Genomic DNA, 691,263 nt, shown 5'->3' on the forward strand with positions numbered 1-691,263 from the left:
TCTGCTTTACTTGCAGTAGTAGTAACCTCTAAAACTGATGTTACCGTTAAAGGTGCATCAACAGGGGCTATTGATATCACTATTAGCGGTGGAACTGGGCCTTATACTTTTGCATGGAGCAATGGTGCTACTACAGAAAATCTTACCGGTCTTGCTGCAGGTACGTATACACTAACCGTTACTGATAAAAATGGTATAACCACTACAGCTTCGGCTACTATCACTGAGCCTTCCGCTCTATTAGCCGCTGTAGTAACTTCTAAAACGGATGTCACTGTTAAAGGTGCTTCAACCGGGGCTATTGATATCTCTGTATCTGGTGGTACTTCTCCTTATTCTTATGCATGGAGTAATGGTGCTACTACAGAAGATCTTACCGGTCTTGCAGCTGGTACTTACTCAGTTACTGTTACTGATAAAAACGGAATAACTACAACTGCTTCAGCAACTATCACTGAGCCTTCTGCTTTACTTGCAGCAGTAGTCACTTCTAAAACTGATATAACCGTTAAAGGTGCATCAACTGGAGCAATTAATATCACTGTAAGTGGTGGAACTGCCCCTTACACTTATTCTTGGAGCAACGGTGCCACTACAGAAGATCTTACTGGTCTTGCTGTTGGTACTTATACCCTGACGGTTACTGATAAAAACGGAATAACAGAAACTGCTACCGTTACTATTAATGAGCCTTCTGCTCTACTTGCTGCAGTAGTAACTTCTAAAACCGATGTTACGGTTACAGGTGCTTCAACTGGAGCTATTGACATTACTGTGACTGGTGGAACTGGGCCTTATACTTATGCATGGAATAATGGTGCTACTACACAGGACCTTAATGGTCTTGCTGCTGGAACATACACACTTACTATTACTGATAAAAATGGCGTAACCACCACTGCCTCTGTCACTATCGCTCAGCCGTCTGCGATTCTTGCAGTAAACGTGGTTAACAAAACAGATATAATCACTTTCGGTGCTTCTACTGGTGCGGTAACTGTATCTGGTGCGGGTGGTACTGGTCCTTACGAGTACAAACTGAGTAATGGAGCTTACCAGTCAAACGGAAGCTTCTCTGGTCTTGCAGCCGGTACTTATACTGTTACAATCAAAGATGCTAACGGTATTACGGCCACTACTTCTGTCACTATCGCTCAGCCTTCTGCAGCCCTTTCAGTTAACCTAGTAACGAAAACTGATGTAACTACATTCGGTGCTTCTACAGGTGCAGTAACCGTTGCCGGGTCTGGTGGTACTGGTCCTTATCAGTACAAATTGGGTAATGGAGCTTACCAAACAAACGGAAGCTTCTCTGGTCTTGCTGCCGGAACGTATCCTGTAACTATCAAAGATAACAACGGTATTACGGCTACCACTACTATAACTATTGCACAGCCTTCTGCAGCCCTTTCAGTTAACCTAGTTAACAAAACTGATGTAACTACATTCGGTGCTTCTACAGGTGCAGTAACCGTTTCCGGGTCTGGTGGTACTGGTCCTTACGAATACAAACTCGGTAATGGAGCTTATCAGGCAAGCGGAAGCTTCTCTGGTCTTACAGCCGGTGCATATACTGTAACTATCAAAGATGCCAATGGCGTTATCAGCACTACTACGGTAACTATTAATCAGCCTTCTACAGGTTTAAGCTTAGCTGTTTCAACAAAAGCTAACGTAAATATTTACAATACAGCAACGGGATCGGTAACACTGGTTGCAGCCGGAGGAACCGCACCGTATGAGTATAAGCTCGATGCAGGATCCTTCCAGCAATCTGCAGTGTTCAATAACCTAAGGGCGAAAACCTACACAGGTACAGTGAAAGATGCTAATGGCATCAGCGCTACCGTAACCTTTACTATTGAGCAACCAGCAGCACTAACATTAATACTGGTTTCTAAGCGAGATGTGATGCTAGGTGAAACAAATGCCGGTACCATTAAAGTAAAGGCTGAAGGCGGAGTTGGTCCCTACACCTTTAAGCTTGCTAACGGCAACTATCAGGCCTCTGAATCTTTTGAAAATCTCCTTGCCGGCACTTATCATGTAAGCGTAAAAGACGCAAATGGGGCAACTCAGGAAATTGAGGTAACCATCAATGGAGTTAGCGTATCAAATGTGTTTACTCCTAATGGAGATGGGATGAATGACACTTTTGAAATTGTTGGACTTGAGAACTATGATAGTGCCGACCTCACCATTTTTAATAGATGGGGTAATGAGGTTTATCGGGATAGTAAATATAAAAATACCTGGGACGGGACGGGTTTGAATGCAGGCACGTATTTCTTCATCCTTAAGCTTAACAAAACGGGCAAACAGGAAACGAGAAAAGGATGGGTATTAATACAACGGTAACATCTGAAATGAAAACTTTTTATACCACTAGAATGGCAAAATTTAACAGCGGCAAATTATTAATGGGACTACTCCTGCTTATTTCAGGAATAGCCCCTGCCCTGGCTCAACAAAACGTACAGTTCACGCAGTACATCTTTAACTCTTTAAGTGTAAACCCTGCTTATGCGGGCTACAAAGAAGAATGGTTTGCTCAAATGGCACTGCGTAAGCAATGGTCAGGGATAAAAGATGCTCCGCAAACTGGTCAGGTTTCAATTGATGGGATCCTGGATCCCGAGAAGAAGAGAATGGGATTAGGTTTACAGCTGGCAGCAGATAAACTAGGTCCTCAGTTGTCCAATTCGGCATACCTTAATTATGCATATCGCCTTCAGCTTAATAGTGATGATACCAAAAGATTATCCTTTGGACTTGGTGCCGGAGTTACGCAAAACTCAGTTGATCCCTCTAAATTAAGTGCAATAAACGGTTCTGACCAATATCTACCGAAAGGAGGAACTACTGATATTGTTCCTGATATCCGTTTCGGTGCCTACTACTATTCTCCAAAATTCTATATGGGCTTATCCTTAATGGATGCTCTTAGCAGCGCTTCTAATGTTTCTGCAACAAGTGATCCAAATACGATCCAACCCGTGAAGCATATGCGTCACTTATATTTGATATCCGGCCTATTATTTAATCTGGAAAATCAAATCAAGTTGCGTCCAAGCATCTTGTATAAGGAAGATTTTAAAGGCCCCTCTAGTGTCGATTTGAATGCTATGCTTATTTTCAACGATCGTTTCTGGATTGGCGCTGGTTATAGAACAGGAGCAAAGCTTTGGAAAAAAGACTACCAGGAGGGCCAGGGTATCACCAGTGTAAACTCTATTTCGGGAATAGCCCAGTTCTACATCAATAACAACTTACGTCTTGGCTATTCCTACGATTACTCCACTAGCAGCCTTCGGGAGATAGAAAGCGGGTCTCATGAAATTACACTGGGACTAACTATTCCGCCTAAAGCCTACCGTATTCTAAGTCCAAGGTTTTTTTAATCAGAACCAAAATTTAAAACACAAGAAGCAATTAAATGAAGAGCAGCTTTTGTATGAAAAAGAAAATGATAGGTCTTCTTTTCTCCGTATTTTTTGGAACAAACCTTTATGCTCAGGAGCAACAAGGAATACGAGAGAAAGCTGATTTACTTTATAATAAATACGAATACGCCAAAGCCGTTGTCCTCTATGAGAAGATAGCAAAGAAGGATGCTGACCTGACGGTGATGCAAAATCTTGCTAATTCCTATCTTAAGATGAAGAGGTATGACGAGGCTGGTAAGTGGTATGGGCAGGTGATCGACGATAGAAAGAGGACCATTGCTGATCTTTTAGCTTATGCTCGCGTTTTAAAATTAAACGGAAAATACAAAGAAGCGAAAGGGGCTTTTAATGCTTACGAAGTAGCATCAGGAAAATCTGCAAAAATCGAACGGGCTGGATGTGATTCTGCGTTAAAATGGCTAGCTTCTCCAACCACTCATATCCTGCAAAATGAGAAAATACTGAATTCTTCTCTTTCCAATTATAGTGTTACCATTATTAAAGACTCTGTTTACTTTGTGGCTGAGCCCGAGGAAAAGTATACAGATAAGTATGGCTGGACAGGAAACAGTTATAGCAGGATCTTTGCAGCGGCTAAAAAAGATGGAATGATCTCCGCTCCTGGCATTGCTGCAGCAAGTTTTAATAAGGGGACTTTACATATTGGACCTTTTTGTGCTGATAAAAACGGAAACACATTGTTTGTCACCAAAACTAATTCAGGGTCGGAAGCATTACTGCAAAGGCAGAGTTCTGAAAAATTCCACTCGAAGGTGCTGGAGATCTATATTTATTCAAAGGATGCTTACGGAAGCTGGAAAGGAACGCCATTCAAGTACAACAATGTAAAAGCTTGGTCAGTAGGACATCCTGCCTTAAGTCCGGATGAAAACATTCTCTACTTTGTCTCTGATATGCCAGGAGGTTTAGGAGGTACAGATGTTTGGTACACTGTTAAGGGCAGGGATGGTTCCTGGTCTGATCCACAGAATTGTGGGCCTAATATTAATACAGAAGGAAATGAGTTATTCCCTGTCATGAAGGAAAATGGCACCTTATTTTTTTCCAGTGATACAAGGGCAGGGATGGGTGGCCTTGATATTTTCAGCAGCACAGGGTCAGCAAACAAATGGTCTGAAGCACAAAATCTTAAATACCCAATAAACTCATCAGCCGACGACTTTAGCTTCGTGGAGATCAGTAATAAAACTGGCAGTACGGGATACCTTTCCTCAAACCGTGCAGGAGGAATAGGTGCTGATGACATTTACTCTTTTTCCTATACAACTCCTGTTAAAATTATCCTTGCTGTAAAAGGAACAGTGATGAACAAGAAGTATAAAAGCTCGGTTTCCGATGCTTCAATCACACTGTACTCTGAAAATAAAAAGATAGCAGACAAAAAAAGCAGTAATGTTAAAGGAGGGTTCTATTTTGAATTAAACAAAGATTCAAAGTATGCACTAAAAGCAAGAAAGCCCGGATTCCTTCCGGATTCTTTGTCCTTTACTACAAACGAAATCAAGGTTTCAGATACCTTAGAGTTTACCATGAACCTGGATCCTTTAGAGAAAGGGAAAACCATTCAACTTGACAATATTTTTTATGACTTGGGAAAAGACAACATTAGATCTGATGCTGCTTTAATCCTGAACGGACTTGAACTGCTAATGCGTGAGAATCCGAAGTTAAAAATAGAACTCTCCTCTCACACCGATAGCAGGGGTAAAGATGCTTACAATCTTAGCCTTTCGCAACGTAGGGCTCAATCCGCCGTGAATTATCTAATAAGCAGGGGAATTGCTAAGGAGCGTATGATTGCCAAAGGCTATGGGGAAACAAAGCTGATTAACAAATGTGGGAACACTGCAACCTGTACAGAAGAAGAGCATCAAAAGAACAGGAGGACAGAGTTTACCATCCTTTCTAATTAATGAAAAGATCGGTTCTAGGGATATAAAAGACCTGCCACAAAGATTATGGGGCAGGTCTTCTAATGTTAAACTTGTTCTAAATAATTCTTTGCGCAGAAACCCTCTACTCCTGCATCGGTCTTTACATAATACCAATCATTATACATTCGTTTGATTAGTTGTACAGAGGAATTGTGAGCGGCCTTTCCAATAATTTCATACTCGGTACCTGGTCCTTTCCTGATGTTAAGGTTTGACTCTTTTGTTACAACTTTCATTTTAATGTTCTTCGCAGTAAGATCCTCCATCTCTAATAGATTGGTGATTTGTGTAACTCCTTGCTGGGTCTTCAAGGTGGCCACAACCTTTTCAGCTGTAGCCATATCAGGTACAGTTCCTGCAACTGTTAAATTCCCGTTTACGTTTGCCACCTTCAGATCGTGAACAGTCAGTCCCGCTTTCTGTAAAATGGCATTATAGTCGTTTACCTGCTGCTGATTTGCAACGGCTTTGTTCACATTATCAAATAGTCCCATAGTTATTATTTTTGAGCGGTAAGGCTTACTGTATTACCATTATTCTTTAATACCAGTTCCTCATCAGACAATTTCTCAATCGTATAAACCGAGTTACTTTTACCAGCCTGAGAAATTGTGGAAAGATTTTTACCCTCTTTATCCAGACTGAAGGTTCCCTGATCTGCGCCGATACCCCCTGAGGAAGTATAATGTCCGTCTTTGGTAAATACCATTTGTGATCCGGACAGCATTTGAGACTTTATAGAGTCAGGTAGCTCTGTTGCTGTTTCAATATCGGTTACCTGCCATGTTTTCGCCAGCTTTTTAACTGGATCTTTTCCGCATGACGCAAGCATAAAGCCCATCACTGCAAAAAATAAAGTGGTTTTTCTCAATGTTTTCATAGTTAAATTTATTCTTGCTTAACACCTTTTCAAAGGTGTTGTTTCTTTGAGTATCCGATCTGTTAAGGCATTATAATTGGAACCATTTTTGAAGAACATACCAAAACAGATCATTTACCTAAGAATAGAAAAACAATGTTTGATCAGATTTTAGATCTTGTAAAAGATCAGATAGGCGGAAATCCGCAGGTGGCAAATGCTATCCCTGCAGAAAGAAAAGATGAAGTAAATCATGAGGTGGCAACACAGCTGGATCATAATCTAAAACAACAGGCAGCAAGTCAGGGTGGCATAGGAGGACTTCTCTCACAACTGTCTAACAGTATGACCTCCGGTAGCCCTGTTACAAATGCTATTCAAGGTGGAGTTGTTGGTGCACTAGCAAGCAAATTAGGATTACCTCCGGCTGCTACTGGAGCAATTGCAGCTGCCTTGCCTGGTATTCTACAGAAGTTTGCTCATAAAGCAAATGACCCAAATGATTCAAGTATCACCCCTGAGGGATTGTCCAGATCTTTAGGGGTTGATTTAGGTGGATTAGGAGGCTTATTTAAGTAAGGTCGAATATTCAGGAACCCTTTAATCAGGCCTCTTAACAGCTACAGGAAGAAGAGACTTTGAGATTAGATCTATATCTCTCAAATTCCCTTCTTCCTGTTATAATTATTAAAACCTAAACCAGGCCTCTTCGGTTTAAAGAAATAACTTTCTGTTAAACTCTACTTAATATTACTGGCGAAATTTAGCAGGATGTTTAAAATTATCTTCCCTGCTCTCCTTGCAGGCCTTATTGTAGTTGGATTCAAGTCTGTAGAAACATTGGACGTAAAAGTAGAATGGCCAGGGTTTAGTAGAGAGGCGCATCGCGGAGGACGGGGACTTGCTCCTGAAAATACTATTCCTGCGATGATTGATGCTCTTGACAGAAACATCACTACTCTGGAGATGGACTGCCAGATAACTGCCGATGGTGAAGTGATTGTTAGTCACGATTCTAAGATAAATACTCAGTTCAGCCTATCAGGATCAGGGAAAGAGATTGGAAAGGAGGAGGCAGAAAAACTGATATTGTTTCAGATGAGCTATGAGGAGATCAGGAAGTTTGATGTAGGCTCGAAAGCTTATCTTAAGTTCCCGAGACAAAAAAAGATCAATACATACATTCCCAAACTTGGTGATTTGATTGACTCTGTACAAGAAAACATAAGAATCAATAAGCGGAAACAGGTATTTTATAATATAGAGACAAAAATAAGTCCGGAGGGGGACAACAAATTACATCCTGAACCTGAGAAATTCGTAGAACTTCTGATGAATGTTATTAATCAAAAACGCATTTCGCCTTGGGTGATCATTCAATCGTTTGATCCTCGCACTTTAGAAATCATTCATCGCAACTATCCTGAAGTTAAAACCTCATTCTTAGTAGCGGCAGGCGACTTTAATACGAATTTAAAAAAACTCAGCTTTAAACCTGATGTATACAGTCCAATGTTCTCGTTGGTAAATAAGGAACTTATAGCCGAAGTTCATGAGAAAAACATTAAAATAATTCCGTGGACAGTTAACGAGGGAGAAAAAATAGATGAGCTAAAAAAAATGGGAACGGATGGAATTATCAGCGATTACCCCGACCTTTTCTAAATAACACAAGACTAAAAGATCTATCAGGGATACATAAACTTTAAGACTTCATTACAAAACAAGCAGAGATACTGAACAGTTGTACAAGGGTAACAATTAGAAAGCACTTGTATTTACAAAAAAATTCACCCTACATACGATTAATTGCAAAGGCAGGGCTCTTTGCCAAAGGTGTTGTATATTGTCTCATTGGGTCTTTTGCTATTATGGCAGCCTTCCATATTAATGGACATTCTTCAAAGAATAGTGATAGAACTGGAGTAATACAGAATCTATTAAGTCAACCTTTTGGAAGAGTAGCGTTGCTTCTGATTTCAGTTGGATTACTCTGTTATAGCGTTTGGCGTATCCTTCAAAGTTTTTTAGATCTTTCTAATAAAGGTAATAAGGCAAAAGGGATAGGTCAACGGTTTACTTATTTTTTCAGTGGTTTAACATACCTGTCAATTGCATTTTTTGCTGCAAAAGCATTTTTTGAACAGAGGGCAGAGTCGGATGGGGATTCCTACTCCGATCTCTCACAGAAATTGCTGGGTGCCCCAGGCGGAGCATGGTTACTGATCATTGCCTCTTTGATACTAGCAGGAATTGGGATTTACCAAATCTGGTACGGTATTAAAGAAAAGCACCGAAAGCACATAGACCTTCAGTCGCTCGATTCCAGGGCGGCGGCTACCCTGTTAAGAGCAGGGAAAGTAGGATATATTTCCAGAGGAATAGTTTGGCTAATTATTGCTTTTCTATTTGTCAAGGCAGCTTCCCACCGGAATCCTTCAGAAGCAGGAGATACCGGAGAAGCACTCAGTTTCATCCAACATGGTCCTTTCGGATCTTATATTCTGGTTATGATTGCCCTCGGGCTAATTTGCTACGGTGTTACTAATTTTTTAAGAGCCTTCTTTGAAAGGATTGCTTAAAACGGTCCTACAAGTATTTAGCCTTTCAGTGCTTTAATTAACCTGCAAACCCCAATCCTGATTTTCAGATTACATTTATTCCAGTTTTATCTACTAATTTGCTCCCCATTACTAAAAGGTGGAACATTTGTTGCCGCCTTTTCAGTAGTGGAAAAGGGATTGCCCTGACGCTCTCATAGCTCGGGGCTTTTTTATGTCTTAAAGATCAGACTTCTTCCCTGTTTAGGTAATTATAGAAAGCTCCCATCATTAGTGTTCCTCCAAGTATATTTCCAAGGGTTACCGGGATAAGATTATGAATTACACCATCTACAGAAATAGTCCCGGGATGATCTAGAACAAGGGCAATTGCAAAAGTACACATGTTAGCTACACTATGCTCATAGCCGGAAATAAAGAAACAAAACACAAAAAGTACCATTGTAAACAGCTTCGGCCCATCTCCCTTCAACGCCATAGGAATAAAAAATGCCATACAAACCAGCCAATTGCATAATATCCCTCTAAAGAACAGCTCTCCTGTCGGTATGTGCATTTTGTGACTAACCAGGTTGAGTAAAAAGCTATTCACCGTACTTTCTTTATAAAGCCCCGTTCCCAGGATCAGTAAGGCAAAAACGCAAGCTCGCAAAATGTTGCCCAGGTAACTTAAAGCCCACATCTTTAGAACTGTCTTCCATGAAAGTTCCTTTTGTAGGGCCGCGTAAGTAAAATAAAAGGTATTCCCTGTAAATAGGTCTCCTCCCCCATAGGCAATCAAAATAATGGCCGAACCAAAAGTAAAGGCAGCCATCGGATAAGCGAATGGTGAATGTGTCAGGTAAAAATAATTACCGGTTTTAAAGGCTACTATTACACCGAAGCCGATGAACATACTAGCCATCATAGAGCGTAGTATAAATTTCATACGGCTCTGCTTAAATACTTTGTACTTTTTCAAAGCCAGGTGTACCACGTTCTTTAATGGTTCTTCTTCCATTGCCATAATTATCCTATTACAGTATGATTCTTTTTATGTTTTAAATCCATCCAGGCTAATTTTTAGAATCCCAATGATCGCAAATTTCATTTCCCTACCTTTGCACCAATGATCAATGCTATTTTGAATAATCAAATATCACCGCCTTGAGCAATGATCCATCCCTTCGGATTGATTCATCTACTGCAAAAGCTAATTTAATCATCAAAATTTCCAATTTAACACTTGAGGATGAAACCTTACGTACGTCTTTTTGACTTTTCCAAACAAGTTAATTATAAAAACGAAGTTCTCGCCGGTCTCACCGTTGCAATGACAATGATGCCGGAATCCCTTTCATTTGCCATTCTTGCAGGCTTCCCCCCATTAGTAGGGCTATATGCCGCTTTCATTATGGGTCTTATCACCTCCATTTTCGGGGGACGACCAGGATTAATATCAGGAGGGGCGGGAGCCACAGTAGTGGTCTTGATAGCTCTGATGAAATCGCATGGACTCGAATATGTTTTCGCCACTGTTGCCCTGGCTGGCCTGATTCAAATATTAGTTGGATTATTTAAGCTGGGCAAATTTGTTCGACTGGTACCACAACCGGTAATGTATGGTTTTGTTAACGGACTTGCAGTGATCATATTTACAGCTCAATTCGAACAGTTTAAAATTGTTGTAGATGGACAGGTCAGCTGGATGAGTGGACAGCCTCTGATAATTATGGGGAGCCTGGTAGCAGCCACTATTGCTCTGGTGATCTTTATACCCAGGATCACTAAGGCTATTCCACCTTCCCTTGGAGCTATTATCGTTATTTTTCTTGTTGTACTTGGCTTCAATATTGACACCCGGACCGTAAAAGATATTGCATCAGTAAGCGGCGGTTTCCCTCCTTTTCACATCCCAAATATTCCTCTTTCTTTAGAAACCTTAAAACTCATTTTCCCCTATGCTGTGGTTATGGCAGGTGTAGGATTAACCGAAGGGCTTTTAACCCTTAACCTTGTTGACGAAATTACCTCCAGTAGAGGAAACACAAACAGAGAGTGCATTGCGCAAGGTGGAGCAAATATTTTGAACGGATTCTTCTTTGGGATGGGCGGATGTCCCATGATTGCACAAACCCTGGTTAATCTTTCTGCAGGTTCACGTGCGCGACTTGCCGGTATCATCGCCTCTCTCACTATCTTGTTGATCATTCTATTTGGCGCGCCTGTCATCGAAAGGGTTCCAATGGCAGCTCTAACAGGGGTCATGATCATGGTGGCTATTGGCACCTTTGAGTGGCTTAGCTTCAGGATCATTAATAAAATGCCAAAACAGGATGTAATTGTGATGATAGCAGTTACAGCAATCACCATTTGGCTTCATAACCTTGCTCTTGCTGTTCTTATCGGTGTTATTATTTCCGCCCTTGTTTTTGCATGGGATAGTGCTACCCGGATAAGGGCAAGAAAATACGTAGACACTACAGGGGTTAAGCACTATGAAATTTACGGACCTCTATTTTTCGGTTCTGTAGCTAATTTCATTGAAAAGTTTGATGTAGAAAATGACCCCGTGGAAGTTATCATCGATTTTAAGGATAGCCGGGTGGCAGACATGTCGGGCATTGAGGCCTTGAATAAATTGACCGGACGGTATCAAAAGGAGGGCAAGAAATTACATTTGAAGCATTTAAGCGAAGATTGCCGCCTTTTGCTAAAGAATGCTTCATCGGTTATCGATGTGAATATATTGGAGGACCCACACTATCATGTGGCAGCCGATAAGTAGGATATGAAAGGGCCAGATCTGGTAATGGAAGCCTGACGGAATGTGAAAGCATTAGCACAAACTGTTACGCAAGTATACAATTTGGTTTTTCTAATAGCGGGTTGAATCCTTCTTCCTATCTTCAACTAAAATCATTCCTATGAATCCATTAGTTGAAAAGGTAGCAGATCTGATCCCGGATAAGGTAAGAGCATCGATTAAAAAACGGACACAGGACTCTCTTTTTTCAGCCTTATCGAAGGTTTCAGGAGGCAGGCACAAAGCCTTATTGTGGACCTACAGTAACTTTGAGATGAATGCTTACAGCATTTTACTCAGGGGTTACTTCCAGGGTCTCATACCCCTTCCGAATATGTCCAATGGGCAATTTGTTGAATGGCATGATCCGGAATACCGCGGTATTGTTCCTATTGAAGATTTCAGGGCAAGAGGAGATTTGATGCGAGTGCTGAAGAAGAATCAGAGCTTGACCGATGAAAAGAGATTTATAGTAAAGATAAATACAGACTTTAAGAAAACGATTGAAAGTTGTGCCAAGCCCAGAAAGAGAACAAAACGGACTTGGTTGACACCCGCATTTATTGAGGCCGCAATGCAGTTACATGATATGGGTATTGCTCACAGTATTGAGACATATCAGAACGGAGAGTTAGTTGGCGGCGTTATTGGCTTTGCTATTAATGGCTATTTCGGAGATATAACCCTTTTCCATTTTGTTGACAACGCAAGCAAGGTGGCCTACTATCACTTGTTGTTAAAATTGAAAGAAAGCGGTTTTACCTTGCATGATTCAGGCTGGGGTAACACCTGGTTCAGCCAATTCAATTTGATCAATATGCACCGGGAAGAATTTAAACGGAATCTTACCCAGGCCATGATCACCCACGTGAAAATGAATGATGTTGTTCCAAAGCTTTACTTCTAGCCACCTAACACCCTCTGAGAAGTACGCAGCCATTCCCTGAACTTACAGCTTCCCTATCATCCTTAACCGCAACTAAAGCAGTAAAATAATAAAAGATAAATTTGTCTTTTATTAAACGAATACCCTACCTTTGTTATGTTCGATAACCATAGGTTTATCAGCCAATAACACAATACAAACAATATGAAAAGTACACGAAAACTCTGGCTGCTTTTTTCACTTGTAGTGGGACTATCTTTTGCCACCCTTGGCTATTACGGAATCAAAATCTACCAGAAAGCTCCCCCAATACCTGAGAAAATTATATCAGGCAATACCACTCTTTTCACAGGAGAAGATATTCAGGACGGACAAAATGTATGGCAGAGTATCGGAGGTCAGGAAGTTGGCTCTATATGGGGACATGGTGCATATGTAGCACCGGACTGGACTGCCGACTGGATTCATCGCGAGGCGGTGTTCATTCTTAATGTCTGGTCACAGAAGGATTTCGGAAAAGCGTACGAACAACTGGATGACGAGAAAAAAGCACAGCTGCGGTCTCGCCTTCAAAAAGAGATCAGGAAAAATTCCTTTAATGAAGAGAGCAGTACGCTGGAACTTTCCCCGGTAAGGGCACAGGCTTTCGTCTACCTCCAGAAGTATTACTCCTCCTTATTTTCCGATGATCCAAAGTTTAATAAACTAAGAGAGGCATATGCAATTCCTCAGAACTCTATTAAAGATCCGGAACGTCTTAGAAAGATCAATACATTTTTCTTCTGGGCGAGTTGGGCATGTGTAACGAATCGACCTAAAGAAGATGTGTCTTACACCCATAACTGGCCTTCTGAACCTTTAGTAGGAAATACAGCCACGGGAGATTTAATGCTTTGGACAGGCTTCAGTGTTATTATGCTTCTGCTGGGTATTGGGCTGTTAGTTTTTTATAATGCTAAAAACCACGAAGAAGAGGTTTCTGATGAAATCCCGGGAGAAGACCCGTTATTGAACATCAATGCAACCCCTTCCATGAAGGCCACACTGAAATATTTCTGGATCGTTACGGCCTTAATCCTTGTCCAGGTGATAATGGGAGTTGTCACTGCTCACTTTGGTGTTGAAGGTAGCGCCTTCTATGGAATTCCATTGGATAAAGTTCTCCCCTATTCACTCAGCAGAACATGGCATATACAAATAGCTATCTTTTGGATCGCTACTTCCTGGCTTGCAACAGGATTATATATTGCTCCTGCGGTTTCAGGTTACGAGCCCAAATTTCAGAAAGCAGGTGTTAATTTTCTATTCATCGCTTTGCTGATAATTGTGGCCGGTTCTATGATCGGGCAGTGGTACGCAATAATGCAAAGGCTTGGCTTTATAGAAAACTTTTGGTTTGGGCACCAGGGATACGAGTATGTCGATCTTGGCAGGTTCTGGCAGATCTTCCTACTGATAGGATTATTCCTTTGGCTGGGTTTAATGGTTCGGGCTCTATGGCCGGCACTCACCCAAAAATCCTCCAGCAGGCATCTTCTTATTATGTTTATTATTTCCTCTGTAGCTATTGCCATGTTCTATGGAGCGGGCTTAATGTGGGGAAGAAGAACTAATCTGGCAATAGCGGAATACTGGCGCTGGTGGGTGGTTCATCTGTGGGTTGAAGGCTTCTTTGAAGTTTTTGCAACAGTAGTAGCAGCCTTCCTGTTTACCCGTATGAAACTTCTGAATGAAAAGTCGGCTACCTTGAATGTGCTCTTCTCTACGATCATATTTCTTTCAGGAGGTATAATTGGAACATTCCATCATTTATACTTTTCAGGAACACCTACGGCAGTTCTCGCTTTAGGATCCACATTCAGTGCCCTGGAAGTAGTTCCATTGGTTATCATAGGTACAGAAGCCTGGCATAATTACCAGATCAGTAAGTTAAAACCCTGGGTGCAGGCCTATAAATGGCCGATCTATTGTCTTGTGGCTGTTGCATTCTGGAACTTCCTGGGTGCAGGTATCTTCGGCTTTATCATCAATCCTCCAATTGCACTTTACTACATGCAAGGATTGAACACAACCCCTGTGCATGGCCATACCGCTTTGTTCGGTGTATACGGAATCCTTGGAATTGGCTTGATGCTTTTTGTATTGAAAGGATTATACAGACAAAACGTATGGAAGGATAAACTGATCGGGTTCTCTTTCTGGTCTATCAATATCGGACTTCTGTTAATGGTATTAATAAGTGTCTTACCTATTGGTATGTTGCAAACAGTGGCAAGCGTTAACCATGGAATGTGGTATGCCCGATCTGCCGAATTTATGCAGCAACCATTAATGAACACGCTTAGATGGTTAAGAGTGATCGGAGACACTATCTTTGCTTTCGGTACAGTAGGACTAGCATTGTTTGTGATCGGGCTAAAAGTTGGCTGGAGTTACGAAAAAGACAAGTACGACCTCTAGTTTTAGTTTTCATATCTGACATTAGCCGGCCTCGTCCGGCTATTGCCGCTTTCAGGAGTTTCTATTTTTTTAAAGAGAGACAAGATTCAGTTCAGAACGCTACTTTTGTATTTAAAGTGGAAAGGTTTATGATCTACAGTAAATTCTTAAACTTTATCGGAACCTACTAAAAACGTTGCTATGGTCGATACTTCCTTTGAAGATCTGAATCTCAGTCCCTGTATAATTAAAGCCTTGAAGGAAGAAGGCTATAAAAGTCCAACAGCTATTCAACAGGCTGCAATACCTCTCATTCTCAGGAAAAGAGATTTGATAGGGTGTGCACAAACGGGAACGGGAAAAACGGCAGCCTTTGCCTTGCCAGTCTTACACTTGCTGGTAAATAAGAAAGTAACAGAAATAGACGACAATAAGCCAGGAGCTCTGGTGTTATGTCCAACGCGTGAGCTGGCTCTCCAGATAGGTGAAAGCTTTTCAAATTATGGCCAATTCAGCAGTTTAAGCCATGCGGTGGTATATGGAGGAGTTCCTATTGAAGATCAGATAGAAATTCTCCGCTCTGGAATTAATATCCTCATTGCAACTCCTGGACGACTTCTGGATCTTCATAAACAGGGCTACTTAACCTTAACTGACATTGAGATCCTGGTGTTGGATGAAGCGGATCGAATGTTGGATATGGGTTTTCGGGAAGACTTGACAAGTATCTTAAAGGTAATACCACAATCCAGACAAACCTTACTTTTTTCTGCTACTATCTCTTCCGCAGTTAAGGATCTCGCATCAGTAGTTCTAAATGAACCGGAAACAGTAGAAGTAAATGCAGGATCATATGTGATTGAAAATATTAATCAGTCGGTCTACTTTGTCGAAAAGAAAGATAAACCTGCATTACTAAATCATGTTCTGAAGAACAAAGGCATTAAAAACGTGCTGGTATTTACCCGCACAAAAACAAGTGCAGATGAACTTGCTAAGGCATTAGAGAAAGCGAAAATAAAGGTAGCCACTATTCACGGCAGCAAAAGCCAGGAGTCGCGGCAGCGGGCCCTGGAGAACTTCAAAGACGGGTCAGTCAGGGTGTTGGTTGCCACAGATGTAGCAGCTAGAGGTATTGATATCGAAGAACTAAAACATGTAATAAACTATGAACTCCCCATTCAACCTGAGACGTATGTTCACCGGATAGGCAGAACAGGAAGAGCCGGAACTGAGGGTGCGGCATTATCCTTCTGTGAACCTGAGGAATTGCAATTCCTAAAGGACATCAAAGAAACAATAGGTGTTGATATTCCCTTCGCTGATCATCCCTATCAGCTTTCGGTAAAAAGCTATACTAAGTCTGAATTTATCTCAGTAGCGGCACTTCCTAAAAAAGCTGTGTTAACGAAGAAGTCTCAGGGAAAAAATAAGAGTAAAAAAAGAGGCTTTTCAAAGACTTAAGCCTTATTCTTACTACCGAAGTTGAAATGCCAGAATGTAAATATCCCTGGCCGGATATCTACATTCTAAGAGAGCCAAAAGAAGCACTTCTACCTTTTTGCAAACCGTGCTACACCTTTTGGTTGTATAACTTTAATGTTTTGATCCTTATCAAAGTTCAGGCTGTCAATACACAACTGGCGTAATACATATTTCTCTTTTTGAGGATAGATCCTGTGATAAAGAATATAATCCTGCCCTTTTTCGTTAAATACCGTGTGATGGCCGGGACCGTAAGTCGTGCTATCTTTTGAAGTGAACAAAACGGGACTATTTACCCCCTTAACAAAGGGTCCCATTGGAGTTTCTCCAACTGCATAACCTACCCTGTATGTTGCGTCAATCGCTTTACCTTCTGAAAACATCAGGTAATATTTACCAAACCTCTTAATCATATTCGGTCCCTCAAAATAACCGGGAGGAGTAACCTCGTGCGGAGTTCCATCAAAAGAGACCATGTCTTTTTTCAACTTAACAGCCATACATCTTCCATTAATCCATTTGAATCCGGAACCCCAGTACAAGTAAGCCTGGCCGTCATCGTCGATAAAACAATCAGCATCAATATTATGGGTCGGCTTAAAATCTGTGTACTTAACTAATGGAGAGTTGTCTGACTTAGCATTTTTCCATGGTCCCAGAGGTGTATTTGCTACCCCAGCCCATATTTCTCCTCCAACAGCAACGTACATATAGTATTTACCATCTTGGGCTTTGCGGACGGAAGGAGCCCAAACCATGGCATCACCAGAAGTAGGACTTGTGCAAGCTTTTTTAGTAGGCCAGTTTAGATGACGGCGCTCAAACTTCTTAAAGTCTTTTGTTTCAAGTACCGCAAGCTCCTCTCCACCCCAGGGATCGATGGTTGCATAAATGAAATAGGTATCTCCCTCTTTAACAATACAAGGATCGGCAAAATAACCATCAATAATAGGATTACTTATAAAGCTGCGCGAAGTTCCTCGTAGATTGCCAGAGGTCTTACAGGCACCAGAGATGAAGATTGAAAGACAGCAAACAGCGCCAAACCTTGCTATGGCGGATAGTTTTTTCTTGAAAAGATTTAACATTGGTTGAAATGGATAAATAGCTCCAATTATACAAAATTATAATGGACTTAACATAATGCTCATGAGGAGCCATAATCAGCAATAGAATCAGGAAGTAATAAAGTTAAACAGGAAAAGCATAATGACAGAAAGCCCGCTAAAGAAAGGCACATTGCTTTCCTTGTTATAGGGTTGCATTACTGTATTTAACTTTTTCATAGCCCTGTAAAGCTGGGTATGAACTGTTTTGGGAGAAACATTTAGAATTTCAGCTACCTCTTTATATTTTAAACCATCTTCTTTAACCAGCCTGAATATTATTTTGCATTGTTGTGGAAGTGATTCAATAGCCTGATCCATCAGAAAGATCAACTCGCGTCTTTCAACTTCCTTCTGAGGGCACCAGGGATCAACAAACTCCAGTTCCGAATCATCAAGACTCACCAAATGAATATTCGAGTACTTTTTGATGTAGTTTAGTGACTGGTTCTTTACTGCTATGTAGAGATATGATTCAACATTCTGTACATGCGCAAGTTTTTTTCTATTGATCCAAAGATTTGTAAACACATCTGATACAATTTCTTCAGCTGCCTCCTGATTATGCAGATAAAAGACAGAGAACTTTATCAAACGGGAACTTAATTGAAAAAAGAATAACTCAAACGCTTTAGAATCGTCATTCTCTCTTATCTTAAGCCAAATAGATCCAATTTCTTTTCTTTCAATTGCCAAGTTCGTACGATTTTAGAAATGGTAACAAATATTTTATATAAAAGTAACCTATTAGTACCTGAAAAACAAAAATACTATACAAAAACAGCCATTTTTTTTAATTTTTTTCAGAAAAAGCTAAAAAAAGATGCAAATATCAGAAAAACACTTAGGATAAATACACAATCTTAAGCATAGTTATTCCAATGCATTTTGGCCTTTAACAAATTCTATTAAATATTTCTCTAAGGATTCTAGGTTATAATCGGTAAAAAAGAAAAAGCACGAAGGTGCCCTTTCATAGCGTTAAGTTACACTATTGCTTCGTAATTACAAAATCTTTTTGACAGAAATTTCAGAGGGATAATTTCCGTCAAAAAGATTTATTAAAATACCTGTTAAGGCGTGATAAAATGTGTACCCTTGACTTGTATGCGGGTACTTAATGGTAAGTTGTCAGAGCTACCCCCGGTCATTAAGGTAAATGAGCCTGGCTCAACAACCTGTTTCAGGGTACGATTATATAGGGCAAGGTCTGCGGCATCAAGTAAAAATTCAACTAACTTCTCTTCACCCGGCATAAAATGCACCCTATTAAATTTCGCAAGTTGCTTATCTGCGCTTACTACAGAGCTAATATCGTCCCTAAAATACAGCTGAACCACTTCATCTCCTTCCCTTTCGCTATTGTTCTTTACTCTTACTCTTACTTTTACGATCAGTTTATTTTCTGTTTCCTCAACGTTGGCGGACAGCTCTGAATATTTGAAAGATGAAAAGCTTAATCCATAGCCAAAACTATAAAGGGGCTTAGAAGATCCCTCAACATAATTATGCTTTCCAGGGCTCTTATAATTATAATATACAGGTAACTGACCCACAGAAACAGGTACAGAAATGGGAAGCCGGCCTGCGGGATTATAGTCGCCAAATAATACATCGGCAATTGCATTTCCACCTTCCTGTCCCGGGTACCACGCAGTTAATATAGCATCTGCCTGCTCTTCAGCAAGGTTCAGATTTAAGGGTCTCCCCTCTATCATCACCACAGCAACAGGTTTGCCCGTCGCTAAAACGGCTTTTAACAGCTCAGTTTGTTTACCCAAAAGATCCAGGCTCATACGGTCAAATCCTTCACCGCTTTCCATATCTGGAATTGCACCCTGCTTTTCTTCTGAAACTTTAGCTGCTCCTGTACTGATGTACTCCGTTTTAAAGTCACGGGCGCTGGATCCGCCTAATACAAGGATGGTGATATCTGAATTCCTGCTCAGTCGAACAGCCTCTGCTATATTAGATGAGCTTGTATCTCTGACGGCACAGCCTTTAACGTAATCAACACTTATCCCTTTACCAGCTCTTGCGCGAATACCTTCCAGTACAGTCACCACTGATTCATCTCTCTGTGGAGCCGTATAATCGCCCAATTGATTATAGAGATTATCTGCATTAGGTCCGATGACGGCAATCTTTTTAAAATCACTCTTTAAGGGAAGGACGTTATTTTTGTTCTTCAAAAGCACTATAGACTCTCTAGCTACCTGCCTTGCCAGTTTAATGTGCTCCGGTGTACCGACAGTAGTTTTTGCGAGGCTAGCGTCTACATAAGGTTTTTCAAATAATCCCATCTTGAATTTCAGCCGCAACAGATTCGCTACTGCAGAATCCAAACGCGCCTCGCTTACCCTGCCTTGTTTTACCGATTCAATTAACCCTTTATTGAATCCATTTCCTCCGAGATCTGCATCAAGTCCGGAATTCATAGCTAAAGCAGCGGCCTCTGCAGGATTTGCAGCCACGCGGTGGGTCATGAAAACTCCTTCTATACTTCCAAGGTCAGATACCGTGAAGCCATTAAATCCCCACTGATTCCTTAAAACATCTTTTAACAGGAAAGGATTGGCAGAACAAGGAACACCGTCGACAGAATTATAAGCAGTCATAACAGACTGGGCACCTGCTTTAACGGCAGATCTGAAAGGCGATAAATACGACTGGTAAAGCTCTCTTGGACCCGAATTGACACTTCCCCCATTATGTCCCCCTTCCGGAACTCCGTAAGCAGTGAAATGCTTTAAGGTAGAAATGATATTAGCTCCACTTTTCAGATCAGAGCCTTGGAAACCCTGTACCATTGCTATCCCCATTTCTCCGTTAAGGATTGGATCTTCGCCGTAGGTCTCTTCCACTCTCGACCAACGCGGTTCGCGTGCAAGGTCAAGAACCGGACCGTAGCCTATATGGGCACCCTGAACACGGGCTTCCCGGGCAATTGCAGAAGCCATTTTCTTTATTAGATCAGGGTTCCAGGTACTTCCCTGACCGATAGAGGTAGGAAAAACAGTAGTTCCAATAGCCATATGACCATGAGGACACTCTTCGGCAATAAATAAAGGGATCCCTAAACGGGTATTTTCCAGGGTGTATTTTTGAAGAGCATTAGTTGCGAGTGCAGATTCATAAGGAGACAAGCCGTTACTTAATGTTTTTTTTGTCCATGGATCTGCTCTCAAAGTAGCCCATAACATTCCGATATGCCTTTCTTTAATGGCCTGTCTGAATTTTGCTGACACCCCGATCTTAGCTCCGCCCTTTTCATACATTTCCCAACCAAGGAGGGCAGAAATTTGTCCTACCTTCTCCTCAAGGGTCATGCGCCCCAGCAGATCTTTCACTCGCTGCTCCAAATCTGCTTTGGGATTTTTATATACTGGAGTTTCCTTAAAAAGAATCTTTTGAGATACTCCCGGTTCAGTCTTTTCTTTTACCTGAAAGCCTTTTTTGCCCCCTGTCGAAAAGACTGGAAAAGCAAAATGCAATAAGACAGCAGTAATAAGTAAGTGTATTTTTTTATGAAGCATATCTCTAAAATTAAAAAGCATTTGTACCGGCAGTAATTAAGCGGCGTACCTTAGCGGCGTCTGTCACTTCGAGTTCCGATTGAAAGATGTGAGTAGAAGAAATTTGAGGGTTTACAAAATGGCTTCTGTCTTCAAGCACCCGGGCAGATGCATGGTACTCCTGCGCTCCTGTAATCCTGATCAACTCACTAATATTATTTTCATTGATCCCGCTACCAGGCATTATGACTATCCGGTTGTCTGATAGTTCTACCAGTTCTCTTAATCTACTTGCCCCTACTAAGGCTGTGGGAGCAGCACCCGAGCTGAGGATCCGGTCAAATCCCAGGTCAATAATTTCCGTTAACGCTTGCTTTTGATCCTTGCACACATCAAAAGCCCGATGAAAAGTTGCAGTGATCCCCCGTTTGCGGGCATAAGAAAGAAGTTTATAATTACGATCAAGATCAATCGTGCCATCCTTATTTAAAATTCCAAACACCACTCCTTTACATCCGGCATTCGCACTAGCTTCGAGGTCCATTTCCATCTCCTCCAATTCCAGGCTGGAATAACAGAAATCGCCCCCACGGGGTCTGATAAGAACATAAACAGGAATTTGGAGATATTTAACACAAAGACTTATCTGGGCGTAAGACGGTGTAGTCCCTCCTTCCGTTAAATTGCTGCAAAGCTCTATCCGGGACGCTCCTCCGGATTGAGCTGCCAGTGCCGAACGAACTGAATTAGCGCATACTTCCAGCTTAAACATTAGTAATGACTTTTACTTGCAAATAATCCTTCCTGATTTTCGCTGGTACATACTGCATAAGAAAATCCTTTCTGGATGGCATAAGCTCCATATTCCCCGTTCTTATTCAACGCAAGAAATCCAACCTGAAGACTTTTAGCCCTTTCTGGTTTCTTTTTAATGATCCGGTTCACTGCTTCCCTGCAAGCTTCATAAGGAGTATAGCCGTTACGCATCAGTTCGACAACAAGAAAACTTCCTACATTTCTGATCACCTCTTCACCAACTCCTGTAGATGTAGCACCCCCGATTTCATTATCAACATATAAACCGGCTCCAATAATCGGACTGTCTCCGACACGCCCATGTAACTTGAAGGCCATGCCGCTGGTGGTACAGGCACCTGAAAGATTGCCCTTCTCATCCAAAGCTAACATACCAATGGTATCATGATTAAACTGGTTCCCTGGAAGCTTATCCGGCCTGTAAAGTTGGTTTTCCACATTGATCACGGGGTTGTACTTAGCTGTCTTCAACCATTCTTTCCAGGCTTTCTCTGATTCTGGCGTAAGCAGTTTCTGTTCTTTAAACCCCATCTCCAAGGCGAATTGCTTCGCACCATCTCCCACCAGCATAACGTGAGGTGTTTTTTCCATTACCAGGCGCGCAACCGAAATAGGGTGATCGATATCTTCCAATGCCGCTACCGAGCCGCAGTTACCGAACTCGTCCATGATACAGGCATCCAGCGTCACTATCCCATCCCTGTCGGGGTAGCCTGCCCTTCCCACACTATGATTATTCAGATCTGCTTCGGGTATCCTAACGCCAGCCTCAACTGCATCCAGAGCCCTGCCTCCTTTTGAAAGGATACGCCATGCTTCCTTATTGGCAGGGATCCCGAAATCCCAGGTAGAGATCACTACAGGATATCTTTTTTCGTTAGTAAGGATGTCCGCCGCTTTAACCGGAATAGCCAAAGTGGAAGCTGCGAGAGTTGAAACCTTAATAAATTTTCTTCTGCTATACATAAGCGCTAGTTCTTGCCACTTCTGCGGGAAGCTGCCAGTCCGTAATAGAAAATAAAAATATAACAGGGCACCATGATCCAATAGGCAACCTGAAGATCGTATAGATCCGCCAGACGTCCATAGATCAAAGGAATAACTGCCCCCCCGGCTATCGCCATGATAAGCAAGGAGGACCCAAATTTCGTGAACCTCCCCAAACCTCTTAGCGCCAGTGGCCATATAGCCGGAAATACAAGAGAGTTAGCAAAACCAAGTAATGCGATAAACAAAACAGAAATGTAACCCGAAGTAAATATGGCAGCGACCGTAAAAACAACACCAATAAGAGCAAATCCTTTCAGCGCATTTTCCTGACTTAGATATTTAGGAATAAATATTACGCCCACGATATATCCCAGGATCATACCTACCAGGGTACATGTAGTGAAGAATTTCGCCGTAGAAAGAGGGATGCCATGATAAGCCCCATAGCCAATTACTGTATCTCCTGCCATCACTTCTACACCCACATAAAGGAACATTGCTATAACGCCCATTATCAGAAAGGGAAACTGCAGGATACTTGTCTTTCCATTATTTGCCAATGCGGTGTCCTCGTCCTCCTTGTCTGTATCGATCTCCGGCAGTGCGGAAAAATAAATCAGGACTGCTAGTACCAGGAGTACTGCCAGAATTATCAGATAGGGAACAATTACGCGCGCTGCTAGAGCATCTAATTCGGCCGTCTTTTGAGCCAGGCTCATGGAGGCTAGCCGTGCTGTTAATCCGTCAGCATTTTTTAAAGTAACTGCTCCCAGTGCGATAGGGGCAATAGAACCGGCCAGCTTGTTACAAATACCCATGATGCTAATCCTCTTTGCTGCACTTTCTGCAGGGCCAAGAATAGTGATATAAGGATTTGCAGCGGCTTGCAAAATCGTTAACCCTGCCCCTTGTATGAATAAACCTATTAGAAAGAGCAGGTAGGTTCGACTCAATGCAGCTGGAATAAAAAGTAGAGCTCCTACTCCCATTACTACTAAGCCAGCTGACATACCCTTTTTAAAGCCTGTGAGTTTTAATACCCCGGCTGCGGGTATGGCCATAACCAGGTACGAAATATAGAAAGCAAAGGCCACCATGTACGACTGACTGTTACTTAGCTCGCAGGCAATTTTAAGGTAAGGAATAAGGACTGAATTCAGCCAGGTGACGAATCCGAAAATAAAAAATAGAGCTCCTATTATAACGATCGGCTTTACTGCCGGCGCTTTAGCTTTCATTGCGTTTTCAACCACTTCTTCTGTGTATGCTGTTGACATAAGCTCTTATCTTAAAAGGAATATCTTACAAATGCTTCGATTGCTTCATATTCAGCCAATCCAAGCTGATTGTAAGCTCTGGCTGTTTCCCGGGTGCGGTCTTCTGCTCTTACCCAGAATTCCCTTGAATCGTCTCCTGGGAATACGGCTCTGTCTTTTTGCGATTGATGCTTGAAGATTGCCATGCGCTTGCGCTCTACTTCCTGTGGCGAAAGTGGAACTGCCATTTCTATTTCATGGATTTCAAACTCATGCCATGCTCCACGGTACAACCACAACCAGCAGTCTGCAATCCAATCCTCTGTTGCCTTCAGCCTTTGTAAAGCTTCATGGATAATATTAAAGCAGATCTTATGGGTACCGTGCGGGTCGGCAAAATCACCGGCGGCATACACCTGATGGGGCTTTACCTCTTTTAACAGCTCCATCGTTTGAAGGATATCATCTTCGTAACTTACCTTTTTCTGCTTCTTGGCCCTGTCGTAAAATGGAAGGTCCATGAAATGAATATGATCATCAGGAAGACCTGCATAACGGGCTCCGGCAATTGCTTCTCCCTTACGGATCAAACCTTTCACCCGCTGGATCTCTTTCAGATCCTCCTGATTGGGAGTCTTCTCGTCAAAGAAACCTTTCATTTCAACATATAACGCTTTAAGGTCCGTTGTATCCTGTCCTTGTGCTGCTCCAAAATCTATAGCAAACTCTACAAAGCGCAGTACATCATCATCCCATACGGCTGTATTTCCTGAAGTTTGATAAGCAACATGAACATCGTGACCATGATCAGCCAGGCGGATGAAGGTACCTCCCATAGAGATCACATCATCATCCGGATGAGGAGAGAACAACAGCACCCTTTTCTTTGCCGGATCCCTTCTCTCTGGCCGTTGTGAATCATCTGCATTGGGCTTTCCTCCCGGCCATCCGGTAATGGTATGCTGTACGGCGTTAAAGATCCTGATATTGATATCGTAAACGGGCCCCTGTTCAGTTGCCAGCTGAGCCATACCATTATTATTATAATCCTCTTCTGTAAGTTTCAAGATGGGTTTATTTACCGCCTTAGCCAGCCAGATCACCGCTTTCCTGATGTTCTTCTCATCCCAAACCATGTCTTTCACTAACCATGGCGTATTGAAGCGGGTCAAATCAGCAGCTGCATCCTGATCCAAAACGAATTCTACATTGTCGGATAGCTGAAGATAAGTTGCCGGGACATCAGAAGATATTTCCCCTTCTACTGCTTTTCTGATGATCGGAGCTTTCTTTCCGCTCCAGGCCATCAGGATAATTTCTCTTGCTTTGAAAATCGTTCCCACTCCCATGGTGATCGCCTTTACCGGAACGTTTTCCTTTCCTCCAAAATCATGAGCCGCATCACGACGGGTAAGATCGTGAAGGGTTACTACACGGGTACCCGAATTAGGTGCAGAACCAGGTTCGTTAAAACCGATGTGACCGGTACGACCGATTCCCAGGATTTGCACATCCAGTCCACCCAAGTCGGAAATCTTTTTTTCGTACTGAAGGCAGAACTCGTTCCTTTCCTCAGGACTCAAGGTTCCATTCGGAATATTCACATTGGCAGGATCGATATCAATATGGTCAAACAAGTTCTCGTGCATGAACCTTACATAGCTCTGTTCAGCACCAGGTTGCATGGGATAATATTCATCGAGATTGAAAGTAATAACGTTTTTAAAGCTAAGACCTTCCTCCTTATGCAAACGGATCAGCTCGGCATACACCTGCAAAGGTGTTACCCCTGTTGCCAGTCCAAGAATTGCATGTTCAGACTTTTCCTGCTTTACTCTGATAATACCCGCTATCCGCGCGGCTACAGCTTTAGATGCAGTTTCTTTATCAGCAAAAATAGATACAGGTAGTTTTTCAAATCTGGTTTCTTCTAAGAGATTTAATCTTGCCATATTATGGATTCGGAATTATAAATTGTTCGGACGTATTCCATCCGTTTATTGAAATAATAGGAGCTACATTATCATTAGGCTCCGGATACTCAACGACTAAGGACCTGCTTTCCCCAGGAATCACTGAGATGTAGTTATCGGAATAAAAAGCAGGTAGAATTCTTTGGCGCGTTTGAGGATGAACGACAGATACCCGGTTAAAGAAGGAAACAGCACCACCGTTTGCAGGGCAGGAAACTGTGACCTGAATTTTGCCTGCATCTAACTTTTTAGCTGTCACTACTGGTTTAACCTTTTTCAGGCTATTCAATCCAGAGTAACGTCCGTTCTTATCCGCCAGCCAGTAGAAATTGTCACTTATTGTCTCTTTGTTTTCGTCAAGAAGTTTCACAGATAGGAACATGCCTTTATCTGCAGCCATTTTATCTACGAAGTCTTTTACAGGCAAAAACTTCTTGGTTCCGCCCGCTTCCAATCCCATAAAAACCTGGGTTATAAGCGAATCTTTTCCCTCCATAGAATATGCTTTAATTTGAAGCATCAGGTTCTTATAGGTTTTAAGGGAGTTATTTATTCCCGTAACCATTCCGTCCACAGGATTATAAGCAACATGAACAGCTTCGCTACCCTTCCTTAAGCCGTACAAACAGGCATTCGGATCCAGATAATAATCGTACATCTGGCCTCGCATTGCGGTCCACGGGTTCTGTGTTTTCCAAATAATAACTCCCGTATACCAATCGTTCATGTGCGAGCTGAAGCCTTCCATCAAGGCCCTATACTGGTCGTAGTTGACAAGCTGCGCTTTCTTGGCAAAATCCCTTGCGTCTAAAGCTGTTCCATAGGGCTCTATAAAACCTTCATAACCCACTCCTTTATATTTATGGTAGTCCCACACGGAATCTACAATCTCTTCAGCTTTGGGATTTTTTGTCGTTGCAGGTATGTATTTAGGGGCAATCATATTCTTTTCAGGAATAAAACGCTCCAGGGATTCATAATCGCCAACCCCTACGGAACCCACTTCAGAGTTGAAAGGATAAGTGCGGTAGTCCCAGAATTTACTTATGGGTTGTATCGTGTAAGGTCCGTCACCGTTACCCCAAATCGTATTTCTCGACATGGAATCCGAGTTCGAATAATCGACAAACCATCTGGTGCCATCCAGTGAAGGAAGCAAAGAATCTCTGAGTGGAACAAGAATATCATCCGGGGGAGTCATCTCATTACCACCGCACCACATTGCCAGGGATGGATGATTACGAACCATTTTAATCATATCTGCAGCCGATTCAAGGAAAAGGTTATGATCATCAGGATACTTTCTCCTGGTCCACTGATCTTCCTTTTTAAGTGGATCCAGCCAACGGCCATTGCAATCGCCCGACATCCAGAAATCCTGAAAAACAAGCAAACCGTACTTATCGCAAGCCTGGTAAAATTCAGGTCTCTCAATCAAAGCACCGCCCCAGATACGGATGAGGTTAAGGTTCATATCCCGGTGGTGTCGTATTTCTGCGTCATATCGTTCATTACTGAACCGCAGCATCGCGTCTGAAATGATCCAGTTCCCCCCTTTGATAAAGATCTTTTGTCCGTTGACAAAAACCTGGCGACTTTCAGTTTTCGTGTTAAAGCTAGTCTGGATCTCACGAACACCGAAGCTGATGTTTTCGAAATCAGACTCTTGCTTATCTCTTGTTACGAAACGGAGTTTAAAATTGTAAAGTTCCTGGCGACCGTACATATGCGGCCACCATAGCCTGGGATTTTCTATTGTAAAATCAGGAAGAGAGACCTCATGATTTCCTGGTTTAAGCTCTACCTGTTTTGAAACCAGCTTCCCATTAAGCTCATACTCCAAAGCGCCTTTCACTGGAACGGAACCTGAATTTTCGAGGGTAGCACTAAGTTTTAGGGTAGCAGGTTTCTGCGGTCCCTCGGGCTGACGTACACCAGGAACCAGTGTGACAAGATGCGGATCCTTGATATTAACCGAACCTGTCTTCTCAATATAAACCTTATCCCATATCCCGGTATTCCTATCACGGATGGGCTGGATCCAGTCCCAACCCGCCACATACTGATGCGAGACATTCCTTGCAATAACTCCATCACCTCCCTGGCCGCCATTTGGATTACCCACCGGATCGGGCGGATATACGATCACTGCCAACCGGTTTTTTCCATCAGCTGCCAGCAAGGAGCTTATATTGTAAGTTTTGCGCAGAAACATCCCTTTATGCTCAGAGCTATTCAACTTCTTACCATTAAGGAAGACATCGCAACTATAATTGATCCCTCTGAAACTAAGCCAGAATTGTTGTCCCCTCTCCTGCTTTTGTTCAAAATCCTTTACAAACCAATAGGTATAATAATCTCTGCCCGTCTTATAAATATCCGGGATCCTTTCATTATTCATCCCATAGAAAGGATCAGGGATCAGCTTATTATGTAAAAGGCTGGTAAGTACAGTACCGGGAACGACCGCAGGCATCCAACCGGAGAGTGTTGTTGCTGTTTGAGATAAACTGCTACCATTGTCTTTAACCTTTCCCGCCTGCTGACAAAGCCAGCCGGTGTTTAACTCCACTTTATTCTGGGCTATAGAGGAAGTCAGAGTCAGAAAGCCCAGAAAAAGTGTTACTAAATATTTCTTCATGTGTGCGTATTAAATGTCCTACTAGTTATACTCAGACCGTGGGCGGTCTGACTTTTTCTGTCCAAACGTGCGGGAAGGCTCTGCTCCCATTTCTATCTGAAGCGTTCCTCCTTGCATAAGATCACTATGCATGATATAAGCCTTTGTGTAGGGCTTAGAATTGAAGAGAATTTTTTGGATATACTTGTTCTGCTTTGAGTTATTCAGCACCTGGATTTTCAAGGTCTTATCGTTTGCTACCTTCAATTCTGCAGAATTCACAAGGGGACTTCCAAACACATAGGCCCCTGAAGTTGGGTTTACAGGATAAAATCCAAGCGACGAAAAGATATACCAGGCCGACATCTGTCCCACATCTTCATTACCACACAAACCATCGTTCTTATCGGTATAGAGATTGTCCATAATATATCTCACTTTCTCCGCAGTTTTCCACTGCTGTCCCGCATAGGCGTATAAGTAAGGGATATGATGTCCCGGCTCATTGCCTTGAGCATAAGATCCGATCAGTCCTGTAATATCGTTCGAGGCTTTTGCTCCCATGTCGCCTTTGATGAAGAATAAGGAGTCCAGCTTATTCAGAAACGGCTTCTCGCCCCCAAGCATAGAGATCATCCCCTCAACATCATGCGGAATTAACCAGGTATACTGCCACGCATTTCCCTCTGTAAAATCCCCCTTCTCGTGGATCGACTCAAAAGGACTAAATGGAGATCTCCAGGTCTTTTCTGACAAGCGTCCGCGCATGAATCCCGCTTTTGGATCGTAATAGTTCAAATAATACCCTGCTCTCTTTTTGAAGTACTGAAAGTCGTCCTTTTTATTCAGCTTCTTTGCTACCTGCGCGGCACTCCAATCAGCAACAGCATATTCAAGACCGATGGAAACAGACTCAGCCATACTATCTGCAGGAATAAATCCGTACTTCTTCACATAATAAAGTCCCCTTTCATCCAGCATGGAAGAATTTTTAATTGCTTCAAAAGCCAGGTTCTGATCGAATCCTTTATAGCCTTTCAGTATAGCCTCAGAAAGAACAGGAATAGCTGGATTACCCACCATACAATTGGTTTCATTTCCGTGAAGATGCCACACGGGAAGTTTCCCTTGTTGTTTGTAAATCGCAAGCATCGTGTTAGCCATGTCACTTACCTTTTCAGGATGAAGGATAGTATAAAGAGGCTGTGCCGCTCTGTAAGTATCCCATAGCGAGAAAGTGGTGAGGTTATTGAAAGAAGCTTTGTTATAGATCTTTTTATCTGTCCCTCTGTAATCCTTATTATGATCATTAAATAAAGAAGGGGCAATCATGGTATGATAAAGGGCTGTGTAAAACACTCTCATTTGCGCGGGATCGGCAGTAGTGATCTTCACTTTCCCGAGTTCATCCGACCACTTCTCGTCAGCCTTCCTCATGACGGATTCAAAATTCCATCCTGGCGCTTCTGCCTTTATATTTGCAAGTGCATTATCTGTACTAACAGGCGATATTCCCACTTTAACTAAGATCTCTGTATTTGATGGGTCGAAAGTCAGGATGGCTTTGAGCCTTCTTCCTTTTTGTTCAGCTCCGTTCTTTACTGAAATACTGTCGTACACTGAAAATCCTTTGATTTTATCTGAGAACACTGCAGTAAAAAATATTCGCTGATCTACTGCCCAACCAGAAGAAAACCGGTAACCAACGATAGTTGAATCATTAACCTTCCTGACATAGTTCTCAGCCGAACCATCCCATCCAATACCTTGTTCAAGGTCAATGACCATTTTAGGCGTAGTTCCTTTTGGGTAGGAATAACGATGCATCCCAACCCTTTCTGTGGCAGTCAGTTCTGCCTTGATATTATACTTTTTGAGCTTAACCGAGTAGTAACCAACTTTGGCAATTTCATCATTATGAGAAAAAGGAGAATAATAACCAGATGCCGGATTTCCAGGCCTGCCTTTCGAAGGTTTCACCTCTCCTGTTACCGGCATAAAAAGAATATCTCCCAGATCACCTATGCCCGTACCACTTAAATGCGTATGTGCAAAACCGATAATAAGCGAATCAGAATAGTGATACCCTGAACACCAGTCCCAGCCTTCCGACATATTGGTAGGGCCTAATTGAACTGCACCAAAGGGAACATTTACCCCCATAAAAACGTGCCCATGAAAGCCCGTACCGATATATGGGTCAACATAAGAGCTAAGGGGCCCCAAAGGCTTGGTTCCTCCTGCCGCTATTGTTTGGGCAGAAAGTTGAGATGCCAGTCCCATGCAGCACATAGTAAACAGGAAATGGATTTTGGTAATTAAAGATCTTTTAGTATTCATATAATTTGGTCTAAGTGTGTTTTTTAAACTTTTCAAGGCTTTTCAGCACGTCTTCCGTTACATCGCCAAAAAGCGAGATCCCTCCGGCACCCTTATCCAGGGCAACCTTTATTCCGGCTTCAAGTTCCTCTTTATTTTTAAAATCAGGCAGAAAAACACCTGCATAAAGAGGAAAGCGTCCGTTGAGTGCTTTTACCCCTTCATTAACAGCGTCACCTATCCAGCTCACCGGTTCCTTATAAAAGCCATGATAGATCATTGGACATATCCCCGTAAGGTTCCAATTCACCCAATCCTGACGCACATTTCTTTTGGCAACTTCTGGCGTGGGAAACACTGCAGCGGTTATTGATTTCTTCTTTGAAGCTGCAACTGCCGCGAGCTGATTAACGATACCAGTAATAGCATTATAACGGAACAATCTCCAGGAAAGACTGGCTTCGGGATATTCCAGCTGATCGACATCCTGTCCGTATTGTTCCTTAAACTTCCTTTTACAATCGCTGCAATAGCAATAATCGTATTCCGGAAGTTCGCTGGTCTGAACGATCTTATAATTCTTCCAGAGGTTTACAGGAAGGATTATATCACAAAAACGAACATAGTCAAGGTGAATACCATCCACATAATCCTTATTGAGATTATGCTCCACATCCTTTTTCAGATAAGCCAGGGTTTCGGGCTTGCTGGGGCATAACCAGCGGTAGTAGTCTACATAAGGAGGCTTGTCAACACAGGACTCCCCTTTACGATTTATGGCAAATATTTCAGGATTGGCTTCCCGAAGGCTTTTCTCGCCCCTGTTCATCGTCCAGATCCAGCGATGAGCTTCGAGGTTGCAAGCTTTAGCTGTCCGGAAATGAACTTCGCTGTCTCCTTCGAAGAAGATGCCACGAATCCCAGCACTGTAATAACGAGAGTACCTCTGCTTCAATTCCTTTTCACTCTCACCATGCTTCGGGTTTATCCATACCCAGTGTTTAATAACCGGAGTATTTGCAATGGTACTCTTAAGTTCAGTTGCTGTAAGGGTTGAGAGTCCGCTAAAATTAGCGGCAGCTATTCCCGTTCCTGCTACAATGCTTTTTTTTAGAAAATTCCGTCTATTACTCATACCTACAAAGCTTGTATCAAACCTTCATCGTTTATACTCCAGGAACTTTTACCAGCACTGATAACTACGTTAAACTGCCGGGTCCCGGCTTCCATGTTCAAGCTGTTAAGCTTACCGGAAATGGAGAAAGAAGCTGCTGGAAAACCAAGGGTAGCTATATTGGAAGCATAGCGGCCATGCTTCGAATGATATTCCTTTTGCCGGTAGTAAAGCAGCCATAGATATTGTTTCTGTTGCTCAGAATAAGGAAGCACAAAAGAACCGGGCTCTTCTTTACTACTGAATTGCAGATACCCCCAACGCTCCGGCAGATGCATGTTAATCACGCCTTGGGGGGACCAAACCCAATTATTTTCCGGTAATACTTTCCCATTCTTGTCCTTCAGTTTTTCATACTTGCTTCCCGTCCCTTTAGTATCCCACTCAACTCTTGAAAAATTTATGCGCCAGAGACTTCCATCCTTAGGGATCACCGGATCATTGCCGATGGAAATGCAAGAGAAAGGGATAGCCATTTCAACAGTCCAGCCCTTGTCCTGATCACTGGCGTCATTAATGCTTCCTAAAACTTTTACTGCCGACTTCATCCCCTTTGCGTCCCAGGAGATCAAAGCTCCGGAGTTGTTACGGTAAGGTTTTGAAAGGAAAAGATCAAAAACGGTATTCAGAGCATTTAGCTCTATTTCAAAATACTGGTGTGTATTATTATCGGGATCTATAAAAACTTCAAAGTCGTTATCATAGAAGATCACTTCATCGTGTTTGGTAATATTAGCCCAGACACCAGGTTCTTCCATTTCTGCAGCGATATATAAACAGTTTTTATCCCAAAGCATTTTTGCCCTGGTGTTATGCCGGGGTTTTGGTTTCAGATCCCCTTCAATATCTGAAAAGCTTTCTGTCCACAACGCCCTTTCCCATACTTTATCTCCGTAAACATCTCCGTCTATTTCCGGGGCGACCTTCGCATATCCGGCAACATAAGCTAAAGGAGGAGTAAAAAGGTGTTTAAAATCTGCTGCTTTTGCCGGTGCAGGAGCTTGAGCAAGAGCCGCACTGCCTCCACCAAACAAGAACAAAGACAAAACACAGCAGAAAGAATATTTTATTAATTTATGAGTCATTTAGAACTTAGGGTGTTGAGATTAACTGTTCAAGAATAAGCTTTTCTATTCCCGTGATGCTCTCTTTTATGGTATCATTCAGCTGCTCGAAAACAGCAATTTCATTTTTACCTTTATTTAACCAGCAACTGGGAACATAAAGCGTTTGCTGGGGACCAACATTCCAATACCTCCCCAGATTGTGACCATTAACAAAAACAATCCCTTTTCCCCAGCCCTGCATATCAAGGAAAGTATCTCCTGTTTTTTGAAGGTCGAAACTTGCGTAATACATCGCAGGCTGACCTTGTTTATTACGGTTATTGAAATTCTCCATATTTGGAACAGTTTCGAACGGCATTTTGTACATTTCCCAACCTCCCGAGATCTCGAAATCATTGATCTTAACGGGACTTATTATCCCCTTTCTATTATTCACGATCTCTTCGCCGTAATTGATCCTGCCCATATTCTCAACAAGCAGCTCCAGGGTACTATTGAAAGGAATGTTAACCTCCAGTTCATACTGGTTAAGCATACGGTTTAACACCCCCACTCTCATTCCATTTACGTAAACGGTTGCATAATCACGCAATCCTTCAACTTTCAGCTTCCCTTGTACAGGTTGGTTAAAACGTTTACTGTACAGCACGTACCCATGACCCTGGTTTAAATCCTCAAAACTCAAAGGCTGAACATTAGAAACAGGCCTTATCGGCTTCTTTAGGTCTGAAAGCACTACGGTTTTGGAAAAGCGCAGGGGACCGAGTGAAATAACAGGCAAGGCAGGAGGCACTTCAGGAAGTTTCCCCTTGGTATACTTTGCCAGAAGTTCCCTTATTGCGGTATATTTTGGCGTAACCCAGCCTGGTTCTGAAACGAGAGCATCATAATCGTAACTGGTAATATCCGGTTGAATATCATGTTCATTATTATAATTAGCGCCGGAAGTAAAACCGAAGTTTGTTCCCCCATGAACCATATAATAGTTGAAGCTGATTCCCGCTTTCAGATAAGTTTCTGTTTGCTTAGCTACTTCCTCCGCGGAAATCCTGACGAAGGGTTCGCCCCAATGATCCAGCCAGCCAGGATAAAATTCAGCTACCATGTATGGCCCCTTATTTCCATTATACTTGTCGACGGCCTTTTTTAGATTATCAATATTGTTTTCTCCGTTCGCAGTGGGTAAAACCCCGGCAAGAGCGCCGCCCTCAAAAAGCCATGATCCATCACTTGTAAAAAATGGTCCTTCGAAACCAGATTTTAAAAGCATCCCTTTAATTGCCTCGTTGTACTTTTTATGTTCGGCAAGTGGAATATCCTTTCTTTGATTTACGTAGGATCCAAATTCGTTCTCAACCTGAACCATAATAACAGGTCCGCCTTTGCTTACCTGAAAACCTTTCACCTCTGCCGCTAAACGCTGGATATATTGGTTACAGGAATCGAGGAAGGGTTTGTTATAAGAGCGGATCACCAGATCCTTCTCCTTTTGTAACCACCAGGGATAACCACCGAACTCCCATTCTGCACATGCGTACGGGCCTGGTCGAAGGATTACAAACAATCCTTCCTCCTGCGCAATCTTCAGATATTCTCTGATGTCTTTGTTGCCCGAGCGAAAATCCCATACTCCCGGAGCGGTATTATGATAGTTCCAGAAAACATAGGTGGCAACAGTATTAAGGCCCAATGCCCTTAACATTTTCATCCTGTGCCGCCAGTATTCTTTAGGGATGCGCGCGTAGTGCATCTCTCCTGAGCGTACCTGTACTGGCTTGGAATCGTATAGGAACTGGCCCTCCTTAATCTCGAACGAGTGCTTCTTTTGAGCGAAAAGGCTGCTATCCATTCCGAGCAGCAAGAGCAACAAGAGAGCTATCCTGTTTATAGCCTTAAAATTCAACATTGGCCTGTCTTTGAATTGATCTATTTTTCTTTCTTAACCGTCGACAGAGGATCGAAAAATGCCCTGCTATAGTTTACCTTCCACAAGTCGTACCTTGAGAACTGAACTTTCAAGCGTTTCTCAAAATCGCTCCAGTCGCGACTCTCTTTCAGACTCCACAACACTTCGCTTAATGCACTCATCCTTGGGAAGATCTGATATTCCACTTTTGCAGGATTGGTAATATATTCAGTCCAGACATTAGCCTGGGCTCCAAGGATATACTTATGCGATGCCACAGGTAGTGCTGCTGGCAGTGGCTCGTAGCTATAGACTTTCTGAACTGTTGTAAAGCCCCCGAATGTAAGTGAATCCTCTCTCGCACTTTGAGAATGGTCGAAGTACATATAGCCACCCGGCGTCATCATTACATAGTGATTCTGCTTTGCAGCCTCAATTCCTCCTTCTTCCCCACGCCAGCTCATTACAACGGCATTAGGTGCAAGGCCTCCTTCAAGGATTTCGTCCCAACCGACAATCGTTTTTCCCTTAGCGTTTACATATTTCTCCATGCGCTGGATAAAATAGCTCTGCAACTCATGCTCATCCTTAAGCTTATGATCCTTTATGCGCTGCTGGCATTTCGGGCACTTCTTCCAACTGGTCTTAGGACATTCGTCGCCGCCGATATGGATATACTTAGAAGGGAAAAGAGGGGCAACTTCATCAATAACATCCTGTAAAAAAGTAAACACTTTATCATTACCAGCACAGAAAACATCATCAAAAACACCCCATGTTTCCTGAACTTTATAAGGCCCGCCTGTACAACCAAGGTAAGGGTAAGCTGTAAGAGCAGCAGAGGCATGACCAGGCATCTCTATTTCAGGAACCACTGTTATATACCTGTCGGCGGCATATTTAACCACCTCCTTAATCTGCTCCTGGGTATAAAATCCTCCATGCGGCGTGTTGTCGTTCCCCGTGCCCGGGTAATGTCCTATTATCGTTCCCTTACGAACAGACCCAACTTCCGTTAGCTTAGGGTATTTCTTTATTTCAATCCTCCAACCCTGGTCGTCTGTAAGGTGCCAGTGGAAGTAATTCATCTTATGTAGGGCAAGATAATCTATGTATTTTTTTACAAAAGAAACGGGAAAGAAATGCCGGCTTACATCAAGATGCATTCCGCGGTAATCGAAACGAGGTTTATCTTTAATAGTTAAAAACGGGATATCGAGACTTTTCTTTGCCGGATCCAGGGTTTGTATCAGCGACTGAACACCATAGAAGATACCCGTCTCTGTTCCTGCATTGATAAAAACGCCCTCCTTCTTAACGGTTAAAGAATATGAATTATCAGCTGTTCCAGACTTTTTGTCAAGGTTCAGATAAACACCCTTTGATGTTTGCTTGGGGTTCTCCTGAAGGTTCAGGTTATAGAAATCCTGCAAATAGGTTTTCAAAAAACCGGCTGATTTTTTCAAGCCCTGTTGCTTGTAAACAATCGGGGTACCTGTGCTAAGCGTAAAACTGCCTTTCGATTGGGAAAGGCTCATTTCTGCCGGACGGGGAATAATACTTACCTGCGCCCGAAGTTCCCTTCCAAGCGATAAAGCCACTAATAAGCCAACCAGGATCTTTTTCATTTTTGGTGTGTGTTTGATTGTATTAATAAGATTGCTTGTATAAACCGATCTCACTTAAAACCGGGTTCCTTCTTGATGAATGGATATTTATTCTAAACTCTTTCCCTTTAACTGCAGGAAATTTACACAGTCGTTTATAGCCTACTGTGGTCCCCTGCGCCAGGAGCTTCCACTCTCCATTGCTCTTATACTCCAGACTGAAAGCCTCAACTCTCTGCCCCTTCATAATATTCTCCTGAACGGAAAGGATATCTATTTCCTGTGGTTCTTTTAAAGTAATATTGATAGTGGCTGTTGAATCTTTTCCTTTGGTGGTCCAATCAGTGGAATAAACATTATCGGTTAGCGTTTTTATTTGTTGCTTATTGCTACTGGTCTTTCCTTCAGATGCATAGTTCCTAGAAAAGGTTTTATTAAGTATTGATCGAAAACCTTTAAGGCTGGTCACGTCACTGTTGCTAATCAAACCCCTTGTATCAGGAGGAATATTTAGGAGGAGAACACCATTTTTTCCTACCGAGTGGAAATAGATGTCTGTTAACTTCTCTGGACTTTTTACCTGGGTATCCTCCTCCGGATGATAAAACCATCCCGGTCGTATAGATACGTCTATTTCTGAAGGATACCACACCAAAGCCTTCGCCTTCAAAATCTTCTCCCGGCTACCCAGATCATCTTCCATCCTGTTTTTTGGAGCGAAGGAAACTTCTTTCTGGGAACCATCTGCAACACTTTCCTGATTCTGCAGGTCGACTGGCACTACACTCCATTCCGTTTCCCTTCCATATCCGGTTTCAGTACCTACCCATCTTACATCCGGCCCCATCACAGCAATTACAGCCTGCGGTTGCAACTTACGGATCAACCTATACCACTTGTCAAAGTCATAGTCCTGTTTCTTGCCTCCCGGTCCCTCTCCATTAGCTCCATCAAACCAAACTTCGTCAACCTGTCCGTAATTCGAAAGCAGTTCTGTTAACTGGTTCATGAAGTAATCGTTATAAGCCTGATTATTACCGAACAATTTGGAATTCCTGTCCCATGGAGAGAGATAAATACCGAAGCCTATTCCATATTTCCGGCAAGCCTCTACAGTCTCTTTTACAACATCGCCCATTCCAGCCTTCCAGGGACTGCTTTTAACGGAGTAATCTGTATAAGCGCTGGGCCAGAGACAAAAGCCATCATGATGTTTCGCCGTTAGGATAACCTGTTTAATCCCAGCTTCTTTACAAATCCTCACCCATTGTTCTGCGTCTAAAGCTGTGGGATTGAACTTTGACGGACTATCAGTTCCATCTCCCCATTCTTTACCCGTGAAGGTGTTCATTCCAAAGTGTATAAAACCTGTCATTTCCAATTGCTGCCAGCGCAATTGACGTGGAGCGGGAACTACAAAACTGGCCTTCTGTATAATCTGACTATACGTATCCGTACTCTCAATAATTACCGAATTTTTCTCTTCGGTCTGCTGAGCAAAGGAATTAGTAATCCCTGAAAAAAACAGAAAAGCACTAAGACAGTAAATATGGAATTTGGGATTCATAGCTTATTTTGATCTTATCAGCATCCGCTTTGTGTAGAGTGCGGCTAAGCCGCACTTTAACACTTCGAACACTAACAATCAATATGTTTAATAAGGACAATTTTCAGATGAAAACTGCTTACAGGAGAAACTTAATCCTGACTAATTTTTTGCCCTTTTTCCAGGCTCCAATCGTTACCATAATAACCAGCCTGCTTAATTGCAGAACTTCCCTTCTCGAGAAGGTCGGATTTAAAGATCATATAGTCAGCAAATCCGCTGCCTCCGGCGAAATACTGGTTTGCATCAGCAGCTCTCATACCCAGTAATCCACTACCTCCAACTACTGCAACCGACGCTTTTTTACTATCACTTCTAGGCCAAACGAAATAAGCTGCAAGATCATCACCTCTGTACTTTTGATTTCCCGCGGTTACTACCCCCTTGTCTATTTTGATCGGGCAATTTTTCAATAATTTATTATAAGCCGAATTGGTACTTGCATTACCGTAAATTATTACACCACGCTCGGCATACTTTGAGGGACTAAATTCCTTGTCAGCAACAACATCCACACTTCCATTGCCTCTGTAATACCATGATTCAGCGTCGTATCTTGCTTTGCTATAGGCCCAGGCTTTTTCTGCTGCAGATCCTGAAGTACCATAAACAAAGACCATTCTGTTATTGAATGCTTCTTTAATCGTACCATTCCTTACGGTACCTTTTTCTGTTTCGGATAGAGCATTTCCAATCGTCCATTGGCTATTATTCCTTCTCAAGAACACCTTGTCTGAACCAGACTTTGTACTGTACTTTATCTCACTACCATCCAAGGCAATCTTAACAGGAGTACCCGCCGAAAGGCCACTTAGATCGAATGAGACAACAGAGGCATTTTCCGTTGTACCGCTAATTGTTTTTAAATCATTCGAACGGGATAAACGGATGCGGCTATATTTCAGTGACTCCTGCTGTTGAAGAATAGAAGCCCAGTGGAAGGAAGAGGAAATAGCGGGATTAGCCGTTGTAAAATCAACATCTTTCACCGCTGTATCAGCAGGTATCGTGTGCCATTTGAAATATTCGAAAAGAGGAGCCCAATCAACGCTTTCATCTCCGAACCAGTGAGTCCCCCCAGGATATTCGTAATAACTCATATCCTTTTGAAATCCAGCAAGTACCTGGTGCATCTGGCGTGCAAAATTAACAGTAACCACTTCGTCACTGTCTCCATGGTGCACATACACACCTCCCGCCTTATAATTTTTAGCAAGCTGAAAAACATCACTTTGATTGCTTGCCTGCAAGATCAGTTTCTCCACAGCTGGCTTTCCCGAAATATCCGGAATTTTTCCGTCAGCAGAGCCATAACCTGCCAATGTTGGATACCCCGCACAGGGAGCGATGGCAGCCCACATACCAGGATACGTGGCTCCAAGGTACCAGGTACCATGACCTCCCATGGAGTGTCCTGTTAGATATATGCGTTTAGGATCTGGTTTAAATTCCTTTTTCGCTATCCCTAATACCTCCAATGCATCAATCCTTCCCCAGTCTTCCCAGTTAAATCCCCTTGGACGGCGGTTCGTTGCTGCTACCAGTACTCCTTCTTCCTTGCTTTTGTAAGCCCGGGCTTGATTGATGGCCTCTACTCCAGCTCCGTGAACTGAAAGGAATAGATCAGGGGTAGATTTTCCTCCTTGCTTCTGAGGACTTACACTGAAGTATTGAGTACTTCCATCGACATTGCTGACAAAAGTCCTGCTATAATCCTCGGTTTCCGTTACTGCCTCAATCCGGATATTTTGTACGTCGAGAGTTGAGGATCCCTTCAGGAGACTAAGAGAACAATCGTACATGCCTTTAGCAGAAATAGCCGAAGGATCAATGTTAAATGGAACCTTCCGTACCGACATTGCAGGGATGGAAGGAACGTTTAAAGTCGCTGTTTTTCCTTCAAGCTTACTGTTGATCTTAAGTCCGCTTAATATCTTGTCTGTATTATTTACTATTACCACTGCACCAGAAAGTACGTTCTTATCCTTCCCAGCGATGATAATAGGTAAAGTCGGATCTTTTATATTCAGGAATGTTAATTTCTGATCAAATAGAAGTTCTGCAGCTATCCCCTCTTCTGAGGAAAAACTGCTTCCTCTAACATAAAACTCGTTCAGGCCTTTTTTTAGCTGGACCGGTAAATAAAGATAGCCGTATGCATACAAGTCTCCCGCTCTAGGTTCTCCGTTTACATAAACCATGTTATTACCGCTTACATGTAAGATGGCCTTTTGCTCCTTATCTGACTGGTAAGTAAGATACAGGTAGCCGTTGCTTAGCGACCTATCTTTAAATTTTTTATCTGTGTTTACAGCCAATGATCTCCAGGAAATATTCTCACCCTTATCATTGGTTAAAAGGTCGGCATTTTCAAATGGTGTTTTTATTGCACCCTTGTAATAATTAAGGGCGAAAAAATCTTTATATAATGCCTCGCGACCGTAACGATGTACAGATGGTGCCACAAGGCCTTTTGTGAAATTATAGTTTTGTTGAGCAGTAGCAGCAGAAAAAAGTAAAAGGCTAAGGGGAATTGATAACCCGAAAACAGTCTTCAACTTCTGCGCTCCTGATTTAAGTGTGTATTTAGCAGTGTGGATCATAAAAATTTAGACATAAGAAAGCCTTAACACACATAATGTGCGTTAAAAGGGGAATAAATGTCAGGCTGCGGTATGCAACCTGACAAGAATGAAGGGAGTTAGTTAACGTCCCAGAAAATTTTAGTTGTTCTGGTATCTTCTGCCCTTACTGCGTCGTAGTTAGGGTTAAAGGTTTTCTCCTCTGAAGGATAAACAAGCCGTGTAGGCGGATTTTGATAATTTACCAGAGTTTGTACAGGGAAAGTTAATGAAGGAGTATTAGTCCTGCGATATTCAGACCATGCTTGTATTGATTGAAGGAATCCAAAATGTAGCCACTTTTGTGTATATATCTTTGACAATTTCTGAGCATCCGTTCCAGTATAGCTGGCTGAAGAGTTATTTACAAATGCATCGATTACACTGGTGGCTGGAGTAGCCTCGGTTTTAAGCGTAGTATTAAGATGATTTAAAAAATAATAGAAGGTTACTGACTGTCTCAAAGCAAGATCATATGCAGCTTTTGCGTCGCCTCCACCCCATCTTTGATAAGCCTCAGCTTTTATAAAATTAACTTCAGGAGCGGTTATCACAATTCCGGGCATGTTCCGGTTCTGCAGGAAAGTCGCCGAATCTAATATAGCGTAATCAGCCAAAGTACTAGCTTGTTGTTCAGAAGTAAATGAAACAGGCTGAGCCCTCCAGGTAGGATTTGGAACAAAAACATTATTTGTTGTTCTGCCATACTTATCAAACATTACCGGAATTCTCGGATCGTTCGCAGGAAGCATAACAGTGTTAAGCATATAATCAGGTGCCGAATAAGACCCGATTTCCGTTAAAGCGGAATTAAGATTGTCTGTATTAGTTGTTAATGGACGTAGTAATATATCTGAGCTAGCAGGGTTGTATGCAGCAACATTTCCGCCATCTACCAATGGGTACTGAGTCGGACTAGCCAGCATTTTAAGGATTTCCGTTTTAGCAGTATTTTCCTCTGCATTGGACATTCTCATTAACAAGCGAAGGCGTATCGAATTTGCATATCTTCTCCATTTGTCGACATTTCCCGATAACAAAATATCATATCTGGAGAAAGTGGCATTTGTTGTAGCTGTACTAAAATAAGTCGAGGCTGCATCCAGGCCAGAAATGATTGTACTGTAAAGTTCTTTCTGATCATCAAACTTACCGTAAGTAATAGTACTGTTGGAATGTAAACTTCCTGCTTCCGAGAAAGGAATATCACCCCACAAATCCACCATTTTTGAAGCCTCATCGTACAAAACTACCATTGCCGCTTTCATAATAACTTCATTCGTTTTCTGCTGGTCTGCAGGCATGGCAGAATAAGCATTTTCCATTTCCCTATAAAGGCTCAATGGACCTCCGCCATTACTTGTGGGCGCATAAAAGTCATTCCAATAGCCCTGAGCATAATTCTCATTTTGCTGGTAGGCCGTATTTCCATTGGTAAATGAAGCCGTTTGACTATATACAGCTGCATGAGGAAGTAAAAATGTTCTCACATTCCAATAGGAAGGGCGTACTCGGTCATTGTTGAGCATTGCAGAAAATAATCCAGGAACATCTGCTGTTGTTGATTTATCAGGGTTGAAATATTTTTCCTCAAGTTGATCTTTACAACCTGATAACATTGTAGCAGAACCTGCTAACAAACATATAGCGATTAATATCTTTTTCATTGGATCTTTATTTACCAGACGTGATGACGATCAAATAATCAATGATCTGATGATCGACGCTTCTGTTTCTGACTAAAATTGAGCGTTAAGGGTGAAACCAAAACTTCTTGTAGCGGCGGTTGAACCAACATCGTACCCTTGAGAATACCACCTATTACCAATAACAGCTTCCGGATCAAGGTTATCCAGCGTTTTCCATAAGTAAAATAGGTTACGACCAATTAGCGCAATCCTTAAGTTCCTTACATGCATTTTATTAGACACGGAAGCAGGAAGAGTATAACCTAAAACTGCCTCTCTCATTTTGATAAAGCTGTTGTCAAAAACGGACCCCTCTTCATTTAATGCATCTCCTCCCCAACCGAATGTAGTTAGATAGTAATCTGCAGCGCTTAAGATTGCCGTATTTGCAGCACCTGTTTTCTGATTCACACCTTTCAAAAGGACTCCGTCATTGTAGGTAACTCCGTTAACAGTATACTGTAATCCTCCATGCTCTGCATCACGGTACTGAAGGGTATTTTCAAACATACCCGCACCCATCATATACTTAGTATTATTGGAAATCATTTGTCCTCCCAGTCGATAGTCAACAGTGAAATCTAAATTAAACCTCTTAAAATTAAAGGAGTTAGTTAACCCACCTGTAGCCTTGGGCATAATATTTCCAACTTTAATATACCTGGATTTATCCATTACATAGTATCCTTCATCACTGATAAGGTAATTGCCATTTCCATCAGTTGCTCGAGGATACACAAGAATATCTCCTAATATCCCCCCCCTCTTAGCCACCATAAGTAATGAAGATTGCTCAGTATTTTTAAAAGTCAATTGATCAGATTGCCCATCAATATCGTGTAAGCGAGTTCTAACTGATGAAAAGTTTAAACGAGTATTCCATTTCAAAGCACCGGATACTGGAGTTCCAAACAATGATAGTTCAACACCTTTGCTACCGATCTTTCCTATATTAACAATTTGCCCGGTAGCTCCTACACTTGTAGATGTTTGTAGTTGAAGAATTTGATTCTTGATAGTATTATCGTAATAACTGATATCAAATCCAACCCGATTCTTTAGGAATCTTGTCTCCATACCAAACTCTGTCTCATACTTCTTTTCCGGCTCCAAAGTTCTGTTACCATAAACGCCAGACATAGTAAGAACTGGTACAGATCCATTCTCTGTCTGTATAGACTTTTGAGTATAAGCCACGTTTCCTTCATACATTGGAGGTCCGTTACCTACTACCCCATAAGAAGCTCTCAACTTACCAAAACTGATAAAGGAAGGCATTTTAAATGCATCAGAGAATACGAATCCAGAGTTGATCGAAGAGTAAAAATAGTCATTGTACCCCGGTGCCAAAGACGAAACGTACTCTTTCCGGGCGGTTCCCTCCAGGTATAGATAATCCTTGAAGCTTACGTTTGCAATACCAATACCTGCATATTGTAGCAATTCTTTGTTAGTAGCAGTAGTAGTTGCTTGTGCGTAAGAGTTCGATATTGAGAACCAATTTTCTGTTACAAGTCCGCTAGCCGTATTAGTCCCCTGATCTTTATAGTTCTCAGTTCTTGATTGAAATCCCCCTGTAACAGAGAAATCTATGTCTTTTCCAGCTTTATTTGCATAGGTTAAGAGGGCGTCTCCATAAAGAATAGAATAATACCCTTTAGAGATATTGTAGCCACCAGTACTTGATGTTGGTTGGTTATAAGCTGTAGGAACTTCATTATATTGCCTGTTCTCAATATTTAAAGCAGTATAATCATTTCCTATTCTTCCTCTAAGTTTCAAATGTTTTGCCACATCCCAGTTAGCCGTTATGCTAGACAGCAATCTATTTTCTGTCTCATCATAACTGTTGCGATACTGATTCCAGTAAAAATCTAATAGATTAGTAGCACGAATATTATAAATGAAGGCTTCAGGTGACTGTGATGCATTTGCTAACTGAACGTATTTGTAACCCTGACTAGTTTGGAACTTTTCTTTCATTAAGCTCATGTCTTCCGTGCGGCTAAAAAAGCCTCCAAATGAACCAAGCACCTGTCCTAACTGATAGGGCCTGTTATGAGTTAAGGTATTTATATAGCCTACAACTACGTCTGTACTTAACTTATTACTTAACTTTAAAGTACTGTTTAAATTAAACGTATTCTTCTCCTGTTTGCTGCCTGGATTTGTTCCCTTGTAATCTAAACGGGTTGCAGAAAGACGGTAGTTTAACTTATCACTTTGATTGGACAACGAAAGGTTAAAGTTTGAGCTATAGCCATTGTCAAATACATCTTTGTAATTATCAGGTTGAGCTGAATACGAACGAATAGAGCCATCCCACCATTTGACCTGTTGTCCTTCCATCTTGGGACCAAATTGTCCATAAGCTCGGAAGTAGGGGCGATACCCGCTGGGAGATGTTGCATCAGGGATCCAGCCTTCTGCTGTTCCTCCCGCCGAAACGTTTGTAGCTCTATCGTAACCAGGTCCATAGATATTTTGAAACTTGGGTAAAAAGGCTGCATTCTCAAGACTTCCTGCATAGTTAAAATCAACCCCTAAGCCACGGTCTTTCGATCCCTTTTTTGTTGTAATAACAATTACACCACTAGCTGCGTCTGAACCATAAAGAGCAGTGGCACTTGCTCCCTTAAGGATCGTCATGCTTTCTACATCAGCAGGATTGATATCCAGAATTCCATTTCCTCTAATCCTTTGATCATCCCAATAGTTATCATTGTTTGCACCTGCTGCGCCGTTTTGATTATCGTTACGGATCATGATTCCGTCAACCACATAGAGCGGCTGCTTATTGTAATTTAATGAATTAATACCACGGATCTGTACATTAACAGCGCTACTAGCACCTCCAGGAGCTGTTGTAACAGTAACACCTGGAGCTTTACCATACAGAGCTGAAGCAACGTTTGTATTTGCTGCCTCTGTTAAGTCCTTTGAATTAAAGGTGCTAACAGAATATCCCAGCGCCTTCTGCTCCCGTTTGATACCTAATGACGTTACCACAATTTCTTTCAGATTATTTGCAGCAGGATCAAGGCGAACCGTTATAGATGATTGTCCGTTTACAGGAACTTCTTTAGTGATATATCCAATATAGGAGATCACTAATACTGCATTATCAGCAGCATTTACGCTGAAGTTACCGTTAACATCAGTAGAAGTGCCTACACCTCCACCTTTCACCTTTACTGCCGCTCCAATTAATGGCTGACCTGTTTCATCAATTACGCGGCCTTTAATAACAGCCTGAGCAAGGTTTTCTTTTGGAACAATCACGATAAGATTGCTCTCAAGAATGTTATAAGTAAAACTTGAGTTTTGTAATACCTGATTAAGAACTTTTGATACCTCTGCATCCTTAACACGTACATCCACTTTCTGCTCAGCTGGAATATTCCTGTTGCTGAATACAAAACGGTAAACCGTTTTAGCTTCAATCTCTGACAACAGGTCCTGAAAACCAACAGATTTAAGGTTTAATGTAACCTTGGTCTGCGAGAAGGCACCCGCCAAAGCGTGAAAATTAAATACCAGCAATAATCCTAGGGTTAATTTCATCAAAAAAAGACACTTTAAAAGTCCATAGGGGACCCTGACGCCTTGACGACGTGTAAAAAATTCCATATTTTTACTTGATTTTAGTTTATTATTCGCTTCTGGCAGGAAGCAATGATTACACTTTTCAGCCGGAAATTACTCCAATAGTTTCCGGTTTCTTTTTGGTAGCATTTTTACTTCATATTCAATAATTAGAGGTTAATAAATTGTTACTGTCGACTTTTCTATCTTATATTTGAAACTAAAGCCTTCTGTCATTTGAAGTGTTTTTAAAGCCTCGTCTAAAGTTTCCTGTTCGTACGCTCCCGTAAATTTCAGGCCCTTAACATTTTCCTTCTGAAACTTCACGTCAACATTATACCAGCGCTCCATCTTTCGGGCAACAGACTCAAAGTCTTCCTGCTTGAATATCAGCTTATTTTCCACCCAGGAAGTCTCTATGGCAGTAGTATCACTATCCTTAAAATAGGTGATGGTTGTAAGCTTTGATATTTTATTAGTTTCTCCTTTTTGCGATAGTTTATTTTCAGCACTCGATATATCCCTGCTGTTCATGATCACTAGTTTCTGTGATGGTTTTAATACAACCCGCTCATCGGGATGATCATTCATTGAAACTGCGATAGAACCTCTTATAAGCGTGGCTTCAGAGGTTTTATCTCCCTTGTATGATTTAACATTAAATGCAGTCCCGAGAACCTTAATATTCATCTCGTCAGCATGGATGATAAAAGGATGCTTCTTGTCCTCCCTCACATCGAAAAAACCTTCTCCGGTAAAATAGACCTCCCGGGTTTTGCCATCAAATTCCTTTGGATATTCCAGTTTACTTCCGGCGTTTAAGATTATGCGGGTACCATCAGGCAAAATAAACGAAGACTTAACTCCACGCGGCGTAACTTTTACCAGCCAATTCTCACCTCTCTTACTTGTATTTTCGTCATTTACATAATTATAGGTAAGCATTGAAAGGACTGCAATTGAAACTGTAGCCGCTATTTTTAACCCAGCAGTGAACCAACGATTCAAAAATGGGCCTTTTACCTTGCTTTCTTCAAAAACTTCAGGCTCTTCAAAGAACGAAACTGAAGGCTCTTCTAAACTCTCCCGCTCCTTTATCTTTCCCAGAACTTTACTAAAAACGGCTTGGCTATCTATCTTTTTCTCATAACTTCTCCCCCAGTACATCCGGTATAGCTCAGCTTCCTTGCGGTATGATTCATCCTCTCCCATCAGATAAGACAACTCCTGCCTTTCCTGATCGGAGATTTCTCCTGCGAGGTCCTTTGTAAGAAGTTCTATAAATCTTTCTTTAATCATTTGTAAACGTGAAACACCTCCGTTTAATAGAAGGACAATAATTTCTTAATATATGCTTACAACAATATTATTTTTTTTTGAATTTCTAAACGAACTGCCCAATTAGCATTGAGTTGGGTTGACAAAGCTATTTTGCCGTATTAAAAGAAATAGCAATGGCGGCCCTGAAAAGAGCATCTTTATCTTTAAGCGAAGTTGGCAAGTAAACTTTCGTCGACCCGTTCTCCTTAGTCCAACGTAAAGTTTCACCTGTACTTAAGAGCTTCATTTTAGATCCTGCACGAGGCGCATTACCGTTCCATGAAATATATTCAGGCATAGATTGACTTGCAGGAGCATAAAGGGCATAAAGAGTTTTTGAATCCTTGCTCCTGGTAAACCAAACATCACCCTGCTTATAGTTATCAACTGCTCTGGTATTGTAGATCGCTGAACCGTTCCACTTCATCCATTTCCCGATATCTTCCAGTCGCTCAACGACAGCTTCTGGCAAAGTGCCATCAGCGCGAGGCCCGACTCCCAGTAATAAACTTCCGCCCTTTGCTACTATCTCTATCAAAGACCGGACAACTGTTGCTGCGTCTTTATACTGATCATTTGGAACATATCCCCAGGCACCGCCTAGTGTCATACAACTCTCCCATGGGTTATCGATTTTATGATCAGGAATCCTTTGCTCAGGTGTTTGATAGTTCTCATATGGACCATGCACGGTTCTGTCAACTACAAGTAAACCTGGTTGCGCTTGCCTTGCCATTGCAGCAATACGGGGAATATCAATTTCCTGATTTCCTTCCGGAATTTTGGCACCCCAACTTCTTACCTCGTCATTAACGGTTGAAAGGGGCCTTACCCAGCCCCCGTCAAGCCAAAGGATATCAACCGAACCATAGTTATGCATTAGTTCAGAGATCTGGTTGTAACTGAACTGCTTGAACTTATTCCAGCGCCAGGAATACTTACGGATATCATAGTTTGCATTTCGATCCGCCGTCGCATATTTGGGCCACCAGAAATATTCAGAATGCCAATCGGGTTTCGAGAAATACGCCCCGATCATAAAGTCTTGCTTCCTGAAGGCATCAAAAACATGACGGGCAACATCGGCACGGGGATTTGAAGCGAAAGGGCCGGCAGATATTTTAAAGTCGCTTTCTTTTGTATCGAACATAGAAAATCCATCATGATGCTTAGTAGTAAATACCAGGTACTTCATACCCGCATCCTTTCCCGCTTTTGCCCATTGCTCCGGATTAAATTTTACCGGATTGAATAGTTTACTCTGTCCCCAGTACCAGTTTTTATAATCCTCATAAGCAATAGTGCTATCACGCTCAATCCAGTCTTCAGAACAAATGGACCATGATTCTATAATCCCAGGAACAGCATAAAGTCCCCAGTGGATGATCATTCCAAACTTTTGATCCTGCCATTTGTCCAATTTCTTCTTTACCAGCGGATCTGTAGGCCATTCGTATAATTTCGATTGCTGGTGTACACCCTGCTCTTGTGCAGTTACGGCACAATAGGACAGTGTGGTCAATAAAAAAGCTAATATTTTTTTCTTAGGAAAATTTCGATTCATCATTATCTATGCAAAAGGTACCCGATGATAAAGACAGCGCATTTATAGAAAATGCTTACATCGTAAAAAATTAATCTTAAACCTGCGTTTCCTAAGTTGATGTAGTTCTGTAGAAAAAGAACCTCATTCAAGTAAAATCAAGAGCAAAGAATTCCACAGATAAATTTTTCCAATACTGAACAAAAAAGCCAATAAGTCAATTATTAAAATTTTCTTTTTAGACTTTTATAGTTAACTAATGTGAATTAAAATTACCTTAAAGCACCTCTCGCTTTTAATAATCTTGCTTTTACTTATTAAAAACCTCGCAGCTGAAATGAAACCAAAATAATTGGAAAAAAAATTGCACCAAATGAATTGAGTTTAGGAAAGTATTTCACACTTAACCTTTAACAAATTAACGCTCTCGACTTATTCACATAAGTGAATTAGATTTTATTAACGCTAAAGTGCATTCTGCCAATGGCAGGATGCACTCTAAAATCTAAGTTGATGGGTTTCTCTCTCAAAAAATTAATGTTGTGCGCAGCGGCAAGTATTATCTTATTGCCCTTAAAAAGCGCTTTTGCTCAAACCTCTGGTGATTACAGGACCAGAACAACAGGAAACTGGAATACGGTGAGTACCTGGGAACGGTACGACGGTAGCAATTGGATTGCCTCCCCTTCACAAGGCACTCCTACAAACGCAATGGGAGCGATTACAATTCAAGCTTCTCATACCGTAACGATTACTGCTAATGTAAGTGTTGACCAGGTAACTGTTGCTACAGGCGCACAAATGATCCTGAACAGCGGTGTTACTCTTACTATACCAAATGGCGCAGGCACTGACCTTACAGTCGCAGGAACATTTCGAAGTGCAGGAACAATCAACAGAACAGGTACCATTGTGATCAATAATGGAGGGAAATACCAACATAACTTCACAACCACAGCGGGATCGATTCCTACAGCCACCTGGAGCACAGGATCCACCTGTGAAATAATCGGATACACCACTTTAGCCACTTTAGGGAATGCTGGCTTCGGCCAGAGTTTCTATAACTTCACATGGAACTGTCCCGGACAAACTAATACATTAAGCATGGCAGGGGGACTTACAACAGTAACCGGAAATTTTTCAATTGCCTCTACCGGAACCGGTGTTCTTCAACTTGCAAACACATTAGCGGCTAACAGAACGTTAAATGTTGGCTCGTACTCGCAAAGTGGCGGAACATTAACTTTGTTAGGCACTAACGGTTCCTATTATTCTTACTTAAATGTAAAAGGCAATTTTTCAATTTCTGGCGGTATCCTCCAAAAAGGAAACGGAAACGGACGTATCTATTTTACCGGAACGTCAGAGCAGACGTATACTAAAACAGGAGGAGCCTTTTCTGGTGCAATCCCCATTACTATTAATAATGGGGCGATAGTTAATTTTGGCAACTCAGTTATGGATGGCTCTTCGGGTCCATTCTCTCTGGGAAGTGGTGCAACAATCATCACATCTCATCCAAACGGACTGGGAGCAAGCGGTACAATTCAAACGACAGGCACGAAGAGCTTTAGCAGTGGTGCAAACTACCAATTTCGTGGTGCTTCTACGGGTGCATTTACAACTACAACCGCTAACACCATAAATAATCTAACAATTAATAGTGTTGGAACCACTCTTGGCCAGAACCTCACAGTAAATGGTTCACTTACGCTTACTGCGGGATCATTAATATTAGGCAATAACAACCTAACAATTGCGTCAGCCGGATCAATAAGTGGATATAAGTCGACTTCTTATATTAAAACTGATGGTACAGGTCAGTTAAAAAGAACTGTTTCCAATACAGCTGTACTCTTCCCGGTCGGTAACTCAAGCTACAACCCTATAACCTTTACTAATTCCGGAACTTCAGACATTTTTGGCGTAAGAGTAATAGACGGAATTATTCCTGCAACAATTGCAAGTGCCAGTCAAACTGTTAACCGTCGATGGGCGGTCACTGAAACTACAGCTAATGGGAGTAATTTATCAGTTGTAGCCCAATACAATTCAGGTGAAGAGGGAGGCAGTTTCGTAAGCGCTACTTATAACTTCATCGGTTTTTATAATGGTACTTATTGGACTCAGAATACCGCTAACAAAGCCGGAAACAATCCTTATACTTTCTCATCATCCACTAGCTTCAATACCCTGGGTGATTTAAGTACCGGGACCAAGTATTTTGCAATAGGTCGCGATAACGGGTTTATCGCACCAACAAAGCTGGTCATAACTTCCATTTCTCCCTCAACGCCTGTTTCTGGCACCCCATTCAGTGTTACAGTTCAGGCACAAGACGCAAATAATCAACCCGCAATGGTTGCAACGAACACAGCCTTCAACCTTACCAGCAGTGGGACTGCCGGAGCTTTGTCCGGAACAATTTCCGGAACGATTTCCTCCGGTACAAACTCCGCTACGATTAGTGGTACAAAATACAATTCGTTCGGAACAGGAACACTTACTGCAACACGGACGTCTGGTCTAAGTCTCATTGCCGGTTCAAGTTCCCAATTTAATGTTCTTGCCTCTGAACCAGAAACACAAGCTTCAGCTATTACATTTTCTGATGTAGATGGCGGAGCGATGACCATTAATTGGACGCCTGCTCCTGGTACTAACAGTATCGTATTTATAAAATCAACGGGAGTAGTCAACTTTATTCCTGTTGATGGGATTTCGTATCCTACAAATACAACTTATGGTTCCGGAAGTGCATCAGGCAGTGGCAATTATGCCATTTATAGTGGTTCAGGAAATAATGTAAGAGTTAGCGGACTTGCCGCGGGTACTACCTACTATGTTGCCATATATTCCTATAACGGTTCCTCCTCCTTTACAAATTATTTATCAACTGATCCTGCCACAGAAAACCAGCGCTCCCTTGCTATTGGGGATTACAGGAGCAAAGGTAACGGCGACTGGGGCACTATCAGCACATGGGAGCGTTGGGGTGGGAGTACCTGGGCGACACCAACTACAGCACCTACCAATTCAAACGGAGTAATTACTGTCCGGGGCGGACACACGGTAAATGTAGCGACAAGCCTAACAGTTGATCAACTTGTAATTGAAACAGGCGGAACAGTGATAGTAAACAGCAACCGGACACTAACATTAAACAACATAGCTGGGACTAATGTAGACGCAGAAGTTAATGGAAGTTTAAATATTCTTGGAACGTTAGAGAATGCCAATGGGACGGCCACGTTATGGATCAATGGAGGATCTCTTAAAAACGCGGGCTCAGCCAACCTTCCAACAATAAACTATCTTTTCGACAATGCCGCCCTTTATGAGCATGCCAGAAACGGTGGTACGATTCCCAATGCCATTTGGGGCGAAGAAACGACTTGCCTTGTTACTGGTATTACCAGTGCAACTACCCTCACAGGCCTGACAGGCGAAACCTTCTATAATTTCACATGGAATTGCCCCTCTCAAACTTCAGCTTTGGTAATGGGAGTAGCTACCATGGGTGTTAGTGGTAATTTCAAGATTGCCTCCACAGGTACAGGCTCAATGATGTTAAATAACACCACGGCAGCGTTAACAATTTCCGGAGATTATATTCACACTGCAGGGATTTTCAATGTGGTTTCAGCAGGCACCGGTACAGTTAATATTGGAGGGAACTTCTCTCATACGGGCGGCACGCTCAGCGCTGCAACAGGTGGAACAGCAAAAATAATTTTCAACAAAGCGGGTAACCAGACTTTCACTGCTTCTAATAACACTATAGGCTCAGTTGTTGACTTCGCTGTAAACAGTGGCTCTACCCTTTCACTGGGAACAAGCGTTGTGACTGGCCGAAGTTTCACCCTTTCTTCAGGTGCTACTTTAGAGACCGCTCATCCTGCTGGAATTTCTTCCTCCGGAAATACGGGTGCAATTCAAACAAGTTCCCGCATTTTTAATACTGGTGCCGATTATATCTTCAATGGCACTGTTGCTCAGATCACCGGCAACGGGTTACCTGCAACCATCAGTGATTTAACCATAAATAATCCTGCAGGTGTTGTGCTCTCCTCTAATTGCACAGTTAGCGGAGCACTTAGTCTCAAAACAGGCTTGTTTAATGTTAACACCTCTACCCTGACCTTAAACTCTGATATAAACAAAACGGAGGGCAGTTTGGGTAGTGCATCCGCGGGAACTGTAATTTACAATAAGCAGAGCGATGGACAAACAGTAATTAGTGGCACTTATGGGAACCTTAGTTTCTCAAATTATAATAAAGTTTTTGAGAGTGCCCCATATAAAACTGACGGCACTCTTGATGTGGCAAATATTTTTATTGCAGGAGTACTAAGCCCTGGTACAGCTATTGGGCACAACACAGCTGAAAGTATTATTTCTTTCAATGGAAATAGCAATCAGGAAGTTCCGGCAAGTATGGAATATTTCAGTCTTTATCTGGCAGGAACAGGAACAAAAACTATAAAAGCAAGCAGTGAAGGACAGCTACGTATCAACTGGAACCTGGACGTAAACGCTGCTGTAGCTTTTACTAATATTTCTTCGATATACGTTGTAAAGAATGTCTGGGGTAGCCAGGCCCTCTTTACAGGCGCTATTCCTGTCACGATAGGCGGCGACTGGAAAAATTCAAGTACAGGAACTACCGTCACTGGTTTGTACACCTATAATGGGGAATCTTCAACAGTTCAGGAGGTGGGTGCTCTAAACTATAAAGATCTGACAATTACTGCCAGTAGAGGTGAATCTTTTCCTGTTACGGCCAATCTCGCAAGAGGACCTGTTACCGTAGCCCGCACCCTTACCGTAGGTCCAGGTTGTGAACTAGCCTCGAATGGAAACCTTACGCTTCTTGCTGCAGAAAACTCAAATGCAAATGTTGCACCGCTAATTGGCGACGCTACCATAACCGGCGATGTAAACGTTCAATCCTTTATAAAGGGTGGAGCATCTACTTTAAGAGGAACCCGGGCCATGAGTGCACCAATCAGCAGTACTAATATTTATGAGCAGCTACAAGCATTTATGCTAGTAACGGGCCCCACAGGTGTAGCCGGAGGATTCGATGCCGGTGGAAAAGGTCAGCCTTATGCTGTTACGATCACCAACTACAATGAAGCTGCCGGAGCTTCTCAATCAGCATTCATTCCAATTGAAACCCTTGATGATGCAGCTAATCCTCCTGGAATGGGCTTCATGCTATTCTTTCGCGGAAATCGTACAAATCCATCTACGAAATTAAACTCTCCATTCGCTCTTCCTGAAAGTGTCACAGTGATATACAAAGGACCGTTGAACCAGGGAGATATTGAGATTCCGGTACCGAATAGCAGCAATCCGGGGGATCCGTATAACGGATATTTGTTAGCAGGGAATCCCTATGCATCAACGATAGACATTCAGGAAGTGAGAGATGCATCCACTGGGATAAATCCTGTTATCACCATTGTTAAAGCCGGCCAGGCAGCTGCAACTTACCATACAGTTCTTAATGTATCTGTTAATTCAGGATCAAGATATATTCAGCCTGGACAGGCATTTTACGTTAGCGCAATTGAAGGAGGTGGCATATTGCGATTTAATGAAAGTGTTAAGAAAAACGGTGACGACATTATTCCGGGTAGACTTTTAAACCGGCCTGAAGAAGCAATTTCAAATAAGTCACTTAAGCTTAACTCTGCTTCTCTAACCACTTCAATCAATTCGAACGCCGCTAAGATCCTTAGGATGAGTTTGGCAGACGAGAAAAACACAGAAGAAGCTTTGATTGCATTCAGGGATGACTTCTCCAAAGCCGCAGACGAAAATGATGCAACTTATTTTTCAGGTACATCTGTGAACTTGTCATCGCTCTCCTCTGATAATATCTCTCTGGCCATAAACACGCTACCCTGGGAGGACCTGAAGGAGATCCCTCTTAACGTGAATGCTTCGTCCTCAGGTCAATTAACGTTGCACTTTACAGAAGTCCCTCAGAGCTCTCTTTACGAACTAGCTTTAAAAGACAAGCTTCTGGGTACAATAACACCAGTGGTTAGCAACAGTGATTATAATTTTCAAATTGACGCAAGTAATTCGAGTACTTACGGTGCAGATCGACTTTCATTATTGATCAACCCGGCAAAAACTCTGGCGGTAAATTTTAAAGACTTTAGGGTATCAAGGACCTCTACAGGGGCGGCTTTAAACTGGACTACCGCTCAGGAAATCAATAGCAAAAGTTTCGAAATAGAAAGATCAACAGATGGTAGAACGTTCAGTACCATTGCCTCCATTACTGCAGCAGGTAATTCTTCAACAGCTCAAACATACTCCTTTGTCGACAACGATCCCGTGATTGGGATAAACTATTACAGAATAAGGGAGGTCAGCCTTAGTGATAATACCTACTCTGAAATTACGAGTATAACCTGGCAATTAAGTAAAGACTTAGAAGTTTCAGTTTACCCTAATCCTGTCGAAAAGGTACTTTTCGTAAAGGCTAGTGCTTACGAGGGGGAATTAGAACTCGCCGTATTTGATTTACAAGGCAGGAGACTACAGTCCGTCGAAGGGGACCAGGTGAACGTGGGGAACTTACTGAGTGGGACTTACCTCCTTAAGATTAAGGACCGCAGGCATGGGAATGTAATAGGAACTAAAAAATTTGTTAAGAAATAATCTCCTAACGTGAACTCTCTCAAAATATTTTTATTAGCAGCTTTATTATTAGCTACATACACAAAAACGTTAGCCGATGAATGCGATAATAAGCTTGACCCTTTCGCAGAATGTCCCGATACGGATGAAGCTAGCCCTCTTGATAGTGGTGTTTGGTTCTTACTGATTGCAGCCGGTCTTTACGGAGCCAAAACAATACAAAGACAAGTAAACAGTGCAGAATAGTAATCGTATACTCCAGCGGGATATCCGGGATACTTCCTCACCATTATTGGAATATGGAAGATATTGGGAGTAATCGCTGTACTCATTCCCCGGCTCCCACTATTAAAAGAATGGGCATATGCAGGCTTTTTTTTATCATGACAGGGGCAATTTTTTCTCATGCAGCGATGGGAGATCCTTTAATAGAATTCTTCGGTCCCGCACTATTAACCGTGCTGACAATAGTGTCCTGGTATCTGAGACCCAGTGATAGGAAATTAATAGGTGGTAGTTGAAACAACAGAAGATCCTTCCGTAAGCATTTACCATATTACCTGGTAAATCAAAAAGAGCCTGAATTCAGGGAACTCAGGCTCTTTTCAGATAATTTTCTTGTTGCTCTACAAAGCTTCAATTTCAAGAATATTTCCAGGAGTTTTTGTTCCCTCATTGGAAACAAACAAACTTGCATCTGGCCTGAAGATAATGCCTTCAGGCTGATTAAAGTCAGACTTATTTAACTTTCTGAGATCTTTAATATTACCATTCTTATCCATTATAAGAAGTTTCGGCTTAGTGCCTTCGGTGATGTAAATGTCACCCGTTTGAGGATGGATAGCAATGGCTGAAGGAGCAATAACGGATTCCTGCTTCTTCGCTTTCACTTTTTCAAAAACAGGATGGTCAAAATTGATTTTATAGGTTGGTTCCTTAGCCATCTTAAAGCTTTTTAGATCGAAACTATAAATACCCTTATAGCCAACATCACTTCCTTCAGACCCTTTTACCGCTACTAATAGGCGATTATTCTTACTATCATAACACATTGCTTCGGTATCGTGCTTTACTGTAAGATGGGTTTTGTGAAGTACAGTCTCCGGCTTTCCCGACAAATAATTTTTGACTTCGAATATCTGTCCGTCCGCTCTCAACACATAGGCTGTTTGATTAACGATCGCCAAACCTTCATAATCACCTGTCCCTGCAAAAGGAATTTCTTTTTCTACTTTCTTTGTTGAAGTATTGTAAATGAAGATCTTGCCTATTTCATCCTGAACGCATCCAAACCTATCTCTATCAATATAGGTAAGCGCTGATATTTCCTTTAAAACATCTGGCATATCCCATTTTTGCCTTATAACAATACCTTCAGAGGGCTCATCGTCTTTGCTCTTGTCTTTCTTTTTCTTTTTGTCCTTTTTGCTTTCTTTCCCCTCTTCGGTCTGAGCTGACACCGAACTTCCAGAAAAGGCTCCCATACTTCGTACAACGAATGCGCCGATTACTACTGTTATAATAAATGCTGATATAATAAATGCTTGTTTCATAATTTTAAATCCTGCTTATCCCTAAAGAATAAGATCCTATAAAATAACTCAGTTTCAGGTCTCAGGTTTTCTCTTTTTTGGGATAACTCACACCTCTTCAATTTATATCTTTACAAATTATGCATCTTCAAGTCCATAAAATCTTTCCCGAACTTCAGCAATATATTAAACTAATATGTTCAATGGAGTGCGAAGGAGATGCAGACAATCAAGGCATCCTTGTACTTCCGGACGCATGTGTGGAACTTTTTATCAATTACACCAGTACCCCTATTGCAATAATAGATCGGAAGGTTTTTAATTCCAGTATTGTTAACTCACGCATGAGTAAGCCTAATAATGTAAAGATGCGCAAAGGCTCGGGCTGTATTGCTGTTTGCTTTTATCCAGGAATGGCCTATAAGTTTTTCCATCTGCCTATGCATACGATAACTGATCAAACAGTAGAATTATCAGAGCTTTGGAAACATCACATGAATGAGCTGGAAGATCAACTTCTGAATCAGATTAACAATGAAGACCGAGCTACAGTAATTCAAGAATTCCTATTAAAGGAACTGGAGAAATGTGAAGGAGATAATCATATTGATCTATCCTTAATATTAAATGTAGCCTCCACTCAACTGCTGTCTGTAAAGCAAGTAAGCGAAGCGATGGGTATTACACAACGTCATTTATCGAGAAAATTTCAGGAAATTATAGGCTTATCTCCAAAAGAATACTTCCGCGTCAACAGGTTTCTCTACTCTTTGCACTATTATAAACAGTATCCTTCAAATCAACTTACAAGAGTAGCGCACGAAAGCGGTTATTACGATCAATCGCACTTCATACGAGATTGCAAAGAGTTTAGCGGAGTATCACCAAAGGAACTATTTTCCTCTTCCCATATATTATATTAATGTCCGTTTTATACAATTCAAATTTGTTGGAGCTATGCAAATTGCATGAAAATTAATACAAATGAGAAAAGTAATTTTAGGATTAGCAGTTAGCCTTGACGGCTATATAGAAGGGCCTAATGGTGAATATGACTGGTGCTTTACAGACCAGGATTATGGACTTGACGAATTTTTTGCAGGAATCGATGCCCTCTTCATGGGTAGGAAAAGTTATGAAATGGCTCTGCAATATGCGGAAGCAAACGGAGGAGAGTTAGTTCCAGGGATGCCTCCTGTAAAGGAGTATATTTTTTCAAACACCTTACAAAGTGTGAAAAAGGGAGCAGTGCTTATATCAGGAGATAGTATAAAAGAAATTCAAAAAATAAAAGAACAGCCGGGTAAAGACATTTGGCTTTTCGGCGGAGCATCGCTTACGGATTGGCTAATGCAGGGAGGTCTGATAGATGAACTTTGGCTTTCTATTCATCCTATCCTTCTCGGTAGTGGCAAATTATTGTTCCGGGAGCTGGATCAGCGTATTCACCTCACTCTACTGGAAAGTAAAACATATGAGACCGGGCTCGTATCATTAAAATATAGTATCAGCAAATAAATGATAAATGAATGGTCCATCTTGATTATTCAAGCAGCCTGTCTTACTAGCGAACGGGAAACTTTTCAGACTTCCAGAGGTTTTTATATCTTAAAAAAACACGTCATGATACTACAATCTTTGATTGCTGAATTTGAACATGAAGTAAACAGCACAAGAAAGTTGCTGCAGGCTATTCCAGAAAAAAATGTTGATTTTAAACCCTCGGAGATTTCGTGGACCATGGGTGAATTAGCACAGCATATCGCCACCATTTACTACTGGTATGTTGGTACCCTCACCCAGGATGTCTATGATATTGCTGCTGATGATCTGGAACGAGCAGATCCAGGAAACATTCAAGCTACGCTCGACCTTTTTGAAAGCAACGTAGCGAAAGCCCGGACTGCCCTGCAAGCCACAACAGAAGAAAGCCTGCAATCAATGTGGACAATGAAAGTCGGTGACCGAACTGTTCTGGGACCAATGCCGAGGGGCGCGGTAGCACGTGGCTTCCTGTTCAATCACCTTTATCATCACCGGGGAGAAATGATCGTTTACCTTCGGGCAAGTGGAAATAAAGCTCCCGGTCTTTATGGTCCTACCTACGAGGAATCAGTTGGCAAATTTTAAAATTTGCCAACTGCGCTTACTCAGTTACGTCAAGATCATTCACCAACCATTTGAGACTTTGGATCACCTTTATACGTTTACTGTATAGGTCATACAGTTTCTCCTGAGTTTCCAGCACTTTTTGCTCGCGACTGTTTATCATGAAGATGGAACTGTCGCCATACCTGAATTTCATTTCTTCACCTTGTAAAAGCTGCTGATTACTTTTCTGTATCGTCGTATTAGATGCAAGCAGGTTATTAAGCGTCGAGTATTCGTTTACGTAGTTATTCCATTTAACAGCAACTGTGTTCTGCTTATCAGAAAGAGAGTACTCAGCTTCCCGAATCTTTAATCTGCTTAAACTATAAGCAGCTCTCTGCTTCGTGAAAGTTAAAGGCAAAGCTACAGTGAAGCCAATTTTCTGATTATTGGCAAAGTAGTCGGGATCCAGATTACTAACAGGATTAAAACCCTTATTCAACACACCTAGATTTACATTTAATTCCGGCTTCACCTCTTCCAGTTTCAACCTCCGTTCTATATCCAGCTGTTCGATCTTCAATCTTGACAATTGTACGTCCAGGCTCCTTTGAAGCACCTGATTCACCTCCCTGCGAAGGAGATCCTCAGGTGCCTTCTCATAAATAAGTGCGGTATCAGGATAGACTGCCAGCTTTTGCGGATCTACAGGAGCAAGGTTTTCTACCCATAAATAGGAAGCTAATTCATTATGCTTATTGGCCAGTGCCAAAGTGTACTCTGCGAGCTTTTGCTCCCTTGATTGCAGCAGAACAGAGGCCTCAATAGTATCGATGGCAGGTTTATCACCATTCTTAAACAACGTTTTTGTTCCTTCCAGTCTTACTTGTGCAAGCTTAACTGCCTCCTCATACACCCTCCTGTTCAGCCAGGCATTCATCCATTCAGTATAGACCTGAGATGCAGAAATAAATAAATTATTCAGAATCTGCTGCTGCTCAGCCTTCGCTTGTTTACCAAATACAGCTGCCTGCTTTAAAGCTGCGCGGCGTTCGTCAAGGAACAGACCCTTACCAAGGGGAACAGATAACCCAAAATAACTTAATCCTTCCTCGGGCACCTTATTTTCCGGGTTCACATAATTCCCTTTATATTGAGTATGGTTTGCTTTTAAATCAATACCATACCAAAGAGGCAGCTTCACCTCAGGGATTACATAATTATAATATTCCTTACCATCGTATGTTTTCTGGCCACCGTTGACCTCTATTTTCGGATCGAAACCTCCCAGGGCCTGACGCCTTTGCAAAAAAGCGCGTTGGGTATTTAATCCAGCCTGCAGTGCCACGGGGTGATATTCTTTTATCAGGCTAAGATACTCGGTCATCGAAAGTTTTCGTTCCTGCCCCTGTAAAAGCTTCCCGAAAGAACAAATCAAAATAATTAAAGCGATCTTTTTCATCTCTACTTTTTTGAATCCTTCTTAGGCTTTTCAACTTTATAGAAATCTGCAGGGAATCCATTCAACTGCCGCCATAGCTCGTACCAAACAGGAACATTATTTAAAAGGGCTATGGCCTGACAGCCAGTTCCAAACTGTAGATTCTTTGGCCAGGGCTTTTCGCCTTCCATCTGACTTATCCAAACCCGGAACTTTCCATTTTCTCCTATACTATTATCAACCGCAGCAATTTCACCGGAGAAAACTCCATAAGAGGCCTGTGGCCATCCTGAAAACACTATTGCCGGAAACCCGTCAAACTGGATCCTGACTAGCTGTCCTTTTGATAAAAGCGGAAGATCATTAGGACTTACATACATCTCTACTGCACGATCAAAGTTTTGAGGAACAATACTTAAAAGTTTTTCTCCGTCTTTCACAATCTCGCCGATCCCTGCCTTAACGTTCTGTACTACCTGGCCACTCTGAGGAGCTAATATGTAGTGAAATCCCCGACGGGTCCTGTAATTGTGCAGCTGATTCTGAAGCTTTGATACTTCTGCTTGTCCGGTAGCAGCCTGAGATAAAGCTGAAAACTTTTCACCGGAAACCTTCGACATCTTCTCGGCGTAATCCTGTTTCACGGAAGAAAGCTCAAGCTGGATATTCAAAAGTTCGTTCCGACTGTTGTAATACTTATTTTCAGCACTCATTTTCTTTGCCAGGGCATCCTGGTAATACTGCTGGCGTTGCTCGTATTCAGTAAGCGATTTCAACCCTGCAGTATAAAGCTCTTTCTGCCTCTTAAGCTGCTCATCAGAAATCTTTAACTGGCTATTTGCAGCAATCATTGCCATACTATCTGTCTTAACTTGCAAGGTATATTGCTTCAACTTATTTCTCAACTGCTCCGTCTTCAGCGAGAGGGCTTGTTGTAAAGCCGTCATTTGCGATTCTGTAGTTCCAGCCTTTCCACTATAGTACTTCATAGCTTCTGTCTTGGCTTGCAGCTGTTCGGCAGTACGATCAGCTAACTGAGGATCCAGGTAATCGTCTTTTACTTCTGCTAATTGCAGCAGTGTATCACCTTCTTTTACCATAGCTCCATCTCTTACATACCATTTCAGGATCCGGCCCGGAATAATGGTATTAACTTCCTGTGTACGCTGTTGCGGATCAATCGAAGATACCTCTCCCCTGGATTTAATGTTCTGCGTCCACGGCAGGAACAGGGCCAGAATAAGAATAATGACAATAATAATTGGCCATTTTTTATTAGAATGATGTTTACCCAGCATTGCCTTCCGGAACGACTCGTACTGCATCAGTTTCTTGTTGTCTATATTTTTCTCTAAGAACATCGCTTTCCTTTATCTAATTAAGAGATATCACCTTATCACACTTCGAACAAAGCTCCTCATTTTCTGTCACCACCAGCAGGCTAAAGCTCTTGTCGTCAATTAACTTATTAATGATTTTAGTCCTGTATTCCGGTTCAATACTTTGCCAGCCATTTTCAAGGATAAGCAAAGAAGGCCTGTTTAAAAAACAACGAGCCATCAGGATCTTGGACACGATGCTGTTTGAAAGCCTTTGCCCCATGGGGTCTAACTGCACCTGATAACCGTCTTTATGACTTTCTACAAATTCCCTCAATCCTACCAGTTCACAAACTTCTACAATTTGAGGCAAAGAGATGTCTGCATTACCAATGGTTAAGTTATCAATCAGGGTTCCACCAAACAGTTCTTCCTGGGCAAAGAAAACAGCCACTCTCTTCCTCCAATGCTCTACCGGAATATTTTTAAGAGGAATACCATTCACAATGATGGATCCGGTAAACTCAGGATATAAGCCTGCCAGGATCCTTAAAAGAGTAGTTTTACCTACCCCCTGCTTTCCTGCAACCCGCACTTTTTCACCTGGGGCAATATCAAAAGACAGATTATCGAAAATTGGATTGGAGCCTGGATATGCGAAACGGAGATTACGCACAGCAACGTTTAAAGGTTTACCAAGAATACTGTCTAGTCCCTGTTCCAATTCACGCTCCTGTTCATGTGGCTTTTGCAAAACCTTATCCAGCTTTTCGATAGAGGTTAAAATATCATATACCGTTTCAAGGCTAACTATTAGTTTCTCAACGGAGTTCAGTATCACAATGATAATGATCTCGGCTGCTACAAACTGCCCCAGGTTTATTTGCTGTTGGGTTAAAAGGAATGCCCCCATAATAAGCATTGAGGCTGTTATAAGAACCTTAAAGGCTATTAAAACCTTGTATTGCATTAAAAGTATTTTGAAATGAGCCGTTCTGGCATCAAGGTAACCTGCTGTTAACTTATCCGTTCTCCGAAGGTGTAATTCGCTATGGGAGAACTTAAAAGTTTTAATAGTTCTGGATATCTCCTCCAGCCAATGAGCTACCTCATATTTATAATCGCTCTCCTGCAAGCTTGTTTTAAAGCCTCTGCCACTACTAAAATAAAATAACAGATAGACGATCAGGATTAAAATAAGACCAAAGGCAATAAAGATGGGATGATAAAAACTTAGTAATGTTAAGCCAAAAACGATCTGAATAGTGGCGGCAGGAAAATCTAGTAAAAGCTTAGACAAGCCTTTCTGTAAGCTTGCCGTATCAAAGAAACGGTTAACTAGTTCGGGAAGGTAATAGCTGTCTACACTAAGCAAATCAATTTTCGGTATCCGGTTCGCATAGGCAAAAGTTAAACGGGCAAAGATGCGTTGCTGGATACTCTCAGTTACCCTCATCTGAAAAATCTGAAACACTCCTGCGAGTAAAACACCCCCTACAACAAATGATATCAACACTACTAAAGAAGCTGTGATAATACCCCCAAAAAGCAAACCGATGATTGCCTGGATGCCGAGGGGCAAAGACAATTGAATAAGTCCCCCTAATGTTGCAAATAAATAGATCCTGCTAACTTCTTTTCTTTCAAGGCTGATAAGCTGAAGTAACTTCGCGCCTGCAGCTCTTATAGATATATTCTGTTCTGCCATTAATAAACTACACTTTTAATAGGGTAAATTTACCAGTGCTATCTCATTTGTTTTTATTTATATTCGCTATGCTATCCATAAAAAGTATTTATGAAGTACACATTACATCAGCTCCAGGTATTTTCCAAAATAGTTCAGACCCAAAGCGTTACTAAGGCTGCTGAAGAACTTTTTTTAACTCAGCCAGGCGTATCCATTCAGCTGAAGAACTTTCAGGACCAGTTTGATATTCCCTTAACAGAGGTAATCGGCCGGCAACTGCACATAACCGACTTTGGAAAAGAGATAGCAGAACTAGCCGAGCAGATCCTTACACAGGTGGAAGAGATCGACTATCGTACGAGTGCTTATAAGGGTCGATTATACGGGCGACTACGAATAGCAATAGCCTCAACAGGGAAATATGTAATGCCCTACTTCCTTTCCACTTTCATACAAGATAAGCCGGCCATAGAACTAAAAATGGACGTAACGAACCGGGCTTCAGTGATCCGGTCGCTGGAGAATAACGAGGCAGATTTTGGCCTTGTATCAGTACTGCCCGACAAACTTAAAGTACAGGACGAACCTCTCATCGAAAATAAACTCTTCCTGGTAGGGAACAGGGAAAGCGAGATAGATGTAAATCAGAAAAACATTAGCTTGCTGGAAGAATTACCCATGATCTACAGGGAGGAAGGTTCAGCGACGAGGCTTGTCATGGAAAATTTTTTGGAGAAGAAAAAAATACGCATGAAAAAACGGCTTGAACTAACATCGAATGAGGCGGTAAAGCAAGCAGTATTGGCGGGACTGGGATATTCAGTTATGCCGCTTATTGGGATCAGGAATGAAATATTGGATGGGGATTTGAAAATCATTCCAGTTCCAGAGCTGCCTATCAGATCCACTTGGCGTCTCATATGGCTCAGGAACAAAAAATTACCACCAGTGGCATCAGCCTATCTTGAACATGTTCGAAACCATAAAACAGAAATTATACAGAAACATTTCTCCTGGATTGAAACGCTTTAGAAATAACTCCTCATAAGCAGGTACAAAAAAATTAATCGGACTCTTGACAAACAAATTTTCGGCTATTATTTTTGTCTCAAATTGTGATAAGGTTTAGGTTACTCTTCAGGGTTCCCATAACCCTGAGGAGTTTTTTTAGTGTTTTTCGTTTATTATTTCTATTGGTTGTGTCAATAGCTTTTCTACGGGACAGGCTTCAGCAATTTTATACATCCGGGATCTTTGTTCATCCGTAAGATTTCCAGTTATCTCCAACTTACAGAAAAAAGAATTTACAACAAACGAAGGATCTTCCGTTTTTCTAAGTTTCACTTCTACTCTGATAGATTCAACATTCCAACCCTTTCGCCTTGCATACATTCTAAGCGTAATAGCTTTACAAGAAGCAAGAGAAGCACATAGATAGTCTATGGGTGAAGGAGCTTCATCCTGCCCGCCAACCTCTTCCGGTTCGTCAGCAATAAAGAAATGATTACCTGCAACAATATCAGTTTCATAGATTTCACCTTTATTATCTGCAATTGCTGTAGCTATTATTTTTTCATTCATTGCTTTAAAATTAAACCATAAATTCGAGCATACCTTCAATTAATTCAATTCTCACCTCGGCCTGTTGATGGATCTCTACCGTTTCATCATCTACGTGAGCAAGCAGATCATGACATTTAATCTTTATATTCTTCGCCTTGCAAATGTCAAATAAATTTGGAGCTTCTATTCCCTGGAGTTTATTTCCCACATAATTAAGCAATTTTTCCTTCTGACTTTCAGGGATCAGTACTACTTCAAATTCACCGTCTCCCGGATTTGCATGCGGAGAAAGAACAAGATTTGGGCCTATCGACTGGGTGTTCATGATCTCTACCAGTAGAAATTTCCCCGAGTGATCAATTCCGTCCACCTCCAGCTCACAATAAGCTGGTTCATAACTTTCGATGATCTGATGTAAAATTTCGACAGCAAGCTTCAGTTTCTTCTCGGGCGTATCCTTCAAACCTTCCTCCTGTTTACCCATTTCCGTCATTAGAACAGGAAATACCCCGTAGCCGAAACTTTCAAGGAAAAATGAAGAGCCTTTTAAATTATGGATCCGTCCTACATCGTACTTTTTGATCTTCGGATTTTGCCAGTGGCTGATCACCAGGTCTTCGTCATCAGAAAGACTAAGAGTTCTTGCAATATTATTTGCCGTGCCTGAGGGGAGCAAGGCAATAGGATAAGTTTGATGAAGATCCAGCTCCAGAAGTGTTTCTGTAACTTTCCTTACGGTTCCGTCGCCCCCGGCAACTATTAAAAAATCAGTCTGCTCATCTATTTTTGTCCAGTCATCTCTAACAGATCTATAAACGCAATCTATATTTTGAGCCTCTATTTTTGAAACGAGTTCGTTTGGTGTAAAAGCCTCTTCTCCGGCTTTGGGATTATGCAATAATGTTGCTTTTGGCATATTCAGAATCAGTTAAACATTCAAACAGCCCTAGTGTTAATAAGTTGACTTTTTAACGAAATATTTGATTTATGAGGATTCTGATAGCAAATGATGACGGAATATACAGTCCGGGAATTGCTGCACTAGCGAAAGTAGCGAAGAAATTTGGAGAGGTTCGAGTAGTAGCTCCGGATGTTGAGCAATCTTCTATGGGACACGCAGTTACGCACTCCCGTCCTCTTACCTATAAAAAATCCCCAATAGAATTTCCCGGTATTGAAGCTTACCGGGTAAACGGAACTCCAGCAGATTGTGTGGCCCTTGGAACCCACCTGTGGAGTAACACAGATGTTGTATTATCCGGAATAAACATGGGACCAAATCTTGGTAACGGGATGTGGCATTCAGGAACCCTTGCAGCAGCTAAGCAAGCAGTCCTTCTTGGGATCAAAGGGATCGCTTTAAGTACTCCGGTGGGGAAAACCGAACCTGATTTCGAAGCTCTTGCACCCTATGTGGAACAGACACTGGCGTTACTGCTTGAGAAAAAGGAGCTAGGGCTTTACAATGTTAACTTTCCGCCAGAACCAACAGGTATCAAATGGACCAGGCAATCAGTAAGGCTATATGATGGAACTATTATTCCGGGTACCGACCCGATGGGAAGAAAACATTATTGGTTTACTGTAACACCACTCGAACCTGCAGAAGAAGGCACTGATCGCTGGGCTGTAGAGAATGGATTTGTCTCTGTTACTCCGTTAAGGCTCGACCTTACTAATGAGATGGAATTGCAAAAACTATCAAAAGAGCATCCTTTATAGGCAGCGATAAAGGCAGAACGCTCTCGAATGAACATTTACATTATTGGTATCAGCATCGTAGGGCTGGCTTCCCTTGCTATGGCATGGATGCCTGCCCTTACCGAAAAAACAGGAATATCCTATTCGGTGTGGTATATCCTGGCAGGAATTCTTCTTTACACCTTTTTCGATTTCTTCCCTAATCCCGACCCAATCCGAAAAGAATCGTATACCATTCACCTTTCCGAGTTGGTGGTCATCATTTCATTAATGGGAACGGGACTCAAATTAGACGAACCATTCTCTCTGAAAAGTTGGCGACTCCCCTTTCGACTGGTGACTATCACCATGCTCCTTTCTATAGGCTTGGTAACCCTCCTGTCCTATTATTCTCTGGGATTTGGTTTGGCGGCCGCTTTACTTTTAGGAGCTGTTCTTGCGCCAACCGATCCGGTGTTAGCTTCCGACGTTCAGGTTGGTCCACCGCTGGAAAAAGATCAGAACAAGGTGCGATTTGCATTAACGGCGGAAGCGGGAATGAATGATGGAATGGCCTTCCCTTTTACCTGGCTTGCCATAAGTGCGGCTTTAGGAGGAGTACTAACCAAGGAGAATTTTCTGGAATGGCTTTGGGTGGACATTATTTACCGAATTCTAGCTGGACTCGTAATAGGTTATGTGATAGGCCGGATTCTTGCCTGGTTACTATTTTATCTTCCCAAAAAAGGAATAACAGTGGAAATCAGGGACGGCTTCGTCGCCATTTCAACCACATTGACTGTGTATGGTTTAACTGAATTAGCTCATGGTTACGGCTTCATTGCTGTTTTTGTTGCAGCTGTAACCATGAGGAATTACGAGCTTGATCATCACTATCATACCAAAATGCATTCCTTCACCGATCAGATCGAACGTATCTTGCTTGCTATTGTCCTGATCTTGTTTGGGGGAAGTCTGGCTACTGGGATTCTGGAAAAGCTAAACTGGCAGATGGTCGCCTTTGCACTTGTTTTCCTGTTCATTATCCGGCCGGTAACAGCCTACATCTCTTTGTTCTCCTCCGGCCTTACAGTAAAAGAAAAGTTAGGGATCAGTTTTTTTGGAATAAGAGGGATCGGCTCCTTCTTTTACCTCTCCTTTGCGCTGAGTAAGGCAGAGTTTAGCCATGTTGACGAACTCTGGGCTACACTTGCATTAGTAGTGTTACTCTCGATTGTATTTCACGGTTGCACAGCAGCACTAAGTATGAAGTATATTGAAAAAGACCAACAACAAGGGGAAGAGACTTGATTACCAGAAACTAAGGATCGCTAGTCAGATTGTTTATTCTGCCTTTTCAAGGAACTTGGTAATACACCATATTTCTTTTTGAAGGCAGCTGTAAAGTGGTGAGGATTTTTATATCCTACTTCGTAAGAAACTTCATTAACAGGAGCGCCATTTTCTAAAAGGATCCGTGCCTTTTCCATACGAAAGTCGTACAGGTACCCGAATACGGTAGTCCCAATTACCTCCTTGAATCCCTTTTTCAGTTTAAAGTCATTCAACCCAACTTTATGAGCAAGTTCAATTAAAGAACAGGGACTTTGTATATTCCGTTCAATAAAGTCCTTTGCCTGATAAATTTTGTTCAAGTCATAAGTCTTAATAGAAATAAAGCTGTTCTGTTTACGTCGCTTGGTCTCGTTACTGATCAGAAGAAGAAGTTCAAGCATTTTAGCCTCATAGAATATCCTTCTGGAATACCCAGTGTGCCCGCAGCGAATAATACTATCAAGGACTGAACCCAGGGAAGGAGTAATTGGAAGCGACTTTAGCAAGCCATCATCCAGGTCTTCCATCAGCTCCGCCACTATCCTCTCATCAAAACTCAAGGCAACTAGTTTAAGGGGACCGTCTGCCTCCATTAGAAGCGACAAAGGAGTTCGTGGCAACACCATATACTGATTTTCCAATGAGCCTATTCGAATGTTGGCAGTATAGATCTCAGCCTTTCCCCTAAGGATGAATAAAATTCCACTGCATTGAGCATGCTTCTCTAAAATTAAAGAGGCAGTACTTCCCGGTTCAAAGCCAGCAATAAGAATATGTTTATCATCAAAATCAACCTCTTCAGTTTTCAACACTTTGCTGTACAGGGAAGCATGAGCATTTTCATAAACAGAAACAGCGTTAATGGTCTGCTTATAATGCTCCGGTAACTGATGGCTATAGTCTGCTATCTTAATTTCAATTCTCAAGTCTTTCGCTGATAATGTCCGGTGAGCAAAAATGCAAATAGTTTAAGAATAGAATTAATCTAAATAAACTTTATCCCTCTCGCGTTGATTATAATCCTTCTGCAATTGACGCCTGGTTTTGTAACACCTTTACTTTGTGGCTTTTAAAATCAGCTATGAATTTGTTCTGTTCGTCCTTATTTCTTTTACTTGGATTACAAATAGGCTTTGCACAGAAAACAGGAACCGTTACCGGGAGATTAATTACGCCAGAGGGGCAACCACTACCTTATATTGCCTTAAAGCTGGAAGGTTCAAAATCGGAGGCTAACACCAAAGAGAACGGAACTTTTTCGTTCACCGCCCCAGCAGGGCAGTATCACTTACAAATCCTTTTACCAGGCGTAAAATCTCCCGGATATCCTGTAGAGGTAATTGCAGGGCAAACGTTAAACATTCCCGACATTTCTGTCGCCACTTCTTCACTACAACTTCAGGATGTTGTTGTAACCGGACAGTATGAACCGCAGTCGCTGAAGAACGCCGTACAGAAAGTGCGGGTGATCTCTGCAGAACGGATCAGGCTTCGCGCAGCTACAGACATTCCTTCTTTGCTGAATACTGAGTTGGGTATTCGTTTTAACAATGACCTGATCCTTGGAGAATCAGACGTACAGATCATGGGCATGTCGGGACAAAATGTAAAAGTGCTGTTAGACGGAATCCCTCTGGTAGACAGGGGTGCATCCAGACAAAGTCTTAGTCAGATCGATATTAATACCATTTCCCGCATTGAAATTATTGAAGGGCCCATGTCTGTTAGCTATGGTACTGATGCACTTGCAGGTGTTATCAATATCATCACCAGGAAAAGTCAGGGAGAAAAGCTATCTGTTACAGCCAGATTGCAGGAAGAAACCGTAGGCAAGGAATACAAAGGTTTTACCAATAAGGGACTGCACAACCAACACATCAGCGCTAATTGGGCTAACAAACAGTGGGAGGTTCAAGGTGGCTTCAGCCGGAATGACAATGGCGGGTGGCAGGGGGACTTCCAAGGTAGAGCCAAGCAATGGCGACCTAAAAACCAGGGACTTGCTAACGGGAGGTTGGGATTCAGGATGAAGACCCTGTCCCTATCCTATCGTCTCGACTATCTAAATGAAGCTATTGACTCTCCTGGAGATATTAATACAGCCACCAACAAAACGACTGATGTTGAATATCTTACTGATCGTTATACTCACCAGGCCCAGGCAGAGTTGAAGGTCAACGAGCGCTTAACCGCAACAGGAGTAGCATCCTACCAGGATTACAAACGCAGGACTTTAACAACAGATATCGACTTTAGCACAGGGAAAAGAACCTTAAACACTAATGCGGGAACTCAGGATATATCGGCTTTCAACAGTAGATTATTTCGTGGAAACGTGCAGTACAAATTGACCTCCGGGATAGCTCTGCAAACTGGTGCTGAGGTAAAATTGGACGAAGCTTCAGGAGACCGGATCAAAGGCTCTCCTGCCATTAATGATTATTCAATTTTTGCTACTTCAGAGATTCATGTCAAACCTAAGGGAATCATCGGCAGGATCACCCTTAAGCCAGGATTAAGATTTAACATTAATTCAGTTTATGATGCTCCTCCTGCTATCCCCTCCTTGAGCCTTAAATTGGATCTGCCAGCATCCTTTGATCTTCGTCTCTCCTATGCAAGAGGCTTCAGAGCACCTGCTTTACGCGAACTGTATTTCAACTTCTTCGATGCCAATCACTCTATCCGGGGTAACGAAAACCTCAAGGCAGAGGAGTCTGATAGCTTTACGGGCTCTTTGTCCTGGGAAACAAACAATGTCTCCGTACCCCAATTTAAGTCCATTATCTCTGGTTTCTACAATCACTATAAAAACCAGATCGACTACGGCACAGACCCTGAAGATCCTTCAGTTTTTGTCCTTATCAATATTGGAAAATATAAAACCCAAGGCTACACGCTGGAAAACAGCCTGCAGTTCAAGAAATTGCAAGCCAGCGCGGGATTCGCTTATATCGGCAGATACAATCTTTATAATGAAACGAATGCGGAACTCCCGGCTTTTCTGTGGACACCTGAGCTAAATGGTAATCTTACCTGGAAGGCGAGTTCAAAAACCTCAGCCAACCTGGCTTACAAATATTCCGGCCGCCGCCCTAATTATATTGTAAACGGTGATGATCTTGTTCAGAGCAGCACTACAAGTTATCACATGGCTGATTTTAATCTCAGCAGGAAGATCACCGGGAATATTAATCTTAATGGGGGAGTTAAGAACATCTTCAATGTAACTAGCCTGACCAGCTCATCGCAATCTTCGGGTACCCATAGCAGCTCATCAGGAACACCCATAAGCTATGGCCGCTCTTACTTCCTGGGACTAAGTTTCCAATGGACAAAAATTTAATTCTATCAATATATATTCAAAAACACCATCATGATTCGTTTTTTCAAACTTCTATCGATCCCTGTCTTCTTTTTTCTGGCAACGGCCTGCCAGCAAGATGATCCTCCCCTTCCGGATAACACTTCAAACTTTGAAGCCTCGCTCCAGGGTTTTGACGGTAACGAAACAACTGTAAAAGTTAAACTAGACCGGGTAGCAGAGGTGAGTACCCCAATTACAGTTTCATTTCAAGCTACAAGACTTAATTATAGTTCAGAATTCTCCATCAGCCAAGCAACTGGAGCTGAATCTGTAACCGTTCAGCCGGATAATATAAACGGAACGGTTGCTCTCACTATCCCTGTCGGAAGCGATAATGCGTCCTTTAAGGTTAGCAAGCTTCCTGCTGCATTTTTCAATGGTGATGAAAGCATCAGCTTCAAAATTACAGCTGTTGGACAACCGGCCCTTATTGGAAAAACTGCCGAGCTTAAATTAAGCTTCGCCTCAATAACCTCTCAAGGGAGTCAACTTACGCTTGAAGGGAAAACGAGCGAATCTGCCTATACTAATTCCGTTTTTGCAGACTTAAGCGCTAATAAACAAGTTCCCGTCAACCGTAAAAGCTGGAACCTCGGTTTTAGCAGTGGTTCCTTGTTCCGGGTAGTGTTAAATCATGCATATCAGACAACAGCCGTAGCTACAACAAAAACAGATATCAGTACAGTTACTCTTGCTGATGCCGACCTGGTCCTTAATCTGGATCATGATATTTCCAATACGGCAACCAGTGTTCTTACCGATGCCTGGACCGGAGAATTGAATAAAACTGTGTTTGCTGAAGTATCTGCCAATGCTAATGAGAATAAAGTATACCTGGTCAGTTTTGAGGGAAGCAAGACTAAAGACAAATGGTATAAGGTGAAGGTAAACCGGAATGGAGATAATTACCGGGTTCAGTACGCCAGGATTGGTGAAACTACCATTAAAACAGTTGATATAGATAAAAAAGCCGACTATAACTTCAGCTTCTTATCACTTGAAAATAATGTAGTTGTTGAAGTAGAGCCTCGTAAGAACAACTGGGACGTTGAGTGGAGCTACAGTACTTACAACTCGGGACTAAACACGCCCTATTGGTTCCAGGACTTTATCCTGATCAATCATCTAGCAGGAGTACAGGCCGCAGAGGTACTAGAGGCTACAGTAAAATATGATGATTTTGCAGAGAGCAACCTTAGCGCTGCCACCTGGTTAAGCACGCGTGATGCTATCGGAAGCAAATGGCGATCCACCGCACCAGGAGGTACCACAGGCATCAAGAGAGATCGCTATTACCTCATCAAAGATCCACAATCAAACATCTACAAAATGAAGTTTGTAAGTATGGGCCTGGGAGCTGATGGCGGAGAACGTGGAAGACCTGTTATTGAATATAAATTAGTTAAAAAAGGAAATTAATCAGACCAACACCATGACAAGAACATATCTATTACTACTTATAGTAGCTTTTCTTTCCGGCACGAGCATGGCCCAGACAAAACTTGATCAGGACCGGAAATCAATAAAAGAAATGGCGGGCTTTTATAAAGTCACTTTCAATTATGCTGAAACCTTTGCTCCCGACAGCGCCTACAAATTCCACCCCAGGTATCAATCATGGGGTCACGAATGGGTCACGGTTGTTGAAGACAGTCCGAAGAAGATCTCCCTGCAACATCTATTGGTTGTTGGAGATAGTATGGTGATCAAACACTGGCGTCAGGACTGGTCCTATGAAGATCCTACCCTGCTCGTATTTGACAAAGAGAACACCTGGAAAAAGCTTCACCTAAATGCGGCAGATGTAAAAGGAAAATGGACACAAAGGGTATTCCAGGTAGATGATAGTCCCCGCTACGAAAGCACCGGTACCTGGGTACATGTAGACGGGCGGCATCAGTGGCAGAGTGAAACAGACTCTCCTCTTCCACGCCGGGAATTTACGAAACGTAACGATTACAATGTGCTTCGCAGGGGTAACAGGGTGTATTTTACTGAAACAGGCTGGATGTTTGAACAGGATAACAAAAAGATCGTCCGCGGTGAAAAAGGAGATAAATTACTCGCAATGGAAAAAGGATATGAGGAATTTATAAAAGCAGATCCTTCAAAATTTACCTATGCACAAAAATGGTGGAACGAGCAAGGGACTTATTGGAAAGACATCCGCTCTGTGTGGGATGAAGTCTTCGCAAAAAATGACAAGATCCATTTGCAAAACAAAAAAGATGGGAAGACCTTATTTGAGCGACTTTTCGAACTAGGCGACCAGTCAAGCAAAGAAAAATGGGCTTCCACAAAGAATAAAAGCGAAAGCAGAGCTGTTATTGCCTCTTATTTACAATAGGAAAAGAACGTCCATGCTGAAATAACCTCTTTACTTTTAATATACTTCATTTCCCTGGGGAGTTTTCTGAAAAGAAGCTCCCTTTGTTGCTTTCGGTTTTTGCTCCCCAGGCCGTAAAAAAGTCAGAAAAGAAAGCGTTTCCTATTCGTATGCTACCCTTGCCCCTTTCATAAGCAGGCTTTTCTTTAGCAACAAAATAGATAGACTTCGGGAGTAGCAAAAGGAAACTACAATAAGAATAGCTGGATAGACACGAAGACTGGCAACAAGGTTCCCGCAGCAAGCATCAGATCTGATAATGCTGAAAAACTTGTCAGGTTCAGGGCTCCCAACGTGGATACAGACTGGGTACTGATCTTAAGAGGCGACTAGTTCTCCGCCTCTTAAGACAATTAGTATTGTAATTTATTTCGAATAAATAGCCTATGCTCCACCAATCCGCTTAATTAAGGAACCGGTAAGTCCAGAAGATTGACAATAAATACTGACCGTATTTTCGACTTCGAGCACTCCAGTATTACTGGTTTCAAGGAAATTAATAGAACCTGCATACTGACTAATGGAAGTCTTTTCATTTAACACCGACTTAAAAGCTATTTGAACATGTACTAAGCCTCTCCTAAAAGGCTCAGGGAGTCCCACTTCAACTTCGCCATCTCTTCTCGAACCTTTTATATCCGTAATAAATGTATGATCAAGTGCAGGGGCGACAATAATATAGATTAAGGCATCTGAATCGTGCGCCTTTTCCTTCATCTCAGTACTCCACTTGATCACAATGGTCTCTTCATTTTTCTTTGCCACAGTTACTTCCTGCACCCCCGGAAGATCTCCATAACAAAAACGAGCCGCCCGATAATCAATATCAAAGCCATCGGTCGTTCTTATTAATGCATTTTTGTAATTATAAGATTGCGCGGAGAGCCTTCCATCCCAACTTAGATTGTAGTCCTTAAAATGAACCAGGAGAAATTTGTGCATACTGCTCAGCCAACTGCTTACAAAGCCAAAACCTTGCTGACCGATCTTTTGCTTCTCCGATGCTTCCTTGGTCGATCGTTTTGATTTGGCTTTTATGTAATAGATGTCCCGCCAGTTACTGGCTACAAGGTTGCCCATTTTACCTCTCAGTGGGCCTAGAGGTCCTGGAATATATTTTGCCATATCCGTGATAATTATTTAAGGTTTAAAAAGAAGTTAAATTTCTACTGAGTTAAATATAAATACTTTCCATGACAATACCAAAACAAAAACAAGTTCGAATAAAGACCGCTTCCAGCTGGTTCAACCCGGTGTAATACCGGCGCTTATCCGGCGCTGAACCGGTTCTGGTGAAAAATTCACCTACATTTAGACACTTTCGTATAGGTTAACGTGCACTCCAGAACCTAATGGCAATAGATATTCAATAAGCCGGGCAAAAAATCAAAGAGATGGTACCGGATATTTATAAATAAAATCCTAAGTTTGATGGTAATCTTCATCTTATCCAGTTGAAAAAAGTATACTGCCTAAGTCTCATTCTGATTTGCTCGGTACTTCAGCTATATGCCCAGAAAAACACGAGAGTATTTGGTTTTGTCGCAGATTCAGCGAAAGCCGGAATAGCAGGAGTGGATGTATTTCTTATAATCGATAAGGACACTTTGAGAACCGTTACTACCGAGGAAGGGAACTTCAGCATTTCAAAAGTGTATTCTGAGAAATTCACTCTGCAGTTCAATGCTCTTGGTTACTATCGCTCCAGTATTGCATATTCCTTTTCACAAAAAGAAAGACAAAGACGACTGGATACTATTTTCCTCAAAAAATCAAGCAGGATGTTAAATGATGTAGTTATTAAGGCCAAACTTACACCTGTTCGATATATGCAGGATACTGTTGAATTTAACGCTGCAGCTTTCGAAGTAAGGGAGGGTGATAATGTTTCTGATCTGCTAAAGAAATTGCCGGGAATGGAGGTTGATAACCAATACAATGTTAAAACTTCCGGGAAGGAAATGATCAAGCTGAGGGTGAATGGTGTTGACTTTTTCACAAATAATATCAAAGACTTTATTGGCAAATTACCTGCAGGCATCGTTTCAAAAATTCAGGTGATAGACCATTTTGGTGATGATGCAAATTTTACGGGTATAAAAACTGGGCAGCCTGTTAAGATGATGAATATTGTAACCAAGCCGGGGATGGACAAGGGTAAGTTTGGAGGCTTTAATGTGAGCGCTGGTACAAATAATATGCTAGGTAGTAATGCTTCGGCCAATTTGTGGAATGGCAACAAGCAAAGTTCGGCAAACCTAAACATGAACACTTCCAATAATGGTGCAGGGAAAAGTCACTCCACAGGTCTGGGGTTTTCAAATCGTGATAAATTCGGGAAACATGGTTATCGCAGCATTAATTATCATTTTAATGATAATGGGAATGCCTATTCGAGCGAGCAGTTTAGCGAGACCCTTAATCCCGAGGGAAACTTTATAAACAATTCTAAGAATGACGGAGAAAGCAGGAACAATAGTCATTTTTTAAATTATTCGATGGATTTTAATAATAAGAAATGCTTTATCATGGCTTCGATTGTTGGAAGTTTTAATGGTTCTAATAATGAGGGTACAGGTTTAAGCAATCAGTATGGTGTGATCCGGCAGGATTTACAAAATAACAACAAATCGAACAGCACTTCTCCTCACCTGATGACTGATTTTTCCTTTTCGAAAAGACTAAAGAATAAGAAAAATTCGTTCAGCATTAATAGTTCCATACAACTATCGGGATCAAATAATGAGCAAACCATCGGAACCAATACCATCTATTACGACAAAGGAACGGGTGAACTTCTCAAAGATTCTTTGCTGAACAGGGACCTTAACAGCAGTACGCGCAATGAAAATTTCAATTTGGGCTTTAATTACAGCATCGGCTTAAAAAGACCAAAAGACACCCTTGCGTTGCGAAGTCTCAACATTAGCTACCAGGGCTCTTCTTCGCAATCCTCCAATACCATTTCAACTATCGTATTGGATAACATCAGTAAAGCGCCAACCTTTGTCGATTCCCTCAGCAGTTCCTTCAGGTCGATTACGGTGCAGCATTCCCTGGGTTTAAATTACAATTACAATTCACGCAAATTGCGCTACAATATTAGTCTCAATGCGAAACCCAATATGTTGCGTAACCGGGATATTCGAAACAAGGAGACGATAGCAAATAATACATTTAACTATTCCCCCGGGCTGAACTTCAGTAAAACTTTTTCTGAGGGAAAATCTTTTTCCGCCAACTATCAGGGTGCTAATAATAACCCTTCCATTGAACAATTGCAGCCCGTAAGAAGAGCCCAGAGTTTACAAAATATCATGATTGGAAATCCTGATCTAAAACCTTCTTTCACGCATTCCTTAGGTTCAAACTACAATTATAACCATAAAAAATCCCGAGTTTCCGTTCAGGTGGGAGCAAATGCCTCAACAACTCAGAGAGAGATTGTCAGCGCGGTTAGTCTTCTGCCAGATACTTTAAATAGTTTGAAGCAAGTAACCCGTTATGAAAATGTAAACGGCAATTACCAGGCTAATGGTAATTACTACGTTTATATTCCGTTTAAGCAACAAAAACTCTCACTTAGATATTCAGGAACTATAGGATTCTCTAACCGCACCGTTCTCTTCAACAGTCAAAAGATATCGGGTAATGGCACTAATTTGAATCAGCAAGTCGAGGGTACGCTGTCCTTAAAAAAGTTTTCCCTTAATACTAGTATAAGTTATTACCAGACCAACAATAATGATGTTAGTTCAATGTATAGCTACTACGGAATCCAGTCACTTGGAATAGGTCAGATACCCACGCCTAACTTTTTCAAGACAACAGGTATTCGAACAAGACTAAATGGGGAACTCTTCCTTAAGAACCTAAAAGCTAACGGAAACCTGAGCTACAGCAGCAGTCGTAACGATGCAAGCAGTACCCAAACCAGGCAGAATGATTTGAGCGATCTAAATATGAACTTTTCAGGTCGTTTAACAGTAAAGAAATCCTACTTTATGAATTTCAGTGTATCAAAAGGATTTCGCTATGGCTACGCTTTTAATAATGCTAACCCTATGATCATAAACGGAGGGATTGAAAAGAGTTTTTTCAAAGACCGGACAATGAGCATTAAGCTTGAGGGAAGCGATTTATTAGGACAGGGGAACAATCTGTCACGAATGATAACGGGTAATACCATAACCGATAGTCGCTATAAACAGCAAACCCGTGTTTTTTCTGTGAACCTGCAATACAATCTGTCGAAGTTTGGGGGTAAGAATTTCCGGGTGGATCAGGATTAATCTAATAAACTGTATCTTACTTGTAACAAAAGCAGCAGCAAGACTATCCAAACTTAAAAATCTTATGAAAAAAAACATCCTAACCTCTATCCTACTGTCTTTCACATCGTTCCTGGGCTTTTCTCAATCTTTGGATAAGGAAAAGTTGAACTCCTACTTTGATGCTCTTGAAAAGAGCAACCGTTTTATGGGAAGTGTAGCTGTCTCGAGAAATGGTGAGGTTATCTTTACGCGATCTGTCGGTTTCGCAGACGTTGAAACAAAAACAAAAGCTAACGAGAAGTCGCGATACCGAATAGGCTCGATAACAAAAACCTTCACGGCCACGCTGGTTATGATAGGGGTGGAAAATAAAAAGATCCTGCTGGATCAGACCCTGGACAACTATTTTCCCGACATAAAAAATGCAGCTAAAATATCGATCAGGAATTTACTCAACCATCGGAGCGGTATTCATAATATAACCGACGATGCCTCTTATTTAGGTTATCACACACAGCCCAAAACACAGACAGAACTTTTGGATCTGATCACCAAGGCAGGAAGTGACTTTGAACCGGACAGTAAAATGGCCTATAGTAATTCGAACTACATTCTATTGACCTTTATACTGGAGAAAAGTTTCGGGAAGCCCTATCATGAACTGCTGAAAGAGTACATTACCAAACCTATAGGTCTCGCGGATACCTATGTGGGAAGTAAGATCAATCTTCAAAACAAGGAAACAAGCTCTTACACAAGCGGTGAAAACTGGATGAAGTCAACGGAAACAGACCCTGCTATTCCACTAGGCGCTGGCTTTATCGTTTCCACCGCTACCGATCTTGTAAAGTTTCTGGACGCATTATTTGCTGGAAAAGTACTAAAGGCAGAAAGTCTGGAACAAATGAAAACGCTGAAGGATAACTTTGGGTTCGGACTTTTTCAAATGCCTTTTTACAACAAAAAAGGCTTTGGCCATAACGGTGGAATAGACGGTTTTAGTTCTGTTGCTATGCATTTCCCCGGTGATGGTGTTTCTTATGCTTTAACCTCTAATGGCACGAAAGTTAACAACAATGATATTAGTATTGCAGTATTAAGTGCGGTTTTTAACAAACCCTACAGCATTCCAGAATTTAAAAAAGCGTTGGAACTTAATTCTGAAGACCTGGATAAATATTTGGGCGTCTATTCTTCCGCAGCGATTCCACTTAAGGTGACCATTACAAAAAAAGACCGGACTTTGATGGGACAGGCAACTGGTCAAGGGGCAATTCCTCTTGAAGCCACAGAAAAAGACAAGTTTAGTTTCAGTCAGGCTGGTGTAGTTCTGGAGTTTAATCCTTCAGAAAAAACGATGCTTTTGAAGCAGGGCGGCGGCGAATATAAATTCAGCAAAGATTAATTTTTAGCTCAGCTGTCCATTAAGTAACGATTTAGAACCATATCGGGATCGTGGTATAGTTTTTATTGGAACAAGGCAGTAAAACGCTACAAATCATCTTACTATGGAAAACAATCAAAAATATGCACTGATCACTGGTGGAACTGCTGGTATAGGGCATGAACTGGCGAAATTATTTGCGAAAGATGGATACAACCTAGTTTTGGTATCCAGGAACGAGTATGAACTGGCACGTACCCAGGCGGAGCTCCAGGATCAGTATAAGATCCAGGTTCAGACAATTGCCAAGGACCTGATGAAAATGGAAGCCCCGTTTGAAGTTTACAAGGAAGTAAGCGACATGGGAATAAAGGTAGATGTTCTGGTGAACGACGCCGGACAAGGTGTGTATGGAGAATTTGTGGATACGGATATTAATCGGGAAATTGATATTATCCATTTAAATATTATGGCCTATGTTGTATTGGCCAAGAACTTTGCACAGGATATGGTGATCAGAGGCGGCGGAAAGATCCTTAACGTTGGTTCTATTGCAGGTGAAATGCCTGGTCCGCTGCAATCCGTTTACCATGGTACTAAGGCTTTCGTAAATTCATGGTCTGAAGCCATTCGTAATGAACTTAAAGATTCTAATGTTTCAGTAACTGTTCTGCTTCCTGGTGCAACAGATACAGATTTCTTCGATAAGGCAGATATGACGGAATCAAAGATAGTACAGGAAGGAAGCCTTTCAAACCCGGCAACAGTAGCCAAAGATGGTTATGATGCTTTAATGTCAGGAGACGATAAGATCGTTTCCGGACTGAAGAACAAAGCCATGGTGGCCATGGGGAATGTGATGCCAGATAGCATAGTTGCAGAAAACATGCGAAAGCAGCAAGAGCCTGTAAATAAGAAATAAATCAGTAGGCAAAGAGGAAGAAATCTATTCTTCCTCTTTGCCTTTTCCTATTAAAGCTAACCTGCCCTCCCTTGTCCCCTCTTTTCCTAATGACTTCGGGAACCTCCATAGATTTTAGCTATCTTGTATAGAACAAAGTGATTGTGAAAGCAAGTATTCTTGTCATAGCTTTACCTCATCAATAATTGCAAAAGAGCAGTACAGTTCAAATACTAAGTTCAACGAAAATGGATAATAACTCAAACGACATCAGCAAATGTCCGTTCCATAACGGCAGCATGAAAAATAATGTTGCCGGGGGCGGAACCCGAAATCAGGATTGGTGGCCAAAACAGCTTAAGCTTAACATCTTGCGCCAGAATTCTTCGCTTTCAAACCCAATGGATAAGGACTTCAACTACGCCGAAGCATTTAAATCATTGGATCTGGAGGCAGTTAAACAAGACCTCGAGGTATTGATGACGGATTCGCAGGACTGGTGGCCGGCCGACTTTGGGCATTACGGCGGTTTATTTATACGTATGGCCTGGCACAGTGCAGGAACATACCGGGTAACAGACGGACGCGGCGGTGGGGGCGCAGGGTTGCAACGCTTTGCTCCGCTTAACAGCTGGCCTGATAATGTTAACCTGGATAAGGCCAGAAGATTATTGTGGCCAATTAAGCAGAAATATGGTAATAAAATTTCATGGGCCGATCTGATAATACTGACCGGAAACGTAGCACTTGAATCGATGGGATTCAAAACCTTTGGTTTTGCCGGTGGTCGTGAAGATGCATGGGAAGCTGACGAGTCTGTATACTGGGGTTCTGAAAGAACCTGGCTTGGAGGAGATATACGTTATTCACACGGTTCAGAGGGAGTTGTAGAGAATGGAGGGGTTTTGGTGTCTGATGATAACGCTGACGGCAGTATCCACACCCGTGATTTAGAAAAACCACTCGCTGCAGTCCAAATGGGGTTGATTTATGTAAATCCGGAAGGGCCAGACGGAAATCCTGATCCGGTAATGGCGGCTAAAGATATACGCGATACCTTTGGACGAATGGCAATGAACGATGAAGAGACGGTTGCTTTGATTGCAGGGGGACATAGCTTTGGTAAAACCCATGGTGCCTCTTCCTCTGATCACGTTGGGGATGAACCGGAAGCTGCAGGAATGGAGGCGCAAGGATTTGGTTGGAGTAATAGCTTTGGATCAGGAAAAGGACCGGATACCATTACCAGTGGACTGGAGGTAACCTGGACGAAAACTCCAACGCAATGGAGTAATAACTTTTTTGAGAACTTGTTCGGTTTTGAATGGGAGCTTACTAAAAGTCCGGGTGGTGCACATCAGTGGGTAGCTAAAGATGCTGAAGAAATTATTCCGGATGCGTACGACAGCACGAAGAAGCACCGTCCAACCATGCTGACCACAGATTTGGCCTTGCGATTTGATCCTTCTTATGAGAAGATCTCAAGACACTTCTTAGAAGATCATGAAGCGTTTTCAGATGCTTTTGCCCGTGCCTGGTTCAAGTTAACCCACCGGGATATGGGGCCCAAATCCCGGTATTTAGGTCCAGAGGTGCCACAGGAAGATCTGTTATGGCAGGATGTAATTCCCGCGGTAGATCATGCTTTAGTAGATGAAAGTGATATAGCGAGTTTGAAACAGAGGGTTCTTGCGTCAGGATTAAGCATTTCTGAACTCGTTTCTACCGCCTGGGCTTCAGCCTCTACCTTCCGTGGTTCTGATAAACGCGGAGGTGCAAATGGTGCTCGAATCCGTTTGGCCCCACAAAGGTATTGGAGGGTGAACAACCCTGTACAACTGCAAAAAGTGCTAGCTGTATTGGAAGGCATTCAAAAAGATTTTAATAGTACTCAAACTACGGGTAAAAAAGTCTCATTAGCCGACCTGATCGTATTGGCAGGTAATGCAGCTGTAGAAAAAGCCGCAGAAGATGCCGGCCATCCGCTAAGCGTTCCTTTCAAGGCTGGTCGTATGGATGCTTCCCAGGAACAGACGGATGTAGAATCATTCGGTTATCTGGAGCCGCTTGCTGATGGCTTCCGTAATTATCGTAAACCAGGTCTTCGTGTATCCACAGAAGAACTATTAGTAGATAAAGCCCATTTGCTTACCCTTACTGCACCAGAACTAACGGTATTGATGGGAGGTTTAAAAGTAATAAACATCAACTTCGATGGTTCAGCTCATGGGGTCCTTACAACCCGTCCTGCTCAGCTAACAACAGATTTCTTTGTTAACTTACTCGACATGCGCACAGCATGGAAGGCTAAATCGGCGGACAAAGAAGTTTTTGAGGGAATTGATCGCTCTAGCGGAGAATCAAAGTGGACAGCTACAAGAGCCGACCTGGTAATCACTTCACATGCAGAATTAAGAGCGGTAGCGGAAGTTTACGCCAGCGCAGATGGGCAGGAAAAGTTCATGAAAGACTTTGTAGCCGCCTGGAACAAAGTAATGAACCTTGACCGGTTCTAGTGTAAATAAATAGAGAAAAAAGGGGCTTTTCCAATTGGGTAAGCCCTTTTTCATATAACCTACTAACTCTGAAACAAGTCTTGAATTAATAACATCCGGGGTCGTCCTATCTCTGGAATAAATTAGCATAGCGATTATAATCCGGAGCAGGTATTATTCTAAATTACACTATCTTTGCACCTCATTTTAATATCCTGATTTCGTGATTAATGTAAATAATATTTCCGTTTCATTTGGCGGAACCACCTTGTTTAGTGATGTAACTTTTCCTATTAACGAGAATGATAAAATAGCCCTGATGGGGAAGAATGGTGCGGGCAAATCAACCATTTTAAAAATAATTGCAGGTGCTGCCAAGCCAACCACCGGTACTGTTACAGGACCAAAAGAAGCAGTGATTGCCTATTTGCCTCAGCATTTGCTCACCCAGGATAATGTTACCGTTTTTGAAGAAGCATCAAAAGCTTTTCAAGAAGTGCACCAGATGCAAAAGGAGTTGGAAGAGCTGAATGAGCAACTTACGATCAGAACAGATTACGAAAGCGACGATTACATGAAGTTAATTGAGCGCGTATCAGAGCTGAGCGAGAAATTCTACTCTGTTGAAGAGACGAATTATGATGCTGAAGTAGAAAAAGTATTAAAAGGATTAGGTTTTCAACGTTCAGACTTTACCCGTCAAACATCGGAGTTCTCTGGGGGATGGCGTATGAGGATTGAATTAGCTAAGATCCTATTAAAGAAACCGGATCTGATCCTTCTGGATGAGCCTACCAACCACATGGATATTGAAAGTATTCAATGGTTAGAAGAATTCCTGGTTAATTCTGCCAAGGCTGTAATGGTCATTTCCCACGACAGGACCTTTGTTGATAACATTACTAATCGTACTATCGAGGTTACTATGGGCCGGATCTACGATTACAAGGCTAAATATAGTCACTACCTTCAATTGCGTGCAGAACGCCGGGTACACCAAATTAAAGCTTATGAAGAACAACAACGCTTCATTGCCGACAACCAGGAGTTTATAGACCGGTTCAGAGGTACTTATTCAAAAACCCTTCAGGTACAATCAAGGGTGAAGATGCTGGAGAAGCTAGAAATCCTGGAGATTGATGAAGTGGATACTTCGGCATTGCGATTGAAATTCCCACCTTCACCGCGTTCCGGTCAGTATCCGGTTATCGTGGAAGAGCTAAGCAAATCCTATGGAGATCACGTAGTATTCGAAAAGGCTTCCATGGTAATTGAGCGGGGAGAGAAAGTGGCCTTTGTGGGTAAAAACGGAGAAGGTAAATCAACCATGATTAAAGCCATCATGGGCGAGATCGATTTCGAGGGAAGCTTAAAAGTTGGTCACAATGCCAAGATCGGTTACTTTGCGCAGAATCAGGCTGCCTTGCTGGATGAAAATTTAACCGTTTTTGAGACGATCGATCAAATTCCTTTAAGTGATGGATCTATCAAAATTAAAGACCTTTTAGGTGCCTTCATGTTTAGTGGCGACGATACCACCAAAAAGGTTAAAGTGCTGTCCGGAGGCGAAAGAACGCGATTAGCAATGATTAAACTCTTACTGGAACCGGTAAACGTATTGATCCTGGATGAGCCAACCAACCATTTGGACATGAAGACCAAAGACATTATTAAAGAGGCTTTACAGGATTTTGATGGCACGCTGATCCTGGTATCGCACGATCGTGACTTCTTAGACGGACTGGCTCAAAAAGTATTCGAATTTGGTAATAAACGCGTGCGCGAGCACTTTGAAGATATAAAGGGCTTCCTTGCTTATAAGAAAATGGCTAGCCTGAAAGAGATCGAACAGGGTTAGTAAAAATAGACTTTGTAAGGGCCAGCTTGCAAAAGGTGAAACGCTGGATAATAAAAAAGCAGCAAGAAATGTGATTTCTTGCTGCTTTTTTATTATGGAAGTTCGAAGTTCAGGATCTGCTCATATTCTTATTTTTGATAAATACTACAGAAATGGCGGCCAGCACAAGCATAATTCCAGCCTGTTTAATTGCCCTTCCTGGATCGCCATGGAGCAAGGAATTATAATACAAGGGCATGGAAATATTCTGAAGCAACATAGGGATTACAATGAACATATTAAATACACCCATATATACTCCTGTACGCTCTTTCGGTATACCGCCAGCCAGTATTACGTAGGGATTCCCCATCATACTTGCCCAGGAGAGTCCCATTCCTATCATTGGAATAAACACCATTGCCGGGTCTTTAATGCCTGGCAGAATAAACAACCCGATTCCTGCAAGAGTTAAACACGCAGCATGCACATATTTCGCATGGTACCTTTTAGCCAGGGCAGCCAGGCCGAATGCGGAGACAAAGGCAATAAAGTTGTAAAAAGCACCGATCTGTCCCGATAACAAATCAGCATTTCTGAAGGCGTCCGCCCTGCTGGCGAAGACTGTTGTGGATAAGCATTTGGCAATATAGATCCAATAAATAAACATAGCATACCAGCTGAAGAACATCATCGGTATCATTTGCTTCATAACAGGTGGCATATTTTTCAAGGCCTGCCAGATATCGGTAAATACTGCTGAAGTACCTCTGGGACTTGCCCTAATCTCGTTAAGTTCTTCCTCGCTTAAGGGTATTTCTTTGGTAGTCTTTAAGGTCCAAAGAATAGACGAAAGCGAAAAGACTGCACCTATCACGAAAGCAATAAGTGTTGTAATTGGGATATGGTTTTCATTTTCAGCGAGCTTACTTACTCCGCAAAAGATCAGAATTGAGGGCGTTAGGTAAGATAGGGTTTGTCCTAAACCGGTAAAAGCACTTTGTGTTAGAAAACCGATAGCATGTTGCGACTCATCCAGCTTATCGCTTACAAAAGCTCTGTAAGGCTCTTGAGTGATATTGTTAGCTGCATCTAAAATCCATAAGGTACTGGCGGCCATCCAGACGGAGCTGGAATAAGGCATAATGAACAAACAAATACTGCAAAAAATTGCCCCGATCAGGAAAAACGGAGTCCGCCTCCCCCATCTGCTAACCGTCTTATCGCTCATTGCCCCCACAATAGGCTGCAGTATCAATCCAGTGATGGGCCCGGCAAGCCATAAGTAGGGTAATTTACTTTCTTCAGCTCCGAGGTATGAGTAGATCGGGCTCATGTTAGCCTGCTGCAAACCGAAACTGTACTGCAGACCAAAGAACCCGAAGTTCATGTTTATTATTTGCCAAAAGCTCAGCTTCTGCTTAAATATCTTCATCTTTTGTTAGCTATAAACGTTTAAAAAAGTTTAGCTCAGCATCTTGAAGCTACTGTCAAGAATAACGCTGGCAGAAGTTTTTTGGCCTTGAATAATTGCGCTTTCTTTTGCCAGTACTCGCTCAATAAAATCGGTTACTTCTTCCCTGTTACGGTTTATACGGTTGCTCCTTGTGTCAAGGTAGCTTGTATCAATAAAAATCTTGCGGTCAAGATTTTCAAGTAAGGTGGTGTAAGTCCCTTCAACAATAACTACCTGAATGCCCGCAATGTTAATATCAACCTCCTCTTCTGTATCTGTTTCCCAGTTCATCACCGGAATAGCAATAGAAGTTGCGGTCCTCTTTTTGATGGTGAGAATATGTTGCTCAATAAGATCCAATCGTACTTCCTGAGGACCTATGTGGTCAAAGCTGTTCTCCCGTGCCAGATGGTTCTGCCTCGGCGGAAGTTTAAAATACTCATCCTGATGAAGGATCAAACTTTTTATTCCCTTGCTTGCCAGTATCTCCTGTAAAAGTTTGCTTAAAGTTGTTTTTCCGCATCCCGATTCTCCGGCTATGGAAACGGCTATAGGACAGGGCGACGTCTTTCTGAATAAGTCGATCACTTGTTTTGCAAGCGGAAGGACTGAAATACGCAAACCTTCAAGCAAAGCATCGGGGAGGATCAGATCGTTTATAAAAGAAGGTTTGCTGATGGAGTTGTGTGCTATCAAATAACCGGATGCACTGAAGCAAAGGTTATTAACACCTCCAGGTTTGCCATTATAATAATTGTAATACTCAGCAAAAGGATTTCCGGAATGATGGATCTTTGACTGTGCAGCCAGTGCCTGACTTAACAACTCTGCTGTATCTTGTAATCCGGCACGGATAAGTCCTGCCACAATGAAACCATTTACCACTGGCCATATCCCTCCGTTATGAAAATGGCCAGGAGCATTCTTGAAACGGTAACTGTTATTTATCTTCAAAGCTTCAAACCAGTGTCCCTCTTCTATCACTGGCCAGAATGCAGGAATCCCCCTGTTACCAGTCTCTGAAAACGCATTTTTTAAAGCCACTTCAAGTTTTTCCGTGCTTTGAGCCGAAGGAATACCCAACATGAGCAATAAACCAATGGACCAGCCATCAAATTGCTCCAACCGGTCTCCAGGAGAAAAGGAGGCGATAAAACGCTCAGAAATGTCGAGGCCTGCCAGCTGCTGCAACTGAACCTCGGTAAATAAAGATGGGTTAGCCTCTTCCTCCATCAAAAAATGTTTCTTGATGGCCTTCTTAACCAGTTCGGCTTTGTGCCTCCATTCTTCGTTCCTGAAATACCTTCCCGCCACATAGAGAGCCCAATACCGAAGCACTTGATCGTAAAGCACATAGCCATGAGTTACATACTCGTCGGCCCAGTTGCTGCTCATAGGAAGGTACATCAAATTTTTCCCGTTAAACTCCCATGCCTCGGCCAACTTAAAAATAGCTTCGCACTGCTCCTGTATAAGTCGCTCAAACTGGATGTTACCAAATTTATTTACCAGATGGACACTACCTATGATCCACCAGAAACTCGCATCCGTTCTTCCCGCTACCCCTCCAAAACTTACCGATATAATTTCCCCCTGCTCGTTAAGTTTAACGTTTGAAGGTATCTGACCATTTGATGCCGCTGCCTTTAATAACAGGAGATAAGATCTCTCAATGGTAGGATAAAGGTTTTCCAGAGAAGAGGCAATAATAGCTAAACCACTTACCGCGCTATCCCTAGCCCAAATGTGACCGTAATTTTCGCCAGCGCCACCCGAGGCTGAGATCCCGTAAGGAGAAGAGGCTTTTTCCAAAACTTCTTCAGCTTCCTTCAACAACCCGGTGCTTTTATTTAACTCCATTTGATTCCAAAATTGATAAACCCTGGCCCCTGTGCTTCTGGGAGGAAGCAAGAGGCCGAAGGGAAAGATTAAAGATTAAAAATTATAAGAAAGACCAGCAGCAATAGTACGTCCTGTTACAGGCCTTGCTCTGATAATGCTTGTGCCTGTTCCTGATATCTCGCCCTCTTCAGATTCAGTGATACCAAGAGTATTGAAAACATTGTTTGCGTTTAAGGTACCTGTGAAGCGTTTGGCAAACCTATATGATACGAAAGGATTAACGAGTGTATAACCAGGTAGAACAAGTTTATTGTTATCCTGCGCATAACTCTTTGTTGTTCCAGAGATACTTAATCCAGCAGTGAGGTTATTGTATTTATAAGTTGGAGTTAGATTGAAAATAACATCTGCTTGTCTTCTTGGCCTGTTTCCTTTATTCAGGCCAGAATTGATACGGGCATGAGTATAAGTGGTGCTTCCGCGAATTTCAAATTGCTTAGAAAATTGGTGGACACCCTCAAACTCCAGACCATAGGATACATAATCGTTTTCAATTACCCGTTGAGTAGTAGCTTCCAATCCGCCATTTTCGTTCACGTTCGCATAAAAACCTGTCAGGAATAAACCTCCTTTGTTGTATTTGTATTTATACCCTAGTTCCGCTTGCTTGATATCGTCTACCACTCCCACAGCTGAGCCGTCGGCAAGAACGTTTGGGGTAAATAAGATCCGGTCAGCTTTTGCTGTTGCACCTTTACTGTAGCGACCAAAGATAGCTTGAGCCTGAGATATCATGAAATTAGCCCCAGCCGAGTAAGAAAGATACTTATACCCGTAATCTACAGGAGAAGCGGCAGCCTGGTTAATTGTAGAAACACTTTGTTCCGCTGCTGAAATTTTTCCGTCACCATTTATATCATAAGAAGTCTGTTTGTTTCCAGCATAGCTTCCAGAAACATTTCCCATGTCATAACGGGCACTCATATCAAGGCTAAGCGCTTTAGTTACAGGAATGGACAAGCCAGCATATGGTGCAGATGTGTTATAAGTGGTGTTATAATTCCTGTGCAGGTTACCCCAAAGAGGAACCCCATAAGCAAATTGTCCATTTTCGCTGATATTAGTGCCAGAGGCTGAAACAATGTCAAGAGCCCTTGCATTTTCCCCGGATACTTCCTGAACGTAAGAGTTCCATAACCAAGAAGTCTTTATATTTTGACGGGACTGATAAAATCCTAATGCCAGGTCTGCATTGCCCACTCGTTTCTTCAACTTAAAGTCATTTACAAGATTGTCCAGATTATTAAGTTCAGTATCGAACATGTGGACCACCATGGCCTTGCTGCCGCTGAAGGTTGTACCATTATCTGCATAGACTAAGCGTCCGCCAGTTAGTACACGATTGGTAGCCCCGCCTACAGCACCCAGAATTTCAGATGTACTTCCAATCATTGCCGGAAAAGGCGAAATAAATCCTCCGGAATTGGCTGCGTAACGCCCCCTGTTTTCAACTGTCCATCCCAGGCCCAGCTTAAAATTGAGTTCCATTCCTACCGATTTCGATACCGGATTCATTCCATTAGAAACAGCCTGGCTGCGTAGACCGTTTAATCCCAGGCCCGCACTTCTCTTGATAGCATCGGTCTGCATTGCCCCATTTTTAATATCAAAGCCAGGTAGTGAAGAAAATTCAGGATTATCATTAGATCCTGTAACCTGGATCGGAAGTGGCATGTAGGCTACTGCCTTATCATCAAGATATTTGAAATATACACGCGCAAAACCTCCATTGAACGTCTTGGTTAAGTTAAGCTTGATCTGGCCCCCTTTATTTCCCGCAGAACCTGCAGTACGAGGACCCTCCCCTTGTCTGTAGAAACCTGCAGCATGAAAACTAAATCCTTTGCCCAAGGGTGCTCCATAGCTCAGATCTGTCCGAATATTCCCATAGTCTAACCCAAAGGAAGTTGCTATAGTCCCGCCAGCGGTGGAGCCGGTTTTGGAAATGAAGTTTATGATTCCCGAAGGTGAGTTGCTTGCCAGTGTAGAAGCAGAGCCTCCGCGGATTGCTTCAATCCTTGCCACAGACTGATCAGCTCTGAGAAACATATCAGAGGTACCAAAAGCAATATCGCCAAATTGAAGAAGCGGCAGGCCGTCCTCCTGCAGTTGGAGATATTTTGAGCCACCCGAGGAGATAGGCACACCGCGAACGGTAATATTGGTATTCCCATCACCCGCAGAAGCTTCAGTTTTAATCCCCGGTATTGCCCTGAAGATCTCTGCGGTGGTACGGGGAGCTGATTGCATCACCTCTACACCTTTAAGCGTGCTAACTGATAAACTGCTGTTCAATTTGGTGCGCGGGTTGGCGGTTCCGGTAACCACTACTTCCGTTAAAGCCAAATGATCTGATTTGAGGGTAATAACCAGGTCTGTTTTGCTGCCGGCAGAAAGGTCAACTTCTTCCTGATGAGCGGCAAACCCCGTGTAAGTAACTACTAAATTAAGTTTTTTAGCCGGTAGATTTTTAAGGAGGAATTCTCCATTAGAATTAGTGTTCGTTCCAGTGCCATTCACCTTAACACTTGCGCCAGGAAGTGATTCTCCGGCAGCGCTGACAACTTTTCCACCTAGTGTGGTGCTCTGAGCAAAGATCAGGGTGCTGCTTAGCAGAAGCAGCATGGTTAGTAAAATCCTTTTCATTTAATTTATATTTCTTGGTTTGTTATTTTTGGTGAAGTGAAGTTAGCAAGAGCAATTGACCGATTTAGTGTATTTAGGCCTTCTGCTTCCGCAAACATTTTCGCAAACATTTCCGCAAACGATTGTTGTGGAAAAAAGGATTAAACAAAAGGTATTGAAGGCATCAGTAACATTAAAAAAACTAGCCGATATGCTTAATCTAAGTGTATCAACTGTTTCCAGGGCTCTTAAAGACCATCCCGATATTTCTGAATCAACAAAACAAAAGATCAGAGACCTGGCGGCTGTTCTTGAATACGAACCAAATACCTATGCGATCAATCTCCGTACAAACGGTAGCCGGGAGTTTGGGGTAATAGTCCCCTCAGTATCCAATTACTTTTATCAATCGTTCATTAGTTCGCTGGAAGAGGAAGCCCGTTTATATGGCTATAGCCTCTTGATCCTTCAATCGGGAGATGATCCTCTGATCGAACAAGAGAATTTAAAACGATGCCGCCAAACCAGGGTGGCGGGCGTTTTTGTCGCTATTACTTCTTCAACGGTAGACCTTACTTCATTTTTGAAGCTCACTGAAATTGATATTCCAGTAATCTTTTTTGATAAAGTACCATCTTATGAGGCTTGCAATAAGGTATGTGTTGGAGATACATCGGCGGCAGTTCTCGGAGCAGAGGCATTGGTTCAAAAGGGGAAACTAAATATCCTTGCGGTTTTTGGCGACCCACGGATGTCTATAACCCGGAAAAGAGAGGAAGCATTTACCCATGTTATTGAAAAGGCTGAATTAGAAACAACATTAACGAAAGCTTATGCGGGAAGTTTTCTGGAAGCCCTTACCGTTACCGAGGAGTTGTTAACGAAGGCAGAAAGACCAGATGCGATCTTTTGTATGAGCGACGAAATACTTACAGGAGTGATGAAGTGCCTTCAAAAATTGAACTTAAAAACCCCACAAGATATTGGAGTTATCGCTATCAGTGATGGTTTTATTCCAACACTGTATTACCCTGAAATCACTTATGCTGAAACAAGCGGGACTAAATTAGCAAAACTATCATTCACCCGCATGCTCAGCTGCTTGTCTGGTAGCCCTTTTGTTCAGGAACTCCGGCTGGACTCTATTCTGGTAGAGGGCGGTTCTTTATAAAAGTGCCTACAAAACCTGTTTCACCTGGTCCTGGTATGATGCTAATGAATTTATCCGGCTTTCTGAGAAACTATGTCTAAAGCCAGGTAAGGTTAATCCCCGGTAAACTCAGCCGAGCCTCCGGGGATTAGTTCTTAGTGGCTGTCGTTGCTCTCAAAACCGAGCAAGGTTAGCCTTACTGGTTTGGAAGAAACTTTGTGTTTAGTTACCCTGCTCAAGTCTTCAAGACTGATCTGATGCACCTCACCAAATGCCGGAACGGCAACATAGGCAAATTTAGATGTTGCCTCAAGTACTGGCTTATAAGTATCTGTAGCGTTAACTGGAGAAATCACCGTGCCTTCCTTTTTCAAAGTTCCGCTAGAAAGATCATAAACGCGAAGTTTACCGTCCAGTGTAAGCACCAAAAGGTTTTTTCCAGCGTAGTCTACCTTACATTGAAAGGCATCATTACCAGCATATATCGGTGTGATCCTCTTGCCATTCACATCAATTAGGTAAGCACCTTTAGTTGCCACAAAGCCAATGAATTTTTTAGCCGAAGGAGCATAATAAACACTGCCCAGGCGGAAGGCACCAAAACCTTCAGGATTTGGGATCATGGATTGCTCGCCCGATTGGTTCACTACTAATACTCCCCCCGCTGTTGCAGCAGCAGAAGTAAAACCACCGAAGACCGCTACCGTACCGTCACTAGCATTCCCATGTATAGATCCGATCTCCATAGTAGAGGGATGCACCACTGCCCCACTCCTGTTAATAATCTGAATACGATTGGGAGATGTGCCGGCAGCGCTGGCAGTAGTCACCGCATAGGTGCCATTACTGAATTGCGCCATTGCGCCATGATGAGGCTGCAGGCCAGCATTTATCACCTCGAATTTAGCACCCGCTTTATTAAAGTTCTCTTCTTTGGCAACGCTCAGCGTTCCATCACCATCATTAAAGATCAGCGCTTCGGTTCCTTTGCTTTTGAAATGGGCCGGCTTAATTCCATCAGCAGTAATAGAAGCCCATTTTGGGTTGCCCACTACATCAATATGGTCTACATGCGAGGCAAGACCGCTGTCAAATACTTCTACTAAGTTCTGGCTTTGATAGAACACAGCAGCGTACCTGCCTGATGCTGTACCATAAAGATTAGCCAGTGGATACTTGGCATTATAGGGTGTTACCGTAGCTGCTGAAGGATCAAGCAGGTTAAGTTGATTACTGAGTTCGTCGCTAACTAATACGCGCACGTACTGATACTCTTTAGAGGATTCCTGAGAGGGTTCAGGCTCGGGTTCATTGTTGTCTTTCTTACATGCGGAAAAGGCTGCCGCAATGATTAGCATTACACTTAGTTTTCTTAAGTTGTTTTTAATGTTCATGGATGTGTATTTATATAGATGAAAAATTATTGTTGATCGTATTTGCCTCAATAGAATAGCACGCCAGACCTTAAGGCATGGCAAAACATCGCTTACCAGATTTGCATTGTGCAATCAGATAACATGATAAAAGGATGAATTAATCCAGCATTTAGTGAAGGATCAGATGTAGTAAAGATTACTATTAATTAGGAAAGACTTGGGGGACCTTTATTGGAAAAGCCTTGTAGAGTAAATTTATAGATACCAGCAACTACCGGACCTGAAAGTTCTATGGCTTTGGGCAGAGGTGCAGACAGCACGATTGAATTGGAAACGCAGAAAGGCTCCTTCCGGGTACGAGTAAGAAAATCACAAATCTTGCACTTCTGAATAGAAACCTCAAAATGCTGCTTGGTTTTGTCTCCATTACCAGCGAGGGCATATTGATGATGAGCGTGAAATACCTCCAGTAAATGAACGCAGAGGAACAATAGCAACAGCATAGCCGAAACCAGCCTTTGCACATGCGTAATATGTATTTTCTTCTGCATCTTATTTATGCAACAAAGTTGCATTTAATTATTATACAATCCAAGTTGATTGTAATTTTTAATCAAAGCGAATTGCTTTGCTTCTAATAACGCTGCCTATTTATCAGAAGATTCTAAAGCCAGCTATTCGTTCATCTAGTTTTACCTGCAGAAATACTTAGATTTGTGTAAGCGTATGAACGATGAATTGAATGACCTCCTGGAGAAACACGGCCTAAAAAAAACAGGGCCACGCGTTAAAGTACTTTCTGTGCTAAAATTAAGAGATACTGCCGCTTCTCAGCCGGAACTGGAGGAAATCATTGGCAAAGAAATCGACCGGGTTACACTATACAGAGTTTTAACCGCATTTGAGGAAAAGGGAATCATTCATAAAGTGTTGGACATGAATGGTACAGCGAAATATGCTGTATGCGACTCATCCTGTACCGACAAGCAACACAAGGACGAACATGTTCACTTCAATTGTACATTATGTTTGAATGTCTATTGCATGGATACCTTGCATATCCCTCAGCTGGTGATACCTGCAGGCTTCACTTCCCAGGTAGTAAACATGATGGTTTACGGAATATGTGATAAATGTAATTTGAAGCTCAAGGGATAGCTTTAATTCAGCCCCAGCGGCAATCTTAAAAAACTCCTTTCGACATTTATCTTATCCGTGAAAAAATAAGGACTTTTCTATTGTCTAAACTATCCACAAAAAAGTTTCCAATCCTGATTTCCTGGTTTTTCGAATCTACATTGAAGTAGTAATTATTCCCATCCCATCTACTGGACGCCATCCATTTTAAGTAAACGCTATCTTTCGCGATCTCGTAAGAATAAGGTCCGGATAAGTATTTGGGTAAAACCAATCCGTTTCTCATTTCGCTTCCTCTGTTCAACATAAATGAAGAACCGTCGCTGTTAAAAACCAGGGTGTCTGCTTTTCGAGTTGTTTCCACCCATGTTCCGGAAATTGGAGCTTCCTCAGCAGGGTTCTTTTCGCAACTTACCAGGAAAAGGAATAATAGTCCAGATAACAGAAAATTTTTCATGTAGCAATACTTTAATTTAGATAATAAGTTTAGTTTGTGGTTTATAATCAAGCTAATATAAGCAGAAGAAATAAAATTTCCAGGAAAATAATTATTGTGAGCGAGTAGGTCGGAGTTAGCAAATGGAATTTTAAATAAATACCAAGTAAGCTAGAAACCACAGCAAGAAACACGAAAAATATAATTTTATCTCTTTAAGATTCAGGGCCTAAACATACGTTTGAGTTCCCATGCGATATTCCCCTGCAACTTCGTCTTCAGCATTTCGTATTGGACGCCATTATGAAACTTTTCTCAACAACAGCATTATTATCGTTTCTTTTCTCAGTATCATTCTTTCATGTATTTGGCCAGCAGGTTGATAGGAAAGATCCAGCCTTACGGTTTTTAGTTCGCGGAGGTTTGGATTTTGGAGGTGATAAGGTTGCAGACATTGACTTTGAAGATGGAAGTAAGCAATCTGTACCAGCGGGTCAGGGTGGTTGGATTGCAGGCGGTGCAGAATATCAAGTTCCAGCTATAAAGAGATTACTATTTCATGCGACCGTTGGATATAAGTATGTGACAACCAAAGCAGACAATGCACATATCCGCTTAACAAGAGTGCCACTTCAATTCGCTGCTAATTTTATGGCCACTAAGAAATTACGCGTCGGTGCGGGAGTCATGTCTCATCAGGCTGTTCGATTTAAAGCCCAAGGTTTTGCTGATGATTTGACTCTCCGTTCTACAACAGGCCCCACGTTTGAATTAGCCTATGGTGCTCTGGGTGTAACTTATACAAGCTTGAACTATAGGGATCAAACGGATGAAAAGTACTCAGCTAGCTCGCTTGGCGTTTCGCTAACTCTTGCATTTCCTAAGCGATAACGTTGTTCTTTCTCATGGAATGTCTCTGGCAAAGTTACAATAGACTAAAGCTTCCTGTACTATAGGCTCTCCTACCATCCGTTCATTCCTTAAAGATTCACCCTTAATTTATCAAAGAGCGAATCGGGAGTGAACGGTTTCGTCAGAAAATCTGTCATTCCGGCCTCGAACACTTTTTCCTGCACTTCTGCCAAAGCAGATGCTGAAAGTGCAATGATTGGCAGTTCCCGGAATTTAACATCTGTTAAACGACGGATCTCTACAGTTGCGGTATAACCATCCATCACCGGCATCTGCAAATCCATTAATACGAGGTCATAATCTGTTGCCTGTACTTCATTTAAAGCCTCCAGACCATTCTTTGCGACGCCGAAGCGTATGTTCCACTTCTTTAGAAACTGCTTGGCAAGCAACACGTTCATCGGATTATCGTCTACAATAAGGACGTTCTTACCAGCCAGGAGCTTTTCGTCGGGCTTTGCGGTGATGATTATTTGCCTTTGTTGATCAGCCGCGTTTTTCAATTCCAATTGAAAGGAAAATACGGAGCCTTCGCCCGGCGTACTGCTTACACTTACATCGCTTTTCATTAAACGCAGTAGCTGTTTGGTGATCGTTAGTCCCAGTCCCGAGCCACCGAATTTACGAGTGGTATCAGCGCTGGCCTGTGTGAAGCTTTCAAAGATCTGATCAATTTTATCTGGGGCGATGCCGATTCCTGTGTCGGATATCTGGAACAGGATCTTTGTATAGTCTTGTTCCCGAATCAACGTTTCTGCTATAATTTCAACCCGGCCTTTTTCTGTGAATTTAATAGCATTGCCTACGAGGTTTACAAAGATCTGGCTAAGACGCACCGGATCTGCAAGAACGGGTGGCAGACTTTCCTCTGGTAGGGTTAGCACCAGATCAATGCCCTTTTCTGTGGCCGCATTTTTAAGAGTAGCATAGATGTTCTGGAGAAGGTTGTTAAGATCTACTGGTGTTTCTTCAATCTGAAGCTTGCCTGATTGTATTTTGGAGAAATCAAGAATATCATTGATCAGTACCAGCAAGTTTTCAGCAGAAAAACGTTGTATTCCCAGGAATTCCTTCTGATCCTCCCGGGGGTTATTCTGAAGCAGAAGGTGGGTGAAGCCGAGGATGCTATTCATAGGTGTTCTGATCTCGTGACTCATTGTGGAGAGGAACTGATCTTTGGCAACTGTTGCCTGCTCCGCAGCTTCCTTAGCCTTCAGGAGGGCAATCTCCGTCTCCTTCCGTTCAGTAACGTCATTAAACAATAGAATCTTGCCTCTGATACGATCTTTCTTATCATACAAGTCACTGATGCTTAAAGCATAAGTTTTACTCGTGGCGCCTTTATCTATAGTAATCTCGGTTTCTTTAGAAATGCGATCGATGGATTCGAGATGGGGAAGCAATTGATGTACGTCACGACCAGACAACGTACTTGCATCAAGAGCGAGGATACTCGACATCTTGGGATTAAAATCAATTACCCGTTCTTCCTGATCAATCACCAGCACACCTTGCTGAAGCGCTTCAACGATCTGTTCCCTGGCAATTGGCAGGATGTTAAACAGCTGGTACTTCAACAGTGCAAAGGTGAAACAAAAGGAACTGATCATAAAGGCAAAGGGAGTCAGGTCGATCCCATTATCAGGTCGAACACCCAGTAAATACAGCATGTTAAAAAACCAGGGAACCAAGGCTCCTGCTACCAAAAACCGCTTTTGCTTTTTCAGTAAGATATCATTCGTAACCTTACTTTTCAACAGCAGTACTATGCTAAGTAAGAGTACAAGGTAGTAATAGATAGTGAATACGATATACCAGGGACCTGTTTGGAATTTGAACAAGTTGAAATGGTCTTGTTTCTCGAGGTATACCTTTGTGTAATGTAAATGGTGCCATTCGTTCGTCCATACCAGAATGACCGTAAGTAATGGTATCAGAAAAAGAAGCGAGATGTATGGGACTTTTAAGTAGTTTTCCTTACTCAGAAACTTTAACACGAAAAGCATCCAGAACGCCGGCAGGAAGGCGATGCCCAGGTATTCTATCTGAACAATCGTGGTCATGCGGGCGAGATCGGTCTGCAGTAATTCCAGGGCGTAAGCGAAAGCCCAAAGCGCTGCAGCAAGCATTAAATAGCCCAGATACTTCCCAAGCGACCTCACTTTTGCAAACAGGTAAACCGGTAACAAAGTAGTTAAAATACCGCAGAGAAAAAGGATTATGGAATAGCTGTTTGTTTCTACAGGTAGCATCATCAAAGTTTACGAAAAACTTTTGTTTATGTTTTATTTGCCGGAAATTTCGACGTTCTTATGATTTGCCGGCAAGGGCTCGCAGTGAATTTCCTTCAGAGTTGATCTAGGCTACATTTTGTACCTCAGATCCATTATCAAGCAACGCAGGAATACTCCATCAGGACGACCTAAAGGACGGACTCACCTTTGTACAATCTCAATAACCTTTCAAGGATTGCCCTTTCTGCCGGAAAATTAGTTTTGCTAGCTAGTACATGAACCCTATTCGCTAGCTTTTCCTCGGTTTGGCTACGTAATGCCCCGATTTCACTAAACCGGGGGGACGATGGTTGATGACCTTTGCCTATATCAAAATTTAATCTATAACAAATGAAAACGCAAACACCCATCATCAGCTTCAGTCCGGTTGTATTACCTGTACAAGGACGCCACGTAGACCTTGAAATGAAAGTTTCTGCTCCTGCAAGCGGTAATAATCTGCCAATCATCCTTCTTTCGCATGGCCATGGCCCCTCTAACTTTCTTTCTTCATATAAAGGATACGCTCCCATGGTAGATTTTTTTGCGAAAGAAGGCTTTGTTGTAATTCAACCTACTCATCAAAATTCCAGGGCGCTTGCGCTTTCCTCAGACCTTCCTGAAGCACCTTTGTTCTGGAGTTCACGAGCAACGGACATGAAATTTATCCTTGATCATTTAGACGAAATTATCTCCACCGTACCTGGTCTGGCCGAAAGGGTCGATAAAGCAAAAGTTGCTGCCGTGGGCCATTCTATGGGCGGTCAGACAGTCGCCATGCTTGCCGGCATGGAGGTAAGCGATCCGGCAACAGGTAAAATAGTGAATGCCGCCGAACCAAGATTAAAGGCATTGGTGCTTATTGGCGCCTCTGGTGGACCTGAAGGATTTAACGGAGTCAATAGACAGCACTATCCTGTGTTGGCAGCTGGCGATTTTAGCACCATGACTCTGCCCGCACTTATTGTAAACGGGGATAAGGACATCAACCTCATGTTCTCGGATGTAGACAACTGGAGAGCAGACGCTTACTATCATAGTCCGGGCCCGAAAGACCTGCTGACCGTATTTGGAGCAGAACATATTTTCGGTGGCATATCCGGGTATGATGCCCGCGAGACAAGTGATGAAGATCCGGAACGTGTTGCCTTTGTATGTAAAAGCATTCTTGCGTATATTCGGAGTACATTCGATCCAAATGATCAAAGCTGGGAAGAAGCCAGGAAAACCCTTAACGGTGTAGAGGGTGCATTAGGCAGCATTGAAAGTAAATGAAAAACAGGCAATATGAAGAATGAAATGTCTAACCATAGATTCAGTTCTTTATCAAGGTTGCATAAGGCGCTGGACATCCCGGCACCTATGCACCCATTGGTAAGTTTGATAAATAATGCTGCAGGAAATATTCCGCTGGCAAAACTTCCAAGTCCCCATATTTTAAATTTTTACAAGATCTCGTACAAGATGAACTTTCAGGGAAAGTTCAAATACGGGCAACATTACTACGATTTCGAAGAGGGGGGAATGTTTTTTGTTTCGCCTAATCAGATCACAGGGGGGCACGCACCACTTAGTGATCAATCTGGTTATACTTTGCTTTTCCACCCAGATTTTTTACTGGGTCACGAACTCAGCAGAAAGATCAAAGAGTATGGATTTTTCTCCTATTCTATTAACGAAGCGCTGCACTTATCAGAAAAAGAAAAAACCACCATTATTTCTGTTTTTGAAAATATCGAAGAAGAATTAAAAGGCAGAATTGATAATTTCAGCCAGGATGTTGTGATTTCTCAGATCGAATTGCTGCTGAACTATTCCAATCGATTCTATAACCGGCAATTCCTTACACGAAAGGCAGTAAGCAGCGATCTCCTTCAAAAAGTAGAAGAGATTTTACACGATTACTTTCAATCATCACCCAACAAAAACCAGGGGCTCCCAACTGTTCAATTTCTTTCAGAGCAGTTACATGTTAGTGCTAGTTATTTAAGCGATATGCTACGATCACTAACGGGGCAAAATACTCAGCAGCACATTCATAACCACCTGATTGAAAAGGCAAAGGAACAGTTATCGACGAGCGATGCTTCGATAAGTGAAATAGCGTATGAACTAGGTTTTGAACATCCACAGTCCTTTAGTAAACTTTTCAAGCTCAAAACCAATGTGTCGCCTTTGGATTTCAGACGGTCTTTTAATTAAAGTATATTGGGATAATAATAAAGGGTAACAGGTAGTAAATGTCTGTTTCTCCATGTTTTACCATTAAATTATTCCCCTTAAAGGGAAGCCGGAATCGAACCGGCATCCTGGTCGTGGAATCGAAGTAACATTTATTGACGACACCTTTAGTTTAAAAGGCTACAGCTAATAACAGACTGGGTTACACCCTCGTGGACAGCGAAGTATCTGTTAATCACGGCACTTTTAATTTTAAATTTCTTAAAAAAGAAGGGCAACAGTTTATTAGTGACATTACATGCTCTACCAACTGAGCTACCCTTTCGGGGCCGGACTCGAACCGGCGACCTTGTCGTCCCAAGCGAAGTAACACTAATATACGGCACCTTCTTTTTAAGGAGCAATAACTGAACGGGATGGTGTTTCATTTTGAGCGAAGTATCCCAATTCCACGGCATCCTTAATCTTTAATTCCGATTCAAAAAGCTACAGGTGAGCCGGGCCGGGGACCGCAAAGAGGACTCGAACCTCCATCATGATGATCCATCACAATGCCCACCCCTATTGGAGCGAAGTAACCCGGCTCTACGGCATTTTTGATTTCCTAGATTTCCATTTTTTCAATTTCATGCACCGCAGAATCTCCCTTTTCGAGAGCTGCAAGCACCTCGAACACCTTATCACTCCAACCCGCAATCATAAAGACAGAGTCTTTCTCTAGCCTTACGGGTGTATTACCATAGCCCTTGAGATCGAACAGGTACAGCTTTGCTTCAGGAGCAACTTCACTTTTATATCGCTTCCATAAAGATTCGATGTGAGTATTACCATAGCTATTCCATAGTTGACAGTCGGTAAAAAGCATTACTTTATCCATTTTCACTCTCCTGTTTAAGATGTCTTGTACGACCAGATAACCATTGGTGGAATAGCCCACTTCACCTTCTCTTCTATAGAATTCCTGAACGCTACCAAGTATGTTGCTCTTTGAAACCGCAATTGTCTTCCAGGTATCACCGAACATACCGGTTACTACATTCTTACAGCGATTTTGCAAAAGCATAGCCAGCATCAGGCCTACGTCATACAGCAGAACCTTCGACTTAGCCGAAACAGGCATTTGCATCGAACCGGAAACATCACAGGCTAGCAGCACCTTCGTTTCGGGATCAAAGCCCTTAATGTTGATAGCACTTGCCTGTACTGCTTTTTCCAGCGCTTCCAAAACTTCTCCCCCAAAGCCGTTACTAACGGTTAATAGCTCCCGATAGGCAGATAAATACCTGAACGGAAATTGTTTGGCATTAGCAACCTGCTTTTCGGAGGAAAGCACCTCGCATGCTTTTCTAATGCTTTCGTAGGAGACACCTGCTTCCAGGATATTTCTCAAATTTCGCAGCAGTGCCATATAGCCAAGTTTACCGCTGTTGATAAGCTCTTCCCACTTTGCTTTAAAAGCCTTCAACTTCACCTTATCGTTTGCGAATTGCTGCTGACCAAGAGAAGAAAATTCAGTTTCCCATGTATATGGAGTTTCTAAGTCATCCTTTACGATCTTATCGAATATCAATTGCTGCGCCTCATCCTTAGCTTTAGGATGAACAAGAAACAGGGCATCCCGAAGTTTAATCGCAGTATTCCGGTTATATTTCGCAAACTGGTATTCGTCAAAATTGTTGAACGCCACTGATAAACCTTTCTGTAACTGTTTCGATAACCGATTCAATTTCTTTACTCCGGTCCGGTCATTCATCATCTGATAGCATGCCAGAAGTTCTGTTATTTCATCGGCCCTGGAAACTACCTTTGGGACTACTTGTGAAATTAGATTGTCTCCCGAATGAATCTTTGCTAACTCAGTTATTAAAAGTAGTGGTACAGAGCGCATGTACATTTTATGCCTTGCATATAACGCTAACTTTGCAACAAAAAGGGGATTGTTCTTTGCAATAAGATCTCTCAGACGCAACAATCTTTCCTCATTCTTTTCGTAAAAAGAATCGTTTAAAGACCATGTTACAACCAGCGAATACAATTCCATCCGGGCATTGACAGCGAAAGCTTTTTCACCTTCATGGTTTTTCACAATTACCGGCTTCTTTTTTCTGTTGAGTATATTAAAGATCATAAATCCTCCTTTTTATTATGCATCAAAGTTGAATGCTTGCTGCGCAGTGTTTTTGCGCAGTAAAATTTATTTTATTTTTTTATTAATTGTGCAGATACGTGTGAGAATCAAAGCGAGAGCTGGCAATTTCAGTATCTTGAAGAACTATGTGGAATGTGTCAGTCCTCAGGTCTTTCCTTAGGGTCGGCCATTTTAACTATTCTTGGTTGAAATGATGCCAATACTTCTACGAGATCTGTTTGAGCTGCCATTACGGTATGAATATCTTTATACACCATTGGCGCTTCATCCAGATCCGAACCTAAAAGAGTAATTTTCTTACTTTCAAGTTCCGCTTCCACAACTTCTTTTCGGATCGTTTTAAAAGCTGCGCTTCGGCTCATTAATCGTCCAGCCCCATGTGACGCAGAATTTATGGACATGTCATTCCCTTTTCCACGAACCACAAAGCCGGGTGTACTCATTGACCCAGGGATGATACCCAACACTCCTTCACCTGCTGGAGTAGCTCCCTTACGATGTACCATCACTTCCGTACCATTAGCCAGCTTTTCTTTCCACGCAAAGTTGTGGTGGTTTTCAATCCGAATTACTGGTGAAACTTTCAAAGACTTTGCTATTTTATCATGGATTTCGTGATGATTTGCCGACGCATATTCGCCCGCGAGATTCATAGCAATCCAATATTCTTGTCCTTCTTCTGAGTTCATATCCAACCATGCCAAATGCTTTGCTTCGTGGGGCAGCTTCGTCTTCTTCATTGCTATTTCTGAATAGTAATTTGCAATACTTCCTCCAAAGCCCCGTGATCCTGAATGCGATAATAAAGCAAGGTATTTGCCTGCAGGAATTCCTTCCAGGGCTCCCTCTGTCAAAGTTAATTCACCCCATTCCACAAAATGATTTCCTGTTCCGGAAGTCCCTAATTGAGTATATGCCTTGTTCTTTAGAGACCTGATAACTTTTGTCGCATTCCACTCCGGCTTGTCGAATAAAGAAGCATCATGGTAATGACTAACTACTCCCCCCATTCCAAATACCGTATGGTTTTCCAAAAGCTTTTTCAAGTTATCCTTTTCGCTATCCACCAGCTCTGATGGAAGATCAAAAATGCTCAGGCACATTCTGCAGGCAATGTCTACCCCTACAGCAAAGGGTATAATAGTGTCAATTGAGGTGGCTAGAACTCCGCCTATAGGCAAACCATAACCATGATGAGCATCAGGCATTAAAGCCCCTGCTACTGCAATTGGCAATTTCATTGCCGTGTTCATCTGTGCCAGGGCTCCGGCTTCTATATGTTCTTTTCCAAAAACCCGAAAATCTAGTAAGCTTTCTCTTAATGCATGGTTACTTCGTTGCTGTTTTACAAACATTCCTTCTTTACGAAGGTCCATTACCTTTTCAGCCAGGTTTTTAAACTTGCCTCCCTTTTGCATAGCATAAGGCATCGGATCTTCAATTAGAGATTCCATGTTCGACAAGATTATTTCCTTAGTCATTACATTGTTTTTTAGCAAACCATTTGCAACGCGACTAAAGCTTACCAGTAACTCTAATTCTGTTACACCTAAAGCGCTGATTTCGCCGTTGCTGATTTTTTCTTTTTCCATGACTTTTTTTGTTTGACGATTCAAAGTAAGACCGCCGCTGCGCAGTGTTTTTGCGCAGTAAAATATTTTTTGATAATTTTCAGAAAATTTCTCCGATGCCTGTTAATCGCAATGCCCTTATCCGTTACCGAACTATAGATAACTGCCTCCGCCACAAATACAAAAAATGGACTTTAGAGGATCTTATAGAAGCTTGTTCTGATGCTCTTTATGAATTTCAGGGAATTGATAAGGGGGTAAGTCGTCGAACAGTTCAGGCAGATATTGAGATGATGCGTAGTAATAAATTAGGCTACGAAGCACCAATAATTGTTATTGACAAGAAGTTCTATACCTATTCGGACAAGAATTACAGCATTACCAATATCCCTCTTACCAATCAGGATATGCAGGTACTTACCGAGGTGGCAGACTTGCTTAAGCAATTTAAAGGTTTCAGTCACTTTGCTGAAGTGAACGAAATGGTAAGTAAGCTAGAAGATAAGATTTACGTACAGAAAACATCAGCAACTTCAGTAATTGACTTTGAGAAAAACGATCATTTGAAAGGATTGGAATTTTTGGAGATGATTAGGAAAGCGATCATTTCGAAGACCGCACTCTGTTTCACCTATCGTTCTTTCCGTGCAAGGGATGAAAGTACCTTTTGCATTAGTCCTTACTTATTGAAAGAATACCGCAATCGCTGGTTTGTGCTGTGCCTTGCACACAAAAAAAGCTCTCCTATTCTAACTCTCGCCCTTGACAGAATTGTGAGTGTAGAGAAAGCAGAAACGGAACCTTTCCGCGAAAATATTAGCCTTGATTTAGGCACTTATTATTCGGATGTTATTGGAGTAACAAAGCATCCGGGTCAAAAAGACTGTGAGGTGGTGTTTAGAATAGATCATGAAAATGCACCTTATATTATCACTAAACCACTGCATCCAACGCAGAAGCTATTGACAGAAACCGCTGAGGGTAAGATTTTCAGCATCCGCGTTATTCTTAATTATGAGCTTGAACGGGAATTGTTGGGTTTCGGATGTAAGTTGCGGGTTTTAGGACCACGAACTTTGGTGAACCGTATCAAAGAGAATCTTGCCAAAGCGCTGGAGTGCTACGAGAAGGCTGAAGAAGACATATAGAAGAGCTCCACCTAAATTCTTCAGGACTTCTAACATTGAGAATAATGAAGGAATCCAGGTAGAGCCAAGGTACACGATCAATCGCAAACTGAGATACATTGCACCTTCATACCAAACACCTTTCGATACCTTTGATACCATTCGATCGCATAAGCAAAATCAGTCCAACTTTTAAATACAGAACCGATATTTTCAAAAAAGTAAGTACCATTATTTGCAATAACATAAAGACCTGATGCAGGCAGCTGTGTATTCACCTTATCCTGCATTTTAGAAATCCTAAGTCTTACCTCACCCTCAAAATCACATAGGAATTCGGTGTTAGGCAGATGTTTATAGGTTAGCACCAGAAATTTGTTTTCCATAGGGATAAATTATTATTTACGATTCCGGCCTGTATGCCGTTCTTATAATGGTTTCCTTTTCACAGGAACCTGTCTTACAATAGCCTTTTATCAAATCCAGCAGACACCAAAGGTCAAAAGGCTTCTCCACAAAACTATCGGCGCCGTAATTACCAAGAGATTTCAGGACTTTGGGGTAAGCAGAAAGCATAATTACCGGAATTTCACTTGTCGAAGTATTAGCTTTTACTTCATGACAAAGTTCCCCCCCGTTTCTTCTGGGTAAGATATAATCCAACAGTATAATATCAGGATTGAAATCTTTCACATCTGCAACGATATTGTCCGAGTCAGAAAGGATCTTTACTTCAAACTTCTCATCGCTGAGCATCTCGGATAGCATGTCGGAGATAAACCGATCGTCATCTATAATAAGTACTCTTTTCATATCTTTCATGGGTAGACCAAAGTTCGGGTGTGTGACGTCATCATCCGATAGGAAAAAAACGGAGTTTTATTTCGGAAAATACTCGATTTTACATTCGATGTTCCTTTTACTCCTGAAAAGGGTTTATACTAAACCTAATTAACCCATAAGGTTTAAAAATAAATTACCCGATTATGGATGCTATAAAAGTTCTCTTGGCCGAAGATCACACTATCGTTCGAAATGGAATTAGAGCCATGCTTGAGTCAGACGAGGGCTTTCAAGTTGTGGGAGAGGCTACAGACGGATTGGAAACCTTAACATTAATAGAAAAGGGACTATATGCCGATGTGGTTTTAACGGATATTAGTATGCCTGAAATGGACGGATTAGAACTATCAAGGGAGCTCCAAAAGAACTATCCGGAGTTAAAAGTTGTAATCTTGTCTATGTTGAACACAGATCAATATATCTTTGAAGCGTTTGATGCTGGGGTTAGGGGATACGTACTTAAGAATGCCGGTCCGGTGGAGATGAAGCTGGCTATCAGCGAAGTGGCAAAAGGTAAGGAATTCGTTTGCAGCGAGATCGGCATGGACCAGATTCGCAGAGCCAGGAGGGCATTTGCGGGTAACACCTGTGTAAATGACAACCTGCTACTTACCAATCGCGATAAGGAAATTTTAGCATTAGTTGCAGAAGGTCTCACCAACAATGAAATTGCCGACAAAATCTTTACAAGCCGGAGAACGGTTGAAGGACATAGGCAAAGTTTAAAAGAAAAGGCCGGAGCAAAAAACACAGCTCAGCTGATTGCTTTTGCTATCCGGCAAGGCATTATCTGATCCACTAATCTTTCAGAGGGATAATAATATTAAAAGTTGTCCCGTTTTCGGCGCTCGAACTAAGATCTAATGTGCCGTTCATTAAATGAACCCTGTTAGATAAGTAATCCAATCCAAAGCTTTTCTTTTTTGATTTACTTTTAGCTTCTGATATTCCAATCCCGTTGTCAGAAATATTAATTTTAATGTAATCCTCAATTCTCACAATTTCTGCAGTTACTCTTGAGGCCTTGGAATGCTTTACTACATTATTTAATATTTCCTGAACGATGCGAAAAACGGCAATCTCCATGCTTTGGCTAACACGTATCCTAAAACCCTTTACTTCAAGTTTATAGCGAATATTAGTGCTAATGAACTTATTTTCAAATAAATCTTTTAATGCGCTCTCTAATCCAAAGTCCTGAAGAATTGGGGGCATTAGTTCATGCGAAATATTTCGTACCAGTTGAATGGCACTGCCAAGCGTTTCTTCGGCTGCAGGCGCCTTACCTTGCAATTGTAGTTTAGCACCGACCAGCAACTGGCCAAATTCATTATGTAAAGCTTCAGCGATTCGTCTTCGTTCCTCCTCCTGGGTTTCCATCACTGCATTGAGGATTGCCTTCTGTTTTTCCTCTTCAGCTCTACGGAGTTTTGCTTCTGCAATTCTACGTTCGGTAATATCAATGTCTACACCTAAAACCTTTTGCACTTTTCCCTCCTCATCCTTGAATATAACGGTCTTGAGTGCGAGAACTTTTTCCCGTCCGGCAACAACAACCGTAATCTCATCTTCTACTGGTGTAAAGTCCTCTTTTATTGCTTTTATAATCGCTTCTATTCTACCCCGGGAGTCTGGTAGGATGTACTCCAGATAAGTTTCAGGGAACACTTCTGTACCTGGCTCTATCTCAAATAGATCATACATGCCATCTGACCAATACAGATGCTTTTTGCTCAAATCATACTCCCAGCTGCCCAGTCCGGCCACCTCTTCGGCTTGCTTTAACTTAGCCAGGTTCTCTACCACCGTTTGTTCGGCTTGTTTGCGTTCGGTGATATCTAAATTTGTTGCAACAAGGCCATCATCAAACTTAACGAACATTGCTGAGTACCATTTATTGAAGTGTTCAAAGGGGTAATAGTATTCGATTCTTCCCGGCTCCCCGGTTTCCGTTACATGCAGCATCAAATCGAAAAGGCCTGTTTGTTTGATTCCGGGATACTCCTGTGCATATAATTTGCCTACTAAATCAGTCCGGCCCGTTTCTCTTTCCAACTCTTTATTTACCAAATCAATCTTAAAATCGATAATCTCAGCCCTGTCATTTCGGACGGCCTTTAGAATTGACATACTCAGAAAGGTAGTATCGAGAACCGAGCGAAGCGTTTCGTTACTTACGTTTAGTTCAGATGTTCGCTTTTGAACTTCTTGTTCGAGCCGGCTGTTGAAAGTAATCAGCTGCTTTTCGGCTTCAACCCGTTCAGTGATGTCTACAGCCATACCCACTATAAAGCGGCGGCCATCGTTAAGTGTACCAGGCGAGGATGCACTGAAGCTCCAGTAGCGAACTTCCCCGTTTCCGATGCTAACCGGAAAATCAACATTAACAGTACGCTTTGTTCCATGGAACAGATCGTGCATATGGCTCCTTACTTCATCAGCTCCTTCGCCATATGCACGGGTAAGCCATAGATCAAAAGTGCGAATATCGGCCAGAGTAAAGCCGGTAAGTTCTGTCCAGGTACGGCTTATTTGCAAAACCTCCCCATCTTCGGCATGCATAATGACAGGGATAGGTGCATCTTCTATCGCTCTGCGAAACTGCTCTTCAGATTTCTTAAGGGCTTCTTCCGCCTTCACGCTTTCCGTTGCGGCCCAGATGCGTTCTGCTGTTTCAGCGAGAAGCTGTACCTCATGCGCTTTCCATTTTCGTGCAACGGCTTCGGTGACTGTGAGCGTGCCAACAAGCAGATTGTTTTTTACCAGCGGGATGAGCGCATAAGAAAGTATCTGAACAGCTTCCATTGCAGGCAGATCTTCTGCAGGAATTAAGTCTGACTCATAGATATTTTCTATCACTACCGGCTCACCTTTATGGTAAAGCGGCATTGCCCACGAATAAAGAGACAGCGGATGTATCCCAGCCATAGAAGGAGAATCGCCGTTGAGGTAATCGTCCGATATTTTCAGATACCCTTCTGGCTCATGTATGTCTGCGTAAAATGCGCGGTCGCATTTAAGCGCTTCTCCAAGCAACCTTGAGGCCATTCCTTCAATTTCTTTAGGGCTTGACAGGGGACGAAATGCATCACTCAGTTTCAACAGGTATTCCCGCCGCTGTTCCTGCCGCTTACGCTCTGTTGTATCTTTGAATACAGCAACGATAAAATTGTTCCCGGGCCCGCCAATACAGGAATAGTGTACATCGTACCAACGATCCAGGTCGGCAACATAATCTTCGCTTCTAAATGGCTCGCAGGTATCCGCAACCGACTGCATCAGATCGAGGAGTGATTGTTCGAGCCCGGGCATCAGTTCAGTTCCTTTTTTTCCGACAGCATCCTGCCAGCCCGTGAAGCGTTTGAATGCATTATTCACTTCCCTGTATGTCAGGTCTCTTACTTTTCCAGCTTTGTCGCGATGCAATTCCATTAAAGCGAAACCTTCATCGATGGTTTCGAAAACAGTCCTGAATTTCTCTTCCGATCTGCGCAGCGCTTGTTCGGCTTCTTTTCTTTCTGTGATATCAAGTACGAGGGATACCCCTGTCTTCCCATCGCCAATGGTAGCGCCGGTGAAAATACCCCAGCGCAATTTGCCGCTTGAATGGTAGAATTGTTTCTCGTAAGGGGAAATATAGCCGGTCTGTTGAAATTCTTCGATGGCCTGCAGCGTCCGGGGAATCCATTCTTTTGCCGTATAAACATCCCAGCGGACCTTTTCTGAATTAAGCTCATCCTTAGTTACACCCAGCATCTGCAGAAAGGCGTGGTTTGCCTCCACTATCGGCCCTCCGATATCAAAAAATGCCACCGCCACAATTCCGCTGTCGCTTAGCCTTCTGAATTTTGCTTCCGACTTGCGTAATGCTTCTTCGGCTATCGCCCTTTCTACCGCCCTCCAGGTTCGTTCTGTTGCCTCTTCCAGCAACTGAATCTCTATAGCTGTCCAACGTCTTGGTGTTGCCGAAACTGCGCAAATTGACCAGAATGGGTTCTTTTCACCCTTTCGTATGGTGGCAACCACCAAAGCACCAAATCCAAGCGCTTTAAAATTGCGTTTATCTGTTTCTGTTAATCCTTCTTCCTCCTGAAAATCAGCAATAAACAGGGTTTCATTATTTGTAATCCGCATGGCTTCAGGAAAATCAGATAAGCGTACTCCTTCTTTGGGCATAGGTTGTACTTTGTCATTCCCATACTGGTAAGGGAATACACCACGGTCTTCGTCGAGCAAGAATTCGCCCACATAACAACGGTCGAGCTGAAGGTGCCCGGCAAGCATTTGAAGGGCACTATTTACTATAGCATCTGCATCTGGCTCTGCCCGCAGTACATCTGAAAACTTCAATAGAAATTCCTGGTGTTGCTCCTTTTGCTTACGTTCAGTAATGTCTTCAAACACGGCTGCAAAGAAATTGCTTCCTGGCCCGCCAAGCCGCATACGATAAAGCCGCAACCACCTCTTTACATCATTTATATACACTTCATCCAATGAAGTTTCTCCTGTTTCGAGAAGGCGCTGGTAGAATTGGAAGCGGCCAGGATCCTGGTTTGGGATTGTTTCGGTTGACCTTTTACCTACTACATTGGCAAGGCCTGTATGTCGCTCGAAAGCCTTGTTTACTTCCCTGTAAATAATGTCTATAACATCGCCCTGCTCATTACGAACAACTTCCATGATGCAAAAACCTTCTTCGATCGTTTCAAATAAGGTGCGGTATTTTTCTTCGCTCTTTCGTAACGCTACTTCTGCTTTCGCGCGTTCCAACGCTATCCAGGTACGTTCGGCAACACCCTCCACCAGGGCAGCTTCGTCTCGCTTCCAGGCGCGTGGCTGAACAGAGGCAACAGTGAGAGCCCTCCAGCTTGTATCTGCCCCGCCTCTTCGCAACGGAGTGACCAGGAGCGCGCCAATTTGCGAGGCTGCAAGCATCGCCTTTTCTTCGTCAGAAAAACCGGGGTCGTTCACAAAATCGTCGACCTGCATCGGCTGCATAACCAACCGTCGCATGGACTCCGGAAATTCAGTGAGTTTGTATCTGCCCGTATGAGGTTGTAGGTCGGAGCGTCGGTATTCCGGTCCAACGATTGAAACATTTTCTTCGTAAAGGACGCAGTTCAGGTAGCAGCGATCCACATTAAGAAATTCACCCAACAACCTGGTGGTGATCTCACCAATGGCTTCTTCGTCGGTCTGGGCGCGCAATGCATCTCCAAGTCTAACTAAAAACGCCAGCCGTTCTTCGCTTGCACCTAACGCTTCTTCTGCTTTTGCTCTTTCTACTGCTGCCCATGTACGTTCGGCCACCGCAGCTAATAAGGCTTCATCATTAACTGACCAATTCCGAATTTTTGTATCGGCAATGATCAATGACGAGATCAATTTGCCTTGCCTAACCTGAGATGCTACAAGCATAGAACGAAACCCTGCGGCTATATATCGTCCGCGGATCTCTGGAGTTAATAACTCGTAATTTTCGTAGTCGCCAATATTTAAAATGTGCCCGGATTTCAAAAGATCGAAATACTCGGGAACCCCCGATACATCATGTGTACCTGCAAGTGACAAAAGATCCTCCCTTCGAGAATCATACTGCACAACACCGGTATTTTTTTCTTCATCCCATTCCACATAATAGCACCAGCCCGCTTCGTATTGCTTGAGCAGTAAATCTGTTACTGTAGTCTGCGCAACTTTAAGATTATCGGCCACGCCTAACCTATCGCTGAGATTAAGTAAAAACTGTTGCTGCTGTTCCCGCTGTTTGCGTTCGGTAACATCATGGAAAACAACTGCAATTTCCCGACTATTGCTAACACCTATACGAGATGCATAAGTTCGATACCAGCGTCCTGATGGTTCGTGCCAATTTTCATAACAGGATGGCCTGCCTGTTTTTAGTACCTTATCATAGTTGTCCAGCCAATAATTCTCAGTGTCAGGAGTTACTTCACTTCCCAACTTGCCGGCAGGATTCGCTATTCCGGAATGTTTTTGATAGTTAGGATTCGCCTCCAACCAACGATAATCCACTGCCTTTCCGGTCTCATCATATAGCAGTTCAATAATGCAGAAGCCTTCGTCTATCGAATTAAATAGCGATTTATATTTATCGGTTGCTTTTTTGGTTACTTCATCTTTGAGATTAAGGATTTCCTGTTCTGCATGTTTGCGTTCGGTAATGTCAACAGCTGTTGCCACCAGACCATCATCAAGCTTCACCGCCATCAAATGAAACCAGTGTTCGGTACCTTTTAAATTAAGCTGCACTTCGGTGTTAAGCGGCTGGCCGCCTTCTACCACGTCGCAATACAACTTAAACACATGGGTATCTTTAATGCCGGGATAGGCTTCGGAGTACCGTTGCCCGATCCTGTCTTCGAGCGCATATTTCCTCGCTTCACGATTCTCCAGAATGAATGCAAAATCCGTTATATCTCCTTTTTCATCACGCACTGCCTGATGGTAGGCAATTGGGTTAAGCGAGACCTCGAATACGGTTCGCAATAAGTTTTCCCGGTCAATGAGTTGCTGCTCTGTTTTTTTTCGTTCTGTGATATCAAAATAGGTTACCAGGATTCCCTCTCCAAACTTCTCCGCAAACACCTGTGCCCAAACAGAGTATCCGTAGGGCGAAATATCCACTTCATCTCTAAAGCTTTTACCTGTTTCAGCCACCTGTTTATAGTGCTTTAAAAGCACTGAATCCTTTAATTCAGGGAATTCCTGCGTCATTCTTTTACCGGAAAGTACCTCTCGATTCACGGATCTCAAAGTTCGATCATTGGCGTAGGCATACTCAAAATCTGTTATATGGCCATGCTGGTTTCTGAAGGGTTTCAGAAGCATGATACTGCTTTCCGTATTATTCAGCACCGATTCGAGCACTGCCTGCTTTTCGCGAATCTCCTGTTCGGCGTTCTTCCGGTCAGTGATGTTTGCCGTAGTGGTAGCCACCCCGTCGTTTAATTTAACTGTCGATTGGTAAAACCATCCGTCGAATTGTTCATGGGAATAGCGTCGTTCGCTCTGATCCGGAATGCCGGTTTCGACAACTCGCTTAAAGGTGTCGAAAATACCTTCCCCAACCACTCCCGGATTGGATTCGAGGAGACTTTTGCCGATAACATCGCCGTAAAACTGTTCCGAGGTTTTGTTATTTAGTACCCACGTAAAATCAACAATCTGGCCATTCTTGTCGCGAACGGCTTTAAATACCTGGATCATATCCAAGGAGCTGTCGATGGTGGCGCGTAGAAATTCCTTATTTTCAACGAGTTCATTTTCCGCACTTCTGCGGCGCGTAATATCCTGCACTACTCCAAAAAACTGTTGAGCATTGCCTTCGGCATCAGTGATCACCTTGCCATGCGATTCAACCATTCTCCATTCGCCGTCCTTACGTCGAATGCGGCGGATGTAATAATATGGCTGCTTATCCTGCGCCGCCCTTTCGAGTATCTGACGAACATTCTCGGCATCGTTGGGATGCGAACGTGAATCGATGAAATCGAGACTTGGCTCAAACGAAAAAGGTTCTTCTCCGAAGAGCTGATACATCCCTTCAGAGAAGTAAAACTTATTGGCATTGAGGTTCACTTCGTAGGTGCCGATCCCGGCTATCTCTTCTATAGACCGAACTAAGTCTTCCTCGGTTTGCAGGCGGGCGGTATTCTGTGATTGGCTGTTGTTTTTCATGAAGCACTTAACGATCCTCAACATAACAGATTTCAAGGAAATTGGTGCACTTAATCAGCTTTTTTTGTCCATATTTAATCAGGAGCCCTTTATGCCTGCGATGAGATAAAAAATATGAGGTTAAAAAACAGCCGAGTTCCAGATCTAACCATCCTTCGTGGAATACTATTTCGGGATACCCAAGACGGTATTGCGGCCGACATTGATTCGCCATTGGTTTCACATTTGTTCGGAGCCTTGGCAAGGTCCTGGCCCCGCTTCCGCCCTCTCTCCCGAATCTGTCTGCCCTTTGGTATAAATCAGTCACGAATCATGTACCAATGATCCCAGAAGAGACATCGCTATAAGGTCGCTATAACATCGCTGTAAGGTCGCTATAAGGTCGCTGTAAGTTGATTGGATTTTTTTGAAAGAGGAATTACTTTAACAGTAATCCTTAAAAGTACAACTAAACCTTCTTTTATCACAAAAAATTAAGAAAAAAAGGGGAAAAGAGGGTGCGGTAATTATTGCGTTGAATTTCAGTTACGAGAGGCGGGATAATCTGGATTACCCGGAGTCGGAAAGGATACTCAATGTCCTAAATGGTCACTAAAAGCTGGAGTATCTATAGTTTTGGAATAAAAGTGACTTTAAATTAATCTTAGCTGCGTGGAATAGGTTGTACATTAGCAGGGTTTATATCAAATTTCTAGAATACTATGGAAATAGGCATTGATAGCTTTGCTTCGGCAATGTATGGTAGCAATGAGTTGAGTAGTTTGGATGCGATGGAACAGCTTTTGGATAGGATTGTTGCTGCTGATGTTGCTGGCTTGGATGTTTTCGGGATTGGGGAACATCATAAGAAGGAATACCTTGATTCTGCTCCTGCGGTGATCCTTGCGGCAGCGGCGGCGCGCACAAAGAATATTCGTTTGACGAGTGCTGTTACGGTGTTGAGTACTTCGGATCCTGTTCGAGTTTTTCAGAGTTTTGCTACGCTGGATGTAATTTCTAAGGGCCGCGCTGAATTGGTTGTTGGCCGGGGTTCTGCTGTTGAGTCTTATCCTTTATTTGGCTTTGATTTGAATGACTATGATGCGCTATTCAAAGAGAAGTTGCAGCTATTACTGCAGATCCGGGATAAGGAATTTGTAAGCTGGTCAGGTCGGTTCAGGCCCGCTTTGGATAATCAGCCGGTTTATCCGCGTCCCTTGCAGGAAAAGCTTCCGGTTTGGTTAGGCGTTGGTGGTACTCCGGAATCCTTTGCCCGTGCGGGAAGGTTAGGATTGCCATTAATGGTTGCTATTATCGGAGGGGAAACGGAGCGGTTTCGACCCCTCATTGATCTTTATAGAAAGGCTGGCCGGGAGGCTGGCTTTAGCCAGGAACAACTTAAGGTTGGGTTGCACTCCCCGGGCTACGTTGGGGAGAGTGATCAGTCGGCTGTAGCGGATTATTATCCTGGCTTTATAGAGACCTGGAATAAAGCGGGACGAGAACGAGGATGGCCACCTGTAACTAAGAGTCAGTTTGACCATTTAATAGGTCCCAAAGGTGTACTGGTAGTAGGTGGGCCGCAGACTGTTGTGCAGAAGCTTTTAAGACATAGTGAAGCTCTGGGAGGAGTTGACCGTTTCACCTTTCAAATGGATATTGCCGGTCTAAATCATCAGCAATTAATGCGCTCTATTGAGCTGATCGGTTCTGAAGTAATTCCAAAAATCAGGTTAAGTACCTAGTAAGGAGTAGGCTTCTATTCAACTTCCGATTCCTCTAGTAGTTCCTTTTCGGCTTCCATATAGTGCATACCCTGGAAGAATTGAACCACATAGAGGCAATAAAAGATGTTTAGGCTTAAAGTGTAGTAGAAATTGGTTTGGGGTTGTTTATTATAACTGACAAATCTATTTCCTATCTTTGCCACCATCAACAACCCTCATATCATTTGAGCCATGTAATGTCATACATACATTCTGTTTAAAGAATGACTTCCTCTCTCAGAGGAAGAGATGACTCTTATTGTTTTATTTAATCTTAAACATCATGGCTATTTCAAAAAAATATGGCAGGACATATCATTATCCTTTTTCGCCAGGCACTACCAGCGACGACAGGATACAACATAATTATTGGGAACTTGTAAAAGAAATTCCAGAGCTTTTACATACCGAGAAACTTGACGGAGAAAACAACTGTTTGTCAAAACTTGGCGTATTTGCCCGTTCCCATGCTGCTCCAACGGTTTCTCCATGGACAGAGAGCTTGCGTAGGTTCTGGCAATTAATCAAAAACGACCTGGGCGATCTGGAAATATTTCTGGAGAACCTGTATGCAGTTCACTCTATCGAATACAGGAATCTGGATCATCATTTTTATGTATTCGGGGTGCGGGAGAATGATCGCTGGCTAAGCTGGGAGGAAACAAAGTTCTATGCTAACATGCTTGATCTTCCTACTGTACCGGAATTACAATTTTCAACCAGCTTGTCAGACACAAAAGCTTTCGAACAGGAAGTTTTGAACCTTGCTTCGGGCAGAGGATCTTTCGAACCCTTTGATATTCATTCGGCAAACCGACCACGATTGAAGGTATTGTGAGCCGGAACACTAAGGCCTATTCGGTGGATAGCTTTTCAGAGAACGTTTTCAAATATGTTAGAAAAGGGCATGTAAAAACGGACGAGCACTGGACTAGAAACTGGAAGCGAGCGAGACTAAATCAGGAAGGAGGTAGCTATGTGGACTATCAGTAAAAATAAGGATTGGGATTATCTCAAAGAAAATTTTGATTGGGTTAGTCGCATGGAAAATGTTCATCAAGATCCTCGTCATCATGCAGAGGGGAATGTCGCCATTCATACGCAGATGGTATTGAATGCATTAGATAGTCTTCCTGGCTTTCAAAATCTTTTACCTCAGGAACAGGAGATCCTTTGGGCGTCAGCTTTGCTGCACGACGTTGAAAAGTATAATACTACGGTGCTGGAAGCAGACGGAAGTATTACAGCTCATGGCCATGCTCGTAAGGGAGCAATGAAAACTCGTCAAATATTGTATCGGGAAATTGCAACACCTTTCCCTATACGTGAACAGATCGTAGGGTTAGTACGCCATCACGGCTTGCCTTTATGGTTACTGGAAAAGCCTGATCCTCTTAAGGTTCTGGTAAAAGCAAGTTATGAGGTAAATACAGAATGGCTGGCTTTATTAGCAAGAGCAGATGCTTTGGGACGCTACTGCCAGGATCAGGAAGATTTGCTTTATCGGATTGACTGCTTTGAAGAGTATTGCAGGGAACGTAGTTGCTGGGGCGCTGCAAAAACCTTTCATTCTTCCCATGCCCGAATGTATTACCTTGCTAAAGAAAACAGTCCCGTCGATTATGTGCCTTTTCAGGAACCAGAGGCAGAAGTTGTCTTATTATCAGGATTACCTGGTGCAGGGAAGGATAATTATCTGCAAAAGCATCTGTCAGAAATGCCTCAGATTTCTCTGGATAATATCCGTCGGGAAAAGCGAATTTCTCCGACAGATAAAAAGGCCAATGGAAGAGTAATTCAGGAAGCAAAAGAGATGGCAAAAGGTCTTCTGAGAAAGAAGAAAGGATTTGTGTGGAATGCAACTAATATTACTTCACAAATGCGCTCGCAGCTAATTGAGCTTTTTACTTCTTATGGTGCTAAGGTGCGTATTGTTTACATTGAGGTTCCTTATCAAACTCTCCAGGGGCAAAATACAAAACGGGAGGAAATGGTTCCCGGGAATGTAATTGAGCATCTCATTGATAAGTTGGAAGTGCCGGCAGCTTGGGAAGCGCATGAGGTGAAATATATTATTAGGTAATTTACTAAATAAAGGAGCTGTGTGTTAGCTCCTTTATAATATTTTCAATGCTACAGGCTTACCTATCGCAATAAACTATTCGGATCTTTTAAATACAACCGGATAAATTCATCGAAAGAACTGGCTACAGGTTGAAAGGCTCCCAATGTCTGGTACTCGGTATATATTTTATTATCTGTTTTGCTGAAACCGAATGAGCAAAGATTAATTGAATGATCGCAAAACCAGATTGCATCTGAAGAATGATATCCATCGCTATTTTCTTCTCTCATTCTATCAAGAGACCAAAAGGAGAACAGATTTTCATCCCATTCAAAATCTTCAAACCCATTAATCCTTAGTAAGTAATCTATGAAGAAGTCATCTTCAAACGAAAACTCAAATTCATTCTCGAACTGCCTGATAGTATGATAAGCAATGCCAGAATTTAAGCGGATATTTTTTCTGTCCCAATGGCTAATAAGTTCTTCCAACTTGTTTATGGGCGCTCGCTCTGAAGCTAAATGACTTTTTTTCCTGAATAAATTTCTCAAAAACCTCATATGCAACCCTTAATATTGTGGCAATTCCGCTTTTAAATTATACTTTTCAGCCGGAGATGGACTTGGCATATTTACTTATTTAAATGAATTATTAGCTATTCAATCTCCGGTAGTTGCCGTTCATCTTCACCGGGATAGTAATTTTTTTCAAGAAAGAATGCATATTTCATTAGATCATGTTTTGCGCCGACCGTTAAGTATTCTATATACTTTAAATTCTGAAGACTATTGTTCGTTTCATTGAATGCAGTTGAAGAAAGCAGGCTAATTAAAACATCCTTCTGTCTCCACCATTCTCTTATCAAATTCAAATTCCAGTGATCATTCCCATCAAAACCGTAGCTGCTAAACGGGTCAACATATGCAGCTGAAATAACTCCAAGCATTTCGTCTAGATTTCGTGGCTGCACAAAGATATGCTCTCTGCCATCGTGGTCATAAACAATATTATCAGGCGCCTCCTGTTGTCCTGTGCCGCAATTATCAGTAAATGAGGTATAGAAGGGGCCAGGAAAATTTAATGGGTCACGTTCCTTAAAGACAATGGATTGTTCCAGCAGTTCCTGTCTAAAATAGACCTTTTCTATGGCATGAAGAACACTCTTGTCAAACCTCCCGGAGTAAAGAATCTTTTCGATTTGACTTCCAAATTGATCTTTTACGCTGTTCTTTCTGGCATTCCAGTCTATCCGTTTATACATACGATGTTTTTATTATCAAAACAAATGTCACGGAACACAGTCAGTATTTCAACTTACTAAAATTTATACCGGATTACCTTAGGTTATAATGTAGTGTTTGTTCTTTATTTTAGCCGCAGAAAATGCAGCCTTCTTATATTCTTGACACATTTCTTTCAAAGCTTAAGCGTCTAAATTGGGCTACCACGCCTTACGGAAAAGCCTCGCAAAAGTCCATTCTTTTGATTTCAATTATTGACTTGGTCGATTCAGGAACGATATAAATAAATGATTGAATATGTGACCAACTTAATTGTCTCGACAGTGTCGAGACAATCTGCTCTTTAGGAAAAACTTCAAAAAAGCGGATACAATGTCTTAGTTGTTTTTCACTCCATCTATTCCCGAATTCAACAGTTAATTGTCGCGCCAACGTGGCGACAATCTGTTTCCCATATTCAGCACGTTGATTTTGTATGGTGTCTTCATTAATACGCTTCCCTATTTCCCAATAAAGAAGCGTAAGGGTAGAATTTACCGAAACTGCTATTTGTTTTTTGCTCTGTTCTATTAAAAGCTTTACTTCCTATAGCAGAAAATTCGAATTCAATTCATTACTCATAAAACATCTTTCTTAGCGGAATATTAGAGCGTCCCTTAAAGGGCATGAAAGTAATTAAATCTGACCTTTGTCCAAAGACGTAATCAAATTTCGTCTATTATCTTCAAGCTAATTTAAGCTTTCTAACCTCAATTTTACTCTGCGTATCTAGTTCCCTTAGCAACTCAACAACCTTTTCCTGCACCTCATCCACAATTTTCCAATCTTTAGCAATATAGATATCCGTAGTACGATGCCCTTCATCAACATGATTAAGAGCCAGAGCAACATCATCCTTACTCAAACGACAAGAATTACGAGCCAGGCTTGCAAAAGGATGCCTGAAATTTAACAAAATATGCTGTTGAAACTGACGGATTGCGATCGCAGTTTGCCAGTGCTGCGGAGCTTAAAAAACTGCGTTTAGAAACAAATAAGGCCGCTTTCCTTACGGAGAACAGCCTTATTTGTTCGTGCTCGCAACCGGGCATTTCTCGAACCATTTTATAGATGATTTAAGGAAATTAGCAAGCGTTGAAACAACTTCCCATCATTAAAATAGCGTAGCTTCCAATTGATCTCTCCACATAATGAACCTTTTTTGATAGTTAGAATAATCGTGAACAATACGACTAAAACCGGGGGGATTAGTTCCGGCAAGTGAAAGCAAAGGTGAAGGAACAAAAAAATAATTCCCACCTAATACCAGATGTGTGCGTTTTTGTGTTTAGATTAAAGTTGGCGCGAAGACATGACGCCCCTTTACAATCTATTAATATGGACAACACCCCGGAAAGAATCTCGACGCTTGAAAAAGAAAACTCTATCCTCCAGGCGACAATAAATTCTTTGCAAGAATATCAAAACGAGAGAGATGCTCTGCAAAAAGCTTACAATGAAAGCCAGGTTCGTTTCAGAACTATTTTTGAAGAGTCCTCACTGGGAAATAAGATTATCAATGAAGAATTGAACATAATTCAGATAAACAAAAGCTTGATTGATATATTGGGTTACAACGAAGAGGAACTGGTAGGAAGAAAGATAATAGAGTATACCCATCCAGATTATGTGCAGGGATGGGAGAAGTTAAGAAAAGAGTTATGGTCGAAGGAAAACGCTCGTACCTCCTTTAGTATTGACACATGTTTAATCAGGAAAGATAAATCGACCATCTGGTGCCATGTAAGTTCAATTATTTTTCATGATAATGGGGACCGACTTGGCTACACGATAATAGAAGATATTACTGACAGAAAGGAAGCTCAACGAATTAAAGATGAACTTTTAAAGCGCGACCATCTACTGGAGCTCAAAATCCAGGAACAAAAAAAGCAACAGGAATTGTTTCACGCTACGATTCGTGCCCAAGAAGAAGAAAGAGAGCGAATAGCAGAGCAGTTACATAATAGTTTAGGGCAATTGCTCTATGCTGCAAAACTCAACCTGGATCAAATAAAACCAGGCGAAGACCGAGAAATAAATGAGATAAACAGAAAGCAACTCAGTAAAACGGAAGGGCTTATAGCAGATTGTATTACTGAATGCAGAAGAACCTCCCATGGGTTATTGCCAATGATCTTAAAAGATTATGGTCTGCGGGCAGCAATCGCAGATCTATGTGAACAGTTGAACCCGGGTTTAAACATAAAATGGCAATTTAACAGCTCGCATGCCATTAAAGATAAGTATGTAGAAGTGGTAATCTTTAGAACAGTGCAGGAACTTTTATTAAATGTAGTGAAACATGCTGCTGCAACTAAAGCCTTCTGTAAAGTGGATATTTCTAAGAGCAGGATTTCCCTGTCAGTGGAAGATAATGGTAAGGGTTTTGACCCCGGCAAAATCGAGGGGAGAGGTATCGGGTTAACGGCGCTAAAAGGTAGAATCGAATTGATGGGCGGTACTTTGAATATCTCAAGTAATGTTAACGGGGGAACCGTAATCAGCATACAACTGCCCCGGGGAGTGTCTAAAGAATGACCGGTGAGTCAGTCAAAATAAATGCACCTCTAACATAAGGTGGTAGAGATTTAACGCAATCTGTTTCTGTTAAATGCAATCAGAAACTCCGGTGCAGTTGTCATGTGTTCCTGATGTCCGGACTGTTCAATATGTGGGTTCGCTTTGTGCAGCTTTGTTTTAACCAGTTGGTGAAGCTGAAGGAGCATTTCCGGAAGACCATTCTTTGATAGAGTTGGATGGAATTTTCTTTCAAGTTCAAGCTTTTGCGCGCTGGTCGCCAAGCAAAGGTCCCAGCCTTCGTCTGCTTTAAACCAATATTCCTGGGCACAATTACTTAAATCAAATAGATACATCCTGGCTTCAAATTCTACTGTCGTGCTTATCATCTTATTTCTTTTTACTTCCTGTTAATGGTTCAGCTTTTGAAACTGTTTTTTTACCTGACTGGTAGTCCGACATTGATTTCTTAGTTTCTTTACTGGCCGCCTTTTTGACGTTTTTTCCGCCTCTGTCTTTGCTCATAATTATTTAGTTACACTTGTTTTCATTAGTAGCCTGATTGCTGAATCTTTCAAATTCGTGTTTAAATCCTCGTAGTGATCAAAACGATATTGATAAAGCTTTTCTATACTCCCTGGTCCTTCAGCTATCAACGCGGCTATGTGTTTCAAAGCACCAGCCTTCGCCATTTCCATTGCATGTATCCGTTGTTCATAGCCGTAATACATATCTTTTTCCGAAGGCAGGGAATAAATACTATTTGGAAAAGAGCATTGCTCATCTACTAAATTTCCTGTTTGTGATCCCATTAAGCCGGGCCGAGGCACCCGAATAAAATCATTAAAGGATACTTCTGTTACCTTTGTGTCGTTTTTAAACACACGATAGAACTTGCTGAAACGATGTTTCTCCATAATTTTTCTGATTAAAGCAATGTTAAGATTAAAGAGTACCGAATCAGTTGGGTATTCCCTAAGTACGGGCAAAAGAGAGAGTTTGGTAGCTTTTTTCGTGAAGTTTAATTGATTCTAAAAGGCCAGGAAGAACCTTCGAAAACTTTCATCCTCCGTTTGGGAGTTTCTCTCATGAAGTTTTTTCTAAAGGTAACATTACTTTTGAGATTCCCCTGTATATTCCTGATTATTATTTATTAATTGCCTGTAGCTATTCCCGGGCAACAAAAGAAACTTAAACATCGGCAACTTTATCCTACTGCATTTTTAGTACCTTGCTGGTATTACATACCGTTCAAAGATCTACTATTGAAGTTCCATATCATTCACTCCACATCTTATTCTTACAGCAGAGAAGTATTTTTGTCTCCGCAAATTCTACGGTTAAAACCGTCCACCCATATCCACGCTATTATCAGAGATTATAAGCTGGTTTGTGAACCGCCACAAAAAAGCATCCATTGGCTGCAGGACGCTTTTGGAAACAGCCTTGCCCGTATAATATTTCCCGGTAGCCTTAATTCTTTATCTATTAATGTATCCTTTAATATTGAGCCTATAGATTTCGATCCTTTCGATTTTTATCTCGAAGATCAGGCCATGATTTTCCCTTTCGAATACGAGCCGGAAACCAAAAGGGCATTATGCGCCTACTTTGAAATTGCTGAATCAGGACCATTTCTAAAAGTTTTTCTTGAGGGGCTGAAGGTAGAAAATGTATCCACTGTTGATCTTTTGTTGCAGGTTAACAGGCGTATTTTTGAAACTATTGCTTACACAGAAAGAGAGGAAGCCGGCATTCAGACTTGTGAGGATTCTTTATCGGGTAAAACCGGAAGCTGTCGAGACGTCGCCTGGCTACTGGTTCAGGTATTACGTAATTTAAACATTGCTGCTCGTTTTGTTTCAGGCTACCTTCTTGAATCAGGAGAAGGGATAACAGACCGTATCTCTCTTCACGCCTGGACAGAAGTTTTTTTGCCGGGAGCGGGCTGGCGGGGCCTTGATCCAACAACCGGTTTATTCACAGGATCGGGACATATCCCTCTTGCCGTTAGTTCAAGCGCATCAGATGCCGCGCCCGTTTCGGGTAGTGTGAGTGAATGTGAGTCAAAACTTAGTTTTTCAAGTACGATCAAGCGGCTTTACAACTAGTAGTCCGCTTCTCTTAATATGCATGAGATAAACACATAAGAACAGGTCTTATCTGAACTTTTAGAACGTTAAGTATAAAAACTCTACTGATTAATTTTAATCCTATAAATAACGGCAAGTACAAATTGTATTTACTACAATAATATACTTAAGTGAGAATTGAGTGCTGCAAGTGCTTCTCTTAAGTAATAAGACTGTATAATCAGATCAAGGAAGTGGAAGACGAACGGCGGCAATAGCCCCTTTTCCTGGTGTAGACTTCAATTCGAAATTACCTTTTAACAAACTTATATTCCTTCTGATCCTGTCCAATCCAGTGCCTGCACCCTGAACTTCTTCAAGAATAAATCCTTTGCCATTGTCTTCAATTACAATTACCATTTCATATCCAATTTCTTTAATAGACAAACTACCAGTGGTCGCTTGCGAATGCTTCATGATATTGACCAGCAGCTCCTGCACAAGCCTGAAAACGATCATATCAAAATACTTATGAACCTTATAATTTGAAAAATGAATAGTACAACTGAAATCAATTGCCCAACGCGTCTCATCGCAGAGAGACTCAATGGCTGCTTTCAATCCAAAATCCTGTAGAATTGAGGGCATTAGTTGTTGAGAGATCAACCTACACTCACTAATAGAGGTGTGAAGAAGTTTACCTGCCTGATCAATTGCCAGATAATCGGTCTCTTTCCTGTTTCTAGAATTCACTTTGCTCAACTCCATTTGGGTAGCAAACAGTAATTGCGCTAAACTATTGGTAATTCCATCTGCAACTTGTTCCTTTTCTCTCTCCTGTGCGATGATAGTTTCCAGAAACTCTTTTTCCCTCAGTCTCTTATCGGTCTCTTCACGTTGCTTCCTTTCAGAAATGTCCTCGATAATGGTATATCCTAGTTTTTTTCCGTGGTCCTGAAAAACAATAGAAGTAATATGGCACCAAATTAAAGTCTTATCTTTTTTAATAATACAGGTATCAATGCTGAAACTCCGGCTTTCGTTTCTCCACAGCGCATTTCTTAACACTTCCCAGCGAACTTTAAAATCCGGATGTGATAATTCGCTGATATCGATTCCGACCAGCTCCTTCTCGGTGTATTGCAGAATATCAATTAGTGCTTTATTTGCTTTAATTATTCGGAGATCAGAATCAATGATTTTCTTGCCCAACACCGATTGGTCAAATACTGCCCGAAATTTCATGTTTCCCTTATAGATGTCTTCAACACGGCTTTTGTTTAATTCAACAGTTTCTAGGGCCTGCCTATGAGATGCTTCAAGGTACTTTATTTCGTTCTTTAATGCCTGAATTTCTTCGAGGTATTTTCTTTCGGTGTTTGTATTCAAAGTTCTTTTAATTAGAGTATTGATTTTTTCGCAAGCAAAAACTGCTGCAGGTATCCATAAAAACAACTCTCCAATTTGCCGGATCAAAGAACTTCTTTACTTAAGATAAACGCAAGTTATACTAGTAACGCTTTTTATTAGGATTCTGTTGTTTACCAGGGCTGTAGAAAATTTGATTTGCAGGTAGTCTCTAAATTCTAGTGTTTGTCAGGTTGGTGTTGAGTTCCAAAGATTAATTTTGGTAAATAGGCGAAGTCCTTATATTATTATCTACCTTGTGCCCCTTACCTCACATAAAAAATAGAAAACATGCCCTTTGATATTTCGATGATTCTTCAAAAGAAGAAAATGCAGATTCTTGAAATCTGGATTAAAAAACAATTGGAAAGTGCAGATCTGCGGGAAGACCTGTTCAGTAATGAAGATTTACGCGCATCCTGCGAGGAATTACTGGAAGTCTTGCTGTCTTCACTTAACGAAGACAATTTGACAAATCCGGCTTCAGCAGACTTTGACGAGGTTAACGAAATATTAGCCGGCATTTCTATTTCTCAAGCGAGGCAAGGGTTTAACCCCCGGGAAACTGCGCTTTTTGTATTTGGATTAAAAGAAAGCCTGATTGAAATCCTTCAGGAGGAAATTAAAGACCCCCAGGACCTGTTTACTAATTGCTTTAAACTTAACCGTTTACTTGACACGTTCAGTATAACCACTTTTGAGACCTTTATTAAGGGTCGAGAGGAAGTAATCTTAAGACAAACCGACGAAATTGCCGAGATTTCTACCCCTGTTATCCGAGTTTGGGACGGCATTTTAGCCCTGCCCATTATTGGAACTCTTGATAGCGCCCGCACCCAGGTTGTTATGGAAAACTTACTGGAGGAAATTGTGGCATCGGGAAGCAGCATAGCAATCCTTGATATTTCCGGAGTTCCGGCAGTAGATTCCCTGGTTGCGCAGCACCTTATTAAAACAGTTAGTGCTACCCGGTTAATGGGAGCCGAATGTATTATTAGTGGAATACGTCCGGAAATAGCACAAACGGTAGTGCACCTCGGTATTGACCTTTCGAATATTGTAACTAAAGCCACTCTGGCGAGCGCTCTGAAATTTGCTTTTCAGTCAATGAAATTAGAAGTTAAAAGAGTACAGAAGGATAACAGAAATATAGTTAGTTAAGATGGAGAGAATTCCTATTTTAAGGATGGGACATTACTTGCTGGTAACCATTCAGGTGGAGTTGTATGACAGGCTAGCGTTAAGTCTGGAAACAGATCTTGTTCAAATGGTTAATAAAACGTCAGCAAAAGGTGTATTAATTGATATTTCAGCAGTTGCCATAGTAGATTCTTTTATGGGTCGGATTATAGGGAATATAGCAAGTATGTCTAAGATATTGGATGCTCAAACGGTAGTAGTAGGAATGCAGCCGGCAGTGGCCATTACTCTGGTAGAATTAGGACTTTCCTTGCCTAATGTATTTACAGCTCTTGACGTGCAAAAGGGAATGGATCTTTTAGCCTCGATGATTGATGTGGAGCAGGAAGATTTCGATGATTACGAGGATAATAATTCTTAAATGATTGTAACACTGTCGAAGGATGTCATGAAGGTGGTAAAGGATCAGGATGTGGTACCCTTTCGCAATCGGGTAAAAGAGTATGCTGTAAAAATCAAAATGGGCTTAGTCAATCAAACCAAATTGATCACTGCAGCAAGCGAATTGGTTCGGAACATGCTCAAATATGCCTCGGGAGGCGAAATCCTTATTGAAATAATAACAAAGGGACGAGATAATGGCATCCGCCTTACCTTTAAAGATAAGGGTCCGGGAATTCCAGATATCGATCTGGCTATGAAAGACGGTTTTTCTACCGGAAAAAGTTTAGGGCTTGGATTGCCCGGAACTAAACGGCTGGTAAGCGAATTCGACATCAAAACTATTGTAGGTGAAGGCACTACAGTAAGAATAATAAAATGGGCTAATGGTTAATGCTACTCATCAAAGTTTCAGGGCAGATGACCGGAGCTACTTTTCTATCCTGAAAAAGGAAATTCATAAACAGGCACATGATGAAGGATACTCGGATAAGAGGATCGCTGAACTGGATATTATTATTTCAGAGCTCACTTCTAACCTACATAAGCATGCAGTTGACGGTGAAGTACTTTTTGCTAATATAAAAAGTGAGGCAGGAGACTATCTTGAAATTATCACTATTGACAATGGTCCGGGTATAAATGATGTTTCACGGATGATGGCTGATGGAATGTCAACTACAAACACGCTAGGACAGGGGCTCGGGAGCATAAAGAGACTTTCTGATACATTCGATATTTATAGCCAGAAGGATTGGGGCACCATTACTTTAAACCGCCTGTTGAAAGAGGCGAAAAAACAACGCAACCCCTTAATGTATGAGATACATGCACTCGTAGTTGCCAAGCCAGGCGAAACCCTAAGCGGAGATGGAACTTACTACAAAGTAACGCAGGAGTACTTTAAAATACTGATTGCTGACGGACTTGGGCATGGGCCTGAGGCTAATAAAGCGGTAAATGAGGCTGTTAATGCATTTAAAATTTGTCCATTTCACAGTCCTGTAGAAGTATTGCGATATATAGATTCTTCTATCAAAAGAACCCGGGGAATGGTAGGAACTGTTATTATTTATAACAGGAAGACAAATATCTGGAGTGTGGCGGGCGTGGGAAATATCTCCTGCAAGTTCGCGAATGGACTATCCTACAAGAACATCATGTCCTACAACGGCATTATTGGTCATAACATTCCAAGAACCATGCATGATCAGGAAATAGCACTTGCTGATTTTCCTCATTTTATTGCTTGTTCAGATGGGCTTAAGTCCAAATGGGAAAGCGCAAAGTATCCTCTGATAGGCAGATGCGATCCTTCTATACTGGCAGCAGCAATCTACAAGGATTTTGCAAGAAAAACAGATGACATGTCGGTGGTAATCGGCAAAGTAAAAAAATGATATGATTGAGATTGTTCGTGAAACTCTGGAAAATGAAATGGATCTGGTTCTTGCTCATAAAAAAGCTATGCGGCTGGCCGAACTCCTGGAGTTAACATTGACAACTCAAACAGTATTTGCTACGGCGATTTCAGAAATTTCAAGAGAAATTATTGAGAAAACCAACACAGGAATTCTAACTCTGGGCCTGATTTCGGAAGAGGGGAAATTCTCATTACAAGCCTCCATACTTTGTGGCGGAGAGGATTGTTACGATTCGGAAAATGAAGGGTTCAGGTACGCTAAGAAGCTTGTTGCCCATTATGAGGAGTATGTAAATGGCAATAATAAGCTCATTAATCTGCAGATTAAGCTACCTGCACTAGTCAAGATAACTCCTCCAAGGATAGAGAAGTTTATTTATTATTTTGAGCATCTGATGCCCTTCTCGCCGTACGAGACTATTAAGAGGCAAATCAGCTCAATAACTCAAAAATCTGAGGCCCAGGAGGAAGAACTGAGGAACTCGAAATCTCTGGACGATAAGAAGAACGAGTTTATATCCTTAGCAAGTCATGAACTTAAAACACCCGTTACCATAATTAAGGCTTTTGCTCAGCTGGCAAAAAAGTCGGGGCCAGATCATTGCAGCGCTACCGTACAAACCTTTATTTCCAAAATAGAAGATCAGGCAAGTAAGCTTACTTCCCTTATTCAGCAATTGTTAGACGTTTCTAAAATGGAAAGGGATACGCTGGACTACCAAATGGATGAAGCAAGTCTCAATGGGTATATAACAGAAACTCTGTCCATTTTACAGCACACAATTCCCCGTCAGGACCTGAAAATTAAACTTGGCGCTGATGTGCTTGTAAGATTGGATAAGTTCAGAATGGAGCAGGTCTTTTCTAATTTATTAGGGAATGCGTCCAAATATTCTGCAGAGTCTACGATCATTACAATTACTACAACCTCAACGATCAAGGAAGTTGTAATTGCAATAAAGGATGAAGGTATGGGAATGTCTGAAGAAGATCTGGTAAGGGTTTTTGATAAATTTCACCGGAACAAAGAAGTAATCAACAAATATTCAGGGCTCGGCATGGGATTGTACATTTCTTCAAGAATTATTGCCGGACATGGAGGACGAATCTGGGTAAAAAGTGAATTAAATAAAGGTTCCACCTTCTATTTTTCTATACCTCTCTCTTCCTGAACCGGTCCATACTTATCACTTCATACACGGACGCATGCTTATATTGGCTCTGTATGATACTTATTTACGACTACTTCCATGTCGTTATATGTCACTACCAACTGATGGACGCCTTTATAGTCAACAAAAACCATATAGGGTTGTTCTTTTTTAAATCCCGGAAACCCTTTTCCGGAATATCTTAGGTTCTGTCCGGGAACTAACTTTTTTTCTCTTTTTATCATAAAGTCTCTGTAACTGGTTCAAACAAGAACCAAAATATCACCCATAGCCTTACTTATTGTTTAAATTATTATCTCTGCTTGTTCCTGCAGTAGGTGTCAATTTCATCACCTAAGCGCTCTGAATCCTGCAACGTAAAGTCGCCTTGAATACATTCCCAGGTATCTTCAAATGTTTTATGTACAATGCCCAGTACTTCTGTATCTGTCAAAATTTTAAAAACGTTTTTTCCGTTATGTGTGATAGGTTCTACTAAAAAGTTACTTCTGTCGCGGTCTTCAAGATTGGCCCAGATAGTGAAAGTGTCGTCATTTGAGTTCATACTTAAAACAACTATCGCTTTTTCTTATTGTTTAATAAACTGGTGAATTAAATCCGGTTCAAAAAACATTCGCTTTAAAGATGGATTGTGGTATTTAAATCCTATCTTGTAATTCTTCGCTAAAGCAATTTTGCACTATTAAAAGGGGAATACCGCAGCCCTTCTATAATCATCTACTAAATATTCATCGCCTGTTAAGGGTTTAATCCAATTTTATGAGCAAAGACAAAAAGAAAGCTCCGAGCCTTTCTGAAAAATCAAAAACGTCCGATTATCAAAAGGATAAGAGTACACCTGCAAAAGCAGAACTAGTTTCAAACAAGAAAAACAAGAAGTAGGATGTTAGATCAACTTTCAGATAAGTCAGTGCGCACCTTCGTATACGAACTGAAGAACTGCGCCATTGAATATGGCTTTAAAGCAGAATCATGGATAATAAAAATGGCTACGGCTCTGGATAAAAAGAATATGGAAAAATTATTTTATCCCATGTTATTTATCCCTGTGCTTCCGGAAACTTCAATAGAAATGCTGCAGTTAGTGTCTGTTCGGCTCAAGTCAGAATCAGTTAACGAACATCACGATACGGCTTTCGAGACTTCCAGCCTCAACTGCCGATTTCTCGTGGCGTATCATCCTGATAGAAAAGTTTAGTTCCTTTATTTTTGAAAAAACACCCTTGTCTATAGGGTGTTTTTTAATAAAATCTTTAGACCCCACATCTTGTAAGGTAGCTATAAGGGACCTATTCAATTTCAGGTGCTAAGCTTCTTCAAATGAATAACGTGTGATACGAAAGCACGGAGCATGCTCTTATGTTCAAGGTAAGTAATGCCAAATTCTTTACATGTTTCTTTAACCAACCGGTTTATCTGCCGATAATGAATATGACTGATGCCAGGAAATAAATGATGTTCTACCTGGAAGTTTAAGCCTCCCAAAAACCATGATACCAAACGACTTTTTGTAGAAAAGTTAGCAGTAGTATTTATCTGGTGCACAGCCCATTCCTTCTGTATCTTATTCGATTCCTTATCGGGTTCCGGAAACTGTGTGCCTTCCACTACATGGGCGAGCTGGAATACCATACTGATAGAAAACCCACACGCAATTCCAACAATCAGGTATCCGGCAATCGCTTTTAGAAAACCAACAGTGATAATGGGGATAATTAAATAGACCGTGATATATAAAATTTTGGTAATCCAGAATATCCACTGTTGTTTTGAATCAAACTTCCGCTGATCATCCACCTTTTTTAGCCTGAAGTACTTTTCGAAATCCTGGAACAATACCCAAACCACGTAAGAGATTCCATAGAGGGCGACCCAATAAATGTGCTGAAATCTATGATACTTTTTACTGGCTTGTTCTTTATGCATTCTCATAAAGCGTATATCAATATCGTGGTCCAGGCCTTCAATATTGGTATAGGTATGGTGCTCCACATTGTGGCGCTGCTTCCAGAAATAAATAGTCCCGCCTAAAGCATTTAGTGCGTACGCTGAAGCTTCGTTAAGCCATTTGAATCTGGAAAAGCTGCCGTGACCTCCTTCATGCATAATGTTGAAGCCGATAAAGGCGAGGTTACACCCAAGCAACGCGCATAAGAGCACTGAAAGCAAGGCATTTGGCGTAAAGAACACGAGAGTTATATAAATGGTAATAGCAGAGATACAAAGTAAACAAGCTTTCAGCAGAAGTTGCCAGCCTCCTGACACAGGAAGTCTATTGTTCCTGAAATAGGCATTTACTTTTTCTTTCAATGCTTTGTGAAAAACAGGGTTGTTATTTTTAAAGGTGATTTTATTCATCAAGGGCAGAAATTTTGTTCGGGGGATATTTATGTGTAAATATAACGTAGATAATGGGGAAAATATGTTGCAGGAACAGTTATAATAATTTTAAATTATTTTCCGTTTTTCTGGTTAAAAAAGGGCAAACCAGTAAGCCTTTAACTGACAAAACAATGTTGGCAGATCATTACAGAAGATGTATCAAAAGCAGTAGGCCTGTTTTCTTGAGCAATTAATTGCCAAACCCAATTCCATAAAAAAAGCATCCTCCGGTTATGGAGAATGCTTCACGATTATGATATAGTGTTTTTAAGCTACTGTTACATTTACCGCATTAGGACCTTTACGGCCTTGTTCTACCTCATACTCAACACTGTCGTTTTCACGGATGTTGTCTCTAAGGCCAGAAGAATGAACGAAGATTTCGCTGCCACCATTAGTTGGTGTAATAAATCCGAAACCTTTAGTTTCATTGAAAAATTTTACTGTTCCTTTTTGCATTATATTTTATGTTATTCTTCAAAGGTATTATAATTATTTGATTATCAAAGTTTTTTATTAGATTTTGGCATTGTGGGCTGTAGTCATGAAGACATTAATCAAGATAACTTACTGCAGGGCAAGCTAAAGTAAAAAAAAGTTCCTTTGCCAACTTCTTTTTCAAACCAATTTCTCCTCCCGCCCTTTTTCCGTCCCCAATTTACCCTTTTATACCGCTTTAAAAAATATCCCGCCACTGCAAATATTTACATTCTACCGGATCTATAAAACAGCTATTACCTTGCTCTAAGCTTAGTTGATTAAGTGGCAGCGCTATCAGATTACCTAATCCTTTACCAGAAAGAGTATTCTGATTGGGAAACAGACGATCGAAACTTGAGTTTTGTCAAAGATAGAGACGCTTCCTGATTGCTCTAGTAGTGAAAGTATTATCCTCCTGCTTTTGAAGCTGTATATGGCTCTTCAAAAAATATCCATATATGTCCGCCATTGCCCGAGCGCGAGCGTTCGAGATAGGCTGGAATGCTATACTCGTTACAGATTCTTAAAAAATTCCGGCATTCATTTAGCCAGTCCGCTTCATCAAAATCCGCGGCTATTAACCATGAAGTATTGTCTGTGAGTAAGGGATACACTCCTGCAACTTGCTTTCCTGCAAGATGGTTTATTAACTCCTGATCTGTTAATGGCTTATATGTTTTATCCTGAAATGTTTGGAATGTTCCTCCTTTTGCCTGATGGATTCTGTAGCGGTGCGAGTCGTAACTAAAGACCGGGATATAATTGCCTTTGCCGTTCTTTTCCCATCTTACAGCAAACACATCTTCCCTTGCCTTAAATAGAGATTTGAAAAGACTGAGTTGCTCTGGAATTATAGAAGACATCTACTAAGATCGTTCGTTAATAGCCTCTTCTATATCCTCTTTAATTAAATCCCAATCCTTACCGAGTAAACAGTGAGGGTCTGGATCTAAATCTGCTTCCTCAAAATCAGTTAAGTTACTTATAATCTTTGCTGCCTCATGTGTCCACTCGGAACGACTTTTATGTATTTCCAACATATCGTTTATATCATAAGTTCGGAGCAATTCATGCAGATCCCAGAAATCCTTCTTTCGCCCACCATTCTGAATAACATCCAGTTTCATCCCTACAATATCATGCAAAGAAGCTAGTCTGATATCATCTTTAACAATATAAGGATCAATAAATGGGTCCATAGAATAATAAATATCAAGCTTAATTATTTCAGTAGGACTATTTCCTATTAGATAGGATTTTCCAAAGGCAGGGTTATCTCCAAAGTTTCCGGATACAAAATTAAAAGAGTTCTTCAGGAAGTTTTCAATGATCTCGAAGTCTACACTTCCATAAGAAGCATCTGTAAAGAGATCAATGTCAACAGACATTCTATGTCCAAGATGTAAGCTTAATGCAGTTCCTCCAACAAGCCTAAAATCCCGAAGTTCTTCTGCGTTCATTAATGTTAACAGGCTTGACTTTAATAAGTCATTTACAGTATTCCAATAAAGCATTACCGAACTTTTAAATGTCCCATTACATGGATTTCACCCGTAGGGAATTTTTGACTTAGTACAGCATTTACTTTTTCCAACCCATAAAATCTCGTAATCTCTTCTTTCTCTGCTTCATTACCACGCTCGAACACTCTTTGAATAACAAATTTAGAATGCTTCTCCCAGTCGATCCGGTTTATATCTGTATCCCAAAAAAGGATACTTCGGAGCATTGAAAGATTAGGATGGAACTTTCTTCTCTCGGCTTCAAGCTTGATTTTGGCCTCGTAATACTGCTGCAGTTCCATAAAGGTGCCTGTATCAATTCCTAAGGCTTTCTCTGCTTTAGTGGCGATGGAAGGATCTAGAGAAATTTCGCCATGTGCAATAGCCTCAATAGTACGCTGGTCCTCCTGAATTGAAAAGGCAAAGGAAGTTATACTAAGCTTTCTTTTTCTTAGCTCATGATCCAGAATAGCTCCTGGACGAATTCCTTTGTATTTTTCAAGGTGCGAAAGCATATTCAAATTTAAGGTTTATTGTTCAATTATTGTTCCATGTAAATTTCCTAAGTATTTAAACTAATGGAAAAAGCCGATGTTTTATAACAAAGACATACAAAATGGAACATCTTTTAAACTTACTGGAATTAGTCTCATTCCCTCACTTATTGGTAAATGAAGATAAAATTATTATGGGGAATAATAATTTTTTACCTGCTATGCTTCAGATCCTTATTTCCGTATGCTGCTAAAAATGCATTAGAAAACTCAAATATTTTTAACAGAAGCATTCTTGAGCGAAATTATAAGCTAGCATTGACCTATAAACAATGGGCATATCCTTGTGTGGTACTTTTTATTACTGTTTTCCATGTTGTTATTTCAACAGGCCATGCTTTTGCTAAATTAATAGCGATGATTTAGAGTTCCTAGATTCATAGAAGACTTGCTAGTGATAAGTTTGGATATTAAAACAGTCTTATCTGTCACTACTTGGTAAGTACTATTATTAATTCCGCTGTTTGGATTGCTTGAAGATATTTCTATCAACCCTCCCTATGATACCTTATAAAATAAGAAAAGCTCCCATTTCTGGAAGCTTCTATTGAGTGCGCCCACCTGGGCTCGAACCAGGGACCAAAAGATTATGAGTCTTCTACTCTAACCGACTGAGCTATAGGCGCTGCTATTTTGTTAGCGTGTGCAAATGTAGTTATTCATTTGAATTATTCAAAAATGAATTAAATGATTTCTGTAAGGCGCTGAATTTGATGGAGAAAAATTTCTATTTGCATTATTTATCGTATCTCAAACAACCCTCCATTGGTGTGTGAACTAACTTCAGGAGCATAGATACTTTGAATTGTGGCTACTCCAGAATTGAATATCCCTGATTGTACAGCTCGAAGATTGTATTCAAACCTATAGCTCCCTTTTGGAAGCTGGCTGATAAAGAAGTTAGTGGAAGCATCCTTAGTTACCTGGTAATAGTACAACCTATCTTCATATTTAAAGCCTGATAAAACATTTTCTGGTTCAGTTCCTGATGGCCTCAGGTCTTTTAAATGCACATACTCCAAATTTCTTTCATTATCAAGGTACAGTATTACTTTGATAGTACTTCCGGGCGAAGGCTTGATAATTCCCTTTAACTCTTCATATACTACCCCATTCTCGGTTTTCTTTTCTATAAAGTATTTGCGCTGAAGGAACAATCCTGAATGAGCAGGTCTAATCTCAGAGGCTTTCTGCTGGTATTGCCAGTGCAGGGCCGCAAAGTTCAGACTGGTTCCGGTATTTTTAATTCTGACTTTCGCGAGCTCAGGCTTGATATCCGTATTCCAATTGGTCTTTAGGTAACCTGTTGCAGTTTCTGCTTTTAATGAAGGTTTAAGTTTCATCAGATCTTCATCGCCAAGACTGATCTGAGAAGTACCTGAGTGGGCTGAAATTGTCGTTTCATATAATAAAGCTTGAATCGCAGCAGCGGTAGCTTTGGTACTTTCCCAGGCCGCAACGCGTTTATTACATAATAGCCATACCTTCATCTCTTCTACAGCAGCTTTATTATTAGTACATTCTGAGAATACTTTAATCAGGAGGGCTTGTGTCTCTATTGGTGACTGAATAACCGACATTCCCGCCTTATTTCCTTGCCAGAACATTCCCAGCTCAGCACTTCTTGTTGCACTTTCTTCGAGGGATTTCACAATTCTATCACTCAGTTCTGTATCTCCATACCTCCGGGCAATAAGGGCAATCTTTGCCTTTCCTGAAAGGCCCTCTTCTACCCAACGTGTCTGAACGGAGTTCAAGAAGTAATCCTTCGCTTTACTTAAATCGTTACCCAAAAGCTTTTCAGGAAAATAGCTACGGGCAAACCACCCTTCAATATCTGCCTGATACCCTTCCTTCCCACGGTTCCGGTAATCGTTCAGGAGCTCCGATTCCACGTACTTCAGCAAGCCTTCTTTAACGCCTTTCAATTCTTCGTCACCCTGCTTCACCAAGAATTTTAACTCACCGAATCCTGTTAATAGATACTTGCTGATGTAGGGATCACCGTAACGACTGCCAGAAAACCATGAAAACGCTCCATTAGACATTTGAGCTCTTTTCAGCTTCTCTGCATTTTCAGCAAGGCCTGCGCTTACTTTATTCAAGTCAAATAAAAGAGCTATTCGCCTTTTCTGCTCCTCTTCATCCTGAACGTCTTTAAGCCAGGGAGTTTCCTCAATCAAAACAGATTTAAGCTCTTTATTCTTTTCGAGGTCAGAAAGTAAAGCAGAACTGCTTGCCGCTTTCCATTGATTAAATACCTGTTGAATAATTTTATATTTACTGACTATATCAGAGGCAAAACGATTAGCAAAATAACGGTTGAAGATCTGTTCGGAGCATTCGTAAGGATACTCTATTAGGTAAGGCAGAGCCTGGATTGCAGACCACGAAGTATTTTGGGTGAATTCGAACGCGAGGTTAATACTCTCCCTGCTACTGCTTTTGCTGTTGAAAAGTCTCTCTAAAACAAAGGTCTTATCCTCTCCTGACCGTACGATCATTGGCATGGACTCTGTAATTTGTAACTTGTCTGGCAATACCGGAATTATATTTTCTTCTGCATCAGTATGGGTTCCGGTTACCGCACTTATTTTATAAGTAAGCGTGTTTATTTTTTCCGGGACCTTAAATTTATAGGAAAGTGCTGTCGCTCCATTTCCAAAGATCGAGAAGCTCTTATTGACTTCTGAACTCTCCAATAAATTGATATGCTCTTTCTTTGCGGGATCGTAGATCTCGAGTTCAGCCCTGCCTTTAATTTTTTCGGAACCCAGGTTTACAACCCTTGCTTGTACTGTAATAAAGTCTCCCTCCCTGAAAAATCTTGGCATGTTTGCAGAAACCATCAGTTTCTTCTGAGTGAGTACTTCAATCTCACCGTACCCGCTTTCCATCTCCTTATTATGGGCAAAAGCTCGGAACTTCCAGGAAGTCAAAGATTCAGGCATTGTAAAGTCGAAGGATACTTCCCCTTTTGCATCGGCTAACAAGTGCGGATAGAAGAAGGCAGTTTCGTTAAAGTTCTTCCGTACCTGAATTTCCAATTTATCAGGAGGAGGCAATAGCGGTAAAGGCGGTGCTTTGAGTTCGATATTTGCAACCTCATAAACTGCATTATCTTCTACAACTAAAGCTTGTAGGGAAGGTGGTGTCGCTCCTACTGGCTGGTCAATCCTTACTTCTGCATTTGGATCTCCTTCTAAGGTTTTCACCCCTGGATCTTTAATGGACATCCCGTTGCCAAATTGGATCAGTAGAGGAAATCCTTTCAATGGCCTGATTCGTTTATCTTTAAAGTATTTACAGCTAACAATAAGGTCGCGTCCTACAGGCACCCGCAGTTTGAAGTAGCCGTTTTTATCTACCGAAGTAACAAAAGAGGACCCGTCGATCCTTATATTTATCCAAGGATATGCTAGTGCTGTGTGAATTACTTTCCCAACTACGTCAAAGCCGTTTTTGAATAGCAGTAAATTCCTTCTATAAGCGGCATCAACAACAGTTCTGTTATTTTTAGTCTTGTTAGCCTTATGCTCCAAATCTTCGAATGGTTCATCATAGGTATAGTAAAAATTTCTATAACTTGAAGGGTGATCGTTTATTTTCTCATATATCGACTTATCCATCTCTGCGAAGTACTCATCTTCATCCAGCGCGTTTGAAGAGAACAGAGACTGGAAGTCTGAAGTGTTCCATTGGTAATAAAAACTATTATAGACTGGCTGCAAAAACGGCTGGGTCCAGCCACCGGTCTTTTTTAACCCATCTAAAGAGGAATCATACATACTTACCAATACTTCTGAATCGCTGATTCCTCCTCTTTGTTTAGAAACCGATAACCTCCAATTTTCTTTAGCACCAGGTTCAACTTTGTTCCGGTAAGTAAGTAATTTGACGTTTAAGTTTTGCCTTTGAGCTTGCATATGAAACTCTTTTTGCCAGGTTAGGACAGTGTTATCAACCACGGCAAGGAATTGAACATTAAAGTCACTTGTCCCATTTATAGGAAGACTGACCTCGCCGTTGCGGGCATCCGGGTTGAGCCATTGTGAATAAATGATTTCGGCGCCTTTATAAACCTCTGCCAGAAGCATGTAGCTTCCCTTAACGCGGACAGCAAAACTTATTCTATTATCCTTTGAGGGTTTCTCTCCCAGAGAAACTATCCATTTACCGGAACGGTTTGGATTTCCAAATTCTACCCGACTAGCATTAGGGTAATAAACGGCCGAGGAGGTGTCCCCTTTCTCATTTTCAGCAAAAAGCTTCAGACAATAGCCACTCATCTTAAACCTCGATAAGTTTCTTAGGTTGATAATACCCTGAAGCCCTGACCTTATGATTATAACCGTATCTGATACCATTTTACCAAGGGTCCCATTCGAAAGTTTAGGCTCGATATAGCTATAAGAAGGGAAATTGCTTAAAAAATCAATCTTAGGAATTATCATGGTATCAGGATGAGCCCATAGACGTCTCCGGTATGCTGTATCAGGTGATACCAGTTCGTATAAAAATGCTTTGATCTTTCCGGACTGAGGCGTTCCGTTTAAATTACTTAAGCTAACCGGAATAGAAACGGTATCCTGCAAGACATCTTCTTCAGGCATTATTGCGCTTATACTCAAGAGTTTTTCACCTACTGTGACTGATGATTTTGCAGTATGGGTTTCACCAGTTGAAGAAATTGACGAAATCGCAATATTGTAATTATAAACCATGTCTGGCGATTGCTCTTGCCTATTAATCAAAGCTTTAAAGGGAATAACAAAATCACCTGAGGTGTTAGTAATAACGGTATCAGAAGCAATCTTTATCTCATTATTTTCCGCAACCATGTCATTTTCTATTTCAGAAAAAAAAGGATAACCTCCCAATGCGCGTGTTCTTACAATCGAATAAGCAACTTTCGTATTTGCAAGACCATATCCGGCTAAAGCCTTCACTGTTCCTCTAACCTTAACCGAGTCATTAAACCGGTAGCTTTCTTTAATGGGTTGGACAGCTATAGAAAAAGTCGGACGTTTATATTCTTCAACCTGTACAGACAGTACTCCCCATGTAGTGCGTAACCAGTACTCTCCATTTATTGCATCTTCAGGAATCTCGAAAGAACCACTAAATGTGCCGAAATCATTAGTTTTAAAATCCTTTACCCCCACTCTACTTCTGTTACCCCAGCTCCAAAATTCAACCTCGACATTTGTACCTTTTGAAATAAACGAGCGTTTGTTCACAGTACTGGTCATCAAGCCTTTAAAATACAATTTTTGTCCTGGACGGTAAATACTTCGATCTGAAAAGAAAGTCACATTAGGAACAGGCGTAGGATCAGCATCTTTACGATTTAAGGTGTTACCAGAAATACCAACATCACTAACTTCAATACTATCTACACCCTTCTTAATTTTAACGGTTAAATTACCATAATCACCAAAGCTTACTTTACCCAAATCATTAGTCTTCCAGATTCCAATAAGTTCAGGTTTATTTTTTCTCCAATCACGGCGGGTGACCTTTACCATAGCTCCAGAAACTGGTTTACCTGAATATCTGTCCAGAACAAGAACCTCCTTTGTTTTATCAGGCTTTTGTCTTGCAACAAAAGAAAGCCTGGTAACAGTAAAATGCACTAGATGCGTCAGAGAAAGTTCGTCAGAATTGGCATCTATGACTAAGGCTGCATGGTCACCAATCTGCCGAGGTAACATTTGAAATTCCGTTCGATGATCTTTAAAGTCCTTAAAATCCGGTAGATCTACCGCAAATTGCTCCCCCGTGGTTTTCTTATTGAAGAAGTCTAACAATAGCTGGTAATCTTTTGCGTTTGGTTTATACTTCCCTCTGATGTTTTGTTCAATCGTATTCAGTTGTTTTTTTTCTAGTGGAGAAAGCTTTATCACTTTGACAAATACCTTTTTCACATTTCTGTAAGAGATTGAGGCCAGTATCCTTTGATTTGGAATATTATACTTTTCAATTTCTACAATCATTTGCCTGTTCTCAATTTCTCGGATCATTCCTTTCGCATTAGAGATAGCAAATAACTTCCCGTCCAGATCCGTTGCTTTTTGCGCGTAAAAGCGAGACCTAATTAGATCCCTGCTATTCTTGTAATATTCGGCCAGCAAGCACAACGCTTCTGCTTTTAAATTACCTTTCTGCACATCCACGATCTTCTGCAACGCCCGGACATATAAAGTGTCTTTCTCCGGTAAAACACTTTCCTGGAACAGAAAAGCAAGTCGTTTTAAATCAACATCAATAAGTGCTTCCGGGTCTTTATCCTTCAAATGAAATTGAGTAAGCTGCTGCAAAACTTTAAAACCCTCGTAATAGGTAGAGGCTGTATCTGCCGTTATTATCTGGTAAGAGGCCAAAGCTCCATTATCACTAAATAATTCAGGATCATTTAAAGTAAACGGCAACTTTGGTCGGGTTACAGCCGGTTCCTCATTCAGAAAAAACTCCAGACTTCTGTGAGCAAGAAGATCATATAAAGTAGGGCGCAAACGGCGTGTAAGGGTATCTCCTTCGAGGATCTCATTGTATTTCCCGATAGGAATTTCCTGTAATCTATCTCTATTGCTTATTGATTGCTTATAAAACTTGCTGGTCTCATTAATCAGGGCCTGGATTCCCCACTTACTAATATCCGGCCCAGGTTCATCAAGAGTACTTCTACTATTGATATCGTAACGATTACGCTGGTAATACTTCCAGTAGGTTTCGGCAAGTAAGGATTGCAGGATCCGATTTTCAGGGAAGTCAGCCTTTTCAATATCTTTCTTTAACTGGTTAACGATAGGATTAATCTCCTCATCTTCAATTTCTTCAATTAGTTTAATCCGGTAAACTGCTGCTTCGACAAGCCAAAACCCTTTTTTGTCTTTCAGCTGATCTATAGCATTGATCTTCTTTAAAGCCAACTGAGGCCTGCCAACAATGATTAAAGAATCTGCCTGAAAAATTAAAGTGCGGTAAGCTGCCTCTTGTGCAACAGAATTTGTGAATAACAGGGCAAGGAAGGATAACAATAGAGCTTTATGGAATGAGAATTTGAGCATGTTTAGGAACGGCTTTATCTATGGATTAAACACAACGCCGGATTCCATAAAAGTAGTGATAAGAATTAATTAAAAAAGCTAGAAGTTCTTGGCAAAAGAGGTACATCCAGTGATAAACGGCCACGACCATAATCAAAAAAGCGAGCAGTAATACCGCTCGCTTTTTATCAACCTAACCCCACTAATCTAAAACTATGAAAATCTTCTATCCTTATTGAATATGCTGTTTTCTACGGCAGGAAAATTAAAGAGTTACTCGCTTTCTTTTTCCTTAAACTTTTATGACAAAGTTTGGAATACTTACCTTTTCCAAATTGAAAAACCTTCTTTCATTTCGGAAAAACAAGGGACTGATTTTTGCCAACAAAACAGCCCTCACATTCCTTTAAAAGCCCTTTTATCTTTCTGGCACATCTATAGTATCTATCCTTCCAACAATCTAAACATTCAATAATAAGATGGATAATTTAATGCAAATTCTGGCTTACGGGTGGCTGTTAATACTCGTACTAGGTATTGTTTTTTACAAACCTATTCTTAGGGTTTTCTTTGGGATGGTGATCGTACCGGAAGACCGCATTGGTCTGGTGACAAAGAAGTTCGTGCTCTATGGGCCGAATAAGGAATTGCCAGACGGCCGCATTATTGCGACAAAAGGAGAAGCGGGTTTTCAGGCCCGGACCCTTGCTCCGGGTCTTTACTGGCGGATGTGGCCATGGCAGTATGGGGTTGAGCTTCAGCCCTTCACTGTTATACCGCATGGAAAAGTAGGCTTGATACTGTCTAAAGACGGAGCGGAAATCCCGACAGGAAATATCCTGGGACGAAAAGTAGAATGCGATAATTTCCAGGATGCAGGTGCTTTCCTTGCTAATGGAGGACAAAAAGGTAGACAAACCTCTATTATTACAGCAGGTACCTACCGTATAAATACTTTCGCTTTTGATATTTCAATTATCGATATGACCATCATTCGTGAGAATATGGTAGGGATCGTTACTACCTTGGATGGCTTGCCTATTTCTGCAGGCCAGATAGCTGGTAAGACGGTTGATGGACACAATAACTTTCAGGATTTCGACACGTTCCTGGAGTTGAAAGGAAATAGAGGTTTACAACCACAAATTGTTCTTGCAGGTTCTTACAATATCAATAAATGGGCTGTTCAGATAGAGGAAATACCGATGACAACAGTTCCGATCGGTCACGTTGGAGTAGTGATCTCTTTTATTGGCGAAGATGGTACGGATGTTACCGGTGAAACTTTTAAGCATGGTAATATCGTGGCCAAAGGTTTCAGGGGTGTTTGGATGGAAGCTTTAGGTCCGGGTAAGTACCCGATCAATACGTATACTATGAATGTTGAGTCTGTTCCGACCACTAACCTTGTCCTTAACTGGGCAAATGCCAGAAGTGAATCGCACGCGCTGGATAAGAACCTATCAACTATTACGGTGAGATCTCGCGATGGTTTCCCTTTCAACCTTGACGTTGCACAGATCATTCACGTTCCGGCAAATGAGGCCCCTAAGGTTATTGCCCGCTTTGGCAGCATGACTAATCTGGTGTCGCAGGTCCTCGAGCCCACTATCGGTAACTACTTCCGTAACTCGGCACAGGATAGTGATGTAATATCCTTCCTGACCACTCGTAAAGAGCGTCAGGAATCAGCGAGAGAGCATATCCGCCAGGTGCTGGAAGAGTACAACGTGATTGCCGTAGACACCCTTATAGGGGATATTGTTCCTCCGGAAGCTTTGATGCGGACGCTTACCAATCGTAAAATTGCTGAGGAGGAAGAGAAGACTTACGAAACACAAAAGCTGGCTCAGGAAAAGCGTCAGGGGATGGAGAAAGAGACTGCCATTGCCGACATGCAGAAAGAGATCGTAAAAGCACAGCAGAGTGTTGAAATTGCACAACGCACTGCAGATGCAGCGGTTAAGAAATCTGAAGGTGAAGCTGCCAGCCTGAAACTTCAGGTAAACGCAGAATCTGAAGCTACTAAAATGAGGGCCAGCGCCGAATCTGAGGCTACACGTTTAAGGGCAGGTGCTCAGGCTGATGCTACAAAATTGAACGCTTCTGCTGAAGCGGAAAAGATCTCGAAAACAGGTTTGGCGGAAGCCGAAAAGATCATGGCCATCGGTAAATCTACTGCTGAGGCTTATGAACTTCAAGTCAGAGCCATGGGTGGGGATAACTTTACCAAGTTTAAAATTACTGAAGAACTTGGAAAAGGTAAGGTTAAGATCATCCCTGATGTGCTGATTGGAGGGAATAATGGTGGAAGTGATGGCCCAATAAGCGGTCTCTTAGGATTGAAATTGATGGATATGCTCGATCCAGACAAGAAACTTAGTGAAGAAAGCTGTGTTCCTGCGACATCAACTGTTGAGGATCATAAAAATAAGAACTAATAAAAGTGGGAGCTGATTGGCTCCCTTTTTTTATTACAACTTAAACTTCAAATCTATTGGTTATGGAACGGTGCCCGGAAGTAATTTTACTGAGTCACATTATCCTAATTACTTTAGGTAAGTCCCTTTACTTTTACCCTAGGCTTTAGGAAGATCCATTGATCTGTTCATTATTTCTCCTAATGCCATATATTTCTTCGAGTCGAATCCTTTTCTCTCTTTATATTTGAATTTCGCAAACTTAGAAAGTATGAGTAGCAGCCTAAAAAGTACTAGTCTTGAACAATTCTATGAAGAGGCATCCATCTTCAGCGGAAAGGATATTAACAGTCTCCTGCCTCCTGACATTAACCGGGAAATAGGGCATTTTAACATTTTTGATATTGCTGAAACCATCAGGGAGCAAAGGAAGAAACAGGAGATGCCCTATAGTAGAAGGTCTTATTACAAGATAAGTCTGATAAAGGGTAGGAGTACCGCCGAATACGCTGATAAAGTAATTGAGATCAATAAGAATGCCTTGCTGTTTGCTACTCCAAAGGTTCCCTATCATTGGATCCCCAGGGAAGAAAGCCTGAATGGAAGCTTTTGTATTTTCAGTAGTGAATTCCTTATAAAGGCCAAGAGTGGGGTTGACATAGACGAACTTCCTATTTTCAAAGCTGGAGGCTATCCTGTCTTCCAGCTAAACGATGATGAAATTGAAGAGATAGAGTTCATTTTCAGAAAGATGAAAAAAGAAATATCTTCCGACTATGTGTATAAATATGATCTTCTGAGGAATTATGTTGTAGAGCTGATACACTATGGACAAAAGCTTCAGCCTCTCGGTATAAATACAAATACAGAAAAAAACGCTTCGGCAAGGGTAACTTCCCTGTTTATCGAGTTACTGGAGCGGCAATTCCCCATTGAATCACCAAATCAGAAGCTGAATTTGCGCTCTGCAAAGGATTTCGCTGATACGCTGGCTATTCATGTTAATCATTTAAACAAAGCTTTAAAAGAAAGTACGGGCAAAACAACCACTAGTATTATCAGCAGCAGGGTTCTGCAGGAAGCAAAGATCCTTCTAAAGCAAACCGACTGGAATGTCTCAGAGATTGCCTACAGCCTCGGATTTGAAGAAGTTGCGCACTTTTCTAATTTCTTCAAAAAGCAAACTTCGTACACTCCTCTTTCTTTCCGCTCCTAATCTTATTATTTGAAATTTGCAAAAAACAATTTGAAGCATGCAAACATAGGGAGCGAACTATGGAGCATTTTTGTGTTATAATTTTTTGGCTAAACAGATAAAAAATGAATACACAGAACAAAATTGCATTAGTTACCGGCGGAAGCCGTGGTCTTGGCAGGGATATGGCACTCAGCCTGGCAAAAAAAGGGATAAACGTTGCGTTAACCTATCACCAGAATAAGGTTGAAGCTGATAAAGTGGTTGAAGAAATCCGGGAACTGGGACAAGAGGCAGAAGCCTTTCAGTTGAACACCGCCGACACAAAATCTTTTGGTGATTTCTTTGGACGTTTAAGTAATTGGCTTAAAACTAAGAACGAGGCTGGTACATTTGATTTCCTGATCAACAATGCCGGGACAGCGTTATACGCTCCATTTGCTGAGACTACCGAAGAGCAGTTTGACGAAGTACTTAATATACATCTTAAAGGAGTCTTCTTTTTCACTCAAAAAGCCTTGAATCATATTAACGACCATGGCAGGATCATCAATATTTCTTCAGGATTGGCTCGTTTCTCATTCCCTGGATCATCTGCCTATGGTGCCATGAAAGGAGCTGTTGAAGTACTGACCCGTTACATGGCGAAAGAACTTGGGCCACGTAGAATCTCTGCAAACATTGTTGCTCCGGGAGCTATCGCGACTGACTTTGGAGGCGGCCGTGTGCGAGATAATAAAGAGATGAATGATCATATCTCCTCATTAACGGCTTTGGGTCGTGTAGGACTTGCTGACGACATTGGCGGAGTAGTAGCTTTCCTTTGTACAGAAGAAGCAAAATGGATCAACGGACAGCGTATCGAAGTTTCAGGAGGTATGCTGCTATAAGACTTTTTTTCCGGGAGTAATTTAACTCCCGGACCTTTTATCACATGATGTTGCGGTAGAAAAACATCACCCACTCCTAATATACCCGCCCTATATCTAAAAAATCCAGATCCGCGCTGCCGATTTTTCAACTTCACCTAAATAGCATAAAACGCAGCACAGGACCAAAGAAAAGGGGCGCTTTCCGATTTGATGAGCGATGTTTTATTTTCAGGAGAGATTGAAGCAGGAAAAGTAAGTTTGCAAAGACCACCAGGCAGGAGGGTAAGATAATTAGAGCTTAAATGCTTTTAGGGCACAAAAGGAAGGATAACTGCCTTATTCACGAGGCCTTGTAGTGGTAATGTAGGGTTAAGACAGCAATTTTTCTTATAAAGGCAAAGGCTGTATGAGGAAAAGATTTCTTACTTTAACCGCTCTTTTCGAGCTATAGAATATGAAAGTATTCGGTGACAAAATTAACCTTTAAAACTATTGTTAATCTTTATTTTTCAGAACGCGATTTAATGGTACGCATTGCACTTGTGTTTTCTTTATTGACCGCATCGCTAACCCTTTTTGGTCAAAGCCAGATAGCCTCTCCTAAAATTATAAACTATAGTGCCGACCAGTATAAAAGTGGAATTCAAAACTACGCGGTAACACAGGATAAGCAGGGCATCCTTTACTTTGGAAATAAGGAGGGGCTTTTAACTTTCAATGGAAGATATTGGAATAAATTCTCTTTGCCCAACCTTACAGGAATTAAGTCTGTAAAAGTGGATTCTAAAAACAGGATCTACGTTGGAGGTGAAGACGAACTGGGATATTTCTTTCCCGGCAAGAATGGTGTACTAAAATATCATTCACTACTGAACCTTATTCCTGAAAAACAAAGAACGATGGCTCATATATGGAACATCGTTATAGTTCGCGACGAGGTATTCTTTCGGTCTCTATCCTGTATTATCCGCTACAAAGAGGGAGTTGTAAATGTATACAAACCTGAGCTGGAATGGAGCTTTTTAGGTAATGTAGGGGATAAGGTTTATGCTCAATCCAAAGAAAGGGGCTTGTTCACTTTTGAGAATGGAGTCTGGAAACCGATGCCGGGAACATCAAACTTGAATGGCACAACCATAACATCAGCCCTTTCTTATGATAAAGGAACAGTGGTATTCAGTACGATGAAAGACGGCCTATTTATGTTGGCCGGAGAACAGCTAACACGAAAACCAACGAGCCTAGACAGAAGTCTTCTGGCAGACCGGGTCTATAGCGGAACTAATATCGGTACAGAATGGATCGCTTTGGGGACGGCCTCCTCCGGACTGCTGATTCTGGATAAAGCAGGGAATCTTATCCAACGATACTCTTATCCTGAGGGTTTGCAAAACGATAACATCAGGGCAACTTTTGTAGACCGTAATGGCTCTTTATGGTTGGGATTGGATGATGGGATTGACATGATCGCTATAAATAGTGCGGTAAAATATATTCGTCCCGACAAAACTAACCAGGTAACTTTTACGACAAAAGTTTTTGGTGGGAAGTTATACATTGGATCCTCGAATGGTCTTTATTATACACAACTGGAGGGAGGAAAAGACGACCTGAGTCTGAGTAAAGGGGTGTTTAAGAAGGTACCTGATCTTCACGGACAGATCTGGACCATAGACGAGGTAAACAATCAACTACTGGTAGCTCATGAAGGGGGACTTTTTAATTTAGGTGAAAAGGGTATTAACACACTTTATTCCAAATCGGGTGCCTGGATCCTTCAACCGGTTTCTAAAGTTTATCCCACGCCAAACGTACTTGCAGGAGCCTATAACAGCTTGCAATTATTAAACTTCAAAAATGATCAGTTTTCTCCATCTGTTACAGTAAGCGGACTTAATGAATCCTTAAGATTTCTCGTTTACGATGATGCTACTAATATTGCCTGGGCCTCCCACCCTTATCATGGCATCTATAAAATTGAGCTATCTCCTGACCTTAAGAAGGTAGTCAGGTATACCGTTTACACTCAAAAGGACGGCCTCCCTTCTACGCTGTATAATTACGTTTACCGTGTACATAACAGGGTTGTCATTGCTACGGAAAAAGGTATTTATGAGTATGACACACCTTCAAACAAGTTCGTGTTCTCGTCCTTCTTTAAGCCCTATTTCAACAATATTCCCGTGATCTATCTGAAAGAAGACAACGATGGGAATGTGTGGTTTGTTACCAGGGCAAAAGAAGTGGGTGTAGTTGAATTAACAGAGGAGAAAAAAGGCCAGGTAACCTACTTCCCTGAGATTAAAGAAAAAATAGTAGGAGGCTTTGAATCGATCTACCCTTACAATAGCAGTAATATTTTTATTGGCGCTACTAAAGGCGTTCTTCATATAAATTACGATAAGTTTAAACAAACGAAGAAAGAGCTGCGAGTTTTGTTGGGTTTGGTAAAGATCATTGGCGACAAAGACAGCACTATTCACGGAGGATATTTTACTGATCAGGGAGGCATCCTTGACACCCAGTCCAGAAAAAACATCTTATCCTTAAGTCATGATCAAAACTTCCTCCATTTCGAGTTTTCATCGACATTCTATAACGAGCAGGGGAATATAGAATATAGCTGTTTCCTGGAAGGAATAGATAAAAGCTGGTCGCCCTGGAGTAGTAAGAGTGAAAAAGATTATACGAGTTTACCTGCGGGTAAATATACGTTCAAAGTAAAGGCCAGAGATAATTCAGGACTTGAATCAGAGGCAGTTAGCTATAGCTTTGTTATTTCACCTGTATGGTACAGAAGTGTTTGGAGTTACATTCTTTATGTCTTTGCGCTCATCTTTCTGATCTTCCGTTTGCTGAAATGGCAACAGAAGAAACATATCAAAGCACAGGAGCGCCTTCATTACCTTAATCAGCTGGAACGCGACAAGACAGAAAAAGAGATCATCCGTCTGAAAAATGAAAAGCTGGAAGCAGATATTGACTTCAAAAACCGCGAATTAACCAATATGGTAATGCACCTTGTACAGCGTGGCAAGGTGATCGAAAAAATAAAAGAAGAATTGACTGTAGTTTCAAAGGGAAGCGAAAACAATGGAAATTCTGCTAATTTTAAAAGGCTTCATCGCTTAATTGCAGATGTGGAGAAAGGTGAAAAGGACTGGGAACAATTTAACTCCCACTTCAACAACGTTCACTCTGACTTCTTTAAAAACCTGCAGAAGGTCTGTCCGGAATTAACAGCTAACGAACTTAAACTCTGCGCTTTTATTAAGATGAATCTGTCAACCAAGGAGATCGCCCAACTGATGAACATTACAACAAAAGCAGTGGAAGTTGCAAGGTATAGGCTTCGCAAAAAGCTGAACCTCAATCCCGAGATTAATTTGTACGGTTATTTGGTTCAGGTACTGGAGAAATAGGCAGATTTATACTCAGGCAAAGCAGCTTTAATATGCCTGCCTGAGGGATTATTTTTTAAGCTTCGCTATTCTGTCCATCTCTTTCAAAAGTAAAGGAAATGCTGGCTCGGCCATTCCGCCATGGTCATATCCCTGAAGTTCGAGCAAGCGAACGTCTTTGTGCCCCACAAGCTTGAACATTCGATACAGGTAGGCATTCTCTTCATAACGGCCCAGCATCTCCAACTCCCGGTCGCCAGTAACCAATAAGGTAGGAGGAGCATCTGCCCGGACCAGATTTAAAGGGGCAAAATTATCTACAACCACTTTCGTATCAGCTAACCCTCTTTCCTTGCGGATAGTGAAATGAGTGATTGCTTGTGCACTTAAAGAGATAAGGCCTGCAATTTTATTAGCGTCGATACCATGCGGACCAAGCCAGGTTTTATCAAGAGTAACCATATCGACCAGATAAGCACCAGCAGAATGACCTGAAAGAAAGATCAATGAAGGGTCTCCCCCATATTTCTGAATGTTTTTAAACGTCCATGCAACAGCGGCAGCGGCATCTTTAATATACTCGGGCGACTTTACATTCGGTGCAAGCCTATACCCTACCCCAACTACACAAATGCCCTTCTCTCTGAGTGATGCAGGTATTTCTTTTCTTCCGCCAGTTAACCCACCTCCATGAAACCAAACTACTGTTTTAAAGTTCTTTTGGTTCTTTGGATAGTAAATATCAAGGGCACAGCGCTCGTTAATGTACTTGTCAGATTGATTAAGCGAGTCAGAATAATAATGGATATTATTAATTTGAGTATACTCTGTTTTTTGACTGAACGCTACAAAACAAAGCATCAAAAACAATAAGGTAAGAAAGCTATTTCTCATAAGATAGAATCAGGTAAACTAGTTGGTAGCTGATAATTTTCACAAGGTGCTAATTTATAATAAACTTCCCCTTTTAACCATATAAAATTAAAAGGGGGAATTTATTGATCAGACGTGAAGCTTGCCTTCGTTAAACCAGGTAGAGGCGGCCCCGATCACACTGGCCTTCTCTCCTAAAATGGCACGCATTATCGGAACTTTTACTCCATTTAACAACACGGTTTCTTTTACTTTATCAAAGAAATATTTATTAGAGCTTTCCATGTGGCCTCCTATCAGCACAACCTCAGGTTTCTCTGTTTTAATTATCTCCAGCAGGAATGATGCAAGGTTATGAGCAAATTCATCAAATACCTGTTGAACGCGGGGATCAGGTGCATAACGTTTCATCTCTACCAAATCAAGTACTTCAATACCTGATAAAGCTTTGAAGCGGTTTACAAGCCATTTTACTGAAAGGTAGTCCTCGGCAACACCGTCTGCAAAAGGCATCCTCCAAAGATTAGCATCTTCAAGAACACCATTATCATATCGCGCTGAGCCAAGCCCAACTCCTAGGGTTAAACCGAATGATTTTTTATATCCACGCACAGCACCACCAAATACCTCTCCATGAAAAAAGGAGGCCGCATCATTGATCAGTTTAATATTTTCCCTTGAAATACCGGTTTGTTCAGAAAGCAACTGCTTTATATTATGATTCTCCAGGTTTCCATACCTGTCTTTATCCAGGGTATGGTAAATACCTTCCTCATAGTCAACGGGGCCCGGGATGCCAATGCCGACTTTGCCTGATGAAAAACCAGGAACGCTCATCACGTCTTTTAATACTCCAGACCAGGCTGCAATAATATCATCTTTACTTCCTGAGGGATTTATTCTTTTTCGCCTCAAACTATCCTGAACAAGTTCTCTGGATTCGAGGTTGACCAGCCCCGCAGAAATGAATGAATCTTCAATACAGGCCCCAACGACTACAGGTTTCTCCATCATGTACTCCTTTTTATGTTATAATATTAAATGGTTGTTAAAATCCTTCTTAATTCATCATTTTATCCAAAGTCTGTGGAAGCCTTTCGATACTCATCATAAAAATATATCCTAATGAATTAAAGATGACGTAAGATAAATCCTTTTTTTTAAACTAAAGGTTGAAATTTACTGTTTGCAGAAATTTTTCTTGAAAAATGCAGTTTTTTTGAAAAGAGTGCGGTATGAGAATGCACTCTTTTCTTTATAAGGATTATAAAATAACTGAATATACTGCTTAGAGTAAAAAAACTAAGGTGTTTTAGTTAACTCAATCGATGAGAAGTTGAAGCCTCCTTTTTCGGCAGCAATTCGAAGGCGGTTTGTCCCTTTACCTAATTTGACCTTCTTCATTTCTATGAAGTCCCATTTTTCGGCGGCACCGGTTTTTGGAATAACCAGGTCTTTAGCCAGATAATTAGAGCCATTTAAAACAGATATTTTAGCATTTTCATTGTCTGATGCAACCCTTAACTTAATCGAATAAGTTCCTTCATCGGCCACATCTACTGAATACTGTAGCCATTCAGCATCTTCTATGTCACTAACGTAATAGCTTTCGTAGGCTGCAGCTGACTTACGGATATCGACTCCATCATTTCGATACACATTACCCTTGTTTCCGGCCGATCTGGCCCCAGTAGAGATATGGTAGTTGGCAGTGTCCTTATCAGCATAAGCCAGGCCACTTCTGCCTAGATCATAATCTACAGCATTGATCTTCAAACTGCCATTCAATTTATTGGCCATGTAAGGACGTGTATCAGCACTAAAAGGCTGACGGATCATCGCATCGATCACATCTTTATGCACTCTGTTTGTGCTAATATTTGTATAGCGGGCAAGTTCGATAAGACCACTATAAGCATTGCTTTCGCCCGGCTTATTTCCATTTCCACTCCAGTAACGCAACACCTGCTCATAATTAGGATTGGTCCGGATCTGCAGGGGGTTGTTGAATCCGAGTTTCTTTAAGGGCCACCATGACCAACCTATATTATTCTTTTCAAGAAGGTTAATTGCCTCCGTGAACCATACGTTCGAATTTTCTCCGGTCTCACCCAGCCAGGCAGGAATATTGTATTTATCCCTGAAATTTATAATATGCTGTATAGACTTCTGATCGTTAAGGTTCCAGTATTTATGGAAGCTAAGCACCATGTTCTTATCCCAGGGAGGGAGAATACCATTGTAATTATTTCCCCAGCCATTTCCCTCAATAATAATAATATGCCTCTTATCAACTTCGCGAATAGCCTTCGTTACATCTACCATCAATTTCCTTAGCGGCTCATTTTTCTGCTCTCCTGTACCATTCTTGTCCTTTTCGGGGTTCTCAAAACCCCAGTTCGGCTCGTTTATAATATCATAGGCACCGATCCATGGTTCGTTGGCATATCGCTCAGCCAGTTTCTTCCAGAGTGCTATCGTCTTTTTTTGATTGGCCTCACTTTGCCATAAAGAAGGTTTAGCTGGATTCCTGTCAGAGATATTAAGGTCATTCCCCTGACCGCCCGGAGCGGCGTGAAGATCGAGGATCAAATACATTTGATTTGCTTTACACCATGCAAGCAGCGAATCCGTGAGGGCAAATCCTTTAGGTAACCATGTATTTTTACCAGCAACAGGCTCCTCCTCCACAGAAAGTGTATATAGATTATAATGCATCGGTAGGCGTATTGAATTGAAGCCCCAGGCCTTTAAAGAATCTATATCGGCTCGGGTAGTATGATTAGCTAACCAAATCTCGTAAAACTCCTCGGTCTGTTTTTTTCCGATCAGGGCTTCTATCCGCTCTCTTATCTTGTACTGTTGTCCGTCTGCATTCAAACCCAGCATATAGCCTTCCTGCAGCATCCATCCTCCTAGTCCCATTCCACGCAGAAGGATATTCTCACCTTTCTCATTTACGATCTGCTTTCCCTCAGCTCGCAGAAATCCCTGAGCTTTGGTAGAAACAGGCATTATAGTGTTTATTAAAAGCACAGCTCCGGTGAGAACTGAACTAAGCAACAAATTTTTCCTTTTCATTTATTAAGGTTTGATTTTTACCAGATATAAGTTCCTACGGCACCTGGATTTAAGCTCGTGATGGCACCTTTCCCGGAAGAAGCGATATTGAATTTCTTTGCCGTATTACTTGTATTCAAAACGATCAGAACAATCTTACCCTGAGGAGTTTTGAACGCTACATTAGGAAGATCATCTATTATATCAGAGGAAATGCGAACTGCCCCAGGCCTCACAAACTTGGAAGCATGAGCAATGATATAGTAACCAGGGTTCCTGCTAACCGAATCTTTATCAATAGTAATTCCGCCTAAGCATCTGTCGCAGCCACCCCTATCGGTATGAGGATTATTTTGAGGATCAGCAGCAAGGTTCCATTCAATCACATTGCGGCTCCAATTCCTGGTAGCGCCTATGATGAGTTTTTCCACGTGCTCGTTAAGGTCCCTTTTAAAGTTTGCAGGCGAACCGATCCATTGTTCTGTAAAGTATAAGTTCTTGTCAGGATGAGCAGCATGAACGTCACTAAGGGCATCGATCTTACCGCCATAAAGATGAAAAGCAGAGCCGTCAATGTACTGCCTTGCCTCAATATCATTCAGAATGCTGATAGGATAATCGGGACGGTCAGCGTTATGATCATAAACAACGATCTTTGTATCGATTCCTGCAGATCGAAAGGCAGGACCAAGATGTTTCTTTACAAACAAAGCCTGGTCTGGAGCTACCATCAGTAAACTTGGATTATTGCCCGGATGAAGAGGTTCATTTTGCACGGTGATCGCATCGATGCGAATACCTTCCTTCTTCATAGCCTGTATATACTTGACGAAATAACGGGCATAGGCCTCGTAGAACTCTGGTTTCAGCTGCCCTCCCCTGCTGTCACCGTTCGTTTTCATCCAGGAAGGAGGGCTCCATGGAGAGCCCATGATCTTTATAGCAGGATTAATGGCAAGGATCTCTTTTAATACAGGCACTATGTCCTTCTTATCTGGCCCCAGATCGAACCTCTCCAACATTGGATCGGTTTGCCCATTGGGAAGATCATTATAAGTAAACACCTTCTCATTAAGATCCGAAGCACCAATACTTACTCTCAGATAGCTGATACCTATGTTGTCAGCATCCTCGGCAAATAGTTCTTTCAGCAAGGCGGACCTTGCATTGCTACCCATTCTTATTATGTGCTGTGCACTTCCTCCTGTTAACGCAAAACCAAAGCCATCAAGTTCCTGGTAACTTTGCGTATCATCTACTTTTATAAGAGGAAGCTTGTTATCAGCTTTTTTGAAGGATAATCCTTTGGACTGCTTTTGAAACAGGATGGAGTGATCTGAATCTGTGAGCCATACCTGAGCAGAAGGTTTCTTCTGAGCATATAGAACAGATAAAGAGAGCGTTAAACAAAAAATGCAGGCGGAAAATTTTCTCATATTCTGGAGTTTCAGGGACGCGTTTAAGAAGCCGGCTGTAAGAGACAGCCGGCGCCAACCAATCGACGAACCAATTTATATTAGAAGCTTTTACTTAATAATAATCGTAGAGATTGAGTGAGGCATACTTGTAGTTTGCGCTGCTTTTCCATCTATCCATAAATTGTATGGGAGACTTTGATCAGTAGTGTTTAAAACGACCACGGCTAAACTACCATCAGTATTGCGAAAGGCCGTTGTTGAAAGGAAATCCCTGCTGGCAGAACTTGCAATACGCTTAGCTCCGGGCTTGATGAATTTGGAAAAGTGCCCCAGATAATAATAGCTGTTAGTATAGATTAGCTTTCCCGCCTTAGTGTCAGCATGGATTGGGGCAAAACAAAAGTTCCCCACATGATTAGGACCGCCCTTTTCGTCAAGAAGGATATTCCAATCTGTCCAGGCAACCGTACCACTGTTAAAATCATTTACCAAAGAGTTTCCGTACTTTTCGCCCAGCCACCATTCGTTCACCTTATTGATGTCGAATTTTTCAATGCAGCCTTCTGTAAAAATCAGGTTTTTTGATGGGAAGGCCTGGTTCACCAGCTTTACATTTGCAAAGTTCATCCCGGCGCCTGTCCATGTTTCGTACCAATGATAGCCTATACCCCAAACATATTTAGCTGCTTCGGGATCATTGAGGATAGTGCTGGCACGTTGATAAACCTGATCGCGATTATGATCCCAACCAATCAACTTTTTGTTTCCAAGTCCGTTTTTATGCAGTGTGGGGCCGAGGTGAGTTTTTATAAAATCCCTTTCCTCTTCTGCAGTAAAGATGCAGGACTCCCATTTTTGGGTTGCCATTGGCTCATTTTGTACAGATAATCCCCAAACCGGGATTCCCAATGCTTCGTAGCCCTTGATAAACTTCACATAGTAGTTTGACCAGGCCTGACGGAATTCCGGTTTTAGTTTGCCTCCTCTAAGCATATTGTTATTATCCTTCATCCAGGCTGGAGGGCTCCAGGGACTAACAAACATTGGAAGAGTGCCTCCTGCTGCCTGCATCGCTGCTTTTATAAAGGGTATTTTATATTTTTTATCGTGAGACAGATCAAATGATTTTAATGCAGCGTCATTGTCAGCAACATAAGTATAGGTATCACTCGAAAAATCACAGCTGTTGATATTAGTGCGGGCGAAAGAGTACCCTATTCCTTTTTCTTTATCGTAGTAAGCCGTCAGGAATTCCTTTTGAATAGTTGCAGGGAGCTTCGCATAAGTTTCTGCTGATGCGTCTGTCAAGGCTCCCCCAATTCCGGTAATGGTTTGGAAAGAATGTGTTGGATCTACAAAAATAACCAGCTGCGTTTCCAGTGGCTGTTTCATCTCTGAGAATGTCAATGTTCCAGCATCTGAAATTCTAAGATCAGACTTGTTTGCAGTGGTATAAACCCTTGCTTGTGAAAAACTTGTTTTAGCTTTTTGGCCTTGCCCAAAAAGGCCGGAGACTGAAACTGAAAGCAACAGTGATAAAAGTCCTTTATTCATTTAAGTATGTGTTTAGCGATGGAATTCATAAAATTATTACCAGACAAATGTTCCAACCGCGCCACTAGCCAAAGTAGCCGTGGTTGTTTTGTTGTTAAATTTGATATTAAAGTTTTCAGTTGCCGAGGAGGTGTTCAGTACGATGAGTACTTTTTTACCACCAGGGTTTTTGAAGGCCACATTAGGTAAATTAGCAGCCATATTAGAAGCAATCCTGACTGAGCCGGGTCTCACAAATTTTGAAGCGTGCGCGATGATATAATAGGATACATTACGACTTACAGAGGAGCCACTAACGGTTAAAGCACCGAGACAAGTACTGCAACCTCCGTTTGTGTAAGGACGATAACTTGGATCTGCAGCAAGGTTCCATTCCAGAACATTTCGGCTCCAGTTGCGGGAGGCTCCAATGATCAGGTTCTCTACATGCCATTTTAAATCGCCGGAAAAACTACCTGGACCACCAACCCATTGCTCCGTGAAGTAAATATTTTTATCCGGATGAGCGTTATGAACAGTACTTAGAGCATTTATGCTTCCTCCGTAAAGATGAAAAGCGGATCCATCCACAAAACTTTTTGCCTGAGCATCATTTAAGATTGCAATAGGATAATCAGGCCTATCGGCATTATGATCGTAAACAATGATCTTTGTACCAAGACTAGCATTTCTGAAAGCCGGCCCGAGATGATCACGAATAAATGCTGCCTGTTCTGTTGCCTGCATTACCATGCTTGGATTATTTCCCCCGTGCAAAGGCTCATTTTGAGGTGTTATAGCATCTATCGTAATACCTTCAGCCTTCATAGCCTGAATATATTTTACAAAGTAATTTGCGTAGACACTATAGTACTCCGGCTTCAGACTACCACCAACAAAGTTGTTATTTGTCTTCATCCAAAGAGGAGCCGTCCAGGGCGAACCCAGGATCTTAATATTCGGTGCGATCGACAGGATCTTTTTCAGTACCGGGATCATGTCTGCCCTCTCCCTGTCAATGCTGAATTGCGAGAGGTTGGGATCTACCTGTCCATTTGCTATATCATCATATGTAAAAGGAGAATCACTCAGATCGGAAGCGCCAATACTGATGCGCAAATAACTCACACCGATATGAGTACTGTCTGGCTTAAATAATTCTTCGAGCAATACATCTCTTGTTGCCACAGGCAAACTATTGATCAACATCGCACTTCCGCCCGTCAAGGTGTACCCAAAGCCATCAATCGTTTGAAAAGTTTGGGTTGTATCTACTTCTATAGTTGTATACTGGCTGTTAGGCGCAGAAAACAGGAGGCTTACGTTTTGCTTTTTAAAAAGCGATGTTCTGTCGGGATTGGTAAGCCAAAAGCTTACGTCAGTTGTAACCGGCTTTTCTTCTGTTACCGGCGGCTTTACCTCCTGCCCGGCGGCGTCCTTCTTTTTGCAGCTTGCAATAGTAAGTAGAAGCAGGAACGGCAAAAGCTTGAGTCCTGACGTTTTCAATACAGTATTCTTCATTTATATCCCTGTTATTATTGATCAATTCCTCAGTTTCATGTTTTTATTATCTTATCAACTGAGCGTTAAGGCTATGATCAACAGGAAAGTCAACATACTTTCCTGTTGATCTATTAGCCTGTTATTTATTTAGTACCTCTTAACTCAACATTGTCAAGAGAGATTCCATTTGGCCCCATAGAACTGCCGGAACCGGTTCTGATCACCAGGTAATAAGTTCCGGAGGAAGTGACTGTCACCACTCCATTCCTTCTATCACCAGTACATCCTATTTTGGCTAACTGACCGTTGAAAGTGGAATTTCCACAACCATCCCAGGTACTTAATCCCATTATTTTACCACCTTCACTGTAATCTGCACCGTTAGCCGGCACTCCCTTACCAAGGTAGACCTCAAACCAGGTGTCTACAGCCCCGCCACCAGATACAGTCATATCTATCTGGTATTTCTTACCAGCCACTAGTTGTACAGGTTGAGATATAGCTACACCATCATAAGCAGAGCCGGTAAACACCGCTTTACCATTTGTAAACTGCACATTAGCATTTGTACCTCTTTTAGTTACGGTCCATTTGGTGGGATCATCCATTTTGGGATCAAGGATCAGGTTACCAGCTTCTGGGTCAGAGGTAGGAACATTCAATTGCTTTGATGTTGATTTTTGGGTCCCTCCCTTACCTACAGCAACCTCTGTAATAGTATAATTTCCTGCATCAGGGTAAAAAACTGTATCAACAGTTTTGCCTGCAGAAGCATCTGTAGCACCTTTACCCAAATTCCATTTTACACTGATGACACCATCTGTATGTGCTTTTAGCACGTAATAATTTGCTTTATTAGCTACTGGTGTTACGGTAAAATCTGCTACCAGATCAGGTGAATCCAAGCCGTTTCCATCTCCAGCTTCGTCTGGGGTACAGGCAGAATAAATCGCTATAGTTGAAGCCACTGCAAGTGCAGTCAATGCTTTCGTTAAATTAAATCTTAGTTTCATACTTAAAGGAGATTAAGGTTATTACTTAGTTCCGCCCCACTCTTTACTTTGTTCTATTTTTGTATTATCCATTTCGCGCAAGGGGATTGGCAGTATTTCGCTTTTTCCAGCTACAAAACCTTCAGAAGCGAGCACTGTAGCTGCATCTCCCCAGCGAACCAAATCGAACCAACGCTGTCCTTCACCAGCCAGTTCAAGTCGGCGTTCTCTTTTTATATTTTCCATTGTTGCCGCTACGGGACCCAACCCAACTCGAGCTCTAACAGCATTCAGCAAATTAGCCGCTCTCGATAAATCGGCGTTCGCCATTACCAAAGCTTCTGCTTCCATCAGGTAAGTATCAGCTAAGCGGATGTCATACATGTTCTGTCCCCAGTTTAGGTCGCGGTCTCCGGCCCCTGTAGGAAGATTAGAATTACGGGCAATCCATTTTTCGATGAAGTAGCCTGTATTCTGTGCACCCGCAGCAGCGTTGTAATCGGCAATACCGTTCTTTTTGAGGCTATCCAGATTTGCAATGGTGTATTTGTACCGCGGATCAAAATGTATAGCGTCGAACAGGCTTTGAGTAACCGGGAAGTAACTCCAGCCACTATAATAATCAGGGGCTCCTGCTGTTTTAGCTGAGTAACCTCTGGGACCACTCATGATGTTTAAAATATTTCCTTCCGTTGAAGCAGCCCCTCCGCCACCCCAGGTTCCTCCGGAAAGCGTTGTGTGCGGAATTTCGAGAATTGACTCCGAATTGAATTTGTAAGTATTTCCACCTTTAAATAGGTTTCCGAAATCCCCCAGCAATTGATAACCGTAGGTAGCATTCATTTGCCCTGGCGTACCATTCACCTCTTTGAATTCCGCAGCTGCCTCAGCCCACTTCTTTTCCCACAAATAAACTTTTCCAAGAAGAGCATGAGCCGTACCTTTTGTAAAGCGGCCTCCCTCCGTAGCAGCAACTACCTTATTGGGTAGATTTGGTTCTGCGATTGCCTCTTTCAGATCCGTTTCCATCTGAGCATATACCTCTGCAGGGCTTGCCTGTGTCACATTATACATCTCATCCGAAGTGATATTCTTGGTATACAAAGGGATGTTCTTGAATAAGCGAACAAGGTCGAAATAAAAGAAGGCACGTAATGTCTTTGCTTCTGCTATATACCGTTTCTTCAAACCTTCGTCCATATTTGTGCTTGGAATCTTTTCGAGCAGAATATTAGCCCTGAATATTCCCGAGAAACCCTTCCTCCAAAGGTCTTCCTGTGGGCCTTGTGCCGGGGTGATCAGAAACTTGTCCATATTCACAAAATTTAAATCGCCCGCGCCTTCTCCGCCTCCATAATGATCGTCGGAAGCAGCCATAGCAATCCCCTCTTTGGTTACCAGGTTACCTCCCTGCCAGCCTACAACATCGTAAACTGCTACTAATGCTTTGTAAGCCTGATCCTGATTTTGGTAATAATTAGATTCAAGATCTGTACCCTTAGGATCTACCTCCAGGAAATTACTACAAGAACTTAAAAGCTGAGCACTTATCGCTAACGCACCTATATATTTGAAATATTTGTTCATTTTTTTAAAGATTATAATCCAACATTTACACCTAACATGAATGAGCGGGCCTGAGGATATACCCCCCTGTCTATACCAAATGCTGTTCCTCCGATCTCCGGATCGTAACCAGAGTAATTAGTGAAGGTGTACAGGTTTTCACTCATTATATAGACTCTTAATCTGGATAGACTTGCCTTTTGGATTACTGCTTTAGGCAAAGAATATCCAATCTGCAAAGTTTTAATCCTAAAGAAGTTGCCATTCTTTAAATAGAAATCAGAAGGGTTTACGAAATTCTTATTAGGGTCGGCTTCTGATAACCGAGGATATGAATTTGAAGTACCTGGGCCAGTCCAGCGTCCCAGTGCTTCTGTCTGCCAGTTAGAAGTTGTGATTCCAAAACGTCTCAAGCCACTAAATACCTTGTTCCCTCCTGATCCTTGTCCAAATGCAATCACATCAAAGTTTTTCCAACTAACATTTGCAGTTAATCCAAAAGAATATTTAGGAATAGAGACTCCCATAAACTCTCTGTCATTTTCATCGATATCACCATCACCGTCTACATCTTTCCATCTGAAGTCGCCTGGTTTTGCGTTAGGCTGGACCTTACCCTTTGGACCTACGTAAGCGTCGATCTCTTCTTGAGTTTGGAAAATCCCTTGAGTTCTAAATCCGTAGAACGAGTTAAATGACTGGCCAACTTCTGTCCGTGTTACGCCATAAGCCATATTTTGGAAGGACACTGTTCCACCGATGAAGGTCAAGCCACGGCCCAGGTAAGTCACTTCGTTCTTTAGCGTTGAGAAATTTCCTGCGAGACTAAGATTAACTTGTCTAACTTTTTTATTCCAGCCGAGTTCAAACTCCAAACCGGTATTTTTCATATCCGCAACGTTAGATGCAGGGTTTGAAATAGCTCCTACATAGAATGGAATCCTGGGATTTTGAAGGATACCAACAGTTTTCTTGGTGTACCAATCAAATGTAAAACGGAAATCTCTTAAAATAGTGGCCTCTAACCCAATGTTTGAGGAACGCGTCTCCTCCCAATGAAGATCAGGGTTAGCTGGTGCGTTAGGGCTGTATCCTGTTTGATAAGAATCTGTACCTATAGCTGCATTTCTGCCACTACCGATGGTAGAAACAAATTGAAAATCGCCGATATTATCACTTCCTACTACCCCATAACCACCTCTCAGCTTCAGAAAGCTTACGAATTTGTTTTCTGGCCAAAATGCCTCTCTTGTTGGTACCCATCCCAAACTAAAAGAAGGGAAAACACCATACTGGTAGTTAGCGCCGAACCTTGAAGAACCATCGCGACGAAGAATACCTTCCAACAAGTACTTTTCATCATAATTATAATTCAAACGTCCAAATAAGGAAACTACTCTATGATATTGCCCATCACTTGCCGAAGCAGTTCTTTGCGTTGTTGGCACTGAATAGTTAAACGAAGCCTCGTCAAAAGTAGTAGCAGGAATACCGTCATACCTAACACCATCGTAATGAGAACTTCCGTCCTGGTAAGCTTCCTGTCCAAACAACCCAGTGAGGTTATGTTTTCCAAATGCTCTGGTGTATGACAATGTATTTGAAAGGTTCCAATCAATACGATTGTTGCTTTCTCTAAAGAATTGAGTTGTTGTATTGATATTTGAGGTATTTAAATAAAACTCCGGAGTAAAGCTTTCTTGTCCCCAGAAAGCCATTTTACCACCAAAAGATGACCGGAATTTTAAGCCTTTAATAACTTCGATCTCACCGTAAACATTTCCCACAATATTATGGCCCCAATTATAATTGCCTAATCTGGTGGAGATATAAGCAAGGGGATTAGTCATTTCCTGACCTACGATTGAAGAAATGCCATAAGGAAAGCCTGATGCATCGCGACGAGCTCGCACATTGTAGGCTGCTGCTTTAGCCGGATCAGTTTCAACAAGTGGAGTTAAGGGGTCAAGGTGAATAGCTGAAGCCAGTGGCCCGCCAAACTCGCTGTTCGTATTACCTAAGCCAACAGTTTTATTATAAGCATAACCGAGATTTTGACCGATAGTTACGCTTTTAAATATTTTGTGGGTTGAGTTAACACGAAAATTGATACGCTTATATTTCGAAATATCCGAGGCCACGATACCTTCCTGATCCAGGTAACCAAACGAGGTATAAAAGGTCGAGCGGTCACTTCCACCACTTAAACTTAGCTCATGATTCTGACGTTGAGCATTATCATTAAGAATGGCTGATTGCCAATCCGTTCCCTGGCCAAAGGAAGAAGGGTTAGCGTAAGGTAAACTTTTACCGTCTGCTGCAGCAGCTTCGTTTCGTAAAGTGGTGTACTGTGTAGCATTTAACATGCTTAACTGGCGGGTAGGTTCAGATGTCCCATAAAAGCCATTATAGCTAAGTGTGTTTTTTCCAGCTTTACCTTTCTTAGTGGTTACCAGGATAACTCCTGCAGAGGCTCTCGTACCATAAATGGCCGCAGATGCTGCATCTTTTAAAACGTCGATAGATTCGATGTCAGAAGCGTTCAGGTAGCTAATACCTCCGTTATCAACAACAATACCGTCTACTACGTATAATGGATTAGAATTATTAAAACTGGTAATACCACGAACCCGAACTGTAGCAGCTTCACCTGGCTGACCATTGTTAACCGCTATACTAACACCTGAAGTACGCCCCTGCAGGGCCTGTTCAACACGTGTAATTGGCTGCGTTTCAATATCCGAAGCCTTAACACTTGAGATAGCCCCTGTTACTACCTTCTTCTTTTGAGTGGCATAACCCACAACAACCACTTCGTTTAATGCCGCTGTGTTTTCCACCAGGGTGATCGATAGAGATCTGCTATCGCGAACAGTTATTGATTGGGAATCGAAACCCAATGAACTAATAACAAGAGTAGCTCCTGAGGGGGCTGCTATCCTAAAATTTCCTGCAGCATCAGTGCTTGTTCCCCGGTTTGCACCTTTAACTGCGATGGATACGCCGGGCAGCGGTAATCCATCACTCTTTGATACTACTTTTCCTGTTACCTGTATCTCTTGTGCGCCTGCCATCAATGGCACAAGAAATAGTAAGGAAATGAGAAAAAAGAATGTAAATCTTCCTTTCATAAGACTAATAAATAAAATGATTAAACTGGTTTATATTTTCGCGGATCACCTTCCGCTTGGTTAGTCCAAATGTATAAGGGATTTGATATCTTCTAAAATATCCATGCCCTACTTTAGCTATACAAACATCAAAAAGGACAGAATACACACCCCTACTAATACACTACAGCACCTTTATAAGAATCTGATTTTCAGAATAAAAACCAAAAGACATTTGCAAAAGTGGCCCTTTACAAAAAATTAAACCCCACTCAAAGAGTGGATTAAATTAAGACCGTTAAGCGTTCTGCTGACACTTAAACAGACATCCTGAAATTCCAAATGGGAGATGAAGAAATTGCCGTTGATTCAGAATCAAATGAGCGAAAAAGCTTATTCGCGGCCTTAACATTCTTTAACATTTGAATTTTTAAACCTTCGGTATTGATTTATATCTATTCCTTAAAACACAATAGATATGAAAAAAATAATTTTAACAGCCCTACTATTTGCAGGTCTGGCAACAGCAGGATTTTCACAAGAAAGACAAGCAAAACATCCAAGAGAGCATCGAACTCCTGAAGAGAGAGCTCAACTTATGACTGATGCTTTAGACAAAAAGCTTTCGCTTAGCGACAAACAAAGAAATGAGATATACAAGATAAACCTCGACCGGGCAAAGGAGATGGAAAAATTGCATGCCTCAAAACAAAAACATGATAAAAAAGACTTTGAGCAGGGTAGAAAAATGTTCGAAGAAAGCGACAAGAAAATAAGCCGCATTCTGAACAACAATCAGCGGAAACAATACGATGAATTGAAAGCTCAACGAAAGGAGCATGCAAAGGATCGTAACGGTGAATTCAGGAAAAGATCAAGAGACGGAAGAAGAGGGGAAGCCGAGAACGGAAGATAAGTGTTAATGTTAATAGCTGTTTAAAAAACGTGCCGTACCGGATAGGTCGGTACGTTTTTTTTTGCTTTTCCGCTACTCCCTGCTATTTTTGACGTTCAAATTCCTACGTGAAGCCGATAGAAAACTATATTACTCAAAGATTAGAGGAGCGAAAAAAACATAATTCTTACCGGAAACTTCGCACAGATCATTCCCAGGTAGACTTCTGCTCCAACGACTATCTTGGATTTGCAAAAGCGGAACAATTACAAAACAATATCCGTCAAGCCCTCGATTTTGAAAAATCAGTTTCAGGATCGACAGGCTCAAGAATGATCAGTGGCAATCATGAATTTGCAGAACAGCTTGAAAGCAGGATTGCAGGATTCCACGATGCAGCCTCAGGACTTTTGTTTAATTCTGGTTACGATGCAAATGTGGGTATTTTCTCTTCGCTCCCGCAACGTGGCGATACGATAATTACAGACGAGCTGATCCATGCCTCTATTATTGACGGGGCGCGCTTAAGCTTTGCCAACCGTTATTCTTTTCGACATAACGACTTGAATAGCCTTGAAGAAAAACTTAGAGCCGCTCGAGGCAGGATCTATATCGCCATTGAGAGTATTTATTCAATGGATGGTGATATGGCTCCCATCGAAGCAATAGTGGATCTGGCTGAGCGGTATGAGGCTGCTGTTATTGTGGATGAAGCTCATGCGACGGGAATCTTCGGAGAAAAAGGTCAGGGACTTGTGTACGAACAAAAATTACAAAACCGGGTATTTGCCAGGATAGTAACCTTTGGTAAAGCACTGGGTTGCCATGGAGCAATCGTTTTAGGTTCTGATCCACTTCGTTCTTATCTGATTAACTTTGCCCGCTCTTTCATTTATACCACTGCTGCTCCTCCTTTAAATCACATCAGTATTTCTGAGGCTTATGCATATCTGCAACAAGTACTAACTCCCTCCTTTATTCAATCAAAGATTAACTTTTTCAGGACTGAAGCTGGGGACTTATATAATTTTTTCATCGATAGCCTATCCCCTATTCAGTGTCTTATTATTGGAGGAAATGAAAACGCAAAGAGGCTTGAAGGGCTTGTGAACCAGGCAGGATATGATGTAAGGGCGATTCTACATCCAACAGTTCCCGAAGGAAGGGAACGCATTCGAATCTGTTTGCATTCCTTCAACTCTGACAATGAGATAAAGGGACTATTAAATACTTTAAGAGCGCATTTATGAAACCAATTTTTGTAACAGGAATAGGAACCGACGTAGGTAAAACAGTAATATCTGCTGTTTTAGTAGAAAAGTTGAAAGCGGATTACTGGAAACCTGTGCAATCTGGAGACCTGGATAATTCCGACACCACTAAGGTTAAAAATCTTATTTCCAATCATCAGTCAGTTTTCCATACGGAAGTATATCGCCTTACTCAGCCTTTTTCTCCTCATAAATCGGCAGCTCTGGATGGGGTTGAGATAGACCTGGAAGCTATAACTTTACCATCTACCACAAATTGTCTATTGATAGAAGGAGCAGGAGGTTTAATGGTGCCACTAAACTCTAAGAACCTCATCATCGACTTGATAGCTAAATTTGCACCGGAAGTAATTCTGGTAGTGAAAAACTACCTGGGTAGTATTAATCATACTTTGCTAAGTATTGAACTTCTCAAGCAAAGGAATCTGAAGATAAAGGGAATTATCATTAGTGGTGATACAGATGAAACTTCTGAAAAGTATATATGCGAATACTCTCAGGTAAGTATCTTAGGGAGGGTTCCAACTCTACCAGTAGTAGATAAAGCTTCAATAAAACAAGCGGCTGATGCTTTAGAATTTGAGTAAAAAAAAAGCGCAGTTCCCTGCGCTTTTTAATTCTATTTGACCAAGCTTTTCGCTTTGCTGAGTGCGGCATCTATACCTGATGCGTCTTTACCACCCGCTGTTGCGAAGAAAGGTTGTCCCCCTCCACCGCCTTTAATTTCTTTCGCTAATTCTCTCACAATATTTCCGGCATGAAGATCTTTCGCCTCTACCAGATTTTCAGAGATCATCACCGTAATTCCCGGCTTACCCTCATTTTCAGTAGCGAGAACAAGGAAAAGGTTGTCAACAATATCTTTAAGATTATAAGCAAGGTTTTTCACTGCGTCAGCATTTGGCAGATCTACTCTTTCAGCAATAACATTCACTCCATTTATATTTTGTGCTTTTGCTGCTAAGTCATGCTTAAGGTTTCCAGCCTTTTCTATGATACTTTTTTCGATCTCCTTCTTAAGCTTTGCATTCTCTTCAAGAAGGCTCTCGATAGATTTTGCAATGTCCTTAGGGTTCTTCAGAAGGGATTTAATCTCCTGCATCAACTTATTTTGTTCGTTGATATAATTTTCTGCAGCCTTACCAGTGATTGCTTCGATACGACGCACACCTGCAGCTACGGCACCTTCGGATGTAATTTTGAAGAAACCGATCTGACCGGTAGAACTAACGTGAGTACCACCACAAAGCTCCATAGAATACTCAGGGTTAAAGGTGATCACACGAACGTACTCGCCATACTTCTCCCCGAATAATGCTGTTACCCCTCTGCCGATAGCATCCTGGTAAGGTACTTGTCTTTCTTCCTGTTTAAGGATATTTTCCCGGATCCTGCTGTTAACAATCGCTTCGATCTGAGCAATCTCCTCATCAGTCACTTTAGCGAAATGAGAAAAATCGAATCGAAGGTAATCTGCATTCACCAAAGATCCTTTTTGCTGCACGTGAGTGCCCAGAACCTGACGTAGGGCGGCTTGTAGCAAATGCGTTGCCGAGTGGTTATTCTCTGTCGACAAGCGTTTAGATTCATCCACCCTTGCCGTAAATGTAGCTGAAGGGTCTTCTGGCAATTCATCTGTAAAGTGAACGATCAACCCATTTTCCTTCTTTGTGTCGGTGACCTGGATAGTTGAACTATTAACCGAATTAGATATTAATGTTCCTGTATCCCCAACCTGACCTCCACTTTCTGCATAAAAAGGAGTTCTATTTAGAACGATCTGGTATTGCTCCTTTCCTTTTGCAGTGATCTTCCGGTATTTCAGGATCTTGCTTTCTGATTCCAGAGAATCGTATCCCAGGAACTCATTCTCTTCTCCCTCATTTATGATCACCCAATCTGTCGTATCAATAGCAGTTGCAGCACGAGAACGGGTTTTCTGCTCTTCTAAAGCTTTATTGAAGCCTTCCATATCAACTGAAATACCCTTTTCGCGAGCCATCAGGTCGGTAAGATCGATAGGGAAACCGAAGGTGTCGTACAGCTCGAAGGCAAAGCCACCTTCAATATTAGTATTCTCTGCAGCGTACTTCTCGAATCGCTGAATACCTGTTGCTAGCGTACGAAGGAAAGATACCTCTTCTTCCAGGATCACTTTCTGAACAAAATCCTGCTGAGCTTTTAATTCAGGAAAAACACCATCGAACTGATCTGCAAGGATTGGCACCAATTTATTAAAGAAAGGTTCTTTAAAGCCAAGGAATGTATAAGAATAACGAACTGCCCTTCTAAGGATACGACGGATAACATATCCTGCCTTAACATTAGATGGAAGCTGTCCATCAGCGATCGCGAATGCGATAGCCCGGATATGGTCTGCCATTACACGCATGGCCACATCCGTCTTCCCATCACTTTCGCCCATGTTATAGGTAATTCCACTCTGCTGGGAAATAAACTGGATCAATGGTTGGAAAGTATCTGTATCGTAATTTGAGGACTTTCCTTGTAAGACCCTTACTAAGCGTTCCAACCCCATCCCTGTATCCACATGTTGTGCGGGTAATGGCTGCAAAGAACCGTTCTTTAAACGGTTGAACTGCATGAACACATTATTCCAGATTTCAATAACCTGAGGATCATCATTATTTACCAGGGTTCTACCGTCTGTCTTAGCACGTTCTTCTTCCGTACGGCAGTCGACGTGAATCTCTGAACAAGGTCCGCATGGCCCGGTATCGCCCATTTCCCAGAAATTATCCTTTTTATTACCTAAGAGGATACGATCTTCAGCAATCCATTTTTTCCAGAAATCATAGGCTTCCTGATCTTTAGGAAGACCTTCTTTTTCATCACCTTCGAAAACCGTAACGTATAAACGATCTTTAGGGATACTTAAAACAGAAGTTAACAACTCCCAGCTCCATTCGATCGCTTCTTCTTTGAAGTAATCACCGAAACTCCAGTTTCCAAGCATTTCAAACATCGTATGGTGGTAAGTATCTATACCCACCTCCTCCAGGTCGTTATGCTTACCTGAAACACGAAGACAACGTTGAGTATCGGCAACTCTGGAATATTTTATAGGTGCCTCACCAAGGAAAATTTCTTTAAAAGGGTTCATTCCCGCATTGGTGAACATTAATGTTGGATCGTTCTTTACTACAATGGGGGCCGATGGGACGATCTGATGTCCTTTACTTGCAAAAAAATCTAAAAAAGCTTTCCTTATCTCTTTCGTTGTCATTCTCAAATATTTGAGGTGCAAAGTTAATATTTGATGTGAGAATGGGGAATAGAATTGTTTTCAGGATTAAACATCTTATCCAACATCTCATATAGAGCTGGATGCTTTTCTTTGAACTTCGCGGGCTTCTCGAAAAAATACTCCGATACTACAGCAAAAAATTCCGCTTCGTTGGTAAGGGCATAGGGATTAATGTCTGACTTTCCCTTCTCTATTCTGCTGATCTCTTTTTCCATTGCCTTGATCCAGGGAAGGGAAGAAATATTATTTAGTAATAGTTCGGGAATGCCGTCAACACTGCCATCTGCAGCATCAAGGAGATGAACGAATTCGTGGATCGCAGTATTCTCATTTCCTCCCGGTTCTCTGAATCCATGATGTAATGCTGATTTCGAAAGGATCATTTGACCATTCATAAAACCATTGCCCACCATTCCCATAATATTCCTTTCTCCCTCTGAATACTGGAAATCATGGTTGAAGGTATCAGGATACAGAATAACATTAGTAATATTCTTATACCTCCAGTTGCCGAAGCGAAAAATGGGAATTATAGCACTAGCCGCTACTAACACTCTGTCTTTATCATTTATTTCCGTTCCTATACCTTCAATTCTGGTCTTCTCTAGAAATGACGCAACTTTCTGCGCGAAATCATTCTTTTCTTCCTCCATGAGCTGCCGGTAGAACAATACTTCTTTTTGAAGGATAGCTTTATAGTCGGGCTTATGCTCCGGGATTCCTTCGGCTTGACGCCGCGGTTTTCGTGATAACAAGACTACAATTGCAAGCAGGAAAAGTGCGGATAGGATAACAGCGGTAAGCATACGTTCGGATATTAAAATGCGATCTGGTATTGAAGCCACACCGAGCTGGCATTGTTTTTCACTTCCCCAGCTGTATTTACAACAGGGCGTAACTGGTAGTTTAGTGAAACCTTCGACTGATGTTTATTGATCAGCCAGTTCAAACCTGCATCGTAAACACTTAATCCATCCTTTAATGCGTCGTACTTTGCATACCTGTAAGAAACGTAAGGCATCAGTGTTCCGTTCTCTCCAAGTAGATCCTTCGGCAAACGCAGCCCTGCCTGTGCGTAAACTGATTCACCTGTTCCAAACATAGGATAAGAATTACCAAAAGCTCCTCCATAAACCGGAGATCCCGGAGTTGCTTCATTTGCAGGGTTCATAATTCCATTATTACGAACATAGTTTTTTCCATATCCTGTATCAAAGTAACCAGCATAAGCCGAAAGTGCATATTTATTATCACGGATAGGCATGTCGGCAAATGCAGCTACAGACCACATTGCCAGATCATTATAATTCGTTGTTCCGGCATCAGTAAGATACCAGGTTGCTTTCTTCTGGTAAATAAATCCTCCCTCAAGGTTAAGAACCTTTTTATCACCAAGATAAGTACCTGTCATATAAGGAGTAACATTTGGTTCCTTATCAAGAAAATTATAAGCAAAGAAGCCCTGGTATTGTTTATGATGACCAATGGTTGCAAAGCTTGCACTATTAGCTCTGATAACAGGTGCTGCTTGTCCATTGGTCTGAATTGGAAAAGGGTCTGAAAGGACAAGCCGGTAATCAAGTTTTCCCAATTGCCCTCTTGCATAAACACTTAGCTTCCTTGCAAACTCGTCTGTTTGATCAACGGTGGTCTGCAGGAATACAGGAACATCCGTGGTCATGATCGTACTTACACTGGGCTGACTGAAGCGACTCAACCCGTTGGCTATGGTTAATCCACCTCCCAATTTAAGCTTGTCACTGGACTTAAAGACCTTGTACTCACCCAGCGCATCGTGAAAAAAAGCCTGAAGCTTCCGGTTTCCGGCATTTTGGGACAGGAAATTAAAATTGTTCATTCCAAATTGAGTGTAAAAGAAAACCCTGTCGGTCACTTGCCCGAATAATTGCATCCGTGTCCGTCTTAAACCAATATCTAAGGTATGATCTTTATGTTCGCCCAATACCGCTGTGTTTGGATTACTTTCATTCCAGCGCAGCCATACCTGATTAAGGAATGTTGCCTTGATATATTTCGACCCATCTGCAGAAAGGTTAAGCTTCAGTTCTGTTTTAGGTTTGCTATCAGCCCGTGACTGAGGAATAGAATCAAGCTGCTGAGCATTGCTGGTATTGGCAATGGCTATAGTGCAGGCCATTAATGCTAGTGTGTGTTTAAAAAAAGGTTTCATTACGGATGTTAAGTGTTGTTGCGCAAAACTACTTTTTATAAGCAGGATAGAAAGACGTTACTTTTATTTCATAGAAATTTTACATATGGAATGATCCCTGTAACAAATGGACACTTATTAGCGTAAACATAGCAACGCCCTTATTTAAATTTTGATGCTTGCAGAAAGCGCGTTAGGCAATGAACAAGAAAATTTCCACATTTAGCATAATCGACGACGATCAGCTTTTTCAATTCACTATAAAGAAAGTTTTGCAATCTACTGAGCTTGTAGATCGGGTTTTGCAGTTTGGAGATGGAGAAAGTGCGTTAAGCTTTTTTAGAAACAATTGGGGTTATCAGGAAAAGCTTCCTGATGTTATATTCCTGGATCTAAATATGCCGATTTTAAATGGCTGGCAGTTCCTGGAAGAGTTTATAAAGTTTGAACAACTTGATAAATCAATCACTGTGTATATCTGTACCGCTTCTGCAAATCCTAAGGACCTTGAAATGTTTAAGCGCTTTAATGGTGTTACCGGGTATCTTTTAAAACCTATCAGTAAAAAGGAGATCTACTCGATTTTAGACAAAGAGATCCACGGAAAATCTCCTTTCAGGCTAAACTAGCACAACGAGCTTCTGCTGTTCTTCAGAAGGAACAGGGCAAGCCATTAAATCTCTAAAAGCTAATCTTTTAGGTTGCACAAATTCACTTACAAAAAGTATCTTTGCGCGATCGATGAATTACAAGCTCTTATTCTTCTACCAAGGGTCAATCAGCGAATTGTTCCTGCTTCTTTTTGCTGAGAATTTAATACTAGCTATTCTGGCTGTATTAATGGGCGCAATGCTGTTGAAAACCCTCGGTAAAAAATTTGAGATGCCTGATAAACGTGAGCAGAAATATTTTGGGTTGACGGTTATCATAAACACGTTTGTTACCTACCTTGGATTCCTGCTTTGGAATTACGGGCTCATTCATATCCATCTTACTTTAGATTTTAGCGTCCTTACCGATTTTATTTTCACAGTTCTGTTGATGGATCTGTTAGTGTGGCTATTGCATTTCATCCTTCATAAAAAGCCTTTTTTTGAGAAGATCCACTATGTTAGTCATATCAGTAAAAAAATAAATCCAGCCAGCCTCTTCGTGATCCATCCCATAGAATGTCTGATGTTGGGTTTTCTATGGCTATCTGTGCTTTTAGTATTCACATTAAATATCTTTTCGATAATTCTATTCCTTGTCTTTCATGTTATTTTAGGAATCATTGCAAATCTTGGCACCAGCATTCCTAGTTCCGGCAACCACTTTCTAAGTGTTTTTATCTCCCCTGCATTTCGTATGGAACATTGTAAAAGAGGTTCGGGAAACTTTGGTTTTTATACAAAAGTGTGGGATAACCTATTCAAAACACTTTCAGCGCGTCGCACAAACTTTGCAAAGGATACATTGTAATTAATGTAATCTGCGTTTGCAAATTTCAAGGGAAAAAATACCTTTGCGATAACTGTATTGATTTTTATTTTTTTACCGGCCTTTATTATTCACCTGAATTGATTTTAGGCTACAGACAAAACACAACATGAAGGATAATTCAAAAATATTACTGGCGTTACTGGCAGGAGCAGCAGCAGGGGCAGTTGCAGCTATCCTATTAGCTCCCGATGAAGGGAAACAATCAAGAAAAAAGATCGGGAGATGGGCTGATGATGTGTATAATAATTCTAAGGAGAAATTAAGTGATCTAAAATCCGGCAATAAAGTAAAAGATCCTTACGAAGGTGCTGATCTAGGGATATAATATTTTTTTAAAAAAAGTACTGCTTTTGGAACAGTACTTGCTTTTAATATGCCAACAAAAACAACCTACTAATATGGAAACGACTCATGATATGACCACTACGATCTTAAATGATCTTGTGGAAATTAATAATGACCGAATTGTCGGATATCAAAAAGCAATTGAAGAACTTAAAGACAGTGATTCTGATCTGAAGGTATTATTTACCGGAATGATCGCAGAAAGTCAAACTTATAAAATGGCTTTAGCAAGCGAGATTTCTGCTTTAGGAGACAAAGTAGATACAGGTACTACTAACAGCGGAAAAATATACCGTGCCTGGATGGACGTAAAAGCATTGTTTACAGGAAGAGACCGTAAAACAGTTCTTGAGAATTGTGAATTTGGCGAGGATGCAGCACAAAAAGCTTATAAAATGGCCTTGGAAAGTGAAAGCCTTCCTTCTGATATCAGAGAGATGATTTCGACTCAAAAGGCTGCTCTTAGACAATCTCATGATAAGATTAAATCATTAAGGGACATGCAGCATCATTAGTATAGCAAGTCTTTTTAAACGAAAAAGGTGCACATTAGCAATAATGAGCACCTTTTTCGTTTAATGTCTATCCTCCAATCACTTTACCTTATTCAAAAGGTTTCGTTCGATCAGCTGACTGATAATTCCATCTACCATACCTACCCTCGGAACATATATCTGCTTAACTCCTGCATACTTCATTACAGTAAGATAGATTTCACAAGCTGGAATGATCACATCCGCACGGTCCTGATTAAGGTTTAACACATTAATACGTTCTTTAAGGGAGAAGGAACAGAGGTATTCATACATACTCTTCAGTTTAGAAATACTGAGAGGCGTACCGTCCTTTTCTTCGCAAAGCCTGAAAAGTTTATTAATGTTTCCTCCGGTACCGATACCGATAAGGTTTTTATAATTCCTGGTATTTACCTTGATCCATTCTTTCATTTCTTCCCAGGTTTCCTCCTTGTCTGCATTGTCCAGAATACGCACAGTACCTAAAGGAAAGGATCTTGAAGCCTGAGCCTGTCCCTCTGCAAATACAGAAAGTTCTGTACTGCCACCGCCAACATCTATATAAAGATAGTTCTTTTGCTTATCAAGAGTTTCCTCAATATGATTAGAATAAATAATATTAGCTTCCTTTTGCCCCTCAACAATTTCGAGATCAATTTCAGCTTCCTTTTTTATCCGGTCAACCAATTCTCTGCCATTTTGAGCCTCCCGCATAGCGGAAGTGGCACAAGCCATATAATCTTCAACCTTGTAAACATCGATCAATTGTTTAAAGGCGAACATCGTTTTTACTAATTCATCAGCCTTGCGCTCTGAAATCTCTTTTTCCAGAAATGCATCGTCTCCAAGGCGGAGAGGAACACGTATTAAAGTATTCTTTTTGAAAGTTATTTCAGACTCCTTTTCAATTATATCTGCTATCAGCAAACGTACCGCGTTAGATCCAATATCAATAGCTGCGTATCTCAATGTCAGTAATTTTTATATTTCAAATAAGTGTATATATCTGTCTGCGCCCGATAGGTAACTTTCGCTTTATCCTTTACATACTGATTGTTGTTAAAGCGATTAATTACCCTTGCTTTCGTGTTATCCTTCAACTGAATATCGATGATGTCCCTGATCTCCTTTCTTATGCCCGGATCCAGAATCGGAAAACCGACTTCCACACGATGGTCGAGATTTCTTGTCATAAAATCAGCAGAAGAAAGGTATACCTTTTCCTCCCCCCCGTTAGCAAAGATCCAAACACGGGCGTGCTCCAGGTATTTATCAACTATACTCAGCACTTCGATATTTTCGCTTACGCCTTCAATTCCCGGGATCAAACAACACATACCACGTATGATAAGCTTTATTTTAACCCCTGCCGAGCTTGCTTCATACAACTTCTCGATCATTTCCTCATCCGCCAGACTGTTCATTTTCAGGATCATGTAAGCAGTCTTTCCCGCCTTGGAATTTTTAACTTCCTGATCAATCAGTCCGTAGATCTTTTCCCGGGTTTGCAAAGGAGAGACAATAAGACATTCATAGTCTTTATAAAAAACCTTCTTTTCCAGTCCCCTGAATAATTTCCTCAATTCCGAGGTGATCTCCTGATGAACAGTGAACAAACTATGATCGCAGTAAATCTCAGAAGTTTTTTCGTTAAAGTTTCCGGTTGAAAGATTTGCATAATGAACGAGGTTTCCTTTTTCCTTCCGGGTAACAAGACAGACTTTGGAATGGACCTTATAATCCAGAAGACCATAATTTACCAATACCCCACCCTCTTCGAGTCTGTTTGTCCACTTGATATTATTTTCTTCGTCGAAGCGTGCTTTCAATTCCACCAGGCAATTCACCTTTTTGCCATTTTTAGCGGCATTAATTAAGGCATTGATAATGCGGGAATTTCTTGCAAGCCTGTATAAGGCGATGTTGATTTCGGTTACCTTTGGATCTATTGCAGCTTCCCTCAGGAAGTGAATAATGTAGTCGAAAGACTGATAAGGTAAGCTGATCAGATAGTCTCTTTTTGCGATCTGGTTGAAAATACTTCTACCCGGATCAAGTCCCCTAACCGGCAGTACAGGGTCTTTGGGATACTCCAGTTCCTTTCTTCCTACATTGGGAAAACTGATAAAGTCTTTAAAATTATGATAGCGGTTACCAGGGATAAGCCCATCGGCGCTCAGGTGTAATTTCTCGACCAGATAGGTAAGCATATCAAGAGGCATGTTGTTATCATACAACAAGCGCATTGGTTTGCCTTTTTTCCGTTTCTGCAAACTTTTACTGAGCGCTTCGATAAACTTCTCACTTACGCTTTTATCAAGCTCAAGCTCCGCATCTCTGGTAACTTGTATAGAGTAGGCCTCAATAGAGGTGTACTCAAAAATGAAAAAGATCTGATCCAGGCAATACCTGATAATATCATCCAAAAGGATAATAAACTTCAGGTTATTCGTTTCGGGCAAGACTATAAAGCGTTCAAGGCTGTCGGTAGGTATTTCTATAAGACTGTATTTGACCTTCTCATTTTCCTTTGCCAGCTTAACCAGAAAGTAAATAGCCCGATCCTTCAATTCCGGAAACGGCTTATCGTCTTCGAGCATTAGAGGCACGAGTGTTGACAAAAGTTTTACCCTGAAATAGTTTCTTAAAAACTCTCCCCTGGTTACGTTAAGTTGCTTCTCGTTAATGATAAATATCTTTTCCTCCGCCAGCTCTTTGATGATCTCATCCTCAAACAAATGATTGAACCGGCGCTCTTGCCTTACAACGATCTCCTTGATCTGTTTAAGTATCTTTTTGGGATTGTATCCAAAAAGCTCCTTAGCCTTAGTATTTACATTAGCAAGCCTGTTAAGCGTGGGAACTCTGACACGGTAAAATTCGTCGAGGTTGGATGAGAAAATAGCAAGGAAACGAATGCGTTCAATTAAAGGCACACTTTTATCCGCAGCCTCTTGTAATACCCTCTCATTGAAGTACAACCAGCTAATTTCACGATTCGTAAAGAGTATCTTTTGCTTGGGCATTGAAAATTAAAACAGTCCCGCACAAAGAAGCCGGGACTGCAAATCTGTATAATTAATTGTTAAGTTAATATTAATTCACGCAAACCTATTAACAAAGCTTTTATTCCTGGTCGGTTGTATCGCTTTCTTTCGAAAGATTTTCTTCAGGTGCCGGTTCAGCTTCAGTCTTCTTTGATGCTGCAGGTTTACGTATACGTTTAACGGGAGATTTTGCGGCCTGGCCAGCAGTGGCTGAAGCCGCTTTCGGCCTTCCCTTCGCAGCAGCAGGCTTTTCCTCAGGTTTAGTTCCCGCCTGACTTACTGCTTTCGTCCTGGTTCTGACGCGCTTATTAGTTTCAGCCTGTAATTCATCAACCGGAGTAACCTCTTGTTTAGGCGCGTCTGCAGGTTTAGTCTTTCTACCCGCAACTTTAGCTACTACTTTTTCAGCTCGTATCTTTTCCTCCTCCTTCTTCGGAGATCTCTCCTCCACCTTAGCTACTACAGATTTTTTAGTTTTTTTCCTGGCAGCCTTTCGCTCTTCTTCCTTTGCTTTTTTGATCCTTTCAGATAGCTTATCAGCTACCTGCTTACTCATTTTTTTTATATCCTTAGCAATCCGTTCCGCATCGTGCCCTAAAGTATTTACAGCATCCAGAAATTTCTGAGCTAAACCACTTTCAAGCTCTTTCCTTTCTGCCTTCTTTACACTTTTTTTAGCAGACTTGCCTGATTCAGTTTTCTTCTTCATGCTTTTTATTTTCATAAATACTTTTGTTAACAAATTTGTTTTATTATTAAATCTAAGGACATATTTTTAACGCCTTAAATCATTGTATATGCCTTCATTTGATATAGTAAGTAAGATTGATGCACAGACACTGGATAACGCTATCAATAACGCTAAAAAAGAAATTTTGAACCGTTTTGATTTTAGTGATTCCAAAAGCACGGTCGAACTTGATAAAAAAACGAATCAGATAACTATCGTTACTGAAAACGACATGCGCCTGAAAGCTATTCAGGATTCCATTATTTCACGTATGGTTAAGCAAAGCCTGGATCCAAAAGCCCTTGATATGGGAAAGGAGCAGTATGCCTCAGGAAATATGCTGAGAAAGGAGATCAAGATCAAAGAAGGTATTGACAAAGACGCCGCTAAAAAAATTGTGAAAGCCATTAAGGATAGCGGACTTAAAGTACAAGCTTCTATTATGGATGATCAGGTTCGTGTACAGGCAAAGAAAATTGACGATTTGCAGGCAGTTATAGCACTATGCCGGAAAGATGATTTCGGTCAGCCATTGCAGTATATTAATATGAGGGCTTAAGGGAACTTAAAATGCCACAACTACTGATCTCTACAGATAAAACAAAACTAGACATTCCGCTGATTCACTCGTATTTGAGCAAGGAATCTTATTGGGCTAAGGATATTCCACTCGAGATTGTAGAACGAGCCATAGAAAATTCCCTGTGCTTCGGTGTTTATCTGGATGAAAAGCAGATCGGCTTTGCCAGGATAATGTCTGACTATGCTACGTTCGCATACCTTGCTGACGTCTTTGTGCTTCCTCAATACCGTAAGAAAGGTGTTTCTAAAAAGCTGATGGAGTTTATAAAAGAGCACCCTTCTTTACAAGGATTGAGAAGATGGATGCTTGCAACTGCCGATGCACACGGTCTATACAAACAGTTTGGCTTTAAAGCGTTAGAAAGCCCAGACCGGATAATGGAAATAACGAAGCCGGGTATATATTCGGCAGCCTCTTCCTAATTTAAACCGGACTAAACTTTTTATCCTCATATGTTGTTCTGAAACCACGATAAGAAAACATATGAAGATAAAAACAGTATTTGAACACAGTCAGGAAATCCCCACACCTTACACATGTATGGGTCAAAACATCAACCCTCCCATGCAGTTGGAAGATGTACCAACCGGTGCAGAAAGCTTCGTATTAATAATTGAAGATGTTGACGCTACTCCAAAGCCATGGACGCATTGGATGGTATTTAACATTCCGGCAGTCACTCAAAATGTGGAAGAAGGTAAAGTACCTGTTGGCGGAGTAGAGGGCTTATGCAACAATCATACATTTGGATATGAAGGCCCGTGCCCACGTTATTTTCAGGGAACACACCACTACTGGTTCAGAGTATATGCCTTAGATACCATGTTAGATCTTCCTGCAGCTTCTGAGCGCGAAGACGTTGAAAAAGCAATGGAGGGACATATCTTAGACAAAGCAGAATTACTGGGCCTTTGCACCCGCCCAGACAATCTCGAATAAAAGTACTACTACCTATGACAAACATTTCCAATCCTAAAAAAATAGCTGTTTTAAGAGCTAATGCTCTGGGCGACTATATATTTGTATTGCCGGCACTACAGGCTTTACGAGAAAAATTTCCGGAAGCCGAAATGGTGCTGCTGGGAAAACCCTGGCACAAAGAATATCTGGAGGGTAGGCCTGGACCAGTAAACCGGGTTATTGTAGTGCCCCCCTACCCTGGTATAAGCGAGCGTGAGGGCTTTGAGGCCGACCAAAACGAAATGAATGCCTTTTATGAGGAGATGAAAAAGGAACAGTTCGACATCGCCTTTCAGCTTCACGGTGGCGGTGGCAACTCTAACCCCTTCATACTTAAACTCGGGGCAAAACTTACTGTTGGACTAAAAACTCCGTTTGCTGCAGCATTAGATATATCAGTGCCTTATGTTTATTACTTCAGTGAAGTTTTACGATATCTTGAAGTGGTTGCAAAGGTAGGGGCTAAAACAACAGAAATAGAACCTGTAACAAGCGCGATGGAGGAAGATTTGGAGGAAGCAAGGAATGTTATTGGATTCCCCGACAAACCGATTGCAGTAATCCATCCGGGAGCTTCAGATCTTCGTCGCCGCTGGCCAGCGGAAAATTTCGCCCTGATCGCAGATGATCTTGTATCCAGAGGGTACAAGGTATATATAACGGGTGTTCCCTCTGAGCAGGAAGTTGTTGATAAAGTTATGCAACATGTAGGAGTGAAAGAGGAGGTTGTCAATCTATGTAATAAATTGAAACTGTCGGGAATGACCGGATTGCTGTCTCTGGCAGATCTACTAATTTCAAATGATACGGGACCTTTACATCTTGCACGTGCTTTACAAACTCCTACCGTCGGCATTTATTGGTTCGGTAACTTAATTACCGGCCTTCCAATGAGCACAAGTTACAACAGATCCCTTTTATCAGGAATTCTGAATTGCCCTTTATGCGGACTTGCCTCTGCCCGCTTTGGAAAAGACGATCCGGGTACCTGTAAGCACGAAGCTTCTTTTGTAGCAGAAGTGAGTGTTGATGCTGTTAAGGAAGCCATAGAGGAGTTAATTGAATTAAGAATCCCGGAGGAAAAAATAGTAACACAATCAGAAGCAGCATAATCATGAAAGTATCTGTATTAATCCCTACATACAACCGACCTAATGCCCTGGTTGCAACCTTAACGGCACTTTCGGCCCAAACGTTTAAAGATTTTGAAGTGGTGGTATCAGACCAAAGCGATGTTTTTGCCGGTGATGATCAGACTATTCAAACTATTAGCCGCTTAATTGAATTTCACGGAAATCCTATAAAGATCCTTCAAAACTTTCCCAAAAAGGGAATTGCGCATCAGAGGCAGTTCCTTCTGGAGAACTCTTCTGGAGAGTATTCTTTATTTCTGGATGATGATGTAGTATTGGAACCGGATGTTATTGCACGTATGGTCCAGGCTTTGGAAGAAGAAAAAACAGGTTTTGCTGGTATGGCTTTGATAGGCCTAAGCTATCTTGATGATGTAAGACCCCATCAACAGCTTATCGAGTTTTGGGAAGGTGAGGTACAACCTGAAGTTGTACGCCCGGGAACAGAGAAATGGCAACGTTATCCTCTTCATAATGCGGCAAACATTCACCACGTTGCGGAACGACTAAATATCAGCGCTGATGATCAGAAAAAGTATAAGGTTGCCTGGGTAGGTGGCTGTATCCTTTATGACACTGCTAAACTGAAAGAGACGGGAGGTTTTGATTTTTGGGAAGAATTACCTGAAGAACATTGTGGAGAGGATGTTCTTGCACAGGTTCGATTAATGGAAAAGTACGGTGGCTTTGGAATTATTCCGTCCGGAGCTTATCATCTGGAGTTGCCTACCACTATTGAAAACAGGGAAGTTAATGCTCCTGAATTCTTCCTAAGCAAGAGTGCCTAAGCATTTACGGTTGTAGGATAACTATGGTCTTAACGAGGTAAATCAACTACGTTAAGACCATAGTTAATATTGGGGTTACTTGCGATCAGGCACTTGCTTTACTTGTTATTTCCCTGGCCTTCCGTGCAGCGATTACTTCCCTGAAGAAAGCTATGAGGTCTGAAGTATGTTGGTCAAACGAGAAACTAAACCTTTTTTCCCAAACATTCTTTCTGATCTGGTCAAGCGTTTCTTTATCCTTGAGTTGTTCCGCCAAGTCGTTCATCGTATTAAAAAACACACCTAGTCCCTCTTGTTTAACCAGGGTCTGAGTAGCCACGATATGACCAGTATTATCCCTTTGGAGCATTGGTAAACCTGCAACAGCTAAGGTAGCCATCCGTGCAGGGTAATTAAGATCGTCCCAGTTTGCACGCATAAGCTCTCCGTTATTCTCGCTCTGGAAAAAGTGCAGCCATCCCGCATCGTACTGAGAAAACTCCTTTACCCAGTTTTCCTGGGTAACATTAGAATGAGTGTGAAGATAACCCGGTGCCATCAGATGTGTCTTCTCTATCCACTGCTTCCATTGGCCGTGAGTAAAATCTCCGTAGAAATGCAGGTGAATCTTATGTTCCGCCAATTCGGCTACGGTATGAGGATGTAACCCTATAGGTCGCCCCGGCACTACCGTATGGATCTCTCCATCGATCTCTGATAATCTTGGAGAAAGCTCTGTTTTAAACCATTCTTTTTTAGGTAGATCTCCGTCGAGTATAAAATCATTATCCGCTTCCGGCGGAAGGAACTGCGCAAACCAGTCTCTCATCTCAGGACTGGAATAGATCTGGCCATCCGACTTGGAATACAGATCTATTAGTTCATTCCAGGTGCCTTTTTCAAGACAAATAAAGGGACCCTCTTTAAAATGCCATACAAACGGAATTCCAGGATTATTTATTAAAACTTCATGTGCAACCGGTACCGCCTGCCAGTTGAGCAAGGCGTAAATAATATCTGGCTGGATCTCTTCTATTCTCTTCTGCCAATTCTCATAAGGAATATCTTCTACATGGCCGAAAGGTAAGGGGCCTACTGAATTATACCAATAAGGGTCCTTCATCCATAAGCCGTAAAGCTTATGCCCTTGTTCCTCCAAGGCTAATATCCGTTCGGAGTTATAGGCAAGTTCACCTACTATCAAAATTTTAAGACCATCTTCAGAATGTGGAGTATCTCTTCTGTTACGAAAACGTTCGAAATAAGAAACCTCATCTATAAAATTACCTACCGTTGTGTGATAGCGAAGAGGCTGTTTCACTTTATAGTGCAGCTTGTAGGGGTTTATGCCTCCGATCGGCTCCTGCAGGATCTTATGCCGCTGCTGTGGATGATCTACCCACTCGCAGCTTACTTCATTCGTTGGAACAGCAAGGCCTCGTTGCAATAAAGTATTCCAGAACATCCTGTCAAGATTATCCGTTACCAGCTCATCCCTTTCTATCCATTTGTCGGCAGTCTTACGGTGAAGGACCTGAACTAACTGAAACCAGAAGTTTTCCAGTTTCTGAGGACAAGAGCGATTATAATGATGCCTCATTCCGGAAAAAACCATAGTGGCATCCGGGTTTTCTACAAGCTTGTCATATAAAGATTGCAGGTGGTTTTTATAGTAAAGGTCGTCTGCAGGCAAATAAGCAATGAATTCTTGCCTTGCATTTTCCAATCCCTTATTTAAGCAAAAACCAAGTCCTTTGTTCACTGGATTAACAAAATAGCGGATTCTTTGATCTGCAAGATAAGGACTGATAAGATCTTCCAGATGATCAGAAGAACCATCGTTTATTAATAACAATTCCCAATTGCTGAACTCCTGACTTCTAAGGCTTTCTATTGCCCTTAAAATAAAAGAAGCCTGGTTATATACAGGCATTATTACAGATATTCCATTATTTTCCTTCATTATTTTAAAAAAATTAACTCAGAACACTAACCTTGCTATTTGCGCCAATGTTTGAGTTAACTCTTTTTTGTTCCTTTAAAAAGTATTTATACCGACAAAAAATCACTTTTTTAAATCCCTTTTGAAAGCCGTCGGAGTTTGTCCGGTATGTTTTTTAAAGATCCGGTTAAAATGGCTTTGATCTGAAAATCCTGTCAGATAGGCAATTTCGGTAAGAGCATACTCAGACTCCTTCAAATAAGCTATCGCTTTTTCTATCCTCAATTTCCTGATATAATCCCCAAAGGTGAGATTATCAAAGTGTTTACTAAATTCCCTCGAAAGATATGCCGGATGAATATTTAACTCTTTTGAAATATCTGAAAGGCTCAATGACAAATTGGTATCGATCTGATCCTGAATGGCATCCTTTATTTCCTTCACCCATTTAGGGGCTTTCCTACCCTTTCCATAGCCCTCCTCGAGCAACTTGTTGTAGACCTGTAACAACAGCTGTTCGTTCTTACCCTCGGTATGCTTAACATTCTGTAAATGCTTAGCCCAGGAATATAAGGCGTCATAAATGAGCATTCCAGCCTGGAGCAATTCCTGATCATCCTTAATATTATAAGCCATACCAGCAGAAATGGCCCAAAGCCCAGCTGCCTGAACTGCAAAATCATGCCGGTCAGTATCAGCCCCTCTAACGATAAGAGCCATGGTGTGAATTGCGGGGTCCTTTATTTCATGTTTCTTTACTAAATAGTCGAATGTACATTCATCCTGGTAATGGGTATATTCAACGTCGGGTATGTCAAAAGGGGTGGCTTCCAGCTCTGTAGCTAATCTCTTAACATCGGCAAAAGGCACATATAGGAATTCGGCTTCAGGATCAATAAAATTCCTGATCAGCCATGGACATGCAATCCTATCAATTTTAGGTCTTTCTCTGGTAATCCACTTCATCTCTTCTCTAGTATAAGCTTTTACATTTCAATTATTGCAAGGGAAGGGCAAAAATAAATCATGTTAGAACATGTTTTTCTCACCCTTACTAAATTTTTCATAATTATTACACAATCCTTAAGCTAATAAAACTTTTTAACTACCTATTTATTAATCATTTATCGCTCAATGAAAGACATAGTAGGAAGCAGGTTTAGGTATAGGTGGATCTTAGCGACAGTTATTCTACTGTCGTCTATGGCCCTTATTGCTTTCAATTACTATTCTATCAAATTACTCGCCTCGGTACGTGCCTTAAGAAATGCTCAATTTGTGTATGTAAAAGCCCAAAAGAGCGCAATCAGAGGACTAAGTGTGTTTGTGTATAACCAGAGATCCGAATATTACGAGATTTTCAAGTCAAATATTTCAATTCCTATCGCCGACAGTTTGGCGCGGACAGGATGGGAAAAGGGAAAATCTCATGACTTCGTTAAGAAAGCCTATTTAAAGGGTCAAAATTACCCTCATGATTTAGGCGATATTCTCTGGCTCTTTCAGAATTTCTCACAGTTAAACTATTTCAAAACAGGATTCCATTACTGGCGATCATCCGACTACTACGTGGGGCAACTATGGATACTGGGAGAGAAAATTCACAGGGAAAGTACTACCCATCAGTTCTCGATTCAAAAAAAAGAAATATTTACGAAAGCTATCAACCAGGTTTGCAGAAATTTAGATGGGACAGAAGAAAAGTTTAGTGAAATGCTGGTTAATATTTCCAATAGCGTTTCCCGATGGTTACTGATTCTAAATATCATTTTTATTCTACTGGTATTTCTGAATGTGGGACTGTTTTTCAACAAGCTGATGAAGCAATTGAAGGATGCTCTTCAACAGATTGAAGCGCAGAATAAGGCCAAAGAGGAGTTTTTAAGCGTAGCTTCCCATGAGCTGAAAAGCCCTATCACCTTTATGAAGGCTTCTATTCAGATTCTTGAACGATTTGCTAAAAACACTCCTGAAACAAAGAAGATACACCCCTTTATTGTAAATTCAGGAAAGCAGGTAGATCGCCTCAATAACCTGGTGAAAGAACTTCTTGATGTTACGAAGATCCAAAGTGGCAGGTTGACATTAAACAAAGAAGAATTCGATATCGATGCGCTGATCCAGGAAGCAGTTGAAGAGAAAAAACAACTGCATACCCACTTTCTGCTGATCAAAAGCCTTGCTTCGGCAAAAGTATATGCAGATCCGAATCGTATTTACCAGGTACTTGAAAATCTGCTGTCGAATGCCATGAAATACTCACAATCTGAGACCGAGATCGTGGTATGGTCAGAAATCCAGGGCGATAAAATTAAAGTGTGTATAAAAGATGAAGGCAAAGGAATACCTGAGGAAAATCAGGCCATGCTCTTCGACCGCTATTACCGGGTTGAAAGCACACAGCACACAGTCCAGGGACTCGGACTAGGTTTATACATCTGCAGCGAGATCATTAAAAGCCACGACGGAAAAATTGGAGTGGAAAGTAAGTCTGCTGAAGGAAGCACATTTTGGTTTTGCCTGCCCCTGCTAAAAGCTGAATCTAAAATAGAAATTCCAATCGGAAAATAATTCCCTTTTGACTAAAGGCACCCTCAGGATGTTCTCGAAAACATATTGAAAACATTATGCTTTGGCAGTAGTTAAAACTTAACATTTACTATTAAGTCTTGGCGACCAAAATTTAATGTATGAAAGACAATAGCAGCATTAAAGGAAAAACAATCGTAATTACAGGTGCATCCAGTGGAGCGGGTAAAGCAATTGCATTAGAGTTAGCGCAATACGGAACCAATCTTATACTTGCCTCCAGGAATGAAGAGGCTTTACAGGATGTGATCGGGGAATGTGTCGCTCTGGGTTCGGTTGCAATGGCTGTAACGGTTGATGTAACAGATCCAAAAGACTTAATAAAGCTGGCCGATCAAGCCAAACAGTTCGGGAACAAAATAGATGTTTGGATAAACAACGCTGGCGTATTAGCGGTGGGTGATTTTGGACAGACGCCTACCGAAGTTCACGAACAGGTGATTAAAATTAACCTTTTAGGTTATATGTATGGAGCTCATGCCGTACTCCCTTACTTCAAAGAGCAAGGCAAAGGCATCTTGATTAATAATATTTCGGTTGGCGGTTTCCTACCGGTTCCCTTCGGGGCTAGTTATTCAGCCAGCAAATTCGGTTTGAAAGGTTTTTCTTCTGCGCTCAAAGCAGAGTTAAGTTCTTTCGCTAATATTCATGTTTGCGATCTTTACCCGGCTTTTCTGGATACGCCAGGAATTCAGCATGCTGCGAATTATACAGGGAAAGCTTTACGTCCCGCACCTCCCGTATATGATCCTAACCGGTTGGCACTTGCTGTCGCATCTTTAATCGAACGTCCAAAACCTGAATTACATATAGGTAGTGCCAGCACGATGCTTTGGCTTGCCTGTAAACTATTCCCCTCCCTAACGAGAGGTGCTACAAAAAAATTTATAGACGTCTATCTAAAAAATGCGGAACCCACGCCCAGCACTAATGGTAATCTGTTCAATACTGTAAATTACGGCACAGCTATTCATGGAGGATGGGGGATGCCAGGTAAACCAAAAGCTCACCGCAAATTTATTGCAGCCGGTCTGCTTTTGGCAACAGCAGGAATCCTGCTGAAGTCTATTAGCAAGGGATAGACTAAAGATGCTAAAGTCTCCAGAAAAAGAACCGAAAGGCGGTTTTATATTCAGTATTTAATCTACTCTTTAAGGTTTTTCACGAAGCTCCGTTGTTTCTTTAAAAGCCATAAAGAACCGCAGGGTTGATTTATCTCTCCGTTCTTACTTTTGCTCCTGAAGGTTTTATATCTTAGCCAGACGCATAGTAATCAATTTAAAATCGTGAAAAAGGCCCTTCTAGCTCTCCTTACTATTCTTTCAAGCTTGTGTGCTGTTGCACAGAATTACCCTTATCAAAGTGATGTTTTATGGGTAACTACTCCAAACCATACAAATTGGCTCTACAAGTTGAATGAAGAAGCTAAAATCGAGGTTTCCCTATATGAATATGGTATTCTTAAGGATGGAATTGACATAACCTACAGCATAGGACCAGAGCTAATGCCTGTAGAGAAAAACGGAAAAGTGAGGCTCAAAGACGGGAAGACGCTGATCTCCTTAGGATCTCTTAGTCAACCGGGATTTAAGGATTGTCAGCTAGTAGTGAACATCAAGGGAGAGGAATACAGACATCATATAAAGGTGGGCTTCGAGCCAGAAAAGCTAAGTTCCTTCACAAAATTACCTTCTGATTTTTCGGAATTCTGGACCAACTCAAAGGAAGAGGCAGCGAAATGTCCGGTTGAAATATCCAGGAGTTTTGTTCCTCAGTATTCTACCGACAAGGTAAACTGTTACCTGGTAAAATTACAGGCTTTCAAAAAAGGGAACTATGTTTACGGTTACCTTACGATGCCGAAAAAAGAAGGCAAGTATCCTGTTGTATTTTCTCCCCCGGGTGCAGGGATCAAGCCAATGAACCCCTTGAAAGACTTTTTCTACGCCGAAAATGGCTGCATCCGCTTTGATATGGAAATACATGGGATCCGGCCCGACCTTAGTGATTCTACTTACCAGGAAATAAGCAGATCCTTTGGGAACGGAAATAACAGTTACCTGGTTAATGGAATAGCAAACAGGGATACTTACTACATGAAGAAAGTGTACCTGTCATGCCTTCGGGTAATTGATTACCTAACGTCTCTTCCTCAATGGGACGGAAAAAACGTTATTGCACAAGGTGGAAGTCAGGGAGGAGCATTGGCCATTGTTGCCACAGGCCTTGATCACAGGATCACCGCTTGTTCTGCAAATCATCCCGCACTCAGCGACATGGCCGGATACAAGGCAGGAAGAGCAGGTGGCTATCCTCACTTATTTAAAAATTTTCAAGGTACAGATACGCCGGAAGTTTTAAAGACCCTGGAATATTACGATGTAGTTAATTTTGCTAAGCAGATCAGAGTACCTACGTTTATGACCTGGGGTTATAATGATAATGTTTGTCCTCCTACTACCAGTTATATTGTCTATAATAGTTTAAACACAAAAAAAGAATCCCTGATCACTCCGGTTAATGAACATTGGATTTCAACGCACACGCGTCATCTTATTCTGGATTGGATAAAGCGGAACCTGCGTTAAAACTCCCGCCTCCACAACCCGCTGAACTACGCGGAAAATTAGCTATAAGGGACCTGAAGCTGGATGTAAACCTGAGGGCGATCCAGGCTGTGCTGAACCCTGTTTATGTAATGGCACAATGGTTCCTTCTGGCAGTTTCAGGCCTAACGCTTCCTTATTTTATGAAGGTTCCTTTCCTTTCCTTTCCTTTCCTTTCCTTTCGGACCCCGCCTGGCTTGCAATCCGCCTAGTAGTATCATTCTTGCTTAGCGGATGGGCGGAGCATTTCTGATGGCAACGAAACGCTTTGCCGAATATAGGTTTAGCGATAATCCGGAACAAGGAAGTCTTTATCCTAATTCTTCCAATTACTGTTATGGTTCTTTGCTGAACAAATAGTACTGAACATCAAACTCTGCAAAAGTTATAACCGCATCGGGTTATTTATACTTATCTCATTAAGGATTTTTACCCTATTTTAAATTAAGCTAAACCTTAAGATGATTCGCTCTTTTAGTCTTATAAATCAAGCAGATGCAAACACGTAAACAGAGGTTTAGTAAAGCAGGGTGTGTTGCAGCTTTGGTGCTCTCACTCCTTATTATATCGGTGATCTTGTACCTTACAAGGAAACCAGGAACAGAACCGTTGTCAAAGATCGGGAAGAAGGTTAGGGAGCGGGTATTACCTGATATAAAACAAGCTCTTGAAGATAAAGTTAAGGATATGATAGTAGAAGCCAGTGACAGCCTTTACCATGTCCAGTATTCTAAATTCAAAATCAGCATCGACTCCGGCTACCTACAGGTTAAAGATTTGGAAATCCTGCCAGACCAAAAGGTGCTCAACAAACTGATAGCCGAGAAGCGGGCCCCGAATAATGTCTTTAGAATTCGTGTTCCGGTTGTTTCAATGCGAGGAATTGGATTCAAGAAAACCGGATCAGGACAACGTTTCAGTGTTACCGAAATTTATGCACATAGCCCTTCCGTGTCAATTATTAACAGGCTTCGATCCTACAACAATGATCCGTCTGATCCATCAAATTTGTATAAAGCTTTCCGGGCTCTCTTTAACAGGATGTATGTAGCCAGGACCAGAATTAACAATCTCGATTTTAAATACATCAACAACAACCGGGATGTGGTGGATCATTTAAAAAATGTAGATCTCCTGATAACAGGCTTCCGAAGCAGTCCTGCTACAAACGCAAGCGGCAAGGGACGGACCAATCTGCATCTGGATTACTTTCGAATGCGTACTCCTGATAGATACTACCATATTGTGGTCAGGAACCTGGATCTAATACCAGCTAATAAATCCCTGATTATGGGCCATGCGTCTGTAATTCCTCTTTACAGCAAAGCACGCTTTCATCAGGTGGCGGGCTTTGCGAAAGATCGCTATCATTGGGAGTTTAACCAAATCGTATGGACAGGGATAGACGTAGACCAGTTCATTAAAACTCAGCAGTTGTTTGTAGGTAAACAAACTATCCGAAGCTCATGGATGGAAATCTATACCAACTATAACTACGCGCTAAAAGAAAAGCCAAGACGTAATGCTTATCCCCAGGAAAAGTTCCAGACGATCGCCTTCGACCTCACATTTAAAAGAACCAATATTTTACGCGGAAGTATTCTTTACAGGATACTTGCGAAGGAAACAGACAGTGTTTCAACGCTCGAATTAACAGAGTCAAGTACTACAATAAATAATCTCACTAATAACACTTCCATAAAAAAAAGACATCCCAATACTACTGTTCACTCCACAATGAAAGTGATGAATGCTGGAGTAATGGAATCCTGGTACACTTTCAGCTTAAAAGATAAAGCGGGTGGCTTTACTTCCTATTCAGTACTCGGACCTATGAATGCTAAGGATTTCAATATCCTTTCACGCCCTCTGGCTAAAATTGAGGTCCGCAAAGGGAGGATCAACAAGCTGGAAACCTATTTAAAAATGAATGAATACACCGGGCGAGGCTATGTGAATTTCTATTACTCGGATATGAAAGTTGCCTTTCTTGAACAAGATAAAGGTAAGGATACGCTCGACCGGAAGAGCTTTTTATCTTTTGTATCCAACTTAGTGCTACCGAATGATAATCCACGTAAAAACGGCGAGTTTAAAAAAGGACTGGTCAACGTGAAACGGGAAAACTGGCAATCATTCTTCAAAATACAGCTGGATGCCACTCTCGATGGTATGTCATCAGCTATGATGGGGGTGTATCAAAGAGAAAAAGGCGCCGATAAAAATATTATCCTGAATACCGCGAAGGCTATTGCCGGATCGAACCGGGAAGATAAAGAAACGAGAAACCAAGAACGACGTGAAGAACGTGAAAAGCGGAGAGAGGATCGGAAAAAGAAGAAAAAGAATGAGAATTAAAGAAGTTTTATTATCAAGCATAGCAGCAACGTCAATTATGACGGCTTTTAGCTATCTGGCTAGCGAAAGAAAAAAAGAGAATTATCGCGAACCTTTATTACTCGCCGGCTTAATAAACAGTCTTACAACATATCGCGGATCCCGCAAGCGACTGGAACCTTGTGGATGGCTGCTGCATTACAGTATGGGGGCAGCATGGTCACCCATTGAATATCTTTTCCTTCGACAGAAGCGGGGCAAGTCGGATGTAAAAGATTCTGCAGCATTCGGAATTTTTGGAGGTGTATGCGGACTATTGATCTGGGATCTGATGTTCAAAGTTACAAAGTACTCTCCTGACACCAACAAACGTCGTTTTTACGTTCATTTAGTGCTGGCCCATGTCATCTACGGCATTGCTTTACAACAGGTGATGAAAGCTCAAATCAGGTTTCAAGAGGACCGGAAACCCAGGTTTTTGCTTCCTTAAATCTTCCTAGCGGATATGTTTTAATAACACCAGGCACCAACAAACTGAGCGTTTCATATGCCATACGCAGCCATCGCTCGTCGCTCACAATGGCCATTCTTTTCCATTTGCTGAAATGCTGAAAACTGATTTTCACATAATTGAAGAAAGCTCCAATGCTGTAGTTATCCATATCCGTTTCAAGGCGTACAATAAAGTTAATCATCCCAAACTCCTCAGCAACCTCGTTAACCCTTTGCATTATGATTTCGGTATATTCTTCTTTACTTATAGCTCCTGATGCTTTATACGCAACTACATGTTCCGGAAAATCTTCTAATAATTCAACCATATTGGATAGCACGAAAATTCTGTGCCAGAAAGAATTAAAATGCAAAATTCTATGCCCGAAGAATTCCGATTGATCCGTTTTAGACGATATGGACTAAAATAATAACGAAAAAAGCCCTTAATCATATAATTAAGGGCTCTTTGACGAGATTTGAATCTCTTTAAGTCGGGGTGGCAGGATTCGAACCTACGACCTCCACATCCCAAATGTGGCGCGATACCGGGCTACGCTACACCCCGAAATGGTTATTTTAATTAGAATTAAAATTGGGAATCTAACTAAAAACGCTTTCAAAATGACCTTGTGAATGATTAACATTCTTTTTAGCCCTTCTGCTAAGCGTGGTGCAAATATAGGAAAAATCCTCTTCTAACAAACAACAAAGCTAAAATTCCTGAAATTTGTAGAAAGAATCGTCTAAACAACTAATAAACAGTTAATTTATTTTGCAAGTTAAGAAACCGCCGCCTTCTTTCCTCGATCTGATTCTTCCCAAAACAGGAATGAAAGGTAAGCGGCAATAAAAGAGGGCGCAACAAATTGCTGCGCCTGTACAAATGCCCTTAATTAAACCTTTACTACTGGTTGGCAAACTTGATCATATTAAGCAATAGCTGTTGTGCCACAATGTTCGCCTTGTTCTTAGACGAATTATTAAATGTTGTCATGGCGGCATTCTCGCCATCGCCCTCTGCCCTTTTGCCTACATTCACATCTTTAATGGTAGACATTATATCGAGCGATGAAAGAATTATTTTCCCTCTGCCATGTGGCAGGATGCTTAATGCGGAATATACCTCAGCCTTATGATCGGCAACACAGGCAACCACAGTCACCCCATTCTCGATCTTTAATCCTAAACGCGCTTTATTATAGGTAGCAAGACTTTGATACTCCCAATTGAACACACAATTTTGAGGCAGACCTTTAAACAGTTCATGTTCTTTAACAAAATAGTTTCCTCCGTACCAGGTACTTCTCAATTCCCTGCTTCCGCGGTAATCTACAATTTCCTTTCTGTTAAGGAAGGCAGCCCACTTCTCAATATTTGCGATTACAATCAGGGTATTCCCTTCATTCACCCACTCTAATATCTCGGTTACCAGCGGATTTCCGGTTTGCTGTGGCTCAAAAGCGCCAACTACCAAATACTTACCTGATGGTCTCCCTGATTTAAACTCTTTAAATGATCTAACGTTTACAGAATTCAGGAAACTGGCCACTACTCCGCTCGTATCAGCCACCATGCCGGTCGCAGGAATTCCTTCGCGATTAAGAGCCACGGCAAACAACTTGTCATCCCCTTCTGCCAATACCTGATCTTTATTCTTTAGCACTGCTTTTACAGTGGTGTATCCTGCACTTTGTGGGACAACCATAAATCCTGGTGACAATAGCTCTCCATAGGTAACTCCTCCGGTGATCTTTACAGGAATAGTTCTTCGGTTGAACACCTTACCATCCGGAGCAACTAAAGAAATTTCAAGATCATAATTACCACTTATACCCGCTTCATTCACTATATGAAAATCGACCACGGAAGTATCCTTAACTTCCAATACTTTTCGATTCATTTTAACGGCAACATACAAGGGCTTCATATATCTGGAGATAAGCTCCGGATCGCCTTTTGCATTCCTGTAGTTATCCACAATCCCTGAATGATTTTCCAGTTTCATACTTTCCCAACCATTTATGGCATAACCGTCCGTCTGATTTGAAATCCTTACATTCTCAATTACTCTGCCCTGGTAGTAATAAGCTACATTCCCCATGCTTCTGGTGAGTGAATCTACATTAGAAAAAGCCTTACGGAAACCCGGGTTAGTTTTCAAGAAATTGTCATATGCGTCATACCACTTTAAGTAATCGCTGGTTTCCCATCCAATCTTTGCTCCTGTCTTTAGAATTTCCTCTCTGATCAGTTGCAATCTTGGAGGAGTTCCGATAGCTCCTTCTTCTCCCCAATATTGGATCTCATCTTTATGATCAAAGTATCTCAGGAAGTCTTTAGGACCTTTATAGAGATTATCATGATAGGTTCCAGGCCCTCCTGCATGGTGCTGATCAAACCAACCATAATCTTTAAAGGTAAAGTCATAGGGCATCAAGTGCAATTTAAAACGGGGGTCAGGTCCTATCTTTATATCTCCATTAGATGAATTATAAGTAATGATCCTTGTCTCGTCCAGCTTGTGCGCTGCCAGCATCTGTAGACTATCCTGCTTCTGAGGTTGAGCCCCTCGCTCATTATGCATATTGTAAATAACCAGTGAAGGATGATTCCTATCTCTCCTGATCATGCGGAACAACTTCTCATTCCTTGCTGCAAAGTAAAAGTCTGCCTGTTTCTTCCCCAGAGGATCTTTCGCATTAAACCGGTCTGCAGGATACTGGTTCCCTCCGGGTTCTTCGAAATAAAGAAGACCCAGTTCATCTGCGTAATCCAGGACGTTCTGCTGACCTATCGTCCTGTGAAAATTCAGCATATTCAATCCAATCCTCTTCGCTGTTTCTATTTGCTTTCTTGCGAGCTCATCTGATGGTGCAATACCGTTTACCGGCCAGAATCCCCAGCTGATGGAGGTAAGCGCGAAAAAGCGCTTCCCATTGAGATAGAATTGCTTATCTCCATTAATATCCCTTACTTGGAACCACCTGAACCCAAACCGCTGTTGGTACTCGTCCTCACTTTTATCAGCACCGCTCACCTTAGCAACAATGGTATAAAGGTCAGGGTTATTTGGGCTCCACAACTTCGCATCACTAACGGTGATCGTATAGGTGTTAGAAGACCGCCCTTTGGCAAGGTTTGGGTAAGAATAAGTTTTTTCGAATACCACCTTTTGATCTCCTTTCGCCTCTTTAACCTGTATTAGAAGACTGCCGGTTTTCGCTCGCGACTGGTTAATCGTCGTTACCTGTACATCTACTTCATTAGCTTTAGGCTTGTTTTTAACAAAGATATCCTCAACATAAAACTTGTCAGTGGCCACTAACTTTACCCTTCCTGTAATCCCACCAAATCCATGAGTAGGATTTGTCCTGTAACTACCCCACATAAAGTTTTGTGAGTCCCGCCAGTCGAAATTTCCGTTTGGATCAGTTATTCTTACAGCGATCTCATTTGATTTACCCAATATTACGGCATCTGTTATGTCAACATCGAAAGGGGTTCCATTCACCAGATCATATCCCACCAGCTTTTTATTGACAAATACCTCAGCTCTGAATCTGATGCTTTCGAAATGCAGCAAAATTCGTTTATTCCTAAATGCAACAGGTACTTCTTCGGTTGTGGTAAACCATGAAACTCCAAGGTAATTTCCTGCTACACCATACGAGTTCCCGTTCTCTCCCCAGTAATATTGTTCTACGGTTGCAGGTACTTTAGTTATAACTCCTTGCTTCTTCTCCAAGGCAGACCAGCCGCCAGTAGGCAGATTTATTTTAAGGTTTTTGAGCTTTACCGGAGGAGCAAACAGCTCGTCATTTATCCAGGTAGCCTCCTTATCCAGCACCAGCTTCCAGTTGTTATTGGAAATGTCTTTAACCGTGCGACCTGGTTGAGCAAAAGATACGTGGAACAATAGCAATAAAGCAAGTTGCAAAAAGGGCCAGAGGCAATTTCTTAAAACTGACATGTAATAATTGATTAAGTAATAATTCTATTGGTTAAATCATCAGAAGCGAGAATGCCAACGTTGACATTTTATGTCAAAAAAATAAAGCTTCTAAATGATCCTGGTTATAAAAATATTTCTCCGCGTGTTAAAACGAGTACATTTTAGATCTACCCGGGCAAATATAAAAGTATGACTTACTTCCACTGTAAATTCCTCGACAAAATTCTCGTTACATATTCCAATTTCAGAAAAGATCTTTTAGGTTTTCCTTTTTATCTACCTAAGATCCTTTTAGAATTTCGGTAATTGATTACGAAAAAGGAACCACGATATGTTCGGAAGATCCTATAAGGGTTTTCCTTTAGGCTGGTTTGAATTCGGCTTCATCTCATCCGGACTATCTTTTGTATAAGTGCTGAATCTTTCTCTGGATGGATTTACAAAGACATCTTTTACCACCTCAAAGCTTACCTCATCCTTTGGAGCGAAGCTATCAGTATTCATATATTCCTGCAAACTATAGTATAATTGCTTAGCAGCGGGTTGATCTGTGTCTGCCCTTAGATCTGCACTACTAACCACTATCTTCCCTTTTCCTACTTTTGCCTCGTATACCAGTGCAAGCCGGCGGTTGATGAACCAGGTATCAATAGGTTGTACCAATGGCTTAAAACCCTGCGGAAAGTCTTCCAGGATCATCACCTGCGAACGATTAGCAATATCCCACCACTGCAGGTCACTATGAAAGCTGGTAGGAAAATTAGCGAAGGCTCCACTTCTATCTTTGATCAGCATGCCAGTAACGTGAGGGGGACGCATTTTAAACCAGGAAGTATTCCAAAAAACAGGTAAAAAGTGCATCGCTACTTCCTTACCTTTGATCACCTTTCCTGATGCATTAAGAAATACTTTTCCACCTTTTTTTAAAACAGCTTTCGCCTTATCGTCCAATTCTGTGGTGTAATATACCTCTGATTTAACAGTAGGGTTCTTTGTTGGATAAACCCAAAAGTCCCAGTCGTTTGCGAAATCTGTCCCTTCAACACGAAGCTCAAGATTTAATTTAGAGGCCTGAGATATAGTATTCAATGGAAAACTAACTTTCCCTAAAGGAATACCATTACCGTTTTCGATAGTAGTGGGAGTGAAAATGCCAGTCTTCAAAACCTTTCCACTTGCGTCTTTGATTTTCCACGTGATCACTGGTGATCGGAGAGCGTTCTCGCCTGAATGAAATATTTCCGCTGCAGCCTCAAATGTTTCATCATTAGTGAAAACGAATTTAGGGACGCGGGCAAGCGGAACAGTCTCATTACAAAAACGCGAAAACTCTTTAGAGGAAATGTATCCTTTCTCGTCCCAAAAAGCATCCAGAACTCCAACGAGGGCAGTGCCCTGACCCGGAAAGTCCTGCAGCCCGAGTAATTGAAATCCCCCATACCCAGGCGTTCTTAAAGTTTTTTCAATTTCGTTCTTATAACAAATGGCCTGCAGCTTTCCTGATGCTTTTAGAAAATCATTTGCCTGATCCTCCATTCCCCTGTCTTGCAGATCCTGCCGGAAAAGCTCAAAATTCTTTGCCCGGTAAACACCTGTGTACTTTTTAATCTCCTGAAAATTAGGATAGGCACACCACTGCCCCATCTCATGGGCAATAAAAGGTACAGCGAACTTAGCTATCCCGGCCTTAAAATCAGATTCTGATTCAGGGCGCTTATCCCAGGTTAACCCACGCACTCCCCCTCTTACCTGGTATTCAGCATTTTCGATAACAGGCCAGCTTCCGCCGACAGACATCCCCGTATATACTCGCCTTGAATCCTTTTTCTTCCAGTACTCAACAAACTCATTCAGATACTTTACCTGATTCCCGGCAGGCTCATTACCAGCAGAAAGCATCGCGAATGAAGCAAAATTCCCGTATACCTTCGCCATACGATTCGTCTCTTCATATAAGAACTGGTCTACTGGCTGCCCTAGCCCAATCTTCGGACCATGATTCGGCCAGCTTGGGCCTTCCGGCTGCAAGTAAAACCCTAACTTATCTGCAGCAGTAAAAGCAGCTTCAGGAGGGCACCAGGAATGAAAGCGCATATGGTTTAATCCGTGAGCCTTTGCTATTTTAAAGATCCGCTCCCATTCATCCACGGATGTTGGTGGATAGCCAGTGAGAGGAAACTCACAATTGTTTACCGTTCCCCGTAGAAATACCGGTCTGCCATTAATCATGAACTTATTTCCTAAGATCTTGAACTCACGCATTCCAAACTGAAGCTCTTTAGAACTTTGGTCATCTTTGGTTTTTATGGTAGCACTAAGTTTATATAAAGAAGGATGAAATTCGTCCCAGGTAAGAAGTCCCTCTCCAAAAGGTAGGTCTATCTCAAGGTTAGCAGCCCCTGAACTCGACAGGGAAAAACTTGCCCTAACCGGCCTTGTTTCATCAATTTTTGAACTATTAAAACTTCTGGCAGATAGAATGACAGATCCTGAAACCTTCGAAGATCCAATATTCCTTATAGACATTCTAACTTTGGCTTTTTTGTTGCCAAGGTCAGGGAAAACCTGTATGTCATCAAAAAAAACCTTAGAGCCTGCATAAAGAGCTAAATTACCAATAATACCATTCCAGTTCCCCTGAGTATGGTCAGTTATACTGTGTGAATCCGGTCCAACATTAATTTCTCTGATCCTGTTATCAATACGTATAGAGATCCGGTGCGTTCCGGGACTAAGACTATTACTAAGATCGTATTCATGGGCAGCTACAAGAGAGTTTTGCTGCCCCAGCTCCTGATCATCAACCCACACCCGGGTTTGAATATGGCAACGTTCAAGCTGAAGAATAATTCGCTTTCCCTTCCAGTTGGCAGGAATTTGGACATCCTTCTGATACCAGGCAGCACCAACATAGTGTTTTGCAGGAGTAAGCCAAAACGGGATATGTATATTTCCAGGTTGACGGTATTTTTCCAACCTTGGATTATAATAAAAGGAACTATCATAAATACTTCCTGTCCATTTTGTTTGTAAAGTTATATCGTCACCCTTCAGGTTCTCAGCCATGGAACCAGGCAGGCTTATAGTACCGGTTAGAGACCTTAAGAACCATTTTTCAGCAATCCCCTGATCGTTAGGGTCAGTTTGAAAATACCATTTTCCTTTTAAAGCAATCGTATCAGTATCAAAGCCCCAAAGAAGAATCACAAATGGAAGCAGTAGCAATAACAGGGATCGTAAGCGCATGATCTTAAGTTGAGTTTACAAGTATAATTGAAAAACAGTTGGCCGTTTGTAAAAATCTCCAGGACAAGCGCGATATTTAACAGGAAATAAGTGGATAAAATATTAGAAGATAAATTTGTCCTTATTTAAATAAAAGATAAATTTGTCTTTCTAAAAATGAGTAACAAATCTGTCAACCGAATTATTATAGCAGCAAAATAAAAGACAATTTTATCCTTAACAAAATCAACGTAAATAATGAAACGAAAATTAATCTCCAGCTTCTTTATCTCATTTCTTATCGCCGCTATGTCTGCCTGCGGTAGCAGTGACACATCCTCCTCTGCCGAAAGTGAGAGTTCTTCAACTGCAGCAACACCTGCAACTACAGAAAGCACTGCGGTTAGCAATCCTGAGGACAAAAGTGACAGCAAAGGTGTAGGAAGGTTCAGCTCAGTGGAAATCGGCGCCTTAGATGCTGCAATGGCAACTAAAGGAGAAGCTGTATTTACAGCTAAGTGTGCTGCCTGTCACAAAACAACTGGTGAAAAACTAGTCGGACCAGGCTTAAAGGGTGTTACACAACGTCGTACTCCTGAATGGATTATGAATATGATCACTAATCCTGAGGAAATGACTAAAAATGATCCGGTAGCAAAGGCTTTGTTTGAAAAGCATTTGGTGCAGATGACCTTCCAAAATGTAAACGATGAGGAAACCCGTCAAATTCTCGAATTCTTCCGGAAAAACGACCAGTAAAGGAAATATTTAAACGATAATAAAATGAAACTCAATTATCAACCCGCCTTGTTGTTTACGGCGCTAACCGCCCTTACTTTTACTGCCTGTAAACCTGGTAAGGTTAGCCAGGCAACTGATGAAGACGCAGCGAAAAAAGTATACGTAGCGCCAGGAAAATATGATGAACTTTATATGTTCGCGTCAGGCGGCTTTAGCGGACAGGTGGCGTCTTATGGTATTCCATCAGGAAGAATGCTGAAAGTTATTCCTGTGTTCTCGCAAAATGCTGAAAATGGCTACGGATACTCTGAAGAGACCAAGCCGATGTTAAATACCTCTCATGGGTTCGTTCCCTGGGACGATACTCACCACCCGGAACTGTCAAAAACAAATGGTGAAGATGACGGAAGATGGTTATTCATTAATGCGAATAACACTCCACGCATTGCGAGATTAAACCTCGCTACCTTCAAAACAGATGAAATCCTCGAACTTCCTAATGTGGGAGGAAATCACGCTTCTCCTTTCTGTACAGAGAACACAGAATACGTGGTAGGAAACACCCGTTTCAGTATCCCTTTGGATGCGGCAAAAAACGTTTCAATAGCTGACTATAAGAAGCAATTTAAAGGAGCTGCTACTTTCATTAAGGTAGATAAGAACAGCGGGAAGATGAATATTGCCTTCCAACTGGTTATTCCTGGTTTCAATTACGACCTGGCTCACGCTGGTAAAGGCCCCTCACACGACTGGATATTCTTCACCTGTTATAATACGGAGCAGGCGAATACTTTACTGGAAGTAAATGCAAGTCAACGTGATAAAGACTTCATCATGGCGGTGAACTGGAAAAAAGCCGAAGAGCTTATTGGACAGGGCAAAGGATCTAAAGTTCCTGCTAAGTATGCTCATAATGTCTGGGATGAAAAAACGCATTCAGCAAGCTCAACTATGATGAATGAGGTTACGATGCTGGATGTGCAAAAGTATCCTGGCTTGATCTATTATATTCCATGTCCTAAATCTCCCCATGGTGTTGATGTTGAACCTAATGGTGAACTATTTGTAGCCAGTGGAAAACTTGCGGCTGTAATTCCGGTATTTTCTTTCAAAAAAATGCTTAAAGCGATTGAGGGCAAACAGTATGATGGAGACTTCGACGGAATTCCTGTATTGAAATACAACGCGGTATTAGAAGGTGAAGTAGAAAAACCCGGTTTAGGTCCCTTACACACCGAGTTCGATGGGCAGGGCTATGCCTATACTTCTATGTTCGTTTCCTCTGAAATCGTAAAATGGAAAATTGCCACACGGGAGATCATTGACCGTATTCCTACGTATTATTCTATTGGGCACCTATCCGTTCCCGGAGGCGACTCACGCAAACCATATGGTAAATATGTGATCGCTTTAAATAAAATAACTAAAGACCGTTATCTTCCAACTGGTCCGGAACTTACACAATCAGCGCAGTTAATTGACATCACAGGAAACAAGATGAAGTTGTTGCTTGATTTTCCAACCATTGGTGAGCCTCACTATGCTCAAACCATTCCGGCAGAGAAGATCCAGAAGAACTCTGTGAAATTCTTCAAGCTGGAGGAGAATAATCATACTTATGCTACTAAAGCAGAGAAGGATGCAAGAGTGATCAGAAAGGGAAACCGGGTAGATATTTATATGACGGCTATTCGTTCTCACCTTGCACCAGACAATATTGAAGGTATCAAAATGGGAGATGAAGTGTATTTCCATGTAACCAACCTGGAGCAAGACTGGGACGTGCCCCATGGATTTGCGGTAAAGGGCTCTAACAACGCCGAACTGCTAATTATGCCGGGCGAAACAGCAACGCTGAAGTGGAACCCCGATCGTTCCGGAATCTTCCCATTCTATTGTACCGATTTCTGCTCAGCATTGCACCAGGAAATGTCAGGATATGTAAGGGTATCAGATCAGGGATCTACAATTCCTATCTCTTATAAGATCGGAGACAATCCTCTGGCAAAAAAATAAGATAAGGCTAAACTGAAAATAATCCCGCGAAGACGGTAAGGAGTAAAAATAGTACTATGGGCTAACCTGAACCTCCTTCTTTACTACAACCGTTTTTGCGGGAATTAATTCGAAATCATGCAGGAAAAATCACGAATACTCATAGGATTAAGTGCAATATTGATGCTTAGCGCCTATATCCTCCCTCTCTGGCAGATCTTTCTCGAAGCACCCCAATATCCTGAGGGACTCGAGATGAAAATCTGGTTGCATGGGATCACAGGTAATGTGGAGCAAATCAACGGACTTAATCACTACATAGGCATGAAGCACATTATTGTGTCAGAGTTCCTTGAGTTCAAAGTGCTTCCTTATATTTTTGGTTTCCTGATCGTTATCGGATTAGTAGCATCATTAATAAGCAGCAGAAGGCTTCTTAACATTTGGTTCTGTCTGCTCCTAATTTTTGCCGTAGCTGGTTTTATTGATTTCTATTTGTGGGAATATAATTATGGCCATAACCTTGATCCTCGAGCAGCTATTAAGGTCGACGGTATGAGCTACCAACCTCCCCTAATAGGCTATAAACAACTTCTAAACTTCCTTGCCGGCTCATTTCCGGCAATTGGTGGCTTAATTGTAGGACTCGCAGGTTTGATCGTCGCTGGGGTAGTATTATATGAACATCGTTTAAAAAAATCATTACAATGAAAATTTCCAATTTACTGATAATCTGCCTTTTCCTTTTCAGCTGCAGCCGCAAACCGGAAGAGATCCATTTTGGAACTGATGCCTGTGATCATTGTAAAATGACTATCATGGATCAGAAATACGGTGCAGAAATAGTAACAGCAAAAGGGAAAGTCCTGAAATTTGATTCTGCAGAATGCATGGTTGATTTTCTGCATATCGGGAACGAGGAATTGAATAACCCTAAAACTATTTATTTAACCATTAACACGGCAGCTCCGGGTCAGCTAATTGAAACTTCAACTGTTAGCTTTCTAAAAGACAAAAATTTCAAATCTCCAATGGGAGGCAATCTGGCATCCTTCCCCTCAAGGCAATTGGCTGAAAACAACAAGCAAAGTGCTGATGCTCAAATTATGACCTGGGATGAACTCCTGAAAAGCCGGTGAAATGAAAGCTTCAATCCTGTATCTTTTCTTTATTATTCTTTCCTCCCTGACTTCAGCAAACACAATTACTGTAGCTCAAAAAGGCAGGATCAATAATTTAGGGAAAGCCATAGCTCTGGCTAAGAATGGGGATACAATTATTGTGCAAAAAGGCCATTATCCTTCTTATAACACCATTATCAATAAATCACTGACTATTCTTGGAAAGGATTTTCCAGTTCTTGATGCTGGATTTCGCGAAGAAGTAATAACCATATTAGCCAGACAAGTTAAACTTGATGGCTTTGTAATAAAGAACTCAAAGGTGGGGTCTTTAAGAGACTATGCCGGCATCAGGATCCATCGAACAGAGCAGGTGCATATCAGCAATAATAAGCTGATGAATAATTTTTTTGGGATCTATATTTCCGACAGCAAACATGTAAGTATTTACAACAACAGTACGCAGGGAACAAATAGCGCACAGAACTCGGGCAATGGTATTCACATGTGGCAGTGCCAGGATATTAAAATTAATAATAACTACTCTAGCGGTCACCGTGACGGGATCTACTTCGAATTTGTCAAAAAAAGCACTATAAGCAATAATAGAAGTGTAAAAAACCTTCGCTATGGATTACATTTCATGTTCTCTGATGATAACCTATATCGGGGTAATACATTTAAGAATAACGGTTCGGGAGTAGCAGTAATGTACTCTAAACGGATCAGGATGTATAATAACCTTTTCCTCGAAAACTGGGGAAGCTCTATCTATGGCTTGCTATTAAAAGATATTTCAAACTGTGATATCAAACATAACCGCTTTATACGAAACACGACGGGCATTTATATGGAAGGATGCCAGGGGATAAATGCCTGCAACAATCAATTCCTGAATAATGGCTGGGCTATGCGTGTACTGGCTAATTGCGTGAATGGAGAATTTACAAGAAACAATTTTACAGCAAATTCTTTCGACGTAACGACTAACGGCAGCTTAAACCTTAACAATTTCAATAACAATTATTGGGACAAATACGAGGGCTACGATCTTAACAAAAACGGAATAGGTGATATCCCCTACCATCCTATAAGCCTTTATGCTCAATTAATAGAACAGATTCCGCAAAGTGTAATGCTGATGAGAAGCTTTATGGTAAATCTGCTTGACAAAGTAGAACGTGCAATTCCTTCACTTACGCCAGAATCTGTTAAAGACAACCATCCAAAAATGAAACCATGGGAGATTTGATCGAATTAAGGGATTTAAAAAAGTCATTTGGAAAACTGGAAGTATTAAAGGGAATTAACTGCGGTTTTGAAAAGGGCAAAGTGGTATCAGTACTGGGCCCTAATGCTGCAGGCAAAACCACATTGATTAAATCTGTTCTGGGAATGGTCATTCCCGATCAAGGTAATATACTTTACAAAGGAGAACTTGTGACCGGAACATTCGAATATAAAAAACATATTGGATACATGCCTCAGATAGGCCGCTACCCCGATAATATGAAGATCGGACAGCTATTCGAGATGATGCAGGACCTACGAAAATTAAAATCAGATCTGGACACCGATCTTGTGGAAAGCTACCATTTGAAATCTATGTATAACAAGACTATGAGTACCCTTTCAGGAGGAACCAGGCAAAAAGTCAGCGCAGCGCTTGCCTTTATGTTTCAACCAGAGGTCTTGATTTTAGATGAGCCAACTGCAGGTCTTGATCCTATCGCTGCCGAAATCCTCAAAGACAAAATAATGGAACAGAAGAACAAGGGCAAACTAATCCTGATCACATCTCATATACTGACTGAAGCAGATGAACTGGCAGACATTGTAATGTACCTGCTGGATGGAAATATCAGGTTCTACAAACCTATTGATGTACTAAAATCAGAAACGGGCGAAACCAGGTTGGGCAAGGCTTTAACCAAAATACTAGCAGCTTAGCATATGTTTAAAATTGCAAAATACATCATGCTCGACATTATTCGAAGCAAAGTACTGATTGCCTACACTGCGCTTTTAGCCCTGATAAGTCTTAGCATATTTATGTCAGATGCTGATGTTACCAAAGGCCTCATTAGCATAACTACCATTGTAATGATCATCGTCCCCCTGGTGAGTATTGTTTATGCAACGACTTATTACTTCAATGCAAGTGAATTTACCGAGCTCCTTGTCTCCCAACCGATAAGTCGCAGTGACATCCTCTGGGGAAAATTCATCGGTATTGCTTCCTCTATACTTGGCTCTTATTTGATAGGGATATGTATTCCCGTTGCTCTTTTTGCTTTTTCCAGTACAGGTTTAATGCTGATGCTTTCCGGATGCCTGCTTAGTTTAAGTTTTGTATCACTGGCTTTTCTGGCCTCGACGAAGACGCGTGACAAAGCAAAGGGTATAGGGATGTCCCTGATCATTTGGTTTTATTGTTCTATAATCTTTGATGCAATAGTCCTGCTATTTCTATTTTCATTCTCAGATTATCCGCTCGAAAAAGTCATGATTGCTCTTACTGCATTTAACCCGATAGATCTTGCCCGCATTCTTATTCTTCTTCAATTGGATATATCTGCATTAATGGGATACACTGGAGCCTTATACAGGGACTTTTTTGGAAGTGGAAGCGGTATTGCCTTCAGTTTGATCTTCCAAATCGCCTGGAGTGTTTTACCTATTCTACTGGCAACCAGAACCTTTAAGAAGAAAGACTTATGAGATAGATCCCCTAAATAGTTACTAATTGTAACATTCGATCCGATCCTACGTAAAATTCATCATTAGGTGAACGATATGAGAGCGAGAAAGATCTACCAACTAACAACATTAATCTTATTTCTGCTTACAGCAAAAACAAAGGCACAAAACGTAGGGATCAATGCAACGGGAACCGCACCTGACGCCTCGGCGGGGCTTGACATTGATTTTGAAAATAAAGGGATTCTAATTCCAAGGATAAATTTAATCAGTGATACTGATATCCTTACTATTCCGTCTCCAGCAGAATCCTTAATTGTATATAACAAATCTAATTCCGGGACACTTACACCCGGCTATTACTACTGGAATGGGAGTATGTGGATTAGAATAGCAGTAACTTCAGATATTCAGGCGACACCAAGTACAAACGCATGGTCCTTGTCGGGAAACTCATTGAATACAAGCACCAACTGGCTCGGAACAATAAGTACGACAGACCTGCCCATCAGAACAAATTCGATTGAAAGAATGCGGATTAAGAGTAATGGACAAGTCGGTATTGGAAGCAACAGTTTTAGCACAGCAAATCCTGAAAAACTGCTGGTAGATGCAGGAGCCACCTATAACAATGCTATTAATGCAATTGGCAATATTGATGGGTATTTACAAGTAGGAGTACAAAATTTATCTTCTGGCAGTAACGCAAGCTCTGATGTTGTTTCATCCTCTAGTAATCCTGATCATTATGTAGATATGGGGATCAACAGCTCAGGATATATAACCAATAAATCGAATATCTTAAATCAGCCATACACTGCCTATTTATATTCCTCTACCCCAGAATGGTTTTTTATAGGAAATGGAGCCCCAAGCAAAGGCTTGATATTCTTCACCAATGGCGGCAATAGTTATAATGCAAATAACAGTGCTGACGGTACTGAAAGAATGGTAATCACATCAAAAGGTATTGTTGGTATTGGTTATAACACCACCGCGAATGGAACTGTTAATACGCCAACAGATGTAAATTACTTACTGTCTGTCAATTCAAAGGTTCTGGCCAACGCCTTTAATACGCCCTCAGATCTTCGCCTTAAAACTAATATTGCAGAACTTAATTATGGATTGAAAGACATTCTAGCGTTAAAACCTGTTTCTTATAACTGGATTGATCAGAGTCGCGGTAAAGAAAAACAACTGGGTTTGATTGCTCAGGACACAAGGAATGTTATCCCTGAAATAGTAAATGGAGACGAGGCAAAGGAAAAGCTTTCGGTTAACTACACAGAGCTAATCCCTGTTCTTATTAATGCAATCAAGGAACAACAGTCAGCGTTTGAACAGCAACAAAAAAAGATCGACCAGTTGGAAGAAAGGCTAAAAGCTCTTGAACAGAAATAATAATAAAGAGGTTTGACAAAACAGAAAGGTTTGAATTCTTATTCAGACCTTTTTAATGCTCTTATTTCAAAAAATACTTATTATCCTCATATTCCTGCACTAGTTCATAGACTGACTTCTTGCTGAACTCGATAAGAAGCTGGGTACGTATCGGCTTGATCTGCTCATGCATGGGGCAAGGCTTCACATCAGAACAGGCTTTTAATCCCATAACACAAGCGCTGAACAGATCATTCCCGTCAATGGCACGAATAATATCAACAAGGTAAACCGCAGTAGGGTCCGTTATAAAGAAACCTCCATTCGGGCCTTTGATAGAAGAAATTACTTTCTGCCTCGACATCTCCTGAAGGATCTTGCCGGTAAAATGCATGGGCGAGCCTATTGCCTCTGATATTTCAGCAATGCCAGCCTTCTCTCCTTTATAAGTTTTATACGCCACATATACAGCGGCGCGAATTGCATATTCACAAGATTTAGAAAGTATCATTCAGTACAACTATAGGTCCCAAATTAAAGTGTTGAGAAAATCTTCCTGTTAATTTTCCCTGATCTAAAACAAAGCACAAACCAGGCAATTCCTAAAACCAGGAAGCAAACAGCGATCACCAGCAACACCAGCTGAAAGTTGGGGATCAAAATTCCGAACAAAGCTAATAAAGGTTGCATAAATAATAGAACAAGATATACCACAACTGTCAATACAAATAAAACATTGGTTCTAGTATTGGAAACAGTGTCTGGTAAAAAACCAGAATGGACGAATCCATTAAGGATTATCGGCATCAGAGTTCCTAAAGACAATAGGTGGATATAGCCTATAATTAGGTTTCTGTTCGAAAAGACCCAATTTCCCAGAACAGGAAAGCCGGTTAAGACCTGGAAAAAGATCTTGAGGGTCAAGGCTAAAAGAGCAATAGTAACCAGGTAGGGCAGTTTACCTGGCAGCTTATTCAGATACTGTAAGATCTTCAGCCAACTAACAAAGTTCAGTATAGCTCCCGTCATTGCAAGGATCCTCAGTATCATAGGTGGATTACTCCAAAGCGTAAATAAGAAATATAAAGGAACTACCGACCATATAAAGATCTTTAACCAAAACAACAATTGCCCGCTTATCTCTTCCTTTTTTGGATACCGGTTAAAAAAAATGGCCAGTGCACTTAATATCATCCATCCATTCATTTGAAAATGCAGGTAGAAGTAGATAGCATCATTATAGAATGATGTTCCTTTTTGTCCGGTTGCCATTAAGGGTCCGAGAGTAAAGGGGCCAAGAGACGAAAGACAAAGAAAAATAAGAGAGGCTTTTAACATAAGCCTTGCAGCGGGATTGGTTGAAGCTTCCAGTTTTTTATCGTACCACACTTTATAAGCAAACCAGTAGCCATCGATAATAAAAAGCGTAGAGAAAAGTATAGAGATTGCTTTATAACCCTGAAAGGAAAAGCTTATAAGCATCCCAAAGGCTGCGACTATCCCTAAGGCAAGTATCTTTTGGTAATGAGAGTTTATTTCCCCGGCCGAGATTGTTTTAATGATCAATAACGCCAGCGATAAAAATATCCAGCCGGCAAAGGCAAAGTGCGAATGTGCATGAAGGATATAGGTATAATTAATACCGGCAATAGGGAAAACAAACATTAATCGAAGCAGAACTCCAAACAAGGAAAGAACTATAAAACCTCCCAAAGCCCACAACGCATAATTTTTGCCCTGTATATTCATTATCGCCGTCCCAGCTGTCTTAGACCTTCTTCAGTCAGGCTCTCATAGCTCCATCTTGGCTCCCAGGTAAGCTCTACCTTTGGTATGTAAGCCGGATAAAAATGCTCCAGGCAATTCTCCACCGACTGCAGAATAGCATCGCCCATTGGGCAATATTGGGAAGACAGTGTCATCGTTACTGTTATCGTTTTTGTTTCTTCATTCACGTCTATACCATAAACCAAACCCAGGTCAATAATGTTCACATCCAATTCAGGATCAAGAACGGTCCTTAAGGATTCCTGAACCTGCGCCTTAAAAAAAGAAGTTTTGTCTCTTATATCTATTTCCATATCCCCTCCTATCATTATACTATTTATTCGATGTTTAATTTACGATTGCCTTATGCAATAAAACTTTTACCAGATTAACAAAGTAAACTATAGCCGTTAGGATTAAACAACCAAGTCCCGCAGAGGTTATTGGCTCTGATTTCAAAATAAAACCCAGGTAAAACGCGAGACAAAAAGCAAGGAATAAGATTGTTTGTACCCGCAGCAGTAATTTGCTGTAAAGGTCAGCCGGCAGTGGCGTTTTGGACTTCCCGGCTAAGTGCTCATATTTTCGGGCCCACACAATGAATGGTAGTGTTTTAAATGCTTGCCCAAGGATAAGAGCACTTAACCAACCCATGAAAAGTAAGGATCCATAAAGGGTAGTATAATGTACTGTTTGAGGGTCCTGCTTCAGCTGATAATAAATGATCAGGGGCAGAACAAATACTCCGGCAAGCATCAGCACAAAAGATATAATGGTGTTGGTGATGGGAAGTTCTATCTGTTTCTTGATCCTTGATCTAAAGCAGTCCGAAACATACCTAAGATAAATAAGGATACCAGAAACAAGCACCATTGAAATAAAATAAGTCTTCGTGTTTATTCCATTAATATAAGTGTCTATCAGAAATGCAATAAGGGCGCCGTTGATGAGGTAATAGCACCAATTTAAGAGTTTATCGTTAGTCTTCCTCGATACTAAAAACATAGGGATAAGTTTTGAGCTCACCCCTATTATTAACAACAAAAACCAACCAGCAATCCCCATATGAGCATGTAGTTTCAGGAAATGCAAATGATCTTTTGGAAGAAAGGCAAACCGGAAATTAAACACCAGCAATACTCCTAACAACGCTGTGCCTGCCAACCAAAGGGTTGAAGTCACCATAAATTCCTGCTGTATACTTGCTTCCTTTTTGTTTGTTCTGGCTGTCAGGAAAACAATCAGGGCAAACAAAACTATGGAAATAAGTAAAAGCAGGCCTCCAAGCTGCATACAGAGTCCCGAATCAAATTGCCAGAAAGAGCATACAAGAAGAGTTAAGCCAGCAATGAAAGTTATGAAGCTAACCCAAGGAAGCCTATAACTGTACAGGTCCTTTTCAAAAATAACCGGAATTAGCTGGTAAGATGCTCCAAAAACGATAGTAGTACCCCAGCCAAGGGCGGCCATATGGGTAATAGCCAGGATCCTGGGATTAAAATAGTGCCCGGAGAGTTCAGCGACCGAATGGAAAAGCATCATTGTCAGGATCACGAAGCAAAGCGCAGAAAACAAATAATGCCCTACCACGATCTTGTACAAAGCCTCCGATTGCTTATTGATCACCTTCATGGCTTGTAGATCAGAAGTGAAATCTTTGCATTATCCTCTTCCTGGATAAGGTATTCATAACCTTTGTCATGCAAATGAGGTATTAAATATACCGGCACTTTTTTATGATGAACGAAAAGTGCCTCGTCAGGATTAAGGCTCTCCAGGTTCTCCAAAATAGTAACCATGGGTCCCGGCATCTCTAAGTGGGTTACATCAATCTCTTTTAGTTTACCGCGGTACCGTGCAAGCAGATTATCAAATGAAATAAATGAACCCAACAAGCAACTTTCCTCTGTTCTTTTTCCTTCTTTTGCTTTATCTTCAGATTTCCAGAAATAAGTTAGAATTACATTTTCTGAAACACGTTCAACGTGGCTTTTATATCCCTTTTTACCAAGGAGTGTGATCAAAGGGATGGGTTCAAAGCTGTTGACGAGCTTAAGACACTCATCTTCTTTAAGCTTGTTAACATGGTCAAGGATAAGCTTAAGAGGGTCTTGATTTGCTGATATTACCGGTCTTACATCCAACTCCACTACCCTATCGTTAGCAGGTAACTCAAATATATCCCCTGCCTTCGTCAATATACCTAGCCCATCTTCATTCAATCTGAATCCAATCTCGTTCATTGCCTTTAAAAAGTCTTCTTCCCTACAATTTGCAATCCTGCACGCATCTGATATCGATACTCTTTTAGCCAGTAATTTCCTTAAAGCAGGATTTCGAAGCCGTCGGAAATTTCTGTTCAATTTTTCGAGTGCCTGAATCACCTCCTCCTGTTTCACATCCAGCAAGGCCTTAATTGTTGTTTGGCTATTAATCGTCATACTTCCAGAATTGATAAGGGTAATTATCTGTAAATATGGAATGGTCCTCATTTATCGCTTCTCCGATCTCAGCCAGCTCAGATTCGTTCAGCAACTGCTCGATATAAGGAAAAAGGGTCCTTTCCTCAAATCGTATATGGCACTCCAGAAGCCTTCCAATTTCGAGCAAGCTGGCCCGAGTATTATCCGATTCATTCAAACCTTTTACTAGCTGCTCAATCTCCTGGTGCTCCTGAAGGGTTTGTATTTTTAACCTATCAGTATCGCTTAAATAGCCAAGGATCAATACTTCCTCTTCCCTGAAATGGGGCAACAGAGCTTTCTCAAAAAAATACGTTACATACTCTTTAATTACTCCTTCCGCCCTATTCCTCTTAATGCCTTCCCTAATCTTCCAGCTTAGGAGCAGACCATGGTGATGATCGCGTGACAGCTCCTGTAAGTTAACATTCCTCTTCATAACCTTTTATTAAGCCGGGACAGACATGGGAGGATCTGCCCGGCATTCACACTAATTTTTCAAACTCTTTTCTAATTCAAGAGACTTAGGAAACAAAATATTATTCTCCAAATGAACGTGTTGAAACAGATCATTCTCAAATTCTTCAAGCTTTTGGAAAAGTATCCTGTAAGAAGTACAAGCATCTGCAGGAAGCTCATAATCATTGGTAAGCTGACGAATTTCAGACAAGTCTTCTCCTGCGCCTTCATGCTCCATTTCCATTACATTTATCGGATTGGCTACCTGTCCAAAATGAGATTCAGGTAAAGGCTGCCCTGTTTTCTTAGCTAAAACCATCTCCTTTATGTATGGGAACAGTATATTTTCTTCCTTCATTAAGTGCATGCTGAGGTCATGTGCTATACCTGCAAACACCTCGGCAACTTTAATCAATTCAGGATGACGATCGCCATGAACCCGGGCCACTTTCTGAGAGATCTCAGTTAAAAATGGGATGCTTTCACGAACGTAATTATGGTGAGTATTAATAACGTAATCACTCAGGAAATCAAGTTCCCAGCTTTGAAAATTCTGACCTGAGGCTTGTCCCTGCTTGTCAATTGCAGCGAGCTCTGCTTCTACTTTATGAATATCAATTCCTTTCTTGTCACAAACTTCAGACAAGGTTTTTTTTCCACCACAGCAGAAATCAATTCCGAGCTTTTTAAATACCTGGGCTTTGCGGAAATCTTTCGCAACCAGTTCTCCAACTGTAATTTCATCCTCTCCATCCTGTCTTTTTGTTATGCGCACCTGCCATACTTCAGGACCATTAGCCAGGTATTCCCAATTAAATATTTGTCCCCTTTCTGCCAGTAGCTGGTAGTATAAAGGTTTTGGATCATGATCGTTATGAATAATGAAGCCTTGACCGGGATTCATAGAATCGAACTTATCAAAAATTGTAGGATGTTTTAATCTTGGCTCTATTACCGTTACATTAAGGATATCTGCTGTTTCCATTTTGTTGTTATTAATTAAAGACAAAGTTATCTTTTATTATTTTATTTAGAAAGCTTCTAAGAAAGAATAATCAAGAATGACATTAAGATTATAAAAAAGACTAATAAGTATTTTTTTACTTCAATTACTCATTCTGCTCGCCAGGCTCCAGGCCAAAATCTTATACATTAACCATAAAATAGTGTAAAGAGTGGATCGGCAATTGGAAGTACTTTTGTATTATAAAATTTAAGAGTATGGCAAGTGAAACTTTAACACATAAAGGAACGCGCAAAAATTTTCCGGTAACCGGGATGACGTGTGCGGGCTGTGCTGTGAGCGTAGAATCTATGCTTAAATCTTCTAAAGGTGTGTCTGACGCCGGTGTGAACTTTGCTACCCAAACTGCCTGGGCTGAGTATAATGAGGAAGAAACCAATCTGGCCGAGCTTCAAAAGTCGCTTCAGTCGGTGGGCTATGATTTAATCATCGACGAGGAAGATCCCTCCGCAAAGCAAGAAGAGATCCAACTAAGGAACTATCAGGAATCCCAGAGGCGTACTATTTGGGCAGCTGCTCTTTCCGTTCCGGTAGTGATCCTGGGAATGTTCTTTATGAATTTCCCCTATACACCATGGATATCCCTTCTTCTGACCATACCGGTTCTTTTCTGGTTTGGGAGGAACTTTTTCATAAACGCATGGAAACAGGCCAGTCATGGAAAAGCCAACATGGATACCCTTGTGGCTCTGAGCACAGGTATTGCTTTTATCTTCAGCGCATTTAATACCCTACACCCGGAGTTTTGGCATAGCAAAGGGCATCATGCTCATGTTTACTTTGAAGCAGCCTCAGTGATCATTGTCTTTATCAGTCTCGGTAAACTTTTAGAAGACAGGGCAAAATCCAACACATCATCGGCGATAAAGAAACTAATGGGGCTTCAACCTAAAACCGTAAAGGTCTTAGTAAATGGTCTGGAAGAAGAAATTCCAACCGGGTCTGTAGTGGCAGGAAATATCATAATCCTTCGTCCCGGAGAAAAGGTTCCAGTAGATGGAATAGTAGTATCCGGTACTACTTACATTGACGAAAGTATGATTACCGGGGAACCTGTACCGGTTTTAAAGCTGAAAGCAGATAAGGTATTTGCAGGCACCGTAAATCAAAAAGGGAGTTTGCAGTTCAAGGCCGAAAAAGTAGGAAGCGAAACTTTGCTTGCCCATATTATAAAAATGGTTCAGGAAGCCCAGGGAAGTAAAGCACCGGTACAAAAGCTGGTAGATAAAGTCGCGGGCATTTTTGTACCAACTGTTATTGTTATCTCCATCCTTACATTTATCACCTGGATGTTTTTAGGTGGCGAAAACGCTTTTACACACGCTTTACTTACCTCCGTTACAGTACTGGTAATTGCTTGTCCCTGTGCACTCGGTCTGGCCACTCCTACCGCTATTATGGTAGGTATTGGCAAAGGCGCTGAGAATAATATTCTGATAAAAGACGCAGAGAGTCTGGAACTGGCGCACAAGGTAAATACCGTTATTCTTGACAAAACAGGAACGATAACAGAAGGAAAACCTGAGGTCAATGCTATAACCTGGGCCGAAGGTATCTCAGATCTTGCTTCGCTTAAAAGCATTCTTTACAGTTTGGAAGTATATTCAGAACATCCTCTTGCAGAAGCTGTAGTTAAAAACCTGAAAGAGGAAGGTGTTAACAGCACCGAGTTAAAGTTTTTTGAAAGTATTACGGCCAGGGGGGTTAAGGGTATAACGGGAACAGGTGAGTACTTTGCCGGAAACAGAAAGTTGATTGAAGAAAACAACCTGATGATTGACCCTATACTAAACAAATATGCTGAAGACCTGCAAGAACAAGCCAACACGGTGATATTCTTTGCCAGCAGTAAAGGAGTCCTTGCAGTAATAGCTATTGCGGATAAAATAAAAACCAGCTCTAAAGCAGCAATTCAGGCACTGCAAAAAATGAATATTGAGGTGCTGATGTTGACTGGAGACAACGCACAGACGGCAGCCGCAATTGCGAAACAAGCAGGACTTAACGAATTCCACGCAGAAGTACTTCCCTCTCAAAAGGCTGATTATGTTAAAAAACTTCAGGAAAAGGGCAAGGTAGTTGCCATGGTTGGTGATGGCATAAATGATTCTCAAGCGTTAGCGCAGGCCGATGTAAGTATAGCGATGGGTAAAGGCTCTGATATTGCTATGGACGTAGCAAAAATGACTCTGATAACTTCCGACCTTCAATCTATTCCTAAAGCTCTGAAATTATCCAGGAAAACTGTCGCTACTATCAGGCAGAACCTTTTTTGGGCATTTATATATAACGTGATAGGGATACCTGTAGCAGCAGGAGCACTTTACGCTTTCAATGGGTTCCTTCTCGATCCGATGCTAGCAGGGGCGGCGATGGCACTTAGTTCCGTATCTGTTGTAAGCAACAGCTTAAGACTTAAGGCAGCACAGCTTTAGTATAAGCTCAAACTCAAAAATTAGAATCTATTCAAAATATAGCCGGACGGCAAAACTTAAAAGAGAACAAAAATGGAAACACTAAAATTCAAGACAAATATCAAATGCATGGGTTGTATCAGCACAGTAACACCGGTTTTGAATGAAAAAGCTGGGACTGACAAATGGAAAGTTGATCTTCAGGATCCTGATAAAACGCTTGTTGTCGAAAGCGATACGAAAGCAGAAGAGATTGTAGAGGCACTGAAAGGAGTTGGTTACAACGCAGAACGTATTTAATTGATAAAACCAGGAAGGTCACTTTGAGGAGTGGCCTTTCTAGTTTATCCGGTGCTTAGGTTAGCCCTGGTTATCTTCTTTTTTTCCGTCCTCACTCTCATCCGGAACTGGATGCAAATTGTCATCTTCCGGTGTAACAGTCTCTATGTCATTTCCAGGATGCTTTTCATCATTCTCGGAATTTACGGGTTTATTCTCTTCAGGTAAATGCATAAGATCAATTATTAGTGTAAAAATAACAAGGCGGTTGTAATGAATTTGTTTTGCTAAATTTTAAATCGATCCGTCTCAAGCTATACGCCTTGCCATGTATTTAAACTTCGCTCTAATATCAGAAGGATTTATATCTTAGAAGTTTCAATACCTCTAACCATGGGCCGTTTAAAACATATCAGTATCCTTATCCCTGAAGGTGATTGCAGCATTACGCATATAGAAGCTACGCATCAGATCTTTTCTTCCCTTAACGATCTTTTGAATCGCCTGGAACGGCCCGAGCTATTTCAGGTACAGCTTGTTGGACTACACAGGGAAGCCCAGGTAAAGAAAGGCCTTTTTCGTGTTTATCCTGACATTGTAATTGATGACTTGAAGCATACCGACCTGGTGATCATTCCAGCTATTCAGGAAAGTGTTGAAAGGGGTATCGAAATGAATAAGGTGCTTGGCGAATGGATACTTAAACAATATAAAAATGGAGCTGAAATTGCTAGTTTTTGTATTGGCTCATTTCTACTTGCGTCTACAGGCCTTTTAAATGGCAGGAAGTGCACAACTCATTGGAGCGCCGCCTCCCAGTTCAAGGCTCTTTTCCCTGAGATAGAGCTTCTTCCCGATAAGATAATTACGGACGAGGGTGGAATTTATACTAGCGGGGGGGCGCTATCCTTTCAGAATCTGATCATTTACCTGGTGGAAAAGTATGCTGGAAGAGACACTGCTATCCTTGCAGCAAAAACTTTTATGATCGATATTGACCGTAATAGCCAGTCACCGTTCATGATTTTCAACGCACAAAAAGAACACGATGACGGGCCAATTGGCAAAGTGCAGGAATTCATTGAAACGAACTTGCAGGAAAAGCTTTCCGTTGATCAGTTGGCAGGGATGGTAGCAATTAGTCGCCGAAACTTTGAACGAAGGTTCAAAAAAGCAACATCAAACTCTATTCTTGAATATATTCAGCGTGTTCGTATTGAAGCTGCTAAAAAAAGTCTTGAAACTTCAGGACTACATGTGAATGAAGTAATGTTTAATGTGGGTTATACGGATATCAAAGCGTTCCGTAACACCTTTAAAAAGATTACCGGCCTTTCCCCTATTGATTACCGGAATAAATACAACCGTCGTGCTGTCCGGATGAATTGACTTAAAAAACCTTTTTATAAACATTATTCCGGGTCCTGATCCAGGGGTATTACGAACCAGAAAGTAGAACCTTTTCCCTGTTCACTCTCTACCCCCATGCGGCCCTGATGCCGTTTTATTATCTCACCGGAAATATAAAGTCCAAGGCCTAGTCCTGAGGTCTTATAGGAATTTTCCTCTCCCCTGTAATAGCGCTCAAATATCAGTTGCAACTTTTCTTCGGGTATTCCAGGGCCAAAATCCCTGACCTCCAGTTTGAAATATCCCCTGTCCTCAGAAAGTCCTATCAATACCTCAGTAGCATCAGGAGAATATTTAATTGCATTATCAATGAGGTTAATAATCACCTGCTCTATCCTGTTCCTGTCTCCCCTGATCACAGAGTTCTGATCTCCAAATACCCGAATGTTATGCTTGTATTCGGCATTTTTAATATTAGCGATACAGTCAGCGAGCACCTCAGAAATTTTAAAATCAGAGAAATTATATTGTAATTTACCCGCCTCTAACTTCGATAAATTAAGAAGGTCATTCACAAGATGAATTACTTTATTCACCTGTTTATTAGCTTTCTGTATCAGTGGGAGATATCCTCCATTCCCTTCTTTAGAAACCTGCTTCTCAAGGATCTGGAGATATCCCTTCATGCTGGTGACCGGCGTTTTGAGTTCATGACTGGCAATACTCAAAAATTCATCCTTCCTGAAGTTCTGTTCCGTCGCCTTCTCAAGCAGCCTCTCCTTTTCCTCGTTAGCTGAAACGAGTTTCTCAAACAACATGGCATTATCTAATGCAACGGTTGCCTGACTAACAACACCAAGGACCATTTCTTCGGCTTCTTTTGTAAATATACCCTCTTGTCCATGCCCCAACATCAAACAACCGATGGTTTCCCCTGATTTTGAAGTGATTGGCACAGACATAAAGCTTTGCACAATCCAGCCCTCTGAGCGTGCTGCATTACCGTCGCCAAATATCTTTGAATTATACTTAGTTAGTTCTTGACGAGTAGTTAACCTTATCACCTGGTCTGTTATCAGGGTTTGAAATCCCGTTATGTCTTCCAGGTGATCCTGAACATCAGAAGAATTTGTAGACAATGCAAAGAGATGCTCGCGTTGGATAGATCTTGCTGGAAGATCATAAAATAAGATCCCGAAATCCGCTCCACTCAGTTGCAGAGAAGCGTCCGTTACTTTCTGAATAATAGATTGAAGATCAAGATCCTGGGAGATAGAGCTCCAATTGAAACAAGTATCTCGAAGTTCCGGGCTTGCCTCACCACCGAGCTAACATCATGGATATGAGCTAAGCGGCACTTCTTTTGTTTAAACTCAACGATGTAAGAAACGATCTGTACGTTTATTACCTTCCCGGAACGTAATAAATGTTGGCCTTCTGCAAAAACGTTATCACTTGCTTTAAACCGGCTTTTAAGGTTATCAAAAAGGACACGTTCTTCAGATACCCGTAGATCTCTTGTGCTTAGCGACAGAAATTCTTCGCGACTATAGCCATAATGTGCTATAGCGGCGGCATTGACTTCCAATATCAGATAAGTGTCAATGTCAAAAATCAGCATAGGCTGAGGGCTTTGATAAAAGAGATTATCAAAGTTCACATCTGCTATGTAGCTCGTACTTTCCAAGGAATATTGATCAACTTAGTTAAACTCAGCTGTTCACAAAATGTTCGGAATTGTGATTAGACCTTACGAACATAAGGTTTTTTAACTGAAAAAAACCGGAGTACGAGAAATTTCTTCAATCTTACAAAAACCTGTAAATTACATTAACCTAAAGAGACCCTTTGGATCCTGACAGCATTAAGGATAGCTAACAAAGCCACACCAACATCGGCAATTACAGCCTCCCATAAATTTGCCATACCTCCTGCACCCCAGATCAGCACCAGAATTTTTACCCCCATAGCGAGCGCAATATTTTGCCAGACAACAGATCGTGTAATTTTACCAGCACGAATAGAGGTTAGAATTTTTGAAGGCTGATCGTTTTGAATAACAACATCGGCTGTTTCTATAGCCGCATCGGTCCCTAGCCCTCCCATTGCTATTCCGGCATCTGCAATGGCTAATACTGGTGCGTCATTTATCCCATCTCCCACAAATGCGACAACTCCATATTTCTCCTTTAATTGCTGCAAATTCTTTACCTTATCTTCAGGCATCAGGTCTCCATAGGCTTCCTCGATACCCAATTTCAGGGCAACAGAAGATACGACTTTCTGCTTATCGCCCGATAACATCACTACTTTTAATCCCGATTTCATCAGATCGTTAACAGCTCTTTTTGCGTCAGCCTTTAACTCATCACCTATCCTGAAATTACCTGCGTATCTATTATTAACAGAAACCAGGATAACTGTTTCCGCAATCTGATTCAGATGATCTGGATAAGAGATCCCGTACTTTTCAAAAAGGCGGTAATTTCCAATCAATACCAGCTGATCATCAATTCGCCCTCTCATTCCCATTCCTGGTAGTTCTTCTGCATTGAGAACTTTTCCTTTTTCAGGTTTCCCGTAATAATCTGTTATTGCTCGCGCTATCGGATGACCTGATTGACTTTCCAGTGTTCCTGCAAAATATAATAGAGTATCACGACTTAAACCATCCGCTTCCATGCTAAGCACCTTAAAGACGCCTTGAGTAAGCGTGCCAGTCTTATCCATTACTACTACATCTGTTTTCGCAATAACATCCAGAAAATTCCCACCTTTAAACAAAATACCATTTCTTGAAGCAAGGCCAATGCCTCCAAAATAACCTAAAGGTATGGAGACCACCAATGCACAAGGACAACTGATCACCAGGAAAACAAGGGATCTATAGAACCAGGTGTTGAAATTATAATCGGCAACAAAAAAATAAGGAAGTGTACAGAGTGCAAAAGCTAAAAAGAATACCACAGGTGTATATACCTTGGCAAAGCGGGAGATAAATAACTGGGTGCGGGACTTTCTGGAGGTGGCATCCTGCACCATCTCGAGAATTCTGCTTAAGCGACTATCTTTAAAAAGAGCATTTACTTTCAGATCGACAGGTGTGTTTAAATTAATCATGCCAGCAAGCACCTGCTGACCCTTGAGTTTTGTGTCCGGCTGGCTTTCTCCAGTCAACGCTGCCGAATTAAACGAAGCTGATTCGGTAAGAAGCTCTCCATCCAATCCTACCTTTTCTCCAGGTTTAACTTGTATTATCTCGTTTAATTTTACCGTGGATGAAGGCACTGTTTCTGAACTCCCATCCCTAAAGACGGTAACATGATCAGGGCGAACATCCATCAGACTTTTGATATTCCGCTTTGCCCGACTGACTGCAGCATCCTGAAACCATTCCCCTATGGAATAAAAAACCATCACCGCAACTCCTTCGCTATATTCTCCAAGTAGAAACGCACCAGTAGTAGCAACAACCATTAGAACAAATTCATTGAACACGTCTCCATGCTTTACTTTCCTGAATGCCATTTTAGCTACCTGCCAACCGGCCAAAAGCCAGGCAAGGCTATAAACTGTCAGGTTGATAGGATTAGGAAATTGTATATTAAAACCATAAAGCAGTACTAACATGATAAGCAGTATAGCAAAAGCTGAAATCAGGTTAAGGTGGGCGCGCCAGCTACTTTCATCTGCTTTAAAAACTACTGCCTGTGGAGGGACAGTTTCGTGACCACAACAGTCGGAATGATGAGAATGTGCCATATCACAAAGTAAGGAGAATGGCCAGTGCAATGGTATTGCATTAATGCCTATTGCATTTATCGCATAAGCCTTTGATCACAAGATTTACTTCTTCAGATGCGTACTCTCCTGGTAAGCTTACCATAGGAATCTTTGTCTTAGGCAGACAATGCGTCACCTTGCAGGTAGTACAATAAAAATGAACATGGAGATCGTGATGTCCTGTTTCATCACATTGGTCTGAGCATAAAGCATATTTAGGAGTGCCTGTTCCATCATCAATGGAATGGATTAATCCGTGCTCCACAAACGTCTTAAGGGTGCGGTAAATGGTGGTACGATCTGAGGGATAAAGGCCCTTTTCGATATCTGTCAGGCTAAGAGCTGTTTTTCCTCCAAGCAAATAATCCACAACGAGCAGCCTCATTGCTGTCGGATTAATATTCTTGCTTAATAGCTTTTGTTCTGCAAACTCTGTCATAATCACTACTTCACTCTACTTGAACGCATTGCCTTCAAATGTTTGACCGAATCATCTTCCAGAAATTTTTTATATTCATCTGAATTGAATCCATATAGTCCGATCTTCCCTTCGCTATTAAAATGTATTCCCCAGCCATACCTTTTTGGTAAAGCGGAAGCTCGAAGGCAGGCCTGCGATTTCGAAAAAAACTTCTCCCTTTCCACCTGCTTCTCCTGCTCCGTCATATTGTTCTTACTGGCATAGACGGCGAAAAGAATATCATCAGAAGTATACTCATACGGCTTATTCATCAGAAGCTCGTATTGAATGGATGCGACTGTTTTATTTTCAGCCTTTACAGCCGGCACTTCGCCTTTTGTTGCAGGGCAATCCTCCGCAACCTCTATAAATGTGTTATAATAATTCGTCGTTTTCATATCGCTAAAATAAGAGGTTTATTTTTTTACGCTACCGATCATTGTAAAACCTTACTTAGAACATCGTTTATTTCTGCTGCGTTCATAAAAACACAGAGGTGCCCTCCGTTTATCACATAATCTGCCTTTATAAGCCGTAAGGGGAATGCTCTGTCTCTCTTTCCATGTAAATGAATATAAGGAACTGAGATCTCGGTATTCCTCCACATACTTATACGTCCGAGCGCCCAATTGATGTGTTTTGGTTGAGTTTGTTCAAAAAAAGCATCAATCAGCTTCCTACCTGGTTTGTCAAGGGGACCGAAAAACCAATAAAGAAAAGGCTTGATAAGGGAAGATTTCCTCTCAGGCAGGATCTTATATAATTTCAGATCACCGGCCAGCCTGTATGCGAAAGGTAAATTTTTATAGATAGCTACAGTAGAAATAAGAATGAGTTTCTGAGGAGGAAGGAACTTTGAAATCTCGATGGCGACAATTCCGCCAAAAGAAAGACCTGCGAGCATAAAGGGCTGTTCGGCATCGATCTCTGCAGCCATTCGTCTCGCATACGATTCCAGCGACTCTTCCTCGAAATGATCGATCCAATCCAAATGTACCATCTCATAACCTTTTGGTAGCCGGACATTTTGAAATGCCCTTCTGTCGGCTCCCAGGCCTGAAAGGAAATAGACTTTCATAGATTGTATAAGTTCTAAAAGTATAAGTTTCTCATAAATCAGACCAAAATAAAAGAGGATGTCCCGTTGTAGGACATCCTCTTTTATTTTTTAAATATGATTGGCTCTTTGAAGTTGACAGAGCGTTTTCTTAATTAAATCTGTATCTCAAACCCATTTGAAGATAATAGGTTGAGGAGATTGTTTGATTTGTACTATAAGTATTTCTAACAATATCACCCTGGGCATTAGCCAACCTGAAAGTAGGCTTAACTGAGCCGGTTGGTGAAAGTGAGGAAACATTCTGAGGCACTAAAATAGCTTGATTGTTAACGAAATCAACATTACCCCATTTACTGTTTAGGAGATTTCCGAAGTTGAAAATATCGATTGTAAATTGAAGTGAATTTTTTGATTTACCAACATTTGCAAATAGATCTTGAGCAAAACGTACGTCAACCTGATTTCTCCATGGAAGTTTAGCTCCATTTCTCTCAGCGTATTTACCTTTTCTAGTCTTCAAGTAATCGTCTTGTTCGATATAAGCAAAAAAGATATCGCTTTGCTCCTGAGGGGTGTAAGCCTTACTATAACCATTGGTATTTGCAGGAATATTTGCAAATGTTATTTCAGAAGGGTCGTTCGGCACGTAAATCAAGTCATTAGTTTGGTTATCTCTATTGAAATCAGAAGAGTAATAATAAGAATAACGGCCCTGTATTGAACCCTCATAAAATAAGGAGAAGCTTGTAGCCAAATGCCTTAAAAACTCCTTACGGTATGTAACAGACGCAATTACCCGGTCAGGAATAACGTTACTTGTATAACTTAGGGTAGGATTGTTCGAATTTCCAATGATGTATGGGTAGGACCATAAATTCGCAATTTGATCGCCTCCTAAATCACCATAATTTTTTGCCTCGCTATGAGTATAGGCAGCGGTAGCAGACAAGCCTTTTGAAAACTGCTTATTCAACTGTCCTGTAACAGACCAATAGTGTCCGCCCTTTTTATTATCCATAACAATCGCGTCGGCACTTCCGGTTCCGCTGGCAGTTAGCCTTCCCTGAGCATCTAGCCTATTAATATATCTAGCCGCTCCACTTGGGTAAATCTCTCTGTTATCAGGATAACCTGTTATAGCCATAGCGGTTGGATCAACTAGGTTAGCATTCCTTGCATAAACTGCATTCAAATCCTTTTGGTAAATACCTTCAACAGTTCCTACCACCCCGAAAGGGAGCTTAAAATCTAATGCAAGACTAGATTTCCAACTTTGCGGGAATTTCAAATCCTTTGCCATTGCACTGATACTACTCGGAATAGTTGTGCCGGCAGCAGCCTTGTTTACCGGAATGTACTTCGTCACATCAGGACTAAATTTGATGCCTGCTGCAGCAATATCTTGAGGTGTTGAATATGTCTGAAGGTACTGCAACATGCCCGAGTCCCCCGATTGAGATACAATCCAAACATAAGGTATACGACCTGTGAATATACCTGAACCACCTCTTAACTGTAGGCTTCTGTCTCCTTTGATATCCCAATTGAAACCAATTCTTGGAGAGAACATTAAAGAAGTCTTAGGCATTGATCCCGTGTTTATTTTCTCGTCATTTGCATAGGTCAAGCCAGCAACAAGAGGATGTGTCTTCATTTCTTCCACATCCGGATAAGTTGGTAACTCTAGGCGAATACCTCCTGTTAATTTCAACCTTTCATTAACCGAGTACTGGTCTTGAACATAAAATGAATATTGGGCAAACTTGAAGGTTGGGAATGCTTGAGAACCATCAGGGGTTAAGGAATAAGTTAATGCATAGTTAGTAGGATCTGCGCCATTCTTGAAGTCCTCCCATGACGCGAAGGTGTAAAAGCCCGTTGCATAACGTTGAAAACCGTTCTTTGTCTTACTAAACTCGGCCTGGAATCCTCCTAACAAGCTATGCTTCCCAAGAACCATACTTAAATCGTCATTAACAGAGTAGGTTTGCACATCCCTTAGATTTCCGTAAGTAAACGGTTCGTATCCAAATGTTGTAATAGGATTTCCTGCACTTAAAATATCAACTAAAGGAAAAACACCTCCACCAGAACTTCTAGGATCATTTTGATGGGTCCAGGTTCCCCGAAGAGTGTTAGTCACACGTCCAGCAAATAAAGATGAGTTTAACTCGCCAGAAACAGAGTATAAATTTTCTTCCTGAAAATAGGCAGAATTCGCAAAATGTAACGCTTGATTACTTAATCGATTTACAGCTGACCCGTAAGTAACACCGGAATTTGTTGTTGAACTACTTAGCGGTCTCGGAGTTTTACTTTCAACCTGATTGTATCTAATGTTAAATCTGTGATTAGGAGCGATATTCCAATCCAGCCTTGCTAAGAACTTATCATTATTACTTTCGTTCTGATACCCTTGGTAAGCTCCCGGATCGTATTGATAGTTATTTATTAGATAAGACCGAACTTCATCAAGAAAAACAGCTGTAGGTCTTGCAACATTGGTATTAGTCGGGCCAAACGGAACCTCTGGAGTTGCAGCAATCTTATTAGGACCAGGCTGAGTTATATCGTTAAACTCGGCATTAACAAAAAAGAAAAGTTTATTTTTCAAAATAGGCCCCCCTATACTGAACCCATATTGAGTTTGTTCATAATTTTGTTTGGCAATACGGCTGCCGTTTACTTTACCTCCTTGTTGCTCATCTCCCCTTCCAAGGTAAAAAGCTGTACCTGAGAAGTTATTTGTACCTGAACGTGTTACAGCGTTAATAGCTGCACCTGTAAAACCTGTTTGGCGGATATCGTAAGGTGTAACATTAATTGAAATTTCGTCCAAGGCATCTAATGAGATTGGAGAACCACTCGCTGGAACATTTTGACCTATACCAAACTGGTTATTGAAATTTGCTCCGTCAACGGTAAAATTGTTCGAGCGATAACTGCCTCCAGCAACCGATCCATTGGGTCCTCCAGCCTGTGGAGTAAGTCTGGTTATATCATTTACACTACGAGTTATAGTCGGCAACGCCTGAATTTGCTGTCTGGAAATGTTTGTAGTTGATCCTGAACGATCCGCGTTTAAAATAGAATTTCCATTAGCTGAAATGACAACTTCACTTAACTGAGTTCCTGTCTCGTTTAAGGTAACATTTAGGACTAATGGCTCACTTAGTTTTAAATAAATATTTTGAAACTTCTTTGGGGCAAATCCGATAAAGGCAACCTCGATAGTATAAGGGCCACCTGCTCGTAGATTAGCGATTAAAAATCTTCCATCTGCTCTTGCTGCTGTACCAACAGCAGTTCCTGTCGGGAGGTGGGTAGCTTTTACTGACGCACCAACTAAAGGATCGCCCTTTTCGTCTTTGACTAAGCCTGTTAAGGTACTAGTTGTAATCTGCGAAAAAACAGAATTTACACCAAGTAACAAAAAGAGAGAAAAAAGTAAATACTTTCTCATAAATGCTCTGATATTTGATTAATGTGAATATGGCCGCAAAGATCAAACCTTTATTTCTGTTTTACAAAGATTTACGTTAATTTAATATAGAATTACAAATAAATTAACCATATCCTTAACAAGTTTTTAAAAATGACGAAAATTTACTTTACAAGATTCGCGCATTGCTTTCGCTTTCACGAAATTGAATTAATCAAGCTCCTTTTTTTGAAACTTTACAATAAGGAAAGTATTTCTTTTTCGTAAAACCCTCACAATTTGTAGATTTGCCGCCGTTAATTTCGATTAAATAGGAACCTGCTGAACTTCCGCATGGGCGTTGAGTCGGCGTGGTTCTTCAGACATTAAAAATAATTTATAGAATGAATTACGACTTAATAGTTATCGGTAGCGGCCCCGGAGGTTATGTGGCTGCAATTCGCGGAGCACAGTTGGGTTTAAAAACAGCTGTAATAGAGCGCGAATCACTTGGCGGTATCTGCCTTAACTGGGGATGTATTCCAACCAAAGCCCTTTTAAAAAGTGCACAGGTATTTGAATACCTTCAACATGCAGAGGAATACGGAATCAAAGTTCAGGGCGGTGAGGCCGACTTCGGTGCTGTAATTAAACGTAGTCGTGGTGTTGCTGAAGGAATGAGCAAAGGTATTCAGTTCCTGATGAAGAAAAACAAGATCGACGTGATCATGGGTACCGCAAAAATCAAAAAAGGCGGAAAAATTGACGTTAAAGCTGCTGATGGTACTTCAAAAGAGTACACGGCTAAACATACTATCCTTGCTACTGGTGCTCGCTCAAGAGAGTTGCCTAATTTGAAACAAGACGGTAAAAAGATCATTGGCTACCGTCAGGCAATGAACCTTCCCGAGCAACCTAAAAGCTTAGTAGTTGTAGGTTCTGGTGCTATCGGTATTGAGTTCGCTTACTTCTACAACGCAATGGGTACGAAAGTTACCGTAGTTGAGTTTATGGACCGCATCGTTCCTGTAGAAGACGAGGAAGTTTCAAAACACCTTGAAAGAAGCTTGAAAAAAGCTGGTATCAACATCATGACTAAAGCTACTGTTGAGTCTGTCGACACTTCAGGTGCTGGTTGCAAAGCGCAGGTTAAAACTGAAAAAGGAGTTGAGATCCTTGAAGCTGATATTGTTCTTTCTGCTGTTGGTATCACTCCAAACATCGAAAATTTAGGTCTTGAAGAAGTTGGTGTTAAATTTGACAAGGGTCGTGTAATTGTTGACGACTTCTACAAAACTAACGTTGCTGGTGTTTACGCTATCGGAGACATCGTTAAAGGTCAGGCTCTAGCACACGTTGCTTCTGCTGAAGGTATCATCTGTGTTGAGAAGATCGCTGGTCACCATCCAGAGCCTTTAAACTACAACAACATCCCCGGCTGTACCTACTGTATCCCTGAAATTGCTTCAGTTGGTTACACTGAAAAGGCTGCAAAGGAAGCCGGATATGAAGTTAAAGTTGGTAAGTTCCCATTCTCTGCGTCAGGTAAAGCAAGTGCAGCTGGAACTAAAGACGGTTTCGTAAAAGTTATCTTCGATGCAAAATACGGTGAATTCCTTGGAGCACACATGATCGGTGCAGGAGTTACAGAGATGATCGCTGAGGTTGTTGTTGCTCGTAAATTAGAGTCGACAGGAATGGAGATCATTAAATCTGTTCACCCTCACCCAACCATGAGTGAAGCTGTAATGGAAGCAGCGGCAGATGCGTATGGGGAAGTGATTCACTTATAAGAAAGTAAAAGCTAAAAGGCTTTTAGCTTAGGTAATAAATAGGAAGGCCTGCTGAGAAGCAGGTCTTTTTATTTGGGCGTCTATATAAATTAAAGAGTTCAACAACCAATACAAATTCCGCCTGTTAATTTGTAAATCTAAAATCATAAATCGAAATCAAATGGCATGGTTCTATTTAATACTTGGTGGATTATTTGAGGTGGGCTTTACTACCTGCCTGAAATTCTCCAACAACTTTACTAACTGGAAATGGGGAGCCGGCTTTTTCATTTGCATCACCCTGAGCTTCCTTCTTCTTAATAAGGCAGTTCAAACCCTTCCTATTGGTACAGCTTATGCCGTGTGGACAGGCATTGGTGCTGCGGGTTCAACATTGGTTGGCATTGCCCTTTTTAAAGAACCTTCCGATTTCTGGAGAATGTTTTTCTTGTTCCTTTTAATCACCTCTATTCTTGGGTTAAAACTAACAGCCAAAGCTTAACTTGGTAGAAGATCATTTTTTAAAAGAACGAATACTTTAACTTAGCATTTTGAACTTGCCACGCAAATCGTAAATCGTAATACTTAAATCTGCATGCAGCTCTTTACAATAGAAACAGGAAATTTCAAGCTGGACGGCGGGGCTATGTTCGGTGTCGTACCTAAAAGCATCTGGCAAAAAACTAACCCTGCGGACGAAAATAATCTTTGTTCTCTTGCTATGCGGTCACTGCTCATCGAAGACGGCGACCGACTAATTTTAGTGGATACAGGCATTGGCAATAAACAAAGTGACAAGTTCTTCAGCTATTATCACCTGCATGGTGGCTATAGTCTGGATAGTTCGCTTAATTCTCATGGTCTTTCTAAAGACGACATAACGGATGTTTTCCTTACTCACCTTCATCTGGATCATGTTGGAGGAGCAGTGGAAAGAAATGAAGACAATCTGACACCTACCTTCAGGAATGCTACTTACTGGAGTAATGAAAAACATTGGGATTGGGCACTTCATGCAAATGACAGGGAAAAAGCTTCATTTTTGAAAGAGAATATCCTTCCTCTTCAGGAGAGCGGGCAGCTTAAGTTCATCAAAGAGGAATTTTCTCCTTTTGGTGATGATCTTCAAATTCGATTTACTTATGGCCATACGGAAGCTATGATGCTTCCTTTAATTAAATACAAGAACCAGACAATAGTCTTTGCAGCCGACCTTTTCCCAACCCTCGGTCATCTGCCTGTCCCCTACGTTGCTAGTTATGATATATTCCCACTAACTGCTATGGAGGAGAAAAAGAAGTTCCTTCAGGAAGCCTTTGACAACAACTATATCCTGCTGTTGGAGCATGATGCGTTGAATGAATGTATAAGTCTCGTCGAAACTGAGAAAGGTTTCAGGGCTGGCGACATTTTTAGACTTTCAGATCTTTAGGTTAATTCCCCAAGTAGCATTAAGCGAATGTTCAACAAAGGCGCTCCACTTGCCTTCAGAAGTAACTATCACTGTAAAGAGAACTTCTAAATCCGACAAACCTGCTTTTTTATCCCTCGACAGAAAAGGGAGTTATAGAATTGTAAAAAACCTTAACATTTTGAATTTTAATGTGCTATGGAATGATTATTGTTAAATAAGGTTTGTATTATTGAAATTTTTTTATTACAACTTTTTTCAATCTATCACGTTAAAGCAGTAAATTTTTTTAACTTTGCACACGCTTAAGAAAGGGGTATCCTACTTTAATGAGACAACTCAAAATAACACAATCAATTACCAATCGCGAGTCTCAATCACTCGATAAATATCTGCATGAGATTGGTAAGGTAGATTTGATCACTGCCGAGGAAGAAGTTATCCTGGCGCAAAAAATTCGTGAAGGCGATCAAGCTGCACTTGAACGCTTAACAAAAACCAACTTACGTTTCGTTGTTTCTGTTGCAAAACAATACCAGAATCAGGGTTTAACACTTGGTGACCTGATCAATGAAGGAAATCTTGGCTTGATTAAAGCCGCAAAACGTTTCGATGAAACAAAAGGGTTTAAATTTATTTCTTACGCTGTTTGGTGGATCCGTCAGTCAATCCTGCAAGCGATCGCTGAACAGTCGCGTATTGTACGCTTACCTTTAAACCAGGTAGGTTCGTTAAGTAAGATCAGCAAGGCTTTTTCAAAGCTGGAGCAAGAATACGAGCGCGAACCCTCTCCTGAAGAATTGGCAGACATCCTTGAAACAACGGTTGACAAGATTTCTGACACTCTAAGTAATTCTGGTCGCCATGTATCCATGGATGCACCTTTTGTTCAGGGAGAAGAGAATACTCTTCTTGATGTATTGGAAAACGATGATCCAAATACAGATAGTAACCTGATCAATGAATCATTATCTGAAGAGATTAAACGTTCTCTTCAAACACTTACTGAACGTGAGCGTGAGATCATCGTGCTGTTCTTCGGTCTTGGAACTAACCACCCTCTTTCCTTAGAAGAGATCGGTGAGAAATTCAATTTGACCAGAGAGCGTGTTCGTCAGATCAAAGACAAGGCACTACAACGCCTTCGCCACACTTCAAGAAGTAAAATCTTAAAATCCTATCTTGGTTAATAGAATTTACAAGTATAAAAAGAGCTTCCTACCCGGAGGCTTTTTTTATGTTCTTAACTAAAGGAAATTTCACCCTTGGGCAACTCGAACTCATCCTCAGGGACCTTCTTCTTAACCTTTAAAGAACCTGCTTTTGCCTGATCTGGCTTATATTTCTTTTTATACAGTTCCTTCAACTTCTTCAATGGATCAGTAATAACAAAAGGAATATCTACATCAACAATAAAACCATTGCCATTTAAATCCTTTCTGTCCAAATGCTCCTGCTTTTCTGAAGCGGACATATGCCATGCTCCAATGATTTCAGAGGGGCTCCATTCCTTTGAATTAATAGACCTTGATCCATCAAAAACATCATTAACATAAGCATGAACAGACATGGTTAAAAGCGCAACGCTGCCCTGAGGAATAAGACCTTCCAATTCAATGTTCCCGCCATCAAAACCATTATCGTCAATTTTAATTTCTTTACAATCCAGATACCTGTATACCTTCTTCTTAAAATCAAAGGCAACCAGTAACAACCTGATGATGCAATAGTTGGCTACTTTTTCTTTTATATCCTCCCTGGAAAAGGCAGGCAGAAAAACCCTTACAACACCGGTTTCCATAATAGCATCAGGCCTGGCTTTCAACACCTTATCTAAGGGAGAATTATTATTGAATTGGAAGCCTCTTATGTAGGACAAGTCAGCATCATGCAGGTTCCGATGACATCTGGGCTTAGTGCTACAAGCTCGTACGGCACTTTGAACTACAGAATTAAAGCGGTTTATCATAGGACCGTCGTATCCCCCCTTGTAAGTACGGTGAAAAGCTTCACGTATCACCCGGGCAGTACTGGCACACATACCGAACTCCAGTCCTGATTCCCTGGTAGCAATGGTCTGTTTTACCTTCCTGGCCTTCATTTGCACAATCTGCTGGCCGCGGTAACTCCGATAAGAAACGTCATCTACGCCTCCATGAATAATACCTTTCTTGTCAATTTTGCCCATAATACAAGATTTGAATAATTTCTTTAAATAAAAATGATCTTAATCAAAAAGATATAAATATTTCAAAAAAGAAGGCACTGAAAGATTCTAACCACAGTTTCAGGCTAACCTTGGTTAAAGGGTATTCAAATGTTTACCAAAACGAAAATGATTAACCACTATTTAATGGTTGTTCCTTCATTGAGTCCTCCTTTTACAAATTAAAGGAGGACTCAATGAGGAGTTATCGAGGAAATATTGAGCTAATATTCAGGCTTTGGTTTCCCTTTGAATTACTGTTGGCTCCCAAAATGCAGCCCTTTAAGTATGCGGAAATTAAGAGAAGGGAATGACACCGGATTAAATTACGGGCAGATCAGGGCCTATCTAACGAAGTCCATCAATTGCCCTTCAACTATTTCCACAAGTTTAGTGATGTCGAAAGGTTTTGACAGAACATCCTCGGCACAATCCCCCTTCATCACATCGGCTCTCACATGGGTTGAGAGAACTATTACCGGAATTTGGCTAATCCCTTCTTCAGATTTCAATGCGCGGCACAGCTCTGTTCCCTGGGGAGTAGTACTTATTACGTCGAGCAAAATGGCATGTGGCTGCCTGTTCCTGATCTTTTCGAAGATACCAAATTCTGAATTAGCAGTAAAGACTTCATATCCTTCCTCCCTGAAAAGGTGTTCAATTACCTGTAGGATGTCATCGTCCTTTTCGATAATAAAAATTCGTTTTTTCATGGCAAACGCAATAGATGGATCTTATCCTCTAAACTATAATAATGCCAAATAAGCCGAATTGTTATATGCATTCCGGCTTTAGTTTAACAGGTCGAGCAATTAGAATAAAACAATATAGGGCTGAAACATTAATATCACTCACTATCGTATACAGCAAAATAGAAAAGGGAAATGATGAGTAATAAAAATGATCTATTCGAGAAATTAAAAGGAGACCTGGTGATAATTCAATTTCGAACCCTTCTGGATACAGTAAGGGCAAACAAAGGCTTACTTCCTGCAGATTCAATTAAGAACCTCGACAGGATCATTCGGCAAGAAATGGCAGCCTATATATTTAAGGCTTATCCTGAATTAAATATTCCAGATGAGGAACACTATGCAGGAGAGAACCGTTGCTATTTTCCTGATAAAGAGATCTTCCTTAACTGATGTCATCTATTTGATCACAATGATCCGGCGATTCAATTTCAAAAACTAATTTTGATGTCTTTCATTGATAGCTTAGTATGAAATTTGAAATTGAACGCAAATACCTGCTGAATAAAGATAAGTGGGCTAATTACGAGAAACCCTCCGGCGACTTTTACAGACAGGGTTACATTCTTAAGGACCCTGCAAAAACGGTGAGAGTAAGGCTGACAAATAGCAATGCTTACATCACCATAAAGGGCTCTGTAAAAGGAATTTCCCGAGTTGAATACGAGTACGAGATACCTCAGGCAGATGCGAAGGAACTTTTAGATCATTTTTGCAGCTCTGAACTGTCCAAAATCCGGTATAAGATCCTTTTTGAAGGAAAAGTTTGGGAAGTAGATGAATTTCAGGGAGATAATGAGGGACTAATCATAGCGGAGATAGAACTGGAAAGCGAAGATGAAAAATACAACCTTCCCGATTGGGTTATAGAAGATGTAACGGGCGACGTACGGTATTATAACTCACAACTAACAGAATACCCATATAAAAATTGGGAAAAGAGTAAAGGCCTTTAAAGGCCTTTACTCTTTATCTTCTTTAAAATTCCTCTATTAATATTCTTTACGATGGATGGCCCTTCATATATAAAACCTGTATAGACCTGAACTAGTGCCGCCCCGGCTTCCAATTTTTCAATAGCGTCTTCAGCAGTCTGAATTCCCCCAACTCCTATGATCGGAAAGGCCTTGCCAGATTTCTCAGATATATAACGGATCACTTCTGTTGACCTTTGGGTTAAAGGTTTTCCGCTAAGTCCGCCTGTCTCTGATTTTAAGCTATTTTCAGAACGCAAACCCTCTCGGGAAAGGGTGGTATTTGTAGCGATGATACCAGCGATACCTGTTTCAGAAACTATCTCGACAATATCATCCAACTGAGCATTAGTTAAATCAGGAGCAATCTTTAATAAAATAGGTCTTGAAATGCCATTTTTAGAATTTCTCTGCTGGAGGGTATTCAGGATCCTTTTCAAAGGCTCCTTCTCTTGAAGCTCTCTTAGTCCCGGCGTATTTGGAGAACTAACATTTACCACGAAGTAATCTACCACATCAAACAGAGCATCGAAACACTTAATATAATCATTAACTGCTTCTTCGTTAGGTGTTACTTTATTTTTACCAATATTTCCACCGATGATCAACCCGTCCCTCTTGAGTTGCTTCAAACGCTGCACAACTACCTCAACGCCCTGGTTATTAAAGCCCATTCGATTTATTAACCCCTGGTCTTTAGGTAATCTGAACATCCTGGGTTTGTCATTACCAGGTTGTGGCAACGGAGTAACTGTGCCTATTTCTATAAATCCAAATCCGAAGTTGGCCAGTTCAGAAATCATCGAAGCATTTTTATCAAAACCTGCTCCCAAACCAACCGGATTTTTGAACTTCAAACCGAAAACTTCCTTTTCAAGCGCAGGATCGTTAAGGTGAAAAAGGCCTTGCTGGATTGATTTAACACCCCATATCTTATTGGCAGTTTTTAGGGCCGCCGTAACAAAATGATGGATGTTTTCTGGATCGAAACGAAAAAGAATGGGCTTTATTAACTGGTACATAGGCGCGAAATTACACAGAACTTTAATTAAAAAACATGATTTTAATTATTATTGGACCTTCAAAGAAATATTTTAATAAATGGAAAGCCCCGAATTAAGAATAGTTGAAACAGCAGACGGATCCAAAACTATATGGAATGAAGCAGTGGGAGAACATTACCATTCTAAACATGGAGCCTTCCAGGAAAGCGAACATGTATTCCTGAAATCCGGACTTCAGTTTTGGCAGGAAAGAACAGGAGCAACAGCAGTAAATATATTAGAAGTAGGCTTCGGTACGGGTCTTAATTTCCTTCTGACTGCAGAATATTGTACAAGTGCTAACCTTAATCTAAACTATTGTGGGATTGAAGCTTACCCTTTAAATCACGACTTGATCTGTCAAACCGGGTATGATAAGTACGTTAACGAAGAATTATGGAAAAACTTCTTGAATAAATATCCTTTGGTCCTGAACGAAGAACAAGACTGCAACACGCATTGCAAACTAAAGATCGCCCACACCCGGCTTGATAATTTTTCTGCAGACATCCTTTTCGATGTGCTTTATTTTGACGCATTTGCTGCTGTTCACCAGCCAGAGATGTGGTCGGATCAGGCATTAGAAAGTTGCTGCCGATTTTTAAAGCCTGGTGGTGTATTTGTTACCTATGCCATAACAGGAAATCTCAAAAGATCTATGAAAGCATTGGGCTTTGTAATTGAGAAAGCAAAAGGAGCCCCCGGTAAACGGGAAATGCTCAGGGCTATCAAACTTTAATTGTTTTTTAATTGTCAATTTACCTATTTTTAGCGTACACAAACCAACTATGCTTAAAGTTAGAACTCTCGCTGTTATTGCCTCTATTACTACGATAATCTTCGTTACCTCAGCCACCATGCCTGAAGACAACGAGCCCCAATACAAAAACCTGAAGGTGCTTCCTAAAAAAATAAGCCACGATGAAATGGACAAAGTGATGCATCATTACAATAAGGCATTAGGTGTTAAATGTAATTTCTGCCACGCTAAAGCCTCCGATGGTTCTAATAAGCTTGACTTTGCGAGTGACGAAAAGCCCGAGAAGCAGTCGGCTCGCGAAATGATGAAAATGACCAATAAGATCAATCTTAAATATTTTGGAGGGAAAAAGGAGGTATTTAATCATGCGGCAATGGAAGTTAGTTGCAACACGTGTCACAACGGAAAGTCTCATCCTGAAGAGCATTAAATACTTTTGCGCAAGATTAAACGTAAAACATTTTCAAGAATTTCCTATTAGGTAATAAGCATTTGGTACACTTTTGCTTAATTAAATCATACTTGCGCCTTATCCTCCTCACAGATTATTTAGGTTTAAATAGATGTTTACTTGTTCGATAATTGATAACAATATTAGTATAGCAACACTGAAGGGCTATATTGAACTTGTAGATCATATGACTTTAGTGGGGGCTTATAATAGCCCTAAGAACCTGGTTGATATTTTCGTTATAACTAAGCCGGATATTATCTTTATGGATTTCAGTCTGGCTAAAGACCATTTTACGGAAACTATCCAGTTTAGTAATATTTCCACGCTTATTATCACTGGGGATTCCCCTGCAAATGCATTTGAAGCCCTTGAAATGAACGCCATCGACTACCTTCTAAAACCTGTCGAATATTCAAGTTTTTTAAGAACCGTTATCAAGTCTAAAAAGATCCGGTTCAGAGAATTGGATAAGAGCCTTAGAAACTTAACAGAGGTTAGTGATCACTTTTTTATAAAGAAGGATTCAAGTGGGAAAAAAATAGTGAAAGTAAAATATGACGATATCATTTATATCGAGGGGTCTCAAAATTATATTTCGCTGATCATGGAGAATTGCAGTCACCTGACCTACCTTACAATGAAGGAGATCGAAGAAAGTCTTCCGGCTGACAAATTTATTCGCGTTCACAAATCTTACATTGTTAACATCAATAAGATCACTGCAGTAGACGGAAATCAGATTTTTTTAAATGAGCATGAAAAAATCATAGTAGGTTCTTCCTATAAAGGAAACTTCACGCAAAAGCTCAATGAAAAATTACTTAAGACCAAGCGGAATATAACCAAATTGCCGAATTCCGATTAGTGATCTAACGTCTTCTATTTCAGGTTTTTCAAACAGGTAGATGTTTAAAAATGATAAGGTTTAGGTTGCCTAATGAATTAGTAATAATGCTTAAGTTTAAGAATATCTTTTGTTTTCAACTCATCTTGTTGAATGTCAGTCAAAACCTTTATTGTTTTCTTGACACTTCAAATATATGTAAAGCCTCATTACTGTGAAAAATTATTACATGAACAGGGCCTAAAACTTGACCAACACCGATAAATGCTACACCAAGCAAAATGAGGATTGGTTTTTTTTGAGTCCTAAAGTGGTTCCTCCAAGTTTGTTTTCAATGGTACTATGCAGGGTATATTGCACTGTAAGTGGTATTAACGCTTTTATAGAAAGAATATTATTGCCAGAAAGAACAACCACACTGCCTCTCGGATAAAATCAGTCCTTAAATAATGCTTTGAAATACTATAAAGTTTTAAATGATAAAGGGATTTGTATTTTTGCGGAGCTAAAAAATCAATCGCATGAGCCGTACTAAAATTAAAGATCTGTTAAATTCAACCAGTTATGGTGAAATTGTTACTGTTAAAGGATGGGTGAAAACATTCAGAAATAATCAGTTCCTGGCAATTAATGACGGCTCTACCATTAATAATATTCAGGCTGTTGTTGATTTTACCACTACTGATGAAGCTCTTCTTAAAAGGCTTACTACCGGCGCTGCTGTTTCTGTAACAGGAAAACTAATTGAGTCATTAGGAAAAGGACAGCGAGTGGAAGTACAGGTAGAAAGTCTTGAAATATTAGGAGACAGTGATCCTGAAAAGTTCCCACTTCAGCCTAAAAAGCACAGCCTTGAATTCTTGAGAGAGATTGCGCATCTACGTTTTCGTACTAACACTTTCAATGCCGTTTTCAAAGTCCGTCACGCTTTAGCTTATGCCGTGCACAAATTCTTTAACGACAGAGGATTTGTATATATGCATACTCCCATTATCACGGGCTCTGATGCTGAAGGGGCAGGAGAAATGTTCCGCGTTTCTACTATTGATTTTGATAATGTACCTCGGAATGAAGATGGATCAGTAAATTATAAAGAAGATTTCTTCGGTAAGCCTACAAATTTAACTGTTTCTGGTCAATTGGAAGGCGAGTTGGCGGCAATGGCCTTTGGCGAGATCTACACCTTTGGACCTACTTTCAGAGCTGAAAATTCGAATACAACACGTCACCTTGCCGAATTTTGGATGATAGAGCCGGAAATGGCCTTCTACGAACTTGCGGAAAATATGGATTTGGCAGAAAGCTTACTGAAATATGTGATCAGGTATGCTTTGGACAACTGCAGTGAGGAGCTGGAATTCCTAAAAGGACGCTTGCAGGAAGAAGAGAAACAGAAACCCCAGAACGAGCGTTCTGAATTAGACCTTTTAGCCAAACTAAACTTCTGTCTGGAAAACGACTTCGAACGCATCACTTATACAGAAGCTATTAATATTCTGAGAAACTCTAAGCCGAACCAGAAAAAACAGTTCAAGTACCTGATCGAAGAATGGGGAGCTGATCTACAGTCGGAACACGAGCGCTACCTTGTGGAGAAGCATTTTAAAAAGCCTGTTATCCTCACTGATTACCCTGCTGAAATCAAAGCCTTCTATATGCGCCAGAACGAGGTCGACAGCGAAGGCCGTAAAACTGTAAGAGCAATGGACATCCTGTTCCCTGGTATAGGAGAGATCGTAGGGGGGTCACAACGTGAAGAACGGATAGAACTTCTTGAGAAGCGTATGGAGGAAATGCATATACCTGCAGAAGAACTGAGCTGGTATCTTGATACCCGCCGTTTTGGTTCTGCTCCTCACGCGGGATTTGGACTTGGTTTTGAACGATTAGTATTATTTGTAACAGGTATGACCAATATCAGGGACGTGATACCTTTCCCAAGAACACCGAAAAACGCCGAGTTTTAAGCTCAAATATATCTAAATAAAAAAACAGAAGCCCGAAAGGGCTTTCTTTTTTATGTGGGTAGCAAACGGAACAAAGATTGCTGCGATCAGGGGTCATGGCTAAAGCAGAGACCGGTGAACGGCTATTAAATACAGATCAGAAAATAATCACTTCCGCTTCTCAAACCACCCTGTATGTGGATTATTCAGTGAAGGAGGAGATCCTTGAAGTAGCTTACCGTCCTGATAAAATCTATCACTATTTTAACGTTAAAAGAAAAGTCTGGCAAGATTATAAGAACACGGTCGAAGCGGGGGAATCTTCGGGGCAATTTGTAAACTTCCGGATCAAACCCTTTTATAAGTTCGACCGGATTGTTTAAGGTCATGAACTTTGTCCCAAAATTTCCGTTCTTTTAGAAATGGAAAAGAGCAAGCTTTTGGAGTTCTGTATCGTTGGTGTTATTGAAGAAAATCATCTGGCAAAAACCTACCAGCTGGAATTAAGGAATGCTGATCAATTAAGCTTCAAACCCGGTCAGTTCCTTACTTTCCTTATAGAAACTGAGAAACACGAAATACGGCGTTCTTACTCCATTCTCAGCTTACCCACTGAGCCACTGAAAATAACGGTAAAAAAGGTTGAAAACGGAGCTATCTCCCGGTTCATTTTACAAAACTGGAAGGTTGGTGAATTAGTGTACTCTCTCCCCCCCTTTGGACGCTTCTATGTAGAACCACAATCGGGTAAACCCCGGGATATTTTTTGTTTTGCTGCTGGAAGTGGCATTGTGCCTATCCTTCCACAGATCCGAAAACTTTTGGAAGATGAGCCGCAAAGCCGGATCCATTTGATATACAGCAACAGAAATGAGAAGGAAACGCTTTTTCTAAGAGAGATCGAAACTTTGGCACAAAATTTTGATCAACTGCATTTAATAAAACAATTTTCAGAACCAGAAGAACAATTAGAACACAGGGGAAGATTAAGTAACATTAGCACAGAGATCCTGATCCAAAAATCCCTCGTCCATAATAGAACAGATGCTGTTTTCCTGCTATGCGGTCCCTTTGCATATATGCGGATGCTTCTGTTCACTATCGGCCTGATGGGTTTCAGAAAAGATCATATTAAAAAGGAGAGTTACATACCTTCCATTATGAATCCGGTAACAGCAACTTCTAAAACCTTTTCTGAACGGACTGTAACGATTATCCTTGATTCGACTTCTACCGTGATTAAAGTTGCCCCAGGCAATAGTATATTAGATGCTGCCATCAAAGCCGGGATTCACTTGCCCTATAGCTGCAGGGGAGGAGTTTGTGGCTCTTGCGCAGCGAAATGTAAATCTGGAAGTATCTATATGAGCATTAACGAAGTATTGACCGATAATGATTTGAAGCAAGATTGGGTGCTAACCTGTACCGGCTTTCCGGAAGAGGACAGCGTGTTGGATTTTAATGCTTAATAATTTAAACTTTTTTAAATCTTTTCTTTTATAATTAGCGGTGATCGTTGCGAACTAAATTCGCCTATACTTGTACAAGTTAATTTCTAAAGCCATGCTCTTAAAAGTTTACGAAAGCAATCCTAGTCCCAAAGCTATCCAGCAAATTGTGGATGTATTGAAAAAGGGAGGTTTAATTATTTACCCCACCGATACCGTTTATGGTTTAGGTTGTGATATAACGAATCAGAAGGCAATAGAAAAAATATGTCAGATAAGAGGACTAAAGCCAGAGAAAGCAAATTTATCTTTCATCTGCTACGATTTGAGTCACATCTCAGACTATGTGAAGCCAATAGATACTTCTACCTTCCGTTTATTAAAAAAAGCGCTTCCTGGACCCTTTACATTCATTTTTGAAGCAACTACCAGTGTCCCTAAACTTCTCAGTTCAAACAAGAAGACTGTGGGAATAAGGGTACCTGATAATGAAATTGCCAGAGAAATTGTGAAGCAGTTAGGTAATCCTATTGTATCAACTTCCATTCACGATGATGATGATATTATAGAATATTCGACAGACCCTGAGCTTATCCACGAGAAGTATGAAAAGCTGGTGAATATTGTTATTGATGGAGGTCCCGGTGGGAACATCCCCTCTACTGTAGTTAACTGCACCTCAGGGGAGTTTGAAATTTTAAGACAAGGAAAAGGGATACTTGAAGAGTATGCCTAGTGAATATGGGGTTATCAACCAGGCCTTTCTAAAGCAGATTTGCTTAATTTAGCCGGATGGCCAGGTTGATAAATATTAATGCATTCCGGGAATTTGTCAGATCAGGACAAACAGGAGGGCTGTTGCTCCTGCTATCAGTGATCGTATCTTTGATAATTGCAAATTCAGTCTTTGCTCCGGAATTCCATCACCTACTTCAATTTTCGTTTGGGATAAAGTCGCTACATCTTCAATTCTCTCTGGAAACATGGATCAACGATGCCCTGATGTCGGTATTCTTTCTACTGGTAGGGCTGGAGATCAAGAGAGAACTCCTTGAAGGGGAATTATCAAGTTTCAAAAAGGCTGCACTCCCTATATTTGCTGCTTTGGGCGGAATGATCATGCCTGCAGTTATTTTCTCTGCAATCAATAGGGGTCATACCAGTGGTGCGGGCTGGGGAATTCCAATGGCTACAGATATAGCCTTTGCACTTGCACTTATATCTATGCTTGGGAAGAAAGTCCCAACTTCCTTAAAGGTATTCCTTGCCGCTTTAGCTATTGTGGATGACCTTGGGGCTATTATCGTTATCGCTTTGTTTTATACGGCTTCTGTAAATTTAACTTACTTATTATACGCAGGAGGTATTATAACCTTTCTTTTTGCATTAAACTTACTGGGGGTAAAAAACCTGGTCTTCTATTTGATCCCCGGGGCTTTACTATGGTATTTTATTCATGGTAGCGGTATTCACGCCACTATTGCAGGGGTATTATTGGCCTTTACTATTCCAACTAACCCAGTGAAAGAGACTTCATCACTGGAGAGGCTGGAGCATGTACTTCAAAACCCAGTTAACTTCTTCATAATGCCCCTTTTCGCTCTGGCAAATACAAGTATCCGTTTTGAATCAAGTATGCTTAATGGCTTAACATCGCCGTTGGGAATAGGAATTATACTGGGACTTGTTTTGGGTAAATCTCTTGGCATCTCTACCTTCTCTTTTCTTGCTGTTAAGTCGGGCCTAAGTGAACTCCCAGCCCGGTTGTCCTGGAAGCATATTTTTGGAGTTTCTTTGCTTGGAGGCATTGGGTTTACAATGTCTGTTTTCATAGCTCTTCTTTCCTTTAAGGAGCCTAAAATGCAAACAGAAGCAAAGTTTGCTATTCTCTGCGCTTCTATACTTGCAGGTTTTCTGGGATTTCAATACCTGAATATGTTATACAGGACGAGAAAGGAAATCCATTATACGGAGTAGCTTTTGATGGCCTCACCTATTTTCTCCACCATTTCGTCATCCAGCATGCCATCTTCCTGCTGCCAGCAGTCAGGTTCCTCGCAAACGTGTGCCAGTGTACATAGGTGTTCATCATTATGTACCACCACGTAGTTATCATTGCTGGGGACCACCAAGAGTCTACTATAATCTCCAGTTTCGTACAGATCAACTTCAATGTGGAATGGGCCCTCCTGTATACTATTATCTTCGAATTCTAATTCGTCGTCCATGTTAGTCTTTATTAATAAAAATAGCAAAAGGTGTTCCAGTGACTGAGCAATTAAACTTGTTGTTTATCTAAAAAAAATATAAACGGAGTGCTTTGATTTTCAAATTATTATTACATATCTTAAGGGTAAGATATTAACCACAAGCTTAAGCTGTCCAGCTGTAAACCTATAATCCCCGCCCTTAAGGCGGGGAATTTTTTTTTAACAACAGCTACTGTTCTTTATTATCAAATCATCAATGAAACTAAAATAATATTGCGAAATCGACGATTAAACTATAAGTACGATAGAGTAGTCAAATTGAGACTTGTTCACCCATTAAGAAAAAGTTAAGGAGGGTAAAAGCTAAAATCAGGAAGATTATTTTATAAAGATAGGTCCTAATGAAAAAAATAAGGTACTTATGAATAATAAAAACATCCATTAAACTAAAAGAATTAAAAGACCGTTATGAAAGAAAATACTGTTATGGGAACTAAAAAATATTTCCTTGCTTACCTGTTATTTTTATTGGCAATTACCATAAATACGGCTTCAGCTCAAACGAAGAAGGAGATTAAAGAAAAGACAAAAGCTGCTGAAATCCAGAAGCTTTTAGACTCGAAACGTTTTACGTTCAAGGCACAAACAGCTCAGCCTTTAAGAGGGGGGACAATTAATCTTACCTCTGACTATGAATTAGTGATCAAGAAAGATTCATTGCAAAGCTATCTTCCATTTTTTGGAAGAGCATTTACGGCGCCAATGAATCCCAGTGAATCTCCTTTAATCTTTAACAGTACTAACTTCAACTATACCGCAGCTGCGGGAAAGAAAGGATCAAAAAATATTACTGTTGAACTAAAAGATCAGAATTCAAATGTGAGGCGGTTCTATTTATCAATCTCCGGACAGGGATATGCAACCTTACAGGTTCTTAACAGCAATAGAGATCCCATCAGCTTTAACGGGTATATTGCGGCATTAAAGTGAGAATATTAAAGGACAGACAAGGTTTTTCCTGTTAGTGCAAGACCTGTTACTTCCGTCCTTTCCCTTTGAGATAGATCTTGATCTCGCTAGCATGAGGGATGCCTAATGTTTTACCGGGAATTATTGTAAGGTATTTATGAAGGTACACATCAATAATTCCTTTGAGAACCCGGGTACGGGATTCGACAAATTCTTCTGATACGGCGAAGCGACCTAAATGCATTTTTCCCTTCTCATCTACAACTACAGTGAAACTGTGGGTAAAATCTTTGTATGCTCCATCAATGGAAATGGAGTATTCCGGGTTCAAATATTCCTCTGCCCTGCTTGGATCCATAATATCCCTTACTCCATGTGATTGCTTTATAGAAATAGCCGGACTTTTACTAATTAATTTTACGGGCTCCCTGGCAGCTAACACACTATCAGGTTTATCGGCATACATATTAGCCTTTTCTACCAGCGCTAGTACATAAGCCGTATCTCGCGATTTTGGCTTCTGAAGTTCTTTAGCATCGAGATGTTTTTTATCAAGGTAGGCTTTTGAATAGAATTTCATTGATACATTCGAGCGGTCTTTTTTAACCACTTTCTGCTCAACCTGCAGTAGTTGAAAGATCAAACTATCCTTACTTACATGCTTTAATCTTACCCATTCGCGTGCGATATTGAAGATGGAGTCGTGATCAAAGAATACAGGATAGTGTAAGAACTTCTTTTCAAAGGGACTGTAGATCTTTACAGAATCCTCAGAAACGAATTCGAGCACCCATTCAGGTTCTTGCTGAAAGCCGTAGCTATTAAAACTATAACCATTATCAAACTGCCTTCTAATCTCAATAAAACGAGTACCAATAACTTTCTCAAAAGATGGGCGTCCCGAAGCCTCAGTTGCATTTTTGTTATTGTTGCATGCTAATACCAGTAACAATACCGGGAGCATTAAAAGCCATATGTTATTCAATCTACAGATGCTGATAAGTAATTAAAAAAGCGTCCGTTTGGACGCTTTTGATTATGATTAATTTCTTAAGCTGTTATCTCTTCCTGCTGGGAAGCAACCTGAGGCCGTCCATTTTTGAATGCTTCTCTTGGTTTCAGGCCCAGTATTTCGAACATTTGCATATCCTCGTTCACTGAGGGATTTGGAGTGGTTAAAAGCTTATCGCCTGCAAATATAGAATTTGCACCCGCCATAAAGCATAATGCCTGGTCGGTCAAACTCATTTGTGTACGACCAGCCGACAAACGCACTACAGTCTTAGGCATAATGATACGAGCAGTTGCAATCATCCTTACCATATCCCAGATAGGAACTAAGGGCTGGTTCTCCAGAGGTGTCCCTTTTACTGGCACTAATGCGTTGATAGGCACAGATTCAGGATGTTTAGGCATATTTGCAAGGGTCTTCAACATTGATACCCTGTCCTCAACGGTCTCACCCAAACCGATGATCCCCCCACTGCAAACCGTAAGCTTTGCCTTACGTGCATTTTCAATAGTTTTTAGACGGTCATCATACGTACGGGTAGTAATGATACGCTTATAATCTTCTTCTGAAGTATCAAGGTTGTGATTGTAGGCATATAACCCTGCATCAGCAAGACGTTGAGCCTGTGACTCGCTAAGCATTCCTAATGTACAGCACACTTCCATGTCCATGGCATTTACAGCCTGTACCATTTCAATAACTTTATCAAAATCCCGGTTGTCGCGCACTTCTCTCCATGCTGCTCCCATACATAGTCGAGACGCACCTCCTTCTTTCGCTCTCCTGGCAGCATCTGTTACTTGAGGCAAAGACATCAAGGCATGTACGTTAACGTCTGTTTGATAACGTGCCGCCTGAGGACAATAAGCACAATCTTCAGAACATCCGCCAGTTTTTATAGACAAAAGGCTACTGATCTGAACCTCGGAATAATCTTTATTCTCTCGGTGAACTGTTGCTGCTTGGAATATTAAATCTAATAAAGGGCTATGGTAAATTTCTGATATCTCCTCCTTAGTCCAATCGTGCCTGATTTCAGTCATAACATTTGAATTGTAAAGTTGCAAAGTTAGTAGAAAAGGTGAAAGCCGGAAAGGTTGGTGGTAAAAGGTTAAAGGCCGAAGGTAAAAGGCGAATGGTTGCTGGGTTAGAGGCGAAAGCCTAAAGGTTGTAGGGAAAGCGTTGGGGCAGAAAAGGGAAAGCAGAAAGGCATTGCTCAAAGCTGAAAAAGACTTGCCAGCCTTCAGAGCAAAAGTTTACTTGCCAGGCCAAGCAGGAGCAGGAAGCCAAATACGTCTGTAAATGTTGTGATGATAATTGACGAGGCGATTGCAGGATCAATTCCCACTCGTTTTAACAACAGGGGAATGGAGGCTCCTGTTATTCCTGCGATAACCAAATTTCCGGTCATTGCAAGAAAGATCACTAAGCCCAGCATAGGCTTTGCATCATAAATTAAAGCGAACATGAATACAATAAAGCCATTTACAGCTCCATTTATAAATCCTACCGTTAATTCCTTTATAACTGTTTGGTAGGCTTGTTTATCTGTAAGGTCATTCAATGAAATACGTCTGACGGTAACCGCCAGAGCTTGAGTAGCAGCATTTCCTCCCATACCTGCGATCATTGTCATGTAGCCAGACAGGATAACTATCTTAGAGATGGTTGGTTCAAAATGCCGGATAACCGAGGAGGCAAGAAAGGCAGTTCCTAGATTTAATACTAACCAGGGTAAACGGCTTTTTACAGCTTCCTTCCAATTACCACTCAGTTCTTCATCTTCAGATACCCCGGAAATTTTCAGAATGTCCTCGGTATTTTCTTCCTGCAGTACATCAATAACATCATCGAAAGTAATTCTTCCCAAGAGATGCATTTCATCGTCTACAACGGGAATACTCGTAAGATTGTATTGGGAAAGAAGCTTCGCTACTTCTTCCTGGTCTGTGTCTGCTCTCACAAAGACAAAGTCGTCATTCACCAATTCCCTGATATGAACCGTATAACGTGACTTAATGATATCTTTAAGAGAAACTATACCAACAAGTTTATTGCTATTGTCAACCACGTTAATGGTATAGAATTCCTCCATCTCCTCGGATAAGCGAATAATCTCATCAAGGGCTTCCTTTTTAGTAAGACTGCTGTTTACCTTAAGTACCTCGGTGTTCATCAAACCACCGGCCGAGTCTTCTGGATAATTTAGTAGTGTACGGATATGAGAAGCGTCTTCTGCATCAAGACCGTCAAGAATCTTATCCTGCTGTTCTTGAGGAAGCTGACTGATGATATCGGTAGCATCATCATAATCCAGCTCTTCCATGATCTCTGAACGCTTCTCTGGGGCAAGGTTCTCCAGGATCTTTTCCGGGTGGCTCTCATAATCCATCTCGGATATTACTTCGGAAGCAATTTCAGAAGGCAGCACATTGATGATATGCTCTCTTTCTTCCTGGCTGAGGCTTTCGAAAAGAATAGCAATTTCCGAAGCATGATATTCCGTCAACAAGCTCTTAAGGGTTTCTTCATCACCCTCCAGCGCCTGTTTTATTTTAAGAATATCTGATTTATCAAGTTCGAAAGACTGCATCGCCTGCTAAAATAATAAAATGAAGCCTTTAACAGGCCTCCTGCCCCAAGAAAACAATAATTTCACATTAGTTTAACGGTCTATTTCAACCACCCTTTACGCCAGAAGTAAAAAAGCTGGAGCAACGCAATAACCACCATTACAAGGATAGTGTAAAGATAACCGTGTTCTGAGTACAGCTCTGGCATATTTTGTTCAAGCACTTTCCCAGTTTCAGGGTTCTCCCGGGCAAAATTCATACCGTAAACACCGGCAATAAAAGTTAAAGGAATAAAAACGGAAGAAATTACTGTTAATAATCTCATTACCTCGTTTGTACGGTTACTAACGAACGAAAGGTACATATCGATCAAACTGGTACTTAACTCCTTATAACTTTCCACCAGATCTATTACCTGGATAGAATGGTCATACAGATCCTTCAGAAAAAACCGGGTATTCTTTGTGATTAAAGGCGACTGGCTCCGGATCATATCGTTCACCTTGTCTCTTTCCGGCCATGCCGCTCTTCTTATAGTAATAAGGGCCCGTTTAATTTGCTGGGCCTCTACAGTGATAGACTTATCCTGCTTTGCATAAAGACGGTCCTCCAGATTATCCAGCTCATCCCCCATCTTGTTGAGAATGTAAAAATAATTGTCAATGATAAGATCCATTAGTGCATACATCAGGTATGAAGCTCCAGCTGCCCTGCTATTACCCTTGCCTTCCCTTAGTCTCTTCCTAACGGGATCGAGGCAATCTTCGTAATTTTCCTGAAAGGTGAGCAGAATATTTTTCGTCAGGATAAAGGAAACCTGTTCATTTTCTATCCCGCCTTCCTTTGCAAGGCAAATCATTCTGCTAATGGCAAACACATAATCCTCATACTCCTCCAACTTCGGACGCTGACGGGTATGAACGATATCTTCCATCACAAGGGCACTGATAGAAAAATGATTTTTAAGGGAAGTAAGTAAATTATTATCTCCCAATCCCTGAATGTCAATCCAGTGTGTCTCTTTTGAATGATCGTGTAGAAACTCTTTCAGCTCATCGAAAGCAGCTACAGAGGTTTCGCCATAAGTGGTCTGTGAAAATGAATAGACAGTAATACGGGGCTTTAATGCATCTTCCGTAACATGAAAAATGCCTGGACTAGCTCCAGGTGGTGGCAGAACCTTTTTCTTTCTTCCTATTATTCTTCTGAATTTGCCAGACATCCTTATTATAAAAACTGTAAACTTTGAGGGCCTTTGCTACATAACAGATCAAGAATACTTAGGTTGGGAATAAAGCCGTTCTTATCCTCAAATACCTGATAATAAGCATTACTTTCGTAATCGGAACTCAGCTTTGGATGAATGGAATAGCGATAATCTATAAATTCAGGATAAGTACTTTGGTAATCTTTAGTGTAATCAAAGACTACGTTCAGCTTCAAGGCCTTCAAAATCACCTTCAACAAACTTTCATTATAGTCGAACAAAAACTCTGTTCTTTGATGGTAAAAGGGGGCAAAATCATCTTCATAAAATTCAAAAAAGGCCGAATTGCGGTATGACGCCTGAATACTCAACCAGTGAAGTCTCTGCCAATTGAAATCATAGCTAATTCTTACGTCTTTAGCTTTTGTCTGATTTTTTGAACCTTTTATAACGGGTACAACCAGATCCAATTTACCATTAGCAGAATAGATCGAAGCTCTGTTCCTATAGGTCTGCTTCGGAAAATGCTCCTCTTTCTCCATAAGAAGGAGACCTTCCTGCGACTTGAGCTTCGCGAAAAATTCGACTGGCGGTAAGTAAAATAATGGAAAGATTGCGCCTTTATTCATTCTATGTACTATGTTTGTAGTCCGATTCGCCGAAATTAATCATAAAACTTACAGATGAAGAAGGTTCTTTGGGGTCTTACTAAATTTTCTTTGTACCTGCTCGCTCTGCTCCCCTTCCCAGTCCTTTATCTGCTTTCAGACTTTTGCTATTACGTACTCTACTACGTCATAAAGTATCGCCGGCATGTTGTGATGCCAAATCTGCGCAACTCCTTCCCTGAAAAATCAGAGGAAGAACTTAGAGTTATTGAAAAAAAGTATTTTAAATTCCTGTGTGACAATATCCTCGAATCATTTAAGATGCTGACAATTAGCAGAGAGGGAATTTCCAAAAGGTTTAAATTCGTTAACCCGGAAGTAGTGAACCAGTTTCTGAATCAGGGAAAATCCGTTTTATTGACGGGTGGACACTACGGGAATTGGGAATGGGGTAACCTCTCCGTCCGAGTATGTTTTTCAAAAGAAGTCCTGGTAATTTATAAACCTCTTGCTGATCTAAGGTTTGGTGAGTTTATGAATTATATGCGTAGTCGTTTCGGAACCATCATGGTTCCCATGAAATTAACACTACGACGCATTATTGAACATAAGAACAAAATTTTCCTGGCTATTTTTGTCAGTGACCAAACACCTACAAGGGATGAATCCCAGTTCTTCACCAAATTCCTTAACCAGGATACAGCCGTTTTTCTTGGAGTAGAAAAGATAGCGAGGGCCACAGGCAACCCAGTTATTTTCTGTCAGATCGACCGTGTTAAAAGAGGGTATTATGAAGCTACTTTCACCACTCTTTTTGAAGATCCTAAAGCAACTTCAGATCACGAAATAACGATCACTCATACACAAAAGCTGGAAAGCTATATCAAAGCGAAGCCAGAGCTATGGTTATGGTCGCACAAGCGTTGGAAATTTAAGCCCGAAGATGTAAGATGAGTCTATTACCCAGAGTTGCCGTCGTTATCCTTAATTGGAACGGCCGAAGATATTTGGAGCAGTTCCTGCCCTCCGTTTTAAAAACGAGCTATGCCAACTCGGAGATCATTGTAGCAGATAATGCTTCCTCTGACGATTCCATAACATTTCTTCAATCCAACTTCCCTTCTGTAAAGGTGGTACAAAACCAGGAGAATTATGGTTTCGCAGGCGGATATAATGAAGCCTTAAAATTGGTGGAAGCGGACTATTTTGTTCTGCTAAATTCAGATGTTGAAGTAGAACCCAACTGGATTGACCCGGTTATAGCGCTGCTTGAAGCCGACAAAACAGCAGTAGCTGCACAACCAAAAATACGAGGTTTTAAAAATAAAGATGAATTTGAATATGCGGGAGCTGCAGGTGGGTTCCTTGATAAATATGGTTATCCTTTCTGCCGAGGACGTATTTTTGACACTTTAGAATACGACACAGGGCAGTACGAAAAGTCGACGGAAATTTTCTGGGCAAGTGGAGCAGCGTTTTTTATTCGTGCATCGGCATGGAGGGAGGTTAATGGGTTGGATGAGGACTTCTTTGCGCATATGGAAGAGATTGATCTTTGCTGGCGATTAAAGATTAAAGGTTATAAAATTCTCTACTGTCCTCAATCGATTGTATACCATGTAGGTGGAGGAACTTTGCAGGCTGAAAATCCATACAAAACGTATCTGAATTTCCGGAACAACCTTTTTATGTTGATAAAGAACCTTCCACCCGGGAAACGGTTCTTCACCCTGTTTATTCGCTTCTGGCTAGACTTCGTAACCTTACTCAAATTTCTGGCGGAGGGTAAGTTTAAGCAGGCAAGGGCGATCAATAAAGCACATTTGGCTTTCTTCTCTAATCTGAAAAAGAACCTCCGTAAATCAAAGGGGACAGACTACCAGAAATTTAACGCATCTGGATTGTATAAAGGGAGTATTGTATGGAACTACTTTGCCGGAAAGCGAACGAAATTTGATAATCTGGATATTAACAAGCTAAACTAAAGGTTGCTCGTCTTCTGCCACATTTACCTTTTTAGCAATATCTTTCACCAAATTGTCCAACTCCAACGAGCATTCTTCCAATAGATGCATGCACTCCAATTTTTCAGGACCATCCTCTGTGTCTTTCAAAATATTAATCAGACTGAGAATTGAGGATATTGGCTTTCTGAGCTCATGCGAACTTACCCAGGCTAATTGCCTCAAAGCTTTATTCTGCTGGTGGATCTTTTCTTCACGCAGCTTGCGTTCAGTAATTAAAGTTTGCACTGCAATGAAACAGTCGAGCCTTCCTTCTTCATCATAAATAGGTGAAATATCCGTATGAACCCAGTATTCTTCACCTTTTTTGGTTCTACTGCTAATTTCGCCAGAGAAAAAATGCTGGTTATTTAACGCTGCTGAAATATTAGATAAGGCTTCATTCTGAACATCAGGATTTAGGAGAACATTAACAGCTAACATACCTGGTATCTCCAACATTGAATAGCCCGAAAACTGGAGAAATGCTTTATTTGCCCAGCGCATAGATCCATCAGATTCAATAATGAGTACAAAGTTATTGATCTTTTCAAGGACCTCTCCCATCCTGCGTTTCTCTTCGTTAGATTGCCTGATCAAATCGATATGAGTGGCGAGAGCTTCGTTAAGTTCTATTTCTTTACGATATGATTCCTCCAATTGCCTTTGCTGACTGATCCTCTCGGTAATATCTATTGCTAGAACCATAGCACAATCCTGCCCATTGAATGTTACCGGAAATGACTTGATAGAGGCAGAAAGTTCTTCTCCTGACTTTTTCCGGTGGGTCCAGTGTCCTGAATTATCCTGACGTTTTTTAATTTTTTCAATAAATTCAATTACTGCAACCCTATCAGCTTCAGGACGAATATCTAAAACTGTCATCCTTAGAAACTCCTCCCGGCTATAACCGTACTTCTCAATCGCTGCCTGATTTACCTCCACAAAACGGTAGTTACTCAAGTTATAGATCCACATGGGACTAGGATTGCCAGTGAAGAGCTCCCGGTATTGCCTTTCCGAACTAGTCAGATCATTATGATTTTTTCTGATAATAGAGTAAAGAAGGATGGCAGTAAACAGTACAAATCCTACACCTTTCACGCTTTGCCAAAACGACAGATCTGCAGCCGGCATACCGGAAGCAAAATATTTCAAGAGCAGATCCGAAAGGACTATCCATGCAACTGCCGACACCAGGTATATTACAACAATTTTTAAGGACTTGTAATCCATGCTCATCTTATCGTTCTTTATTGGAGGCAATGTTAATAGATATGCCTGTACTAAATCACCAGTGGTTAGTTTCCCCAAGGTAGTTTGAGAGCCTTACAAGAAAGCACAAGATATTTTTTTTATCGAACAATTTAAAATATTACTTCTAAAAATCCGTTTGAAAAATCTAATGTGATCGCAAAGGAACTTTTGGCAAGCCAGCTACCTCACCGATTATTATTATAGCCGGATGTGTTAGACTGTTCTCCTCAGCCATTTTCTCCAGATCCTTTACCTTCCCTCTGCAGGATTTCTGTTTACTTAACGTAGCATGTTGAATAATTGCAGCAGGAGTTTCTCCCATTCCTTCGCTAACATAGGTAGCAGCAATCTCCGCGATCTTTTTCATCCCCATATAAATGACAACCGTTGAATTACTTTGCATTGCAAGTCGGAGGTCATTAGACAAAGATCCATCTTTTTTAGTACCTGTCACCACCCAGATGCCCTCACTGGCTGTGCGGTGAGTAAGCGGAATATCTTCGAAACCTGAAGCCTGCATACTTGTAATACCCGGGATAAAAAAGGCTTCAATCCCATGTTCCCGCGCATACTGCATTTCTTCAAAGCCTCTTCCAAAAATAAATGGGTCGCCGCCTTTCAATCTAACCACCAAGCCTTTCTCTAAAGCTTTTTCCTTGATCAACTCATGAATTCTCTCCTGAGGTGTATACTCACCATAAGGATGTTTTCCAACATAAAGCAATTCACAATCGGCCGGAGCCAGATCTAACAATTCTTTATTTGCAAGGTTATCATACAGAATGACCTTTGTTCTCTGTAAAACTTTATACGCTTTTATTGTAATCAGCTCAGGGTCACCTGGCCCGGCGCCAATTACATACAATTCTGGCTTAACTGCTTTCTCCGGCATCAATACTTTCTTAAATCGCAGTTAAAATACGATCATTTTAAATTTTATTTAAAGTCTTGGAATAAAAATTTAGAAAATTATAAAAACTCAAAAAAATAGGGTTTAAACTAAACTTAAAACTTGAATTTAGTCGAGATTTATCGCCAACTCACGAAATTACATGAAAATATTAATTGCCCCTGACAAGTTTAAAGGCTCCTTGAGCTCTTATGAAGCCGGTAAAGCAATTAAATCGGCATTAGCCTCGACCATACCGGCCGCAGAACTTAGACAAATACCTATGGCGGACGGCGGCGACGGATTGTTAGAGGTCTTACAAGCGACTGGTTCTTATATCAGGAGAGACCTTACTGTTTGCGACCCACTCTTCAGACCTATTGAGGCAAGTTATCTTATCACTAAAAATAATGCTGCCATTATAGAGATGGCGAAAGCCTCTGGCCTTTTACTTCTGAAGACTGAAGAGCGAAATCCCCTGGTCACAAGCTCTTATGGTACCGGTCAACTTATCGAAGATGCTATACAAAAAGGTGCAGTTGATATTACTCTGGGTATTGGAGGAAGCGCAACAAATGATGCTGGAACAGGAATGGCTGCAGCTTTAGGTTTCAGATTCTATGATCAATGGGGCAAAGAGATAGTGCCAATTGGTGAAAATCTTATCAGGATTACAAAGATTGATCATTGTAATGCGATCAATTTAAGCACGATTAACATCAAGGTAGCTTGTGATGTTACCAATGTTTTTCATGGAAAAGATGGAGCAGCATGGGTATTCGGGCCACAAAAGGGCGCAGATGAAAATAGTGTGAGGATATTAGATGAAGGCCTGGACCATCTTGCATCTCTACTAAGAAAAGACTTAGGGGTTGACGTCCAAAGTATTCCAGGGGCCGGAGCAGCGGGCGGACTAGGGGGTGGAGCGATTGCATTTCTTGGAGCCAAATTATTGTCAGGAATTGAATTAATTCTGGAGTATACCCAAGCGGAAGAACTTATTATCGATTCAGACCTGGTTATTACAGGAGAAGGAAAATTGGATCATCAAAGTTTAAATGGCAAAGTGATCTCCGGTATCTCTTCACTTAGTAAGCGCCATAACAAACCATTAATTGTACTTTGCGGAGAAAATGAACTTCTTGAGGAAGAATATAAAGCAGCAGGAATTACACAGGTAAACTCGATAATGGAACATGCAACTGATGCCCTTTCTGCTTTCGATAATTCCCTTTACTGGTTGGAATTTACTACTAAAAAAGCAATAAAAGAGTTTCTATAAAATTCGAGAAACGAGCCCAAGGTCACTATAGTATAAAACTTTCCGGTCTCCCTTCTTTAAATTTGTTCTCATGGAAGTTTTCGAGCTTCTGCAGCAAGTAAACTAGTTGCAATTTCTCATTACTATTTAAATTGCCGGCGACTATCTTACTAGCCCTGCGAATTTTTTCCATGTTAGAATCGAGGGAGTCTTTACCCATATCAGTAATAGTCAGAGATCTACTTCTTTTATCAGTTTCCGAGACATCTTCCCTCACAAATCCCCTTGATATTAGTCGGTTTATTATTTGAATACCGGTCGACTTTTCATGGATATTCAAATCGATGAGCTGTTGCTTACTCATACTTCCTTTATGGAGCAGATTCAACAGAAAAACCACTTCGTCTATACTCGCGAAAGGAGAATCAGCGATAGCAAGTTTGCTATACACTTTTGCATATCGAAACAGATGAACCAGAGACGTATTAATAACACTCTCTGCGCTTCTCCCCTCCGACTTCCCTTCCCAGTTTATTTCAAGGTCCTTATCCTGAAGCCTCCCAGGTAGCTTCTTGTGCAACCAATGAGAAAAGTTATTTACATTCTTTTCTCCTTTGAAATCCTGATCAAAGGTTTCGACGTAATTAATTATATCTTTTAGGAGCTGGTAAGTCATTAGAATAAATAAAACTTTTATAAACTAAATATAGAACTAAAATAAACTAAATTTGTTTAATTTTAAAACTATAATACTTAACCGTGGTTTTATACTTAGTTTAAATGATCAGGATGAACAATGCCGCTCTCTATGACCATGTCTCTTACAACTGCAGCAAAGCTGTAACCGGAGAATACAGTACTTCCTTTTTTTCAGCTATTAAATTATTAAGAGTTGATTTAAGGAAGCCAATTTATGCAGTTTACGGAATGGTGAGGCTCGCAGATGAAATTGTTGATACTTTTCATGATTTCGACAAAGAGAACCTCCTTGCTGAATTTAAGAAGGACACCTTCCTCGCCATTACGAATAAGATAAGTCTTAATCCCATTCTTCAAAGTTTTCAGCAGACGGTGCATCGCTATAACATAGATCTTAGTCTGGTGGAAGCATTTTTCAAGAGTATGGAGACTGACTTAAAAAAACAGTACTACCTTAATCGTGATGAATATGAGGAATACATATATGGTTCGGCGGAGGTTGTCGGATTAATGTGCCTCTACATTTTTTGTGATGGAGACAAGAAGCTTTTCGGGGAATTGAAGGAGTATGCACGGGCTTTAGGAGCAGCTTTTCAAAAAATAAACTTCCTCAGAGATCTTCAGGCTGATGTAGAAGACCTTAACCGTGCCTACTTTCCAGGCTTTCAGAAAGGATCATTTAATGAACTACAAAAACAAGCGATTGAAGAAGAAATTGCTTCTGATTTCGAAATGGCTTATAAAGGAATAAAAGGACTGCCGATCAGTGCACGCTTCGGGGTGTACGTAGCTTACAGATACTACCTGGCGTTGTTTAAAAAGGTGAAGAAAGCAAATGCAAATAAAATCATGGAAGAGAGAATACGTATACCAAACCACATGAAACTGGTTATCGTGTTCAAAGCGGGTGTAAGAAATCAGTTAAACTGGATTTAAGAGAGTGGGGCGAACCTTGTCTATATTTTATACTTTTGGAGTTCTATTTTAAGCTGGCATGAACATAAGTGACGTTATATTAGTGGATGAGCACGACAATGAAATTGGGCAGATGGAGAAAATGGAGGCTCATCTAAAAGGTTTACTTCACAGAGCGTTCTCCGTCTTTGTTTTCGACAATCAAGGCAGAATGCTGTTACAGAGAAGGGCTTTGGAGAAATATCATTCTCCCGGTCTTTGGACAAATACCTGCTGCAGCCATCCTGCTCCCGGTGAAAGCAACCTTGCTGCCGCTACCCGCAGACTAAAGGAAGAAATGGGGTTCACCTGTGAACTAAAAGAAATAGGAGCATTCACCTACAGAACAACTTTTGATAATGGCTTGCAGGAATATGAGTTTGATCATTTGTTTACTGGTGAATTTAATAGCTCCTTTGAAACAAATCCGGAGGAGGTAGACAGTTATAAATGGTTAAGTATTGAAGAAATTGACAAGCTATTAAAAGCTTCTCCTGATGATTATACAGTTTGGTTTAAAATTGCCTTCCCCATCGTTAAGTCTTACCTGTATCAATAACAAAAAAATTCAAATCTTCATTTTGCCTTCATCTTGATCAACGAACTTTGAAAAAGATCCTGAAAACATAGGATAGTTTTTGATTTTTTAGAGATTAAGGAACCATAAATAGTGTTTATTTTATGGTGGGGTAAAGGGGAGGTGAAATCTTCCCCTTTTTTAATTCTTCTTATGATTCTTCAACACCCGTAGGTCCAATTTCTTATGGTCTTATAAAGAACCTCTTTTTATTAGGTGGAAAGGGTTCCGGATTTGCTGCTTTTGCTTCTTAAGGATAAGATTTGCAGCGGCACCTCCCATTTTTTCAAAATCAGTTGTTACTACAGAGATATTTAGCAGTCCTTTTAATATCGTATCATTAAAGGAAATAATACCCACATCCTCTCCAATTACCATAGAGGTTTGCTTGACTTTATTGATCAGATCTGCAAGATCAGACTCAGCCAGCGTTATATATAATTCGTTCCGGCCCGGGTTTACCTTTGAAAGGTTCTCCACCTCGAGAAAGCCTTTATCGTGATCTTTACAAAACTCTTTTATGCCCAGACTAATGTCTTTTTGATAGTTCTTGTCAGGAGGAAAGATCACGATGATATCGTCGTACTTCTGCAAGCTTTCAAGGTCGCTTTCCAATGCTTCATAAATATCCCTTTTAAAGTCCTGAAAAATTACACTATGTGCGTCTCCTAACTCTGGAATGTTCTTATCCAGGAGGATGAGCTCATCCTCTGGAATCATGCGAACAAGATCAAGGCCATCTACCTCTTTACCTTTTTTAAGGAAGTAGGGCATGACTACGTAATAGTGATACTTACCCAGACTTGCCTCAATAATCTCACGAAAAAGATCAGTATCATAATGATAGATCTGAAGATCTACTTTTGCTTTCTTCCCTAAAGCTTCCACCAGGGAATAATAAACGTTCTTTTTGTAAGAGCTGAGTTTATTAAATAGTAATAGTACCTTAAGTTTGTTATCCTTTTTATCTGCAATATAGTTACCCCGTCCAGGAACAGTTTCTATAAAAGCTTCGTCCTTTAATAACTTGTAAGCTTTCTCCACGGTATCCCGGGAAATTTTATATTGCTTGCTAAACTCAGAGATAGAAGGAAGCCTCTCTCCTTTTGTCAAAGCTCCTTTTTCAATATTATGAACAATTGCCTGAGCAACCTGCTCTACTTTTGATACTTTACTATTCGGATCTATTTCAATTGTAACAAGGCTCATCTGGACGAAATACTTTAAAGCTTAATTTCCTTAAATAATACTATAACACACTCAATTTGATTGAACCTCTATCTCAGTTCCTCTATTATTTTGCGTCTGCAAAAATAATTTCTTTTTTTATAACCTCGCCAGACAATTTACAGTATAAGCCATTAAATTTCAACTAATTGAAATTCAGAGTTTAGAAAATTAAAAATTACCTCTTAACAAGAAGCTTTTCTTTTTGATAAGATCATTTCAACCCGTGATGAAACAGTTTATTTGCATGGCGATGTTATTTATTGCCCCTCTATTATCGAACGCCCAGATGTCTTACGAAATGGCAGACTCGGTTGCACTTGAAGAAACTTTAGATCTTCTGCCTGCAAATAGTAATAACACCCCTTTTTCCCCATTATCAAAAAAACCTGGTTTTATTAGCCGCTCTGCTCAATATCTTGTACCCGCAGCAATGTTTGGATTTGGAATGGTTGCAAAGAGCAGTCCTGCTCTACAGTCATTCGATCTAAAGATCAGGAGCGAGGTATTGGCAGAAGAAAACCGCCCAATTAGTCGCAAGCTTGAAGATAAGCTTCAATACGTTCCGGCATATTCAGTGTTTGCATTAAATGCACTTGGCCTGAAAAGCGAAAATAAATTCATTGACCGGCTTGCTTTATATGCAATTTCAAATACCATTATGAGTAAAACTGTTCACAAGTTAAAGACAGCAAGTGGCAGACTACGCCCTGATGGATCAAATAATCGCTCTTTTCCTAGTGGACATACAGCAACTGCTTTTTCGACAGCCGAGTTCATGAGGCTGGAATATAAGGATGCTTCGCCTATTTACGGTATTGCCGCTTATACAATTGCTGCAACTACCGGAGCACTGCGTCTTTACCACAATGTACACTGGTTTAGTGATGTTGTTGCGGGTGCTGGAATTGGAATTCTTTCTACAGATCTCACCTATTTTGTTTACCCGAAGGTTAAAAAGTTTGTAAGCAGTAGCATAGGTTTTAAACCGAAGAACCTTCACATTAGTCCGACTTATCAGTCAGGCACAGCTGGTTTGGCAATAGTCTACAACCCAAAATAGCAACAAAATGCTTTGGTTTCTGCCTGAGCTAGTACTTTTGCTGCATGCAAAAGATCAGGAATATCATCTTCGACTATGGGAATGTTATATTTGACATTGATTTCGAAAGGACACAACACTCGTTTACAGAAATTGGAATAAGGAATGTTGAGCTATTTTTCGCTCATACCGGGCATGACCCGATCTTCAATGAGTTTGAAAAAGGCAATATCTCATCAGCTGAGTTCAGAGACGGAATAAGAAGGATTACTGGCAAACCTGATTTGACAGATCTTCAGATTGACAGTGCATGGAACTCTCTGCTGATTGGCATCCCTCCTGTTAATCATGAAATCCTGCTTAAAGCCAAAGACAAGTACCGTACGTTTTTATTAAGCAATATTAATGAGATCCATTTAGATTATATTAACAAGTATCTGAAGATGGAATACCATATAGATACGAATGACGTCTTTTTCGAAAAGGTTTACTATTCCTATCTTGTACGCCTGAGAAAACCAGACCGTGAGATCTTTGAACTTGTGACGCGTGACAGTGATATTCTTCCAGAAGAAACACTATATATTGATGATAGTCCCCAACACTTGAAAACCGCAAGCGAAATGGGGTTTAAAACGTATCTGATGACTAAGGAGGATACCTTGGAGAAATATATGTACCGTGAAGGACTTTTATAAAACTCTGAATGCGACAGTTAAACAAAAGCTAAAAAGTGGTTGTTAATCAGGTATGGAGAATTATCAAACAGTAAGCGAAGCACTGGCTGGACTAAAAACCCGCGGCTTCAATTTGGATTTTAACCTGGCTAACGGAGTGCTGCATAGCAGTTCTGAAAATATAAACTTGCAACCCGAAGATTTCACCATCACAGAACTGTATAGGTTCGAAGGAATGTCAGATCCTGGGGATAATTCCGTTGTTTACGGTATTGAATCAGAAAAATATCATGTTAAAGGAGTATTTGTAAACGGATACGGTGTTTATTCTGATGACATATCCGAGGAATTACTTAAAAAATTGAATACTCCTGGCTAGTAAGATTGTAGTTGGAGGGTTATGATTTTCTATTCTAAGAGATAACCTTCCAACTGCTTTATGAAGATCAATTTTATTTCAGTTAAAGAAAACATCGCTTGTATTAAATCCCTCTACGTTTTTTCTCTTTTGAGAGCAGGGTAAGCTCCCTTCCCATCTGGCCTGTTATTGCTTTGTTTTCCTCTGCCCTTCTGAATAAATAAGGAAGAACTGATTTCACCGGGCCGTAAGGAACATACTTTACTACATTATATCCATGAAAGGCTAAATTAAAACTTAGGTTATCACTCATTCCAAGCAATTGCGCAAAATAGATATTGGGATGGTCTTCAGGTAAGTTATGCTTTTTCATTAGCTCAGTAAGGATCATGCAGCTAGCCTCATTATGGGTTCCGGCAATAAAGGCAAGGTCTTTCAAATTTTCTACACAGAAAACCAGTGCTTCATTAAATGCTTTATCAGTATCCTCTTTAGTATTATAAATTGGAGAAGGAAGTTTTTCCCTTTCAGCCCGGGCGCGCTCTTTTTCCAAATAGGCTCCACGAACCAATTTTGCCCCCAAAATAAATCCTTCACGCTCGGCAAGGAATAGGTCAGACTGCAAACTGGCCAACTTGTTGTTCCGGTATAACTGATACGTATTGTAAACAATTGCCTGGTCGCGGTTGTACAATCGCATCATATCTAAAGCTATTGCATCCGCGCCTTTCTGAATCCATGACTCTTCTGCATCAAACATTACAGGTACTTCTAAATCATAAGCTGTTTTGCAGATATTGTTTATGCGGCCTTTAGCCTTGAAATATTCTACCTGCTCAGCATTAGAAAGAGGTTTTCCGGAACTTACTTTTTCCAGAAGTTTAAAACGAACAACCCCACTAGGCTTAAAAACTGCAAAAGGAATGCGACGGTCATTTTTAGCGTGACGAATAGTTTTAATGATCTCATCAGCAGTAAAGCTATAGCTGTTTTCGCCAATGGCACCCTCTACAGAATAATCAAGGATAGCTCCTACATAGCCTTTATCCAATTGCCTAATGCTCTCCTCACACTCCTCTATAGTTTCGCCACCACAGAACTGCTTATAAAGTGTTTTTTTCACCAATGAGGTAATGGGTAGACCCAGCCTTAAAGCCGGCTCGATCAGACGGGGAGCTAAGTTTGCCAGGATTCCATTGTTCATCAACTTGAACAAGCGGTAAGCCTGCTTCAGTTCACCATCACCCTTTTGCCTGAAAGCAATTTCAGTATTTTCAAAATTTAACAAAGCCTATTAATTGAGAAATCAAATGTAAAAATTAACATTGCATTCAAATAATCCCGAAGCGATCTATCGTGTAAGGGGATCGTAAATAAAACATCAAACTGCTAAATTCTTCTTAAGTTTGCACTATGATAGAGTTTAAACTTGAAGGCGAATTTATCCCTTTAATTCAAATGCTAAAAGCAACCAATTTAGTACAAACCGGGGGTGAAGCGCAGATTGTAGTGAGCGAAGGGCTGGTGAAATATAACGGCGAAGTTGATACAAGAAAACGTCTGAAAGTTAAACGCGGAGATGTGGTTGAGTTTGAAAACAATAAAATCATTGTAAAATAATATGCTTCCAATACCAAGTAACGGTTATTCCGTTTTCTTCGACACTGACCTTAAAGAGCTTAAAAACCTGCTTCAGAGTTCCAATTATACTAAGATATTTTTTCTTACTGATACTAATACATCCGAACACTGCCTTCCGGTGATTCAAAAATATATTCCTGAGTTGGATACTTACGATATTATTGAGGTAGATCCTGGAGAGGAAAATAAGAATATTGACTATTGTATCGGTGTATGGCAGAACCTTCTTGATTTTGGAGCAGACAGGAATAGTCTAATGATCAATCTAGGAGGAGGTGTTATCACCGATATGGGAGGTTTCGCGGCATCTACGTTTAAACGGGGTATAGATTTCATTCAAATTCCGACTACCTTACTTTCGCAGGTTGATGCCTCTGTAGGAGGAAAGACGGGAATAGATCTGGGAAGTGTTAAAAATATTGTAGGTACATTTGCCCAGCCCAAGGCTGTTTTTATTTCTGCAGAATTCCTTAAGACCCTTGACAAACGTCAACTTGTCTCAGGCTTTGCTGAAGTGGTTAAACATGGTTTTATTGCAGATAAAGATTACCTGGCCCAATTAAAGGAAATTAGCCCTGAAAGTATTACTCCAGAGTTAGTTTATCATTCCATTGAGATTAAGAACCATGTTGTAACCACTGATCCCTTTGAAAAAGGCCTGCGCAAAACTTTAAACTTCGGACACACCATTGGTCATGCCATAGAAAGCTATTCCTTACAGCACGACAAAAACTCATTGCTTCACGGCGAGGCAATTGCCGCTGGTATGATCTGCGAAGCCTTTTTATCACACAAATACAACACTTTAAGTGAAAATGGCCTGAATGAGTTGATCACCATTATCAGGCCTATCTTCCCTGACTATTCTTTCAGCAAGGACACCTATCCGGAGATCCTTGAGTTTATGAAGAACGATAAAAAGAATACCTCAGGAAACATTGGTTTTGCACTACTTAAAGAGCTTGGTAATTGTGACTATAATAATTACCTGACTGAAGATAAGATCATCGAAAGCCTCGATTTTTATAATGAGCTTATTGCTTAAGTATTAAAACCCTGTGGATTTCTTCTTACAGGGTTTCTTTTTTCTACCTTCCTCAGCCTTATTCAAGCGTCCCCAGTTATTATTGTGGTATAGTTCCAAACTTAAAATTTTGCTACTTGTCTCTTACTTATGGAGAATGATAATCAGAAACTTCCCCCTATGGCAAGTGTGGTAGAGCGAAATATAAAAGCTTTACTAGAAAGGGAAAAAAATGAGGAAGCAAAAGAAAGTTACCAGGATAAGATCGCGGATAAGATCACCAAATTTACAGGGAGCATGCTTTTTGTGTACATTCACTTTCTTCTGATTGGGCTTTGGATACTTTGGAACGTAAATCTACTTGGGCTGAAGCCATTTGATCCATCGTTCGTAATTCTAGCGATGGCGGCTTCGGTAGAAGCAATCTTCCTTTCAACCTTTGTTCTTATATCTCAGAACAGGGCAGCCCGCCTTGCAGACAAAAGAGCTGAACTTGAATTGCAGGTGAATCTTCTTGCTGAACATGAAATTACAAAACTAATTGCAATGGTTTCTACGATAGCCCGGAAATTAGACATTCAGGACTTTGACCAAAAAGAGATAGAAGACCTGGCGAAGGACGTACATCCGGAGAAGGTACTGGATTTTATAGAAGGGTCTAAAAAAAACCAGGAAAAATAGTCTATACGTATTTCTTTCGCCTCCCGTACATTTACGTGTATTCCCTACACTAACAAACAAATAAAATCCCGGACCCGTTCTTCTGATGGAGGACAATATGAAGATCAAGCCGATAAATGAATGCCCGGTGCCGAAGGGCTTATTATTAGTAATAGGGGGAAAGGAGAATCGCGGAGAAGAGCCGGAAAAAGAAGTACAAAAAGACAACCCGGAAAGACTAGAGATTTTAAAAACCTTTATCAAGCTGACAGGCAAAAATGCTCCCGTTATTGAAGTGATCAGTACGGCAAGCAGCCTGCCTGATGAGCTATTTAAGGAGTATAACAAAGCATTCACAGAACTTGGTGCCAAAGAAGTTAATCAGATACATCACGAAAACAGGGATAATGCTTTAAAAGAGTCGGAAAGCTGTATTGAACGAATTAAAAAAGCAGATGGCATTTTTTTCACTGGAGGCGACCAGCTAAAGCTTACCACAATCTATGGCGGCACCCCTCTCCTCTTTGAGCTTAAGATCCGCTACATACGAGATGGAGCACTTATTGCAGGAACGAGTGCTGGCGCAATGGCCCTTTCCACTCCTATGATCTACGCGGGAAACGAAGATGTACAGCAAATAAGCGGGGAAATTAAAATAACTACAGGCCTGGAGTTCCTGAAAGATGTTTGTATTGACACTCATTTCGTAGACCGTGGTCGCTTTGTCAGAATGGCCCAGGTTATAGCTACTAACCCCGCCTGTGTAGGTCTGGGGATTGAAGAAGATACGGCATTGATAGTAAGAAATGGCTTGGAAGCGGAAGTAATCGGAAGCGGAGTTGTGGTTGTAATTGACGGGCAGCAAATAAAGAGTTCTAATATCCTTAACCACGGGGAATATGCCTCTGTTTCTATTAAAGGTCTTCAAGTGGATTTACTTTCGCGCGGTGACAAATATGTCATTCCTCAAACAAATCCTCCTCACATTTAATTTTTTTGGCATTATACATGCCAGCAAAGGTTTACTATGGAAAAAAAAGACATTCAGGCTCTTGATTGGAATCGTATACTTCTTGGAGAAGCCCCGGCAGAGTTCCTGTTAGAAGTTCTCATCAGGTCAGCCATTATCTATCTGGCGCTGCTTATTATTGTCCGGCTGCTGGGTAAAAGGATGAGCGGACAACTTACCCTATCAGAAACTGCTGTTATGGTAACCTTGGGAGCTATTATTTCTTCCCCCATGCAAGATCCACAGAAAGGCATACTCGAGGGCATACTAGTACTCATTATTGCCTTACTCTTTTATAGAGGTTTCAATCTCTGGGGCTATAATAGTTCAACTTTTGAAAAAATAAGTCAGGGGCATTCCAGCTTGCTGGTAAAGGATGGGAAGATTCATCTCGAGGGCTTGAATGAGACAAGACTAACACGGCAGGAACTGTTTGCACAATTGCGCCGACGCGACATCTATAACCTTGGAACAGTCAAAAGGGCTTATCTTGAAGGATGTGGTGTTATGAGTATTTTTAAGGAAGATAATGTAAAACCGGGTTTACCGCTACTTCCCGAAAAAGATCAGGAGCTGGGAGATTATTTACAAAAAGACCATTTGGTAGCATGCTTTAATTGTGGAAATACATCTATCCACGCTGATAATAATTGTGAAAATTGCGGCCAAAAGCAATGGACCGTAGCAGTGACCAAGTAAGCACATTTAAAAAAAGTATTTTCTTATGGAACCATATCAAATCCATCTTGATGATTGGAGACGAATATTAATCGGGGAAGTCCCTGGAGGCTTTTTTATTGAGCTAATCATCCGAACACTATTTATATATATCCTTCTAATGATTTCCATGCGATTAATGGGAAAAAGAATGGCCTCTCAACTGAGTAGAAATGAGCTTATAGCGATGGTGTCTTTGGCCGCTGCAATAGGGGTACCACTAATGACTCCAGAAAGAGGCCTTTTACCGTCTGTTGTGATTGCAGTTATTGTGGTGTCGGTACAATGGATTGTCACCTTACTAAACGGCAAATCACAAAAGATTGAAGCCATCACTCAGGACAAACTATCGATCCTGGTTTCGGATGGGAAGATGGATCTGGCTAAAATGAAGAATAACAGGATCACCCGGGAGCGTTTGTTTGCTCAGCTCAGATCAAATTCGATAACAAGTCTTGGACAAGTTAAACGATTGTACCTGGAGGCAAGCGGCTCCTTTACTCTCGTAAAAGAGAAAGAGCCACAACCAGGTCTCTCTATCCTACCGCAGTATGATAGGGAATTTCAACAAATGCAAAAAACTGATGCATCAACAGCCGTGTGTAACGAATGCGGAAATCAAAGGACGATGCCAGGCAATACCGAAAGCCCATGTGAACGATGTGGTGAAATTCAATGGAAAGAGGCTTACTTTTAGGTTTTTGACTCGAATAGAGAAATCTAAACCTTTGTATAACAAATAATAACAGCGCATTAAAACAATTTAATTTTTCTAGAGTTATAGTATTAAAACTAATGATTAACAACCAAAGCGATAAACCGGAGAAGTTTGAGCCGAAAGATTCCGTACGCAAAGAGATTAAGCATCCCCAGGATGATGAAGAAGCCGTATTGAAACCTGAGGATTTGGATTATAACAAAGAAGAAGCTAACTTTCAACCGCCTCCAGCAGAATCAAAAGAAACAAGTGAACAACCCGTGCAACCTGTTAAGGATGCACCAAAAGATATTTAAGATTTATCCTGCTCAACAGGATAGTTTTTCATAGGTAGATGTAGCGGTCGGGAGGTTCCCGACCGTTCGTTTTTTAAAGATCAATTTGTTCAATCCGCAATCGTTTTCTGCTATTTTTTACAAATGTGTAAATAGAACTGTTTAAAAACGAAAATTATCCAAAGAGAAATCTTCTCATTCATGAGAATTTCTTAACTTTACAAACATCTACTTTCAAGTCTACCACTATGAAAAAAACATTTACCCTTGTTATGGTAATGCTATTGCCATTCCTTACATTTTCCCAACGTAATTATTACAAGTTCAGCTTTGGTCTGGGTGCAGGCCTTACAAAGAATCAGGGAGATTTACCCAGCTCAAGCTCAAAAGATCTTGTTTCTGCCAATGCGGATTACTTTTTTAGCCCATATGTGCAAAGCGGTTTAGAAATGCAGTCGGGTAAATTTTACGGGGCAGGAAATGATTCCCGCTTTTACCAAAATCATTTTAAATCACTCTTCTTCGTTACCCGTGTTCATGCCGGACAATTTATGCGTCAACGGGGATATCCTACCGGAAGCAAAGCTATCGTCCAAAATATTGTAAAAGGAGTATTCGCAGGTACAGGGGTTGGCATAGTTGCAAGCAATCAGAAAAATATCTTCAGGGATATAAATAATGAGAGTACTTATGGTGCAGATAAGAGCATTGATCCGGCCATTCCTGTTACTATTGGGATTGATAATTCAGGCTTTGATTCCCGCCTCATTACCGGAATTTCTTATCAGGCTCATTTTACAATGGGCGATCAGCTTGACGGGTACTCTCCGGCAGGTAGCAAGCGTGATTTCTATAGTGCGGTAACATTGAGTGTAAAATTCAGGTTTGGAGCAGTAGGAATTTACTAAGTCGTTAAATAAATTGCAATGATGATAAAGGGCCTCTGATTTATCAGGGGTTTCTTTTTTAATAACTTTGATACTAATCAGAGGTGAGGAGACTTGCAATGGAATTTTATGCTTCCTTCATTTGCAGAGATACCAGTCGAAGTCTCCCATTCCTGTTGTTTATTTAGCACTACCGGGCATCATCACATGTACTCCAACCTGGACATTTTCCAGATCTCGGGCATTTATACACTTCCAATAGGCCCCCCTGTGCATTTTGGTTCTTTTGGCACATTTTTATACCTATTAGTGAACATCTACTTATAAAACACACACATCCTATGAGAAAAAACTCTACCCTATTACTTCTATTCATATTTCCCCCGGTCTTATTTGCGCAAAAAGACTATCGTAAAATTAGTATAGGAGCCGGAGCGGGAATCACCCAAATGCGCGGAGACCTTCAATCATCCCAGGCGAAAAGGACTTATCTTGCCAACGCAGAATACTATTTCAGCCCTTATTTAGCAGGAGTGTTGGAAGGCCAAGCTGGCACCATGTCAGGCCAGGATATAGGGAACAAACGCCAATTCAGCAATAGCTACAGGACAGGCTCCCTAAGCGTGAAACTATACATGGGTGAGTTTACGGATAACTATAGTAGCCACCATTCCGGCCAATCGAGTTTTAGCAAAGCGATAGCCGGTCTGTTTGCCTCCGCTGGTCTGGGAATCATTCGAAATAATCAAACTCAGATCTACCGTCAGGCAAATAATCCTGTTTTTGGAGGATCTAACACGAACAAGGATGTTTTCGTACCTTTAAGTACAGGAATAGACAATTCAGGGTTTGGACAAAGAGTAATAGCTTCAATTCGTTACCAATACAATTTTGTTTTAGGCGATCAGGTTGACGGATACTCTACTCCCGGAAGCAGGAATGACATGTACAATACGCTGACGATTAGTTTGAAATATAAGTTCGGTCCTACTAGGTTCTTCTAAGCGGAAAGCTGTGATGGGTTGGAAAGGTAAATAATAATTGAAACCCCATACTCTAACTTTCGTTAAACCCATTATTTGCTTTTTTACAATGAACGCTCTTCTTCAAAAGGTATGGCAGGACCAGGTTTACAGATTTTTAATCCTGTTGGCAGGCTCCTTTGCCTTTCTTTACTATTTAAATTTACTACTGATTGGCCTAAGTGCCAAAGGTGGAGCTTTATATGCTCCGTTCCTGCAGAAGCATTTTGATTATATTTCCGGCTTAAGGCATATCCTTATACAAACCAGCGAATGGATATTGCAGAAATTTGGATACACTACTTTTAGTACTGACTTCTGGTTGCGGGTATCGGGACACGGAGGGGTGATAATTGTTTATTCGTGCCTGGGATACGGGATCATGAGCTTTTTTACCGCCTTTGTAGTTGCTTGGCCAAAGCCCTTGCAGTCTAAACTATGGTTCCTTCCCGCAGGGCTTCTACTGATCCAAATGATGAATATTATACGCTTCATTATGCTTGCTCTTTACTGGAGAGGATCCATATTCAGAGGTGTAATTGATCATCATGACCTATTCAATATCATTCTATACCTGATATTACTTGGCTTTATCTATTTTTGGGCACGAAAAACCCGTGAGGATAATTTGAATTCGATGGAGGGTTCATCGTAGTATTAAAAAGCAAGGAAATAGAATGCGCAAAACAGACTTATCGCGATACAATAATTCATGGTACTCACCAAAAGCAGGGCCAATTAAGCGATTGTTATGGATATGGATCAATGCACTTTTCATCAAATCACATATTTTTTTTTCGAGCGGCATCAAAGTGTTCTTCCTTAAACTTTTCGGGGCGAAGATCGGAAAGGGTGTAAATATAAAACCTGGAGTAAGTGTAAAATACCCCTGGCTGCTTGAGGTGGGTAATTATGTTTGGATCGGCGAAGATGTTTGGATCGATAATCTTACCGAGACCAGGATTGGAGACAATGCATGCATATCACAGGGTGCATTATTACTTACCGGAAACCATAATTTCAAGAAAGAAGAATTTGATTTGATCGTAGGTGGAATCGTATTAGAAGAAGGGGTTTGGATTGGGGCTAAAGCAACAGTCTGTCCAGGTGTGGTTTGTGCTTCTCACAGTATCCTTACTGTTGGTTCTGTGGCCACTAAAAATCTCGAGGCTTATTCTGTTTATCAAGGTAATCCTGCTATAAAAATAAGAGAACGGGTAATGGCTTATTAGCCGCTCTCTTATTTTCACGTAGATTTATCCTTCAATCGCTTTCCATAACATATCCTTCAGCTCCATTAAGCCTTTTTGTGCTACCGATGAGATAAATACACAGGGAAGTTCAGGAAATTCCTGTTTCATCTCTTGCATCAATTCTTCATCCAATAAATCAGATTTACTTACTGCAAGCACTCTTGGCTTATGCATTAGCTCGGGATTATATTCCTCCAGCTCATGCAATAATATCTCATATTCTTCCTTAATACTCCGGCTGGTATCAGCGGGGACCAGGAAAAGAAGGACAGAGTTTCGTTCTATATGACGCAAGAAGCGTAGTCCCAATCCCTTACCTTTTGATGCCCCTTCAATTATCCCGGGAATATCAGCCATTACGAAGGATCTATTACTACGGTATGAAACTATACCCAGGTTTGGAACAATTGTAGTGAAGGGATAATCTCCTATTTCTGGTTTAGCTGCTGAAACTACAGACAGCAAGGTTGACTTACCAGCATTTGGAAAACCAACTAACCCAACATCTGCCAGCACCTTTAATTCCAAAACTATCCACTCTTCCTTACCAGGTTCTCCTGGCTGAGCGAAGCGCGGTGTTTGTAAAGTAGGCGTTTTAAAATGCCAGTTTCCTTGTCCGCCCCTGCCACCGGCAGTTAAAACTTTCGTTTCTCCATCCTGAGTTATTTCAAAAAGGACCTCCCCTGTTTCTGCATTCTTTGCGATGGTACCAAGAGGAACTTCGAGAATTTCATCCTTACCATTCTTACCTGTTCTAAGGGCACTTCCCCCTGATTCTCCGTTTTCCGCGATAACATGCTTTCTGTACTTTAAATGAAGTAAAGTCCATATGTGGGTACTCCCCTTTAAAACGATATGACCTCCACGCCCTCCGTCTCCGCCATCCGGGCCACCCTTAGCTGTGTGCTTGTCCCGGTGTAAATGAGAAGAACCAGAACCTCCGTGTCCTGAACGACAACAGATCTTTACGTAATCAACGAAATTTGAACCTTGCGACATCTTTTAGCCTTTGAGGAGATTTTGTATTGGTGATAAGCTACTCAGCCCTGATACATTTTAAGCAACACCTGTGTTTTAGATACAAAAAAGCGGATAGAAGGTTCTCTTCATATCCGCTAAATATCTGATTGGTAAATATTAGAAAGAATCGATAACTTTTGTTAGCTCATCGAAAATACCTTCAATGCTACCAATTCCATTAATACTTACATATTTACCCTGTGATTTGTAGAAGTTAGCTACAGGAGCAGTTTTAGTGTTGTACTCTTCTATACGTTTGCGGATGATCTCAGGATTTGCATCGTCTGGGCGGCCTGAATCTTTACCGCGTAATAATAAGCGAGTCTCTAGTTCCTGGTCGTTCACTTCAAGGGCAACCATGCCTGAGATAGCTGTTTCTTTCGAATTCAGAAGAACATCCAGGGCTTCTGCTTGTGCAACTGTTCTAGGAAACCCGTCAAAAATAAAACCCTTCGCATCTTTATTTGCATCAAGCTTATTACTGATCATTCCAATAACCACTTCATCAGGAACCAGGACACCTTGATCCATCAACTTTTTAGCTTCAAGTCCAAGTTCAGTTCCATTTGCGATTTCGTTTCTTAGAATATCTCCTGTTGACAGGTGAACAAGCTGGTATTTTTCAATAAGCTTTTGGGATTGAGTTCCCTTACCGGCACCCGGAGGGCCAAATAACACTAGATTAAGCATTCAGATTGTTATTCGAAATTGATTTAAAATTAAAAAGCCTTTCCGATACTGGACGAAAAGGCTTTTATTTATTTGTGGACTTGAAGGGAGTCGAACCCCTAACCTTCTGATCCGTAGTCAGATGCTCTATCCAATTAAGCTACAAGTCCGTTTCTTTATTGTGCTGCAAAGATAGCGCTTGTTTCGTAAGAATGAAATTCTTTTTAAGTTTTTTTTAACTCTTAGCCCCATATAGGGGCTAAGTAACTGAAAAACAAAGAAAAAAAAAATTCAATTAATTTCCCTGTTTACCCTTTCCCTGATGGGGTTTAGCGATAGAATCGCGCATCTCGGTATCAGACTTCAGGTTTTCCATTTTGTAATAATCCATTATCCCCAGATTTCCTGAGCGAAAGGCTTCTGCCATTGCTAAAGGTAGCTGGGCCTCTGCCTCTATTACTTTTGCCCTTGCTTCCTGTGCTTTTGCACGCATCTCCTGTTCTAAGGCCACTGCCATCGCTCTACGCTCTTCAGCTCTGGCATTTGCCACCTTCAGGTCAGCTTCAGCCTGGTCAGCCTGCAATTTAGCTCCGATATTATCACCAATGTCAATATCGGCAATATCAATAGAAAGAATTTCGAAGGCTGTACCACTGTCAAGACCCTTGTCTAATACAACCTTTGAAATCCTGTCAGGGTTCTCAAGAACTTGCTTATGGTTGGTCGAGGAACCAATTGTGGTAACAATACCTTCTCCTACTCTGGCTAATATAGTCTCCTCTCCGGCTCCACCTACCAGCTGATTAATATTTGCCCTTACTGTTACTCTTGCCTTTGCAACTAGTTGGATACCATCTTTAGCTACAGCAGCCACCGGAGGAGTATTTATAACCCGGGGATTTACAGATAACTGAACTGCATCAAACACATCACGACCTGCCAGATCGATTGCTGTTGCCAGTTTAAAATCAAGGGGAATATTCGCTTTATCAGCAGAAATTAACGCTTTAATTACGTTATTTACATTACCACCTGCCAAAAAATGCGTTTCTATATCATTCGAAGTAATGTTTAGCCCAGCCTTAGTAGAAGTTATCATGGCATTTACAACCAGTGAAGGTGATACTTTTCTTAATCGCATCAGGAACAAATTCAGAAGGCTAACCCTTACTCCAGAAAGCTGAGCAGTAAACCAAAGGTTCACCGGCAGGACGTATAAGAATATAAAAAGAGCAATTACAGCTCCAACTACTGTTAATAATAAAGATGTGTTATCCATTATGAAAGATTTATGTTGTTAAATTTTCTTGTAAAGCTTATTGTATAAAACTACAGTTTATCGTCATAAACTTAAAATAAATCCCTTACCAAACGCTATTTAGATATTAATCCTTTCATCTGTTTATCCAACAGCTTAAAGCCTTCCTCCAGGCTTTTGGGAGAATAGCCCAAAGTACGGGTAGCTTTATCAAGGATAAAACCGGTTTTCAGAGGTCTTACGGCTTCCTGATTAAGGGATTTAGAAGAGACGGGGGAAATTAAAGATTTATCGAGTCGCCAGAAATCAGCAACTCTCTCAGCCATTTCAAGTATGGTTACGGTATCCTTACCCGAGATGTGATAAATTCCTTGTGCTTCCTTTTCCGCGGCAAGTAGACAACCCAAAGCAAGGTCTTCCGCTAAAGTGGGAGTTCTCCATTGATCATTAACTACTTTTATTGGGGTTCCTTTTTCAAGTGATGATTTCACCCAAAGCACAATGTTTGAACGACTCATATTTTCGGTCAGGCCATAAACTAATACTGTACGGATAATAGCCCACTTACTGCTGGATTTCCTGACAAGATCTTCTGCATCGAGTTTACTTTCTCCATAATAACTAACTGGATTGGGAGTGGCATCTTCAGTATAGGGCCCGTTCTTTCCATCAAAAACAAAATCAGTCGACAAATGAATGAGATGAATTTTATATCGTTCGCAAACCTCTACGAGATTCTTAACAGCCTCTACATTGACTTTTCTACAGAGATCCCTTTCCACATGGCAGGTATCTACATTGGTAATAGCTGCCGTATTAATAATAACATCCGGCTGGTATAAGGCTATGGCCTTTTCTATTGACCCGGCATCAGAAATATCAACTTCAGCATAGTGATAACCATCCGGAAAGGGATAACGGTTTGGGCCCTTTGAGGTAGCGATAAGTTTTATTGAATCAGAGTTGCGGGCGACAGAGATCAGTTTTTGTCCAAGGAGGCCGTTGCTGCCTGTTATAAGCACTGTTTTCATTTATCCAAAGATGTTAAATCTCTTCAAATATCAACATTGCTGGAATAAAGAAAAAAGTATAGGCAGAAACTCAGCTATCCTCTATATCTAAAACTGCTGGTGATCTTGGTGACACGAGGCGATTAAAATTCCCTGCTTCCTGCACGGGTAATTGCAATAACTACAATTATAAATAGCGCTATTCCAACAATCCATACCCAGGGCTGTGCGTACCAACCTCCGTCGTTTGTATTAATATTCACCTCTACCCTGTCAGGCACTGATGTTTGGGCATAAGCAGTTTCGCCGCCACCGAAAATTATATTGATTGTAATCAGCACTGCCGCCATCCAAATTTCGGCTTTGCCTAGTCGCTTTAAAGTTTTCATAGGTATAAATTTTCACAAGTATTTATACCTATAAAACAATAAACATGCCAGTAAGAGCACAATCCTAATTAACCTTTAATAGCAGACCTAACCTTGCCAGATACGGGCGTTGAGCGTATCAAGTAGCTCTTTTGAAAGCTTGTTGAAATATCTTTTGTTATTGAAACCCATCACCCATTGAATACCACGGGAGGCATTAGTAAGAAACACTTCATCAGCAGCGTTAAGGATCTCGGGATTTATTTGCGCTTCGATCACGGGCATACCCATTTCCTCTGCAATATCCATAACTACCGCTCGCATTACACCTGCGATACATCCTTCACTTAAGGCAGGCGTATAGATCTGTTTATCGTAAAAAACAAACACATTTGAACTCATGGCTTCGCAAAGAAATCCATATTGATTCAGGATAAATACTTCGTCAAGCGAATGCTGCTTACGATACAAGCCCGCCATTACAAAAGGAAGAGAGTTACAGGTCTTATGATTGGAGAGAAAGTTAACAGGCTTTGTTACCTCCTGATATACATCGACGATCAAGCCCCGGGCATTTTGAAGGAAATAGGTTTCATTTGACTTAGTCATTTCAATTGCATAAGCCAGACGATTACTTTCAGGACTGTAAAGCCCATCTCCATCCCTGTACACTGTTATCCGTACCCGTGCGTTATCGCCATACTGATTTCTACTAAGTAGTTCGGCTATTTTCTCTTTCAGGAACTCTGCGTTCATTTGCGAGGCGCCTTCAAACTTTAGGGCATTAAGGCCTTTTTGCAACCGTTCTGCATGCAATTCTGCAAACAACAGCTCTCCTTTGATGACCCGCATGGATTCGAACAAACCATCTCCATATCTGAAACTGCGATTTGATATGGTTAGAACAGCCTGGTCTGCAGGATAAATATTTCCGTTGTAATTGATAAAATTCATAGTCTCCCAGCCGGTCGGGTGAATAGATCTACTTCTAAGTCACATTAAACCTGGCGAGCTGTAAAATTAAATATTATGATGTTAATGGCTTTATAAATAATCATTTATTAAGAACTAGTTTTTAAGCTTCTTCAGGCCTGTTGGCCGCGGTATAGGAACGCCATTTAGCCAAAACACCTTGAAAATCTTCTGGCAAGTCCGACTCGAAATGGATAAACTCTCGTGTTGAAGGATGCACAAACCCGAGAGAGCGGGCATGCAAAGCTTGACGAGGAATAATTTCAAAACAATTGTCGATAAACTGCCGATACTTACTGAATACTGTTCCTTTCAAGATCTTATCGCCACCATAGGTTGCATCATTAAATAAGGGATGTCCGATATGTTGCATATGCGCCCTTATCTGGTGGGTTCGACCCGTTTCGAGCTGGCACTCGATCAATGTAACGTAACCAAATCGTTCCAGTACTTTATAGTGAGTGACAGACCACTTCCCTTTGTCTTCATCGTCATAAATATCCATAACCCTCCTGTCCCGCAGACTTCGGCCGATATAACCTGACACGGTTCCATCTTCGGCCAAATCTCCCCATACAAGAGCGTTATACTTCCGGGCAATACTGTGGTCGAAGAACTGTTTGGCCAGATAAGCCATAGACTTTTCATTTTTACTGATCAACAGCAAGCCTGAAGTATCCTTATCTATACGATGCACTAAGCCCGGACGCCCATCATTACCCGGTAACTGTGGCAATTGCTGAAAGTGATACACCAAGCCATTAACTAATGTTCCCGTATAATTATTATAACCTGGATGTACTACCATCCCGGCTGGCTTATTCAACATTAGTACATCGTCATCTTCGTAAATAATATTTAAAGGAATATTTTCGGGATAAACTTCTGTATCCCGCGGAGGATGAGGCAAAACCACTGAGATGACATCAAGAGGTTTGACTTTATAACTTGACTTAACCGGCTTTTCATTCACAAGAACACTGCCTGCTTCTATTGCATTTTGAATCCTGTTACGGGATGCATTTTCAACCTTGTGCATCAGAAACTTGTCAATGCGAAGTAAAGACTGGCCCTTATCGACCACTAACCTCAAATGCTCATACAAATCCTGTTCTTCAGGCTCAAGGAACTCCAACTCTTCTGACATGCTGCAAAATTAAACTTTAGTGGTTATAAATAATGAAGAATAGAAAGTTCACCAATACCAATAAAAGCTATTTTTGTTTTAACTTTTTTTTAAGACCTTTATAGCGCTGAACTAAAATAAATTACGTGAGCATCACGTAATTCTAACAGCCTGGGTGAGAGGCTGAATAATTATAATATATACCATTAATTAAATTAATTTGATGAAACTTTCTACTAAAGTTAGTGCCTTGCTTTTAATGAGCAGTATGGCTTGTTCTACGTCTTCGTTCGCTCAGGAAGAGATCGGACAATTGATAGCTGGCTCTCCTGAAGACGCTACAGCTTTGGCTAAAGCTTATCTAAATCCTTTCTTCAAAGGGGTGGGTTTAGGTTTAAATTCAGGATGGACCAATACAGGAAGTGTTAAACAACTTGGAAAATTTGAGTTCAGAGTGGGTGTAACGGGAGCTATTATACCGGGTAAAGACAAATCATTTGACGTCACAACGCTAGGATTAAAAAGATTGAGACCTGCTGATCCAGCTAACGTTATTTCTCCAACTATTGCAGGAGAAGATGTAGAGGGTCCTACTATGGTGGTATTAAATGAAAATGGGCAACCAATAAAGAATGGCACTCAAAATGTAACAATTAAACTACCTCAAGGCCTAAACCCTACTCAATCAGCTATTCCTGCACCACAGCTACAGGCTAGTATTGGACTGGTTAAAGGATTTGAAGCGACAGTAAGATATCTGCCCCCAATTGCACCTCCAGATTTCGGAGAATTTAGCATGATCGGTGGGGGTATTAAATTTCAACCATTGAGATTTGCTTCTAAAAAGGTGAACAAGCTGGTTCCTTTTGATTTAGCTGTTGCTTTAGGATGGAGCCAGTTCAAATACACCTATGATCTGGAAGTAAAAGATCATAACGGAAAAATATATGATGATCAGAAAGTAGAAGCTAAGTTCTCAGGAATTAATGCTGAGGCTATTTTATCTAAAAAGATTCTTTTATTCGTTCCATTTGTAGCGGTAGGATATCAAACATCAACAACTGATGCAGGAATTAAAGGCACGTATGAATATGCGTCAGGATCTACGGGAACTTCTACTGCCGGAATCGTTAACTATTCAACAACAAAAGACCCGGTCAGCATCAACGAGAAATATGTTAACAACTTCAAAGCGAGTGCTGGTTTAACCGTTAACTTACTATTGTTCCGTGTTTATGGTTCTTACACCCTGGGTGCATACAACTATGTAAACTTAGGTCTTGGCCTTGGTTTCGGTAAATAAGGATTTTTAAGGTTAATTTATATTTTAAAAGCTCCTGCAAAGGAGCTTTTTTTGTTTCCACAATGTTTGATTTCGAAATTTATAGTCCGGAGGATAAGATCATCCTTCCTGAAGTCGAGGAATACAATGTTCAGCTAAGCTTGAAACGTGATGATCTGATACACCCTTTCATTTCTGGGAATAAATGGCGTAAGCTTAAGTATAACCTTATTAAAGCGAGGCAGGAGAATAAGACCCACCTTGTTACATTTGGAGGGGTTTGGTCAAATCACTTACTTGCTACCGCTTGCGCAGCTGCCAGATTTGGATTCAAAAGCACTGCCTTTGTGAGAGGTGAAGATATACCAAGTGATATTCTCTTTTTCTGTCGCATGTTCGGCATGCAACTTATCTTTACTCGTAGAGAAGACTATCTCGACAAAAGAGGGCTTTTTGTAACACATTTTGGACCAGACGCTGCGGCTTATTTTATTAATGAAGGAGGATCTGGGCCTGAAGCCGCAGAAGGGTGTTCTGAAATCATATCAGAATTAAAAGAAACGTACGATCATATTTTCGTTGCTGCTGGAACAGGCACCACAGCTGCAGGTTTAATTAACGGCATTATAAAATTTGCAAATACGCCCCAGGTACATGTAGTTCCGGTATTAAAGGGAGCAGATTTCCTGGAGTCTCAAATAAAAGAGCTCCTGATAATAGATCATCCCTTTCAATTCCATAGCAACTATCATTTTGGCGGTTATGCAAAGACTCAACCTGAACTAATTGAATTTGTAAAGCGTTTTACCAGCTCTACCGGAATTATAATCGAGCCTGTATATACAGGAAAGATGCTATATGCCGTTGAAGATCTTGTAGCTCAAGGTGAGATCAAGCCTGGAAGTAAAGTCCTGGCGATCCATACAGGAGGACTGTTCGGGATCCTTGGAATGAAGGAAAAATTTAAATTTTAAATGAGCTATCCTTTCTCTTGATTGAATCTCTACATTTGCTTAAAACGGAATTATGTACGAGCTAAATATTCCACCCCAAGACGTTCATAAAGTACTAGGCAAGCATATTTTGGCCGATGGTTACGACCTGATCTACGATATAGAGAAGAGTCAGGGAGTTTACATGTACGACTCGAAATACGAGCGTAAACTGCTGGACTTTTTCACTTGTTTTGCCTCAGTTCCGCTGGGATACAATCATCCGGATATGCTTAATGATGAAGAGTTTAAGAAAAATCTAATGCTGGCGGCGTTGGGCAACCCTTCAAACTCAGATATCTATACGCAGCAATACGCGGAATTTGTTCAGACTTTCGCAGGTATTGGAATTCCGGATTACCTTCCTCATGCCTTCTTTATTGCCGGAGGAGGATTAGCTATTGAGAACGCTCTTAAAACAGCAATGGACTGGAAAGTTCAAAAGAATTTCAGGAAGGGCTATACGGAGGAGAAAGGATTTAAAGTTATACACTTTGAACATGCCTTCCATGGTAGAACAGGTTATACGCTAAGTTTAACCAATACCCATCCTGACAAAACCAAGTGGTTTGCAAAGTTCGACTGGCCCAGGGTAAGTACACCGGCTGTTCATTTCCCTTTAGATCAAGATAATCTTGCTGATCTGATAGGCCGGGAAAAGAAGAGCATTTTACAGATCAAACAAGCTTTTGCCGAGAATAAAGACGACATCTGTGCAATTATTATCGAACCTGTACAGGCTGAAGGTGGCGACAATCATGTTCGGAAGGAATTTTTAGAACAGTTGAGAACGCTTGCTGATGAGAATGAGTGCTTTCTGATATATGATGAAGTACAAACAGGAGTCGGACTTACAGGGAAATTTTGGTGCCATGAACACTTCGGAGAGAAAGCGCGCCCTGACATCGTCGCTTTCGGTAAAAAAATGCAGGTATGCGGCATTCTCGTGTCCTCAAAAGTTGACGAAGTAGAACACAACGTATTTAGCGTACCATCGCGGCTCAACTCCACCTGGGGTGGCAACCTTGTTGATATGGTCCGGAGTTCGCAGATTCTAAAGATCATTGAAAAAGACAGTTTGCTGGATAATGCTACCAAAACAGGGTTGTACCTTCAAAAAAGGTTGAAAGACCTTTCAGCTGAATTTTCAATAATTAGCAATGTAAGAGGATACGGACTTCTAAGCGCTTTTGATTTCCCGAACAAAATCTACCGGGATAAATTTATCAGCAAAGGCATGGAAAACAATGTCATGTTTATTGGTTGCGGCACTTCCTCCATTCGATTCCGCCCTGCCCTCATTATCAAAGAAGAGGATATCGAGGCCGGAATAGACGTCATGAAAAAGGTATTGACAGCTATTTAAGAAATCTAAGGTGAAAAATTTAAGGTGGTAATTCTCCTTTTACCTTAGGTTAAAAAGATCATCCACTCCCAAAAGCTTCTTAGAAGTATACCCTTCTGCGAATGCTGCTCCAATGTGTTTTCCAAATTCTCTTGCCCGTCCTTCAATCACATGCATAAATTGAGGACTCGAAATATAGGTTTGCTGTTCATCTTTAGTATAATCGGCGCTAAAAAACTGTGACTTATATGCCTGGATAGACTTTACCTTCGTATCCCAGAATCCGGATACATCAATTACTATGTCAGGTTCAATGTAAGCATCCTGGATAAATTGAAGGAACAGACGTGGTCTCCAGGCTTGCTGACTTTCGCCATTAAGTGAGGTTTGTATTTTGGGCAAGCCTGATAAAAAGCTGGCATCAGTCAATAAAGCGCCAGCCCTTCCATGGTCCGGATGACGGTCATGTAGTGCGTTAGCGAGGATAATTTCAGGTTGGTACTGTCTGATCTTTTGAATGATGTGCATCTGATGCTCTTCATCATTACGAAAAAAACCATCGCGCATACAGAGGTTCTCACGGATATCCAAACCCAAAATCTGCGCTGCTGCAGCTGCCTCTTCCTTTCTTAACTCAGCAGAGCCACGCGTCCCCAGCTCTCCCCGGGTAAGGTCAATTATTCCAACTTTCTTTCCTTCAGCCTTATATTTCAGCAATGTTCCTGAACAAGCTAGCTCTGCATCATCAGGATGGGCAGCAAATACGAGAATGTCTAACTTCATGTAAATAAAAAAATCCCTGACTATTAATAATCAGGGATCAAACATAAGCAAAGATCGCTCCTGCTTTGTCAAAATAATAAAATGATTACAATCTGGCAGTAGGAATACCGTAGTACCCTGAAGACTGTAGAATACTTTCTATCTGCATTTCTTGCTGCGGGTCGTATCGCTGTTTCAGGTTATGGCCAAACACACTACCCACGGATTGATAAAAGAAGGCTGTCAAACCGCCTTTCAGATCCTTCACCAACTCGTAAGTAGTTCGACCTGTCTCCCTATCGATAAGCTTTATAAGAATTTCGCCCTGACTGATGGACATATTCTTCACCTCGCGGTTGAACATATCTTTGATCTCTTTTTCGCAGGCTTTCACCAGACGTCTTTGCTCTCTTTTATTTGGTGTTACAGCTAATTGTTCGTTTAATCTTCTATAGCGTTCTCTTGCAAAAACAGCGTAAGGCATTACTTTAAGTACGTTATACCTCAACCTGTTAAATTGCATCCTTGCTTCCGCAGAGGGATAAGTTCTGAAAGCACGAATCGGCACTTCACGAAGAACGATCCAGGGCATCACCTCTCCATTATCAGTTCTGGTAATTGCAACTCTGATCGTATCATTTTCCCCCTTCGCCTTTGGATCAAACTGCGCGTATAACGAGAAGGTCAAAAACAATGAAAAAACGGTTAGTAACAGATTTTTTTTCATATTTTAGAAAGAACAAAAATACACCTTAATATCTAAACAATGTTAATTACTGAAACGAGCGGAAGGTCTTAGCACATTATGTTGTAATAAAAAATTTTGTACTTTGCACCGAGGGTCGTTTATAATTAATATATCAATATACGGAATAGTAACCCTAAAAGATTAAGAAAATTATAAGTCATTGTTTTTTTATGACAAAGACTTAAAAATTGAATATGAAGGAATTAGTGATAGACCTGGAAGCTGAAAAGAAGGAAATCCTCAAACGCTACAGAGCGCTCTTAAAGGCGAGTAAAGCCACTTTACAGAAAGGCGACAAGCGCCTTATTCGGCAGGCTTTCAATATGGCACTCGATAGTCATAAAGACATGCGGCGTAAATCCGGCGAGCCCTATATATACCATCCGATTGCCGTAGCCCAAATTGCTGCCGAAGAGATTGGACTTGGTACCACTTCAATCGTTTGTGCCCTCCTTCATGATGTTGTCGAGGATACCGCAATTACTCTGGACGATATAGAACGAGAGTTTGGAAAAAAGGTAGCACGAATTATAGATGGTCTTACCAAAATTTCCGGAGTATTTGATTATAACAGCTCATTACAAGCAGAGAACTTCAGAAAAATGCTGCTTACCCTTGCAGACGATGTTAGGGTGATCCTGATAAAATTAGCAGACAGGCTCCATAATATGCGTACCATGGAGTTTATGCCCAGGGATAAGCAGCTGAAAATATCTTCTGAAACAGTTTACTTGTATGCTCCCCTTGCTCACCGGTTAGGACTTTATGCCATAAAGTCGGAATTGGAAGACCTCTCCATGAAATATATGGAGTCTGAAACCTACAAGTTCATCGCAAGAAAACTGAACGAGAAAAAGGCAGAAAGAGAGCTCTACATCAAAACTTTCGTTGAGCCGATCAGGGAAATCCTTCACGATCAGGAGCTAAAGGCGGAAGTTTACGGCCGGCCCAAATCAATTCATTCCATCTGGAATAAAATGCGCAAAAAAGGTATTCCTTTTGAGGAAGTATATGACCTTTTTGCTATCCGTATAATACTAGACAGTAAGCTTGAAAACGAAAAAGCAGATTGCTGGAAGGCTTATTCTATCGTTACAGATCTTTATAGGCCAAATCCTGATCGATTGAGAGATTGGGTATCCTCTCCCAAAGGTAACGGATATGAGTCGCTACATACAACCGTTATGGGGCCAAAAGGTCAGTGGGTAGAAGTACAGATTCGTACACAGAGGATGAACGAGATTGCGGAAAAAGGCTTTGCAGCTCATTGGAAGTATAAAGAGTCGTCTTCAGACAGCGGTCTCGATCAATGGATCCACAAAGTACGGGAAATGCTGAAGAATCCGGATTCGAATGCATTAGACTTCCTCGACGATTTCAAAATGAACTTGTTCTCTGATGAGATCTTCATTTTTACTCCTAAGGGAGCATTGATGCAATTACCTACCGATGCTACAGCGCTGGATTTTGCTTTTGAAATTCACTCTGATCTCGGTGCTCGTTGTATCGGAGCAAAAGTAAATCATAAGCTTGTTCCACTTAGCTATAAGCTGCAAAATGGCGATCAGGTAGAGATCATCACTTCCAGCAAGCAGGCCCCCAAAGAAGATTGGCTGAATTTTGTTGTTACAGCAAAAGCAAAGTCCAAAATCAAGTCGAGCCTAAAGGAGGAGAAGCGTAGGGTTGCCGAAGAAGGAAAAGAAATACTGGAACGAAAGCTCAAATCGCTTAAGATAACCTACAACTCAGATAATATACATAAGATCGCCTTCTACTTTAAATTCCAAAACACTTTGGATCTGTTCTATAATGTAGCTCTGGGCAAGATCGATCTGAAGGATCTAAAGGAGTTCCAGTCATCAGAACGTACCGTAGAACAAAATAGTCCGAAAACCATTGAGGCTGCTCAATTGGAGGGCATTATGAACAAGGTAAAAACCAAAGACAGCGATACGCTACTCATTGGTGAAGACCTGCAGAAGATCGATTATAAACTTTCAAGCTGCTGTAACCCTATCCCCGGAGATGATGTTTTTGGTTTTATCACCATTAATGATGGTATTAAGATCCATAGAACAAATTGTCCTAACGCAACTAAATTAATGGCGAATTACGGGTACCGCGTAGTTAAAGCTAAGTGGACTTCTCAGAAAGAACTAGCCTTCTTAACAGGTTTGCGTATTACCGGGATCGATGAGGTAGGTCTGATTAATAAGATCACTACAGTAATTTCAAATGATTTCAAAGTTAATATGCGGTCTATAACTGTTGATAGCGACGAAGGGATTTTCGAAGGTTCAATTATGGTCTATGTAAATGATACGCAGCATCTGGAAAACCTTATCAAGAAACTGCGCCAGGTTAGAGGAGTTACGTCTGTTACGAGATTTGAATCAGAATCTGCAATGCACAAGGCCTCATAATAATTTAATGGCGTTGAGATTAGGATTTGCACTATGTTTAAAACCTAATTCATCTTTTTTGATATATTCCTATTTTTTTGGATAACTTTGGAAGCTGTTAAGCACCGTTTATGCCCGTAGAAGAAACTATAGCAATGGTTAAAAAGATTTTTGAGGCTTACCTTGAGAATAAAAACCTTAGGAAAACACCCGAACGTTTTGCTATACTGGAAGAAATCTATTCAAGAACAGATCACTTCGATGTGGAATCCTTGTACATCCACATGAAAAATAAAAAGTACCGTGTAAGCAGGGCAACTGTTTATAATACTCTCGAATTACTTGTTGCCTGTGACCTGGTAACCAAACACCAGTTTGGTAAAAATATGGCCCAGTTCGAGAAATCTTACGGATACAAACAACACGATCACATCATATGCATCGACTGCGGTAAGGTAGTTGAATTTTGTGATCCGCGTGTTGGACAAATACAAAGTATGATGGGAGATCTATTGAAGTTTGACATAAAACATCACTCCCTCAACCTCTATGGTAACTGCGGAAAACTGAAAGAAGGTTTCTGCGACTCTTACGTAAAAAATTAATACCCTTATAAATAAATTAATGGCTGTTGATGTACTCTTAGGGCTCCAGTGGGGAGACGAAGGTAAAGGCAAAATCGTTGACGTTTTAAGCCCTAAATATGATCTTATTGCAAGATTTCAGGGCGGTCCAAATGCTGGACACACGTTGGAATTTGACAATCAGAAATATGTTCTGAACACTATTCCTTCAGGTATTTTTAACGAGAAAACCATGAACCTGATCGGTGGTGGTGTTGTTATTGATCCTATTATCCTCAGAAGAGAGCTTGAAAACCTTAAGAAAAGTGGCTTTGACCCTGTTGCTGAAGGCAAACTGGTTATTGCCCGTAAAGCACACCTAATTCTTCCAACTCACCAGCTACTTGATGCTGCATCGGAGAGCAAGATGGGTGAAGGCAAAATTGGTTCTACCTTAAAAGGTATCGGACCAACTTACATGGATAAAACAGGTCGCAATGGCTTACGTGTGGGTGATATCATGCTTACTAATTTCAAAGAAAAGTATGAGAAGTTAGTGAACAAGCACAAATCTATTTTGGAGCATTACGGTGAAGTACCTGACTTTTCTGAGAAAGAAGCAGCATTCTTTGATGCTATTGAATATCTTAGAGGTATACCACAGGTGGACAGCGAGCATCTGGTAAATCAGTATTTACGAGAAGGCAAAACCGTTCTGGCTGAAGGAGCACAAGGAACTTTATTAGATGTTGATTTTGGATCTTACCCTTTCGTTACTTCATCTAATACTACTACAGCCGGAGCCTGTACAGGTTTAGGTATTGCCCCTAATAAGATCGGTGCCGTTATTGGTATCTTCAAAGCCTATTGTACACGCGTGGGCGGAGGCCCTTTCCCAACGGAACTTGATAATGAAGTTGGAGAAGAATTACGCCGTATTGGTCACGAATTTGGTGCTACTACTGGTCGCGCACGTCGTACCGGATGGATCGATATTCCTGCATTAAAATATGCGATCATGATCAACGGTGTTACGGAGCTGGTTATGACTAAAGCAGATGTACTAAGCGGTTTCGACAAGATCTACGCCTGTACTCATTATGATTACAACGGTGAGAAAATCGATTACATGCCATATGATATTTGTTCTGTAGAAGCGAAACCTGTTTACGAAGAGATTGATGGATGGAATGAAGATCTAACAGGAATAAAAACTATTGCTGAAATTCCTGAAAAATTAGCTGCTTACGTACAGTATATCGAAAAGCACGTTGGTGTCCCTGTAAAATATCTTTCAGTTGGGCCAGATCGTGTTCAAACCCTGGTACTGAACTAAAGCTGCCTTTTCCGGTTATGAAAATATACAATCTTTCTCCGGAAGAGCTTCTTATATTTAAAAAAAAAGCATTTCAATGGGCTGTTTCATTTGAAACAGCCTGTTATTTTGATTCCAATTCCTACCCAGACCCTTACTCTTCCTTTGATCTTCTTATTGCTGCAGGCTCGGTTAGGGAAATAAAATCCTCCTCAAAAAATGCTTTTAATCGACTGAGTTCCTTTATTAAACCCTGCAAATGGGGGATCGGGTTTCTTGGTTACGATCTAAAAAATGACCTTGAAGATCTAAATTCTCATAATAAGGATGAACTTCAATTTCCGGACCTGTTCTTTTTCGAACCCAAACACCTCATAAAACTACAGGGGAACCAGGTATTTCTGAATTCGATGGACGGAGATGAGGTATATAAGATTATAAATTCCCAGCAAATAACCTCGGTGCCAGTTCAGGAATCAGTATCTTTTGAATTAAAAAGCCGTTTCAATTACGATGAATACTGCCTGACAGTTGAAAAAGTAAGAGAGCATATATTAAGGGGAGACATTTATGAGATGAACCTTTGCCAGGAATTCTATTCAAAAGGTATGGAATTCCACCCAGAGGAAACCTATCAAAAGCTGAAGGAAATATCCCCTACTCCTTTCTCATGTTTCTTCAAATTCCAGGGCAACTACATTCTATCGGCTTCTCCGGAGAGATTTATGTGCAGGCGGGGTAGTAAGCTGATTTCGCAACCAATTAAAGGGACCGCAAAACGCAGTTATGACGAAAAGGAGGACTTCCAACTGAAAGAAGATCTGAGAAATAATCAGAAAGAACAATCCGAAAATGTGATGATCGTAGATCTGGTTAGAAATGATCTAACGAAATGCTCTAAAGCCGGAAGTGTAAAAGTTGAAGAGTTATTTGGGATATATACTTTCAGACAAGTACATCAGATGATTTCAACCATTGTTTCCGAAGCTCATCCCTTATTAGATAATACAGAAATCATAAAGGCAGTTTTTCCCATGGGATCTATGACGGGAGCCCCTAAACTACGAGCAATGGAACTGATAGAAGCCTTTGAACGAAGCAAGAGGGGCACATTCTCCGGTGCGATCGGCTATTTTTCGCCAGAGGGTGATTTTGATTTCAACGTTGTAATACGTTCCGTTTTATATAATTCAAAGACGAGATACCTTTCTTTTCAGGTAGGCAGTGCGATCACCTATGCTTCCAAACCAGAGAAAGAATATGAAGAATGTCTCCTTAAAGCTGAAGCTATTTTAAAAGCTCTCGCTTAAACATTTTTTCATTTTCTCCTTGCCAATTCAAAATCAAACATTTACTTTTGGCACAAGGAAATAGAAATGCTAAACAACACTACATATTGGTTCGGATACTTTTACTACTTTAGGTAAAAGCCGGGACTAATATGTTTTGACTAAAAGAACTCATATACAAAGTCCCGGCCTAACAGCCGGGACTTTTTTTTTAAGCTAAATGGAGAAGAAAAGAGTAGCCATACAGGGGATCAAGGCATCGTTTCATGAAGAAGCCGCATTAAAATTTTTTGGAAATGACATAGAGACAGTTGAATGTAATTCATTCAAACAAACATGTGACGTACTGAAAAGGAAAGAAGCGGACTTTGTGGTGATGGCAATTGAAAATTCAATTGCAGGCAGTCTTCTTCCAAATTACACTCTTCTCCGCGATTACCAATTTACAATTATCGGTGAGGTTTATCTTCATATTCAACTTCATCTGTTAGCACTTCCGGGTGTTGCGTTTGACCAGATCAAGCGCGTTGAATCCCACCCTATCGCCATTCGCCAGTGTGATGACTTCTTTAATGAGCATTCTCATCTGAACATTGTTGAAAGTACAGACACTGCTGCCTGCGCCAAACGTATACGTGATGAGCAGTTAACTGATACAGCAGCAATAGCAAATAAATTAGCTTCAGAAATGTACGGCCTTCAGGTGATGGAACGCCGTATTGAAACAAATAAAAAGAATTATACTCGCTTTCTTATCCTTACAGATAATAAAGATATTCAAATAGAAAAAGCCAATAAAGCATCCTTCTCCTTTCAGGTATCGGACGAAGTAGGTTCGCTCGTACGAGTACTGGATGCATTTGCAGAAAACGAAATCAACCTGAGTAAGATTCAGTCGATGCCAGTTCTGGGCAAAAGGAATCAATACAATTTCTACGTGGACATCGAGTGGCTGGATCATAAGAAGTATGAGGAGGCCTTACGCAGAGTACTTCGATATACGATTAATTTCACCATTCTTGGTGAGTATCTAAAGAACGATGAGGTGTAAGGGAGCTGGTGAGAGGTAAATGGTGAAAGGGAAAAGGTAAGAAGGGTTGCGATTAAGCTAAAGACAAAAATATAGAAGATAGCATCGAAAGGCGATTAGAAGTGCCGGCAGAAACAGAGATTTTAAAATTTTAATTTATTAGATAGTATGAAACTGAATTTAAACATAGAACCATTAAGCGCATGGTTAACTCCAAAACATCAGCCTCTTGTAATTGCAGGCCCTTGTAGCGCAGAAACTGAAGATCAATTATTATCTACGGCACGCTTATTAGCCGACACAGGAAAAATATCTGTGTTACGTGCTGGTATCTGGAAACCACGTACCCGTCCCGGAGAATTCGAAGGTATTGGAAGCGTTGGATTAGAGTGGTTAAAGAAAGCAAAAGCAGAAACAGGATTACCTGTAACTGTTGAGGTTGCAAACGCAAAACACGTAGAAGAAGCTTTAGCTGCTGGTGTTGATATCCTTTGGGTTGGTGCACGTTCAACAGTAAACCCTTTCACTGTTCAGGAAATTGCTGACGCGTTAAAAGGTGTAGATATCCCTGTTATGGTTAAAAACCCTGTTAACCCTGATCTTCAACTTTGGGTTGGTGCATTAGAGCGTTTCAATGGTGCTGGTATCACTAAGTTAGCTGCTATCTCACGCGGGTTCTCTTCTTTCGAGAAATCATCTTTCCGTAACGAGCCAATGTGGGAGATCACTATCCAGCTAAAATCATTAATTCCTCATTTACCAGTGATCTGCGATCCTAGTCACATTTGCGGTAACCGTGAGCTAATCCCTTACATCTCTCAAAAAGCGTTAGACTTAGAGATGAATGGCTTGATGATTGAATCTCACATCGATCCATCTGTTGCATGGACTGACGCCAAACAACAAGTAACTCCAGCTGCTTTATCTGATCTTATCGATCATTTAACAGTTCGTACTCCTGAAGCTAAAAACCCTGCGATATCTGATAAATTGGCAGAGCTTCGTAAGCAGATCGACAAACTTGATGATCAAATCATTCAGAAACTTGCTGAAAGAATGAAAATTGTGGAGAAGATCGGTGAGTACAAAAGAGATAACGATATTACTATACTTCAGCTTAACCGTTGGGACGAAGTTTTGGAGAAACGTGCCAGCTTCGCAAAGGCACTGAACCTGGATGAAGAATTTACTACAAAATTATTAGAATTGATTCACGGTGAATCTATCAAGAAACAAACTGCGATCATGAACGATAAAACAGTAGTTGAATAGCATGAGTCATCCTGTGTTAATACTTTCAAAGCCTGGGAAGGACACTTTTTGCACCACGTATCTTACCGGTTCGAAAAGTGAGAGCAACAGGGCTTTGATATTAAACGCATTGAGCAAAGGAAAGGTGGAAGTTAAAAACCTTTCCTCTGCTGATGATACTGTTACTTTGAATGGTATTTTAGAAAGCAGAAAGGATAGTGTCGCTTCGGGAATCCCTACTGTAGATATAGGACCGGCAGGTACAGCTATGCGTTTCCTAACAGCATACTTTGCCACCACTGGTCAGGAAGTTGTTATCACCGGAACAGAAAGGATGAAACAACGTCCTATCGGAATTCTGGTTGATGCTCTTCGCAGCCTGGGGGCTAAAATTGAGTATGTAGAAAAAGAAGGTTATCCACCTCTAAAATTCCAACCTTTATTCGAACAGAAGACGAATAAGATCAGTATAAAGGGGAATATCAGTTCTCAATTTATTACTGCACTATTATTAGTAGCTCCTTCCCTTCCGGAGGGTTTAGAACTAACAATTGAAGGGGAATTAACATCACGTCCATATGTAGAGATGACACTGGCTATGTTAGCAGAGGCCGGAATCTCTCATCAATGGAACGGACCTGTTGTCTCAATCCCTTCCCAGGAATTCAAATCTTCTGCAATTACAGTTGAACCTGATTGGAGTGCAGCATCATACTGGTATTCCGTTGCGGCTTTATCTGAAGAAAGCTCTATCTCGCTTCCTTATTTAAAGGAAAACAGCTTACAAGGAGATAGCCGGATCAGTAAGATAATGGAAAGCTTTGGTATTACTACCAAATTTACTACTGAGGGACTGGAGTTAAACAAGACCACTAATGAGATTAAGGGAGACTTTTTTGATTTGAAGGATTGTCCAGACCTTGCTCAGACAGTAATTGTAGTGAGTGCAGCTTTAGGACATAACGCGACCTTTACAGGATTAGAAACATTAAAGATCAAGGAAACTGATCGTATTGCAGCTCTTCAAAATGAGCTTGCAAAGATCGGGGTAAAGTTAAATGAAGAGAACGAACATTATCATTTAGATTGTTCAGGCTTGCATTTCCCTGAAAAAATTACCATTAGAACCTATGAAGACCATAGGATGGCAATGGCATTTGCACCTTTGGCTTTAAAAATAAAACAGCTTGAAATTGAGGAGCCGGCAGTAGTTGGCAAATCTTACCCATCATTTTGGGAGGACCTTAAGAAAGCGGGATTTGAATATTAGACAAGAAATTTGAGACGTGAAACGTAGATCCGTTTCGCGTTTTGAATTTTGTGACCACTCACCACTCACATTTCACAAATGGCAGGTAACTCATTCGGACAACTGTTCCGCATTACAACTTTCGGAGAATCGCACGGTGCAGCTATCGGGGTAATTATAGATGGTTGTCCTCCTAATGTTGAACTCGATCTCGATTTTATTCAGAGTGAACTGGATAAACGCAAGCCAGGGCAATCCAAAATAACCACTCAAAGAAAAGAGAGTGATACTGCGCAGATCCTTTCAGGAATCTTTGAGGGAAAAAGTACGGGTACACCTATTGCTTTGGTTATCCCTAACGAAGATCAGAAGTCGAAAGACTACGACCATAACAAAGATATTTTCCGACCATCTCACGCCGACTATACCTATCAATCCAAATATGGGATCAGGGATCATCGGGGCGGTGGTCGTTCTTCCGCAAGGGAGACCGCAGCACGAGTAGCAGCAGGTGCTGTGGCTAAACTTTTCCTTAAACAAAAAGGTGTAGAGATCTTCGCTCACGTTTCCTCTGTGGGAACTATAAATGCTCCAAATATAGACCCTTCTGATCTTAACGAGCTTCTTGATATCCGCGAAAGCAATATTGCGCGATGTGCAGATCCAGCTACAGCCCATGAGATGATAGAGTTTATTGATTCTGTTCGTAAGGCTGGCGACACTGTTGGTGGAAAGGTTTCATGTATCATCCGTAACTGTCCTGTCGGGTTAGGAGAGCCGGTATTTGACAAGCTTCATGCCGACCTTGGTAAAGCCATGTTAAGTATTAATGCAGTGCATGGATTTGAATATGGATCAGGTTTTGAAGGGTCAGAAATGAGAGGATCAGAGCATAATGATATCTTTCAGCCTTCATCTGAAAAAAATGCGGTGAGCACTATTACCAATTTTTCAGGCGGTGTTCAGGGTGGCATTTCAAATGGAATGGACATTACTTTCAGAGTAGCCTTCAAACCTGTGGCAACTATTATGCATAATCAGGATACGGTGGATAAAGAGGGGAACGCGGCAGAAATTAAAGGCAAAGGGCGTCATGATCCATGTGTGGTACCCCGTGCTGTAGCCATTGTTGAAGCCATGGCCGCACTAACTATCGCTGATCATTATTTAAGGCAAAATGCCTATTTATAGAATGAATATAGGGAGTCACAGATAGGGCTCCCCCTATATTCATTTTATCACTCCTTCTATACTTCAGTCACTCTCTCATTCATCAGTCCAAAAAAAAGGAGCTCCATCTCTGAAACTCCTTCATGACCTCAAAAAATATTATTTCTAGTGAGCTGTTCCTGTTTCGGAATCATTTTCAATATTCCTCTTCATACTGCCTTTAGTAGCCCAGGCAACAATTAGAATTACTACCGCTGCTACAAGTGCCCATACCCAGGGTTGAAGGTACCAGGGGGTTTCCCTAGTATCGTAATTAAATTCGGTTGTCGCCCTGTTGTTATTGCTTCTGTTCTCATCGTCCTCGGCATTCACCCTTTGAGCAAATGTTGTCAGGTTGATAAACATTATAAAAATAACGGCTCCCACATATCTCAAATAGTGATTTAGATCACCTTTTATCCTGATCGCGTTCATAGTTTCTCCTATTTATATCCAAGTAACAGCATCAAAATGGAAGGGTTTTAAAAAAAGTTCTTGACATCTCAAAAATCTTTTAAACAGTCATTTGATTTTCTTTTTTAAAACGTATTTTTGCGGCACCAAAATGAGTGTCACGTAAAGTGATTATTTAACTGAGTAACAAATTTTTCATTAAAAGTTTATATGCCTAACACTGGAAAAATAGCGCAGATTATCGGACCCGTAGTTGACGTAAGCTTCGCAGAAAACGCAAAGCTTCCTCAAATTTTTGATGCTTTGGTAATCACTAAGGCTAATGGTCAAAAAATCATCCTTGAGGTTCAACAACACTTAGGAGAAGACCGTGTACGCGCAATCGCGATGGACTCTACAGATGGTCTCGTTCGCGGAATGGACGTAGTTGACACTGGCGCTCCGATCAAAATGCCTATTGGAGACAGTATTAAAGGACGTGTATTTAACGTAGTAGGAGATCCAATCGACGGTATCGTTGAGCTTGATAAAACAAACGGTCGCCCTATTCACGCAAAACCTCCACGTTTCGAAGATCTATCTACAGAAACTGAAGTATTATTCACCGGAATTAAAGTGATCGACCTTCTTGAGCCGTATGCAAAAGGTGGTAAGATCGGATTATTCGGTGGTGCGGGTGTAGGTAAAACAGTATTGATCCAGGAGCTGATCAACAATATCGCTAAAGGACACGGTGGTCTTTCAGTATTTGCCGGTGTAGGTGAACGTACCCGTGAAGGAAACGACTTACTTCGCGAGATGCTTGAGTCTGGTATCATCAAATATGGTGAAGAGTTCATGCACGGAATGGAGAAAGGCGAGTGGGATCTTACAAAGATTGATCAGGCTGAATTAAAAGAGTCAAAAGCGACCTTCGTATTTGGTCAGATGAACGAGCCTCCTGGTGCACGTGCACGTGTAGCTCTTTCTGGTCTTACTATTGCAGAGTATTTCCGTGACGGTGATGAGCAAGGACAAGGAAAAGATATCCTTTTCTTCATTGACAATATCTTCCGTTTCACACAAGCAGGTTCAGAGGTATCAGCGCTTCTAGGCCGTATGCCTTCTGCGGTAGGTTACCAGCCAACTCTTGCAACTGAAATGGGTTTGATGCAGGAGCGTATCACTTCAACAAAACGTGGTTCTATCACATCAGTACAAGCAGTATATGTACCTGCGGATGACTTGACTGACCCTGCGCCAGCAACAACTTTCGCCCACTTAGATGCAACTACGGTACTTTCACGTAAAATTGCTGAGCTTGGTATTTATCCAGCAGTAGACCCATTGGATTCAACTTCACGTATCTTAAGTCCGATGATCCTTGGTAATGATCATTACAATACTGCACAACGAGTAAAAGAGATCCTTCAACGTTATAAAGAACTTCAGGACATCATTGCTATCCTTGGTATGGATGAGCTTTCTGAAGAGGATAAATTAACTGTACATCGTGCACGTCGTGTACAACGTTTCTTATCTCAGCCTTTCCACGTAGCAGAGCAATTTACAGGTCTTAAAGGAGTTCTTGTAGACATTAAAGATACTATCAAGGGTTTCAACATGATCATGGATGGTGAAGTGGATGAATATCCAGAAGCAGCATTCAACCTTGTTGGTACTATTGAAGATGCAGTAGAAAAAGGTAAGAAATTACTTGCTGAAGCTAACGCTTAGTATTACATCTCAAAACAGAAACAATGAGATTAGAAATATTAACACCAGATAAAACGATCTTCGAAGGAGATGTAACTTCAGTAACAGTACCAGGAGTAAACGGATCTTTTGAAGTATTGAACAACCACGCTCCTATCATCTCTATTTTGGAAGATGGTAACGTAACTATCCGCACAGGAAAACAATCAGAAAGTTTGTTTATTCACGGTGGAGTGGTTGAGGTAATTGACAACAAAGTAATGTTGCTTGCAGAAGGTGTAAGACAATAAAGGTCAAAACGACTCTATTAAAAACCGGATAAGAAATTATCCGGTTTTTTTATTTTATACTCCTGAGCCTTCGAGGTAAAAATCAAATTTTCTATTATTGATCTGCCTTTTCAGGAAGAAAATCATCTACTTTTTAGAAAACGATAATTTTCCTGACCGTATACCGAAGTCGCTTTTGGTATACGAGTTAAGAATAAAATTACCATTATATCGATTAATACAATAACTATATTTTGAAAATTTCAATTTAGTAGAATAATATTCTAATTTCATTTTCTACATCTCACCTATTGACTAATTTAATTCTTGTTCCTACCTTGAGAAAACAAAACAATAAGCCTTGATTTGATAAATATGGCCCAAAGATTTGACCACATACTTAGCATTAAAATTATCAATGTTCTCATTCTGGTGAACGTTGTCATTGTGCTCTTGGGTGAGGTCCAGTCGAAGGTGTTATAAGATAAAAATTCAGAAGCGCCTTCGACAAATACGGAGGCGCTTTTTTTATGAGCAGGTTTATTTAAGACCATAAAAACCACAACATTAAAAATAGAAAAACCACATGGCGTCTGATAACACAGAAAGCACGACAGTAGTGAACGAAATAAATCGTTACAGCAAAACCCTTACTCAAGATCCGACACAGCCAGCTGCACAAGCAATGCTTTACGGAATAGGTTTGACTGATGAAGACATGAAAAAAGCACAGGTGGGTATTGCCAGTATGGGTTACGACGGTAACACTTGTAATATGCATCTGAATGATCTTGCCAAAATTGTGAAAGACGGGGTGTGGGCTGAAGATCTTGTTGGTTTGATCTTTAATACTATTGGTGTGAGCGACGGTATGAGTAACGGTACAGATGGTATGCGTTATTCCCTAGTGAGCCGCGATGTTATCGCCGATTCAATTGAGGCAGTTTGTGGAGCGCAATACTACGATTCCTTAATTGCTCTCCCAGGTTGCGACAAAAACATGCCGGGATCATTAATAGCAATGGGTCGTTTAAACCGACCTTCTATCATGGTATATGGTGGGACAATTGCGCCGGGACATTATAAAGGGGAAGACCTGAACATCGTTTCCGCTTTCGAAGCATTGGGGAAAAAGATTGCCGGTCAACTTGACGAAATAGACTTTAAAGAAATAATAAAAAACTCTTGCCCGAGCGCCGGTGCTTGCGGTGGTATATACACCGCAAACACAATGGCGGCAGCAATTGAAGCTTTAGGGATGAGTTTACCCTATTCTTCATCCAACCCAGCCTTGAGTGAGGATAAAAAACAAGAGTGTTTGGCTGCAGGTAAAGCTATTCGTCTTTTGATGGAGCGCGATATTAAGCCGAAAGATATCATGACGAAAGAAGCATTTGAAAATGCTATCGTTACCATCATGGTCCTTGGAGGATCTACCAACGCGGTACTTCACCTTCTTGCTATTGCGAAAAGTGTAGATGTCGAGCTTAGTCAGGATGACTTCCAGGAAATATCTAATCGCATCCCTTTATTGGTAGATATGAAGCCGAGTGGGAGATACATGATGGAAGACCTTCATAAAATAGGAGGAGTTCCCGCGGTAATGAAATACTGTTTAGAGCAAGGCTGGTTACATGGGGAGTGTTTAACCTGTACAGGAAAAACCCTTGCTGAAAACCTTTCTGAAGTTCCTTCCCTGGAATTTGAAACTCAGAAGATCGTATTTCCAAAGGAAAATGCCATTAAAGCAACCGGTCACTTGCAAATCATTTATGGAAATCTTGCTGAAGGCGGTAGTGTCGCGAAGATCACCGGAAAAGAGGGTGAACGTTTCGAAGGACCAGCACGCGTATTTGACGGAGAAAAAGAACTGATTGAAGGTATTTCATCTGGCCGGGTGCAAAAAGGAGATGTAGTGGTTATACGTAACGTAGGTCCAAAAGGGGGCCCTGGAATGCCTGAAATGTTAAAACCAACTTCTGCCCTTATCGGTGCAGGTCTTGGAAAATCTGTTGCTTTAATCACAGATGGCCGCTTTAGTGGAGGAACTCATGGTTTCGTAGTAGGACATATTGTTCCTGAAGCTTACGAGGGCGGATTGATCGGATTAGTACAAGACAATGACATAATTGAGATAAATGCAGTTAATCGTTTAATGACTCTAAAAGTCTCAGAAGAGGTGATTGCAGAAAGAAAAGCTCAGTGGTCACAACCAGAACTAAAAGTTAAAAAAGGATTGCTTTACAAATACGCCAAACAGGTTAGTTCTGCAGCTGAAGGCTGCGTAACCGACCTGTAGCTCTGACTTGGACTCCTGAGGGGGGAATAAGATAGAGCAAAACAAGCGTCTATATATTTAAACATAAAAAACGAAGAAACAGGTTGAGATCCAATCTCGATTAAAATCAATAAAACAATGGAGACAGCACAACAGGAAGCAACATCTGCGGAGCAAAAGACAAGCATCGAACTTACTGGTTCGCAGGCTGTATTAGAAGCGCTGATAGCAGAAGGCACGGAGACCATTTTTGGTTATCCAGGTGGCGCTATCATGCCTATTTATGATGCCTTATATGATTATACTGAAAAGCTTAACCATATCCTCGTTCGCCATGAACAAGGTGGTATACACGCCGCCCAGGGATATGCACGTACTTCAGGTCGTGTCGGTGTTGTTTTCGCTACGAGTGGTCCGGGTGCAACAAACCTTATTACAGGTTTAGCAGACGCTCAGATAGATAGTACTCCATTGGTTTGTATTACGGGACAAGTATTTGCGCACCTTTTAGGTACTGATGCTTTCCAGGAGACAGATGTAATTAACATTACAACTCCGGTAACTAAATGGAACTACCAGGTTACAGATGCTAATGAAATTCCCGAAGTTTTAGCGAAGGCCTTTTATATTGCAAAGACTGGAAGACCAGGACCGGTATTGATCGACATTACCAAAAATGCTCAGTTGCAGAAGTTCGAGTACAAAGGCTACAATTTCTGCAACCATATTCGCAGCTATCGTCCAAAACCAATCGTGCGTAAAGAATATATTGAGGAAGCAGCAAAGCTAATCAATGAAGCAAAAAAACCATTTGTTCTTTGGGGACAGGGTGTGATCCTGGGAAGTGCTGAGAAAGAATTCGCAGCATTTATTGAAAAATCAGGTATTCCTGCAGCATGGACAATCCTTGGTGCCGGTGCCATTCCTTCCGATCACCCACTTAACGTAGGTATGCTTGGCATGCACGGTAATTATGGTCCAAACGTCCTGACTAATGAGTGTGATGTGTTGATCGCAATCGGAATGCGTTTCGACGACCGTGTTACTGGTCGTCTGGATAAATATGCTAAACAAGCAAAAGTTATTCACCTGGATATAGACCCTGCAGAAATTGATAAAAACGTTCAGACAACGGTGCCTGTTTGGGGTGATTGTAAAGAAACCCTTCCCATCTTAACAGAATTAGTTGAAGCGAAACAACATCCAGAGTGGTTAGCAAAATTCAATGAATTTACCCGTCAGGAAGTAGAGCAAGTGATCAAAGACGAGCTTTTCCCAAGCACAGAAGAGCTTACAATGGGAGAAGTTATTCAGCAGATCAATGAAATCACTGGAGGTGAGGCGATTATTGTAACCGATGTTGGTCAGCATCAAATGGTAGCTTGTCGTTACGCGAAATTGAACAAAACTCGAAGTAATGTAACCAGCGGAGGTTTAGGAACAATGGGCTTCAGTTTACCAGCTGCTATTGGCGCTAAATTCGGGGCACCCGATCGTCCTGTTATTGCGGTAATTGGTGATGGTGGAGTTCAAATGACCATCCAGGAGTTGGGTACTATCATGCAGTTTGATGTAGATGTAAAAATTCTGATCCTTAACAATCAGTTTCTGGGAATGGTGCGTCAGTGGCAGCAATTATTCCACGACAGGAGATACTCTTTTGTAAATATCACAAGTCCTGATTATGTCAAGGTTGCTGAAGGATACCGGATTCCAGGTACAAGCGTAAGCAAAAGAGAGGATTTAAGACCAGCGCTGGAAAGGATGCTGAATGTAAAAGGATCATTCCTGCTTGAGGTAATGGTAACAAAAGAGAATAACGTATTCCCGATGGTACCACAAGGCTGCAGCGTGAGTGAAATCAGATTAAAATAAGAGGTAAAAAACAAGGTAAAATAAGAGGTAAAAGGTTAAAGCTCAAAGGTAAAAGGTAGGGCAATAAAAGCGGAAAGCACAAAGCCATCATACATACCCCCTTACAGCTCTTAAAACAACAATCATGACAGCTTACATCCCAAATCCTGAAAAGCAGGAATATAACATCACCGTTTATACCGAGAACCAGATTGGTCTTCTTACCCGTATCGCGATTATCTTCAGCAGAAGAAAGATCAACATTGAGAGTTTAAACACCTCTCCTTCTGAAATTGAAAGTATTCATCGTTTTAACATAGTAATTACAGAAACTGAAGCTGTGGTTCGCAAAGTCTGCAGACAGATCGAAAAGCAAGTTGAAGTTCTTAAGGTATATTACAACACGAACGAGGATGTAATTTGGCAAGAGATGGCGCTTTATAAGGTTCCAACTGACCAAATTGCAGAAAAAGCACTTGTGGAGCGTCTGCTTCGTGAAAACGGGGCACGCGCAGTGGTGATCAGACACGACTATACAGTATTTGAAACCACGGGCCATCGTGAGGAAACAGATGCGCTAATTGAAAGACTTCAACCATTCGGACTCATTGAATTTGTCCGTAGTGCGCGTGTTATGATTATCAAAGATAGCGAGGGCTTTAACCGAAAGTTAAGGGAGTTTGAATCCCTCGAACCGGGTCAAGAGGTAAGCGAGAACGAATTCCTGAACAGTGCCGACAAGGTATTTTCAATGTAGTAGAAAAAGACCTCTCTACAACTATCGAGAAAAGTGATTGAATTCAGAGGGTATCTCAAACTATGCGTGAACAGTACCTCCTATTTTAAATATTTGAGCTAAATTAGCGCCGCTTTCAGGGAAGCTGCTTACACTTAAGCAATTGAAGGCTTCCGGTGACAAATAGAAAAGGGAAATAAAACAAACTTTAACATAAAAATTAATAGAAATCAAGCAATAAAAAATGGCAAATTATTTTAATACACTACCCCTTAGGGAACAATTAAACCAACTGGGTGTATGCGAATTCATGGACAATTCTGAATTTTCTGATGGTGTTAATGCACTTAAAGGAAAGAAAATCGTAATCGTGGGTTGCGGAGCTCAAGGTTTAAATCAAGGTTTGAACTTAAGAGATAGTGGTTTAGATGTTAGTTATACATTGCGTAAAGAAGCTATCGAGCAGAAAAGAGATTCATGGAAAAATGCTACAAGCAACAATTTCACTGTTGGTACTTATGAAGAATTACTTCCAACTGCCGACCTTGTAATCAACCTTACTCCTGATAAGCAACACACGTCTGTAATTAACGCTGTAATGCCATTGATGAAACAGGGTGCTACTTTATCTTATTCTCACGGTTTCAACATCGTTGAAGAAGGTATGCAGATCCGTAAAGACATCACCGTAATCATGGTGGCTCCTAAATCACCAGGTTCAGAGGTTCGTTCTGAGTATGTACGTGGTTTCGGTGTTCCTACCTTAATTGCTGTTCACCCTGAAAACGATCCTGAAGGAAAAGGATTAGAGTGGGCTAAAGCTTATTGTGTTGGTACCGGCGGTCATCGTGCTGGTGTTTTACGTTCATCTTTCGTAGCTGAAGTAAAATCTGATCTAATGGGTGAGCAGACTATCCTTTGTGGTTTGTTACAAACAGGTTCTATCCTTTCTTTTGACAAAATGGTTGAGAAAGGAATTGATGCTGGTTATGCTTCTAAATTAGTTCAGTACGGTGTTGAAGTGATCACTGAAGCTCTGAAACACGGCGGAGTTTCTGGTATGATGGACCGCTTAAGCAATGTTGCTAAGATCAAAGCTTTTGAGGTTTCTGAAGAATTAAAAGACATCATGCGTCCTTTGTTCCAGAAACATCAGGATGATATCATGAGCGGAACATTTAGCCGTGTAATGATGGAAGACTGGGCTAACGGGGATGCAAACTTATTGAAGTGGAGAGCTGAAACTGGTGAAACTGCTTTCGAAAAAACTCCTGCTGGTGATGTTAAAATTGGCGAGCAAGAATACTTCGATAACTACTTACTAATGGTAGCTTTCGTTAGAGCTGGTGTTGAATTAGCTTTCGAAACAATGGTTGAGGCTGGTATCAAGCCAGAGTCGGCTTACTACGAATCACTACACGAAACTCCACTTATCGCGAATACTATCGCTCGTAAGAAATTGTTCGAAATGAACCGTGTAATTTCTGATACTGCTGAGTACGGTTGTTATTTATTCGATCAGGCTTGTAAACCTTTACTTGCTGATTTCATGAAGAAGGTTGATACTGACTTAGTTGGTAAGAACTTCAATGAAGGTAAGGATGGTTCTGTTGACAATCAGCAGCTGGTTGCAATCAACGAAACCCTGCGTAACCATGAAGTAGAAATTGTGGGTACAAAACTGCGTAAAGCAATGACCGCAATGAAAGCAATTAAAACAGTTTAAACTCCTTAGTCCTCTATCAGAGAAAACTAGCGAGGCATAACTATAAATTTCTCAAAATCCCTCTCTTCCGGGAGAGGGATTTATACTATAAAAGTTCTCCTTAACAGACATTAACCATCAATACATGAACAATAGTAAGTCAAAGTCCGCATTTTCGGATTCAGGCGCTCAAGCTCTTGTTTTGATCCAGAATTTAAACCTTCAGTTTGCCCAGAAAAAGGTACTGAACAATTTAAGCTGGACGATAAAGCGTGGTGAAAACTGGTTGCTTGGAGGAACAAGCGGAAGTGGCAAAACATCCTTAGCTAAAGTAATCGCAGGCCTATCAGGAACTGCCGAAGATGTCAAAATCGATTTCGTTAAAGAAGGACCACTACCCGCTAAAGTATTATTTGTAGAAAGCTGGTATCGTTTTAAAAATATAGAAGGTCTGTCCAATTTCTATTACCAACAAAGATACACCAGCTTACAAGCGAATGAAACGATCACCGTAGATGCAGAATTAAAGCATTATGGGAAGGAAAATAACTTAGAGGCTGAAGGATTGGAGAAGCTAATGGAAGCTTTAAATTTCTCAGCTCTAAAAAACTCGCAGTTACTTGAACTTTCAAGTGGCGAGCATAAGAAATTACAACTGGTAAAAGCACTATGGCTGAAGCCTCAATTACTCATCATAGATCAGCCTTATACAGGACTGGATGCTTTATCACGCAGAAGATTAAACAGCTTGCTGGATGACCTGTCAAAAAGAGGAGGTCAGTTCATCCTGATCTGCAACGATACAGAGTTACCAGAAAGCATCAACTGTTTCGCAGAAATTATCGACGGACAATTGAAAAGTTCAAACGCTCCTGAAGAAATTTCAGGTGCTTCATTGCGGCAGTCCAAAAGCTTACCTGAATTCCTACGGGCTAGACCTGCTTATACCTCTGATGAAATCGTTCGGATGATCGATGTAAATATAATTTACGGAGAGAAGCAGGTTTTAAAGAATATTAATTGGAAAGTTAAAGCAGGTGAAAGGTGGCTTTTACAGGGGCCGAACGGTTCAGGAAAATCAACCCTGTTAAGTTTAATTAACGGCGATCATCCGCAATCTTATACCAACAATTTCTATTTGTTTGGTAAGAAGCGCGGAAGTGGCGAAAGCATCTGGGATATCAAGGAACATATCGGGATTATCTCTCCTGAGTTTCACTGGTACTTTGATGCAACATCAACAGTTTGGCAAAGTATTGCTTCGGGTTTTTATGATTCTGTGGGTTTGTACAGGCAATTACCATATTCCAAAACTGCGAAAGTTAATGAACTGATCGATTTCTTTGAATTGACAGGAAATAAGAACGATTTGCTAAGTACTCTGCCGCTGGGAAAACAGCGACTGGTCCTACTGGCAAGAACGATTATTAAGAATCCGGAGCTACTGATTTTGGATGAACCTTGTCAGGGATTAGATCAGCAGCAAACAGTATACTTCAATCAGCTGGTGGATGAATTGAGCGTAAACGGAATGACGATCATTTATGTAGGTCACTTCGCCTCAGCACTCCCCTCCTGCCTGGAGAAACGAATAGTTTTGAATGAAGGCGAAGTTGCAGCCATAGAGACTATTCAGGAAGACTGTTTAGCTTAAAGATGAAAATTAAGCGTTTAGTAATACCTGGAGATGGTATTCACTGAAACAAGAAATATGTAAAGAAAATGCATCTCCACCACTAAATCAACAGAACAAAAACGATGTTACACGATCCAAACCGTATTTATATTTTTGATACTACGCTGAGAGACGGCGAGCAGGTACCTGGTTCTCAATTAACAACTCCTGAAAAAATCATTATCGCTGAGGCGCTGGAGAAACTCGGAGTTGATGTTATTGAAGCCGGTTTCCCGATCTCTAGTCCCGGCGACTTTCAAAGTGTGGTTGAATTATCCAAGGCTATTCGTGAGCCTATCATTTGTGCCTTAACCCGCGCAAATAAAGGGGATATTGATTGTGCAGCAGAAGCTCTCAAATTTGCTAAACGTCCGCGTATCCATACAGGTATCGGTTCTTCCGACATGCATATCCAGTACAAGTTCAATAGTACACGTGAAAAGATCCTTGAGCGTGGCGTTGAAGCGGTAAAGTATGCAAAGCAATTTGTAGAAGATGTTGAATTCTATGCAGAAGATGCTGGCCGTGCAGATAATGTTTTCTTAGCACAAATGATCGAAGCAGTGATCGCCGCCGGAGCAACCGTAGTGAATATTCCTGATACTAACGGATATTGTCTTCCTGAGCAATATGGTGAGAAGATCAAATTCCTGAAAGAGAACGTTAAGAACATCGATCAGGCAATCATCTCTGTCCATTGCCATAACGACCTGGGTCTGGCTACAGCTAACAGTATTGCCGGTCTCCATAATGGTGCACGTCAGGTTGAATGTACCATCAACGGTATTGGCGAACGTGCAGGTAATACTTCTCTTGAAGAGGTTGTAATGATTCTGAATACCCATAAAGCTTTGGGCTACCATGATTTGATAAACATCAATACAAAACATTTATATGGATTGAGTGGGATGGTTAGTCGGATGATGCGCATGCCAGTGCAACCAAACAAAGCAATTGTAGGTAAAAATGCTTTCGCACATAGTTCTGGAATACACCAGGACGGTTTCTTGAAACATCGCGAAAACTATGAGATCATCAACCCTGAAGACGTTGGTATTGACTCAGCTGATATCGTTTTGACGGCTCGTAGCGGTCGTGCAGCCTTGAAGCATCACTTAGAGCGTTTAGGATACACCATAGAAAAGATCGACCTTGATCATACTTATCAGAAATTTCTTGAACTGGCTGATGAGAAGAAAGAGGTTAAGGATGATGACCTGTTGAAACTGATGGGTGCTGATGAAACCAATTATAAAAACGGGATTAGCATTAATTCAATAAAGGTAACTACAGGCGATCAGGAGCAGCCGGAGGCAGAGATCAACCTTCATTTTAACGGAGAAGATCATACTGCTACAGCTACAGGAAATGGTCCCGTAAGTGCAACTATCAATGCCATCCTTACTGTTCTCAAGAAAGATATCGAGATCAAAGAATTTAACATCCACTCGATCCACGGAGGTAGTGATGATGTAAGCAAGGTAGACATGAGGGTTATGTTCGAAGATAAATCGTACATGGGCTATGGTTTTAGCACCGATATAGTGAGGGCATCAGCTAACGCATATCTCGATGCTTTAAACAAGTTCGTGTAACAACTGTCTCCCTGCAAGGGGGATTTTAAACAGGCTACAACAAGCATTGAATTGATTTTGAAGTAATTGCTTCAAAATGACTTAATAAAAGTACCCTTTAAACAATAAGGGTCGTTAAAGGAAATAGTAAAACTAAAAGTAGAAATGAGCAAGACATTATTTGACAAGGTGTGGGACTCGCATGTGGTACGTAAGATCGAAGGTGGTCCAGATGTGTTTTTTATTGATCGCCATTTGATTCACGAGGTTACCAGTCCGGTAGCATTCTTAGGATTGAAAAGCAGAGGATTAAGCGTTTTATATCCTGAGCGTACATTTGCAACAGCAGACCATAACACCCCAACAATTAATCAGCATTTACCTGTGGCAGATCCTCTTTCAGCTAACCAGTTGAAACAATTGGAGGAGAACGCAAATGAGTTTGGTATCCGTCACTGGGGATTAGGTCACCAGAAAAATGGTATCGTTCACGTTGTTGGTCCTGAAAACGGTATTACACTTCCTGGTGCTACTATCGTTTGTGGCGACTCTCATACCTCTACTCACGGTGCTTTTGGTGCTATCGCTTTTGGTATTGGTACTTCTGAAGTTGAAATGGTTCTTACTTCTCAATGCATCATGCAACCTAAGCCTAAGAAAATGAGGATCAACATCGAAGGTTCTTTAGGTAAAGGTGTTACTCCGAAAGACGTTGCTTTGTTTATCATCTCAAAATTAACTACTTCCGGAGCTACTGGTTACTTTGTAGAGTACGCAGGCGAAGTATTCGAGAAAATGAGCATGGAAGGTCGTATGACTGTATGTAATCTAAGTATTGAAATGGGTGCACGCGGTGGTATGATCGCTCCGGATGAAACTACTTTCAATTACATCGCTGGTCGCGAGTTTACACCTAAAGGTGAGGCTTGGGATAAAGCTATGGAATATTGGAAAACATTGAAAACCGACGCTGATGCTGTGTTTGATATTGAATATACATTTGATGGAAGCAGCATTGAGCCAATGATCACTTACGGTACTAATCCTGGTATGGGAATGGGTATCTCTAAGGCTATTCCTACCGCAGAAGAAGTTGAAGGAGGAAAAGCAACATACGAGAAATCTCTAGGTTATATGGGCTTCCATGAAGGAGAGGCAATGATCGGAAAACCGGTTGATTACGTCTTCGTAGGAAGCTGTACTAATGGTCGTATAGAAGACTTCAGAGCCTTTGCTTCAGTTGTAAAAGGTCGTAAGAAAGCTGATAATGTTACGGCATGGTTGGTCCCGGGATCTCACATTGTTGAAGCTCAAATTAAAGAAGAAGGAATTCTTGATATCTTAACAGAATCCGGTTTTGAACTTCGTCAGCCAGGATGTTCTGCATGTTTAGCAATGAATGATGACAAAGTGCCTGCTGGTAAATATGCGGTAAGTACTTCAAACAGAAACTTTGAAGGTCGTCAGGGTCCAGGTGCAAGAACAATGCTTGCAAGTCCGTTAGTTGCGGCTGCAGCAGCTGTTACAGGTGTAGTAACAGATCCAAGAACTTTAATTGAAGAACAAACTTTAGAATTAGCTTAAGATAGGTAAAAGGAGAAAGGTTAAAGGTAAAAGCTGCAAGCAAATGCTTTATCCTACCTTTTGCTCTAAAGACTAATATATAATAAAAGCTGAAAGGCAAGAAGTTTAAAGTTAACGTTTGAGAACCTTTTAATAAGGCGCCAAACAAGAACCTTTAACCTTTTACCTTTCACTTCTCAACCTCAAAAAAATGGCTTACGATAAATTTACTATACTACAAAGTACTGCAGTTCCTCTTCCTATTGAGAACGTGGATACTGACCAAATCATTCCTGCACGTTTCTTAAAAGCTACTAAGCGTGAAGGTTTTGGTGATAACCTTTTCCGTGACTGGAGATATAATCCTGATAATACTCCTAAAGCTGATTTCGTATTAAATAACTCTACTTACACCGGAAAGATCCTTGTAGGTGGAAAGAACTTTGGTTCTGGTTCATCTCGCGAGCACGCTGCTTGGGCTGTTTACGATTACGGATTCCGCGCAGTAGTATCCAGTTTCTTTGCTGATATATTCAAAGGTAACTGCCTGAACATTGGAGTATTACCGGTTCAGGTGAGCCCTGAATTCTTAGAAAAGATCTTCGCTGCTGTATTTGCTGATCCTAATACTCAATTAGAGATCAATTTGCCAGAACAGACTATTACGCTACTTGCAACCGGCGAGAAAGAAAGCTTCGATATTAACTCTTACAAAAAAGATAACATGCAGAACGGTTTTGACGATATCGACTATCTTCAAAACATTAAAGGAGAGATCCAGGAGTTCGCAGCAGAGCGTCCTTTCTAATATTATTGGAATTACACTTATTAGTAGGGATTACACCCATTGATGGGAATTACACTGATGAGTGAAGATTGCAGTGATGATATATATTACACCGATTGATTTGATTCGATCGGTGTTTCATTTTAATATCTTTGCATTAATTAGCAGGCGTATAAATCATCTCATATTAGTGTATTCGAATGATATCAGTCTATTCATATCATTATCAGTGTAATCATCCTATTATCGGTGTAATCATCCTATTATCAGTGTAATCATCCTATTATCTGTGTAATCAATCCTAATCGGTGAAATCATTCTAAAATGAGAAAGAAAATTGAAATAATGGACACTACTCTCCGTGATGGAGAACAAACCTCTGGTGTGTCTTTTTCTATTTCTGAGAAACTTACCATCACACAATTGCTACTGGAAGAATTGAAGGTAGATCGGGTTGAAGTGGCATCTGCACGTGTTTCGCAGGGAGAATTCCAGGCGGTAGAAACCATTACAAAATGGGCAGCAGAAAACGGACATATTGATCGCATTGAGATCCTTTCCTTTGTTGATAACGGAGTTTCAATAGATTGGATGGTGAAGACAGGGGTTAAAGTGCAGAATCTTTTAACAAAGGGTTCTCTTAATCATCTTACTCATCAGCTTAAGAAAACTCCTGAGCAGCACTTTGCTGATATTGAAAAAGTAATTGCTACTGCTGAAAGTCAGGGTATCTCAACTAATGTTTACCTTGAGGATTGGAGTAATGGAATGCGCAATTCACCTGAGTATGTTTGGCAATACCTTGACTTCTTAGCCACACAGCCCATAAAAAGGATAATGCTTCCTGATACATTGGGGGTACTCACTCCTTCTGAAGCATTTGGTTTCATCTTTGCGTTGAAGGAAAAATATCCTTCGATACATTTTGACTTTCATGCTCATAACGATTACGATCTCGCAACAGGAAATGTCCTTGAGGCTGTAAAAGCGGGTATTGATGGACTTCACCTTACCGTCAACGGCATGGGTGAAAGGGCAGGAAACGCACCCATGGCCAGTGTTATCGCTGTGATTAATGATTTCCTTGCCGAAACGGAAATTGCCGTTAAGGAAGAAGCGATCTATAAAGTAAGTAAGCTGGTTGAGAATTTTTCAGGGGTACGTATCCCGGCAAATAAACCTATTGTGGGGGAATATGTATTTACTCAGACAGCCGGAATTCATGCTGATGGCGACAACAAAAAGAACTTGTACTTCAATGACCTTCTGCCTGAACGTTTCGGAAGAAGGCGTAAATATGCTTTAGGGAAGACTTCAGGAAAGGCAAATATTGAAAAGAATCTTCAGGAGCTCGGCTTGAAGCTTTCTGACGAGGATATAAAAAAGGTAACACAACGTGTTATTGAATTAGGCGATAAAAAGGAGATAGTTACTAAAGAGGATCTACCCTATATCATCTCAGATGTCCTCGATAGCAGCATGTACGAGGAGAAAGTTAAAATTGAATCTTACGTACTCACTCATGCCAAAGGATTACGGCCTTCGGCTACTCTATCTATCTGCATAGATAGTAAGGTATACGAAGAGAACGCTCAGGGAGATGGTCAGTTCGATGCTTTTATGAAAGCACTGAACAAGGTGTATCATAAGAAAGGATTAAAGCTTCCTAAACTGACCGATTATTCCGTTCGTATTGCACCAGGTAGTAGCACTGATGCCCTTTGTGAAACAGTGATCACCTGGGAACATGAAGGCAGAACATTTAAAACACGGGGACTAGATTCTGATCAGACGGTATGTGCTATTAAGGCTACAGAGAAGATGCTGAACATTATTTAACTTACATTTAGATTTATGATGTTCCAAACCTCATAAATTACTACTAAACATTCCCATCAAAATAGCGCCAATTCTTAGGAAATATAAAACCTCTGAGCTTAAAACCTTAGAGGTTTTTTCTTTAATATTTCGTTTTCCTTAAACAGCCGGCAAGAACATGTATTCATTTCTCCTACTTATTCTGCATTTGTTCTCCCCACTTTTTTGCTGCCTTAAGCATTTCTTATAACTTTGCGGCGGCTTTAGAATATGGAATGTGAAGAAGCAGACCATATTGCTATAAGATAACCAAATCAAGTAAATCAATTTTAAGTCAGACCATCCTCATTTAGGGGATTAAGGGGCTAAGCATAATATATAAAAAATGAAACTAAACATTGCTCTATTAGCAGGAGATGGAATAGGTCCTGAAGTAATTGCTCAGGCAGTTAAAGTTGTTGACGCAGTGGCTGTAAAATTCGGTCATGAAGTTAGCTGGACAGAAGGTTTAACTGGCGCAGCTGCAATCGATGCAGTTGGGGAACCTTATCCTGATTCAACTCACGAAATTTGTTTAGCTGCCGATGCAGTACTTTTCGGAGCTATCGGTCACCCGAAATACGACAATGATCCTAAAGCAACAGTTCGTCCTGAGCAAGGTTTATTAAAGATGCGTAAAAAATTAGGATTGTTTGCCAACGTACGTCCTACCTTTACATTCCCATCTTTAATTGACAACTCTCCTTTAAAAAGAGAAAGAATCGAAGGAACTGACTTAATCATCTTACGTGAGCTTACAGGCGGTATCTATTTTGGAGAAAGAGGTCGTAAAGATGATGGAAACACAGCTTTCGATACTTGTACTTACACTCGCGAAGAGATTCAGCGTTTAGCTAAATTAGGCTTCGAGCTAGCACTTACCCGTAGCAAAAAACTTTGCTGCGTAGACAAAGCAAATGTATTAGAGAGCTCTCGTCTGTGGAGAGAAACAGTACAGAACATGGAAAAAGATTATCCTGAAGTTCAGGTTTCTTATGAATTTGTTGATGCCGTTGCTATGCGTTTAGTTCAGTGGCCAAGTTCTTATGATGTTATTATTACTGAAAACTTGTTTGGTGATATCTTAACTGACGAGGCTTCTGTAATTTCTGGCTCTATGGGATTAATGCCATCCGCATCTAAAGGTGTGCATACTTCATTATACGAGCCGATTCACGGTTCATATCCGCAGGCTGCCGGTAAAGACATTGCAAACCCTTTGGCTACAGTTCTTTCTGCTGCTATGATGTTCGAAGATGCTTTCGGTTTGAAGGCTGAAGCTGAGGTGATCAGAGAAGTAGTGAATAAATCTTTAGCTGAAGGTATCGTTACAGAAGATCTTTCCGGAAAAGAAGGTAAGGCTTACAAAACCAGCGAAGTTGGTGATTGGTTAGCAAAGAATATCTAAGAGCAAAGCACAACCTATAATAATAAGCCGCTGCCCCTACATCAGGTAGCGGTTTTTTAGTTTATCTACCTTCTGTATCTGCGTTTGTCGTGTACGTTTTCTAGTTTATACTCTCTTTATATTCCATTTCCATTAGATTTGCTTTATGAATAAGTCTTCCTCTAACATAAATCCCATTTCCGCACTTCAAAGATTAAAGAAAGTCATAAAAAAAACGCCTCTTGAACACAATTTAAGACTCTCTGAAAAATATGAATGCGATGTTTATTTAAAGAGAGAGGACCTTCAGGTAGTGCGTTCTTATAAGCTACGGGGTGCCTACAATATGATTAGCCAACTGAAAAGGGAGCAGCTGGAGAAAGGTGTTGTTTGCGCCAGTGCAGGTAATCATGCGCAGGGTGTAGCATTTTCTTGTCGGAAACTTGGGATCAAAGGAGTGATTTTTATGCCCGAAATTACACCAGGCCAAAAGGTTAATCAAACCAGGATGCATGGCGACGGGATGATCGATATAATCCTCACGGGAGATACATTTGATGATTGTCTTAAGGAAGCCCTCAATTATACTGAAGCAAATGGTATGACCTTTATCCCACCTTTTGATAATCATGCCATCATAGAAGGCCAGGGAACGGTTGGTGTAGAAATCTATCAGGATCTACCGGAAGCTGAGGTTATTATTGTTCCTGTTGGAGGCGGAGGCTTGTCAGCAGGCGCCGGAACTTACCTCAAACAAGTTAATCCATCTATCCAAATCATAGGAGTAGAACCAGAAGGTGCACCTTCCATGGTTAAAGCATTTGAAAATAAAGCTCCCTATACCCTTCCCGAAATTAACCGATTTGTTGATGGAGCAGCAGTGAAACGAGCCGGAGATATAACCTTCCCTATCTGCGAGCAGGTAATTGATCAAATGAGACTTATACCTGAAGGAAAAGTTTGTACCACTATTTTAAAACTCTATAATGAGGATGCCATTGTAGCTGAGCCAGCAGGGGCACTATCAGTCGCCGCGCTGGATTTGGTGGCCGAAGAGATCAAAGGCAAAAAAGTGGTCTGTGTTATCAGTGGAGGTAATAACGATATTGAGCGTATGCAGGAAATTAAAGAGCTTTCCCTACTATACGAAGGATTGAAGCACTATTTTGTTGTACGTTTCCCACAGAGGCCAGGGGCATTAAAGATCTTTGTAAATGAAGTTCTTGGTCCTGGTGATGACATAACCCGTTTCGAATTCATTAAAAAAACTAACAGAGAAAGCGGCCCTGCATTGGTAGGAATCGAATTAAAGCATGCTGATGATTATGCCCCCTTAGTTGAGCGAATGAAAGCATTGAACTTCGATTATAAAGAGATCAATAAGGATCAAACCTTGTTTGAATATTTAGTTTAGTGGACCTTGCGCCACCGCCGACTCAAGAAAATTCGCCAAGCTATAATTGCTTTAAATAAATTGTTTCAACCATTGCCTGGCTTCTTCCGCGCTCGAAAAGCTTTTCATTGGAATAGGGGCTTTCTTAAATTTAAACAACAGATTCATTATAAATAAGGCTAAACCAGGCTTTGATACCATTGCCATTGCCTTATAAATTTCAGGGAGTTTCTCTGTCGAAAATCTCTGGGTCTCTTTATCCGGAATAGGAGAATTTTTTAAATAAATTAATAAGGGAACAGGCGTGTTATTCGTAATTTTCTTTACTAACTCTACATTTGAAGCAATAAGCGGGATCGTCCTCTTGATGCTTTTTGAATCGGAGATCAGAATATCATCCTCAAACCAATAGTCAGCTATTTCGCCTTTATAAATCGTTCTGTCTCCTGGAGTTTCCATTATCTGCTTTACAGCAAATAACGCTTTAATCAACTAAAGGAACAAATAGTTGATGAACTAATCAACAGCTCCCTCTGCCGTGCTCAATAATTCATGTTTAATTGGAACTCGTTTAAAGCACCGCGAACACTTCTTTTTGGTTCCATCCTTTTTATACTTCCATTTGTGAAAGCCCGCAGAACAAAGGAGCAACTGAATTCTTTTGATCATATCTTTTAGTTTGAATACTCTTCTACGCATTTGTCAGTGCAGGGTTTTGACAAATAGGGTAGCCTCCGTTATTCATACTGCAGCCGGACCAAGTAATTCAATCTAAAAGCAAACCTTCATAAAAATTAGTCGTAGAACAAGGATTTAAATATAACAATGGGCTTTTGACATCGATATAGTCATCAATGCATTGACATTAAAAAAGATTAGCATTAACTTTAATTAATAATTTCTTAAGATGAAAAAAGTGTTTATTTCAATGACATTAGTGGTAGCCGGGGCAATGTGTATGAGCTTTGTCAGCGATATCACTGGAATATGGAAAGGAACGGTGAAAGTTCCGAGTGGAGAGGATGTAGAAATTACCTATCACCTTAAAGCTCAGGGTGAGAAGTTAACCGGAGTAATCACTGCTGCTACTGGTGATGAGATAGACATCCAGGAGGGACAGATCAAAGGGAACGATTTCAGTTTTAAACTTGACTTTGGCTCAAACAACGTTCTACAGGCCAAGGGGAAGCTATACAATGATTCCATAGTAGTCAAATCACAGATAAAAAGCTATACGCTGCAAAACACGTTTAGAAGAGTAACAGAAAGCAAATAGGTTATGAAATATGAAGGCCGGTCAATGCAAGGCTGGCCTTGTTCGAAGTTTCCCGCTTAGTTTTACCCCTCCTGTTGCAAATCAATACAGGCGCGTAGACCTCCTACTTCTTTGCGCATCCCTTGCAGTCAGTACTGCTTTTAGCTCCTCCAGTACAAAAGGTTTATGAATAAACCCATCTACACCCAGTTCCCTGATCCTTTCAGCTGTCAAAAAGGCGCCCGAAGTAACTACAAGAAACGCATCTGATAATCTATCGCGTTCCCCCGTAATAAATAATTGTCTGTTTTTCAAAAAAAGCCTTCTGTAGATGATTACAATATCGGGTTCTAACTCAATGAATAATAAGGCAAGCACCTTATCGGGAGAGCAAATTACAGCTTCATGGCCTAACTGATTTACCAGTTTTGCAGCGTACTCAGCCTCTTGTTCATCACCTTCTACAATAAGTACTTTTTTCATAGACTTAATCTGCCATTAAATTAGTTTAAAGAAATGAATTTTAAAAAACAAGATTTAGATATTTCATGCTCTGGCTTGGCATAATTATGGTATAAACAACCGAAACGACGTGATGGAAATAAAAGATATCATTCTAAAAATAAATCAACTGGTTCCTCAAGCCACTCCCGAGAACATGCTTGAAACCACGTTGAAGGTTACAGAGGAAGGAGTAAAGGAAGTTCCTCCCGAAATTATTGGAGACGTTAAAAACGCTTTCGTTAAGATAGTCAAAGGTTTATCTGATGAAAACTTCGATGAATTCCTGCAATATCTGATCGCATTAGAGTACCACCGCAATGTTACTGTTGGCCTTCATGCAACTCAGGTTCCCCTTGCATTCGAACAGCTTCCTCAAAAAAACCTGTTGTTTGAACTGAACTTTCCGCAGGACTTACGTGGCTGGGCAGAACCAGACCATAAGTCAGAAAACAACAACGACAACCACGATGACGATGACTTTTGGATTTAAGGGCGGGATGGCGACATGGTGTTTGTTAAATTGCTGATTGATCCAACAATTTAACAAACCGCCGCTCAGGTTTGATTACTCTCTCCAAACCACAACCTCTGCGGGTTTAAGTATCCTCTGACCAATAATAATCTTTCCATTGGCAGGTACCGGAATATTCTGATTCTGAGAGGAATAATTTAATCCATACCAGAATCCATCACAGTACTCCACTAAAACACCTTCTGGTAAATTCAAAGTAGATACTCCAGCCTGCTGGTATACTTTCTGTAACATCTTACGCTCCAACTTGCCGTCATCCGTATCAGAGCCAATATAGGTAACTGTACCCAAACCAAGTTTCCTGTTCAAAACAGCGGCCTTCCCCTTATAAAACTGATCTTCGTACTTCGCCCAAACACTTGCTGTTGAAGGTTTAAGAATATCTCCCCAATTGTTCCATTCAAACGAATCGTTACCAGAACTGATCTTCCCCTTCAAACTTACAGGCAAATGATCGTAATAGATTTCCTCTGCTCCGATAAGATCAAGAATAGGTTGCTGAAAGGAAGCTTCCCATAAATGGCCCTCCCTATCTTTCTGCCCTGTACGACAAGTAATGATCAGGTTTCCTCCATTCTGCACGTAAGTTCTCCATCTATCTACCAGTTTATAATCCAAAAGCTGAAAAGCTGGAACCACAAGAAAGGGATATGCAGAAAAATCTTTGCTCTCGTCTATAACGTCTACCGGTGATCCCAAAGCTTTTAAGCCGTTGTAATAACGATTTACATGCTCCATATAGTTCCATTGGTTGGTCTGGGGCTGATTGTCCATCTCCCAGCGACTGTCTATGCTGTAAAGTATCGCAGCTTTCCGTTTCGTAAGGATTGCCGGAAACGCTGTAGGTTTGTAAGCTTTTCTAAGGAGCTCCAGTTCGTTGATCACCTTAATATATTCATCACCCGAGCGACTCACAGTAACTCCGTCTGTTTTCATTATCCCATAATGATACTGCTCTCCTCCGGATAAAGGCTGCCTGAATCGGTAATTACATACAAATTTGTTTCCACCCGCCATCACGTGATACATCCACATTCTTACCGCTCCCGGCATAGTTTGAGGATTAAATAAGCCCCAGTTCACCTGGCCCGGCTGCAGTTCCATCACACCACTTAAACCATTGATAGACCGAAATAAGTCGTTTGAGAACCCAATGCTACTGGATGATCCCATTCGGAAGCCCTGCTCTCCATGACCGCTGTCATAACCCGCCACCAGGTATTTAGTATAACTCTCTACATCCAGACTCTTCATTCTCAGAGGGTCCACGGCGGGATAAGTCGGCATAAGGTTCGTCGTGATCCATTGTTCTGGCTTAACATATTTCCGCAGAATGTCCCTTTGATAAAGAACAAAATCAGCAGCTTCGTCAGCCGTAAACCGTTTAAAATCGAGCACGGCATGAGGATTAGGCTGGGCTACAAGCTCCTTCCCGTTTGGGATCCGTATTTGTTCAAAGTTATTGTACAGAATGCTCCAAAATGCATTTCCCCACGACTTGTTTAAATCATCAATGTTCTGGTATTTCTTCTTCAGCCAATCGTGGAAAGCCTTCTGTGCGTTCTCACTGTAATCGTATTCGTTTCCGTAATGCGAGGGCTCATTATCTATCTGCCATCCCCAGATTGTTGGATTATTTCCATATCTCTTTGCCAATACAGTCACAATCTTCTCAATATACTGCCGATAGGTTTTGGACGACCAGGAAGCCTGCTGCCTCGCGCCATGCTGAATAGTACGCCCTTCAGCATTTACCATCAGAACGTCCGGATGCTTTTGAGTCAGCCAAACTGGAGGTGTTGGCGTTGGAGTACATAGTACCACTTTCACTTTATACTTGGAGGCAAGAGCAATGGCTTTATCCAGCCACTCGAAGTTATACTTCCCTTCCTCTGGTTCCATTACCGCCCATGCAAATTCGCCGTAATGCGTAAACTCGAATCCCAGATCCGACATCTTTTTTATGTCCCTCTCCCAATTACTCTCAGGCCACTGCTCAGGGTAATAGTAAGTTCCAACTTGCATTAGGTCCTTATTATTAAAAAATTTGGTAGCTGACTGGGCGATCAGTTGCTGCATGAACAAAGTCATAGTAACTGTAGCTAAAAGACACTTCCTAAGAGGAATGGAAAAGTTCCTCTTCTTTTCAAGAACGGGATTATTGGTTAGCATTTCAATCTGGGTTATTGAAAAGCTAACATACTAAACCATTTCTATGTCTCCTAACCGTCATGCTGAAATTATTTCGCCATCTCCTGAATTATTAGCTGTAGCGCCCAACCAAGAGATTCTGCAAGCAGGTCTGGATCACAGAAACTCGTTCATCTGCTCTTTCCCCTAAGCCAAAGTAAGGCGTTAATATTTCCACAAGTCCAAATACGTAGATCTATAAACTGCGTATTAATACGCCTTTTTTTTTGGTTTTTTTAACAAAATGCCATATTTTTCGAGCTTCAACCCTATGGAGCGAGCAGTAAATATTTTAAGTGCGGTATTCGATAGTTTCGACGATGTGTGGTTCTTCGTTTCTCCCGACTACTACATTAGATATTTTAATCAAAAGGCCGCCACCAATAGCAGAATCTTTCATAACTGCGAGCTTAAGCCAGGGGACAGCATCCTTAGCTTTGCCCGTGATACTCAGAATAAAGTCGACGAACGCTTTGTAGCAAGTTTTAAAAAGGCATTAAGAGGAGAAATCATAAAAGTTGAAGATCATGTAGTTTATAACTCAACTTCTATCTGGACCCGAACAAAATATACCCCAGTATTCGAACACGGACAATTACTAGGAATTTCACTATTAATTGAAGACATAACTCCACAGAAACAGATTGAGGAAGAGCGAAATAAGCAACAAGAGGAGATTATAACCATTTCCTCAAGGACGCAGGAATTTGTGAACATTGCCAGTCACGAACTAAAAACTCCACTTACCAGCCTGAAAGCTTCCCTTCAAATTATCTCAAAACTCCTTGACAAGAAAATAAATATTACAGAAATAAAGCGGTTTATAGACAAATCAAACCTTAGCGTTACCAAGCTTCAAAACCTTATATACATTCTTCTTAGTGCGAACCGGATTTCCGAAGGCGAGCTTAAGTTAAAAAAGCAACACTTTAATCTCTACCAACTACTGGAATCCTCTAGCGAGCCCCTTATACTTGACGGCAAATATGAAATAAGAATTGAAGGGCCACGGGATCTCGTTGTTTATGCTGATCGGGATAAATTGGATCATGTGATTACCCATATGCTAAATAACGTTGTGAAACACGCGCCGAAATCAGATCATATAATACTACGTTTCGAAGAACTTAGTGCATCGGTAAAAATTTCTGTTCAGGATTTCGGCCCTGGTATATCAAAAGAGAAAGTCCAGCATGTATTCAAACGGTACTTCCAGGGTGAAACTAAGAACAGCAATTCAGGCATGGGTTTAGGGCTATATATTGCTGATGGAATAGTAAAAGAGCATGAAGGTGAGATCGGTGTAGACACAGAAAAAGGAAAAGGAAGTGTATTTTGGTTCACCCTGCCAAAGCAAGCTAAAGAAGCCGGCGAGCCTCAATAAAGCAGATGCCTTAACTTATTCTCATTCACAACGTAAATTGTACCATCCACAATTTCGATCAGGTTTTCCGTTTTAAATTCCTTCAGGGTCCGTATCAGGGATTCCTGGGCTGCACCCACGATATTGGCTAGATCTTCCCTGGAAATTTCCACCACAGGCTTCCCGTGTTTTTCATCTTTAAACTTATCAATGACTGTTATAATTCCCTTCGCAACTTTTTTCCGCAAAGAATTATAGGCTAAATTCAAAAGCTTCTCTTCCTTCTCCCGGATGTTATGCGCCAGCATTGCGATGAATTTTGCCGCTACCTGTCTGTCGTTATTCAATAGTTGCAGGAAGTCAGATTTTGGGATAAGCATCAATTCAGCCTCCTCAAGTACCTGAACACTTTCCATATAATTGATATCTTCTATTACCGCAGTGTAGCCAAAGAAATCTCCTTTAGTATACATATTGGTAATGAACTCCTTCGCATCCTCATTGATCAGAAAACCCTTTAACTTTCCCCGGATCACAAAATAAACATACACCGGCTTCTCTCCCTCTGAATAAAGCAGATGTTTCTTCTTATAATGATGAATGTCGTGGGTAGTGCTCGACAGATTGAATAGCTCAGATTGATTCACTTCATGCATGAACTCACTCAACCCTGCTTTATCCGGCGCTATGTTTCTCTTTAGCCGCTCAGTCTTTTTTAGCCGGATCTCAATCGCATTTAGAAGATCGTCCTCACCGACAGGCTTGATCAGAAAATCGTCTGCTCCCATATTCATCCCCTTTCGCAAATCTCCCAACTCTCTCCTCCCTGTCATAAATATAAAGGGAATTGTACTTGTATCAGGATGGCGACTTATTACATGAAGTACACCAAAACCATCCAAGCCAGGCATTGCAACATCGCAAAGAATCAAATCGGGCTTTTCCCTCAGAGCTTTTTCAACCCCCTCTTTTCCATCAGTAGCCAGTACAACACTATAGTACGATAAAGATAAGATCTCTGCTATATTTTCCCTTAGATTACTATCGTCTTCAATCAGTAGGATTTTTTTCATTGGCAGCACAGTAGTACATCAAATATATACAAACGGCCCTGCTCCCCTATTCACAAAAAACAGATCTCAAAATTAGGCAGAAGGGGCTTGATCAATAATCGATCAATTAAATATACCAAGTTCCCCTGGTAATTCAAATCATCATCAATACGGCAAACAAAACTTAAAACATTCTAAGTAAAGCATTTACAAAAAAAAGGCAATCACTTATCTATCTCGAATCTTAATTTCCTAAAATTGTTGTTACAACATTCGCTGTCACGGATGACGAGGCCAGGTATAAAAGGCCTTTACACTTTTGTAACTCAAAGAACGCTAATCTGTAGTCGATACTCATAAGATCCTCCTCTCAAATTGCAAATGCAATTCAATGAGATCACAGGAAGACCGCTTACTATACAATTCACTAGTCTTCTTTGATGAACTATTAAATTTAATAGAAATACCCTGTTACTGCCATAAACTGGCAATAATCGCATAAAGAGCTGATTCTTATCAATTTTCCCTATCAAAGGGGTTGAGTAATTGTTTACAGTTTTCCAAAAGGGGTAATCTTTTTCTCCTAGAATTGCTTTTTTTTAAAATCTTTTAATTATCTTTATTTTAAAGCACCTTATTGTTAACAATCCTAAGATTTTTTAACAAAATTACAATGAGAGCCGCAGACAAAAAACCGACTTTTAAAGTTGAATGATGACATTGTAAAGAGGAGTTGCGCCCCTACAACTACCTGAATGTTACCTTGAATCAATAGACCTCACCTATTTATTTAAGGTAACTTTTTTCACAAAAGATTCCTTAATTTGCTACTAAATCAACCTTCCACCGGGCACTATCAGCTGTTCGCCTGCAACATAAAGAAGTTACCATAAAGTAGCTGTTTCGCACCAGAAGCATCCGCCAGGCGAGCTTAAGTGAACCCGCTTAAATACTTGAAAGTCCAACCAATAGAAGAGCCTCAACCAGCTCTTCTATTGCTTCTGTTAATCTTTCGGCTCCCAAAGTTCAATTAAATTTCCCTCCGGATCCAGCACATGGACAAACTTCCCATAATCATATTCGGCAATTTCATCCACGATAGTTACATCATTTTTCTTAAGCTCCTCCAACAGGAGGTCCAAATTCTCCACCCTGTAATTGATCATGAAGGGTTTAGAAGAGGGAAAATGTTTGGTATCCTGTGGGAAGGTACACCAGGTAGTAGAACCTTTCTTCGAGGGGTCAGCGGCATCAAGCCATTCAAAGGTGGCCCCATAATCACTGTTGGGTAAGCCCAGATTCTTAGCATACCATTCGTTCATTGCCTTCGGATCTTCGCATTTAAAAAATACGCCTCCAAGGCCAGTTACTTTTTTCATAAAGGTTTATTTTTTGAAAATATAAGCAATTGAAAGTCAAGCTTACAACTTGAATTAAAAGAGTTTCGAAAATTCTTTCAATAAAAGGTATTTCTTATTAAAATCAAATCGCGACCTGATTTTGGTCAGTCCTGAAAACCATAATGCCTCCTAAATTTACTTAACATTTTACAGCTATGATATGGAACCTGCTATAAAAAAACTGGAAAACCTCCAAAATTTGCTGAATTATGAAGTATGTAAATTTCAGGTCGCCGAAATCCATTTAGGACACATTCTTCCTAACTGGCTTGAGCATACAGAATCCTACAAATTAAGATCAGTATTAGAAAAATATGAGAACATGATCCGCGAACATTCAGAGAAACTAGATAAGTTTATTTTGGATGAAGGGATTACTTCAGAGAGTGTTGAGAACCAGGTGATGAACGCCTTTATTCAGGAAACCGCGGAGATACTAGACCTCTGTCTGGACCATCCTTTAAGGGATGCCGCATTACTTGCTTGCATACAGAGTATTAACCATTATAAGATCAGTGTTTATGGCACAGCAGCTGCTTTTTCCAATGCCCTGAACATGCCCAGGTATGCCACCATCTTTCACGAGATAGAAGTAAATGAAAAACAGATAGACGACAGGCTATCGCAGCTTGCAGAATTTGAAATAAATAGCAAGGCGAAGGTTCCCGAACGAGTTGGAAATCTTCATGCCAACGGTTTTTCCTTGCCATGATCCTAATTATCAGTCTGTAGGCCTTAATCGGTAGTTCCATAAAAACTACAAACACCAACAATGAAAAACATCAGGTCATGTATCAGTTAAATCAGAATTTTCGGTTCAGTCCCACAAATTTTATGGGAGATATAGGTAAGGTAAACAGAATTTATCCACGCAGTTATCGAAACCAAAGGCTTAAAGTTGCAGATTATATCTCCGGGTTTTTCCTTCTAAAACACAGCGGGAAACTATCGCAAGAAAGCATCAATAGGAAAAGACTGGCTGTATTACCGGTGAAAGGAGAAAATGTTATTTCCAAAATCTACTTCCAAAACCGCATGAAACTGCACTATGTCAATTACTTTCAAGACCAATTGAATTATTTATCGGCCGTTTTACGGAACTGCATCCCAATTACAAAACTGATGAAAAACGAGCAAAACTTGCAAATGATAAGTAAACAGATAAGTTTTCTTCGGCTTGCAGCAAATAAGATCGAAGCAGATATCAGCACCAACCACTGCCAGCTCAAGGATGCGCTCCTAAGTAGTTCAAAGGTTAAATTACACTTGGTGGAAAGGGACGAAGCAAGGAATAGCTTTGACATTTCCATATTTCTCTCTACGTTAGCAAATACCAAAAAAGATATTATTCAGGTGTTTAAAAAAGTAAGTGCATTAAAAAAACTTTTCGAAGGAGAGATAGTGTAACCTAAAACAAGATACCTCTTTTGTAATCAGCCCTACCTAAAGCCTGGACGCGCCATGTTCAGGCTTTTTTCCTTAAGTCATTTTCATCTTCCGCTGGCGAACTATCCATCGGTTGAAAAGCATGTTCCGGGTACGCGACTGCTCCAGCCCACAGCAGTCGCAGAACCTTATTCTACCTTCAGGATTATATCTCCAGTAGTGTAAGTCGAATTTGCAGCGGTTGATCTTTGGCATAAGCAATCTTTACAAACAGATAAGAAAAATATGATTACAGTTAAGGATTCAAAATTACAAATGCCAGAGCGGGCAATTACTAAAACAGCATGAAAAGCTCTATCATTATCTAATTTTGCAAGTATTTTGCAGGAGAAAACCGCCCTGAAGCCTCTTAAAGGCCATTTCTTTAAGCCTACTAATTTTAGCTGATCTGTTCCAGATCGTTGAAATAGGTTAATGGCATCATACCTGTTTCCTTTTTGAAGGCCCGATAAAAGGTAGAAACACTATTGAAACCAGACTCAAAAGCAACTCCATCTACGGTCATTGACGAAGACTTATCAGGGTAAGAATCAATAAATGACTGAACACGGTAAGCATTGACCCAGTCACGAAAGTTTTTACCTAAAATGGTATTGATCACATAAGAACAATGATGGGAAGGGATAGCCAAATCCTTTGCCAGGTCAAGCATCTGAAAATTGCTATTTAAAAAAGGTCTTTCCTTTTCCATATAGGTGGTAATTGCCTCAAAATAGATCTGAGCATATTCTTCCGAAATCTTTGACCGTCTCACTACCTTTTCTTCACCAGAACCGGTCTCTTCATCTCCTTGCTCCGGTACTAAAACTCCCTGTACCTCCCCTTCCTTCAAATCATTCCAGGCATCCCCACGCAACAAAAGGTAATTATAAAGCAGCGTTGGCTGATGAACCATATAAATGATAAAACCAAGAAGCGTAAGATATTTTGTAGTGATGATGATTGGAATAAGGTTATGTACTATGGGTAACTCTTCTCCCCAATGGGATATAAATAAGGAAATGCTGGTTAAGTGAGCCAGTGTAGTCGAAATCAGGATCGCAAATAGCCATTTCCTCTCCTTATCTTCTCGTCTCTTAATTATTTCAGATCTGCCAAATTCCCTCCAACCGAGCAAAAGATACCAGAGAAACAAAGCATGTCGTGCAAAATAGTAATAGTAAACCGGGAATAAGCCATTCTTGACCGCTGTAAAAAACAAACCCTTCTCCATTGCCTCCTGTGCTACCACATCTGAATTAACACCAGAAAAAAGAACGGTATAAACAGATTCGATCAGGATCAGGGTAGGAATAACGAAGTGCCAGAAGTCCTGCTTTCTCAACCCCTTCTCCTTTTGAATAAAAGACCGGATGTAGAGATAGAAACATGCCGGAGCAACGAAACTTATTGGAGCAAGGCTTTTAATCAGATAAGGATAGTTTATAAGTTCCCTGGAATTGATCAACATAAACAAAACGTCCTGGCCCACCCTGGCAAGGAAGGGCACCATAAGCAGACGATTGAGAAAACGATCTCCCCTGCCTGAAAAAAACAGATGAAAACAGAAAATTAACAGAAACAGATTTGCAGCACCTGCAATCAAATTCCAGAAAACCATAAATCCCCTTTACCAACGCAAGCAGCGCCTTTTCTAAATCTCATTTATTCGACTCTCCGTTTGTACGATGAGCCGCTCAACTTGTTACGAGAAGGACTATGATAAGGATTTTTTTTGACTTCTTACACTATTAACCTAAAACGCAGTAAAACAAAATTCTCCCGACGGCGTGTAACGATTGTTCATTGAATTAATTTCGTTCAGTCTGATGTGCCTTTTAGAATCTTTATGAACGCCTCCCTGCATCGATGATCCTACTTCAAGAATCCACAGCTTAGTAACAGTCTGGAAGCTCCTAAAGAAAACATAAGAATTGCTATTCCAAAGGAGATATTCATAAGGATCCCACTCATACCAAATACCCATGACGAAATATCAAAACGGTTAATGATAAAGGAACCAATACGCATAAAGTAGGGATGAGTAAGGTAGATCAGAAAAACGCTTTTATTAGTAAAAGCTCTGCCGAAGTTAAACTTAGCTCTTTTCCGATAGAAGATCAGCAGCAGGAGTCCAGTAAATAGTATATTAGATAAACGCAGCACGTTTCCAAAGTCAGTATAGGGGTCGTGACGATGGATCCACTGCGACTCTTTAATAGCAACCGCATAAAACAACACCAGGAGAGGTAGAAAAGCGAAAGGATAATATTTCCAGCCAGTAACTTTCTCGTAAACCATTTGAAAGACATTACTATAACGATAGATCAGCCGGCCACAAAAAAAGAAAGACAAAAAGCCGAGAAAAGCATAGGAATGGGCACTTTCGAAAAGTCTGAGATAAATATTAGCCGAATAAAAAAGGGTGATCACTGTAAAAAGCAAGACCAGCCACCTTACCTGACTTACCTTCGTGATAAAGAAATTTAATAATTGAATAATGATCAGGTTGATAATGAACCAGTAGTTTGTTTTAAATAAAACCGTATTAATTGCCTCGCCTACTGTTACCTCAGGGCCTCTTTCCTTTCCATAGTAAGGTGAAATGAAATATTCGAAAAAGAACCATGGAAATACAAAGAGAAGATACGGCAGAAGGATATTCCTGAATTTCTTTTTCACCAGTTCCTTTACCGGATACTTCTTAATGGATTTTTCAAAGAAATAGCCTGAAATGACCATAAAAAGTATACTTCCATAATTCACAAGCTGCAGATAAAGAAAGCCTGGAAGATCCTGATTATTACCCCCTCTGTAAATTCCTGACACTGCATGATGAAGCACTACCCCGATTACCGCAATCGTTCGAAGATTCTGTATGGATTGTGAGTAGGGTTTCTCAGACATGATGGTTCAGGATTTATAAGAAATATTGCTTAGCCAAAACTAAAAAAGAATTTCAGCACTGAAAACACTATCAAGAGTTTATTGTCAACACGCGCGGTACACTGTATTTTTACTCAATTCTACGCCCCTTTTACTTCTCCAAAAATGATCTGGAACACACCTCTTCTTGAGCAAAAACGGAACAGCAATGATTCTAATCACTTCAGTTTAAGAGAAGCCTACACTCTTGTACTTTTACCTCCAAACCTATCTCATTAGGCATTTTATACTTTATCCGCTTACAGTAATATAACAATGAAAAGGGCCTTACTCGTAGTTTTTGCATGTTTTACTTTTACCCAAACCTTCTCTCAATACAATTTTTACCGGCTGGCGGCCGGGGGCTTTGCGGGTCCTAACACGGCGTTTGCCGACGTCTCAAAAAAGATCCCTGCACCAACCATTGGAGGAGCACTCGATTGGTTCGTCACGCCTTTTACAACTATCGGACTGGAATTACAAAAAGGGATACTTAGCGGGGGTGATAGAATGAGGGACCCGCATCTGCGATTCTTCCAAAATAATTATAGTACCCTAACTCTTGGCACGAAAGTCCATTTGGGACAGGTAATTGACTTTCGTAACAGCAATTTCCTGTACGCCATCAAACACTTATACATGGGGATTGGAATTGGCGTAATAAAAAACAGCATCAAAGAGGATAAAATAGTCAGAATACAACCAGGTACGGGTTGGCAATTCCCGGGAACAGATAAAAGCACCAATGTTACCGTTCCGGTCAATGCAGGGATGAACTTTAACATTGTAGACCGTTGGGGTTATACCAGGTATATCTTTAATATCAACTACCAGTTAAATATTACGGCAGGTGAAGGACTAGATGGTTATAATGATGCATCTTTCGGCTCTCCCTGGAGTAATATTCCTGATATGTATGGCTTTGCCTCTGTTGGTTTGAAATTTTGTTTTGGCCCTCAAGGTCTATACTACTAAAAAAATAACCTCGCCAAAAAGCTTTTTAATTATTTTTTTATAACCTTTTACGTACACATAGCGTATAAAGCAGTCATCTCGGCCTTTCGCTATGTTTACTGAAAGTAACATCTGGTGCATAATTACATTGAGTACAGGAATAAAAGACCTTTGTGCGGCATTGTCAGCGAACATACTCGCGGAAGGATTTTTGTCCAGAACGAGTAACACACTTACTGGCCTATGCGTCTTTTCCAGAAATAATAATCTTATTCTCGTTGAAGGAGATAAAGAGAAAGTGCACGAATCCTATCAAAAATCAAAGAAAAATCCCTACCATCATAGTATCATTAAGATTTACGATGGCCCTGTTCCCTTCCGTTGCTTCGAAGATTACCCTTTAGCATTTAAGGCCCTTGCCCCAAGTATTTATAAAGAGCTCGACACCTTTAAAACTCCCGGGCAATTGGAATACTTTGAAGAATACCTTAAAATAGATCATATCTCCTCGATTCTGGTTAAGAACTTTATTATCAATAATAGTTAATACTTATACTTTTGCCACCTTCCAGCTTCCGCGACTGAACAACCATAAAGTAAAAATCCCCACAGAAGTCTCCGACACAAAGACAGCCCAGAATACACCCGCTTCCTTCAGGTTAAAATGGATCGCCAGCGTATAGGATAATGGGATCTGGATCAACCAAAAGAAAACCAGATTAATCAGCGTTGGTGTTTTGGTATCTCCCGACCCGTTAAAGGCAGAAGTGGAAACCATCCACCAGCCATAAACGAAATAAGAGAAGGATAAGATACGCAGCCATTCTGCTCCCACCCTGATCACATTCTCATCCTGAGTAAAAATCTGCATTAAAGAACGGTTAAAAAAGAAGTAGATCACCGAAACGCAAAGCAGGAATATCATATTATAGCATCCTGTCTTCCATACAGCCGACTCGGCCCGGTCGGGACTACCAGCTCCAAGGTTCTGCCCCACTAATGTAGCAGCAGCATTAGACATGCCCCAGGCCGGCATCATGGTAAACATCATGATCCGCATCGCGATCGTCGAGCCCGCTACAGCTTCACTTCCTACTTCTGCAAGGATACGCATCAGAAAGATCCAGGAGGTCATGGCGATGATCATCTGACCTATTCCTCCTAAAGCTGTGCGAAAAATGCCCCCCATGATCTTTAGATGCCAGCGCACCTGTGATAACTTCACCCCGATATGTTTGCCTCCCTTTAGTAGAAGATAGATTTGACTAAGCACACCAATACCGCGGCCGAGGTTAGTAGCTATCGCTGCCCCTTCTATTCCGAAGGCAGGAAAGGGCCCATATCCAAAGATCAAAAGAGGACAAAGAATAATGTTCAAACCATTAGAGATCCAGAGTATCCGCATGGCAATAGCAGCATCTCCGGCACCACGGAAAATGGCATTAATTACAAACAATAGTACGATCACCAAATTCCCGCCAAGCATCCATTGCGTATAATGATAACCATGGTTGATTGACCATTCGTCCGCTCCCATCAAAGCAAGTAGTTCCTTCGCATAAAAAATCCCACCTAAAGCAAAGGGTATCGAAGCCAGAACCCCCAAAAAAACAGATTGTACCGCAGCGATAGATGCGTCTTCCTTATTCTTCTCGCCTACCCTTCTGGCAATAGTAGCTGTAATAGCAGTTGCCAGTCCCATGGCAATAGAATACAGCAGGAACAGATAAGTTTCGGTAAGCCCTACAGTGGCCACAGCAGAAGCACCCAACCGACTTACAAAATAAATATCAACCACTGCAAAAGTCGATTCCATTACCAGTTCAAGGATCATGGGTACAGCCAGAAGAAAAATTGCTCTTTTAAGACCGATTTTAGTATAGTCTGCTTCCGTGCCCATAATAGCCCCCTTAAGCTCTTGCCAAATTGAAGAGCGGGGCTCACGGAACATTTCTTGATCAATGTTTGCTTCATTCATAGGTCTCGGAGGTGTTTTAGGTTAATGCAATCAGCTTTATAGGCTATTACAAAGGTACTTAGCTGATTGAATATAGAAAGCAGCAATCTCGACAAATTGCGGGGGTATTTGCGACATTGTTAATCAGAAAAGAAACTGTGATCCCAAGCGGAGGAATAAACCTTGCTTCACACGATCCTTAGAACGCATATTTTGTGCAGTACCTCGGGCAGTCTTTCAAACATTCTCCAGGCAAGGCAAAGATTTAGACGGGAATACCCGAAACACCGGGTAACGGAGCTCTGAGTAAACAAACGGAATGAAAGATAATGTAATGGAGTAGTTGACAGGATGTGTGCGGTCTGGGCAAAGGGAATTAAACGGAAAACCTGATCAATGTTGTAACATTTACCTGGTTTCCCGCGTAAAAAATAGTGCGTTAATAAAATAGAGGGTCGGGTCCCATATCCGCCCTTTCTTTTATTTCTTTCAAAAGGGATAAAAGATCTATCAGACACTACCGTGTCGCCATCCTTCTAATAAATTGGTCATCACAACTCGGTAAAGTATTAGCTGCTAAGAGGCAATTTTGAATTTGCTAAAATGATGATTTTTAATGAATGATTAATTAAAATTATTGAGAATAAAATAACCTATTTTTGAAACAGCGATCTACCTTAAACAATGCAGGACATTATTAATTTTTTTTCAGATATCTTCTCTACTGAATTCTGGCCGGCCCGCTGGAACTGCGGTTTATGGACAGACTTTCACGGTTGGCTCTATATTATAGCAGAATTAATGATTTGGGCTGCCTATTTCGCCATTCCCTTTCTATTGTTCCGTATCATTTCTCAAAGAAAAGATCTGCCCTTTTCAAAAATAGTCTGGCTATTTATTGCCTTTATCCTGCTCTGTGGATCTACACATCTCATGGATGCCCTTATATTCTGGTGGCCCGCCTACCGCTTTAGCGCGCTTCTGAAGTTCATCACCGGTGTGGTTTCTCTTTTCACTGTCTACGCCCTTTATAAGATCATGCCTCAGCTTCTACACCTGCGAACCTCAGAAGATCTTGAAGCTGTTTCCGAAAAAAGAAGAAAAGCAGAATTGCAGTTCTCTAACGTCTTCAACTTTTCGGCAGTGGGAATGGCTTTAGTCTCTGCTGAAGGAAAATGGCTAAGGGTCATCAAGGCTGTCCTCGACTTCCTGGGTTATACCGAATCAGAGTTACTGGAACTTAACTTTCAGCAGATCACACACCCCGAAGATCTTGTTGATGATGAAAAAAACATCGAGATGATGCTCTGCGGCGAAATAAGAAGCTACCAAATGGAGAAACGGTATATCAAAAAAGATGGGAGCATCTCCTGGGCTTTACTTACGGTATCGCTGGTGAGGAATGAAGACGGGACTCCCGATTTTTTTATTTCTCAGATAACGGATATCAACAACAGTAAGAAGCTGATCAACACCATCGACCTGATGAACAAGAAGGACGAGTTTATGACGATCGCTGCTCACGAACTGAAGACTCCTATTACAAGTGTTAAGGGCGCCTTGCAAATTGTAGAGAGCAATCTAAGAAGATCAGAAGATGGCGGAAAAAACCAACCCTTCATAGAGATAGCTAACAAGCAAATTAAAAAATTAACCTGGATAGTGAACGATCTCCTGGATGTAACGAAAATTCAAGCAGGAAAACTCCTTATCAATATTGCTTCATTCCAGGTGCAAAGCCTCATAGAAGAAGCAATAGATCAGGTACGTTACGAGAAGAAGGAAAGAGCTATACAACTGGAAGGCGATCTGTCAGCCTTTATAGAGGGCGACAAAGTGAGATTGGAGCAGGTATTAGTTAATCTACTAACCAACGCAATCAAATACTCCCCTAAAGGAGGAGACATCCTGATCAGGGTAGAATACTTGGAAGAAAAGCTACGAATATCTGTAATTGATCAAGGTATCGGGATAGATCCTGATAAGATCCCCTTACTCTTTCAGCGGTTTTTCAGGGTCGAAAACACTTCGCAGAACTTCTCAGGATTAGGAATGGGATTATACATCTCCTCGGAGATCATTAAAGCTCACGATGGGGAGATTGGTGTTGAGAGTAAAATGGGAGAAGGAGCAACTTTCTGGTTTAATCTTCCCTTAAAGACAAAAACCATCCCGCCTATCATCCTATTAGCCAATTAATGCCCTCCTTCCCGACCTGATTGTCATAACATTGTAATTACTACTTGACAAAGTTCTGCAAGCCTAGTTGAATCATACACCAAACCTTGTTGAATGTTTCCACAATTTTCATTTTTCTTATTTTGAAACAAACAGCCAGGATCGCTGTTAAAGGGGCTTTTTCTCACAAAACGCACATTTGGCACAGATCTTAATTTAAAAGTTAAAGAGTTTAGAGTCTAATTTCTTTAATTAAAATCGTTGTAACGCCCTTTCAACCCGGTACGTAAGGGTGTACATTGTCTATGAGTTTATGAGTTTATTTATGAAAAGGTTTTATCAAGGGGCATTTGTCTTTACCGCCCTAAGTTTATTTGCTTGCAAGAAAGACAATATCACTCCAGAAGAACAAGAGTTTAAGATCACTGAAAAAGTAGCAGCTATATCAACAACTACTAGTAGTAGCACAGGAATATTAACACCGAACGCGGTAGGTCTAAATGGGAATGGATCTACAGACAACCGTACAAATTTGCAGAATTTAATAAATTCATATGCTGCAAAAGGTCAGACCCTGGTACTACCGGCCGGAAGATTTTTGATCTCCAATGAAATAATCATTCCAAGCAATGCTTCTATTCAGGGGCAAGGTGAAAGCACAGAGATCTTCTTAAACAATGGTTCAACCACAAACAGAAGGGTATTCCGGGTTCCAACTCAAAAAAGCAATATAAAGATCAAGAACATTAAATTGAATGCCAACTATGCGGGGAATACTGGCGCTCAATTAGTTGCTATGTATGTAACAGATAATGTAAAGACAGTATCCTTTGAGAATGTAACCTTCTCAGGAAGCCGTGATGCAGGCACGCTAACCGTAAAAGGAATGAACGCATATCAGGTAGTAGGCCTTAGTGTGATCAACTGTAAATTCACAGATGCAGGTCGCAGTTTGGTTGAACTAAGAGGAACAAAAGATGTAATTGTAACGGGAAATCAATTTACCCGGTGGGGACTACAAAATGCATCTTCTCCAGGGTTTCAATTGCAAAGTCAGGACAACATTAATGTAAATATCTCCGGCAATACATTCAATAACACTAACGGTATTCAATTCGCTATCGAATGTGCAGCAGCTTATGTTAGAAATTCCACTATTTCTAACAACACCTTCAACGATCCTAATGGTCGCGGTGGCAATGGGATCTCTGGATATTTCATGAGTTCAACGATCACGAAGAACGTAATGAACGGAGGGGTTGGAAATCACCGCAGTGGTTTAGAGATCTTCGGCTCTTACAATAACTTAACCTATAATACTATCACAGCAGGAAGTATTGCCATCTCTGGTGGCTTCAAGGAAGATGCAACAATGGTGACTATTGCAAATAATAATGTTAAGACCAAAAATGATAATGTTGGTGGAATTCAATTAGGAGGAAGCAGCTATAACCTCAACAATATTAAGATCCAGAACAATACTATTGATACACGTGCTTCTAAAGGTAATTCTTCAGCTATTGTTTTAGGTACCTATAATACAACCCGCGTAGTTTCAGACATCACCGTTTCTGGCAATACCGTTTACACGAATTGCCACTGTATCCGCGCTCAGGCTTTGGCCGGCAGTAAAAACATCTATATTAATAACAATTATTGGAAAACGGGATACACCTGGCTGGGTATGATCACCAATACATTCTCCAATATAACAGGCAGCGGTAACGTGAACGAACTTTCCAATAAGAGTGTTAGTTACAGCACCTCTATGACACCGGTTGCAGTAAAATAAAACAACAAACACAAAGAAGGAAAGGCTGTACGATGAACGTAGAGCCTTTCCTTGTCTATCTACTTCTTAAATAGTAAGTTTTTTAGCAGCAAGGAGGTTCAGAAATGTTTTAAACGAAGAATAATCTTGCACAAGCTTGTCAAATACGTGCCATAGCTATGACGAAACTAAGTCCTGCCAGTCCGTAAATTTGCCCCGGATTTCCGGGACGGAAATTTACTCACATACATACTATGGACAATCAAAACACCGCATATTCTATTTTAGAACTTGCACTTGTTCCTCAAGGCAGTACTATAAAAGAGACCCTTAATAACTCCCTCGTATTAGCAAAAGAAGCAGAGAAACATCATTACAAGCGCTTTTGGTTTGCCGAGCACCATAATTCAGGTTATATCGGAAGCAGCGCTCCCTCTATCCTTATCGGCTACGTGGCTGAGAATACAGAGAAAATAAGAGTGGGATCAGGAGGTATTATGCTCCCCAATCACTCTCCCTTCATTGTAGCAGAGCAATTTGGAACCTTAGGTCATTTATACCCGGATCGTATCGACCTGGGTTTGGGAAGAGCCCCCGGCACAGATCCTCAGACCTCCCAGGCTATCCGTTCTGATTTCATGCAGGCGGCCCATGCATTTCCCGATGAAGTAGAGAAAATACAGGACTACTTTTCGATAGAGAACCAGTTCTCAAAAGTCAGAGCGGCTATCGCTGAAGGAACAGATGTTCCTCTTTACATTCTTGGTTCCAGTACAGACAGCGCTCATCTTGCCGCAAAAAAAGGCTTACCTTATGCTTTTGCCAGTCACTTTGCTTCAACGCATCTTTTAACTGCACTCAAAATTTACAATGAAGAATTCCAACCTTCGGAATTTTTGCAAAAACCTTATACCATAGCAGGAATAAACGTTTTTGTGGCAGATACGGATGAAGAAGCAGAAAGGCTGTTCACTACCTTGATCCGGATGTTCGCAGGTGTTCTAACAGGAGTTCCGGAAGCACTAAAGCGTCCTACAGAATTAACACCAGAACTAAAAGAAATGCTCAAGCACCCCTTGCTATCACAAATGCTGAAGTATTCTTTCGTAGGGAATAAAGAAACGGTTCAAAAACAGGTTCAGCAATTTCTAGCCGAAACACAGGTGGATGAATTGATTGCAGTATCGCCCACTTATGCGTTAGAAGACCGCCTGAAATCAGTCAGACTTTTTGCAGAAATAATGAAAAATTTAAATACCGAAGCTATTTCATAAAGCTTCGGTATGATATTTATTTACAATCACATTTAGGTCATTGTATTTTACCAGCACCTGATGGATCCCTTTATATTCAACAAAGATCATATAAGGTTGTCCTTTTTTAAATCCTGGAAATCCTTTTCCCACGTACCTCAGGTTCTGTCCCGGAATTAATTTCTTTTCTGCTTTAATCATGGTGATGTCGATTGCGTTAATTACTATTTAAGAAGCATGAGGAGAAGAGGTGCTACTTCAGCACAAGCCAAAAGAGCAACAGAAGCTACCTTTGATTGTTTCAGGTTTAGTTTAATCACTATCTAATCAACCACGCTACTTTTCCTCAACTCCCGCGCTGCACTTCATGTTCCAGACAAACTACGCCCGAGCTAAACACTTGCGAACTCAGCAATTTCAATGCTTGCTTGTCTTTAACATTCTTGAACGCAGGAATTCCTTCTCCCAATACTACCGGATTAACAAAAAGCCAATAACCGTCGATTAAGTCCTCCGCCTGAAGGGAATGGGCAGTGGTGGGACTTCCAAATAGCAGGATATCGCCGCTTGTTTCCTCCTTTAACTTCCGAAGAGCGGTAACATAGTCTTTTCCAATAACTGTTGTATTCATAAATGCTGCTTCATCCAGTGTATTGGAAAGAACAACTTTGCGAGCATTCTTATACCAGGCTGCATGTTCCTTGTCGTGTTTAGTGGCCGCAGGCTAGTCAGCCGCTGTAGGCCAATAGCTTTCCATCATCCCGAAAGTAAGCCTTCCGTATAGAGCCGTATTAGTTTTCGATATCCTTTCCCCTACAAAGTCAAACAACTCCTGATCGATCTTTACCCAATTAAGCTCTCCATTTTTCGTTGCAGCAAATCCATCAAGTGATGTATGCATAAACTGTATGATATTTCCCATATCGATTAGTATTGAATTTAGTATTCTGTTTCAAGCTGGTGGTGTTAAGCTCTCAAAATACAATCCTCCAACTGCTTATGCTTTTAATGTTTAAAAAATAAATTTTAAAAATTGGCAGACAAGCTTCCAAGGCCTCAGCCACCAATCCCAAACATAGGAAAATCATCCACAGTTTCATCGAAAAAATCCCCAACTTTCCTCAACACTATAGGGCTAAAAAGAAAGATCAGACAAGAACGGCACTTTCAGATCAGGATCCAAAAAAAGTACTCCTCCGGGTTTCAGCAATGATAGACTCTAAAGTAGCCGGCGTTAAAGGTTTATAATAAACGCCCTTAACAGCCGAAAAAAGCCCAGAACGCGACTTAATATCCGGGTCATCAGAAGCAGTAATAATAAATACAGGTATATCCCGTGCTATTAAGCCCTTCAGATTTTCAAACATCTCTAAAAAATCCCAGCCACTCAAATCGGGCATAATCAGATCTAGTAAAACAACACCCGGCAAGGCCTGACTGCCATAATAGGCGTCTACAATGTCGGTAATAGCGGTTTTAGGATTAGTATAGCATTTCAGATCATCAAAAAAGCTATACCGTTTCATTAAGGTTTTCGCGACATGATGAAAGCTCGTTTCATCATCAATAAGAATAATTTGGGGCATATTATGTAGGTAGATTAGCTAAGGCTTTTCGAAAATCATGCCGTGAAATTAATTTACATTCTACTTTACAAGGCTGAGCCAGCGCCTTAATTGAATGTAATAAATCAGCAAACCGCCTTTATTTGGACTTCAAATCTTTATTTTCGTAGCTACTGATTAAATCCCACGGTATTGCATCTTACAGATAAGATTTTTAGAAAAATAGTTGAGCTCTCTCCCTTTCCAGTTTACGTTTGTACAGGTAAGGAAATGATTATTACTGTTGCAAACGAAGCTACCTTAAAGGCTTGGGGAAGAGACAATAGTGTAATCGGGAAACCTTTCCCACTTGCCTTGCCCGAACTGCATAACCAGCCTTTTACAGATTTAATCAGGCAAGTACTTGCCACAGGCGAAACTTACTATTCTAAAAATGACAGGGCCGATCTTTTTGTGGACGGCAGGTTACAAACCTTCTACTTCAAGTTCACTTATCAGCCTCTGCATAACGAGGAGAACGAGATTGAAAGCGTTCTATGCTTTGCTACCGATGTAACCGAGCTGGAGCGCTCACGCCAGGAGGTTGAAAAGAACCGGGAAATACTATATAATATGATCCACCAGGCCCCCGTAGGGATCTGTATAATAGCCAGGGAGGAATTAATAGTGCAGGTGGCTAATGAATCGTACCTGGAAGTCGTCGGACGAAAAAGAGAAGATCTTGAGAATAAGCCGATCTGGCTGGCTGTTCCGGAGGTTAAGGATCTCTATGGACCTGTCCTTTCGGAGGTGTTTAATACTGGCGTTTCATTTAGAGCCAGTGAACATGAGGTACCTCTCGTGCGAAACGGGCGCTCAGAAAATGTTTACCTCGACTTTGTTTATGAACCCATCACAGATATCAACGGAGAAATCACTTCAGTCATGGTTATCGCCATCGACGTTACCGAAAAAGTATTATCAAGGCGTAAGATCGAGGAGGCTGAAGAACGGGCTCGCTTGGCTATAGAAGCAGCTGAGATCGGCACTTTTGCCTTTAATATAATTACCAATGAAGTAAAAGGATCTGATCGCTTTAGAGCAATATTTGGATACACCGAGCATGCAGAAAGAGAGCAATTAGTTGCTCGTTTTCATCCGGATGATCTGGAAGGGAGGCGGCTTGCTCACGAAGCATCATTAATAACAGGAAAGCTTTTATATGAAGCTCGGGTTATCTGGGAGGATCAATCCGTTAGATGGGTAAGAATTAATGGTAAATTAGATTTCAGAAATAATAAACCCGTTAGGATATTAGGGACAGTACTTGATATAACAGAGTTTAAACAATTGCAGCAACAAAAAGACGATTTTATAAGCGTTGCAAGTCACGAACTGAAAACCCCTATGACCACCGTTAAGGCTTCCATGCAGGTTTTGGAACGCTTGGTAAGCAGCGAACCAGGATCAGACCGTGTACCACAATTTGTAGGCAAGGTAAACACAAGCCTAAATAAAATGCAACATCTTGTAGAGAGCTTATTGAACGTTTCAAGAATAACAGCAGGACAATTTCATCTGAACTACACCCGCTTCAGGTTAGCAGATCTGATCAGCGATTGCTGTGATTATATTACCATGACGGGCGATTACACAGTACAGCTAAGCGGAGAATTAGATGCAGAAGTTTTTGCCGACCGGTATAAGCTGGATCAGGTGGTAAATAATTTGATCAATAATGCAGTAAAATACGCTCCCCAGTCCAAGCTGATCAGGATCCATTTAGAAAACTGTGGTGACTTCCTAAGATTGGAGGTACAGGACTTCGGACCCGGGATTCCGGAAACGAAAGTTCCCCATCTATTCGACCAGTACTACAGGGCCGACAGTTCAGGCTATCAGTACTCCGGTTTAGGATTAGGGCTGTATATCTGTGCGGATATCATTAAAAGACATAAAGGAGAAATAGGGGTTGAAAGTAAAGAAGGGATGGGCAGCAAATTTTGGTTCACTTTGCCTGTATTGTAGTCTCAGAATTATTATTTCTTCCTTATTATCAGCGAATTATTGATCATTGATTAATTTTGCTCCCCAAAATGCTATTTCCAACCTTTGCTTCAAGCATCTTTTTTTTCCTACCTTCCATAAGAAAGCCGTCCCCACTGATGAAAACGGCTACTCTTATATACCCATTTGTATAATGACCTAAAGGTTGGAGGGTAACTCCCGCAGTTTAACCACCGCCAAAAGCACTCCCGCGCAAGTAAGGAACAATAAGCCTCCATCCAGAGGGGATTCCACACCGTCGGCATCCCCCCCGTCACAGGCATTTGTCGCATTAGGGTCAAGGGAAAAAGGATCACACTCTTCAGCATCAGCATCCTTTGGAACAGCTAATGATATTAGCAGCACAAGTACATAAAGAAATGAGACAGGGCTCTTTATTTTCAAAAATCTCATCATTCTTTAATCAGTTTAGCTCTTTGTACAGAGTTTGTGTTAGTGCTTTGTTTTAATTCAATAATGTAAGTTCCGGGAACAATACCGCTTAGGTCTATTCCCAACCGGCTTTCCCCGGCGTTGACTTTCCGCTCCATCAGCTTCTGGCCAGCAAGAGAGAAGATCCTTAAGACAGCAGGACTTTCAGGGGATTCAAATTCCACATAGGTCTTGTCAGTGGATGGATTTGGATAAACATTAAGACTATTGGAAGCTAATCGCGAGAAGTCTAAAGTTTTAACGTCAGAGTAAATTCGTTCGCCATCGCTTGTATGAACGCAAATTCTGTAATACGAACGACCAAATAAGGGACTGCTATCTATAAAAGAAAAGTTAAGCTGTGTGTTATCACCAATTACAACCCTACCCCTGCTCTCAAACATTTTACCCTCTGCAGACCTCTCGATCTCAAAGTAAGTAAGGTTTTTATTCTCGGTTATTCGCCAGTCGAGCTTCGCTCCCTGATCCGTCTTCTTCAATTTCAGATCACGAATAGAGAGCGCTAAAACTACGGGAGGACCAACAATTAGCTCAAATCGACTGTTTCCATACGTCGCAGCAACATCCTTATCGATGGTGAAAGTATAGCCTCCGGGGGTTTCCGCGCTAACAGTTTTATCAAGGTAATTGTCTTTTAGCTTAACGCTCAAACTTTGGGGAAGAGATTTAAAGCTGATCACCGCACTCTTACTTTCTGTTGCTGAAACAAATAACTTGACTGTTGTATTTTCCAGCGGGGGCGGCATGAAATTGATAGCCTGATTCTTGCCGTCCGAGGATAAAGACGCCAAACTGACCGTACTTCCCAGCATATAAGCCGCGTCGTCCTCCCCCGTAAAAGAGGCACCAGGCGTTATAGCTAGTGTGGCTTCGTCTTCGCTTACATCATCTGAAATGGCCAGCCTGATCAAAGTTGGTGAAACAGTTGAAACAATGGTAGGCTTGGTCGCTGAGGCAAGAAGCCGTAATCCTTTCTCTGGAACAGATAGTAAGCGCGGAGGATTAATTCCATTTACCTTGCAATTTTCCGTAAAGTTTATGGTGCCGGTATTTTCACTATCCTTCACTTTAACATAGAACGCCTGACCTGGTTGAATGTACTGCATTGAACCCGAAGAGGGAGCATTATTAGGCACACCATTCATATAGGTAGCCACCCCTCCTCCTGGTTTTATCACCTTAATCTGATCTTCCAGGTTTGTAGAAGCAGCAAATACTGATTTCCAGTCAATTGCAGAAGCATAAGGATTACCTACCAAGTTAAGACCGTTGTTCGGGTCGTCATGAGGATAGGCAGGCTTAAGCAAATGAGAATTAGTAAGTGGAGCAGAAATGGTTCCTTTATTTAATGGTCCGGTAAATACCACTGTTACATCTTCCGGTGAAGGTGCTGAAATCGAATTAAATTTATTTATATCATCACTGCGGTCTCCCCTGAAAAATACAAGGTAACCTTTTCCCGGAGTAGCAGACTGGTAAATATCAGGCATAGGAATATAGCTTGTTGAATTAGCATAACCAGGTTCATAATAAGTTTGAAGGGTCACCGCATTTGGGGCATTGGTACCACCCAAATCAAAGCCATTAGAAGTATTTCCGGGACCTGTAATAAGGATGTAATCCTTCAGTTGCTGGAAAGTCTTCTTGCTTAGATGAGTATCATTTACAGGACTTGAAATCCCTCTGGTACCCCGGTAGTTACTGGCATTATTTCCGGTAAGGAATACCTTAACGTTTACATTCCCAATAATGTCAGCACTGCCGGTTAATGGGGCAACACTTGCATGACCAACATTATCGCAAGCAAGGTTAAGATTTCCATTCGCATCAAGCACAGCAGAACCTGTTACAGACAGCACACCACCATTAATTACGGTAAAAGATCCTGATTCAAGCTTCTTCGTACCGCTGTTACTAAAACTAAGATTCTTGAATGTTATTCCATTCAGGGATGCATCATTAACAAGCTGATTAGTACCATTAAACACAACAGCAGTGTTATTTTGAGAAAAGTCTATATCAGCATCAGTGGAAGTCCAGTTACCACTGACATATAGGGTACCACTGCCGCCAACTTTCATTCCAGGTTCAGAGAGATAGATATCAGTGTAAATTCCGGGAACAATAGTTTGTGTGCCAGCGCCATTATAATAAATAGCAGAACTCCAGCTCCTGGTAGACGGTAATGGTAAAGAACCGACACTTTGAGTATAGATCGCACCGTTCCCCGAATTTGTGAAGCCTGCGCCCGCGGCAAGATTATTCATCTTTAGATCCAAAATCCCATCTTTCACATCAAGTGCTCCTGCTATCGTGTAGGTAGCATTAGTAGCAGGAAAAGAAACAGTAAGTGGATTATCAATGGTAAGATTGTTGACTGTTAGGGGTAGGCCTGAACCTGTTACCTGAATATCATTACCATTGTACACATAATTTGCAGCCGTACTAAAAGTTCTTGTTGAGGTTTGAACAGAACCACTGGAGCCAGATGCTGCAATCCCAGCGGGATTAGCAGTATAAAGAGTTGCACCAGCATTTAAAATGAAGGAAGAACTCCCGGCATCAAGGATACTTGTACCAAAGTCAACGCGCGCCCCTGGATTTACCGCAAATTGAACAGCACCGGAAAAAGCTCCGCCTGTCTTAACAAAATTCTGAAGCACTGTTGCACCACTGAAGTTCAGACGTCCCGTACCATTGCCCCTTTGAAAGGTTCCGCCTGTCATAATAAAGCTACCCTCAAGGTTCATATCCAATGCGGCACTTGAATTATTCATGACCAAGGTTCCTCCGGTTTGTATAAAATCTCCTGTTACAACTACATTCCCACCTGTATTTCCAAGCTGCATATTTCCCGAACCTGTTGAACTAACGGTAAGGCTCACAGTCGAAAATGTCCCTCCCATAGAAACTCCATTTGCTGATATATTTTGTCCCGGACAATTCCAGATCAGGTTATAGTAGGATTGATTTGCATTGGTAATAGTTCCTGTCGCACTCGTGTATCCCATTATTTCGCAGGTCGATTCGGTTGCCCAGATAGCTGTGGGAATAGTTCCGGGATTGGAAGTCCAGGCATGCTGATATTTCCCGGTACTTCCAATAAGCAAGGTGCCAGTGGTAGTTATGGCCCCTGCGTTATTCAAGATACCCGAAACTTCAAAGTCTCCAGTTCCTGGACCGTCTGCTATAGTAAGGGTCACCCCTGAAGCAATATTCACCTGTCCTCCGCTTTGAATACTTACCTGATCCACCGTAATGTTCGAATTCACGGTAATGATATTTCCTTCCAAAATAGTGATACCAGAAGCCAAAGTGCCTGGAACCAAAGTAGCAGCATGCCAGTTTGTACTTCCATTGGCAGAACTTTGCCAACTGGCTGCATCTATCCAGTTTCCACTGGCTACCGATCGGAAATAATCACCTGCATTGCTCGGACTAACATTATCAAGTACAGAGACAGTTACCGGCGAGGGCCCTCCAGACGCCGTTATCGTCTGCGTTCCGGCAGTTTTTAAGGTAACTGCAAAATTTCTGGTTCCGCTAGTGAGTGCACCCGGAGCTTGCAAGCTTGCAAGCGCATCTGATGACGTTAAGGTAATGGTATTCGTGGCCGAAGCGATCCTGTTGAAACAATTGTCGACGGCATTTATAGTTATTTGAAAGGGAGAATTACGTGCAGGCGGGTTCTGATTTCCGATCTTTCCGGTAGCAGAACCCGGAGCAGCCGTCTCACCGGGCAATAACAGCTGAAGGGCGCTGAAACTTCCTGTATTAAGGTTAATATTCGGACTTTGCGAACCGCCCTTTCTACCATCTGTAACATCACTTACTGCAACCCAGCGACTTCCGGCGGTCCGCAGTGTTACCGGGAAGGATTTGGTGCCAGAAGACAAAGCTGAATTAGCAGGCAGCACAGCATAAGTATCAGAAGACCCAAATTTGATCACATCGCTTACTGTACTCACAATATTATATGCTGCATCTACAGCATTTACGGTAATAGAAAAAGATGAGCCTGCCGTTTGCGCGATTGGAGTCCCAGTTTTTCCGGTTGAGGTACCAGGAGCAGCGGTTTCTCCTGGCATTAGCAGCTGCAATTTCGTAAAGCTCCCGGTCTTCACAGTAAAGGTTGCCGTAGTTGACAGGATGCTACCATTAGTTACATCTGTAGCAGTTATTGTTTGAGAGCCAAGTGTTCTCGGAGTTATTATAAAATCAGATTTAGTACCGCCAGCAAGGGCGGCATTTGCGGGAGTGGTGGCTGTAGCATCAGTTATTGCTAAATTAACCACATCTGTTACCGTAGTTACTCTGTTAAAGCAGGCGTCTACAGCATTTACTCTTAAATAAAAACCCGAGCCTGCGGGATTAGCTGTTGCTACTCCTTTTTTCCCTTCGTTTGTTCCAGGGGCAGCAGTTTCGCCCGGCAGGATGATTTGTAGCCGCGTTACTACACCAGGGCTCACGGTAGCATTAGGGCTTCTGCTTCCTCCTCTTGAAGCGTTTGTTACATCAGATGCTGATATCCACCAGGACCCTGCAGTCCTTAAGGTTACTTGTAAGCTCGAGGTACCTGAATTAAGAGCGGCATTAGCAGGCAGAACAGCATTGACATCCGAAGAGGCAATTTTTACGATATCTGTAGCTGAAGAAACGATATTATAAGCCCGATCAACAGCATTAACTATAATGTTCACAGGAGCACCCGCAGTAATTCCTGTTGGTGATCCCGTTTTTCCGGCAGAAGTGCCCGGGTTAGCTGTTTCACCAGGCAGTAATAGCTGTAGCGCGTAGAATGGGCCAACATTAACTGTCGCCGGTCCACTAACAGCGGGAGTAATACTATTATTACTAAGATTGGTAGCCGTAATGGTAGTGGTCCCTACTTTGCGGAGTGTAAGGTTGTAAAAAGTTCTGTTGCCTGTAGCCAGGGCAGCGGCTGCGGGTATTGTAGCATTTGCATCCGTACAAGTTAGCCCTACGTTATCTGTGATCGTAGAAACCCTATTCCAGCAATCGTCAACTGCATTCACCACAACTGCAATAGCACTTCCAGCCGAACAAGCCGTGGCTGAACCTGTTTTTCCTGAAACAGTTCCTGGAGCTGCAGTTTCCCCGGGCAGCAATATCTGAAGCTTCGTAAATGTGCCGGTATTCACTGTTGTATTCGGACTGGTGTTCCCCTGTTTAGCACCATCAGTAACATCCGTTGCAGAAATTGTTCTTGCACCAGCTGTTCTAAGGGTGATTGTAAAAGTTCCTGTACCTGAATTTAAAGCAGCATTCGAAGGCAGGACAGCGTTAGGATCGCTTGAAGTGACCCTAACCTGATCGGTAACAGAACTCACAATATTAAAAACCGCATCTACCGCATTTACAGTGACTGTAAAGGAGCTGCCGGCAGTTCGAGCTGTGGGAGTCCCTGTCTTACCGGTAGACGTGCCAGGCGCAGCAATCTCTCCCGGAAGCAGCAATTGTAATTTGCTAAAAGCACCAACATTAACTGTAAAGGAAGGACTTGTACTGGATGGTATAGCTGAACTTGTGACGTTTGAGGCGGTAATTGTCTGTGTGCCCGGCGTTCTCAAGGTCACACTAAAAGATCTTGTTCCTCCAGATAAAGCTGTATTAGCCGGCCAGGTTGCGTTAGGATCGGTCCCTGCCATTGCAATAACATCCGTTATAGTAGTAACTCTGTTCCAGTTTTCGTCTACCGCATTTACTATAACAGTAGTAACCGTCCCTCCTGCCGTCCACGGAGTAGGAGTTCCCGTTTTACCGGTGCTTGTTCCGGGTGTGCTTGTCTCGCCCGGAAGCAACAATTGCAGCTTTACAAAATTTCCGGGCACTTGTGATAAGCTTCCACAATTTGCTGCATAGCCCCAACCAATAATATTTGCCGAACCAGACGTTCGTATAATATTATTAGTACTTAGAGTAGTCTTAACGCTCGCCTTCACCTGTATGCCACTAATGGTTATTGAATTGGAGGCAGAGCTAACACTTCCTGTACTAAAAGTAACCGTGATCGTTGTAGCAGTTACCGCAATAGTAGCCGAAGTGAGGGTTGGCCCGGAAATAATTACATTACCTGTTCCTGCCTTAAACTGCCAGTTTGCAGGAGCCGTTAATACAAAATCCTTGTTTGATTGACTAAGTGCGAAATCACCTGTCGCACCACTACTGATAATAATATCCCCTATTGTTGTATAGCTATCTGCACTACTACCCGCCGACTTATCAGCAGACAAACCAATACCACCCGTTGCAGGGGTAATGATAACGCTTGCTAATGTTCTAAGGCTGGTAAATACGGATACTAAACAAAGCAACAGTAGGCATCTGCTGTCTTTTAGTAAACTCATCAAATAAATGTAAAATACACAAACCTTCTGGAAAAACTGTGCCAGCTCTTAACCATTAGTTATTTTACATGCCAAGCAGGATCTAAAACGTTTTAAAGACCGCTTTTAAGGGCGATTTCAGGAAAGTTAAATAATTTAGCATGGGTACCAGATCTGGAAAATGTGGAAGTAATTACGCAACATGAGGCAAGTTTATTAATCTTATTGAAACAAAAAATCAAGAACGTAACAATACTTGATCAGTACGAAAAAAAAGATAAACAAAAGTTATAGCATTTTTAAAACAAAGAGCGAGGAAAAATATAATTTGAGAAGAGATAGATGTAGATACATAGGAAAACATAGCGCATAAAAAAGCCCTGATACTATGAGAGCGCCAGGGCAACCTAAACCTTATCACAATTATTTGTGACTGCTAATATAGGGATAAATCCTATCAAGCAAAATATATTTTAACATTTTTTCAACTTAATGCTTATGGCACATGTTCGAACTTATCGGTCAGATCGGGTGAGCGTCTGGCCATCATCTTAGAGATCACCAGATGCATCCAGAAAATACATAGCATCGAAAGCAGCCAGATGAACATCCAGGAAAGTCTCCCCAAATCCCTAAAACAAGTATTCTATACTAAAATAGACAGATCAGCACCTCATTATAGGAGGCAGCAACGGTACATTAGATGAGGGATAAACCTAAAAATTATTTCTATTATCTTTACAACATCTACTTATATTATTTAACACTCTCATCGCTTCGTTCTCAAATATGGATACTATAAGACCGGAAAGTACAGAACAATTCCTCTCCGGCGGAGGAGAAATGGGTAAACTGATCCGGTCAATGGACTGGTCAAAAACAGCATTAGGGCCAGTAGAAACCTGGCCGCAAAGTTTGCGTACCTCCGTCAGCCTTTGTTTGTCTTCCACCTTTCCAATCCTGATTGCCTGGGGTCCTGAAACTATTCAAATCTATAACGACAGTTACCGGCCAATATGTGGTGCAAAACATCCTGAATCGATGGGTCAGAACTTTCGCATTTGCTGGGAAACTGCCCTTCCTGTAGTGGGAGATGCTTTTGATCGCGGACAACAGGGCGAGGGAACTTATATTAATGATCAGCGTATGTTCCTCGACCGCTATGGTTATTTGGAAGAAGCGTTCATGACCTTCTCCTTTGCTCCTATCCGGGATGAAAGTGGTGGGGTTGGAGGGATATTCCACCCTATCACAGAGACGACGGTTAAAATGCTTGCAGGTCGGCGTACACAAGCTCTGCGAGATCTGGGAGCCGCTATTGGAAAGGCCAAAAGCGTGCAGGAGATCGGAAATATCGCCTCGGAGAAGTATAAAGAATATGTCCTGGACGTTCCCTTTATGCTCTTCTATCAATTCGATAGTGAGACTAACAGCGCCATCCTTGTAAGTTCTGCAGGGCTTGAGCCAGGTTCAACTCTATCTCCTCCGAAGATAGATTTGATGGAAAACTCCCATCCTACCTGGCCCCTATCGAACGTACTTCATACAGCAGAGATGCAGGAAGTAACGGGTCTGGCCGAACGTTTCGGAGCCTTCAGCTGCGAACCCTATCCTGAACCACCAAAATCAGCAATGATCCTTCCTGTTAAAATTTCAGGTCAATCCGAGCTATTCGGGTTTATAGTAGCAGGTGTTAGTGCAAGGCGTGCTCTTGATCAGGAATACCTGAACTTTTACGACCTTTTGGCGAACACCTTCAACACCGCTGTTTCTAACGTATACGCTTATGAACAGGAACAAAAGCGAGCTGAAGCCCTGGCAGCCATAGACCGCTCCAAGACAGCCTTCTTCAGCAATGTAAGTCACGAATTTCGAACTCCACTCACGCTAATGCTTGGGCCGCTGGAAGATCTGCTGAGCAGGTCTTCGTTACCAGAGGAGATCAAAGAACCCATAGAAGCAACCCATCGAAACGCCCTCAGGCTCCTTAAACTGGTTAATAATCTTTTGGATTATAGCCGGGTGGAGGCAGGACGGGTGCGAGCCTCTTATCAGCCCTTAAACCTGGCTGAACTTACTGCCGATCTTGCCAGCAGTTTCCGTTCTATCATTGAAAAAGCGGGAATGAATTTACAAGTGGATTGTAACCCTACCGCCGACACCACCTTTGTAGACCGGCAAATGTGGGAAAAGATCGTACTTAACCTGCTTTCCAACGCTTTTAAATATACTTTGGAAGGCGAAATCAACGTTGGCCTCAAGCAGGAGAATAAATTCGCGGTACTAGAGGTACAGGATTCCGGTGTAGGTATTCCTGAAAAAGAATTGCCGCACATGTTCGAGCGTTTTCACCGGGTGGAGAATTCTGCAGGTCGCACCCATGAGGGATCAGGCATTGGCTTATCTCTTGTCCATGAGTTGGTCCACTTACATGGAGGAGAAATAAGTGTTGATAGTGTAGAAGGCAAAGGTAGCGTCTTTAGGGTTAAGATCCCAGTAGGCAAAGCTCATCTCCCTTCAGCACAAGTAGTCGAAACGGAGAAAGCCAGTGGCTCCAATGCTTTAAAAGGAGCCTTTTTACAAGAAGCATATAGTCTCCTACAGGAAGAAACTCATACCCAGGTTCCAACAGAATTCATTACCAATACAAGTAACGTTGGTTCCCAGCTGGATTTTAGTGAAGATAAACAAACACTTATCCTGGTTGTGGATGATAATGCCGATATGCGTGCTTATTTGAAACGTCTGCTGGAACCCTATTTCAGTTTGCAGACTGCAGTGAACGGACAGGATGCACTAACGAAGATCGCAGAGGTCAAACCAGACCTCGTACTGAGTGACGTGATGATGCCCGTATTAGATGGGAAAGGAATGCTTCAACAGATCAGGCGACAAGCTTCTACTTCAGCACTTCCGGTGATCTTCCTATCAGCCCGCGCCGGAGAAGAAGCCCGTATTGACGGATTAGAAGCAGGTGCAGACGATTACCTGGTAAAACCATTTTCAGCCGCCGAGCTGCTGACCAAGATCAGAGCGCAGATCAAAATTTCGAGGGTCAGGATGCTGGCGGGGCAAAAACTCCGGAGTATGTTACTGAAGGCTCCGGTAGCCATTGCTATATACCGTGGGCCTGATCACATTGTTGAAATGGCCAATTCTCTGATGCTCGAATACCTGGGAAGAACAATGGAGGAAGCGCTCGACAGGCCAATATTGGAGGTCGTACCCCAGTTCAAGCCGCAGGGCTTTGCCAAGATAATGGATAGTGTTTATAATACTGGCACCCCCTTTGTTTCCGGAGATCTGCCGATACAGATCATTCGTTCAGACCGGGAAGAAACGGTATATGTAAACCTTACCATGGAAGCTTTGAGACAGGATGACGACACCATTTATGGTATTATTGCGGTGGCTGCTAATGTAACAGAGCAGGTAAACGCCAGGAAGGAATTAGAAAAGGTGAACGGAACCTTAGAGTTAGCAATGGAAGCTTCCGGAATGGGAACCTGGCGTAAAAAAGAGGGTAACAATGCCTTATATATTTCAAAACGGGCAAAGATTATCCATGGTATTCCTCTGGATGTTGAATTAAGCTTTCAGGATACTGCAAATGTTATAGTTCCGGAACATCGGGACCGCACGTTGAAGGCTATTTATAAAGCCATCGAAAAAAAGGGCCGGTTTAATGAGGATTATCAGATCCAACCCTATGATGGCAGCAAACGAAAATGGATCAATTCAACGGGCAAAGTCGAATTAGATGAAAAAGGCGAAGTTAAATCAGTAGTGGGAACCATTCTTGATATAACAGAATCCAAAGAAGACGAGATCAGGAAGAACACCTTCATCGGAATGGTTAGTCACGAGTTAAAAACTCCGCTCACCTCATTGAATGGATACGCTCAATTACTAAACCTTCATGCAAGTAAGACCCATGATGATTTTGCAAAAGATAAAGTGCAGCGAATTCTCGGGCAGGTAAAAAAAATGAGTACGCTGGTTAACAGCTTTCTGAATGTAAGTCGCCTGGAAGCTGGCAAAATCCAGCTTAAAAAGGACTATTTTTCCTTGGAAGGATTAATAAGCGAAATTATTGAGGAATATAAGGTCTTGAATTCAACCCACATCATTCACTTTAATGGGACCAACTGTCCTGAAATAAGCGGCGACAGGGATAAGATCGGCAACGTGTTATCTAATTTAATCAGTAATGCGATAAAATATTCTCCCGGCAGAAAACAAGTTTGGGTTGAATGTGAGATACTGGAAGGCTTTATTACAGTTTGTGTTAAAGACGAGGGTATTGGCATTAAGACGGATGATCTGAATAAACTGTTCGAACCCTATTATCGTGTTGAGGGTCAGAATACTGAACATATAGCCGGCTTTGGTATAGGCCTTTACCTTAGCGCCGAAATTATCCGAAGACATAACGGTAAGATCTGGGCAGAGAGCGATCAGGGAGCGGGGTCTACATTCTTCTTTAGCCTTCCGGTGGGGAATGAGGGAGGGAAGGAATGAAGGAGAGAATGAAGGAATGAGAGAATGAAGGAATGAGAGAATGAAGGAATGAGTGAATGAAGGAATGAGTGAATGAATGAGTGAATGAGAGAATGAGGGAATGAGGGAATGAATGAAATAACCCCGACCTGAACTAGGTTGTTGGCTCACCTACTTCTGTTAAAAGCTTCATTAGCTCCTCCAGTTTAATTGGTTTTGTGGTAAAGCTATCCATACCTGCCTGTAAACAAGCGTCGCGATCTTCGGAAGATGCATTGGCAGTCATGGCAATGATCTTTGGCTGCGTTATCTCCATCGTTCTGATGATCCTTGTAGCTTCAAGTCCATCCATATCAGGCATTAAAACGTCCATAAAGATCAAGTCGTAAAGTTTTTCTTTACAGATAGCGACTGCTTCAACCCCGTTGTTTGCAATATCTATCTGATAGCCCAGTTTATTCAATATCCGTACAACCAGCTTTTGATTGATCAGATTATCCTCGGCTAGTAAGATCCTAAGCGGATATTGCAGTGCGAAATCCTCCGAAAAAACAAGTCGGGGCTTCTTAACCTCAAGTTCTTTACTATCTGCACTGTTCTTAGCTAATTCATCCTGTAGCATATTATATAAAACACACTCTTTGACAGGTTTGGTTATAACTGCAGAAAATAATTGAGAATGCTCAGCACGATCAACCTCTCCTACTGCACTCAGCAGGATAAGCGACTGATAAGGGTTCTCACGTTTGATGATGTTCGCTAAGCTTACACCGTCCATCTCAGGCATTAATGTCCCTGTTATGATCAGATCGAAATCAGATGGAGTGCCTAACAACTCTAGTGCTGCTTTGCCCGACTGGCAAACCTCCACCCTCAGGTTCCAGTGCTCCAGTTTAGCTTTCAGTACTTCCAGATAATGAACATTATCTTCCACAATGAGAACTTTTTTATTCTCTATGCACTTGATTCTGGCGGGTTCAGGAACAGATGTGCTTGTTACCGGTAAGTATCTTATACTAAAAGAAAACGTACTTCCGAGGCCAACTTTACTTTGCACACTAATATCCCCACCCATCAGGTTTACCAGGCGTTCTGAAATAACCAGACCTAAACCAGTGCCACCGTATTTGCGGGTGGTAAAAGCATCTACCTGAGAAAATGCTTTAAACAAACGAGAGATCTTATCTTCAGGAATTCCAATCCCTGTGTCGATAACATCGAAGATTAATTCCTCAACATGCTCTCCTTTACCCTGTAAACCAACTTTAACAAACACCTCACCGGCAACAGTGAACTTAATTGCATTATTGATCAGGTTAATAAGTACCTGACGTAAACGGTGGCTATCCCCCGTTATAACAGGATGAATAGCGGGATCAATAGTGTAGATCAGATCGAGCTTCTGTGCTGCTGCTTTAACCGCAAAAACATCCATCACAGATTCAATGCATTCGCGCAAATTAAACTCATGCTGATCCAACTCCAGGTGTCCGGCTTCGATCTTAGAATAATCTAAAATATCGTTGATCAACTCCAGCAACGCATCACCGCTTTTAGCAATGATCTCCGTATACTCTTCCTGTTCGCTATTAAGGGAAGTCGATTTTAACAGCTTCGTCATACCGATCACTCCATTCATAGGAGTTCTTATCTCGTGACTCATTGTTGCTAAAAAAGCACTTTTGGCTTTATTAGCCTTGTCAGCATTTTCTCTCTCAATGTTCAGGAGTTTATTAAGCTCCTGCAGGTTTTCCGTTTGGGCCGTTAACTCTTCCGATTGAGCCTGCAACTCCTCATTAAGTGCCTGAAGTTCCTCTGCCTGATCCTGAATAGTTTTTACCGAGCGCTTAAGTTCAGAAATATCCTTTGCAATCGTATGAACGCCTATAATAACATCATTAACACGCACAGGAACCTTGGTAATAATAAAATTATAAGAAGCGCCGGTTTTAGGACTTATAAGCTCCTGCTCATAATAAATGGACTGGCCATTCAATACTTCCTGCAACTTTTCTTTCGCAAATGCATGCTCAGAAGGCTTAAGGTAATCCGTATAATGGGTATTAATTATTTCTTCTTTCTTCCTTCCATAAGAGGCAAGCGCTGCCTGGTTTATATCGAGTATAAAACCTTTGGCATTCTGAAAATAGACCAGATCCGGGTTGTTGTCAAAAAGAGAGCGGTACTTCATTTCATTTTGTTTAGAATGAAATTCCTTCTCTTTCCGCTCCGTAACATCTCTTGTATTGCAGATAAAACCGTTAATATCCGGAGTATTTAAGTGATTAGCCACTAATGTTTCTACCCATATATAGTTACCGTTACGACAACGGATACGATAGTCTGTAGATTGAGCATAGGTTTTAACATGCACTTCTTCCCAAAGCGGAGCCATCTTCAAAGCATCCTCCGGATGCACAAAGTCAAATATGCTCAAGCCCTCCATTTCTTCCAGCGTATATCCCAGAATAGCGGTAAAGGAAGGGCTTATATAAATCGGGCGGGCCTGACGATCCAGAAGTGAGATTACATCGGTACCGTGCTCAACCAAACGTTGAAAAAGAACTTCCTTTTTCTTAGCCTCCTCTTTTATTTTTACCCAGTCTTGTATGTTCCTGGCAGTAAACAAAACACCTTGTTCCTCTTTCACATGTACTGCAGTCCAGCTATAGGGCAAGTAAAGTCCATTCTTATGTTTGAGGGTAAGATGTCCTTTAGAACTTATGAACTCATTACTTGAAAAGTTCGAAAGAAGCTCCTTGAACGATGCCAAATCTCCTTCCTGAACCAATTCCAGCAAATTTAAGCCCTCAATATCTCCTACCTGGAAACCTAAATGATCAGCAACAGAGAAGCTGCATTCACGTATTTTACCACAATTATCAAAATAAAGGACAAGGTCGGGAGAATATTTCAGCGCACTTAAAGCCATCAACACTTTTTCTATGTAAAAGAGGCTTATACGAATGCCAGCAGCAGAAGGTTGTTGCTTAAACAACAATAAAAATCCTTCCGCCTTAAACCTGTCAGCAAACATTTGCACCCACTTTCAGCTTTAATTGCAGGGCTTCTAAAAACGAGAATTATGCTGGAAAGAAGGAAACGAATTTTACTTTGGGTAATGAGTGCCCTGGCCGTTGGCTTTGGCTTGTTCTCCATTATGGTGATCCTTTTCCCTGACTCACTGCTAGACAGGGAGTTCTCAAAAGAAGTACAGGAGCATCACAGTGTTTTCCTGGATGCCTTGATGAAATGGATAAGCATCCCAGGTTACATGCCGTACTCCGGCATTATGATCGTTCTCACCGCTGCCATTTTTTTGCTCTTCCGGTACAAAAAAGAGGCCCTTTATATTCTTCTTACCGCCTCTGCCGGTATTGTTAGTTCGGCCTTCAAGATCTTGATTAACCGGCCAAGACCCACGGAAAGTGTTGTCAGGATTGTTGAGAAAGCAAAACACCAGAGCTTCCCAAGCGGACATGTGCTATTCTATGTCGTTTTCTTCGGCTTCCTGGTACTGCTTATGCGACATTTGAAAACCCTTCCCCTTGTGCTACGATTTGGAGTTTCAATCATATGCCTGATATTGATATTCACCGTTCCCCTTTCCCGCATCTATCTTGGCGCCCATTGGTTTACCGATGTTACGGCGGGATTCCTTTTGGGACTGATCTGTCTGTTTTTTTTGAGTTACTTTTACCTGAGAAAGGTTAACAGCAAGGTTTAAGGTTCTCCAAATTCTTTCCAGGATTTTTTTATCAACCTTTACAATTCTTCTCTCGTAAAAATATCTATGGATTCAGTCGAAAAGCAAAGGATACAGTGTTTGAAAGCCTACGGTATTTTAGACACAAGCGCAGAACAGCAGTTTGAGGGGCTGGTTGAACTGGCTGCATATATTTGCAAAACGCCTATCGCCCTGGTTTCCTTTGTCGACGAGAACCGGGCCTGGTTTAAAGCGAAAGTGGGCTTGGATGTATGTGAATCATCCCGGGAGATCGCCTTCTGTAATTACACAATTCAGAATAATCACCTGTTGGAAATCCAGGACACGTGTGCAGATCAGCGTTTCGCAAGCAATCCTTTAGTAACTGCAGAACCTTTTATCAGGTTCTATGCTGGCTATCCCGTTACAGCTCCCACAGGTGAAAATATCGGCACCCTCTGTGTTTTAGATTTTGAGCCGCGCCAGCTGGATGAAATGCAAAAGAAAGCTTTAAAGGTTTTAGCCGGAGACGTTCTTGCCCATCTGGAAAATAGAAGGAAGAATACACACCTGCATGAATTGCTGCGCGAAGCCAGGGAATTCCATAATCTTTTTAATAACTCTTCCGAAATCCACTGCATTACCAATGCAGAAGGGACTATCGAGTTTATCAACGATTCGATCTCCGGCTTACTTGGCTACGAGGCGAAAGACGTTTTAGGAGTTAATATATGGAGTTTCTCCTTAGAGGGAGAACGAGAACGCGTAATGCCAGCCCTATATCAACAAATAGAGAGCGGAAAAAATCAGTTCCAGATAGAAACCCAGGTATTAACTAAAGACGGCCGCGTAAGGTGGTTTGAATGGTCTGATGTGATCAAAGACGGGAAATGGCTGGTAAATGGCCGCGATATTACCGAAAGGAAGGCAAGCGACTCCCATATTAAAGTGCTGTCAGTAGCTGTAGAAAAATCAACTGCCGGTGTGGTGATCAGAAACACGGAAGGCGTTGTGGAATGGATGAACCAAGCTGCAGAGCGTATTTTTGGCTACTCGTTAAATGAGCTTCAGGGGAGAGTTTTTGGCGACATGCTGATCGGAGAAGGAACAGACATGGCTGTTCTAAGCAAAGCGAGACAGCTTATGGCTGAAAGAAAGCCCTATGAGCTGGAATTTTTAATTTATAAAAAGGACCGCACACCCGCCTGGGTATTTATTTCCAATAATCCTCTTTTTAAAGACGATGGGCAATTCGACCGCCAGGTAGGCATAGTAGTTGACATTACGGAAAGAAAAATAGCCGAGCAGCAATTGATCAAATCGCGCGAAGATGCCATTGGGTTAAGCAAAGCCAAAGAAAACTTCCTGTCGGTAATGAGTCACGAAATGAGGACCCCTCTTAACGCGGTTATCGGTATGGCAAGGATTTTAAAAGAAGAGGATCCCCTGGAAAGACAGCTCTCTAACCTGAGTATTCTCGAATTCTCCGCCAATAATCTACTGACCCTCATTAACGACGTTTTAGATTTCACGAAAATAGAAACCGGAAATCTGGAACTGGAAAAAGTTCCGGTAAAGATCAAAGAACTCGGAGAAAAAACCATCGAGTCTTTACAGTTCAAGGTGAAAGACAAGCAAATAAATTTGCGTCTGGAAGTAGATCCGAATGTTCCGGACCTTGTAGAAGCTGACCCTACCCGTTTGTATCAGATCTTTATGAACCTGCTGGGGAACTCGGTGAAATTTACAGAAACGGGAGAGGTGGTACTAGCCTTAAAATCAGAAAAAACGGAAGGCAAAAACGTCAGCATAGGCTTTGAGATCAGAGATACTGGTATTGGCATTGCCGCGGATAAGATCAGTTCGATCTTTGACGCCTACTCGCAAGCAGGATCAGATATCAGTCGCAAATATGGAGGGACAGGTTTGGGACTGGCAATCACCCAAAAACTCATCCATCTGCATGGCTCGAAGATTGAGGTCAAAAGCGAACCAGGTAAAGGCACCAGTTTCTCCTTTTCCATAAGCTTTAAGAAGGTAGAGCAAGCCATTGAAGAAGCGCAAGAATTAGAACTTCCCTTGAAAATTAAAGCCCTGGTAGTGGATGATAATGCCATTAACAGGCTGCTGGCGAAAAAGGTACTCCAGAAATGGGAAGTGGCCTGTGATTTCGCTGAAGATGGTCTTGAGGCAGTCAATCTAGCTACCAGCCAGCAGTATGATGTAATTCTGATGGATATTCATATGCCAAATATGGGAGGCTTCGAAGCAACTGAACGGATCAGGAATTGCGGGGTACTGCCCTTCAGTCAGGTACCGATCCTTGCCTTAACGGGGAGCGTCCCTAATGGGAATGAAGATAAATTCTTAGCAGCAGGAATGAACGGATATGTTTTAAAACCCTTCAATCCGTTGTCGCTCTATAAGAAAATAAAAGAAATACGGGTGGATCTGATTAATCAATATTAAGGATAATAAACAGCAGCACCTAAGCGTGTCCTTATTTGCTGCATTTCCCCGATCAGCTTATCAGATCCTTATGTATTACCCTTTTAAACTTTAATTACTTCTTTGGGAAGGCAGGTAATTTCATCCAGTGGGTAAAATCAGAGATTTCTACTTTATCACCACCTACAATAAATTTATTGGCTATTTCGCTAAAGTATCCAAAGTAAATCTGTCCGCCATCAAAAAGCAGAACATCTTCTCCCTGCTCGGGCATGCTATCTTTAATTAAAATCCAGTTCATAGTTCTAAAAAATCCAAATATCGTTTATTGTTTTGGATTATTGAAGACATTACTAAAGCCTTTCAGAATCTGTAACCAAAAAGGATCTTATTACTAGAAGAATGATGGGGAGATGAGTGGCAATTGCAAAGCACGGCGCATAAAAAAAGCCCTGTAGCTATGAGAGCAGCAGGGCAACCTAAACCTTATCACAATTTGAACAAATATAGAATTAATATTAGAAACAAGCTAATATTTCTATTTTTTTTCCTGATAAGGCAACCAGGCAACATTCCCCTATCATTGATTTAAACCAAAGATCCTGGTTACTGTTAAAACGTTCATGGAGATCAGTAAGCACTCAGACTCGACTAACGACAATTTTTTGAGGGATAAGGAGCAGTTTTACAACCAGGTGTTGCAGAGCATTGAGGAATATGCTGTGTTTACAATTGATATGGAAGGTAGGATCACCAGCTGGAACACCGGTGCGTTTTATCTTTTCGGTTATAGCTCTATAGAGATCTTAAACAGAAGTGGCGATATCTTATATACTCCTGAAGATATCGCTGCTCATGTTCCTGAAATGGAAATGGAAGGTGCGCTGCACGAAGGAAGAGCCGTGAATGAACGATACCATGTAAAGAAAGATAGAAGCCGGTTTTGGGGAAGCGGCCTTGTTTTTCCTCTATTCGATAAAGAGGGCAAACACCAGGGTTTTACCAAGGTAATGAGAAACATGACCTGGGTGAAGGATACTGAGGAGGAGAACCGGGAAATTAATGCCTTTGCTCACAAATTGGTTTCTACATCCCTGGAGGCGTTTATTGTCTTAAACCAGGATCTCACGATCAATAACTACAGTGAACCATTCAGAGAGATCTTTAATCTGGAAGAGAAACAATACCGGGGGTCGTCCATCTATGAGGTTTTAGGGTCGAAAGTGGAAATCAAGGAGCTACAGCTTTTATTTGACACGATTTTAAGCGATAAGGATGCGTATAAGGACTATGAGCTTCACATTATAACTGGCGCAGCTAAGAAGAAAATCATCAAAGTAGATACCCGCCGCTTTACCATCAATGAAAATGGTAAGCAGGTGCTTATGCAAGCTTTTGAGGATGTTACAGAAAAAAAGGCTTTGCAGGAGATGAAGGACCTGTTTATCGGTGTGGCGAGTCATGAAATAAAAAATCCGCTCGCTGTGCTCAGGGTTTACGCACAGCTTTTGGAAAGAGAATTAAAAGATCATCCGAATGAACGGGTTAAGCAAGCGGTAGACAAGGTCAACGAACACGGCAACCGGCTCATGCATCTCATATCCCGCCTGCTTGACCTTTCCCGCTTGGAAAACTTTGAGGTGCTGCCTAAGATGGAAGAGTTTGATCTATACGCGCTCGTGCTAAAGGTAGTAGAAGACCTGAGACTCACCCACCCTAGTCACGAGGTGTTCTTTGACGAGATCATCTCCGAGAGCGTTTGTGCAGACCCGGTTCGAATACAACAAGTGCTGGTGAACCTTATTTCCAATGCCATCAAATATTCACCAGGTGCCGACCATATCGTGGTAAGTATAAGACTGGATGATCAAAGAAAAGCGGTAGTGGTTTCCGTCCACGACCTCGGCCCCGGCATAAAGGAATCTGAAAAAGAAAAGCTCTTTTCAAAGTTCCAACGGACAGAAAATGCTGTCAAAAGTAAAATTACCGGAGCTGGCCTTGGCCTCCACATCAGCAAGGAAATTGTCGAGCAGCACGGGGGAGAGCTTTGGTTTGAAAGTACAGAAGGCATGGGGACCTCTTTCTATTTCAGCCTTCCGCTTGTAGCCTGTCTTTAAACCTAAAATCTACAGATCCAGGAGAAAGCCAAGCCTCTACTTCAACTGTAACCATGCCACTGCCGCACCCTTGAAAGGTGACTGAAGGGTACCCTGCTTCGAAATAACTGTTCCCTTAGAGATCATCTCTCCCGAAGCCGGGTTTATCCAGTTCACACTGTATTTCTTCGCATCATCGTCGAGGTTAATTTTTACCTGGCCATCCTGTGAAAACACAATATATCCCTTAGCCTTCTCCCCAAGCACATAGGTTCCTGAAGGCTGATCCTTTATCTTCATAGGGCGAAACTTCAGAGCTTCCTGCAGAAATCGTTTGTTTTGTACTGGTAAATTTGCCAGGGAACCTCCCGCCATGAACGCTGCCCAGTTCCCATATTCTCCGCCCTGACGGGAATACACGATTGCTTTATCAGGGTATTTAAGACGAAACTCAGTCACCGCCCGGTATACCTGATCGAAAGAAGTTTCGCCTACCTCCATAATTCGTGCATATTGTCGCTCGGTAAGGCTCTGACCACCCGTTGGCGAATACAAACTCCCATCCTTGCGGTACTGCCACTGGACAACTTCCACAATATCCACCAGCTTAGAACGACGAGGGTCTGCAAGAATCGCATCCTGTACGTCTTTTGTACCGGGTAACATCACCATCAAATCTTTATTATTCTCCTTTTGCCATTCTGCGATGATATCCAGCCAGAACTGTACAAAATGCAGAGGACCCGTATATTCAAGTCCCAGGTGATGCACCACATTTTTATTATCCTTAAACTCATCCAGACTTTTGCGAATGTAATTCCTGTGCAGCTGCTTCCTGACGGCGTTAGTTGTATCGTAAAACTCAACTGCCATGTAAATACGTTTATCGCCTGCGTAAGCAGGATTCTCAGCAAAGCCGGTGTTATTGATATTGTTTGCTGTTCTCCAGGGATAATCCGCCCAATGTGCGCCTTCTTCAATAATATTGTGCTGCAGATAGTGCTCCTGGATAAACAGCAGGCCGTTTTGATCCGCGAGGGTCGCGAATTGCTTTAATCGAGACCAGTACCAGGGATTCCATTTGGTGAGGTCGTATTTACTCAGGCGATCAAAGGCTTCAGCCTGGCCGGTGCGGCTGAAAGGCTGCTCATAAAAAGGAGCCCATACATCAGCATCTGCACGGCGGCTTCTGGCATGATCATCCCTCCTCCGCTCATACCACAGGGCCGGAAAGTTCTGCATAGATACCATATTCATAGCCTTCATCTTGCTAACTACCGAATCGAGATCGTCTGTTAATCCTGAACCGCTGCGACCAGGAACAAAGCGAACGAGGTTTAAATTTGCAGTTGAAACTTCCCCCGGCCGGGTTGAACCCCTCCACATCGAAGTCCTGCCTTTTCTTCCGGTCAATACCTCATCCCCTTTTACAATCCATCCTCCGGAAAACCGTATAGACGGAGCAGGTTTTGGAAGACTTGCTTTAGCAGGAAGCTTAATTGCAGCCAAACGGCGCGCCCCCGACAGATCAGATATTAAGGGATAACGGGCAATCATAGAATCGATCCAGCTAAATAGCGTAAGATCAGGCTGCTTTGAACGCTCGCTGTATTGGGCAGCAAGCTCTGGAGAGGGAGCTGAGCCGGATGAAGAGGTGTAGACCAATAGCTTATCCAATTCGGGCGAATCTTTCCCTGTTCTCGCCTGTAGCTGTGCATAATAGAAACTCTCAGGCTTTAAAAAACCATGCGGCTTTTCGTGAAAGCCGTTCCCATAGCCCTGCGCCCAGCTTCCGTAGGCCCAATTCTGCGCTCCCGGAGGGTTTGATAAATAAAGCTTCGCTGCCCTTGCCTGCCAGCTTAGTGAATTGGCTGTAGTCCATCCGCCTCCCTGTCCATCCACATCCCGGTAATCCATGAACATATTTCCCCCATCAACCGTCACTTTATCAAACAGCACTCCTGTAGACCATCCCCCTACTGTGCCGCTGAAGTTAAAGGGTAAATACGAGTAGCATTGAACAAACGCATTCGGTCCCGCAGCAGAAAAGCCTACCGAAAAATCATGATAGCCGTATTCCGCATAACAGCGTTGAAACAATACCTGCTGCCCTAATGTCTGGAAGGAAAGGCGGCGATAATTTCCTATCTCCCCAACCGGCGAAAGAGATTTACAGTCTTCCACAGTAACGCGACTGGCAGTTTCCCAAACCGCTACGGCAGAACTTACAAAATGCTGTGCTTCGACACGGCGTACCCAGGCATCCTCTACGTTCTCCAGCGTTATAGCCATCCAGCGATGGTTCTCGTCTTTCGGATTAGCGCTGTCGAAAGCAGAAACACAGTTCAGGTTTTCAACACCAACATTGCGGATACGTCCTTCCCAGGTATATTTGGCAACAGTACTGCCACCATATTTCGGGTCGAGCGAGTTGCTGAGAGGAAGGTCGATGGTAATAGTATTATGATCTGCCGCTACTACCCTTCGCAGCCAGTCCTGATCGAAGTCACCAGCCTCCCAATGCGTTAAATGGTAGTTTACATAAGTACCGATCTTGTCGGCCCCTATCGATCGTATCCATTCTTCAGTGGATGGTCGTTTAACGATGATCCTATCCCCGGCTTTAAAATTATGGGGCGACTTAAAACTCAGGGTCAGGGCATTTACCGGAACATAGACGTTCTGCAAGGGAACAGCTGCCTCTGCTTTTCTATCATTTTTTCCGGACACCCTGATCAGCGTTTCCCTGCCTGTGCCTTTTGCGACTAAGATTGTTCCCTCCTTGCCTGGTCCGGCTCCCCGTAAAACAACCCCGCTTGCAATTATTTCCAGCGAGCCTGCAAGTTCAAATTCCCCCTTCTCCAGCAATACAGCACCGCGAAAGCCAGCTTTATTCAGGGGCAGAGAAGAAACGTAATCAATGGCCAATTGAATTGCCTTTGTAGCATCCCCCTTCATGGAAGGAACAATAACTTTCACCGGAACATTCGGGATAGGTTCATTAGAGTTCTGATATCCGCAATAGGAATAGTCCGGAACCCTGTCGCCATTCGGTGCCTTTGTATAGCTTAAATCTCCTGTTGCTGTAATCTGAACACGCGGCGTGTCAAGCGGTGCTTCCTGAGCCCTCAGGTTTGTAGAAAGAACATTGCATAGGATGATAAAAAGGCCTATGCCCGGAAATTTATTAAACATGCTAAAATGGCTGAATGATCTAAATGTTACTGGTTATTTTAGGAAGATTCAGAACTTCCTGCCGCCTAATTTCGAGAAAGCGGATGAGACTTGCAAAGTGGGGTGGTTTTGTAAGGAGAATGGTACAATCCGAGATTCTCGAGGCGTCGTTCCAAGTCGGTATCTTTCGTAACGAAGCTCTTCCTCCTGGCAGAAACAAAGACAAAAACTGCGCCCCTATTACCTAATGATGGTCTGCGAATAGGCATCAGGAAGCTTTAAATAAATATTATTTGGGCGGTATTATACATGGGCTAATTGTGCATTACCAAGGTTAACCCGAATATTAAGCGCAAAATTAAATGAAGCTGGCCGCCCCAAGAAGGCATGAAGGAACTAAAAAAGCAGGAATTGAAATAGAGGGAAGAGGAGGATAATAAAATGAACCCGATACAACAATGTTTTAATAGGAACGTATTATATTTGTATACATGAAACGACGCCTGTTTATGTCGTCATTCAAAATTAAAGAATAAGTGTCGTGAAAAACCAAAAATCACATACAACGCGAGACAATTGCAGTAGTTCTAAAAAGAATCCTTTCCGTAAATTGATAGAGGATAAGGAGAAGATTGCTAAAGCATATCAAGAAAACCGCCCTTTATCATCGTTAGGTATTTCCTTTGTTAAACCACTATAATTGGATTGAAACCTCTGAAGGTTACGAGTTCTCCACAGCCCATAAATTAGATTTTCTAGCCTATTTTACGAATTTTTATTTACAAAATCCTAAGACTGAGCAGGACGTTGAAGTATATTCTCTTGGTATTACTTGTAAACAGGGAGATGATTTTAATGTACACAGAAGAGATTCGCTGATAAGAAATACTGTAATAACTATTGTTCAGGACTTCTTTTTAAAAAACAATGATGAGGTTGTTCTATATGTTTGCATGACAGATGATAGTGCAAGAAAAAGAAGGATAACATTTGGCCGCTGGTTTAGAGAGTTAGGAGATCAGGAATACGAAAAACACGATTGCAGGGAGGAATGCACTAAAGAAGGTTTTTATAGCTCTATGATTGTTAAAAGCGATAATACGAGGAAGAATGAGTTTGTAGAATCATTTCATTACACAATTAATAGCTATTTCGGACTTCCTGATTTAGACAGGACGACAACGTCTTCTCCTATACACACAAGGTCGTAGAATCGCTACCGCACAGGTCAAATCCTTTCACCTGGACAGAACCTGTTATTCGTCTGGGGATGTACACCCAGCAGCCTTTTATTGATTCTCTAAATACATAAAAGCTGTACTCAGCTTTTCACCAATTAATTGGTGAAAATAAATGGATTCCTTCTCGAAGTGTAGGCACGATCCCTGTTAGGTTTCCCTCTGATCAGCAACCCAACGACACAGGAAACACGTAGATGTAAGTTTTCCTGGAAATGACCCTAATAATTATTTTGAATGGCGTGCCAATGTCAAATCAAAAGGGCGAGCCTTATTGATGCTGGCCTTGTATTCTGAGGTCGGCGAAAATGATGCTCCTACAGTCATTTATGAAGGTTCTCACATCGATATTGCACGGTTATTGTCTCAAGTGATTATTACGAAAACCAGTAATAAAAGAACTCTAATTACCGCCTATTAAACTTTACAAAAAATGTAAATTTTTACTACATTGAGACTACTAGTAATGGATCGCTTGCAGTTAAGGTTAAGAAGGTTGAGAATAACGACTTTCCCAAGATTACTAAGAAGCGTTTTTTCTTTGATTGGAAGTCATTAAAGTATGAAAACGAAATTTCAAGCTGGTAACTATCCCTTGTATATCCTTATTGCCTAAAACAAGTTTAAAACAACATTATATTGAAGCCTATGGCTTTCTGGATGGCGGAAGGCAGATATATTTAGAGGGAAACGAATTAATAAATTTAATAAGGAAGTACTACAAATGAAACAGGATAAAATAAATGGGCTATCAGGGAAAGAAATTGCAGAAGCGTTTGTCATTCCCCAGACAATAAGTAATGAAGATAAAAAACTGGCAGATGCAGAATTAAATGAGAAGAGAAAAGCAAGAAGAAAACACTCTCTAACAAATTCATTCCCGCTCTTCAATGGTTTAAACTTATTGAAAAAGAAAAAGAACACGATCTGGTTAGCAACCAAGAATTGCGAAAACTAGAAGCACCTAATGTATCAGGCAGGCTGGCTTTATCCTTTTAATATGCCGAGTCCCCTCTCTATCACTACTGGTCTTTGCGTCTCGCTAAGACCAGTAATGAGGTAACTGAAGGTACCGAACTTGTCGGCCCCTATAGGAAGTTGCCTATTTTTTTATATCTTAAACCTAATTTGAAAAGAGTCTATCCATGAAAAATATGCAGGAAGTTGCCTATGGCTTGTTTTATGTGCTTAGGGTTTTCGCCCTCTTTCTCATCCTGTTGACCTCTTATTCTACGTCAGCACAGCAAAAGAAGCTTCCGGTATTAAAAGCAGAAAAAAATCGCATCTCTTTAATCATCGATTCGGTATCCTACGGTGAGGCGGTGGTTTTAAACCCTAAGCTAAAACCAGATCTATTGAATTTCCCTATCAAGAAGGAGCTCATGCACCTGGTATTCAAGTCGGCGATCGACTCTCTTAGCATCAACTTAAAGGGCGGCGAAAATTTCGACTTTATGGTGATCAATCAGGAAAGTAACGACTCGGCCTATTTAAGGGCTGTGGGTCAGAAGTTCACTAATCCAGCAAGATTTAGCAAGTTCTATCAGAAATCAAATAATCTCAAAACAACGATCGATATTCCTCCAGTGTACGAGCTTATCAATATCGTAATTGCCCTAACACCGAGCGCGGCCAAAAAACCGGAACCTTGCTTTCAGGTACTCTGATTATTACAAGACAGTAATGGCAAATTTTGGTCAGTACAAGGATGAACCAATTGTGAAGCAAATTGACTCGCTACTTAAAGAAGATAAGTACGCTCACCTAAAAATGGATGGTTATTCTTTCGAGATGCATAATGGAAAGATTGTGAAGAGCAAGGTTTATGACCGTGTTTCCTGGGGTGCAGTTAATACCCTAAGGCCATTTGAGAAGGAACTACAGGCGTTCGCGACTAAAATCAATTTCAATTCTTTTTACAAGTCTAATAAACATTTGTATGATGACCAGATCCGTTGCTATCGCGATTCTATAAAATTACCTCAGATGATATCTTGGTTACGCCAGAATTACCCTACAACAAACTACAACACCTTCAAGGTGATATTTTCCCCGTTAGTTGCCGGAAATCAATCTGCAAACTACTTTACCAGTAATAATTTTAAAGAAGCCCAAGCTCACGTTAATTTTCCTTATCTGCGAAACTATTATGATGATAAATTAAGCGAAGAGGCCATAAATCTAAACCGGGGCAGCATTGTATTCACCGAGCTAAATCATTGTTTCAATGACCCTGTAACAGAAAAGCATCAACGGTCCAGTGATTTTGTTTCGGCTTTCTCCAATCTCGACATCTGGCTTGAAAAGGATAAACCCGCCAGCTCGTACAACAATTCCCTGGCTTGCTTCAATGAATACATGAACTGGGGACTCCTGAGCCTCTATTTCTTAGATTTTGCTCCATCTTCTGAAAAACAAAAACTCATCTACTCGATCGAAAATAATATGAAGAAATACAGGGGTTTCAAACGCTTCCCTGAGTTCAACCAGTTTCTGATTGCTTTATATAAAAATAAAGGCCAAAAACCCCTGGCAGATTATTATCCAAAAATCATCCATTGGTTTGCCAGCAACAAGGGATAAGTCAATCTGAAATCAGATCATCTTTAAAATTTGTGAATTCTTTTATTGCATTGGCATGTTTCCAATTAATATCGGTAGTATAAAGAATATGCAGAATCTCTCCGTCATTAATATATCCAGGAATTTCCTTTAATGTATTCTCGGCATATTTTTTAGCAGCAATCATAAGTACTCTTTAATAGAATTATTATAAGAGGTCCTTCTCAAAAATCAGATTGCTCTGCTTCTAATCCATTCCCTGTGAGACACACCCCATTTACATAAGGCTATAATAACCTCCTTCAGAGTATAGCTATATTCGCTAAGCTCGTAATTAATCATTGCGGGATAGGTTTCCACTATCCGCCTAACCACAAATCCATTCAACTCCAGTTCCTTTAATTCGTGAGACAATACAGTAGCTGAGATCCCCTTCACACCGCGCTGCAACTCATTAAACCGCAGAGAGCCATCCAATAAAGCGGTAATTATTTTTAATTTCCACTTTCCCCCAATAGCGTAAAGAGCATCGTCAATCGCTAATGAATAAGATGTGCAAGCTTCTCTACTCGGATGTTCTGAGCTGAATATTATAGTTTTATCTTCCATTCCACTAAGTAAAACATTAGCACTAAGCTTTAACTAAGCACCAATAAAAGTTAATGAAAGGTAAGTAATTTTAAACTTCCTATAGCTGTTGAACTATAAATATTAAGCTGAGCTTTTATGAAATATAAACTTTTTGGAAAAAATAGCGGACTTTTCGTAAGTGAATTTGTGCTAGGGACAGGTATGTTTGGCACTACTTCCGGTTACGGTGCAACAATGGAAGAATGCGAAAAAATATTTAATGCTTATAGCGATCAAGGTGGAAATTTTATAGATACCTCCGATGCTTACCAATTGGGACAAGCCGAAGAAATTACGGGGAAACTAATCGTGGGGAGGAGGAGTAATTATGTTATAGCCAGTAAATATTCCAGAGGACATGCACTAGCTTCAACAGGCAACATAGGTAACCATCGCAAAGCATTAAGAGAGGGAATTGAGGCTAGCCTGAAAAGATTAAAAACAGACTATATCGACCTGTATCTTGTGCACTTTGAGGATAAATATACACCCCTGGAGGAAATCGTAAGAGGTATGGAGGACCTGGTTCAAAGTGGAAAGGTACTGTATTGGGGTCTTTCTAACTTTAGTCCCTGGCGAACTGCCGCAGCCGCCACTTTTGCAAAAAGCACGCATAGGCCTCCCCTCACCGCTATTCAAATTGAATACAATCTTTTACAAAGGGCTGTGGAACAGGAATATTGGCCTTTGGCTAATGAAATGGGACTGGCAATTATGGCTTATTCACCAATGGCAGGCGGAATGTTAACTTCAAAGTACCGGAAAGGTGAGTCAGGCCGACTAAAGCAAGGATCGGGAGAGGCAATAGACTATAAAACATCTTCAGTTTTAGACGTTCTGGAAACCATTTCCGTCCAAACTGGCTTTTCCTGCGGCCAGTTAGCCACAGCCTGGGTTCGAACAAAAGGCGTTTTTCCTATTATTGGGGCCCGCACTGTTGAACAATTTGCCGAAAACATCAGATCTGGTTTAATAAATTTATCCCCTGAGCAGCTTGAAGCATTAGACGAGGTTAGCCAGGTAAGGCGCCTTTATCCTCACCATATTGATGGTCAGAAGATCTTAACTCAAAATGGGAAAATCACCCTGGATTATGATACCCAACTGAAGTAACACTAACTTCATCTTCTACTGACCTGAGCGTCTCGCTCAGACCTAATACCCCCACCCGCAAACTGGTCCTAGCATCCTCGCGACCAGAAATGGCTGAACCTACGACCAGTAATGAGGGGTAAAAAAGGATTTCCCGTTTTAGCCCATGAAGAACAGATTTGACTACGGTAATTTATAACTGAAGGAAGCCTTTACCTTTTTGGTTAGAGAAGAACATATTCCCCAACCGTTCTCTCTTTCCGTAAGTGTTCCTTCGAGTGCTCCGGTAAAATAGCCTTTAACCGATGTAATGGTCATTTCTCCCGTCATCTGTCGATACACACCAGTGCACCAGGTTCCACTTACGAAGCCACGTCCACTCCCCACATCAGCTACGAGATAAACACTACCAGGAACCGGCATCGGACCAAACACAAAGTTTCCAGTGCGGATCCCAACAGCTTTAAGGTCAAAAGCACCAGGAGATGTTTCAGAATAATTCCATGCACCAGCAGCATACTTACATATTTCTTCATCTCTATCTTTAATTAATAAATCAGTTGAGTAGCCTGAAAATCCTAATCTTTAACCGCGTTTATACTAAGAATAATCTCAACCTCAGGTAATATATAGAGCGCTTGTGCCGGATCGTTATAGCTGGTCATTCCCCAGTTCAAACGGTTAATCTTTAAAAATGCATGCGTATGAAGCCCCGCCTCATCGTTGGTGATCTTTGCAGGAAAACTGATTTGATGGGTCTGTCCGATCATTGAAAAATCTCCGGTCACTTCATAGTTAGCACCCTCGACAGCTGAAGGTGTACCTCCATTGTACGGTTTTACTGAAGTAATATGAAAGCTGGCCTCAGGATGCAGGGCGAGGTTAAAGAAATCAGGACTTTTCAAATGGTCAAGCAATTCTTCCCGCGGCCCCTCGGGAAGGTCGTAGTTCTTGATACTTGCGATAGGAATGCGAAAGTCACCAGCACTAAGCACGCCCTTCCCATCCGTTTTCAAGTCGCCCTTTACCCCGAATGATCCAACATGAAAATGATCGGTAGCACTTCCTTTCCATTCAACCTTTGAGGCATCCTCCTTAACGGAGTAGGTGGTAGTTGCATTCTCGTCTTTCTGACAAGACAATAGTAGTGTAAGCGCCAGTACTGGCGCAGATAGATATTTAATTTTCATAATAATTTGCCTGTAAGTACTGCTCGCTTCTAAAGCGATCTCAATGTTATCTTTCATATTCTCCGATATCTTTCCTGCAAAGTTGGGCCGTTGGGGAGAAAATCTTTTGTAAAAAACCGACATGCCCCGGTTTCGCTAACATCACAACAAGCGCTAGAGATTGGCGAAGCATTTACCATGAGTAACATAGAATTCAGCAGTCGACTTCTTTTTCAAACGCGAAGGACTAAGTCCCGTCAGACTGGTAAAATCTTTGGAGAAATGAGCCGGGTCAAAATAACCAAGTTCATAAGCAAGTTTGGAGAGCGAAAGATCAGGATCCTTGTTAAGCCGGGAAAAGGCGGTATTGAGACGAATGAAGCGTCCAATCTCTTTAGGTGATAAACCCACCTTAGCCCTGAAAATACGTTCGAGCTGTCGTCCCGTAATTCCCAGCTGCTGCTCCAGATCTGCCAGCCGGTAATTGCCCGTACTTTGATATAACTGAGACAGGGTATGCTCCACATAAGCTTCCTGAGGCGATTTTGGCAGAAGCTTACCGATGAAGAACTTATCCAGGATCTTCACCCGGGCTAAATCATCTTCAGCCTCATGCAAACTTTCAGGCACCTCATTAGCCTGCTTACCCCAAATATCTTCCAGGGCAATACAAGGGAGGTCAGTCAACTCATCCATTTGATAAGCCATGATCCGTTGGATACCAGCAGGCTTAAATTGTACTTTCGTAAGTCGGGTGTGCCCCTGAAACTTCAACCAAATTGGGTTACGTAGCTGCCCCACCACAAAAGAGCGAGGTGTGACCCTCATTTCCTCCTCCGCATTTCGCAAGCTGTAATGATGTGGGTCTCCATAAAGAAAGAGTATCGAAATCTGTCCGAAAGGAATAAGCCTCCAGACATCAGATAGTAAAGTTTCGGCATTCCAATCAATATCGACCATCATATAATGGTCAATGTAGGCCGACAGTGAGCCTTTAGGCAGATAGATTTTGGCAGTGTTCACGTGATCGAATTTTAATCAGGAACACGAATTTAAAACCCTGCTACTACCAGGCAAGTTCAGTCGACGTAGGGCTGTTTTTGTCGATAGAAAGCAAATTTAGAGGATAAACGTTGAGGCTTAGAACAAGCTAAGGTTCAGGCATTGAGGAAACGTTTATAGCAATTCTGTTTGTAGTTACGCCCTATCGGAAGTTCCTTCCCCACAACCTTTACGTAGCTCGGGTGGAATGATTCGATCTTGTCCAGGGAAACAATGAAAGAACGGTGAATTCGCACAAAATCCATCGTGGGCAGTAGTTGTTCTACCACACTGATCTTGTATTTTGATATCAGCTCCCGGTCATTCACCACCACCCTGATATAGTCTTTCACACTCTCAATCCATAAGATATCAGAAGTCTTCACTTTCAAATTTTCCCGCTTCACGCGTAAGTACAAAAACTGCTCCCGGTTCAATGCCGGCTCAGGCAGGGGGGCAGTAGTCGCTGGCAGGTTAGAACCCAGTCCAAAGCTATCCCCAACTCTGTTCATTGCTTTAACAAAACGGTCAAAAGGGATGGGTTTCAAGAGATAATCTACTGCTCCCAGATCAAAACCCTCCAAGGCATACTCCTGGTACGCGGTCGTAAAGATCACCTTTGGCGGATCCGCAAGGCCTTTAATAAATTCTGTACCCAGCAGTCCAGGCATCTTAATGTCCATGAAGACAAGATCAATACCACCAGACTTAATGACTTCAGCAGCCCTGAGCGCATTGTGACTGGTACCTGCAATCAGCACTTCCGGAAAATTTTCCAGGTATCGCTCAATAACTTCGATGGCATGAGGTTCATCATCTACAATTAAACATTTGATAGCCATAGATTAAACGATATAGGCAGGATGGCCAATTTCAACTTTAAGGACCGCAATATACAGCTCTTCCTCATCCAAAAGGTCCAAAAAATATCTGCCAGGGTACAATAACTCAAGCCTTTTCCTAACGTTACTCAAACCCACTTTTTCAAAATCCTTTCTTGCTGAATTGGCAACCCCAGGCGGCTTACTATTGCTAACCTTGAAGGATAAATTGTTCCCCTCCACCAGTAGCTCTATGTTTATCCAGGGAGCATCAACAGTCTCACTAACACCATGCTTAAAGGCATTCTCTACCAGGGGTAACATCAGCAAAGGAACGATCTTTTGCTCATTCACCTCTCCAATAAGATTAAAATTCAGGTCCAGTCGCTCCTCATACCTGATCTTTTCCAAAGCGATATAGCTCTCCAGGATCTCGATATCCCGCTTTAGCGACACCTCTTCTGAATTGCCCTCGTACAGAATATACCTCAGAATAGAAGACAGGCCCAGTACAATTCCGGGGACTTGCTTAGACTGCTGAAGCGACAAGGCGTAAAGATTATTTAAGGTATTGAAAAGAAAGTGTGGATGGATCTGTCCCTTAAGAAAATTAAGCTCGGCCTGCAAAGCCGCCTGCCTTCTTTCAAACCACATTTTAATAAACTTTAATGAGACGCCAAGCCAGACAATCACATTGCATCTTTCTACCGCATTAACAAAGTCGTGGGGATTTAGAAGCTGTTCAGAAAAGCTTCCATCGAGTTTAGACCAGGTAAAATTCTTTTCGGTTGCACTTAAAACCCGGAAGATGTATGGATCTGAAATCAGGATCTCATTGAGACGATAAACGACAGCCGCCATAAAAGCGCTTAGCAGGCATGCAAAGAAGGTAAGGATATATTGCTGCCTGAAAAAGTAGCGGGGAATTACCCAGTAAGCCACGGTATAGAAATAGAGCATATGTACCGGGATAAGCATCAGGATAACCTCAAAGCCCAGTTGAAAATTATCGAAAGCAGTTCCATAGATCCAGGTCAGGACTAAAATAGCGATCAACCAAAAGCCAGTATGCCTGAGGATAGACTCTTTCATGGAGGGGGTTTCGAATTTAGTTTCCATCAAATATAAAAATCCCTTGGTGTCCTGGAAAAAGCAATCCATCGACAAATCCTGGTGTCTATCGACGAAGCGAAACACCAGCAGTTCAGGTCCTTATTGGTCGTAGGACCGCTATCGCTTAACCTACGACCAGGAAGTAAGCATCAAACGTTCCACACTTTACTGGTCTGAGCGTCTCGCTCAGACCAGTAAAGTGTAGTCCGTTGACGGCACCAAACTCACTTGGTACTAATAAAGGAATCCGAACATCCATAAGGGAATAGTATTACCGTAGCCGTATTCTATGTCATCTAATGCAAGGAAAGAGTTGGGAATGTTTTTAACCTGTTTGCTGGTTTTGTTCTTTCCTCCAACTTCAAATAAATACTGGTCGTTCACTTTAAAATCTCCCAGGTCTGGATAAGTTACCTGTGCACCGCTGTTTCGTAACTGGGATAAGAAAAAAGTTTCTCTTTGATTGCCCGTGTCTGGTACTCCTTCTGCTAAAGCCGTTATCAAACTATTATTTTCAAGAAAGATCTTTTCCGGCTTATTCATTAAACTTATGCCATGTACTGAGGATCTCAAGCTATTTATGAGTTGTGCCTGCTCCAGGATATAAAGCATTTCTAGTAGTCGCACCCTGGAAGTTCCAATTTGTTCCGCAAGCTTAGAAATATTTGGTTTATACGGAACGCAGGTTGAAATGATATAGAGTAAACGCTTTAGCTTTGCTTGTGTACTAACTTCAATCGCTTTAGCTTCCGGCAGATCGTAATCAATAATAACATTTATGAGCTGATTTATTTTAGCGAGATATTCGCCCTCTCCTTCCATAATAAATGGATAGGAGCCGTACGACAGATATTCTTTGAAGTATTTAAGCGGCGAAGGAACCGTTTGAATTAAATGATCAGCCAAATTTCCTGAATTGGAAAGGAGGTCTCCCAAGCTTATTTTTTCAGTTTTAGTGGAATACCTTAAGGCGATATATTCCCTAAGGGAAAGCTCGGGAAGATAATAGCGGACAAGCCTGCGACTTAAATCGGCCTGCGACTTTTGAAGTTCCAGAATAGACGATCCCGAAATAACTAGCTGAAGCTCCGGAAAAAAGTCATAGATATTTTTTATAGCAGACTGCCAGTCTTCGTATTTATGAACCTCGTCCAGAAAAAGGTGCCTGCCGCCTTCATTGTAAAATGTCTCTGCTACTTCTGTTAGAGGATGTTGTTTAAAATAGAGATCATCCAGAGAAACGTATAGGGTTTTATCGGCAGGCAAACTTTCCTTGATATACTGAAGCATAAGCGTTGACTTTCCAGTCCCTCTTGCGCCCTCGATGCAAATAGCACGAGAACTCCAATTGATAGATTCGCTCAGACTTCTCTTGAAAGCAGTTGAAACAGACCCTAAAACACGCCGATATTTACTGTAAAGCGATTGCATTGTACCATCAAAGATACAAAAAATAGCAAAAATCGTTTCACAAAAGAAACACTCCTCCCCTACCCATCCTTTAACCAAGGCTTTCCTTTAATACTGAACGCTTTTCATAATTTAATGGAGGATAGAGAAGATTTAGGTAAGATCAGTAGTGAGATTAGTAAGGAGACCCCTAATAAATTGCGAACACGATTCAGGGTGCTGGTCTGAGCGTCCCGCTCATACCTAATATTATTACCTTCCACACCCTCTACTGGTCTGAGCGTCCCGCTCAGACCTAATATTATTACCTTTACCACACTTATTTTCGAACACAAGTTGAGGGAAAGTGATAGTACAGCTATTATATTTTATAAGAAGTACGCATTCATTCATTTGAATGATAGCCTCAGGATGTTTTACCAATGTAAACGGACAGGCAACTTAGCAGCGTGTAACTTACAACCTCCTATCCTTCCCTTGTATTTCCTTGATCAGGTAGTAGCGATGAAAAAAACCTGTTAGAACCACTACCTTCTTTCCGGGATTTTGGTGACAAACGTTCAGGATATTAGCCGACATAGTCTTATTTCGTAAATCCCAAAAATCACATAAACTTCCATAAGCCTCCTTCAAACTTACTATAAGGCCAGAATTGGTTTTAACAGTTCTTTCTGAAAATTCCTGGCATTCGTTAATAACCTTTCTTATTTTATGATGTTGATAGAACTGCCTTCTCTTAGCTAATCGATCGGTTTTGGAATTGTTAAAATCTGTCAGAGGTCGTTCTACGTAGGAGTTCAATTCTTCTGTAAGAGCATAGAATTTCTTTACTATTGCGGCCTGGCGCTTAGTCAACACCTTGATCCTATATAAACTATCCAACAATTGGTCTGCATTAATTTCGGCCTGTTTAATACCTCTCTGATTTCGATAATAGTCCCGGTTAGGGAAATCAAAATAGCCCGCTTTAGTTAGAGGGTGCATGTGGATATACTTGGAGGTAGCTACAGGCTCATTTTCCTTTGATTGATACTTCAATTTGAAATCCTTGTCAAAGGTTCTTGAAAATAAAGCACTATCCAGTTCCAGCAGAACAATATCAGGCTTTGTATTCTCCAGAATCTTAAACAAAGTATCTGCATTAAAATTCCGGGAGGGAAAATGAACTGTTCCAATAATTGTTAAGGTTTTCCTCTGACAGTAGGAAAAGTTGATCGACAAAAGACTTATAATCAACAAGATCTGTATGCTTTTCATTTGAAGGTATCCTGATCTAATATACTATCTCCTGCTCAAAATTGGCAATCCTACCGTCAGGGTTAATGGATTTTTATTGCTTAACCAGCCATCAGTGAGGTTTATGTTATTTCGCTACTGGAAAACTTCAGGGTATCCAAGGATGAGAACAAGGCCAATGCTATTGCTGTAGCCCAATTCTATAGGACCGTCGCTTAGAACTGTATGCTTACGGTCGTAGGACCGCTACAGCTTCACCTACAACCAAGAATGAGGGCATCTTTTAAATAACAGCAATCTTTTGTATCTATGCAGCAACATCATATATTTAAGATAACTGATTAAAGTTACCATATCAAACCTTAAACAACCATGCGTAAACTTCATGCAATCACCGGACTGCTATTAATGATGAGTTCGGCAGCATTCTCTCAAAACAAAAGTTTTATCGACCAGCCCTATGTAGAAGTTAATGGCTATGCTGATACATTAATTACCCCGAATGAAATCTACATTAAGATTAACATCTCGGAAAAGGATACGAAGGACAAGGTTTCAATTGAAGAGTTAGAAAGCAAAATGGTCAACGGATTGAAAGCCATTGGTATTAAGACTGAAACAGAGCTTAGTACCAGTGATATGATCAGCAATTATAAATTCTACCTGTTGAAACAGAAAGATGTGGTCAAATCGAAGGAATACCTACTAAAAGTTAGTGACGCACCAACCGCCAGCAAAGTATTTATAGCACTAGAAGATATGGGGATCTCAAACACCTCTATTAGCAAGGTTGATCATACTGATCTGGAAAACCTTCAAAATATCTGCAGGGCTAGAGCGGTAGAAAACGCAAAAGTGCGGGCAAAAGCATTAACCAAACCTTTGAATCAAACAGTGGGAAGCGCTATTCAAATCTTGGAAATTAACCCTGGGTTTAATCAACCACTACAAGGAAGAATTTATGGAGTTGCAGTAAGCGGGTACGCAACAAAACAAAAGTACGAAGCACCAAAGATCGAATTCGAGAAGATAAAAATTGAATCAACAATCAACGTAAAATTCATACTGAAGTAATTTCGACTGTACCATGGAGATAATTGACTCCGAGTGTATACATCGTAAATTCTAACCCTTACATAAAAACTTTTTAACTCGCCACTAGTCAAGATTATACCAATAGTATGATTTTTTATCAATTAAAATTTTCGGTTGGAAAAGAGATTGGAACCACTTTCCCTCAATCCCAAAGGATGGTAAGCGAATTATCAATCGATGATCCTAGACATTTATGGAATTTAGAAGGGAAACTTGACGAAAGTGCCTATATTCCTGATTCTATTTTGCACCCTAAAGCCCGTCTTACGGATTTAATATCATCTTCTCCTATTTCCAAGCCCATAGTAAGCACAAAGCTAAAGGACCTAATTCTTACCTTAAGAGAAGAAGGAATTCAATTTCTCCCAGCCCAAGTTGTTACTAAAAAAGGAAAAACAAGATATTGGTTAATGAATGGATACACACCTGATTATCACCTAATTGATTTTGACCGTAGCCTTATCTCATTAAAACGAAGAGATGAGAATGGGACAGTTTCCAAACCATTAGAACTAAAAAGTAGCGATGATTATGTTAAAGCATTGAATTCAGTTGAGTATCCTAAGTTTGTTTGTGTGGAGAAGCTAGTGCTACTCGATAACACAATTGATAATATCATATATATAGATAGGGTAAGTAGTAGTTTTTTCTTTTCTCAAAAAGCCAAGGATGCTATAGAAGAATCGAATTTCACCGGAATTACCTTTGAAATACTTTAGCGCAGGAATGAAATTCTAAAATGAAGCCAGGAATATGAGATGCCCAACAAGCAATACAAAAGGTGTTTATTACCGAATCTATTCGCTAAGATCTACATGAAGTTGAGCCCGCTGTTAAGGTATTTATCCGGTTTACACCCCCTTCCTGAGCAAGATATTTCTCTGATCACAGAGTGTTTTAAGTATGAAAGCTTTACGAGGAACACTGTGCTCGAGGCTCAGCATCAACCTGTGGAAAAATTGTATTTCGTAGTAGAAGGATTCCTGGTAGCATTCACTGAGCAGGATGATCATAGGATCATAACACAACTTGCCACTACAAATCATCTGATCACCTGTTTCGAAAGCTTTGTTCAAGGTTCGGTTTCCACCGAAACGATCAGATGTATTTCCGACTGCAAGATCCTATCTGTAAACAAGCAAGATTATGAAAAGCTACATAAGGAAAGTAGCTTCTGGACCTCCTTCTGCAGAAAGCTCAATGAGAACACCATTTTGCAATATCAGCAACGAACAAAAGACATGCAGATATTGTCGGCTGAGGATCGCTATCTTAAAATCTTGTCGGAACAGCCCGAGATGGTTCAAAATGTTCCCGTTCAATATATCGCATCCTATATTGGTGTTAAACCTGAGTCACTCAGCAGGATCCGAAAGAAGATATTTTCCTAACATTTATCAAGTAGGAGAGCGGGTTTGAATAAGCACTTTGCAGGCTGTTTAAGTTACGTCAAATGCAACAAATTATTCAGCTATCCATATTTCCATTTGGTATGATAAACTGCTTCCTTATAAAGGGACAAGATAAGCACATCCTTGTTGACACAGGTGTTCCGGGCAGTGAAGGAAGGATTTTAAGACAATTAGAGGCCAGAGGTATTTCAAAGGAAGAAATCGGCTTAATTATCATTACTCACGGACATATCGATCACTTCGGCAGCGTAAAAGAGCTGCAGGAAATATTGAAGGTCCCTATTTTAATTCACGAGGGAGATAAAGCAGCCTTGGAAACCGGAATGAGTCTTCCTGATACCTTAAAGGCTAATCATAAGATCTGGAATTACACCCTAAAACCCAAGCTTTTACATGATAAAGCGCATCCATGCCGGGCTGATATAACGCTTACTGACGGAGAAGAATATGACCTTGCTCCGTTTGGAATAAAAGGAAAAGTAATTCATACTCCTGGCCATACACCTGGTTCTTTATCTATTATTCTGAATGATGGAAGTGCGATTATCATGGACCTGGCTTCTTCAGGAATACTGCTCGGGGGAATCGCTTTTAGTTCGCGGATGAAACATCCTCCTTTTCATGATGATTTGCAGCAGGTGAAAGATAGTATACGGAAAGTACTTTCCCTCAACACGCACACTTTTTACCTGGGACATGGCCATCCGGTTAAAAGAGCAGGGCTTCAGCGTTACCTGGAAATGATTTAGGAAGCTTGGTCCTAGCTATTCAGGATCAAGAACAATTCGAAATTTCCTTTTACTTCATGATTTTGCGAGTGAGTGAGAGACTTTCTGTACAGTTATAAGTACATTCTGAGGCTATTACCAAAGCCTCTTTAGCTGTAAGACCAATCTGGCAAGGTTTCTGTAATGTTAAGGAAAACACACTGTTATGAAAAAGTTAAATACAGCATTAGCATTGGCTTTCATGAATGTGATGGCTTTTGCACAGGAAAAAGCAGTAGATGCAAATGTAGATCTAAATGTTAACCATGATTCAGGTGGAGGTTCTTTTCCCTGGATGTATATTGTGGGCGGTATCGTTCTGCTAGTTATTATACTTGCTTTACTTAATGGTAGAGGATCAGACAGAACCATTGAACGTACCACTGTTGTAAAGGACTAGTTTAATTTATGTATACGCGAAAGAGACTGGATCAAAGGTTCAGTCTCTTTTTTTTGGCATCGGATTAAAAGCTTGATGAACTAATTCTGAAAACCCTTCACAATTTTTAATTGCAGAAAAACATCGTTTCTTCTTATCTTCGCATAAATTATAAAAGGGGATTTAAATAGCGTGAAGAGGGTATTTGTGTTTGAAAAGAACCAGGAAATTTTGGAGGCGGTGACCTACATTTTAACTGAAGAAGGTTATAAGGTGAATGGATTTACTTCTGAAAAACTTTTCTTAGATGGAGCTGCAGAGGAGAAACCTGATTTAATCCTTCTGGATGTTATTCAAATAACTTTGGAGGGAACAGAACTCTGCAGACAGTTAAAAATTCTTGAGGATATTAAACATATACCCGTCATTGTTTTATCCACCCATACTAAGGCCAATGAGGTAAAGCAGATCTGCGCAGATGAGGTCATTCAAAAACCTTTCGATATTGATAACCTGCTGGAGGTTGTAGAAAACCATCTTGCAGCCTAGCAAGATTAGGCAGACAATTTCTGGTCTACTTTCTTGCACAACCCCATCCCATTGCCATCCGGCAACATTACGTCCATAAGGATAAGATCAGGATCAAGGTGTTGCAATTCGCTTAAAAACTGTTCAGCGTTCGGACATTGTCCTACCTGGTAGCCTGATTCCGTAAGTAGGTATCGAATAATTTCCTGTATATCTATTTCATCTTCAACCACTAAAACTTTCTTTCTCAATTGCATTTCCCGTTGCTCGAATGATTCGCTTTCTTGCAGCAAGTAATGTGCCCGGATCGTCGGTATAAACAAGAAAACCGCTTATTTTATGTCTTGAGATACTTAAAGCGGCAGTGTTTTCACCCATCATACAATACAATTGCTGCTATAATTCATAAGGCTGTCTAAGCGTGTTCGGGACTCTCACCCTATAGCGGTGCGCCGTGCCCGGCGCACAAAAAAGCCCTGTAGCTATGAGAGCAGCAGGGCAACCTAAACCTTATCACAATTATGCTGTAAAGATAGTATTAATTCTAATTGAAAAACTTAAAAAAACCTTAAAAATGATGATTTTACTACCTTGATTTTTAACCCAAACTATCTAGCATGAATATTGAACATACTCGCTTTATCGACCCCTTAATAGACGTGGGGGAGCGATTCTGGTAGAAGTACAACGGTGCCGACAACGATACTTTAAAGAGCGTAAGAGATCTGTTGAGATAGCGCGTGATCTAAAGAAGGAAGGCTTACCTCTACCAAGGATAGCAGAGATTACCAGGTTGACTTTGGATGAGATCGAGCAGTTGTAAAAAAGCCTACTAGAGTCCTTACTAACGCCACAAACCAATTTGTGGGGGAAATCGAAAACTTAAAATAGCTTGTCGCTTCGATGAACACTTTACTCAGCTGAAAGAATAGTTCCGTCGTATTAGTCCTAAATTTTTCAGGAAGGTCCCTTCTGTTAGAAAGAGTTGTTGAATTTGCTTATGGCCTGAAATAAGTGGTGCCTACCACCAATACTTGTTCATATTATGCTCAGGCCAAACCCAGTTTTAAGCGCAATTGAGCGAAGGATCACTGAACAAGAACTGAACAAAGTGGCTTCAATTTGCAGATATATAATGACGTCGTACTAAAACATGAAGCAGGAATGTCAGAACAGATAGCTCATAACTTTAGTAGTGCATTCATTAAAAAAAGTTTTAATAGCCCAATATTAAACTAATAACAGTATACTTAGTCTCTCCTTCAATTAAGCAAACTCTGGTAACTAGCGGGAATGGTTTTCGTTGAAGGGGATAGTTTTAAACGACATTAATGGGAAAATTGCAATCGGGCAGTCAGGTATCACTAGAAACACTTAATCACGCAATATTAAATATTTCAACAGCGATAGCTGTATTAGAAGGAGCTGATCTTATTCTTACACATGGAAACGAGGCCCTGTTCAAGGTATGGGGCAAGGATGCCAGTATTATCGGTAAGACTCTTCTTGATATTTTACCAGAACTGAAAGACCAGCCTTTTCCCGAATTGCTTCGGCAGGTTATGGAAACTGGTGTTGGTTACGAAGACAAGGAGGCAGTGGCCTATGTGGTAAAAAACGGGATCAGGGAAACCATTTATTTCAATTACTCCTACACCGCTATACCCAGGGACAATGGTGAAGGTAATGCGGCTGTTTTAGTGGTTGCTACGGATGTAACTGACCTGGTTCTTGCAAAAAAGAATGCCGAAGACCGGGGTGCACTATTGGCCTATTTGAACCATGCGGGTGAAGAACTGGCACTATCCCTGGATACCGCTTCAGCCATTGATAAAATTTCCAAGTTTGTTGTGCCTCAATTTGCAGACTGGTTTAGTATAAACGTTGTTAATGGTGAAAAGCTCGATCTCCTTTTTGTCTATAATGAGAAACAGGATTATGTGAATTGGGCAGTTGAGCACCGGAAGCGTAAACCGTTAAGAATAGACGCTCCTGGCATTCAAAGCCATATTCTGAAAACCGGGGAATCTTCCCTGGTTCCGCTTATAACCCCAGATTTGATCAGACAATCGATTGAAGATCCGGAACAGCGGGAAATCCTTTTGGGTATGGACCTTCATTCATCCATCGTTGTTCCCATGAAAGTGGGAACAAATATTATTGGAACAATCAACTTCATTCGTACTTGCTCAAAGAAATCTTACACCGAACTTGATCTGTCCTTTGCTCAGGATTTTGCAGCAAGGATAGCGGTATCCCTTGAAAATGCCCGTCTACATGAGCAGGCTTCGGAGGAGATCCATCAGCGAATTTCAGCGGAAAAGAAAAAGGATGAGTTTATCGGTATGGCCAGTCATGAGCTTAAAACCCCGCTTACCAGTCTTTCTGGCTATCTTCAAATTTTAAACCGGGGAGACTTACCGGATACTCAAAAGAAATTCCTGGAAAAAGCCATGTACCAATCAGGGAAACTGACCTCTCTGGTTAATGATATGCTGGATCTGTCTAAGATAGCAGCAGGCAAACTGCAGTTCTCTTTCGAGAAAGTTGACCTTAAAGCACTTATTGCGGAGTGTATAGAGGCAACAGAACTTTCTATCCCTTCTCATAAAATAGCATTTAGCTCAGCTCTTGTTAACGTGTTGGTTTTAGCAGACCGACACCGGATGGAGCAGGCTATTCTTAACCTTTTAAGTAACGCTGTTAAATATTCACCTGGCTCGGATAAAGTTGAGGTGAGACTAACGGCGGCCAACAGCTTTGTTAAAATCGCCGTAACAGATTGGGGGATTGGAATACCGACAGACAAGTTGCCTAACCTTTTTGAGCGTTTTTACCGGGTTAATGATACTAACCCGGGCATTTCTGGTCTCGGTATCGGCTTGTATATAACAAAGGAGATCATTGAAAAGCATAATGGGACTATTGAGGTGGAATCAGAAGAAAATAAAGGTACCACATTTTGCCTGACACTGCCAGCATCTTCATAATGAGTTACTGTCATTGCTTGCTTTAATTAGTCGTCAAGGGAAAGGAATTGATAAAAATAGAATATCTAAAATTTTCGACCGGTACTATCGGGCAGATCCGGGAAGTCCTGAGTCTGGAATGGGACTTGGATTATTTATTTCATACGAAATAATAAAGCAACATGCTGGTGAAATCGGAGTACAAAGTAAGCTTCGAAAGGGCTCCACATTTTGGTTTACTATACCCATTTAATACGCACTCTTACCCGCCAGCATCTTTAACTCAGTTAGACTATCGAAATATAGAATAGAGTTTCTGTCATGCTTGCTTAATAGGCCATTAAGGGTAACAATTTAACTATGAAGCCCTGCTAATAGGAATAATTTTAGCCGCTAAGAAATCATCAAGAGCGTTAATCATTTCCTCAATATTGAAAGGTTTAGGTATAATTCCATCTGCGTTATACTTACTCATTGCCTCGAATATACGTTTGTCCGAGGAAAGCATAATAACCGGAATATCTTTAGTGTAATCATTACCTTTAAGTGCCTTACAGATTTCAAGACCATCATGCTCCCCCATCTGAATATCGAGTAGGATCAAGTCTGGAATGTATTCTAAAATATTCTCAAAAATGTTATCAGGCTCCAAAGAGGTAACTACCGAGTACCCCTCTATTGGTAACAACAACTCCAGACAATCTAAAATATCCCTATCATCATCCACCGCCAAAATCAATTTCCCCATAATAACTACAATTTTTATTGAAGATTAGGTTTCGCACCAAGAAAATTTAATTTTCAATAGTACTTTAAATATTAGTTCGTTTCCTTTAGGAAAAGGCATTTGGAGGATGATTGTTTTAAACTTTGGCCATTTCAGGCCACCTACCTTCCTTTATCATACTTCAACACATCCGACTCCAAATAATGCCATAATCCGTTCACCATTTCTCTCTTTATTTTGCCGTCCCTGGAATAAGCTTCGATAGTTTTGCGACTAGTATGAATTAATTCAGCAGCGGCCTGAGCGGTTATCCAATGCACTTTTGCAGTACTTTGTGATTCAGGTGGGGCTAACGAAACATGTTTCCTGGACCATTCCATGATAATGTGAACATCATTACGGACAGATTCAAAGTCGGTTTTAAGTGCGTAGATAATTTTGATTAAGCGAGTAAGATCGTGCATGGTATTATATTTTTTAATGGTGATTCTTTCTGGTTAGGATCTCCTTTTGGAGCTTCTTAGCAAGCATCTCTAAAGCGGGTTCTAAATTAAAGGGCAGTCCGGTAGCAAAGCCTATCTTGAGGCCTGTCAGATTCGATTCCCTTATGTTCCCTTTTGCGCTGGTACTGATTTCATAGGAAGCAAACACCTGATCCACCAATTCCCTTCGCATAGGATATCTGAACTCAATCCATAAACCGAATCCTGCAAGTGCCGGGTAACTGGCTTCAAAACTTTCAGAATGGAACTTGGTGATCTCTATAATATCTCCCATCGCCTTTTTCGATTTTGAATTCAGCTTTTTTAACTGTTCGTGCTGCGCAGAAGAACTAAGAATGGTATGCAGGGCATGCTCCATAATCTTGTCTGTCGCTGTTTCCATCGACTCCTGAAAGTGCTTTAAATGCGTGATAAAAGCGGAAGGCGCTATCACCAACCTGAAGTTCTCCAGCTTGTTCAGCGTGACGGAGACTGAACTGACGTAAATAACTCGTGCACTTTTGGCCTTGCCGAGCAGGGGGAAATTGAACTTGCCATAGAAAGAGTCGGGATAGTCGTCAATTTCCATAACTACGAAGTTGTACTGGTCGGCTAGCTTTAGCAAAAGCTCCCTTCTTTGTTTGCTTAGAGGCACACCTCTTTCATAATCTGCCGAACTACGGATCAAGACCAGCTTTATATTTTTCTTTCTGCAGATCCGTTCCAACTGCACTATACTCATCCCCTCCCTATCCGAACCCGTAAAACTTATATGAGAAGTGATCATCGATAAAGCCTGGTAGTAGTGCGAGTCGGCAGGCGAAGCTAAAACGGCAGTATCTGTTTCAGAAAGAAGGGTTCGAAGTATTTCAGAAATGGTGGCTTTTCCGTGTCTGGTAAATAGAAATTGCGATTCATTCACCCTCATCGATCGGCTCTCGATTAACCGCATCAAAGTCGCATTCAGACTCGCGGTTCTGGTTTTGTTTGCGGCAAATTTGGTACTGTAAAATCGTACTGCGTCTCCACAAGCTGTCATATACTTCCCATCCAGTAGATCATCCGCACAAGGGAAAAAGTTACCCAACTCCAACCAGGCCTTCCCCCGGTCTATAACCGGAGGACGCCCCTTTCCCTTTGTCTTAAAGAAAAAGGCAGGCTTCTGCTGAAGATAGGTCTGAAGATCTTTAATACATTTTTCAGTACAGCCCTTAACATAGGTTCCTTGATGAGGCTTAGACTCCAGGAAACCATTGCACTCCAAATTGCGATAAACCTTAGCTACTGTATTGTGTTGAATGCCGAGCGCATCTGCAAAAGGTTTTATAGGAGGAACCTGATCTCCCGGCTGCAATTCGTTTTTGCAGATTAGATTTTCAATGAATAGTATGATTTGTGGTTGAAGGCGCTTCTTTTTATTCAGCTGAAGGGATAAGGAATTGATCCATTTAAATCTTTTTAGCGTGTTGTTTTTTGCGTTCTCCCTTTTCCACAATTTCTTGTTAAAGGAGTCGGATGAAATGTAGTTCATTTGTAGGACAAGGTTAATTAATGATTAAATCATAGTAAACTCAGATACTTAAATCAAATCTAATTAAGCTAATTATTAAAAAGTGTAACCTATTGTAGTTTATTGAGGCAGACCTATTTAGGCAACGATCTCTCCGCTTTCTCCATAGTATAGAAAACCCATGTAAGCAGACAGCCTCGCTACTCTAGCCAGCACCACAGGTTCTGCTCCCGTTGCGGCGGGATCTGGCGCGCCAAATCCGCAAAAGTTCCGCATCAGATAGGCGCCAGATGGGGTTCATAGCGCCTGAGAAGCGAAGCCTTCTGGTCGCTGGCCTTAGCCTGGCCTTACTATCCTTCCATGCTATGGGCCGCTATTTGTTCCTGCAGATGTTCTTTCCCTAAGTATCCATCCGGTAGGAATTATCCGGGAACAGAAGGAACTATCAGGGAACGTTCGGGAAAATGCTGCCTAAAATTCACTTCCCTTCACCGTACCACTACGTTTGTTCTGTCCGCCAGGGTACCAGCGGACGAAAGAGAGCTTCCAAAGGGACGCCTGAGGAAGCCGGACAAATGGTTTCATTTTAAAAATTAAAACAATGGCAGAATTACAAAACAACCCAATGGGTAAGCTATCCGGAAAACTAGGTAACATGGTAGCAAGTAACTGGAGAGATATCAATTATCTGAAAGCTATGGCTAAGCGGTCGAATAAAACGGCTACGGATAGTCAAATAGAAGCGCGATTAAGATTTGCACTTATTCAGGAATTTATGATGCAGATAAAAAGAGTTGTAGAACGGGGCTTTGCAAATAGCTTCACCGGTCGCGCAACCGCCTTTAATGTTGCTGTTAAAGCAAATAAACTGGCTATTACCGGTCAATATCCTGAGTTAAGTGTCGACTATGCGAAAATTACCCTTAGCGCAGGTGCCCTTACCTCCTGCTTAGATGCCACTATTGAAGCACTTCCAGACGCCAAGCTTCACATTAGCTGGAAAGAACCAGGTGTTCCTTATACGGAGGAAATGGCAGATGTAGTTACAGTGGTGATCTATGATGAGGTGAGAAAAGCACCAGCCACGTACAATACATTCCTGCGGTCTGAATACAGTGCAGAAATAAGTTTGCCTGCTTCTTTTGCAGACGATACCGTTCATGCATGGATGTTCTTTACCTCCTCCGTAGGTTCGAAGAATAGTAGGACCACCTATTTAGGGTCAGTTACCGTACTTGCTTAATTAATCCAAGCTGTTTTTGCTGATCTGGCAAAAACAGCTTTTTTAAATCAAAACTATGGCATCGATAAATAAATCACTCTGGCTTCCAAGCGGCAGCCTCGGTAATATGGTTTTCTGCAGTGGTCCTTTACGTAAAGCTTATGTGAGGTTAAGACCCGACAAAAAGAAACCCAGAAGCGTAGCGCAGCAGCTAATTAGTTCAAAGCTAAGCATGATGGAACACTTTTTATTTCCATTCAAAGCTCTTATTAAAGAGGTATGGAAGGAACCTTCAAAAAAGAGAAGAGTACCCTATGATTGCGCCAGAAGCTATTTTTTCCACCACTCCTTCGACCCCAGGAGCCCGGATGCAAAAATTCTGCCTGAGACGGTTCAACTTTCAAAAGGAAATCTTACAGCACCTGAGAACTATTACCATATCCTTGAGGGGAAGAACTTAATCATCAGATGGCAGTGCGATCCGAGCGGCGAAGTAGTAGATTATAGCAGCATATACCTGGCGATCTACAATGAAGATACCAAGTCCTCCATGTATCAGAAAAGTAATGCTCTTCTGATCAACGGAGAGCTTATCACTGAAATACCCGAAGGCTTTCTGGGCAGCGCTCTTCATGCGTACCTGATCTTTCTCAGCCCCGATGGAAAAAGCGCCTCTGCAACGAGCTACATCAAATTAACTTGATTATGTCAATTCAAATCATCCGCGTGGCTGCGGGGAAGAACAGTACCCTCAGTCACCTTTATATCAATCGAATTTTCCAGTGCTTCCTTTTAGAAGACAGCATACGGAAAGAAAAGATCCCGGGCATCACCTGCATTCCAGAAGGACACTACGAGCTGAAGATCAACTCTACAGCAGGAATGAACCAGCGGTACAAACAAGCCTATCCAGGCTTGCACAAAGGCATGCTGGAGATTGCTGGGATCCCCAACTTCACTTTGGTATTTATTCATATCGGGAATTATGTTTCAGATACCGCTGGTTGTCCCTTAACCGGGCACTCCTGGGCTGTGGTAAAGGGAGATTTTCAGGTACAGCAATCCGCATTCGCCTATAAGGAAGTGTATCCCCTTCTGTTGAAGATGATCGCTAGCGGAAATGCACGGCTAGAAGTGATCAATCATATACAAACCTATCTAAATTAAAACAGCATGCAGATAGACATCAATATCAGCCTTCTTCTAGGGGGCATTTTATCCCTGCTTTTCTCGCTCATCGCCTTTTTTGCCCGGCAACTGCATAGCGATGTGCAGAAGATGGAGCTGAACCTTTCGGAGATCAAGCTGGATACAGAGCTGATCAAGGCCAACACCCAGTCGGAAAGCAGCCGCACTGCCGAGCGCATTAACCTGCATGAGAAGCGCATCGAGCAATTAGAGCATCGTTTACTTAAATACTAGGAACATGAAAAGAAAGCTTAACATCAAAACGAGGCTAAAGGAACCCAGTCCCGCCTTTTTCAAAAAAGTGAAGAAAATAGGCCTCCTACTTGGAGCCGCCGGAACAGCGGTACTCGCAGCGCCCATTGCTTTACCAGTCGCCATTACGACCGCAGCAGGGTATCTTGTTACAGCAGGATTAGTAGCCTCGGCAGTATCTGCAGCTACGGTAGAGGGGGAATAAATGCAAACAAGCCTTGATTCGAAGGACAAGGCTTGATCTTTTACCGTCATCCCCTTTACTGGTATGAGCGTCCCGCTTATATCCAGTAAAGGGGATAGCTTACATAGAAGTACGCATTTCAACTATGAGGATTTTATTTAGGATATTTGTCAAGTTCAAAAGATTGGAGATGACACCAACGCAATTCAAACAACATTGGAAATCCGTTGCTGGAAGAGGCAGAAAGTGGATCACCTATCCACCTTGCGAGATTGAACATGTTAATCTTCTGGAAAGCACCAAAGAGTTCCTGAGGGTGGGATTTCCTGTATCAGCAGCACCAAACCTTCACTTCAGGCCTTTAGGAGGAAAGTTATGCACTGCTGAAGAATTTTGCGGATCTCCCCAAAGGGAAGCCCCCAAACACCTTGTTTTCTTTGGCGTTGCTGATCACGATATAATCTGCTTCGATACCGATCATAACGACGAAGTAGTAATTGTTGACTGGGAAAATCTAGAGCTCAAGTTAAAGATTAATAAGAATATTGAACAATTGGCCCAATGCCTGCTGGCCTTTCAATCCTTTATTCATAAGATAACGGTCGAAAATGGAATTGATGGCTATGATGGATCCAACTTTACAGATGAACACTTTATTGAGTTGGAAGAAGAATTCCGCGGTATTAGTCCCACTATTTTTCAGGAAGGCCCCTTCTGGAAAAAAGAGCTTTGGAACTTGCTTAAAGCAAGAAAATAAAAGCGAAGTTTGGCCATATATGGCAAAGTACCTCGAAATACTACCTTTTCAATATCTTAATCACACGCCCTGAGGTATTATCAGGCAGCCTAAGAATGTAGGTTCCGCCTTTTAGCTTTGACAGGTCAACCGATACTACACCGTGAAGGTTGGTATAGTCAGCACTCATAACTTGCTTGCCCTCCAAAGAGTAGACTGTTAGGGTGGTCCTAGTAATGACTTCGCTACCTAAATCTATACTTAAAACATTTTCAAAGGGGTTCGGAAATACATGAAGATCTTCTTTCGGATCTTTAAGCGGGAGTTTGGTAACAGAAATATCAGGTGCAGGTTGACTTACGACCGAATTTAGACTGATAGCCACGGTATAAACTCCGCTTTCGGTAACCTTGTACGACGAATCCATGGCATCAGCAATATTAACCCCATCTTTCTGCCATTGAAAATAATAGCCAGTGCCGGGGCTGGCTTTCAATACAACGTAGCCTCCATTTGAGAAAGTAGTTGGTCCGCTAGCGGTAATTGTTGGTTGAGGTACATAATTAAAACCTGAGAAGCTACCAGAACCCTTTCCTGACTTTAATGTAATATCACCTGATGATCCATCACCCACAATAGCTTCTATAGTGGTGGGCGAAATAACCTTGAATGACTTAGCGGTGATGCCCCCGAAACTAAGAGAAGTAACCCCTGTAAAGTTTAAACCTGTTATAGTAACTGAGGTTTCTGCTTTTGCTGTTGAGGGATTTATTGTAATTACATAGGGAGCCGATGTATTGACAACCGTAATTTCTACATCGTTCGATGCGACCCAGTAGCCTTCAAAAAAAACTTGCACTAAATACCTTCCTGCTTGGGTAACTGTAAGCTTACTTCCGTTTCCTCTTGAAATATTCATTCCGTTCATACTCCAATGGTAGGAGTAACCAGGAATCTCCGCAGTGCGAAGAACTACACTATCACCTGCGACAAAGGTTGTTGGACCTTCGGCGGTTAAAATAGGTTTAGGGATATAGGTAAATCCTGGAAGAGTAAATTTGACTCCGGCCATATCCACTACAATATCTCCGGATACCACGTGGTCGCCTAGTACTACTTCAATATCATCAGGTGCCACTATTCTGGCTGATCTTGCTGAAATTCCTCCAATAGTTACCGACTGAAGATCAGAGAATTTCGTACCTGAAATATGCAAGATAGATCCTTTTCCACCCGCCTTGGGACTAAATCCTTTAACAGATAGTCTGTATTCTTCCATTTTGTTTTTTAGGCAATACACTACCCAATCAGCAAAACCCTCATTAAAATTCAGCGCTTCTGTAGCTCCCGTTAAAAAGATCCTTCCATTTTCGTCTATTGCCATATCGCCCAGCAGGTCTTGATTAAGCGAACTTGACTGAATCCAGGTTGCGCCATTATCACCAAAACTCTTATCCACTGTTCCATCCTCATTTAGTCTATTGACTACCATTTGTCCTTTATTATATCCTGCCCGGCCTTCCTCATAGTTATCTGCCGCCAGTAATATCTTCCCATCAGCCTGCTTAATGATCCTATTGAGATGAGTGCCCTTAAGTCCAATCTTAATCCCCTCATTACCAAAAGTTTTGTCAAACCGTCCCAAACTATCAAACCTTGCCACGAATATTTCCTGGCTGGAAAGGGATCCTCCAACAATTATCTTTTTGTCAGGTTGCACTAAAATAGCCTCAGGACTAACGATCTTATTGTCAGCAATCCTGGTGGCCATTAATCCTTCATTTCCGAGGGTAGAATCGACAAAACCGTTTGAATTATATCGAACAAAAGAAAAAGGTTCATAAGCGTGAGGATATTTTGCCCGGCCGGTTAAAAGTATTTTATCATCCGGTTGAATAGTCAGTCTTCCTGGTTCGTTTCGAGAAGTGCCATTTCCAAGGCTAATATCACCATCGAGTCTCTTCTCCTCTAACACTCCATTAATTCCAAAAGAAAGGTCAACGGAACCGTTTTGAGTTAATCTTGTCAGCTTGATAAGTGATCCGCTGGCACCTACCGCCACCACTGGTTTGCCATTTGATTGAATAGCAATACCTAATGGAAAAGCATACGTCGTAGTATTTATTCTTACTATTCCCTTGTACCCAAAGTTATCATCGAGATCCCCATTAGCTGTGAACCGATAAACTGAACATCCCCCCATAGATGTAAAATAATTATAATTTGGAGCAGCGATATATAAGTTTCCATCCTTGTCCTTGGCCATCGACATATTTTTTTCTGCCCACATTGGAAAATAAGCAGAAACTAAGTTTGGCTCTTCAGCTACCGGGGCATAAGAGATCCCTTCTTTCCCGAAACTTTTGTCAGGCAAACCAGATGGCGCCATCTTCATTAGTGCTATACTATTAAAACTTCCATTTTTAGTATACCCTGCAACATAAACGTTCCCATCTTTATCTGTAAGCACGGTCTGTGCTATTCCTTTTAAATTCTTTTTTCCCGCTCCTACAGCTACTGTAGTTACAGAATTATTACCAAAATTTTTATCAGGGGTTCCGATGGTATTAAAGCAGGCTACAGCAACATAATTTTGCCCATTTCCTAATTCATACCCCGCAACCACAATTTTACCGTTAGCTAATACCAAAGGTACCAATCCTTCTCTTGGCGGGCCTTCGTCAAGGACACTGCTTTGTCCATCACTTCCGAAAGATCCATCAGGCAAACCTTCGGAATCAAATTTTGAAACTGCCATCTGGTGAATACCATTACTGTTTCTTTTTACTCCAGCAACAACTATGTTTCCTTCGGGGTCGAAAATAGATTGATAAGGGTAGAAATTGGAATCGGATAATGTTAGCAGGCACAGGCCTTTGTTTCCCCGAGTAGTAATTAATTTTCCACTTTCAGTACATTGCATGTAAGCCCGCCGCTGCTTGTCAAAATAATTCTCATTGGACCCGGGAAAAAGTTGTACCATGATATTCACTATTCCATTTGCGCCCAGGCTAACTTGAACTTTACCATATTGCTCTGCATCAAAGGAATAAACAAGGCTTCTTCCCCCATTCCCAAAACCCAGATCCCGCTTTCCATCAGCAAGGTAGCGCGCAAGAAAAAGATGCTCCCTGACAAAACCGGCAATAAGTACTTTACCATCTGGTTGTACAGTTATGCTTTTGATGGTAAATAAACTATCTGCAATACTCTGCTGAACAAAAGATCTGTCAACACCCCCTCGAACATCATACCGCGAGATCGTTTTTCCCAAAGGATCACAGGTGTACAATTTACCGTCAGGCTGCACTGCCATGTCCTGAAAGCTTGACATTAAACTTAAATAACGACCTAAATTGAAGGTCGGATCAAGAGTACCATCACTTTTGAACTTACAAATAATTAACTCCTCCTTAAAATTCAATACACTATTTCCCCCCACATAAAAACTTCCGTCGGGCAGTAACACAATTTTACTTGGAACATCATTATCATATACAGGCGTATATACCACTCCACCAGTTCCAAATTCAAGATCAAGCTTCCCATCTGGCTTAAGGCGTATCAAGATAAGATCATTATTATTTATGTTCATTGCCGAACCAGCTATTATGATCTTACCGTCGCTCTGTTCGCAAGCGCTGGTTACTTCGAAATGTGGAAATCCCAGCTTAAACATTGCTTTTCCACTAGTTGCAAAAGTAGAATCTATGGAGCCTGGCTGAGCATTTCCCGAAAATACAGGGAATATAATAATCAATATAAGGAGGGCACGGAAGCAATAACTCATCATTAAGGTTTGGACAAATTATAAAGGTTATACGAAAGCTTCAGGCCGATTGGCCGCAAAATCATCTATATCCTTTTCTAAAACGAATTAAAGATAGAAAAAATCCCTGGGGCAGCCAACGATATACCAAAAGGAGACCAACGGTATCCTCGCGATCTCTCCGGTATCTCTCGCCCTGATCTCCCCGTTCTCTCTGATTGCAAATTTCAGCAAGCAGATAGCAAGGAGATAGCTAGCAGAGACAAAGGTGATATACCGTCGGGATCCCCTTGGATTACCTTTGGAAAAATTTACTATTCCCCCCACGGCTGTGCTAGCTGCTTTAGGTGCAACGGTAAGTTATGGAGTTGATTTTTATTGAAGCGGTGGAAGTAGTAGATAGAAGCCTTGCTGTGCAAAGCGCATAAAAAAAGCCCTGATACTATGAGAGCGCCAGGGCAACCTAAACCTTATCACAATTATTTGTACTGCTAAGGTACGAAAGAGTATTATTAAAAAGCAAGAAAAATTTTAAAAAAAATCACTGTATCCTCTACCCTCTTCAGAAATGCAGCTACTTCAGCATAGATTCTTTCCATACCCTTGTCGTTAACCTCGAAATCCTGCTTGTACCGTGCTCCGGAATAACTTCTCTGCAGCAGCGGGAATAATCGCTACCCGGTAAAAGGAGTTAAAACTTTATATTTTTGGATTTCAACGTATTACCTACTTTCAAACTCAACTGCTTTGAAAAACTAATTGCAGGCTTCTCAACAGCAATATGTAATAAATAAGATATTGGTATTGTTAGTCCTAACAATACAGACAAACCTACAAACCGGGTTAAATAAGGATTACTAAATGCGTAATGAGCGTTAAGGAACTTTAGGGTGTACGGGACCACACACATCAGGATGACCATATGACTCAGATAAACGCTGTAGGAAATTGAACCTAAGAAAACCAATATTTTATTACTCAGAACAGACTGAATCTGTTGAGAACCAATCAGTATGATTAGCAGCAAAGAAGTTCCTAAGTAGGCGGTCAATTTAGCTGTTGTATAAACGTTTAGATTGAACATAAAACTAGCACAATAGATGAAAGCGGCGCTAATCAGCACACCTATTTTAACTTTAAAAGGAATATTCAACCATAACTGCCTTAGCTCATTAGAGTACCTGGCAATGGCAATTCCTATAGTAAAGCCTATTAAGTGAGGTTCAAACCCAAGAAAACCGATCACAACAAAAGCAAATGCAAATAGCCAAAGCGGATTGATCAGACAAATGATAACCAAAAATGGAATCAGGGCCGAAATCAACATTTCTATTTGCAGAGTCCAGGCTTGCGGAATTAAATGCAAAGCAGGATTTTCGTTCACGTTAATAACTAGAGCTGCCTGCTTTAAATAGGACGATTGTTCACCCCATAAGTGATTGATCCAGCGTGACGCTTCCGGAATGGTTGCCAGATGCTCAGGGAAGAAATACTTCTTCGCGATGATACTCAGTGCCAGTACTGCCCAAAAAGCAGGAAAGATTCTAAAGATCCTGGAGATTATGTAAGAACTGTACTCTAATTTATTAATATTCTCGCGATCGCTGAAAAACTTTAAACTAATCACATAACCGCTCAAGACAAAGAAAAATACTACAGCGCCTTCACCGAACCAAAAGGCATGAAATGGCGTCCGATCTAAGAAAGTAAGAGAGTCGGGAAGTAAATATCCCCTTTTGAAATGGGAGAAGATCACTATCAATGCTGCAATGCCTCTGGCGCTGTCCAAATACTCAAGTCTCTGTCTAAGCATGAAGAATAGATAAAATAAGCCAGATTGTACGATCCTGATTAAGAAAGGTTTAGGATGACTAAAGTTAAACTTGAAATTAATTTTTGTAACGCTGAAAAAGAGGGATAGATAGAGGTGTAACCTTGAATAACAAACTTAAATTGAGTAAGAAGTGTGGGAATAAACCAGTTTAACCTGCATTATAAATCCAAAGACTGTATTAGTAATGCAGGTTAAATTTGAGTTAAAAGAACTATTGAAATCAGTTTAAGGACGAAGGGAAAGCAGCTGCCATCTCTCCTAATTTATCTTCACATCTCTCCTCTACCCTCTTTAGAAAGGCAGCTACTTCAGCATAGATCCTTTCCACATCCTTTTCGTTAACCTCGAAATCCTGCTTGTACCGTGCACCGGAATAACTTCTCTGCAGTAGCTGGAATAAGCGTTGCTCTTCGGGGCGTTGCCTGGGGAAAAGAAACTCTTCCTCGCAGAAGCATAAACAAAGATCTTGTAAGCGCCCGAGGCTATGAATATCTGCACGATAACCCATAAATACACGGATCAAAGCAGTAAGCCCTTGTTCCATGGCCTGATGCAGTAAGAACATGCTGATCGTATTATTCTCCTGATCCAGAGAAGAACCTGCGGCTTGCAGAAAGCCTTTAGCCAGATTATTATTGTATTCAAAGCGCAGTGCCACTTTTTCAAATACCTTTTCCACATCAGGTTCGATATAAGGGACAGTTTCTAATAGTCCGTTGCGGGAGTACAGCATTCTACCGTAGCGGAAGACCGAAGTAAAGAAGCGGTTTCCGTTTGCTAGTGCCTGCTCTATCGTTTCCATTCCATGAGCAAGCAGGGTGATCTTCCCTAATTTGAAATGGGCATTCACGTAATCCTGTAACAGATGCTCCTGGCGTTCTATGCTCTCTGTAACTACCATTAGAAAGTAATGACAGTGGCCATTAGTACTTTCGGGATCGAATGTGCTGATATTTGTGGTCATACTCATCCTTTTAGCAAAACAGATTAACTTAACGATGTCGGTTCTAGCAGCAAGGTCGATTACCAGTTCTTTGATCGCTTCCTCTGCTTCGAGGTGGTGAATGGCGAAGGCTTTGACGGGTTTATCCCAGGGAGAAAGAGGAAGATGGGAGGATTCACCGGGTTTCATGGCAGGCCTCCTTCCTTGGTGAATGTGTGATGGATTGAGTGAGTGAATAAATAATGGAATGTGTTCTTTGGACCTGCTTGCTAAGAAGAGGCCGGTAGCAGAGACAGCCTGGTGCCCCTGCTACTAATTCATTTTTCTGTTGACGCATTTTGAGAAAAATAAAAATATAGGCTCAGGTCACCGCGTCAACAGTCGGATAACCGAATATCAGCCGGACTTACACCGGATTGCCTGAGCTTTATTGTTAAGAAAATAATTCGTTGGATTGCTCCAACTGTTGACGCACTGTAAATATGAGGAATTTTTTTAGCTTTCTTCCTCTTTTCGTCAATTCTATTAGTGATTGTTAAACAACAGGAGATTTAGTATGAAAAAATTATTCTATGCCAACGTTTGAAATTAATTTTTTATTAATTTGCGCTACTGTTTCAACGCAGCAATTTTCATAGGTAGATGTGGGGTGGAGTCGAGTCTAATCCCGCTTTTTTTTTCAAATCTGTGTAGTTCCTATTGCCTTCGTGAATGCAGGTTTTCAGCATATCACTTTTGTTCTTCTTTCTCGGTTGATATAAATCTGGCTTCCTACGTGCGCTGAAATGGCTTCTTGCAGTAGTGGACCTACACATTCTTATAGTGCAAATAGATTTGAATAGTGTGGATCTTAATTAAGGGAATGTGAAGAGCCTCAAAATCTCAAAAACTGCGGAATCTTTCTTACTGGCTTTAAAAACGCAGCCAGCTTGGGAAATTTAATTCCATTCATTTTCATTGCTTCCAAGTCAGCCTTATTAGCCTTCATCCTTGCTTCTACAGAACTATTACTCATTCCTCCTGCTCTCATTTTAACCATCAGTTCCGGGAGATAGATTGTCTTCAGTTTGTTTTTGTGCAAGAATCGGATCATTAGTTCATAATCAGCAGCACTTCCCATATCCAGCCGATAATCGCCTAATTTTTCGAATAGTTCCCGCTTAGCATAAAACGTAGGGTGAGCCGGCATCCAGCCCCATTGAAACATCCCATGGTGATAAGTCTTCGACTTCCATTTACGTAGGACTTTGTCAGTATTCTGCTGGTCTACATACCACAGGTCTCCGTAAAGGACATCTGCCCCGCTTTGCACAAATGCATTTGCGATCTTCTCAACTACATTTTCATTTGCAAAAAAATCATCAGCATTTAGAAGCCCCACGACATCTCCTGTTGCCAGTTTTATACCCTTATTTAATGCATCATACATTCCTTTATCTTTTTCTGTAACTATTTTCGTTATCTTTTCGTTGAAGGGGCTTAACATATGGAGAGTGGAGTCCTGTGAAAGACCATCTACAATAATATACTCTATATCTGGATACTTTTGAGAAACGACAGAATTAACGCAATCTTTGATAAAACGCTCTGCATTATAGGTGACTGTAATTACGGATATTTTCAAAATGTTTGTATTATCCCAGCAAAACTCTCAAAAAAATCCGTTAATTTTGAAAATTATATTAAAAAGACTTTAGATCTCCTACACTAATTTATGAAGTTTACATTGAAAGGAAAAAGCAGCTTACTGTTAACATTAAGCATTCTTTTATTATTATCTTCTTGTGCTACCAGGTATAAGAATGCTTTGTTTACCAGTAAGGCAGATGCAGTAATGGATACACTTAAAACTGTGTATGTTGCTAACGATAAGGGACCTGAAGACTTGTATTATAGGATTAAGCCAGGAGATCAAATTTCTGTTCGCAATCTTCAAAATATCGAATTTGGAGCTCAGGGTACCGCAACTGCTGGATCATCTTCAAATAATGAAACTTTATATATTATCGATCCAGAGGGCACGGTGAATCTGCCGGTGGTCGGCAAGGTTCAAGTTGGAGGGTTAACAAGAAGAGAAGCTACAATAAGATTGCAAGAACTTTATTCCAAAACTCTATTTAAAGATCCTATTATCGCAATCAGCATTGTCAACCTGAAGGTAACAATGCTCGGTGAATTTAATACTCAAGGAAATTTCCTTATTGAAAGAGATAACGTATCTCTTATAGAAATTCTAGGACAAGCTGGCGGGCTTACAGAAAAGGCGGATCCGAAAAAGATAAAGATCATTCGTGGAGACAAAAGCAACCCTGAAATAATTTATGTTAATCTAAAGGACATTAATAGTTTGGGAAATAGGAAATTGGTACTCCAAAGCGGTGACATTATTTATGCAGAACCGAAAAAAATATACTCTTCTACGGAAGGTGTGCAAACAGCGATGTCGTTTGTTCAGCCAGTAGTGCTGATTTTGAATACTATTGTAATTATCTATAATCTTTCTCGTTAATGAACAACCCCGAATTGCAGGAAAAAAGAATCCTGGAACAAAAAATAGATTATTCTAAAATATTTAAAATAATTTGGAGCCGATGGTATTGGATAGCAGCTTGCACGATTGTTGCAGCTTTACTTGCATATTTTTACCTCTGGTATACTCCGCCGCAATATTCGACAACAGGGTCTCTAAAGTTTGATGAAAAAAGGACAGAACTGAACGACCTACTATCGAGCAGTTCTAATTTATATAGTAGGAATAATAAACTTCAATCCGAAGGTTTCGTTATCCAATCCAGAGACGTATTATTAAATGCAATAGGTAGATTAGATTACAAGGTTTCCTATCTTTTGAAAGGAAAAGTAAGGACCACAGACGTTTATCCCAACAAACCTTTTCCCATTGAAATTATAAAACAAGATTCTTTAAACTTCATTAGAAAACCTATAGACATCGAAGTTATTGATTTAAAATCTTTTAAGCTGTCTTATAAAGAAGGAAAAAATGAAGTCGAAAGAACTTACAAATTTGGAGACGTCATTCATTTTCCTGGTATAGACTTTAAAATAAAAGGGGATCACTCCGGCTCTACTAAGGGCAACTATTCTTTCAAATTCAACTCAAAGGATGACTTTTTGAGTCGAGCTTCAACAATAATCACGAAGGAAGCTGCAAAGAGTGCCAATGTAATGCAATTAAATTTAACTGACAAAAATCCTCTATTTGCAATTAATCTTTTAAATGCGATTATGAAAGAGTATGTCGATTATGATGTACGCCAGCGAGGAACATCAGCATCTCAAACAATCGACTTCATCGAGAGACAATTAAGTTTTCTATATAATAAAGTGCAGGAATCTGGAGGGGCTTTAGAAAAATACAAGAAAAGTAATAGGCTGATTGATTTATCCTCTAGTACCGAGATTAGTATGTCAAAGTACACCGAACAAGAAAGCCAAAAACAAGCACTCAAACTTGAAGAACTCGCAATTTCGCAACTACAGCAGCAAATAGAAAACAACAAAGATAAGGTTAGTTTAAATTTTAATTTGGAAGGTTCTATAGGTGGTTTACTTTCGGGTTTAGTTGGACAGCTAAATCTTTTAATTGTTGAAAGAGATAAGAAGTTAGTTCAATTTAACGAAACATCTGCCCCTATTCAGCAGCTTGACAAACAAATTGATGAAATTAAGCAAGCTATTGTTAATAATATTCGCCTACTACGGGAAAGAAATCAGAAGACGCAAAGGTACATAGACAGCCAAATTTCGGCGGTTCAGCAAGAACTTAATAATATCCCTAGCGCTGAACGTGATTTTGCAAAATTACAATCTGAATTTGATATAAATCAAAAGGTCTTTTCGTACTTGTCAGAAAAAAGGTTAGAAGCTCAAATTACTAGAGCAGCTGTAGTACCTGGCGCAACTATTGTAGATTTTGCAACAGGGGCATCGGTCATTTCGCCTGTCCCAAGTAAGGTTTATACAAATGCTATTTTAGCAGGCTTCGTGCTGGGAATCGGGCTTATCTTTTTGGTTCGGGTCTTAAATCCCTATATCTATGACCGTGATACAGTCATGACCTATACAGCGACTCCGATTATTGGAGTCATAAGAAAATTTCCAGGTTTCATTGATGAAGATAATAGACAAGCACTATCCCTTCAACAGCCGAAGTCATCATTTGCAGAATCGGTAAGATCAGTTCGGACAAACTTAAGCTTCCTTGCATCAGAGAAAAATTCCAAAGTTATTTGCGTGACGTCTGAAGTTGCAGGAGAAGGAAAATCTTTCGTCTCGGTTAATCTAGCCAGTACTCTTGCTTTGATTGACAAAAAAGTTGTATTGGTTGGAGCAGATTTAAGAAGATCAAAACTACATAGAACATTTAACATTGAAAATAAAAAAGGCCTGAGTTCATATTTATCCAGACAATCTAATCTAGATGCTATTATTCATAAAACCAGTCTAGAAACTTTAGATTTCATTCCTTCTGGTCCAGTTCCACCAAATCCTTCCGAACTTTTACATTCTAATTTAATGCGGGAACTATTAGTAGAACTATCGGAAAAGTACGACTACATTTTGTTAGACACAGCTCCTGTTGGATTAGTTTCTGATTCAATCCCTCTAATCCGCAATTCAGATATTAACATATTTGTAATTAGGTCTGGAACCTCTCGATTCAACGCAGCCACAATTCCAGATAAACTATCAAGCGAATATCACTTGAATAACGTAGTTATCGTGTTGAATGCTTTTGGAGATGACATGCTCTATGGGAACTATTATCAAACGACTTACTATGGGAATTACACTCAGTACTACTATTCAGATTACAATAATACTTATAGTGGCAGTGGCTATTACACAGATAGCAAAAAACCTACATGGTGGCAGTTTTGGAAGAAAGACTAATAATTTTACAACCTTAATCGCTAGTCTTTAAGAACCTAAGAAAGCGGAGATGATTTCTTCGCTTTCTTTTTTACAGAATTATAGAATTATCAAAAAAAGTCCCAAAACATTAAAAAGCTTACTTACTTTTGAATACCAAATAATGAGTTTAGCAAAACAATATTCTGCATTCTGTAATGAGGATATTCAGATAAGGTATATGTGGTTTAATCATCTTAGTAAGACGAGTAATTTTAAGTTATTCTAGGTTACGCTTGATGTACTCATTCTGTAAAATTGAAAGAACAAGACTGCTTAAAGCAATTCTAACGGCAAGATTTGATCTAAGATCGGAGCTTTTAGACAAGCAATTTAAGCATATTTACGAGAAGGGCCTTAAAAACTAATACAACATTGGCAAACGAATATGTGTAGAATTGCAGGAATTATTTCGGGAGAAAAAGAAGCTCCCGAGCTTTATGAAAAGGTTAAATCTATGTGCGATTCTATGCAACACGGAGGACCTGATGATGAAGGTATATTCATCTCTGAACAAGGAAATGTTGCATTTGGACACCGTAGGCTTTCCTTCCTTGACTTGACCTCCTTAGGACACCAGCCAATGACTGATTCGAAAGCTCAGTGCTATATCGTGTTTAACGGAGAAGTTTACAATTTCCTGGAATTGAAGAATGAGTTATTAAGTAAGGGCTATCAGTTCAAAAGCAACTCTGACACAGAAGTCATATTAGCTAGCTATTTAGAATGGGGAACTTTAGCGTTTGCGCGATTTAACGGGATGTTTGCATTTGCCATCTATGACATAAGAAAGCAGCAAGTATTCTTGGTACGAGATTCTGCAGGAATTAAGCCATTATATTATTACAATGAAACAGGAACTGGGGAACTAATTTTTACTTCTGAAGTAAAGGCATTTCTAAATATTGATAGCGGATGGGAGGAGAACCCGGATTGGAAACTTCTACTACTAACCTTTGGGCATATTCCGGAACCCTATACAACACTTAAAAATATTAGATCTTTAGAAAAAGGGAGCTATTTACAGTACGATCTTTCATCAAGATCAATAGTTAAAAGAGAAAAATTTCGAAAGCTTGGTTTCTCTCAGGTAAAAATTAAAACTAAAGCAGAAGCTGAAAGTGCGATAAGAGAGAAATTGCAGGCAGCAGTAGATCGGCACTTGATCTCGGATGCGCCCGTAGGATTGTTTCTTAGTGGGGGAATAGATTCAAGTTTATTAACCCTTCTCGCAGCAGGTCAATTAAAAGATCAGCTACACACACTATCCGTTACCTTCTCTGAACAAGATTTTTCCGAAAGGGAGTACCAGCAAGCTATAATAGAAAAAGTCAACTGCAAACACAAAAACTACACCGTTGGTAAATCTGACTTAGAAAACAACTTAGATGCTATCATCGCTGCTTACGATCAGCCTAGCGACGATGGAATAAATTCTTGGTTTATTTCTAAATGTGCACATGATAACGGTTTAAAAGCTGTACTTTCAGGTTTGGGAAGCGATGAGCTGTTTGGAGGTTATCCATCATTTCATCGGATGGAGCAATTATACCTGTTAAAACATCTTCCATCTTTTGCTCTCAGTATGGCGCGCTCACTTCCCTCCGCCCCTCTTCGCAGGCTTGAATGGTTGCGGATTCAGGGGCCAGTTGGATTATATTTAACAATGAGAGGGCTTTGTACACCGGAACAAGCTGCATCTCTTTGTAACATATCAGTAACAGATGTCGTAAGGAGAATTGGTTCATTAAAATTTCAACCAATGGAAGACGACCTTCAAAAAGAAGAAGCTGCCACTTGGCTTGAACTTAACTACTACATGCAAAACCAGCTATTGAAAGACTCTGATTTTATGAGCATGCAACATGCGCTTGAATTACGTGTTCCTTTTCTGGATCAGGATTTTGTAGATACAGTCTATTCTATAGACCCTAAGCTCCTTTATAAGCATAAAGGGCTACCAAAACAGTTGTTAATTGATTCATTTAAAGACGTTCTGCCGGAGAAAATATGGAACCGGAAGAAAATGGGATTTTCTTTTCCATTCCAGACATGGTTCGGGAAAATGGGTCAAATAAAAGAAGCTGTAAAAGTAACGAAGGCAGGAGAAGGCTTATGGAACGGCTTTGAACAGGGAACGATTCATTGGTCGAAGGTTTGGGCTTATTATTTAACTTTAACATTCAGCAGGTCGTGAAGATCTTAATCTTAAATCTGGTCGCCTTTTCCCATATGGGCGGAGTTGAAAAAGTAAGTCGTATCCTTGCAAAAGCAGGATATGATATTGCAAAAGAACTTGGAGGTAGTATTATGAATTTGAGTATGTATGATACTGGTCATGACACACGCTATTGTCCATCTGAATTTTACAAAGGCTTCGGTAAAGACACATTTAGATTTATATGGGGGGCTATTAAGGAAGGGAGAAACGCTAAATTCCTTATTCTAACCCACATTAATCTGGCCCTTCCAGCGCTATTAATTAAATTGATTAACCCTTCTGTTAAAATCTTCCTTGTTGCTCATGGTATAGAGATTTGGGCACCCCTTAATAAGGTTCAAGCTAAATTATTAAAAGCATGTTATAGAATTTTAGCAGTATCAAAATATACAAAGAAACGAATCGGTGATACTTATCCGGCAATAAAGAATAAGATAAACGTTTTAAATAACTGCCTGGATCCATTTTATGTTCCTGCAACAACCTTCGAGAAGCCCGAATATCTTCAAAAAAGGTACGGTATTAAACCCGATGAAAAGGTGATGATAACCTTATGCCGCTTAGTTTCTACTGAAAAATATAAAGGCTACGATACTGTAATAGAGTCTCTTTCTGAGCTAAAAAAAGATTTTAAGATTAAGTACATTCTTTTAGGTAAATACGATGAATTGGAGTTTCAGCGAATTAGCTCTATTGTAGAACAAGAAGGCTTGCAAGACCAGGTTGTTTTAGCAGGATTTGTAAAGGATGAGGAGCTAGCAGATCACTTTCTCCTTGGTGACCTCTTCATTATGCCTTCAGTGAAAGAAGGGTTCGGTATTGTATTCATTGAAGCGGCGGCTTCTGGTATGCCAGTTATCGCTGGGAATAAGGATGGGAGTGTAGATGCATTACTAGATGGCAAGCTAGGTCCGCTTGTTGAACCTTTTGACAAAAATGATATTAGGCAAGCAATAGCCACCGTATTCCGCAATCCACCTCATCCTCGGACGCAGCAACATTTGGCCATTAATAGTTTCAACTACACAGTTTATAAAGACCGTTTAAAATCATCATTGTTGGAGGAACATAAGCTTTTTACCACTTAAATTATTATAAAATACTTTCTATCAATTCATGCAAAAAACAGCAGAAAAAATATCTGATGAAAAATGGGACTTGGAAATAAAACCCCAAGCTAGCCTATTCAATTTACATTTGAAAGACGTCTGGAACTATCGAGATCTTCTGGGACTTCTAGTAAGAAGGGATTTCGTTTCTTTCTATAAGCAGACTATTTTCGGTCCGTTGTGGTTCTTCATTCAACCTGTCTTCACAACTATTATTTTTACCTTTATTTTTAGCAATCTAGCTGGTATAAGTACCGAGGGAGCTCCCGCGCCATTATTTTATATGGCTGGTACAGTCGCTTGGAATTATTTTGCAGATTGTCTTACGAAAACTAGTACTGTATTCAGGGATAATGCCAACATTTTTGGCAAGGTGTACTTTCCAAGACTAATAATGCCTTTAAGCATTGTATTATCCAATCTGGTTCGCTTTGGAGTGCAATTTTTACTCTTTATCTTACTTCTTGTATATTACATGGTAATAGGTAATAATATTCAACCAAATGGATTCATTATTTTGTTTCCAGTGATTATGTTATCGATGGCATTATTAGGACTAGGCTTAGGACTCATTATTACGGCAATGACCACAAAATATAGAGACCTTGCTTTCCTCGTTAGTTTCGGGGTACAGCTACTTATGTATGCCACTCCTGTAATTTATCCATTATCAGAAGCACCAGAAAAGTATCGTGATCTAATTGCTCTAAATCCATTATCTGGCCTTGTTGAAACCTTTAGATATGGTTTCATAGGCTCGGGGCATTTTTATCCAGGAGCCTTTCTATTTAGTCTTACAACTAGTTTAGTAGTTTTTCTTTTAGGTCTTATTGTTTTTAATAGAGTAGAGAAAACTTTTGTTGATACGGTCTAATAAATTATTGATAATTATCTCATAAGAGTTCATAAAATTTAAAAATGAGTAAGATTGCTATAAAAGCAGAAAACCTGAGTAAAGCATATCAACTTGGGGAGTTTAGCACAGGGACAATATCAAGAGACATTGAGCGCTGGTGGGCAAAATTAAGAGGAAAAGAAGATCCCTTCCTTAAAATTGGGGAAACTAATGACCGTACAAGTAAAGGAACGAGTGATATTGTCTGGAGTTTAAAGGACTTGGATTTTGAAATAAACCAAGGTGATGCTATTGGTGTAATAGGAAGAAATGGTGCAGGGAAGAGTACACTTTTGAAGGTTCTTAGTAGGGTAACTACGCCTACAACTGGTTCTGTAAAAGTTAAAGGAAGAATTGCAAGTTTACTTGAAGTCGGAACCGGTTTTCATCCTGAACTAACAGGAAGAGAAAATATATATCTTAACGGAGCTATTCTTGGAATGAGAAAAGCGGAAATTTCAAGACATTTCGACGCGATCGTTGATTTTGCGGGCGTTGACCGTTACGTTGATACACCTGTAAAACGATACTCATCTGGAATGTATGTACGTCTAGCTTTTGCAGTTGCAGCTCATCTAGAATCTGAGATACTTATTGTGGATGAAGTTTTAGCTGTGGGGGATGCCGAGTTTCAAAGCAAATGCCTTGGAAAGATGAGTGAAGTAAGTCAAGGGGAAGGAAGAACTGTTCTCTTTGTAAGCCATAATATGGCTAGCATAAAAGCTTTATGTCAAAAAGGAATTCTACTAAAAAACGGAGGACTAGCATTTCAAGGTGACGTGAATGACGCAATTGAAAAATATGTAAGTAATACAAAAGTCACATCGCCAGAAGACATTAAAAGACTTAAAGGTAATGGAGAAGTTCAGATTTCTAATATACTCATCAATGATTCCTGTGAAACCTACGCAAATATTTTTGAAGATATAACGATTACTATTCCATTTGAAATTAACAACATAGGTAAGAGAAAACTTGAATTTTTTGTAATCATCTATGATAATGAAGAGCAAGCTGTACTCTCCTTTTTTCAAAAAGATTCGGGAGCGTTCACGTTAATTGATGAAACTCAGAGGAATGGCAGTGTGAGTTTCAGCTTGCAAAACCCCTTAAAACCTGGATCATATAAAGTTTCCGCTGGGATCTTTGATGAGCATCGCAATTTCCTAGATTGGATTGATTCGAATACACTGCTCAATGTTGAGTCTAACTTCCACTATGGCGGCCCTTTCGATAATCGTGCAGGTAATATTTTCATCCCCGTTCAATGGAAGATTTAGATTTTAAGGCACATCTGTCGTCAGTAACGAAGTTTCAGTATGGATTATTAGTTCCGTGCTATAATGCTTCCCGGTATGTAAATGATTTCGTGGCAACAATTGAGAATCAAACAAAACGTTTTGATGAAGTGATTTTCTTTGATGACTACAGTACGGACAATACTGTCCAACTTTTGGAAAATGCTGGCTACAAAGTACTGAAGGGGATTAGAAACGAAGGACCTTCTTTTGCTAGAAATGCTCTTGCTAACGCAACTAATTGTACTTATTTCCACTTTCATGATATCGATGATTTTCTGCATCCAGATTATCTGTTAAAAACCTCTCAAATTGCAGAAGAAAAGGAAGTGGATGTTATACTTTGCAACGTTGATTGGCTTGATAATTCTAAACAGAAGACTTTGATTAGTTGGAAGTACAGCAATCGGTTAATAAATCTTGATGCAATTAATTATACAATATCTCATCCAATTGGAGGAATTAATGGATTATATAAAAAATTGGCATTTAACAACATAAATGGGTTTAATAGTAACATTAAACTTTGGGAAGACGCTGATCTTCATGTTAGATTAGCATTAAACAACTCCAAGTTTCATGTTATAGAAGAAGTTTTATCTTTCGCTGTAAGAGGAGATAATACACTAAGTTCAAACCAGAGAAAAGCTTGGATAACTAGAGTAAATTTACTACGAGATTACTTCAATAAACATCGGTCCCAGATAAATCTGCAAGTGATAGGGTATGAGGCACAAAAAGCAGCATTTCAACTAGCACTATTACAGGACTTTAAAAAATCGAAGGAAGCATTTCTTTTAAGCGAACAATGTGGAGTATCAGTTCCAGATAAACAAACTTCAATTTGGAAGCTATTTCATAAACTGCCGGCCTGGCTGCGTATAGAATTAAGGGTACTACAACTGCGAATAGCATTTAGAAAAAATCGTGAATAATATAAATCATTTGAGGGCGAAACATGACTTTAATTTAGAAGGTTTAAGAGGACTTTGTGCATTAACCGTTTGTTATGCCCATCTCTTCACATTCAACTTCTTTCAATCAAAGTCAATTCCATTTTCTAACTTCTTCGAGCAGTTTCACTTCGCAAGTGTAGCTGTACTTATTTTTTTTATTCTTTCAGGTTATGTAATTGGAATCACATATCAGAACAGCATTTTTTCATACCCTGCTGTGGTTCTTTATAGCAAAAAAAGATTTGCTCGGCTCTATCCAATTTATTTGAGCTCTATATTATTAGCAATTTTATTTGGCGACCAGAAATTCACACTGTTGCAGTTTGTTGGACACCTCTTTTTTGTGCAAGATTTGGCAGTGGAAACAGTGAAAAGTAATGTTGTACTTTGGAGTCTCAGTTATGAGGTTATTTACTATTTGCTTTTTATTATTATATGGCGCTATAAAGCTATTCACCCATTATTAATAGCGTTTACCTTGCTTATTCTTTCTATATTTGCATTCGTTGCTGGTTACAATAAATGTTCTTCTTTACTTGTTGGCAGCACGTTCTGGCTTGTCGGTTTAAGCATCGCATGGAATTTAAAGCCAACTATGACTAAAGGAGTGGGAAAGGAACAAATATTAAGTCATTTGTTTATTCTGTTAGCTACTTATTCTCTAAACTCTGGCAGTTTCTATTTAAACCTTCTTCATATTCCTTTCAATAACGATCTTAAGATACCTTTATCTGACATATTTTACTTACCAATATGTGTCTTTATATTCCTTATAATTACTAGAAGAGAATTTAAATATTTAATGCAATTGAAAGCTGTTTGTTATATTATACCTAGTATTCATATTTCTCTATTAGTTTATTTCAAACATAATATTTTTGAAAAACAAATATGGTTTTGGGGAACAGTATACCTCTTCTTAGCAATTATATTATTTTTTATTAAAACAAAAATATCAATCTTTCAAAAGCTTTCGTACGTTGGAAGGATTTCTTATGCTATTTATGTATTACACTTTCCAATAGCTTATTACTTGAATATTCATTTTTGGTTAGGAGAAGGTCTATCTACATTTGCTTTTACCACTTTAATTTGGGTTTTATTAACATTTGTACTATCGTACATATTTGAAATGAAATTTCAACCATTAATTAAAAATTTTCTTTTTAAATAGTGAATTCATTAATAACTTCGTTTTTTCGCAAAGTAAGGGTGTACCTCATTAGGTTCTTAACTGGGAACCCATATAAGGTGGGAAGCTTATCCGCAATATCCGCGTATACAAACCCTAACAATCCCGTTGAAATAGCAGAAAGTCTTACATCTATTTTAAAAAAGGAAGCCGGTAACCCATATTGCTACGATTGCAGTTTTACTTTACCGCAAGGCACAGAGGAAAAGCGTCTTGGAGGAAAGCCAAGATTTAAGTATAAAGGAATTTTTCGTGAGCCAGATAGAAATCTTTACAGTGTTGAAAATGGTTGTATTTTAGGACCTTTAGGAGTCATTTATAGTCCTGAATCTCGAACCTATATAAATGAATCAGCAGAAGAATGGGTAACTCCATTAGACAAATCCCCCTATACAAACATTTTAAAGTTTCCAACAAAAAAATATCTATGTGGAACGGCGGTATCCTGTATTAGCTTAGGAGCAGACGGGGGCTTTTATCATTTTTTTTATGAAATGCTACCAAAGCTCTATTTCTTAAAGGAATTACTAAATGTTATTGATTACATAGTTTTGAATGGACCAGCTACAGTTTGGAAAGAAAAATGGTTAATCAGAGCTGAGGTTGATCTAAAAAAAATAATCTGGTTAGAAAACACCGACCACATACAATTTGATCAACTTCTTTTTACTAATCGGTTAGTCAATGATCAGCAGATAAGTCCTTGGTGCGTAACTGCTTTGAGGAACTTACTAAAAGTTCAACCTAGTAGTCGATTGGAAAGCTCTTCAATTATTTGGATAACAAGAAATAATGTTAAGTTAAGGAATTTAAGATGGGAAGATAAGGTATTGAATTTTTTCCCTTCCATAAAAAAAATAGATCTGTCATCGGTGAGTGATTCAGATGCGATAAAAGTTATCTCTGAAGCCAGTCATATTATAGCACCTCATGGCGCTGGCTTATGTAATATTATATTTTCAGAAGCAGGAACAAAGGTACTTGAGCTTTTTCCACTAGAGTCTAACTTCATTCCCTGTTATTCAAGATTATCTTCCATTTGCAATTTAAAACATCATGTAACATTTATTGATTTCAACGACGAATTTAATAAAGACAGAGGATTAGCTACCTTAACCGAGTTAATAAAAGATTTTCTATGTTAAAGATTATATCATTACTATACACCATGTTTTATAGATGGCGGGGAATTGTTGTAGAGCCTGAAGTAAAAATTTCTCCCTTTTGTTGTTTGTCTCGAGGATTCCTTAATGGCAGAAAAGGACACATCATTATTAACCGACGATCTGAATTATCTAAGGGGGTGGTGTTAAATGCTTATGGAGGAAATATAAAAATAGGAAGAAATACTTTTCTTGGAGAGTATACAATAATATACGGACATGGAAAGGTGACAATTGGGGAAAACGTTCTTATCGCTATGCATACTTGTATTGTGTCTTCGAATCACACTGTTCCTAACAGAGAACTAATCATTAGATCTCAGCCTGACATTTTACTTCCTGTTACCATAGGCGATGACGTATGGATTGGTGCCAACTGTTCGATATTAGGTGGTATAAATATAGGGAGAGGAGCTATTATTGGAGCAGGCAGTGTTGTCACCAGAGATGTTCCTGAGTTCGCAATTGTAGTTGGAAATCCTGCAAAAGTTATTAAGTACAGATGAGAATATCAGTCATAATTCCAACTTATAATCCAAATATCCACCGTTTAAGTAAAACGCTTGATGCATTACAACTTCAATCGCTACCAAAAAGCGAATGGGAACTTATTATTGTTGATAACAACTCTAGTAACTCTTTTTGGGAAGAGATTGATTTGAGCTGGCATTTGAACGCTCACCTAGTGAGAGAGCCGAAACCAGGATTAACGTACGCTCGGCTTAAAGGCTTTGAAGAAAGCAAAAGTGAAATTATTGTAATGGTAGATGACGATAACATTTTGGATGCAAATTATCTGCAAGAGGCCCTCAAAAATCTTGAAAACAATGCTGGATTAGGTGCAGTTGGAGGCAAGTCAATCCCTATGTTTGAGGTGGAATCTCCCTTTTGGTTGGAGAATTTCTTCGGAAACTTAGCTCTAAGAGACTTGGGCAATGACATTATTTTTGAAGAATGGAATAACAAGTATCCAGACTCAGCTCCTATTGGAGCGGGTATGATTATTAGAAAAGATGCGTTGAAAAGTTATGTTGATAAAGTTAAATCGGGAGTTAGTAGAATTACAGATAGAAAAGGTTCTTCATTAAGTTCTGGAGGTGACAATGATATTGTTATAGAGATTCTTAAATCAGGTTGGAAAACAGCCTATGTCCCCTCAATTTCATTACAACATATTATTCCAAAAGAACGGATGGAGGTACAATACTTAGCAAGACTTGTTCATGATACTAACATTTCTTGGGTAAAACTTCTTAATAGTCATAACATAAATCCCTGGAAAAAAATCCCTAGATGGACTTTGCCCTTAAGGATTGCGAAAGCTTGGATAACAGATAAAGCTTGGGTAAATGAAGTTAACTATATTAAGTGGAAGGGAACCTGTGGAACATTTAAGGGACTATCGGAACTGTAATTGCATGACAACCTCTCCCGTTCAGTTTTAAATAAGTTACCTTCCTTTTAAAGGCTTTAATATGTTAGAAAAACTTTTTTTGGTAACATAATCTCATCAATAAGGAAATCTATAAGCGAATATATGAGTTCTATTATTAAGAAGTTATACTATTTTATCTACTTCAAATATCTGAAGTTCAAAAGCGAAGAAATTAAATCCAAACTTGCATTTTGTGGTTCAAATGTGTCTCTACATCATCCCCTAGTGATTCATGGAGGAGAGCATGTGAAGTTAAATAACAATGTCGTTATAAACTCCTTTGTTCATATTTGGGGAAACGGGGGACTTGAAATAGGAGAAAATTCTATGGTGGCGTCACACGTTTCAATTACAACTTTGACTCATGATAAAAATACAGGCCTATATAACGAGAAAACAATCAGTAAGAAAGTTTTGATAGGGTCAAATGTTTGGATAGGCAGCCATGCAATAATCTTGCCCGGTGTCAGTATCGGCAATAATGCTATTATTGGAGCTGGAGCATTGGTTAATCGAGATGTGCGTGATGGAGATATAGTTGCTGGAGTACCAGCTAAATCAATAAAACAAAATTAGATGAAGAATCCCCCCCTACCCTCTTACGAGCAATATAAAAAAGACATAATTGGTAATGATATAAAATGGCCACTGTTAACAGTAAAAAGTTGTGAGACTGGCCTTCTTTCACTTCTTCCTAAGACTACTAAAAGAGGATGGCCTTGGAGTGAAGAAGTTCTACCGAGTGATTACTCATCTACAATACGTTGGCCGAAAATTACTGTAGTATCACCATCATATAACCAAGGAAAGTATTTTGAAGAAACTATAAGGAGTATTCTATTACAAAATTATCCTAATCTGGAATATATTATTTTTGACGGGGGTAGTAATGATGAAACGAGCGAAGTTATTAACAAGTACAGGAATTTTGTCAGCTTCGCGAGAAGTGAAAAAGATAGGGGGCAAAGTCACGCAATTAACAAAGGTTTTAGTCTAGCATCAGGAGAAATACTGTGTTGGTTAAATAGCGATGATTATTTTACAGAGGGGGCTCTCAAAAAAGTAGCTAAAACTTTTATGGAAACTGGTGCACAGTTTATTTATGGCGATAGTTACAACCTTAAAAACGAAAAGTTATACCCTTCTATCAGTCCAATAATTTTAGACAGGTACCTAAGCATTCCAGGGCTAGCACAACCTTCTGTCTTTTGGAGTTCATCTATTCATCAACCCATTTGGGAAGAGCTAAATTGTACAATGGATTTTGAACTATGGATGCGAATAGCAAAAGGGGTAAAAAAGAAATATATACACGAATTTCTTTCTATAGCTAGAGTCCATGATGAAGCTAAAACTTACAGCAGTGATGAAAAAATGAAAGAGAAGTGGAAAGAGGATCACGAAAGGCAATGGAACGTTTACGGTCCTATCAAGAACTGGGACAAGTTGAATAGAGAAAACAAGTATTTACAAAGAATATTTACAGTAATCCCTTACTTAAAATCATTCTTCTAATAAAAATCGAATTGATACAAAGACTACTTGATATCTTTTATAGGGATGCTAAATCCAAACTAAAACTTTACAACCGCTTTGGGGGCTATTTCAACTACAAGAAGATGTTGTTATCACAACAACACATGGAGAAGTTTTCAGAAAACCTTGCTCCAATTCTAAGCGATGAGATGGGGTTACCGGTCTATTTTCTTACCGGGAAGAAGTATTTATATCAAACTTTGTTTTGTATTTATTCACTTCGTAAATGCAGCACCCAAAAGTTTCACTTTGTCCTTGTTGATGATGGATCTTTCGACAAAGCTCTAATTGATCGCGTAAGGCGACAAATTCCAGGTTCCCGTATCATTCTTGCAGACGAAATTGCCATGAATATTGAGGCTAAGATTCCAATGGAGAAATATTCGTACTTACATAAGAAGAGACATGAGTATCCACACATAAAGAAGTTAACAGACATACACACTTCTAGTCAGCATGAATGGAAGATAGTGATTGATTCAGACATGCTCTTTTGGAGTGAGCCGAAAGAATTTATTGAGTGGATTAATCAACCAAAACAACCAATCTTTATGCTTGATTGTGAAGAGTCCTACGGATACTCGAGAGCTTTGATGAGTGAATTGACAGGAGCTAAACTGTATGATCTTTTAAATGTAGGGGTAATAGGCCTTAGAAGCAGCACTATCGATTGGGACAAACTAGAAATGTGGAGTAAGGTTCTTGAAGAAAGGGAAGGAACGTCTTACTATCTTGAACAGGCACTTTCGGCTATGCTAATTGGAGATCAACCAAGTACGACTCTTTCAAGAGCTTCTTATATTGTTAACCCCTCTAAGGAACAAGTTGAGGATGGGGAAGGCTGCTTGCATCATTATGTAGATTTGTCGAAAGAACATTATTTTAAAGTTGCATGGAAAAGAGTAGCAGGGGTATAAGCACACCTTTAGTTTCATTTTGCATTCCTTGCCATAACACTGAGCGATTTGTTGGAGAAACAATTGAATGCCTGCTAAAACAAAGTTATAGGAATATTGAAATTGTTGTAATAGATGATCACTCAACCGATAATAGCTTTTCGGTTATTGACTCATATAAAAAAGTATATCACGATAGAATTGTATTAGAGAAATCTTTAAAAAAAGGAGCTTCCGCCGCTAGAAATCAAGCTTACAATTTAAGTAAGGGAGATTTTGTTGTTTTTTTCGATTCAGATGATCTCGTAAATCCACATTATGTTAGCGAGCAACTTTCTGCTCTAAAATATTCTACCGATTCAGTCGTAATTTCAAAATGGGGCAGGTTTTACGATAACGATTTGAATACCTATAAAGAGGATCTTTTTATAGTAAAAAGAAATTTGAGTTTTCATCAATGGGTTCTAGAACATTGGACTGACGTGTCACATACTACGCCGCCAGGACGACTACTTATTCCTAGAAAAATCATTGAAGTATCTGGAGGATGGAATGAAGATCTAAGCCTTAATGATGACTTTGAATTTTTTACTCGTATTTTCTGTAATAGCAAAAATATTATCTACAATAACGATAGCACATTTTATTATAGGTCAGGAATTGGAGGTCTTTCGTCCAAAAAATCAGATAAAGCCTATTTCTCATACTTCCAATCAATCAAAATATCCATAGAAAAGACAAAGGAAACTCTGGGAGAAGAAAATGCTCTTAGACGAGCTTATGCAAATATATGGAAAATGTTTATCTACGAGGTTTATCCACGACTACCAGAATTAACAATAATCGCAGAAAACGAAATTAAACAGCTTGGCGGCGCTACAATTAAATTTCCAGCTGGAAGAAAGACAAAGGCATTAGTTGCTTTACTTGGTTGGAAAGTTGTAAAAAAGATAAAAACTAGATAAAATGTCTAAAATAGTAATTGTTAGCCATACTCACCTTTGTCGTAACCCTAGAGTCTATAAAGAAGCAAAGGCACTTGACCGTGCTGGATATGAAGTAAAAATTCTAACTGCGATCTATTCAGACGATTTAGCTGAAGAAGACGCCATGTTATTGATAGGAACATCAGTAAAGTATTCCTTTTATTCCGATCTTAGATTATCATCATACAGAGCGCTTACAGACAGATTAATCAGGAAAGCAGCTTCCTATATCCTAAAGAAATGGGGAATTGAATCAAAATATACACTCGGCTACGGCGCCTCCCGGCTGGCGGAAATTTGTAAGAAAGAAAAAGCAGATTTATATATTATGCACCAAGAACTACCAACCGTAGTTGGAGCACAATTACTAGAGAAGAATTTTCCTGTCGCATTTGATATAGAAGATTTTTATTCCGAAGATTTACTACCCTCAGCTCGTCAGTCTAGGCCTATTAAACTTCTTAAATTTGCAGAAAGTATGGCCTTAAATAAAGGTATTTATACCCTTACTACCTCTGACGCACTTTCAGATCATCTATATCAAGAATATAAAGGAAAGAAAGCTTTCACAATCAGAAATGTTTTTGCCGTAGAAGACGTGCTACCTAGATTTGAAGATCATTTAGTAAAACGGCTTTATTGGTTTTCGCAAACTATTGGGCCTGGAAGAGGACTGGAATTACTTATTAGTTCGGCTAACCTAATCGAGACTCCTCTTGAAATTCATTTAAGAGGGAATGAGGTCCCTGGTTTCATAGCAGAATTAAACAGCCAATTGGAACCAAAACATTCTTTAAAAGTTCATCCACTATTAGAAAACGACAAGCTAACTAAAGATATGTGTAATTACGATATCGGCCTTGCTCTAGAACCATTGGAACCTTTAAATAAATTGCTAACAACATCCAATAAGTTGTTTCACTATCTTTGCGGTGGGCTTCCTGTAGTAATAAGTCCAACCATAGGACAAAAAGAAATAATGGAAATGCAGAGTGAGAAGTGTATCTTCTCATTTGATTCCATGACTGCATCAGCTCTAGCAAGCACAATACAATCCATCCTAAGTAGTGATATTTTAAAACTGAAACAAGTTGCATTTGAACTTGCCTGCGAAAAATTCAACTGGGAGATCGAAGAAAAGAAATTATTAAAAATAGTCAATAACTCCGTCTAATATACGATGAGGCCACCACTAGATTGCACATTACAAATAAGTTTAGCTCCGAGTGATTACGAACATGCTAAATACCTTCTTCCTCATCAAATTGCTGCTTTAGGTACACAAGTAGATGAAGTACTTTTAACTATTGATTCAAAGAGAAGTAGGGGACGCTTTGGAGAGAATTGGAACGAAAATCAAGAGAAATTGAATGACTTGATTAATACTTTACAGAAAACATCTCCGAATATAAGGAAGGAAATAGTAGATTATAGTACTGGAACTAGACAAGCAATTAGTAAATTATTTTTCGAAGGCTCTCTTATTCCTGATAAAGATTTTAGAGGAGGACCCTTCTATTCCTATTTCTTTGGACTCTATAAAGCATCATCAAAATATGTCTTTCATATTGATTCAGATATATTTTTGGGGGGCGGTAGTCAAACATGGGTGGCTGAAGCTTTAGATATGTTTCATCGCTCCGATACCATTTTCCTAGTCTCTCCTTTACCAGGGCCACCTCATCCTGAAGAAAAACTAGTCGATCAAATAATTCTTGAAAAAACAGGAAGATTTTCCTTTGCTCTAAAGGGAATGAGCACACGAGTTTATTTATTGAATAAGGAAATATTCAATAAAGCTAAACTTACTTTGCAAAAGCCAAGTTTGCGGAATCAAATTAAGGCGTTGGTGGAGGGAAACTCTAACGCAGATCTTCCAGAACACCTTATTTGGAATTTCATGGATAAACATAGACTTAGAAGAATTGATTTTTTAGGTATAGAACCGGGATTATTTACCTTACATCCTCCATATAGAACCCGTGATTTTTATAAACAGATCCCTGATCTTCTTGATAAGATTCAAAATAGTGAGTTTCCAACTTCCCAGTACGGATTCTACGACATTGTAGACGAACTGGTAGACTGGACGGAGGCCAAAGACAGAATCAAAGAAAATAGATGGTGGAAGCGGCTTATTAAATAGTTCCCAAACTATAAATAACGTATAAGATTCCAGGCCTCCTCAAAAATATAATTAAAAATAAAATCTATTATTAGATTTAGCATTAGTAGTTAAAAAATAAAAAAGTCAAAATGAGATATTCTCTTGTAACATTATGTGGGTCTTACAATCTTAGTAAACATTGGGTATGGCCTTGCTTCGAAAGCTGGAAAAACGCAACGAATGTCGATATCGATTCCTACTATTTGATACCCGATGCATACTTAGAGGAAAAAGACCAAAAAGATCTTGAGGATTTCGGTTTTCATGTTTTCAATTCTCAAGAAAGCAAGGAAAAGATAGAAAATACTCTCAACAAATATCCGTCCTTGAAAAAATTGAGAGAAGACGATCTTACTTGGAGGAAAATCTTAGACACATGTATATTACTACCAGATAAAGGAAAAATTGTTCTGATCGATTCCGACGTGTTAGTTGCATCGCCATGCGTTCTTCCAGAGGGGGATTTTGATATCTGTTACATGAGGGAAGATATTCCAGCGTACCGTGCAAATTGGAAAATTGTTTGGAACGAAAAGATGGTTCCTGCTTTCAACGCTGGTTTAGTAATTTTCGATCCTGCGACTATCGATTTTTCATATCTTGATTTCCTAAGCAAACAATACTTCCTACAATGTAAAGATTACTGGTGGTCGGAACAGTCAGCTTGGGCCTGCCTAGCAGGGAAAATGGATAAGAGGATGTTATTTGACGGAAGGCAAGTGAGGGTCTTAAGTGGATTTAAAAAGAGGACTGTTGAAGAAGTAATAAATAACAAGTACAACATCTTCGTTAATAATGATAAAATTCAGTCTTTCGAAGAATTTAAGCCGTTTGTGGATGGAAGTACCATTATCCATTTTGCAGGCCTTGGCAAACACTGGTTTACTGAGAGTGAGCAGTTTTTAAAAGAAAGTAAAAAAATATCAGAACCAGTAAAGATCATGGCCAATGAAGAAGCAACTCTAAGCTTACGTGAGAAACTAATTATTGGGTTAAGATTATTTCTTAAAGAACTGAAATAAGAATTCTTATTAAACTTCAAAACTGTTGAGAAGAGTACTGATAATTTCACCGTATTTTCCACCCTCAAATGCGGCCGATATGCAGAGGGTTAGAATGAGCTTGCCGTATTTTGAGGAATTTGGATGGGAAGTTGAAGTCGTGAGCGTAGAACAGCGACACTCTGACTTTAACAAAGATAAGTTCTTAACAGAAGCTCTGCCATTTAATCTACAATTACATGCGGTTAATGCTTTTTCAAAAAAGCTCACATCAAAGATTGGACTTGGGAGCATAGCTATTCGTTCGTTATGGTATTATAAAGAAAAAGTTAATTTTCTGCTTGAAACTAAAAAATTCGATTGTATTTATTTTTCTACAACTCAATTTCCCGTTTGTATATTAGGTGCATATTGGAAAAAAAAGTATAAAATCCCTTATGTCATTGATATGCAAGATCCGTGGCATTCTGATTATTACAAAGACAAACCGAAGAACGAACGTCCACCTAAGTATTGGTTCGCATATAATTTAAATAAAATTCTCGAGCCGATTGCACTGAAATCTGTAGATGGATTAATAAGTGTTTCCGAGGCCTATATAAGCACTTTAAAAAAGAGATATCCCGTAATTCAGGATATACCCTCTTCTACTATCACTTTCGGCGCATTTGCAAAAGACTTTGAGATAGCTAACAAACACGAAAAAGAATTACCTTCAGCAATTAAACGAAATCCTGGTGAAATTTCAATTGTTTATGTAGGCCGAGGCGGGAAGGATATGCATCCAGCCGTAAAATTATTCTTCAACGCATTCAAGGAAGGTCTCGATACTCATCCAGAAGTATTCAAAGATTTTAAAATGTACTTTATTGGTACAAGTTATGCTGCAGCAGGAGAAGGTAAACAAACGATTAAGCCGTTAGCAAAACAACTAGATCTTGATCAATTTGTTGAGGAACGTACTGATAGAATATCATTTTACCAGACCTTAAATACTCTGAGAACAGCGAATGTTTTATTTATACCCGGTTCTGACGATCCTCAATATACGGCATCGAAGATTTACCCATATTTAATGGCGGAACGGCCTTTAATAAGTATTTTTCACCCTGCTAGTAGTGCAGCAAAGATTATTAAGGATTGTGAAACTGGCTTATCTTTGACGTTTGGAATGGAAGAAGCAACCTTGAGAGAGGAAATCAAAACATATCTAACGTTAATAGCTACAGGGAAAGTCCAAGCTAAGCCTCCCAAAAAAGCAGTTTTTGAGGAATATTCGGCCAAAACTATGACTAAAAAACAGGTTGAACTTTTTGAACAAGTTTTACAAAAAAGACTATAGTAACTTTCGAAATCGAAGTTTTAAAGTTGAAAAAACACATGAAGAGACTAGCTATAGTGAGCACGCATCCAATCCAGTATTATGCTCCAGTATTTGCACTACTAGCAAAACGCGTCGATTTGAAAGTATTTTATACTTGGGGAGAAAAAAGTACTCAAGCTAAATATGATCCAGGGTTTGGAAAGGTTGTAAAATGGGACTTACCCCTACTTGAGGGTTACGATTATCAATTTTTAGAAAATTCTTCGGCCAACCCAGGTAGTCATCATTATAAAGGAATACAAAATCCTTTTATCATTGAACAAATAACAAGGTTTGAACCTCACGCGATTTTGGTCTTTGGCTGGGCCTACTCCTCGCATCTCAAGGTATTAAGGCATTTTTGTGGAAAGGTGGAAGTATGGTTTAGAGGAGACTCTAATCTGATCGATGGTCAAAAAGGACTAAAAGCAGTTTTAAGAGAAATATTTTTACGGTTCGTTTATTCTAAAATTGATAAAGCTTTTTTTGTCGGATCAGCAAATAAGGAATATTTTTTAAGGTATGGCATTAAGGAGCAACAACTAATCTTTGCACCACATGCAATAGATAACCATCGATTCGAAATTGGAAGGGACAAAGAGGTTTATGTTCTTAAAGAAAAAATGGGAATCAAAGACGACGAAGTTGTTATTTTATTTGCCGGCAAGCTAGAGCCTAAGAAAGATCCCGAACTTCTGCTACAAGCATTCATGCTGCTCAACAGACCTAATACTCATCTTTTGTTTGTCGGCAATGGAATTCTCGAAAAAAAACTTAAGAAAATATCGGATGAGTGGTGTACCCGAAATAATAACAGTAGAATTTCGTTTCTAGATTTTCAAAATCAGCAAATGATGCCCGTAGTATATCAAGTTTCCGATCTATTTTGTTTACCATCAAAAGGGCCAGGCGAAACTTGGGGGCTAGCTGTAAATGAAGCAATGGCCTCAGGTAAAGCCGTATTAGTTTCAAGCAAAGTTGGGTGCGCTATGGACCTTGTGCATAAAGAAAACGGGGCGGTATTTAAATCGGGCGATCTAATGGACCTTAAAGACAAGTTAGATACACTTTGCCGTTCAAAATCCAACTTATTAAAAATGGGCATGTCGAGTAGAGTATTAGTACAGTCTTGGTCATTTGAACGTCAGGTTGAGGTGTTTGAAAAAAACTTAGTGATATATGGAGGTCAGTAAAGGCCTAAAGTCATCTCTAATCTTCAGTCTATTTATCCCTTGGCTGTTGGCAACGGTTTTAAAAGACTTTCCTATAATATCCTACTGGATATCATGGGGTGGTTCATTTTTTATTTTCTTTCAGACTTGGGCTTCTTCTTCAAGATTCGTACTTCCTGATATCCCTGTTTATAAGCAGATAATGAGGCCATTATTTCTTCAGCAATTTATTTTCGCTGGATTTATGTGCTGCACTTCCGCCTTTTATTTTTTAGACAAAACCGGTTACATTTACCTCGAAAAGGTTCAGGATATTGATATTCGCCAAGAGTATGATAATCTAGCTCTTATTGCATATTGTCAGCGCTTATCTGTCCTAGCGCATGCATCTTGGGTAACTGGTATTCTTATAATGCAAGAAAAGCATTTGAAAAATCGACCTCAATTTGTTGCTGTAGATTCAAAGACCAGAGGGGATTGGCTGGTTCCTATATGTCTAATTACCTTTACCCTAAGCCTTGCGATGGAAAGGATATCTGGCTTATTTCAATTCTCGATTGGACTATACAATGTTGCTATTTTTAGTGGTGCAGTAGTCTTAGTAAAGGGAATAAGACAAAGAAAACCTTTTTTAGGAATAATTGGTGGTTCTCTATTCATCGCTAATCTTATTAATTCTACTTTAACAGGATATAAAGAGCATATTATTGTTAATTTTATTATTCTTACTTGTTTACTTTTTCCTTATTACCGAAAAACAGTATTCTCCATTTCAATTCCGATTTTTGTATGCTTGTTTTACGTATTGCCTACTTATGTAAATACAGTTAGGTCACAAGCGTGGTTTGGAGAATCTTCGGCCGAAGACGCTAGAACAGCAGCGTTAGATGCTGTCTTTGATTCTGATCCACAAGTAATTCGAGAAACTAACTGGATGTTCCTTACGTACAGATTAAGTGAAATCGATATGTTTAAGGATTTTGTATACTCAACTCCAACGGAGATCCCATATTATGGATTGGATATTTTAAAAAATTCGCTTACTGTAATTATTCCTAGAGCCCTATGGCCAGGTAAGCCTATAACAGAAGCTTTGGCGATGGAGAGAGTTTACAATGCTGGAATAGTTGAGCTAGAGTCAAAAGTATCAGCAAAAACACGTCCAGTAGTTGATGCTTATCTAAGTGCCGGTAGTCTAGGAGTTTTTATTTATATGATACTTCTTGGCTTTATGAGTCAAGCCCTCTCTAACATGTCAGAAAATTTATTCTCTGGCTACGAAACAGGTTGTGTTATTTTTTACAACGGTTTTTTTCAGCTTCTCTGGCGGGGAGAGACCACCGAGTTTCTAATTAATAGTGTTTTTTGGAGTATGGTGATGATGCTAATTGTTTTTAGAATACTTAAGAGCGTTAATTATTTAAAAAAATCCAATTAAAAATGAAATACCCTTTAAAGTCGGGATTCATTCTCAGTCTATTTTATCCATGGCTCGCTTCTGTTCTATTGCAAGCTGCACCAATCTCCTCCTACTTAATCGCCTGGTTAGGCTCTTTCTTCATTTTTTATCAAACTTGGTTCTCAAAAGATAGCTTCGTATTAATGGATCTACCGAAAGAGAAACAAATTATGCGGCCTCTATTTCTCCAACAAGCAATATTCGCCGGCTTTATGTGCTGCACATCCATCTTCTATTTCATTGATGCTATGGGATATAAATACTTTGATCAGGTAGCAAAAATGGATCTAATACAAATAAATGAAGGCTTGGAATTAGTTGCAAAATGTCAAAGATTCTCAGTTTTAGGACATGCGGCACTAGTTACTGGTATACTTCTAGGTCAAAAGAAAACGTTAGGCAAAGGAATAGACTATGTTCCAATAAAAATTATTTCAATCGATAATTGGATTATTAGAATTGGAATAATTAGCTTCATTATTAGCTTTATACTCGAAAAAGCTCCCGGCTTTTTTCAATTTTCTTTGGGCTTTTATAATGTTACAATTTTTTGTGGTGCAGTAACTTTTGTAAAAGGTATACGGAACAAGCATTTTGTAATGCTTGGATGGGGCGGATTTATATTTATTGTAAATTTGGCAATAGCTAGTTTAAGTGGATACAAAGAACCTCTGATTGTAAATTTTATTATTTTATTTTGCCTTCTATACCCTCATTATAAAAGAGAGGTTTCTCTTATTGCCGTTCCCTTTTTCGCTTTGCTATTTTATTTTGCACCTACATATGCAATCGTAATACGGAAACAAGCTTGGTCAGGAGAAACAACTGCTGAAAACGCCAGACAGGAAGCAGTTGAAACTATTTTAGATGAGGAAAATACCCTTGAAGAGACCAATTGGACTTTTTTAACTGGAAGACTAAGTGAAATAGGTATGTTCACTCAATTTGTCAAGACGACCCCCGAAACAGTTCCGTATTATCACCTTGACATCATTACCAATGCTATTATCTCTATAGTCCCGAGAGCTCTTTGGAAGGAAAAACCAATTACAGAGGAAGTTGCTATGCAACGAGTGTATGATGCAGGAGTTATAGACAACCGATCCGTGGTATCGGCGAAGGCTCGTCCCATTGTAGATGCTTATTTAAGCGGAGGAATAATAGGAGTTATAATTTATATGTTCAGTTTCGGCTATCTTTCCCAATCACTTTGTAATAAAGCTGAAAGATTATTCGGGGGATATGAGACTGGGGGAATAATTTTCTTTAATGGTTTTTTTCAAACTGTTTGGCGGGGTGAGACAACGGAATTTATGGCTAACACTATTTTTTGGGCGTTTATTGCTATGATAATATTCTGGCTTGGCTTGAGGTTAACAAACTATATTGAGAAAGCCAACCCACTTGATTACACAAAGATCTAGAACGATACGTTTTGAAAATTTTTCAACTTAACGCTTCCTATAAGCCTGCCTACATTTACGGCGGTCCCACCATGTCAGTATCTAAACTTAGCGAAGAGATTGCTAAACAAGGCATTCCAATAGAAGTAGTTACAACTTCAGCAAACGGGTCTGGGGAACTTGAGGTCGAACTTGGAAAGAGCGTTCAGGTAGATGGAGTTGATGTAACTTACTATCCTAGAATAACGAAAGATCATACACACCTTAGTCCCCAACTTCTTTCGGCTCTTTCATCGAAACTAAAGGTTTCGAAAGCAAAGGCTGAGAGCCCAGTTATTCACGTACATGCCTGGTGGAACCTGGTTTCTATGTTCTCTAGCTGGATAGCAAGAGGGAAAAAGGTTCCCGTAATCTTATCCCCGCGGGGAACTCTTAGTGGTTATTCTTTTTTAAACCGTAATTCAGGAGTGAAAGATTATATTCATAAGTTCCTGGGTAAAGGCTTGTTGGAGTATAGCTACTTCCATGTAACTAGCGAAAAGGAAAAAAGGGATATCGAACGTTTGGTAAAGCCGAAGGGGGTGTTTGTGATTCCAAATTTTGTCCGCATTCCTTCTGAGGTTAAAGCTGAAAGGTTAAAGCTGAAAGGTTCAGACGAGAAGCTAAATCTTCTATTCATTTCTCGTGTGGAGGAAAAAAAAGGATTGGAGCTCCTTTTTGAAAGCTTGAAGGAATTTAAGGCTAATTGGGTTTTAGATATTGCGGGTTCTGGTGAGGAAGCTTATGTAAGTAAACTAAAATCGATAACTGTAGAGTTAGGTATTTCAGAAAGAATTACCTGGCTGGGGCATGTGAATAATGAGCAGAAATTCCAGGTGATGGCAGAACATGATGTGATGGTCCTCCCCTCTTTTGATGAGAACTTTGCGAATGTAGTAGTAGAATGTTTAAGTGTGGGCACTTCAGTTTTACTTACTCGTAACGTTGGGCTTGCGGATTACGTAGAGGCAGAGGAATTAGGTTGGGTTTGTGAAAGAACAAAAGAGAACTTACTTTTGCAGCTTTCTAAAATTAATAGCAATCGCTCGAAAATAGAAGAGATCAGGGAGAAAGCTCCTCTAATCATTAGGGAAGACTTTAACGAGGAGAAACTGGTGAAGCAGTATATTGCTATGTATGAAGAGGTGCTGAGACAATCTAAATAATATTATAATTATCAATTAAGTATGTGTGGAATAGTTGGCTATATTGGCCATCGTCCTGCCTGGGACATTATTGTAAAGGGGTTAAAGAGATTAGAATACCGTGGCTATGACAGTGCTGGTATCGCTCTTATCAATCAAGAAAAAGGTTTAAGAACGTATAAAAAAGCGGGTAAGGTATCAGACCTGGAGGCTTTTGCGGCAGATGTAGATAAGGCCGGTTCTATCGGAATGGGTCATACCCGTTGGGCTACTCATGGTGCTCCTTCTGATCGTAACTCGCATCCGCATAGCTCTGGAGATAGAAGGCTTTCTATCATCCATAACGGAATTATCGAAAACTATGCTATCCTTAAAGAGGCTTTACAAGCTAAGGGGCATGAGTTCCGCAGTGATACCGATACTGAGGTTCTGATCCATCTGATCGAGGAGATTCAAGCTTCTGAGAAATTAGACTTGTTTGAGTCTGTTCGTATTGCGTTGAAGGAGGTTGTGGGTGCTTATGCTATTGTGGTAATGAGCGAGGATGAACCGGATGTATTGGTAGCGGCAAGGAAAGCGAGCCCGATGGTGATTGGTGTTGGTGATGGTGAGTATTTTATCGCTTCAGACGCCTCTCCTATTATTGAATACACCAAAAACGTGATCTACCTGAAGGATAACCAGATTGCCTATGTTAAAAAGGATGAGCTGGTGATTAAGGGTACTGACAATATTGTTGATACTCCTTACATCCAGGAACTGGAGCTTAAGCTGGAAATGCTGGAAAAAGGCGGCTTTGATAGCTTTATGTTGAAGGAGATCTATGAGCAGCCGCGGTCTATCCGTGATTGTATGAGAGGCCGCATTTATCCGAAAGAGGGAAAAATACAGCTGGGTGGTTTGAATGAATATGCGGATAAGCTGAAGAACATTGACCGCATCATCATTATTGCCTGTGGTACGTCATGGCATGCTGGTCTGGTTGCTGAATACTTGATCGAGGAGTATGCACGGGTACCGGTTGAGGTAGAGTATGCTTCTGAATTCCGTTACCGTAATCCGATCATCACTGAAAAGGATGTGGTGATTGCGATCTCTCAGTCGGGCGAAACTGCGGATACTTTAGCGGCTATTGAGCTGGCGAAGGAAAAGGGTGCTACCATTTTGGGTGTTTGCAATGTGGTGGGTTCTTCTATTCCTCGTTCTACGCATGCTGGTGCGTATACGCATGCTGGTCCTGAGATCGGTGTTGCTTCTACCAAGGCTTTCACTGCCCAGGTGACGGTTCTTACCTTGATTTCTTTGTTCCTTGCTGAGAAGCGTGGTACGCTGGGCCAAACGCAGCGTGTGCAATTGCTGACGGAGCTGGAAGAGATCCCGGCATTGGTAGAGAAATGTTTGGAGGCGAATGAGCATATTTTAAGCATTGCCGAGAAGTTTAAGGATGCTACGAACTGTTTATTCCTTGGTCGCGGTACGGGTTTCCCGGTTGCGCTGGAGGGTGCTTTGAAATTGAAAGAGATCAGTTATATCCATGCCGAGGGTTATCCTGCTGCTGAGATGAAACATGGTCCGATTGCTTTGATCGATGAGGAGATGCCGGTAGTGGTGATTGCTCCGCAGAACTCTTCGTACGAGAAGGTGATCAGTAATATACAGGAGGTGAAAGCGAGAAAAGGTCAGGTGATTGCTATCGTTACCGAAGGAGACAAGGAGGTGAAGAAAATGGCGGATTATACGATCGAGATCCCTGCTGCTAACGAGGCTTTCTTACCGCTGATCGCTACTATTCCGCTGCAATTGCTGTCGTACCATATTGCGGTGCTGCGTGGTTGTAATGTGGATCAGCCAAGGAATTTGGCGAAGAGTGTGACGGTAGAGTAAGGGTTGGTGCTACTTGGTCTTAGCGGGACGCTAAGACCAGGACTGTTGCTGCTGATTCTGGTCGTAGGGTCACCCTACGACCAGAACTGGGCAGTAGGCAATGCATAAAGACCTCGACGCCGAAGGTTCCTGATTTTAAATAGAAATATGCTAAATAGCTAAATGATAGACGCCCTTTGCTTTGAAGCAAGGGCGTTTTTTTTTTGCTCTTATGCCTCTTTTATTTCTTCTTCAGAAAGGCGCGTAGCTTTAGCTATCTCAGGTACAGAAAGGCCTAACTTTTTCAGTTCCCTGGCTGTATTTAGTTGGCTATCCTTTAGTATTTTAGCTTTTTCCGCTTCGGCTTTAGCTCTTTCTTCCTCTAATGCTTTAGCCAGCTTGGCTTCTGATATAGTACGTTCTTCCTCCCGTGCAACCTGCTTGGTATAAGCTATCGCGTTCTCGTAATCCCACCGGGCTTTTAGACTTGCTTCGTATTCCATACGTTCCTCCTCTGTCAGTTTTGAAACTTCTGATATTTTGAAGATCCTTTTAAAAATCTCCTGGTTAAAAATGGTCGGTATTTTGTCCAGCTTACTCATATGTTTAAGCATAAACATCCACTTGTCCCGATTGGTTACCAGGTCAGATTCCTCTTTTACAAAATTACTTAAATCTAAGAACTTAAATCCCAACTTGTTGTAAAATTGCTTTCCTGTATTTTTTTCTAATAGGGCGATATCATAAAAATACTGATCGCTGTCGGCTTCCATCTTAAACTCTAGAATTGCAATGAAGTAAACCTCGGGAAGTTCATAATTGTTGCTTGCCCTGCCTTTGGGAAGCTGTCTTTGAATAAGTCTTGATGCGTAGTAAATACTTCGGTCTTTGAAGAATGCCTGCCGGGTTCGCTGCATCTCTATCAGGAAATGTTCGCCATTGCTTCCCCGGGAGCTTAAATCGAAAATAACACGTTTTTCCTCTGGACCGTCCCCATCGTGCTCGTTAGGGCGATACTCCAGGTCCATAATGTGTTTTTCCCCATCAAATAAATCGTTTAGAAACTCAATCAGAATATCCTTATTTGGTTCTGAAGCGAAAAAGAAGCGGAATCCGAAATCAGTAAGGGGATCAACGAACTTTGTGCTAATGGGATAATTAGGATTGCTCATATTGTTGCGATTTGTTAATCAATTAGGACCGGTGAAGGGTCGTACTGCGACGCTGCAGTCAGGACAACAGGGATGGCTTTCTTCTGGTCGTAGGGTGACCCTACGACCAGAAGAAAGGGTTCGAGGTGACGTGCGATACTTCCTGGGTACCTTGATATTTTAATAAGTATGAATGGTGCTGGTATTCTAAAATGATCTTGCTCACAATATAGATACACCGGGAAAAGAAGGCGAATGATTATATTTTAAGTATTGATGAGAAGTTCAAAGGTTCTACCAATTGTTTATTCCTTGGTCGCGGTACGGGTTTCCCGGTTGCGCTGGAGGGTGCTTTGAAATTGAAAGAGATCAGTTATATCCATGCGGAAGGTTATCCTGCTGCTGAGATGAAACATGGTCCGATTGCTTTGATCGAGGAGGAGATGCCGGTTGTGGTTATTGCTCCGCAGAACTCTTCGTACGAGAAGGTGATCAGTAATATACAGGAGGTTAAAGCGAGAAAAGGTCAGGTGATCGCTATTGTTACGGAAGGTGACAAGGAGGTGGGGCGGTACTGCGTGGTTGTAATGTGGATCAGCCAAGGAATTTGGCGAAGAGTGTGACGGTAGAGTAAGGGGGGGTTAGTGCTAGGTGGTCTTAGCGAGACGCTAAGACCAGGACTGGTGCAGGTTCTGGTCGTAGGGTGGCCCTACGACCAGAAATGGCATTTATGCTTCTTCAACTTCGCCTTCTGAAAGGCCTAATTCTTTGGCGATATCAGCGTTAGACATCCCTGTTTTCTTAAGTTGCCTTATTGCCGCCAAGACGATAGTTCTTTCTTTCTTTACAGCTTCTTCTTTGTCCGCTTCCACTTTAGCTTTTTCTGCTTCAGCTTTAGCTAGTTTAGCTTCAGCTTTGGTTCTTTCTGCCGCTAGTTTAGCTTCGGCAATGGCGCGTTCCTCTTCCCTGGCTACCTGTTCGGTATAAGCTATCGCGTTCTCGTAATCCCACCGGGCTTTTAGACTTGCTTCGTATTCCATACGTTCCTCCTCTGTCAGTTTTGAAACTTCTGATATTTTGAAGATCCTTTTAAAAATCTCCTGGTTAAAAATGGTCGGTATTTTGTCCAGCTTACTCATATGTTTAAGCATAAACATCCACTTGTCCAGATTGCTCACCAGGTCAGATTCTTCTTTTACAAAATTACTTAAATCCAAGTACTTAAAACCAAGTTTGTTGTAAAAACGCTTGTGCTAACTGATTGAAATTTAACTCTTTCAATAGTATTTTATTCATTAACTTTCTTACATTAGCTCACCAACCATTCCTTTGACCATGAGCTATGAAAACTAATCATAATGGGTATTGGGGCCCATTTGGCCTATTGAACGAACTAGAGACTAAGCTAATCATTGATCAGTTTGGGAATTTCTCTGACCGCTTATTACCCTGGCTGAAAGGCCGGCATACTGTTAATCCCCTTATTGCTGAAATTGCTTGTCACCCCATCATCGTAGAACAACTTAAGGCAATCCTGGGAGACGATGTCCTGCTTTCTGGTTGCCAGATCATTAAACAAGCTCCCCAGAAGAATTTATCCTGGCATGTTGACCTGGAACACGCGCAATGGGAAGGGCTATCGGTTTGGGTTGCTTTGGAAAATGTAATTCCGGGGAAATCGATGAGCTTGATTGCCCGATCTCAAAATTTTGGGGCTACGCCGGAGGATTTTAAATTGCAGGGAAAAGATCTGTCTTCACCCGGTAAGGTTTTAGATCTGGCAAAGGAATTAGATCCTGAGGCTACTCTTGTTGAATTGCATATTACAGATGGTCAGTTCTTCATCTTTGATGGGAAGCTTTGGCATGCTACTCAGAATCCTTCTGATTCTCCCCGATATGCGCTTCTGCTGCAATATTGCCGACCTGATCAGAAAGTTAAAGCAGTGCTCGACATTAATTATCCGCAAATCCGCTTCCATTCTTTCAAGCCTGAATGCTTGTTGATTTCGGGCTCTGATCAATATGGCGTTAACCGGGTTATTACACGTAAACAGGTAGGCACGCCGGTAAGGAAAGTTAAAGCTGCGCTGTGGTATGCACCACGGACGATTGCTTATAAGGCTTTGAGGAAGGTTAGGAGAAGGTTTTTGAGGTGGTCGTAGGGGGACCCTACGACTAGGTCAGTATAATAGAGGCTGCATCGGCGCCACCGAAGCCTGTCCTATTTCTCTACGGGCAGGCTGAACCAAAATGTTGATCCTTCTTTATCGGCACTTACGAGTCCAATCTGGCCACCATGTCTTTCTATGATATCTTTGCAGATAAACAAGCCGAGACCTAATCCTGCAAACTTAAATGAGGATTCGTGTACTCTGAAATACCTGTCGAATACTCTCTCCTGCTTATTCCTGGGAATACCAATGCCATAATCCTGAACAGAGACTGTTACTGTTTCATTGCTGTTATTCTTTACTTCCACCACAATCTTGTCTGCTTCTGGTGAATACTTGACGGCATTACCGAGAAAATTGGTGACCACCTGCTCTAAACGAGGACGGTCTGCCTGTACATATACCGGCCCGGCACTTTCATCAAAATAAACGGTGTGAGAACTACTATTAGAGCAAAACTCGTTGACTGTTTCCTTCACCATCTGTACGATGTCAAACCTGGCGACATTCAGTTCCATCTTTCCTGAGTGGATCTTGGTCATGTCCAGCAGATCATTAACCAGTACGGTAACCTTGTCTGTTTGCCGCATTGCTTTGTCCAGGTACTCTTTCAACACCGTACTGGGCTTGCCCAGGTTAGCCATCCTCTGCCCTATCTGAAGTGCTCCCTTGAGACTTGTAATGGGTGTTTTAAGCTCGTGACTGGCAATACTCATAAACTCATCTTTCCTGAGCATCAGATCGCGGGTAGCCTGTTGCGCCCTTACCAGATTGGTTACTTCAAAACCAAAGAATGCGATGCCATCCACTTCGTTTTGACTGTTGAATACCGGTGTAAAGAGATAATCCAGCCAGGCATCGGCTATATGATTACCCTCGCCGTCAAAATGTTTAACATGGAAGGCCTGGCCCGATAATGCTTCTCCGGTAGCCAATATTTCCTGATCTCCTTGATACAATTGGGTGTCGGGAAGCTTTTGATGGGCTTCTTCTGTACTTAGGTTCAAAAACTCTATCCCCGGATAGAAGTCCTGGAATGCGTTATTTATAAATTCATACGTTAAGCCTTCCCCCCTTCTGATGGAGATCAAGGCTGGCGCATTGACAAAGATGCGGTAAAACTCTTCCTGTTGTTTTGACACGAACTCCTGTAATTCCAGACGCTTCTGCTCGGCCTCTTTAATCCTGGTAATGTCTATCACCGAACCTACCATCCGGTAAGGTATGCCGTGACGGTCATGCTGAATACTACCACGATCCAGGATATCAATATATACGTTGTCTGCCCTTAAGAACCTGTATTCGGATGACCAGGAGGTTTCGCCTTCGTTGATGGCGCTGTATACCTCCTCCTTTATCCTTTCGCGATCATCAGGGTGGATCCTTTCGAACCAGAAATCAACGTTCCCACAACTCTCCGTAAGTTCATAGCCGAACATGGGGGTGAACGTATTACTGCGCCACACTTCGTTCTTCACCAGGTCCCAATCCCAAACCGTATCATTGGTTGCTTTGGAGACCAGGTTGAACCGCTCCTCGCTCATGCTGAGACTGAGGGTACGTTCCCTTATGCGGTCTTCCAGCTCATTATTCAGTTTCTTCAGCGACTCGCGGGTGCTGATCAGTTCGTTATAGTTGCGCTTTAAGTTCTGCTCGCCATTTTTTCTGTCTGTTACATCCGTATAAGTTACGGCGAAGCCATCATTAATCTTTGAAGCCATCACAATAAACCAGCCTTTCCCTTCAAAGTACAACTCCGTTTGCAAACTGATCCCCGACTCTACCAGTTCTTTGAATTGCTCAAACAGCTCGCCTTGCAGTAATTCTGTTAGTTGCTTTTTCAAAGACAGACCGGTAAGCGAAATACCTGGTTTCCCAAATACTTTCGCTGCCATCACATTGGCAGTAAGACAGACAAAGTCTTTGATCTGCCCGGCTTCATTCCTCTCTGCTTTAAACACCAGTACAGCGCTCAGGCTTATTTTAAATACTCCTGAAAGGATGCTGTTCAATTCGTTTAAGGCACTTACATCTACAAAAGTGATCACCGCGCCGTCAGCCTGACCATCCCGTCGTAAATAAGGCTGTATCCGCATCAGGCAGATCTGACCATTCCTTAACTCGATCTCCCTTTCAATGGACTTCTCTTTCTGCAGCGTGGCTTTGATATCATCCAGGAAGTTATCGTATTTTATATTGTTGGAAATATGACTTAAGGGGCGGCCGATATCGGCTTCAATTAGATTGACCATGTCCACAGCCGCGGGATTAAATTTCCGGATACGCGAATTAGTATCTACGTAGATCTGCCCGATATCGACACTCTTGAAATAATTATTCAAGTCGTCGTTAAGGTCAATTAACTCCTTTATTTTTTGCTGGTGCTCGGTATTGAGTGTATGTAACTCCTCGTTCAGCGACTGCAGTTCTTCGTTACTCGATTGCAATTCTTCATTTGCTGAAAGGAGCTCTTCATTACTGGATTGGAGTTCCTCATTAGCTGTCTCCATTTCCTCTACTGCCATTTGAAGATTGTTCCTGGTATCCGCCAGTTCGCTTTCGAGCTCGAGTACATAGCCTGTCTGCTGTTCGTTCTCGCTATGGTCTAAGACTATATTCTCAGCGCTTACTTCAGCCTGTACCTGGCTAAATATTACCATGGTGTAAGGATTCTCAGAATCGGGATCGGCGGGACTAACATCTATGTTCAGATATACATCCTCCTGATCTCTTTTTACCCTCACCTTTTTAAGCGATCTGGGCTTTTGTTCCTTCCATACCAGGCGTATGGCGTTGTTCAGAAGAAAGGAGATCTCTTTAGGCACCATTTTCAACAGGTTGATCTCCAGACGTAATTCGGGTAGTGACAGGAAGCGCTTATAATCGCCGATGGTATTTTTTACGTCGAAGGCCCTGTCTATAAACACCGCTACAAATCCATACTGCTCGATCAGGAAGTTCTGAAGTTGCTCTACCGGAGTTTTCTTTGGAGGCTGTTTACTGAGAAAGGTGCTTTGACGATTTACAGGAGATTTTTTTTCGTAAGAAAATGAGCTGGCCTGACTTACCTGTCCTGTTTTTTTGTAGATCTTCCATTTGCTGTTCACTTCAGTAACTCCCTCCTTTATAGGGGTGATCGTTTCACTTGGCCCAAGGAAGAGGTATCCGCCTGTGTTGAGTGCGAAATGGAAGGTACTCAATACCTTTTGCTGCAAGACGCTATTCATATAGATGAGCATATTGCGGCAGGAAACCAGGTCTACTTTAATGAATGGGGGAGATTTGGTAACGTCGTGCCGGGCGAATACCACTTGTTTCCTGATATATGGAATAACAGCATAACGGGTATCTTCCTTGACAAAATACTGGGAAATAACAGAAGATGGTAGATGCTTCACACTGCTTTCCGGATAGGAATTCCTTGAGGCTATTTCAAGGCTGGTTGCATCGATATCTGAAGCAAAGATCTTTACTTCAAGGGCATTATTATTAGCTTTAAGGTGCTGGTCTATCAGGATGGCGAGTGAATATACTTCTTCGCCGGTGCTGCAGGCACATACCCAGACTTTGAGCAGGTCATCCGGTTCCTTTTCTGCAACGATATTAGGGATCACCTCGGCCTTTAGTACTTCAAAAGCCTGTTCGTCGCGGAAGAAGCGGGTTACCCCGATGAGAAAATCCTTGGCAAGTGCTTTTACTTCTTCTTCATCTGTCTGGAGCTTTTTGATATAGGCAGACACCGGCCATACATTAGCTGCCAGCATTCGCCTGCCCAGTCGCCTAAGTATGGTGGGTGTTTTATACAGGGTGAAATCCTGCTGGGTATGCTCTAATACCAGTCTGAACACTTCATTCATGGCTTCTTCATCAAAGTCGCCATTTTCAAGTGACCGGATAGGCTCATCATTAATGTATTCCAGCAATTTGTCGTACATCTTTGAAACGGGAAGGACATGGTCTGCCTGACCGGAGGCTACTGCATTTAGAGGCATCCCATCAAACTTTGCAGTATCTGGTTGCTGAACCATCACCATTCCCCCATGATGTTTGATCAACTCGATCCCTTTGGTTCCATCATTTCCGGTTCCGGAGAGCACTACTGCTATGGCTTGTTCTTTTTTCTCCCGGGCCAGGCTGACAAAGAAATTATCGATAGCCGTGCTGGGCGCCTTGTCGTCTTTCCTGTCTAATTGAAGGTGCCCATTTTTAACAGTGATGAATTTATTATTAGGGATAACATACACGCAGGCTGGCTCTACCCGCTGCTTGTCTGTGGCTTCGACCACTTTCATCTGCGTATGCTTGGAAACTAATTCTACCAAAAGACTTTTATAGTCGGAGGACAAATGCTGCACGATAACGAATGCAATCCTGGGTAATTGGGGGATCTGGTCGAAAAACTCATGGATAGCTTCCAGTCCTCCGGCAGAGGCTCCTATTCCGACTATATACAAGTTATTATTCAAAACTAAACTTCTTTAATTATGCTGTTTGTTCTTTGACTGGTGTTCCAGCAGGAAGCTTCTTACTGTTGCTGCGATCTGCAATTCTTGTTCATGCCATGGTTGCGATGTTTGATTTACTGTCTCCATCCATACCTTGAAGGAATTTCTGGGATGATACGCCTTACCGTCTTCCTCAAAATTTATGGCTTGATGAGGGTTTCCTCCCCATTCTATTGTTTTTACCACTTCGGGTCTGAATAGTACAATAAAATCAGTAGCGCTGGTTCCGAAAGGGATCACGAGCATTCCACTGGCTATCTCACTATGTTTTGCGGCTTCTTCTATTATATTCACGAGGTTATGCGTAGCGAATACCTGCTCGATTTCCTTCGCCTGGATCCACAATAACAGATCGTCAAGAAACAAGGCTTCGGGTACTTGTCCACTCACTTTCTTGCTTCCATTGGTGTAAAGTACAGCCCCTGTAGCATGGAAGAGATTGGAAATGGATATGTCCTGGTTAAAAAGGACCTCTTCAAGGCTGATTGGCTGATATATTCTCTCCATGATCTGGTTGCGATCTTTCTGAAGCTGGGCGATAAACCCATACTCCTCCTTATTAATGATGGATGAGATCTTGTTAGAAACCACATCAGAGAGTAAAGAAAATATAGAACATTGTTCAAATGTTGCAGGGTAAGCACTGGTATGGTTGCAGGAGATCAAGCCCCACAATTTATCATTATGAATAACCCGGAGCGACATCGAGGCCATCACTTTCATGTTATGGAGATATTCGAGATGAACGTCGGCTACGCCCCTAAGATGGCAGGATGATAGATCTGTAAAGGATTTGCTGAGGGGATTGATTACGGGATACAGTTTGGCAGGGCTATAGGTACGATCGGGGATTAAACGATAGGGATTTCTGAGGTAAAGCTGGCGTGCTTGCCTGGGAACATCTGAAGCCGGGAAAGTTACGCCAAGATAGGGCTCTAGCCCCGCACTTTTATTTTCTGATATTACCGTCCCGTTCCAATCGGCATCGAACCTGTACATCATTATTCCATCAAATTGAGATATCCTTTTCAGTTCTGCTACCGCAGCATCGCAAACCTGTTGCACCGTGGTGGCTGGTTCGAGTGCCGTCATCAGATCACGCACATCCTGCAGGCCATTTAATTGGGGGCCTTCCGGCTCGCGCTTGAACTCGAGTTCAACCAGATAGAAGTCCTGATGATTATGCACGAGCATGTTCATTTCGCAATAGTGAAATGAAATACCCTGGGGTCCTTTAGTCTTGATACCCTCTTCCAGTTTCTGACGCAGGCTGTTTGCGTCTTTATCTTTATAGTAGTCTGATAAGGCTGATTGTACTACCACTTTTACCGGTGCATTCAAATATTCCTGCACATTTTCACTTGCCTGAATGATGCGAAGGTCTTCTTTAGCAACGATCAATACCACCCCAAAAGGCATAATTGTATTGATATAATGCAGTGGTAGAGAACCACAAAATTCAGAATCGAAGTTAGATGTATTCATAGGTGTGTTTTATATTTTGCAGGCAGGAATGTTAAAAGAAAATGTGCTGCCTCTGCCTGGTTGACTTTCAATATTCATTTTCCCATTATTTTTTTCAATCAGTTCTTTACTAAGCATTAGACCTAATCCTGTGCCTTTTTCGTTGGCAGTGCCCTGGATTGAACCAAGCCGGCCGTTGTTTAAGAAGCTTGCTATTGCATCGGCAGTTATACCTACACCACTATCGTTAACGGAAAAATTAACGTGATCTGCATACGCTGTAGCAGTAAGTTGAATGACACTATGCGCGGGACTGAACTTTATGGCATTAGACAGAAGGTTCCTGAGTGCGGTTGAGATCATGTTCCTGTCGGCAAATACAGGATTTTCAGTGCTGATATCTACCTCGATCTGAATTTCCTTTGCTAATGCTACGGATTCGAGTGATGCTTTGGCCGCTTGCAAAAGCTCGGCTGGAAGGATCTGTTCGGGAACTGCCTCAAGGGTGCCTGTCTGCATTTTTGCCCATTCCAATAAATTTGACAGCAAGGTATTGCTTTCGCGTACCGTGCGATGAATGATATCCAGAAAGTGCAGCTGTTTATCTTTGGGCATAGTATCTACCCGCTTTTTCAACAGGTCGGTAGTGGCAAGAATGGAAGCAAATGGGTTCTTCAGATCATGAGCGATGATGGAGAAGAGTTTATCTTTTGATGCATTAGAATTTTGCAGTTCTATCTGTATGGTTTTGAGGTCTTCTGCTAGTTTGCGGTACTTCTTTTCGTCCTGCGACAAGGAATTGAAAAGTAACTGTGTAGGACGGGTAAAGCCTGTCTCAATATTGGCTTTATAAATAAGGTAGAAGGAGATCAGTTTGGAGTAGTGACCGATCTGATTGGATAAGCCGTAATTGGAGATATAGAGGGTGAAGCAGAATTCGCCAATTATGGTAAAAATGAGCGACCATAACAGTAAGGGCCAGACTTCTTTGTCGAAGGCTGATCTATTCTTATAAAGGAGCCAGATACCTAAAAGTAAAAGACTGATGACTACGTATTCGCCATAAATTTTAAAGTCTGTTTGTCCATACCCTTCTATGTAACATTCCGGGAAGACTTTGTAGTAAAGGATAGATGATGTAATGGCTACCAGGATAAACGTGTAGATCAGGACGACCCAGTCTGCATTCAGCTTCTTTTTGCTCTTAAGAAAGCGGAAAGCTAGCAGGATGGTTGAGGCTTCCAGGAAACGCGTAGCTATCCAAAACTGATTGGCATAATACGTAGAGCCCGGGAAGATATTCATTCCCTTATACGTAAGGGTGTGTAAGAGATCGAGCGAGCCGATAAACAGGTAAGTTATGCCTACCAATAGAAGGAACTGATTTTCTATGATTTTACGGGCATTCCAGGTAATGATAAAGAGTGCAAACGTAATAATGATAGAGAAAAGCTCTACAAAGGTGTGGAATAGCAGATAGCTTTGCGATAAACTGGACCAGAAAACCAGCACCAGTACCATTATCACAAATAGGAACCTGAGATTAAAAAACTGAGATGTTTTGATATCGTAAAACCGCTAATAAATCGACTACACCTTGCAATGTAGGTATTTTTGTCTTATGTGATGTGATGCAAACCTTATTAAACTCTCCAAGATGCTTGGGGCGGCAGTTTTTGTGAATTTCTCAGATCATAAAAAAGGCAGGAGCCTGAAAAACCCCTACCTGTTAATGGAACATATAAAAATGACCTTTTATTACTTTATTTTTTCTTTCAGTTCCTGGATCTGCTTCAGGCTAGCTGTATTAGCTTCCTTCAAATCGTTTATTTGCTGTTGTTGCTCTTTGATGGCGTTGATCAATACAGGTACTAGTTCGGCATAGTTCATACCTAGGTTTTCTTTTGTTTCATCGCCTATTACTACTTCGGGTACGATCTTCTTGGTATCCTGTGCAATTAAACCAATCTTATTTTTAGTATCTGACTGATCTTTCCAGTTATAGCTTACTGGTTGAAGTGCCATTACTTCTTTAAGGCCGTATTTAAGATTGGCGATATTAGTTTTGAGTCTGATGTCGGAAGTTTGAAAGACTCCGTTGGTAGCGTATACATCATTCCATTTTAAGGTAGAACTTCCCAGATCATACGTATTATTTACTTTGGGCATTATATCACCACCAGCCATTGTTCCACCAGCGATCTCTAACTTGTATCCTGAGGTTACTGTTGTTACGCCAATGCCTATCTCACCAGTTGGAGTTATTCTCATCCTTTCTGTTGGTGTTCCATTACTGGTAAAAAATCGCATAAATTTTCCAGTAACACTATTCCCTATTGATAAGTCGCTTGTACCAAGGCAATGCAAATAGGCCATATTTGCTCCTCCTAACACCCCTGCGCTGGCATTTCCTGTAGAGTTAATACCCATGTTAATATAAGATTCAGTGGCGTTATCGTTAGTCGCCACAATATCGGTACTTGCATCAGCCCCAGCATTGCTGTTTTTTGCATTGATCTGATAAAAGCTATTAATATTTCCAAGAGCATTGGTTGCTGTATTAACACCGGTTGTAGTTAAGAAAATATCACCAGCATCATTTACCCTGAATTTTTCTGCAGAGGAGTTCCTTGAATAATATCTGAATCCTCCTTTACCTTCAAAACTGAATAGGTGATTCTCGGTAGAGCTTTTCAATTGTAAACTGGAACCATTATTAAGCCCATTATTGCTAATTCTTAAAGGCTTATCTGCAGCGGTATAAATATCTATTGAATTCACATCATTTTCATTGGAAATCTTGACAGTTCTATTGGCGTCAGTACCAAATGCTGCATCCCCGCGAACTTCCAATAGCTCTGTTGGGGTAGTTGTTCCAATCCCAACGTTACCATTATTGTTTTTGTAGATGTTGGTAGTGCTAACGTTATTAACCGTTGTTGTGACTGATGTCCATTGACTAGCAGCCGCCGCTCCCCCAGTAGAAAGCCGTGTCCACAAAGAATTGTTCCAATAATAAAATCCCGGTGTTACGTCGCCATTACTTCCTGAAGCATAAACAAGAAGCCCATTGGTTCTTGGATTAATTGTATTCACATCGCCAGTTCCCGTTAATGCTACCCTTGGAATCAGTATTCCTTTAGATCCCGAAGTAATATCTAAGGCAGCAGAGGCATCCGGTGAAGTGGTGCCTATCCCAACTGTTGCTGTATTTACAGTGGCGGTTCCACTAGTCCCCCAATTACCAACGGGTGTCCATACTGTCCCGCTCCAGAAGTAAAAACCTGTAAATACTGCAGTAGTTCCTGAGGAAGCCGGCAAAAGGTTGTATACCAGGAGAGAAGTGGTTGGTGAAGCTATGGTAGTTTGATCGGTATTGCTTGTTAATTGTACCCTTGGAATTAACATCCCTTTGTTAGAAAAATCAACATCTAATCCCGCTGAGGCTTTTGGCGCATTGCCTGTACTGTTTATACCCACATTTTGCGCGTAGGTAGCTCCGCATGTTAAGGATAGTAGAAATACGCAAACCGACTTACCAAGTGTTTTACGATAGGCTCTGTAAACTCTAGACATGCCTGTGCTATACGCGCGGTTTTGGTGCTGGTTACCAGAATTTTAAAATAGATGAATTTTCTCTATATTCGTTTTTGCTTTGATATGGCGGTCTATAGGGGGCTTTCGGATGATGAACTTACAGATTTGTTGAAAACGGGTGATAAAGGGGCTTATACTGAAATCTTTAACCGTTACAACAGCTTATTGTACATTCACGCTTACAAGAAGTTCCAGAACCGTGAGGAAGCCCGCGATGTGGTGCAGGAAGTCTTTACCATGATCTGGCAGCGACGGGAAACGCTGAATTCTATTTCTAACCTGGGTGGTTTCCTTTATTCTTGTGTGCATAATTCCATACTTAATTATATTTCCCGGGAAAATATTAAAGCGAAGTATATTGATTCCCTGCAAAGCTTTATTGATACTGCGCCTGAACTGACTGATGGTTTGATCCGTGAGAAGCAGTTGCGTGCTATTATTGAAAAAGAGATCGCCTCCCTCCCACTGAAAATGCGTATCGTGTTCGAAATGAGCCGGAACGAGAAGTTGAGTCACCGGGAAATTGCTGAAAAACTGAATATTTCTGAAGAAACAGTGAAAAGGCAGGTGAAAAATGCTTTAAAAATTCTAAGAACGAGACTTGGCCTCTTTTTATACCTTATTTTCTACTTCTTTTACCGATAGTCCTGCGATTTTATTTAAAAATCCTTTCCAGGCTTCCTATTTTCTTAAAATTGTTTTATTTTTTTTCAAAATCATCTAACCCCTGGGTTGTTTGAGTTTGTCTTATCCTTAAATCAGGCCAAGAACCTGGAAAGCTATGCAAAAAATTGATGCTAAAGAACTACTGATAAAATATAGGGAGGCCACTGCTTCTAAAGAAGAGAAAGCCCTGCTGATAGATTGGCTTACGCAATGGCGACAGGACGAGGAAACTGGTCTTTCTGAGGAGGATCTGCTTGAAGAAAGGCGCCTGATCTGGGAAGGCCTACCCGTTAAGGAAACAAAAGTACTTCCGCTAAGAAGATGGGCTGTCGCGGCCTCTATCCTGCTGGCGGTGAGTATTTCTGCCTATTTCTTGCTGAACGGAATTTACATGCGCGTTCCTACTGCTTCTGTATATAATAATGACATTGACCCCGGAACGGATAAAGCAATCCTGACACTTTCTGACGGACGGAGAATTGTACTGGACAATTCTGCAGCGGGCATTGTGGCCACTGAGGGAAATGTTTCTGTTAAAAAGACGGCTGATGGGCAGATCAGGTACGTGGTAACAGAGGGCCAGGGTTCTGATAATACTGGCTTCAATACGATAAGTACTCCTGCCGGAGGACAGTACCAGGTGCTGCTTCCGGATGGGACTAAAGTTTGGTTGAATGCCGCCAGCTCGCTGAAGTTTCCTGCCTCCTTCAGCAAAGGAAGGAAAGTGGAACTGCAGGGTGAGGCTTATTTCGAGGTGGTAAAGAATAAAGACAAGCACTTCTTCGTGAACTCGGGAAAGCAGCTGGTTGAGGTGATGGGTACCCATTTCAACGTGAATGCTTATAAAGATGAACCGGCTTTACATACTACCCTTCTGGAGGGTTCGGTAAAGGTGAGCACAGCTGCGGAATCAAAGCTTTTGGTGCCGGGTCAAGAGTCTGTGCTCTCTGCTTCAGGGCTCGACCTGGAGCAGGCTAAGCTTGACGAGGTGACGGCCTGGAAGAATGGCTATTTCAAATTTAATGGAAAGGATATCCGGACCATTATGAGGGAGATCTCTCGCTGGTACAATGTAACGGTTGAATACCAGGGCAAGATCACTGCGGAGACCTTTGATGGCAGGATATCCCGCAACAGGAAATTAACGGAGGTGCTTAAATTGATTGAAAGTGCCGGTAAGGTCCACTTTAAAGTGGAAGGAAGGAGGGTTACTGTGATGAATTAGCTTTCAATACAGGTAATCCTAAAAAGCCAGGACAACGAGGGCAATCGTCATCCTGACTTAACATGGATACAGCATTTATAAATAAATTTCTGACATCCTGTTGCCCGCCCATCGGAAAATGAAAGGCAGCAGGAAAAATCCACGCTTAACAAATGTACATTATTTACCCTGATATTTTAGAGGGGCTGGGCTCCTCTTTTCCAAAATTCCGGCTGGCATCCTGCTCGCTCCTGCGGCTGGACCCGGTCATGAGAAGGAGAATTCTTATGCGGTTTTACCTTAGTACTTTTATTCTGTTCAGTGCCATTATGCAGATCTCTGCACGGTCATTTGCTCAGAAGATTTCCATTTCAGAAAAGAATGCTGCTCTTATAACAGTGTTCGATCAGATCAGCGAACAGAGTGGTTATGATTTCTTTGTTTCCCGTGCATTGGTAAAAGATGCCAGACCTGTAAGCTTGAACGTGAAGGATGAGGAGCTTAAAGTGGTGTTGGAGAAAGTTTTTGCCGGGCAGTCACTTAAATATTCTATCGTTGATAAAACCATTGTGATCAGCAAGAAAGAGGAATCCCTGCTGGATAAGATTAAGGATGCGCTGACCCTGCCAATAAGTGTGCGCGGAAGAGTGATAGACAGTTTGGGCAGACCGCTAGCCGGCGCCGTTGTACGAATTAAAGGAGGAAATGCAGCCTTCGCCACCGATAATAATGGCGAGTTCTTTTTTGGAAGTGTAGAAGAGGGAAGCATCCTTATTGTGAGCTATGTGGGTTATGCCACCAGGGAAGTACCTGTTGCCAGCTATGTGCGGGTGATGATGAGTGTAAATCCGGAAGTACTGAAGGAGGTTACTATCGTTAATAACGGTTTCCAGGAGATCAACAGGGAACGTGCTTCGGGGAGTTATTCGAAGCCCGACATGGAGGTCTTTAAAAACCGAACCGGAACAGTGAATGTACTAACGCGCCTGGAAGGGCTTATCCCTGGACTCACCATCGTACAGGGCCCACGCGTTACCATCAGCCGTAACGGAAGCACTGCAGGAAACCAGGGCCTCATCCGCGGAGCTAGTAGTATTCAGCTGAATCCTGATCCGCTCTTTGTGGTGAACAATGTGGTCGTTCCGGATATCTCAGACCTTAACCCGGATGATGTAGCAGATATTACCGTACTTAAAGATGCGGCAGCGGCAGCGATCTGGGGTTCGAGGGCAGCGAATGGCGTGATCGTTATCACCACAAAAAAAGGAAGTAAAACCGGGAAACTAAAGATTGGCTATAACAGCTTTGTTAATTTCCAGGGTAAGCCCGACTTTGAGTACAATCCGGTATTAAGCAGCGAGGAATACATCCGCGCAGCAAGGGAAGTATTTAGTCCGCAGAACTATCCTCTGGCCTCTCTTTCCACCTCTGTGCTTACTCCGCACGAGTGGTTCCTGTATAATCCGGCGGGTCTTTCGCAGGCAAGGGTAAATGCTGGTCTTGATAGTCTTGCCTCCATCAACAATATGGGGCAGGTTAAGGATCTGTTGTATCGCGATGCCATCAGCTCTAACCAAACGCTTTCTGCTTCGGGTGGCAATGACCGGTATTCCTTCTACGGATCTTTATCCTATAATAATACAAGAACGAACAGGCCGGGCGATAAGAACGACACTTACAGATTGAACTTCAGTCAGAATATCAACCCTGGCAAAAGAGTGAAGATCAGCCTGAATTCAATCCTGAGCAATTCGACCAGCTCCTCTTTACGCCCATTAACTATAGAGAATTCTTTCCTTCCCTACCAGCTGTTCCAGGATGAGAATGGCAATGCTATCCCCATGAATTACCTTACGGGATGGTCGGAGGCTTTAAGGCTCGATTATCAGAACCGCAGCCGGATCAACCTGAACTATGTCCCGCTTGATGAGCTAAATTACGGGAACAGCAAATCCAATAATTTGTCGGTACAGTTGAATGCTACTGCTTCGGTTGATATCTGGAAAGGACTGAGCTTTAAGGGTACCTATGGCTACCAAAAGTCGCCCAGTAATTCGACAAGTTACGATGATATGCAATCGTACAAAATGCGCAGGGAGTTGCTAACCATGACGGTTGCTCCTACTGCTGGCTCTACCCCTGTTTATTACATTCCTTCTACAGGTGGCAAATATTCAACAAGCAATATGGATCAGCGCAACTGGACAGTAAGGAACCAGCTGGTGTTCAACCAGGCTTTAAGGAAGGGGAAAGATTATTTGACCCTGCAGGGAGGACAGGAAATTCAGGAACAGTTCAGCATTAGCACTGGTTCGGTTGTACGTGGGTATAACCCAGCTTTGCAGACCTATGAGCTGATGAACTATACTTTGAACCGTAATGGCCTTAACTCGATAGTAAGGGGATATTTTAGTGAAAGTCCATACTTCAAACAAGAGGTTTTGCAGCGCTTTAAATCCTGGTTTGCCCTCGGTAGCTATAGTTTCGACCATAAATATGTGATTGATGGTAGCTGGAGGGTAGATCATAGTAATTTGTTTGGTCAGGATAAATCGACGCAAAATAAACCAGCATGGAGTATTGGAGGAAAATGGATTGCTACGAGGGAGAGCTTTCTGGATGATGTGAAATGGCTGAATAATTTATCCCTCCGCGGAACCTATGGTATTGCCGGAAATTCGCCATATGCAGCTGCTGGTTCTAATTATAATATTCTTGCTGCAGAGTTTGGTCAAAATATAGCGGGCACAGGATTAACAGTTCAAAGCCCTGCGAACAATCGCCTGTTGTGGGAGATCACCCGGACAAGGAATCTTGGATTTGATCTGGCTGTATTGAATAACCGCATTAATTTCAGTTTCGACCATTACCGTAAAAAGACTACAAACCTGTTGGGAGGACTGGTATTGAATCCACTTACGGGCCACAATTCAATCACCGGAAACCTTGGTGAGCTGACAAACAAAGGACTTGAGTTTAGTCTTCGGACGATCAACCTGCGTTCTGCTGCTTTTGACTGGAGCACTAATCTTACCTTAAGCTATAACAAGAATAAGCTGGTGGATTATGGTACCATGAGTCCGTTTTTGAACCAGGGAGCAACTAAGGTTGGCTCAACCTATTTCCCAGGCTACAGTATGTATCCTTTGTTTGCCTACCAGTTTGCAGGCCTTGATAACTTAGGAGATCCGATGATTAGACTGGCAGATGGTTCTGTAACGAAGAGGGGCTATGTAGCGGTTGGAGACGATATTGTTTTTAAGGGTACCGTAGTGCCTGTATACAGCGGCGGTTTCTCTAATACCTTCCGGCTTAAGGCCTTTAGCCTGTCTGCCAATATGATCTATAATCTGGGCCACGTGATGAGAAGGGATGTAAATAACTTCTATACGGGACGTTTGACTGGTGCTACTACTACGTTCAGCGGAAATATCACTAGTTATTTTAACGACCGCTGGAAACAACCTGGTGACAAAGCCTTTACCAATGTTCCTTCGTATGTGGCCGACCAGAACATCCACTACTCCCGCAGGGATGTTAACTACTATATAAGGGGAGACGTTAATGTGGTAAGCGCATCTTACGTGAAGTTGCGTGATATCACCCTTACCTACACCATGCCGCGCAGTGTGCTGCAGAAGTTGAAGATGGAGGGTTTAAATGTATTCCTGCAGTCGGGCAACTTTATGGTTTGGAAGGCGAACAAGAATGGCATCGATCCTGAATACCACGGCCTGAGTACGGGCGAGAGAAGGCTTCCGCCTTTTAAACATCCTCTGAGCATTGGTACTAACATTTCACTTTGATCATACAATTTAAGGAATAACAGACATGAGAACCCGATATATATTTTGTCTCCTCGTAATTTGTGCCTCTTTCAGCTCCTGCAAAAAGGATTTTTTGGAAGTGATCCCGAAAGGGCAGCAGATAGCTGAAAAAACAGAGGACTATGCCCTGCTGATGAATAACAGCACCTTTTACCAATACCTGAACGGCGGAGGCTGGCAGGCACCGGTATTGATGGGCGATGATGTGGCGGCTGAAGCTACCTTTTTCAATTCGGCACCTGTACAAACACAACGTTTATTCAGGTGGGATGAGGTGATCTACGACCAGGTAACGGATGTTGCTTCAGACCTTCGCCTCTTTTTACCTCAGGTGTATACCAGCAACCTGGTGATCAACGAGGTGATGGGCTCTAAGGGAGGCAGCGAACAGCAAAAGAAGGCTCTGCAAGCCGAGGCCCTGGCTACACGTGCATGGATCTATTTTCAACTGGTTAATTTCTATGCAAAGCCTTATAATGCAGCTACTGCCGGCACCGATCCAGGCTTCCCTATTATCACTAAAGCGGACGCAATGGAATCCGTTTTTAATCGCGGCACGGTCCAGGGGACTTACGACTTTATCATTTCCGACCTTGTTTCGGCCATAGAGAACCTGCCGATGGAGAATGTGATACGGACGCGTTTTTCTAAACCTGCAGCCCAGGCCTTGCTAGGGAAGGTTTACCTCTTTATGGGAAAACCGGATCTTGCCCTGCCTCTGCTGGAAAGTGCTCTCGCGAATAATGCCTCGGCTGCCAGTCCCGCCAGGCTATACGATTACAACGTTACCTTCGCCCCTGGCGGCTCCTTTTTGCCAATCGCTAACAATGGCCCTACGTCTCCGGGAAATAACTATAATGATTTTACAGAATCGATACTGGCAAAAACTTTCGGGAATCCTTTTGCTTTCGGGAATAGCGGTATAATTATCAGTCCCGAAACTGCTGCCCTCTACTCCCCTTCCGACTTGAGGCTGAAGTTTTACAGTCCCACCTATAACACCGGCCAGCCAAATCCGCAGGGAAGATTGCGGAAATACGGTGTCTCCTACAGCAAGTTTGGAGTCGGCCTTCCGGAATTACACTTGCTTATCGCAGAATCTCGTGCTCGTTTAAATCGTCTGGATGCTGCCGTAGCTGATCTGGAGGCTTTCCGCTCGAAGCGGATGCCTGCAGCTGATGCCAAAGTGCCTGCAGCAGTAGCCGGGGATCAAAATGCGCTGATCAGGTTCATATTTGATGAGCGTGTGCGGGAATTTGCTGCAGAGGGATACCGTTGGTTTGATATGCGGCGTATGTCGGTTGATCCTGTCTTCCAGGGGATCACTTTTACTCATAAAGTGTATCCGGCTACTGCCACCGCACCTGTGGTTTATACGATGAATCAGCCTGATCGTCTGGTACTGCGTATCCCTCCAAATATCATGGTTTCAAACCCTGGAATGGAGAATAACCCTTAGGGAAGATCACTCAATTTAAATTTTAAAGATGTTCAGGAATTTATGGAAAAATGCCCTGCTTGCTACCGCTTTGTCGGTAGCAAGTGGAGCTCTTTATGCTCAGAAAGCGTTCACACTGAACGGAAAATTGTCAAAAGACAAGTCGGGCATGCTTCGCTTAACGTATTATAACGACAGTTTGGAAGTGCGTGATTCTGTGGAGCTTAAAGAGGGTGCTTTCACGTTTAAGGGGAAAGTTAAAGAGCCTGTTTTGGCAACCCTTGAGCTGAACCCCCGGCACGGCAGGGTGACCTACGAGGAATACATGAACCGGGATGCGCTGGAGTTCTATCTGGAACCTGCTAAGATCAGTTTAGAGAGTAGCGGCGGTGTTAAAACAGCCAGCATCCGCGGAAGCAAAAACCAAATCTCCTTTGAAAAGATCAGTGCCTTACAGGCAAAGCTTGATAGCCAGCTGGCACCCTACGAGAAGCTGTATATGAAGTACCGGTCGGAACGCGACACTGCAGGCGCAAGAGCTTTGATGCTGAAGGTGAACCCCATCTTACAGGAGAAAAGGGAGACGGATAGTCTTTTTATTGCCGGAAACCCGGATAGCTATGCCGCTTTCAGTATCTTTTTTAAACAGAGGGGCCCCTTTATCATAGAGCTTCCGGCAGTTGAAAAGGAGTTCAACCACTTTAGCAACAAAGTGAAGAAATCATATCTGGGCCGCAAGATTGCTTCTAGAATTGCCCTGGCTAAACGACTGGAACCCGGAAATAAGGCTCCGGATTTTACTTTGCCTGATGCTGACGGAAGGCCGCTGAGCCTTTCCTCCCTGCAGGGAAAGAATGTTTTACTAGTGTTCTGGACCCGTAGTATGGCAAACTTCCAGGCTTTTAAAAATAATATTGATAAGGCATGGGAAGGGCTGGGTAAGGACCGCCTAAGCGTTCTTGCGGTAAATTATAGTCCCGATAATGCTTCCCTTAAAGATCTCATGGAACGCGAATCTATCAGCTGGTTAAGTGTGAGTGATGTGAATGGAATGGATTTTATCCGAATGAGAGGCTCCGGTAGTGTAGCGGCGACTTATGACCTAAGTCCGGTAACTATCCCGCAAGCTTGGCTGGTTAACGCTGAGGGGATCATTCTGGCCAGGAACTTAAAAATTGATCAACTTCTTTCAGACAGGATTGGCAATCTGCTGCAGAATCCTACAAACACTAAAAAACATGAATAAACTAATTTGTCTTTTACTCTTGCTTCCATTGGGTTCGTTTGCTCAAAAAGCTGTGCTTGTGCGTGGGAATGCAGGTAAAGGAAACAAGGGACAGATCTATTTCTATGAGAAGCAGGAACGGGTTTCAAAGCCTACGGATTCCTGTACGATTAAGCCGGACGGCTCTTTCTCTAAAACCTTTAGCCCCGGGGCCTCCGGTGCGCGCTTCATTGCCGCCAATAACGATCAGCCTTATGCGATCTGGTTGGGAAATGAGGACCTCATGATCAGTTATCAGCCTGATGGCTTTCCTGAAATAAATGGTGGCGGTACGGAGAATAAGCTGCTTAACGTGATGAATAAGGCAAAACTTACTTATGCTAATTCCATGTCGGGCAATTCGCCGGACTCCATTAGGCGGGGTGCTATGGGCAAGTTTCAAGGCTCTTTAAAGATACTGGCTAAGCAGCATGCAGACGTTCCCTCGGTGGTTTGCGTGCTGCAGCTTTTGAACCGGGAAGAGGATAAAGCTTTTGTTTCGGAAATTGCTAGTTCCTTACAGAAGAGCCAACCTGATAACCCTGGTGTACAGGAGTTTATTGCCGAGTATACTCGCCTTGATCCGGGGCATCCAGCTATTGACTTCCGCTTCCTTACTCTGGAGGGGCAAAATGAATCCTTAACTACTATTCTGGGGAAAGCTAAATACACACTGGTAGATTTCTGGGGCACCTATTGTGTTCCTTGCCGCGAAGGGATACCAGGAATAAAAAAATTATATGGTCAGTATAAGGAAAAGGGTTTGGGGATTCTGGCCATTTCGCTTGACAGGAAAGACGATATCTGGAAGAAGTCGGTAGCGGAGGAGGATATGCCCTGGGCACAGGGTCGTACCGAAGACGGAGGCAGGGAGGTTATGGAAAAGTACCGCTTTAATGGTATCCCCTACCTGGCCTTGTTCAATCAGAAGGGAGAGATTGTTGCCCTTGCCCTGCAGCATGAGGAATTGGAACAACGACTGAAGGGGCTGATGGGTGCGCCTGCAGAGCTTTTGAATGCTGCTGCTGAGGAACACGGGCTTTCTATCATCCCATCGGAAGAAGAGAAAGCCTTGGTTGCTAAGATTACTTCTGGGGACCTGAATGCGAAGTATTCGGCTTTGCTTAAAGGGCTATCGCAGGAGCAATATATCAGCAACTACATGAAGGTGCTGGAACAGAACCTGGATCTGAAGGAATACCAGAAGGGAAAGATCTCCTGGTCTTTGCCTGCAAATTTTCGCGACTTGCAGGAGATATACAAAGGGAAACTTGGTTTGAAAGAGAAACAGGAAGCCTACCGCAAGATTGAGGAAAAGCAATTGGGCTTTCTGAGGTTCGCGCTGAAGAAGGAGCAATACGAGAAATATTTGAGGCTGAGGGCCGGGAAAAAGATTTAGGAGGTTATAAATTATGAATTTAAGATCAATATTAAGCCTGCTTGTTATAGCAGCTGCTGGCAGTACAACATTTGCACAAAGCATACCCGCTGATCCTTCCATTAAGAAGGGTCGTTTACCGAACGGGTTCAGCTATTATATACAAAAGAACAAGTTTCCTGAAAAGAGCGTCCAGCTGCAATTGGTGAACGATGTGGGTTCTATCCTTGAGGAAGAGAACCAGAGAGGTATTGCCCATTTTATGGAGCATATGAACTTTAACGGTACTACTCATTTCCCTGGCAACAGCATGGTTACCCAGTTGCAAAAATCGGGCGTAAGGTTCGGTGCCGATCTTAACGCTCATACGAGCTTCGATGAAACGGTTTACGAACTTCCATTGCCCTTAAAGGATCCTGCTATGCTAATGAAAGGCATGCGGATCATGCGCGACTGGGCGAATGAAGCGTCCTTTGATGCTAAAGAGGTTGAGCAGGAGAAAGGTGTAGTACTGGAAGAGAAAAGATTGAAAATGGGCGTGCAGGAGCGGATGAGCAATCAATACCTGCCCATGCTGTTTAACCAGTCGCTCTACGCTGAAAGGCTCCCGATTGGGACGGAGAAGGTGATATCGGGATTAACACCGGCGCAATTAAAACGCTTCCACTCGGATTGGTACCGCCCTGACTTGCAGGCCCTGATCGTGGTGGGTGATATTGAAGTTGCGCAGGTTGAGAAAATGATAAAATCTCTTTTTTCAGACCTTCCCAAACCAGGTATGCCTAAAAACAGGACTAGATACAACATTGCTTTAACTGGCCGGAACCAGTATATGAAGGTAACCGATGTGGAAAAGGCAGGTGCGGAGATCCAGGTGATGATCAAGCATCCGGGACGCAAAGTGGTTACCCAGGAGGATTACCTGGCTCATTTGAAACTTCAACTATTTAACGAAATGCTTTCTACCAGGATAAAGGAAAGCAGGTACCAACATCCGAATGCGGCATACAATACCTTTAGCGCTTCTGTTGAACCCTTCCTTGCCGGATTGGATATGTTTTCGTTTACAGTTTCTGCTCATGAATCTAAACTCGATCAGGCTTTTAAGGAAAGCTGGCTGATCGTAGAGCAGGTTAAACGTTTTGGATTTTCGCAAGGCGAACTTGACCGGGCGAGAACGCAGTTTTTACGTAGTATGGAAAGTGCTGTTAAAGATCAGGAACACCGCAGCGCTTCAGGTCTGGTTCAGGCTTGTAAAGATAACTTCCTTCATCAGGAGGCTATACCAAGTCTGGAATGGGAATATCAGTTTGTGAAACAGGCGCTGCCCTCCATCAGCCTGCAGGAATTGAAAGAATTGGGTGCATCCTATATTAAAGATACGAACCGCGACATCCTGGTACTTGGTCCTGCAAAGGCGGCTGATTTATTACCGGATGAAACTGCAGTGGTAGCAGGTATAACTTCCTTATCTACCCAGCCTTTATCGCCTCCATCTGAAAATACGGTTACGGCAAGCCTTATTTCTGACTTGCCTGTTGCCGGTAAAGTGAAGCAACGGGAAGAAGTTAAGCAATTAGGCTTGACGAAGCTGACTTTGAGCAACGGGATTAAGGTGCTGTTAAAACCTACTAATTTTCAAAATGACGAGGTCGGCTTTTACGCCTTTGCACCGGGTGGAATCTCTGCGTTTAAGGATGAAGAACTTCTTCATGCCAATTTCGCTCGTTCTGTTGGAGGCATGGGACTTGCGGGCTTCTCTCCTATTGACCTCTCAAGAATATTGAATGGAAAAATAGTTAATGCATCACCATTTATTGGAGAAAGATCTCATGGTATCCAGGGGATGGCCGCTCCCTCAGATTTGGTTACTGCACTGCAACTGGTTTATCTACAATTTACCCAGCCAAGGCCCGATAGCGCTCAGTTTACTTCTATGATAAGGAAAACTAAGGAGGCTTTATCGGCAAGAGCGCTAAGTCCGGAAAACGTATTTGCAGACACCATGGCTTTTGTGCTGAACAACTATAGTGCGCGGGTATTGCCTCCGCGGCCGGAAGAGCTGGACAGGGTAAAAATCGAACAGGTGATGGGCGATTATAAGGCGCTTTATGCTGATGCTTCTGCCTTCACTTTTGTTTTTGTTGGGAACTTCAACACTGAGGCCATTATTCCACTGCTTGAACAATACCTTGGTTCGCTGCCTGCTTTGGCCAGTAGTAGAAAAGCGTTGGATCACAACACCAGAACTCCTGAAGGTGCTATCACTAAAAAAGTATTGAAGGGAACAGAGAATAAGGCTAGCGTACGATTGGTGCTAAGTGGGGATATGGTAGTAAATGCGGAGAACCGCCTGGCGCTGGAGGCTTTGCAGGAAGTGGTACAGTTGAGACTGTTGGAGGAGCTGAGGGAAAAGGAAAGTGAAGTGTATAATCCATCTGTCAGGACTACCTATTCTAAACTTCCTACGGGCAGATTCGGTATGATGATCACTTTTGGCTGTAGTCCCGCGAATGCCGATCATCTTATTGAAATTGTTCAGAAAGAGCTTAAGAAGTTGACGTTGGAAGGTCCTAAAGCCGAAGATGTAGAGAAGTTCAAGGCTTCTTACCGGAAAAGCTCTGAGCTTGCTTTAAAGAACAATGGTTTTTGGCTAAGCTATCTTTCCCGCCAGAGCGAGAACCAAGAGAACCTGCTGGATGTTACCGAATCTGAGCGACTTTTAAATGAGCTATCTCTTGTTCAGTTAAGAGCAGCTGCGAAAACGTACCTTGATAACGGGAATTTTATCCGTTTTATATTATTGCCCGAGAAGGGAGTTTAAGCTTGTACGAACCTTTGAAGGAATGACCTTTGCTTAAAAAGCAAGGGTCTTTTTTTGTTGTAGGAATACCTCGGCCTGGAAGACCAGGGAGGAATTATCGTTTAGGCTCGTACTCAAAGGGCAGCAAATCTCCTATCCGTTGATTTGACATTGCTCCGGCCCAGCTTACACTAGTATTGAAGAATCCGTTTTGACCAATTAAGGCCTCATGCTTGTCGACTGTTAACTGTGAGGAAGCCGCGCGATTGTTTTTATAAACCACTTTCAGTTTTTGCCCGGCCAGGATATACTTATGCTGATCAATCTTAGTTAGTATGGTATCTGCAGATATATCTTCGTATTTGTTTCGATAGATCGTATAACCAGCTTTCTCCAGGTCTTTGTCCCATAGTGCTCTGATGAATTGCATACGCGAGCCCTCATAAGCCTCTAGCCTATTCCGCCGGATCTTTCTTTTATTTCCTGAGGTATTATCATCTTTAAATATATAATTACCTACATATACTGTCCGTTCCCGTGAATGCAAAAAAGTATCCAGAAAATACTGAATGGTATAACCGAGTTTCTGATTCCTGATTATTAGTGCGGTGTTACATGAGGCACTGAGTGTTCGCGCTTTTTTATCATACCTGAAATCAATGTCGTCAGCATTAATGATCGCGCAGCTCTGGGCATAAATAGAAGAGCCAATGAATTCACGAAGGAAGATCTTCATTTTTTGCTCGCGCGACATGCCATCATAGCCTATAGAGACCTCCTTCAGTTCTATTTGCTTAGGCTTAAGGTAGATCTTTAATCGCTGTGAAGGACTGTACTCATTGATGGTGACGGAGTAATACCCTAGATAGCTAATTATTAATGGAATTGGATCTCGTTTTACTTCGAGCGCAAATTGTCCCTGGGCGTTGGTTATAGTACCACTGGTAGAACCTCCAAAGTAAACACTTGCCCCAACCAACACACTATCTGTCCCCTCCCGGTAGACTGTACCGGTTAGCATCTGAGCAAATGATGAAAGTGGTAGCAGGTAAACTAAAAGGATCTTCCAGGTCTTGTTGGGCATAGGATATCAATTGGCATCATGTGCTTGGTTCTTCAAATAGGTATTATAACAGCACTAATATAAGTGTAAGAAGGCAAAATGCATTTGGTAGATCGAAGATTGTGAAAGAACTTGTAGGTAACACTTTTAGTATCCAATTATGAGATTAATGTTCAATTCTTATATTTGGATATCAATAGGCGTCAAACTGACACGTCTTGGATAGCCAATAAGAATCTAACCAGTAAAACCATCTTTTATTACTCAACTGAACATGTTGATATACCAAGTAACACCTAAGCTTATCTCCACTCTACTCCTTTTAACGGTGCTTCAGTTTCCGAAATCTCTTAGTGCACAAATTGGAACGGGAACCCATGACTTGAAGGGTAAAATTATTGACTCGTTAACCACTGAAAACTTGCCCTTCGCTACTGTTGACTTGAAAGAATCAACCGGTAAGCTTTTAAAGAACACGCCCGTAAAACCGGACGGAAGTTTTTATATCGGGAGCCTGGCCAATGGAAGATACCAGCTCAGGATCAGCTATATGGGCTTGCTGGGCAAAACGATTAATCTCGACCTGAATTCACAGTCGCCGGCAGTACTTGACTTGGGCAATATTGGCCTAAGTAGAAGTTCTAAAGATTTGAAGGAGGTAGTTGTTGCTGCAAAGAAAAACATTGTTACCGCTGATATGGATAAGATCATTTATAACGTTCAAAACGATCCGGAAAGCAAGGGGCAAAACCTTTTGGACATTGTACCTAATATTCCTCTGCTTTCATTGGATGCCGATGATAATGTTCAACTGAAGGGAAATACAAATTTTAAAGTTCTGATCAACGGAAAACCATCAGGACTGACCGCTAGAAGTCCTAAAGATGCCTTACGAAGTATTCAAGCCTCTAATGTGCAGAAGGTCGAAGTGATCACTACTCCCTCTGCTAAATACGATAGTGAAGGTGTCGGTGGTATTATTAATATCATTACCAAAAAAGCTATCGAAGGTATTAATGGACTTGTGGGCTTATTCTATAATAATTTGGCAGCTGATGGAGCCTGGGTGAACCTTGGCATTAAAAAGAGTAAGTTCGGTATGTTCAGTTATGCTGACCACTACCTGGCTAGTTTTCCGGCGTTAAGTTTCAAAAACAGCAAAACGAGTAATTTCCCTCAGGCTTTTGTGCAGGAACATCAAGGTGAGCGATCTGCAAAAAAAGGCGATGTTTTCTTATTCGGCACCGAGTTCAGCTATGAACTGGATTCCCTTAACCTGTTTACGGGATCCATTGGGTATAATCCTGAAGACTATCATCAAAGCAGCGTTCAAGACTTTAGGATCCTTGATGATTCAGGTTTGGAACAATCCAGTTATCGCTTAAACAGTAGCGCGAACAGTGGCTATAAAGGCTTTGACTGGGGACTTAATTATCAGCTGGGTTTTAAAAGCAATAAAGACAGACTGCTGACGGCATCCTATAAATACGTTAAAATAATCACGGATGAAATTAATGACAACCGGTTTACAGGCTTAACTAAAACTGGTATCTATCAGCAAAATGAAGCGGGTTCTGCGGAACAAACATTTCAGCTTGATTATGTACATCCTTTAAAATTGGTGAACGTTGAAGCTGGTTTGAAACATATTTCGAGAGACAATTTTAGTCTGACCGATAACAAAGGTGATATTGATAATAACGATTTTGAGTACTTACAGAATGTGATGAGTTTTTACAACTCCTATCAGGTTAAATGGAATAATTGGGGTTTCAAAGCTGGTGCGAGATTGGAAAGGACAACTATAAAGGCTAATTTTGCCGCAGCATCTGACTTTAAAACTGATTATACCAATTTGATCCCTTCGTTGTCGGTTCAACGAAAGTTTGGCAACAGGAGCGTGACTTTAGGCTATACGCAACGTATTGAGCGACCTGGGATTGGACAATTAAACCCTTTTTTAAACAAAAACAATCCATTGCATTTCAGCTATGGCAATCCTTATTTAAAACCAGCACTGATGCATAGCTTCGAGCTGGGTTTTAACCGGGGCAGCCTAACTACAGGTGTTAGTTATCAGTTTGCAAATAACACTATTCAAAATGTTGTATCAGTAAGGGCTGATTCAATCAGCATATCGAATTATGAGAATATTGGCAAGTACAAGGTTATGGGGTTTAATGTTAACTATAAACAGTCCCTTGCTAAAAACCTGAGTTTAAGCATCAATAGCCAGATTCAACACATAGGTTTTGAAAGCCTTACGAATAGTGAGCGGTTTAAACATCAGGGGATCCAATCTTTTTTAGGAACAAACTTCTCTTACAAGTTTGAGAAAGACTGGCGTGCATCAATTACCCTTAATGCTGCAAGCCCCTTTGTAAAGGCTCAAGGTGAAGCAAGCGGATATTTTTCTAATTCTTTAAAGATTAATAAAGACCTTTTCGACAAGAAACTAAACCTTACATTCAATCTAAAAAATCCATTCCTGGAGTACCGCCGGGTAACCAATAGTGTGAGTACAACTAACTTTGTACAGTTGGATCAAAATTTTAAATACTCCAGGGGCTTGCTACTTGTAATGATCTATAACTTCGGCCAAATGAAGGACAAAGTAAAGAAGAACAAGCGGGAGGTAGTAAACGACGATGTGAAAAAGGAAAAGGCTGCTGAGACTAATTAGGAGGGTCTGAAAGAAATGGTTATCACTAGTTAATTCCTGATCGCCTTCTAACTTCATTGAAAACAAAGGGGATTAAGTAAATCTCTGATGAGGATATGGTTAGAGGTTGGAAGGAGAAGCTTCGGCAACTAAAAAAGTTTACGATTGAAATAATCTTAAGGAAAAGTATTACAAGGATTATATAGTTTCTTAAATTAGCTGCTTAACCGTTCCTTTAACAATGACGCCTATCCGAACAATACTACCGCTCTACTGCTTTTTAGCTTCAATTCTTATTTCTTGTAAAAAAACTTCTATAGAAGCTATTGATAAAAATATGTTGTTGTGGGATAAGTTTGCGGGTGACTACCGGGTAGAATCTATTTATTCGGACGGGAACGTTGATATTGATATGGATGGCGTTGAGAATACCGATATGTTTAGGGAGTCTTTGGATTTCAAGAATAGCCAACTTTGGATTCATATCAGTAATGAACGCTTTCTATTTGAACAGATGTGGCCGGAGCAATATCCAAGTATTTACGAGGGAAAGATTTTACACGTGAATTTTGTAACCCAGGGAGACCTGCGGAGTTTTGAGTTTCTGGATAATAATACCAAAATAGTGCTTACTGATACTACAACGAAGGTCCTGAATGGAGTTATAAAGAAAGCTCCGCCTACCTCTATAAGAGTTATATCAGAGGGAAAGATTGAAGTTAAAAATACCAAGACGCTTTATACAAGTAAGGGTTTGAAAGAAATTAACTTCACTTCGGTCTACTCTCCTACGGGTTATAATAAAGGGATTTTCAGGTAACTGATCGGGAGGCACCAGGGAGGAAAGGTCGAAGCGGGACGCTTCAACCAGTAGTCGGGGGGGTTGGGGAAGGTCGAAGCGGGAGGTCGAAGCGAGACGCTTCAACCAGGCACCAGGGAAAGAAGGTCGGAGCGAGACGCTCCGACCAGTAGAAGTTCTAAGAGAGAGAGGCGGTTACCCTTTTACGGATATAAAGGTTTCGACTTCGGCCTGGTCTCCGTGATTGTATTTTTCGCCGTGAATAGTAAAATCCGCCTTATAGGCTCTTATTTTATTTAGCTCTGTGTTTTCCCAGATCTCGTACCAGGTTTTGCCAATGGCTTCGGGCATCTTTCCTTTTGAAGTAAACTGTTGGTAGTCGGCGGTTTCGATTGTTATTCCTACAAAGCCTTCAGGGATATTATCTAAGGTATTTACTGCTGAACCTACAATGGTGGTGTAGGGTGCAGTAAAGTCGGATTCGTAATCGGTATAAACCGCATATATATCCTCGTTTACTTTATTCGGTATCTGCTTTTGGATCTCCTCGCCCCAGAATTTACCCCATAATGCTTCGATGTCTATGGCCGACTGCCCGTTCTGGTTAGTAGTTCTGGTTGAAATTCCAATCACATGGAATCTTTGAATCGTTTGATTGCTCATTGTTTTTAGATGCTTTTGTTTGTTTTTGGTCTTGCGTTGATGTGAATTCCATCATTACAGGGGGTAAACCTACAAAGCATCTGTGACAACCCTATGTCAGGAGCCGCCAGAGATTATTTTGGCAGGTGGGGTTGGAAGCCCAAGAGCCTGGCCGAAGGGCATGACTACTAGAGCTTCGGCACCACTAAAGACTGGATGGAACAAGGCGAGAAGTATTTCTTACCTGTTTCTGGATCTTGTGTTCCGTTAGAGACTATCCCTACTACTAAGCCTTGCTCGTCGAGTAAGGGAGCCCCGCTTAGTCCGCCGAATTGCTCTGGAACTATGACTTCTTTCAGCAGGATCCGGTTTCCTATCGTTTTATAATACTCAAATTCGTATACGCGTTGTGCTCCGCCTTCCATTTTGCGGGTCCATCCTACCACATAAAGCTTTTCGTTCGGAATGAGGGCCGTGGTGCGGATGGTTAAAGGCTTAATTGTTGTCGTATTATTTTTGATAGTGAATAACAGCCAGTCGTTGTCGTAGGTCGACTTGTCTTCCAGTTTCTCCGATTTGCTTTCATTCAGCAATTTTCCTAGCTGAACAGTCTGGTTCGGATTATCCAGCGGGAACAGGGACCATTGCTTTACGAAGCCATCAAAAGAACGCACCTTTATTCCATCCGGCTTTATGATCTTCATGAGGTGTTTGGCGGTAACTGCAAAGGTGTCCTGACCTTGCTTCAAGAGAAATGCGCAGGCGAACTTGGCCTGGTCAAATTCTTTTTGCTCGAACACTATACGGTTAAGCAGGGTAATCTTCGGGAAGCTTTTTGCGGAGGTTTTCTCCTGGCCCGAACAGGAGGTAATTGTAAAAGGCAATAGGATTGCTAACAGAGCGAGGTTGAAACGGGATCTCAATATTGGTTATCTGTTAAAAGTATAAAAATCCTGGAGAAGGGCAAAATGAGCTAATGAGCGATATATCACTATTGAGTCATCAAAGGAAAGTATTTCATCTTTTATTTTGGCAACCAATTAATTAGTCTACCTTTATCGCATAATAATAATAAAATGCAAAAAGGAACAGTAAAATTTTTCAATGAAACTAAAGGTTTCGGATTTATTACACCAGCTAATGGTGGCAGCGAAATCTTCGTTCATTCATCTGGTCTTGTTGACAACATTCGTGAAAACGATAACGTTCAATACGAGGTAGAGCAAGGTCGTAAAGGCCCTAACGCGGTAAATGTAACAGTACTTTAAAAATACTATATCTTAATCGTGAAGCGTTCTCTTTAATTAGAGGACGCTTTTTTTTTGGCCTTATCCCCGTCCTTTCTCCCTGATGGATGCCTTACTCTTCTGCCTTTGACGAGCCGGTGTAACTGGGTGGGGCGGAGCATTATGGGGAACTACTATGCCAACCTGGGCAAATTCTGCTACTTTTAATTTTTTTTTAATTTTTTTCCTCTGCCTAAATCCTTACTTTAGCTCATCAACATTTGCTTCTACCACGGGCTATGAAAAATATCGGAAAAAACCAGACCGGTCATATTTCAGTAAAGGTTGTATTAATGAGACACAGGGTGTTATGAAAAATATTCTACTCTGCTGGCTTGAACTATGTTCTTTTTTTACCATGAACTAAGTTTAACAATACCTTGAAAAACATCTATATCTATGACAGTTCAAAAAAACCTGGGTCTTGAATCTATCAGAGGCTTTGCTAGTGTTTACGTAGCCCTGGGGCATTGGATCATCCTGGCTAACCCGGCTAGCAAGTTTTTGAAACTTCCCTTTTTATTTGGCCAGGAGGCCGTGATCATCTTTTTTATCCTGTCGGGATATGTTATCCAGCTTTCCTGGGAGAACACGAAGAACAAAACCTTCAAAAATTATTTCATCAAACGCTTCCGGCGGATCTACTTTCCTTTCCTGGTTTCTATTATACTGACGCTCATCGTAACTTCTGCTTCTCATTTTTCTTTCTGGGAACTGATCGGCAATTTGTTAATGCTGCAGGACTTCAAAATGGGGAAGCCGGGTAATATTGTCGGCACCTTTTCTGGAAATTTCGCCTTATGGTCCCTTTCTTACGAGTGGTGGTTCTATATGATGTTCCCGCTGATGTATCCGCTGTTAAAATCAAACAGGAACAGGCTTATCTATATCGGCTTAATGAGCATTGCAGCCTTGGTGCTCTATATCTTTAAACCGAATCATATGCTGCTGATCCCTGCTTATTTCATTATCTGGTGGGCGGGTGTTGAATTGGCCTGGGCGCAACAGAACAAGCAGCTTATTAAATGGCAGCAGACTAGAAGTTTGATGGGTATCCTTTGTGTTATCCTGGCTATCTTGTTTGGTGTTGCCTTTTTCCAATGGAAGCAAGGTTTGGCTATCAACGCTGGATTTTATCCGGTATTGTTTATCCGGCATTTCGGCTTTGCCCTGGTGATCCTTGGCGTGGTTACTTTCTTCCCTAAAGTAAAAAGCCTCAGCGCGAAGCTCCTTAAACCCTTTAGCTATGTATCGCCTATCTCCTACTCTTTATATATCTTCCATGTGATCCTTTTGATCCAGTTTAAAACTTCCCTGCCCTTCCTGATGGACGCGGGATTGAAATTACTGCTGCTCTTTGTATTGTGCTATGTAACGGAGATCAAGTTGCAGCCTTTGGTGAATAGGTTGGTGAAATAGAGAATGAATGAATGAGGGAATGATTGAATGAATGAAGGAGTGAATGAATGAAGGAGTGAATGAATGAAGGAGTGAATGAATGAAGGAGTGAATGAATGAAGGAGTGAATGAATGAAGGATGGAATGAATGAGGGATGGAATGAATGAGGGAATGATTGCTATATTTGCGGCTTCAATTTTTGCTGATGCCTGAGTTTTCCTTTATTGTCCTTTCTTTTAACGAAGAGATCCATATCCCCAGATTGCTGGCTTCTATCAAAGATCTTGGTGCTCCTATTTACGTGCTCGATTCGGGTAGTACCGACAGGACGCTGGAGATTTGCCGCGAGTATGGTGCGGAGATCGGGTATCACCAATTTGAGAACCACCCAAAACAATGGCATGCTGCCTTGAGCACCTTCCAGATCACTACTCCCTGGATCATTGGTCTGGATTCGGATCAGATCGTTACTCCTGAATTGTTCCAAAAACTGAAGAATTTCAGGGATGAGGATTTTAAGGATGTGAACGGAATCTACTTCAACCGGAAGAACTTCTTTAAGGGCAAATGGCTGAAACATGGTGGTTATTACCCGAAGTATCTATTGAAGATGTTCCGCCGGGGCGTGGGCTTCTCTGACCTGAATGAGAATATGGACCACCGCTTTATTGTTCCGGGTAAAACTATTGTTTGGAAAGACGGCCATATCCTGGAGGAAAACCTTAAGGAGAACGAGATCAGCTTCTGGATTGCGAAACATAACCGGTATAGCGATCTGGTTGCACACGAGGAGATTGAGCGGATGAATGCCCTGCGTACCCAAACGATACAACCTAAATTCTTTGGCAGTCCCGATGAACGCATTGCCTGGTTAAAAAGCTTATGGTGGCGCATGCCGCTGGGACTTCGGCCTTTCCTTTACTTTAGCTACCGCATGATCTTTCAGCTAGGTATCCTTGACGGCAAAACCGGTGTGCTTTTCCATTTTCTTCAAGGCTTCTGGTTCAGACTGATCGTTGATGTGAAGATCAAGGAGTTGTTGAAGAAGGATTGAATGAGAGAAGGAGAGAAGGATTGAATGAGAAAAGGAATGAATGAGGAATCGCTTCGCTAAAATCTACAAATAATAAGAGGAATTAGGCAAAGAGGCTCAAAAATTAACATCAGGACGAGATTTGAAGTAGGATTATGTGAAGTTAGGCTATTAGAGAAGATAGAATGAAGGGTCTTACATTGAGCTGATATACTTTGGAAGGTATACGGCATGACTTGCCCAATACCGGTCATAAGAGAACTATGGCTTCACTTTTGTAATTTTACCGTCTCTAATTACTACCAGAACAGAATTCTTCTGTTTTTTGTACTCAATTAGCTTTTCGTAAGCAAGTTCTAATCCTTGTAGGATTTTATTTCGCAGTTCAGTATGTTCTTCCTTTGGTATCATAATAGTTCCTTAACTCTTTAAACCTATTTTCATTTACAATAATTATTCCTCCTTCAGTGCTCTCGGCTAAGAGTTCCGGCCTGCCGAAAGAATTATCAAAAATAAGCGCTTCATCCACAACGCTCAAATAAATATTAAATAAGTTTTGAATTCCTTTCGTGTACCTATTTTCAATGATATCTTCTTTGATATCATGTCCTCCTTCAGAGACACGAATTCTTACACGTTCCTTGGCTAATTCAACATTTTGCAACCAGAAAAAAAGAAGCGTAACCCTGTACCCTTTTTCTTTTGCAGCAATAATCGTGTTCTTATAATGCCTTGCAGATAAAGTGGTTTCAAAAGCAAAACTTTTATTATTAGCTAAAAGTTTAGCCATTCTGCTTAGCATAATTCGACCGGCTTCAAAAGCTACCTGTTCCGGTTGAAAAGGCGATAATCCCCTTGCTATTTCATCGGCATTGACAAATTCTCTACAATTTATAATTTCAGGCAAGATAGTGAAAGAAGCTGTTGTCTTTCCAGCACCGTTACAGCCTGCTATTATATATAAATTTTTGTTTGACACCCTAACAAAGATATGAAATTGCGCCTATTTTGCGCCTTAAATGCAAGCCTCTTAGTTTTTGATCAAACACTTTTTTTAAGCGATGCGAATCGCCTTCGCAGTGACGTCTCTCCGAAGATAGACGTTTTGCCAGTAACCCCACGGTCTCTGCAAGCTATCCATCTAACACATAACCTAGCGAATAGTTAAAAAACAGCGCCACCTCTGCAACTCATCCTGAAAAAGTAATTTTTAAAAAAAGCTTTGGAGCTAAGAAAAGATATTTTCATATTTGTCTAACGAAGAATGGAATTAGCATTTACACATATCATTTGGTGGCACTCGCATTAAGCGGAGGGCAATCTTTATGTGTAAATAATTGTATAAAGAAAAACAGGGTTGCTCACAAGGCAACCTTTTTTTTTGCTTTGAGTACAACGGGGAGATACAGCAGACATGAAACAAATTTTAAATTACCTATTTGAACATAAAACCTTTACTAAAGGCCAGGCGAAAGAGATCTTGACGAATATTGCTAGAGGACAATTCAATAACTCGCAGATGGCGGCCTTCATGACGGCTTACTGTATGCGTAATATCACTATTGAGGAGTTGGAGGGCTTTAGAGATGCAATGCTCGATCTTTGTCTTGATCCGCAACTGGAGGGCTATGACTTGATCGACCTTTGCGGAACTGGTGGTGATGGTAAGGATACCTTCAACATCTCAACCCTTGCTTCTTTCGTAGTTGCTGGCGCTGGTTATAAGGTGGCTAAACATGGTAATTATGGTGTTTCCTCTGGCTGTGGTTCTTCGAATGTAATGGAGTACCTGGGTTATAAGTTCACGAACGAGCCGGATAAATTGAAGCAGAGTGTTGAGGAGGCGAATATTTGTTTCCTTCATGCGCCCTTGTTTCACCCGGCAATGAAAACTATGGCTCCTATCCGTAAAGAACTGGGTGTAAAAACCTTTTTCAATATGCTTGGTCCCTTGGTGAATCCTGCCCGGCCTAAGTACCAGTCGGTAGGGGTATTCAGTCTTGAGCTGGCCCGTATTTACGCTTATCTCTACCAAAAAAGTAATAAAAGATATTCTATTTTGCATGCATTGGATGGATACGATGAGATTTCCTTAACGGGAAGCTTTAAAACGTTCTCTAATGATGGGGAGCAGATCTATACGCTTGACAGCATTGGCTTTGAGCGGGTTGATCCAAAACTAATTAGCGGGGGTCATACAGTAGAGGATTCTGCAAAGATATTTACTGCTGTATTGAATGGCGAAGGTACTACCGCACAGAACAACGTGGTGCTTTGCAATGCTGCACTGGCTATCCGGACCATCACTCCTGGGAAATCTTTTGCGGATTGCTTCTACGAGGCGGAGGATGTGTTAATGAGTAAGAAAGCCTTGAACAGTTTTGAGAAATTACTATCTGTTACTTACGCTTAAGCTTAAATGAACGCTCTCCACTCGCTTAAAATAAAAGTATGCGGCATGCGCGACCGCAGTAATATCCAGGAGCTGATGGGATTGAAGCCTGATTATATGGGCTTGATCTTCTACCCTCCTTCCAAACGTTTGGTGGATGGACTTGCTGAAGGAACTTTGGAAGCCATCCCGGAAACGGTAAAAAAGACGGGTGTTTTTGTTAATGCCACAAAAGATGATATCCTGGATAAAATAGCGGTATATGGTTTAAATGCCCTTCAACTGCATGGAGCGGAGAGCCCCGAGTTTTGTAAGGATCTTGCTTCTACGGGTCTGGAGATCATTAAAGCTTTTGGAGTGGATGAGGGTTTCGACTTTGAGCAATTGGAAGCTTACGAAGGGACGGTAGATTACTTCCTGTTTGACACGAAGACAAAATTGCACGGAGGATCGGGCCTTACCTTTAACTGGGACTTGCTGAAGGGCTATGGGTTGAATATCCCTTATTTCCTTAGCGGGGGACTCGATGCTGAGAACCTTGAGGAGGCATTAAAACTGGAAGATCCGCGTTTCTATGGAGTGGATCTGAACAGTCGCTTTGAACTAGAACCTGCATTAAAAGACATCGATAAATTAAGGCCGGTATTCGACCGAATTAAAGAGCTGCCTGCCTGATTGATAAAATAAAGACTATGAGCTATCACGTAAATGAAAGAGGATACTACGGAAATTTTGGAGGAGCTTATGTTCCCGAAATGCTGTATCCGAACGTAGAAGAATTACAGGCACAGTACCTGGAGATTATGCACGATCCGGCTTTTGTGGCCGAGTTCAACAGCCTGCTTAAGGATTATGTTGGACGCCCTTCTCCTTTGTACCTTGCCGAACGACTTTCTGAAAAGTACAACGCGAATATCTATTTAAAGAGAGAAGACCTTAACCATACTGGTGCGCATAAGATCAATAATACCATCGGGCAGATCCTGCTTGCTCAACGTTTGGGTAAGAAGCGGATCATTGCGGAAACTGGTGCTGGTCAGCATGGTGTGGCTACGGCTACGGTTTGTGCTTTGAAAGGTATTGAGTGCGTGGTATATATGGGAGCTGTGGATATTGAGCGTCAGGCGCCGAATGTTGCCCGTATGAAAATGATGGGAGCTACGGTTATCCCGGCTACTTCTGGCAGTCAGACCCTAAAAGATGCTACCAATGAGGCTTTACGTGACTGGATCAACAACCCGGTAGATACGCATTATATTATTGGCTCTGTGGTAGGGCCGCATCCTTATCCTGATATGGTGGCTCGTTTCCAGGCGATCATCTCGGAGGAAACCAGATGGCAGTTAAAGGAGAAGATCGGCAAAGAAACTCCTGATTATGTGCTTGCTTGTGTGGGTGGTGGAAGTAATGCAGCGGGAATGTTCTATCATTTCCTGGATGAGCCAAATGTTACCCTGATTGCAGCTGAGGCGGCAGGTAAAGGTGTAGACACTGGCGAATCTGCTGCGACTACAGCACTTGGTAAAGATGGGGTGTTGCATGGGAGTCGCTCTCTGGTAATGCAGACAGAAGACGGACAGGTAGTTGAGCCTTATTCTATTTCTGCTGGTTTGGATTACCCTGGTATTGGTCCTCAGCACGCGCATTTGCATGTTTCTGGTCGCGGTGTTTACGTAAGCATTACTGATGATGAGGCGATGCAGGCTGGTTTCCAATTAGCACGTTTGGAAGGTATTATCCCTGCGATTGAGAGCTCTCATGCTTTAGCGCAGTTAGACAAGATGAAGTTTAATGGCGAGAGTGTGGTGGTATGTTTATCAGGTCGCGGTGATAAGGATTTGAGTACCTATATGAAATATTTTAATTTGTAGACCTTAGGTTAAAGGGTAAAGGTGAAAGCGGAAAGGTGAAAGGCTCAAGGTGAGTGCTGAGAGCCTATAGCTGAGAGCTGGAAATTGCAATTATTATTATGATTTAAAAATGAATAGAATTAACGAACTTTTTAAGGAGAAACAAGGAAATCTCCTTTCTATATATTTTACTGCTGGTTATCCTAATCTGAACAGCACTCTTGACATTGCGGAGGCTTTGGAAAAGGCTGGTGCTGATTTCCTGGAGATCGGTGTTCCTTATTCTGATCCTTTGGCTGACGGCCCGGTTATTCAGAACAGCTCTTTAAAGGCTATTGAGAACGGCATGACTGTGAAGGTGCTTTTTGAGCAACTGAAGGACTTGAGGAAACGGGTGTCGATCCCCGTACTATTGATGGGCTATGTAAATCCCGTGCTTCAGTATGGTGTTTCGAACTTCTGCAAATCATGCGAGGAAGTGGGCGTTGACGGCGTTATTGTTCCCGACCTGCCGATGTACGAGTACGAGGAGCTGTACAAGGAGTGCTTTGACCAGCATAAGCTAAGCAACATCTTCCTGATCACTCCTACTACTTCAGAGGCTCGTATCCGAAAGATCGATGAATTAAGTAATGGTTTTATCTACCTGCTTTCCTCATCGTCTACTACGGGTAAGAACCTTGATGTGAATACTAATGTTGAAGGCTACTTCGCTCGCATTGCTTCTATGGGATTGAAAAATCCGACAATGGTTGGTTTTGGTATCTCTGATAATAAGAGTTTCAGCAAAGCAAGTCAGTACGCTAAAGGTGCTATTGTTGGTAGTGCTTTTGTGAAATTACTTGCTGAGGAAAATTATATGGAGAAGATCGGAGAGTTTGTTGCTTCTTTAAAAGGTAAAGAGGTAGCGGTTTAAAAAGGTTTTTAATTCTAAGGAATTGGAGAGGCTGTCTTTGTTGTAAAGATGGCCTTTTTTCGTTTATTTCATTTTAGTTCACTATATCTTTGTTTAGCCAGCTTCAGCATTTAATAACTTCCCATTCTGCTTTTCACTTTCTTTCTTCTTACTTTTTCTTGATAAAAAGTAAGCAAAAATCAAGAAAAGAACGAAGCTTCCGCCCACAAGGCTAACTCAGGCCCGCCGTTCTTTTCAGGCCACAGCTCAGGACTCTATTCACCTGATGCACAACTGACAAATTAGACCCCAAACTATTTTTCTATGAAAAGAAAATCGAGAATGGCACCGCCACTGTTCGAAGTCACTGTGCTTTGGCTCAGAGTTCGGGAAGAAATTGACTTGGCAACAGGACTTGAGCGAAAGGAAGGTGCATTAGCTGGTTTGCGAAGAAATGGGCTTGTGCGAAACAGGGGCAAAGCAGGTGCAGCACCGGGCGGTTGACAAGGCAATTTGTGGGAAGACAAGTGCGAAAAGAACTCCTTGCCAGAGCACTTGACTTTTTGGTCCTTTTGTGTCAAGACAAAAGGACTAGGCCTCGCCCGCCAATGAGGGCGAAGGTGAGTAAATGTGCTAAAATGATATTCTGAGCAAAATCTACTATAAAAATTGGTATAAAACGATTTTGAACAAGTTCAGTATTAAACTGAACTTGGAGCCCTAAACCACCGGTACCCATAAGCTTCCAGCAGAATAGTATGGTTACCTTTTTCGTCGGCAACACTTTCGATATTATTAAAAACGTCGATAAGCCGGGTGCTGCCGGCTTCTTCTGCGGTGATGATGACTTCTTGTGCTTTTTCGCTGAAGTTGTGCCAGGTGAAGAGCTTCCTTTCCTTCCATTGGTAGCTCATACACAAAATTGAGTTGAAACGGGTGTCTAGTATCTGCCAGTCGCCGAGGCCGATTTCGGGGCATTCCTTTCTTAGCCGGATCAAGTCGGTGGTCCAGTTTAACAGGGAGCCCTGATCGCGCCGTTGGGCCTCGACATTTGTGTGGGTGTAGGAATAGAAACCCTCTCCTATCACTGGGTGCACCAGTTTATCTGCTTTGGAAAAGCCTGCATTTTTGTCGCGGGTCCATTGCATCGGGGTTCTTACAGCATCGCGTTCTTTTAGAGTCAGATCGTCTCCCATGCCAATTTCATCACCGTAACGGATAACGGGAGTTCCGGGTAGTGCGAACATGAGGCTGTAGGCAAGCTCTAACTGCTGACGATTTCCCAGCATGGGCGCCAGTCTTCGACGAATACCCCGCTGGTAAAGCTGCATCTGCTCTTCGGGACCAAAACGCTCGAAAACTTTCTGCCTCTGCTCGTCGGTTAAACGGCCAAGATCCAGTTCGTCATGATTCCTTAGGAAATAGGCCCACTGACTTTTCGGGAAAATCTCCTTTGTTGCTAACAGTGCTTCTATCAAAGGTTTAATATCTGCAGTTGCAAGGGCATAAAAAGTATATTGATTTACGAAGAAGTTAAACATGAGATGGATACCCTCGCCATCTTCGCCGAAATAATTCTTACTCTCTTCGGGCAATACATTAGCTTCTCCAAGCAGAACGGCATCTCCCTTTCTCCATTGCAGAAAAGCCCGCATCTCCTTAAGATACTCGAAATGCATTACCGGCTCCTGATCTCCGGGTGCCGGCGATTCCAGTACGAAGGGTACGGCATCCATCCGGAAACCCGATACGCCCAGCTGTAACCAATATCCCATTATCCTGGTGATCTCTTCCCTTACTTCCGGATTATCGGTATTGAGATCGGGCATAAAATCATAGAAGCGGTGGAAGTAATAGGATTTTGACTTCTTGTCGAGCGTCCATGTAGCCTTTTGTACTCCAGGAAATACCATCCCCTCATCCCAATCAGAGGGCTTTTCATCTGACCACACATACCAGTTCCTTTTGGGGTTATCTTTCGAGGAACGGGACTCTATGAACCAGGGATGTTGATCGGAAGTATGATTGACAACAAGATCGATGATAACTCTCAGTCCCAACTGGTTGGCCTTGTGCATAAAATTAACGAAATCACCACTGGAACCGTGCCTTGGATCGACACCATAGAAATCCGCAATATCGTAACCGTTGTCTTTATTAGGAGTGATCTGGAAGGGTGCAAGCCAGATAGTATCAACACCAAGTGCGTGCAGGTAATCAAGCTTATTGAAAAGTCCGTCAAAGTCGCCAGTCCCGTCGCCATTCCCGTCACGAAAGGTTTCCAGATCGAGACTGTAAATTACCGCGTTTTTGTACCAGAGGAGTTCGAGCATTTCTTGTTGTATTGTTCTGTTTGTGACTGAAAGAGCTTTGAGAGGGAAATTGTTTGACGTGATATTTAAGTTCGGCCTTGCTATCTATTGTGAGCTTGACGGAATGAGAGAGACCATAGCCTTTCTTAAATACTTAAGGAAACAGACAAGAATTACTTGTAGCATTCTCGCTATAATTGGCGTAATACTATCAAATGGCTTTCGTAAACCTTTACAATGATGAGAAGCAAGGTTTACAGTTTCACCGGAAGCATTTGAATTACAAAGTTTTATAGTATATTTGACAATCAGATTAACATTTTCTTTATCTATGTTTAAAATCAACCGTTGTAACCTCGGGCTTCATTACTGGCTTTATAATCCGGAAAGAAGGTTGAGAGTATGTGACGCTTGCCAATTAAAGCAGGTTAAAACAAAAGGGCTGATCTTTAACAGATGGGACCTTATGCGAAAAAGATCTTCACCGGTCTCTTCGACCAGATTCAGGGTTCAGCCCACTTAGTAGGTTTTTCTTTCTAAATAAAAAAGCCAGTTGGACGGGAAGTTTGATTGGCTTTTTCGTTTTTTTCTGTAACATTCGTTCCTCCCTTCCGTTATAAACTCACACATCTAACAGTAAAAGAGAAAGGGATTTTTTGTGAAAAAGTATCTACTGATAATAGTTTCTTGTTTAACATTTTCAACCGCATTTAGTCAGTACAATTACTACAAGTTATCAGCGGGCGCTAGTATCGGTCCGAGTGTGGCCTTTGCCGACCTGTCAAAGAAGCGCATTGCTACCACTATTGGGGCGAACTTCGACTACAATCTTACTCCGTTCACCAGCATAGGTATTGAGTTGCAAAAGGGAACGCTTTCTGGCGGAGACCGGGAGACTGACCGGCATTTACGCTATTTCAAAAATGACTATAATGCTGCCTCTGTAGGAATTAAAGTGCAGTTGGGCCAGGTGGTGGATTTTGAGAGAAGTGGCTTTTTATATGCTATTCGTACACTCTATTCAGGAATTGGCTTAGGGGTGATCCAAAACACCATCAGCGACGGAGATATTGTGCGGGTGCAACCTGGCACGGGTTACGTATTTCCTGGAACGAATAAGAGCATGGGGATTAAGGTTCCCATTAACGCTGGTATGAACTTTAACCTTACTGACCGCTGGGGTTATACGCGTTGTATCTTTAACATCAACTACCAACTGAACATCACCACTGGTGAAGGTCTGGATGGTTATAATGACGCTTCTAAAGGTGGTGCATTTAGTAATATCCCGGATATGTATGGTGTTGGTTCTATCGGATTTAAGGTGTGCTTTGGACCGCAGGGGTTATTTTAGGTTGAGATTGGATTACACTGATTTAGGGGAATTACACCGATTTGAGGGGGATTACACCGATACTGGGGGATTACACTGATTTGAAGGGGATTACACCCATACTGGGGGATTACACCGATACTGGGGGATTACACCGATTTTGTGGAATTACACTGATTTTGGAATTTTCTTTTTCTTCTTGACAAACACGTATAAATACCTATATTCATATTAAATTACTGATTGGCTCTACATCGTCAATTTTCTCCTTTCAAATTTTATTCTTTTGCATTTTCTTAAACGGTTCGGGCGGATATGGTAATTTTATTATTGACCAATGATCTAAGTGTCTTAACTAGCCTCTAAGCCATGAAAAGAATTATCGCAGCTTTTGACGGACTTAAGTATGCGGAGAGTACGGAACAATACGCCGTGTACCTTGCTCAGGAAACGGGAGCCTCGCTTACGGGAGTATTCCTTGAAGATTTTACGCATCGAAGCTATCACTTGTGGGATATGGTTGAAAATGATGCGATATCTCCAAACAAAGTTAAAGAACTTCTTGAACAAGATAAGATAACGCGCTTGAATGCGGTGAAGCGGTTTGAAGAGGCCTGTAACCAGGCAAGGATCGAGACCTGCGTGCACCGCGACAGAAGTATTGCCTTGCAGGAGCTTTTGAAGGAAAGCATTTATGCGGATCTGCTGGTGATCAGTGCTCAGGAAACTTTGACGCATTTCCAGGAAGATAAACCAAGTCAGTTCATCTCATTTTTATTAGCGGATGTTCAGTGCCCTGTGCTGATTGTCCCTGAGGTATTTGAAAGGCCGGAGGAAATTGTACTGCTTTACGATGGAAATCCTTCGTCTGTTTATGCTGCGCGAATGTTTAGTTATTTGTTGCCAGAATTGAAAAAGGTTGCTATTGAGGTGCTTTCAGTGGAATCTGATAAAGAGGTTTCGAAGATGCAGGAACCTGAGCTCATGAAGGAATTTATAGATACTCATTTTCCGGGGGCAAGGATACAGGTGTTAAGGGGAGATCCGGAAACGGAGATAGTAAGTTACCTGGAAGACAGGGTGCATACTCTTGCAATCTTAGGCGCTTATAAACGTAATATGGTTTCGAGATGGTTTAGGGCAAGCATGGCTAATATTCTAATGGAGGAAACCAATCTTCCCTTATTTATAGCGCATTACAAATAAGGAGCGTGCGAAAATTTTCTTTCTTCTTTGCTGACGAAAGTTTGGAGAAGAGCTGACGAATGTCAGCCGTTTTAGTTTGCATAATTTCTAGAATTGTGCTATCAAAAACTAATGAAATAATTCCTATGAAAACATTATCATCCATGGAACCTGTCACTCAAAGATTAGATGAAGTTCAAATCATGGTTCAGCAAACTAGATCTGAGCTGGAGTTTTATGACTTCGAGGTCCGTTTCTTCTATAATTTACTGGATAAATACCTTGCGCCTTTAATCGATAAAGCAAGCATAACCAGGGTTCAGGCAACGGTAGAACAACTTAAAAGCCTGGAAGAACAGAAGGAGGAGTTCAGAAGGGTGTTCGATATGTTCAGGGAATGTCTCGACGAGACATTATGCGACTTGACAGGGGATAAGCAGCAGATCAATCAAATGCTACAGGATATGCTTCAAAAAAAAATGGATCTGTTCAGAGCCTTCCGGCGCTTTAAGAAAGTTTTCTTTGCACTTTTTGAATACCTGCTGCATAGTGAAAAAGCGGATGCCTTGCTTTATGAATAGGGTTTTTTCATGCAAAAGTCGTAGGACCGCTATCGCTTAACCTACGACCAGGGTAAGGATTCCAGGTAAAAGTCGTAGGACCGCTATCGCTTAACCTACGACCAGGGGATATCGCTTAACCCGGGGAAAGGGAAAAGCGATAGGGCCTCGTAAGTCGTAAATCAAAAATCGTAAATCCTTATGGGTTGGTTGAGAACAGGCTGGCTTCTTTGACAAACACTCTTCTGTTCAACTTCAAATGCCCGATAATGAATTCTGCGAAGTCTTCTGGATGCATTACCCTTTCCGGGTCGCCATTGATTAGGTTAGCGCTGTAGGCAAGGTCTGTTACCACTGTACTTGGGGCGAGGGCGGTTACGCGGATGTTGTGTTTTCTGACTTCCTGCATCAGACTTTCTGAAAGGCCAAATACGCCGAACTTGGAAGCACTATAAGCACTGGTAATAGCGCTGCCTGATTTACCAGCGGTGGAAGAGATGTTTACAATATCTCCTGATTTCCGTTCAATCATTTGAGGTAGTACGGCTCTTGTAGCATAGTAAACACCGAAAAGGTTCACTTTTACCTGGTTTTCCCAAACTTCTGGTTCGAGTTCAAGAAATTTCCCAAAAGTTCCGGTTCCGGCATTATTGATCAGGATATCTACATTTCCAAGTTCTGACTGGATCTTGTTCACCGCAGCTTCAACTTCTTCACGATTACTGATGTCTGCTGTTGCGAAGGCAGCTTTAACTCCCAGAGCTTCGATCTCTTTCGCTACGGCTTCGATATCACTTGCTGTCCGGGCTACCAGGCCTACATGAGCACCTTCGTTTGCTAGTGCTATTGCAATGGCTTTACCAATGCCTTTACCGGCACCGGTTACTAATGCTATTTTATCTTTTAATGATTCCATATTTTATTTGCGTTGTTGTCCGACAAATCTAATAGTGGAATGAAGCTGTTTTGTTTTCAGATGATCATTTTTGAGCACTCTGCGCGAATTTTTTACTTATCGCTTACGCAACGGAAGCCCAAATGCTCCATACTGCTGTCTTCGGTACTTTTCATCCTTCTAGCCACCCTATAGCCTGAGCAGTACGAATCGTTACACAGGAAAGATCCACCTTTCATTACGCGTTTGGAAGCAGTGGGTTCGTCTGGATCAAAACTGGTTGATGGTCCTTTAGGATTGGTAGCACCGTTCCTTACTTCATCATAGTATTTGTTATTATACAGATCTGCCGTCCATTCCCAAACGTTACCAGCCATATCGTAGAGTCCGTAATTATTTGCTGCAAATGATTTGACAGGAGCGGCAGTATAAAACTGATCCACTTGCGTGTTCTTATCAGGAAAATGGCCTTGCCAGAAGTTCGCTCTTGGCTTGCCTTCGTTCACCTGCTGATTACCCCATGGGTAGACATTATTCTTTAGCCCCCCCCTTGCAGCATACTCCCATTCCGCTTCGCTGGGAAGACGTTTCCCCGCCCATTTCGCATAAGCCTGAGCATCGTACCAGGAGATATGAACCACAGGATAATTTTCCTTGCCTTCGATGCTGGATTCTGGTCCCTGCGGATGTTTCCAGTCGGCCCCGGCTTTCCATTCCCACCATTGAGAATAATCATTTAGTGATACCGGCTCTTTTGGTGCCTTAAAGATGAGGGAGGAAGCAACCAGTACGCTTTCATCGGGCTTTGGAGTACCTGCTGGTAATTGCTTTTTCAACTCTTCCCAGTCGGGCTTCTTTTCGGCAGTAGTTACGTAACCGGTGGCCTTTACAAAAGCAGAAAATTGGGCATTGGTTACTTCTGTAGCATCAATCCAGAAGGCGTTTAGCTTCACCTTATGCTTTGGGTACTCGTCTTCAGCTGCCTGGTTATTATCGCCACCCTGCTCAAATTCTCCCGCCGGGACATATACCATTCCCGGGTGTTGGGGATCTGTTTTTACTTCAACAGGCGCTGATGCTGTGGGAGTTTCCTGGCCTTCTGCTGAAGTAGTTTGCGAATGGGATGCTTGTCCGCAAGAAATGGCAGCGAAAGCGGAAATAGCTAAAAAAGTAGCTTTAAGTTCTTTATTTATGGAATAGTTCATTGAAAAATATTTGTAGAGGAAAGAGTAAAAACGGGTCCGAAGAGGAAAGCAAGTTTTTTTATTTCTTCTCCTTAATGATGAGATTGGCGAAAGAGCCATCTGCTCCATCTCCTACCCAAAGGCCTATTTTACCGCTGCTACGGTTATTTAATTTCTGAACGCTTAAAACCGGCTCTTTCTTGTTGTTTACATACACCGAGACATTATTTGCCTCTATTAAGATCCTGGCATGGAACCATTGGTTTGGATCTGGTGCCGGTTCTACGGCTTTCTCATATTTACCGTTCTGCTCATCCCTTAGCTTTTTCCAGGGATAAGTTGGATGTGCAATATACTGGACGGCGTGGATGCGCCTTACTGAATCGGTAGTGCGGAAGTTGAATGGCCGGAAGTAAATGGCATCGTAGGTTGAGTCGTTTTGGCCATGAAAGGCTATTCCAAGGAAGCTTTTTTGAAAAACATCTTTCCCTTTGAGATCTACTTCGATTGTTCCTTCTGAAAATTTCTGTCCCTTAATCCAGGCTATTCCTTCTCCCTCATCACCATCCAGATAAACGGCAGGTTTTTCATTGGCGGGAGCCTCGCTTATCCGGCGGTGATATACTTCTAAATTTCCCTGCTTTAGTAACTGCGGTAAATCCTTCTTCGTTTGTGCTGCACCTAACAGAGGTAACAGAAAGAGGATGGCGATGCTGAAGTGTTTCATATTGCTAACGGCTTCAAAAATAGAAAATTTAGCAATAGTCTACAAGTTTTGTAGATTTATATTTCTAAAGGCTTCTTCAGCCAGATAGGCATTTGGATTAATCGATAAGATGAAGGCTTTTATTTCAAGCTAACAGGGCGGAAGTAAGTGATCAACCCTGTTAGCTTGCTATTCTTTTAAGATCCCTTGACCGATAATTCAGACTGTATCTTCTGCAGGATCTCTGCATCCGGATCGCCATGCTTTTTGTTGTTATCGATGATCTGGTAAACCGTTTCGACTGATTTTGCAGAACGGAGTTGATCTTCGGGGGTATTAATGACATAATCCAGAAGACGATCTATTGTAGAGGTTGCCACGTGCTGCCTGGTATCGGACGAAGCGTAATAGATGTATACTGTTCCATCTTCATCTGCTATCCAGCCATTGCTGAATAATACATTGGATACATCGCCGATGCGCTCCTCTCCTTCCGGAGCCATGAAATAGCCGGCAGGTTTATGAGTGACCAGGGTAATATCTTCCAGGCTGGTTAAGAACATGTATAGTACATACCTTAAGCCTGCGGCAGTATTCCTTACCCCATGAGCCAGGTGCAGCCACCCTTCCGCTGTTTTTATCGGTGCAGGGCCCAGACCGTTCTTTGCCTCAAAAACCGTATGATATACTTTGCGATCAATCACGGTTTCATCGCTAACTACTGCGTTTTCTATCGTATCACTTAAACCAAAGCCTATTCCGCCACCTTTTCCTGCTTCAATAAAGCTGTCCTGGGGACGGGTGTAAAATGCATACTTGCCCTGAACAAATTCAGGGTGCAATACTACGTTACGTTGCTGAGGAGATGGGGTCTTAAGGTCTGCAAGACGTTCCCAGCTGACAAGGTCTTTGGTACGTGCGATGCCGCATTGTGCGATGGCAGCGGACTGGTCGCCCTCAGGGGCTGAAGGGTCGCGACGCTCGGTACAAAACAGACCGTAGATCCAGCCATCTTCATGCTGCACCAAGCGCATATCGTAGATATTCGTATCTGCATTCTCTGTTTCGGGCATATTGATAGGATACTCCCAGAACTTAAAATTATCTATCCCGTTGTCACTTTCGGCAACAGCAAAGAAGGACTTGCGGTCAAGGCCCTCTACCCTGGCTACCACCAGGTATTTATTATTAAATTTAATTGCTCCTGAGTTGAACGTAGCATTAATACCGAACCTTTCCATGAGATAAGGATTGGTTTCAGGGTTTAGATCATAACGCCATTCCAGAGGAGCATGAGCTGCAGTTAATACAGGGTATCTGTATCTGTCGTAAACCCCGTTACCTGCATCTTCTTTGATGTTCTTCCGGCTAATAAGGTCCAGGTAGTTTAGTTTCAGTTCACTTAATCTTTCGTCAAAACGTTTTTCCATATTGTATATTCTTTTCTGCTCCCTAAGGAGCGATGTCTTGTTTTTAATCTTCGAGTTTATCCCACCAGGTTCTTTTCAAGATCGTTATCACCACTACCAGGATGAGGATGGTAACGATCAAAGGCAATTGCATGGACAGTACGAGGTACATGGGGAGAATAGTTAAACAGCATTGTGCAATGATGCCCAGCACTACATTGAACATATCGAGCTTAAAGCGTTTATTGGGCTGGAAGCTGGGATCATCAGCAATGACCAGTTGGTGAACTGGCTGCCAGAAGCCCCAGGGCCTAACGGTGCTGTAAAACTTTTTGAGCACAGCTTCCTCACTTGGCGGAGCGGTATATGTACCGGCGATACAGCCTCCTAAGGAGATCAGAAATAAGAGTGGCCAGACGTAAAGGGGAAGGATCCCTTCAAAAATGAAAGGGAAAACCAGGGCAGCCATGATCCCAGCCGCCATTCCCCAGAAGAATCCATTGGCGTTGAACCTCCACCAGTACCACTTGAGCATATTGGATGCGATATACCCGCCGTAAAGCGCTCCTACTATCCATTGAAGGATACTATTGACGTCTTTTGCAAAAAATCCAAGTACCACCCCTACAAAAACGACCACTACCCCTACGATGTAATTAAGGCGGATTATCTTCTTTGTTGGAGCATTAGGATTGATATATTTCAGATAGATATCGTTTACTATATAAGCCTGAGCGGCGTTTAGCGTTCCTGAAAAAGTTCCCATAAAGGCTCCGAGCAAACCGGTTAGTACCAGGCCTAACACGCCCACCGGCAAGAAAGAATTGATTGCCGCAGGAAGGATCTTTTCAAAGTCTGTTCCTTCAGGAGTTCCTATATTCAGTTTATCATAATACAATAAAGCCAGTACGGTAAGCCCGATGATCATGGAATAACGAATGGGCAAGAGCACGATGGATACGAAGCCGGTCATCTTGGAGGCTTCTTTAGGACTTCTGGTGGATAACACCTTCTGCATATCATAGCTTGGAGGAGGCCCGGCTAAACTTGCGAACACCCCTTTGAAAAGCATCATCATAAAGAAGATCCCAAATAAGCCGAAGCCATCTTCCTGGATCTTCTTATTGGCATCAGGTACGATCCTTGACCAGTCGAGATCCAGTTTCCAGCCAAAGAAAGGATCGGCCCAGCCTGCAGGAACATTTAAAGTTTTTCCGTTGAGATGGGTACTGGCGATAATAGCTATGGCGATACAGCCAATGGTCATGATGATGTACTTTATAAAATCGCCAACTACGATACTATGCATCCCTCCAAGAATGGAGTAGAACATGGCAAAAAGGGTGAACACAATGCCATAGAAGTGAGCTACGTATTGAGCGGGAACATCAAAAGGGATATAAGCTTTCACCAGATCCCAGGGCACAAATATCTCGATGAACTTTCCCAATCCAACAAATCCGTAGGCAAGGAAGCCCAGGCAGCTTAGCAAAGCAAATGCTACCACAATATTATGAGATGCTTTAACACCCCTGCCACTGACGCCAAACCGTGTTGCCAGCCATTCGGCACCGGTATCTGCATTAGAACGTCTTAACCATTTTGCCAGGAACATCATATTAAACACCTGGTTGAAGACGGGCCATAACCAGGGTATCCAGATACTCTTCATTCCATATACAAAGCAAAGTGAGATCATCCACATGGTTCCGCTGATATCGAACATATCAGAGGCATCGCTGAGGCCAAGCATATACCAGGGAAGCTTCTTGCCTCCCATCAAATAACTCTCTTTATTCTGTTTGGCTTTGTTTTTATAGAACCACCCGATCATGACCATCATGACGAGGTAAAACAGAATAATAGCAATATCTATGACTTGTAACTTCATTTGCTTGGTTTGTAATTGATCTTTTCCTTTGTGAACTATTCTCGGCTATAAAATCCTCACCAGGTTTACAAGTGTAAAGGTCTGGAAAGAGTGGAATTGCTACTAATACTTTTTTAGCCAAACCCTATATAATTTCCCTCAAAATTTGTTCATAGAAACCATTTAAAATAAATTTATCCTATAAAATATAGTACTTAATTAACCTTTTATAAATCGCCTGCATGAACAAGAGTATCATTAAAGAGATCACACCTCTGACCCCGAACGACTGCTTTACTATTTTTTCGAGGGTGAAGAAGGAGTTCAATTTCCCCCTGCATTTTCATGATGAGTATGAGCTGAACCTGATCCTGAACGCAAAAGGAGCCAAAAGGATCATCGGAGGACATATTGATGTGATAAGTGATTATGAACTGGTACTGGTAGGACCTAATATACCGCATGCCTGGTTCACCCATGAATGTACTACTGAAATTACCGAGATCACCATTCAATGGCATAAGGACTTATTTGATGATAAATTTTTATCCAGAAACCAGCTGAGTTTTATAAAGAAATTGCTTGAAATGAGTGCAAGAGGAGTAAGTTTTCCGCAGGAGGCTATTCAATTGGTACTGCCACGTTTACAGCAATTGAGTCAGCGCAGCGGTTTTGATTCGGTACTCGACCTGATCAGTTTATTACACGACCTTTCTACTTCCCGGAATATTATAGCTCTTTCTGATACCTCTTTCCTGAATAGTCAGAGTTATAATTATAACAGCAGGCGCCTGGACAAGGCCTTTCAGTATATGAATGAGAACTACCAGAAGGAGATCTCCCTTATTGATATAGCTAAATTGGTGAATATGACTGAGGAATCCTTCAGCCGGTTTATCAAAAAAAGAACAGGAAATACCTTTATCAGCAGTTTGAACGAAATAAGACTGGGACACGCTTCAAGAATGCTGATCGATACTACCCATTCCATCACCGAGATCTGCTACCTCTGCGGGTTCAATAACATTTCTAACTTCAACAGGCTTTTCAAGAAAAAGAAAGGATGTACACCGAAGGAATTCAGAGAGAACTTTTCCGGTGTACGGGTATTTGTTTAACCATTACAATTCAATGGTCAGCCTATAATTTCCGGCGGTCAGGTCGGCCTTTTGCATGCCTTCCTTTTCTTTGTTGAAAATGGCTTTATTTTTTGTGGCTTTAGCCTGATCTGCTTTTATGTTTTTAGCTTTCAGCAATACCGTCGCTCTACTATTGGCAGGAATAGTCAGGTTGTAAATTACATGATTACCGCTTCTTTTCCAGCTGGAGGATATTGTACCATAAGGGCCTTTATGATTTGCTTCGAAGGCATTTAAGCCGGCAACAAAATTGGGTTTGATGATGGTGTTCTTGAAACCAGGAGCAGAAGGATCGGGATAGATCCCTCCCAGGGCCTTATAATACCAGGCACCGATCTCGCCAAACATGATATGATTTAAGGAAATATCAGAGCTGCCTTCAATCTTCCAGTTTTCGTACAAAGTTGTAGCTCCGTTTTTAATCCACCATCCCCATGAAGGATAAGTTTCCCGGGAGGCAAGTTTGTAGGCCTGGTCTGCATATCCATTTTCGCTTAATGCATTTAGAATAGTTTTAGACCCCAGCAGCCCCACATCCATCGTCCCTGTTGCTTCAACCTTCTGGGCCAGGTTCTTTGCAACCAGAGGCTTTAGCTCGTCCGGAACTATGCCCCAGAAAAGCGCCGCGCTTAGTTCTGTTTGCATACCACTGGCATATACTCCTGTTTGAGGGTTCAGGAATTTGGCATTGATAGCCTTCCTGATCTTTTCTGCCAAAGCTGAGTATTTCTGGTGATCTTCTTGTTTTCCTAAAACCTTCGCCGCCCTGGCTAAAATAGAGGCATCGACATAGTAGTATATGGAGGAAGTGAGCTCTTTGTTGGATTCTGATTTGATGGGGATCCAGTCGCCCAAACCCCAGTCGGTAAGGCCGGAAGGACTTTTGCTATCAATGTAATTGACATATTTCTTGATGTTCTCGTAGTTCTTCTCCAGGATCTGATCATCGCCATAAAACAGGTAAACGTTCCAGGGAATGATGGCAATCGTACTGGTCCAGTCGGGCCCGTTTGCCCAGTCGTAGCCCCACATACCGGTAGGAATTATTGCCGGAAGCACACCATTAGGCTGCTGCTCGTCGCGATGGTCGGCCAGCCATTTCTCATAGATGGTTATGCCATCAAAGTTGTACAGGCCAGTTTCGACAGCAATATGTGCATCCCCTGTCCAGCCATTCTTTTCCCGTTGCGGACAATCTGTGGGATAGCCGAAGAGATTCGATAAATAGGAGTTGTTGGTAGCCTGCCAGATCTTATTTAAGAGCTCACTAGATGAGGTGACAGATCCCAGCGGGGGAACATCGCTATGCATAAAGTAAGCGGTAAGGCGCTCTTTTGTGAGCTCTACAGGTTTGTCACTTACAACTTCTACATACTGGAATCCCTTGTAATTGAACCTGGCTCTGAAGCTTTCTTCTCCCTTACCCGAAAGAATGAAAATGTCGGTTTGAAAAGGGTCTTTATCATCCGTAGGCCGGTAGTGATAGTCAATATTTGACAGATCCACATGTCCATCTTTCTTCAAACGCTCTCCATGGATAAGTCTCAACGTTGTTCCCTCTGCTCCCTTAAGTCTGATCTGACTTACCCCGGAAAAATTGCGTCCCAGGTCGAACACATAATTGGTAGGGCTTAGCTTTCTGATGCTTGCCGCTTTTATTTCCTGAAGATCACGTATAGGACGAAGTTGCTGAGAAACAATATTAGTTGAAGGTGCAGAGGTATAGATAACGTTCTTCCATTTAGAATCGTCGAAGCCGGCTTTATTCCAATCCGGGTTCTCCAACCGGGCGTCATAATGCTCTGCAGTATAGATGCTGTTAAAGATTAAGGGACCGAAAGAAGTTTTCCAGGAATTGTCTGAGGTAATGGTTTCGATGGTACCATCTTCAAAAGTTATCCTAAGGTCCATACAGAACTTTGGACGGGCACGCCATGGTGCCTGGTCAAAGAACCAAACGGCGGTTGACTGGTGATTATACCATCCATTACCCAAAAGGACTCCTATTGCGTTTTGGCCGCTTTTCAACAAAGAAGTAACATCATGAGTAAGATATAGGGTGCGACGATCGTAACGGGTATACATGGGGTCAAGCCGATGATTACCTACCCTTTGTCCATTGAGGTATAACTCGTAAAGTCCTGCCGCAGCAATGTAAGCTTTGGCCGATTTGATCTTTTTAGGGCTGTTAAAGCTTTTGCGGAAGTAAGGGGCTTGCTTGATATTGATATCATTGGCATCTGTGATCCATGATCCTTGCCAGTTAGAACTCATTAAGCCTGTTTCGAAAGAAGCAATGCTTTGATCAGAAGCGCGGTTCTTATCATCCCAAACCTTTACCGCCCAAAAATAACGGGTAAAAGGCTTGAGTGAATCCTTAGGAACCAGAACTTTCATTTTATCAGATTCGATCGTTCCGGATTCCCAGACATCTCCCCGTCCAGATACTACCGCGTTGGAGTCGGTACCGACGATGACCCGGTAAGATCTCTGAGCGCTAACGTCGGGGCAACCCGCAAGGTTCCAGGTTAAGCGGGGTGAATTTGCATCAATGCCCAGAGGGTTTTCGAGATGTTCACACTGAAGGTTTCCGGGCTTACATTGCCCCAGGGTAGGCGTATACGCTACAAGCACAGCTATAACCGCTGTGCCTGTAGCTTTCAATAAAGATCCTTTCAATTGTTCCTGACTTATCTAAGTGTATACTTTACGTTTTCTGTAATAGGTTTCCAGTTGTCTGTCCGGAATGGAACCGCAGGGAAACCCTCCTTGTTATAAAGGTTTGCATCACCTGCATCATCCGCCCATGCATACCTTACTGCTACCGGACTTGCCACATTTTCGCTGCTAAGCACTACTGTGTTGCCTTCTACAAAAGCTTTGGCGTAGTGAAATTTCTTATCGGCACCTGCCACCTCAAAACCTCTCAGATATCCGTATTTATCTTTCGCCATTAAACCAGATCCAGTTTCCTTAAAGCTAAGCATGGCCATATTGCCTGCGACCTGCAGTTTGTCAAACACCGGCCCTTGAAAAGCATTTCCTTTCTTATATGATTGGTTTAAAGCAACAGCGGCCAGGCGTTTGCCTACATCCTGCTTGTTCTTCGGATGAATGTCGTTAGTTTCTCCGATATCAACAGTAACCGCCATGCCTGTATTAGGAAGCCTTAAGGTTTGAGTTTGAGCCTCCCGTAATTCTGCCCATGAGCTACCATGATTACTGTCGCCACTGGAAGCGATCCAGCTGGATAACTGCACAAAATAGAAGGGGAAATTACCCTGTTTCCAGTTGTTCCGCCAGTCGTTGATCATCAGAGGAAAAGCGTCCCTGTACTGGACTGCGCGACCTGCGTTGTTTTCGCCCTGGTACCAGATGGCGCCTTTTATTGCATAGGGAATCAAAGGATTGATCATGCCGTTGTAAAGCAGAGTTGGAAAACTGTTAGGATCGCTCATGCTGCTTGTATTGGATACTGCCAGGAGGGATTCCAATTGAAATTTCCATTGACCTTCTAAGGGGATCAGTTCTTCATCTACTTTTATATTCACATCGTTGACACTTCCATAAATACCACCGCCGCCACCGGTATCTTCTACCCTTACCGATATAACGTTCTTACCTGCTTTTAGCAGTCCCGCTGGTACACTGTATACCCGGTTGGTATTATACCCATTCTTAACAGCACCCACCCTGGTTCCATTAACATAAGTTTCGTCAGAATCGTCGATCATAGCGAGGTGAAGTTCGGCCGGCTTTCCTGCATTTTCTGCCTTTAGATTAAAAGAGGTACGCAACCAGGCGATACCGTCGAGGTTTTCTACGGATTGCTCCCAAAAACCGGGCACCTTCACTTCAGGCCATTTGCTATCATTGTAGTCCGCCTGGCGAAAAACTGCAGCAGCGGCTGAGTCTTTAGGAAGTGCGCCCTGCAGTTCGATGATCTTTTTGTTCAACTGGTTCTTACGTTCTTTGATCACATATTCGAGGTTGGCAGAGGCCGGCATGGTTTTCATCATGGCCTTGAAAATATCACTGTTCTGCAAGGCGGGGCGACTAATCCAGGTTTCGATGTCTGTACCTCCCCAGGAAGAGTTGATCAGACCGATCGGCACCTGCAGTTCCTTATAAAGCTCCCGGGCAAAAAAATAGCCTACCGCTGTAAAATCTCCGACTGTTTTTGCTGAAGCAGCAACCCATGAACCTCCACGTACATCGTCGAGGGGGTCTTTGGCTGTGGTATTAGGAACTTTGAAATGACGAATAAGCGGATTCTTTGCCTCCCGCATCTCTTTTTCTGCATCTTTACTGCCTCTTACCGACCATTCCATGTTAGACTGGCCAGAACATAACCAAACCTCTCCTACTAATACATCGTTCAGCGCGATGGCATTCTTTCCTTTGACATTTAATGTGAATGGCCCGCCTGCCGTTTCCGGAGAAAGTTCAACTTTCCATTTTCCTGCATTATCAGCTTTAACTGTTGCAGACTGGCCCCTAAATGTAACTGTAACCTTTTCGCCTTTATCAGCCCAGCCCCAAACTGGTATCTTCTGATTCCTTTGCAGGACCATCCCGTCTCCAAAGATCTTCGGCAAACGGACATTGGCATCTGCATAAAGAACGTTTAACAGAAGTGCGGATAAAAGAAGTGCTCCTTTCCTGAATGGCCTGTGGAGGGATGGCCTTTGTTGTTGTTTTAAGCTGGCCGGATAGATGAATGCTCTGTTCATACTATAAGTTCTTTTTTTGTAGGTGTGTTTTTTGGTAGTTTATAACCTGGTAATTGTTTTACAATATACGTGATGATTTAATAATTATAATAATACAAAAAGGGAGCTACTGGCTCGAAGTAGCTTATCCCTTTTGGTTTTACCGGTAGATATGATAGAAATCTTATTATTTACAGTTTATAGGATTTGTAAAGAGATATTTCATAAGTGTACTCATTTGCGGTCTATCCTGACCATTAGCGGGTTGCACTGCAAGTGGATAGTTACCCCATCTAGGGCCCGCCGACCAATAAGTTCCATTTACGCAATTGTCGCTTAAGTATTTTAACATGCGATCAAGCACAACGTTCCAACGTGGGTCGTTATCAGGAACACCGTACTCCCCAACAAATCCCCGAAGTTTGTTGGTTTTAAGCCAGTCCACAAAAGGAGTTACGCGTTCTACACCGATATTTTCGGTAGCAGCTTCAGTATCATAAGAGCCTTTATAACTGCCCCCGGCATCCTTGTCAAAATAGGTATGGGCCTGGAAGATCAGATTATTCCCCGGATCAATTAAATCCTTAAGGTTATCACTAACCTGCTTCCATTTGGATGCTGAACTAAAGGCATCGCCGCTTACGACAATAGTAGTCTTCTGATCAATCGTTCTTATCTTATTAATTGTTTTTTGAGCAATATTGAACCATGTTGCCTTGGTTAGTGCATAGGGTTCATTCATCATATCATATCCCCAAATATTGTTATAGCCTTTGAATTCATTAGCAAGTCTGTACCACACGTCTCCCAGCGCTTCTACCGGCAAGCTGGCATCGCCAATTTCAACAAAAACGGTATCAGAATTATTACTAGTCATTTTCCGGCGGCAGAAATTATGCATATCAAGCAGGATGAGCATTTGTTTTGATTGTGCAGCCTCTACAAATGTTTTCATCCGCGACAGCTCCTCTGAATTAAGGGGACCAAAGGTTGTAGGCTGAATCCGTTCCCAACGAAAGGGGAAGCGAATAAGCTTGAATCCTTTAGCCTTGAAATAGTCAAGATCAGCAGCCGTTGGATATCCGTAATGCGTGCCCAGAGTACCGGGTATAGTGCCAAATTCTGCTCCTGAAAGATTAACGCCGAAGGGCTGGGAGGGCTTAGAATAAGTGTTTGCAGGAGGCGGATCAACAGGTTCTGTTTTTTCTTCAACAGGTGCACCTTTTTTTCCACATGACAATAGTATTCCAATAGCTATTATTAATAGCCATAATTCCTTTCTCATAAATACTTGGGTTAAGGGACTAGCAGCACTACTAGTCCCGTTTTTTACTAATTCTACTTCTTTAAATGAGGTTTAAGTACTTCTGCCCAAATTGCATAACCTTTTTCATTCAGATGAACGCCATCTTCTACATAAATTCCGGGAATTGGATTTCCAGCTGGATCCATTGTGGCTGAAAAAATATCGGCATAGTCCAATTTCTTCTGCTCTGAAATAAACTTTTTTATAAGATCATTTGCTTGCCGAACTATTGGAATTGAAGCAGCTCTTCCTGGGCATCCCTTGATAGAAAGATACGTTATTTGCACTTTCGGTTCATCTTTCCGGATCAGGTTTATCAAGGATTTAACACGCTCTAAAACCAGCTCAGCTGTTGCTCCAGCTGCAATATCATTATCCCCGGCATAGATCACGATCTGCTTAAGCTTCTTTGGATATTTTACCACCTCAAAGTATTGCTTTACATCAAGCAATTGCGAGCCACCAAAACCTCTGTTCACTATCATGTATCCCGGAAACATTTGCTGAACGTTATGCCAGTTAGTGAAAGAGGAACTACCGACCATTAAAATTGACCGTTTAGGCAGCGGATTAATACTATCCTGTTTTTTAAAATCCTGAATGGTATTCCAGTAATAAGATTTGTTTTCCTGTGCTTGCGCCGGCAACGTAAAGCTGGAAAGCCAAATCAAAAAAGTGATAGCGAGAGATAAGCTAAACTTCAGTCCTGAATTCATACTTTAATTTTACCAGGGGGGCATAGCCCCCCTATAGACTTTCGCAGTTACTGTTTGGGAACGATCCTGAAATTATCGAAAGCCATATCGGCATTAATTTTCGGGCCGTGAATAACATATTCGTTGTTGTAAAAACCAGAGGCACTCACATTAATTACCCGGGTAAAGGCATCTGCCCAGGGTAGTGTGATCGTTTTCCATTCTCCACGGGTATCTACTCCAGAGGTCCTCACATCCCATAGGTAGTTATTACCTCCAGACCAGCCTCCGCCTTCAAAGAAAAACTTCATGATAGTTCCTTTAAACGGATTGTTGGGGTTATTATAGAACTCAAATTTGAGGACATAATTTTTAGGGTTGTTTACCACATCTGCAGGCAGTGGGCGTGCTCCAGAAACTATTGCCCCACCGGTACCATCCCAGTCGTTATTATTTACTTTATAGTGCAAGAATCTGCCACTTATTGGTTCAGGAACCGGGCCTGCCGTTCTTACCCCCAGATTTACATTACCGTTGTTACCGTCAAAGTCGAACAATATGTTTCGGTTATCGCGGTAAGGGTAGGGATAGGTATAGGTTTGATTACCCTGAGTTTCCACGATCTTGATCTGATCTCCCTGATGAGCACTTAAAGGAACAGTAATGAACAAAGAGTCTGTAGTGACCTTGGTTATCGTAGTCTCTGTATTTCCAAAATAGGCCTTACCATGCCCGGCATTGAAGCCATAGGTTGTAAAACCGGTTCCGATCAAAACCATGGTATTCCCGGCAGGAGCATATTCATTAACGATCTGGTTGATCTTCAGTGGAGGAATAACAATACCAAAGTCGTGCTGGGCTTCCCCTTTGTTCGTACTGACATAAACCTTATTAGTGGTTTGTGTTGGAATGGTTCCCGGTATTTTCACGGTGATTTCATTAGCACTTACGAAAGCCTGGTCCAGATCAACGGCTACATCATTAAATTTCAGAGATTGAGTACCACATAGATTTTGTCCCTGAATAGTTACATATTGGAAGAATTCGGCGGATTGAAGTACATTTTTCCTGTCTGTAGGTTTTACTACATTAGTGATCACGGGTGTACCATTACACTCTTCACCTGCATCCTCCTTTTTACAGGCGGAGAAATTAACACTACAAAAGATTGCCGATGCTGCTATTATATATAGTTTTAGTTTTGACGTTTTCATACAACCTCTAATTAATCGTAAATTGATTACCAACCTGGGTTATTATTTTCAATACTTGAATTTCCATTCATCTCGTCGTCGGGGATTGGGAACAGTAAATGTTTTGGTTCCCTTGTTTTTATAATTCCGTTGATGTCTAGGCCACCTATGGCATTCATTACCTGCAGGTAGATCCCCCAGCGTCTCAAATCCCATGGACGGTTCCCTTCTACAGCAAGTTCACGACGTCGCTCCTCGAGCACCTGAGAACGGAAGGCCACCTTATCATTATTGAAGTCAGCTAAAGAAACAAGGCTTGCCCGGCTTCTGCCCCTTACCTGATTCATTGCATCGATAGCCAGCTGAGTAGGACCGTTCACCTCATTTTCCGCCTCCGCAAAGATCAGCAGGGTTTCTGCGTACCTTAACCATGGGTAAGCAGCATCGTTACGGAAAATAGATTTATCGGAAACATCTGCAAATTTGGTGGTTAGTGCCAGGTGAGAATCGTCATCAGCGTAATTATAGCCACTTACCCAACCTTTGGTAGGATCTCCATACTCTTTTTTAGGATACCATTGAAGATTACCGTTCGAATCTTTCCATTTATGGTCTACACCCTCACGGATCCTGGCATCATTCGATTCAAAAAGATCATACCATACATCTGACAGACCGTACTGGCCGCCGCCTCCTGCTACTCTTCTTTCGGGGTCGGCAGCTGAACGAACACCATAATAAGCATAGCTTAAAAAGTTTCCGAACTCTTCGGAATTTGCCTGCGCGTACATGGTCCATAAATGTTCTCTCTTACCCCTGTTTTCTCTCTTCCATACATCTGCCCAGGTTGGGAATAATGCTACTCCGGATGCTGATGAATTATCCATCACTTCTTTTGCCTTATTGCGGGCAAGGGTGAAGTATTCGGTAGCATCGAAGTTTTCGTGTCCGGCCACTACATTTTTGTTAATGCTTAGCAGTGTTGGCTCTTTCCTGTTATTGCGTGCCCCCTGCGGTCCGCCGTAGACTTTTACAACACCGGATTTTAATGCACCTGATGCCATGGTGAGGTATACCTTAGCCAGCATCGTTTTTGCTGCTTCCATGCTTAGGTTTCCTTCCTTGTATTTTGCATTGGTACGACTGTAGAGCTGGGTTTCGGATTCCTTTAGCCGGTCTACAATATACCCGTATACTTCGGCAACAGAAGCTCTGGGAGGATTCGGATCTGCGCCCTCTGTTACAGAAACGGGGTACAATGGCACTCCCCCAAAAGCTTTAACTAAGGTAAAGTAAGCCCAAGCCCTGTAGAAGTTAAGCTCGCCTAAGGCGTTATTCTTCGAGCCTTCATCAATGGCGGTCATCTTATTTACCACACTGTAGGCAAAGTTGGCCCTGGCTACAAGAAGGTATAAGTTGTTCCAGTACGCATTTATATCCCCATTGCCTGAAAAGTTACCTGCTCCTGTGGTTGTGAATGCCCATGTTGGACCGGTAGCATCATCAGAATCGATGTCGTGTACTCGGTTGAAAATGGCGTATGCGAAAAAGGCACCGGAATTGAAGGTCGCTTTAACTCCATCAACCATCATTTGTGCCGCTTCCGGCGAATCCCCCATATTTTCGGGAGCAAGGAAAGAATAAGGTTTCTCCTCCAATGCGTCTTTACAGCTATCAAATGATAGTAAAGTACTTAATGCTATAATTGGGATTAATATTTTCGTTCTTTTCATTGTAGTATCGTTTATAAGGCAGCTTTAACACCCAAAGTAAAAGTTCTTGTATTTGGATAGGAGTTCATATCGACACCGCGACGTGAAACATCTGCTCCGAAAGAGTTAACATCGGGATCGTACCAGCTATAATTAGTGATGGTAAACACATTGCTTAGAGTACCATAGACATTTATACCTTCAATTAGCTTGGTGCGAGGTTTGAAAGTATATCCCAAACTGATCGTTTTCAGGCGAACAAAGGATCCGTCTTCGACATAACGGTTAGAGAAATACCAGCTTGTATTATAAGAAGCATCAGCCGCAGGCCATGTTGCTGTTGCTTTTGTTGCTTCAGTCCATCTTCCATCAAAAGCTTCTTTTGTTCCATTTCCATTCTGGTTAAGGCGAACATTCCAAAGGTTGGTATTAACCAGGTCGCCACCGATAGAACCATGAACGAAAACAGTAAAATCAAATCGTTTGTAATTGAAGCTATTGGTTAATCCGAACATGTAATCGGGCAGGGTATTTCCAATGATTGTACGGTCTTTATCCTTGTTAAAAATTCCGTCTCCGTCAACGTCTTTGTATTTGATAGTTCCTATTCTCTGTTTCAGCTCGTTATCACTTAGTCCAGCCCAGGTTGGATCAGCCCTTACTTCGGCTTCATTATCGTAGAAACCGTCTTCCAGCACCCCGTAAACAGACCCGAGGGCATAACCGTTACGTTGAACGAAAGCATTATCTACGTTATGGTAAAGTCTTTGCGAAAACTGGTCGCCAGGCAAATTAGAAACCTCGTTACGGTTGATGGAGAAATTACCATTAACATTCCATTTGAAGTTACGGGCCTGTACCAGTCCGCCATACACTGAGAACTCTAATCCTTTATTGGTGATGGTTCCTAAGTTTGTAACTGTTGTCTGGAAGCCGGTACTTGGCGCAACCTTGATCGACTGCAACAAATCGCTTGAACGTTTGTGATAGCCTTCAACAGTTACAGTAATACGGTTTTTCATGAAACCCATATCCAGACCTATATCAGCAGCCCTGGTAGTTTCCCATCTCAGATCAGGATCAACAATACCACGGTTATTATCGATCACAAATCCGGAACTTAGGTCGCCATTTAAGTTTACCGGTGCTTTTTGACCCCTCAACTGGTATGCGAAGGCATAAGGACCAATACCCTGATTTCCTGTAGTTCCTAAACTGGCTCTCAGTTTCAGGTTAGAGAAGAGGTTGAGGCTTTTTATGAACCTTTCTTCACCAGCTAACCATCCCACCGCTACTGATCCGAAGTTGGCGAACTGGTTTTCGGTAGAGAACTTGCTGGAACCGTCTCTTCTGAAGTTACCAGTTATGGTATATTTTCCCTTATAGCTGTATTGGGCCCGGGCAAGAACAGACATTAAAGTAGTTCCCTCACGGTAATTGAACAAGGGCTGAGGAGATAAACCAGCGTTAAGATTATTAGCTCCCATAATATCATTTGGGAAGTTAGTGGCCTGCTGGGAATTCCAGTAGCTTTTCCCTTTCTCATAGGTAAAGGCTGTTACTGCGTCTACCCTGTGATCTCTGTTAAAAGTTTTGTTGAAATTTAACAGGGATTCTAGTGTTAATTGTCTGTAGTTGTCCTCAGACTCGATTCCCCGGCCTTTTGCCTGGTATCCTTCAGGGATAGTTCTTTTATAATAAATTGAACGGTTGTTGATGTTGTAGTTATACCCCACTCTCTGGCGGAAGCTCATAAAGGGCAGGAAGTTAAGCTGCGCGTATCCGGTTGTATAGACGCGGGCAGAGGCAGTCCTGTCATCAGAGTCGTTTATTGAGGTTACGGGGTTACTTAGCATAGAAGCTGAAGCTGTTCGTTCCTGACGGATAGCGGCATAAGGATCGTCAAATGGCCACGCAGGAGAATACATCAAGGTGTTGCGGATGATACTCGATTGCTCCTGGGACGTATTTGTTTTTCCAAGGACATAGTTGGTATAGGTAATGTTAGTATTGGTACCTATCTGGAATAAGTTGCTTACGTTGCGGTGAAGGTTCAATTGAACTCCGTAACGCTTGAAACCTGTTTTCAGGATAATACCCTGCTGATCCAGGTAATTACCGGAAATTGAATAGTTACCCTTATCATTTCCACCGGATGCCTGGAGTGTAAAGTCCTGAGAATAGGAAGTTCTGAAAATGCGGTCCTGCCAGTTTTCCCCGGTAAAGCCAACAGGATATACAGAACCTTCAGGCATACCATCTCTGAAATCCTCAGGAGTTGGGCGGTAAACGTTATCCATTCCAGTGCCAGGGTCCTTTCCAATTGTTCCGGAGTAGGGTACACTTAGCGGAGCACCGTAGTACTTAGCATAGTTGGCAGTTGCCTCATTTTGTAACAAGGCAAATTCGTAGGCATTCATTAGTTCTATCTTTTTGGTAACATTACCAAATGAGGAGTTTGAAATAAAGTTAACCCTATCCCGTCCAGACTTACCTTTCTTAGTAGTGATAAGCACAACTCCGTTTGAACCCCTTGAACCATAAATAGCAGTAGCTGAAGCGTCTTTTAAAATCTCGATACTTTCTACATCCTGGGGATTTAGAAAAGACAGACCATTAACAGTTTGAAAATTATCTTCTCCCCCTCTTGGCGTTGATGCTGACACTACCGGGATATCATCAACTACATACAAGGGCTCGCTTCCATTTACCGAATTAGCACCACGAATAACGATGTTAATTCCGGCTCCGGGAGCACCGTCACTTTTGCCAACCTGTACACCTGATACCATACCCTGCAAGCCTTCATTAATACTTACCGGAAGGTTTTTCACAATATCGGTACCTTTTACGGTGCTTACTGAGCCTGTAATATCTCTCTGCCGCGCTGTTCCATAGCCAATATTCACAACAACATCTTCTAAGCGGGTTGACGATTCCCTCATTTGAACATTAAGCGTTTTAGCAGTTCCTACTGGCCGTTCAATGGTATTGAACCCTAAAAAGGAAAATACGAGCACATCAGAAGGACTGTTTATTTTTACTTTATAGTTGCCCTTTGTATCACTGCTGGTTCCGGTAGTTGAACCCTTCAACTTGATGGTTACTCCTGGCAAAGGTCCTCCCTGCGAATCAGTGACCCTTCCGCTTACCACATCATTCGCTGTTTGAGAGAATCCCTGAACTGTAACTAGAAGAGATAGGATAAGGACTAAGTATGCCCTAAAGATCTTTATAGGGGATGTGTGAAGAATACATGTTGTTCCTCCCTCCTTAATTTTAATTCTCTGCTTGCTAAAGCAGAGGCTGTTTTCAAATAGGTCTCCTGGACGTTTCATATGTCTGTAATGGTTATTTTTAGTTTCTGGTAGCTGGTGTTTCGGCTTGGAATGCATTAATCTTAATGCAGGTTCAAACACCATTTAATTTTACGAAGAATTTTAATCATTGACTTGACTACTGGCTAGCTTAATGCAAGTGACCACTAACCCGGACTAGCTGTGATACTGTATGGGATGGGTCGGAGAAAGGGAATTAATACTAATTTGTCGAAATCTTTCATATCTTATTGGTTAGCTTAAATCTGTAGGTATTGCTTCGTTTACTGCGTCATTTCGGGACAGATCTTGTACCTGATTGACATTGATAAAATTCCCTTTTTAACGCTTGCTTTACTAATACTTTTTTAGCTAAAGCTTATATAATAATGCCGGATAGAATATAAAAATTGGTGGTTTGAAAAGATGAGCCGGGATTGGAGAGACCATTTTGCTTGGTGTAAAACCCAGAAAGCAGAACTGTAAGAGAGACACTTATATAGTAAAAGCATAAAAAAAGCCTTCAGAGAAGGCTTTTTTTAACCGTGTAAATCCTATTTATATTTTTATAAAACTGGTTCTGATAACTAAAAATAGTTACAATACCTATGATAGATTTTTATCTTTCAACTAGTATTTCATTTAGTTTTTGAAACTGGTTCGGAGATGACCAATGCAGGGAATGACTCAGGCGAGGGATCTTCTGTTTCCTCGACTGGTTCTGCAAGTGGTCCGGCCTGGACAGCCTGTTGATAGCGGCCTTCATCAAATTCTCCCTCGCTTTTAGCTACTACAATTGTTGCAATGCCATTCCCTATTAAATTGGTGAGAGCACGTGCTTCTGACATGAAGCGATCTACTCCCAATAATATCGCGACATTCTCTACCGGCATGATTTTCATCGCTGCAAGCGTGGAGCTTAGCACAATAAAGCCACTCCCGGTCACTCCGGCAGCGCCCTTAGACGTAACCATAAGAATACCTATTGCCGTTAGTTGCTGCCCGAGACTTAGTTCAATATTGAATACCTGTGCCAGGAAAATAAAGGCCATAGAGAGATAAATGGAAGTGCCATCGAGGTTGAAGGAATAACCTGTAGGGATGACTAAGCCAACTACCGATTTTGAACAGCCAAACTTCTCCATACGCTGCATCATGCTGGGTAATACTGACTCGGATGATGAAGTGCCGAATACAATAAGCAGTTCGCGACGAATGTATTTCAGATAACTTAAAAGACTGATCTTGTAATACTTGCAAACGGCATTCAGCACACCAAAAATAAAAAGGAAGCAGGTAAGATAGATTGAACCCATAATTTTAGCCATGGGTATAAGTGTTTGCAATCCGTAGGTTCCAACAGTATAGGCCATCCCTCCGAATGCACCAAGAGGAGCCAGCTTCATTACCATTTTCATGACGTTAAATAATGCATGCGATATTTTATCGAAGGTATTTAACAGCGAATGGCCTGATGCTCCCATCCTGCTTATCCCTATCGCGAAAAGTATAGCGAAAAACAGGATCTGAAGGATATCTCCTTTTGAAAAGGCCTCGAATATATTCTGAGGAACGATATGGGTAAGAAATTCTGCCCAGTTGATCTCATTGGCTGGTATTGATCCTGCTTTCTCCGCTACCTCCTGAGATATTAAAGGCTTCACGCCCTTGCCTGGCTGCAGGATGTTTGCTACCAGCAACCCGATGATGATAGCGACGGTGGTGATCACCTCGAAATACAAAAGAGCCTTACCCCCAACCCGGCCCACCTTTTTCATATCGCCCATGCGGGCAATGCCCAGCACTATGGTAAGAAAAACGATGGGTGCAATGAGCATATTGATCAGTTTAATAAATGTTCCGCTGATCAGTTTTGCGGTATTAGCGAATTCTGGTAAAAGAACACCAGCAATGACTCCCAGGATTATTGCAATAATTACCTGAAAGGTTAAGTTTCCGAATAACCTTTTCATTAATTTAGTTCGTAATTGGTAGGCGGTAAAGCTACTACTTTGCCTGCAAGTATTTGCCTAATATTTGCATTTGCGGACGGTCTGAACCGTTACGGGGCTGAACTGCCAGATGATAATCGCCCCACCAGGGTCCCGCAGCCCAGTAGGTACCATTAACGCCGTTTTGCTGTAAATAGTTTAAGAGCTTATCTAATGTGACCAACCACTTCGGATCATTATCCGGAACTCCGTATTCTCCTATAAACCCTCTCAGTTTATTCGCTTTTAACCATTCTACAAATGGCATGGCCCTTACGATGCCGGTTTCTGCTGTTGCCAGCTCTTTGCTGTAGGGAAATTTATAAGCTCCGGACGAGTTTTCGTCGAAGTAAATGTGTGCTTCGTATATTAGATTGTTAGAAGGATCGACGAGGTTCTTCAGATTACCACTGTAAGAAGGCCAGCGTTCAGCGGAGCTCCAGCTATCGCCACCGACAACAATAGTCGTTTTAGGATCAACAGATCTGACTTTGGAAATAATAGCCTGAGCTATAGTAAACCAGGAGTCGGCAGCTGGCATGTCATGCGGTTCATTCATCAAACCATAACCCCAGATGTTTTTCTTATCCTTTAGTTCGACAGCTATTTTGGCCCAGGCATCAGCTACAGCTTCAACCGGAACTTCAGGAGTACCGATCAGTTTCCAATCATTGCCTACCTTACGGCGGCAATAGTTGTGCATATCGGGCAGCACCATCATTCCTCTTTTGGCTGCAGCATCAACTACTGCCATGAAGCGCCCGAGCTCCTGTTTGTCTAAGTCGGCCCCCATAACCGGTTGCAGTCTCTCCCATAAAAAAGGGACTCTGATCAAATTCAGTCCTTTCTTTTTAAAGTAATCCAGATCCGCCTCGCCCGGATAAGTGTAATCTTTATTAAAGACACCTGGAATATTAGAACCAAAGTCGCCACCGGCAAGGTTAACTCCAAAGGGTTTGGATGCTGAATTTACCTGCGCCTTGCTAATGGCAACAGATAGTAAGATCAATAGCGAACAAGTTATTTTTTTCATCCTTGAATGTGTGTAAGTAATTAAAAGGTATGCGGATCTTTACCAGCTTGAAGATCCGGATGATTAGTTATTCAAAAGTAAAAGCTGCAGCGCGCTTTATATAATACTTTTTTACCCGAAACTTATTTATAAACCGTATCCTCATTTATTTAAAAATCGCTCTTAGTACATTCGCTTCTACTAACGATGGATAAACCATGAATAAAAAACACCTGCTATTTATTTGGCTTCTTCTAACACAGTACTGTAGTTATGGCCAGGCATTACGCATAAGTAACAATGGAAGATATATAGAGACAGAGGAGCACAAACCTTTTTTGTGGATCGGCGACACGGCCTGGGAATTGTTCCATAAGCTGAGGAAAGAAGAGGCATTTTACTTTTTAGAAAAGCGTAAAAAACAAGGATTTAACGTTATCCAAGCGGTTATCCTATCGGAAACAGACGGACTAAGAACCCCGAATGCTTATGGGCAACTGCCTTTTAAGGAACTGGATCCCACTCAACCAAATATCCCTTATTTTGAACTTATAGATGCTATTGTAAACAAGGCGAAGTCTCTCGGAATTTACATGGTTATTTTACCCACGTGGGCGGATAAAGTACCGAACGACCGGCCAGGAAAAGGTCCTGTTATTTTCAATAATGAAAATGCTGCGGCTTATGGTAGTTTTTTAGCCCACAGGTATCCACAGAAGAACGTGATCTGGATGTTGGGCGGCGACCGGAACGTACAAAACCAGGAAGCTTTTGATATCTGGAAAGCAATGGCAGTAGCTTTAAGAAATGGCAATTCTACCGACCAGTTGATAACTTATCATCCCGCAGGGGAACAATCCTCTTCAAAGTGGTTTCAAAACGAAAACTGGATTGATTTCAACGTTTACCAGTCTGGCCATGCCCATCGTTTTATGCCTGTTTATCAATTGGCAAAAGCCGACTATTTTAAGACCCCTGTAAAACCAAGCCTGGATGCAGAACCTGCATATGAAGATATCCCGGTTGAATTTTGGGCCTTTATGGATTTTACTAAAGAGAAAAGTGTTCCTGACGCTATTTTGGATAAGGATGGACTTCTGGTAAAGAAAGAGCATTTCAAAAAAGGTTTCTTTACCGACTATGATGTGCGGGTACATGCCTATTGGAACTTACTATCAGGGGCCTGCGGTTACACTTATGGACACAACTCGGTTTGGCAGATGTTCAGGAAGGGTGATACCCCTGTCATACCAACCTTGACGGACTGGACTGGTGCCCTTGACCGATCGGGTGCGAATCAGATGAGACATCTGAAAAAGGTATTTACTAAATACGACTTTTCAAAGCTGGTACCTGATGAGGGACTTATTTCCGGGCAGGGTGGAGATGACAGTACTTATATCGCGTCAGCAAGCGCGGCAGACGATTCCTACGCATTGGTCTATCTTGCCCTTGGTCAAGACGTTGTTGTAAAAAAAGGTGCAAAGCGCAGGGCCTGGTGGTTTGATCCCAGAACGGGAATAAAGTTCAGGGCCAAAGTCACGGGCAATGTCTTCACACCTCCTAGTTCAGGATTTGGTAATGATTGGTTACTTATCCTTGAGAAATAAAAGACAGGGAGGCAGCTAATGCTTATTCAATAGTCCCGGATAGTGCTTCTCTATGAGCTTTTTGTCATTTTCAGAAAGCTCTGAGAAGCTAAGCGGTTTATCCTGCTCCCTGGTTTGTTTCTGATTGATTTGCCCCAACAGGCTCCAGTTTCGCGTTAGTACCTGGGGCTCCTTTGCAGGCAGGTCGTATCTTGTAAAATCAATCACCTTAAAGGGCTCATTCTTTTGCCAGTCGCGAAGTAAGGCTAACCGAAAGTTCTTATTCATCAGCCATTTGATCTCCATGTTTCTGTCTGAACCACCGATGCCACTGCCCCTTTGAACGAACCTGTAATTAAAATCGTTGCTTTTATGTTCTTTTCTCCATTGAAGTCCAAACTCGCCCATGGTGATGAACTTCGTTTCGGGCCACCGTTCTTTCACCTGCTGAACCCAGGCAGTTAAGCCACTAACAGGAATATCCAGTGATACCTCCCAGTTGACGGTCACCCAGGCGAACCTGTTCAATTTATAGCCCTCATCGAAATGAATAGCCGTAGTATGCATCATTTCTTTCAAGCCGGTTTCTTCTCCAAACTTTCCCAGTGTTTCAATTGGGCCTACCCCAAGACGACTGTTAAACCCTTCTGCAAAGCCTTCCCTGCGTGCTGCCAGAAAATCCATGGTCCAACCGTCGAGATTAACGCAATCAATAAGATCAGACTTGCCCTGGGCTGGTTTACAGAAATGTTCGGTGGATGGATAATAGGGATAAACTACTGAGCCTTCCCCATCCTGATTATCTATAGAATACTGGCTCCAGATATTGCCCTGACAAACATGAATATCCTCCTTCCCGGCCAGATACTTAAGATTAGCAGCAGCAAGGAAACCGGCTACCACACATTTAGGACGATATCCATTGCCAACGATCTCCGTCACTCGCGCTAATCCTTGGTGCAGATCTTTATTAACTTGTTCACGCGTGTTATAGGCATTGGAAAAGTAGGCCCCGGGAATAAATGTCACTTCATCACCAAACCGTTTGTTGTACGCCACTACAAGCTCTCTGATTTTTTTATAGTTAGCCGTTGAATCGTGCAGAGCGAGCCAGCTAAGGGCCCAGGTAATTCTTGCTCCAGGAAAGCCTTTTTGAATAGCATTTCTAAAGTTTATAACGCGATCAGGAGTATGAAGAGATCTTTCATCTTCTCCAATATTCTGGGTTCGCCCTGCCTCGATCTGATTTACTCTTATAATAGCATTGAAGGTTAAAAACCGGTTGCCGGCTATAGTGGAAGGAGATTGAGCTTTAACAAGAAAAATGGGTAATAAAAGGAATAGGAACAGTGCAATCTTTTTCATAAGAATGAGTTTTTTAATAGCAATAGATCTTTATATACTGATTGAGTTGCTCTAATAGAGGCACGCCCAGGTTCAATAAGAAGGATTGAAAATTAAGGAATGAGCCCTCTATGGGAGAAGGCCCATCATAAACCAATTATATAGAAAATAAACCAATTTTACTGTTTATAGCTGCTTACAGCTTGTTCGTCGCCAATAGCCTCAGCTACTTTAGCAACGCCCTCCATATTTATCTTCAAGCCTTGTTCGGCATCAGGATGGGTTTCTTCGTTAATGATTCCGATAGGCCCTTTGTAGCCGCTATCCTTAACCAGCTTCATCATCTTCGCTTCCTGGTCACCCTGCCCAACTGCCACTACTTTTGATGGATTGGTTCCTTTTAGTCCCATGAGGTTTACAGCATATAAGTAGGGTTTTATTTTAGGAAAGAACTGGGGGAAACGTTCTACCTGTTCTTCGGCATGATGGAAGTTATAAACGATTCCAATGTTCGGTAACTTCAGATGTTCGATCACTGCCAGCTGATTCTCGGGTTCTCCATACCAGCCGCCATGATTATAAAGCGCTACTTTACATCCTATTTTAGCTGCTTCTGTAGCAATATACCTGACAGGTTTGGCTATAGCTTTAATCTTCTCTTCCTGACTCATATTGCTGAGGTCAATCCCGCCAACCATGAACCAGATCTCTGTTTTCGCATTATTGCGTTTAAGTGCATCGAGGATCAATTTGATGTTGCCTTCCTTTTCAGGATCGGGGCCTGAATACAACCACCACGCCTGTAATTTAATGTTATGCTTCCTGAGCGTCTGGATCTCTTCATCAAAGGCCGTCACGTGCTTATCCCTCCAGTCATATGCCTCCATCGTTATGCCCAGCTTGTTAAGCATTTGCGCACGTTGTTCTGCATTTCGCTCTTTTACGTCAAAAGGTACAATGCACCAGGCAATAAGGTTATCTCTGGAATAAATGCTCCTTGAATTGGAGCGGGCTTTCCGGCCTGCAATACAGCCGGCAAATACTCCGGTGAGCAGGAGAAAGACTAATACGGGATGTAATTTATTCTTTAACATGGTGTGTTTGATTTAACTGCTAGTCAGGCAATGCAAAAGCGACATAAGCATCTCCTGTTTTTCCTCCAAGCTTTCCGCCCCCGGTTGCTGCAATTACTACATATTGCTTACCCTCAACTGAATAGGTTGCAGGTGTAGCATATCCTCCGTATGGAAGCTTGGTTTCCCAAAGGATCTTGCCTGTTTTTTTATCGAAAGCCCTGAACTTTTCATCACGGGTTGCAGCAATAAATACTAAGCCTCCTTTTGTCACAATACTGCCGCCAAAATTCTCAGTTCCGGTTGTGGCCATGCCCTTCTTTTTAAGCTCCTCATATTCACCTAAGGGCACTTTCCACTTTATCTTACCACTATTCAGGTCAAGTGCATTAAGCGTTCCCCAGGGAGGTGCAGTGGCAGGATAGCCGTCTGGGTCAAGGAACTTTTCATAACCAAGAGAACGGTATTCAGGTTTATTTTTTGCGACAACAGCGTTGGCATTTTCTTTATTGAGTAAGAAGTTGGTCAAATCAAGCAAGTCTTTCTCCTCGATCTGAGGGAAGGCAGGCATGGCATTTTTACCCTTCTTGACAATCTTCATCAGATCTTCCTGCTTATACTTTTGGTCAACCCTGGTAAGGTTAGGAATGCTTCCCTGCCCCTCACGGTTGGCACCGTGACAGCTGGGACATCCCATTTTTAGAAATACTGCTTTGCCGGGACTAAGCTTTGAGGCTTTTTCGCCCACTGGCATTTCGTTAATATCTTTCATCCGGATGTACCAGGCCAGCTCATTAGAGTTAACATACAAGACATTCTCTTTTTCATCATAAGAACCGCCACCCCATTCTGCACCACCGTGAATGCCATAGTAAAGTATTCCCTTTTTATTTGGAGGAATGAACCAGCCGGCGTCAGCTGAATTAAAAACCTTCTGGGCGTAAGCATGGGCTTCAGGGGTACGATTGGTAAGTTCATTTCCTCTGACCACTTGTCGTGCAAAAGGCTCTGGCCAGCTTACCCGTGGCTGGGTTGGATAGGCATATTCTCCGGGTAGGGTTGAGGCGGGAACAAGCACCTCTTCAACTTTTGACAGAACCTCTCCCGTGATCCTGTCAAAAAGAAGAGTATTCCCTGTTTTGGTAAGCTGTATCACCGCTTTCAGCTTTTTGCCCTTATGATTGATTGTTGCCAGAATGGGAGCAGCAGGGAGATCGAGGTCCCACAGATCGTGATGGATAGCCTGATAATGCCATTTACGCTGACCCGTTTCTGCATCTAATGCCACTATACAGTTGCCATAGAGCTGCGCACCCTTATTGTCTGAGCGGTAAAAGTCGTCTTTAGGTTGGCCGGTGCAGAAGAATATCATTTTATTTTCCTCGTCTAATGTTATTCCGGACCAGGAGTTGACTCCCGCACCCTTTTTCCAAAAATCCTTATTGCCCCAGGTATCATATCCAAACTCCTTGGGTTGTGGAATCGTATTGAATATCCATACCCGTCTTCCGGTCTTAACATCAAAAGCACTGACGTTAGATGGAGCGCCCCAGCTTAGTGCACCTGTTATCACCAGGTTGCCGCAGACGGTAGGAGATCCGGGTGATGTGATGGCCATCTCTGATTCAGGACGAACCAGATCCTCATTCAGGTCTACACGGCCATTGTATCCGAAAGACTCCACCGGTTCGCCGGTATACATGTCTATCTGGTATAAATAATTGTTTGCCGTAAACAGGATACTTCCCCTCCCTCCCGATTTCCAGTAGGCCAGTCCCCGGTTAATACCTCCCAGGCTTTCACCTTCTCTGGAAGGATTGAACCTCCACAACTCTTTTCCGTTTGTAGCATCGAGAGCAATCACCTCGTGGGCCGGTGTAGTAACGTACATTGCTCCTCCGACAATGAGGGGATTACACTGTACATTACCGGCCATATTGCCTGAGTTATATACCCAGGCTACCTTTAGGTCTTTAACATTATCGGTATTGATCTCATCAAGCTCTGAATACTTGGTTTGTCCCGCATTTCCTCCCGCATGATCCCAGTCGACAGTCCTTTGGTAAAGCCTCCCTTTTACACATCCACTTAAAGCGATGATAAAAAGGCCCGCTGCAATAATGCGAGAGAAACCTTTAGAGGTTTGAAGATCAGGGTTAGTACTAATTCTCATAAAAGCCAATATGCCGCCTAAGCAAAGAAGGTTGTTAATAGCCTTCGTTTATCTAATGGTCAGTATCCAAAACTAGCTTTATTTCTATCCCTAAAGCAATACTTTTTTAGCCAAGGTTTGTAGGAAACAATCTTTTAAGCTACTCTAATACTAGTCCGACATCTTTTGAAACTACCTTTCCTGATGCTTTTCCTTTAAGCTTGAAATACAAAACGGTAAAGGCAATTATTAAAATTGCGGGCAGTACAGCAACATAGCGAAGGGTAGCAGCACCCGCTGCAAGTTTGATCTGAGCCCACTGGATGGCCAACACAGAACCCTCTGAAGCGTTTTTCAGCAATTCGGTGTCTGCTGCTCCACCAGCAGCGCTGCTGATCTGCTGTTCATACACGATTCCAAAAAGAGGAAGCACAATAGATGTAGAAAGTAATCCAACGCCACCCATCACGGACATTCCTAGAGGCCCTGTTTTTGGTAATCGCTCTGATACAAATCCGATCATTGTTGGCCAGAAAAAGCACACTCCCATGGCAAAGATGCCTGCTGCTGCAAAAGCTGAATACCCCTGGGCGATACTAAGCCATAACAATCCGGCAAATGAAAACAATGCAGAGAAAAGTAGTAAACCTGTTGTTGACACCCTGTTTAGAATGAAGCCAGCGTTAGCCCTGCCAATGGTCATAATTCCGTTGATAAATACCAGTAAGAGTATGGATGGAACGCCAACCGTTGATAATAATTCTGCTATCCATTGGTTAGTACCTAGTTCTGTGGCTGCGGTAAGAAGCATGCAAAATATCATAAACAGGAATAGCGGACTTAAGCATGCCCGAAACATTTCCTTATCAGAAACGCCTTTGCTGACACGTTCAGACACTGGAAACCTTTGTCCGATGAACATTGCACCATAAATGAGAGTAGGCAAGACCATCACCAGCATTTGCACCTTCCAACCCGCATTTATTAACGTGAGCAAATAAGCTATCACTCCTCCGATCACAATTCCTCCGGGAAACCAAATGTGCCAGTCGTTAATCTTTTTAGTCTTTTGCTCTGTATATAAACTGCTGACCATTGCATAACTAGCGGATTCTACAAACCCATTTCCAATTCCAACGAGCAATGTAGATGAAAACAGTGTAACGTAATTAGTTGAATAAATGGTTAAAACGATACCAATAAGGTGACTGAAAAAAGCAATAGCAAACATCCTTCCCATTCCTATTTTATCGCAAACAGGCCCACCAACGAACATGGCAATGGTGAATCCCCAAAAGGCAGCTGAAGAAACCTCTCCGATTTCTTTCGGACTTAGGCCAAATTCGGCAGCAAGGGTTCCTAACAAATTTGCACGTATAGCAAAAGTGAGCGCCGTAACCACCAGCGCGATACTACTGGCAATAAATAATCTGTTCTTGTTAATTTCTTTCATAATTGATCTTTAGTTGAATATGGTTAGTTTGAAAAGGCAGAAGCGTGTATGAAACAGGGAATATAGGAAAGAACAACATCCTGTAACTGCTGAAGAAAGTAGGGCTTTTCTTATAGCGGTTACAGGGTGTTTGCAAGATAGGCTATTGCAATGAAAATTCTTCAGGGAAATTATATTCCCTTTTCCAGGTTTCAGCCATGTCTGGATATTGCCTGCGACATTCCAGATATTCTTCCATCATTTTTTTCATGGTGGGACTGAGACGCTCGAGGTATTCGGGAGTAAGAAGCTCGGAGTTGAGAAGGTAAAAATGCCAGGTTGGAGGATAAGCCGCACTATGGTAGCCCATGTGTAAAGTACGTCGGGGAACTTTCATCTTTTCGGTAAAGCCACGATGGATGAGGTTATTATTATAGAGTACCGCCTGACCTGCTTTTAATTGAACAGGAACCCCTCCCGGCATTTCAACACCTACGGGAGCGTAATGCTTAGAGCCACCAAATGCCGCGTTTTCTGCTGCGTTATTAGGGCGATTATGACTTCCTGGAACGATCCATAAGGAGTTTTCTTCTACCAATGGAAGATTGATCTGCACGCTGTTATGGAAGCGCTCAGGAGAGAACAACCAATCCTCGATTTCATTCTGCGGGATCTGAATGACGTCGCGATGCCATCCGAGGGAATATTCTGTACCTACGTTTGCAGCCAGAATGGATGCATTGTTAACGATCAGGTTAGGACCGATCAGCTCTTCGACCGCCTTAAGGATCACCGGATGATGAAAGGCATGCAAAATAGGCTCTGTACCCGGCTTCGTCAACAAGTGGAAATAATACTGACGTGCCTCCTTAGCAAAATCAGAAATATTATCTCCGAGGTGCTGGAAGGAAGAACTCCGCTTCTCCGTACTTTCAGCTTTAATTTTAGGGCTGATCAATTCGTCCATGATCTCTCTGAACTCATCGATCTCCGGCTGGGTAAGCACATCAATAATTACATAGCCGTCCCTCAGGAACTTCTCTTTGTTTGATTCCATTTTCTTCTCTATTAAGTGTTATTTGTTGTTTTGTTTCTGCAGAAGCGACTCCCGCCTCTAGTATTTCCAGTGTTTTCAGTCCGTCGTTGAAGTTTGGACTTATTGAGCCTTCTCCCTGCACTGCAATTAGAAAGTCAACTGCGGCGTGGATAAAGGAATGTTCATATCCGATGATATGACCAGGAGGCCACCAGCTTTTCACATAGGGATGGGAAGGCTCTGTGGCAAGGATTGTTCGAAAACCTTGCAGATCGCCTGAATCCTCATTAGAAAAATATTGCAGTTCATTCATCCGCTCCAGATCAAACGTGATGCTGCCTTTGCTTCCATAAATTTCAAAAGACAACTTATTTTTTCTGCCTGTGGCGAACCTGGTTGCTTCAAAAGATCCTACTGCTCCATTTTCGAATTGCACCAGCATTAATGCCGCATCTTCAACCGTTACTTCGCCCATTTCATCTCCCTTACTTTCTGCCTGAAGATTACCGGACGTTGATTCGTCGGCAATTGGTCTTTCCTTTATGAAGTTAGTTTGCAAGGAAGTGACAGAACTTATTTCACCCACAAGGAACCGGGCAAGATCAACGCAATGGGAGTTAAGGTCCCACTGGGGACCAGCCTGGGCCGTTTCTTTCTGCAATTGCCAGGTAAGTGGAAATTCAGGGTCTACGATCCAGTCCTGCTGGTAAGCAGAACGCCAATGAAAGATGCGTCCTAAACGACCTTCTTCAATCATTCTCTTCGCTAAGGAAATTGCGGGAGTACGCCGATAATTGTGGTTTAAGTAGTGAACTACACCGTTATCCTCACAAACCCGTAGCATTTCCTCCGCCTGCCTGCTGGTCATTGCTAAGGGTTTTTCGCAAAAGATATGCTTGCCTTCCTTTGCAGCAGCGATAGCAATATCATAATGCAGATGCTGAGGCAAGGCGATGTCTATGATATCGATATCCTGGCGGGCAATCAGCTTCCGCCAGTCTGTTTCTGTTTCCTGCCAGCCCCATTTATTTGCGAAGTCCTGCAGTGATTCCTGATGACGGCCGCAAGCAGCTTTAAGTACCGGCTGTGCTGGAACATCAAAAAATAAAGGTGCTTTGATCCATGCATTGCTATGGGCTCTGCCCATGAATTTGTAACCGACAATGCCTATGTTCAACTTATGCATAAGTAAGCCTGTCTGCAATTCCCCATAACACCTCTAAACTGCGCTTAACCACCAGCTCTTCCTGATTACCATATTCCGGATGAAGAAAATCGATCTCTACAGCTAAAAAGCCTTCGTAATTATGCTGATGGAGGATTTGAGCAAGACGGGCATTATCAATAAGACCTTCGCCTGTTGGCACACAGGAAAAGAAATACCATTCATTTACAGGTACCCCTTTTACCGGGCGAAGATCTTTTATATGCGTTGCAAAAACATAAGGCGCCAGCTTCTCCATGGCTTGAATAGGATCGTCAAGAACCCGGAGAAAATTTCCGCTGTCGAAATTCACACCGAAATGGGAAGAGTTTACATTGGTCACCAATTGCAGAATTTCGTCAGAATTGTAGTCAATATGATTTTCGACTGCGAGTTTGATGCCGTATTTCTCAGCAAATCTGGTGGCTTCAGCGAACATCCGGCTTAACTTCTCCAATTGTGGCTGATGATCTTCAAAACGAAACTGGAGGCTGCTGCCGACAACACGCATTACCTTTGCTCCTATCTGATCAGCATATTCAATATGCTCTATCATTTCTTCAAATGCCCGTTCATTCCTGCCTCCCTCTAGTCCGTCCGGATGCCCCCAGGCATATACCCTGTCCATTCCTGACAGGTCGAGATGATGTTTTATACCTTCCAGGTATTCTTTATCAAATCGTGGAATGAAACATGATTCGAGAGAAACTCCCTCAATATTCAAATCATCGGCTTTTAATAAAAATTCTTCAAAAGAAAGCTCTTTCTCCGGCTTCTTCTGCCCGGGATACACTTCACCGAAAAGTCGATGAAAACAGTAGCTGTCAATTCCTACTTTCATGATGGCTTGTAAGTTTTATTGGTTACTCTTGTAAATCTCAGTGAATTAGCTTCATTTAAATAATACTTTTTTAGCCATAACTATTTAAATTCCAGCCTTTTTTACCTTTATTCAAAGGAGGTAAAAACAAAAAAGCCGCAGATCCTTACCTGCGGCTTTAAATTGTATGCAACTGAGCTTTTATTTATCGTATTTAAATTTTCCCTGGAAAACATCTCTGAAAAACTTGCCCTGACCGGTGGGCTCATAGTTCCAGTTTTCGATCATTTGAGGGATCCACTCGGGGTCGAACACCCAAACCACCCAGGAAATTCCTTTTTTATTAAAGTAGTTAACGATAGACTTACCATAAACGCCGTCATCTTTCAGATTAACATCTTCATCGCCTTTCATAAAGCCCAACTCTGTTGCTACCACCGGATATTTATCAGCGACAAATCCGAAATCAAGTTCCCACTTAGGCTCTCTTGGCACGGCGCGCTTACCCGGATAGGGATGGGTAACATAAGCGATACCTTCACGGGCAATAGGATTTTCGCGAACTGGCGTAAGGTCGTATGCCCAATTGAAACCGGCAACAAGAGGAATAACGTTTTTATTATAAACAAAGACAAGGTCGATCAGCTTTTCCATCAATTGTTTCCATTCCTCCCAGCTTGCTGTACCGTATTGTCCTTCGTAGGTGGTGGGTTCATTGAACAGCTCATAAAAGGCAACTGTGGGTACATCTTTATAATGCTCGGCAATCAATCTCCAAAAGTTGAAGGTTTCCTTCTTAGAAGTATTATGCATGTCCTGCGAAAAGATCTCCATTGGAAGATTACCAATGGCGTGCCAATCAATGATCACATAAATACCCAATTCCGAGCACCAGTTTACCGCTTCGTCAAGAAGTTTCACATATTCTACTACTCCGCGCTGATGGAAGGCTACGGGATGTACAGGAATGCGAATTACATTCGCGCCCCAGCTTTTTATAACCTCGAAGTGTTTTTTGTTCCAGTGACCATCCTTAACTAACTTGTCGGGATCCGAGATGGAAAGCCCTTTAAATACGATGATTTTACCACTTTCATCCACAAAGGTATTCCCCTTTACTTTGATATAACTCATCTTTTTGATGCCTTGTGGTAATTTGTAGGGATGGAGAACGTCTATATGCCACCAATCTTTTTTCACGGCATTGCTTTGAAGTCCGGGTTGGGCATTAGCTACTATTGTAAGACACAGTAATACAAGGGGAATCAGCTTTCTAATTTGGTTTATCATATTTGGCATTTTTGATATTCAAAGGAATAGAAATACCCTAGAAACAGACAGTATTTAATTGATTATTTGCAATACTTTTTTATCCCTCATCTCGCCTGTATCGTAACTCTCTTTTTGTTATGGCCAGTCAATTACTTCAGAAACTATTTCTGCAAACAGCTCCCTTAGCCTATTTGAATTAAAATCAGAGGATTGCAATCCTAAAATACTTTGCGCAACTCTTCCCTTTCCATAGGGATAGGTCCACGCGGCGGGAATGCTTTTTCCGGAATGATTGTATTTAAAAGAGAAAAAGGTGGTTACCGGCATCTCACCTTGGAGCATCAATCCGTCATAAAGGTTCAATTGCAGCTTTTTGAATCGAGGCTTGTTTAAGCGCCCTTCAATAGTTACTGCCTCTCTTTTATTGCTATACTGGTCTGTCACTATCTCCCGTCTGAAAATGGACCTGTATTCGGGCCAGCCTGCTGTGTTTATATCAGATGGACGACCAGAAGAAGGATAATGAAATACAAGAGAGATCAGCGCGCCGCCATTTTTTAAATAGTTCTCCAGAACCTCTTTCGAATACTTATTGATCCCGGAAGTGTCCTTACGGTTCAGGACAAGAAGATTATAGTCGCGAAGGTTGTATTGCCAGATATCATTAATATTAGAGCTTACATCTACCAAAATCCTTCTATCCGTTTCTAATGCCTTTTTCAGGTTGGCTGTATTAGATCCTTCTTTTACGATTCCCGGTTCTGTAATTAAAAGCGCTTTCAGTGTTTTATGATAAATATGACTGGTTACCTCTTCATCATTAAAAAATCTTGCCTCTACCCCCTTTTCAGGAATTTCAACTCCTGATGCCCAAGCGATACCATTAAGCATAAACTTTCGATAATCTCCATTTTCCCAATTCGAATAATAGTGATTCATAGTTGAACAAAAAGCCCTGCCTCCATCAGTCCTGTTTAAAGCCCATGCAACTACATTACCATTTTCTAATTCACTCCCCAATTGAGGGACAGACAGTAAAGGTCTAAAGTCTTCCAAGTGCTGAGAAAACCTCATATTATAATAGAATTCGTCTCTTATATTGAAAGGTCTAACTCCTCTATGTATGCTATGATTGGTATTGAGAAGCTTTATTTCTGCTTCTGTTTCTTTAAGAGCAGAATAAGGTTTTCTTTTACCCGTTGAGTCTTGCCAGTCGAAATACCCTCCTGCCCAATTTAGGAGGGTTTGGCCAAGAGGGTAAGTGGCAAAAGTGGAAAAATGTAACAAAGAGAGGCCGCAACCTCTTTTTATTTGCCTTTCCATCACCTTCATTCGATCGGGAGTAAAAAAAGGGACATCACCGAAATTGTAACCATCATTACCGTCGGAAGCAAAAAGAATGAGGTTTGCATCTTCAAGCGTCTTCTCGTCCTGGGGCCAGCCATTCAGATGCACTTCTGTTTCTACAGCTCCGGCTACATTAGAATTATCGAGAAGGGTTTTAATAAGTCGCACCGTCTTGATGTATTCATGCGTTCCGGCGGGATGAGATTTCTCACCTGCAATTAATACGATCTTTCGCTTAGCATTAGATCCTGAAACTGCTGCTTCAGATACCTTTATCAATGGAAAGAACATTAGAATGAGAAGCAGCACCTTCGTAAACCTTTCGATCATTTGCCTCATAAAGTAAATCATTAAAGCTTCTACCACCAGGATCCTAAAAACACCATTTTTTCAGTCTCAAACTAATACTTTTTTAGCAGAATCAGATAGGATTTCTATTCCCAGCCCCCGCCTAAGGATCTGTAAAGATCGATAGTGGAAGCTAGTAGTTGCTGTTTAGTGCGTGTTAAAGACAACTCTGCCTCTACTATGCTTTTCTGGGCAGTAATTATCTCCAGATAGTTAGCATAACCCACCAGGAACAAGTCCTGGGAAACCTCGGCGGCCTTGTTCAAAGCGTCAACCTCTTCCTGATTTACTTTAAGTTGTTGCTTCAGGTTCTGTGTTCCTTTTAATCTGGTTGTAACTTCCATGAAGGCGTTAAGTACCGTCTTCTGATAGTGCAGCAATTGCTGTTCAGCTTCGACAACTGTCCGTTGCATGTTTCGCCTTAAAATACCCTGATTGAAGATTGGGGCAGAAAGGCCTCCGAGCAGGCCATAGGCCAGGGAACCAGGCGTATTAAACAATGTAGCGGCTTTGAAAGAATTGTATCCCAGGTAGGGACTAAGCGTTAAAGAGGGATACATGGCTTTACGGGCAACGTTGATATCTAGTTTAAAAGCCCTTAATTCCAATTCTGCTTCCGCGATATCGGGTCGTCGAAGGAGCATCTCAGAGGGAAACCCTGCTGCTACCAAACCAGGAAGAGAAATTGAGGTAAGACTGCCAGCTCTTGCAATAGGCTGAGGGAAACGCCCCATGAGATAGTTTAATTGATTTTCGACTTCAATCTGATTTCTCTGCACCTGCAACTCCCTGCTTTGCGTGTTGAGTAGCTGGGCTTTAAATTGCTGTACCGCCAGCTCAGTGGCCTGTCCACCCTCTTTTTGAATTTCCATCATTTCCAAAGCCGTTCTTTGTAATTTGATATTTCTTCTTAAAACTTCAAGTTCAGTATCTAAGGCTACCAGTTCATAATACATTTGAGCCACCTGGGATACTACTGCCGTAACAACAAACTGCCTGCCTTTTTCGGAAGCCAGGAAACGAACAAAGGCTGCCTTTTTCCGGCTTTTCATTTTACCCCAGACATCCAATTCCCAAAAACTCCTTAAACCCAGGAAATAATCGGGAACAGGGTCTGGTATCTTTTGCCCCGGATTTAAGTTCGGAGAAAGATTAGTATCATAATTACCTACACCATCTATGGTATAATCGCCATATTTTGTTAGTCCGGCTGATGCCTCGGCATTTACAGAGGGTAATACTGCTGCTTTTTGCATTTGAAGATTAACCCGGGCAACAGATACTCTTTTCAAAGCGATCCTTAAATCATAATTATTTTTAAGTGCTGTATCTATTACTGTTTTTAGGAGAGGGTCTGTGAAAAGCACTTTCCAATCCAGGTTGTGTTTTAGGGTGTCAGTTACTCCCTCAAACTGATGAGGAACCTGTTGAGTATTTGCAAGATTGGCTTTGGGTAAGGTCTTGCAACTTATTAAAACTGATATAATTAGGAAAAAAGGGCTTGCAATGGCCCATTTATAACTTGACTTCATCTGGTGTTTCTTTATGAATAAATATCTTCCCTCAGTATTTCCACCTTCTCTTCCTCTTTGCTTTTTTTGTTTGAAGAGGATTCAGGCTTCTTTTTCTTCATTGACGCGAACAGGACATACAGTCCGGGAATGAGAATAACTCCGAAAAGAGTACCTATCAGCATTCCGCCTGCAGCGGCGGTACCAATGGACCGGTTCCCCATGGCGCCGGCACCGCTAGCGATACAAAGTGGGATCAAGCCTGCTATAAAAGCAAAAGAGGTCATAAGTATTGGTCTTAAGCGAGACAATGCACCTTCTTTTGCAGCTGCAAGCACGGTTAATCCTTCCTTTTGTCGTTGAATAGCAAATTCGACGATCAGGATAGCATTCTTACCCAAAAGTCCGATAAGCATAACCAGGGCAACCTGCGCATAGATATTGTTTTCGAGTCCCAATAGTTTAAGAGAAAGGAAGGCTCCAAAGATCCCGGTTGGAAGAGACAGAATTACCGGTAAGGGAAGCAGGAAACTTTCATATTGTGCCGCCAGCAAAAGGTAAACAAACACAAGGCAGATGGCAAAGATGTAAAGCGCCTGATCACCTGACAGTATCTGCTCGCGTGTCATACCTGACCATTCGAAAGCAAAGCCTTTTGGCAGCTTCTCCTTCGCTACACGTTCTATTGCCTTAATAGCCTGACCGCTACTGTATCCGGGAGAGGCATCGCCGTTGATCATTGCAGAAGTGTACATGTTATAGCGGGTTAGCTGCTCTGGACCAAATACCCTCTCCATTTTAATGAAGGTTGAGAAGGGAACCATTTCACCTTTATCATTCTTTACCTGAAGGCGCAAAACATCATCAGGTTTTGTCCGGTATTCGGGACCAGCCTGTACCATTACCCTGTACATTTGCCCAAAACGGATAAAGTTTGAGGCATACTCGCTCCCCAGAAGGGTCTGCAGGGTGCTCATCGCCCTATCTACCGTTACACCTTTCTTTGCAGCCATATCGTAGTCTACATGGATGAGATACTGCGGGAAGTTCGGATTGAAGCTACTGAATGCACTACCAATTTCGGGAGCTGCACGCAATGCGGCGATAAAATCATCTGTAACTTTTGCTGTCCGGTTGAGATCATCACTGCCTGAACGATCAAGCACCCTTAGTTCAAATCCGCTGGAATTACCAAATCCCGGCACTGTTGGAGGAGGAAAAAACTCGATAGAGGCATCGGTAATATGACGGGTCTGTTCAGTCAGCTGTTTAATCACCTCTTCTACAGAAACGTCCCGCTCCTTCCAGGTTTTAAGATTGATCATTCCCATTCCGTAGGAAGCTCCTGCCACATCGTTCACCAAACTGAAACCGGCCAGGGTGGAAACAGATTCGACCGATTCGAAAGTTCGTGTAACTCGATCTATTTCGTCCAGCACTTTTTCCGTTCTTTCTACTGTAGCCCCTGGCGGAGTTGTAACGTTGACGTAAATCATTCCCTGATCCTCGGTAGGAATAAATCCCGTAGGTAGTATGGAGTTGACACCCCAGGTGGCTACAAAAAAGAAGGCAAGTAACGCGAGAGTAACACCTTTTCTACCGGCAATCTTTGAAAGCAGAAGACCGTATCTTCCCGACACCTTGTTGTACCCCCGGTTAAAGCCCTTAAAAAAACGCTGAACGAAATTACCTGATGACGCATGCTCATGAGAATTTCGAAGCATAATAGCGCAAAGAGCAGGGGTTAATGTCAAGGCATTAATACCAGAGATCACAATTGATATTGCCAGTGTTAGTGAGAACTGCCTGTAGAATACGCCGACTGGACCTGTCATAAAAGCGACCGGTACGAAAACGGCCGACATTACCAATGTGATAGCTACAATTGCCCCGGCAATTTCTTTCATAGCACCGATGGTAGCGTCGAGTGGCGACAATGATGGATCCTCTTCCATTTTTGCATGCACTGCTTCCACCACAACAATCGCGTTGTCTACCACAATACCAATAGCCAGAACCAATGCAAACAGGGTAAGAAGATTGATAGAGAAACCCAGAGCATCCATTAAAAAGAAGGTTCCGATGAGAGCCACCGGTACAGCCAGGGCCGGAATTAAGGTAGAGCGAAAATCCTGAAGGAAAATATAGACGATAATAAATACGAGGATAAATGCCTCCAGAAGCGTTTTTAACACTTCACTAATGGAAGCATCCAGGAAACGGGAAACGTCGTAGCCCATATTGTAAGTCATGCCCGGAGGAAATGAGCTTTCCTGTAACTCTGCCATACGCTCCTTCACATTATTGATCACATCGCGGGCGTTTGAACCGGGCCTCTGTTTTAACATGATGGATGCAGAAGGTTGTCCGTTCGTTTTTGAAACCATTCCGTAACTAAGAGAACCAAAAGATACGTTGGCAACGTCCTTTAGCCGCAAAACAGTTCCATCACTATTAGCACGGATAACAATATCCTGATATTGTTCTGGTTTAAAGAATTTTCCTGTATATCTGAGAACGTACTGAAGCATATTAGGATCCGAATCAGAACTGACACCTGTTTGGCCGGGAGCCGCTTCTACATTTTGATTTTTTATGGCCTGGATAACCTCTTCTGTTGAGACCCTATAAGCTTGAAGCTTATCGGGCTTTACCCATACCCGCATTGCATAGTCCCTTAGTCCCATTATTTCAGCAAAACCAACACCGTCTATACGTTTAAGCTCTTTAAGAATATTTATATCGGCAAAGTTGTAGATGAACCGCTCGTCCATCTCCTTTTTATCGCTATAGATATTCAGGTAAAGCAACATACTGTTCACTTCCTTTTCGGTTGTTACGCCAGCTTTGATCACCTCTTCGGGAAGTTCATCTAAAATAGTTGTTACCCTGTTCTGAACGTTTACAGCAGCAACGTCGGGATCAGTACCCACCTTAAAAAAGACCTGGATTAAAGTAGTACCATTATTACTTGATACAGAAGACATATGAGTCATACCGGGTACTCCATTGATTGCCTTTTCAAGCGGAATAGCAACGGTATTTGCACATACCTCTGCATTGGCTCCAGTGTATTTGGCCGTTACAGTTACCGAGGGTGGAACGATATCGGGGAATTGGGTTACGGGTAGTTTTAAGAGAGCTAAAGCTCCCAGCAACATAATAATTAATGAGATAACCAGCGACAGTATCGGTCGCCTTATAAAACCTTCAAACATTTCCTTAAATTTTAGTCAAAAGAATTCATGTCCCCTTTAAAAAGAGGTTGTTAAATACCATAAGGGCATTACTTAGTGACCGGCGATTAACAGACTGTCTATCGTCAGGATCTTCGGTTGTATACGGGTGCCATCCTTGATGTTTTGGATACCTTCATATACAATTCGATCCCCCTTTTTTATACCAGAATCAACAATGTAAAAGTCGTCGAATCTTTTTAGGGGGATAAATGGAGTCATTTTGACGGTATTATTGTTATCCACAATAAACAGGTAGTTCTTGTCCTGAATTTCAAGGACAGCTTTCTCTGGGATTATGATTGCGTTACGAAGAATATTAGGTAGTCTCACTTTTCCGGAAGCGCCGTGTTTGAGAAGCTTATGTGTATTATTGAACCGGGCACGGAAAGCAATGGTACCTGTATTCTCCTGAAACTCGCTCTCAGATGTTTCAATTTTACCTTCGCCAGGAAATAAGGTACCATCGGCCAGACTTAGCCCGACCTTGTGGAATTTACTTGAAGGGTCTGACTTAATTCCCCTGCTATAGCTCAGGTACTCATTTTCAGAAATATTGAAGTAGGCATAAACGGCGTTTAGGTCGGATACAGAAGTAAGCAAAGTTCCTTCTTCAACTAAACTCCCTGATTTTAAAGGCAATCTGTCAATCACCCCATTAAAAGGAGATCGTATATTGGTATAGGAGAGTCGTGCCTGAGCATGTACAAGTGATGCCTTTGCATCATCTACTTTAGCCTTCGACGCATTGTTCTTGGCGAAAGCCAGCTCCAGCGCCGAACGGGATAAAACGTTCTTATCCACAAGAAGCTTAACCCTTTGAAGATCCAGACTTGTTGCCTTAGCTTCGGCCAGGGCATTGTTTAAATTAGCTTCGGCGCTCTTAACGCCGGCATTTTGTTCTGTATTATTCAGGCTGAATAACAATTGGCCTTTCTTTACCTCTTGTCCTTCATCCACATATATTCGCTCTAAAAAGCCCGAGATCCGTGCTCTCAATTCGACATTCTTTACAGCCTGAATATCTGCGACATACTCCGAATACAGTGTGGTGTCTATAGTGGAAACCTGTACCACAGGGTATTCTGTTTTATTTTCTTTGTGTTGCGAACTTTTTTCCGAAGAGCAGGCAACTAAGTATAAATTAAGTACTATTAAAAATATTGATCTTAAATTTTTGTTCATGATGATTGTACAGTTAAAACCTTATCCTAGGGATAGACATAGCTAGCCAGGGACAAGACGACTAATTCGTAATTATCCTAATTTTTAAAAGCAAGGAAAGCTGAATCAGAAGGGTTTTAACCTGAACAGGAAGCTATAGTAGCCGGGAAGAACCGTTAGCTTTGTTACTACAAGTTGCCTTGGAACGTCAAAGGTAGTAAGGGGCTGCAAAGAGTAGAAAACGAGACTATATACTTTGGCAACAAGATCTACATAAACATGGGATAAGAAATTGTAGAACTTGGAAAAGAGGCCACGTTGACAATGACGCTCGCTAAGAGGAACATCAGAGATCTCCCTCAATATGGTAATAACAAGGGTTGTACATTTTGCAGTTGCCGTCTTAAGCTTTACGTGCTTTGCTTTATTAACGAAAGCACCTATGGTTCTTGGAGACGGGTGACCTGTATAGGTGACCGTATTGATATAAAATATCAGAGTAATTAAGGCTAAGAGCCTTACAGATATATCCTTTAATATCAATTTCACCTGGTGTGAGAGTATGTGTTAGTGTGTGCGTTGTGTTGGTGCGAAATTATAGGTTTTAATATTTTAAAGGATAGTATGTCACCGGAACGTTACACAATTTAGCTAAGAGAGTTATAAAGAAGAAGGGTAAAAACAAAAAAGGCGCCTTTTTGGCGCCTTTTTGTGATCCCGCTGGGATTCGAACCCAGGACCACTACATTAAAAGTGTAATGCTCTACCAGCTGAGCTACGGAATCAATATTTTATTATCGATTGTATTATGTCTATTTTTAAAAATAAAAGCCTCCTGTTTTAAGAGGCTTTTACTATTTTTGGATTTCTCCGTGATCCCGCTGGGATTCGAACCCAGGACCACTACATTAAAAGTGTAATGCTCTACCAGCTGAGCTACGGAATCAACTTTTTTCGGAACGTTTAACCGTTTCGTTTAAAGTGATGCAAATGTACGGCTATTAAGCATTGCCTGCAAGTACAATTTTCACTTTTTCAACTCCAGCCTCTTAAACTACTTATTTACAGCCAGAAAAATATTAAATAGTCTTTCTTAGCTATTTAAGAAATGATTTAAAACATAGTTTATACAGCAAATGAGAAGGTTTTTATTAACAAACTATTAAAAAAGTACGTATTAATACCGAATTTTGAAACATTTTGAAAACCTCCTCACTTATACTTTAAGTAAATTGTTGTATGGATCAGTCTGTTTTTCTGTTGGTAAAGGACCCGCATAATGCATGCAGGGATGTGATTAGACATAGGGATGGGGATTTACGCATTCATGTTTATTGTTTAGACGATACTGAATTTGAAGCGAACCCGGAGGAGTTGCAGTTCTATGGAACTGATAACGGAAAGCTACTTGTATTCGAGACCTCGCATTATAGCGGCGACGACCCTATATTGGTTATTGAAGCCATACGTTGGTATGCTGACTATATTGATAATCCTAAAATGGAAATATTAGCAGAAGATCCCAGAACTTCTGATGCAGACAATCTCTACCTTTAAATATTGAAAGAAATTTACTTTTTTCTCGGAAATTAAATTCTAGAGTATATATTTGCGGCTCGAAATGCCCAGGTGGCGAAATTGGTAGACGCACCATCTTGAGGGGGTGGCGCCTTATGGGCGTAGCGGTTCGAATCCGCTTCTGGGCACTCAATCTTCTTTGAATCTGCTAATCAGCAGATTCAAAATCTCTGAAATCCTTAATTATTGCGGCGACTTTGTTTCCTATGCTAACTTTCACTGCTTCAGTAACAAGTGCTCTTAAACTCACACCCGCTTTTTCTATCAGGATCTCGTTATAAAACCCCTTAAAGAAAATATCTTTTACCATAAAGTCTCCTGTTCCATCTCGATCGATCTGGATATTTTCAGGAAAGATTGCAAGGGTTCCTCTAGCCTGAAGATTCAAAGCTTCTGCTTCTGTTTTTGACAGCACATTACAATCGCTAAGCAAACGTGCGGTGTACAAAGATGTTGGCTGATAATAGAGCTCTTTCGGATTACCCTGTTCTACCACTTCTCCCCTTCTCATTACGATCATTTTATCTGCCATAGAAAGGCCATCTGCTGGGTCATGAGAAACAATTACAACAGTGATTCCTAATTCCCTGGATAATCTACGTATATCTGCTCTTAAATGACTTTTTAATACCGTATCTACGTGACTGAAGGGTTCGTCCATCAACAATACGGCTGGCTCCGTTACAATAGCCTTCGCAATAGCAACCCTTTGCTGCTCCCCTCCGCTCAGGTCAATCACCCTTTTCTGTGCAAGATGCGTTATTCGCATCAGAGACAGCATTTCCTGAGTTTTGGAGGACTTATAAGCTAGATTGGTGTTGGGCAACATGGAAGCTATGTTATCATACACTTTAGCATAGGAGTTTAAGCTGAAGTCTTGCGTGACCATTTTCATAGCGTCATGTCCAGGTATAAGCTTTTTCTCGGGGCCTCGCACTTGCTCGTGCCGGAAAAACACAAAACCACTTTCGGGCGACATAAGCCCGTAAACCAGTTTAAGAAGCGTACTTTTCCCACTGCCACTTTCGCCTACTATTACAACGATCTGCCCTTTATCGACACTAAAACTAGCGGATTTAACACCGGAAAAGGGACTTTCTGTATATTGCTTATTTACAGCTTCTACGGTTAAAATACGGTCTTCGGGAATATCAGAAAGGGTGTAATTATATTCTTCTTCGGGGTTTTCGCAGGATATCTTCATAAAAAAAAGCCATGTTCAGATTCAGGAAGAGAATTTGAACATGGCGCAAAGGTAAAACCTATTGATCTTAATCTAAGTCTTTGGATGAAATAAATAAGGCAGGATTTGAAAAGCTGACTTCCGGCTTAGAACCCAACTGTTAAACCGAAGTTTAGATTTTTAAAGTCTTTGGGGCCTTGATTATCTGCGAAGACATCATTTGCATAATACTTTACAAAAAAGCCAACTCCGTTATACCCTGCCCTTGCAAAGGCACCATAGCGGAAAGGATTGAAGTTAAAGTCGTCTTTATATTTCACTTTACCCATTTCCTTGCTTACCTGCTTGGTTTTTCCTGTTATCAGGAAGCCCACTTCTGGTCCGGCGACAAAATATACTTTGTTTCCTCTCCCATCATCTTTGGATCTGAACTGAAACGATAATGGGATACGAAGATAGTTGCTGGAAAAACGGTTCTTCTTGAAGTCGATCTCCTCTTCTTTGTATGAGATTTTAGGCTGATCAGGAAGGATAGTTATATCTCGTTTTAAACGGATATGGTTCCAATCAAGACCTGCTGCTAAATAGATCTTAAAATAGCTATTGAACCTGTATCCGGTTTGAAGGAATTCAAATCCAAAATTATTGGTCTTAAATTGCTTATTCTCAAGAAAGTTATTTTCATCAGAAAGTGTATAGCTTCCATGATCAAGGAATGTTGCCAGGCCCAGATCTATCCTTGAGAAGGTTAGCTGAAATGAAAATTTAGAAGATGTTTTCCTGGTTGTATCACCTTTGCTTTTCCCGATCTCCACACCAACCACTTTAATAGACTTCTTAGATTTCGGACTATCATTTACGGCTTTGGTCGAGTCAACGGATAATGAATCCTGAGCCATAGAAGTTAAACTTCCTGCAGCCAATAACAGGGTAAATAAATAAGTTTTCATGTTAATTATTGCGTGTTCTGTACTGTAATACTCCAAGGTTTAAACCCGATATCTCTTCCCCTTCGTCATCCTTGGAGAATTCTATGATTTTATTTTTTCGTTTATCTACTTTACTTACTACAAAATTTACCAGATCGCCCACCGACCGGATCTTATGTCTTGATCTATCCGATGTAGTATCATCTGGTAGAGAATGAAAAGCGAGCATAGTGGAGGATTTTGCCGCCGCAGAAAAAGCTTCATCAGACCGGCTTGGAATAGTTATATCAACAGGTTGGTCGTAACGTACACTTTCTTCGCTTGTTAATTGTGACGAGGCAATGGTGTTATCAGTCTCTTCTAATTCCTTAGTGCGGAATTCCTTTTCATTAAGCTTTACTTTACTTAAACCACTTTCAACACTGAGATCTTTAAGAGGCCTGGCGATTGCAGGTTCTATTTCTGCAACTTCATAAACAGGGGCGTTTTTCGCAAGAGTTTTCTTAGGACTCAGATCTTGCTTTTCAGTTTTCACCTTGCTATACAGTTTCATATGCTGCTTCTCTGGGCCAAACAAAATCCCAGCTGTCAAAATTGCCACCATGCTAGCTGCTGCAACACTAAACCAGGGAAACGGCTTTTTTTCAGAAGCTGCAAGTTCTGCATCAATGTCGCTCCATATAAAAGCTGAGGGTTCCGGTTCAAAACCTTCGAACTTATCTTTAAACTGTTTATCAAATTCCTTATCCGACATGGTTTGCATATCTAATACCTTCCATTTTCATTAATTTCTCCTTCAAGATCGCCCTCGCTCTCGAAAGCTGCGATTTTGAAGCTCCTTCGGTTATTCCTAATTGTTCCCCTATCTCTTTATGCGAATAACCTTCTATCGCGTACAAGTTGAACACCATCCTGTAACCAAAAGATAATTGCTGAATTAGTTTCAACAAATCCTTTGTTTCGAGGGAGTTCAGATCAAAAGTTGTTTGTGGGGCATCGTAAACTTCATCCATATCCACTACATTTAATGACCTTTGGTTTTTCCTGTAAATTTCAATTGCGGTATTTACCATGATACGTCTTATCCAACCTTCAAAAGAGCCTTCTCCTCTGAACTCCGCTATCTTTTTAAACACTTTCACAAATCCCACCTGGAGCATATCCTCCGCTTCATAAGTATCTTTAGCATACCGCATACATACACCCAGCATTTTGGATGCAAGCAGTTTATATAATTGCTCCTGTGCCCGTCTGTCGTTTTTCTTCAGGGCCAAAAGCAAATCATCAACTGTCAACTTGCGGCTTAAATTCATGTTGTTTATTGATTAGAGGATGAAAGGCGTTAAATAGTTGCATCCCCTCAAAAATTATTTCCGTTTAAAAAGCTTGAAGTCCTGCTTATAAACCAGAAATAATGAGTGCGAGAAATCCATTTTCTGACCAGCACTCTTCAAATCGAATACAGGCTCTACCCTAAAGTCAAGGTAAAGGTTGGCTACAAGCTGCCTTTGATAAGTATACCTTAAAATCAGAAGCTTTCTGACATCCTCAGAGTATCCAGGATTATCGATCTGCTGAGATACAGATTGATAGATTGGCATTCCGGTAACGGAGATGTATTGGTTACCTTCCCAGTAAGAACTGGTTAAACTCCCGTACTTTGTGGCAAGGGAAGCGTTTATAAAAAGACCTCTTCCGTCCTGGAATATTGCCGTTTTGGTTGGCGAGAATTCAGCATAGGTGACAAAATAGTTTTCTGTCTTCAACTGCCTGACGAATCCCTTACGGTCTAGCTGAGCTTTAAATCCCAATGCGGTATTTGCGATAGTGCGCAGCGGATTAGGATCTGTGTCTATTTGCCCGCCCTGATGGAAAACAAGAAACTGGATTGGTAAAGAAAATTTAAACCCTTCCTTGCTATATATTCCAAAATCGGCAGAAGCTCCGGCAAAGATCTGTTCCTGAACAGGTGAATAGCGGTCTATCATTCTGTTCCAATTTACAAAAGCGTCCAGAAACAAATTTTTCTTGTTTATCACGACCTGAGTTCCGTATTCTATCGGAGCATTGATCTTTCGCTCTATATCGAAAACAGGTTCGATAAATCTGTGATGGATATTGCTTTCAAGGACACCAGTAATAAATGCTGTATTTTTATTTTGATATTTTATAGTAAAGAGAGGATAGGTTTTATTAATCCCATCTTTACCAAAGTCCTTTCTGACATGTATACCTGCACTAACCAGGAGCTTTGAGTTGGGATAATAAACTAAACGAGGCTCCAGCTGCGAGCCGAATAAAGTATAGCCATCCTGAAATTTATTGAAGTATTCGTAATTGCGCAGGAAGTTGAAGTTATATAAGCTAAGCTCCAGATTCCCGGTTCTCGAAGTATCAGGCTTGATCCTGTACTCCAAAGAATCGTTCTGTAACTGGGCATTTACCAGAAGATATTGAAGGATAATAATTAATGAGAGTAGCAGTTTCTTCATAGATCTCCTGGGTTTTTGAATAGGGAATTGATGTTAAACTTTGTTTGAAGAATTTTTGAGGCGATAATACTTATAAATTTTCACAGCAGACATGATAACTACGATAAATACGAAGAGTCCGGCCAGTCCATATAACCAATCGATCGCTGTTTTTAGCACTACTGTAAACACGATCGCTACTAATAATATCGTTGCTCCTTCATTCCAGAAGCGTAGCTGTGTAGACGTCCAGCGAAAATCTCCTTCTTTTAATTGCCTGATAATGCGCTGGCAAATGAAGTGATATATTAAGAGGCCTGCTACAAAGCCTATTTTAACCAGCATCCAGTTCATTTGTAACAAGTAGGGATTAACTAGAATCATTCCTATTCCTGATGCTACTGTAAGCAGCATTGCAGGAACGGTAATGATGTTCCAAAGCTTACTTTCCATCACCTGAAACTGCTTCTGCAATAAAGCCCGCTCCTCCGCCGGCCGCTCATTTGCTTCTATGTGATAGACAAACAAACGGACGATATAAAAAAGTCCTGCCATCCAACTTACAACGAAGATGATATGGACAGACTTTATGTAGAGATAGTATTCCATGGAATAAACACTAATCTATTTATACTCTTTAATTACATCCACTGCATACTTCACATTATCAAAAGGAATATCAGGCATGATACCGTGACCAAGGTTAAAGATAAACCCATTCTCTCCCTTCATCCGTTCAAACAGTCTGTGAATCCTTTCTTTGATTACCTTTTTATCTGCGTAAAGAATATGCGGATCAAAGTTTCCTTGCACTGCAATACCTTGAGGTAAGCGCTTCTTAATATCCAGCAAATCCGCATTCCAGTCGATCGAGATAACGTCCGGTTTCGCTTCTGCCATCAAAGGGGCGAACACAGAGCTTCCCTTACAAAAAGAAATTACCGGGATGTCCTGACGGTTTAAACCCGCAATTATTTCAGAAATATAACGATGAGAAAACTCCTTGTAATCATCCCAGGATAAAGCCATTGCCCAGCTATCAAATACCTGCACCGCATTTACACCTGCTGCAATCTGCATATTAAGATAATCGGTAGTAACCTTTGCAATTTTTGAAAGTAATTGATGCGCCATTTCGGGTTCATTATGAAGCATCAGTTTGGTAAGCTTAAAATCTTTAGAAGACCCGCCTTCAACCAGATAGCTCATCACGGTAAAAGGAGCTCCTGCAAAACCAATTAAAGGGATTTTACCATTTAAGCGTTGCTGTATTACCTTAATAGCATCGGCAACATACTGAAGTTGTCCAAGACAATCTACATTGAGGTTATCAATATCAGCTTTAGTGCGAACTGGATTAGCGAACTTAGGTCCAACGCCCTGGTTGAAACTAAGGTCTCCGCCCATTGCTTCTCCTGTTACCAGAATATCTGAGAAAAGGATTGCGGCATCAATATCAAGAAGATCCACCGGAAGCATAGTAACATCAGCAGCAATTTCGGGAGTTTTGCACATCTCCAGAAAACTGTATTTATTCTTGATCTCCCAATATTCTTTCATGAACCGGCCTGCCTGACGCATCATCCAAACTGGAGGTCTTTCTGTTGGCTGTGATTGAGCGGCCCTTATAAAGAGCGAATCCTTCTGAGTATTTATCACTTTGATTTTCGTATTTCGTTTTCTATTTTTTCAACAATTCCCTGTACACGGGAACTGATCTTTAATTCTTTTGCTACATCAAGATAAGCCTGAGCCTTCTCGAACTCTCGCTTTTTAAGGTTCAGATTAGCCAGCTGAACAAGTACAATTCCCTTATCGTTTTCATTCCGAAGGGGGAAGCGGCTTGCAATTTGAAAATGAGTTTCGGCTTCCTGAAATTTCTCATTCTGAAGATCTATATTCCCCAATATGAATTCATAATACCCTCTTCTGTTTCTTGCCAACTGGTCTGGGTTCTTCACCTCCTTTAGTAATTGCTCAGCCTTCCCATAGTCTTTGTTATGGTAAGCCCTGGCTGCTAAAGCAACTGTGCCCTGTCGGAAATGCGACCAGATGAGGTAAGCAATACCTAACCCTACTAATGCAGAAACCTCATACGTTTTCTCGTACAAGGTCCATGCTAATAAAAGCAGAGCAACCGCGATAATCAACACGCGGGCTTTGGTTGTCATCATTATTACTGGCTGTCGGTGAACTTGTATCCAACGCCTCTGATAGAATGGAAATACTTCGGATTTTTCTGATCAGGTTCGAAGTACTTTCTGAAAGTCAGGATGAAGTTGTCAATAGTACGGGTTGAAGGGTATACGTCGTAGTTCCATACTGTCTCAAGGATCTGCTCACGAGATACAGCTTCGTTCCTTCTTTCTATAAGAAGTTTTAACAGCATAGTTTCCTTTTTAGTGAGAGGAGTTACTGTACCGTCGTCATTTCTTAATTCGAAGGAATTGAAGTAAATAGTCTTGTCACCGATCTTATAAGTATTTAATTCCTTCTTCTCTTCGCTAGACAAACTGCGTTTAACAAGATTGTGAACACGAAGGATCAGCTCTTCCAGGTTGAAAGGCTTAACAAGATAATCGTCTGCTCCTTTTCTCAAACCTGCTACACGGTCTTCATTGGTGTTTTTTGCAGTAAGGAACATAATCGGGACTTCTGTATTTTCCAAACGGATTGTTTCTGCAACCTGGAAACCATCTATTTCAGGTAACATGACGTCAAGAATAATCAGATTGAATCTTTCTTCTTTAAATATCTTAAGGGCTTTTTTGCCATCAGTTGCTGTGGTAACTTTAAAGCCCTCTAGTTCAAGATTTAATTTTATAGCTTCAAGTAGATGATCTTCGTCTTCTACTAATAAAATACGTTGTTTAGTTGCCATGTGAGTTAAAAGTTACTTCAAATATAGTTCCTGTAGGCTTATTGTTTTTAACCTTAATGTAAGCTTTGTGCTTCTCAAGCACTTGTTTTACAATATAAAGACCTAAACCGGTTCCTTTCGTCTTTCTGGTCTCTTCACTGCCTACACGATAAAACTTGTCGAAAATAAGGGATTTCTCCTGATCGCTTATTCCAATACCTTTATCCTCTACTGCAAAATGTATAATATTGTTTTTGTTGCACAATTTCACCTTTACTTCTGCACATGCAGGCGAGTATTTAACTGCGTTTTCAACGAGATTAGAAACTACCAGCGTCAAGGCAAATTTATCTCCGGTCAGCTTTATTCCTTTTTCCAGCTCACAGGATATGATCTGACTGCTGCAGGAATGGATCTGCAGACGATTAGCAACCTTTTCTATTACATCTGAAAAATCAAACTCCTCTTTTGGAAAGGAATAAGAATGATTCTCTATACGGGTGGCTAATAGCATGTTCTCTACCAGGTCATCTAATCGCTCAATATCCTTTAAAGAATTGTTTAGAAAGCTGTTGATCTGCTGACGATCGAGCTCCCTTTTAAGGATTGTTTGTATATAAAGTTTAATTGAAGCCAGAGGAGATTTTAGTTCGTGCGTAACTGAAAGAAGGAAGTTCTTCTGTTGTTCATGAAGATTGCGTTCCTTCTTCAGCGTCCTCTGGAGGTAATAAGCACCGGTAAAGAAGATGAGAAGAAAAATAGCACCCTCTCCCATGATCATTCCCTTACGCTCAGGCTGAACAGAAACCAGCAGGTAGGCCCACCAAATGATCTCTGACAGGACATAGATCGCAAGCGCATAAAATATTACGAGCGGTTTCCGCATATACCTGAGGTTGGAAGTTTTGTAAGGCACTATTCTTCTTTGGGGTTTTTAGGTGAAGTTCTGAAAACAATATCAAGAGATTCTATAATAGCACGCTTTGCTTTTTCGAGCTCCACTTTTGTATGAGCTGCAGATACAAAACCAACTTCATATCCTGAAGGTCCAAGATAAATACCTCTGTTTAAAAGCTCCCTATGCAGGATCTTGAATTTTTCCATACTGCTGGGGTCTATATCTTCCGCCGATTTAATTTCTTTATCTGTGAAAGCGAACCAGAAGATTGAACCAATGGAGAATACTTTAAACTTATAGTTTCGTGTACTGGCAAAACGTCTAATGGATTCGACAAAATCCTGCGCCTTGTTATTCAAATCTTTATAAAAGCCAAATCTTAGGAGCTCCGTTAGCTGAGCAATGCCAGCTGCCATAGCAACTGGGTTCCCAGACAAAGTACCGGCTTGATAAACTGACCCTTCCGGAGAAATATTGCTCATTATTTCCGCCGAAGCGCCATAGCAACCAACTGGAAGTCCGCCACCTATAATTTTACCATAAGTGATAATATCCGGTTTTACTTCATAGTGTCTTGCAGCTCCCTCGAAACCGAGCCTAAATCCTGTAATCACCTCATCAAAGATCAAAAGGCTCTTATTCTGGGTAGTGATTGCTCTTAGGAACTGAACGAAATCTATGTCCTGCATTAAAAGTCCGTTATTAGCAGGAACGCCTTCTATAATGATCGCAGCGATCTGATCAGGAAACTGACGAAATGCTTCTTCAACAGCATTTCTATCATTTAATGGGATAACGATCGTCTCGTCGGCGAAAGATTTCGGAACTCCCGCTGAAGATGTTTCTCCAAAAGTTACCAGTCCTGAACCAGCCTTAACCAGCAGAGAATCGACGTGGCCGTGATAGCAGCCTTCAAACTTTAATATTTTATCGCGTTTGGTATATCCTCTTGCTAAGCGAATAGCAGACATTACCGCCTCAGTTCCTGAGCTAACGAACCGTATCTTTTCGATGAGCTTATTGTTCTTCAGAATAAGCTGTGCAAGTTCATTTTCAATTGCAGTCGGAGCACCGAAACTCATACCCTTCTGCATCACTTCCGAAACCTTCTCACGGATCTTCGGGCTATTATGACCAAGGATCAAGGGTCCCCAGGAACAGCAGAAATCAATGAATTGATTCCCGTCAGCATCCCAAACAAAAGGGCCATCTCCTTTCTCAATAAATAATGGAGTACCATATACAGAACGAAAAGCCCTGACAGGAGAATTAACGCCTCCTGGAAAATAAGTTTTTGCTTCTTCGTACAGTTCCGCTGATTTTTCGCGGGAAATATCAGGCTTTCCTGTTGTAGATACAGGCTTGCCATCATCTTCGGAGCTAAACATTTTTTTGAGAGAGTCGAGCATCTTTTTGAGCTTAAAAGTTAAAGGAGAAAGGTTAAAGCTATACTATCGTTTTAACGCAAAGTCCTTATTATAACATCTATTTTATGGTTAGCAGATTGAAACAAGAGAGGAAAACCTTTCACCTTTTACCTCTCTCCTTTACACCTCCCCTACATCCAATTATTCTTTAAAATATCTTTTATATGATAAGTGTTAATAACACTGGCACCAGCCCTTGCGAAAGCATACATAGTTTCCATTACCACCTTCTGTTCATCGATCCAACCTCGTTCTGCTGCTGCCTTGATCATAGAATACTCTGCTGAAACATTATAGACCGCTATCGGAGTATTAGTACTTTGCTTCAACCTGTTAATAATATCAAGATATGCAAGTCCAGGTTTTACCATCAACACATCAGCACCTTGCTCTTCATCAAGTAAAGCTTCCTTTAAGGCCTCGGTTGGATTACGAAAATCCATTTGATAAGATTTCCTGTCCCCTTTTCCCGGAGCACAATCAGCTGCCTCTCTGAAAGGGCCGTAGTAGGCTGAGGCAAATTTAGTTGCATGGGCCATGATTGCTGTATTCACCTGACCATTTGCATCAAGTAATTCTCTGATTGCAGCAACCCGGTTATCCATCATGTCTGAAGGAGCAAGCATATCTGCACCAGCATTAGCATGAGCTAAAGACATCTTTGCAATAACCTCTACTGTTTGATCATTCTGAACGTAGTCGTTATGTAATATTCCGCAATGTCCATGGGTGGTATAAGAACATACACAAACATCAGTAACTATATAAAGGTCGTCCCCGAATTGCTTCTTTAACTCTTTTACAGTAGAAACAACAAGTGAGTCTTCCGAATATGCAGTATGTGCATCTTCACTTTTCTCTTCACCTACCCCAAAAAGCATTATTTTATTTAGGCCAAGGTTCAGCCCATCTTCAACATCCTTTACAAGAGTATCAATAGAATAGTGGTTTATTCCAGGCATTGCCTCTATTGGCTTCACCAAATTATTACCCGGAACAACGAAATAAGGGTAGACGAACATATCCCTGGAAAGCTTCGTCTCCGCAACCATCTCTCTTACTATGGGTGTTTTGCGTAATCTTCTTGGTCGTATACCCCCTGCCCCCTTAAAGGGAGTGTGAGCAAAGTGGCTATCTTTCATAGTTTTATATGTCCTTCAGGCTATTTCAGCTTCCTTGCCTTCTGAAGGAGACATGGCTGCTGAACTTTGTTTACTTTAATCAGTTTTTACTTTTGCCGCTTGGCTTAAGCCCTTATTATAGTTTTTTATTGGACAGCATGCATAAGCAGACCTCCTTCTTCCCATGAGATCAAGGCCTATTTTACAAAGCAAATACTGCTTCCGCCAGTCCCATTTCGTCAGGGGAATAAGGCAGTGAATATTTAACGCCCATTTCATCAAATTTCTTGCCCGTTGAGCGGCCAATGCAAATAACTTTCTGACCTGGCTCCAAAAGGTTGTCTTTGAAATAAGCTTCTACATTTGAGGGACTGGTAAAGATGAGTACTTCCGCCATCGTCGACTCTACCTGTTCTTCTTCAACAGTTTCGTAAACCGGCAGATCAATCACTTTACTTGATGCTGTCATTGCCTGCTGAACCGTTCTCAGTGAATCTTTTGCTCCCGGAAATAATACTGTAGCACCATCAGCTACCTGGGCAAATTGTACTGCGATGTCGGCGGTATCAATACCTTCCTCTTCTCCATTAAAGTCTGGTACCCGTCCAAAACGACGAAGGGTTTCTTCAGAAGCTCTTCCGATAACTCCGAATTTCGTCTTTTTAACTATCTCTGGAGATAATTTAAAGAAGTATTCAATAGCATTTTTGCTGCTAAAGAATATCCAATCAACATGTCTGAGAATGTAAGGATCTAATTTATTAATGATGGGAAATGTTCTTATCAAAGACTTTCCTTCTAATTCTATGCTATGTTTACTAAGAGCTTTCCTTAAATAACTGGATTCAGGAAGATCCCTTGTAATAAAAACTGACGATGGAAATTTTCGATCAGTTGCGAATTTTGCAACGATCTTCTCAGCAAGTCCCACCGTTGACTCAGCTTCGATAAAATGCCGGTCGGGGAAATCCTCGTCCGTCTCGGCCTTTGAGGTCCAAACCTGAAATCTATTATTCTCTTTACGACAATAACAACCAAGGGGCATATGGCAGCCGCCATTGAAAAGGTTGAGCACTTTACGTTCTACCGCAATTTGCTCAGCAATTTCAGAGTTATGAATAACCTGTAACTTATCAAAAAGCTCCTGGTCATTTTCACGAATTTGAATTGCTAACACTCCCTGGGCAGGTGCTGGTACAAATTCCATTGGCTCCAGCTCTTCCACATAAAACTCACTAAGATCTATTCCTAAACGCTCCACCCCAGCCTTAGCGATCATTATTGCATCATAATCCTCATCACGTAGTTTTTGTATACGTGTAGGAACATTTCCTCTTAGACTTTCTACTTCAAGATCTGGACGGAGGGCTAATAACTGAGCTTTGCGACGGTTCGATGATGTTCCAACCATACCGCCAAACTTCACTGAAAGCTTCTGCTTTACATCGACACAATCTTTAAGGATTAAAAGAAGTTCTGCGGGATCCTCTCTCTCTGAAACAGCTGCGATAATTAAGCCCGGAGGATTTTGTGTAGGAAGGTCTTTGTGGGAATGCACGGCAAGATCAATAGATCCATTAAGGAGACTTTCTTCCAACTCTTTGGTGAAAAAACCTTTTCCTTGAAGTTTATCTAACCTTAGATTAAGGATACTATCCCCTTGCGTTTTTATGATTTTAAGTTCAGCATCTAATCCTGCTTTAGCTAATTGATCTTTAACATAGTTAGCCTGCCACAGAGCAAGATCGCTTCCCCGTGTACCAATAATTACTTTTCTATTCACTGTGAAATTTTAGCCTTTGACTGCAAAAATAATACTAATATCCTTGCTTTTTAGCGAATTGTATTAAGTATGATTAACAAGTATCTCTTTAGCCATTACCATTGGTACGCTGATATACTTCTTTTCCATATAATTAATGATCTTTTCGAGCACCTCACGTGAGTTGGTATCTAATTGCTCTATATCCTCAGCAAACACTGAATTAACTGCTACGTTGCGAATTTCCTTGATCTTAATAGGCACCTCGCGCATGGCAAGCTCAACTCTGCGTTGTTTAAGCAATGGCTTAAACTCTTCAATATTTTGCTCGATGATCATCTCCGCGTGAACCAATTCCTGGTAACGTTCCTGCATATTCTTATTTGCAATCTCCTGAAGACTACGTACTTCAATGAAATTTACAGGATTATTTTCTATCACATCCGGACTTGTATCATTTGGAATGGCAAGATCTACAATAACTTTTTTATCCGTTTCGCCATTTAACAAGCTTAGATAAACATCATTAGTTAAAATCGGATCTACTGCACTGGTGCAAGTTATGATCACATCAAACCCTTCCTTATAAGAGGTTAGTTCTTCCAGACTGTAAGCTACTCCATTCAGATCTTTCGCTAACTCCTGTGCTTTTGATAAAGTACGATTAAAAACAGCGAAGTTGGAATATTTATGTTTCTGGAGGTATTTAGAGATATTTTTGTTGGTTTCGCCGGCGCCGATAATAAGTATGCGGGAATTGGAGCACATTTTTAATTCGTGTAGTTTGCGATAAGCGAGTGAAACTACCGAAACAGGGTTTTTAGATATCTTTGTTTGAGTATAAACCTCCTTTGCGGCCTTAACCACCTGATTCATAACCAGACGAAGATAGTCGCCAGTGAAGCCTGCTTGCCTGCAGGTATCGTAGCACTTTCTTACCTGTGCTAAGATCTCCTTCTCCCCAACTACAAGACTCTCCAGGGAACAGGAAATCCGAAGCAAATGTCTCAGGGCTTCAATATCCTGATATACAAATGCTTTACTAACAAATTCATCAACATGTTCTAAAGGAATACAAAATTGGAAAGAAAGAAGGAAATCTTTAACAAAAGCAGGCGTTATCTCATCGCAGGAAGAGAAAACGAACTCCACGCGATTACAGGTGCCTATGTAAAAGATCTCTTCTATATCAAACTTCTCTTTAACAGCTTTCAACCTGTCAGCCAGCGTCTGATTACAGATTACTAATTTCCCCAACTCCTTTAAATCTATCCGCTGGTGTGTGAATGCTAAAACTTTTAAGTGTTTCAACGCTTGATATCTCTTTTGTAAAACCGATAACAAAAGTAGACAATGGCCTATATAGGGCTGTCATGTCTTTGTCAAACAGCCGTATTTAGACAGTTTTTAAATTATCATATGACATAACCTCAATTATTTCCTTACGTTCTTCGGGCTTTGTGAAGGCTTCATTTGCTTTTTAGTAAGGAAAATAATTTTAAAAAGCCCACACATGCTTTCCGGGTTTGCCGGAGATTCTATGTTAAGTTGCTTTTAACCTACTACGGCAAATACGGGTTTATTAGTAAAAGAATGCCCGGAGAAGAAAATTAAAAGATTTTAGTAAAATAATTTTTGTCTGATAAGTTTAAAAAACAAAAACAAACTGCAGATGTATTGAAGGGATAATTAAAATAAGCAAAGAGAGACCTATTTTTTTATAGGAGGAAGAAATATTCTGTATAACCAGGAATATCCTCGTGGATAAAAAAGTAATTCAAAAATTATCCTAAAAAATAATTTTTTATTTTATTTGAGGATTAAAGGAGCTAGAATGCGTTTGTAGAATGAAGAAAGACCTTATTACCTTACAGGCAGAAGATAGAGTAGAAGATGCACCAGGATTTCTTCTATGGCAGATCGAAATGTGCTGGCAAAGGGTAGCTAACCAAACTCTTTCAAATTTTGACCTTACATACACTCAATTTATTGTGTTGAAGATCAGTGACTATTTGAATGGGACCAACCAGATTGTTTACCAACACCAGGTAGCAAAATTTTCAAGGATCGACCGTATGATGACTTCGCGGATTCTGGCGAGCCTCGAGAAAAAGAACTTTATAGAAAGGGAAAAACTTACAGGAGATGCACGGGCTAAACTGGTGATACTGACTAAAAAAGGAAAAGAAATACTAGCAAGTTCACAGGAAGCCCTGACCGAATCTGAAAATGCTTTTTTTAAACAGGGGGAAGAAAACTTTGTTAAATTTATGCAGAGTATCTTATCCAACTGCGGAAACCTCTAATGGAAACTCTTAAGATTGAAGGATCTTCTTCAAGACCAATTCCTATTGATTTTTACCCGGCCGATCAGGCTCAGGCCCCACTTGTTATCTTTGTCCATGGCTTTAAAGGCTTCAAGGACTGGGGTACACATCATTTAATTGCTGATTTTTTTAACAGGCAGGGCTTTAGCTTCCTGAAGTTCAATTTCTCACATAATGGAATGACGCAAGACCAGAAAGAGTTGTTTGATGATCTGCCTGCTTTCGGAGCAAATACTTTCTCCAGGGAACTTTTTGATCTCGATGAAGTTCTTACGTTCTCACTAAGCGGAGAAGCATTTTCCTCACCTAAAAAAATCTTCCTTATCGGACATAGTCGAGGTGGCGGGATCTCTATTATCCAGACGGCTGAGGATCCACGTATTAGTAAACTCGCGACCTGGGCCTCTGTTAGCCGATTCAATAATCTTTGGAAGCCTGAACAGGAAAAGGAATGGAAAAAAAACGGGGTCATCTACACTTCAAATTCCCGCACTAAACAAGAGATGCCATTGAACCTTACTCTTTTAGAAGACTTTGAACAACATTCTGAGAAATTAAATATCTCAAATGCTGCATCCTCAATTAAACAACCCTGGTTAATTATTCACGGAGATAACGATACAGGAGTAGCGGTAGAACAAGCCCAGGAGTTACACAGACAGAATACAAAAAGCATTTTAAAAATAATACCAAATGGTGATCACGTTTTTGGAGCGCGTCATCCCTGGAAAGAAGAAACCTTACCTCCTATTCTAAGCGAAGTTTGTAAAACAACTGCAGCTTTCTTTTCTGCTCCTTAAACATCAAAAACTCAACATTAGCCTTTTGCTGATTTGTATTTAAAACTTTTATATTAGGACCATCCATAAACCTAAGCATAAATAAAAGGTTTAATAATATATGAAGCAGGTAGAAGATTCAGAAATACTTGAAAAGTTTGCAAACGAACGAACTAAAAATGAAGCTTTTAACCTTCTATTGAACAAGTACCAGCAAAAAATATATTGGCATGTACGAAGGCTGGTGATAGATCATGATGACGCAGATGACCTTGTGCAGGACATTTTTGTGAAGGTTTGGAAGTACCTGGGGAATTTCAGGAACGACTCTCAGCTGTATACCTGGCTATACCGGATTGCTACCAATGAGTGTATAACTTTCCTTAACAAGAAAAAGCAAAAGAACAACGTCTCACTAGACGATGTATCCTATGACCTTGCTGATAAATTGGAAGAAAGCAACTATTTTAACGGAGATAAAATACAGCGGAAGCTTCAGCAGGCTTTGTTAACTTTGCCTGAAAAACAAAGGCTTGTTTTCAACATGAAATATTACGACGATCTGAAATACGATGAGATCTCTGAAATAACCGGTACCAGTGTTGGGGCATTAAAAGCCTCCTTCCACCTGGCTGTAAAAAAAATAGAAAGTTTTTTATTAAACACAGATTAAACCATTCGTATTAAAAGCTATCAGTAATAGTATCATGGATTTGAATAACATAAACGAAGATTGGAAAAAGGAGGCCCCAATTCTTGCAGCTATGGAAGCCGCAAATCCATTCACTGTTCCCGACAATTATTTTACTGATTCTCAGGAACAAATATCTGCAAGACTTGCTATTGAAAGCCTTACGGGTGGAATGAAAGATGGGGCGTTTGCTGTTCCTGAGGGTTATTTTGATAATTTGAATGAACAGATCATTGCAAGGCTGAAGTTGGAAGAGCATGCAGAAGATGGTACAGAAAATGGATTTACTCTTCCGGAGGGATATTTTGATGAATTGAGCGGTAATATTTACTCTCGTATTTTATTGGATGAGATCCCGGGTTTGAAAGACAATTCTTACACTATTCCTGATAACTATTTTGAAAGTTTACAAGGACGTATTTTGGCTAAAACTACCGAGGCTTCGGAAGAAAAAACAGCTAAGATAAGAAGGCTATCAGTACCTTGGTTACAGTACGCAGCGGCTGCTTGTGTAACTGTAATGATAGGAACAGGGATTTTTTTAAACTATAGCAAGAAACAGGACTCAGATATAAATTCAGCTTTATCAAAAGTGCCGGATCAGGAGATTGTGCATTACCTGGAGGTAAACAGTACAACGGGAGATGGGGAAGTAATTGCAGAACATCTTTTACAAACAGGTAAACAACCGGACATTAATTCGGAGTTCTCTGATCAGGAGATTGAGCAGTATCTGGAGACTTCATTATAAAACAGACATTCATGAAAAATCATATTTTCAAATTACTTCTATTATTAACATTTTTACTACCTTCTTTGTATTCCTCAGCCCAACCTGGACAAGGTCAGCTGGAATCTGTGAAAGCGGAATACCTTACAAGAAGACTTAACTTAAGTCCTGAGGAAGCACAAAAATTCTGGCCTGTTTACCGTAATTATCAAAAAGATCTACATAAGATTATGATGGAAAGGCGCAAAGCCAGACAAGAGCAAAAGAAGTCGGGCGAGCAAGTGGATGAACTTGAATTTGAAGCAGACATTCTGGAGGTAAGAAAACGTTACAGAAAAGAGTTTTCGGAAGTCCTGCCGGCACAAAAGGTAAATCTTTTATATCAGGCAGAGAACGATTTCAGACAGCAGTTAATTAAAGAATTGGGCGAAAGACGTAAACAATAATTTAGATAACAGATACTTAGTTTTAGTTTTTCTTATTAATCCGGCCCCTGCAACATCAGGGGCTTTTTTATTTTCAATATTTCTCTGATGCCTTATTTGTATTAAGCTCCATTTTTTAAAAATGTAGACAAGGATTTTCATTAACCTGTCTGTTAAACCTTCGTAAATGTCTAAGTTTGTTGAATGTTAAGCTTAAGACAACTATTTCTTTTAAATAATGCTCAAACTTCTTCCACCCCGCGTTTATTAGAAATCGAGAGAGCTGAAGGCATATATATGTACGGACCAGATGGGAAGGAATATGTCGATCTTGTTTCAGGTTTCGCTGTAAGCAATGTCGGTCATCGCCATCCTAAAGTTGTCCAGGCAATAAAGGACCAGGTTGACAAATACATGCACCTTGCTGTCTACGGCGAATATATTCAAACTCCACAAGTTAAGCTCGCAGAAAAATTGGTATCGGTACTACCTTCTTCATTAAACTCCGTGTACTTTGTTAACTCAGGAGCCGAAGCAACTGAGGGTGCACTGAAACTAGCTAAACGCTTTACGGGTCGTAGTAAAATATTATCATGTCATAATGCTTACCATGGAAGTACACATGGAGCGCTAAGCGTTATGGGCAATGAATATTACAAAGCGGCCTACCGGCCCTTGTTGCCAGGAATAGGTTTTATGCATTTTAATAATGTAAAAGAACTAGATTTGATTGACACTGATACAGCTGCCGTTATTATTGAATCGATACAGGGTGAAGCAGGGGTTATTGTACCGGACCATGATTATTTGCAAAAATTAAGGATCAAATGTACGGAAACAGGAACCCTTTTGATCATGGATGAAATCCAGACAGGCTTTGGAAGGACTGGGAAACTTTTTGCATTCGAGCATTTTGGCATTATCCCCGATATACTTTTACTTGCTAAGGGAATTGGAGGAGGCATGCCTCTGGGAGCATTTGTGGCGGGCAGAGACATTATGGATAGCTTAAAAGATAATCCTATTCTTGGCCATATTACTACGTTCGGAGGGCATCCGGTTACCTGTGCAGCAGGCCTGGCGACCTTAGAGGCAATACTCGATGAGAACATGATGGACGATGTTGCTGAAAAAGAAGCGCTCTTTCGAAAGTTGCTACAACATTACAAAATAAGAGAAGTAAGGGGAAAGGGTTTAATGCTTTGTATTCAATTGGATAGTTTTGCCCAAGTGGAAGCAACAAGTAAAGCCTGTGTTGAAAATGGGGTTATTATAGATTGGTTCCTGCACTGTGAGACAGCTCTCCGTATAGCGCCTCCCTTAACTATAACATTTGAGGAAATAGAAAAATGTTGCGAGATAATCAAAAAGGTTTTATAAGAAAAAGGACAAATCAGGATCTAAAAAAGAACAAACAGCAAATAAAATAAGCCTAAAACTTATTTTTACCATTCAACCCCATCTAAACATAGCTACTTATTACACTTTTTTCAATTTATTTAAATAAAATTTAAGTAAGTCATATTTTTTTTATCATATATTTACCTAAACGCTAAATTAAATATAGATGAGCTTGAATTTTTTAGATAATTACATTCCTGAACAGAATACTTGGGACGAAATGTTCAGTCAGGAACATCAGGTAAGATCTCCTTATAAAAAAATAATAGAGTATTTATCTAACGAATCAGCCGAAGACCTCCACAAAAAAGAGGAATTAGCAAAGCGACTATTCATGAGTCAGGGGATCACTTTTACCGTTTATAATAGCGGTGAAGGTATAGAAAAGATTTTCCCTTTTGATATCATTCCACGTATCCTTACAGCAGAAGACTGGACTTTTATTGAAAAAGGGATAAAGCAGCGTTTAAAAGCTTTAAATATTTTCCTCAAGGATATTTACAGCAATATGTTTATAGTCAAAGACGGGATCATTCCGATCGACATGATTTACTCCTGCCCTCACTATCTGCGGGAGATGTACAATGTTTCCGTACCTCATGATATTTATGTTCATATCGCCGGAATTGATCTTATTAGGGATTATGACGGCACCTTCTACGTTCTTGAAGATAATTTGAGAACTCCCTCGGGCGTAAGTTATATGCTTGAGAACAGGGAAATAACAAAGCGTTTGTTCCCCGATCTACTTCCTCAATGTAAGGTCAGAAGTGTAACAGAGTATCCAGGTATACTTTACAAAAATCTTATGGCCTTATCTCCAAGGCAAATTTCCAACCCAACGATAGTACTTTTAAGTCCCGGAATCTATAACTCCGCCTATTTTGAGCATACTACCCTTGCCCGATTGATGGGAGTGGAATTAGTGGAAGGTAAAGATCTCTTGGTGGATAATCATAAAGTTTATATGAAAACTACCAATGGGAGACAACAGGTAGATGTGATTTACAGACGTGTAGACGACGAATATCTGGATCCCCTGGTGTTCAATCCCGAAAGCGTTCTAGGGGTTGCAGGCTTAATGAGTGCCTATAGGAAAGGAAATGTAGTGATTGTAAATGCAGTGGGGAATGGAGTTGCAGACGACAAGGCGATATATTCCTATGTTCCTCAGATGATCAAGTACTACCTTAATGAGGAGCCCCTGTTAAAGAACGTACCTACTTATCAGCTTGATAATCCTGAACACCTAAACCATGTATTTGGTAATATTAACCAAATGGTTATTAAAAAGACTAATGGCAGTGGTGGATACGGAATGTTAATGGGATATAACGCAACTGATATTGAAGTAGAAAACTATAAAGCCGAGGTATTAAAAGACCCCCGTCAATTTATTGCCCAGCCCACTATAAGCCTTTCTGCAGCCCCTTGCTATTTGAACAAACAACTACACCCCAGAAGGATAGACCTTCGCCCTTTTGCTTTATGCGGACCAAACGGAATAGAGATTGTACCGGGCGGATTAACCCGGGTAGCACTAAAAGAAGGTTCGTTAGTAGTAAATAGTTCGCAGGGTGGTGGAAGCAAAGATACCTGGGTACTTGCATCATAAAATCAAACACACATGTTAAGCAGGGTTGCAGCAAATTTATATTGGTTAAGTCGCTATGTCGAGCGTAGCGACGGTATTTTACGGATGCTTAAAATCTATTATGCATCCTCGCAGGACTCAATTTCAGAGTTTTCCTGGAAACCTATTATCAAGATCTATACAGGATTAGAGAAACAGTATATCCAGCATATGGAATTCAACAGCCGCGAAGTGCTGTTATACCTGATTGCTGGTAAAGAGAATGCTAATTCTGTCACTAATATTATAACCCTTGCAAGAGAGAATGCAAGAAGTGTTCAGGATCACATTACCAAAGATCTATGGCAGTGTTTGAACGAATATTACCATCTTGTAAAAGATCCGCGACTTATTGCAGCTCTACGCAAAGACGATCCTATTTCGGCCCTTGATATTTTGATAAAACAAGTAATGCTCTACTATGGAACAGCTGAAGTAACAATGGAACGCGGCGAAGGAAGGAGCTTTATGAATATAGGAAAATATCTGGAACGTAGTATTCAAAGTATTGATATCCTGGATAGTAAATTTGGAACAATTGATCATAATCCGGACTTATTAACAGATACAACTTATTGGAAGCACTTGCTGCTGTCTATAGGCGGCCATGAGCTCTATTTAAAGACCTACCGTCAGGGATTTGAAGCGGAGAACGTTTTGGAGATGGTAGTTCTGAATAATGACTTTCCGCGATCAGTTGTTTATTCAGTTGGGCATATTAACCGTTACTTTGAGCGACTGAAGAACGAAAATACTATTTCAAACGTTAAAGAGCTATCTTTTTTGATAGGCAGATTGCACAGCCGGATTAGGTATAGTACTATCGAAACTATTCAGGAGGAAGGGCTTCATAATTTTCTTTTCTCCATTAAAAAAGACCTCTACTCGATAGGGAATTCGGTAAACGAACAATATTTCGGATATTCGTAAGTAACAAAACATGCCAAAATTTAAAATCAAGCATACTACGAAGTATACCTACAAAACTCCGGTCAGAGACAGTGCGAATCAGATCGTTCTCTTCCCTGTCAATGATGAGTACCAGGAAGTCTTGAAACACGAACTAAAGATCAGTGGAGAGCCACCTGTAGAAGTATATAAAGATTATTATGGAAACGAAGTAGGCACCTTTACTCATTGTGAGCCGCACTCTGAATTACTAATCATGTCCAAGCTACAGGTTGTGACCGTTCCCCGTCCCTTGCCTTTGGATGATATCTTTGCAAACGAACAATGGGAGTTGCTTGATAAGATAAAGCACAATATTCCTTATGTGGATTATCTCAAGCAAGAACATTTTGAGGGATTAGGGGAACTGAAAGAAATTGCAAGCTACGGAAATACTTCTCAGGAGACTCCTTTTGACGTTGCTAAACGTTTTAATCAGTACGTGTTTGAAAACTTCAAATATATTCCGGGTATCACTACAGTAGAAACTACCCTGGATCAAATCTGGAAACTTAGAGCAGGCGTTTGTCAGGACTTTGCGCATATCCTGCTGGTAATGCTTCGTCTTAGAAGTATTCCTGCCCGGTATGTAAGTGGCTATATTTGCCCGCATAAGAATGGAATGAGAGGAGAAGGAGCTACCCATGCATGGGCAGAAGCTTATATCCCCAATTATGGGTGGTTGGGTTTTGATCCTACAAACAACTGTGTTGCAAATGAAACGCATGTGCGCCTGGCAGTTGGCAGAAATTTCCCAGACTGTACTCCGGTAAAGGGTGTTTATAAAGGTGGGGCAGAACATAAGCTTGAAGTTCGTGTAACGGTATCTTATGGAAACGAAGAAGAAGAAAAAGAACCTGAAGCAATTCCTGTAGCAATAACTACAGGTACATTTCCTATTAACAGCTTCCAGCAGCACCTGGAAATGATGCAACAACAGCAGCAACAATAGAAATTCCAATAAGGTTATTTGAGGAGCCGCTGCAAATATTTGTATCAGCTCTTCAAATTGCATATCGCTTAGAATCCTTCAAGGGTTCTTTCTGGGTTTAGTTCTGCGCCCCCTCCAAGCATCCTGAACTAGCTTTAATTTATACTCTTGCCTTACTCGCAACTTAACTTTTTGTACTTAGCCCAGGATTAGCTTGTTCATCAAAATATTTCTTATAACTTAGCTTTATACTAACCATATTAAGGTACTTGTTTATTGTTTATTTTACCTGAACCTAGTTAATAAAAACACCTGCTCGCTCCGTTATGAATTTTTTCGAAACCATTTATACAACTTTAAAAAACGATCAGGCTAAGACTTTTATTTACTGGACTTACGGAAGCAGTACGGGGAAGTCGCTGCTTGAAAAAATCTCAGGAATTAAAACACTTCTTTCATGCAGCAGAACAAATTCCACACATGAAGTCCTGATTGCTACCCAGGTTGGAGAGGATCTTATATCAGCTATATTAGCCGCTATGAGTCTTGGAGCAATTCCAGTTCTTCCTCCTGCTGGAAACTCACCTTTGCAACTGCTAAAGCTTATTAGAAGACGTAAGATCCGGAGAATCATCGTTAGCCGCGCTTCGTTCAGCTTGCGACTAGCTGCTTTTTTCACTTCCTTTAAAATTATTGAACTTGCCAAGGCGAAAAGAGGTTCTGTGAATTTCTCACTAAAAACACTCCTCCCTCACCATATAGGTTTGATCACTCATACTTCAGGTTCAACAGGAAGGCCAAAAGCTATATATAGAAGTCACAAAGTCTTACTTGCCCAACACGAGGTTTTAAAACAATGCTTCCCTCCTTTTGAAGCCCAAGTTGATTTTCCCTTATTCCCAAATATCTTACTTCATAACTTATCTTCTGGTACAGTCAGCCTCCTGCCTGAAATTAAAAACTTTGACCTCGGACTTTTAGAGGAAGGCGAGATCGTTCAACAATTACAAAAAAAGAGGCCTCATACTTTAACTGGAAACGTCTATTACTTCAAAAAGCTTTTAAAGTATTTTTCTACGCGCAAAATAACAATCAATGGAGTCAGAGCCTTAGGGATTGGAGGTTCCCCGGTACCTGAAATTTTGATAAAAGAGCTAAAAGAATTTTTTCCTCAGACTGAGATCTATATAATCTATGGTTCGTCTGAAGCAGAACCAATTGCAATACGAAGGTGCGAAGAAGCAATAAAAGATCTCACTTACGGCTATTGTGTCGGGAATGCGGCACCAGGGGTTGAAATTGAAATTGATAAAACCAGCTCTCTGCTTATTTCAGACACAGAAACGGTTCACGTTGGAGAAATAAAGGTTAAGGGTAAACATGTGGCTACTGCAGGCGAATGGTTAAAGACGGGTGACTGGGGATATATCAAAAACGATCTCCTTTATCTTACTGCCAGGTCTGGCAATGAAAGAATTCATAACGGTCTACAACACTATCAGATTGAACAGGTCTTGTCTAATGTTGATGATGTTGAAATGGCAGCTGCAATAATAGTTCCGGATGGGGTAGAAGTATTTTACACAGGCCGAGCAGAGGAAACGATTTTAAGGGAAGCTTTGACCATAAATTTCCCTGGGGCCAATATTAAGAAAACCAGTAAGATTAAAAACTTACCTGTAGACACCCGTCACCGCTCTAAAGTTCTTTACGAAAAACTAAAATAAATACGGTCCATTTTCGCGTTCTCTGTTCCCCGGTAAAATCAGGCACATTACTTGCTTCAATAGCTAGTAACATTCTACCTATTATGTCTGAAAGAGAAAAAATAAAGCAAGAACTTCCCGGAGAGTTAAAAAACAAAGCGGGAGCAAGCGCTGAGGAATTTATTACTAACCACGCTAATGGCAATGGAATAAATCCTAATCCCACCGAGGATGGCAACTCGCCAGAGTGGGAGAAAGGCACAAAAGAAAACGAAGAGTATAAATCAGATGCACTCGATAATCAACCTTAGAAAAACATGTCAGTAAACGCTTATGAAGATCAGGAGCAAGGCTCTGCATCTTCAAATCAACCATCCGGAATTGAAGGAAATCCCGAATCAAAAGAAGGTAAAGTTTCTTATGGAGGCACTTCTGAAGAAGAACATGAACAGCAAAAAAAGGAAAATGAAGGTTTTCCTGCAGGAAGTTATAATGAAAGCAGTGAAGGTGGCGAGAATAATATTCTTGACGAGGAAGCCCCTTGAAAAGCTAATTAAAACAAAAAAGGGAGCTTTAAACACTCCCTTCTCTTATATTCTACATAGCATGGATCCAGCTGAACTGATAATCAGCCGAATTAGCCTTCATTCTTTCTGCTATCCTCGTTAAACGTGCGGGTAGTTTCATGATATAATCACGAGCCTTTTCACCAGCATCGTTCAAATCAGTGATATTTTCAATCTTCCACTCCTTTATTAGGTCCTGCAAGATCTCTACGTAATCCAGCGCAGTATAAACGCCTAAACGTTGAGCTGCATCAGCAAAATGTTCAAAGGCACTTCCAGCCTTCTGTCCTATTTCTCGAAGGAAATGGGCCGGCATCACGATCTTTTTACGCATCATGTCTTCAAAAGCGATCATTGCTTCACTTTGATCAACTGTAAACACCTGAGTAATAAAATCCATGTATGCTTTGGCGTGCCTTGCCTCATCGCCAGCAATCACACCACACATTTTCGAAAGTAACCCATCACCGCTCTTCTTGGCAAGAGAAGCAACTCTGCGGTGCGATATATTGGTAGCCAGCTCCTGAAAACTGGTATAAATAAAGTTTCTGTAGGGATCTCTGTCAGTTCCGATATCAAACCCATCAGCAATTAAATACTGAGTGGAAATTTCCATCTTGCGCATATCAACACGACCAGAGAGATAAAGATATTTATTTAACAGATCTCCATGGCGGTTCTCTTCAGCCGTCCAATGGCGCAACCACTTCATCCATCCGCCTTCTTCATCATTGGAAACTCCTTCAACTGTGGCTAACCACGACTCATAAGTCGGTAAGGCTTCTTCAGTAATGGTATCTCCAATTAAAACAGCAAATAGATCGTATGGCAATGCTTTGGCTCTTTCCTGCAATTCCTTTACTTCTTGAAAAAAGTCTTCCTTACTAGCATCAGGAAGGTAATCGGTAGGTTGCCAAATTGTATCAATCGGTTTAAGATACGTATGCATATTATCGAGCATATATTTCTCAATATGCTTCATTACTTCTCTGCGTGCTCCGTAACTTATATTCATCTTACTAATTAAAAGGCCAAATATATAATTATTTTGTTAGGAAATGACGTTCATCATTCCATTATAGCTTGAACTCACAAGTTAACAAAATTTAGGCTCTAAGGTTCAAAAACTATGCCCTTCATTCTAAAAAACGCAGGTTATCAGCAATATAAATAACAGGAAAATTTATAAAACTGGGATGAGCTTATTTTAGTTACTCAGGAAAAGGAGCACCAGAGGATACTCGAAAGAAATATCTTAAGTGTGTTATATTTATAGACCCAAAGAATTAAGACCATGGAATTCCCCTTATTAGAGAATAGAAATTCTACTGAGTATTTCAGTGAAGAGAAGGAAATAAAAGATAACGAGACTTCACCTAAATCATCTTATCCAAATGGTGACGAGGAAGATGATGAACCTGAAGAGGATAATGATTACGAGGAAACGTACGGAGATCTTGAGGATGGTCATAATGATCTGAACGATCAGGAATCAGACCAGGGTGTGGCCAATCTTGAATAGCTATTCAGGCGGCTACAAGTCAAGGACTAGTCCATCATAAGCTAGTTCAATTGACTCAGGTAATTCCAGCATGATCTCCTGGTGTTTGCCCAACCTGTGACTCATATGAGTGAAATAGGTCTTTTCTGCCTTTACCTCACTAGCAAAGTGTATTGCCTCGTCAAGTGTAAAGTGCGAGATGTGCTTTTCTTTCTGAAGTGCATTTACCACTACTATCTTGGAGCCTCTGACTTTATCCATCTCTTCTTCTGATATTGTTTTTGCATCTGTAATGTATGAAAAGTCGCCAATGCGAAATCCAAATACAGGTAATTTATAATGCATCACCTCTATAGGAAGAACCTCAATACCCTCCACCGTAAAGGCCGTATTTCTGATCTCATTTAAATTAATTAAAGGAACTCCGGGATATTTAACAGAAGCGAAAGCATAATAAAATTCTCTAATTAAACTTTCCTGCACACGCTTGTGCGCATACACTTCCATCGCCTGCTGTTGAAAATAATTAAAAGCCCGAACGTCATCGAGACCTGCTATATGATCCTTATGTTCATGTGTAAATAGAATAGCATCCAGGCGTTTCACGCCCGCCCTTAACATCTGGTATCTAAAATCCGGTCCGCTGTCAATTACAATTACCTTATCCCCTATTTCAATTAATACAGATACGCGAAGGCGTTTGTCTTTTGAGTCAGCAGATGTACAAACGGCACAATCGCATCCGATAACAGGTACTCCCTGCGATGTGCCAGTTCCTAAAAACGTTATTTTCACAATTGTAAGGTAGTTTGTTTTAGTGAAGCAAGAAACGCAATCTGTTTCTCGTCTAACAAACTCTCATCCACCTGAATTTGTTGGAGCAATGTTATCAGAGAAAGGATTTTGCTTTCAATTGTCGAAAACTTATTTACGACCACCACCCTGCTGCTTTCTATTACGCAAGCACCAGTTTTAAAACTACCTTTCTCATAACGTACCTTATAGTCTAAAGCCTTCAGCAGAAGTTCCAGTTTTTCTAGTGTATACTGTGTATATGTAAGGGCCATTCCTCAAAAATAAAAATAAAGGTTTATATAAAGGCTGTTAAAATAAAACCTCTATGAACGGAAGGTAAATAGGGCCAAAATAATCTGGAGACCAGAAAAAAAAGCGATAGTCTCCTACCGCTTTTACAATATCTAAAGGTCCGCTTACCGAAGGTCTTCAACGCTCACCCCCGGGTATTTTTTAGCATCAAAGGCGAAAGTAGATTCCGGCACTTTTACATTTGGAGAAAAAGCCTTCATGGCATAAGTGTATTTATTCCCGTTTTTATCGAAAATAATAGCATTACTTATCTGTTTAGTGGCTTTATCAATATTTAACCGCACTTTAAAGAAAGATCTTTTCGTATCAACAGGAGAAAGATCAATCACATGCTGGACCTTTCCACCAACTTTCGTATCTCCGGTGTAAAGGTACTTGAAGCCCTTTTCGTAAATAGTGAAGATCTTTGCAGGATTAATTGCATTCGGACTATTATCAACATCGTTTACCTGAACTTCCTTCTCATTCTTAAGGTAGGTCCACTGAGTCTTACCGTCACTGATAAGGTCTTGTCCCTTCATCACTACTTTATATTTATTTGACTTGGCCTTTGCATAGAGAGTACCTGCTTGGGTTTCCTTTATCTTGGCTTGAGGGTTATCAAGAGTAAATGTAAAATCGGTTTTTATAACGTCGTAAGACCTGTATTTCTTGCTTACTTCATTTAATATTTGTTTAGCCTTTGCATCTGTTTGTGCTAATACGTTTACCACAGATCCAAAAACAACAAAAGCACTAAGAATGTATTTTTTCATTTCGTTTTATGTGTGTTTCTTATTTATTCAAATTGTCTAAAAACTGTTCCAATGCATAATCATCCGGAATTAACACCTCTCTCGCTTTGCTACCTTCGAAAGGCCCTACAACTCCCGCAGCCTCCAGTTGATCGATCAGCCTGCCTGCCCGGTTATACCCTAACTTCAACTTGCGCTGAATTAAGGAAGTGGATCCCTGCTGATGCATAACTATCAACCGGGCAGCGTCCTCAAACAGAGGATCGCGATCGCTTGGATCAAAATCCTTAACACTTCCACCCTCGCCGTTCTCGTCAATATACTCAGGTAACATCCAGGCAGATGAATATCCTCTTTGCCCTCCTATATACTCAGAAATACGCTCTACCTCAGGAGTATCAACAAAAGCACATTGAAGGCGTATAAGATCATTACCGGTAGAAAAAAGCATATCTCCCCTACCTATCAGCTGGTCGGCACCACCACTATCAAGGATAGTTCTTGAGTCAATCTTAGAAAGAACCCGAAAGGCCAGCCTTGCAGGAAAGTTGGCCTTAATTGTGCCGGTGATGATATTTACAGATGGACGTTGAGTAGCAATAACAAGGTGGATCCCTACGGCACGTGCTAACTGTGCTAAACGCGCAATGGGAGTTTCTACCTCTTTACCTGCTGTCATCATCAAATCTGCAAACTCGTCAACTACCAGCACTATAAAAGGTAAGAACCTGTGACCCTCCTCAGGGTTTAATCGGCGGTTGACAAATTTGTTATTATACTCTTTTAAATTCCTTACCTGCCCGTTTTTCAACAGATCATAACGCTGATCCATTTCTATACACAGTGAATTAAGAGTATTTATTACTTTCTTAGTATCAGTAATGATAGCATCTTCTTCTCCCGGAAGTTTAGCCAGGAAATGCCTTTCAATGTTCCTGAATAAAGTCAACTCTACTTTCTTCGGATCCACCAGCACAAACTTCAGTTCCGAAGGGTGCTTTTTGTAAAGAAGAGATACCAGGATCGAATTAATACCTACTGATTTACCCTGACCAGTAGCCCCTGCTACAAGCAAGTGTGGCATTTTTGCAAGGTCGGCTACAAAAACTTCGTTGGATATTGTTTTGCCAAGAGCAAGCGGAAGGTCCATCCCAGCATTCTGAAATTTATCTGTAGCCAGAACAGAACGCATTGCTACCATCTCGGGATGTGAATTTGGAACCTCAATACCAATAGTTCCTTTACCTGGCATTGGGGCAATGATACGGATGCCTAAGGCTGCAAGACTTAAAGCGATATCATCTTCAAGGTTCTTGATCTTAGAGATACGGACACCTGGCGCAGGAACGATTTCATACAAAGTAACCGTAGGACCGATAGTTGCCTTAATCTTATCAATTTCAATATTGTAATGATTAAGTGTCTCTACGATCTTATTTTTATTGGCTTCAAGTTCCTCCGCATTAACATTGATCTTGTTAGTTCCATAGTTTTCTAAAAGATCAAGATTAGGGTATTTATAAGAAGCAAGGTCCAGCTTGGGATCATACTGTCCAAACTGCTCAACTAAGGTTTTTGCTGTTACTTCCTCTGCTATGGGTTCAATTTCAAGCTCAAGTTCCTGATCAGGTACAATCGTTTCCAAAACTAATTCAGTTTCTTTCTCAGCAACTGGTGGTTCAATGGCTTTTTCGAAAGAAAGTTCTTGTTCGTAAGCTGGCGACTCTTCCTCTGGAATGTGATTTATCTCCAGATCTCTCACCTCATTTTTAGGAAGATTGAAAGCTACCGGCGGTACGGCAGCGCTCGCTCCAAGGGCAGATGCTGCACCTGCTCCAATTACAGTTTCAAAAACCGGCGGTTTTGGAACAACGAATTCTGGCTCTTTCTCTGGCTCCAGGATCACAGGTGGTGCTATCCTTTCCTGCCGTAGCGGTTCTCTGTTAACTGGCCTTTGGAGGTCCTCAACCTGAGCTTCCTGGTGTATTATGCGATTGCCCTTAACCGCAAATTCCACTGGCTCGGTCCTGAAGTCGTCCTCGTTCTCAATGTCATGCTCATCATCACCATCTTCCAGCTCATTATCCTCATTAAAGGGAATTACGGTCTGACCAGATTTCTTCTCTCTCTTTGGAATCTTAAAGTCAATGTTATAAGCTATGATCAGGGCAGATAATCCAGCAAAAGCCAAAATACCAGCCGTTCCTGTATTTCCAATTTGAGCTTGTAATAAGCGATTGGACCAGAAGCCAAACTCTCCCTCCAAAAAATGAGGATATTCTGAAAGAAACCCATGAAAGAAGGCCAGACTAAGTGAAGTGAATATTAGCAGGAAAAAAGAATAACCAAGCGTTTTAGATATAGAGGCTAGTTTAACTTTAAACAAAAGGCGGTATCCTATAATAAAAAATACACCGATAAATACGAAAGAAGCTACTCCGAACCATTCGTAAATAAATTGATGAGACAGCAAGGCCCCGAACTTCCCGAGCCAGTTTTCCACCTGCGGATTAATGACTCCGGCGCGCTGTAGCTCCTCTACGGGTTTAAAAAGATTATCCCAACCTCCATTGGCATCAATTACGAAACTTTGATCATCTTCCCAGGTAAATAAATACGAGGTAAATGCCACCAGAAAGTAAAGCGACAATATCAGGAAAAACAAGCCTGTTATTTTGTAGAGTCTGCCATAGTCAATATTTATTGATGGCAAGATGTCTCTCCTCTCCTTTTCTTTCTCTCTCTCTCTCTCTTTAACGATACGCTCCCGGAAGGACGGTTTCGCCGCTCCCTGCTCATCTCTAAAAGTATTTGACCTAAACTGATTTCCTTTAACCGGCATGAATTATCGACGGGTTTGAACAGACAAATATAAGGCTATTATATTGCGTACCTGAAATTAGATTTTTATTAAAGCTACAAATTTACTTGTAAAACCTTTTTCCTTTTTACTATTATTGCTCTAGATGAGTTATATAGAGCTAATTGAAGAGTATATTCAGGCTGGGAACACTGCGGCATTAAATGATCTGCTCAGCACCTATCCAAATTTGTCAACCGCTAAAACTAGTTTTAACGCTTCGCCTTTAATGCTTTCCTGCTATTATAAAAAACCAAAGGTGACAGCTCTTCTATTGAACTATATTAAAGATCTAACCATTTTCGAAGCTTCGGCCGTTGGAAAATTTGATAGTGTAGCAAATATCATTTATCACCGTCCGGATCTTATGAATACATTTTCGGATGATGGGTATACGCCTTTAGGATTAGCATGTTATTTTGAGAAGGAAGACGTTGCCCGGTATTTGCTGTTGAAAGGCGCCGACCCAAACATACCTTCCCGCAATGGATATAATGTCTACCCTATTAACTCAGCAGTGGCAGCAAATAATGGAGATATTACTAAGATATTACTGGAGGCAGGGGCGGAAGTTAATGTGGCACAATCATCTGGAGTAACTCCTCTTCATTCTGCTGCACATCATGGAAATATCGAGATCCTCGTCCTTTTGCTTGAAGCAGGAGCAGATGTTACAGCAAAAACCGGTAGAGGAAAAACAGCTTCAGAAGTTGCAGCGGCAAGTGGGCATGTTGCAATCTCAAGGATACTGAGCGTCTAAAAATCCCAGATCCTGGTACGAATTCGCTTCATGTACGTTTTGATACCAAGAACGAAAGCTGCTAAAAAATAAAATATTAAAGGGAATCCTACCGCAAGAAACGACGAGTAGATGAAAAAAAGCCTGATTTTAGAAATAGACATATTGAAACGTTGTCCCAAATAAGTGGAAACGCCAAAGGATCGTCTTTCAAAATATTCCAGAATACGCTGTATCATATCAGGTTACCTTTAAGATTTTTGCTCCAACCGCACAATTTAAGCATTTTTTTTGATCGCAATAGTTTTTCTTCAACTGCAACAATCCTTGTGACCTAAGCGCATTTATAGGTAGCACACCTATTTGCTTAAACCGTGCAACAATATGATTTGTTTCGGCGGGAATACTTTCTAAAAAACTTATTGCTCTGTCTGCTATTTTCGAATTACCCATATTTCGTCCATAAGCAAACAGGGTGATAACGACAGTATTCAGTATTATATTGTAAATCGCTTCATCCCCGAGATTAAAAGCTACCTTCTCTACCTTTTTGCCGAATCTGTAATGGGTTTTCCAATACTCATTAACAGGAAGATCTTTGAAGAGTTTAATAGCCTCCTTTACCTCGCTCAACTCTAAAATTTTCGAAAAAAGATGACTGGACTTTACAATAAGAGCTGCAAATTGTGCCAGCCTTAGAGTGGGGAAATTTTGTGGGCGAAGCCTAAGAAATTTCCATAGATGCTGATCGATGGCCTTCAACCTAAACTTCTTCTGAAGGAACAGGTATTCAAGTTTTAAGGTTTTAGAATACGTGTCTTCTGCCATTTCAAGAAAACCGGATTGCCCGAAAACAAGAGCTTCAATTTGAAAAGGACTACTCTTATGTTTTGATAAAATTTGCTGAGGAAGCGATTTGGCAAGGAGTTCGAATGGAAGTGAATTCGTTTTAAAACCGAAGTTCCGGGCCAGGAGTATATAAAAAGTATCGTCCCAATTCCCTCTATGCTCTTTCAATAAGGAAAACACAGCTGTAGTTTTTTCTTCAAGGCGTTCTACCGATAGGCGTAATAGCCAGTTCTCAACCTGAAATTCGTCTACATTAAATAGTAATTGTTCGCATGGGATCCATGACAAATTTTCCATAAGATCTTTATATCTAAGCTGAAGCCCCGGCGCAATCAGGTCCTTTAACTCTAAGGTAAGGATGCGACTACCATCGTTGCGAAAAACGGGCTTATCATCCTCATACACCACATGTAAAATCACGTTATTATAGGCCTTATCTTCTCCGTGACTATGTCTGTGCCAATCTGAAGAACGAAGATGTATTTCTACGTTGCCAACCCAGGTCGTGTTTCCGGTACGGATCTTCGCATTTTCGAAATCGGCCCCCGAGTCCTTATTGTGCAAACCTGTTGCCAGGATTGCAATTTTCTGCCCTGTTGTTAATTGTAGATCTTGTTGAGGAAACAGCCTGTATTTCCAAAGAAAATGGAGAAAGTCTTCCTTAAAGGTCATGAGTAGTTTAGGATTGATTCTCAGTAAAGTTATCGGAAAATTTTTTAATTTGAGGACTGAAGAAATGGAAAAATAAATGGTATTTTAAACTACCATTCAAAGGTAAATAGGCCCTGATTTCCTGGATATCAAATCAGGCTTAATATATACGAGTTTATACCAGGCCTGTATTTGGTTTATTAAACATAGACTTGGTATAGACTCTGTATTCTTTTCTTCCAACAAAAGGTACAGAATAGTAATCTGCTGATGGAAGACGATATTACTTACAATGTTTAAGGATTAAAAAATGCGTTTTAATGCTTCGGCCATTTCCTGTTGCACCTTTAGCGCTTCTGCCCTTGCAGCTTCCGCAAAATCTTCTCCTGTTGATGCATAAATAATAGCGCGGGAGGAGTTAACAAGCAGACCGCAATCTCTATTCATTCCGTATTGGCAAACTTCCTGCAAGCTTCCTCCCTGCGCACCTACTCCCGGAACAAGCAAAAAATTGTCAGGAGCGTGCTTCCTGATTTCAAGGAACTTTTCTCCGCGGGTTGCACCTACCACATACATTAATTTATCAGCATCTGCCCAAGTAGAAGATGTTTTTATTACCTTTTCAAAAAGCTGCTCATTATCTGTATCCATGAGATTCTGAAAATTTGCACTGCCGCTATTTGATGTAAGCGCTAACAGGATAACCCATTTATCATCAAAATTAAGGAATGGCATTACCGAATCAGAGCCCATGTAAGGTGCCACGGTTATCGAATCAAAGCTCATACCCGAGGCTTTTTCATTGAAGAAGGCTTGCGCATACATTTCAGAAGTATTTCCGATATCACCGCGCTTTGCATCAGCTATACTGAAAGTGTCCTTTGGAAGATATTCCCAGGTTTTAATCAGGCTCTCCCAACCTTTAATTCCACGGCTTTCATAAAAAGCAGTGTTGATTTTATAAGAAACGCAAAGATCTTTCGTTACATCTATGAGCCGTCGGTTAAATTCATATATCGGGTCTTCAAAATCAAGTAAGTGTTTTGGGATCTTGTTAATATCAGTATCTAATCCCACACATAAGAAGGATTGTTTTTTCCTGATTTGATCAATAAGCTCTTGTCGTTTCATAATTTCAGATCAAAGTAAATGAAAAACCTTTACGCAGATAAAAACTTTTTTTAAATTTTGTTATTATCAAATTAATACAGTAGAATTGTAGCGTTATCTCAATTTTATCTTCCAATCCGGAAGGGAAAAATCACTGGAAATTTCGTCTAATCATTTTGCGAATTCTTTTCCCTTGGGATGCTGATAAATTCTTACTGATAAAAAATCCAAAATAATATTTCAAATAAATGGGAGAAATTATTGAATTGAACGATAAGCTTGTTTCTGAGCTTCGTGAGATTGCAAAAACCTATGGTATTGCGGAGGCCGACTCATTACGCAAACAAGAACTAATTACCAAAATTAAAGAACAACGCGAGCTTATTGCAGCTGCACGTGACGATTCTCCTGAAAGTTCACCTGCTGAAACAGCAGCTCCGGCAGAGGAAGAAGCTAAGCCTAAGAAACGTGCTCGTTCAGTAAAACCGAAGGTAGACGCTGTTGAATCAGCGCCTGGTGAAAGCCCAAAAGAAAACACCTTATTTGATGCTCCTGCAGAAGAGGCTCCAGCCGCACCTGCAGTTGTTGAAGAACCAGCGGCTGAAGAAGTTAAACAAGAAGCGCCTCCGGTTAGGGAACGCGTTCGGATTGAAAGAAGAATAGTAACTCCTGCCGGTAACGGAAGCGTAAATAATGGCTATTCACGTTCTCAGGAAAGAGATAATCGTGCTTCTGAATACAATTCTTCTGCTCAGTCTTCCGCTGCTCAACCTCCTGCAACAAATCTTGATTTCGATAATGTAATCGTTAATGAAGGAGTTCTGGAGATCATGCCTGACGGCTATGGTTTCCTTAGATCATCTGATTACAATTACCTTACATCTCCTGACGACATATATGTTTCCCAGTCTCAGATTAAATTATTTGGTCTTAAGACAGGAGACACTGTACGTGGAAGTATCCGTCCTCCTAAAGAAGGTGAAAAGTATTTCCCTCTTGTAAGAGTTGAAGCGATTAATGGACGTGTACCTGCTGAAGTTAGAGACCGCGTACCTTTTGATTACTTAACTCCGCTGTTCCCGACTGAACGACTTAACTTGTTTGCTGAAACAGGCACTCAGTCAACCAGGATCATGGACTTATTTACACCGATAGGTAAAGGCCAACGTGGATTGATCGTAGCTCAACCTAAGACAGGTAAAACAATGTTATTGAAGGATGTTGCTAACGCAATTGCGAAGAATCATCCGGAAGTGTACCTGATTATATTGCTTATTGACGAAAGGCCTGAAGAGGTTACCGATATGGCGAGAAGCGTACGGGCTGAAGTTGTTTCATCTACATTTGATGAGCCTGCAGAGCGTCACGTAAAAATTGCAAATATCGTTTTGGAAAAAGCAAAACGGATGGTAGAATGTGGTCATGACGTAGTTATCCTTCTTGACTCAATCACACGCCTGGCACGTGCATACAATACAGTTGCTCCTGCTTCCGGTAAGATCCTTTCAGGTGGTGTTGATGCAAACGCATTACACAAACCAAAACGTTTCTTCGGTGCGGCAAGAAATATAGAAGACGGTGGCTCTTTAACAATTCTAGCAACAGCTCTTATTGATACTGGATCTAAAATGGACGAGGTTATCTTTGAAGAGTTTAAAGGAACTGGTAACATGGAGCTTCAGTTGGATAGAAAATTATCTAACAAACGAATCTTCCCTGCTATTGACCTTACTGCATCCAGCACCCGTCGTGATGATCTTCTTCACGATAGAGAAACACTTCAAAGAATCTGGATCCTTAGAAATCACCTTGCCGACATGAATTCTCAGGAAGCAATGGAGTTCTTATTGGGACAAATGAGAGGTACTAAGAGCAATGAAGAGTTCTTAGTTTCAATGAACAGTTAATAAGCTAAATACAAAAGTAATATAAGGGTACAGTCGTAAAAACTTGTACCCTTATATTTGCTATGTACATTTATGCTAGAAACATGAAAAAACATATACCTAATGCCATTACCTGCTTAAACCTGCTAAGTGGCTGCTTAGGGATAGTTTTCGCCTTTAACTCTTCATTAATTGTTAAAGGATATGAAAACTTAAGTTACGCAGCTTATGCCATCCTAGCTGCAGCAATCTTTGACTTTCTTGATGGTGCAGTGGCCCGTCTTCTTAAGGCCTACTCCGATATTGGCAAAGAACTGGATTCTCTGGCAGATATGGTTAGTTTTGGAGTTTTACCCTCTGTTATCGTTTACCAATTATTTTTAAAGGGAGAACAGATTGAAGGAGTAAGCAATTACATAAGTTATTCTGCTTTTCTCATTGCAATATTTTCAGCTTTGCGACTTGCAAAATTCAATGTTGATGTTAGACAGAGCGAAAACTTCATTGGTCTGCCAACACCCGCTAATGCAATGCTGATTGGTTCGCTGCCATTGATTATTGCACATTCAAGTCCGTTTTGGAAAGCTTATATTTTAAATCCTTTTTTTCTTTTTATTTTCAGTCTTGGTATGAGTCTGTCCCTGGTGATGGAACTTCCGCTTATATCCCTGAAATTTAAAAATTTGGATTTTAAGGAGAACATGCTGCGCTATATTCTGATCCTCTCATCGATCTTCGCGATCCTTGTATTCAAATTTGCAGCAGTACCTATAATTATTTTCCTCTATATCATTCTCTCAATAATACAATTCAGAGTGATCAGGTAGAAGTATTAGAAAGGAAAGAGAATCCTTTCTAATTGTATTGCGATAAAGTTCTGTAGAAATTATAAAGGAATTAAAGGCGATTACAGTTTCGCCTCTAATTCCTTCTTGATCTTATTAAGATTGTCGTAAAGATCCTCACATCTTGCATTGATGTTGGCAAACATTCCTGGAATTTCAGAAACATTGTCGTCTGAACGTGCCTTACGCTCAATATCAGCCATTATGTCTTTTGCTTCTTCAATACCCATAAAAGCAAGTGTCGGCTTAATTTTGTGTGCTACATCTCCTACAGATTTCCAATCCTGATTGGCAATAGCTTCAGATAGTTGATCAAAGTAAAGCGGGGTTTGCTCAATAAAAATATCGATCATTTCTATCATGAACTCTTCGCTTCCTCCGGCGATATCGCTCAGATAGGTCATGTCAATTTCAAAACCCTTATTGTTTCCTTCAGCCATTATTATTTAAAATTTAATTTTTTGTACGTACAGTTCGTCACTAAGTTCCAAAGCTATAGATTTTATTGATTTTTTTAACAAAGGATGAATAAAGTCAGGTGCAATCTCTAACATTGGCTCTACTGCAAACCTTCTGACATGAAAAAAAGGATGGGGAACCTTTAAATCCAATTCATCAATAACTTCGTCTGAATAGAAAAGAATGTCTATATCTATCACTCTCGATCCCCATTTCTCAATTCTTTCCCTTCCCAGGATTTTCTCTATCTCCAGCGCTGATCTCAAAACATCCTTGGCACTATGCTCCGTTACTAAAGCTAACACTTGATTAAGGTATTCAGGTTGTGCATCTACTCCCCATGGAGCTGTTTCATATAAAGAAGATCCTTGCTTTATTGCACCAACCTTCTGGATCAGGAGCTCAGTCGCTTCATGCAGGTACTGCTCGCGATTTCCCATATTACTCCCCAGTAATAAATAAACTTCCTGCATGAACCTTATATCTTATATATGTGTTGTAACGTTTCAAAGATATCTATATCTAACGTATACTTGCACAAATAATTAAGCTCAGCGCGGATGAAAAGTTTTTTTAAAATGGCATTTGCCTCTATGGTTGGAATGCTATTTTCCTTCTTTGCAATATTGCTAATCTTTATTTTAGTTGTAATGGCTGTTGCATCTAAAACGGATGAAGAAGTGGAGGTTAAGGCCAACTCGGTTTTACACATTCCCTTAGATTATCCGGTGGTTGAACGCGGACACGATGATCCATTCAGTAAATTAGACATAAATGCGTTTGGAAAAAGTAAAAGCGTAGGATTAAATGATGTCTTAGCAGCAATCAGGAGAGCGAAAACTGATGATAATATTAAAGGTATTTACCTTGACCTAAGCAGTCTTCAAGCCGGATATGCCACGCTTGAAGAAATAAGGAACGAGCTTTTGAATTTCAAAAGGTCAAAGAAATTTATTCTGGCCTATAGCGAGGTGTATACAAAGAACAGCTACTATCTGGCTTCTGTAGCTGACAAAGTTTATTTAAATCCAGAAGGCATTGTGGAGTTCACGGGCTTTAGTTCCCAGCTAATGTTCTTCAAAGGGTCCCTGGAAAAACTCGGAATAGAGCCGCAGATTATCAAGGTAGGCACTTACAAAAGTGCAGTTGAGCCCTTTATACTTGATCGGATGAGCGACCCAAACCGTCAGCAAGTAACTTCTTTCCTCGGTTCTCTGTATGATCACTATCTAAGCTTAATAGCAACAGCTAGAAAAATTCAGAAAGACTCTTTATTTGCGATAGCTGATCAGTTAAAAGTAAGAAGCCCTAAAGACGCTGTAGCTTTCAAACTGGTAGATGCATTGCGTTATAAAGACGAAGTTCTTGATGAGTTGAAATCAAGAAGCGGAATTGAAAAAGACAAGGATGTAAAATCAGTTACTCTAACTGACTATATAAAAAATAATGAAACTGAAGACGGAGATTATAACACCAGAATTGCTATAGTATATGCTTCAGGAGAGATCACTGGAGGAGAAGGAAATGACGAAACGATAGGTTCTGAAAAAATTTCCAAAGCAATCCGCAAAGCCCGTATGGATGATAAGGTGAAGGCACTGGTCTTACGCGTTAATTCACCGGGGGGAAGTGCTCTTGCCTCCGATGTAATATGGCGGGAGGTTGTGCTAACCAAGAAAGTAAAGCCGGTAGTTGTTTCGATGGGAGATCTTGCTGCATCAGGGGGCTACTACATTTCCTGCGCGGCTGATTCAATATTTGCTCAGCCTAATACAATTACAGGTTCAATCGGCGTTTTTGGAATCATACCTAATATGCAAAACTTCTTCAACAATAAGCTGGGCATTACGTTCGACGGAGTTAAAACTGGTACCCATGCCGACCTTGGCACCATTACCAGACCGCTTACACCTGAAGAGAAGCTGATCATCCAAAACGAAGTGAACCGCATCTACGACTCCTTTACAAAACGTGTTGCTGAGGGACGAAAGAAAACACAACAATATGTAAATGAGATTGGTCAGGGACGAGTATGGAGTGGTTCTGAAGCACTAAAAATTGGATTGATTGATAGACTTGGCAACATTGATGACGCAGTACGATCTGCTGCAAAAATGGCAAAAGTTACAGATTACAGGATTGTTTCTTACCCGGTGCAAAAAGAAGGACTTAGTGCATTGTTCGACAAATCAGGTGATAAATTGCGTGTTTACTTCGCAAAAAAAGAGCTTGGAGATCAATATGAATATTACGAAAAGCTCAAGGCTGCAGTGAATTTAAAAGGTATCCAAACAAGGATGCCATTTGATATAAGTCTTCAATAGACCTTACATAAAAAGCCCGGTTGGTCAGGATCGGGCTTTTTACTTGTCATCAGAAGATTCTCCGGCATTCTTGGCCTTATTACTAAAGATTCCTTTTATCTTATCCACCCAGGGCTTAGTAGGAGCCTTTTTCTTCTCCTCCCCTATTAAATACCCATAGGGTTTCAGTTCTTCAATATTGTCACAAACTATTTTAAGCATTCCTAAAAGAGGAATAGCCACGACCAGGCCGGCAACACCCCAAACCAACTCGCCAACAACTAATGCTATTATGGTGAACAAGGGGTTAATATTTACTTCCGCACCCACAACTAAGGGCTCGATAATGTAGCTCTGGACAAATTGCACTACAAAATAAGTTAGGATAACGCCTACTACCAATCCCGCTCCGCCCCCCTGGGTTACAGCCATCAACACGGTTAAAGCAGTACCTGTCAGGTTTCCTACGAACGGAATGATCTCCAGGATACCGCAAAGGATTGCAAAGAAAATAGCATTCTTAATTCCTGCGATTGAAAAGCCGATACCGTACAGGATCCATAGCATGATGATCATCATAGTGAGACCGGAAAGATACTTATAAGAAACAAGGGTAGTATCATGTACAATCTTCTCCGTCATCTCTTTCCTATTCTCAGGCACAACTTTAAGAAGGAATTTCTTTAGATGATTTCGGGATATGAGGAATATAAAAATATAGACAACTACCAGGATAAAATCCACAGCAAGGCCTAACGTGTTTGAAACCACTTTACCCATACTTCCTCCTGACGATCCTGAGGACTGCAATAACTTTTTCTGCTCCTGTTCCGTTATCCCTAATTTGGAATGAATGAATTCCTGCAACTGATGGATTAGGTCCGAGACCTTCCCCTGCATTTGAGAAAAGTCTTTTGCAATGTCCGACATTTGCCAGATCAATAAGGCTACAATTCCGGCGAGAACGCCTGCTAAGACCAGAAGACCAAAGATGGCAGAAACTGGCCTGCTAAAGCCCCTGCCCTCAATACGCTTGCACAGCGGTAACAATAGCATGGCAATAATAGCCGCCAGGGTAAAAGGGAACAAAAACGGCTTCGCATAATAAAGTCCCGCAAAAATTAAAGAGAATAAGAGAAGTACTTTAACCGCCTTGTTTAACATGCTTTAGATTTATATAAGTGTGAATTATTCTCAGAACACTAAAAGAAGATGAGATGTTTTTTGAGGGGAGATTGAGGGATATATGTATTTTTGAATCGATGGAAAATAAAAGCATAGCGAGAACCCTCAGATTGTTCAGTCAACTAATGGAACTTCATGAAGAAAATCCATTTAAGGTAAAATCGCTGGCTACAGCTGCTTTCAAGGTAGATAAACTTCCCTTCTCTATAGCAAAGAAGAGTCCTGAGGAAATCGAGAAAATAGATGGATTAGGAAAAAGCACCGCCGCAAAGGTAATCGAACTACTTCAGACCGGAGCTATTCAGGAGATGGCCGATTTAATCAAGGAAACGCCTGCAGGTGTGGTTGAAATAATGGGCATTAAGGGAGTCGGGCCGAAAAAAGTTCTTGTGATCTGGAAAGATCTTGGAATAGAGAGTATTGGAGAGCTTTACTATGCTTGTAATGAAAATCGGCTGATCGAGGCTAAAGGCTTTGGATTAAAAACCCAGGAAGAGATCCGCAAGGCAATTGAGTTTAAGGTGGCAAGTAATGGCCGGTATCTGTACGCCCAAGTAGAAGAAGTTGCCGAGTTATTAATAAAAGAAGCGACCGGACTTGCTGGAGGCATTCAGGTGTCTTTTGTGGGAGATTTCCGGAGAAGATGTGAAATCATTGATGGACTAGACTTTCTGATAGGCTGCCAAGATGCTTCGGGAATTATTTCCGACTTAAAGGAGATCCCTTATCTGAACGTCCTTGCAGAAAGTCCAGAAAAACTTGAAACAGAGCACGAAACGGGAATAAAAGCTTTATTTAATTTTTGCTCCCCTGACACCTTTAGCTATAACCTTGCTTTTCTAACAGGGGCTGAAGGCCATAATAAAGAACTGCAAAACAGACTGGAAATTGGCGATAAAAGTTTTGAAACGGAGGAGCAACTGTATGCCCAAGCTGGTCTTCCTTTTATCGAGCCCGAACTAAGAGAAGGCCTATTTGAATTTGACCTGGCAGCAGCTGGAAGAATGCCGGAACTGGTGGAATGGAAAGATCTGAAAGGAAGTCTTCACAATCATAGTACCTGGAGCGACGGAGTACATACACTGGAGGAAATGGCTCTTTTTTGCAGGGACGAACTTAAACTGGAATACCTCGGGATATCAGATCACTCTAAGTCTGCTTTCTATGCTAAAGGCTTAACCGAGGAACGTGTGATAGCTCAGCATGAAGAAATAGACAAACTAAATCTTGAGATTGAAAATTTTAGAATATTTAAGGGTATTGAATCTGATATATTATTCGACGGCTCTTTAGATTATTCTGATGAGATTTTAGCCCGCTTTGATTTTGTTGTTGCATCGATCCACTCCGTTTTCAAAATGAGTGAAGAAAAAGCTACCAGCCGTTTAGTTAAAGCGATCGAAAATCCATTTACCACTATACTTGGTCACCCTACGGGTAGGATGTTATTAACGCGAAATGGGTATCCCATCGACTATAAAAAGGTCATAGATGCTTGCGCTGCTAATGGAGTTATCATTGAAATAAATTCTAACCCTCTCCGTCTCGACCTCGACTGGCGTTGGCATCAATACGCTCTCGAAAAAGGAGTAGAACTTTCGATAAATCCTGATGCCCATAGTAAGAAAGGATTTTACGATACCCGCTACGGTATTTTAGCAGCCCGAAAGGGAGGTGTTACTGCTGCAGATTGTTTAAATGCTTTGAATTCGACAGAGATAACAGCTTACTTCAAACAAAAGAAAGGAATTTAAGAATTGAAGATTTTAATCATACGGTTTAGTTCCATTGGAGATATCGTACTTACGACCCCTGTTATCCGATGTGTTAAACAGCAGTTACCCGATTGTGAACTCCACTTTCTTAGTAAGCCTAATTTTAAAGCTGTATTAAGCAGCAATCCTTATATTGATAAGATTCATCTCCTGCAGAAGCCCCTCGCTAAAACAGTTGAAGAATTGAAGGCAGAGAAATTTGACTACGTCATTGATCTTCACAATAACCTTCGGACAAGCCTTCTCAAATTCAAACTTGGTGTCCGTTCATCGGCCTTTAACAAATTGAATATTGAAAAGTGGCTTTTGGTTAACTTTAAGATCAACAAAATGCCAAACAAACACATTGTAGACCGGTATTTGGAAGCGGCAGCTCCTCTCGGAGTTACGAATGATGGAAAGGGTCTGGATTACTTTTTGGAGAAGGAAAGAAATGTGCAGGAACTACTTCCTGCTTCTCATTTAAATTATGTTGCTTTCGTAACCGGGGCCCAACACGCTACTAAAAGACTTCCTTTACATAAGATCGTTGAGATCTGCCGTCTTATCAACAAACCCGTTGTGCTTTTGGGCGGAAAAGACGAAATGGACCAGGGTGCAGAAATCGCCAGGGAAAGTGGGGCTCACGTGTTTAATGGTTGCGGGAGATTCTCGCTGGATGAGTCGGCTTTTTTAGTTAGGGAGGCAGAATCAGTTATTACCCACGATACCGGATTAATGCATATTGCGGCTGCTTTCAACAAGCGTATCATCTCTGTATGGGGCAATACTGTACCCGAACTGGGCATGTATCCTTACAAAACAGAGGATCAGAAAATTTTTGAAGTTAAGGGCCTAAAATGCCGGCCTTGTTCCAAGATCGGATATAAAAAATGTCCATTGGGACATTTCAAATGCATGAATGAGCAGAATTCTAAAGGTATTGCAGATTGCATATAAAGTTGTATACTTGCAGCTGAAATTCATGCTTTGTCACAATTAAATAAACAGAATATCGACAGATAGATCCTAATTTCCCAAATAGGCCTAAACATCCTATTCCCAACATTGCTCACAATTAAATTAATTATCACATATCTTTTAAACAATGAAAAAACTATTTTTCACAGCTATGATGCTGGTTGCTGGTTCAAGCTTATTTGCACAAACAAAATTCGGACTTAAAGCAGGGGTTAATTTTGCAAACATGACTCAAAAAGACGATGGTTCTAATGTTAGTACAAGCGCTTCATCAAGATTAACTTATAACTTAACGGGATACTTAGAGATTCCTCTTAGTGAGAGCATATTTTTTCAACCCGGCCTATCTCTCATGGGAAAGGGCTATAAGGCAGAGGCTAGTGAAGAACTATTCGACATTACTGTTAAAGGCGAAGAAAAGACAGATTTAATGTATTTGGAAGTACCCTTGAACGCGGTTAAAAAATTTGATGTCGGAACCGGAAAGTTCTTTGTTGGCGCAGGTCCATATATAGCCTATGGCCTTTCAGGAAAATATAAGATTTCAATGACAGGACCTGATGAAGACGGCAAGACAATCACAGAAAGCGATGAAGGGGATATTAATTTTGGAACTGGAGATGATGATGATGTAAAGCCACTCGACATGGGCTTAAATTTTCTTGCTGGATATCAACTTGGTAATGGAATCAGTTTAAATGGTAGCTATGGATTAGGTTTGACAAATCTAGCGCAAAAAGACAGTGGCAGCACGCTTAAAAATAAAGTATTCTCTATCTCTCTGGGATTCTTATTTTAATCAATAGAATTTTCATAAACTTACAGCCCGGAAAACTTCCGGGCTATTTTTTTGCTTAATTATTATGAAAAAACTATTACTTGTCCGACACGCTAAGTCAGATTGGAACGAACCGAAGCTTTCGGATTTTGACAGACCGCTCAATGCCCGTGGTAATAAGAACGCGACCGAAATGGCAGACAGGCTTTTGCAAAAACATATTATCCCGGAAAAAATAGTAAGTAGTCCTGCTAAACGCGCCTACACTACCGCGAAATACTTCGCCAAAACTTTCAATATCGACAAAGAACAGATAGAGAAGGTAGAAGGTATTTATGAAGCGAGCGCCCACGAACTTCTAAATATTGTTAACCAATTAGATAACACAAAAAACTTCATTGCCCTTTTTGGACATAACCCAGGGATTACCACTCTTGCTGTCGGTTTATGCGGCACTTATATTTCCAATATCCCAACTTGCGGAATGGTCTTAATAGAATTTCCGTTTGATGACTGGGCGATGGTAAGCTACGATACGGGAAAGGAGTTATTATACGACTATCCAAAAAGTGGTGACGATTAGAATAAATGCCATAACCGGGTAGATAAGGTTCCCTCTAACTATTGTAATTTAAATCATTGAACTTCAAGCCGAATTGTTCTACGTAGAACGTGGAACATTTAAGCGAGTTTATACATTTTACCCGGAAGACCTGTCAGTACTCCTTTCATTTCAAGATTCAGCAATGTGACAACCAGCTTGCTTTGCGGCATTTCTGCCAGCACTGATAGCTCGTCTACTCCCGCAGTTTTCCTGATACCAAGTATTTCAACAATTCTTTGCTCCTCCGGCTCTAATGCTAAGATCAGGCTCAGTTGTTTGAGAGATTCAACATCTTCGGGCGGATTCCATCCCAGCAGGTATTCAATATCCCTTATACCTGTTATAAGGTTTGCCCGGTTTGTTTTAATCAGATGATTACACCCTGCCGAGTACTCATTATTGACATCGCCGGGATAAGCAAATACATCCCTGTTATAGGAATCAGCCAGTTCCGCAGTGATTAATGCACCACCTGTTAAACTTGCTTCAACGATTATCGTAGCATCTGTCATTCCTGCCACTATCCGGTTTCGCTTTGGAAAGTTCTCTCTATCCGGGTTAGTCTCCGAGAGGAACTCAGTCAAAATACCTCCGCTGCTTACCATTTTCTCTGCTATTGATCGATGCTGAGCCGGATAGATCCTGTCAAGCCCATGCCCTACTACTCCTACCGTAGGTACCTCATTTTTCAGGCACTCACGATGAGCAATTCCATCAATTCCATGAGCAAGCCCACTTACTACTACCACATCATGTTTCTTCAGATCTTCCACAAGCTTCTGAGTTAGCTCCTTTCCGTAGGCTGTAGCCCTCCTCGTCCCCACAATACTTATGATCTTGCTATGGTTTAAGTTTGCATTGCCTTTATAATATAAAAGTACCGGGGCGTCATAGCAATTCCTTAATCTTTGCGGGTAACTCTCATCCGCTATGAAAAAGGTCTGTATTTTATATCGTTCAATAAATTCTATTTCCTTCTCTGCACGCTTAAAAAATTCCTTTTGACGAATATTTTGAGCTGTCTTTTCCCCTATTCCAGGAATAGCCATTAGTTGAGCTTTACTGGCTGTAAATAATTCTTCAACACCTCCAAAATGCTTTAATAAGAGCTTTGAATTCACCGATCCTACGCCGGGAATAAGGGTTAATGCGATTTGCTGTAAAAGAGACATAAGGTTCTGAAAACAGGTCCATAAAATAAACTATAGAAGTAGTTTGGAAACTACTTCTATGGTTTATACCTTCATCTAAGCGAACTATTTTTATAGTTCAATCAGATTTAGCATGAAAGATAAGAGTAAAAATCTTATTAAAGAACTTACAAAAGCAGAAGAACAGATAATGCGCATTCTCTGGCGACTGAAAGAAGGGATTGTAAAAGAGATCATTGAAGAAATACCTGAACCTAAACCCGCTTATAATACGGTATCAACTGTTATACGGGTGTTAGAAACAAAAGGCTTTGTAGATCACAAAGTTTATGGCAGCTCGCACATCTACTACCCGATTGTAGCAGAGAAAGACTATAAAGCTTTCGCATTTGATAAGATCTTCAGCAACTACTTCAATAATTCCTATAAGCAGCTTGTTACCTTTCTCGTAGACGAAAAGCAAATTGGAGAAGATGAAATTAAGGAGTTAACACAAATGGTGGAACAACTAAAAAACAAAAAAGAATGAACTTTATCTCTCTATTAGAAGGCATAGCAAGTCTTCCAGGTACCTATTGCGCAGGTAAATAAACGACAAACTTTGTCTCGAAAAAGTCTTCCTTAAAATATTTCGACAAAGGATATAGCTCGATATCCTTCAATCTCGATTCTTTCAACTCTTGTTCCAGATCACCTCCTTTGAGGTAAAGTACACCATTGGGCAATTTGTTCAATGGTTTTTTGTCGAACTTCCCTCTGATCCATGGATAAAAATCTTTCAACTGGGTAACAGCTCTTGAAACAATGAAATTAAACTTCTCATCGATCTGCTCAGCGCGGGCGTGAGAGGACTTCAGGTTCTGCAAGTGCAAAGCTTTGGCAACTTCAGTTACCACCTTTATTTTTTTTCCTATAGAATCGACGAGGTGGAAAGATGTGTCAGGAAATAAGATAGCTAAAGGAATACCCGGAAAACCTCCTCCTGTACCAACATCCATAACCTTTTCGCCAGGCTTGAACTCTATAACTTTAGCAATTCCCAGGGAATGAAGAATATGCCGAAGGTAGAGACTTTCTATATCCTTACGGGAAATTACGTTGATCTGGGAATTCCAGAAGGTATAAAGCTCTTCGAGCTTATTGAACTGATCTTTCTGAGTATCAGTTAAATTTGGAAAATAATTAAAAATAATATCAGAAGTCACTTCCTGGGGCTTTCTTCCTGCGGTTAATAATGTTTGATAATAAATCTCTTGCCCTGAATAACTGTGCTTTTACTGTTCCCAAAGGTAGATCAAGTTGCTGTGCAATTTCCTCGTACGACTGCTCGTCAAAGTAGCGCAACATGATCAGAGTTTTATACCGCAAAGGTAGCTTATCTACAATTATCTTTAGCTGTTCCTGCTGCTGTTTTTTAATAGAGGTTTCTTCTGGATTGAGGGTGTCCGATTTTATTTGTAAGGGTCTGTCATCTCCCTCATCGTCAACCATTGAATTTATAGATACCAGATTGATTCTCTTCTTCCGGATAAAATCGATACAGTTATTGGTAGCGATCCTGAAAAGCCACGTACTGAAGGCGAAGTCAGGTTTATATTTCTCAATATTTTCAAAGGCTTTCCCAAATGTCTCCACCGTAAGATCCATCGCGTCGTCCTTGTTATTCACCATTTTCAACGCCATGAAATAGATTGAGTCTTTGTACCGTTGCATTAGCTCAGCATACGCTTTTTGATCGCCTTCTTTAGCCCTTCCAACAAGGTTAAAATCGTTTAATGCGTTAGCCGAAAAGTTCGGATTTACTTCCATTTGATCTTCTTCTTAAATAAAGAAATTATGCTTAGGACGAGTATATAAAAATTATAAATCAAATCCAATGCCGGAAACCACCAAATCAAATCTTTACAATTAAGACGCTTAAAAACAGGAGCATAAATAAATATCTGCACCAGAAAGCGAATTAAAAAAAAGGAAAGTATTACATACCATTGTGCATTTATCAGTACAAGTATCCCCAATAGCAAATAAAATGCAAGAGCAGAACCCGCCTGAAAAGAAAGCATTCGTTTGTGAGAGGCTTTGTAAACTTTACCCGCTCCCATGTGCCTTATCTTCTGTGTAAAATAGGAGGAAAATGAGGTCTTCGGCTCAGACCACACATGACTTTCCGGATCAATTTCTATGACTGTGTTCCGGGAAGAGGCGTTTTGATTTACGAACAGATCGTCGTCACCAGAGGGAATATGCATGTGGGCCGCAAAACCTTTCCCTTTGAAAAATAAAGATTTAGTATAGGCAAGATTTCTGCCTACTCCCATATAAGGTTTCCCGGCAAGAGAGAAAGAAAGGTAATTAAGCGCTGTAAAAAACGTTTCAAACCTTATCAGTTTATTTAAAAATCCTTTCCTGACTATATATGGAGAATATCCCAGGACGATCTCTGTTGATCCGTCGAAATTCTCCTGCATTTTCCTTATCCAGTTATTACTGGCAGGTTTACAATCTGCATCGGTAAAAAGCAAGTGCTCGTGGGAAGCTGCCTTTATACCTAAGGTAACCGCAAACTTCTTTCCATGTTTAAATCGGGTATGTTCATTAATGGTTACCACTTTGAGATTTTTGTACTTAAGGGAGAATTCCCTCAAAACGAGGTCAGACTCATCCACAGAACAATCGTTAACAACAACAACCTCAAAATCAGGGTAGTCCTGTTCAAGCACAAAAGGCAAATAGTTTCTTAGGTTCTCTTCTTCATTCCGGGCACAAATAATTACAGAAACGGGATGGGTACTATCAGCCTTCTCTGTTCGTTTATAACTTCCCAGACGCTTCTGAATAACTAGCAGATAGTAAAGCTGGAGCAGGAAGGCAATTTGAAATAGAGCGAAAACTATTATATAAAGATAATCAGCCAATGCTTAAAATTTTAAAGAAAGCGCAAAGGTCTGTTTTTTAGACAACATTTTACACATACAAAATATTTTAGAAGTTAAAGGCCAAGCTATTTTGCTATTTTTGCAAGCTTAAAATGAAATTCAAATTACAGGCAACCGATAATTTATCAAAAGCCAGAGCCGGAGAGATCACCACAGATCACGGTACTATAAAAACCCCTATTTTCATGCCTGTTGGAACCGCAGGCTCTGTTAAAGCTGTGCATCAAAGGGAGCTGAAGGAAGACATAAAGGCACAGATCATCTTAGGAAATACTTATCATTTGTATCTCCGACCGGGATTAAATACTCTGGAGCAGGCTGGAGGACTTCATAAGTTCAATGGCTGGGACAAACCTATCCTGACTGATAGCGGTGGATACCAGGTATATTCCCTAACCGAAGTTAGAAAAATAAAGGAGGAAGGAGTTACTTTCCGCTCCCATATAGACGGATCGAAACATCTTTTTACTCCTGAAAATGTAATGGATATTCAGCGCATCATTGGGGCAGATATTATCATGGCCTTTGATGAATGTACTCCTTATCCATGCGATTATCGATACGCGAGCAAATCGCTGGATATGACACATCGCTGGCTGAAACGCTGCTGCGACCGTTTTGACGCTACTGAACCTAAATATGGATATTCGCAGACGCTATTCCCTATTGTTCAGGGCTCGGTTTACAAAGATTTGAGGGAGAAGTCTGCTGAAGTAGTTGCTTCATTTAACCGGGAAGGAAATGCAATCGGAGGTTTATCCGTTGGCGAACCAGCTGAAGAGATGTATGCTATGACTGAGATCGTCTGTAACATACTACCTCATGAAAAGCCTCGTTACTTAATGGGTGTTGGTACTCCTGTTAACATTCTTGAGAATATTGCTCTGGGTATTGATATGTTTGATTGTGTTATGCCTACACGCAACGCAAGGAATGGGATGCTGTTCACAAAAAATGGTATAATTAATATCAGGAATGAAAAATGGAAGAACGATTTTTCTCCCATCGAGGCAGATAGCGATCTCTTCGCAGACCTTACCTATACCAAGGCCTACCTGAGGCACTTAATGATTTCAAAAGAGATATTGGGCGCACAAATCGCTACTCTTCATAATTTGCATTTCTATCTTTGGCTGGTGGGAGAAGCAAGAGAAAAGATTGTTAGCGGAGAGTTTTACGAATGGAAGAACAAGATGGTAAAACAGCTTGCCCAGCGACTATAATTTATGCTGAACAGATATATAAAGCTTATTGACTGGTATATTATCAAGAAGTATTTAGGTACATTCTTTTTTACCATGGTCATCTTCTCTGTGGTTGTTGTGATTTTTGATGTATCGGAAAAGCTTGATGACTTTTTAAAGCATGAAGCACCTTTGTCTAAAATCATTTTTCAGTATTATGCTGGCTTCATTCCATTTTACCTGAATTTCCTTTCACCTCTTATCAATTTCATTGCCGTAATTTTTTTTACAGCTAAAATGGCCGACCAAACAGAGATAGTACCGATCCTTTGCGGAGGCGTGAGCTTCAATCGCTTTCTCTGGCCATATTTTGTATCCTCTTTCATCATATTCTTCATTACACTGGTCTTTAATCTCTTTATTATCCCTGAAACCAATCAGCTTAAGATTGACTTCGAGAACAAGTATATTAATCCTAAAAGCGATAACAACAAGATGTATACGCACATGCAGCTTGACAAAAACACTTACATATACATCGAAAACTTCGATAATAATCAAAAAGTGGGCTACAAGTTTTCGCTGGAGAAATTCAAAGGAGATTCTTTGGTTGAGAAAACAATGGCAGAACGTATCGTTTGGGATTCTTTAAAGAGAAAATGGGATTTGGAAACGTACTCCATCCGTAAGATTGATAATCTGAAGGAGTCGATGAGCTATGGCGAAAAGAAACAAGTGAACCTTGACGTAAAACCAGTTGACTTCGAGCTCTTCGACAACATTTATGAAGCCATGGATATGAAGCAACTCAACACCAGGATCGAACAGGAAAAGATCCGGGGTACCGGGATAATGGAAATTTTACAGCTTGAAAAATACAAGCGCTTTGTATACCCTCTTTCCTCCTTCGTCCTAACCCTGATGGGAGTTTCATTATCTTCAAGAAAGGTTAGAGGGGGAATTGGTTTGCCCCTTGGGATAGGTATTTTCTTAAGCTTTGCGTATATCCTGTTTATTCAATTCTCCACAATGTTTTCCCTAAAGGGAGGCCTTCCTCCTATTGTTGCCGTATTCATTCCAAACACTATTTTCGGCATTCTGGGTTTCTATCTTCTGGCTAAAGCGCCAAAATAACAATGACATATTTAAGATCTGCTGTGCAGCGCAACAAGAGTTTGTTGACGCTGCACATAACTGTATTTGTATGGGGTTTTACAGGCATACTTGGAGCCCTGATTTCAATCCCAGCAACCTATCTCGTATGGTATCGGGTATTAATTGCTTTTATAAGTATCTATGCCTGGTTTAGAATAAAAAAAACCTCACTAAAGGTCGACACAAACAGCTTTGTTAAACTGTTCCTTACGGGACTAATACTGGGAGGCCACTGGATCCTGTTCTTTTACTCCATTAAAATTTCTACTGTATCAGTAACCCTTGTTAGCCTTTCTTCCATAACCCTATTTACATCCATTTTAGAACCTCTTTTCAGCAAATCCAAAATCGCAAAACTGGAGGTACTGATAGGCTGCCTTATCATTGCCGGAATATATTTAATATTTAAATTTGAACATCAATACACCCTCGGCATCCTTACAGGGCTTGCAAGCGCGCTTTGTGCAAGCATCTTTTCTATAATCAATTCAAAGCAAGTTAAAACAATCCAGCCAGCGGTAATTAGCTTCTATGAACTGTTTGGCGCCTGGTGCTGGTTGTCATTATACTTCCTGATTACAAGAGGATTTAATAGTGCCATGCTATTGAATGGAAAAGACTTATTCTTTCTGCTGATCCTGGGCATCCTATGCACTGCTGTTGCCTACGTTGCTGGTGTGTCAGTGATGAAAGAACTTTCAGCATTCAGAGTAGCCCTAATTACAAATCTTGAGCCCATATATGGAATTATAATAGCATTTCTGATATTCGGAAAGAAAGAGCAAATGAGTCTCGGATTCTACGGGGGGACTGTGTTAATACTAGGTTCTATATTCCTTTATCCGTATATAAGGAAGCGATTGAATAAATAACATACTACAGTTCTATCTGTGTCATAACTAGCCTAAAACTCTCACTTTACTAATGATTTTAACATCAATAAAAGAACCAGAAACTAGAAACAACACACAACATATTATAAGGCCTATTGAGATGATCAATAGGCCTTAGTTCTTTTCATATCATCAAATAAAACTCTGTAGATAAACGTCGACTATAAAGAACAATAATGGCTTTCCAAATCAAACGAGTAAAGGAAACAAAAGGCAAATTCGATCCAAACAAACACATTAAACAGGTCAACATTAACAAACATATTAATAAACATTTACCTACTTACAAGAAGGAAAATTTTCATTAATACACCCATGTTCCCAAACAGGAACAGTTAAACGAATGAGAAATATTATAGATTAATTATAACTCCAATCACTAAAAAAACACCAACAAATACAACACGAACTAGTTTATAATGGAGTAGAATAAGATGAAATAAAACATTCCATATGGAGCCTTTAGTACATCAAAAAAGAGAAGTAAAATCAACAGTTTAATAAGATAAAATAGACTAAAAATACTATTATGCAACTATTAATTTCGGTGAGACTTAAGTATAAAAATTAAAAAATCTGCAGTGATATTATCTTCAAATAAAAAACCAAATCCATGGAAAATCTGCAAAACAGACACTAAAATAAATGCCTTAAATTTCTCCAATATTTACTATTTATATTAATATTTCAAACGTATTATTGCATTGTTAGCAGTATAAAAAATCCAAGAATTTTATCGGTATAACGAAGCTCTAATCTTGACCTAAATTCACCTAGAACCAATTTTATAAGGTATACCGCCGGGTAGCATAGACCAAAATAAATCGACTCTAAAAACTTTAAATAACAGAATAAGTATTTATATTAGAATGATCATAAAATTCGATAAAAATTAGAAATAAATTGAATTATGATCAAGAAAAGGTAAATTATATTAATAAAATAATCGACTCTTTACCAGTACTATAAACAACTTATTAGAAATAATAAGTATAGATAATCAGCAAATTTAAGATAAAATAATACTAATGATTTTAGCAAAGGACTAAATACAGGCGTTAAATGAGAAATAAAATATTAGTTTTCAAAGTATTGACATTATTAACCTTAAGCATAAGTTCTAACATAGCTTTTTCTCAGGTGTTCTCGGCAGATCAGAACCCTCCTACCCTCAAATGGCATCAAATAAACACCAGTAATTTTCAAATTATTTATCCTGTTGAAGTTGAAATTGAAGCACAACGAATGGCCAATACTCTTGAAAATATTATTGGTAGAGTAAGTAAATCATTAAACAAAACGCCAAAAAAAATAAGTATAATTTTACAGAATCAGGGAACTACATCAAATGGTTTCGTTCAGCTAGCACCAAGAAGATCTGAGTTCTATACAATGCCTTCCCAAGCCTTCGATTTTCAAAATTGGCTAAATAGTCTTGCTGTTCACGAGATGCGTCATGTCGTTCAATTTGACAAGCTCACAGGCCGGTACAACTCGCCGGTTTTTGAAACACTTGCCCTCGCTATATTTGGAATAAATCTCCCGCCTTGGTTCTACGAAGGAGATGCAGTAAACATTGAAACATCTTTAACAAAAGCAGGACGAGGAAAACAACCAGAATGGCCTATTTACCTTCGATCAAATCTCTTAAACAAAAGAAAATTTAGCTACTCTAAAAATTACTTTGGATCCTATAAAGACTTCACTCCAGGCTATTACCAGCTTGGACATTTTATGAATTCAAAACTGAGAAGAGACAATGGAGGTAACATTATGGATAGTCTGTTTTCTCGAATGTCATCCTTCCCCATCAGGCCTTTCAATCTTAGTAATTCTATTAAGAAATTTACGGGACTTACAACAAGAAAGCTCCACGATTCCACCATGGATGAACTTCAGAATTTGTGGCAACATCAGGTGGATAAAAACCACACAACAACTTATTCTTCTTTAAACAAAAGATCGGATAATACCCCCTCTCACTTTCTTTTTCCTACAGCTATTGAAGACGGACGAATCCTGTATCTAAAGGAAAGTAAAGGAGAAACTCCTTCCTTATTTTTGATGGATAAAAACGGGAGATCAAAGAAGATTTTCAGAATAGGATATCAGGAAAATCCATGGCTTAGTTATAGTTCAGGAAAGATCGTTTGGGACGAATCAAGAACCGCAATTCGTTACCAGCAACAATCCTTTAATGTTATTAATATCTATGATATAAAAAGAAAAAAAGCAAGGCAGCTAACTCATCATTCCAGGATGTTCGCTCCGGCACTTTCGCCTAAGGCTGATGTTATTGCTGCAGTCGACATTTCCTATTCCAATCGTATTTCTATAGTAGAGTTGGATGCTAATTCGGGTAAAGAATTAAAGCGTTACCCGAGTCCCCAAAACTATATGTTGCAAATGCCATCATTCAATTCCAGAGGAGACAAATTGGTGATCGTAGGAATCGGGACTACAGGAAAAACACTCTTTGAACTCGACAGGAAATCTGGTAGCTTCCGCCAGTTAATTCCACTGCAATTCCAGGAAATACTAAAGCCTGTCTATGTGAACGAAGACATCGTTTTCAAAGCCCACTATAACGGACTGGACAATTTGTATAGATTGGATACGAATGGTGAAATATACCAATTAACATCAGCGAGACTGGGCGCTTTTAATCCTTCTTTCGATGCACAGCGACAACAGCTTCTATTTAACAACTTTGTTTATAAAGGGCAGGATATCTCAAGCCTTCCCTGGAAACCGCAGATGGGAAAAAAAATTAAAATGGTAGAGGATACTTTCGTAGATTATTCAAAACCTTTGTACTATCAGGAAGGAGCTGATGACGTGTTTGACAGCATTCCTAACAGGAAGTTCAGCTCCAGCCGTTACTCCGATCTCCAGCTTCGGAACCTATTCTATTTCCACAGCGTTTACCCCTTGGCCGGCGATGGCATAACCGGACTGGAACTCCGTTCTGATAATAAATTAAATACTATTGGAGTTTATGGCGACTATCAATACAACTCATCGTTGAAGAAGAGCGAATATGGTGCTGGTTTCGAATTCAAAAAATACTATCCTATCCTTACTGTTGATTACTTCAACTCGGCCGACTTTATTTATCGTCGTGGAGAAACGACTCCTGTGACCTGGAGACAGCATGAGATCAAAGCAGAACTAACGATCCCCTTTAACTTTAACAAATTTAATTATGGATATAGTGCCGGATTTAAAACAGGGACTAGTTATTCACGCAAGTACGACATCGACAGGCCTTTCAACGCGCTCCCCTCAGAGATAAAGTTCCCGATGCATTATCAAATTTACGCCAGAAGGTCGAGCATAAGAAGCTCAAGAGATCTCGCCCCTAAATGGGCCCAAAGCATCACCCTTGATTACCGTCACTTTCCATTCGAAAACTTCTTTGAAGGAGACCTTTTCACCTTCAAAAGCTCATTCTATTTCCCCGGAATATTCAGGAACCATTCCTTCCAGGCCTCTTTCAATTGGCAAAAGTCAGATGGAGATTATGCGCTAACAACTGATATCTCCAGGATCAGAGGGTATAGTTTTTCGCGAACTTCAAGCTCTCCCGATAATACCCTTCTACTCAACTACCGGTTCCCCGTTTTTTATCCCGACTGGCAGCTTGGTCCATTGGCTTATATAAAACGAATTAAAGCTGGTTTTTTCTCAGACTTTCAAGATGTGAAACGAGGTAATGAATTTGCACCAAAATCTTTCGGAATGGAATTACGCGCCGATATGAACCTGCTGAGATTTTATCTTCCAAACTTTGATATTGGTGAAAGAATTATTTTTTTGAATGAGAAACCTAATCAAAATCCTATATTCGAATTCATGGCGACTTATAGTTTTTAAAGATGAGGGCAAAGACAGTTTTTATAATTATAATTACAGCTGTAGTGACTGCTATCCTGGTTAATAATACCAGGGATATGGACCTATGGCTTTTTGGTGTCCGTAAATTTCCCAAGCTCGGAGTGCTTGGTTCAATGCTTGCTGCTGGCTTTATTTTGGGACTGATAGTAAGACCCGGGACTTCCCGAAAATCAGCAAAGTCTGAAGCAGAAGAAATACCAAAAGAATATCTAGAAGAAGATGAAACAACTCCGTATTTGAAGAAAACATCGGCTTTGAGCGAAGAAGACCGGGATTATATAAGTTAATGCAGGATTGGACGGAGCCAGTAGAAAAACTAGACCGTCCAACCGATACCTTAAATATTATAAAACACCTCGTTACTGGTTTCTAACTCGGGTAAGGTTAATTCCTTTTCAAAGATCCCGTAAACAGAAGCCCCGCTACCACTCATGGAAGCATATAAAGCACCTGCTTCATAAAGCGCGGATTTTACCCCTCTTATCGAAGGATGATTAGTAAAGATAGATGCTTCAAAATCATTCTTGACGTGGTACTTCCACTCGCCTACTGGCAGTTTTATCAAATCCTTTAATGATTCCTTAGGTATCTGAGGTTTCACGCCCCGGTAAGCTTCTCCGGTAGAAACATGTACCGGGGGCATCACTAATACGAGGTAATAGGATCTAAGATCCAGAACAATATTATCAAACTCATCCCCTTTACCAAAAGCAAATACAGGCTCGTTCTTCACAAAAAAAGCACAATCAGCACCTAATCGCCTTGCATAAGTTTGCATACGCTCTGTACTTAAACCCAATTCAAATTTCTCATTCATCAAACGGATAAAAAAAGCTGCATCTGCTGAACCACCACCGAGACCGGCACCAATAGGAATTCCCTTATGAAGATGGATACCAACCGGCGGAATACCAAAATCGTCTTTCAACAAATGCCAGGCTTTAAGACACAGATTTTCATTTGCATGACCGGGAATTTCGATCCCGGTAGCGGTAAACGTAAGCTCTGCCCCTTCTATCACTTCCAGGGCATCTTTAATTTGGATCGGATAAAAGACCGTTTCCAGATTATGGTAACCATCACTTCGTCTATTCAGTATATTGAGACCAATGTTGATCTTTGCGTTTGGGAAAACTATCATTCGAATGCAGAAATGTTATATCAATTTTTCGCAGGACCGTAAAAATACATTTTCTTTGTGGGATAAGGTAAACGACCTGAGAGCAAAAGAAAAAGCGGCAGGCATTGGCTGAGGAATACAAATGAAACAATATCTTGACTTAATGAAGCATGTGCTGGAGAACGGCACACAGAAACATGACAGGACCGGTACCGGAACAATAAGCGTTTTTGGGCATCAGATGCGCTTTAACCTGGAGGATGGCTTTCCTTTAGTAACTACTAAAAAATTGCACTTACGTTCCATTATACACGAACTTATCTGGTTTCTGAAAGGCGACACCAATATAAAGTACCTAAAAGACAACGGTGTAAGTATTTGGGATGAATGGGCGGATGAGAACGGAGAGCTGGGACCGGTGTACGGATACCAGTGGAGATCCTGGCCCACACCGGATGGCAGGCATATCGATCAGATCACCCAGGTAATTAAACAGATTAAAAATACACCTGACTCCAGGAGATTGATTGTATCCGCATGGAACGTGGCCGATGTTGATAAGATGAAGCTTCCTCCCTGTCACAGCTTTTTCCAATTCTATGTAGCAGATGGTAAACTCAGTTGTCAACTCTACCAGAGAAGTGCCGACATTTTTCTCGGTGTGCCTTTTAATATCGCGTCTTATGCTTTGTTAACTATGATGGTAGCACAGGTATGTAACCTCAAGCCAGGAGAGTTTATCCATACATTAGGCGACGCACATCTATACAACAATCACCTCGAGCAGACAAGACTCCAGCTAACAAGGGATCCAAAGCCTCTTCCTACGATGAAACTAAATCCCGGGATCAAAAATATATTTGATTTCAAGTTCGAGGATTTTGCACTGGAGAACTACGAACATCATCCTCACATCAAAGCACCTGTTGCCGTATAACCATAATCGATTAAACTAAAATTTCAATGATACTTTCGGCAGTAGTGGTCGTAGATGCGAACAATGGCATAGGAAAAGAAAACAAACTGCTGGTTCATTTCCCGGCAGATCTTAAGCGCTTCAAAAAGATAACCTCCGGGCATACCGTCATCATGGGCAGGAAAACATATGAAAGCATGGGAAAAGCGCTTCCCAACCGCCGTAATATTGTAATTAGCAGACAGCCCGGTTATGCGCTGACTGATTCAGAAACTACACATTCGCTTGAAGCAGGGATCGGACTGGCAGAAGGCGAGGAAGAAGTTTTTATAATCGGCGGAGCAGAGATCTTCAGGCAGGCCTTACCTGTATTAAACAAAGTGTATTTAACGCATATTGATAAGACTTTTGATGCAGATACGTTTTTCCCAGAATTAGATAAAAATCAGTGGCATGAAGAGGATCGGGAAGATCATCAACCCGACGAGAAAACACCCTTCAGTTATTCCTTTTTAACCTATAAAAAGGGCTAACGCAACCGCCTGATATTTTCTGAATTAACAATTTTATAAAACAAAAATTTAGTTAGATTTGCCGTCTTATCAAAAAAAGGCTTATTAACAAATAAGATATTCTATAATTATTACTAAACTAAAATGCAAGGTAAAGGATTGATTAAATTCGTGGCTATAGCATTAACGATTGGGTGTTTATATGCCTTGTCGTTTACGTGGGTAGCTAACAAAGTTGAAAAAGATGCAAAGGAGTATGCAAAGGGAGATCCTGCCAGAGAAAGAGCTTATCTCGATTCTATGGCGACTCAAACGGTGTATAACCTGGGCTTCACTAAATTCACTTATTCTAAAGTTAAAGAGAATGAGATTCCGCTGGGATTAGATCTTGAAGGTGGTATGAACGTTACGATGGAGATCTCTTTAACCGAACTGGTGAAGAATCTTTCCAATAACAATCCTGACCAGGCTTTCAACCAGGCACTAAGAAATGCTACTGAGAGACAAAAGTCTTCACAAACGGATTTCATTACTTTGTTTGGACAAGAGTATGAAAAGCTAAATCCTAACGGAAAGTTAGCCAGCATTTTTTCAACCAAAGAAAATGCAGCGTTCATCAAACCTGATGCAAGCAATGGAGATGTTCTTTCTTTCTTGCAGAAACAATCTAAAGATGCGATCGACAGGTCTTTCAATATCCTTCGTACACGTATCGATAAATTTGGAGTAACTTCTCCAAACATTCAGCAACAACAAGGAACGAACAGAATCCTGATCGAGCTTCCTGGCGTATCAAGCGTTGACATTCCTCGTGTTCGTAAATTACTTCAGGGATCTGCAAAACTGCAATTCTGGGAAACATATGAAAATGCAGAGATCTTCCCTTTATTGGAGAATGTTAATAAAACTATAGCTGCCTCTCAGAAATCTACAGATACTACAGCTACTGCTAAAGCTTCTGCTGATACAGCAAGCGCGGGAGGTAGACTGGCGAATCTTGGAAACAAAAAGGGTGCAGCAACTAAAGGAAAAGATTCTTTAAGTGTTAATCAGGCTGAACAAGCGAAGCAAAACCCACTTTTTGCCGTTCTTGCCCCTGCTACTTACCAGGCAGAGAATGGTCAGCAAGGCCTTCGTCCTGGTGCGGTTGTAGGATATGCAGCTCAAAAAGACACGGCTAAGATCAATTCTTATTTCAATTCAGCTGCAGTCCGTTCGATCATCCCTCCAAATGTTAAATTATTATGGTCTGTTAAGCCTATTAGCGAAGAGACTAAAGTATTCGAACTATATGCTCTAAAAACATCTGGTTTCACTAACGGTCCAGCCCTTGAAGGCGATGTGATCAGTGATGCACGGGCAGATGTCGACCAGAGAGGCAACAACGAGGTGTTGATGTATATGAATTCTGTTGGTGCTTCTCAATGGGCACGTATCACACGTGATGCTGCTGGAGATGCAAATAATAAGGCAGACAATAAAGCAGTAGCCATCGTTCTCGACAATTACGTTTACTCTGCTCCTACTGTACAAAATGAAATCTCTGGTGGTAGTTCTTCCATCACAGGAAACTTTACACCAGAAGATACCAAAGACCTTGCAAACGTACTTAAGGCCGGACGTTTACCTGCTCCTGCTAAAATCGCAAGCGAGTATGTTGTTGGACCATCATTAGGTTTAGAGTCAATTAACAAAGGATTGATTTCATCTATAGCAGGTGTTATCGTGATCCTTATTTTCATGGCTTTATATTATAGTAAAGCAGGATGGGTAGCAAACATCGCCTTATTAGTGAACCTTTTCTTCCTGATGGGAGTACTTGCTTCCCTGGGTGCGGTGTTAACTTTACCTGGTATTGCTGGTATCGTTCTATCCCTGGGTATGTCTGTGGACGCTAACGTTCTGATTTATGAGCGTGTTCGTGAAGAGTTGGCTGAAGGTAAAGGAACTCGTTTAGCAATTGCTGAAGGATTCAAAAAAGCAATGTCTTCTATCCTTGACTCAAACATCACAACATTCTTAACAGGGGTTATCCTTTATATATTCGGTAGCGGTCCGATTGTTGGTTTCGCAACTACTTTGATGATCGGTATCTTAACTTCATTATTTGCGGCAATTTTTATAACCCGCCTGATTTTTGAATGGATGCTGTCAAAACAACAAGACATAAGTTTCTCGATAAAAGCAACTCAAAATCTGTTCAAGGATTCTAAGTTCGACTTCATTGCGGGAAGAAAGAAGTTTTATGTTTTCTCAACTATCATCATTGTTGCCGGTTTGGTATCTATGTTTACAAGAGGCTTTAGCCTGGGTGTCGACTTCAAGGGTGGTCGCTCATACTTTGTTGAGTTTGACAAAACTGCAAAAGTTGGTGACGTTCGTAATGCACTGGAAGCAGAATTTGGTGCAGCACCTGAAGTAAAAACTTATGGCTCTTCCAATGAGGTAAAGATTACTACTTCTTACCGTGTTGATGAATCATCAGAGCAAGCAGAAGCTGAGGTTACTAAAAAGCTGAACGATGGATTAAAGAAGATCAGTGCAAACTATGAGATAAAAGATGCTCAAAAGGTAGGTCCAACTATTGCCCACGACATCAAGATCTCTGCAATTTACTCTGTTATTGCAACTATTGTAATTATCTTCCTTTACATACTTGTTCGTTTCCGCAGATGGCAATTCGGAGTTTCGGCCATCGTAGCATTAGCACACGACGTTCTGGTATTACTTGCCTTATTCTCTCTATTGAATGGAATTGTACCATTCTCCCTCGATATCGATCAGGCATTTATTGCTGCTATTCTAACAGTTATGGGTTACTCCATCAATGATACGGTAGTAGTATTTGACCGTGTCCGTGAGTACATTGATGAGCATCATTCGAAAGATGAAGACATGCCGACAGTAATTAACAATGCATTGAACAGCACCCTGAGCCGTACAGTTGTTACCGGTATCTGTGTTATCGCTGTATTGATCATTATCTTCATCTTTGGTGGAGAAATCTTGAGAGGCTTCTCATTCGCGATGCTAATTGGTGTAATCTTCGGAACTTATTCTTCTCTATTCGTAGCTACTCCATTTGTAGTCGAGCTTATCAGAGAGAAAAAAGATGTAAAAGCACCGGCATTACAAAAATAATAAGAACATTAAAATCAAATAGAAAGGCCTTTGCTAGCGCAAAGGCCTTTTTTATTAACCAAAAAACAGTATTTTTGCAAAAAATATAACAAAAACTAAATTCCGTTGCGAACTTCACAACCTCACAACATTTTAGCTTTAACAAGGTTATTATATAATTAAATTCTTGTAAACTCTTAAAATGGAAATAAGAAACACTTCAACAAATTTCCCGAAAGTAGTAATCGTTGGTGGTGGATTTGGTGGTATTCAATTAGCAAAAAATCTAAGGGACAAGGATGTGCAGATATTAATGCTTGACAAGCACAACTATCACACATTCCAGCCTTTATTGTATCAGGTTGCTACAGGCGGACTTGAAGCTGACTCTATCGCATTTCCATTACGGAAAATATTTAAGGGACAACAGAACTTTAGTTTTCGCGTAGCAGAAGTAAAGAAAATACATCCGGAAAGAAAAGCCATCACTACTACGATTGGCGAGTTCTTCTATGATTACCTCATTCTTGCTACGGGCTCTGATTCAAATTATTTCGGTTCAAAAGAGCTGGAACACTATACAATGCCGATGAAATCAATCCCTGAAGCATTGAACCTTAGGAATATGCTCCTACAAAATCTGGAACAGTCACTTATCGAAACCGATCCTGCAAAAAAAGCGGGGCTACTTAACTTCGTGGTTGTCGGTGGAGGCCCTACAGGAGTAGAATTATCAGGAGCATTGTCTGAATTAAAAAGGCACGTTCTTAAAAAGGATTATCCCGAACTCGATATTTCACAGGTTCATATCTACCTGGTTGAAGGTGCGCCAGTATTACTCGGACCAATGTCGCCGCAGTCTCAAACTCACGCAAGAGAATTTCTTACAGAGATGGGCGTAACGGTACTTACCGATGTAAAGTTAAACTCTTACGATGGAGAAGTGATCAAGCTCTCCAATGGTCAGGACATTATTACTAAAAACGTTTTATGGTCTGCCGGAGTAAAAGGAGCTTTCCCGGAAGGTATTCCTCAGGATAAAATCGTTCGAGGTGGAAGAATAAAAGTAGATGAGTTTAACCGTATTGACGGATTTAAAGACATTTTTGCTATTGGCGACTGTGCAGCGATGCAGATTGAAGGATTTCCCAATGGACATCCGGGAGTTGCACCAGTAGCTGTTCAACAAGGAAAACACCTTGCCAAAAATATCCTGAAGATCTTTAATAATGAAGATCCGGAGCCCTTCAAATACTTTGACAAAGGATCAATGGCAACAGTGGGACGTAACAGAGCCGTTGTTGATATCGGAAAAATACGCTTCCAGGGTGTATTTGCCTGGTTCGTATGGATGTTCGTCCACCTGATCACCCTGGTAGGTTTCAGGAATAAAATGATTGTCTTTGTAAACTGGGTATGGAGTTATTTCAGCCTAGACCGGGGTACCCGGTTAATTATTGGGAAGTTCAAGCGTAAGCCTCTGATAGAGGAAGAGCCTTACGAGAAAAGTCAAAAGGGACAAACGGTATTCTAGAACATAATAGCAGATGCCTGGCAATAGCCAGGCATCTTTATTTCCAATCCTAAGGGACTTATTTTTTCAGCACCATTTTATAATGCTGTATTCCCGCCTCTTCAAACAGATTCCCCTCGGCAACAAAACCAAGCTTTTTATACAATCCCACTGCAGTCACCTGCGCATGAAGGTATACATACACTGCTTCTGCAGGAAGGTCTGCAAGAACAGCTTCTACGAGCTTCTGCCCTACTCCCAATCCGCGAAATTCCTGTAAAACTGCAAAGCGTTCCAATTTATATCCCTTGTCTGTTTGCCTCCACCTCGCTGCACCTGCAGGTTGAGAATTTACTGTTGCCAGAAAATGTACTGATTCTTCTTCAAATTCCCATTCGAGCTCCGGGGGGCAGTTCTGTTCCTCTACAAAAACCTTTTTTCGAATTGCAAATACTGTTTCAAGGTCCTCCTTACTACTTACCTTGAGTACCCTGATTTCTTTTTCCTCCATGGCTATGTCTTTGATCATTCTTATTGGCTTTTAATATATGGCGTTCTAACGCCGCTTCATTTGAGTGCGACGACTTCAGATTTGTCTCCCTGTCCTCTTTGGCAAGAATAGCAAGCCGGGCATAGAACTTATGGATAGCATCAAGCTCCTCTTCTGTAAGATCCTCGATATCCACCATACGGTTACTTGCCTTAGCGCTGGAGGCAATAAGTTCATTAAGTTTAAGCTGAATAGCTTTCGAATCCTTATTCTGGGCCTTCTGTATCAGGAACACCATCAAAAAGGTAATGATAGTTGTTCCGGTATTGATTACTAATTGCCAGGTCTCAGAATAATTAAATATCGGCCCGGTTACAGCCCAGAGGATAACAATAGCTGTAGCGCCTAAAAAAGCAGGAGAACTACCGGTAAAGCGTGCCGCACGATTTGCGAACCTGTCAAAAAAACTATTCTTTTCCATAGTGGTGAAAATAAAAAACCCTCGCTGATTATTCAGCGAGGGTTAAATTAACAATTCTGAATTAATTACAATTTAGAGTTAACATCTAAACAGTTCAGATCAGCAAATGCCTGAGTTAAGCGTTTAACAAAAGTTTCTTCGCCTTTACGTAACCAAACCCTTGGATCGTAATATTTTTTGTTTGGAGAATCCGGACCCTCAGGATTTCCGATTTGTCCCTGAAGATAGTCTTTCTTCGCTTCGTAGTAATCGTGGATACCTTCCCAGAATGCCCATTGCATATCGGTATCAATATTCATTTTGATTGCTCCATAAGAAATAGCCTCTCTGATTTCTTCCTGAGAAGAACCAGAACCACCATGGAAAACGAAATTGATCGGTTTTTCTGCCTCTAAACCTAACTCATTTCTCAGGTAATCCTGAGAGTTCTTAAGGATGACAGGCTGTAACTTAACGTTACCAGGTTTATAAACACCGTGAACGTTACCAAAAGCCGCAGCAATAGTAAATCTATGACTAACAGTGCTCAGTTCTTTAAAGGCATAAGCAACTTCTTCTGGCTGAGTGTATAGTTTAGAGCTGTCGACATCAGAATTATCTACACCATCTTCCTCACCACCAGTTACACCTAGTTCAATTTCGATAGTCATACCCAAAGCTTTCATACGCTCAAGATACTTCTTGCTTATCTCAATATTTTCTTCAATCGGCTCCTCGGAAAGGTCGAGCATGTGAGAAGAGAATAAAGGCTTGCCGGTTTGTTGGTGGAAACGCTCACCATGAGCTAACATTCCATCGATCCATGGCAACAATTTCTTTGCAGCATGGTCGGTGTGAAGGATAACAGCTACACCATAATGCTCAGCAAGCAAATGTACGTGACGAGCGGCAGATACAGCTCCAAGGATACACGCGTCAAGCTTCTCATTATTAAGAGTCTTTCCTGCAAAAAACTGTGCACCACCATTTGACAGCTGAATTATTACCGGTGAATTAACAGCTTTCGCTGTCTCCATTACTGCGTTGATGGAATTCGTTCCAATAACGTTTACTGCTGGTAATGCAAACTGATGTTGCTTCGCTTGTTCAAATAGTTCCTGTACAGCATCGCCGTATAGTACTCCTTTGTAATTTTTTAGATTCATTTGTTTTTTTCCTCTTTACTAAAAGCCGAAAATAGAAATTTTAGTTTTAGTATAAGTGACCAAAATCAGAAAAATCTGTGTACTTGATAATAAAACTATCCTTTTCTTAAAAAATTCGTTTATTTGTACCCGCTTATTTCCAAAGACATGGCTTGGTTTAAAAGAGAGAAAAAAGGAATTTTCACTTCTACGGAAGATAAAAAAGAAGCACCTGATGGCATTTGGAACAAATGCCCGCAATGCAAAAAACCATTGCACTATGCCGAGCAGGTGGAACATAAATACGTTTGCCAATACTGCAGTTACCATTTAAGAATAGGATCAAAAGAATATTTTTCCATACTTTTTGACGATAACCAGTTCACTGAACTTTTTGCTAACTTAAGATCAGGAGACCCTTTAACTTTCTCCGATTCTAAGAAGTACACAGAAAGACTCGAAGAAAGCTATACAAAAACAGGGTTAAATGATGCAATCCGTTCAGGATATGGAAAAATAAACGGTGCAGATATTGTTGTAGCCTGCATGGATTTTAGCTTTATTGGAGGATCTATGGGTTCGGTAGTTGGGGAAAAGATCGCACGGTCTATTGATTATAGTATTGAACATAAAATTCCCTTCCTGCTTATATCTAAATCGGGCGGAGCCAGGATGATGGAAGCTGCATTCTCGTTGATGCAGATGGCTAAAACCTCTGCTAAACTGGCTCTTTTATCAAAAGCAGGTATTCCGTATATATCTTTAATGACTGATCCTACAACAGGTGGTGTTACGGCTTCCTATGCAATGCTTGGTGATATTAACATTGCAGAACCAGGTGCACTGATAGGTTTTGCAGGACCGCGAGTTATTAAAGAAACGATCAAGAAAGATCTTCCGAAGGGTTTTCAAACTTCAGAATTCGTCCTGGAACACGGTTTTCTTGACTTCATTGTAGACAGACGGCAAATGAAAGATAAGTTGTCTACATTTATTAAAATGGTTTACAGTAACTAAATAAAAAGTGCCATTTCGATAAGAAATGGCACTTTTTTATTTTCCAGACCAAATAAATCTGCCATTTTTACAAGCGGATAGTGTAATAATCACAAAGCAAGTCTTTGGATGTTGTACTACTATGCTCTAGGGATGTTAAAATAAATTACAAGAAGGATCTCCCGGATTTTCTAGAAACCTGACTATGAAGAATGCTCAAAGCATTTACTACTTAATTGGGGCTACAATTGTAATAATTGTGGTGAACACGATATTTTTCCTTATGCAATCGTCAAGGAATGCAAGGAATTACGAGGCATCAAGAAAAACCTACGAGATTATTGAAACAACAAATTTCCTGTTGGAGAGTATCAAGGATGCAGAAGCTGGGCAGAGAGCTTATCTGCTAACCAATGACACTTCTTACCTGGGACCATATAAAGAAGCCGATCGGGGCCTAAGTACAGTTTACCTCAACCTGTATTCTGCCCTGACAGAAAATCCTGCTCAACAGAATAATCTCCTTCGGTTAAATCAGCTAATTAAAATAAAGCGCGATGAGCTTGCTGAAACCATTATACTACACAATAAGGGTCAATCAGCCAATGCTTTATTGAAGGTTCAAAGTACATCGAGTCAGAATACGATGGAGGAACTGGGCCAGATCATAAAGCGCATTACTACCATTGAAAAGGAAAAGCTCAACAAGAACAATAGGTCAATTGAGAAGCTAACACGAAGGACGCAGGTATTTTCAGTGATCAGTAACTGGGTTCTCCTTGTCATAGTAATATCCTCGCTTATAAGCATTGTACAGAACAGAGAAAAGATCTCAGAGCTTTTTAAGGAGGTCGAAAAAAAGAATCAGATACTCGAAGATCAGAAGAGCGAGCTTCAAAGCCTAAGTCAGGATTTGATTAAACAAAACCACGAGCTGGAGCGCTTTGCCTATGTAGCATCCCACGACCTTCGCTCTCCAGGTGTAAACCTTATTGCCTTGCTGCAATTGTACGAAGAGTCGGACGAAGAGCAGGAAAAGAACAACCTGATGGATATTATTAAGGAAGTTGCAGACAACCTGATCGTAAAATTGGATGACCTTATAGAGATGCTACGCAGCAAACACGAATCTTACGCTGTGCACGAGCAGTTAAACTTCAAACAGGTCTATAGCCAGGTAGTGAAGAATTTATCAGCCGATGTTAAGAAGTCTAACGTTACGTTAAACTACGATTTCTCTGAAGCACCATCCATTAAGTATCCGAAGAGCTATCTGGAAAGTATTCTCCAGAACCTGATAACAAATGCAATCAAATACAGAAGCCCTAAGCGGCCAGCGCAAATTTCGGTAAAGACCTTCACCAATAACGGGCGCATCTTTATGGAAGTGAGGGATAATGGTTTAGGCATAGATTTAAAGCAGCACGGAGAAAATATCTTCGGTATCTATCAGACCTTCCATAGCAACAATAATAGTAAAGGAGTGGGACTTTATATCACCAAAGCACAGGTAGTAGCTATGGGTGGAACGATAGAAGTTGAAAGTATTCCAGATCAGGGTACTACCTTTACTATCAATTTCAACTAAAAAAATTCTGACTAAAATTAACTAGGAACAGTTCCTTCGTTGGCCGGGTAACAGCAGTATACAACCATCTTAAGAAATCCGTATTCAGCATCTCTTCGGTGAGATATCCCTGATCAATAAATACTGCATCCCATTGCCCGCCCTGCGCTTTGTGGCAAGTAACCGCATACCCAAACTTTACCTGCAAAGCATTATAATAGGGATTCTTCTTTAACTCTTCCATTCTTTTCCGTTTGTCTGGAATATCTGCATAGTCTTCCATTACCGCATGATAGAACCTGGAGTTATCTGCACTAGACAGATTAGGACTTTCAGAATAAAGTGTATCCAGCAAAATCTTACAAGATAGTGGCTCTTCATCCGGATAATCGATAAATTCAAGCACTACATTAGCAAAACGGAAACCGTATAGCTCTTCTATATTCCGCATCCTTCTTACCTTTGCAATATCACCATTAGCGATAAAAGAAGTATTATTCTCATTCTGCTGCTGCAGCCAGTAATAATTATTCCGCACTACCATCAGGTAATCTCCTCCTGTCAGCTCCTCCTCCCTGTAAAGTATCCGGTTCCTGATCTGCTGATTATAATTATTGGCGCTCTTATTCGATCTACAGATCACTAAGGAGTTTTCAATGCCATATTTATCGTAGGCATAATGTAGTCCCTCCGGCAACTTCTCCCCCGTCATACTATAGATATCCCGGAATCCCCTGACGTTCAACTGAGGGAACAGCTCTTGCTCCTGCCTGATCAACTCCCGGATAGCAGTGGCGTTCTGCAATATCCCGGAAGTCTTCTGTTGCCTTACTACATCCGTCAACTCGTAACTGAACAAATTCAGATAAAAGTTATCCTTAAGATATTTAACATCAAGTGCGGGACTGCTTTGAGAACCTACCGGGGGAAGCTGAGCCGTATCTCCCACTAGCATCAATTTGCAGTTCTCCCCCATAAACACGTACTCTATCAGATCAGCAAGAAGGCTATTACTGCTAAAATCTGCAGACTCGTCAGAGATCATCGAAGCCTCATCTACGATAAAAACCGTATTAACCGCAACATTTTGCCCCAAAACAAAACCTGCAGAAAGGTCCATTGCCGACTTCTTCCTGTAAATCCTCTTGTGAACAGTGAAAGCCTTTTTCCCTGAATAGTTAGAGATCACCTTTGCTGCACGCCCGGTCGGAGCAAGTAAAACCATTTTCCAACCAGCTCTGGGAAGAGCCTTCACCAATGCTCCTATAATAGTGGTCTTTCCGGTACCCGCATAGCCTCGCAGCACAAAGCATTCTTCGCCTGCCTGCGACTGTACAAAGCGCTCAAGTTGTTGGAAAACTTCCAATTGCTGTTGAGTAGGTGTATTACTGAACTGAGTGTTTAGCAGCGAAGCAAAATTCATGAAATGTAAAAATGCACAATTAAATAATTAGTTTTGCCTTAATGAATAACATAGGTACGATTCACCTTAAAGACTACAACTTCGATTTAAGCCAGGCAGAAGAGTCTGAATTACTGATAAAAGTAAGCCCGAAAAGGCTTTCGTATGCTATCATTAACGCAAGTAAACAAGTTTCCGTACTTTTTGATACGGCGTTGGAGATGTCTCTTACGGAGACTATTGACGAGCTGCTATCCGAAAACGAATACTTGAAACAGCCTTATAAAGCGGTTAAGATATTAACGGAAACGTTTAACTTCACCTTTATTCCGAACGAGCTTTACTCGCCAGCCAACCTTTCTGTTTATAAAGCTTTATTTGCAAAAAAGGCATCTGATAATGTGCAGGTGAACCATATCAAAAAAGCAGAGATCCGAAACGCGTTTGCCTTGCAGGAGGAACTGACGGAAACCCTCTTTGAAAGTTACCCTAACGCACGTATCTATTCCCAGGCCGAGCCTCTTATCGACGGGATGATGTATAACTATCAGGGAGAAAAGCTGATCCTTCAGTTTAATGATTCCTCCTTCGAACTATTGATCATCGACAATCATCTTGTTCGTTTCTACAATATATTCCAATTGCACTCGCCGGATGATTTCAACTACTACCTCCTCTTTGTCCTGCAGCAACTCGGACTTACCGAAACAGATTTCGAGGTCATTCTTTCAGGAGACATCGACAAAGAAAACCTGCTCTATAAACGGATTGAGAAATACTATAATAAGATCTCCTTTGCAAGCAATATCAGGTTAGCAAAATTAGGAAATACGTTCAGCAGCGTTCCAGAGCACCAATTCTTTACTCTATTTAACCTGTATTTATGCGAATAATTGGAGGAAAGTTAAAAGGTATCAGGATCATGCCTCCCGCCAATTTGCCGGTCCGGCCTACTACAGATATGGCTAAAGAAGCCCTCTTCAATATATTGATCAACCAATATGATTTTGAGGACTTGAAAGTGTTAGATCTATTTAGTGGGACAGGAAACTTATCCCTCGAGTTTGCCTCCCGTGGTTGTAAAGAAGTAGTTTCTGTAGATAAAAATACCGGATGTTACAACTTCCTTAAAAATACTGCCAAACAGTACAAGCTGGAGGCAATACGAGCCAACCGGGCAGACGTCTTTAAATTTCTGGAGCAGGAAACGGAGACCTTTGATCTGATCTTTGCCGATCCCCCTTTTGACATTCCTCAAATCCCCCTGATACCCGAGCTGGTCTTTAAAAAGAACCTGCTTAAGCCTTCAGGTTTACTGATCGTTGAACATCCAACAGTAAAAAGACTGGACAACCATCCTAATTTCATAGAACAGCGCAAATATGGGTACTCGTCCTTCAGCTTTTTTGAAGTTAAGGAAGGCCTTTAATCACACCTTGATTTTACCTTTTTTTATAAAAAGATTTTACCTTTAGCAGCATGAAAATAGCGTTATTTCCAGGTTCATTTGATCCGGTGACTATTGCCCATGTGGATATTCTCAAAAGGTCCGTCTCTCTTTTCGATAAGGTGGTAATAGGGATAGGAAAGAATAGCACCAAACAACCGATGCTGTCGGTGGAAACCAGGATTCAAATACTTGAAGCAGTATTTGCTGATGAACCAACAGTAGAAGTACAGACCTATGAAGGTTTAACGGTAGATTTCTGCAGGGAGACAGGTGCTAAATATATGCTTAGAGGTATCCGCACCGTATCCGACTTCGAATACGAAAAAGCCATCGCACAAATGAATCACGCTTTAGAGCCAAGCATCGAAAGCATTTTCATTGTAAGCAACCCAGGCTATTCTTCCATCAGCTCTACCATCGTAAGAGACGTTCTGCGCCACAAGGGAGATGTAAGCAAGTTTATACCAAAAGAAGCTCTTCCCTTTCTATAAACTCACTTACATATACTTCTATCTTTCTAAACTTCGATCAAGCTAAGGATATCTTTGATGAGAGGAAAGGTGTTCTCTTCCACAATATCAAAATCCTCCGGAGCGATCCAGCGTGCATCTGTGATGTCTTCCTCTAACTGAGGGATAAGCTTCTGATTCTTAGCTTTCATGTAATACCATGCAGTTTTCTTAAAGACGATCTGCCCCCGCTCTTCGTAAACATGCCAGGTATTACAAGCCTTATCGCCAAGCTTGGAAACCTTTATTCCGCATTCTTCTTCGACTTCCCTGACTGCAGCTTTTTTAAATTTTTCCCCTTCGTCAAGCTTTCCTTTTGGAAGGTCCCATTTCCCTTTTCTGAAGATGAAAAGGTACTCTTCTTTCTCATTTTGAACTACGCCACCGGCAGCATGGATGGTTCCAAAGGAGTTCCGGATCTTACGAAACGTCTTCTTTGGATCCTTTGCTACGATCAAATAAGTAGAGGCAGGCGTTCCCTTAACCTGCTTGTAGAAACTCTTAAAGTCGAAACTGTTTATCTCTATTTGTTGATAACTTCCTATGCCCTCAGGCACAAAATCAGCGATAATTAAGAGAGTATCATTAATATAAGTCTTATAGTTTTTATACATTTGCACCATGATCAACAAAAGTGAGACTGAAAAGAAAGTTGCCGAGTTTTTGTTACAAATTAAAGCAATTAAATTACAACCCAACAAACCTTTTACATGGGCATCTGGAATTAAATCTCCAATCTATTGCGATAACCGTGTAACATTATCCCATCCTTCTATAAGAACTTATATCCGCCAGCAGCTATCTGCATTGGTACAAGAAGAATTTGGATCCGTTGGACTAATTGCCGGAGTAGCAACAGCTGGAATACCTCAGGGTGTTTTAGTTGCTCAGGAACTTGGGCTTCCATTCGCTTACGTTAGATCAAAACCAAAAGAACACGGTACTGGAAGCCTTATCGAAGGAGAAGTATTCGCTGGTCAGCGTGTTGTAGTTGTAGAAGACCTTATATCAACAGGAAAAAGCAGTTTACAGGCTGTTAGCGCTTTGCGCGAAGCAGGATGTGACGTTGCTGGTCTGGTTGCTATCTTTAGTTACGGTCTTGACAGTGCTACAGAGAATTTCAAGTCTGCTAAATGCAGGTTCTCAACCCTGTCCAACTACGAAGCATTGATCGAGTATGCTTCCGAAAACAGCTACATTAATAACGACGATCTTGAGTTATTACGCAAATGGCGTAACAATCCCAACGAGTGGGGCAATAGCCTTGAAAAAACGACATAAACCAAAACAAATAAAATAAAACGGTCTTTAGACCTATAAGCAGCAAACTTATAGGTCTTTTTAGTTTTTTAGGACCACAGCCGAATTTTGATTATCTAATAGAAAAAAAGATGACAGTCTTTGAAAGCAAAGTAAGAATTAACAAATCAGTTTCGACAGTTTACCAATTCTTGTCCGACTTTAACAATCATAAACAGTTAATGCCTGATAGTATCACAAACTGGACTTCAGACAAAGACAGTGCTAACTTTACTGTTCAGGGGATGGCTAACCTTGCCCTTAAGATTTCAAACCGCATAGAAAACAGCAGTATCATCATCGTTCCTGCGGCCGATGTGCCTTTTAATGTAGATATGCGCTGGGTGGTGGTCGACTTACACGATGGTACAACGGAAGCTGTTCTTACTTTATCAGCCGAACTGAATATGATGATGAAGATGATGGCAAGTGGCCCTCTTCAGAAGCTGGTCAATCAGCAAACGGCAACACTTGCAAGAATCGTATGATCACTAAAGAATGCACGGTATAAAAAAAGAGAGCTAACATAGGGTTAGCTCTCTTTTTTTATACCAAAAACCGTTCCTTAAGCATTGAAATTTCGCTGGATCACTTCTGTCATCGCCTCTCCTACCAGACCATTACTGGCTATTACTTCCCGCGAAACAAAAAACTCATCCTCTCCCGCGAAGTTAAATGCCGTTCCTCCTGCCTCTCTAACGATCACCACCCCTGCAGCAATATCGTAAAGGTTGATATTATACTCAAAATAGCCATCAAACCTGCCACAAGCTACATAAGCCATATCTACCGCAGCCGAACCCATTCTTCTGATTCCGTGACTCTGCTGCATAAACTCACGCACCACGTTCAGGTACTGGTTTTCCTTTTCAAAATTATAGTAAGGGAAACCGGTGGCCAAAAGCGTTTGGTTCAGCTCGGTATTCTTAGTAACTTTAATCTTCTTATCATTCAGAAATGCTCCGCCATCTTTCCAGGCGTAAAAGCATTCATTCAGGTTCACTTCATACACTACTCCCAAAACCAGCTCCTTATTTTGTTCCAGAGCAATACTTACCGAAAAAATAGGCAGCCCGTGGATGAAATTAGTAGTACCATCCAAAGGATCCACTATCCAGTTGTATACGTCCCCTTTTTTATTAATAGTTTCTTCTTCTGTTATATATCCTGCCTCAGGTAATAGTTCAGACAATCTTGCCACAATCTTTTCCTCCGCAGTCTTATCCACGTAAGAGACCAGATTATTGTACCCTTTGTATTCTATGCTATCTGCATCAAACTTTTGAGCTTCTTCACGTATAAAACCTCCTACCTCTTTCGCCAGTGCAATAACTTCAGTTGTTAAACTTTGTAGATCCATTTTTATGCTATAGATGTGTGTTACGAATATTAATTTGTTCTTAAGCGGCTGCAAAGAGCTATTACTTTCCTTATCCTTTGCTTATAAGCCTCCGCTCAGGCCTGATTTCCGATGATTATTAATTGCCCATATGGCTCCAAGTATTCCTACCACGATCATAATAAATGATATTAGTTCTGCCTGCGTGAAGGCCATACCGAATGCATGATAAAAGGAATTAACACGGATATGTTCTATTAAAAAACGTTCTATTCCGTTCAGGATCAAATAAAGGAACCACATCAGGCCCACGGCATGAATACGCTTTCTTAATGACCAGAGGATAGCAAAAAGGACCAGACACATGATCACTTCGTAAAATGGAGTTGGGTAAACGCCTGCCGGAAGTTCATGACAGAACCTTCCTTCACAACCCGCAATAGGCACGCCTTCATTGATTACATTATGCGGATATTTAAAAGACCATACCCAGTCCGGCGCCCAGCTTAACCAGCCTGGTTTGGCGGAAGTGGTAGGTATACCCCAGTCCCCGTCTCCCGACATATGACAACCTATACGTCCTACAGCATACGCAAGCATCATTCCAGGTCCGCCCACATCCAGCATATGGATAGGTTTAATACCGTTTTTATTGGCAATATATAGTACAGCCGCTCCACCACAGATCAAGCCCCCGTAGAAGGTCAGACCACTAAAGGATAAAAGCCCTTCAATCGGGTCTCTCATGAAGTCATCCCAGTACTCAAGGTTATGGAATATTTTAGCGCCAAGAAAACCCCAAACGGCAGCCCAAACGATCATATTGCTCATTAATTGGTAAGGATGTACCGTCTCCTCTACTACTCTGGGCTTATCCAAAGCGTTCTTTTTCTTGTCTGAATAAGCCAGATAGGCGAAGGCCACTGCGAAAAGAACACCTCCGATAAAATTTCCCTTGGTTGAAAGAATAAACTCCTGAGGGTTATTTACAAACTCAGAATAATTTAAAACTCCATACAAAAGCTTATAACCAACAACAAACCCAAATATGGCATTAATGATCAGTTCTGATGTAGTGGCAGGTTCTCCGACTTTAACCCTTTGCGTAAAAGAATGAATCAGACCCAAAGCTTCTTTTCTTTTAAGTTCCTCGGTAAAAGCCCAGTAACCTGCCATAAAAGCCAGGGCCACGAAAAAACCAAAAGTCTGTATCGGCAGAGGAATGTTTATGCCTGTTAAATATTCTATTAAATATGATAGCGTAGGAAACATGCGGCTAAGATACCGAATGGAAAGGGGAAAGGGAAAAGGTTAAAGGGAAAAGGTTCATGCGGAAGGTAAAAGGTGGGAATTCAAAGGTTAAAGATGGAAGGTGGACACGGAATGGCTAAATGGCAGAGGAGAAAGATTAAAGGCGAAGGTTAGAGATGAAAGAATAAAGTCAGAAAGATTTCAATGGCTTCCTGACTTTATTATATTTTAGTGCTGAAGTTCTTCCTGAAGCTCTACAACCTCTACCTCTCCCTCAGGAGAAATCCCTGTAAGATTAACTCGTCTTAATTCATTAACTGCCACCGGATCGTATTTAGCTCTTACTTTCACATAGTTCTCCGTAAAGCCGTTCATAATGCCATCCTTATGGTCTCCCTCAAAAAGAACTAGAGCATCTTTTCCTAATTGTGTTTCATAGAAGGCCCTTCGTTTTTTGTCAGAAAGGATGTGAAGCATTTTACTGCGATCTGCACGCTGAGAACCTGGTACACTGCCCTCCATTTCTGCTGCCGGCGTATTCTCTCTTTCAGAGTATGTGAATACGTGCAGGTAAGAAATGTTTAGCTCGTTGAGGAAATTATAGGTATCAATAAAATCCTCCCTGCTTTCGCCAGGAAAACCTACAATTACGTCAACCCCTATACAACAATCCGGCATTATCTCTTTAATCTTTGCTACCCGTTCAACATACAATTCACGTCGGTAACGCCTGCGCATTAGTCCCAGTATTTTGTTGGAACCAGACTGTAAGGGTATATGAAAGTGCGGAACGAATTTCTTAGATGTAGCAACGAATTCGATGATCTCATTCGTCAGCAGATTTGGCTCTATAGAAGAGATCCTGAAACGCTCGATCCCCTCTACCTCATCCAAAGCCTTTACCAGGTCAAAAAAGCGATCTTCTCTCTTCCCTTCCCTGATTCCAAAATCACCGATATTCACACCGGTTAATACGATCTCCTTCACTCCTGAAGCGGCAATTTCCTCCGCTTGTTTAACGATATTCTCAATCTTATCACTTCTGCTTGATCCGCGTGCAAGAGGAATAGTACAAAAAGTACAGGAATAATCGCAACCATCCTGCACCTTTAAAAAGGTACGTGTACGATCTCCATAAGAATAAGAAGCTACAAATTCTTTAGCTTCTTCAATAGGCTGATTATAAACTAGTGTTTTAGGCTGTTTAGTAAAGTCTTTAACATAGTCGATCAGCTGGAATTTTTCGGCAGCCCCTAATACGATGTCTACCCCAGGTATTTCAGAGATCTCTTTCGGTTTAAGCTGCGCGTAACAACCAACGATCATGACATAAGCATTAGGCGAATGCTTTAACGCTTCCTTAACTACCTTCCGGCATTTCTTATCGGCATTATCAGTCACCGAGCAGGTATTGATCAGGTAAACATCGGCCTTATCAGTAAACTCTACGGTTTCAAACCCTGCAGCTTTAAATTGTCTCCCAATTGTCGAAGTCTCTGAATAATTTAACTTACAACCCAGCGTATAGAATGCTACTTTCCTGCTCATAATCAAGGCGCAAAGATACTAAAAACTGAAATTGAAAATTATTAAAGTACTGCAATAAAGTCATATTTGAGAAGAGTCAGAAAGCCCTGACCCTTCTTATTGAAAATTACCAGTTGGTGTATTCCAGGATTGTTCCCAATTTCCTTAAAGCATTTCTCATGGTTGTATCATTAACATTGGAGAAATTTAAACGAAGGGTCTGCAGATCAGGAGATGAAGCATAAAAACTATCACCCGGAACAAAAATCACGTCCTGTTCCATTGCTTTTTTAAGGAACTCTCGTGCATTAGTAGTGCTAGGTAAGGTTAACCAGGTGAACATTCCTCCTTCAGGACGATTATACTGTACATTCTCCGGAAAGTATTCTTCAATGCAGCTCAGCATCACATCCCGCTGGTATTTGTAATGCTTAACAATCTTAGAGACGTGATGATCGAGGTCATAGGTGCTAAGGAACTCATAAAGGATATGCTGTGAGAGGTTATTGGAATGCAGATCCGAAGCTTGTTTCATGATCGTTGCTTTCCTGATAATATCCTTATCTGCAACCATCCAGCCTACCCGTAATCCCGGTGCAACAGTTTTAGAAAAGGAACCTAACAGGATAGTTTTCTCGGGCAGGTATGAATAGATAGGAAGGGGTTGATGATTAGAAAAAGAAATATCTCCATAAGGGTCATCCTCAATAACCATTGCCGGGTACCTTGCTGCAATTCCGGCTATCAACTTTCGCTTTTCTTCTGAATAATGCAGTCCTGTAGGATTTTGGTAATTGGGGATGCAATAAAAGAGCTTGGGATTGCAATCGAACATTTTCTCTTCCAACTCGTCAGGATCGACACCATCGCTATTCAAAGTTACTTCCTCAAATTTAGCCTGAAAAAGAGATAAACATTGTAAAGCACCAAGATAAGTTGGTCGTTCAAGCAGCACCTTGTCACCAGCATTCAGGAATACCTTTCCCAGAAGATCGAGGGCCTGCTGAGAACCACTTGTAATAAGGATTTGTTCCGGAGAAATAGTTAATCCAAATTTTTGAAGATAACGGGCAGCAATGTATTCCCTTAATGGATAATATCCTTCTGTCTCGGAATATTGAAGCACTTGCGCTCCCCTTTTCTGAAATACTTTTGCTGCACAATCCTCCAGCTCCTGCATAGGAAATAGGGCAGGATTAGGAAGTCCTCCTGCAAAAGAAACGATACCAGGATTGCTGGTTACTTTCAGGATTTCACGAATAAATGATTTAGGTACCTGCTGTACCCTTTGTGCAAATGGATAGTGTGGGGTTTCTACTGTCATATGGATTTCTGTTAATTTTTCCTAAAAAAAAAAGCCCCCCGGTTTTGACGGGAGGCTTCGACTATTAATTCTTTTAATATCAATCCTCCCGCCATAAACGCACGACAGCCACCACCACTGCAATAATGGCTACTACTGAAAGATTAATATTTGCTACTGTTAATTTCATATTCGCTTAAAACGACAAAAGCCCGTCTTTTCGGGACGGGCTTCTGCTGTATGTTTAAAATAAATACGCTCCCGTCAGCTGGCTGTAATGGCCACTGCTACGACTACTGCGATATTTACTTTGTAAATTGTCATGTCTTGATCCAAATATAGAAGATCTGGCTATTCAATAAAAATATTTTTTCATTTTCTTAAGCCCAGTCAATACCCTTTTTAAGTAAAGACAAAGTTTTCTCCTCTTCTGTTCCCGCTTCAGCCTTGAAGTTATAAGTCCAGTTAGCCTGGGGCGGGAGACTCATTAATATAGACTCAATCCTGCCGTTGGTTTCCAATCCGAATTTAGTTCCTGCATCATAAACCAGATTAAACTCTACATAGCGACTTCTGCGTTGATACTGCCATTGTTTCTGTTGCTCAGAAAAAGGATCATTACGGTGGCGATCAACCAACTCTTTATAAATAGGTACGAAGGAACGGCCTACTTCTTTTGAAAACTCAAAGATCTTCCTCCAACCTATTCCGGCAGTTTTAGGATTAAGCCGGTCGTAAAATATTCCACCGATGCCCCTGGTTTCTTCACGATGCTTAATAAAGAAATAATCGTCGGCCCATTTCTTGAACCTCACATAAAACTCCTGGTTATAATGATCACAAACCCCTTTCAGGTATTGGTGAAAAAACTTCGCATCATCTTCAAATACATAATGTGGAGTAACGTCTATCCCGCCCCCGAACCACCGAATATCCTCATTCATCTCAAAATAACGGATATTCATATGGATGATCGGCACCAGGGGATGATTAGGGTGAATTACAATAGATACACCGGTAGCAAAAAAATCATCCTCTTCCACTTTAAACGACTTCTTTACAGGTTCTGGTAATTGTCCGTAAACCGCAGAGAAGTTAACACCTCCTTTTTCAAGGATGTTCCCATTCTGAATAACCCGTGTGCGACCACCGCCTCCACCTTCGCGTTCCCAAAGTTCCTGCTGAAAGCTTGCACCTCCATCCAGCGCTTCCAGGCCAGCACATATTTCGTCCTGGATAACCTGATAATCCGCAGCGATTTCTTCTTTGCTAATCATATGTACAAAGATGCTAAATATTACTGTTCAACGTAATCAAGATCCTTACCAAAACTCTCCCGTAGCTGGCTTAGTGAAAACAATGCGAGGGTAGAAAGGAGTATGGTCAGGATATAAGCCGCAGTTATAATATTAAATTCCTTAACAAAAAACTCAAACAGGAAGGTAATAGGGATTAAAGCACCTCTAACAAAGTTAGGCACAGTGGTGGTAACAGTAGCCCTGATATTTGTTCCAAACTGTTCTGAGGCAATAGTAACGAAGGTTGCCCAATATCCGACAGAAATACCAAGGAATAAGCATAGCCACAAAAACCTGCTGCTGTCCATCCCCTTACTGGATAGGTAAACCAGGATAGCAAGTATCGACAGGACATGAAAAACGAACATTGTTTTTTTCCGCGACTTAGTAGCCTGTGCCAGCAAGCCGGCAATAATATCGCCGATAGCAATACCTATATAAGTATACATAATTCCTTTCCCGGCGCTTAGTGGCTCTGTTGCTCCTAAAGCCTTGCCTATTTCAGGTGATTGTGTTACTAAGATACCGACTACGAACCACAGAGGTGCTCCAATAAAGATACAGTTAAGGTATTTGAAGAGGTTTTTAGGATTACCGAGTATAAGCATAACATTGCCTTTCTCTACCTTCTTATGCGCCACCTCATTGAACATTCCTGATTCAAACGTTCCAACCCTTAGAAACAACAGCACCATTCCTAATCCCCCACCAACAAAATAAGCAGTACGCCAATCATACATCTCGTGCACCTGGTTCGCCAAAACAGCTCCAAATAATCCAACACCCGCAACGATCATTGTTCCGTAGCCGCGGTTCTCTTTACTCATACTCTCACTTACAAGTGTAATACCTGCGCCTAGCTCTCCTGCAAGGCCTATTCCTGCAACCAATCGCACAAAAGCATAAGTATCAATATCGTTAACCAGGCCATTCGCAATATTGGCAAGGGAGTACATCAGGATAGATCCGAACAGAACTTTAATCCGGCCCAGCTTATCACCCATAATCCCCCAAAGGATTCCTCCTAAAAGCAAACCTCCCATTTGCATATTGATCACATACTCCCCCATCACACGCATTTGGTCATCTGCAATTCCAAGATCCTTAAAACTTTCTATTCTAACTATGGAAAAAAGCACAAGATCATAGATGTCAACGAAATAGCCGAGAGCCGCAACAATTACAAGGAAGATAACATTTCTGGAAGAATCAACTTTACTCATATTTCATAATTGGTGGGGCTGAAACTACGAATAAAATTGAAAACGGGAAAGCTGTAAGCGCCAGTGTACCTTTCCTGACGGGGGACCACTGTCTGAAATACCTATAGAGAACACCCAGCAGGCTTGTTGGTGAAAGCACCAACAAGGTGGGAGCATGAAGTTTTAGGGACTAGGAACAGGTACTTTTCCCGGACCTTTCGTGGTATCTTGCTGTAAACCACCCTGGTCCATTGCCTTTCCATTACCACCCTGAGCAGCACCAGTAGTGTCCACCCACTGCGTATCTATATTCACCATCGAATCAGAATCAGCCGACCCTGCTTCGTTCATTCCCTGATTACCACCACTGCTGCAGGCATTACCGAAAGAAGCAGCAATTACGACCAGAAGAACTCTAAGAAATCTAGTTTCCATAAGCATGTATTTAAATCTATCTAATCATTTCCAACGTTCATGCCAATGTTTGTATTTAGCATGCAGAAATTTCACTGATAAGCTTTAAATTCAGATATTCGTCGGCATGCGGGTCTCTGAAAACACCATGAAATGGCTCTTACGATTTTATCCCCCTTTATTGCTTCAACGTATCTGGGTGAAAAAATTCGAAAAAGACTTTACAGGTGTAGAGGTTAAAATTTCGAAAAGCATATTAAATATAAATTATAACCGTTCAATATTCGGAGGTTCTATCTTTAGCGCTACAGATGCTTTTCATCCTATTTTATTTCACGAGCTTTTGGCCGGGAAAGGAATACGAACGCTGATCTGGGTAAAACGTTCGGAAATTGAGTTTGTAAAACCTGCGTATAAGAACCTCTATTTTAAAATTAATATTACAGAAGCAGAGATCTTAGAAATTTGTACTAAATTAAGTGAGTTTGGAAAGTTACTGCAACAGAACACCATAGAGGTTTACGACAATGAGCAGCAGCTCTGCGCAGTGGTAAGGAACGAAGTATATATCCGGGAATTACAAGGTAAGCCAAACAATTAAAGAACTGGGAGATTTAAATACCAGATGAATCGATTAAGACCGCATCATATAAAACAGTTGATTTTTGAAGGAGAAGGGGTATCACTTGATTTCAAAAAAACAATTACTTCCTGCGAGAAAATAGCTAAAACACTGGTAGCTTTCGCAAATAACAAAGGGGGAAAGTTACTGGTAGGAGTATTGGATAACGGAGGTATTAAGGGAGTCAAGTCAGAAGAAGAGGAAAAGTATATGCTGCAGAAAGCAGGTACCTTTTTCTGCCGACCTGCCATCGAGCCCTTTTTCGAGGAAGTTTACATAGACGACAAGATCGTACTCGTTGCCGATATTAAAGAAAGCGACACTAAGCCCCACTATGCGCTGGGAGAAGACAAAAAGTGGTGGGTATATATTCGTGTAAAGGACAAAAGTTTGCTGGCAAGCAAAATAGTAGTCGACGTACTAAAGAGGGAGTCGAAAGACGAAGGCGTGCTGATTGAGTATTCCTCAAAGGAACAGTCCCTGTTGGAATACCTCGACACCAACGATCGCATTACAGCAAAAGAATACAGCCAGATGCTTAATCTCAGCAGAAGAAGGGCGCAGAAAATACTAGTTAACCTTGTTCTTTCTGGTGTCATCCGTTTACATACTACAGAAAAAGAAGAATTTTACACCGCCTGCTAGCACTTATCCAAAGTTAAGCTGCCATGATACGCCATACTTGTCGGCAATCCAGGCAAACTTATTACTAAATCCATAACTATCCGGCGGCATCATTACTGCACCTCCCTCCGAAAGGCTCGTGAATAGATTATCTAGTTCTTCTTCTGTCTCGCAAGAGACGTAGATGGAAATAGAGGGAGTAAAGGAAAATTTATGGCCCATTGCACTATCGAAGGCCAGGTACTCCTGGCCTCCCAAAGTAAATACGGCGTGCTTCACATCGCCTTCATTTCCTCCGCCCTCATCCGCTTCAAAGTATTCGATACTTTTAATTTCAGAATCGGCAATTAAGGACGTATATAATTCAATCGCTTCCTTTGCTTTGCCGCACATATCGCCGCTGAACATCAGGAAGGTGCTAACTTTCTGCATTCTCTTTAGTTAAAATTACTCGCCTACCACTTTAATAAGCGTTCCTTTTTCCAAACGGTCCTTAAGCTGTAAGCCATTCAGTATGGCTAACTCTTCATAACGCTTAGCGGGAACATTGTATGTTTTTAAAGCCTGCTCTAAAGTAGTAGCCTGACCTAAGGTTTTTATGTGAACGCGCTCGGGCTTCTTATTCAACTTTGAAGCATCCGTTAGTTTACTGAAACTTTGCATTGTGGAAGTAAAAAGACTAACACGGTTATTAAAGTCGGTTGCAGAAGTAACGCCGATCAGGTGATAGATAGTATCTCCATCCTGGATAAGATAAGACAAGGTCCGTAAAGTGTTCCCCTGCTCCTGCTGCTGGTCAGCAACCAATACATAAGCCGGTAAAGAGTTAACGGTTGTCTGGCGACTTTCGACAGTAGTTAAACTATATTGTTTTAACACATTAGCAGCCGCTTCCTGTAAAGTTTTTCCGGGCGCCAGCATTAATATCATTAGAGCACCTCCGTCTTTTGGTGCCATTTGAAATCGTGAAGGTGAATTTTGAGAAGCCCAACCGGCTGGGATAGCGAATTTGAATTTCAGTTGCGGATGGTAGAATACACTGTTTTCAACAAAGCCCTGACGGGGGTCTTCACCGTAAACCAAACCTTCCAATCTTTTCAGATAGGTGTTCCTGTTCACCTGGGGACTATTTAAGGCAAGCTTTGCTTTCCATTCTTTGGCAGCTTTTGCCACTGCTGCATTTCTTCCTGCAGGATTAGGGTGAGTAGACAGGAATTCAGGAAGAGCTTCTCCTGAACCTTGTTTCGACTGACGATCCAGTGTATTAAAAAAATCAGCCATATGTTCCGCATCGTATCCAATCTTTGACGAGTATTCTACTCCAAGGTCGTCAGCCTGGCGTTCATCATCCCTGCCAAACTTCAAAAACAACAAACTTAGGCCCTGAGAAGCAGTCTGAGCAAAATCGCCCAATTGCGGCGCGATGATCATCCCGGCTATCAATCCCACCTGACTAAGGGTAGCATTCCTTTGCTGTATCACAGAATGACGGGCGGTGATATGCCCTATTTCATGCCCCAGTACCCCGGCAAATTGTGCTTCATCATTAAAATGAGCCATAATACCCCGGGTAAAATAAACATAGCCACCGGGAATAGCAAAAGCATTCAGAATGTCTGAATCTACTATCCGGAAATTATAATCTATGTTAGGACGATGAGAAACGGCGGCCATAGCCTTCCCTTTCTGATTGATAAAATCCTGCAGTTCCTTATTTTCATAAAGCCCGTATTCCTGCACTATCTGCGGATCAGCCTCTTTCCCCATAGCCAGCTCCTGCTCTTCAGACATCAACACGATCTGCTTTTTCCCTGTAACAGGATTAACGGCACACATGTCAAACAGGCCAATAGTAGCGGCCAAACAGACAAAAGTTATATATTTGATCATAAGCATCTATTTTAATCTTACAGCGCAAAATTTAAGCCAAGCGCAATATTAGGCGTAATCTGCTAAAAGTATTTAACTTACACCATACCTTCAAACAAGTATTCTATGAACCAGACGGTCGTGAAGAATGGGGATAAGGTGTTAAAAAACAACCGCTCTTTTTATCAGAATTAATGACACTCATTGCTTAATTTAGCACCCTTCAAAAAAGGAGCAGGTTTGGATTATTTAAAAGGTTTAAATCCTTCACAAAGGGCCGCGGTAGAACAGATCAAAGGCCCGGTAATGATTGTGGCAGGTGCGGGATCAGGGAAAACGAGAGTCATTACCTATCGTGTTGCACACTTAATTAAAGCAGGAGTTGATCCTTTCAATATCCTGGTACTTACCTTTACCAATAAGGCGGCAAAGGAAATGCGAGAAAGGATCACGTCTGTGGTTGGTCCCGAAGCCAAAAATATATGGATGGGTACATTCCACTCTGTCTTTGCTAAAATATTAAGAGTAGAAGCAGAGAAGATCGGCTACCCTTCTAATTTTACCATTTACGATACAGACGATAGCAAAAGTTTGTTAAGGGCTATTCTGAAGGAATATCAGCTGGATGATAAGTTGTATAATGCCAATTTCGTTTATGGACGTATTTCTTCGGCAAAGAACAACCTCATCTCCCCTGCTGAATACATGAAGAATGAGCATATCCAGGCAGAGGACTTTTCTACAGGCAGAGGTAAGATAGGCGAAATATACCTTACTTATACGCAGCGCTGCTTTAAAGCTGGCGCAATGGACTTTGACGATCTTCTTTTCAAAACCAATGTATTGCTTCGCGAACATCCAGATGTACTTTATAAGTATCAGAACAAATTCAAATACCTGATGGTGGATGAGTATCAGGATACCAACTTTTCGCAATACCTCATTGTGAAAAAACTGGCAGCCATCACAGAGAACATTTGCGTAGTAGGCGACGATGCTCAAAGTATTTATGCTTTCCGTGGTGCTAATATTCAGAACATCCTGAATTTTGAAAAAGACTATCCTGATCTGAAGGTGTTTAAGCTGGAGCAGAACTACCGTTCTACCCAGAACATCGTAAATGTTGCCAACAGCATTATTGCCAACAACACTAATCAGCTTAAAAAAGACGTATTCTCTGAAAACGAAGAAGGCGACAGGATTAAGATTGCACGGGCTTTCAGTGATAACGAAGAAGGAAAGATCGTTGCAGAAAGTATTATGCAGGAACGGGCGTTAAAAGGTTTGCAATATAAAAGCTTCGCTATCCTTTACCGTACCAATGCTCAATCTAGAGCAATGGAGGAGGCCTTACGAAAACTGAATATTCCTTATAAGATCTACGGCGGACTTTCCTTCTACCAACGGAAGGAGATTAAAGACTTGATCGCTTATTTCAGACTTACCTTTAATCCGAACGATGAGGAAGCACTGAAGCGCGTGATCAACTATCCTAAACGTGGAATCGGAGATACTACGGTTGACCGCATCATTGTAGCTGCAGATAAAAATAATGTAACATTATGGGAAGTTGTGGTTAATGCACAGCAGTACCTGGAACCGAGAAGCGCCACGGCGGTAGCTAACTTTGGAACCCTTATACAAAGTTTCCAGGTTCTTGCCAAGAACAATTCAGCTTACGATGCAGCATTACATATTTCACAGCATTCAGGTTTGCTGAAAGACCTTTACGAAGACAAATCTGTTGAGGGCTTAAACCGCTACGAAAACATTCAGGAACTCCTGAACGGTATAAAAGAGTTCAGTGAGCGGGAAGACATCGAGGAAAGAGGCTTGGATATCTTCATGCAGGATGTTGCCCTCCTAACAAATGACGATAACGATAAGGATCCAAATGCCGATACAGTAAGCTTAATGACGATCCACTCGTCTAAGGGACTAGAGTTTCCGCATGTATATATCGTAGGTTTGGAAGAAAACCTTTTCCCTTCGCAAATGTCGCTCAACTCAAGGTCTGATCTTGAGGAAGAAAGGCGTTTATTCTACGTAGCTATAACAAGGGCGGAGAAGAAACTTACTATATCTTATGCCACATCGCGTTACCGTTGGGGAAATCTAACAAGTTGCGAGCCGAGCAGGTTTATAGATGAAATTGACGCCCGGTTCTTGGAGCTTGACTTTAAGCAACAGCAAAAAGCTTCGGCTGAGAATCCTTTCTTTGACGGAGACCGTTCTGCCTGGAGTAGGACATCCTCATCTTCTACGGGTACTAAAGATGTATTTTCTAAACCAAAACCAACTGGGGCTCCTCCAAAAACTACAGCAATTCTTCCAAAAGCACACGTTCCTTCAGAGGGTTTTGCACCATCAGATACGAGCAATTTACAAGCAGGAATGGAAGTAGAACACGAGCGTTTTGGATTTGGAAAAGTGATCAGCCTTGAAGGATCAAAGCCAGACATCAAAGCAACAATATTCTTTCAGGGATTAGGCAACAAGCAATTATTACTGAAGTTTGCCAAACTAAGGATAGTAGGTTAAATTTCAGGACATACAACCAACGAGCAAATAATCCGGGTGACCAAAATCACCCGGATTATTATTTTTAAGAATCTGCTCCTTCGTGACCTTCAAGTTTTACTAGTTTATTATAAAGTCCAAGTAGCAGGAATGGTGCTACCCACTGACCAACAAATAAACTTTTAGGTTTCCTGCCAACAACCTGCAAGACTAATGAAGCCGCAATAGCAGCACCTGCTGTCCATAAGAATAGATCAGATGGAAGTTTTGCTGTTTGCTCTTCAATCATTCTGGCCACTGGCCCTTCTGAGTGTTCTGGATTGAAATTAGTTGCCATATTTTTTATAGTTAGATGATTTATTAGGGTTTAACCAATTCTTGTGCCAATAGGTTTGGGATAATTCAATCATCATTCTCATTGGTATCATCCCAATATGAATAATAATCAGGTTCCTCTGACTCCAAATCTTCGTTGTGATTATCTATAACTTCGTTCTCGTGGATAATTTCCTCCTCATCCGTGAGACGGAAATACTTTTTTTCATTCAATACCATAGAGCGTAATTTTGGAGATAAAGACGTATTTATACTTACTGATGAGAAAAATACAATTATTAGGCCAAAGGTGTGAAACAGGTGTTTCTTAAAAAAAAACGAATCGCCGATAGGACGATTCGTTTTAAGTGTATTTCTGCCCTGCAAGCAGAGGTTAGTTTTACCTTATTTTAGAAGATTTTTATTTTATCACGTAGTTCAAGCCAAACATGAAATTTGTTCCCATAGTAGAATAGCCTGCTACTTCCTGGTAATCTTCATCCAACATATTGTTTACGTTCAGAAAAAGTTTAAGCCTGGAAGAGTACTTATATTCACCATACAGGTCAAGCAGCTGATAAGCTTTTTGTTGAAGGGAAACCGAATTGAAGGTTTGATCATCGAAATAGGCATCTGCCCGTTTCCCGTAATTCCTGAAATTAATGCTGGAATAGAACCTGGAAGAAGGCTTTAAACCCAGGTTTACACCGACCGAGTGCTTTGGTCTTCTCAGCAGGTCCTCCGATATCAGCACTTTCTCTCCAGATTCAGTCTTTGTAAAACTTTTTCCATCCACAAAGGCATAAAACGCTTTAATGTCAACATACCGGCTGCTAAAGGTTGGTTCAATCTCTGCGCCCCAGGTGTCTTCGATAGCAACATTCTCATACCCTACAGCTCCGTAAGTGATTGCATCTTTTAAATAACGTTCGTACCCGGTTATACGAAGACTGAAGCTATTATTGGGACTCACAGAAAATCCAGCCTCATAATTATTTGCCTCCTGGGGTTTAAGCTTTGGATTACTGCCGAAAGCACCATAAAGTTCTGTCAAGGTAGGCGCTTTAAATGCACTACTAACGGTTCCGAACAAACGGAAACCTCCATCAAAGAAATTTACAGAGGGCGTGATCGAATAGGTATAATTATCTCCGTAATCACTATGGTGGTTAGCCCTTCCTCCTATTTCCAGATCGAAATACTGGCCTAAATTCTTCATCGCAACCGAGCCGTAAGCACTCATTAGATTTGCTTCAGGCTTTGCTTTTTCAGCACCCGACTGGATCACCCTGGTAAAACGGTTCTCTAAACCTGCCAGGATTTGAACCTTATTACTTATCCTCTGATTCAGGAACAGATCTGCTAAATGCATATGCCCTTCGAAAAGGCTTGGAAAAGAGCCTTTATAGTCACGGCCTGTATGCGAATAGTTATAGTTAAAGGTTAGCTTAGACAAGCCTGTCCTGAACTCTGAATTTAGACCCGTTGAAAGAAAATTGTTATATGTTACATTTTTACCTGCAGAAAGCGCGTCATCGCTAAAAGCCCCATTGTCAAACTGAGAATCAATATACTGATACTGGAAAAATGGATTCACAGAAACCTTGTTATTGACCTTATAACCAAGCCAGGCGCTCAACCCATCTTGAATGAAGCGGTCTTTATCAAAAACTACACTTCCCATCTGTTTTGCTTCTGAAATTCCATCAGAATGCAGATGGGAATAATTCAGATTATAAGAAACCCCTTTTACTTCACCCGAAACCGCAGCACCGCCCTTATACGTTCCATAGCTTCCGCCATTAGCTGAAATAGAAGCATTAAGAGGAGCACCATTGCCTTTTTTAGTAATAATATTGATCACCCCGGCAACAGCGTCTGATCCGTACAAAGTTGCTTGTCCCCCACGCAATATCTCAATCCTTTCAATTTGGTCGGTAGACAAAAGCCTCAGATCGAAAGTCGCTCCAATAGCCGAAGGGTCGTTCACCTGTATTCCATTAATTAGAATCGGAGTGTAGGCTGTTCCTGCTCCTCTTAAAAATAAGGTCTTATCTTTCCCGTAATTTCCCTGAGCTCCGGTAATATAAATTCCGGCCTGCTCGCTTAATAGTTGGGGCACACTCTTTCCCTGACTTCTTTCGATGGTTTCCTTTCCGATCACCGACATTACTTTTCCGGTTTGTGACTGTTTCTGATCCAGTTTAGTCGAGGTAACAACAACTTCTCTTAATACAGAATCCCGTTGTGCCGAGGCGCTTGTCGCAAACGCCAGTTGTGCTAGCCCCAGGCCAGCAGCAACTACAATTTTTCTACTCTTCATACATGTGATGAGCATAAGAGGCAAATAAATACAAATGAGAATACACGAAGGGTACTATCACTCATAGCTTCAATCCCCGAAAGCTCTGAATATTATCTCACTAGGCAGGTCTTCTGACTACTCCCGGAAATTCGCCTTCCCGTTTTATAAACAGTGGCTTTCGAATGAATTCCGTTTTTGGAGAACACAGCAGCGGGTCTGTCGGGGATTCTCACCCCAGTTCCCTTTTAACCCCAGTCGACAAGACTGGAGACCTAATTGGCCGCAAATGTATAAACTTAGATTTGATTCACAACTGACCTTCGTCACAATTGATGTTTTACTCCCTTTGCGACATGGAAGACAGCATAAGAGGGATGAAAAGTAAAATTAAACCCTTAGCTCTGCCAATTTGACAATTCAATTACGTTTGGAACACCAGTTGAGGAAACAGGACGAAATAAGATCTAATCGCAGTACAGTTATGCAAGAAAAAGGCACAATTTCGATTCACACCGAAAACATCTTCCCGATAATTAAAAAATTCCTTTACTCTGATAATGAGATATTTTTAAGGGAATTGGTTTCAAACGCAGTTGATGCAACACAGAAAATAAAACGCCTGTCTTCATTAGGACAATACCAGGGCGAGTTGGGTGATCTACAGGTGGAGGTTTCTTTCGACGAAGAGAAAAAGACCATCACTATTTCCGATAAAGGTATCGGAATGACAGCTGATGAGATTAAAAAATACATCAACCAGATCGCCTTCTCCGGAGCAACTGAATTCGTTGAAAAATTCAAAGAAGCAAAAGATGCAAATGAACTGATCGGTAAGTTTGGTTTAGGCTTTTACTCTGCCTTTATGGTGGCAGATAAGGTAGAGATCAATAGCTTATCTTACCAGGAAGGTGCACAACCAGCACGCTGGATTTGCGACGGCAGCACAGAGTTTGAAATTTCAGACGGTAGCCGTACTGAAAGAGGTACAGACATCACGCTTTTTGTGAATGCCGAGTCTGAAGAATTCCTAAGCAAGTTCAAGCTTCAGGAAATCCTTGACAAATACTGTAAATTTTTACCAGTTCCTATTAAATTCGGAACTAAAACAGAATCTGAACCAGATGGTGAGGATGAAGAAGGTAAACCAAAATATACTTCTGTAGAAGTTGATAATATTATTAATAATCCTAATCCGATCTGGACTAAAGCTCCTTCCGAGCTGAAAGACGAGGATTACCTGGAATTCTACAAGGAATTATATCCATTCGGCGAAGATCCGCTGTTCTGGATCCATCTGAATGTAGACTATCCATTTAACCTGACTGGTGTACTTTACTTCCCTAAGGTTAAAAATGATTTCGATTTCCAACGCAACAAGATCAAGTTATTCTCCCGCCAGGTATTCATTACCGATGAGGTAAAAGACATCGTACCAGAATTCCTGATGCTTCTTCACGGTGTGATCGATTCACCAGATATCCCATTAAACGTTTCCAGAAGCTTCCTGCAAGCAGACAGTAATGTCAAGAAGATTAATAACTACATCACTAAAAAGGTAGCTGATAAACTTTCTGAGCTTTACAAGAAAGATCGCAAGGCTTACGAAGAAAAATGGCAGGATATCGGTCTTTTCGTGAAATATGGTTTTGTAAGCGACGAGAAGTTCTACGAGAAAGCAAAAGACTTCACTCTTTTGACCAACACGAAGAACGAACACTTCACGCTGGAAGAGTACAAAGAGAAAGTAAAACCACTTCAGACAGACAAAAACGATACCATCGTTTATCTATATACTCCTGATGCTGCCAAACAGGACGCTTTCATCCAGTCGGCGAACAAAAAAGACTACGACGTATTGCTGATGAACTCTCCTATCGACAATCACTTTATTAGTCACCTGGAGCAGAAACTGGAGAAAACCACATTAAAACGTGTTGACTCTGATGTAGCAGACAAGTTGATCGTAAAAGATGATGCTCCTGCACATGTATTAACAGAGGAACAAACTACTAAGGTAAAAACCATCTTCGAAAGCACTATTTCAAAACCAAACATGAAGGTTGAGATAGAAAGCTTAAGTCCCGAAGAACTTCCTGTTCATATCACGCAAGACGAGTTTATGCGCAGGATGAAAGATATGGCTAAGATGGGTGGAGGAATGAGCTTCTACGGAAGTCTTCCTGACAACTACAAAGTAGCTGTGAACGGAAATCACCCGCTTATTTCCCGTATCGTTTCTGCAACTGACGACCAGGAGCAACAAAAACTTGCGAAGCAGGCGTTTGACCTGGCATTGCTATCTCAAGGCCTGTTAACCGGATCAGATCTGACAGACTTTGTTAAAAGAAGTGTTGAATTGATATAAGTATCAGTTTATATAAGAAAAAAAGCGGCCTCGGTGCCGCTTTTTTAATTTAAATTAAAGCTGTCCTGCTTTACCGCTAAAGCCTTTGATATGGAAATGAGCGATACGATCATGATCCCAATAATGATGACAAGTATCATTTGAATATTTGACAGCATATCAGAAGTTGCCAGAATACCTTCAGAATCTTTCTTCAGCTCGTTGCCCACATCTGTTTGAATCTTGGCTAATACAGAAAGGTTACGAATATTATCCATTAACAAAGCCTTTCCCTCATGTTCGTAGAGTTTTTTCGCCTCACTCAGATCTCCTGCAGCAGCGTTGGCTAAGATCTTCTGTTCTATCAAATTGTAGCTTGTAATCTGAGATCTTAACTGATTTAGAAACTGAGTTTCTTTGTCTACCAGGTAAGTTTTCTCAAAAGAACGGATCAAATCTTCAATACCCTTGTTGTGGTCTAAGAGCTGATGCTTAACCTTTGTTGTGGATTTCCAATCAGAGGTTAACAACCGCTCTATTTCAAAACGTTTATAATACAATTTCTCGGTCAGGTAGAAAATATCCGTAGCTGGTACTAACCTGTCTTTATAGATAGATGTTACCGATTGATTAATAGCTGCAATATTGCGTCGTTCCAGTACGTTGAACAACAATACAAGCAACATTATCCCTGCTAGCAAAAGCGCAACCTTAAGCTTTTGCTGAATTGCAAATTCCCACCTCATACCTTTAAATTTAAATTCCTAAAACGGATGCTGATTTGACTTATAAAATCACGAGTATCAATATAATAACAAATCAGAGCTGGCTGTTTTGATTTTAAATTTAAGTTTATTAAACCATTAAAAAAATGCCTAATTGTAGGATTATAAGGAACTTAGCTCATCAATTTGCAAACACTTCCAGCCGCCACTCTCCTGCTGAAACGTAACTACATAAGTATGGCAGGTACCGTGTTCGTCGTCCAGATCAACAGCCACATCTATTTTACTATCCTTAATCATGTCCTGACGCTTCTCCTGAGCGTCAGCTTTCTCTAAGATCTCTTCGTCTGTATGTGCTCTCATAGGGTTTTCTTGAATAACTTTTTACAACCCTTAAAGTTTTATCCTGTTAACCTTGATAATTATTATCTTATTAAAAATTTTCGAATAATGGATGAATTCATGCAGTTAGCGATAGAAGAAGCAAGAAAGGGACGATCAGAAGGAGGAATCCCTATCGGTTCGGTGCTGGTAAAGGATGGAAAAGTGGTAGCCCAGGGACATAATAAGCGCGTTCAGGAAAACAACCCAATTCTTCACGGCGAGATGGACTGCTTGAATAATGCAGGCCGGATAGGCAGTTACAGAGGTACAGTGATCTACTCCACCCTGATGCCCTGTTATATGTGCGCAGGCACTATCGTGCAGTTTAAAATACCGAAAGTAATCGTTGGAGAATCTAAAACTTTTAGCGGAGCCCGGGAATTTATGGAGTCTCACGGTGTAGAGGTGATCGATCTTAACCTTTCCGAATGCATCGATATGATGGACGAATTTATCAGGGAGAAACCAGAACTCTGGAACGAAGATATAATGGAGTTATAAGCTCCATTATTATCAGATCTCGTCTGGTTCCCTCTCCGGAAAATACTCGCCGGTAAGTAAAACAGAACCCGAGTTTAAATCTGCATTGATGGAGATGTGCATACTCTCTTCTTCATTGGAATCCACATCGGCACAGGCATTAAAATGACCAATATTATAATTTACCTTAAAGGCACCGTTACAATTGGCATCTAAAACAGGTTTATTAATTCGCACGTTATAAATCCTTCCCCTCGACCTGTAATAATAGCTTACGAGAAGGTCCTCGATGACTGGTTTGTGGTTTAGTAACTCATTTAACACAATAGACTCTTTCTCAGCCGCCTGTGTTTTTAATCCCTCGACAGCAATGGACGAGAATTTAAACTTAGTGCTTTCCTGCATTATTATTTGTATTCATTGTAACTTCTAAGCCCAAATAAACGTACTAATAGTGTCCTTTCCAAGAGGACATGTTTTTCATAGGTAGATGTAGAGCCAGGTCTTTGACTTGGCTCTTTTTTGTTCCTTTAAGTACTTGGTTTATTTGAGCTGAAGATTTGGTAGATGTTCAACAAAAAAGAGCCTGCGTTTCAGACTGATTACTAAAGTCAAAAAAGACTTAATTGTTTTTTATAATTTTAAAAAAATAAAAGCCGAGCTTTAACATAATTTTATTAAAGGGAATTAATAATAAAGGCCAGTACTGAAATATTTAACGGGTGCATCAAGGGCCGTTCGCTAAATCAATTTTCTTTTATTGGAGATGATTCTTATATTTGGATTATCCTGAAGCGCTACTTGACTCTATCTGAAAAAGCGCAATTTCTCCATTATTTTTTGAATTAAAAATTTCACCTACCGGTTTATCCCCTGGGTATTCCCTGATTATGCCCAAGTTCTGTATGTGCCTTTATCACGCCTATATAAAGCCCATCTTGAGTCCACCTTTTGTATAAATACGTGGACAGAACCGGGACTTATACTAGTTTTAGAATAGGCACATACAGAACATGGTAGCCACTTGGTTAGAAGCAGGGGCTAATAGGATTACTGATTTTTATACTAAGGGAGAAAGGAGAAAAGTGACGAGAATCATCCTCTTTTTTATTGACAAACAGCCAGTTACCAGGTATTTTTGATCATCAAAAGTAATAAAATTTTAACTAAAACCTTACTATGGCTACAATTGATAAAAAAGGAGATATTCACGGTTCTGTTGGTCCTAATGTGTACCGCATGTGGCGGGATATAAAGGTAATTCAGTCAAAACCTAAAAGAAACGCAAAACGAACAATTGCATCTAAAGAAGCAAGTTTAGAATTTGGTATGTGCAGCAGCACAGCGAGAGTGATCAGAACCGCTTTTGGCTGGGCTTATAAAGCCTATGATGGTGGGATGATCAACCGGTTTACAAAGGCTGTCAGAAGCGCAGTTTCTGCCTCATCGAAGGAAGTTGGAGAAAGAGATATCCACGATGCCGATTTGAGTTTCCTAAAAGGTTTCCAGTTCAACAATAACTCCCCCTTAGATAAAGTTCTGAAATTAAGACCTACTGCTGAACTCAGTGAAGATAATAAGGTTATTGTAAACCTTCCTCGTATTGCAAAAGAAGACATTAAAGCGCACTACGCCCAGGAATATGGTATCCGATTACTCGTTATCGCTTTTGATTTTAAGGAGAGGGTGTATAGTAATATTGCAGCTAAAGAAATAAGGATTAATTATAAGCAAGCTTTTGAAGGAGGAGCGATAGTATTTGACGAGCCTTTGCCAGAAGGAAGACTAGTGGCAGTAAGTATGTCAATATATGGCTACAAGCCAGGTTTCGGAGGAGGAGTCGAAACAACAAACAACGTACAATGGAGCCCGGGGGAGATTTTAAACCTCTGGCAGTTGCCGGCTCAGGCAGAAGACAAGTCGCATGCAGTATTGAAAATGGGGCCATTCCGCTATGAAAATATTCCAATGGGTTATCAGGGAGATTCCTGCCTTGCCAGAATAGCCTGGCTGCGCAGGAAAGCAGAAGAAACGAAAATATCTTCTTCAAAACCAGCAGAGAAGCACGTTTCGGTACCACCAGACTTTCCGAAAGGTGATGTTAAATTTTAAATACGGGCATAAATCAGAGTTTCAAAAGGAGCTTTAGATGAGTTACCCCTTATTACACTTTAATAGTTATGGTGACTCAGTTTACATCCGCTGTATCTGGCTTAACAATCTTGCCAGCGTCGATCTTCATGGCTGAAGGATTGTACAAACCATCTGCTTTAAAGTAGAGCTGTTCATTTTCAGGCAGATCATAAACCATGCAGTTAAACAGTGCAATAGCGTAGAGATGAGGAATCTTTTCATGAATTAAAGTGGCACTTTGCAGGTCTGATACCCAGTCAGCATCGGGATACTTTATTTTATACTCGTACAGAAAGGTTCTCAACTTATCTTTGGCTTCGATATAATCAAACCACTCAGGAAGAGCATAAATTCCTGTAACACTTCCTACTTTTTCTCTTATCTCGGCTTCCTGAGGGGAGGTCTTTCCGAAAAAGAAGAAAAGATAAATACAGGCAGTAAGGGAAATTATAGCTTTAGCGCATAACCAAAGATAAGCAGTACGCGCTTCCTCAACAGTTGAATAAAAATAAACGCTGAAAACACCAGTCACCTGCGCCAGATACCATAAGGAAAGCAGAAGCGTTACCAGGCGCATATAAGTTGCGCAAACGCTTTTTCTGGAGAGTGGTAATTCGATCCCTCTTCTACTATTAAACTCCTTCGCTGTAACCAAAATGGAGCTTATTGGAAAGAGAGGAATAAACCATACATGAAAAAATTTGGTTTCTACCCATTGCTGACTGAGAGACGCAATTTTACCATAGAAGGCTGTCCCGAATAAAACTCTCATTACTTATGAATTATACTGATTAGGAGAATGTTACGAAAAGACCTTCATTAAGTTTCATTCCAGCTGGAGAAAAAACAGGAATCATCACAGGAACCGCAATTAGATTTGCTGATTGGGAATGTCCAGAGTATATTGAACAGAGTTTTGGAGCTGCGGATCTTTTGGGAAATGGCACTAATCGTGTGGTATTTGATATAGGGGGGAATAATTACCGAATGATTTGCAAATACGCATTTGGTAGCGAGCAGATACACTTATTTATCTGCTGGATTGGATCCCATCGAGAATACGATAGTCTTTGTAAGAAGAATGAGCAGTACACTATAAATAATTATTAAAATGGATACATTAAAATACAAGGTGATAAAGACAGAGGAGCAGTATAATGAGTATTGCGATGTACTGAATGAATTGCTGAGTCTGGAAAACCTCTCCCAGGAACTTCAGGATGAAGTGGAGTTAGTTACTTATTTGATTGAAAAGTGGGATGAAGAACATAGTACATTCTATGATGCAGACCCTGTTCAATTACTCAGCACTCTAATGATGGAAAGAGGACTTAAAGCGGAAGACCTGGTAGAAATACTGGGAGTAAGCAAAGGTCTAATTTCTGATATACTCCATTATAAAAAAGGCCTTTCAAAAGAAATTATTCGTTCTCTTTCTAAAGTTTTCAAAGTGTCTCAGGAGGCTTTTAATCGCCCTTATAAATTAAAAGTCCCTGAGAACAGCCATTTAAGGAATGCCAGTGTAATGAACACTGTTAAGGCTTTAGAACTTCACCATTGAATCTATATCTTTTATTTGAAACTCATCCGGAAAAACCGGCTTCGATAGTTTCCATTACTATTTTCGGTCATCTCTAGTACCTTGATCACGAAACTCTTATTATCAAGCCATTGAAGCTCAACTGGTCCCCAGTTACCGCCTTCTATCGTAAGTTTAGGACGATACTGCCCTTGCGAAAGCTCTACCAACTGTAACCCATTACTTGAGTATCTGGCTTCCAGGTCGGCATTTATGGCAATAAACGAATGATTGTCAGGACTCGGGTAGATCTTGCCGATCACATAGATCTCCTCTCCTGTTTTTCTGTTCACTACCATATAACAGTCGCCTTCGTAAAGCTGTCCTCGAAGCAAATAGCTATTTATTCCCTTGAAATAGTTTTGATAGGTATACCAAATATCCTCCTCACTATCTTTGGACACATCTTTAATAGTCTTTGTTTTTCCACCTTCCAGGCTTAAGGTAAGAATGCTGTCTTTTCTATTAAAATACATCGCCTGGCCCTTTGCCAAATACCCTTCCACTTCCTTGTCAGCTTCATAAAAGTTATCGTGTTTCTTATAGATCTCGGCCCTGGTGTTCTCGTCCATGTAAAGAGAGGGAATATACGTGCTATCGATTTCTTTTACGGATAGTTTATAATTCCTGAAGGTGTAGGTAGTGTCTCTTAACTTATCAATAGTATCCACCGGAAATTCTTCTGGTTTCTCTGGTTCTGCAGTCAAAGCCGCAGGCAAGGCTCTCGACTTGGACGTTTTGGGTTTGGTCATGGTCTTCTCATGGGTACAGGAAATACTAAGAAGAACAACTGTAATAGCTAATAGGTATTTCATAAATAAAGGTTTCTTTGCCTTCATAATGTTCGAAGGGTTTGAATTTTGAGGACCAATGTAATAAAATGAAGCGCAATTAGTCAAGTATGCGTTAAGGTGCCCAAGCAAATATTCCAAGCTATCTATTAGACAACAGTTTTTTCCTTAATCTGAATTCTTCTTCGTCTTTCCATTATATAAATTTTGATACATCTCCAATCCTTTCAATAATAAACCTAATAATTTACACCTTTGAATCTCTAATAATAAAAGTAAAATTCTGATCATCTCGCAAGAGAAGGCCTCTTTTAATGGCACTTCTGCAGGATGTAGTTCATGTATAAATATTTATGAGAGTCTCATTATTTCTATCTTTTCTCTTGTTAGCGAGCTTTTTAGTCCCGGCCCAGGATATATCGCAATACAATGTGGTGTGGAATGGCCAGAGCAAAAATTCGTCGGGCTCAATGCCTTTGGGCGGTGGCGATATTGGCTGTAATGTTTGGGTCGAAAATAATGATATCCTTTTCTATATCAGTAACAGTGGAACTTTTGACGAGAACAGCTCCATGCTAAAGCTTGGAAGGGTAAGGATTACTTTATCCCCTAATCCATTCAAAAAAAATTTTAAACAAGAGCTGAAACTCAAGGAAGGCTATGTAGAGGTTAGTGGGGATAACAATACAGTTATTAAGCTTTGGGTAGAGGTTTTTCAACCGGTTATACACGTCAACATAAGCAGCAAGGAACAGCTTAGCTCTAAAGTCGTATTTGAAAACTGGCGAACTGAAGACCACTCTCTTTCAACGCTTGAACGTCATCAGGTGTATGGATACAGTAACACAACGCCAGAGAAGATATCGGTTATCACCAGAAAAGATACTATTCAACCTGAAGCCTCGTCGCTTGTATGGTATCATCAGAACCGGAATACGGATATGATCCTCGATCGTGAAGCCGTTCAGCAACACCTTGGCACAATAAAGAATCAGCTTTGGAATCCAATGCAGAACCTCATCTTTGGTGGTGAACTGCTAGCCGAGGGGATGAAATATGCAGGCACGACAGATAGCATATATGTAGCCAATAAGTATCGGGGCTGGATTTATCAAAGCATTAAGCCGTTAAATAACCAGAAAATAGATATTGTTCTTCATACCGCTCAAGCGAGTGCAGCGGGATGGCGAGAGGGTTTGCAGAAAGCAGTTAGTAAGGCAGGAAGCAGCACGGAAAAATGGCAAAAGAACCTTAAATGGTGGCGAGAGTTTTGGAATAGAAGCCATATCTATATCAATGCGACAAAGGGTGCGGAGGATAAAGGATGGGAGATTGGTCGTAATTATAATGTGTTCCGATATCAATTGGCCTGTAATGCTTATGGAGAATGGCCAACCAAGTTTAATGGTGGTTTATTTGTGTTTGATGCGGATTTTGTAAAAGGTGATTATAAAGGCAAGGTGACTCCCGATTTCAGAAGATGGGGCGGAGGCAGCTTTACAGCCCAGAATCAACGTCTTGTTTACTGGCCGATGCTTAAGAGTGGCGATTTCGACATGATGAAGCCTCAGTTCGATTTTTACCGGCGCGCTCTTGGCAATGCAATTCTCCGTACCAAATTTTACTGGGGGCACAAGGGAGCCTCCTTTACTGAACAGGTGGAAAATTTCGGAATTCCAGCGGGCCATACCTACGAGCGCCTCTGGGGTAAAGACCCTTTCAGCCCCAGATCGGATTCTTCCAGTACAAGAACTTTGCAGAATCAGAAAGGCGAGACGATGAAGTTCGTGGATTATGGTTTCCTTACCAATCCCTGGGTAGTAGATCATTACGACGGACAATTGGAGTTTTCGAAAATGATCCTGGATTACCACCAATATTCAGGAGCTGACATCGCCCGATACCTACCTTTTATCCACGCAAGCGTGCAGTTTTTTGATGAGCATTATCAATACTGGTGTAACAAACTGAACGGGCAGCCTTTGGACGATAAAGGTAAGTTAATACTCTACCCGGGAACGGCTCTCGAAACGTATAAAGGTGCAACTAACGCTACGAGTACAATAGTGGGTATGCAAACAGTGCTGGAGCAGTTGATTGCGCTTCCCGCGAAATATGGTACTCTCGCTCAACGCACCTACTGGAAAGGGCTTTTAAGTCGTTTACCAGATGTTGCTACCCGCGAACTTAACGGTCATAAAGTAATTTCTCCGGCAAAAAGCTGGGATGGAAAGGTGGTGAATACCGAACTGCCGCAATTATATCCGGTATTCCCATTTCACAAGTACGGAGTGGGGCATCCTGATCTTCAACTTGCAATTGATACCTGGCATTTCGGTGTGGACAAAAAAGATCAATATAGTGTGATTAGCTGGCACCCTGATCCTATTTATGTAGCTGATCTGGGCTTAACAGATGAGGCAAAGGATCTGACCACTCAAAAATTATCAAATGCTCCTTATCGTTTTCCTACTTTCTGGGGACCAGGTTTAGACTGGGCTCCCGACCATAACTGGGGAGGTAGCGGAATGATCGCATTGCAGGAAATGATGATGCAGACCAATGGCAGGAAAGTCTACCTGTTACCGGCCTGGCCAAAAGATTGGGACGCAGATGTAAAGCTTCACGCTCCTTTTAATACAATAATTGAAGCATCTGTAAAAAACGGCAAAGTAGCGACATTAAAGGTGTCTCCACAATCGAGAGCAAAGGATGTGATGGTAATGCAATAAGGGATTAGATAATAATATTTCCCGATAAATCGACTTAAATGTAGCGGGAGATTATAAATTCTAAAACAAAGATGTGTTAGCAATCACAATATTCTGTACAGGATATTGTACCTTATATTTTTATTGTTTACCTTTAAAAAAACTTGGCATATGCAGATTACAACCTATACAGCTTTTAGGCAGCACTTGAAGTCCTTTCTGGATAAGGTATTAGCAGAGCATTCTCCACTATTTGTAACAAGGGCTAACGGAGAAGACGTAGTTGTCTTATCTAAATCAGATTATGAGAGAATGCAAGAAACCTTCTATTTATTGAAAAGCCCTAAAAATGCGGCAAGGTTATTAGAGGGCATTCAAGAATTGGAGCGCGGCGAGGCTGAAGAAAGAAGCTTATTGGAGGAATGAAAATTCTTTTCACGACTGCAGGTTGGGAAGATTACCTGCATTGGCAACAGTATGATAAGTCCGTGTTGAAAAAGATCAATGCTTTAATTATGGAAATTGAGAGAATGCCATTTGAGGGAACGGGAAAGCCAGAACCGTTAAAACACGATCTTTCTGGGTGGTGGTCCCGTCGGATTAATTTGGAGCACCGCCTTGTCTACAAGGTTGATAAAGATGTTCTCATAGTATTGCAATGTCGTTATCACTATTAGCAGATTGCCTCAAAAACGGTAAAATCTAACCACCTGGTTTTGCTAAAAACTTTATATATTGAATTTTTGCCTAACACGTTTAAAACTATTATATCCAATAAGACAAACTGGATAAAACATCCCTTTAGACTCAAAGAAAACAAAAGCTAAATAATGATTTAGAGAGCTATCGAATGTATCAACTAGGTATATCATTCTTACCGACCTGCTTCTAAAGGTGCAATTCCGCTTGATCCATGATTTCATCTAAAACCTACACTTCAGTGCAAAAAATAAGCCGTCTATGGGAGACAGCTCAAACTAACCAATTATAAACCTAAATTATATGAAAGGAGCTGTAGGGGAAGGAGTCGAACCTTCAAGGAGTGGTTAGCCCATTGCTGGATTTCCCATGATCTCCGCCACCGAGACAAGGAGGTGTGTCTGCCAGTTTCACCACCCTACAGTGTTTAACACTTTTTTTCTGAAGTGTTGATACAAAGATAAAGGGCTCTGATTTATTTTGCAAATATTATAATGAAAAAAGTTATTTTTTATAAAATAGATATTTGCAACTATTTTTATTATCAAACTATTAACACAACCTTACTTTCAACCTCTTTCATTGACAATTTGTTAAAAAAACACTTGTATTAGAGTTCTAAAGCCCTTTATTCAACTAAGACTTTAAATTCCTGTTCGGACCTTCTTTTGCCGTGCCTCCTGTATTTTCGGCGTGAACTCCGGGTACTGTGTCCTTTTCTTCCTTTGCCGTTTTTACCCTCCTTGCCTGAGCCTTTTTCTCCTGATCTTCCTTCGAGAGGGTAGTGTGTGATTCTATCTTCTTGTTCAACTCATGTTCATGGTCATAAGTACCCTGTATATTCTCGGCATTCACACTGCCTTGTTCGTTTCTCATTTTCTTTTCCATAGCTGTATTTTCATTATCTACATCAATTGTCATACCGGAGTTATATCCTTAATGTAATTTCAGATTAGACCCAAACTAAGTACCTTTGCCGGGATATGGCGAAAGTTTCAATAAATATTGCGACAGGCTCTTTACAAAAAGAAGATATTATTGTAGGAATAGATCTGGGTACTACCAACAGTCTTGTGGCCTTTATTAATCCTGAAGGAAACTCTCAGGTAATAAATGATACAGGCAAAGGCGTTCTTGTTCCTTCTGTCGTACATTTCCATCCTGACGGAAGTGTTATTGTAGGGAACGAAGCTAAAGACTTCTTAATTACTGATCCTCAAAATACCATTTTCTCTGTAAAAAGACTTCTGGGCCGTTCTTATCAGGACATCGCTAATTATAAAGATTTCTTCTCGTACAAGGTTATAGACGATAATACGGAAAGCTTAGTTAAAATTAAGGTGGGAGAAAAGTTTTTCACTCCTATCGAGCTCTCGTCATTAATATTAAAGGAGTTAAAGGAAAGAGCTGAACATGCTCTTAAGACTCCGGTAAGAAGGGCAGTTATTACTGTCCCTGCTTATTTTAACGACAGTCAGCGCCAGGCAACACGTGATGCGGGAAAACTTGCTGGATTGGATGTGCTTCGCATTGTTAACGAGCCTACCGCAGCTAGTCTTGCTTACGGCATTGGACTACAACCTGATGAAGAAAAGACTATTGCTGTTTACGATCTTGGTGGTGGTACTTTCGATGTATCTATATTAAAGATTCAAAATGGCATATTTGAAGTATTGTCTACAAATGGAAACACCTTCCTGGGCGGTGACGACTTTGACCGCGCTATTATCGATTATTGGATAGCGCAAAATAGACTCGACAAAAACGAAATCACTGATAATAAGGAATTATCTCAGGCATTACGCTTAAAAGCTGAAGAGGCTAAAAAAGCGTTAAGCTCTCAGAATATTTATAACGGCGCTATTGGTGACATTCCTTGCGCTATAACCAAGGCTAAGTTCGAGGAACTTATCCAATCTAAGGTTCATGAAACGATCACGGCATGTTCAAATGCATTGAAAGATGCAGGACTGAAGGTTTCTGAAATTGACGAAGTTGTAATGGTAGGCGGATCTACCAGAACATCGCTTGTAAAACAGGAAGTTGCTAAATTCTTCGGCCGAAGAGTGAATGATGCCATTAATCCTGACGAAGTTGTTGCATTGGGAGCAGGAATTCAGGCAGATATCCTTGCTGGAAATCGTAAAGATATCCTCTTACTGGATGTTACTCCTCTTTCTTTAGGTATCGAAACGATGGGAGGCTTGATGGACGTGATCATTCCCCGTAATTCGAAAGTCCCTACCAAAGCTGGTCGCCAGTACACAACCTCCGTGGACGGGCAGGTGAACATGAAGATCTCTGTTTTTCAGGGAGAACGCGACCTGGTGAAAGAGAACAGAAAACTGGCAGAGTTTGACCTTAAAGGAATTCCGGCGATGCCTGCGGGACTACCTAAAGTAGATATTAATTTCCTTTTAAATGCTGATGGAATCCTTACCGTGCAGGCCGTAGAATTACGGTCGGGTGTAAAACAGGAAGTGGAAGTTAAACCAACTTACGGGTTGACGGATCAGGAAGTGGAGAAGATGTTATTTGATTCTATCACTTATGCAAAAGATGATGTTTCTCAACGGATGATCATTGAAGCCCGGACCGAAGGGGAACAAATGGTATATACCGCACAACGTTTTGTCGAAAAGAATGGTGAATTCTTAAGCATACAGGAAATTGCAGATACTAACCGTTATGTTGAGGCACTCAAGACCGCCTTAACTTCGGGCGACAAAGATCTAATCCATAAGAAGATTGACGAATTAAATGAGTTCACCCGCCCTTTTGCGGAAAGGGTGATGGACCAGGCCATCAGTCAGGCGATGAAAGGAAAGACAATCTAGGTGTAAAATCAAATCCATTATAGAAAAAACGGACAGCCCTTCATGAGCTGTCCGTTTTTTTATGAACCGGCTATCCTACTTATTCCCTGCACAGTCCATTTGCGTAAGGTTCACTCCGTGAAGGATCACGTCGAACTCGGTCCTTCTATTTAGCTGCTGATCTTCTTCTGAACACGGCACTTCATCCGTACATCTATTTACCAGACGCGACTTACCAAAATACTCCACCTTAATCCGGCTTGCCGGAATTCCCCTTGAAATAAGGTAGGATTTTGCTGCCTCTCCCCTTCTTAACGATAAAGCTTTATTATATTCAGCAGAAGCCCGTGTGTCGCAGTGGCTTGATGTAATGACAGAAATCTCCTTATGGTTCATCATCAACTCAGCCAGTGTATTAAGCGTTGGTTTTGCATCTTCTCTTACTACCGAGCGGTCAAGATCATAGTATATGTTCTTAATGGAGAAAACGCGTTTTAAGGAATCGCAATTTTTGGAAACCCATAATTGGGCTTTCTCCGACTTATCCAACTTAAGGTTAACAGTAATGGTTGAATCTTCGAAGATATTGGTAGTGGTTAAGAAAGCTCTTTTGGTTATGAAACCGGGACTAGAGCCTATGATCTCATAATCTGTTTCTTTATTAAGCTCTTTTGCAAATTCACCTCTTCTATTTACTCTTAACGTGTCTATCCCGTTTGCATAACGCAGATAAACCTGCGCACCGATAGGAGGAACTTTGGTATTACCATCTGCAATTGTTCCCTTAAGGTATACATGAAACTTCTGACGCGTATAATAATAAATATCATCTGAACCGTCCCTGTTTGAACTGAAGTATCCAGACTTGCCATCGGCAGTTCTGATCATACCAAAGTCATCACCAAAGGAGTTAATGGGAGCTCCTAAATTTTTGGGAGCTGATACTGGCAAATAGTCTTTAAGTGCAACCTCGAAGATATCAAGTCCGCCAAATCCAGCATAACCTGTTGAAGAAAATAACAGCGTATTATCGCTAAGGAAATGTGGGAACATTTCATCGCCTTCAGTATTGATACGCGTCCCCATATTTACGGGTCTTGTCCATTTTTTCCCGGCACCGGTCCTAACAGAATAATAAAGATCTACACCACCTTGTCCCCCTGGCATATCTGAAGCGAATACCAGCACCTTTCCGTCTTTACTTACTGCCGGGTGCCCCACCGAATAATTATCGTTGTTATAGCTAAACTCTTCTATCTTGTTCCAGTTAGGAGCTTTGGCAATGTACATTTTAAGCTTAACAACTCCATTCTTACTTTTCCCGGGAACGAGCCCTTTGAAATTATTACGGGTAAAAATAAAAGCACCTTCCGGAAGCATAGCACCCGGCCCTTCGTTAAAAATAGAATTCACTTTACCTTTTACTGCCTGGATCTTCAGGCCGGGATCAGCGTCTTCGGCAAGGTTCTGTAGCCATTCGTGATCGAAATCTACAAGCGTGCGACTGTCGTTGCTTGTGGGTGCAGTATCATCGTCATTAACTTTAATCCTGGCAGAAGCCTTAGCAGCTGCTCCAGCTTTACCTCCTTCTGTACGAAGGGCGCTTAGATCATCCGTGAAATACAGATCTGAATAAGGCTTTTGGTTCCATCCGAAGACAGGGTTCACTAATTTCGACTCGAGCCGGTTACTACAGAATAGCAAGCCTTCTTTATAAAACATAGGAGCGTATTCGTCAGCGGAAGAACTCAACTTTGTCTTCTCGACTTTCCATTCGGCATTATCCTGATTGGAAAAGATCCCAGATTTTACAAATGCCTTCGCTCTCTTATCAGCAGGAACCATTTTAAGATATTTCCTGTACCAGTTCTCTGCCAGCTCATACTTCTGATTATTTGAAAGGGCTTCCGCGTAGTGAAGAGCCCAGACAGGTTTAGGATCATCCTGCTTACTGAGCTTTTCAAACCATCTGAGCGACTCTTTATATTTCCGAAGGTTCCTGTTGCTGTAAGCCATCATTTCAATAGCTTTAACATTTGTAGAATCTTCCTCCATTACCATATCAAGATATTTTATGGCAGCAACGTATCGCAGGTCTTTATACTCTTTCTCTGCCATCCTAAGCTGGGTCTTCAGCTTGGACTGGGCTGATGCAGAATACCACTGAAGCAAAATGAAAGAAAGAACTAAGAGTTGTATATATTTTCTCACGACTATCAGCTATTAAAAATACCTCGGACTTATTACACGATTGCGTTCTAGTCCCAATTCGAACCTTAGCATTATTTCATGACTCCCTGAGTTGTAACTTTGCAGGTCTGTTAAACTGTGATCATAAGCATAACCTACCCTTATCTGAGGGCTAACCTGAAATTCTACCATTCCGGAAACATCTGCGTTTGTTCTGTATTGAGCCCCAATGGAAAAAGTATTACGGATCCAGAGGTTGGCATTTATATCTCCTTCCAGTGGTGCGCCTTTCACCGCTTTCACAAGAAAGGAGGGTTTTAATTTAAAATCTTCGTTAAGGGAGAAAACATATCCTCCCATCAAAAAGATATGGCTGAACTGCCTGTTATTTTTTGATTGCTCGCCACTGTAACTTGGCATTACGTTCTGCATCAATTGCGGAGATGATAAACCCAGATAGAATTTGTCGGAATTATAGTAAACACCAGCGCCCACATTGTAAAAATTGGTATTGGCATTATTACCAAAAGCGACATCATTAGAGGGGCCGTAAGGTTCTAACTGAACGCCCGTATAGTTAGCCCTGAACTGGCTTATTCCACCCTGCAATCCGAAGGAAAGACTTGCACGGTCCATGCGTATACGATAGGCATAAGTACCAACGATTCCGGTAGTTGACATGATCCCTATCTTATCTTTAAAGACCTGTAATCCCAGGCCCACCTTCTTCCTGTTAATTGGAGCATCTATAGTGAAAGTGGTCGTTCTGGGAGCACCTTCAATTCCAGTCCACTGAGACCGGATGAGCGTAGTTGCAGACAAAACATTCCTGCTTCCGGCATAAGCGGGATTAATAGAAAGCGTATTGAACATATACTGGGTATACATTGCTTCTTGCTGAGCAAATAATTTCTCCCCGCTTAGTAGCATTGTTAGAATAACAGTCGCTAAAATTATCTTCCTCATTATCTGTTCAGTGTTATAGAGCCCGTAAATTTCTCTGTACCATCTAATACGATGATGTAAAAGTAAGTACCAGGAGGCAGATCCTGACCGAGATAAATACCTTCCGTACATCTGCCATTCCAATCGTTTTGATAATCGTTCGATTGATAAACCCGGTTGCCCCAACGATTAAAGATCTGCATAGCGATCTTACGGTTATTTGCGTTTCTGATTACGAACAAGTCGTTCGTTCCATCATTATTAGGCGAGAAGCCCTGAGGAATGAACAAGCCCGGGAAACGCAACTCCACCAAGGTAGGGTCTCTGGGTGAAACATCTCCATCACCTGCAGGATCTGGTTTAGTTCCTGAGGTTGACTGGTCCCTTACCTTTGTTGTTCCTGATGCCGGGTTAGCTTCTGTAAAGGCTGTATTTACAAATACCCCGTCTTTGTCTAATAACTTTACTGTAAGAGACAATTCCACTGTTGCCGTTCCTCCCGCAGCTAATTTACTTTGGGCTTTATTAAGCAGTTCAATATTTGAAAAGCCATTGAAAGAATTATTTACCGCAAGGGTACCTTGAGCTGTTAATGATTTAATGATGAATTGGGCATTAGTAAATGCCAAACCGATATCGTCGGTAAGGCTAATGTTCTGCAGTTCTTCTGCACCATAATTCTTGATGGTAAAGACATACATAACTTCGAAAGAGTTATTAGGACCAGGAACAACACTTGCCAGTTGCTTTGCTAGTCCGATAGCCGAAGATGCCGAGCCCTTACCTACAGCAATAGTAATTGTCTTCGGCGCCGAAGTTCCTTTTTTCTTCGCATCGTTATCATCAATGGTATATTGAAAACTTGCGGTTCCGCTAAAGCCTGATGCAGGAGTGAATATCCAAATCCCCGGGTTGGCCGGATCTGCCGTAACTGTTCCGCCTGATAAATTCGGACTAAGAATTTTCACACTGGCCAGGTTAACCGTACCATCAAGATCGTTTGTCAACGCTGCGATATTGATATTTAAAGGTGTATTAACACCTGTTGTCAAATTCGCCTCAGTACCAATCGGAGGATTATTAATATGGATGGTGACATTGATAGGGGGAGTTAGCTTGCCATCATATAAATTGATTAGCTTATAAGTGAACCTGTAGTCGCCGTAAAAGTCCTTATTAAAATCCAATGGCTCATATTTTAAACTACCATTAGGGTTAATAGTAATTCCGGCCATCTGGGGATCAGCTACTGCCCAGTTGGTATTCACCCCGTCGTTTGCCTTTACATCCATAATCGGAACTTCCTGATTGGTCAGAGTAGCATACTCATCGGCAACTCCTGCGGGGGTTTCCTTTACCACAATGGTGATTTTACCAATGTTAGACTCCACCCCGAAATTATCTTTCACCGTATAATTGAAAAGGGTCGCTCCTGCTGTACCTGCCAAAGTGAACTTTACTCCATCGGATTGAATGCTTGCTGAAGCTGCATTTCCTGATACCGGAGTAAGCTTGAGGGTTGCTTTATCTATGGTTTTCTTGCCGGTTATGGTAGCCAGTTTGGCAACGATATCTTCAACAAAAGCTGGATCATCCTGATATCTTTCAATGGTTGTATCCCTTACTGTCGGTCTTACAGGAACAGGAAGAGTAACACTGGTCGGACTTTCAAGGAAATAACTGGAAGCGTCTTTACCATCGTAAGAATTATCTGTTGTATATCTGTTATTACCGATAATTTTAGAGAAAAGGGCAAATTCAGCTTTTGTATTGGCGGTATTGGAGATGGTCCAGTTAGTTGTCCTGGTGAAAGGAACATTTACCACAATTTCGATGCTATCTGTCTCACCAACGTTAAGCCTACTGGCAGCGATATTTAGAACCTGAGTACTAACCGTGTCCTGATCATTGATCTTCTTTCCGGTGAAAGAAGGATTTAATACCAGAGATCCTGTTGCGCTTAACTTTCTAAAGCTCTTAATACTAAAGCTGTTTCCACCCACTGCTTTAGAAAGATCATCAAAAAGACTAACATTAGAAAGAACCATCTGATCAGCAGCCGTGAAATCCGGTGCAGATAAGGTTGGGTTAAGGTTCTTTATATATAGCTTATAAGTGATATCATAGCTTGAATTCTCGGCTTCGGTAAAGCTCGCACTTTTAGCAAGTCCGATAAGGGGCTTTGGATAAACTTTCACTTTCACTTTAGCTTCCTGGGAACGAAGCCCTCCTCTGTCTTTAAGGTAATAAGTGAAAAGATCATTCCCTATGTAATCTTTGGTTGATGTATACAGATATCTTCCTAACGTAGGTTGTATTCCCGAGTCGCCATTATGGCTCGGAAGAATAGTTCCGGGGAATATACGGGTCTGGAAATCCGTTATCGGCTCATCGCGGTCTGGATCAGAGTCATTATCTAAAAGATAAAAAGTCACCTGGGTGTTGGTGGTGATGTAATAGGCAGATTTTGGATCATCACTAGGATCATCTTTTGCTTCTGGTGGATAATTGATCTTGATTGTTACAAGAATTTCATCAGATTCTTCAGTTCCATCATTGATTACATATGTGAAGGAATCACTTGTGCTTCCTTTCACTGGTACATAAGTAAATTTCCCTGTAGCATCGTCCCAGAAGAAATTAGATGGGTGCGTATTAATTACATTGGGAAAAGTTTTCCGCTCGAATTTAACATTTGCAGCATCCGCATCATTAACCGCAACACTAAATTCAGTAAGTCTTTCATCTATATTTACAATTGCAACATCAGGTAATCCGACAGGTCTCTTTTTCACTATTATAGATACTGTAGCAGCGCCTGATTTCAAACCTCTCTCGTCCACAACGTAATAAGTAAAAGAGTCAGGTCCTGTATATCCATCTTTTGGGGTATAGGTAACTAACCCGGTGATGCGGTCTACACTTAAAGTTCCTCCTTGTACTGATGTAATACTGTTTAAAAAAACTTTGTCTTTAGGGATAAAATGCCCTACGTCAGCAACATCATTTTCCAATACATCGATAACTTTTACCTTGTTACCTTTGGTACTATTACTATAAGATATAATAGGACCGTCATTATTAGCTACCGGTGGATTAGAACGCAGGTCGTAAGTATTAATCTGAACATTTCTGATTTCGTGGATATTTTTGGAATCTCCAGTAGAGGAAGCAATACCATACATTAGCATTGGTGGAGGAGCATATGTATAGGGATGTTTATCTATTAGGGTATAACGTTTAGGCGTTGGCCCCCCCACTAATATTTTAACAGTTAACAAGTATCCGTTCTTACTATCACCGTTAATCCTTTCCATATCAATAAAACACTTCCGATAGCCAACGGTCAAGGAGTCTACTGCTCTTTTTCCGGAGTGTATTTCAAAGTTATATGGTGCTTCATTAGTTTGAACGTTCTTGACAAACTCGTATCCACTGTATTCAGGGCCTCTGACTGTGATTGAGTTACGTGGGGGTGGCAGAAAACCGTTAGGGGGCAGACCAGTAGTTCTACCATCTCTATTTATTTTAAAATTTCCGTACTCGTCCATACCCACCCCGATATATCCCCCGACTAAACCAGGGGTATAAGTCTTATTGAAATCATAGGGAGCATAACCTAAAGAACCTCCAAATCCCCCGATTTGAAAACTACCATTATTGACAGCATTCGCATCAAACAGGAAGAAAGTTATCCCGTCTGCTCCAGCATCCCCTCCATCATAGGTAAAATACTCGAAACGAATTGAAAAACCTTGAGAGGAGGTGAACGGTGTCTTACAATAAATATATCCTTTTTGATTATACTCAGATCTCGTTAAACGGAGAAAACCTTCACCTTCCGCGTCCTTTACCTCACCAGAACCGGCAGTAAGAAATGACTTTTTCGGGTCTCCCTCAAAGACAATATCATTATCCTTAATGTAAGAATTTGTGAAGGTTTCGTTATAGGTGAATGGGGTAACCTGTGCAAACACAGATCCCAAACATCCAACAAATAACAGGAATAGTAAGTATTTTCTCATAAAGTATTCCCTAAAGGAAGATGGTTAAAATTTACCGTCAATGCTTGTTTTATAAACTCATCAAAAGCGTTAACAAAGGATTTGATCCAATCCCAAAAATTAAACCAATGGTGTTATCAAAGGCAAATATAGCTTGAGCCAGGCTCAATTGAACAAAATAATTAATATAATAAACCACCAGTTTAATTTCTCCTGCAATCTCCATCTTGTAATATCCCATTTACGCTCTTATACAGGTATTCAACCTCAAACAAACCCAAAAACTGTGGATTTTTTTTCTCACTCTTTTGTAACATTGTCTTCATCAGTATCGTATTGCCCTTAAAATCAACAATTAGGACCGGACCGGTATGTTGGCACACATTTGGTTTTTGAAAATGACCTCGGGGAAAACTCTAATTGTAAAAATTAATACACTATCTACGCACATATACGTTAACTTTACCTCTTATTTTGGGGCTTTATAAAAACATGATTAAACTAGGGAAAAGACTTTTTCTAATATTTATCTTCCTTTTCAGCCTGCAACACGTTAATGCCCAAGAAAGTATGATGAACGAGATATCATACGTTTACATGGAAAAATTAGTTGCAGTTGCTTTGGAAAATTACCCCAGAGTAAAATCAGGGGAAAGCAGGATCAAGATTGGAGAAGCGAACATTGCAAAAGCAAAACTAGGCTGGATAGCACCGGTCAGTTTGTCTTGGGTACATTCTCCGTCTAATTCATTAAATATCTTGAATCCAACTTTTTTCAGTGGGTATCAACTAGGGGTGTTCTTCAACGTAGGTAGTTTCTTTCAAACGCCTTTCAATGTAAAGGGTGCGAAAGAGGAACTGAAAATCACTAAAAACGATATTGCAGAGTATCAATTAACACTTTCTACAGAAGTAAAAAGAAGATATATAGGTTATATTCAGGCCATGAAATTGGTTCAGGTAGCATCAAAAGCGGCTATCGATGCACAAACGGATGCTGCGCTGGTAAAGTATAAGTTTGAGAGAAGCGAAGTAAATATGTCTGAATATAATAATACCTTAGACCGGCTCGGAGCTCAAAACCTAGCAAAAATAAATGCTGAAGGCGGATTGCTTATTGCAAAAGCCTCTTTGGAAGAGCTTCTTGGAGTTAAATTAGAAGAGGTAAAATAGATGGAGTTAGCGAAGTTTTTTAATTTCTTATACAAGCACATCATCGTTATCATCATTATACCGATCGTTACGGTAGCGATAACGTATTTTCTGGTTAGAAACCTTCCCAATACCTTTGTTGCCAAATCTCAAATATCTACCGGACTTGTAGATCGTTCAAATGACGCAGTGGTAACTGAACAAACAGCACCACAACAACAAGAGATCGATCAAACCTTCAGCAATATGATCCAGCTGATCCAATCCAATAATGTGTTGGATATGGTAGCATATAAATTTATCCTTCACGATCTTAAGGACCCTGCTCCCTTCAGAAAGCCTAGTCGCTTTTTAAGCGGTTTAAGTGCAGCAGACAAACGTAAAGCCATTAGCGGTTTTGAGAGCAGATATAGGAACCGCCAACCACTGACCCTGGTGACTCCCGAAGAGGAGCTTTTGAACGGGATCCTGGGATCTATGAATTATGACTCGGAATCTTTAAGGGGGAAATTACAAGCCATCCGGGTGGGACAAAGTGACTTCATTACCATCGAGTTTTCTTCTGAGGATGCTAAACTTTCTGGCTTTGGGGCTAATGCTGTAGCTTCTGAATTTATCACCTATTATGCTGCCAAGGTTAAGGATGCGGATCGAAAATCTGTAACTTTCTTGTCTAATCTACTTCAGGAGAAACAAAGGAACTTGAACGACAAGATGAATCAATTGAAGTCGTACAAGATTCAAAATGGAGTACTTAACCTTCCTGAACAGGCAAAGATCCTTTATCAGAGAATGATTGAGGTGCAAAGTAACCGTGAACGTACGGACAAGGAGATTATTTCTTATGCAGGTACAATTAACGATATTAACAGCAAGTTCACCCCAAGGGAAAGAAAATACCTGGAAGCAACCACTTCACGTGTAAACTCAGACATACTTGCTTACAGGGAGCAGTTGCAGGCGCTTACTGACGTTTTTATCAGAGAAGGTTTTGATAACAACTATAAAGACAGCATGGACTCTCTGCGTAGCATCCTGAATGGCAAAGTTGAGGAGTCAGTAGAGGAAAACATATTCAATCCACTTGCGGCCAAACAGGATCTGGTATCCCAGAAAATTAATATGGAAACGCAATTGGATATTGCAAAACACAGTGTTGCTTCTTTACAAAAAGAGCATAGGTCACTGACATCACAGTTTTCGCGACTTGTACCTTTCGAGGCGATCATTCAAAGCTACGAAAGGGATATCGATATTGCGAGTCAGGAATACCTGGACATCCTCGACAAATACAACCTTTCTAACATCCAGAGCAATTTCTCAGTTAAGCTGAAGCAGAGCCTTTTCGCTCTACCTGGTGCGGCAATTCCGTCTAAAAAGATGCTGCTGGTTATTATCAGTGGAATCGTGGGCTTTGCCTTTGTGGTTTTTGTACTTTTCATTCTATTCTTCTTTGATACAACGGTTACGCAGCCAAAAGAGTTGGCTAATGCTTCAAAGTTCCCAGTTTTAGGATATATTGAAAAACTTCATACATCAACCACTGATGTTCATAGCTTGTGGAACTGGAATAAGGGTGGATTTAAAGATCAGTTACGGTCTATCCGGTTTGAAATCAGTTCGGAGCTTGACTCAGAGCCACTTCTTGCTTTGCCAGGGGCAGAACTTACTGTGGCAAATCCGCAGCTTCTTCAGCAGTCCTATCCAAAAAACACCAACTTACTGAGCATTACCAGTTTTTCGAAGGGAGAAGGTAAAACTTTCCTATCCATAAGTCTTGCCTATGCCTTTGCATTAACAAACAAGAACATTCTCCTTATTGATGGTAATTTTTCCAATCCCACACTGACGAGATCTGTTAACGCAGAGTTTTACTTTGAAGACTTTCTTCTGGATAACATTTTTGAAACCGATTTCAAGAGAAGGGGTATAAGTGTTTTGGGCAACAAAGGAAATGATGCCTCTCTATTAGAGATCACTAGTCAGGAACGCTTAAGAGATAAAATCTCTCAATTAAAATCTAGCTTTGACTATATCATGGTAGAGATCCCATCGCTTGAATATTTGGATAAAGCAAAAGAGTGGTTTTTGTTCACCGATAAGGTGGCAGGCGTTTTTCAGTCGAACCGTAAGTACGGCAATAAGGAAACAGTGGCCAACGACTATCTGCATGCTTTGAACGACCATAAATTCATCGGCTGGATTATAAATAAGGTAGAAATAACCAAGCCTGAAAAGAAGAAAGGCTGGTTCAAAAAGAAGAAGCATGAATCCTATAGTTAGTACCCTTTGGAATTTAGTCCAGGCGATCATTGGCTTTAACCTGATCTTTCCATTACTATTGCTCTTCATTGCTACTTTAGCCAGGAAAAAGAAACCAACCAGGCAGCAGAAGCAGGAGGCTGACTATGCCATCATTGTAACTGCATACCTATATACAGAAAGTCTTCATTCGGTTGTTTCGTCAATTTTAAAGCTGAATTATTCCAATTACTTCATCTATATCGTAGCAGACAATTGCGACATCAGCAATCTTCATTTTGATAGTGACAAAGTTGTTCTGCTAAGACCGGAAACCGTTTTAGCGAGCAATACCCGCTCTCACTTCTATGCTATCAGGAATTTCAGAAGGGCTCATGAGCGACTGACCATTATTGATAGTGACAACCTGGTTGAACCGGAGTACCTGAACAACCTGAACGTATACTTTGATCAGGGATTTGAGGCAGTACAGGGAATCAGGGAGGCTAAGAACCTTGATACTACTTATGCACGCCTGGACGGAGCCCGAGATATTTATTATCATTATTACGATGGTAAGCAGTTGTTTGACGCTGGCTCTTCTGCAACTTTAGCGGGTTCAGGGATGGCCTTTACTGTTGCCTTATACCGTGAGTGCCTGGAGCAGAAGGACATTGTGGGAGCAGGCTTCGATAAGATCTTACAGTCGGAGATCGTGAAAAGGAATAAGCGCATCGCTTTTGTACCCGACGCTATCGTTTTTGATGAGAAAACTTCCCGTTCGGATCAGTTGGTCAATCAACGGGCACGATGGATCAATACCTGGTTTAAATACTTCCGGTTTGGTTTCACCCTAATATTTAAAGGCATTGCTAACTTCAGTTGGAACCAGATCTTGTTTGGTATCGTGTTATTACGACCTCCTTTGTTTATCTTCCTGATCCTTGGATTACTTATGATGTTTGCCGATATCTTTATCGACCCTATGATGGCGATTTTATGGGCAGGGGGATTTATCGCTTTCGTTACAGGTTTTATTATTTCGCTGAAGCGTTCTCATACCGATCCAAGGATATACAGTTCTCTTGCAGGAATACCTAAATTCGTATTCTTCCAATTGATCTCCCTGGCTAATATATTCAGAGCCAATAAACGGTCGGTTTCCACTCAGCATTTTCATACAGAAACCGAAATAGAAAAAACACTTGAGGAACAGAAAGTTTAAGCATCATGAAAATCCTTCCTGAACTAAAAGATAAGTTTAATAAGATCCCGGATGAGAACAAGTTGCAGTACATACTTGCAATAATTTTAGCTGCAGGTACTACTTATATCTGGTTCATTAAAATCCTGTTTCTTTAATGCGAACCAACCCAGATACCACTTATGTACGTCCTGCTGGGAAACCTGATATATTTTATCAGAAACAGGAGAAATCTAACAAGTTAAAAGACCTGTTCATTCAGTATGGCTGGCCCCTAGGGATCCTGATGCTTTTGCTTGGAGGCGCTGGAATTTCCTTCATTGTGGTATCTAAAGGATCATCGATAGGTTTACTGCTGATTGCTGTGATGATAGCCATCCCGACAGTACTGGCCGTAATTGCCATTCCCGAATTCGGGGTGATCGTACTCCTGATCATGGCTTACTTTATCATGTTCTTATTGCGACTGATCAAGGGCTATCCTTTGGGAACCATTATGGACAGCCTGGTGTACCTCCTCTTTGCAGGCTTTTTTTTAAAACAGAAATACGAGAAGAACTGGAAAATATTCAAAGGGCCGATCTCCATGATCATCCTAATCTGGTTTTCTTATAATATCCTTCAGGTGGGCAATCCATGGGCAGGTTCGCGAGTTGCCTGGCTTTATACCGTACGCTCGGTAGGTATCTTTACCCTTACCTATTTTATCTTCGTTTATAACATCAGAAGAATTGAGTTCATTCGGATCATTTTTACGGTCTGGATGTGCGTATCAATGTTTGCGGCACTGTATGCTACTAAGCAGGAATACTTCGGATTCTTTGATTTCGAGCAGGAAGAGCTCAACGACCCCTTGGTAATGCTACTGCTGTTTATTAACGGACAATGGCGTAAATTTTCCATTTTCTCTGATCCCGTAGCTTTCTCCTATAACATGGTAGCCAGTACCTTATTCTGTTTTGCAAGGGTAATCGGGCCTTATAAGAGGAATACTCGTATTGGATATGGTCTGATGGGAGCTTTCTTCATTTCAGCAATGCTTTACTCAGGAACCAGGGGTGCCTATGTACTGATTCCTGCAGCCCTGGCATTGTATCTGGCAATGAATATCAGTAAGTCGACACTTCTTTATGGGTCTATCGGCGCAGTATTCTTTCTGGCATTGATAAACGTTCCAACTTCGAACGTTACGCTTTATCGTTTCCAGTCGGCCTTCAAACCTTCCGACGATGCATCTTTCAACGTTAGAAAAATGAACCAGAAGCGGATTCAGCCCTATATACTTAAGCACCCTTTAGGTGGTGGACTTGGAGGATCCGGCGCTTCCGGAGTAAAATATGCGCCTGGTACCGAAATCGCAGGTTTCCCTCCCGATAGTGGGTACGTGCGGGTTGCGGTAGAGATGGGTTCTATTGGCCTTATCCTGTTCTGTACGATGATGTTCATTGTACTGAAGGAGGGTATTAAGAACTATTTTCTAATCCAGGACCCCGAGTTGAAAAACTATTGTCTCGCAATGGTACTGGTTGTTTTTGCGATAAACTTCGGAAATTACCCGCAGGAGGCGCTGGTGCAATTTCCTACCAGTATCTATATTTATCTGTATATTGCCCTTATTAATGTCACTAGAAGGCTCGATCTGGAGAAAAGGGGAATCACCAACGAGCCAGCTAAGAAAGTATTGATGCTTCGCCAATAATCATTCTATGTCGGTTACTGAAAAAATTAAAAGCAATCCTGCTTTAAAGAAATTCGTGCATCGCCTGCTTATTCCAAAAAATGAATACAGCCCCAGGCTTTGGGTAAAACTATTTCTTAATCCACTAAAACACAAAAGAGGAAAAGGATCTAAAGTGCGCTATAATACCCGGATGGATATCCTTCCTTTTAATGATTTTCAGCTGGGAGCATACTCCACGGTAGAAGAATTTGCGACAGTTAATAATGGAGTCGGAGATGTGATCATCGGACAAAAAACTATTATTGGTATAGGTAATGTGATCATCGGACCAGTTACGATCGGAAACAATACCATGTTTGCCCAGAATATTGTTGTGTCGGGATTGAACCATGGGTATGAAGATGTAAGCATGCCACCAAGTGAACAGAAGGTGAGTACTAAACCGATTGTTATCTCAGATAACGTATGGATTGGAGCTAATAGTGTTATTACCGCTGGTGTTACTATTGGAAAGCATTCGGTTGTTGGAGCTGGAAGTGTGGTCACCAAGAGCATTCCTGATTACTCAGTAGCTGTTGGCAATCCGGCGAAAGTGGTGAAGAAGTATAATTTCGAGACAAAAACCTGGGAAAGAGTTTAGCATCAATGGCCTTAGAGAATAAACATATTTTTATTCTGGGCACTGCGAAGTTCGACGGTCCCTACGAGTCTACCAGTTATACTGTCGCCAAGTATCTGGCGAAAAATAATAAGGTTTATTATATAGAGAATCCCTATACCTGGAAGGATTACTTCAGGGAGAAAGGACAGGAAAGCTTCAACCGGAGGAAGGATTACTTCAAATCTTCCTCTGATGGTTTGCTGAGCACCTCTATTCCCAATTTAAAGATAGTTATCACTCCTCCCCTCCTTTCGATCAACTTTCTTCCGGAGGGCTTTATTTATCGTCAGATATTGAAGATCAATGAGGCTATCATTGCAGAGCGCATAAAAAAGATCAACAAGCAACAGGGGGTTAAAGAGTTCATCTATATAAACTCCTTCAACTTCCACTATCCTAATATTGCAGACCTTACGAAGCCTGCACTATCGGTATACCAGTGCGTTGATCCGCTTATTATTGATTTTGACCTGAAACACGGAACAACTTCAGAGCCCATAGTAGTTAAAAAGAGTGATCTTGTAGTTTGTACAAGTAAGCAGCTTTTCAGGGAGAAAAAAGAAGTAAACCCTTCTACTTATTTTGTGGCCAATGCTGCAGATATAAGTCATAGCAGCAAAGCACTGGATGAGAACCTGAAGGTCCATCCTCAAGTAGACGCTATTCCATCGCCGAGAATTGGGTATTTCGGCAATGTAGAACGCAGAATGGATTTTCCTCTAATACAGGAAGTGGCTAAAGCAAACCCCGATAAAAACTTTGTATTTGTGGGCCCGGTGTCTCCTGAATTTATACCTGATTGGTTTTATAAAACCCCCAATATTCATTTAATTGGAAGGCAGCCTTACGACCTTATGCCTTCGATCATTAAGGGTTTTGATATTGCCATGATCCCTTTCAAGAAGGACGACGTGAGTGCTACTATCTTCCCACTTAAACTGTTTGAATACCTCGGTGCAGGAAAACCAGTGGTGGCAACCGACTTTAACCCGGACCTAAAGGAGTTCACGCAAGATGTAGTTGAGTATTGTGCAGACAGCGCCTCATTTACAGCGGCAATTAAAAAAGAATTGCAGGCTAACGAAGCAATGCAGATTGAACGAAGACTAAAAATTGCTGAAGAAAACACCTGGGACAATAGACTAAAAGGCTTTTCCGAACTTTTAGCCACTTATCTCGTAAAACGAACGTCTCAAGATCTTAAAAATATTTATCATGTCTATTAAAGTACTGTTTGATCATCAAAAATTCACCACACAGCGCTACGGAGGGATCAGCCGGTATTTTGCTAATATTATTAACTCAATTAAGAAAACTTCAGATTACGGGTATGATTTAGGGGTTTTAACCAGCAATTGCCATTATATACAGCAGGAAAAACTTCCTCTAAACTTTCTCGGACCTAAGGTTTCCAATCCTTCTGTAGCATATAAGCTGAATAAATTCTATTGTGAACAACTTTTAAAGAAATCCAACTTTGATGTTTTTCATCCCACGTACTACGACAAATACTTTATAGATAAAGTTAAAAAGCCTGTAGTTGTGACTGTTCACGACATGACTCACGAAAGACTTCCTGAATACTTTTGGGCCCAGGATCCCTTAACTCATGAAAAAAGGTTGAATATAGAGAGGGCTGATAAGATCATTGCCATTTCGGAAACAACCAAGGATGATCTTTTGAAATTCTCTAATGTTGACCCATCCAAGATAAGCATCGTTTATCACGGGATTGAAACCACTACCCCACTACTTACTACACCGGTAAATAATCTCCCTGAACAATACCTCCTCTTTGTCGGAGATCGCGGAGGATATAAAAATTTCTATTTATTTATTGAAGCATTTAAGATCCTTTCGCAGAAGTACCCTGATTTGAAGGTTGTACTTACCGGAGGTGGGGCTATTGGGATAGCAGATGCAGAGCTATTACACCGTAATAATTTGCAAAGCAAGGTACAACATGTTAATGTTAGCGACGAACAACTAAACTATCTGTACAAGAACGCCTTTGTGTTTGTGTACCCTTCCCTCTGTGAAGGATTTGGACTTCCGCTATTGGAAGCGTTTAAAGCAGAATGCCCCATTATCGCCAGCGATATTGATTGCTTTAAGGAGATTGGAGGAGATGCCGTATTACTATTTAAAGCGCTTGAAACAGAGGATCTGGTAGCGAAGGTGGAAATGCTGCTGCATGATTCTTCTTTGAGAAGCCAGCTGGTTCAAAATGGCTTAAAACGATTAATGGATTTTCCTATCGAAAAATCCATCAATGAAACATTGGAAATATATAAAGCTTTGGCCTAGGCCTTAGCTTTTTTATCCGGAACTGCAGACCTATTTTTCCTCTACCTGCGAACCTGAATCTGAAGATTTTTCAAATACGTCGCACCAGATAAATTTATCCGTCATAATACCTTTAGGATGCTCAGCTCCTATACGAAAAGCCATCCAGTTCTTAGGAGCATACACCGTATTTTTCTTAGGTGACAGATATGCCGCCCACCAGGCAAAAGTACTATTTGATATAATAGCGATATCAGCGTTCTGAATGATTTGAAAGTCTGTTATCTCGTCGTTCTCAGAGAAAATGTAATTCGGTTTAAGAGGGAACAAGCTTTTTACAAAAGGAACATCATCACTAACAAAGATCACTTTATAGCTATCGATGTCTTTGATGTGCTTTAGCCTTTCCACAAAATACTCTCCAGGCAAAGAAATATCCCTTTTCTGGTAGTTCATGTAATCTGTACGGCGAATATGGACTGCGATGGTTTTATTATTCCTGTATAGATCGCCAAACTGTTGAAAGAAAGCGTTCCTGTATTTGTCCTTGACTTTAATATTTAACCCTCCAGAGATCCTTTTTAGATACCAGTCTGATTGAAAATAGCCATAATGCATAGTGAAATTCTCCACCACCCGTTCCCGGGGATGAAATAAGTTTTCAATATACACAGGTTTGAAATTAATCACCTTGGGGATGACCCTGGTAAAAGCCGAGTAGAGCTTAGAATCAAGGGTTAGATTATGATAGAACCCAAGATCGAAATACTTGGCAATCTTAGCATGATGAGGATTCGGAAAGAAGAATACCTTATCCTTATGATTGGACTTAAGGTACAGTAGGTAAACGTACTGAAACAATTGATTTCCTAGCCTTCCTTTAAAATAAACGCCAACCATACACTTTACTTCTTTAAGAGATACTTATTAATAAACTCGGGATAAAACTTGATCGCATAGGCAAAAGAATTCAAGGCATTGACCTTTAGCTCCCGGTACAAGATTGCCTGTGCAATAATGAAGCCTACAATATTACATATCAAAGTTGCATAAGCTGCACCTAAAACTCCGAATTCGCGGATGAAAAAATAATTTAATACAAGGATAAGACAGGTATTGAACAACACTATGAAAAATGTCGTGCGTGTTTTTCCTATCGAATCTAAGATCACTCCTGATTGCCTGCCAAAGCAACCGAAAATACAATACAACAGGGTTATGTTTAAGATGGGAACTGAGTCGTTATATTTATCGCCAGCCAGCAATTCTATAATTATACTGTTGAAAAGATACAGGAAGATCAAGGCTGGCATTACAATAGCCAGCAGCGCTCCTACTGATTTTTCATATAAGTATTTAACAGCATCCCTCCCCTCGGTTTCAATTCGCTTTGCGCTTTGAGGAAAAACGATCGTTGCGATAGCATTGGTAGGTATGTCTACCAGGTTGGTGATACGAACTGCAATATTAAACGCCCCGGAAGCTGCAGGAGAAATAATACCAGCAAGCATCCATTGATCAATAGTGCCTGAAAGGATAGAACTTATGTTTGTAGCGAAAGAAAACTTTCCGAAATTAAATATCTTCTTAATCCACTCTAAATTGAATACGTAGCTGAAGTTTAAATATCCGCGAACGAAGTACCAGGCGACTCCAATACTAGCCACGGCACAGATCATCTGAACATAAACCAGAGAGATCAGGTCAGTAGTGAACTTAAAAGTAAAGTTTACAGCAATGAACAGCAGAAGGATCGTAGAACGAACAAGATTGCTTGCAAAAACCCCTTTGTAAGAAAGATTGGCTTGCTCTATACAATTCAATTGTGTTAGTACACCGGATAATAAAAAGGTGATATTATATAATCTGAACATAGGCTCCAGTTCAGGAGCTTTCAGCTTCTCAGCAAGATAGCCGGCAAAAATTAGATTTAACAGTACACAGAAAACAGTTATGGTACCGCTGATAGTCACTGAAGCTGAAACGATCTTTGAATGTTCTTCCTGTTTAGCCCCGGAAATAAACTTAATGAGTGCGCTTTGAATCAAACCATTCCTCACGATCTCCTGTATGGTTACCGCCTGAAGATACAATCCCCACACCCCAAACTCGTGCTTACTTAATAATCTAACCAGCAGATAAAAAGTAGCCAGGTTTATAAGTGTTCCCGAGAAATTTTGGATTATATTAATTAAGCCCGATTTGAGCCAATATTGGTCTTTTGCCATGATCGCGTTAATGAGATTTCGGTTTAATAACTATATATAATGTTGTTGTACATAGCTAATCAACTGTTCGTCGTTTTTCGCATGGTAGATGGCAGCGTTTGAAAATTGAGGATATAACTTTTGGTAACAATTGAAGTAATGTTCCGGGCCTTGCTTGGAAAGGATAATATTTGATCCTCCAAAATAGCTGGCTAATGTTGCAGTACCTCCATGAATAGAAAGGAACTTACTGGCATTAGCATAGACCATGAGCTGTAAATGATTGAAATTCCTCGCTCGGGCTTTGTTCTCCTTGAACAGATCTTCCATCAGGATAACTTCCGGAAACTCTTGCTGAATCCATTCATAATCATTTAGCTCATAAATATCACTATTATCCATGGTGATATTTTGGGGCCTTGGCCGGTTATAAATAATCGTATACTTATCCTTAAGGCTTCTTATAATCTTATCTAATACCTCGATACTGAAAAAGCTGATTGGAGGGCCATCCCATTCCATGTTATAACGGTTGGCAATCATCAGGATTGGTTTTTCGAACTTGTATACATCATTCGCATAAACCTCCTTAAGCGGCACCGGCTCCCACTTACTCATATCATAATCATGACTATATAAAATCCGTGGGATCTCGAAATCATAATTACCCTCATTGGTCCTGGTGTCAAATTGCTCCTGATGATCTGGAGAAAAGAAATAAAGCTCCTTCGTATATTTGGATGCCACCGTTTTCTTCAGGGTTCCGTTCTTGTAGTGCCAGTAGGCGAAGGGAAGGGCAAATTGAAGCTCAGGGGCAAATTCACCCTGAAAAGCAACAACTTTATAAGGCTTTTTGAATAGGTAATCTTTGAAGAAATACTTGACTTGTCTGAAGCGGCAATGATACGTGTCTCTTACAAAATATTTAAGTTCTGCAGGAACCTCCCGATGACGTAGAAAGACAATCAAACTAAATATCTTGTTCAGTATTTTTTCAAACATATTAATTCAAATAAAGCTTGAAAGGTAAGCCTTCCTGCTTCTGTAAATATTAAGCTAAAAATGATAATCGTAATTGAAGCGTAAATGCCGGTAAAGGTGTCTTAAAGCACTTATTGCCCAGCTATTACTTTCTCTCCAAAAATTCCTTTTCATTGTTGACGGCTCGGTAGATGAGTTAACCTGATCAAATAAATCGTTGTAATCTTCATAAAATAAAGCTTTACCTTTATTCTTCAGGAATGCCATCATCATCCGGTATTCTGTCACATCTCCTTTAACACCTTCACAATATCTTCCAAATTTAGTGAGGAAGTTACTTCTTCTTAAATGTGGATGATCGCTATAGTAATAAAACTTGCGATATGTACCTGTTACACTCCACCAATTAAATACCATTTCTGAGAAGCCGTTGCCAAAAGGCTTCAATGATGGATATTTAAAATAGGCATAGTACCTGACCATATCGAACTCGGGATGAGTTTCCATAAACTCATGTGAAAATTTCAATTTCTCAAGGAAAAGTGCCTTCGGAACAAAATCTTCCTGTACATAAAGGGTATAAGGTGTTTTAACAGCTTCCTGCCCTTTGTTAATATTGTTCCCTAATCCCTTATTTTCAGGAGTAGTCACTAAATTGAAGCTGTAATCCTTCTGCAAACTAAGAAGGCATGACATGTGTTCAATTTTACTGCCATCATCTGAAACTACGATGTCTTCAAACTGATACCCCTGGTCTTTAAATGATCTTAAAAGCCTCTCGAGCGATTTACTCCTATTATAATGAGTAATTAATAAAGTAATTCCCTTAAAGTAATAACTGCTACTCATTATCTTGAATAATAACTAACGACACAAGTTAAATGTGAAATTCTAAATATGTATAATGTTACCCATTTTCCATCCTCTCCGTTGTTCCATCACTTATACGGCAGGTTGAACTGAAACGTTATACTTTAGTTAAAATATTTTATCAGACTACAACAAACCCTTTGGGTGGGAACTCGTCATCGTCTTTAACCCCTTTATTATCTAAGCCCTTAGCTTGTTTATTGCTGGTGGAAGGAGTAAAATGCAAGTCGAAATTAAACCTTAACAATCTGTACATTTCCCTCATCATCAAAACCAGCGGATTACCGCTTTCCCGCCACTTATTCCTGGTTACAGTACTTGGTTCATTGGAGGTGTTGACCTGATCGAAAAGATCCTGATAATTCTCATAGAATAAAGCTTTTCCTTTTTTCTGTAAAAAAGAGAACATCATTTTATACTCCGTCCTTTCCACCTTGATGCCTTCGTGGTAACGTCCAAATTTGTGAAAGAAGTTACTGCGTCTGAGATGAGGGTGATCGCTATAATAGTAGAACTTCTTATATCCCCAGGCCCAGGGCATAGCATTAAATATCATCTCTGAAAAGCCATGTTTATAAGGTTTGAGATATGGATACTTGAAATAGGCGTAAAACCTGACCATATCAAACTGTTGATCTTCCTCTAAAGCGGAAAGCGCTTCTGCAAATTTCGTTTTAAACAAAGGTTTAGGAACAAAGTCTTCCTGTACATAAAGTGTATAAGGAGTGTTAACCGCGTCCTGCCCTTTATTTATATTATTTCCAAGCCCTTTATTAACCGGGGTAGTTATCAGACGAAAAGAAAACTGCTCCTGTAATTTTTGAATATAATTAATATGTTCAGGCTTACTGCCATCATCTGAAACAACAATGTCTTCAAACTGGCAGTCCAATTTCGTAAACGAGCGGAGCAGGCGTTCGAGTGATAAGCTTCGGTTATAATGCGTAATTAAAAGCGTTACTGAGTTAAAGTACATCTTTCTTAGCTAAAAATCTTCAAGATCCTTTTCTTTATTTTGTTTGCGGCCTTTCTCATCAGACGGTTATATCCGCTAACCGGTTTATGGCCTTTCCAGGCTGTTTGGTTCAGGTACTTATAGAATTCATCTTTAAAACTTTGCTGAGAGCGGTAATTTTTAAAGATAGGTTTTATATCTAAGAAATGAATGATAAATGGGTTTTCACATGCATCATTGGCAAACCAGTTCCATCTCGGGTCTAATTCAGCCCACTGGTTATACAAAGCTACGTTAAGTCCGTACTGATCTGCGAAATTTACATGCTTCATATTGTCGTACATCGCCTGCAGAACTTTATTCGTTGTGCCCTTTTTACGCCACGTTTCCGTATTGACAACTAATAATCCGGCGTTAAAGTACTTTGCCTCGGGATCCATACCAAGTTCTTTCCAGTTCGGCACTCCTCCCCAATCACAGCTTACGATCTTTCCAATATCCTGAACAGCTCCTATCAGAGCATCTCCGATATCAACATTCCAAAGTTTCGAAATATCCTCCTGTACAATCATATCCACATCAAGGTAAAGAATTTTCTTTACAGATTGAGGAACAATATGAGGACCGAAAAGTCGGAGATATGTGGTTAAGGGAAAGGCTGTATGATCCACAGGGATCTTTACATTTTCAGGAACTACACCTTTGCTTGGGTGCCAGTGTAAGGTGGTGGTATTAGGATTTATTGACGCCTGAATCCTGGTCTTATTTCGCTTTGAAATCCCGTCATCAATTATATAAAAGTCGAGTTTCTCATTCGTCTTATGATTCACTTCAACTGATTTAATTAATGCTGCAAGAAGAAGGGCATAGTGATTATCACTTGCGGCAACAATAGAAATTGAACTTTCCAAACTCAGGGCTTTTATTTATTAGGTAAAATTAACTACTTTTTTTCGATTTTCTAAAACAATTCGACTATATATCTGTGAACCAAGCAATGAAACAAGAATTTTTGTGAAAGTATAATTAAATCCTAGTCCCACAAAGAAGTCCGAGACAGACTTATCTTCCTTCATTAAAGAGCCTTACTAAATTCATTTTTGAATTTAAGCACCTTCAAACAAAGCATTTAATGCGTCTGTTCCTTCTGTAATTTAAATATAATCAGATATACTTATGCGCTGGATAGGACGTAAAGAAAGTGGAAATATTGAAGACAGAAGATCAGGAGGTGGCGGACTGGCCGTAGGCGGTGGGCTCACAGCTATCATAGCCTTGATCTTTTCTGTATTAACAGGACAAAACCCTTTGGAATTAATAGGACTTACCCAACAGGGTGGTGGGCAGCAGGAGCAAACAGACGCCCCTCTTAGCACTTCCAGGGAGAATGACGAGGCAGGGCACTTTGTTGCTGTTGTTTTGGGGGACACGGAAGATGTATGGGATTCTCTTTTCAGGGCTTCCGGTCAAACTTATCAGAAGCCGACGCTGGTACTTTTTAGCAACTCAGTAAGCTCAGCCTGCGGTTCTGCAAGCTCAGCAACTGGTCCCTTTTATTGCCCGGGAGACGAAAAGCTATACATTGATCTGGCTTTTTATGATGAACTTAAAAATCGTTTCAACGCTCCCGGCGATTTTGCTATGGCCTATGTGGTAGCTCACGAGGTTGGACATCACATCCAAAACTTACTAGGGACCAGCGGCAAGGTGGATCAACTGCGTAGTCGCCTAAGTAAAGAAGAATACAATAAGCTTTCTGTAAGGCTCGAACTTCAGGCCGACTTCCTTGCCGGGGTATGGGCGCACCATGCGCAGCAGAGTAAAAACATACTTGAAGAAGGAGATATAGAGGAAGCTCTTAATGCCGCAAATGCTATCGGAGATGACAAGCTGCAACAAGAAGCTCAAGGATATGTGGTACCAGACGCTTTTACCCACGGCACTTCCGCACAGCGAATTCGCTGGTTCAAGAAAGGTTTTGAAACGGGAGATATCAACCAGGGGGACACTTTTTCTGCAACCAACCTATAGTTTATGGTACAATTTGTAGGGGATAGTAGACAAAACACAAACCAAACCATAAGAAGAGATAGCAAACAAGAAGAGATTTTTATCAACTTAAGCTGCTCTGTTTCAAATATTTCAATTTTCATCAGTCATTTCGGCTCCCTTTTTGAAGAATCCGCAATAAAAACACACGATTGTTAAATCAAAAATGGAAACAAAAATGAAAAAAATAGCTCTACTTGCAGTAGCATTCCTGGCTGGAACAGCTACTTTCGCTCAAACAAGTTCAACTTCAACTACGAATATGGGCCCTAAATGGGGATTAAAAGCGGGGGTTAACATTCCAAGATACAGCTTCCATGTAGACGAAGGCGAAAATCCTGAAACAAATACCATCACGAACTTCCATGTTACCGGTTACGGAGATCTTCCTCTCGGAAGCAATTTCTCGTTCCAACCGGGAGTGTCATTACAGGGAAAAGGTGGTGAGTTCGCAGATGATGGAACTAACGAATACAAACAAAGCACAATGTGGATCGAGGTTCCTCTTAACTTGGTAGCTAAATTACCAATAACAAGTTCTGGAACTAACTTCTTCGTAGGTGCCGGACCTTATGCTGCTTACGGAATTGCAGGACAAAATAAGATTGAGAATAAAGCTAACGGAAACGAAACTACCAGTGATGTTAAGTTCGGTGATAAAGTTGGTAAAGACCTGAAATCATTCGACATGGGATTCAACTTTATAGGAGGATTTCAATTAGCCAATGGTTTTAATATTGGTGCAGGTTATGGTTTAGGTATCAATGACCTAAGACCAGAAAATACTGGTAGAGATATGAAGCAAACTAACAGGGTTTGGTCATTCTCTGTTGGTTATGCTTTTTAAAAATCTTTAACACATAATCAAGCAAAAGCCTCCCCCGGGAGGCTTTTTTCTTAACCCTACTGTATCAGCTCGCTTACCTTGTACCTTCTGACATCTACATCGGTAACGTAGAAATATCCCAGAGCACCATTGCTCACATTGCCTTTTATTACTCCTGGCGCACTTGAAAAAATTCCTCTCCAATCTGTTTCCAAAAACACGGAGTAAAGGTATTTGGAATACCCGGACGATAAAGAAAACTTATAAAGCGTAACGAAATCATCTAAACCTATCTTCTCTTGTCTTTTCTGATTAAGCAGGGGATAAATGGAATTAGGTGCACCAAAAGAATGCGTATAAGAATAACTGAGGCTGTCAAATTTACTTGCGTTCCAAAGTCCCGGGTTTTTATAAGCGATAAACCATTTTGCTGAACTATTAAAACCAAAGGTGTGCTTGGGAATGTTTAATTCAAGACTTTTATCAGGATAACGGAGGATACTGAGAGGAATGAAATCGTCAATTATATTAACAACCTGAATCAGAGAATCAATTGCCGTATACTCTTTGCCGTTGTACCTTACGATCAATTTATAGGCTTGGTTATATCTTTGATTTTGGATTATGTTTCCGGAATAAACACCAGGAGTGGAAGTAATTTTAAAAGGTATATCTTTTTGCCCGTCATTAACCAGAACTACAGCATCATCAATTGCTTTCGGAAGAGAATCGGCATTGAATGAAGGTTTGTTTAACCGGATATACTGCTGACGCTGCATGGTATTAATTCCACCCTCAATGATCAAATCATAGTTATACTTCCTTTTATCGAAATGAGCCTCCTCTACGTTCTCTTTTGAGCAGGCAAGAACGAGAAAAAATAAAAACACAACAAGTATCCAGGTTAGATTCTTCATGTTAAAAGACAAATGAATAGGCGATCCAAGGCAATAAACGCGTTGATGAATTTACTATACCTAAACTGCTTGTAGTTGTTGCTTGTGAAATCCTGTAATATAAGGGATTCCTCCTATTATAGACATTATATACGCCCCCTGTAAACGAATGTTTCCAGAAACGACCAGCCGGAGCACCAGCCGGAATGGTATATTGAAAAGAAAAATCCATCCGGTGAAAAGTAGGAAAACGAGAAGCATTCTTGTCTTCGTATATTGGAACCTGGGTACCATCATGATAATAAAACCCCACGGGTAGTGTTGAAGGTCTGCCTGAGGCCAGGGTAAAAAAGGTATTTAGACGCAGATTATCCCTGAAAGCATAGCTAAGACTAGTTTTAAAATCATGTGGGATATCATAATTAGCTGGAAACCTGGATCCCCCATTAATTCTATTAAAATCTCTGATAGCACGCGAGTAAGTATAGCCCAGACTTCCGTTTAGCTTACCCACATGTCTGCTGAAGCCTGCCTCTACCCCATAGGTCTTTGCCCTTCCCTGCAGGAGGAAATCCCGGATCATTGAATTTTGAATTATCTGTGCATGCTCTTCTAACTCCAACTGGTTATTTAACTTCTTGTAAAAGGCATTAAGCCTGATCGAGTAATCTGATGGTTGATAACTATAGCCCAGGGAAAGATGATGAGAATTCTGAGGTTTGATTTTCCTTGACACCGGAAGCCAGGTCTCAAGCGATGAGAAAGCGAGCTCGTTATTCTGAATAAGCTGGAGGAATTGAAAATTCCGGTTATAGGTAAAGTGCGTAAAATGATTGGGTTTTAGCTTCACAGATAGATTAACTCTGGGCTCCAATCCAGAATAAAAACTCCTCTCCCGGGCTGTTATCAGATTTTCATTTTCGTCATAAACTCCCAATTTTTCCTCAGCATTCTGAAAGGCGGATAGTCGCAACCCAATAACCGTTGTAACTATATCATTAAAGGAGTACTTATTGGAGAGGTAGCCGCCAAACTCCCAGGATTTATTAGAAGGAATATTATTTTCAAGAAAAACAGAATTAATAATATGTCCAGGAGTAAAGTGATGTCGTGTAATAATTCCTCCAAATCTGATCTCATGTAAGGGGTTCCGGTAATAAGTAAAATCTCCCTTAAGTGTCTTATCCTTTACTCCTGTTTGCCACTGCTTTTTCTCAGCAAGAGTATCCGAATTGAGGTCAAGGGTATTTTTATAATCGCTGTAGATGGCGGACAAATTAAAAAACAAGCGGGAGTTAAAAACATGGTTCCAGCGAAAAGTTGATGTAAGATTACCCCAACGATTACCAAAGGAGTTATTCGAAAAAAGATCATCCTTCCCTCCGTAAAAAGAATAAAATACTTTGTTATTCTGACTTAACTGCATATTTAATTTCAGATTTACATCATAGTAAGTAGAGTTAGGATTGATGAGTCGGTAATCTTTATTGATCAGATCAATCAGACTTCGTCTGAATGTAAGTAAAAATGATCCTTTATCCCGGATCAAAGGTCCTTCCGCTGCCGCACGTAATGACAACAAACTTACTCCTCCTTTAACGTGGAACTCCTTATTATTTCCATCCGCCATCCGACTGTCTAAAACTGAAGAAAGACGCCCCCCAAAAGAAGCAGGCATGAAGTCTTTATATAATTGAACATTCTTTATGGCATCGGGATTAAAAACGGATACCAGGCCAAACAAATGAGATGGATTATAGATCATAGCCTCGTCCAGCATGATTAGATTCTGATCTATATTCCCTCCTCTTACAAATAAGGCAGAACTCCCTTCTGTTAAGGCCTTCACACCATTTTGCATTTGCAATGCTTTAATCACATCCACCTCTCCTGCATAATAGGCATGCTGTTTAAGCTGCTCGTGACTTATATTCCAGATCCCCTGATTAACCGTTAAGGAATCAGGTTTGAGATTAGGCCCCACCACCACCTCCTTTAATTTATTATGCTTTATGGGCAACAAAAAAGATGTTCTTTTATCCGCTTCAACTTGCAGAACTTCCTTTAGCCCCTGGTGTTCCAGATGAGAAATAATCAGTTCGTAAGTACCTGCAGGAACAGTAAGAGAATAGAATCCATATTGGTTAGTCAGAGTAGATATCTTAAGTTCTGGAAGATAAATTCCAGCAGCGATCAGTGGTTCTCCCGATTCTTCATCGCTTACATACCCATCAATAGTATAACTCTGGATCTTTCTTCTTACTACAACAACGCGGTTAGCTATAACAGTATAAGTGAGATTTCCTTGAAGTAACACAACTGCCAGGATATCTGCCACCTTAATATTAGTGAAACTTCGGGTTATTACAACATTAGAAGGGATGATGCCCGGATCAAAAGCGACATTAACATTGCTTCTAATCTGAATCTCCAGTAAAGCGTCTGAGAGCGATTTATTATTGAACGATATAGTAAGAGGATTTGCTAAGGAAGCCTGAACCTGGCTCTTAGCACTTAATGAAACTATCAGGAAGAAAAAACCTATCAAGAGTTTCCTAAACAACATACCTGTTACCCCTTGGAGATGGTGTTAACAGGCTATAATATCACAAAATTATGAGTAGTACAAGATTTTGCCAAATTATTTAGAGATAACAAAGCCAGAGCCTGACTGGACTACCTTCACCTGCAAGGATGCAGCAATAACAGAAAGTGCGCTATCTACGGTTTGATAAGCGAGGGGTGCAGTTAATTTCCGATGCTTCAAAGAACTGTCTTTTATTATTATTTCCTTACCGTAAACCTTTTTCAACTTATCCACGATTTCGTTCAAGTCTGTATTTACAAAGCTTAACTGCTTATTAAGCCAGTCCATCCGACGGGCTCCTGTATCTGCCTTTTCGGTTAAAACGCCTTCGTTACTGACATACATTCCAAAATAACCTGCTGAGATTATCTTTGACTCTCCGGTAGCCAGTGCTTTTAAAGCAACTGTTCCCGAACTAACCAGCACCTTCACAGAACCTTTAGCTTTAGTAACCAGGAATTCTGTTCCAAGGTCTTGAATGGTTGCCTGATCTGTTCTTACCAAGAAGGGTTTTTCATGATTATGGATCACCTTAAAAAAGGCCTCCCCCTTAACAAGGGTTAATTCTCGCTTATTGCTGAAGTTAAGACTGTCGTACTCAATTACTGTTCCTTCATTTAAAGCTACCCAGGAACCATCGGGAAGCTCCATTCTTTTATGTTCACCTGCTGCTGTCTCAAGATGATCCACTCTGGCTGGTCGGAATACCCAAAGGCCAATAACAAGCAGAATTGAAGCAGCAAGTCCGTAAATCCATTTATAATTCTTTCCAGGTGCTGCAATAGTTAACTCTGATCTTTCTACAGAAGCTGTCCTCAAGCTGAACCCCTTGGTATCCAAACCCTGGTTAACCTTAGTCCAGGAAGCTTCTATGTCTATGCCCTTATATTCGGCAAGCAAGTCTATCTCAGATTTTATAGTGTAAAACTCCTGGTAGATCTTTTCATTCCCCGCGGCGGCTTGTCTCCAGGCCTGCAATTCCTTCTTCTGATCTTCAGATATAGTACCTTCAAACTCATCAATAATGAGAGAAAAGGCATATTCATTAAAATTATTTTGCATTTCCATGGATATTACATTATTAATGAGAATACAATCAATACGGCGGCGGTTAAATCAAACACAATTCCATCTGCTGCCAGGATATCTCTGATCTTTGAAAAACCGTAGGTCAAATGATTCTTAACCGTCTTTATAGAGATGTTCAACCGATCTGCGATCTCCTGCTGCTTCAGCTTTTCAAAACGGCTCATCATCATCACTTTCTTACATTGAGGAGGAAGGAGTTCCAGAGCCTTTTCCAGCCGAAGGAAGATCAACTCCTTTTCTTCTATATTCTCCTCTACATCCAACATATTTTCGGTCCATCTGGTATATTTCTCCTGTTTATCTGCATACACCTTTTCTTTTTTCAAAAAGTTTATAGAGGCATTTACCACTGATCGAACAATATAGTTCTTAAAGGACTGATTGATCTCCAGCTCAGAAGCTTTGTTCCAAATGTTAATAAAAACGTCGTTTACAATCTCCTCTGCAATTTCATGTCTTCTTACATAACTAAAGGCTAGCATATGCAGGCTCTTGTATTGCTTTTTGTAAAACAGCTCGTAGACCAGCTTATCTCCGCCCCTGATGAGCGGCAAGATCTCGTCATCACTATTATTATGTCCCGCAGGTTCTATTACCATGGAAGAAAGAGTAGTTGTCTAAAATAATTCAGATTACTCACTCTTTAAAGTTATTTGCCCTCTAATTTCCTGCGCAGGAAAATTCTCAGTACAAATTACGATAAACCAGTTGCCTTTAATAAGATCCCTCTCCTGCAAGGCTGTCAGAATCTTCTGGCCCTGCTGCCCGGATTCGTACTTATCCACCGATTTCTTTGGCAGTTCGTAAACAGGCATTCCATTTGTTCCGCGGGGACCTTTCCTTACTTCTATCGCTTTAGGACTTAATCCCCAGAATTCTATTTTGTAGTTCAAGACTTTGGTTTTCTCGCTATAACTTCCTGTAAAAAGCCCCTTGGCATCAGAGCTAGTCCCAGATTGCTTGTTATCCAGACGAGCTGTCATCTTATAGCCTTTTAAGGGAGGCTTTATGGTTACCTCCTCCATCTGCAAGGTTTCTTTACTACAGGATGTGATTACTATTTGTAACCAAAAAAACCATAAAACTTTAATTCCAATACTCCTGACCTTGTTTTCAGGATCACTTATACTTCCCAAACCTCATTTATTTCTAAATGATTAAATATAGGACACTTGGATCAAAAAAAGTCCTATATTCTTTTAAAAAATATCCCGTAGTGCGACGGGAAAGAGTTTCAGATACTTTTATTTATCATTGTGTTATTGAAAGGTGAGATCTACCTGGCCATTAAACAAAGATTTCTAATGAAAACATTACTTACCATTGCCATACTTTCTTTTTGTCTGGGTTTCTCAGCCTTCGGTTCTGAACCTGGCCGGCTAAGCAATTTTATTATTAAGGAAAGCCTTCTGAAGAATGATAAGATAGCCATTATAGCAACCGACAGTAATGAACGACCACTGGAAGTTTCGGGAAGATTTCAATTTAATATTAATGGCTTTAAACAAGATCTGCGATTTAACGATGGTATTGCCATAACTCCTCAGCCAATAGAAAAATCAACTTTTATTTATTTAAAGCATGTCAATGACAGTTCATCCGTCACCAGACTCTATTATGTTTGGAAAAAGGCTGATTCTTTAACTCCAATAAAAATAAATCTTAAGCTTCTGGTCCTAATACCTATTGCAATTATAGTGTTATCCGGCTTATTCAGAAAATTTCTCATTTACGGGATTATCATTCTGATAGCTATTTTCCTGTTTAATTCGAGCAACGGACTTAGCTTTCCAACCTTCTTCGAAACATTGTTTGAAGGATTGAAATCGCTCTTCTTTTAGAAAGGCAATCCGATACCGAAATTATATTGTAAGAAATTATATCTATCGGGAGAATTGGTGAGCTTGTATTGCTCTTTAAACTCTTTATTATTAAACAAGTGTTTGATCACCCACTGATCTTCATCCCCAAACTGAGGATCCTTCACTTTAATACCAACATCGAAGCGGAATACAAAGTAGTCAAGATCAAAGCGCAGCCCTGCCCCCGTCCCAATAGCTATTTGATTAAAGAGTTCATTAAGCTTAAGCTGAACTTGAGCAGAAGGAATACCTCCAAGTTTATTGAAGGCCCATACGTTACCATAATCACCAAATACGGCACCTTTTAGTTTAGCGCCAAAAAGATTATCCAACATTTTAAACCTGTACTCCAGGTTTCCTTCCAGCTTGATCTCGCCCAGCTGGTCCAGGTTCGTCAAGCGTTCACGAACTTCCTGAGTACGCACAGATCGGTTATAATTTCCAGGTCCTAAAGTTCTGGCTTGCCATGCCCTTATACCAGTAGATCCCCCTACGTAAAACTTCTTCTCGAAAGGAAGATCTGAACTATTTCCATAGGGATAGGCGATGCCCGGATAGATCCTTGCAATGAATTGACGCTCGCCGCCAAGACTTCTGTACCACCTAAGGTCAAATTCAGTTTTTGCGTACTGAAGGTAGCGTAATCTGAACAAAGTCCTGACTCCGCTATTTTTAGGAAGATCGAGTGCATTAGCGAGAAGGGCTAAAGTATTACCTCCAAGATCTGTAAAGCTTCTGAAATAAATAAAGTTCTCGTAGCTATTGAGCTTGATGTTGTTAAAAGTAAAACTATATTGACTACCCAGGTTAATATACTGTCGATCGTTAGTTTCTACATAAATGCTATTCCCCTGCTCGATTAAAGTATCTCTAAACGCGGGATCCAAACGACCATCCCGGTATTCGATATTAATTGGAGTTAAGCTATGGACCTTAAACTGCGTTTCCGCCCAATTGTAAGTGATCGAATTAATGAATAATCTATTGGATAGAGCCTTGCTCCAATCAGAAATTTGAAGACTACTGGAAATGGTCGTTCTTGGAATACCATACCGTCCCATGGAAGGGATCCTAAAAGGAGCCAACAAGCGGGGAAAGGTAAGATTTGCTCCTACCTGAAAATCTCTGTTATAAAAGCTGTTCTGATCACGCGAGTCACGGAGTATCCCATAGCGGAACTTTATATCTAACTGTTCAGCACCCCCAAAAACGTTCCTGTTAGAATAGGTATTTCCAACGTTAAAACCGCTGCTTCCTGAATTGAATGTAAACTCCCCTTCTACCCTGTTGCTCATTTTCTTTAAGGGCGTAGCAAGGATATTTACATCCAGGGTTGTCGTGTCATCTTTACGTTTGGTATATTCAATGGAAATATTCTTGAAGACATTCAGCTCATACAAACGATTATAGGTAAGATCCCGCTTTTCATTATCGTAAAGATCAAACTTATTGAAGAATATATATTTTGAAAAAGGCTTGAATCTGAAGCGGCCAGAATAATCTTTGAAATAGTACTGAGAATCTACGACTAAAGAATCAGGACCTTTTCTTGATGCAGAATCTCCATTGCTGGTGTTAACTGTAATATGAGTGTTATTTATACTGTAAATAAGATGCTTATCGCGGTTGGGCGGATTATCCACAATAGCTTTTACATCTACAAGGTTGTTTCCAACATTGGTATCTATCAAACAGTGCATGTATTGCTGTACATAATCATAGTATCCGTTATTCTTCAGCATCTCGAACACTTGATTACTTTCATATTTTAGAGAATCTTCATCATACCTCATCCCCTTGCTAATTTGCGTAAAAGAACTACGTTTCGAAACGTATAATTCCTTCACAGCAGAATCAGCAATCTCATAAGAATAGTTACGCAACTTGTATGAAGGCCCTTGAGTAGCGAGAAAAGTTACATAGGCTTTCTTCTTTTCAATTTCCACCTCTGCTTTAACTTTTGCCCTGAAGTACCCTTTTTTTATAAGAAACTTTTCGATTTCATTCCTTGAGATCTCTACCATGGTCGAGTCAAGGATGTGAGGTGCTTCCCCAATATCTTTAATCCTGTCCGTTCTATACTTTCCGTTCTTAGTATTTAATAGATTGTACAATGCAAGATTTAAACGTGAGTTAGGTCGAACATTTTGCTGGATATAAAGTGAGGCTTCTTCTGTAAATTCATTATCCACTCCCTTGATCCTGGAACTTCTAACCAGGGCTTCATTATCGTTTAAGTACCGGGTTGCAGAACAACCGGAAAAGATAAGCAGCAAAAGCGCTATACTTGCAAGCAGGAAATTATATACGTTTAAATATGCTTTCAAAATCTCAAATTAGTTTTGTAAATGCATTACAACAAAAGAAGCACAGAAAAGAGCATGGGCTCTTCATTGCAGAAGGCGTAAAATCAATAACTGAATTTTTAAGTTCTGATTATACGGTATCCTCAATTTATTGCACTGCGGATCACCTCGAAAGGTTTAGCAAAATAACACAAAAAGTAAAAATTCATGAAGTTACGGATGCCGAAATAAAAAAACTTAGTGCTTTGACAACTCCACAGAGTGCTATTGCCCTGGTTGAAATCCCTGAAAAAACGGGTTTTGCGCCAGAAAGTTTTAAAGGGAAATTCACACTTGTTTTAGACGGTATCCAGGATCCCGGCAATTTGGGTACGATTATCAGAACAGCAGATTGGTTCGGTTTGGAGCATATCGTCTGCTCTGTTGACACAGTGGACGCATTCAATCCCAAAGTTGTGCAAGCTACTATGGGTTCCCTTTCACGCATCAGAGTAACTTACACTGACCTGTTGCCCTTTCTAAAATCCACTAAACTCCCGATTTACGGAGCTTTATTGGATGGAAAGAACATTTATGAGGCAAATTTTAAAGAGGAAGGCTTCGTAGTTTTGGGTAACGAAGGAAAAGGAATTTCTGAACAAATTATAGCGCAAGTAACTGAATCAGTGACTATACCAAAGTTTGGAAAAGCAGAGTCTCTCAATGTTGCAATTGCCACTTCGATTTTTTGTTCAGAAATAAAGAGAAATTCTTTTGGCTTGAACAGATAAATTACTATTTTTGCGTTCCTTAAAAACAAGGAAATGGTCGGATGGCCGAGTGGCTAGGCAGAGGTCTGCAAAACCTCGTACAGCGGTTCGAATCCGCTTCCGACCTCAGTAAATATTTTAAAAAGAATACCATGGGAGTTACACGTTTAAAAAGAAAAGACAGAAAGAATAAAACGGTATCGCGCCTGGAGGTTCAGTTTCTTAAGTTAGGTCGTAACCTGGAAATAGGTAGCCGTTCTCAAGAATCTGCTAAAAGCCAGATCGCAAAGAATAATGCTGTTTTAGCTCAGATCGAAGCACAAGCTTAGTAATTAAAGCTGTTCGAACCATATAAAAAAGCGCTTTTTAAACAAAAAGCGCTTTTTTATTTTCATCCTTTCCCATTTCCTAAACCTGTTTCCACCTATTAGCATTTCTCTCCGTATACCAAAATCCTGTCTTATACGTATCTATAATAGAAAGAGGATTTAATGGGATTTGTGCTGATTGTATTCCTTATCATATTTGCCTGGATGGCATACGAAATTGTGACTGCTCCGGTAAGGAAGGACGAAGAATAATTGATATTTTTAATATTAAAGCTTGTGCACGCACTAAGAACAGAACGCACACAAGTTTCCCGGTATAATCATATTACGCTTTAGCTGCCGAAAGTGCTTCGAGGTAAGAGATCAGTTCCTGTAACTTAATTGGCTTGGATATATAATGGTCCATTCCTGCTTTCAGGCATTCCTCCCGATCCTCAACCATTGCATTGGCGGTCATTGCCACGATCTGAGGTTGCCGTATAAAATTCTTTCGAATTAACCTCGTAGTCTCCAAACCATCAAGCTCGGGCATCTGCACATCCATCAGGATGATCTCGTAAAATTCTTTGTCGAGCATATCCAATGCAATCCGGCCATTCTCTGCCAGGTCGGGCTGGTAACCCAACTTATTAAGTACTTTAACGATCAATTTCTGATTTACCAAATTATCTTCAGCAACCAGGATTTTAAAAGGATTTTTCGTCGCAAATTCCTCAGAAAGCACTTTTGGTGCTGCAGGTAAGGCTACAGGCAATTCAACCGCTGATGAAAGTTCTTTTTGAACAACCTTGTACAAATGTTGCTGCTTGACCGGCTTGGTAAGTATAGAAGCAAAAAGATCAGGATACTTCTTTTTGGTTTCATCACCAATAGAACTCAACAGAATGATCGGCAGCGATGGATAATTTTTCTTTATAAGTTTACTTAGATCAACTCCATCCATCTCGGGCATTTGCATGTCAGTAACAACGAGGTCGTACTTTTTACCGCTAGATAGAAGCCCTAAAGCATGCTCAGCCGAAGGTGCCAGTTCTGGCAACAATTTCCACTGCTCCATCTGGAGCCTCAATATCTTTAAATTCGTCTCATTATCGTCAACAACAAGCACCTTTCTGCCTTCCAAACCGGCCAGGTCATAATGAAGATCTAACTGGCTACCTTTAGCACTTTGTTCGGCAGCAATGTTGAAGCTGAAAGTGGCACCTTTTCCAAACTCGCTGGAAACCCAAATATCTCCACCCATTAGCTGGGCAAGTCGCTGACAGATCACCAGTCCAAGCCCTGTTCCACCGTACTTTCTGGTAGTAGAAGAGTCGACCTGAGAAAAGGCCTTGAATAAGGATTCTATTTTTTCCTGTGGTATTCCTATGCCTGTATCTTTCACATCAAAGTGCAAATCCAGGCCTTGCCCCTCCCTTTTCCTTCCGCTTACACTTAAGAACACTTCACCGTGACTTGTGAACTTTATCGCATTTCCTACCAAATTAATGAGGATCTGTCTCAAGCGCAACCCATCAGCGATAACCATAGGAGGAATAGACGGATCCAGATGGTAAATCAGGTCAATGCCACTATTAGCTGCCTTACTGGAAAATAGATCCAGAACATCTTCGATACATTGCCTCAAATTAAAATCATGGGGATCGAGCTCCATATTGCCCGACTCGATCTTTGAAAAGTCAAGAATATCGTTAATAACATTTAGCAATGCTTCCCCACTGCTATAAATAGTATCAGCATACTCTCTTTGCTCTTCGTTAAGCTCTGTCTCGCAAAGAAGTGCAGTCATCCCCAAAACTCCATTCATTGGAGTTCGGATCTCGTGACTCATTGTTGCAAGGAATACACTTTTAGCCTGATTAGCTTTCTCCGCTTCCTGTCGGGCCAATTCGGCCTCTAAACGGGCCTGATTCTCATGCTCCTTTTGATCAAGCAATTCGCGATTCACCTCCTGCAATTCTTCCGATTGGCTCTGCAACTCTTCCGACTGGCTTTGCAGTTCTTCCGATTGCGCCTGCAGTTCTTCCGATTTATACTGAAGCTCAGTGTTTAACAGCTCAAGATCTTCCTTCTGCTTATTGATCTCTTCTGTGCGTTCTTTCACCAGTTTCTCCAGCTGTTGCTTTTGCTCCGCGATCCTTTTTATTCTATATTTATCTCCATAAAGACCAGCGGCAACCACTAAGGTTAGAATGATTACTTTAAACCACCAGGCTTCCCAGAAAGCAGGTTCTATAATCACTTTCAGAAGAATTCCTTTTTCATTCCATACACCATCGCTATTTGTTGCTTTTACTGCAAAATAATATTTACCGGGAGGCAAGTTGGTATAGGTGGCTTTACGCTCATTGCCTACATAGTTCCAATCCTGGTCAAAGCCTTCTAAGCGGTATGCATATTGGACTTTTGCGGCAGAGGAAAACTCAAGGGCTGAAAACTCGAATGTTATGTACTTCTGATCGGGACCTAACCGAACTTCTTTTGCTTCTGAAATCGACTCCTTTAAGGGAGAGCTTTTTCCTGGCTCTACAGCTTTGTTATACAAATAAAAGTTTGTTAATACCAGTTGAGGAGGTACAGAATCAACCATGATCCTGTTGGGATAAAAGCTGTTAAAGCCCATTATGCCGCCAAAAAAGATCTCTCCGTCGCTAGCCTTATAGGATGCATCCCGCAAAAATTCGTTACTCTGTAAGCCATCACTTGTCTGATAGGAAACTACTTTTCCTGTTACAGGACTGTATTTCGATACACCTTTATTGGTACTCAGCCATAGCTCTCCTTTACTGTCAATTTCAACAGCATTGATGAAATCGTTAGTAAGGCCATCTTTTTCGCTGACCACCTTAAACTTCTTTGCTTTTGGATTAAAACAATTCAAACCACCTCCTGCAGTTCCAATCCATAGGTTCCCAGAATTGTCAATCGACAAACTATTAATAAGATTATTAGACAAGGAATTACGATTTTTAGCGTCATGCTTAAATTGCTGGAAAACCTTGTTTTGTATATTAAAATGAATCAAGCCTTTATCCGAGCCGATCCATAGGTTCCGGGCATGGTCTTCTACTATATCGTAGATAACATTTGAGGCGATAGTCCTACTATCCCCCGGAGTGCTTCTAAATGCCTTAAAAGTTCCCGATTTGGGATCAAAAAGGTTTAATCCGCCCATCCAGGTCCCTACCCAAATATTCTTACGACTATCAATGAAAATTGAATAAATTCTATTATCTGATAAGGAATTACTATTCGCCTGGTCGTGCTGATAAGTGCTAAACTTCTTTGTTATAAAATTATATACGCTTACTCCCTTATCGTGGGTCCCAAACATTACTTCTTCTGTGCTGATCTGGGCAATTGCATTAATATTATTACTAATCAAACCCTTGCCCGCGCTCCCCTGGGTATAATGCTTATAGATACCACCCGGCAGGATTTCATCCACTCCTGTCTCAGTTCCTACCCAAATATGGCCACGAGAATCTTTTAGAATACACTTAACAAGGTTACTACTAAGGCTGTTAGTCTTCAGCGCAATAGACTTATAGTGTTTAAATTTGTCTGCCTGTTTACTTAGATAACTAATACCACCACTATTGGTACATAACCATACTGTTCCATCGGCATCCTCATAGATATTGCGAACAGTATTATGGGAAAGCGTCCGGCTATCATAGGGATCATTTTTATATACGGAAAACCTCTTTTGAACGGGGTCATAAATAGACAAGCCTTCAGCTTCAGACCCTATCCACAAGCGACCGTCGCGCGTTTCGGCCAGGGCAATAAGATGATTACTTCCAATCGAATGATGATCAGCAGGATTGTTTTTGAAACTGGAAAAAGACTTGGATAAGGGATTAAATAAAGATAGCCCCCCCCCTTCTGTTGCAGCCCAAATGTTTCCTCTGCTGTCTCTGAGTATCTTTTTTACGTTTTTCGCTCCTATACTTCCCGGATCAGATGGATTATAGAGATAATTGGTAAAGGTGCTCTTACTTGGATCAAAGATGCTTATTCCGGCATTTGCTGTTCCTAACCATAGCTTATTATTGATCTCGGTGATTGAATTTATATCCTCATCTCCTATCGATCCTGAATCGCCATCCCGATGCAAATATTCTTTATAGGTACCCTTTGATGGGTTAAAAAGGAAGAAACCACTTTTGCTTCCTATCCATATCCTGTTTCTGGAATCCTGATAGATAACCTTCACATGAAGTGTCTTCTTGTAGGGATAATGAATAAAATTATCGTTTAAGGGATCATAGCGATCCAGACCAGCATTACTACCAACCCAAAGAATGCCTTGCCTATCCAGAAAAAGGCTGCTAAGATAATTGCTGGATACGCTATGGGGATTTTCAGGATCATAGCGATATACCTTAAAATCATTACCATCATAACGATTGAGTCCATCGCGGGTGGTGATCCATAAGAAACCCCGTTTGTCCTTTACAACACTCGTAACATTACTTTGCGATAAACCATTCCTCGTGGTTATTCTTCTAAACCTCAAATCTACATCCTGAGAATAAACCAGCACAGGAAACAGCATTAAGGCAAGAAGAGTTGCGAAATATAACCTTATATTTTTTGTATAACCTTTATGCATAAAAAGGAAACAAGCTATATCAAAACCTCCTAAGCATGGGGACTTTAGAAGCCTAAGGTCCAATCAGTACTTCTTAAATATTGATAGTGACGTGAAAAATGTTGGTATTCGAAGATGAATCGCGGACATAGTAGAACTGATCCGATACTTTAGTAAGAATCATCAGTCCATAATGCTCCATCAGGTTCGTGTCCAGATTCACACTTTCAATCGGGAACTCTTCCAGTTCGAAGGCAATTCGGTTTTCGTTCTGGATCACTGCATGAAGGAGAGAAAAATCATCATTGTAGATCTTTATCTTTTCACCGATATATTGTTTAGATAAAGGCCAGCTAATAGGAGGCCAATCTGTGTAATGTTCCAGATAAAAAGGCCTGCCTTTATCTAATTTGACCAGTTCGATCTTCTGATCTTCTATAATCACTGAAATGGAAGAAGTATTGGTATTCGAGTGCTTGACAGCATTAGTAAGCAATTCAATCAGAGCCTGTTTGCAATTACTGATCTTATCTTCGTAAATTTCAGAGGGGAAATGGATTTTTATAAAAGAAATAATTTCGTTCAACAACGAATACATGACCTTCGAGTCATTCGAAAAGAGGAACTCTCTTTCAATATGCGTTGCTGAGGAAAGTTTATTCTTATGCAAAAACATCCGGGACGGTATTGTAAACTTTAAAAACCTTGTTCATTCTTATCAGGCTGAACAAATTACTTATATCCTTATTAAGTTGAGCTACTGCGATATCGCCCCCTTTTGACATCGCGTACTTCAATACTGACACCAAAGCGCCCAGAAACGAACTGTCCACATAAACAACGTTTTCAAAACTTACTACAATCTGGCTGTTACCCTTATCCACCAACTGCAACATTTCTGTTTTAAATTGATCAGCTACATCCAGGTTGGCTTCCTTGATTAATAGTTTTGCAACTGTGTAATTATTGTGTTGTGAGGTTTCTAACATTTTATATTTTTTATTTTCTTTCGATGAATAGCAAGCTACAGTCGTCTACAAGCTCTTTACTCTTTTCTTCCGAAAAAGTTACACTTTTTATCATTTCAAGCGTTCCTTCGTTTCCGAGTATAGGTTGAATTAAATTAAAGAACAAATCGTAATCACTCTTCTTTTCGCCGTTCTCTTCGAAATCAATCATCCCGTCGGATACAACGATGAGTTGATCACCAGGCAAAAGTTCCATTACCTCTTCATTATACTGACCTTCAAGCATAACCCCTAGTAATAATCCTGAAGAATTAACGGTTACGCTCTTCTTTTCATTTGCTTTATACCAAATCAAGGGCAGGTCGCCGGCACCAGAATAATAAACCTTTCCAGTTTCGTGCTCTATCATAAGCAATGACAGTGTCGATAGAACATCTCCCAGTACCGGGTCCATAAATATTACTTTATTAATTTTCTGTATGATACTGGCAGTGGATAGGTCTCCGTCGAAAACACAAAGCCTGATGGCAGAGCGGATATAGCTAAGGAAGTTGAAGGAAAAGAACCAGGCTCCCCATTTCTTACCCATAACATCGCCAAGTACCATAAAAGTGAAGCGATTATCGATGCGTATAAAGTCTATAAAATCTCCCCCGGGATAATCCTCAAAGCTTTTGTAAAGGAAGTTAACCTTGAAACCTTCTACAGAGGGTGGTTCTGAAGGAACAGAACTTAGGTTTAAGGCTTCTGCGGCAACCCGGATTTCATTCATTGATTTTTCGTGCTGCTTGCGAATAGCTTGTAAAATATTATTAAGTTTTGAAACTACCAGGGCAACCGGTGTCTCTTTATCAATATAATCTACAGCCAGCATGTCCAACCCTCTCTGAATCATATCGCGGTCAGTATATGAGGTTAAAAAAACGAAGGGAATATTTTTGAGTCGTTTATCATTCAAAACGATTGATCTGAATTCAAAACCATCAGCTCCGGGCATTTGATAATCAGAAAGAATAATATCAGGAAGCTCTGTTTTTAAAATCTCTAATGCGTCTGCAACTGAACTGGCTGATAAACACTGGAACCCCTCGGTACTTAAAGCCTTATCAAAGAGCATCAGGATAAACCGGTCATCATCAACTAGCAGAATCTTCTTTTGGGATTGAGGCATATAATTTAGTCGGCACTATTATTATTAGTACGGATAATAGACCGGATGAGCAAATATACACCAGCCAACACAATTAAGAGAGCAATTAAATCCATTAATGTAAAGCCATCATCAGTTGTGAAATGATAGATGGTGAACATTTCGAATTCCGCAGGCTGAGGAAGTACAATAAGCGAAAAACCCAGGGTAATCAGAACAATGGATGTAAGCATTAATACAAATTTCAACAAGCGCTCGGCATATAAGTATTTTTTTGAAGCCTTACTGTCAACCTGGTAGGTAGAAAGAAGGTTTTCAAGATCATCTGCCATTTCAAGTCGTGATGACCATGGATCGTCTAATTTTTGAAATGCCTTAAATCGGTCTTCTTCTTTTGATAACGCAGTATTGAATTTAGTTTGCAGACGCTGTACGGTGGCGCTGTCCAGATCACTCTCATTCAAAAGAAGGATCAGTTCATCCAGCTTTTGTTCAATCGACACTACATTTTTATCCAGCTCCGCAAAGCGCGCTACTTGTTGATCCAGGCTATTTCTCTTTTCCAAACCGCTTTTTTAATTTAAATTGTATCTTCCCCGTATAAATAGCGTAAAAAGTGTTTTTCGGATTTAAATGAATAAAGTTTCAGTTATTACTGTTAATTACAACCAGCCTAAAGTAACAGAAGAGCTTCTTCACTCTATTTCGCTATTGAACCGGTATCCTGATATTGAAATTATAGTAGTTGATAACGGCAGCAAAAATGATCCTGTACCAGAATGGATTTCAAAATATCCCGATGTAGCGTTTATACGCTCTGATGAGAACTTAGGTTTTGCCGGAGGGAATAATCTTGGTATTGAAGCAGCCACGGGCGACTATCTCTTCCTCGTTAATAACGACACGGAGTTTACCCCTGGTTTGATAGAGACCCTCGTTTCTGTCCTTGATAAAAATCCCAGAGTTGGTATGGTTTCTCCTAAAATACGTTTTTTTGATCAGCCGGATACCTTGCAATATGTCGGATTCACATCAATGAATTTTAATACAGCGAGGAATAAGACTGTAGGTGAATTTGAAATTGATAAGGGACAGTACGATAATGTAACTGGCCTTACAGGTTTTGCCCATGGCGCTGCCATGATGGTAAGGATGTCTGCTATCAAAAAAGCGGGTCTTATGTTTCAGCACTTTTTCCTCTATTATGAGGAAATGGACTGGTGCGAACGTATTAAAAAAGCAGGATTTGAAATTTGGGTTGAACCCCGCGCCCTGATCTATCATAAAGAATCCGTTTCAGTTGGCAAGAAAAGTCCTTTAAAAGAGTTTTTCATGAACAGGAATAGAATTCTTTTTATCCGAAGAAATGCGCCGGTACTCTCCAGATTAATATTCTATTGCCATTTTGGACTTCTGGTTTCACCGAGGAACTTGCTTAAGTATGTGAAGGAAGGTCGAATGGATCTGGCTAAGCAGCTTTTCAGGGCCATTTGGTGGAATATTACTCATAAAAAGAACAGCAGCGAATTAGGCTTTCCCATCAATAAAATCTAACATCTCAACAGACCTTTTATAGAATGAAATTTACTTTCTGGCTATCCCTGTTTATCGTTTTTTATACCTTTCTGGGCTACGGTATTCTCTTATATTTTCTGATAAAAATACGACGTTCAGTTAAAGGCAAAAGGCCGATACCTGAGGTCGATTTTCAAGACCTTCCAACATGTACTCTGGTTATTGCTGCCTACAATGAGGAGGGATTTATAAGGGAAAAGATCAGCAATACACTTCAACTCGCCTATCCTGAGGGAAAGTTGGATATATTATTTGTGACCGATGGATCGAATGACAGGACACCAGATATTATTGGCGAGTTCCCTCAATTGAAATTGATGCATCGTCCTGAACGAAGCGGAAAAATCGCGGCAGTACACAGGGCTGTAGAACAAGTCCATACTGACGTTATCGTCTTTACAGATGCTAACACTTATCTAAATAAAGAGGCGCTTATTACTATCTGTCGTCATTACGCAGATCCTAAGGTGGGTGCTGTAGCTGGTGAGAAGCGTGTAATGGCCGGAGAAGAAGCAGATGCGAGTGCAGCCGGGGAAGGTTTCTACTGGAAGTATGAATCTACACTGAAAAAATGGGATTCCGAGTTGTATTCCGTTGTGGGTGCCGCCGGAGAACTCTTTAGCGTTAGAAAAAGTTTATATCAGCCTGTTAGTAAAGACGCTATTCTTGATGACTTTATGATTTCAATGCTGATAGCTGAGAAAGGATACAGAATCATATATGAACCCGAAGCCTATGCCTCCGAAACTGCATCAGCGGATGTTTCCGAAGAGCTAAAAAGAAAGGTAAGGATTGCCGCAGGCGGAATTCAGTCCATCATCTGGCTCAAGGGTTTGTTTAATATTTTCAAGTACGGCACCTTAAGCTTTCAGTACATTAGTCACCGGGTACTACGCTGGACAATTACCCCTTTCTTATTAATCCTTGCCTTTATACTGAACGTGCTTATAGCCCTGCAGCCTGAGGAGTTGCTTTTTCAACTACTCTTGCTTGCCCAGATCTTATTTTATCTGATGGCATTTATCGGCTACCTATTTGAGAAGAAGAATTTAAGGATTAAGATCCTGTTCATACCCTATTATTTCTGTGTAATGAATTATGCGGTACTTGCAGGAATTATAAGATATTTCAGAAAGCAACAAAGTGCTGTCTGGGAAAAAGCGAAAAGAAAAGAATAAGGAAAAAAGAGCCAGTTGATAGGCAAACAACTGGCTCTTAACTTCATACAAAACACAGCCGCATCTACCATAAATTTTCCTGCCGCAAAACGCGTCTTTCTCCATTTTTCCAAAACCAAACACCTCCGTTTTCTGTTATCTTTCATTCTACCAAAAAGAGTAACATGCTTGTAAAGGGGCTATTTTTTGATCAAGAGATGAACTTTGCCATATAATGATCCTAATAGTTGATGACAAACCGGAGAATATATTTTCCTTAAAAAAAATATTAGAGATAAATAGTTTTGAAGTCGATTCGGCCCTTTCAGGCGAGGAGGCATTAAAAAAAATATTAAAGAATTCTTATGCTCTCATTATACTGGATGTACAAATGCCAGGAATGGATGGATTTGAAGTTGCCGAAACAATCTCAGGTTATAGCAAATCTAAAGACATTCCTATAATTTTCTTGTCTGCTGTAAATACTAATAAGCAGTTCATAACCAAAGGTTATGCTTCTGGGGGTATCGATTATATTACGAAACCTGTAGACCCCGATATTCTTCTGCTCAAGGTTAAAACCTTTTACCGTCTTTATGAGCAAACCCGTGAGCTAAACGAAATTCAAAGAGCATTAAGAGAAGAGATCGAATTCAGAAAACAAGCTCAATCTGAACTAAAAGAACGTGTTCAGGAATTGAGATCTACGCTCGAAACCCTTCCTCAAATTGCATTTACAGCCAGGGCAAATGGAGAGATTGAGTTCGTTAATCAACATTGGTTCACTTATTCTGCTTCTGATACTGATTTTCCGGAATCTCATCCCGAAGATACCAGTATTGATGAAAAATGGCAGGAAGCCCTGGAGTTGGGAAAGCATATAAATGTTGAGGTTAGAATAAAGAAGCAATCTGATGGCGAATATTGCTATCATCTCCTTCGTGCTACTCCGATTAAGGAAGGCGACCACATTGTTAAATGGGTGGGAACTTTTACTGACATCGAGGAGCAGAAAAAGGCTGAGAGGCGCAAGGATGAATTTCTAAGCATTGCCAGTCACGAATTAAAAACACCTCTAACAAGCATCAAAGCCTACATGCAATTGCTTGAACGATCTATGGCAGCGGATCAGAATGAAGAAGTACCAGAGAGTACCAAGTACCTGCGACGCACGCAAACCCAACTGGATAAGCTTCAGAACCTGATTGTAGATCTCTTGGATATATCGAAAATTGAAAGTGGTAAAATGGCTTTCAATAAAAAGGAGTTCGACTTTGCACCACTTATTGAGAGTACTATTGATATTACGCGGCAAACCAACCCTGATTACTCGATTTCTTTGCGAGGAGATCACAAGGTTCAAATTATAGGAGACGATACCAGGATAGAACAAGTTCTTGTCAACTATTTAACCAATGCTATAAAATATTCCCCAACTAACAAAACAGTAGAAGTATGTACTGAACTTACTTCTGAGGATTGTATAAAAGTCACTATCCGTGACAAGGGAGTAGGAATTCCCGCAGAAAAAATTAACGACGTCTTCAAGAAATTTTATCGGGTGGAGGAAAACTCTCATCGTTTTCAGGGACTGGGTATAGGACTGTATATCTGCTCGGAAATAATTCGCAGGCATAACGGAACTTTTGGAGTAACAAGCGAGGAAGGTAAGGGCTCAGAATTTTATTTTACATTACCGGTCTATAAACGGCTTGACGTAGGGACAAATCAGGAAAAAAGCATCAATGAAATCAACTGCAACTAAAAATCTGCAATTAGGATACGGCTTATCACTCCTATTATTGCTATTAAGTTCAATTGCATCCTATATAAGTATTCAAAACCTTCTTGACAGTTCTAAACAGGTTGACAAAACCAACGAGGTTATCCGCGAACTGGAAAATACCATTTCAATCCTGAAGGATGCTGAAACCGGACAGAGAGGATTTTTACTTACCGGAATAGAAGAATTCCTCGACCCCTACAATGGGGCTTACGATAAAGCAGAAGCATCTATTGCCCATGTGCGGGAATTAACCAAGGACAATGATCTTCAGCAGAAGAACTCGGAAGAGTTGGAAAACATAACTTTAAAACGCATCAAGCGACTTGACCAGGTCCTTAATTACAAAAAAAGCGTAGGTACAGTAGATACAAAAGATATGATCTCTGGTAAGATCTACATGGACAAAGCCAGGGCTGTTGTGAAAAGGATGATTCAGGAAGAGAACCGGGTGCTGAAGGTAAGGACTGACAAGATGAACAAATTTGCCATCTTCACTCCAATCCTGATCGTGCTGGCAGCCATCATGTCTATCATTATAACCTTGGTATCCTACTTCAGAGCCAAAAAAGATATAGAAGAACGAACTGAGCTCTATTTGCAGCTCCGGGAGAAAGATCAGGAAGTGACCAAGCGTTTGAAGATCATTGAAGGAGTAGCTGATAAAATTTCAAACGGACAGTATACCATAAAGATCGAGGATCAGAACGAGAAAGATTCGCTCGGTAGCCTGGCGCTATCCCTTAATAAGATGGCAGAATCACTTCATTATTCGTTCACTGTACTATCAGATAATGAATGGTTACAGAGCGGCATTGCCGCATTGAACGAAACAATGGTTGGTGAAAAAGACATTGAGCAGCTTAGCAGTAACATCCTAGACTGTGTTGTTCAGTATACTAATAGTCACGTAGGAGCTTTTTACCTTATTACAGAAAGCGAGTATTTAGAATTATCCTCTGCTTATGCATTGAGCCGCAACAGGAAACAGCGGATTGAAATTGGAGAAGGAATTGTAGGCCAGGTAGCATCGAGCAAAAAACCTATCAAACTTGATCACCGGTCGGAGGAAGATATTGTAATAACTTATGCCAGCGGAGAAGCTAAACCAACTCATCTGTATATCGTGCCAATTGTTCAGGATGATGGCCTTGTCGGCGTAATCGAGGTAGCTTCGTTCCATGAATATTCAGAACGGCATTTGGATTATTTCAAGGGTATTTCCAGAAGTATTGCTCTGGCTATTAATACAGCACAAAGCAGAAAGAGGTTACAACAGCTTCTGGAAGAGACTCAAGCGCAGTCTGAAGAATTGCAGGCACAGCATTCAGAACTTGAAAATCTTAATACAGAGCTGGAAGCCCAGGCGCTTAAGCTGCAATCTTCAGAAGAAGAGCTAAGGGTACAACAAGAAGAATTGCTGCACGCTAATAAAGAACTTGAAGCACGGAGCTCCACCCTCGAAGAAAAGAACCAGCTGATTGTAGAGCGAAACCTGGAGATCCAGCGGAAAGCCGAAGAACTGGAATTAAGCACTAAATACAAGTCAGAGTTCCTCGCGAATATGTCGCACGAACTTCGCACGCCACTAAATTCCATTTTGCTCCTCTCCAGGCTGATGTCTGAAAATCCGGAGAAGAACCTGAATGAAGATCAGATCGAATATGCCAAAGTGATCCAAAGTTCGGGCAACGGACTATTATCCCTGATCGATGAGATCCTGGATCTTTCCAAGATTGAGGCTGGCAAAATGGACCTTGAATTTGCAGAAACCTCAGTGCAAGAAATTGTTAATGATCTAAAAGGCCTCTTCTCTCCTATTGCAAAAGATAAAGGTCTTGATCTGCAGTTCGAAATAAGCTCAGATACTCCTTCTGCTATCATCACTGATAAACTTCGTCTTGAGCAGATCTTAAAAAACCTTCTTTCAAATGCCTTGAAGTTTACAGCCAGGGGTACCGTCAAGCTCGGCATTGCTATCCCTGAAGGTAATAGCAATTTCGTACGTTTTGCCGTAACTGACACCGGAATTGGTATTCCGGTAGAAAAACAAAAGCAGGTATTTGAAGCCTTCCAGCAGGCAGACGGCTCAACCCGGCGAAAATACGGAGGTACAGGATTAGGTTTATCTATTAGTCGCGAACTTTCAAGACTATTGGGAGGAGATATTTCACTAAAAAGTGAACCGAGTAAGGGAAGCGAGTTCTCCGTTGTACTGCCGGTTGAGGGTAACAGTATCCCTGCAGGTTTACCAGCAGGGATGAGCTCAGAACTTCCAGCAGAACCAGAGATTATTGCACCTGCTGCTGTTCCTACCATTCAGGAGCCAGCACCGCGAATACCAATAGCCGATATTCCGCAAATTATTGCTGATGACAGGGAACTTGTTAAGCCAGGAGAAACTGTGGTTTTAATTGTAGAGGATGATTTGAACTTCGCGAAGACTCTGCTTGGCTTCACTCGCAAACGGGGCTATAAAGGTATTGTAGCAACGCAAGGCGACTATGGTATACAAATGGCCCATCATTTCAAGCCTGTAGCCATCTTGCTCGATATTCAACTTCCGGTAAAAGACGGCTGGGAAGTAATGGAAGAACTTAAATCCAGTCAGGACACCCGACACATTCCCGTTCACATTATGTCGGCCCTGGATGCAAAAAAAGAAAGCCTGGTTAAGGGTGCTGTCGACTTTATTAATAAACCGATCGCACTGGAGCAAATGCAGAATATGTTCAGTAAGCTGGAGGATGCACTTAACAGGCATCCAAAAAAGGTGCTGATCATTGAAGAAAACACAAAACACGCAGAAGCGCTCGCTTACTTTTTGTCAACCTTCCAGGTGGTAACCGAAATTAAAGAGTCTGTTAATGAAGGCGTATCGGCATTAAAAGACAGAAACGTTGATTGCGTAATACTCGATATGGGAATTCCTGATCCCGCTGCTTATCAGGCGCTGGAGGAGATCAAACAGAATGAAGGTCTGGAAAACCTGCCGATCATCATCTTTACAGGAAAGAACCTTTCGAAGTCGGAGGAAAAGAAACTGAAGCAATATGCTGATAGTATTGTAATGAAAACAGCACACTCCTATCAGCGCATTCTTGACGAAGTTGCTCTATTCCTGCATCTTATTGAGGAAAAGCATCCGGCAGAGGGTGGCGTTAAGAAGAACTTGACAGAATTGAATGAGGTTCTGGAGAATAAGACCGTATTAATTGCCGATGATGATGTACGGAACATCTTCTCACTTACCAAGGCACTGGAACAAGCTAAAATGAAAGTGCTTTCTGCTACTGATGGCAAAGAAGCCCTGAAAGTCCTTGAAGAAAACCCACAGGTCGACGTAGTTTTAATGGATATGATGATGCCGGAAATGGATGGGTACGAAACAACCACAAAGATCAGGAAAAATTATAAGTACCGAGATCTCCCTATACTTGCAGTTACGGCTAAAGCAATGACCGGAGATCGTGAAAAGTGTATCAAAGCTGGAGCATCAGACTATATTTCTAAGCCTGTAGATATTGACCAGCTTATTTCCCTGCTAAGAGTATGGCTTTACAACAAAAACATTTAAGAGTCAATGAAAAGTATTTTAATTATTGACGACGACCCGAGAAACATCTTCGCACTAAAGGCCGTACTAAAAGCTAAAGGTTTTACCTGTCTTACTGCCACCACTGCCGAGGATGGGCTAGAGCTTTTGAATGAGCATGGTGATGAAATTGGCATTATTCTTATGGATATGATGATGCCCGACATGGATGGATATGAAGCGATAGCAGTGATCAGACAACGGGATACTATTTCCCAGGTACCTATAGTAGCAGTAACTGCCCAGGCTATGGTTGGCGACCGGGAGAAGTGTTTGGAGGCTGGAGCGAATGCTTATATATCTAAACCTGTAAATGTCGATTCTTTAATGGGAATAATAGATGATTACCTAGAAAAAGATGTTTGAGCTGAAAGTTGTACAGGATGATGAAATAAAAGTGCTTTTGAACGATTTACTCGAACTTCATGGCTATGATTTCACCGACTACTCGAAAGCTTCTCTCAAGCGTCGGATAAATCGCCTGTTCACTTTAGACCGCTTTCCAAGCTTTGCTGAATTTCGCTACCGGTTGATGCATGACGCACAATACGTTAGAAGGTTTGTGGAACAAATTACTGTGCCCGTAACTGAAATGTTCAGAGACCCTAGCTTCTATAAGACATTAAGAGAAGAAGTATTACCAGTTTTGGGCACCTACCCGGTCATCAGGATCTGGCATGCGGGCTGCGCTACAGGCGAAGAAGTGTATTCCATGGCCATTCTTCTTAAGGAAGCAAATTTATTACATAAATCACTACTGTACGCTACCGATATAAATCCTGAAGTTCTGGAACGAGCAAGTAATGGCATATTCCCATTGAACCAAATGAAGCAATATTCAGAGAACTATATAAGTTCGGGGGGTAAACAGGAGTTCTCTTCTTATTATTCTGCTAAATATGATATGGCTAAGTTTGAAGATTCCCTTAGCAGTAAAATGATTTTTTCAACCCATAACCTTGTTTCGGATCGTTCCTTCAACGAATTTCAATTGATACTTTGCCGCAACGTATTAATTTATTTTGACAGGCAACTTCAGACAAGGGTTTTTGAGCTATTTACTGAAAGCCTGGATAACCTGGGTTTTTTGGCTTTAGGCTCTAAAGAAACCCTGCGTTTCTCCGCAGTTGCCGCCCGGTTTAAAGCTATCAATGCAAAGGAGAAAATATGGAGAAAGATAGCTTAAGGCAAGTTGACCTCGTTTTAATAGGTGGATCGGCTGGCTCTCTTGAAGTGATACTTCGTATTTTGCCAGACTTAAAATACGGTCTTCCCTTTGCTATTATCATTATTATTCATCGTAAAAGCAGCTTTGAATCGACCTTAACAGATCTTTTCGGTTCGCGTACCGGATGGCTGGTAAAAGAAGCTGAAGAGAAAGAAGATATCCTGCCTGGGACTATCTACGTAGCTCCAGCCGACTATCACCTTCTTATTGAGGATGACAGAACTCTTTCCCTGGATTTTTCTGAGAAGATACTTCACTCACGCCCTGCTATCGATGCAACATTTCAGACGGCCGCAGATGTATATAAACGATCGGTGGCCGCCTTCCTACTATCTGGAGCTAATGCAGACGGAAGTGCTGGCTTGCATGCTGTTCAAAAAGCCGGGGGGTTAACAATAATACAAGACCCTGAAGAGGCAGAAATTAAATATATGCCAGTACAGGCATTAAATAAGTTAACACCTGACTATATCCTTTCTAAACACAAAATGGCAGAGTTGATCAATCTGCTCGGCAATAAAGGTTAAATCAATGGTCAAGGTATAAAAAAAGGTGGATGAACCACCTTTTAAAGACTAAGAAAGAGCTGGAGCCAGGTTATACATACTCTTGACTTCCTCTCTCAAATTATATTTTGAAGCCATCACTTCTCCATAAGCACCTGCTGTACGAATGGCAATTAAATCACCTCTGGATGATGCAGGCATCTCTACTTCTTTTCCAAAGCAATCCGTCGATTCACAAATGGGACCAACAATATCATATTTAACAGTCTCCCCCTCAGTTCTCGAAATATTCTCGATCTGGTGATAAGCTTGATATAGCGCCGGACGCATAAGCTCTGTCATTCCCGCATCAAGTACAAGAAAGTGCTTCTTAATACCATTCTTAACGTAAAGTACACGGCTTATTAAAGTACCTGAATGTGCCACCAGAGCTCTTCCCAGTTCGAAATGCACCTCCTGACCATGCTTCCGTTCGAGGAATTGATCGAAGATCTGGAAATAGTTTTCAAAATCAGCTATAGGCTTCTCGTCTGGAGCATGATAGTCTATACCCAAACCGCCACCTACATTTAATACTTTCAAATTAAAACCGCGTTCTTCAAACCAGCCGCTAATTTCATTTACCTTTATACAAAGGCTTTTAAAGACCGTCAGATTTGTGATCTGGGATCCGATATGGAAGTGAATACCAATAAGCTTTACATTAGGGAGAACCTTTAAAGCATCAGTACAAGCATGAAGATCCCACTGGTTTATACCGAATTTATTCTCTTCAAGCCCGGTGGTGATATTGGCATGGGTATGGGCATCCACATTAGGGTTAATACGTAATGCAACCTTTGCTACTTTACCGGCCGAAGCCGCAAGTTCATTTATTACTCCAAGCTCCTGAACTGATTCTACATTGAAGCAGAAGATATCACTTTCCAGCGCTAGAATAATTTCTCTGTCTGACTTTCCTACACCAGCAAAAACAATGTTTTCTGCCGCAAAACCTACTTCTACTGCCTTTTTAACTTCGTTTCCGCTCACGCAGTCTGCGCCAAATCCAACCTCCTTTATCTTTTCTATAACTCTCTGATTAAAATTCGCCTTCATAGCATAATGCACATGAAAGTCATACTTATCAGCTGCTGCTTTACAAGCGTCAAGGGTTTGCTGAAGTAAATTCAGATCGTAATAGTAAAAAGGCGTTTCCTGCTGTTGAAAAGCCGAAAGAGTATCTGTATTAAACATGTTGATTAAAAAATCCCCCTGTATAAGGGGGAATTAAATATTAGTATCTCTCCCAAGAGAGAAATTAATTACTGAAATAAGTTTTTGTGCAAGCTTTGAAGCGCTTCAACTTTGTCAGAAGATTTAACGAGCAAAGAGATGTTATAATTACTTCCTCCGTAAGAAATCATTCTGATTGGCACATTGGCTAAAGATGAAAAAGCTTTTGACGTAAAGCCATTAGCGTCGTAGGAAAAGTCTCCAACAACACAAATGATGGTTTGATCGGAGTCGACCTCTACCGTACCAAAATCTTCAAGCTCTTTAGTGATCTCTGTGAGGTATTTCGTTTCGTCTATTGTTAAGGATACAGCTACTTCAGAAGTAGTGATCATGTCGATAGGTGTTTTGTAACGCTCAAAGACTTCAAATACCCTTCTCAGGAAACCATAGGCTAATAACATCCGGCTCGACTGGATCTTAACGGCAGTAATACCGTCCTTCGCAGCAATTGATTTAATAATACCTTTTTCGCTGTCGTTGGTGATCAAAGTGCCGGGAGCTGCAGGATCCATTGTATTTAACAAACGAACAGGGATCTTATATTTCTGGGCAGGAAATACACTTTGCGGATGAAGGATCTTAGCTCCGAAATAGGCAAGCTCGGCCGCCTCATCGAAAGACAGCTGAGCGATTGGCTTTGTTCCCTGAACAACTCTGGGATCATTATTATGCATACCATCGATGTCTGTCCAGATCTGCACTTCATCAGCACGGATAGCTGCACCAATTAAAGACGCTGTGTAGTCACTGCCACCACGACGAAGATTGTCTATTTCTCCAAAAGCATTCCTGCAGATATAACCCTGGGTGATGAACAATGTAGTTTCAGGCTTTTGATCAAGAAGAGGTTGCAAGTGTGAACCGATATATTCTACTACAGGCTCATTGTCCTCATCAATTTTCATAAAATCAAGAGCCGGCAATAGAACCGATTTGATTCCGGTTTCTGCTAGATAGAAATGATATAATTCCGTAGAAAGAAGCTCTCCCTGAGCCAGAACGATCTTCTCTTCAACCGGTGTAAACAAGTCAGTATCCAAAGATCCTATTAGAGTAAAATGATAAGTGATCAGCTCAAGGCCTTTCTTCTTTCCATCTTCAGTAGAAAATAACTCCTGAACAAATGCCTTATATTTTTCATGTAAAGCGTCAATCAGCTGCTTAGCCTTTTTCTTATCTCCGTCTAAATAAGCCTGAGAAATTTCTACAAGGCTATTAGTGGTTCCCGATACAGCAGATAATACAACAATCTGCTTTTCTTCCGGACGGATGATGTCTAGTAATTTCTTCATCCGCTCGGGACTACCTACTGATGTTCCTCCAAATTTTAAGATCTTCATTTAAAGCAATATATTTTGATGCGATGAACCTAAATAACCCATGCACTAATTATTGTTTACCTAGCGTTCGTAAACAATTTTACAGGTTCTATAATTGGCCGCAAAATTAGTTAAAAGCTTTAGAATTTAAGCTTCCCATTCAATTTATCTCAGAAAATAAGTTTTTGGCAAAAGTTTTGTATAGTGTGAAGCAACCAAAGCCATATAACTACTGGGAACACATCACCTTCCCTGCGTCTATTATTTTTTTTATTTCCTTAAAACAAAATAACCTAAATCAGATTGTATTATTAATATAAACCCACCTTTTATGAATAACACTAAGCTATTAACCAGTAAAGATCAGGAATTGATCAGCATGTTTGCAGAGGACGAAGTGACCTTTTGGGCAAACAAATGGGGAGTAACTAAAGAAACTGTAAAGAGTGCAGTGAAGTTTTCGGGAAGTAATTCAGTTTCAAAGGTGTATACATACCTTGTGAACTCGAATAAAGTTCGCTTAAGCTAACAGCGCAAAACGAAAAATTCTATGAGCAGCCCTGACGATTCGGGGCTTTTTTTTTTGTTTTTTATTGGATTAAAAGCAGATCTCTAATTTGGCAACCGTACATTCCTAACTTGCTTTTTTAGCTATTTTTTCTTCAGCAAGCTCCTTCTCCTCAGCATCTGGCTTCGGTTCTTCCTGTTCAAGTGAAGCAGTATTTTCATATTGCAGTTTTAAAAACATAGGAAAGTGGTCTGAGCCGCAGGCGGCAAGCTTTCGTATTTCCAATAACTTGAAATCGACTGAGCAAAACACATGATCTAAGGGAAAGCGAAGAAATGGATACCAGGCATGAAAGGTATTAAAGAAACCTCTACCCTTTCGTGGGTCTAGTAAACCACTGTACTTTGAAAATAATTCTGTAGTATAGCTCCAGGCTACATCATTAAGATCCCCCATTACAATTACCGGAAGATCATTCTTTCTGGCTAGTTTACCTACCAGCAATAACTCTTTGTCACGCTCCGTTGAGCGGGGATTCTCGTTTGGTACAGGAGGTGTTGGATGAACACAATAAAGTTGAACTTTTTTGCCTGACGGCAATATCAGCCTGCAATGAATAGAGGGAATATCCTTTTCTACCAAATATTCCACACTGTACTTCTCAAATTTCAACTTCGAGAACAGCATCATTCCGTACGTATTTTCCAGAGGAACTTCGATAGAATAGGGGTATTTCTCTTTCAAAACTGATAAAGCATTCTGCCACCAGGAATCTGTTTCCAACAGCAACATTATATCTGCATCCTGCGATTCCAGGTTCTGAATATACTCCTTATCATTTCTGTTGTATTGGTAAACATTTGCAGTAATTAAAGATATTCCCTTGTCTTGAAAGACTTCCCTGGCATGCTTTACCTGAACTTTAGCAACACTGAGAAAAGGATAGATCTGATAAAAAAGGTACACCAGATTACAGGAAAGCAATACACTAAATATTATAATTGAAGATTCATGATCACCCGTCAGCCATTTTACAATAAATGCGATCAGAAGTAAAGCAGTCAGGATCAGCTTTTGAAAACGGGGGTATTCAAACACTCTAAAAGCCCAGTAATCATTCCTCACCAGAGGGAGCAGAGACATTGTTAAGACCAAAGAGGCCAGAATTTCGAGGATATATTTTATAGAAGTAGCCAATTCTTAAATTTTATGAATTCCAGTTTGATTTATTACTGAAGTTAAATGCTCACCCTTCTCCCCTGCCTGCACCAAACTTGCAATCAACTAAAGCTATCAACATATAAGCAAAACAGAAGTTTCAGCCACCCTCCATAAAAGCAGAAAGGCGCGAGTTGTTTGCCCGCGCCTTTCAGAATATTTCTTTCAGGAATTATTTCTGAACTCCAAACTTATACAGGGTAGAAGTTTGGTAGGTTTCTCCTGGTTTCAAAGTAGTACTAGGGAATGAAGGTTTGTTTGGTGAATCAGGAAAATGCTGAGTTTCTAAACAAAAACCTGTACGATGCTGATATGGTTTTCCACCTTTACAGTCATTTAATTTTCCATCCAGGAAATTTCCTCCGTAGAATTGGATCCCCGGTTCATTGGTTAAAACCTCTAATGTGATACCAGTTTTTGGTCCAACCACAAAAGCAGCTTGCTTAAGGTTTTTAGATCCATCTGTTAAAACGAAATTATGGTCATAACCTTTACCCATCTTCAATTGCTCGTCATCTGCATTAACACGGGCGCCAATTGCTGTCGGCTTTGTGAAATCAAACGGAGTACCTGCTACATCTTTCAGCTCTCCTGTCGGGATAAGCGTTGCATCTACCGGAGTAAACTTAGAAGCATTAATAGTCAGAATATGATCATTAATATCCCCATTACCTTCACCATTCAGATTAAAGTAACAGTGATTGGTTAAATTTAACACTGTAGTTTTATCAGTAGTTGCAGAATAGTCCATTTTAATGGCATTGTCATCCGTTAAGGTATAGATCACTTTAACCGTTAAGTTACCTGGATAACCTTCTTCTCCATCAACCGATACGCGTGAGAGCTCAAGAGTATAGTCATTAACTTTTTTTGCATCCCATACTTGTGCATGAAATCCTTTTGGACCTCCATGTAAGGACTGACCATTATCATTTGCAGGAAGGTTATAGGCTTTACCATCCAGGGTAAAAGTAGCTTTACCAATACGATTTCCGTACCTCCCTATTAATGCTCCGAAATAAGGCTCATTTGCTTGTTGGTAGCCAGCAACTTTATCGTATCCAAGGGCTACATCTACAATTTTTCCATCTTTATCGGGAACCAGGATACTCACTATACGGCCTCCATAATTTGTTATAGCAACTTGTACGTTATTCTTATTTTTTAAAACGTATAAGCCTGCTTGCTTACCGTCGATTGTTGCTGAGAAATTGCTGCTGTCTGGAATCATAACTGTTGTTGATACAGAATCTGAATCTGCGTTAGATGTTGTCGTTTTATTAGAGTTGTTTGTACATGCCGACAGCCCTACGATACCGGCCGCCAAAATTAGCAATAAGTTCGATTTCATGAGTACAAATAGGTTTTTAAAAGATTTATAATAGTGTAAATATATCTCAGTAAATGCCCAAACACTTAACAGTTGTTTCGTACCGCACCCCACCTTCCAAATCCCAAGCGGCGGCGCAATATAGTATTTTACTTCTTATTATTTTCCAACTTCCACCACTGGCCAGCCCTTCTCCCATTTCATCCTTTCGATCCGCAACTTTGGAGCACCATTATCAGAGGCATCATATCCATGGAACACCAGGTAATCCATCTTATCAAAGGTATAGGCTGAATTATGCCCTACTCCGTACCAATTTGTATTACCCTGCATTACGATACTTCCTCCTCCTTTAGCCATCGATATTCCCTCTTTATCGAGATACGGACCTTCTAAACTTTTAGATCTCCCTACTATCATCTTGTAAGTACTTTTGGGCCCTTTACAGCAGTAATCAATTGATGCGAAAAGATAATAATATTTTCCTTTCCTGAACACAAAGGGGGCTTCGATAGCATTTCCCCCTGCATCAGCAGGATTATCATCTATGGCTGGAGGATTAGGACTTCCCGGACTTTCTTTGCGACTTGCGATGGTTTGAAGATGCACTGAATCACCAACAATTGCACTACGTTCCTTATTCAGTTTCACTATTTGTAAACCATCCCAGAAAGAACCAAAGAAGAGATAAGGATTATTTTTCTTATCTGTAACCAGGTTCGGATCTATTGCATTCCAGTTAGTAAGGCCTGGATAGGATTGAATTATCTTCCCATGATCTACCCACTTAAAGTCTCTTGAGGATGGGTCGAGAGTCTTATTTGTTGCTAATCCAATTGCCGAAGTATTTTTGCCAAAGGCTGAGACAGAATAGTATAAATAATACTGCCCGTTGTAATAGCTGATATCAGGCGCCCAGATATGTCCTTTAAATGTTGGAATTGCTTTCACAGCCCACTGAGGAGCTTCCGCAAAAACAGGCTTCTCCTTTTTCCAGTTCTTCAGATCTTTCGATGACCAAACAGAAATCCCCCATCCGGTGCAGAAAAGGTAGTAACTATCGCCCTGTTTTGTCATTACGGGATCGTGAACAGAAATATTCTGCTTCAGATCCTGCCCGAAAACAAAGTTGCTTGCCCCAACCAGGAGCAAGCAACCTATTATTTTTAACCAGTTCAACACTGTTTTATAACATTTTCACTTTTATAACATTTAATGAGTTAGGAGCAAGTTTTGTTGTAATGGCTTGCTTTTTAACAGAAACAGCTTGTGTTTTAGGACTAACTTCGAATGGTTTATCCAAGGTATTGACTTTCTCGGTATCTGAGGCACCTAAAACTGTAAGAGTTCCTTTTGACTGCAATTTAGTAACTCCCTCTACGCTAAAAGCACCTTCGGTTTCTTTATCAGTTGTATTAACAACTTTCAGGATAAGCTCATTAGTTTTCTTATCAATCACTGCCGATGCGTATAACCCATCTTGTCCTGTCACTTTTTGACCGTTTAACAATATCGGAACAACATTAGTTCCTTTATTTAGCGAATAAAGCTTTTGTACATGATAGTTAGGCGTTCCGTAAGAGCGGAGGTTGTCCACCCATATCATGTCAGGTGTCCACTGCCATCCGTCTATGTGAGCAAATAAGGGAGCATAAGAGGCCATATAAACAACATCTGCATTTCGCTCCAACCCGGTTAAGAAAGCTGCCTCGGATATGGCAGTTTTAACATTATTCTTATTATCAACGCTTACAGTCTTATCACTCTGGGCAGCATATTCACCAGCGAAGACCTTAGATCCGTTACGAGGATAGTTGTCATATCGGGTAGCATTTTCCAGGAACCACTCCGGGCGGCGGTAGTAATGCTCGTCGATCATGTCGGCTCCCATTTTTCTAAGTTCTCCGTTAAGGTAATCGAAACGTTCTCCGTTCGGATCGGTACCAGAACTGTTCACAAGTTTAATATTCGGATATTTTTCCTTAATGGCTTTGGTAAAGATTTTTAAGCGTTCCAAATACTGAGGGCCCCAGTTTTCATTACCAATTCCCATCATTTTAAGATTGAAAGGTTTTGGATGTCCCATATCAGCGCGCAACTTACCCCACTTGCTACTTACATCTCCATTGGCAAATTCTATAAGATCCAAGGCATCCTGGATATAAGGTCCTAATTCGTCTAGTGGCACTACCTCTGCAGTATTGAACTGGCATGCCATTCCGCAATTAAGAATAGGAAGAGGTTCTGCACCGACATCCTCTGCTAATTGAAAATATTCGAAGAAACCTAAACCGAAGGTTTGATAATAATCAGGAGCAGGACGATGAGCAAATTCATAATTCCAACGATTGATGATAAGTTCACGATCTTCCACGGGGCCTACTGTTTTTTTCCATTGATAGCGTAGAGAAAGGTCAGAGCCCTCAACGATACAACCTCCGGGAAAGCGAATAAACCCGGGCTTCATATCGGCCAACAATTGCACCATGTCTCCTCTTAAACCACCCGGACGGTTCTTCCAGGTATCAGAAGGGAACAACGAAATCATATCCAGATCAACTGTTCCGTTACCTTCAAACCAGATATTGAATTTGGCTTTGGGTTCTGTTGCAGTAGCATTAAAACTTACAGCCTGCTTTTTCCATTCATTTCCGGATTGAGTTGGCGTAAATACCCCAGCTCCGATCACATTTCCTTTTGGGTCAATCAACTCCAGGTGCATTTTCACTCCGGGATTCGACTGACGGTACATGACCGAGAAATCATATCTTAAGCCTTGTTTGATCCCCATACCGCGAAAACCCTCATTTTGCAGACCAAGGTCTCCCTTTTTTCTATTGTCAACTTTCACCCTTAAGAACCTTGGATTTGCAGCTTTTAGTTCCTGACGGTTGATAACCAACACATCCCCTTCATTCTTATTTCCCTGCACTGTCCAGCCCATCAAAGGCTTGTTGAATTCGAATGATCTGTTCTTAACAAGCTCGGCATAGATTCCTCCATCAGCACCCATGTTGATATCCTCAAAAAAGACACCCCACATGGTTGGCTGAACGGCAGCTCCTACCTGGGTCGCTTTAACTGTAAATGTTTTAACCTGGGCTAAACCCTGTCCTGCTAGTCCCAGAGAAAGACCCAGTAAACAAAGTAATTTGTAATTCCTTTTCATGTTCTAATTGCGCTTCAAGAAGCTTTTGTGTGTTTGTTTAGTAATTAGTCGATAATAATTGGTTCTTAAAGATAGGAAAAATATTAAATGTCAAAAAAACAATTAAAAATTTCACAGGAGACGTAAAAGCCCTGTTGCTGATTAGTCAGACAACAGGGCGAACCAATTTAAAAAACTATTGAATTTTTTTACCCCAGATGCCCAGGCCTCCACCATTCATTCCTGTATAGACAATTGTTGAAGCTTTCTTATTTTCCCAGTCTCTTTCTCTAGATACGTAAACCCGGTCCACAAATAGCCCGTTTGCAAAACGTGTGATCAAATAGGGCGCTTCGTAAGACCAGGATGTAGTTGCATCTCCACCGATAGTTCCATCTGCTCTCAAATCGTCAACGGCGAATGTTGCATTCATTTGAGGACTGGTTTGTTCATTTCCAAAACCAGGAACAACGGAATATAATAGAAGGATCTTCTCGTACTTACCAACAAGGCTATCCCTGGTTATGGGAGTTTGAGCTACATTCGCATATCTTTCAGGAGATACAGCGGGCCACCCGTTGTTCAGCCAGAACATTTTCCTGACATGGAGGACCATTGCCGCAGGGTCTGCACCTGGTCTCCCTTGGTGTGCCATATAATATTGATTATTATCATCCTTGAATACTGCACAGTGAGCTGTTCCCTGCCATCCACCATGCCCGTTAAACTTATATGGTGCAAGGATCATAGGATCATTATCAGCCGCATTATCTACGTTAATACCATTAAAATCAACAAAAGGACCGTTAGGATTAGGAGATTTAAAGACCCGAACGTTGTACTTTGTCGATAGCCAATCATACGAAACAAACAAGTAGTACATGTTCTTCTCGGCATTATAGATAATTTCAGCGCCTTCCAGGTTTCCGTTAATCATACCATTGGTACTTCCCCTTCTCACGATCCTTGTGCCCCTATCACCTGAAGTCTTAGCAAGACCTGTTTGCGGGTTCAACTCCAACTCATAAAGACCATCCCAAGAAGATCCATATACCATCCAATGTTGCCCTGAAGGCGTTACTACTACTGATGGGTCTATAGCATTGGTACCTGGGCCTGTATTAATCGAAGTAACAGCCAGGCCTTTCTCTACCCATGGACCTTCCGGAGAACTCGATGTAAGAAGTCCTATAGCACTAGTACGTCCTTGGGTTGGAGCCAGGGAATAATACAATCTAAACTCAGAGCCAACCTTCATAATATAAGGCGCCCAAAGACCTTGAACTGGGGTACCTTGCTGAGATTGAATATAGTTGACAGCTTGAGACGGAAGTGCATCCAAAGCCCAGCCTACGAATTTCCAGTCCACCAGATCCTTGGATTTTCTTACCATTATACCGATACGGGCAGTCGCACCATAAGCAACATCTGTACTGTAGCAATAATACCAGTCCCCAACTTTCAGAATTGAAGGATCATGTGTATTATATGGGCCCCATTTCCATGAATAAGAAAGAGGTGCAATACTCGCATAAGTATCATTCAAATTGTCTATGTTAAATGGTTTATCTGCAAATATCCCGGGATCAACTTCGGTTAAAGCCTCTTCTGATTTTTTACAACCAAATAATATTGTAGAAGCAAGTGCTAGTAAGCACGCTGATTTTAGAATTTTTAACATGGTTAATTACATTTCTCAGGTTTCACCCTGAACTGGTTCACATTGAATTAATTAGCCGGGTTGGGTGAAAGATTCTTATTTGTATTAAGTTCACCGAAAGGAATAGGTAAATATTCTTTACCAGGTTGCCAACTATTAAAATCCGTATCATGGAGTTTCAGTTCTGCAAGCTTTGCCGGATCATACAACCATCCCCAGCGAATGATATCGTTTATACGTTGACCTTCAATAGCAAACTCAAGAGCTCTCTCGTGCGCAATCTGGTCTCTCATCTGAGTCTTGTTCATATTAGGTTTCACAGTTGCCAAATTGGGTAGCTTAGCCCTGGTCCTTACCTGTTGGATAAAAGGATAAGCTTCGGCTGTCCGATTTAATTCGTTAAGTGTTTCGGCGTACATTAACAGAATATCAGCGTACCTTAAAATCCGGTAGTTAATTCCACCTGTTTCGAATGTCTCTTTCTGATGGAGGCCCAAGCCGTCATACGTGTATTTCCGGGTATAAATATCACTCGTGTTTGAGTAAGGCCAGGCAAGACCATAAACGGTGGTCGAATTGTCAGCAGGTTCGTATGAAGTGATGGTTGCCAAAAGCCTGGGATCACTTTTCCCATCAACTGTAGCTTCAGACTTATACTCATTGTATAACCAGCGAGTAGGTTGATAATCTTTAAACCCGCCCCATGATTCCCCTGGAGGTGCATAAGTGACTGAGATACCTTCAAATTGTCTCCAATTTACATTCGGTTCACCTGTCCAGTTTCCATCAGTTCCTCCTTCTGCAGTAAATTGAACCTCAAAAAGAGACTCTGCATTATTTTCATTGACAGACTTAAAATTGTCCCTGTAATTTGGCATTAGTGAATAAACTCCATTTAAAGCTCCTCCGGCGAGTAAGAACTTTTCGAACTGTTTTGCAGCCAGATCGTATTGCTTCCGGTATAAATATGCTTTGCCAAGCACCCCCGCTGCGGCTCCTTTTGTAGCTCTGCCTTTCTGTCCCTGATCAGGACCAACAACATTTGCATATGATATAGGCAGCATGGACTCTGCAGCTTTTAAATCTTCAAATATCTGATTCCAAATAGCATCTTCAGTTGCTGTAGCCGGAAAATAATCGTTTTGGTCTGCTGGCGGCCCAGTAATTAAAGGAACTGTTTTGAATGTTGTCGCAAGGTTATAATAAGCAAGTGCACGGAGAAAATAAGCCTGTCCCACTACCCTGTTTTTAGCGTCGTCAGCAATAACATCTGAACTCATTTTTCCAACGAATTCTATTACCTGATTTGCCCTATTAACAACAATAAAATGGTCCCTCCAAATCCATGACACGGGAGCTGATGTACTTGGGATAGTAAACCTTCCGGTTAGTACAAGATCAGTCCAGGGACTACTGCCGTAGAAATCATCACCACGACTATCGGTAAGTCCCGGAAATGAGCGTGTATAGGTACCTTCGAGTGCAAGAGCATTATACACAGCATTTATTCCAGCAAATGCCTCATCAGATGTTTTCCAATAAGAAGCAGTAGTTGGATAATTAGGATTTGCTAATTCTAACTTCTTATCGCATGCGGTAAAAAGCATTCCACAAACGACTAAAGAATATATAAGTTTTTTCATTGCTTTCTTAAATCTTAAAGTTTCCATTAAAATCCAACCTGAATTCCGAACATGATAGTTCTTGGTTTTGGATATGATCCATTATCTAAACCCGGAGTAAATACGCCATACGCATAATCTGGATTGTAACTCTTGTACTTCTGGAAGGTGTATACATTTTGTCCTGTAGCGTAAACCCTCACTCTGCTCACTCCTTTTATGAGGCCCGTTGGTATTGTATAACCTAATGATATAGTATTCAATCTAAGGAAAGTTCCGTCTTGCAGCCAACCCTCTCTGTCTGAGCTTTCCCAGTTATGGTTAGGATCCTCCCATGAAAGGCGGGGAATGCCCGTATTCGTATTTACAGAGGTGTATCTGTTCAACATGTCCTCATGGTAATTCGCATCCCCACCAGAGTGCATTAGATCTCTGTATAAGCGACTATTAATAAGGTAGTCACCAGCTCCGGATGCAAAAACGGTTAGATCAAACTTCTTATAGGAAGCACTGAAGTTCAAACCATAAGTAATATTGGGTAATCCACTTCCTAAATCAGTTCTATCATTATCGTCTATTTTTCCGTCAGGAACGCCGTTTGGGCCACTAATGTCCCTAAAAATGATATCTCCTACGCTTGCTCCGTCAAATTGCTTAGGATGAGCATCCACTTCAGCTTGGGTTTTGAACAGACCGTCAGTTAAAAAGCCATAATGCCTGCCAACCTCAGCACCTACTTTTGTTATAAAGGCACCATCAAGTCGCTGCTGCACGTTATTTCCTAAAGCTAGTACCTTATTTTTTACCGTACCTACATTTGCAGCTAAGTCAAATTTAAATTCACCGGATTTCTTGTGATATGTTGCAGTAAGTTCTACCCCTGTGTTTTGGAGAGTTCCTGCATTTACAATTGGATTTGAGTTAATTGATCCTACTGAAAGCGGAATTGGAATAGGTACTAAAATATCCTGACTCTTACTATAGTAGTACTCACCAGACAGATCAATCTTTCCATTTAATAATTGAGCATCAAAACCCACATTGCTTGTTATTCTGTCTTCCCACTTCAAAGTTGTAGAAACTACATTGGTTTGGAGACCTCCAAGTACTCTTGTCCCATCAAAAGTGTATACAACTCCTGGGTTTATCACTGCCTGATAAGCATAGTTACCTATATTTTCGTTACCGAGTTTACCCCAACTAGCCCTTAATTTTAAATCGCTAATAACAGTCTTCGCACTTCTAAAAAAATCTTCATTACTAACTCTCCAGCCCAGTGCTACTGATGGAAAATACCCTGTACGATAGTCCTTTGCAAATCTTGAAGAAGCATCCCTCCGTAGGGTTGTAGTTATAAGGTACTTCTCTCCATAATTATAATTTATTCTACCAAGATAAGAGGCGAGTGCATTCTTATCTTCATAACTTGTAGATGAATTCTTAGCTCCGTTGCGAAGATTTGCGAAGGCTTCATTCGTAAATTCTTGAGCAGTTGCGTCTCTATCGCTATATTCATTAACCTGATACATTTGCCCTACCAACATGTCGAGTGTATGTTTCTTCTTAGCTAACTGATAAGTCAGGGTATTCTCTACTAGCTTATTCTCATATAATCTGGTCCCATCATTTACCCTTGCTGTCGGATTAATAAAAAAGTACCCTAAATTAAAGGTTGGAATGAAAGTATAGTCCCGTGCAGTCAATGCATCATAGCCAAAATTCAGTCTATATTTCAAACTATGGCCGGCCTTCTTCAGCAGACTAGCCTCACCATAAACAGTACCCATTGTTCTGTTCACGTCGGTGGTGTTCTTTATCAAACTATTGTAGCCAATTCCGTTTAAAGAAATCGCATTATGAATCTCACTTGAGGTTCCACCAAAACCACCTTTTCTCGCCGCGTCATATAATGGCATTGTTGGAATGGCAAAAACAAGATCGTTAATTAATGGAGGGCGACCGCCGGGTAATACTCCATCGCCCGTTACCAGTGCATTCTCATGAGAACGAGCATAAGAAATACTTTGACCGAACTTAAAAATCCCCTTTTCCTGGGTCGCATTAACCCTGCCAGTATACCGACGATACGTTGGTCCGTTTCCGACAAAAGTTCCATTATTATCGAACATGTCTAAAGACGCATTATAGGTACTGGTTTTACTACCTCCTGAAAAATTCAAATTATGATTCTGACGATTACCTGTCTTCAATCCTTCTTTTTGCCAATCTGTATCCACATTATCTATAAAACTTGGAGAATTAGGATCATTACCTGCAGCTAAAGGCTTATTAGTTGCATTTAATCGGGCCTCGTTATTCAGTACCTGATAATTATGAGCGTTTGTAACTGGCATAATCTGCCAAACCTTGTCCCAACCGTAGTAGGCGTTATATTCTACTTTCAACGGAGTTTCCTTTCTTCCTTGTTTGGTTGTGATAATTATAACGCCGTTAGCTGCACGAGATCCGTAGATAGCACCGGCTGATGCATCCTTAAGCACCTGCATACTTTCTATGTCATTGGGGTTAATTTCCCTCGGCACACCACTTAAAGGCATCCCATCGATCACGTATAGCGGATCTGCGTTGCCAAATGTGCTGATTCCCCTTAGTCTTACCTGAGGAAAGGCTCCTGGCTGCCCATCACTCGTGACGGTAACCCCTGCAACACGGCCTTGTAGCATCTGACCCACATCATTTGTCGAAGTCTTCTTCATTTCTGTAGTGCTTACTACCGCTACCGATCCCGTAATATCCGACCTCTTCTGGCTACCGTAACCAACTACAACCACTTCATCAAGCGTCTTAGTATCATCTGCAAGAGATACATTAACTGTTGTTCTGTTATTTACAGCAACTTCAATTGGTTTAAAACCTACATAAGTAAATACAAGCACGCCATTCCCATCGGGAAGATTAAGGGTATAGTTACCATTGATGTCTGTAGTAGCAGCGATAGTAGTTCCCTTTAATTTCACTGCCACCCCTGGAAGGGATTCACCCTTCGTATCCGTAACCTTTCCTTTAACCGTTACTGCGAGCTTTTCTGAAGAGAAAGACTTCAGAATTACGTAACTATTATCCTGGACCTTTTCAAATGATAAACTAAAAGGCTCAAGTACTTTTTGTAATACTTCTTCGAGTGTACCTTCGGTTGGCACTGTTGATGGATAAACTGCCTTGTCTTTAACCAACTTACTGTTGTAGTTGAAGCGCACATTGTACTGCCCCTCCAATGATTTAAGTAATGCAACGAGTTGCCTTGGACTTTCATTTTGTGGTATTGTTGAGTCAATCCTTTCCCTGCTTAATGAAGCATAAGATTGAGAGAAAGCATTGCTTTGCCAACAGCTGATGGAAGCTGTTAGTAATACTGTAACTTGTTTCAGTATAGAACTTCTCATGTTTAACTTGATGTTTATTAATTGGTTGTACTTAATTGGTTGCTAATAATTGGTTCTGATGTACTACTTTTTGCTTATAAAAAGATTGCCCTCCTTTTTAGTGATCGAAATATTAAATGTTTTCTGCAGGATGGTGAGCAAGAGATCAACGTTTCCGGATTCGATTGATCCTGTGAACGTAAGTCCTGTTAATTCCTGATTATTGAACTTTACCTTGTACCCGTAATTATCTTCGAGAAAATGAGCGATTTCCAGCAAGGGGGTATCTTCAAACACGAGTTTTTTCTCTAACCAAGCAGTATAGATCTGGGGTTTTAAAACTTGTTTCCGCGTAATAGTCTCGTTGCTGGTGGAATAGTGGACCATATCCCCCGGTTTCATATCAACCTCCTTATTATTAACCTGGGTCAGGTAAAGTTTCACCTTTCCTGATTTTAAAAATACCTTGGTTTGACTGCGCCTGGTGTTGACGTCGAATTTTGTCCCGAGAACCTGAACGTCCAGATCCTTCGTATGGACAACAAATTTTTGGCTATTCTTTTTATGCGTTACGGAGAAAAATGCTTCTCCATCTAAAAATACCTCCCGTGCTTTGTCCTGCTTCCATCCCTTTGCATATTTCATAGTTGAATTGGCATTTAAAACGACAACGGAGCTATCGGGAAGGATAACCGTCTTTTGCTGTCCAAAAGTGGTTTTCTGCTCAGAGGTTCCCTGGATCAGATATACTTTAGCTAAAACTCCAAGGATTAATAAACCTGCAGTAACTGCAGCAACCTTATACCAGGAACGAACAAATGAACCTAAACGGAAAACATTATTTCCTTTTTTCTGGTCCCAGGTTTGATTGGTAGCCTCTATCCTGTTCCAAAGGTCATTTAACTCTTGCTGAACGGGTTCATCAGCATCAACCGAAAGCTCCAGAATAATATCCCTGGCCTCAGCAAATACTTTTGAATTTTCCGGACTTAGCAAAGACCACTCCAGCCACTCCCTGCCATCAGCTTCTTCAGGTTTTTTAACCCAACGGATAAAAGCAGGGTCGACTATTAATTCATCAAGAGTATACTTTTGAGATTGCATATAATCCTGTTATAATTGGTTTTATATACAATAGTCTCGTACCCCGGATTTTTACCAAATATTTTTAAACTTTTTTTCAAATATTTTCCTAAGGACTGGCTATGAGATAATAAGGATATTTTTTAAAGGAAAATAAAAGGAGAGAGCTGGTTTAAAAGGCAAAAAAAAGAGGCGGAAATGTCCGCCTCTTGAGTTTATTTTTATTTATCCTATACGTTTCAGTTTTATTTCATCCGGAGGCGTAATGATCAACGGAACCTTTTCTACCGTCACAAAACTTAAATCCAGACCAAAACCTCGCTCTTCAGATAAACTTAGTTTTTTAAGTACAAAGTAGTAAGCCATTATGATCTTATCCCTAAAACTTAAGTTGTTTGATCTTGATAATACCTTCTCAAGGATGATAAACCTGAAGTCGCCAACTATCTTATGTTTGGTAAGTGAAGGATAACGGCTGGTTATGTCCACTTCACCCTTGCGGACCAACTCCTCTACTACCAAACGGAATAGCACGTTAATACGTTGCTCGACCCTAAATCCTAACTTAAAGTCAATCCGGATAAGTTTACCGGGAATCAGGAAATCAACTTTGTATTCAGTGGTATAAGGTTCGTCCGTTACATCCACGTGCACCAGCCAGTAAACGTCTGCACGTTTAGGCTGCTTCTGCAAAATAGAGTACATGATCTTAGACTCAATCTCAGAGTTGAAGTTTGCACTGGTCAGGTAAATCAGCTGAGAAGCATATTTGGGTACAGTATTATCATCAGCCAATTCACTTAGAATTGGGAAATAATCATCAATTTCAACAAATTTGACGAAGCGATTTTTAATCTTCCGGGCTTCGCTCCAGGACCACATTACAGAGAACAATATACATCCCAGCAGGATTGTAAACCAGCCGCCATGAAGAATCTTCGCAAGATTACCACTTAAAAACGTAAGCTCAATCACACCGTAAACTGTAAGGAATATACCTATCAGATAAGTAGGGAACTTTCTACGTTTCAAGTAGATTGCTACTAGTATGGTAGTCATTAACATGGTCACTGTTATGGACAAACCATAAGCAGCTTCCATTCGTATTGACTCTTTAAATAGAAAAACTACCACCAAACAACCCGCCCACAGTAACCAGTTAACAGAAGGCACGTATAACTGACCCTTTGTAATTGTTGGATAGTTAATCTTTACCTTAGGCCAGAGGTTTAATCTAACAGCCTCCGCAATTAAGGTAAATGATCCGGTGATCAAAGCCTGACTTGCAATGATCGCAGCCATGGTTGCAATTGCAATTCCATAAATCAGGAACCATTCTGGCATTAATTCATAAAATGGTTTTGCACCGTGCAAGGTTGTACCAATATGTTGAGATAACCAAACGCCCTGACCGAGATAGTTTAATATCAGGCAGGTTTTAACATATATCCAGCTGACACGGATATTAGACCGTCCGCAATGTCCAAGGTCTGAATAAAGTGCTTCCGCTCCTGTGGTACAAAGAAAAACTCCGCTTAGAATAAAAAAGGCGCTGTAATGATCGCTGGTAAGCAATTTATAGGCGTAGTAAGGATTGACAGACTTAAGGATTTCAGGATAGGTAACGATATAGTTCAACCCCAAAACTGCCATCATAGTGAACCAAATGAACATTATTGGCCCAAATGCCTTTCCCACAAGGTTCGTCCCAAATTGCTGAATAACAAACAGTCCAGTAAGGATGGCTATCACAATTGGCATTACCTGTATATTCGGGTATTTAAGGGCTAAACCTTCTATGGCCGAAGAAATTGTGATGGGAGGTGTAATGATCCCATCGGCTAGCAAGGCGCAACCACCAATTGTAGCGGGGATAATAAGCCATCTTGCCTTCCTTCTTACAAGTGAAAACAATGAAAAAATCCCTCCTTCACCTTTGTTATCAGCCCTAAGCGTAATGACCACATATTTTAACGTGGTTTGCAGGGTTAATGTCCAGATGATACAGGAGACTCCTCCAAGGATCAGTTCAGAAGTTATCACACTTCTTTCCCCAATGATCGCAGAGAAAACATAGAGGGGGGACGTTCCGATATCCCCATAAATTATACCAAGACTAATGAGTAGACCGGCGGCGGAAAGCTTGTGAAGATCTTTGTGATGTGCCACTTACTTTTGTTATAAACGGGGACAAATGTACATTATGACTTGAAATAAACAAAGTTGATTTACAGGAGTTTGTTTTTTTACAATTACACTTCGTTTGGCTCCATTTTTGTTAATTTTTGTTAAAAAACACTAATTATACCAAGGCAAAAATTCAGTTTTAATAATTAATTCATAGATTTGTTATATATAAATATGAAGAAATTTTACTCACTCGCTTTTCTGTTTTCGTTTGTCCTGATTAATATTCAGGCTTCCGTTAACAATTTTGCTCTCTCGGCAAGAAGCCTTGGTGTAGTGGACACTTCAAAAAAGGTCACCAAAACTTCTTCAAAAATTTCAGACACACGGAAGGAGCGCCCATCTTATCTTCAAAGTGGTATTAATGTTGAAATAACCCCCTTCAAGCCTTCAGTAAATAAAGCATCGGTAACTTCTAATACGAATGCCCCTGCTGCCACAGCGGTGAATACACCTGCTAAAACCACCCAACAACAGGATTTAAAAATAGTTAGTAATGTTAAGGTTTTTCCCAATCCAGTTGCTGAACAACTGAACCTAACCTATAATGTCAATAAAGATTCCAACGTTACCATCAAAATAATGGATGTGCTGGGAAATGAGATAGCAACTTTGCTTTCCCAGAAGATGAACGCCGGGGAACAAACGAGCTCGTTCAATATCAATAACAAGCTAAATAGCGGTTACTACTTTATTCGACTCATTGTGGGCAATGAAACTATCGTAAAGCGCATTTCTGTTCTCTAACAACCATTTCCTCTTCTATTTATTGTATCTTCGACACCCAAATTGTTTGGTTGACTAGTTTATTTATGAAGATAATAGCAGTAGGCAGGAATTATATAGAACATGCAAAGGAATTAAACAACCCGGTTCCCTCAAAACCGGTAATATTCATGAAACCGGATACCGCTGTTCTGAAAGATAACAAACCTTTTTACCATCCTGATTTCTCTGAGGAAATACATTATGAAATCGAAATAGTTCTGAAAGTAGCTAAGGAAGGGAAACATATCTCAGAAAAATTTGCTCCTAACTATTTTGAGGAAATCGGTCTGGGGATAGATTTTACGGCACGCGACATTCAGCAGCAACATAAGGAAAAAGGGTTACCTTGGGAGCTGGCTAAATCATTTGACAATTCTGCCCCGATTAGCCGCTTTATTCCCAAATCTGAAATTGCAGATCTCTATGATTTGAATTTCCGCCTTGACATTAATAATAATACCGTTCAAAAAGGCAACACAAAAGACACCATCTTTTCGTTTGAGAAATTGATTGTGTTTGTTTCCCAATACATCACACTAAAAAAAGGTGATCTTATTTTCACCGGAACTCCTCATGGAGTTGGTAAGATAAATATCGGAGACAGGCTCGAGGGATATATCGAGGATGAAAAACTTTTGGACTTTGAGATTAGATAAGAATATACTTCAACACGCTCTTACATTATTAGCATTTTCAGTACTTCATTTTTCAGCTTATACTCAGGAAGTTAATGGGCCTAAAGCTTATCCAACGGATTTCAGGCCTCCGCTTGATCTAAAACCGAGCATTGCCGGTTCTTTCGGCGAGATAAGGGCTAATCATTTCCATTCAGGACTAGATTTCAGAACGAATCAGCGGGAAGGTTACCCGGTATATGCGGTAGCTGACGGATATGTTTCGCGTTTGAGAGTACAGGTAGGAGGGTTTGGAAATGCAGTATATATTGCACACCCCAACGGGTATACTTCTGTATATGCGCATCTGCAGCGTTTCAATGAACGGATAGGTTTACAGGTGAAAGATTTCCAGTATCGCAAGCAAAGCTTTGATGTCGACTTTCCACTTATGCCGATCGAAATACCTGTTAAAAAAGGAGATATTATTGCCTGGTCGGGTAATACGGGAAGCTCTGGAGGGCCTCATTTACATTTTGAGCTAAGAGATAGTCAAACAGAAGAAACGATCAATCCTCAATTGTTTGGTCTTGAAGTTCCTGATAATGTCCCCCCGCAAATTACAGGTTTATACCTATATCAGTTGAACGGGCAGCCTTTTAGTCCCTCCACTCCCCGTAAGGCCTATTCGGTTTCGGGATCAAATGGAGACTACAGACTAAGCCAGGGAACAGTCAGCATTAATGGAGAAAGCGGATTCGGAATAGTTACCTTTGATCAGCAAGTGGCCGGAGGGAATAAAAATGGCGTTTATTCTACTGAACTCTTCCTGGATGAGAAACTGATTTTTTCCTCCATCCTTGAAAAATTTGCCTTCAGCAATTCACGGGCGGTAAATTCACATACGGATTACTCCTTTCACCTTAGTCAGGGAGCTACCGTTCAAAAAAGCTTTGTCGAGCCTGGAAATCCCCTTAGTATTTATAAGGACGTTGTTAACCGGGGACTTATCACCTTAAGTGATGAGGATACTCACAACCTTAAGTATGTGATCAAGGACGTTAAAGGGAATACCAGTCTCCTTCAATTTCAGGTAAAAAACAATCCTCAGCTGGTGGTTAATTCCAGGCCTACTGCAGGAGTCAAAGAATTTCAGTATAATACAGTAAACGAATATTCTACTGAAGATTTTAAAATCACTATACCAAAAGGGGTATTATATAGTGATCTTAATTTTAATTATTCCAGAACTGCAAAGTCAGGGTACTGGTCCAATTTTCATACTGCGCATACTCGGCTGGTCCCTCTTCATGAAAACATAACAGTGGCAATAAAGCCAACGAAAGAGGTTTCGGCTCATCTAAAAAGTAAACTACTTATTGTGAACGCAAACGGAGGATATGCAGGAGGCTCTTTTGATGAAAAGGACGGCTTTGTGAAAGGCTATCCACGTACCTTTGGCACCTTCTATGTTTCAATGGATACAGTCGCTCCTGTTATAAGGCCGGTTAATATTAGTGATGGAAAAGACCTTACTGGAACTGAAAGGATCGTATTAAAAGTTTCGGATAATATGTCTGGTGTAAGGAGTGTTAGCGGATATATCGACGGGAAATGGGTATTGATGGAATACGATTTGAAAACCTCTACCATTTGGCATAAATTTGATTCACTCACTCCAGCTGGAAAACACTTGTTTGAGTTAAGGGTAAGTGACATGCAACAAAATATTAGATTTTATTCAGCAACCTTTTATCGATAACTATGGCAGAATTAAAAGAAGGCGATAAAGCTCCTGCTTTCTCAGCTAAAGACCAAAACGGTAATACCGTATCCCTGAGCGATTTCGCGGGTAAGGATGTAATTCTATATTTCTATCCTAAAGACGATACCCCAGGCTGTACAGCCGAAGCTTGCGACTTCAGGGATAACTATCAGTCTTTGCAACAAAAAGGCTTTACAATTATTGGGGTAAGCACTGATGATGAGAAATCCCATCAGAAGTTCGTAACGAAATATTCTTTGCCTTTTACCCTTATCTCTGATGAGGATAAGCAAATTGTTGAGGCTTATAACGTATGGGTAGAGAAGAATATGTATGGAAAGAAATATATGGGAACGGCCAGAAAAACTTTTATCATCGATGGAGAAGGCGTAATCAAAAAGATAATTGATAAAGTTGACACTAAAGAAGCATCAAAACAAGTGTTGGACCTCTTAGGCGTATAAATGAATTATAATAAAAAAGGCAGGTCTCCTTTTTCAGGGCACCTGCCTTTTTTTATAAAAGCCCATCCAATCAACTTAATCCTTCGTTTGCGTTCAGCTCATGAAGGTTGTGTTTCGAGCAAGCTAAATACTTATTTTTGCATCCTTGTATTGCTTGAGAACATAGTAGAACTAACTACCGAAGGCTGAACAGTTGAAGACTTAGTTTTAACTTTAAGTATCTTAAATTCTGTTCTCCGGTTAAGCTGATGTGCCTCCCTTGAGCACTTTATGCCGTCACTGCATTTATTTAACAGTTCTGTTTCTCCCAAACCTACTGCGCTTAACCGATCTGAAGCTACTCCTTTATTTACTAAGTAAGCAACAGCGGATTCGGCTCTCTTTTGAGACAACCACTGGTTGTATACAGCCTTGCCTCTACTGTCAGTATGAGCCCGGCACTGAATATTTGATGAATTTATCTTGCTTAAAAATGCTGCAACTTTATTCAGATTCCTGTAAGAGTCCGGACGAATATTCCATTTATTAAAATCGTAATAGATATTATCCAGCTTAACAATATAGGCATCTTCTGCTCTCTCTAACTCAAACCTGACGTTAAAGATGGTTGATTCCTTTAATCCAACAGTAGACAGTTCTCCTTCTTTTCTTGAATAATAGCGTTCTCTGTTACCGCTTATTACATACCTGGTCTCCGGACTTAAATTAAAATTAAACCTGCCCTGAGCATCAGAGAAAGAAGAAATCTGCTCACTGGTACTCCTATTGAGAAGAACAATTTCTGTATTGGCCAGAGGCTGGCGTGAAGACTTATCTATCACAATACCTTCAACTGCAAAAATCAATGCTTCTTGCGCTTCTTGTTTTGGACGTTCCTCTGCCACAACCGGTGTTGAAGTTACAAAATCGAAGCTGTAGATATCATCCAGTCCTTTTCCTCCATTGCGGTTTGACGAGAAGTACCCTCCTTTCTCATCTTTGAAGTAGACCCCGAAATCGTCTTTTGTAGAGTTAAGCGGAGATTTAAGATTTTCAGCAAGAGTGAATTTATCGAAAGAACCTTCTGAGGTGAAAAGATCTAAGCCTCCCATTCCGACATGTCCTTTTGAAGCAAAATAGAACCGCCCGTCTTTACGTACTACAGGGAATACGTCGTCTTCGGAAGTGTTGATGCTAGGACCACAGCTTACCGGATCGGACCAGCTTCCATCTGCAGCTTTCCTTGAAGCATAAATATCCATTCCTCCCGTACCTCCAGGCATATCCGAAGCAAAATAAAGTATCGTACCGTCGGGTGAAAGAGCAGGATGCTGAACAGAATAACTACTGCTGTTAAAAGGCAGAGGCTTAGGTTTAGACCAGGAAGAACCAACCTTTACTGCATGAAATAACTTTTTTGTAATAACAGCTGCTTTTCTGTCTTTCGTAGTCTTTGGTGTTTCAGTACGAGTAAAATAAATTTCATTCCCATCGGGAGTAAATACTGCCGGCCCGTTATGAAACTCATCATTCAATGTTGCATCTAAAAAGGTGATAGCCGCAGAACCCTCAACCTTTGGAATGTAATAAAGCTTTAGATAGGGATTACCTGTCCAACCAAAGACTTCCTTATTCTTAGCGCCCTTGTTATCTTTAACAAACCACCTGTCTGAAGTAATGACTAATCCATTAAGATAACCTGTAGGAGAGAATTCAGAGTTTGAGCTGTTTAAAAAGCTAAGATTTTCTATTTTAACGTTAGGGTCAGGATTCTCGAGCCACATCCTTGCTACATCGGTAGAATTTACAAGACGGATTCCTTCTTCTTTTCTGTAAGGAACATTCTGAGCAAACAGTTGGTAATTCGCCTTCGCTTCGTCAAACTTACCGTTTTGCTTAAGTGCGTCGGCATAATATTTATAGTTTACAGCATCGAAACTGGAATAAGACAAAACACGCTTATAAGCTCTTTCAGCCTCTTCTGAATTATTTATAAAACGGTAACAATTAGCTATTTTCTCAGCTAGTTCAAGTGAAGGCTTTTTCCGGTAAACTTTTTCGTAGATATCAAGCGCCAGCTTATAATCGTACTTCTGATAGTAGTAGTCGGCCTTCTCAATATTATCTGAAAAGATATTTCCTGGAAAAAGGTTAGCTAGAAGAAAAATAAGACAAGCAATAACAACTCGTGTAAACTTCATTTAAGCAAGTTAAAAATAACGCGGTGTAAGCAGGGCCGAGCTTTTCCTGTTGCTGTTTAATATCACCCCCAGTGATATTTCATGAGTTCCATTTGAATATGCTGCCAGCTTTGAAAGCGAGTAATCATAAGCATAACCAACGCGGAACTTTTCCCGGAAATAGACCTCTACCACTCCAACTAGCGAATTTTGCCTAAATATAGAGTTATTCCAATTACTTTTTTTCCACAAATTAACACCCGTGCGGTAAGAGGCACCCAACCAAAGCTTTTCCTTCAGCAAAAAGGAGGAATTTATATCTAGACTGGTGGGACCTTTGGTATCTTCCTTTATCAAAAAAGAAGGCTTAAACTTAGTATCTGCATTGATATCCATCAAGTATCCCCCCGTAAGGAAATAATGAGGCGCTTGTTTAGCTATGGTGTTCTGCCCTACCCTATTGTAATCTATAAGATCAGACAAAAGGTTAGTCCCGGAAACACCAGCATAAAGTCTGCTATTAGAAAAATAAACCCCGAAACGGGCATCAGGAACAAAGTAACTGCCCCTGTTGCTGAAATTAGGATCTTCAGCATCCTGAGTAGTGGCATCACTACCATTCAGCATAAATTGTGAAACGCCGAGAGACAAACCAAATGCCAGCCGATCGTCATTTTCAGAAACAGGCAGACGGTAGGCATAATTAACATGTGCTGAGGAATGTCTTTGAATTCCTACTTTATCATTAACAATCGCCAAACCCAGGCCTACTCGGTCATCTCTTCCCCAGGCATCGTCAATTACTATAGATTGCGTTTGGGGTGCGCCTTCGAAACCTGACCATTGATCCCGGTGTAACAAACTTGCATTGAAAATTCCTTTATATCCGGCATAGGCAGGGTTTACCACCATAGTGTTGAACATATACTGGCTGTACTGCGCGTCTTGTTGCGCAAACACATTCAGGGTGATCAAAGCAAATATAAAAGGCAGACAGAATCTCATATTAATTTTTCTTAACCATGGTAATGAAGCCCTTATAGGTATTTTTATTACCATTCACATTCACACTTAATACGTAGAAATAAGTTCCAGGCTGTAAATTTGAGCCATCCCAGGAGTTAGTTGGCGAGTAATTCCTTGTCTTATACACCTCATCCCCCCATCGATTGAAAATCGTCAAAGTATTTTCAGGATATAATTCAATATTCTGGATTTGCCAGGTATCGTTCTTTCCATCTCCATCAGGAGAGAAAGCATTAAAAAAGATGAATGGAATATCAGCAAATGAAACCACCTGATTTTTTAAGCCTGCAGCTGAAGTAAAAGATAAAGAACGATCTAAACGATCACCAAGGATTCCTTCTTCAACTCCGGTTGAGACCTTTTCCCATCTGGAATGTTCATTTTTCCATAATACGACGGCCGCATTATTTTCAATAGCTTTTACCTGGAAGAACTTTGTTCCAAACTTTGAACTTCCAGCTGTATGATCGAGAATATAAAAGTACTTATCACTAACCTTCTCTATATCCGATGTTCTTTGTGAGACAGGATATAATGGATCAGGATTCTGGTTAACCAAATTCAAAGTATATGTATTCAGCTCCTGATTTTCCGGCTCAATAATTACCGGCCGGTACAATGGATTGACGTCAATCGAATTGAACTTCTTAAAAGAAGGATTGTTCTTTATGGAACCTAAGGGAAATAAATATTGCCCATTACTGTTCGTATTCCTTAATAAGGCACCATTCTCATTGGTTGTAATAAAACCGGTGCTTCTGCTAAGCGCGTCCACAGCAGGACTGGAAATTGAAAGTTTATTATCTCCGATATTCAGAAGCCTGTCATCCAAAGACAAAGAATTCGTAATTGTGGCATTCGTCTTCAGCTCCTTATCTCCAAAGCCACCCAATTTCAGATTGGGGACGCTCAAAGGATTTCCACTGATATTCTGGATATTGCCATTTAAAAAAACGGTCGCTTTGGATTGATTTTCAAAAATTGTATTAGAAGAATTGTTAACAATATTGCCTTTGATCTCGAGGGTCCCCTCACCAGAAATCTGTCCCTCATCATGGCGATACCCTTCGCTAAGAAAGAGAAGGCTATTTTCTCCTAAATGTAGCGTCTGGCCTGTATTCACTACTTGAGCCTCTGCTTTAAAATAAAGCAGTGCGGCAGCAAAAACAATATGTCTCCAGGTCGATCTCATACTATTCAACAACAGTAATGTAATAGTTCATAGAGTCGGGATTTTTTGCACCAGAGGTGGCGTTGTAGAATTTTACTTCGATAATCCCCGGAGCCGATACCCGGGCGTAGCTGATAGTAACCCCGTCAGGCAATTCCGATTCTGGTGATACAGTTACCGTTGATCCTACACCTGCAGCTGGGATAGAAAAAGTATATTTTTGAGCTGTCCCGCCTTGCATATCAGCAACATCCAGTGGTAGTTTTGACTTAAGAACCCTTGTTAATACAGAGCCTTGCTTGCCAAGAATAAAAGTTCCGTTAACGTGAAGATTTGCACCTGGACTAGTTGTTGCTATACCTATATTGCCGGTTGCTTTTATTCTCATCCTCTCTTCCACGGAAGTAGCAAATACAAGGTCCTTTTTATCGTTTGTCCCCAGATAATCTCCACCAGTACCAGGATCAGTCCCGGAATTCCCGCTTAAGGACCAAAGACCCGAGGTCCGCGGTCGTATATTAGCTACAGGTTCTCCCCAACCGGTTACTGTTTTAGCATATACGTCACCTGTCAAGTTATTTAAATAGTAGTCTCCTTCAACTCCAATAACGTCATCCGGTGCAGCACTGTCAACGTACCACTTAGAACCAGCTTTTCCGTCAGTACCATCCTTACCATTAGTACCATCCTTACCATTGGTTCCATCTGTACCCTTAACCATACCAACATTTACCACAGTCGCGTCACTAAATGTGAGGATTAATTGACCGGAACCATTTATCACAGCATTAGTAATACTTAAACCGTTATCCCCCTTTGCTCCATCTGCCCCCTTAATAACTCCGAGGTTTTTAGTTGTACCGTCACTAAATGTTAAAATCAACTCGCCTGCAGCATTCCTATCGGCACTTGTAATACTTACCCCATTTGTCCCATTGGTACCGTTTGTTCCATTTGTTCCCTTTATCAGACCCACGTTCTTCGTTGTTCCGTCTGTAAAGGTAAGAACAAGCTCCCCAAGAGCATTCTGAGTTGCGCCCGAAATGCTTATCCCATTAGTACCATTCGTTCCATTAGTACCATTCGTTCCATTTATCCCTTTAACAACTCCAACATTCCGAGTCGTAGCATCGCTGAACGTCAATACTAATTCACCATTCGCATTTTGAACAGCATTTGTGATACTAGTACCATTTGTACCGTTCGTTCCCTTTATAACACCTACACTTTTAGATGTTCCATCGCTAAATGTCAGAATTAATTCCCCGGATGCATTTTGTGTTGCAGCGGTAATGCTTATTCCATTAGTCCCGTCAACTCCTTTAACCAGACCAACGTTCTTCGTTGTTCCGTCACTAAAATCAAGAAGAAGTTCCCCACTTGCGTTCTGTGTAGCCTTCCTTATGCTAACGCCGTCTAAACCTTTAACAACTCCCACATTTCTGGTTTCGCCATTGCTCATTTGGAAAACTAATTCACCAGACGCATTTAAACTTATGTTAGTAATATTTACACCATCTTCGCCTTGTAAATAGGCTAAGAACTCTGCTTCAGATTTGCTCGCATTTCCAGGCAAAAGCTTCCAAAGCTCATAGGCAGATTGCCCGTTTAAGCCCTTTAAGGAGGATAGAAATGTAGCTTCAGAACCCGAGTTGCCTGCGTTTAACCAAGCTTGGTACGCCGAGACTCCATCCTTGCCATCCACGCCTTTCATGTATAGGAGGAAATCAGCCTCTGTTTTATTTTCATTTCCAGACTGACTCTTCCAGATATCAAACGCAGATTTTCCATCTGTTCCATTTGACCCATTTGTACCATTTATACCATCTTTACCTTTAAAAAAAGCAAAGTAGTCATCCATAGTTTTATTCTCATTACCCGCTTGACTTTTCCAAATATCGAAAGCCGATTTTCCATCTTTGCCATTTAAGCCATCTTGACCATTAGATCCATCCTTGCCTTTAAATGCAGCGAAATAATCTGTCAAAGTCTTATTTTCATTGCCAGGAATGCTCTTCCACAAATCCAAAGCAGACTTTCCGTCTTGACCATTAATTCCATTGGTACCATCTTGGCCATTTTTGCCGTCAACTCCATTTGTACCGTTTACTCCGTCCTTTCCGTCAACACCATCCTTACCTTTAAAGAAAGCGAAGAAGTCATTCAAGCTTTTATTTTCATTCCCCGGTAATGCCTTCCATGAGTCGAATGCGGATTGACCATTTATTCCGTCAACCCCGTTAGTTCCATCCCGGCCATCCATGCCGTTTGAACCATCTTTACCCTTAAAGGCAGAGAAATACTCGCTTAAGGTTTTGTTTTCATTACCCGGAATGCTTTTCCAAATTTCGTATGCCGACTGCCCGTCTCTCCCATTGGTTCCATTTATTCCATCGGTGCCATTAGAACCATCTTTACCTTTGAAGAAAGCAAAGTAGTCCTGGAGTGTCTTATTTTCATTACCAGGCAGAGTAATCCAAATATCAAAAGCTGACAAACCATCTTTTCCATTTAAACCGTCTCTACCATCAGCACCATTAAGCCCGTCCTTACCGTTCAGACCATCTTTCCCATTAATGCCGTCAATACCTTTAATAGACAATAAAAAGTCCGTTTCCGACTTAGATGCATTTCCTGGTAAGCTTTTCCATAATTCAAACGCAGATTGTCCATCTCTGCCGTTTCTACCATCTAAACCCTTTATTGAGGACAGAAAATCCGTTTCTGTTTTTAAAGCGTTTCCTGGCAAAGATTTCCATAACTCAAAAGCTGACTGACCTGCAGCTCCCCTGGCACCATCATTTCCTTTTAAAGAAAGAAGAAACTCCTGCTCAGTGCCAGTATGACCAACATTAAGCCAAATCTGGTATGCTGACAAGCCGTTTCCTATAAGACTCTGATTAGTGCTCAGCTCGATCCAGCGATCATTTAACCAGAAATTGAATTTATTAGTAGTGGTATTATAGATCAATAATCCAGTTGCACTAACATTAGTTGAGCCAGAGGACTGCAAAGTCTCCTTTTCACTTTCAGTTAACCTTGGAATAAGTAATCCCTTGTTGTTTGAAGTAATATCAAGGATAGCCGAAGTGTTAGGCTTTGTGGTTCCAATACCCACAGAACCAGTCTGAGCTTTAGCTACTTGCGAAAAGGCAATAAAGGTCAACAGGCAAGAAATTGTCCATGCCCTATTATTTAAAATATCTAACATTTTTTTCTTCATGGCCTAAAACATTAACACTCAATGGTTAGTGAGGCATCGTTAACTAAAAGTTTTCCTTTAGATAAAATTTCTCTCTTTATACGCGTGAAATTTTAGCAGGTTACATAAATCGTAAGAAATTGTTAATAATTTTAAAAGAGCTAAAACGGTGGCATTCAAGGGAAATAATTACTTTTGGCGCTTTCTTAAAAAATTATGAATCCAGATATAGACAAATTAAAAGATATCGCAACGCAGGTACGTCGTGATATTGTCCGCATGGTACACCAGTGCCAGTCGGGCCACCCTGGAGGTTCATTAGGCTGTACCGATTACCTGGTAGCCTTGTACTTCCATATCATGAAACACGATCCGAAGTTTAATATGGATGGTAAAGGCGAAGACTTGTTCTTCCTTTCTAATGGCCATATTTCTCCGGTGTTCTACAGCGTACTTGCTCGCTCTGGATATTTTGAGGTAGCAGAACTGGCTACTTTCCGTAAGCTTAACTCCAGGTTACAAGGTCACCCCACTACACACGAAGGTCTTCCAGGTATCCGTATGGCTTCTGGTTCTTTGGGCCAGGGCTTATCAGTAGCTATCGGTGCAGCGCAAGCTAAAAGATTAAACGGCGATGATTCTTTCGTTTACACTCTTCACGGGGATGGTGA

General features: G+C 41.1%; 575 protein-coding genes, 8 tRNA genes, 6 pseudogenes and 1 riboswitch. Of the genes and pseudogenes, 300 read left to right on the forward strand and 289 right to left on the reverse strand.

The genetic code is table 11. The features are described 5' to 3' along the window. From J4N24_RS04020 to J4N24_RS04030, 3 genes are all read left to right on the forward strand, one after another. Window positions 1–2,358: T9SS type B sorting domain-containing protein (locus J4N24_RS04020; RefSeq protein ID WP_207532373.1), on the forward strand; the 2,358-nt coding region annotated here is incomplete at its 5' end. A 32-nt stretch (window positions 2,359–2,390) separates the two neighbouring features. Further along, a complete protein-coding gene (locus J4N24_RS04025) occupies window positions 2,391–3,401 on the forward strand; it encodes a PorP/SprF family type IX secretion system membrane protein (RefSeq protein WP_207532374.1) in 1,011 nt (336 codons plus the stop codon). A gap of 53 nt (window positions 3,402–3,454) precedes the next feature. After that, window positions 3,455–5,380: an OmpA family protein gene (locus J4N24_RS04030; protein ID WP_207532375.1), complete on the forward strand. Its 1,926-nt coding sequence runs from the start codon at window positions 3,455–3,457 to the stop codon at window positions 5,378–5,380. Between the two features lie 65 nt (window positions 5,381–5,445). On the opposite strand, the gene J4N24_RS04035 is transcribed toward J4N24_RS04030, so the two are convergent. Continuing rightward, a complete protein-coding gene (locus J4N24_RS04035) occupies window positions 5,446–5,895 on the reverse strand; it encodes an SH3 domain-containing protein (RefSeq protein WP_207532376.1) in 450 nt (149 codons plus the stop codon). A gap of 5 nt (window positions 5,896–5,900) precedes the next feature. Then, window positions 5,901–6,281, reverse strand: coding sequence for a lipocalin family protein (locus tag J4N24_RS04040; protein ID WP_207532377.1), 381 nt, complete (start codon window positions 6,279–6,281; stop codon window positions 5,901–5,903). Between the two features lie 135 nt (window positions 6,282–6,416). Between J4N24_RS04040 and J4N24_RS04045 the strand changes: the two genes are divergently transcribed. From J4N24_RS04045 to J4N24_RS04055, 3 genes are all read left to right on the forward strand, one after another. Further along, window positions 6,417–6,839, forward strand: coding sequence for a hypothetical protein (locus J4N24_RS04045; protein ID WP_207532378.1), 423 nt, complete (start codon window positions 6,417–6,419; stop codon window positions 6,837–6,839). Between the two features lie 192 nt (window positions 6,840–7,031). Beyond that, the gene (locus J4N24_RS04050) at window positions 7,032–7,925 is read left to right on the forward strand and encodes a glycerophosphodiester phosphodiesterase family protein (protein WP_207532379.1); all 894 of its coding nucleotides are present in this window, start codon (window positions 7,032–7,034) and stop codon (window positions 7,923–7,925) included. A 107-nt stretch (window positions 7,926–8,032) separates the two neighbouring features. Beyond that, entirely contained in the window at window positions 8,033–8,842 is an 810-nt protein-coding gene (locus J4N24_RS04055; protein ID WP_207532380.1) for a DUF1206 domain-containing protein, read from the forward strand. Window positions 8,843–9,047: 205 nt separating this feature from the next. Here the strand turns inward: J4N24_RS04055 and J4N24_RS04060 are convergent, their stop codons facing one another. Then, the gene (locus tag J4N24_RS04060; RefSeq protein ID WP_207532381.1) at window positions 9,048–9,827 is read right to left on the reverse strand and encodes a formate/nitrite transporter family protein; all 780 of its coding nucleotides are present in this window, start codon (window positions 9,825–9,827) and stop codon (window positions 9,048–9,050) included. A 225-nt stretch (window positions 9,828–10,052) separates the two neighbouring features. On the opposite strand from J4N24_RS04060, the gene J4N24_RS04065 reads away from it, so the two are divergent. From J4N24_RS04065 to J4N24_RS04080, 4 genes are all read left to right on the forward strand, one after another. Beyond that, window positions 10,053–11,588, forward strand: a complete 1,536-nt coding sequence (locus J4N24_RS04065) for a SulP family inorganic anion transporter (RefSeq protein ID WP_207532382.1) — start codon at window positions 10,053–10,055, stop codon at window positions 11,586–11,588. 139 nt (window positions 11,589–11,727) lie between these two features. Then, window positions 11,728–12,513 (forward strand): leucyl/phenylalanyl-tRNA--protein transferase, encoded by a 786-nt coding sequence (locus tag J4N24_RS04070; protein WP_207532383.1) that lies wholly within the window; start codon window positions 11,728–11,730, stop codon window positions 12,511–12,513. Between the two features lie 183 nt (window positions 12,514–12,696). Beyond that, complete coding sequence (locus tag J4N24_RS04075) at window positions 12,697–14,952, forward strand: nitric-oxide reductase large subunit (RefSeq protein ID WP_207532384.1); 2,256 nt, start codon at window positions 12,697–12,699, stop codon at window positions 14,950–14,952. A 180-nt stretch (window positions 14,953–15,132) separates the two neighbouring features. Next, a complete protein-coding gene (locus tag J4N24_RS04080; RefSeq protein ID WP_207532385.1) occupies window positions 15,133–16,395 on the forward strand; it encodes a DEAD/DEAH box helicase in 1,263 nt (420 codons plus the stop codon). Window positions 16,396–16,484: 89 nt separating this feature from the next. On the opposite strand, the gene J4N24_RS04085 is transcribed toward J4N24_RS04080, so the two are convergent. The 19 genes from J4N24_RS04085 to J4N24_RS04175 form a co-directional block, all read right to left on the reverse strand. Continuing rightward, complete coding sequence (locus J4N24_RS04085; RefSeq protein ID WP_207532386.1) at window positions 16,485–17,504, reverse strand: family 43 glycosylhydrolase; 1,020 nt, start codon at window positions 17,502–17,504, stop codon at window positions 16,485–16,487. An 87-nt stretch (window positions 17,505–17,591) separates the two neighbouring features. Further along, window positions 17,592–18,218 carry an RNA polymerase sigma-70 factor gene (locus tag J4N24_RS04090; protein ID WP_207532387.1) on the reverse strand — a complete coding sequence of 209 codons (627 nt, stop codon included), beginning with the start codon at window positions 18,216–18,218 and terminating at the stop codon, window positions 17,592–17,594. A 377-nt stretch (window positions 18,219–18,595) separates the two neighbouring features. Further along, window positions 18,596–21,058, reverse strand: a complete 2,463-nt coding sequence (locus J4N24_RS04095; RefSeq protein ID WP_207532388.1) for a glycoside hydrolase family 3 N-terminal domain-containing protein — start codon at window positions 21,056–21,058, stop codon at window positions 18,596–18,598. Between the two features lie 10 nt (window positions 21,059–21,068). Further along, on the reverse strand, window positions 21,069–21,809 hold the full coding sequence (locus J4N24_RS04100) for a copper homeostasis protein CutC (protein ID WP_207532389.1): 741 nt from the start codon (window positions 21,807–21,809) through the stop codon (window positions 21,069–21,071). Further along, a complete protein-coding gene (locus J4N24_RS04105; protein WP_207532390.1) occupies window positions 21,809–22,819 on the reverse strand; it encodes a glycosylasparaginase in 1,011 nt (336 codons plus the stop codon). Before J4N24_RS04105 ends, J4N24_RS04100 begins: the two co-directional genes overlap by 1 nt. A gap of 5 nt (window positions 22,820–22,824) precedes the next feature. After that, a complete protein-coding gene (locus tag J4N24_RS04110; RefSeq protein WP_369806194.1) occupies window positions 22,825–24,120 on the reverse strand; it encodes a sugar MFS transporter in 1,296 nt (431 codons plus the stop codon). An 11-nt stretch (window positions 24,121–24,131) separates the two neighbouring features. Then, window positions 24,132–26,051 carry a glucosamine-6-phosphate deaminase gene (gene nagB, locus J4N24_RS04115; protein WP_207532391.1) on the reverse strand — a complete coding sequence of 640 codons (1,920 nt, stop codon included), beginning with the start codon at window positions 26,049–26,051 and terminating at the stop codon, window positions 24,132–24,134. Window position 26,052: 1 nt separating this feature from the next. Beyond that, window positions 26,053–28,713 carry a glycoside hydrolase family 2 protein gene (locus J4N24_RS04120; RefSeq protein WP_207532392.1) on the reverse strand — a complete coding sequence of 887 codons (2,661 nt, stop codon included), beginning with the start codon at window positions 28,711–28,713 and terminating at the stop codon, window positions 26,053–26,055. A gap of 21 nt (window positions 28,714–28,734) precedes the next feature. Continuing rightward, window positions 28,735–31,032, reverse strand: a complete 2,298-nt coding sequence (locus tag J4N24_RS04125; protein WP_242691506.1) for a GH92 family glycosyl hydrolase — start codon at window positions 31,030–31,032, stop codon at window positions 28,735–28,737. Window positions 31,033–31,042: 10 nt separating this feature from the next. After that, window positions 31,043–32,146, reverse strand: a complete 1,104-nt coding sequence (locus tag J4N24_RS04130; RefSeq protein WP_207532393.1) for a family 10 glycosylhydrolase — start codon at window positions 32,144–32,146, stop codon at window positions 31,043–31,045. Between the two features lie 2 nt (window positions 32,147–32,148). Next, window positions 32,149–33,270 carry a carbohydrate-binding family 9-like protein gene (locus J4N24_RS04135; protein ID WP_207532394.1) on the reverse strand — a complete coding sequence of 374 codons (1,122 nt, stop codon included), beginning with the start codon at window positions 33,268–33,270 and terminating at the stop codon, window positions 32,149–32,151. A 7-nt stretch (window positions 33,271–33,277) separates the two neighbouring features. Further along, window positions 33,278–35,158 carry a glycoside hydrolase family 35 protein gene (locus tag J4N24_RS04140; RefSeq protein WP_207532395.1) on the reverse strand — a complete coding sequence of 627 codons (1,881 nt, stop codon included), beginning with the start codon at window positions 35,156–35,158 and terminating at the stop codon, window positions 33,278–33,280. Between the two features lie 20 nt (window positions 35,159–35,178). Further along, entirely contained in the window at window positions 35,179–36,786 is a 1,608-nt protein-coding gene (locus J4N24_RS04145) for a beta-N-acetylhexosaminidase (RefSeq protein ID WP_207532396.1), read from the reverse strand. Window positions 36,787–36,808: 22 nt separating this feature from the next. Then, window positions 36,809–38,332 carry an alpha-L-fucosidase gene (locus J4N24_RS04150; protein WP_207532397.1) on the reverse strand — a complete coding sequence of 508 codons (1,524 nt, stop codon included), beginning with the start codon at window positions 38,330–38,332 and terminating at the stop codon, window positions 36,809–36,811. A gap of 131 nt (window positions 38,333–38,463) precedes the next feature. Next, window positions 38,464–40,974: a carboxylesterase family protein gene (locus tag J4N24_RS04155; protein WP_242691507.1), complete on the reverse strand. Its 2,511-nt coding sequence runs from the start codon at window positions 40,972–40,974 to the stop codon at window positions 38,464–38,466. A gap of 98 nt (window positions 40,975–41,072) precedes the next feature. Further along, the gene (locus J4N24_RS04160) at window positions 41,073–42,659 is read right to left on the reverse strand and encodes a SusD/RagB family nutrient-binding outer membrane lipoprotein (protein WP_207532398.1); all 1,587 of its coding nucleotides are present in this window, start codon (window positions 42,657–42,659) and stop codon (window positions 41,073–41,075) included. 72 nt (window positions 42,660–42,731) lie between these two features. Next, window positions 42,732–46,244 carry a SusC/RagA family TonB-linked outer membrane protein gene (locus J4N24_RS04165; protein WP_207532399.1) on the reverse strand — a complete coding sequence of 1,171 codons (3,513 nt, stop codon included), beginning with the start codon at window positions 46,242–46,244 and terminating at the stop codon, window positions 42,732–42,734. A gap of 198 nt (window positions 46,245–46,442) precedes the next feature. After that, window positions 46,443–47,564 carry a FecR family protein gene (locus tag J4N24_RS04170; protein ID WP_207532400.1) on the reverse strand — a complete coding sequence of 374 codons (1,122 nt, stop codon included), beginning with the start codon at window positions 47,562–47,564 and terminating at the stop codon, window positions 46,443–46,445. Window positions 47,565–47,691: 127 nt separating this feature from the next. Further along, complete coding sequence (locus J4N24_RS04175; protein ID WP_242691508.1) at window positions 47,692–49,152, reverse strand: alpha-L-fucosidase; 1,461 nt, start codon at window positions 49,150–49,152, stop codon at window positions 47,692–47,694. A 489-nt stretch (window positions 49,153–49,641) separates the two neighbouring features. Between J4N24_RS04175 and J4N24_RS04180 the strand changes: the two genes are divergently transcribed. The 3 genes from J4N24_RS04180 (at window position 49,642) to J4N24_RS25480 (ending at window position 56,178) form a co-directional block, all read left to right on the forward strand. Continuing rightward, the gene (locus J4N24_RS04180; protein ID WP_207532401.1) at window positions 49,642–55,812 is read left to right on the forward strand and encodes a T9SS type A sorting domain-containing protein; all 6,171 of its coding nucleotides are present in this window, start codon (window positions 49,642–49,644) and stop codon (window positions 55,810–55,812) included. Between the two features lie 9 nt (window positions 55,813–55,821). Then, window positions 55,822–56,037 carry a PID-CTERM protein-sorting domain-containing protein gene (locus tag J4N24_RS04185; protein WP_207532402.1) on the forward strand — a complete coding sequence of 72 codons (216 nt, stop codon included), beginning with the start codon at window positions 55,822–55,824 and terminating at the stop codon, window positions 56,035–56,037. Window positions 56,038–56,100: 63 nt separating this feature from the next. Then, on the forward strand, window positions 56,101–56,178 hold the full coding sequence (locus J4N24_RS25480) for a hypothetical protein (protein ID WP_242691534.1): 78 nt from the start codon (window positions 56,101–56,103) through the stop codon (window positions 56,176–56,178). 239 nt (window positions 56,179–56,417) lie between these two features. Here the strand turns inward: J4N24_RS25480 and J4N24_RS04195 are convergent, their stop codons facing one another. Beyond that, window positions 56,418–57,344: a hypothetical protein gene (locus tag J4N24_RS04195; RefSeq protein ID WP_207532403.1), complete on the reverse strand. Its 927-nt coding sequence runs from the start codon at window positions 57,342–57,344 to the stop codon at window positions 56,418–56,420. 119 nt (window positions 57,345–57,463) lie between these two features. On the opposite strand from J4N24_RS04195, the gene J4N24_RS04200 reads away from it, so the two are divergent. From J4N24_RS04200 to J4N24_RS04210, 3 genes are all read left to right on the forward strand, one after another. Then, window positions 57,464–58,246: a helix-turn-helix domain-containing protein gene (locus J4N24_RS04200; protein WP_207532404.1), complete on the forward strand. Its 783-nt coding sequence runs from the start codon at window positions 57,464–57,466 to the stop codon at window positions 58,244–58,246. 61 nt (window positions 58,247–58,307) lie between these two features. Further along, window positions 58,308–58,841: a dihydrofolate reductase family protein gene (locus J4N24_RS04205; RefSeq protein ID WP_207532405.1), complete on the forward strand. Its 534-nt coding sequence runs from the start codon at window positions 58,308–58,310 to the stop codon at window positions 58,839–58,841. Window positions 58,842–58,946: 105 nt separating this feature from the next. Beyond that, a complete protein-coding gene (locus tag J4N24_RS04210) occupies window positions 58,947–59,453 on the forward strand; it encodes a DinB family protein (protein ID WP_207532406.1) in 507 nt (168 codons plus the stop codon). 16 nt (window positions 59,454–59,469) lie between these two features. Here J4N24_RS04210 and J4N24_RS04215 read toward each other — a convergent pair whose 3' ends face one another. The 3 genes from J4N24_RS04215 to J4N24_RS04225 are packed head-to-tail and all read right to left on the reverse strand — an operon-like array spanning window position 59,470 to window position 63,882. Further along, window positions 59,470–60,876 (reverse strand): TolC family protein, encoded by a 1,407-nt coding sequence (locus tag J4N24_RS04215; protein WP_207532407.1) that lies wholly within the window; start codon window positions 60,874–60,876, stop codon window positions 59,470–59,472. Between the two features lie 2 nt (window positions 60,877–60,878). Continuing rightward, window positions 60,879–62,216, reverse strand: a complete 1,338-nt coding sequence (locus tag J4N24_RS04220; RefSeq protein ID WP_207532408.1) for an HlyD family secretion protein — start codon at window positions 62,214–62,216, stop codon at window positions 60,879–60,881. Between the two features lie 13 nt (window positions 62,217–62,229). Then, entirely contained in the window at window positions 62,230–63,882 is a 1,653-nt protein-coding gene (locus J4N24_RS04225) for a peptidase domain-containing ABC transporter (protein ID WP_207532409.1), read from the reverse strand. A 90-nt stretch (window positions 63,883–63,972) separates the two neighbouring features. Here J4N24_RS04225 and J4N24_RS04230 point away from each other — a divergent pair, with 90 nt between their 5' ends. Next, the gene (locus J4N24_RS04230; protein ID WP_207532410.1) at window positions 63,973–64,896 is read left to right on the forward strand and encodes a LysR family transcriptional regulator; all 924 of its coding nucleotides are present in this window, start codon (window positions 63,973–63,975) and stop codon (window positions 64,894–64,896) included. Window positions 64,897–65,031: 135 nt separating this feature from the next. Here J4N24_RS04230 and J4N24_RS04235 read toward each other — a convergent pair whose 3' ends face one another. Next, window positions 65,032–65,445, reverse strand: a complete 414-nt coding sequence (locus tag J4N24_RS04235) for an OsmC family protein (RefSeq protein ID WP_207532411.1) — start codon at window positions 65,443–65,445, stop codon at window positions 65,032–65,034. 10 nt (window positions 65,446–65,455) lie between these two features. Continuing rightward, window positions 65,456–66,343: a diacylglycerol/lipid kinase family protein gene (locus J4N24_RS04240; protein ID WP_207532412.1), complete on the reverse strand. Its 888-nt coding sequence runs from the start codon at window positions 66,341–66,343 to the stop codon at window positions 65,456–65,458. 71 nt (window positions 66,344–66,414) lie between these two features. On the opposite strand from J4N24_RS04240, the gene surE reads away from it, so the two are divergent. Together surE and J4N24_RS04250 are read left to right on the forward strand one after the other, a co-directional pair. Beyond that, window positions 66,415–67,149 carry a 5'/3'-nucleotidase SurE gene (surE, locus tag J4N24_RS04245; RefSeq protein WP_207532413.1) on the forward strand — a complete coding sequence of 245 codons (735 nt, stop codon included), beginning with the start codon at window positions 66,415–66,417 and terminating at the stop codon, window positions 67,147–67,149. 27 nt (window positions 67,150–67,176) lie between these two features. Continuing rightward, window positions 67,177–68,418 (forward strand): cation:proton antiporter, encoded by a 1,242-nt coding sequence (locus J4N24_RS04250; protein ID WP_207532414.1) that lies wholly within the window; start codon window positions 67,177–67,179, stop codon window positions 68,416–68,418. Between the two features lie 20 nt (window positions 68,419–68,438). Here the strand turns inward: J4N24_RS04250 and J4N24_RS04255 are convergent, their stop codons facing one another. Further along, window positions 68,439–69,368, reverse strand: a complete 930-nt coding sequence (locus J4N24_RS04255; RefSeq protein ID WP_207532415.1) for a helix-turn-helix transcriptional regulator — start codon at window positions 69,366–69,368, stop codon at window positions 68,439–68,441. 155 nt (window positions 69,369–69,523) lie between these two features. Here J4N24_RS04255 and J4N24_RS04260 point away from each other — a divergent pair, with 155 nt between their 5' ends. From J4N24_RS04260 to J4N24_RS25970, 4 genes and pseudogenes are all read left to right on the forward strand, one after another. Then, window positions 69,524–71,788, forward strand: coding sequence for a TonB-dependent receptor (locus tag J4N24_RS04260; protein ID WP_207532416.1), 2,265 nt, complete (start codon window positions 69,524–69,526; stop codon window positions 71,786–71,788). Between the two features lie 30 nt (window positions 71,789–71,818). Beyond that, complete coding sequence (locus J4N24_RS04265; RefSeq protein WP_207532417.1) at window positions 71,819–73,228, forward strand: HmuY family protein; 1,410 nt, start codon at window positions 71,819–71,821, stop codon at window positions 73,226–73,228. 13 nt (window positions 73,229–73,241) lie between these two features. Further along, on the forward strand, window positions 73,242–74,156 hold the full coding sequence (locus tag J4N24_RS04270; RefSeq protein ID WP_207532418.1) for a DUF6607 family protein: 915 nt from the start codon (window positions 73,242–73,244) through the stop codon (window positions 74,154–74,156). 228 nt (window positions 74,157–74,384) lie between these two features. After that, window positions 74,385–74,528: pseudogene (locus tag J4N24_RS25970) on the forward strand (hypothetical protein); the annotation flags it as partial. A gap of 51 nt (window positions 74,529–74,579) precedes the next feature. On the opposite strand, the gene J4N24_RS04280 reads toward J4N24_RS25970, so the two are convergent. Next, window positions 74,580–75,320, reverse strand: coding sequence for a DUF6266 family protein (locus J4N24_RS04280; RefSeq protein WP_207532419.1), 741 nt, complete (start codon window positions 75,318–75,320; stop codon window positions 74,580–74,582). A 329-nt stretch (window positions 75,321–75,649) separates the two neighbouring features. On the opposite strand from J4N24_RS04280, the gene J4N24_RS04285 reads away from it, so the two are divergent. The 5 genes from J4N24_RS04285 (at window position 75,650) to J4N24_RS04305 (ending at window position 85,107) form a co-directional block, all read left to right on the forward strand. Next, the gene (locus tag J4N24_RS04285; RefSeq protein WP_207532420.1) at window positions 75,650–78,487 is read left to right on the forward strand and encodes an outer membrane beta-barrel protein; all 2,838 of its coding nucleotides are present in this window, start codon (window positions 75,650–75,652) and stop codon (window positions 78,485–78,487) included. A 64-nt stretch (window positions 78,488–78,551) separates the two neighbouring features. Next, window positions 78,552–79,874: a serine hydrolase domain-containing protein gene (locus J4N24_RS04290; RefSeq protein ID WP_207532421.1), complete on the forward strand. Its 1,323-nt coding sequence runs from the start codon at window positions 78,552–78,554 to the stop codon at window positions 79,872–79,874. Between the two features lie 103 nt (window positions 79,875–79,977). Next, window positions 79,978–80,775, forward strand: coding sequence for an SDR family NAD(P)-dependent oxidoreductase (locus tag J4N24_RS04295; RefSeq protein WP_207532422.1), 798 nt, complete (start codon window positions 79,978–79,980; stop codon window positions 80,773–80,775). A gap of 227 nt (window positions 80,776–81,002) precedes the next feature. After that, on the forward strand, window positions 81,003–83,270 hold the full coding sequence (gene katG / locus J4N24_RS04300) for a catalase/peroxidase HPI (protein WP_207532423.1): 2,268 nt from the start codon (window positions 81,003–81,005) through the stop codon (window positions 83,268–83,270). Window positions 83,271–83,472: 202 nt separating this feature from the next. Further along, window positions 83,473–85,107 carry an ABC-F family ATP-binding cassette domain-containing protein gene (locus J4N24_RS04305; RefSeq protein WP_207532424.1) on the forward strand — a complete coding sequence of 545 codons (1,635 nt, stop codon included), beginning with the start codon at window positions 83,473–83,475 and terminating at the stop codon, window positions 85,105–85,107. A 109-nt stretch (window positions 85,108–85,216) separates the two neighbouring features. Here the strand turns inward: J4N24_RS04305 and J4N24_RS04310 are convergent, their stop codons facing one another. The 3 genes from J4N24_RS04310 to J4N24_RS04320 form a co-directional block, all read right to left on the reverse strand. Next, entirely contained in the window at window positions 85,217–86,521 is a 1,305-nt protein-coding gene (locus tag J4N24_RS04310) for an MFS transporter (RefSeq protein ID WP_207532425.1), read from the reverse strand. Between the two features lie 30 nt (window positions 86,522–86,551). Then, window positions 86,552–88,402 (reverse strand): glycoside hydrolase 100 family protein, encoded by a 1,851-nt coding sequence (locus tag J4N24_RS04315; RefSeq protein ID WP_207532426.1) that lies wholly within the window; start codon window positions 88,400–88,402, stop codon window positions 86,552–86,554. A 75-nt stretch (window positions 88,403–88,477) separates the two neighbouring features. Further along, a complete protein-coding gene (locus tag J4N24_RS04320) occupies window positions 88,478–91,090 on the reverse strand; it encodes a TonB-dependent receptor (RefSeq protein WP_207532427.1) in 2,613 nt (870 codons plus the stop codon). Window positions 91,091–91,217: 127 nt separating this feature from the next. Between J4N24_RS04320 and J4N24_RS04325 the strand changes: the two genes are divergently transcribed. After that, window positions 91,218–92,240, forward strand: a complete 1,023-nt coding sequence (locus tag J4N24_RS04325) for a LacI family DNA-binding transcriptional regulator (protein WP_369806195.1) — start codon at window positions 91,218–91,220, stop codon at window positions 92,238–92,240. Between the two features lie 134 nt (window positions 92,241–92,374). On the opposite strand, the gene J4N24_RS04330 is transcribed toward J4N24_RS04325, so the two are convergent. After that, window positions 92,375–93,613, reverse strand: coding sequence for a hypothetical protein (locus tag J4N24_RS04330; RefSeq protein ID WP_207532428.1), 1,239 nt, complete (start codon window positions 93,611–93,613; stop codon window positions 92,375–92,377). 188 nt (window positions 93,614–93,801) lie between these two features. After that, entirely contained in the window at window positions 93,802–94,146 is a 345-nt protein-coding gene (locus J4N24_RS04335) for a hypothetical protein (protein ID WP_207532429.1), read from the reverse strand. 175 nt (window positions 94,147–94,321) lie between these two features. Here J4N24_RS04335 and J4N24_RS04340 point away from each other — a divergent pair, with 175 nt between their 5' ends. Then, window positions 94,322–94,753 (forward strand): Fur family transcriptional regulator, encoded by a 432-nt coding sequence (locus tag J4N24_RS04340; RefSeq protein ID WP_207532430.1) that lies wholly within the window; start codon window positions 94,322–94,324, stop codon window positions 94,751–94,753. A gap of 46 nt (window positions 94,754–94,799) precedes the next feature. On the opposite strand, the gene J4N24_RS04345 is transcribed toward J4N24_RS04340, so the two are convergent. After that, window positions 94,800–95,189, reverse strand: a complete 390-nt coding sequence (locus J4N24_RS04345; RefSeq protein ID WP_207532431.1) for a hypothetical protein — start codon at window positions 95,187–95,189, stop codon at window positions 94,800–94,802. Between the two features lie 282 nt (window positions 95,190–95,471). Between J4N24_RS04345 and J4N24_RS04350 the strand changes: the two genes are divergently transcribed. Beyond that, the gene (locus J4N24_RS04350; protein ID WP_207532432.1) at window positions 95,472–96,059 is read left to right on the forward strand and encodes a hypothetical protein; all 588 of its coding nucleotides are present in this window, start codon (window positions 95,472–95,474) and stop codon (window positions 96,057–96,059) included. 89 nt (window positions 96,060–96,148) lie between these two features. Here J4N24_RS04350 and J4N24_RS04355 read toward each other — a convergent pair whose 3' ends face one another. Continuing rightward, window positions 96,149–98,335, reverse strand: coding sequence for a histidine kinase N-terminal 7TM domain-containing protein (locus J4N24_RS04355; RefSeq protein WP_207532433.1), 2,187 nt, complete (start codon window positions 98,333–98,335; stop codon window positions 96,149–96,151). A 369-nt stretch (window positions 98,336–98,704) separates the two neighbouring features. Here J4N24_RS04355 and J4N24_RS04360 point away from each other — a divergent pair, with 369 nt between their 5' ends. Together J4N24_RS04360 and J4N24_RS04365 are read left to right on the forward strand one after the other, a co-directional pair. Next, a complete protein-coding gene (locus J4N24_RS04360) occupies window positions 98,705–99,628 on the forward strand; it encodes an alpha/beta hydrolase family protein (RefSeq protein WP_207532434.1) in 924 nt (307 codons plus the stop codon). 24 nt (window positions 99,629–99,652) lie between these two features. Next, window positions 99,653–100,555, forward strand: a complete 903-nt coding sequence (locus J4N24_RS04365) for a helix-turn-helix domain-containing protein (protein WP_242691510.1) — start codon at window positions 99,653–99,655, stop codon at window positions 100,553–100,555. Window positions 100,556–101,138: 583 nt separating this feature from the next. Here the strand turns inward: J4N24_RS04365 and J4N24_RS04370 are convergent. Beyond that, window positions 101,139–102,662 carry a TROVE domain-containing protein gene (locus J4N24_RS04370; protein ID WP_207532436.1) on the reverse strand — a complete coding sequence of 508 codons (1,524 nt, stop codon included), beginning with the start codon at window positions 102,660–102,662 and terminating at the stop codon, window positions 101,139–101,141. A 158-nt stretch (window positions 102,663–102,820) separates the two neighbouring features. After that, entirely contained in the window at window positions 102,821–104,275 is a 1,455-nt protein-coding gene (locus tag J4N24_RS04375; protein WP_207532437.1) for an RtcB family protein, read from the reverse strand. 95 nt (window positions 104,276–104,370) lie between these two features. Between J4N24_RS04375 and J4N24_RS04380 the strand changes: the two genes are divergently transcribed. Beyond that, window positions 104,371–105,402, forward strand: coding sequence for a helix-turn-helix transcriptional regulator (locus J4N24_RS04380; protein ID WP_207532438.1), 1,032 nt, complete (start codon window positions 104,371–104,373; stop codon window positions 105,400–105,402). 77 nt (window positions 105,403–105,479) lie between these two features. Here J4N24_RS04380 and J4N24_RS04385 read toward each other — a convergent pair whose 3' ends face one another. Beyond that, on the reverse strand, window positions 105,480–105,767 hold the full coding sequence (locus J4N24_RS04385; RefSeq protein ID WP_207532439.1) for a hypothetical protein: 288 nt from the start codon (window positions 105,765–105,767) through the stop codon (window positions 105,480–105,482). Between the two features lie 16 nt (window positions 105,768–105,783). Then, window positions 105,784–106,194: a response regulator gene (locus J4N24_RS04390; protein ID WP_207532440.1), complete on the reverse strand. Its 411-nt coding sequence runs from the start codon at window positions 106,192–106,194 to the stop codon at window positions 105,784–105,786. Between the two features lie 173 nt (window positions 106,195–106,367). Here J4N24_RS04390 and J4N24_RS04395 point away from each other — a divergent pair, with 173 nt between their 5' ends. Continuing rightward, the gene (locus J4N24_RS04395) at window positions 106,368–107,018 is read left to right on the forward strand and encodes a response regulator (protein WP_207532441.1); all 651 of its coding nucleotides are present in this window, start codon (window positions 106,368–106,370) and stop codon (window positions 107,016–107,018) included. Between the two features lie 4 nt (window positions 107,019–107,022). Here J4N24_RS04395 and J4N24_RS04400 read toward each other — a convergent pair whose 3' ends face one another. Then, a complete protein-coding gene (locus tag J4N24_RS04400) occupies window positions 107,023–113,925 on the reverse strand; it encodes a PAS domain S-box protein (RefSeq protein ID WP_207532442.1) in 6,903 nt (2,300 codons plus the stop codon). A gap of 701 nt (window positions 113,926–114,626) precedes the next feature. Here J4N24_RS04400 and J4N24_RS04405 point away from each other — a divergent pair. The 4 genes from J4N24_RS04405 (at window position 114,627) to J4N24_RS04415 (ending at window position 117,753) form a co-directional block, all read left to right on the forward strand. After that, the gene (locus tag J4N24_RS04405; RefSeq protein WP_207532443.1) at window positions 114,627–115,649 is read left to right on the forward strand and encodes an LLM class flavin-dependent oxidoreductase; all 1,023 of its coding nucleotides are present in this window, start codon (window positions 114,627–114,629) and stop codon (window positions 115,647–115,649) included. Between the two features lie 304 nt (window positions 115,650–115,953). After that, the gene (locus J4N24_RS04410) at window positions 115,954–116,508 is read left to right on the forward strand and encodes an RNA ligase family protein (RefSeq protein WP_242691511.1); all 555 of its coding nucleotides are present in this window, start codon (window positions 115,954–115,956) and stop codon (window positions 116,506–116,508) included. Then, window positions 116,505–116,663 (forward strand): hypothetical protein, encoded by a 159-nt coding sequence (locus tag J4N24_RS25485; protein ID WP_242691512.1) that lies wholly within the window; start codon window positions 116,505–116,507, stop codon window positions 116,661–116,663. Before J4N24_RS04410 ends, J4N24_RS25485 begins: the two co-directional genes overlap by 4 nt. Next, window positions 116,647–117,753, forward strand: a complete 1,107-nt coding sequence (locus J4N24_RS04415; RefSeq protein WP_207532444.1) for an AAA family ATPase — start codon at window positions 116,647–116,649, stop codon at window positions 117,751–117,753. Before J4N24_RS25485 ends, J4N24_RS04415 begins: the two co-directional genes overlap by 17 nt. Before the next feature lie 62 nt (window positions 117,754–117,815). On the opposite strand, the gene J4N24_RS04420 is transcribed toward J4N24_RS04415, so the two are convergent. From J4N24_RS04420 to J4N24_RS04435, 4 genes and pseudogenes are all read right to left on the reverse strand, one after another. Then, window positions 117,816–118,295, reverse strand: a complete 480-nt coding sequence (locus tag J4N24_RS04420; protein WP_207532445.1) for a hypothetical protein — start codon at window positions 118,293–118,295, stop codon at window positions 117,816–117,818. 95 nt (window positions 118,296–118,390) lie between these two features. Continuing rightward, window positions 118,391–118,996 (reverse strand): hypothetical protein, encoded by a 606-nt coding sequence (locus J4N24_RS04425; RefSeq protein ID WP_207532446.1) that lies wholly within the window; start codon window positions 118,994–118,996, stop codon window positions 118,391–118,393. 190 nt (window positions 118,997–119,186) lie between these two features. After that, window positions 119,187–119,549: pseudogene (locus tag J4N24_RS25825) on the reverse strand (DUF1016 N-terminal domain-containing protein); the annotation flags it as partial. A 151-nt stretch (window positions 119,550–119,700) separates the two neighbouring features. Further along, window positions 119,701–119,931 (reverse strand): hypothetical protein, encoded by a 231-nt coding sequence (locus J4N24_RS04435; RefSeq protein WP_242691513.1) that lies wholly within the window; start codon window positions 119,929–119,931, stop codon window positions 119,701–119,703. A gap of 422 nt (window positions 119,932–120,353) precedes the next feature. Between J4N24_RS04435 and J4N24_RS04440 the strand changes: the two genes are divergently transcribed. Then, window positions 120,354–121,556: a PAS domain-containing sensor histidine kinase gene (locus tag J4N24_RS04440; protein WP_207532447.1), complete on the forward strand. Its 1,203-nt coding sequence runs from the start codon at window positions 120,354–120,356 to the stop codon at window positions 121,554–121,556. A 50-nt stretch (window positions 121,557–121,606) separates the two neighbouring features. Here the strand turns inward: J4N24_RS04440 and J4N24_RS04445 are convergent, their stop codons facing one another. The 3 genes from J4N24_RS04445 to J4N24_RS04450 are packed head-to-tail and all read right to left on the reverse strand — an operon-like array spanning window position 121,607 to window position 122,452. Further along, the gene (locus J4N24_RS04445) at window positions 121,607–121,924 is read right to left on the reverse strand and encodes a hypothetical protein (protein WP_207532448.1); all 318 of its coding nucleotides are present in this window, start codon (window positions 121,922–121,924) and stop codon (window positions 121,607–121,609) included. Between the two features lies 1 nt (window position 121,925). After that, window positions 121,926–122,060: a hypothetical protein gene (locus tag J4N24_RS25670; RefSeq protein ID WP_256439345.1), complete on the reverse strand. Its 135-nt coding sequence runs from the start codon at window positions 122,058–122,060 to the stop codon at window positions 121,926–121,928. 2 nt (window positions 122,061–122,062) lie between these two features. Continuing rightward, the gene (locus J4N24_RS04450; RefSeq protein WP_207532449.1) at window positions 122,063–122,452 is read right to left on the reverse strand and encodes a hypothetical protein; all 390 of its coding nucleotides are present in this window, start codon (window positions 122,450–122,452) and stop codon (window positions 122,063–122,065) included. 348 nt (window positions 122,453–122,800) lie between these two features. On the opposite strand from J4N24_RS04450, the gene J4N24_RS04455 reads away from it, so the two are divergent. Then, a complete protein-coding gene (locus J4N24_RS04455) occupies window positions 122,801–123,646 on the forward strand; it encodes a transglutaminase family protein (RefSeq protein ID WP_207532450.1) in 846 nt (281 codons plus the stop codon). Between the two features lie 207 nt (window positions 123,647–123,853). Here J4N24_RS04455 and J4N24_RS04460 read toward each other — a convergent pair whose 3' ends face one another. Continuing rightward, the gene (locus tag J4N24_RS04460) at window positions 123,854–124,996 is read right to left on the reverse strand and encodes a PAS domain-containing sensor histidine kinase (RefSeq protein ID WP_207532451.1); all 1,143 of its coding nucleotides are present in this window, start codon (window positions 124,994–124,996) and stop codon (window positions 123,854–123,856) included. A gap of 348 nt (window positions 124,997–125,344) precedes the next feature. Between J4N24_RS04460 and J4N24_RS04465 the strand changes: the two genes are divergently transcribed. Genes J4N24_RS04465 through J4N24_RS04485 form a run of 5 tightly spaced genes read left to right on the forward strand, consistent with a single transcriptional unit; the run spans window position 125,345 to window position 129,190 of the window. Next, entirely contained in the window at window positions 125,345–126,175 is an 831-nt protein-coding gene (locus J4N24_RS04465; protein WP_242691514.1) for an STAS domain-containing protein, read from the forward strand. 1 nt (window position 126,176) lies between these two features. Further along, window positions 126,177–126,575: an STAS domain-containing protein gene (locus J4N24_RS04470; protein WP_207532453.1), complete on the forward strand. Its 399-nt coding sequence runs from the start codon at window positions 126,177–126,179 to the stop codon at window positions 126,573–126,575. Further along, window positions 126,576–126,989, forward strand: coding sequence for an anti-sigma regulatory factor (locus tag J4N24_RS04475; protein WP_207532454.1), 414 nt, complete (start codon window positions 126,576–126,578; stop codon window positions 126,987–126,989). It abuts the gene before it with no gap. Next, the gene (locus J4N24_RS04480) at window positions 126,982–127,995 is read left to right on the forward strand and encodes a PP2C family protein-serine/threonine phosphatase (protein WP_207532455.1); all 1,014 of its coding nucleotides are present in this window, start codon (window positions 126,982–126,984) and stop codon (window positions 127,993–127,995) included. Before J4N24_RS04475 ends, J4N24_RS04480 begins: the two co-directional genes overlap by 8 nt. A gap of 1 nt (window position 127,996) precedes the next feature. Continuing rightward, window positions 127,997–129,190 (forward strand): sensor histidine kinase, encoded by a 1,194-nt coding sequence (locus tag J4N24_RS04485; RefSeq protein WP_207532456.1) that lies wholly within the window; start codon window positions 127,997–127,999, stop codon window positions 129,188–129,190. Window positions 129,191–129,228: 38 nt separating this feature from the next. Here J4N24_RS04485 and J4N24_RS04490 read toward each other — a convergent pair whose 3' ends face one another. Continuing rightward, window positions 129,229–129,414, reverse strand: coding sequence for a hypothetical protein (locus J4N24_RS04490; protein WP_207532457.1), 186 nt, complete (start codon window positions 129,412–129,414; stop codon window positions 129,229–129,231). A 68-nt stretch (window positions 129,415–129,482) separates the two neighbouring features. Continuing rightward, the gene (locus J4N24_RS04495) at window positions 129,483–129,734 is read right to left on the reverse strand and encodes a hypothetical protein (RefSeq protein WP_207532458.1); all 252 of its coding nucleotides are present in this window, start codon (window positions 129,732–129,734) and stop codon (window positions 129,483–129,485) included. A gap of 215 nt (window positions 129,735–129,949) precedes the next feature. On the opposite strand from J4N24_RS04495, the gene J4N24_RS25675 reads away from it, so the two are divergent. Both J4N24_RS25675 and J4N24_RS04500 read left to right on the forward strand, forming a co-directional pair. Continuing rightward, a complete protein-coding gene (locus J4N24_RS25675) occupies window positions 129,950–130,072 on the forward strand; it encodes a hypothetical protein (protein ID WP_256439346.1) in 123 nt (40 codons plus the stop codon). A gap of 1 nt (window position 130,073) precedes the next feature. Further along, a complete protein-coding gene (locus J4N24_RS04500; RefSeq protein ID WP_207532459.1) occupies window positions 130,074–130,388 on the forward strand; it encodes a hypothetical protein in 315 nt (104 codons plus the stop codon). Window positions 130,389–130,489: 101 nt separating this feature from the next. Here the strand turns inward: J4N24_RS04500 and J4N24_RS04505 are convergent, their stop codons facing one another. From J4N24_RS04505 to J4N24_RS04535, 8 genes are all read right to left on the reverse strand, one after another. After that, window positions 130,490–131,548, reverse strand: coding sequence for a fatty acid desaturase family protein (locus J4N24_RS04505; RefSeq protein WP_207532460.1), 1,059 nt, complete (start codon window positions 131,546–131,548; stop codon window positions 130,490–130,492). A gap of 291 nt (window positions 131,549–131,839) precedes the next feature. After that, complete coding sequence (locus tag J4N24_RS04510; protein WP_207532461.1) at window positions 131,840–132,031, reverse strand: cold-shock protein; 192 nt, start codon at window positions 132,029–132,031, stop codon at window positions 131,840–131,842. A 217-nt stretch (window positions 132,032–132,248) separates the two neighbouring features. Next, on the reverse strand, window positions 132,249–132,395 hold the full coding sequence (locus J4N24_RS25965; RefSeq protein WP_440131495.1) for a TOTE conflict system archaeo-eukaryotic primase domain-containing protein: 147 nt from the start codon (window positions 132,393–132,395) through the stop codon (window positions 132,249–132,251). A 64-nt stretch (window positions 132,396–132,459) separates the two neighbouring features. Then, window positions 132,460–132,915, reverse strand: coding sequence for a TOTE conflict system archaeo-eukaryotic primase domain-containing protein (locus tag J4N24_RS04515; RefSeq protein WP_207532462.1), 456 nt, complete (start codon window positions 132,913–132,915; stop codon window positions 132,460–132,462). Between the two features lie 3 nt (window positions 132,916–132,918). Continuing rightward, window positions 132,919–133,512, reverse strand: coding sequence for a nucleotidyl transferase AbiEii/AbiGii toxin family protein (locus J4N24_RS04520; protein WP_242691515.1), 594 nt, complete (start codon window positions 133,510–133,512; stop codon window positions 132,919–132,921). 53 nt (window positions 133,513–133,565) lie between these two features. Next, window positions 133,566–134,069: a helix-turn-helix transcriptional regulator gene (locus J4N24_RS04525; protein WP_207532464.1), complete on the reverse strand. Its 504-nt coding sequence runs from the start codon at window positions 134,067–134,069 to the stop codon at window positions 133,566–133,568. A gap of 591 nt (window positions 134,070–134,660) precedes the next feature. After that, window positions 134,661–134,734, reverse strand: a tRNA-Ile gene (locus J4N24_RS04530). Window positions 134,735–134,848: 114 nt separating this feature from the next. Then, the gene (locus tag J4N24_RS04535; protein WP_207532465.1) at window positions 134,849–141,178 is read right to left on the reverse strand and encodes an alpha-2-macroglobulin family protein; all 6,330 of its coding nucleotides are present in this window, start codon (window positions 141,176–141,178) and stop codon (window positions 134,849–134,851) included. 458 nt (window positions 141,179–141,636) lie between these two features. On the opposite strand from J4N24_RS04535, the gene J4N24_RS04540 reads away from it, so the two are divergent. The 4 genes from J4N24_RS04540 to J4N24_RS04555 all read left to right on the forward strand — a co-directional run bounded on the left by J4N24_RS04540 (window position 141,637) and on the right by J4N24_RS04555 (window position 149,066). Further along, the gene (locus J4N24_RS04540; RefSeq protein WP_242691516.1) at window positions 141,637–143,598 is read left to right on the forward strand and encodes an SPFH domain-containing protein; all 1,962 of its coding nucleotides are present in this window, start codon (window positions 141,637–141,639) and stop codon (window positions 143,596–143,598) included. Window positions 143,599–143,848: 250 nt separating this feature from the next. Further along, on the forward strand, window positions 143,849–144,793 hold the full coding sequence (locus tag J4N24_RS04545; RefSeq protein WP_207532466.1) for a helix-turn-helix domain-containing protein: 945 nt from the start codon (window positions 143,849–143,851) through the stop codon (window positions 144,791–144,793). Window positions 144,794–144,897: 104 nt separating this feature from the next. Then, the gene (locus tag J4N24_RS04550; protein ID WP_207532467.1) at window positions 144,898–145,662 is read left to right on the forward strand and encodes an SDR family NAD(P)-dependent oxidoreductase; all 765 of its coding nucleotides are present in this window, start codon (window positions 144,898–144,900) and stop codon (window positions 145,660–145,662) included. A 506-nt stretch (window positions 145,663–146,168) separates the two neighbouring features. Next, window positions 146,169–149,066 (forward strand): triple tyrosine motif-containing protein, encoded by a 2,898-nt coding sequence (locus J4N24_RS04555; protein WP_207532468.1) that lies wholly within the window; start codon window positions 146,169–146,171, stop codon window positions 149,064–149,066. Window positions 149,067–149,114: 48 nt separating this feature from the next. Here the strand turns inward: J4N24_RS04555 and J4N24_RS04560 are convergent, their stop codons facing one another. From J4N24_RS04560 to J4N24_RS04600, 9 genes are all read right to left on the reverse strand, one after another. Next, the gene (locus tag J4N24_RS04560; protein WP_207532469.1) at window positions 149,115–149,939 is read right to left on the reverse strand and encodes an alpha/beta hydrolase; all 825 of its coding nucleotides are present in this window, start codon (window positions 149,937–149,939) and stop codon (window positions 149,115–149,117) included. Between the two features lie 108 nt (window positions 149,940–150,047). After that, window positions 150,048–150,932, reverse strand: coding sequence for an ROK family protein (locus tag J4N24_RS04565; protein ID WP_207532470.1), 885 nt, complete (start codon window positions 150,930–150,932; stop codon window positions 150,048–150,050). A 288-nt stretch (window positions 150,933–151,220) separates the two neighbouring features. Further along, window positions 151,221–152,999 (reverse strand): cellulase family glycosylhydrolase, encoded by a 1,779-nt coding sequence (locus J4N24_RS04570; RefSeq protein ID WP_242691517.1) that lies wholly within the window; start codon window positions 152,997–152,999, stop codon window positions 151,221–151,223. Window positions 153,000–153,016: 17 nt separating this feature from the next. After that, window positions 153,017–154,414, reverse strand: a complete 1,398-nt coding sequence (locus tag J4N24_RS04575; RefSeq protein WP_207532471.1) for a glycoside hydrolase family 30 protein — start codon at window positions 154,412–154,414, stop codon at window positions 153,017–153,019. A gap of 90 nt (window positions 154,415–154,504) precedes the next feature. Then, window positions 154,505–155,950 (reverse strand): glycoside hydrolase family 30 protein, encoded by a 1,446-nt coding sequence (locus J4N24_RS04580; RefSeq protein WP_207532472.1) that lies wholly within the window; start codon window positions 155,948–155,950, stop codon window positions 154,505–154,507. Window positions 155,951–155,986: 36 nt separating this feature from the next. Continuing rightward, window positions 155,987–157,450, reverse strand: a complete 1,464-nt coding sequence (locus J4N24_RS04585) for a glycoside hydrolase family 30 protein (protein ID WP_207532473.1) — start codon at window positions 157,448–157,450, stop codon at window positions 155,987–155,989. Window positions 157,451–157,575: 125 nt separating this feature from the next. Next, complete coding sequence (locus J4N24_RS04590; protein WP_207532474.1) at window positions 157,576–158,445, reverse strand: PKD domain-containing protein; 870 nt, start codon at window positions 158,443–158,445, stop codon at window positions 157,576–157,578. A 21-nt stretch (window positions 158,446–158,466) separates the two neighbouring features. Then, entirely contained in the window at window positions 158,467–160,011 is a 1,545-nt protein-coding gene (locus tag J4N24_RS04595; protein ID WP_207532475.1) for a RagB/SusD family nutrient uptake outer membrane protein, read from the reverse strand. 11 nt (window positions 160,012–160,022) lie between these two features. Beyond that, entirely contained in the window at window positions 160,023–163,121 is a 3,099-nt protein-coding gene (locus tag J4N24_RS04600) for a SusC/RagA family TonB-linked outer membrane protein (protein WP_207532476.1), read from the reverse strand. A 457-nt stretch (window positions 163,122–163,578) separates the two neighbouring features. Here J4N24_RS04600 and J4N24_RS04605 point away from each other — a divergent pair, with 457 nt between their 5' ends. From J4N24_RS04605 to bioD, 3 genes are all read left to right on the forward strand, one after another. Next, on the forward strand, window positions 163,579–164,016 hold the full coding sequence (locus tag J4N24_RS04605; RefSeq protein ID WP_207532477.1) for a DUF4890 domain-containing protein: 438 nt from the start codon (window positions 163,579–163,581) through the stop codon (window positions 164,014–164,016). A 107-nt stretch (window positions 164,017–164,123) separates the two neighbouring features. Further along, window positions 164,124–165,245, forward strand: a complete 1,122-nt coding sequence (locus tag J4N24_RS04610) for an aminotransferase class I/II-fold pyridoxal phosphate-dependent enzyme (protein ID WP_207532478.1) — start codon at window positions 164,124–164,126, stop codon at window positions 165,243–165,245. After that, entirely contained in the window at window positions 165,242–165,853 is a 612-nt protein-coding gene (bioD, locus tag J4N24_RS04615) for a dethiobiotin synthase (RefSeq protein ID WP_207532479.1), read from the forward strand. The genes J4N24_RS04610 and bioD overlap by 4 nt, the downstream gene beginning before the upstream one ends. 32 nt (window positions 165,854–165,885) lie before the next feature. On the opposite strand, the gene alaS is transcribed toward bioD, so the two are convergent. The 3 genes from alaS to J4N24_RS04630 are packed head-to-tail and all read right to left on the reverse strand — an operon-like array spanning window position 165,886 to window position 170,725. After that, window positions 165,886–168,513, reverse strand: coding sequence for an alanine--tRNA ligase (gene alaS / locus J4N24_RS04620; RefSeq protein WP_207532480.1), 2,628 nt, complete (start codon window positions 168,511–168,513; stop codon window positions 165,886–165,888). Between the two features lie 23 nt (window positions 168,514–168,536). Continuing rightward, complete coding sequence (locus J4N24_RS04625) at window positions 168,537–169,340, reverse strand: M90 family metallopeptidase (protein WP_207532481.1); 804 nt, start codon at window positions 169,338–169,340, stop codon at window positions 168,537–168,539. A gap of 11 nt (window positions 169,341–169,351) precedes the next feature. Beyond that, window positions 169,352–170,725 (reverse strand): hypothetical protein, encoded by a 1,374-nt coding sequence (locus tag J4N24_RS04630; protein WP_207532482.1) that lies wholly within the window; start codon window positions 170,723–170,725, stop codon window positions 169,352–169,354. A 179-nt stretch (window positions 170,726–170,904) separates the two neighbouring features. On the opposite strand from J4N24_RS04630, the gene J4N24_RS04635 reads away from it, so the two are divergent. The 4 genes from J4N24_RS04635 (at window position 170,905) to J4N24_RS04650 (ending at window position 173,046) form a co-directional block, all read left to right on the forward strand. Next, entirely contained in the window at window positions 170,905–171,333 is a 429-nt protein-coding gene (locus J4N24_RS04635) for a response regulator (RefSeq protein WP_207532483.1), read from the forward strand. A 112-nt stretch (window positions 171,334–171,445) separates the two neighbouring features. After that, complete coding sequence (locus J4N24_RS04640; protein ID WP_207532484.1) at window positions 171,446–172,165, forward strand: sterol desaturase family protein; 720 nt, start codon at window positions 171,446–171,448, stop codon at window positions 172,163–172,165. A 127-nt stretch (window positions 172,166–172,292) separates the two neighbouring features. Then, window positions 172,293–172,511, forward strand: a complete 219-nt coding sequence (locus J4N24_RS04645; protein WP_207532485.1) for a YtxH domain-containing protein — start codon at window positions 172,293–172,295, stop codon at window positions 172,509–172,511. Between the two features lie 73 nt (window positions 172,512–172,584). Beyond that, window positions 172,585–173,046 carry a PA2169 family four-helix-bundle protein gene (locus J4N24_RS04650; RefSeq protein WP_207532486.1) on the forward strand — a complete coding sequence of 154 codons (462 nt, stop codon included), beginning with the start codon at window positions 172,585–172,587 and terminating at the stop codon, window positions 173,044–173,046. A gap of 78 nt (window positions 173,047–173,124) precedes the next feature. On the opposite strand, the gene J4N24_RS04655 is transcribed toward J4N24_RS04650, so the two are convergent. From J4N24_RS04655 to J4N24_RS04665, 3 genes are all read right to left on the reverse strand, one after another. Further along, window positions 173,125–174,015 carry a Ppx/GppA phosphatase family protein gene (locus J4N24_RS04655; RefSeq protein WP_207532487.1) on the reverse strand — a complete coding sequence of 297 codons (891 nt, stop codon included), beginning with the start codon at window positions 174,013–174,015 and terminating at the stop codon, window positions 173,125–173,127. A 2-nt stretch (window positions 174,016–174,017) separates the two neighbouring features. Beyond that, complete coding sequence (gene ppk1 / locus J4N24_RS04660) at window positions 174,018–176,072, reverse strand: polyphosphate kinase 1 (protein WP_207532488.1); 2,055 nt, start codon at window positions 176,070–176,072, stop codon at window positions 174,018–174,020. A gap of 100 nt (window positions 176,073–176,172) precedes the next feature. Then, the gene (locus J4N24_RS04665; RefSeq protein WP_207532489.1) at window positions 176,173–176,802 is read right to left on the reverse strand and encodes a hypothetical protein; all 630 of its coding nucleotides are present in this window, start codon (window positions 176,800–176,802) and stop codon (window positions 176,173–176,175) included. An 88-nt stretch (window positions 176,803–176,890) separates the two neighbouring features. On the opposite strand from J4N24_RS04665, the gene J4N24_RS04670 reads away from it, so the two are divergent. The 5 genes from J4N24_RS04670 to J4N24_RS04690 all read left to right on the forward strand — a co-directional run bounded on the left by J4N24_RS04670 (window position 176,891) and on the right by J4N24_RS04690 (window position 180,287). After that, window positions 176,891–177,382 (forward strand): YajQ family cyclic di-GMP-binding protein, encoded by a 492-nt coding sequence (locus J4N24_RS04670; RefSeq protein WP_207532490.1) that lies wholly within the window; start codon window positions 176,891–176,893, stop codon window positions 177,380–177,382. Window positions 177,383–177,393: 11 nt separating this feature from the next. Then, window positions 177,394–177,828, forward strand: a complete 435-nt coding sequence (locus J4N24_RS04675) for a GNAT family N-acetyltransferase (protein ID WP_207532491.1) — start codon at window positions 177,394–177,396, stop codon at window positions 177,826–177,828. A 61-nt stretch (window positions 177,829–177,889) separates the two neighbouring features. Further along, window positions 177,890–178,345, forward strand: a complete 456-nt coding sequence (locus J4N24_RS04680) for a YbhB/YbcL family Raf kinase inhibitor-like protein (protein WP_207532492.1) — start codon at window positions 177,890–177,892, stop codon at window positions 178,343–178,345. A 14-nt stretch (window positions 178,346–178,359) separates the two neighbouring features. Then, window positions 178,360–179,478, forward strand: coding sequence for a glycosyltransferase family 9 protein (locus J4N24_RS04685; protein ID WP_207532493.1), 1,119 nt, complete (start codon window positions 178,360–178,362; stop codon window positions 179,476–179,478). A gap of 2 nt (window positions 179,479–179,480) precedes the next feature. Then, window positions 179,481–180,287: a glycosyltransferase family 2 protein gene (locus tag J4N24_RS04690; RefSeq protein ID WP_207532494.1), complete on the forward strand. Its 807-nt coding sequence runs from the start codon at window positions 179,481–179,483 to the stop codon at window positions 180,285–180,287. Between the two features lie 85 nt (window positions 180,288–180,372). Here the strand turns inward: J4N24_RS04690 and J4N24_RS04695 are convergent, their stop codons facing one another. Then, a complete protein-coding gene (locus J4N24_RS04695; protein WP_207532495.1) occupies window positions 180,373–182,229 on the reverse strand; it encodes a glycosyltransferase family 2 protein in 1,857 nt (618 codons plus the stop codon). Window positions 182,230–182,331: 102 nt separating this feature from the next. After that, the gene (locus J4N24_RS04700; RefSeq protein WP_207532496.1) at window positions 182,332–183,174 is read right to left on the reverse strand and encodes a chromate resistance protein ChrB domain-containing protein; all 843 of its coding nucleotides are present in this window, start codon (window positions 183,172–183,174) and stop codon (window positions 182,332–182,334) included. Between the two features lie 168 nt (window positions 183,175–183,342). Here J4N24_RS04700 and J4N24_RS04705 point away from each other — a divergent pair, with 168 nt between their 5' ends. From J4N24_RS04705 to J4N24_RS04730, 6 genes are all read left to right on the forward strand, one after another. Then, a complete protein-coding gene (locus J4N24_RS04705; protein WP_207532497.1) occupies window positions 183,343–184,779 on the forward strand; it encodes a sensor histidine kinase in 1,437 nt (478 codons plus the stop codon). Window positions 184,780–184,898: 119 nt separating this feature from the next. Next, complete coding sequence (locus J4N24_RS04710; protein ID WP_207532498.1) at window positions 184,899–185,879, forward strand: SDR family oxidoreductase; 981 nt, start codon at window positions 184,899–184,901, stop codon at window positions 185,877–185,879. 204 nt (window positions 185,880–186,083) lie between these two features. After that, window positions 186,084–187,385: an acetylxylan esterase gene (locus J4N24_RS04715; protein ID WP_207532499.1), complete on the forward strand. Its 1,302-nt coding sequence runs from the start codon at window positions 186,084–186,086 to the stop codon at window positions 187,383–187,385. Further along, window positions 187,361–187,615: a hypothetical protein gene (locus J4N24_RS04720; protein WP_207532500.1), complete on the forward strand. Its 255-nt coding sequence runs from the start codon at window positions 187,361–187,363 to the stop codon at window positions 187,613–187,615. The genes J4N24_RS04715 and J4N24_RS04720 overlap by 25 nt, the downstream gene beginning before the upstream one ends. A 283-nt stretch (window positions 187,616–187,898) precedes the next feature. After that, window positions 187,899–189,761: a hypothetical protein gene (locus J4N24_RS04725; RefSeq protein WP_207532501.1), complete on the forward strand. Its 1,863-nt coding sequence runs from the start codon at window positions 187,899–187,901 to the stop codon at window positions 189,759–189,761. Then, window positions 189,751–190,230: a hypothetical protein gene (locus J4N24_RS04730; RefSeq protein WP_207532502.1), complete on the forward strand. Its 480-nt coding sequence runs from the start codon at window positions 189,751–189,753 to the stop codon at window positions 190,228–190,230. Before J4N24_RS04725 ends, J4N24_RS04730 begins: the two co-directional genes overlap by 11 nt. On the opposite strand, the gene J4N24_RS04735 is transcribed toward J4N24_RS04730, so the two are convergent. The 4 genes from J4N24_RS04735 to J4N24_RS04750 all read right to left on the reverse strand — a co-directional run bounded on the left by J4N24_RS04735 (window position 190,187) and on the right by J4N24_RS04750 (window position 197,433). Further along, a complete protein-coding gene (locus J4N24_RS04735; protein WP_207532503.1) occupies window positions 190,187–190,561 on the reverse strand; it encodes a SpoIIAA family protein in 375 nt (124 codons plus the stop codon). The genes J4N24_RS04730 and J4N24_RS04735 overlap by 44 nt on opposite strands. 165 nt (window positions 190,562–190,726) lie before the next feature. Continuing rightward, a tRNA-Pro gene (locus tag J4N24_RS04740) sits at window positions 190,727–190,800 on the reverse strand. Window positions 190,801–191,139: 339 nt separating this feature from the next. Continuing rightward, window positions 191,140–194,205, reverse strand: a complete 3,066-nt coding sequence (locus J4N24_RS04745; protein WP_207532504.1) for a glycoside hydrolase family 2 protein — start codon at window positions 194,203–194,205, stop codon at window positions 191,140–191,142. Between the two features lie 327 nt (window positions 194,206–194,532). Continuing rightward, window positions 194,533–197,433 (reverse strand): exo-beta-1,4-galactosidase, encoded by a 2,901-nt coding sequence (locus tag J4N24_RS04750; protein WP_207532505.1) that lies wholly within the window; start codon window positions 197,431–197,433, stop codon window positions 194,533–194,535. 237 nt (window positions 197,434–197,670) lie between these two features. Between J4N24_RS04750 and J4N24_RS04755 the strand changes: the two genes are divergently transcribed. The 8 genes from J4N24_RS04755 (at window position 197,671) to J4N24_RS04790 (ending at window position 205,373) form a co-directional block, all read left to right on the forward strand. Beyond that, a complete protein-coding gene (locus tag J4N24_RS04755; RefSeq protein ID WP_207532506.1) occupies window positions 197,671–198,171 on the forward strand; it encodes a c-type cytochrome in 501 nt (166 codons plus the stop codon). 24 nt (window positions 198,172–198,195) lie between these two features. After that, a complete protein-coding gene (nosZ, locus tag J4N24_RS04760; protein ID WP_207532507.1) occupies window positions 198,196–200,169 on the forward strand; it encodes a Sec-dependent nitrous-oxide reductase in 1,974 nt (657 codons plus the stop codon). Window positions 200,170–200,286: 117 nt separating this feature from the next. Next, a complete protein-coding gene (locus J4N24_RS04765; protein WP_207532508.1) occupies window positions 200,287–200,859 on the forward strand; it encodes a hypothetical protein in 573 nt (190 codons plus the stop codon). Further along, a complete protein-coding gene (locus tag J4N24_RS04770) occupies window positions 200,856–201,287 on the forward strand; it encodes a nitrous oxide reductase accessory protein NosL (protein WP_207532509.1) in 432 nt (143 codons plus the stop codon). Before J4N24_RS04765 ends, J4N24_RS04770 begins: the two co-directional genes overlap by 4 nt. Before the next feature lies 1 nt (window position 201,288). Next, the gene (nosD, locus tag J4N24_RS04775; RefSeq protein WP_207532510.1) at window positions 201,289–202,521 is read left to right on the forward strand and encodes a nitrous oxide reductase family maturation protein NosD; all 1,233 of its coding nucleotides are present in this window, start codon (window positions 201,289–201,291) and stop codon (window positions 202,519–202,521) included. Continuing rightward, window positions 202,509–203,219, forward strand: a complete 711-nt coding sequence (locus tag J4N24_RS04780; RefSeq protein WP_207532511.1) for an ABC transporter ATP-binding protein — start codon at window positions 202,509–202,511, stop codon at window positions 203,217–203,219. Before nosD ends, J4N24_RS04780 begins: the two co-directional genes overlap by 13 nt. A gap of 3 nt (window positions 203,220–203,222) precedes the next feature. After that, a complete protein-coding gene (locus tag J4N24_RS04785; protein ID WP_207532512.1) occupies window positions 203,223–203,990 on the forward strand; it encodes an ABC transporter permease in 768 nt (255 codons plus the stop codon). A gap of 75 nt (window positions 203,991–204,065) precedes the next feature. Continuing rightward, window positions 204,066–205,373: a tail fiber domain-containing protein gene (locus tag J4N24_RS04790; RefSeq protein ID WP_207532513.1), complete on the forward strand. Its 1,308-nt coding sequence runs from the start codon at window positions 204,066–204,068 to the stop codon at window positions 205,371–205,373. Window positions 205,374–205,434: 61 nt separating this feature from the next. Here J4N24_RS04790 and J4N24_RS04795 read toward each other — a convergent pair whose 3' ends face one another. From J4N24_RS04795 to ric, 7 genes are read right to left on the reverse strand one after another with little or no spacing between them, the layout of a single operon-like run. Beyond that, window positions 205,435–205,863, reverse strand: a complete 429-nt coding sequence (locus tag J4N24_RS04795; protein WP_207532514.1) for an RrF2 family transcriptional regulator — start codon at window positions 205,861–205,863, stop codon at window positions 205,435–205,437. 23 nt (window positions 205,864–205,886) lie between these two features. Next, complete coding sequence (locus J4N24_RS04800) at window positions 205,887–207,101, reverse strand: hypothetical protein (protein ID WP_207532515.1); 1,215 nt, start codon at window positions 207,099–207,101, stop codon at window positions 205,887–205,889. Next, complete coding sequence (locus tag J4N24_RS04805) at window positions 207,101–207,433, reverse strand: metal-sulfur cluster assembly factor (protein ID WP_207532516.1); 333 nt, start codon at window positions 207,431–207,433, stop codon at window positions 207,101–207,103. Before J4N24_RS04805 ends, J4N24_RS04800 begins: the two co-directional genes overlap by 1 nt. 34 nt (window positions 207,434–207,467) lie before the next feature. Then, entirely contained in the window at window positions 207,468–208,751 is a 1,284-nt protein-coding gene (locus J4N24_RS04810; protein ID WP_207532517.1) for a hypothetical protein, read from the reverse strand. Next, window positions 208,748–209,560: a DUF2249 domain-containing protein gene (locus J4N24_RS04815; protein ID WP_207532518.1), complete on the reverse strand. Its 813-nt coding sequence runs from the start codon at window positions 209,558–209,560 to the stop codon at window positions 208,748–208,750. The genes J4N24_RS04810 and J4N24_RS04815 overlap by 4 nt, the downstream gene beginning before the upstream one ends. Further along, window positions 209,550–210,020 (reverse strand): hemerythrin domain-containing protein, encoded by a 471-nt coding sequence (locus J4N24_RS04820; RefSeq protein WP_207532519.1) that lies wholly within the window; start codon window positions 210,018–210,020, stop codon window positions 209,550–209,552. The genes J4N24_RS04815 and J4N24_RS04820 overlap by 11 nt, the downstream gene beginning before the upstream one ends. Before the next feature lie 51 nt (window positions 210,021–210,071). Continuing rightward, entirely contained in the window at window positions 210,072–211,025 is a 954-nt protein-coding gene (gene ric, locus J4N24_RS04825) for an iron-sulfur cluster repair di-iron protein (RefSeq protein ID WP_207532520.1), read from the reverse strand. Window positions 211,026–211,261: 236 nt separating this feature from the next. Between ric and J4N24_RS04830 the strand changes: the two genes are divergently transcribed. Continuing rightward, a complete protein-coding gene (locus tag J4N24_RS04830) occupies window positions 211,262–213,499 on the forward strand; it encodes a heavy metal translocating P-type ATPase (protein ID WP_207532521.1) in 2,238 nt (745 codons plus the stop codon). A gap of 72 nt (window positions 213,500–213,571) precedes the next feature. Next, window positions 213,572–213,778, forward strand: coding sequence for a heavy-metal-associated domain-containing protein (locus tag J4N24_RS04835; RefSeq protein WP_207532522.1), 207 nt, complete (start codon window positions 213,572–213,574; stop codon window positions 213,776–213,778). A 60-nt stretch (window positions 213,779–213,838) separates the two neighbouring features. Here J4N24_RS04835 and J4N24_RS04840 read toward each other — a convergent pair whose 3' ends face one another. Then, window positions 213,839–213,991, reverse strand: coding sequence for a hypothetical protein (locus J4N24_RS04840; protein WP_207532523.1), 153 nt, complete (start codon window positions 213,989–213,991; stop codon window positions 213,839–213,841). A 159-nt stretch (window positions 213,992–214,150) separates the two neighbouring features. On the opposite strand from J4N24_RS04840, the gene J4N24_RS04845 reads away from it, so the two are divergent. Further along, complete coding sequence (locus J4N24_RS04845; RefSeq protein ID WP_207532524.1) at window positions 214,151–215,146, forward strand: GlxA family transcriptional regulator; 996 nt, start codon at window positions 214,151–214,153, stop codon at window positions 215,144–215,146. A gap of 23 nt (window positions 215,147–215,169) precedes the next feature. Here J4N24_RS04845 and J4N24_RS04850 read toward each other — a convergent pair whose 3' ends face one another. From J4N24_RS04850 to J4N24_RS04880, 7 genes are all read right to left on the reverse strand, one after another. Beyond that, complete coding sequence (locus J4N24_RS04850; RefSeq protein WP_369806202.1) at window positions 215,170–216,381, reverse strand: GAF domain-containing sensor histidine kinase; 1,212 nt, start codon at window positions 216,379–216,381, stop codon at window positions 215,170–215,172. After that, window positions 216,339–216,767 (reverse strand): PAS domain S-box protein, encoded by a 429-nt coding sequence (locus tag J4N24_RS04855; RefSeq protein ID WP_369806203.1) that lies wholly within the window; start codon window positions 216,765–216,767, stop codon window positions 216,339–216,341. The genes J4N24_RS04850 and J4N24_RS04855 overlap by 43 nt, the downstream gene beginning before the upstream one ends. Window positions 216,768–216,937: 170 nt before the next feature. Beyond that, the gene (locus tag J4N24_RS04860; protein WP_207532527.1) at window positions 216,938–218,869 is read right to left on the reverse strand and encodes a heavy metal translocating P-type ATPase; all 1,932 of its coding nucleotides are present in this window, start codon (window positions 218,867–218,869) and stop codon (window positions 216,938–216,940) included. Window positions 218,870–218,909: 40 nt separating this feature from the next. Beyond that, window positions 218,910–219,329, reverse strand: coding sequence for a Fur family transcriptional regulator (locus tag J4N24_RS04865; protein ID WP_207532528.1), 420 nt, complete (start codon window positions 219,327–219,329; stop codon window positions 218,910–218,912). 5 nt (window positions 219,330–219,334) lie between these two features. Continuing rightward, window positions 219,335–219,748: a DUF6157 family protein gene (locus tag J4N24_RS04870; protein ID WP_207532529.1), complete on the reverse strand. Its 414-nt coding sequence runs from the start codon at window positions 219,746–219,748 to the stop codon at window positions 219,335–219,337. A gap of 38 nt (window positions 219,749–219,786) precedes the next feature. After that, entirely contained in the window at window positions 219,787–220,428 is a 642-nt protein-coding gene (locus J4N24_RS04875; protein WP_207532530.1) for an alpha/beta fold hydrolase, read from the reverse strand. Between the two features lie 130 nt (window positions 220,429–220,558). Next, window positions 220,559–223,873: a TonB-dependent receptor gene (locus tag J4N24_RS04880; protein ID WP_207532531.1), complete on the reverse strand. Its 3,315-nt coding sequence runs from the start codon at window positions 223,871–223,873 to the stop codon at window positions 220,559–220,561. Between the two features lie 362 nt (window positions 223,874–224,235). Here J4N24_RS04880 and lpdA point away from each other — a divergent pair, with 362 nt between their 5' ends. From lpdA to J4N24_RS04900, 4 genes are all read left to right on the forward strand, one after another. Beyond that, entirely contained in the window at window positions 224,236–225,624 is a 1,389-nt protein-coding gene (gene lpdA / locus J4N24_RS04885) for a dihydrolipoyl dehydrogenase (RefSeq protein WP_207532532.1), read from the forward strand. A 160-nt stretch (window positions 225,625–225,784) separates the two neighbouring features. Further along, the gene (locus J4N24_RS04890; protein WP_207532533.1) at window positions 225,785–226,105 is read left to right on the forward strand and encodes a DMT family transporter; all 321 of its coding nucleotides are present in this window, start codon (window positions 225,785–225,787) and stop codon (window positions 226,103–226,105) included. A 93-nt stretch (window positions 226,106–226,198) separates the two neighbouring features. Continuing rightward, complete coding sequence (locus tag J4N24_RS04895) at window positions 226,199–227,035, forward strand: MBL fold metallo-hydrolase (protein ID WP_207532534.1); 837 nt, start codon at window positions 226,199–226,201, stop codon at window positions 227,033–227,035. Between the two features lie 308 nt (window positions 227,036–227,343). Continuing rightward, window positions 227,344–228,204: a sigma-70 family RNA polymerase sigma factor gene (locus J4N24_RS04900; protein WP_109415596.1), complete on the forward strand. Its 861-nt coding sequence runs from the start codon at window positions 227,344–227,346 to the stop codon at window positions 228,202–228,204. Window positions 228,205–228,257: 53 nt separating this feature from the next. Here J4N24_RS04900 and J4N24_RS04905 read toward each other — a convergent pair whose 3' ends face one another. Together J4N24_RS04905 and J4N24_RS04910 are read right to left on the reverse strand one after the other, a co-directional pair. Further along, window positions 228,258–229,202 (reverse strand): hypothetical protein, encoded by a 945-nt coding sequence (locus J4N24_RS04905; protein ID WP_207532535.1) that lies wholly within the window; start codon window positions 229,200–229,202, stop codon window positions 228,258–228,260. Window positions 229,203–229,564: 362 nt separating this feature from the next. Further along, window positions 229,565–229,933: a response regulator gene (locus J4N24_RS04910; RefSeq protein WP_207532536.1), complete on the reverse strand. Its 369-nt coding sequence runs from the start codon at window positions 229,931–229,933 to the stop codon at window positions 229,565–229,567. Window positions 229,934–230,104: 171 nt separating this feature from the next. On the opposite strand from J4N24_RS04910, the gene J4N24_RS04915 reads away from it, so the two are divergent. Then, window positions 230,105–230,365: a hypothetical protein gene (locus J4N24_RS04915; protein WP_207532537.1), complete on the forward strand. Its 261-nt coding sequence runs from the start codon at window positions 230,105–230,107 to the stop codon at window positions 230,363–230,365. Between the two features lie 77 nt (window positions 230,366–230,442). Then, a complete protein-coding gene (locus J4N24_RS04920; RefSeq protein ID WP_207532538.1) occupies window positions 230,443–230,928 on the forward strand; it encodes a CYTH domain-containing protein in 486 nt (161 codons plus the stop codon). On the opposite strand, the gene J4N24_RS04925 is transcribed toward J4N24_RS04920, so the two are convergent. Further along, a complete protein-coding gene (locus tag J4N24_RS04925; protein ID WP_207532539.1) occupies window positions 230,925–231,968 on the reverse strand; it encodes a quinone-dependent dihydroorotate dehydrogenase in 1,044 nt (347 codons plus the stop codon). The genes J4N24_RS04920 and J4N24_RS04925 overlap by 4 nt on opposite strands. 79 nt (window positions 231,969–232,047) lie before the next feature. Here J4N24_RS04925 and mnmC2 point away from each other — a divergent pair, with 79 nt between their 5' ends. From mnmC2 to nhaA, 8 genes are all read left to right on the forward strand, one after another. Next, window positions 232,048–232,728: a tRNA (5-methylaminomethyl-2-thiouridine)(34)-methyltransferase MnmC2 gene (mnmC2, locus tag J4N24_RS04930; RefSeq protein WP_207532540.1), complete on the forward strand. Its 681-nt coding sequence runs from the start codon at window positions 232,048–232,050 to the stop codon at window positions 232,726–232,728. 49 nt (window positions 232,729–232,777) lie between these two features. Further along, a complete protein-coding gene (locus J4N24_RS04935; RefSeq protein WP_207532541.1) occupies window positions 232,778–233,179 on the forward strand; it encodes a c-type cytochrome in 402 nt (133 codons plus the stop codon). 133 nt (window positions 233,180–233,312) lie between these two features. Then, window positions 233,313–234,068: a LytR/AlgR family response regulator transcription factor gene (locus J4N24_RS04940; protein ID WP_207532542.1), complete on the forward strand. Its 756-nt coding sequence runs from the start codon at window positions 233,313–233,315 to the stop codon at window positions 234,066–234,068. Between the two features lie 500 nt (window positions 234,069–234,568). Beyond that, a complete protein-coding gene (gene asnS, locus J4N24_RS04945) occupies window positions 234,569–236,014 on the forward strand; it encodes an asparagine--tRNA ligase (protein ID WP_207532543.1) in 1,446 nt (481 codons plus the stop codon). A 95-nt stretch (window positions 236,015–236,109) separates the two neighbouring features. Continuing rightward, the gene (locus J4N24_RS04950; RefSeq protein ID WP_207532544.1) at window positions 236,110–236,376 is read left to right on the forward strand and encodes a KTSC domain-containing protein; all 267 of its coding nucleotides are present in this window, start codon (window positions 236,110–236,112) and stop codon (window positions 236,374–236,376) included. Window positions 236,377–236,415: 39 nt separating this feature from the next. Continuing rightward, complete coding sequence (locus J4N24_RS25780; RefSeq protein WP_207532545.1) at window positions 236,416–237,462, forward strand: iron-sulfur cluster-binding domain-containing protein; 1,047 nt, start codon at window positions 236,416–236,418, stop codon at window positions 237,460–237,462. Window positions 237,463–237,556: 94 nt separating this feature from the next. After that, on the forward strand, window positions 237,557–238,177 hold the full coding sequence (locus J4N24_RS04960) for an L-threonylcarbamoyladenylate synthase (protein ID WP_207532546.1): 621 nt from the start codon (window positions 237,557–237,559) through the stop codon (window positions 238,175–238,177). A 56-nt stretch (window positions 238,178–238,233) separates the two neighbouring features. Beyond that, window positions 238,234–239,418, forward strand: coding sequence for a Na+/H+ antiporter NhaA (gene nhaA / locus J4N24_RS04965; RefSeq protein ID WP_207532547.1), 1,185 nt, complete (start codon window positions 238,234–238,236; stop codon window positions 239,416–239,418). Here the strand turns inward: nhaA and J4N24_RS04970 are convergent. Beyond that, window positions 239,406–239,669: a hypothetical protein gene (locus tag J4N24_RS04970; RefSeq protein ID WP_207532548.1), complete on the reverse strand. Its 264-nt coding sequence runs from the start codon at window positions 239,667–239,669 to the stop codon at window positions 239,406–239,408. The genes nhaA and J4N24_RS04970 overlap by 13 nt on opposite strands. Before the next feature lie 450 nt (window positions 239,670–240,119). Between J4N24_RS04970 and J4N24_RS04975 the strand changes: the two genes are divergently transcribed. Next, window positions 240,120–240,641, forward strand: coding sequence for a DUF4251 domain-containing protein (locus tag J4N24_RS04975; protein ID WP_207532549.1), 522 nt, complete (start codon window positions 240,120–240,122; stop codon window positions 240,639–240,641). Window positions 240,642–240,687: 46 nt separating this feature from the next. Here J4N24_RS04975 and J4N24_RS04980 read toward each other — a convergent pair whose 3' ends face one another. The 5 genes from J4N24_RS04980 to J4N24_RS05000 form a co-directional block, all read right to left on the reverse strand. Then, the gene (locus J4N24_RS04980; protein WP_207532550.1) at window positions 240,688–241,605 is read right to left on the reverse strand and encodes a hypothetical protein; all 918 of its coding nucleotides are present in this window, start codon (window positions 241,603–241,605) and stop codon (window positions 240,688–240,690) included. A gap of 65 nt (window positions 241,606–241,670) precedes the next feature. Continuing rightward, window positions 241,671–242,675, reverse strand: coding sequence for a biotin synthase BioB (bioB, locus tag J4N24_RS04985; protein ID WP_207532552.1), 1,005 nt, complete (start codon window positions 242,673–242,675; stop codon window positions 241,671–241,673). A 200-nt stretch (window positions 242,676–242,875) separates the two neighbouring features. After that, window positions 242,876–244,225, reverse strand: a complete 1,350-nt coding sequence (gene mgtE / locus J4N24_RS04990) for a magnesium transporter (protein ID WP_207532553.1) — start codon at window positions 244,223–244,225, stop codon at window positions 242,876–242,878. An 80-nt stretch (window positions 244,226–244,305) separates the two neighbouring features. Continuing rightward, window positions 244,306–245,427, reverse strand: a complete 1,122-nt coding sequence (corA, locus tag J4N24_RS04995; protein WP_207532554.1) for a magnesium/cobalt transporter CorA — start codon at window positions 245,425–245,427, stop codon at window positions 244,306–244,308. A 5-nt stretch (window positions 245,428–245,432) separates the two neighbouring features. Continuing rightward, window positions 245,433–246,041, reverse strand: a complete 609-nt coding sequence (locus J4N24_RS05000) for a WbqC family protein (RefSeq protein WP_207532555.1) — start codon at window positions 246,039–246,041, stop codon at window positions 245,433–245,435. A gap of 54 nt (window positions 246,042–246,095) precedes the next feature. Between J4N24_RS05000 and J4N24_RS05005 the strand changes: the two genes are divergently transcribed. Both J4N24_RS05005 and J4N24_RS05010 read left to right on the forward strand, forming a co-directional pair. Then, on the forward strand, window positions 246,096–246,974 hold the full coding sequence (locus tag J4N24_RS05005; RefSeq protein ID WP_207532557.1) for a lysophospholipid acyltransferase family protein: 879 nt from the start codon (window positions 246,096–246,098) through the stop codon (window positions 246,972–246,974). Beyond that, a complete protein-coding gene (locus J4N24_RS05010; protein ID WP_207532558.1) occupies window positions 246,971–248,005 on the forward strand; it encodes a glycosyltransferase family 2 protein in 1,035 nt (344 codons plus the stop codon). Before J4N24_RS05005 ends, J4N24_RS05010 begins: the two co-directional genes overlap by 4 nt. Here the strand turns inward: J4N24_RS05010 and J4N24_RS05015 are convergent. Both J4N24_RS05015 and cobA read right to left on the reverse strand, forming a co-directional pair. Next, on the reverse strand, window positions 247,997–249,337 hold the full coding sequence (locus J4N24_RS05015) for a PAS domain S-box protein (protein ID WP_207532559.1): 1,341 nt from the start codon (window positions 249,335–249,337) through the stop codon (window positions 247,997–247,999). The two genes, J4N24_RS05010 and J4N24_RS05015, sit on opposite strands and share 9 nt — an antisense overlap. A gap of 88 nt (window positions 249,338–249,425) precedes the next feature. Further along, a complete protein-coding gene (cobA, locus tag J4N24_RS05020; RefSeq protein ID WP_207532560.1) occupies window positions 249,426–250,172 on the reverse strand; it encodes a uroporphyrinogen-III C-methyltransferase in 747 nt (248 codons plus the stop codon). A gap of 160 nt (window positions 250,173–250,332) precedes the next feature. Between cobA and J4N24_RS05025 the strand changes: the two genes are divergently transcribed. Further along, window positions 250,333–251,451 carry a glycerate kinase family protein gene (locus J4N24_RS05025; protein ID WP_207532561.1) on the forward strand — a complete coding sequence of 373 codons (1,119 nt, stop codon included), beginning with the start codon at window positions 250,333–250,335 and terminating at the stop codon, window positions 251,449–251,451. Between the two features lie 25 nt (window positions 251,452–251,476). On the opposite strand, the gene J4N24_RS05030 is transcribed toward J4N24_RS05025, so the two are convergent. Next, on the reverse strand, window positions 251,477–252,106 hold the full coding sequence (locus J4N24_RS05030; protein ID WP_207532562.1) for a MarR family winged helix-turn-helix transcriptional regulator: 630 nt from the start codon (window positions 252,104–252,106) through the stop codon (window positions 251,477–251,479). 104 nt (window positions 252,107–252,210) lie between these two features. Here J4N24_RS05030 and J4N24_RS05035 point away from each other — a divergent pair, with 104 nt between their 5' ends. Further along, entirely contained in the window at window positions 252,211–253,065 is an 855-nt protein-coding gene (locus J4N24_RS05035; RefSeq protein ID WP_369806196.1) for a phytoene/squalene synthase family protein, read from the forward strand. Between the two features lie 58 nt (window positions 253,066–253,123). Then, a complete protein-coding gene (idi, locus tag J4N24_RS05040; protein WP_207532564.1) occupies window positions 253,124–253,642 on the forward strand; it encodes an isopentenyl-diphosphate Delta-isomerase in 519 nt (172 codons plus the stop codon). Window positions 253,643–253,852: 210 nt separating this feature from the next. Here the strand turns inward: idi and J4N24_RS05045 are convergent, their stop codons facing one another. Next, entirely contained in the window at window positions 253,853–254,869 is a 1,017-nt protein-coding gene (locus tag J4N24_RS05045) for a GntR family transcriptional regulator (RefSeq protein ID WP_207532565.1), read from the reverse strand. A gap of 247 nt (window positions 254,870–255,116) precedes the next feature. On the opposite strand from J4N24_RS05045, the gene J4N24_RS05050 reads away from it, so the two are divergent. From J4N24_RS05050 to J4N24_RS05060, 3 genes are read left to right on the forward strand one after another with little or no spacing between them, the layout of a single operon-like run. Beyond that, entirely contained in the window at window positions 255,117–255,950 is an 834-nt protein-coding gene (locus J4N24_RS05050) for a phosphatase PAP2 family protein (RefSeq protein WP_207532566.1), read from the forward strand. Between the two features lie 44 nt (window positions 255,951–255,994). After that, entirely contained in the window at window positions 255,995–256,627 is a 633-nt protein-coding gene (locus J4N24_RS05055) for an HAD family hydrolase (protein ID WP_207532567.1), read from the forward strand. A gap of 52 nt (window positions 256,628–256,679) precedes the next feature. Beyond that, window positions 256,680–256,985 (forward strand): phosphoribosylpyrophosphate synthetase, encoded by a 306-nt coding sequence (locus J4N24_RS05060; RefSeq protein WP_207532569.1) that lies wholly within the window; start codon window positions 256,680–256,682, stop codon window positions 256,983–256,985. 103 nt (window positions 256,986–257,088) lie between these two features. On the opposite strand, the gene J4N24_RS05065 is transcribed toward J4N24_RS05060, so the two are convergent. Continuing rightward, a complete protein-coding gene (locus J4N24_RS05065) occupies window positions 257,089–258,252 on the reverse strand; it encodes a proline dehydrogenase family protein (RefSeq protein WP_242691518.1) in 1,164 nt (387 codons plus the stop codon). Window positions 258,253–258,377: 125 nt separating this feature from the next. Here J4N24_RS05065 and J4N24_RS05070 point away from each other — a divergent pair, with 125 nt between their 5' ends. The 11 genes from J4N24_RS05070 (at window position 258,378) to J4N24_RS05120 (ending at window position 266,149) form a co-directional block, all read left to right on the forward strand. Beyond that, a complete protein-coding gene (locus tag J4N24_RS05070; RefSeq protein ID WP_207532570.1) occupies window positions 258,378–258,584 on the forward strand; it encodes an RNA-binding S4 domain-containing protein in 207 nt (68 codons plus the stop codon). 1 nt (window position 258,585) lies between these two features. Then, on the forward strand, window positions 258,586–259,650 hold the full coding sequence (gene aroB, locus J4N24_RS05075) for a 3-dehydroquinate synthase (RefSeq protein WP_207532572.1): 1,065 nt from the start codon (window positions 258,586–258,588) through the stop codon (window positions 259,648–259,650). A 129-nt stretch (window positions 259,651–259,779) separates the two neighbouring features. After that, entirely contained in the window at window positions 259,780–260,310 is a 531-nt protein-coding gene (locus J4N24_RS05080; protein ID WP_207532574.1) for a DUF1003 domain-containing protein, read from the forward strand. A gap of 97 nt (window positions 260,311–260,407) precedes the next feature. Then, window positions 260,408–261,280 carry a cyanophycinase gene (locus J4N24_RS05085; protein WP_207532576.1) on the forward strand — a complete coding sequence of 291 codons (873 nt, stop codon included), beginning with the start codon at window positions 260,408–260,410 and terminating at the stop codon, window positions 261,278–261,280. Between the two features lie 36 nt (window positions 261,281–261,316). Continuing rightward, window positions 261,317–261,997: a DUF421 domain-containing protein gene (locus J4N24_RS05090; protein WP_207532578.1), complete on the forward strand. Its 681-nt coding sequence runs from the start codon at window positions 261,317–261,319 to the stop codon at window positions 261,995–261,997. Window positions 261,998–262,022: 25 nt separating this feature from the next. Then, on the forward strand, window positions 262,023–262,712 hold the full coding sequence (locus J4N24_RS05095) for a DUF421 domain-containing protein (protein ID WP_207532579.1): 690 nt from the start codon (window positions 262,023–262,025) through the stop codon (window positions 262,710–262,712). Between the two features lie 98 nt (window positions 262,713–262,810). Continuing rightward, entirely contained in the window at window positions 262,811–263,029 is a 219-nt protein-coding gene (locus J4N24_RS05100) for a hypothetical protein (RefSeq protein ID WP_207532581.1), read from the forward strand. 227 nt (window positions 263,030–263,256) lie between these two features. Further along, a complete protein-coding gene (locus J4N24_RS05105; protein WP_207532583.1) occupies window positions 263,257–263,916 on the forward strand; it encodes a hypothetical protein in 660 nt (219 codons plus the stop codon). 320 nt (window positions 263,917–264,236) lie between these two features. Then, complete coding sequence (locus J4N24_RS05110) at window positions 264,237–264,899, forward strand: hypothetical protein (RefSeq protein ID WP_207532584.1); 663 nt, start codon at window positions 264,237–264,239, stop codon at window positions 264,897–264,899. An 88-nt stretch (window positions 264,900–264,987) separates the two neighbouring features. Beyond that, on the forward strand, window positions 264,988–265,572 hold the full coding sequence (xrtY, locus tag J4N24_RS05115) for an exosortase Y (protein WP_207532586.1): 585 nt from the start codon (window positions 264,988–264,990) through the stop codon (window positions 265,570–265,572). A gap of 22 nt (window positions 265,573–265,594) precedes the next feature. After that, window positions 265,595–266,149, forward strand: coding sequence for a WcaF family extracellular polysaccharide biosynthesis acetyltransferase (locus J4N24_RS05120; RefSeq protein WP_207532587.1), 555 nt, complete (start codon window positions 265,595–265,597; stop codon window positions 266,147–266,149). A gap of 24 nt (window positions 266,150–266,173) precedes the next feature. On the opposite strand, the gene obgE is transcribed toward J4N24_RS05120, so the two are convergent. The 8 genes from obgE to J4N24_RS05160 all read right to left on the reverse strand — a co-directional run bounded on the left by obgE (window position 266,174) and on the right by J4N24_RS05160 (window position 272,614). Further along, window positions 266,174–267,169 carry a GTPase ObgE gene (obgE, locus tag J4N24_RS05125; protein WP_207532588.1) on the reverse strand — a complete coding sequence of 332 codons (996 nt, stop codon included), beginning with the start codon at window positions 267,167–267,169 and terminating at the stop codon, window positions 266,174–266,176. A 138-nt stretch (window positions 267,170–267,307) separates the two neighbouring features. After that, on the reverse strand, window positions 267,308–267,880 hold the full coding sequence (locus tag J4N24_RS05130; protein ID WP_207532589.1) for an adenylate kinase: 573 nt from the start codon (window positions 267,878–267,880) through the stop codon (window positions 267,308–267,310). Window positions 267,881–267,955: 75 nt separating this feature from the next. After that, a tRNA-Arg gene (locus J4N24_RS05135) sits at window positions 267,956–268,029 on the reverse strand. Between the two features lie 125 nt (window positions 268,030–268,154). Beyond that, window positions 268,155–269,138: a flotillin-like protein FloA gene (gene floA, locus J4N24_RS05140; RefSeq protein ID WP_207532590.1), complete on the reverse strand. Its 984-nt coding sequence runs from the start codon at window positions 269,136–269,138 to the stop codon at window positions 268,155–268,157. A gap of 95 nt (window positions 269,139–269,233) precedes the next feature. Next, entirely contained in the window at window positions 269,234–270,148 is a 915-nt protein-coding gene (locus tag J4N24_RS05145) for an SDR family oxidoreductase (RefSeq protein WP_207532591.1), read from the reverse strand. A 122-nt stretch (window positions 270,149–270,270) separates the two neighbouring features. After that, window positions 270,271–270,516: a hypothetical protein gene (locus J4N24_RS05150; protein ID WP_207532592.1), complete on the reverse strand. Its 246-nt coding sequence runs from the start codon at window positions 270,514–270,516 to the stop codon at window positions 270,271–270,273. Window positions 270,517–270,603: 87 nt separating this feature from the next. Further along, window positions 270,604–271,449, reverse strand: a complete 846-nt coding sequence (locus J4N24_RS05155; RefSeq protein WP_207532593.1) for an aminotransferase class IV — start codon at window positions 271,447–271,449, stop codon at window positions 270,604–270,606. A gap of 121 nt (window positions 271,450–271,570) precedes the next feature. Next, a complete protein-coding gene (locus J4N24_RS05160) occupies window positions 271,571–272,614 on the reverse strand; it encodes an RluA family pseudouridine synthase (RefSeq protein WP_207532594.1) in 1,044 nt (347 codons plus the stop codon). Window positions 272,615–272,816: 202 nt separating this feature from the next. On the opposite strand from J4N24_RS05160, the gene J4N24_RS05165 reads away from it, so the two are divergent. The 3 genes from J4N24_RS05165 (at window position 272,817) to lat (ending at window position 276,233) form a co-directional block, all read left to right on the forward strand. Further along, window positions 272,817–273,896, forward strand: coding sequence for a DUF6588 family protein (locus tag J4N24_RS05165; RefSeq protein ID WP_207532595.1), 1,080 nt, complete (start codon window positions 272,817–272,819; stop codon window positions 273,894–273,896). Window positions 273,897–273,958: 62 nt separating this feature from the next. Then, the gene (locus tag J4N24_RS05170; RefSeq protein ID WP_207532596.1) at window positions 273,959–274,849 is read left to right on the forward strand and encodes a 1-aminocyclopropane-1-carboxylate deaminase/D-cysteine desulfhydrase; all 891 of its coding nucleotides are present in this window, start codon (window positions 273,959–273,961) and stop codon (window positions 274,847–274,849) included. A 52-nt stretch (window positions 274,850–274,901) separates the two neighbouring features. Continuing rightward, window positions 274,902–276,233, forward strand: a complete 1,332-nt coding sequence (lat, locus tag J4N24_RS05175) for an L-lysine 6-transaminase (protein ID WP_207532597.1) — start codon at window positions 274,902–274,904, stop codon at window positions 276,231–276,233. 39 nt (window positions 276,234–276,272) lie between these two features. Here lat and bshB1 read toward each other — a convergent pair whose 3' ends face one another. Together bshB1 and J4N24_RS05185 are read right to left on the reverse strand one after the other, a co-directional pair. Further along, window positions 276,273–276,995: a bacillithiol biosynthesis deacetylase BshB1 gene (gene bshB1 / locus J4N24_RS05180; RefSeq protein WP_207532598.1), complete on the reverse strand. Its 723-nt coding sequence runs from the start codon at window positions 276,993–276,995 to the stop codon at window positions 276,273–276,275. A gap of 85 nt (window positions 276,996–277,080) precedes the next feature. Continuing rightward, window positions 277,081–277,701 carry a DUF4294 domain-containing protein gene (locus J4N24_RS05185; RefSeq protein ID WP_207532599.1) on the reverse strand — a complete coding sequence of 207 codons (621 nt, stop codon included), beginning with the start codon at window positions 277,699–277,701 and terminating at the stop codon, window positions 277,081–277,083. Window positions 277,702–277,916: 215 nt separating this feature from the next. Here J4N24_RS05185 and J4N24_RS05190 point away from each other — a divergent pair, with 215 nt between their 5' ends. From J4N24_RS05190 to aroC, 8 genes are all read left to right on the forward strand, one after another. Further along, window positions 277,917–280,145, forward strand: coding sequence for a RelA/SpoT family protein (locus J4N24_RS05190; protein WP_207532600.1), 2,229 nt, complete (start codon window positions 277,917–277,919; stop codon window positions 280,143–280,145). A 110-nt stretch (window positions 280,146–280,255) separates the two neighbouring features. Further along, window positions 280,256–280,729, forward strand: coding sequence for a Fur family transcriptional regulator (locus J4N24_RS05195; RefSeq protein WP_207532601.1), 474 nt, complete (start codon window positions 280,256–280,258; stop codon window positions 280,727–280,729). A gap of 19 nt (window positions 280,730–280,748) precedes the next feature. After that, a complete protein-coding gene (locus tag J4N24_RS05200) occupies window positions 280,749–282,023 on the forward strand; it encodes an adenylosuccinate synthase (RefSeq protein ID WP_207532602.1) in 1,275 nt (424 codons plus the stop codon). A 17-nt stretch (window positions 282,024–282,040) separates the two neighbouring features. Continuing rightward, window positions 282,041–283,312, forward strand: coding sequence for an anthranilate synthase component I family protein (locus tag J4N24_RS05205; protein WP_207532603.1), 1,272 nt, complete (start codon window positions 282,041–282,043; stop codon window positions 283,310–283,312). A gap of 199 nt (window positions 283,313–283,511) precedes the next feature. Next, entirely contained in the window at window positions 283,512–284,342 is an 831-nt protein-coding gene (locus tag J4N24_RS05210) for a prephenate dehydratase (RefSeq protein WP_207532604.1), read from the forward strand. A 147-nt stretch (window positions 284,343–284,489) separates the two neighbouring features. Beyond that, window positions 284,490–285,593 (forward strand): bifunctional 3-deoxy-7-phosphoheptulonate synthase/chorismate mutase type II, encoded by a 1,104-nt coding sequence (locus J4N24_RS05215; RefSeq protein WP_207532605.1) that lies wholly within the window; start codon window positions 284,490–284,492, stop codon window positions 285,591–285,593. 1 nt (window position 285,594) lies between these two features. Continuing rightward, window positions 285,595–286,842, forward strand: a complete 1,248-nt coding sequence (gene aroA, locus J4N24_RS05220) for a 3-phosphoshikimate 1-carboxyvinyltransferase (RefSeq protein ID WP_207532606.1) — start codon at window positions 285,595–285,597, stop codon at window positions 286,840–286,842. A gap of 78 nt (window positions 286,843–286,920) precedes the next feature. Further along, window positions 286,921–288,012, forward strand: a complete 1,092-nt coding sequence (aroC, locus tag J4N24_RS05225) for a chorismate synthase (protein WP_207532607.1) — start codon at window positions 286,921–286,923, stop codon at window positions 288,010–288,012. Window positions 288,013–288,156: 144 nt separating this feature from the next. Here the strand turns inward: aroC and J4N24_RS05230 are convergent, their stop codons facing one another. Beyond that, entirely contained in the window at window positions 288,157–288,465 is a 309-nt protein-coding gene (locus J4N24_RS05230) for a hypothetical protein (RefSeq protein WP_207532608.1), read from the reverse strand. Window positions 288,466–288,654: 189 nt separating this feature from the next. On the opposite strand from J4N24_RS05230, the gene atpD reads away from it, so the two are divergent. The 13 genes from atpD to ilvA all read left to right on the forward strand — a co-directional run bounded on the left by atpD (window position 288,655) and on the right by ilvA (window position 307,238). Then, window positions 288,655–290,160: a F0F1 ATP synthase subunit beta gene (gene atpD / locus J4N24_RS05235; protein ID WP_207532609.1), complete on the forward strand. Its 1,506-nt coding sequence runs from the start codon at window positions 288,655–288,657 to the stop codon at window positions 290,158–290,160. 23 nt (window positions 290,161–290,183) lie between these two features. Next, window positions 290,184–290,429 (forward strand): ATP synthase F1 subunit epsilon, encoded by a 246-nt coding sequence (gene atpC, locus J4N24_RS05240; protein WP_207532610.1) that lies wholly within the window; start codon window positions 290,184–290,186, stop codon window positions 290,427–290,429. 565 nt (window positions 290,430–290,994) lie between these two features. Then, the gene (gene ilvD, locus J4N24_RS05245) at window positions 290,995–292,707 is read left to right on the forward strand and encodes a dihydroxy-acid dehydratase (RefSeq protein WP_207532611.1); all 1,713 of its coding nucleotides are present in this window, start codon (window positions 290,995–290,997) and stop codon (window positions 292,705–292,707) included. 117 nt (window positions 292,708–292,824) lie between these two features. Then, window positions 292,825–294,561 carry a biosynthetic-type acetolactate synthase large subunit gene (ilvB, locus tag J4N24_RS05250; protein ID WP_207532612.1) on the forward strand — a complete coding sequence of 579 codons (1,737 nt, stop codon included), beginning with the start codon at window positions 292,825–292,827 and terminating at the stop codon, window positions 294,559–294,561. Between the two features lie 124 nt (window positions 294,562–294,685). After that, window positions 294,686–295,297 carry an acetolactate synthase small subunit gene (ilvN, locus tag J4N24_RS05255; RefSeq protein ID WP_207532613.1) on the forward strand — a complete coding sequence of 204 codons (612 nt, stop codon included), beginning with the start codon at window positions 294,686–294,688 and terminating at the stop codon, window positions 295,295–295,297. 223 nt (window positions 295,298–295,520) lie between these two features. Beyond that, window positions 295,521–297,002, forward strand: coding sequence for a ketol-acid reductoisomerase (gene ilvC, locus J4N24_RS05260; RefSeq protein ID WP_207532614.1), 1,482 nt, complete (start codon window positions 295,521–295,523; stop codon window positions 297,000–297,002). Between the two features lie 124 nt (window positions 297,003–297,126). After that, entirely contained in the window at window positions 297,127–298,635 is a 1,509-nt protein-coding gene (locus J4N24_RS05265; protein ID WP_207532615.1) for an ATP-binding cassette domain-containing protein, read from the forward strand. A 104-nt stretch (window positions 298,636–298,739) separates the two neighbouring features. Further along, window positions 298,740–300,251, forward strand: a complete 1,512-nt coding sequence (locus tag J4N24_RS05270; RefSeq protein WP_207532616.1) for a 2-isopropylmalate synthase — start codon at window positions 298,740–298,742, stop codon at window positions 300,249–300,251. A gap of 144 nt (window positions 300,252–300,395) precedes the next feature. Further along, window positions 300,396–301,814 carry a 3-isopropylmalate dehydratase large subunit gene (leuC, locus tag J4N24_RS05275; RefSeq protein ID WP_207532617.1) on the forward strand — a complete coding sequence of 473 codons (1,419 nt, stop codon included), beginning with the start codon at window positions 300,396–300,398 and terminating at the stop codon, window positions 301,812–301,814. Window positions 301,815–302,004: 190 nt separating this feature from the next. Next, window positions 302,005–302,601, forward strand: coding sequence for a 3-isopropylmalate dehydratase small subunit (leuD, locus tag J4N24_RS05280; protein WP_207532618.1), 597 nt, complete (start codon window positions 302,005–302,007; stop codon window positions 302,599–302,601). A gap of 303 nt (window positions 302,602–302,904) precedes the next feature. Continuing rightward, a complete protein-coding gene (locus tag J4N24_RS05285) occupies window positions 302,905–304,419 on the forward strand; it encodes a hydroxymethylglutaryl-CoA lyase-like TIM-barrel protein (protein WP_207532619.1) in 1,515 nt (504 codons plus the stop codon). 364 nt (window positions 304,420–304,783) lie between these two features. Beyond that, a complete protein-coding gene (gene leuB, locus J4N24_RS05290) occupies window positions 304,784–305,845 on the forward strand; it encodes a 3-isopropylmalate dehydrogenase (protein ID WP_207532620.1) in 1,062 nt (353 codons plus the stop codon). Between the two features lie 145 nt (window positions 305,846–305,990). Then, window positions 305,991–307,238: a threonine ammonia-lyase IlvA gene (gene ilvA, locus J4N24_RS05295; protein WP_207532621.1), complete on the forward strand. Its 1,248-nt coding sequence runs from the start codon at window positions 305,991–305,993 to the stop codon at window positions 307,236–307,238. Between the two features lie 51 nt (window positions 307,239–307,289). Here the strand turns inward: ilvA and J4N24_RS05300 are convergent, their stop codons facing one another. Beyond that, the gene (locus J4N24_RS05300; protein WP_207532622.1) at window positions 307,290–307,676 is read right to left on the reverse strand and encodes a DUF7793 family protein; all 387 of its coding nucleotides are present in this window, start codon (window positions 307,674–307,676) and stop codon (window positions 307,290–307,292) included. 448 nt (window positions 307,677–308,124) lie between these two features. Between J4N24_RS05300 and J4N24_RS05305 the strand changes: the two genes are divergently transcribed. Then, the gene (locus tag J4N24_RS05305; protein WP_207532623.1) at window positions 308,125–308,493 is read left to right on the forward strand and encodes a hypothetical protein; all 369 of its coding nucleotides are present in this window, start codon (window positions 308,125–308,127) and stop codon (window positions 308,491–308,493) included. An 81-nt stretch (window positions 308,494–308,574) separates the two neighbouring features. Here the strand turns inward: J4N24_RS05305 and J4N24_RS05310 are convergent, their stop codons facing one another. Further along, window positions 308,575–308,955 (reverse strand): response regulator transcription factor, encoded by a 381-nt coding sequence (locus tag J4N24_RS05310; protein ID WP_207532624.1) that lies wholly within the window; start codon window positions 308,953–308,955, stop codon window positions 308,575–308,577. Window positions 308,956–309,067: 112 nt separating this feature from the next. On the opposite strand from J4N24_RS05310, the gene J4N24_RS05315 reads away from it, so the two are divergent. Next, window positions 309,068–309,466, forward strand: a complete 399-nt coding sequence (locus J4N24_RS05315; protein ID WP_207532625.1) for a hypothetical protein — start codon at window positions 309,068–309,070, stop codon at window positions 309,464–309,466. 75 nt (window positions 309,467–309,541) lie between these two features. Here the strand turns inward: J4N24_RS05315 and J4N24_RS05320 are convergent, their stop codons facing one another. After that, entirely contained in the window at window positions 309,542–311,680 is a 2,139-nt protein-coding gene (locus J4N24_RS05320) for a beta-galactosidase (RefSeq protein ID WP_207532626.1), read from the reverse strand. A gap of 262 nt (window positions 311,681–311,942) precedes the next feature. Between J4N24_RS05320 and J4N24_RS05325 the strand changes: the two genes are divergently transcribed. Continuing rightward, window positions 311,943–313,082 (forward strand): sensor histidine kinase, encoded by a 1,140-nt coding sequence (locus tag J4N24_RS05325; protein ID WP_207532627.1) that lies wholly within the window; start codon window positions 311,943–311,945, stop codon window positions 313,080–313,082. Here the strand turns inward: J4N24_RS05325 and J4N24_RS05330 are convergent. Both J4N24_RS05330 and J4N24_RS05335 read right to left on the reverse strand, forming a co-directional pair. Further along, on the reverse strand, window positions 313,076–314,134 hold the full coding sequence (locus tag J4N24_RS05330; protein WP_207532628.1) for a response regulator: 1,059 nt from the start codon (window positions 314,132–314,134) through the stop codon (window positions 313,076–313,078). The two genes, J4N24_RS05325 and J4N24_RS05330, sit on opposite strands and share 7 nt — an antisense overlap. Window positions 314,135–315,117: 983 nt before the next feature. Beyond that, window positions 315,118–315,492, reverse strand: a complete 375-nt coding sequence (locus tag J4N24_RS05335; RefSeq protein WP_207532629.1) for a VOC family protein — start codon at window positions 315,490–315,492, stop codon at window positions 315,118–315,120. Window positions 315,493–315,673: 181 nt separating this feature from the next. Between J4N24_RS05335 and J4N24_RS05340 the strand changes: the two genes are divergently transcribed. Then, the gene (locus J4N24_RS05340; RefSeq protein ID WP_207532630.1) at window positions 315,674–316,225 is read left to right on the forward strand and encodes a YciE/YciF ferroxidase family protein; all 552 of its coding nucleotides are present in this window, start codon (window positions 315,674–315,676) and stop codon (window positions 316,223–316,225) included. Window positions 316,226–316,635: 410 nt separating this feature from the next. Continuing rightward, on the forward strand, window positions 316,636–316,920 hold the full coding sequence (locus J4N24_RS05345) for a hypothetical protein (protein ID WP_207532631.1): 285 nt from the start codon (window positions 316,636–316,638) through the stop codon (window positions 316,918–316,920). 418 nt (window positions 316,921–317,338) lie between these two features. On the opposite strand, the gene J4N24_RS05350 is transcribed toward J4N24_RS05345, so the two are convergent. Together J4N24_RS05350 and J4N24_RS05355 are read right to left on the reverse strand one after the other, a co-directional pair. After that, window positions 317,339–318,451, reverse strand: a complete 1,113-nt coding sequence (locus J4N24_RS05350; RefSeq protein WP_207532632.1) for an AraC family transcriptional regulator — start codon at window positions 318,449–318,451, stop codon at window positions 317,339–317,341. Between the two features lie 362 nt (window positions 318,452–318,813). Further along, window positions 318,814–319,845: an acyltransferase family protein gene (locus tag J4N24_RS05355; RefSeq protein WP_207532633.1), complete on the reverse strand. Its 1,032-nt coding sequence runs from the start codon at window positions 319,843–319,845 to the stop codon at window positions 318,814–318,816. A gap of 294 nt (window positions 319,846–320,139) precedes the next feature. Here J4N24_RS05355 and J4N24_RS05360 point away from each other — a divergent pair, with 294 nt between their 5' ends. Both J4N24_RS05360 and J4N24_RS05365 read left to right on the forward strand, forming a co-directional pair. Continuing rightward, complete coding sequence (locus J4N24_RS05360; RefSeq protein WP_207532634.1) at window positions 320,140–320,838, forward strand: hypothetical protein; 699 nt, start codon at window positions 320,140–320,142, stop codon at window positions 320,836–320,838. A 91-nt stretch (window positions 320,839–320,929) separates the two neighbouring features. Further along, window positions 320,930–321,364: a BLUF domain-containing protein gene (locus J4N24_RS05365; RefSeq protein WP_207532635.1), complete on the forward strand. Its 435-nt coding sequence runs from the start codon at window positions 320,930–320,932 to the stop codon at window positions 321,362–321,364. A gap of 3 nt (window positions 321,365–321,367) precedes the next feature. Here J4N24_RS05365 and J4N24_RS05370 read toward each other — a convergent pair whose 3' ends face one another. After that, the gene (locus J4N24_RS05370; protein ID WP_242691519.1) at window positions 321,368–322,795 is read right to left on the reverse strand and encodes an MATE family efflux transporter; all 1,428 of its coding nucleotides are present in this window, start codon (window positions 322,793–322,795) and stop codon (window positions 321,368–321,370) included. 663 nt (window positions 322,796–323,458) lie between these two features. On the opposite strand from J4N24_RS05370, the gene J4N24_RS05375 reads away from it, so the two are divergent. The 3 genes from J4N24_RS05375 to J4N24_RS05385 all read left to right on the forward strand — a co-directional run bounded on the left by J4N24_RS05375 (window position 323,459) and on the right by J4N24_RS05385 (window position 327,997). Then, window positions 323,459–324,973 carry a sensor histidine kinase gene (locus tag J4N24_RS05375; RefSeq protein ID WP_207532636.1) on the forward strand — a complete coding sequence of 505 codons (1,515 nt, stop codon included), beginning with the start codon at window positions 323,459–323,461 and terminating at the stop codon, window positions 324,971–324,973. A 304-nt stretch (window positions 324,974–325,277) separates the two neighbouring features. Then, window positions 325,278–326,744: a glycosyl hydrolase family 28-related protein gene (locus J4N24_RS05380; protein WP_207532637.1), complete on the forward strand. Its 1,467-nt coding sequence runs from the start codon at window positions 325,278–325,280 to the stop codon at window positions 326,742–326,744. 233 nt (window positions 326,745–326,977) lie between these two features. After that, a complete protein-coding gene (locus tag J4N24_RS05385; RefSeq protein ID WP_207532638.1) occupies window positions 326,978–327,997 on the forward strand; it encodes an LLM class flavin-dependent oxidoreductase in 1,020 nt (339 codons plus the stop codon). Here the strand turns inward: J4N24_RS05385 and J4N24_RS05390 are convergent. The 4 genes and pseudogenes from J4N24_RS05390 to J4N24_RS05405 all read right to left on the reverse strand — a co-directional run bounded on the left by J4N24_RS05390 (window position 327,992) and on the right by J4N24_RS05405 (window position 329,562). Continuing rightward, window positions 327,992–328,177: a hypothetical protein gene (locus J4N24_RS05390; protein ID WP_207532639.1), complete on the reverse strand. Its 186-nt coding sequence runs from the start codon at window positions 328,175–328,177 to the stop codon at window positions 327,992–327,994. The genes J4N24_RS05385 and J4N24_RS05390 overlap by 6 nt on opposite strands. A 145-nt stretch (window positions 328,178–328,322) precedes the next feature. Beyond that, a pseudogene (locus J4N24_RS05395) lies at window positions 328,323–328,676 on the reverse strand (dihydrofolate reductase family protein); the annotation flags it as partial. Between the two features lie 24 nt (window positions 328,677–328,700). Then, complete coding sequence (locus tag J4N24_RS05400) at window positions 328,701–328,898, reverse strand: dihydrofolate reductase family protein (RefSeq protein WP_207532640.1); 198 nt, start codon at window positions 328,896–328,898, stop codon at window positions 328,701–328,703. Between the two features lie 250 nt (window positions 328,899–329,148). After that, window positions 329,149–329,562 carry a response regulator gene (locus J4N24_RS05405; protein WP_207532641.1) on the reverse strand — a complete coding sequence of 138 codons (414 nt, stop codon included), beginning with the start codon at window positions 329,560–329,562 and terminating at the stop codon, window positions 329,149–329,151. A 171-nt stretch (window positions 329,563–329,733) separates the two neighbouring features. Here J4N24_RS05405 and J4N24_RS05410 point away from each other — a divergent pair, with 171 nt between their 5' ends. After that, complete coding sequence (locus tag J4N24_RS05410; RefSeq protein WP_207532642.1) at window positions 329,734–331,548, forward strand: PAS domain-containing sensor histidine kinase; 1,815 nt, start codon at window positions 329,734–329,736, stop codon at window positions 331,546–331,548. A gap of 177 nt (window positions 331,549–331,725) precedes the next feature. Here the strand turns inward: J4N24_RS05410 and J4N24_RS05415 are convergent, their stop codons facing one another. From J4N24_RS05415 to J4N24_RS25680, 3 genes are all read right to left on the reverse strand, one after another. After that, window positions 331,726–331,983 (reverse strand): hypothetical protein, encoded by a 258-nt coding sequence (locus tag J4N24_RS05415; protein ID WP_207532643.1) that lies wholly within the window; start codon window positions 331,981–331,983, stop codon window positions 331,726–331,728. Next, window positions 331,980–338,387, reverse strand: a complete 6,408-nt coding sequence (locus J4N24_RS05420; RefSeq protein WP_207532644.1) for a T9SS type A sorting domain-containing protein — start codon at window positions 338,385–338,387, stop codon at window positions 331,980–331,982. Before J4N24_RS05420 ends, J4N24_RS05415 begins: the two co-directional genes overlap by 4 nt. A gap of 475 nt (window positions 338,388–338,862) precedes the next feature. Continuing rightward, window positions 338,863–338,994, reverse strand: a complete 132-nt coding sequence (locus J4N24_RS25680) for a hypothetical protein (RefSeq protein WP_256439353.1) — start codon at window positions 338,992–338,994, stop codon at window positions 338,863–338,865. A 161-nt stretch (window positions 338,995–339,155) separates the two neighbouring features. Between J4N24_RS25680 and J4N24_RS05425 the strand changes: the two genes are divergently transcribed. Next, a complete protein-coding gene (locus J4N24_RS05425) occupies window positions 339,156–342,887 on the forward strand; it encodes an ATP-binding protein (protein ID WP_207532645.1) in 3,732 nt (1,243 codons plus the stop codon). Window positions 342,888–343,020: 133 nt separating this feature from the next. On the opposite strand, the gene J4N24_RS05430 is transcribed toward J4N24_RS05425, so the two are convergent. Further along, window positions 343,021–345,903, reverse strand: a complete 2,883-nt coding sequence (locus J4N24_RS05430) for a PAS domain S-box protein (RefSeq protein ID WP_207532646.1) — start codon at window positions 345,901–345,903, stop codon at window positions 343,021–343,023. A 48-nt stretch (window positions 345,904–345,951) separates the two neighbouring features. Here J4N24_RS05430 and J4N24_RS05435 point away from each other — a divergent pair, with 48 nt between their 5' ends. Together J4N24_RS05435 and J4N24_RS05440 are read left to right on the forward strand one after the other, a co-directional pair. After that, window positions 345,952–346,593 carry a phosphatase PAP2 family protein gene (locus tag J4N24_RS05435; RefSeq protein WP_207532647.1) on the forward strand — a complete coding sequence of 214 codons (642 nt, stop codon included), beginning with the start codon at window positions 345,952–345,954 and terminating at the stop codon, window positions 346,591–346,593. Window positions 346,594–346,659: 66 nt separating this feature from the next. Continuing rightward, the gene (locus J4N24_RS05440; RefSeq protein WP_207532648.1) at window positions 346,660–349,041 is read left to right on the forward strand and encodes a PAS domain S-box protein; all 2,382 of its coding nucleotides are present in this window, start codon (window positions 346,660–346,662) and stop codon (window positions 349,039–349,041) included. A 94-nt stretch (window positions 349,042–349,135) separates the two neighbouring features. On the opposite strand, the gene J4N24_RS05445 is transcribed toward J4N24_RS05440, so the two are convergent. Continuing rightward, window positions 349,136–349,321 (reverse strand): DUF551 domain-containing protein, encoded by a 186-nt coding sequence (locus tag J4N24_RS05445; protein WP_207532649.1) that lies wholly within the window; start codon window positions 349,319–349,321, stop codon window positions 349,136–349,138. A 322-nt stretch (window positions 349,322–349,643) separates the two neighbouring features. Here J4N24_RS05445 and J4N24_RS05450 point away from each other — a divergent pair, with 322 nt between their 5' ends. Beyond that, window positions 349,644–351,137, forward strand: coding sequence for a sensor histidine kinase (locus J4N24_RS05450; protein WP_207532650.1), 1,494 nt, complete (start codon window positions 349,644–349,646; stop codon window positions 351,135–351,137). Between the two features lie 36 nt (window positions 351,138–351,173). Here the strand turns inward: J4N24_RS05450 and J4N24_RS05455 are convergent, their stop codons facing one another. Next, window positions 351,174–354,311 (reverse strand): DUF6298 domain-containing protein, encoded by a 3,138-nt coding sequence (locus J4N24_RS05455; protein ID WP_207532651.1) that lies wholly within the window; start codon window positions 354,309–354,311, stop codon window positions 351,174–351,176. 662 nt (window positions 354,312–354,973) lie between these two features. Between J4N24_RS05455 and J4N24_RS05460 the strand changes: the two genes are divergently transcribed. From J4N24_RS05460 to J4N24_RS05475, 4 genes are all read left to right on the forward strand, one after another. After that, a complete protein-coding gene (locus J4N24_RS05460) occupies window positions 354,974–355,501 on the forward strand; it encodes a DUF6169 family protein (RefSeq protein WP_207532652.1) in 528 nt (175 codons plus the stop codon). 751 nt (window positions 355,502–356,252) lie between these two features. After that, window positions 356,253–356,486, forward strand: coding sequence for a hypothetical protein (locus tag J4N24_RS05465; protein ID WP_207532653.1), 234 nt, complete (start codon window positions 356,253–356,255; stop codon window positions 356,484–356,486). A gap of 187 nt (window positions 356,487–356,673) precedes the next feature. Continuing rightward, window positions 356,674–357,195, forward strand: a complete 522-nt coding sequence (locus J4N24_RS05470) for a hypothetical protein (RefSeq protein WP_207532654.1) — start codon at window positions 356,674–356,676, stop codon at window positions 357,193–357,195. A 16-nt stretch (window positions 357,196–357,211) separates the two neighbouring features. Further along, complete coding sequence (locus J4N24_RS05475; protein ID WP_207532655.1) at window positions 357,212–358,111, forward strand: DUF4932 domain-containing protein; 900 nt, start codon at window positions 357,212–357,214, stop codon at window positions 358,109–358,111. 1 nt (window position 358,112) lies between these two features. Here J4N24_RS05475 and J4N24_RS05480 read toward each other — a convergent pair whose 3' ends face one another. Together J4N24_RS05480 and J4N24_RS05485 are read right to left on the reverse strand one after the other, a co-directional pair. After that, on the reverse strand, window positions 358,113–358,277 hold the full coding sequence (locus J4N24_RS05480) for a hypothetical protein (protein WP_207532656.1): 165 nt from the start codon (window positions 358,275–358,277) through the stop codon (window positions 358,113–358,115). A gap of 44 nt (window positions 358,278–358,321) precedes the next feature. Continuing rightward, complete coding sequence (locus tag J4N24_RS05485) at window positions 358,322–358,699, reverse strand: winged helix-turn-helix transcriptional regulator (RefSeq protein ID WP_207532657.1); 378 nt, start codon at window positions 358,697–358,699, stop codon at window positions 358,322–358,324. 117 nt (window positions 358,700–358,816) lie between these two features. Between J4N24_RS05485 and J4N24_RS05490 the strand changes: the two genes are divergently transcribed. After that, window positions 358,817–359,833, forward strand: coding sequence for an aldo/keto reductase (locus J4N24_RS05490; RefSeq protein ID WP_207532658.1), 1,017 nt, complete (start codon window positions 358,817–358,819; stop codon window positions 359,831–359,833). A gap of 162 nt (window positions 359,834–359,995) precedes the next feature. On the opposite strand, the gene J4N24_RS05495 is transcribed toward J4N24_RS05490, so the two are convergent. The 7 genes from J4N24_RS05495 to J4N24_RS05525 form a co-directional block, all read right to left on the reverse strand. After that, window positions 359,996–360,247 carry a hypothetical protein gene (locus J4N24_RS05495; RefSeq protein WP_207532659.1) on the reverse strand — a complete coding sequence of 84 codons (252 nt, stop codon included), beginning with the start codon at window positions 360,245–360,247 and terminating at the stop codon, window positions 359,996–359,998. A 143-nt stretch (window positions 360,248–360,390) separates the two neighbouring features. Beyond that, complete coding sequence (locus tag J4N24_RS05500; protein WP_207532660.1) at window positions 360,391–361,059, reverse strand: YceI family protein; 669 nt, start codon at window positions 361,057–361,059, stop codon at window positions 360,391–360,393. 96 nt (window positions 361,060–361,155) lie between these two features. Continuing rightward, complete coding sequence (locus J4N24_RS25830) at window positions 361,156–362,004, reverse strand: AraC family transcriptional regulator (protein WP_207532661.1); 849 nt, start codon at window positions 362,002–362,004, stop codon at window positions 361,156–361,158. 134 nt (window positions 362,005–362,138) lie between these two features. After that, the gene (locus J4N24_RS05510) at window positions 362,139–362,864 is read right to left on the reverse strand and encodes a LytR/AlgR family response regulator transcription factor (protein ID WP_207532662.1); all 726 of its coding nucleotides are present in this window, start codon (window positions 362,862–362,864) and stop codon (window positions 362,139–362,141) included. Between the two features lie 3 nt (window positions 362,865–362,867). Continuing rightward, window positions 362,868–363,962 (reverse strand): sensor histidine kinase, encoded by a 1,095-nt coding sequence (locus tag J4N24_RS05515; protein WP_242691520.1) that lies wholly within the window; start codon window positions 363,960–363,962, stop codon window positions 362,868–362,870. Between the two features lie 228 nt (window positions 363,963–364,190). Then, on the reverse strand, window positions 364,191–365,387 hold the full coding sequence (locus tag J4N24_RS05520) for an ATP-binding protein (RefSeq protein ID WP_207532663.1): 1,197 nt from the start codon (window positions 365,385–365,387) through the stop codon (window positions 364,191–364,193). Window positions 365,388–365,822: 435 nt separating this feature from the next. Continuing rightward, window positions 365,823–366,623, reverse strand: a complete 801-nt coding sequence (locus J4N24_RS05525; protein ID WP_207532664.1) for a hypothetical protein — start codon at window positions 366,621–366,623, stop codon at window positions 365,823–365,825. 351 nt (window positions 366,624–366,974) lie between these two features. On the opposite strand from J4N24_RS05525, the gene J4N24_RS05530 reads away from it, so the two are divergent. The 6 genes from J4N24_RS05530 to J4N24_RS05555 all read left to right on the forward strand — a co-directional run bounded on the left by J4N24_RS05530 (window position 366,975) and on the right by J4N24_RS05555 (window position 370,804). Next, complete coding sequence (locus J4N24_RS05530) at window positions 366,975–367,676, forward strand: SIMPL domain-containing protein (protein WP_207532665.1); 702 nt, start codon at window positions 366,975–366,977, stop codon at window positions 367,674–367,676. Between the two features lie 107 nt (window positions 367,677–367,783). Then, window positions 367,784–368,416, forward strand: coding sequence for an imm11 family protein (locus J4N24_RS05535; protein WP_207532666.1), 633 nt, complete (start codon window positions 367,784–367,786; stop codon window positions 368,414–368,416). Window positions 368,417–368,512: 96 nt separating this feature from the next. Next, complete coding sequence (locus J4N24_RS05540; protein ID WP_207532667.1) at window positions 368,513–369,088, forward strand: Crp/Fnr family transcriptional regulator; 576 nt, start codon at window positions 368,513–368,515, stop codon at window positions 369,086–369,088. 62 nt (window positions 369,089–369,150) lie between these two features. Then, window positions 369,151–369,858 (forward strand): MBL fold metallo-hydrolase, encoded by a 708-nt coding sequence (locus J4N24_RS05545; RefSeq protein WP_207532668.1) that lies wholly within the window; start codon window positions 369,151–369,153, stop codon window positions 369,856–369,858. A 184-nt stretch (window positions 369,859–370,042) separates the two neighbouring features. Next, window positions 370,043–370,276 (forward strand): hypothetical protein, encoded by a 234-nt coding sequence (locus J4N24_RS05550; RefSeq protein ID WP_207532669.1) that lies wholly within the window; start codon window positions 370,043–370,045, stop codon window positions 370,274–370,276. Between the two features lie 186 nt (window positions 370,277–370,462). After that, window positions 370,463–370,804: a response regulator transcription factor gene (locus J4N24_RS05555; protein ID WP_207532670.1), complete on the forward strand. Its 342-nt coding sequence runs from the start codon at window positions 370,463–370,465 to the stop codon at window positions 370,802–370,804. A gap of 5 nt (window positions 370,805–370,809) precedes the next feature. Here the strand turns inward: J4N24_RS05555 and J4N24_RS05560 are convergent, their stop codons facing one another. Further along, window positions 370,810–371,034, reverse strand: a complete 225-nt coding sequence (locus J4N24_RS05560; RefSeq protein ID WP_207532671.1) for a response regulator transcription factor — start codon at window positions 371,032–371,034, stop codon at window positions 370,810–370,812. Next, window positions 371,009–371,164: a hypothetical protein gene (locus J4N24_RS05565; RefSeq protein WP_207532672.1), complete on the reverse strand. Its 156-nt coding sequence runs from the start codon at window positions 371,162–371,164 to the stop codon at window positions 371,009–371,011. The genes J4N24_RS05560 and J4N24_RS05565 overlap by 26 nt, the downstream gene beginning before the upstream one ends. Before the next feature lie 950 nt (window positions 371,165–372,114). Here J4N24_RS05565 and J4N24_RS05570 point away from each other — a divergent pair. Both J4N24_RS05570 and J4N24_RS25835 read left to right on the forward strand, forming a co-directional pair. Beyond that, window positions 372,115–373,773: a GAF domain-containing sensor histidine kinase gene (locus J4N24_RS05570; protein ID WP_207532673.1), complete on the forward strand. Its 1,659-nt coding sequence runs from the start codon at window positions 372,115–372,117 to the stop codon at window positions 373,771–373,773. 13 nt (window positions 373,774–373,786) lie between these two features. Beyond that, a complete protein-coding gene (locus tag J4N24_RS25835; protein WP_207532674.1) occupies window positions 373,787–374,005 on the forward strand; it encodes a sensor histidine kinase in 219 nt (72 codons plus the stop codon). Between the two features lie 105 nt (window positions 374,006–374,110). Here the strand turns inward: J4N24_RS25835 and J4N24_RS05580 are convergent, their stop codons facing one another. The 4 genes from J4N24_RS05580 to J4N24_RS05595 form a co-directional block, all read right to left on the reverse strand. Further along, window positions 374,111–374,500 (reverse strand): response regulator, encoded by a 390-nt coding sequence (locus tag J4N24_RS05580; RefSeq protein ID WP_207532675.1) that lies wholly within the window; start codon window positions 374,498–374,500, stop codon window positions 374,111–374,113. Between the two features lie 140 nt (window positions 374,501–374,640). Beyond that, window positions 374,641–374,943 carry a helix-turn-helix domain-containing protein gene (locus tag J4N24_RS05585; RefSeq protein WP_207532676.1) on the reverse strand — a complete coding sequence of 101 codons (303 nt, stop codon included), beginning with the start codon at window positions 374,941–374,943 and terminating at the stop codon, window positions 374,641–374,643. Between the two features lie 13 nt (window positions 374,944–374,956). After that, window positions 374,957–376,492, reverse strand: coding sequence for a GntR family transcriptional regulator (locus J4N24_RS05590; RefSeq protein WP_207532677.1), 1,536 nt, complete (start codon window positions 376,490–376,492; stop codon window positions 374,957–374,959). A 117-nt stretch (window positions 376,493–376,609) separates the two neighbouring features. Further along, a complete protein-coding gene (locus tag J4N24_RS05595) occupies window positions 376,610–376,747 on the reverse strand; it encodes a hypothetical protein (RefSeq protein ID WP_207532678.1) in 138 nt (45 codons plus the stop codon). Between the two features lie 325 nt (window positions 376,748–377,072). Here J4N24_RS05595 and J4N24_RS05600 point away from each other — a divergent pair, with 325 nt between their 5' ends. The 6 genes from J4N24_RS05600 to J4N24_RS05625 all read left to right on the forward strand — a co-directional run bounded on the left by J4N24_RS05600 (window position 377,073) and on the right by J4N24_RS05625 (window position 380,074). Further along, window positions 377,073–377,714, forward strand: coding sequence for a DUF6266 family protein (locus J4N24_RS05600; RefSeq protein WP_207532679.1), 642 nt, complete (start codon window positions 377,073–377,075; stop codon window positions 377,712–377,714). A 55-nt stretch (window positions 377,715–377,769) separates the two neighbouring features. Continuing rightward, on the forward strand, window positions 377,770–378,396 hold the full coding sequence (locus J4N24_RS05605; RefSeq protein ID WP_207532680.1) for a DUF6266 family protein: 627 nt from the start codon (window positions 377,770–377,772) through the stop codon (window positions 378,394–378,396). Window positions 378,397–378,398: 2 nt separating this feature from the next. Beyond that, complete coding sequence (locus tag J4N24_RS05610; RefSeq protein WP_207532681.1) at window positions 378,399–378,860, forward strand: DUF5675 family protein; 462 nt, start codon at window positions 378,399–378,401, stop codon at window positions 378,858–378,860. Window positions 378,861–378,866: 6 nt separating this feature from the next. Further along, window positions 378,867–379,115, forward strand: a complete 249-nt coding sequence (locus J4N24_RS05615; protein ID WP_207532682.1) for a hypothetical protein — start codon at window positions 378,867–378,869, stop codon at window positions 379,113–379,115. Between the two features lie 4 nt (window positions 379,116–379,119). Further along, on the forward strand, window positions 379,120–379,338 hold the full coding sequence (locus tag J4N24_RS05620) for a hypothetical protein (protein WP_207532683.1): 219 nt from the start codon (window positions 379,120–379,122) through the stop codon (window positions 379,336–379,338). 124 nt (window positions 379,339–379,462) lie between these two features. After that, window positions 379,463–380,074, forward strand: coding sequence for an SUKH-4 family immunity protein (locus tag J4N24_RS05625; protein ID WP_207532684.1), 612 nt, complete (start codon window positions 379,463–379,465; stop codon window positions 380,072–380,074). A 40-nt stretch (window positions 380,075–380,114) separates the two neighbouring features. Here the strand turns inward: J4N24_RS05625 and J4N24_RS05630 are convergent, their stop codons facing one another. The 4 genes from J4N24_RS05630 to J4N24_RS05645 all read right to left on the reverse strand — a co-directional run bounded on the left by J4N24_RS05630 (window position 380,115) and on the right by J4N24_RS05645 (window position 388,223). Next, window positions 380,115–383,813, reverse strand: a complete 3,699-nt coding sequence (locus J4N24_RS05630; RefSeq protein ID WP_207532685.1) for a T9SS type A sorting domain-containing protein — start codon at window positions 383,811–383,813, stop codon at window positions 380,115–380,117. A gap of 700 nt (window positions 383,814–384,513) precedes the next feature. Further along, window positions 384,514–385,635 carry an acyltransferase family protein gene (locus J4N24_RS05635; protein WP_207532686.1) on the reverse strand — a complete coding sequence of 374 codons (1,122 nt, stop codon included), beginning with the start codon at window positions 385,633–385,635 and terminating at the stop codon, window positions 384,514–384,516. A 241-nt stretch (window positions 385,636–385,876) separates the two neighbouring features. Then, entirely contained in the window at window positions 385,877–386,788 is a 912-nt protein-coding gene (locus J4N24_RS05640) for a HEPN domain-containing protein (RefSeq protein WP_207532687.1), read from the reverse strand. Between the two features lie 685 nt (window positions 386,789–387,473). After that, window positions 387,474–388,223: a glycosyltransferase family 2 protein gene (locus J4N24_RS05645; protein WP_242691521.1), complete on the reverse strand. Its 750-nt coding sequence runs from the start codon at window positions 388,221–388,223 to the stop codon at window positions 387,474–387,476. A 90-nt stretch (window positions 388,224–388,313) separates the two neighbouring features. Between J4N24_RS05645 and J4N24_RS05650 the strand changes: the two genes are divergently transcribed. The 24 genes from J4N24_RS05650 (at window position 388,314) to glmS (ending at window position 416,851) form a co-directional block, all read left to right on the forward strand. Then, the gene (locus J4N24_RS05650) at window positions 388,314–389,108 is read left to right on the forward strand and encodes a polysaccharide biosynthesis/export family protein (protein WP_207532688.1); all 795 of its coding nucleotides are present in this window, start codon (window positions 388,314–388,316) and stop codon (window positions 389,106–389,108) included. Further along, window positions 389,108–391,513, forward strand: a complete 2,406-nt coding sequence (locus tag J4N24_RS05655; protein ID WP_207532689.1) for a GumC family protein — start codon at window positions 389,108–389,110, stop codon at window positions 391,511–391,513. Before J4N24_RS05650 ends, J4N24_RS05655 begins: the two co-directional genes overlap by 1 nt. 406 nt (window positions 391,514–391,919) lie before the next feature. Next, window positions 391,920–393,728 carry an asparagine synthase (glutamine-hydrolyzing) gene (asnB, locus tag J4N24_RS05660; protein ID WP_207532690.1) on the forward strand — a complete coding sequence of 603 codons (1,809 nt, stop codon included), beginning with the start codon at window positions 391,920–391,922 and terminating at the stop codon, window positions 393,726–393,728. Continuing rightward, window positions 393,725–394,840: a glycosyltransferase family 4 protein gene (locus tag J4N24_RS05665; RefSeq protein ID WP_207532691.1), complete on the forward strand. Its 1,116-nt coding sequence runs from the start codon at window positions 393,725–393,727 to the stop codon at window positions 394,838–394,840. The genes asnB and J4N24_RS05665 overlap by 4 nt, the downstream gene beginning before the upstream one ends. Window positions 394,841–394,868: 28 nt before the next feature. Beyond that, complete coding sequence (locus J4N24_RS05670) at window positions 394,869–395,735, forward strand: ABC transporter permease (protein ID WP_207532692.1); 867 nt, start codon at window positions 394,869–394,871, stop codon at window positions 395,733–395,735. A gap of 44 nt (window positions 395,736–395,779) precedes the next feature. Further along, window positions 395,780–397,036 (forward strand): ABC transporter ATP-binding protein, encoded by a 1,257-nt coding sequence (locus J4N24_RS05675; protein WP_207532693.1) that lies wholly within the window; start codon window positions 395,780–395,782, stop codon window positions 397,034–397,036. Further along, window positions 397,024–397,989 carry a glycosyltransferase family 2 protein gene (locus J4N24_RS05680; protein ID WP_207532694.1) on the forward strand — a complete coding sequence of 322 codons (966 nt, stop codon included), beginning with the start codon at window positions 397,024–397,026 and terminating at the stop codon, window positions 397,987–397,989. Before J4N24_RS05675 ends, J4N24_RS05680 begins: the two co-directional genes overlap by 13 nt. After that, window positions 397,982–399,184 (forward strand): acyltransferase family protein, encoded by a 1,203-nt coding sequence (locus J4N24_RS05685; RefSeq protein WP_207532695.1) that lies wholly within the window; start codon window positions 397,982–397,984, stop codon window positions 399,182–399,184. The genes J4N24_RS05680 and J4N24_RS05685 overlap by 8 nt, the downstream gene beginning before the upstream one ends. 77 nt (window positions 399,185–399,261) lie before the next feature. Next, the gene (locus J4N24_RS25840; protein WP_207532696.1) at window positions 399,262–400,347 is read left to right on the forward strand and encodes a glycosyltransferase family 61 protein; all 1,086 of its coding nucleotides are present in this window, start codon (window positions 399,262–399,264) and stop codon (window positions 400,345–400,347) included. Continuing rightward, entirely contained in the window at window positions 400,341–400,871 is a 531-nt protein-coding gene (locus J4N24_RS25785; protein ID WP_207532697.1) for an acyltransferase, read from the forward strand. Before J4N24_RS25840 ends, J4N24_RS25785 begins: the two co-directional genes overlap by 7 nt. Next, window positions 400,868–401,779, forward strand: coding sequence for a glycosyltransferase (locus J4N24_RS05700; protein ID WP_207532698.1), 912 nt, complete (start codon window positions 400,868–400,870; stop codon window positions 401,777–401,779). The genes J4N24_RS25785 and J4N24_RS05700 overlap by 4 nt, the downstream gene beginning before the upstream one ends. A 123-nt stretch (window positions 401,780–401,902) precedes the next feature. Then, window positions 401,903–402,376 carry an acyltransferase gene (locus tag J4N24_RS05705; RefSeq protein ID WP_207532699.1) on the forward strand — a complete coding sequence of 158 codons (474 nt, stop codon included), beginning with the start codon at window positions 401,903–401,905 and terminating at the stop codon, window positions 402,374–402,376. Continuing rightward, the gene (locus tag J4N24_RS05710; RefSeq protein WP_207532700.1) at window positions 402,377–403,315 is read left to right on the forward strand and encodes a glycosyltransferase family 2 protein; all 939 of its coding nucleotides are present in this window, start codon (window positions 402,377–402,379) and stop codon (window positions 403,313–403,315) included. Between the two features lie 11 nt (window positions 403,316–403,326). Then, complete coding sequence (locus J4N24_RS05715) at window positions 403,327–404,253, forward strand: hypothetical protein (RefSeq protein ID WP_207532701.1); 927 nt, start codon at window positions 403,327–403,329, stop codon at window positions 404,251–404,253. Further along, the gene (locus J4N24_RS05720) at window positions 404,229–405,197 is read left to right on the forward strand and encodes a glycosyltransferase family 2 protein (protein WP_207532702.1); all 969 of its coding nucleotides are present in this window, start codon (window positions 404,229–404,231) and stop codon (window positions 405,195–405,197) included. The genes J4N24_RS05715 and J4N24_RS05720 overlap by 25 nt, the downstream gene beginning before the upstream one ends. A 1-nt stretch (window position 405,198) precedes the next feature. Next, on the forward strand, window positions 405,199–406,392 hold the full coding sequence (locus tag J4N24_RS05725; protein WP_207532703.1) for a glycosyltransferase family protein: 1,194 nt from the start codon (window positions 405,199–405,201) through the stop codon (window positions 406,390–406,392). Window positions 406,393–406,398: 6 nt separating this feature from the next. Continuing rightward, window positions 406,399–407,364, forward strand: coding sequence for a hypothetical protein (locus J4N24_RS05730; protein WP_207532704.1), 966 nt, complete (start codon window positions 406,399–406,401; stop codon window positions 407,362–407,364). Between the two features lie 110 nt (window positions 407,365–407,474). Beyond that, on the forward strand, window positions 407,475–408,407 hold the full coding sequence (locus J4N24_RS05735) for a hypothetical protein (protein WP_207532705.1): 933 nt from the start codon (window positions 407,475–407,477) through the stop codon (window positions 408,405–408,407). Between the two features lie 79 nt (window positions 408,408–408,486). Continuing rightward, window positions 408,487–409,728 carry a glycosyltransferase family protein gene (locus tag J4N24_RS05740; RefSeq protein WP_242691522.1) on the forward strand — a complete coding sequence of 414 codons (1,242 nt, stop codon included), beginning with the start codon at window positions 408,487–408,489 and terminating at the stop codon, window positions 409,726–409,728. A 38-nt stretch (window positions 409,729–409,766) separates the two neighbouring features. Beyond that, window positions 409,767–410,942 carry a glycosyltransferase family 4 protein gene (locus tag J4N24_RS05745; RefSeq protein ID WP_207532706.1) on the forward strand — a complete coding sequence of 392 codons (1,176 nt, stop codon included), beginning with the start codon at window positions 409,767–409,769 and terminating at the stop codon, window positions 410,940–410,942. Then, a complete protein-coding gene (locus J4N24_RS05750; RefSeq protein WP_369806200.1) occupies window positions 410,929–412,359 on the forward strand; it encodes an exosortase Y-associated Wzy-like protein in 1,431 nt (476 codons plus the stop codon). Before J4N24_RS05745 ends, J4N24_RS05750 begins: the two co-directional genes overlap by 14 nt. A 2-nt stretch (window positions 412,360–412,361) precedes the next feature. Continuing rightward, entirely contained in the window at window positions 412,362–413,804 is a 1,443-nt protein-coding gene (locus J4N24_RS05755; RefSeq protein ID WP_207532708.1) for an exosortase Y-associated Wzy-like protein, read from the forward strand. Window positions 413,805–413,815: 11 nt separating this feature from the next. After that, on the forward strand, window positions 413,816–414,988 hold the full coding sequence (locus J4N24_RS05760; protein ID WP_207532709.1) for an XrtY-associated glycosyltransferase XYAG1: 1,173 nt from the start codon (window positions 413,816–413,818) through the stop codon (window positions 414,986–414,988). 21 nt (window positions 414,989–415,009) lie between these two features. After that, window positions 415,010–416,851, forward strand: coding sequence for a glutamine--fructose-6-phosphate transaminase (isomerizing) (glmS, locus tag J4N24_RS05765; RefSeq protein WP_207532710.1), 1,842 nt, complete (start codon window positions 415,010–415,012; stop codon window positions 416,849–416,851). A gap of 209 nt (window positions 416,852–417,060) precedes the next feature. Here glmS and J4N24_RS05770 read toward each other — a convergent pair whose 3' ends face one another. Continuing rightward, a complete protein-coding gene (locus J4N24_RS05770) occupies window positions 417,061–418,002 on the reverse strand; it encodes an Rpn family recombination-promoting nuclease/putative transposase (protein WP_207532711.1) in 942 nt (313 codons plus the stop codon). Between the two features lie 212 nt (window positions 418,003–418,214). Here J4N24_RS05770 and J4N24_RS05775 point away from each other — a divergent pair. Continuing rightward, window positions 418,215–418,615: pseudogene (locus J4N24_RS05775) on the forward strand (SIS domain-containing protein); the annotation flags it as partial. Window positions 418,616–418,709: 94 nt separating this feature from the next. Here the strand turns inward: J4N24_RS05775 and J4N24_RS05780 are convergent. After that, window positions 418,710–419,222, reverse strand: a pseudogene (locus tag J4N24_RS05780) (PD-(D/E)XK nuclease family transposase); the annotation flags it as partial. A gap of 101 nt (window positions 419,223–419,323) precedes the next feature. On the opposite strand from J4N24_RS05780, the gene J4N24_RS05785 reads away from it, so the two are divergent. Further along, window positions 419,324–420,145, forward strand: coding sequence for a phytanoyl-CoA dioxygenase family protein (locus J4N24_RS05785; protein WP_207532713.1), 822 nt, complete (start codon window positions 419,324–419,326; stop codon window positions 420,143–420,145). A gap of 59 nt (window positions 420,146–420,204) precedes the next feature. Here J4N24_RS05785 and J4N24_RS05790 read toward each other — a convergent pair whose 3' ends face one another. The 4 genes from J4N24_RS05790 to J4N24_RS05805 form a co-directional block, all read right to left on the reverse strand. Further along, window positions 420,205–424,620, reverse strand: coding sequence for a chemotaxis protein CheB (locus J4N24_RS05790; protein WP_207532714.1), 4,416 nt, complete (start codon window positions 424,618–424,620; stop codon window positions 420,205–420,207). A 12-nt stretch (window positions 424,621–424,632) separates the two neighbouring features. Further along, entirely contained in the window at window positions 424,633–426,144 is a 1,512-nt protein-coding gene (locus tag J4N24_RS05795; RefSeq protein WP_207532715.1) for a GAF domain-containing protein, read from the reverse strand. A gap of 9 nt (window positions 426,145–426,153) precedes the next feature. Beyond that, window positions 426,154–427,644 (reverse strand): sensor histidine kinase, encoded by a 1,491-nt coding sequence (locus tag J4N24_RS05800; protein ID WP_207532716.1) that lies wholly within the window; start codon window positions 427,642–427,644, stop codon window positions 426,154–426,156. A gap of 237 nt (window positions 427,645–427,881) precedes the next feature. Next, the gene (locus J4N24_RS05805; RefSeq protein WP_207532717.1) at window positions 427,882–429,699 is read right to left on the reverse strand and encodes a tail fiber domain-containing protein; all 1,818 of its coding nucleotides are present in this window, start codon (window positions 429,697–429,699) and stop codon (window positions 427,882–427,884) included. Window positions 429,700–429,750: 51 nt separating this feature from the next. Here J4N24_RS05805 and J4N24_RS05810 point away from each other — a divergent pair, with 51 nt between their 5' ends. The 7 genes from J4N24_RS05810 (at window position 429,751) to J4N24_RS05840 (ending at window position 442,321) form a co-directional block, all read left to right on the forward strand. Next, entirely contained in the window at window positions 429,751–430,365 is a 615-nt protein-coding gene (locus J4N24_RS05810; RefSeq protein ID WP_242691523.1) for an RNA polymerase sigma-70 factor, read from the forward strand. 136 nt (window positions 430,366–430,501) lie between these two features. Next, a complete protein-coding gene (locus tag J4N24_RS05815; RefSeq protein WP_207532718.1) occupies window positions 430,502–431,611 on the forward strand; it encodes a FecR family protein in 1,110 nt (369 codons plus the stop codon). 266 nt (window positions 431,612–431,877) lie between these two features. Continuing rightward, entirely contained in the window at window positions 431,878–435,396 is a 3,519-nt protein-coding gene (locus J4N24_RS05820) for a SusC/RagA family TonB-linked outer membrane protein (RefSeq protein WP_207532719.1), read from the forward strand. Window positions 435,397–435,421: 25 nt separating this feature from the next. Continuing rightward, complete coding sequence (locus J4N24_RS05825; protein WP_207532720.1) at window positions 435,422–436,876, forward strand: RagB/SusD family nutrient uptake outer membrane protein; 1,455 nt, start codon at window positions 435,422–435,424, stop codon at window positions 436,874–436,876. A gap of 28 nt (window positions 436,877–436,904) precedes the next feature. Beyond that, the gene (locus J4N24_RS05830) at window positions 436,905–438,101 is read left to right on the forward strand and encodes a DUF4369 domain-containing protein (RefSeq protein ID WP_207532721.1); all 1,197 of its coding nucleotides are present in this window, start codon (window positions 436,905–436,907) and stop codon (window positions 438,099–438,101) included. Continuing rightward, the gene (locus tag J4N24_RS05835; protein WP_207532722.1) at window positions 438,094–439,518 is read left to right on the forward strand and encodes a TlpA disulfide reductase family protein; all 1,425 of its coding nucleotides are present in this window, start codon (window positions 438,094–438,096) and stop codon (window positions 439,516–439,518) included. Before J4N24_RS05830 ends, J4N24_RS05835 begins: the two co-directional genes overlap by 8 nt. 13 nt (window positions 439,519–439,531) lie before the next feature. Next, entirely contained in the window at window positions 439,532–442,321 is a 2,790-nt protein-coding gene (locus J4N24_RS05840) for a M16 family metallopeptidase (protein ID WP_207532723.1), read from the forward strand. A gap of 94 nt (window positions 442,322–442,415) precedes the next feature. On the opposite strand, the gene J4N24_RS05845 is transcribed toward J4N24_RS05840, so the two are convergent. After that, window positions 442,416–443,384 carry a carboxypeptidase-like regulatory domain-containing protein gene (locus J4N24_RS05845; RefSeq protein ID WP_207532724.1) on the reverse strand — a complete coding sequence of 323 codons (969 nt, stop codon included), beginning with the start codon at window positions 443,382–443,384 and terminating at the stop codon, window positions 442,416–442,418. Between the two features lie 253 nt (window positions 443,385–443,637). On the opposite strand from J4N24_RS05845, the gene J4N24_RS05850 reads away from it, so the two are divergent. Then, window positions 443,638–446,046: a TonB-dependent receptor gene (locus J4N24_RS05850; RefSeq protein WP_207532725.1), complete on the forward strand. Its 2,409-nt coding sequence runs from the start codon at window positions 443,638–443,640 to the stop codon at window positions 446,044–446,046. A 220-nt stretch (window positions 446,047–446,266) separates the two neighbouring features. After that, on the forward strand, window positions 446,267–446,845 hold the full coding sequence (locus tag J4N24_RS05855; RefSeq protein WP_207532726.1) for a hypothetical protein: 579 nt from the start codon (window positions 446,267–446,269) through the stop codon (window positions 446,843–446,845). Window positions 446,846–447,019: 174 nt separating this feature from the next. On the opposite strand, the gene J4N24_RS05860 is transcribed toward J4N24_RS05855, so the two are convergent. Both J4N24_RS05860 and J4N24_RS05865 read right to left on the reverse strand, forming a co-directional pair. Beyond that, complete coding sequence (locus J4N24_RS05860) at window positions 447,020–447,487, reverse strand: GyrI-like domain-containing protein (protein WP_207532727.1); 468 nt, start codon at window positions 447,485–447,487, stop codon at window positions 447,020–447,022. A 167-nt stretch (window positions 447,488–447,654) separates the two neighbouring features. Further along, window positions 447,655–448,389: a trypsin-like serine protease gene (locus J4N24_RS05865; protein WP_207532728.1), complete on the reverse strand. Its 735-nt coding sequence runs from the start codon at window positions 448,387–448,389 to the stop codon at window positions 447,655–447,657. A 153-nt stretch (window positions 448,390–448,542) separates the two neighbouring features. On the opposite strand from J4N24_RS05865, the gene J4N24_RS05870 reads away from it, so the two are divergent. The 3 genes and pseudogenes from J4N24_RS05870 to J4N24_RS05880 all read left to right on the forward strand — a co-directional run. Beyond that, window positions 448,543–448,734 (forward strand): cold-shock protein, encoded by a 192-nt coding sequence (locus J4N24_RS05870; protein ID WP_207532729.1) that lies wholly within the window; start codon window positions 448,543–448,545, stop codon window positions 448,732–448,734. A 417-nt stretch (window positions 448,735–449,151) separates the two neighbouring features. Continuing rightward, window positions 449,152–450,171, forward strand: coding sequence for an acyltransferase family protein (locus J4N24_RS05875; protein WP_207532730.1), 1,020 nt, complete (start codon window positions 449,152–449,154; stop codon window positions 450,169–450,171). 185 nt (window positions 450,172–450,356) lie between these two features. Continuing rightward, window positions 450,357–451,196, forward strand: a pseudogene (locus tag J4N24_RS05880) (glycosyltransferase family 2 protein); the annotation flags it as partial. A gap of 249 nt (window positions 451,197–451,445) precedes the next feature. On the opposite strand, the gene J4N24_RS25975 reads toward J4N24_RS05880, so the two are convergent. After that, window positions 451,446–451,595 (reverse strand): DUF8506 family protein, encoded by a 150-nt coding sequence (locus J4N24_RS25975; protein ID WP_501981602.1) that lies wholly within the window; start codon window positions 451,593–451,595, stop codon window positions 451,446–451,448. Next, window positions 451,570–452,163, reverse strand: a complete 594-nt coding sequence (locus J4N24_RS05885) for an ATPase (protein ID WP_207532731.1) — start codon at window positions 452,161–452,163, stop codon at window positions 451,570–451,572. Before J4N24_RS05885 ends, J4N24_RS25975 begins: the two co-directional genes overlap by 26 nt. Window positions 452,164–452,598: 435 nt before the next feature. Between J4N24_RS05885 and trpD the strand changes: the two genes are divergently transcribed. The 5 genes from trpD (at window position 452,599) to J4N24_RS05910 (ending at window position 456,825) form a co-directional block, all read left to right on the forward strand. After that, window positions 452,599–453,597, forward strand: coding sequence for an anthranilate phosphoribosyltransferase (gene trpD, locus J4N24_RS05890; protein WP_207532732.1), 999 nt, complete (start codon window positions 452,599–452,601; stop codon window positions 453,595–453,597). A 6-nt stretch (window positions 453,598–453,603) separates the two neighbouring features. Next, on the forward strand, window positions 453,604–454,251 hold the full coding sequence (locus J4N24_RS05895) for a phosphoribosylanthranilate isomerase (protein ID WP_242691525.1): 648 nt from the start codon (window positions 453,604–453,606) through the stop codon (window positions 454,249–454,251). Between the two features lie 17 nt (window positions 454,252–454,268). After that, window positions 454,269–455,447 carry a tryptophan synthase subunit beta gene (trpB, locus tag J4N24_RS05900; protein ID WP_207532733.1) on the forward strand — a complete coding sequence of 393 codons (1,179 nt, stop codon included), beginning with the start codon at window positions 454,269–454,271 and terminating at the stop codon, window positions 455,445–455,447. A 109-nt stretch (window positions 455,448–455,556) separates the two neighbouring features. Further along, window positions 455,557–456,342 (forward strand): tryptophan synthase subunit alpha, encoded by a 786-nt coding sequence (trpA, locus tag J4N24_RS05905; protein ID WP_207532734.1) that lies wholly within the window; start codon window positions 455,557–455,559, stop codon window positions 456,340–456,342. A 303-nt stretch (window positions 456,343–456,645) separates the two neighbouring features. Next, window positions 456,646–456,825, forward strand: a complete 180-nt coding sequence (locus J4N24_RS05910) for a hypothetical protein (RefSeq protein WP_207532735.1) — start codon at window positions 456,646–456,648, stop codon at window positions 456,823–456,825. 197 nt (window positions 456,826–457,022) lie between these two features. Here the strand turns inward: J4N24_RS05910 and J4N24_RS05915 are convergent, their stop codons facing one another. Next, entirely contained in the window at window positions 457,023–458,654 is a 1,632-nt protein-coding gene (locus J4N24_RS05915) for an alpha-amylase family protein (RefSeq protein WP_207532736.1), read from the reverse strand. Between the two features lie 637 nt (window positions 458,655–459,291). Between J4N24_RS05915 and J4N24_RS05920 the strand changes: the two genes are divergently transcribed. The 3 genes from J4N24_RS05920 to J4N24_RS05930 all read left to right on the forward strand — a co-directional run bounded on the left by J4N24_RS05920 (window position 459,292) and on the right by J4N24_RS05930 (window position 461,732). Continuing rightward, window positions 459,292–459,987, forward strand: coding sequence for a hypothetical protein (locus J4N24_RS05920; protein ID WP_207532737.1), 696 nt, complete (start codon window positions 459,292–459,294; stop codon window positions 459,985–459,987). A gap of 348 nt (window positions 459,988–460,335) precedes the next feature. Continuing rightward, on the forward strand, window positions 460,336–461,172 hold the full coding sequence (locus J4N24_RS05925; protein ID WP_207532738.1) for a universal stress protein: 837 nt from the start codon (window positions 460,336–460,338) through the stop codon (window positions 461,170–461,172). Window positions 461,173–461,297: 125 nt separating this feature from the next. Further along, complete coding sequence (locus tag J4N24_RS05930; RefSeq protein ID WP_207532739.1) at window positions 461,298–461,732, forward strand: hypothetical protein; 435 nt, start codon at window positions 461,298–461,300, stop codon at window positions 461,730–461,732. Window positions 461,733–461,910: 178 nt separating this feature from the next. Here J4N24_RS05930 and J4N24_RS05935 read toward each other — a convergent pair whose 3' ends face one another. The 5 genes from J4N24_RS05935 to J4N24_RS05955 all read right to left on the reverse strand — a co-directional run bounded on the left by J4N24_RS05935 (window position 461,911) and on the right by J4N24_RS05955 (window position 467,796). Then, complete coding sequence (locus tag J4N24_RS05935; RefSeq protein ID WP_207532740.1) at window positions 461,911–462,627, reverse strand: 3-ketoacyl-ACP reductase; 717 nt, start codon at window positions 462,625–462,627, stop codon at window positions 461,911–461,913. Window positions 462,628–462,719: 92 nt separating this feature from the next. Beyond that, window positions 462,720–463,811 carry a formylglycine-generating enzyme family protein gene (locus tag J4N24_RS05940; protein WP_207532741.1) on the reverse strand — a complete coding sequence of 364 codons (1,092 nt, stop codon included), beginning with the start codon at window positions 463,809–463,811 and terminating at the stop codon, window positions 462,720–462,722. 58 nt (window positions 463,812–463,869) lie between these two features. Further along, window positions 463,870–464,517, reverse strand: a complete 648-nt coding sequence (locus J4N24_RS05945) for a 3-keto-alpha-glucoside-1,2-lyase-like domain-containing protein (RefSeq protein WP_207532742.1) — start codon at window positions 464,515–464,517, stop codon at window positions 463,870–463,872. 176 nt (window positions 464,518–464,693) lie between these two features. Then, entirely contained in the window at window positions 464,694–465,926 is a 1,233-nt protein-coding gene (locus J4N24_RS05950) for a glycoside hydrolase family 130 protein (RefSeq protein WP_207532743.1), read from the reverse strand. 43 nt (window positions 465,927–465,969) lie between these two features. Further along, entirely contained in the window at window positions 465,970–467,796 is a 1,827-nt protein-coding gene (locus J4N24_RS05955; RefSeq protein WP_207532744.1) for a sodium:solute symporter family protein, read from the reverse strand. Between the two features lie 221 nt (window positions 467,797–468,017). On the opposite strand from J4N24_RS05955, the gene J4N24_RS05960 reads away from it, so the two are divergent. Beyond that, window positions 468,018–468,893 (forward strand): AraC family transcriptional regulator, encoded by an 876-nt coding sequence (locus J4N24_RS05960; RefSeq protein WP_207532745.1) that lies wholly within the window; start codon window positions 468,018–468,020, stop codon window positions 468,891–468,893. Between the two features lie 3 nt (window positions 468,894–468,896). Here J4N24_RS05960 and J4N24_RS05965 read toward each other — a convergent pair whose 3' ends face one another. The 9 genes from J4N24_RS05965 to J4N24_RS06005 form a co-directional block, all read right to left on the reverse strand. Then, window positions 468,897–471,578, reverse strand: a complete 2,682-nt coding sequence (locus J4N24_RS05965) for an alpha-L-rhamnosidase (protein ID WP_207532746.1) — start codon at window positions 471,576–471,578, stop codon at window positions 468,897–468,899. Window positions 471,579–471,604: 26 nt separating this feature from the next. Continuing rightward, complete coding sequence (locus J4N24_RS05970) at window positions 471,605–473,647, reverse strand: sialate O-acetylesterase (RefSeq protein ID WP_207532747.1); 2,043 nt, start codon at window positions 473,645–473,647, stop codon at window positions 471,605–471,607. Between the two features lie 166 nt (window positions 473,648–473,813). Continuing rightward, entirely contained in the window at window positions 473,814–474,911 is a 1,098-nt protein-coding gene (locus J4N24_RS05975) for a glycoside hydrolase family 5 protein (RefSeq protein ID WP_207532748.1), read from the reverse strand. Between the two features lie 53 nt (window positions 474,912–474,964). Beyond that, the gene (locus tag J4N24_RS05980; protein ID WP_207532749.1) at window positions 474,965–475,648 is read right to left on the reverse strand and encodes a GDSL-type esterase/lipase family protein; all 684 of its coding nucleotides are present in this window, start codon (window positions 475,646–475,648) and stop codon (window positions 474,965–474,967) included. A 47-nt stretch (window positions 475,649–475,695) separates the two neighbouring features. Then, complete coding sequence (locus J4N24_RS05985; protein WP_207532750.1) at window positions 475,696–476,841, reverse strand: glycan-binding surface protein; 1,146 nt, start codon at window positions 476,839–476,841, stop codon at window positions 475,696–475,698. Between the two features lie 26 nt (window positions 476,842–476,867). Further along, window positions 476,868–478,553 (reverse strand): RagB/SusD family nutrient uptake outer membrane protein, encoded by a 1,686-nt coding sequence (locus tag J4N24_RS05990; RefSeq protein ID WP_207532751.1) that lies wholly within the window; start codon window positions 478,551–478,553, stop codon window positions 476,868–476,870. Between the two features lie 11 nt (window positions 478,554–478,564). Next, the gene (locus J4N24_RS05995) at window positions 478,565–481,870 is read right to left on the reverse strand and encodes a SusC/RagA family TonB-linked outer membrane protein (RefSeq protein ID WP_207532752.1); all 3,306 of its coding nucleotides are present in this window, start codon (window positions 481,868–481,870) and stop codon (window positions 478,565–478,567) included. Between the two features lie 617 nt (window positions 481,871–482,487). Next, a complete protein-coding gene (dctA, locus tag J4N24_RS06000) occupies window positions 482,488–483,822 on the reverse strand; it encodes a C4-dicarboxylate transporter DctA (RefSeq protein ID WP_207532753.1) in 1,335 nt (444 codons plus the stop codon). Window positions 483,823–483,856: 34 nt separating this feature from the next. After that, window positions 483,857–484,873, reverse strand: a complete 1,017-nt coding sequence (locus J4N24_RS06005; protein WP_207532754.1) for a glycoside hydrolase family 5 protein — start codon at window positions 484,871–484,873, stop codon at window positions 483,857–483,859. A gap of 197 nt (window positions 484,874–485,070) precedes the next feature. On the opposite strand from J4N24_RS06005, the gene J4N24_RS06010 reads away from it, so the two are divergent. Beyond that, window positions 485,071–486,462 carry a glycoside hydrolase family 140 protein gene (locus J4N24_RS06010; RefSeq protein ID WP_207532755.1) on the forward strand — a complete coding sequence of 464 codons (1,392 nt, stop codon included), beginning with the start codon at window positions 485,071–485,073 and terminating at the stop codon, window positions 486,460–486,462. 15 nt (window positions 486,463–486,477) lie between these two features. On the opposite strand, the gene J4N24_RS06015 is transcribed toward J4N24_RS06010, so the two are convergent. The 15 genes from J4N24_RS06015 to J4N24_RS06080 form a co-directional block, all read right to left on the reverse strand. Beyond that, window positions 486,478–487,806, reverse strand: a complete 1,329-nt coding sequence (locus tag J4N24_RS06015) for a DUF3863 domain-containing protein (protein WP_207532756.1) — start codon at window positions 487,804–487,806, stop codon at window positions 486,478–486,480. A gap of 158 nt (window positions 487,807–487,964) precedes the next feature. Then, window positions 487,965–488,879, reverse strand: a complete 915-nt coding sequence (locus J4N24_RS06020) for a sugar phosphate isomerase/epimerase family protein (RefSeq protein WP_207532757.1) — start codon at window positions 488,877–488,879, stop codon at window positions 487,965–487,967. A 19-nt stretch (window positions 488,880–488,898) separates the two neighbouring features. Then, window positions 488,899–491,031, reverse strand: a complete 2,133-nt coding sequence (locus tag J4N24_RS06025; RefSeq protein ID WP_207532758.1) for an outer membrane protein assembly factor BamB family protein — start codon at window positions 491,029–491,031, stop codon at window positions 488,899–488,901. A 139-nt stretch (window positions 491,032–491,170) separates the two neighbouring features. Next, complete coding sequence (locus J4N24_RS06030) at window positions 491,171–492,463, reverse strand: MFS transporter (RefSeq protein ID WP_207532759.1); 1,293 nt, start codon at window positions 492,461–492,463, stop codon at window positions 491,171–491,173. A 142-nt stretch (window positions 492,464–492,605) separates the two neighbouring features. Next, window positions 492,606–493,499 (reverse strand): phytanoyl-CoA dioxygenase family protein, encoded by an 894-nt coding sequence (locus J4N24_RS06035; protein ID WP_207532760.1) that lies wholly within the window; start codon window positions 493,497–493,499, stop codon window positions 492,606–492,608. Further along, window positions 493,450–494,664 carry a Gfo/Idh/MocA family protein gene (locus J4N24_RS06040; protein ID WP_207532761.1) on the reverse strand — a complete coding sequence of 405 codons (1,215 nt, stop codon included), beginning with the start codon at window positions 494,662–494,664 and terminating at the stop codon, window positions 493,450–493,452. Before J4N24_RS06040 ends, J4N24_RS06035 begins: the two co-directional genes overlap by 50 nt. Then, window positions 494,657–495,523 carry a sugar phosphate isomerase/epimerase family protein gene (locus J4N24_RS06045; protein WP_207532762.1) on the reverse strand — a complete coding sequence of 289 codons (867 nt, stop codon included), beginning with the start codon at window positions 495,521–495,523 and terminating at the stop codon, window positions 494,657–494,659. The genes J4N24_RS06040 and J4N24_RS06045 overlap by 8 nt, the downstream gene beginning before the upstream one ends. Window positions 495,524–495,703: 180 nt before the next feature. Next, the gene (locus J4N24_RS06050) at window positions 495,704–496,792 is read right to left on the reverse strand and encodes a glycoside hydrolase family 5 protein (RefSeq protein WP_207532763.1); all 1,089 of its coding nucleotides are present in this window, start codon (window positions 496,790–496,792) and stop codon (window positions 495,704–495,706) included. 117 nt (window positions 496,793–496,909) lie between these two features. Next, entirely contained in the window at window positions 496,910–498,451 is a 1,542-nt protein-coding gene (locus tag J4N24_RS06055; RefSeq protein WP_207532764.1) for a ThuA domain-containing protein, read from the reverse strand. A 104-nt stretch (window positions 498,452–498,555) separates the two neighbouring features. After that, the gene (locus J4N24_RS25515; RefSeq protein WP_242691526.1) at window positions 498,556–500,001 is read right to left on the reverse strand and encodes a TolC family protein; all 1,446 of its coding nucleotides are present in this window, start codon (window positions 499,999–500,001) and stop codon (window positions 498,556–498,558) included. Between the two features lie 11 nt (window positions 500,002–500,012). Continuing rightward, a complete protein-coding gene (locus tag J4N24_RS06060) occupies window positions 500,013–503,198 on the reverse strand; it encodes an efflux RND transporter permease subunit (protein ID WP_242691527.1) in 3,186 nt (1,061 codons plus the stop codon). Between the two features lie 72 nt (window positions 503,199–503,270). Next, complete coding sequence (locus tag J4N24_RS06065; protein ID WP_207532765.1) at window positions 503,271–504,401, reverse strand: efflux RND transporter periplasmic adaptor subunit; 1,131 nt, start codon at window positions 504,399–504,401, stop codon at window positions 503,271–503,273. A gap of 105 nt (window positions 504,402–504,506) precedes the next feature. Beyond that, window positions 504,507–504,929: a hypothetical protein gene (locus J4N24_RS06070; protein ID WP_207532766.1), complete on the reverse strand. Its 423-nt coding sequence runs from the start codon at window positions 504,927–504,929 to the stop codon at window positions 504,507–504,509. Between the two features lie 163 nt (window positions 504,930–505,092). Further along, window positions 505,093–505,165, reverse strand: a tRNA-Lys gene (locus tag J4N24_RS06075). Between the two features lie 88 nt (window positions 505,166–505,253). Beyond that, window positions 505,254–505,326, reverse strand: a tRNA-Lys gene (locus J4N24_RS06080). Window positions 505,327–505,619: 293 nt separating this feature from the next. Here J4N24_RS06080 and J4N24_RS06085 point away from each other — a divergent pair. Beyond that, complete coding sequence (locus tag J4N24_RS06085; protein WP_207532767.1) at window positions 505,620–505,937, forward strand: hypothetical protein; 318 nt, start codon at window positions 505,620–505,622, stop codon at window positions 505,935–505,937. Between the two features lie 66 nt (window positions 505,938–506,003). Further along, window positions 506,004–506,086 (forward strand) — tRNA-Leu (locus J4N24_RS06090). Between the two features lie 20 nt (window positions 506,087–506,106). On the opposite strand, the gene J4N24_RS06095 is transcribed toward J4N24_RS06090, so the two are convergent. From J4N24_RS06095 to hemA, 14 genes are all read right to left on the reverse strand, one after another. Further along, window positions 506,107–507,162 carry an ABC transporter ATP-binding protein gene (locus tag J4N24_RS06095; protein ID WP_207532768.1) on the reverse strand — a complete coding sequence of 352 codons (1,056 nt, stop codon included), beginning with the start codon at window positions 507,160–507,162 and terminating at the stop codon, window positions 506,107–506,109. Window positions 507,163–507,287: 125 nt separating this feature from the next. Beyond that, window positions 507,288–508,091 (reverse strand): outer membrane beta-barrel protein, encoded by an 804-nt coding sequence (locus J4N24_RS06100; protein WP_207532769.1) that lies wholly within the window; start codon window positions 508,089–508,091, stop codon window positions 507,288–507,290. Between the two features lies 1 nt (window position 508,092). Then, window positions 508,093–508,824 carry a hypothetical protein gene (locus J4N24_RS06105; protein WP_207532770.1) on the reverse strand — a complete coding sequence of 244 codons (732 nt, stop codon included), beginning with the start codon at window positions 508,822–508,824 and terminating at the stop codon, window positions 508,093–508,095. Beyond that, window positions 508,814–509,383, reverse strand: a complete 570-nt coding sequence (locus tag J4N24_RS06110) for an RNA polymerase sigma factor (protein ID WP_207532771.1) — start codon at window positions 509,381–509,383, stop codon at window positions 508,814–508,816. Before J4N24_RS06110 ends, J4N24_RS06105 begins: the two co-directional genes overlap by 11 nt. 54 nt (window positions 509,384–509,437) lie before the next feature. Further along, complete coding sequence (locus tag J4N24_RS06115) at window positions 509,438–510,562, reverse strand: lipid A deacylase (RefSeq protein WP_207532772.1); 1,125 nt, start codon at window positions 510,560–510,562, stop codon at window positions 509,438–509,440. A gap of 33 nt (window positions 510,563–510,595) precedes the next feature. Further along, window positions 510,596–511,150, reverse strand: a complete 555-nt coding sequence (hemJ, locus tag J4N24_RS06120) for a protoporphyrinogen oxidase HemJ (protein ID WP_207532773.1) — start codon at window positions 511,148–511,150, stop codon at window positions 510,596–510,598. 15 nt (window positions 511,151–511,165) lie between these two features. Continuing rightward, window positions 511,166–512,200 (reverse strand): uroporphyrinogen decarboxylase, encoded by a 1,035-nt coding sequence (hemE, locus tag J4N24_RS06125; RefSeq protein WP_207532774.1) that lies wholly within the window; start codon window positions 512,198–512,200, stop codon window positions 511,166–511,168. Then, window positions 512,197–512,715: a hypothetical protein gene (locus J4N24_RS06130; protein WP_207532775.1), complete on the reverse strand. Its 519-nt coding sequence runs from the start codon at window positions 512,713–512,715 to the stop codon at window positions 512,197–512,199. Before J4N24_RS06130 ends, hemE begins: the two co-directional genes overlap by 4 nt. Before the next feature lie 2 nt (window positions 512,716–512,717). After that, window positions 512,718–513,422 (reverse strand): response regulator transcription factor, encoded by a 705-nt coding sequence (locus J4N24_RS06135; protein WP_207532776.1) that lies wholly within the window; start codon window positions 513,420–513,422, stop codon window positions 512,718–512,720. Next, complete coding sequence (locus tag J4N24_RS06140; RefSeq protein WP_207532777.1) at window positions 513,412–514,287, reverse strand: sensor histidine kinase; 876 nt, start codon at window positions 514,285–514,287, stop codon at window positions 513,412–513,414. The genes J4N24_RS06135 and J4N24_RS06140 overlap by 11 nt, the downstream gene beginning before the upstream one ends. A 29-nt stretch (window positions 514,288–514,316) precedes the next feature. Beyond that, complete coding sequence (gene hemL / locus J4N24_RS06145) at window positions 514,317–515,708, reverse strand: glutamate-1-semialdehyde 2,1-aminomutase (protein ID WP_207532778.1); 1,392 nt, start codon at window positions 515,706–515,708, stop codon at window positions 514,317–514,319. Window positions 515,709–515,857: 149 nt separating this feature from the next. Further along, complete coding sequence (gene hemB, locus J4N24_RS06150; protein WP_207532779.1) at window positions 515,858–516,868, reverse strand: porphobilinogen synthase; 1,011 nt, start codon at window positions 516,866–516,868, stop codon at window positions 515,858–515,860. A gap of 181 nt (window positions 516,869–517,049) precedes the next feature. Next, window positions 517,050–518,630 (reverse strand): hydroxymethylbilane synthase, encoded by a 1,581-nt coding sequence (hemC, locus tag J4N24_RS06155; protein WP_207532780.1) that lies wholly within the window; start codon window positions 518,628–518,630, stop codon window positions 517,050–517,052. Window positions 518,631–518,693: 63 nt separating this feature from the next. Further along, on the reverse strand, window positions 518,694–519,920 hold the full coding sequence (gene hemA / locus J4N24_RS06160; protein ID WP_207532781.1) for a glutamyl-tRNA reductase: 1,227 nt from the start codon (window positions 519,918–519,920) through the stop codon (window positions 518,694–518,696). A gap of 536 nt (window positions 519,921–520,456) precedes the next feature. On the opposite strand from hemA, the gene J4N24_RS06165 reads away from it, so the two are divergent. From J4N24_RS06165 to J4N24_RS06220, 12 genes are all read left to right on the forward strand, one after another. Next, window positions 520,457–520,915 (forward strand): MarR family winged helix-turn-helix transcriptional regulator, encoded by a 459-nt coding sequence (locus J4N24_RS06165; RefSeq protein ID WP_207532782.1) that lies wholly within the window; start codon window positions 520,457–520,459, stop codon window positions 520,913–520,915. Next, window positions 520,915–521,736 (forward strand): alpha/beta hydrolase family protein, encoded by an 822-nt coding sequence (locus J4N24_RS06170; RefSeq protein WP_207532783.1) that lies wholly within the window; start codon window positions 520,915–520,917, stop codon window positions 521,734–521,736. Before J4N24_RS06165 ends, J4N24_RS06170 begins: the two co-directional genes overlap by 1 nt. Window positions 521,737–521,836: 100 nt before the next feature. Next, window positions 521,837–522,388, forward strand: a complete 552-nt coding sequence (locus J4N24_RS06175) for an RNA polymerase sigma factor (RefSeq protein ID WP_207532784.1) — start codon at window positions 521,837–521,839, stop codon at window positions 522,386–522,388. A gap of 34 nt (window positions 522,389–522,422) precedes the next feature. Next, window positions 522,423–523,157, forward strand: coding sequence for a hypothetical protein (locus tag J4N24_RS06180; RefSeq protein ID WP_207532785.1), 735 nt, complete (start codon window positions 522,423–522,425; stop codon window positions 523,155–523,157). Window positions 523,158–523,168: 11 nt separating this feature from the next. After that, entirely contained in the window at window positions 523,169–523,582 is a 414-nt protein-coding gene (locus tag J4N24_RS06185; RefSeq protein ID WP_207532786.1) for a hypothetical protein, read from the forward strand. A gap of 183 nt (window positions 523,583–523,765) precedes the next feature. Then, complete coding sequence (locus tag J4N24_RS06190) at window positions 523,766–524,941, forward strand: aspartate aminotransferase family protein (protein WP_207532787.1); 1,176 nt, start codon at window positions 523,766–523,768, stop codon at window positions 524,939–524,941. 187 nt (window positions 524,942–525,128) lie between these two features. Further along, window positions 525,129–526,577, forward strand: coding sequence for a circularly permuted type 2 ATP-grasp protein (locus J4N24_RS06195; protein ID WP_207532788.1), 1,449 nt, complete (start codon window positions 525,129–525,131; stop codon window positions 526,575–526,577). Between the two features lie 12 nt (window positions 526,578–526,589). Then, a complete protein-coding gene (locus J4N24_RS06200; RefSeq protein ID WP_207532789.1) occupies window positions 526,590–527,525 on the forward strand; it encodes an alpha-E domain-containing protein in 936 nt (311 codons plus the stop codon). 10 nt (window positions 527,526–527,535) lie between these two features. Further along, complete coding sequence (locus tag J4N24_RS06205; RefSeq protein ID WP_207532790.1) at window positions 527,536–528,495, forward strand: transglutaminase family protein; 960 nt, start codon at window positions 527,536–527,538, stop codon at window positions 528,493–528,495. Window positions 528,496–528,800: 305 nt separating this feature from the next. Beyond that, window positions 528,801–530,201: an AMP-binding protein gene (locus tag J4N24_RS06210; protein ID WP_207532791.1), complete on the forward strand. Its 1,401-nt coding sequence runs from the start codon at window positions 528,801–528,803 to the stop codon at window positions 530,199–530,201. Window positions 530,202–530,284: 83 nt separating this feature from the next. Continuing rightward, the gene (locus J4N24_RS06215; protein ID WP_207532792.1) at window positions 530,285–530,491 is read left to right on the forward strand and encodes a hypothetical protein; all 207 of its coding nucleotides are present in this window, start codon (window positions 530,285–530,287) and stop codon (window positions 530,489–530,491) included. A 6-nt stretch (window positions 530,492–530,497) separates the two neighbouring features. After that, window positions 530,498–530,725, forward strand: a complete 228-nt coding sequence (locus tag J4N24_RS06220; protein WP_207532793.1) for a hypothetical protein — start codon at window positions 530,498–530,500, stop codon at window positions 530,723–530,725. A gap of 52 nt (window positions 530,726–530,777) precedes the next feature. Here J4N24_RS06220 and J4N24_RS06225 read toward each other — a convergent pair whose 3' ends face one another. After that, entirely contained in the window at window positions 530,778–531,761 is a 984-nt protein-coding gene (locus tag J4N24_RS06225) for an acyl-ACP desaturase (protein ID WP_207532794.1), read from the reverse strand. 279 nt (window positions 531,762–532,040) lie between these two features. Here J4N24_RS06225 and J4N24_RS06230 point away from each other — a divergent pair, with 279 nt between their 5' ends. Further along, window positions 532,041–532,268: a hypothetical protein gene (locus tag J4N24_RS06230; RefSeq protein ID WP_207532795.1), complete on the forward strand. Its 228-nt coding sequence runs from the start codon at window positions 532,041–532,043 to the stop codon at window positions 532,266–532,268. A gap of 12 nt (window positions 532,269–532,280) precedes the next feature. On the opposite strand, the gene J4N24_RS06235 is transcribed toward J4N24_RS06230, so the two are convergent. The 4 genes from J4N24_RS06235 to J4N24_RS06250 all read right to left on the reverse strand — a co-directional run bounded on the left by J4N24_RS06235 (window position 532,281) and on the right by J4N24_RS06250 (window position 536,930). After that, window positions 532,281–533,042: an MBL fold metallo-hydrolase gene (locus J4N24_RS06235; protein WP_207532796.1), complete on the reverse strand. Its 762-nt coding sequence runs from the start codon at window positions 533,040–533,042 to the stop codon at window positions 532,281–532,283. After that, on the reverse strand, window positions 533,039–533,314 hold the full coding sequence (locus tag J4N24_RS06240; RefSeq protein WP_207532797.1) for a hypothetical protein: 276 nt from the start codon (window positions 533,312–533,314) through the stop codon (window positions 533,039–533,041). Before J4N24_RS06240 ends, J4N24_RS06235 begins: the two co-directional genes overlap by 4 nt. A 144-nt stretch (window positions 533,315–533,458) precedes the next feature. Beyond that, complete coding sequence (lolA1, locus tag J4N24_RS06245; protein WP_207532798.1) at window positions 533,459–534,109, reverse strand: outer membrane lipoprotein periplasmic chaperone LolA1; 651 nt, start codon at window positions 534,107–534,109, stop codon at window positions 533,459–533,461. Window positions 534,110–534,128: 19 nt separating this feature from the next. Next, window positions 534,129–536,930 carry an FtsK/SpoIIIE family DNA translocase gene (locus J4N24_RS06250; protein ID WP_207532799.1) on the reverse strand — a complete coding sequence of 934 codons (2,802 nt, stop codon included), beginning with the start codon at window positions 536,928–536,930 and terminating at the stop codon, window positions 534,129–534,131. A gap of 124 nt (window positions 536,931–537,054) precedes the next feature. Here J4N24_RS06250 and J4N24_RS06255 point away from each other — a divergent pair, with 124 nt between their 5' ends. Beyond that, a complete protein-coding gene (locus J4N24_RS06255) occupies window positions 537,055–537,708 on the forward strand; it encodes an ankyrin repeat domain-containing protein (RefSeq protein ID WP_207532800.1) in 654 nt (217 codons plus the stop codon). Here the strand turns inward: J4N24_RS06255 and J4N24_RS06260 are convergent. From J4N24_RS06260 to pyrF, 3 genes are all read right to left on the reverse strand, one after another. After that, a complete protein-coding gene (locus J4N24_RS06260) occupies window positions 537,705–537,926 on the reverse strand; it encodes a PspC family transcriptional regulator (protein WP_207532801.1) in 222 nt (73 codons plus the stop codon). The genes J4N24_RS06255 and J4N24_RS06260 overlap by 4 nt on opposite strands. Window position 537,927: 1 nt before the next feature. Continuing rightward, on the reverse strand, window positions 537,928–539,208 hold the full coding sequence (locus J4N24_RS06265; protein ID WP_207532802.1) for a DUF2851 family protein: 1,281 nt from the start codon (window positions 539,206–539,208) through the stop codon (window positions 537,928–537,930). A gap of 282 nt (window positions 539,209–539,490) precedes the next feature. Further along, complete coding sequence (gene pyrF / locus J4N24_RS06270) at window positions 539,491–540,318, reverse strand: orotidine-5'-phosphate decarboxylase (RefSeq protein WP_207532803.1); 828 nt, start codon at window positions 540,316–540,318, stop codon at window positions 539,491–539,493. Between the two features lie 227 nt (window positions 540,319–540,545). Here pyrF and rho point away from each other — a divergent pair, with 227 nt between their 5' ends. Beyond that, a complete protein-coding gene (rho, locus tag J4N24_RS06275; protein ID WP_207532804.1) occupies window positions 540,546–542,204 on the forward strand; it encodes a transcription termination factor Rho in 1,659 nt (552 codons plus the stop codon). An 83-nt stretch (window positions 542,205–542,287) separates the two neighbouring features. Further along, entirely contained in the window at window positions 542,288–543,010 is a 723-nt protein-coding gene (pssA, locus tag J4N24_RS06280; protein ID WP_207532805.1) for a CDP-diacylglycerol--serine O-phosphatidyltransferase, read from the forward strand. A gap of 80 nt (window positions 543,011–543,090) precedes the next feature. On the opposite strand, the gene J4N24_RS06285 is transcribed toward pssA, so the two are convergent. Both J4N24_RS06285 and folK read right to left on the reverse strand, forming a co-directional pair. Then, a complete protein-coding gene (locus J4N24_RS06285) occupies window positions 543,091–543,468 on the reverse strand; it encodes an Hpt domain-containing protein (protein WP_207532806.1) in 378 nt (125 codons plus the stop codon). A 6-nt stretch (window positions 543,469–543,474) separates the two neighbouring features. Further along, complete coding sequence (folK, locus tag J4N24_RS06290; RefSeq protein WP_207532807.1) at window positions 543,475–543,960, reverse strand: 2-amino-4-hydroxy-6-hydroxymethyldihydropteridine diphosphokinase; 486 nt, start codon at window positions 543,958–543,960, stop codon at window positions 543,475–543,477. 87 nt (window positions 543,961–544,047) lie between these two features. On the opposite strand from folK, the gene sppA reads away from it, so the two are divergent. Next, a complete protein-coding gene (gene sppA / locus J4N24_RS06295; protein WP_207532808.1) occupies window positions 544,048–545,811 on the forward strand; it encodes a signal peptide peptidase SppA in 1,764 nt (587 codons plus the stop codon). A 39-nt stretch (window positions 545,812–545,850) separates the two neighbouring features. On the opposite strand, the gene J4N24_RS06300 is transcribed toward sppA, so the two are convergent. Beyond that, entirely contained in the window at window positions 545,851–546,954 is a 1,104-nt protein-coding gene (locus J4N24_RS06300) for an AI-2E family transporter (protein ID WP_207532809.1), read from the reverse strand. A gap of 98 nt (window positions 546,955–547,052) precedes the next feature. Here J4N24_RS06300 and J4N24_RS06305 point away from each other — a divergent pair, with 98 nt between their 5' ends. From J4N24_RS06305 to J4N24_RS06320, 4 genes are all read left to right on the forward strand, one after another. After that, on the forward strand, window positions 547,053–548,729 hold the full coding sequence (locus J4N24_RS06305; RefSeq protein ID WP_207532810.1) for a DNA polymerase/3'-5' exonuclease PolX: 1,677 nt from the start codon (window positions 547,053–547,055) through the stop codon (window positions 548,727–548,729). 3 nt (window positions 548,730–548,732) lie between these two features. After that, on the forward strand, window positions 548,733–549,689 hold the full coding sequence (locus J4N24_RS06310) for a glycosyltransferase family 9 protein (protein WP_207532811.1): 957 nt from the start codon (window positions 548,733–548,735) through the stop codon (window positions 549,687–549,689). 148 nt (window positions 549,690–549,837) lie between these two features. Beyond that, entirely contained in the window at window positions 549,838–550,509 is a 672-nt protein-coding gene (locus J4N24_RS06315; protein ID WP_207532812.1) for a porin family protein, read from the forward strand. Window positions 550,510–550,573: 64 nt separating this feature from the next. Next, window positions 550,574–551,071, forward strand: coding sequence for a SixA phosphatase family protein (locus J4N24_RS06320; protein ID WP_242691528.1), 498 nt, complete (start codon window positions 550,574–550,576; stop codon window positions 551,069–551,071). A 98-nt stretch (window positions 551,072–551,169) separates the two neighbouring features. Here J4N24_RS06320 and dprA read toward each other — a convergent pair whose 3' ends face one another. Beyond that, the gene (gene dprA / locus J4N24_RS06325; protein WP_207532813.1) at window positions 551,170–552,264 is read right to left on the reverse strand and encodes a DNA-processing protein DprA; all 1,095 of its coding nucleotides are present in this window, start codon (window positions 552,262–552,264) and stop codon (window positions 551,170–551,172) included. A gap of 112 nt (window positions 552,265–552,376) precedes the next feature. Between dprA and J4N24_RS06330 the strand changes: the two genes are divergently transcribed. Further along, entirely contained in the window at window positions 552,377–552,772 is a 396-nt protein-coding gene (locus J4N24_RS06330; RefSeq protein WP_207532814.1) for a BlaI/MecI/CopY family transcriptional regulator, read from the forward strand. 43 nt (window positions 552,773–552,815) lie between these two features. Here J4N24_RS06330 and rsmG read toward each other — a convergent pair whose 3' ends face one another. The 3 genes from rsmG to J4N24_RS06345 are packed head-to-tail and all read right to left on the reverse strand — an operon-like array spanning window position 552,816 to window position 555,158. Continuing rightward, window positions 552,816–553,448, reverse strand: a complete 633-nt coding sequence (gene rsmG / locus J4N24_RS06335; protein WP_207532815.1) for a 16S rRNA (guanine(527)-N(7))-methyltransferase RsmG — start codon at window positions 553,446–553,448, stop codon at window positions 552,816–552,818. After that, a complete protein-coding gene (locus J4N24_RS06340) occupies window positions 553,438–554,052 on the reverse strand; it encodes an RNA polymerase sigma factor (RefSeq protein ID WP_207422689.1) in 615 nt (204 codons plus the stop codon). The genes rsmG and J4N24_RS06340 overlap by 11 nt, the downstream gene beginning before the upstream one ends. Continuing rightward, window positions 554,043–555,158: a glycosyltransferase gene (locus J4N24_RS06345; protein ID WP_207532816.1), complete on the reverse strand. Its 1,116-nt coding sequence runs from the start codon at window positions 555,156–555,158 to the stop codon at window positions 554,043–554,045. The genes J4N24_RS06340 and J4N24_RS06345 overlap by 10 nt, the downstream gene beginning before the upstream one ends. A 113-nt stretch (window positions 555,159–555,271) precedes the next feature. On the opposite strand from J4N24_RS06345, the gene tgt reads away from it, so the two are divergent. From tgt to J4N24_RS06370, 5 genes are all read left to right on the forward strand, one after another. After that, window positions 555,272–556,402: a tRNA guanosine(34) transglycosylase Tgt gene (gene tgt / locus J4N24_RS06350; RefSeq protein WP_207532817.1), complete on the forward strand. Its 1,131-nt coding sequence runs from the start codon at window positions 555,272–555,274 to the stop codon at window positions 556,400–556,402. A 3-nt stretch (window positions 556,403–556,405) separates the two neighbouring features. Continuing rightward, complete coding sequence (locus J4N24_RS06355; RefSeq protein ID WP_207532818.1) at window positions 556,406–557,497, forward strand: LptF/LptG family permease; 1,092 nt, start codon at window positions 556,406–556,408, stop codon at window positions 557,495–557,497. A gap of 2 nt (window positions 557,498–557,499) precedes the next feature. Beyond that, on the forward strand, window positions 557,500–558,390 hold the full coding sequence (locus J4N24_RS06360) for a DMT family transporter (RefSeq protein WP_207532819.1): 891 nt from the start codon (window positions 557,500–557,502) through the stop codon (window positions 558,388–558,390). Window positions 558,391–559,473: 1,083 nt separating this feature from the next. Further along, window positions 559,474–562,287: a TolB-like translocation protein gene (locus tag J4N24_RS06365; RefSeq protein ID WP_207532820.1), complete on the forward strand. Its 2,814-nt coding sequence runs from the start codon at window positions 559,474–559,476 to the stop codon at window positions 562,285–562,287. 2 nt (window positions 562,288–562,289) lie between these two features. After that, window positions 562,290–562,595 carry a hypothetical protein gene (locus J4N24_RS06370; protein ID WP_207532821.1) on the forward strand — a complete coding sequence of 102 codons (306 nt, stop codon included), beginning with the start codon at window positions 562,290–562,292 and terminating at the stop codon, window positions 562,593–562,595. Between the two features lie 50 nt (window positions 562,596–562,645). Here J4N24_RS06370 and ispE read toward each other — a convergent pair whose 3' ends face one another. Beyond that, the gene (ispE, locus tag J4N24_RS06375) at window positions 562,646–563,449 is read right to left on the reverse strand and encodes a 4-(cytidine 5'-diphospho)-2-C-methyl-D-erythritol kinase (RefSeq protein WP_207532822.1); all 804 of its coding nucleotides are present in this window, start codon (window positions 563,447–563,449) and stop codon (window positions 562,646–562,648) included. A 121-nt stretch (window positions 563,450–563,570) separates the two neighbouring features. Between ispE and J4N24_RS06380 the strand changes: the two genes are divergently transcribed. The 4 genes from J4N24_RS06380 (at window position 563,571) to J4N24_RS06395 (ending at window position 569,510) form a co-directional block, all read left to right on the forward strand. Further along, entirely contained in the window at window positions 563,571–564,365 is a 795-nt protein-coding gene (locus tag J4N24_RS06380) for a thymidylate synthase (protein ID WP_207532823.1), read from the forward strand. Window positions 564,366–564,391: 26 nt separating this feature from the next. Beyond that, window positions 564,392–564,877: a dihydrofolate reductase gene (locus J4N24_RS06385; RefSeq protein ID WP_207532824.1), complete on the forward strand. Its 486-nt coding sequence runs from the start codon at window positions 564,392–564,394 to the stop codon at window positions 564,875–564,877. Between the two features lie 123 nt (window positions 564,878–565,000). Beyond that, window positions 565,001–567,997, forward strand: a complete 2,997-nt coding sequence (gene secDF, locus J4N24_RS06390) for a protein translocase subunit SecDF (RefSeq protein WP_207532825.1) — start codon at window positions 565,001–565,003, stop codon at window positions 567,995–567,997. Window positions 567,998–568,178: 181 nt separating this feature from the next. Beyond that, the gene (locus J4N24_RS06395; RefSeq protein WP_207532826.1) at window positions 568,179–569,510 is read left to right on the forward strand and encodes an NAD(P)/FAD-dependent oxidoreductase; all 1,332 of its coding nucleotides are present in this window, start codon (window positions 568,179–568,181) and stop codon (window positions 569,508–569,510) included. A gap of 58 nt (window positions 569,511–569,568) precedes the next feature. On the opposite strand, the gene J4N24_RS06400 is transcribed toward J4N24_RS06395, so the two are convergent. The 3 genes from J4N24_RS06400 to fbaA form a co-directional block, all read right to left on the reverse strand. Beyond that, window positions 569,569–570,018: a GNAT family N-acetyltransferase gene (locus J4N24_RS06400; RefSeq protein ID WP_242691529.1), complete on the reverse strand. Its 450-nt coding sequence runs from the start codon at window positions 570,016–570,018 to the stop codon at window positions 569,569–569,571. Next, complete coding sequence (locus J4N24_RS06405) at window positions 569,963–570,460, reverse strand: low affinity iron permease family protein (protein WP_207532827.1); 498 nt, start codon at window positions 570,458–570,460, stop codon at window positions 569,963–569,965. The genes J4N24_RS06400 and J4N24_RS06405 overlap by 56 nt, the downstream gene beginning before the upstream one ends. Before the next feature lie 65 nt (window positions 570,461–570,525). Then, the gene (gene fbaA, locus J4N24_RS06410; RefSeq protein ID WP_207532828.1) at window positions 570,526–571,605 is read right to left on the reverse strand and encodes a class II fructose-bisphosphate aldolase; all 1,080 of its coding nucleotides are present in this window, start codon (window positions 571,603–571,605) and stop codon (window positions 570,526–570,528) included. A 147-nt stretch (window positions 571,606–571,752) separates the two neighbouring features. Here fbaA and accD point away from each other — a divergent pair, with 147 nt between their 5' ends. Both accD and J4N24_RS06420 read left to right on the forward strand, forming a co-directional pair. Beyond that, the gene (accD, locus tag J4N24_RS06415) at window positions 571,753–572,601 is read left to right on the forward strand and encodes an acetyl-CoA carboxylase, carboxyltransferase subunit beta (RefSeq protein ID WP_207532829.1); all 849 of its coding nucleotides are present in this window, start codon (window positions 571,753–571,755) and stop codon (window positions 572,599–572,601) included. Window positions 572,602–572,785: 184 nt separating this feature from the next. Beyond that, window positions 572,786–574,168, forward strand: a complete 1,383-nt coding sequence (locus J4N24_RS06420; protein WP_207532830.1) for a sensor histidine kinase — start codon at window positions 572,786–572,788, stop codon at window positions 574,166–574,168. On the opposite strand, the gene J4N24_RS06425 is transcribed toward J4N24_RS06420, so the two are convergent. Further along, complete coding sequence (locus J4N24_RS06425; protein WP_207532831.1) at window positions 574,161–575,570, reverse strand: ATP-dependent DNA helicase; 1,410 nt, start codon at window positions 575,568–575,570, stop codon at window positions 574,161–574,163. The two genes, J4N24_RS06420 and J4N24_RS06425, sit on opposite strands and share 8 nt — an antisense overlap. Before the next feature lie 41 nt (window positions 575,571–575,611). Here J4N24_RS06425 and J4N24_RS06430 point away from each other — a divergent pair, with 41 nt between their 5' ends. The 3 genes from J4N24_RS06430 to coaD are packed head-to-tail and all read left to right on the forward strand — an operon-like array spanning window position 575,612 to window position 577,490. Continuing rightward, window positions 575,612–576,442, forward strand: coding sequence for a DUF3822 family protein (locus J4N24_RS06430; RefSeq protein ID WP_207532832.1), 831 nt, complete (start codon window positions 575,612–575,614; stop codon window positions 576,440–576,442). Next, a complete protein-coding gene (gene rsmD / locus J4N24_RS06435) occupies window positions 576,433–576,978 on the forward strand; it encodes a 16S rRNA (guanine(966)-N(2))-methyltransferase RsmD (RefSeq protein ID WP_207532833.1) in 546 nt (181 codons plus the stop codon). The genes J4N24_RS06430 and rsmD overlap by 10 nt, the downstream gene beginning before the upstream one ends. A gap of 50 nt (window positions 576,979–577,028) precedes the next feature. Further along, window positions 577,029–577,490 (forward strand): pantetheine-phosphate adenylyltransferase, encoded by a 462-nt coding sequence (gene coaD, locus J4N24_RS06440; protein WP_207532834.1) that lies wholly within the window; start codon window positions 577,029–577,031, stop codon window positions 577,488–577,490. 26 nt (window positions 577,491–577,516) lie between these two features. On the opposite strand, the gene J4N24_RS06445 is transcribed toward coaD, so the two are convergent. Continuing rightward, window positions 577,517–578,122 carry an NUDIX hydrolase gene (locus J4N24_RS06445; protein WP_207532835.1) on the reverse strand — a complete coding sequence of 202 codons (606 nt, stop codon included), beginning with the start codon at window positions 578,120–578,122 and terminating at the stop codon, window positions 577,517–577,519. A 7-nt stretch (window positions 578,123–578,129) separates the two neighbouring features. On the opposite strand from J4N24_RS06445, the gene pyrE reads away from it, so the two are divergent. Next, a complete protein-coding gene (gene pyrE / locus J4N24_RS06450; protein WP_207532836.1) occupies window positions 578,130–578,789 on the forward strand; it encodes an orotate phosphoribosyltransferase in 660 nt (219 codons plus the stop codon). A 110-nt stretch (window positions 578,790–578,899) separates the two neighbouring features. Continuing rightward, on the forward strand, window positions 578,900–579,295 hold the full coding sequence (locus J4N24_RS06455; RefSeq protein WP_207532837.1) for an SRPBCC family protein: 396 nt from the start codon (window positions 578,900–578,902) through the stop codon (window positions 579,293–579,295). 77 nt (window positions 579,296–579,372) lie between these two features. On the opposite strand, the gene J4N24_RS06460 is transcribed toward J4N24_RS06455, so the two are convergent. The 7 genes from J4N24_RS06460 to J4N24_RS06490 all read right to left on the reverse strand — a co-directional run bounded on the left by J4N24_RS06460 (window position 579,373) and on the right by J4N24_RS06490 (window position 587,162). Beyond that, window positions 579,373–580,167 (reverse strand): inositol monophosphatase family protein, encoded by a 795-nt coding sequence (locus tag J4N24_RS06460; RefSeq protein WP_207532838.1) that lies wholly within the window; start codon window positions 580,165–580,167, stop codon window positions 579,373–579,375. Between the two features lie 81 nt (window positions 580,168–580,248). Next, a complete protein-coding gene (locus tag J4N24_RS06465; protein WP_207532839.1) occupies window positions 580,249–581,418 on the reverse strand; it encodes a prolipoprotein diacylglyceryl transferase in 1,170 nt (389 codons plus the stop codon). Between the two features lie 207 nt (window positions 581,419–581,625). Further along, on the reverse strand, window positions 581,626–582,945 hold the full coding sequence (gene mtaB, locus J4N24_RS06470; protein WP_207532840.1) for a tRNA (N(6)-L-threonylcarbamoyladenosine(37)-C(2))-methylthiotransferase MtaB: 1,320 nt from the start codon (window positions 582,943–582,945) through the stop codon (window positions 581,626–581,628). 106 nt (window positions 582,946–583,051) lie between these two features. After that, window positions 583,052–584,248: an aminotransferase-like domain-containing protein gene (locus J4N24_RS06475; RefSeq protein ID WP_207532841.1), complete on the reverse strand. Its 1,197-nt coding sequence runs from the start codon at window positions 584,246–584,248 to the stop codon at window positions 583,052–583,054. Between the two features lie 359 nt (window positions 584,249–584,607). Further along, window positions 584,608–585,504 (reverse strand): oxygen-dependent coproporphyrinogen oxidase, encoded by an 897-nt coding sequence (hemF, locus tag J4N24_RS06480; protein ID WP_207532842.1) that lies wholly within the window; start codon window positions 585,502–585,504, stop codon window positions 584,608–584,610. A 20-nt stretch (window positions 585,505–585,524) separates the two neighbouring features. Then, window positions 585,525–586,748 (reverse strand): MFS transporter, encoded by a 1,224-nt coding sequence (locus tag J4N24_RS06485; protein WP_207532843.1) that lies wholly within the window; start codon window positions 586,746–586,748, stop codon window positions 585,525–585,527. A 162-nt stretch (window positions 586,749–586,910) separates the two neighbouring features. Then, a complete protein-coding gene (locus J4N24_RS06490) occupies window positions 586,911–587,162 on the reverse strand; it encodes a hypothetical protein (protein WP_207532844.1) in 252 nt (83 codons plus the stop codon). A 127-nt stretch (window positions 587,163–587,289) separates the two neighbouring features. Here J4N24_RS06490 and J4N24_RS06495 point away from each other — a divergent pair, with 127 nt between their 5' ends. Further along, window positions 587,290–587,742, forward strand: a complete 453-nt coding sequence (locus J4N24_RS06495; protein ID WP_242691530.1) for a hotdog family protein — start codon at window positions 587,290–587,292, stop codon at window positions 587,740–587,742. Between the two features lie 24 nt (window positions 587,743–587,766). After that, window positions 587,767–588,408 carry an AlbA family DNA-binding domain-containing protein gene (locus J4N24_RS06500; RefSeq protein WP_207532846.1) on the forward strand — a complete coding sequence of 214 codons (642 nt, stop codon included), beginning with the start codon at window positions 587,767–587,769 and terminating at the stop codon, window positions 588,406–588,408. Between the two features lie 3 nt (window positions 588,409–588,411). Here J4N24_RS06500 and J4N24_RS06505 read toward each other — a convergent pair whose 3' ends face one another. Next, window positions 588,412–588,819: a VOC family protein gene (locus J4N24_RS06505; RefSeq protein ID WP_207532847.1), complete on the reverse strand. Its 408-nt coding sequence runs from the start codon at window positions 588,817–588,819 to the stop codon at window positions 588,412–588,414. 15 nt (window positions 588,820–588,834) lie between these two features. Then, window positions 588,835–590,277: a M48 family metalloprotease gene (locus tag J4N24_RS06510; protein WP_207532848.1), complete on the reverse strand. Its 1,443-nt coding sequence runs from the start codon at window positions 590,275–590,277 to the stop codon at window positions 588,835–588,837. 219 nt (window positions 590,278–590,496) lie between these two features. Here J4N24_RS06510 and J4N24_RS06515 point away from each other — a divergent pair, with 219 nt between their 5' ends. Next, on the forward strand, window positions 590,497–592,797 hold the full coding sequence (locus J4N24_RS06515; protein ID WP_207532849.1) for an ATP-dependent helicase: 2,301 nt from the start codon (window positions 590,497–590,499) through the stop codon (window positions 592,795–592,797). Between the two features lie 64 nt (window positions 592,798–592,861). On the opposite strand, the gene J4N24_RS06520 is transcribed toward J4N24_RS06515, so the two are convergent. The 3 genes from J4N24_RS06520 to J4N24_RS06530 form a co-directional block, all read right to left on the reverse strand. Further along, window positions 592,862–593,113, reverse strand: coding sequence for a hypothetical protein (locus tag J4N24_RS06520; protein WP_207532850.1), 252 nt, complete (start codon window positions 593,111–593,113; stop codon window positions 592,862–592,864). 65 nt (window positions 593,114–593,178) lie between these two features. Then, window positions 593,179–593,331 (reverse strand): hypothetical protein, encoded by a 153-nt coding sequence (locus tag J4N24_RS06525; RefSeq protein ID WP_207532851.1) that lies wholly within the window; start codon window positions 593,329–593,331, stop codon window positions 593,179–593,181. 181 nt (window positions 593,332–593,512) lie between these two features. Beyond that, entirely contained in the window at window positions 593,513–595,414 is a 1,902-nt protein-coding gene (locus J4N24_RS06530; protein WP_207532852.1) for a TonB-dependent receptor plug domain-containing protein, read from the reverse strand. 86 nt (window positions 595,415–595,500) lie between these two features. Continuing rightward, window positions 595,501–595,687: riboswitch (cobalamin riboswitch) on the reverse strand. A gap of 190 nt (window positions 595,688–595,877) precedes the next feature. Between J4N24_RS06530 and htpG the strand changes: the two genes are divergently transcribed. Beyond that, the gene (gene htpG / locus J4N24_RS06535; RefSeq protein WP_207532853.1) at window positions 595,878–597,761 is read left to right on the forward strand and encodes a molecular chaperone HtpG; all 1,884 of its coding nucleotides are present in this window, start codon (window positions 595,878–595,880) and stop codon (window positions 597,759–597,761) included. Window positions 597,762–597,805: 44 nt separating this feature from the next. Here the strand turns inward: htpG and J4N24_RS06540 are convergent, their stop codons facing one another. Both J4N24_RS06540 and J4N24_RS06545 read right to left on the reverse strand, forming a co-directional pair. Then, entirely contained in the window at window positions 597,806–598,486 is a 681-nt protein-coding gene (locus tag J4N24_RS06540; RefSeq protein WP_207532854.1) for an MCP four helix bundle domain-containing protein, read from the reverse strand. A 141-nt stretch (window positions 598,487–598,627) separates the two neighbouring features. Next, window positions 598,628–598,828 (reverse strand): hypothetical protein, encoded by a 201-nt coding sequence (locus J4N24_RS06545; protein WP_207532855.1) that lies wholly within the window; start codon window positions 598,826–598,828, stop codon window positions 598,628–598,630. Window positions 598,829–598,915: 87 nt separating this feature from the next. Here J4N24_RS06545 and J4N24_RS06550 point away from each other — a divergent pair, with 87 nt between their 5' ends. Further along, window positions 598,916–599,350, forward strand: a complete 435-nt coding sequence (locus J4N24_RS06550) for a nucleoside deaminase (RefSeq protein ID WP_207532856.1) — start codon at window positions 598,916–598,918, stop codon at window positions 599,348–599,350. Window positions 599,351–599,362: 12 nt separating this feature from the next. Here J4N24_RS06550 and J4N24_RS06555 read toward each other — a convergent pair whose 3' ends face one another. Beyond that, window positions 599,363–599,734 (reverse strand): hypothetical protein, encoded by a 372-nt coding sequence (locus J4N24_RS06555; RefSeq protein ID WP_207532857.1) that lies wholly within the window; start codon window positions 599,732–599,734, stop codon window positions 599,363–599,365. Between the two features lie 774 nt (window positions 599,735–600,508). Between J4N24_RS06555 and J4N24_RS06560 the strand changes: the two genes are divergently transcribed. Continuing rightward, on the forward strand, window positions 600,509–601,441 hold the full coding sequence (locus J4N24_RS06560) for a hypothetical protein (protein ID WP_207532858.1): 933 nt from the start codon (window positions 600,509–600,511) through the stop codon (window positions 601,439–601,441). A 76-nt stretch (window positions 601,442–601,517) separates the two neighbouring features. Here the strand turns inward: J4N24_RS06560 and J4N24_RS06565 are convergent, their stop codons facing one another. Then, window positions 601,518–602,234: a hypothetical protein gene (locus tag J4N24_RS06565; RefSeq protein WP_207532859.1), complete on the reverse strand. Its 717-nt coding sequence runs from the start codon at window positions 602,232–602,234 to the stop codon at window positions 601,518–601,520. A 98-nt stretch (window positions 602,235–602,332) separates the two neighbouring features. On the opposite strand from J4N24_RS06565, the gene J4N24_RS25845 reads away from it, so the two are divergent. Beyond that, the gene (locus J4N24_RS25845) at window positions 602,333–602,572 is read left to right on the forward strand and encodes a type II toxin-antitoxin system HigB family toxin (protein WP_369806204.1); all 240 of its coding nucleotides are present in this window, start codon (window positions 602,333–602,335) and stop codon (window positions 602,570–602,572) included. A 1-nt stretch (window position 602,573) separates the two neighbouring features. After that, window positions 602,574–603,023 (forward strand): helix-turn-helix domain-containing protein, encoded by a 450-nt coding sequence (locus tag J4N24_RS06575; RefSeq protein ID WP_207532860.1) that lies wholly within the window; start codon window positions 602,574–602,576, stop codon window positions 603,021–603,023. A gap of 11 nt (window positions 603,024–603,034) precedes the next feature. Here J4N24_RS06575 and J4N24_RS06580 read toward each other — a convergent pair whose 3' ends face one another. After that, entirely contained in the window at window positions 603,035–603,856 is an 822-nt protein-coding gene (locus J4N24_RS06580; protein WP_207532861.1) for a hypothetical protein, read from the reverse strand. A gap of 329 nt (window positions 603,857–604,185) precedes the next feature. Between J4N24_RS06580 and J4N24_RS06585 the strand changes: the two genes are divergently transcribed. From J4N24_RS06585 to J4N24_RS06595, 3 genes are all read left to right on the forward strand, one after another. Beyond that, window positions 604,186–606,564, forward strand: coding sequence for a DUF5703 domain-containing protein (locus J4N24_RS06585; protein ID WP_207532862.1), 2,379 nt, complete (start codon window positions 604,186–604,188; stop codon window positions 606,562–606,564). Window positions 606,565–606,714: 150 nt separating this feature from the next. Then, window positions 606,715–606,969 carry a type II toxin-antitoxin system Phd/YefM family antitoxin gene (locus J4N24_RS06590; protein ID WP_207532863.1) on the forward strand — a complete coding sequence of 85 codons (255 nt, stop codon included), beginning with the start codon at window positions 606,715–606,717 and terminating at the stop codon, window positions 606,967–606,969. Further along, window positions 606,966–607,220: a Txe/YoeB family addiction module toxin gene (locus J4N24_RS06595; RefSeq protein WP_207532864.1), complete on the forward strand. Its 255-nt coding sequence runs from the start codon at window positions 606,966–606,968 to the stop codon at window positions 607,218–607,220. The genes J4N24_RS06590 and J4N24_RS06595 overlap by 4 nt, the downstream gene beginning before the upstream one ends. Before the next feature lie 335 nt (window positions 607,221–607,555). Here J4N24_RS06595 and J4N24_RS06600 read toward each other — a convergent pair. Further along, window positions 607,556–607,665: transfer RNA gene (locus J4N24_RS06600), tRNA-Asp, on the reverse strand. Between the two features lie 213 nt (window positions 607,666–607,878). After that, window positions 607,879–608,163 (reverse strand): hypothetical protein, encoded by a 285-nt coding sequence (locus J4N24_RS06605; protein WP_207532865.1) that lies wholly within the window; start codon window positions 608,161–608,163, stop codon window positions 607,879–607,881. Between the two features lie 62 nt (window positions 608,164–608,225). On the opposite strand from J4N24_RS06605, the gene hscA reads away from it, so the two are divergent. Then, window positions 608,226–610,079 (forward strand): Fe-S protein assembly chaperone HscA, encoded by a 1,854-nt coding sequence (hscA, locus tag J4N24_RS06610; protein ID WP_207532866.1) that lies wholly within the window; start codon window positions 608,226–608,228, stop codon window positions 610,077–610,079. 75 nt (window positions 610,080–610,154) lie between these two features. Here the strand turns inward: hscA and J4N24_RS06615 are convergent, their stop codons facing one another. The 4 genes from J4N24_RS06615 to J4N24_RS06630 are packed head-to-tail and all read right to left on the reverse strand — an operon-like array spanning window position 610,155 to window position 617,438. Next, window positions 610,155–612,269 (reverse strand): OmpA family protein, encoded by a 2,115-nt coding sequence (locus J4N24_RS06615; RefSeq protein WP_369806201.1) that lies wholly within the window; start codon window positions 612,267–612,269, stop codon window positions 610,155–610,157. Window positions 612,270–612,281: 12 nt separating this feature from the next. Beyond that, on the reverse strand, window positions 612,282–613,214 hold the full coding sequence (locus J4N24_RS06620) for a PorP/SprF family type IX secretion system membrane protein (RefSeq protein ID WP_207532867.1): 933 nt from the start codon (window positions 613,212–613,214) through the stop codon (window positions 612,282–612,284). Continuing rightward, complete coding sequence (locus J4N24_RS06625) at window positions 613,214–617,218, reverse strand: Ig-like domain-containing protein (protein ID WP_207532868.1); 4,005 nt, start codon at window positions 617,216–617,218, stop codon at window positions 613,214–613,216. Before J4N24_RS06625 ends, J4N24_RS06620 begins: the two co-directional genes overlap by 1 nt. Before the next feature lie 49 nt (window positions 617,219–617,267). Continuing rightward, entirely contained in the window at window positions 617,268–617,438 is a 171-nt protein-coding gene (locus J4N24_RS06630) for a hypothetical protein (protein ID WP_207532869.1), read from the reverse strand. A 329-nt stretch (window positions 617,439–617,767) separates the two neighbouring features. Here J4N24_RS06630 and J4N24_RS06635 point away from each other — a divergent pair, with 329 nt between their 5' ends. From J4N24_RS06635 to J4N24_RS06665, 8 genes are read left to right on the forward strand one after another with little or no spacing between them, the layout of a single operon-like run. Continuing rightward, on the forward strand, window positions 617,768–618,370 hold the full coding sequence (locus J4N24_RS06635) for a TolC family protein (RefSeq protein WP_207532870.1): 603 nt from the start codon (window positions 617,768–617,770) through the stop codon (window positions 618,368–618,370). Further along, window positions 618,371–620,632 (forward strand): exopolysaccharide transport family protein, encoded by a 2,262-nt coding sequence (locus J4N24_RS06640; RefSeq protein ID WP_207532871.1) that lies wholly within the window; start codon window positions 618,371–618,373, stop codon window positions 620,630–620,632. Next, window positions 620,616–621,815, forward strand: a complete 1,200-nt coding sequence (locus tag J4N24_RS06645) for a glycosyltransferase (protein WP_207532872.1) — start codon at window positions 620,616–620,618, stop codon at window positions 621,813–621,815. The genes J4N24_RS06640 and J4N24_RS06645 overlap by 17 nt, the downstream gene beginning before the upstream one ends. A 5-nt stretch (window positions 621,816–621,820) precedes the next feature. Further along, a complete protein-coding gene (locus tag J4N24_RS25685) occupies window positions 621,821–621,952 on the forward strand; it encodes a hypothetical protein (protein ID WP_256439355.1) in 132 nt (43 codons plus the stop codon). After that, window positions 621,952–623,493, forward strand: a complete 1,542-nt coding sequence (locus J4N24_RS06650) for an O-antigen ligase family protein (protein ID WP_207532873.1) — start codon at window positions 621,952–621,954, stop codon at window positions 623,491–623,493. Before J4N24_RS25685 ends, J4N24_RS06650 begins: the two co-directional genes overlap by 1 nt. Window positions 623,494–623,500: 7 nt before the next feature. Further along, a complete protein-coding gene (locus J4N24_RS06655; protein ID WP_207532874.1) occupies window positions 623,501–624,115 on the forward strand; it encodes an acyltransferase in 615 nt (204 codons plus the stop codon). A 5-nt stretch (window positions 624,116–624,120) separates the two neighbouring features. Further along, complete coding sequence (locus tag J4N24_RS06660; protein WP_207532875.1) at window positions 624,121–625,362, forward strand: glycosyltransferase; 1,242 nt, start codon at window positions 624,121–624,123, stop codon at window positions 625,360–625,362. Continuing rightward, window positions 625,352–626,443 (forward strand): glycosyltransferase family 4 protein, encoded by a 1,092-nt coding sequence (locus J4N24_RS06665; RefSeq protein ID WP_207532876.1) that lies wholly within the window; start codon window positions 625,352–625,354, stop codon window positions 626,441–626,443. Before J4N24_RS06660 ends, J4N24_RS06665 begins: the two co-directional genes overlap by 11 nt. Window positions 626,444–626,473: 30 nt before the next feature. Here the strand turns inward: J4N24_RS06665 and J4N24_RS06670 are convergent, their stop codons facing one another. From J4N24_RS06670 to J4N24_RS06695, 6 genes are all read right to left on the reverse strand, one after another. Continuing rightward, window positions 626,474–627,322 carry an alpha-1,2-fucosyltransferase gene (locus J4N24_RS06670; protein WP_207532877.1) on the reverse strand — a complete coding sequence of 283 codons (849 nt, stop codon included), beginning with the start codon at window positions 627,320–627,322 and terminating at the stop codon, window positions 626,474–626,476. 5 nt (window positions 627,323–627,327) lie between these two features. Next, a complete protein-coding gene (locus tag J4N24_RS06675) occupies window positions 627,328–628,650 on the reverse strand; it encodes a flippase (RefSeq protein WP_207532878.1) in 1,323 nt (440 codons plus the stop codon). 30 nt (window positions 628,651–628,680) lie between these two features. Beyond that, the gene (locus J4N24_RS06680) at window positions 628,681–629,631 is read right to left on the reverse strand and encodes a hypothetical protein (protein ID WP_207532879.1); all 951 of its coding nucleotides are present in this window, start codon (window positions 629,629–629,631) and stop codon (window positions 628,681–628,683) included. 54 nt (window positions 629,632–629,685) lie between these two features. After that, a complete protein-coding gene (locus J4N24_RS06685; RefSeq protein WP_207532880.1) occupies window positions 629,686–630,459 on the reverse strand; it encodes a glycosyltransferase family A protein in 774 nt (257 codons plus the stop codon). A gap of 142 nt (window positions 630,460–630,601) precedes the next feature. Then, window positions 630,602–631,456 carry a glycosyltransferase family 2 protein gene (locus tag J4N24_RS06690; protein ID WP_207532881.1) on the reverse strand — a complete coding sequence of 285 codons (855 nt, stop codon included), beginning with the start codon at window positions 631,454–631,456 and terminating at the stop codon, window positions 630,602–630,604. A 5-nt stretch (window positions 631,457–631,461) separates the two neighbouring features. Then, complete coding sequence (locus tag J4N24_RS06695) at window positions 631,462–632,346, reverse strand: glycosyltransferase family 8 protein (RefSeq protein ID WP_207532882.1); 885 nt, start codon at window positions 632,344–632,346, stop codon at window positions 631,462–631,464. A gap of 265 nt (window positions 632,347–632,611) precedes the next feature. On the opposite strand from J4N24_RS06695, the gene ypfJ reads away from it, so the two are divergent. Both ypfJ and J4N24_RS06705 read left to right on the forward strand, forming a co-directional pair. Further along, window positions 632,612–633,466, forward strand: a complete 855-nt coding sequence (gene ypfJ / locus J4N24_RS06700) for a KPN_02809 family neutral zinc metallopeptidase (protein WP_207532883.1) — start codon at window positions 632,612–632,614, stop codon at window positions 633,464–633,466. Between the two features lie 196 nt (window positions 633,467–633,662). Next, entirely contained in the window at window positions 633,663–634,331 is a 669-nt protein-coding gene (locus J4N24_RS06705; protein ID WP_207532884.1) for a porin family protein, read from the forward strand. Between the two features lie 56 nt (window positions 634,332–634,387). Here the strand turns inward: J4N24_RS06705 and J4N24_RS06710 are convergent, their stop codons facing one another. The 5 genes from J4N24_RS06710 to J4N24_RS06730 all read right to left on the reverse strand — a co-directional run bounded on the left by J4N24_RS06710 (window position 634,388) and on the right by J4N24_RS06730 (window position 640,018). Continuing rightward, entirely contained in the window at window positions 634,388–635,227 is an 840-nt protein-coding gene (locus J4N24_RS06710; protein WP_207532885.1) for a DUF4249 family protein, read from the reverse strand. A gap of 1 nt (window position 635,228) precedes the next feature. Further along, window positions 635,229–637,772: a TonB-dependent receptor gene (locus tag J4N24_RS06715; protein ID WP_207532886.1), complete on the reverse strand. Its 2,544-nt coding sequence runs from the start codon at window positions 637,770–637,772 to the stop codon at window positions 635,229–635,231. A 75-nt stretch (window positions 637,773–637,847) separates the two neighbouring features. Then, the gene (locus tag J4N24_RS06720) at window positions 637,848–638,855 is read right to left on the reverse strand and encodes a FecR family protein (RefSeq protein ID WP_207532887.1); all 1,008 of its coding nucleotides are present in this window, start codon (window positions 638,853–638,855) and stop codon (window positions 637,848–637,850) included. Between the two features lie 11 nt (window positions 638,856–638,866). Beyond that, window positions 638,867–639,481 carry an RNA polymerase sigma-70 factor gene (locus J4N24_RS06725; protein ID WP_207532888.1) on the reverse strand — a complete coding sequence of 205 codons (615 nt, stop codon included), beginning with the start codon at window positions 639,479–639,481 and terminating at the stop codon, window positions 638,867–638,869. 33 nt (window positions 639,482–639,514) lie between these two features. After that, window positions 639,515–640,018, reverse strand: coding sequence for a CHRD domain-containing protein (locus J4N24_RS06730; RefSeq protein ID WP_207532889.1), 504 nt, complete (start codon window positions 640,016–640,018; stop codon window positions 639,515–639,517). Between the two features lie 168 nt (window positions 640,019–640,186). Here J4N24_RS06730 and J4N24_RS06735 point away from each other — a divergent pair, with 168 nt between their 5' ends. Further along, on the forward strand, window positions 640,187–640,723 hold the full coding sequence (locus J4N24_RS06735; protein WP_207532890.1) for a hypothetical protein: 537 nt from the start codon (window positions 640,187–640,189) through the stop codon (window positions 640,721–640,723). Here J4N24_RS06735 and tamL read toward each other — a convergent pair. Continuing rightward, a complete protein-coding gene (gene tamL, locus J4N24_RS06740; RefSeq protein WP_242691531.1) occupies window positions 640,720–643,071 on the reverse strand; it encodes a translocation and assembly module lipoprotein TamL in 2,352 nt (783 codons plus the stop codon). The genes J4N24_RS06735 and tamL overlap by 4 nt on opposite strands. Here tamL and J4N24_RS06745 point away from each other — a divergent pair. The 3 genes from J4N24_RS06745 (at window position 643,062) to J4N24_RS06755 (ending at window position 644,128) form a co-directional block, all read left to right on the forward strand. Beyond that, window positions 643,062–643,820, forward strand: coding sequence for a TrmH family RNA methyltransferase (locus J4N24_RS06745; protein WP_207532891.1), 759 nt, complete (start codon window positions 643,062–643,064; stop codon window positions 643,818–643,820). The genes tamL and J4N24_RS06745 overlap by 10 nt on opposite strands. A 35-nt stretch (window positions 643,821–643,855) precedes the next feature. Next, a tRNA-Cys gene (locus J4N24_RS06750) sits at window positions 643,856–643,926 on the forward strand. A 25-nt stretch (window positions 643,927–643,951) separates the two neighbouring features. Next, on the forward strand, window positions 643,952–644,128 hold the full coding sequence (locus J4N24_RS06755) for a spore protein (protein WP_207532892.1): 177 nt from the start codon (window positions 643,952–643,954) through the stop codon (window positions 644,126–644,128). Between the two features lie 325 nt (window positions 644,129–644,453). Here J4N24_RS06755 and J4N24_RS06760 read toward each other — a convergent pair whose 3' ends face one another. From J4N24_RS06760 to J4N24_RS06780, 5 genes are all read right to left on the reverse strand, one after another. Beyond that, window positions 644,454–648,689, reverse strand: a complete 4,236-nt coding sequence (locus J4N24_RS06760; RefSeq protein WP_207532893.1) for a hybrid sensor histidine kinase/response regulator — start codon at window positions 648,687–648,689, stop codon at window positions 644,454–644,456. Between the two features lie 130 nt (window positions 648,690–648,819). After that, window positions 648,820–649,401 carry a hypothetical protein gene (locus J4N24_RS06765; RefSeq protein WP_207532894.1) on the reverse strand — a complete coding sequence of 194 codons (582 nt, stop codon included), beginning with the start codon at window positions 649,399–649,401 and terminating at the stop codon, window positions 648,820–648,822. Next, complete coding sequence (locus J4N24_RS06770; RefSeq protein ID WP_207532895.1) at window positions 649,388–649,714, reverse strand: STAS domain-containing protein; 327 nt, start codon at window positions 649,712–649,714, stop codon at window positions 649,388–649,390. The genes J4N24_RS06765 and J4N24_RS06770 overlap by 14 nt, the downstream gene beginning before the upstream one ends. Before the next feature lie 10 nt (window positions 649,715–649,724). Next, entirely contained in the window at window positions 649,725–650,864 is a 1,140-nt protein-coding gene (locus tag J4N24_RS06775) for a PP2C family protein-serine/threonine phosphatase (RefSeq protein ID WP_207532896.1), read from the reverse strand. Between the two features lie 5 nt (window positions 650,865–650,869). Further along, window positions 650,870–651,409: a hypothetical protein gene (locus J4N24_RS06780; protein ID WP_207532897.1), complete on the reverse strand. Its 540-nt coding sequence runs from the start codon at window positions 651,407–651,409 to the stop codon at window positions 650,870–650,872. Between the two features lie 67 nt (window positions 651,410–651,476). On the opposite strand from J4N24_RS06780, the gene J4N24_RS06785 reads away from it, so the two are divergent. The 7 genes from J4N24_RS06785 to J4N24_RS06815 all read left to right on the forward strand — a co-directional run bounded on the left by J4N24_RS06785 (window position 651,477) and on the right by J4N24_RS06815 (window position 660,708). Then, window positions 651,477–652,397: a glycosyltransferase family 2 protein gene (locus J4N24_RS06785; RefSeq protein ID WP_207532898.1), complete on the forward strand. Its 921-nt coding sequence runs from the start codon at window positions 651,477–651,479 to the stop codon at window positions 652,395–652,397. A gap of 23 nt (window positions 652,398–652,420) precedes the next feature. Further along, entirely contained in the window at window positions 652,421–653,596 is a 1,176-nt protein-coding gene (locus J4N24_RS06790; protein ID WP_207532899.1) for a glycosyltransferase family 2 protein, read from the forward strand. Between the two features lie 214 nt (window positions 653,597–653,810). Beyond that, window positions 653,811–655,340, forward strand: a complete 1,530-nt coding sequence (locus tag J4N24_RS06795) for an ATP-binding response regulator (RefSeq protein WP_207532900.1) — start codon at window positions 653,811–653,813, stop codon at window positions 655,338–655,340. Continuing rightward, entirely contained in the window at window positions 655,321–658,935 is a 3,615-nt protein-coding gene (locus tag J4N24_RS06800) for a response regulator (RefSeq protein ID WP_207532901.1), read from the forward strand. Before J4N24_RS06795 ends, J4N24_RS06800 begins: the two co-directional genes overlap by 20 nt. 6 nt (window positions 658,936–658,941) lie before the next feature. Continuing rightward, on the forward strand, window positions 658,942–659,319 hold the full coding sequence (locus tag J4N24_RS06805; protein ID WP_207532902.1) for a response regulator: 378 nt from the start codon (window positions 658,942–658,944) through the stop codon (window positions 659,317–659,319). Continuing rightward, window positions 659,312–660,139 carry a CheR family methyltransferase gene (locus J4N24_RS06810; RefSeq protein WP_207532903.1) on the forward strand — a complete coding sequence of 276 codons (828 nt, stop codon included), beginning with the start codon at window positions 659,312–659,314 and terminating at the stop codon, window positions 660,137–660,139. The genes J4N24_RS06805 and J4N24_RS06810 overlap by 8 nt, the downstream gene beginning before the upstream one ends. Next, entirely contained in the window at window positions 660,121–660,708 is a 588-nt protein-coding gene (locus J4N24_RS06815) for a chemotaxis protein CheB (RefSeq protein ID WP_207532904.1), read from the forward strand. The genes J4N24_RS06810 and J4N24_RS06815 overlap by 19 nt, the downstream gene beginning before the upstream one ends. A 48-nt stretch (window positions 660,709–660,756) precedes the next feature. On the opposite strand, the gene lysA is transcribed toward J4N24_RS06815, so the two are convergent. Both lysA and J4N24_RS06825 read right to left on the reverse strand, forming a co-directional pair. Then, on the reverse strand, window positions 660,757–661,947 hold the full coding sequence (lysA, locus tag J4N24_RS06820; RefSeq protein WP_369806205.1) for a diaminopimelate decarboxylase: 1,191 nt from the start codon (window positions 661,945–661,947) through the stop codon (window positions 660,757–660,759). 44 nt (window positions 661,948–661,991) lie between these two features. Then, entirely contained in the window at window positions 661,992–663,305 is a 1,314-nt protein-coding gene (locus tag J4N24_RS06825) for an aspartate kinase (protein WP_207532906.1), read from the reverse strand. Window positions 663,306–663,615: 310 nt separating this feature from the next. Between J4N24_RS06825 and J4N24_RS06830 the strand changes: the two genes are divergently transcribed. After that, entirely contained in the window at window positions 663,616–663,813 is a 198-nt protein-coding gene (locus J4N24_RS06830; protein ID WP_207424799.1) for a DUF3606 domain-containing protein, read from the forward strand. 105 nt (window positions 663,814–663,918) lie between these two features. On the opposite strand, the gene J4N24_RS06835 is transcribed toward J4N24_RS06830, so the two are convergent. From J4N24_RS06835 to J4N24_RS06875, 9 genes are all read right to left on the reverse strand, one after another. Beyond that, a complete protein-coding gene (locus tag J4N24_RS06835; RefSeq protein WP_242691532.1) occupies window positions 663,919–664,989 on the reverse strand; it encodes an endonuclease/exonuclease/phosphatase family protein in 1,071 nt (356 codons plus the stop codon). 193 nt (window positions 664,990–665,182) lie between these two features. Then, window positions 665,183–666,361, reverse strand: coding sequence for an aldose epimerase family protein (locus tag J4N24_RS06840; RefSeq protein WP_207532907.1), 1,179 nt, complete (start codon window positions 666,359–666,361; stop codon window positions 665,183–665,185). Between the two features lie 138 nt (window positions 666,362–666,499). Beyond that, the gene (locus J4N24_RS06845; protein ID WP_207532908.1) at window positions 666,500–667,519 is read right to left on the reverse strand and encodes a family 43 glycosylhydrolase; all 1,020 of its coding nucleotides are present in this window, start codon (window positions 667,517–667,519) and stop codon (window positions 666,500–666,502) included. Window positions 667,520–667,526: 7 nt separating this feature from the next. Then, a complete protein-coding gene (locus tag J4N24_RS06850; protein ID WP_242691533.1) occupies window positions 667,527–669,509 on the reverse strand; it encodes an alpha-L-arabinofuranosidase family protein in 1,983 nt (660 codons plus the stop codon). A 175-nt stretch (window positions 669,510–669,684) separates the two neighbouring features. Continuing rightward, window positions 669,685–671,169, reverse strand: coding sequence for an arabinan endo-1,5-alpha-L-arabinosidase (locus J4N24_RS06855; RefSeq protein ID WP_207532909.1), 1,485 nt, complete (start codon window positions 671,167–671,169; stop codon window positions 669,685–669,687). 47 nt (window positions 671,170–671,216) lie between these two features. Further along, a complete protein-coding gene (locus J4N24_RS06860) occupies window positions 671,217–672,791 on the reverse strand; it encodes a RagB/SusD family nutrient uptake outer membrane protein (RefSeq protein ID WP_207532910.1) in 1,575 nt (524 codons plus the stop codon). Between the two features lie 26 nt (window positions 672,792–672,817). Further along, window positions 672,818–676,174, reverse strand: coding sequence for a SusC/RagA family TonB-linked outer membrane protein (locus tag J4N24_RS06865; RefSeq protein ID WP_207532911.1), 3,357 nt, complete (start codon window positions 676,172–676,174; stop codon window positions 672,818–672,820). A 63-nt stretch (window positions 676,175–676,237) separates the two neighbouring features. After that, the gene (locus tag J4N24_RS06870) at window positions 676,238–677,257 is read right to left on the reverse strand and encodes a FecR family protein (protein ID WP_207532912.1); all 1,020 of its coding nucleotides are present in this window, start codon (window positions 677,255–677,257) and stop codon (window positions 676,238–676,240) included. A 204-nt stretch (window positions 677,258–677,461) separates the two neighbouring features. Next, on the reverse strand, window positions 677,462–679,405 hold the full coding sequence (locus J4N24_RS06875) for a KUP/HAK/KT family potassium transporter (protein ID WP_207532913.1): 1,944 nt from the start codon (window positions 679,403–679,405) through the stop codon (window positions 677,462–677,464). 192 nt (window positions 679,406–679,597) lie between these two features. On the opposite strand from J4N24_RS06875, the gene J4N24_RS06880 reads away from it, so the two are divergent. The 4 genes from J4N24_RS06880 to bcp all read left to right on the forward strand — a co-directional run bounded on the left by J4N24_RS06880 (window position 679,598) and on the right by bcp (window position 683,034). Next, on the forward strand, window positions 679,598–680,170 hold the full coding sequence (locus J4N24_RS06880; protein ID WP_207532914.1) for a T9SS type A sorting domain-containing protein: 573 nt from the start codon (window positions 679,598–679,600) through the stop codon (window positions 680,168–680,170). A 65-nt stretch (window positions 680,171–680,235) separates the two neighbouring features. Beyond that, on the forward strand, window positions 680,236–680,847 hold the full coding sequence (locus tag J4N24_RS06885) for a fumarylacetoacetate hydrolase family protein (protein WP_207532915.1): 612 nt from the start codon (window positions 680,236–680,238) through the stop codon (window positions 680,845–680,847). After that, the gene (locus J4N24_RS06890; protein ID WP_207532916.1) at window positions 680,816–682,567 is read left to right on the forward strand and encodes a M23 family metallopeptidase; all 1,752 of its coding nucleotides are present in this window, start codon (window positions 680,816–680,818) and stop codon (window positions 682,565–682,567) included. The genes J4N24_RS06885 and J4N24_RS06890 overlap by 32 nt, the downstream gene beginning before the upstream one ends. 2 nt (window positions 682,568–682,569) lie before the next feature. After that, window positions 682,570–683,034 carry a thioredoxin-dependent thiol peroxidase gene (bcp, locus tag J4N24_RS06895; protein ID WP_207532917.1) on the forward strand — a complete coding sequence of 155 codons (465 nt, stop codon included), beginning with the start codon at window positions 682,570–682,572 and terminating at the stop codon, window positions 683,032–683,034. Between the two features lie 131 nt (window positions 683,035–683,165). On the opposite strand, the gene J4N24_RS06900 is transcribed toward bcp, so the two are convergent. From J4N24_RS06900 to J4N24_RS06915, 4 genes are read right to left on the reverse strand one after another with little or no spacing between them, the layout of a single operon-like run. Further along, window positions 683,166–685,214 carry an OmpA family protein gene (locus J4N24_RS06900; RefSeq protein WP_207532918.1) on the reverse strand — a complete coding sequence of 683 codons (2,049 nt, stop codon included), beginning with the start codon at window positions 685,212–685,214 and terminating at the stop codon, window positions 683,166–683,168. A 9-nt stretch (window positions 685,215–685,223) separates the two neighbouring features. Next, complete coding sequence (locus J4N24_RS06905) at window positions 685,224–686,198, reverse strand: PorP/SprF family type IX secretion system membrane protein (protein WP_207532919.1); 975 nt, start codon at window positions 686,196–686,198, stop codon at window positions 685,224–685,226. A 1-nt stretch (window position 686,199) separates the two neighbouring features. Beyond that, window positions 686,200–687,411: a T9SS type B sorting domain-containing protein gene (locus J4N24_RS06910; RefSeq protein WP_207532920.1), complete on the reverse strand. Its 1,212-nt coding sequence runs from the start codon at window positions 687,409–687,411 to the stop codon at window positions 686,200–686,202. A 1-nt stretch (window position 687,412) separates the two neighbouring features. Continuing rightward, on the reverse strand, window positions 687,413–690,601 hold the full coding sequence (locus tag J4N24_RS06915; protein WP_207532921.1) for a phage tail-like protein: 3,189 nt from the start codon (window positions 690,599–690,601) through the stop codon (window positions 687,413–687,415). 207 nt (window positions 690,602–690,808) lie between these two features. Here J4N24_RS06915 and J4N24_RS06920 point away from each other — a divergent pair. After that, a partial coding sequence (locus tag J4N24_RS06920) for a thiamine pyrophosphate-binding protein (RefSeq protein WP_305794760.1) occupies window positions 690,809–691,263 on the forward strand: 455 nt, incomplete at its 3' end.

Source organism: Desertivirga arenae (assembly GCF_017355785.1).
GTDB classification, from domain to species: Bacteria; Bacteroidota; Bacteroidia; order Sphingobacteriales; family Sphingobacteriaceae; genus Desertivirga; species Desertivirga arenae.

Coding starts and splice junctions, on each gene's coding strand:
- J4N24_RS05455 (WP_207532651.1), bottom strand. CDS start 354,311: ATGTTTAATAAATTTCCGGGCATAGGCCTTTTTATCATCCTATGCAAT.
- J4N24_RS04585 (WP_207532473.1), bottom strand. CDS start 157,450: ATGAAGAATACTGTATTGAAAACGTCAGGACTCAAGCTTTTGCCGTTC.
- J4N24_RS05755 (WP_207532708.1), top strand. CDS start 412,362: ATGAAATACCCTTTAAAGTCGGGATTCATTCTCAGTCTATTTTATCCA.
- J4N24_RS04130 (WP_207532393.1), bottom strand. CDS start 32,146: ATGAGTAATAGACGGAATTTTCTAAAAAAAAGCATTGTAGCAGGAACG.
- J4N24_RS04040 (WP_207532377.1), bottom strand. CDS start 6,281: ATGAAAACATTGAGAAAAACCACTTTATTTTTTGCAGTGATGGGCTTT.
- J4N24_RS04515 (WP_207532462.1), bottom strand. CDS start 132,915: ATGTCTTCTATAATTCCAGAGCAACTCAGTCTTTTCAAATCTCTATTT.
- ilvB (WP_207532612.1), top strand. CDS start 292,825: ATGGAGACAGCACAACAGGAAGCAACATCTGCGGAGCAAAAGACAAGC.
- J4N24_RS05910 (WP_207532735.1), top strand. CDS start 456,646: ATGAAAAGAAAATCGAGAATGGCACCGCCACTGTTCGAAGTCACTGTG.
- J4N24_RS06590 (WP_207532863.1), top strand. CDS start 606,715: ATGCAGATTACAACCTATACAGCTTTTAGGCAGCACTTGAAGTCCTTT.
- J4N24_RS05430 (WP_207532646.1), bottom strand. CDS start 345,903: ATGTTTGCTGACAGGTTTAAGGCGGAAGGATTTTTATTGTTGTTTAAG.
- hemJ (WP_207532773.1), bottom strand. CDS start 511,150: ATGGAATACTATCTCTACATAAAGTCTGTCCATATCATCTTCGTTGTA.
- J4N24_RS04865 (WP_207532528.1), bottom strand. CDS start 219,329: ATGACAGAGTTTGCAGAACAAAAGCTATTAAGCAAGAATATTAATCCG.
- J4N24_RS05640 (WP_207532687.1), bottom strand. CDS start 386,788: ATGAAACCCGGTGAATCCTCCCATCTTCCTCTTTCTCCCTGGGATAAA.
- J4N24_RS05420 (WP_207532644.1), bottom strand. CDS start 338,387: ATGAGTTTACTAAAAGACAGCAGATGCCTACTGTTGCTTTGTTTAGTA.
- J4N24_RS06005 (WP_207532754.1), bottom strand. CDS start 484,873: ATGAAAAAAATAACTTGTTCGCTATTGATCTTACTATCTGTTGCCATT.
- bshB1 (WP_207532598.1), bottom strand. CDS start 276,995: ATGAAGTTAGACATTCTCGTATTTGCTGCCCATCCTGATGATGCAGAG.
- J4N24_RS05030 (WP_207532562.1), bottom strand. CDS start 252,106: ATGACTTACCAGCTCCTAAAAGATATAATTAATTACGTCGAAACCTTT.
- J4N24_RS05185 (WP_207532599.1), bottom strand. CDS start 277,701: ATGAAAAAAAATCTGTTACTAACCGTTTTTTCATTGTTTTTGACCTTC.
- J4N24_RS06445 (WP_207532835.1), bottom strand. CDS start 578,122: ATGTATAAAAACTATAAGACTTATATTAATGATACTCTCTTAATTATC.
- J4N24_RS06250 (WP_207532799.1), bottom strand. CDS start 536,930: ATGCCGGTTAAAGGAAATCAGTTTAGGTCAAATACTTTTAGAGATGAG.
- J4N24_RS04125 (WP_242691506.1), bottom strand. CDS start 31,032: ATGAATACTAAAAGATCTTTAATTACCAAAATCCATTTCCTGTTTACT.
- J4N24_RS05305 (WP_207532623.1), top strand. CDS start 308,125: ATGAAAAAAGTGTTTATTTCAATGACATTAGTGGTAGCCGGGGCAATG.
- J4N24_RS06755 (WP_207532892.1), top strand. CDS start 643,952: ATGGGAGTTACACGTTTAAAAAGAAAAGACAGAAAGAATAAAACGGTA.
- J4N24_RS04440 (WP_207532447.1), top strand. CDS start 120,354: ATGGACAACACCCCGGAAAGAATCTCGACGCTTGAAAAAGAAAACTCT.
- J4N24_RS06625 (WP_207532868.1), bottom strand. CDS start 617,218: ATGAGAAAATACTTACTATTCCTGTTATTTGTTGGATGTTTGGGATCT.
- J4N24_RS04415 (WP_207532444.1), top strand. CDS start 116,647: ATGTGGACTATCAGTAAAAATAAGGATTGGGATTATCTCAAAGAAAAT.
- J4N24_RS04135 (WP_207532394.1), bottom strand. CDS start 33,270: ATGACTCATAAATTAATAAAATATTCTTTCTGCTGTGTTTTGTCTTTG.
- J4N24_RS04800 (WP_207532515.1), bottom strand. CDS start 207,101: ATGAATATACAGGGCAAAAATTATGCGTTGTGGGCTTTGGGAGGTTTT.
- J4N24_RS06010 (WP_207532755.1), top strand. CDS start 485,071: ATGAATAAAAAACACCTGCTATTTATTTGGCTTCTTCTAACACAGTAC.
- J4N24_RS04505 (WP_207532460.1), bottom strand. CDS start 131,548: ATGAATAAAATCACCTTTAAAAATAACAACCCTGTTTTTCACAAAGCA.
- ric (WP_207532520.1), bottom strand. CDS start 211,025: ATGGAAACAGCAGATATCCTTAATGTAACGGTAATAGAGCCAAGATTA.
- J4N24_RS05855 (WP_207532726.1), top strand. CDS start 446,267: ATGACGCCTATCCGAACAATACTACCGCTCTACTGCTTTTTAGCTTCA.
- coaD (WP_207532834.1), top strand. CDS start 577,029: ATGAAAATAGCGTTATTTCCAGGTTCATTTGATCCGGTGACTATTGCC.
- J4N24_RS06315 (WP_207532812.1), top strand. CDS start 549,838: ATGAAAAAACTATTTTTCACAGCTATGATGCTGGTTGCTGGTTCAAGC.
- J4N24_RS04845 (WP_207532524.1), top strand. CDS start 214,151: ATGGGCCGTTTAAAACATATCAGTATCCTTATCCCTGAAGGTGATTGC.
- J4N24_RS05150 (WP_207532592.1), bottom strand. CDS start 270,516: ATGAAAACTTTAAAGCGACTAGGCAAAGCCGAAATTTGGATGGCGGCA.
- J4N24_RS04895 (WP_207532534.1), top strand. CDS start 226,199: ATGCAGCTCTTTACAATAGAAACAGGAAATTTCAAGCTGGACGGCGGG.
- J4N24_RS06215 (WP_207532792.1), top strand. CDS start 530,285: ATGTCTGAAAGAGAAAAAATAAAGCAAGAACTTCCCGGAGAGTTAAAA.
- nagB (WP_207532391.1), bottom strand. CDS start 26,051: ATGGCAAGATTAAATCTCTTAGAAGAAACCAGATTTGAAAAACTACCT.
- J4N24_RS04310 (WP_207532425.1), bottom strand. CDS start 86,521: ATGAAGATATTTAAGCAGAAGCTGAGCTTTTGGCAAATAATAAACATG.
- J4N24_RS04960 (WP_207532546.1), top strand. CDS start 237,557: ATGCTCTTAAAAGTTTACGAAAGCAATCCTAGTCCCAAAGCTATCCAG.
- J4N24_RS05050 (WP_207532566.1), top strand. CDS start 255,117: ATGAAACAGTTTATTTGCATGGCGATGTTATTTATTGCCCCTCTATTA.
- J4N24_RS04700 (WP_207532496.1), bottom strand. CDS start 183,174: ATGAAGTGGATTACCAGAGAAAGACCTAAAATTGATAGGATTGCATGT.
- ilvA (WP_207532621.1), top strand. CDS start 305,991: ATGAATAAGTCTTCCTCTAACATAAATCCCATTTCCGCACTTCAAAGA.
- dctA (WP_207532753.1), bottom strand. CDS start 483,822: ATGAAAAGGTTATTCGGAAACTTAACCTTTCAGGTAATTATTGCAATA.
- J4N24_RS04725 (WP_207532501.1), top strand. CDS start 187,899: ATGCAAACACGTAAACAGAGGTTTAGTAAAGCAGGGTGTGTTGCAGCT.
- hemB (WP_207532779.1), bottom strand. CDS start 516,868: ATGAAAGATAGCCACTTTGCTCACACTCCCTTTAAGGGGGCAGGGGGT.
- J4N24_RS06735 (WP_207532890.1), top strand. CDS start 640,187: ATGAAAACATTACTTACCATTGCCATACTTTCTTTTTGTCTGGGTTTC.
- J4N24_RS05450 (WP_207532650.1), top strand. CDS start 349,644: ATGGAGATCAGTAAGCACTCAGACTCGACTAACGACAATTTTTTGAGG.
- J4N24_RS04840 (WP_207532523.1), bottom strand. CDS start 213,991: ATGCATTTACCTGAAGAGAATAAACCCGTAAATTCCGAGAATGATGAA.
- J4N24_RS04880 (WP_207532531.1), bottom strand. CDS start 223,873: ATGAGAAAGTATTTACTTTTTTCTCTCTTTTTGTTACTTGGTGTAAAT.
- J4N24_RS04365 (WP_242691510.1), top strand. CDS start 99,653: ATGTCTAACCATAGATTCAGTTCTTTATCAAGGTTGCATAAGGCGCTG.
- J4N24_RS04485 (WP_207532456.1), top strand. CDS start 127,997: ATGATTGAGATTGTTCGTGAAACTCTGGAAAATGAAATGGATCTGGTT.
- J4N24_RS05585 (WP_207532676.1), bottom strand. CDS start 374,943: ATGCACGATCTTACTCGCTTAATCAAAATTATCTACGCACTTAAAACC.
- J4N24_RS06910 (WP_207532920.1), bottom strand. CDS start 687,411: ATGAGATCGACCTGGAGACATATTGTTTTTGCTGCCGCACTGCTTTAT.
- J4N24_RS06165 (WP_207532782.1), top strand. CDS start 520,457: ATGAAGAAAGACCTTATTACCTTACAGGCAGAAGATAGAGTAGAAGAT.
- J4N24_RS06300 (WP_207532809.1), bottom strand. CDS start 546,954: ATGTTAAACAAGGCGGTTAAAGTACTTCTCTTATTCTCTTTAATTTTT.
- J4N24_RS06020 (WP_207532757.1), bottom strand. CDS start 488,879: ATGTTAAAGAATAAATTACATCCCGTATTAGTCTTTCTCCTGCTCACC.
- J4N24_RS04835 (WP_207532522.1), top strand. CDS start 213,572: ATGGAAACACTAAAATTCAAGACAAATATCAAATGCATGGGTTGTATC.
- J4N24_RS04630 (WP_207532482.1), bottom strand. CDS start 170,725: ATGAAACCTTTTTTTAAACACACACTAGCATTAATGGCCTGCACTATA.
- J4N24_RS05330 (WP_207532628.1), bottom strand. CDS start 314,134: ATGAAAAAAATCCTACTGATTGAAGACGATAGTAATCTAAGGGAAAAT.
- J4N24_RS04770 (WP_207532509.1), top strand. CDS start 200,856: ATGAAAATTTCCAATTTACTGATAATCTGCCTTTTCCTTTTCAGCTGC.
- J4N24_RS04550 (WP_207532467.1), top strand. CDS start 144,898: ATGAATACACAGAACAAAATTGCATTAGTTACCGGCGGAAGCCGTGGT.
- J4N24_RS04340 (WP_207532430.1), top strand. CDS start 94,322: ATGAACGATGAATTGAATGACCTCCTGGAGAAACACGGCCTAAAAAAA.
- lat (WP_207532597.1), top strand. CDS start 274,902: ATGTACGAGCTAAATATTCCACCCCAAGACGTTCATAAAGTACTAGGC.
- J4N24_RS04100 (WP_207532389.1), bottom strand. CDS start 21,809: ATGTTTAAGCTGGAAGTATGCGCTAATTCAGTTCGTTCGGCACTGGCA.
- J4N24_RS04820 (WP_207532519.1), bottom strand. CDS start 210,020: ATGAAGAGGAATGTTAACTTACAGGAGCTGTCACGCGATCATCACCAT.
- J4N24_RS05785 (WP_207532713.1), top strand. CDS start 419,324: ATGAAAACTAATCATAATGGGTATTGGGGCCCATTTGGCCTATTGAAC.
- J4N24_RS05815 (WP_207532718.1), top strand. CDS start 430,502: ATGCAAAAAATTGATGCTAAAGAACTACTGATAAAATATAGGGAGGCC.
- J4N24_RS06890 (WP_207532916.1), top strand. CDS start 680,816: ATGAAAAACTTTTGGACTTTGAGATTAGATAAGAATATACTTCAACAC.
- J4N24_RS06540 (WP_207532854.1), bottom strand. CDS start 598,486: ATGAGGTGGGAATTTGCAATTCAGCAAAAGCTTAAGGTTGCGCTTTTG.
- J4N24_RS04385 (WP_207532439.1), bottom strand. CDS start 105,767: ATGGAAAACAAATTTCTGGTGCTAACCTATAAACATCTGCCTAACACC.
- J4N24_RS04215 (WP_207532407.1), bottom strand. CDS start 60,876: ATGAAAAAGATCGCTTTAATTATTTTGATTTGTTCTTTCGGGAAGCTT.
- J4N24_RS04475 (WP_207532454.1), top strand. CDS start 126,576: ATGATTGTAACACTGTCGAAGGATGTCATGAAGGTGGTAAAGGATCAG.
- J4N24_RS04970 (WP_207532548.1), bottom strand. CDS start 239,669: ATGGACGACGAATTAGAATTCGAAGATAATAGTATACAGGAGGGCCCA.
- J4N24_RS04220 (WP_207532408.1), bottom strand. CDS start 62,216: ATGTTCTTAGAGAAAAATATAGACAACAAGAAACTGATGCAGTACGAG.
- J4N24_RS04860 (WP_207532527.1), bottom strand. CDS start 218,869: ATGGCACATTCTCATCATTCCGACTGTTGTGGTCACGAAACTGTCCCT.
- J4N24_RS05950 (WP_207532743.1), bottom strand. CDS start 465,926: ATGGAAAAACGTTTTGACGAAAGATTAAGTGAACTGAAACTAAACTAC.
- J4N24_RS05445 (WP_207532649.1), bottom strand. CDS start 349,321: ATGAACTGGATTTTAATTAAAGATAGCATGCCCGAGCAGGGAGAAGAT.
- J4N24_RS06745 (WP_207532891.1), top strand. CDS start 643,062: ATGCTTTCAAAATCTCAAATTAGTTTTGTAAATGCATTACAACAAAAG.
- J4N24_RS05565 (WP_207532672.1), bottom strand. CDS start 371,164: ATGATGGGTGAAAACACTGCCGCTTTAAGTATCTCAAGACATAAAATA.
- J4N24_RS05985 (WP_207532750.1), bottom strand. CDS start 476,841: ATGAAAACGTCAAAACTAAAACTATATATAATAGCAGCATCGGCAATC.
- J4N24_RS05545 (WP_207532668.1), top strand. CDS start 369,151: ATGCAACAAATTATTCAGCTATCCATATTTCCATTTGGTATGATAAAC.
- J4N24_RS05005 (WP_207532557.1), top strand. CDS start 246,096: ATGAAGAAGGTTCTTTGGGGTCTTACTAAATTTTCTTTGTACCTGCTC.
- J4N24_RS04500 (WP_207532459.1), top strand. CDS start 130,074: ATGTTAGATCAACTTTCAGATAAGTCAGTGCGCACCTTCGTATACGAA.
- J4N24_RS04675 (WP_207532491.1), top strand. CDS start 177,394: ATGCCACAACTACTGATCTCTACAGATAAAACAAAACTAGACATTCCG.
- J4N24_RS06785 (WP_207532898.1), top strand. CDS start 651,477: ATGAATAAAGTTTCAGTTATTACTGTTAATTACAACCAGCCTAAAGTA.
- J4N24_RS04645 (WP_207532485.1), top strand. CDS start 172,293: ATGAAGGATAATTCAAAAATATTACTGGCGTTACTGGCAGGAGCAGCA.
- J4N24_RS06900 (WP_207532918.1), bottom strand. CDS start 685,214: ATGAAGTTTACACGAGTTGTTATTGCTTGTCTTATTTTTCTTCTAGCT.
- J4N24_RS04665 (WP_207532489.1), bottom strand. CDS start 176,802: ATGAAGAAGAAAACTGAATCAGGCAAGTCTGCTAAAAAAAGTGTAAAG.
- J4N24_RS06760 (WP_207532893.1), bottom strand. CDS start 648,689: ATGCTGTTTCCTGTGCTGGTTTATTCTCAGGATGTAGATTTGAGGTTT.
- J4N24_RS06260 (WP_207532801.1), bottom strand. CDS start 537,926: ATGATACAGCGTATTCTGGAATATTTTGAAAGACGATCCTTTGGCGTT.
- J4N24_RS06710 (WP_207532885.1), bottom strand. CDS start 635,227: ATGAAGAATCTAACCTGGATACTTGTTGTGTTTTTATTTTTTCTCGTT.
- J4N24_RS04600 (WP_207532476.1), bottom strand. CDS start 163,121: ATGAAAGGAAGATTTACATTCTTTTTTCTCATTTCCTTACTATTTCTT.
- J4N24_RS06200 (WP_207532789.1), top strand. CDS start 526,590: ATGTTAAGCAGGGTTGCAGCAAATTTATATTGGTTAAGTCGCTATGTC.
- J4N24_RS04815 (WP_207532518.1), bottom strand. CDS start 209,560: ATGACGATTAATAGCCAAACAACAATTAAGGCCTTGCTGGATGTGAAA.
- J4N24_RS04350 (WP_207532432.1), top strand. CDS start 95,472: ATGAAACTTTTCTCAACAACAGCATTATTATCGTTTCTTTTCTCAGTA.
- J4N24_RS05850 (WP_207532725.1), top strand. CDS start 443,638: ATGTTGATATACCAAGTAACACCTAAGCTTATCTCCACTCTACTCCTT.
- glmS (WP_207532710.1), top strand. CDS start 415,010: ATGTGTGGAATAGTTGGCTATATTGGCCATCGTCCTGCCTGGGACATT.
- J4N24_RS05845 (WP_207532724.1), bottom strand. CDS start 443,384: ATGCCCAACAAGACCTGGAAGATCCTTTTAGTTTACCTGCTACCACTT.
- J4N24_RS06645 (WP_207532872.1), top strand. CDS start 620,616: ATGAATCCTATAGTTAGTACCCTTTGGAATTTAGTCCAGGCGATCATT.
- J4N24_RS05610 (WP_207532681.1), top strand. CDS start 378,399: ATGTCAATTCAAATCATCCGCGTGGCTGCGGGGAAGAACAGTACCCTC.
- J4N24_RS05160 (WP_207532594.1), bottom strand. CDS start 272,614: ATGTCAGAAGAGTTGGAGTTCCTTGAGCCTGAAGAACAGGATTTGTAT.
- J4N24_RS06655 (WP_207532874.1), top strand. CDS start 623,501: ATGTCGGTTACTGAAAAAATTAAAAGCAATCCTGCTTTAAAGAAATTC.
- alaS (WP_207532480.1), bottom strand. CDS start 168,513: ATGACAACGAAAGAGATAAGGAAAGCTTTTTTAGATTTTTTTGCAAGT.
- J4N24_RS06555 (WP_207532857.1), bottom strand. CDS start 599,734: ATGCAGGAAAGCACTAAGTTTAAATTCTCGTCCATTGCTGTCGAGGGA.
- J4N24_RS05480 (WP_207532656.1), bottom strand. CDS start 358,277: ATGATTGCTGCTAAAAAATATGCCGAGAATACATTAAAGGAAATTCCT.
- J4N24_RS04465 (WP_242691514.1), top strand. CDS start 125,345: ATGCAGATTCTTGAAATCTGGATTAAAAAACAATTGGAAAGTGCAGAT.
- J4N24_RS05440 (WP_207532648.1), top strand. CDS start 346,660: ATGGATTCAGTCGAAAAGCAAAGGATACAGTGTTTGAAAGCCTACGGT.
- J4N24_RS06140 (WP_207532777.1), bottom strand. CDS start 514,287: ATGCGGAAACCGCTCGTAATATTTTATGCGCTTGCGATCTATGTCCTG.
- J4N24_RS04400 (WP_207532442.1), bottom strand. CDS start 113,925: ATGAAAAACAACAGCCAATCACAGAATACCGCCCGCCTGCAAACCGAG.
- J4N24_RS04200 (WP_207532404.1), top strand. CDS start 57,464: ATGCATCTTCAAGTCCATAAAATCTTTCCCGAACTTCAGCAATATATT.
- J4N24_RS04830 (WP_207532521.1), top strand. CDS start 211,262: ATGGCAAGTGAAACTTTAACACATAAAGGAACGCGCAAAAATTTTCCG.
- J4N24_RS05680 (WP_207532694.1), top strand. CDS start 397,024: ATGGAAGATTTAGATTTTAAGGCACATCTGTCGTCAGTAACGAAGTTT.
- J4N24_RS06040 (WP_207532761.1), bottom strand. CDS start 494,664: ATGCATAAGTTGAACATAGGCATTGTCGGTTACAAATTCATGGGCAGA.
- J4N24_RS05070 (WP_207532570.1), top strand. CDS start 258,378: ATGATAGAGTTTAAACTTGAAGGCGAATTTATCCCTTTAATTCAAATG.
- trpB (WP_207532733.1), top strand. CDS start 454,269: ATGAGCTATCACGTAAATGAAAGAGGATACTACGGAAATTTTGGAGGA.
- J4N24_RS06225 (WP_207532794.1), bottom strand. CDS start 531,761: ATGAATATAAGTTACGGAGCACGCAGAGAAGTAATGAAGCATATTGAG.
- obgE (WP_207532588.1), bottom strand. CDS start 267,169: ATGTCGCAAGGTTCAAATTTCGTTGATTACGTAAAGATCTGTTGTCGT.
- J4N24_RS04690 (WP_207532494.1), top strand. CDS start 179,481: ATGAAAGTATCTGTATTAATCCCTACATACAACCGACCTAATGCCCTG.
- J4N24_RS05820 (WP_207532719.1), top strand. CDS start 431,878: ATGCGGTTTTACCTTAGTACTTTTATTCTGTTCAGTGCCATTATGCAG.
- ilvC (WP_207532614.1), top strand. CDS start 295,521: ATGGCAAATTATTTTAATACACTACCCCTTAGGGAACAATTAAACCAA.
- J4N24_RS05510 (WP_207532662.1), bottom strand. CDS start 362,864: ATGGCTATCAAATGTTTAATTGTAGATGATGAACCTCATGCCATCGAA.
- J4N24_RS05090 (WP_207532578.1), top strand. CDS start 261,317: ATGGAAAAAAAAGACATTCAGGCTCTTGATTGGAATCGTATACTTCTT.
- J4N24_RS06775 (WP_207532896.1), bottom strand. CDS start 650,864: ATGCCTCAATCCCAAAAGAAGATTCTGCTAGTTGATGATGACCGGTTT.
- J4N24_RS04075 (WP_207532384.1), top strand. CDS start 12,697: ATGAAAAGTACACGAAAACTCTGGCTGCTTTTTTCACTTGTAGTGGGA.
- J4N24_RS06095 (WP_207532768.1), bottom strand. CDS start 507,162: ATGAAGATATCCTGCGAAAACCCCGAAGAAGAATATAATTACACCCTT.
- J4N24_RS05370 (WP_242691519.1), bottom strand. CDS start 322,795: ATGAATGAAGCAAACATTGATCAAGAAATGTTCCGTGAGCCCCGCTCT.
- J4N24_RS05415 (WP_207532643.1), bottom strand. CDS start 331,983: ATGATGAGATTTTTGAAAATAAAGAGCCCTGTCTCATTTCTTTATGTA.
- J4N24_RS04605 (WP_207532477.1), top strand. CDS start 163,579: ATGAAAAAAATAATTTTAACAGCCCTACTATTTGCAGGTCTGGCAACA.
- trpA (WP_207532734.1), top strand. CDS start 455,557: ATGAATAGAATTAACGAACTTTTTAAGGAGAAACAAGGAAATCTCCTT.
- accD (WP_207532829.1), top strand. CDS start 571,753: ATGGCTTGGTTTAAAAGAGAGAAAAAAGGAATTTTCACTTCTACGGAA.
- J4N24_RS06885 (WP_207532915.1), top strand. CDS start 680,236: ATGAAGATAATAGCAGTAGGCAGGAATTATATAGAACATGCAAAGGAA.
- J4N24_RS06510 (WP_207532848.1), bottom strand. CDS start 590,277: ATGATCAAATATATAACTTTTGTCTGTTTGGCCGCTACTATTGGCCTG.
- J4N24_RS05390 (WP_207532639.1), bottom strand. CDS start 328,177: ATGATTAAAGCAGAAAAGAAATTAATTCCGGGACAGAACCTGAGGTAC.
- J4N24_RS06505 (WP_207532847.1), bottom strand. CDS start 588,819: ATGCAGAAAGTTAGCACCTTCCTGATGTTCAGCGGCGATATGTGCGGC.
- J4N24_RS04380 (WP_207532438.1), top strand. CDS start 104,371: ATGCCTGTTAATCGCAATGCCCTTATCCGTTACCGAACTATAGATAAC.
- J4N24_RS04495 (WP_207532458.1), bottom strand. CDS start 129,734: ATGAACTCAAATGACGACACTTTCACTATCTGGGCCAATCTTGAAGAC.
- asnS (WP_207532543.1), top strand. CDS start 234,569: ATGAGCCGTACTAAAATTAAAGATCTGTTAAATTCAACCAGTTATGGT.
- floA (WP_207532590.1), bottom strand. CDS start 269,138: ATGGATAACACATCTTTATTATTAACAGTAGTTGGAGCTGTAATTGCT.
- J4N24_RS05485 (WP_207532657.1), bottom strand. CDS start 358,699: ATGGAAGATAAAACTATAATATTCAGCTCAGAACATCCGAGTAGAGAA.
- J4N24_RS05350 (WP_207532632.1), bottom strand. CDS start 318,451: ATGGTGCCCTTCCTTGCCAGGGTGGGCCAGGACGTTTTGTTTATGTTG.
- J4N24_RS05970 (WP_207532747.1), bottom strand. CDS start 473,647: ATGAACAGAGCATTCATCTATCCGGCCAGCTTAAAACAACAACAAAGG.
- J4N24_RS04650 (WP_207532486.1), top strand. CDS start 172,585: ATGGAAACGACTCATGATATGACCACTACGATCTTAAATGATCTTGTG.
- J4N24_RS04875 (WP_207532530.1), bottom strand. CDS start 220,428: ATGAAAGTCTATTTCCTTTCAGGCCTGGGAGCCGACAGAAGGGCATTT.
- J4N24_RS25975 (WP_501981602.1), bottom strand. CDS start 451,595: ATGATACCAAAGGAAGAACATACTGAACTGCGAAATAAAATCCTACAA.
- ypfJ (WP_207532883.1), top strand. CDS start 632,612: ATGCGCTGGATAGGACGTAAAGAAAGTGGAAATATTGAAGACAGAAGA.
- J4N24_RS05975 (WP_207532748.1), bottom strand. CDS start 474,911: ATGAGAAAGGAATTATGGCTATTAATAATAGCTATTGGAATACTATTG.
- J4N24_RS05360 (WP_207532634.1), top strand. CDS start 320,140: ATGAAAAGGGCCTTACTCGTAGTTTTTGCATGTTTTACTTTTACCCAA.
- J4N24_RS04265 (WP_207532417.1), top strand. CDS start 71,819: ATGATTCGTTTTTTCAAACTTCTATCGATCCCTGTCTTCTTTTTTCTG.
- J4N24_RS06605 (WP_207532865.1), bottom strand. CDS start 608,163: ATGACAATTGATGTAGATAATGAAAATACAGCTATGGAAAAGAAAATG.
- J4N24_RS06680 (WP_207532879.1), bottom strand. CDS start 629,631: ATGTTTGAAAAAATACTGAACAAGATATTTAGTTTGATTGTCTTTCTA.
- J4N24_RS04870 (WP_207532529.1), bottom strand. CDS start 219,748: ATGAAAACGACGAATTATTATAACACATTTATAGAGGTTGCGGAGGAT.
- J4N24_RS04120 (WP_207532392.1), bottom strand. CDS start 28,713: ATGAAGAAATATTTAGTAACACTTTTTCTGGGCTTTCTGACTCTGACT.
- J4N24_RS04905 (WP_207532535.1), bottom strand. CDS start 229,202: ATGGGCAAAATTGACAAGAAAGGTATTATTCATGGAGGCGTAGATGAC.
- J4N24_RS05740 (WP_242691522.1), top strand. CDS start 408,487: ATGCAGAGGGTTAGAATGAGCTTGCCGTATTTTGAGGAATTTGGATGG.
- J4N24_RS05940 (WP_207532741.1), bottom strand. CDS start 463,811: ATGAACTATTCCATAAATAAAGAACTTAAAGCTACTTTTTTAGCTATT.
- lolA1 (WP_207532798.1), bottom strand. CDS start 534,109: ATGAAAAAATACATTCTTAGTGCTTTTGTTGTTTTTGGATCTGTGGTA.
- J4N24_RS04730 (WP_207532502.1), top strand. CDS start 189,751: ATGAGAATTAAAGAAGTTTTATTATCAAGCATAGCAGCAACGTCAATT.
- J4N24_RS06640 (WP_207532871.1), top strand. CDS start 618,371: ATGGAGTTAGCGAAGTTTTTTAATTTCTTATACAAGCACATCATCGTT.
- J4N24_RS05650 (WP_207532688.1), top strand. CDS start 388,314: ATGAAGTTTACATTGAAAGGAAAAAGCAGCTTACTGTTAACATTAAGC.
- J4N24_RS04140 (WP_207532395.1), bottom strand. CDS start 35,158: ATGTTGAATTTTAAGGCTATAAACAGGATAGCTCTCTTGTTGCTCTTG.
- J4N24_RS04545 (WP_207532466.1), top strand. CDS start 143,849: ATGAGTAGCAGCCTAAAAAGTACTAGTCTTGAACAATTCTATGAAGAG.
- J4N24_RS06065 (WP_207532765.1), bottom strand. CDS start 504,401: ATGAACAAAAATTTAAGATCAATATTTTTAATAGTACTTAATTTATAC.
- J4N24_RS05595 (WP_207532678.1), bottom strand. CDS start 376,747: ATGCGGAACTTTTGCGGATTTGGCGCGCCAGATCCCGCCGCAACGGGA.
- asnB (WP_207532690.1), top strand. CDS start 391,920: ATGTGTAGAATTGCAGGAATTATTTCGGGAGAAAAAGAAGCTCCCGAG.
- J4N24_RS04445 (WP_207532448.1), bottom strand. CDS start 121,924: ATGATAAGCACGACAGTAGAATTTGAAGCCAGGATGTATCTATTTGAT.
- J4N24_RS04330 (WP_207532428.1), bottom strand. CDS start 93,613: ATGAACATTAAAAACAACTTAAGAAAACTAAGTGTAATGCTAATCATT.
- nosD (WP_207532510.1), top strand. CDS start 201,289: ATGAAAGCTTCAATCCTGTATCTTTTCTTTATTATTCTTTCCTCCCTG.
- J4N24_RS06840 (WP_207532907.1), bottom strand. CDS start 666,361: ATGAAATCGAACTTATTGCTAATTTTGGCGGCCGGTATCGTAGGGCTG.
- J4N24_RS04950 (WP_207532544.1), top strand. CDS start 236,110: ATGGCTAAAGCAGAGACCGGTGAACGGCTATTAAATACAGATCAGAAA.
- J4N24_RS06045 (WP_207532762.1), bottom strand. CDS start 495,523: ATGAAAGTAGGAATTGACAGCTACTGTTTTCATCGACTTTTCGGTGAA.
- J4N24_RS04525 (WP_207532464.1), bottom strand. CDS start 134,069: ATGCTTTCGCACCTTGAAAAATACAAAGGAATTCGTCCAGGAGCTATT.
- J4N24_RS04045 (WP_207532378.1), top strand. CDS start 6,417: ATGTTTGATCAGATTTTAGATCTTGTAAAAGATCAGATAGGCGGAAAT.
- J4N24_RS06360 (WP_207532819.1), top strand. CDS start 557,500: ATGACATATTTAAGATCTGCTGTGCAGCGCAACAAGAGTTTGTTGACG.
- J4N24_RS06665 (WP_207532876.1), top strand. CDS start 625,352: ATGTCTATTAAAGTACTGTTTGATCATCAAAAATTCACCACACAGCGC.
- J4N24_RS05990 (WP_207532751.1), bottom strand. CDS start 478,553: ATGAAAAGAACGAAAATATTAATCCCAATTATAGCATTAAGTACTTTA.
- pssA (WP_207532805.1), top strand. CDS start 542,288: ATGAAAAAACATATACCTAATGCCATTACCTGCTTAAACCTGCTAAGT.
- atpD (WP_207532609.1), top strand. CDS start 288,655: ATGCCTAACACTGGAAAAATAGCGCAGATTATCGGACCCGTAGTTGAC.
- J4N24_RS05930 (WP_207532739.1), top strand. CDS start 461,298: ATGAAAACATTATCATCCATGGAACCTGTCACTCAAAGATTAGATGAA.
- J4N24_RS05995 (WP_207532752.1), bottom strand. CDS start 481,870: ATGAAACGTCCAGGAGACCTATTTGAAAACAGCCTCTGCTTTAGCAAG.
- J4N24_RS04590 (WP_207532474.1), bottom strand. CDS start 158,445: ATGAAACTAAGATTTAATTTAACGAAAGCATTGACTGCACTTGCAGTG.
- J4N24_RS06880 (WP_207532914.1), top strand. CDS start 679,598: ATGAAGAAATTTTACTCACTCGCTTTTCTGTTTTCGTTTGTCCTGATT.
- J4N24_RS05205 (WP_207532603.1), top strand. CDS start 282,041: ATGAAAATATACAATCTTTCTCCGGAAGAGCTTCTTATATTTAAAAAA.
- J4N24_RS05095 (WP_207532579.1), top strand. CDS start 262,023: ATGGAACCATATCAAATCCATCTTGATGATTGGAGACGAATATTAATC.
- J4N24_RS06500 (WP_207532846.1), top strand. CDS start 587,767: ATGAATCGATTAAGACCGCATCATATAAAACAGTTGATTTTTGAAGGA.
- J4N24_RS04975 (WP_207532549.1), top strand. CDS start 240,120: ATGAAAGAAAATACTGTTATGGGAACTAAAAAATATTTCCTTGCTTAC.
- J4N24_RS04695 (WP_207532495.1), bottom strand. CDS start 182,229: ATGAAGGAAAATAATGGAATATCTGTAATAATGCCTGTATATAACCAG.
- J4N24_RS06465 (WP_207532839.1), bottom strand. CDS start 581,418: ATGTTTCCTACGCTATCATATTTAATAGAATATTTAACAGGCATAAAC.
- J4N24_RS05355 (WP_207532633.1), bottom strand. CDS start 319,845: ATGTCTGAGAAACCCTACTCACAATCCATACAGAATCTTCGAACGATT.
- J4N24_RS06765 (WP_207532894.1), bottom strand. CDS start 649,401: ATGTTTTTGCATAAGAATAAACTTTCCTCAGCAACGCATATTGAAAGA.
- J4N24_RS06560 (WP_207532858.1), top strand. CDS start 600,509: ATGGCTACAATTGATAAAAAAGGAGATATTCACGGTTCTGTTGGTCCT.
- J4N24_RS04155 (WP_242691507.1), bottom strand. CDS start 40,974: ATGATCCACACTGCTAAATACACACTTAAATCAGGAGCGCAGAAGTTG.
- J4N24_RS04710 (WP_207532498.1), top strand. CDS start 184,899: ATGAAAGACAATAGCAGCATTAAAGGAAAAACAATCGTAATTACAGGT.
- J4N24_RS04260 (WP_207532416.1), top strand. CDS start 69,524: ATGAATTTGTTCTGTTCGTCCTTATTTCTTTTACTTGGATTACAAATA.
- J4N24_RS05805 (WP_207532717.1), bottom strand. CDS start 429,699: ATGTCTAGAGTTTACAGAGCCTATCGTAAAACACTTGGTAAGTCGGTT.
- J4N24_RS06825 (WP_207532906.1), bottom strand. CDS start 663,305: ATGAAGATCTTAAAATTTGGAGGAACATCAGTAGGTAGTCCCGAGCGG.
- J4N24_RS04535 (WP_207532465.1), bottom strand. CDS start 141,178: ATGCTCAAATTCTCATTCCATAAAGCTCTATTGTTATCCTTCCTTGCC.
- J4N24_RS04765 (WP_207532508.1), top strand. CDS start 200,287: ATGCAGGAAAAATCACGAATACTCATAGGATTAAGTGCAATATTGATG.
- J4N24_RS04785 (WP_207532512.1), top strand. CDS start 203,223: ATGTTTAAAATTGCAAAATACATCATGCTCGACATTATTCGAAGCAAA.
- J4N24_RS06630 (WP_207532869.1), bottom strand. CDS start 617,438: ATGGGATATTACAAGATGGAGATTGCAGGAGAAATTAAACTGGTGGTT.
- J4N24_RS05375 (WP_207532636.1), top strand. CDS start 323,459: ATGCAGGACATTATTAATTTTTTTTCAGATATCTTCTCTACTGAATTC.
- J4N24_RS06865 (WP_207532911.1), bottom strand. CDS start 676,174: ATGAGAAGTTCTATACTGAAACAAGTTACAGTATTACTAACAGCTTCC.
- J4N24_RS06475 (WP_207532841.1), bottom strand. CDS start 584,248: ATGACAGTAGAAACCCCACACTATCCATTTGCACAAAGGGTACAGCAG.
- J4N24_RS04230 (WP_207532410.1), top strand. CDS start 63,973: ATGAAGTACACATTACATCAGCTCCAGGTATTTTCCAAAATAGTTCAG.
- J4N24_RS25675 (WP_256439346.1), top strand. CDS start 129,950: ATGAGCAAAGACAAAAAGAAAGCTCCGAGCCTTTCTGAAAAATCAAAA.
- J4N24_RS04030 (WP_207532375.1), top strand. CDS start 3,455: ATGAAAAAGAAAATGATAGGTCTTCTTTTCTCCGTATTTTTTGGAACA.
- J4N24_RS06715 (WP_207532886.1), bottom strand. CDS start 637,772: ATGTTGTTTAGGAAACTCTTGATAGGTTTTTTCTTCCTGATAGTTTCA.
- J4N24_RS05800 (WP_207532716.1), bottom strand. CDS start 427,644: ATGGTACTGGTGCTGGTTTTCTGGTCCAGTTTATCGCAAAGCTATCTG.
- J4N24_RS05200 (WP_207532602.1), top strand. CDS start 280,749: ATGGCTGTTGATGTACTCTTAGGGCTCCAGTGGGGAGACGAAGGTAAA.
- J4N24_RS05190 (WP_207532600.1), top strand. CDS start 277,917: ATGAAGGAATTAGTGATAGACCTGGAAGCTGAAAAGAAGGAAATCCTC.
- J4N24_RS06115 (WP_207532772.1), bottom strand. CDS start 510,562: ATGAAGAAACTGCTACTCTCATTAATTATTATCCTTCAATATCTTCTG.
- J4N24_RS04070 (WP_207532383.1), top strand. CDS start 11,728: ATGAATCCATTAGTTGAAAAGGTAGCAGATCTGATCCCGGATAAGGTA.
- pyrE (WP_207532836.1), top strand. CDS start 578,130: ATGATCAACAAAAGTGAGACTGAAAAGAAAGTTGCCGAGTTTTTGTTA.
- J4N24_RS04235 (WP_207532411.1), bottom strand. CDS start 65,445: ATGAATGAAAAAATAATAGCTACAGCAATTGCAGATAATAAAGGTGAA.
- J4N24_RS05520 (WP_207532663.1), bottom strand. CDS start 365,387: ATGCAATCGCTTTACAGTAAATATCGGCGTGTTTTAGGGTCTGTTTCA.
- J4N24_RS05405 (WP_207532641.1), bottom strand. CDS start 329,562: ATGCCCCAAATTATTCTTATTGATGATGAAACGAGCTTTCATCATGTC.
- bioB (WP_207532552.1), bottom strand. CDS start 242,675: ATGACTGAAATCAGGCACGATTGGACTAAGGAGGAGATATCAGAAATT.
- J4N24_RS06815 (WP_207532904.1), top strand. CDS start 660,121: ATGGAGAAAGATAGCTTAAGGCAAGTTGACCTCGTTTTAATAGGTGGA.
- J4N24_RS06905 (WP_207532919.1), bottom strand. CDS start 686,198: ATGAGATTCTGTCTGCCTTTTATATTTGCTTTGATCACCCTGAATGTG.
- J4N24_RS06330 (WP_207532814.1), top strand. CDS start 552,377: ATGAAAGATAAGAGTAAAAATCTTATTAAAGAACTTACAAAAGCAGAA.
- J4N24_RS05725 (WP_207532703.1), top strand. CDS start 405,199: ATGTCTAAAATAGTAATTGTTAGCCATACTCACCTTTGTCGTAACCCT.
- J4N24_RS06340 (WP_207422689.1), bottom strand. CDS start 554,052: ATGGAAGTAAATCCGAACTTTTCGGCTAACGCATTAAACGATTTTAAC.
- J4N24_RS05655 (WP_207532689.1), top strand. CDS start 389,108: ATGAACAACCCCGAATTGCAGGAAAAAAGAATCCTGGAACAAAAAATA.
- J4N24_RS05085 (WP_207532576.1), top strand. CDS start 260,408: ATGAAGATCAAGCCGATAAATGAATGCCCGGTGCCGAAGGGCTTATTA.
- J4N24_RS06130 (WP_207532775.1), bottom strand. CDS start 512,715: ATGATGACAACCAAAGCCCGCGTGTTGATTATCGCGGTTGCTCTGCTT.
- leuD (WP_207532618.1), top strand. CDS start 302,005: ATGGCTTACGATAAATTTACTATACTACAAAGTACTGCAGTTCCTCTT.
- xrtY (WP_207532586.1), top strand. CDS start 264,988: ATGAACGCTCTTCTTCAAAAGGTATGGCAGGACCAGGTTTACAGATTT.
- tgt (WP_207532817.1), top strand. CDS start 555,272: ATGAAATTCAAATTACAGGCAACCGATAATTTATCAAAAGCCAGAGCC.
- J4N24_RS06425 (WP_207532831.1), bottom strand. CDS start 575,570: ATGAATTTTGCTTCGCTGCTAAACACTCAGTTCAGTAATACACCTACT.
- nhaA (WP_207532547.1), top strand. CDS start 238,234: ATGGCCAGGTTGATAAATATTAATGCATTCCGGGAATTTGTCAGATCA.
- J4N24_RS04165 (WP_207532399.1), bottom strand. CDS start 46,244: ATGAAATTAACCCTAGGATTATTGCTGGTATTTAATTTTCACGCTTTG.
- J4N24_RS06085 (WP_207532767.1), top strand. CDS start 505,620: ATGGATCAGTCTGTTTTTCTGTTGGTAAAGGACCCGCATAATGCATGC.
- J4N24_RS05635 (WP_207532686.1), bottom strand. CDS start 385,635: ATGCTTAGACAGAGACTTGAGTATTTGGACAGCGCCAGAGGCATTGCA.
- J4N24_RS05620 (WP_207532683.1), top strand. CDS start 379,120: ATGAAAAGAAAGCTTAACATCAAAACGAGGCTAAAGGAACCCAGTCCC.
- J4N24_RS04640 (WP_207532484.1), top strand. CDS start 171,446: ATGAATTACAAGCTCTTATTCTTCTACCAAGGGTCAATCAGCGAATTG.
- J4N24_RS05300 (WP_207532622.1), bottom strand. CDS start 307,676: ATGGAAACTCCAGGAGACAGAACGATTTATAAAGGCGAAATAGCTGAC.
- J4N24_RS06055 (WP_207532764.1), bottom strand. CDS start 498,451: ATGATCGAAAGGTTTACGAAGGTGCTGCTTCTCATTCTAATGTTCTTT.
- J4N24_RS04480 (WP_207532455.1), top strand. CDS start 126,982: ATGGTTAATGCTACTCATCAAAGTTTCAGGGCAGATGACCGGAGCTAC.
- J4N24_RS06530 (WP_207532852.1), bottom strand. CDS start 595,414: ATGAAGAGTAGAAAAATTGTAGTTGCTGCTGGCCTGGGGCTAGCACAA.
- J4N24_RS06255 (WP_207532800.1), top strand. CDS start 537,055: ATGAGTTATATAGAGCTAATTGAAGAGTATATTCAGGCTGGGAACACT.
- bioD (WP_207532479.1), top strand. CDS start 165,242: ATGAAACCAATTTTTGTAACAGGAATAGGAACCGACGTAGGTAAAACA.
- J4N24_RS04270 (WP_207532418.1), top strand. CDS start 73,242: ATGACAAGAACATATCTATTACTACTTATAGTAGCTTTTCTTTCCGGC.
- J4N24_RS06635 (WP_207532870.1), top strand. CDS start 617,768: ATGATGAACGAGATATCATACGTTTACATGGAAAAATTAGTTGCAGTT.
- ppk1 (WP_207532488.1), bottom strand. CDS start 176,072: ATGCCCAAGCAAAAGATACTCTTTACGAATCGTGAAATTAGCTGGTTG.
- J4N24_RS05335 (WP_207532629.1), bottom strand. CDS start 315,492: ATGAAAAAAGTAACTGGCCTTGGAGGCGTATTTTTTAAATGCGAAGAT.
- J4N24_RS04050 (WP_207532379.1), top strand. CDS start 7,032: ATGTTTAAAATTATCTTCCCTGCTCTCCTTGCAGGCCTTATTGTAGTT.
- J4N24_RS05270 (WP_207532616.1), top strand. CDS start 298,740: ATGTTACACGATCCAAACCGTATTTATATTTTTGATACTACGCTGAGA.
- J4N24_RS05470 (WP_207532654.1), top strand. CDS start 356,674: ATGAAAAATATGCAGGAAGTTGCCTATGGCTTGTTTTATGTGCTTAGG.
- J4N24_RS05700 (WP_207532698.1), top strand. CDS start 400,868: ATGAGAATATCAGTCATAATTCCAACTTATAATCCAAATATCCACCGT.
- J4N24_RS05590 (WP_207532677.1), bottom strand. CDS start 376,492: ATGAACTACATTTCATCCGACTCCTTTAACAAGAAATTGTGGAAAAGG.
- J4N24_RS04755 (WP_207532506.1), top strand. CDS start 197,671: ATGAAACGAAAATTAATCTCCAGCTTCTTTATCTCATTTCTTATCGCC.
- J4N24_RS06490 (WP_207532844.1), bottom strand. CDS start 587,162: ATGGAAACTAGATTTCTTAGAGTTCTTCTGGTCGTAATTGCTGCTTCT.
- J4N24_RS04805 (WP_207532516.1), bottom strand. CDS start 207,433: ATGGAAATAGATATAAGAGACAAAACTTCTTTTTTTAAGGCGCAGGTT.
- J4N24_RS06685 (WP_207532880.1), bottom strand. CDS start 630,459: ATGAGTAGCAGTTATTACTTTAAGGGAATTACTTTATTAATTACTCAT.
- J4N24_RS05925 (WP_207532738.1), top strand. CDS start 460,336: ATGAAAAGAATTATCGCAGCTTTTGACGGACTTAAGTATGCGGAGAGT.
- J4N24_RS04470 (WP_207532453.1), top strand. CDS start 126,177: ATGGAGAGAATTCCTATTTTAAGGATGGGACATTACTTGCTGGTAACC.
- J4N24_RS04035 (WP_207532376.1), bottom strand. CDS start 5,895: ATGGGACTATTTGATAATGTGAACAAAGCCGTTGCAAATCAGCAGCAG.
- J4N24_RS04735 (WP_207532503.1), bottom strand. CDS start 190,561: ATGGTTGAATTATTAGAAGATTTTCCGGAACATGTAGTTGCGTATAAA.
- J4N24_RS05980 (WP_207532749.1), bottom strand. CDS start 475,648: ATGAATTCAGGACTGAAGTTTAGCTTATCTCTCGCTATCACTTTTTTG.
- J4N24_RS05060 (WP_207532569.1), top strand. CDS start 256,680: ATGGAGAATTATCAAACAGTAAGCGAAGCACTGGCTGGACTAAAAACC.
- J4N24_RS06460 (WP_207532838.1), bottom strand. CDS start 580,167: ATGGATCTACAAAGTTTAACAACTGAAGTTATTGCACTGGCGAAAGAG.
- J4N24_RS04925 (WP_207532539.1), bottom strand. CDS start 231,968: ATGTACCAGTTAATAAAGCCCATTCTTTTTCGTTTCGATCCAGAAAAC.
- J4N24_RS06830 (WP_207424799.1), top strand. CDS start 663,616: ATGAATAACACTAAGCTATTAACCAGTAAAGATCAGGAATTGATCAGC.
- J4N24_RS05100 (WP_207532581.1), top strand. CDS start 262,811: ATGATTAACAACCAAAGCGATAAACCGGAGAAGTTTGAGCCGAAAGAT.
- J4N24_RS05600 (WP_207532679.1), top strand. CDS start 377,073: ATGGCAGAATTACAAAACAACCCAATGGGTAAGCTATCCGGAAAACTA.
- J4N24_RS06265 (WP_207532802.1), bottom strand. CDS start 539,208: ATGACCTTTAAGGAAGACTTTCTCCATTTTCTTTGGAAATACAGGCTG.
- J4N24_RS05165 (WP_207532595.1), top strand. CDS start 272,817: ATGAAACTTTCTACTAAAGTTAGTGCCTTGCTTTTAATGAGCAGTATG.
- J4N24_RS06455 (WP_207532837.1), top strand. CDS start 578,900: ATGACAGTCTTTGAAAGCAAAGTAAGAATTAACAAATCAGTTTCGACA.
- J4N24_RS04900 (WP_109415596.1), top strand. CDS start 227,344: ATGAGACAACTCAAAATAACACAATCAATTACCAATCGCGAGTCTCAA.
- J4N24_RS06725 (WP_207532888.1), bottom strand. CDS start 639,481: ATGGTAATAGAACCTGCGGGACATAATAATAGTGATGACGAGATCTTG.
- J4N24_RS04595 (WP_207532475.1), bottom strand. CDS start 160,011: ATGAACAAATATTTCAAATATATAGGTGCGTTAGCGATAAGTGCTCAG.
- J4N24_RS04195 (WP_207532403.1), bottom strand. CDS start 57,344: ATGAAACAAGCATTTATTATATCAGCATTTATTATAACAGTAGTAATC.
- J4N24_RS04370 (WP_207532436.1), bottom strand. CDS start 102,662: ATGATCTTTAATATACTCAACAGAAAAAAGAAGCCGGTAATTGTGAAA.
- J4N24_RS06485 (WP_207532843.1), bottom strand. CDS start 586,748: ATGAGTAAAGTTGATTCTTCCAGAAATGTTATCTTCCTTGTAATTGTT.
- J4N24_RS04795 (WP_207532514.1), bottom strand. CDS start 205,863: ATGATACTTTCTAAATCTTGTGAATATGCAATTCGCGCCGCTGTATAT.
- J4N24_RS04490 (WP_207532457.1), bottom strand. CDS start 129,414: ATGATAAAAAGAGAAAAAAAGTTAGTTCCCGGACAGAACCTAAGATAT.
- J4N24_RS04750 (WP_207532505.1), bottom strand. CDS start 197,433: ATGCGCTTACGATCCCTGTTATTGCTACTGCTTCCATTTGTGATTCTT.
- katG (WP_207532423.1), top strand. CDS start 81,003: ATGGATAATAACTCAAACGACATCAGCAAATGTCCGTTCCATAACGGC.
- J4N24_RS04670 (WP_207532490.1), top strand. CDS start 176,891: ATGCCTTCATTTGATATAGTAAGTAAGATTGATGCACAGACACTGGAT.
- J4N24_RS04625 (WP_207532481.1), bottom strand. CDS start 169,340: ATGCTTACCGCTGTTATCCTATCCGCACTTTTCCTGCTTGCAATTGTA.
- rsmD (WP_207532833.1), top strand. CDS start 576,433: ATGCGAATAATTGGAGGAAAGTTAAAAGGTATCAGGATCATGCCTCCC.
- J4N24_RS04180 (WP_207532401.1), top strand. CDS start 49,642: ATGGGTTTCTCTCTCAAAAAATTAATGTTGTGCGCAGCGGCAAGTATT.
- J4N24_RS04280 (WP_207532419.1), bottom strand. CDS start 75,320: ATGGCAAAATATATTCCAGGACCTCTAGGCCCACTGAGAGGTAAAATG.
- J4N24_RS04520 (WP_242691515.1), bottom strand. CDS start 133,512: ATGAACGCAGAAGAACTTCGGGATTTTAGGCTTGTTGGAGGAACTGCA.
- J4N24_RS05830 (WP_207532721.1), top strand. CDS start 436,905: ATGTTCAGGAATTTATGGAAAAATGCCCTGCTTGCTACCGCTTTGTCG.
- nosZ (WP_207532507.1), top strand. CDS start 198,196: ATGAAACTCAATTATCAACCCGCCTTGTTGTTTACGGCGCTAACCGCC.
- J4N24_RS04205 (WP_207532405.1), top strand. CDS start 58,308: ATGAGAAAAGTAATTTTAGGATTAGCAGTTAGCCTTGACGGCTATATA.
- J4N24_RS05915 (WP_207532736.1), bottom strand. CDS start 458,654: ATGCTCGAACTCCTCTGGTACAAAAACGCGGTAATTTACAGTCTCGAT.
- J4N24_RS06370 (WP_207532821.1), top strand. CDS start 562,290: ATGAGGGCAAAGACAGTTTTTATAATTATAATTACAGCTGTAGTGACT.
- J4N24_RS04940 (WP_207532542.1), top strand. CDS start 233,313: ATGTTTACTTGTTCGATAATTGATAACAATATTAGTATAGCAACACTG.
- J4N24_RS04170 (WP_207532400.1), bottom strand. CDS start 47,564: ATGATTAAAGAAAGATTTATAGAACTTCTTACAAAGGACCTCGCAGGA.
- pyrF (WP_207532803.1), bottom strand. CDS start 540,318: ATGAAACGACAAGAGCTTATTGATCAAATCAGGAAAAAACAATCCTTC.
- J4N24_RS04555 (WP_207532468.1), top strand. CDS start 146,169: ATGGTACGCATTGCACTTGTGTTTTCTTTATTGACCGCATCGCTAACC.
- J4N24_RS06395 (WP_207532826.1), top strand. CDS start 568,179: ATGGAAATAAGAAACACTTCAACAAATTTCCCGAAAGTAGTAATCGTT.
- cobA (WP_207532560.1), bottom strand. CDS start 250,172: ATGCCGGAGAAAGCAGTTAAGCCAGAATTGTATGTAATTGGCGCCGGG.
- J4N24_RS05955 (WP_207532744.1), bottom strand. CDS start 467,796: ATGAAGTTACAAGTCATAGATATTGCTATTATTCTGTTTTACCTCGTC.
- ispE (WP_207532822.1), bottom strand. CDS start 563,449: ATGATAGTTTTCCCAAACGCAAAGATCAACATTGGTCTCAATATACTG.
- J4N24_RS05400 (WP_207532640.1), bottom strand. CDS start 328,898: ATGGGAAATATCATACAGTTTATGCATACATCACTTGATGGATTTGCT.
- J4N24_RS06210 (WP_207532791.1), top strand. CDS start 528,801: ATGAATTTTTTCGAAACCATTTATACAACTTTAAAAAACGATCAGGCT.
- J4N24_RS04025 (WP_207532374.1), top strand. CDS start 2,391: ATGGCAAAATTTAACAGCGGCAAATTATTAATGGGACTACTCCTGCTT.
- J4N24_RS06110 (WP_207532771.1), bottom strand. CDS start 509,383: ATGAATTTAAGCCGCAAGTTGACAGTTGATGATTTGCTTTTGGCCCTG.
- J4N24_RS05750 (WP_369806200.1), top strand. CDS start 410,929: ATGGAGGTCAGTAAAGGCCTAAAGTCATCTCTAATCTTCAGTCTATTT.
- J4N24_RS05540 (WP_207532667.1), top strand. CDS start 368,513: ATGAAGTTGAGCCCGCTGTTAAGGTATTTATCCGGTTTACACCCCCTT.
- aroA (WP_207532606.1), top strand. CDS start 285,595: ATGAGTCATCCTGTGTTAATACTTTCAAAGCCTGGGAAGGACACTTTT.
- J4N24_RS04450 (WP_207532449.1), bottom strand. CDS start 122,452: ATGGAGAAACATCGTTTCAGCAAGTTCTATCGTGTGTTTAAAAACGAC.
- J4N24_RS05315 (WP_207532625.1), top strand. CDS start 309,068: ATGGAAATAAAAGATATCATTCTAAAAATAAATCAACTGGTTCCTCAA.
- J4N24_RS05035 (WP_369806196.1), top strand. CDS start 252,211: ATGATCAGGATGAACAATGCCGCTCTCTATGACCATGTCTCTTACAAC.
- J4N24_RS04780 (WP_207532511.1), top strand. CDS start 202,509: ATGGGAGATTTGATCGAATTAAGGGATTTAAAAAAGTCATTTGGAAAA.
- J4N24_RS06800 (WP_207532901.1), top strand. CDS start 655,321: ATGAAATCAACTGCAACTAAAAATCTGCAATTAGGATACGGCTTATCA.
- secDF (WP_207532825.1), top strand. CDS start 565,001: ATGCAAGGTAAAGGATTGATTAAATTCGTGGCTATAGCATTAACGATT.
- J4N24_RS05265 (WP_207532615.1), top strand. CDS start 297,127: ATGAACAATAGTAAGTCAAAGTCCGCATTTTCGGATTCAGGCGCTCAA.
- atpC (WP_207532610.1), top strand. CDS start 290,184: ATGAGATTAGAAATATTAACACCAGATAAAACGATCTTCGAAGGAGAT.
- J4N24_RS06870 (WP_207532912.1), bottom strand. CDS start 677,257: ATGCAATCTCAAAAGTATACTCTTGATGAATTAATAGTCGACCCTGCT.
- J4N24_RS04935 (WP_207532541.1), top strand. CDS start 232,778: ATGCTTAAAGTTAGAACTCTCGCTGTTATTGCCTCTATTACTACGATA.
- J4N24_RS06105 (WP_207532770.1), bottom strand. CDS start 508,824: ATGTCGGATAAGGAATTTGATAAACAGTTTAAAGATAAGTTCGAAGGT.
- J4N24_RS04360 (WP_207532434.1), top strand. CDS start 98,705: ATGAAAACGCAAACACCCATCATCAGCTTCAGTCCGGTTGTATTACCT.
- J4N24_RS04745 (WP_207532504.1), bottom strand. CDS start 194,205: ATGTCAGTTTTAAGAAATTGCCTCTGGCCCTTTTTGCAACTTGCTTTA.
- J4N24_RS06220 (WP_207532793.1), top strand. CDS start 530,498: ATGTCAGTAAACGCTTATGAAGATCAGGAGCAAGGCTCTGCATCTTCA.
- J4N24_RS06585 (WP_207532862.1), top strand. CDS start 604,186: ATGAGAGTCTCATTATTTCTATCTTTTCTCTTGTTAGCGAGCTTTTTA.
- J4N24_RS06240 (WP_207532797.1), bottom strand. CDS start 533,314: ATGGCCCTTACATATACACAGTATACACTAGAAAAACTGGAACTTCTG.
- J4N24_RS04225 (WP_207532409.1), bottom strand. CDS start 63,882: ATGGCAGAACAGAATATATCTATAAGAGCTGCAGGCGCGAAGTTACTT.
- J4N24_RS05835 (WP_207532722.1), top strand. CDS start 438,094: ATGAATAAACTAATTTGTCTTTTACTCTTGCTTCCATTGGGTTCGTTT.
- J4N24_RS06030 (WP_207532759.1), bottom strand. CDS start 492,463: ATGAAAGAAATTAACAAGAACAGATTATTTATTGCCAGTAGTATCGCG.
- idi (WP_207532564.1), top strand. CDS start 253,124: ATGAACATAAGTGACGTTATATTAGTGGATGAGCACGACAATGAAATT.
- J4N24_RS04315 (WP_207532426.1), bottom strand. CDS start 88,402: ATGGAGTTAAATAAAAGCACCGGGTTGTTGAAGGAAGCTGAAGAAGTT.
- J4N24_RS05825 (WP_207532720.1), top strand. CDS start 435,422: ATGAGAACCCGATATATATTTTGTCTCCTCGTAATTTGTGCCTCTTTC.
- mnmC2 (WP_207532540.1), top strand. CDS start 232,048: ATGGAAAGCCCCGAATTAAGAATAGTTGAAACAGCAGACGGATCCAAA.
- J4N24_RS05550 (WP_207532669.1), top strand. CDS start 370,043: ATGAAAAAGTTAAATACAGCATTAGCATTGGCTTTCATGAATGTGATG.
- J4N24_RS06580 (WP_207532861.1), bottom strand. CDS start 603,856: ATGAAATACCTATTAGCTATTACAGTTGTTCTTCTTAGTATTTCCTGT.
- J4N24_RS05710 (WP_207532700.1), top strand. CDS start 402,377: ATGAAGAATCCCCCCCTACCCTCTTACGAGCAATATAAAAAAGACATA.
- J4N24_RS05055 (WP_207532567.1), top strand. CDS start 255,995: ATGCAAAAGATCAGGAATATCATCTTCGACTATGGGAATGTTATATTT.
- J4N24_RS05170 (WP_207532596.1), top strand. CDS start 273,959: ATGTTTGATTTCGAAATTTATAGTCCGGAGGATAAGATCATCCTTCCT.
- J4N24_RS06015 (WP_207532756.1), bottom strand. CDS start 487,806: ATGAAAAAGATTGCACTGTTCCTATTCCTTTTATTACCCATTTTTCTT.
- J4N24_RS05570 (WP_207532673.1), top strand. CDS start 372,115: ATGGGAAAATTGCAATCGGGCAGTCAGGTATCACTAGAAACACTTAAT.
- J4N24_RS05230 (WP_207532608.1), bottom strand. CDS start 288,465: ATGAACGCGATCAGGATAAAAGGTGATCTAAATCACTATTTGAGATAT.
- htpG (WP_207532853.1), top strand. CDS start 595,878: ATGCAAGAAAAAGGCACAATTTCGATTCACACCGAAAACATCTTCCCG.
- J4N24_RS05615 (WP_207532682.1), top strand. CDS start 378,867: ATGCAGATAGACATCAATATCAGCCTTCTTCTAGGGGGCATTTTATCC.
- J4N24_RS05365 (WP_207532635.1), top strand. CDS start 320,930: ATGTTTACTGAAAGTAACATCTGGTGCATAATTACATTGAGTACAGGA.
- J4N24_RS06170 (WP_207532783.1), top strand. CDS start 520,915: ATGGAAACTCTTAAGATTGAAGGATCTTCTTCAAGACCAATTCCTATT.
- J4N24_RS05945 (WP_207532742.1), bottom strand. CDS start 464,517: ATGAAACACTTCAGCATCGCCATCCTCTTTCTGTTACCTCTGTTAGGT.
- J4N24_RS04145 (WP_207532396.1), bottom strand. CDS start 36,786: ATGAAAAAGATCCTGGTTGGCTTATTAGTGGCTTTATCGCTTGGAAGG.
- J4N24_RS05795 (WP_207532715.1), bottom strand. CDS start 426,144: ATGAATACATCTAACTTCGATTCTGAATTTTGTGGTTCTCTACCACTG.
- dprA (WP_207532813.1), bottom strand. CDS start 552,264: ATGTCTCTTTTACAGCAAATCGCATTAACCCTTATTCCCGGCGTAGGA.
- J4N24_RS06230 (WP_207532795.1), top strand. CDS start 532,041: ATGGAATTCCCCTTATTAGAGAATAGAAATTCTACTGAGTATTTCAGT.
- J4N24_RS05935 (WP_207532740.1), bottom strand. CDS start 462,627: ATGGAATCATTAAAAGATAAAATAGCATTAGTAACCGGTGCCGGTAAA.
- J4N24_RS04560 (WP_207532469.1), bottom strand. CDS start 149,939: ATGAGAAATAGCTTTCTTACCTTATTGTTTTTGATGCTTTGTTTTGTA.
- J4N24_RS05120 (WP_207532587.1), top strand. CDS start 265,595: ATGCGCAAAACAGACTTATCGCGATACAATAATTCATGGTACTCACCA.
- J4N24_RS06100 (WP_207532769.1), bottom strand. CDS start 508,091: ATGAAAACTTATTTATTTACCCTGTTATTGGCTGCAGGAAGTTTAACT.
- surE (WP_207532413.1), top strand. CDS start 66,415: ATGAGGATTCTGATAGCAAATGATGACGGAATATACAGTCCGGGAATT.
- J4N24_RS05895 (WP_242691525.1), top strand. CDS start 453,604: ATGAACGCTCTCCACTCGCTTAAAATAAAAGTATGCGGCATGCGCGAC.
- J4N24_RS04420 (WP_207532445.1), bottom strand. CDS start 118,295: ATGAGGTTTTTGAGAAATTTATTCAGGAAAAAAAGTCATTTAGCTTCA.
- J4N24_RS04210 (WP_207532406.1), top strand. CDS start 58,947: ATGATACTACAATCTTTGATTGCTGAATTTGAACATGAAGTAAACAGC.
- J4N24_RS04410 (WP_242691511.1), top strand. CDS start 115,954: ATGGCTATTTCAAAAAAATATGGCAGGACATATCATTATCCTTTTTCG.
- J4N24_RS05860 (WP_207532727.1), bottom strand. CDS start 447,487: ATGAGCAATCAAACGATTCAAAGATTCCATGTGATTGGAATTTCAACC.
- J4N24_RS05210 (WP_207532604.1), top strand. CDS start 283,512: ATGGAGAAGAAAAGAGTAGCCATACAGGGGATCAAGGCATCGTTTCAT.
- J4N24_RS05155 (WP_207532593.1), bottom strand. CDS start 271,449: ATGAATTTTATCAATTACAACGGAAATATTTATCCTGCAGACCAGGCT.
- J4N24_RS05475 (WP_207532655.1), top strand. CDS start 357,212: ATGGCAAATTTTGGTCAGTACAAGGATGAACCAATTGTGAAGCAAATT.
- J4N24_RS04105 (WP_207532390.1), bottom strand. CDS start 22,819: ATGTATAGCAGAAGAAAATTTATTAAGGTTTCAACTCTCGCAGCTTCC.
- J4N24_RS05025 (WP_207532561.1), top strand. CDS start 250,333: ATGAAAATATTAATTGCCCCTGACAAGTTTAAAGGCTCCTTGAGCTCT.
- J4N24_RS04345 (WP_207532431.1), bottom strand. CDS start 95,189: ATGAAAAATTTTCTGTTATCTGGACTATTATTCCTTTTCCTGGTAAGT.
- J4N24_RS04685 (WP_207532493.1), top strand. CDS start 178,360: ATGACAAACATTTCCAATCCTAAAAAAATAGCTGTTTTAAGAGCTAAT.
- J4N24_RS05735 (WP_207532705.1), top strand. CDS start 407,475: ATGAGATATTCTCTTGTAACATTATGTGGGTCTTACAATCTTAGTAAA.
- J4N24_RS04320 (WP_207532427.1), bottom strand. CDS start 91,090: ATGAAAAGGATTTTACTAACCATGCTGCTTCTGCTAAGCAGCACCCTG.
- J4N24_RS05840 (WP_207532723.1), top strand. CDS start 439,532: ATGAATTTAAGATCAATATTAAGCCTGCTTGTTATAGCAGCTGCTGGC.
- J4N24_RS05110 (WP_207532584.1), top strand. CDS start 264,237: ATGAGAAAAAACTCTACCCTATTACTTCTATTCATATTTCCCCCGGTC.
- bcp (WP_207532917.1), top strand. CDS start 682,570: ATGGCAGAATTAAAAGAAGGCGATAAAGCTCCTGCTTTCTCAGCTAAA.
- J4N24_RS06660 (WP_207532875.1), top strand. CDS start 624,121: ATGGCCTTAGAGAATAAACATATTTTTATTCTGGGCACTGCGAAGTTC.
- J4N24_RS06670 (WP_207532877.1), bottom strand. CDS start 627,322: ATGGTTGGCGTTTATTTTAAAGGAAGGCTAGGAAATCAATTGTTTCAG.
- J4N24_RS04095 (WP_207532388.1), bottom strand. CDS start 21,058: ATGCTTCATAAAAAAATACACTTACTTATTACTGCTGTCTTATTGCAT.
- J4N24_RS06620 (WP_207532867.1), bottom strand. CDS start 613,214: ATGAGGAAGATAATTTTAGCGACTGTTATTCTAACAATGCTACTAAGC.
- J4N24_RS05580 (WP_207532675.1), bottom strand. CDS start 374,500: ATGGGGAAATTGATTTTGGCGGTGGATGATGATAGGGATATTTTAGAT.
- J4N24_RS04355 (WP_207532433.1), bottom strand. CDS start 98,335: ATGATGCTACCTGTAGAAACAAACAGCTATTCCATAATCCTTTTTCTC.
- J4N24_RS05425 (WP_207532645.1), top strand. CDS start 339,156: ATGGATACTATAAGACCGGAAAGTACAGAACAATTCCTCTCCGGCGGA.
- J4N24_RS06365 (WP_207532820.1), top strand. CDS start 559,474: ATGAGAAATAAAATATTAGTTTTCAAAGTATTGACATTATTAACCTTA.
- J4N24_RS06850 (WP_242691533.1), bottom strand. CDS start 669,509: ATGAAAAGGAATTACAAATTACTTTGTTTACTGGGTCTTTCTCTGGGA.
- J4N24_RS06050 (WP_207532763.1), bottom strand. CDS start 496,792: ATGATAAACCAAATTAGAAAGCTGATTCCCCTTGTATTACTGTGTCTT.
- hemL (WP_207532778.1), bottom strand. CDS start 515,708: ATGCTCGACTCTCTCAAAAAAATGTTTAGCTCCGAAGATGATGGCAAG.
- J4N24_RS04240 (WP_207532412.1), bottom strand. CDS start 66,343: ATGCCAAAAGCAACATTATTGCATAATCCCAAAGCCGGAGAAGAGGCT.
- rho (WP_207532804.1), top strand. CDS start 540,546: ATGGGAGAAATTATTGAATTGAACGATAAGCTTGTTTCTGAGCTTCGT.
- leuB (WP_207532620.1), top strand. CDS start 304,784: ATGAAACTAAACATTGCTCTATTAGCAGGAGATGGAATAGGTCCTGAA.
- hscA (WP_207532866.1), top strand. CDS start 608,226: ATGGCGAAAGTTTCAATAAATATTGCGACAGGCTCTTTACAAAAAGAA.
- J4N24_RS04405 (WP_207532443.1), top strand. CDS start 114,627: ATGGAAATAGGCATTGATAGCTTTGCTTCGGCAATGTATGGTAGCAAT.
- J4N24_RS05810 (WP_242691523.1), top strand. CDS start 429,751: ATGAATTTTCTCTATATTCGTTTTTGCTTTGATATGGCGGTCTATAGG.
- J4N24_RS06810 (WP_207532903.1), top strand. CDS start 659,312: ATGTTTGAGCTGAAAGTTGTACAGGATGATGAAATAAAAGTGCTTTTG.
- leuC (WP_207532617.1), top strand. CDS start 300,396: ATGAGCAAGACATTATTTGACAAGGTGTGGGACTCGCATGTGGTACGT.
- J4N24_RS05670 (WP_207532692.1), top strand. CDS start 394,869: ATGCAAAAAACAGCAGAAAAAATATCTGATGAAAAATGGGACTTGGAA.
- J4N24_RS04570 (WP_242691517.1), bottom strand. CDS start 152,999: ATGAAAAGGAAAAATTTGTTGCTTAGTTCAGTTCTCACCGGAGCTGTG.
- J4N24_RS05960 (WP_207532745.1), top strand. CDS start 468,018: ATGAACAAGAGTATCATTAAAGAGATCACACCTCTGACCCCGAACGAC.
- J4N24_RS06035 (WP_207532760.1), bottom strand. CDS start 493,499: ATGGAATCAAACAAAGAGAAGTTCCTGAGGGACGGCTATGTAATTATT.
- J4N24_RS05675 (WP_207532693.1), top strand. CDS start 395,780: ATGAGTAAGATTGCTATAAAAGCAGAAAACCTGAGTAAAGCATATCAA.
- trpD (WP_207532732.1), top strand. CDS start 452,599: ATGAAACAAATTTTAAATTACCTATTTGAACATAAAACCTTTACTAAA.
- J4N24_RS04910 (WP_207532536.1), bottom strand. CDS start 229,933: ATGAAAAAACGAATTTTTATTATCGAAAAGGACGATGACATCCTACAG.
- J4N24_RS06690 (WP_207532881.1), bottom strand. CDS start 631,456: ATGTACTTTAACTCAGTAACGCTTTTAATTACGCATTATAACCGAAGC.
- J4N24_RS05130 (WP_207532589.1), bottom strand. CDS start 267,880: ATGCTTAATCTAGTGTTATTTGGCCCTCCGGGTGCCGGTAAGGGAACT.
- J4N24_RS04390 (WP_207532440.1), bottom strand. CDS start 106,194: ATGAAAAGAGTACTTATTATAGATGACGATCGGTTTATCTCCGACATG.
- J4N24_RS06190 (WP_207532787.1), top strand. CDS start 523,766: ATGTTAAGCTTAAGACAACTATTTCTTTTAAATAATGCTCAAACTTCT.
- corA (WP_207532554.1), bottom strand. CDS start 245,427: ATGTCTGGCAAATTCAGAAGAATAATAGGAAGAAAGAAAAAGGTTCTG.
- J4N24_RS05705 (WP_207532699.1), top strand. CDS start 401,903: ATGAGTTCTATTATTAAGAAGTTATACTATTTTATCTACTTCAAATAT.
- J4N24_RS05730 (WP_207532704.1), top strand. CDS start 406,399: ATGAGGCCACCACTAGATTGCACATTACAAATAAGTTTAGCTCCGAGT.
- J4N24_RS05195 (WP_207532601.1), top strand. CDS start 280,256: ATGCCCGTAGAAGAAACTATAGCAATGGTTAAAAAGATTTTTGAGGCT.
- J4N24_RS06565 (WP_207532859.1), bottom strand. CDS start 602,234: ATGAGAGTTTTATTCGGGACAGCCTTCTATGGTAAAATTGCGTCTCTC.
- J4N24_RS25515 (WP_242691526.1), bottom strand. CDS start 500,001: ATGAAGTCAAGTTATAAATGGGCCATTGCAAGCCCTTTTTTCCTAATT.
- J4N24_RS05535 (WP_207532666.1), top strand. CDS start 367,784: ATGATTTTTTATCAATTAAAATTTTCGGTTGGAAAAGAGATTGGAACC.
- J4N24_RS04705 (WP_207532497.1), top strand. CDS start 183,343: ATGAAAGACATAGTAGGAAGCAGGTTTAGGTATAGGTGGATCTTAGCG.
- J4N24_RS06180 (WP_207532785.1), top strand. CDS start 522,423: ATGGATTTGAATAACATAAACGAAGATTGGAAAAAGGAGGCCCCAATT.
- folK (WP_207532807.1), bottom strand. CDS start 543,960: ATGCAGGAAGTTTATTTATTACTGGGGAGTAATATGGGAAATCGCGAG.
- J4N24_RS06305 (WP_207532810.1), top strand. CDS start 547,053: ATGGAAAATAAAAGCATAGCGAGAACCCTCAGATTGTTCAGTCAACTA.
- J4N24_RS05000 (WP_207532555.1), bottom strand. CDS start 246,041: ATGAATAAAGGCGCAATCTTTCCATTATTTTACTTACCGCCAGTCGAA.
- J4N24_RS04920 (WP_207532538.1), top strand. CDS start 230,443: ATGAAATTTGAAATTGAACGCAAATACCTGCTGAATAAAGATAAGTGG.
- J4N24_RS05010 (WP_207532558.1), top strand. CDS start 246,971: ATGAGTCTATTACCCAGAGTTGCCGTCGTTATCCTTAATTGGAACGGC.
- J4N24_RS05605 (WP_207532680.1), top strand. CDS start 377,770: ATGGCATCGATAAATAAATCACTCTGGCTTCCAAGCGGCAGCCTCGGT.
- aroC (WP_207532607.1), top strand. CDS start 286,921: ATGGCAGGTAACTCATTCGGACAACTGTTCCGCATTACAACTTTCGGA.
- J4N24_RS05515 (WP_242691520.1), bottom strand. CDS start 363,962: ATGGAAACTAAATTCGAAACCCCCTCCATGAAAGAGTCTATCCTCAGG.
- ilvD (WP_207532611.1), top strand. CDS start 290,995: ATGGCGTCTGATAACACAGAAAGCACGACAGTAGTGAACGAAATAAAT.
- J4N24_RS06790 (WP_207532899.1), top strand. CDS start 652,421: ATGAAATTTACTTTCTGGCTATCCCTGTTTATCGTTTTTTATACCTTT.
- J4N24_RS06355 (WP_207532818.1), top strand. CDS start 556,406: ATGCTGAACAGATATATAAAGCTTATTGACTGGTATATTATCAAGAAG.
- J4N24_RS04915 (WP_207532537.1), top strand. CDS start 230,105: ATGATGAGTAATAAAAATGATCTATTCGAGAAATTAAAAGGAGACCTG.
- J4N24_RS05745 (WP_207532706.1), top strand. CDS start 409,767: ATGAAGAGACTAGCTATAGTGAGCACGCATCCAATCCAGTATTATGCT.
- J4N24_RS05435 (WP_207532647.1), top strand. CDS start 345,952: ATGCTGGAAAGAAGGAAACGAATTTTACTTTGGGTAATGAGTGCCCTG.
- J4N24_RS04425 (WP_207532446.1), bottom strand. CDS start 118,996: ATGTATAAACGGATAGACTGGAATGCCAGAAAGAACAGCGTAAAAGAT.
- J4N24_RS06705 (WP_207532884.1), top strand. CDS start 633,663: ATGAAAAAAATAGCTCTACTTGCAGTAGCATTCCTGGCTGGAACAGCT.
- J4N24_RS05770 (WP_207532711.1), bottom strand. CDS start 418,002: ATGAGCAATCCTAATTATCCCATTAGCACAAAGTTCGTTGATCCCCTT.
- J4N24_RS04635 (WP_207532483.1), top strand. CDS start 170,905: ATGAACAAGAAAATTTCCACATTTAGCATAATCGACGACGATCAGCTT.
- J4N24_RS06855 (WP_207532909.1), bottom strand. CDS start 671,169: ATGTTAAAAATTCTAAAATCAGCGTGCTTACTAGCACTTGCTTCTACA.
- J4N24_RS05525 (WP_207532664.1), bottom strand. CDS start 366,623: ATGAAAAGCATACAGATCTTGTTGATTATAAGTCTTTTGTCGATCAAC.
- J4N24_RS06520 (WP_207532850.1), bottom strand. CDS start 593,113: ATGGCAACTAATTTCAATCCAGAACACTCAGAAGGGCCAGTGGCCAGA.
- J4N24_RS05385 (WP_207532638.1), top strand. CDS start 326,978: ATGGACAATCAAAACACCGCATATTCTATTTTAGAACTTGCACTTGTT.
- J4N24_RS04375 (WP_207532437.1), bottom strand. CDS start 104,275: ATGGAAAAAGAAAAAATCAGCAACGGCGAAATCAGCGCTTTAGGTGTA.
- J4N24_RS05870 (WP_207532729.1), top strand. CDS start 448,543: ATGCAAAAAGGAACAGTAAAATTTTTCAATGAAACTAAAGGTTTCGGA.
- J4N24_RS04160 (WP_207532398.1), bottom strand. CDS start 42,659: ATGAAAAAGATATTAATCGCTATATGTTTGTTAGCAGGTTCTGCTACA.
- J4N24_RS06175 (WP_207532784.1), top strand. CDS start 521,837: ATGAAGCAGGTAGAAGATTCAGAAATACTTGAAAAGTTTGCAAACGAA.
- J4N24_RS06060 (WP_242691527.1), bottom strand. CDS start 503,198: ATGTTTGAAGGTTTTATAAGGCGACCGATACTGTCGCTGGTTATCTCA.
- J4N24_RS04060 (WP_207532381.1), bottom strand. CDS start 9,827: ATGGCAATGGAAGAAGAACCATTAAAGAACGTGGTACACCTGGCTTTG.
- J4N24_RS05345 (WP_207532631.1), top strand. CDS start 316,636: ATGAAAAACGAGCAAAACTTGCAAATGATAAGTAAACAGATAAGTTTT.
- ilvN (WP_207532613.1), top strand. CDS start 294,686: ATGACAGCTTACATCCCAAATCCTGAAAAGCAGGAATATAACATCACC.
- J4N24_RS04540 (WP_242691516.1), top strand. CDS start 141,637: ATGGATAATTTAATGCAAATTCTGGCTTACGGGTGGCTGTTAATACTC.
- J4N24_RS05465 (WP_207532653.1), top strand. CDS start 356,253: ATGAAACAGGATAAAATAAATGGGCTATCAGGGAAAGAAATTGCAGAA.
- J4N24_RS06860 (WP_207532910.1), bottom strand. CDS start 672,791: ATGAAAAAACTTATATATTCTTTAGTCGTTTGTGGAATGCTTTTTACC.
- J4N24_RS06385 (WP_207532824.1), top strand. CDS start 564,392: ATGATACTTTCGGCAGTAGTGGTCGTAGATGCGAACAATGGCATAGGA.
- J4N24_RS06025 (WP_207532758.1), bottom strand. CDS start 491,031: ATGAGAATTAGTACTAACCCTGATCTTCAAACCTCTAAAGGTTTCTCT.
- J4N24_RS06285 (WP_207532806.1), bottom strand. CDS start 543,468: ATGGCTGAAGGAAACAATAAGGGTTTTGAAATTGACATGACCTATCTG.
- J4N24_RS06185 (WP_207532786.1), top strand. CDS start 523,169: ATGAAAAATCATATTTTCAAATTACTTCTATTATTAACATTTTTACTA.
- J4N24_RS06770 (WP_207532895.1), bottom strand. CDS start 649,714: ATGTTAGAAACCTCACAACACAATAATTACACAGTTGCAAAACTATTA.
- J4N24_RS06195 (WP_207532788.1), top strand. CDS start 525,129: ATGAGCTTGAATTTTTTAGATAATTACATTCCTGAACAGAATACTTGG.
- J4N24_RS25685 (WP_256439355.1), top strand. CDS start 621,821: ATGAAAATCCTTCCTGAACTAAAAGATAAGTTTAATAAGATCCCGGAT.
- J4N24_RS04175 (WP_242691508.1), bottom strand. CDS start 49,152: ATGATGAATCGAAATTTTCCTAAGAAAAAAATATTAGCTTTTTTATTG.
- J4N24_RS05720 (WP_207532702.1), top strand. CDS start 404,229: ATGGAAAAGAGTAGCAGGGGTATAAGCACACCTTTAGTTTCATTTTGC.
- J4N24_RS05500 (WP_207532660.1), bottom strand. CDS start 361,059: ATGAAAGATAACATTGAGATCGCTTTAGAAGCGAGCAGTACTTACAGG.
- J4N24_RS05530 (WP_207532665.1), top strand. CDS start 366,975: ATGCGTAAACTTCATGCAATCACCGGACTGCTATTAATGATGAGTTCG.
- J4N24_RS06405 (WP_207532827.1), bottom strand. CDS start 570,460: ATGGAAAAGAATAGTTTTTTTGACAGGTTCGCAAATCGTGCGGCACGC.
- mgtE (WP_207532553.1), bottom strand. CDS start 244,225: ATGCAGTCTTTCGAACTTGATAAATCAGATATTCTTAAAATAAAACAG.
- J4N24_RS05340 (WP_207532630.1), top strand. CDS start 315,674: ATGGAACCTGCTATAAAAAAACTGGAAAACCTCCAAAATTTGCTGAAT.
- J4N24_RS05080 (WP_207532574.1), top strand. CDS start 259,780: ATGGAGAATGATAATCAGAAACTTCCCCCTATGGCAAGTGTGGTAGAG.
- J4N24_RS06720 (WP_207532887.1), bottom strand. CDS start 638,855: ATGCAAAATAATTTTAATGAATATGCCTTTTCTCTCATTATTGATGAG.
- J4N24_RS06545 (WP_207532855.1), bottom strand. CDS start 598,828: ATGAGAGCACATACAGACGAAGAGATCTTAGAGAAAGCTGACGCTCAG.
- J4N24_RS04250 (WP_207532414.1), top strand. CDS start 67,177: ATGAACATTTACATTATTGGTATCAGCATCGTAGGGCTGGCTTCCCTT.
- J4N24_RS06420 (WP_207532830.1), top strand. CDS start 572,786: ATGAAGAATGCTCAAAGCATTTACTACTTAATTGGGGCTACAATTGTA.
- J4N24_RS04295 (WP_207532422.1), top strand. CDS start 79,978: ATGGAAAACAATCAAAAATATGCACTGATCACTGGTGGAACTGCTGGT.
- J4N24_RS06595 (WP_207532864.1), top strand. CDS start 606,966: ATGAAAATTCTTTTCACGACTGCAGGTTGGGAAGATTACCTGCATTGG.
- J4N24_RS05310 (WP_207532624.1), bottom strand. CDS start 308,955: ATGAAAAAAGTACTTATTGTAGAAGGTGATGAACAAGAGGCTGAGTAC.
- J4N24_RS06135 (WP_207532776.1), bottom strand. CDS start 513,422: ATGGCAACTAAACAACGTATTTTATTAGTAGAAGACGAAGATCATCTA.
- lpdA (WP_207532532.1), top strand. CDS start 224,236: ATGAATTACGACTTAATAGTTATCGGTAGCGGCCCCGGAGGTTATGTG.
- J4N24_RS06525 (WP_207532851.1), bottom strand. CDS start 593,331: ATGGTATTGAATGAAAAAAAGTATTTCCGTCTCACGGATGAGGAGGAA.
- J4N24_RS05145 (WP_207532591.1), bottom strand. CDS start 270,148: ATGAAAACAGTGCTTATAACAGGCAGCAACGGCCTCCTTGGACAAAAA.
- J4N24_RS04580 (WP_207532472.1), bottom strand. CDS start 155,950: ATGAATAAAGGACTTTTATCACTGTTGCTTTCAGTTTCAGTCTCCGGC.
- J4N24_RS06205 (WP_207532790.1), top strand. CDS start 527,536: ATGCCAAAATTTAAAATCAAGCATACTACGAAGTATACCTACAAAACT.
- J4N24_RS05625 (WP_207532684.1), top strand. CDS start 379,463: ATGAGGATTTTATTTAGGATATTTGTCAAGTTCAAAAGATTGGAGATG.
- mtaB (WP_207532840.1), bottom strand. CDS start 582,945: ATGAGCAGGAAAGTAGCATTCTATACGCTGGGTTGTAAGTTAAATTAT.
- J4N24_RS06320 (WP_242691528.1), top strand. CDS start 550,574: ATGAAAAAACTATTACTTGTCCGACACGCTAAGTCAGATTGGAACGAA.
- aroB (WP_207532572.1), top strand. CDS start 258,586: ATGCTTCCAATACCAAGTAACGGTTATTCCGTTTTCTTCGACACTGAC.
- sppA (WP_207532808.1), top strand. CDS start 544,048: ATGAAAAGTTTTTTTAAAATGGCATTTGCCTCTATGGTTGGAATGCTA.
- J4N24_RS06805 (WP_207532902.1), top strand. CDS start 658,942: ATGAAAAGTATTTTAATTATTGACGACGACCCGAGAAACATCTTCGCA.
- J4N24_RS05320 (WP_207532626.1), bottom strand. CDS start 311,680: ATGCTAACCAATAATCCCGTTCTTGAAAAGAAGAGGAACTTTTCCATT.
- J4N24_RS05045 (WP_207532565.1), bottom strand. CDS start 254,869: ATGAGCCTTGTTACAATTGAAATAGATCCGAATAGTAAAGTATCAAAA.
- J4N24_RS06650 (WP_207532873.1), top strand. CDS start 621,952: ATGCGAACCAACCCAGATACCACTTATGTACGTCCTGCTGGGAAACCT.
- J4N24_RS05105 (WP_207532583.1), top strand. CDS start 263,257: ATGAAAAAAACATTTACCCTTGTTATGGTAATGCTATTGCCATTCCTT.
- J4N24_RS06915 (WP_207532921.1), bottom strand. CDS start 690,601: ATGTTAGATATTTTAAATAATAGGGCATGGACAATTTCTTGCCTGTTG.
- J4N24_RS04395 (WP_207532441.1), top strand. CDS start 106,368: ATGGATGCTATAAAAGTTCTCTTGGCCGAAGATCACACTATCGTTCGA.
- J4N24_RS04790 (WP_207532513.1), top strand. CDS start 204,066: ATGAGAGCGAGAAAGATCTACCAACTAACAACATTAATCTTATTTCTG.
- J4N24_RS25670 (WP_256439345.1), bottom strand. CDS start 122,060: ATGAGCAAAGACAGAGGCGGAAAAAACGTCAAAAAGGCGGCCAGTAAA.
- J4N24_RS04150 (WP_207532397.1), bottom strand. CDS start 38,332: ATGAATCCCAAATTCCATATTTACTGTCTTAGTGCTTTTCTGTTTTTT.
- J4N24_RS06400 (WP_242691529.1), bottom strand. CDS start 570,018: ATGATCAAAGACATAGCCATGGAGGAAAAAGAAATCAGGGTACTCAAG.
- J4N24_RS06430 (WP_207532832.1), top strand. CDS start 575,612: ATGAATAACATAGGTACGATTCACCTTAAAGACTACAACTTCGATTTA.
- J4N24_RS04575 (WP_207532471.1), bottom strand. CDS start 154,414: ATGAGAAAATTTTCCGCCTGCATTTTTTGTTTAACGCTCTCTTTATCT.
- J4N24_RS05875 (WP_207532730.1), top strand. CDS start 449,152: ATGACAGTTCAAAAAAACCTGGGTCTTGAATCTATCAGAGGCTTTGCT.
- J4N24_RS04565 (WP_207532470.1), bottom strand. CDS start 150,932: ATGATGGAGAAACCTGTAGTCGTTGGGGCCTGTATTGAAGATTCATTC.
- J4N24_RS04680 (WP_207532492.1), top strand. CDS start 177,890: ATGAAGATAAAAACAGTATTTGAACACAGTCAGGAAATCCCCACACCT.
- J4N24_RS04290 (WP_207532421.1), top strand. CDS start 78,552: ATGAAAAAAAACATCCTAACCTCTATCCTACTGTCTTTCACATCGTTC.
- J4N24_RS04335 (WP_207532429.1), bottom strand. CDS start 94,146: ATGCAGAAGAAAATACATATTACGCATGTGCAAAGGCTGGTTTCGGCT.
- J4N24_RS05490 (WP_207532658.1), top strand. CDS start 358,817: ATGAAATATAAACTTTTTGGAAAAAATAGCGGACTTTTCGTAAGTGAA.
- J4N24_RS04080 (WP_207532385.1), top strand. CDS start 15,133: ATGGTCGATACTTCCTTTGAAGATCTGAATCTCAGTCCCTGTATAATT.
- J4N24_RS06575 (WP_207532860.1), top strand. CDS start 602,574: ATGGATACATTAAAATACAAGGTGATAAAGACAGAGGAGCAGTATAAT.
- J4N24_RS06675 (WP_207532878.1), bottom strand. CDS start 628,650: ATGGCAAAAGACCAATATTGGCTCAAATCGGGCTTAATTAATATAATC.
- J4N24_RS04110 (WP_369806194.1), bottom strand. CDS start 24,120: ATGTCAACAGCATACACAGAAGAAGTGGTTGAAAACGCAATGAAAGCT.
- J4N24_RS04085 (WP_207532386.1), bottom strand. CDS start 17,504: ATGTTAAATCTTTTCAAGAAAAAACTATCCGCCATAGCAAGGTTTGGC.
- J4N24_RS05325 (WP_207532627.1), top strand. CDS start 311,943: ATGCCATATTTTTCGAGCTTCAACCCTATGGAGCGAGCAGTAAATATT.
- J4N24_RS04890 (WP_207532533.1), top strand. CDS start 225,785: ATGGCATGGTTCTATTTAATACTTGGTGGATTATTTGAGGTGGGCTTT.
- J4N24_RS05215 (WP_207532605.1), top strand. CDS start 284,490: ATGAAACTGAATTTAAACATAGAACCATTAAGCGCATGGTTAACTCCA.
- hemF (WP_207532842.1), bottom strand. CDS start 585,504: ATGATTAGCAAAGAAGAAATCGCTGCGGATTATCAGGTTATCCAGGAC.
- J4N24_RS25780 (WP_207532545.1), top strand. CDS start 236,416: ATGGAAAAGAGCAAGCTTTTGGAGTTCTGTATCGTTGGTGTTATTGAA.
- J4N24_RS05285 (WP_207532619.1), top strand. CDS start 302,905: ATGAGAAAGAAAATTGAAATAATGGACACTACTCTCCGTGATGGAGAA.
- J4N24_RS04810 (WP_207532517.1), bottom strand. CDS start 208,751: ATGAAGGTGATCAATAAGCAATCGGAGGCTTTGTACAAGATCGTGGTA.
- J4N24_RS06495 (WP_242691530.1), top strand. CDS start 587,290: ATGAAATGGCTCTTACGATTTTATCCCCCTTTATTGCTTCAACGTATC.
- J4N24_RS25785 (WP_207532697.1), top strand. CDS start 400,341: ATGTTAAAGATTATATCATTACTATACACCATGTTTTATAGATGGCGG.
- J4N24_RS06550 (WP_207532856.1), top strand. CDS start 598,916: ATGGATGAATTCATGCAGTTAGCGATAGAAGAAGCAAGAAAGGGACGA.
- J4N24_RS04065 (WP_207532382.1), top strand. CDS start 10,053: ATGAAACCTTACGTACGTCTTTTTGACTTTTCCAAACAAGTTAATTAT.
- J4N24_RS06380 (WP_207532823.1), top strand. CDS start 563,571: ATGAAACAATATCTTGACTTAATGAAGCATGTGCTGGAGAACGGCACA.
- J4N24_RS06795 (WP_207532900.1), top strand. CDS start 653,811: ATGATCCTAATAGTTGATGACAAACCGGAGAATATATTTTCCTTAAAA.
- fbaA (WP_207532828.1), bottom strand. CDS start 571,605: ATGAATCTAAAAAATTACAAAGGAGTACTATACGGCGATGCTGTACAG.
- J4N24_RS05380 (WP_207532637.1), top strand. CDS start 325,278: ATGAAAAGGTTTTATCAAGGGGCATTTGTCTTTACCGCCCTAAGTTTA.
- J4N24_RS04510 (WP_207532461.1), bottom strand. CDS start 132,031: ATGCAAAAAGGAACAGTAAAATTTTTCAATGAAACTAAAGGTTTCGGA.